The organism is Pedobacter sp. AC163 (assembly GCF_979258665.1).
The window spans coordinates 692055-1614800 of the sequence record NZ_OZ409872.1 but is presented as its reverse complement, the minus strand read 5'-3'; the positions used below and the strand labels follow the sequence as shown (position 1 = coordinate 1614800).

Annotated in this window: 789 protein-coding genes, 9 tRNA genes and 5 pseudogenes (1 of these 803 cut by a window edge); 475 read left to right on the top strand and 328 right to left on the bottom strand. The window is 38.9% G+C overall.

Translation table 11 applies throughout. The features are described 5' to 3' along the window. Positions 1–22: 22 nt before the first annotated feature. The 4 genes from ACZZZK_RS06785 to mnmC2 all read right to left on the bottom strand — a co-directional run bounded on the left by ACZZZK_RS06785 (position 23) and on the right by mnmC2 (position 3255). Complete coding sequence (locus tag ACZZZK_RS06785) at positions 23–319, bottom strand: hypothetical protein (RefSeq protein ID WP_265797966.1); 297 nt, start codon at positions 317–319, stop codon at positions 23–25. Between the two features lie 3 nt (positions 320–322). Then, positions 323–1432: an AI-2E family transporter gene (locus ACZZZK_RS06780; RefSeq protein ID WP_463483494.1), complete on the bottom strand. Its 1110-nt coding sequence runs from the start codon at positions 1430–1432 to the stop codon at positions 323–325. 81 nt (positions 1433–1513) lie between these two features. Then, positions 1514–2461, bottom strand: coding sequence for an aldo/keto reductase (locus ACZZZK_RS06775; protein ID WP_463483493.1), 948 nt, complete (start codon positions 2459–2461; stop codon positions 1514–1516). A gap of 119 nt (positions 2462–2580) precedes the next feature. Then, complete coding sequence (gene mnmC2, locus ACZZZK_RS06770) at positions 2581–3255, bottom strand: tRNA (5-methylaminomethyl-2-thiouridine)(34)-methyltransferase MnmC2 (RefSeq protein ID WP_463483492.1); 675 nt, start codon at positions 3253–3255, stop codon at positions 2581–2583. Between the two features lie 113 nt (positions 3256–3368). On the opposite strand from mnmC2, the gene ACZZZK_RS06765 reads away from it, so the two are divergent. Beyond that, positions 3369–3707 carry an MmcQ/YjbR family DNA-binding protein gene (locus ACZZZK_RS06765; protein WP_463483491.1) on the top strand — a complete coding sequence of 113 codons (339 nt, stop codon included), beginning with the start codon at positions 3369–3371 and terminating at the stop codon, positions 3705–3707. Positions 3708–3711: 4 nt separating this feature from the next. Here ACZZZK_RS06765 and ACZZZK_RS06760 read toward each other — a convergent pair whose 3' ends face one another. The 3 genes from ACZZZK_RS06760 to ACZZZK_RS06750 all read right to left on the bottom strand — a co-directional run bounded on the left by ACZZZK_RS06760 (position 3712) and on the right by ACZZZK_RS06750 (position 7460). Next, entirely contained in the window at positions 3712–4311 is a 600-nt protein-coding gene (locus tag ACZZZK_RS06760; RefSeq protein WP_463483490.1) for a hypothetical protein, read from the bottom strand. Between the two features lie 66 nt (positions 4312–4377). Beyond that, positions 4378–5154: a DUF2625 family protein gene (locus tag ACZZZK_RS06755; protein ID WP_463483489.1), complete on the bottom strand. Its 777-nt coding sequence runs from the start codon at positions 5152–5154 to the stop codon at positions 4378–4380. 269 nt (positions 5155–5423) lie between these two features. Beyond that, a complete protein-coding gene (locus tag ACZZZK_RS06750; protein ID WP_463483488.1) occupies positions 5424–7460 on the bottom strand; it encodes a M13 family metallopeptidase in 2037 nt (678 codons plus the stop codon). Positions 7461–8033: 573 nt separating this feature from the next. Here ACZZZK_RS06750 and ACZZZK_RS06745 point away from each other — a divergent pair. The 7 genes from ACZZZK_RS06745 to ACZZZK_RS06715 all read left to right on the top strand — a co-directional run bounded on the left by ACZZZK_RS06745 (position 8034) and on the right by ACZZZK_RS06715 (position 19533). After that, positions 8034–10007 (top strand): heavy metal translocating P-type ATPase, encoded by a 1974-nt coding sequence (locus tag ACZZZK_RS06745; RefSeq protein ID WP_463483487.1) that lies wholly within the window; start codon positions 8034–8036, stop codon positions 10005–10007. Between the two features lie 28 nt (positions 10008–10035). Beyond that, positions 10036–10668: a Uma2 family endonuclease gene (locus ACZZZK_RS06740; protein WP_463483486.1), complete on the top strand. Its 633-nt coding sequence runs from the start codon at positions 10036–10038 to the stop codon at positions 10666–10668. Between the two features lie 435 nt (positions 10669–11103). Beyond that, the gene (locus ACZZZK_RS06735; RefSeq protein WP_463483485.1) at positions 11104–13794 is read left to right on the top strand and encodes a valine--tRNA ligase; all 2691 of its coding nucleotides are present in this window, start codon (positions 11104–11106) and stop codon (positions 13792–13794) included. Between the two features lie 841 nt (positions 13795–14635). After that, a complete protein-coding gene (locus tag ACZZZK_RS06730; RefSeq protein ID WP_463483484.1) occupies positions 14636–15499 on the top strand; it encodes a sugar phosphate isomerase/epimerase family protein in 864 nt (287 codons plus the stop codon). Positions 15500–15514: 15 nt separating this feature from the next. Next, positions 15515–16870 carry a Gfo/Idh/MocA family protein gene (locus ACZZZK_RS06725; RefSeq protein WP_463483483.1) on the top strand — a complete coding sequence of 452 codons (1356 nt, stop codon included), beginning with the start codon at positions 15515–15517 and terminating at the stop codon, positions 16868–16870. Positions 16871–16977: 107 nt separating this feature from the next. After that, positions 16978–18342 carry a 3-keto-disaccharide hydrolase gene (locus tag ACZZZK_RS06720; RefSeq protein WP_463483482.1) on the top strand — a complete coding sequence of 455 codons (1365 nt, stop codon included), beginning with the start codon at positions 16978–16980 and terminating at the stop codon, positions 18340–18342. After that, the gene (locus tag ACZZZK_RS06715; RefSeq protein ID WP_463483481.1) at positions 18343–19533 is read left to right on the top strand and encodes a Gfo/Idh/MocA family protein; all 1191 of its coding nucleotides are present in this window, start codon (positions 18343–18345) and stop codon (positions 19531–19533) included. Positions 19534–19802: 269 nt separating this feature from the next. Here the strand turns inward: ACZZZK_RS06715 and ACZZZK_RS06710 are convergent, their stop codons facing one another. Continuing rightward, a complete protein-coding gene (locus ACZZZK_RS06710) occupies positions 19803–20261 on the bottom strand; it encodes a type I restriction enzyme HsdR N-terminal domain-containing protein (protein WP_463483480.1) in 459 nt (152 codons plus the stop codon). Positions 20262–20385: 124 nt separating this feature from the next. On the opposite strand from ACZZZK_RS06710, the gene holA reads away from it, so the two are divergent. The 3 genes and pseudogenes from holA to ACZZZK_RS06695 all read left to right on the top strand — a co-directional run. Next, positions 20386–21408, top strand: coding sequence for a DNA polymerase III subunit delta (gene holA / locus ACZZZK_RS06705; RefSeq protein ID WP_463483479.1), 1023 nt, complete (start codon positions 20386–20388; stop codon positions 21406–21408). Positions 21409–21499: 91 nt separating this feature from the next. Next, complete coding sequence (locus tag ACZZZK_RS06700; protein ID WP_463483478.1) at positions 21500–21859, top strand: VOC family protein; 360 nt, start codon at positions 21500–21502, stop codon at positions 21857–21859. Positions 21860–21988: 129 nt separating this feature from the next. Beyond that, positions 21989–22084: pseudogene (locus ACZZZK_RS06695) on the top strand (EVE domain-containing protein); the annotation flags it as partial. 207 nt (positions 22085–22291) lie between these two features. Here ACZZZK_RS06695 and ACZZZK_RS06690 read toward each other — a convergent pair. From ACZZZK_RS06690 to ACZZZK_RS06645, 10 genes are all read right to left on the bottom strand, one after another. Next, positions 22292–22759, bottom strand: a complete 468-nt coding sequence (locus tag ACZZZK_RS06690) for a JAB domain-containing protein (protein WP_463483477.1) — start codon at positions 22757–22759, stop codon at positions 22292–22294. Positions 22760–23046: 287 nt separating this feature from the next. Beyond that, the gene (locus tag ACZZZK_RS06685; RefSeq protein WP_463483476.1) at positions 23047–23349 is read right to left on the bottom strand and encodes a hypothetical protein; all 303 of its coding nucleotides are present in this window, start codon (positions 23347–23349) and stop codon (positions 23047–23049) included. Positions 23350–23459: 110 nt separating this feature from the next. Next, the gene (locus ACZZZK_RS06680) at positions 23460–25445 is read right to left on the bottom strand and encodes a GmrSD restriction endonuclease domain-containing protein (protein WP_463483475.1); all 1986 of its coding nucleotides are present in this window, start codon (positions 25443–25445) and stop codon (positions 23460–23462) included. Further along, on the bottom strand, positions 25438–27126 hold the full coding sequence (locus tag ACZZZK_RS06675; protein WP_463483474.1) for a DUF262 domain-containing protein: 1689 nt from the start codon (positions 27124–27126) through the stop codon (positions 25438–25440). The genes ACZZZK_RS06680 and ACZZZK_RS06675 overlap by 8 nt, the downstream gene beginning before the upstream one ends. An 89-nt stretch (positions 27127–27215) precedes the next feature. Beyond that, a complete protein-coding gene (locus tag ACZZZK_RS06670) occupies positions 27216–28139 on the bottom strand; it encodes a hypothetical protein (RefSeq protein ID WP_463483473.1) in 924 nt (307 codons plus the stop codon). Beyond that, a complete protein-coding gene (locus ACZZZK_RS06665; RefSeq protein ID WP_463483472.1) occupies positions 28132–29124 on the bottom strand; it encodes a hypothetical protein in 993 nt (330 codons plus the stop codon). The genes ACZZZK_RS06670 and ACZZZK_RS06665 overlap by 8 nt, the downstream gene beginning before the upstream one ends. A 427-nt stretch (positions 29125–29551) precedes the next feature. Continuing rightward, on the bottom strand, positions 29552–29917 hold the full coding sequence (locus tag ACZZZK_RS06660) for a hypothetical protein (RefSeq protein ID WP_463483471.1): 366 nt from the start codon (positions 29915–29917) through the stop codon (positions 29552–29554). Between the two features lie 269 nt (positions 29918–30186). Continuing rightward, complete coding sequence (locus ACZZZK_RS06655) at positions 30187–33465, bottom strand: type I restriction endonuclease subunit R (protein WP_463483470.1); 3279 nt, start codon at positions 33463–33465, stop codon at positions 30187–30189. A 3-nt stretch (positions 33466–33468) separates the two neighbouring features. Next, positions 33469–34779 (bottom strand): restriction endonuclease subunit S, encoded by a 1311-nt coding sequence (locus tag ACZZZK_RS06650; protein WP_463483469.1) that lies wholly within the window; start codon positions 34777–34779, stop codon positions 33469–33471. Further along, positions 34779–36602, bottom strand: a complete 1824-nt coding sequence (locus tag ACZZZK_RS06645; RefSeq protein WP_463483468.1) for a type I restriction-modification system subunit M — start codon at positions 36600–36602, stop codon at positions 34779–34781. Before ACZZZK_RS06645 ends, ACZZZK_RS06650 begins: the two co-directional genes overlap by 1 nt. 322 nt (positions 36603–36924) lie before the next feature. Here ACZZZK_RS06645 and ACZZZK_RS06640 point away from each other — a divergent pair, with 322 nt between their 5' ends. Continuing rightward, a complete protein-coding gene (locus ACZZZK_RS06640; RefSeq protein ID WP_463483467.1) occupies positions 36925–37389 on the top strand; it encodes a hypothetical protein in 465 nt (154 codons plus the stop codon). 114 nt (positions 37390–37503) lie between these two features. Here the strand turns inward: ACZZZK_RS06640 and ACZZZK_RS06635 are convergent, their stop codons facing one another. The 3 genes from ACZZZK_RS06635 to ACZZZK_RS06625 form a co-directional block, all read right to left on the bottom strand. Beyond that, complete coding sequence (locus ACZZZK_RS06635; protein ID WP_463483466.1) at positions 37504–38208, bottom strand: SOS response-associated peptidase; 705 nt, start codon at positions 38206–38208, stop codon at positions 37504–37506. 146 nt (positions 38209–38354) lie between these two features. Continuing rightward, positions 38355–39599 carry a Y-family DNA polymerase gene (locus tag ACZZZK_RS06630; protein WP_463483465.1) on the bottom strand — a complete coding sequence of 415 codons (1245 nt, stop codon included), beginning with the start codon at positions 39597–39599 and terminating at the stop codon, positions 38355–38357. Next, positions 39577–40023 (bottom strand): LexA family protein, encoded by a 447-nt coding sequence (locus tag ACZZZK_RS06625; protein ID WP_463483464.1) that lies wholly within the window; start codon positions 40021–40023, stop codon positions 39577–39579. The genes ACZZZK_RS06630 and ACZZZK_RS06625 overlap by 23 nt, the downstream gene beginning before the upstream one ends. Before the next feature lie 126 nt (positions 40024–40149). Between ACZZZK_RS06625 and ACZZZK_RS06620 the strand changes: the two genes are divergently transcribed. Continuing rightward, positions 40150–40800, top strand: a complete 651-nt coding sequence (locus ACZZZK_RS06620; protein WP_463483463.1) for a heavy metal-binding domain-containing protein — start codon at positions 40150–40152, stop codon at positions 40798–40800. A 528-nt stretch (positions 40801–41328) separates the two neighbouring features. Here the strand turns inward: ACZZZK_RS06620 and ACZZZK_RS06615 are convergent. The 9 genes from ACZZZK_RS06615 to ACZZZK_RS06575 form a co-directional block, all read right to left on the bottom strand. Continuing rightward, positions 41329–42198, bottom strand: coding sequence for a hypothetical protein (locus ACZZZK_RS06615; protein ID WP_463483462.1), 870 nt, complete (start codon positions 42196–42198; stop codon positions 41329–41331). A gap of 80 nt (positions 42199–42278) precedes the next feature. Beyond that, positions 42279–42740, bottom strand: coding sequence for a hypothetical protein (locus tag ACZZZK_RS06610; protein ID WP_463483461.1), 462 nt, complete (start codon positions 42738–42740; stop codon positions 42279–42281). Positions 42741–42785: 45 nt separating this feature from the next. Further along, positions 42786–43799, bottom strand: a complete 1014-nt coding sequence (locus tag ACZZZK_RS06605; RefSeq protein WP_463483460.1) for a hypothetical protein — start codon at positions 43797–43799, stop codon at positions 42786–42788. Between the two features lie 313 nt (positions 43800–44112). Then, positions 44113–44628: a hypothetical protein gene (locus ACZZZK_RS06600; protein ID WP_463483459.1), complete on the bottom strand. Its 516-nt coding sequence runs from the start codon at positions 44626–44628 to the stop codon at positions 44113–44115. A 537-nt stretch (positions 44629–45165) separates the two neighbouring features. Next, complete coding sequence (locus ACZZZK_RS06595) at positions 45166–46944, bottom strand: hypothetical protein (protein WP_463483458.1); 1779 nt, start codon at positions 46942–46944, stop codon at positions 45166–45168. A 120-nt stretch (positions 46945–47064) separates the two neighbouring features. Beyond that, positions 47065–47544, bottom strand: coding sequence for a hypothetical protein (locus tag ACZZZK_RS06590; protein WP_463483457.1), 480 nt, complete (start codon positions 47542–47544; stop codon positions 47065–47067). Between the two features lie 71 nt (positions 47545–47615). After that, positions 47616–48062, bottom strand: coding sequence for a hypothetical protein (locus ACZZZK_RS06585; RefSeq protein WP_463483456.1), 447 nt, complete (start codon positions 48060–48062; stop codon positions 47616–47618). 170 nt (positions 48063–48232) lie between these two features. Next, the gene (locus ACZZZK_RS06580; protein WP_463483455.1) at positions 48233–49216 is read right to left on the bottom strand and encodes a hypothetical protein; all 984 of its coding nucleotides are present in this window, start codon (positions 49214–49216) and stop codon (positions 48233–48235) included. A gap of 130 nt (positions 49217–49346) precedes the next feature. Further along, entirely contained in the window at positions 49347–50546 is a 1200-nt protein-coding gene (locus ACZZZK_RS06575) for a tyrosine-type recombinase/integrase (RefSeq protein WP_463483454.1), read from the bottom strand. A gap of 85 nt (positions 50547–50631) precedes the next feature. Between ACZZZK_RS06575 and ACZZZK_RS06570 the strand changes: the two genes are divergently transcribed. Together ACZZZK_RS06570 and ACZZZK_RS06565 are read left to right on the top strand one after the other, a co-directional pair. Next, complete coding sequence (locus ACZZZK_RS06570; RefSeq protein ID WP_265797946.1) at positions 50632–51036, top strand: EVE domain-containing protein; 405 nt, start codon at positions 50632–50634, stop codon at positions 51034–51036. Positions 51037–51083: 47 nt separating this feature from the next. Beyond that, complete coding sequence (locus ACZZZK_RS06565; protein ID WP_463483453.1) at positions 51084–51683, top strand: hypothetical protein; 600 nt, start codon at positions 51084–51086, stop codon at positions 51681–51683. Here the strand turns inward: ACZZZK_RS06565 and ACZZZK_RS06560 are convergent. Then, positions 51673–52863, bottom strand: coding sequence for a cation:proton antiporter domain-containing protein (locus tag ACZZZK_RS06560; protein ID WP_463483452.1), 1191 nt, complete (start codon positions 52861–52863; stop codon positions 51673–51675). The two genes, ACZZZK_RS06565 and ACZZZK_RS06560, sit on opposite strands and share 11 nt — an antisense overlap. A 69-nt stretch (positions 52864–52932) precedes the next feature. Then, positions 52933–53454: an acyl-CoA thioesterase gene (locus ACZZZK_RS06555; protein ID WP_056849543.1), complete on the bottom strand. Its 522-nt coding sequence runs from the start codon at positions 53452–53454 to the stop codon at positions 52933–52935. 357 nt (positions 53455–53811) lie between these two features. On the opposite strand from ACZZZK_RS06555, the gene ACZZZK_RS06550 reads away from it, so the two are divergent. Further along, positions 53812–55302 (top strand): alpha-amylase, encoded by a 1491-nt coding sequence (locus ACZZZK_RS06550; RefSeq protein WP_463483451.1) that lies wholly within the window; start codon positions 53812–53814, stop codon positions 55300–55302. A gap of 61 nt (positions 55303–55363) precedes the next feature. Here the strand turns inward: ACZZZK_RS06550 and ACZZZK_RS06545 are convergent, their stop codons facing one another. The 6 genes from ACZZZK_RS06545 to ACZZZK_RS06520 all read right to left on the bottom strand — a co-directional run bounded on the left by ACZZZK_RS06545 (position 55364) and on the right by ACZZZK_RS06520 (position 63195). Then, entirely contained in the window at positions 55364–56290 is a 927-nt protein-coding gene (locus ACZZZK_RS06545; protein WP_463483450.1) for a hydroxypyruvate isomerase family protein, read from the bottom strand. A gap of 26 nt (positions 56291–56316) precedes the next feature. Continuing rightward, on the bottom strand, positions 56317–57249 hold the full coding sequence (locus ACZZZK_RS06540; protein ID WP_463483449.1) for an FAD:protein FMN transferase: 933 nt from the start codon (positions 57247–57249) through the stop codon (positions 56317–56319). 68 nt (positions 57250–57317) lie between these two features. Then, positions 57318–58637, bottom strand: coding sequence for a Gfo/Idh/MocA family oxidoreductase (locus ACZZZK_RS06535; protein WP_463483448.1), 1320 nt, complete (start codon positions 58635–58637; stop codon positions 57318–57320). A 35-nt stretch (positions 58638–58672) separates the two neighbouring features. Further along, positions 58673–59638: a formylglycine-generating enzyme family protein gene (locus ACZZZK_RS06530; protein WP_463483447.1), complete on the bottom strand. Its 966-nt coding sequence runs from the start codon at positions 59636–59638 to the stop codon at positions 58673–58675. A 140-nt stretch (positions 59639–59778) separates the two neighbouring features. After that, positions 59779–61056 carry a type IX secretion system plug protein gene (locus ACZZZK_RS06525; protein WP_463483446.1) on the bottom strand — a complete coding sequence of 426 codons (1278 nt, stop codon included), beginning with the start codon at positions 61054–61056 and terminating at the stop codon, positions 59779–59781. Positions 61057–61287: 231 nt separating this feature from the next. Continuing rightward, positions 61288–63195, bottom strand: a complete 1908-nt coding sequence (locus ACZZZK_RS06520; RefSeq protein ID WP_463483445.1) for an ABC-F family ATP-binding cassette domain-containing protein — start codon at positions 63193–63195, stop codon at positions 61288–61290. A 240-nt stretch (positions 63196–63435) separates the two neighbouring features. Here ACZZZK_RS06520 and nudK point away from each other — a divergent pair, with 240 nt between their 5' ends. The 4 genes from nudK (at position 63436) to ACZZZK_RS06500 (ending at position 66563) form a co-directional block, all read left to right on the top strand. After that, on the top strand, positions 63436–64020 hold the full coding sequence (gene nudK / locus ACZZZK_RS06515; RefSeq protein ID WP_463483444.1) for a GDP-mannose pyrophosphatase NudK: 585 nt from the start codon (positions 63436–63438) through the stop codon (positions 64018–64020). A 128-nt stretch (positions 64021–64148) separates the two neighbouring features. Continuing rightward, positions 64149–64559: an Rrf2 family transcriptional regulator gene (locus ACZZZK_RS06510; protein ID WP_463483443.1), complete on the top strand. Its 411-nt coding sequence runs from the start codon at positions 64149–64151 to the stop codon at positions 64557–64559. 143 nt (positions 64560–64702) lie between these two features. After that, positions 64703–65353 (top strand): NAD(P)-dependent oxidoreductase, encoded by a 651-nt coding sequence (locus ACZZZK_RS06505; RefSeq protein ID WP_463483442.1) that lies wholly within the window; start codon positions 64703–64705, stop codon positions 65351–65353. A 178-nt stretch (positions 65354–65531) separates the two neighbouring features. After that, positions 65532–66563, top strand: coding sequence for a quinone-dependent dihydroorotate dehydrogenase (locus ACZZZK_RS06500; RefSeq protein ID WP_463483441.1), 1032 nt, complete (start codon positions 65532–65534; stop codon positions 66561–66563). A 23-nt stretch (positions 66564–66586) separates the two neighbouring features. Here the strand turns inward: ACZZZK_RS06500 and ACZZZK_RS06495 are convergent, their stop codons facing one another. From ACZZZK_RS06495 to ACZZZK_RS06460, 8 genes are all read right to left on the bottom strand, one after another. Continuing rightward, a complete protein-coding gene (locus ACZZZK_RS06495; protein ID WP_463483440.1) occupies positions 66587–66949 on the bottom strand; it encodes a DUF2200 domain-containing protein in 363 nt (120 codons plus the stop codon). A 225-nt stretch (positions 66950–67174) separates the two neighbouring features. Continuing rightward, positions 67175–67708, bottom strand: a complete 534-nt coding sequence (locus ACZZZK_RS06490; protein ID WP_463483439.1) for a DUF6620 family protein — start codon at positions 67706–67708, stop codon at positions 67175–67177. Between the two features lie 159 nt (positions 67709–67867). After that, positions 67868–68896: a hypothetical protein gene (locus ACZZZK_RS06485; RefSeq protein ID WP_463483438.1), complete on the bottom strand. Its 1029-nt coding sequence runs from the start codon at positions 68894–68896 to the stop codon at positions 67868–67870. Between the two features lie 191 nt (positions 68897–69087). Next, positions 69088–70569, bottom strand: coding sequence for a hypothetical protein (locus ACZZZK_RS06480; protein ID WP_463483437.1), 1482 nt, complete (start codon positions 70567–70569; stop codon positions 69088–69090). Positions 70570–70666: 97 nt separating this feature from the next. Further along, on the bottom strand, positions 70667–71380 hold the full coding sequence (locus tag ACZZZK_RS06475; RefSeq protein ID WP_463483436.1) for a hypothetical protein: 714 nt from the start codon (positions 71378–71380) through the stop codon (positions 70667–70669). Positions 71381–71562: 182 nt separating this feature from the next. Beyond that, on the bottom strand, positions 71563–72585 hold the full coding sequence (locus ACZZZK_RS06470; RefSeq protein WP_463483435.1) for a hypothetical protein: 1023 nt from the start codon (positions 72583–72585) through the stop codon (positions 71563–71565). Positions 72586–72790: 205 nt separating this feature from the next. Further along, on the bottom strand, positions 72791–73108 hold the full coding sequence (locus tag ACZZZK_RS06465) for a nuclear transport factor 2 family protein (RefSeq protein ID WP_463483434.1): 318 nt from the start codon (positions 73106–73108) through the stop codon (positions 72791–72793). A gap of 20 nt (positions 73109–73128) precedes the next feature. Further along, positions 73129–73920, bottom strand: coding sequence for an SDR family oxidoreductase (locus ACZZZK_RS06460; RefSeq protein ID WP_463483433.1), 792 nt, complete (start codon positions 73918–73920; stop codon positions 73129–73131). 125 nt (positions 73921–74045) lie between these two features. On the opposite strand from ACZZZK_RS06460, the gene ACZZZK_RS06455 reads away from it, so the two are divergent. Then, positions 74046–74393, top strand: coding sequence for a winged helix-turn-helix transcriptional regulator (locus ACZZZK_RS06455; RefSeq protein WP_463483432.1), 348 nt, complete (start codon positions 74046–74048; stop codon positions 74391–74393). Between the two features lie 147 nt (positions 74394–74540). Here ACZZZK_RS06455 and ACZZZK_RS06450 read toward each other — a convergent pair whose 3' ends face one another. The 6 genes and pseudogenes from ACZZZK_RS06450 to ACZZZK_RS06425 form a co-directional block, all read right to left on the bottom strand. Continuing rightward, positions 74541–75197, bottom strand: coding sequence for a hypothetical protein (locus ACZZZK_RS06450; RefSeq protein ID WP_463483431.1), 657 nt, complete (start codon positions 75195–75197; stop codon positions 74541–74543). Positions 75198–75460: 263 nt separating this feature from the next. Further along, positions 75461–75885, bottom strand: a pseudogene (locus ACZZZK_RS06445) (STM3941 family protein). Further along, positions 75851–76564 carry a hypothetical protein gene (locus ACZZZK_RS06440; protein WP_463483430.1) on the bottom strand — a complete coding sequence of 238 codons (714 nt, stop codon included), beginning with the start codon at positions 76562–76564 and terminating at the stop codon, positions 75851–75853. The pseudogene ACZZZK_RS06445 and the gene ACZZZK_RS06440 overlap by 35 nt, the downstream one beginning before the upstream one ends. A gap of 230 nt (positions 76565–76794) precedes the next feature. Continuing rightward, complete coding sequence (locus tag ACZZZK_RS06435; RefSeq protein ID WP_463483429.1) at positions 76795–77523, bottom strand: hypothetical protein; 729 nt, start codon at positions 77521–77523, stop codon at positions 76795–76797. Positions 77524–77744: 221 nt separating this feature from the next. Beyond that, positions 77745–78308 (bottom strand): hypothetical protein, encoded by a 564-nt coding sequence (locus tag ACZZZK_RS06430; protein WP_463483428.1) that lies wholly within the window; start codon positions 78306–78308, stop codon positions 77745–77747. A gap of 190 nt (positions 78309–78498) precedes the next feature. Next, positions 78499–78996, bottom strand: coding sequence for a hypothetical protein (locus ACZZZK_RS06425; protein WP_463483427.1), 498 nt, complete (start codon positions 78994–78996; stop codon positions 78499–78501). A gap of 210 nt (positions 78997–79206) precedes the next feature. Between ACZZZK_RS06425 and xerA the strand changes: the two genes are divergently transcribed. Then, positions 79207–80031 carry a site-specific tyrosine recombinase/integron integrase gene (xerA, locus tag ACZZZK_RS06420; protein ID WP_463483426.1) on the top strand — a complete coding sequence of 275 codons (825 nt, stop codon included), beginning with the start codon at positions 79207–79209 and terminating at the stop codon, positions 80029–80031. Between the two features lie 78 nt (positions 80032–80109). Here the strand turns inward: xerA and ACZZZK_RS06415 are convergent, their stop codons facing one another. The 3 genes from ACZZZK_RS06415 to ACZZZK_RS06405 all read right to left on the bottom strand — a co-directional run bounded on the left by ACZZZK_RS06415 (position 80110) and on the right by ACZZZK_RS06405 (position 81204). Next, the gene (locus tag ACZZZK_RS06415; RefSeq protein ID WP_010602219.1) at positions 80110–80280 is read right to left on the bottom strand and encodes a hypothetical protein; all 171 of its coding nucleotides are present in this window, start codon (positions 80278–80280) and stop codon (positions 80110–80112) included. 34 nt (positions 80281–80314) lie between these two features. Then, positions 80315–80388, bottom strand: a tRNA-Cys gene (locus ACZZZK_RS06410). Positions 80389–80457: 69 nt separating this feature from the next. Further along, positions 80458–81204 carry a TrmH family RNA methyltransferase gene (locus tag ACZZZK_RS06405; RefSeq protein WP_463483425.1) on the bottom strand — a complete coding sequence of 249 codons (747 nt, stop codon included), beginning with the start codon at positions 81202–81204 and terminating at the stop codon, positions 80458–80460. On the opposite strand from ACZZZK_RS06405, the gene tamL reads away from it, so the two are divergent. Further along, on the top strand, positions 81195–83609 hold the full coding sequence (gene tamL / locus ACZZZK_RS06400; protein WP_463483424.1) for a translocation and assembly module lipoprotein TamL: 2415 nt from the start codon (positions 81195–81197) through the stop codon (positions 83607–83609). The genes ACZZZK_RS06405 and tamL overlap by 10 nt on opposite strands. Here the strand turns inward: tamL and ACZZZK_RS06395 are convergent, their stop codons facing one another. After that, positions 83610–84182: a 2'-5' RNA ligase family protein gene (locus tag ACZZZK_RS06395; RefSeq protein WP_463483423.1), complete on the bottom strand. Its 573-nt coding sequence runs from the start codon at positions 84180–84182 to the stop codon at positions 83610–83612. It abuts the gene before it with no gap. Positions 84183–84386: 204 nt separating this feature from the next. Here ACZZZK_RS06395 and ACZZZK_RS06390 point away from each other — a divergent pair, with 204 nt between their 5' ends. After that, positions 84387–85337: a DUF3829 domain-containing protein gene (locus tag ACZZZK_RS06390; RefSeq protein WP_463483422.1), complete on the top strand. Its 951-nt coding sequence runs from the start codon at positions 84387–84389 to the stop codon at positions 85335–85337. A gap of 71 nt (positions 85338–85408) precedes the next feature. Here ACZZZK_RS06390 and dnaJ read toward each other — a convergent pair whose 3' ends face one another. The 6 genes from dnaJ to ACZZZK_RS06360 form a co-directional block, all read right to left on the bottom strand. Next, positions 85409–86569: a molecular chaperone DnaJ gene (gene dnaJ / locus ACZZZK_RS06385; protein WP_463483421.1), complete on the bottom strand. Its 1161-nt coding sequence runs from the start codon at positions 86567–86569 to the stop codon at positions 85409–85411. Between the two features lie 83 nt (positions 86570–86652). After that, positions 86653–87234: a nucleotide exchange factor GrpE gene (locus tag ACZZZK_RS06380; RefSeq protein ID WP_056849568.1), complete on the bottom strand. Its 582-nt coding sequence runs from the start codon at positions 87232–87234 to the stop codon at positions 86653–86655. Between the two features lie 275 nt (positions 87235–87509). Then, entirely contained in the window at positions 87510–88193 is a 684-nt protein-coding gene (locus tag ACZZZK_RS06375) for a cell division ATP-binding protein FtsE (protein WP_056849569.1), read from the bottom strand. A gap of 1 nt (position 88194) precedes the next feature. After that, positions 88195–88398, bottom strand: coding sequence for a hypothetical protein (locus ACZZZK_RS06370; RefSeq protein WP_057932355.1), 204 nt, complete (start codon positions 88396–88398; stop codon positions 88195–88197). Between the two features lie 51 nt (positions 88399–88449). After that, on the bottom strand, positions 88450–90360 hold the full coding sequence (locus ACZZZK_RS06365) for a gliding motility-associated C-terminal domain-containing protein (RefSeq protein WP_463483420.1): 1911 nt from the start codon (positions 90358–90360) through the stop codon (positions 88450–88452). A gap of 66 nt (positions 90361–90426) precedes the next feature. Next, the gene (locus tag ACZZZK_RS06360) at positions 90427–91443 is read right to left on the bottom strand and encodes an acyl-CoA reductase (protein ID WP_463483419.1); all 1017 of its coding nucleotides are present in this window, start codon (positions 91441–91443) and stop codon (positions 90427–90429) included. Between the two features lie 78 nt (positions 91444–91521). Here ACZZZK_RS06360 and ACZZZK_RS06355 point away from each other — a divergent pair, with 78 nt between their 5' ends. Continuing rightward, positions 91522–91872, top strand: a complete 351-nt coding sequence (locus ACZZZK_RS06355) for a 4Fe-4S dicluster domain-containing protein (protein WP_056849573.1) — start codon at positions 91522–91524, stop codon at positions 91870–91872. 93 nt (positions 91873–91965) lie between these two features. Here the strand turns inward: ACZZZK_RS06355 and ACZZZK_RS06350 are convergent, their stop codons facing one another. Together ACZZZK_RS06350 and ACZZZK_RS06345 are read right to left on the bottom strand one after the other, a co-directional pair. After that, complete coding sequence (locus ACZZZK_RS06350) at positions 91966–93219, bottom strand: serine hydrolase domain-containing protein (RefSeq protein ID WP_463483418.1); 1254 nt, start codon at positions 93217–93219, stop codon at positions 91966–91968. Between the two features lie 17 nt (positions 93220–93236). Then, positions 93237–93686 (bottom strand): universal stress protein, encoded by a 450-nt coding sequence (locus ACZZZK_RS06345; protein ID WP_265797912.1) that lies wholly within the window; start codon positions 93684–93686, stop codon positions 93237–93239. 110 nt (positions 93687–93796) lie between these two features. On the opposite strand from ACZZZK_RS06345, the gene ACZZZK_RS06340 reads away from it, so the two are divergent. The 5 genes from ACZZZK_RS06340 (at position 93797) to ACZZZK_RS06320 (ending at position 102055) form a co-directional block, all read left to right on the top strand. Continuing rightward, on the top strand, positions 93797–94582 hold the full coding sequence (locus tag ACZZZK_RS06340; RefSeq protein WP_463483417.1) for a C40 family peptidase: 786 nt from the start codon (positions 93797–93799) through the stop codon (positions 94580–94582). A gap of 34 nt (positions 94583–94616) precedes the next feature. Next, positions 94617–95333: a carboxypeptidase-like regulatory domain-containing protein gene (locus tag ACZZZK_RS06335; RefSeq protein ID WP_463483416.1), complete on the top strand. Its 717-nt coding sequence runs from the start codon at positions 94617–94619 to the stop codon at positions 95331–95333. Between the two features lie 102 nt (positions 95334–95435). Next, the gene (locus tag ACZZZK_RS06330; RefSeq protein ID WP_463483415.1) at positions 95436–101324 is read left to right on the top strand and encodes an alpha-2-macroglobulin family protein; all 5889 of its coding nucleotides are present in this window, start codon (positions 95436–95438) and stop codon (positions 101322–101324) included. 69 nt (positions 101325–101393) lie between these two features. Beyond that, complete coding sequence (locus ACZZZK_RS06325) at positions 101394–101600, top strand: hypothetical protein (protein WP_463483414.1); 207 nt, start codon at positions 101394–101396, stop codon at positions 101598–101600. Then, positions 101597–102055, top strand: coding sequence for a hypothetical protein (locus tag ACZZZK_RS06320; RefSeq protein WP_463483413.1), 459 nt, complete (start codon positions 101597–101599; stop codon positions 102053–102055). Before ACZZZK_RS06325 ends, ACZZZK_RS06320 begins: the two co-directional genes overlap by 4 nt. A 4-nt stretch (positions 102056–102059) precedes the next feature. Here ACZZZK_RS06320 and ACZZZK_RS06315 read toward each other — a convergent pair whose 3' ends face one another. From ACZZZK_RS06315 to hisG, 9 genes are all read right to left on the bottom strand, one after another. Continuing rightward, a complete protein-coding gene (locus ACZZZK_RS06315; RefSeq protein WP_463483412.1) occupies positions 102060–102980 on the bottom strand; it encodes a WD40 repeat domain-containing protein in 921 nt (306 codons plus the stop codon). A gap of 69 nt (positions 102981–103049) precedes the next feature. Then, positions 103050–103637: a bifunctional phosphoribosyl-AMP cyclohydrolase/phosphoribosyl-ATP diphosphatase HisIE gene (hisIE, locus tag ACZZZK_RS06310; protein ID WP_463483411.1), complete on the bottom strand. Its 588-nt coding sequence runs from the start codon at positions 103635–103637 to the stop codon at positions 103050–103052. 133 nt (positions 103638–103770) lie between these two features. Then, positions 103771–104526: an imidazole glycerol phosphate synthase subunit HisF gene (gene hisF / locus ACZZZK_RS06305; RefSeq protein WP_463483410.1), complete on the bottom strand. Its 756-nt coding sequence runs from the start codon at positions 104524–104526 to the stop codon at positions 103771–103773. A gap of 311 nt (positions 104527–104837) precedes the next feature. Then, positions 104838–105587 carry a 1-(5-phosphoribosyl)-5-[(5-phosphoribosylamino)methylideneamino]imidazole-4-carboxamide isomerase gene (hisA, locus tag ACZZZK_RS06300; protein WP_463483409.1) on the bottom strand — a complete coding sequence of 250 codons (750 nt, stop codon included), beginning with the start codon at positions 105585–105587 and terminating at the stop codon, positions 104838–104840. A 53-nt stretch (positions 105588–105640) separates the two neighbouring features. Continuing rightward, positions 105641–106231, bottom strand: a complete 591-nt coding sequence (gene hisH, locus ACZZZK_RS06295; protein WP_463483408.1) for an imidazole glycerol phosphate synthase subunit HisH — start codon at positions 106229–106231, stop codon at positions 105641–105643. A 227-nt stretch (positions 106232–106458) separates the two neighbouring features. Beyond that, on the bottom strand, positions 106459–107592 hold the full coding sequence (hisB, locus tag ACZZZK_RS06290) for a bifunctional histidinol-phosphatase/imidazoleglycerol-phosphate dehydratase HisB (RefSeq protein WP_463483407.1): 1134 nt from the start codon (positions 107590–107592) through the stop codon (positions 106459–106461). 4 nt (positions 107593–107596) lie between these two features. Then, positions 107597–108637, bottom strand: coding sequence for a histidinol-phosphate transaminase (gene hisC / locus ACZZZK_RS06285; RefSeq protein WP_463483406.1), 1041 nt, complete (start codon positions 108635–108637; stop codon positions 107597–107599). A gap of 207 nt (positions 108638–108844) precedes the next feature. After that, positions 108845–110131 carry a histidinol dehydrogenase gene (gene hisD / locus ACZZZK_RS06280; protein WP_463483405.1) on the bottom strand — a complete coding sequence of 429 codons (1287 nt, stop codon included), beginning with the start codon at positions 110129–110131 and terminating at the stop codon, positions 108845–108847. A gap of 59 nt (positions 110132–110190) precedes the next feature. Then, positions 110191–111042: an ATP phosphoribosyltransferase gene (hisG, locus tag ACZZZK_RS06275; protein ID WP_463483404.1), complete on the bottom strand. Its 852-nt coding sequence runs from the start codon at positions 111040–111042 to the stop codon at positions 110191–110193. Positions 111043–111321: 279 nt separating this feature from the next. On the opposite strand from hisG, the gene ACZZZK_RS06270 reads away from it, so the two are divergent. The 25 genes from ACZZZK_RS06270 to hscB all read left to right on the top strand — a co-directional run bounded on the left by ACZZZK_RS06270 (position 111322) and on the right by hscB (position 136483). Next, positions 111322–112887, top strand: a complete 1566-nt coding sequence (locus tag ACZZZK_RS06270) for a L,D-transpeptidase family protein (protein WP_463483403.1) — start codon at positions 111322–111324, stop codon at positions 112885–112887. Positions 112888–113169: 282 nt separating this feature from the next. Continuing rightward, positions 113170–113745, top strand: coding sequence for a TerD family protein (locus ACZZZK_RS06265; protein ID WP_463483402.1), 576 nt, complete (start codon positions 113170–113172; stop codon positions 113743–113745). A gap of 16 nt (positions 113746–113761) precedes the next feature. Then, positions 113762–114427, top strand: coding sequence for a TerD family protein (locus ACZZZK_RS06260; RefSeq protein ID WP_463483401.1), 666 nt, complete (start codon positions 113762–113764; stop codon positions 114425–114427). Between the two features lie 57 nt (positions 114428–114484). After that, positions 114485–115036 carry a TerD family protein gene (locus tag ACZZZK_RS06255; protein ID WP_463483400.1) on the top strand — a complete coding sequence of 184 codons (552 nt, stop codon included), beginning with the start codon at positions 114485–114487 and terminating at the stop codon, positions 115034–115036. Between the two features lie 14 nt (positions 115037–115050). Then, entirely contained in the window at positions 115051–115710 is a 660-nt protein-coding gene (locus ACZZZK_RS06250; RefSeq protein WP_463483399.1) for a TerD family protein, read from the top strand. Continuing rightward, positions 115710–116141, top strand: coding sequence for a hypothetical protein (locus ACZZZK_RS06245; protein ID WP_463483398.1), 432 nt, complete (start codon positions 115710–115712; stop codon positions 116139–116141). Before ACZZZK_RS06250 ends, ACZZZK_RS06245 begins: the two co-directional genes overlap by 1 nt. A gap of 6 nt (positions 116142–116147) precedes the next feature. Continuing rightward, positions 116148–116786 carry a vWA domain-containing protein gene (locus ACZZZK_RS06240; RefSeq protein ID WP_463483397.1) on the top strand — a complete coding sequence of 213 codons (639 nt, stop codon included), beginning with the start codon at positions 116148–116150 and terminating at the stop codon, positions 116784–116786. A 9-nt stretch (positions 116787–116795) separates the two neighbouring features. Next, positions 116796–117431: a vWA domain-containing protein gene (locus ACZZZK_RS06235; RefSeq protein ID WP_463483396.1), complete on the top strand. Its 636-nt coding sequence runs from the start codon at positions 116796–116798 to the stop codon at positions 117429–117431. Continuing rightward, on the top strand, positions 117432–117917 hold the full coding sequence (locus tag ACZZZK_RS06230) for a hypothetical protein (RefSeq protein WP_463483395.1): 486 nt from the start codon (positions 117432–117434) through the stop codon (positions 117915–117917). It abuts the gene before it with no gap. Between the two features lie 252 nt (positions 117918–118169). After that, the gene (locus ACZZZK_RS06225; RefSeq protein ID WP_463483394.1) at positions 118170–119222 is read left to right on the top strand and encodes a TerY-C metal binding domain-containing protein; all 1053 of its coding nucleotides are present in this window, start codon (positions 118170–118172) and stop codon (positions 119220–119222) included. 2 nt (positions 119223–119224) lie between these two features. Continuing rightward, a complete protein-coding gene (locus ACZZZK_RS06220) occupies positions 119225–120655 on the top strand; it encodes a PP2C family serine/threonine-protein phosphatase (protein WP_463483393.1) in 1431 nt (476 codons plus the stop codon). 9 nt (positions 120656–120664) lie between these two features. After that, positions 120665–122173 (top strand): protein kinase domain-containing protein, encoded by a 1509-nt coding sequence (locus ACZZZK_RS06215; RefSeq protein WP_463483392.1) that lies wholly within the window; start codon positions 120665–120667, stop codon positions 122171–122173. A 15-nt stretch (positions 122174–122188) separates the two neighbouring features. After that, positions 122189–123193 (top strand): TerC family protein, encoded by a 1005-nt coding sequence (locus tag ACZZZK_RS06210; protein ID WP_056849598.1) that lies wholly within the window; start codon positions 122189–122191, stop codon positions 123191–123193. Positions 123194–123302: 109 nt separating this feature from the next. After that, positions 123303–123707 (top strand): hypothetical protein, encoded by a 405-nt coding sequence (locus ACZZZK_RS06205; protein ID WP_265797885.1) that lies wholly within the window; start codon positions 123303–123305, stop codon positions 123705–123707. Positions 123708–123767: 60 nt separating this feature from the next. Beyond that, complete coding sequence (locus tag ACZZZK_RS06200) at positions 123768–125807, top strand: vWA domain-containing protein (RefSeq protein ID WP_463483391.1); 2040 nt, start codon at positions 123768–123770, stop codon at positions 125805–125807. Next, complete coding sequence (locus ACZZZK_RS06195; RefSeq protein ID WP_463483390.1) at positions 125804–127060, top strand: dihydroorotase; 1257 nt, start codon at positions 125804–125806, stop codon at positions 127058–127060. Before ACZZZK_RS06200 ends, ACZZZK_RS06195 begins: the two co-directional genes overlap by 4 nt. 121 nt (positions 127061–127181) lie before the next feature. Continuing rightward, a complete protein-coding gene (locus tag ACZZZK_RS06190; RefSeq protein ID WP_463483389.1) occupies positions 127182–127850 on the top strand; it encodes a hypothetical protein in 669 nt (222 codons plus the stop codon). Positions 127851–127863: 13 nt separating this feature from the next. Further along, the gene (locus ACZZZK_RS06185) at positions 127864–128469 is read left to right on the top strand and encodes a DUF4199 domain-containing protein (protein WP_463483388.1); all 606 of its coding nucleotides are present in this window, start codon (positions 127864–127866) and stop codon (positions 128467–128469) included. A 117-nt stretch (positions 128470–128586) separates the two neighbouring features. Beyond that, positions 128587–129537, top strand: a complete 951-nt coding sequence (locus tag ACZZZK_RS06180; RefSeq protein WP_463483387.1) for a glycosyltransferase family 2 protein — start codon at positions 128587–128589, stop codon at positions 129535–129537. A gap of 72 nt (positions 129538–129609) precedes the next feature. Next, the gene (locus tag ACZZZK_RS06175; RefSeq protein ID WP_463483386.1) at positions 129610–130578 is read left to right on the top strand and encodes a glycosyltransferase family 2 protein; all 969 of its coding nucleotides are present in this window, start codon (positions 129610–129612) and stop codon (positions 130576–130578) included. Next, positions 130575–131363 (top strand): hypothetical protein, encoded by a 789-nt coding sequence (locus ACZZZK_RS06170; protein WP_265797878.1) that lies wholly within the window; start codon positions 130575–130577, stop codon positions 131361–131363. The genes ACZZZK_RS06175 and ACZZZK_RS06170 overlap by 4 nt, the downstream gene beginning before the upstream one ends. A gap of 114 nt (positions 131364–131477) precedes the next feature. After that, on the top strand, positions 131478–132980 hold the full coding sequence (locus ACZZZK_RS06165) for a GH3 auxin-responsive promoter family protein (RefSeq protein ID WP_463483385.1): 1503 nt from the start codon (positions 131478–131480) through the stop codon (positions 132978–132980). Between the two features lie 309 nt (positions 132981–133289). Continuing rightward, a complete protein-coding gene (locus ACZZZK_RS06160) occupies positions 133290–134450 on the top strand; it encodes a 1-deoxy-D-xylulose-5-phosphate reductoisomerase (protein ID WP_463483384.1) in 1161 nt (386 codons plus the stop codon). A 29-nt stretch (positions 134451–134479) separates the two neighbouring features. After that, positions 134480–135868, top strand: a complete 1389-nt coding sequence (gene rseP, locus ACZZZK_RS06155) for an RIP metalloprotease RseP (protein WP_463483383.1) — start codon at positions 134480–134482, stop codon at positions 135866–135868. Positions 135869–135943: 75 nt separating this feature from the next. Next, positions 135944–136483 carry a Fe-S protein assembly co-chaperone HscB gene (gene hscB / locus ACZZZK_RS06150; protein ID WP_463483382.1) on the top strand — a complete coding sequence of 180 codons (540 nt, stop codon included), beginning with the start codon at positions 135944–135946 and terminating at the stop codon, positions 136481–136483. Between the two features lie 39 nt (positions 136484–136522). Here the strand turns inward: hscB and ACZZZK_RS06145 are convergent, their stop codons facing one another. After that, positions 136523–137680, bottom strand: coding sequence for an alpha/beta hydrolase-fold protein (locus tag ACZZZK_RS06145; RefSeq protein WP_463483381.1), 1158 nt, complete (start codon positions 137678–137680; stop codon positions 136523–136525). A 414-nt stretch (positions 137681–138094) separates the two neighbouring features. On the opposite strand from ACZZZK_RS06145, the gene ACZZZK_RS06140 reads away from it, so the two are divergent. Further along, the gene (locus ACZZZK_RS06140; protein ID WP_463483380.1) at positions 138095–138364 is read left to right on the top strand and encodes a DUF3072 domain-containing protein; all 270 of its coding nucleotides are present in this window, start codon (positions 138095–138097) and stop codon (positions 138362–138364) included. 137 nt (positions 138365–138501) lie between these two features. Here ACZZZK_RS06140 and ACZZZK_RS06135 read toward each other — a convergent pair whose 3' ends face one another. Both ACZZZK_RS06135 and ACZZZK_RS06130 read right to left on the bottom strand, forming a co-directional pair. After that, positions 138502–139113, bottom strand: a complete 612-nt coding sequence (locus ACZZZK_RS06135; protein ID WP_463483379.1) for a GIN domain-containing protein — start codon at positions 139111–139113, stop codon at positions 138502–138504. A gap of 512 nt (positions 139114–139625) precedes the next feature. Beyond that, complete coding sequence (locus ACZZZK_RS06130; protein WP_463483378.1) at positions 139626–140783, bottom strand: pepsin/retropepsin-like aspartic protease family protein; 1158 nt, start codon at positions 140781–140783, stop codon at positions 139626–139628. Between the two features lie 221 nt (positions 140784–141004). Between ACZZZK_RS06130 and ACZZZK_RS06125 the strand changes: the two genes are divergently transcribed. From ACZZZK_RS06125 to ACZZZK_RS06110, 4 genes are all read left to right on the top strand, one after another. Beyond that, positions 141005–141310, top strand: a complete 306-nt coding sequence (locus tag ACZZZK_RS06125; protein WP_463483377.1) for a DUF3817 domain-containing protein — start codon at positions 141005–141007, stop codon at positions 141308–141310. An 80-nt stretch (positions 141311–141390) separates the two neighbouring features. After that, positions 141391–141470: transfer RNA gene (locus tag ACZZZK_RS06120), tRNA-Leu, on the top strand. Positions 141471–141884: 414 nt separating this feature from the next. Continuing rightward, entirely contained in the window at positions 141885–143258 is a 1374-nt protein-coding gene (locus ACZZZK_RS06115) for a PAS domain-containing protein (RefSeq protein ID WP_463483376.1), read from the top strand. Between the two features lie 280 nt (positions 143259–143538). Then, positions 143539–143949 carry a TolC family protein gene (locus ACZZZK_RS06110; RefSeq protein ID WP_463486280.1) on the top strand — a complete coding sequence of 137 codons (411 nt, stop codon included), beginning with the start codon at positions 143539–143541 and terminating at the stop codon, positions 143947–143949. Positions 143950–144321: 372 nt separating this feature from the next. On the opposite strand, the gene ACZZZK_RS06105 is transcribed toward ACZZZK_RS06110, so the two are convergent. Next, the gene (locus ACZZZK_RS06105; RefSeq protein WP_463483375.1) at positions 144322–145440 is read right to left on the bottom strand and encodes a cation:proton antiporter; all 1119 of its coding nucleotides are present in this window, start codon (positions 145438–145440) and stop codon (positions 144322–144324) included. A gap of 130 nt (positions 145441–145570) precedes the next feature. Between ACZZZK_RS06105 and ACZZZK_RS06100 the strand changes: the two genes are divergently transcribed. Then, entirely contained in the window at positions 145571–145804 is a 234-nt protein-coding gene (locus ACZZZK_RS06100) for a hypothetical protein (protein WP_463483374.1), read from the top strand. A gap of 185 nt (positions 145805–145989) precedes the next feature. Here the strand turns inward: ACZZZK_RS06100 and ACZZZK_RS06095 are convergent, their stop codons facing one another. The 6 genes from ACZZZK_RS06095 to ACZZZK_RS06070 form a co-directional block, all read right to left on the bottom strand. Beyond that, positions 145990–147219, bottom strand: a complete 1230-nt coding sequence (locus ACZZZK_RS06095) for a cation:proton antiporter (RefSeq protein ID WP_463483373.1) — start codon at positions 147217–147219, stop codon at positions 145990–145992. A gap of 59 nt (positions 147220–147278) precedes the next feature. Beyond that, complete coding sequence (locus tag ACZZZK_RS06090) at positions 147279–147908, bottom strand: mechanosensitive ion channel family protein (RefSeq protein ID WP_463483372.1); 630 nt, start codon at positions 147906–147908, stop codon at positions 147279–147281. Then, positions 147905–148096 (bottom strand): hypothetical protein, encoded by a 192-nt coding sequence (locus ACZZZK_RS06085; RefSeq protein ID WP_463483371.1) that lies wholly within the window; start codon positions 148094–148096, stop codon positions 147905–147907. Before ACZZZK_RS06085 ends, ACZZZK_RS06090 begins: the two co-directional genes overlap by 4 nt. Positions 148097–148170: 74 nt before the next feature. Then, positions 148171–148743, bottom strand: coding sequence for a hypothetical protein (locus tag ACZZZK_RS06080; RefSeq protein ID WP_463483370.1), 573 nt, complete (start codon positions 148741–148743; stop codon positions 148171–148173). Positions 148744–148871: 128 nt separating this feature from the next. Then, positions 148872–149258, bottom strand: a complete 387-nt coding sequence (locus tag ACZZZK_RS06075) for a LytR/AlgR family response regulator transcription factor (protein WP_463483369.1) — start codon at positions 149256–149258, stop codon at positions 148872–148874. A 456-nt stretch (positions 149259–149714) separates the two neighbouring features. Next, positions 149715–150116: a hypothetical protein gene (locus ACZZZK_RS06070; RefSeq protein ID WP_463483368.1), complete on the bottom strand. Its 402-nt coding sequence runs from the start codon at positions 150114–150116 to the stop codon at positions 149715–149717. Between the two features lie 425 nt (positions 150117–150541). On the opposite strand from ACZZZK_RS06070, the gene ACZZZK_RS06065 reads away from it, so the two are divergent. The 6 genes and pseudogenes from ACZZZK_RS06065 to msrA all read left to right on the top strand — a co-directional run bounded on the left by ACZZZK_RS06065 (position 150542) and on the right by msrA (position 154790). After that, positions 150542–151084 (top strand): DoxX family membrane protein, encoded by a 543-nt coding sequence (locus ACZZZK_RS06065; protein ID WP_463483367.1) that lies wholly within the window; start codon positions 150542–150544, stop codon positions 151082–151084. Positions 151085–151212: 128 nt separating this feature from the next. Next, positions 151213–151797, top strand: coding sequence for a fasciclin domain-containing protein (locus ACZZZK_RS06060; protein WP_463483366.1), 585 nt, complete (start codon positions 151213–151215; stop codon positions 151795–151797). A 139-nt stretch (positions 151798–151936) separates the two neighbouring features. Continuing rightward, positions 151937–152530, top strand: coding sequence for an RNA polymerase sigma factor (locus ACZZZK_RS06055; RefSeq protein WP_463483365.1), 594 nt, complete (start codon positions 151937–151939; stop codon positions 152528–152530). 342 nt (positions 152531–152872) lie between these two features. Next, positions 152873–153070, top strand: a complete 198-nt coding sequence (locus tag ACZZZK_RS06050) for a hypothetical protein (RefSeq protein ID WP_463483364.1) — start codon at positions 152873–152875, stop codon at positions 153068–153070. A gap of 546 nt (positions 153071–153616) precedes the next feature. After that, positions 153617–154117 (top strand): annotated as a pseudogene (msrB, locus tag ACZZZK_RS06045) (peptide-methionine (R)-S-oxide reductase MsrB). 7 nt (positions 154118–154124) lie between these two features. Next, positions 154125–154790 carry a peptide-methionine (S)-S-oxide reductase MsrA gene (msrA, locus tag ACZZZK_RS06040; protein ID WP_463483363.1) on the top strand — a complete coding sequence of 222 codons (666 nt, stop codon included), beginning with the start codon at positions 154125–154127 and terminating at the stop codon, positions 154788–154790. A 31-nt stretch (positions 154791–154821) separates the two neighbouring features. Here msrA and ACZZZK_RS06035 read toward each other — a convergent pair whose 3' ends face one another. The 3 genes from ACZZZK_RS06035 to ACZZZK_RS06025 are packed head-to-tail and all read right to left on the bottom strand — an operon-like array spanning position 154822 to position 157094. Next, complete coding sequence (locus ACZZZK_RS06035) at positions 154822–155613, bottom strand: molybdopterin-dependent oxidoreductase (protein ID WP_463483362.1); 792 nt, start codon at positions 155611–155613, stop codon at positions 154822–154824. Beyond that, positions 155597–156298: a cytochrome b/b6 domain-containing protein gene (locus tag ACZZZK_RS06030; RefSeq protein WP_463483361.1), complete on the bottom strand. Its 702-nt coding sequence runs from the start codon at positions 156296–156298 to the stop codon at positions 155597–155599. The genes ACZZZK_RS06035 and ACZZZK_RS06030 overlap by 17 nt, the downstream gene beginning before the upstream one ends. A gap of 43 nt (positions 156299–156341) precedes the next feature. Then, positions 156342–157094, bottom strand: coding sequence for a DUF1223 domain-containing protein (locus ACZZZK_RS06025; RefSeq protein ID WP_463483360.1), 753 nt, complete (start codon positions 157092–157094; stop codon positions 156342–156344). A 127-nt stretch (positions 157095–157221) separates the two neighbouring features. Here ACZZZK_RS06025 and ACZZZK_RS06020 point away from each other — a divergent pair, with 127 nt between their 5' ends. From ACZZZK_RS06020 to ACZZZK_RS05970, 11 genes are all read left to right on the top strand, one after another. Continuing rightward, the gene (locus ACZZZK_RS06020) at positions 157222–157815 is read left to right on the top strand and encodes a sigma-70 family RNA polymerase sigma factor (RefSeq protein WP_463483359.1); all 594 of its coding nucleotides are present in this window, start codon (positions 157222–157224) and stop codon (positions 157813–157815) included. Positions 157816–158142: 327 nt separating this feature from the next. Beyond that, positions 158143–158376, top strand: a complete 234-nt coding sequence (locus ACZZZK_RS06015) for a hypothetical protein (RefSeq protein ID WP_463483358.1) — start codon at positions 158143–158145, stop codon at positions 158374–158376. Between the two features lie 51 nt (positions 158377–158427). Next, positions 158428–159009 carry a peroxiredoxin-like family protein gene (locus ACZZZK_RS06010; protein ID WP_463483357.1) on the top strand — a complete coding sequence of 194 codons (582 nt, stop codon included), beginning with the start codon at positions 158428–158430 and terminating at the stop codon, positions 159007–159009. A 263-nt stretch (positions 159010–159272) separates the two neighbouring features. Further along, the gene (locus tag ACZZZK_RS06005; RefSeq protein WP_463483356.1) at positions 159273–159854 is read left to right on the top strand and encodes a helix-turn-helix domain-containing protein; all 582 of its coding nucleotides are present in this window, start codon (positions 159273–159275) and stop codon (positions 159852–159854) included. Positions 159855–159971: 117 nt separating this feature from the next. After that, a complete protein-coding gene (locus ACZZZK_RS06000) occupies positions 159972–160679 on the top strand; it encodes an HAD family hydrolase (protein WP_463483355.1) in 708 nt (235 codons plus the stop codon). A 331-nt stretch (positions 160680–161010) separates the two neighbouring features. After that, positions 161011–163827, top strand: a complete 2817-nt coding sequence (locus ACZZZK_RS05995) for a TonB-dependent receptor (protein ID WP_463483354.1) — start codon at positions 161011–161013, stop codon at positions 163825–163827. Positions 163828–163845: 18 nt separating this feature from the next. Continuing rightward, on the top strand, positions 163846–165318 hold the full coding sequence (locus ACZZZK_RS05990; protein WP_463483353.1) for a hypothetical protein: 1473 nt from the start codon (positions 163846–163848) through the stop codon (positions 165316–165318). Next, positions 165318–166853, top strand: a complete 1536-nt coding sequence (locus ACZZZK_RS05985; RefSeq protein ID WP_463483352.1) for an alkaline phosphatase D family protein — start codon at positions 165318–165320, stop codon at positions 166851–166853. Before ACZZZK_RS05990 ends, ACZZZK_RS05985 begins: the two co-directional genes overlap by 1 nt. A 2-nt stretch (positions 166854–166855) precedes the next feature. Continuing rightward, a complete protein-coding gene (locus ACZZZK_RS05980; RefSeq protein ID WP_463483351.1) occupies positions 166856–167938 on the top strand; it encodes a zinc-binding dehydrogenase in 1083 nt (360 codons plus the stop codon). Further along, positions 167938–169155, top strand: a complete 1218-nt coding sequence (locus tag ACZZZK_RS05975; RefSeq protein ID WP_463483350.1) for an MFS transporter — start codon at positions 167938–167940, stop codon at positions 169153–169155. The genes ACZZZK_RS05980 and ACZZZK_RS05975 overlap by 1 nt, the downstream gene beginning before the upstream one ends. 27 nt (positions 169156–169182) lie before the next feature. After that, positions 169183–170082 carry an alkaline phosphatase family protein gene (locus ACZZZK_RS05970; protein ID WP_463483349.1) on the top strand — a complete coding sequence of 300 codons (900 nt, stop codon included), beginning with the start codon at positions 169183–169185 and terminating at the stop codon, positions 170080–170082. A gap of 141 nt (positions 170083–170223) precedes the next feature. Here ACZZZK_RS05970 and ACZZZK_RS05965 read toward each other — a convergent pair whose 3' ends face one another. The 3 genes from ACZZZK_RS05965 to ACZZZK_RS05955 are packed head-to-tail and all read right to left on the bottom strand — an operon-like array spanning position 170224 to position 174336. Continuing rightward, a complete protein-coding gene (locus tag ACZZZK_RS05965) occupies positions 170224–171102 on the bottom strand; it encodes a heparin lyase I family protein (RefSeq protein WP_463483348.1) in 879 nt (292 codons plus the stop codon). Positions 171103–171151: 49 nt separating this feature from the next. Further along, the gene (gene hepC / locus ACZZZK_RS05960; protein ID WP_463483347.1) at positions 171152–173131 is read right to left on the bottom strand and encodes a heparin-sulfate lyase HepC; all 1980 of its coding nucleotides are present in this window, start codon (positions 173129–173131) and stop codon (positions 171152–171154) included. A 2-nt stretch (positions 173132–173133) separates the two neighbouring features. After that, positions 173134–174336 (bottom strand): glycoside hydrolase family 88 protein, encoded by a 1203-nt coding sequence (locus tag ACZZZK_RS05955; RefSeq protein WP_463483346.1) that lies wholly within the window; start codon positions 174334–174336, stop codon positions 173134–173136. Between the two features lie 326 nt (positions 174337–174662). Between ACZZZK_RS05955 and ACZZZK_RS05950 the strand changes: the two genes are divergently transcribed. From ACZZZK_RS05950 to ACZZZK_RS05910, 9 genes are all read left to right on the top strand, one after another. Next, the gene (locus ACZZZK_RS05950; RefSeq protein WP_463483345.1) at positions 174663–175616 is read left to right on the top strand and encodes an ROK family protein; all 954 of its coding nucleotides are present in this window, start codon (positions 174663–174665) and stop codon (positions 175614–175616) included. A 168-nt stretch (positions 175617–175784) separates the two neighbouring features. Next, complete coding sequence (locus tag ACZZZK_RS05945; protein ID WP_463483344.1) at positions 175785–178952, top strand: SusC/RagA family TonB-linked outer membrane protein; 3168 nt, start codon at positions 175785–175787, stop codon at positions 178950–178952. A gap of 11 nt (positions 178953–178963) precedes the next feature. Beyond that, positions 178964–180829 (top strand): RagB/SusD family nutrient uptake outer membrane protein, encoded by a 1866-nt coding sequence (locus ACZZZK_RS05940; RefSeq protein WP_463483343.1) that lies wholly within the window; start codon positions 178964–178966, stop codon positions 180827–180829. 2 nt (positions 180830–180831) lie between these two features. Then, positions 180832–182265, top strand: a complete 1434-nt coding sequence (locus tag ACZZZK_RS05935; protein WP_463483342.1) for an alpha-L-fucosidase — start codon at positions 180832–180834, stop codon at positions 182263–182265. Between the two features lie 4 nt (positions 182266–182269). After that, the gene (locus ACZZZK_RS05930) at positions 182270–183733 is read left to right on the top strand and encodes a sulfatase family protein (protein ID WP_463483341.1); all 1464 of its coding nucleotides are present in this window, start codon (positions 182270–182272) and stop codon (positions 183731–183733) included. Positions 183734–183755: 22 nt separating this feature from the next. Beyond that, positions 183756–186434, top strand: a complete 2679-nt coding sequence (locus ACZZZK_RS05925; RefSeq protein ID WP_463483340.1) for a DUF4962 domain-containing protein — start codon at positions 183756–183758, stop codon at positions 186432–186434. Between the two features lie 240 nt (positions 186435–186674). Beyond that, positions 186675–190691, top strand: a complete 4017-nt coding sequence (locus tag ACZZZK_RS05920; protein ID WP_463483339.1) for a hybrid sensor histidine kinase/response regulator transcription factor — start codon at positions 186675–186677, stop codon at positions 190689–190691. A 27-nt stretch (positions 190692–190718) separates the two neighbouring features. Then, entirely contained in the window at positions 190719–191516 is a 798-nt protein-coding gene (locus ACZZZK_RS05915; RefSeq protein WP_463483338.1) for a DUF4350 domain-containing protein, read from the top strand. Between the two features lie 189 nt (positions 191517–191705). After that, positions 191706–192716: a formylglycine-generating enzyme family protein gene (locus tag ACZZZK_RS05910; RefSeq protein WP_463483337.1), complete on the top strand. Its 1011-nt coding sequence runs from the start codon at positions 191706–191708 to the stop codon at positions 192714–192716. A 346-nt stretch (positions 192717–193062) separates the two neighbouring features. Here ACZZZK_RS05910 and ACZZZK_RS05905 read toward each other — a convergent pair whose 3' ends face one another. Together ACZZZK_RS05905 and ACZZZK_RS05900 are read right to left on the bottom strand one after the other, a co-directional pair. Continuing rightward, positions 193063–193833 (bottom strand): carbonic anhydrase family protein, encoded by a 771-nt coding sequence (locus ACZZZK_RS05905; protein WP_463483336.1) that lies wholly within the window; start codon positions 193831–193833, stop codon positions 193063–193065. 285 nt (positions 193834–194118) lie between these two features. Beyond that, entirely contained in the window at positions 194119–196500 is a 2382-nt protein-coding gene (locus ACZZZK_RS05900) for a mechanosensitive ion channel family protein (RefSeq protein ID WP_463483335.1), read from the bottom strand. Between the two features lie 398 nt (positions 196501–196898). Here ACZZZK_RS05900 and ACZZZK_RS05895 point away from each other — a divergent pair, with 398 nt between their 5' ends. The 15 genes from ACZZZK_RS05895 to ACZZZK_RS05825 all read left to right on the top strand — a co-directional run bounded on the left by ACZZZK_RS05895 (position 196899) and on the right by ACZZZK_RS05825 (position 217860). Further along, positions 196899–197495, top strand: a complete 597-nt coding sequence (locus ACZZZK_RS05895) for an RNA polymerase sigma factor (RefSeq protein WP_463483334.1) — start codon at positions 196899–196901, stop codon at positions 197493–197495. Between the two features lie 80 nt (positions 197496–197575). Then, the gene (locus tag ACZZZK_RS05890) at positions 197576–198793 is read left to right on the top strand and encodes a FecR family protein (RefSeq protein WP_463483333.1); all 1218 of its coding nucleotides are present in this window, start codon (positions 197576–197578) and stop codon (positions 198791–198793) included. Between the two features lie 138 nt (positions 198794–198931). After that, the gene (locus tag ACZZZK_RS05885) at positions 198932–202519 is read left to right on the top strand and encodes a SusC/RagA family TonB-linked outer membrane protein (protein WP_463483332.1); all 3588 of its coding nucleotides are present in this window, start codon (positions 198932–198934) and stop codon (positions 202517–202519) included. Beyond that, positions 202519–203904 (top strand): RagB/SusD family nutrient uptake outer membrane protein, encoded by a 1386-nt coding sequence (locus ACZZZK_RS05880; RefSeq protein ID WP_463483331.1) that lies wholly within the window; start codon positions 202519–202521, stop codon positions 203902–203904. The genes ACZZZK_RS05885 and ACZZZK_RS05880 overlap by 1 nt, the downstream gene beginning before the upstream one ends. Before the next feature lie 72 nt (positions 203905–203976). Then, on the top strand, positions 203977–204897 hold the full coding sequence (locus ACZZZK_RS05875) for an ABC transporter ATP-binding protein (protein WP_463483330.1): 921 nt from the start codon (positions 203977–203979) through the stop codon (positions 204895–204897). Between the two features lie 18 nt (positions 204898–204915). Beyond that, positions 204916–207216 (top strand): Gldg family protein, encoded by a 2301-nt coding sequence (locus tag ACZZZK_RS05870; protein ID WP_463483329.1) that lies wholly within the window; start codon positions 204916–204918, stop codon positions 207214–207216. Between the two features lie 2 nt (positions 207217–207218). Continuing rightward, positions 207219–208565: a MutS-related protein gene (locus ACZZZK_RS05865; RefSeq protein WP_463483328.1), complete on the top strand. Its 1347-nt coding sequence runs from the start codon at positions 207219–207221 to the stop codon at positions 208563–208565. A gap of 1 nt (position 208566) precedes the next feature. Further along, a complete protein-coding gene (locus tag ACZZZK_RS05860) occupies positions 208567–209889 on the top strand; it encodes a MutS-related protein (RefSeq protein WP_463483327.1) in 1323 nt (440 codons plus the stop codon). Positions 209890–209904: 15 nt separating this feature from the next. Beyond that, positions 209905–211083: a hypothetical protein gene (locus tag ACZZZK_RS05855; protein WP_463483326.1), complete on the top strand. Its 1179-nt coding sequence runs from the start codon at positions 209905–209907 to the stop codon at positions 211081–211083. A 951-nt stretch (positions 211084–212034) separates the two neighbouring features. Next, on the top strand, positions 212035–212562 hold the full coding sequence (locus ACZZZK_RS05850) for a DapH/DapD/GlmU-related protein (protein ID WP_463483325.1): 528 nt from the start codon (positions 212035–212037) through the stop codon (positions 212560–212562). Position 212563: 1 nt separating this feature from the next. Further along, on the top strand, positions 212564–213625 hold the full coding sequence (locus tag ACZZZK_RS05845) for an alpha/beta hydrolase (protein WP_463483324.1): 1062 nt from the start codon (positions 212564–212566) through the stop codon (positions 213623–213625). Positions 213626–213632: 7 nt separating this feature from the next. Then, the gene (locus tag ACZZZK_RS05840; RefSeq protein WP_463483323.1) at positions 213633–214115 is read left to right on the top strand and encodes a cyclophilin-like fold protein; all 483 of its coding nucleotides are present in this window, start codon (positions 213633–213635) and stop codon (positions 214113–214115) included. Between the two features lie 64 nt (positions 214116–214179). Beyond that, positions 214180–214515, top strand: a complete 336-nt coding sequence (locus ACZZZK_RS05835; protein WP_463483322.1) for a 2Fe-2S iron-sulfur cluster-binding protein — start codon at positions 214180–214182, stop codon at positions 214513–214515. A 250-nt stretch (positions 214516–214765) separates the two neighbouring features. After that, positions 214766–215242 (top strand): SRPBCC family protein, encoded by a 477-nt coding sequence (locus tag ACZZZK_RS05830; protein ID WP_463483321.1) that lies wholly within the window; start codon positions 214766–214768, stop codon positions 215240–215242. A 269-nt stretch (positions 215243–215511) separates the two neighbouring features. Next, positions 215512–217860 carry a mechanosensitive ion channel domain-containing protein gene (locus tag ACZZZK_RS05825; protein ID WP_463483320.1) on the top strand — a complete coding sequence of 783 codons (2349 nt, stop codon included), beginning with the start codon at positions 215512–215514 and terminating at the stop codon, positions 217858–217860. Positions 217861–218146: 286 nt separating this feature from the next. On the opposite strand, the gene ACZZZK_RS05820 is transcribed toward ACZZZK_RS05825, so the two are convergent. After that, positions 218147–219139, bottom strand: a complete 993-nt coding sequence (locus ACZZZK_RS05820; RefSeq protein WP_463483319.1) for a hypothetical protein — start codon at positions 219137–219139, stop codon at positions 218147–218149. A gap of 200 nt (positions 219140–219339) precedes the next feature. Then, the gene (locus ACZZZK_RS05815; protein WP_463483318.1) at positions 219340–220683 is read right to left on the bottom strand and encodes a MutS-related protein; all 1344 of its coding nucleotides are present in this window, start codon (positions 220681–220683) and stop codon (positions 219340–219342) included. 341 nt (positions 220684–221024) lie between these two features. On the opposite strand from ACZZZK_RS05815, the gene ACZZZK_RS05810 reads away from it, so the two are divergent. Continuing rightward, on the top strand, positions 221025–222452 hold the full coding sequence (locus tag ACZZZK_RS05810) for an amidase (RefSeq protein WP_463483317.1): 1428 nt from the start codon (positions 221025–221027) through the stop codon (positions 222450–222452). Positions 222453–222490: 38 nt separating this feature from the next. Here the strand turns inward: ACZZZK_RS05810 and ACZZZK_RS05805 are convergent, their stop codons facing one another. From ACZZZK_RS05805 to ACZZZK_RS05785, 5 genes are all read right to left on the bottom strand, one after another. Continuing rightward, complete coding sequence (locus ACZZZK_RS05805) at positions 222491–223072, bottom strand: Crp/Fnr family transcriptional regulator (RefSeq protein ID WP_463483316.1); 582 nt, start codon at positions 223070–223072, stop codon at positions 222491–222493. A gap of 154 nt (positions 223073–223226) precedes the next feature. Then, the gene (locus ACZZZK_RS05800; protein ID WP_463483315.1) at positions 223227–223583 is read right to left on the bottom strand and encodes a hypothetical protein; all 357 of its coding nucleotides are present in this window, start codon (positions 223581–223583) and stop codon (positions 223227–223229) included. Between the two features lie 388 nt (positions 223584–223971). Beyond that, on the bottom strand, positions 223972–224397 hold the full coding sequence (locus tag ACZZZK_RS05795; RefSeq protein WP_463483314.1) for a hypothetical protein: 426 nt from the start codon (positions 224395–224397) through the stop codon (positions 223972–223974). Positions 224398–224435: 38 nt separating this feature from the next. Continuing rightward, positions 224436–224885 (bottom strand): hypothetical protein, encoded by a 450-nt coding sequence (locus ACZZZK_RS05790; RefSeq protein WP_463483313.1) that lies wholly within the window; start codon positions 224883–224885, stop codon positions 224436–224438. A 232-nt stretch (positions 224886–225117) separates the two neighbouring features. Then, entirely contained in the window at positions 225118–225579 is a 462-nt protein-coding gene (locus tag ACZZZK_RS05785; protein WP_463483312.1) for a hypothetical protein, read from the bottom strand. 640 nt (positions 225580–226219) lie between these two features. Between ACZZZK_RS05785 and ACZZZK_RS05780 the strand changes: the two genes are divergently transcribed. Beyond that, positions 226220–226993, top strand: coding sequence for an NIPSNAP family protein (locus ACZZZK_RS05780; protein ID WP_463483311.1), 774 nt, complete (start codon positions 226220–226222; stop codon positions 226991–226993). Positions 226994–227054: 61 nt separating this feature from the next. On the opposite strand, the gene ACZZZK_RS05775 is transcribed toward ACZZZK_RS05780, so the two are convergent. The 3 genes from ACZZZK_RS05775 to ACZZZK_RS05765 form a co-directional block, all read right to left on the bottom strand. Continuing rightward, positions 227055–227306 (bottom strand): hypothetical protein, encoded by a 252-nt coding sequence (locus tag ACZZZK_RS05775; protein ID WP_463483310.1) that lies wholly within the window; start codon positions 227304–227306, stop codon positions 227055–227057. A gap of 89 nt (positions 227307–227395) precedes the next feature. After that, positions 227396–228037, bottom strand: coding sequence for a DUF3667 domain-containing protein (locus ACZZZK_RS05770; RefSeq protein ID WP_463483309.1), 642 nt, complete (start codon positions 228035–228037; stop codon positions 227396–227398). Between the two features lie 125 nt (positions 228038–228162). Then, complete coding sequence (locus ACZZZK_RS05765; RefSeq protein ID WP_463483308.1) at positions 228163–228405, bottom strand: hypothetical protein; 243 nt, start codon at positions 228403–228405, stop codon at positions 228163–228165. A 643-nt stretch (positions 228406–229048) separates the two neighbouring features. On the opposite strand from ACZZZK_RS05765, the gene ACZZZK_RS05760 reads away from it, so the two are divergent. Then, positions 229049–229708 carry a TetR/AcrR family transcriptional regulator gene (locus ACZZZK_RS05760; protein ID WP_463483307.1) on the top strand — a complete coding sequence of 220 codons (660 nt, stop codon included), beginning with the start codon at positions 229049–229051 and terminating at the stop codon, positions 229706–229708. A 186-nt stretch (positions 229709–229894) separates the two neighbouring features. On the opposite strand, the gene ACZZZK_RS05755 is transcribed toward ACZZZK_RS05760, so the two are convergent. Then, the gene (locus ACZZZK_RS05755) at positions 229895–230938 is read right to left on the bottom strand and encodes a hypothetical protein (RefSeq protein WP_463483306.1); all 1044 of its coding nucleotides are present in this window, start codon (positions 230936–230938) and stop codon (positions 229895–229897) included. A 239-nt stretch (positions 230939–231177) separates the two neighbouring features. Here ACZZZK_RS05755 and ACZZZK_RS05750 point away from each other — a divergent pair, with 239 nt between their 5' ends. Then, positions 231178–231729, top strand: coding sequence for a hypothetical protein (locus ACZZZK_RS05750; RefSeq protein ID WP_463483305.1), 552 nt, complete (start codon positions 231178–231180; stop codon positions 231727–231729). Positions 231730–231808: 79 nt separating this feature from the next. Here ACZZZK_RS05750 and ACZZZK_RS05745 read toward each other — a convergent pair whose 3' ends face one another. The 5 genes from ACZZZK_RS05745 to ACZZZK_RS05725 all read right to left on the bottom strand — a co-directional run bounded on the left by ACZZZK_RS05745 (position 231809) and on the right by ACZZZK_RS05725 (position 239499). Beyond that, positions 231809–233083, bottom strand: a complete 1275-nt coding sequence (locus tag ACZZZK_RS05745; protein WP_463483304.1) for a purple acid phosphatase family protein — start codon at positions 233081–233083, stop codon at positions 231809–231811. 5 nt (positions 233084–233088) lie between these two features. Further along, positions 233089–236148, bottom strand: a complete 3060-nt coding sequence (locus tag ACZZZK_RS05740; protein WP_463483303.1) for a TonB-dependent receptor — start codon at positions 236146–236148, stop codon at positions 233089–233091. Positions 236149–236258: 110 nt separating this feature from the next. Continuing rightward, positions 236259–237254 carry a FecR family protein gene (locus tag ACZZZK_RS05735; protein WP_463483302.1) on the bottom strand — a complete coding sequence of 332 codons (996 nt, stop codon included), beginning with the start codon at positions 237252–237254 and terminating at the stop codon, positions 236259–236261. A gap of 63 nt (positions 237255–237317) precedes the next feature. Then, entirely contained in the window at positions 237318–237878 is a 561-nt protein-coding gene (locus ACZZZK_RS05730) for a sigma-70 family RNA polymerase sigma factor (protein ID WP_463483301.1), read from the bottom strand. A 283-nt stretch (positions 237879–238161) separates the two neighbouring features. Next, positions 238162–239499 carry a TIGR00341 family protein gene (locus tag ACZZZK_RS05725; RefSeq protein WP_463483300.1) on the bottom strand — a complete coding sequence of 446 codons (1338 nt, stop codon included), beginning with the start codon at positions 239497–239499 and terminating at the stop codon, positions 238162–238164. A 585-nt stretch (positions 239500–240084) separates the two neighbouring features. Between ACZZZK_RS05725 and ACZZZK_RS05720 the strand changes: the two genes are divergently transcribed. Continuing rightward, entirely contained in the window at positions 240085–240306 is a 222-nt protein-coding gene (locus ACZZZK_RS05720) for a hypothetical protein (RefSeq protein WP_463483299.1), read from the top strand. Between the two features lie 299 nt (positions 240307–240605). Here ACZZZK_RS05720 and ACZZZK_RS05715 read toward each other — a convergent pair whose 3' ends face one another. Beyond that, positions 240606–242036, bottom strand: coding sequence for a DNA/RNA non-specific endonuclease (locus tag ACZZZK_RS05715; RefSeq protein WP_463483298.1), 1431 nt, complete (start codon positions 242034–242036; stop codon positions 240606–240608). 263 nt (positions 242037–242299) lie between these two features. On the opposite strand from ACZZZK_RS05715, the gene ACZZZK_RS05710 reads away from it, so the two are divergent. The 4 genes from ACZZZK_RS05710 (at position 242300) to ACZZZK_RS05695 (ending at position 247785) form a co-directional block, all read left to right on the top strand. Beyond that, positions 242300–242881: a Crp/Fnr family transcriptional regulator gene (locus ACZZZK_RS05710; RefSeq protein ID WP_463483297.1), complete on the top strand. Its 582-nt coding sequence runs from the start codon at positions 242300–242302 to the stop codon at positions 242879–242881. A 67-nt stretch (positions 242882–242948) separates the two neighbouring features. Continuing rightward, complete coding sequence (locus tag ACZZZK_RS05705; RefSeq protein WP_463483296.1) at positions 242949–243722, top strand: hypothetical protein; 774 nt, start codon at positions 242949–242951, stop codon at positions 243720–243722. Positions 243723–243932: 210 nt separating this feature from the next. Further along, a complete protein-coding gene (locus ACZZZK_RS05700) occupies positions 243933–246596 on the top strand; it encodes an alpha-L-rhamnosidase (RefSeq protein WP_463483295.1) in 2664 nt (887 codons plus the stop codon). Between the two features lie 157 nt (positions 246597–246753). Further along, positions 246754–247785 (top strand): S41 family peptidase, encoded by a 1032-nt coding sequence (locus ACZZZK_RS05695; protein WP_463483294.1) that lies wholly within the window; start codon positions 246754–246756, stop codon positions 247783–247785. A 14-nt stretch (positions 247786–247799) separates the two neighbouring features. Here ACZZZK_RS05695 and moaCB read toward each other — a convergent pair whose 3' ends face one another. From moaCB to ACZZZK_RS05650, 9 genes are read right to left on the bottom strand one after another with little or no spacing between them, the layout of a single operon-like run. Next, positions 247800–248708: a bifunctional molybdenum cofactor biosynthesis protein MoaC/MoaB gene (moaCB, locus tag ACZZZK_RS05690; protein ID WP_463483293.1), complete on the bottom strand. Its 909-nt coding sequence runs from the start codon at positions 248706–248708 to the stop codon at positions 247800–247802. 3 nt (positions 248709–248711) lie between these two features. Next, positions 248712–249155, bottom strand: coding sequence for a molybdenum cofactor biosynthesis protein MoaE (locus ACZZZK_RS05685; RefSeq protein ID WP_463483292.1), 444 nt, complete (start codon positions 249153–249155; stop codon positions 248712–248714). Between the two features lies 1 nt (position 249156). Next, positions 249157–250254 carry a ThiF family adenylyltransferase gene (locus tag ACZZZK_RS05680; protein WP_463483291.1) on the bottom strand — a complete coding sequence of 366 codons (1098 nt, stop codon included), beginning with the start codon at positions 250252–250254 and terminating at the stop codon, positions 249157–249159. 1 nt (position 250255) lies between these two features. Further along, entirely contained in the window at positions 250256–250486 is a 231-nt protein-coding gene (locus ACZZZK_RS05675; protein ID WP_463483290.1) for a MoaD/ThiS family protein, read from the bottom strand. 13 nt (positions 250487–250499) lie between these two features. Then, positions 250500–251672 (bottom strand): molybdopterin molybdotransferase MoeA, encoded by a 1173-nt coding sequence (locus ACZZZK_RS05670; protein WP_463483289.1) that lies wholly within the window; start codon positions 251670–251672, stop codon positions 250500–250502. Continuing rightward, positions 251673–252653, bottom strand: a complete 981-nt coding sequence (gene moaA / locus ACZZZK_RS05665) for a GTP 3',8-cyclase MoaA (RefSeq protein ID WP_463483288.1) — start codon at positions 252651–252653, stop codon at positions 251673–251675. Then, positions 252650–253240, bottom strand: a complete 591-nt coding sequence (locus ACZZZK_RS05660) for a nucleotidyltransferase family protein (RefSeq protein WP_463483287.1) — start codon at positions 253238–253240, stop codon at positions 252650–252652. The genes moaA and ACZZZK_RS05660 overlap by 4 nt, the downstream gene beginning before the upstream one ends. Continuing rightward, entirely contained in the window at positions 253240–254349 is a 1110-nt protein-coding gene (locus ACZZZK_RS05655) for an XdhC family protein (RefSeq protein ID WP_463483286.1), read from the bottom strand. The genes ACZZZK_RS05660 and ACZZZK_RS05655 overlap by 1 nt, the downstream gene beginning before the upstream one ends. A 43-nt stretch (positions 254350–254392) precedes the next feature. Continuing rightward, positions 254393–254569, bottom strand: coding sequence for a hypothetical protein (locus ACZZZK_RS05650; protein ID WP_463483285.1), 177 nt, complete (start codon positions 254567–254569; stop codon positions 254393–254395). Between the two features lie 159 nt (positions 254570–254728). Here ACZZZK_RS05650 and ACZZZK_RS05645 point away from each other — a divergent pair, with 159 nt between their 5' ends. From ACZZZK_RS05645 to ACZZZK_RS05630, 4 genes are read left to right on the top strand one after another with little or no spacing between them, the layout of a single operon-like run. After that, a complete protein-coding gene (locus ACZZZK_RS05645) occupies positions 254729–255229 on the top strand; it encodes a molybdopterin-dependent oxidoreductase (protein ID WP_463483284.1) in 501 nt (166 codons plus the stop codon). Further along, positions 255226–256002: a molybdate ABC transporter substrate-binding protein gene (gene modA, locus ACZZZK_RS05640; protein ID WP_463483283.1), complete on the top strand. Its 777-nt coding sequence runs from the start codon at positions 255226–255228 to the stop codon at positions 256000–256002. The genes ACZZZK_RS05645 and modA overlap by 4 nt, the downstream gene beginning before the upstream one ends. Positions 256003–256014: 12 nt before the next feature. Continuing rightward, a complete protein-coding gene (gene modB, locus ACZZZK_RS05635) occupies positions 256015–256686 on the top strand; it encodes a molybdate ABC transporter permease subunit (RefSeq protein ID WP_463483282.1) in 672 nt (223 codons plus the stop codon). Next, positions 256683–257312 carry a sulfate/molybdate ABC transporter ATP-binding protein gene (locus ACZZZK_RS05630; RefSeq protein ID WP_463483281.1) on the top strand — a complete coding sequence of 210 codons (630 nt, stop codon included), beginning with the start codon at positions 256683–256685 and terminating at the stop codon, positions 257310–257312. Before modB ends, ACZZZK_RS05630 begins: the two co-directional genes overlap by 4 nt. Positions 257313–257379: 67 nt before the next feature. Here the strand turns inward: ACZZZK_RS05630 and map are convergent, their stop codons facing one another. Together map and ACZZZK_RS05620 are read right to left on the bottom strand one after the other, a co-directional pair. Further along, positions 257380–258195 (bottom strand): type I methionyl aminopeptidase, encoded by an 816-nt coding sequence (map, locus tag ACZZZK_RS05625; protein ID WP_463483280.1) that lies wholly within the window; start codon positions 258193–258195, stop codon positions 257380–257382. Positions 258196–258237: 42 nt separating this feature from the next. Further along, positions 258238–260103, bottom strand: coding sequence for a TonB-dependent receptor plug domain-containing protein (locus ACZZZK_RS05620; RefSeq protein ID WP_463483279.1), 1866 nt, complete (start codon positions 260101–260103; stop codon positions 258238–258240). A gap of 63 nt (positions 260104–260166) precedes the next feature. Between ACZZZK_RS05620 and ACZZZK_RS05615 the strand changes: the two genes are divergently transcribed. The 3 genes from ACZZZK_RS05615 (at position 260167) to ACZZZK_RS05605 (ending at position 266886) form a co-directional block, all read left to right on the top strand. After that, positions 260167–261660, top strand: a complete 1494-nt coding sequence (locus tag ACZZZK_RS05615) for an aminotransferase-like domain-containing protein (RefSeq protein WP_463483278.1) — start codon at positions 260167–260169, stop codon at positions 261658–261660. A gap of 199 nt (positions 261661–261859) precedes the next feature. Beyond that, positions 261860–264997, top strand: coding sequence for a SusC/RagA family TonB-linked outer membrane protein (locus ACZZZK_RS05610; RefSeq protein ID WP_463483277.1), 3138 nt, complete (start codon positions 261860–261862; stop codon positions 264995–264997). Positions 264998–265014: 17 nt separating this feature from the next. Then, a complete protein-coding gene (locus ACZZZK_RS05605) occupies positions 265015–266886 on the top strand; it encodes a RagB/SusD family nutrient uptake outer membrane protein (RefSeq protein ID WP_463483276.1) in 1872 nt (623 codons plus the stop codon). A gap of 270 nt (positions 266887–267156) precedes the next feature. Here ACZZZK_RS05605 and ACZZZK_RS05600 read toward each other — a convergent pair whose 3' ends face one another. From ACZZZK_RS05600 to ACZZZK_RS05585, 4 genes are all read right to left on the bottom strand, one after another. Then, positions 267157–268356 (bottom strand): GAF domain-containing sensor histidine kinase, encoded by a 1200-nt coding sequence (locus ACZZZK_RS05600; RefSeq protein WP_463483275.1) that lies wholly within the window; start codon positions 268354–268356, stop codon positions 267157–267159. Between the two features lie 250 nt (positions 268357–268606). After that, positions 268607–269233 carry a M23 family metallopeptidase gene (locus tag ACZZZK_RS05595; RefSeq protein ID WP_463483274.1) on the bottom strand — a complete coding sequence of 209 codons (627 nt, stop codon included), beginning with the start codon at positions 269231–269233 and terminating at the stop codon, positions 268607–268609. A 64-nt stretch (positions 269234–269297) separates the two neighbouring features. Continuing rightward, complete coding sequence (locus ACZZZK_RS05590) at positions 269298–270527, bottom strand: metallophosphoesterase (RefSeq protein ID WP_463483273.1); 1230 nt, start codon at positions 270525–270527, stop codon at positions 269298–269300. Between the two features lie 93 nt (positions 270528–270620). Further along, on the bottom strand, positions 270621–272405 hold the full coding sequence (locus ACZZZK_RS05585; RefSeq protein WP_463483272.1) for an ATP-binding protein: 1785 nt from the start codon (positions 272403–272405) through the stop codon (positions 270621–270623). 130 nt (positions 272406–272535) lie between these two features. Here ACZZZK_RS05585 and ACZZZK_RS05580 point away from each other — a divergent pair, with 130 nt between their 5' ends. The 7 genes from ACZZZK_RS05580 (at position 272536) to ACZZZK_RS05550 (ending at position 281382) form a co-directional block, all read left to right on the top strand. Further along, positions 272536–272982, top strand: coding sequence for an RrF2 family transcriptional regulator (locus tag ACZZZK_RS05580; RefSeq protein ID WP_463483271.1), 447 nt, complete (start codon positions 272536–272538; stop codon positions 272980–272982). A 489-nt stretch (positions 272983–273471) separates the two neighbouring features. After that, the gene (locus ACZZZK_RS05575) at positions 273472–275562 is read left to right on the top strand and encodes a HEPN domain-containing protein (RefSeq protein ID WP_463483270.1); all 2091 of its coding nucleotides are present in this window, start codon (positions 273472–273474) and stop codon (positions 275560–275562) included. A 122-nt stretch (positions 275563–275684) separates the two neighbouring features. After that, a complete protein-coding gene (cobA, locus tag ACZZZK_RS05570) occupies positions 275685–276455 on the top strand; it encodes a uroporphyrinogen-III C-methyltransferase (RefSeq protein ID WP_463483269.1) in 771 nt (256 codons plus the stop codon). Further along, complete coding sequence (locus tag ACZZZK_RS05565; protein WP_463483268.1) at positions 276439–277950, top strand: TSUP family transporter; 1512 nt, start codon at positions 276439–276441, stop codon at positions 277948–277950. Before cobA (ACZZZK_RS05570) ends, ACZZZK_RS05565 begins: the two co-directional genes overlap by 17 nt. A 2-nt stretch (positions 277951–277952) precedes the next feature. After that, complete coding sequence (locus ACZZZK_RS05560; RefSeq protein ID WP_463483267.1) at positions 277953–278687, top strand: phosphoadenylyl-sulfate reductase; 735 nt, start codon at positions 277953–277955, stop codon at positions 278685–278687. 346 nt (positions 278688–279033) lie between these two features. Further along, positions 279034–279939 (top strand): sulfate adenylyltransferase subunit CysD, encoded by a 906-nt coding sequence (gene cysD / locus ACZZZK_RS05555; protein ID WP_463483266.1) that lies wholly within the window; start codon positions 279034–279036, stop codon positions 279937–279939. Positions 279940–280131: 192 nt separating this feature from the next. Next, on the top strand, positions 280132–281382 hold the full coding sequence (locus ACZZZK_RS05550) for a sulfate adenylyltransferase subunit 1 (protein ID WP_463483265.1): 1251 nt from the start codon (positions 280132–280134) through the stop codon (positions 281380–281382). 71 nt (positions 281383–281453) lie between these two features. On the opposite strand, the gene ACZZZK_RS05545 is transcribed toward ACZZZK_RS05550, so the two are convergent. Next, entirely contained in the window at positions 281454–281591 is a 138-nt protein-coding gene (locus ACZZZK_RS05545; RefSeq protein ID WP_463483264.1) for a hypothetical protein, read from the bottom strand. A gap of 176 nt (positions 281592–281767) precedes the next feature. Here ACZZZK_RS05545 and ACZZZK_RS05540 point away from each other — a divergent pair, with 176 nt between their 5' ends. The 7 genes from ACZZZK_RS05540 (at position 281768) to ACZZZK_RS05510 (ending at position 290907) form a co-directional block, all read left to right on the top strand. Further along, entirely contained in the window at positions 281768–282778 is a 1011-nt protein-coding gene (locus ACZZZK_RS05540; protein WP_463483263.1) for a bestrophin family protein, read from the top strand. A gap of 76 nt (positions 282779–282854) precedes the next feature. Then, the gene (locus tag ACZZZK_RS05535) at positions 282855–283442 is read left to right on the top strand and encodes a hypothetical protein (RefSeq protein WP_463483262.1); all 588 of its coding nucleotides are present in this window, start codon (positions 282855–282857) and stop codon (positions 283440–283442) included. 86 nt (positions 283443–283528) lie between these two features. Next, positions 283529–283993: a hypothetical protein gene (locus tag ACZZZK_RS05530; protein WP_463483261.1), complete on the top strand. Its 465-nt coding sequence runs from the start codon at positions 283529–283531 to the stop codon at positions 283991–283993. 673 nt (positions 283994–284666) lie between these two features. Next, positions 284667–285461, top strand: a complete 795-nt coding sequence (gene cobA / locus ACZZZK_RS05525) for a uroporphyrinogen-III C-methyltransferase (RefSeq protein WP_463483260.1) — start codon at positions 284667–284669, stop codon at positions 285459–285461. Positions 285462–285884: 423 nt separating this feature from the next. After that, positions 285885–287297: a glycogen synthase gene (locus ACZZZK_RS05520; protein ID WP_463483259.1), complete on the top strand. Its 1413-nt coding sequence runs from the start codon at positions 285885–285887 to the stop codon at positions 287295–287297. Positions 287298–287305: 8 nt separating this feature from the next. Further along, entirely contained in the window at positions 287306–288574 is a 1269-nt protein-coding gene (locus ACZZZK_RS05515) for a glucose-1-phosphate adenylyltransferase (RefSeq protein ID WP_463483258.1), read from the top strand. Between the two features lie 548 nt (positions 288575–289122). Next, positions 289123–290907, top strand: a complete 1785-nt coding sequence (locus ACZZZK_RS05510; protein WP_463483257.1) for a glycoside hydrolase family 15 protein — start codon at positions 289123–289125, stop codon at positions 290905–290907. Between the two features lie 568 nt (positions 290908–291475). Here ACZZZK_RS05510 and ACZZZK_RS05505 read toward each other — a convergent pair. From ACZZZK_RS05505 to ACZZZK_RS05490, 4 genes are all read right to left on the bottom strand, one after another. Next, on the bottom strand, positions 291476–293665 hold the full coding sequence (locus ACZZZK_RS05505; RefSeq protein ID WP_463483256.1) for a bifunctional alpha,alpha-trehalose-phosphate synthase (UDP-forming)/trehalose-phosphatase: 2190 nt from the start codon (positions 293663–293665) through the stop codon (positions 291476–291478). A gap of 185 nt (positions 293666–293850) precedes the next feature. Beyond that, positions 293851–295209, bottom strand: coding sequence for a sensor histidine kinase (locus tag ACZZZK_RS05500; protein WP_463483255.1), 1359 nt, complete (start codon positions 295207–295209; stop codon positions 293851–293853). An 83-nt stretch (positions 295210–295292) separates the two neighbouring features. Beyond that, positions 295293–296663, bottom strand: coding sequence for a sigma-54-dependent transcriptional regulator (locus ACZZZK_RS05495; protein ID WP_463483254.1), 1371 nt, complete (start codon positions 296661–296663; stop codon positions 295293–295295). Between the two features lie 284 nt (positions 296664–296947). Then, entirely contained in the window at positions 296948–297634 is a 687-nt protein-coding gene (locus ACZZZK_RS05490) for an endonuclease domain-containing protein (RefSeq protein WP_463483253.1), read from the bottom strand. 39 nt (positions 297635–297673) lie between these two features. Between ACZZZK_RS05490 and ACZZZK_RS05485 the strand changes: the two genes are divergently transcribed. From ACZZZK_RS05485 to ACZZZK_RS05405, 17 genes are all read left to right on the top strand, one after another. After that, entirely contained in the window at positions 297674–298918 is a 1245-nt protein-coding gene (locus ACZZZK_RS05485) for an efflux RND transporter periplasmic adaptor subunit (RefSeq protein WP_463483252.1), read from the top strand. Between the two features lie 89 nt (positions 298919–299007). Continuing rightward, on the top strand, positions 299008–299706 hold the full coding sequence (locus tag ACZZZK_RS05480; RefSeq protein ID WP_463483251.1) for an ABC transporter ATP-binding protein: 699 nt from the start codon (positions 299008–299010) through the stop codon (positions 299704–299706). Between the two features lie 244 nt (positions 299707–299950). Next, entirely contained in the window at positions 299951–302320 is a 2370-nt protein-coding gene (locus ACZZZK_RS05475; protein ID WP_463483250.1) for an FtsX-like permease family protein, read from the top strand. 76 nt (positions 302321–302396) lie between these two features. Next, positions 302397–304781 (top strand): ABC transporter permease, encoded by a 2385-nt coding sequence (locus ACZZZK_RS05470; protein ID WP_463483249.1) that lies wholly within the window; start codon positions 302397–302399, stop codon positions 304779–304781. Positions 304782–304857: 76 nt separating this feature from the next. Continuing rightward, the gene (locus ACZZZK_RS05465) at positions 304858–307236 is read left to right on the top strand and encodes an ABC transporter permease (protein WP_463483248.1); all 2379 of its coding nucleotides are present in this window, start codon (positions 304858–304860) and stop codon (positions 307234–307236) included. 75 nt (positions 307237–307311) lie between these two features. After that, the gene (locus ACZZZK_RS05460) at positions 307312–309681 is read left to right on the top strand and encodes an ABC transporter permease (protein ID WP_463483247.1); all 2370 of its coding nucleotides are present in this window, start codon (positions 307312–307314) and stop codon (positions 309679–309681) included. Positions 309682–309865: 184 nt separating this feature from the next. Beyond that, complete coding sequence (locus ACZZZK_RS05455; RefSeq protein ID WP_463483246.1) at positions 309866–312265, top strand: ABC transporter permease; 2400 nt, start codon at positions 309866–309868, stop codon at positions 312263–312265. 135 nt (positions 312266–312400) lie between these two features. Next, complete coding sequence (locus ACZZZK_RS05450) at positions 312401–314824, top strand: ABC transporter permease (protein ID WP_463483245.1); 2424 nt, start codon at positions 312401–312403, stop codon at positions 314822–314824. Between the two features lie 85 nt (positions 314825–314909). Next, the gene (locus ACZZZK_RS05445; protein ID WP_056849704.1) at positions 314910–315587 is read left to right on the top strand and encodes an ABC transporter ATP-binding protein; all 678 of its coding nucleotides are present in this window, start codon (positions 314910–314912) and stop codon (positions 315585–315587) included. 90 nt (positions 315588–315677) lie between these two features. Continuing rightward, positions 315678–316475, top strand: a complete 798-nt coding sequence (locus ACZZZK_RS05440; protein ID WP_463483244.1) for an ABC transporter substrate-binding protein — start codon at positions 315678–315680, stop codon at positions 316473–316475. Positions 316476–316518: 43 nt separating this feature from the next. Next, a complete protein-coding gene (locus tag ACZZZK_RS05435; protein ID WP_463483243.1) occupies positions 316519–316824 on the top strand; it encodes a lipoprotein in 306 nt (101 codons plus the stop codon). Positions 316825–316981: 157 nt separating this feature from the next. Continuing rightward, positions 316982–317063: transfer RNA gene (locus tag ACZZZK_RS05430), tRNA-Leu, on the top strand. Between the two features lie 136 nt (positions 317064–317199). Then, positions 317200–318552: a trigger factor gene (gene tig, locus ACZZZK_RS05425; protein ID WP_463483242.1), complete on the top strand. Its 1353-nt coding sequence runs from the start codon at positions 317200–317202 to the stop codon at positions 318550–318552. 57 nt (positions 318553–318609) lie between these two features. Next, on the top strand, positions 318610–318972 hold the full coding sequence (locus tag ACZZZK_RS05420) for a four helix bundle protein (RefSeq protein ID WP_463483241.1): 363 nt from the start codon (positions 318610–318612) through the stop codon (positions 318970–318972). Between the two features lie 59 nt (positions 318973–319031). After that, positions 319032–319739, top strand: a complete 708-nt coding sequence (gene clpP / locus ACZZZK_RS05415) for an ATP-dependent Clp endopeptidase proteolytic subunit ClpP (protein WP_056849709.1) — start codon at positions 319032–319034, stop codon at positions 319737–319739. Continuing rightward, positions 319723–320961, top strand: coding sequence for an ATP-dependent Clp protease ATP-binding subunit ClpX (clpX, locus tag ACZZZK_RS05410; protein ID WP_056849710.1), 1239 nt, complete (start codon positions 319723–319725; stop codon positions 320959–320961). Before clpP ends, clpX begins: the two co-directional genes overlap by 17 nt. A 94-nt stretch (positions 320962–321055) precedes the next feature. Next, complete coding sequence (locus ACZZZK_RS05405) at positions 321056–321919, top strand: AMP nucleosidase (RefSeq protein ID WP_265797650.1); 864 nt, start codon at positions 321056–321058, stop codon at positions 321917–321919. Positions 321920–322408: 489 nt separating this feature from the next. On the opposite strand, the gene ACZZZK_RS05400 is transcribed toward ACZZZK_RS05405, so the two are convergent. Next, the gene (locus ACZZZK_RS05400) at positions 322409–323269 is read right to left on the bottom strand and encodes a sigma-70 family RNA polymerase sigma factor (RefSeq protein ID WP_010601359.1); all 861 of its coding nucleotides are present in this window, start codon (positions 323267–323269) and stop codon (positions 322409–322411) included. A gap of 790 nt (positions 323270–324059) precedes the next feature. On the opposite strand from ACZZZK_RS05400, the gene ACZZZK_RS05395 reads away from it, so the two are divergent. From ACZZZK_RS05395 to ACZZZK_RS05385, 3 genes are read left to right on the top strand one after another with little or no spacing between them, the layout of a single operon-like run. Beyond that, positions 324060–324575, top strand: coding sequence for a DUF2975 domain-containing protein (locus ACZZZK_RS05395; RefSeq protein ID WP_463483240.1), 516 nt, complete (start codon positions 324060–324062; stop codon positions 324573–324575). A gap of 2 nt (positions 324576–324577) precedes the next feature. Next, positions 324578–325216: a DUF2975 domain-containing protein gene (locus ACZZZK_RS05390; protein WP_463483239.1), complete on the top strand. Its 639-nt coding sequence runs from the start codon at positions 324578–324580 to the stop codon at positions 325214–325216. Positions 325217–325226: 10 nt separating this feature from the next. Further along, positions 325227–325433 (top strand): helix-turn-helix domain-containing protein, encoded by a 207-nt coding sequence (locus ACZZZK_RS05385; RefSeq protein ID WP_056849713.1) that lies wholly within the window; start codon positions 325227–325229, stop codon positions 325431–325433. Between the two features lie 404 nt (positions 325434–325837). On the opposite strand, the gene sucC is transcribed toward ACZZZK_RS05385, so the two are convergent. The 8 genes from sucC to ACZZZK_RS05345 form a co-directional block, all read right to left on the bottom strand. Further along, complete coding sequence (gene sucC, locus ACZZZK_RS05380) at positions 325838–327037, bottom strand: ADP-forming succinate--CoA ligase subunit beta (protein WP_463483238.1); 1200 nt, start codon at positions 327035–327037, stop codon at positions 325838–325840. A 266-nt stretch (positions 327038–327303) separates the two neighbouring features. Further along, complete coding sequence (locus ACZZZK_RS05375) at positions 327304–328011, bottom strand: hypothetical protein (RefSeq protein WP_463483237.1); 708 nt, start codon at positions 328009–328011, stop codon at positions 327304–327306. A gap of 63 nt (positions 328012–328074) precedes the next feature. Next, positions 328075–328383, bottom strand: a complete 309-nt coding sequence (locus ACZZZK_RS05370) for a hypothetical protein (protein ID WP_463483236.1) — start codon at positions 328381–328383, stop codon at positions 328075–328077. 76 nt (positions 328384–328459) lie between these two features. Next, positions 328460–329239, bottom strand: coding sequence for a ferritin-like domain-containing protein (locus ACZZZK_RS05365; RefSeq protein WP_463483235.1), 780 nt, complete (start codon positions 329237–329239; stop codon positions 328460–328462). A 124-nt stretch (positions 329240–329363) separates the two neighbouring features. After that, positions 329364–330947 carry a DUF4153 domain-containing protein gene (locus tag ACZZZK_RS05360; RefSeq protein ID WP_463483234.1) on the bottom strand — a complete coding sequence of 528 codons (1584 nt, stop codon included), beginning with the start codon at positions 330945–330947 and terminating at the stop codon, positions 329364–329366. Positions 330948–330949: 2 nt separating this feature from the next. Continuing rightward, the gene (locus ACZZZK_RS05355) at positions 330950–331249 is read right to left on the bottom strand and encodes a hypothetical protein (protein WP_463483233.1); all 300 of its coding nucleotides are present in this window, start codon (positions 331247–331249) and stop codon (positions 330950–330952) included. 56 nt (positions 331250–331305) lie between these two features. Further along, entirely contained in the window at positions 331306–331602 is a 297-nt protein-coding gene (locus ACZZZK_RS05350) for a winged helix-turn-helix domain-containing protein (RefSeq protein WP_463483232.1), read from the bottom strand. Between the two features lies 1 nt (position 331603). Next, complete coding sequence (locus tag ACZZZK_RS05345) at positions 331604–332281, bottom strand: hypothetical protein (protein ID WP_463483231.1); 678 nt, start codon at positions 332279–332281, stop codon at positions 331604–331606. A gap of 181 nt (positions 332282–332462) precedes the next feature. Between ACZZZK_RS05345 and ACZZZK_RS05340 the strand changes: the two genes are divergently transcribed. From ACZZZK_RS05340 to ACZZZK_RS05310, 7 genes are all read left to right on the top strand, one after another. Further along, positions 332463–333113: an ABC transporter ATP-binding protein gene (locus ACZZZK_RS05340; protein WP_463483230.1), complete on the top strand. Its 651-nt coding sequence runs from the start codon at positions 332463–332465 to the stop codon at positions 333111–333113. Between the two features lie 106 nt (positions 333114–333219). Next, positions 333220–333699 carry a hypothetical protein gene (locus tag ACZZZK_RS05335; RefSeq protein WP_463483229.1) on the top strand — a complete coding sequence of 160 codons (480 nt, stop codon included), beginning with the start codon at positions 333220–333222 and terminating at the stop codon, positions 333697–333699. Between the two features lies 1 nt (position 333700). Then, positions 333701–334309, top strand: coding sequence for an HAD family hydrolase (locus tag ACZZZK_RS05330; RefSeq protein WP_463483228.1), 609 nt, complete (start codon positions 333701–333703; stop codon positions 334307–334309). A 2-nt stretch (positions 334310–334311) separates the two neighbouring features. After that, positions 334312–335826, top strand: coding sequence for a S41 family peptidase (locus ACZZZK_RS05325; RefSeq protein ID WP_463483227.1), 1515 nt, complete (start codon positions 334312–334314; stop codon positions 335824–335826). A 135-nt stretch (positions 335827–335961) separates the two neighbouring features. Next, positions 335962–336228: a hypothetical protein gene (locus ACZZZK_RS05320; protein WP_056849724.1), complete on the top strand. Its 267-nt coding sequence runs from the start codon at positions 335962–335964 to the stop codon at positions 336226–336228. Positions 336229–336285: 57 nt separating this feature from the next. Next, on the top strand, positions 336286–337380 hold the full coding sequence (gene dprA / locus ACZZZK_RS05315) for a DNA-processing protein DprA (RefSeq protein WP_463483226.1): 1095 nt from the start codon (positions 336286–336288) through the stop codon (positions 337378–337380). A gap of 277 nt (positions 337381–337657) precedes the next feature. Continuing rightward, positions 337658–339019 carry a pyridoxal-phosphate dependent enzyme gene (locus tag ACZZZK_RS05310; protein WP_463483225.1) on the top strand — a complete coding sequence of 454 codons (1362 nt, stop codon included), beginning with the start codon at positions 337658–337660 and terminating at the stop codon, positions 339017–339019. A gap of 223 nt (positions 339020–339242) precedes the next feature. Here ACZZZK_RS05310 and murA read toward each other — a convergent pair whose 3' ends face one another. From murA to ACZZZK_RS05275, 7 genes are all read right to left on the bottom strand, one after another. Beyond that, on the bottom strand, positions 339243–340568 hold the full coding sequence (gene murA / locus ACZZZK_RS05305; RefSeq protein WP_265798001.1) for a UDP-N-acetylglucosamine 1-carboxyvinyltransferase: 1326 nt from the start codon (positions 340566–340568) through the stop codon (positions 339243–339245). Between the two features lie 130 nt (positions 340569–340698). After that, positions 340699–341391 carry a DUF4290 domain-containing protein gene (locus ACZZZK_RS05300; RefSeq protein WP_463483224.1) on the bottom strand — a complete coding sequence of 231 codons (693 nt, stop codon included), beginning with the start codon at positions 341389–341391 and terminating at the stop codon, positions 340699–340701. 416 nt (positions 341392–341807) lie between these two features. Beyond that, positions 341808–342305 (bottom strand): SixA phosphatase family protein, encoded by a 498-nt coding sequence (locus tag ACZZZK_RS05295; protein ID WP_463483223.1) that lies wholly within the window; start codon positions 342303–342305, stop codon positions 341808–341810. Beyond that, complete coding sequence (locus ACZZZK_RS05290) at positions 342298–343329, bottom strand: glycosyltransferase family 9 protein (RefSeq protein WP_463483222.1); 1032 nt, start codon at positions 343327–343329, stop codon at positions 342298–342300. The genes ACZZZK_RS05295 and ACZZZK_RS05290 overlap by 8 nt, the downstream gene beginning before the upstream one ends. Beyond that, positions 343322–343834 carry a hypothetical protein gene (locus tag ACZZZK_RS05285; protein WP_463483221.1) on the bottom strand — a complete coding sequence of 171 codons (513 nt, stop codon included), beginning with the start codon at positions 343832–343834 and terminating at the stop codon, positions 343322–343324. The genes ACZZZK_RS05290 and ACZZZK_RS05285 overlap by 8 nt, the downstream gene beginning before the upstream one ends. Positions 343835–343844: 10 nt before the next feature. Next, positions 343845–344450: a DUF4254 domain-containing protein gene (locus tag ACZZZK_RS05280; RefSeq protein ID WP_463483220.1), complete on the bottom strand. Its 606-nt coding sequence runs from the start codon at positions 344448–344450 to the stop codon at positions 343845–343847. A gap of 141 nt (positions 344451–344591) precedes the next feature. Continuing rightward, positions 344592–346268, bottom strand: a complete 1677-nt coding sequence (locus tag ACZZZK_RS05275; protein ID WP_463483219.1) for a helix-hairpin-helix domain-containing protein — start codon at positions 346266–346268, stop codon at positions 344592–344594. A gap of 87 nt (positions 346269–346355) precedes the next feature. Between ACZZZK_RS05275 and ACZZZK_RS05270 the strand changes: the two genes are divergently transcribed. Together ACZZZK_RS05270 and ACZZZK_RS05265 are read left to right on the top strand one after the other, a co-directional pair. Beyond that, entirely contained in the window at positions 346356–346769 is a 414-nt protein-coding gene (locus tag ACZZZK_RS05270) for a hypothetical protein (protein ID WP_463483218.1), read from the top strand. Between the two features lie 28 nt (positions 346770–346797). Further along, on the top strand, positions 346798–346983 hold the full coding sequence (locus ACZZZK_RS05265) for a hypothetical protein (RefSeq protein ID WP_463483217.1): 186 nt from the start codon (positions 346798–346800) through the stop codon (positions 346981–346983). A gap of 111 nt (positions 346984–347094) precedes the next feature. Here ACZZZK_RS05265 and sppA read toward each other — a convergent pair whose 3' ends face one another. Then, positions 347095–348861, bottom strand: coding sequence for a signal peptide peptidase SppA (sppA, locus tag ACZZZK_RS05260; protein ID WP_463483216.1), 1767 nt, complete (start codon positions 348859–348861; stop codon positions 347095–347097). A 38-nt stretch (positions 348862–348899) separates the two neighbouring features. On the opposite strand from sppA, the gene folK reads away from it, so the two are divergent. Both folK and ACZZZK_RS05250 read left to right on the top strand, forming a co-directional pair. Continuing rightward, positions 348900–349406 (top strand): 2-amino-4-hydroxy-6-hydroxymethyldihydropteridine diphosphokinase, encoded by a 507-nt coding sequence (folK, locus tag ACZZZK_RS05255; RefSeq protein WP_463483215.1) that lies wholly within the window; start codon positions 348900–348902, stop codon positions 349404–349406. 17 nt (positions 349407–349423) lie between these two features. After that, positions 349424–349795, top strand: coding sequence for an Hpt domain-containing protein (locus ACZZZK_RS05250; protein WP_463483214.1), 372 nt, complete (start codon positions 349424–349426; stop codon positions 349793–349795). Positions 349796–349948: 153 nt separating this feature from the next. Here the strand turns inward: ACZZZK_RS05250 and pssA are convergent, their stop codons facing one another. Beyond that, entirely contained in the window at positions 349949–350650 is a 702-nt protein-coding gene (gene pssA, locus ACZZZK_RS05245; protein ID WP_463483213.1) for a CDP-diacylglycerol--serine O-phosphatidyltransferase, read from the bottom strand. 96 nt (positions 350651–350746) lie between these two features. Beyond that, positions 350747–352477, bottom strand: a complete 1731-nt coding sequence (gene rho / locus ACZZZK_RS05240; protein WP_463483212.1) for a transcription termination factor Rho — start codon at positions 352475–352477, stop codon at positions 350747–350749. A 419-nt stretch (positions 352478–352896) separates the two neighbouring features. Between rho and pyrF the strand changes: the two genes are divergently transcribed. From pyrF to ACZZZK_RS05215, 5 genes are all read left to right on the top strand, one after another. Further along, positions 352897–353727: an orotidine-5'-phosphate decarboxylase gene (pyrF, locus tag ACZZZK_RS05235; protein WP_463483211.1), complete on the top strand. Its 831-nt coding sequence runs from the start codon at positions 352897–352899 to the stop codon at positions 353725–353727. A gap of 109 nt (positions 353728–353836) precedes the next feature. After that, positions 353837–354739, top strand: a complete 903-nt coding sequence (locus ACZZZK_RS05230) for a DMT family transporter (protein WP_463483210.1) — start codon at positions 353837–353839, stop codon at positions 354737–354739. A 117-nt stretch (positions 354740–354856) separates the two neighbouring features. Further along, entirely contained in the window at positions 354857–356140 is a 1284-nt protein-coding gene (locus tag ACZZZK_RS05225; RefSeq protein WP_463483209.1) for a DUF2851 family protein, read from the top strand. Between the two features lie 49 nt (positions 356141–356189). After that, a complete protein-coding gene (locus tag ACZZZK_RS05220) occupies positions 356190–356405 on the top strand; it encodes a hypothetical protein (protein WP_265797606.1) in 216 nt (71 codons plus the stop codon). Positions 356406–356502: 97 nt separating this feature from the next. Beyond that, positions 356503–356721 carry a PspC domain-containing protein gene (locus tag ACZZZK_RS05215; RefSeq protein WP_056849744.1) on the top strand — a complete coding sequence of 73 codons (219 nt, stop codon included), beginning with the start codon at positions 356503–356505 and terminating at the stop codon, positions 356719–356721. A 133-nt stretch (positions 356722–356854) separates the two neighbouring features. Here the strand turns inward: ACZZZK_RS05215 and ACZZZK_RS05210 are convergent, their stop codons facing one another. After that, positions 356855–357508 (bottom strand): ankyrin repeat domain-containing protein, encoded by a 654-nt coding sequence (locus ACZZZK_RS05210; protein WP_463483208.1) that lies wholly within the window; start codon positions 357506–357508, stop codon positions 356855–356857. 991 nt (positions 357509–358499) lie between these two features. On the opposite strand from ACZZZK_RS05210, the gene ACZZZK_RS05205 reads away from it, so the two are divergent. From ACZZZK_RS05205 to ACZZZK_RS05110, 20 genes are all read left to right on the top strand, one after another. Beyond that, entirely contained in the window at positions 358500–361106 is a 2607-nt protein-coding gene (locus ACZZZK_RS05205) for an FtsK/SpoIIIE family DNA translocase (protein ID WP_463483207.1), read from the top strand. Between the two features lie 56 nt (positions 361107–361162). Beyond that, positions 361163–361813 carry an outer membrane lipoprotein periplasmic chaperone LolA1 gene (lolA1, locus tag ACZZZK_RS05200; RefSeq protein WP_463483206.1) on the top strand — a complete coding sequence of 217 codons (651 nt, stop codon included), beginning with the start codon at positions 361163–361165 and terminating at the stop codon, positions 361811–361813. A gap of 236 nt (positions 361814–362049) precedes the next feature. Continuing rightward, a complete protein-coding gene (locus ACZZZK_RS05195; RefSeq protein ID WP_463483205.1) occupies positions 362050–362322 on the top strand; it encodes a hypothetical protein in 273 nt (90 codons plus the stop codon). A 49-nt stretch (positions 362323–362371) separates the two neighbouring features. After that, entirely contained in the window at positions 362372–363136 is a 765-nt protein-coding gene (locus ACZZZK_RS05190) for an MBL fold metallo-hydrolase (RefSeq protein ID WP_463483204.1), read from the top strand. Between the two features lie 47 nt (positions 363137–363183). Beyond that, positions 363184–363267, top strand: a tRNA-Leu gene (locus tag ACZZZK_RS05185). A gap of 316 nt (positions 363268–363583) precedes the next feature. After that, entirely contained in the window at positions 363584–364525 is a 942-nt protein-coding gene (locus ACZZZK_RS05180) for a helix-turn-helix domain-containing protein (protein ID WP_463483203.1), read from the top strand. Between the two features lie 85 nt (positions 364526–364610). After that, on the top strand, positions 364611–365369 hold the full coding sequence (locus ACZZZK_RS05175; RefSeq protein WP_463483202.1) for an SDR family NAD(P)-dependent oxidoreductase: 759 nt from the start codon (positions 364611–364613) through the stop codon (positions 365367–365369). A gap of 263 nt (positions 365370–365632) precedes the next feature. Next, positions 365633–365845 (top strand): hypothetical protein, encoded by a 213-nt coding sequence (locus ACZZZK_RS05170; RefSeq protein WP_463483201.1) that lies wholly within the window; start codon positions 365633–365635, stop codon positions 365843–365845. A gap of 494 nt (positions 365846–366339) precedes the next feature. Next, on the top strand, positions 366340–366834 hold the full coding sequence (locus ACZZZK_RS05165) for a DinB family protein (RefSeq protein WP_463483200.1): 495 nt from the start codon (positions 366340–366342) through the stop codon (positions 366832–366834). Positions 366835–366889: 55 nt separating this feature from the next. Further along, positions 366890–367306 (top strand): hypothetical protein, encoded by a 417-nt coding sequence (locus ACZZZK_RS05160; RefSeq protein WP_463483199.1) that lies wholly within the window; start codon positions 366890–366892, stop codon positions 367304–367306. Further along, on the top strand, positions 367297–367671 hold the full coding sequence (locus tag ACZZZK_RS05155) for a DUF1801 domain-containing protein (RefSeq protein WP_463483198.1): 375 nt from the start codon (positions 367297–367299) through the stop codon (positions 367669–367671). The genes ACZZZK_RS05160 and ACZZZK_RS05155 overlap by 10 nt, the downstream gene beginning before the upstream one ends. 32 nt (positions 367672–367703) lie before the next feature. Further along, the gene (locus ACZZZK_RS05150) at positions 367704–368084 is read left to right on the top strand and encodes a DoxX family membrane protein (RefSeq protein ID WP_463483197.1); all 381 of its coding nucleotides are present in this window, start codon (positions 367704–367706) and stop codon (positions 368082–368084) included. Positions 368085–368184: 100 nt separating this feature from the next. Beyond that, positions 368185–368616 carry a DUF2147 domain-containing protein gene (locus tag ACZZZK_RS05145; RefSeq protein ID WP_463483196.1) on the top strand — a complete coding sequence of 144 codons (432 nt, stop codon included), beginning with the start codon at positions 368185–368187 and terminating at the stop codon, positions 368614–368616. Between the two features lie 5 nt (positions 368617–368621). Further along, complete coding sequence (locus tag ACZZZK_RS05140; RefSeq protein ID WP_463483195.1) at positions 368622–369638, top strand: WD40/YVTN/BNR-like repeat-containing protein; 1017 nt, start codon at positions 368622–368624, stop codon at positions 369636–369638. Between the two features lie 218 nt (positions 369639–369856). Continuing rightward, the gene (locus tag ACZZZK_RS05135) at positions 369857–370552 is read left to right on the top strand and encodes an HAD family hydrolase (RefSeq protein ID WP_463483194.1); all 696 of its coding nucleotides are present in this window, start codon (positions 369857–369859) and stop codon (positions 370550–370552) included. Continuing rightward, positions 370549–371385, top strand: a complete 837-nt coding sequence (locus ACZZZK_RS05130) for a phosphoribosyltransferase family protein (RefSeq protein WP_463483193.1) — start codon at positions 370549–370551, stop codon at positions 371383–371385. Before ACZZZK_RS05135 ends, ACZZZK_RS05130 begins: the two co-directional genes overlap by 4 nt. A 3-nt stretch (positions 371386–371388) precedes the next feature. Further along, positions 371389–371943, top strand: coding sequence for a TerD family protein (locus ACZZZK_RS05125; RefSeq protein ID WP_463483192.1), 555 nt, complete (start codon positions 371389–371391; stop codon positions 371941–371943). Between the two features lie 4 nt (positions 371944–371947). Beyond that, complete coding sequence (locus ACZZZK_RS05120) at positions 371948–372562, top strand: TerD family protein (RefSeq protein ID WP_463483191.1); 615 nt, start codon at positions 371948–371950, stop codon at positions 372560–372562. Positions 372563–372582: 20 nt separating this feature from the next. Then, positions 372583–373683, top strand: a complete 1101-nt coding sequence (locus tag ACZZZK_RS05115) for a toxic anion resistance protein (protein ID WP_265797579.1) — start codon at positions 372583–372585, stop codon at positions 373681–373683. Positions 373684–373691: 8 nt separating this feature from the next. Then, positions 373692–374654 carry a hypothetical protein gene (locus ACZZZK_RS05110; RefSeq protein ID WP_463483190.1) on the top strand — a complete coding sequence of 321 codons (963 nt, stop codon included), beginning with the start codon at positions 373692–373694 and terminating at the stop codon, positions 374652–374654. Positions 374655–374658: 4 nt separating this feature from the next. Here the strand turns inward: ACZZZK_RS05110 and ACZZZK_RS05105 are convergent, their stop codons facing one another. The 4 genes from ACZZZK_RS05105 to ACZZZK_RS05090 are packed head-to-tail and all read right to left on the bottom strand — an operon-like array spanning position 374659 to position 376586. Then, positions 374659–375522, bottom strand: a complete 864-nt coding sequence (locus tag ACZZZK_RS05105; RefSeq protein WP_463483189.1) for a dienelactone hydrolase family protein — start codon at positions 375520–375522, stop codon at positions 374659–374661. Positions 375523–375582: 60 nt separating this feature from the next. Next, positions 375583–376068 carry a phosphotransferase enzyme family protein gene (locus tag ACZZZK_RS05100; protein ID WP_463483188.1) on the bottom strand — a complete coding sequence of 162 codons (486 nt, stop codon included), beginning with the start codon at positions 376066–376068 and terminating at the stop codon, positions 375583–375585. A 35-nt stretch (positions 376069–376103) separates the two neighbouring features. Then, a complete protein-coding gene (locus ACZZZK_RS05095; protein WP_463486279.1) occupies positions 376104–376454 on the bottom strand; it encodes a phosphotransferase in 351 nt (116 codons plus the stop codon). Then, positions 376455–376586, bottom strand: coding sequence for a hypothetical protein (locus tag ACZZZK_RS05090; protein WP_463483187.1), 132 nt, complete (start codon positions 376584–376586; stop codon positions 376455–376457). It abuts the gene before it with no gap. 110 nt (positions 376587–376696) lie between these two features. On the opposite strand from ACZZZK_RS05090, the gene ACZZZK_RS05085 reads away from it, so the two are divergent. Continuing rightward, the gene (locus ACZZZK_RS05085; RefSeq protein ID WP_463483186.1) at positions 376697–377290 is read left to right on the top strand and encodes a 2OG-Fe(II) oxygenase; all 594 of its coding nucleotides are present in this window, start codon (positions 376697–376699) and stop codon (positions 377288–377290) included. 37 nt (positions 377291–377327) lie between these two features. On the opposite strand, the gene ACZZZK_RS05080 is transcribed toward ACZZZK_RS05085, so the two are convergent. Then, entirely contained in the window at positions 377328–377747 is a 420-nt protein-coding gene (locus tag ACZZZK_RS05080) for an SRPBCC family protein (protein WP_463483185.1), read from the bottom strand. A gap of 188 nt (positions 377748–377935) precedes the next feature. Here ACZZZK_RS05080 and ACZZZK_RS05075 point away from each other — a divergent pair, with 188 nt between their 5' ends. The 4 genes from ACZZZK_RS05075 to ACZZZK_RS05060 all read left to right on the top strand — a co-directional run bounded on the left by ACZZZK_RS05075 (position 377936) and on the right by ACZZZK_RS05060 (position 381613). Then, positions 377936–380386: a glutaminase family protein gene (locus ACZZZK_RS05075; protein ID WP_463483184.1), complete on the top strand. Its 2451-nt coding sequence runs from the start codon at positions 377936–377938 to the stop codon at positions 380384–380386. 131 nt (positions 380387–380517) lie between these two features. After that, a complete protein-coding gene (locus ACZZZK_RS05070; protein ID WP_463483183.1) occupies positions 380518–380886 on the top strand; it encodes a response regulator in 369 nt (122 codons plus the stop codon). Positions 380887–380963: 77 nt separating this feature from the next. Continuing rightward, the gene (locus ACZZZK_RS05065; RefSeq protein WP_056849829.1) at positions 380964–381149 is read left to right on the top strand and encodes a Sec-independent protein translocase subunit TatA/TatB; all 186 of its coding nucleotides are present in this window, start codon (positions 380964–380966) and stop codon (positions 381147–381149) included. Between the two features lie 215 nt (positions 381150–381364). Further along, entirely contained in the window at positions 381365–381613 is a 249-nt protein-coding gene (locus ACZZZK_RS05060) for a hypothetical protein (protein WP_265797569.1), read from the top strand. 134 nt (positions 381614–381747) lie between these two features. Here the strand turns inward: ACZZZK_RS05060 and ACZZZK_RS05055 are convergent. The 5 genes from ACZZZK_RS05055 to ACZZZK_RS05035 form a co-directional block, all read right to left on the bottom strand. Beyond that, a tRNA-Leu gene (locus ACZZZK_RS05055) sits at positions 381748–381831 on the bottom strand. Positions 381832–381903: 72 nt separating this feature from the next. Continuing rightward, positions 381904–381976: transfer RNA gene (locus tag ACZZZK_RS05050), tRNA-Gly, on the bottom strand. A gap of 182 nt (positions 381977–382158) precedes the next feature. Then, positions 382159–382242 (bottom strand) — tRNA-Leu (locus ACZZZK_RS05045). A 49-nt stretch (positions 382243–382291) separates the two neighbouring features. Beyond that, positions 382292–382364: transfer RNA gene (locus ACZZZK_RS05040), tRNA-Gly, on the bottom strand. A gap of 94 nt (positions 382365–382458) precedes the next feature. Continuing rightward, positions 382459–383010 (bottom strand): regulatory protein RecX, encoded by a 552-nt coding sequence (locus tag ACZZZK_RS05035; protein ID WP_463483182.1) that lies wholly within the window; start codon positions 383008–383010, stop codon positions 382459–382461. Here ACZZZK_RS05035 and ACZZZK_RS05030 point away from each other — a divergent pair. From ACZZZK_RS05030 to arsC, 3 genes are all read left to right on the top strand, one after another. Beyond that, positions 383009–385468: a bifunctional UDP-N-acetylmuramoyl-tripeptide:D-alanyl-D-alanine ligase/alanine racemase gene (locus tag ACZZZK_RS05030; RefSeq protein ID WP_463483181.1), complete on the top strand. Its 2460-nt coding sequence runs from the start codon at positions 383009–383011 to the stop codon at positions 385466–385468. The two genes, ACZZZK_RS05035 and ACZZZK_RS05030, sit on opposite strands and share 2 nt — an antisense overlap. Before the next feature lie 319 nt (positions 385469–385787). After that, the gene (locus ACZZZK_RS05025; RefSeq protein ID WP_265802049.1) at positions 385788–386378 is read left to right on the top strand and encodes a DUF502 domain-containing protein; all 591 of its coding nucleotides are present in this window, start codon (positions 385788–385790) and stop codon (positions 386376–386378) included. An 11-nt stretch (positions 386379–386389) separates the two neighbouring features. Continuing rightward, positions 386390–386770 carry an arsenate reductase (glutaredoxin) gene (gene arsC / locus ACZZZK_RS05020; protein ID WP_463483180.1) on the top strand — a complete coding sequence of 127 codons (381 nt, stop codon included), beginning with the start codon at positions 386390–386392 and terminating at the stop codon, positions 386768–386770. Here the strand turns inward: arsC and ACZZZK_RS05015 are convergent. The 4 genes from ACZZZK_RS05015 to ACZZZK_RS05000 form a co-directional block, all read right to left on the bottom strand. Beyond that, positions 386726–387223, bottom strand: a complete 498-nt coding sequence (locus ACZZZK_RS05015) for a hypothetical protein (protein ID WP_463483179.1) — start codon at positions 387221–387223, stop codon at positions 386726–386728. The two genes, arsC and ACZZZK_RS05015, sit on opposite strands and share 45 nt — an antisense overlap. 51 nt (positions 387224–387274) lie before the next feature. Continuing rightward, complete coding sequence (locus tag ACZZZK_RS05010; protein ID WP_463483178.1) at positions 387275–387733, bottom strand: hypothetical protein; 459 nt, start codon at positions 387731–387733, stop codon at positions 387275–387277. Between the two features lie 234 nt (positions 387734–387967). After that, a complete protein-coding gene (locus ACZZZK_RS05005) occupies positions 387968–388675 on the bottom strand; it encodes an LOG family protein (protein ID WP_029289075.1) in 708 nt (235 codons plus the stop codon). An 18-nt stretch (positions 388676–388693) separates the two neighbouring features. Next, positions 388694–390202, bottom strand: a complete 1509-nt coding sequence (locus ACZZZK_RS05000; protein ID WP_463483177.1) for a sodium:solute symporter — start codon at positions 390200–390202, stop codon at positions 388694–388696. A gap of 429 nt (positions 390203–390631) precedes the next feature. Here ACZZZK_RS05000 and recR point away from each other — a divergent pair, with 429 nt between their 5' ends. The 4 genes from recR to ACZZZK_RS04980 all read left to right on the top strand — a co-directional run bounded on the left by recR (position 390632) and on the right by ACZZZK_RS04980 (position 393900). Then, positions 390632–391249, top strand: coding sequence for a recombination mediator RecR (gene recR, locus ACZZZK_RS04995; protein ID WP_265802055.1), 618 nt, complete (start codon positions 390632–390634; stop codon positions 391247–391249). Then, positions 391249–391980: a phosphatidylinositol-specific phospholipase C/glycerophosphodiester phosphodiesterase family protein gene (locus ACZZZK_RS04990; RefSeq protein WP_463483176.1), complete on the top strand. Its 732-nt coding sequence runs from the start codon at positions 391249–391251 to the stop codon at positions 391978–391980. Before recR ends, ACZZZK_RS04990 begins: the two co-directional genes overlap by 1 nt. Before the next feature lie 38 nt (positions 391981–392018). Beyond that, positions 392019–392837 (top strand): SDR family oxidoreductase, encoded by an 819-nt coding sequence (locus ACZZZK_RS04985; protein ID WP_463483175.1) that lies wholly within the window; start codon positions 392019–392021, stop codon positions 392835–392837. A gap of 223 nt (positions 392838–393060) precedes the next feature. Continuing rightward, complete coding sequence (locus ACZZZK_RS04980) at positions 393061–393900, top strand: alpha/beta hydrolase (RefSeq protein ID WP_463483174.1); 840 nt, start codon at positions 393061–393063, stop codon at positions 393898–393900. Positions 393901–393915: 15 nt separating this feature from the next. On the opposite strand, the gene ACZZZK_RS04975 is transcribed toward ACZZZK_RS04980, so the two are convergent. The 3 genes from ACZZZK_RS04975 to ACZZZK_RS04965 all read right to left on the bottom strand — a co-directional run bounded on the left by ACZZZK_RS04975 (position 393916) and on the right by ACZZZK_RS04965 (position 397703). Then, positions 393916–394494, bottom strand: a complete 579-nt coding sequence (locus ACZZZK_RS04975; RefSeq protein ID WP_463483173.1) for a PhnA domain-containing protein — start codon at positions 394492–394494, stop codon at positions 393916–393918. A 772-nt stretch (positions 394495–395266) separates the two neighbouring features. Next, on the bottom strand, positions 395267–396184 hold the full coding sequence (gene ctlX, locus ACZZZK_RS04970; protein ID WP_463483172.1) for a citrulline utilization hydrolase CtlX: 918 nt from the start codon (positions 396182–396184) through the stop codon (positions 395267–395269). A 70-nt stretch (positions 396185–396254) separates the two neighbouring features. After that, positions 396255–397703 carry an arginine deiminase family protein gene (locus ACZZZK_RS04965; protein ID WP_463483171.1) on the bottom strand — a complete coding sequence of 483 codons (1449 nt, stop codon included), beginning with the start codon at positions 397701–397703 and terminating at the stop codon, positions 396255–396257. Positions 397704–398025: 322 nt separating this feature from the next. Between ACZZZK_RS04965 and argS the strand changes: the two genes are divergently transcribed. The 3 genes from argS (at position 398026) to ACZZZK_RS04950 (ending at position 401371) form a co-directional block, all read left to right on the top strand. Further along, complete coding sequence (gene argS / locus ACZZZK_RS04960; RefSeq protein ID WP_463483170.1) at positions 398026–399798, top strand: arginine--tRNA ligase; 1773 nt, start codon at positions 398026–398028, stop codon at positions 399796–399798. A 155-nt stretch (positions 399799–399953) separates the two neighbouring features. Further along, the gene (locus ACZZZK_RS04955) at positions 399954–400718 is read left to right on the top strand and encodes a sulfite exporter TauE/SafE family protein (protein WP_463483169.1); all 765 of its coding nucleotides are present in this window, start codon (positions 399954–399956) and stop codon (positions 400716–400718) included. Between the two features lie 8 nt (positions 400719–400726). Further along, positions 400727–401371, top strand: coding sequence for a DNA-3-methyladenine glycosylase family protein (locus ACZZZK_RS04950; RefSeq protein WP_463483168.1), 645 nt, complete (start codon positions 400727–400729; stop codon positions 401369–401371). A 68-nt stretch (positions 401372–401439) separates the two neighbouring features. Here the strand turns inward: ACZZZK_RS04950 and ACZZZK_RS04945 are convergent, their stop codons facing one another. From ACZZZK_RS04945 to ACZZZK_RS04935, 3 genes are all read right to left on the bottom strand, one after another. After that, on the bottom strand, positions 401440–401640 hold the full coding sequence (locus ACZZZK_RS04945; protein ID WP_056849847.1) for a hypothetical protein: 201 nt from the start codon (positions 401638–401640) through the stop codon (positions 401440–401442). A 71-nt stretch (positions 401641–401711) separates the two neighbouring features. Then, positions 401712–402230: a protease gene (locus tag ACZZZK_RS04940; RefSeq protein WP_463483167.1), complete on the bottom strand. Its 519-nt coding sequence runs from the start codon at positions 402228–402230 to the stop codon at positions 401712–401714. A 16-nt stretch (positions 402231–402246) separates the two neighbouring features. Then, positions 402247–403371 (bottom strand): AI-2E family transporter, encoded by a 1125-nt coding sequence (locus ACZZZK_RS04935; protein WP_463483166.1) that lies wholly within the window; start codon positions 403369–403371, stop codon positions 402247–402249. Between the two features lie 261 nt (positions 403372–403632). Between ACZZZK_RS04935 and ACZZZK_RS04930 the strand changes: the two genes are divergently transcribed. Genes ACZZZK_RS04930 through ACZZZK_RS04920 form a run of 3 tightly spaced genes read left to right on the top strand, consistent with a single transcriptional unit; the run spans position 403633 to position 409330 of the window. Continuing rightward, positions 403633–404715 carry an efflux RND transporter periplasmic adaptor subunit gene (locus ACZZZK_RS04930; RefSeq protein ID WP_463483165.1) on the top strand — a complete coding sequence of 361 codons (1083 nt, stop codon included), beginning with the start codon at positions 403633–403635 and terminating at the stop codon, positions 404713–404715. 18 nt (positions 404716–404733) lie between these two features. Then, a complete protein-coding gene (locus tag ACZZZK_RS04925) occupies positions 404734–407904 on the top strand; it encodes an efflux RND transporter permease subunit (RefSeq protein ID WP_463483164.1) in 3171 nt (1056 codons plus the stop codon). Beyond that, entirely contained in the window at positions 407897–409330 is a 1434-nt protein-coding gene (locus tag ACZZZK_RS04920; RefSeq protein WP_463483163.1) for a TolC family protein, read from the top strand. The genes ACZZZK_RS04925 and ACZZZK_RS04920 overlap by 8 nt, the downstream gene beginning before the upstream one ends. A 1119-nt stretch (positions 409331–410449) precedes the next feature. Here ACZZZK_RS04920 and nhaA read toward each other — a convergent pair. From nhaA to ACZZZK_RS04890, 6 genes are all read right to left on the bottom strand, one after another. After that, complete coding sequence (nhaA, locus tag ACZZZK_RS04915; protein WP_463483162.1) at positions 410450–411610, bottom strand: Na+/H+ antiporter NhaA; 1161 nt, start codon at positions 411608–411610, stop codon at positions 410450–410452. A gap of 95 nt (positions 411611–411705) precedes the next feature. Beyond that, positions 411706–413541 (bottom strand): ABC transporter ATP-binding protein, encoded by a 1836-nt coding sequence (locus ACZZZK_RS04910; protein WP_463483161.1) that lies wholly within the window; start codon positions 413539–413541, stop codon positions 411706–411708. 154 nt (positions 413542–413695) lie between these two features. Further along, positions 413696–414184, bottom strand: a complete 489-nt coding sequence (locus ACZZZK_RS04905; RefSeq protein WP_463483160.1) for an anthrone oxygenase family protein — start codon at positions 414182–414184, stop codon at positions 413696–413698. Positions 414185–414749: 565 nt separating this feature from the next. Further along, on the bottom strand, positions 414750–415670 hold the full coding sequence (locus ACZZZK_RS04900; RefSeq protein ID WP_463483159.1) for a PorP/SprF family type IX secretion system membrane protein: 921 nt from the start codon (positions 415668–415670) through the stop codon (positions 414750–414752). Positions 415671–415678: 8 nt separating this feature from the next. Next, positions 415679–421423 carry a lamin tail domain-containing protein gene (locus ACZZZK_RS04895; protein ID WP_463483158.1) on the bottom strand — a complete coding sequence of 1915 codons (5745 nt, stop codon included), beginning with the start codon at positions 421421–421423 and terminating at the stop codon, positions 415679–415681. A 147-nt stretch (positions 421424–421570) separates the two neighbouring features. After that, positions 421571–422191 (bottom strand): L-threonylcarbamoyladenylate synthase, encoded by a 621-nt coding sequence (locus ACZZZK_RS04890; RefSeq protein WP_265799104.1) that lies wholly within the window; start codon positions 422189–422191, stop codon positions 421571–421573. Positions 422192–422317: 126 nt separating this feature from the next. Between ACZZZK_RS04890 and ACZZZK_RS04885 the strand changes: the two genes are divergently transcribed. From ACZZZK_RS04885 to ACZZZK_RS04875, 3 genes are read left to right on the top strand one after another with little or no spacing between them, the layout of a single operon-like run. Beyond that, complete coding sequence (locus ACZZZK_RS04885) at positions 422318–422575, top strand: type II toxin-antitoxin system Phd/YefM family antitoxin (RefSeq protein ID WP_463483157.1); 258 nt, start codon at positions 422318–422320, stop codon at positions 422573–422575. Further along, positions 422565–422822, top strand: coding sequence for a Txe/YoeB family addiction module toxin (locus tag ACZZZK_RS04880; RefSeq protein ID WP_463483156.1), 258 nt, complete (start codon positions 422565–422567; stop codon positions 422820–422822). Before ACZZZK_RS04885 ends, ACZZZK_RS04880 begins: the two co-directional genes overlap by 11 nt. A 12-nt stretch (positions 422823–422834) precedes the next feature. Then, positions 422835–424496, top strand: coding sequence for an FMN-binding glutamate synthase family protein (locus ACZZZK_RS04875; RefSeq protein WP_463483155.1), 1662 nt, complete (start codon positions 422835–422837; stop codon positions 424494–424496). Positions 424497–425685: 1189 nt separating this feature from the next. Here the strand turns inward: ACZZZK_RS04875 and asnS are convergent. The 10 genes from asnS to lpdA form a co-directional block, all read right to left on the bottom strand. Next, positions 425686–427134, bottom strand: a complete 1449-nt coding sequence (asnS, locus tag ACZZZK_RS04870; RefSeq protein WP_463483154.1) for an asparagine--tRNA ligase — start codon at positions 427132–427134, stop codon at positions 425686–425688. A gap of 87 nt (positions 427135–427221) precedes the next feature. After that, complete coding sequence (locus ACZZZK_RS04865; protein WP_463483153.1) at positions 427222–428871, bottom strand: M28 family metallopeptidase; 1650 nt, start codon at positions 428869–428871, stop codon at positions 427222–427224. Positions 428872–429093: 222 nt separating this feature from the next. After that, positions 429094–430080, bottom strand: coding sequence for a transglutaminase family protein (locus ACZZZK_RS04860; protein ID WP_463483152.1), 987 nt, complete (start codon positions 430078–430080; stop codon positions 429094–429096). 43 nt (positions 430081–430123) lie between these two features. After that, the gene (locus ACZZZK_RS04855) at positions 430124–431059 is read right to left on the bottom strand and encodes an alpha-E domain-containing protein (RefSeq protein WP_463483151.1); all 936 of its coding nucleotides are present in this window, start codon (positions 431057–431059) and stop codon (positions 430124–430126) included. 9 nt (positions 431060–431068) lie between these two features. Continuing rightward, on the bottom strand, positions 431069–432517 hold the full coding sequence (locus ACZZZK_RS04850; RefSeq protein WP_463483150.1) for a circularly permuted type 2 ATP-grasp protein: 1449 nt from the start codon (positions 432515–432517) through the stop codon (positions 431069–431071). Positions 432518–432972: 455 nt separating this feature from the next. Beyond that, a complete protein-coding gene (locus tag ACZZZK_RS04845) occupies positions 432973–433500 on the bottom strand; it encodes a ferritin (RefSeq protein WP_056849867.1) in 528 nt (175 codons plus the stop codon). Between the two features lie 438 nt (positions 433501–433938). Then, entirely contained in the window at positions 433939–434298 is a 360-nt protein-coding gene (locus ACZZZK_RS04840; RefSeq protein WP_463483149.1) for a hypothetical protein, read from the bottom strand. Between the two features lie 81 nt (positions 434299–434379). Next, a complete protein-coding gene (locus tag ACZZZK_RS04835; protein ID WP_463483148.1) occupies positions 434380–434937 on the bottom strand; it encodes a GNAT family N-acetyltransferase in 558 nt (185 codons plus the stop codon). Then, positions 434938–435777, bottom strand: a complete 840-nt coding sequence (locus ACZZZK_RS04830; protein ID WP_463483147.1) for an MBL fold metallo-hydrolase — start codon at positions 435775–435777, stop codon at positions 434938–434940. Between the two features lie 143 nt (positions 435778–435920). Next, the gene (gene lpdA, locus ACZZZK_RS04825; RefSeq protein ID WP_463483146.1) at positions 435921–437309 is read right to left on the bottom strand and encodes a dihydrolipoyl dehydrogenase; all 1389 of its coding nucleotides are present in this window, start codon (positions 437307–437309) and stop codon (positions 435921–435923) included. Positions 437310–438091: 782 nt separating this feature from the next. Between lpdA and ACZZZK_RS04820 the strand changes: the two genes are divergently transcribed. Both ACZZZK_RS04820 and ACZZZK_RS04815 read left to right on the top strand, forming a co-directional pair. Beyond that, entirely contained in the window at positions 438092–441451 is a 3360-nt protein-coding gene (locus ACZZZK_RS04820; protein WP_463483145.1) for a TonB-dependent receptor, read from the top strand. 136 nt (positions 441452–441587) lie between these two features. Then, positions 441588–441866, top strand: a complete 279-nt coding sequence (locus ACZZZK_RS04815) for a hypothetical protein (RefSeq protein ID WP_463483144.1) — start codon at positions 441588–441590, stop codon at positions 441864–441866. A gap of 65 nt (positions 441867–441931) precedes the next feature. Here ACZZZK_RS04815 and ACZZZK_RS04810 read toward each other — a convergent pair whose 3' ends face one another. Genes ACZZZK_RS04810 through ACZZZK_RS04800 form a run of 3 tightly spaced genes read right to left on the bottom strand, consistent with a single transcriptional unit; the run spans position 441932 to position 447407 of the window. After that, positions 441932–445162, bottom strand: coding sequence for an error-prone DNA polymerase (locus tag ACZZZK_RS04810; protein WP_463483143.1), 3231 nt, complete (start codon positions 445160–445162; stop codon positions 441932–441934). Between the two features lie 6 nt (positions 445163–445168). Continuing rightward, positions 445169–446668 (bottom strand): Y-family DNA polymerase, encoded by a 1500-nt coding sequence (locus tag ACZZZK_RS04805; protein ID WP_463483142.1) that lies wholly within the window; start codon positions 446666–446668, stop codon positions 445169–445171. A gap of 1 nt (position 446669) precedes the next feature. Then, the gene (locus tag ACZZZK_RS04800; protein WP_463483141.1) at positions 446670–447407 is read right to left on the bottom strand and encodes an ImuA family protein; all 738 of its coding nucleotides are present in this window, start codon (positions 447405–447407) and stop codon (positions 446670–446672) included. Between the two features lie 90 nt (positions 447408–447497). On the opposite strand from ACZZZK_RS04800, the gene ACZZZK_RS04795 reads away from it, so the two are divergent. Next, complete coding sequence (locus tag ACZZZK_RS04795) at positions 447498–448118, top strand: alpha-ketoglutarate-dependent dioxygenase AlkB family protein (protein WP_463483140.1); 621 nt, start codon at positions 447498–447500, stop codon at positions 448116–448118. Further along, positions 448115–448564 carry a hypothetical protein gene (locus tag ACZZZK_RS04790; RefSeq protein ID WP_463483139.1) on the top strand — a complete coding sequence of 150 codons (450 nt, stop codon included), beginning with the start codon at positions 448115–448117 and terminating at the stop codon, positions 448562–448564. Before ACZZZK_RS04795 ends, ACZZZK_RS04790 begins: the two co-directional genes overlap by 4 nt. Positions 448565–448681: 117 nt before the next feature. Here the strand turns inward: ACZZZK_RS04790 and ACZZZK_RS04785 are convergent, their stop codons facing one another. Both ACZZZK_RS04785 and ACZZZK_RS04780 read right to left on the bottom strand, forming a co-directional pair. Continuing rightward, a complete protein-coding gene (locus ACZZZK_RS04785) occupies positions 448682–449863 on the bottom strand; it encodes an AIR synthase related protein (RefSeq protein WP_463483138.1) in 1182 nt (393 codons plus the stop codon). Positions 449864–450193: 330 nt separating this feature from the next. Continuing rightward, complete coding sequence (locus ACZZZK_RS04780; protein ID WP_056849881.1) at positions 450194–452368, bottom strand: glutamine synthetase III family protein; 2175 nt, start codon at positions 452366–452368, stop codon at positions 450194–450196. A 203-nt stretch (positions 452369–452571) separates the two neighbouring features. Between ACZZZK_RS04780 and ACZZZK_RS04775 the strand changes: the two genes are divergently transcribed. Continuing rightward, a complete protein-coding gene (locus ACZZZK_RS04775; protein WP_463483137.1) occupies positions 452572–453411 on the top strand; it encodes an energy transducer TonB in 840 nt (279 codons plus the stop codon). 795 nt (positions 453412–454206) lie between these two features. Here ACZZZK_RS04775 and purL read toward each other — a convergent pair. Next, positions 454207–457962: a phosphoribosylformylglycinamidine synthase gene (purL, locus tag ACZZZK_RS04770; protein WP_463486278.1), complete on the bottom strand. Its 3756-nt coding sequence runs from the start codon at positions 457960–457962 to the stop codon at positions 454207–454209. 149 nt (positions 457963–458111) lie between these two features. Here purL and gloA2 point away from each other — a divergent pair, with 149 nt between their 5' ends. The 5 genes from gloA2 (at position 458112) to fbp (ending at position 461503) form a co-directional block, all read left to right on the top strand. Next, complete coding sequence (gene gloA2 / locus ACZZZK_RS04765) at positions 458112–458495, top strand: SMU1112c/YaeR family gloxylase I-like metalloprotein (RefSeq protein ID WP_463483136.1); 384 nt, start codon at positions 458112–458114, stop codon at positions 458493–458495. A 9-nt stretch (positions 458496–458504) separates the two neighbouring features. After that, entirely contained in the window at positions 458505–458948 is a 444-nt protein-coding gene (locus ACZZZK_RS04760; protein WP_463483135.1) for a hypothetical protein, read from the top strand. Positions 458949–459026: 78 nt separating this feature from the next. Beyond that, positions 459027–459728: a tRNA1(Val) (adenine(37)-N6)-methyltransferase gene (locus ACZZZK_RS04755; protein WP_463483134.1), complete on the top strand. Its 702-nt coding sequence runs from the start codon at positions 459027–459029 to the stop codon at positions 459726–459728. Between the two features lie 184 nt (positions 459729–459912). Beyond that, on the top strand, positions 459913–460404 hold the full coding sequence (locus ACZZZK_RS04750; RefSeq protein WP_463483133.1) for a metallophosphoesterase family protein: 492 nt from the start codon (positions 459913–459915) through the stop codon (positions 460402–460404). Positions 460405–460423: 19 nt separating this feature from the next. Further along, the gene (fbp, locus tag ACZZZK_RS04745; RefSeq protein WP_463483132.1) at positions 460424–461503 is read left to right on the top strand and encodes a class 1 fructose-bisphosphatase; all 1080 of its coding nucleotides are present in this window, start codon (positions 460424–460426) and stop codon (positions 461501–461503) included. Between the two features lie 16 nt (positions 461504–461519). Here the strand turns inward: fbp and rnhA are convergent, their stop codons facing one another. Next, entirely contained in the window at positions 461520–461993 is a 474-nt protein-coding gene (gene rnhA / locus ACZZZK_RS04740; protein WP_265799135.1) for a ribonuclease HI, read from the bottom strand. A 176-nt stretch (positions 461994–462169) separates the two neighbouring features. Here rnhA and ACZZZK_RS04735 point away from each other — a divergent pair. Further along, positions 462170–462243 (top strand) — tRNA-His (locus ACZZZK_RS04735). A 739-nt stretch (positions 462244–462982) separates the two neighbouring features. On the opposite strand, the pseudogene ACZZZK_RS04730 reads toward ACZZZK_RS04735, so the two are convergent. Continuing rightward, positions 462983–463765 (bottom strand): annotated as a pseudogene (locus ACZZZK_RS04730) (recombinase family protein); the annotation flags it as partial. A gap of 899 nt (positions 463766–464664) precedes the next feature. On the opposite strand from ACZZZK_RS04730, the gene ACZZZK_RS04725 reads away from it, so the two are divergent. Genes ACZZZK_RS04725 through mobC form a run of 3 tightly spaced genes read left to right on the top strand, consistent with a single transcriptional unit; the run spans position 464665 to position 468382 of the window. Next, complete coding sequence (locus ACZZZK_RS04725) at positions 464665–465072, top strand: mobilization protein (RefSeq protein WP_463483131.1); 408 nt, start codon at positions 464665–464667, stop codon at positions 465070–465072. Continuing rightward, positions 465054–466319, top strand: a complete 1266-nt coding sequence (locus ACZZZK_RS04720) for a relaxase/mobilization nuclease domain-containing protein (protein ID WP_463483130.1) — start codon at positions 465054–465056, stop codon at positions 466317–466319. Before ACZZZK_RS04725 ends, ACZZZK_RS04720 begins: the two co-directional genes overlap by 19 nt. 11 nt (positions 466320–466330) lie before the next feature. Next, complete coding sequence (mobC, locus tag ACZZZK_RS04715) at positions 466331–468382, top strand: conjugal transfer protein MobC (RefSeq protein ID WP_463483129.1); 2052 nt, start codon at positions 466331–466333, stop codon at positions 468380–468382. Positions 468383–468407: 25 nt separating this feature from the next. Here the strand turns inward: mobC and ACZZZK_RS04710 are convergent, their stop codons facing one another. Next, positions 468408–468755, bottom strand: a complete 348-nt coding sequence (locus ACZZZK_RS04710; protein WP_463483128.1) for a hypothetical protein — start codon at positions 468753–468755, stop codon at positions 468408–468410. Between the two features lie 291 nt (positions 468756–469046). Here ACZZZK_RS04710 and ACZZZK_RS04705 point away from each other — a divergent pair, with 291 nt between their 5' ends. Continuing rightward, positions 469047–469553, top strand: coding sequence for an RNA polymerase sigma factor (locus tag ACZZZK_RS04705; RefSeq protein ID WP_463483127.1), 507 nt, complete (start codon positions 469047–469049; stop codon positions 469551–469553). A gap of 168 nt (positions 469554–469721) precedes the next feature. Here ACZZZK_RS04705 and ACZZZK_RS04700 read toward each other — a convergent pair whose 3' ends face one another. From ACZZZK_RS04700 to ACZZZK_RS04675, 6 genes are all read right to left on the bottom strand, one after another. Beyond that, positions 469722–469952 (bottom strand): RNA polymerase sigma factor, encoded by a 231-nt coding sequence (locus ACZZZK_RS04700; protein WP_463483126.1) that lies wholly within the window; start codon positions 469950–469952, stop codon positions 469722–469724. 34 nt (positions 469953–469986) lie between these two features. After that, positions 469987–470223: an RNA polymerase sigma factor gene (locus ACZZZK_RS04695; RefSeq protein WP_463483125.1), complete on the bottom strand. Its 237-nt coding sequence runs from the start codon at positions 470221–470223 to the stop codon at positions 469987–469989. Between the two features lie 485 nt (positions 470224–470708). Continuing rightward, positions 470709–471884, bottom strand: coding sequence for a mannonate dehydratase (gene uxuA, locus ACZZZK_RS04690; RefSeq protein ID WP_463483124.1), 1176 nt, complete (start codon positions 471882–471884; stop codon positions 470709–470711). Positions 471885–472220: 336 nt separating this feature from the next. Continuing rightward, entirely contained in the window at positions 472221–474266 is a 2046-nt protein-coding gene (locus tag ACZZZK_RS04685) for an alpha-glucuronidase (RefSeq protein ID WP_463483123.1), read from the bottom strand. Beyond that, positions 474267–476891 carry a glycoside hydrolase family 3 C-terminal domain-containing protein gene (locus tag ACZZZK_RS04680; protein WP_463483122.1) on the bottom strand — a complete coding sequence of 875 codons (2625 nt, stop codon included), beginning with the start codon at positions 476889–476891 and terminating at the stop codon, positions 474267–474269. A gap of 98 nt (positions 476892–476989) precedes the next feature. Then, positions 476990–478078: an endo-1,4-beta-xylanase gene (locus ACZZZK_RS04675; protein WP_463483121.1), complete on the bottom strand. Its 1089-nt coding sequence runs from the start codon at positions 478076–478078 to the stop codon at positions 476990–476992. Between the two features lie 614 nt (positions 478079–478692). Between ACZZZK_RS04675 and ACZZZK_RS04670 the strand changes: the two genes are divergently transcribed. The 25 genes from ACZZZK_RS04670 to ACZZZK_RS04550 all read left to right on the top strand — a co-directional run bounded on the left by ACZZZK_RS04670 (position 478693) and on the right by ACZZZK_RS04550 (position 527811). Then, the gene (locus ACZZZK_RS04670) at positions 478693–482799 is read left to right on the top strand and encodes a hybrid sensor histidine kinase/response regulator transcription factor (RefSeq protein WP_463483120.1); all 4107 of its coding nucleotides are present in this window, start codon (positions 478693–478695) and stop codon (positions 482797–482799) included. A 130-nt stretch (positions 482800–482929) separates the two neighbouring features. Next, positions 482930–484870 (top strand): sialate O-acetylesterase, encoded by a 1941-nt coding sequence (locus ACZZZK_RS04665; protein WP_463483119.1) that lies wholly within the window; start codon positions 482930–482932, stop codon positions 484868–484870. 233 nt (positions 484871–485103) lie between these two features. After that, entirely contained in the window at positions 485104–485991 is an 888-nt protein-coding gene (locus ACZZZK_RS04660) for a sialate O-acetylesterase (RefSeq protein WP_463483118.1), read from the top strand. Next, a complete protein-coding gene (locus tag ACZZZK_RS04655; RefSeq protein WP_463483117.1) occupies positions 485988–488588 on the top strand; it encodes a glycoside hydrolase family 31 protein in 2601 nt (866 codons plus the stop codon). The genes ACZZZK_RS04660 and ACZZZK_RS04655 overlap by 4 nt, the downstream gene beginning before the upstream one ends. A gap of 33 nt (positions 488589–488621) precedes the next feature. After that, the gene (locus tag ACZZZK_RS04650; RefSeq protein WP_463483116.1) at positions 488622–489590 is read left to right on the top strand and encodes a glycoside hydrolase family 43 protein; all 969 of its coding nucleotides are present in this window, start codon (positions 488622–488624) and stop codon (positions 489588–489590) included. 66 nt (positions 489591–489656) lie between these two features. Continuing rightward, complete coding sequence (locus ACZZZK_RS04645) at positions 489657–491600, top strand: alpha/beta hydrolase-fold protein (protein WP_463483115.1); 1944 nt, start codon at positions 489657–489659, stop codon at positions 491598–491600. Positions 491601–491620: 20 nt separating this feature from the next. Then, the gene (locus ACZZZK_RS04640; protein ID WP_463483114.1) at positions 491621–494038 is read left to right on the top strand and encodes a glycoside hydrolase family 127 protein; all 2418 of its coding nucleotides are present in this window, start codon (positions 491621–491623) and stop codon (positions 494036–494038) included. A gap of 30 nt (positions 494039–494068) precedes the next feature. Then, positions 494069–496552: a glycoside hydrolase family 95 protein gene (locus ACZZZK_RS04635; protein WP_463483113.1), complete on the top strand. Its 2484-nt coding sequence runs from the start codon at positions 494069–494071 to the stop codon at positions 496550–496552. Between the two features lie 92 nt (positions 496553–496644). After that, positions 496645–498201, top strand: coding sequence for a glycoside hydrolase family 43 protein (locus ACZZZK_RS04630; protein ID WP_463483112.1), 1557 nt, complete (start codon positions 496645–496647; stop codon positions 498199–498201). 278 nt (positions 498202–498479) lie between these two features. Continuing rightward, on the top strand, positions 498480–500162 hold the full coding sequence (locus tag ACZZZK_RS04625) for a glycoside hydrolase family 43 protein (protein WP_463483111.1): 1683 nt from the start codon (positions 498480–498482) through the stop codon (positions 500160–500162). Positions 500163–500779: 617 nt separating this feature from the next. Next, positions 500780–503947, top strand: a complete 3168-nt coding sequence (locus tag ACZZZK_RS04620; RefSeq protein ID WP_463483110.1) for a SusC/RagA family TonB-linked outer membrane protein — start codon at positions 500780–500782, stop codon at positions 503945–503947. A gap of 11 nt (positions 503948–503958) precedes the next feature. Further along, positions 503959–505854 carry a RagB/SusD family nutrient uptake outer membrane protein gene (locus tag ACZZZK_RS04615; RefSeq protein WP_463483109.1) on the top strand — a complete coding sequence of 632 codons (1896 nt, stop codon included), beginning with the start codon at positions 503959–503961 and terminating at the stop codon, positions 505852–505854. Positions 505855–505870: 16 nt separating this feature from the next. After that, entirely contained in the window at positions 505871–508738 is a 2868-nt protein-coding gene (locus ACZZZK_RS04610) for a SusC/RagA family TonB-linked outer membrane protein (protein ID WP_463483108.1), read from the top strand. A 20-nt stretch (positions 508739–508758) separates the two neighbouring features. Continuing rightward, positions 508759–510531, top strand: coding sequence for a RagB/SusD family nutrient uptake outer membrane protein (locus ACZZZK_RS04605; RefSeq protein ID WP_463483107.1), 1773 nt, complete (start codon positions 508759–508761; stop codon positions 510529–510531). 27 nt (positions 510532–510558) lie between these two features. Then, positions 510559–511590, top strand: coding sequence for a DUF5627 domain-containing protein (locus ACZZZK_RS04600; RefSeq protein ID WP_463483106.1), 1032 nt, complete (start codon positions 510559–510561; stop codon positions 511588–511590). A 483-nt stretch (positions 511591–512073) separates the two neighbouring features. Continuing rightward, positions 512074–515163, top strand: a complete 3090-nt coding sequence (locus ACZZZK_RS04595; protein ID WP_463483105.1) for a SusC/RagA family TonB-linked outer membrane protein — start codon at positions 512074–512076, stop codon at positions 515161–515163. A 9-nt stretch (positions 515164–515172) separates the two neighbouring features. After that, positions 515173–517107, top strand: a complete 1935-nt coding sequence (locus tag ACZZZK_RS04590) for a RagB/SusD family nutrient uptake outer membrane protein (protein ID WP_463483104.1) — start codon at positions 515173–515175, stop codon at positions 517105–517107. A 133-nt stretch (positions 517108–517240) separates the two neighbouring features. After that, on the top strand, positions 517241–518602 hold the full coding sequence (locus tag ACZZZK_RS04585; protein ID WP_463483103.1) for a glycoside hydrolase family 43 protein: 1362 nt from the start codon (positions 517241–517243) through the stop codon (positions 518600–518602). Positions 518603–518669: 67 nt separating this feature from the next. Then, a complete protein-coding gene (locus ACZZZK_RS04580; protein WP_463483102.1) occupies positions 518670–520706 on the top strand; it encodes an NPCBM/NEW2 domain-containing protein in 2037 nt (678 codons plus the stop codon). Between the two features lie 56 nt (positions 520707–520762). Then, the gene (locus tag ACZZZK_RS04575; protein ID WP_463483101.1) at positions 520763–523624 is read left to right on the top strand and encodes a glycosyl hydrolase 115 family protein; all 2862 of its coding nucleotides are present in this window, start codon (positions 520763–520765) and stop codon (positions 523622–523624) included. A gap of 36 nt (positions 523625–523660) precedes the next feature. Further along, on the top strand, positions 523661–524761 hold the full coding sequence (locus ACZZZK_RS04570; protein ID WP_463483100.1) for a glycoside hydrolase family 43 protein: 1101 nt from the start codon (positions 523661–523663) through the stop codon (positions 524759–524761). 890 nt (positions 524762–525651) lie between these two features. Then, a complete protein-coding gene (locus tag ACZZZK_RS04565; RefSeq protein WP_463483099.1) occupies positions 525652–526131 on the top strand; it encodes a GreA/GreB family elongation factor in 480 nt (159 codons plus the stop codon). A 119-nt stretch (positions 526132–526250) separates the two neighbouring features. After that, positions 526251–526649, top strand: a complete 399-nt coding sequence (locus tag ACZZZK_RS04560) for a GreA/GreB family elongation factor (protein ID WP_463483098.1) — start codon at positions 526251–526253, stop codon at positions 526647–526649. Positions 526650–526679: 30 nt separating this feature from the next. Next, positions 526680–526904 (top strand): hypothetical protein, encoded by a 225-nt coding sequence (locus tag ACZZZK_RS04555; RefSeq protein WP_463483097.1) that lies wholly within the window; start codon positions 526680–526682, stop codon positions 526902–526904. Positions 526905–527229: 325 nt separating this feature from the next. Continuing rightward, positions 527230–527811 carry an HPP family protein gene (locus ACZZZK_RS04550; RefSeq protein WP_463483096.1) on the top strand — a complete coding sequence of 194 codons (582 nt, stop codon included), beginning with the start codon at positions 527230–527232 and terminating at the stop codon, positions 527809–527811. Positions 527812–528034: 223 nt separating this feature from the next. On the opposite strand, the gene ACZZZK_RS04545 is transcribed toward ACZZZK_RS04550, so the two are convergent. The 3 genes from ACZZZK_RS04545 to ACZZZK_RS04535 all read right to left on the bottom strand — a co-directional run bounded on the left by ACZZZK_RS04545 (position 528035) and on the right by ACZZZK_RS04535 (position 530526). Continuing rightward, positions 528035–528382, bottom strand: coding sequence for a hypothetical protein (locus tag ACZZZK_RS04545; protein ID WP_463483095.1), 348 nt, complete (start codon positions 528380–528382; stop codon positions 528035–528037). A gap of 416 nt (positions 528383–528798) precedes the next feature. Next, entirely contained in the window at positions 528799–529317 is a 519-nt protein-coding gene (locus tag ACZZZK_RS04540; protein ID WP_463483094.1) for a hypothetical protein, read from the bottom strand. A gap of 48 nt (positions 529318–529365) precedes the next feature. Beyond that, on the bottom strand, positions 529366–530526 hold the full coding sequence (locus ACZZZK_RS04535; protein ID WP_463483093.1) for a glutamate synthase-related protein: 1161 nt from the start codon (positions 530524–530526) through the stop codon (positions 529366–529368). 620 nt (positions 530527–531146) lie between these two features. Here ACZZZK_RS04535 and ACZZZK_RS04530 point away from each other — a divergent pair. Together ACZZZK_RS04530 and ACZZZK_RS04525 are read left to right on the top strand one after the other, a co-directional pair. Then, positions 531147–531842 (top strand): SMUG2 DNA glycosylase family protein, encoded by a 696-nt coding sequence (locus ACZZZK_RS04530; protein WP_463483092.1) that lies wholly within the window; start codon positions 531147–531149, stop codon positions 531840–531842. A 160-nt stretch (positions 531843–532002) separates the two neighbouring features. Further along, positions 532003–532686 (top strand): DUF421 domain-containing protein, encoded by a 684-nt coding sequence (locus tag ACZZZK_RS04525; protein ID WP_463483091.1) that lies wholly within the window; start codon positions 532003–532005, stop codon positions 532684–532686. Positions 532687–533040: 354 nt separating this feature from the next. On the opposite strand, the gene ACZZZK_RS04520 is transcribed toward ACZZZK_RS04525, so the two are convergent. Continuing rightward, positions 533041–533787, bottom strand: coding sequence for a Crp/Fnr family transcriptional regulator (locus ACZZZK_RS04520; protein ID WP_463483090.1), 747 nt, complete (start codon positions 533785–533787; stop codon positions 533041–533043). A gap of 143 nt (positions 533788–533930) precedes the next feature. Between ACZZZK_RS04520 and ACZZZK_RS04515 the strand changes: the two genes are divergently transcribed. The 4 genes from ACZZZK_RS04515 to ACZZZK_RS04500 are packed head-to-tail and all read left to right on the top strand — an operon-like array spanning position 533931 to position 537090. Then, positions 533931–535805 (top strand): chloride channel protein, encoded by a 1875-nt coding sequence (locus ACZZZK_RS04515; protein WP_463483089.1) that lies wholly within the window; start codon positions 533931–533933, stop codon positions 535803–535805. 10 nt (positions 535806–535815) lie between these two features. After that, entirely contained in the window at positions 535816–536037 is a 222-nt protein-coding gene (locus ACZZZK_RS04510) for a hypothetical protein (RefSeq protein ID WP_463483088.1), read from the top strand. Next, the gene (locus tag ACZZZK_RS04505) at positions 536019–536735 is read left to right on the top strand and encodes a TetR/AcrR family transcriptional regulator (protein WP_463483087.1); all 717 of its coding nucleotides are present in this window, start codon (positions 536019–536021) and stop codon (positions 536733–536735) included. Before ACZZZK_RS04510 ends, ACZZZK_RS04505 begins: the two co-directional genes overlap by 19 nt. Before the next feature lie 7 nt (positions 536736–536742). Next, on the top strand, positions 536743–537090 hold the full coding sequence (locus tag ACZZZK_RS04500) for a hypothetical protein (protein WP_463483086.1): 348 nt from the start codon (positions 536743–536745) through the stop codon (positions 537088–537090). Positions 537091–537139: 49 nt separating this feature from the next. On the opposite strand, the gene ACZZZK_RS04495 is transcribed toward ACZZZK_RS04500, so the two are convergent. Next, positions 537140–537532 (bottom strand): RrF2 family transcriptional regulator, encoded by a 393-nt coding sequence (locus ACZZZK_RS04495; RefSeq protein WP_463483085.1) that lies wholly within the window; start codon positions 537530–537532, stop codon positions 537140–537142. 45 nt (positions 537533–537577) lie between these two features. On the opposite strand from ACZZZK_RS04495, the gene hmpA (ACZZZK_RS04490) reads away from it, so the two are divergent. The 4 genes from hmpA (ACZZZK_RS04490) (at position 537578) to ACZZZK_RS04475 (ending at position 545375) form a co-directional block, all read left to right on the top strand. Continuing rightward, positions 537578–538720, top strand: coding sequence for an NO-inducible flavohemoprotein (gene hmpA, locus ACZZZK_RS04490; RefSeq protein WP_463483084.1), 1143 nt, complete (start codon positions 537578–537580; stop codon positions 538718–538720). Between the two features lie 728 nt (positions 538721–539448). Further along, the gene (locus tag ACZZZK_RS04485; protein WP_463483083.1) at positions 539449–539841 is read left to right on the top strand and encodes a hypothetical protein; all 393 of its coding nucleotides are present in this window, start codon (positions 539449–539451) and stop codon (positions 539839–539841) included. Between the two features lie 66 nt (positions 539842–539907). Next, positions 539908–544236, top strand: a complete 4329-nt coding sequence (locus ACZZZK_RS04480; protein WP_463483082.1) for a CusA/CzcA family heavy metal efflux RND transporter — start codon at positions 539908–539910, stop codon at positions 544234–544236. A 2-nt stretch (positions 544237–544238) separates the two neighbouring features. After that, complete coding sequence (locus ACZZZK_RS04475; RefSeq protein ID WP_463483081.1) at positions 544239–545375, top strand: efflux RND transporter periplasmic adaptor subunit; 1137 nt, start codon at positions 544239–544241, stop codon at positions 545373–545375. A gap of 1284 nt (positions 545376–546659) precedes the next feature. Here ACZZZK_RS04475 and ACZZZK_RS04470 read toward each other — a convergent pair. Beyond that, a complete protein-coding gene (locus ACZZZK_RS04470) occupies positions 546660–547496 on the bottom strand; it encodes a glycoside hydrolase family 28 protein (RefSeq protein ID WP_463483080.1) in 837 nt (278 codons plus the stop codon). Then, complete coding sequence (locus ACZZZK_RS04465; RefSeq protein ID WP_463483079.1) at positions 547453–548022, bottom strand: hypothetical protein; 570 nt, start codon at positions 548020–548022, stop codon at positions 547453–547455. The genes ACZZZK_RS04470 and ACZZZK_RS04465 overlap by 44 nt, the downstream gene beginning before the upstream one ends. 402 nt (positions 548023–548424) lie before the next feature. On the opposite strand from ACZZZK_RS04465, the gene ACZZZK_RS04460 reads away from it, so the two are divergent. Together ACZZZK_RS04460 and ACZZZK_RS04455 are read left to right on the top strand one after the other, a co-directional pair. Then, positions 548425–549441, top strand: coding sequence for an aldo/keto reductase (locus ACZZZK_RS04460; RefSeq protein WP_463483078.1), 1017 nt, complete (start codon positions 548425–548427; stop codon positions 549439–549441). 35 nt (positions 549442–549476) lie between these two features. Next, positions 549477–550058 carry a TetR/AcrR family transcriptional regulator gene (locus ACZZZK_RS04455; RefSeq protein ID WP_463483077.1) on the top strand — a complete coding sequence of 194 codons (582 nt, stop codon included), beginning with the start codon at positions 549477–549479 and terminating at the stop codon, positions 550056–550058. A gap of 454 nt (positions 550059–550512) precedes the next feature. Here ACZZZK_RS04455 and ACZZZK_RS04450 read toward each other — a convergent pair whose 3' ends face one another. The 4 genes from ACZZZK_RS04450 to ACZZZK_RS04435 all read right to left on the bottom strand — a co-directional run bounded on the left by ACZZZK_RS04450 (position 550513) and on the right by ACZZZK_RS04435 (position 553665). Then, positions 550513–551409 carry an NmrA family NAD(P)-binding protein gene (locus ACZZZK_RS04450; RefSeq protein ID WP_463483076.1) on the bottom strand — a complete coding sequence of 299 codons (897 nt, stop codon included), beginning with the start codon at positions 551407–551409 and terminating at the stop codon, positions 550513–550515. Between the two features lie 12 nt (positions 551410–551421). Further along, entirely contained in the window at positions 551422–552351 is a 930-nt protein-coding gene (locus ACZZZK_RS04445; protein WP_463483075.1) for an alpha/beta fold hydrolase, read from the bottom strand. 77 nt (positions 552352–552428) lie between these two features. Next, the gene (locus ACZZZK_RS04440; protein WP_463483074.1) at positions 552429–552998 is read right to left on the bottom strand and encodes a Crp/Fnr family transcriptional regulator; all 570 of its coding nucleotides are present in this window, start codon (positions 552996–552998) and stop codon (positions 552429–552431) included. A gap of 151 nt (positions 552999–553149) precedes the next feature. Then, positions 553150–553665: an RNA polymerase sigma factor gene (locus tag ACZZZK_RS04435; RefSeq protein WP_463483073.1), complete on the bottom strand. Its 516-nt coding sequence runs from the start codon at positions 553663–553665 to the stop codon at positions 553150–553152. A gap of 174 nt (positions 553666–553839) precedes the next feature. Here ACZZZK_RS04435 and ACZZZK_RS04430 point away from each other — a divergent pair, with 174 nt between their 5' ends. Then, entirely contained in the window at positions 553840–554202 is a 363-nt protein-coding gene (locus tag ACZZZK_RS04430; protein WP_463483072.1) for a response regulator, read from the top strand. Between the two features lie 924 nt (positions 554203–555126). On the opposite strand, the gene ACZZZK_RS04425 is transcribed toward ACZZZK_RS04430, so the two are convergent. Next, complete coding sequence (locus tag ACZZZK_RS04425) at positions 555127–555354, bottom strand: DUF7695 domain-containing protein (protein ID WP_463483071.1); 228 nt, start codon at positions 555352–555354, stop codon at positions 555127–555129. A gap of 259 nt (positions 555355–555613) precedes the next feature. On the opposite strand from ACZZZK_RS04425, the gene ACZZZK_RS04420 reads away from it, so the two are divergent. Further along, positions 555614–556192, top strand: coding sequence for a DUF5025 domain-containing protein (locus ACZZZK_RS04420; protein WP_463483070.1), 579 nt, complete (start codon positions 555614–555616; stop codon positions 556190–556192). A gap of 749 nt (positions 556193–556941) precedes the next feature. After that, positions 556942–557337: a hypothetical protein gene (locus ACZZZK_RS04415; protein WP_463483069.1), complete on the top strand. Its 396-nt coding sequence runs from the start codon at positions 556942–556944 to the stop codon at positions 557335–557337. Positions 557338–557653: 316 nt separating this feature from the next. Here ACZZZK_RS04415 and ACZZZK_RS04410 read toward each other — a convergent pair whose 3' ends face one another. Beyond that, positions 557654–558067, bottom strand: a complete 414-nt coding sequence (locus tag ACZZZK_RS04410) for an ester cyclase (protein ID WP_463483068.1) — start codon at positions 558065–558067, stop codon at positions 557654–557656. Between the two features lie 18 nt (positions 558068–558085). Further along, complete coding sequence (locus tag ACZZZK_RS04405; protein ID WP_463483067.1) at positions 558086–558934, bottom strand: alpha/beta fold hydrolase; 849 nt, start codon at positions 558932–558934, stop codon at positions 558086–558088. A gap of 578 nt (positions 558935–559512) precedes the next feature. On the opposite strand from ACZZZK_RS04405, the gene ACZZZK_RS04400 reads away from it, so the two are divergent. Beyond that, positions 559513–560580 (top strand): S41 family peptidase, encoded by a 1068-nt coding sequence (locus ACZZZK_RS04400; RefSeq protein ID WP_463483066.1) that lies wholly within the window; start codon positions 559513–559515, stop codon positions 560578–560580. A gap of 149 nt (positions 560581–560729) precedes the next feature. Here the strand turns inward: ACZZZK_RS04400 and ACZZZK_RS04395 are convergent, their stop codons facing one another. The 7 genes from ACZZZK_RS04395 to ACZZZK_RS04365 form a co-directional block, all read right to left on the bottom strand. Then, the gene (locus ACZZZK_RS04395) at positions 560730–561932 is read right to left on the bottom strand and encodes a GIY-YIG nuclease family protein (protein ID WP_463483065.1); all 1203 of its coding nucleotides are present in this window, start codon (positions 561930–561932) and stop codon (positions 560730–560732) included. After that, on the bottom strand, positions 561925–563853 hold the full coding sequence (locus ACZZZK_RS04390) for a DEAD/DEAH box helicase (RefSeq protein WP_463483064.1): 1929 nt from the start codon (positions 563851–563853) through the stop codon (positions 561925–561927). Before ACZZZK_RS04390 ends, ACZZZK_RS04395 begins: the two co-directional genes overlap by 8 nt. Before the next feature lie 3 nt (positions 563854–563856). Then, positions 563857–566775, bottom strand: coding sequence for a class I SAM-dependent DNA methyltransferase (locus tag ACZZZK_RS04385; RefSeq protein WP_463483063.1), 2919 nt, complete (start codon positions 566773–566775; stop codon positions 563857–563859). A gap of 612 nt (positions 566776–567387) precedes the next feature. Next, complete coding sequence (locus ACZZZK_RS04380) at positions 567388–568476, bottom strand: hypothetical protein (protein WP_463483062.1); 1089 nt, start codon at positions 568474–568476, stop codon at positions 567388–567390. Next, complete coding sequence (locus ACZZZK_RS04375; RefSeq protein ID WP_463483061.1) at positions 568476–569429, bottom strand: hypothetical protein; 954 nt, start codon at positions 569427–569429, stop codon at positions 568476–568478. The genes ACZZZK_RS04380 and ACZZZK_RS04375 overlap by 1 nt, the downstream gene beginning before the upstream one ends. Continuing rightward, positions 569413–571299, bottom strand: a complete 1887-nt coding sequence (locus ACZZZK_RS04370; RefSeq protein ID WP_463483060.1) for an ORC-CDC6 family AAA ATPase — start codon at positions 571297–571299, stop codon at positions 569413–569415. Before ACZZZK_RS04370 ends, ACZZZK_RS04375 begins: the two co-directional genes overlap by 17 nt. After that, entirely contained in the window at positions 571299–572219 is a 921-nt protein-coding gene (locus tag ACZZZK_RS04365) for a phosphoribosyltransferase-like protein (protein WP_463483059.1), read from the bottom strand. Before ACZZZK_RS04365 ends, ACZZZK_RS04370 begins: the two co-directional genes overlap by 1 nt. Positions 572220–572887: 668 nt before the next feature. Here ACZZZK_RS04365 and ACZZZK_RS04360 point away from each other — a divergent pair. Both ACZZZK_RS04360 and ACZZZK_RS04355 read left to right on the top strand, forming a co-directional pair. Then, the gene (locus tag ACZZZK_RS04360; RefSeq protein WP_463483058.1) at positions 572888–573622 is read left to right on the top strand and encodes a HipA family kinase; all 735 of its coding nucleotides are present in this window, start codon (positions 572888–572890) and stop codon (positions 573620–573622) included. Between the two features lie 7 nt (positions 573623–573629). After that, the gene (locus ACZZZK_RS04355) at positions 573630–574472 is read left to right on the top strand and encodes a hypothetical protein (protein ID WP_463483057.1); all 843 of its coding nucleotides are present in this window, start codon (positions 573630–573632) and stop codon (positions 574470–574472) included. A gap of 299 nt (positions 574473–574771) precedes the next feature. Here ACZZZK_RS04355 and ACZZZK_RS04350 read toward each other — a convergent pair whose 3' ends face one another. The 4 genes from ACZZZK_RS04350 to ACZZZK_RS04335 all read right to left on the bottom strand — a co-directional run bounded on the left by ACZZZK_RS04350 (position 574772) and on the right by ACZZZK_RS04335 (position 578413). Continuing rightward, on the bottom strand, positions 574772–575140 hold the full coding sequence (locus tag ACZZZK_RS04350) for a hypothetical protein (RefSeq protein WP_463483056.1): 369 nt from the start codon (positions 575138–575140) through the stop codon (positions 574772–574774). A gap of 214 nt (positions 575141–575354) precedes the next feature. Then, positions 575355–575957 carry a recombinase family protein gene (locus ACZZZK_RS04345; protein ID WP_463483055.1) on the bottom strand — a complete coding sequence of 201 codons (603 nt, stop codon included), beginning with the start codon at positions 575955–575957 and terminating at the stop codon, positions 575355–575357. Between the two features lie 425 nt (positions 575958–576382). Beyond that, on the bottom strand, positions 576383–577408 hold the full coding sequence (locus tag ACZZZK_RS04340; RefSeq protein ID WP_463483054.1) for a sensor histidine kinase: 1026 nt from the start codon (positions 577406–577408) through the stop codon (positions 576383–576385). A 258-nt stretch (positions 577409–577666) separates the two neighbouring features. After that, entirely contained in the window at positions 577667–578413 is a 747-nt protein-coding gene (locus tag ACZZZK_RS04335; protein ID WP_463483053.1) for a LytR/AlgR family response regulator transcription factor, read from the bottom strand. 448 nt (positions 578414–578861) lie between these two features. Here ACZZZK_RS04335 and ACZZZK_RS04330 point away from each other — a divergent pair, with 448 nt between their 5' ends. The 3 genes from ACZZZK_RS04330 (at position 578862) to ACZZZK_RS04320 (ending at position 580101) form a co-directional block, all read left to right on the top strand. Next, positions 578862–579272, top strand: coding sequence for a cyclic nucleotide-binding domain-containing protein (locus ACZZZK_RS04330; RefSeq protein WP_463483052.1), 411 nt, complete (start codon positions 578862–578864; stop codon positions 579270–579272). Between the two features lie 75 nt (positions 579273–579347). Next, a complete protein-coding gene (locus ACZZZK_RS04325) occupies positions 579348–579797 on the top strand; it encodes a MauE/DoxX family redox-associated membrane protein (RefSeq protein ID WP_463483051.1) in 450 nt (149 codons plus the stop codon). 31 nt (positions 579798–579828) lie between these two features. Then, positions 579829–580101 (top strand): hypothetical protein, encoded by a 273-nt coding sequence (locus tag ACZZZK_RS04320; protein WP_463483050.1) that lies wholly within the window; start codon positions 579829–579831, stop codon positions 580099–580101. Between the two features lie 41 nt (positions 580102–580142). On the opposite strand, the gene ACZZZK_RS04315 is transcribed toward ACZZZK_RS04320, so the two are convergent. The 4 genes from ACZZZK_RS04315 to ACZZZK_RS04300 form a co-directional block, all read right to left on the bottom strand. Beyond that, positions 580143–581516: a TlpA family protein disulfide reductase gene (locus ACZZZK_RS04315; RefSeq protein WP_463483049.1), complete on the bottom strand. Its 1374-nt coding sequence runs from the start codon at positions 581514–581516 to the stop codon at positions 580143–580145. Continuing rightward, complete coding sequence (locus ACZZZK_RS04310; RefSeq protein ID WP_463483048.1) at positions 581470–582810, bottom strand: RagB/SusD family nutrient uptake outer membrane protein; 1341 nt, start codon at positions 582808–582810, stop codon at positions 581470–581472. The genes ACZZZK_RS04315 and ACZZZK_RS04310 overlap by 47 nt, the downstream gene beginning before the upstream one ends. Before the next feature lie 10 nt (positions 582811–582820). Continuing rightward, the gene (locus ACZZZK_RS04305; RefSeq protein ID WP_463483047.1) at positions 582821–585796 is read right to left on the bottom strand and encodes a SusC/RagA family TonB-linked outer membrane protein; all 2976 of its coding nucleotides are present in this window, start codon (positions 585794–585796) and stop codon (positions 582821–582823) included. 296 nt (positions 585797–586092) lie between these two features. Further along, positions 586093–586233: a hypothetical protein gene (locus tag ACZZZK_RS04300; RefSeq protein ID WP_463483046.1), complete on the bottom strand. Its 141-nt coding sequence runs from the start codon at positions 586231–586233 to the stop codon at positions 586093–586095. Positions 586234–586525: 292 nt separating this feature from the next. On the opposite strand from ACZZZK_RS04300, the gene ACZZZK_RS04295 reads away from it, so the two are divergent. From ACZZZK_RS04295 to ACZZZK_RS04270, 6 genes are all read left to right on the top strand, one after another. Continuing rightward, positions 586526–586798 carry a helix-turn-helix domain-containing protein gene (locus tag ACZZZK_RS04295; protein WP_463483045.1) on the top strand — a complete coding sequence of 91 codons (273 nt, stop codon included), beginning with the start codon at positions 586526–586528 and terminating at the stop codon, positions 586796–586798. Positions 586799–587245: 447 nt separating this feature from the next. Next, a complete protein-coding gene (locus ACZZZK_RS04290) occupies positions 587246–587587 on the top strand; it encodes a DUF4007 family protein (protein ID WP_463483044.1) in 342 nt (113 codons plus the stop codon). Positions 587588–587891: 304 nt separating this feature from the next. After that, the gene (locus ACZZZK_RS04285; RefSeq protein ID WP_463483043.1) at positions 587892–588515 is read left to right on the top strand and encodes a hypothetical protein; all 624 of its coding nucleotides are present in this window, start codon (positions 587892–587894) and stop codon (positions 588513–588515) included. Further along, entirely contained in the window at positions 588431–589141 is a 711-nt protein-coding gene (locus ACZZZK_RS04280; RefSeq protein WP_463483042.1) for a hypothetical protein, read from the top strand. Before ACZZZK_RS04285 ends, ACZZZK_RS04280 begins: the two co-directional genes overlap by 85 nt. Then, positions 589128–590018 (top strand): protein NO VEIN domain-containing protein, encoded by an 891-nt coding sequence (locus tag ACZZZK_RS04275; protein WP_463483041.1) that lies wholly within the window; start codon positions 589128–589130, stop codon positions 590016–590018. Before ACZZZK_RS04280 ends, ACZZZK_RS04275 begins: the two co-directional genes overlap by 14 nt. Positions 590019–590020: 2 nt before the next feature. Further along, a complete protein-coding gene (locus ACZZZK_RS04270) occupies positions 590021–590290 on the top strand; it encodes a hypothetical protein (protein ID WP_463483040.1) in 270 nt (89 codons plus the stop codon). 281 nt (positions 590291–590571) lie between these two features. Here the strand turns inward: ACZZZK_RS04270 and ACZZZK_RS04265 are convergent, their stop codons facing one another. The 4 genes from ACZZZK_RS04265 to ACZZZK_RS04250 form a co-directional block, all read right to left on the bottom strand. After that, a complete protein-coding gene (locus tag ACZZZK_RS04265; protein WP_463486277.1) occupies positions 590572–590664 on the bottom strand; it encodes a DNA methyltransferase in 93 nt (30 codons plus the stop codon). Positions 590665–591391: 727 nt separating this feature from the next. Next, positions 591392–591709 carry a hypothetical protein gene (locus ACZZZK_RS04260; RefSeq protein WP_463483039.1) on the bottom strand — a complete coding sequence of 106 codons (318 nt, stop codon included), beginning with the start codon at positions 591707–591709 and terminating at the stop codon, positions 591392–591394. An 8-nt stretch (positions 591710–591717) separates the two neighbouring features. After that, the gene (locus tag ACZZZK_RS04255) at positions 591718–593112 is read right to left on the bottom strand and encodes a hypothetical protein (protein ID WP_463483038.1); all 1395 of its coding nucleotides are present in this window, start codon (positions 593110–593112) and stop codon (positions 591718–591720) included. A gap of 12 nt (positions 593113–593124) precedes the next feature. Then, positions 593125–593766 carry a Crp/Fnr family transcriptional regulator gene (locus ACZZZK_RS04250; protein ID WP_463483037.1) on the bottom strand — a complete coding sequence of 214 codons (642 nt, stop codon included), beginning with the start codon at positions 593764–593766 and terminating at the stop codon, positions 593125–593127. A gap of 183 nt (positions 593767–593949) precedes the next feature. Between ACZZZK_RS04250 and ACZZZK_RS04245 the strand changes: the two genes are divergently transcribed. The 15 genes from ACZZZK_RS04245 to ACZZZK_RS04175 all read left to right on the top strand — a co-directional run bounded on the left by ACZZZK_RS04245 (position 593950) and on the right by ACZZZK_RS04175 (position 605823). After that, the gene (locus ACZZZK_RS04245) at positions 593950–594825 is read left to right on the top strand and encodes an RteC domain-containing protein (RefSeq protein WP_463483036.1); all 876 of its coding nucleotides are present in this window, start codon (positions 593950–593952) and stop codon (positions 594823–594825) included. A gap of 121 nt (positions 594826–594946) precedes the next feature. Continuing rightward, positions 594947–595480 (top strand): hypothetical protein, encoded by a 534-nt coding sequence (locus ACZZZK_RS04240; RefSeq protein WP_463483035.1) that lies wholly within the window; start codon positions 594947–594949, stop codon positions 595478–595480. 29 nt (positions 595481–595509) lie between these two features. Continuing rightward, entirely contained in the window at positions 595510–595854 is a 345-nt protein-coding gene (locus ACZZZK_RS04235) for a DUF4134 domain-containing protein (RefSeq protein WP_463483034.1), read from the top strand. Between the two features lie 57 nt (positions 595855–595911). Further along, positions 595912–596265 carry a DUF4133 domain-containing protein gene (locus ACZZZK_RS04230; RefSeq protein ID WP_463483033.1) on the top strand — a complete coding sequence of 118 codons (354 nt, stop codon included), beginning with the start codon at positions 595912–595914 and terminating at the stop codon, positions 596263–596265. Then, complete coding sequence (locus ACZZZK_RS04225) at positions 596262–598733, top strand: TraG family conjugative transposon ATPase (RefSeq protein ID WP_463483032.1); 2472 nt, start codon at positions 596262–596264, stop codon at positions 598731–598733. The genes ACZZZK_RS04230 and ACZZZK_RS04225 overlap by 4 nt, the downstream gene beginning before the upstream one ends. An 11-nt stretch (positions 598734–598744) precedes the next feature. Continuing rightward, positions 598745–599113, top strand: coding sequence for a hypothetical protein (locus ACZZZK_RS04220; protein ID WP_463483031.1), 369 nt, complete (start codon positions 598745–598747; stop codon positions 599111–599113). A 122-nt stretch (positions 599114–599235) separates the two neighbouring features. Continuing rightward, positions 599236–599928: a conjugal transfer protein TraI gene (locus ACZZZK_RS04215; protein WP_463483030.1), complete on the top strand. Its 693-nt coding sequence runs from the start codon at positions 599236–599238 to the stop codon at positions 599926–599928. Further along, positions 599915–600568 (top strand): hypothetical protein, encoded by a 654-nt coding sequence (locus ACZZZK_RS04210; RefSeq protein WP_463483029.1) that lies wholly within the window; start codon positions 599915–599917, stop codon positions 600566–600568. Before ACZZZK_RS04215 ends, ACZZZK_RS04210 begins: the two co-directional genes overlap by 14 nt. Next, complete coding sequence (locus tag ACZZZK_RS04205; RefSeq protein WP_463483028.1) at positions 600549–601190, top strand: TerB family tellurite resistance protein; 642 nt, start codon at positions 600549–600551, stop codon at positions 601188–601190. The genes ACZZZK_RS04210 and ACZZZK_RS04205 overlap by 20 nt, the downstream gene beginning before the upstream one ends. An 11-nt stretch (positions 601191–601201) precedes the next feature. Beyond that, positions 601202–602413: a conjugative transposon protein TraJ gene (gene traJ, locus ACZZZK_RS04200; protein ID WP_463483027.1), complete on the top strand. Its 1212-nt coding sequence runs from the start codon at positions 601202–601204 to the stop codon at positions 602411–602413. A gap of 12 nt (positions 602414–602425) precedes the next feature. Then, positions 602426–603040 (top strand): conjugative transposon protein TraK, encoded by a 615-nt coding sequence (gene traK / locus ACZZZK_RS04195; protein WP_463483026.1) that lies wholly within the window; start codon positions 602426–602428, stop codon positions 603038–603040. Between the two features lie 3 nt (positions 603041–603043). Next, complete coding sequence (locus ACZZZK_RS04190) at positions 603044–603253, top strand: hypothetical protein (protein WP_463483025.1); 210 nt, start codon at positions 603044–603046, stop codon at positions 603251–603253. 20 nt (positions 603254–603273) lie between these two features. After that, a complete protein-coding gene (gene traM / locus ACZZZK_RS04185; protein ID WP_463483024.1) occupies positions 603274–604323 on the top strand; it encodes a conjugative transposon protein TraM in 1050 nt (349 codons plus the stop codon). Positions 604324–604579: 256 nt separating this feature from the next. Beyond that, entirely contained in the window at positions 604580–605557 is a 978-nt protein-coding gene (locus ACZZZK_RS04180) for a hypothetical protein (RefSeq protein WP_463483023.1), read from the top strand. An 86-nt stretch (positions 605558–605643) separates the two neighbouring features. Then, positions 605644–605823 carry a histone H1 gene (locus ACZZZK_RS04175; RefSeq protein WP_116167675.1) on the top strand — a complete coding sequence of 60 codons (180 nt, stop codon included), beginning with the start codon at positions 605644–605646 and terminating at the stop codon, positions 605821–605823. Positions 605824–605958: 135 nt separating this feature from the next. Here ACZZZK_RS04175 and ACZZZK_RS04170 read toward each other — a convergent pair whose 3' ends face one another. The 8 genes from ACZZZK_RS04170 to ACZZZK_RS04135 form a co-directional block, all read right to left on the bottom strand. After that, on the bottom strand, positions 605959–606723 hold the full coding sequence (locus ACZZZK_RS04170) for an efflux RND transporter periplasmic adaptor subunit (protein WP_463483022.1): 765 nt from the start codon (positions 606721–606723) through the stop codon (positions 605959–605961). Positions 606724–606823: 100 nt separating this feature from the next. Next, positions 606824–607138, bottom strand: coding sequence for a hypothetical protein (locus ACZZZK_RS04165; RefSeq protein WP_463483021.1), 315 nt, complete (start codon positions 607136–607138; stop codon positions 606824–606826). A gap of 26 nt (positions 607139–607164) precedes the next feature. After that, entirely contained in the window at positions 607165–607533 is a 369-nt protein-coding gene (locus ACZZZK_RS04160; RefSeq protein WP_463483020.1) for a rhodanese-like domain-containing protein, read from the bottom strand. 107 nt (positions 607534–607640) lie between these two features. Further along, positions 607641–608096: a hypothetical protein gene (locus tag ACZZZK_RS04155; protein ID WP_463483019.1), complete on the bottom strand. Its 456-nt coding sequence runs from the start codon at positions 608094–608096 to the stop codon at positions 607641–607643. Between the two features lie 55 nt (positions 608097–608151). After that, the gene (locus ACZZZK_RS04150; RefSeq protein WP_463483018.1) at positions 608152–609135 is read right to left on the bottom strand and encodes a hypothetical protein; all 984 of its coding nucleotides are present in this window, start codon (positions 609133–609135) and stop codon (positions 608152–608154) included. Beyond that, a complete protein-coding gene (locus tag ACZZZK_RS04145) occupies positions 609125–609472 on the bottom strand; it encodes a DUF3817 domain-containing protein (RefSeq protein WP_463483017.1) in 348 nt (115 codons plus the stop codon). Before ACZZZK_RS04145 ends, ACZZZK_RS04150 begins: the two co-directional genes overlap by 11 nt. Before the next feature lie 511 nt (positions 609473–609983). Further along, entirely contained in the window at positions 609984–610568 is a 585-nt protein-coding gene (locus ACZZZK_RS04140) for a TetR/AcrR family transcriptional regulator (RefSeq protein ID WP_463483016.1), read from the bottom strand. Positions 610569–610675: 107 nt separating this feature from the next. Then, entirely contained in the window at positions 610676–611128 is a 453-nt protein-coding gene (locus ACZZZK_RS04135; RefSeq protein WP_463483015.1) for a DUF6010 family protein, read from the bottom strand. Between the two features lie 128 nt (positions 611129–611256). Here ACZZZK_RS04135 and ACZZZK_RS04130 point away from each other — a divergent pair, with 128 nt between their 5' ends. From ACZZZK_RS04130 to ACZZZK_RS04085, 10 genes are all read left to right on the top strand, one after another. Beyond that, complete coding sequence (locus ACZZZK_RS04130; RefSeq protein WP_463483014.1) at positions 611257–611922, top strand: hypothetical protein; 666 nt, start codon at positions 611257–611259, stop codon at positions 611920–611922. A gap of 471 nt (positions 611923–612393) precedes the next feature. Beyond that, positions 612394–615456, top strand: a complete 3063-nt coding sequence (locus ACZZZK_RS04125; protein ID WP_463483013.1) for a SusC/RagA family TonB-linked outer membrane protein — start codon at positions 612394–612396, stop codon at positions 615454–615456. A 10-nt stretch (positions 615457–615466) separates the two neighbouring features. Beyond that, positions 615467–616981, top strand: coding sequence for a RagB/SusD family nutrient uptake outer membrane protein (locus ACZZZK_RS04120; RefSeq protein ID WP_463483012.1), 1515 nt, complete (start codon positions 615467–615469; stop codon positions 616979–616981). A gap of 10 nt (positions 616982–616991) precedes the next feature. Then, a complete protein-coding gene (locus ACZZZK_RS04115) occupies positions 616992–617924 on the top strand; it encodes a hypothetical protein (RefSeq protein WP_463483011.1) in 933 nt (310 codons plus the stop codon). 69 nt (positions 617925–617993) lie between these two features. Further along, positions 617994–619052, top strand: coding sequence for a glycosyl hydrolase (locus ACZZZK_RS04110; RefSeq protein WP_463483010.1), 1059 nt, complete (start codon positions 617994–617996; stop codon positions 619050–619052). Positions 619053–619134: 82 nt separating this feature from the next. Next, a complete protein-coding gene (locus ACZZZK_RS04105; RefSeq protein ID WP_463483009.1) occupies positions 619135–620544 on the top strand; it encodes an MFS transporter in 1410 nt (469 codons plus the stop codon). 100 nt (positions 620545–620644) lie between these two features. Beyond that, a complete protein-coding gene (locus ACZZZK_RS04100; protein WP_463483008.1) occupies positions 620645–621856 on the top strand; it encodes a glycoside hydrolase family 130 protein in 1212 nt (403 codons plus the stop codon). An 835-nt stretch (positions 621857–622691) separates the two neighbouring features. Next, positions 622692–624386: a DUF5060 domain-containing protein gene (locus ACZZZK_RS04095; RefSeq protein WP_463483007.1), complete on the top strand. Its 1695-nt coding sequence runs from the start codon at positions 622692–622694 to the stop codon at positions 624384–624386. 3 nt (positions 624387–624389) lie between these two features. Further along, positions 624390–625412 (top strand): glycoside hydrolase family 26 protein, encoded by a 1023-nt coding sequence (locus ACZZZK_RS04090; protein ID WP_463483006.1) that lies wholly within the window; start codon positions 624390–624392, stop codon positions 625410–625412. Positions 625413–625420: 8 nt separating this feature from the next. Further along, the gene (locus tag ACZZZK_RS04085) at positions 625421–626566 is read left to right on the top strand and encodes an esterase (protein WP_463483005.1); all 1146 of its coding nucleotides are present in this window, start codon (positions 625421–625423) and stop codon (positions 626564–626566) included. Here ACZZZK_RS04085 and ACZZZK_RS04080 read toward each other — a convergent pair. Next, a complete protein-coding gene (locus tag ACZZZK_RS04080; protein WP_463483004.1) occupies positions 626563–627327 on the bottom strand; it encodes an AraC family transcriptional regulator in 765 nt (254 codons plus the stop codon). The two genes, ACZZZK_RS04085 and ACZZZK_RS04080, sit on opposite strands and share 4 nt — an antisense overlap. 403 nt (positions 627328–627730) lie before the next feature. On the opposite strand from ACZZZK_RS04080, the gene ACZZZK_RS04075 reads away from it, so the two are divergent. The 10 genes from ACZZZK_RS04075 to ACZZZK_RS04030 all read left to right on the top strand — a co-directional run bounded on the left by ACZZZK_RS04075 (position 627731) and on the right by ACZZZK_RS04030 (position 638094). Further along, complete coding sequence (locus tag ACZZZK_RS04075) at positions 627731–628930, top strand: AGE family epimerase/isomerase (RefSeq protein ID WP_463483003.1); 1200 nt, start codon at positions 627731–627733, stop codon at positions 628928–628930. Positions 628931–629072: 142 nt separating this feature from the next. Further along, positions 629073–630488 (top strand): glycoside hydrolase family 30 protein, encoded by a 1416-nt coding sequence (locus ACZZZK_RS04070; protein WP_463483002.1) that lies wholly within the window; start codon positions 629073–629075, stop codon positions 630486–630488. Further along, a complete protein-coding gene (locus tag ACZZZK_RS04065) occupies positions 630485–632062 on the top strand; it encodes a carboxylesterase/lipase family protein (protein ID WP_463483001.1) in 1578 nt (525 codons plus the stop codon). The genes ACZZZK_RS04070 and ACZZZK_RS04065 overlap by 4 nt, the downstream gene beginning before the upstream one ends. 630 nt (positions 632063–632692) lie before the next feature. After that, the gene (locus ACZZZK_RS04060) at positions 632693–633169 is read left to right on the top strand and encodes a hypothetical protein (RefSeq protein ID WP_463483000.1); all 477 of its coding nucleotides are present in this window, start codon (positions 632693–632695) and stop codon (positions 633167–633169) included. A 272-nt stretch (positions 633170–633441) separates the two neighbouring features. After that, positions 633442–633660, top strand: coding sequence for a hypothetical protein (locus ACZZZK_RS04055; protein ID WP_463482999.1), 219 nt, complete (start codon positions 633442–633444; stop codon positions 633658–633660). Between the two features lie 4 nt (positions 633661–633664). Continuing rightward, positions 633665–635659: a DNA ligase D gene (gene ligD, locus ACZZZK_RS04050; protein ID WP_463482998.1), complete on the top strand. Its 1995-nt coding sequence runs from the start codon at positions 633665–633667 to the stop codon at positions 635657–635659. Between the two features lie 75 nt (positions 635660–635734). Then, a complete protein-coding gene (locus ACZZZK_RS04045) occupies positions 635735–636349 on the top strand; it encodes a hypothetical protein (RefSeq protein ID WP_463482997.1) in 615 nt (204 codons plus the stop codon). Positions 636350–636412: 63 nt separating this feature from the next. Further along, on the top strand, positions 636413–636670 hold the full coding sequence (locus tag ACZZZK_RS04040; RefSeq protein ID WP_463482996.1) for a DUF3606 domain-containing protein: 258 nt from the start codon (positions 636413–636415) through the stop codon (positions 636668–636670). 9 nt (positions 636671–636679) lie between these two features. Next, positions 636680–637456, top strand: a complete 777-nt coding sequence (locus ACZZZK_RS04035) for a DNA-formamidopyrimidine glycosylase family protein (protein WP_463482995.1) — start codon at positions 636680–636682, stop codon at positions 637454–637456. 314 nt (positions 637457–637770) lie between these two features. Next, positions 637771–638094, top strand: a complete 324-nt coding sequence (locus ACZZZK_RS04030) for a hypothetical protein (RefSeq protein ID WP_463482994.1) — start codon at positions 637771–637773, stop codon at positions 638092–638094. A gap of 306 nt (positions 638095–638400) precedes the next feature. Here ACZZZK_RS04030 and ACZZZK_RS04025 read toward each other — a convergent pair whose 3' ends face one another. After that, positions 638401–638619: a hypothetical protein gene (locus ACZZZK_RS04025; protein WP_463482993.1), complete on the bottom strand. Its 219-nt coding sequence runs from the start codon at positions 638617–638619 to the stop codon at positions 638401–638403. 1034 nt (positions 638620–639653) lie between these two features. Here ACZZZK_RS04025 and ACZZZK_RS04020 point away from each other — a divergent pair. Next, the gene (locus tag ACZZZK_RS04020) at positions 639654–640055 is read left to right on the top strand and encodes a hypothetical protein (protein ID WP_463482992.1); all 402 of its coding nucleotides are present in this window, start codon (positions 639654–639656) and stop codon (positions 640053–640055) included. A 789-nt stretch (positions 640056–640844) separates the two neighbouring features. On the opposite strand, the gene ACZZZK_RS04015 is transcribed toward ACZZZK_RS04020, so the two are convergent. Beyond that, entirely contained in the window at positions 640845–640946 is a 102-nt protein-coding gene (locus tag ACZZZK_RS04015) for a DUF6965 family protein (protein ID WP_463482991.1), read from the bottom strand. 79 nt (positions 640947–641025) lie between these two features. On the opposite strand from ACZZZK_RS04015, the gene ACZZZK_RS04010 reads away from it, so the two are divergent. The 4 genes from ACZZZK_RS04010 (at position 641026) to ACZZZK_RS03995 (ending at position 645593) form a co-directional block, all read left to right on the top strand. Next, the gene (locus ACZZZK_RS04010; RefSeq protein WP_463486276.1) at positions 641026–641172 is read left to right on the top strand and encodes an MGMT family protein; all 147 of its coding nucleotides are present in this window, start codon (positions 641026–641028) and stop codon (positions 641170–641172) included. A gap of 904 nt (positions 641173–642076) precedes the next feature. Beyond that, entirely contained in the window at positions 642077–642274 is a 198-nt protein-coding gene (locus ACZZZK_RS04005; RefSeq protein WP_463482990.1) for a hypothetical protein, read from the top strand. Positions 642275–642995: 721 nt separating this feature from the next. Continuing rightward, complete coding sequence (locus ACZZZK_RS04000) at positions 642996–644036, top strand: IS110 family RNA-guided transposase (protein ID WP_463482989.1); 1041 nt, start codon at positions 642996–642998, stop codon at positions 644034–644036. A gap of 705 nt (positions 644037–644741) precedes the next feature. Further along, positions 644742–645593 carry a transporter gene (locus ACZZZK_RS03995; RefSeq protein WP_463482988.1) on the top strand — a complete coding sequence of 284 codons (852 nt, stop codon included), beginning with the start codon at positions 644742–644744 and terminating at the stop codon, positions 645591–645593. 654 nt (positions 645594–646247) lie between these two features. Here ACZZZK_RS03995 and ACZZZK_RS03990 read toward each other — a convergent pair. Then, entirely contained in the window at positions 646248–647237 is a 990-nt protein-coding gene (locus tag ACZZZK_RS03990) for a phytanoyl-CoA dioxygenase family protein (protein WP_463482987.1), read from the bottom strand. Positions 647238–647324: 87 nt separating this feature from the next. On the opposite strand from ACZZZK_RS03990, the gene ACZZZK_RS03985 reads away from it, so the two are divergent. The 27 genes from ACZZZK_RS03985 to ACZZZK_RS03855 all read left to right on the top strand — a co-directional run bounded on the left by ACZZZK_RS03985 (position 647325) and on the right by ACZZZK_RS03855 (position 686473). Next, entirely contained in the window at positions 647325–648011 is a 687-nt protein-coding gene (locus ACZZZK_RS03985) for an aspartyl/asparaginyl beta-hydroxylase domain-containing protein (RefSeq protein ID WP_463482986.1), read from the top strand. Further along, positions 648008–648961 (top strand): hypothetical protein, encoded by a 954-nt coding sequence (locus ACZZZK_RS03980; protein WP_463482985.1) that lies wholly within the window; start codon positions 648008–648010, stop codon positions 648959–648961. The genes ACZZZK_RS03985 and ACZZZK_RS03980 overlap by 4 nt, the downstream gene beginning before the upstream one ends. Next, positions 648954–649496 (top strand): adenylyl-sulfate kinase, encoded by a 543-nt coding sequence (cysC, locus tag ACZZZK_RS03975; protein ID WP_463482984.1) that lies wholly within the window; start codon positions 648954–648956, stop codon positions 649494–649496. The genes ACZZZK_RS03980 and cysC overlap by 8 nt, the downstream gene beginning before the upstream one ends. A 202-nt stretch (positions 649497–649698) precedes the next feature. Next, positions 649699–650664, top strand: coding sequence for a metallophosphoesterase family protein (locus ACZZZK_RS03970; protein ID WP_463482983.1), 966 nt, complete (start codon positions 649699–649701; stop codon positions 650662–650664). 3 nt (positions 650665–650667) lie between these two features. Then, positions 650668–651237, top strand: a complete 570-nt coding sequence (locus ACZZZK_RS03965) for a phage tail protein (RefSeq protein ID WP_463482982.1) — start codon at positions 650668–650670, stop codon at positions 651235–651237. A gap of 1 nt (position 651238) precedes the next feature. Continuing rightward, positions 651239–652390, top strand: a complete 1152-nt coding sequence (locus tag ACZZZK_RS03960) for an ABC transporter substrate-binding protein (RefSeq protein WP_463482981.1) — start codon at positions 651239–651241, stop codon at positions 652388–652390. A gap of 13 nt (positions 652391–652403) precedes the next feature. Next, positions 652404–662294, top strand: a complete 9891-nt coding sequence (locus ACZZZK_RS03955; RefSeq protein WP_463482980.1) for an Ig-like domain-containing protein — start codon at positions 652404–652406, stop codon at positions 662292–662294. Between the two features lie 55 nt (positions 662295–662349). After that, a complete protein-coding gene (locus ACZZZK_RS03950) occupies positions 662350–663228 on the top strand; it encodes a PorP/SprF family type IX secretion system membrane protein (RefSeq protein WP_463482979.1) in 879 nt (292 codons plus the stop codon). Positions 663229–663843: 615 nt separating this feature from the next. After that, positions 663844–664542 carry a hypothetical protein gene (locus tag ACZZZK_RS03945; protein ID WP_463482978.1) on the top strand — a complete coding sequence of 233 codons (699 nt, stop codon included), beginning with the start codon at positions 663844–663846 and terminating at the stop codon, positions 664540–664542. 1066 nt (positions 664543–665608) lie between these two features. Further along, a complete protein-coding gene (locus tag ACZZZK_RS03940; RefSeq protein WP_463482977.1) occupies positions 665609–668191 on the top strand; it encodes a TonB-dependent receptor domain-containing protein in 2583 nt (860 codons plus the stop codon). A 26-nt stretch (positions 668192–668217) separates the two neighbouring features. Next, positions 668218–668832, top strand: coding sequence for a hypothetical protein (locus ACZZZK_RS03935; protein ID WP_463482976.1), 615 nt, complete (start codon positions 668218–668220; stop codon positions 668830–668832). Then, positions 668829–669038: a hypothetical protein gene (locus tag ACZZZK_RS03930; protein ID WP_463482975.1), complete on the top strand. Its 210-nt coding sequence runs from the start codon at positions 668829–668831 to the stop codon at positions 669036–669038. The genes ACZZZK_RS03935 and ACZZZK_RS03930 overlap by 4 nt, the downstream gene beginning before the upstream one ends. Continuing rightward, positions 669035–669550, top strand: a complete 516-nt coding sequence (locus ACZZZK_RS03925) for a hypothetical protein (protein WP_463482974.1) — start codon at positions 669035–669037, stop codon at positions 669548–669550. Before ACZZZK_RS03930 ends, ACZZZK_RS03925 begins: the two co-directional genes overlap by 4 nt. A 265-nt stretch (positions 669551–669815) precedes the next feature. Further along, on the top strand, positions 669816–671165 hold the full coding sequence (locus tag ACZZZK_RS03920; RefSeq protein ID WP_463482973.1) for a serine hydrolase domain-containing protein: 1350 nt from the start codon (positions 669816–669818) through the stop codon (positions 671163–671165). Positions 671166–671339: 174 nt separating this feature from the next. Further along, positions 671340–672311, top strand: a complete 972-nt coding sequence (locus ACZZZK_RS03915) for a serine hydrolase domain-containing protein (protein WP_463482972.1) — start codon at positions 671340–671342, stop codon at positions 672309–672311. A 64-nt stretch (positions 672312–672375) separates the two neighbouring features. Next, positions 672376–672978 carry a hypothetical protein gene (locus ACZZZK_RS03910; protein ID WP_463482971.1) on the top strand — a complete coding sequence of 201 codons (603 nt, stop codon included), beginning with the start codon at positions 672376–672378 and terminating at the stop codon, positions 672976–672978. 181 nt (positions 672979–673159) lie between these two features. Beyond that, positions 673160–673834, top strand: a complete 675-nt coding sequence (locus ACZZZK_RS03905; protein ID WP_463482970.1) for a DUF6134 family protein — start codon at positions 673160–673162, stop codon at positions 673832–673834. 1 nt (position 673835) lies between these two features. Continuing rightward, complete coding sequence (locus ACZZZK_RS03900; RefSeq protein WP_463482969.1) at positions 673836–674837, top strand: NAD-dependent epimerase/dehydratase family protein; 1002 nt, start codon at positions 673836–673838, stop codon at positions 674835–674837. Between the two features lies 1 nt (position 674838). Next, positions 674839–675630: an SDR family NAD(P)-dependent oxidoreductase gene (locus ACZZZK_RS03895; protein WP_463482968.1), complete on the top strand. Its 792-nt coding sequence runs from the start codon at positions 674839–674841 to the stop codon at positions 675628–675630. A gap of 42 nt (positions 675631–675672) precedes the next feature. Next, on the top strand, positions 675673–676236 hold the full coding sequence (locus ACZZZK_RS03890) for an RNA polymerase sigma-70 factor (RefSeq protein WP_463482967.1): 564 nt from the start codon (positions 675673–675675) through the stop codon (positions 676234–676236). 4 nt (positions 676237–676240) lie between these two features. Next, on the top strand, positions 676241–677182 hold the full coding sequence (locus ACZZZK_RS03885) for a FecR family protein (RefSeq protein ID WP_463482966.1): 942 nt from the start codon (positions 676241–676243) through the stop codon (positions 677180–677182). Between the two features lie 3 nt (positions 677183–677185). Then, positions 677186–679042 (top strand): STN and carboxypeptidase regulatory-like domain-containing protein, encoded by a 1857-nt coding sequence (locus tag ACZZZK_RS03880; protein WP_463482965.1) that lies wholly within the window; start codon positions 677186–677188, stop codon positions 679040–679042. After that, positions 678948–680510, top strand: a complete 1563-nt coding sequence (locus ACZZZK_RS03875) for a S41 family peptidase (RefSeq protein WP_463482964.1) — start codon at positions 678948–678950, stop codon at positions 680508–680510. The genes ACZZZK_RS03880 and ACZZZK_RS03875 overlap by 95 nt, the downstream gene beginning before the upstream one ends. 65 nt (positions 680511–680575) lie before the next feature. Continuing rightward, complete coding sequence (locus ACZZZK_RS03870; RefSeq protein ID WP_463482963.1) at positions 680576–681190, top strand: RNA polymerase sigma factor; 615 nt, start codon at positions 680576–680578, stop codon at positions 681188–681190. An 81-nt stretch (positions 681191–681271) separates the two neighbouring features. Continuing rightward, positions 681272–682297 carry a FecR family protein gene (locus ACZZZK_RS03865; RefSeq protein ID WP_463482962.1) on the top strand — a complete coding sequence of 342 codons (1026 nt, stop codon included), beginning with the start codon at positions 681272–681274 and terminating at the stop codon, positions 682295–682297. Between the two features lie 9 nt (positions 682298–682306). After that, positions 682307–685036 (top strand): TonB-dependent receptor domain-containing protein, encoded by a 2730-nt coding sequence (locus ACZZZK_RS03860; protein ID WP_463482961.1) that lies wholly within the window; start codon positions 682307–682309, stop codon positions 685034–685036. A gap of 42 nt (positions 685037–685078) precedes the next feature. Beyond that, positions 685079–686473 (top strand): S41 family peptidase, encoded by a 1395-nt coding sequence (locus ACZZZK_RS03855; protein WP_463482960.1) that lies wholly within the window; start codon positions 685079–685081, stop codon positions 686471–686473. Positions 686474–686630: 157 nt separating this feature from the next. Here ACZZZK_RS03855 and ACZZZK_RS03850 read toward each other — a convergent pair whose 3' ends face one another. The 4 genes from ACZZZK_RS03850 to ACZZZK_RS03835 all read right to left on the bottom strand — a co-directional run bounded on the left by ACZZZK_RS03850 (position 686631) and on the right by ACZZZK_RS03835 (position 692141). Continuing rightward, the gene (locus ACZZZK_RS03850) at positions 686631–689075 is read right to left on the bottom strand and encodes an outer membrane beta-barrel protein (protein WP_463482959.1); all 2445 of its coding nucleotides are present in this window, start codon (positions 689073–689075) and stop codon (positions 686631–686633) included. Positions 689076–689411: 336 nt separating this feature from the next. Continuing rightward, entirely contained in the window at positions 689412–689978 is a 567-nt protein-coding gene (locus ACZZZK_RS03845; RefSeq protein ID WP_463482958.1) for a hypothetical protein, read from the bottom strand. A gap of 61 nt (positions 689979–690039) precedes the next feature. Continuing rightward, entirely contained in the window at positions 690040–690729 is a 690-nt protein-coding gene (locus ACZZZK_RS03840; protein ID WP_463482957.1) for a response regulator transcription factor, read from the bottom strand. Then, entirely contained in the window at positions 690726–692141 is a 1416-nt protein-coding gene (locus tag ACZZZK_RS03835; RefSeq protein ID WP_463482956.1) for a sensor histidine kinase, read from the bottom strand. The genes ACZZZK_RS03840 and ACZZZK_RS03835 overlap by 4 nt, the downstream gene beginning before the upstream one ends. An 85-nt stretch (positions 692142–692226) precedes the next feature. Here ACZZZK_RS03835 and ACZZZK_RS03830 point away from each other — a divergent pair, with 85 nt between their 5' ends. From ACZZZK_RS03830 to ACZZZK_RS03820, 3 genes are all read left to right on the top strand, one after another. Next, positions 692227–692481 carry a hypothetical protein gene (locus ACZZZK_RS03830; RefSeq protein ID WP_463482955.1) on the top strand — a complete coding sequence of 85 codons (255 nt, stop codon included), beginning with the start codon at positions 692227–692229 and terminating at the stop codon, positions 692479–692481. 222 nt (positions 692482–692703) lie between these two features. Continuing rightward, on the top strand, positions 692704–693894 hold the full coding sequence (locus tag ACZZZK_RS03825) for a threonine aldolase family protein (protein ID WP_463482954.1): 1191 nt from the start codon (positions 692704–692706) through the stop codon (positions 693892–693894). Between the two features lie 242 nt (positions 693895–694136). Then, the gene (locus ACZZZK_RS03820; protein WP_463482953.1) at positions 694137–694646 is read left to right on the top strand and encodes an immunoglobulin-like domain-containing protein; all 510 of its coding nucleotides are present in this window, start codon (positions 694137–694139) and stop codon (positions 694644–694646) included. A gap of 241 nt (positions 694647–694887) precedes the next feature. On the opposite strand, the gene ACZZZK_RS03815 is transcribed toward ACZZZK_RS03820, so the two are convergent. Then, positions 694888–695220, bottom strand: coding sequence for a hypothetical protein (locus ACZZZK_RS03815; RefSeq protein WP_463482952.1), 333 nt, complete (start codon positions 695218–695220; stop codon positions 694888–694890). A gap of 613 nt (positions 695221–695833) precedes the next feature. Here ACZZZK_RS03815 and ACZZZK_RS03810 point away from each other — a divergent pair. The 15 genes and pseudogenes from ACZZZK_RS03810 to ACZZZK_RS03740 all read left to right on the top strand — a co-directional run bounded on the left by ACZZZK_RS03810 (position 695834) and on the right by ACZZZK_RS03740 (position 721943). Beyond that, the gene (locus ACZZZK_RS03810; protein WP_463482951.1) at positions 695834–698260 is read left to right on the top strand and encodes an outer membrane beta-barrel protein; all 2427 of its coding nucleotides are present in this window, start codon (positions 695834–695836) and stop codon (positions 698258–698260) included. 260 nt (positions 698261–698520) lie between these two features. Next, positions 698521–699210: a hypothetical protein gene (locus ACZZZK_RS03805; RefSeq protein ID WP_463482950.1), complete on the top strand. Its 690-nt coding sequence runs from the start codon at positions 698521–698523 to the stop codon at positions 699208–699210. A gap of 240 nt (positions 699211–699450) precedes the next feature. After that, positions 699451–699687 carry a hypothetical protein gene (locus tag ACZZZK_RS03800; protein WP_463482949.1) on the top strand — a complete coding sequence of 79 codons (237 nt, stop codon included), beginning with the start codon at positions 699451–699453 and terminating at the stop codon, positions 699685–699687. A gap of 1641 nt (positions 699688–701328) precedes the next feature. Continuing rightward, complete coding sequence (locus ACZZZK_RS03795) at positions 701329–701643, top strand: hypothetical protein (RefSeq protein ID WP_463482948.1); 315 nt, start codon at positions 701329–701331, stop codon at positions 701641–701643. 183 nt (positions 701644–701826) lie between these two features. After that, a complete protein-coding gene (locus tag ACZZZK_RS03790; RefSeq protein ID WP_463482947.1) occupies positions 701827–702282 on the top strand; it encodes a JAB domain-containing protein in 456 nt (151 codons plus the stop codon). Between the two features lie 464 nt (positions 702283–702746). Continuing rightward, positions 702747–703274 carry a hypothetical protein gene (locus ACZZZK_RS03785; protein ID WP_463482946.1) on the top strand — a complete coding sequence of 176 codons (528 nt, stop codon included), beginning with the start codon at positions 702747–702749 and terminating at the stop codon, positions 703272–703274. 158 nt (positions 703275–703432) lie between these two features. Continuing rightward, entirely contained in the window at positions 703433–703627 is a 195-nt protein-coding gene (locus tag ACZZZK_RS03780) for a hypothetical protein (RefSeq protein WP_463482945.1), read from the top strand. Further along, positions 703617–704171, top strand: a pseudogene (locus ACZZZK_RS03775) (DUF932 domain-containing protein); the annotation flags it as partial. The gene ACZZZK_RS03780 and the pseudogene ACZZZK_RS03775, both read left to right, overlap by 11 nt. A gap of 527 nt (positions 704172–704698) precedes the next feature. Continuing rightward, complete coding sequence (gene ltrA / locus ACZZZK_RS03770; RefSeq protein WP_463482944.1) at positions 704699–706510, top strand: group II intron reverse transcriptase/maturase; 1812 nt, start codon at positions 704699–704701, stop codon at positions 706508–706510. Positions 706511–706525: 15 nt separating this feature from the next. Next, entirely contained in the window at positions 706526–707023 is a 498-nt protein-coding gene (locus ACZZZK_RS03765) for a DUF932 domain-containing protein (RefSeq protein ID WP_463486275.1), read from the top strand. 360 nt (positions 707024–707383) lie between these two features. Then, a complete protein-coding gene (locus ACZZZK_RS03760; RefSeq protein ID WP_463482943.1) occupies positions 707384–708403 on the top strand; it encodes an AraC family transcriptional regulator in 1020 nt (339 codons plus the stop codon). 143 nt (positions 708404–708546) lie between these two features. Then, positions 708547–709488 carry a helix-turn-helix domain-containing protein gene (locus tag ACZZZK_RS03755; RefSeq protein WP_463482942.1) on the top strand — a complete coding sequence of 314 codons (942 nt, stop codon included), beginning with the start codon at positions 708547–708549 and terminating at the stop codon, positions 709486–709488. A 144-nt stretch (positions 709489–709632) separates the two neighbouring features. Continuing rightward, entirely contained in the window at positions 709633–718938 is a 9306-nt protein-coding gene (locus tag ACZZZK_RS03750) for a tandem-95 repeat protein (RefSeq protein ID WP_463482941.1), read from the top strand. A 57-nt stretch (positions 718939–718995) separates the two neighbouring features. After that, on the top strand, positions 718996–719961 hold the full coding sequence (locus tag ACZZZK_RS03745; protein ID WP_463482940.1) for a PorP/SprF family type IX secretion system membrane protein: 966 nt from the start codon (positions 718996–718998) through the stop codon (positions 719959–719961). Between the two features lie 17 nt (positions 719962–719978). Next, the gene (locus ACZZZK_RS03740) at positions 719979–721943 is read left to right on the top strand and encodes an OmpA family protein (protein WP_463482939.1); all 1965 of its coding nucleotides are present in this window, start codon (positions 719979–719981) and stop codon (positions 721941–721943) included. A 475-nt stretch (positions 721944–722418) separates the two neighbouring features. Here ACZZZK_RS03740 and ACZZZK_RS03735 read toward each other — a convergent pair whose 3' ends face one another. Further along, positions 722419–722817, bottom strand: a complete 399-nt coding sequence (locus tag ACZZZK_RS03735) for a LytR/AlgR family response regulator transcription factor (RefSeq protein WP_463482938.1) — start codon at positions 722815–722817, stop codon at positions 722419–722421. Positions 722818–723567: 750 nt separating this feature from the next. Beyond that, positions 723568–723816: a hypothetical protein gene (locus ACZZZK_RS03730; RefSeq protein ID WP_463482937.1), complete on the bottom strand. Its 249-nt coding sequence runs from the start codon at positions 723814–723816 to the stop codon at positions 723568–723570. A 469-nt stretch (positions 723817–724285) separates the two neighbouring features. Between ACZZZK_RS03730 and ACZZZK_RS03725 the strand changes: the two genes are divergently transcribed. The 4 genes from ACZZZK_RS03725 to ACZZZK_RS03710 all read left to right on the top strand — a co-directional run bounded on the left by ACZZZK_RS03725 (position 724286) and on the right by ACZZZK_RS03710 (position 728103). Beyond that, on the top strand, positions 724286–724813 hold the full coding sequence (locus ACZZZK_RS03725; RefSeq protein WP_463482936.1) for a hypothetical protein: 528 nt from the start codon (positions 724286–724288) through the stop codon (positions 724811–724813). Between the two features lie 159 nt (positions 724814–724972). Further along, positions 724973–725167 carry a hypothetical protein gene (locus ACZZZK_RS03720; RefSeq protein WP_463482935.1) on the top strand — a complete coding sequence of 65 codons (195 nt, stop codon included), beginning with the start codon at positions 724973–724975 and terminating at the stop codon, positions 725165–725167. Beyond that, positions 725157–726221 (top strand): DUF932 domain-containing protein, encoded by a 1065-nt coding sequence (locus ACZZZK_RS03715; protein WP_463482934.1) that lies wholly within the window; start codon positions 725157–725159, stop codon positions 726219–726221. The genes ACZZZK_RS03720 and ACZZZK_RS03715 overlap by 11 nt, the downstream gene beginning before the upstream one ends. Before the next feature lie 838 nt (positions 726222–727059). Beyond that, positions 727060–728103, top strand: coding sequence for an MBL fold metallo-hydrolase (locus ACZZZK_RS03710; protein WP_463482933.1), 1044 nt, complete (start codon positions 727060–727062; stop codon positions 728101–728103). Positions 728104–728694: 591 nt separating this feature from the next. Here ACZZZK_RS03710 and ACZZZK_RS03705 read toward each other — a convergent pair. Together ACZZZK_RS03705 and ACZZZK_RS03700 are read right to left on the bottom strand one after the other, a co-directional pair. Beyond that, on the bottom strand, positions 728695–729009 hold the full coding sequence (locus ACZZZK_RS03705) for a putative quinol monooxygenase (protein WP_463482932.1): 315 nt from the start codon (positions 729007–729009) through the stop codon (positions 728695–728697). A 20-nt stretch (positions 729010–729029) separates the two neighbouring features. Continuing rightward, entirely contained in the window at positions 729030–729764 is a 735-nt protein-coding gene (locus ACZZZK_RS03700) for an SDR family NAD(P)-dependent oxidoreductase (protein WP_463482931.1), read from the bottom strand. Positions 729765–730272: 508 nt separating this feature from the next. On the opposite strand from ACZZZK_RS03700, the gene ACZZZK_RS03695 reads away from it, so the two are divergent. The 8 genes from ACZZZK_RS03695 (at position 730273) to ACZZZK_RS03660 (ending at position 735571) form a co-directional block, all read left to right on the top strand. Beyond that, on the top strand, positions 730273–731277 hold the full coding sequence (locus tag ACZZZK_RS03695) for a hypothetical protein (protein ID WP_463482930.1): 1005 nt from the start codon (positions 730273–730275) through the stop codon (positions 731275–731277). Positions 731278–731308: 31 nt separating this feature from the next. Continuing rightward, positions 731309–732070: a glucose 1-dehydrogenase gene (locus ACZZZK_RS03690; protein WP_463482929.1), complete on the top strand. Its 762-nt coding sequence runs from the start codon at positions 731309–731311 to the stop codon at positions 732068–732070. A gap of 22 nt (positions 732071–732092) precedes the next feature. Beyond that, complete coding sequence (locus ACZZZK_RS03685; RefSeq protein WP_463482928.1) at positions 732093–732506, top strand: nuclear transport factor 2 family protein; 414 nt, start codon at positions 732093–732095, stop codon at positions 732504–732506. A gap of 18 nt (positions 732507–732524) precedes the next feature. After that, positions 732525–733064 (top strand): alpha/beta hydrolase fold domain-containing protein, encoded by a 540-nt coding sequence (locus tag ACZZZK_RS03680; RefSeq protein ID WP_463482927.1) that lies wholly within the window; start codon positions 732525–732527, stop codon positions 733062–733064. Continuing rightward, on the top strand, positions 733054–733419 hold the full coding sequence (locus ACZZZK_RS03675) for an alpha/beta hydrolase fold domain-containing protein (protein WP_463482926.1): 366 nt from the start codon (positions 733054–733056) through the stop codon (positions 733417–733419). The genes ACZZZK_RS03680 and ACZZZK_RS03675 overlap by 11 nt, the downstream gene beginning before the upstream one ends. A 115-nt stretch (positions 733420–733534) precedes the next feature. Then, positions 733535–733831, top strand: coding sequence for a GNAT family N-acetyltransferase (locus ACZZZK_RS03670; protein WP_463482925.1), 297 nt, complete (start codon positions 733535–733537; stop codon positions 733829–733831). A 172-nt stretch (positions 733832–734003) separates the two neighbouring features. Then, the gene (hmpA, locus tag ACZZZK_RS03665) at positions 734004–735209 is read left to right on the top strand and encodes an NO-inducible flavohemoprotein (RefSeq protein WP_463482924.1); all 1206 of its coding nucleotides are present in this window, start codon (positions 734004–734006) and stop codon (positions 735207–735209) included. A 17-nt stretch (positions 735210–735226) separates the two neighbouring features. After that, positions 735227–735571: a hypothetical protein gene (locus ACZZZK_RS03660; RefSeq protein ID WP_463482923.1), complete on the top strand. Its 345-nt coding sequence runs from the start codon at positions 735227–735229 to the stop codon at positions 735569–735571. Between the two features lie 46 nt (positions 735572–735617). Here the strand turns inward: ACZZZK_RS03660 and ACZZZK_RS03655 are convergent, their stop codons facing one another. From ACZZZK_RS03655 to ACZZZK_RS03645, 3 genes are read right to left on the bottom strand one after another with little or no spacing between them, the layout of a single operon-like run. Then, positions 735618–736256: an NAD(P)-dependent oxidoreductase gene (locus ACZZZK_RS03655; RefSeq protein ID WP_463482922.1), complete on the bottom strand. Its 639-nt coding sequence runs from the start codon at positions 736254–736256 to the stop codon at positions 735618–735620. A 20-nt stretch (positions 736257–736276) separates the two neighbouring features. Further along, positions 736277–736627, bottom strand: a complete 351-nt coding sequence (locus ACZZZK_RS03650) for a Spx/MgsR family RNA polymerase-binding regulatory protein (RefSeq protein ID WP_463482921.1) — start codon at positions 736625–736627, stop codon at positions 736277–736279. A gap of 4 nt (positions 736628–736631) precedes the next feature. Beyond that, positions 736632–737051 (bottom strand): cupin domain-containing protein, encoded by a 420-nt coding sequence (locus ACZZZK_RS03645; RefSeq protein ID WP_463482920.1) that lies wholly within the window; start codon positions 737049–737051, stop codon positions 736632–736634. A 212-nt stretch (positions 737052–737263) separates the two neighbouring features. Between ACZZZK_RS03645 and ACZZZK_RS03640 the strand changes: the two genes are divergently transcribed. Genes ACZZZK_RS03640 through ACZZZK_RS03630 form a run of 3 tightly spaced genes read left to right on the top strand, consistent with a single transcriptional unit; the run spans position 737264 to position 738402 of the window. After that, on the top strand, positions 737264–737764 hold the full coding sequence (locus tag ACZZZK_RS03640; RefSeq protein WP_463482919.1) for a hypothetical protein: 501 nt from the start codon (positions 737264–737266) through the stop codon (positions 737762–737764). A gap of 18 nt (positions 737765–737782) precedes the next feature. Beyond that, positions 737783–738097 carry a hypothetical protein gene (locus tag ACZZZK_RS03635; protein ID WP_463482918.1) on the top strand — a complete coding sequence of 105 codons (315 nt, stop codon included), beginning with the start codon at positions 737783–737785 and terminating at the stop codon, positions 738095–738097. A 32-nt stretch (positions 738098–738129) separates the two neighbouring features. Next, the gene (locus ACZZZK_RS03630) at positions 738130–738402 is read left to right on the top strand and encodes a UBP-type zinc finger domain-containing protein (RefSeq protein ID WP_463482917.1); all 273 of its coding nucleotides are present in this window, start codon (positions 738130–738132) and stop codon (positions 738400–738402) included. Positions 738403–738471: 69 nt separating this feature from the next. Here ACZZZK_RS03630 and ACZZZK_RS03625 read toward each other — a convergent pair whose 3' ends face one another. The 8 genes from ACZZZK_RS03625 to ACZZZK_RS03590 all read right to left on the bottom strand — a co-directional run bounded on the left by ACZZZK_RS03625 (position 738472) and on the right by ACZZZK_RS03590 (position 747643). Next, positions 738472–739386, bottom strand: a complete 915-nt coding sequence (locus ACZZZK_RS03625) for a DUF5996 family protein (protein WP_463482916.1) — start codon at positions 739384–739386, stop codon at positions 738472–738474. Positions 739387–739414: 28 nt separating this feature from the next. Continuing rightward, complete coding sequence (locus ACZZZK_RS03620) at positions 739415–740239, bottom strand: alpha/beta hydrolase (protein ID WP_463482915.1); 825 nt, start codon at positions 740237–740239, stop codon at positions 739415–739417. A gap of 344 nt (positions 740240–740583) precedes the next feature. After that, complete coding sequence (locus ACZZZK_RS03615; RefSeq protein WP_463482914.1) at positions 740584–743307, bottom strand: sigma-54-dependent Fis family transcriptional regulator; 2724 nt, start codon at positions 743305–743307, stop codon at positions 740584–740586. A 151-nt stretch (positions 743308–743458) separates the two neighbouring features. Further along, positions 743459–744991, bottom strand: coding sequence for an aminotransferase-like domain-containing protein (locus ACZZZK_RS03610; protein WP_463482913.1), 1533 nt, complete (start codon positions 744989–744991; stop codon positions 743459–743461). A gap of 33 nt (positions 744992–745024) precedes the next feature. Next, a complete protein-coding gene (locus ACZZZK_RS03605; RefSeq protein WP_463482912.1) occupies positions 745025–745906 on the bottom strand; it encodes a pirin family protein in 882 nt (293 codons plus the stop codon). A gap of 10 nt (positions 745907–745916) precedes the next feature. Next, the gene (locus ACZZZK_RS03600; protein WP_463482911.1) at positions 745917–746375 is read right to left on the bottom strand and encodes a DoxX family protein; all 459 of its coding nucleotides are present in this window, start codon (positions 746373–746375) and stop codon (positions 745917–745919) included. An 18-nt stretch (positions 746376–746393) separates the two neighbouring features. Continuing rightward, positions 746394–746957: a Pycsar system effector family protein gene (locus tag ACZZZK_RS03595; protein WP_463482910.1), complete on the bottom strand. Its 564-nt coding sequence runs from the start codon at positions 746955–746957 to the stop codon at positions 746394–746396. A gap of 20 nt (positions 746958–746977) precedes the next feature. Next, entirely contained in the window at positions 746978–747643 is a 666-nt protein-coding gene (locus ACZZZK_RS03590; protein ID WP_463482909.1) for an FAD-binding oxidoreductase, read from the bottom strand. Between the two features lie 479 nt (positions 747644–748122). Here ACZZZK_RS03590 and ACZZZK_RS03585 point away from each other — a divergent pair, with 479 nt between their 5' ends. From ACZZZK_RS03585 to ACZZZK_RS03575, 3 genes are all read left to right on the top strand, one after another. After that, positions 748123–749190 carry a catalase family peroxidase gene (locus ACZZZK_RS03585; RefSeq protein WP_463482908.1) on the top strand — a complete coding sequence of 356 codons (1068 nt, stop codon included), beginning with the start codon at positions 748123–748125 and terminating at the stop codon, positions 749188–749190. 111 nt (positions 749191–749301) lie between these two features. Further along, positions 749302–749754, top strand: coding sequence for a carboxymuconolactone decarboxylase family protein (locus ACZZZK_RS03580; protein WP_463482907.1), 453 nt, complete (start codon positions 749302–749304; stop codon positions 749752–749754). Positions 749755–749771: 17 nt separating this feature from the next. Continuing rightward, complete coding sequence (locus ACZZZK_RS03575) at positions 749772–750113, top strand: YciI family protein (protein ID WP_463482906.1); 342 nt, start codon at positions 749772–749774, stop codon at positions 750111–750113. A 50-nt stretch (positions 750114–750163) separates the two neighbouring features. Here the strand turns inward: ACZZZK_RS03575 and ACZZZK_RS03570 are convergent, their stop codons facing one another. From ACZZZK_RS03570 to ACZZZK_RS03550, 5 genes are all read right to left on the bottom strand, one after another. Next, positions 750164–751456, bottom strand: coding sequence for a 4Fe-4S dicluster domain-containing protein (locus ACZZZK_RS03570; RefSeq protein WP_463482905.1), 1293 nt, complete (start codon positions 751454–751456; stop codon positions 750164–750166). Positions 751457–751488: 32 nt separating this feature from the next. After that, positions 751489–752499 (bottom strand): L-histidine N(alpha)-methyltransferase, encoded by a 1011-nt coding sequence (locus tag ACZZZK_RS03565; protein ID WP_463482904.1) that lies wholly within the window; start codon positions 752497–752499, stop codon positions 751489–751491. Positions 752500–752514: 15 nt separating this feature from the next. Then, entirely contained in the window at positions 752515–753591 is a 1077-nt protein-coding gene (locus tag ACZZZK_RS03560) for a sensor histidine kinase (RefSeq protein ID WP_463482903.1), read from the bottom strand. A 45-nt stretch (positions 753592–753636) separates the two neighbouring features. After that, positions 753637–753921 carry a hypothetical protein gene (locus ACZZZK_RS03555; protein ID WP_463482902.1) on the bottom strand — a complete coding sequence of 95 codons (285 nt, stop codon included), beginning with the start codon at positions 753919–753921 and terminating at the stop codon, positions 753637–753639. 131 nt (positions 753922–754052) lie between these two features. Further along, positions 754053–754532, bottom strand: a complete 480-nt coding sequence (locus tag ACZZZK_RS03550) for a hypothetical protein (protein ID WP_463482901.1) — start codon at positions 754530–754532, stop codon at positions 754053–754055. A 493-nt stretch (positions 754533–755025) separates the two neighbouring features. Here ACZZZK_RS03550 and ACZZZK_RS03545 point away from each other — a divergent pair, with 493 nt between their 5' ends. The 9 genes from ACZZZK_RS03545 (at position 755026) to ligD (ACZZZK_RS03505) (ending at position 765267) form a co-directional block, all read left to right on the top strand. Then, complete coding sequence (locus ACZZZK_RS03545) at positions 755026–755250, top strand: hypothetical protein (protein WP_463482900.1); 225 nt, start codon at positions 755026–755028, stop codon at positions 755248–755250. A gap of 65 nt (positions 755251–755315) precedes the next feature. Then, a complete protein-coding gene (locus tag ACZZZK_RS03540) occupies positions 755316–755666 on the top strand; it encodes a YciI family protein (protein ID WP_463482899.1) in 351 nt (116 codons plus the stop codon). A gap of 192 nt (positions 755667–755858) precedes the next feature. Continuing rightward, the gene (locus tag ACZZZK_RS03535; RefSeq protein WP_463482898.1) at positions 755859–756197 is read left to right on the top strand and encodes a YciI family protein; all 339 of its coding nucleotides are present in this window, start codon (positions 755859–755861) and stop codon (positions 756195–756197) included. Positions 756198–756248: 51 nt separating this feature from the next. Further along, a complete protein-coding gene (locus tag ACZZZK_RS03530) occupies positions 756249–756584 on the top strand; it encodes a YciI family protein (protein ID WP_463482897.1) in 336 nt (111 codons plus the stop codon). A gap of 84 nt (positions 756585–756668) precedes the next feature. After that, positions 756669–757676, top strand: a complete 1008-nt coding sequence (locus ACZZZK_RS03525; RefSeq protein WP_463482896.1) for a bestrophin family protein — start codon at positions 756669–756671, stop codon at positions 757674–757676. Between the two features lie 141 nt (positions 757677–757817). Then, the gene (locus ACZZZK_RS03520) at positions 757818–758801 is read left to right on the top strand and encodes a GlxA family transcriptional regulator (protein ID WP_463482895.1); all 984 of its coding nucleotides are present in this window, start codon (positions 757818–757820) and stop codon (positions 758799–758801) included. Between the two features lie 312 nt (positions 758802–759113). Further along, on the top strand, positions 759114–763262 hold the full coding sequence (locus tag ACZZZK_RS03515; protein ID WP_463482894.1) for a sigma-54-dependent Fis family transcriptional regulator: 4149 nt from the start codon (positions 759114–759116) through the stop codon (positions 763260–763262). 59 nt (positions 763263–763321) lie between these two features. Continuing rightward, positions 763322–764323: a non-homologous end-joining DNA ligase gene (ligD, locus tag ACZZZK_RS03510; protein WP_463482893.1), complete on the top strand. Its 1002-nt coding sequence runs from the start codon at positions 763322–763324 to the stop codon at positions 764321–764323. A gap of 2 nt (positions 764324–764325) precedes the next feature. Beyond that, entirely contained in the window at positions 764326–765267 is a 942-nt protein-coding gene (gene ligD / locus ACZZZK_RS03505) for a non-homologous end-joining DNA ligase (protein ID WP_463482892.1), read from the top strand. Positions 765268–765293: 26 nt separating this feature from the next. Here ligD (ACZZZK_RS03505) and ACZZZK_RS03500 read toward each other — a convergent pair whose 3' ends face one another. Continuing rightward, positions 765294–765752: a DoxX family membrane protein gene (locus ACZZZK_RS03500; RefSeq protein WP_463482891.1), complete on the bottom strand. Its 459-nt coding sequence runs from the start codon at positions 765750–765752 to the stop codon at positions 765294–765296. A 135-nt stretch (positions 765753–765887) separates the two neighbouring features. Between ACZZZK_RS03500 and ACZZZK_RS03495 the strand changes: the two genes are divergently transcribed. After that, on the top strand, positions 765888–767123 hold the full coding sequence (locus ACZZZK_RS03495; protein WP_463482890.1) for an RNA polymerase sigma factor: 1236 nt from the start codon (positions 765888–765890) through the stop codon (positions 767121–767123). Between the two features lie 22 nt (positions 767124–767145). Here ACZZZK_RS03495 and ACZZZK_RS03490 read toward each other — a convergent pair whose 3' ends face one another. Continuing rightward, positions 767146–767583: an RrF2 family transcriptional regulator gene (locus ACZZZK_RS03490; RefSeq protein ID WP_463482889.1), complete on the bottom strand. Its 438-nt coding sequence runs from the start codon at positions 767581–767583 to the stop codon at positions 767146–767148. Between the two features lie 112 nt (positions 767584–767695). Between ACZZZK_RS03490 and ACZZZK_RS03485 the strand changes: the two genes are divergently transcribed. Then, the gene (locus tag ACZZZK_RS03485; protein WP_463482888.1) at positions 767696–768082 is read left to right on the top strand and encodes a group III truncated hemoglobin; all 387 of its coding nucleotides are present in this window, start codon (positions 767696–767698) and stop codon (positions 768080–768082) included. Positions 768083–768139: 57 nt separating this feature from the next. Here ACZZZK_RS03485 and ACZZZK_RS03480 read toward each other — a convergent pair whose 3' ends face one another. Then, on the bottom strand, positions 768140–768991 hold the full coding sequence (locus ACZZZK_RS03480) for an SDR family oxidoreductase (RefSeq protein WP_463482887.1): 852 nt from the start codon (positions 768989–768991) through the stop codon (positions 768140–768142). 134 nt (positions 768992–769125) lie between these two features. On the opposite strand from ACZZZK_RS03480, the gene ACZZZK_RS03475 reads away from it, so the two are divergent. Next, on the top strand, positions 769126–769461 hold the full coding sequence (locus tag ACZZZK_RS03475) for a winged helix-turn-helix transcriptional regulator (RefSeq protein ID WP_463482886.1): 336 nt from the start codon (positions 769126–769128) through the stop codon (positions 769459–769461). A 26-nt stretch (positions 769462–769487) separates the two neighbouring features. Here ACZZZK_RS03475 and ACZZZK_RS03470 read toward each other — a convergent pair whose 3' ends face one another. Continuing rightward, complete coding sequence (locus ACZZZK_RS03470; RefSeq protein WP_463482885.1) at positions 769488–770177, bottom strand: DsbA family oxidoreductase; 690 nt, start codon at positions 770175–770177, stop codon at positions 769488–769490. 9 nt (positions 770178–770186) lie between these two features. After that, a complete protein-coding gene (locus ACZZZK_RS03465; protein WP_463486274.1) occupies positions 770187–770573 on the bottom strand; it encodes an ArsC/Spx/MgsR family protein in 387 nt (128 codons plus the stop codon). A 227-nt stretch (positions 770574–770800) separates the two neighbouring features. Here ACZZZK_RS03465 and ACZZZK_RS03460 point away from each other — a divergent pair, with 227 nt between their 5' ends. Further along, positions 770801–771274, top strand: coding sequence for a Dps family protein (locus ACZZZK_RS03460; RefSeq protein ID WP_463482884.1), 474 nt, complete (start codon positions 770801–770803; stop codon positions 771272–771274). A gap of 44 nt (positions 771275–771318) precedes the next feature. Here the strand turns inward: ACZZZK_RS03460 and ACZZZK_RS03455 are convergent, their stop codons facing one another. The 6 genes from ACZZZK_RS03455 to ACZZZK_RS03430 form a co-directional block, all read right to left on the bottom strand. Continuing rightward, positions 771319–771837 carry an RNA polymerase sigma factor gene (locus ACZZZK_RS03455; RefSeq protein ID WP_463482883.1) on the bottom strand — a complete coding sequence of 173 codons (519 nt, stop codon included), beginning with the start codon at positions 771835–771837 and terminating at the stop codon, positions 771319–771321. Between the two features lie 340 nt (positions 771838–772177). Next, positions 772178–772933: an SDR family oxidoreductase gene (locus ACZZZK_RS03450; RefSeq protein WP_463482882.1), complete on the bottom strand. Its 756-nt coding sequence runs from the start codon at positions 772931–772933 to the stop codon at positions 772178–772180. 58 nt (positions 772934–772991) lie between these two features. Next, a complete protein-coding gene (locus ACZZZK_RS03445; RefSeq protein ID WP_463482881.1) occupies positions 772992–773747 on the bottom strand; it encodes an SDR family oxidoreductase in 756 nt (251 codons plus the stop codon). A 393-nt stretch (positions 773748–774140) separates the two neighbouring features. Beyond that, the gene (locus ACZZZK_RS03440; RefSeq protein WP_463482880.1) at positions 774141–774389 is read right to left on the bottom strand and encodes a hypothetical protein; all 249 of its coding nucleotides are present in this window, start codon (positions 774387–774389) and stop codon (positions 774141–774143) included. Positions 774390–774795: 406 nt separating this feature from the next. Then, the gene (locus ACZZZK_RS03435) at positions 774796–775701 is read right to left on the bottom strand and encodes an oxidoreductase (protein ID WP_463482879.1); all 906 of its coding nucleotides are present in this window, start codon (positions 775699–775701) and stop codon (positions 774796–774798) included. 71 nt (positions 775702–775772) lie between these two features. Beyond that, entirely contained in the window at positions 775773–776678 is a 906-nt protein-coding gene (locus tag ACZZZK_RS03430) for a helix-turn-helix domain-containing protein (protein ID WP_463482878.1), read from the bottom strand. Between the two features lie 114 nt (positions 776679–776792). On the opposite strand from ACZZZK_RS03430, the gene ACZZZK_RS03425 reads away from it, so the two are divergent. The 3 genes from ACZZZK_RS03425 to ACZZZK_RS03415 all read left to right on the top strand — a co-directional run bounded on the left by ACZZZK_RS03425 (position 776793) and on the right by ACZZZK_RS03415 (position 779803). After that, positions 776793–778100 carry an alpha/beta hydrolase gene (locus ACZZZK_RS03425; RefSeq protein ID WP_463482877.1) on the top strand — a complete coding sequence of 436 codons (1308 nt, stop codon included), beginning with the start codon at positions 776793–776795 and terminating at the stop codon, positions 778098–778100. A gap of 93 nt (positions 778101–778193) precedes the next feature. Next, entirely contained in the window at positions 778194–778925 is a 732-nt protein-coding gene (locus ACZZZK_RS03420; protein WP_463482876.1) for an SDR family oxidoreductase, read from the top strand. A gap of 50 nt (positions 778926–778975) precedes the next feature. Next, on the top strand, positions 778976–779803 hold the full coding sequence (locus ACZZZK_RS03415) for a helix-turn-helix domain-containing protein (protein ID WP_463482875.1): 828 nt from the start codon (positions 778976–778978) through the stop codon (positions 779801–779803). Positions 779804–779814: 11 nt separating this feature from the next. On the opposite strand, the gene ACZZZK_RS03410 is transcribed toward ACZZZK_RS03415, so the two are convergent. After that, a complete protein-coding gene (locus tag ACZZZK_RS03410) occupies positions 779815–780375 on the bottom strand; it encodes an RNA polymerase sigma factor (RefSeq protein ID WP_463482874.1) in 561 nt (186 codons plus the stop codon). 140 nt (positions 780376–780515) lie between these two features. Here ACZZZK_RS03410 and ACZZZK_RS03405 point away from each other — a divergent pair, with 140 nt between their 5' ends. Then, the gene (locus ACZZZK_RS03405) at positions 780516–780740 is read left to right on the top strand and encodes a hypothetical protein (RefSeq protein ID WP_463482873.1); all 225 of its coding nucleotides are present in this window, start codon (positions 780516–780518) and stop codon (positions 780738–780740) included. A gap of 297 nt (positions 780741–781037) precedes the next feature. On the opposite strand, the gene ACZZZK_RS03400 is transcribed toward ACZZZK_RS03405, so the two are convergent. Both ACZZZK_RS03400 and ACZZZK_RS03395 read right to left on the bottom strand, forming a co-directional pair. Further along, a complete protein-coding gene (locus ACZZZK_RS03400; protein WP_463482872.1) occupies positions 781038–782393 on the bottom strand; it encodes a sigma-54-dependent transcriptional regulator in 1356 nt (451 codons plus the stop codon). Next, positions 782390–784552, bottom strand: coding sequence for a tetratricopeptide repeat-containing sensor histidine kinase (locus tag ACZZZK_RS03395; protein ID WP_463482871.1), 2163 nt, complete (start codon positions 784550–784552; stop codon positions 782390–782392). Before ACZZZK_RS03395 ends, ACZZZK_RS03400 begins: the two co-directional genes overlap by 4 nt. Positions 784553–784989: 437 nt before the next feature. Between ACZZZK_RS03395 and ACZZZK_RS03390 the strand changes: the two genes are divergently transcribed. Further along, complete coding sequence (locus ACZZZK_RS03390; RefSeq protein WP_463482870.1) at positions 784990–786585, top strand: sigma-54 interaction domain-containing protein; 1596 nt, start codon at positions 784990–784992, stop codon at positions 786583–786585. A gap of 56 nt (positions 786586–786641) precedes the next feature. On the opposite strand, the gene ACZZZK_RS03385 is transcribed toward ACZZZK_RS03390, so the two are convergent. Continuing rightward, on the bottom strand, positions 786642–787256 hold the full coding sequence (locus ACZZZK_RS03385; protein WP_463482869.1) for a TetR/AcrR family transcriptional regulator: 615 nt from the start codon (positions 787254–787256) through the stop codon (positions 786642–786644). A gap of 114 nt (positions 787257–787370) precedes the next feature. Here ACZZZK_RS03385 and ACZZZK_RS03380 point away from each other — a divergent pair, with 114 nt between their 5' ends. Then, positions 787371–787583, top strand: coding sequence for a hypothetical protein (locus tag ACZZZK_RS03380; RefSeq protein WP_463482868.1), 213 nt, complete (start codon positions 787371–787373; stop codon positions 787581–787583). Between the two features lie 425 nt (positions 787584–788008). Here ACZZZK_RS03380 and ACZZZK_RS03375 read toward each other — a convergent pair whose 3' ends face one another. Then, on the bottom strand, positions 788009–788680 hold the full coding sequence (locus ACZZZK_RS03375) for a succinate dehydrogenase cytochrome b subunit (RefSeq protein ID WP_463482867.1): 672 nt from the start codon (positions 788678–788680) through the stop codon (positions 788009–788011). Between the two features lie 896 nt (positions 788681–789576). Between ACZZZK_RS03375 and ACZZZK_RS03370 the strand changes: the two genes are divergently transcribed. Next, positions 789577–789756: a hypothetical protein gene (locus ACZZZK_RS03370; RefSeq protein WP_463482866.1), complete on the top strand. Its 180-nt coding sequence runs from the start codon at positions 789577–789579 to the stop codon at positions 789754–789756. 102 nt (positions 789757–789858) lie between these two features. Here the strand turns inward: ACZZZK_RS03370 and ACZZZK_RS03365 are convergent, their stop codons facing one another. The 5 genes from ACZZZK_RS03365 to ACZZZK_RS03345 all read right to left on the bottom strand — a co-directional run bounded on the left by ACZZZK_RS03365 (position 789859) and on the right by ACZZZK_RS03345 (position 792522). Continuing rightward, a complete protein-coding gene (locus ACZZZK_RS03365; protein ID WP_463482865.1) occupies positions 789859–790326 on the bottom strand; it encodes a lipocalin family protein in 468 nt (155 codons plus the stop codon). Between the two features lie 19 nt (positions 790327–790345). Beyond that, positions 790346–790711 carry a hypothetical protein gene (locus ACZZZK_RS03360; RefSeq protein ID WP_463482864.1) on the bottom strand — a complete coding sequence of 122 codons (366 nt, stop codon included), beginning with the start codon at positions 790709–790711 and terminating at the stop codon, positions 790346–790348. Positions 790712–791481: 770 nt separating this feature from the next. Beyond that, a complete protein-coding gene (locus ACZZZK_RS03355) occupies positions 791482–791805 on the bottom strand; it encodes a hypothetical protein (RefSeq protein ID WP_463482863.1) in 324 nt (107 codons plus the stop codon). A 52-nt stretch (positions 791806–791857) separates the two neighbouring features. Further along, the gene (locus ACZZZK_RS03350; protein ID WP_463482862.1) at positions 791858–792184 is read right to left on the bottom strand and encodes a hypothetical protein; all 327 of its coding nucleotides are present in this window, start codon (positions 792182–792184) and stop codon (positions 791858–791860) included. A gap of 2 nt (positions 792185–792186) precedes the next feature. Continuing rightward, on the bottom strand, positions 792187–792522 hold the full coding sequence (locus ACZZZK_RS03345) for a DUF3606 domain-containing protein (protein WP_463482861.1): 336 nt from the start codon (positions 792520–792522) through the stop codon (positions 792187–792189). A 248-nt stretch (positions 792523–792770) separates the two neighbouring features. On the opposite strand from ACZZZK_RS03345, the gene ACZZZK_RS03340 reads away from it, so the two are divergent. Both ACZZZK_RS03340 and ACZZZK_RS03335 read left to right on the top strand, forming a co-directional pair. Continuing rightward, entirely contained in the window at positions 792771–793526 is a 756-nt protein-coding gene (locus tag ACZZZK_RS03340; protein ID WP_463482860.1) for a DNA-formamidopyrimidine glycosylase family protein, read from the top strand. A 479-nt stretch (positions 793527–794005) separates the two neighbouring features. Next, positions 794006–794476, top strand: a complete 471-nt coding sequence (locus ACZZZK_RS03335) for a hypothetical protein (protein WP_463482859.1) — start codon at positions 794006–794008, stop codon at positions 794474–794476. 538 nt (positions 794477–795014) lie between these two features. On the opposite strand, the gene ACZZZK_RS03330 is transcribed toward ACZZZK_RS03335, so the two are convergent. Further along, positions 795015–796091, bottom strand: a complete 1077-nt coding sequence (locus ACZZZK_RS03330) for an AI-2E family transporter (protein WP_463482858.1) — start codon at positions 796089–796091, stop codon at positions 795015–795017. 799 nt (positions 796092–796890) lie between these two features. Between ACZZZK_RS03330 and ACZZZK_RS03325 the strand changes: the two genes are divergently transcribed. Further along, on the top strand, positions 796891–798252 hold the full coding sequence (locus ACZZZK_RS03325; RefSeq protein ID WP_463482857.1) for a PAS domain-containing protein: 1362 nt from the start codon (positions 796891–796893) through the stop codon (positions 798250–798252). 72 nt (positions 798253–798324) lie between these two features. On the opposite strand, the gene ACZZZK_RS03320 is transcribed toward ACZZZK_RS03325, so the two are convergent. Next, positions 798325–798801: an SgcJ/EcaC family oxidoreductase gene (locus ACZZZK_RS03320; RefSeq protein WP_463482856.1), complete on the bottom strand. Its 477-nt coding sequence runs from the start codon at positions 798799–798801 to the stop codon at positions 798325–798327. Positions 798802–799074: 273 nt separating this feature from the next. On the opposite strand from ACZZZK_RS03320, the gene ACZZZK_RS03315 reads away from it, so the two are divergent. Beyond that, positions 799075–799269 carry a cold-shock protein gene (locus ACZZZK_RS03315; RefSeq protein WP_265801540.1) on the top strand — a complete coding sequence of 65 codons (195 nt, stop codon included), beginning with the start codon at positions 799075–799077 and terminating at the stop codon, positions 799267–799269. A gap of 216 nt (positions 799270–799485) precedes the next feature. On the opposite strand, the gene ACZZZK_RS03310 is transcribed toward ACZZZK_RS03315, so the two are convergent. After that, positions 799486–799992: an RNA polymerase sigma factor gene (locus ACZZZK_RS03310; protein ID WP_463482855.1), complete on the bottom strand. Its 507-nt coding sequence runs from the start codon at positions 799990–799992 to the stop codon at positions 799486–799488. A 218-nt stretch (positions 799993–800210) separates the two neighbouring features. Here ACZZZK_RS03310 and ACZZZK_RS03305 point away from each other — a divergent pair, with 218 nt between their 5' ends. From ACZZZK_RS03305 to ACZZZK_RS03295, 3 genes are read left to right on the top strand one after another with little or no spacing between them, the layout of a single operon-like run. Further along, on the top strand, positions 800211–800639 hold the full coding sequence (locus ACZZZK_RS03305) for a LexA family protein (RefSeq protein ID WP_463482854.1): 429 nt from the start codon (positions 800211–800213) through the stop codon (positions 800637–800639). After that, complete coding sequence (locus tag ACZZZK_RS03300) at positions 800623–801867, top strand: Y-family DNA polymerase (RefSeq protein ID WP_463482853.1); 1245 nt, start codon at positions 800623–800625, stop codon at positions 801865–801867. The genes ACZZZK_RS03305 and ACZZZK_RS03300 overlap by 17 nt, the downstream gene beginning before the upstream one ends. Then, a complete protein-coding gene (locus ACZZZK_RS03295; RefSeq protein ID WP_463482852.1) occupies positions 801809–802564 on the top strand; it encodes an SOS response-associated peptidase in 756 nt (251 codons plus the stop codon). Before ACZZZK_RS03300 ends, ACZZZK_RS03295 begins: the two co-directional genes overlap by 59 nt. A gap of 411 nt (positions 802565–802975) precedes the next feature. Here the strand turns inward: ACZZZK_RS03295 and ACZZZK_RS03290 are convergent, their stop codons facing one another. Then, entirely contained in the window at positions 802976–803332 is a 357-nt protein-coding gene (locus ACZZZK_RS03290; RefSeq protein WP_463482851.1) for a hypothetical protein, read from the bottom strand. 194 nt (positions 803333–803526) lie between these two features. Then, positions 803527–804621, bottom strand: a complete 1095-nt coding sequence (locus ACZZZK_RS03285; protein ID WP_463482850.1) for a PAS domain-containing sensor histidine kinase — start codon at positions 804619–804621, stop codon at positions 803527–803529. A gap of 439 nt (positions 804622–805060) precedes the next feature. On the opposite strand from ACZZZK_RS03285, the gene ACZZZK_RS03280 reads away from it, so the two are divergent. The 3 genes from ACZZZK_RS03280 (at position 805061) to ACZZZK_RS03270 (ending at position 806665) form a co-directional block, all read left to right on the top strand. After that, positions 805061–805291: a helix-turn-helix transcriptional regulator gene (locus tag ACZZZK_RS03280; RefSeq protein WP_463482849.1), complete on the top strand. Its 231-nt coding sequence runs from the start codon at positions 805061–805063 to the stop codon at positions 805289–805291. Positions 805292–805580: 289 nt separating this feature from the next. After that, entirely contained in the window at positions 805581–805943 is a 363-nt protein-coding gene (locus ACZZZK_RS03275) for a response regulator transcription factor (RefSeq protein WP_463482848.1), read from the top strand. Between the two features lie 32 nt (positions 805944–805975). Then, positions 805976–806665, top strand: a complete 690-nt coding sequence (locus tag ACZZZK_RS03270; protein ID WP_463482847.1) for a DUF421 domain-containing protein — start codon at positions 805976–805978, stop codon at positions 806663–806665. A gap of 425 nt (positions 806666–807090) precedes the next feature. On the opposite strand, the gene ACZZZK_RS03265 is transcribed toward ACZZZK_RS03270, so the two are convergent. Further along, positions 807091–807261: a LuxR C-terminal-related transcriptional regulator gene (locus ACZZZK_RS03265; RefSeq protein ID WP_463486273.1), complete on the bottom strand. Its 171-nt coding sequence runs from the start codon at positions 807259–807261 to the stop codon at positions 807091–807093. Between the two features lie 388 nt (positions 807262–807649). Between ACZZZK_RS03265 and ACZZZK_RS03260 the strand changes: the two genes are divergently transcribed. Next, a complete protein-coding gene (locus ACZZZK_RS03260) occupies positions 807650–807832 on the top strand; it encodes a hypothetical protein (protein ID WP_463482846.1) in 183 nt (60 codons plus the stop codon). Positions 807833–808417: 585 nt separating this feature from the next. Here ACZZZK_RS03260 and ACZZZK_RS03255 read toward each other — a convergent pair. Further along, positions 808418–809857: a sensor histidine kinase gene (locus tag ACZZZK_RS03255; protein WP_463482845.1), complete on the bottom strand. Its 1440-nt coding sequence runs from the start codon at positions 809855–809857 to the stop codon at positions 808418–808420. Positions 809858–809952: 95 nt separating this feature from the next. Between ACZZZK_RS03255 and ACZZZK_RS03250 the strand changes: the two genes are divergently transcribed. Beyond that, on the top strand, positions 809953–810525 hold the full coding sequence (locus tag ACZZZK_RS03250) for a chemotaxis protein CheB (protein ID WP_463482844.1): 573 nt from the start codon (positions 809953–809955) through the stop codon (positions 810523–810525). A 76-nt stretch (positions 810526–810601) separates the two neighbouring features. Here the strand turns inward: ACZZZK_RS03250 and ACZZZK_RS03245 are convergent, their stop codons facing one another. The 8 genes from ACZZZK_RS03245 to ACZZZK_RS03210 all read right to left on the bottom strand — a co-directional run bounded on the left by ACZZZK_RS03245 (position 810602) and on the right by ACZZZK_RS03210 (position 815140). Beyond that, positions 810602–811675, bottom strand: coding sequence for a sensor histidine kinase (locus ACZZZK_RS03245; protein WP_463482843.1), 1074 nt, complete (start codon positions 811673–811675; stop codon positions 810602–810604). 225 nt (positions 811676–811900) lie between these two features. Next, entirely contained in the window at positions 811901–812095 is a 195-nt protein-coding gene (locus ACZZZK_RS03240) for a UTRA domain-containing protein (protein WP_463486272.1), read from the bottom strand. Continuing rightward, positions 812080–812646, bottom strand: a complete 567-nt coding sequence (locus tag ACZZZK_RS03235; protein WP_463486271.1) for a GntR family transcriptional regulator — start codon at positions 812644–812646, stop codon at positions 812080–812082. Before ACZZZK_RS03235 ends, ACZZZK_RS03240 begins: the two co-directional genes overlap by 16 nt. Before the next feature lie 47 nt (positions 812647–812693). Continuing rightward, a complete protein-coding gene (locus ACZZZK_RS03230) occupies positions 812694–813152 on the bottom strand; it encodes a PepSY domain-containing protein (RefSeq protein WP_463482842.1) in 459 nt (152 codons plus the stop codon). Positions 813153–813181: 29 nt separating this feature from the next. Then, positions 813182–813973 (bottom strand): PepSY-associated TM helix domain-containing protein, encoded by a 792-nt coding sequence (locus ACZZZK_RS03225; protein WP_463482841.1) that lies wholly within the window; start codon positions 813971–813973, stop codon positions 813182–813184. A 25-nt stretch (positions 813974–813998) separates the two neighbouring features. Continuing rightward, on the bottom strand, positions 813999–814229 hold the full coding sequence (locus ACZZZK_RS03220; RefSeq protein WP_463482840.1) for a hypothetical protein: 231 nt from the start codon (positions 814227–814229) through the stop codon (positions 813999–814001). Positions 814230–814362: 133 nt separating this feature from the next. After that, entirely contained in the window at positions 814363–814719 is a 357-nt protein-coding gene (locus tag ACZZZK_RS03215) for a response regulator transcription factor (RefSeq protein WP_463482839.1), read from the bottom strand. 52 nt (positions 814720–814771) lie between these two features. Continuing rightward, a complete protein-coding gene (locus tag ACZZZK_RS03210) occupies positions 814772–815140 on the bottom strand; it encodes a response regulator (RefSeq protein WP_463482838.1) in 369 nt (122 codons plus the stop codon). A gap of 729 nt (positions 815141–815869) precedes the next feature. Here ACZZZK_RS03210 and ACZZZK_RS03205 point away from each other — a divergent pair. Both ACZZZK_RS03205 and ACZZZK_RS03200 read left to right on the top strand, forming a co-directional pair. After that, a complete protein-coding gene (locus ACZZZK_RS03205) occupies positions 815870–816052 on the top strand; it encodes a hypothetical protein (protein ID WP_463482837.1) in 183 nt (60 codons plus the stop codon). Between the two features lie 341 nt (positions 816053–816393). Beyond that, on the top strand, positions 816394–817923 hold the full coding sequence (locus ACZZZK_RS03200; RefSeq protein ID WP_463482836.1) for a DEAD/DEAH box helicase: 1530 nt from the start codon (positions 816394–816396) through the stop codon (positions 817921–817923). Positions 817924–819456: 1533 nt separating this feature from the next. Here ACZZZK_RS03200 and ACZZZK_RS03195 read toward each other — a convergent pair. From ACZZZK_RS03195 to ACZZZK_RS03180, 4 genes are all read right to left on the bottom strand, one after another. Further along, on the bottom strand, positions 819457–820962 hold the full coding sequence (locus tag ACZZZK_RS03195) for an outer membrane beta-barrel family protein (RefSeq protein ID WP_463486270.1): 1506 nt from the start codon (positions 820960–820962) through the stop codon (positions 819457–819459). A 45-nt stretch (positions 820963–821007) separates the two neighbouring features. Continuing rightward, complete coding sequence (locus ACZZZK_RS03190) at positions 821008–821922, bottom strand: carboxypeptidase regulatory-like domain-containing protein (RefSeq protein WP_463482835.1); 915 nt, start codon at positions 821920–821922, stop codon at positions 821008–821010. Positions 821923–822053: 131 nt separating this feature from the next. Next, positions 822054–823970, bottom strand: a complete 1917-nt coding sequence (locus tag ACZZZK_RS03185) for an LTA synthase family protein (RefSeq protein WP_463482834.1) — start codon at positions 823968–823970, stop codon at positions 822054–822056. A 243-nt stretch (positions 823971–824213) separates the two neighbouring features. Beyond that, on the bottom strand, positions 824214–824627 hold the full coding sequence (locus tag ACZZZK_RS03180) for an EamA family transporter (RefSeq protein ID WP_463482833.1): 414 nt from the start codon (positions 824625–824627) through the stop codon (positions 824214–824216). A 172-nt stretch (positions 824628–824799) separates the two neighbouring features. Here ACZZZK_RS03180 and ACZZZK_RS03175 point away from each other — a divergent pair, with 172 nt between their 5' ends. From ACZZZK_RS03175 to ACZZZK_RS03135, 9 genes are all read left to right on the top strand, one after another. Further along, the gene (locus ACZZZK_RS03175) at positions 824800–825393 is read left to right on the top strand and encodes an HD domain-containing protein (protein WP_463482832.1); all 594 of its coding nucleotides are present in this window, start codon (positions 824800–824802) and stop codon (positions 825391–825393) included. Between the two features lie 50 nt (positions 825394–825443). Continuing rightward, positions 825444–826121, top strand: a complete 678-nt coding sequence (locus ACZZZK_RS03170; protein WP_463482831.1) for a response regulator transcription factor — start codon at positions 825444–825446, stop codon at positions 826119–826121. After that, positions 826118–827368, top strand: a complete 1251-nt coding sequence (locus tag ACZZZK_RS03165; protein ID WP_463482830.1) for a sensor histidine kinase — start codon at positions 826118–826120, stop codon at positions 827366–827368. The genes ACZZZK_RS03170 and ACZZZK_RS03165 overlap by 4 nt, the downstream gene beginning before the upstream one ends. Positions 827369–827431: 63 nt before the next feature. Beyond that, positions 827432–827839: a hypothetical protein gene (locus ACZZZK_RS03160; RefSeq protein WP_463482829.1), complete on the top strand. Its 408-nt coding sequence runs from the start codon at positions 827432–827434 to the stop codon at positions 827837–827839. 1 nt (position 827840) lies between these two features. Continuing rightward, positions 827841–828635 (top strand): phosphatase PAP2 family protein, encoded by a 795-nt coding sequence (locus ACZZZK_RS03155; protein ID WP_463482828.1) that lies wholly within the window; start codon positions 827841–827843, stop codon positions 828633–828635. A gap of 98 nt (positions 828636–828733) precedes the next feature. Continuing rightward, positions 828734–829981 carry a TolC family protein gene (locus ACZZZK_RS03150; RefSeq protein WP_463482827.1) on the top strand — a complete coding sequence of 416 codons (1248 nt, stop codon included), beginning with the start codon at positions 828734–828736 and terminating at the stop codon, positions 829979–829981. Beyond that, a complete protein-coding gene (locus ACZZZK_RS03145; protein ID WP_463482826.1) occupies positions 829981–830907 on the top strand; it encodes an HlyD family efflux transporter periplasmic adaptor subunit in 927 nt (308 codons plus the stop codon). The genes ACZZZK_RS03150 and ACZZZK_RS03145 overlap by 1 nt, the downstream gene beginning before the upstream one ends. A 2-nt stretch (positions 830908–830909) precedes the next feature. Further along, a complete protein-coding gene (locus tag ACZZZK_RS03140; RefSeq protein ID WP_463482825.1) occupies positions 830910–833960 on the top strand; it encodes an efflux RND transporter permease subunit in 3051 nt (1016 codons plus the stop codon). An 85-nt stretch (positions 833961–834045) separates the two neighbouring features. Continuing rightward, entirely contained in the window at positions 834046–835053 is a 1008-nt protein-coding gene (locus ACZZZK_RS03135; RefSeq protein WP_463482824.1) for a YncE family protein, read from the top strand. Between the two features lie 90 nt (positions 835054–835143). On the opposite strand, the gene omp85 is transcribed toward ACZZZK_RS03135, so the two are convergent. From omp85 to ACZZZK_RS03120, 3 genes are read right to left on the bottom strand one after another with little or no spacing between them, the layout of a single operon-like run. After that, positions 835144–836571, bottom strand: a complete 1428-nt coding sequence (omp85, locus tag ACZZZK_RS03130; RefSeq protein ID WP_463482823.1) for an Omp85 family outer membrane protein — start codon at positions 836569–836571, stop codon at positions 835144–835146. Between the two features lie 58 nt (positions 836572–836629). Beyond that, a complete protein-coding gene (locus ACZZZK_RS03125) occupies positions 836630–837919 on the bottom strand; it encodes a sensor histidine kinase (RefSeq protein WP_463482822.1) in 1290 nt (429 codons plus the stop codon). After that, on the bottom strand, positions 837916–838590 hold the full coding sequence (locus ACZZZK_RS03120) for a response regulator transcription factor (RefSeq protein ID WP_463482821.1): 675 nt from the start codon (positions 838588–838590) through the stop codon (positions 837916–837918). The genes ACZZZK_RS03125 and ACZZZK_RS03120 overlap by 4 nt, the downstream gene beginning before the upstream one ends. 344 nt (positions 838591–838934) lie before the next feature. Here ACZZZK_RS03120 and ACZZZK_RS03115 point away from each other — a divergent pair, with 344 nt between their 5' ends. The 13 genes from ACZZZK_RS03115 (at position 838935) to ACZZZK_RS03055 (ending at position 860250) form a co-directional block, all read left to right on the top strand. Next, positions 838935–840599: an alpha-L-fucosidase gene (locus ACZZZK_RS03115; RefSeq protein WP_463482820.1), complete on the top strand. Its 1665-nt coding sequence runs from the start codon at positions 838935–838937 to the stop codon at positions 840597–840599. A gap of 196 nt (positions 840600–840795) precedes the next feature. After that, positions 840796–841149 (top strand): L-rhamnose mutarotase, encoded by a 354-nt coding sequence (locus ACZZZK_RS03110; RefSeq protein ID WP_463482819.1) that lies wholly within the window; start codon positions 840796–840798, stop codon positions 841147–841149. A gap of 23 nt (positions 841150–841172) precedes the next feature. After that, positions 841173–842192: an aldo/keto reductase gene (locus ACZZZK_RS03105; RefSeq protein WP_463482818.1), complete on the top strand. Its 1020-nt coding sequence runs from the start codon at positions 841173–841175 to the stop codon at positions 842190–842192. A 320-nt stretch (positions 842193–842512) separates the two neighbouring features. Continuing rightward, on the top strand, positions 842513–846625 hold the full coding sequence (locus ACZZZK_RS03100) for a hybrid sensor histidine kinase/response regulator (protein ID WP_463482817.1): 4113 nt from the start codon (positions 842513–842515) through the stop codon (positions 846623–846625). A 242-nt stretch (positions 846626–846867) separates the two neighbouring features. Further along, complete coding sequence (locus tag ACZZZK_RS03095) at positions 846868–847761, top strand: helix-turn-helix domain-containing protein (RefSeq protein ID WP_463482816.1); 894 nt, start codon at positions 846868–846870, stop codon at positions 847759–847761. A 554-nt stretch (positions 847762–848315) separates the two neighbouring features. After that, positions 848316–851399 (top strand): SusC/RagA family TonB-linked outer membrane protein, encoded by a 3084-nt coding sequence (locus tag ACZZZK_RS03090; protein WP_463482815.1) that lies wholly within the window; start codon positions 848316–848318, stop codon positions 851397–851399. Positions 851400–851432: 33 nt separating this feature from the next. Next, positions 851433–853058, top strand: coding sequence for a RagB/SusD family nutrient uptake outer membrane protein (locus ACZZZK_RS03085; RefSeq protein ID WP_463482814.1), 1626 nt, complete (start codon positions 851433–851435; stop codon positions 853056–853058). 140 nt (positions 853059–853198) lie between these two features. After that, a complete protein-coding gene (locus ACZZZK_RS03080) occupies positions 853199–854059 on the top strand; it encodes an AraC family transcriptional regulator (protein ID WP_463482813.1) in 861 nt (286 codons plus the stop codon). Between the two features lie 150 nt (positions 854060–854209). Further along, entirely contained in the window at positions 854210–855508 is a 1299-nt protein-coding gene (gene fucP / locus ACZZZK_RS03075; protein ID WP_463482812.1) for an L-fucose:H+ symporter permease, read from the top strand. 2 nt (positions 855509–855510) lie between these two features. Further along, complete coding sequence (locus ACZZZK_RS03070) at positions 855511–857151, top strand: UxaA family hydrolase (protein ID WP_463482811.1); 1641 nt, start codon at positions 855511–855513, stop codon at positions 857149–857151. Positions 857152–857203: 52 nt separating this feature from the next. Beyond that, positions 857204–858379, top strand: coding sequence for a glycoside hydrolase family 43 protein (locus tag ACZZZK_RS03065; protein WP_463482810.1), 1176 nt, complete (start codon positions 857204–857206; stop codon positions 858377–858379). Positions 858380–858594: 215 nt separating this feature from the next. After that, complete coding sequence (locus tag ACZZZK_RS03060; protein WP_463482809.1) at positions 858595–860013, top strand: family 43 glycosylhydrolase; 1419 nt, start codon at positions 858595–858597, stop codon at positions 860011–860013. 117 nt (positions 860014–860130) lie between these two features. Further along, the gene (locus ACZZZK_RS03055) at positions 860131–860250 is read left to right on the top strand and encodes a hypothetical protein (RefSeq protein ID WP_463482808.1); all 120 of its coding nucleotides are present in this window, start codon (positions 860131–860133) and stop codon (positions 860248–860250) included. A 3-nt stretch (positions 860251–860253) separates the two neighbouring features. On the opposite strand, the gene ACZZZK_RS03050 is transcribed toward ACZZZK_RS03055, so the two are convergent. Continuing rightward, entirely contained in the window at positions 860254–860406 is a 153-nt protein-coding gene (locus ACZZZK_RS03050) for a hypothetical protein (protein ID WP_463482807.1), read from the bottom strand. Positions 860407–860471: 65 nt separating this feature from the next. Here ACZZZK_RS03050 and ACZZZK_RS03045 point away from each other — a divergent pair, with 65 nt between their 5' ends. Beyond that, entirely contained in the window at positions 860472–860780 is a 309-nt protein-coding gene (locus ACZZZK_RS03045) for a hypothetical protein (protein WP_463482806.1), read from the top strand. A gap of 251 nt (positions 860781–861031) precedes the next feature. Here ACZZZK_RS03045 and ACZZZK_RS03040 read toward each other — a convergent pair whose 3' ends face one another. From ACZZZK_RS03040 to ACZZZK_RS03030, 3 genes are all read right to left on the bottom strand, one after another. Continuing rightward, positions 861032–861583, bottom strand: a complete 552-nt coding sequence (locus ACZZZK_RS03040; protein ID WP_463482805.1) for a cysteine hydrolase family protein — start codon at positions 861581–861583, stop codon at positions 861032–861034. Positions 861584–861661: 78 nt separating this feature from the next. Beyond that, complete coding sequence (locus ACZZZK_RS03035; RefSeq protein WP_463482804.1) at positions 861662–862534, bottom strand: helix-turn-helix domain-containing protein; 873 nt, start codon at positions 862532–862534, stop codon at positions 861662–861664. A 46-nt stretch (positions 862535–862580) separates the two neighbouring features. Continuing rightward, complete coding sequence (locus ACZZZK_RS03030) at positions 862581–862913, bottom strand: winged helix-turn-helix transcriptional regulator (RefSeq protein ID WP_463482803.1); 333 nt, start codon at positions 862911–862913, stop codon at positions 862581–862583. A 114-nt stretch (positions 862914–863027) separates the two neighbouring features. Here ACZZZK_RS03030 and ACZZZK_RS03025 point away from each other — a divergent pair, with 114 nt between their 5' ends. Together ACZZZK_RS03025 and ACZZZK_RS03020 are read left to right on the top strand one after the other, a co-directional pair. Next, on the top strand, positions 863028–863924 hold the full coding sequence (locus ACZZZK_RS03025) for an SDR family oxidoreductase (protein WP_463482802.1): 897 nt from the start codon (positions 863028–863030) through the stop codon (positions 863922–863924). Positions 863925–863935: 11 nt separating this feature from the next. Beyond that, complete coding sequence (locus ACZZZK_RS03020) at positions 863936–864325, top strand: nuclear transport factor 2 family protein (RefSeq protein WP_463482801.1); 390 nt, start codon at positions 863936–863938, stop codon at positions 864323–864325. A 450-nt stretch (positions 864326–864775) separates the two neighbouring features. Here ACZZZK_RS03020 and cobA (ACZZZK_RS03015) read toward each other — a convergent pair whose 3' ends face one another. Beyond that, positions 864776–865546 carry a uroporphyrinogen-III C-methyltransferase gene (gene cobA, locus ACZZZK_RS03015; RefSeq protein ID WP_463482800.1) on the bottom strand — a complete coding sequence of 257 codons (771 nt, stop codon included), beginning with the start codon at positions 865544–865546 and terminating at the stop codon, positions 864776–864778. 273 nt (positions 865547–865819) lie between these two features. On the opposite strand from cobA (ACZZZK_RS03015), the gene nirB reads away from it, so the two are divergent. Genes nirB through ACZZZK_RS02980 form a run of 7 tightly spaced genes read left to right on the top strand, consistent with a single transcriptional unit; the run spans position 865820 to position 876115 of the window. Continuing rightward, entirely contained in the window at positions 865820–868327 is a 2508-nt protein-coding gene (nirB, locus tag ACZZZK_RS03010) for a nitrite reductase large subunit NirB (protein ID WP_463482799.1), read from the top strand. A 47-nt stretch (positions 868328–868374) separates the two neighbouring features. Further along, the gene (gene nirD / locus ACZZZK_RS03005; protein WP_463482798.1) at positions 868375–868719 is read left to right on the top strand and encodes a nitrite reductase small subunit NirD; all 345 of its coding nucleotides are present in this window, start codon (positions 868375–868377) and stop codon (positions 868717–868719) included. 24 nt (positions 868720–868743) lie between these two features. Continuing rightward, positions 868744–869139, top strand: coding sequence for a hypothetical protein (locus ACZZZK_RS03000; RefSeq protein ID WP_463482797.1), 396 nt, complete (start codon positions 868744–868746; stop codon positions 869137–869139). 33 nt (positions 869140–869172) lie between these two features. Beyond that, positions 869173–870537: an MFS transporter gene (locus ACZZZK_RS02995; RefSeq protein WP_463482796.1), complete on the top strand. Its 1365-nt coding sequence runs from the start codon at positions 869173–869175 to the stop codon at positions 870535–870537. Positions 870538–870564: 27 nt separating this feature from the next. Then, complete coding sequence (locus tag ACZZZK_RS02990; RefSeq protein WP_463482795.1) at positions 870565–874113, top strand: molybdopterin-dependent oxidoreductase; 3549 nt, start codon at positions 870565–870567, stop codon at positions 874111–874113. An 11-nt stretch (positions 874114–874124) separates the two neighbouring features. Next, positions 874125–874631, top strand: a complete 507-nt coding sequence (locus ACZZZK_RS02985) for a nitrate reductase associated protein (RefSeq protein WP_463482794.1) — start codon at positions 874125–874127, stop codon at positions 874629–874631. Positions 874632–874633: 2 nt separating this feature from the next. Continuing rightward, positions 874634–876115: a rubredoxin gene (locus ACZZZK_RS02980; RefSeq protein ID WP_463482793.1), complete on the top strand. Its 1482-nt coding sequence runs from the start codon at positions 874634–874636 to the stop codon at positions 876113–876115. Here the strand turns inward: ACZZZK_RS02980 and ACZZZK_RS02975 are convergent. From ACZZZK_RS02975 to ACZZZK_RS02965, 3 genes are all read right to left on the bottom strand, one after another. Next, complete coding sequence (locus tag ACZZZK_RS02975) at positions 876110–876694, bottom strand: molybdenum cofactor guanylyltransferase (RefSeq protein ID WP_463482792.1); 585 nt, start codon at positions 876692–876694, stop codon at positions 876110–876112. The two genes, ACZZZK_RS02980 and ACZZZK_RS02975, sit on opposite strands and share 6 nt — an antisense overlap. Positions 876695–876697: 3 nt before the next feature. Then, entirely contained in the window at positions 876698–877381 is a 684-nt protein-coding gene (locus ACZZZK_RS02970; RefSeq protein ID WP_463482791.1) for a Crp/Fnr family transcriptional regulator, read from the bottom strand. 156 nt (positions 877382–877537) lie between these two features. Further along, complete coding sequence (locus ACZZZK_RS02965; protein WP_463482790.1) at positions 877538–877726, bottom strand: hypothetical protein; 189 nt, start codon at positions 877724–877726, stop codon at positions 877538–877540. Positions 877727–878727: 1001 nt separating this feature from the next. Here ACZZZK_RS02965 and ACZZZK_RS02960 point away from each other — a divergent pair. The 3 genes from ACZZZK_RS02960 (at position 878728) to ACZZZK_RS02950 (ending at position 881786) form a co-directional block, all read left to right on the top strand. After that, positions 878728–880146 (top strand): aldehyde dehydrogenase family protein, encoded by a 1419-nt coding sequence (locus ACZZZK_RS02960; protein ID WP_463482789.1) that lies wholly within the window; start codon positions 878728–878730, stop codon positions 880144–880146. A 59-nt stretch (positions 880147–880205) separates the two neighbouring features. Then, a complete protein-coding gene (locus tag ACZZZK_RS02955) occupies positions 880206–881015 on the top strand; it encodes a helix-turn-helix transcriptional regulator (protein WP_463482788.1) in 810 nt (269 codons plus the stop codon). 144 nt (positions 881016–881159) lie between these two features. Beyond that, positions 881160–881786: a pyridoxamine 5'-phosphate oxidase family protein gene (locus ACZZZK_RS02950; RefSeq protein WP_463482787.1), complete on the top strand. Its 627-nt coding sequence runs from the start codon at positions 881160–881162 to the stop codon at positions 881784–881786. Positions 881787–882548: 762 nt separating this feature from the next. Here the strand turns inward: ACZZZK_RS02950 and ACZZZK_RS02945 are convergent. Next, positions 882549–883016, bottom strand: a complete 468-nt coding sequence (locus ACZZZK_RS02945; protein ID WP_463482786.1) for a nuclear transport factor 2 family protein — start codon at positions 883014–883016, stop codon at positions 882549–882551. A gap of 355 nt (positions 883017–883371) precedes the next feature. On the opposite strand from ACZZZK_RS02945, the gene ACZZZK_RS02940 reads away from it, so the two are divergent. The 9 genes from ACZZZK_RS02940 to ACZZZK_RS02900 all read left to right on the top strand — a co-directional run bounded on the left by ACZZZK_RS02940 (position 883372) and on the right by ACZZZK_RS02900 (position 901492). Further along, a complete protein-coding gene (locus ACZZZK_RS02940; protein WP_463482785.1) occupies positions 883372–887727 on the top strand; it encodes a hybrid sensor histidine kinase/response regulator transcription factor in 4356 nt (1451 codons plus the stop codon). A 131-nt stretch (positions 887728–887858) separates the two neighbouring features. Beyond that, positions 887859–890372 (top strand): glycoside hydrolase family 95 protein, encoded by a 2514-nt coding sequence (locus ACZZZK_RS02935; RefSeq protein WP_463482784.1) that lies wholly within the window; start codon positions 887859–887861, stop codon positions 890370–890372. A 490-nt stretch (positions 890373–890862) separates the two neighbouring features. Beyond that, positions 890863–894078 (top strand): SusC/RagA family TonB-linked outer membrane protein, encoded by a 3216-nt coding sequence (locus ACZZZK_RS02930; protein ID WP_463482783.1) that lies wholly within the window; start codon positions 890863–890865, stop codon positions 894076–894078. A gap of 18 nt (positions 894079–894096) precedes the next feature. After that, positions 894097–895896 (top strand): RagB/SusD family nutrient uptake outer membrane protein, encoded by a 1800-nt coding sequence (locus tag ACZZZK_RS02925; RefSeq protein WP_463482782.1) that lies wholly within the window; start codon positions 894097–894099, stop codon positions 895894–895896. A 93-nt stretch (positions 895897–895989) separates the two neighbouring features. Further along, entirely contained in the window at positions 895990–897048 is a 1059-nt protein-coding gene (locus ACZZZK_RS02920; RefSeq protein ID WP_463482781.1) for an alpha/beta hydrolase fold domain-containing protein, read from the top strand. A gap of 171 nt (positions 897049–897219) precedes the next feature. Further along, complete coding sequence (locus ACZZZK_RS02915; protein WP_463482780.1) at positions 897220–897837, top strand: hypothetical protein; 618 nt, start codon at positions 897220–897222, stop codon at positions 897835–897837. 53 nt (positions 897838–897890) lie between these two features. Beyond that, positions 897891–898883: a pectinesterase family protein gene (locus tag ACZZZK_RS02910; protein WP_463482779.1), complete on the top strand. Its 993-nt coding sequence runs from the start codon at positions 897891–897893 to the stop codon at positions 898881–898883. A 1-nt stretch (position 898884) separates the two neighbouring features. Beyond that, on the top strand, positions 898885–899808 hold the full coding sequence (locus ACZZZK_RS02905; RefSeq protein WP_463482778.1) for an alpha/beta hydrolase: 924 nt from the start codon (positions 898885–898887) through the stop codon (positions 899806–899808). Between the two features lie 40 nt (positions 899809–899848). After that, positions 899849–901492, top strand: a complete 1644-nt coding sequence (locus ACZZZK_RS02900) for a glycoside hydrolase family 28 protein (RefSeq protein ID WP_463482777.1) — start codon at positions 899849–899851, stop codon at positions 901490–901492. A 91-nt stretch (positions 901493–901583) separates the two neighbouring features. Here the strand turns inward: ACZZZK_RS02900 and ACZZZK_RS02895 are convergent, their stop codons facing one another. Beyond that, positions 901584–902444: a LysR family transcriptional regulator gene (locus ACZZZK_RS02895; RefSeq protein WP_463482776.1), complete on the bottom strand. Its 861-nt coding sequence runs from the start codon at positions 902442–902444 to the stop codon at positions 901584–901586. A 72-nt stretch (positions 902445–902516) separates the two neighbouring features. Here ACZZZK_RS02895 and ACZZZK_RS02890 point away from each other — a divergent pair, with 72 nt between their 5' ends. From ACZZZK_RS02890 to ACZZZK_RS02835, 12 genes are all read left to right on the top strand, one after another. Next, positions 902517–903047 carry a GNAT family N-acetyltransferase gene (locus ACZZZK_RS02890; RefSeq protein WP_463482775.1) on the top strand — a complete coding sequence of 177 codons (531 nt, stop codon included), beginning with the start codon at positions 902517–902519 and terminating at the stop codon, positions 903045–903047. 10 nt (positions 903048–903057) lie between these two features. Next, positions 903058–903513, top strand: a complete 456-nt coding sequence (locus tag ACZZZK_RS02885; RefSeq protein ID WP_463482774.1) for an N-acetyltransferase family protein — start codon at positions 903058–903060, stop codon at positions 903511–903513. 15 nt (positions 903514–903528) lie between these two features. Beyond that, positions 903529–904416 (top strand): DMT family transporter, encoded by an 888-nt coding sequence (locus ACZZZK_RS02880; RefSeq protein ID WP_463482773.1) that lies wholly within the window; start codon positions 903529–903531, stop codon positions 904414–904416. 194 nt (positions 904417–904610) lie between these two features. Further along, positions 904611–905174: a helix-turn-helix domain-containing protein gene (locus ACZZZK_RS02875; RefSeq protein ID WP_463482772.1), complete on the top strand. Its 564-nt coding sequence runs from the start codon at positions 904611–904613 to the stop codon at positions 905172–905174. 23 nt (positions 905175–905197) lie between these two features. After that, on the top strand, positions 905198–905569 hold the full coding sequence (locus ACZZZK_RS02870) for a hypothetical protein (RefSeq protein ID WP_463482771.1): 372 nt from the start codon (positions 905198–905200) through the stop codon (positions 905567–905569). Positions 905570–905623: 54 nt separating this feature from the next. Further along, the gene (locus ACZZZK_RS02865; RefSeq protein ID WP_463482770.1) at positions 905624–906235 is read left to right on the top strand and encodes a TQO small subunit DoxD; all 612 of its coding nucleotides are present in this window, start codon (positions 905624–905626) and stop codon (positions 906233–906235) included. Continuing rightward, on the top strand, positions 906177–906638 hold the full coding sequence (locus ACZZZK_RS02860) for a TQO small subunit DoxA domain-containing protein (protein WP_463482769.1): 462 nt from the start codon (positions 906177–906179) through the stop codon (positions 906636–906638). Before ACZZZK_RS02865 ends, ACZZZK_RS02860 begins: the two co-directional genes overlap by 59 nt. A 263-nt stretch (positions 906639–906901) precedes the next feature. Beyond that, the gene (locus tag ACZZZK_RS02855) at positions 906902–907753 is read left to right on the top strand and encodes a helix-turn-helix domain-containing protein (protein ID WP_463482768.1); all 852 of its coding nucleotides are present in this window, start codon (positions 906902–906904) and stop codon (positions 907751–907753) included. A gap of 82 nt (positions 907754–907835) precedes the next feature. After that, entirely contained in the window at positions 907836–908432 is a 597-nt protein-coding gene (locus ACZZZK_RS02850; protein WP_463482767.1) for a short chain dehydrogenase, read from the top strand. Between the two features lie 218 nt (positions 908433–908650). Further along, positions 908651–909661: an NAD(P)/FAD-dependent oxidoreductase gene (locus ACZZZK_RS02845; RefSeq protein WP_463482766.1), complete on the top strand. Its 1011-nt coding sequence runs from the start codon at positions 908651–908653 to the stop codon at positions 909659–909661. 192 nt (positions 909662–909853) lie between these two features. Continuing rightward, complete coding sequence (locus tag ACZZZK_RS02840; RefSeq protein WP_463482765.1) at positions 909854–912271, top strand: heavy metal translocating P-type ATPase; 2418 nt, start codon at positions 909854–909856, stop codon at positions 912269–912271. A 92-nt stretch (positions 912272–912363) separates the two neighbouring features. Then, positions 912364–912588, top strand: coding sequence for a heavy-metal-associated domain-containing protein (locus ACZZZK_RS02835; RefSeq protein WP_265799189.1), 225 nt, complete (start codon positions 912364–912366; stop codon positions 912586–912588). Positions 912589–912807: 219 nt separating this feature from the next. Here the strand turns inward: ACZZZK_RS02835 and ACZZZK_RS02830 are convergent, their stop codons facing one another. Then, positions 912808–913671 carry an SDR family oxidoreductase gene (locus tag ACZZZK_RS02830; RefSeq protein WP_463482764.1) on the bottom strand — a complete coding sequence of 288 codons (864 nt, stop codon included), beginning with the start codon at positions 913669–913671 and terminating at the stop codon, positions 912808–912810. Between the two features lie 79 nt (positions 913672–913750). After that, entirely contained in the window at positions 913751–914320 is a 570-nt protein-coding gene (locus ACZZZK_RS02825) for a Crp/Fnr family transcriptional regulator (protein WP_463482763.1), read from the bottom strand. A gap of 166 nt (positions 914321–914486) precedes the next feature. On the opposite strand from ACZZZK_RS02825, the gene ACZZZK_RS02820 reads away from it, so the two are divergent. The 4 genes from ACZZZK_RS02820 (at position 914487) to ACZZZK_RS02805 (ending at position 920175) form a co-directional block, all read left to right on the top strand. After that, the gene (locus ACZZZK_RS02820) at positions 914487–916739 is read left to right on the top strand and encodes a multicopper oxidase family protein (protein WP_463482762.1); all 2253 of its coding nucleotides are present in this window, start codon (positions 914487–914489) and stop codon (positions 916737–916739) included. 39 nt (positions 916740–916778) lie between these two features. After that, entirely contained in the window at positions 916779–917762 is a 984-nt protein-coding gene (locus ACZZZK_RS02815; RefSeq protein WP_463482761.1) for a cation diffusion facilitator family transporter, read from the top strand. 189 nt (positions 917763–917951) lie between these two features. After that, positions 917952–918797 carry a GNAT family N-acetyltransferase gene (locus ACZZZK_RS02810; protein WP_463482760.1) on the top strand — a complete coding sequence of 282 codons (846 nt, stop codon included), beginning with the start codon at positions 917952–917954 and terminating at the stop codon, positions 918795–918797. 709 nt (positions 918798–919506) lie between these two features. Beyond that, the gene (locus tag ACZZZK_RS02805) at positions 919507–920175 is read left to right on the top strand and encodes a YceI family protein (RefSeq protein WP_463482759.1); all 669 of its coding nucleotides are present in this window, start codon (positions 919507–919509) and stop codon (positions 920173–920175) included. Between the two features lie 124 nt (positions 920176–920299). Here ACZZZK_RS02805 and ACZZZK_RS02800 read toward each other — a convergent pair whose 3' ends face one another. Genes ACZZZK_RS02800 through ACZZZK_RS02785 form a run of 4 tightly spaced genes read right to left on the bottom strand, consistent with a single transcriptional unit; the run spans position 920300 to position 921894 of the window. After that, positions 920300–920764, bottom strand: a complete 465-nt coding sequence (locus ACZZZK_RS02800) for a DUF1905 domain-containing protein (protein ID WP_463482758.1) — start codon at positions 920762–920764, stop codon at positions 920300–920302. Between the two features lie 51 nt (positions 920765–920815). After that, positions 920816–921463 (bottom strand): DUF429 domain-containing protein, encoded by a 648-nt coding sequence (locus ACZZZK_RS02795; protein ID WP_463482757.1) that lies wholly within the window; start codon positions 921461–921463, stop codon positions 920816–920818. A 59-nt stretch (positions 921464–921522) separates the two neighbouring features. Next, on the bottom strand, positions 921523–921654 hold the full coding sequence (locus tag ACZZZK_RS02790) for a hypothetical protein (protein ID WP_463482756.1): 132 nt from the start codon (positions 921652–921654) through the stop codon (positions 921523–921525). A 45-nt stretch (positions 921655–921699) separates the two neighbouring features. After that, complete coding sequence (locus ACZZZK_RS02785; RefSeq protein ID WP_463482755.1) at positions 921700–921894, bottom strand: hypothetical protein; 195 nt, start codon at positions 921892–921894, stop codon at positions 921700–921702. A gap of 1 nt (position 921895) precedes the next feature. Here ACZZZK_RS02785 and ACZZZK_RS02780 point away from each other — a divergent pair, with 1 nt between their 5' ends. Both ACZZZK_RS02780 and ACZZZK_RS02775 read left to right on the top strand, forming a co-directional pair. Beyond that, positions 921896–922036, top strand: coding sequence for a winged helix-turn-helix transcriptional regulator (locus ACZZZK_RS02780; RefSeq protein WP_463482754.1), 141 nt, complete (start codon positions 921896–921898; stop codon positions 922034–922036). A gap of 330 nt (positions 922037–922366) precedes the next feature. Further along, positions 922367–922746, top strand: the 5' portion of a protein-coding gene (locus tag ACZZZK_RS02775; protein ID WP_056849934.1) for a Dps family protein. The gene runs 94 nt beyond the window's last position; only the first 380 of its 474 coding nucleotides appear in the window; its start codon is at positions 922367–922369; its stop codon lies off the right edge, out of view.

Genomic DNA, 922746 nt, shown 5'->3' with positions numbered 1-922746 from the left:
TAATAAATGACACCTGGCAAAATTACTTGATTAAGTTGAAGGCGATTAAAATAGTGGCTACAGATAGCACGACCAAGCCCGTTAAAAAAACAAAATCGGCAACTTTTTCCAAGTTCTGACTTTCTTGTCTTTCCCTTCGCATTGATATGAATGATAATATGCAACTCGTCATAAAAAGCATCACTGCTACTACCGCAAATTCATCAATTATAGAATCATCTACCAGGTTTAATTTCTTTAGCGAAGTTAATACGATGAAGCAAATTCCTAATAAATTGGCTGATGTACTTAATATGTGAGGTGACCTATTTTCAGGCATTTGTTAATCTTTTTCTTCTAATTTAATCTTTTTCGTAATGCGATACACCCGCTTCTTTTTTTCCGGTTTATGTTCTTCACCCATTAAAATGCCCCAGGGTTTCAAGGTATCTACGCGGTCGAAAATAATTTTTAAAATAGCTAAGTATGGAATACATAAAAACATGCCTGATATTCCCCAGATCATCTCGCCGACTATAATGCCAATAAAGGCAAATAATGCGTTGATTTTTACTTTGGAACCTACTACAAGAGGCATCAGTATATTGCCATCAATAGCATGAACACCAATGTAAGCGATTAAAACAAGGAGTACTTTACCTGCGCCGGCAGTGGCAAAAGTAATTAAGCAACTTACCAGCAAAGCAAAGAAAATACCGAGGTAGGGTACAACATTGAAGATGCCGGCCACAAGGCCAAGTAAAACAGCGTATTTTACCCCCAGTAAACTTAGTACGGTGATCATCAAAACCGTTACGATTAACATTTGTAAAAATAAACCGATGATATATTTTTTGATGATGAACTGTATTTGGTTCACAATTTCGGTAACCTTTTCTTTGTGTTGTGCTGCAAAAACCGAGGTTAAAAAAGTGAAAAGTACGCGGCGGTAGTTGAGTATAAAGAAGGTGAAAAGTAGCGTAAAACCCATAAACAGCAAGGTTGATGATAATGTGGCCAGGGTAGTGGCTACAATGGTGGCACTGGTAGCGAGTGCTTTTTCAGTGCTATCATTTAAGTAAGCAAGCTGCTTTTCAGTATTTACATGGAAGGTAGTTGAAATCCATTTCTGTAACTCGTGATAAGAAACATTCGCTTTTTCTTTCAGCAGGGGCCAGTCTGCCCATAGTGAACTCAGTTGGTTGCCAAAAAAGTAAACTATTCCACCGATTACGGCAATCATTACAATAACGGAACAGATGGTAGAAAGGCTTCTCTTGAATCCAAATTTTCGCTCCACAAAGTTACTGACTGGCAAAAGTAGAATTGCCATCAGAAAAGAAAATAAAAGTGGCGCCAACAACGAATGCCCTAAAATAGCGATGTAGGTTAAACTTATTAAACAGAACAATACAAGGGCGAGCTTGGGTAGAAAAGTGAGTTTTTCTTTCATGGTTATATAAAAATCCTGTTTAATACAAAATGCCCGATTAATTGTTTCACTAATCGGGCATTTAAATATAAGAGAATATTTTTAATAGCTGCTCGCTTGATCTAAAAGAGAAATATCTTCTGGAGTGAGTTTTAGATTTGCTGCTTCCGTAAACGATTTCAGCTGACTTAAATCAGTAACACTTGCTATGGGGGCTGTAACTGAAGGCCTTTGCAGTAGCCATGCTAATGCTACCGATGCTTGCTCAACGCCATGCGTTTCTGCAACTTTATCTAGGGCATCTAAAATTTTAAAACCTCTTTCGGTTAGGAATTTTTTAACACCACCACCTCGCTGACTTTTTTTCAAGTCATCTTCGCTGCGATATTTTCCGGTTAAAAATCCACTTGCCAGGGAATAGTAAGTGATAACACCAAGCCCATGGTCGAGACAGATTTTTTCATGTGATTGCTCAAATTCTTCCCGATCAAAAAGGTTGTAGCCGGGCTGATAAACTTCGTAGCGTGGAATATTGTTGTTTGCAGAGAAGAGCAAAGATTCTTTTAAACGATCAGCCGAAAAATTCGAGGCACCGAGCCACCGTACTTTTCCTGCCTTAATTAGTGATTCATAGGCTCCCAATGTCTCATCAACAGGCGTAGTTTCATCGTCGAAATGTGAAAAATATAAATCGATATAGTCCGTTTGCAAACGCGAAAGCGAATGCTCTACAGCATTAATGATATAGTCTTTTTTAAGTGATTTTCCCTGACCCATGTCAGAGCCCACTTTGGTAGCAATTATAATTTCCTGGCGCTTGTTCGTCTTTTTTAGCCAGTTGCCAATTATCGTTTCTGATTCACCGCCTTTATTACGAGGAACCCATGTCGAATAAACATCAGCGGTATCAATAAAATTGAATCCACTTTCAACGAAGTGATCTAATATTTCAAATGATTTTTGCTCGTCTATTGTCCAGCCGAATACGTTCCCTCCAAATGCAATGGGCGCTATAATTAAGTCGGTTTTTCCTAAAGTTCTTTTTTCCATAATTCCATAATAATGATGATTAGTATAAGGTCAACAATTATGTACTAAAGTGGTTTTTTCAGCCAGTCGGATTTGTGTCAGAAAGGATAGGTGAGGACTGACGCTAAATATTTACCCTATTATTCATTTTCCATTCCTTTGGTGGCCCTAAGCATTTCCCTTTTCCCTGGTGCTCCAGGTAGCTTTTCGACAGAGAAACCACAAGCTTTCACGGCTCTTTTAAGTTTCCCGGTAATGGCATAGGTTACAAAAGTTCCGCCCGGTTTTAAAAAACTGCAAACATGGGCAATAATTTCATCACTCCACATTTCAGGCTGGTGTTGAACAGAGAAAGCATCGTAATAAATTACATCAAATTTCTGATCGGTAGTAAAAGTTGCAAGTTCGGTGTGCGCAATTTCTAAATCGCAGTGCGAAGATAAATGCTGCTTCGATTTTAAACTTTGCTCATAGTTGGTGATAAAATTTTCCCAGATATCTGGCGATACGAATGCAGCGTAACCTGTTGCGTTTAACATATCTATGGCAAGTGGAAATGCTTCAATGCTCATATAATCAAGTTTGATTTGGTTTTGCTTACAATAATCGAAGCTCAAGAGAAAATTGAGCCCAGTTCCAAAGCCTACTTCCAAAATCGATATTTCAGTTTTTTCAGTCGCAGCATGTGCTAAGCCAGCATTGATGAAAACATGTTTACTTTCTTGCAAGGCGCCGTGTTTGCTATGATAATGTTCGCCTATCGTTTCGTTGTAAAGTGTATTAGAACCGTCGGCGGTTTGGGTAAGAATATTCATGACCAGGATAAAGGATTATAAGATTCTCATGATTAAGAGAAGAATTGTTACTTTCGTAATCAGGTACAAACATAGTGAAATTTGCATTTGTTCACCATCAAGACCAAAGAATAATGGATATCGAATCATTTAGAGAATACTGTTTAAGTTTACCAGGTACTACCGAAGGCATGAAATGGGATCATTTGTGTTTCATGATTGAGGAGAAGATTTATGTGATCGTCGCAATTGATTCCGGATCAAGTTTTTCCATTAAATGCAACCCTGACGATTTCGATGCCTTGACTGCGAGAGATGGAATTGCACAAGCCTATCACTTAGCAAAACGCCAATGGATTCAGGTTGCCAGTTTGGATGTGCTTAACGACAAGGAACTGAAAAGTCTTGTAGCACAGTCAAGAGCTTTGGTATTAGCCAAACTTCCGAAGAAAACACAGGCTAAATATGCTTGATATATTATCCAATCTCTATCTTGTAAATAACTGGTGGTTTATTTCTTTTTTTAATAAAAGCAAAAGTCGTTATAGCAGCTAAAAATAAGAATAGAATTATTAATCTTTTTGTGCCCAACTGTGCTAAAATAAAAATTATACCTAAAATTGAATGGCCGTTTAATACCTCAAAATTACTTCCGCCTTCTATCTTAAGAGCCATTGTAAAAGAGAAAATAAAAAATAACCAAACTACAGCCAGCGCAATAAGTGGTTTTTCAACAGCTTTTCGCGAAGACTCTTCATCAATAATTAAGGTTGTATTGGCAATGTTTTCCTTTAAATAATTGAAGATTTCTTCCTTAACTTTTTGATTTTTAATTAATAAATAGTCTGAACCTCCTCTACCTTCAAGATTTATTGAGGAACTTCCGACTTCGGTATTTATACTTTTTAAATAGCTTAATGGAATTCCTCTGAATTTTTTTGTTGGAATTTTACCACTATTTAAATCAAAAATGTAATTATCAACTTCAGAAGAGATCGGGTTTCCCTTATAAATCATTTTGTTTGCAAAAGCGATAATCGTATCATCACCTTTATCATTATTTACCCAAATTTTCATAATCTAATTTTGGGATGTATTAGGTTGGGATGTATTTGGAAAAAATAATTGATAAATATAATTTTTTTACTGTTTTGAATCGTCTTTTTTGATTCCCGCATCTGCGTTAAGTTCTTTTGATTTTAGGATGTTAAAACGATACATTTCCTCGATACCAACCAGCTTTCTACTGCATTTTTCTATGTCAGTATCCTTTTCCCACAAGTATGGTCGGAAACTGTAGGTTTTGGTTCCCTCCAGGTTTCCAATAAACTGGTTCCAGGTGCTCCAACGTAAGCCTTTGTAAAATTTATTTAAATCGCTATCGAAGCAAAAAATTAAAAATTCTCCATATCCGGCTCCAAGCGGTTGCCAGGTTAACGTATTCGGTTCGAGGTAATAAACATTTTTAATATCGGGACCCAAACCACCATAATTTATAGCGAAAAACCCGCCAATTGCATCGTCGGCAATTAATAGGTAGGGGATTTTATCACCATATTCTTTAATGGTTTTTTCTTTATTCCAGCTGGCAATATCTCTGTTTAAACGCCCACTTCCTGATCCTAAAATTCTAATCCAACCATTATCAACCATGATACCTCCGGTATTGTAAATTACAGATCCGAGGGTGGCATAGGTAGAAACCTGAGCGTTATATAAAGTCTGTTTCGCTTTAGCAGAATCTACAGGCAGAACCTCAACTTTGTTTTTTGCCGCATCAATCCACTTTTTAACCAATGGCCACGCAGGATCGGTTTTGTTGATTAGAGCATCCAGGCTGATCAAGTTATCCTGTGCAAAACTGATATTAGATGACAATGCTAAACCTAAAATAAAAAGTGCTTTAATAATGCTTCTCATGTATGATACTTATGTTATTCAAAGATAGGATGATATTTAATATTTACTAAACTAACCATATTTTTTGTTGATCAGCTTTCTTAAGTTATAGATGAATATAGTTTTAACTGCTACATGTTGCAGAAAACCCTGGTAAAACAAAACGTCCCGGATACCCGGGACGTTTGCATGATAGGTTTGATATTCCTCTTCGAGATGAAAAACTATAGGGATTTAAAGACTGATGTAGAGAGCTTTCGCATTCAATCTTTAAATCATCTGCTTCAGTGTTACCACATTCTAATTCTGTCTTCTGGTTTTTTGTACAATTTATCGCCAGGTTTTACGTCGAACGCTTGGTACCAGGCATCCATATTTACCGGAGCACCAATTGTACGGTACGGACCAGGTGAGTGTGGATCTGTTTTAATTAACTGAGCGGCACTTTCTGGAAGAATATTTCCTCTCCATACCTGTGCCCAAGCCAGGAAGAAACGTTGATCTGGTGTAAAACCATCAATTTTCTCATTGCTCTGCCCTTGTTTAGTCATTTTAAATGCAGTGTAAGCGGCGTTTAGTCCACCTAAATCTCCAATATTTTCGCCCATTGTTAGTTTACCGATTACATGAACAGTATCTAAAACAGTATAGGCATCAAATTGCTCACCTAAAGCTTTTGTTTTTTCTTCAAACTTTTTACGGTCTTCAGCAGTCCACCAGTTTTTTAAGTTACCTTTTGCGTCATACTGGCTGCCGCTATCATCAAATCCATGGCTCATTTCATGACCGATTACTGCGCCAATTCCACCATAATTTAAAGCATCATCTGCATTTGGATCGAAGAATGGAAATTGTAAAATCCCGGCAGGAAAGGTAATCGAATTCATTGTTGGGCTGTAAGAAGCATTCACTGTTGGCGGCGTCATCCCGAAACGAGTTCTATCTACCGGTTTGCCTAATCGGTTAACATTTTCATTGTAACCCCAAACGCTTGCATTGCGAAGATTTTGGAAATAAGTTCCTCTGTTAATGTTTAAACCTGTATAAGTTTCCCACTTAGTGGTATAGCCCACTTTAGGTTCGAACGCGGCAAGTTTCTCCAGCGCTTTTTTCTTAGTTTCATCGCTCATCCACTCTAAACCTTTAATTCTGATTTCGAACGCTTTGCGAAGGTTTACAATCATGGCATCCATACGGGCTTTAGCTTCTGGTTTAAAGTATTTAGCCACATATAACTGACCTAATAACTCGCCAATAGTGCCATCTGTTAGAGATGACATGCGTTGCCAACGCGGTGTTTGAACTTTCTGACCAGTTTGCGCCTGGGTAAAAGCAAAACTTGCTTTAACAAATGGAGAACTTAAACTTCCGGCAGAACTTTTTAAAACGTTCCATTCTAAGTAAGTTTTCCAGTCTGCAACAGGGATAGATTTTAACATCCCGTCAAGGCTGGTCATAAATTTAGGCGAAGAAACCAATAAAGTATCCTGACCTTTAATTTTAAACTTGGTTAAATAATTTGCCCAGTTAATGTCAGGCGTTTTTTTGTTCAATTCAGCAACAGTAAGTTTGTTGTAAGTTGCATAAGGATCACGCATCTCTAAGCGGCTCATTTGTGCCTCAGCAAACTGCTTTTCGATTTTAAATACCGTTTCTGCCTTTTTCTTGGCTTCTTCAGGTGTGCTTCCCGTTAAAGTAAACAGGGTGGTAATGTAAGTATTATAGGCTTCACGAATTTTTACGCTTCTTGAATCATCTTTCAGGTAATAATCACGATCAGGTAAAGTGGTTCCGCCCTGGCCAATGTTAACCATGTATTTGTTAACGTTTTTACGATCCTGACCCACACCAAGGCCAAACATTGGGCTGCCAATTCCACTTACACGCATGTAAGCCACCTGGTCAAGCACACCTTGAATATCCTTAATTTGTTTAATTTTTTCTAAATCGGGCTTAATAGGGGTGTAGCCTAATTTTTCTATGGCAACGGTATCCATCGCGGCAGCGAAAAAATCGCCCACTCTACGTTTCACCGAACCTGCAGGCGCAGATTTGTCTGCGGCAGCTTCTTCTACTAAGGATTTTACGGCATTAATATTGAAATCGCGAAGCTCGTTGAATGATCCCCAGCGGGTTTCTTTTGCCGGAACAGGATTGTTTTTTATCCAGGCACCACTTGCGTAAGTGTAGAAATCATCGCCTGGTTTTACGGATAAATCCATATTTGCCGGGTCGATAAATTTTCTGGTGGTTTGTGCATTTGCAGAAAAGGCAGCAGCAACTATAGCTAGCCCTGCAAAATAACTTTTCAATTTTTGGTATTTCATTCGCTTTTAAAGTTAGTTTTAACAGCGAAATTTATGAAATACTAATTAATACTGAAACAATATACCAAGAATATTACTTGTTAAACCAATAGTAAATTTTGGCTAAGCCCAAACGTCTAATAAATTCAGCTGGCGAAAAATGGAATTTTAAGGATTTCATGATTTTTGAATCTTATTACAGTATTAACATTTTTTAACATCTTTTATTGTGTACTTCAGAAAATTTTAGCTATTAAGAATGATTTAGAATAAAGTTTAAATTTGAAAGATTACCTATTATTTAAACAAGATTCGGAAATGGGCGTTTAGTCTCTTATCCAACCATACAGTCCCGCCGTACGCTTTACCTTTTTTGTGATTGCCGTAAGAAGCATTGAAGTAATGCAACAAAAAAGGGTATCGCTCTCGTCGGGTTTAGCTAACTTTAAATTGTGCATCTATTTTAGCTACCTAAACCCGATAAAGTGGAAAACCCGGAACCCGATTTTTCATCGGGTGAGGATTTGAAACGGTAGCGGGAACACAGAAACCGAAGAGGAACTGATGTTGCTTTTCACAAAGAAAAAGAAATAAATGAGTCATCCACACGATAAAGAAGATAAGTGTTGCAGTAGCAAAGCACACCAAGATCAGCACCAGCATAAGCACGCAGAGGGTGATGAGCACGATCATGATCACGGCGGCGATCCGTCATCTTTTAAAGCATATTTGCCCGCAACAGTAACGTTATTCATGTTACTTATTGGTATTGTGTTCGATAATTTTTTAAAGATCGATGCATTTAAAATCATTCGTCCGTATTGGTATATTGTAGCTTACTTACCTGTAGGCATTCCGGTTTTAAAAGAGGTTTGGGAAACTTTTAAAGCCAAAGATTTTTTTACCGAATTTTCTTTAATGTCTATCGCAACCATTGGCGCTTTCGCTATTGGCGAATACCCTGAGGGCGTTACGGTCATGTTATTTTACACCATCGGCGAGCTTTTTCAAATGGCTGCGGTAAACCGGGCGAAGAGAAATATTTCTGCCTTGCTCGATGTTCGGGCTGATGTAGCCAGCGTGTTGCGGAACGGGAAATACGAAACCGTAAATCCGGAAACAGTAGCCATTGGGGAGACTATTCAAGTTAAAGCCGGTGAAAAAATCGCTTTAGATGGCGAAATGTTATCAGAAAAAAGCAGTTTCAATACCGCTGCTTTAACAGGTGAAAGTAAGCCAAAAACCATTAATAAAGGTGAAAAGGTATTAGCGGGAATGCTGAATTTGGATAGAGTTATTGAAATTAAAGTAACCAAAGCTTTTGCAGATAGTGCGCTTTCGCGGATTTTAGAGATGGTACAAAATGCCACAACCCGTAAGGCAAAAACAGAATTGTTTATCCGTAAATTTGCTAAAATATATACGCCAATCGTATTCTTTTTAGCTTTGGCTCTGGTTACTATCCCGATTTTAATTTTGGGTAGAGATTATCATTTTCAAACCTGGCTATACCGCTCACTCGTGTTCCTGGTTATTTCTTGTCCTTGTGCTTTGGTTATTTCTATCCCCCTTGGTTATTTCGGTGGAATTGGTGCCGCCTCTGCTCATGGAATTTTGTTTAAAGGCTCCAACTTTTTAGATCTGATTGCCAAACTAAACACAGTTGTAATGGACAAAACCGGAACACTTACCAAAGGTGTGTTCAACGTTCAGCAGATAGAGAGTTTAATTGATAAAGAGGAATTTATAACATTATTAGCTGCTGTTGAAGGGAAATCTACACACCCTATTGCAAAAGCCATTGTAGAATATGCCGCGAAAAAAGATATTCATTCTGCCGAAAATATCGAAGAAATTGCTGGAATGGGTTTAAAAGGGGTTGTTGACGGCAAAGAAGTTCTGGCCGGAAACGTTAAACTTCTGGAGAAATTTAAAATTGGTTTCGACACAAAAATAAATAATATAGAAGAAAGTATTGTGGTAATGGCCGTAGATGGAAAATATGCGGGCTACGTTTTAATTGCCGATGAAATTAAAGAGGATGCAGTATTGGCCATTAAACAATTGCATGAAAATGGCGTAAAACAGGTTGTCATGTTAAGTGGAGACAAAACATCGATTGTAAAAAAGGTGGCTGGTGTTTTAGGTATTGATTCTTATTTCGGCGATTTACTGCCGGAAGATAAGGTTGCTAAACTCGAAGAAATTAAAAAAGATAAAACTAAAGTTGTAGCTTTTGTCGGCGATGGCATAAATGATACGCCTGTTTTAGCGATCAGTGATATTGGTATGGCGATGGGTGCTATGGGTAGCGATGCGGCGATAGAAACAGCAGATGTGGTAATTCAGACTGATCAGCCGTCGAAAATTGCAACTGCAATCAAAATTGGTAAAGCAACTAGGAAAGTAGTCATTCAAAATATAGTTTTGGCCTTCGCAGTAAAGGCATTGGTCTTAATTTTGGGTGCAGGTGGCGTGGCAACGATGTGGGAAGCAGTTTTTGCAGATGTTGGAGTAGCATTATTGGCTATCTTGAACGCCGTCAGGATTCAAAAGATGCGGTTTTAATTTACTACAGAATTGAGTATATTTGGTTATGTCTGAGCCAATTCCATATCCTGAAATACACGATGAACCTGTTCGTCAATTCAATGATATTGATGCATCGTTAACTTATAGCTATGCAAATTACTTAAGCTGGCTTTTTGAAGAGAGAGTAGAGCTGATTAAAGGAAAAATCTTTAAGATGAGTCCTGCGGCTTCACGCATACATCAGGAAATATCTAGAAACATTTTCATAAAAATTGGGAACTTTTTGGAAGGCCAGCCTTGCAAAGTTTATGCTGCTCCTTTTGACGTTCGCTTCCCGAAGGAAAGTAAAGCTGATAAGGATGTTTTTACCGTGCTCCAGCCTGATATTTGTGTAATTTGCGATAAAAGTAAATTGGATTATCGCGGTTGCATTGGCGCTCCTGATATTGTTGTTGAAATTCTATCTCCGGGGAATAACAAAAAGGAATTGCTAAATAAATATCAGGTTTATGAAGAGTTTGGTGTGAAAGAATATTGGGTGGTTAGCCAAAGTGATCAAAGCATTCTTATTTATACTCTTAACGATATTGGTAAATTTCAGCCTTCAAAAATATTTACCCTGAGCGAAAAAATTACTTCCTCTGTTTTGCCTGGCTTCGAGCTTCTTTTGGATGATGTTTTTGCAGATTTGGATTAGGGTTTTAATTTTCCGTTGGTTGAAACCAACGGCAATGAACTTAGAGAGTTACAAGAAGATTTCTAATTTTTTCCGTTGGTTGAAACCAACGGCAATGAAATGAAAACCCGATAATTTATTCGCATTTCATTGTAGGCTGCTTTAGCTGCCTGATCTTTTAAATTTCGTTGGTTGGCTTCAGCCAAAATGTGGTATTTGCATTGGCCGAACGATCAAAAGTGTAGCAGACAGAATTTTCTAAACCGGATTGTAGTGTAAATACTTTTTGATGCAGGCCTTAAACAAGCTTAGACTGACTTTCGCAAAAAGATTGCAACGAAAAGCAGGACTGACTTTGTAATGAAATGCAGACCTGGCTTTTCAAATGAATTCTACTTTAAGTTTTGCCCCTAAAAACGTATTTTTGCCACTCAACTTGATACTGAATAATTTTTCATGAGCATTTCCACGAAGTACAATCCTGCAGAAACAGAAGATAAATGGTATAGCTATTGGCTATCGAAAAAGTTTTTTCATTCCGAGCCTGATGAGCGTGAACCTTACACTATTGTAATTCCACCGCCAAATGTTACCGGGGTGCTGCATATGGGGCACATGTTAAATAATACCATTCAAGATGTGTTGATTCGTAAAGCCCGTATGCAAGGCAAAAATGCTTGCTGGGTTCCGGGAACTGACCATGCATCTATCGCAACCGAAGCAAAGGTTGTAGCGATGTTAAAGGAGCAGGGCATCAATAAAAAAGACCTATCCCGTGAGGAATTTATGAAATACGCTTGGGAGTGGAAAGAGAAATACGGCGGGATTATTTTAGAACAATTAAAGAAATTAGGCGCAAGCTGCGATTGGGACCGTACGCGTTTCACGATGGAAGAGGACCTTTCTGAAGCCGTGATCGATTCCTTTATTCACTTGTATAAAAAGGGCTGGATTTATCGCGGTATCCGGATGGTAAATTGGGATCCAGCGGGTAAAACGGCTGTTTCTGATGAGGAAGTAATCCGTAAGGAAGTAAACCAAAAACTATATTATATTCGCTATACTATTGTTGGTGAAAAAACTCCTGAATCAGGAAATGAAGCTTCCGACTATCTTGTTGTTGCAACTACGCGTCCGGAAACGATAATGGCTGATGCCGCAATTTGTATTAACCCGAACGACGAACGGTTTACTCACTTAAAAGGTAAAAAGGTTTTTGTGCCACTAGTGAACCATGAAATTCCGGTTATCGAAGATGAATATGTTGATATTGAATTTGGTACAGGTTGTTTAAAAGTTACCCCGGCACATGATTTGAACGATTATGAGCTAGGTGTGAAACACAACTTGCCAGTAACCGATATCTTGAATGATGATGGAACCCTAAATGAACTGGCAGTTATTTTAGTGGGTGAGGACAGGTTTGTTGCCCGTAAAAAAATTGCCAAAATGCTGGAAGAGGCTGGTCATCTGGATAAAGTTGAAGACTATAAATCGCAGGTTGGTTTTTCTGAGCGTACAGATGCTGCAATTGAGCCAAAACTTTCTATGCAGTGGTTTGTAAAGATGAAAGAAATGGCTCAGCCGGCTTTGGAAGACGTTTTAAACGGTGAGGTAAACCTGATTCCGAATAAATTCGAAAATACTTATCGCCACTGGATGGAGAACGTTCGTGATTGGAATATTTCCCGTCAGCTTTGGTGGGGGCAACGTATTCCGGCCTGGTATGATGATAAAGGAAACTGGGTAGTTGCTAAAACGAAAGACGAAGCTTTAGAAGAATTCTGGAAGAAAAAACATTTAGACGAAAATTATTCAGAAACTGAAAAAGCTGGATTTAAGCATCAGCTTGAGCCATTTTTAAGGCAAGATGAGGACGTAATGGATACCTGGTTCTCTTCTTGGTTGTGGCCAATTTCGGTTTTCGATGGATTTAAAAATCCTGATAATAAAGATATCAATTACTATTATCCAACCAATGATTTGGTTACGGCGCCTGAAATTTTATTCTTCTGGGTGGCACGGATGATCATGGCTGGACATGAGTTTATGGGTAAGAAACCATTTACGAACGTTTATCTAACGGGTATCGTTCGCGATAAATTGGGTCGTAAGATGTCTAAATCTTTAGGCAACTCGCCAGACCCGATAGGATTAATTGAAAAATATGGAGCCGATGCGGTGCGTGTGGGCATGTTAATGTCGTCTCCGGCAGGAAATGATTTAATGTTCGATGAAAGTTACTGCGAACAGGGACGAAATTTCGCATCGAAAATATGGAATGCTTTCCGTTTGGTTAAAGGTTGGGAAGTTGATAAAAGCTTAGAAAATCCGAATTCACAGGCCATTTCATGGTTCGAAAATCGTTTCAACGAAGCGCTTGTAGAAATTGAGGCGAACTTTAAACAATACCGTTTATCGGAAGCATTAATGATCACTTACAAGCTGGTTTGGGATGATTTCTGTGCCTGGTATTTAGAAATGGTTAAACCTGCCTATCAACAGCCAATTGACGCTCAAAGCTATAAAGCAACCATCTCTTTTTTCGAAAATATTATTAAGTTATTGCACCCCAATATGCCTTTCTTAACAGAAGAGTTATGGCATGATGATTTATTTGCTGAACGGGGAGAAATGGATTGCTGTATCGTTGCCGAATATCCGAAAGGTGGCTCAATAGACGAAAGTTTATTGAAAGACGCGGAGGTGATTAAAACTGTGATTGCCGAGATTAGGAATGTTCGTAATCAAAAACAGATTTCTCCGAAAGAAGCTTTGCCCTTAAGTTTAAAAGTGAATTCTGAGATCGACTATGAGAAATGGTTGAATGTGATATTCAAATTAGCGAATGTTTCTGAGGCTGAAATGGTGAATGATAAGCTTGCAGGTGCAACAGCATTTATGGCTGGTAAAGATGAATTTTTCATTTCCTTAACAGAAAACATTGATGTTGATGCAGAGCGCACTCGTTTAAATGCTGATTTGGTTTATTTACAGGGTTTCCTAAAATCTGTTGATGCAAAACTGAGCAATGAGCGCTTCGTTCAAAATGCCAAACCAGAAATTATCGCTAACGAGCGTAATAAAAAGGCAGATGCAGAAGCCAAAATAAAGATTATTGAGGAAAGCCTGTCAATGCTTGGCTAGCTTTTTTATAACTACCTCACCCTATTAATGATTGTGGTTTGGCAATCGTTCTGCTCTCCCTCTACTTGAAGAGAGGGCTTTGTGGATTGTGCCTTTTCAACATAGGTTCAAACTGCGAACTTTCGTTTCCCTCTCTTCAAGGAGAGGGATGCACTGCATATACAATAACTTCTTCCTTTAATAGGGTGAGGTTTTAATAAAATAAATTTTTAGAGAACTTAAAAGCTCAATAACCTCACCCTGTTAATGGTTGTGGTTCGGCAACTGTTTTGCTCTCCCTCTCCTTGAAGAGAGGGGTTTGCGGATTAGGCCTTTTCAACATAGGTTAAAACTACAATCCATTGTTTCCCTCTCTTCAAGGAGAGGGATGCACTACGTCTACAATAACTTCTTCCTTTCATAGGGTGAGGTTTTTTAATAAAATGAATTTTTAAAAGAACTTCGAAGCTCAATAACCTCACCCTATCAATGTTTGTGCTTTGGCAATTGTTCTGCTCTCCCTCTCCTTAAAGAGAGGGATTTTCGTTCCGTTTTGCAATCAGGTTAAAACTACAATCCATTGTTTCCCTCTCTTCGAGGAGAGGGTTGCACTGCATTTATAATAACTTCTTCCTTTCCTAGGGTGAGGTTTTCTAATAATTTGTTGCTCGCGAAAATTCGGGGCAGCACACCAACTTTTTTCCCCCGTTTCTAAAATGTTACTAAACCGTTTTAATGTTTTTCCACTAAAAGTCTTATTTTGTGGATATATATGGTTTAAAAACCACTAGCCAAATGGAATAAAAACTACATTTTGCCTAAATGGAAAAGATGTGTAGAATATCCTCAAGTAAAATTGAACATGAAACTAAGAACGATCATCCTCATACTTCTTCTTTCCCCTTTTGTGTTTGGTTTTCAATCGATAAATAAATTACTTGTTCCACTGGGTATCGTTGCCCCGATAGAAAAAGATAGTTTAATTCATGCCGCTGGATTTAAGTTTATTGGAGAATCAGTTGGCAGAATGATTTCACCTTCGCTATCGGAAGAGAAATTCAATAGTAATCTTCAGGCGATCAGTAAACTGCGATCGAAATTATATATGTGCAATGTGATGTTTCCGGGCAATATGAAAATCGCCGGTCCGGATGTTAATGAGCAAGTTGTACTTGGCTATGTGGATAGTCTATTCAGCCGTGCCCAAAAAGCTGGAGTTAGTGTGATTGTTTTAGGAAGTGGGGGAGCACGCAGATTACCTGATGGTTACGATGTTAAAAAAGCAACAGGTGCATTTGTATCACTTTGTAAAAAGATAGCACCAATTGCGGCCAAATATAATGTTAAAATAGCGCTAGAGAATCTTCAAAGTAAAGAAACCAATTTTATCAATAAGGTGAAATCGGCAGCTGAAATTGTCAGGTCAGTTAACCATCCCAACTTCAGGCTAAATGCAGATATTTTTCACATGCGACGCGAGCACGAGCCTCCTCAAAATATTATTGATGCAAAAGATTTACTTATTCATTGTGAAATTGCGGAGGATGCAGAGCGGACATTGCCCGGAATTAAGGGTGATGATTTTACGCCATACCTTGCGGCACTAAAGGCGGCCAACTATAAAGGGCCAATTTTCGTGGAGGCAGGAAGTAACTATTCGGAAGAGCAAATCAAATTCTGCTTAAAATACTTAAGCAAACAAATCGAAAACGTTTATAATAACTAATTACTCAATCATTCCATGGAAAATTCCAGAAGAAAATTTATTAAACAATCTGCCATTTTTGCTGCGGCAACCTACGCTGGCACAATGGGTATGAGTGCCAAAAGCTACGGACGAATAATCGGTGCTAACGATAGGGTTAGAGTTGGTGTAGTTGGGTTTTCAGATCGATTTAAAGATACTTTGCTGCCTTGTTTTCTAAATCACAACAAAGAATTGAATTTCGATATTGTTGGTCTTTCCGATTTATGGAACTACCGCCGGGATTTAGGTATTGCCCATCTCAAAGAAAAATTTGGTCACGATATTAAAGCTTGTAAAAATAACGACGAGTTGTATGCTATGAAGGATTTGGACGCTGTGATTATCAGTACAGCCGATTTTCAGCATGCGTTGCATACTATTGAAGCGGTTAAAGCCAATTGTGACGCTTATGTAGAAAAACCTTTCGCCGAAACAATGGATGATGCGAAAGCAGCACTTAAAGCTGTCAAAGCTACAGATAGAATTGTTCAGATTGGTTCTCAAAGACGAAGCGGTGAAAATTATGCAAACGCTGCCAGGTTTATTCAGGAGGGAAAATTCGGACCTATTACCGCTGTAGACTTGGTTTGGAACGTAAATCAACCCGGACGGTGGCGTAGGCCTGAGTTGGTGGCAAAGCTAAAAGAGGCCGATATAGATTGGAAAAGATTTCTGTTAAATCGGCCAAATGAAGCCTTCGATCCACGAAAGTATTTAGAGTATCGTTTATTCTGGCCTTATTCATCAGGGATGCCGGGGCAGTGGATGTCTCACCAGATCGACACGGTTCATTGGTTTACCAATTTAAAACATCCAAGAAGTGTAGTAGCTAACGGTGGAATCTACACCTGGAAAGATGGCCGCAGGAACTGGGATTCGATGGTTGCAGTTTTCGATTATGGTCAAGCCAATACAGAAGATGGATTTCAGGTTACTTTCACTTCCAGAATGCAAAACAGCGTTGGCGATGTTGGAGAAGTTTATTACTCCAATGGCGGTGAATTAAATTTGATTACCAATAAAGTATCTCCAAAAGGTGGATTAAAAGAAAAGGAAGCTGCTGCGATGGGCATGAAAGCCAACCTGCTACCAAATTTTGATTTAAGTAAAACCGAAATAAAGGCAGCTACAGGTGCAAATATGGGTGGCGATTCGCTTACTTCCGGTCACATGAGAAATTGGATGGAGTGCGTTAGAAGTCGTAAAACGCCAAATGCTCCGGTAGAGGCTGGCTATTCGCACTCCATTGCCAACATCATGACGAATGCTGCGGTTCGTACAGGAGCGAAAGCTACTTTTGATGAAAACAGACAAGAAGTGATTGCAAACGGAAAAATTTTTAAATATTAATTTCAATACATCATCATGGTGAGGAATGAAACGATTTAGATACTTGCTATCTAAACCCAAAGCATCAAGATTGCTTCGTACCTCGCAATGACGACAAATTCAAAACCATGTTAAACATTAAAACATACGGCATTCTTGCGCTTTCAATTATTAGTTTATCTGCCGCTGCACAAAAAACTAAACCGCTTTTCGATGGTAAAACATTAAACGGTTGGAAAGCCGTAGCCGGAACAGCACCTTATAAAGTTGAAGATGGAGCCATAGTGGGTACCATGACTAAAGGAACGCCAAATTCATTTTTAATTACCGAAAAGGAATACGGCGATTATGTGCTCGAAATCGATATTAAGCTGGAAGGTGAAAATACAAACTCCGGAGTTCAAACCCGAAGTCATATTAACCCTGAGGGAAATAACGGGAGAGGATTAGTGTACGGAAGACAAATGGAAATAGACCCTACGCAGAGATCGTGGACGGGTGGGATTTATGATGAAGCCAGGCGGTTATGGCTTTATCCATTAGAATTAAATCCGTCAGCTAAGCCGCTTTATAAAAAGAATGAGTTTAATCACTATAGAATAGAAAACATTGGCAACGAATTAAAAACCTGGGTAAACGGAACTCCTGTTGCCTATGTAATTGATACCCTTGATCAATCAGGTTTCATTGGGTTGCAAGTGCATGGCATTGGAAATAACCTGGAAAACGATGGGAAAAAGGTTTATTTCAAAAACATCAAAATTCAAACAGAAGGATTGAAGTCGAAATCTTTTCCGAAAGGAATATACACCGTAAATTTAACGCCAAATACCTTGTCTGGCTACGAAAAATCAGAAGGATACAAGCTTCTTTTTGATGGCAAAAGCAATGCTGGTTGGGTAGGAGCTTATAAAACTGCTTTCCCGGCAAAGGGTTGGAAAATTGAAAATGGTGTAATTAGCGTGGAGCCATCCGGCGGAGCCGAATCTACGAATGGCGGTGATATCGTTACCAAAGAGGAGTTTGCCGCATTCGATCTCTCGTTCGAATTTAAACTTACCCCTGGAGCAAATAGTGGGGTGAAATATTTCGTTACGTTAAGTGAAAAAAATACAGGTTCGGCAATTGGTTTGGAATATCAGGTTTTAGATGATGTATTGCACCCCGATGCGAAATTAGGCAGAGACGGAAACCGAACGTTGGCCTCGTTATACGATTTAATGACGTCTAAAAAAGAAGCCCGCTATCTTCGGCCAATTGGCAGCTGGAACAATGGCCGTTTAGTAGTATATCCAAATAACCAAGTTGAACATTATTTAAATGGGGTTAAGGTTTTGGAATATGTTCGCGGATCGGAGGAGTTTAAAAAATTGGTTGCAATAAGTAAATACAAAGATTGGAAAAACTTTGGGGAAGCGCCAAAAGGGCATATTCTGCTTCAGGATCATGGAAATAAGGTCGATTTCAGAACTATTAAAATAAAGAAATTATAGATGCATCGCAGGTCATTTGTTAAAAGTTCGGCAGCTTTAGCCTCGGGATTATTAGTTGGCGATGCTTTGTACGCGTTTAGTACAGATCGAGTAATCAATATTGCAATGATTGGTTGTGGAGATCGTGGCAAAGGGGTTTTATCAGTTATTAAATCAATGCCTGCAAAATTTAAGGCAGTAGCTTATTGCGATGTGTTAGATTTTAGACTCAAAGAGGCAGAAAAGTACGTTCCTGCCGATGCCCGGCCTATAAAGGATTACAAGCAGGTTTTAGATGATAAAAATATAGATGCTGTTTTTATTGCCACACCCTTAAGCGAACACTTTAAAATTGCAAAAGACGCAGTTCTGGCTGGTAAACATGTGTATGTAGAAAAAACAATGACCTATAATATTGCCCAAGCACTGGAGTTAAAAAAGCTGGTTCAAAAATATCCTAAACAGATTTTTCAGGTGGGTTATCAATACCGGTATTCGCCGCTTTATTTCAAGGTTAAGGATATGATTCAAAGTGATTACCTGGGCAAGGTTTCGCAGATTGATTGCCGCTGGGATAGGAACGGAACCTGGCGAAGAAGTGTTCCGAGTGCTGATTTGGAGCGAAAAATAAATTGGAGGATGTACAAAGAATACTCCGGTGGTTTAGCTGCAGAACTTTTATCTCACCAAATCGATTTCATTAATTGGGCATTCGAAACGCAGCCAGATGAAATTATGGGTTCGGGAGGGATAGATATTTTTAAAGATGGAAGAGAAACTTACGATAACATCCAGGCAACTTTGCGCTATCAGGAAAAAGGAATGATTGGAAATTTTGGCGCCACCTGTGGCAATGCACATGATGGTTATCTATTTAAAATTAAAGGAACAAAAGGTTCCGTTTCGTTGCTCACCAATACAGGCGTTTTTTACCCGGAGGAAGTAACCAGAAAGGAATTGGGAATTGTTGATGGCGTAACCGGTGCTACCAAAATTGTGATCAACAAAGATGGTGGAATCCCGATTTTGGATAAGCCCACGATGGATGGAACCAACTATGCTCTTGACGAGTTTCATCAATCAATTACAAGTGGCGCACAACCGGTATCTAATATCAATACGGGCACCCAAGCTTCCATTTGCGTGGCCATGTGTAATGAAGCCATCTATTCTGGTAATAAACAGGTTTGGAAAAAGGAGTATAGTTTGTAAGGATATTTGTCATCCTGAGGTTTAATCTATTTCCTAAAAGCAATATAAATAACGTTAAGAACGGTCGTCATTGCGAGGTACGAAGCAATCTCATTTTGGTAGTGTGCTATCAAATGAGATTGTTCCAGAGACACTGCTTTGAAGCTTCTCCCGATGAAGAATCGGGATCGCAAAGGACGGAAAATAAAAGCGTCAATTGTAGCTTGTAGAAGGATATTGTGTGAATAAGGTCTTCGACAGGCTCACATTGACATTTCTAATAGTTAACATTACAAATCAAAATAATCCGGCATCTCTTGTGCAAAAGCAAAGCTTCCCTTTTCCAAATCCATTTTAGCATAAACGTGCTGCAAACCGTTAGTTAAAACAATCCATTTGGCCTGGTGTATGGAATTGTACCGTGATGCCTGATCGAACACAGAAGGCGTAATTTTCACCTTTGGAGCTTTACACTCAATAAGCATTAACTTTTCACCGGCAGTGTTATAAATTAGAATATCGCTTCGCTTTTGCAGTTGATTCAGAACCAGTCCACCTTCAATTTGAATCAAGCTTTTTGGGAATTTTTTGCTGGTGATCAAATCCTGGATAAAATGTTGCCGTACCCATTCTTCGGGAGTTAACACCAAATGTTTCTTCCTTAATTCATCGAAAATAAAAACTACATCATCTTTCCTGGTAATTTTAAATGGATACGGAGGAAGGTTAAGTGGAGTAGGGTTGAACATGCAGTCGTGAATCGGAAGTTGTTAGTTTAGGGCTACTAATGCCCTGTAATTAATAATGGTCAAAGTTAATATTGTTTATAAACATTTATCAAAATCATAAAAGCTAAATTGTAATTTTACGGCAATGACTGCTGCCGAAATTATAAAAGATATTAAAGCCCGAAAATTCAAACCTGTTTATCTTTTACATGGGGAAGAATCTTATTATATCGATCAGGTAACCGATTATATTGAAGATAAGCTGTTGAATGATGCCGAAAAAGGGTTTAATCAAACAGTTTTGTATGGGAAGGATACTGATATGGCGACGGTTTTAGGAGCCGCAAAGCGATATCCAATGATGTCTGATTATCAGGTGGTAATTATAAAAGAAGCACAGGATTTAAAATGGGGAAAAGAAGATGCTGGCAGTAAAGAGGCAGAATTTGTGCTGAATTATTTCGAAAAACCCTTACCTAGTACCATTTTAGTACTTGCTTATAAGTATGCGAACTTCGATAAGCGTAAAAAAATCTATAAAGCAATTAATAAAAGTGGTTTGATTTTTCAATCAGATCCTGTTAGAGAGTATAAACTCGTTCCCTGGATTGAAGATTTCATCAAAGAAAAAGGTTATAAAATCGATCAGCAAGCCTCGGCCTTGATGGCCGAATATTTAGGAACCGATCTTTCTAAAATTGCAAATGAGATTGAAAAGCTGATGCTGAATGTGCCTAAGGATGTAATTATCAATACGGATTTAGTGCAGAAAAATATTGGCATTAGTAAGGAGTACAATGTGTTCGAATTACAGAAAGCTTTGGCTATTCGTGATGTTTTGAAATGTAATAAAATCATTAATTATTTTGCGAGTAACCCAAAAGCAAATCCCACGGTTATGGTTTTAGCTAATTTGGGTGGTTACTTTACCAAGCTTTTGAAATATCATTATATACCAAATAAGGCAGATGCGGCATCCGCTTTGGGCGTTCCTCCTTTTTTTATAAAAGATTATGAAGTTGCCGCCAGAAATTACCACACCGGAAAAGTCTTTCAGGTAATTAGCTTGCTCAGAGAATACGATTTGAAAAGCAAAGGCTTAGAAAGTTCGGGCAATGTTAGCGATGGCGAACTTCTTAAAGAATTGGTTTTTAAGATAGTACACTAGATGAGTTTTCAGTTTACAATAAACAATTTTCAAACCGAAAGGTTGCCCTAAACCCTAAACCCTAAACCCTAAACCCTAAACCCTAAACCCTATGCTACAAGGATTAAGAACGATAGTTTATTATGTTGGCGACTTAACAGCTGCCAAAGAATGGTACAAAAAGGTTTTCGATATTGAACCCTATTTTGATGAATCTTACTATGTTGGCTATAACATTGGAGGTTTTGAGTTAGGTTTAGATCCTGATGATTCAGGTTACAGTAATGGCAACCATTCTATCACTTACTGGGGTGTTAATGATATTAAGAAAACTTTTGAACGTTTTAGCGAATTGGAAGTCGAAATTCATCAAGCTCCAAATAACGTTGGTGGACCAATTTGGGTGGGCAGCATCTTCGATCCTTTTGGTAATGTAATTGGATTAATAGAAAATCCAACATTTGAAGGCTAACGTAGTTTAGGTTTCCAGATATAATTTATCCCGATGGCGTTTCTAAAACAGAATCGCCATTGTTATTTTATGAGGATTCTGGTTTATAAAATCAACTCTTAATTGTAGATTTGAATCTTAAATCTTTATATGAATCATTGGTTAGTAAAATCAGAACCCTTCAAATACAGCTGGCAAAAGTTTAACGAAGATGGAAGAACTTTTTGGGATGGTGTACGCGGTTTTTGAACCAATTTGCATATTAGTCTATCTCTGATATTCTTCAAAATTACCTTCTAAAACCGCTAATTTTAGCCAATTTGTCGGCTGTTTTGTCGGCTCTTTTGCCACTAGCATTTATCATTTTAATCTTTGTTTAAAAGAACTTAAAGCGAACATATTGACCCAAGTTGCGGGGTATATAATCTGTTATTTGTCGCCAATTTAGTGATTTTACATTAAACACTCATCAGCAAAACTAAAATAGCTATGATTACTAACGATGATATGATCGCATACTTCAATATCTAAAAGCTTACCACCCTCCTTTAACTTCTGAGTTAATCTTTTATCAGCTTCACTTGGTGTTAGATTTCCGCTTGGGTGATTATGGCTAAGTATTAATTTACTGCTGTTCGTTTTTAATGCCACAGCGAAGATAATTTTAGGATCGGCCATAGTTCCTGATACTCCACCAACAGATATATCAACAATTCCTAAAACTCGGTTGCTTGTATTCAGTAGTAGCACCTTAAATTCTTCTAAAAGTTCAATCTTGCCTAATTGCCAATGTTGCATCAATAATCGGTAAGCATCCTGTGAACTGTTTATTTTAGGACGTTCCGTAATGTTGTAATTTGATTTGTAGCTTACTTCAACTTCAGCCACTTTAAATGAGGTTTGTTCCTGTACCATATTCATATGAATTAATTATGGTACGATGGCAAGCTTTAATTAATCAAGTCCAAGAAGCAAACGAATAAATAGCCTGTGTGTAAGGATCGAGCGTTTATGCGGGAAGTTCTTGGACGCTTCAGCAGATTAAAGCTTAAATTTGTGTAATTATTAATTATATATAATGTTAATTCAAATATTTTAGGACACTAAATATTTATAGTATAACCATTAATAAAAAGTGTCCTAAATAAATATCATCAAGTATTATTTAAATAAAAGATTCGCTTTAACAATAAAGGTCTTCAATTATCCTAAAAAGTGTCTGAGTAGCTTGATATTGGATTTGGCCAGTTTTTCTTGAATACATTAAAAACTCTTTGAGCCCAACTATCGTCGGCTGCTGCATTTTTACCAACATATCCATTTCCGGCAATATTAGATTCGATTCTAAAAATTATTCCATCAAGATTCATATTGCCATAATTTGTTGATAAATGCAGGTTTCCGTATTTATCTAGCCTGAATTGAGTGTTTACACTATCATCTTCCGTTGCAATTAACTTCTTCACATTTTCTATTGTAAAATCATTGGGGTCATTTAAATTAATTTTCATTTTAGTGGTTTTAAGAAACAGCGATATTGCTGTATTACTAAAGTATTATATAAGTTTACGAAATCAAGTAATCTGTAGGCGTTTTGATTTCAATTATTAAAATTACAAGTTTATTGAACTTGAAAACATCCATCTATTTCTCGAGGACGTTTACTTCTTAACAAGTAACAGCAACTTTCATCGTTAGGAATCGCTATATAATTTGACTTGCTTTTTTCATCTAGCAACGTACGATCTTTTATCAATTTCTTTTTCCAAACTGGCATGTTTTCGGGTGGATTAAATTCTGAAATTATTTCAGAAAGCTCTTTAGAAGTTAAAGCTATAACCAGTTTCTTAAAATATTCTCTATGAGAACTATATATATAGTATTCTAATTCCCTGAAATTATCGATTAAGCATCTTTTGTTAGCGCTAACCACATTCCAAAATGACCACCAATAGCTATAATAGTCATATTTTCCATTTATTTCAATTGTTAAAAGAGCTCGTCTCAAATCATTTGAAATGTCAGTTTCTCTGTGAAAGAATTTTGACATTACTTTTTGGACATCTTGAAGTTTTTGCGCATCAAAATTGCTTGGATCATAGTCATCAATACAGTATAGCGCAAATTCTATTCGTCCCATAAAAAGTTCATTATCTTCTGTTTTAAAAATAATTTCTTTATTCGAAGGATTAGATAAAATTAGTTTAGCTTTCGTTTTTTCTTCATCAACTTGGTCTTTGGCAAATGATGAAGCTAATTTCTCTTTAGCGGCTAAAAAGATATAAATATCACCACATCCATCAGATAATTCGCTTATTAAATTAATAACTCCATCAAAGGTTTGAGGACTCCTGATGATGTCTGGACGTTTACCATTTCTGTCAACGTTACCCCTAGAAATTATATTTCTAATAACCCGCATCCAATCTTCAAATTTATCAATTTTAAAAGGGCCAGCTTTTAGTAAATATTCAGTCTGAGCATAAAACAACACTTTTTGTGTATATGATGCACTATTTATCTGCGCAAAAACATTGTCTTCGAATATTATTTCCGTTAGAACATCTTTCTTGGGTTTGTGTCTCCAAAGTGGAAATTTTAATTCCAAATCAAGACCATCATGGTAAATTTTCGTATAAAGTTCAAAGCATTCCTTTAAATAAGAAAATGTACTGAATGAAATGTTTTCAGGACGAACATTGTTGGGGTTCTCTTGAAGTTTACTAATAGTTGTTATGCGATCATCGTATTTTTCTAATGATAACCTTATCATAACAACCGATGAAATGAATCTAATGAATGCCTCATCTATTCCATTATTTTTCCTAAAATTTTTCCAGAGAAAATCAGTCCATTTTGTATCAATCAGAAAAGCAAAAGTATCGGTCGGTAATAAATTTACTTCCCATTTATTATCGTTTACAAATTTTTCAAAACTGGCCTTAAAATTTTCAAAAGAAGATAATAATTTTCCTCTCGCATTCATTTTTATGTACAAGTCATCGGTCAAGCCTATGTTTTCTAACTCGACATGATAAAAGCTTATTAAATTTTGTGAGGATAGCTTTTCCCACAAACTTCCGACATCTTTGAATTTCAAATCAATATCATCGATACTGCGAAGCATGGCATCGATAGTTGGATCCTTTTTCCAGGAGAGAAAAAACCAAGATGAGTTAATAATTTGATCACTTAAAGGCGTGTCAGAATGTGTTGGTCCTAGCTTATTATTAACTATAGCTTTACAAAATTCCCGAGAGCTTATGCGAGTCTCATAAGTGAATTTATTCAGCAAAACTCTAATTTCATCAATTGATTCTGTATCTCTTAAACTTGCATACCAATGAAGTAGAAATAACGTTGTGAGTCGCTGTTGGCCATCAAGTGGCTGAAACGAGTTCTGGACTTTACTGCCATAGATAAAATCTAATTTAATGGGTTTATTTGAATTTAAACTATTATGTAATGCAGTAAGAAAATTATCTCTTATTTCGTGCTCATCTTTTCTTCCCTGTGCATAATCTCTCTGAATAATTGGGATTTCAATATTGTGAAGATTTAAAAGCTCAACAAAATTTAGTGTCTTTCCTTTATATTTATTATCCATTATCTTCAAAAGTTAAAAAATTTTTTAAAACAGTTTTCAAATCATTTTCATAGTTATTTTTATCGTCCTGCGTCCAAAACGAAATTTTGGGTGGATATTCACTAAAATATTTCAAAAACACATTTTTAGTGCATATTGGTATAAAAGTTCCATTTTTATCTCTATCGATGATTGTTTTTCTTTTTAATGGAAACACTGAGTTCTTGTACCCCCTATTAGTTTCAGAGTCTAATAGAGTTAGATTGGAAATGTCATCAACTCCCTCTTCGTTCAGATTTGAATTAAAGTGATTTACAATTTCTTTAAAAATATTTTCGAAATCTGTATCATTTGATATATTGCACTTTAAACTCTTTCTCTTCAATGCTCGACCATCTGGTTTATCCACGTCGATAAAGGTAATAGCATCTTTCATCCACTGTTCGCGATGCTTTTCTTCAGGTAGAGAATCTTTGACCGAAGTTATGTGCTCTATATCCCAATTTTGCTCCTTATATAAATCAAAAGGAAAGTATGAATTATCCTTTTCATTATTTAACATTGTTAGAATATTATAAAGTAAAAGTACTTTTGTAACAGCCCGATCTCCATATTGAAGTTCGTTAATTGAAACACCTTTCAGTTCAGTTTTAATTTGAATATCTAAATAAGTTCTAAAATCACTTTTAGTCATCTGATTTGATTTCTCATATAATTTTTTTACTGATATATCAGAAATGCATACTAAATAACCAATTTTGTGGTACAAATCTCTTTCGTTGAACCATTCATTAAAACGTTGAAATCTATTCTTAATTTCTAGCCAATTAATTTCGATAGTTTGAGGCGTTTTGAGTTTAAACTTTTTATTAAAAAATCTGAATGTTGAATATTTATCTGTTATGTCAGCCTCATCGTTCATCATGTCAAAAATAAATTCGATTCGATTTGTGCTAATTCTATTTCCAGTAAGAAAGAACCATAATCTATCATTCTGCAATGAATGTTCAATTTGATCCCATTCTGTAGCAATTTCAAGCTGCCTTAATTTTAATTTGTCAGATGTTTTCGTTTCGAAATTAGAACTATTGAGGAATAACGCCTTGATAAGTTCAGAATTTGTCAATGGGATTTTACCAATATTTATTCTTGTAAAAATGGCAATTGGATCTTCTTCATAACTTTGGTACCAGATAACTTTTGATTGAAATTTGAACTTAGAGCGAAAATCTCCCTTGTCAAAATTTATTTGCTTAGCTTCGAACCATTCATTTATAGCTTCGTACGCATCCCACATATAATAAAAGTCAATATTATCATTTTTATTCTCGACAAGAAGACTATTCAGAAATAGTTTTGAATCCTTTCGAGTTTGATAATCCAAGTCAAAAAGTTTGTCTCTTCTGACCTCAATAAAATCTTGGTTTAGGTACTGCAAAATTAAATAAATTGTCGTCAGTCGTTGTTGACCATCTATTACTTCAAATAAACCATCTTCCCTTTTTTTAATAACTACTGGTTGTAAGCAATACCACGTTTTTTCATCTGAATCAATAACTTGTTTTGCTTTGAAATCATCAATGTCATCTAATAAATCTTTTACCTCTTTGCGCGACCATCTATAGCCTCTTTGGTAGGAAGGAATGTAAAATTTATAATCTTGTAATTCATTAATTGTCTTCAGCTCTAAAACGTTCTCCATTCTTTGATACTTCTAATTAGTTTAAATATTTTGTAATAATCCATGTAGCTCAATTGCTTCAAATAAGTGGATTTCTTTGAAAGGAAGAATCACATCCATGGTGTTTCATAAATCTCGTTATAATTATCAACTTCAATGATTTCGAATCCGATAGCACCTAGAAATTTAATTTTTCCAATTGCTCGGTCATCTGGATTCTCATTTTTAGGAGCGACATACCACCCTTTCTTTTTACGATCAGGGAATTTTTTAAAATATTTAGCTCTTTCAATCAATAACCAACGTATGAAAACCTCATTTTCCTCCATACCTAGCCCGAATATACACAAGGGTTTGTTGAAAATAATGTGAAGCCATGTCTTTGAGCCTCGCCAATTATCTTGATTTTTACCGCCAAATAATTTTCTATCATCTCCCTTATGTAGAAAGTTCCTTGCCTTTTCGACTGATCCCATATAATGGGAAAGGCCCAAACGTATGCTTCTGTGATATCTCACAATTCCATTTATATACCATACACCGAAACCATCTGTTGGATAATTTAGTTGAGTATTTCCATAATAAGTAGTCCAAGGATAGAAGTCTGAAAAAGTTTTTGTATCAGTATAATACTGATGCAGGTTCAATGCGCTTGGAAGAATTAGATCAAAATTTGTCGTAAGTACTGGTGCATTTATCTCTTGTGCTTTTTTCATGAAAGCAATATGATGTTCTTGAAAGTCCCAGTCTGCTAATAGTCTACTGGCTTCTTTTTGAATTTCATAATTGCTGGGATTGCCACTGTTGTTGGACAAATCTAACAAATCGTAAAATTCAGTTATAGTCACTCCTTTAGGGACTTGATCATAAACATCGGGTGAAAACTTATTCCAAAGTTTCATCAGCAGATTGTCCCAAGAAATAGCTTTCGGATTATCTGGAAAACGATTTATTCCATTCCCAACAATAAACGCAATATCTGATCGATTTTGCTCGATGATATCTTTAAATGGTATACTATCTGTATTATTCACTAGCTTTAATTAATTTTACATGCGTTTTGTTTAATATTACAATTGCGTCCCCCCCTAAGGGGTTGACCCCCCCCTTTATCTCTCCATCTTTATATTTTAGAGTTATTGGATCCATAAATGTGTAGGACAGAGATGAGTAATTGTCATGATATAACCCATCTTTACTTAAAGGGTAGTTTTTGAACAACTCTTTATTATATAAAGGCTTCATTGAATTGATTAAAGCTTTTTCCGCGTCAAGAAAAATTTTTTCTTGCTCTGGATAGTTTTTGCCTTGCACTGCCGCAACCATTGTTTCTATATCGGAATTTTCATCAAAAGCTTGTATTTCTAAGTTATCTTGAAATTTAAATGGTAAAATAACAACTTCGTTTGCAGGTAATTGCATTTCGGTTACTGTATCTTCCAGAGATAAAATATCTTGCAAAGTTGAATGTCCAGTTAATCGTTTCAAAATACTCTGCTTCGTTGCTTTGCCAACGTAATGAACTTTATATTGTAAAAACGATTTAAAATCACCCTCAATTTGGCAATTAATATTACCTTTCCACCAGTTCTGGAGTAATTTCTCTGGTGAAAACCAAATCAAGAACTTCTTACTTTCTGTTTTAGTATCTAATAATGAAAAGCCATGAATATTAAAAAATGGAGGCGATACCTGCTTATTTTTTTTATCTAAAAAGTTAAAAGCGGCAGAAATTAAATCTTTATCATTAGAGCCAAGTGATGGTTGAATTAAAGGGAGCTTACAAGATAAAATATTAGGATTTCCTTTTTGATGAATTTCGAATTCTAATTCATATTTCGCAGAACTTTGTCGGACATTCTCGAATGTTATAACAGGTCGCTGCCCAATGACGTAAATGCTAGCCTCTTTAAGAGCAAGCTCTATCATTAGGTCATCTTTAACAAGCGCGAATTCAAAAGCGGTGAGAGGAGCATATCCTAATTCAAGTTGATTTAATAGGCTTTTTTTTTGACTCATAATCGTATTTATTATTTTCCAAAACGCTGTCGCTTGCAAACTGTTGTTTAACGATTAAGCTCAATAGCTTTATGTCCAGACTGTCTTTTTTTATTCTTATCCAGTATGTCGTTTTGTGGACAATTAAGTATTGGTTGGCTACTGCAGCTTGATACGTTTTAGTAACAAGTAATATCTTTTGATGTGAGAAATTCTGGTCCAATTTTGAAATGGTACATTATTTAGATGAGAATTGATTGGATTTTAGAGTAAGAGCGATTAGGGACATTCAATGCACTAATGTATAAATCATATGTGAGAAATCAAAATTCGATTCGCATCACATGTTGCTCACCGCCTGCGAACTGAGAAAATATGTGAGAATTAGCACTGGCAGAGCAACTGGAAATTCGTCAACTTCTATCCAAAAATAAGACTTACGATAAAGTTAAAAGCAGTAATCACTCACGCATATTTTCCATTCATCATCATCCTGATCCTTACCTTTCAAATCCATAACGGTATTGGTTATACAGCTTTTAGTTACCTCTGTACCACATGATAAAATGGTTGACAATTTGATAACACTAGCACGATCCTGTCCCCAAAAGATAACAGCGTAAACAGCATAAGATGAATACTTAAATGAACTTGTGGCATCGTTTAACTCTGATCCTGATATAAAAGTAACATCGACAGTATATTTTTTCGACCAACCGTCTTCAGTCATATACCTTGCAATAGCGGTTTGTTTGTATTTAGCATTCGCTATTTGGAAAGCAAAAACTATTAATAGAGTAAAGAATGTTTTCATGCGTCTATAAATTTTCTCTAATCTCTGATAAAATAAATTAAGAATTCTACGGGAAACCGTAAATACTCATATTTAAGTATGTGAAATCAAAAGTTGACAGGGTGTTGGAAAATAGATAACCACTTTTTACAGAGATTTTATGTAGAAGTTCCTTTAAGCATGTTGAGATTACAAGCTTAAATTTAGTTAATGATTAAATAGATCTGCTATTCCCTTTAAAATTAGTTCTATTTAGGAATAATATTAAGGTTGTTTGACGATAAAAATAATTAAAAAAAGGCTCTTGAATCCCCAGATGTTGCCATAATATAATAGTGATCAAACACAGCATCACATTTATTAGCATAAATTGATCTGTCATATATTGGAGGAAGCGATGCGTCCAATACTTTTTTTATGGCTGTTTGAACTTGTAACTTTGTTTGCAGGTCTTTATGCCAATCGTTGATTAAAACTTTAGGTCTATCTTCTTTCAGACGCTGCAATAAATTTTTCGCAGCTAATTTTACATTCTGCTCCTCGTCTTTAGTTAGCTTTTCTTTTTTAAGAATATCAAACAGTTCTAATTCTTCCTCTGTCAAACCTTCTTTGGCGGCTCTCATTTCTTCCTCTTTCATCTTCTCAACAAAAGCCATCAAATCATCGAAGTAATTTTCATTTGTTGAGTTGCCTGAATTATAGCGGTCAATTATTTCCTGCAATTTTTCAGCAAAACTTCTACGGGTTGAATTCCTATCCATCATGATTTGCAACTTGTCGGTTATGAAAGCCCGTAAGTCTGCAATCTCAATATTCTTGTGTGGAGCCTGTTTGTATTCTTGTTTTAACTTCTCAATATCAAGTTTACTCAAATCAATTTGCTTCCATGCCTTGATATAAAATTCTCGCTTTTCTGCTGCCGTTTGCAAATCGGTTTTTCCTTCTTTCGATACGATGTTTTCTTCTTGTGCAATTATGCTTTCGTCTAATAACTGACTAATTCTGCGCTTTGCATTATCCAAATTTCCTCTGTCTGCTCTGCCGTCTATTACTTCGCGCAAATAATGAATGATTGCAGCTAAAGGAAATTCGCTTCTTCTTGCATTTATATCTGGTCGGCAAGCTTCATATAATGCATCAACGGTATTATCATAAACTATAAACTGTTTCTTCTGCTCATCGTTGGCAACAATAATGTCGGCAAAATCATCAAACAAACTGAGTTTGCTAAAGATCAAAGTAGATTGAGCAATTAAGTTCAAATCAACTCCAATGCCTTTGCAGTAGGTTTCACATTCTGTAATTGCATCTTTGAGTAAAACAAACAAAGCTTCTATATCTCTAGCAGGTGAATTTTCGTTTTCATTTTCACTTGTACCTATAGAACCGCCACCATAAGAGGCAAACGCTTTCTTAAGATTGCGGAATACATTGTAATAATCTACGACAAGTCCATTTTTCTTTGGTTTGCCATTGATAGAAAAATCCGTTACTCGGTTTGCCCTTGCAATAGTTTGCATAAGGGTGTGGTCTTTCATTGGCTTGTCTAAATACAAGGTCGAAACCGTTGGTGCATCAAAACCAGTGAGCCACATACTGCAAACAAAAACCAGTTGTAAAGGGTCTTTCGGGTCTTTGAACTTATCTTCTAATTCAAATCCGTTTTCATCAGCCGTTTTCATTCGCTTGCGATGAAGTTTAATATCTAAATCGTTCTTTTCAAACTTTTCTTCTTCTCCTCCTTCTTCACTAACAATTACTGCCATGTCTGCCTTTCGCATCCATTCCAATATGCGTCTCAGCTCTGTTTTATCTTCTAAGTTTTTGGATTCATTTATTTGCTTTTGTAATTCTCGTTTTTCTTCTTCCCATAGGCGTTTTACTTTGTTGTACATTTTCACGGCCGTGAATTTGTCAATGGCAATCATCATTCCTTTTCCTAAATACCCTCTTCTTGGAAAATGATAAACAATATCTTTTGCAATGATTTCTAATCGGCTGTCACGTTTTAGAACACTCATTTCTTGCGAGAATTCTTTTTCAAGCTTTTCCTGATTTGCATCAGACAAATTTTCGTCCATTACAATTTCAGCCAAATCATCGTTTATATCATCATTCTGTAAAAGAACTTGTGGCACTCGTTTATGGTAGAACAAAGGAACAGTTGATTCATCATCAATGCTCTGTTTAAAGTTGTATTCTGAAATGGTTTTACCAAACCAGTTTTCGGTTAATTGTTTGCTGCCAAGCAATGGAGTGCCAGTAAATGCAATATATTGAGCATTTGGCAAGCCTGTTCGCATATTGTCTGCTAAGTCCTTATATTGTGTTCTGTGGGCTTCATCAATAATAACAATTATGTCGTTTCTGTCTGAAAGCAATGGATATTTTTTGCCTTTATCGTATCTGAACTTTTGAATGAGTGAAAAAATGTATCTGGTATTGGTTTGCAACATTCCTCTCAACTCTTCGCTGTTGGCTGGCTGACATTTGGTATCTTTGCTGAATGCTCCTGCTCCTAAAAAGTTGCGGTAAATTTGCCCATCCAAATCGTCACGGTCGGTAACAATTAAAAAAGTATAGTTACCCGTAAATCGTCTAAAAATCTTCTTGGTAAAGAAAATCATGCTATAACTTTTACCACTTCCTTGTGTGTGCCAAAACACGCCTAATTTTCCCTTGTTACCTGCGTCTGTTCCTTCTTGGTCGTGATGTAGACGAAGTGCGAAATTGTCAACGGCATTGTTTACACCTAAGAACTGATGATTCTTTGCCGAAATTTTTACCGTGTCGTTGTAAAAGAAAATGAAGTTTTCAAGGTAATCCAATAATCGTTTCTTTTCACATATACCCAATACAGCAAAATCTAAACTCACTCCATAATCTTTAATTCGTTGCTTGTCCGGAACTTGTTTTTCACTTGCTGGTCTTAACCAATTGAAAAAATATTCATAGCCTGAGCTGAAGGTACCAATCTTAGTTTCAATACCGTTGCTCAGCATACACAAGGCATTGTAGCGAAACAATAAAGGAATTTGCTTTTTGTATCTTCTTAAATTATCATCGTAGGCATTGCGAAGAGGAATGTTTGAGTTTTTTAGTTCGATAAACACCAAAGGCAAACCATTGATGTAAACAATCAAATCAGGTCGCAAACGCAAATCGCCTTTTATCCAAAGTTGCGAAGTAACTAAGTAATCGTTCCTAGTTTCGTCCTTAAAATCGATTACCTTAACACTTACTGGTTCTTGCCTTCCATTGGTATTGTTGATGCTTAATTGAACACCATCTTTTATTAGGCTGTAAATTTCTTTGTTAGCCATTAGATCGCTTTTATCAAAACGGGTTTTACAAATTAGATTGAAGGCCTCTTCAATAATTTCGGCAGATAAATGTTTATTTAAATCTTGTAATTTTTTTTTTAAAATAGGTTTTAAAACAACATCGGTTTCATTTTTTCTTCCAGTCCCATCTTGCACAAAACAGTTGATATGTCTGTAACCTAGGCTGTTTACAAACACTTCAATTGTAGCTTTTTCTATTTGGTCTTCTGATATAAAATTTGCCATTACTTATGCCATTACTGATTTTTTAGATTTGCTATCTGTTTTAACTTGCAACTTTCCACTTACCAATCTTGGCAATAATCTATCTCTTATTTGGCGAAGTTGAGTATTTTGATTTCCTAACACTGCAATCTGTTTTTGCATCGGCAAAACCAGATCATGAAACGATTGCATCAAATCGTCTTCTGGTAAAATGATTTGTTGAAATTTTAAAAATGGTTCAAACTGATAGTTGCTTATTCCTGTTGATTGAATTTGATAGGTTTCAATCATTCCTGTATCGTATAGGTAGTGAAGAAAATAATACAGATAAAGAGAAGGAATGCTTGTTGTTCTTACTTGCTTGCAGAAACTTGCTGCCATAACTTTATCACCATAGGCATCTAAAATTTCTTGTGTTATGTAACAAGTTCTGCCAAGTGGTTGTCCTTCGCTGCCTCCTGCTGTTTCAAAAACAATATCTCCTTCAATTAATTCTCTCGATTTCATATTTGATGGTTTATGAAAACGATAGACATCTTGGTTTGCTTGACCTGATCTAACTTTTGGAATATCTGTTCCTCTAATTACGTAGCCCGAAACTGAAAACTGATTGTCTTTATTGTCATTGCCCCAACCACCGCCAATATGATAGTCTATAACTTTTCCGATAGGCTCAATTCGCCAATCAGTCGGAATGCCTTTTTTGAATTTTGACTTTTTGAATCCAGGGAATCTCATTCTTACAAACCATTCCTTATATATTTCACTGGCTGTTTGTTCTAATAATTTGATGCGTTTGTTATTTACTTCAATGAATTCATCATAAGCAGAAAGAATTGAGGCAATATTTTGTTGAATTTGGAAATCAATTACTGGAATACTTATTCTGCGTAGGTCTTTAATTGGTAATTGAGGTTGAGCAGTGCCACTAGCAAACAATTGAAATTGCTCTTGCATAAATGTGGACCTAAATATGTAAAAAAGAAATTCATTGGAATATTCAATTTCATCTGCACGAATTATTACCATTCCGGAATTAATTCTAATGTTATCAAACTGAATATTAGCCTTGTTAAAACCAAGATTTCCAATTGTGCCTCTCGTGGTCATTACAACATCATTCTTATTCAACTTTCCTTTTCTAAGTTTCCTGTCTTTTGTCTCCGTAATGAATGAACACCTCGAAAATTCAAACCCTTCTTTGGTAACATTACCCGTGTTCAGAAAAAGACAGTAACCGTCATTATAAAAATCAGATTGTTTTGGGTAGTTTACACCCCTATCACCATCAATAATTTTTATTTCCGTTTGATATATTTTTTTTGAATGGATCATTAAACCTCAAATGAATTAATGTTAGTAGAAATTAAGTTACCTAAATAAACTGCTTTGTTATTTAAAGCAATTAATGCTGAATTTCTTTCTTTCATTTCAAATATAAACTCTGGCTCTGTCAAACCATCCTCTTCAATTACAACACCCACGTATCTACCGGGATTTAATGAATACTCTTGTTCTTCAATTTCAACAAGTGTTACAGCTTTACATAAGCCTGTTACATCTTCATATATTCCATTTGGAAAGCGTTCATTCAGCCAATCAATATGACTTAAGAAATAATTTTGTTGGTCGGTTAAAGCTTTAAGTTTTTTCTCGGCATCGTCAATTTGTTTTCCCCAACGTTTTATTTCTTTTTCCTCTTTAGGCTTCTCGTTCTTTATTCTTTCAACAATAATGTTTTGCTGTTGTGCTTGCTTTTCAAAATGGGTTGCTTGCTTTTGGTATTTTACCAAAAGTTGTTTGAAGCGTTTGGTTTCGCCCCTGTACAAGCGTACAATTACTGCAATATTTTGAATATGCTCTTCGGTAAATTCCCTTAAAGAACGGGTTACTTGTCTGAAAATATTTCTCGCATCAACAAATAGTATTTTATGTTCATTGCTCTTTTTCGCTTTATCAAAAAACCAAAGTGTAGCAGGTAAAGTAACCGTATAAAACATATTCTTTGGCAAAGTCAACATACAGTCAATCACGCCACTTTTAATTAAATTCTGTCTTATTTCCGCTTCACTATTTCTTGCATCGCTCGCACTGTTTGCCATTACCAAAGCAGCTCTTCCTGTTGGTTTTAATGAACTAGCAAATAGATTTATCCATAAATAATTTGCGTTTGGAACGCTGTTTACGGCTGCTTCTTTTTTACTGTTAGGTTTGGTTTTGTTTTTAGGTATTCCGTATTCATTAAAACGCTTATCGTTTTTTATTCTATCATAATTTACTTCGTCCACATTAAAAGGTGGATTTGCCATCACGTAATCAAATTTGCCATAGCTGTCATAAGGGTTTTCATAATAAGCGTTCGCTTGCATTACTTGTCCACGCAAACCATTTACAGCTAAATTCATTCGGGCAAGTTTCACCGTTTCAGAATCTTTTTCACTGCCATAAACCATCAGGTCTTTCGTATCATCGTCATGCAATTCCTCTCTGCGTTTGTCCACAAAATCGCTACTCTGCACAAACATACCGCCACTACCGCAGGCAGGGTCAAATATGGTTCCTTTGTATGGTTCAATAATTTCAACCATTAGTTTTACAACACTGGTTGGCGTATAAAATGCTCCACCCCCTTGACCTTCGGCTAATGCAAACTCACCTAAAAAATATTCATACACTTTACCAAATACATCTCCCGTTGCATCTTCAGGAATGTCTTTAAATGTTTTGAGTAAAGTTTTGGGTAAACTTCTGTCGTCTTTAGTATAGAGTTTAAAGTACTCGTCTTTGGGCAAACTGTCTTTCAGTTCAGGTTTGTAATATTCTATTTGTTCCATTGCCTTTTTAATGGCTTTGGCAATGTCTTCTTTTTCGGGAAGATTTAAGAGATAATCATATTCAGCCTCTTTTGGCAAATAAAAACCACATTTCATAATGGCTATTTCCTCTTCCTTTAATTGCAGTCGTGATTTCTTTTGTGCTAACAGTTCAGCAGCAATTTCCTTTTTCACTTTGTTGTAACGGATAGAAGCAAAGCGAAGGAAAATAAGTCCCAAGATTGGTGTTGAGTATTCACTTGCTTTCAGTCCGCTGTCAACCCGAAGTTTGTCCGCTGCTTGCCATAAGTTGGATTCTAATTCTTTAAGTTGGTATGCTGTCATATAATGTAAACGTATTCGGACGGTAAAGATAATTTTATATGCTAAATAATTCTAGTGTTTCATAAATCTATATTAACTCAAGCAAAATTGCGATTTAAAAATTTGATAGTCTCGCTCACCGCTGCGAACTGAGAAAATGTGTGAGAACTGGTAATTGCAGCGAAACGGGATCCGATCTATGTTTTTAACACCAGCGATTGGCGAGATACTTGTATTAAGTTTTGACATTATTGTAGGTGTTATCAAATTGTTATTTTGTTAATAACGGAGTGATTATTCTGGAGAGATTGCTATAATTGCTGTTTAATATTTAATATTTAATATGAGAAACACATTTACAATAATATTATTAGTCATTTTATTTGTAGGCTGTAAGAAGGATAGAGGATTGATGATGGATCAAACGCTTCAAGGGGAATGGCTTAGTGAGGGATACAGTACGGCATATTTCGACTCCAATAACAATCAAATAACTCCTTACACTCCGACATTAATCGCACCGGTTAAATTAACCTTTGAAGGAAATAATGTCGTTATCCTCGATGAATACAAAATCATGACAACAATTCCTTTCACATCAAATAAATATGGCAAAGACATCAATCTTAGTTTAGGGGGAAAAGGTATTTATTTTGTCAATAACTGGAATGTTGTAAAAGAATTCGATGGCTCTTTGTCGCTAACAGGCGATATCACCCATGCGATGAGCCCTCCGTATTATGATAATGGCAACAAAATAGAAGTAGATCATGTGTTGATCAAGTTGGACTTGAAAAGAATAAAGTAATAGCTTTTATAAAGAATGCGTACCGCTTGCGTATTGAGCGACGATCGTTGCAGTAAAGTCCGTAGGACGATGCAACTTTATGTTTTAATAATATGCAAGTTATTAAGTTAATGTCTAAAGATCATCATCACTGTTCAATGGTAGAAGTAGATCCGAATCATTATTAGGTTTCTTCAAAGTAGAAACTGCATTAACACGCTTACTTACCTCGATTCGTTTCATTAGTTCTTGGGGGAAGGTATCTAATACCATCATTTTGGTATCCAGCGGAAGTGTCTTGCTTAACCATATCTCTTCCTCAGGTTTAGTTAGTATTACAGGCATACGTTTCTTGGTATGAATTTCAGCCACCAACGGATTTGCTTCTGTAGTTAATATACCATAAGTACGAAACTTCTCCTTTGTTTCTGGATCAACCCATTGTGACCATAAGCCTGCAAAGCAAAACAGCTTTCTATCTTTAACTGTGAAGCGGTAGGGTTGCTGTTCCCCTTTAGCATCTTTCTTCCATTCATAAAAACCATCAGCCATTACTAAACAGGTTTTATGATTTACAAGGAGTGGTCTCCATAATTTGCTTTCCATTGCTGTTTCACTTTTAATGTTCCAGGTATCTCGAGTCAACTTTAAGCTGTCAGCAAAGTATGGCACAATGCCAAAAGCCATTTGTTGAATAATGTCTGGCTCGTCAGCAGTTATTACTAATCCCTTTTGTGTGATGGCGAGGTTATAGTTAGGTGTCCATTCACCTTGAATCTGGTGCGGATGCGTTTTTAATATTTCCTTTTCCTCTGCTGTTAATGTATATCTAGCGCACATATATTAATTATTAATATCATATAACAGCTTGATAAGCAGTCCTGTTTTACTTCTTCCTTTTGGTCTTAGGCTTATCTGTTATTTGGTTTAGAGTTGCCGCGTCTTTCAATAAATATCGCTTCAGTAAGCTTAATAGTTCTTTCATGTTATTTAACCTTTATAATGTCATTCCAGTTAGTAGTGTAAAAGGGTTTAAGGAACTCACGTTTCATTGACCACTTTTGATTTTTACCCTCGCCAGCCATTCTTAACGTTCCTGCTCCATAGTGAAGATTTAGTTGATCCAATACTTTTGATACTTTGTCGTGTTTAACACCTTTAAATTCGCTAAAGATGTTCAGCTGCACTTCTGTTTCCGGTATTAATCCAGTTGCTGTCACTTCAACCTTTTGAAACATATAACCACGTAAGTAAATCTTCTTTAATCCAAATAGTGCAGTCTTCACTAGATCAACTGTATTGTTTATTGGATGTTCCAATGGAATTGTAATTGATGGGTATGCTTGTGAAGCTTCTGAACCAAATTTGTTCGTCAGTAACCTAACCGATAGGATACTGGTGCAAAGTTTCTCTCTTCTTAATTTGGCGCCTAATCTCGCTGCATAACTTGAGGTAGCTTCTTTTAATTCATTGTAATCTGTAGTGAGCTTACCAAATGCCCGACTGGTGCACATCCCTTTCTTTGGATCTAATACAGTTTTTAATGGAATACAACTTTCGCCCCAAAGCTCTCGCCACATTCTAACTCCAACAATTGTCATGTGCGTTTGAACCCAATCAACTGGAAGAGATCGGAACTGTGCTGCGGTTTCAATTCCATCTTTAATGAGTTTATGCGCAAACTGACGCCCAACACCCCAAAGATCTTCAACAGGATAATCAGATAGCGCATCGTTAATTTGATCCTCTGATTCCAGAATCATTACACCATCATATTTCTTAGATGTTTTGTTTGCAACCTTTGCAAGCACTTTAGTTGGCGCAATACCCACGCTAATTGGAATACCAGTATTTTTAATTACAGTCTTCCTGATCTCTGTAGCGTATTCTTGAAGGTTATCAAATCCGCTCATATCTAAAAAGCATTCGTCAATACTATAAACCTCAACGTTAGGCGTAAATCTCGCTAGGTTTGTCATTACTCTTGCGCTTATATCTCCATAAAGAGTATAATGGCTGCTAAATACTGCTATGTTATGTTTCCTAATCTCCTCCCTTATTTTGAAGTATGGAGCACCCATAGCAATTCCACAAGCTTTAGCTTCGTTACTCCTTGCAATTACACAACCGTCGTTATTACTTAATACAATAACCGGTAAGCCGTTGTGCTTAGGTTCAAATAGTCTATGACAGCTTGCATAGAAATTATTACAATCTGCCAGTGCGAACATTGTTTTGATTGGTATATGGTAAACAAGCCCAAGTTACTGCACCGAAGATGGCAATCTGCTTTCCTGTGACATTTAAACACGCATCCATAGTATCATTAATACATAATAAGGTGTTATGACCTTTGATCACTAACTTTCTTATTAACCATTCTTCATCAACGCAGCAAACAATTAACATTCCAGACAAAACCGTAATTGATTTATCAACTATGATTATACTTCCTTTCATAATACCGAAGTATCTCATTTGGTCATCATCTGCTTCAAAATAAAAAGTATTAGTTGGATCACTAACAATTCTTTGTGCAATATGCAATCTCCGCTGTTTATAATCCTCCGCAGGAGATATGAATCCGGAAACCTTACCAGGGTTGTCTAAAGTATCTAATACATCATTCCTCGGTATATCTAATTCTCTTATCATAACTAACGATCATTACACAATAAATACTAATAATATTAGCAAATATATCGACGTATTGTACATGATACAATTTAAGTTTTAAACATTAAATCAAAGTGGTTATATTGAGCCACTAGATTACATCTCATGTCAAATAAACACTGCCCTAATTGCAAAAAGAAAATAGAAGGCCTTTTAACCTCTCGACAGCTTCTTAGTGAATCAACAATAGCACTAATCAATTCATTCCATGATCCTCAATCTGAAGCGTATTGCAATGATTGTGGTTTGGCAATAATATCACAGAAGAAGTCAGAAGTAGACACGTTGAAGTCAACGCTGATGTCCGACATCGAAAACCTGATTGGAGCGATTCCAATTATCACGATACCAGACCCTCGTAATTGGACATATAAGATTCTTGGTTTGATAAGTGCACAATCCATATCAGGAACAGGTTTTTTGTCTGAACTATCTGGCTCATGGGCTGATTTTACAGGAGGTCAATCCTCCACTTTAGCCAATAAAGTTTCGTCGGGTGAAGATATATGTAAGAAGAAACTGCGTCTAACTTGTGCTTTGCATGGTGGAAACGCAATAATTGGCACTGATATAGATTATTCCGAGGTAGGTGGAGGCAAAGGCATGCTGATGGTTTGTATGGCAGGAACAGCAGTAAATGTTAATTTGGATAATGATGATTTCAAAACTAAGAAGGATCGACTTGAATTACTATTACGCAAAGTTCACGAATTGGATGCAATCCCGGTATTAAAGCACAGCGAGTATTACAGCTAATAACTAATTTATTAATGATGCTGTAGTCGGCTCACCGCTTGCGAACTGAGAAAATGTGTGAGGATCAGCAGTTGCAAAGCAACGGGATCCGATCTATGTTTTAACACAAGCGATTGGCGAGATACTTGTATCAAGTATCATGACGATCGTGCAGCATTTTCGATTGCGCAGGTGAGCTGAAGAGTGGAATGCGATTAGCTTTATCCAGGATGAAGCGCAGCAAATCCTAGATAAAGATAGAGAAAGCATTCATGGAGCACTCCGCTTGCTCAAAAGGAAAACCATGACAAAGCGCAGCGATGGCGTGTGTTTTTCGTGAGCTTAGACAGTGCGTAATTCCTTTCTTCCTAATCGAGTTTGCACTGCCCCAACCGACTCACCACTGACTAAAAGTAACCGCAGAAACTTAAAAGAAAGCTGTCTGCTGCTGAACCACTGATATAAAGACTAAACCAATACCATTCCCGCTGTAAGCAGCAAAGTTGGGAGGGGATTGGTTTTAGGATTTAAAGAATCTAATTTATAAAATTAAAACATAGACTCCCGCACCACCCTTCCATGTTCTATAGTTATTACAGTTAATAATGCGCATGAAAACTTAATCCCATGTACTTCCTGATAATTATCTGCAAATAAGGCAGCGGAGTTTTGAATAATGCCATACTGTTTATGATAGATGTTTATTAACCTTCCATTGTGCTGTGTTCTAAAGAACTCAAGATTGAACTCTTCAATCAACTTACCATCTTTAAAATGATAAAGTCGCGGACCACGTTTAAGCAATTCACTTGATCTTTTAAGTATGATATTTGGTACTTTGTAGTAGCCACTAAGCGGCGCCCCGTAACTATCGAATACGATTTCTCCAAGAATAGGTTCGATTTCATCGTTTAGTTGTTGCTTATGTACTTCAACTTCTCGTTCATCTAACGTTGCGAGCATCAATTTATTTGATTGCTTAGATGTGCCTATTGTAAACTCAATTTCGTTGTGATTATCAAAGTTACTGCTCTTTGTAATCAAATCATTAAAGTATTGGACGTAATCTAGATTAGGAACTTTAAGCTCGTTCACAAAAGGTAAGATTTCTGACGGTTGTGCACCATCTTTCTTTAGAAGCATTACTGAATCATTCAAGAATTGATGTTTCATTAACAACTTGTCTATTGTCCTATCGATAAGGAATGAGTCTAAACTCTCAATGTATTCCCATGAGCCAGTTTTTACATCACCATTATTAATCATTAATAGAACTCCGTCTCTTCTGAAGACTAGTTTTTGATTTGTACCATCACCCGATATCCAAATCCATGGCTTATCGATTATATTTTCTGTGATATCAAGCTCTTTGGAATATGCCTTAATTCTTGGAAGGATATTAAATAAAAAATCTTTCATAATGAGTGCGTCCTGTTCAAATATCTAAATAAATTTAATAAATTAAAAAGGTAAAGAGCCACATTGTGTAGCTCTTTACATTATGAATCTAGAAATCTTCTTGGTGACCTTAATCTAGGTTGAATTTGAATGCTGTGAGGATGTTGATAACCAACATCATCAAACAATTGGTAATATTTGTTATCATAAAGAAATACATCTCCATTAGTCGTCAAGCGTAAACCAGATCTAAGATAATCATCTGATGGATTATGTCTGCTGTCCATTAATACATCATGGTATGAATCGAAAGAGCAACCAGAGAAGACCTCTTTAAAAAGTATATCAGTTCTTCCTTCAGTATTTAAACTGTCGTCAGCAGGATGAAATATGGTAAAGGGTATCGGCTTTCTTTGAAATGTTCTATTGTAGAATTGTTCTTTCTGATCGTTTTCAATTTTAATTCCTGGTTCTTTGTTTTTAAATAAAGATGTAAACTTCTTTACCAACCAAGCTCCCAAAACCATTAACAGTATGAGGCAAATCGTATTAGTTATATTCATAATATGCGTTATTAATAGGTTAAATAATTAAATGCCGACCGCATCTTATAGTAATTTAACAGCGCAAATCCTTTCTCCCCCTATCTTATATTCAATCCTAGCTATTCCACAATCTATGCAATTTGTTATTAATGTATTATTCATGCTTTTACAATCCTCAAACAACTGATTTATTAATTTAAGTTTCCATTCTTTTGCTTCAGCAAATTGTTGATAAGAGTAGGGCGGATACCACCTTAGCTGGTTACCATATAATTGTGCTTTGCTATTAAGAATTGAATGGTATCGCCTAGCATTTTGCACGAGCTGTTCATCGGTAAAATGGATAGTTAATATTTCTTCATAGCATTTCACTTCAGCACGTACTATGCTATCTCGGTATAACTGATCAATGAATTTACTAATATTATTTCGTGCATGTGCAATTCTATTAAAAACATTGCTGATGGTAATTCCTATAGACATAGTACCATTACTAGGTGCCTGAATAGCTATCTTCATTTGACCGATTCCTAGATGTTTATAACGACCTTTCAATCCAATTGGATGATGTGTTTGCGGCTTTAAACCTATAGGAAGACCAGTTCTAGGGTTTATAGCTTCAGGTGGAATTTCATCGGGTCCTGAATAAGCGGGATTGAACCTTTCAGCTAGTTCAAATACTGGTTGAGTAGTTTGGCTTACCTTCGTAATAAATGTATTGGGATCGATTTGATCAAAATTAGAGTCCTGCTTAAGTATGTTCTTCCATATTTCGTAATTGCGTAGCTCATTCGGAAAGGATATATTGAACATTTCAATTAAATGGTCGCCTTGCTCTTGCTCATAAACAAAGACAATTTCCTCTTTTAGCTTATAGGTATTCGTTCTCTTACTTCCACTTTTTACACTGGACTTCAGTTGCTTAATATATAATTGTGCAAAATTATTTCTATTCCCCGTAGCATCGAAATTGTTAGTACGGTCAAGCAAATCGGTAATTACCGCGAGACTAAGTTTGGAGTTGGTGGAGAAAGGGAAATGCGCTGGTGAAAACAGCCTTAGAATTTCGTTTGTCATTGATTGAGAGTTGATTTTCGATAGTTCCTCTCGATGGGTTAAAATGTAAAAGCGTGGAACTGAAGCCAATCCGCGCTTGAGGCCCTAGGAAGCCGAACACAACAGACTGGAACAGCCCACGCTTTCGCATGGACGTTCGCATATCTGTTCTTGTTGTGTTTGTAATTTCCTAGGTTCCAAGCACAAGAACATAAGCTAACGCTTTATTTCTTTATGGTATAATTTCTTTTATTTCTGGTTTTTCTATTTACTTATTGATTCAATTGTAAAGATAATAACGAGATTGAAATAAGGCGCATTTCTGCGCCATATATTATGATTCTAGTTTATCAACAGTAGCGATAGAACAATACGAATTTTCTCCTTCAGCAACCCTGCGATAAAAAAAGTTATGCAACTGATCGGCTTCTTGAAAGTTCACTCGTAATGCGTATTCAATCCCTCCGGTATTATCATGCGATTGGGTAATTTCATATGCTTTTCTAAGAAATTGGTTGGTAAGTCCTGAGCCAAAACGCTGCAATGCTTCCTGACCAAGATCTATAAAAATAAATGACCTGCCATCTTTACTGTTAGATAAAGTAATGTTCCAGAAATAATTTAAATGCTCGCTGATCATGTTACTTTTATACTCATTTTTTACATGGTCAACGGTTGCGTATGTTCTGTACTTTGCTAAATCGAACTTTCGTAATTGTTCCGTTGCTGCATCAACAATTAGGTTGTATGCTTTTTGTACTTCTGTGTTTACTAAAACTTGCTGTTCGTTTATAACAACAAATTGTGTCTGAGGTAGTGCTGCTTTTGCAGTCTTTGTTCTTGCTTGCATCTTAATAGATTTTTAAATGTGAAACTTGGGTTAAATAAAAAATGCCTCCGGTTGGAAGCATTCATCTTAAATTGGTGTATAATAGAAAAGCACCGCTTTTAGAGCGATGCTTTGTGATTTTCTTAATTCTGAATAATGAGTATTGTTAAGGTAGAATAATGTCTCAAACCTTTCTAATGCTGATTAGATGGTTAATCTGTCGAGTTGGATTAGTAATTTGCGATTCAATTTACCAATATTGGAATTTCTCGATTTTACTTATAAAGGGCAGGATCTTGGCTGCCACTTTGTTTGATTCTTAGACTGAAATTATAGAGGTAGAAGTGTAAATACTTTTTATCTCCCAACTGAACGAATGCGGGGGGTTTGTTGTAATACAACCTTAAGGAACTCGTCCCAAAAGTGATTTTAAGTAAATCTGAAAATATAAAAAATAAAAATTTTCGTTGGATGTCTAAAAGGGGTTTTAAAAAAGACAATATTTAATCATGGGTAATACAAGAATAATTTTTGTCTTTTTTTAACCCGATTTATTAATTATTTAGTATCCTTATTTCTATTAAATTTTGCATATGAAACCGCGTAACCTTTAACATCTGGCTGCTTAATAGTTGTGCGAGGGCCGGTTTTGAAGTATTCCTGAAATAATTTCATTGATGCCTTTAATTTCAGCCCATGCTTATCTATAATCTTTTGCATACGTTTCAGAATCACACTTGTTGCCGCCTTATACCCGTCATCAAATGAATTATTTAAATCATCGATGAATGAAAAATTTCGCTTGTCCGTCAGCTCAATTTTCTTTTTGACTGCATCTTTCATCTGCTTTTTGGAATAGCTGTTTTTAATTAGCTCGTCCTCCCCAAGCACATTATAAGCCTCATAAATATGTGGGTAGCTCCTTTCAATTTCCTTAAGAACGACGTCCCTGTTATCAATTTGATAAGCCATAGGATTTTCAACCAACTTTTTGATTGTGTTTATAATCAGTTGCACCAATAACTTTATAGAAATGCCGTTTTTGGCGATCTTATAATCTTTATCAGAAATAACATAATTTATTTCGGCAAAATTTGGTTTAAAGTAATTGTTGCAGTAAGCTGCCTTAAAATTTTCCTGAGATTGAAAAATCATCTTTACACTTTCCTCATAAAGAAAGTTATCGAACATATAGTAATTTTTAGTTCCATCATCATTTACAAATTCTGAATACCTTACTAGCTTTAGTGCTTCATCAAGTGTTTCTTTAGCACCAACATTGTTGGCAGAGTTACGGAGTGTTTTAATTGTTGCGTAACTTTCGGCACAACCTTCCAAATACCCAATTGATTCTTCAGCAGTTTTAGCACCGAGGTCAGCATCAATATTGGTCATTGCGATAACTTTACTTGTTCCATTTCTGAATCTCCCCACAATTTGGACAGCTTCTGACCTCGGATCAACCATGGTATGCCGAGCGAAATGAAGGTTACTAACCATCATTACAATAGGATTTACATTCATCATGATATCAACTGCTGAGTTAAATCTGCTGGTAAAGAAGTTTATTTTAGCAAAAGTGTATTTTCCATCAGAAGGCACATTATCAAATGTGTTGTAGCCCACCGATTTCAAAGTATACATCTTTTCTTTTGAACAATAAATGTGACAATCTTTTTTTATTTGTAAATCTTCAATTATTGAAGTAATCGCTTTTATTGAATTTAGGAATATGCATAATGTGTAATCTGGATACTCCAGAATTTTTTCCTTTAAAAGCACTGACACGTTATTACTTGATAATACCTCAATCGGCTTGCTATAATCAAATGTGGGCTCAACAATTACCTGATTAAAGTTTTGTTCAGCAAACCTTGGGTCACTAGGAATTACCGCAGTTGCCGATATAAATGCTTTATTTTCAAACTTAAAGAAGTCATCCATCGGCAAAATGATCTTCTTACGGAAAGCAACGTCTTTCATCGTTCGGTCACATTCATCAAAAAGAAAGTAATAATCATTGTAGATGTTGATGCAAAGTGATTCGGCAGCTGCCATTACTTTTGGAAAAGATTCAGGGGTCACCATTATCTTTTTAGATTTGATTCTGGTATTTGACATATAATTTATCACATCGTCAACATTTACGCCCTCGTAAACGCCAAATATTTTTTGAGATAAATACTTCGCTTTTCTTTTCCCTTCAATTACTGGGCGATTCGCTTCCATAATTAATGAATTGCGATCTGTTTCGATTTCAAGCGTTGTCGCTTTAATTCCTGGTAGTGTCTTGAAATATATGGTGTTTGATTCAAGTCGTTCGATTATATCAGCCATTACTTGGCCGAAATGTATTTTTAGGTTTTTAATATTTAGCATGATAATTTTTTATGTTTATTATCTTCATTATTTAGTTTGCCTCTAAGAGGGTGATACTTCACCCTCTATATTTCAATTTTAGATGTCCTGAAATGCAAATTTTATCAGTTCATCAAAATCCACTTGAACAGAAAATAATCCTTCTAAATAGCCAGATATAAAATAACTCATGCCACTTATTGCTAAAACGTCATAGTATTTTAGCTTGCTTGCTCCGAATTCATATATTCTGTACATATGTAAACCATCTTCATCAACTTCAGGAAATGAGGAAGTATGAAATGTTCGTTTTTCACTCATGCATAATAACAGTAGTCTGAAAGCGGCTATTATTTCTATATATTGACTATTAAGCAAATCACGTATTTCGATTTTAGAAAAATATCCATAAGTATCTTTTGACATAAAAATCGTCTCGGCTGTTACAATTTCTCTGTCATCCTTGGCCGACAATTTTTTAGAGTTTTTAACTATCCAAGAATCAATTTTTTTCGTATTAATTATTTCTTTGTTCTTCAATGTTTCTAATATTTTTTGGCGTACGGATTCCATCGCCATGTTTAACGTTCAAAATTTTCTGTAATTAATTTGTTATTACGGAGACAGCGCTATCTCCATATAAGAATGGCTTATTTATTTACCTCATGGTAAAGCTCTTCAAAGTTGATGTTGAAAGCGTATATACCGAAAAGGTAACTTTGCATTAATTCTTCGAGTCCATTAAACCAAACTAGTTTAAAACCAGTTGATCCATTTTTCCTGATATCATTAATGTAATAATATTTATCACCTTTTGCATCAACTAACGGGAAGCTTGAGGTATTAAATTTTTGCTTATTTTTAAGCATTTCAAAAAATACTTGGTAAGCTTGCATTATTTGTGCTGGCTGTTTGAAAATCACTTTTAAATGATCATGATTCCATATACCATTTACTGGATCATTTTCTTTAAAAATATTTACTGCATCCATTAAATGGATGTTTTCATTGTTTTGCGCCTGAAATGATTCGGCTTTTTTTCTTTCTTCTGCAACGATAAATTCAATAATATCTATCTTGGTCTCTTTTTTTGTCATTTTTGTTATTATTTAAAATTAGTAATGAAATGATGGCCATCATTACAAATCTTAAAACAACCTGCAGTTTGCTATCTGATTTGTTATGTCAAAATTATGTCCTTTAAGAGGATGTTCAATCCTTGACTCAGAGAGAAGTCGATGATTTTTTTGGATGTTTATTATTGAGTCTATATTGTATAGAAGCTTGCATTTTTGTATCGGCGTAGATAATCAACAAGCTCTGCTCGTAAAGAACCAATAGCTTTCTCTAATTTTTCTGGCGGATATGGTTCAAAGTTTGGAGTGATATATGCATAACGTCGAGCATACCAAGAATTAAATTTTATTAAATGAGTTAGTTTAACGATAAATTCTGCTTGTTCATTCGAAATTGAAAATTCAGTTGGTCGTTGCGACCGCTTTATTTGTGGAAAATCTTTTATAGCCTGTAGTACAGTTAGATGAAAATTATAATGGAACTTTTCTATTAGTGTTTCATCAATATTTACTTCTCCTTGTTTTATTCGGTAATGATTATCAAATATTAATTCTTCTGTAAAATTATGGTGGCTTTTAGTTGGTTGATTTTCGGAATAGTAATTTAGGAAGAACGTGTTCAATGATGAGATTAAGTGTTGAATTCCCTTAGGAGCTGGCAAAGAAAAGTTTTCCTCTATCGATTCTCCATAACTGATTTTAATATCTGATTTTTGCGGCACATCATATTTTGCCCTCAAAAAGGAAGTCATTTTAGGATAAAAATCCAAAGCTTGTCGACGGGCATGCTCTCTGTATTTTGTATAATGCGTGTCTTTGTGTTTCGCTAATCTAGAAAGAATAGTATCAACTTGGATATCAATATCTTTGCCGATAGGTGAAGAGCCGCTTTTTAGTAAGTTCTCTATTTCTTTCCTAAATCGCGAAACATCTTGAACCTTATTTACATTTAGTTTAATTTGAGCATATTGAGCTAGTGATATTTTTCGATACTTAAACGGCGCATAATCATGCAGCTTTAGAGAATACTTATAAGTTTCAGTTTTAAGTATTTCTGAATCAACGACCCTCATTTCGCTATCCCTGTATGAGCTAAGGTTTGGATCTTCAATAGGTACTATTCTTACATATAAACCAGGTATTTGGAAACGAAGTATTTTGAGGTTGGGATTCATGTTTTGAAGTTATAAAAAGATAGTAAATTTGGGGCATCAGATGAGGCAAAATGATATTAACTTTGAAAAAGCAGGTTGTGAAGAGGTAAATGGATGTAGCGGAGAAATGTTCTCCGCTTTAAATCAGAAGCTAAAACAAATCATTTGTTGATGGTTTGATCTGATTCTTAAATAGTCTTTCTTTTATGTACAACGTTGTTACCTGAAGGTTCGCATGTCGATTTCGTTGTCGTATTTCTTCGAAACTTGCACCTGCTTCAATATCATAATAATTGGATGTATGTTTTAAGGCGTAAAGCTTTAGGTGATTAGGAAGACTATATTTATTTTTGAAGAATCTCCAATTCTGGCTAAAATAGTCTGAGCATACTTGGGTTGCAGCAGGCTTGTTTCTTCCACCGAATATAAACCAATTTTGAGGGCAATCAATTATCAGAACTTTCAAAAGGCCGATCATTTCTCGATCTAATTTAAAGCGAGCCTCATTACCATTCTTTGTTTTTGTATAAGGGATAGTAAGTGATTCATTTGTAAAATCGACGTCCTCAATTTGTAATCTGGTTAACTCCAATGGTCTGATATTATACTTGAAAAGGAACTTACTGGCAACATGTAAACCATAGAAACGCTTATCTGCCGAAAGAAGGGTAGAGACTTGCAACAACTCCTCCTTTTCAAATACCTTAAAGCGTGTTGAATCGTTTCGTGTGTTCTTTTTTACAACCCTATCGCAGGGGTTGTCTTTGATTACTTTTAAATCTTTTAAGTAATTGAAAAAAGTCTTTATATCGATAAGATATGTATTGTAGCTCACTTTACCCCAGTTTCTTTCGAATGCTTTTGCATCTAGAAAATCCTTAATATCTAGATTTGAGAGAGATTGAGCTTTGACATTTGATAGATTCTTTTTTTGAAGAAATGACCTGAAATGCTTCATCAAGATTTTATTGTTCTTCAATGTCTTTTTTGCGATAGCTTCATTGGTTAATGCTTCTTCTCGTTTAGATATCCAATAAACAATGCATGCTTCGATTGAAGATTTCTGGTCTAATGTTAAATCGTTTTGCCCATTTGTCAAAGGATTCCAGTCTTCAATTAATAATGAGACGAGCTCTAGGATTAACTTCTTTGCTTCTAACTTAATCTGTTTGGTGTTGCCATCATTCTTTCCAATGTATTTCCTAATCCGTTCTGTTTTGTTAGTTTTGGGGTTTAGATAATAGAAATAGACGAACGGCTTATTCGAGCCTGTAAATGTTTTCGGAATGCTTAAATAGAATTCATAATCTTCCCAAATGTGTATAAGTTGGGAGTGTTTTGACTGTTTCATTTTGTCGCTTTTGTCGCCACTTTTGTCGCCAATCCGAAAATTGACTTATAAATATGCCTTAAAAGCACTTTAAACAAAGAAAAAAATGAATCATTGGTTAGTAAAATCAGAACCCTTTAAATACAGCTGGCAAAAGTTTAACGAAGATGGAAGAACTTTTTGGGATGGTGTGCGCAATTATCAGGCTAGAAATAATTTAAAAGCCATGAAAGAAGGCGATTTGGTTCTTTTCTATCATAGCAACGAAGGTAAGAATGTAGTTGGAATAGCCAAAGTGGTGAAAGAGTTCTATCAGGATCCGACAACTGATGATGCCAATTGGGTAGTGGTAGATTTATCGCCAGTTGAAACCCTAAAAAATCCGGTATCTCTTGAGCAAATTAAAGCTGAGCCTAGCTTGGTAGATATCTCATTGGTTCGCCAGGGGCGTCTTTCTGTAATGCCGCTAAAAGCGGAAGAATTTGATAAGATTTTAGAAATGGGCAGTTAAATTTTTATCAAACCCATGATAATTATCTCAGTTTTAAACACCGTATTATGAAAACAAGAATACTATTTGTAGCTATTTTATCAATCAGTACGTTGTTTTGCAAAGCGCAAATTTCGGATGGAATTAAACCTTACATTGCCATTGTAAAAACGAATGATACCAAAATTAAAGGCTTGTTCTTTAAAATAGATTCTCAAACGGTTCTGCTTTATTCTGATGAAAAATACCATAAAATAAAAACTTCAGAAATAAAGTCAATAAAATTAAGGGTAACGAAAGCAAGCTATGAATTGCAGAGTTATGTTTTCAAATACGTTGGAAAGAAAGATCCCAATGAATACAAATACACCAACCAGCAAGGAAAAGCGGTAGACAAATGGGGAAGAGGAGAGCCTACACCAGATGAAGAACTTGCTGGAGCTGTTGGTGGGGCAATATTTGGAACAGCGATGGAAGGCGTTGCAAATATTATTGCCGGGTCTTTGCACAATATAAATCCAAGCATTGCTAACTATAAATTCCGTAGAGGGTTTGATTATAGTCAACTGGAAGCACTTAATTACTATTCGGTTTATTATCAGCAGAATCCAAATACCCTGGCCGAGCTTAACAAAATTAAAGCATTGTCGGCGGGCTTTAAGCCGTAGTGCTTTCCTCTACTTTTTTATTGCTAAATGCTATTCCTAAAGTCATTACCAAACTAGATCCCAATACCACCAGAAACAAGAATGATGTTCCTACCTCAGCAATTTTCAGCGAAGCTGGTAAATTGAAATAAAGCAATATACTAATCAATCCCCGTGGGGCAATGTATAAAATTGGGGCAATCGAATCTTTCTTAAAAATCTTCAGGAAAATAAGTCTGATCACATAAATTGAGGCTAAAATAATAAGTCCGTTGGCAATAATGGGCCAATTATTAAGTTCATTTATGTTCATGGTAAAACCGAAAATAACAAAGAAAAAGGTCCTTAAAATAAATGCACTTTCTGCTGATAACTGGTACAGTTGAGATAAATCAGCAGAGAGATTTTTGTATAAAAATACACCTCTGAACCACACATTTCGAATGGTATCGGCATTATTCAGAAATAATCCTGTACTCAGAATTAATACCAGCGAGGATAAATGATAAGATTGACCGATGGCATACACGAGTATCAAAATGGAAATAATCAAGAAAAACTTAATATGGTGAACCAATCTGCCCATGATGTACAATAAAACAACACAAGCAATTGCCGATAAAAGAATAATCAAAAATGTACTTAAACCTAGTCCAATAAAAGCCGATGTGGTGAGGGAGTGATTGGTAATGGCAAAATTAAAAATGATAATCCCTAAAATATCAGAAAACGAAGATTCGTACACCACAAATTCTTTATCTTTGCCACCCAAAGCTGCTGCAGAGGGAATGGCGATGGCAGAGCTGATTACACTGAAAGGTATGGCGTTAGCAATGCAGGTGTATAAATCTTTATGCGAAATTTGGTAAATAATTACGGTGATAATGGTGGCAGTGCCGAGTAATACAGTTAGCGCAGAGAAAAATGCACTCTTGATAATTTTGTTTTTATTTCGATCATATTTAAGCTCCAATGAACCTTCAAAAACAATTAAAATTAATCCAACGGTACCTAAAGTTGGTAAAATGGATAGAAAATTGAAGGTTTGAACTTTTAAGTTCTCTACTAAAAAACGAAGGCCAATACCCAGCAAGAGCAGTAGTAAAACCGATGGTATTTTGGTTTTACTTGCCACTAAATCAAACAGATAGGAGAAAATAACTAATCCGCTTAAAATTATCAGTATGGTATATGTAGTCATATTTTGAGCGAATGTTAAGCTACTAAAATAAAACAAACATGTTAAGCACCAAGAAGTTTTTTGTAAAAATTATGCTTTAAAAAATAGCGCTTTCAATTCGCTGGCATCGTCCGGATTCATTTTACCACCTAAAACCAGGCGTAACTGTCTCCGCCTTAACGCACCCTCAAAAAGCTCAATTTCTTCTGGAGTTTCTGCAATTAGTTCGGGTACCGGAATGGTTCTGGCGCTTTGATCTACCGCTACAAAAGTATAATAGGCTTCATTGCTTTTCTGGCGTGCACCACTGGGAATATTTTCTGCCCAAACATCCAGCCTCACTTCTACCGATGTATTAAAAGCTCGGGTAACTTTGGCCTCGATGGTAATTACATCGCCTAATTTGATGGGGTGTTTAAAAGAAACGTTATCTACAGAAGCAGTCACTACAATACGATTGCAGTGTTTTTGAGCAGAAATAGCTGCAGCAATATCCATCCAATGCAATAAACGGCCACCCATCAAATTGTTGAGTGTATTGGTATCGTTGGGTAATACCAGTTCATTCATAATGGTAAAACTCTCTCTGGCAAATTTCTTTTTTAAGCTCATATTCAAGCGCAAAAGTAAATAAAATGCGCCTTAAATCAGCATTCCATTAATCATTTGAAAAGCAAAGCTTCTTCCTCTGCTTAACGTTCGTCCTGCTCTCACTTCAATCTTTTAAAATTTGTTGGTGCTTCATTTCAAGAATATGCTTCAAATTTTAAAAGGATTTCCGTTAAATCAGGTTTAGGTACAATAGGCAGTTCAAATTGCCCAACCTGTTTACTGTGCTAGATATATTTTAACTATAAATTCGACTATCTTTAAACCATCTCCTTAAATACTTACCGATTTACTTTTAGCTTACATTTCTGGAAAAACAATTGCCAGAAACTCATGTTATCATATCTTAAAATTAAATTAATGCAGAATCAAACCTTAATTCAATATTTTCATTGGTATTACAATGAAGAACAAAATTTATGGAATAAAGTAGCGCAAGAAGCTACGCATTTGAAAGAAATCGGGGTAACTGGGGTTTGGTTACCGCCAGCCTATAAAGCGAGTACAGGTGGCTATTCAGTTGGATATGATGTTTACGACCTTTTCGATCTTGGAGAATTCGATCAAAAGGGAAGTGTAAACACACGTTATGGTTCTAAAGATGAATATTTGAAAGCCATTAAGGCCCTTCAAGATCAAGGAATTGCAGCGGTTGCAGATATCGTTTTCAATCATAAAGCCGGAGGCGATGAATTGGAAAAAGTGCCTGTGAGAACCGTTAATCCTGATAATAGAAATGAATTCACCAGCGATGTTTTCGAGATCGAAGCGTGGACCAAATTCACCTTTCCAAATAGGGCAGGGAAATACTCACAATTTATTTGGGACCATCAATGTTTTAGTGGAGTAGATTGGGCAGAAGACCTGAAAGAAACTGCAATTTACTCTATCCAGAATCATCTGGGCGAAGGTTTTGAAGAAGTTCCATCTACTGAACTGGGTAATTACGATTACCTCATGTTCGATGATATTGATTACCGCAATCGTGCCGTTGTGGAAGAGTTGAAATATTGGGGAGAGTGGCTTGTGGAAACTACCAACATAGATGGATTTAGGTTGGATGCGGTTAAACACATCAATCCTGATTTTATTAAAGAATGGATTGACCACCTGGAGGCAAAGTTTAATAAGAAGTTTTTTATTGTTGCCGAAGATTGGAATGTAGAAAATACCGAATCGCAAGAAGAATACCTGCGGTTAATGGAAGGCAAAACTCAGATTTTTGATTCCCTGCTGCATCATAATTTCTTCCTTGCCAGTAAGGATGGAAACGGTTTTGATATGCGCACTATTCTTGATAATACGCTGATTTCGATCTCGCCTGAACTTGCTGTAACGTTTGTTGATAATCACGATTCTCAGCCTTTACAAGCCTTGGAAAGCTACGTAGAATTCTGGTTTAGACCATTGGCATATTCCATCATTTTACTAAGAGAACAAGGAATTCCGTGTTTGTTTTTTCCGGATTTATACGGTGGAATTTACGATGATAAAAATCCTGAAGGAGAAGATACACATATCGACCTCGCTATTTTACCAGGCCTGGACATCATGACAAAAATTAGAGCTCATTTAGCTTACGGGGAGCAACGCGATTATTTTGACCACAACAACTGTGTAGGTTGGACAAGAGCTGGAGATGAGGAACACGAAAATAGTGGGGTTGCAATTTTATTAAGCACAGGTGAAGAGGGATTTAAAAAGATGGAAATAGGGCAGCATTTTGCTGGAAAAACATTTGTTGATGCACTTGGATATCGAGAACAGGAAGTCGTAATTGATGAGAATGGCTGGGCAGAATTTCACTGTAACGCCGGTAGCGTATCGGTTTGGGTTTTAAAAACCGAATAATATTGATGATAATTTGAAGGTCGAGATTACTAATCCCGACCTTTAAATTACCTTGTAACTTTTACAAAAAATTATCTTCTTTTCTATAAGCAGAAATTACAGTTAACTCTCCTTCTTTTCCAGGTTGCGAGTTTCCGTGTTCCATACCCATCACACCTTTATAGCCTTTTTTATGAAGGTGCTTAAACAAATTTTTATAGTTGATTTCTCCGGTAGTAGGTTCCTTTCTACCCGGATTGTCACCAATTTGGATATAGGCAATTTCATCCCAACAACGGTCGATCGTTTTAATCAAATCGCCTTCGGTGCGCTGCATGTGGTAAATATCGTACAAAATTTTGCAAGCCGGACTTTGAACGGCCTTGCATACAGCATAAGTTTCGTTAGTTTTCTGAAGAAATAGCTCTGGCGTATCGCTTAGTGTTTCCAATACCATGATTAAGCCATGTGGTTCGAAAAGTTCGGCCCCAGCCCGCATCGCATCAATTACATTTGCAAACTGATTTCCATAAGGCAAATTGCGTTCGTAAAAACCCGGAACAACGGTAAGCCATTTCGCATTACATCTTTTTGCTGCTTCAACCGATTTTTTACAGGTTTCTACAAATTTATCCTTAAACTCTTTTTTACCCGTGGTTAAAGAAGTTTTCCAGTTATCGCCGCCATCTACAACGAAAACTCCCATTCGCATTCCAAGCCGAGCCAGTAAGGCACCAATCTTTTCTTGCTCTTCCACAGGTCGGTTTAAGTAACCATTATCTTCAATAGAGCGGAAACCCTTATCGTACATGAATTGAATTTGATCGAGAAAATTTTTACCCGCATGATTAGCGAACATCCCTTGGTGTGGCGCATAGTCCATATTAAAAGTTTTGTCGCTCAATATTGGCGTAGATTTTTCAGCAGCAAAGGTCTCTGTAAATCCAGCTCCTGCTGTAATTGCGCCAGCAGTTAACAGGCTATTTCTTATAAATTCACTTCTTTTCATTTGTTGGTTTTTAAAAATGTAAAGACTTAGTTTTTAATTAATTTCTTAAATCCATTTGATAAGGTATCGGCTACAGATCCATCCTTTTTTCGGTAAACAAAATAAGCTTCCAGGTATTTTCGATTGGCTACAAATTTTAAAGCATCATCTAGATGCATGCCCATCAAGGCATTATCGTACCCATCGGCTGTAATGGCGTCTTGTGCATAAACGGTTACACTTATCATTTCATTATCCAAAGGATAACCCGTTTTCGGATCAATTAAATGAGAGATTGTTTTTTGCCCGCTTTGATGGAATTTTCTATAGTTGCCCGATGTTGTAATCGCTCCGCTATTTAAAACTGCAATATGCCTGATTACTGGTGTGCCATCTTTATCTGGTCCCTCAATTCCAATTTTCATTGCGGTTCCGTCTGGTTTAGGGCCGACAATTCTAATTTCACCACCCAGTTCGGCTACAAAGCTTTTAATTTCTTTGGTGGTCAAATAATTTGCAATCAGATCTACACTGTAACCTTGTGCGATGCCATTAAGATCGATATTTACACAAGGCGATGATTTTAACAGCATGTTGTTTTCCAATTTCAGTTTCTCCATTCCTGTGCACTTCAAAATCGTTTTAATTTCTTCGGCACCTGGTTCCCTATTATTTTCTGCAGGACCAAATCCCCAGGCTTGAACTAGTGGAGCCACAGTGATATCAAAAATCCCTTTGGTGTCACGGTTAATTTCAAAACTTCTTTTTAACACCGCATCTAAATAGGTGTCGAGTTTCGCTCCCTTTGTTGACGAATTAAATTGGTTGATGAGTGAGCCCTTTTTGTAAAGAGACATCGATAAATCAATTTCATTTAATAAGCTATCGATTCCGCTTTTGGTAGCAACGCTATCAGTAGCATAATACATAATGTGATAGTCTGTTCCCTGGGCTAAACCCGAAATCTTATATTGATTCAATTCTTTAGAACTGAAAATCGAAAAGATTAACGGAAGGCAGAGAAACAGATATCGGTACATTATTTTAACTATAACACCTTGGTTTTTCCGGGCATAGCAATTGGATATAACCCATTCGCATCAGGCATCAACTTAGGGTTTGCATCCCAGGCAAAACGCTCGGGCATTAAACTATTGTCGGCAGCTAAGGCTTCATCCCATTTAATGGTTTGGCCTGAGTAAGTCGCATATCGGCCAATTATGCCGGTTAAAGTGCTATGAGCGCCATATTCAGCGTTATCAAATTTATACTCCCCTTTTGAGATGGCATCAAAAAGCTCATCATGCTCAGTTTGGTATGGATTTGCATTTCCTTTTGTATTGTGATTATAGATTACATTTCCTTTCCAATCCCACAACTTCGCCTGGTTTCCGGCTGATAAATAAATTTTTCCTTTTGTACCCTGGAAAGTTTCATCAACCCGGTTAGGAACGCCTTCGAAATGTTTACATTGGCTATAAATCACCGATCCATCTGCATAGGTTAATTCCACAGCGTGATTATCATAAATTTCTCCATAATCTTTTCCAGTTCTCCAGGCCCTGCTTCCCGTACCCTGCACTGAAACAGGATGTGTACCTTTTACCCAGTTTGCAATATCGATATTGTGGACGTGCTGCTCTACAATATGATCGCCACATAGCCAGTTAAAATAATACCAGTTTCGCATCTGATACTCCATTTCAGTTTGATTTGCCGTACGCGGTTTCACCCAAACGCCACCACTATTCCAAAATACCTGACCAGAAACGATATCGCCAATGGCGCCCTCTTGAATGCGTTTCATCGCTTCGCGATAGTTGGCTTGATAACGGCGTTGCAACCCGACAACAACGTTGAGCTTTTTGCTTTTGGCAATTTCTGCTGCGGCTAAAACTTTTCGAATTCCCGGTGAATCAACTGCAACAGGTTTCTCCATAAAAACGTGTTTTCCTTGCTTAATGGCTTCTTCAAAATGGATTGGTCTGAAACCAGGAGGCGTTACGAGCAATACTACATCTGCCAAAGGAATTGCTTTCAAATAAGCATCAAAACCAACAAACTGACGTTCTTTAGGCACGTCCATTTTGTCGGCAAATTTGGTGTTTAAAGATTGGTAACTGCTATCCAAACGATCTTGAAAAGCATCTGCCATAGCTACGAGTTTGATGTTGAATTTAGTACCTAGTGCTTGAAATGCTGCACCCGTACCTCTGTCTCCACAGCCTATTAAGGCAATTTTAATGGTATCGCTTCCCGAAGCATAGGCTCCGGCAAGCGGAATGCTGCTTAACATAGCGCCACCAGCGAGCAAGGCAGATGATTTTAAAAAATCTCTTCTATCGTTTGTGTTTGGTTCGTTTTTCATTCCTGATTTTGGGTTTGTGGTTTTATCAGTTCGGTTTATAAATCTTTTATAGGTTGTTTATTATAATAGGCTTTTATTTCTGCTTTACTTGGGGCTTTAACCGGGCGGACCAGGCGCATGCCAACAAAAGGGGCTTCAGGAAACCACCAATTGCTTTTCGGAATTTGCGGATCAAGCTGTTTCCAGGATGGATCGGAAGCCAACCTGGCTGTTGATCGAAGATTTTCAGCTGCTTCATCGTAGGAGCCGCCACGAACAGCATGTGGATATAGCTTTTCGGGCTTAGCGACAGGGTTTTCAGCTATTTTACTTTCGCCGAGTTTGTAAAAATCAGCAACATACTGATCATAGGTCCATTCGCTCACATTGCCATGCATATCAAACAGGCCCCAGGCATTTGGTTTCTTTTGCCCTACCTGATGTGTTTTATTATCACTATTATCGGCAAACCATGCGTAATCACTTAATGTCGCGGCCTCATTGCCAAAAGAATATGCTGTGCTAGATCCTGCTTTGCAAGCATATTCCCATTCTGCTTCGGTAGGCAAGCGATAAAAAATGCCGGTTCGTACATACAACCATTTACAAAACTGGATAGCGTTATATTGGGTCATGCCCACTGCTGGCTGGTTTTCTTTTCCCATGCCAAAAGTCATATCCAGATAGGGCTTTGTGGGCCGTGTAACTGCATCAACCTCTGCTGGAACAGCAGCTGTACTGGCTTGCTTTTCGAAATCACGATACAAAAAAGGTTCGAAAACATTCCAGGTTACTTCGTACTTGCCCATCCAGAAAGCATCTAACTTTACGTGGTGAACGGGTTGTTCATCTGGTTTTCCAGTTGCGCTTCCCATATAAAATGTACCTGCAGGAATTGGCTCCATGTCAAAGCTCAACTTGGTACCATTAATGTTTTGGGTGTACGATTTTGCGGTATCCTGGGCATAGGCTTGCAGGCAACTAATTGAAATTAATGCAAATGCGAAAATTGGTTTAAACATAATTTTGGTTAGAAATGCCTTGTGAAAAGCATTTACGGTTACTCAATAATCTGATTACTAAAGTAATTAACCAATATTAAACTGACGAAATTTAATGTAACAATAAAGGTATAGTTGACAATTAATCGCAGTTCTCCGCACTAGCGCCTATCAACTGCTTTATTACTGATATTGGCAAAACCAACTAAGGTTTCCCATCTCGCACCAGGGCGACGATAATACACAAAAACCTGATAGGTGTTTTCTGTTTCGAAAAAGGAGCCTTCAAAAGGCTTACTTTCCAAAGTCTTGGTTTCGTTATTGTACCAGGCATACTCGTAATCGTATAGCCCTTGCTTCAGCATAATATTGGTATAAAACTGTTTCCGCCCTGCATCATAAATCATTTTGTTTTCTTTACTTAAAGTATAGTTATTAAAACGACCAATTACATAGGCATCGCCATTGGCTGATGGGGCAGGAGCATTCAATGTGAAAAGTACCCCCATATATTCGGCTTCAGTTTTGTCGTCTCTTCCATCAGTATTCTTGATGAAGAAATTGCCATTTTCATCATATTGGTTGGCAAAAGCACCAGTATTCCTAGGCGCATCCTGAAAAAGCATTACGTTTACCGATTCACTATCACGATAAATATCTTTCACATTATCGGCTTTGTATCGTAAACTTCTGGTGTCAAATTTTCTGAATTCATTATCACCCCAAAAATCGTTGGTGGTCAAATCGTTAAATACAAGTTGATTAGGACGGATAAATGAGGGACGGGTATTTAGTTGTGCGGTATTGGAGTTGAAATTCTGCATCACAATCGCCTTCAAATCCTGATAAGGATTAGGAATAGGCATGCTGTGATTGATGGTAAAATTGATCTTTTGCTTTGTATTCCGATTTGCCACCTGCATAGATTTGGTAACCTCTGCTGCCACGGCCACCTGATTATCTACAATATAAAAACGCTGCGATACCACTGGCTGATTTTTATCGCCATCGAGGTAAACTTTTAATAAATAATTTCCGCCAATTTTCGGCTGTATCTGTGTATTAGGGAAATTTAATTCATAGTGGGTATACTTCCTGGTGGTGTTTGACGAGTAACGGTAGTAGATGATCCTATCGTCATTAAAGCCGCCTAAATAATCTATTGTCGATATTCTTGAAGGTTGCCAGTCTGAAGTACAATGCTCTATAGAATACCAATAGTTTTTAGTTCCTGCCAGCAGATCATCGAATGAAAAGGTAATCGTTTCTGATGAATTTAACTGAATAACAGGCAAACTTTGCTCACGGGTGCTGTTGTAACAAAGAACCGTTTTAATATTAGGGAGGTATATTTTATTCTCGTAAACGAAGTTTTTATCGGTTTGTGAAAAGCTTAGGGTGGGGATGAAAAATAAAAGTATTACAATTAGTTTTTGCATGGTTAAAAGTAAATAGTATTAACCACAGATGAAAAGGATAAGCACAGATATTTTTTAATTGTTTTAAAAAGCATTATGTATGTTATTGAATCGTATCTCTAAACCAACGCATAAGTGTCATTAGAAGATTTTGCTCTCGTTTGACGTGTCTCCGTGGCAAAGAACAACAATAAAAAAGCCACAGAATTTTTTCTGTGGCATAATTTTTAATCTGCTAATCTGCGGCAAACACTAGCTTTCCAGCTCCATAATTTCGGCAGCTAAATTTTCCCATTTCGTTTGGTTGCTATCTAAATCCTGTTTGGCAGCTAAATAACGTTTGTTGGCTTCGGCCAATTTATCAGCTTTGCTGTAAACATTCTCATCAGCCAATTCTGCTTCAATATTTTTTACTGCTGCTTCCAGCTCTGCAATGGATTCTTCAACCTTTTTCAATCCATCATTCAATTTTTTCAATTGACTGGCTGTATTTGGTGTAACAGCTTTTGGCTCTTCTTTCTTCTTTTCAGGCATTTTTACCGGAATAGGTTTCGATACCGGAATTTCACGTTTGCTGTTCCACTCTTCATATTCAGCATAAGTACCAGGGTATTGTTTAATCTGTTCATTTTCGATAAACCAGATTTTATTGGCAACATTATCCAGGAAATACCTATCGTGAGAAACGGCTATAAATGTGCCTTCAAACTGTTGTAGAGCCTGAATCAAGATGTTAACAGATTGAATATCTAAGTGGTTGGTAGGCTCATCGAGAATTAAAAAGTTCGAATCTGTTGTCAAAGATTTTGCTAAAGCCACACGAGATTTTTCACCTCCCGATAACACCTTAATCTTTTTGAAAACATCATCTCCTGTAAATAAGAAACAGCCTAAAATACCACGTAACTCCGTATCTGTATGTTTCGGTGCGAAAGCTTGTAGTTCTTCAAGAATGGCGTTGTCAAGATGAAGCGACTCCAACTGGTGCTGGGCAAAAAAGGTAGTGGTTACATTATGACCGGTTTCGCAGAAACCTTCAAATTTCTCGGTGCCGGCAATCATCCTCAATAAGGTTGATTTTCCTTTACCATTCGCACCAATCAAGGCAATTTTATCGCCTTTTTCAATTACTGCTTCCGCATCTTGAAGAATGTGAACATTAGGATAATGTTTGGTGGCGTGTTCAATCCGAACTACGTGTCTGCCTGATGGTTTAGTAAATTTAAAACTGAAATTAACCGTTGGGTTATCATCATCAACATCATCAATGCGTTCCATTTTATCTAAAGCCTTCATTCGCGATTGCGCCATTTTAGCTTTCGATGCTTTTGCCTTAAAACGTTCGATCAAACGCTCTTCCTGCTTAATTTTTGCCTGTTGATTTTTAAACTCACCCTTTTGGATTTCTCCACGTAGTGCTTTTTCTTCAACATAGAAACTGTAATTTCCAGCATAAACGTTTAATTTTCCTTTGCGAGATTCAACCGTACGGTTTACAATTTTATCAAGGAAATACCTATCGTGTGAAACGATTACAATTGCACCTTCAAAACTCGCCAAGTAGGTTTCCAACCATTTAATGGAAGGTAAATCCATGTGGTTGGTTGGCTCATCCAAAAGTAAAATATCTGGGTCTTGCAATAAGATTTTGGCTAGCATTACACGCATACGCCACCCTCCAGAAAAGGTATTTAGTGGACGGTGTTGGTCTGCGGTACTAAAACCCAAACCTGCCAAAATTTCATTTGCTCTATATTCAATGTTGTAGCCATCCAAAGCTTCAAATTCCTGCTGCTTATCGCTTAGCTTATATAAAACTTCTTCACTGTAATCAGTTTCAATTTTTTTCAGTAGCTCTTCAATCTCATCGTGTAGCTGGTTTTGGCGCTCAAAAGCTTCCATGGCCACATGCAAAATACTATGGTGCGAATCGTAAGAAAGCAAATCCTGGTTTAAATAGCCGATTTTTAAGTCTTTAGACATAGAAACCGTGCCCGAACTAGGCGCATACTCGCCAACAATTATTTTTAAAAGTGTTGATTTTCCTGTACCGTTGGCGCCAATTAAACCAGCTCTATCACCGGGTTTAATGTGCCAGTTCGCCTCGTCGTATAAGGCTCTTGAGCCAATTAGGAATGTTAAATTATTTATTGAAATCATTTCGGCTGCAAAAGTACGAATTTTAAAGGCTTGTTTTATGTCGAAAATTAAATAGGAAATTAGCTTGATATAGCCAGTTTTCTTCAGATTTAGGAAAGCAAAGAAACTATAATTTCTGTTTTTTAGGCGAAATCGAGAAAATCGGTCGTCAAAGTTAAATGATCATGAACACGCAAGAATCTATTTCAATAGTCATCCCCAATAAAATAATAATACATTTGGTTTCAAAACCAAACCACCATGAGCAACGAAAACGTTAAAATTATTAGCAAGGAAATCCTAGCAGATAACTGGTACACTTTAAACAAAATCAAATTTGAGTATAAAACCAAAGGTGGAGTAATTGAAACGCAGGAACGCGAAGCTTATGATCGGGGAAATGGTGCTACAATTTTACTATACAACAAAGCAAATCAAACGATTATTTTAACCCGTCAATTTCGCTTGCCAACCTACATCAATGGCAATGAGAGCGGAATGTTAATTGAAACCTGCGCTGGTTTGCTGGATAAAGATAATCCTGAAACGGCCATTAAACGCGAAACTGAAGAAGAAACAGGTTACAAAATTAGCGAGGTTAAAAAGGTTTTTGAAGCTTATATGTCGCCTGGTTCTGTTACCGAAATTCTTTATTTTTTCGTAGCAGAATATTCAAAAGAGATGAAAGTAAGCGACGGCGGTGGCCATCACGAGGAACAAGAGAACATTGAGGTTTTAGAACTGCCTTTTTCGAATGCCCTGGCAATGATTGCAACCGGTGAAATTAAAGATGGCAAAACCATTATGTTATTGCAGTATGCGCAAATAAATAATTTGATGAGCTAAATGTCTCAAGCGATCTGCCTCATTCTGTTTTCTTGGGTCAAGGATCTTTATTTAAAAAATAACTCCCGATATATTTTGATGTTAAATAAATCTCCTTACATTTGTACTGTAATGAAAATAATTACAGAATGAACAATAGCCGGTTTCCGATTTCCTTACACATTTTAACCTTGCTCGATGATGCGAAAGGTGCGGTAGTGAGCTCGGACTACCTGGCTGGAAGTATTAACATTAATCCTGTACTGGTAAGAAAGGAGATCATTAATTTACGCAAGCATGGTTTTGTTGATAGCAAAGAGGGGAAAGGTGGAGGTTCATTTTTGGCAAAAAGCGCTTCTAAAATTAACCTCGGTGAAGTTTATAAGGCGGTTAAACACAATAATATTTTGGGGCAAAGTAAAAACGAGCCAAATCCTAAATGCCCGATAGGGAAACAAATTAATCAACACTTAAATACACTTTATAGCGATGCAGAAAACGCGTTAATCGAAAATTTATCAACGCAGACACTGGCTGATTTCGCATTAAAATTTAAATAAAAATTTTTTATCCAAAACTGTAATAAAATAAGTTTCAGTTAAATGATTCGATAATCTTATTCACTCATTCACTCATTTAAAATCACTCATTACAATAATCACTCATTCAAAAATTAAATATTCACCAATTAAAATTAAATAACATGAAAGTAGCACTAATAGGCGCCTCAGGATTTGTAGGTAAAGCCCTTTTAAATGAATTAGTTAGCCGGGGAAATGAAGTAGTTGCCATTGCCCGTGACACCACCAAAATTGAAAACGCTGACGAAAAAGTAAGTAAAGTTGCGGTAGATGTTTTGGATACCGATCAACTTGTAGAGGCTTTAAAGGGAGCGGATGCAGTAATCAGCGCATTTAACGCGGGTTGGACTAATCCAAATCTTTATGTTGATACTTTGGCTGGTGCAGAGGCAATCCTGAAAGCAGTAAAAGCATCGGGAGTAAAACGTTACATTTTTATTGGCGGTGCCGGAACTTTGCAAATTGACGGAAACCAGTTGGTTGATGGTCCCGATTTTCCAAAGGAAATTTACCCTGGAGCATCAGCTGTAAGAGATTATTTCAATACTTTAAAACAAGAAAAAGAATTGGATTGGGTGTTTTTTAGTCCCGCTATTGAAATGCATCCAGGTATTACAATCGGTAAAACCGGAAAATATCGTTTAGGTAAAACTTCACCGGTTTTTAATGAAGAAGGTCGCTCAATTTTATCTGTTGAAGATTTAAGTATCGTTTTGGCAGATGAACTGGAGAATGATGCACATCACCAGGAGCAATTTACTGCCGCGTACTAAGGAAATAAATTATCAATGGAAGGCGGAAACTTGATGTAAAATATAATGATCTATTTTAAATGACGATTTGCGAACAGATACCAATTGTCAGTTAAATTGCTATCCATTTATATTAAGCGTCTAACATTTTCCATCTTCCATTACCTTCCATTTTCCATATTTTATTTATCTTCGTGGCATGTATCGCCTTATTAAACCAATTTTCTTCAAGTTTGACCCCGAAAATGTTCATTATTTCGTTGTTAAGCGATTAAAGTGGTTTAATGATAAGTTTCCTTTGGGTAAAACCATTATTCGCAGCAGTTTCGATGTTCATATAAGAGGTTTAGAGAAGGAGGTTTTCGGTATAAAATTTAGAAATCCGGTAGGTTTAGCTGCAGGTTTTGATAAAAACGGAGAGTATGTAGAGGCGCTAAGCAACCTGGGGTTTGGTTTTATCGAAGTAGGTACAGTAACACCAATGCCACAGCCAGGGAATGATAAGCCACGCATGTTTCGTTTGCCAAACGATGAAGCCTTAATCAATAGAATGGGTTTCAATAATAAGGGCGTTGATGTAATGGCAGAGCGTTTGCGATTGCTTAAAGACAAACATCCGGATATAGTTGTGGGTGGAAACATCGGTAAAAACAAAGCAACGCCGAATGAAGATGCCGTAAGTGATTACATTAAATGTTTTGATCGACTATTTGATGTGGTAGATTATTTTGTAGTGAATGTAAGCTCGCCAAATACTCCAGGCTTGCGAGAACTTCAAGAAAAAGAACCGCTGAAAAATATCTTGAATACACTGCAGCAACGAAATAGAAAAAACGATATCTCTCGACCAATTTTACTAAAAATTGCACCTGATTTAACAGATGCGCAACTCGATGATATTATTGAAATTGTAGCAGAAACAAAAATAGCAGGCATTATCGCGACCAATACAACTATTAGCCGTGAAAATTTGGCCACCGAAAAAACTTTAGCCGCAGAAATGGGTGGCCTAAGTGGTAAACCGGTAAAAGAGCGGTCTACTGAAGTGATTCGGTATCTTTCAGAAAAATCGAATAAAGCTTTTCCGATTATTGGGGTTGGCGGAATCCATTCCCCACAAGATGCTAAAGATAAATTGGATGCTGGTGCCTGTTTGGTTCAGCTTTACACTGGTTTTATTTACGAAGGTCCCGGACTAATCAAATCAATTTGCAAAAGTTTGGTTAAGTAGGGTTGTTAAAAGATCTAATGGGATTATACTCTTAATATTTTCTCCATCTTTTTGCCTTTTGCCAGTTCGTCAACTAGCTTGTCTAAATATCTTACTTGCCTAGTTAACGGGTTTTCGATCTCCTCAATGCGATAGCCGCAAATTACACCTGTAATTTTTTCAGCATTAATATTCAGTTTAGCCTGCTCGAAAAAAGTTTCGAAGGTCACTTTTCGGTCGACAAGCACCTGCTGTTTCTGCTCATCAAATCCAGTTAACCATTCTATCACTTGTTTTAATTCTTGTTCTGTTCTGCCTTTGCTTTCAACTTTGGTTACATAGTGTGGATATACCCCTGCAAAAGTTAACCTGGCAATTTTTTCGTTATGAGATGCATTTTCTTTCATTTTTTCATTTTTTCCGAAGGATAAAAATAAGAAAAAACGAAAAAAATATATTGCTTTTAGTTTTCAAAAGTTGAATCATAACACTTAATGATGGTATCGAAGAATAAGATCGATACCATCATAAAAAGCTATTCGTATCCGTGTTAGAATTTCAAGCATGCATAAAACCGCTAAGTAATTATGCGGCTTGGGTTAAAATTCCACATCATCCGCAAGATTACCCCCTTATTCTGCTGCAAAAATTGCAGCATATTCCTTTTGCTTTTCTTCTCGATATTTATTGAACAAGTCTAAAGTTTCAAAAGGCTCATCATTCGTGATAGGCATCCATTGCATGGCTACGGCCTGGAAGTCGCCCAGGTTAATCCCAAATTTTTCTTCGATCCATTGTGCCCCATCAACACCATATTCATAAGCGGCTTGCCTGGCGCCATTTAATTCTTCATAAAAATAGCGGTCCATCTTCATTTTTTCCAGGTTTATTGCACCTTCCTCTGTAAGCGATGCCTGTAAACCTCCAAGTTTTGGATGCTGATCGGCCTCTCCGAAATATTTTCCAAATTCCATGGTAACTTCAAATGTGTGGTCTTCCTGCATCCTTGTAATCCAAATTGCCGAAGCTTCTTCGAAAACCGCAGGTTCGATACCTAGTAGTTTGCAAATGTCTTTCACATCAATTCCAGAAGCCATTTTTGCTGAAATTGCCGCATAATCTTGTATGCTTACCCCGTGAATAGGTTCTAATAATGGATTGCTCATGGCGATAAAGTTTAGTTGGTTTGGTTATTATCATCTCTTAATAATCTCCCCACATTACCGAAGTATTGGCCTCGATAATTTCTATAGTTTGCGAATTCATCATTTATAGGTTTTGGATTGATAAATTAAACTTTAGGCTTTTATAGTGGGTTTGAAATGTTATTGAGCAATGGAAATATTTTCAGAGAGCAAATAATTAAAATTCAAAATCTTATTCATCTCCGTTTTATTGTCCACATTTTCCATTTGAGATCGATATGCATCGCCATAAATGAAGATATGTGTATTTTCTATCTGATAATATTTTAAACAGAACAAAGATTGCACAACTGCCTGATTGCTACTTTCATCAAATACAATTTCGTAACCTATCACACTATTTTTGTCACGTTTATAAGTTAAGATATTGGGCTGGCTGGCCAAAAAGCTGTCCATATTAAAAGCTGTTGTATCTGTCGACATCCAGATGGTAAGTTGCTTTAATCCGAAATCATTTTCTTTATGGTGGAGATCATAAATAATAGAGCGATCTTTTAAAGTTCCAATTTTGATGTTTCCAAAAACCTGATTTTTTAAGTCTCCTGATTCTTTAATCTCAATTTCTTTCGGAATTTTAATGAGAATTTCCCTTCCCTGATTATTTATTAAGGTATCTGTTTTTTGCGGCAGTTTAGTGATCGGGTTGAGAACAATTTGAGGGTTTCTGCCTAGCTCAAGCTTCAAATTTTCAACTTTTTTTTGCATTTCTTTTTGACGAAGAGCTGCGTCATTAATACTTTTAAGGTATTCTTCCTTACTAATCTTCTTAAATTCTAGAATCGTATTTTTCGACCCCGAAAGTGTGGCATTATCTTTAAATTTGATTTTGAAAGCATCGCCATCAAACTCGTTTGCATAGATATCATAATAGTCCTTATTAGGAATTTGGAGCTGACGGAAATTTTTGAGTTTTTTTATGTCGATTGTGAATTTTTCGGGAAGTTCAAAAAACAGGCTATCATTTCGCTTTATAAAGTGGAAATTATAATCTACTACCTCTTGCATCAGGTTGCCGTTAAGCCCCCTAAATGGTTCTTTATTTTCTCTGTAAATGTCACTCACTTTCCAGTAGCTCTCCTTTTCCTGCGAACTACAACTTATCAATAAGAAAGTAAAACAAAGGAGTAATAATGTTTTTAGTGCACTCATGTTTTTACGGATTTTTTTAATTCGATTTAACATTACATAATTATAAGCTTAACGGCTCAAAAGAATTGATTTAATTAGGATTCGCAATCTTCAGTTCAGGATTTGTAGGAGTTCGCCTATTATTCGTTACTAAGATCATAATCTAAATTAGAAATCTGAGCTTTTAAGAAGTATTCAGAACTTCCATATGATTATTCCAGGATCTTGACGTTAAGATGCAGATCTTTTATCTTCACTATTTGCGCCCTGCTGATTAAAGAAATACCATCCGTGATCAAATCAGGATTTACAGCTTTCATTTTATCTGTAAAAACGTTTTTTAAAATTAACTCATCAAAAACTGCATATTCCAGATCGCCCTTCGTTACACTGCTATAGCCCCCTATATTACCTAGGTATATGATTGATTCGCCATCAGTAAGGTAATTACTGTTTGGAATTTGCCTTAACTTATCCATTTTCAGCTTTGAAGTTTCAACAGGCATTCCATTAAAATATAGCTTGTCCTTATATTGCATAAACCCGTCTAAAGCATACGTCTTGATATACTTTTCTTCAAAAACCTCATTTTTCTTAGTTTCCGGATTGTAAAATAGTACCTGCTCTATTTCCACTTTTTTTTTGTCTGTCAATAGATAATTTTTATTGTCAATTTTGATAAAGAGCCCTGGGAAAGTATTTGGGTCATACTTATTGAAGACTACGGCCTTACCTTCTTTTTGGAAATATAGAGAAGGAGAGAAGATCTTCTGAAGATTAATGTTGGAGTAAAGGCTGGGATACCAAATACCATAATAGCCTTTTTCGTTATGTCCACTATCATCATAGCCGTAATTTAAATCACTATATATCGATTTTCCATCCGTAATAAATGATTCTGTATCATTAATTTTAATTTCGATTATTTTACGCTGATCTATATCTAGCTTCTTAATGGAGTTATCGTCAATTGCGAAAACCTGGTTGTTGTAAGAGAAGTATTTTTTAGAGATCACTGGCACTACATTGCTTCCATCCATCAGCTTCTCCGATTGATCTACATGGTCGTCATAATAGCCTTTTGAATTAATTTTAGAATGTTCACCAAAGAAATACAGCCCGTTTTTGTCATAAAAATAATTTGCTGCAATATGTTTCAAAGATGGCTCATCAACTGGTATGGCTACCGGAGCAAGCGCATAGGATTTGATATCAAGGAAATACAGCTTTCCATTTGTTTTGGATTTATAAACAAAATCATTAACTGCAGTGAAATTTGAAATGTCAACTTTAACTGCCTTAATTCGTTCAGATGTATAATAAATATTTTTGTCGTCTCTACAGAGGAAGTAAAACTCATCACGTAGAATGATTTTTAGCTTGTCTAAATCAAATTTGAAAGGGAAGTATTCTTTAAAAAAAGTGCTGTTCCCAATGGCTAAGAGGGTCGTCTTATCATAATCAATTTTTGGATCTTTCTCAAAAGTGAAGCCATCCCAATTTGCACCACCAATCATTTTATAAGCCCGAACCTCTTTTAGTTTGGGCATGATCATGTAACCTCCTATTGCGAACTGACTCACGGTATCTGTTGAGAGCTGGTTATTCTGGTGATTTGATTTTGCTTCTTGTCCGTTGCAAGAAGCCAAGACGATTACTAAGTTCATTAATGTGATAAGCTTTACTATTTTCATGTCTTTTTGCGTTGATTGATTTAAGAACGAATAGCCTAAGTAGGCTAATTTAACATCTGATCGAGGTAGACTTTAGAAATCAAAGATTTAAAATATGCTAAGCCACTAGTCCCGATACCCTTAGGTTTGGATAACGATCGCCCAACTTTTTAAGGAAATCATTGCCAATAATAATTTCTTCCAGGTTTTTTTGTACGTTCAATGAAAAAGCACTTAAACCCGTATTAGGATAGCTGAATAACAATGCAGAAAACAGGATAAGCTCTATCGGAATTTCGTCTGTAGCCAAGGAAATTCTAAAAGCTTTAACTTGATCTCCTTTTTGCCTGGCATATGCTTTTATTGTTCCTTCAAGGGGAAGCTCGGTAATTGACGAGACCAGTAAACGAGCAGGTTTGAAAACAAAATGGCTGGAGATTTCTCCATCAGTATCTGTATCAAACAGGTGTAAATCATCTCCGCTTAAAACCAGATATTTCGGGGTTTGAACGGAATGAAATCTGACTGTTCCTAACGTTGCCATTCCCTTTAAGCTATCTTTCAGGCTATCTTTAATAGAATCTTTCGTTGTATAATTTAGACTGGCATAATTAAAGGCATCAATCATTTTGCCTTCCATCTGTTCACTGATGAAGGAGAGCTCTTCATTTAAAAAGTTGTTTTTATAAATGGCGGCTTTATTCATTTCTGCGCTAAAATTTGTGTTGAGAAACATCTCTGCTTGCTTCTTCTTTTTTATTTGCATAAAATAGAAAATGCCTCCGTATATAGCCGCCATGGCAACGAGAACGATGATAAGTGTGGTGCTCATGTCTTTTAGTTTAATAGGTATATGTAGATTAACTAAATAAAAATACACCTTGATGCGACAAGAATAAGACGTTATTATTATCCGTGGACCTTTATTTTATATTCGTTCCAATATGTTGAATATTTGAAAATGAGAGTGGGAGTGCTTTTTTCTTTCGGGTGAGTGCGTAAAAACTGTAATATCTAATGTCGGTTGTCGCAGTTAATGGCGATATTACCAGAGGCTTTGTTTAATACAATAATGCTTGGGCAACCAAAAGAATGGTACTCGAAACCAAGAATAACAGCTGGTTTGTTTTTAAACAGGTAACCTACCCATTGATTTTCTTCTTTATTTCCAGCCACAAAATTTAGAGGAGCTAATGATGATCCTTCACTATTTGTAAATTTCTCATTTTTCAAAACTACTTTACCTTTTGTGCTGATTGCAATAAAATACCTCTCGGTTATGGTTCCGTCGGTTAAAATATCTTTAATATAATAGATAACTGAACCACCTGTAAAACTGTAATAGGCTTCTTTATCGCCCTTAGTTAACGTATTATGATTTGAAATAGGGAATTGTTTTTTATTGATTTCTTTCCATTTTACCAATTGCATTTTTCCTGGCAAGAACGGATTATTGCTACCGATATAGACTAGTAGATTTTCATAGTAATTTGAAGCCGATTTTTTTAACAGCTTGTCTCCAATTTCAAAACCAATCATGTAATCCCATATCGTAATTTGCTCACCTTTATCCGCGTAGGGCGTTAAGTGCGCAACGGCTTTTAATTGAACAACCGGAGTTTTCGACAGTTGGTTCAGTTTATAATCGTACATAAATACCGTATCGGTTTCTTTTATAAACGTTCCTTTAAGCAGTTTTTTACGGTAAGCTGCCTGTAGCTCGAAGTACTTCAGTTTATCGAATGAAATGTTTTTTTGATTGTTGACGTAAGTTGACGGTATGGCTAAAGTGTCGTTATAGATATCAGAAACGGAGATAAAAGCTTTTGGGTTTTTATCTCCTATGGCAACCACCCTAAAGATATTAAGTTGGTTTCTTGCGATCTGTGATCTGCCTATACTGTTTGGAACAACGCCATCCGATAGGTTTGCGTTATAATTATTTTCTGCAGACGAAATGTTTGATAGCAAACTTAAAGTAGTTGAAGCCAGGGTAATCAATTTGTACATCATAGCACTATCTAATTGGTTGCTCAAAATAATGCTTAATTAATTTAAATGGCAGGTGAATTATAATTCGTTTGGCTATGTAAAGAATTCGGCCATAACCAATTGTTATTGGTTTAAATATCTTTTCCCAAACTACCGCTAGAATGAGTGAATCAATTTAGCAGATTTGGGAAAAGAATAGATGTCGATTAATGCTTGAATTGTTCAATTTGGCTTGCGCCCCAAATTTTTATTAACCAGTAATTTTTAAAGATTGGATCAAACCGTCTTTTATTTCCAAGTGATATGCCAAAACAATAGGACTTCCGGGGAAGTTACCAGAAACTTCCGTTTTTAATATTTGATCGGCATTTAGATATTCAATGGGTTTCATTGTCGCTTGATAATCTTTATTGGCTTTTTCTATCCAATTTTCTATTTCTTTTCTTCCATTGTGCGTTTTGCCCTCGTCAAAAACTACGGCTGTTTCATTAAAACAATTGGCATAAGCTATACTATCAAAATTGTTTTGCGCTGTTACTAAATCGGTGATTACTTTTGGTAAGTTCATATTTTTGTTCTTTTAGATTATTAAATTGTGGGTACTGTTCCCCCGTCGATTACAAAATTGGTTCCTGTTAAATAATTAGCTCTTGGCGAAACCAAAAAGCCAACTAATTCCGCTACTTCTTCTGATTCTGCAGGTCTGCCAAACGGTATCCCACCTAAGGCATTCATAACTCCTTGTTGAGCTTCTTCTATGCTGCTGTTTGCGTTTCTTGCAATTTCACCCAGCCATGCTTTTGATGCTGTAGTATTGATCCATCCAGGTGATACAGTGAGTACTCGAACTCCTTTTGGCGTCACTTCGTTTGATAAGCTTTTACTGTAATTGATCAATGCTGCTTTTGAAGCTGCGTAAGGCAACGTAGAATCGTATAATGGAAGTTTGCCTTGGATAGAGGCGATATGAATAATGACCCCACTCTTTTGTTCAATCATTTGTGGTAAAAATCCTCTGTCTAATCGTACAGGAGCAAGCAAGTTAGCTTGCAGCGTCGATTCCCAATCTTCATTTTTTAATGCAGCGAAACCACCAGCAGGCGTTACCGAAGAACCAAGATTGTTGACTAAAATGTCGAGCCTGCCATAAGTAGAAAGTACTTCGTTAACTACTTTTTGTGAATCTTCTGCCTTGCTCAAATCGGAAGAAATGAAATGCAAATTGTTGTTTTCTTTTTCAGGTGCATTTCGTGCTGTAATAATAACGGTTGCGCCAGCTTGTAAAAGCCTTTCCGCTATCGCTTTTCCAGCTCCTTTTGTGCCTCCTGTTACCAAGGCAATTTTGCCCGATAATTCATTGCTAAAATTAAATTGTACCATTGTATAATTATTTATGGGCAAAATTGGTGTATACAAAAGGTTTGAACAAGTACGGAATATCGAATTGCATAGGGTTAAATTTTTCCCCTATTGTACAATTTGGAACATTGAACTAAGTTTGCTTTATGAAAGACAGAAAAATTCCATTGAATCTAAATTGTGGCCTTGATTTAATTGGTGAGGTGCTTTATGGCAAGTGGAAAATTCGTTTGCTCTGGTTTATCGAACAAGGACATAAACGTCCCAGTGAATTGCAAAGGAAAATACCAGAGGCTTCACGCAGGGTTCTAAATATTCAGTTAAAAGAATTGGAAGAACACGAATTAATTTCAAAAGTTATTTATCCTGTTGTTCCTCCAAAAGTTGAATACAGTTTAACAGATTTTGGGAAAACCTTAATTCCTGTAATTTCTGCTTTGGGTAACTGGGGAGACGAACATGAAGAACGATTGCGGAATCTCATTATAAAGTAGTGAATCAGCAATTTGATAATGGAGTATTTACTGGTGATTGCACATCATGTCGGCTTTTCAATTCTCGCGGGTTCAGGATAGCAGTTCAATTACTTCATAATTTTGAATCGCTTTTGGAAAATCTAATAGCTGTTTGGGCTTTGTATGTTAGGGATATTCAAACCCGAATTCAAATTTCTCCAATCGGTTATTCCATAATTTATAGCTCGCAAAATATTTAGGCATATTGTTATTTGCTAGAATTTTCGACTTACTGTCTTTAGGTTGTTCAATTTCATAATACAACTCAATATAACCTTTTGCACTGTCAATCGGTGTATAACAATTTCCCAGTTTTTCAATGATTTCATTTTTTGTTAAACCTAATTTAATCCCTTTCTCTGTAGTAAATCTGTTGATTTTTAGCGCTTTAAATCCGTAGCTTGCTTTACTAGATTTTTCAACTTTAATAATCGAAATTTGATTTTTGCTATCTCCAGGATGTTGTGTTAATGTGAGTGTTTCGCTTTCAAGGTTTGAATAGAACTGATAGTGGTCTAATTTATCAATGGTATTATTTGATCCCACAAGTTTAGTAGCACTTGCTGCATTTCTTAAAACTATTCCACAAAGTGAGGTGTCAGGATCGTTAAAGATGCAATTTGAATTTTTTAATTTTTCATTCGCTTCATACTTCAATCTTTCCGCCTTGTCTGGTTCAGGAATTAGTTCAAGTCTGTCATTTTCGCCAACCGTTTGTTTCTGCGATCGATTGCAGTTCGTTAGAAATGCTATGGAACAGATTACAATTAAAATGTTTTTCATTCTTAGAAGTTTTTTTAGCGTGATTGCTAATGTTTCAGGTTTTGCAAAAGTAACGCAATCGCAGCGAGTAGGTAGAAAAGCAAATATCGTCAATTGTTGAGCAAATATTCGTGCGTGTCTGCACCAAATAATTTCAGGTCTTTGTCGAATATTTTAAGGTGTTACAGTTTGCTTTTAATCATGTTTAATTGTTCGCTCATTGTTGTAAGATATTGGTCAATAAAATGGCAGGCAACTTCAACACAACTCTACTTTATACTTCATTAAAGGTTCGGCGTTTTATTTTGGTGTTCGTTTAATCTTTCCTGCAATAATTTTTCAAGTGCATTAAAGTAATATTTCAAAGTGTTTGGGCTTATCGAAAGAGGAGTTCCGTAAGTATTCATATTTCCTTGCATCATTTTTCGTTTTAGTCCTTTTACGTTTTCTAAAAATTGATTTGGATCTGTCACAAAAACGAGTAGAAATTTTGAGTTCTGATAGGTTTCTGTCTTTATTTCGTAATCTCATCCCATTTAATAAAGCCAACACTTAAAAGAGCAGATTTGTCGTTTATTCCATCGTTATCAATGATAAGTCCAGTGTTGTTTCTGAATATTTTTTTGGCGCCATAAACGGTAAGCCAACCAAAAATTAAATACGATTTTTTATGCCTAATAATAAATGTATTCTTGAAAAATAATATCACTTAATTGTGTTTCATCTAAGGTATTGTAGATGTAGATAATAGTGGGATTATCGTATTTATCATATTTTTTTATTATTTCTATGTGATAACTGATTTCGGCTTTATCATCAGTTTTAGTTGTGATAGTTGATTTTATCTTTTCAATTTTGTTGTTTTTTACTATCGTTTCTCTTTTTTCTAAGGATTCATAATCGCCTTGTTTGAAATTATCTTCGATGATACTAAACTCTTTGTTCAGTTTTATAGTTTGAGTTTGACTATAATTTCCATCATTTATATCAACAATTTTGTAGGTAAAATCGTCTGACCAAACATATTTATATTCTTTTTCTTGTTTTTTTGTTTTATCAAATGAAACAGTCTCTTTGTAACTAATATCCTTACCTTTTCCTGAAAAAATCATCTTCATATGGATTGTATTTTTTCCGTCTTTGTTTGAACTATTGTATTCAACAGAATTTCCATCTTCATCAAAAGTTTTGATATAGCTACGGAAAAAGTTAGTGGTATCAAGAGGAATCTTGTTGTTTTCTACTTTGCAAACATACTTTTTCATTTCTTTTACATTACCTTTAAGTCCATATTCTACTTTTTGGGAATAGCTTTCGGTAGTATTGTTCATTTGCCCATTACAAGAAGAAAGCGTGACTAAATTTAAAAACAGTAAGATTTTATTCATTTTTATTGTGTTTGCTATTGTGTGCAGGTCTCAAAATTACCGCTAACGCTTCCGGGCTTTGCGTTCGGGCGGGAAGTCGAAGCATTACTTGTCCCGATTTTACATCGGGAAATCTCCAATTTTCCACAAAAGTTCAATCGAAGAACTACCGTTGAACTTGTGCCAAAGGCATCACTTTGTGACAGTTTCGCCCCACTATTGCAAAACCCTTGTTACCTGCCGTTTTTTTCTTATGAATAGCTGTTAATACTCAAAACTATTTTGTCATTTTTGTTATAAAGTAGAATACTGTCATTTCCGTCTGTAAAAAATTCAAAACCGATAACTTGTCCTATTTTTTCATAGTCAGTTAGGTTGATACTTTTAGGAAACAAATATTCAGCGTTTATTTCGATGTCAGCAAAACTTGAATTATTGTCAGATGAAATTTCATAAACGATAGGTGATTTCTTTTCTGATTTTCCCCAATCATCAATTATTTCTCTAAATGCCCCAAATTCATTTGTCAATTGAAAGTTTAGTTTGTTAATTGAAAATTCATAAAATGTTTGAATGTAATAATCAATATTAAATTCGGTACTTTCTGGAATTGAAATTTTTAATTTAGCTTGATTTATATATTCCTCTGTTTTAGTCTTATTGTCCAAATATTTTTTTCCATTTTCTTCAAAGTCAGTTTCTAATATTTGAAAAATTTGTTTTGCGGTTTCGTGTCCGTTGTATAGTTTGATATTTCCATTGAATTGATATTTATTTTCTACAAGGTTAAATTTCGTGTAAGTATTGTTATTATTTTCGGTCGAATTACTTTCGTTTGTCCAAATTCCATTTGATGAAACGAAAAATAGTTTTGTGTTTTTTTCGTCATTCAGTTCGATTCCACATAAAGGATAAAATATTCCTTTTAATTGTCCGTCAGTAAAAACGCTGTCAAAAGTTGGGTAAAGTTCTATTTTCATTTCTTGTTGTGTTTGGTGGTTCTGTAAAATGGCAGGCAACGTTTCGGGGCTTTGCGATGGTGGGGCAATAGAAGCACTACTTGTCCCGATTTTACATCGGGAAATCTTCAATTTTGTACAAAAGTTGGACTGAAGAACAACTGTTGAACTTGGGCCAAAGGCATCACTTTGTGACAGTTTCGCCCCACTATTGCAAAACCCTTATTGGCGGTAGTTTTTGTTTATTCAGCGTCAAAATATTGTCCAAACCATTTGTCAAACGCTTCTTTATATTTTTCTTGTGCAGAGCCAATAATTTCAGAAGGCTCTTTAATTTGGTCTAAACCATAATCTCCTTTTAGCCACATTAAAAATTCATTCAAATCTTCGCTTTCTTCATAATCGTCTTCGTCTTTATAAAAATAGATTTCTTCAAAATCAACTGAAATTTCTGTGTCAAATGTTATTAAATGAAGAAGTTCCAAAATATTTTTAGCTATAATATGCACACCGCCTTCATCTCCAAACACTACAATCGGCATTTCGTTGATAGGTTTAGTCGTTCCGTCATTCCAAATTGCATAAAAAGAACCCGAACCATTTGCTTGTGCAAAAGGAAATAATTTTTCTAAAAATGATACGTCTTCACTCCAACTTTCAAGACCAGTTTTGTTGTCAATTAATACTCCAAAACCTTGTGAGTAATTTTCAAAAGAAGAGATATTTGTCTGAAAGTAAATTAGTTTCTCTAATTCAGTTGGAATTGCTGTCAGACCCCAATTTTCCTTAAATTCTTTAATGTCCATATTTTGTCGTTTTAGTTCTGTGGTGTCGTTCTATAAAATTACCGCCAACGTTTCGGGGCTTTGCGTTCGGGCGGGAAATCGAAGCACAAATACTGGTTTTATTACTGATGTTTAATTGAAAAACTGCTATTGAATTTTGCACTTCAGCCCGCCTGACGCAAAACCCTGTTGTGTGCTGTTTTTATCATCCTCACTCATCAATTTCAACCTTCACTGGGAATTTATTTAAACAAGTTTTAAAATTCTGTAGATTGTTAAACTCTGTAGTTTGTGTAGCATCCAATTGATAACTTATTTGTGTCTTGTCAATTGAACAGATTGTCAAATATTTTACATCAAAGTCTTTTTGCAAAATAATTTTCTCGATTTCAGTCCAATTGATCAATCGGTCGACATAATACTTTATTCCAATTTTATTAAGGGTAAATATTGGCTTCTCTTTATAAATATAAACTAAATTTTTTGTGCATTTATATGTTCCTATCAGAAATATGAGTCCTAAAAAAGCAAGACCCACACTAAAAAAAATGTCCTCTGTATGAATATAATAATAGCTTTCTACCCATATCATAGTTGCCCAAAGTGTTGAGCCGACGAATAAACAAAAGAACGTCAATGTCCAAAATAGAAAATAACCAAACATTGGCGTGTTTCTATAAATTATTGTATTGCCGTCTACTAATTTCATTTTTTTCTATTGCGTTTACATAATGGTCGGAATAAAATAGCACACAACATCTAAATTTACGCATTTCGCAAAGCCGCATTAAATAACATTCGCAAATAAGATTACTAAAAATTTTTTCTAGCTTGCATTTTGTTTATCTTCAATGTATTAGCCCTATTGTTTGAAATCATATTTTTTGGATTTACGAATGTTACGCACTTATAGCCTAATATGAAATATTCAGAAATTTTCAAGCAAAAAATGGAAATTGCCAGGTATGGCGCTTCTACTATCAAATCTTACCGTGCGGCCTTGTCTGTTTTTTTTAAAGAAAATAGCCAAATCGGTGTAGAGAACGTCGATGAAAACATAATTGAAAAGTATTTGTACAAAACGATTACAGAAAAGAATATTTCGGCGGCTTATCAAAAACATTTAATTGGGAGTTTAAAGTTATTCTACAAAATGGTTTTTGAGCGATCTCTGAAAATAGATTACCTGTTTCCTAAAAGAACTGAACAAAAATTACCCAAGTACCTCAATAAAGATGAAGTGAAGAAAATACTTGGCGTAGTTGAGAATCTGAAACATAAGGCGATTTTAAGTTTATTATATGGTTGTGGCTTAAGATTGAGCGAATTAATTAATTTAGAAATCAATAATATTGATTCAAAAAATGGGGTAATTAATATCTATCAGGCAAAGGGTAAGAAAGATCGGCAGGTGATGCTGCCACAAACTGTGCTGCCATTGTTGAGGGATTATTTCAAATTATGTCGCCCAAAGCTGTATTTATTCGAAGGGCAATCTGGTTTACAATATTCGCCTCGAAGTGTGCAAATAGTTTTGAAAGAAGCTGCAGCAAAAGCAAAAATTACAAAGAAAGTTTCTCCACACATTTTACGCCATAGTTTCGCTACGCATTTGTTAGAAAATGGAACGGATATTAGATATATCCAACAACTTCTCGGTCATAATAGTTTAAATACGACGCAAATTTATACCCACATTACCGATGTTGCAAAGCAGAGGGTTCAAAGCCCACTTGATTTTTAACAAAATTTATAGTGCATAAAAAAAGCATCCTTTGATCAGAAGGATGCTTTAAATGTTTTCGAGAAAACTCGCTAAAAACTATTTTGCTAAACCAGCTAAAACAGCGTTGTTTTTAGCTAATTGATCGTTTTTAGGTTGAGCAGAGCGACTTCCTAACTCAATGTTAGTTGCTCTTTTTAAAAATGCTACCTCTTGGTGAGCTGTATTTTTATTCCTTCTGTCTTTTCTTTTTAATCTGGTAACTGCCATGGTAATAACCTTTTAATTATTTTATTTGTACAAATGGAGGTCGAGAGCGGATTCGAACCGCTGTAGAAGGTTTTGCAGACCTCTGCCTAGCCACTCGGCCACTCGACCTTGAAATTCAAGGTTGCAAAAATAGCAATTATTAATTAGTGCGCAAATAATATCTTAATTATTATCAGTCTAATTTTTAACCCGCACTAATTCAGCGCAAAAAATTGCTGCACTTACTGCTACATTTAAAGATTCGGCTGCTCCAATTCGCGGTATGGTTACTGGCTTATTTATTTTACTAATCACCTCACTAGAAATTCCTTTCCCTTCATTGCCTAACACAATTAAGCCTTCGTTGCCCCAATTGGTTTTGTAAATAGATTCGCCATCCAGCAACGCACCAAAAACTGGCAAATTGTTGGATTCTAAAAATAATGGTAGGTGTTCGTAATAAATTTCAACCCGGGCCAAAGAGCCCATCGTGGCTTGTACAGTTTTAGGGTTATAAGCCTCTACGGTATCTTCAGAGCAGATAATCTTATCAAAGCCGAACCAATCTGCTGTTCTAATAATGGTGCCCATATTGCCTGGGTCTTGAACACCATCCAACATCAATGTAAATTGATTTTGCAACGATTTTGGATTTATTTTTCGGTCTTTCGGCATATGTAAAATCGCCAAAAAACCTTGTGGCGTTTGCAAAGTACTAATCTTACCTAATTCAACGTTGTTTACTTCAAATAAGTTTATATTTGCAGGCAATTTGGGTAACAAATTGGATTGTTCGCTGTTGTAAAATATGCTGTGGATTTGGTAGCTCGAATGGGTAAATTCTTGAATCGATTTTATGCCTTCAACCAAAAATAAACCGTGCTCTTTACGATATTTTTTTTGATGCAATGACTTTATAAAACTAATTTGAGACTTTGAAAGCATACCAATACTTGATAAATATAAAACTGAAAAGCACTGCAATATTACTATTTATTATTGTTTTAATTCAGAGCTGTTCTTCTACAAAGTATATTCCCGATTATCAATCAATTGTGAAAAAGGTTACAATTGATAGTGTAGATGCGCAATTTGAGGAGCAGGCTTATAATTATGTTCAAAAAGATATTCGTCCGCCATCGGCTTTTAGCATAAACGTACCGTTATACAATTTGTTTAATACTAAAGATGGCCGTTATAAAACCAATAACATCAAACCTTTTGGTACGCCTCCGGCAATTTTGGATAGTGCACTGGTAGAAATATCAAGAAATCAGATTCAGAAATTTTTAACGGGTAAAGGTTATTTCGATGCAAAGGTTGCCGCTGAAATTAAAGTAGAAAATAAGAAAGCAGAAATTGATTTTAAGGCAAACCAGGGTAAGGCATCGTATGTAGCAAAACTGAGCGACTCCATCTTTAGTAAATCAGTTAAGGATGTTTATGATAGAAATAAATCGAGTTTTACGCGTTTACATCCAGGTATGCGCTATGATGTAGATTCGTTAACGTATGAGCGTGAACAGATTTACCGGGTGATGAAAGAAAATGGCTACTTCTATTTCTTACGTCCTTATGTAAATTTCGATGTGATTGAAACCGAACAGCCGCAAAAAGTAAATTTGCGTTTAAATATTACCAACCCGGCGACGGGGCCGCACAAACAGTACAAAATCGGCACAACCTATATGATTATTGCACCTAGTCCGGATGGTTTTCCAGATTCGTTGCGTAATTATGTAAACAGAGATACCGCTGGCGGTGTTTCATTTACCGATTTATCGAAAAGATATAGGAAAAACCCTATTCTTCGCTATGATTTCTTAAAACAGGGCGAACTCTACGATATTAGAAATGAAAATTTAACCTACGATCGTTTGTACGAATTGAATATTTTCAAAAATGTTAAAATTGATTATTTCAATCGCGATAGCACGGGCAATAAAATAAATCCAATTATCATGGTTACGCCCCAAAAGGTGATGAGCAATAGGATAGAGGGTGAAGTGCCTTTTAATGGTGGTACAGTGGGCATTAATATCAGTAATACTTATACCAACAACAATTTATTTAGGGGCGCAGAGCGATTTGAGTTTCAGGTAAAAGGTGGGTTACAATCTCGGATAGGCAATGGAACATCTCCATTTAGAGATATTTATCAACGCGATTTCTCGGTTAGTGCAAGTATTACCGTTCCACGCCTAATTATTCCGTTTTACAATCCGGTATTGGGAGGAAATGGTATGCCGCATACTACATTTTCGTCCAGTTATATTTATGCCTTGCAGAAAGATGTCTCCGTTCGAAATATTTTTATCAACTCGATCACCTACGATTGGTTTGAAACAAAATCAAAGCTGCATTCCTTTACGCCTTTAAATTTCGAATATCGTTTTGGTAATTTAAGTGATAGTTTGGATGTAAATGAAGTGGCAAATAACCTTTATTATGCAACATTGTTAAGGCGTCAGGATTTAACTTTAGGGATGAAGTACAGTTATACCTTAAATGCAGATAAGTTAAATCAATTGCGAACATTCTTTTATTTAAGGGCAAATATTGATATTGCTGGAAACCTTTTGCAAGGCATTTCCAAGCTTGGCGGATCGGATAGCGATCCGGCCAATGACAATCCTGCACGTATTCTCGGTCTGCCTTTTAACCAATATGTTAGGCCAGAGGTAGATTTAAGATGGTATAAACATTTGGGAGGAGAAAGGCAGTTTATTGCTCGCCTAAATACTGGAATTGCCTACTCTTACGGGAATTCTATTTTAACAGGTATTCCGTTTGAGAAACAGTTTTTTGCCGGTGGATCTAGTGGTTTAAGGGCTTGGCAGGCTAGAACTGTTGGACCAGGTAATTACAACAGGGAAGTTATTGGTTCAGAGACATTAAGAAAGGCGTTATTTGGCTTAGATCAATTGGGAACAATGCGCCTTGAAACCAATTTTGAATATCGTTTTACACTGGCAAAAAAGTTTTTTGGAGCAACCTTAAGAGGAGCAGCATTTCTAGATGCTGGTAATATCTGGAATGTTCGTTTAGGGGAATCAATCAGTCAGCAGGTTACCGAATTAGATGAACTAACCGTTTTTAAATTGAGTAGACTGGCTAAACAAGTGGCTATCGGTACTGGTTTTGGTTTGCGTTACGATGTTCAGTATTTTGTTTTCAGGTTTGATGTAGGTTTGAAATTAAAAGATCCACAATTTGGGAGTAGCGATCAATGGGTAATCGGCAAAATGTTTTCGGGATCAAAAGCGTTTAAAGAACAATATAACTTAACGCATGCTCCAGATACCTATCGATTTGTTCAGTATAATTTTGGTATCGGTATGCCTTTTTAATCAACCAAAAAGTGTTAGTGGTTTCGGCTTTTCTGATGGAGATTTAAATGGAATTTCTTTAAAGGCCTGCCATCTTTTGCCATCATGTTTATAAACTGAAAAGGCTGAAACTAAAAATTTCCTTTTAAACTTACGATCCTTAAACTCAGTAATAAGTTCCCGGCAAACTTCTGGCTTTAGGTCTCGAAAGGCTAATGTTACGTGTGGATTAAATTTCGGCCTATTTTTTTCAATTAATTTCATCGGCTTAAGTTCTTCATCTATTTGTTTCTTCAAATTCATAATGCCTTGATTTTGTTGTGCATCTATGTAAAATGTATGCTCTGGAAAGGAATTGAAATTCAATAAAATTTGCTCAAACGACTCGGAATAGGCAGCATTATTTAGTGCGCTGAAAAAAAAATCCTCTTGCGAAAGTGAGGTTATCTTAACCGGATCATATAAAGTAAGGTGTACAGGGCGTTTAAGAGATTCGAAAACTTTAAACTTTTCAGATATAAAATTTCTCAAATTATCAATATCGTCCACAATGTCTTTCGGAGGGATCAAACATACCAAAAACAAATTTTTCATAATTAAAATTACTAAAATAATTAGTAAAAATAATTTTAAAGTGAAAATAAATTTCGTTTAAAGGCGAATAAAATTTAGTTTTGATTAGTCATCCCTCAAACAAAGCATTTGTTTCAACAAACATCCCGAAGCTATTATTGTTAAGCATTTATTTAAAAACAACTGCCATTTAATTAATAAATCAGATATAACCAAAAGCTAAAGATGAAACTACCTATCAAACTATTAATTGTCGCAACAGCGATTTCATTCTCTGCATGTAAAGGCGGCGATAAAAAAGATGGAAATGCTAAAACCGAATATGCCGAGGCCAGTAATGATGAGGCCAATCAAATAGTAGAATATAACAACGTTTTAGTTGCCTACACAGATAAAAACAATACCTATTTGAAAAGCATGGAGAGCAATGTGCAGCGCATTGCCAGAGGACTGGAACAACCTAATAATCAATATGCGTTTATAGGTATTATAACACCTTTTTCCGTTCCGCATTTTAGCAAATCAACCATGAAACCTGAAACTCCACCAAAAGTTTTAAGCGGTGAAGATCAGAAGTTTTTTAAGGATAATGTATTGGCACTAAATGAATCATTTGAAAAAATGAAAAATACGTATAAGTCGCTTGACGATTATATTAAAGCCGAAGATTTCAAAGATGATAAAGGTATAAAAGGCAAAGCGCTTGTTGATTCCATTTATGCAATGAGTAAAACTTATTACAAATATGATGATCAATTATTAACGAAATTAGAAGTAATTGGTGATGATGCAGAACGAATTATTTTGAAAACGCATCCCCTTAAAGAATATATTTTTGCGATGAAAGATGACCGTAAAGCGGTAGCTGATTTTAATAAACTAATTTTGGAAACGAAAAATTATAAAGCTGATGAAGCTAAAATAAAGACTGCGTACACCGCATTGGAAGCACAAAACAAAAAACATACAGAAATGGATGCTCCAAATGCAGCTAAGTATCCAGGTAAGGATGATTCTTTCAGGCGTTTTAACGAAAGCTTTAAAGAGTTTTTAATAGAAACCAAAAAGGTGATGAGGGATGCTGCAACATCTGGTAAAATAACAGAAAATGATACAGAAAATTTAATTAGAAAGCACGAATATATGCGCACTAGTTACAACAGTTTTGTTGACTAGTTGGAGTGCCTGAAAATGAAAAAACCGATAGCGAGAGCCATCGGTTTTTTTTATGTTCTATCGATAATTAATTACTCAAAATATTCTTTCATTCTTTCGAAGAAACTTTTATCGTTTTTACCTGGTTGCGGCTTAAAATTTGGAGATTCACGTAATTTCTCAAGTGCACTGCGTTCGTCGCTACTTAAAGCTTTAGGTGTCCAAATGTTGATGTGAATAATTTCGTCGCCTCTGTGGTAAGAGTTTACTTCTGGTAAACCTTTTCCTTTTAAGCGTAACAATTTTCCGCTCTGCGTTCCAGGTTCGATTTTAATTTTCGCTTTTCCATCAATTGTTGGCACTTCAAGGCTCATGCCCAAAGCAGCATCAACAAAACTTAAATGTAAATCGTAAACTATGTTATTACCTTCGCGTTTTAATGTTTCGTGAGGAATTTCTTCAATTAAAATAATCAAATCTCCAGGGATACCGCCATTTGGTGCTGCATTACCTTTTCCACTCATGCTTAACTGCATGCCTTCGCTTACACCCGCAGGAATGTTGATGGTGATGGTTTCTTCGCCACGTACAACGCCATCGCCATGGCAAACATTACATTTTGCAGTAATTTGTTGACCGCTACCATTACAAGTAGGGCAGGTAGAAGCGGTTTGCATTTGGCCCAAAATGGTATTGGTTACCCTACGCACTTGTCCGCTACCTCCACAAGTACCGCAAGTACTTACGGATGATTTGTCTTTTGCTCCAGAGCCATCACAAGTTTTACAAACAATTAATTTGTTAACCTTGATTTTTTTCTCTGCACCATGGGCAATCTCTTCAAGTGTTAACTTAACTTTAATACGCAGGTTAGAGCCTTTAGCTACCCTGCGGCCACGTTGCTGGCCACCGCCACCACCGCCAAAAAAGCTTTCGAAAGGATTATGACCACCAAAAACATCTCCAAAATTACTGAAGATGTCATCCATGTTCATTCCGCCACCACCATAACCACCGCCACTGGCACCACCAACACCCGCATGCCCGAACTGATCGTAGCGTTGCTTTTTTTCCGGGCTACTTAGCACTTCGTAAGCTTCGGCTGCTTCTTTAAACTTATCTTCAGCAGCTTTATCACCAGGGTTTTTATCTGGGTGATACTTAATGGCCATCTTGCGATAGGCTTTCTTTATCTCGTCGGCAGCCGAACTTTTGCTAACGCCTAACACGTCGTAATAATCTCTTTTACTCATCTTCTTTTTAAAATGATTGAATTTTGAATGATCGAGTGATAGAATGTATAATCATTCAATCCTTCAAACATTCAATAATTAATTTACGCTCCAACTACAACTTTAGCGAAGCGAATTACATTATCATTTAATGTATAACCTTTTTCAACTTCATCAATCACTTTTCCCTTTAAATCTTCGGTAGGTGCAGGAATATTGGTAATTGCCTCATGAAAATCTGTATCAAATGGTTGATTGATGCTTTCTACATCTTTTAAACCTTTTTGTGATAGTGTATTTTTCAATTTAGTGCTCACTAATAGAATTCCTTCTTTCACTGGTGCAACATCAGCAGCAGTTTCCATGGCTTTTAATGCCCGATCAAAATCATCCAAAACAGGTAATAATGATACGATTACATCTTTACCAGCAGTTTGTAGCAACTCAACGCGTTCTTTTTGAGTACGGCGTTTGTAATTATCAAACTCCGCATATAAACGCAAGTATTTATCGTTAAGTTGTTGAACCTCAGCTTGCAATTTTTCTTCTACAGATAATTCTGGCGCTTGTTCAGTTTCTTTTATAGTGGCATCAGTATTTTCTGCATTCTCAGCAGCATTTTCTGATGAATTTTCAGGATTCATTATATTTTCTTCTTTATCGTTATTTTTCTTCTTATTAAACATAATACTAGGCTGAATTTTTTTGTGATAATCTCAACTATTTTGCCATAAACGTAAATCAGCCAAGCTGTCAGATTTATGTGGCTTTATCTGAACAGATTGACAGAAGAAATACGATTGTAGATTTTTGATTTACGATTTGGCAGAAATCAAAATGGATGGACTTAAGTTTGTGATTCCAAACGACGGTTTTAATAGGTTTGATTTTGAAATAACCAAACATAAAATTCTTACGGCAGGTGCCGGATCAAAAATCGTAAATCTAAACTCTAAAATCATTAGGCTATTTGTGCGCCTTCGAGCACCACTCCATTTTCGCATTTAATTATACGGGATGGAAAAGTGCGGATAATATGGTAATCGTGGGTAGCCATTAAAACAGCAGTTCCGCCCTGGCTAATTTGCTTTAAAAGTGTTACAATTTCTTCTGAAGTTTCTGGGTCTAAATTTCCAGTTGGCTCATCGGCCAAAATAATTTCCGGGTCGTTAAGTAAAGCCCTTGCAATTACAATACGTTGCTGTTCGCCTCCAGAAATTTCGTGTGGCATTTTCTTGATCTTCGAACGTAAACCCACTTTATCCAAAACATCTTTAATACGCTCGTCAATCAGTTTTTGATCATTCCAACCTGTGGCTTTTAAAACAAACTCCAGATTCTTTTCTATGGTTCTATCCGTTAACAACTGAAAATCTTGAAAAACTACGCCCAATTTTCTGCGTAAAAACGGCACTTGGCTTTCTTTTAAATTTTTTAAATCGAAACCAGCAATATTTCCCTCGCCGTTGCCAATGTGTAAATCGCCATATAAAATTTTCAGTAAGCTACTTTTACCCGAACCTGTTTGACCGATTAAGAAAATAAATTCATCTTTTTCGATATGTAAATTTACGTTTGAGAGTACTAAGTGTTTCTGTTGAAAAACATCAACATTGCTTAAATGAATTACTGCGTGTCCTGCCATTTTATATTTCTAATTTAGCAATTTGCCCAAAAGGCAAATCTTTAACCATTTCCATAATGTACTCTTGTTTGTCGCCCAAACCCAGTTTTTCCAAAGATTTATCTGGCCGATCTACCCTAAAGTAAGCCAATAAGGTAAACTTATCATCTCGTAATTGTACGTAATCTGGAATTTTGGCGATGCCTTTAACTTTAACGATATACATTGTGCTCAAAAATAGCATTTCAAAACGATAAGCGAAAGCAAGAATGGCTTTTTATCTAATCAGATTGATCCAGCCGCTAAAGGTTTGGAAGTCACTATTAAAGTAGATGGTGTAATAATAAACAGCAGAGGGAAGATCTTTTCCATTCAATTTCCCATCCCAGGGTTTAAAAGGGCCGGTGCTCTGGTAAACCAATTGTCCGTTTCTATTAATAATTTTGACAACAGGATTCGGAAAGGCGTAAGCAGCTGGAATCTCCCAAATATCATTTATTCCATCGCCATTTGGCGAAAAGGTATTGGAGATTACGATTTTTGGATAAACTTTTATCGATACATCGTCACTCCCGGTTGAGCAACCAAACTTAGGTACAGCGGTTAAGGTGTAAGTAATATCAGTTGGAGGCGTTGCTGTTGGACTTAAACTTAGTGGGTCGTCTAAGTAATCACTTGGTGTCCAGTAAAAATAGTCATAATCACCTGTAATCTTTCCGTTAAGTTTAGTTGACTGTCCGGTAAGGATTTTTACATCTTTTCCGGCATCGGCAACAGCCTTTTTTATTACCGAAATGCTGATGTCGGCATAATCTACACATCCGCCGTTTGAAACCTCAACACGGTAAACGGTGTTGTCGTTGGGAGAGGCAATGGGGTTTGGAATGGTTGGATCAGAGAGTCCAGCTATTGGAGTCCACTTATAGGCTGTTCCCCCCGAAGCTAAAAGTGCGACCGAATTTCCCTCGCAAAGGGTAGCTTCTGTAATGTTGGTAGAAACTGATAGTTGATCAAGCACAGAAACGGACGTTGTGGCTGTGTTTGTACAACCATTGGTGGATACGGTTACCACGTAATCTCCGGACATTGCTTTGGTGGCGTTTGAAATGGTTGGGTTTTTATCAGTTGAAGAAAAATTTGGTCCTTTCCAGCTGTAGGACGTTCCGCCAGATGCATTTAACTGGATAGTTTCGCCGATACAAACAGGGCCTGAATTTTCTGCCTTTGCTATCGGGTAGGCGGTAACATTAATCGTAACAGGCTGAGATGCAACCCTGCAAATTACTGAATTTATATTGTCGGCTTCTGCAGCAACTAAACGATATTGATAAATGCCTGAGGTTGCATTATTGAAAATGGCTGTGTATGTAGTGGCTATTTGACCTGCGATATCGTTCCATCCGCTTCCAGTGTTCAATTGCCACTGATATCTTGGGTTAACATAAACATCATTAGAGACATTGGCCTCCAACTGATAATTAGCACTTTGTCCTTCGCATAAATTAGCATTTACATTTTCGCTATTGTCTATCTTCTGAGTAATTACAGGACCACATGCTCTAAAAGTAATGTCATCAAAAGCCAAGTCGTTTCCAACACCACCCGGACCAGAGTTGATGATTTTAAGCACAAGATCAGTTTCTGTTCCTACTGTGAATGTAGTAGAATATTTAATCCATTGAGGGATAGGGCCATCTAAGATATCGCCAGTAATATAGGTTTTCAAAATCTGACCCATTTTGGTCTCAATTTGAAAAGTAAGATTTGGCTTTTTTCCTGAATAGTTTAAAATATTGATTGCCCAGGCGGCAAATTCATATGTTGTACCTGAGCATAATGAGGGTAAATTAGTCTGATAAAAAATACCCGGGTTCGTAGAGGCATTAACAATCATCATATAACCATCCGGATCGTTAGGTGTATGATTGGTAATTTGGTGCCAACCACTCGTTTGATTGAGCATACCGAAGGTGTTTTTAGAAATGGTATAATCTCCATCGGAGGGAGTACCAGCAACAAATTTATAGTTGGTAATGCCTCCTAACGATGGCCCGAAAAGCGATGAGCCACGCCCAAAGTCGAAGTTAATCACGGGGTCGCCCAATGCCCCTGTACACTCTTGCCCAAATAATTTAATCCCACTAAGAAATAGAAGCAGAATTAAGATTATTTTATTTGGTTTTAGCATGGCTAGTAATGAGCGTTAAACGAATATGTGAATAATTTACTGAAAAATAGGCCTACAAGAAAAGCGTTAGGCCAAAGTATTCAGAAATTCGACGGTATTTACATTATCAGCATAATCCCAGAGCTTAGGGTGCTGACTTTCTCCAAATGGGAATGTGTTAATAGTCAAACTTTCCTTTGTAACTACACATTGAATGTTATCTGCATGCAAACTTAATTTTTCTTCTACTTCTTGAATATTTTCATATTCTTCATAAAAAATAACAGCCAAAGGCGATGCCAAACTTTCGTCCTGTTTTAATAATAGGAATCCATTATCGTAATGTTTTGCCGCATTTACCAAATAGATAGATTTATTGTAATCGTAGTTATTATTATATTTAAAATGATTAATAATGGGTTGGAAGCTTTCAATGCCTTCATAAAAGTTAGCAATATCGTAGCCTTTAGGAAGATATATTTTTGAAACATTTCTACAGCCTAAACCAAAGTAGTCGAAAATATCATTGCCCAGATTTTCGATATCTTCCTTTGTCTCAGTGCCATTAATTACAGCAACGCTATTTCTGTTTTTTCTGATGATGTTTGGCACCTTGCCAAAATAATAATCAAAATACCGCGATGAATTATTACTTCCAGTAGCGATAACTGAATCGAAGTCTTTTAATCGTTCTACATATACAATTTTACTTGCCAATGCCGGTTCAATGTTTATCAACTCAGCAATAACAGCTTTAATTAATTTATCATCAGATGAAGAAAGCTTAATTAGTGCAATATTTCCTGTTGCAATTACACTCAAAACATCGTGAAAACCAACCATAGGAATGTTCCCTGCCAGGATTAAACCAATCTTTTTTGGTGAAGAACTGAAGCTGATCGTTTTGAACCATTCGTCAACATCAGCTTCATTTAACATCTCTGCAAATGAGGATAAAGACTTTTTTATATTTTCTGCGGTAAACCAGGCATTGCTATTTTCTGCAGCGTAAATTGCATTTCCTAGTATGTCAGTAGGGTTTGTAAGCTTTATTCCTAATTTTTTGAAGGCAATTATTACTTTTTCTTTAGTTAAACCTGACATATTTAGAATTATTATTAAGTGATTAAGTGCTATATTTGCATCGCAAAGGTAAACTAAGCAAAAGAATTAGACGAAAACATGGCAATTAAAATAACAGATGAGTGTATAAATTGTGGGGCATGCGAACCAGAATGTCCTAATAACGCAATTTACGATGCCGGTACTGCATGGCGTTTTTCTGATGGTACAAATCTAAATGGTATCATCGATTTTGGTAATCAACAAATCGAAGCTGATTCTTCGCAAGAAGCTGTTTCTGATGAAGTTTATTACATTGTATCTGATAAATGTACGGAGTGTAAAGGCTTTCATGATGAGCCACAATGTGCTGCGGTTTGTCCGGTAGATTGTTGCGTAGACGATGAGGATATTCGCGAAACGGAAGAAGAGTTACTTGCGAAAAAAGCCTGGTTACACCAGGAGAATTAAGATTGTGACTATAAGGTTTTAAATTTCCACAAAATTTAAAGTTTAAGATGAATATAAATCCCGATGAAATTCGGGATTTTTTTGTGCCAGTAATTATCGAGTAGCCTGATAAACAAGCGATTTAAATTGCTCGCTCAACTTGCCGTGAGAAAGTGGCCATTGTTGAACATAAATTTGAGCAACAATTTTCTTTTTCGGATCTACCCAAAAGTTGGATCCAAAAAAGCCTCCCCAGCCATATGAACCGGCGCTTTGGCCGAGTTTTTTACTTCCTTTATCTGATATCACTTCAAAACCTAAACCAAAATAATTATCGCCAAATGGAATATTGCCAATTTGGTTTGTGGTCATCAAATCTACACTTCGTTTAGACAATATTCTTTTTCCATTTAATTCACCATTATTTAACAGCATTTGGAGAAATAAACCGTAATCTTTTGAAGTAGAAACCAAACCGGCACCGCCAGCAAAATAGCCGTTGTTATTGATCGGATAATTAACGGTTGCACCTGGAAACGCACCATCTACCCAAGGTTTTACAGTTTTTGTAGTTTCATCTTCGGTGTAAACCGTTGCTAATCGTTCTTGTTTTTCGTTGGGCAACGCAAAGTAGGTATCTTTCATTTCCAAAGGGCGGAAGATTCTTTCTCTAAAAAATTGATCCAGACTTAAACCTGAAGTTACTTCTACCAATCTCCCTAAAACATCCATAGCGAGACTGTATTGCCACTTTTCGCCAGGCTGCAAGGCTAGTGGCAGCTTCCCTAATTTATTTATCTCGGTTTCCAAAAGTTTTTTATTGATCACAAAGCCAGCCTCAATACCAGCTTTAGCATATATGGCGTTCATCTCTGGCGATCCTATTTGCGCATATCCTAAACCTGAAGTGTGTGTAAGTAAATCCCGAATGGTTATTTCGCGTTTGGCTGGCACGGTGGTATAGCTACCATCTTTTTTATTGTACTTATCAAGCACTTTCGGATTTTTAAATGCTGGAATAAATTTAGAAATGGGATCATCTAGCGTAAATTTTCCTTTGTCAAAAAGCATCATCACTGCTACACAGGTTATGGCCTTGGTTTGCGAGGCAATTCTCAAAATATCATCGGTTTTAAATGGACGATTCAGCTGATTTCCATAAGCCTTATTATACACTGTTTTCCCATCAACAGCAATATTCGCTGTTATTCCTTTAATCCATCCGCTATCAAGGTATTGCTTGAAAAGACTATCAATTTTATTAAGCTCTTTTGATGATAGGGAAGTTTTAACCTCATTGAGTTGTGCATACGAACTATTGAACGTAAGCAACAGGAAAAGAACCGGAACGTAAAAAAATTTCATCATAACAAGGTATCTTCCTGTTAAATATCGCATTTGTTAGGAATAATCAATACCGGACAGGCAGATTTTCTTGCCACATGTTCAGCAACGCTTCCCATTAAAAAATGATACAAGCCAGTTCTGCCGTAGGTTCCTATCACAATTAAATCAGATCCCCACTCGTCAGATTGTTGAATAATGCCGTGAGCGGCCGTATCTACCACACTCAAATAAGTTGTTTTTATCCCATTACCGAATTTAGTTTCCATCTCTTTCAGTAAGATATGGCTGTTTTCTTCGCTGTTATCGTAAGTTTCTAAAAAAACGGGCGCTAACGTTAAATCGGGGTTTACATTGGCAGGGATGGGCTCAATAATGTTTACCAAGGCAACCTCAGCACCAAACTTTTCAGCCATATCATATCCGGCTTTTGCAGCTTTTTCCGAACAAGTGCTATTATCTACAGCAATTAATATCTTTTTAAAATTCATAACGAGCAGATTTAAATGTGAACATCATAAAAATAACAAATTTGAATTCAAAATGTTAGGCATTGATTGTAAATTGTTAGTTTTACTTCTAATTCAACGAGCAGAATTAAATGGAAAATCAATACGGTATTTGTAGAATTGCAGTAGCTCCTTTGAGGGCTGAACCATCAGATAGAGCAGAAATAGTTTCGCAGTTGTTGTTCGGCGATCACGTAGAGGTTATTGGAAAAGATGATAGATGGTGGCTGGTAAAAAATGGCTACGATGGCTACGAAGGCTGGATGGATTTTAGACAATTGGCTGCAATTTCGCATACACAATTTGTAGAAATGAATAGTTGTGAATTATTGGCTCCTTTAAGTTTCAATAATGTTTTAACAGCTGCCGATGGTAGTGTTTATCATTTAAGTCCGGCGAGTAATATTCCGTATTTGGCAGATGGCTATTGTTTTGCCGGCGAAGAAAAGTTCAAGGTTAACTTTGAACCTCATGATACATTGAAGATAGATTTTAAAACTGAAATCGAATCCACAGCTAAATTTTTCCAAAATATTCCTTATTTATGGGGTGGCCGTAACCTTTTCGGTTTTGATTGTTCGGGATTTGTACAAACTGTTTTTAAACTGTTAAATATTAAGTTAAACCGAGATGCCTCACAGCAAGCAGAACAAGGCGAATTGGTTGGATTTTTAGCGGAAGTTAAACCTGGTGATGTAGCTTTCTTTGATAATGCTGAGGGTAAAATTACACACGTTGGTATTATGCTGAGTCCGAATGAAATTATCCACTCATCAGCAAAAGTTAAAATTGATCCAATTGATGATCAGGGAATTTTTAATAGAGAATTAGGCGTTTACAGCCATAAGTTACGAATTATTAAAAGGTTTGTGGAATAAATAATAAAGTTGCATCATGCTGTAAACTGATTTTATGGCAGCACCTTTTACAATTTTAATTAACAACCCTTGTAATGAGAAATGGTTGAGCATGCAGGCTGATCAGTCTGGGGGATTTTGCGGTCCATGCCAGAAGTCAGTTATCGATTTTACACAGTTTTCAGATATCGATTTAAAGTTGTGGTTTACCAACAATCAAAATACAGGTTGCGGAAGGTTTAATCCTGAGCAAATTAATCGATTGATTGATGTGAAAGCAAACTTTTCTATCAGGCAATTTAAGCCGAGTTTGATTGCAGCGTCCCTGGTGGCATTTTTAAGTTTTCCGAAACTAGCGAATGCGATTGGTAAATCTTATGCTACATATCAAACTGACGAGAAGAAATACAAAACAGAAAAAAGAACAGCGCTATCTTCAAAAGGGCTTATCGCGATAAAAGGACGAGTTATTGATAGTGATGAAAGTTTGCCTCTTGTTGGTGGCAGTGTTAGGGTAAAGGGAACAGCCATTGCTACAGTTGCCGATAAAGAAGGTAATTTCGAATTGAAAGTAAATAAGAATGACTTCAAAAATAATTTGGTGTTAGAGTTTACTGCAGTAGGATTTGAATGCCGAAGTTTCAAAGTAAATCTTAAAAAGACTGAAACTATCACTGTAGTCCTGAAGATGAAATATGCTATATTAGGTGGTTTCGGAGTAATTAAAACTCCAACTATCTTAAATCGATTCAAGAGCATGCTCAATGGTTAAATAATCAAGTTCCATTGCTTATCATCCCTGATAAGAATACAATATCCCGCTATTATTCCGCGTTTTTTATAAAGAATTTGAAATCAATTCTAAATCAGTTTTATGAAGTTACTTTTTACGCTCATCACTTTTCTTGTTTGCTTTTCTCAGGGCTTCAGTCAAAACAAACTATCCAAAAGCAAGCAAGCCAGCTATGCTACATTTGTTTATAAAATTAATGATGCTGAGGTAGTTAGTGTCTTAAGCAAGGAAAAAACAAACGATAGTTTTTACCATACCTTAATCAGTTCTGATTATTATAAAGACTATAAAAAAGCAGATTTACCTTATGGGAATTACTTGCTTGTAGATGCCAGCGGAGCCGCTATTAATTCGAGTTTGCATAGCGAAAACAATGTTTTACTCCAATTTATTAATAATGAAAAGGATTTTCAGTTTTACATAACAGACGTAAAAGGAAATCTAATTGCCAATGCTTTTGTAGAAATTGATGGTAAAAAACGAGCAGTTTACGATAGTAAAACGAAATTATACAGAAGTACACACAGCAAGGAAAAAGGTAAACCGAAGGAAGAAGGTATTATAAAGGTTGTGCATGAAGGTGTAAGTAATTTTTTTGAGTACGATGTTGATGATAGAAATTACTATAACGACGATAGGGAAGACTGGCCATTCTTTAAAAAAATAGCTTATTCGTTTCCAGTAAAATATTTTTGGCAACCTTTTAAAACTGTTTTTAAAAAGAAACGTGGCGTTAAGTCTTTATATGCTGGTTATATGGTCTTTAGCAAGCCTATGTATAAGCCGCTTGACACCGTAAAATTTAAAGCTTTTATAATTAATGCCAAAGGCGGAAATATCCAAAACAGGCCTGCAGAAGTAATTTTGCAAGTTGATGATGCTAAAAAGAAATTAGCCACGATAAATCCTTACAAAAATGGCGGTTATGAGTACAGCTTTGTGCTTGCCGATAGTTTGAATTTAAAATTGGATAGGAATTATGGCATTAGTTTGGAAGAAAAATCTAAAAAACCGAAGAATGCATTCCGCATTAGCAATAATTTCCGTTATGAAGATTATGAACTGAAATCGCTTGATTTTTCGCTGCGAACAGATAGAAATGAACAAACAAAAGACAGTTTAATAACAGTTTATTTTAAAGCGACAGATGAAAATGAATTGGCCGTTCCTGATGGCAGGGTAGAACTTATATTAACCACTAGTTACGTCAATTATTATACGGATAAAAAGGTTTTTGTGCCCGATACACTTTGGCAAAAGAACATCACTTTAGATCCCGTTGGTGAAACTAAACTTGTGTTACCTGCTGATATTTTCCCGAAAGCTAGCCTTAGTTTTAACCTAAATGCTAAGTTTTTAAACAGCAATAACGAAGTGAGGACGGCATCAAAATCTTTAACCTATAACGATTGGAAAAAAGCAGAAAAGTCTGTTAAAGCTGTTGAGATAAAATCTGAATTTAGGAAAGATAGTTTGGCAATTTCTTATCTGGTAAACAATAAAAGCGAAACACAGTCGGCTAAATTGATCAGTTATACTGAAGATGATGTGGTGATCAATTCGCAAAATATTACGTTGCCTTATATCGCTAAAATTGATTATCGAGCCGAATACGTTGAAGTTGAAACCCCAAAAGATACGGCCACAATTGATATCACTAAATTAAATCCAGAATTGCAAATTAACGCCATGCAAAATAAAGATAGTTTGCGTGTGGTGGTTATAAATGAGCATAAAGTGCCTTTTTGGTATACCATTTTTGCAGATAACAAGGTTTTTTTAAGAGGGTATACCAACAATTTAGATACACTGATCAAAAACGATAGTAGAAAAGCCAGCCATATTCGCATCAATTATTTTTGGGATGGCGATGAAGAGACAAGCGAAGTGAGTGCATTTTATAATCCTTACCAGTTGAACCTAAAACTGATTGCGCCAGACATGGTTTATCCTGGGCAAAAAGTGAATATGTTGGTTCAGGTTACAGATATTAACCATAAACCGGTTCCAGAAACAGATGTGACAGCACAAGCGTTTACCTCAAAATTTAAGGATGTTCCTGATGTAAGGTTGCCTTATTTGGGTAGAAAATACTTAGCGCACAAAACCAATAAAATTAAAATAGAGGCCGATGAAGCTAGCGGTAGCGTTAGCGCAAAGTTAGATCAGCTTACCTGGACAAAATGGAGCAAAAGTTTAGGATTAGATACCATTGAGTATTTCAGGTTTATGCATCCCAAACCAGTTTATAATGTAATCGAAACTACTAATGATACCACTACACAAGTTGCTCCCTTTGTGGTTTTAGATGGCGCAATTTTGCCTGCCAACATTGTTTATATCGATAATGTGCCTGTGTTTTTTAATCAGGCGCAACAATTACAACGTTATTCTTTTGTAGTAAAGCCAGGTATTCACCAATTTAAAATACGCACAGCGGATAAACTAATAACAGTAGAAAATTACAACATCACCGCTGGTAAAAAAACAATTTTTAGCGTTTTGGCAGATACCACTAATAACTTGGTAACGGTAAGCAAGCCCACAACGCTTACTGCGGAAGAAAGCCAACAATTGGACAATTACATGATTAAAGTTGTAAATAACTTTAACCTAAATAAAACAACCATTTCGGCAGTAACATCTGATACTCGTTTGCTCATAAATCCTAATAACCGAACTGAAAAAGAACTTTTAATTGGCCCGATAAGAGAAAATGTTTTAGAGTTTAACAATGAAAAATGGCATCAGAATTTCACAAAAGAAGCTGGTTTTACTTATACATTTGAGCCGGGCTTGATTAAACAGAAATCAAGCGCTAAAAAATATGCATTTGAGACAAAGCTATCTGGTTATGCCAGTAATGGAAATACGAATATCGCTAATGAATATGCCTTAGAGAAAAATGAAATTGATCAAATTTGGCTAGATTTTATGGATTTGCGAAGTAGAACCACACAACTTTTCTACAATGCAAGTTTAATTGGACAAAAAGGTACAGGCAAGTTGAGGTACGATATTGATACCGCATTTACCAATCACATTCCCTACATCAAAAATTTAATCCTTTTTAAACCTGACCAAGCCAATTTTTTGCGTATTTATAGAGGGGAAATTAATACTGATGTTTTAGAAAGTGGTAGATACAAAATTCTGTTTTTATTAAAAGATAATAGTTATTTTATTACAGATGATATCAATGTGAAGCCATATGGTGCAAATTATTACAAATGGAACAATTTTAAAATTGTACATCCTGATGATTTTAGCCAAAAATTAGACAGCACCATAAAATCAACTCCAAAAATAGGACATTATAGTGGAGAGGGAGGCGCTGATCTTACCGAAGAAATCAGATTGTTTTTCAATACTTATATTTTCGATAAAATTGAGCTAAATAATACTTTAAGGGGAATAATTTTATCATCTGTAAATAATAAACCAGTAGAGGGTATTGTGGTGCAGGTTGTAGGTTTAGATGTAAAAACCATTAGCGATGCTAAAGGGTATTTTAGTTTTAAAACACCAGAAAAAGGAGCTATAAAAATATCTGCCAGAAGATATTACGATAAAGTAATCGATATAGTAAATGGCTCAGTTGGAGATATTTTGCTCGATACAATTGATAACAATTTAAAAGGAGTTGAAATAGTCGGTTATAATGCCGTGAGAAAACAAAATATGACTGCTAGTGCAACTATGTCTATCAGTTCTAATGAGCTTAATTATGCCTTGCAAGGTAAATCTTCTGGTCTTTTACTTCAAGAAGTTGTAATGGTAAGGGGTTCTAGTAGCGTAATTAGCAATCAAAAGCCATTAATTATTGTAGACGGCTTGCCATTTGATGGCGATATCAGCAGTTTAGATAAAGACTTGGTAAAAGATGTTACCATTTTAAAAGATGCAAGTGCCACAGCTATTTATGGAGCTAGAGCGGCAAATGGGGTAATTATCGTCAAAAGTAAAAAGGGAAATTTGACTAATAATCTCGTTGGAGAAGTGGTTTCGCAACAACAAACCATGCGTACAAACTTTAATGATGAAGGCTTTTGGCAACCTAAATTAATTACAGATGAAAATGGTGTGGCCAAGTTTACCGTGAAATTTCCAGATGATATTACCAAATGGAAAACACGTGTAATGGCGATGAATGGCAATAAACAAACGGGTTATACAGAAGGAAGTATCAAATCATTTAAATCTTTAAGTGCCAATTTTGTTTCGCCACTTTTTGCCATTGTTGGCGATAGCATTAACGTTATTGGAAAATTGATGAACTACACACCGCTGGAAGAAACTGGCATTCGAAAGTTTTTGTACAACGGAAAGGAAATCAGAAATTCTACGGTTAACTTTAAAAATTCACTGATTGATACTTTGGGTATCTTCGTGAAATCAAAAGACAGCTTAAATTTTGAATATACTTTAACACAAGAAAATGGCTACTTTGATGGCGAGCGCCGAAAAATTCCTGTATTTGAAGCTGGCGTAAAAGAAACCAAAGGCTATTTTTCAGCTTTGCTCAGAGATACCACTATCAATTATACGTTTGATAAAAATTTAGGTAAAATAACGCTTCGAGCGGAAGCATCAGTATTTCCAACTTTGTTAGATGAGATGACGAAACTGCGTAATTACGAGTATTTGTGTAATGAGCAATTGGCTTCTAAATTGAAATCGTTATTGTTAGAAAAACGAGTTCGCAAATACCTGGGTGAGAAATTTATCCACGAAAAAGACATCACTTTCATCCTTAAAAAACTACAGCAAAATAGAAAAGCGCAGGGAACTTGGGGTTGGTGGCAAAGTAGCGAAGAACAAATGTGGATTAGCTTGCATGTAGTTGAGGCGTTATTACAAGCTGAAAAGGATGGTTACATTGTCGATTTAAATAAGGCATTATTACAGAGATATTTAGTTGGTAAATTAACTGATGAACCAACTTATAACGATATCCAGGTAATTAAACTTTTGCACTTGCTGGATGGCAAAAATTACATTAAAGATTGGGTGTTGGCATTTGAGGAGAAAGAAAAAAAACGTGATGCAGGTTTGTCTCCAACGCTTTTAGCTGCGAAACAGAGAGAAACAAAAGCATCTACTTTTGAGGTATTAGAGATGATGGAATTGAGGCAGATGGCAGGTTTGAAAATAGATTTAAGTGTGTTGACCAAACTTAAAAAACAAACCATGTTTGGTAGTATTTATTGGGGCGAAGAAAATATTCGTTTTTGGGATAATAGCATTCAAAATACCCTATTGGCTTATCGAATTTTAAAAAATGCTGGCGGTTACGAAAATGAATTGGAAAAAATAGCGCTTTACTTTTTAGAGCAACGTAAAGATGGCCAATGGCGAAATACTTATGAAGCTTCTATGATTTTAGAAACGATTTTACCAGCTTTCCTTAAAACAAACGAGAAGAAAGAACCTGCTTCAATAAAGGTTAACGAACAATCGATTACTCAATTTCCTTTCGATAAAGTAATTGAAAATCCCACTGATTTAAAAGTGGAAAAGAAAGGTAATTCTGCAGTGTATTTTACGGCTTATCAGCAATTCCAAAATGTCAATCCCAAAAAAGTAGAAAAGGATTTTGTAATTCGTAGCTCGCTATTACAAAAAGGAAATGCAGTAAGCACTTTAAAGGCCGGTCAAATGACTACCTTAAAAGTAGAAGTTGAGGTAAAAGCAGATGCCGATTATGTAATGATTGAAATTCCTATTCCGGCGGGTTGCAGTTACGAAAACAAGGTTCAGAATTTTTGGGGGATAGAAACGCATCGTGAATATTTCAAAAACAAAACTTCAATTTTCTGCACCAAACTTAAACAAGGTAAATATACTTTTACCATAGATTTAATGCCAAGATATTCTGGTTCTTATGTGTTAAATCCAGCAAAAGCAGAGATGATGTATTTTCCAGTTTTTTACGGAAGAGAAGGGCTGAAGAAGGTGGAGATAAATTAGGGAGCATTGCGGTTGCAAATTATTTAACACGATTTTTCTTTATATTTGTTAAGCAAGAAATTTAATAATATGGAACCAAAAGTGAGAAAAATGGCAATGGTAGTGAATAAATTTAATATGCACGAACATGACCAATCTTTTGAAGATCTAAACTATTGGCTTACCAAAACACCAGTAGAAAGAGTTAGTGCCGTTACTTATTTAATCCAGCAAGCGTTAAAGCCTGGTCAGCGAATGGATAAAACTAAGTTTAAAAAAATTGTATTAAAAAAATGATACTTTCAGATGATTTTGAAGATTTCCTAAAATTGCTAACCCAGTATAATGTACAATATTTAGTAGTTGGTGGGTATGCGATGGCTTTTCATGGTAAGCCAAGGTTTACTGGTGATTTAGATGTTTGGATAAATATATCGGAAGATAATTCCCTAAAAATGGTCTCTGTAATAAATGATTTTGGGTTTGCTTCTTTAGGATTTACGCATGAAGATTTTTCTAAACCAAATTTAATAAATCAAATAGGTTATCCACCATTAAGAATAGATATTTTAACAAGTATTGATGGAGTAGAATTTGAGGAGGCCTATTCGGAAAAATTAGAAATACAATTAGACGAAGGCACAAGCGTTTATTATATTGGTCTTGATGAACTAATCAAGAATAAAAAATCAAGTGGTAGAAAGATCGATATTGCTGATGTTTCTGATCTTGAGAAAAAACGAAAAAGTTAGAAACCTAACCTTCCATTTCCCAAACCATCACTTTTCTGTCATCTCCCGTAGAAATTAGATACTTTCCATCCTTACTCCAAATGATCTTATTGATGGAATGGGTATGACCAAATTCTCCTTTTTCCAAACTTAAAATTTTGTAAAGCTTAAAGTTTTCAGCATCCCAAAGTTTAATGCTTTTATCCTGACTGCTCGTTGCAAAATAGGGTAGGGTTGGATGAAAGACAATGTTGTAAATCGTAAACATGTGCGCTGGAATAGTTTGTACCAATTCGTAATTAGTGCCATAGGCATCCCTTTGGGAGCAATTCCATATTTTTAGTTGCGCATCTCTGCTTCCTGAAATTAAGTATTTTCCAGTAGGATGATAAGCTAAAGAGGTAACGGGTAATGAATGACCTTCCAAAGCTTGTTTTAAACTGTAGTCCGCCAAATTGTAAATTCTTATTAGGTGGTCTTTACAGCCAAAGGCGATTTCAGTTTCATCAGGAGAAATAGCAATGCACCTAACTGTATCGTAAGCGACGTGAAACCGATAAATTTCCGAATAATCATTTAGCGACCAAACTGCAACCGAACCATCTTCACCTGTAGTTAATAATTCGTTTTTGCTTTTGGCTATTTGGATATCAAAAATTGGTTTTAAATGCGCATTTACTCTCTTGATGATTTCCTGTTTAGTTAAATCATAAACACTAAATGCCCCACTTCTTTCGCCAATGAATAACAAATTATTATAGCTAAGCAAACTGTAAACCGAACTTTGTACAGGCGTTTTTACCTTTACGAAAGCCATGCTATCTAACGACCATTCTACAACTCCTTTGTCATTTCCAGCACTATAGAAAATACCATTCTCATCAGCATTTGCTAAAGCATAAACCGGATTTTGATGGCCAGGAAAAGTGTGTAGGTGTTTGAGCATTTTATTCGTATTGCGTAATGAGTATTGCGAATTGCGATTGTCTCACATCTCAATACTCACATCTCACATCTATTTATGTCTACTTTCTAATTTCTTAGCAATATCTTTAATCGATAAACCTTTTTCCTTCAATAAAAAAGTCAGGTGGAAAAGTAAGTCAGCTGCTTCGCCAATCAAATCCTCTTCAGTTTCTGCCAATGCCGCGATAACAGTTTCTACACCTTCCTCGCCAACCTTTTGCGCTATTTTGTTCAAGCCTTTGCTGCGCATTTTATTGATGTATGAGCCTTCAACAGGGTTTTCATATCTATCATTGATAATATTCTCCAACTCGAAAATGAAGTTCTGATTGTAATCTGTTTTAAAGCAGCTTCTACTGCCTGTATGGCAAGTTGGACCAACCGGATTGGCCTTGATTAATATTGTATCATTATCGCAATCGATGTGAATAGATTTTACGAAAAGAAAATTGCCACTTTCTTCGCCCTTGGTCCACAAGCGGTTTTTAGAGCGAGAATAGAAAGTTACCTTACCTTCAGCTTGTGTTTTTTCAAATGCTTCGGCATTCATGTAACCCAACATTAGCACTTCTAATGTTTGCTCATCTTGTATCACTACAGGAACTAAGCCGTCGCTTTTATTAAAATCTATATTCATTTGTTTCTTTAAAGTTTCGTCATTGCGAGGTACGAAGCAATCTTAAAGCGCTGGGTTTTAGTGCCTGCCTAAGTAGTAAGATTGCTTCGTGCCTCGCCTGCCTGCCGCAGGCAAGCAATGACGAGTTAATTTTTTATATCCTAACAGGAATTCCGTTCCTCTTTAATTCTTGTTTCAAATCTGGGATTAAAATCTCCCCATAATGAAATACTGATGCAGCTAAAGCAGCATCAACTCCAGCTTTTTGGAAAACTTCTGTAAAATGTTCCGTTTTTCCTGCTCCGCCAGATGCAATGATTGGAATGTTAATCATCTGGTTTATCTTGCTTAACAAGTTGCAGTCAAAACCAGCTTTTGTACCGTCATGGTCCATTGAGGTTAAAAGAATTTCTCCGGCACCCAAATCTTCAGCTCTTTTAATCCAGGCTTCAGTTTCTAGTTCGGTTATCAATCTTCCTCCATTTAAATGAACAATGTTTTTGCCATCAATATGTTTGGTATCAACTGCTAAAACTACAAATTGAACCCCGAAAGTTTTGGCTAAATCTTCTATTAACTGTGGGTCTTTTACTGCTGCAGAGTTAATACTGATTTTATCAGCGCCAGCATTTAATAAAGCTTCTGCATCGGCAATTTCAGTAATTCCGCCGCCAATTGTAAAAGGAATGTTCAATTGTCTGGCAACCGATTTCACCATCTCAATCATCGTTTTACGACGTTCATGAGTGGCAGTGATATCTAAAAACACCAACTCGTCAGCACCTTGCTGCGCATATTGAGCCGCAAGTTCTACCGGGTCACCAGCGTCGCGTAAATCAACAAAGTTGACACCTTTAACTGTGCGACCGTCTTTTACATCAAGACAAGGGATTATTCTTTTTGAAAGCATTGTTTTATATTTTCGTCATTGCGAGGTACGAAGCAATCTTAAAGCACCTAGCTATCGTTGTAAGATTGCTTCGTGCCTCGCAATGATGAGTTTGTTAAATTTTATCTTTTCTTCTAGATGCAATTGTTACTAAAACTAAGGCAATTATAAAAGTCGGTATACAGAGAAGGAAGCACCAGAGTCCACTAACTCCCATAAACTTTGTATAATTACCTACATAGGTAAACATGTGCATTCCCCATAGAAACATTACGAAGCTAATAGGTATTAATATTAACCCAATTATTAACAGCTTCTTTGAGTTCATTCACTTATATACTACTCAACATCTTCAAATTCCAATCTTTGATCTGCTCAATGGTAATTCTATCCTCGTAAATCGCCTTTCCAACCACTACACTTCTAATAGGATATTTCGCTAATTCATGGATATCTTCCATCGAACTTACACCGCCAGATGCGATTAATTTAATCATTGGCGAATGATCAAGCAATTTTTTATATAAATCTACTGCTGCTCCACCTAATTTCCCGTCTTTGCTAATGTCTGTACATAAAAAACGGAAGAAGCCTAAAGCCAAACATTTATCAACATAATCCATTAATTTAATTGGCGAGCTTTCCATCCAACCAGAATATTTAATTACTTCGTCCAAAACATCAATGGCGATCACAATACGGTTTGCATAGTTGTCTTTTTTGGCAAAAGCTTCGCTCAATTCCTGCAAGAAATCAGGATTGGTAATCGCTTGCGTACCTACAATCACACGGTGAATTCCTGCATCAAGCAAATTAGTTACCTGCTCAATTGTACGGATTCCACCGCCGTACTGCACTTTCATTTCGGTTTTTTTAATGATTTCGAAAAGTGATTTCTGGTTGCTGAAATCGCCTTTTGCACCATTCAAATCAATGATATGGATAAAATCAGTTCCATTCGAACGATATTTTTCTATCATATCGGCAATAGAAACATCATACTCGGTTTTCTGATTGTAATCGCCTTCTCGCAGGCGGACTACTTTTCCGTCCAAAATATCAATTGCAGGAATTATATACATTTTTTTTTAGTTAAAAGTTGAAAGTGAAAAGTTATCTAAATATGAGCCATTCCTCAACTTAAGTTTGAAAAATTTCTTAATATCTGTTCGCCAGCTTTTCCCGATTTCTCCGGGTGAAACTGAACGCCGTAAAAATTATCTTTTTGTACTGCTGCCGAAAATTTTAGTCCATAGTTGGCAGAGGCGATGTCAAAAGTAGGGTTATATTCAATAAAGTACGAATGAACAAAGTAAAATTGTGCATTATCTTCAACACCCTCAAACAATGAATTGTTTTTATGCTCAACATCATTCCAGCCCATATGTGGAATCTTGATTTGCAATGCCTTATCAAACTTTTTAGTCTTCACCGGTACAATATCCAATAGTTCAGCATCTCCTTCTTCCGAATGTTCGGTAATGAGTTGCATGCCTACACAAATCCCAAGTACGGGTTTTTTTAAGGCTTTGATGGCACTAACTAAACCGGTTTGTTCCAGTTTTTTCATTGCTGCACCCGCATGGCCAACCCCAGGGATGATAATGTGACTGTATTTGTCGAAATCAGTCTCCGTATTTACCATTCCGTAAGTGATGTTTTGCCTTTCTAAAGCTGCGGTTAAAGAAAAAATATTCCCCGCTCCGTAGTTCACTATTCCAATCATAATTAGTATCAAGTATTTAGTATCGAGTATCAAGACAAGACACTTTTTTATAAAATTTGAAAACGAATGTCAGTTTTTCATTGGTGCCGTAGTCCTGTGCCAAAGGCACTCCTTTGGAGCTATTCGTTTCTCCCGATGAAAAATCGAGATACGTGTTCGCTGCTATCAGGGTTATAATTTGAAGTTTGTGCATTAACCTTCAACCTTCCAACTTTCAGCCCTCTACCTTACAAAACTCCCTTTGTACTTGGCAACACCATCTTTTCTGCATCACGTTTAACCGCCATTTTAATTGCTTTTGCAAACGCTTTAAATATAGCTTCAATTTTGTGATGTTCGTTTTCGCCCTCTGCTTTTATGTTTAAATTACATTTCGCAGCATCGCTAAAAGATTTGAAGAAGTGGTAAAACATCTCCGTCGGCATATCGCCAACTTTTTCACGTTTGAATTCAGCATCCCAAACAATCCAGTCGCGGCCACCAAAATCAATGGCAACCTGGGCCAAGCAATCATCCATCGGGAGGCAGAAACCATAGCGCTCGATGCCCAATTTATTGCCTAATCCTTGAGCAAAAGCTTCACCAAGTGCTATTCCTGTATCTTCAATGGTGTGGTGTTCATCAATGTGTAAATCGCCCTTGGCAATAACCTCCAAATCAACACTACCATGCCGGGCTATTTGATCCAGCATGTGATCGAAAAAGTTTAAACCTGTTTCAATTTTAGCTTTCCCAGTGCCATCCAAATCCAAATTAATGGTAATATCGGTTTCGTTGGTTTTGCGAACGTGGTTAATTTTTCTGCTTCCTGCTTTTAAAAGATTGTAAATATCCTCCCATTTTTGCGTTTCCAGGATGATGATGTCAAGCAAGGTTTCATGTTTATCTAAAGCTTCTGTAGACCCGAGTGCATCATTCTGGCGTAGAAAAATAGCTTTCGCTCCTAAATTTTTGGCCAGTACAACATCATTCAACCTATCACCAATCACGTATGAGTGCTGCAAATCGTAATCGCCATTTAAATACTTGGTAAGTAAAGCCGTTCCGGGTTTGCGGGTGGGGGCATTATCCTTTGCAAAAGTTCTATCAATAATAATTTCGCTAAAATTTACACCTTCTCCTGCAAAAGTATCCAGCATGAAATTATGGATTGGCCAAAAATTTTCTTCTGGATTTGATGGTGTTCCCAATCCATCCTGATTCGTTACCATTACCAATTCGTAATCCATCTCTGCCGCAATTTTGGATAGGTAGTACAACGACCGTGGATAAAATTTCAGCTTTGCAAAATTATCTACCTGCTCATCTTCAGGTTCAATATTTAAAGTTCCATCGCGATCTATAAATAATACTTTCTTCATCTTTTTATTTCGTTTTCAAAATGGATAATAGTTTATCATTTTCTTCTCTTGTTCCAACGGTAATTCGTAAACAACCTTCGCACAAAGTCACTTTCGAACGGTCGCGAACGATGATGCCTTCATCAACCAAACTATCATAAATTTGAGTTGCGTCCGTCACTTCTACCAGTATAAAATTGGCATCAGATGGATAAACTTTTTTAACAAAATTTAACGCATTTAAATCAGCGGAAAGACGGTCTCTTTCGGCGACAGATTCTTTGATCCAATCGTTAACTTGCGCAATATTTTTTAACGCCTCAAAAGCTAAATCTTGTGTGGCCTGATTGATGTTGTAAGGAGGCTTAATTTTGTTCAAAACATCAATCACTTTTCTCGATGAAAACGCCATGCCCAAACGCAAAGCTGCAAGCCCCCACGCCTTCGAAAAAGTTTGTAAAACTACCAGGTTTGAATACTCCGTTAGCTCCTGAATAAAGGTCTTTTGGCGAGCATAATTTATGTAGGCTTCATCAACCATAACGATGCCTTTAAAGTTGGCTAAAATTGTTTCAATATCTTCTCGGTTTATCGAATTTCCTGTCGGATTATTTGGCGAACAAATGAAGATTAATTTTGTGTTTTTATCAATCGTTTCTGCAATCTTTTCCATGTCTAATTGGAAATTTGGCAGTAAGCTGACTTTGCGAATTTCTACATCATTTATATTTGCAGAAACTTCATACATGCCATACGTTGGCGGAAGAACGATCACATTGTCTTTTCCTGGGTTACAAAAGGCTCGGAAAAGCAAATCTATTGCTTCATCACTTCCATTGCCTAAAAAGGTATTTTCAATAGGCACCCCTTTAATCTTGCTAATGGCATCCTTTAAATCCAATTGTAGTGGGTCTGGGTAGCGATTATAATTTGCGGGTAGGGGAGAACCATAGCTGTTCTCATTGGCATCCAAAAATACAGATGCTTGTCCTTTAAACTCATCTCTGGCAGTAGAATATGGTTTAAGGTTTTTTATATTTTCTCTTACTAATTCGTTAATGTCCATGTTATTTCTGTTTGATATTAAAGGAACAAGGAGTAAAGATGAATGACTTGGTGTTTAAACCTTAGTACTACTTTTTACTTTAAATCTTTGTTTTTTAATCCTTGTTCTTTAATCTTATTGCGTGTGATAGATAAAGGAACTGTCAGCAAAAATGAGTGACTTGGTGTTTAAGCCTTAGTTCTACTTTTTGCTTTAAATCTTTGTTCTTTAATCCTTGTTCTTTAATCTTATTGTAATCGCATTCTTATGTGCCTGCAAGCCTTCGGCAGCTGCAAGTGTTTCAACAGTATTTCCAATGTTCTCTAATCCATTTACCGACAAATGCTGAAAAGTTATCTTTTTAAGAAAAGCATCAGTTGACACACCCGAATAAGCTTTAGCAAAGCCACTTGTAGGTAAAGTATGATTTGTTCCTGATGCATAATCACCAGCACTTTCTGGAGTAAAGTTTCCTAAAAATACCGAACCAGCATTGATTATCAATGGAATAAGGTTCTCAAAATTGCTTGTAGCCAAAATCAAGTGTTCCGGCGCATATTCGTTAGAAAATTCCATTGCAGCATCTAAATGATCGACTAAAACAACGTAAGAATTTTCAATAGCTTTCGCTGCAATATCCTTTCTAGGTAAATCAGATAACTGTTTTTGAAGTTCTTGAACAGTATCATCTATGAACTCACTTGAGGTAGAAACCAAAATTGATTGACTATCAACTCCGTGTTCTGCTTGAGCTAGCAAGTCAGCGGCAACAAATGACGGATTGGCAGTATCATCAGCAATCACTAAAACCTCTGATGGGCCTGCGGGCATGTCTATTGCAACCTTATTTTGAACCATCGTTTTTGCTGTTGTAACATAGCGGTTTCCTGGACCAAAGATCTTATAAACTTGGGGCACAGTTTCCGTTCCGAAAGCCATTGCGGCAATAGCTTGAGCACCGCCAATGAGATAGATTTTCTCGATACCTAGAAGCACAGCACAATAGGCGAGGTAACAATTAGTTTTGCCGTCGCTTTGTGGGGGTGAGCACACTATGATCTCTCTACTGCCAGCAATTAATGCAGGTGTAGCCAACATCAAGAAAGTGCTTGGTAAAACAGCAGTGCCGCCTGGAATATAGAGGCCTACCTTTTCAATCGCCCTGGATTCTCGCCAGCAAACCACACCAGGCATGGTTTCAATTCTATCTTCAGTTTTTAGTTGAGATTGATGAAAAGTTTTGATGTTATGATAAGCTGTTTCAATGGCTTGTTTCGCATCCGCAGGAATGGTTGATGCAATGACTTTCAATTCTTCTGCATCTAAATAAAGCTTTTCTAATTCTACTTTATCAAACGCTTTGGCGAAATTGAAGAGTGCTTTATCGCCATCATTTTTAACAGTTTTAATGATATCTGCAACGCGTTCTTCAACCAATTTATCGTCTTCAATTTCTCTCGAACACAATTCCTTGATCTTTGATGTAGATAAATCTTTATAATTGTAGACTTTCAAGGTGTTATGATTTTAAATTAACTAATAGTTAATAGGTATTTAGAGGTTTTGTTGCTATTTTAAGTGATAATTTTTTCAATTGGCATCACTAAAATTCCCTCCGCTCCAGCAGCTTTTAGGCTATTGATTTTGTCCCAGAAATCTTCTTCCGCAATTACAGAATGAACAGCAACCCAGTTGGGTTCGAACAACGGAACTATTGTCGGGCTTTTAACACCTGGCAATAAATCGACAACTTTTTGCAGGTTGTCTTTCGATACATTAAGCACCACATATTTGTTAGATTTTGCGCTTAAAACCGAACGAATTCTTTGCAATAATTCTGCAACTTCTGGGTTGTCTAAAATCGATTTATTTCCAATTAAAACTGCCTCGGATTGCATCACATCTGCGAATGGTTTTAGTCCATTACTTTTAAGAGTTCCGCCAGTAGAAACGATGTCAAAAATGGCATCACTCAAGCCTAAACCAGGACCAATTTCTACCGAACCAGAGATGGTTCTGATATCAGATTTTATTCCTTTTTCTGTTAAGAATTTTTCAAGAATTACCGGGTAAGAAGTAGCGATGGCTTTGCCATTTAAATCATCCAAATCTTGAATTTGACTACCGGTTTGAACTGCAATTTTTAGGGTGCATTTTCCAAAGCCAAGCTTTTGTAAATACTCAACTCTAGCCTGAGTTTCAGTGATCACATTTTCGCCAACAATACCTAAATCGGCAATGCCATCCTGAACGTATTCTGGAATATCATCATCGCGAAGAAAAAGAATTTCTAATGGAAAATTTTGAACAGTTGATATTAATGAACTCTTGTAGTTTTCGAAAGAAAGACCACAATTTTTTAATATTTCTACGGATTTTTCGTTTAACCTACCCGATTTTTGGATAGCAATTTTTAGTGTTTTCAAAGTATTGAATATAGAATGAACAAGAAATAATTTTACGGAAAAAAAGTTTTGAAGTACAAAACAAACATATCATATCGCCTATCGGCGATGGTGTAAATGTAAGTGATGATTCAAAGTTAAATTCATATATTTATTTCTGCCAGTATCAATACTTTAGCTGATATGCATTGGCAAATATAACGTTTGCATCCGTAAATCAAAAAATAATGGCACTTAATTTGCCTCATTTGCATTTTTATAATTGCTGTTGCTCACTTATTACACTAAAAACTCGACGCTTTGAAAAACTTTCGCTTTCTTTTTATCCCTATAATTATTTGTATTGCTGCCTGTGGATGGTTTAAACAGCCACCAGCGATTGGCAAAGTGCTATCGGAACATTTTAAAAATAAGATTTATAAAGATTTTGATACTGTTGCTTTCGATAGCGTGTTTGTTTCCACTATGAATAGTTTATCAGAATCATTTGTAAACCCTAAAACTATTAAAGCTTATTATACTTCCACGACTAATGAGCCAAAATTGGTGACAAAATTCTACACCGATGGGGAATTAGATTCACTAGTTGCGTATTTAGAAAATAGTAAGGTGCATGGGTTTAATCCGAAAATATTTAAAACTGAGGAAATAAAAGGTTTACTAGCTGAGTTAGCGGCAAACAAATTTAAAAATGTTGAGGAAACCTATCCGGTAATTGCGAAACTGGAATTATTATCTGCTAATGCCTACCTTAATTACAATAATTATTTAAAATACGGTGTTGTAAACCCTCGCAATATTTTCTCCAGATATTATATTAAAGTAAAGCGGCCAGATAGTTTGGGGATGACAAAGCTCCTGGCTTCCGAAAGTTTAATTGATACCTTACGTATAGTTCAGCCGAAATCAGTCCAATATAAAGCTTTGCAAGAGGCATACTTAAAGGCCGATGCATTGGATGAAAAACGTATTTTGCTTTTAAATATGGAGCGTTTTCGTTGGAAAATGCCTGAGACCGGCGACAATTACGTCCAAGTAAACATTCCTGATTTTAAACTTACCTGGTTTGATAAGCAAGATACGGTAATATCAATGAAAGTTTGTGTGGGTGGTAAACGCGAAAGTGGTTACGACGAGAAGTTGAAGGCATTTGTGAAATCTGGAAATTTAGATGATAAGCCTAAAAACCATGAAACCCCATTGTTGTTTAGTAAAATTAATTCTATACAGGCCAACCCGGTTTGGAATATTCCCGTGAGTATTGCGCAAAGCGAAATTTATTGGATGGCCAGAAAGGATCCCTACTATCTATCAAACAGCAACATTAACGTTTATTATAAAGATAAACTTATTGGTGAACCAGATACGATAAACTGGAGCAGATACTCACGCGATAAACTCCCTTTTAAGTTTAAGCAAGGTTCAGGCGGTGGTAATGCTTTAGGGAAATTTAAGTTTATTTTCGATAATAGCTCCAGCATCTATCTTCACGATACGAATAACAAGAACGGTTTTAACTTAACAAATAGAGCAATTAGCCATGGTTGCGTTCGTGTAGAAAAGCCACTTGAGTTTGCCGAAAAATTGGTTGGCGATGGTTACACCTATGATAAACTTAGGGCAGAGGTAGATTTGCCACCGGTTGACAGTACGCATAACAAATGGTACAAAAAGCGCATGGCAGCGAAAGCCGATACCACGAAAGCATTTAAACTTAAACCAGCTTGGTTTGGCCCAAAAAAACCAGTACCATTAATTATTACTTATTTCACAGCCTGGGCTCAGAACAATAAAATAGAATATCGCCCTGATGTTTATCAAATGGACGAAAAGCTTTGGGTAGCCATGAAAAAGTATAGATTGTAGCTCAAAATTTACAACATTTTTGAGTAGGAAATTTGCAATTAAAATCCAAAATAATATATTTGTTAGGAAACATTTAAACAGATAAACCCGGTTACAGGATGTAAAAATTAGCGCTCAACCCTTGTCGCTGTAACTATTTCTATCCCTATTTATTTTATTACGATTGTTTGCGTCGGTTTTAATCCGATTCGATCTTTTCAGCGTCTCGCTGCATTTTTATGTAGCTGAGTGTCGCGTGCATCTCATTTTTTCAACATAAAACATCAAAAACTAAATTTAACAATGGCTATTAATTTACAAAAAGGACAAAAAATCGATATCGGATTATCTAAAATTACTGTTGGTTTAGGCTGGGATCCAAATGAAGGTACTGGCTACGATTTCGATTTGGATGCTTCGGCTTTTATGATTGATGGAAACAGACTAATTCCTGTGGAGGAGTACTTCATTTTCTATGGCAATACAGATTCACCTGATCATGCATTACACCATACAGGCGATGATCCGACAGGAGGAAATAGTGCTACAGGCGATGATGAAAGTATTCAGGTTGATTTGTCGAAGGTTGATACCAATATCCAGGAGATTCTTTTTGTAGTAACCATCCATGATGCCATTACCCGTAAACAAAATTATGGGCAAGTTAGAAATTCATATATCCGAATAGTTGATGATAGCACCGGTGAAGAAGTGGCAAAATATGAGTTGGGCGAAGATTTTTCTATTGAAACTGGTGTAGAATTTGGCAGACTTTATAAACGTGAAGGTAAATGGAAATTCGAAGCTTCAGGAATCGGGTATCGTGAAGATTTATCTTTCTTTTTATCAAAATATTTCAAAGGTCAAATTATAAAATAAATTAACAACGCTCTTTATGGCTATTAACTTAGTAAAAGGTCAAACTATTGATCTCCGAAAAAATGATAAAGGGGAATCTTTCGATTTATCAAAAGTGACGATGGGCTTGGGGTGGGATGTCCGACAAAAAAACACAGGCTTTTTAGGGAAACTTTTTGGTCCTAAGGAGGAAGAGTTCGATTTAGACGCCATTGCTTTTCTGCTCGATGGAAACGATAAGATCATGAATTTGGGCAGAACCGTTAACCAAAACGGCCGTCAGGTTGGTCTTTTCGAAGGAGATGTTATTTTCTTTAACTCCATGAGACATCCATCGGGTAATATTTGGCTAACTGGTGATAACAGAACAGGAGCGGGCGATGGCGATGATGAACAGATTATTGTTAAACTAGATGCCTTGGATCCCATTTATCAAAAGATTGTTTTTGTGGTTTCGATTTATCAAGGGAGGCAGAACAACCAACATTTTAGCATGGTTGAAAATGCCTTTATCAGAGCGGTTGATGCAAAAGGGAAAGAAATTACGAGATACAGCCTTTCTGGCGATGCTTCGTTAAATGGTATGTGTACAATGGTTTTTGCTGAGGCCTATCGTAAAGATGATGGCTGGAAATTCCGAGCCATTGGAGAGCCTCATCCAACAGATAGCTTTTTGGAAGTTTTAAAAAAATACGCGAACTAAATAGATTTTATAACACAAATTCAGCAAAGATAACTTCAAGCTAAAATACAACCAAATATGGCAATTAACCTGCAAAAGGGGCAAAGAGAATCAATTAGTGCTCCACAATTTACAGTCGGATTAGGCTGGGATACCAATAGTTCATCAACTGGTACTAGCTTCGATTTAGATACTTCGATTTTCGTATTAGGTGAAAATAAGAGATTATTATCCGATGCGCATTTCGTATTCTACAATAATTTGAAAACGCCAGATGGGGCGGTTGAACACACTGGTGATAATTTAACTGGTGATGGCGATGGTGATGATGAACAAATAAAAGTCGACCTCTCAAAAATTGCAGCAACTGCTGCTGAAATCTGTATCGTGGTAACCATTCATGATGCTGAAAACAGGCGACAAAATTTTGGACAAATCAGAAATTCTTATATCCGAATATTCGATGGTACCAAAACCGAGATACTTAAATATGAGTTGGAAGAAGATTTTTCAATCGAAACAGCGGTAGAATTTGGGAGGATTTATAAACGAAATAACGAATGGAAATTTGAGGCCGTAGGTGCCGGGATGAAAGATGGGCTTGAATTTTTCTTGAATAAGTATAACTAAAACTAAACTAAAGGATGGCTATTAATTTATCAAAAGGGCAGAAAATTGATTTACGTAAAGAAACCGGTGCGAAACTCACCAGTTTTTGTGTAGGCGTTAACTGGGGCGCAATAGAAACAAAGGGGTTTCTCGGTTTATCTACCAATAAACAAAGCGTAGATTTAGATTTAAGTTGCATTCTAATCGATGAAAACAATAATTTGTGTGATCATATCTATTCGCCGCTGTACAATATTGATTTCTTACAGCAATTTGGTTTGCCAAAAGGGAAATTGGTTTCATTGGATGGTGCTTTGAGGCATACTGGCGATGACTTGCAAGGAGATTCTGGTGGCGATGATGGATTGGATAATGAGATTATTACAGTCGATTTAGCTAAAATTGATCCAAAAGTTTCTAAAATATTTTTCTTTTTGAATAATGTTGGGAAAGAGGATTTCTCCCAAATTCCATATTCAAAAATTAGAATGTACGAAGGTACACCTACACAGGTGAAAGAAGTTTTTGCGTCTTACAACGTTTCTGCCGAACAAAGTTATGCAGGTAAAAAAGCGCTGATTTTAGGCAAATTGTACAAACGTAATGATGAATGGAAATTCGATGCCATCGGCGATCCAACACCTGATACGTTTTTAGGGCAAACCATTCATTTAATCATTAAATCTTATTTGTAATGAACATTAAAAATATAGAGGGTTTATCTGGCGATCAAATTAGGAGTTTGGTAGCGCAGGGCGGAAAATTTGTAATGTATAAATATTGCATCTCAGTAGTGGTGATGACATTCAATAACCCATCTGATTTCCATTTTATCCATCCTGGTAAAAGTAGGGTGGTGCCTGGTTTAGGGCATTTGTTTACCAACTTTTTCTTAGGATGGTGGGGAATTCCATGGGGGCCGGTTTATACTATACAAAATATTTATACTATTTTAAGTGGAGGCAAAGATTATACTGCCGAAATTATTTCGCATATAAACCAAAACGATCCTACTTATGGCACAGGAACTGGTTACAATATTCCTGGACAAAATAATAATGGTAGCACTTACAATCTGCCACATAATAACAACGAAACCGCCAACACTCACAATATTCCTCAATAATTTTATATGAGAAGATTACCCGTTTACCTGCTGCTAGATACATCAGGTTCGATGAGTGGAGAGCCTATAGAAGCTGTAAAAAATGGAGTTCAGGTGATGATTAGTTCCTTAAGACAAAATCCTCAAGCCATTGAAACCGCTTTTTTAAGTGTGATCACCTTTGATAGTGTTGCACAACAAATCATTCCGCTCACCGATTTGGCATCTTTCCAAATGGTCGATTTAAAAGCTACTGGAGTTACGGCATTGGGCGAAGCTTTACGATTGGTTTCCAACAGAATTGAAAATGAAGTAGCCAAAACTACAACCGAACAAAAAGGAGATTGGAAGCCATTGGTTTTTATCATGACTGACGGCGTACCAACCGATGATTGGTTACCAGGTTTGGCTGAATTTAAGAAGCAAAAAGTCGCTTTCACTGTTGCCTGTGCAGCAGGATCGGGGGCAGATACCGCTGTGCTTAAACAAATCACAGATAATGTTGTAAGTTTAGATACAGCAGATTCTGCGAGTATTGGCAAGTTCTTTCAATGGGTAACGGCTTCAATTGGTGTAACCTCTACAAAAGTTGAAGATGCAGGGAAGGAAATTAGTTTGCTGAAAGAACTTCCTCCGCCACCATCTGAGTTGAATATCGTTGTTTAACAGAAAATTATGAGAAGACTACCTGTTTACTTTCTAATTGATACTTCAGGATCCATGTATGGAGAGCCGATACAGGCTTTGAACAACGCCCTAAGTGGGATGATTAATACTTTGAGGACCGATGCACAGGCACTTGATTCGCTTTGGATTTCGATGATCACTTTCGATCGTGAGGTGAAAGAAATCGTTTCCTTAACCGAATTAGCTTCTTTTCAGCTTCCTGAAATTACTTGTCCGCAAAGTGGCCCAACCCATACAGGCCAGGCTTTGGATATGTTATATGAGAAAGTTCAAAATGATCTGATCAAAGGAATTGCTACGCAAAAGGGAGATTGGAAGCCGCTTTTATTTCTCTTCACTGATGGAAAACCTAGCGATTTGCAGTTGTATCGTGAAATGGTGCCAAAAATAAAATCATTAAACTTCGGCGCAATTGTTGGCTGTGCTGCTGGACATTCTGCAAATGATGCACTTCTAAAAGAACTCACACCCGATGTTGTTCATTTGGATACTGCCGACAGTTCTACACTGAAGCAGTTTTTTAAATGGGTTTCAGAAACCATCGAACAAGGTAACAAAAGCCAGGGAACGGGAGAAAGTGTTGCACTACCGCCCCCACCAAGTGAAATAACAATGGTAATCTAAATGGATGTACTCGGCATAATCAGTTTAGCAATTACCATCATTGGTTTTATTGTTAAAATATCCTCTGGTGGAGAAGACCATGATGTTCCCGCACAACACAGCTACAACGAACCGCTTGATCCTTTTCAAGATGGTACTTTAGATGGAATAGTAAATTGCTACGAAACTTTTAGCGTTGATAAATTAAGTATGCATCACGTTGAACGTACTTTGAGAAATAGCCATCATGCGAAATTTAGTTTATTGGCTACCCGTTTGGCGGGCAACTGTTTGTACTTAAGCATCGGATTTATAGATGTATTTGATCGCAAAACCAAAACCGGAGAAATGAAGGAAGTTCATAATGATGTGGTTACTTACTTTTCTATCAACCATTTAGGAGATAGCAAAAATATACTTATTTATGGCTGTTCCAGCTATAACGAACGTGTAAAGGATAGCTACAAAATCATTGCTGGAGAAATTCGGAAAGCCATTTTTGTATGATTTTAGCCTTCAGGATTTTTCTAAATATTTTAATAGTCGGCCTGTTTTTATATTCGAAATTGTTACCCCATAAGGATAAGCTAAATACCAGATATAAAAGTGCATTTAATTTTTTTCAAGGTATTTTTCAGCCTGTTCTTAATTTTCTAAAAACCTTAATAAAACCATTTCAAGTAGGGCAAGGCTTGGCGGTTGATATGACTCAGATTATATTGCTGATTATACTCTTGCTGATAAACAACTATTTTTAATATGAGAAGATTACCCATTTATTTCTTAATAGATATTTCCGAATCGATGGTTGGAGACCAAATCCAGCAGGTTGAAGAAGGTATGGCGACTATCATAAAAGCTATAAAAACTGATCCTTATGCCATTGAAACCGTATGGATCTCGATTATTGTTTTCGCAGGTCAGGCAAAAACGTTAGTACCATTGCAGGAAGTGGTGAGTTTTTACCCACCAAAATTTCCAATTGGTGGGGGCACTTCGTTAAGTAAGGGCCTAGGGCATTTAATGTACCAGATGCGGAAAGATATTGTAAAAACCACCATGGAACAAAAAGGGGATTGGAAACCTATCGTATTTTTGTTTACCGATGGTGTACCCACTGATGATACTAAAACAGCAATTTCTGAGTGGAAGCAAAACTGGCAACGTACGGCAAACATGGTGGCTATTTCTTTTGGCGATAGTACGGACACCCGAGTGCTATCCGAACTAACAGAAAATGTACTGCATTTTAAAAATGCCACCGGGGAAGATTACAACAAGTTTTTCAAATGGGTAACTGATTCCATTAAAACGAGTAGTATCAGTGTAGAAAATAATGAATCGGGCTTTGAACTGGCTAAGATGGATGGCGATACACTTTCAAAAATTGATATTTCAAAAGCACCAGCAAATACGCAATATATCGATAACAATTATGTAGTGTTATCGGCCAAATGCCAAAATACCAAACGTCCTTACTTAATGAAATACCGAAAGGTAATGAATGAATCGGGATTTGAAGGCTTGAATTTACAAACACAAGCTTACCAGTTAGTGGGCGGCTTTCAGGTTGATAATTCTTACTATGAGTACTGCGATGAAAGTGCAGTACAGCAAAAAGTGAATAGCGAAGAGTTGATTGGAGCACCCGCTTGTCCGTGTTGTGGCAACCAGTTTGGATTGGCAGTTTGTGTATGCCAAAAAATACATTGTATCGGCAACGAACCCATGAGTACTTGCCCTTGGTGTGGTAATTTTGGTAGTTATGGATATGGAGAAGGTGGCTTTGATGTAGGAAGAGCACAGGGTTAATCATGCTCGAAACTAAACAATACATACAAAATCTGCTCAAAAGCAAAAACATTGAGGTTTCAGCCGCTAGGCATCATATTTTTGAAAAATATGTTAACGAAACATTTAATATTGATGCCGTAAAACTGATTAAAGAAAAGCAACAAATTATGGTAGATAAATGGATTTTGAAAAACAAAATCGAAGATATTTTAGCCAAGCAAATTGTCATTCCAAATGCAACCGTTGGGAAACCCTATTATGCAAACCTACAGTTTGAAAAGTTAGGTTTCAGTGATATCACAAATGTTGAATTTGAGGGATTGGAGCAATATGGTTTAACTTTCAACCCAACTTTAAATTTAATTGAAGGCGACCCGAGCTTAAGTGGCGATTTCAAAATTAAAATGAAGTTTAATGTTTTAGGAGAGGAGTTGGATACCGAGGCACATGAAAAAATGCTTTCTTTAGTGGTGAATGCCAATCCAAAATCTCTATGGAAAAATATTGCCAGTGCTGAAGGGAAAGATGAAGATTGGAAAGTTGCTAGTTATTGGAAAGAGGATAATACAAATGATTTTCAGCCGATAGGGGATAAACATATTGTTGTGGCCTCAAAACGTGGAAGAAGCCATGCCAATGTGGGGTCGTTTAGAGATGATGATTATGCTTTCAAGCACTTTGACGAAAACGGCTGGAGTATAGTTTGTGTTGCTGATGGTGCTGGAAGTGCAAAATTAGCTCGCCAAGGATCGAAAATTGCCTGTGACGCTGTAATCGAATATTTTTCTGATCATTTAAATGAAGAGAAACTTAGGGGTTTTGATCAGATTCTTTTCGATTATCATCATAAAATAGGAGAGGATGCACAAAAAAAGATTAGCCATTTTGTTTATAATAACCTATCAAAAGCAGCTCAATTCGCACATTATAAAATAGAAGAGTTCGCTACAAAAACAGAAAGTCCGTTAAAAGATTTTCATAGTACCTTGATTTTTGCACTTTTTAAAAAATACGATTTCGGTTATGCCATATTAACATTTGGCGTAGGCGATTGTCCGATAGGTTTATTGAACAAAGATTTAACCGACATCAAGTTAATGAATTGGCTCGATGTTGGCGAATTTGGAGGGGGAACGCGATTTATCACTATGCCGGAAATTTTTACGAGTGAAAAATTTTCTACTCGCTTTGGCTTTACATTAATCGAAGATTTCTCTTATCTTATGCTCATGACCGATGGAATTTATGATGCAAAATTTGTTGTGGAAGCCAATCTGGAAAAGCTCGAAAATTGGAAAACATTTGTAGAAGATTTAGGGGGCAACAATGAAGATAGTGCGGGAGTAGATTTCGAGTCTGATAATGAAAAAATTGCTGATCAGTTATCTGCATGGATGGATTTTTGGAGTCCCGGTAATCACGATGATCGAACTTTAGCTGTTATTTTTTAGAGAGAAACTATGTCTACAATTACCGTTAAATCTTCACTTACAGGCAAATCTTATCAATATGTAGATAATGGCGATCCGAAAAGTGGAACTGCAAAGAATGTATATTTTAGCCCGGATAGAAAGTACGTTGTTGCTATTTTTAAAGAGAAACAAGATTTTAATCAAAAAGAAAGACTGACCAAAATAGTTACTAAATACCTCAATCAGATAGAAACCAAAGAGGCTGGAAAGTATTATTTAGAAGAAATTTATCGTTGGCCAACTGATATCATCGAAACCCATGATCGCATTGGAATTATTGTTCCGATTTACAATTCTAAATTTTTCTTTTCCAAAGGTTATAGCTCAAGCGACTTAATTAAAGGGGAAGAAAAAAATGGAAAATGGTTTGCCGCCGCCAAATTTAGAAATAGGCAGTTCCCCTTAAGTTTAGATCAAAATGAATTGGGCCGATGGCTTAACTATTTTCAAATTGGCGTTAATTTATCCCGTGGGGTAAAAAAAATGCACCAAATGGGGCTTTCTCATTCCGATTTATCATACAACAACGTGTTAATAGATCCTTCAACAGGTTCTGCCTGTATGATTGATTTAGATGGTTTGGTTGTTCCTGGCATATTCCAAGCCGAAGTAATTGGAACTGCAGATTTCATCGCTCCGGAAGTTTTGGCTACCAAACATCTTGAAAAAAACGATCCCGCCAGGAAATTACCAAACCGGTTAACAGACTTACACGCTTTAGCTTGTTTAATTTATATGTATTTGCTGCATCGGCATCCCTTAAAAGGCGGCAAGGTTCATGATCTGGATACCGAAAAGGACGATTTGTTGAGTATGGGCGAGAAGGCATTGTTTGTAGAACATCCAACAGATTCATCGAACCGGCCAAAAATGAATCAGGTTTCCAAATGGGATACCTATTGGGCCGATGTGAATAAAATACCCTATACCATTACCGGTCCATACTTAAAGGCACTTTTTGATAAGGCTTTTATTGATGGTTTGCACAATCCTATGCAGCGTCCAACGGCAGAGGAGTGGGAAATCGCTTTGCTTAAAACTACAGATTTAATGCAGCAATGCAGCAATATTTATTGCGATCAGAAATGGTATGTTTTCGATAATACCTCTATTCCAAAATGTCCGTTTTGCGGTACCAGCCATAAAGGAACTTTGCCCATATTGGATTTATATTATCAATTTCAGCCCTCAGTTTGGAAACCTGAAAACCACAGATTGATGGTGTACAATAATCAATACTTGTTTCAGTGGCATGTAAACAGAAATGTGGTTAGAAATGAAAAACTAACAGACGAACAAAAAATACCAGTGGGTTATTTTACTTTTCACGAAGGAAAATGGGTGTTAGTTAACCAAAAACTCACATCTTTGGTAGATAAAACTGAAGAAAAGGAAATTCCTATTGGTTCGATGGTCGAACTAACAGATGGAAAGAAGCTTTTACTATCTAAAGAGGATGGTGGAAGGGTAATTTTAATAACGCTTGCAAACAAATAAACCAAAATAACTATAATGAATAATAACATGTTTGATCACCCACTTTTAATTGCAGGCTTTGCGGTAGTGGTTGTTATAATGCTGATCATTGACTTAGGTCTCTTCAACAAAAAAAGCCACACCATATCTAACAAAGAAGCCATCACTTGGTCAATCGTTTGGATTTCTCTTTCAATGATTTTTAGTGGTGCTGTTTATTATGAGTTGGGTTTTGATAAATTCACTCAGTTTCAATCAGCTTACTGGATAGAGAAAGCACTTTCTGTAGATAACCTTTTCGTTTTTATTCTGGTGTTCAAGTTTTTTGATGTTGCCAATGAAAACAAGCACAAAGTGCTATTCTGGGGGATTATTGGTGCCTTGGTTTTAAGGGCGATCTTTATTTTTTCTGGCGCATTTTTCATTGAATTAACGTACTTAAATAAAATTTTGAGTCTGTTTGGAGTGGCTGGCTTCAAATACGACATTAATATCATCATGACGCTGTTCGGGTTATTCCTGGTGTATGCCGGAATAAAGTCGTGGTCGGCTGATGATGACAACGATGATGAAGACTATAATAACACCCGCGGAGCAAGATTAGTGAGGAAATTTTTCAGAGTAAGCGATAAATACGACGGAGACAAGTTTTTTACCATGGAAAACGGGGTGAAACTAGCTACGCCATTATTGGTTGTTGTTGCGGTAATCGAATTTACCGACTTGCTTTTTGCAGTCGATTCTATCCCTGCTATTTTTGCGATTTCTAAAGATCCTTTTATCCTTTATACTTCAAATATTTTTGCCATTCTGGGCTTACGTGCTTTGTTTTTCTTATTGGATAACTTCATCCATTTGTTCAGCAAATTAAAATACGGGTTGGCAATTATCCTGTCTTTTATTGGGATCAAGATGATTATTGCTCCATTCTTCCACATCGATTCAGTTTATTCGCTGATTGTTATTGGAGGTGTATTAATCATATCGGTAATTTTATCGGTTATGTTTCCAGAGAAGGAAGAAGAGGAAAAGGTAGCGTAGAAGCAACTATTGCCGCTATTAAATTAGATAAACACTAAAGAATAGTTAACTTCGCCAAGTTTTTAATCGACCGGTTTTATGCCGGTCGATTACTTTTCGAAAGATTACCATGCAAGATAATACCACCTTTAATCATCAAGCCGACATCGTTAATAGTGCCATTAGATTCATAAACTCATGGTTTAAACAGTCTAAAGCGATTACTGAAGAGCTTAACGATTTCTTTATATTACCTGGTAATAAGGTGATTGGAAAAGGGATTATTGTTAGCCGGCTGAAAGGAATTTTTGGTAAATCTGATGAATATGTTGGTGGGAGATATGATATTATTGATGTTAATTTTGAGTTGTTAGCTGATGGGAAAGGAATGGGTTTTGTAGAAGGTGTGGCCGGTTATAGAAATGTGATTCAGAAACAATCAAAAATTGTAAGCGGTCCGTTTAAGCTGTACTTTGCACTGCATAATGATCAGTGGAAGATCGTAAATATTGAATTTCCAGGGTTTGCGTATTAGAACTAGTTTATTATAATTGAAGTTCGCCTCTTTCCATAATTTTTCTATCTTTGGTTTTTAATGAATTTCCTTTATCCGGGCTTTCTTTTCGCACTATTATCGGTTGCAATTCCGGTCATCATTCATTTATTCAATTTCCGAAAATTTAAAAAAGTTTATTTCTCTAATGTTCAGCTTTTAAAAGAAGTTGAGCAACAAAATTCATCACGAGAAAAGCTTAAAAATTTACTGATTTTATTTTCGAGGATTTTAGCATTAATCTTCCTTGTACTTGCATTTGCGCAACCTTATATCCCGCTCAAAGGTCAAAAAACTACCAACCAGAACAACTCAATTAGCATTTATATCGATAATTCTTATAGTATGGAGGCCATTAACAAAGATGGCAATCTATTGGATGAGGCGAAACGGAGAGCAAAAGAGTTAATTAAAAGCTTCGGGGTAAATGATCGTTTTCAGCTTTTAACAAACGATTTCGAGGGAAAACATCAAAGATTATTAAATGCAGATGAGTTTTTGAAAGCACTTGACGATGTTCAGATTTCCGCGGCAAATAGAAATCTGCAGCAGATATTAAACCGGCAAGGCAATGTTTTAACTGGCCCAGTCAACAAATACAGTTTTATTATCTCAGATTTTCAGAAAAATATTGCTAAAGGACCAACATTATCAACAAAGAAAGACATCCAATATGCTTTCATAAAGTTGAATGCTACTGGTTTACCAAATGTTGCTGTGGATAGTGTGTGGACACTTTCTCCTAACCACCAGCCGGGTGCAAGTGAGAAACTTGTTGTTCAATTAAAAAATTATTCTGATGAGGAGGCGAAAAATATTCCTTTGAAACTAAGCATTAACAACCAGCAGAAAGGTTTAAGTGCAATGACTATTCCAGCAGGAAAAACTAAAACGGATACTTTGAGCTTTTCCAGCTTGAAAGCAGGCTGGCAAAAGGGGCAAATAGCCATTAAAGATTTCCCGGTTACGTTTGATGATACGCTATCTTTTAGTTTTAAGGTTGATGAAAGTTTACCTGTTTTGAGCATTAATGGAGCGAACGCAGGAAATTATATCAAAGCGCTTTTTGCTGCAGACAATTATTACAAACTCACTGAGAATGGAGAAAACAATATAAATTACAGTGGTTTTGCTAATTACGGTTTAATTGTACTAAACGGATTAAAAAATCCATCTACTGGCTTGGCACAACAGTTAAAGACTTATTTGAACGCAGGCGGAGCCATTGCAATTTTCCCGGATTTAGATGCTAATATACAAACCTACAACGCTTTTTTAAGTGGCTTGTCTTTGCCCATTATTCAGAATTTAAATACTACAGAAACTAAAGTAGATCAGATTGATTTACAGAACCCGATTTTTAAAACTGTTTTCGAAGACATTCCTAAAAATCTCGATTTGCCGGTAGCTCAACGATATTTTTCTTTTGTAGAAAGTAAATCGGCAAACAAAGAGAATATTCTTTCCTTTCCAGGTGGGAAACTTTTCTTCGCTAAATACGGCGTGGGTAATGGCGCTGTTTATTTATCGGCAACGGGCCTCAACACCGGTGATGGGAATTTAGCTCGGCACCCGGTTTTTGTTCCTTTAATGTACCGTTTGGCTTTAAACGCTGGCAATGAAACAGCACTGTATTATCATCTTGGAAACGATAATGCATTGGCCAGCAAGAGAATTAATTTGGGTAAAAATCAAACCTTAAAGCTAAGCGCTAAAAACTTCGAGGCAATTCCTGAAATCCGTCAGATTAATGGCAAAACGCTTATTTATGTCGCCGATCAAATAAAAAGTGCGGGCTTTTATAACCTTGCCTTGGCCGACTCCCTGATTTCTGTTTATGCTTTTAATAGCGGTAGAACGGAATCTGATATGCATTATTCGAATAAAACAGAATTGGATAATCTTGCGGCTGAAAGTAATTTGAAAGTATTTGATGCTGATAAAGATGCAGTAAAATTAATTGCAGGTGCTAATGAAATCGGACAAACTTTATGGAAACTTTGTCTAATTTTGTCACTGATTTTTATTGCTGCTGAAATTCTGCTCATTCGATTTTTTAACAACCCTAAAAAAACAATATGAATCTCCTAGTTAAAAATGTAACCATTGCCGATCCGCAAAGTAGTTTTAATAAGCAGCAATGCGATATTCGGGTAATAGATGGTAAAATTCAAAGCATAGGAAAACTATCACCAGAAAAAGAAGAAAACGTTTTTGATGCTGAAGGTTCTTTCTTAAGTCCCGGTTTTTTCGATTTAAATTGCGCTGCCGGCGATCCTGGTTTCGAAACTAAAGAAGATATTCAAACTTTAACTGCTACAGCAAAAGCTGGTGGTTTTACTGGTTTGGCACTTTTGCCTCAAACCGATCCGGTTATTCAATCAAAATCGCAGGTAGAATATATCATCAACAAAGCGAAAAATAATCTGGTTGATGTATATCCGGTAGGAGCCATTAGTCAAAATCGGGAGGCTAAAGAATTGGCAGAACTGTTTGATATGCAGCAGGCAGGTGCTGTCGCTTTTTCCGATGGCGACAAAGCGCTGCAGGACGATGGTTTTATGAGTCGTGCCTTACAATATGCCAAGGGTTTTGATGCTTTGCTGATGGTTTACCCGGAAAATAAATCGATTGCAGGCAAATCGCAAATTAATGAGAGCAAAAATTCGGTTCTTTTAGGCATGAAAGGCTTGCCAGCTTTGGCCGAGGAAATGCATATTGCCCGCGATATTTTTTTAGCGCAGTACAATGAAACAAAAATTCACATCAGCAATATTTCTACGGCTGGTTCAGTTGCTTTAATACGCAAGGCGAAAAAAGATGGCGTTCAAATTTCATGCGATGTTACCGCACACCATTTGGTTTTTACGGAAGATTTGCTGACAGATTTCGATAGCAATTACAAGGTGAAACCGCCATTACGTAGCAAAGCTGATGTAAAAGCACTTATCGCAGGTTTGAAAGATGGTACAATTGATGCCATCACTTCGCAGCATCGTCCTGAGGAAATTGAATTTAAAAATGTAGAGTTTGAAATTGCACATTACGGTATCATTGCGTTGCAAACCGTTCTTCCATTATTGTTAAAGGCAGGATTGGACGCCAGCTTAATTGCGGAGAAATTGGCTATTAACCCACGTAAATTGCTAAATTTAAATATTCCTGTAATTGAAGAAGGTGCTGTAGCTAACTTTACGGTTTATAATCCGAATGAAAAATGGCTATATAATGCGGCAAATAACTATTCAAAATCTGCTAATAGTCCACTTTTAGGGACAGAACTAACTGGAAAAGTAACATTAGGTTATAATAATCAACAATTGTTTAAGGATTAAAGAATAAGGAACAAAGAACAATATAAGGGGCATCGGTGAAGATTAAGCAAGGAGAAGATTTTATTAGGCTTACTAGCTTTAATCATTGTTCTTTCATCTTTGCTCATTTAAATTTTAAAATATGGATAACAGAGTAAAAAAGGCGCTTGTCGCATCGTTAAATAAATATGCTGAAGTTGCGGCTATCAACGTAGAAGGTTTCGAAACAGAACTCATTGCGGCTTTTGAGCTGGATGTGAAGTTCATGGACAAAGTTGTTGCTTTTGACGAAGTCTTCGATTCGCATCCAAAATTTGACGAATTGCGTGAGGTATTTTTCGACTTGTTAATGGTTAATTTCTTTAGCAGCGATGTTCAAAAATTAGAAGATGATTACTTAGAAAGCGATGAATGGGCTAATATAGAGGAAGAAACAATTGATAGAGGAACGGAGCTTTTAAACCTTCTTTTATACATCAAAGAATGTAAAGATGAAGATATTGAGCCAGAGTTGGGTGATTTCTTAAAAGAGTTTTTACTGGTTGAAGATGATGAATTTCAAGATGAATTTGAAATTTACGAAGAAATGATTAGCAATCAGCAGTTAGCTGAGAGCAGCGTGGAAGAGATTTGTAAAACTGCTCCAACGCTTAACATTAGCGAAGAAATGCAAGAATTATTTGTTCCTTTTATGGCTTTTTTCCTTGATGTAGAAGGCAGTGCAACCACAACAAAAGAATTAATTCAATTTAGCAGTAACAAATCGTTCGATTCGGCTACTTATATATTGATTACAACCATTAATAACTAAATTAAATCTTGAGATGGAAAAGCAGATAATTTCAAACGATGCACAGCCTAAAGTTTACGAAGAAATATTTAAAAGTGGTTTAATATTAGGTTTAGCAATGTTTGTTTTAGGAATTGCATTACTATTCTTAATGCAAACCGCAAATTCTTTTTGGACAATGGTTATTATCTATCCATTAGTATTTTTAATTGTAGGTCCAATTGTTTTGTCTGTCTTTGTGTTAAAAAATCTCCGTAAAAATATAGGCGGATATTGGACTTTCAAGCAAGCTTTAAAATCAATTTTCATTGTTTTTTTACTAGGATGGCTTGCTTCCTTCTCTTTGAATTTACTTTATACCAAAGTAATCGATCCTAGTGCTACCGAAAAGATGCAGGAGCATATAAAGGATACAACTCTGATATTTATGAAAAATCAGGGCACTGAACAAGAAAAGTTAGATGAAGAGGGTAAAAAGATGGATGAGCAATTCGCCAAGCAAAATGAGCTTACACCACAGTCTGTTTTTAAGAATATTACAATCGCGATTTCAATAATATTTGTTTTTGCATTGATTTTTGCAGCAATATTTAAACGAGAAAAACCATTAAGATTCGAAGATTTCAACTCAGAAATCTAATTTCTATCTACAAAATTTCGAACGTGCAGGTTTTATCATTTAATTTGATGAAATTTGCACGTTTTACTTTAAACAAACCTCGCAGGTTTTTAAAACCTGCGAGGTTTATGCTTAACAATGGATATATCAGTTGTAGTACCCTTATTTAACGAAGATGAATCGCTGCCCGAATTAACGGCCTGGATTGATAAAGTGATGGTTGAAAATAATTTCAGCTATGAAATTGTTTTAGTTGATGATGGAAGTACTGATCGATCATGGGAAGTTATCGAAACACTTAGAATACAAAATCCAGCTATTAAGGGTATCAAATTCAGAAGAAATTACGGTAAATCTGCGGCATTAAATGTTGGCTTTGAGGCTACTCAAGGCGATGTGGTGATTACAATGGATGCCGACTTACAAGATAGTCCAGATGAAATTCCAGAATTATACCGTCGAATTAAAGAAGAGAAACTTGATTTGATCTCTGGCTGGAAGAAAAAGCGTTACGATCCCATCACTAAAACAGTGCCGACTAAATTATTTAATGCAGCCACACGTAAAATGAGTGGAATTGAATTAAACGATTTCAACTGTGGGTTAAAAGCATACCGGAGCGATGTGGTTAAAACCATTGAAGTGTATGGAGAAATGCACCGCTATATCCCGGTAATAGCGAAATGGGCAGGGTTTAATAAGATTTCAGAACAAGTTGTAGAGCATCGTGCTCGAAAATACGGAACAACTAAATTTGGCTTTAGCAGATTTATTAATGGTTTCTTAGATTTACTTTCTATTTTCTTTGTTGGTAAATTTGGTAAAAGGCCTATGCACTTTTTCGGTTCATTAGGAGTATTGAGTTTCTTTTTAGGAATTATCATGTCACTTTATGTACTTGTAGAAAAGCAGATTCTCATTTGGAAAGGCTTAGCCTATCGCGATGTAACTCAGCAGCCGTTATTTTATTTATCATTGGTGGCAATAGTGGTGGGTTCGCAGATGTTTTTAGCAGGCTTTATTGCCGAACTTTTATCTCGGAACGCACCAGAAAGAAATCAATATTTAATAGAAAAGGAATTAAAGTAGAAGGGAAGAAGGCGGAGGGCGTTAGCCGCCATAACCTTCAACCTTTATACCTTCAACCTTCAACCTTTTTACATGTTTTTCTCTATAATCATTCCGCTTTATAATCGTCCGCAAGAAATCGACGAACTTTTGTACACCTTAACTAAACAAACTTTTTTACAGTTTGAAGTTTTGGTGATTGAAGATGGTTCTAAAAATGATGCGAAGACAATTGTAGATTCTTATGCGGAAAAACTCGATATAAAATATTATTTCAAAGAAAACGCAGGGCAAGGTTTTGCCCGGAATTATGCTTTTGAGCGGGCTTCAGGAGATTATTTCATCATATTCGATTCTGATATTCTGGTTCCGCCAGATTATTTGGAAATTGTGAGAAACTATCTTTACGAGCACGACTTAGATGCCTACGGTGGTCCGGATGCTGCACATGAAAGCTTTACTCCAGTACAAAAAGCCATTAGCTATGCCATGACATCGCCTTTCACAACCGGTGGAATTCGAGGTAACAAAAAACATGTTGGCCAATTTCATCCCCGAAGTTTTAATATGGGTGTTTCCCGCCAGGCCTGGGAAAAAGTTGGTGGTTTCATTTTGACCCGGTTAGGGGAAGATATCGAGTATAGCATCAGGATCCATGAAGCTGGCTTTAAAATCGGATTAATTCCAGAGGCTAAAGTATTCCACAAACGCAGAACTAGTTTTAGCCAGTTTTATAAACAATTGCACTTTTTCGGGCGGGCAAGGATTAATATTTATAAACACTTCCCAAAAGAGCTCAAATTGGTCCACTTTTTTCCGGCAGTATTTACCGTAGGCCTTGGCTTTACCATTTTATGTAACTTCATCTATCCGCCATTAGCCTATGTTTGTAACTTTCTGCTTTTGGTGTACTTTATGTTGATATTTTTTCATTCCTGGGCTGTAAATAAATCGTTAAAAGTTGCATTTTTGAGCATTATATCTTCGTTCATCCAACTAACCGCCTATGGTTTAGGATTTATACAGGATTTATTTAAACGAGTGGTATTCAAACAACAATGATCAATTATCTAAAAGAAAGCACTTTTGCCGTTAACGATGTTATTCAAAAAGCATGGGGCATTACCAGAAAACACTATTTTTCTATCGCTACGCTCTGCTTTCTGATGTTTATCACTGCAAGCGCATCCAGCTTAATGGCATTTTTTATTAAAGATGTAAGCAAAGCGTTGAGTGCTGTAATGGCCATTATCTTTGTCTTTCTTTATTTTACCATCAATTTATCGCTATTCAAATACATTTTTCATTTAATGGATGATGAGGAAAATGATGTCAAAATTGTAGATACACTTCCAACACGGCAGCAAATTATTCGCTTTCTTATCGCTACACTCTATTTTGTTGGTTGTATTTTAGGTGTTTATCTGGTGGTTATCTTAGTTGCGTTTCCGTTTATCTACACAGGTTTAAGTTTAGATGTGATTAAAAACGTTGCCATCTCGGTAGGTATAGTGGCCATATTTATCACCTGGCTTAGGATTTCTTTTTTTCCGTTTTTCATCATCGATAAAAATGTAGCGCCTTTCGAATCTATTAAACTAAGTCTTGCCATTACCAAAGGAAATTTCACTAAAATTCTTTTATTGCTACTGGTTTTAGGTGGGGGTTATTTAATTTATTTGGTGTTTAACATGTTACACTGGCCATTTGTAGCCTTCGCCGTAAATATTTTAAGCTCATTTATTATTGTTCCGTTATCGAGTGTGGCATTAACAGTAGCCTACCGTAAAATTGCAGGAGAGTATAAGGGCGATGAACATCCAGATATTTTACACAATATCGTTTAGGTCTCAGCTCTCCAAAATGGGAGCGTTAAAAACAGAGTAAATTTTATGCTTTTTATTATTAACGAACTGAATATTAACATTAGAAAGGAGAAGCCCGTTTAAGGGTTTGGAGATATGGGGTTAAAAGCGGCGTTAAGTAAACCTTTTGCAGCATTTGCAGTATGGCAAATTAATAAGTGGAAAAAGAATGCCGTTGAGGCACAAGATAAAATTCTTCAAAATCTTATCAGAACGGCGGAAAATACCGCTTTCGGGAACGACCATCGCTTTGCGGAGATAAAAAACTATCAGGATTTTAAAGAAAATGTTCCCATTCGCGATTACGAAGCTTTAAAAGGATATGTAGATCGGGTTGTTGCAGGCGAAAGTGATGTGCTTTGGACAGGAAAGCCGCTTTACTTTGCCAAAACATCAGGAACAACTTCTGGCGTAAAATATATTCCGCTTTCTAAGGAATCGATGCCTGAGCATATCAAAGCTGCTCGGAATGCCATACTTACTTATATTCATGAAACTGGTAAAACAGATTTTGTAAACGGAAAAATGATTTTTTTACAAGGGAGTCCTGTGCTGACGCTGAAAAACGGAATCAACGTTGGTCGTTTGTCAGGCATTGTGGCGCACCATGTTCCTGGCTATCTGCAGAAAAACCGATTGCCTTCTTATGAAACCAACATTATCGAAGATTGGGAGCAAAAAGTAGATGCCATAGTAGATGAAACCATCAGCGAAGACATGACTTTAATTTCTGGTATTCCACCTTGGGTGCAGATGTATTTCGATAAACTATCAGAAAAGAGCGGAGGAAAGAAAATTGCCGACATCTTTAAGAACTTCAGCTTGTTTATTTATGGCGGAGTGAACTTCGAACCTTATCGGGCGAAAATAGAACAAAGCATCGGCAAGAGAATCGACTCGATTGAAACTTACCCCGCATCTGAGGGTTTTATTGCTTATCAGGATTCGCAAAAAGATAAAGGTTTGCTGTTATTGGCTGATGCCGGGATTTTTTATGAGTTTATTCCAGCGGATGAATATCACAACGAAAAACCTACTCGTTTATCGCTTGGCCAAGTTGAGTTAGAAACCAATTATGCGCTCGTACTCAATACAAACGCAGGTTTATGGGGATACAGCATTGGCGATACCATTAAGTTTGTTTCCAAAAATCCATACAAAATTGTCGTTACAGGGCGTATTAAACATTTTATTTCCGCTTTTGGCGAACATGTAATTGGAGAAGAGGTAGAGCATGCCTTGTTAACTGTGGCAAACGAAGAAAAAGTGGAGATTACGGAATTTACAGTGGCGCCTCAGGTTAATCCGAAGGCTGGTGAACTTCCTTATCATGAGTGGTTTGTGGAGTTTTCATCGCTTCCAAAAGATATGATCTCGTTTAGCAAAAAAGTTGATCAGGCTTTGCAAAAGAAAAATATTTACTACTTTGACCTCATTGAAGGGAATATCCTTCAGCCGTTAATTATACGTACTTTGCAAAAAGATGCTTTTGTAAATTATATGAAAAGCCAAGGTAAATTGGGCGGACAGAACAAAGTGCCAAGATTGAGTAATGATAGGAAGTTGGCTGATGAGTTGATGGGATACATTATTAAGTAGATCGTCATTGCGAGGAGGCACGACGTGGCAATCTCATTTGTCCTTTCCTGATAAAGGGCTTCTAGCGATGGCGTGATATTTACTTTGTCCTAGCCGGACGGGCTTCTTTCTTTTTGATGTCAAAAAAGAAACAAAAAACACCGGCTGAAAATTTTTGTATTAAAGTTTGTGCTGAAGCTGGGGTACTGCATTCCCAAAAATTTGTTAGGCCGGATTGAGGTGAACGAAGATACAGTACTCAGGCAATGCTGGGCGGAAGGTATATTGGATTATACCTGTCCAAAGAAGAATTGAATAAAAGAATAAAATTTGAAAAACATAACCATCTTAGGTTCTACAGGAAGTATAGGCACACAGGCACTCGAAGTTGTTCGGGATCATCCTGAAATATTTAAGGTTTCTGTATTGTCTGCGCTTAAAAATGCTGAGTTGCTTATCCAGCAGGCACGGGAATTTAAGCCCGAAACCGTTGTGATTTGTGATGAAAGCCAATATTTGTACGTAAAGGATTCATTATCGTCTTTTAACATCGAAGTTTTAGCAGGCGAGGAAGCATTGTCAGAAGTTGCTGCTTTTCCAAAAAGCGATATTGTGCTTACTGCATTGATGGGTTCAGTGGGCTTGAAGCCAACTATTGCCGCAATAAAAGCAGGAAAAAATATTGCCCTTGCCAATAAGGAAACCCTTGTTGTCGCTGGAGAGTATATCACAAATTTAGCAAAGGAATACCGGGTTAAAATCCTTCCGGTTGATTCGGAGCATTCCGCCATATTTCAGTGTCTGGTAGGTGAGGAGCAGAATGAAATCGAAAAAATTTATCTTACTGCATCCGGAGGTCCTTTTCTGGGTAAAGACCAGCAATTTTTATCTTCAGTAAAAAAAGAGCAAGCCTTAAAACATCCCAATTGGGTAATGGGTGCGAAAATAACCATCGACTCGGCCTCGCTGATGAATAAAGGATTGGAGGTAATTGAAGCAAAGTGGTTGTTTAATCTTGAAGTAGATCAAATAGACGTGATTGTGCATCCGCAGTCGATTATTCATTCCATTGTTCAATTTACTGACGGATCAATGAAGGCACAGATGGGCGTTCCGGATATGAAATTGCCTATTCAGTATGCTTTAAATTATCCCGACAGGCTAAAAAACGATTTTAAACGTTTTAACTTTCTGGATTATCCAAATTTTAGTTTCCAGCAGGCAGATATGGAAACCTTTAGAAACTTAAAACTGGCATTTCAATCTTTGAGGAAGGGAGGAAACATGCCATGTATTTTAAATGCGGCCAATGAAGTTGTAGTTGAAGCTTTTTTAAAGGATAAAATTGGTTTCCTGCAAATGAGCGAAGTAATTGAGCAGTGTATGCAAGAGATTAGTTTCATTGAGAAGCCACAATTGAGCGATTATTTAGAAACTGACAAACATAGCCGTATCTTCGCCAGCGAATTAGTAACAAAAAGTAAAGTTTAACATCTAACATAAAAATTTTATAAGCAAATATGAATGGATTGATTATGGCGGGGCAGCTGTTGCTCGGATTGTCTTTATTGGTAATACTACACGAATTAGGGCATTTTCTTGCAGCAAGAGCATTTGGCATTAAAGTAGAAAAGTTTTATTTATTTTTTGATGCATGGGGTTTTAAACTTTTCAGCTTCAAAAAAGGAGATGTTGAATATGGTGTGGGATGGTTGCCATTAGGTGGCTACGTGAAAATTGCGGGGATGATTGACGAAAGTATGGACACCGAGCAAATGGCTCAGCCTGCCCAACCCTGGGAATTTCGTTCGAAACCAGCCTGGCAGCGTTTAATTGTGATGCTTGGCGGTATTATTGTCAATATAGTTGTAGGTGTAATTATTTTCTGGATGCTTACCTTTAAATATGGACAAACCTATACCGTAAATGGAAAGTTAACAGATGGAATCTCTGTAGGTTCGATAGGAAAAGGAATCGGGCTTAAAAATGGAGACAGAATTCTGGCCATCAATGGAAGTAAGCTGATAAAATTTGAAGACGCCATTTCTAGTAAAGTATTGTTTGATGGAGCACAGCTGACCATTTTGCGTGGCAATCAAACGCTTTATATTTCTGTTCCGGATACTATTTTAAACAAACTTTCTAAAAACGATAAAGAAAACTTTATTGCCCCACGTTACCGAATGGCAAGAGTGGAAACCGTTTTGGAACCAGATGAAAAAGCCGACAAACAATCGTTTTTCGATAAACTGTTCAAAAGGCCCTATACAAAACCAGTTTATCCGGCATATGCCGCTGGGATTAAAAAAGGAGATAGCATTTTAGCTGTTAACGGAAAACCGGTTACCTTCTTTGATCAGTTTAAAGATGAGGTTTTTGCAAACAAGGGTAAAACGATAAATATTGCTGCGCTTAGAGCCGGAAAGGAAATCAATTTCGATGTGAATGTTAGTAAAGACGGAACAATTGGAATTGGGCCGAGATTTAAAATGCCAGAAACTGCGCATGTAAGTTTTGGCTTTGCCGAATCGCTACCTATTGGTGCAACAATGGCTTACAGTACCTTTTTAGATAATGCGAAAGGCATTGGGAAGATGATCACTGGCAAATTAAGCGCCCGTAACATCAGCAGTCCGATTGGCATTGCCAAAGTTTATGGTTCAACCTTCGATTGGGTAAAATTCTGGACGCTTACCGGATTAATTTCCATGGCACTGGCCTTTATGAACTTATTACCTATCCCAGGCTTAGATGGAGGCCACGTAGTGTTTTTACTTATTGAAATGGTACAACGCAAACCAGTAAGCGAAAAGGTTTTGGAGAAAGCACAGATTGTAGGCTTTGTAATCCTCATTTGTTTAATGGTGTTTGCTTTTGGTAATGATATTTTAAAATCTTTCGGGAAGTAAAATCAAATTAATAATATTGCCGCAGATGCAGTTTGATTTCGAGCTGCATCTGCGGCTTTTTAATTATATCCTATTATGAGTGAGCAAACGCAACAGCCTAATTATTTCGAGTTCTATGAATTGCCTGTGCAGTTCAATCCCGATCAGCAGCAGGTAAAAGCTAAATTTTATGCTTTGAGCAAGCAATACCATCCAGATTTTTACGCGAATGAAAGCGCTGAAAAACAAGAGGAGGTTTTGACTTTATCCACTCTGAACAATAAAGCTTACCAAACTTTGAGCAATGCTAAAAGAAGATTGAAATATGTGTTGGAACTTAAAGGAATTGTAGAAACTGATGAAGGATATCAATTACCTCAAAGTTTTTTGATGGAAATGATGGAGGTGAATGAAGCGCTGATGGATCTGGAATTTGAGCCTGATGCCGACAAATTATCGCAGGTGCGGGGCGAGGTAGATGTTATTGAGCAGCAGCTCGAAAACGAGCTGGATAAACTGGTTAAACAGTTTGATGAAAGTCCTGCTAATGCAGAAAGTTTACTACCCGCTATCAAAGACATCTTTTATCGTCAGAAATATATATCCAGAATCAGGGAGCGTTTACCGAAAAACTAATTGCTTGATTGTTAGTTCCGTTCCTGGAGATGTTTTTTGTTATTTAAACAGCTGCGGTACAAAAAGAACGAGGTAATCTCTCCAGTTTGCCCAGGTATGCCCACCTTCACTTTCGACATAAGTATATTTCATCTGATTACTATCTAGTTTATTGCGGTAATCGGAAACGGTTTTGTAAAGGAAATCTGTTTTACCAATCCCTATCCAATATAGTTTTAAGCCATTGCTAAACTGGTTTTTTAAGGTGGCATCTATATTTTCGTATACCGGAGAATTGGTTTTTCCGAAGGGCATAATAGCGGGAGAGAATAGCCCGACATAATCGAATGTTTTGGGATAAAACCTGGAGATATGTAAGGAATGGAAGCCACCCATAGAAAGACCAGCAATGGCTCTTTGCGATTTATTGGCATTTACCCGATAATTGCTTTCTATGAATTTAATGATATCGCCAAAGGTTTCTTCCATTTTTCCATCCATCGTATGTGGAAGTTGCATGGTGGGTTTATAAAGTCCTTTTACATCTTCACCTGGCGCTGCCTGTTGTGCCACATTGCCATTCGGCATTACCACAATCATTGGTTTGGCGGTTCCTTTGACAATCAGGTTATCCAAAATCTGAGCCGTACGTCCGAGTGCTGCCCAGGCCTCCTCATCGCCACCCATGCCGTGAAGCAAGTACAAAACAGGGTATTTTTGTTTTCCACTTTCGTAGCCAGGTGGAGTGTAAACCGTTAATCTTCTGTTCATATTGTTTCCTGGCGAGTTATACCATCGTTTAGCCAGGGTGCCGTGGGGAACATCAGTCACTGCATAATGATCTGCTTTTCCATTGCCCACTAAAAACACATTTACTACCGAAGCTACATCTCTGATCTGGTACACATTGCTCGGATCTCTGGTTTTTACACCATCTAACACGAATGAATAACTATATAATTCCGATTTTAATGGAGCAGTGGTGTAAGTCCAGATGCCGTCGCCTTGTTTTTGCATTTGTGCATTTCCAGTTTGATTAAGCATATCGCCTTGCAGTTCTACTTTATTTGCCTGTGGTGCGTACAATCGGAAAGTTACACTTTTATCAGTATGAATTTCTGGTGAGACAAGTTCCTTCTGTTTGCCAAAATTTAAGTTTTCCTGGGCAGATAATCTAAAAGAAGCGATGAGTAAAAAGGCGAGGATGAAATTTTTCATTGGAAGATTTATATAGCAGCATCAAGGTAATATTATAAGCTCAAATAAGAAAATATTGCATTGAGAATGTTACCGATTTTGTTAACAGAAGATTTTTTTCTGTAGCCATAAAAGACTATTTCAGTAATGAAAGCAGAAGCTGAAATTTGTAAGAAAAAGATCCCATGAAGCTCGCTTACATTTTCACTGTCTTAATACTTTTAACTTTATTCTCAGCTTGTTCGCAAAGAACATGTCCGGCATTTCAAAGCAAATTTAGTCCAAGGGGCGGCCGGGGAACCGGATACTAAGCGGATACTTCAGGCGCCTGATTTTATTTGTTAGTTGTATATCAGTATTCCGATTCGTTATCGGAATAAACAAAACATTGCCTCTTGTTTTAGTGTTGAAATTGAACATTAAAACAATCATGTCATGAATACTAACGAAGAAAAACAAACTCCTCAGAATGAAAATTCTGCCAATGATCAACACAATGGTTTAACAGGCTCCAATACAGTGAAAAATCCTGATGACTGGACAACAGGAGATGAGCCGATGACTGGTGCACAGCAGTCGTATCTAAAAACCCTGTCTGATGAAGCTGGTGAATCTTTTGATGAAACTTTGTCTAAGTCAGAAGCATCAAAAAGGATCGATGAACTGCAACACAAAACAGGTAGAGGATTGGAATCTAATCAATAGGATCCGATTGTTGTCATGATCATGATGCGGTTACATCCGATTTTCAACTAGTTTACCTAAGTTATATTTTAAAAGAAATGCCCCATGAAGTATTTACTTCATGGGGCATTTTTTTAGGTGTTATTAGGATTCTTTGATTACTTGGCTAATGCAAGTGCATTTTGTTCTGCTTCCATCATTGCTTTTGAATGGTAGGTAGCTGATTTTAGAGTAGCAAAATCTTTAGTGCTTACATTTTTCATGTTGCTTGCAATTAAGGTGCTTTCCTCTGCTTTTCCGTTTAGTTTTAATACCGCATCTTCATTCACTACGGTGTACAAGCTGGCTGCGGTAGTTTTAATTTTTGCTGTTGCACTTTGGTGCAAAAATAACTGTAGGTTTTTAACATCGAAATTGTTGCTGGTTACCACGATAGATTGTCCGTAAGCTTCAATTCTTTCCAAATCCTGCATGGTGATATTGATGGTTACGAGGTTATGCTCCATCGAATTGATAAATAAGGTTTTTCCATCACTGTTCACTGAAGTTTTGCTGGCGTCGAAATTTTCGGCACCTGAAATGTGCTGAGTTTTTCCTTTTGTTAAAACCAGTTTAACGTTGCCGCTAACCCAAATTCTGTTAAAGCCTGGAGTTACGGTAGCTGTAGTTTCTTTAATTACTGGTTCTGAAGCAGCGCTGCTCATTGCTGAAGAGGTAAATACTACTGCTGTTAATGCTACTGCGAATAATGCTTTTGTTAAATTTTTCATGACTTTATATTTTAAGTTTCTTAATGTTTTCTGATAATAAGACGTGGTCACCCAGGAAACGTTTCAGTTGAAAATGGGCTTTTATACCAGCCAAAGAAAGCATCAGACCAACGCCTGTAATTTGTCGACGAAAAAGTGTTGGTATGGGCCTTTAGTTTTAGAATATGATCGGCGTAATGAGGCTTTCTCCTTTAATAGATATAATTGTTTGTTAAAAAGAGATTTTCGAGCGGGTTCTTCTGGCTTATGAGTTTTCAGTTTTCAGTTTAACATTTTTATCTATGCCTTAAAATGCCTTTATCCTGCCTTTGTCATGCCTTCATCCTGCCTTAGGGATGCAATAGGGATGCTATGGTTGTAGGTAATCTTAGCTGGTAAGGAAGCTTGTGAAAAAAGCGGCAAGCAGGTAGGGAAAACGTGGTCAGCGGGTTGCCGTTCGGCAGCGATACGTCTTTTAAAAACAAGAACCGGAAGGAAGAACGAGATGATTTGTGGGGGCTAGGTTAGAAGAACTAGCTTTTGTTCTGATCAGCATAGTTCATGCCGTACAATTGATTAGGCATTAAGTAAATTAGATCCTTTTGCAAATCAATATAAGTATTGAAACGTTTCAAGATATCAGAACCCAGGATGTGAATATTTATCCCAGGCATGGGTTTAGCTGATCCTAAAAGTTGCGCAGGTATGTTTTCAAGAACAGATTTTCCAAGTTTAAGCTTTTGAAGTTTCGCCGTAATCACAGGAATTTCATTGTTTTGGGTTCCACGCATCATTACCTTTTTAATTACTTCCATCTTTTCCGTTGGAAATTTATCTGTTTTGAGCAAGTTGTTATCCAACATGGCTGTTCGCTGATAACCCGTATCAAAGAGAAACCAGTTTTTATAAGCTTGCTTATCGTGAAAGATGAATCCTTCGATAAAAGGTTTGTTGTTGATGTATTTGATCTTAAATCTGGAGGTTTTGGGATTATTGATGATGTTATTCGGCATTTTAGAATGAATAACCATCAGCTTTTTATCATAATTGAGTTCCACCACCATTCCGTCGAAAATGTCCCAGCCCAATAAGCCATCAGCCTCATGACCCACAACCTGCGTATCATAAACTTTGCTTTGATAAGTTCGGTTTCCCAGTTTTATGTCCAATAGGCGAGAATATAATTCAGGATTGGACTTTGCTTTTTTTGTAAGTGCATCGGTAGTTAATGACATCTCCGTTGCTCCAGTATCGAAATTCATTTGAAGCGAATCCTGGTGGTTGAAGAAAACAGCAATCAGATTGGTATTGTATTGATTAAGGCGGAAAGGAATGGAGTCATGCAATTCTGGCTTCAGATTGCTAAAATTTTTGATTGCAGGAGATTTAATCCTTGTTAAGCAAGAGTCTTTACCGTTCAGCAATACGATGAAATCTATTTGCTCGCCAGGCTTAACCCACAAGGTAACGGAATCTATATCGGTTTTGAAAGTAACTTTCTTTCGTTTGGTAATCTTATTAGTGGTATAAATATCGGGAGAGGTTTTAGGATCTATTCCCCATGATGAAACTGAATTACCCTCTTCATAAATTTTGGCAGACTTGCTTCCAGCTTTAATTACCGGAATTTTAGTTTGCGCTTGTACATACAAAGACAAAGCACATAATAGTATAGTGATGAGCGCTTTCATTTAAAATAGTTCAGCCCTAAAGATGAAAATAATTATTGAAATGTTTTCTTTATGTTGATTGATTTCACCAATAATACATTGGGCTGAAAGTAAAAATTGATTTCCATCTATTTGGCAGAGGTGAGGGGATAGTGTTCTATTGCAACATCAAAGTGTAAAATCATTTTTTACTTTTTGTTTGTGCATTCCTTTGGGTTACTTTCGACTCAAAATCAGATTTTATGAGTTCACTATCCATTTTCCGAAAGGTGGCAGTAGCAGAGGGAATTTCCTATTTGCTTTTGCTTTTCGTTGCGATGCCACTAAAGTATTTTGCCGATTTGCCACTATATGTTAAATATACGGGCTGGGCTCATGGTTTGTTGTTTGTACTGTATGCTGCTACATTGGTTCTTGCCTGGCAGGAACAAAAATGGAAATTTGGTAAAGCGCTACTTATTTTTGTAGCTTCATTGTTGCCTTTTGCACCGTTTATTGTAGATAGGAAGCTAAAAGATGAAAGGCCGGAGAATGCAAGTGCCCGATAATAAATGCATTACAAATTATTTTAAATTATTTTTTGCATTTTAACTTTCGTTCTCTACATTTGCAACCCCGTCCAACACATGCCCAGCTGGCGGAATTGGTAGACGCGCTGGTCTCAAACACCTGTGGGAAACCGTGCCGGTTCGACTCCGGCGCTGGGTACTAACCGGGCTCAAGCCCAAAACCTTAAAGGGTTGCTCATTAACAAGCAACCCTTTTTGCTTGACTTTCAAGATGTTATCATTGAATGTTGGGTCGATAAAAGCGGTTCTAAACATATCGTCACCCCAGAACAGGTTATCTTTGCCCCCCCCCGCATTAGAATATGCTTCTGTGTGATATTACCTTTATGATAAATTTTATTGAGGTTTGGTAGACTTCGGTCAATAGGTTCATCTTTGTTTGGGATTTTATTTATAGTTCGTTAATGATCCAATGGAATAAAAGTGTAAATAAAAGTTTTTTAAAAGCAATCATATTCATGGAAAAATACACTAGATTTATTTTCAGTAATGAATAAATTTCGCACTCTCCGATTGAAATTAAATAATATTCGTTTAGTGATCCGATAATTGAATGAAAATACATGAACAAAGGCTGGGTTATGATGAGGCCGCAAGATTAGCCACGTTAAACCGATATAGAATCACCTGCAGCCCTTCTGAACATAACCTTGAATATTTTGCAGAACTCGCTTGTGAAACATTTGAAATGCCAGTTTGCGCAATTACTTTAATAGATCATGAAAAGATATATATTAAAGCCACATTCGGTACGGTTTGTAAAAGATTAGTGCCTAGAACCAAGGGTTTGCTTGGCGAACTATTGAAGCCTGATGAAGTAACTATTATTGAGGATGATCAACATACTGCAGCGTTTTCAGCAATCTTCGGGGAAAGCATAGATTACTGTGCTGGCCTACCCATTGTTACAGAAGATGGCTACAATATCGGCTCGCTGTGGTTGATGAGTAACCAATCATCTGGTTCATATTTGAAACGGGAGTCGCTGTTGGTCAAATTTGTAAAAGATTTGACCGATCGCATGAACCTATGGATTGCTGTATCCGAAGATGCACAGACACGTTTGCAAAATGTCAAGCTGATATCAGAAAATGAAAAAGTAATTGAAAAAATGTCCAATCTGATGGATTATCAGGAGGCAGTGACCAATGCAAATAGTGTACTGGAAAACGTACTGGATAGTTTTGAGATGATCTTTCAGCAAGCACCTGTAGCTATGGGCATCTGTTCAGGGGCAGAAAAAAGGATCTGGCAGTCAAACCATAGGATTAAGGATTACTTCGGGAAAGTAAACCTATCGGGAAAATATCTTGATGAACTCATCACGAGCGTAAATAATGAAGATTTCGGGACTTTGCTAAAAAGAGTTTATTTATCACGCGAATCTTATCATGTTGAGGAAGCAAGTGTGCTGATAAACTTTCAGGATGGGCCAAAGTATATCTATGCAAACCTCTCCCTGCAGCCTGTTGGCAGGATGGGTGATGAGCCTGATAACATTATTTTTCTTCTCGATGATGTCACTAGCCAGATTTTCTCAAAAAAAATAAGCGAACAGGCCAACGAAGTGCTGCTCAATGCTATTGAAGATACTGGCCTGGGATATACAATTGTTGAATTTGCCTCTGGGCAGATGGAGGCCAATGTGCAGATGAAAAAAAACTATGGTTACGGCGAATTTGAGCCGTTCAGCTATAAGGATCTTTTTGAAGCAATATTGCCCGAATTCCGGGAAAAGATCAAGCGTGCTGTTGACGAAGCTGTTTCCCTACATGGAATTTATCAGGCCCAATATCAGGTTAGATGGCGAGATGGTTCCATCCATTGGTTAAAGGCGTATGGGAAACCGATGTATGATGCAAATGGTCTGGCTTCTCATATCATCGGGTTTAATAAAATAATCGCAGGTGATAAATTAGATCAATAATATGGAAATGCTTTCGTGACCGCAGTTAAGGAAGGTATGACAGTTCATGCCTATGCGCCCTACTATTTCCTATCATTAATTCATCGCCTCAGGATTTGCTGCTATTCTTAAAAATGAAGATCTTACCAGTACGAGACGGAATATCGAAACTAACATCAGATATTGGGTACGGTAATAATGAATAATACTCTCGGCATCATAGGCAAGTAATTAGAATGATTCAACAACTTGCGTTATTGATCACAGGCATCCTTCGTAGATCCCTTCTCACCAATAAACAATCCTTAAGTTTCAATTCTGTTACTCACTGGCTGCAGGTTTTTTAGGCGGCTTAACGGCTCCGATTTTAAATCGGGCAAGTTTGAAAAATGCCAATCTGGTTGCTAATGCTACTCAGCTAACGGCATTTTACCAGTATCAGCAAAGCTTAATTAATGGATACCAGGAAGTAACCATGCAGCTTTCTGCACTGGAGAATTATAAACAGGCATATGATTATAAAACGACGGAAGTCGCAGAATTAAAGAATGCGGTTTCCACGGCAAATGATCTATACCTGGCAGGTTATGCCAGTTTTCTAGAAGTTATTGTTGCGCAAGGCAGTGTGTTAAATGCTGAAATGGAGCAGGTAGACCTTAAACAGGCTTCTTATGCTGCCTTGATCGGCTTATACCGGTCATTGGGTGGATAAGGGTGGCTAAAAAAAGCAAGTCGCGGGTTTTTGCCTTTTCATCAAATGATTACTTAAAGAAGCTGGTCGCTCTTTTTTGATCATATGCCTGAATGATTTCAAAAGCAAACCGCGGCTTGCTCCTGTATGGAGATGGTTGTTAAAATACCCTCGCAAATCTTTTGGTTGAGGTTTTATAGCAGAGTATCTGAACTAGTCAGATGATGTTGTTATTCAGACGAGCAATCAAACTTTTCATCAGTTTCGTCGATGTACGGAAACTGCAGTCTTAAATTCAATAATAAACGGTAAAATTTAAATTAGATATTATATAACTGATCTTATAATCTAATCATCAGTAATATCATTAGGACTTTAATATTAAACCATGGCTTACGACAGATCGTGATCATCAATTAGAATTACTTCTTTTCCCCAGGTCATGATCTTCACTGCATGTTTTTCAAACCTGACTTTAAAACGCATTAGTGAAACCGGTAGGTAAACCGAGACCCATCTGGCGAATAGTACGATCGCTATACTGATTATTCCGATGTAGAATACTGTCGGATCGATCTTGATGATGAGCATTTCTACACCAATAAATAAAAACAGTACAGCGTTGAGGATTTCATCAACCATCTCCCAGAATTTGCCCAGATAGTCTCTGGTCAGGTCGGACATGCCCTCTCTTCTGGATTTATTTCCTGTAAAAATTCCCGCAATAACCATAGCCAGTGGACCTGATACATGAAGTCTGCCCGCTAAAAAGTATCCGCCGGAAACAATAGCAAGTGTTATTAATACTTCCACCTTGTAGTCATCAATACTTCTTAAGGCCCAGTATCCGATATAACCCAGCAGGAGACCGAAAAAAATGCCGCCCAGCGCTTCGACCAGGAACAATTTACCGATGGATATAATTGAAAAGTCGCCACTGGTTGAGCGGGCAATTTCAGCCAAGCTTACAAACACCACTACCGCAACCCCGTCATTGAATAATGATTCTCCGGAAATTTTAAGCTCCAGGCTTGGCGGAATATTTGCTTTTTTAAGGATGCCAAGCACCGCGATCGGATCGGTAGGGGAAATAAGCGCTCCGAAAAGCAGGCAATGAATCAGCGGGATTGGCATGTTAAACCAGCCAAACAACAGCCAAACCAAAACCCCAACTACAAAAGTTGATATCAGTATTCCCACAGTAGCTAATACCAGTACCGGCAAGCGTTCGGCTCTCAATTTGCTTGCATCAATATGGATCGCCCCGGCAAAGAGTAGAAAGCTTAGCATAAAATTCATCAGTACATCCTGAAAATCCAGGGATGTTGCTAATGAGATTGCTTTTTCTGATAGCAATGATTTTGAATTTCCAATCGTCACCAATAAAATTGAGGAGATGAGTGAGAGTGCCATGATGCCAATGGTGGGTGGCCATTTAATAAAGCGATGGTTAATATATGCAAATATGGCGGCTAGTACAATCGTGATGGCTATGATCTCCTGGGTATTCATTCTAGATTAGTAATTTGATTTTCTTAATTCCATACCACTTCTGCTTAAATGGTCTTTTTCGAGAACGTGATGATTGAATAGCCCGAATATAGTCAATTAAAGCCTTTTGCTAATTTGAATTTGAATTGTGATGTTAATTCAGACTTACTTTATTTCCCGTACCAGGAGCGAAAATCATCCCGAAGGAGAAATTTATGATGATGAGAAACGCTTGAGGATTATTATGAGGGTAAAAAGTGTTGAGGAAATCTTCACTGAATGCGCTTATCCCATCTGCGATTATGGTAAGCAGGACCGATTGGTCAACATGGAATTTAACCATATCATGCTACAGCTTTGTGCGCAAACGAATACCCGCTTTTGAAAAGATGCTTGATGCCGTAAATCGCTCACCAAGGTGTCTAGCTGCGTAAAAGCTGAACCTAAGAGAAAAAATAATCTTGCACGTTAATGAGCACTTAAAACATTTTTTAGCCGCTGTATTACCATTATTCATTTTTATTTTAAGAAAAAAGAGCATATGAAATGGTATTTAAATCGGAAATGATTCTATTTATCCCGGTTACTGCTGAGTTTTCCCATTACAGGGGTTGCACTCATGCCATGGAGCACAATAGAAATCAGAATGGTGAAGGCTGCGATTGCCCAGAGCTCTTCCTGTTGGTCGAATTTGACTTCACCAAATGCAAACGCCAGATAATATATAGATCCCATTCCTCTGATGCCGAAAAAACTAATGGCGAGCTTTTCTTTTAAGGGGGTTGGATTTCCTAACAGGGACAAATAGGCGGTGACAGGGCGTACCAGCATCACAAATGCAAGCGAGACCATCGCCATTTTAAAGGTCAATGGAGCCAGTATACCACCTACCAGTGCCCCTCCAAAAAAAATCAGGAGCACAGCAAGTAACATCCTTTCCATCTGATCGGTAAAAGAGTGAAGCTGCCGATGATAATCATGAGTTTTTTCATAATGCCGCAAAGTTAACCCGGCGATAAAGACCGCAATGAAGCCATACGCATGAAGTGATTCAGCCGTTGCGTAGGTAACAAGCGTAAGCGAAATGGCCAAAAACCCATCAGAAGGTTTTAATAAGCGGTATTTTTCAGATATGGAGAAAACCAGGTAGCCCACCAGTTTGCCACAAAGCCAGCCAACAATCAGTCCTGCGGCAATCTTGTAAACAAGGTAAAACCAGCCCCAGTGCCATATTGAAGACGTAGTGATGCCTTCAGATGCAACAACAATCGCTAGCCAGGTAAATGGGAATGCCAGTCCGTCGTTGAGTCCCGCTTCTGAAGTGAGTGCAAACCGGGGTTCGGACTTTCCACGCTCGTTTGGCGGTCCAACCTGTACATCAGCGGCTAGAACCGGATCTGTTGGCGCCAATACTGCAGCTAGTAGCAATGCAGCTGCAACACTCATCCCTAAAACAAAAATGCCAAGCAATGCCGATATCACGATCGATAAGACCATAGCAATTAAGATCAGCCGGAGTGGAGTGGACCATTTCCTGAAAGAAAAACTTCGATCGATCTTAATTCCAGTACCCATCAGCGAAATGATGACAATAAGCTCGGTGAGGTGAACCACCAGCGCATTGTCTTTTTGCGGCAAGGGCGAGGGGAGGATTTTCGGCCATATCAGGTATAACAGTGCTCCTATTGCAACATAAACGATAGAGTAGGACATCCTCACTTTGCGGGCAAGGCTGGGGATAAACGCCATACCTATGCTTGCAAGTCCGGCAATCAGCATCAGTAAAAGATATTGGCTCATTTTCGTTTAATTAACTGATAGATAAAAAATGGCGACTGAAGACACCCGTCGAATCAAGATCATGACTTCGATTCATTTCTATGTTTTTCTTGCATCTCGCTTAATGACATACCTCCCTTGATTCCGAAGTCAAGTGTTCGGCTAGGGAATGGAATCATAATATTATGTTCATCATATACCTTTTTGATTCTGAGGATACATTGACTTTGCACTTCAAGAATATTAACATTATCATGCACATTTATCCAAAGCCGGATCACATAGTTAATCGAACTGTCACCAAAACCGGTATAAAACATGATCACTTCCTCTTCTTCAACCAGTCCTTCTATATCTTTTACTGCCTGGATGGTTAGTGATTTAACGCTTTCCAGGTCTTCACCATAAGAGATTCCAACATTCAGATCTAAGCGCCTTTTACCCAATAACGTATAGTTTTCGATAGGGTTTTGAAAAACATCTTTGTTGGGGATGATGACCATTTGTCCCTGATAGGTCTTGATGACGGTATCACGAAGGTTAATTTCTTCCACTTTCCCCATGTAATCCTTTATTTTGACAATATCTCCAACATACAAGGGTTTCCTCACCGAAAGAAATATGCCGGAAATAAAGTTAGAGGCAATATCCTGAAAGGCAAACGCCAGTGCCAGACCAATGATTCCCGCTCCGGCAAGAATAGAGGTCACTGCTTTATCTTTCGAAAAAGATAGAGCACAAGGCCCACAACGATCAGCGAAATCCAGGCATATTGACCAGCGTAGGAAATGGTCAGTGCTGCAACATACAGACAGGAAGAGCTGATGTCGTTGCCGCATATTGCTGTTGCCTGTAGCTCATTTAATTTAAATGATGGTTTGTGTAGTGATTTATCCATTTGTTTCGGGTTGGGGATTTTTGATAGAAATTGCCTTATTACTTATTAGCCTTGAAATGTACATGATCAATGAATTAATCGACAGTGTAGGCTGGCATGTGATAGCTGATTGACAATGTCCCAAGGCGTTTATTCAGGCCTAATATAGGCGTTGTAAGCACCAGCGACCTGCCTCGCTGTGAATAAATCCTGGTACTGTCACTTCGTAAGAAAGTGCTGTTGTAAAAAATTGAATAAGGTTTTCCTTCTTCCTTTTTATCAGTAGAGAGGAAAATCATGTTGCGTTGATCGACAATAGAGATTTCCTCAAAGTTTTTTTCTCTCACCATCTGATTCATATAAACACTGATGGCCTGCCGGTTCCCTGAGATCATTTTATCCCGAATGGCCCAGGCGAGTGGTTTAGCTAACAATATAAGTTGTGCTTTTAAATTCGCATCCATTTGCACCGAAACTTTTCTTCTCAAAAGCCTATTGGTCCTATCATTTTCAGATTGCATACTCCTGTTTTCTACGGCTTTCCATATCCAAAGACCGGAAATAAGGGCAAGGAAAATCAGGATCGTAATAAGAAAGGTCTTTCGGTAAACCACCGGCGTACCCAATTGGGTTGATTGCTGACTATCTATTGGTTTAGTGTTACGCATCGTTTGATGTTTGTATGTGTATAAGGCCAAGACGTTTCCGGATTATTTGAATCCAATTTATAGCAGAGGGGAATACCAGAAAATAATCGGTCTCTTTTTAAGCCTAAGGTTGTATGAAGACAAACAAGTTAGCAGTTTGTTCTGGTCATTTTAGATTCTAATTCATTAACTGTTTTTACGAATTTTTGAAAGCTGACTGGTTTGACCAGATATCGGTCAGCGTTTACCGAGAAAGCATCGAGTGCATGTTCGGGATGCCCAGTCACAAATACAATAAAGCGGACATCATCCCTCAGAATTCTGGCGATATCAAGCCCGGAAATTTCCATGTTAATATCGAGAAATAAAAAGTCTACCCCTTGATTATTTTTAATTGCTCGAACAGCCGCTGTCGGATCTAAAAAGCTTTCAAGAAGGGATAGTTTGGGTACTGCCTGAAGATATTCTTTTAAGAGCTCGGTGCCATTGTCATCATCATCAATGATTACACATTTATATTGGGATGCTGATTTCATTTTGAGGTAAGTATATTTATTTTTATTTTGTTTAATATTTTTTTGATCTAAGTGATTTGGCTTTCTGCTGGTTAATATGATTGTAATCGATTATTCAAATCAAAAAGAAAAAGGGCCAGAAATATGCTCCGGCCCAATTCCAGACAACAATGTTTTGATAGGAGGCTAATTCCATTGTGGATCCTTCTATTAATTAAATTGATCAGCTAGCTTTTTTTGGATTGTAAATACATCTTATCTACGCTTTTTGTAAAATAGCAGAATGGATTTAAGGTCTTAATCTATGATCAAACCAAAATTCTGGCAAAAATGAAAGCTATAGGTTTCGGCTTTTCCTGGGTTAAGAAAATTCAGAGGAAAGGCTGTTGATCTATCTGTAGACAAATCCCGACAGCTAATTTAACCTCAGCGATGATCACTAAAGACTGCACACAGTAAGTGCTTAGTTTATAAAAATCAAAAGGTAGCCAATCGGTAAATGAATAACGCCAAAGCGCTTGTTACATCTGGCGTGTGGTAGGTAATTGCAAGTTCTGCAAACTGGGTTGCCAGCTTGAAGATAAATGTTTCCTGTGCTATGAAATCAATATAAGAATCTCCTCCCATCTGAAATTTTTTCCGGTACTTTTTTTGCCTCGGCTCCGCATTAGAAAGAGCGAAGTCTATCTTTTCATTCGCAGTTAAGTGCTTAACCAGATGATGGGCTGTTTCAGATCTGGATTTTTCCCACGAGATGGAGGATGATGGAATTACAAGTTTAAAAGCAGAGGAAGATAAAATAATGACACAGGTAAATACTGCTTGCATAAGAATCAGCAAACAACTTCTCAAAAATCTTTCTTTTGTCTTTTTTCTCATTCCTGTTACCGGTAAGTGACAAGATACAAAAAATAAAATAGGGAAATCCAAACCCTACCAACCAATAGCTTCAAAACTCTTTGCTGTCTTGCTGTTGGGGTTGATCCCTGCTAAGCATTCTTTTGGTATTTCTGGAGATTGTTGCCTCGGTAAGAGAAAAGTTTTACCAAACCATATCTTTACTTGAGTGGATATTACCGTTTATTCAGAGTTCAGCAACTTCTTGGAGTATATGCTAGCCACAGACCACTCAGATCCATTTTCAGTTTTATGGGGTTTTCATCTGCAATTGATTATGACCTGTTAGTTTGTGCAAAATTCAAGATTTACTCTTACAATCTGGACTATTCAAAAATAAAACAACTTATGGGACTAAACTATCGGTATGTAATACACGTATGTAAATTTTGAATAAATAGATAGATATGTTTGGATTCAAGTCATTAACAGAAAATAGAATTGTAGCTTGGAAAGCAAGAAATGGCATGAATATTCTTCGGGTTTGTCTGGGTATTATATTTATATGGTTTGGAATACTTAAGTTCTTTCCAGGCGTGAGTTCTGCAGAAGAGATTGCCGGTCGTACCATATTAAAATTAACCTTTGGATCAGTTAATCCCGAAATATCGATGCCGGTTTTAGCGATATGGGAATGTATCATTGGATTAGGGCTGATATCTAAAGCCTGGCTCAGGCTGACCCTCATTTTACTTTATCTACAGATGGCGGGTACTTTCTTACCCCTTTTATTCTTTCCCAAGGAAACCTTTAATCATTCCCTGCTTGTACCTACCCTGTTGGGTCAATATATTATAAAAAACTTTGTTCTTATATCGGCGGGCATTGTAATTGGTGCTACTTTAAGGGGTGGTAAAATTATAACCAGCCCTGTAACAGAAGAAAAATCGGCAAAATTAGAAAAACGATTTGGTAGGATCAGACGTATCCTGAGATTGGAACATATTTAATAAGACTCCAACCTGTCTGATTACAGTTAAATATACGAAGCAGTATTCCTTAACAAAAAGTTATTGCGTAAAGAAAAACCACTGGTCGCTTTATTTACGTACATGACTGTACAACGAAAATAAATACCATGAAAAAAACTTTTTTAACTGCTTTTGCCTTAGTAGCTATCGCATTATCAGTAAATACAACAGTACAGGCCCAAGATAAAATGTCTGGTTCTAAAATGGATGGCACCAAAATGGTTGGTGGTGCTAAAATGTATCCAACAAAAGATATTATCGATAATGCTGTAAACTCAAAAGACCACACTACACTGGTAGCAGCTGTAAAGGCTGCAGGTCTTGTAGAAACCTTAAAGGGTAAAGGGCCTTTTACAGTGTTTGCACCAACCAATGCAGCTTTCAGTAAATTACCAAAAGGTACCGTAGAGAATTTAGTTAAACCGGCTAACAAAGCTACTTTAACCAAAATTTTAACTTACCATGTTGTTTCCGGTAAAATGGACAGCAAAGCAATTGCAGCCGCGATTAAAAAAGGGAATGGAAAAGCGGAACTGGTAACTGTTCAAGGTGGAAAGCTTTGGGCATGGATGGAAGGCAAAAAACTGGTTCTGAAAGATGAAAAAGGTGGAATGAGCACAGTGACCATTGCTGATGTAAATCAGAAAAATGGAGTAATACATGTAATCGATACTGTATTAATGCCAAAATAAGGTTATAAATAGGATTTGGTAAAAGCCGCTCCATAGCTGAAGCGGCTTTTCTATTTTGCTTCCGAACAAATGATTCATAGCTCCGAGGAATAACTAAAACAAAGAGACAGGGACAGTGTTACCAAATCAAAACAAGCCTATGCATGCATTTATACTTACTCAATCTTCGAATGCCAAACGTTTACAATTAAAATGCAAAACACCTGAGCAACTATTAGTGGGCAACATACTCGATAACAGGGAAGGATCGTTCAGTCAACTTTATGAAATGTATGCGCCGAACCTCATGGGTGTATTGATGAAAATTCTAAATCAACAGGAAACCGCAGAGGATTTATTACAGGAAGTTTTTTTAAAGATCAAAAGATATTTACCTTTATACGATGAAAGAAAAGCTCGGTTATTCACCTGGATGCTCAATATTACCAGAAACACCGCCTTTGATTATCTTAGATTGAAATCAAGCAAGCAGAGCAAGTCTACCGTCGAAATTGATGGCCATCATTATGAACTGGAAAGTTTTAGCCATAGTGTAAATACGGATACCATCGGGCTAAAAAAACTGGTGCTTGGACTTAATGAGAAGCATCGAACGATACTCGAACTCTGCTACTATCGGGGCTATACCCACCTGGAGATTGCTGAAGAACTAAATATGCCCCTTGGCAGTGTCAAAACATCTATCAGACAGGCCATATTGATTCTAAGGGGCTTCTTTTCATTGGCTAGTTAGTTGACAAGAATAAGTTATTCTTAAATGCTTTCTCTGTTCTTCCCGGATTTGTATGAGTAGACCGTAAGCTTCGCGAAGATTGACCAAATCATTTGGTAGGAATTAACCGCTCAATAGAAACCAGAATATCTTTGCGTAGCCTTTCTTGAAAAGCATAAGCTGGTCAATTCTAAGAAAAAAATTGCTTCTAAATTTCGAGACGATAGGATACTGCTAGTTAAATCTAGAATCAAACATCACTAGAGAGTATTAGTAAACCTACTGGTTGTAAATAGGTTACCTTTTAATTATACGCCGTATTAACCCATAATTAATCAGTGTAAAACTTCAAAACAAAACAAAATGAAAAATGCATTCAAATTAGGCTTTTTAGCCCTGACACTATCTTTGACATTTGCCGCCTGTTCAGAAAAAAAAGCTGATGCGGGTACCGACACTACCATGGTTGATGCTTCAACCGACAAGATGATGACCGATACGATGATGAAGGATACCATGATGACAGACACCATGATGAAAGATACGATGAGTAAAATGTAGTCTTAAATCAATTTATGTTTAAGAGGGCTTGCGGTTTTATCCGAAGCCCTTTTTTTAGGCCATATTTTCGGAACAAAACTGTTTCTCAGGCGGTCGATTAGTAATGAAACATTCAAAACGTTATTTATCTTAGGGATTACAATCTCTTTGGAAATAGGTTTATTCAATTACAGATTAAATTTTGTTTCAAATGGCCTTTTTATTAATTCTCTTATGTAGTACACCCCTGTGGTCGACACTGGTCTTACTCTATTGCCACTTTTTTCGGAGCGAAACCTCATGGCTTTTCAGAATTTTCGGAAATCTAATGCTTTATTTCACATAAGAGTTAAGCCAGCTCAGCCTTTATTGTAAAAGCCTGTTTAGTCTCTTTTACCCAGTATTCTATTTTCTGCCGGCTGGGGGGCTTGAGTAGGGTTTATACTTACAATCCTATGAAGAACCAGCATGGTGCTTTATTCGTAAATTAAATTATATCAGCCTTTTAGATAAAAATATCTCCTGGGCTTTTGTAAGGATTTAAGTTTTTTAACGACTAATCGAGATATGAGAAATTTAAAATTATTAAGCATACTGTTTCTAGGACTGGCATTAAATGCCTGTGGGCAGAACAACCCATCAGATAACCATACAACCTCAAGAGATATCAAAAAATATCCACAGGCAAAAACAGCAGCTTATTGGAAGCAGGTACTCTCTGCACGGGCTTATGATATTATGGTTAACAGTGCAACCGAAACGCCATACAAAAACCCGTTTTGGAACAACCACAAAAAAGGGATTTATGTAAGTGCCGCTACGGGAAAACCACTCTTCAGCTCTGATACTAAGTTTGAATCAGGCACGGGCTGGCCTAGTTTTTTTAAGCCAATTGATCCCACTGCTATTAAAATTGTCCGTGATACCTAAGATGGAATGCTAAGAGATGAAGTTGTCGAGGCAAGCACAGGGCTGCATCTGGGACATGTATTTGATGACGGACCCGAACCGACAGGTCAGCGGTATTGTATGAATTCTTATGCGCTAAAGTTCATTCCATCTAAATAAATTGATAATGATGAAAATATTTAAAATATGGCTGGTTGGACTGGTTTTCCTTTCGTCATGCATGGATGTAACGACAGAAAAGAATCAGCAGCGCTTTGCGGACTTACCCAGCCCAAAGCCAAATCAGAAGGTGGCAACTTTCGCCGGTGGATGTTTCTGGGCATTGGCCGAGGGTATGAGCGAACTGAAAGGAGTGGATAGGGTTGTTTCGGGATATTCTGGGGGGACGGTAAAAAACCCTACCTACGAAGAGGTATGTTCGGATAATACAGGGCATGCGGAATCTGTTGAGGTTTATTATGATCCTACGGTAATCAGCTATGCCCAGCTTTCAGAGGCATTTTTTTATGCTCATGATCCAACCACGCTAAATCGTCAGGGTCCCGATGAAGGAGCGGATTACCGTTCGGTTGCATTCTACAGAAATTCTGAAGAAAGAAAAACATTGGAACAGGTAATGACAAGGATAAATTCTGCTCATCATTATAGCGATAAAATCGTTACCCAGGTGGTACCTTTCAAAGTATTCTATCCGGCAGAAAACTACCATCAGAACTATTACAAGCTAAATCCTAATAGTGGTTATATTCAAAGTGTTTCCAGACCCAAGGTACTAAAGCTCAGGAAAAGCATGAATGCACTGATTAAACCGGAGTTCAAGGACCAAAGCTGACGAGAAATCGGGATTTTTTTATTCGCCTTTTTTACAGGCCAGAATAATAGTCATAGCCTTGTTCTGCCCAGTAGTCTTTTGGGCGCTGGTCGCTGAAAGACATCAGCCCAATCCGTTTTAGGTTTTTAATGCCATATTTAACAGGAATAATGAGCCTAAGCGGTGCTCCGTGCTGGTTTGTAATTGGCTCACCGTTCATTTCGTAGGCCAAAATGGTTTGCGGATGCAAAACACTGTCTCTTTCCAGACCAACATAGTATTCGCCATTTGGGGTTTCAAGCCCCATATAATTTTTTTCTGATAACTTATCAAGTTTAAAATGCGACAAGAAATCACTGAGTTTAACACCGCCCCAATGTTGAATTTGGTCCCAGCCTTCTACGCATTTAAAATCGAAAACTATTTCCGTTTTTGGTAGAGCTTTTATCTCTTCAATGCCGATGTGTAACAAGTCGGTTGCCCCGGTTCTGACTTTAAGTTTCCAGTTTTTCTCATCAAAATCCTCATCATCTTCAATACCAATCAAGCTATTTACGCGAACGGTTTTTGCTGCACGTTCTTTGTCGTAGGTTTTAACCAGGTGGTTGTTGCTAAAGAAGTTTCGAAAAAATAGTTCCGTTTTATTTAATGCCCTTCTTAAAGGTTGTTTTGCGCCGCCGGTAATTCCAGCCGTCTCTTCAGGTGAATGGAGCAACCACCTCCAACCTGCAACCGCACCACCACCCAAGGTGAAAAATACACCGAAAGAGATAAGATTGCGGCGTTTTATTTTCTGTTCGATACTGAGCGGTGCTTTTACTTTCTTTTTAGTCGGCTGTTCCATGTTCTGATAATTTTTCTTCTTTAACTTTCTCTTTATTTTCTATGACCTCGAAGCCTGATACAACCGACCTAAAATTATTCCACCCCGCAAGTGCAACCTGGACAATATGTATCACAAAGAAAAGTACGTACCCAATAGTGAGTGCAAAATGAATGATCCGGGCAAAATGATAACCGCCACAAAGCCAGCAAAGCCAATAAAATTGGACTGGTTTGTAAATGGCAAGTCCGGTGACGATAGACCCAAAACCCATTAATATAATCGCTGTGTAGGCAATTCGTTGAGCAGCATTATATTTTTTCTGTGGAGGAATGGTTTTTTTGATATGTAAATCGTGAAGTAAAACCAACCACGCTTCCTTAAATGTGTTTTTTTGAGGGATAAGTTCCCGCCAGGCACCAGAAACAATAGTGTAGACGATGTAAAGCAATCCATTTATAAAAAAGAACCACATAAATAAGAAATGGTAAGCCATTCCTTCGGCAAGACGTTGTGGTATATGGAAGTAATTATAAAACCACTCCGGAAAAAATTTAATGTGTGTAATGCCAAAAATGGAGATTCCGTAAGCATCATTTGCCCAATAAATAAACATTCCACTCCAAATCATAATTGCAAGTACAGGGAAATTTACCCAGTGTGTCCATCGCATCAAAAAGGCGTGTTTTTCTTTTATTTCTTTCATTAGACTTTATATAACATTAATGCAATCATTTGTCTGAAACCCACTAGCTGTGCGGTTTGATGAGCAGTTTTGTAACTGCAGTTATTTGTCCGCTTCTACTATTTTGCAGTAAGGCAATTATCTCCAATTCGTTTTTTGTACTTCCTAAAATCAAATTGATCAACCCATTCTCTTTACCATTAAGGTTAACGGTTTTAAAGTCTTTTACAATTTGTACATGGTGAAGTGTTTTGCCTTTGTTTTCCCCACGTTCGATTTTGTTTGTTGCGTTTGGACTTACCATTGCTATAATCAGGTTATTGTTCTGTATCTGGTTGCCGGTTTGATAACTCAAAGAAATATCCGTGTGACTCTGTTTTTCAATGGTAACTTCCAAATGATTCTGGCTTGTTTGTGATAAAGCATTCTGAATCGCATTTCGAAGGCTTTTTTCCTCAGAGCCAATAAATTCCTCGCTTCCGTTTACAACGATTTGAGGTGTATAAACATTATTAAGACGCAGCCAGTTGGCATACTCATGCTGCCTTTTCGAGTTTCTGGCACTGCTAAAGCTATCTTTCCAGCCTAATCTATCCCAATAATCTACATGGTAAGCAAGAATGTAAACAGGTTTATCCTTATTTTCTTTTTCTATTCTCGCTATTAGCGCATCAGCAGGTGGACAACTTGAGCAGCCTTCTGAAGTAAATAGTTCGATCACTGCAAAACCTGGCGCTGCAGGTTTCTTTCGTTTTAAAGTGAAAGCTAAGCTTATCGCAGATAATGCGAACAACACAAATACTATCTTTCTAACCATGGCAATCATTTAAAGGCTTAGTCGTTGGTTTAAATTATTCCTTACAAAAAATAAAATAATTTGTAAGGAATTTAATTTGCTGCCGACTAAACGGTTAGCACTATATTTATACAATGTACGTAAAAAGATGAATGAAGAAAAGCAAGGTTTAATGGCAACCAATCAACTTCATCCCGACCCGGTAACCTGGGTTGAAAAATATGCTGACTACCTTTATCGCTTTGGCATGTCGAGATTAAGAGATGAAGAAGTAGCAAGAGATTTAGTGCAGGATACTTTTTTAGCTGCACTACAACAATTGGATCGTTTTAAAGGAAACAGCAGTGAAAAAACCTGGCTTTCGGCAATCCTTAAAAATAAGATAGCTGATTTTTACAGGAAACAAGCATCAAAAGGGTTGAAGGAAGTTAGGCAGTCAGAATCTGAACAGATAGATTTTTTTAATGCAACAAACGGGCATTGGAATGCTGTACATGCACCCCAGGCATTTGGCTTAGAACCAGATAATCCGTTGCTTACCAAAGAACTGGGGAATATTTTAACAGGCTGCTTAAAAAAACTGCCGCTGTTATGGTTTTCTGTATTTTCGATGAAACACATGGATGATTGTACCTCTGAAAAAATTTGCCTTGAGTTAAAACTTACCGATGCTAATTTTTGGGTTATCATGCATCGCACAAAACTAAACCTGAGGGCTTGCCTTCAAAAAAATTGGAATTGATATGACCGGAGCTTTAAAGAAGATAATATACAATTGCAGGCAGGCAACTTTCCTGATAGAGAAAAAAACATTAGCGAAGATTACTGCCTCTGAGGTCTTGCAACTAAAAATACACCTTGCAGGTTGTTCCGTTTGCAGGACCTTTCAGCAACAAAGCATACTTATTAATCGCTTATTTGTTGGTTTCAAAAATGAAGAGTTAAAGCTTGACGAAGATTTCAAATGGAGCTTAAAACAAAGAATCGAAAAAGAAATGAATAAAAATTGATTTTGATTGTAAGGTTTTCAAATAGGTTGCGACAAAAAGGGAAACAAAAACACAAAAACATGAAAAATCAATTCTTAAAATCTGCAGCTAAAATTGTTCTTGCTGCGTTGGTAACTCTAAGTCTTTCTGCATCGAGCTTTGCAAACAGTCCTCAACAGGATAAAATGGGCAAGAAGAAAATGGATAAGATGGAAAAAAGCAAAATGTCGAAGATGAAGGCAGATTCGACCAAAAAAGCCAAGATGGAGAAATCTAAAATAGCAAAAGACAAAATGTCGAAAAGTAAAATGTAAAAAAACAGGCAGGGGAATTTTCTAAATTCTCCTGCCAAAATTTGTAATATTATGAAAAGAATTATATTATTTATTGCCTTGTTTGTTGCAGTAATTTTAAATGCAAACGCTCAAAAGGGGTTAGTTGTGGGAGCGAATGCCCCGGCTTTTAGTGGGACGGACCAAAATGGAAAAAAGATCAGTTTACAAGCGTTGTTAAAACAACATAAATCTGTAGTGCTTTTTTTCTACCGCGGCCAATGGTGCCCGTATTGTAACAAGCATATTAAAGAACTTCAGGATTCCCTGCAGCTACTTACAAGCAAAGATGCTTATGTGATTGGCGTAACCCCAGAAACCAATGAAAACATTTCAAAAACAATAAAAAAAACCAGTGCAGGTTTCTCCATTATACAGGATAAGGATGATGATATTATGAAAGCTTACGGTGTAAATTTCATGATGGATGATGCGACTTTTTCAAAATATAAAGGTTATGGGATTGATTTGGAAGTCAATAATGGCAATACACGCCATACGCTTCCAGTACCAGCAACTTACATCATTAATCGTTCAGGAAGGATAAAGTTTGTGCATTTCGATCCAAATTATCAGAAAAGAGCTTCCGTAAATACTTTGACGAAAGAGCTTTAAGTTGGTGTGTTTTGAGCAATAACCGGTCGAGGTTAGGCGAAAAACGAATAAGTCTTTTTTTATCGTAGAATTACATTAAGCTTTTTTCAGATCAATCAAAATAATCACTTCTTTGATAACTCATTATCAATTATTTAATATTAACTCAATGTTTCAAGATTCTTAAAATACCACATATATTTTCGTGTTTATAATTACTTAACTTTGTATACTTACCTTTGTTTGTGATGAACGTTACAAAATCAATTTGAGGTGAACTAAATATGAAGCAAGATACTTTAGTAAAAATAAGCAACAGGATTAAAGAGAAAAGACGTGAGCAAAACATCACAGTGCAAGAGCTGGCTGATAAGGCTAATGTAAGCAAAGGACTTATATCTCAGATTGAAAATTCAAGAACAATCCCATCTTTAATTGTCCTTATCGACATTATCAAAGCGCTAAACATTGACCTTAATGTGTTTTTCAAGGACTTCAAGAACACTGATGATTCAACCGTTGTCATCGTTAAAAAATCTGCGGAATACGAAAGATTTGAAAAAGAGGATGCACTAGGTTTTTCCTATCAGCGCATCTTTACACAATCCGTTAAAAATGGTACTGTAGATATTGTACTGTTAGAGCTTGAACCAAATGCAAGCAGGCCGATGGTAGAAACTCAAGCTTTCGAATATAAATATGTCATCAGTGGTGATGTATCCTATAATATAGGCAACAATTTTTATCAACTGTCCGCAGGAGATTCTCTCTTATTTGATGGTCGGATTTCTCATACCCCGACCAATACAGGAAAAAAAACTGCTATAATGCTTGTAATTTATTTTTTTGAGACAGAGAATTCTTAAACTTAACAAAAACTTAATGTAGAGAAGTTTTATTGATTATAAACATGTTTAGTTTTGCTAAACAATGTTTATGCTTATTCAAAGTTTAAGTGTATTCATTCAGTTTAATTATTGAATATGTCAGAGCAAAAAATAAGAATGGTAGTCTTCGATATGGCAGGCACCACAGTAAACGAAGATAACCTCGTTTACAAAACTCTACAAACATCTATCAATGCCACAGGTTTCGAATTCTCTTTAAACCAGGTGTTGGAACAAGGTGCTGGAAAAGAAAAAAAGGAAGCTATCCGCTCCATTCTTTCTCACTTTTCAAACACGCATGACGAAGGGCTTGTCACTCAAATTTATGATCATTTCATTATTGCTTTAACTAAGGCGTATGACACAGCAGACATTTTGCCCCAACCTAATGCAACGCATATCTTCTTAGCACTTAAGGAAAGAAAAATTATTACCGTACTAAACACAGGCTACGATCGGAAAACGGCATGCTCGATCTTGGAGAAACTAAACTGGAAGATTGGAATTGAATTTGACGCACTCGTAACAGCATCGGATGTAAGTAGAAACCGTCCTGATCCAGATATGATTAAGTTTGCAATGCAAGCATTCAATGTGAAAGACGGCGGAGAGGTTGCCAAAGTCGGTGATTCGATTGTGGATATTAATGAGGGGCAGAATGCTGGGTGTGGTCTGAGTATCGGAATAACCACCGGTGCCCATACTGCCTCGCAGCTTAAAACTGCAAATCCTCACGCTGTAATAAATAATTTGATTGATCTTTTGCCTGTTATAGATTCCTATTCAGGTCTTCACTTTCATTGAATTGCCTGATCTTATTTAATCAAAACTTAACATAAGTCAGAGGCGCTCTTAATGAACAAAGTTTAGTTTTGCTAAACATTAGTTATGCGCTAAGATCTTATTAGATATTTCTAATATACAATAAAATAGAAATGGAGATGCTTGAACATCTCCATTATCAAACTGAAATAAAAATCGAGTCCAATCAATTTAAATCACAATCATTCAACAAAGTTATGGAAAACATTCCCTTAACACAAGAAAAAACAGCCCTGATCAAACAGAACTATAACGGGCATGAAATTCATGAGATTATTTCAATGATTAATAGACGTTGTAATATCTAAGAATCATGAAAAACTTATACATTATCATCGCTTTCGTATGTGCAAACTTCACAATGGCTTTTGCACAAGGGACATTAAGAGGAACGGTTAGCGATCAGTCCGGACCGCTACCATATGCAACGATTAATATTCAGAACACAAAATCAAAAACCATTTCAAGTCTTGATGGCTCATTCTCCATTTCTCTTCCAGCAGGAGATTATAAAGTGTCCATCTCCATGGTCGGCTATAGTACGAAAGATACAACCGTCAGCATCATAAACAATAAAGTATCCCTACTTGGAAATATCAAACTAAGTTCTGGAAATGACCTGCAACAGGTTGTGGTTAAGGGGATGTATAGTGCCGGAGAACGAAAAGCAGTTGCAATGAGAAGAAATGCTACCGCCATAATGGATGTTGCCAGTGCCGATGCGATTGGCAAGCTGCCTGACATTAATGCAGCTGAAGCGGTACAACGAATTGCTGGAGTAAGCATAGACCGAGATCAGGGCGAGGGCAGATACGTAACTGTACGTGGTACACCTTCGCAATGGAGCTCAACAACCATAAACGGCGACCGTATGCCTGCTGCGAAAACATCAGGAGATCTTCTTGGTAATAGGACTGTTCCGATGGATATCCTCCCTGCAGAGCTGATCCAATATATACAAGTCGTTAAGGCGATAACACCTGATTATGAGGGGGATGCGATCGGTGGAACTATCAATTTCATCACCAGGACATCTCCGGAAAAAAGAACTTTTCGTGTAATGGGTGCTATTCCGTATGCGGAACGTCCAAATGACAAGTTTGGATACAACGGAAGCGTATTATATGGGGATCGCCTGCTCAATAACAAACTTGGATTTTTAGTTTTGGGGAGTATTAATCAACGTACCTACGCAACAGATGATTACGAGGTAATTTATGGTAATCAACTTCATAATGTAACAACCCTTGATGTGAGAAATTATCAGGGAACCAGGACCAACAAAACCTTGAATGCCTCTCTGGACTATGCCCTTGCACCGGGAACAAAGTGGTACGCCCGAGGATATTACACTGAACTGCTTGACAATGAAAGAAACCGTAAAACGATGCACTACTTTGATCGGGCAACAAACAACGCTGTACTGAGATGGAATGTTGTGGATTATTATTTTAAAAATTATGGAGGCGAAACAGGTATTGAATCTGCATTAAGCTCAAAACTGAGCATGAATGCTCGACTGGCATGGTATAAATCATGGGCCGGCTATAAAGGACCATCTTCGGCAACCAAAGAAAATCGAGGCTATTATTATGGAAACTGGGTACAATCGGTAAAATATGATAATCTGGTAAATATTAGCGGTAAGGACTATAAGTTTTTGCAAGGTGATGGCCCTCAAGGGTACCAAGGGGATGATCCGGAAAACATCCAGCCCCATTTTTCTGCTACTACTCCGTACAATCCTGATAACTATTATTTAGATAGATTTGTCACATCAATCCGAAATATTACCGAAAGCGACAAGGTTGCTGCCCTCGATTTCAAATACCAGGCAACAAATAATCTGCTTGTGAAGTTTGGCGGTAAATTCAGGTATAAAAGCAGTAAATATGATTACAGGTATCAAACCTGGGTTTACAAAACCACTGCAGCTAAAGCTTATCTTCCGTTATGGGAAAGAGAGCAATTTCCAACAAAAAATTGGTTTCCAGAGCTTAATAATGCTTATGATAACCTGAAGTTTGATTATCCAACAGTTGGCTCATTTATTAATCCTTACAGCATCCCATCGGTTGCCCAAAACCTTACCTATACTGCAAACGATGCTACCAATTCTTCTTATGCAGCCGGTAATTATGATGCTGTTGAAAAAGTTGGGGCCGGGTATGTTATGGGAGAATGGGACCTGAATACAGAAATCAAAATGGTGGGTGGCTTAAGGTATGAATATACGTCAAACAAAACCGACAGCTATATCTACAATGATATCACTAAAAAAGTAAGTCCAGTATCGGGTAGCAAAAATGTTCCTGCCGCACTTCCAATGCTTCACTTCATCTATAAACCTATTGAAAAGGCTGACATCAGGGCAGCTGTAACCAGAACTTTTGCACGAGCTGCTTTTAATGAGATTAGTCCCACGACGCGTGTAAATCCTAATACGCTCACAATAGCACTTGGAAATCCAGATTTACGTCCAACGTTTTCGTGGAATTATGATTTGATCGGGAGCTATTATCTTAATGGAACCAGCTACCTAACGGGCGGATTGTTCTACAAAAGTATTAAAGATGCAGTGTATTCTCAATCGTTTACCCAAAGCCAGACAATTGAAGGGGTTACGGCCAATTACCAAGTTTCGCAGCCACTGAATGCTGAAAATGCTAAGTTATACGGTATTGAATTAGGCTATAATCAGAAGTTTACTTTTTTGCCAGGAATTTTAAGTGGTTTAGGTCTTAACCTTAATTATACTTACACAAAGTCTGAAACAACACTTGATGACAGGCCAGGTGAAAAGATTGGCTTATTAAATCAATCGCCCAATATTGTAAATGCAGCGATATTTTATGAAAAAGACCGCTTTTCATTTCGTATAGCTGCCAATTATCGCCAGGCTTTTCTGGTGGAAATTAGGGATAACAACGGCGCAGATCGTTACCAGGATAAGGATTTTCACTTAGATGTGAATATGTCTTATAATTTCCCCAAAAACATCACGCTTTTTGTGGATGCCAATAACCTGACAAATGCGCCGCTTAGATACTATCATGGCGTTAAGAGCAGACCCGAGCAGGTTGAATATTATTCAGCAAGGGGCAGGGTTGGTGTAAACTGGAGTTTTTAACATTAAGAGCATTAAAAAATGAAAAAATTATATATTTCAATAATCGTTCTAACTGTATTCGTAATCTGCTCTTGCAAGGAAAATGAGCTCATTTCTCTTAGCCCGGTCAGCGAAAAAAAAGAATCAGAAACCATGGTCATTAAATCAGGCCAATATGCCATGGCAGCCAATCGTTCAGCACTGGGACTAGCCTCAGTTTCCGAAGAAACAACCTTTAATTATGATGGCCGCTCGGTAAGGGTTAAAGCTTATTCCAGGAACGTTGGGGACACCAAAAATAGCCCGATTTTTAAATATGGAGATCTGTTGAACAGGGCAATCGCCTATAAAAGTGCCCATCCGGCAACTGATGTACGAGTAAAGTTTGCCATGTATAAAATCGGCTTCAACTCTTATGTCGGCTTTAATCCAACGGATGCTTCTTATGGATTTGTAAAAGGAAACGATCATGGTGGGGAGAGCTCGGAAAAATTAATTTATTCTATTGTCAAAGCAGCGCTCAACCAGGTAAAAGTTGATTTTGTTTACCAGTTCGATGTTTCAGAAAGTGTGTTCAATTATATTAATGGCTTTATGGAAGATCCTTGTACGAGCGATCCTACAAAAAAAGTAAGAGATTATCTGAGGATGCGAAAGGTTAGCTGGGGACCTGAAGCTTATCAGCAGATGCATGCAAAATATATGACCGTTAGTCATTATGCCGGAGACGGTGTCGATGTTTTAAATTCGGTTCTTAGTACAACCGGGAATGTGGATGATCATGCAACTACCGGCATTCCGACAGGGAAGGACTGGGTTCAGTCTGGGATGCTTATCAACGGACATGCCGAGCTGATGGAGTCTTTTAATAAATACTTCGAGCTTATTTATGAGAATAATTCAAATCAGGCTAACTTCCATGCTGCAGTAAGAAACCTTCATGCATCCAATGGTTTAAATTATGATGACTATCATTTTAGCAGCTACTTCACCCCGATACCACTATCACCAGCGGGAACCTATGTAGCTGGGCAGGCAGATAGTGCTGCGGTTCAGGGCAATGCCTGGGATGTCAACTTTAACCCTGTAGCGAAATACGTCTCCCAGATGGCTACTACCAGCGGAGACCGTTACCTCAAAGTAAATATGTACCATCAAAAAACGGACAATTTCGGGTCTAAATTGTTTTCAGAGCTGGAACGCATCTACGCTTCGAACACTTCCGGATTGAAGCACTTCCGATTGATGGCTAAGACAAATTCTTATCAGTCGACTAGGCCTCTGAGCATATTTAATAACATCGGCGTGATGAAGTATGGCAAGCCGACGCACGCGAAAAATTTAACTTTTGCCTTTAGCGGGATCAGTGCATATTATACCTTGACAGGCTCTACAAACCTTAAACTAGATGAAAATGCCTCAAAAGCAAACTCGACGCTAGTTGTTAAAGAGTACACTACCGCTCATCCGGTTTATAATGTATACAAAGACATATTTGAATTCCAATTCTAATGCATGTAAAAATTTCCAGAAGAAAATTTATTCTCACCACAGCGCTGCTTATTCCTCTTCCGGTGATGCTTTCCGGGGCGGGAAAACCTTACAGCAACTGTTTTCTGCATGGGGTAGCCTCCGGTGACCCCTTGCAGGATAGGGTGATCATCTGGACAAGGATTTCTATTTCTGATCCTCAGAGAAAAGTTGTCAAATGGGAAGTTTCGCAAGATCTGGAATTTAAACAATTGGTTGCAACAGGAACGAAGCTTATATCAGCCAAGGCAGATTATACTGTGAAGGTTGATGTTAAAGGACTCAGTGCAGGGAATCGGTATTATTACCGTTTTATTTATGATGGGCAGGTTTCTCCGATCGGATTGACAAAGACCCTTCCAAATTCTTTGGATAGTGGCACTTTTTCAATGGCTGTAGTGAGCTGCAGTAACTGGGAAGACGGATATTTCAATTCATTTCGTTTTCTGGCAGCAAAAGAAGAGGTAGATCTTGTACTTCACCTTGGGGATTATGTCTATGAATACGGTACTGGAGAATATGGCAATCCTGAATCGGGTAGAATAAATTCACCCAGACATGAAGTGCTCACCTTGCAGGATTACAGAACCAGATATGCGCAGTACCGTACAGATCCTGATTTACAGGTCCTCCATCAGCAGAAACCTTTCTATTTAATTTGGGATGACCACGAGCTGGCCAATGATGCATATAAGGATGGTGCTAAAAACCATCAGGAAAAGGAAGGCCCTTGGACACTAAGGAAAAAAACGGCTATTCAGGCCTATCTGGAGTGGATGCCTGTACGGGCAAAAAATGCCAGCCAGATACGTAGGAAATTTGAAATTGGAAATGATATTTCCCTTTATCTCATGGATGAACGCATTGCTGGCAGAACCAGACAGATGGAAAGCAGTGAAAAAGAGTTTAGGGATTCGGATCGAGCTATTTTGGGTAAAAGCCAGTTCAACTGGCTTGCTGATGAACTAAAAAACAGTAAAGCAACATGGAAACTCATTGCAAATCAAGTGATGTTCTCTGGTTATGCTGTGGCTGATGGCTTTAAACTTCCTAAATATAATGACTGGTGGCTGGGCTACCCCTATGAAAGGGCTAGGATACTCGATCTTCTGAATCAGGAAGTTTCAGGCAATACTATTTTTCTTACCGGTGATCATCATGAATCCTTCGTCTTGGCTGTCAACAAAGAGGAAAAATTTATGAACTACACCAAGCCATATACTCAAAAACCCATTGCATGGGAATTGTTAACTCCCTCAATCACTTCAAAAAACGGAGATAGGAAAGAGAATAAAGAAATAATTGAGTTTGAAAACATGCTGGCCGATTCAACTATCAACCCCCATTTAGTGTTTGGGGATATCAAGAGTCACGGCTATTTTATCGCTCAGGTAAGTAAAACAGAATTTAAAGCAACCTATTTTTTTGTGGATAACATCTTAAGCCGCAATGCAAAAGAACATCAGGCATCAGCATTCTCAATAGATGCTAAAACATTTAAACTTTTAAAAAAATAACAATGAGTTATGCGAAGCTAGCCGCATTTAGTGGACATGGAGAGCCCATGGAAATTTTGGAAAGAGAAATCCCAAAACTTGGAGATGGGGAGATTTTGATCAGAAATCTTTATACTACAATATGTGGAAGTGACCTGCATACTTATTGTGGCTTAAGGCACGAAAAGGTTCCCACTGTTCTTGGACATGAAATTGTTGGAGAGATCGTATCGTTTTCACATAAACATTCCCAGCAAGATCACTTGGGTAATCTTCTTCAAAAGGGTGACCGAGTAACCTGGAGTATATTTTCTTCAGATCCTGATTCGGAAATGTCGAAGTTGGGAATGCCGCAAAAAGGAGACAAACTGTTTAAATATGGCCATGCCCAGATCACAACAGAAGATTCATTGCATGGTGGATTATCAACCCACTGCATACTCAAACCAGGCACAGCTGTTTTAAAAGTTGATCTTGATGTGCCTTTAGCCGTTGCTGCAATAATTAACTGTGCAGTGGCAACTGTATCTGGTGCGCTAAGGCTTGCCGGAGATTTGAAGAACAAAAATATCCTTATTACGGGCAGCGGCCTTTTAGGAATGGTCTGTTCCGCAATGTGTAGTGAGCATGGTGCAAAAGCCATTCACATGGCAGATATAAATGATGCAAGGTTAAGAGTAGCGAGAAAGTTCGGGGCGACAGATGTGCATTTATTGAACGACGGATCAAGTGCTCTTCCCGAATCAATTGATATCGCCTTCGATATGAGTGGTTCAGTTGAAGCCATGGAAAACAGTTTGGGAAGTTTAGCTATTGGGGGAACAGCCATCTGGATCGGAGCTGTATTCAAAACCAGAAAACTACAACTGGACCCCGAGTCAATCATCCGCAAACTAATTACGATCAAAGGGCTCCACAATTACAACTATGATGATTTTATCTCCGCGGTAGAATTCATCAACCATCATCATGATGATTACCCTTTTAAGGATGTTGTTGCAAAAGAGTTTAATCTATATCAAGCTGATGAAGCTTTTGCCTATGCGGTAGAACATAAGCCACTCCGGGTGGGAATTAATCTGGAAGATTTAAAAATCAATTTATAATGGATAAAAAATTCCGGGTTCAGCAATGGAAAATGTTGCTTATTACCATGTTCTGCTACTTGTTCTTCTACACCGGCAGGCACAATTTCGGATGGGCAGCAAAGGGAATGGCTTCAGATTTGAATATTCCTTATGCAACAATCGGTTGGATTAGTTTCGCGATGTTAATTGGTTATTCAATAGGTCAGCTGATTAATGGCAATCTTGCTGATCGGCTTAGTGCAAGAATTATGGTCACTACTGGTGCATACCTTTCCATTATGACCAATGTTGCAATAAGCTTTTCTAGCAATCCAACCTTAATCATGATTTTATGGGCGTTGAACGGCTACTTTCAGTCGATGGCATGGGCACCCGGTGCTAAACTGATTAATAACTGGTGGAGTGAAGAGGAACGTGGCAAGGCATTTGGATTTTATACAATGGCTGCTGGTCTTTCCTCTGTGGTAACCTATTTGCTTTCCATCATCTTGTTACAACAAGGATATGAATGGAGAATGCTATTTCGCCTTCCTGTACTTTTACTGCTGATTTCGGCCACTGCTTTTATGATTATTGCCAGAGATAAACCCGAAAAGACTTCGAGAAAAGTGATCAAAGAAGAAGACGAGTTAAGCTGGGTGGAGCGTTATCGCAAAGTATTGGGTAATAAGAAATTTATGATTGCCACACTTGCCTTCGGCTTTGAAAGTATGGCACGATACGGACTTATATTTTGGGTTCCTGTTCATTATCTGGGAGGAAATTGGAAAGAAAATCCGGGAAACTTATGGGTAACATTCCTATTGCCTGTAGGAATGGCGGCCGGTGCACTAACCTTTGGCATGCTCTCTGACAGCATATTTAAAAAAGACAGGATAAAAGCCATCGCCTTTGGGATGCTGGTGAGCGCTTTCATTGCAGGATTAGTTTACATTTCACCTGTGCACAATCTGGTTTTGGGAGGCACGCTGATGTTGCTTGCTGGTTTCTTTGTTTATGGCCCACAGGCATGCTTCTGGCCACTAAGTCCGGATTTGTTGGGTAGTAATTTAACGGGTACCGGCATAGGTTTTATGAATATGACAGGATATATGTTCGCTGCATTTGGAGAACCAATTCTGGGCTATGCTATCGATATCACCGGAAGTACAAATAGTATCTTCATCATTATTTCCGTTTTATGTATATTATCTTCAATAAGTGTCTGGGCAGTCCGTTTTGTGAATAAGAGGTAGGTTTTGTTCAATGTAAATTTTAAAAATATGAAATCTCTAAAAATTGTATCTATTCTGTTGATTTTTTTCATGACATCTGTATCAACAGTTTTTGGCCAACGTGTAGTCATTATCGGTTTAGATGGCTTTTCATCTGAAGCGTTTAGTAAAATACCACATCCAAACATTGATAAACTTTTTGCTAAAGGACTCATTTCTCTGGATACCAGACCGGTAATGCCATCCGTAACGCTTCCAAACTGGACTAGCCATTTTTCTGGATCTGGTCCTGAAGAACATGGTGTTACCAGTAACAGCTGGACCTTAAATAAGCACGAGCTTCAGGCTTCGGATGTAGACAGTGAGGGATATTTTCCTTCCATTTTCAAGATTTTGAAAGATGCTAAACCAGGGATTAAAACTGCATTTTACTACAATTGGGCTGAGTTAATCAATTCGATGAATAAAAAATATTTAGATGTAGCCTCATTCGAAGAGAAAGATGGATTTGCTGATAACTATAAATCAGCCGGGCAATTTATTCTGGATAACAAAAAAAGTCCACAACTCGTTTTTTTATATAGTGTGAGAATTGACCATGCTGGGCATGGCTTTAAGTGGATGTCTAACGAATACATTGAGGCGGTTAAAGAAGCAGACCAGGCTATTGGTGAATTTGTTAAGAAATTGGAAGTGAATAATCTGGCCCGGGATACATATTTTTTACTTATCACTGATCACGGCGGTAAAGGAACTGGCCACGGAGGTGTGAGTATGGAGGAAATGCAAATTCCCTGGGCAATTACCGGACCCAAAATAAAAAACTCGGGTATTGCTCAAATTTATAACAGTAACAGAAACACTTCGAGAGTAATAGCCGAAATCTTTGGTATTAAAAGTTTTCCTAAATCCTGGACTGCGATACTACCGGATGGTATTTTTAAGTAGCATTTCTGTTGGCCCTAAGTTCATCTTTTTGTCGAGGGCTTTTGGATTTATTTTTCCTTAAAGTAGATTAGAATAATTTCGAAATCAGTTTAATTTGTTTAGCCAAAAAGATCAATTTCTAGTTCTATTGGATGGGGTATCCTATTGTAGCGGCAACTTGATAATTCTGATATTATCATGGTAAGCAATACGCGTTAAAGGCGCTTGAGTTACATAAACTCCCCATTTAATGTAACCTACATTTCCAATACTTACATCGCCGGCAAACGTGTGATAGTTCGTTTTTTCGTCAACCATGGTATAACTTGTTTGTCCTGGAAGCTTCATATAGGTTTTCATATAGCCTGTATTATTGTTTGCCCATAGTACATCTACCCTGAAATTTAACCATTGATTTACATATGGACGCAAATCAGTAATAATGTCTTTAATAGAGGTAGAACCTTCATATCTTAAACGCATTGCATTTCTTGCTGTTCGAAATTGTAATGGAACACCAGATCCGGATGTAGAATTGCCTGATACTTTAAGTTGGTAGATAGTTGTTTCGTAGGTTGGCCCGGAAACCCAGGGCGTCCAGTCCTTTAATAAAATACTGAATTCGTAACGACGTTCATCGCCAGGAAAAAACCTTGCCTGCTGTATAGCTATTGCATCACTTTCACTTCTTATGTTTCCATCAGAATTATAGGTGGTATCGCCATAAACTATTTTGTGCGCAATGGCATAACCGCTACCATTTCCTGCTGGGTTGATCATGTAGGCGGCATCTGCAGCACTCGCATGCGTAGCCGTCAAACCTGTAATTCCTGAATCAAAGGTACCAGTTTCGTAATTTACATTTAAGATAGTGTCGCCATTATTAAATATATCACCCGCTTTTTTAACATTGTTTTTATTACTCAAAGATAGTGTTTGAACACTACCTTGGCTGTCAACAATGCTTTCTTTTCTACAAGACACCGCTATTAGTGTAAAAAATATCAGATATTTCGGCGATATAATATTTACGTTTTTCATAGGTGCCTATGGTTAGATTGAGTTTATAATAAGGTAGAACAAATAATCTCTACTGATTAATATTGGTTTTAATGTTCTGACCTTTTCCGTTTATCATCAATGAGAAATCTATTTTACCTTGGACAAAGTCATTTCCAGTATTTTCTTTCATTGTTATTTCTGGTGCTTTTTTACCAGTAAAAGGGTAAATCACACTGATGAAATATTGTGTTGTTGAATCTACCTTCCGTTTTTGGAAAGCTACCGCTGGTCGAGGCATTTCTTTTCTATACTCGTAAGAAACTTTACTTTGCTCTTCCAACAAAGTCACTTTATCTGAATTGAGTGATTGGATCAACAAGTTGTTAGCATCATTATAAGTGGTATAAACAAGGTTTTTTGATTTATCGTAAACTGGTTTGGCATCTTCTTTCAAATGAAAGCGTACATCCAGTTTTCCTGTTGCAGAACCGATTGCTCTATCAATAATGATGAAATATTTTTTATCAATGAAAAGAACAGTTCGCTTATGATCTAAATCCTTATAACTGGGGTTGGTAAATGTCAATACATCCATCATTTTACCCAGTTTCCATTTATTTTGCTTAGCATTTGTAATCACCATATTCTGATCATTCAAAGTAAGTGTATTATGCATTTTGGTTTGGCGGTACTCTTCACGAAGTTTATTAATTTCTGCATCGCCGCTGTAGACAAAAGCGCCAGCATCAGGCATAAAATTTCTACCTTTCACATAAAGTTCAAAGGTTCCATTATCAGGCTGTGCATGGAATTCTCCCGGTGGGCTTGCCTTCAAAACCATTACTGTCGATTGATTATTCCACCCATTCCTGAACGTATAAAAACCTGCATTGCTTGATGCGTGAGAGAGGTGATCAGGAAGTTCTCCTTCTTTTCCTTCTGTGGCAAAATATTGGATTACTTTATTCTTCGGAAAGCTTTTAGCCCAGGCCTGATACAATTTTATTCTTCCAGACTTGTCAGCAATCCAGGAATCGCCAAACATCGGCGCATTATAATCCGGGAATGAGAAATCAATATTGGCCATGATCATACGCTCAATGGTTTCGCTAAAACTTTCAGGAAACTCACTTTCAACCCCGGCCATTTTTGCTGCATTGTAACCTTTAAGAAAAATATCGATGGATGCGACGTGGTAGGCCGGGGATAACTCATATTGCACACCGTCGGCATAAACCTGTTTTTTGATTTCGGTATTTAAAACATCAATACCGCTCTTTCTCCAGAATGGCGATGCTTTAAACTCAGGGAAAAATGACCCTGCAAACAATATCCTTTGTGCTTCGAATAACAGGTGATTTCCCTCTTCAGAATAATGTTGTGGAATATAATCTGCTTGCTGATGGAAAGACTTTAAAAATTCCATTAAAAATGCTGGCGTAAATTCAGATGATGATAGAAATAAATTGAAAGTTCCAGGTAAGCTTTGTATTCTTTCAGAAACTTCAAGCGGCCTCCAGGCGTAGGCATCATTATCTGCCGATAAACCTAATGGATTTTTCTTTACCCAGTCACGGAACTGAAAAACCCATTCCCTGGTATATTTCTCATCACCGCTGCTTCGATAAGCCAAACCCATTGCTTGCCACCAGTATACACGATGCAGCTGCCATTTTACCTCATTGTCTTTAACCGGCCAAAGTTGCCAGTTGATATCTTGTCCATAATCAAAAAAACCATATCCCTTGTGGGGTTGAAATTTGTGCAACAATGCGTTATCTGCCTTTTGCTGATTCGCATTCCCTATAGATTTTCCTCTGAAACGCTGCTCATCTCCAATATTGAATTCAGGATGGCGAATAGTTTTTCGGTTGCGATAATAGCTTAACAGTTCTTGAGCAGCTTCAACGTACTGCTTGGACTGAAAGCGTTGATTTACTTTCTCTAACCCTGGATAGGTCAGATTAATATCAATGAAGTCTTCTTTTGAAATAGGGCTTTCCTGAGCCCTTAAACTTACAAAGGGTACTGCAACGATGGTGAGAATGATGAAAATATTTAATTTCATGACTAAGGTTTTTTAATTGATTGCAAATCAATTTTCTTGATTTCTTTATATCGTGTCAGTGCTTCCAGATAATAATAATCTGCATAATCAAGTGGGGTATCAATTTCTGAATTATAAAGGAAAGCACCAACACTGTGTTTTAAAATAAAATATTTGTTTTCACCAGGTTTCGCTAGATAATCATCAGATGAAAGTGATTTCAATATATCTTCCGCATAGGTGAAGTATTTCTGGCCATCTTTAACCTGAGTGCTCAGTTCCAATAATCCAGAAGCAATTACTGCTGCAGCCGAAGCATCTCTCGGCGCTCGCTCTGCGGTGTCCAGTGCATTGTGGACATCAAAATCCCAGGCGGGTACTTTATCTTTTGGCATTTTTGGGTGATTCATGATAAAAGATGCAATATGTTCGGCCTGAGCCAAAAATCTCTCGTCTTTTGAATTGGCATAGCACATGGCGTATCCATACAATCCCCATGCTTGTCCGCGGGCCCAAGCCGATTCATCAGTCAAACCTTGGTGTGTTGCCTTTCGAATAACCTTACCTGTTTTCGGATCATAATCTACAACGTGATAAGAGCTAAAATCTTTCCTGAAATGGTTTTTTATAGTGGTTAATGCATGGGCATTGGCGGCGTTGGCATAGCTGGGCTGTTTTAAAATGTCTGAAGCCCAATATAAATATTCCAAATTCATCATGTTATCAATAATAACCGGATAATTCCACCAGGCGAAGTCCCATGATCTGATCACTCCGATTTTAGGATCGAAACGGTTCAATAAATGCTTTGCGCCATCTTTCAGTGCTGGAAGATATTCTTTGTCTCCAGTGATGCGATACGCATTTCCATAAGAACAGTAAAGCATAAAACCAACATCATGGGTATTGGTGATATACCTTGCCGAATCTAAGGCTAAAGTAAATCGTTTGGCATCAGCTGCCAGCGTTTTATCTCCCGTAAGTTCATAGCCATACCATAACGAGCCTGGAAAAAATCCGGTTGTCCAGTCTTTGTACGGAGCCAGCCTTACGGTTCCATCGGGATTAACCGAACGCGGATTTTTTCCCGGCCTGTAGGTATTTGCAGCTTTCTTTAGTTGAAACTCGACTACTTGTGTTGCTTTGGAAAACCACTGCATTTCTTGTTGTGCGTAACTTTTAAAGCTGCATGCACTAATAAGGAATATGTTAAGGACTTTTTTCATCAGAGAGATTTATATTTTTGCTGGTTAAATAAACTGCTTAATAAGCAATTGTGAAGTTAGGCCAGGCAAACGGTTTCCGATTTCGATTTTCGTTAAAATGCTTTAGATTTTGATCAAAAAGGGTTTTCAATGGAAAGCTTTAAAAACGCATGCTTTGGTTAGATTTTTCTCATCTACCAATTGTAATTATTGTACAAAACCTAAATACTTTGGGCTAAAATTGAAAGTATAAGTTTCGAAATGCATGTACTTTAGGGTTTGATTATGTTCAATACCGCAAGGGTATACTAATCATAAATTATCTCAACCTAAATAACTGTTTTAATATGAACCATTTAAATGCAATAGGTATAGACGTTGGCGGATCTTCCATCAAGTGCGGAGTTGTAAATGCCCATGGTGAAATTTTATATACAACAACTGTTTCGCTGAAAAACGTTAAAACACACAGTGCTGTAATCGGCCACATGACCGAAGTAATTAATGATTGTACCAAAAGATATGCTGATAGCATTCTTGGGGTTGGTGTAGGATTTCCCGGTATCATTGAGGATAATATAGTAATTGCAGGTGGAATCAATCTACCGGGGTTTAGAAATGTAGAGCTGGGGAATATTTTAAAACTGATTACGCGAAAAAACATCATCATTGATAATGACGCAAACCTTATGGGGCTCGGTGAGCTCACCTACGGTGCAGCGAAAGACTGTAGTGACGCGGTATTTATTACTGTGGGTACCGGAATAGGAGGCGCTGTATTAATTGATGGTAAACTTTACGGTGGGTTTAAGAACAGGGGAACCGAACTGGGGCATATCATCGTAAATCATAAAGGTAAGGCCTGTGCATGTGGGGCCAGGGGATGTTTGGAAGCCTATGCTTCTGTTACTGCAATGGTCAATCACTATCAAGCTATTAGTAAAGACGCTCCTGATCATGTTGATGCTAAATATATCGTTAGTCGGTACATGTTGAGGGAAAGTGAGGCGATGGAAGTGATGGAATCTCATTTCGATTACATGGCTACAGGAATTGTAAGTTTTATCAATCTGTTCAATCCACAAAAAGTAATTATTGGTGGGGGCATTAGTGAGTCTGGTTCCTTTTATACCAAAGAGATTGAAAAACGGGTATTGGCATTGGCCATACCCACAGGACCAGGTGCTGCCCAAATTGTTGCTGCTAGCCTTGGTAATAAGGCTGGATTGTTGGGCTGTGCAGCAAACGTATTTCAAAAATACGGTGCAACCGAACCTGTTATGCAGAAGATGATCATCTAACAGCATTATTAACCAATTTTGATACTGATTTAATCAAATTTAAAACTCATAATGAATTCGAAAACCTAGATTCGTTTTCGGTAATGATTGACTATTTGCAATCGAACTTCGGCAAATACAATATCTAAATAGCTAACCAATAATATATACCAAACTAACCTAACTAAAATGAAAAAAATCGTACTTATGCTATGTTTGCTATGCTTAGTTGCAGTATCGCAAGCTCAAACTGTGATTACGGTAAAAGGCGTGGTTCGAGATGGAACTAACCAACCAATCCCAGGTGCGACAATTCTCGAAAAAGGCACGAAGAACGCGGTGATATCTTCACAAAATGGATCCTATCAAATTAAAGTGCCCGCAAATGCCATACTTGTTTACAGGTACGTGGGATCAAAAATGATAGAAATCAGTGTGAATAACAGAACTGATATCAATGCAAAATTGCAGGACGAATCCAATACACTTAACGAAGTTGTGGTTACAGGCTACGGACAGGAAACTACCCGCGGAAGTCTAACAGGGTCTGTCTCATCCATCAGTGGAACTGAAATTGCTAAAGTGCCTGTACAGAACGTTGCCCAGGCATTGCAGGGAAGAATTGCCGGGATGCAGGTTACCGTGGGTAGCGGAGATCCTGGGGCTGAGCCATCGATTAAAATTAGAGGGGGAACTTCGATTACGCAAAGTAACGAACCTTTATACGTGGTGGATGGTGTACCACAAACGGAAGGGTTGGCTTTTTTAGATCCGATGGACATAGAATCGATTGATGTATTGAAAGATGCTTCTGCCACTGCTATCTATGGCGCCCGTGGGGCCAATGGCGTGGTTTTGGTAACCACCAAAAAACTTAAAGGCGGGAAGACCACTATAAACTATGATGGATACGTAGGTGCAAGAATTACAAGCAAATATTTGCCTGTATTGAGTCCGCTTCAATATGCGCAGTATGCTTACGAAAATTCAGTTCGAGATGCCACCAGGCTTCAGCGATTTATCAATACCTATGGCTCTTTTGATTCCCTACAGATCAATTATGGCAACAGACCTGGAATAAACTGGCAAGATGAGGTGTTAGGTAAAACGGTTATGAACCAGTACCATAAAATTAGCATCAACGGCGGTAACAGCGAAATCAGATACAATCTTTTCTATTCCAAAAATAACAATGATGGACTATTATTGAATAGCGGTGCAAATAAGGATATCGCTAAACTGACGGTAACCAACAATATCGGGAAAAAGGGGGTAGTGACAGGCATTGTAAATTATTCGAATCAGGCAATTTATGGAACTGGAGGAACACAAACGGGAGGTAATGCCCGGTTAAGTTTTCTGCAAACCTTACTTCAGTATCGCCCGATAAACGGAAAAAATAACAATGATCTTGATTTACTGGATGATGCCATTGATCCGTTGGATAACCAGGGGAATCCAGCTTTTCAAAGTCCTCTGATTGCGCTCAATTCTCGCCAGATTAAACAATCAATCAAAAGTTTAAACGCCAGTGCAACTGCAAGGTACAATATTCTCGATCACCTTACTTATAACGGTTTGATTAGCTATACCAGCCAAATCAATAAGATTAAGACATTCATCGATGCGGCTAACATTCAGGCGATTCGTGCGGGTGGACCTAGCGGAAGCATTAGTGATGCACTCGCCCAACGCGTTTCCTTTAATAATGTGTTAACGTATGCCAACACATTTATGAAAGACCATAAAATGGATATTTCAATCGGCCAGGAATATATTTATAATTATTTGGAAAATTTTTCAGCATCAGCAAGTGGCTTTCCGCCTGTTAATAATGGTTTTGATAATCTCGGCGCTGGTACTGTGGCGGGTTTTCCAACATCTTATGCCGAAGATGATAAATTGCTTTCTTTCTTCGCGAGAGGAAATTATGCCTACAAAGGCAGGTATCTATTGAGTGCTTCCTTAAGAAGAGATGGCTCTTCTAAATTCGGATCGGAAAATGTATTTGGTTATTTTCCTTCGGCTGCATTAGCCTGGCGGATTATACAGGAACCTTTTATGGAAGGCAACAAAATTTTCTCTGATTTAAAGTTACGTGTGAGTTATGGAAGTTCTGGTAACAATCGGATTGCAAACTATGCTTCACTAAGTACATTTGTTACGGGTAATTATCCTTTAAACAATCAGATTATCAGCACTGCTTATCAGTCTAATTTATCTAATCCATTTTTAAAGTGGGAAACGGTAGTGCAGCGTAATGTGGGTTTGGATTTAGGTTTATGGAAGCAAAGAATAACCCTTACAACAGATATTTACGATAACCGTTCAAAGGACCTATTATACAATACCCGGATTCCGGCCAGTTCTGGATTTACTACTCAGCTCCAGAATATTGGTGAAACATCAAGCAAGGGAATCGAATTTACGCTGAACACGGTGAATATCCGGAATGCCGCTTTTCAGTGGAATACCAATTTCAACATTGCATTCAGCAGAACAAAAGTTTTAAAATTGAGTAATGAAGAAAATTCGTTACTGGTGAGCAGCTATAATACTTCTTTTAATGATTATATTTTGCAGGTTGGACAGCCTGTTGGTATCATGTACGGTTACATCGGTGATGGATTGTATCAGGTAAATGATTTTAATTTTAACTCGACTACCAATACTTATACATTAAAAAGTGGTGTGGTAAACAATGGAACCGTGGTGCAGCCAGGTTATGCCAAATACGCAGATATAAGTGGTCCGAATGGTACTCCAGATGGCCTGATTAATGATTTTGACCGTACTGTTATCGGAAATGCGAATCCTAAGTTCACGGGTGGTATTAACAATAGCTTTAGTTATAAGGGAATTGACCTAAGTGTCTTTTTGGATTTCACTTATGGCAATGATATCTACAATGCCAATATCCAAAACAATCTGGCCATAACAGGTGAATACAATAGTAATCTTGCTTTTCAGGCCGATAGATGGACCAATATAAATGCGTCAGGGCAATTGGTAACCAATCCTGCGGAACTAGAAGCATTGAACAGTGGAAAAAATACAGTTGCCTCTATTGCTGGTGTTACTGCAGGTCGGTTAACCCGATATGCTATAGAAGATGGCTCTTTTCTAAGGATCAACAATGTGAGCTTAGGTTATACCTTTCCAAAGAAATGGTTGGAGAAAGTAAAAATCAAAAATGCCAGAATCTATTTCACTGCGTATAATCTGCATGTATTTACAAACTATTCTGGTTATGATCCGGAAGTAAGCGTGATTAATAATCCATTAACGCCTGGGGTAGATTTCAGTGCCTATCCGAGAGGAAAATCTTTTGTAGCTGGATTAAGTTTGTCCCTTTAATATCGATCGAAATGAAAAATATAAATATCAACATCAGAATGATTTTAGTGATTGGTTTAATTGCACTGATGCCATTGGTTTCCTGCAAAAAATCGATTGAAACCACCCCGTATTCTGCGTTTACATCAGCAAATTATTTTAGATCTGTGAGTGAAGCTTACTCGGCCACCTTGGGTGTTTACGAGGCAATGAAAAGTCCAAATACCTATGCCTGGAACATTCCATTGGTATTTGATGCCGACACAGATATCGAGTTTTTGAGCCCTGGAACTACCGTGAACGACTTTAGAGAGGTTTCGCATTATTATTACCTGGCTGGAAATTCAATGTTTTACAATACATGGTCAACGCTATACGCAGGCATTGATCGTGCAAATGTGGTTATTGAACGTATTCCGCAAATGGATTTGTTTACTAGTGGATCGGCTGCTGAAAAAGCTGATCTAAATAGGATGTTGGGCGAAGCAAAATTTTTAAGAGGATTTTACTACTCAGAACTGATTCGGCTTTGGGGCGATGTACCATTTAAAACAAAAAGTTCGGTTACCGGAGATGACTTAAGATTAGCCCTTACCGATCGTTTTGTAATCTATGAGCAGGTAATGAAGGATATGCAGGAAGCTATTGCCGTGTTGCCGGCATCTCTTCCAATTGATGAGCGCATTAACAAATTTGGGGCGAAAGCAATATTGGCACGTGTGGCGCTATTTGCTGGGGGATATTCGTTAAGGGCAAATGGTACCATGCAAACGGCAAATGATTACGCGAAATATTATCAGATAGCCCAAACGCAGGTAAATGAAGTGATTGCATCAGGACTGTACCAATTGAACAGCAGTTATAGCCAGGTCTTCAAAAATCAATCGCAGCAGGTTTTCGAGCCAAAAGAGAGTCTTTTTGAAATTTCTTTCTACACGCCCACCGTTACCACAACCTCGAGTTCAAGCTTTGGCTATTTTAATGCCGGCTTAACTGCCAACGGTCTTTATAGTAGTACATTAAATAGAGTTTTTGTTCCAGCCTCTTTTTATACCAGTTTCGATAATGGCGACCTTCGTCGTGATTTTTCAATTGCCAGGTACAGCCTGGATGCAAATGGAAGCCGTGTACCACTGTTAACCGCCAGACAAGATGAAACCTGGACACCTGGGAAGTGGAGCCGCGAGTATCAGAAAAACTCAGCTTTGGAAAGAAGCTACACTAACATCAACTATGTTGCCATGCGTTATGCAGATGTTTTGCTGATGAAAGCAGAGATTGATAATGAATTGAATAACGGGCCCACGATAGAAGCTTACGATGCAATTAATACGGTGAGGAGGAGAGCTTATGGAACCAACACAATGGGAAGTGCAATTACGATTACACTTGCTGCGGGTGGAACTGGTTACACAGCCGCTACAACAATTAGCATCACAGGTTCTGGCGTTGATGCTTATGCAGTACCCGTAATTACATCTGGAAGAATCTCAGCAGTAACTATTTTAAATTCTGGCAGTGGCTATACAACACCACCAACCCTTACCATTAACGGTGTAGGTACGGGCGCTGTATTAACGGCTGGCCTACAACCCAAGCGTACAAACGCAACTGTAGATTTACCAACAGGATTGTCTAAGGATGCATTTCTGCTAAGAATTCAAAACGAGAGAGCATGGGAATTGTGCTTCGAAGGTATGCGCAGATCTGATTTGATTAGATGGAATTTACTTGGAGATAAGATAAAATCAACCCAGGATGCTGTTAAAGCGATACGTTCACAGTATGCTTATGTAGCGAGTACAAACTTTGTGAAGGGTAAACATGAACTTTATCCACTGCCACAAAATGAGTTGGATGTAAACAAAAATATTACCAGACAAAATCCAGGATTTTAATCATGCTAAAACTAACATTATTTCTTTTTCTTAGTCTTCCGATATTAGTCCATGCACAAGAAGACATTTATAATCCTTCTGCACAGTACGAATATCCATCTGATCCTTTGGTTCGGAAAAAATTGGATAGGTGGCAAGATCTTAAATTTGGAGTTATTTTGCATTGGGGTATCTATTCGCAAGCTGGAATTCAGGAAAGCTGGCCGATTTGTGGGGAGTCATGGCCAAAAAGAGACACCACTATGAGTTATGAAGCCTATAAAAAATGGTATTGGAATTTGGCTAATCAGTTTAATCCGGTAAAATTCAATCCCGAAAAGTGGGCAGAAATATCTAAAAATGCGGGGATGAAATATATCGTATTTACCACAAAACATCACGATGGTTTCAATATGTTCGATACCCAACAAAGCGATTATAAAATAACCAACGGTCCGTTCAAGAATAATCCTAAAGCAGATGTAACCAAATACATATTTGAGGCTTATCGAAAACAGGGGATGATGATAGGAGCTTATTTTTCCAAGCCTGATTGGCATTCTTCTTTCTTCTGGTGGGATCGCCAACCGACTTCCAGCCGAAATGTGAATTATAATACCAATCAATTTCCTGAACGCTGGAAAAAATTTAAGGATTTTACCTACAATCAGATCAATGAGCTCGTTACCAACTACGGTAACATAGATGTACTATGGTTTGACGGCGGTTGGATACGTTCACCTAAAAAAGGAGAATTAGAAAATCCAGTTGCAACTGATAAAAGGGGGCGGGCACCTTATCCAGCATATTCACAAGATGTAGACATGAACCGCATCGTAAAAATGGCTAGAGTCGCACAACCAGGTATATTAGTGGCTGACAGGACAATTCACGGCCCGAATGAGAACTTTAAAACACCTGAGCAATCTATCCCTAAAGTTCAGATGAAAGATCCCTGGGAAACTTGCATTACATTAACCAAAAGCTGGAGTTATCGCAAGGAAGAGAAAACCAAATCTAGCGCCTGGGTGATCCATAGTTTGGCAGAGATAGTAGCTAAAGGTGGTAATATGTTATTGGGCTTTGGCCCAACGCCCGAAGGAGAATTCCCTAAAGAGGTTGAGCAGCCGCTACAAGAAGTAGGTAATTGGCTTAAATTGAATGGTAAAGCGATTTACGGAACGCGTATAACCGAGAAATACAACGATGATTTGACCTGGTTTACGCAGAGCAAAGATGGAATGATAAGATATGCCATAGTCTGCATCAAAGAAGGTGAGAAGTTACCAGCCACTTTAAGCTGGAAAGGTAATATACCAAAAAGGGGAGCGAAGATAAAGTTACTGGCAACTGATAAGGCTGTAAAATGGAAAATCGACGGTGAGACAGTTGTAGTGGATGTTCCTGAAAATTTAGTCGGAAAGATGAATCCGGCATTAGCATTTAGTTTCAATTAATTTTATGGAAAGAGCTTATTCTTTTCAAATGACGCCTAATTTGGATTCTGATATGTCAGTAATTGTAGAAACTTTCAATTTTAAAAATAGTACGTTTTTAAAATTTATATTTTTCCTTGCCTTGGCAGTTGTAGGTTTTAGAGCAATTGCACAACAGAAAAATAGCAAGCCCAATATACTTGTCATCATGACCGATCAGCAGACTGCTGAAGCCATGAGTGCTGCGGGGAATAAATATTTAAAAACCCTTGCTATGGATAAACTTGCGAAAAATGGCGTTCGTTTTACCAAGGCTTATTGTGCGCAGCCTCTGTGTACGCCATCGCGTTCTTCAATTTTTAGCGGCAAAATGCCTCATGAAACAGGTTTTGTTGGCAATGCGCCTGAAAAAGATGGGCAATGGCCAGATAGCCTACTGATGATGGGTAAAATATTTCAAAATGAAGGTTACCAAACTGGATATGTGGGCAAGTGGCACTTGCCTGTGCCCACAAGCAAAGTTAGCCAACATGGATTCAATTACATAGAAAATACCAATTTCTTGGATTATAATGATGCCGCAACGCCATCCTTTTGCGCCAGATTTATTAAGGAAAATAAAGATAAGCCATTTTTATTGGTTGCTTCCTTTTTAAATCCCCATGATATTTGCGAGTGGGCAAGGGGTGAGACGTTAAAGATGGATGTCATTTCAAATGCACCGCCTGTAGCGGAGTGCCCGCCCTTACCTTCAAACTGGCGAATTCCCGAACTGGAACCTAAAATTGTAAGGGATCAGCAAAAAACGGTTGGTTTGCGCACTTACCCATCAGTAGGCTGGACCGGAGATCAGTGGCGTCAATATCGATGGGCTTACAACCGTTTGGTCGAAAAAGTGGATAGTTATATCGAAATGCTACTGGGTTCTCTTCAAAAATATGGGGTAGAAAAGAATACGATTATCATTTTCACTGCAGATCATGGCGATGGATACGCTGGCCATAGCTGGAATCAGAAACAGATTTTATATGAAGAATCCGCTAAAGTCCCCTTTATCATTTCCAAACTGGATGGGTCAATAAAATCCCGTACAGATGATATGCTGGTTTGCAATGGCATTGATATGACTCCAACAATCTGTGGGCTTGCCGCTGTAAAGATGCCAGGGTATTTGAAAGGAATAGATTTAAGTAAAAGATTGATTAAGCCGAACATTTCACTTCGTGATACATTGGTGATAGAAACAGAATTCGCCGATAATGAAGAATTGCTGGGTATTAGTGGAAGAGCGGTGATCACAAAGGATTTTAAGTATATCGTTTACAATAAAGGGCTACTGCGTGAGCAACTGTTCGACCTGAAAAAGGATCCGGGAGAGATGCATAATCTGGCTAAGGAAAATGCAAGCAAAAACAAATTATTAAAAATGAGAAATTACCTTAAGCAATGGTGCACGAAAAATGGCGATAAATTTAATTCAGGTTTGTAGTAAAGTATATCAATATATGATAATGAAAATTTTTATAGCAGTTTTTATTTCCTTGCTCTCGCTTAATTCCTTCGCACAGCAGATAGGTGTAAAAAAAGTTAATGAAGCAAAACTTCATGCCCGAGTACGGGAGTGGCCATATCCAGCTAATGGTATAACGGTTCCAACCAATGCACCAGCTTTATTATGGCCAGGCACGAATGGTAAGAATAAGGTTTTACCAATGGAAAGTGGTAGTGAGATTCCGGAAGATCCCAATATCGGAAACGTAAAATATAAAGTGATGTTAGCCACAGATCCAAAGTTTCAAAATAATGTGATATCGGGCACGGAACAGCGATGGGCTGTTTATCCCTTGCATCAGGCTTTGAAACCTGGCAAATGGTATTGGAAATATGGCTACGCACTTAAAAACAGCAACAACTGGATTTGGTCTGAAACCTACAACTTTTTAATAGATCCCAAGTACGCCAGTTTACCAGTTTCTCCATCAATCGAAACTGTGCTAAAACGGAACGAAGGGTCACATCCATTGTTGTGGAACATGAACCAGATTGGAGACGACTTTTACAACAGAAATCTCAAAAATCCTGAAGCTAAAAAGTTTATTGCTTTCGCTGAAAAATTGATGCTGGAGCCGCTTCCCGTCGAAAAACCTCAAAGAATTATTGATACCACAGGTAAAACACCTTTGGAAAAAAAGATTATTATCGAGCGGATGTACCACGGCTTTGGTGATGCAGTAGGCACACCAGTTAGAAATCTTTGCATTGCCTTCCAGTTAACAAAAGACAAACGTTTCATCCTGGATGCTAAAAGAAGGGCGTTGAACATTGCCAGCATGGATCCGAATGGTTTGGCAACCGGCGATGACTTTACAAGTGGCGCAGTGTTGGAAGCTTTGGGCTGGTTTTATGATGCGGGCTACGATTATTTAAATCAAGAAGAAAGGCTCAGCTTAAAAAATATGATTACGATGCGGGCGAAGAGGGTTTATGATCATCTTCCCAACCGTTTTGAGCTTCATGTGAGCGATAATCATGTTTGGCAAATCACTTTAAGAAACCTCGCTATTGCAACAGTTTCAGTAATTAACGAAGTACCGGAAGCAAAAGAATGGTTAACCTATATGTACGAAGTGTGGTCGGCGAGGTTTCCGGTTTTGGGTACAACTGATGGAGGTTGGCATGAAGGAAATGGCTATTTTAGGGTTAACTTTAAATCGATTATTTACCTCTCTCAAATGTTCGGTGATTTTAGTGGAGTAGATTATTTTAAGCTTCCCTGGATGCAAAACTTACCCTATTATCTCATCTATACGCATCCTAACGGTTCTGCCTCGACAGCAACGGGTGATATGTGGGAAAATATTCCATACATCGTAAAAGGAGAAGCCTGGTTTGCAGATGCACTAGCTCTTAAAGTAAATAATCCCTATCTAAACAATTATGTGGCGAAGATAAAAATCGATAATCCTGAATATTTCAGAGGAACGGATGATTATCTGCTTTTTAGACTGCTTAATTACAAGCCAGACCGAAAGATCGCAACAAAATCTTTTGATGATTTACCCAAAAGCAGGGCATTCAACGATGTAGGCGTTGTGGCCATGCATGAAAACCTCAACGATGCCAGAAATAACCTAAGCAGTTATTTATTAAGCAGTCCTTTTGGTGCATCAGGTCACGGACATGCTTCACAAAATGCTTTTACCGTAAATTATAAAGGTAAGGTACTGTTTGGTGGAAGCGGGTACTATAGCAATTTTAGCGATAAACATAACCTTTTTTATTACAGAAGTTCCAGGGCATATTCAACAATTTTAGCCGATAGCATCAGTCAAAAGATTGGCGAAGAAGGATTTGGTTGGATACCAAGATCGATCAGTGGTAAAAACATTCAATATGCTTTGGGAGATGCCAGCAATGCTTACGGTAAGATTCAAAGTGAGTTTTGGCTGAACCGCTTCGATCAGATCAAAGTCCAGCCGAGTAAAGGAAACGTCTATGGGGAATCGGGAGTAACATTATATCGTAGGCACATGCTTCAGCTTGCGGGCGAATATATTGTGCTTTACGATGAACTATCAGCCAACAAACCTGTAAAATGGACCACTCAGTTTCATGCACCATACAGTAAGATGCAAGCAGAAAATTCGAATCCAACAAATCGAAAGGATTTCACAACTGAAAATGATTCTGTACGCAGCCTGACTACAGTTTTTGCGAACAGTCCGATTAACCTGGTGGTACATAATCAATTTTCTGAACCTGCGGAAAACTGGAATAAGGTTACTGATGATGCAGGTGCAATCAAAGATTTCAAAAATCAATGGCATGCGGGCATCACGTCTCTGCCATCCAAAAACTTTAGGTTCTTAACGATTATACAACTTAAAACCGGTAAGGTGGAAGTGATTAAAATGCCTGATAGCAATGAAGGAATTTGTGAAGTAAGGCTAGGAGAGTGGCATATTAAGGCCCAATTGAATGGCGAGAAAAAGGCTGCATTAACAATAGATGGAGCGCAAAGCAAATCGTTATTTACTTATGGTGATATGCCGGTAAAATTTCAAGGGAAGGCCTTTGTTTCAAATCTAAAGGGAAGTTCTGTTTTGCTCGAAATGATCAATGGTAAGCTTGTCAAAAAAGAGGTGGTCGATCAGTTTCCTGATGTTTTGAAATATGATAGTGCTAACTAACATGTTAAAATTGATCACTATTAAAAGATTTTTAACCAAATTTAAAAGTGGCTTACATGATGTATCGCTAACTTCGTATTGTTAAGTGTTTGGATCATGCAAACTTATAAATGCTTATCTTGAATATTTAATCATCAGGTTATCTAAAACTCTATGCTTCTACAGAAGTTATCAATCATACAAAAAGCAAATTGGCTCCGATTCAGGTGGCTGAATGCGATTTTTGTATTATGCTTTATTTTGATAACTAGCGATTCGGAAGCGCAAGTTTCTGATCGTAATTTCAGGAATATTTCTGTAAGCAAGGGACTTTCTCAGAGTACCGTTTTCTCGATAAAGCAAGATACGCTGGGATTTATCTGGATGGCGACGCAGGACGGACTCAATCGCTATGATAGCAAAGGCTTCAAAGTCTACCGTCCTGTTAAGGCTCATCCAAATAGCCTTCAATCTTATTACATTCGCACATTATTTGTCGATCATGCGGGTAATTTATGGATAGGAGGTAATCAAGGCGTTAGCCGATACGATTATGCCAAAGATGAGTTTATCAACTATAAATTACCTCGAAGTTTAGGGGAGTGGTATGTTTCTTCGATTACTGAAGATGAACACCATAATATTTGGGCAACATCAGTTGTTGGTGGTATTTTTCAATTGTCACCAAAATCAAAGGCTTTTGAGGAAGTAAATTTTAATTTCTTCGATTATGGAATTAAGAAAATAGCTTATATCGGCAACTGGAAAAAAGATCTTTTGATCGGAACAGATGTTGGGCTCTTCAAAAGATCGGGAAATCAGGACCAATTATCAAAAATTGATCTGGGTTCGGAGAAAGCAGCGATAAATGAAGTTTATCTGGATGGGGACGTTTTATGGGTGGCCACAGAAGGAGCTGGATTGATTCGCTACAATCCGGAAACGAAACAAAAGAAAATTTTTTTACATCAAGCGAATGCGAACAGTATTGCCGATAATAACATTAGGAGTGTAGGGAAAGATACCCAGGGGAATATCTGGCTTGGAACCTTCAAAGGTTTGTCTATTCTTAGTGCTGCTTCCGGACTGTTTGATAATTATTTTCATCAGGTTTCCCAACCCTACACCATTAGCCAGAATTCAGTTCGGTGTTTTTTCAGGGATAAGCAAGATGGGATCTGGTTGGGTACATTTTATGGAGGGGTAAATTATTATCATCGCAATGATATCAAGTTTAACCTGCTGAGTCAAAACACGGGCAAATTATCATTAAATGATGAGGTGGTTAGCGCCATCAGTCAGGATAAAAAAGGTAATTTTTGGATCGGTACCAATGATAAGGGGCTGAATTATTGGGATAGAAAGAACAACACCATTAGCTATTATACCAGCAATGAGCGCAGTGCCAGCACATTGGCATCCAACAACATAAAAGCTATCGCTTTTGATGATCGCGAGCAAGTACTGATCGGAACGCATAATGGCGGTTTAAATATATTGAACCCCGCTACCGGATTGGTTAAGCGTTTTCTACACGATGAAAATGATCCAAATTCAATTGCCGGTAACTTGGTATACAGTGTGCTGAAAGATTATAAGGGCAGAATTTGGGTGGGAACCCGGTCTGGATTAGACCAATTTGATTCAGAAAAGGGGCTATTTTCTCACGTCCATTTGGATAAGGCTGGCAAAAGGTTGAGCTCTGATGATATCACTTACCTTTTTGAAGATAGCAGGCGTAGGATATGGATCGGTACAACCAATGGAGTTACTTTGCTTTATCCGGACAATATGCTGTTTGGGAATACCGCCAAATCTCAAATTAGTGATGATGTAATTACCTGTATAACTAAAGACAGTAATCAGCGAATATGGGTTGGATCAAGGGAAGGCTTGAGTTTGTTCGATGAAGCAAGCCAAACGTTCATCACACATCGAAGCCGAAAAGATTTTATCACAGGTACCATTTATGGAATTGAATCCGATCAGGAAGGAAACCTGTGGATTTCTACAAACAAAGGGCTTGTCCGCTACAATCCAGCGAACAAATCAGTCCAAACTTTTGATGAAAGCGACGGCTTGCAGAATAATCAGTTTAATGATTATGCTTTTTGCAAAGCCAGGGATGGGATGTTACTCTACGGGGGCATTAATGGCGTTTCTTATTTTTATCCTTCAAATATCAAACAACAATCCTTACCATTAAAAGTATCCTTTACCGCACTTGAGGTTTTCGGCCGAATGGTGAATATTGGCGATGAAACCGAAATACTCGAAAATCCACTGGATCAAACCAATAAAATCTCGATCGCTTCTGAATATAAGCAGTTTACCATCCGTTTCAATGCCTTCAATTATATTTCAGCTAACCGAACCCACTACCTCTATATGTTGGATGGTGTGGATGAAAACTGGCAGCGAGCAGATGATTTGAAGGTGGTTTATAATAATTTAAAAGCAGGCAACTACCATTTTAAAATTAAGGCCGTGGGTCCGAATGGAGAAACCAGTGCAGTGCGAAGTTTGCAAATCAACGTACTGCCACCCTGGTATAATACCTGGTGGTTTTACACTTTGGTATTCGCTTTTGCTATAGTTGGGGCTTATGTCGCTTACAGAATTATTGCAGAGCGTGTTAGAGCGCTGCATCAGTTAAAGCTTGAACGTGTTGATAAAGAAAAAGTTCGATACATCAATCAGATGAAAATGGATTTTTTTACCAATGTTTCACACGAACTGAGAACGCCGCTAACTTTAATTCTTGCTCCACTTGAAGAAATGATCAATAAGCCACTGGCGCAAAAAGCGATTGCAAAGCGTCATGAAATGATGCTCACGAATGCAAAGCGGTTGTATAATCTGGTCGATCAGCTTTTTGAGTTTAGGAAAACAGAAACGGGAACACGACGTTTGCAAGTAGAATGGAGCGATATTGTAAGTTTTATACATGAGATATACGAATCTTTCAAGCCTTTGTCAGATCAAAAAAATATCAAATATACTTACCGCTCTACTCAGGCAAAGCTTGCTTTCTTTTTTGACCATGATGCAATGGAGAAAATATTGTTCAACCTGCTTTCCAATGCATTTAAATACACTAAAAATGAAGATCAAATCAGCATTGATTTATCCATGTCAAAAGATTATGCCATTATCAAAATAAGCGATTCCGGTGTGGGGATTGATCAGGATGATCTTGCCAAAATTTTTGACCGTTTTTACCAGGTCAACAATCAGGAAATGAACCTGGGTTCAGGCGTCGGTCTGGCTTTCACCAAACGACTGGTTGAATTGCATCATGGATCTATCACTGCCGAAAGTGAAATTGGTAAAGGAAGTGTTTTCACGGTTTCGATTCCAACCTCAGATACTGCCTATGGCGATTTAGGTAAAAAAGATAGTAAGATTTATGAACTCTCTACTGTATCTGAAGCATTAACAAGCCAAGCGGATCAAAATGTTGAAGAGGTTCTGGAAGATTCCAATGTTGTTGAAGCAGATGACATGCACAAAAGCCATTTGTTATTAGTGGATGACAACCAGGAAATACTAAATTATTTGCGGGAATATTTTGAAACAGACTACCGGATTACCGTTGCATTTGACGGGCTTATGGCACTCAAAATACTTGAAGAACAGGCTTTTGATCTGATTGTGAGCGATGTGATGATGCCAGAGCTCGACGGTTTGCATTTTTGTAAACGGGTGAAACAGAATATCAATACTTCTCATATTCCTGTGATGTTACTCACGGCGAAATCAGAAATCGATCAGCAGATTAAGGGATTGGAAATGGGGGCTGACGATTATATTACGAAGCCTTTCTCCATCGAGATGCTTGCAGCCAAAATTGCCAACCTGTTGAAAGCTAGAAAACGTTTGATAGATTATTACAGCGGCAGTAGGGAGGTGGTTCCTCAAAATCTGGTCTTCAATACCCTTGATGAAGAGTTTCTTAAAAAAGCAATAGATGTGGTAGAGAAACATTTATCCGATTCAGATTTTTCAGTAGAAAAATTTAGTCAGGAGATTGGCATGAGCCGATCTAATCTTTATTTAAAATTTAAGGCAATAACAGGAGAATCAGCAACTGATTTCGTCAAAACCATCCGATTTAAAAAGGCAGTTGAATTAATGCAAAGCAAGCGATATACGATGGCCCAGGTTACTTATATGTGCGGGTTCAACTCCCCATCTTATTTTTCAACAGCTTTTAAGCAATACTATGGCTGTATGCCGACCGAATACCTGATCAAGTTAGATTCAGAAAAAGGCTAGACCAAATTATCCACACACAATCAAATCATGACAAAAACCTATTTAAAATTCATCTTCACAGCGGCATTAATTAGTATAAGTAGCTATGTTCAAAGTCAAGTTGTTACGCTGGATCATTACTTTAACAGCGAAACCAAGCCAAGCGCAAATGGACAAAGCCTACCTTTTCATTATTTGTGGAACGATACGGAAATGACCGGTTTCTCTATTTTAGGAGCATCTTTTAAGGGTAATGGCGCAAAAGAACTTAGCGTACTTTTTCAAAAACCAACAGCGGAAGCGCTGGCAGAGAGCGATGTTTACATCATTGTAGATCCTGATCACCTGAAAGATAATCCTAAACCAAACTACATGAATGCAGAGGATGCAAATGCAATAGCGGCCTGGGTAAAAAGGGGAGGGGTTCTATTGCTTTTAGGGAATGATAAAGCGAATGCAGACCTGGAATACTTCAATATTTTAGCGGAGAAATTTGGGTTCAAATTTAATAATGATTTAATCCTTCATGTTATAGATGATGCCCATTTCGAAGATGGAGCAATAACTATAAGCAACAACCGGATATTTAAAACCTCCAAAAAGATTTTTATTAAAGACGCTTCTTCTATTTCCATAAGCCATACAGCAACGCCAGTTTTAAAAACTAGCAAAGGCGAGGTTGCAATGGTGATTTCTAAATATGGAAAGGGAACTGTTTTAGCCATTGGTGATCCATGGTTGTATAATGAATATGCCAATGGTAGGTTACCGCAAAGTTTCAAGAATGATAAAGCAGCAGATGATCTATCAAAGTTTATGCTAAAATCAATAAAATCAAAGCGTTAATAAACATCAGTTAATCAACGGTTAGTTAGTAACTTCGGATGTATTAGCTTTATTTATGTGCTATTTGAATTTTTTGTGATTCCATATATGAGGGATGTTAAAACTTTAATCTTTACATTACTGCCAATCTTTTGTTTAACGTGCTCCGATTCAAAAAATAGGATCGAAAAAAAACAAAAGCAAGATTCTTTGGCCTCTTGCGAGCAAAATCTTCCTGATAGGTTCGGAGTGCTAAAGGATTCCTCAAGTTTTGTTGCCAATAAAGTTAGTCATCGCGGCATGGTTCTGATTCCTGCAGGAACGTTCAATATGGGCGCTAAGGATAAAGAAGGACGAGAAGATGAGTACCCACAACACAAGGTCAAACTATCCTCTTTTTGGATGGATGTTAGTGAAGTAACCAATGCAGAATTTAGAAAGTTTGTGGATGCAACGGGATATATAACAACTGCAGAACGGAAACCAGTTTGGGAGGAAATGAAAAAACAACTGCCTGCAGGAACTCCAAAGCCACCAGATAGTGTTTTTGTTGCCGCATCACTGGTGTTTTATCAACCTCAATCGATTGATGGTTTGGATAATGCTGCTCAATGGTGGCGCTGGATTAAAGGAGCTGATTGGAAACATCCCCATGGACCGAAAACCAATATCAATGGAAAAGATAATTATCCAGTTGTTCATATCTCCTGGGATGATGCGATGGCTTATTGTAGATGGTCTGGAAAGCGTTTGCCTACCGAAGCGGAATGGGAATATGCAGCAAGAGGCGGTTTGAAAGAGAGCCTATATCCGTGGGGAAATGAGAATGTTGAGAAAGGCGCTGCAAAAGCCAATACATGGCAGGGAAATTTTCCAATTAGCAATACAAACTGGGATAATTTTGGAGGCCTTGCGCCTATAAAACAATTCAAGCCAAATGGTTATGGTTTGTTTGATATGGCCGGAAATGTTTGGGAATGGTGCAGTGATTGGTACCGTTCAGATTATTATAAAACGGTTGGTGGATCAGCTACAAATCCAATTGGCCCATCAGATAGTTTTGATCCAATGGAACCAAGCGTACCAAAAAAAGTTGTTCGCGGAGGTTCTTTTATGTGCAACGCATCCTATTGTGAGGGCTATAAAGTTACTTCGAGAATGAAAACTTCGACTGATACCGGCCTTGAACATACCGGATTTAGGTGCGTGAGTTCTAAATAGCATCTAATATGTTTTAATTAAATGATGAGTAGCTGCTTTGCTAACATCGTTTCCGATATTTTACTTTGATAAGTTAACTACATCACTTGTTTATTGAACAACTACCATTGAAATGTTAAGTCTATAGCATAAAATTTCCAAGTACAGGCTTTGTTTGACGCAATGCTATTATTCTCATTTTGGGTTCGATTTATATAAAGCACTTTGATTAAAGTTCAGGTTATTGATTATAGTTTTCTAAATGAATTATAAGTTTTCAGATTTTGAAAGTTCGAAAGTTGGTTTGATAGCTTAAATTCTTTCTTTGTACCCGCCAATCCTTTTGGTATCTTGAACTTTTTATTATTTAGTTCAAGTCAAGCATTGAAACCTTTCCGGTTTTCATGTCATATACACCTCCAACTATTAAAATTTGATTTTTGTCTTCCATTTCTTTCAGGATGGGACTCCCTTTCCGGATTTCGATAATCGCCTGTCTTACATTTTCTTCACATATATCTTCAACAAATCTGGCATCAGAGGAATCTGTTTTAGGTGTAAAGTTTTTTGCTACCTTAAATACCGCAGGTTTTATTCTTTCAAGTAAGCCGGTTATGTTTCCGAGTTTAACACCATCTATAGCAGATTTTACTGCGCCACAATATTCATGTCCTAAAACAAATACCACTTTTGCTCCCGAAACTTTGCATGCGTACTCCATACTTCCTAGAATATCGTTGTTAACAATATTTCCTGCAACCCTTGCCACAAATAAATTTCCGATTCCACTATGAAAAACATCTTCGACTGGAACTCTGGAATCTAAACAGGAGAGAATCACCGCCTTGGGATATTGGCCTAAAGATGCTTTTCTTACCCGTTCAGCAGTGTTTCTTACAGTAAGATTATCCTCTACAAAATCTTTATTTCCATCCATTAACCTTTTTACAACATCTTCTGGCTTTAATTTAGTTTGCTCTTGTTTAGATAATGGTTCAGTTATGAGTATATCCTGTTTTTCAATCTCAACTGTTTCAGATTGAACTTCCTGATTCTTTTGGTCTGTGCCCTCATGTCTCACACATGAAGATATGATCAGTGCAGCTACTATGATTGATAGAATATTAAATGATTTCATAATAAGAATAATTGGTTAAGGGTTGATTGAGTTTGATTACCAACCTAAAATTACTGTTGAATAAGCCCATAATTTTAATCGTTTTAAACGTAAATAAGATAGAAGATTTGTACAATTGGGCGAAAATATCAATGTTCAATCGGTAAATTATTTTACGTTCGTTTTTTATGACTTTTTCTGTTTGCAGTTTTTTTTTTCGCTGCAGTTGAAGTTGTCATTTGCCCTGAATGGCTTAAATGAATCTGCTATTCATTATATCACTTTAAAAATTCTCGGCCATTAAATTTAAGAATCCTCTGTCTTATGTAAATAAATTTCCTGCTGGCTGAATGGAATTTTAATGCTGTTTTGCCTAAAAGATTCATTTATGGCGATGATCAGGTCACTCTTTGTTGAGCCATTTTCCTTCAGGGTTCTTGTCCAAACCAGTATATTAAGATCAATAGCATTTTCTCCAAATGATTCAAATTGGACAACAGGCTTCGGGTTTTTTAAAATCCTATCTTCACTTTCCAGAATTTCAATAATTAACGCCTTACACTTTCTGAGATCTGTTTCATAGTCTACACCAATATTGATGGCCATTCGTTTTCTTCCTCCGGCGAGTGTCCAGTTCATTAAATGCGAATTCAAAAGATCGCCATTTGGCATCACGAGATCCCCACCATCAAAAGTGGTAATCACGCTACTGCGAAATCCTATTGATTTCATTGTTCCTCCCTGGCCATCCACATCCACCAGATCGCCAACATTTACCGGTTTTTCAAATGCAATGATTAACCCGCTGACTAAGTTGTTCACTAAAGTCTGTAAACCAAAACCAATTCCTACCCCCAGAGCACCAATGACGATGGTAATCCTGTCAAGTGGAATACCTGCGGCAGCCAGTGCTAGAAACAAGCCTGTGCAAAGTATCACAAGTCTCACCAAGAGCACCCAGCTACCTAAACCCTTTTTAACAGATTGCCCGTTTCTACTATTTACAAGATGGTCATCCGAGGTGAAAAATGAAACAATTTTTGATGCGATGACTGCTATGGCCATGATGCCGAAAAATAGCAAAAGTCCATTAATGCTAAAGCTATAATCTCCTATGCGGTGTTCGCTCTCCAGAAGGTTAAGCAATGGCCTGGAAAGGAGATCAAACTGTGGGAAATTGTGGCCCATGAGCACTAGCCATCCCACTACTAACAGGAAATATAAAATAGTCGGAGCTTTGCTGCCAACCTTTCCCAGATTCAGATAAAAAAGTTTTCTATCCTGCACGGTATAAACATCGAATGCCAGGAGAAGTCCTTCGTTGATTAATCTGACCACCCAAAGGAAAATGATCGATATAACTACATTTAAAAATCCGACCAGGAATAATGTTTTAGAAAGATTGAAACGGCCATAGATATTGAAGATAGCAGAAATAAGTTCAAATGCGACCATGATACCAATGGAATAACAGATCCATTTTTCTTTCAGCTCAGCATACCTTTTTTGCAGAAGTATAACTACTCCTGCACTTGCACCCAATATTGAGAAACCGAGCATAAACCAACGTTCATCGCGGGACGACTGAAGTAAAATATTACCAAATGAGGCAGCCAAAAGTACCACCACCATGAACAGCCACACCTTCATCCAATAGCTGGTGATGAAATTTCTAAACAAAATGGTAAGACAAATAGCACTGATTATCCAGATAACTAAACTAAGTATAAATGGAGGTGAGATGAGGATAAACTGGAATAGGCTTAACACAATTACCATTGCCGATAATAATGGGTAGCGGATGGCGAGCTGACCATCCAAGTCACTTTTGAGAAGACCTTTAAGTTTATAAATATTTTTTAATGCCCTGAGATATAAGAAAGAACAGGTAGTCAATAAAAAAATCAGCAAGAGCCTACCTATATTATTGCCCACATAATATTTTAAAGTGAGCAGATTCTTTTCAATGGAAAAGCTAATGATCTCTTTGAAGTGACGAAAGTGTTTCGGATGCTGCCAGATGTTTGGTAATTCGCGGGCCAATGAATTATAGGTCATGTTACGCTCGTACTGCTCCACCTGTTCAATACTATTGGTAAGTTGACTAATTGCTAAATTATAGGTATTCAGCTGTTTCTGCACCTGCAAACTCCGAGCCTTTAGGATAGAATCCAAAGGAGCTGTTTCATAGGCAGCAGTTCCAAGTGTTTTTAAATAATCAACTACTGAGGAAGAGTCTTTTGGGAAAGCGAAAAGCTCAGGAATAGACGACAGAGAATCAAGTTTGTAATGAAATGCGGTAAAAGACTTTTGTCTGGTATCGAGGTTTCTCTTTATTAAAGTTGTGGTCTGTAAAAGCTCCCTTAGAATTCGCTTCGTAGAAGCAAGGTTTCGGTAGGTTTGTATCGAACCCATATTAATAAACACACCATCAGACGCTATCTTGAATACAGATTTAAGATCTTTTAGGTGATTTGTTATAACGGAAGTATCTTGAGAGGTTTTCAGAAACGCCTTTGCATTTTCTGTGTTTACGCGAATCTCATTAATGACTTTGAGTTGTATGAGCGAGATATTGTCTGTCTTAAAATCCTCTTTGCTTTCCTTTTCCGATTTTTTGGCAAATGCCTGCATTTTCTCGAGAAAACTTTCTGTCTTAACTCTTACGCTGTCCGATTTCGTTTTCAACGGACTATTACTTTGAGCAAACGCAATTTGGCTCAAGAAAACGCCTATCAGGGTAAACAAGGATAGTAAAAAATTCTTGAGATGGCGATGATAGGGATTCATTAATCAATACTACATAAAAAATTACCCGATTGCAAGCAGAAAGGCGTATGCAACTAGTGTAATATTGGCTTTTAACCTGATTAGCATTGGCCAAGGCGGTCAGTTTAAAATGCTCATTGGCAATATTCCTTCAAATGAAATGACTTCTGATCTGACATACAGGAAAAAAAAGTTAAAAAAGGACAAAGTGGGCAAACCAATTTATCATCAGGCTTGAGTGAATCAATTAGTGAATGGAGCGGCCGGCCGTGTTTTCGCTTAATGCATTCAAATTAATCCTGTATATTTGATTATTCATGCACATCCATACCAAGCCAGTCGTTGATGAATATAAATTGTTGCGTCAGGTAGCACAAGGAAATCAACATGCATTCAAGCTTCTTTATGAACTGCATAAAAAAAAAGTTTTCAATAAGGCTTTTTATATATTAAAGTCTGAAGTATTGGCAGAAGAGGTTCTTCAAGAGGTGATGCTAAAGCTTTGGCAAAATGCCGGAAGCCTGAGGCCTGATAGCAACATATCGGCTTATCTCCTCACCCTGGCCCAAAACCAGAGTTTTCAGATACTGAGGCGCAAAGTACTTGAAGCCAGAACTGAGCTTGCAATGGGAAAGGCGTGGACAGAGAAACATAATGAAACGGAGGAAGAGATTCTTTTGGCAGATACCAGAAAAATACTCACCGAGGGGATAGCACTTTTGCCTGCTCAACAGAAAATGGTCTACGAGCTCTGCCATATACAAGGCCTTAAGTACGAACAGGCTGCGCAACAGATGAATTTGAGTGTAGAAACCGTACGAAGCTATATGAAATTGGCACTCCGTTTTCTTAGGGCATATCTTAAAACGCATACCGATATTGTTGCATTATTAGTGATCTTCAGATTAATCTGATTTTTTTTTCATTTTCCATACCCCCTAAAAGCGTTCTCATGGATTATATATAAAAAGGGCAGTCTGCGCCCACTTAAATTATGCCAGAGCAAGAAGACTTAAGAATAATTTATTTATATAGGAAATTCTTTTCCAAGACAGCTACTCTGGCAGAGGTGGAGGAATTCAGCAATCTTCTGGATGAGGACCTGACTCAAGACAAACTTTTTAGATTGCTCGATACGGATTTCAAGTTGAGTGAATCACAACTTATCGAAATTGATGAGTTTCGTTCGCAGCAGATCTTTAAAAATATTATTGAACAGCCTCAGGGTCGTCAGACTATCAGAAAAATTTTCCCTCGTATAGCTATTGCAGCTTCATTCATCGGCGCCTTATTAATCGTATCCCTATATCTGGTTTTTAATTATTTTACAGAGAAGGAAAATATCACCACCTCAATTGCTTCAAAAAAAGATATCCCTCCTGGGAAAACCGGCGCTACGTTAATACTGGCAAACGGAAAGAGTATTAATCTCTCAGAAGTGAACAATGGAGAAATTGCAATTGAATCAGGAGTAAGGATATCTAAAAGTCGATCTGGAGAAATTATCTATAACATGGATAATGAGCAGATTTCAGATGGAGAAGGATTAAATATGCTAAAAACAGCAAATGCTCAGACCTTTCGTGTCAAATTACCGGATGGTTCCACAGCATGGCTGAATGCAGCCTCATCGATAAAATTCAGCTCCTCTTTCAAAAATCTGAAGAGTAGAACAGTTCAACTGGTTGGAGAGGCTTATTTCGAGGTAGCAAAGGATGAAAAACATCCATTTATTGTAAAATCAGCTAATCAAGAGGTTCAGGTTTTAGGAACATACTTTAATGTGAAAGCCTATAGCAATGATCCAAGGGAAATCACTACGCTGGCAGAGGGGAGGGTTAAAATCTCTTACATGGCTTCTACCTGGAACGCAAAATCAAAAATAGCCTATAAAGATGAGGTTGTTCTCGCTCCTGGGCAACAATCCGTTTTAAGCGAAGAGAAACTTAATATCAGCAGTGTTGACACCGATGTGCCACTAGCCTGGAAAAATGGGGATTTCATCTTCAATGGTAGTAATATCGAGGAGATCATGCGTGATGTATCTCGCTGGTATAATATCGAGGTTATCTATCCTGGAGAGATTCCCAAAGGCAATTTCTCTGGCAATGTTTCAAGAACAAAAAATATAAGCCAGATACTTAAGGCTTTGGAAACTACTAAATTAGTTCACTTTAAAATTGAAGGAAGGAGGGTGTACGTAACGAATTAACTCAGTAAATAAGCCAGATCCCCGAACCAGGGACCTGGAATAGTTTGGCATTCGCCGACAAACAAAGCTATCAACTAAACCTACAGTATGCCTTTCCCGTGGAAAGTAGAGGTACACTGACAAACCAAACTAAAGCTAATGTATAGAAAATATACCGTAAATCTAGGTATGCCTAATCTGGTATACCATAAAATCTTGCTCACTATGCGATTAACCAGCGTGTTTCTGTTAGCAACCTTGATGCAGGTCTCCGCTGCCGGATTTGCTCAAAAAATTTCCCTTTCAGAAAAAAATGCATCGATTACACAAATCTTTTCAAAGATAAAAAATCAAAGTGGCTTTGATTTTGTAGCCGATGCAAATTTACTCAGATCGATCCAGCCGATCAATATCAGGGTAAAAAATCTCGACCTTCCCGAGGTGCTGGAGATCATATCCAAGGAGCAACCCCTCAAATTTGAAATCCAGGATAAGATGGTTATTGTACTTAAAAAAGAGAGTTCGTTTCTAGATCGCCTCTCCGCAGTATTTTTTAAAATCGATATCAGGGGATTGGTTCTGAATGAAAAAGGGGAGCCAATGGGAGGGGCAAATGTTTCGGTCCTTGGAACGAAGCAGTCGGCAAGAACTGGTCCTGATGGGACATTTTCTTTTCTGAATCTTTCGGGAAAGGAAACCTTGGTGACTAGTTTTATTGGTTATAAATCTGATACACTTACTTTAACTGGACAAAAAACCGTTGCTATTGCGATGAAACCCCTTACTGCAGTGCTGGAGGAAGTCGCCGTGGTTAGCACAGGTTATCAGGATTTAAACAAAGATCGTGCGACCGGCTCATTTGGTATAGTCACCGCAAAGGAGCTTGCCAAATTTCCGACGATTAGCTTACTGGAGAGGCTGCAAGGACTGGTTCCGGGAGTAAATATTTCTACCAAAACAATAGCAGGGCAAAGCCGGAACGGTACGGTAAACATTCGGGGCATCTCTACAATTGTAGGGCAGTATACCCAGGTTAGTGTTGAACCATTGCTGGTAGTTGATGGATTTCCATCGCAGATTTCAATTGCTAAAGGTGCCTTGGATTTACTTAATCCGGAGGATATTCAACAAGTGACATTTTTAAAAGATGCCGCTGCATCATCAATATGGGGCATTCAGGCCGCTAATGGTGTGATCGTGATTACCACTAAGAAAGGCAAAAAGAATTCTGCTCCTGCCGTTAATTTTACCACCACCTATAGCACAAGTGCTAAGCCCCGAACGGATTTCGGACAAATGATGTCTATCACAGATTATATTGCGCTGGAAAAAGACTTAATCAATGCCAATATTTTTATGGATCCGGTGCCATCATCGTTTCGTGCAGCAAACAATACACAAGCTCAGGCCATTATATTCAGAAACAAACGTGGAGAGATTTCAGAAACACAAATGAATCTTGAACTTGCCGCCCTTGCCCAAAATGATAATAGTGATCAAATTGACAAGTATCTACTTCAACGACCTGCAACCAGACAATATACGTTATCACTATCTGGTGGTGGAGTTAACAGTTCTTACCACATGTCTGGATACTACTACACCGATGATAGGGTATATAAAGCAAATAAAAATAAGGGCTATTCTTTTAATCTGGGGTCATCATCAGTACTTTTTAAAGGGGCGGTTACCATCAATAGCTCAATAAGTTATGCCAATACAACAGATCAAACCAATCCGGCATCAGCTCAGGCAATGAGCATGTCGGGGTTAGGCCTTCGCCCTTACGATATGCTGAAAAATGCCGATGGGACAAACATTTATTACGATGTGTTCATGGTTCCCGCTCAGGCAAGGAATTTCGAAAGGCTAGGATATCTTCCATTTCAGTATTCGCCTATCGATGAGCTGAATTATAATAACACTTTAAATACGACCAATAATCTCGGACTTAACGTCGATATTACTGGAAAAATTACATCGTGGCTTAGTCTATCCCTTTCGGGTAATATAGGAAGAAATTTCAATGAACGGGAAAATTACAAAGAGCCGGAAAGCTATGAGGCCCGTATCCTTGTTAACCGTGGTACTAGCATCAATAACCTCGGCAGACTGGTTTATGGTATTCCGAATGGAGGGAAACTCGACCTTAATAATTCCCTGGTAAGAAGCTATAATTTAAGGGGACAATTAAACGCAAGTAAAAACTGGGACAATAAACATGAAATTAACATTGTCATCGGTAATGAGATTCGGGAAGTTTTTAACAAAAGCAGCAGTGAGGCTAGATATGGGTACAATAAGGAAATAAATTCCTATTCGCCCGTTAACCCAAGCGTAAGTTATCTGGACATATTTGGTCAAAGGCCCGTTATCGGTGCAACATCAGGGCCAGTTATCGAAAGGACAACCAGAGCACTTTCCTATTACGCAAATGGCTCGTATACCTTCAATACCAGATACACCATTTCGGGAAGTGCACGCTTTGATGATTTAAACCTGTTAGGGGTAGAAAGACGTAAAAGAGCAATACCTTTATGGTCAACAGGAGTTAGCTGGAATATCAAACAAGAGAATCTTTTTAAAGATATCAACTGGCTGAGTGGTCTGTCTGCAAGGTTCACCCTTGGCTTTACTGGTAACGCCCCTCAGGGTTATGCCCCGGTTACAGTGATTGATCTTCTCGGTACCAACGCCTATACAGGGTTACCGTCAGCTGGCATAAACCGGCCTGCAAGAGAGAATCTGGCTTGGGAAAAAACAAAAATGCTTAATTACGGTATCGAATTCTCCTTGTTTGAGAACAGGATTTCAGGAACCCTGGAATACTATAAAAAGAAAACCACTGATATTTTTTATGAACTGCCTATAAATGCTACCTATGGCTTTTCTAATACAATTTTTAATGCAGCCATGCTTGATGGCGAAGGGGTTGATCTAGGCTTGTCATTCGCATTGATCCGCTCTAAAGAGTGGACATGGAACAACAGTGTTAACCTTTCCTATAATACCAATGTAGTTCATGATGAGCGATTTAAACTGCCAATTGGCAATGAAGATGTTTCGCAGGGTCAGATTATCCATGACGGCTATCCAACTGATTTTTTATTCTCGTACAAATTTGCAGGTCTTGATAATAAAGGAGAAACGCTTATCGAAGATCCTAAAGTTCCCGGTAAATATTATAATACCTGGGATTTCCCTTACTACGATATAAAAGCATATTCTGGAAGAACGGCATCTCCCTGGTTTGGTGCCTATAATACAAACTTTACCTACAAACAATTTGATCTTGGCTTTCAATTCCAATACCAGCTCGGTGGCGTATTTCGCAAACCCTCCATTGACGTGTTAGGTGCCTTTGTGAGCCGTGCAGGAGATCTCGCACAACGGTGGAGAAATCCTGGAGATGAAGCCAATACAAATGTTCCTGGGATTAATGCTGATTATTCAATGGGATTCAATTATAATTCCAGCGTAGAGCGTTATGCTAACTCTGATTTGCTGGTACGTAGTAGAAGCAATGTAAAGCTTCAGCAGATAAGACTTTCCTATTCACTTCCTCAGCACCTTGCAACCAAACTTAAAATCAAGGGGTTAACGGCGTCGGCTATATGTCGCAATCTAGGTATGATATGGGCGGCTAATAAAGAAGGGATTGACCCTGATTACTTGTATAGTGCAAGCACGACATATCAATTGGCTCCTGTAAGAACCTATTCTTTTCAACTTAATCTGAGTTTATAATGCATCAAGATAAGACTATAAGCGTATTAAAAATGTTTTTGATCGCTGTATTAACCATGGCACTTTTCTCCTGCCGCAAATATGTAGAAGATGTTCCCGTTCAAGGGCAACGGGTGTTGGTATATACAAACGACTACCGTTTATTAATGAACAATATCAACGATTCGGGCATCGGTTGTGGGCTCCCGGCAGTTTTGGGTAGCGATGACATCAGTTTCAACGATCCGGCTGTTCAACAGAATGTAGCTTTTGATCCATCGAGAGTTGCTGCCTATACCTGGCGAAAACCATTTTACACAGATAAAACTGACGATTTTGATTGGAACACCATGTATAAGGCCCTTTATACATTCAACACCGTTATCGCAGGAGTTTTAGAAAGTAAAGGCGGTACACCCGATGAACGAAATGCCATTTACGCTGAAGGACTCATTCAGCGTGCTTTCACCTATTTTAGCTTGGTGAATTCCTATTCAAAACAATATGACCAGGCCACGGCAGACCAGGATCCTGGTGTTCCGTTATTGTTGGAAGCCAAACTTTTTGTGAATCTTAAAAGAGCCACGGTAGCCGAAGTATATACGCAGATCTTAAAAGATCTTGAGATTGCGATACCGTTGATACCGATCAACCAGGTCAACTCTGTAAAACCCAATCGTGCAGCGGCCTACGCTTTGCTCTCCAGGGTTTATCTCAACATGCGCCGGTATGAATCGGCTTTGGATGCCGCAGAAAAATCGACTGCACTTTTTGGCGAACTGACAGATTATAATCAGTTTATCACCGTCGCTTTCCCTAACCTGTTGCAAAACAAGGAAGTGCTCCTGCGTAAAGTTCCAAGAATCAGTTATGGAGCGCTACAGTTAAGTAATGATCTGCTTACTTTACTCGGTACCAAGGATCTCAGATATACGCTATTCACCAGACCCGGAAATGCCACAAATTTTTATCCAAATTTTTCGGGAAGAGGTTTTTTTGCAGGGGCAGGGGTAGATCCGGCATCTGTGGGGCTAACTACAAGTGATACCTGGTTAATAAGAGCCGAGTGTCTGGCACGCCTGGGACAAACGGACGCCGCGGTGAAAATACTCAATGATCTCCGAAAATTCCGGTTCAAACCTGCAGACCTGATATCACTTGCTGCCGCAAACAGCCAGCAAGCCCTGCAGTTAGTCGTTGATGAGCGTAGGAGGGAGTTCTTTGGAACGGGGCTTAGATGGTTTGACCAGAAAAGATTAAATAAAGATGCTCTTTTTGCGAAACCGCTCATCAGGGAATTTGCCGGGCAGACCTATACATTGCTTCCAAATAGCAACGGATACGTTTTCCCTTTTTCTTCTATCATCGTTAACCAGAATCCCGAAATTATTCAAAACCCGGAGTAAATAAAGGTATAAGGTTTTATCTGTGGGTAGATAACCATAGATAAAGGATACTTATGTCCAAAAATTAAAATTATGAAACAAAGTATAGTAAAAATAGAGCATCTGTCACATCGTTACAGTAGTAGCTGGGCGATACGTGATATCAATATAGAAATCTCCGACTTTGGTATCGTAGGCTTGCTGGGATCAAATGGGGCAGGTAAATCCACCACAATGAATATCCTCTGCGGATCACTAAATCAAACAGAGGGATCCGTATATATTAATGGTATTAATTTTCGGGACGACCCCATGCAGGCCAAGATGGAAATTGGGTTTCTTCCACAAAATCCACCATTGTATCTGGACTTAACGGTTGATGAATATCTGAATTATTGTGCATCGCTGAGAAACATGTCTGGCAAGATCAAAAAAGATGCTGTAGAAGAGGCAAAAGACCGTTGCGGCATCAGTCACTTCAGTAGCCGTTTGCTAAAAAACCTTTCTGGAGGGTACCGCCAACGTGTTGGAATCGCTCAGGCCATTGTCCATCGGCCGAATGTACTGGTTTTAGATGAACCAACGAATGGCCTGGATCCAAATCAGATTATAGAAGTGCGTTCACTGATCAGAGAAATAGCGAAAGACAGGGTAGTAATTTTTTCATCCCATATACTTTCTGAGGTTCAGTTGCTGTGCAGGGATATCAAAATGATTGAAAACGGCAAAATAGTTTTCGAAGATACAATGGATGCTTTCAACAACTACATCGAACCCCACAGTATGCTCGTTCATTTGAACAATATGCCCAATATCGCGGAACTCGAGGCTATTCAGGGGATCATGAGGGTTGAATTACTCAATGACAGGCTTGTTCGCCTCTTTTTTAGTGGAGAGCCTGAAATTACAGAGACGATCGTAACTCAAAGCGTAAACAATGGTTGGCGTTTACAGGAAATCACTCTTGAAAAAAACTCGGTCGAGGAAATATTTAAACAACTTTCACAACATTAATCCCTTAACATATTCTTAATGAAAACAATATTCAGAATCGCCAGAACAGAGTTGAAGCTGCTTTTTTATTCTCCAATTGCGTGGTTCCTCATCATCATTTTTATGGTCCAATGCGGCCTGGTCTTTGTGAAAGGGGTAGAAGGAATGGTACAGGTGCAGGAAGGCGGCTATAAAATCCCGTTCAGTATTATAGCCCAGATTTTCTCCGGCGCTAACGGAGTATTTTCCACGGTAATGGGAAACCTTTATCTATATCTTCCACTACTTACCATGGGATTGATTAGCCGCGAGATAAGCAGTGGTACTATCAAGTTACTTTATTCCTCACCCATCAGAGTAAGCGATATCGTGTTAGGGAAGTTTACCGCTATGATGGTCATGAGCATTGTAATGGTAAGTATTGTCTCCCTATATATCATTTTAAGCTGCTTTTTTGTGAAGTCTCCAGATGTAGGAATGTTAATGAGTGGCGTGCTTGGTCTTTTCCTGTTACTTTGCGCATATTCGGCAATTGGCTTATTCATGTCTTCGCTCACTACTTACCAGATTGTAGCTGCAGTATGCACTTTTGTAACTTTTGGAATTTTATATAACGTTTCCGGCCTTTGGAAGGGTATTCCGTTTTTAAGGGATGTAACCTATTTCTTATCTGTAGCCGGCCGTACCGACTGGATGCTTGCAGGATTGATTACGAGTAACGGGATAATATACTTTTTTGCAATCATCTTTCTTTTTGTGAGTTTAACGATCTACAAGTTGAAATCGGGGATGGAAACTACGTCTGCGTCAGCAAAGGTGTTGCGGTATAGCTTAATCGTGATCACTACCATTGCAATCGGATACATTAGTTCAATTCCCCAGTTGATCATTTATTTTGATGTGACAACTAATAAAACCAATACCCTTAAACCTTCCACTCAGCAGATTATTCGTGAACTTGGAGATGAACCTTTAGAAGTTACCGGATATATGAATCTATTTGGCGGCTTTATGGAAGATGGAAATCCTGAATCGTACCAGAAAAATATTAATCAATGGTTGCCTTACGTCCGTTTCAAACATAATATCGAGCTTAAAACGGTGATGTATTATGACACGCTTGCGCAAGGTGGAGGGGTTATGAATGGTAATAAAGGCAAGACCCTTACTCAGGTAGCGGCAAAGGTGGCTGAAAATCTGAACCTGAACCTCGACGATTTCAAAACTCCGGAAGAAATCCGAAAAAATATTGACCTTTCAAAGGAGCCCAATTTCTACATCATGCAGTTAAAATATAAGGGGCGCAAAACTTTTTTACGGATTTTTCCTGATAACGATCACTGGCCGTCTGAAACCGAAGTTTCAGCTGCCTTGAAAAGACTACTTCAGGCAAAAATGCCCAGAATTCTTTTTGCAACGGGAGAACTGGAGCGTAATATCAATAAAATTGGCGATCGGGAATACCAGGCCCTTACCAATCTTAAAACTTTTCGAAGTTCTTTGTTGAATCAAGGTTTTGATGTGGATACCATCGCCCTGTCGAGCACAGCCGTTCCGCAAGGAATTTCTGCGCTAGTGATTGCAGATCCAAAAGTTGCGCTTAATTCTTCAGCATTGAAAAATTTGCAGACGTACATTGATAATGGCGGAAACTTAATGTTATCGGGAGAACCGGGTAAACAAAGTATTCTGAATCCGATTCTGCAGCAAATGGGCGTTCAGTTTATGCAAGGTACCATCGTTCAACAGAGTAAGCAACTTCAGCCTGATCTCGCCGCACCTTTTCTAACAGGAGCAGCTGCAGGGATGTTTCTGCCATTGGCAAAAGTGCATCAGGATAGTGTTGTGGTGTCTATGCCATCAGCTGGAGCACTTTCGGTCGAGAATCACAGTGATTTTGTTATCAATCCCTTATTGGTAACCGACCCGGGCAGAAGCTGGCTAAAAAGAGATAAGTTTTTGAATGACTCGGCAGTGGTTGAATTCGAGCCTGCAAAAGGCGACCTAAAGAAATCCCTGCCACTTGCGCTAAGCTTAAGGAGGAACGTAAAAGGGAAAGATCAGCGCATTATTGTTCTTTCTGATGCAGATCTAATGTCAAATGCAGAGCTAAACCGCTTTAATATGAGGACAGCAAATTTCGTGTTTAACACCGGACTATTCAGTTGGTTGAGTTATGGCGCATTCCCGATAAGCAGCTTTAGGCCGTCGCCGCAGGATACCGTTCTTTTCTTAGCAAAAGATCAGGTTAAATTAATCAAAATAATACTGCTATGGGTTGTGCCGGGTATGTTGTTGGCCTGTGGCAGTTTGATATTAATTCGTAGAAAAAGAAAATAAATATGTCTTTTCAAACCGATCAGCAAACATTGGATGACCTGAATATCTTTGGCCGACCAGGTCAGAAGTCTATCTTCGAAATCTTTAATAAAACGAAGACTCGAGGAGGGGGAGGTGTCATGGAGGAAATGTTTCGCTCGCCACTTACAGATGTCCAAAAAATAAATAGCAGGGCCGCCATTATCCAGTACCTGCAATTATCCGGAGGGGATTTTCCGATAAGTCTGGATCATTTCGATCCGATCGAATCTTATATCAGGATGAAGGATGAACGGACCAAATTGTCGGCTAAAGAAGATTCGCTTACTTCGCGGATCAACAACTTAGTTGCCCTAGATTCGGATACGGCTTTAATTCATCAGGGAATTGCCGCTTTAATTAAATTGCTGGGACAATTACGCGATTTTCTCAAACTTCAGGAGACGGTATTCGAACATCCATTTGCCGACAGGTTTAATTTTATTGCAAATATTTTAAACGATCCGGATTTTTCCAGCATTCTCCAGCTGCACAGTGGACGAGGCCCCTCTGCCAGGGAATTCATTGCTTATGACGAATTTTTTAGATTCCTTCACAGAGAAGAGGTTTTCCTCGTCCTTGATTTTGTGTATCAGTTGGATGCCTATTTCGCGATTGCTAAAGTAGCGACAGAAAGGAAATTTGTATTTGCGAAAGCCTTGCCGATGGACAGGCGGGTTTTGGATGTGCAGGGGTTCTTTCATCCCCATATAGATCGGGCTGTAGCCAATTCTATCACGATGCGAAGCGATCTTAATGTGGTCTTCCTGACTGGCGCTAACATGGCAGGTAAATCGACTTTTATGAAGTCTTTCAGTATTGCGCTTTTTCTTGCACACATGGGTTTTCCTGTTCCGGCCGAAAAAATGGAATTTTCCGTATTGGATGGGATGTATACCACTATCAACCTGCCTGACAACCTCGGGATGGGTGCGAGTCATTTTTATGCAGAAGTTTTAAGAGTGAAAAAAATTGCAGCTGAGTTAAAATCCGGTAAAAACCTCTTTGTGCTTTTTGATGAAATGTTTCGCGGCACAAATGTAAAAGATGCCTGTGAGGCAACTATCGCCTTTACTCAGGCGTTCTCGCTTAAACGAAATAGTATGTTTGTGATTTCTACCCACATCATCGAAGCCGGAGAAGTTTTGATGGAAAGATGCAATGGTATCAATTTCATTTATTTACCCACAAGCATGCAGGAAAATATGCCCTCGTATTCTTATAAGATACAGCAAGGGCTGACTGCAGATAGACACGGACTTTTAATTATTATGAATGAAGGAATTTTGGAAATTCTAGAATCTGGACTGGAGCAGAATAAACAAGGCTGATATGAGTTTTATAATAGACAAACAAACCCGGAGTGATCTTAACTTATCGGGTAAATACAGATCCGGTTCGATATTCAGCTTATTCAATAAGGTAAAGACTGCAGGCGGAGAAAAACTTCTGCAGCAAATGTTTAACGCCCCGTTTACAGACGCTGAAAATATCAATAAACGCAGTGGGATTTTTCAGTACATACAACAAAGTGGTTTAGACTTTCCATTTAATAGCGATCATTTTAAGGATGCAGATGACTACTTAGCTGAAGAGAATAATGATTTCTATTTTATCTCACTTGTTAAAGTTTACAGCAAAAAAATCAGAGGGGTTCTTTTACGAGAGCAGCAGTATGATAATCTTGTAAAGGGTTTAACTGCTATGCTTTCCATCCTGAATACCACCAATGCTTTTTTGAATAAATACCAGGATCGATCTTCTTCTTCGCTGGATGACCTGATCGCAAACTTGAAGACTGTACTTGAAGATACGCGTTTAGGTAAGCTAATTGGAAACGAAGTGCTAAACGAAATGCCGCTATATCAGATCGCTGAGTTTGACTTTATGTTGAGACAGCGCTTACGGAAAGAAATGTTATTGCTATTGGAGACACTATTTCATCTGGATGTTTACACTGCAGTAGCCAAAGTCGCCGCGTTGAATAACTTTTCCTATGCCGAATCGTTAAATGCAACGGATAACACCATGGAAATTGATTCACTTCGCCATCCGGCATTGCCCAAAGGCGTGGCCAATCACCTGCGTTTCAGCGAACCTGAAAACATGGTTTTTTTGACTGGAGCAAATATGGCTGGAAAATCTACACTCATGAAATCTTTTGGAATTGCTGTCTATCTGGCGCACCTTGGATTCCCGATTGCAGCAAAATCTATGCGTTTTTCAGTGAGAGACGGCCTGTTTTCCTCTATCAACATGGCAGATAATCTGGAAATGGGACATAGCCACTTTTATGCGGAGGTGTTAAGGGTAAAGGAAGCGGCGGTTAATGTAGCCTCGGGGAAAAGTTTTGTGGTCCTTTTTGATGAACTTTTCAAAGGCACCAATGTTAAGGATGCTTATGATGGAACCTTATTGGTTACCAAGGCTTTTTCGAAGTATCAAAACACTGTTTTTGTTATCTCTACTCATATTATTGAAGTCGGTGAGGAACTCAGGAAAAATAACGGGAACATACAATTTAAGTATTTGCCTACCATCATGAACGGTACTATACCGAAATATACCTATTTGTTGGACGATGGAATCACCTCTGACCGCCAGGGAATGCTCATTATAGAAAACGAAGGCATTCTCCAACTTTTAAAAGACTAAACACTTATACGGAAAATGAAAAACAACATATTAATCCCATTTCGTAGCGCAATGATCGCGTGCTTGCTCATGCTTTTTTGGTGCCCAGATGTTTTAGCTCAAAAAAAGCTAACTAAACTGCAAGCTGAGAATGCTGCACAGAAAGAATGGAATGAAGAGAAAAAAAGACTATTGCCTGCTGCTGAACGTGCCTGGGGAGAGGGAGTAATCACTTTTGAAAAATATAAAATGGCAATTGCTTACCGCGTTTTTGGCGATAAACCCGCCGGGGGACGAAGTCTTTATATTTCGCTGCATGGTGGTGGACAGGCTCCCGTTGCGGTTAATAATCAGCAGTGGGAAAACCAGAGAACGCTTTATAACATCAAGGAAGGCTTAGTGGTGGTACCAAGAGCTCCGACTAATACCTGGAATTTGTGGCATGAGGATCATATTGATAATATGCTGGACTCTATAATCACATATGCGGTTATTTCTCAGGACGTTAATCCGGATAAAGTTTATATTCTTGGATATTCTGCGGGTGGCGACGGGGTGTTTCAGTTGGCACCCCGCATGGCCGATAGGTTTGCAGCAGCTTCCATGATGGCAGGACATCCCGGAGATGCTGATATGCGCAATCTTCGAAATCTGCCCTTTTCCATATTTATGGGTGGCCTGGACTCCGCATACAACAGAAATACTTTAGCCGCCAGGTATAACGGAAAGCTTGATAGCTTACGTGCGCAAGATCCGGGAGGCTATGCACATGAGTTTCATTTATATCCCGATAAACCACACTGGATGGATAAAAGGGATACCATAGCCATCCCGTGGATGGCAAATTTTGTGAGAAACACGTTGCCAAAAAAGGTAATCTGGGTTCAGGACAATCGCCTGCAGGACCGCTTTTACTGGCTGTCTACCTCAATTCAAAAAACAGCAGCTGGGGAGAAAGCAGAGGTAGAAATTAAGGGTAACCAAATACTGGTTTCCAAAAATGATTTTAGCGAGCTTGAACTAAATCTCAACGATCAGCTGGTAGATCTGGATAAACCGGTAACTGTGATCATCGGCGGAAGAAAGGTTTTTGACAAGAGGGTTGAGCGAAACCTTGGGATTATCAAGATGACAGTTGGACAGTATCGGGATCCTCATATGATATTTAATGTCAAACTGCTCGTCAAGGCTAGTCAGGTCAAAGTGGTAAACTAAGTGCTTCTGAAAGAGCTTATCAGTAGCTCTTTAATTAAGCTGAATTGCTTTCATCACCTGAAAAACAAACCTGACAAAATTGTCTTTGTCTGAGTCTCTATCTAAAAATATAAGATCTGTGGACAAAGACAGATTATAAACATGCAATAGAAAAACATTTCAAAAGAAGTACAATAGCTATTATTTAGCTTTTTGCATGTCCAGGTTCATTAAATAAATTGTGTCAGGCTCATTTTAATAGGCGCTACAAAAATAGTTTTAGTTGGATGATTGGTAGGGGGAGATGTCAGCTGGCGCTCCCCTTTATCATGAACCTGAAAACTAGGGGTTGTCGTTTATTTACTGATTCGCGTATTATTGGTTCGACGATTTTATGTTGATGAAGTGTTTTTTGCATAAACCAGAAAGGGTTGACCCCGCTCAACCAAAAATAAATTTTCTATAGAATTACTCGTCGGTTGATTAACAAATTTGCGGAAAGGGGTTAACCTGATTGGCTTATCCAGTCATGCATTAATTTCTGATAAAATAATTGAATCATGCACGAAAAACAAAGTTTATAATCCGGCCAAGTAATAAGTTATATACACCAATAAGTCCGTTAACTTATCCATTAGCTAATTTGAATGTGTGTATTTTCCATTATTCCCGCAATATTTGATAATGATGGATGTTTCTGAGGCATTATCTAATACACAGGCTAATAGAATTGGATCTTGAGTTAATGATTCTCATAAACTCATTTCATTTATCAAATATAACAATCTAAAACTTGCAACAAATGTTGTACTGGTCAGATGGGTCAACGTACTCTTATTTATCCATTAATAGGTGATATGTGACATTACTTGCGAAATAAATGTAACAGAATACCTCTAAGTTCCTTTTATCTTTGTTTCAGTATAAAAATCAGGACAATGAGCAATAGGAATATTTTCAAGAGGTTACGCAATGGGGAAACCATTTTATCGAACGATCCCGAAGCATACAGAAATGCGGGAAGAATCTTTTGCGACCAAGAAACTTCTGATACAGATGAACAGTACCGCAGATCCCGATGAAATAAGAAATTATTTAAGCCAAATAACGGGTTCGGAAATCGATGAGAGTGTTGTGGTTTTTACGCCCTTGCATATCAATTATGGGAAGCATACCAAGATAGGCAAAAATGTATTTATCAATTTCGATTGTGTGTTCTTGGATCTGGGCGGAATTACCATTGAGGACAATGTATTTATCGCTCCGAAAGTAAGTCTGCTATCTGAAGGACATCCAATATCAATTGAGGACAGGCATTCATTGGTTCCAAAAGCCATTCACATCAAAAAAAATGCATGGATTGGTGCGGGTGCAACCATACTTCCGGGTGTAACCATCGGCGAAAACGCCGTTGTTGCCGCGGGAGCAGTTGTTTCCAAAGATGTTGCTCCAGATACAATTGTCGGGGGAGTTCCGGCAAAATTCATTAAAAACATTTAACATGAAAAAATTACTTTTTATAGCGCTGACTGCGATCTTTTCTTATGGTACGGCAGTCGCACAATCCAAATCAAATTCAATACCGATGAAAGAAATATCAGGAAAGAACTATACCACGTTTAAGGTGAGTGATAAGGTAACCATTTATGCAGTAACCTTCAGGAACCAATATCAAATGCAAGTTGCAGGGCATGTTTTCATCCCCAATAATATAAACATAAAAACGAAGAACCCTGCAATTATTGTCGGTCATCCGATGGGGGCAGTGAAGGAACAAAGCGCCGATGTGTACGCTTCGAATATGGCTGAAAGAGGCTTTATCACCTTAGCGATCGACCTCTCATTTTGGGGAGAAAGTGAGGGTGAGCCACGTAACGCAGTCTTGCCTGATATGTATGCTGAAGATTTCAGTGCGGCCGTCGACTTTTTGGGAACACGACCATTTGTTGACAGGAATAATATCGGGATTATCGGCGTTTGCGGAAGTGGAAGCTTTGTGATCAGTGCTGCAAAGATCGATCCCCGAATGAAAGCCATCGCAACGGTGAGTATGTATGATATGGGATCGGCGAACCGTGATGCGCTGAACCATTCACAAACCCTGGAGCAAAGGAAGCATATTATTGCTGATGCAGCGGAACAGCGATATGCAGAATTTACAGGTGGTGAAACTAAATACACTGGCGGAACAGTTCTAAAATTGGAGGCAAACACCCATCCAATCCAGCGTGAGTTTTTTGATTTTTACAGAACGCCCCGTGGGGAATACACGCCAAAAGGAGCATCTAAAGAAACAACAACAAAACCAACCTTAAGCAGTAATACGAAATTCATGAATTTTTATCCTTTCAATGATATCGAAACCATTTCTCCACGTCCACTGCTTTTCATTACCGGAGACCAGGCGCATTCAAAAGAATTTAGCGAAGACGCCTACAAAAGAGCAGCGATGCCCAAAGAGCTGGTTTATGTAAAAGGTGCAGGCCATGTAGATCTTTACGATAAAACCGATCTGATCCCATTTGATAAACTGGAAACATTCTTTAAAACCCACTTAAAATAGAAGGAGGATGAAAAACGTATTAACAAGCATGATGCTGTTTGCTTCCCTGTCGTTAGGTATGGCAAGCTGCGAAAAGGGTAATGAAACCATCTCAATCCAGGAGAATGAAGATTCAAATTTAATTACTACCAACCCATCTACCACCAAAATGAAAATTACAATAGGCAGCGATGTATTTACGGTAACGCTTTATGACAATCCAAGTGCGAGCGCTTTGAGGGCGAGGTTGCCGCTCACCGTCAATATGACGGAACTGAACGGCAACGAAAAATATTACGATCTGCCAAACAGTTTGCCCGCCAATGCCTCGGTTGGTGGAAATATCAAAGTGGGCGATTTAACGCTTTACGGAAGCAATACCCTTGTTTTATTTTATAAAGGCTTCAACACGTCATACAGCTATACAAACCTAGGCTATGTCGACAATCCCAGCGGACTTGCCACGGCTTTGGGCAATGGAAATATTGTCGTAAAATTTGAGAACAACTAGAACATCATATGATATGAAAATCAATGTAAACGCAGCTTCGAGAGTAATCATCTGATAAAAATTTATGGAAAATGATAATCGTTTAAAGCTGTCCCGTAGGGAAATGATAATTGGCACAACGGCAGCGATTTCTGCCATAGCTGCTACCAAAATTACAGGCATAACGGCTGGCAAATCAAATAAAATTGCTTTAGCAGATGTTTCGTTTGTTGTAAATGGGGAAAAACAGCAGTTAGCACTTGATACCAGAACAACGTTGCTTGATGCCCTCAGGGAACATCTTAAATTAAACGGTACAAAGAAGGGATGTGACCACGGACAATGCGGAGCTTGTACTGTAATGGTAAATGGCCGTAGAATTAATTCGTGTCTTAGCAATAATCTGAACAATAACTTCTGACACTAACACCGAACATGGTTTTTCTTATTTGGGATCTCGGTATGGATTATGAGCAGGCTCGAAGAACTTGGTTTAAATCTTGTTTAAGCATGAAAACCTTTGTTGCTGCGGCTTTTTAGGAAACGGTGGCGCATGGTTTAATAATAAGATTTTCTCGTTAAGCTAAAACTCAATAGCCACCTGTGAAGTTTAGATTAATTGAACTTTTCCAGTTTTTTGATGTTGTAAATTATACTTTTAAATCAATAACATGAAAAACGAACCCATTAAAATTAGTGAAAAATTTAATGTTGACACCGCAACATTATTCAGGGCCTGGACAGATGAATCTGCATTGAAAGCCTGGTGGAAACCAACAGGGAAAACACTTTCAAATGTTGAGAACGATATTAAGGAAGGCGGAAAAGTTGCGTATCATTTCGAAAGTGAAGCCGAGACCACCGGTAAATTAACCATCGAGGGCATGTATCAATCTGTAATTCCAGAACAAAAACTGGTTTATACCTGGAACTGGATCGTTGATGATGCAGCACTTGAAAATGGTAATTACCTGCTTACCGTTGGCTTTGAAGCTGCGGAAGAAGGCTCTGAACTAACGATCACACAGGAGAATCAAAGTGAAACTGAAGGAATACATCCACACGAGGAAGGTTGGAAAGAAGCGCTGGAAGCTTTAAAAACTTATCTGGAAAAAGAAGCATTAAACGGAGAATCAGCACAACATTAGTTGCTTAAAGCATCCCAGTTTTGTTGTTATTTGAGATGTTGGAATGGGCATCTCGAATAACATCAACGAGCGATTTTTTCCCATTTATATGCAAAGTCATGTTCTTCAATCGCGACAATGCCATGCCGTCTATGAGGTAACCAAATTTAGGGAGAAGGTGAGCTCATTAATTGATATTTTCAAATAAACTTAAAGCAAAACTGATAATGTGCTATTTTAGCAGACGCCAGAATCATGGCCCGTTATCAACTCAAATCACTTTTAAAAAAATGTATAAATCCCAGGTTCCAAAAGCTTTACTGAATCTTATCATTTTATTGACAATCTCGCTGTGTTGGGTAGGATCATCCAGGGCACAAGATTCTTTAAAAAGAGCGCAGGATTCTGTTCAGGTTATCCCTGATACATTGCTGTTCAGAATCCAGACTGCCCAGGCGGCCATTACGGAAATTAATGCAGCTAATAAAAAAGGCTATGATGTGAGTGCAATTCAAGATCGGCTGGCAGTACTTGGTTCCAGTATTGCTTCCGTAAAAAGGGATTTTGGCAACGGAAAAGGTAATGCAGAAAGCAGAAGCCTGGTTAGTTTTAAACTGATCCTCAAAGATGTGCAGACTGAACTTTCGGCAATCTCTGCACGCCTGGTCAAAACCAATTCTGAACTTCAGCGAATGTCGCAACAGGTAATTGACCTCAGTTCAGATTCGCTGCTTCTTGCAGATCAGGAAGAATCAGAAAAAATGTTGTACAGACCTCAACTCTTGCAAATAAAAACCCGGTTGCACGAAACAGGAGAGGTTACAGGCAAAAACCTTTCAAAAGTAAGCAAGCTTTTGGCGAAAAGTTCTTCCATGAGTAGTGAGGTAAATGATTTACAGGTTGCCCTTGATGACCAGCTAGAAAAATCTGGACGAATTGCTGCAAACAGGGAAGTTCCATACATTTGGTCGGCACCTTTACGCTTGTTTGGGTTTAGCCAAATTGGTTCAAGGTTGTCCGATGCCTATTTCGGACAGGGAGAAATCTTCCAATATTTTATCAATTCAATCTGGGATACAGGCGTTGTGCTACTGATTGTTGTGCTGGCTTTTTTTATCTGGGTTCACCGGAACTTTGTAACAGCAAGTCGTTTATCAGTTAAACGAAAGATAGGAGAACTCAAATTCGACTATTTGCGGGCTTATCCCATTATGGCCAGTTCCATTGTTCTTTTATGTCTTTTGCTCGCCTTTCACTCCGATGCACCCTCTATTTTTATCGAGGTGGTACAACTTATTTTAATGATTTTGATTACCATCCACTTGAGAAGAGTTTTGCCAAAAGAAGCGCTAAGGTTGTGGTTTATGATTCTCGGTGGCTTTGTGTTCCTGGTTTTTGCTTCGAGCCTGATCAGTGAGGCGCTCTTGCCAAGATTGATTTTGTTGGTCATCCATTTGGGTTTTCTATTTTTAGGAGTGAGGATGTATGGGAAAACAAAAATTCCGCAGTTTTCCAAAAGGTTCATTAAATTAGTTATCTGGGTGCTGGTATTGATGAATGGGCTGGCGATAATCATGAATGTGTTTGGCAGAATCAGCTTATCTAAAGTCTTTGGCATTGCTGGGGTCATTAATCTGACGCAAATGATTTCGCTGGCTGTATTTATTCAGATTATGCTGGATGCACTCGAACTACAGATCAAAATAAGTTCTTGCAATAAAGGTTTCTTCTCCAGGTTAAATCCTGATGCAATGAAATCGCAGTTCAAAAAGGTACTTAAGGTATTCAGTTTTATTGTTTGGCTTTTAATCTTATTTAACAATTTGGGGATGTCGTCCGGGATTTATAGCCTGATGACTGGCGTACTCTCCAAAGAAAGAAGTTTCGGCAGCATCCACTTTTCGCTTGGAAATGTGCTTTTCTTCTTCATCATTATATACGTTTCCAATAAATTACAAAAACATGTGCCGCTATTTTTTGGCGAACAAAAAATCAGTTTCGATGGCGCCAGTGATCACAAGGGTTCAAAAGTGGCACTTTTTCGGTTAATCATTATCGTGATTGGACTGCTTCTGGCTTTTACTGCATCTGGCCTCCCGATGGATAAACTTACCGTTGTTTTGGGCGCACTTGGTGTTGGAATTGGATTAGGTATGCAGAATATTGTGAACAACTTTGTTTCCGGCATTATTTTAATCTTCGAGAAACCCTTCCGTATTGGTGATTATGTAGAACTTGCAGATAAAAAAGGTAAGGTTCAGGATATTGGTATCCGGTCGAGCAAATTACTCACGCCACAAGGCTCAGAAGTGATCATCCCAAATGGTGATTTGCTTTCCGGCAGGTTGGTCAACTGGACGTTAAGCAATGATTATCTGAAATCCGAATTACTAATCAAAGTAAGCTCCACCGCTAACATGCAGCAGGTTCAGGAAATCATTTCCGAAGTGATTAAAGGATCAGTCCACACCGTAAACAAGCTCCCACCAGAAATTTTAGTTAATAATTTGGCAGCCGATAGTGTGGAAATTAAAGTTTTAATTTGGGTTAACAATGTGTATGTAGAAGCCGCTTTTAAAAGCGAGACGCTTTTGCGCATTATGGTTGCTTTCCAGGAAGCAGATATCAAAGTGATGTAATTCGCGATTTGTTATATAAGATAGGTTGAATATAAGCTTTGAAGTAAATCCCTGCATATTTTCTTCTTTTGTTCAAATTACTATTTGCCAATGCCTAGTTTCATTCTTTAATTTTTTAGTTGATGAGTTAATAAATAATACGGAACCTGAAGAAAAAATCATTAGATCTATATTCTTTGTGAGTTTCAATTTGGGTCGCCATTGATGACAGCTAATTTGACTAATCGTTTGCTGTATTTAATTTCTTTTGATTTGAGTTACTAGTCTATTGAACTTATGTGGTTTGTTAAAGAAGGATGCTGTTGACTTCCGCTACAAAACGTTCCACTTTTTTTGTGCTAAAAAAACTTGATAGAACCAATACATCTTCTTTCTGGCTACCAGGTCTTAAAAAATATACCTGTACATCGGTTCCCGAATAAATCATATTAGTTGATTTTCTAACCGTTTGGATTCCATTAAAATCATCAAATGAATAAGCTCTGTTCCCCAATCCGATAGGGTTTTTTCGCGTGAGCATTCTGGAACCCTTGTCAAGAGTAATTTCGGTAAAACCTGACAGGATAATCGCTGGTCCTCCAACCAGGGTAAAGAGCAGAAAGCAAACTCTCCCGATATTAAAGCCGCCGCCCAGCCATGCATAAGGCGTAAGTTCATGAATGCCTATAGCCAAAAGACCAACGCCAAGTAGAAGACTGCCGATTCTGTTTCTTTTAAGAATGTATGCGCCACCATTTGGGATAAAAAACTTATACTCATCAATATACTGTGGGGCGAAATCTCCCGGGCTATCATGCGCCTCCAGATAACGGTGTAGAGGTGTGATCACCTCATCGACAAAGCCGATTGCATTGGGATCATCATTTTTTCCATAACTGGATGATACCAATATCCCTTTTCCATATCGATCATTTTTTTTAAATAACCTGTAGGTATAAGAACCAGCCATGTTGGAAACAGGTGAAATGCCGTATATTTTAGAAAATGGAAGGGAGGATATAGTCAGCAAGCCCATTAGTTTTTTTCGCATGACGCCCGCACTAATGTCAAACTCTACAGATGTGCCCGCCCACAGGATGAATAAGATAACTACCGCTATCAGGATAATAAGTATTGGCAGGGAAGAAGTAAAAGAATTTCGGAGATAATAAAGATAGACCAGGTATCCGCTCAGGAAAAAAATGGACAGTACGGCAGCAAGAATATAGGATAGGCCATATGGGTAAACTGTTATACGGCCCGGCTCAATCCGCCAACGGGTTTTCGATAATGATTTCAATGACAAGGGCTTTAATTTTTTAACATCTAAACACTTCACGAGCGATTTGGTTTTGCCGATCTTTAAGGAAATCATTAGTAAAAAGGAAGGGGGGATACATTCGTTTTTTGAGACAAGATACTCTGAAATTCATATCTAAAATTACAAACAAGAAAGTCCCCAGGTTTTGAAAATCGAATTTAAAGATTGAAAGTAGAAAACTAAGATTTATATAAAGATTTTTTTGCAGCCAGTTTTAAGACTTCCACGATCCCTTCATTCTTTACTATGTACATTCCTAAAGTTTCGTTGGAAATCCCTTCTTTAAGTGAATAAGTAAAAATCGGTTTTTTGTTTTCAAAATAGGTGTCTAGGTATCGAAATGAGATATTTTTAAATTTATTTAAAGAGGTAGCAAGCTCTATGATGTGAGTAGAGATAACAAATGCTGAATTTTGAATAGCTTGTAGCTCCGATATAATTAGAGAAGATGCATCATAGGCATCCTTTACATTAGTTCCTCGAAACAGTTCATCAAATATTACAAAAACATTTTGGCTTCTTAACAAGATTTCTGCAACCTCCTTTACTCTCTTCACTTCCGTATAATAATGACTTAAACCATCGTTTATATTGTCAGGAAGATTAATTGTAGTTACCAAACCATTAAGCACACTCAATTTCATTTCCTCTGCTGGGACGGGAAAGCCTAGGTGAGATAAATAAATTGTTAATCCCAGGGACTTTAACAACGAGGACTTTCCAGCCATATTAGATCCTGTTAAAAATATTATGTTTTTAGTAACATCTATCTGGAGATCATTTTTAACTGGCTCTTTAATCGAAGGGTGAAAGAGGCCAGTAATAGATATATTCAAATCTTCCTCAATATTAAAAATCGGGAACGAAAATTCTTTAGAAGCGGCTACTAAAGCAACATTTTCAAAAACGTCTAATTCATACATCAGTTGTAGGAATTTTTTAATATTATGTTTTTCTGCTCCGCGTATAGCTCTGTCTAACTTTGTTACATCTAAGAAACGAAGATGTTTTTCGTTGAGCAATGAAGCTTTCATCAAAACACCTCCATCAATGATATCAAGAATCTCATCAAAAATTTCTAGAAGATGTATTGGAGGGTTATTTGCTTTTTGATCGTTTATGAAGTTTAAAATGTATTTTGTAATCTTGATAAGATACTTGAGCCCAGTTTTTATAATATAATAATTATTACTAGAATTACGTATTAAGTAATCCGATAAAGCATCAAGTGGATTATTTTTAAAGTGCTTAAATTTGCTTTCAAGATAGAAATCAATCAAATCAATCTCTTCATTTCTGATATCAAAATTAATTTGGTTATCAAAAAAAAACCTAATACCATCCCGCCTGGAAATGATTTCATCGCGATTGTTGAGCGGATGATTCATAATCTCAATTAATCGTTTTCTACCACCTACCGTTCTTGTATACTTAAATAAATTTAATATCGAATTTGAACTTACATTTTCTGAGAAAATGTTTAGATCATTAAAGGTTTGCTTATCTATAATAAATGTGCCCACAAACTGAAATTATAATGTTCGGATTTCCTAAATTAATATTAATTACATAGTAATTCTCTATGGTCACATCTGAAAACTCATCTTGCGAGGAAGCTTCTTACATTGTCGTATAAAATCAACAATATAAAAGTTCGTTTTTCGAAACTGAAAACTTGGTATTTATATTCCTTTGCAATCCAAAAAAATAGAATGATTGCCGTTCACCTAGTTGAAAGTTGTGACAAATGTCAACGTCAGTTTGTGTTATCTGACTTCGTTTCCCCTCGCCATTAGTTCTCATTTTTGTTTAAGCACTTCAATGTACTGGTGCTCATTTTTGAACAAGATTAAGCGATATCAATATGAAAACACAAACCAGCAAAACAGATCCAATTTACTATCAGGATGCAAGTACTTTGGCAGATTTGATCCGTAGGCGAGAAATATCACCGGTAGAAGTTGTAAAAGTACATCTCGACCGTATTGAGGCTCAGAACCCAGCTATCAATGCTATTGTCACCGTTGCAGAGCACGCGTTGAAGTCCGCAAAAGATGCGGAAGCGGCAATTATGCGGGGCGATAAAATTGGCCCTTTGCATGGCGTCCCGTTTACGGTGAAAGATTCAATAGATACTGCAAATGTTCTGACCCAGCGGGGTTCGCCGATTTTCAAAGGACGTACTCCAGAACAAGACGCCACCAGTGTTGCACGGATGAAAAAAGCTGGCGGAATCTTGCTTGCAAAAACCAATCTACCAGAGTTTTCTTACTGGATAGAAAGTGATAACTTACTCAGCGGCAGGTCTAACAACCCATGGGACCTGAGCCGTACACCGGGCGGTTCCAGTGGGGGTGAATCAGCCGCTATAGCTGCAGGCATGTCGCCACTTGGCTTAGGCACAGACCTTGCCATTTCGGTACGTGGACCTGCAGCCCAGACCGGGATTGTATCGCTCAAAGCTACACATGGCCGGGTACCCATGACCGGGATATGGCCGCGGGAACCTCGCCGATTCTGGCATGTTGGACCTATGGCCCGAAGTATCCGGGATCTGGAACTGGCTTTTTCTGTACTGTCAGGTGCTGATGGTCTTGATGCTTTTGCAAGCAGCACAGTCGGGTTTGATTCCGGAATGGGTAGCTCACCTCAGCGCAAACTTCGCATAGGATGGATGGTGGGGCCAGGCTTTGGTCCGGTTGATGCTGAGGTGGCCGCTACTGTAGAAGCTGCAGCCGGTGCACTGAAAAATCTTGGCCTTACCGTGGAGCCAGTGAACATACCTGCGCTTGAGCGAGATTTTGCACTTGATGTTTTCAACAAGCTGCATGTGATGGAAATGAAAGAAGCATTCAGGGTGGCTACGGCAGGCAGAAGAGAGGATGAGCTTTATAAAATGGCCAAAACGATGCTCTCCCTGCCCGACACGTCGATGAAAGATTTTATCGCGGCTGAACAGGCGGCTGAGCGGATAAGAGATGGCTTTGCCGGATACTTTCAGAAATACGATGTGCTGCTTACCCACGTGTTGCCAATTCCTGCCCATAAGCATGGTATAGCGGAATTTGTGATCGATGGACAAAAAGTAGATGCAACTTATCTTCAAGGCGCTACTGTGCCGCTCAATATCACCGGCTTACCTGGAATCGCTATGCGTTTCGGCACCAGTAAGGAAGGATTACCGATCGCGGTACAGCTTGTAGGGAGTTGGCAGGCAGAATCAACTATTTTACATGTCGCTTCTTTATTGGAAAGTGTTAGCGAGGTAAATAGTCTCCATCCAATAGCATAAAAAAGGGAGAGGGTTTATCACAAATGATAGTCCCTCTCTTATTTTGGTTTCGTAAACTGTTTTCTGATACGGCTTAAAGTTTCTCTAGATATCCCTAGATAGGAAGCTACCATATGCAAAGGGACTTTATTAAATACCTTGGGATAGGTCTTTTGAAATTCAATATATTTTTCTTCAGCTGAGGCGCTGATCAAGGAATAAATACGATGCTGGCTCGTTTCGTAACCCCGGGCCAGAAGCTTCTCGTAAAACAGTTTCACTGCAGGTATGGTCATCATTAAATGTTCCCAATGCTCTTTCGTCCAGATGATAACGGTGCTGGGCGCCAAGGCTTCAATATTATTTAGCGATGGTGTTCCGTGATTATAGCTCTCCTGATCATTGATCCACCAGTTTTCCACCCCGAAACGCAAGGTATGGTCTGTTCCATCATTGCCGAAACGGTAAAGCCTGAAGCAACCCGAAGAAATGAAACAGTTGATTTTCCATACTTCGCCGTCGTGCAGGAGAGATTGCCACTTGCGTAAAGTTTTCTCCGTGCTAGCCGCACGAATGATTTTTAATTCATCATCTGAAATTTCAACCCAATCACGTAAGTATGCTTCAAATACCTCAAACATGCTCAAAGATAATTAACTAAAGGCAACAATGTTTATAAAATAAATGTATCACTGTCCAAGTTACCGAAGGTTTCAAAAACTGGATGGACCTAAAATAAAAAATGGAAATTTGAGGAATATTACCTTCATTTTGTGAGAAATTTTTTCTCTGATACTAAAGCTCATTTAAATATTCTTTGAGTTCCTCTTTTAATTTATGATAGGTCATCAATTTGTGATCTAAAACAGTGATGGAATCAAAAATTTCGATTACTCCTTCATCAGTTTGCGTAGTCGTCTCATCAATAATTGAAACTACTAATTTATCACCTATTTTCAGATCTTGGGCAGCCCATTTTATGTTTTTCTCCGCTATCGAGTCTCGCCCACTAATACTGACATCTAATGATTCGCTATTGTCGTCCCGCCTAACCCAAGTAACAATTGTTGTTACGACACCAAAATCAGATTCGATCTGAGCGGTGGCGATTTTTTGTCCATTTAAAGTAACTTCAAAAGCTGGTTTATTCATGTTGTTTTATTTGTTTTTGTAATGCCCTAGTACTTTTCTCGGGGTGCTGTCGTTTTGTGAGATTAAATGTTTATGTTGAAAAATCGCTGCCCTACCAAATTCTACCTTTTGTCAATATTGTTGTCTTTCCAACATTATGTAGCGTTAAAAAGAGAAACAAGTGGCTTAATCCTAGTTCATTAATCATAAAACTAAACTTTGAATTATGAGTATTTTAGAAATTATTTAATAAGTGAGTGCACGGTCTAGAACAAGATCCCACCTTTGTCTAGATTATCTTTTGTATTAGCGATCTGGATATCTTAAGGTATCCCAATACCTTAAGCCAATGATTAAATCCGTTCAATATGCGCATCTGGTTTATTCAAATAGGTTTCTCAAATCAAAACTATGGGCAATTTACTGCCCGGTTATAATCAGCCTCAGTAAAAGTGTAGGTGAATTTATAGGTTACATCATTTATACGCTCAGCTTTGTAGTTCTTAATATTTCTAACGCTGTTAATATCTACTTCCTTTATATCTATTAAGCACTTAACGTTATTGAAGCTAATTTTTATATTATTGAAGTTAGCAAGAGGCGTGTTATAATTATCCTCCTGTGATTTTTTTTTACTTATTCTCGCTTGATTTTTAAAAATTGTGGTAGAATTTGGCGATACATTAAATTCCTCCAAACCTTTTTGGTAAGTAATGCTATAGTTTGTTTTATTCACAAAATGGAATTCCCCCACCATTGTGAAATCCTTTACGCAACCTCCTAAAATAGAGATAATGCTAATAATTAAGCCAAATATTAAATAATGTTTCGACATTTGCTTCTGATTTATTGAAATGGCTTACGAGAATAATGCTATGGACAATTTACCGACCGGTTATAATCAGCTTCGGTAAAAGTGTAGGTGAACCTATAAGTTACATCACTTACACGTTCAGCTGTATAATTTTTAATGTTTCTAATACTATTTACATCATCATCCTTAATATTTACTAAACATTTTAAACCATTAAATTTAATTACTAAATCACTACTATAATATTTAAATGGGCTATTATAACTTGAAGCTTCAGGTTTTTCACCTTCACCTCTAGATTTTTCTTCATAAATAATTGTTGATTTTGGCAGAATATTAAATTCTTCTAAGCCTGTATTATAAGTGATATTATAATTCGTTTCATTTATAAATTGGTATTGACCGTATTGGTCGTAAAAGTTATCCTTTACGCAACCTCCTAAAATAGAGACAATGCTAATAATTAAGCCTAAGATTAAATAATGTTTCGACATGTGCTTCTGTACCATTGTCATAATTTTTTATAATGTTATCTTTTCACTCACCCCATGTCGTGGGGATTGCTTCATTGGATAACTTGCGTTTATATTATCATAATATGATATTTCCCTAATTTCTTATTTGTCACAGCATAATCAGGTTAGAATTGAGGCGGGGAAAATTCTTATCAGGTGGATAGTTTGTCGTCATATTAGTTCATTTTTATTTCCAAAACTTCAATCTTTATTCAAAATTTCAAAACTATGGGCAATTTACTGCAAGGTTATAATCTCCCTCGGTAAAGGTGTAGGTGAATTTGTAATGGCCCTCATCAATTTTTTCGATTTGATAACTATTTACATTAATTAAAGTATGTTCGCTTGTTTCTGTTGAAGTAAAGCATTTTTCTCCAATTTTTATTGTAACGGGTATTCTATTTTCTTCCGTTAAATTTATCGGGAGTGAAAAATTATAGCTGTCTGGTGAGATCGTTTTAGGCCCAATCCCTTTAACCTCAAAATAATATTCCCCTCCATTAGCTTCAATTGCGAATTTTTTCTTGGGATAGTCCATTACTATTTTCTTGCTTGTTGAGTTTATATAATGGAATTCAGCATATTGTGCATAATCGACTCTTTTCTTGCAAGAAAAGCCAAAAAAACTCAAGCTAAAAACCCCAAGTAGTAAATAGCGCATCCAAATTGTTTTCTGTGTTATTGTCATAGTTATTTCTAATGTTGATTTTCCGATCTGTACCATTAGCAGCTATATCGAGTGCATTTTGGTTTAAAATTATAAGCGTAGACGACGTATCGATTGTTTCTTTATTGCATCATTAACACGTTCTTCTATAAATTTATTAAACTCTGTTTTGTGATACAAGTTTTTGAGAAGTGAGTTCTTCTAAGCTTTATTTATTACATCTTGATTTGACAAGCTTAGGTTATGCCTGGATAGTTAGCGAATTGTATCCCGAGGCTCTTGAATGGTTCAGCACCTTGTGTAATGATCAGGAGTGCTTTCGATTTCGACAATAGTGAAAATACTAATGGCTGTGGGATCTTTTTTCAGATGTAAATTGTACCACCTTACTTTCGGGGAACTAGTATTGTCTGATGGTTGATGATGATTGAGCGGCCAATCGTGGGGATGAAAGTCAAAAAAACAGCACGGTTTTTAAAACTTAACGTTTCCCTTAAATACCATAGATAGTGATATCAAATTACTTTATGTTAGTATTAGAGTATGATGGTGCACCACCATTTTTGAAATAGATGATTTTCAAATAAGGATTATCGTAAATTTGGACTAAACAAAATCTTATTTATAAAGTTGTAGATGTTAATTTAAATCAGATCATATCGTGAAATCCTTCCTCAAAAGAATCCTTTTTTCAACTGTTGCTTTCATAGCTTTATCAGCTCATGTTTATGCCGTAAAGCAGTCATTTTATTATCAGATTAAAGTATATCATTTTAAAACTGATCAACAGGAGAAAATCATTGATGAGTATTTAAGAACTGCGTTTTTGCCCGCTTTGCACACCGCAGGCATTAAGGATGTTGGTGTTTTTAAACCGATTGCCAAAGATACTTCAGATAGGCTGATTTACGTTTTTATACCGCTTAAAAAGCTAACGGATCTGGATAGAATCAATACGACGGTTGGCAAGGATAAAGCGTTTGCTGAAAAAGGAAAACTTTATTTAAATGCGTCATATAATGAACCGCCGTATACCCGTATAGAATCAATCATTTTGAAGGCTTTTGCTTCGATGCCAGAATATTCGCTTCCAAAACTCACTACACCTAAAAATGAACGGGTTTATGAATTAAGAAGTTACGAAGCGGCAACGGAAAATCTTTCCCTCAACAAAATTGAGATGTTCAACGATTATGAAGTTGCAATTTTTTCAAAGTTGAATTTCAATGCTGTTTTTTATGGGCAGGTGATTTCAGGTGGTAAAATGCCTAATTTAATGTATTTGACAACTTTTAATAATAAGGCCGATCGAGATAGCCATTGGGCAGCTTTTGGTCCTGAATATAAAAAGATCAGCGGTTTGCCTCAGTATCAGCATAATGTGTCCAAAAACGTCACCTTATTTTTATATCCAGCAGATTATTCTGATTTCTAAACAGACAGGCTTTTCCCTCTTTTAGAAGAAGGCTGATGTTAGTAGTTCAAAGATGAATCGCTTAAGTTAACCCTCTATTTTTGACTTCTGCGGCAATAGCTTTGCTGGTTTTTTGGGCCTTAATGATCAGGAACACAAAAAATAAAGGGAAAAAAGTAAAAAATCCAAGCCCGTTTTTTGCTGAGCTATAGATCGCAACGCCCACCAAAGCACCAATAAGTATACAGGTAATAATTAAACTCGATTTTGCTGTTTGATGTTTTTTAAGAAGCTCTTGGTCAGATAGCTGCTTGATTTCCTGTATAGTAATCATAAGGTTAAATTCGATATTGTAATTTACACCATTTAAAATTTCCTGTTTGCCTGAACCACTCGACTAAAATTTGAGGGCGATTGTGCTATCTAATTAATCAGCTTGATCAGTGCCATTGAAAAACCTACCAACACCGAAATAATTAAATAAGAGACAGGGATCATTATTGCTCTTAACAGTTTTGATCTCCTTGAATAACCATAGCCAGTAAAAAACTGGTTATAAAACCAAATACTGTAAAGGAAGCCACCTACCGCTACAAATACATAATAGAAGATTAATAGCGTAGGGATATGCGTGTAAAATATCGTAACTACTGTAAATATTAAAGCAAGAATAAGCTCTACTGCTGTCTTGTAAGAATTCAAGACCAGGTGTTCGCTATAATTAAGTTTAGCTTTTTTGAACCAGAAATAGCTAAATAAAGAGTAAAGGGGGATTAATATCAAAATGATCACCTTTGGGTATTTGGTGGCGAAACCCTCATAGGCACTCATTGTCTGCTTACTGTTCAATGGCATGATGTCTGATAAATGGATTTTTACATATGGCGATAGTAAACTCGAAATGGCCAGTAAAAGAATAATCAAGGTCACAAAACTGAAAAACCTCACCCTTTTTCCCTGAATGAATTCTCTCACGCTATCACCCGGTCTTAAAATCAGCTCTTTTAGTGTAAATAAGACTCCTTTATCAATATGCCAAACACCGTGAATCAGATCGTGTTCCATGAAATGAATTAATGAATAGCGATGAGTGCTTGCTTTTTGCCCGCAATTTGCGCAGTAAGTCCCAGAGGTTTCCGACTGACAATTTAAGCAGGAATGTAGATCTAGATGTTTCGAGCCTTCCACTGTCAATTATTTCTGTTTTTTATAGCAGTATTAAGTTGACTAACTCTCATCAAGATAGGTATCATCACGAGCAGGCAAACTGGAACGATAGCCAGTAAATATGCATTATGTTTGGTAAAGGTTAAGTACAATGCTAAGCTTATGGCTACAGCCATTACCAGCGCATATCCTATAGCAACGCCTTTCATCAGGTTTCGCTGTTTTTTTAGTGATTCGATACTTTGATCTGAAACTTCAGTTTTCATTCGTTTATATTTATTGTTAAAGGCTTAATTCTAAACATTTTATCCTGCTCACCATGTTGGCTTAATAGAGGAACACCATAATTTTTCTGTTAAAACAAGATTGGTAGTGTTTCCGTTTTAACGTCATATCATTCGTTAACGGGCGATGCAAATTCTTATCTGGCAGCATGCTATTCTTCAAATGTTAATCGTTTCATCGTAAAATGTACCAACTTTATTTAACCGAGAAAATCTCATTCAGTACAAAGCTAACGTTATCCAAAACTGTAAAAATGGGTTTCAATAGTAGGTGATGCCTTTACGAATTACGTAAAAATTATAGGGTGCTTCTAGTTATTAATTTCCCAATGCCTGCTTCAAATTTATCAAAATATTATTATATCTCAACATTGAGAGTTAAATTTATTTTACGTTTGTCAAAATCTTAAACAGGTAACAATTTTTTAAAGGAAGGCAGAGATGAATACGGTGAACAAGAACCGATGAGGAATCATCTATCGTTAAACAAAGCCCATAATTTATTCTTGTGATTTTTTAGTTTGGTTCAATAAACACTCAGCTTTCAAGCTTTAGGTTATCATTAGGCAGAAATGAAACAGCCTTTTGTTTAATAGGTAGAAGCTTTGACGGTGCCATGAAAAAAATGCAAATTGCAGCAAAGTTTATTCAAATGGCAAGAAAAGTAACGGATGGCCCGGTCAGGAACAAGGAACGTACCAAGAAAAATCTGGTCGATGCGCTTGGAGAAATTTTAAAAAAAGATGGTTTCTCGGGAGTGAGCATCAGTAGGGTTGCTGAGAAGGCAAAGGTGGACAGAAGATTGATTTATGACTATTTCGGTGGATTAGAGGGCTTGGTGAAAGAATACCTCAATAACAAGGACTATTGGAAAATTAGTCCGGATGAAATCACTGAGATTGTTGAATCGAGTAAAGTAGATGCTGGGAAAGCATTTGCCTACCAGGTTCTGGAAAACCAGTTCAATAGCCTGATGAGTAGCGAGGAAATGAGACGGATCATTACTTGGGGGCTGAGCGAAAAGTCACCTGTTTTAAAGGAATTAGACTCAAAGCGAGAGAATATTGGTGATCAGCTACTGCGTGAGATCTTCGATAAAACCTTCAGTGACAGTGATAAGAATTTTCGGGCAATTTATGCGATATTGATGGGTGGAGTGTATTATCTTACACTTCATAGCAATATGCAGGAAAACCCTTTTTGTGGTATCAACCTTCAAGAGCCATCCGGTCAGGAAGAGATTAAAAAAACCCTCAAAGCAATTGTCGAACTTGCATACACTTGACCCGTTGCATATCAAACTGAATATTAAATAACGTTAATTTAATCCTTTAAGAATAGGGGAGTAGATTAAATCATCGAGTTTTAAGTGTATATTATTATTCCTGAAGTCAAAGATTGCTTTGAACCTTTTTAAGATTTTATTACATAAGACAATTTTATTTTGAATCGCTTAGCCTCACCGCCAGGTTTATTTTTTTACAACCACAATCTTTCGGATAAGGGCAGCCTGGTTTCCATTGGTCAGCGTAACCACACTGCCGTTTTTCCAATATTGTGCTGTTCCGGATGCTCCAGCATCACTGTAACCAGCGACGTAAATGTCGGAGCCTACCACAGCTATGGATTGACCAAAGGCACTTTGAGGACCATTAGATAAAGCGACTGGCACCCCGTTTTTCCAATATTTGGCAACTATGGCATTACTTCCGATGGCTGAGCCAGCAATGTAAACGTCACTTCCACTCACTGCAATAGCAGTACCTCTTACATCGGCAGAACCATCATTGATAAGAACTGGTGCCCCCAGGTTTTTGCTGTAGCGAGTTTGAGACTGCCCTGAACTATTGTAGCTTTCAGACCATGCCATATAAAGATCGTTCCCCGATAGTGTTAAGGCCTGATCGCCGGCTGTTCTTGTTCGATCAGAAAGATCGGTTAATTGTCCGTTCTTCCAGTAGCAGGTAATCGGAGTCAGCCAATCAAGATTTCGTCTTTCGCCTATCACATAAACGTCACTGCCTACAAGGGCAATACCCGATGCAATAGCCTGTTGGTTTTCGTCGGTAAGCACTACCGGCGTTCCATTCTTCCAGTACTTGGCCTGATAGGTTGTTCGCCCGTTAGCGATTTCGTGACCGGCAATGTAAACATCGTTTCCTTGTATAAAAATATCATTGGCATAAGCGTCCCTGGTGCCATCGGTGAGTGATATTGCTCTTCCATTTTTCCAGTATTTTGCTACATATTTTCCAGCTGCATTAATTTCATATCCTACTATATGCACATCCGATCCCAATACCACCATTGCATTTGCATCAGATGAGCCTGAGCCGCTTCCCAAAGTTATGGCATTGCCGTTTTTCCAGTATTTAGCCACATAGCCTTCTCTTCCTGCGGCATAAATGTCAAATGGTGAAGAATCGGGGAGATCCTCAATGCTTCTTTTTTTACATGAGGTGAAGAGCGTAATCAGTAAAAGGAAAAGTAATGCGTTTTGTATCGGTTGTTTCATAAAGATGATATTGGTGTTAGCTGAACAGCAATAACTGGATTTGGTTTGGATTATTTTTCTTCGATCGACGGTTTCAAGGATGAATTTTTTAATACTCAATCTTTATAAAACGAAGATTTATAAATGATACAAACCAGAAAAGCTGATGGCCCTGCAAATCAATGAAATATATATTCGTTCAAGTGTAGCATAAACACATCTGTTCTCGTTTTGATGATAAAATACTAAACCAAAAACCAATGAAAAATATCGCTCTAAAAAACAGTCTTTTATTATTGTTCTTCGTCTCAACTATTTTTCTCAGTTGTAAAAAAGACCTTGGTGTCATTCAACCTAAACCAGTAGATTCTTTTCTTCCAATGCAGGTTGGAAACCTTTGGTATGCCAGCAAAGAAAACTACACGGAAATTCAAGATAGCACGCTGATCAATGGTAAGCTGTTCTACAAGTTTTTCTCCTTAATTGGAGGAGATGGGATCAGTATTTCTTATTTGCGTATTGATGAGCAAGGTAAACTTATCGCTAGTGATCCAAAATATCCAGACTTGAGGGTTATACGAGCCGACTTTAGTGCAAAAGTTGGTGATGTGTTTTTTACCATGGGGTCGGGTACTGATACCGACCAACAGGTTACCGTTACCGAAAAAACAGATTCCGAAATGCGCTTTTCATTCGATTCCATTTATCATCCGAATTTGAAAGGACATCCCTTTGTGGTCGGTTATATTAAGGGGCAGGGTTTTCCAGGAACCTGGACGAAGCTTCGCATTAACGGTGTTCAAATTAAATAACGCAACATTACAACGCTCCAATCAAAATTGAAAATGGCCACAGATGAAGATCTGAGCCATTTTTATTTAGTTTTTTTTATTATTTGTTCTTTCTCAGATCTGTAAATTCCGCTGCTTTGTTTTTAGAAGTTTTCTTCAGCTTAAACTGATCAAACACTTCTCCAGATGCTTTGTAAGCCGTATAGTTCAAATCGTCACCATTTACAGAAATGATTTGGAAGAGCTGCGTATCTTCGGCAAAAACATCCATCCATTTTGGGTTAACATCCACCTTGTACATCTTCGGTCCAGCTACTGAAACCACGTACATCGGTCCGCCTACTTTGCCCGAAGTTCCAAAAGGCAGGTTTTGACCACGACTATAGGTGTGATCATGTCCTTGCAACAATAAATCGACATGGTATTTATCAAAAAGTGGTTTAAATAATTCTCTGAATTCTTTATTATCACGCCCTTTTGCCGTAGAATAAATTGGGTGGTGATAAGTGATCATTGTCCATTTTTTGGGATTATTTTTCAAGACATCCTCAAGCCACTTTGCTTGCAATTTTAATGAGGTAGAATCCAGCACAATCATTTGCGAGTTGAGCGAGATTACCCTCACATTCGAATAATCTATATAATACACTGATTCTTTTAACTGTTCAGGACCGTTTTCTGGTAGTGTGTATTGCGCCTGCCAATGCGGATCTAAAGTTAACGTACGCTGCTCATCTCTAAAATATTCGTGGTTTCCCGATGATGGAATACTCGGGATCATCCCATTGATAAAACCTCCACCAAAGTGCCACTCGCCCCATTCATTATCGTTGTTTGATCTGTTGATCAAATCTCCGGCATGAACAATAAAACGGGCATCGCCATGTGTGGCAAAGGCCTTTCTAATTACTCTCGACCATTTTGAACGGATATCGTTCTGTGCATCGCCAAGGTAAATAAAAGAAAAGGGCTTGTCTGTAGCTGGTGCAGTTTTAAACTGAAACCATTCACTCCAATTTTTACCATCGCCAACCCGATAGGTGTATAAACGATCTGGTTGCAAATCGCTAAAAGTGATGCTGTGATAATTTGCCGATTGGTATTCTTTGCCTTTTAAAGTAGAAGTGACTGCTTGATATTCCTTCGCATCCGGCTTTTCTAATTTTGGCGAACTGCTTTCCAGCAAAATCTGCCCGTAGCCTATACTTACTGTGCTATCTGTTCTCCAGGTAACCGACTGAGTGGTTTTAGGATCGCCAGACCAGGTGAGGATGATCCGATCGGGAAAAGGACCTGCGTTAAAATTTTGTGCCTTAACCTGGTTGTAAATGGCGGTAGATATTAAAAGGCTTATGGATAAAATAATTTTTTTCATTTTCATTATTGGAAAGGAGTGTATTTGAAGCCGAGATTGGCCCATGATGAATAATATTTGTGGTCGTTCGGGCGTCCATCACCATAATCGAGTATGATTTGGGCGTTATTGATGTTGCTGATTCCCATGAAAAGGGAGAACTTTTTGCTGATCTTTTGTGATGCTGAAAAGTCTAACTGCACTCTACCTTTTTCCATCAAATCATTTGCTTGCACCTCTGCCAGTTCGGAGATAAAAGTATCGTAGAAATTCACAGAAATACGACCAGAGAAACCATATTTCTCATAAGACAAAGAAGCATTTCCAACCTTCGGGCGCATAGATGGGAGTCTAACCGTTCTTTCGCTAACTATTCCAGGAACAGTAAACTTAGATTGAATTTGAGTAAAGTTACCGTAGACACCAAAGCCATTTAAGAAACCTGGTAAAAAGGTAAGCTGTTGCTGCCAGGCAATTTCATAGCCGTAAACATGCGCATTAGCACCATTAACGGTTTGTGTTACCTGATAGCCATTAAACTGCCCGCCTACCTGGGTGTAAATACTTTCGAAAATATAGTTTTCTATGTTTTTGTAAAATACACCACCCGAAATTAGACCAAGGGATTTTAGATAATGCTCAAATAAGAAATCGACATTTGTGGATGTCGCTTGATCAAGATTCGGATTACCGATTTTCATCCGTTTTCTTCGAGGTTCCACTTCCTGCCACGGTACAAGATCGTAATAACCAGGACGGGAAAGTGATCTGGTTACTGCAGCCCTAAAATTGGTTCTCGAATCCAGAGCATATTTTAGATTTAAACTCGGGAAAAATCCAGCGAAAGATGATTTCGTGTTCACCTTATTGGTACTCACATAATTACCGGTGTTATCAAAATTTACAATATTTCCATTGTAATTGAAACCGGTGCGTTCGTAACGCAAACCAGCAATAATATCAAACTTGTTTAAGGTTAGTTTTCCCATTCCGTAACCCGCGGCCAATGTTTCGCTACCATTGTAAGTATCTGGGTCGGTGTTCTGACGGATATAGGTGGTGTTATCTACAAAAAGTGATTTGTTGTTTTGGTAATATTCTTCTACCAGATAACCATCGGCAATTGCTCCCGAAAGGTTATAATTGCCATCGAAATATTTCTCACGCTCATAGTTTCCAAGGAAGTTGGAAAGCGATAGTGTCCCTGTTTTTAAAGTATATTGATAATAATCTCTGGTGTGGTCGTCTTCTTTATACTTGTAGCGTCCTCCAAACTTGACCATCAATTTATTTTTTTCGCTCAGATCGAAAGTGCGTTGCAAGTTTGCCGATGCCTGACCATCTTTGTCATGGGCAATCTGATGGCGGTTGGTGTAATAGTTTGTTTTATAATTTGCGGCATTGTTGGCATCTACATTTCCAAAATCAAATTGAGGGGCTCTAGGATTAGATACATCCAGCGCAGCTGAAAGACCTGTATTGCTGAAATAACCATCAAAATATAGCGGTTGATCGTATAAACCGGTGGAGTAAGTAAAGTCTACGTTCGCTTTCCAGTTATTAAAATCGGTTTTATAGCCTAATGAGAAACTGGTCAAATCGCGGTTGTAATTTCTCGGCGAACCACTCGAACCAATGTTTACACCGGTTACGTGGTTGATATCGGTGTAATCGCCAATGCTGTAACTTTTCGTTCCTCTGGTTTGAAGTTCATAAAACTTATTGAAAGATCCTCGCAGGTAAATCTGGCTTTTCTCCGTAGGGAAAAAATCGAGCTCTGCTTGCAAGCCCAGGTTTTCACGTCTTAAATCAGAACCTTCAAGTTCTAAATTGGATAACAACACTTTTTCCTGTCCATTAATTTCATAGGTATCATAATCTTTTTGAACGCGATCTTCGCCTCTAAAGCTCTTGCTGTAATTAACCCCGGCAAGGTATGCCCATTTGTTATTTCGCTTTCCGTAGGTGATGGAACCATCGATGTTTTGCTTATCTAATAAGAAATTATGACCGAATGAACCTTTTACCTGAAGTTGTTCCTGGCCCTGTTTTGGTGTTTTAGAAATAATATTTACCGATCCTGATGTGCCATCAGCATCCATATCTGGGGTGAGCGTTTTGTTGACTTCAATGGCTTCTACCGTAGAAGATAAAATTCCATTTAAATCTATTTCCCTGGAACTTGTGGAAGTGGAAGGCAATCTGTTGCCATTCAGCGTTACCGAGCCCATAGATTGATCAAGCCCTCTGATGATGATGTTTCGCGGTAATCCGTAACTGTAATCCATGGCAATTCCAGGAACTCTTTGCATCGCCTCACCAACTGTTGCATCCGGAAAACGTTCAATTTGTTCTTCAGAAAGCACATATTTAATGTTATCTGCATTTCGCATGCTACTTAATGCAACCGCCTCTCCACGTCTAATCCCATTAATGGTGATGCCTTTCATGTCGTTATTCAATCCCGAAATTTTTAGCTCAACATTGGTGATTTTTCCATCTTCAATACTTACTGTATACTCACTGGGCGAATAGCCAATATAATTTACGGCCAGAACTGCTTTACCTACCGGCACATTATCGATAATGAAATAGCCATTTACATCCGTGATAAATTTTCTGTTGGCGCCTTTTAATACCACAGTTGCATAAGGTAAAGTTTTATCGTTCTCCTTATCCTTAATATAACCCACTATTGATCCGGGTTTTGCAATCTTCCGCACCTGAGGTTTGCTTTTAATCATCACCATTCCATTTTCTTCAATCATGATCAGTGAATTTTTTTGCAGTAATGATTCAAGAATTATTCTGGCAGTTTTCTGGCGATCGATAACAGTTACTTTGTTTTCGGTAATAGCAGAATTAACGTAAACAAAGCTTACGCCTGTTTTATGCTCAATTTCTTTAAAGGCAACTTTCAATGAAACGTTTTTCAGTTCAAGGTTTATTTTTCTATCCAATCCGGTTTGTCCATTGGCCGAAGAAGCCTGCAACAGGTTGATAAAGAGGATAGAGGTAAAAGCGTAAATCAAGCTTATTCGCATAATTATTTTCACAGAGCGGCTAGCCCCATTAAAATTTTTCATAAATTTGGGTGTGTTTAAATGTTCGTATTTATTCATATTTCCAGATCAATCGACGGTTCGTGGCCATTGATCGATCCTATTAAGGCCGTTTCCTATCTGGGATCGGCTTTTTAGTTTCCGTTACATGCGTTTCCTCCTTTTACATAAATAGTTTGATCGATTTGTTTGATATTGATGTTCATTACAGTTTGTATCGTTTTGAGAATCGTTTTTAAATCCTTATTCTCGAATGTAGCATTGAGCTTACAAGAGCTTTGTTGATACCCTTTGGTGTCAAAGTTTACTTTGAACCTTCTGGCTATGGTTTCCAATGCCTCCATTATTGGCGTTTCGTCGAAAATAAGCGTACCACTTCGCCAAGCATCTACATCGTGATTACTTGTTACCGCAGCAAATTGTCCCGTTTGGTTGTCGAAGGAAATCTGATGATCCGGCAGGAGAAAGATGGGAGCAGAAGTTGGCGAACCGCTCTTCAATACGCCGACTTTACCCGTTTTTACCCCGATTTGTATCTGCTTTTCATTTTGGTATGCCCTAATGTTGAAACTTGTGCCAAATACAACCGTTTTAATTTTACGGCTTTCTACCACAAAAGGTTTGGTTGGTTGGTGTTTCACATCAAAAAAAGCCTCGCCCGATAGCTGAATAATCCTTATGGAATCTTTTAACATGTCTTTCTTGTACCGAATCGAGCTACCCGCATTTAGATTTACTTTTGATCCGTCTGGAAGATTAATCTCCAGTAGCTTTCCTGCCGCTGCGGTTTGAGTAATGTATGTTGAGGTTTGTGGAATAATACTTTTTCTGTAGAACAAGCTGCCCAGCACCAATAAGGCACCAATACTGGCAGCAGCCAAACCATATTTCCAAACCGACCGCAGTGTTAGTTTTGGAGCAGTGTTGGAATGTTCTAACTCAAATTGAGGAAGATCTTCACTTTCTTCTGGCATGAGCTGCCCAGTCATTTTCCAGATTTTTTCCGCTTCGTTAAAGGTATTTTGGTGTTCAGGATCTTCTTCAAGCCAGCTATTTAATGCCTGCCGGGAATTGATCGTCTCTGTATCTGTAAATCTTTTGATGATGTTATTCCAAATTTCGTCTTTCATGGTCGTTTGTAGGTACTCATGATGAAGGACAGATTTGAAAGCAGAAAATACGGGCTGGCTAGATTAAGCTTCTGTTAACTGTTCGTTACAGAAATGTTTAGCCTGCTCATGGATAAATCTCATGCTTTTTGCGAGATGATCCTCTACGGTTCGGTGCGAAATCTGCAGGAGTTCTGCAATTTCTGCGTAACTAAAACCCTCTATGCGGTGCATCCGAAAAACCAGTTGACGCTTTTGTGGTAATTGCGAAATGGTTTTTTGTAGAAAGTCCATTTGTGCAGATTCGGAAGGTGGAAATACTGCGGGTTGCGAAAGATCAGAAAGAACCGCTAATTCCTGGCTCTCCAGGTATTGAATTTTTTTCCTTTTGTTGCTGGAGATTTGATTGAGTGCGGCATTTTTTACCGCTTTAAACAGATAACCCTTTATATTTTCGATATCGTTTTTCTGGCTACTGAGTTGTAAAAACACATCGTTGACAATGCTGCTGGCTTCTTCAGAATCGTTGAGATAGTACTCGGCGTAACCGCGAAGCAAGATCGACCAGCGTTTATAGAGCATTGCTAAGTCGCCAGAATGATTGTTCTGGTGCTTTATTTGCCAATTTTTTAAAGAATTTTCCACCAGGTGCTTGTCGGCACAAAGATGCCTGCGACGTATTACCAGGATATTAATGCAATGTTATCTGTTTGGCTTTTTTGATGGATTGAAATTCGGAAATTGTTGGTCATCAAACCTGAATATGCGTAGCATCGTTCAAACCCTAAATATGGTTTTTAAGAGCTTAAGGTTTGTCAATGCAAAGAAAATATAATAGATAGCTAATTAAAAAAATATCAAACTTGCAATTAGCTTTTTTTTTGGTATTACGTAACTCCTAACGATGATTTGTTATCCGCTAAATATTTTATTTCGGTTCAAATATCGTTTTAACAGTATCTACCTTCAGTCTTTCTTTTAACCACGAACGTATGCGGAGCTGGTTTGTAGCTGTAGGTATTTTCGAAACTTCGGCGCTAAAAAGTGTTAATGTATCTTTAACTGGCGTATCCAACCGGTTGATTACGACATGAGAAAGTACGTAGCTCTTGATTTCTGGAAAAAGGGGAATCAATTCGGCCCTAATCTCTGGCAACGGCTGAGAAAATTTATCAATTTTGACAGTTTTACCGGGTTGTTGTTCCTTTTTAAAAACATCTTCCATAATACTCGCCTTTATTTGTGAGAAATCAATTTCTTGCCGGGCGTTAAGTCCTTGTCTTATTTTTAAGTTCGTTCCTTCCAGCTTATACTTTTTAAGATTACCTTTTAAAGTATTTATAAGTTGTTGTGGAAGTTCGGCGCCAATTAACAACAAGTCTATCTCTTTTTCGCCTTTTGAGTAACGAAGGTTTCGGTTAATCACCTGTGTTGTTTTGAAATTAAACTGTTCACGAATGAAAGTCTGCGCATTGCTTTCAAAAATACTTTTCTGTACAATGCCATAAGCGAGATAAATGCTTGGAATAATAGTGACAAGAACACTGATAAGGATATATCTCGATACTTTTTTCTCTACCCCGGGGTCTTCAAAATGTTTTTTATCGAACTTTAAAAAACGTACAATAAGATAAGTAGAGATACAGATAAAAATACTATTGATAAAAAACAGGTAAAGCGCACCAAAAAAATAAAGCCAATTGCCCATTGCAAGGCCGTAGCCAGCTGTACAAAGTGGCGGCATCAGCGCTGTTGCTATAGCTACGCCCGGTATCACATTACTTTTTTCTCTCCTTGTGGCGGCTATAATTCCTGCAAGTCCTCCTGTAAAAGCAATGAATACATCCCAAATAGAAGGAGTGGTTCTGGCTAGCAGTTCGCTCTGCGCCTCGTGTAGCGGGGTAATATAAAAATATATGGTTGAAGTAATAATGCTAATGATCGTGGCAATGAGTAAGTTTCTTCCTCCCTTTTTAACGAGGTCAAAATCATTCGTTCCAATTCCAAGGCCTATACCCATTATTGGACCCATTAGCGGTGAAATCAACATTGCACCAATAATCACTGCTGTGGAATTCACATTCAGTCCTACAGATGCAATAATGATCGCAAAGATAAGTGTCCAGAGTGGGCCACCTACAAAGATGGAGTTTCTTGAAATCGAATCCACCACTTCACTTTCATTGGCCTTATCAATGTGCAAATTGAAGCGTTTTGCAATGAAAATTTTTATCGCTCCTCGTATATCGTCACTTTTATTTTCCATATTATATTAATTGTGTATAGTAAGGGTTTCAATCCCCGCCCGTTTGGTTGATCTCAGGTATGTTATTATTTTGTGTTTGCTATATTCAATTTTTCTTGGTGATCATTTAACCTCATTAATATTTTGAACTCTTACCCCGGGCATGCGGCTGAAAATATCCTGCATGTATTTTCTATGGTTTGCACCTGCAAACACTACCACTGTTTTAACACCTAAGTTTGTGTGCTCTAGATTTGAACGAAAATATTGGGAGTAAAATGAATACATATTTCATGTTTAAATTTTTGCGGACCAAAGGTTAAAATGATACAAAGAAACTTGAATTAATAGCAGCACAGTTGGTCGATGGCATCTTCAAGTGATAAGGCTTTCGAGTATGCACAACGATAGTTTGGAGCGCTAAGAGCACATAGAAGAGAAACTGTAGACTTAATTTTTCCATAGCTAATGGAGTTAAAGATAAGAAATTTCGCAGCAAAGAGATTTATTGTGAACCAACTTTCTAAACCCTGTAGGTTTATTATTTTCTAGACTATGTTGATAAACAATTTTCTTTATGCTAAATAATTTAGTAATTTTTGCCTTATGAATTTCAAGGCAGCAACAACGTTAAAAGAATTAAAAATCGGGAGTGAAGTGGTCGTGATTAGTGGTGTTAAAGGTGAAGAAGGATTATATAGAATTATGATTAATCAATCTTTTAAAGGTTACATACAAAAAAGAATGGGTGAATTTTACCGCATCGACGGTTCTAGCATCCACGATCTTATCTTCGCAAGGATTGCGAATTTTATGATGAGTGAGTAATGTTTCTTAGCCAGCGTTTTCATCAGCTGATGAAGGGACAGCTTCAAATATTTATTCCTTAAGGTAAATATTAATCACTTTATCCAAATAGTGATGGATGATCAGGCAAGTAAATATCGATTACTATTCAGCTTGACTGTGAAAGAGGCTGTATCATAAATAAAAAATGTCATCCTGAGCCTGTCGAAGGGCTTGCGAAATATGCTTTTTGAGGCGTTTCGACAAGCTCAACGTGACAAGATTCAAAGATAAACTGATTTATGAGACAGCCTCTGCAGTTAGAAAAAGATTTTTATGTACTAGTTTCCTGGATCTTTCACCTTTTCCACTACATCCTGGATGTTTTGCGGTAAGTTAGAAAGCAAGTTGTAGCCTGTAGCTGCTTCGATGTCTCTTACGGATACTATGTAATCTTTCCAGCTTGCACTGGTGCTGTTAATGTTGGGTGTATTGATGGCAATTACCCTGGTTGAAGAAGTTACACGACTTAAATCGTTATCACCTGTTTTCAAAAGTACAGCCACTTTCCACACGTTAGCCGGAACAGTTACTTTTCCGCTGTTGATGGTATTGACTACCGATGCGCTTGCCGAACCAATGCCACCGGTGCCATAGCTTCCCATAATCACATAAACTTCATAACCATTTAATGCCTGGCCACGAAGGTAACTTTCAAACGATTCCCAGGTTTTCTGGTTGTTATTTGGTGCTTGCGGGATCATGTTGGTCATTAAAAAAGTTGCGGAGTTGGCAGTGCTGGAACTGGTGCGGTCACCGCTCGGACAATTGTGCCCTCTATCGAAACCAGAGCCAGAATAGCTATTGCTTTGCACCTGGTACCAATTTGTTGGGAGTCCGGTGTATGAAGCGAAATCATCTTTTCTGCTTGCCGTTCCATTGAAGTTATTTGGATCTAAATGCCAGCTTACCCAGTTCGGAATACCGCGGGTCATGCTATAACTTTCTACATAATATTTTTGATCAATCAGATAATTCTCTGCGGAGACAACTGAAGCGAGGGCGCCGGAAGGATTGCCAAATAATAAGTTGGAATTATCTCCTCCAGCAGGTGGGGCATCGGCACCAGCTTCTGGTGTTCCTCTTCCAGGGGTTGGGCTAGTGGAGTTTCCGTTATCTGCAGGATCAGTATCAGGTGCACCTTCCGTAATGCCTGGATCGCCAGTGCCTTTAAAGATAATGTCATCAATATTGATTCTTGTGGTACCGGCTTTTTTAATCTGAAAACGAATTTTACCGGTGGTACTTACTTTGAACGAATCGGTTATCAGGGTAGTGCTGGTTTCGGCAATATCTGCACCCATCTGGGCGTAGGTTTTGCCACCGTCCGTGGAGGCCAAAAGTTGCCAGATGGAGTTGGTATCTGTACCGTATTTGGCATGAGAAACATAAATCATTTTAGCGCCTGCGATGTCAAAGTTCATGGAGAGGTAACCCGTTCTCAACCTCACCGATTTTGCACCGTTTTTGGCATCGGCGGCAAGGTTGCCGATTAGTGCATCACTCATAGTCCATTTCCCTGTTAAGAGCTGAACACTGTCTAATGCGTAGGCACCTTTAGTACCAGATTCGAAAGTTTCGGTAATGGAATAGGTTGTAGGTGGTTTGGATGGGAGGGTTGGCTCGTCTGTAATGTTGGTTTTTTTCGAACACGCGGATAGCAGCAGGATTGCAACAAATCCGGAATAGATTGGGATGTTTTTAAATTTCATTGTTTTTTAAATGTCTATTGGGATGCGTTAATTAGATCATTTAAAATAAAAGGCGAAGGTATAAACAAAATGGACTCGTAGCTCAGTTAGTTCTCAACAGCAGAAAGCCTGGTAAGTAGCGTCAGGACATTGGGTGGTCATCCGTTTAAAAGTTTTGATAACTGTTAATTTGAGATTGTAAATCCATCCGCTTTATTAAGGAGTTTTGATTGATGATCTATCATAAATACATTTTATCTTTACACAAAACGTAGCTGCGGTTTATGGACGAAAATGTCATCAGTGCTTTGACTGAACTGGTTGATTTTGATCAGGAGGAACTCCTTCTGTTCATGAAACGCCTTAAACGGCGAAATGTAAAGAAGAATGAATTTATCCTCAGTACCGGAGATATTTGCAAGTCTATGGTTATTATCAATCGTGGCGGATTGCGATATTTCACCGTCACTGAAAAAGGCGAACAAAGCCATTGGTTTGCTTTTGAAGGCGAGTGGCTTGGTGACTATGAAAGCTTTTTGACGCGGCAACCTTCGGCCAGTTTTATCCAAGCCCTGGAAGATACTGAAATTTATTGCCTCAGCTATGACGATATGCAGGAGCTTTATTCACTGGGTGCCAGGTTCGAGCGCTTTGGAAGATTGATTGCCGAAAACCTTTTTATTAGTATTGGGCGCTCCCGATATGATCTCGCCAATTTGTCTGCAGAAGAGCGATATCTTAATCTTATTAAAGCCTACCCAAAAATATTGAAAAGAATACAGATCCAACATGTGGCCACCTACCTGGGCATACACCCTCAAAGTTTAAGTCGAATCAGGAGAAATATTGCGGGCAGGAAAATTTAAAACGTCGACCGGAAATAAGTAACCTAGGTTATTTTTGAATGCTCTTCTTTTAAGCAATTTTGCCCCAATGAAAACATTGTTGAATTTAATCAGGCATCGCCAAAGTGCTACTCAGTTATTATTTTATTGTGGTGTTATTCACCTGTTGTTGGCCCTGTTTTTCCTGGTACTATTGCCCTTTGAAAACCGGGTAGTGCTGGGCATCAATTTATGGATTAAGCCACTTAAGTTTGCGCTTTCCATAGCCATTTATTCGCTTACCTGGGTGGTATTGCTGGGTTACATCGAGGGAGAGAAGATTAAAAAATATTTTGTCAAGTTTACTGTTTTTGCAATGAGCTTCGAGATGCTGTGCGTTGCCACTCAGGCGGCGAGGGGCGAGCTATCTCACTTCAATCAGACAGGCACCTATAATATCATATTATATGCATTGATGGGGGTTGTCATCGTTTTACAAACGATATTTTCGCTCGCTTTATCGATCCGGTTTTTTAAACCGTTATCATCAGCATTACCCGAAACTATGGTTTGGGCCATTAGATTAGGGTTACTTATCTCTATTTTTTTTGCTTTTCAGGGTGGCTTTATCGGTCAACGGATGGCGCATACCGTTGGCGCTCCTGATGGTGGGCAGGGAATTTGGTTTTTTAACTGGAGCATAAAGCATGGAGATTTAAGAATAGCACATTTTTTTGGCTTACACGCTTTACAACTTTTGCCTGCCTTCGTATGGATTTTCAGAATCAAAAACAAAGTTCCAGTCATCGTTTTCGGGTTGTTTTATTTTGTTTTTGTAAGCTTGCTTTTTTATTATGCCTTGCTCGGTAATGGATTCGCATAAAGAATTATTAAGTCTTGTTTTGATATTGAAACAAAAAAGAGACAATCGTTATTATCGATAGTTGGAAGATAATTGAGTTTAATATTTTTATATTCGAGCCATTGCTAAAACGATTGATGTGATTTTATTTGCTCTTGAGCCTATATTTTCCATCAAGCTTTTATTAACCAAATCAAACTAATCAGGCATCAAATAGCTGGATCAAAAACGATGAAAAAATCCGTAAGCAAATTAATTCTCCTTTCGTTCATACTCACGCTGACAGTACAAGCTGTTGCAGCGGCAGAAATAATTGGTCTTCAATGTGATCATTTGGTGCGGCCCATTGGTATTGATAATCCAGAGCCAAGGCTATCGTGGAAGATGAATGACGATAGAAGAGGCGCTTTGCAATTGAGCTATCAAGTTATTGTGGGCACTGATTCGCTTAACCTAACTGGGAAGCTTAATGTTAACTGGGATTCGGGTAAAATATCGTCAGGCAGCAACTTAGTGGTTTACAAGGGTAGGGCTTTGCGGCCGTTTACAAAGTATTACTGGAGGGTTTTGGTAGCTGACAAAGATAATAAACTGATTTCTTCAACGATTTCAAGTTTTGAAACAGGTATGATGGGGATGGAAAACTGGCGAGGCACCTGGATTAGCGACAGAAATGACGTTGATACCAGACCGGCACCGTATTTCAGAAAGGTTTTTGATTCCGGTAAACAAATCAAGTCGGCAAGGGCCTATATTGTTGCATCGGGTTTGTACGAACTTTATTTAAATGGCAAAAAGGTAGGTAATCATCGTTTAGATCCCATGTATACCCGTTTCGATAGAAGAAATTTATATGTAACTTATAATGTTACAGCACAGCTTAAACAGGGAAAAAATGCGGTTGGTGTGTTGCTAGGGAATGGCTGGTACAATCATCAGGCATTAGCGGTTTGGAATTTTGATAAAGCACCGTGGAGAGCACGGCCGACTTTTTGCCTCGATCTTCGGATTACTTACACCGATGGTTCAACTGATATCGTAACCTCGGGTAATGATTGGAAAACGAGTTTGAGCCCCATTATATCGAACAACATTTACACCGCCGAACATTACGATGCCCGCCTGGAACAAAAAGGCTGGAACACCGTAGATTTTGATGATTCGAAATGGAAAGGTATCACTTTAAGGGCTTCTCCTTCCAGAAAAATTGTGGCTCAAAGCATGCATCCCATTCGGAACGTAGAGGAAATAAAGACAAAAAAACTGCGCAAATTTAATGATACCACCTATCTTTTTGATTTGGGAAGAAACATCGCCGGCGTATCAAAACTAAAAGTATCAGGACCAGAAGGAACAGTAATTCGGTTAAAACATGCAGAAAGGTTGGATTCGAATGGTCGTGCAGACTTATCTAACATCGATGTTTATTATCGCCCTAAAGATGACAAAGATCCCTTCCAGACTGATATTTTTATTTTAAAAGGCAGTGGCGAAGAAGAGTTTATGCCCTTGTTTAATTACAAAGGTTTTAGGTATGTTGAGGTTACCTCGAGCAAGGTTATTAAGTTGGAAGAAAAAAGTTTAGTGGCTTATTTTATGCACAGCGATGTACCTGCGATAGGTAAAATTTCATCATCAAATCCATTAATTGATAAAATTTGGTGGGCAACAAACAACTCCTATTTATCAAATTTATTTGGCTTTCCAACGGATTGTCCTCAACGGGAAAAGAACGGATGGACGGGCGACGGGCACTTTGCTGTAGAAACCGGCCTGTACAATTTCGACGCCGTAACAGTTTATGAGAAATGGATGGCTGACCACCGCGATGAGCAGCAGCCAAACGGTGTTTTACCAGATATCATTCCAACAGGCGGATGGGGTTACGGCACTGCAAATGGAACCGATTGGACCAGCACTATTGCCATCATTCCCTGGAATATTTACCAGTTTTATGGCGATACTAAAGCGCTTGCAGATAATTATAAAAACATTAAACAGTATGTAAATTATATCAACAGCACAAGTAAGGATGGTTTAACAAGTTTTGGCAGGGGAGATTGGGTGCCCGTAAAATCTACATCGAACCTGGAGTACACTTCATCGATTTATTTTTATGTTGATGCTGATATTTTAGCGAAAACGGCAAAACTGTTTCATCACCAGAACGATTATTTAACCTATAGCGCCTTGGCGGCAAAAATAAAAAAAGCCATCAATGATAAGTACTTCAATTCGGAAACGGGAATTTACGGTTCGGGTGTGCAAACAGAATTGAGTATGGCTTTGCAGTGGAATATAGTAGCTGATACCGATCGCCAGCGGGTTGCCGAAAATTTGGCGAAAAGAGTAGCTGCAGATGGTATGCACATAGATGTTGGCGTTTTAGGGGCCAAAGCGGTTTTAAATGCGCTAAGCGACAATGGACAAGCCGAAACGGCTTACAAGCTGGCCTCGCAGGATACTTACCCGGGCTGGGGTTGGTGGATTGTAAACGGTGCGACTACCTTGCTCGAAAACTGGGATATGAAAGCCACAAGAGATATTTCTGATAACCATATGATGTTTGGTGAAATAGGTGCCTGGTTTTTTAAAGGGATTGGCGGAATCAAAATTGATGAACAAAATCCTGGGTTTAAAAACATTCTTTTACGACCACATTTTGTTACAGGTTTAGATCATTTTACGGCCAGTCACGAGAGCACTTACGGCACCATTTTATCGTCATGGAAGCGGAATGCCAAGGGTGTTAAGTACGATGTTAAGGTTCCGGCGAATGCTACAGCTAGTGTTGAAATTCCTGTTACCAATGGAAAAAAAGTATACTTAAACGGAAAGCTGATTGCTAATAACATCAATATTTCAGCCGGTAGCTATTCTTTCGAAGTGAGGTAGCTTATTGTTGATCATTGTATTATACGATTGAAAAGCTTTGCAGAAGACAACTTGCAACCATTCTTTCAAAAAAATCGTCTGATTCATAAAGTTCTGCGGTTTTGCGTTGATCGTTTTATAATCGCTGAACACTGATTAATCTTTTGAGTAAGTATTGATGAAAAAAAATTTGTTGCTGGTATTTGTTTTAAGCGCTTCTCTTAATTTAAAGGCTCAGAAAAAGACAAGCCAGGATAGTATTGCGATATTTTATAAAGAAGTTTTTTCTGCCTTAAAAAAGAAATACTTACATAAGGGAAGCGTAGATTGGTCAGCAGTTGAATCTGAAACAAACAAAAAGTTAACCTCTTACGGCAATTTTAATCAATCATTAAATGAACTACCGCTTCTATTTAAGCAAATTGGAGCAACTCATTGTAATGTTTATTACAAAAAACAAAAGTATGCCGCAAAAGGTAAAATAGTTTCGAAAGATGCTTACAGCGAGCAATGGAAGAAAAAGTACGATAGTAAGCCTGCCTTTGAGGCAAAAGTGATTGGAGAAAAATATGGCTACATTCTAATGCCTGCAATGGTTTTTTTCGATTTGAGCGCCGAAAACATTCACAAAATTTCTCAGCCGATGTATGACCAGATAGCCGCTATTAAAAACAATAATAAAATTGAAGGTTGGATAGTTGATTTACGTTTCAATACCGGCGGAAATTCTATGCCAATGCTTTTGGCTTTGTATGATTTTCTGGGAGATAATAAAATTTGGGGCGTAATGGATGTGAATAAGAAACTCCAAAGTGTAGATGAATTAAGAGCGGGCAACTATCTATTTGGAAATAAGAAGATGTCATACATTAGACCAAACGGAGCATTGTTAGATCAATCAAAGGTAGCTGTTTTGACAGGCGTCTTCACGGCCAGCTCTGGAGAGGTAACAGCGTTTGCATTTAAAGGGAGGCCAAATACTAAATTTATAGGAGAAGCTACCTACGGTGCCACAACCGCTAATATTTACTGGCCGCTTCCATTTGATGCGACAATGGCCTTAACAACTTCTTATTACAGTGATAGAAATGGCGTTTATCATCCAAATATTGTTCCCGATATTACGGTTTCAAAGCAAGACCGTTTCGATGATTTGCTAACCGATGGAAATATTAAAGAAGCAATTGAATTTTTTAAAGGCGAAGGATAAAAACCTGTCGTTCATTAGTGTTTTTGCCCCTTATTAACTTTAAATAAGTGTAGTATTTGTGGGAAAAGTGCATCTATTGTTTCTTCAACTCCGTTTTTCGATCCTGGCAAAGTCAGTACCAGCGTATCTCCAATAAAGCCAGCAACACCGCGTGAAAGCATGGCATAAGGCATTCGCTCTTGTCCGTAGCGCCTGGCGGTTTCCATAATGCCCTCAATTTCGCGATCTAAAAGTGGCGTAATGGCCTCGGGTGTAACATCACGTGGCGATAAACCCGTGCCGCCAGTGAAAATCAATAACTGGTGTTGATCATTAGAAAGTTCAATAGCCACCTTTCTAATTGCATCCACATCATCGGGCACAACATCGTACTTTAAGGTTTCTATTGCAAACTGTTCCAACCTGGCAATTATTGCTTTGCCCGATAAATCTTCATTTTGCTTTTGAAAAATCGAGTCAGAACAAACGACCACAGCAGCTTTAAGCTCAGCGAATTTTTTGTTTTTTAAATCTGATTTTCCACCAGATTTCTCAAGTAGCCTGATGTTTCTAATTTCGATGCCTTTATCGATGGGCTTCAGCATATCATACATCGTTAGCGCCGTAACCGAAGCTCCATGCATGGCTTCTACTTCAACACCTGTTTTGTAAATGGTATGCACCTCAACTAAAATCTCAATTTCCATCTCTTTAATCTCAAAAGTAATGGAAGTATATTCTACAGGAAGTGGATGGCAATCCGGAATGACATCGCTAGTGCGTTTTACACCAAATAAACCGGCTGCTCTGGCGAATTCGAACACATCACCTTTAGGTACTTTTCTTTGCACCACAGCATCGATGGTTTCTTGTTTGGAAACTCTAACTGTTGCACTTGCAATCGCTTTTCTTAAGGTATTTGATTTCTTTGTGATGTTGACCATTTTTTAAATATTTTCTTTCCACTGATGACTTGCATCGGCAAATATTTCCTTTCCCCAGATGGGAAGTTCTGATTTAATTCTTTCTACCAGTTCGTTGCAGGCCTCGATAGCAGGTTTACGGTGTTTCGAAGAGGTGAATACGAATAGACAAATTTCACCAGCTTTGATTGTGCCTAAACTGTGGTGAATGTGCATGCAACTCAGTGGATATTTGTCAAAAATTTCCTCCCTGATTTCGTGCATCTTATTTAATGCCAGGTCTTCAAATGCAGTATATTCAATTGCTGAAACGATTTTTCCGTCAATCTCATCCTTTCTCACTTGTCCCATGAAAATACTATGTCCACCAATTTCGGTTTTAGTATTGTGGTTGGCGATGCTTTTGGCTATAAATTCTGGTGAAACCGGGCCGTCGACAAATATATTTTTGATTTTCTTTTCGCTCATACTAGAAGGTTAAAAAATGGTTTCTCCACTTAGCGATACCGCCTTTTAAACTGTATATTCTTTTTGTATCTCCATATCTTTGATGCAGTTTTTCTGCTGCTGCAACACTTCTGATGCCGTGTTGGCAAAGAAGAACAATGTGATCTGCCCTGATGTTCGAGGAGGCAAATCTATCAAATTCCGACATGGGAACTTGTTGGAAAGTGTTGGCATTTAGTCTCGGAAATTCATGCCGCTCTCGAACATCGATAATTAGGGTAGAATCTTTTTTACTCAGCTCCATCATCCTTTCAGCATCAATCTCGGTGTAACTTTGTATCGGATTCTCAATATTGTGATTCATTAATTCGGCTTCTGTTGTTGCTTTTTGATATTCATCTGAAGGACTGATATTGATCTCATATTGCTCCTGACTGAGCAGGTTGTAATGAAGTAATTTGTTTATTAGTGGTTTGCCAATCTTCGTAAGTAATTTAATAATTTCTCCCGCCGCCATCGTTCCGGTAATTCCTGGCAGAACACCCAGAACGCCATTCTCTGCACAGTTAGCGATTTCGTTAGCGCCCGGTTGAACAGGAAATAAATCACGATAATTAGTGCTAATACCAAACTCGTTGGCCACATTGAAAATAGCAATTTGCCCTTCAAAGCCAGAAACGGCAGCAAAAACCAATGGTTTTTTGAGCAAGGCACAAGCATCGTTAATCAAGTATCTGGATTCAAAATTATCTGTTCCGTCAAAAATGAGATCATAGCCAGAAATGATTTCGATAACGTTTGTTCTGTTAACCAAAATAGGATGGAGGATCAATTCAGTTTCTGGATTCATTTGCTGAAGCCGTTTCGCCGCAACTTCCACTTTCGGTAATCCAATATCATCCATCCCGAAAAGGACTTGTCTTTGAAGATTGGAAAGTTCCACCACATCATGATCGGCAATGCCAATACAGCCAACACCCGCAGCTACAAGATACTGTAGCGCAGGGCAACCCAAACCGCCGGCACCGATAACCAAAACTTTCGCTTTGGTTAAGCGCTGCTGAGATTCGATACCGAATCCACCTAGAATAATTTGCCTCTGGTATCGTTCCGTATTCATTTTATCCTCCTGAAAATGGTGGCATAATTGCAATGCTGTCGCTATCTTTGATCTCACTATTCTGCTGAACAAGATTTTTATTCAGCGCTAATTTGTATTTCATTCCCGCAAGCTGCGGAAAAATATTTTCAAGGTGTGTCTTCAACTCATCAGTCGTTCCACAATCAATGGTCATTTTTTGATTGCTGATGAATTCTGATATTTTTCCAAAGCTGATGATTTCTATCTCCATTTTAAATCAAATCCTAAATCAAAATCACATTTATAGTTTCTCCTGCAACGAAATTTTCTTGCCCTTCATTCAATTGAATCAGGCAATTTGCCTGGGCAAAAGAACTCAATCGGTAAGATTCTTGAGCACCAAGCGGTGTAGCTTTTCCATCTTTGTAATTTCCCTTTAAAAAATGGGTTAATCCCGGTGGTTTCTGATAGGGGTGTGTTAATTCCGCCAGAATTGAGCTTATACTGTTTGCTTTATTTGAAAGCTGGTTTAACGCAGGAACCACATAATTATAATAACAGTTTAATACGGAAGATGGATTTCCTGGAAGGCCAAAAATAACTTTGTCTTCCTTTTTTCCAAAGAATAGTGGCTTTCCAGGTTTCTGTTTTATTTTATGGAAAATTTGATTTATGCCACAATTCGCCGCAGCTTGAAGCACAAAGTCGTAATCTCCAACACTTACACCACCAGTGAGCAAAACCACGTCATTTCTGACTAAAGCTTCTCTCAAAACAGCCGTCAATGTTTCTAAAGAATCTTCAGCTTTTAAAATCTCGACATTAAAAATGCCTTCGTTCTTTAAAGCGGCGGCAAGCGAATAAGAATTTGATTCGTATACCTGTCCGAATTGTAAGGGTAAGCCTGGCTGCTGCAATTCGTTGCCTGTAAGGATTATGGCCACACTTGGCTTGGGATAAACCATTACTTCGCTTACTCCAATGCCAGCTAAAAAGGCCAATGCCGCCGGGCCAAGTAAATCACCTTTTGCCATAGCCAGCTCGCTAGTACGGATCTCTGAACCAATTTGCCTCACGTTTGCACCCCTTACCAGCCTCTCATCATCAAACGTGATGCGGTCATCTTTTTTACTGGTTTTTTCCTGCATTACCACCGTATCTGCACCTTCCGGCAATGGTGCGCCTGTAAATATTCTACTGGTTTGACCTTTGGATATGGTTAATTTTTGAGCAGTTCCGGCAGCCATCTCGCCAATCAAATTCAACTCTTCATGCACATCGTCGAAAATGATAGCGTAACCATCCATAGAAGATTGACGAAAAGCAGGAATATCGAATGCGGCAGTGATATCTTCCGAAAGGATATGGTCAGCAGCTTCCTGCAGTGGTTTTAAAACTGGTTTAAGTGGAGAAATATGGTCTCCAATTAGCTTTCTAGCCTCTTCAACACTTATCATTTATCCCCCAATGGTTATCATGCTTCGGTTTTTTATCGCGTCAGCATCCAGGTTTTCAAAGTGTGTAATTAGTTGTCCGCCCAATTCCTTTTTCTTGCTCCAAATGGAGGCAAATATTAAGGGAAGTACATCCTCCTTGTTTCTTAATGGCGTTAGCAAATCAGTTTCCCCATCAGAGAATAAGCAATTTTTCAGTTTGCCATCAGCGGTTAAGCGCATGCGGTTACAGGTGCTGCAAAAAGGAGCGGTCATGGTACTAATAATGGCGAATGACCCTTCATGACCAGGAATCATAAAGTGTTTGGCCGTATCATGAGGCGCAGATTCTACAGGCAACACGGTAAAATCTTCTTCTACAACATGCAATATTTCCTGTAGCGAAAACATTTTGTTGCTTGTCCATTTATTACCTAAAAAAGGCATAAATTCTATAAATCTGATCTGAATAGGGTTGTGTTTTGTCCATTTGATAAAATCATTTATCTCACCATCATTAAGGCCTTTCATTACCACCATATTTATTTTTACGGCGATTTTATGCTGTAATAATAGTTCGATATTACTTCTCACCTGGTGAAAAACATCACGCCTGGTGATCATGAAAAACTTTTCAGGCTGTAAAGTATCGAGACTGATATTGATGGTTTTAATCCCCGCTTCGATTAAAACAGGCAACATTTCCGCAATGCGGGTTCCGTTAGTAGTCATTACCAATTCTACCGGGAGTTTGCCTAAGCCCTTTATAATTTCTGCAGCATCTTTACGAACGAGTGGTTCACCACCGGTTAAACGAATTTTTTTTACCCCTTGCGCTACGAAAAGTTCTGCCAAAGCGAGTACCTCAGCAGGTTTCATTAAACGCGATGCTGGAGTAAAATCATAATCCTCCTCTGGCATACAATAAAAGCAGCGGAAATTGCAATTATCGGTTAACGATATTCGCAAATAATCATGCACCCTTCCAAACGAATCTGCTATCATTTATTGTTAATTAAATTATTGTAATCTGCTTCAGTATCAATATCAATCTTTCCCAACTCAAATGGAATGTTAACGGTATCATCGCCATGCGTTTTTAGTAATTGCTTAGCGCCAGTTTCACCGGTTAAATTTAGCAATTCCTCGAAGTATTTCTTGTTGAACAATGTTGGCGTGCCAGTTGTTTCAGCATATGCACAGGTAACTATGTTCTTTAGTGTCGATTGATGAACAGAATTTAACTGTTTGAATATTTCCGCCTTAATATGTGCCTGATCTGCTACTGTAAAGATAGCATTTTCAATTTTAGGTTCGATAGTTAACGCGGTTCTTAAGCCGAAAGAAATGCTCGATGACATGCCATTTTCCCAGCGCTCATTTACAGCATAATAAACACCAGCTACTGCAGAGCGTTGCTTTATTTCTTCGGCATAAGCACCCAATACGACCACAATCGGATGAAACTTCGTTTTTACCGATGCTGCAATTGTAATATCAATTAAAGTTTGGCCTTGGTAGGTTAACAGCTGTTTCGGCTTTCCCAATCTGCTGGAGTTTCCTGCGGCCAAAATGATCATTGCGGTGCTCATTAACTGCTTTTGTTATCGTAAACGTGAATTGGATTTTTCTTGTCTTTCAGCATCCCTGCAGATGCGCCAGAAAACGTGGCTTTAATTTCTGCAATAATAGAAATCGCAATTTCTTCGGCAGTTTCCGCTCCAATATCCAGACCAATCGGGCCATTTATCCTCGCTTCCTTTTCCGGTTGATTCAGCTCTTCCAACATTCTGATCAACTTTTTCTTTGGCCCTAGGGTGCCAATGTAAGGCACATTCGTTTGTAAGAGCAAGTTTAAAAGTGCCGTATCGTAATTGTAATTATGGGTCATCAACACAAAAGCGGTTTGCCCGTCTATTTCTACTTGTGGTAAAAGGGCTTCTGGCTTGGCTACTAAAACCTGTTTCACATTCAGAAACCTTTGTTGCGAAGCGTGTGTTTGCCTGCCATCAACAACGGTAATTTCCCAACCCAAAATGTTTGCCATCTCAGCAAGCGGTTGTGCATCGTTTCCTGCGCCGGCAATAATTAACTGAATAGGAGGAGGGATAAATTCCAGAAAAGCATCAAAATCCTGCCCATCAATGGCGTAACTTTCAAACCTTGATAGCCCCAGCTTTAATACATCAAAGGCATCATTTTTAATGGAACCTATAATGGCATCAGTTATTTTTTCCAGGCTATCTTTCTCCCTGAATAACATGATTGAGCCGGGCTGATTTTTGCTCTCTAATGAAAACAAAGTGGCAATAACGCAGTTTTCCCGTCGGCTATTTGCTGCTTTTAAAATCTCAATCGGGTTTGCTTTGTCTTCAGGCAAAATGGGCTCGAAAAGAATATGAACAATGCCATTGCAGCCCAGTTGAACACCGAATTTTGCATCATCTTCGTCGGTGGTATCGTAGGTGACCAATTTATTTTCCTGCTGATGAATGGCCGAAAGTGCTTTTCTGAGCGCATCGCCTTCTAAACAACCACCACTAATGGCACCAGTTAAAAATCCATCATCGGTTACCAACATTCGGGCGCCGGGGCGCCTATACGATGAACCTTCTACTTTTACAACCGTTGCCAATGCCGACTTTTTATTTTCGGCGATGGATTTTTGGTAAGCAGCCAGAATATCAACAATTTCTTTCATACAGGGATTTTATTCGAACCAAACCGCAAGATTGGCATAAAAATTAAATACTTGCCATATCGAATGGTAATTTTCTTATCCTTTTTCCTGTTAAATCGAAAATAGCCTCGGTTAGTGCCGGTGCAAATGGGGGTAAACCTGGCTCGCCAATACCACCAGCATCTTCATCATTTTCCATAATGTGAACTTCAATCGGCGGAATATCAGTAATCCTTGGCATTTGATAATCGTAAAAATGATGTTGTTCTAGCTACCGCAATCTTCAATAGCGTGTGGGCCCATTCGCCCAACGAATATCGAAAGTTGAATTAAACAAATCCAAAACCAATTGTTATAAATTATATTTGCCACTTAGATTATCAGCATACCTATTGAATTTATGAAACCCAATATCATCCCCCAATTAATTCTTTCCTTTTTGCTGATCTGCTCTTTTGGACAAACCTTCGCCCAAACTACCGATGTGGTAAAGATAAGTGGCGTGCTTACTAAACCTTACACGCTAACCTTAGCCGATTTGGCGAAAATGCCCAGGGTTAAAGTTTCACGGAAAGATAGTGATAGCACAAATTATGAATATTCTGGCGTGCTACTTTCTACGGTTTTGGCTAAAGGTGGGGCCACACTCGGTAAAGATTTACGAGGGCAAAACTTAACAAAATATGTGATTATTGAAGGGATTGACGGTTATCAGGTCGTATTTTCTTTGGCCGAATTGGATGCAGATTTTACAGATGAAAAGATTATTTTGGCAGATACTGTAGACAATGAGCCGCTTCTTTCTACTGAAGGTCCGTTTCGAATTATTGTAGAACACGATAAGCGGGCGGCGAGATGTATAAAACAAGTTATGAGTATAAAAATTGAGTTTGCGAAATGATAAAAATTAAGTCAGTTGCCAATAAAATGATGGCCTGCATTGGGATATTATTGCTGTTTAATGCACAAATCTATGCTCAAACCCTTCGCATTGCAGTAGCTGCAAATGCCCAAGCGGTGATTAAAAAGTTACAGGCAGATTTTAAAAAACAAACACGCATCAACACAGAAGTGGTTTCTGGGGCATCTGGCAAGCTAACTACTCAAATTATGAATGGGGCACCTTACGATATTTTTCTTTCTGCAGATACAGAATTCCCCGCTAAACTTTTTGCAGCAGGTTATGGAATTCAAAAACCAAAACTTTATGCATTAGGCAGTCTCATTATATGTGGAAATGTGCAAGGTGATATAAAAGACTGGCAAAATCTGGTATCGACGGATGCGGTAAAAAAAATTGCTATTGCCAACCCAAAAACTGCACCATATGGTTATGCTGCCCGGCAATCGTTAAAATTTTATAATTTAGAGAACAAAATAAAACATAAACTGGTATTTGGAGAAAGTATCTCGCAAGTGAACACCTACCTTCAAAATGGCATTGTGAGCTTAGGTTTTACAACTGAATCCTTTCTGTATGAAAAAGGGTTTAGTGCTAAGCTAAAATGGGCGAGGGTAGATCAAAAAAGTTATAAAAATATTGAACAAGCGGTTATTTTGCTGTCGCATGCAAAAAAATCAGGAATAAATAACGCTTCAAAATTTTATGAATATCTTTCGTCGGCATCGGCCAGAAAAATTATTAAAAACAATGGTTATCATCTCCCAAATTAACAGTAAAAAATAATGGATCTGGAACCGATTTGGCTAAGTTTGAAGTTGGCTACCATTACTACCATTTTGCTGCTTTTTATTGGGGTTCCTATTGCGTATTGGCTATCGCGGAAGCAAACTGTTCTAAAACTTATTGCCGAAGCGCTGATTACCATGCCTTTAGTGTTGCCACCATCGGTGCTTGGTTTCTATTTGCTTTTGGCTTTTAGTCCCAGTAATGCTTTTGGCGAATGGCTGCAAGCGCATTTCGATTTACAACTGGTCTTTTCCTTTCACGGTTTGATTATTGCTTCCATTATTTATAGTCTTCCTTTTATGGTCAGTCCGATAAAAGCTGCTTTCGCTCACCTGCCTAAATCTATGGCAGAGGCTTCTTACATCATGGGTAAATCTAAAACGCAAACCTTTTTTAAGGTGCTTCTGCCTAACATTAAAGCTTCTATTTTTACGGCTATGGTGTTAGCATTTGCACACACATTGGGCGAATTTGGAGTAGTTTTAATGATTGGTGGGAATATTCCAGGAGAAACAAAAGTAGCATCGATAGCGATTTACGATGCAGTGGAAACCATGGATTATGCTTCTGCCAACGCTTACGCACTTATTTTATTTGCCATCACTTTCATCATCGTTGTAGGCGTTTTTATCATCAATAGAAATGCAATTAAAAGCCCATTTGAATGATAGAACTAGATATTGAAAAAAAAATGGGTAATGGTTCGGGCAGTTTGGCACTTCAGGTGAAAACCGCTTTCCAATCAAATTCAGTAACCAGAATTTTAGGGCCTTCGGGAGCTGGAAAATCAACCCTGTTAAAAATTATTGCCGGGCTTGTCTTGCCAGATAAGGGGACAATTAAGTTCGACAATTCCATTTGGTTCGATAGTGAAACGAAATACAATAAAAAAGTGCAGGAGCGCCAGGTTGGCTTCGTTTTTCAAGATGATGCACTTTTCCCGAACATGACGGTTGAACAGCACCTGAGCTATGGCACAACGGATTTAAATTATATCCGCGAATTGCTGAAAATAGGTGAATTAGATCAACTTAAACATCGGTATCCAAAACAACTTTCAGGTGGCCAACAACAGCGCCTTGCTATTTTGCGAGCGCTATCTACCAAGCCTAAATTATTATTGATGGATGAACCTTTTTCTGCACTTGATACTGCGCTCAAAAACCGGATGATGGAAAGGCTGAAACTGATATTTGAGGCACAAAAAACCACTGTAATCATGGTGACGCACCAAGATAATGAATGGGCGAGTGCCGATAATCAGATCTTTAACCTGGAAAGTAGGGAAAATTAAGAAGTTGATTTTAAGTTGTAGTTGTTCCCAGCTGGTAACCACCACAACTTAAAATATTTACTGCGTTTTAAACCGCTGAAATGCTCTGGTAGCTTGTATTCAAATTAATATTTGCTTTCTCGGCAGCCTCAATTGGCGCATAATCTGAAAGGATTAAAGCTTTGCCTTTCTTCACGCAGACATCATGCTCAAAGTGAACGGATGGTTTACCATCTTTAGTTCTTACTGTCCAGCCATCTTTTTCGATGTAAACATCTTTTTTGCCCATATTAATCATCGGCTCAATGGCCATAACCAAATTTTCTTTAAGCATTAAACCCGAACCACGTTTGCCATAATTTGGCACTTGAGGATCTTCGTGCATACTTTTGCCCAACCCGTGGCCAACGAAATCTCTCACTACACCATAACCTTGCTTTTCGTTGTGATTTTGAATAGCGTAACCAATATCACCCAAACGTTTACCTACCACGGCTTCGTTAATACCAATAAAGAGCGATTCCTTAGTTGTTCTTACCAAATCCAGGATGTCCTGACTTGCTTCACCAATTACAAAAGTGTAAGCATGATCGCCATGGTATTCGTTCTTAATAACACCTACGTCAACTGAAATAATATCACCGTCTTTTAGGGTTTCTGTACCTGGGAAACCATGCACCACTACATCATTAACTGAAGTAATAATATGGTGTGGGAAACCGCTATAGTTGTAAAACGAAGGTACAGCGCCATGATCAAGTATAAATTGATTGGCAAGTTTATCAATTTCAATGGTCTGCAATCCTGGACGTAATATTTTAGCGATTTCGGAAAGGGTTTCGCTCACTAAAAGTGCACTGATTTGCATCAGCTCCACTTGTTCATCAGTTTTATAAAAAATCATTGCTGCAAAATTACGAATAAGTTTTTTAAATGCTTATCGTATTTACAGCGTTACAAATTTTACCCCTAAACTTACCCAACGGGATGGAAGGGGAATGGCTCCAATTTCGAAATATTGGGTGTCAAAAATATTTTGTGCATCCATGTAAATGGTGAATTTATTAATAGATTGACTCAGCCTGAAATCGTTAATCCAATAAGATGGCCCGGTTATCCGCTGATTAAATCGCGTTGCCAAAAGCACGGAAAAGTTATGATACTTAAAATCTACAGTATTGGTAACCTGATGCTTTAGCGCCGACAATTGGTATTTTGAAGCCAGCACTTGCGCCATGTTTTTGAACTTCGAATCTAAATAAGAGTAAGCCAAATTAAAATTGAAGTTTGACTGTTCGTGTAAAGCTAAATGATAATTAGAGCGGAAGTTAATCCCTTTAGTAACCATTGTGCCCACATTATTGGCCTGAAATGGTTCGGTAGCTACGAGTCTTGTCCAATCGATAAATTGATCTATGTTTCTATAAAAAAAGCTGGAGTTGAAAGTGAAATTGCGCTTCAGAAATTTGAATCCCAATTCGCTTTGAAACGCATTTTCGGGTTGTACATCGGGGTTGCCAATGTTTCCTGGTCGTTGGTTAAGGTATAAATCGGTAAAAGAAGGAATCCGCTGACTGGTGCCGAGACTACCAATTATTTTGAGTGCGTTACCAATGGCATAACTCGCATCTATCCCTGGATAAATTTGCCACTTATAAGAGGAATTGTAGTTAACGTAGGCACCGGCATTTACATCCAGTTTTTCGAAGAAACTGGTGCGATATTGTGTATAAAAGCCTGCATTTTCTCGACGGTGAGTGCCAATATTTGACGAGTTGATATTTTCGCTTCGCATTTCGGCACCGAAACCCAGTTCGCCGGTATTGGTTTTGTATGTGCTGGTTACTTCTGCTGCGAATGAATTGGTAGCATGTTTACTTACTCCTGCATTCGGATTTACATTGCCAAAATAACGGTAATCATCAAAATTATATCGGTAGCTTAAACGTGGCAGCAAAGTCCATCGGGTAGATAAAATGTGTTTAGATTGTATTGATGCTAACGTAGTTTGAACTTTTTCTGTCGAGTTTCTATCGCCCGGAGCAGCATAGAAACCGTTGGCGCCAAATTCATTTTCGGTATAACCTGCCGCGGCAATAATTTCATTAGTAGCATCAATTTGGAAATTTCCCTGATAAAGCAATTTCGTGTTTTCGAATTGCGTATTGAAACGATAGCCATTGCTTTTATCGTAACCGCCGAATAGAGAATGCTGTTGCTTCGCTTTGCTCAATACGCCACCCAACTGAACTCCGTTGTTATAAAAAGTTTTTCCAGTGCCTTCCGTATTTTTTTCGAAGTTCGATCCGGCATGTACATCTGCCAGCATACCAGAATGTGTTGGTTTCTTGGTGATGATATTAATTGCTCCGGTGAGGCTGTTTATACCGTAGATTCTGGCAGCAGGGCCCCTTATAATCTCTATCCTTTCAATTGCCTCTACCGGAATCGGAAGGTTAAGCATGTTATGTGCCGTTTGGCTATCAATAATTTTGGTTCCGTTTAATAACACAACGGTTTGTTCAAAACTCCCACCATCAATACTAATATCTGCCTGACCGCCAAAAGGTCCGCGTTGCCTTAAATCTACACCATTAGCATATTGTAGCAATTCCTGGATGCTGCGGCCGGGCAATTTAGCAATCATGGTTTGATCGATTACGTAAACATTTCTGTTTTGTTTTGAGATAGGGGTTTTAAAACCATTCTCATTAATGACCACATCATCAATTTTAATTACAGTATCTTGTTTTTGTTGTGCATATAACTCTGCACTGAAGAGTAGCAGTAACGCAAAATAAAGTCTTTTCACTTGGCTAATTTTTTTCAAAAGTAGTATCTTGCCGTACCACTAAAGTATACCAGTTTAAAGAAAATGGATAGTCCGGTTCAAATTCCTTTTAAAAGTTTTATTCAGCTCGATTCGAAAAGCGCAACCGCTATTTATTTACAAATCGTTTTTGAATTTATTAAAGCTATACAACTCGGATTTCTTCCGGAGGGAACGAAATTGCCTGGCAGTAGAATTTTATGCAAGCTATTGGGCGTAAATAGAAATACGCTCATTAAAGCATTTGATGATTTAGAATCGCAAGGGTTTATAAAAATTTCGGCGAGTAAGGGCACCTTTATACTATCGAGTCAGAAGCAGGTTGTTAAGAAAGATGGGATTGGTCCTTTGCAAAATGAGCTCCCGGTTCCTGTCCATTTTGATTTTAAGAAATCAAACATTCTGGATAATCCAGTTGAGGGGAGTGATTTATCCCTTCAATTTAATGATGGTTTGCCCGACGCCAGGCTTGTGCATACGGATGTACTGGCCCGATTGTATGTTTCAAAATTAAAGAGAAACAGAAATAAAGGGGTTTGGGAACAACTGCAAACACAAGCGCACCTAAATTTTAAAGCGCAGTTTTGTAATTACCTAAACCTAACCCGCGGGTTAAAAATAGCACCATTGAATCTGCTCACCACCACAAATCATGAAATTAGCTTATTTCTCGTGCTAAAATTATTGATAAATACTGGCGATAAAGTTGTTGTTGCTTCACCAGGCTATTACTTTTCCAACATGAGTATACTTGATAGCGGAGCTCAAATTATTTCCGTTTCAATAGATGAGGAGGGGATTAATGTGATCAATCTTCGTGAAATATGCAAAGCACATCAAATTAGGGTACTTTACCTCACCTCCGTAAATCTATATCCTACAACAATTTCTTTAAGCGCAAAGCGAAGGATAGAAATACTGGAGCTGGCTAAAGAATACGGATTTATCATCATTGAAGATGATTACGATTTCGAATTTCATTTTGATAACAATACTGTGCTTCCATTAGCCGCTATTGATACTTATAAGAGTGTGGTTTATATTGGCTCGTTTGCAAAGTCTCTTCCGGCAGGTTTTGGTTATGGATTTGTGTCCGCACCGCCAGATTTCATCAACGAATTGGAAAAACATCAACGCATATTAGCATCCGGTGTTGACGTAATTAAAGAACAGGTACTTACCGAATGGATTGAAGAAGGGGAAGTTCATCGCCTGGCGAAGAAAAATAAAAAAATATACAAGGGGCGGAGGGATTATTTTATTGAGCTGCTTCATCTTAAACTGGAAGGATTGATTAAATTTCAGGTTCCTAACCAAGGCTTGGCGGTTTGGATAGAATGGCTGCCCAGTTTTAGTTTAATAAAGTTCCAAAAAAAATGCCTGGATAATGGACTGTTTCTGCCTAAAACAATGTTGTATCAAAATAAAAATTTAACTGCTACCCGCCTGGGCTTTGGCAGTTTGAATGAACAAGAGATGGAAAATGCTGTGGAAATTTTGCAAAAATCTATTGCTGAAGTATTGATAGAAATTAGATAATATTTTATAATTCATCGATAGTATCGTACAGTTAAAATTTAGGAGTCCTCTCTAAATTTGTGGTTAGATAAAATTTATTAGAGAATATTAATCTCATTTGTAAAAAAAGTGATGCGAATATTCCAGATCAAATTCATAACCGTATTTTTGACGTTTATGACATTTTATTGAACTTTTTACAACTAACCAATATAAATCCATGAGCAAAAATTTACATAACAATCCTTTGTTTAAGACACTCGGTATTCTCGGTGTAATAGGAGGAATGGTTACGCTACCTATTCTATCTTTTGCGGTAGCATCGCCAAAACCATTGGTATCCATCTCAAAAAGTAAGCTAACGAAAGTGGTTCCAGTAAGAGGAACCGTTGTGGATGCTAAAGGCGGACCACTACCTGGCGTAGTGGTAAAAGTTAAGGGTGGCGGTGCCGCGGTGGCTACAGATGCAGACGGAAGGTTTACGCTAAACCTCGAGACCGGAAATGAAACCTTAGTTTTAAGTTTGGTAGGCTTTAAGTCGACTGAATTTCCGGTAAATGGAAAGACAGAGGTTAAAATCGTGATGAGCGAGGATATCGCTAATCTCGAGGATGTTGTAGTAGTGGGCTACGGCACGGTTAAGAAGAAAGATTTAACAGGTGCAGTATCTAGTGTAAAAAGCGAAGACATTACCATTAGTCCGGTAAGTAGCCCAATGGAAGCTTTACAGGGCAGGGTTGCCGGTTTGGATATTCAGCGTACCAGTGGGCAATCGGGTCAATCACCAAATGTATTACTTAGGGGAAATAGATCCATTACCGTCGGTTCAATTCCTGGTGCTTCTCAAAATCCTTTGTATGTTATTGATGGAATTATTGGAAACATCAACAGCTTAAATCCAAACGATATTGAAACCATTGATGTACTGAAAGATGCATCATCAACTGCAATTTATGGTGTGGCTGGTGCGAATGGTGTAATCATGATCACCACTAAGAAAGCTAAAGCGGGTAAAGTACAAATTGATGTTGATTCTTATTACGGTACTAATGGCAAAGCAGAATTTCCAAAAGCTTTAACTGGCGATGCCTGGTTAAATTATATTAACGAACGTTACTTTGCTGCAAATGGGAGATATCCGGCAAACTTAACAGATGCAGGTGTTCCGGCATCGGGAATCACCGCAATTAACAATGGCCAATGGGTTGATTGGGTAGACGAAACATTACGTAACGGATCACAACAAAATCACCATATTTCCATTCGTGGAGGTTCTGAAAAGGTACAAGGATACATGTCATTGGGTTACATTCAAGAAAAGGGTATTTACCAAGGCGATCAATCCAAATTCTATAATGTTCGCGGTGGGGTAGATGTAAACTTCAATAAATATTTCAAAGCCGGGCTACAAACTACCGTTAACTTAAGGGATGGCGACCAAACGAATAGCCGGATTAATAAAGCATTTGGTGTTTATCCGCTAGGGTCGGCATATAATGAAGATGGTTCGGTAAATGCACTTCCACTTGCTGGTGTTTCTGCGGTAAGCCCGATTGCTAATTACGCCGATGGTGTATTTATCAACAATACAAAAAGTCTTTTCCTGGCTGTAAATCCTTATGTGGAAATTACGCCAATTAAAAATCTTTCTATCCGTTCAAATTTAGGTTTAACCCTTTCGGCTAACCGACAAGGCACTTTTGCAAACGAACGTTCTTATAATATCCTTTCGGAAGGTAGAACCGCAAAAGAAGCCAGCTATGAAAATAATATTGCTTACAATTATTTATGGGAGAACATTGTCAACTATAATCTTACGATTGCAAAGGACCATCAGTTTACTGTAACAGGGATTACATCATTCGAAGATAGAAGAGGAGAACGCTCATTTATTTATGGTACTGGGCTTGAGTTTGATGATTACAAGTTCTATAATCTGGCAGCTGCAACGTTGTCTACCACTAAAGCAACCGGTTATACGCAACAAAACAGAATGTCGTTCGCCGGAAGAATAAACTATAGTTACAAAGGAAAATACCTTTTTCAGGCATCCAATCGTTGGGATGGTGTATCGCAATTAATTGATAAATGGTCTACTTTTCCATCAGTTTCTGCGGCGTGGCGTATTAGTGACGAGAAATTTATGGAATTTAGTAAGGCTTATGTAACTAACCTGAAATTAAGAGCGGGTTATGGTGTTGCCGGAAATCCAAATATCCCTGCTTACAATAACAGCACTTTGGTGGCTTCAAGATCTGGCGATTTTCCACTTACATTAGGAGGTTCTACTGCATTACCATTGTATTCTACCAATCGTGCTTTAGGTAACGAAGCCTTAACCTGGGAGCGCTCATACAATTTCAACTTAGGTTTGGATTTTACGTTATTTAACGGAAGAGTAGATTTTGCCGGCGAATACTTCCACACAAAATCTAAGGGCGTACTATACCCGAGGAATTTGCCGCCAACGGATGGTGGCTACGATGCTAAAAACCAGTATTTCATTTACGCTAATATTGGTGAAACTAAAAATCAAGGTGTTGAGATCACTATTAACAGTAGAAATATCGATACGAAAAATTTCAGATGGAATTCTGCATTTACTTTTACCAGAGCTACAGAAGAGCTAACGAAGATTGACTTAGGAAACTCTGTAGCAGCAACCTCGTTAATTACCAATAACCTTTTTGTGGGCAGCCAATTGCCACAAACGGTAATTTATGGTTATAAAAAATTGGGTATTTGGCAATTAGGTGAAGAAACGGAGGCTGCAAAATATGGCGCCAAACCTGGCGATATGAAATTGGCGACTGTACCTAGAATCGATGCATCGGGTGTGAGTGATAATGGCGTTCACCCGTACACTGCCGCAGATAGAATGATTCTTGGGCACAATACACCAGATTTTAGCTTAGGTTTACAAAACACCTTCGCCTACAAAGGATTTGATTTAACGGTATTTATGACCATGCGGTACGGACAAACCATTAATGCTCAACTTTTGGGGTATTGGAATTCTGTTGCACAGCCCGATACGTATAATTATTGGACACCAACCAATCCAACTAATGATTTTCCAAGACCAACGCTTGGGGCAGTAAATAACAATCTAATCAGTGCACTATCAATTGTTGATGGATCATATTTTAAAATAAAAAACATTACGCTAGGTTATACCCTGCCAACCAAAGTAAGTACCAAAGCTGGATTTAGCCGCATTAGATTTTATGGCACAGCCTATAACAGTTTTGTATTTGCAAAGAGTGATTTGCTGAAAAATATCGATCCTGAAACTGCCGGAAACGATAGCTTTCCGTTATACAGGCAAATGGTTTTTGGTTTAAATGCATCATTTTAATTTTAAAGAAATAGGGAATGAAAACATTATATAAATATTCGCTAGGCTTAATTGTAGTCTTTTCGCTTAGCACAACTTCATGTAAAAAATATCTTGATGAAGTAAATCCTGGTGCCACTACTTTAGAAACGGCTTATACCAATAAATCGGGTTTTGAAGGATTGATAAATACCATTTATGTAGACAATTACTTCTTTTATGGTAAAGTAGATTTCATCGGTCCATCAGAAATGGGGACCGATTTATGGATCAATTATGCGGGTTCGGATATCGGCATTACCACCTACGATAACACTTTAAACACGAACTTGTCTACACTCAAAACCATTTGGGGAGGTTGTTATTCTGCAATTGGACTAGCAAATACGGCCATCGAATACAGCTCGAAAGTTAAAGGTTTTGCCTCACAGGCGGATATCGATGCAAAAGTTGCTGAAGCTTATTTTTGGAGAGCCTGGGCTTATTTTAATTTGGTGGAGCAGTTTGGAGCAGTTTACCTGACTACAAAATCTGCAGCAACAGAAGGAAATAATATTCAGCCAACGCGAAGTACGGAGAAGGAAATTTATGATTTAATTATTTCCGACCTGAAGTTTGCCTGTGAAAAATTGCCTATTACTCAAGGTGCTTTAAGAGGACGGATAGCAAGAAAAGCGGCTTATGGAATGCTGGCAAAAGTGTACCTACAACGCACTCGTTTAGGCGAAAAAGAACAATATGCACAACTTGCATTAACAACTGCCGAAGAATTAATTAATAATCCGGCAAAATACAATGCTGCATTGTACTTAAGTGATGCTACACGTTCGGGCTTTGCAAAAGCTTTTGATTTGAAAAATAATAAGAGTAATACAGAGTTTCTTTTTCTTCAGGCCGTTGATGTTTCTGGTTTAAATCCTGAAGGTTTTAACAGAGGGCGTACCCGTCAGTATTACTTGCCTGATTTAGGTGGTAGAGGTGCGGAATGGGGTACAACTGAAACAACTGTACTTTATGGAAGATCAAATTCTAAACAGTATAAACCAACCAAATATCTACTAACGAATATTTTCGATCCGAGGGAAAATACACCAGATACCAGATTTGCGAACACCTTTACTTATAAGTTTTATGCAAGTGCTGACAAAGTAATTACTGCTGCTTTGGCAACTGCTTATCAAAAAGATCCTTCAATTGTGGGTAAAACTATTTTAAGTACCAGACAAGCTTACACTGGTCCGGATTATTTTCTTGCTTCAGGTGGTACTTTCGAAGAGGAAAAAAACATGACTAATGATGTAGGGCTTTCTGTCTTTACACCAAACTGGACAATTCCTGCGGCAGACAAAAAGAAAATCCCTGCGTTAGTTGCAGATCCTAATGATCTTTTTGACCCTGCTACGAATAACTATAAATTACCAGCGTCCTTCCCGAATGAGCCAAGTTTGATTAATATTTTTCCAGCGTTCAAAAAATTCTCTGGTAAGATGTACGCACAATCAAACCAAAACTGGTTGGGAGATATTCCGATTTTACGTTTAGGTGAGGTTTATCTAATTGCTGCAGAAGCGGCTATATTAGCTAATAACGATGTTTTGAAAGCGTCTAACTATGTAAATGTAATTCGTAAACGTGCTGCGGTTACTGGGCGTGAAAGCGAAATGCTGGCTACACCGGCAGAAATGAATGTGGCTTACATTTTAAAAGAACGCGGCAGAGAGTTGGCAGGTGAGCATACCCGTTGGATTGATTTGAAAAGAACCGGAAACTTATCAACTGCTTACTTTCAGCAAACCAACCCTATTATTGCCCCTAACTTCGATCCGAAGAAACATACGGTTAGGCCGATTCCACAATACTTTTTAGATGCCATTACCAATGCTGCCGAATTCGGTAACAATGGTTACTAACTAATAAAGTATATTCAATAGGTTAAGGCCGTCTCAAATTTTGAGGCGGCTTTTTTTGTGTAATTCCATCTTGATTTTTTAGTCAATCGATAGCCAAACGTAAGCTAACATTTAACTTAAAAATGGTAAATGGAATTTTGTTTGATAAAGCACTAGGCTCAAAAGAATTTTAACGATTGCTATTAGATACGATTAGGTGAAAGTCTGGCTTAATAGAGCCAGGACTTTCCATTATCACTTTTGATAAAAAAGGATATCGCTAAAAATTAATTAAGCAGGAAGCGAGATAAAAATGGTGGTTCCTTGCTCCAATATCGAGTCGACTTTAATGCTGCCCTGCAGTTTGGCTACCAGGCTACTAACTGCATCTAGCCCAAAGCCATTACCTTTTCGGTTAAAGCGATCATTTCCTTGGGCCGTAAAGCCTTCTCGAAAAATATTTTGTAGGTTCTCCGGTGAAATTCCTCTGCCATTATCTTTCACAGATAATATATATTGATCATCTTCTAAACAACAAGAAACCTGGATTTGTGGTTTATTTTTATCGTTGTAGCGAATGGCATTGCTTAATAAATTGAGCATAATTTGTTCCATCGCAATTTTAGAAGTTTTGATGCTTACGCTTTCAGGCATGGTAATCTCGAAATCTTGAGGCACATTTAACATCGGAATTAAATTTTCCAAAAGGAAACGAAAATCAACATCTTCTTGCCTTGCTAATAATGTTGAAGGTGCTTTCGAATAATCAAGCATGTCATCAACATACGTCACCAAATTCCTGGCAGAGCGCAAGGCAATTTGAATTAGTCTCACTGCTTTTTCATCGCCTTGTGTATCGAATTTCTTCCTTAAAGATTCTGCAGATAAAATAATGCTGGATAAGGGATTCTTAATGTCGTGAGCTACCCGCTGTGCAAACTTTTCTATAAAAAGATTCGCTTCACTCAAGGCGGCGTTAGCAAGCTCCAACTCGTTAACCTTCCTTCTTAATTCTAACTGGTGCTGCGCCTGTTTGGCAAGAATTTTTAGCGCAGCAATCTGACTATCAGTTAATCCTTTTTCCTGGTGGTCGATCACGCACAAGGTTCCCAAAGCAAAACCCTCAGGATTAATCAGTGGTACGCCAGCATAAAAAATAATTTCCGGATGTCCGGTAACCAAAGGATTTTGCGCAAATCGGGCATCCGTCAACGCATTATTAACGATCATGATATCGCCATTGCCAGCAATAGAATGAGAACAAAAAGCAACTTCTCTCGAAGTTTGAGTGAGTTCTGTACCGAAGTTCGATTTAAACCACTGCGTCTTGTCATCCAAAATGGTAACCAAAGCAATTGGGGTTTGACAAATTTCGGCTGCCAGCTTTGTTAAATCATCGAAATCTTGTTCCTGTCCACTTCCTAAAATATTATAAGATCCTAGAGCATTTAATCTCTCAGGCTCGTTGTTTGGTAAAGGATAAATGGTCATATATTGCTTTATAATCTTCAGCGCCTAAAGGTAAACTAAATAAAGCAGCATTTGTTTGAGTTACTATTAATTTGACTTACAAGATATAGTGAATATGTTTTGCTGATCCATTTCGATTGTAGGTGTTGAACAGATTTTTTAATCTTTTCACGATTTTCCACTTAATAATCTGAAGATGATTAGGAGTTAGTATAATTTCAAATACTTCAGCATTGATCAATCATCAGCTTTATCCTCAAATTCAGCCTGTTTATTTTACATATTGTTTTAAAAATACCTGAGGATTGTAAAAGCGATCATTTAGTTGTGCATTATTAAACGTAAGCCAGCTTGCGCAACCGTAATCATCAAACTTTTTGCGTATTTCTAAATGAAGATGATGGTAGTCGCCACCATACTTTTTGCTTTCGTCTTTTGCTAATAATCGAGCTAATTTGGTTTTTTCATCTACCTGTTGCCCGTTGCTCACATAAACTTCTTTTAAGTGTTTGTAGCTGGTAAACATGGTTTTCCCATCTTTCAAAGTATGTCTAACCACCACCGTTTTTTGGTTTTCACCTAAATGAACGGAACAAACTACGCCATTGGCCATGGCATAAACCGGAATTAATTTTGTTGTAGGTTTTACCGGATTAATATCAATAGCAGTGTGAATATGGCCTTTGTAATAACTATCCCGATGATCGCCGAAAATGCTAATAATCTTGATGTTGCTAATCTTTTTCCGATCGCTTACATCAAACGGTAAGAACCAGTTTTCAGCATTTTTTTGAGGTTTGGTATCGGAGTAATAAGGCTTCCATCTTTCTCTGTCTTTTTCAATAGTTGGTGTTTCGGACATTGAAAATGTGAAAAGGAAGAAAAGTAATAACTTCATCTGTTTTATAATTTTATAACAAGATAATATTAAACGGCTAAATATATGCGTATGATAAGTGATTTCATTTATTTGCGCTCTTTTTAAGCTCAATCACGGTGATCTCCGGCCAGATTCCAATTCTGCCCGAAAAACCTAAAAAGCCAAAGCCCCTGTTCACATTTAAATATCGTCCGTTTTCAAATTTTATGCCTCCCCAATGTTTATAACGATATTTAACCGGGCTCCATTTAATGCCAAACGCTTCAATACCGAATTGCATCCCGTGAGTATGGCCAGCCAATGCCAGCTGAATTTTTGATGGATTATTTTTCACCTGTGCCTCCCAATGCGATGGATCATGAGAAAGCAACACCTTAAAATCGTTCACATTTGTGCCAGCCAAAGCCTTCGCCAAATCGCCACGTTCCCCAAATCCAAGTCCCCAGTTTTCGATCCCTGCAAGAATAATTTTATCCCCATTTTTGGTTAACTCTACATGTTCATCCAATAGTAGTTTAAATCCAAGTTCGGCATGATAGCTTTTTAATTGCTGTAAATTTTTAATCTTATCTGCTTCAGATGGCCATTTGATATAGTCTCCATAATCATGATTGCCCAACACGGAAAATTGGCCGAATGGCGCTTTTATTTGCGAAAAATGGCCAATATAGGGTGCGATTTCCGAAGCGGCATTGTTTACCAAATCGCCGGTGAAAACAAACAGGTCACTTTTTTGCGCATTAATCAAGTCGATGCCTTTTTGTACCTGCTTTGGTTTAGTAAAGCTTCCCGAATGAATGTCGGAGATTTGCGTAATGGTGAATCCGTCAAAACTGTCCGGTAAATCATCGAAATAAAGGCTGTGTTTGATCACCCTGTAGGCATATTTGCCTCTCGTAATCCCAAAAATGAACAGTAGAACGGTAAGGCAGAACATCACAAAGGCAAAATCTACCCAATAAATGCTTCGCCCCAACACCTGAAATCCATCTGGTTGAAAGTTGGAGGATATCGAAAGAACCAACCTAAATAAATCTCCAACGAGTAGAAAAAAAGCAAAAACTACTTCCGCGGTAAACACGATTAAAAATGCATGCGTAATAATTTGGAAAAATTTACCCATTCCATTTGCCCGCATTTGTGTAATCGCGAAAAATAAGGCAACTGCTAATCCAATAATGAATACCCAAAAAAATGGAGCCAGTAAGGTAGATTGATTGAGCGTGCCAAAGCCTGAAAGCACATAAGAATTAAGCGCAAAAAATAGAACAACTATGGCAAGTATGGGTAAGAAGTTAATCTTTCGTTTCATAAAGAAAAAATGAAGTATGGATGTAAAAATAGATTTTAAACGTGGGGTTAGCTACTTAAGTTTCAAACTGGAACTATTTTTACGGTTGTTTGATTAAATGCGTTCTTCAATTTTGGTCCACTTGATCATGACCATGCGGAGATCATCTAAAGTGAAAGGTTTTGCTAAGAAATCTTTCATGCCAGCCGCTAAGCATTTTTCAATATCCTCTTGCATAGCATTGGCACTACAGCCAATAATTATTGGTGGGGCAATATTATTTTCATCATAATATTTTAATATTTCTTTAGATGCAGATACTCCATCCATATTTGGCATTTGCATGTCCATCAAAATGATATTAAAATGCGTTTCTTTCACCATTTTCACAGCTTCTAAACCATCGTTTGCGATAATGTGTTTATAGCCAGATTTTTCGAGCATTTTCGAGGTAATAACCTGGTTGAAGACATTATCCTCAGCTATCAAAATATTCATTCCAGCAATAGGAACCATGTTTGTGATTTTGACTGTTCTCTTTTTATGTTTGGCTGGTGGAATTTCCTGATAGGAATTTGCAGGTATTTCAAAGGTGAAGGCCGAACCGGATCCTATTTCACTACTAACCCAAATTTTTCCACCCATCATTTCAGCCAGTTTCCTGCAGATTAAAAGTCCTAAACCTGCACCGCCAAACTGCCGGGTTGCAGAGGGATTAATTTGCGAAAATGGAAGAAAGAGCTTAGTCATCCCATCCTTATCAATACCAATTCCGGTATCTTTAATTAAAGTAACGAGCTGTTTTACACCATTTTGTTCTGCATATTTCAAACTCAGTTTAACGTAACCATGTTCGGTAAATTTTGCAGCATTACTCAATAGGTTGATAACGATTTGCTTATATTTAATTTCATCAGTAACTAATAATTCAGGTACTTTTGAGTCGATTTCGATAATAAACTCCAAATCTTTTTTAATAAAAAAGGGACGGATGATGTTTTCAACGTTTATAATACAGTTTCTAATATCGAATGGCAGATTGTGAATCTCCATCTTATTAGCTTCAATCTTTGAGATGTCAAGCAGGTCGTTAACAATATCGATCATGATGCTGTTACTCGCTTGTAAGGTATTGAGCAACTCGCTTTGTTCGTGATTAAGGTTGGTGAGTTTCAACAGTTCTGAAGCTCCGGTAATACCATTTAGCGGAGTCCTGATCTCGTGGCTCATATTGGCAAGGAAACTTGATTTGGCCACTGTCGCAGCCTCTGCATTTTCTTTGGCAATAATTAATTCCTTCTGTGAGTTTTCTAACCTGAGCTTACTTTTTACCATCAGAAAGCGATCATAATCTGCCACTTTTTTATAGATCGTGAGCATCACAATCATCATAACAGAAATGTCTATAAAAGCCAGAATGATATCCATATTCCTGGCATCATCACTTGGATATGGAATGAGTAGGTGAGGGAAAAAAGTTTCTAACACCACGCATAGTGCAGTGATGATAAAAAAAAAGACAACAAATATCAATCTATATCGCAACGAAAGAGATAGCATCGCAATACTCAAATAGAATACAAAAAATAATGGGGTAGAGCCTTTTATTCCGTCGTTTAAAAACCAGGCTGGAGCGATAGATGCGATATTATAAATAAAATACCAAAATCGTCCAGCCTCGCTAACTCGATCTTTTATGGCGTAATAAAAAAAAGCTAAATGGACGAAGGACCCTAAAAAAATATATAAATTAAGAAACCAAACCAGACCAAGGAAAAAGTTTGCGGCGATATTGATTAGTGAGATCGAAAATAAACAAAGACATAAAACAGCAAACAGTTTCGATTCTGTGCTAATTTTATGCTGGCTAACATCTAAGGTTTTGATAACTTTAAGCACTAACTTAATTTAATTTCTAAAGATATAATTATTTATATCATCTTTTGAATATATGGCAATGAGTGATGCTCACTGAACACATATTTGCATATTTCATAATTGTACTTAATTTATTAGCTTTGTAAGATATATGCTATCAAAAAAGACTAAATACGCCATTAAAGCACTTGTTGCGCTTGGCAAAAATGTAGAAAAACCACCTATGCAAATCTCAAAGATTGCTGAGGAGGAGCATATTCCTAAAAAGTTCTTAGAACAAATTCTGTTAGATTTGCGGAACGCCGGCTTTTTATACAGTAAGAAAGGTGCTGGTGGTGGCTACAGTTTAAACAAAAAGCCTGAAGAAATTCTGTTGGTACAGGTAATGTGTGTTACCGATGGGCCAATTGCTATGGTTCCTTGTGCCAGCTTAAATTTTTACCACAAATGTGATGAATGTGTCGACGAAAAAACCTGTGGTATTCGAAGTGCATTTATCGATGTAAGAGATGCTACACTTAAGGTGCTCAGTGAAACCAGCATTGCTGATGTCATCGGTAGGGAAGATACGTTGAAGTTGGGGATCGATAGTATTTAAACCGTTACGTTTCGTATATTTTTTCTTTTTAGTAGGTATCATTAAGATTTCTTCGCTCGTCGTCTCGCCGCCTCAGGCGAACAATGATGGTCGGAATTGCGTATTGTGTATTTTGCTTGTTCGCTTTTGCGAGGAACGAAGTAATCCTATAACGTTTGCTGTTCATATCATCACGTTGTGAAAACACCTCACAGTGTATTCGATTTTTTCTTCAATCAACTCTTATTTTTCTCGGTGTGAATTGCAGCTAACTGTACTTCTAATATTCACGACACAAACTTTTTTAAGAAAAATTACTACTATTCCTATATACTTTATATATTTGGCAGATGAACTTCAATTTTATATCTATCCAAATTTTTAATATATCGATGCAATATTGTTGTAAAACGCAATAGGGGAAGGTATTTGGATAATTTATAGGTATAAAATATTTGATGCTTCTCAGTTATAAGAGAGGCATTTTTTGAATAAAGCTAACAACACAATATGCAAAGTTTCAGAACAGAACTCGAAAATCCGATTGTCGAGCAGGACATTATCGATTTAGAGAACAAGATTAAAGCTTTTCGAGATGGAACCATTCACGATGAGAAATTTAGAAGTTTACGTTTAGCCCGTGGTGTTTACGGACAAAGACAGCCTGGTGTACAAATGATCAGGATTAAACTTCCATTTGGCAAGGTTACTTTTAAGCAATTGTTGCGTATTGCGGATATCGCCGATGAATATGGAAGTGGCAATTTACACCTAACTACCCGTCAGGATATTCAATTGCACTATGTGAGTTTGGATAGAACGCCAGAACTTTGGGCAAAGCTCGAGCAAGATGATATTACGCTTCGTGAGGCTTGCGGAAATACCGTTCGTAACGTAACGGCTTCACCAAATGCTGGAATTGATAAAGACGAACCCTTTGATGTTTCGCCTTATGCGCATGCAGTTTTCAAGTATTTTTTGCGTAACCCGATTTGCCAGGAGATGGGCAGAAAGATTAAAATTTCTTTCTCTTCCAGCGATAAGGATACGGCCTTTAGTTATATTCATGATTTAGGTTTTATCCCAAAAATTGACGAAAACGGCGAACGTGGTTTTAAGGTGCTGTTTGCTGGTGGCCTTGGTGCACAACCATTTTTAGCTAGTCCAATTCATGAGTTTTTGCACGAAGATCAGCTAATTCCTTTTACAGAATCGGTTTTGCGTGTTTTTGATCGTTACGGGGAACGAACAAATAGAAATAAAGCCCGTTTAAAATATTTAGTTCAGAAGTTGGGCTTAGAAGAAGTTCTACGTCTTGTTGCTGAAGAGCGAATAGCGAACAAGGTTAAAACTTTTAAAATCGATAGAGATGTCGTTCAACAGCCAGCGTTACCGTTGGAGCAAGAATACGCGGCAGTTGAAATTCTAAATGAAACGCATTATAAACATTGGTTCGCAACTAACGTTGTTCCGCAAAAGCAAGATGGTTTTTATAACGTTTATGTGAAAGTGCAGGTTGGCGATATCAAGACTGATAAAGCCCGTGCTTTTGTTGATGCCGTTAAGCCTTATGTTGCTGATGAAATCCGCATCACTCAAAATCAGGGTTTGCTTCTGAAATTTGTTCGCGAAAATGCCTTGCCATCATTATATTCTGCATTAAATAAGATTGGTTTCACAACAGCTGGTTTTGATAGTCTGGCGGATATTACCACTTGCCCAGGCACCGATACTTGTAATTTAGGAATTTCGAATTCTATGACTTTAGCAGAGGTTTTGGAAGATGTGATTTACACCGATTTTCCTGAATTTATTTATGAGAAAAACATCAAAATAAAGATCAGCGGATGTATGAATTCTTGCGGTCAGCATGGTTTAGCAGAAATTGGTTTCCACGGTAGTTCGGTAAAAGCCGAGGGGAAAGTGGTTCCAGCGGTACAGGTAATGCTCGGCGGCGGAACAGTTGGTAATGGTGTTGGCCGTGTGGCAGAACGTGTGATTAAAGTGCCATCGAAAAGAGCGACCAGCGTTTTGCATTTCATTTTAAATGATTTTAAAGCAAACAACCAAGAGAACGAAAATTTCCATCAGTATTATGATAGAAAAGGAAAAGACCACTTCTATCAACTTTTAAAACCATTGGCAGATTTAACCAATCTTCAGCAAGAAGAATTTGTGGATTGGGGCCACGTAGAACAATTTGTAACTGCCATTGGCGTTGGTGAATGTGCTGGTGTAGTGATCGATTTGGTAGCCACTCTACTTTTAGAGGCTGATGAAAAATTTGGTTGGGCGAAGCAAAATTTAGAAAAAGGTGCTTACGCTGACGCGATCTATCATACTTACAGCACTTTCGTAAGCGCAGCAAAATCTTTGCTTTTAGATAAGGGCGTAAACAGCAGCACGCAGGTTGGCGTAATCAGAGAGTTCGATAATCACTATGTGGAAACCGGGGAATTTAATTTATCGACCAACTTTTCAGATTTGGTTTTACAAATCAATAAAAACGAGCCGACAGCCGAGTTTGCCGAGAAATACTTCAATGAAGCTGATGCTTTTTTAAACCAGATTAAGGAAAAAAGAGCAGTAGTAGTAAAGTAAGGAATGAGAGAATTACTGAATGAGAGAATTATTGAATGAGAGAATGATTGTATGCAAGTAGCAAAATCGCTTGTAAAAACATTCACTAAATCACTCATTCAAAAATCAATAATTTAAACGATATGATTAATCAACATAAAGAATCAAAAATTACCCTTTTAGGCGCTGGTCCGGGCGATCCGGATTTGTTAACCTTAAAAGGAGTTAAAGCTTTGCAAGCTGCAGATGTTGTTTTATACGATGCTTTAACCAATGAAGCCTTATTAGAACATGCGCCAGCTGATGCGATTAAAGTATACGTGGGGAAGCGTTCTGGGGAGCATTCGTATCCGCAGGAAACCATAAATAAACTGATGATTGATTACGCCTTAAATTACGGCCATGTGGTTCGGCTAAAAGGCGGCGACCCTTTCGTTTTCGGCAGAGGTTACGAGGAATTGGATTATGCAGCATCTTTCAGCATTCCTGTTGATGTTATTCCTGGCATCTCGAGTTCGATTGGGGTTCCGGGTTTGCAACAAATTCCGGTAACACACCGCGGATTGAGCGAAAGTTTTTGGGTAATTACCGGAACAACTACTTCTGGAGAGGTTTCCAATGATATCTATCAGGCAGCAGAATCTAATGCGACAGTTTTGGTATTAATGGGCTTGAAAAAACTAACTAAAATTATAGAAATTTTCAAAGCTGCAGGCAAGCAACACTTGCCGGCAGCGGTGGTTCAAAACGGATCATCTGAAGATGAAAAACTAGTTGTTGGAAGAGTAGAAACCATTGAAAGTTTAGTGCAGCAGGAAAATATTAAGGCGCCTGCACTTTTAATTTTTGGCGAGGTAGTTTCTTTACATCCTTCATTTAAAAACTTAGTAAAACAATATGCAAGTATTGCCTAACCAACCTGATAATGCGTTGCCTTTTTCTGATGAGGAAAAAGGTAATCAGCTTTTTCCAGTTTTTATTAAACTGAATAAGCTACGTACATTATTAATTGGTGCGGGCAATATTGGGCTCGAGAAATTAGCAGCAATTGTAAATAACAGTCGCCAGGCTAAAATTACCATTGTAGCCGAAATTGTTTCTCCTGAGGTTTATGCGCTTATCGCAGATTATCCACAAATCAAAGTGAAACAGAAAAGCTTTGATGTTTCCGATTTGGAAAATATCGACATCGTTTTCGCCGCAACAAATAACAATATTTTAAACGAAGAAATAAGGGTAGTAACACACGAAAAAGGTTTGCTTATTAATGTAGCCGACAAACCTGATTTATGTGATTTCTATCTGGGTTCAATCGTTCAGAAAGGCGATTTAAAGATTGCGATTTCTACAAATGGCAAATCACCAACGATTGCAAAACGGTTAAAGCAAATATTGAACGAGGGAATTCCGGCAGAGCTGGATGAAACTTTACAAAATATGAGTGCTTTGCGGCAAACACTTAACGGCGATTTTTCGTCGAAAGTGAAGAAGCTGAATAAGGTTACACAGAGTTTAATCAATCCACGAAAAAGCTTTGCAGAGCGCAATATTAAGTGGCTGATCTGGACCGCTGCAATTTTATTAATTGGTTCTATCGGGTTAACGCTCTGGAATACAGAACCTGAATTTCAAACTTTCCTGCTGAATATTGATCCACTATTTTATTGGTTCTTAGGCGCAGGCTTTGTATTCGCTTTAATTGATGGTGCTATTGGAATGTCGTATGGGGTTACTACGGCTTCATTTTCTTTAGCAATGGGTTTACCGCCGGCATCAGCCAGTATGGCCATTCATATCTCTGAGGTGATGAGTAATGGAATTGCCGGATGGATGCACTACCGCATGGGAAATGTAAACTGGAAGTTGTTTAAAATACTCATCATTCCTGCAGTGATTGGTGCAGTTTTAGGCGCATACATTTTATCATCGTTAGAGCATTATAGTGCTTATGTTAAGCCTGTTGTTGCTGTTTATACCTTGTTTTTAGGTGGTATAATTTTGATGAAGGCATTCAATATTAAAAGAAAAAAAGCCGATCAAAAGATAAAAAAGATTGGATTTTTGGGTTTTGTGGGTGGTTTTATCGATGCTGCTTTTGGTGGCGGATGGGGCTCTATCGTGCTTTCAAGTCTTATTGCTGGTGGCCGTCATCCCTTATTTTCATTAGGAACGGTAAAAATCAGTAGATTTTTTATTGCAACCCTAAGTTCTTTAACTTTTTTTACGATGTTAGGGGGCAAACACTGGGAAGCCGTTTTAGGATTGATTATTGGCAGCGCAATCGCATCGCCAATAGCGGCAAGAGTCTCAAACAAAATTTCAGCGAAAACGATCATGGTAGCAGTTGGTATCATCGTAATGATCGTAAGTTTGCGTAGTGTGATCTTGTTTATTTTAAAATTAATTTAGTGATGGGAGTAGAGCAACTAAAGGCAGAACTTACAGGCTTAAATAAAATTGAGAAATTGCGGTATTTGGCTAATAGATATGCAGATCGAATTATTTTTTCAACCAGTTTTGGTTGGGAGGACCAAGCCATTACGCATTTAATTTTTGCCAATGATATTCCTATTAAAGTGTTCACACTGGAAACGGGTCGCTTATTTCCAGAAACCTATTATGTTTGGAACCGTACTTTAGAAGTTTACAACAAACCCATTCACGCTTATTATCCCAAAAATGAATTGTTGCAGGATATGGTGAATACGAAGGGTCCAAACAGTTTTTACGAATCGGTAGAGAATAGAAAAGAATGCTGTTATATCCGTAAAATTGAACCACTGAAAAGAGCGCTAACAGGAAACGAAATCTGGGTAACCGGGATTAGGGCTGAACAGAGCGCTAACCGCGAAGATATGCACGATTTGGAATGGGATGAAGGTAATCAATTGATCAAATTCCACCCCATTTTTGACTGGACTTTGGAAGATGTAAAAACGTTTATTAAAGAAAATAATATAGTTTACAATACTTTACACGATAAAGGTTTTCCGAGCATTGGCTGTGCCCCTTGTACAAGAGCAGTACAACCTGGTGAAGATTTCAGAGCCGGCAGATGGTGGTGGGAAGACCAAAGTAAAAAGGAATGTGGCTTGCATGCTACGGAAGCTGTGGAGCTTGAGGGTAAAAAGGTTGAGGGTGATTAAGACGATTGCAAAAACCTCACCCTATGAAAGCCAGAAATTAAACGCGGTTCACTGCATCCCTCTCGTTGAAGATAGGGAAACCGTGGGCAGCAGCCTTAAACCGAATGTTTAACCGTAGAAACTTTAAATCCCTCTTTTCAAGGAGAGGGAAAGCACAAAATAAGCCAAAGCCCTAACATTGATAGGGTGAGGTTATAGAAATAGAAATGTATGGAACTATATAATTCAACTTTAAAACATTCCAACTTCAAACAATAACAACAACAAAATATAACATTTGAAAAGAGATTAGGCTGTAGAAAATCACAGTCACTTATTCTCTCATTCAAAATTCAAACATTTATAAATGAGTACATATAATTTTGATTACTTAGATGAACTAGAGGCCGAGGCGATTCACATTTTACGTGAAGTTGCAGGGCAATTTGAGAAACCGGCATTATTATTTTCTGGCGGTAAAGACTCGATTACTTTGGTTCGCTTGGCAGAAAAGGCTTTTCGCCCTGGTAAATTTCCGTTCCCTTTAGTGCACATTGATACGGGACATAACTTTCAGGAAACGATCGACTATCGTGATCAGATGATTGAAAGGATTGGTGAAAGGTTAATTGTTGGTTCTGTTCAGGACTCAATCGACCAGGGAAAAGTAGTAGAACAAAAAGGTAAGAATGCCAGCAGAAATGCTTTGCAAACCGTTACCTTGTTAGATACCATTGCAAAATATGAATTTGATGCCTGCATCGGAGGGGCTAGGAGAGATGAAGAAAAAGCCAGGGCAAAAGAACGTATCTTTTCTGTTCGTGATGAATTCGGTCAGTGGGATCCAAAACGCCAACGCCCTGAACTATGGAATATTTACAATGGTAAAATCCACAAGGGCGAGAATGTGCGTGTATTCCCAATCAGTAACTGGACCGAACTTGATGTTTGGAACTACATTCGAAGAGAAAACATCGAACTGCCAAGCATTTATTTCTCCCATGAGCGTGAGGTAATCACCAGAAACGGGCAATTGATGGCCGCTTCTCCGTTTTTAAATATGGATGATGAAGATATCGTTTTTCGTAAACAAGTACGCTTCCGTACCGTTGGCGATATGTCTTGCACCGCTGCTGTCGAGTCTGAAGCAATTTTGATCGATGATATTATCACTGAAATCAGTGCTTCAAAAATCTCCGAACGTGGTGCCCGTATGGATGATAAAGTTTCGGAAGCCGCAATGGAGGATAGGAAAAAAGGAGGGTATTTTTAGGGAGTACTTAGCAGTTAGTATCAAGTATCAAGACTGGATGCCAACTAAAAACTAAACTTTTGACAATCCATTATGACTAGTGAAATGGCATTATGTGATTTGTCTTGATACCAATATCTTGATACTAGGTATGGAATTGATAGACTGAAATTCGTCTTGATACTAGATACTAATATCTTAATACTAAAAAACATGAACATATTAAAATTTTTCACAGCAGGCAGCGTAGATGATGGTAAAAGTACCCTAATCGGCCGTTTGTTATACGATACAGATTCTATTTTAGCTGATCAATTGGAAGCCTTACAAAGCTCCAATCGTAAAAACGACGATGGAACAATAGATTTGGCCATTTTAACCGATGGTTTAAGGGCAGAACGTGAACAGGGAATTACTATTGATGTAGCTTACAAATATTTTCAAACTGATAAACGCAAATTTATCATCGCTGATACGCCTGGCCATATTCAATACACCAGAAACATGGTTACCGGAGCTTCAACAGCTAACCTTGCCATTATTTTAATCGATGCCAGAAATGGCGTTGTTGAACAAACCATCCGCCATTCTTACCTGGTTTCTTTATTGGGTATCAAACACATTGTTGTTTGTATAAACAAAATGGATATGGTTGATTATAGTCAGGATGTTTACAATTCTATCATCGATAAATACAAAGTATTAGCCCAACAACTGAAGTTAGTTGATGTGAATTATATTCCAGTTAGTGCGCTAAAAGGAGATAACATCGTTCAGAATTCTGAGCGGATGGATTGGTACGAAGGCGAAAGTTTGCTGCATTTTCTGGAAAAAGTTGATACCGATAGCCTGGAGAAATCAACTTTAGCTCGTATGCCGGTACAATGGGTTATCCGTCCGCAAACGGAAGCGCTTCACGATTACCGTGGTTATGCCGGGCGTGTGCTGAGCGGAACTTTTAACCTGAATGATAAGGTTACAGTTTTACCTTCAGGAGCCAGTTCTATTGTCGAAAAGATTGAATTTTTCGATCAAACTCCAGATGCTGCGCATGCAGGCCAGTCGGTTATTATTCATTTAAAAGATGATGTAGATATAAGTCGTGGAGATACCATTGTGAATGCATCAGCTTTGCCACAAGAATCGAGATTAATTGAGGCAGACTTATGCTGGATGGATGGACGGGCGCTAGATACATCTATCACATACTTAATTCAGCATAATAGCAAATTAACAAAATGTAAAATCAGCGAAATTTTGCATAAGGTCGATATCAATACGCTAGAAAAACATTCCGCAGAAGAATTTAAATTAAATGATATAGGTCGGGTAATCGTTAAAACTGCCGACGCTTTGGCCTTCGATTTATATGATGATAACCGGGCAAATGGTTCAGCTATTTTAGTAGATAGCAGAACGAATTTAACTGTAGGCGCTTTAATGTTTAGAGCGGCTGTTGAGTAAATACAATGGAAATGGGCGATGTTTTTGGCAAAACTCTTGAGAACCATAACCAAATATCATAATGGAAACTCTTAATTAGAGGAAAGCAATTTCAGCGGGGCATCGGTTACGACAGCCCCGTTTTTCGTTCCAATTTTTTTGTAAACTTTTGTCGTACTGAGGTATGAAGCCGCTGTTCCATAGGTTGCAGATGCTTCGTGCCTCAGCATGACAGCTTTATTTAAGGTTGCTGCTACAAAAAAGATTTTCACTTCAACCGGGTTTATTTCCGTCCGGTCGAATTCTGATCTGAAAGTTTATCCTCAGTGCATCATCAAATTTTTTAAATTTTTTTATCTTCGTTTGTCCCTCAAACAAACATTCACAAGAAACTAAAGACTAAATTATGCATGCCGGAAAGAAGTATACCTTTTTCGAATTTATTTTATGGACCCGTAGAGATCTGTATCGCTTAACGATTCTTGCTGTGATTCCAACAATTCTTTATCACTTTTGTGGCTTTACCTTTCTTTCTATTTCGTGGGTTCCGGTTGCGCTTTTAGGTACAGCTGTATCATTTATCATTGGTTTTAAAAATAACGCCAGTTATTCGAGATTATGGGAAGCACGACAAATTTATGGCGGCATTATTAATATCAGCAGGGCATTTGGTGTAATGATCCGCGATTTTTTAGCATCAAAAGATAAAAGTAATGAAGTTAAAGTGATTTTTTACCGCCATTTTGCCTGGCTAACAGCATTGCGTTTTCAACTTAGAGAACCACGGGCATGGGAAAATATGGATGATCCCCGAAATGTTGAATACTCCAGAAATTACCATATAGCAGAAAAGATAGACAAACTTGAAGAAGTTTTAGCTAAATATCTTTCAGCTGACGAATTAAGTTACGTTTTAACAAAGAAAAATAAGGCTACGCAAGTGATGGCGCTACAATCAAGCCACATCAATAAGTTATTTTCAAGTGGAAGTATATCCGATCTTCAATTGCAATCTTTGCAAAACGCAATAAGTGTTTTTTACGATAATCAAGGCAAAGCCGAAAGAATCAAAAACTTTCCGTACCCGAGGCATTTCTCGTCCATAGCGACCATTATGCTTAATCTTTTCGTGTTTTTGGTTCCTTATGGTTTGCTTAACGACTTTAATAAACTGGGTAATGGCACCTTGATTGAAGGTTATTCAATTTGGTTGAATATTCCTTTTGCTATTTTGTTAACCTGGGTTTTTAATTCTTTAGACGTTGTGGGAGAAAGCTCCTCCAATCCGTTTGAAGGTAATGCCAATGATGTTCCGATCACGAACATCTCCAGAACAATCGAAATTGATATGCGGGATATGCTTGACGAAACCGACCTGCCGCCTGCTATTACGCCGGAACATAATATTTTGATGTAGAATGAAAGTTTCAACGATCCTTGTTGCAATTGGTTTGCTCTGTTTACTTCAACCAACTTTATTATGTGCACAAAAGATGTATTATATTGACCAAAATCAAAAAAGCGTTAGTGTCAGTGAATTCAATCAATCGGTTTTAAAAAATAAAGGTGGATGGGGATATGATAAAACTGATACAGCAACATTTATTAGATTATCATTGAGCTATGCGCAAGGTAAATTACCAATAAGCTATGTAAGCCAGATAAGAAAACTCCTTGAAACTTATTCCACTTCAAAAATAGATACCAATAGTCTCTTAATCGTATCTTACTATACAGGTATCGAACATAAAATTAGAAAAGGATATCCATTAATGACAAAAGATGATCACCACCTTAAGGCACACGATCAGTTTTTGAAAAAGCGGGGAAATATTCGCTACTTCAATATTTACGACAAAAAGCTGCATCCAGACAGTATTTATAAGGCTTTCTATAATAATTTTAGAGACAGTGATGGTTTTTTTGCAAAGTTTTTTGATCTCCAGTATCCTTTGATAAGCGATATCATCTTTAGGCCTGATGGAAGGTACCTGATCGCTTATGGGATTACAGTTAATGAAATCAATAGATATAAAATAATAAAGGAAATGTTAAAACCGAACTACATGGGGGTCAAATAAACTTTGAATGTTTTTGTGGAAATAGCAAAAACATTTCATCGTATTCCTATATTTAATAAATCAGTTCAACCCTTAAAATTCAGAAGATGAAGAACAAAATTTTTTACCTTGTCGTTGCTCTATTCCCATTTGCATATGCTTGTAACTCATCAGATAAAAAAGCTGAAACCGCAAAGAAAGATTCGCTAATTAATGAAACCTGTTATGCTTCGGCGTTTGAAAAAGATAGCGCTGCTATGATTGTAAAAACAATGGCATCGGGTAAAGTTACAGGTTCATTGTTAATTAAGTATGGTGATAAACCTCAGAACAACGGGAAGATAGATGGGAAATTCAACGGTGATACCTTGTTGGTTGATTATCGTTTTAACACTGGCGCAGATACTACAAGAGCGTTTACAAATCCCTTGGCTTTTTTAAAGAAGGATGGGAAATTAATCATGGGGGTTGCTCAAATTGAAACCACTTTAGGCCGGTCTTATTTTGTTAAGGGCAAACCTATTAATTACGAGGCGGGTAAGTTTACGTTTGCTGAAGTGCCTTGTAAATAGATTATAATAGAAGTAAAATCACTTGCTCGTCCTTGCGAGGCACGAAGCAATCTCATTTGATAAAATAATACCACAAATGAGATTGTTTCTCCCGATGAAGAATTGGGATCGCCTGCCTGCCGCAGACAGGCAAAGACGGTAAATTAAAAACGTCAATGGTAGCGCAGCTTAGAATTTGGAGAAGCATTTCGATAGTTTCGGTGTGATAAAAAATAACTCCCGCAGATTAAGAAGATGAACGCAGAAAAAATCAGCGAAAATCTCTTTAATCTGCGGGAAAATACTCTAGTCTTAGCGTCCCGCTAAGGCTTTTTTTATCTCCAATTCAATCCACCGTCGTCATTTCGAGCGCAGCCAAGAAATCTTTGAATTGAATGATGCCCTAACTTATTAAGGACTTTTTTTCTTCAAATTGTTAACATAAATGAGGCAATGCTAATCGGTTGCAGATTCTTCGTTGCACTCAGAATGACAAGTGAAGAAAAGTCGTCATTGCGAGGCACGAAGCAATCTTACAACTATGGGTTGAATATTAGCGATCGCATTAAGATTGCTTCTTTCATGCATGATAGTAAAAGACAGTAAAATTATTTTAAAATAAACTACTACAATTTCTATAGACTTTGTATATTTGATTAATTAATAAAAATAATCACGAGCTAAAATTCCTGACATGATTTTAAGTAAAGTAGAAAAAGCGAACATTGAACCAAAAATTACATTAATAGGTGCTGGTCCTGGCGACCCGGATTTATTTAGTTTAAAAGGTGTTAAAGCATTGAAAACAGCTGATGTTGTTTTATATGATGCAAATGTGAACGGAGCTTTACTGTGTTATGCGCCGGAGGGAATTCCGAAAGTGTACGTGGGCAAAAGAACCGACGATGAAGATTTCTCGCAAGAGGCAGTGAACAAACTGATCATCGATTATGCACTCAACTACGGTCATGTGGTTCGGTTGAAAAGTGGCGATCCATTTTTCTTTGCCAAAGGTTACGAGGAAATCGATGCTGCAGAATCATATAGCATTCCTACTGAAATCATCCCGGGTATTTCGAGTGCCACTGGTGCGCCAAGTTTGCAGAAAATTCCAATGATTTATAAAGACTTAAGTGAGAGCTTTTGGGCAGTAACAGGAACAAATTCAAAGGGAGAAATTTCTGAAGATTTATACATTGCAGCGAAAACAAAGGCTACGATTGTAGTTTTGAACGGAATTGAAAAAGTAGAGGAGATTGCTTCCATTTTTCAAAGTGAAAACAAAGGTTTGCTTCCTGTGGCTGTAATCCAAAATGGCTCTACGACAAATGAAAAAATTGCGGTGGGCCTAGTGGATACCATTGCGGAAGTTGTTCAGGATAAAAAGATTACTGCGCCAGCTTTATTGGTTTTCGGTGATGTGGTTTCCTTACACCCGCAGTTTCAACCGATTAGAGACTTTTACGAAATCATTGCTGAAGAATATTAAGGGTAATAGAATTATATATTTGTTTTGTTGTTAAAAACCGCTGGCGAAAGCTTAGCGGTTTTTTGTTTTAAGGAGCTTCCGCTGATTTCGCAGCAGTTAAATTTGATGCGGTGATGCAATTTGCTAGAAACAGTCTTACGTTCAATAAGCCTGATTGAAATGAAAATCCTTTTTGTTGCGCTTTCGACAGGCTCAGGATGACAGCAACAAAAAGATTGTAATGAAAAGCAGGGCTGCACCGAGCCAAAAGTGATGAACTTTCACTTTCAAAAAATGATCATTCAATTTAAGGAATTATCTAATTTCAATCTGCGATAATCTTCTAAATCTGAGGTAAAGTCTCCCGCCAAAAATTAATATTGAATTATTTTCAAATCAGAAAACAATTGCTAACTTAACGAAGTTATCTACACCAAATATTTAATGGAAATTATACATATCAGTGCCGAGTGTTACCCTGTTGCTAAAGTTGGAGGTTTAGCAGATGTTGTTGGGGCCTTACCGAAATACCAAAATAAAATTGGCCACATTGCCAAGGTGGTTGTTCCTGCATACGAAACAAAGTTTGTAAGGGAAAGCGAATTTGAAGTGGCTTACGATGCCTGGTCTAACTATGGCAATCATCATTTTTCTTATCGCGTTTTAAAAGAAAAAACCAATAAACTCGGTTTTGATCTATATATCATTCATATTCAGGGATTAACCGATAGGCCAAACGTTTATGGTTATAATGATGATACCGAGCGGTTTATCGCCTTTCAAATTGCAACATTAGATTGGATGGCGCAATGGGAACATCGCCCGGATATCATTCACTGCCACGATCACCATACCGGACTGATTCCTTTTATGGTTTCGAATTGCTTAAAATATAGTTCACTAAATCAAGTACCTACAGTTTTAACGATACATAATGCACAATACCAAGGTCAATTTGGCTGGGAAAAATTGTACTATTTACCAGCTTTCGATTTATGGAAAGGTGGATTGCTGGGTTGGGAAGATGCGATAAACCCATTAGCATCGGCCATTAAATGCGCCTGGAGAGTTACTACCGTTTCGCCAAGTTATTTGGATGAAATGATGGACAACGCCAGAGGCTTGGAAAGTTTGTTGCGCCAGGAACGATGGAAATCGGTGGGTATTTTAAATGGCATTGATACCGAAGTTTGGAATCCAGAAACCGACCCGATGCTATCAAAAAGTTACAGTTTAAAAACGGTTGAAGCGGGAAAAGCAGCAAACAAAAAGGCGCTCTGCGATGTTTTTCAATTAGATGCATCTAAGCCCTTGTTTACCTTTATCGGAAGATTGGTTGATGAAAAAGGTGCAGATTTATTACCGGATATTTTTTACACTGCATTGCAGCAACACGGCGAAAATATTAATGTGCTGGTTTTAGGTTCAGGCGATAATTGGGTTGAAGGGCGGTTAAACCAATTGAAAGATGTATTTGGCGGCAAATACAATGCTTACATTGGATACAATGAGCAGGTATCGCATGAAATGTATGCCGGAGCAGATTTTCTTTTGATGCCATCGAGGGTTGAGCCTTGTGGTTTAAACCAATTGTATGCTTTGAGATATGGAACGGTTGCAATAGTGAGGAGAGTAGGGGGGTTGAAGGATACGGTGATAGATATTGGCGATGGTGGTTTTGGCCTTTGCCATGATCAAACCAGCGTTTGGGATGTTACCCACGCAATTGATAGGGCAGTGGGCTTTTATAATGATAAAAAAACTTTTAAGGCGGTACGTAAAACCATGATGAAAATTGATCATTCTTGGGATAGGGCAGCGCTGAACTATATAGAATTATACCAAATACTTAAATAAGCTTAAACATGACTGACAAAGTTTTAGGCGTTATCCTTGGCGGTGGCCAGGGCTCTAGATTATCGCCACTCACACAAACACGCTCAAAACCTGCAGTTCCAATTGCAGGAAAATATCGGTTGGTAGACATCCCAATTTCTAATTGCCTTAATTCTGGCATCCACCGTATGTTTGTGCTGACCCAGTTTAATTCGGCATCCCTAAATAAACACATTAAAAACACCTATCACTTTAGCCATTTCAGTACGGCTTTTGTTGATATTCTTGCAGCTGAGCAAACAGTACAAAATGCTGGTTGGTTTCAAGGAACGGCTGATGCGGTACGTCAATGTATGCACCATATCGTTTCCCATGAGTTCGATTATATCTTAATTTTATCTGGCGACCAATTGTACCAGATGGATTTTAAAGATATGATTGAAAAGCATATTGAAGCACAAGCTGAGATTACCATTGCCACCATTCCGGTAACGGCGAAAGATGCAACAGATTTTGGTATTTTGAAGGCGGATGAAGAGAACATGATTACTTCCTTTACTGAAAAGCCTAAAACAGGTTTGGAAGCTTGGGTATCTGATACTGGTCCGGAAATGCAGGGCGAAGGGCGTAACTTTTTGGCTTCGATGGGTATCTATGTTTTCAATCGTGATTATTTAATCAATATTTTAAATGAGAACGAAGATGAAAAAGATTTTGGTAAAGAAATTTTGCCAAGAGCGATAAACGAAAGTCGCGTATTGAGTTATCAGTACGAAGGTTACTGGACAGATATTGGTAATATTTCTTCGTTCTTTGAGGCTAATTTAGGCTTAACTGACGAAATTCCGAAGTTCAACATGTTTGATAGTAATCATACTATTTTCACAAGAGCCAGGATGTTGCCCCCGTCAAAAATTTCAGGTACAACATTAGAAAAAGCCATTATCGCTGAAGGCTGTATTGTTCAGGCTAGCAGAATTGAACATGCTGTTTTGGGTATCAGAGCTCGTATCGGCAGGCACACCGTGGTTACCAATACTTATGTAATGGGTAGCGATAGGTATCAGACCCTTGAAGAGATACAGTCTGAAACTGAAAAAGGAAACTCTTTAATCGGTATTGGCGACAGATGTTACATCAATAACGCGATCATTGATAAAAATTGCAGAATTGGCAACGATGTCAAAATTAATGGTGGTCCACACTTGGAAGACGGCGATTTTGAATTGTACGCGGTAAAAGATGGAATTGTAGTTGTTAAGAAAGGTGCTGTTTTACCTAGCGGAACGGTAATCTAAATAATCAATATAATTAGCCGAGCCAGTTTGAATTCGTTCAAACTGGCTTTTTTGTTGCCTGACCCAATGAACATTAGACATTGGCGAATGTTGTGGCCACTATCTCTTGAAACAGCAGTTTATGGTTATTTATAAACTAACTACTTCAAACTTCTTTGAACAGACTGGTTCAAAACCACCAACCTTTGTCTCCCTCTTTTCAAGGAGCGGGATTGGAGTAACCAGCCGAATCATTTTCTTTGATAGGGTGAGGTTCTTTGAAAGTTAACGTTCACCCTTTCATTGCCGATTACAGCCCTGCTTTACGTTTCAATATTTTTTAACTTCTGTCATTCCGAGGCACGAGGCGTCTGTTTCATCGGTTGCAGATTCTTCGTTCCTCAGAATGACAGCATATTAAAGGTTGCTGCAACAAAAAATATTTACACTTCAATCAGGCTTATTTAACAACGGTTTGTTTCCTGCTTCACGTTAATTCTCCTTAAAATCATCATTTCCTCCAACATTTTTGGCAAAAGCTTGTTAATCAATAAACACAAAATGAGCGTATGGCTGAACAACATCTTTATCAAACTGGAATTATAGGGAACTGTGCTTTTCTGGCACATGTAAATAAAAATACAGACATATCGTGGCTATGCTGGCCTCGATTTGACAGTCCGTTTGTATTTGGAAGTTTATTAGATAAAAATAAAGGAGGCGAATTTTCGATTTTACCGCAAGGCGAATTCACTTCATCGCAATATTATATTGAAAATACCAATGTTTTAAGAACCGAAATTACAGCTGAGGATGGAAAATATCGAATCACCGATTTTGCCCCGCGATTTCATCTGTATGAAAGATATTTCAAACCATTAATGTTTATCCGAAAAATCGAACCCCTGCAAGGGAATCCGAGGGTGACCATTAAATGTGAACCCGTTTGCGATTATGGCAAGAATAAAATGCGGGCGAGCAGGGGCAGCAACCATATTGATTATCACGGTTGCGATGAAAATATCCGCTTAAGCACCAATGTTTCCTTAACGTATATTATAGATCAAAAAGCTTTCGTATTAAACGAGCCGAAATATCTTATCATGACTTATGGCGAAAACCTCGAAGCGCCCATTGTAAGCACTGCTGAGAATTTCCTTCGTGAAACCGTTTCTTATTGGAGGCTTTGGATTAAACATTCATCCATCGCAGGGTTTTACCAACCTTTCGTGATTCGATCGGCTTTGGTTTTAAAAATCCATCAATACGAAGATACAGGGGCAATTATAGCGGCGAGTACCACAAGTTTACCAGAATCGCCAGGTAGTACCCGAAATTGGGATTACCGTTATTGCTGGTTACGAGATTCGCATTATGTGCTTACGTCGCTGAACCATATTGGTCATTTTGAAGAAATGGAGAAGTATTTTAATTACTTGTCTGATATTTCTCACGCAGAAGATGAACGTTACCAACCTTTATATGGAATTGCCGGCGAAAGGCAGATCACTGAGCATACCTTAGATCATTTGGAAGGTTATAAAGGCGAACAGCCCATCCGAATTGGAAACCAGGCTTATGAACACATTCAAAATGACATTTATGGTCAGGTTTTAATTTCGATGTTGCCACTTTATACTGATCATCGGTTTGTGTTTTCAGAACGCAGCGATTCGGTAAAATGGATTGAAAGTGTGCTATCAAAGATTGAAAGAACAATCGATGAAAAGGATGCAGGTATCTGGGAATTCAGGAATATTGCAAACGTACATTGTTATAGTAATTTGTTTCAGTGGGCGGGAGCACAAGCGGCTTTAAAAATGGCGAAGACCATTGGAAATGCTGATTTCGAAAATCGGGCACAGGTTTTAATTGATAAGGCAGCAGCACATATTGAGGCCTGTTATGATCCAATTAGAAAGGTTTATACCAATGCAGTTGGCAGTCCGCATTTGGACGCAAGTACGCTGCAACTGATTATGATGGGTTATTTAGATCCCGCTTCTGATCGTGCAAAAGATCATTTAATCGCTTTAGAAAATGAGCTGAAAACCGAAGATGGTTTATTTTACCGCTATCTACATGCAGATGATTTTGGCAAACCAAAGACAACATTTTTGATATGTGCGTTCTGGTATGTCGAAGCTTTGGCTTGTGTAGGTCGAACAGACGAAGCGATTAAGGAATTTGAAAACATCATCAAATATTGTAATCACTTGTTGCTATTTAGTGAAGATGTGGATGCAAAAACCGGTAGTCAGTGGGGGAATTTTCCTCAGGCTTATAGCCATGTTGGTTTAATGAATGCGGCTTATCGCATTGCAATTAAGTTAGATAGGCCGATATTTTTGTAGCGGTCATAATTTTCCCGCAGATTAAAAAGATTTTCGCTGATTTTTCTGCGTTGATCTTTTTGATATGCGGGATTTTTATTTGCAAGTTGTCACATTGAGCTTGTCGGAATGTTCTTCGACAGGCTACCATTCACGTTTATAACTTTCCGTCATTGCCTGCCTGCGGCAGGCAGGCGATCCCGATTCTTCATCGGGAGAAGCAATCTCATTTGTTGTATTATTTTATTAAAGTAGATTGCTTCGTGCCTCGCAATGACGAGATTTTTCGAATCAGTGAGCTGAGGGGATTTTTATTGCAAGTTGTCACATTGAGCTTGTCGAAATGTTCTTCGACAGGTTCAGAATGCTATTACATTAATAGGCTTTTGAAGAATAATTTTCCCGCAGATTAAGGAGATTTTCGCTGATTTTCTGCGGTAATCTCCTTAATCTGCGGGATTTTATTTGCAAGTTGTCATATTGAGCTTGTCGAAATGTTCTTCGACAGGCTCAGAATGACAGTTTTAAGAACGTGTTTAGGATAGGTAATTTTTCCCGCAGATTAAGGAGATTTTCGCTGATTTTTTAATTAATCTCTCTCTACAAACTCTTCCTTAACCAAGCTCCAAAGCAACTTTCTTACTTCTTTGAAATCGTTTAGATAGTATTTTGCTTCAGACAAGTTATTGCCAACTTTAACCGTAATCGCATCATCTGGCAAGGCCCTGAAGATATCTTCATCGGTATGATCATCGCCAAGAGCTATAATAAAATCTGGTTGTTTATTGTAAAGCCAATTCAACGCAGCTTTACCTTTATTTACTTCAATGTTCTTGAATTCAATCACTTTATTGCCGGGCATCAACTGCAAACCTTTATCGGCAGCCAAGATCTTCATGTGGCTAACAATTTCATTTGCCCTTAATTCGCCCAATCCTTCTTCAGCTTTGCGATAATGCCAAACTAATGAATAACTTTTTTCTTCGATAAAAGATCCAGGAGTTCTATCGGTATAAGTCTCTAATAACGAACGAATTTCGCCTTTCCATTGGTCGGTAAGCAGTGGCAAACAATTCCATTTATCGCCCTGCGCTTTCTGCCAAGCACCATGCTCTGCAATCATATCTACCTTTAAATGTCCGAACCATTTTTCGAGTGTTTCATTCCGTCTTCCGCTAATAATGACAACTGTGTTGGCAGAATCTAAAGTCAGGTTTTCAATTAAATCATAAAGCTCATCATCAGGAGATGCGTCGTCGATATTTCCAGTAAAATCTACCAGCGTACCATCATAATCAAGAAACAGTACCCGGTTTTTAGTTTCAGCATATTTCGCAGCTATAATTTCGTTAACTGAATTTACTGCGTGTTTTGTTTGCAATGATTTTTGAGAATCTTTCACTTCGTTTAATCTTAAAATAAAATTGTTTACCCAATGTTTAACATTGAATTTTTCTACAATTGCCCGCATGGCTTTCATACGGGTTTGCTGTTCTTCTTGAGGCATTTTTAAGGCCTTAACAATAGCCTCCATAATGTCGCCCAAGTTGTTTGGATTAACCACTAGTGCATCGGTTAACTCTTTTGATGCTCCAGCCATTTCACTTAAAATCAGTACACCATCTTCCTCGTTTCTACTGGCCACATATTCTTTGCTTACTAAATTCATTCCATCACGCATGGGCGTAACCAAGCAAATATCTGCTGATGCATATAAGGCAGATAACACTTCAATAGGGAATGATCGGTAGAAATAGTTTACCGGGATCCAGTCCATTGATCGGTAACGGGCATTGAGATTTCCAACAAATTGGTCTATCTGTTCCCGCAGTTCATGGTATTGAGGAACCGTATCTCTTGATGGGACCACAATCATAAATAACTCGATTTTTCCGATGTATTCGGGATGTACTAGCAAGAGCAGTTCAAGGGCTTTTAGGCGCTCGAGTATTCCTTTGCTGTAATCCAATCTATCAATGGAAAGAATTATTTTCATATCTTCTTTTCCATTTCTAAAATCTCTTATTTCTTGTTTTACGGCTTCTGTTGTGGTTAATGATGAAAATTTTTCGAAATCTATTCCCATCGGGAAAGCTTCTATTACGATTTGCCTTTCGTTACTGTTGAGTACATTTGATGATGAATTTATCGGTAGTAAACGGGTTGCAGTGCTGATGAAATGGCGAACATCATCATAAGTATGGAAGCCTATTAAATCTGAACCGATTAATCCGTTCAGTAATTCTTCACGCCAAGGGATTAATCTGAATATTTCATAAGAAGGAAAAGGGATATGCTGGAAAAATCCGATAGTAGAATTGGGTAGTTTTTCTCTCAATATTCCCGGTAATAAAAGTAATTGGTAATCTTGAATCCATATTTTATCTCTTCTGTTGAGCACCTTCATGGCACTCTTTGCAAACTTGTCGTTCACCGATTTGTAGCAATCCCAATAACTTTGCTCGTAATGCGCATAAGTAACCAGGTAATGAAAAACCGGCCATAAAACTTCATTAGAGAAGCCTTCGTAATATAAATTGATTTCTTCTTGAGTAAGGAAAACAGGATAAAGATTGAGTTCTCCTAATTTTTGAATAACTTCTTCCTGACGTTCTTCTGGAACCTCGATTCCTGGCCAGCCAACCCAAATGGAATTGCCTGATTTGTACACGTCTCCCAATCCGGTAGCAAGGCCGCCCTCGCTCGGAATAAAGATGTACTCGTTGTTTTCTTCGATGATTTTAACGGGTAGTCTGTTCGATATTATAACTGTCTTCATGCTCGTATTTGATGTATCCACATAAATAAAAGCCATTTAAACATCTTTTGTTTGAATTTTGTTTGAAAACAAACATTGAAATGATTTAAGGAAAAATTTCAATCACAGATGAAAAGCAAGATTATAGGTAACGGAAATTGATTTTAATCTGCGTTAATTTTTGAAATCCTTTGGTTAAAAAGAAACTAAACGTAATTAAACACCAATGAAAAAGTTGTTTGCTCATTTGAAGTAGAAACTACTTCGATGCTTCCGCGGTGCATTTTCATAATGTTGCGACTAATGGTTAAACCAATGCCCGAGCCATTTTTACGGGTGGTATAAAAGGGAACGAAAATTTTCTCTAAATCCTCCGGTGCAATTCCTTTTCCGTTGTCGGTTACATCGATGTAAAGTTTCGTGTTTTCCAGTCGATAACTGACCGAAATATGTGGATTTTCATTTTCTTCAACTGCATAAATGCCATTGGTAATGAGATTAATAAGAACTTGTTCGATCAGTTTTAAATCGAGTTGAACCGTGATTTTTGAGGAAGTTTGCTCTACCTCAAGTACCACATTTTTAACTTTCGCAAAAGGCTGCATTAACACTTTAATGTGTTTTAAAATTTCCCCAATGGTATGCGATTCTAAATTTGGTGTTGGTAATTCAGCAATCAAGCGGTAATCTTTTACAAAGTCTAATAAGCCGGTAGAGCGTCGTTTGATGGTTTGTAAGGCAGTTTTCAAGTCTTCCATTTCATCCAAATCCAAGTTTTCTTTGTCGGTTACCATGCTGTTAATCGTATCGGATAACGAGCTGATCGGGGTAATAGAATTTAATATTTCATGAGATATCACACCGATTAATCGATTCCAGGCTTCAGTTTCTTTTTGTTCGATTTCATCCTTAATGTTCTGGAAACTGATGATGGTATAATTTTTTCCGTATAGATTTAATGGAATAACTTCTGTAGATAGCTGGATTAATTTTTCCTGAATTTTTAGTTCCAGAAAACGTTTCCCTCCCGAAGAAATTTGATCAATTTCATTGGCGAAAGCTGGCAAATGTTGTTTGAGGCGATGCCAGTATTTATAAGCAGGAACGCCCAATAGATTCGATGCAGCCTGATTGAAAAAGGCTATCTCTTCATTATCCTGTTCGGTTTTTGTATTGTTGACTACAATTACCCCAACCGGAACTTGTTCCAGAATCGTTTTAATCAGCTGGAACATGGCTTCTTGTTCCATTCGGATTTGCTTGTGCACCTGCAGAATTTCGCTGAAGGATTCGTATAACTCAGGGAAACTGCCTTTTGTGGCTTTATTCTTGAAATTTAACGTATGGTCGTGGGTTTTAACAGCTAAAATGAAACGTTTAATATCCGAACGGATTTCGTTTATGTAATAGTACAGCGAAATTATCGAACCCAATAAAATTAAGCCTACTCCAATAATCGTAAACCATAACTGGGTGTTTTGGATTAGATAGAATAGGAGATAGCCCAGCAAATTAATGAGGAGTAATCTGGATATTAGACGAAAAGTAAATCGTTTGTAGAACATACTTTTAAGGTTAAAGGTTGAGGTTTTTGAGGTGGAGGTTTTGCTTTCGAATAAACCTTTTACCTATTACGATCTCCCTAAAATTAAATGCCGAATTTTTCAATCCTCCTATATAAAGCTGCTCTGGTTAAACCCAGCTCTGCCGCAGCTTTTGATATATTTCCCTTGTGTTTATCAATAGCTTTTTGCACCATCATTTTCTCCATTTCGCCAAGCGCCATTTCATCTGGCATTGATGTGTTTTGTGCAAACCGCTGAGGACTTAGCTGTAAATCCTCTTCTGAAATTTCATTTCCATCGCTCATAATAACGGCACGTTCCAAAACATGCTGCAATTCCCGAACATTTCCTGGCCATTTATAATTTAATAACACATCTTCCGCTTTATGGCTTAAACTTCGGGTTTCTTTATGGTATTTTGTACTAAAAACCTGCATAAAATGATTGGACAAAAGCAAAATATCCCTACCTCGTTTTCGTAGTGGCGGTAACAGCAATTCTACTGTATTTATTCTGAACAATAAATCTTGTCTGAAAGTATTTTTGGAAACCATTTCATTCAAGGGCATATTGGTTGCTGTAATTAAACGAACATTTACTTTACGTTCTTTGCTTTCGCCAAGGCGGATTACGGTTCGATTTTGTAAAACGCTTAATAATTTTGCTTGAAGGGGCAAGGTGAGGTTTCCAATTTCATCTAAAAATATCGTTCCACCATCTGCTAATTCAAAGCGACCAGGTTTATCTTCTTTTGCATCGGTAAAAGCCCCTTTAGCGTATCCAAATAGTTCGCTTTCGAAAAGGTTTTCATTTAATGAACCTAAATCTACATGCATAAAAACCTGGTTCTTACGCTGGGAATTGCCGTGGATTTCGTATGCGAAAACCTGTTTACCCGTGCCGTTTTCGCCTAAAATCAAAACGTTAGCATCTGTTGGCGCAACCTTCAGCAGTGTGTTTTGAAGTTGTTTAATTCCATCGGCCTCGCCAACGATATGCTCGAAACCACGTGTCATATCTTTATGCAATGAAGTGTGGATTTTCTCTAATTTCTTAACCTTTCTGGTTGATTCGCGAAGTTTCGATGCTGCGGAAATGGTGGCAAAAAGCTTTTCGTTTTCCCAGGGTTTAAGAATAAAATCTGTAGCGCCTTTCTTAATCGCTTTAACTGCAAGCTCAACGTTCCCGAAAGCAGTCATTAATATCACCACATAATCTTTATCAATCGATAGGATGTGTTCCAGCCAGTATAAACCTTCGCGACCATCGCTAGCGCCCTTTTGATAGTTCATATCGAGCAAGATAATGTCAACCTCGTTTTTGCTTAACAGCACATTAATTTCCTTTGGTGATTTACAGGTAATTACTTGCTTCACTTGCTGTTTAAGAAATAAGCGGGCACTTAAAAGAATGTCATCATCATCATCGATGATTAAAACTGTGGCGTTTAACATAGATTTAAATTTATAAAAAACCACCCCTTTTCAGAGGTAATGGCATTTGTTTTTTGTATTGTACTTTTTTTAATAATATGAGAAACGGTAAGATATTGAACAATAATTATTTACAAGCTACCTCACCCTGTCAAAGGAAGTAGTATTTGGTGTTTTTCTGCTGTCCCTCTCCTTGAAGAGTGGGATTAAAGTAAAGTTGGTTGAACCATCACCCAAATATGCTTTACGTTTTTTCTGCTCCCCGCCCCCTCTCTTCAAGGAGAGGGGATGAAGGGGTGAGGTTCTTACTTCTGCAAATGCCCCCTAATCGAGTTCAAAACCATCTCTAAGTTTCCGTTCACTTCTTCATTTGTAAATCTTAATACCGTTATTCCAATTTCACTTAATTCGTAGCTTCTATTCTTATCATATTCCTTGTTATCAACTTGGTTATGAATCCCTCCATCAATTTCAATAATTAGTTTAGCCTCATGACAATAGAAGTCTGCTATATATTTATGTAAAGGATGCTGTCTTCTAAATTTATAATCTAAAAGTTTTCTATTCCTTAAACTTTGCCAAATTATTTCTTCCGCGTCCGTTTGAACTTTCCTCAATACCTTAGAAAACTCAAAGAGTTTATGATTTGCTCCTTTGAAAAGGTCGTCGCCGTAGTTTTCCATAACTTGCAACTTAAAAAACTTCACCCTGTTAAAGGAAGAAGTATTTGGTGTTTTTCTACTGTCCCTCTCCTTGAAGAGAGGGATTAGAGTAAAGTTGGTTAAACCCTCAGCCAAATATGCTTTATGTTTTTTCTGCTCTCCGCCCCCTCTCTTCAAGGAGAGGGGATGAAGGGGTGAGGTTCTATCCTCAAAAATAACTAAACTGTCCGCTCCCGCACATAAACTGTCCGATAATGAACAAACTAAAATACCAAAAATTCTTAAGCTATTAGTTTTCAGTGTTTTATATTGCTTTATTTCGTTTGGCACAAGCTTGGCATAACGGACATCAAACAGTACAACCGAACAATGGACAAAAAAATTGAAAAGAAAAGATTTAGCACTAAAACCCTGGTTATTATAGGTGGAGCACTTGCTTTTGTAGCAGTTGTAATTTATGGCTATACTTTATCTTTAAAGAAAACCTATAGTGCAGATGCGGAAAAACTAACTATAAGCAAAGTAGAGTACGGTGATTTTGAAGATGTAGTGTTATTAAATGCAAGTGTTGTACCGTTAACTTCGGTAATCGTAAGTTCATCGGAGGGTGGAACAGTTGCCGAAATCTTTACTGAAAATGGTGCTTCTGTGGTTAAGGGAACACCTTTACTAAGAATTTCGAATTCCAATGCCATGTTGAGTTATACTTCCAGCCAAACCGCCGCTACAGAACAAATTAATCAATTGAGAAAATCGAGATTAGATTTAGAGCAAAATCAAAGGGTTTTAAATCAAGATGTTTTGGATGTTGAAAATAGTTTAAGAACTGCTGCTCGTCAATATCGCTTGGATAGTTCGTTGTTTGCAAAAAAAGTAATTACACTTCAGGAGTTCAATAAGTCTAGTCAGGATTACGAATATTACCAGGGAAAACTTAAGATTGTACGCCAGGCAGTAAAGCAAGAAAATCAAAGCAGAAGAATGCAACTTTCGCAAATTGACCAATCGATGGGACAGATGAATGAAAGTTTGGAAATGATTCGGAAAAATATTGAAAATATGACGATCAAAGCGCCAGTTTCTGGCAAATTATCTTCTTACGACCCTGTTATCGGAAAATCATATAACTCGAATGAAATGATCGGGAAAATTGATGTTTTGCAAGGCTATAAATTGCAAGCCGGTGTTGATGAATATTATATCAACCGTGTAAAAGAGGGGCAGACTTCTACCTGCGAATTTAATGGAAAAACATATAATTTAACTGTGAGCAAAGTAATTCCAGAGGTTACAGCAGGGCAGTTTCAGGTAGAAATGGTTTTCAAAGGTGCTGCACCGGAAGGTTTGCGTCGCGGTTTATCGCTTCAAACGAAGTTAACATTGTCTGATAACAGCAAATCTTTACTATTGGCTCAAGGTCAGTTTTTTCAAAGTACAGGTGGTTCGTGGGTGTTTGTGGTAAACAATGGTAAAGCAACCAAGAAAAATGTAAAAATCGGCAGAAAAAATTATCTGTATTACGAAATTTTGGATGGTTTACAAAAAGGCGATGAGGTGATCACCTCATCTTACGATCAGTTTAACCAATACGACCAAGTGGAGATCAATAAGTAATATAAAAAAGTAAGATGTTGATAGGATACGCGATAACCAATCTACGATAGCCTCACATTTTGATACTAAATACTTGATACTAACAAGCTATGATAAAAATAGAAAACTTAGAAAAAGTTTATAAAACTGAAGAAGTAGAAACTACAGCTTTAAACGGAATTAATCTCCACGTAAAAGCTGGCGAATTCGTTTCGATTATGGGACCATCAGGCTGCGGAAAATCGACGCTGTTGAATGTAATGGGTTTATTGGATAAGCCAGAAAGCGGAAGTTATAAGTTCATCGACACCGAACTTTTAACTTTAAATGATAGGGAACGCTCTAATTTTCGTAAAAGAAATATGGGATTCGTATTCCAGAATTTCAATTTAATAGATGAATTAACAGTTTTCGAAAACATCGAATTACCACTCATTTACAATAAAATCCCTGCTGGTGAACGTAAAAAGTTAGTTAACGAAATCATTGAAAGAATGAATATCGTAAACCGTAGCGGACACTTTCCACAACAGCTTTCGGGTGGTCAGCAGCAGCGTGTTGCGGTAGCTAGAGCTTTGGTAACCAAACCAAAGTTGGTTTTAGCTGATGAGCCTACTGGTAATTTGGATAGTTCGCATGGTAACGAAGTGATGGAGTTGCTTTGTGAATTGAACGAAACGGGCACTACGATCGTAATGGTAACGCACTCGAGTCACGACGCTAGTTTTTCAAACAGAATCGTCAACTTGAAAGATGGCCATGTGATTTCTGAAAAGATAAATAAAAGCCGGAATGAGGAATTGATATAGATGAGTTAAAAGTTATGGGTTGCCAGTAACCAGGCTGAGCTCATGCCTAGATCTCTTCATAATTAAAAATAGTTTTAGTTTAATGATAGGCCAGCCGAATCTTCCTGGATGGGAAGATTCGGGTAAGGCGCTAAAAGAGACTAAAGTTGAAAGACCAAAGACTAAAGCATAAAGATCAAAGCGATTTGCCTGGTCTTGATACTTGATACTAAATACTTGCTTCTAACAACTTGATATTCAAAAGATGTTCAAAATAAACTTAAAAATCGCATTACGAAACCTTTGGAAAAATAAAGGATTTACCATTATAAATGTTGGTGGATTGGCCATTGGATTAGCCAGTTGTATGATTTTGCTTTTATATGTGGCGTATGAATGGAGCTATGACAAGCACTACGCCAATGCAGATAAGACTTACGTAATTTATCAGAATGCACCTGCGAACGGAAAGATTTTTAGTTTTGCATGGACTCCAAATGTTATGGCTGATGAGGTTGCAGCAAAAATCCCTGGCGTGAAATATACCTCACATTCCAGTTACCCAAGTCCGAAATTACTTTCAGTGGGCGATAAGAGAATCAGTGCGAAGCTGAACTTTGCAGATCCAAATTTTTCAAAAATCTTCGATTTAAAATTTATTAAAGGAAATGCGGAACGGGCGCTCAAAGATGTTAATACGATCATATTGACCGAATCTATGGCGAAAAAACTTTTCGGAAACGAAGATCCAATTAATAAAACCGTCAAGCTTGAAAATCAGGATGTGCTGAAGGTTGAAGCTGTAATAGAAGACGTACCTGCAAATAGCAGCATCACCTATGAATGCTTGGCTCCCTGGGCACTTTTTGTAAAGCGAGAGCCTTGGGCACGTCAACCTAACTGGGGAAACAACATGTGTTTGACCGTTGTTCAGCTTAACAACAACAAGTTTCTGGCTGATGCAAATGCTGATATGAAAGGCATCTACAAGCGCAATCAGCAGGGTAACACTGCCGAGGCACTCTTGTTTCCGTTAATCAAATGGCATTTGTACGATGATTTTCAAAATGGAAAATCGGTTGGAGGCAAGATTGAGCAACTTAAAATTTTCTTATTGTTGGCTTTTTGTATTCTTTTAATTGCTTGTGTAAACTTCATGAATTTATCCACCGCCCGTTCTGAGCGGAGAGCGAAAGAAGTTGGAATTCGTAAAGCTATCGGTTCTACGAGAAAATCTTTGATCGGTCAATTCTTGCTAGAGTCGGTCTTTGTAACGGTATTAGCAGGTGTTTTGGCTTTCATTTTAGTAGAGGTCAGTTTGCCATATTTCAATAATTTGTTGGATATAAGCCTGGAAATCGATTACAATAGCTTCACTTTTTGGGGTACCTTATTTGGTTTAATGATTTTTACGGGATTCATGGCGGGGAGTTATCCAGCTTTGTATTTATCATCTTTTGAGCCGATAAAAGTATTGAAAGGATTAAAAATTAAATCTGATTCCTCTGTTTCTATCCGAAAAGTTTTAGTAGTTGTTCAATTTGTATTTGCTGCTTGTTTAATCGTTTGTACTTCAGTTATCTATCAGCAATTAAGCTACGTTAAAAATAAGCCGATAGGTTACGATAAATCAAACCTTGTCCAAATTGCGGTTCAAGGTAAAATGGGTAACCGAAGCAAGTTGGAGCTGCTTAAAACCCAAATGTTAAAGTCTGGTGCGGCAACGGGAGTAACCTTTTTTAGTAAAGACATTACTGAAAGTGGTAATAATACAACAGATGTTCACTGGCAAGGCAAAACAGCTGGAGAATCTATCTTGTTTAATAACCGAGGAATTGGAAGTGACTTTATTGCAACAATAGGCACGGAATTAGTTGCCGGAAGAGCAGTAGAAACAGAATCAAAAAGAGATAGCAACAACATCATGCTTAACGAGGCTGCCGTTAAAATGATGAATCTAAAAAATCCTGTAGGAGCTAAAATCAGATTTTGGGATGTAGAAAAAACAAATGTTGGTGTGGTGAAAGATTTTGTGGTGGAAAGCGCTTATCAAAAAGTTGCACCCATGATTTTTTATCCAAGTTATATGGATGATGTTCAGGTAATCCTTGCTCGTTTAAATCCTAACCAAAATATTAGTTCTTCGTTAGCAACCATAGATAAGTTAATTAAACAGATAGAACCCGATTACCCGGTAAAAAGAAGGTTTGTAAATGAATCTTTTGAACTGAAATTTCAAAATGAAAAATTACTGGGTACACTTTCAAACTGGTTCGGAGGTTTTGCTATTTTCATTTCTTGCTTAGGCTTATTAGGATTAGCTCTTTTCATGGCCGAGCAACGCAAAAAGGAAATCAGCATTCGTAAAGTGTTGGGCGCCAGCACTACAAATATCCTTACGCTTTTAAATAAAGATTTTATAAAACTAGTGGCAATAGCGAACTTAATAGCCTTTCCCTTGGCCTACATTATTATTAACAGGTGGCTGTCTGCTTTTGAATATAGAGTTGCAATTTCAGCGATACCGTTTGTGATTGCAATTGGATTGTCTGTTTTGATAGCCATTTTAACAGTAAGCATCCAATCGGTAAAAGTAGCAAAAGCTAACCCTGTCGATGCACTTAAATATGAATAAAGCTAAAAGACTAAAGCTTAAAGGTTAAAGCGTAAACCTGTCTTGGTACTTAATACTAACTACTTGATACTGAAATATGTTCAAACTCAACCTAAAAATCGCATTGCGAAACCTGTGGAGAAACAAGTCCATCACAGCAATTAATGTTGGTGGTTTAGCTATTGCTTTGGCTGCGTTTATTTTGGTGGCCATGTATTTTACTTATGAAACCAGTTTCGACAAATCAAATCCTAACTATAAGAATATTTATGTGGTAGGGGTAACGTATCCCGAGTTTAAAACCAATTACATTGCGGCTCCATTTGCAAAAGCCATTAAACAAACTTATCCGGAAGTAGAATCGGTTGGTTTAATAAAAGAAGGCTCTTTTGAGCTGACTATTAAAAATGGAAAGAACACACTTTTCACCAAAAATATACTTGCTGTAGACTATAATGCGGCCAAGATGCTAAATATTATTCCAGAAAATGGTCTAACGAAACCATCAGGAGATTTAGAAAGACTCAATTATCTGAGTAAAGAAAGCATGAAAACGCTTTTTCCTGATAAAACAGATAATAAACCTGAGATGGTGGGTTATGGTGCAAGCAACTCGGGGATCACGGGGACTATAGCGGGCACTATTGAAGGCAGAAGACATTCTAACTTTAACTTCGACGGAGTTTCTTTAGCCGCCGAACTGGGTGAGCATGATAATTATGATATGAATGACTATTCAATCTATCTAAAGCTAAAACCTCATGTAGATGTTGCAAAACTCGAAAGAAAAATAAGTGAGTTATATCGATACGAATTATTGAAAGTTAATGCCAAAAAGGAGTTAGTTGAATTAAAAACCATCTCTATATTTTTAGATCCACTGGCAAATTTACACCTGCGCCCTAAAGCAGGAAACGATCTGCCTTATAAAACCTTGATGGCGCTTTCCATACTCGGATTTTTAATTTTAGTGATTGCGTGTATCAATTTCACCAACCTGAGTATTGCCCAGGCCAGTAAACGAGCTAAAGAAGTTGGCGTTAAAAAAGTAATGGGTGCCTACCGTTCTCAGCTTACCCTACAATTTCTTACCGAAATATTTATCCAGTGCTTTATTGCTACCGTACTGGCTTTAATTTTAGCAGAATTAGTGTTACCTCAATTTAATAATCTATTTCAGGTTAACCTTTCCGTTTGGCAAATCGATAATGGATTGATTTGGGAGCTTCCACTAATTTTAGTCATCATCACACTAATCGCAGGCACGTATCCTTCTATGGTTTTATCTGGCTTTAAGCCGGCTTTAGTGTTAAAGGGAAATTTTGCTGCCAGCAAACAAAGCTCTTGGCTGCGGAACGGATTGCTGATTTTCCAATTTAGTATTGCTGTAATTTTTATTATCGGCTTGCTAATTATCAATTCACAATTGAAATACATGCGAACGCAGGATGTTGGATTTAATGCCAATCAGGTTGTTTATATCAAAAACTTAACGCTCTTTAACAATCCAGTCAAGTTTGGTTCTGTCAGTTTTAATCCCGTAAGAGATAGATTAATGCGGATTCCAGGTGTAAAATCTGCTACGGTTGCAAGTTTCATCCCTGGCGGCCAGAATGGAATAAATAGTTATGCTTATAAAGCGACCAAGGCGAACATCGATTTCGTAAACGTAGATTTTGACTACTTTGAAACGCTAAATATCAAATTAAAAGAAGGCCGCTTTTTCTCAAATACCTTTGTAACCGATACTGTTAATTCTGCTATCATTAACGAAAGCGCAGTGGCAAAATATGGTATAAAAAACCCTGTTGGCCAGATCATCAAAGGTTGTAATATCGATTATAAAATTGTAGGCGTAATTAAAGATTTTAAAACCCAGGGTTTCGAAAGTAAGGTACAGCCTACAATATATACAATTAAGGATCCCTGTGGAAGTTACAAAACACAAATCCTGCTGAAGATAGAGGAAAATAAAATGACCGATGCGCTGGCTGCTTTGAAAACGCAATGGCCGCAGATTAATCCGCTAGATGGTGAAGATTTCAGGTACGAGTTTTTAGATGAGCTTTATGGCAAACTATTTAAAAAGCAAGAGCAACTGCAATCGGTGTTTTTTGCAGCGGCTTTGCTCACCATTTTTATTGCCGTTTTAGGTTTGTTTGCCTTTGCAAAATACATCACCAACGGCAGAATCAAAGAAATTGCAGTGCGAAAAATTTTAGGGGCAAGCGATGTTCAAATCTTTAAACTGATTAACAGTTCGTTTTTTATCATGGTGCTCTTAGCCAATGTAATTTCCTGGCCGGTAGCATATATTCTGACTAAAAAATGGTTGGAAACCTTTGCCTACCGAATTGATTTTCCGATTCTGCCTTTTTTGCTAAGTGCTGGCATCACCATTTTATTAACGGTCGTTACCGTCAGCATTCAGGCTAAAAAAGCAGTGAGTGCTAATCCTGTTAATGCTTTGAAATACGAATAGAGTCGAGTTAACAGTTTCGGGTTACCAGTTATAAGTCTGGGCTCGCAACAGGTAACACATAACCCATAACCCAATTATGTTCAGATTAAACTTAAAAATCGCTTTGCGAAACCTTTGGAAGAATAAAATTTCATCTTTCATTAATGTAATCGGTTTGGCTATTGGCCTTGCGGCTTGTTTAATGTTGCTGCTCTATGTATCATACGAATGGAACTTTGATAAGCAAGCCAAAAACTGGCAAAATGTTTATATAGCGATGACCAACGTTCCGGGTGAAGGTGGAAAAATTGGTGGTACTTTTTATGGTTCAACCACTGCGTTAGGTCCGCTGTTGAAGGATAAATTGCCGGAAGCGAAATATGTAGCACGGATGGATTACGGCAGAAAAAGCCTCATAGCAAATGGACAAAATAGCTATAAAAAAGATTCGAAATTTGCCGAGCCCGATATTCTCAAAATGTACGATTATGAGTTTATTTACGGGGATGCTAAAACGGCGCTAAACAATCCACTTTCAGTAATTTTAACAGAAAGTACGGCGAAAACGCTCTTCGGAACCAATGATGTTCTGAATAAATCTGTTCGTTTTCAAGACAAGGAAAACTTAACAATTACCGGAGTAATTAAAGATTTGCCAGAAAATAGTTCAAACAGGTTCGATTTTTTAATGCCTTGGTCGTTTTACGAAATCGTTGATGAGAGCGCCAAAGATTTAAACTGGACAAATTACAGTTTCGTAACGATGGTTAGCCTAAACGCTGATGCCAATATTGATTTGGTAAACCGCAAAGTAGACGAATTGGTGAAAAAGAGTGCCGAACAAACCGAGCAATCGCAACCAAACTTTTTATACCAGGCCAGTAAACTTCACTTGTTTGGTAAATTTGAAAACGGAAAACCAGTTGGAGGAGATATTGAGCAAATCTGGCTTTTCATGGGGTTGGCATTTGGGATATTGCTTATTGCCTGCATCAATTTTATGAACATGGCAACTGCCAAATCAGAGAAAAGAGCTAAAGAAGTTGGAATTAAGAAAACCATCGGGGCAAATCGGACCTCGTTAATTCTCCAGTTTTTAACCGAATCAATGGTGCTTACATTGGTTGCTGTAGTTGTTGCAATTGCTTTGATAGAACTTTGTCTGCCTGCATTTAATCATTTACTCAATATAAATCTTGGAATTTCGTATTTCAATACCGCAAGTTGGGTAGGTATAATGGCGATTGTAATTTCAACTGGTTTAATTGCCGGTAGCTATCCTGCGTTCTACCTATCTTCTTTTAATCCAATCCAAACGCTAAAAAGGAAAATCAAAGCCAGAGGATTTCTAACGATAAGTTTAAGGCAAGTGTTTGTGGTAGGTCAGTTCTGTTTTGCCATTATATTGATTATTGCCACTTTGGTTATTTATCGTCAAATCCAATTCATCAAAAATAAGCCGGTTGGCTTTGATGTAAATGCCTTGGTAGAAATTCCTCAAGATGGTGAGTTGAAAGGTAAATTTGAACTGTTCAAAACTGAAATGCTGAAGTCTGGTGCAGTAATATCGATGTATCAATCATCCGTTAGCCTTTCTCACCGTGGTCGGAATTTTATGGATATTAAATGGGATGGGATGACAAAGCCCGAAAATACGGTGATGTTTAACCAGGTAGCCACCTCTTACGATTTTACCAAAACCAACGGAATTAAATTGCTGGAAGGAAGAGATTTTTCTAAAAAGTTCGCCTCAGATACCAGTGCGTTACTGGTAAGTGCCTCGGCGGTAAAAGTGTTTGGCTATAAAAATCCTATTGGCAAAAGGGTAAATCTTTATGGCACTAATGCTTATATCATCGGAGTATTTGAAGATTACGTTTGGGATTCACCATACAAATCCAACAATCCACAGGTGGTTTTTTTAAACCCTGCACAAACAGGCACCATCACGATGCGCTTAAATAGCGCCAATAATTTGCAAAGTAACATTGAAACCATCAGTAGAATTACGAAGGCTTTCAATCCTGCTTATCCAACAGAAATTACTTTTATAAATTCATTATACCAGGAGAAATATAAGTCAGAAAAAACCTTGGGTATTCTTTCCAACCTGTTCGGCGGACTAGCGATTTTCGTATCCTGCCTGGGTTTATTCGGTTTGGTTGCCTACAGTGCCGAGCAGCGTACTAAAGAATTTGGCGTACGCAAAGTACTTGGCGCATCGGTTGCTAATTTGATGCAATTGCTTTCTCTTTCATTCATTAAAATGATTGTGGTCGCCATTATTGTTGCGGTTCCAATAAGTTACCTGGCGATGAATAAATGGCTCAAGAATTTCGAATTCCATACCGATATTTCCTGGTGGATTATCCCCGTTGCAGCAATAGGAACGCTATTAATGGCTTTAATTACGGTGAGCTTTCAAGCTTATAAAACAGCAAAAGCCAATCCGGTTGATGCTTTGAAATACGAATAGAATCGAGTTAACAGTTGCGGGTTACCAGTTATAAGTCTGGGCTCGCAACAGGTAACACATAACCCATAACCAATTATGTTCAAACTTAACTTAAAAATCGCGTTGCGAAACCTTTGGAAAAACAAGGGGTTCAGCTTGATTAATATCGGCGGATTAGCTATCGGATTGGCGAGCTGTATGCTGTTATTGCTGTACGTTTCTTACGAGTTTAGTTTCGATAAACAGTATGAAAACTACAAAACGACTTACGTTGCGCATACCAATATGACGGCCAATGGAAAAGTGCACACCTGGGCCTGGACGCCTGGATTGTTAGCGCCAGAATTAAAAGCCAAATATCCTGCAGTTGTAAATGCAGCAAGATCTTCCTACCCATTTGAGCAACTAATCAGCTACGATGATAAAAAAATAAAGAATAAAGGTTTATTTGCCGATCCAGAGTTTATCAAAATACTGGATTACAAATTTTTAAGTGGGAATGCTGTTTCTCCACTGGATAATATAAATAGCGTTATTCTTACTCAATCACTAGCGCATAAATTATTTGGAAACCAAAATCCACTAGGTAAAATTGTAAAACTTGATAATGAGGGTGGACTAAAAGTTGAAGCTGTTATTGCTGACTTACCAGAAAATACCAGCATTAAATTCGATTACCTGATGCCCTGGAAATTGAACGAACAGAGACAAAAATGGATTAAAGAGCAAGGCTGGGGAAGTAACTTCTGTTTAACCATTGTGCAACTTCAAAATAGTAGCTTATTGGATCAGGTAAACGCTTCTGTAAAAGGAATCTATCAAAGAAATCAAAAAGGCTTATTAAATGAACTTTTTTTGCATCCACTTTCCAAATTACATCTTTATAACGAATTTGAAAACGGTAAATCTGCCGGAGGAAAAATAGACCAGTTACGAATTTTTTTCATGCTTGCCATCTGTATCCTGCTGATAGCTTGTGTAAATTTTATGAATTTATCTACAGCCCGGTCAGAGAAAAGAGCAAAAGAAGTTGGTGTTCGTAAAGCAATTGGGTCTAGCAGGAAAGCACTTGTTGCACAGTTTATTTTAGAAAGCACCTTACTGGCCCTCATCGGAACAATAATCGCATTTATTTTAGTAGAAATTAGTCTTCCATATTTTAATTCCATCCTAAATATCAACTTAATAATTCAATACAACGATTGGCGATACTGGCTTACCTTGTTAGGTTTGGTGGTATTTACAGGGTTGCTAGCAGGCAGTTATCCAGCATTTTATCTTTCATCTTTCGATCCGGTTAAGGTGCTGAAAGGTTCCGGCGTAAAAACGGGTTCAGCCATTTCTGTTAGAAAAGTGCTTGTCGTTTCTCAATTCGTATTTGCAGCATGTTTAATTATTTGCACAGTGGTCATTTATCAGCAGTTAACTTATATTAAAAATAAACCATTAGGTTATAGTCAGGGGAATTTAGTTCAAATGGCTGCTTTAGGTAACTTAAGGGAAACGAGTAAACTTGAACTTTTAAAAACCCAGATTTTGAAATCTGGCGCTGCGACCAACGTGTCTTTGTTGAGTATGAATATTGATGAAGGGGGCAATAACACCTCAGATATCAATTGGCCTGGAAAAAATCCTAACGACAAAGTTTTATTTAATCAACGTGGAATTGGTTACGATTTTATTGCAACTACCGGTACCGAGCTGGTTGCAGGAAGAGAGTTTAAAATCGAATTTCCCGGCGATTCGAATAAAGTTTTAATCAATGAAGCTGCAGCCAAAATCATGTCGCTTAAAAACCCGGTAGGAACTGCGATTGATTATGGAGAATATAAATGTACCATTATTGGTGTGATGAAGGATTTTGTCGCAGAATCACCCTATCAAAAAGTTGCGCCAATGATTTTCAATAGAGCCTATCATAATGATGGAGGTGTAATTCTCATTCGCTTAAATGAAGCTGAAAATATAAGTGCCTCTTTATCAAAAATCGATGCAATGGTAAAAGCAATAAATCCCGATTATCCGGTAGATCGGGTATTTGTAAGTGATTCATTTGAAGAGAAATATAATTCTGAAAAGCTTTTAGGAACGCTCTCTAATTGGTTTGGAGGTTTTGCAATTTTTATTTCTTGCTTAGGCTTACTTGGATTAGCATTGTTTATGGCAGAACAGCGCAAAAAGGAAATTAGCATCAGGAAGGTATTGGGCGCTAGCACAAGCCATATACTTACCTTACTCAATAAAGATTTTGTCAAGTTAGTGGCAATTGCCAATCTGATCGCATTCCCGTTAGCGTATGTCATCATAAACAAATGGTTGTCGGCATTCGAGTATCGGATCAATATATCGGTATTGCCTTTTGTAATGGCCTTTGCGGTTTCTTTCCTGATTGCCGTTTTGACGGTCAGTATTCAATCGATAAAGGTTGCAAAAGCAAATGCTGTCGATGCACTTAAATATGAATAGCCTGTCCGTTCGATTTTGAACAAACATTTGTTCGGAATCGAACAGTTTATATTGCTGCTTTATTGTAAATTGTTGATAATCAAAATATTGAAGCCAGTTATTTATAGTGGTATAAAATTGGCACAAGCAGCATCAGGTTAGAAAGCTTTATTTCGAAACTGAAATTCTCCAGCAAATTAAAAACATGTTCAAACTCAACTTAAAAATCGCCTGGCGAAACCTTTGGAAAAACAAAGGTTATACTTTTATCAATGTTCTTGGTTTATCCATTGGAATGGCCAGTTGTATCCTCATTTTTATTTTCATCCGTTATCAAATGAGTTTTGATGAAGGCTTTAAAAACGAGGATCGAATTTACCGTTTAACTACTAATTGGACTTCCGCCGATGGATTTGAAGAATCACAAGGCGTACCTAAACCAGCGCCGGCTGCATTTCGTAATGATTTCAAAAATCAAATTGAAAAAGTTGGAGCCATTTGTCAGGATGGTGGAATTATCAAAGTAAAAGATGATGCCGGTAAGGAGAAAATTAAAACTTTGGAAGACGTTTTTTATGCAGAGCCTCAATTTTTTCAAATCATGAGTTTTGAATGGTTACAAGGAAATCCGGTAGAATCATTAAGTCAGCCTAATACCGTGGTTTTATCGAAAGACATGGCTACCAAACTTTTTGGCGACTGGAATAAGGCCGTAGGTAAAACCATTAATTACCAAAATCGCGATGATTTTACGGTTACGGGCATTTTACAGGAGATGCCCCAAAACAGTTCTTTTCCGCTAAATATTGTTGTTTCTTACCAAACCTTTAGAAATCATAATAATGAGAGATTCGATAACTGGGGCAATGTTTCTTCCAATGATGAATGTTATTTTCTTTTAAAGGATGGTGTATCAATTGATGAAGTTCGAGGTGCTTTATCAAAGTTTTCTGACAAATATTTTCAAAGAGATAACATATCTAAACAAGAAATTGGTGCACAATCCTTGGGCGATATACATTACAATGAAAACTTAGGGAATTTTTCAAGCAAAACAATGTCAACAAAAGAGCTTTATGGTTTAGGAATCATTGGCGCATTTTTGATGCTTACGGCTTGTATAAACTTTATTAATCTTGCTACTGCACAAGCGGTAAGCAGAAGCAAAGAAGTAGGCGTTCGTAAAGTAATGGGAAGCTTAAGAAAGCAATTGGTATTTCAATTTCTTACCGAAACATTAACCATTAGCATATTCGCTTTGGTCGTGGCATGTGTCTTAGCAGAAGTTTCTATGCCAGGAATGAGAAATTTATTTCACGAAAATATTTCTTTCAGTGTGATTCAGCATCCCATCATTTTCTTGTTTATGATTGGGTTAGTCATTATCGTAAGTTTTCTTGCAGGATTTTATCCAGCAATGGTGATGTCTGGTTTTAGTCCAGCTTTGGCAATTAAAAATAAGATTACTGCAAATGCCGGAGGCTTAAGCTTACGTAAGGTTTTAGTTGTGGTTCAGTTTTCTATTACTGTAATATTAATTATTGGTACACTCGTAGTTTTAAAACAAATGAATTATATGAGAGAGAAGCCATTGGGTTTTAACCCTTCGGCAATTGCTCTCGTAAATGTTCGAAATGATAGTTTAAGCTTGATGAAATATCAAATTTTACAAGAAAGGATTTCCAAAATACCCGGTGTATTAATGACGAGTTTTTGTAGAAATCCACCGTCATCCAGCAATAATAACGAAACTAATTTTAACTATAATAGTACAGAAAAAGCCAATTTTCAGGCTAATGCAAAAATTGCTGATGAAAATTACTTTAAAACTTTCGGATTAACATTTGTTGCAGGTAAAGCATTTTCTAAAAGCGATACCATAAAAGAAGTTGTGGTTAATGAAACAACTTTGAGAAAATTAAATGTGGTTAATTTTAATGATGCATTAGGTAAAAAAATTAAAATTTTTGGTAAAGAAGCAACCTTAGTGGGTGTGGTTAAAGATTTTAATAATTTGAGCCTGCACGACCCAATATCGCCAATTATCATTACTACAGTTAAAGATAACTACCAAAATATAGCCGTAAAAATGGATAGCAAACATATACTATCCATTATGCCTCAGATAGAAAAAATATGGAATAATACCTTCCCAGAAAATTTTTACAGAGCCTCTTTTGTAGATGATGATATTAGTCAGTATTATGAAACGGAAAGAGTGATGGGGGTCTTATTTAAGGTTTTTGCATGCATTATTATCTTCATTTCCTTCATTGGATTATTCGGCCTAATTTCTTTCGTAGCCACTCAGCGAACCAAAGAGGTAGCCATTAGAAAGGTACTTGGAGCCTCGACGGTTGAATTAGTAAGAATGTTAAATGGATCATTTTTATTGATGGTTTTTATCGCAAACCTGGTGGCCTGGCCATTGGCTTATTTACTAGTTTCAAAATGGCTTTCTGGTTTTACCTACCGGATAGATTTGAGTATCTGGCCGTTTGTAATTGCCATGATTATTTCAATGGCTATAACTTTAATAACAGTTTCCATCCGCTCTTATAAAGCCGCGGTAGCCAACACCATTGATGCACTTAAATATGAATAAAGCTGAAAGACTAAAGACTAAAGCGAATCCCCAAGCCTTAAATCTTTGCCACAGCATAAAAAAATAGCACTTCCGGCTCCCTCTCTTCAAGGAGAGGGCGGGGGGTGAGGTTAATTACTACTTGAAACTAGAAATATGTTCAAACTTAACTTAAAAATCGCGTGGCGGAACCTTTGGAAAAACAAGGTTTATGCAGCCATAAATATAGGCGGATTGGCACTTGGATTAACGGCTTTTGTGTTGATGTTGCTGTACATCAATCATGAAGAAAGTTTCGATTCCTGGTCGCCGGATTTAAAAAATGTTTATCAAATCCGTGAGAAACATGATTTCTTTACGCCTGATAATAAGGAGCATTGGCAAGATGCTGTAGATAGTCGGATGGCAGCTTTGGTTAAAGAAAATATCCCTCAGGCGATAGCCGTTACAAGAGTAGATCAGGAGTGGGATTGGAACGCCGGTTATTCTGTTAAAGTTGAGCATGCAGACCCGGTAATGATACAGAAAGTTAAGGATGCTGACAGCAGCTTTTTCAGCGTGTTCGACCATCAGTTTACACAGGGCGACCCTGAAACAGCGCTCAAATCGCCAAAATCAATTGTTTTAAAAGAAGCTATTGCACTAAAGTTGTTCGGTACCACTAAAGTTTTGGGGAAAACCGTAAAGCTAGTGATCTGGAGAAATGATCCTGGTCAGCAATTAACAGTTACAGGAGTGGTAAAAGAGCCACAAACACCGCAAACTGTTGGCTTCAATGCCATCATGAGGACTGGTGAAAAAGATAAGGACCCAGATAACATTACTGCCAAGCACTATTGTCAGGTTTACGCTAAATTGTATGGTAATTTAGATAGCGTAAGTTTAAACAAGACGCTACAACAAGTTTATGTAAAAGCTAAAAAAGCATCGTTTGCTAAGCAAAAAATAAATTACAACGACTATTACAAGGATGGTAAAAAGCCTGGATTAAGAGCGTTGCAGCTGGCGGAGGTACACGCAAATCCCGCCATACAAATCAGCTGGAAAGATAAATTAAAACCTGTAGTTGGCATCTCTATTTTCTTGCTTTTAGTCTCGGTAATCAATTTTGTAAATTTAGCAACAGCTCAATCTGTTAACCGGGCTAAAGAGGTTGGCGTTAAAAAAGTTTTAGGTTCTAATAAACATCAGCTACTTACACAATTTCTTTTAGAGTCTGCCTTGCAAAGTGTAGTAGCGTTGTTTCTCTGCGTCGTTCTGGTTGAGGTGGTGCTGCCTGCCTTTAATCAACACTTCAATGTAACCTTAAGTTTTTGGCATAATCCAAGATTATTGTTGATGATTTTCCAACTCGTTATGCTGTTTGTCATCGTAACGCTGCTTGCTGGTTTCTATCCATCTTGGGTTTTATCAAACTACAATCCGGTTTCGGTTTTAAAAGGCAACTATGCCAACGGTTTAAAAGGAACAGCAATCCGGAACGTTTTGGTCGTTTTTCAATTCGTAATCTCGGTCACTTTTATCATTGCCATTGGTGTAATGTATCAGCAAACAAAATATGTAAGCAATAAAGATTTAGGTTTCGATAAGGGAAACTTAATTAATATCAGAACCAATTATGAAGAAAAATTTGCCGAACGCTTACGAAAAATTCCAGGTGTAAAATACATCGCTACCACCACGCAGGTAATGGGTAATGCTTTCAACATTCCCGAAGAAATCACTTATAAGGATAATAACATTGCCTTAAATACAGTTACGGTAAGCATGGATGCCTTGCAGGCACTAGGAGTTAAAATAATGCAGGGGCGGATTTTTGCAAAAGAATACAAACAAGATACCGTAAACGCTGTGGTGATCAATGAAAGCGCTGCTAAACTAATTGATAAAAACCCTGTGGGTAAGCTGTATGATGTGAAAAGTGATAAGGAAAAGTACACTTTCCAGATTGTTGGCGTCATAAAAGATTATCATAACGAAGGCTTTGATAAGGCTGTTCTGCCAACTATTTATAAGGTAACCCACCTGGGTGGCACGTCCATGACGAATAATGTGTTAGTTCGGTTCGATAGTGAAAATAGCGCCCAGATTATCCGTAAAATCGAGGCCGAATGGAAAGTTGCGTACCCTAATTATCCAATGTCGTATGTTACCATGAAAGATTCGTTGAATAAGGTGTTGGAGGAGAACAACAGGTTTATGAACATGATTGTGCTATTTAGCACGATTTCGGTTTCATTGTCTTTGTTAGGCTTGTTTGCGTTATCAACCTTTGTTGCCAAAAGAAGAACAAAAGAAGTTGCCGTTAGGAAAGTTTTAGGCGCTGCTAACTACGAAATTATCAACCTGTTAAATAGGTCGTTTTTGATATTGGTGATCATCGCTAATGTCATCAGCTGGCCAATCGCTTATATTCTCATTAAAAAATGGTTGGATGCATTTGCCTATCGAATTGATATGCCTGTTTTGCCTTTCATAGTAGCAACAGTGGTTTCCATCACCATAGCGATATTAACGGTAAGCATTCAGGCAAGGAAAGCAGCGACTATGGATCCTGTAACTGCGCTTAAATATGAATAAAGCAAAAAGCGGAAAGAATAAAACGGAAAGACTAAAGTGAAGCCAATATCTTGATACTTGACACTAAATACTCGATACTAAAAAAATGATAGAACTTAAAAATATAGAAAAATATTACGCCAATAAAGGGGTTAAAAGTTACATTCTTCGCCATGTAACCACTACAATTAAACAAGGCGAATTTGTGTCTATAATGGGACCATCCGGTGCCGGTAAATCAACTCTGCTTAACATTTTAGGTATGCTGGAGGAGCCGACTTACGGCACCTACGAGTTTATGGGCGAAAATGTAACCAGTTTAAATGAACGTAAACGGATTGAACTTTACCGCAATCACATTGGTTTTGTGTTTCAGGCTTATCATTTAATTGATGAGATGACGGTTTACGAAAACATTGAGGCGCCACTGCTTTATAAAAAAGTGGGAAGCGCTGAACGTGCCAGCAGGATTGCTAACTTGCTGGATAGGTTTAATATCGTAGCTAAAAAAGATTTATTTCCTAACCAACTTTCGGGTGGCCAGCAACAACTGGTTGGTATTGCAAGGGCTTTAGCCGCTCAACCGAGCATCATTTTGGCTGATGAACCTACCGGAAATTTGCAATCGGCACAGGCAGAAGAAATTATGCAGCTTTTTCAAAAGTTAAATAAAGAAGATGGGATCACCATTATCCAGGTAACGCATTCTGAAAAAAATGCTGAATATGGGAATAGGATCTTGCACATTGCCGACGGCGTTGTTAAGGGTGATGTACAAGTTTAGTGGTAAGTGCTACGTGTTAAGTTTTAGGTTATACGCTTTAAGTTTTACGCCCGACTTAGAACTTATAACCTAAAACTATAACTTTGCTTGATGCAAAAAACGTTCACCGATCAGATGGGGCGGAAGGTTACCTTCAATTTTCCGCCCAAACGCATTGTTTCTATTGTTCCCTCACAAACAGAATTGCTTTTTGATTTGGGTTTAGATCAGGAAATTATCGGCTTAACCAAGTTTTGCATCCATCCGATAGAAAAGTTTGCCGGACGTACGAAGGTTGGCGGTACGAAGAAACTTAATATCGACCTGATTAAAGATTTGAACCCCGATCTCATCATTGGGAATAAGGAAGAAAACACACAAAGCGATATTGAAGAGTTGGCGGAGCATTTTCCAGTTTGGATGAGCGACATTTTTACCTTAGATGATGCCATGAAAACCATCTCGCAGATTGGTGCACTGGTAGATCGTGACCCTGAAGCTGCATACCTTAACCACCTTATTTCAGCTGGTTTTAACGATTTGAAAACGTTAGCAGTTCAACACCAAATTGATAAAAAAGTTGCCTATCTCATTTGGCGAAAACCTTTTATGGCTGCAGGCAAAAACACTTTTATTGATGATGTGCTGCTCACCAACGGACTGACTAATGTTGTTCAACAAGATCGATACCCACAAATTACATTGGAGAAACTGAAAACTCTTAATTGTGAACTAATTCTACTTTCATCAGAACCCTATCCTTTTAAAGAAAAACATATTGAAGAAATACAGAATGCCATTCCAAATGCGAAGGTTATGTTGGTTGATGGAGAAATGTTCAGTTGGTATGGAAGCCGTTTAGTTAAGGCAGTTCAATATTTTTTCGAGTTTCAAAAAGAACTTTATTAGTCTTTCACTGTTCCTTTGTTTATAAAACTTAATATCTTCACCTATGAAAAAATTTATTTACCTCACATTATTTGTTGCTGCGGTTTCTGGATGTGGGATCATGCGAACTGCGTCTTCCGGGGAATCGATTTCAATAGAAGGCAGGCTAACCAAATTAGGAATGACGACTTATCAGTACGGAACCCATACCATTAGTTATGGCGGCAAAGCTTATGCGCTTAGAAGCAGTAGTTTAAATCTCGATACCTATGCCGATAAACAAGTAGTTTTAAGAGGTACCAAAGTCGCGGGTTACCCAATAGAGGGTGGGCCAGATTTGATAGAAGTTTCTGAAGTGGTGATGAAGTAGCAAAGCTGAAGATAATAATTAATATTATTTTGAAATTTTTGTCGTTCAGAATTAGCGACTTAGCTTTTTTAATAAAAAATAATAGATAAAAACTGGTGCATACCTTTTGATTATTCAATCTAGTTTCTATCTTTGCAGTCCTTAATACATCCTAACTGCGGAAGTGGCGTAATTGGTAGCCGCACCAGACTTAGGATCTGGCGCTTCACGGCGTGGGGGTTCGAGTCCCTTCTTCCGCACAACAAGATAAAGGCCGTTTCGATTTAAACATCGGAACGGTTTTGTTTTTAAAAACATTGATTAATAACAACGGGGGTGATTTGCGAACACTAAGCTTGTCTCACATCTCACTTCTAAATACTCATATCTCTAAAAATGAATATTACACAGGAAAAAACCGGCAACTTAAATGCTGTTGTAAAAATCAAAATCGCACCTGCTGATTATAGTCCGAAAGTAGAAAAAGCTATTAAAGATCAGGCTAAAAAAGCACAACTACCTGGTTTCCGTAAGGGAATGGTTCCTGCTGCTCATATTAAGAAAATGTATGGCAAAAGCATTTTAGTGGAAGAGATCAATAACTTATTAAATGATACGTTATCAAACTACATTGCTGAGCAAAAATTAGAAATTTTAGGTCAGCCATTGCCTCAAATGGATAACGAACGCGATTTTAAATGGGATAATACCGATGAATTCGAGTTCGATTACGAATTGGGTTTAGCGCCAGCGTTTGATGTTAATGTTTCTTCTAAAGATAAATTTACACAGTATGTAGTTAAAGCTGATCAGGAGACTTTAGAGAGCCGTATCAAAAACATCCGTCGCAGCTATGGTAAAATGACAAACCCGGAAGTTGCTGAAGAAGGTGATGTTTTATATGCTGAATTAGTTCAGTTAGGTGCAGATGGTTCTATTTTCGAAGGTGGCATCACAAATACTGCAACTATCCGTTTAGATTTAATCTCGGATAAAAAAGTTCTTAAATCGTTAGTGGGTTTAAAAAAGGATGATGTAGTAACAATCGATGTTCAAAAAACATTTGAAGATAAAGCGGCGATTGCTAAAGCACTAAATATTTCTGAAGAGGATGCAGCAGATTTAAAATCGAACTTCCAGTTGACAGTAAAAAATGTTAACCGTTTAGAAGAATCAGATTTAAATCAGGAATTTTTCGATAAAGTATTTGGCGAAGGCACAGTAACAGATGAAGCTGGCTTCAGAGCAAAAATTCAGGAAGAAGTAGAAAGTATGTTTACACAAGATGCCGAACGTAAATTATCAAACGATATTTACGAAGCACTTTTACAAAAACATGCTTTCGATTTACCGGATGATTTCTTACGTCGTTGGTTAAAAGCAACAAACGAAAAATTAACCGACGAAGAATTAGCAGAAGGTTATGATGATTTCGCTAAAAACCTTAAATGGACATTAATCGAAAACAAAATCATCAAAGATAACAGTATCGAAATTAAATATGAAGATGTTGTTGCAGCGGCTAAAGCGAAGTTAGATGCTCAATTTAGAATGTATAGCCCAAGCCCACTTCCAGAAGATCAATTGGCGCAATACGCTGTTCAATTTTTACAAGATAAAGAAAATGCGAACCGCACTTTCGAAGAAGTTAAAGCAGCTAAAACTTTCGAACAAATTAAAACTATCGTAACCTTGGATCAAAAAGAAATTGATTACGATAAGTTTGTAGAGTTGGATAAGAAGGACTAGCGTTAGGCGATTAGCGATAGGCGTTCAAAATGATTGATCGATTGCTTATATTTAGCGATGGCTCAACTTAAATTTCAATCGCTCGAAGTTTGGCAGTTATCTATCGAACTAACTGATAAATTACTTGATATAGCTGACCGATTGTCAGTCGATAAAAAATATAGATTTGCAGAGCAGCTCAATGGGGCTGCTCTTAGCATATCCAATAATATTGCCGAAGGTTCTGGTTCCATTTCAAACAAGGAATTTGCTCATTATCTGAATATTGCGCATAGATCTGCGTTTGAAAATGCTAATATTTTGGTGGTATTGGAAAGGAGAAAATATATTTCTGACATTGAACTGCTTTATTATCTCGAAGAATTAGATAAATTGGCACGGAAATTAACCAACTTCAGAAAATATTTGTTAAAATTATAATCCGGTTTGGCTTTCGTTAATCAACGCTCAACGCCAAACTCTAAACGCAATACAATATTATGAACATAGATTCACAAGAATTCAGAAAATTTGCCGTTAAACATCAGGGGATTGGCGGTTTACACGTAGATAAATTTATTGCACAGGCGAACATGAATCCACAGAACATGACGCCTTACATTATTGAAGAACGTCAGTTGAACGTAGCTCAAATGGACGTTTTTTCAAGGTTGATGATGGATCGTATTATCTTTTTAGGTGATGCAATCTACGATCAGAATGCTAATATTATTCAAGCTCAGTTATTGTTTTTGCAATCAACAGATGCTGATAGAGACATTCAGATTTACATCAATTCACCAGGTGGTTCGGTATATGCAGGTTTAGGTATTTATGATACCATGCAATACATTCAGCCAGATGTGGCTACAATTTGTACAGGTATGGCGGCATCAATGGGCGCTGTATTATTGGTTGCAGGAGCTAAAGGTAAACGTGCTGCGTTACCTCACTCAAGAGTAATGATTCACCAGCCATCAGGTGGTGCACAAGGTGTTGCATCTGATATGGAGATCAACTTGAGAGAAATGTTAAAATTGAAAAAAGAATTATACGATATTATTTCACAGCACTCTGGCCAAAGTTATGATTGGGTAGAGAAAGCTTCAGATCGCGATTACTGGATGACTGCCGATGAGGCAAAAGGATTTGGTATGGTTGATGAAGTTTTATCGAGAAACTCAAAAAAAGATGGCGAAACAAAATAAAGAATCCCGTTGCTCATTCTGCCATTCTGGCAAGCATGAAACTTTGATGTTAATTGAAGGCATGGATGCATTTATCTGCGATAAGTGCGTTACTCAGGCCAATCAACTGCTTGCACAGGAATTAGGAACCAAAAACACTAAAAATATCCAGGCTGCCATTTCTTTACTTAAACCGTTAGAAATAAAGCAGCATCTGGATCAATATGTAATTGGTCAGGATGATGCTAAGAAAGTGCTTTCAGTTGCAGTTTACAACCATTACAAGCGTTTAAATCAAAAAGTTGATAAAGACGAGATTGAGATTGAGAAATCGAATATCATGCTGGTAGGTGAAACAGGTACTGGTAAAACCCTTTTGGCTAAAACCATTGCGAAAATTCTGCACGTACCATTTTGTATTTGCGATGCAACGGTTTTAACGGAAGCAGGTTATGTAGGAGAGGATGTTGAAAGTATTTTGACACGTTTACTTCAAGCTGCTGATTACGATGTTGCTGCCGCAGAACGTGGCATTGTATATATTGATGAAGTGGATAAGGTTGCCCGTAAAAGCGATAACCCTTCAATCACTCGTGATGTATCAGGCGAAGGTGTTCAGCAGGCATTACTGAAAATTTTGGAAGGTACGGTCGTAAATGTTCCACCTCAAGGCGGACGAAAACACCCCGATCAGAAAATGATTCCTGTAAATACTAATAACATTCTGTTTATCTGCGGAGGTGCTTTTGATGGTATTGAACGTAAAATTGCAAATCGTTTGCGTACGCAGGCTGTTGGTTATAAAGTGAAGAAAGATGAGACCGTTTTAGATCTTAAAAACCTTTACAAGTATATCACACCTCAGGATTTAAAATCTTTTGGATTAATTCCAGAGTTAATTGGTCGTATTCCAGTTCTTTCGCATTTGAATCCGTTGGATAAAGAATCGCTGCGCAATATTTTAACAGCACCTAAAAACTCATTAATTAAGCAATATGTTAAGCTTTTTGCTTATGAAGATGTTAACTTAGTTTTTGAAGATGATGTTTTGGATTTTGTTGTCGACAAGGCAATGGAGTACAAACTGGGCGCTCGTGGTTTGAGATCGATTTGTGAAGCGATTATGTTGGATGCCATGTTCGACACGCCGACGCAAACGGATGTCAAGGAGTTGCACATCACGCTCGATTATGCGATAGAAAAATTTGAAAAGGCCGACTTTAAGAAGTTACAAGCCGCATAAAAATTCAAATCCTTCCCGAGCATCGGGAGGGATTTTTTTTAATATAATATTTATTAACGCTAAGCGCCAAGCGCTTTGCTCAAAGCCTTAAAATATGAATGAAGAAAAAGACGTAAAAAAAGACGAAGCCATAGTGGAGAAAGCCAAAAAGGTTAAAGAGGTTGAAAGTCCTGTTAAATCTGGTTTAAAATCGAAAGATGAAATTGTTAAAAATTGGTTGCCAAGATACACCGGCCGACCGCTGGATCAATTTGGTGATTACATTTTGTTAACTAACTTTAGTAAGTATGTGAGCATGTTTTCGGAGTGGAACGACAATGCCCCAATTATGGGTTTGGATAAGCCTATGCAAAGTGTTACTGCAAATGGAATTACCATTATCAACTTCGGCATGGGTAGTCCGCTTGCAGCAACTATGATGGATTTGTTGACAGCGATAAAGCCAAAAGCAGTTTTGTTTTTAGGTAAGTGTGGTGGCTTAAAGAAGAAGAACCAATTAGGCGATTTAATTTTGCCAATCGCAGCAATTAGGGGAGAAGGAACCTCAAACGATTACCTTCCTGCAGAAGTGCCGGCATTGCCAGCGTTCGCATTGCAGAAAGCAATCTCTACAACTATCCGTGATCATGGTAGAGATTACTGGACCGGAACTTGTTACACTACAAACAGAAGGGTTTGGGAGCACGACAAAGAATTTAAAAAGTATCTCAAAACTTTAAGGGCGATGGCAGTTGATATGGAAACAGCAACGGTATTTACTACTGCCTTTGCAAACAAAATTCCAGCAGGAGCATTGTTATTGGTTTCAGACCAGCCAATGATTCCAGAGGGTGTTAAAACTGCAGAAAGTGATAGTGCTGTAACGGAGAAGTATGTCGAAACCCATTTAAGAATTGGAATTGATTCTTTAAAGCAACTCATAAATAATGGACTTACAGTTAAACATTTGTTGTTTTAACAATTTGTCGTGATTGCGAGGAACGAAGAAATCTAGGAAGAAAAAACATATCAATTTAAGATCGGTTTACCGATCTTTTTTTATGTGCTAGCTGACCACATCGCCAGGACTACTTGAAATATCAGCGATCGCTTTAGGATTCCCACTTGCCTGGGACTGACGGGCTTAAATGTTCGAAGTTTTTGATATCATCGCTCGTCTTTGCGAGAAGGTACGACGAAGCAATCTCATTCGAGTATTATATCGCAGAAGTGAGATTGCCACGAAACGATGAAGAATCGTTTCTCGCAATGACGAGAGAGGGTTCGGAAAGCGCAAGATTGCCTTTTTGTTGTAAAATACAACTTCCTGCTGCCTTGCTGGGAAACGCGATAGTGGCTTATAGCTAAGTTGATATAAGCATAATTTTCTTTGAAAATTTAGCGCATAAAAAAAGACCGACGAATTTGTCGGTCCCTAGATATTACTGTTATAACAAAAGTTATAATTTTAGCCCAAATAAGATTTTAAGATTTTACTTCTTGAAGTATGACGTAAGCGTTGTAGTGCCTTATCCTTAATCTGACGAACACGCTCACGGGTTAAGTTAAATTTTTCACCAATCTCTTCTAATGAAAGCGGATGGTTTGAACCTAAACCAAAGAATAACACGATGATTTCTCTTTCTCTTTCAGTTAAAGTAGATAAAGAACGTTTAATTTCTTCTGATAATGATTCGTTAATTAATGAACTATCCGTGTTCGGCTCATGGTTTTCCAACACATCTAACAATGTATTTTCTTCACCTTGAACGAATGGAGCATCCATTGAAACGTGACGGCCGGAGTTACTTAAAGTATCCGAAATTTTATCAACAGTAGTCTCTAAAATATCTGCCAATTCTTCTGGCGATGGCTCACGCTCATATTCTTGCTCTAGTTTAGAGAAAGCCTTGCTGATTTTACTTAATGAACCAACTTGGTTTAAAGGTAAACGTACAATACGGCTTTGCTCTGCAATAGCTTGCAAAATTGATTGACGGATCCACCAAACGGCATAGGAAATGAACTTGAAACCTTTAGTTTCATCAAAACGTTTTGCCGCTTTAATTAAACCTAAGTTACCTTCATTAATTAAATCGCCTAAAGTTAAACCTTGATTTTGATATTGTTTTGCAACAGATACTACGAAACGTAAATTGGTCTTAGTTAATCGCTCTAATGCAGCTTGATCGCCTTCACGAATCTTTCTTGCTAAAATTACCTCTTCCTCTGCTGTTATTAAATCTACTTTACCAATTTCGTGTAGGTACTTATCTAACGACTGACTTTCACGGTTGGTAATGGATTGCGTTATCTTGAGTTGTCTCATTTATACGTTTTGTGTGCTCTTTAATTGTTGAAGTGTGCAAAGTTACGAAATTGTATAGCAATCCGAAAGGATAAAATACTGAAAATGTTGCTGTTTGCACACGTTTTTTATAGTTTTACTTATAACAAAAATCATTCCAATAAAGTTTTTGTCAGTAATTACTAACACTATCTTAGTATCATTGATTTGCATATATTATTTATTGTAAATCAATAAATATATTTTGTTTTGTAATAATTTATTTTTTATGTTTGATAAGTAAATTATTGAAAATATATGACGATTATAAAATCCTTATCTCAGGGGATGAAACCGAAAAGTACTGGTAGGTTCACGGTTTTTGGTATAAGAGCATTTATTGGTATACTGGAAATGTCTACGATTCTCTACCTTTTTAATTTTTTTGATTCAAGAATTTCGAATGATTACAAATTTATTATGGTTTATTGTCAACCGCATTTTACATCCTTTTCTTTGTCCTTTTGAGCTGGTACATTAAAATTTCTACTAGTGATGATTCAAATAGCCAAAGAATCAAATGGCTCATCATTGTTCAGTGGATCTCAATTTCTATTAGTGTCACTTTGATTTATATTAGTGCTCAAATAAACACTGTGGTATGGCCAGAAGTTATAGTGGAAAAAGTTTTATACTTATTCAATACAGTATGGCCTAATCTTTTCGTTCCGAACCTAAGTTTTATCATTATAACCAATATGATCTTTTACACTACAGCTATATTAAGAAGAAATAGGGATTTAAAACAAGAAAACGATTTAACGATATGATTATGAAAATAGATAAACAAATAACCATTATAAAAACAGCGTATGTTATATTGTTAGCTGTTGTGATTCTTTTGAGTGTTAGTGATGCCTCTAAGGGATTTTTAGAGGGTTGGCAAGGTGTTCCTTCGAATAAATCTGGTAGCATTATAGCTGGCGAACTTAGTGTGTTTCTTCAACTTTTGTCAGGAGTATTCGTGTTAACTAGTGCTTATTTAGGATCAAGAATTATTGCGATGCTTTATGCATTTATCAATTCGGCAAAGAGTGATAATGTTTTTAACGTTATAAATTATAAAAGACTTTTGTCGATGGGCATTAACTCAATGATAACTTCGTTTTTGGTTTATTTCTATAATTTAATCGGATTATATGCTAAAGATGGTGTGTTTAAAATCGATACTATCAGAGAGGCAGACTTTAATTTTTGGTTATTTGTATTTGGCCTAACGTTAATAACTATAGCTTTAGTGTTCAGAAAAGGAATTGAATTGAAACAAGAAAGCGATTTAACTATATAATTATGATAAATTCACGATCTCTATCTTTTTACAAATTTCTTATCGATTCCTCTTGGTATCTTGGCATCGCTATTTGTTGCGTTTGGGCTATCATGTGCTTTAAATCTGTTATTTCAGATGATAAAATACCGGGGGTAGACTTGGTGGAATTTGAATTGACTTTAAACGCCCCTCATCCAACTTTAACAACCCTAAGCGACACCTTTAGTTTCGAAATAAATAAACCTGCAAAAGTCACAGCAACTTTGTCTGACTTCAAAACACAGCAGTTAATTAATCCATTTGCATTGAGCTATTTTACCTTCGTTATTATCGGCCTAATATTTTCCTTTTATCAACTTAAACAAATTAAAGACTTGATTAATGATGTTATCAAAGGGGAAATTTTCACGACTGAAAATATTAATCGTTTGAAGAAATTTGGCATCGTTGAATTGCTTTATATTCCGATAAGCATTCTGTATTATTATTTAACATCTTATATATTCGAGCACTCCACAATTTTTAATCACGATTTAAAAGTTTCGATGGATGGGAAGGAACTTGGGCAATTTTTAATGCATGGATTGGAATATTTAATTTTCGCTGGGATATTTGCATTTGGTCTTAAACTTAAACAAGAAAACGATTTAACCATCTAAATTATATTCAATGCCAATTATTATAAATTTAGATGTAATGCTTGCTCGTCGCAAAATGTCGCTTACCGAATTAAGTGAACGCGTTGGGATTACGATGTCCAATTTATCCATCTTAAAAACTGGTAAAGCAAAGGCAGTTCGGTTGGAAACCCTGGAAGCTATCTGCAAGGTTCTGGATTGCCAGCCAGGAGATATTTTAGAATTCAGAGCTAATTAGCTTACGAGGTTTAAAAGGATTGAATTCGAAGGAAGGACTTCGTCGGTTTTTGGCGGTTCAATTTTATTTGCCACGGAAACACGAAAGACGGAAAATGCAATGAGTTTCAAAATTTCGTTTCTTGAAATGAATTATATTAAATAAACCTAAGGGATAGAATGGATGCCGATTTTTTTATCGGCAGGAAGGATAGCAGGACTTTCGGAACCGAAGCACATAGAAACCTGATTTACAGAAAAAAGCAAATGAGATTGCCACACTCGATGAAAAATTGGCTTCGCAATGATGGCAATTTTGGAAACAAAAAAACCTTCCAGTTTGCACTGAAAGGTTTTTTATTATTCAACAAGCTTTGAGTTTTAGTCTTTCAACTTTTAACTCTCAACTTTCAACTTTCAACTTTTTTATGCTTGTTCAGCCAAAACTTTAGTTACTAAATCTGCAGCTTCTTTTAAAGCGATTGCAGAGTAAACTTTAAGTCCTGATTCATCGATTAATTTCTTAGCTTCTTCTGCGTTTGTACCTTGTAAACGGCAAATGATTGGCACAGGAATATTTCCGATCTCTTGGTAAGCATCGATAACACCTTGCGCAACTCGGTCGCAACGAACAATACCACCGAAAATGTTAATTAAGATAGCTTTAACGTTAGGGTCTTTTAAAATGATGTTAAAAGCCGCTTTAACGGTTTGTGCATTTGCAGTCCCACCAACGTCTAAGAAGTTAGCAGGTTCACCACCAGCCAATTTAATAATATCCATTGTCGCCATTGCCAAACCAGCACCATTAACCATACAGCCTACGTTACCATCAAGGTTAACGAAGTTTAGGTTAGAAGCACTTGCTTCAACTTCCATCGGATCTTCTTCAGCCGTATCACGCATTGCTGCATAATCTGGGTGACGGTATAATGCATTTTCGTCAATATCAACCTTAGCATCAACAGCGATCACTTTATCATCAGAAGTTTTTAACACTGGGTTAATTTCAAACATCGATGAATCGGTAGTATCGTACGCTTTATATAAAGCAGTTACAAATTTAACCATCTCTTTGTGTGCAGCGCCGCTTAAACCTAAGTTAAAAGCTACTTTGCGAGCCTGGAAGCCTTGTAAACCAACTTTAGGGTCGATTTCTTCTTTAAAAATTAAGTGTGGAGTATGCTCAGCAACTTCTTCGATATCCATACCGCCTTCAGTACTGTACATAATAATATTGCGACCTTTTGCACGATCTAACAATACTGAAATATAATATTCTTTAGTTTCAGAAGCACCTGGATAATAAACATCCTGAGCGACTAAAATTTTACTCACCAATTTACCTTCTGGTCCGGTTTGAGGGGTAACCAATTGCATACCAAGGATATCGGTTGCACGTTGTTTCACTTCGTCAAGGTTTTTGGCTAATTTAACGCCTCCTCCTTTACCGCGACCACCTGCGTGAATTTGCGCTTTAATTACAACCCAATCAGAGTTATAATCAGTTTTCAGTTGCTTAGCAGCCTCAACAGCTTGCTCTGGAGTGTCGGCAACAATTCCTTCTTGAACGTTAACACCGAAACTTTTTAATATTTGTTTACCCTGGTATTCGTGAATATTCATTTGCTACAAAATTTGCCCAAAGCTACAATTTCAAACCCTTTAAACAAATAGATATTTCCGTTTTTTTGTAGAAAATGAACGTTTTATGTTAATCCGGAAAAGTAGTCTTGCCCATGCTGCAATTTTTTAAACTTGTAGAGTATACAGCTTTCTTTCCAATTTGATATTAAAGTTGTCAACTCTTAAAAAGAATCAAAAGTATTCCCGCTTTTCAAAGGATTTATCCAACTGCGGCTAGCGTTTTTGGATTGGGTCGCTTGCAAATTTTATAAGACCTTTTTAGCGAGTTCTTTTACCTCATTTCTAAAAGCGGTATCGAACACAGGTTTGGCTGGAGCTCCGGTTTTAAGGCTGTATACGAAATACTCCATCTCATCTTTGTCATCAAAAATCTTATCACCATTTGTATCCTTTATCAGATCCATTAAGATTAAATCATGCTTTTCATCAATTTTCCAATTCTGTATAGAATAATTTTCAGGAGAAATTTGAACAAAGGTTTTGCCTTCCAAGCTGGATAAAAACAAGTTTCTAGGGTCTGCAGATGTTAACTTTTTGTCACCGTCAAAATCAGCATTGGTAACCTCGTAATAGATAAAATTATTCGCTAGTAAAGCGGATTGGTTTGGGTTTTTATCTGGGTTACCAACATTAAAACTGTTGATTATCAGTTTCTCACGGGTTAATAATTCACTTTTGCCCGATATCACGTTATAAAATGCTAAATTCCAATAGTTTATTCCTCCGTCGCGTTTGTAGCTATCAGATTGGCCATCATTTAACTGTAATGGATAAATAATCAGATCCTTATTTTCGATTATGATCGAAGAGCTATATTTTACCTTTGGCGCTTTTGGTTCTTCGCTGGTTCCTGATGGATTATCTACTTCTGTAGAAATTGTTCTTTCTTGATTTGAGCAGGATAACATTAATAAATTAATGGTGATGACTGCAATGAGCGTTATGGTTTTCATAATGTAGCTGGATTCTAATGATTCGAGAAAAATGGAAAAGTTTCTGGTTTATGCAATGTGGAATTAACTTCCAGCTATTGGCGACCCAAAAATACCGACAGCCATTTCTGCCCAAATTAAAAACAGTGCAATTAAAATTACCACCAAAGCAATGGTTCTGCTGGTGCCAGTTTTCATATTTCTAATCACCAGTTCGATGGCTAAACCTGTACTTAATAGCAATACGCCAGCGGCAACAAAGTCTGATAGTGTCCAATTTACTTCGTTGGTAAATTGCATTGCAACCAAGGGAATACATAAAATGAATGCGATCACGCTCAAAATAATTGTGATTCTTAACTTAAATGGGCTTACTGTTTCTTGATTTTTCATGATGTTATTTGTGTTAATTAATTTATACATTTTTAATATTTGTTGCAAGTGAAATCATTTGTCTGCTTAATGAGAACTATTGTACCGTTTGAATAATTTTTGGAGTTGGTTGATGACTGATATTTTCATAGCTCGAGCCATACAGGGTGCTTCTTCCAGCAACCTTCTTCAGCTTGAGTTTCATTTTGGAGAAATATTTATTGAAGTTCATTTTGCCGGCTTTGAACAATTTCTGATGCGCAAACCATACTACCAGACTTGTGCATATAAAGAAGCAGGAATAGGCATGATAGGCGATAAATTTCGAAATTGGGTTTTTGTTGCTAAAAATGATATAAAGTCTTTCCTTTTGAAAAGTGATGTGTGCTGCTTCATCAATTAAAATATCGGTACAAATTTGTTTTAATAGTGTACAGTTTGTCGCATCTTTCAATGCCTGATAGAAAATCTGCGCAGCGCTTTCAACAGTTATGACAGCAATCGTCCACAGCTCCATATTTGTATTATAATATCTTATTTTTCTAAATAAGCTATCGCCCCAATCTTTTTTAATTCTGGGCGCTTCAATTAGGTCAAGATATTTTCCTAGGTTGTTCCCGTGTTTTTGTTCTTCTTTAATAAATAATTTAACAGCAATAGGATAGTGGAGGTCATTAATTTCGGAGGCATATTTCTGTGCTGCGTGTTGTAAATGTTCACCTTCCGAAGTTTCTCCTAGTTGCCAAGCCTGTAATGATTTCAAAATGTTGCTCCTTTCCAGGTCTGTCAGTATTGGTTTTAACTGCCAATCAACCCGGCAAAAAGCTGCGTTTTTAGTGAAATAATCAGTCCAATATTGTGATGAATGAATTTGCATGGTATTTATTTTGTATTTGGTTCATTAATATGCATTTCAATTGTACTTTCTATAAAGTTGGCTAAAGCAAACCATGCTAATGATGCCAGAGCTAGAAGCATAATTATAATTTTGTAATGCCTTTTCATCTTTCTATTCCAAAATATTTTGCCGTATTCCAATCCTGCAAATTCCATGAAAGCCAGCTAACCCCTTTGTATCGCTCTTTAAAAAAACCTATTCGTTGATCAAGCTTTAATTGAAGTTGATCATTTGTAGCACCAATGAGAATTGTACCTTTAGGCGCAAGGCTTCCGAAATTTCCGTCGGCTAAATCAAGTTCCCTTCTGTGCTGATCAATTGTTGGAAGCGTTTTATCTGATAAGGAAAGTAAATAATCCGAATCGAATGCGATGGTTTCTCTGTGCGCTAAATTGTATTTTACAATAACAACATCCCAATTCACCATTGTGAAAACCAATAATAGGAGATACCAAATATTTCCATTGATCTTTAGCAGATAGAAGAATGTTTTTTGCTTGGCTATTTTCAAATAAACAGTGCTTAAGCCCACTAGGCAGAGTGTGGCAAATACAATTACGCCTATACGTTTATAAGTGAGACCATAAACTTCAATATAATGCGCATCTCTAATGAAAACAGAAATAATTAATAGAAAATTCTGGATCATCCACGCAAATGCCAAAATTTTTAACGTTCTGCTTTTTGAATAGAAGTTTAAATTTCCTCTAAAAAAGTAAACAATAATGGCCATTGCTAAAATGATACTGAAGATGAGGGCGGTTGTGCCATCGTGTAATTCGGCGGCATAGTTCGTTTCGGCCAATTGCTTCCCTTTACCAAGCCATAACCACCAAATATCGATTCCATTTAGCATCAGTAATAAAAAGTTTAAAGCAACAAAAGAAATCACCGCGACAATGTATTCGGTTTTCAGCGCCATTTTTTTTGAAATCACTCTACCCATAAACATTCCGGCAACCTCATTCCAAAGGCTTTTAATTCTGCTCTTAGTTTTATTTCGATGCAGATCTTCATTCAGATTCAATTCAATCTTTTCAAAAACACGATCGTAAAAGGTGATGAGTAATCCCCCGGTTAAGGCTAAGCCGAGACCAAAATGAATGAAGCGCTCGAAGCTTAAATCATTGAAAATAAAGCCAAATAAATCTGTTAATATCTTTGCAATGCTATCTCCAAGTTCGGAAGCATATTTTTCAAAAATTGCGTTAGCTCCACTGTAGATGCCGATGAAAATAAATACCATAATGATTGGCAGGATAATGTATTTTAATGGCCTTAGGAATGGTCTAAATTTGAAATTCCCGATTTGAAGATTGGATAGTCGCCTAAATGCGGTTGCAGGGATGGCAATAATTTGTAGTGCTGTGGCCATAAGTGCTACCCAAACCGATCTGATGCTTTGGTAGTGGGAAAAACCGACAAATAGTAAAAAACTGATATAGTATGTAGCAAGCGATAAATCGGAATTGTTAACCACCACCATAACTGCTGCAAGTAAATGGGCCATTGCGTAGAGTTTAAATTTCTTCGTTTTAGCAACCTCGCTGTTGAAGAAGGTAATGCCTAAGATAAATACGCTGTAAATGAGTAGGTTAAGTGCCAATCTTTCTGACCAAAACATCAAGTTAAATAGTATCCCTCCAATAAGGGTAGCGAGTAGGAGGTAATTAGATTTCGTTTTCATTTTTATAATGATTTAAGTGCGATGAAACAGTAGAAAATACTTAATGGGATGTTTGCCAGCATGAAAATCATCGTGGCAACTATTTTACGCCAATAATGCTTGTGGGTATAGCATGAAATCGCAAGGACTGTGAAGAAAATGCCATTAATTAATGCGGCGATTAATAAATACCCTAATCCCAAAATCGGGGTTTCTCCCCTGAAAAGAAGAAAGAAAAGAAAAATTGAAGTTCCGATTGATGCGGAAATTATGGCTAGTTGCCTGCATTGATTGATAATCTGTGGCTCTGCTTGATTATTCATGGATTTTAGGTCTAAAAGTGCTTTGAAATTCAAAGTGTATTTTCAAAAAAAATAGTTTAAAGTTTATTAATCATTTTTTCAAGTGCATCTAAATGCGCTTTAAAAGCTTGTTTTCCTAAATTGGTAATAGAATAGGTGGTGCTGGTTTTACGCCCGATAAAACCTTTATGTACCGCAATAAATTCGGCTTGCTCCAGTGTATTTAAATGCGAAGCTAAATTTCCATCTGTGAGTTCGAGCATCTGTTTCAAATCATTAAAGCTAATTTCATGGTTAACGATCAGCATCGACATTACGCCGAGCCGAATTCGGCTGTCGAATATTTTATTAAGATCTGCTATTGGATTTTTCATTTTATTGGCCTTTCTCGTATTTAAAATACATCACCAATCCATAAACAATATGAAGTACGCCGAAGCCAATTGCCCAAAATATTAACCCGTAACCCACATAAAACATACAAATTAATCCTAAAATGATTTCCAGGAAGCCCAGATAGCGAATATCGCTATAGGTATATTTACTTGCGTTAATGAGCGACAGCCCGTAAAAAATGAGGCAAGAAGGCGCAATAATAGCATAAGTATGAGCATGATTAATCAGCAACGCGATGATAAATAATCCTCCAGTTACCAATGGAATAGCCAAATTGATTAACAGTGATTTGGAGGTTTTGTCCCAGATTGGTAAATTATTCCGTTGACTTTTTCGATAAGTAAACAAAATTCCACCCGCTAAAGCAATTACCAACACAAAAACACCCAGTTTGATTAAGTTAAATTCCAGGTCTATTTCGCCTTCTATTCCATAACTATAACCTCTTTTGTTGATGAATTTTTCAATTTCATCGTTTGCAAAGTAGGCACCCATTAAAGCTATAACTCCAGCAAATACGCCAGATAAACCACTTAACGAGATAAATCTTGAAGATCTATCCATCATTTGTCTGATGTCTTTTAATGCGTTTAGTTGTTCCTCAGAATTACTCATTTTGAAAGTGCTTTGTTTTTCAAAGTTAAATAAGATTCTCATAACTGCAAACTTTTTTTTAATAAATTGATTTTAGAGATGATTATCGGATTGATTACGAAGATTAAGGACTTACACAGATTGACGAATAATAAAAATGTAGATGGGGTGTTATATATCAAGCCTTATACTTACAACCTGTAACTTATCATTCACAAAGCAAAAATTTAACTATTTTTACGCCATGCTAAAAGCCACTGGAATAAGAAAATCATACGGAAACCTGCAAATATTAAAAGGTGTTAATTTTGAAGTTCAGAAAGGGGAGATCGTGAGTATTATTGGTCCGTCTGGTGCGGGAAAAAGTACTTTACTCCATATTTTAGGTACGCTAGATAAACCTGATGACGGGACAGTGGAGCTTAAAGGAACCATCATAAATAAATTAAGTGGAGAATTGTTAAGCGCTTTTCGCAACCAAAATATTGGTTTTGTATTCCAATTCCATCATTTATTGCCTGAATTTAGTGCGTTGGAAAATGTATGTATTCCGGCTTTCATTGCTAAAACGAATAAAAAGCAGGCAGAAACCCGAGGTTTGGAATTGCTTGATTTATTTGGTTTGAAAAACAGAGCTCATCATAAACCCAACCAATTATCGGGTGGAGAACAACAACGGGTAGCCATTGCAAGAGCACTAATTAACAATCCATCAATTATTCTGGCTGACGAACCTTCCGGAAATCTTGATTCAGAAAATGCATCAGCCTTACACCAGCTTTTTGTAACACTTCGAGATAATTTTCAGCAAACGTTTGTAATTGTAACGCATAACGAACACCTGGCTAAAACAAGCGATCGTGTCGTAACGATGAAAGATGGTTTGATCGTTTAGAAAGTTGCCATTTATCAATTACCAGTTATCAACTGCCTGTTATCTACTACCAATTATCAATTTCCCATTTCCCATTCAACACTGAGTATCAAATAACATTTAAACATTGAAAATATTAATTACCGGCGGAAATAATGCCAAAGCCTTAAAGTTAATGAAGGCATTTCCTAGTCATTTTGTTCTGCTAGCCGACTATGGCGACGTTCCGGGTATTGTAACGAAAAATTACGCTTTTACTTCATTGGGCAAGCTCAATCAAGATAGTATTGCACATTTATTATTGAATTTTTGCATCACTGAAGCTATTGATTGCATCATCCCGTTACACAATTATGAGATAGAACCTCTCGCAAAATCAGCCGTTTTGTTTGGTGAATATGGCATTCAGGTGTTAACTCCACCAGCAGATTCGTTACTGAATTATATTTCGCTTGAAAAGACCAACTATGTAAACTATGCGGTATTCATTCAAGGTGAATGTATTTTCGCTAGCGGTGCTGAAATTTTTAAAAAACAGAACCAAGAACTAAACGGAGTTTTCGGTTACAACAATCCTAACGATGATTTAAAACTCCTTATGATTTAAGATGGATGCATACGAGCTAGTAAAAAATAAGCAGATCGTCATTTTTGAACTTGATAATGTGCTTTACCCTGAAAAGGATTATCTGCTTCAGGTTTATTATTTATTTGCCCAGTTTATCGAATATAGCGAGCAAAAAAATGCACAAGCTATCTTAGATTTTATGAAAGGTGAATTTGAGCAATCAGGAGTAGGAGATTTATTCTTAAAAACAGCGAAGGCTTTTGAAATTGACGCCAAATACCAATACAATTTTGATTTGCTTCATCAAAACGCCCGACTGCCTTTAAAACTTTTATTGTTCAAAAACCTGTTAGAGTTTATGCAAGAGTTGGTAATTGAAAGAAAAAAAATATTCATCGTGACGGCTGGAAATCCAGATCAGCAGCTTAATAAAATTAAACAAACAGAATGGAACGGACTGGAAAATTACCTAACGGTATACTTTGCAGATGAAATGGGAGTAGAGAAGGCAGAAATATTTCAGAAGATCCTAAACGACAACAATTTATCGCCAGATGATACGTTAGTTGTGGGGGCAAATAATTTTGATGAACAACAATCCAAGTTAATGAATTTGCCGTATATTGTGTCACTGGAAATTTACAAATAGATATGTTAAGAAAAGTTAATGTGAAGAAGAGCATTTTGTTCTTTTTAGTTGGATCGGCTGGTTTTTTAGCTTCTTGTAAAAAGAACAATACAGAACCTGATTCAGATTCATCTACTCCTGTAGCAGAAAAAAATACACTGCAAACTCCAACTTCAAACCGTGATTATTTAACCCGCGATTCTATCTTTTTATATGCGAAACAAACTTACTTCTGGAATGTGGGCATGCCTGATTATGATACCTTTAATCCACGCAAGTATGCGAACGATGATCAAGTATTAGCAGCGCTTGCGGCATTGCCAAGCACAGGTGGAAAAGATAAATATTCGTTTATTGATAATGGTGCCGTTGCCGGGCAATTGGGCGGTGTAAGTGGTGATTATGGTTTTTCAGCAAATTACGATGCTAATAATTTATTGCGGGTTAAATCTGTTTACGCTACTTCTCCTGCGGCTCTTGCTGGTTTAAAAAGGGGCTATCAAATTACCCGGGTGAATGGCAGAACAACCTTAAGAACCAGTCAAAGCGATATCGATAATTTAAACGATGGTATTTTTGGTAGTAACCCTAGTATTTCAATGACTGTTGTAAAGCCTGATGGTACTTCACAAGATTTGGTAATTAACAGAGGCAGTTATAATATTAATCCTATTCTATACTCAAATACATATACTGTAGGGGCGAAAAAAGTTGGTTATATTGTTTTTAACAGCTTCACCACCAATTCTGTTCCTTTATTGGATGCTGCTTTTACTAAGTTTACAACGGATGGAATCACAGAACTAGTAGTTGATTTGCGTTACAATGGCGGAGGTTCGGTTGCAACATCAGAAGCTTTTACCAATTTAATAGCTCCTGCATCGCAAAATGGAAAAATAATGTATACCACTTATTGGACCAAAACCATGCAAGATGGTCAGGCAACGATTTTAGAAAATCAAAAATTTTATGGCAAAGGTAATGATGGGGTAACAAGATTATATTCTTTCTTCGATTATTCATATAAACCTACTCCAGCTGCCGGAAATCAAGAAGTTTTTGCTAAACGCGGAAGTTTAAATGGACTAACAAGGGTGTATTTTTTAGTTGCAGGCGGAACAGCATCTGCAAGCGAGTTGTTGATTAACAACTTAAAACCAGTAATGGATGTAAAGTTAATTGGCAGAAAAACATACGGCAAACCAGTTGGGTTTTTCTCTCTCAGAATCGATAAAAAAGACTTGTACATCCCTCAGTTTCAAACTAAAAATCAGTCAGGCTTCGGCGATTATTTCGATGGAATGGCAGTAGATAAGGATGTAGTTGATGATTTGACTAAAGACTTTGGAGACCCATCAGAAAAATTATTAGCCCAGGCTTTAAATTATTCTGCTACAGGCGCATTTACCTCATATTTAAAAGAAAGCACATTAAGTAGCACCTCTGGCGTGTCTAGGCAGGTAATTGATAGCAATAACGAAAAACTTGACCACGAATTTAAAGGAATGATCGAAACTCGAAAACTGAAGTTCAAATAACAGGAAATTAAAAATTTAACCTCGATGAAAATCGAGGTTTTTTTTTGTTAATTATTATATAAAATGAGTGTTTGCGGTTGTTTTTCTTCGAAAAAATTAATAAGCTTGTTTAACATTAATCGTTAAAGAGAAGCTATGCCAATAGAAATTGTAGAAAAGGAACATTTAAGCTATTTGAATATCATCAATGCAAAAGAAGATCACACAGAAGAACTAAAAACTAAACTTGATGAGGCTCAAAGACTTGGAAATGAGTTCAAATCCAAAGCAGTGATTACTTTTAACACAACAATTGGCCCTAAACGTGTAGACACTACGGTTTGGGCAGTAACAGAAAAATACATTCAGCTAAAAAATAATATTCATATCCCAATTAAGAGTTTAATTGATATTGATTTTTAGGTTGTCTTTTTAAGGAAATAAATCATCCCGCATTTATTCACCTTAGCCTAAAAATTAATGAGTACGCTTCACAAAATTGCTTTAACTTTCATTAAATCCATTGGTCCGGTAAATGCCAAAAATTTATTAGCCTATTGTGGCAGCGCTGAAGCTGTTTTTTCTGCTACAAAAAATCAATTGCTTCAAATTCCAGGTATTGGTGAGAAAACTGTTGACGCAATATTGAATACTGATGCTTTAAAACGAGCAGCTGAAGAGCTAAAATTTATTGAAAAGCATGGAATTGAAGTTCTTTTTTTTACAGATGAAAATTATCCAAAACGCTTAAAAAACTGTTTTGATTCTCCGATTTTACTTTACTTTAAAGGTAAAGCAGATTTGAATCACTCAAGAATTATTAGCATTGTAGGTACTCGTAATGCAACTGATTATGGCAAAACTTTATGTAAGCAGCTTTGCGAAGTGTTAGCGCCTTATAATGTTTTAATTGTTAGTGGTCTCGCTTATGGTATCGATGTTACCGCTCACAAAGAATGCATTGCCAATGATATTCCGACCGTTGGTGTGTTAGGGCATGGATTAGATCGGTTATATCCGCAAATTCATAAACCAGTTTCTCAGAAAATGGTTTTAAACGGTGGCCTACTTTCCGAGTTTCCAACATTGACAAATCCCGATAGACAAAATTTTCCACAGAGAAATAGAATTATTGCTGGCATTGCCGATGCCACAATTGTTGTTGAGGCATCCATTAAAGGTGGGGCGTTAATTACAGCAGAAATTGCAAACTCTTACAATAAAGATGTTTATGCTTTTCCAGGTAGAACAAATGATGCTTTTTCTGAAGGTTGCAACTTTTTAATTAAGACCAATAGGGCAGGGTTGATTAACAATGCAAATGATTTGATTTATTATTTAGGCTGGGATGATGAAGTGAAAGAAAAGAAGAAACAAGCACAAACTACTTTACAGCTCAATCTTACTGCAAATGAGCAGAAAGTAGTTGATACTTTACAAAGCGGTCAACTTTCTATTGATGAACTTTGTATTTCATTGGCTATTCAGCAAAGCAAATTGGCCATAGTTATTCTCACTTTAGAAATGCAAGGGATAATTGTTTCATTGCCTGGTAAGGTTTATAAGTTGGCTTAAGTTTGCCGCAGATTCGCAAATTTTTATGCTGTCGTGATGCTGAATTCATTTCAGCATCTTATTAATTGTAATTATTTCGAAGTTATAAGTGATTTTTAGTCTGCGAATTTGCGGCTAACCTAAAACCAATATTGCATTTTGCCTAATAATCAATCTATAATACCTATCTTATTGATAGATTATAGAATAAAATTTCATTAAAATGAGTTTATAAAAATTATATTTTAAATAAAATATAGTTTGTAAAATAGTTAATAGCTTTGCTTAATTTTGTATCATGTGGTACAATAACATATTAGAAACCATTGGTAATACGCCATTGGTGAAATTAAATACAATTACAAAAGGTGTTCCTGGAACAATTTTGGCAAAAATAGAAACTACCAATCCAGGTAATTCAATCAAAGATCGCATGGCGGTAAAAATGATTGAAGATGCAGAGAAAAGTGGTAAGTTAAAACCTGGTGGAACCATTATTGAGGGAACATCAGGAAATACAGGTATGGGCTTGGCGATGGCTGCCATTATCAAAGGTTACAAGTGTATTTTCACTACAACTGACAAACAATCGAAAGAAAAAGTAGATGCTTTACGTGCTTTTGGTGCCGAGGTTATTGTTTGTCCAACAAATGTAGAGCCGGAAGATCCGCGTTCTTATTACTCTGTTTCTTCTCGTTTAGAGCGTGAAGTTCCTAATTCATGGAAGCCAAATCAATATGATAATTTGGCAAATACTGCCGCTCACTATGAACAAACTGGTCCAGAAATTTGGGAACAAACTGAAGGAAAAATTACTCACTTGGTTGTAGGTGTAGGTACCGGGGGCACAATTTCTGGTACAGGTAAATATCTGAAAGAGAAAAATCCGAACATTCAGATTTGGGGAATCGATACTTATGGTTCAGTTTTCAAAAAATATAAGGAAACTGGCATTTTTGATAAAGATGAAATCTATCCATACATCACTGAAGGAATTGGCGAAGATTTTTTACCGGCCAATGTAAACTTCGATGTAATTGATTTATTTGAAAAAGTAACCGATAAAGACGCCGCTTTAATGACCCGCGATATCGCTCGTAAAGAAGGTATTTTTGTTGGAAACTCTGCCGGCGCAGCAATTGGTGGATTAATTCAATTGAAGGATAAATTAAAACCAGAAGATGTTGTAGTGGTTATTTTTCACGACCACGGTAGCCGTTATATGGGCAAAATGTACAATGAAGATTGGTTACGCGAACGAGGTTTTTTACAAGATGAAAAACTAACAGCAAAATTAATTCTTGCAAAAAAGGAAGCTACAGAAATTGTAACGCTTGATGCAACGAAGTCTGTCTTAGAGGCGATCAATACGATAAAATCGATGAATATTTCGCAAATTCCGGTAACACAACAGGGAATGATTGTAGGCAAAATTGCCGAGAGTGATATTTTAACTGCTTTACTTGAAAACCCGGGACTGAAATCTGCACCAATTTCAGAAATCATGACGGCTACTTTCCCTTTCGTTGATTTGAATACCTCGATTGATAAAATTTCATCCTTGATTAACAAAGAAAATTCAGCCGTTTTGGTAGAGGATGAATCAGGGAAAATTGAAATTATCACGCAGTATGATATTATAAACGCGATATCGGGGTAAGGGTATCTCACACGCTCGTCATTGCGAGGCACGAAGCAATCTTAATGCTTTGGTTTCCAAATAGTGCTGCTACAAGAGATTGCTTCGTACCTCAAAATGACGAGAATTAAAAAAAAAGCCCGGGTAATTTTTACCCGGGCGTTTTTGCATGATGCTATTTTTCTTTAGTCTATCAGCATCAGTCTTTCAACTTTAAACCTTCAACTTTTAACTCTCTAAACCTTTAATGGCTTGGCGCATCAGCGTTTACACGCTTAATCTGCGCACCTAAAGCTCTTAAACGCGTATCAATATCCTGGTAACCACGCTCAATTTGCTCAATGTTGTAAATAGTTGATTTACCTTCAGCAGAAAGGGCGGCGATTAACAACGAAACTCCTGCTCTAATATCTGGAGAGGTCATGCTGATACCGCGAAGTTTGTATTTTTTATCAATACCATTAACAGTAGCACGGTGTGGATCACAAAGAATAATTTGAGCGCCCATGTCAATCAATTTATCCACAAAGAATAAACGACTCTCAAACATTTTTTGATGAATTAAAACGTTTCCTTTTGCTTGTGTAGCCACAACCAAAACAATACTCAATAAATCGGGAGTGAATCCTGGCCATGGAGAATCAGCAATCGTTAAAATCGATCCATCGATAAAAGTATCGATTTCATAATGCTTTTGCGATGGCACATAGATATCATCACCTCTACGTTCTAATTTAATACCTAGTTTCTTAAATACTTCTGGTATTACGCCAAGTTCATCATAACAAACGTTTTTAATAGTGATTTCAGATTCAGTCATTGCTGCCATTCCAATGAAAGAGCCAATCTCAATCATATCAGGTAACATTCTGTGTTCTGTTCCACCTAAAACCTTAACACCCTCAATGGTTAACAAATTCGAACCAATACCAGATATTTTAGCACCCATGCGATTCAGCATTTTACAAAGTTGCTGCAAATAAGGTTCGCATGCAGCATTATAAATTGTTGTGGTACCTTTTGCTAAAACAGCAGCCATCACAATATTCGCTGTTCCGGTAACCGAAGCCTCATCTAACAAAATATAAGCACCTTTTAAATCAGTAGCATCAACATTGAAGAAAGCTTTTTTACTATCATAAATGAATTTTGCACCTAATTTTTCGAAACCGATAAAGTGCGTATCCAATCTTCTTCGACCGATTTTATCGCCACCAGGTTTAGGAATTGCAGCTTTACCAAAACGTGCCAACAACGGACCAACAATCATAATTGAACCTCTTAAACCACCACCCTTAGCTTTAAAAGTGTCCGATTCAAAGAAATTTAAATTAATGTCTTTTGCTTCGAAGGTATAAGTGTCTTTGTCGATGCGCTCAACAGCGACACCCAAATCGCCCAAAAGTTCAATCAGTTTATTTACATCTTTAATATCAGGAATATTGCTGATGGTTACTTTTTCTTGTGTAAGTAAAACTGCAGATAGAATCTGTAAGGCCTCGTTTTTGGCACCTTGAGGAGTGATTTCGCCTTTTAATTTAATTCCGCCTGTTATTTCAAATGCGTTCATATATCTTTTAGTATTTAGTAATTAGTATCAAGTATCTGGTCGCAAGTATCAAGATTGGGTGGCTAAACTTAATTCTGCCGCCAACTTCTTCTTTTTCACCTTCCGCCTTCAACCATTTTACCCTTTACCTTTAATATTTAGGTTTATTATTATTGTTTCGTCCGCGATTATTATTGCTATTATTGTTTTGACGGTTTTTGCCGTTATTATTATTGTTGTTATTCGTTCTTCCGCGGTTATTATTATTAGTATTCTGACGAGGATTCTGAGCTCTAAACTCTACTTTAGCCAAGTTCACGCCCTCATCAAGCGATAATAATCCGCCAGAAAGATATTTCAAATCTTTGATTATCGTGTCATCGCTTACATTATCCTTGTTCCAGGTAACGTAAGCCATTTTCATAAAGTTTGCGATTCCCTGAACCATTGCTTTTTTGTGCTCCGGATTTTCCTCTCGCATCGCTTTTTCAATCAAATTCTCGACCGTTTTACCGTAATGTTTGTAGGTAATCCGTTGCTGAGGATAAGGAAGTGGCTCTGGTTTTTTAAAAGCATTTTCCGGTAAAGGTTTTGGGTAAGGGCTTTCCACATCAATCTGATAGCCAGAAATAATGTGCAAGTGATCCCAAAGTTTATGTTTAAAATCGGCAACATCACGTAAGTGCGGTTGCAAAAATCCCATCAGGTCGATCACCGCCTGGGCATATTTATTACGTTCCTCAATAGTTGGTAATTCGCAAATATACTTCACCATATTCTGAACGTTGCGGCCATATTCTGATAAAATCAAATGGCTACGCGTAGTATTATAATCAAAATTCATGTACAGATAATTTAATGGATAAATCTTCCGGCGATACGAATTATGAAATAACCAGAGGAGATGAGGTTATGAATTCACCGAAATGTCTATTGCCGGACTTTCGTTATTTATAGTTCAAAGATAATTAAAATTACGATTTTAGGGTTACGATTTTAAATTTTATTTGGAAATGAAGGGTTGGTGATCCTTTTGGTTTTTCAGCCCTGCTATCACTTCAAGTTTTTAAACTCCTGTCAGTCTGAGGAACGAAGAATCTGTTCCATAGGTTGCAGATGCTTCGTTCCTCAGCATGACAATGAGATTTTTTTAGACATTGCAAAAAAAAGCTTTGGGCAGCTACAATAAATCTACCAGACAATCAGATTTCCACTTCGGTCGAAATGACGATTTATTCTTCCGTGTTCCGTTGCATAACCTTACAGCTCATCCGTATTCTTCGGATAGTCAAAAAACACCAAATCCCCAGTTTCTCTGCTCACCATCTTCCATGAATCGAAAGGAAAAGATATTAACACCATGCCTGCTGTTGGGATGTTGGCAATATCAGCGTCGCTTAGTTCATTTGCCAAATCAGTAAACCCAGGGTTATGACCAAACATAACCACAGTATCTGCCTCATCATTCAAACTGTTTACTGCATTCAAAAGCGTATTGGTATTTGCCTCGTAAATGGCCTCCTCATATTGAATATCATCAATTTGATAAGCTTCAGCAAAGAATTTTGCTGTAGATTTCGCTCGCTTTGCCGGACTGCTTACCATCAAATCGAATTTGAACCCCTTATTGATCAAGCGTTCTGCCATTTCTGGCGCATTCTCTTTACCACGTTTATTCAACGGACGATCAAAATCTTTTAAATCTAAATTTGCCCAGTCTGATTTTCCGTGACGAACCAATAATAATTGCTTAGCCATTTAGTTTTTCTTTAATTTTATTTAAAATCGTTTCAGGATTTATTAAATCCATACAGCTCTCAACACCACACATACATGATTTGTTTCCATAAATAGAATTTGGCCGATTAGGATGGTCAACTTGGATACAATCGCTTTCCAACTGACCATAGCCTAAAAACCCCGCATAAGGATGTGTCGGTCCCCAAACAGAAACAACAGGAACACCCACCAATGAGGCCATATGCATACCTGACGAATCCATACTGAGCATCAAATCCAAGTTTGAAATAATCGCAAGCTCTTCTGTAAGGTTAAAATTGCCAATTAAATTATGGGTATTTGGATAAATTTTGGCCCATTGTTCAGCAGTTGTCTGTTCGGTTTTTCCACCGCCGAAAATAAAAATTTCATAGCCCGAAGCAGATAAGCCAGCAATCACTACCTCCATTTTTTCTAATGGATAAACCTTGTAAATGTGCTGTGCAAAAGGGGAGATCCCCAGTTTCTTTTTCGTTTCATCTTTAAATAAATACTCAGCTTTTACCGGTAATTTATTTGGCTTTTTTTTAAGCTTATGGCTCAGATTAACCTCAAAACCTAGTTCACGAAATACATCAGCATAACGTTCTACAGTTTTTCGTAAGGGTTGAGAAATTTTATTTACAGAACGCGTTAATGCTTTTTTCTCGGCTCTGCCTTTATCAATTCGCTTAATTTTAATACCAGTTAATCGAAAAAAAGTTGAAATCGCTCTGCTTCTTAAATTATCATGCAAATCTGCAATAGCTGTAGGTTTATATCTTCGTAGCTCTTTGTAAAGTTTATACAGTCCGGAAATGCCTTTGTGGATGGTTTTGGGTTGAATGGCATGAAAAGTTAAATTTTCAATGCCATCAAAAAATGGTTTAAAAGCCTCACGACTGACCAATATAATTTCCACTGAAGGATTTTGCTGAGAAAATTCTTTCAAAACAGAAGCTACCATCGCTACATCGCCCATAGCTGAAAAACGTAAAACGATAATCCTGCTCGTTTTAACCATTGTCTTTTATAATTGATAACTGATAAGCCTGCAGCGTTTTGCCGCCTTTCGGTTGATAAAGAAAATACACGTTATGTTTTATTCTTATTATTTTAGGACAAAGCTGTTTAGTAAAATCGATTTTCGTTTTCGCATTTAAACCTTCAAAAGCTATTGTGTAGTAATGCATTCGAATAGGGGAATCAACATCACCTTGTGGGAAACCTTCCTTAAAAGTTGCAGATTTCGTTTTTGCTATAACGATAGAATAATACGTGTTAAAAGATGAGTCATTATGATTTATGAACGAATCATCATAGCTTTTAAACGCACCAGATGAGCCGGCAGAATCTAAATTTAAACTATCAACTTCAACTGGTTTTAAGTAAAGTTTCTTACCCGTTATTTTTGGAAAACAAGGTATTTCTGGATACTCATCTTTTTCTATCTCCAAACTGGTGCCACTTTGGCAACTCGTAAACAGCAATACTAAAGCAAATATCCAGAAAAATGATTTTTTAATCATATACCCGCAGTTATACTTTACTGTTGTACAACACCGGATTTAGGCTAGGGTCGTTATACATTTTCATTTGTTTATAAACTTTCATGTACTTTTTGCCAGCCTCAATATCAGCTAATAGTTCATCTATGCTTGTCGATAAATCCTCACGTTGCGATAATAAAACATTGAGCTTTGTTTGACATTGCTCACGGTGTTCTGCTGATGCACTTTCTCGTTCTGCTTCTTCCTGCATGTGGTAGATTTTCAAAGCCAAAATGGAAAGCCTGTCTATTGCCCAAGCGGGACTTTCCGTGTTGATTTTCGCATCTGGCAAAGCCGAAATCCCGCGATAAAGATTCAAGAAATATCCATCTATAAACTCTACCATGTCGGTACGCACCTGGTTTTGGGCATCAATACGTCTCTTCCATTTCAGGCCGTCAACAGGGTCGATCTGTGGGTTACGAACTACATCTTCCATATGCCATTGAGCGGTGTCAATCCAGTTTTTGATGTAGAAAAGGTGTTCTAAGGTCTCGGCATCATATGGATTTTCAACCGGATGGTCGATATCATCAAACTTATGGTAATCTGTAATTACTTCATTAAAGATGCGGTTGGCAATTTCACTGATCATGAGGCAAAGTTAGGGATTTTTACCACAGATTTTCACAGATGAACAGAGATTGAGGAATAGTTAAATCCTGAAAGAATATCTGTGGTTATCTTATCTATCTGTGGTTATTTACAAAACAAAATTTAATCTGCAAATCTGCGGCTAACCTTTTTTAGCGTTAAAATATTCCGTTATTTCCTCTAAAGAAAAAGCATTTAGACATTTATCGGCGCTTAATCCACCTTTGCGAGCCACTAAAATTCCGTAACGCATGTCGTGGAATCCCTCAGTTCTGTGAGCATCGGGGTTTACCGAAAGCAACACGCCTTTTTCCAAAGCGCAACGATGCCAACGCCAATCTAAATCCAATCGTAAAGGATTTGCATTAATTTCGATAACGACCTTATTAGCAGCACAAGCATCAATAATTTTTTTATAATCAATCGGGTAACCTGCTCTGCTTAACAGTAAACGCCCTGTTGGGTGTCCCAAAATAGTAGTGTAGGGATTTTCAATTGCTTTTAATAACCGGGCAGTCGCTTTGGTTTCATCCATTCGAAGATTGCTATGCACCGAGGCCACCACAAAATCGAAAGTTTTAAGCACCTCATCAGAATAATCCAAAGAACCATCAGTCAATATATCACTTTCAATCCCTTTAAAAATTTTAAAAGGTGATAGTTTTTTGTTCAACTCATCAATTTCCAGATGTTGTGCAAAAACACGTTGCTCATTTAACCCTTTCGCATAAACTGCTGTTTTCGAGTGGTCGCAGATGCCTAAATATTGTAAGTTCAGTGTGTCTTTGCAATATACCGCCATCTGCTCGAGCGTATGAACTCCATCGCTCCACATAGAATGATTATGCAAACTTCCTTTTAAGTCTTCGTCCGTGATGAGTTTGGGTAGATTGTTTTCTCTGGCTAATGCCAATTCATCTAAACCCTCACGCAGTTCAGGCTCAATAAATGCTAATCCAGCTTTACTGTAAATAGCCTCTTCACTTTTAAAATGACCATCGCCAGCCAATTTTAAGACCTGTTCAACGTGTTCGGTATTTCCCGTCAGTTTAAACCATTCTAAATAGAAATCAGATTTATCAACAACAAAAACTTTAATTCTCAAACCAGCTTCGGTTGTCGTAATGAAACAATCTTCGCCGAGGATTAACGAAAGCGGTTCAAAAGTTTCCAGGCTGGTTTGTACTTCCTCTACCTGTTCAGCACCGATTACAAATTCCAACTCATCAATAATTTCGCAGGCACGGCGAAATTGACCTGCAAAGCCTAAGGAAGAATGGTTATCAACTTTAATTAACCATTCGGAGATTTGTGCGTATATGGTGTTTGCAAAGCCTTCCACTTGAGCGTAAAGGAATCTGCCGTTTGCTGCCAGCTTAAACTCAATAGCATTTTTAATCTCTTCTTGTGTTTTTAGGCCAAAACCTTTCGCCTCAATTAATCGGTTTTCGTTGCAGGCATAATAAAGTTCTCCAATACTTTCAATGCCTAAGGTTCGCCAAATAATTAAAATTTTCTTCGGACCAATCCCTTTGATACCGAGCATTTCTACAACGCCTTCGGGTGTTTCTCCTATAATATCGTTTAGTTCTTTAAGTTCGCCGGTTTGCAATAATTCGATGATTTTTCCTGCCAAACTTTTACCAATGCCATCGATTTTATCGATCTCATCTAAAGGTTTGTCTTTAAGTGCAAAAGGGAGTTTATCAACCTTAAAATAAGCATTGGCTATTGATTTTATTTTGAATGGATTTACTTCATGTAATTCCATTAACTGCGATAAGAGGCGTAAACTACGGGCGATGGTTTTGTTTTCCATAAGCTGTAAAATTATGAAATAAAGCGTTAAAACTTTTGGGAGCGGTATTTTTTCAAACAGAATTAATTAATGTGTTGTTCTAGAGTCATGAAATCCTCAAAAATCATCCTTCTTGGCTTGACCATTAGTATGGCAGCTTGTCAATCTTCGCAAAACTCTCAGCATAAAACCGATTCGATAGAAAGTATTGAATCGGGTCCAGGCCGCATAGTCGATTCTCGCTATTTGATTGTTCCTGGTCGCTCAGTGGGTGAAGTTTCTCTGGGTGAAAATATGGAAAAAGTAGGAGCGTTGCTTGGTAAACCTGATGCTGGCGATGCGGCAATGGGCAAGGCATGGGGTATTTGGTTTAATAAAGATTCTGTAGGTGGACAAAGAGATGAAATTGCTGTTTATTCATCTTATCGAGATTCGACCATGCGAGTGAAAGATGTGAAACAGATTAGAATTACTTCATGGAAGTACAAAACCCAAGATGGTTTTTACTGTTGGATTAAATGAATCGGACACGAAATTGAAATTCCCTGCTATGGAACGAATTTCTACTTATTTAAATGAGCAAAAAGATACTGTAACCGTTTACGATGCCAAGCAAGACGGTATTGGATTTGAGTTTTTGAAAGGAAAAAGTATTTCTATAACGGTTCATCCGATGAATCAATCGGTTAATGGAACTTATTTGACTTTACATCCGGAGTGGAAAATGATTGAATAAGTTGTAATAGGGGATAGGGAATCGAGAATTGAAAATGGGATTAGGAAAAATAGAAAAAGTAAGAAGGAAGTTGGTCGATTCCATCATCTCTCTTACTTTTTACATTAAATATTACTTTATAACTGTTTCAAAGGGCATTCTTGCCTGAATTCCTGAACTGGCAATAACTTTTTTCATTTGCTGATAAAGCATATAATTATCGCCCAACTCTTGCTTGGTGTAGTAAGTCTTGATCCTGTCTGTACTTTCATCCATAAACGATTTCAAAGGATCGACAACATCAGGGTATTCTACCACTTTGTATTCCTTTATTTTTGCTTTTTTTGCTGCAGCTTTAATCGCATCGTTGAAACTTCCAATTCTATCAGCCAAACCAATTTGAACGGCGTCGGTTCCAATCCAAACGTGGCCACCACCGATGCTATCAATATAAGCTTTGCTTTTCTTTCTGCCATCTGCCACGCGACTTACAAAACCACTATAAATTCTGTTTAATTCATTTTGAATAATGAATCTTTCTCCAGCTGTCATCGGGCGGTTGGTTGCCATAATATCAGCATATTTCCCAGTTTTGACACCGTCGAAAGTAATTCCCAATTTGTTGGTCATCAAGTTTTGAAAATTTGGAATGAGGCCAAATACACCAATAGAGCCGGTTATAGTGTTTGGCTGAACAAAAATGCTATCGGCAGCACAGCCGATGTAATAACCGCCAGATGCCGCAACATCACCAAATGAAGCGATAACGGGTTTTTCCTTTTTTGTTAAAACGATTTCCCTCCATATCACATCCGATGCTAGTGCACTACCGCCAGGAGAATTTACGCGGATTACAACTGCTTTAATGTCATCATCTAAACGAGCTTTACGAATTGCTCTCGAGATGCGTTCTGAACCAATTTGATTATCGTTGCCCTCGCCGCCACTAATTTCTCCATTGGCATAAATTACAGCGACTTTATCCTTTCCAGAACCCGTGTCGGTATTGTTTTTAACATAATCATTAATAGAAACTGTACGTACATTTTCGCCTCTGGTTCTGCCTGATAATCCTTTTAATTCTTCTAAAATTTGATCTTTATATTTTAATGCATCAACCATTTTAAAATTAACCGCATCCTGAGGTTCTCTAACTCTGTAATCATCGGCAATTTTGTACAAACTATCTTTTTGAATATCTCTGCTTTTAGCAATATCAGTTAAAAATGTATTGTACAAACCACCCACATAAGCGGTAACTTGTTTGCGGTTATAATCACTCATTTTATCTAGAATGAAAGGTTCGACAGCACTTTTGTAATTGCCAACACGAATCACCTGCATTTCTACGCCTACTTTTTCCAGCGTACCTTTAAAAAATGTGAGTTCAGAACTAAAACCTTTAAATTCCAAAGCTCCTTCGGGATTTAAATAAACTTTATCAGCAGCAGACGCGAGATAATATGCGCCTTGGGTAAAAACCTCACTGTAAGCAATAATTTTTTTATGTGATTTTTTGAAATCAATTAAAGCATTTCTCACCTCACGCATAGTGGCAAAACCAGCATTCGGACTGCTCACATTCAAATAAATACATTTAATATTATCATCAGTTTTAGCCCTTTGGATAGATTTTAACAAATCATTTAAACCAATTCCGTCTTTTTCGCTACCGCCAACAATGGGCAGATTTCCAAACGGATTTTTCGGAGTACGTTCTGTAATGGGTTGGTCTAAGTTTAAAAATAGTACCGAGTTGTTCGATACAGTAACGGTTTTATCACTGTCGATGGAAGAAATAGCACCAACGATAATTACAAAGATGATGATGAAAACAATAACTGCTGATAGGAAAAATCCTAGCATTGAGGCAAATAGATACTTGAAAAAATCTTTCATTTAAATGTTAATTTTGTGCCGTAAAGATATAAAAATACATGATGCTTAATACGGCTTTAGAGTACCAAACCGCTTATTTGTTACTGGGAGGAAATTTGGGTGATAGAGAAGATAATTTGCGTAAAGCAATTGCACTCACAGCAGAAAATATAGGCTCAGTAGTTTCCATTTCTGCTTTGTATGAAACTGCAGCATGGGGCAAAACTGATCAACCCTCATTTTTAAATCAAGCCGTAGCCGTTGAGACTAACTTTACTGCTATTGAAGTTTTAAACAAGGCACTGGAGATAGAAAAAAATTTAGGTAGAGTTAGGAAAGATAAATGGGGAGAGCGTTTAATTGATATTGATTTAATTCTATATGGAAATGAGGTTATTGATATCGAAAATAAGCTTCAGGTTCCTCATCCGCATATGCAAGAAAGAAGATTTGTTATGGCTCCCCTGGCTGAAATTGCCCCAGGTGTGATACATCCCATTTTGGGGAAAACTATTTTAGATATTTTTGAAAATATTACAGATAAATTAGACGTTAAGAAATTGTAAATATCTAGCTTTGTTATATGCAAGAGAATCATGATAATCATCCCTTAGATTTATCATATCTTAAAGAAATGGTTGGTCATAATCCAGAATTTATGATCGAAGTTTTTGACACGTTTATTGAACAAACGCCTTTTTATCTGGCGGAGTTGGAAGATGCTTTATCAAGTGAAAATTGGGATAAGGTTGGCAATTGTGCGCATAAAATTAAGCCCACATTTAGCTATGTGGGGCGGAGCGATGTTAAAGATTTTGTTCAGTCTATCGAAGATAATGCCCGAAATCAGATCGCGGTGGAGCAAATCCCCCCAGATGTTGAACGCTTGAAAGCCTTGTTAGTCGAGATTTATGCTCAATTGGAAGTCGCTAAGAAGGATATTCAATCTAAGTGATAACTGATTTTTTAAAAGCCCAAGTTTGGCTTTAATTCAAATTATTAATCAGGATTAAGTTACAGCAGGCGTTCCCGTGAATTTATTTCAATGTATTTAATGAAAGAGGTGCTGAAACAAATTCAGCATGAGCATGAAGTAAATACCTTGCAACTATTTCGAACTTATTATATTGCTGCGGCCAGCACGTCTAAAATGCAGGATTGATAAACTGATATAGAGTACCAAAACAAAAGGAATGGCGGCAAATTGTAAAACTGCAATTAGCACAGCTGATATTATTAGAAAGATAAACTTGATTTTATTTTTTGCCCAGCTAAAATCGCTAAACTTCAAAGAGAAGATTTTGATCTCACTAATCAAAAGAAAGCTGGTAATCGCGGTGATAGCAACTAATAGCATCGTGGAACCAATTACCTGAGGATAATCGGTCGCAATAAACGGTAACGAACAGATAAACAGCGTATTCATTGGCGTATTTAAGCCAATAAAATCTTCGGTTTGACGCTCATCATTATTAAATTTTGCTAATCGCAAGGCTGAAAAAACAGTAATAAAGAAACCTAAATAGGGTAAATATTCAGAAGTATAATCACTGGTTTTTAGCAGCTGAAACATAATCACGCCTGGTAAAAAACCAAAACTTACCATGTCTGCCAACGAGTCCAAATCTTTTCCAATCGCCGACTTTACATTCAATAATCGGGCAACCATTCCATCAAAAAAATCGAAAATGCCCGAAAGAATGACGAAATAGGCAGCAGTTTGTAGATCGCCTTTAAAAGCAAAAACGATTCCGATACAACCAGAAAACAGATTTGCACAGGTAATCGCATTAGGGATATGCCTTTTCATTTATTTTGAGTTGAAAGTACAAAGTTAAAGGTTCAAAGTGACTGGATTCGCATTTAGAAAACTTTCAACTTTAAACCTTTAACTTTTAACACTCTACTAGCTATTCATCGAAATTAAAAATTCTTCGTTGCTTTTTGTACCTTTTATCTGAGCTTGTACAAATTCCATCGCCTCCTGGCTATTCATATCTGCCAGGTGGTTACGTAAAATCCAAACACGTTGTAGAATATCTCTGTCTAGCAATAAATCATCTCTACGAGTACTCGAAGCCGTTATATCAATAGCAGGGAAGATACGTTTATTCGATAATTTACGGTCTAATTGTAACTCCATGTTACCAGTTCCTTTAAATTCTTCGAAGATCACTTCGTCCATTTTAGAACCTGTATCGGTTAATGCAGTAGCTAAAATTGTTAAAGAACCGCCGTTTTCGATGTTCCGGGCAGCACCAAAGAAACGTTTTGGTTTATGTAATGCATTAGCATCAACACCACCAGATAAAATTTTACCCGAAGCAGGAGCAGTGGTATTGTAAGCACGTGCTAAACGTGTAATCGAATCTAGAAGGATAACCACATCGTGTCCGCTTTCTACCAAACGCTTGGATTTTTCTAAAACGATGTTGGCAATTTTTACGTGTCGTTCAGCTGGCTCATCGAAAGTAGAGGCAATAACCTCAGCCCTTACGCTACGAGCCATATCTGTAACCTCTTCCGGGCGCTCATCAATTAAAAGAATAATTAAATAAACTTCTGGATGATTTTTAGCAATTGCATTTGCAACCTCTTTTAATAAATTCGTTTTACCGGTTTTTGGTTGTGCTACAATTAATCCACGTTGTCCTTTACCAATTGGTGTAAACAAATCCATAATACGGGTAGAGTAGTTGCTGTTATCCGTAAAAAGATTTAGTTTTTCAGTTGGAAAAAGTGGTGTTAAATAATCAAATGGTACGCGGTCACGAACTTCTGCAGGGATTCTTCCATTAATGGTTTCTACACGAACTAATGGGAAATATTTTTCGCCCTCTTTCGGTGGACGGATACTTCCTTTTACGGTATCGCCGGTTTTTAGACCAAAAAGTTTAATTTGAGATTGAGATACGTAAATATCATCAGGAGAGGTTAAGTAGTTGTAATCTGCAGAGCGTAAGAAACCGTAACCATCAGGCATAATTTCTAAAACGCCCTCGTTTGTAATTACGTTATCGAAATCTAAGTTAGAATAACTGTTTTCGTTTTTGTGGTGGTTACCGCCTCCAGGTTGTTTTTGCTGGCGGTTATCTTCGCGTTGTGGTTTTTCTTGCTTTTCTCTTGGCTCTTGTTTTTGTCTCGGAGCCGCAGGAATCACTTCCGCTGATTCTTCAATTAAAGCAGAAATTGGTTTGCTTCCACCGTCTTCCGATTCAACAATTCTGTCTGGTTGTCTTTCTGGTTGTTGTTGGTGTTGCGGTTCATCAAACAAAGTAACCGAATCTCTTCTTCTTTCAATTGGAGCTGCAGGTTCATCTTTACTTAATCTTGCTCTTTTTTTAACCGGTTTTTCTGGAGTAGAAGGAGCAGCAGTGGCTGATGCAGCAACTTTTGGAGTTTTTTCAGCTTTAGCGGCTTTAGTTTTTGGAGCAGGAGCAACAGCAACCGGTTCGCTTTCGCTATATGGGTCTGCGCCCGTGCCTGCTTTAGCTGCATCTATAATTTCTTGCTGGTGTAACAGTACTTCAACAAGGTCAATTTTTCTAAGGGATTCGGCACCTTCAATGCCATAAGATTTTGCAAGCTCACGTAATTCTGGTGTGAGCTTATCATTTAATTCTGTTTTACTAAACATTCTAAATATATATGTTTCAAGAAATTTTTCATTTGTTTACAACGGATGCTTCCTGTCATAAAATGTGCAAAGGCTTCTCTTGTGATTGCGTAAGCCCAGCGGTTTTTTTGTGTATAAATTCTTAAGGCTATAAAACTGTGATGAGTTGGTTAATAGATATACTCAAAATGTTTCATAAATGTTTACGAGCTGAATAAAAACGATTTTCGCTTTTAAAAAATGGTAACAAAAAACAAGTCTTGATAAAATTTTTCTGGGATATTCAGATAAACGGTTGAGAATTATGTTGCAATTGTATGTATTTGAAACGTAATCCGCAAGAAAAAGTTTAAAATGTTTATAAAAATAATGTATGTGAAGATATTTTTGTAGTTCTAAAAACTTAAAAAACCTCATATTTGCACCAAATAAGCACTTATATGACTAAGCAACAACTTTTCGAGCAGATACAAAAAAAGCGTTCATTTTTATGTGTCGGATTGGATTCTTCATTGGATAAAATTCCAAAACACTTGCTGAGATACGAAAATCCGATTTTGGAATTTAATAAACAGATTATTGATGCGACAAAAGATTTGTGTGTTGCTTATAAACCAAACACCGCTTTTTATGAGTGTTATGGTAAGAAAGGTTGGGAAACTCTAATTGAAACCTGGAAATATATTCCACAAGATATTTTTTCTATTGCTGATGCAAAACGTGGCGATATTGGCAATACTTCTGCCATGTACGCAGAAACTTTTTTTAATGAGCAATCATCCGAAATGAGTTTCGATTCGGTTACCGTTGCACCGTATATGGGTAGCGATTCGGTTACACCATTTCTAACTTTTAAAGATAAATGGGTTATTCTTTTAGCCTTAACCTCAAATTCTGGTCATGCCGATTTCCAATTACAGCAAATTGGCGAGGATAGACTTTTTGAAAAGGTATTAAAAACCTCACAACAATGGGCAAGCGATGAACAAATGATGTACGTGGTTGGCGCAACCCGTGGTTCTGCTTTTGCAGATGTACGCAAACTGGCTCCAAACCATTTTCTCTTGGTTCCGGGTGTCGGTGCACAAGGAGGAGATCTGCAGGAAGTTTGTAAATACGGTTTAAATTCGCAATGCGGATTATTAATTAATTCTTCACGGGGAATTATTTATGCAAGTAACGGCGAAGATTTTGCAGAAAAGGCAAGAGAAGAGGCTTTGAAACTGCAGCGGGAAATGGAGCAGATATTGGTGAACGCAAATATTGTTTAGCCACAGATTCACAGATTTTTCCTATCAAAATTTTTATTGGCCACGAAAAACGGAAACTTAATTTTATTTCCGTGTTTTCTGTGTTTCCGTGGCAAACTTCTAACCAACCATGAAATCCAAAATAGATTTAAAACTTATCCTTGCCTTAACTGGCGTTGCCTTAATTTGGGGAACAACCTATCTGGGTATTCGTGTTGCCGTAGAGAGTATTCCGGCGTGGTACGTAACAGCCATTCGCCAAACAATTGCATCTTTAATTATTCTAATCATCCTTATCAAACAAAAAGAATTAAAGTGGATAGGATGGGCAAGTTTTAAAAGGCAAATATTGCTTTCTATTTTGATGGTTGTAATTGCGAATGGCATGACCACCGTCGCCGAAAAAACGATCCCTAGTGGATTAACCTCTTTGATAAACGCCACTTCGCCTCTTCTGGTTTTTCTAGGATGCGTTTTCCTGGGGATTCAAAAACCGAGCTTAAAAGGTTTTATTGGTGTATTTGTCGGTTTCCTTGGAATCGTCTTCATTTTTCGGGATGGTATTAGCGACTTGCTAGAACCGGGCTACAGAAATGGAATTTTGTCATTAGTGATCGCCGTTTCAGGGTGGACAATCGGTACCATTTATTCGAAAAAACATAGCGGGAAACCGCAGTACATATTTTTAAATCTTTTTTATCAATTTGTATTCTCTGCAATTGTTCAACTGGGCTTAGCCTTGATTTTTTCTGGTGAGGCTGAGGTAAGCTCCTGGAAAACCGAAAGTATCTTTGCTGCAGTTTACCTTGCGGTATTTGGCTCGGTGCTTGGTTATTTCTGCTATCACTACGCGTTGAAAAAGGTTTCTGCGTCCGAAGTATCTATCCTCACTTATTTTAATACAGTTATCGCAATATTTTTGGGATGGTTAATTTTAAATGAACATGTAGGTATAGATTTAATTGTTGCAACTGTTTTGATTATTGCTGGTGTTTTTATTACGAATTATAAGAAGAAAGCGGAAGTGGTTTAATATTCTTGTAGTTATTTCGAACCTTAGTAGAAAAATCTTTGAAAGAAAACTGAACTATATTCACGGCACCGGACAAATTAAACCAAAACTTTAAGGAATATTTCAGTATCTTCAATAATGAATTTTCCTGAAGATTTTCTTCATTATGTTTGGCAATTTAGATCGTTTGACAATAATGATTTGAAAACGGCTGATGGAGAAAATCTGAAGATTATTCATCAAGGTTTTCTGAATAAAAATGCTGGTCCTGATTTTAGTAACAGTAAAATACAGCTTGGTGAAACGATTTGGGCAGGGAATATTGAAATTCATATCAAGGCTTCAGATTGGTTAAAACACAATCATCAAACCGATGCAAGTTATGATAACGTTATACTGCATGTGGTTTATGAGAATGATGTAGAAATTAAACGAATGGATGGCTCTGTTCTACCTGTCTTAGAATTAAAAAATCGCATTGCGGATGAGTTAATTGAGAAGTACGAAAATTTGTTTCTAACATTAACTGATTTTCCCTGCATCGCTCAAATTAAAACTGTAGATAAATTAATTGTCGATTCATTTTTATCGAGAACATTGATCGAGAGATTTGAACAGAAAACACATGTAGTAATAGAAACACTCAACGAATTAAATGGTAATTGGGATGAAACTTTCTATCGGTTTATGGCCCGAAACTTTGGTTTCAAGGTAAATGCTTTACCTTTCGAACTCTTCGCGAAGGCGATACCACAGCAAATCTATAGCAAGCACAAAGATAATACACTGTTAATTGAGGCTTTAGTGTTCGGTTCAGCCGGATTTTTAAATGATAATTTTAAAGAAGAATATCCTGGAAGGCTTAAAAAAGAATTCCAGTTTCTCCAAAAGAAATATAAAATAGAACCCATCGAGGTTTCCGTTTGGAAATTTATGCGGATGCGGCCACAAAATTTCCCAACCATTCGTTTGGCGCAATTTGCAGCACTGATTGTAAAAGCAAATCATCTATTTTCGAAAGTGATGGAGATCAGTGGTGTTGCTGAGCTTCGTGGATTGTTCGAAAACCTCCCTGTAAATGACTATTGGAAAACACACTACCATTTTAAAAAAGAAACGCAGGAAGTAAGTATTCAAATAGGTAAAACATCAATTGATAATATTTTGCTTAACACTGTCGCTTTGTTTCTATTTGCTTATGGCAAACATACCGGGACACAATTCTATGTGAGCAGGGCGATTAAGTTATTAGAAAGTTTACCCTCAGAGCAAAATGCAATTACTGAAAAATTTACCGCTGCAGGTGTAGTAATAGATAACGCTTTTGCATCGCAAGGGATTTTGCAATTGAAAAAACAATATTGCGATCAGAAAAAATGTCTATCTTGTGGTATTGGTATAAAAATTTTAAAGCAGGCATAACTACTTAAATTTAACCAAACTTTCTACCTTATAAATTGGTTTATCCATTATGGAATTTCCACACGAACTTAAAGAGCTTTATCCCGATAAAATTATCGAAGTGAGAGGCAACGCCGATGCTTTGACAGTGATATTGAATGCCGATGTTGATATAGAAAAATTTAAAAATGATTTAAAGAAAAAGTATTCAGGTTTAGAAGAACAACAAATTTTATTCATTAAACATGAAAACAGGCAAGACTTCGAAAAGCTCATTTTAGAATAGGGCAACTCCGAGTTTAACCAAAATAATTGTTAAATTAGTGCTGATACTTCGCTTTCCCTTTTTGATATTGATAAACAATAAATAAAATGAGCTAACCATGTTTCAAAGAATCATCACCTATTTCGAGCAACAAAGTTTTGGCGTATCTACCTACCTTGCCAATAAACTAAATATGAGTACGGCGAAAGTACGTTTGTTTTTTATTTATTCTTCTTTCCTGGCTGTAGGTTTTCCGATTCTGTTTTATTTCCTGGCAGCGGTTGTTTTGGATATTAGAACCTACATGAAAAAGATTAGGTTAAGGATTTGGGAGTAGAACCCCAAACCTCTGAAGGGTCTTTCCCTTTCTAGTGTTTGATTTATGCGCCTCAGTTATACCTCTTCATTTTAGAACAGGTATCTTCAACCTTATACTTCTTGCTTTTCTTTCCCACTTTAGGGGCTAGGGGTTACTCCTCCCTCAAAATCTCTGCAATTTCATTAAAGCCCTTTTCTGCGGCTAAATCTGCTGGCAATTTTCCGCCTTCCATGCGTAAGCCTACTTCTGCTCCATGCTCCAAAAGCAAAATAATTAATTCAATATTCCCTAATTGTGCTGCGGTATGTAACGGCGCCAAGCCAGCTTTCTGACAAACGTTAGGGTAAGCGCCGGCATCTAAAAGCATCTTCGTGATGTTGATGTTATTAGCCGCAACTGCGGAATGAATCGGAAAAACGTTAAATCCATTTTTAGATGCTAAGTTCACATCGGCACCTTTGAGGACCAGAAATCTTGCTAACTCTTCATGACCGAAATAACAAGCTAGGCCCAATGGCGTAAATCCATCTTCAGAGAATTTATTAACATCATCAGGGTTTTGGAAAATGAGGAGGGTAGCGGTATCGAATTTGCCTACAGCGCAAGCTTCAAACAAAGTCAGCTGATTAGAAAATTCTGCAATTATATCTGCTATGCTTTGCTTTTTATAATAACAGGCTAGTAGCAATGGAGAAATATGATGAGAAGTATTCGTATTTGCCAGTTGTGGATTTTGAATCAAAATCGTTTTTACTGCCTCCAAATTTCCTGCTTCAATTTGTTCTTCGAGTTCCGATATACTCATGTTATTGATTTTAGTTCAAATAATCGATTTAAATTAACAAAAAATTAATGGAGTTTGAAACCTCAGCTTTAAGCGGTTTCCAAGAGAAGGTTTTTGATAGAGTTTAGAACATTCGTTAAATAAACCCGATAAAAGCGGAAATACTTTTTCGTTGTTACAATCTTGAATACGTTGTCATTCTGAGGCACGAAGAATCTTCAAGCTATGAAACAGATTCCTCGTGCCTACCATTGACGTTTTTAATTCACCATCTTTCCGATCGATTTCTCATCGATAGAAGCTTCAGAGGAATGCCTTTGGCACAATCTCATTTGCTGTATATTTTATTAAAGAATATTGCTTCTTGCCTCGCCTGCCTGCCGCAGGCATGCAATGACGACCGTTCTTAATTCTGTTAGTCGATATTACAAATCTCGACAAAAGCTTTGTCATTCTGAGCGCAGCGAAGAATCTGTTAAATCAAAGATCCAAACATTAATAGTTTGCAGATTTTATTTCAGGTGGTGCGGCTACTTAAGTTACTGTTTTGTAGGTTAGGGATTCTTCGCTGCGCTCAGAATGACAGATTTAACTTTCCATCTTTGCGATCCCGATTTTGTCGGGAGAAGCTCCAGAGGAATCCCTTTGGCACAATCTCATTAGTTTTATTATAATGATTTTTATAAAATAAATTACCCCTCCGAATAACAAAACCTTGATTAAGATCACAGCGATAACGGGACTTCAGTACCTATAAAACTCAAAACTTACATTTTCTAAAGCAATAAAAATCCCGTTTAACCTCTCCAGGCAAAACGGGATAAAACCTAAAACAAAATCCGTTTCATTTGACAAAACGTACAACTTGTGTGTTGTTAAAATAATAGACGAGTTTTTCTGTTTAAGGTTTAATACTGGCTTAATAATTTTATTTATTTTAAGGCTGATTTAAAAACGCAAGAGATACAACTATATATTTTATATTTGTTAAATATTAACATTAGTACAGAAAATGGCGGTAAGGGGAAACCAGTTTAAAACCAACACATTCAGAGATAAAGGTGCAGAAAATGCGTCAGGTAGGCCATCGTCAAATCGCCAGCCGAAAGAAAAAAGAGAATATTTACCAAGTTTCGACTTGCAGGATGGACGTGCAATAAAAATTGTAGGTCTGTTTTTTGTTATCCTTTCACTTTACTTTTTAATAGCTTTTACATCTTATTTATTTACCTGGCAAGATGACCAGAGTTATGTTATTGATGCCAACGGCGGCTGGGGAAATTTGTTTAAAACGGCTGAAGAGCTGAAAGATTCGGGCGTTACCATTCCGGTTGTACAAAACTGGTTAGGTAAATTCGGTGCCTTATTATCTCATCAATTTATCTACGAATGGTTCGGTATTGCTTCGTTTTTATTCGTATTGGCTTTCTTCATTATTGGATATAGATTGCTATTCAAGGTTAAAATTCTTTCCATTTCTAAAACTCTAGGATATAGTTTTTTCTTCTTATTGTTCATCTCCCTTACCTTAGGTTTTGCTCACGGCTTTTGGTCGGAGTCGCCACATTATGTTGAGGGTGAATTTGGTTATTGGAGCAATAAATTATTGGCGGCGCAAATAGGGGCAGCTGGTGTAGCTGGCTTAATTGCTTTCGCCGGTTTAACAATTTTAATCATCGCTTATAACATCGATTTTAAATTTCCGGAGCGTAAGGAGAGAGAGGTTTATCTGGATAACGAAACGCCTGATTATGTAAATGAGGTGAGGGAAAAATTTTCTCAAAATAAAGAAGTGGAGGAAGTATCGGCACCGATCGAGTTTCCTGTGCGTGATAAACCACCCGTAAGCACCGAACGCAGACAGCAAAATGTTGTGATAAAGTCCAACCGTTACGAAGGAAAAGAGGAAGAAGAAGAGGTAATTGCCCCTGTAACTTTATCGCCGCTGGCTACGAATTTACCATTATCAACGGCTGCAACAGTAGCCACTTCTATGCCTTTAACAGTGGAGCCGACTGTTCAGGAGGAAGAAAAGGAACCTGCTTTTACAATTGAAAAAACGGAAGAAGAGAAAAAATCGGAAGATTTAGTTGAACAATTTGGTAATTACGATGAGAAGTTAGATTTAGCGGGTTATAAATATCCGACAGTCGATTTGCTAGAGAATTATGGTACCAATAAAATTTCGGTCAACGCCGAAGAGCTGGAAGCCAATAAAAACAAAATTGTAGAAACGCTTAATCATTATAATATTGAAATTGATAAGATTAAAGCTACAATTGGTCCGACGGTTACACTTTATGAAATTATTCCAGCTCCAGGCGTAAGGATTTCGAAAATCAAAAATCTGGAAGACGATATTGCGCTTTCATTAGCTGCACTGGGTATTCGTATTATTGCGCCAATGCCTGGAAAGGGAACAATTGGTATCGAGGTTCCGAATCAGCATCCAGAAATGGTGCCAATGCGTAGCATTTTGAACACCGAAAAATGGACATCAAATACAATGGATTTGCCGATAGCTTTAGGTAAAACCATCAGTAATGAAGTTTTTATAGCTGATTTGGCTAAAATGCCTCACTTATTGGTTGCCGGGGCTACGGGTCAGGGTAAGTCGGTTGGGATTAACGCCATTTTGGTTTCGCTGTTATTCAAAAAACATCCGGCACAATTGAAGTTTGTATTGGTCGACCCTAAAAAGGTGGAGTTAACTTTATTTAACAGAATAGAGCGCCATTTTTTGGCTAAACTTCCTGGAGAAGCCGATGCGATTATTACCGATACTAAGAAAGTGGTTAATACATTGAATTCACTTTGTATTGAAATGGATCAGCGTTACGATTTACTGAAGGATGCGCAGGTTAGAAATTTAAAAGAGTATAACGATAAATTTATCAAGCGGAAGCTGAACCCGAACAATGGACATCGTTTTTTACCTTTCATCGTTTTAGTAGTAGATGAGTTTGCCGATTTAATGATGACGGCTGGTAAAGAAGTAGAGGCGCCTATTGCCCGTTTGGCGCAATTGGCCCGTGCCATTGGTATTCATTTGGTTTTAGCTACTCAACGTCCATCTGTAAATATTATAACCGGTACCATTAAAGCCAATTTCCCTGCAAGGTTAGCATTTAGGGTGCTTTCAAAAATTGACTCAAGAACAATTTTAGATAGTGGCGGTGCAGATCAGTTAATTGGCCGTGGAGATATGCTTTTATCTACCGGAAGCGACTTAATCAGGCTACAGTGTGCTTTTGTTGATACACCGGAGGTAGATCGGATTTCTGAATTTATTGGTAATCAACGCGGCTATTCGGATGCCTACCAATTGCCAGAGTACATAGATGAGGCTGGCGAAGGCAGTAAGGCCGATTTTGACCCAAACGAGCGTGATAAGTTTTTTGAGGATGCTGCCAGATTGATAGTGATGCATCAGCAAGGCTCTACATCTTTAATTCAACGTAAACTGAAGTTGGGTTACAACCGTGCTGGTAGAATTATCGACCAGCTGGAAGCTGCCGGAATTGTTGGTCCGTTTGAAGGAAGTAAAGCTCGGGAAGTTTTATATCCAGATGAATATTCTTTGGAACAGTTCTTGAATAGTATTGACGACAAGAGCTAGATTAAACCAATACTAAAAAAGTCGCTCTAACATTCAAAGAAAAAATTTAATATAAGATGAAGAAATTAATTTCAGCATTAATGGTTGTAGTTGCTTTTACAACATCAACTTATGCTCAAACTGATGCAAAGGCGAAGGCGATTTTAGCAGAAGTGAGTAAAAAATACAAATCGTATAACATTGTGAAAACAGATTTCTCTTTCACTTTGGATAATCCGAAAGCTAAGGTAAAAGAAACACAGCAAGGTACTTTGTATGTAAAAGCCAACTCTAATAAGTACAAAGTCGCAATGACAAATCAAGAGTTATTTAGCGATGGTAAAAGCCAATGGACTTACCTTAAAAAGGACAAAGAAGTGCAAGTGAGCAATGTAGATAACAGTGGAGATGCCATTAATCCTGCAAAAATCTTTACCGTCTACGAAAAAGGATTTAAATACATTTACACTGGCGAAGAGAAAGTTGGAGCAAAAACCTATCAAATGATAGATTTGACTCCCGTAGATGCCAAGAAATCAATTTTTAAGGTTCGCTTAAGTATTGATAAGGCTGCTAAGCAAATTGCGAATGTGGTGTTGTTTGATAAAAATGGAAACAAATACACTTACAATGTGAAAACTTTTTCTCCTAATGTAAATATCCCTGAAGCTACTTTTGCATTCGATGCAAAAAAATATCCAGGTGTTGAAGTGGTAGATTTAAGATAATTTTTTCCGCATTGCGGGAAATGATTTTGAAAAGGTTCAGTTGGAAACAGCTGAACCTTTTTCTGTTGCAAGATGTACCAATCGCCGTTTGTCATTCTAACCCAATGAGGAATCTCTTCTGTAGCAGCATGTCGCTTGTAGTCTCTCTAATTGTTCAAATAAGGCATTACAAATGCGATTAAAAAAATCATGCCTGTCTTTATGAATGCTGCATAGATTTCTCTAAGTTTGTTGCAATGTCGTTGCCACTAACAAACCATACTTTAGAAAAGCTAGAGCAATTGCTTTTTGCAATGGGTTTTAAGGTTCGCTATGAAAAGGGTAACTTTAAAACGGGTTCATGTCTTCTGGAGCATAATAAGATTATCGTGGTTAATAAATTCTCCAATTTGGAAGGAAAAATAGCGGCTTTAGTCGCTTTGGTTAAGCAAACCAGCCCGGATGAGAATATTTTAGACGAAAAGCAACGACAATTTTTTCATTCTTTACAACAAACCGAATTATTTTAATGCAAACGCAGGTAGCAGATTATAGATGTAGAAAGGAAGTTTCATTACGATGAAAATTACTTTTTTAGGCACCGGTACATCACAAGGAGTTCCTGTAATTGCATGTAACTGCGAAGTTTGTACATCTACCGACAAGAAAAACAACAGGTTAAGAACATCAATTTTAATTGAAACTGACGATAAAACTATTGTTGTCGACAGTGGTCCTGATTTTCGTTATCAGCTCTTGCGTGAAAAGGTGAAGGATTTAGATGCGGTTTTATTTACCCATGAGCATAAAGATCATATTGCTGGTTTAGATGATATTCGCCCTTTTAATTATTTGCTAAATAAGGTTATAGATGTTTACGCTACAGAACGTGTTCAAACTGCTTTAAAAAGAGAGTTTTATTACATTTTTGCAGAAACTAAATATCACGGTTTGCCACAAATTAATCTTCACACCATTAACAACGGCGAAAAGTTTAAAATAGGGGAGAATACGATCATACCATTTGAAGTCATGCATCATTTATTACCGATCACGGGTTATCGGATTGGCGATTTTACTTATATCACTGATGCGAAAACTATTCCCGAAGCTAGTTTTGAAAAAATAAAGGGAACAAAAATACTGGTGCTAAATGCCTTGCAGCATGAATCACATATTTCTCACTTCACCTTAAACGAAGCGATGGAATTTTCGCAAAAGGTTGGTGCAGAGATTACTTACTTAACGCACATCAGTCACAATTTGGGTTTGCATGAATCCGTAGAAAAGCATTTACCAACTAACATCAGGTTGGCTTACGATGGATTGAAAATTCAATTGTAAATCTCTGTTTCCAAAACCTAAAAAAAAATTATATTTGCACTCCACTTACTCGGGTGGCGAAATTGGTAGACGCACCAGCTTGAGGGGCTGGCGCCCGTACGGGTGTGGGAGTTCGAATCTCCTCTCGAGTACTTTTGTGAATGTTAAAGCCCTGTAAATTCAATATCTACAGGGCTTTTTTGCGTAAATACGTTTTAGGTACAGTTATATTCTTCTGCTTGAAATAAATAGTCTAACCACCTTGACCTAGGCAATGGAAAGTTATATAACAGAACGTTTTACAACCGGTTAGAAATTGTACGAAAAACATTATGGTTCGATTTTGAAAGGAAGTTCCAGCCCTTGTCAGTTGATTAAAGTGAACCGCGTATGAGACTTGCATCTGGTCTTGCATATTAATCGTAGTTTTATATTTCAAAGACCTATCTTTGATTTTTACAAATAAAAATGAACTCCATCACGATCAAAGAATTTTATCAGGATATATTGGGAGAAAGCTGTCCTGATATAAATCAATTTTTAACGGATAACATTCATAAAGATGTGGGCCATTTCAATGTTTTTGATATTTCAGAAATTGCCAAGACCTGCACGTCGAAAACAGGTATGCCTTACAATAAGAGAACTTATTACAAGATAAGCTTGATTAATGGGCAAAATAGAGTGGAATATGCAGACAAAACGGTGGTGATTGACGATTGCGCTGTGCTGTTTGCTTCTCCTAAAATCCCTTATAACTACACCCATCTTTGTACAGATCAGTCTGGGCATTTTTGCGTTTTTACCAAAGATTTTCTTCCTGCCTCAAAGATTGGATTAGAACTCGACAGTCTGCCTGTTTTTTCGCCGCAAAGCGATTTCGTCTATCAAATATCAACAGAACAGTATCAAAAATTTGAAACGGTTTTCTTAAAAATGCATGAGGAAATACAATCTGATTATATTTATAAGTACGATTTATTAAGGAACTATCTGATGGAGCTGATTCATTTTGGGCAAAAATTAAAGCCTATTCTGCCGGTAGAAAACATTAAAACTGCCGCTTCGAGAACCACAACTTTATTTATAGAACTTTTGGAAAGACAGTTTCCAATTGAAAATATTAGTCAAATCTTAAAACTAAAAACCCCAGCAGATTTCGCCGGGATTTTAGGCGTTCATATCAATCACCTTAACAGAGTTTTGAAAGATACCACAGGTAAAACCACCGGCGAAATCATCGGCAGTCGCATTTTTAGAGAAGCTAAAATTTTGCTTACGCAAACTTCCTGGAATGTTTCTGAAATTGCCTTTACATTAGGATTTGAAGAGGTAGCACATTTCTCAAATTTTTTTAAGAAATATGGAAACCAATCGCCACAACATTTCAGAGAATTAGCTATTGTTTGATTTTTGCAAATTTTCGTTTGATTTATACAAACACCTCCTTGGCTTTGTTGATGATCTTTGTTATAGTAATTAAAACGAAAAAAAAATGACAAGTAAAATAGCTTTAGTAACAGGCGCCAGCCGCGGGTTGGGTAAAGACTCGGTTATCGCATTAGCAAATAGAGGATTTGATATTATTCTAACCTACCAAACAAAGAAAGAATCTGCTGACGAAGTAGTAAAAGAAATCGAAGCACTAGGGCAAAAAGCATTTGCATTACATTTGGATATCTCTTCAACTGCTGGATTTAATCAGTTTGTTTCGGAGGTGCAAAATCTTTTAGATACCCAATTTTCCTCAGCAAAATTAGATGCGCTAGTAAATAATGCCGGAATCGGAATTAACGAGAGTTTCGAAACTACAACTGAAGAAACATTGGATGCAATGACAAATATCCATTTTAAAGGGCCTTATTTCTTAACGCAAAAGTTATTGCCTTTATTAAATGATGGAAGCAGCGTGGTGAACACTTCTTCCGGGTTGGCAAGATTCTCTTTTACAGGTTATTCAGCCTATGGTGCAATGAAAGCGGCCATAGATTCATTATCAAGATACCAGGCTGTAGAATTGGGAAGCAGAAAAATCAGAGTGAATTCCATTGCTCCTGGAGCTATCGAAACAGATTTCGGGGGCGGTGCAGTTCGTGACAGTGCAGAATATAACCAGCTTATTTCTTCACAAACTGCCTTAGGAAGAGTCGGTTTGCCTGATGATATTGGAAGCGTTGTTGCATTTCTTTGCTCAGATGATTCTAAATGGATTAATGCACAAAGAATCGAAGTATCTGGTGGATTCAGAGCTTAATTCCGTCTAACACATATCGAAAAACCCATTTAATAAATCTGTTAGATGGGTTTTTGCATTTATAAAGATTGTTTGATGAATGCCCATTAATAATTTATCTATTTTTTTGTGCGATTAAAATATAGAGGCACTCTATGCAAAGTTTAAATGTATGATGAGATTATCCATTTAAATTTTAAGGCAGCAAAATCTCATTAATATTGCAACATATTTTTTAATGTTGAGTTTAAAAGTTAGTTTTGTATACTAACCGAATATATTTTATGAGCAATCTGTCTGATCCAAAACCTGAAAATGGGGTAAATAGGGTAGAAAATGAGCATAAGAATTTTGATGATTATTATCAATCAACCTCAAAACGAAAATTTGAAGGTTGGCCAATTCTTTGGATTTTAATTGTACTTCTTGTAGTATTTCTAATTCTGTACTATACAGGAACAACCACAAGTATTTTAAAGTGGATTGATGGGAAGTAATCGATCTGATTTTCGGATAGCTGTACTCCAAGCATTGCTATTCAATTTTCATTGAATACTTGATGAGCGTTAATTTAGATTGGAATGTATTAAAATTTTTCGTCGTCGCTGGGAATTTGTTCAGCTGAGAAATAACAATATAACATAAGACCAAAAGATAATATGTAAAATGCTGCGGTGATAATTAGGAAAGTGCTCATAATGTTGATTATTTGGTTAGTGTAATTATAACATTAAGTTATCATAAATATTGTAGTAGAAACGCTGAATAATCTCAATAATTATAAACATTTAAAAAAATAGTGTTGAAAACTATTTAATTAGTTGATTTATCTTTCTGGAGCCTTCATAAATTTTCGCCTTAATTATTCTTAAATTGTCTTATTGTAGAAGCTCGTCTGTCTGATTTACCCCCTCAATATGACCTAAATAGCAACATTTTAGTTTTATAGTATTCGCTAATTTTATTTTGTCATTAATAAAAGAATTTAATTATGAGTGTACAGCCAAAATGCAGCAAGCTTTATGGTTTTATGGTGCTATATGAAATGCAGACTGATTTTCTTGTAAGAGCGCTAGACGGAATTAAGGAAACAGATGCGCAAAAACGATTGGATACGAAAGCAAACCACATCGCTTGGATAACGGGGAGTGTGGTTTCTGGTCGCTATTATCTTGCAAGCTTATTGGGTATTGATGCTGAATTTTTAACAGGTGAACTTTTTAAAGATAACCATGGCATAATTGATGACGCTACTTATCCTTCACTAGCTGATTTTAAAAGAGATTGGGAATCGATTTCACCCTTGCTGCATGAGGCATTGATTAATGCATCAGAAGAAAAATTGAATCAAAAAATAGAAATGCCAGGCATGGAAATGACTTTGTTTGATATGATTAGTTTTACCAGCTATCGCGAAGCCAATTGCATTGGACAAATAGCACTATGGAGAAGGCTGCTGGGCTACGCAGGAATGAGTTATATGTAATTGTTAGCTAAAATTGCACTTATTTGCATCAATTGAATTCAAAATATAAACGTTAATGAGGAACAAAAAACTGGAGCTTTTACAACCCTTTGTAGGAAATTGGACTACCCAGGGGCGAACAGTTGATGAAAAAGGCATTATTGGTACCGATGTGTATAAATGGATAGACGGTGCTTTTTTTATGATACATTATGTGGATGTCTGTTTTGGGGATGTGAAGACTAGCTCGGTAGAAATTATTCATTATGATGAGTTGGAAGATGTTTTTAGAACACAAGCCTTTGGGAGTGATGGGTCAATATCAATATCTACAATAAAAATAATTGATGACATCATTCTCATTTTTGCCGATAGTGAACGCTTTCAAGGTAAATTTAAGCTTAATAAAATAGAAGGTACTTGGGAACAAAGAGTTAATGGAGAGTGGCAACATTGGATGGATATTCAACTAACAAAGACATCATGCCGTTAAAGAAACTTAGTTTAAGTGGCAAAGCCGAAGTTGATGAATTTATCAACCAGTTGAATCATCCTTACAAGGAGGAGATATTGCTGTTGCGTTCCATCATGATCAATGCTAACAGTGATATAAAGGAAAGGGTAAAATGGAATGCACCAAGCTTTTATAGCAAGAAAGATATGGCTGCGTTTAATCTTAGGGCAAAGGGATATGTTCAAATTATATTTATCTTTTATGATGGCAAAATGATTGAAGACCCATCGTTTTTACAAGGAAGTTGGAAAGATAGAAGAGAAGCTCGATTTTATGGTGTGGAAGACATCAAAATGAAGCAATCTGCATTGGAGCAGTTTGTAAACGACTGGTTAAGTTTATAAAACAAACCACATAAAACTTAATAAACTAAAACATGAAAATTGCAGTAATTATTATCCGAGTACTATTAGGAGGTATGTATATTTTTGCCTCAGTGCCAGTTCTTTTTAATATTTCAATGGGCGAAATGCCCAAAATGACGGCTGATCAGACCACCTTTATGTCGGGAATTCTGGTAGCCAAGTACTTATTTCCTTTAATTAAAGTTACAGAGTTGATAGCTGGCCTGATGTTATTGATAGGAAGAACGGCACCATTAGCAGCAATAATTATTTTTCCAATAACCTTAAATATTTTCTTGTATCATGCTTTTCTAGGCCCTAAAGAATTACCTATGGTTGGTGTAATGTTATTATTTAATTTGTTTTTATTTTACGCTTACCGACAAAAATATTTGCCTATCATTTCGAAATAATATTTTCCCTTATTAAAACTTTCTCATACTTTTTTGCTTTATTTATTGTTTCAATATAAAAGATGATTAATTATCTTTAAAAACTAACTGATAATAAAATATGAGAAAATTTCCCTTTTTGCTGCTGCTTTTTGTGGCTGTTTCTTTTTCGGCATTAGCGCAAAGCAAAGATGCTATAGTTGGTAAATGGCTTAATTCATCTGGTGAAGGACAAATAGAGATCTTCAAAAAAGGAGATAAATATTATGGAAAGTTGGCCTGGATGAAAGAACCAAATCTAAATGGAAAACCAAAGTTAGATGCCAGAAATCCAGATGCTGGTTTGCAAAAAAGACCACTGCTCAATTTAGAGATTTTGAAGAACTTTGTTTATGAGGATGGCAAGTGGACTGATGGTACGATATACGATCCAAAAAGTGGTAAAACTTATAGCTGTAACATGACTTTAAAAGGAAATGATGTTTTAAACGTTCGGGGTTATGTAGGGATTTCACTACTTGGGCGTTCGGAAACTTTTAGAAGAGTAAAATAGTTAATATGAAGAAAATATTATGGTGCCTTTTAATGGCACCTTTTTTTTGCGCTGCACAATCGTATTCGTTAAAACCACTAAACGAAAACACCAAAACCAGTTTACGTGGCTTAAGTGTGGTAAGTGATAAGGTAATTTGGGTAAGTGGAAGCAATGGATCAGTTGGAAAAACTATTGATGGTGGTAAAAGCTGGCATTGGATTAAACCCAAAGGTTACGAAAAACTCGATTTTAGAGATATTGAAGCCTTTGATGACAAACAAGCTATTATTGTAAATGCAGGTTCACCGGCTTACGTTTTGAAAACGATTGATGGTGGCACAAATTGGACTGAACATTACAAAAACGCAGATTCGGCGATTTTTTTGGATGGATTAGGATTTTGGGACAAAAACAAAGGCATTATTTTTGGCGATCCGATCAAGGATAAAATGCAGCTACTCGAAACTGTAGATGCTGGTAAAACCTGGGAGGATATCTCTCCCAATTTAAAAGTATCATTAGCAAAAGGTGAGGCTGGCTTTGCTGCGAGTGGAAGCACCATTAAAACCTTATCGGGTGGCAAAGTTTGGATCTCTACAGGTGGAATGGTCTCTAATATTTATTATTCTGATGATTACGGTCAAAATTGGAGCGTATTTAAATGCCCAATTTGGCAAGGTAAAGAAACTACAGGTCCATTTTCTATGGATTTCTATAATTCAAAAGTAGGAGTTGTTGTAGGCGGCGATTATGTTCAGGATAAAATAAACACAAACAATGTGCTGCTCACTAATGATGGTGGCCAAACTTGGGAAAAGCCCATTATACCTGTCTCTGGTTATCGATCTGGCGTAACTTATATTAATGCAAAAACGCTGGTAGCTACAGGCACATCAGGTACCGATTTATCCGTTGATGGCGGTAAAAATTGGAAACATATTTCTGATCAAAGTTTTAATGCTATTCAAAGAAGTAAAAAAGGCAAGGCTATCATTTTGGCTGGAGAAAAAGGATCTGTCTATCAGTTAAGCCTAAATTAAATTATTGTTAATCTGTAACAGAAGGACCAATCTTCGTTCTAAACGGTATAATAAATTTTTGGTTGAGTGCATTTAAGTTCAATATTTTTGTTTCTTTGCTCTATCTAAATATCAAAAACAAAGCTTATCTGTGATAAAACTTACAATCAAATATTTCTAGTTCTACAATCAATTTTGTAATATTAGAATTTTATAACACAGATTAGGAAATAGGCGCAATGGCTTTTTACAAACATTATTCATTCGATCTTTGGTTAACGTTGATTAAATCAAACCCAACGTTTAAACTCGAAAGAACCAAATACTTTCATGCGAAGTTTAATGCAAAGCAAAAAAGTATGGATGAGGTCGGTGCTATTTTTCGCCAGGTAGATTTGATGGTGAATGCCATTAACGAAAAAACCGGTAAAAATGTTGATGCTGATGAAATGTACCTCATGGTGATTAGCATGATCAACGATTTCAGTTTTGCTTTTAACGAGGTAGGTTTAGAGAAGATTTACAATGATATGGAAGAGCTGCTTTTTGAACACATGCCGCTTGTGTATTGTGAAAATTGTTTACCCGTTCTGTCTCAAATAAAAGAAAGCAATTTAAGTTCTACCAATATTTTAAGTAATACAGGATTCATCAAAGGAAACACCTTAAAAAAAGTGCTTCATCATTTACAGATAGATCAATTTATCGATTTTCAATTGTATTCTGATGAGGTACGGCTATCAAAACCAAACCCTAAATTTTTCGAATTGATGTTAAACAACATTGATAGAAGCAAACATCCCGAGCTTGATTTACAACACATTATTCATGTTGGGGATAATCCGCATGCTGATATTCGGGGCGCTAGTGCAATGGGTATACAAAGTATGTTGATCAACTCCAATAATCAATCTATTTTAACGTTACTTTCATGATTCCTTACACGTACTCACTTCACAAAATTGATAACACAGCCGATTTTGGCTTCAATCCCGATCATTACAGTCGTTTTAAATTTGGTGATAACTTCATTGCAAAATCATTTGGTAAGGATTTGGCAGACGGATTTATTAAATATTACCTGGCTGATAATTTAATTACTGATCAAATTGTGGTCATTTCAAGTCCGTACAGCTTTATTCCCACAGCTACCTTTGCGATGAAAAACTATTTCGTTTCTCAGCTAAATCGCTGGTTGGTAGAAAACGGAGGCTTGCAGGTACAAGAAACCAAAGTGCACAGAACGGTTACTTACAAGGAAGATTATGGCGAGCTAAGTGCCGAAGAACGTTTAAGCCTGATCGGCAATGATTCTTTTCACATTGATAAAGATTTTCTGGTTGGAAAAACCTTATTATTTCTCGATGATATCAGGATAACGGGTAGCCATGAGCGAATGATTTTGAAAATGGCTAAAGCGTATGGCTTATCAAATGAAATGCATATGCTCTACTTTGCCGAGTTGGTGAATAAAAACATTCATCCAAACGTAGAGAATTTCTTAAATTACCACCAAATCAAATCAATTTTCGATTTGGAGGAAATTATAGATGGAGGGGATTTTTGTTTCAACACCAGAATTGTTAAGTATATTCTCAATACCGCTTCAGAAAGTTTTAGCATCTTCCTCGAACGTAGAAATGGCGATTTTATAAACGAATTGTACGATTTGGCGCTAGGAAATGGCTATCATACCATTGAAGCTTACGCCAAAAATTTACATCAAATTAAAAATTACATCAAAAATAACAACTATAAATTAATTTAAGATATGGCTATTAACTTGCAAAAAGGACAAAGAGAAAACATTGATGCACCTAAATTTACAATCGGTTTAGGCTGGGATACCAACAGCTCTTCAACTGGTGCTGCATTCGATTTAGATGCCTCGATTTTTATTTTAAACGATCAGAAAAAATTAGTTTCTGACGAAAATTTTGTTTTCTACAACAACTTAACTTCTCCTGATGGAGCAGTGGAACATACAGGCGATAACTTAACTGGGGATGGTGATGGTGATGATGAACAAGTGAAAGTAGATTTGACTAAAATTGATCCAAGAGTAAGCGAAATTTGTGTGGTGGTTACCATCCACGATGCTGAAGCCAGAAAACAAAACTTTGGTCAGGTAAGAAACTCTTTTGTAAGAATATTCGATGCCACAACCAATGAGGTGATTTTGAAGTATGAATTGGAAGAAGATTTTTCAATCGAAACAGCAGTTGAGTTTGGCAGAATTTACAAACGCGAAGGCAAATGGAAATTTGAAGCGGTTGGAATGGGAATGAAAGGTGGTTTACAGGATTATTTAAACAAATATCAATAAAATTATGGCAATCAATCTTCAAAAAGGTCAGCGAATCAATTTAGAAAAATCAAACGGAAGCAAGCTGCAAAATGTTTGTGTTGGTATTAACTGGGGCGCTATCGAAAAGAAAGGAATGTTTGGTTTCGGTTCATCAAAAGAAGCCGTAGATTTAGATGCCAGCTGTGTTTTATATAACGACAGTAAGCAACTTTTAGAGGTGGTTTATTTCGGTAACTTAAAATCTAAAAACGGATCGGTAAAGCACAGTGGCGATGATTTAACTGGCGACATGGGTGGCGACGATGGCCTGGATAATGAAGTGATTACTTTGGATTTAGCTCAATTGGATGCCAATGTGAATTACGTAGCTTTTGTTTTAAATAGCTTTAGAGGACATGACTTTGGTACCATTCCATTTGCTTCTATCCGTATTTACGAAGGCACCAGCAAACGTGTGAATGAGGTTTTCGCTACTTACGATATTGCAAATGATGCTGCCTTTAAAGGCTCAGTATCTATGGTTATGGGCGTTTTCTACAAAAAAAATGGCGAATGGAAATTCAATGCCATCGGAGAACCAACCCGCGATAAAAAATTAGAAGAAACGGTTAAAACTGTAACCCAAAACTATTTATAGTTTACAGCTTAAATATAACTATGGAAACCAACCCAAACGAAGCGATCCCGAATCTAACGCCAGTTAAACTGGATAAAGATGGCAATGTAAATCTCGAAGTAATTACCACTGAAGAAACTGCAAAATATAGAGAGATTGCAAAATCTTTAGAACCATCTGATGTGAATTCCATTTTAAATTATGGAAGTGAAGCACAAAATTCGATGGAGAAATATAGTAACGATTTCTTAGCATCGGTAAGAACTTACAACAGTGGTGAAGTGGGCGGTCTTATTAACGAACTGCTTACCGAACTGAACTATATTGATGTTTCTGAACTGGAACAAAGTGGCTTCAAAAGTTTTATCTCTCGCATTCCATTTTTAAAAAATCTGGTTGTTGATGTGAAAAAACTGTTTCAGAAATATGATGTGGTGGTTAATAATATTGATAAGATCACCAACAAAATCAAAGCTGGTCGGTTAAACTCAATTAAAGATAATACCGCTTTACAAACCATGTTTGATAGCAATGTAAGCTACATCAAACAAATGGAAGATTTAATTATTTCTGGTCAGTTGAGATACAACGAACTTCAGCTCAAACTTGCCGAAATGGAAGGCAGACCTGCAGATTACCAGGATTATGAGATAGCTGATTTGAGAGATTTTACCAGCCGCCTGGATAAGCGTTTGGCGGATATGAAAATTGTTCGTTTCATTATGTTGCAGTCTCTGGCTCAAATTAGGGTAGTGCAAAATAACAATACATCAATTGCAGAAAAAGCACAATCTATTGTTTCTACAACCATTCCTGTTTGGAAAAACCAGTTAACCATTGCGGTTGCACTACAAAGGCAAAAAGCCAATGTAGAAATGCAAAAGAAAGTTTCGGATACCACAAATACCATTTTGCAGAAGAATGCAGAGATGTTAAAACAAAATAGTATCGATGTTGCTAAAGAAAATGAAAAAACTGTTGTTTCTTTGGAGACCTTAAAAATGACAACCTCTTCGTTAATTGAAACATTAAACGAAGTGAAACAAATTCATGAAGCTGGGGCACAAAGCAGAAAAGTACTCGATGGTGAATTGAAAACTTTAGAAGCAGAGTTGAAAAAGAACGTGACGAGGGTGAGCTAAACTAAACTATGGATGAATACCGTTTAAATATTCTAAATAAATCAAACGCAGAGATCAACCGTTTACAGTTGCTCTCTGCGTTTTTTGATGATGAAATTATTTATAAAATCTTCTTAAGAACGCAGGTTATTCATCAACTATTTTCCAATAATGAAGATTTGGAAATAGAAAAACTCGATCTTTTTCATTTACAATTTACGGATAGCGTTATTGCCTTACTCCGGAAAATTAAGAAAAGCAATGAGAAAAATGTGGCCTTAATTTATGATGAAATTGATCTGAATGAAGCCCTAATTGATAAAATTTCAGGCTCGCTCGATGATAAAAATAAATTCACGCAAGATAAACAGAAGCAAACATTAAAAGTAAACCAATCGCTTAGGCGACTGTACAACAATCTCTCTGATCTAAGCACCGATTTTCCATTCTCAAAAAATATTAACGTATTCAGTGCCAAGTACGCAAACGATTATTATTTCGATTTAACAGCCGACCAGTTATCACAATTGGTCGATTATCAAGGTAAAAATGTTTATTCGAATGCGTATGCTGTGATTGAAAAGAAATTAATGGGAAGACTTTGTAAGTTCGATTTTAGAACAGAGTTTCATCTGGGTTTAAAATCTGGCGAATTAATTATCGAGGTATATAAGTTTTTGGATAATAAGACTTATTTCCTGTTTTATCCCAGCAGAAATCTGTTCCTGATATGCGATTTATCAGTTTTTAAAGATCTCGATACTTCCAACAATCTTTCAGAACGAGAAAGAATTGTTCAGGAATTAGAATACAAAAATGATAAGTTGAAAAGTAATGCTGCGGTGATGAAAACGGCCATGTCTAAGGATGTACAAGATTTATTAGAAAGCAGCTACCAGAAAATTTCTGATATCAACTTTCTAAATCACCTCAATAATTTCGATGTACAATCGAATATTTTGAAAGAAATGCTACGTACAGATCTTTTTTAAACCGCTATCTCGTTAAAATAGAGAGTTTACTTTTAAACAAATCGATAGTTCGTTGCCAAGCCAATTTAGCTGCGGCTTCATTGTACCTAGTTGGCGAAGTGTTATTGTTAAAAGCGTGGTTCACGCCATCGTAAATATAAATTTTGTAGTCTATTTTGTTTTCTTTCAATGCTTGCTCATAGGCAGGAATCCCAGCGTTTATGCGCTCATCCAAGCCACCATAATGTAACATCAAACTGGCTTTAATTTTCGGTACATCGGCTGCATTAGCTTGTGCGCCATAATAAGCTACAGCAGCTTGCAATTTCGGATCGTTAACAGCAAGTTTATTGGCCATTCCACCGCCCCAGCAAAAACCTACACAACCTACTTTACCATTTCCATCTTTCCTGTTGCGCAGATATTCCAGTCCTTTCAAATAATTTTGAAGGTTCTTTTGTGGATCAAGCTTACCAATTAGCTCCCGCCCTTTATCTTCATCTGCTGGTGTTCCGCCAAGCGGAGAAAGTGCATCTACACCAAGCGCTAAGAAACCTTCGGCTGCAATGCGTTTAGTTACATCAATGATATGTGGGTTTAAGCCCCTGTTTTCGTGAATAACCAAAACACAACCCAACTTCTTTTTGCCTTTTGGTTTTGCTAAAACTGCTTTCATATCACCATCAACACCTGCGTAAGTAACATTTTCTACTTCAATGTCATCACTATTAAAATCAGCTGCAGCAGCATAATTATTTTCTAACATAGGTAAAATAGTCAACGCTAATGCCGTGCTACCAGCAAGAAGCGCAAGCTTTTTCATGAAATCTTTTCTGCTTACCTGGCTGTGGGTATATTCGTCGTAAAGGGTAATGATTTTCTGATCCATTTTAGGTTGATTTTTTATACACAAGATAACCAAGCCTTGCGATATTTAATACATTTTTTGCTAAAAGTTACAATAAAGCGCTACCCATTTTTTTATCAATTCTACCCGATGCTTTACATACCTTGGCGTTAAGAATGTGTTAGACCAATCATCGTAATTATCGTAAAAGAATTTTAAAAAAAAGATATGGAAACTAATTCCTAAATAGGGAATTGCCAATATTTCATCATCGGTTAACGTCCTTATTTCTTGATAAGCTTTTAAAAAAATATTGAAATCTACTTCTGCTTGCTCTTTGGTAATCCGGTTATTTAATTGATGGAAGAAAAAATGATTCAAAAACGACATCAAATCGTTAACTAAATAACCTTCTCCTGCAAAATCAAAATCGAAGAAAGTGATTTTACCACCCTTGTCAAAGTGAAAGTTTTTTGGAAAAAAGTCGTAGTGGCAATAACCATAAGAAAAATTTGAGGTATTAAATGATGAAAATTTATCTATTACCTTTTTAGATAGTGCATTAAGATATTCATATTCATCAGCCATTTCTCTAAAATGAGGCTTTAAAGTTCTCAATGGCGCTAATAGCGTGTTTCGAAGTTGAATTGTTGTCGCTGATGCTTAAGTTTTAGATTTACAGTGGTTTGATGTAATTTGGCAATGTCTCTACCAAGTGTGATTAAATGATCTTCATTCAAGTCAATGATTACGTTTCCTTCAGCCCAAGAAAATAGTATGCCATTTCGTGTCCCTTCAATGGCATTAAATTGTTGTATTTGTTTCCCACTTCTATCTTTTAATGGATGAGAAACCGAATTTCCGTTTGACTTTAAAACATTTAATAACTCCACTTCGGCTTCTATCTCATTTATTTTGCGGTGAGAATCACGATAAATTTTAAATATGTATCGCTCTTTTGTGTTCTCTACCAGCTAAGTATCGCTCACATTTCTAATTAGTAAGCTACAAGTTGTATCCTGTTCTAGTTGATAACCGTCAATGAGATATTTATTTAAGGCCGTTGCCGATAAGGTAGAATATTGAGCCGGGAAAATAGAGTTCATTGCTGCGGAATTAAAAATCAATCAAATATATAAGATTAAAATCGTGGGAATACTTTAATTAGACTACCTTGTAATGTTTTGAACGTGTTGTTCTAATTAACGTTGACTTATTGACAGAGATATTCGATTGCCTTATAGATAGTTATATCGAAGATAAGGTTGGTGTTGTAGAAAATTTTCTTAGTATCGCTCTCGCTGCTCATTTAAAGACCAATTTAATTCATCTTTTTCAAAATAAAGAACTTCTCAGCGCTGGCATTGGTAACAATAAAATTGTTGTTCAGGACAAACTCGTTAGGAGTGATGTAATTTATTGGCTGGATAGGAGACATAATAACCCATACGAAAATGAGTTTTTCGATTTGATGGATAAATTTGTGCTTCACTTAAATAATACTTGTTACACGGGCATTACTGGCTACGAATTTCACTACACGCTTTATCAACCAGGAGCATTTTACAAGAAACATATAGATCAGTTTCAAAACAATGGCAGCCGACAATATTCACTAATTCTGTATTTAAATGCAGATTGGAAAATTGAGGATGGGGGAGAGCTTCGCATTTACCAAAATGATGCACAGCAGAATATTTCTCCAGTTAGCGGCAAAGGTGTTTTTTTTAAAAGTGCCGATTTGGCTCATGAGGTTTTAGTAACCAACAAACAAAGGATGAGCATTACTGGCTGGCTAAAAACAGGTTAACAAAAAGCGCTTTCTAGGTTTGAAAGCGCTCTTTATGTTAGTTCTCTTCCGTATATTTTTTAAAATTATCTAAAATGGACTGCCAGCCGTCTCGCTGCATTTCTATCGGGTTCTGATTTTCTGGATCGAATGTTTCAATGACTTTTGTTTTACCATCTGTTTCTTCAAAAGTGATTTTCACTTGCCTTCCATCGCCCAAGCCATATTCAATAAGTTTATGCTTTTCTACTTTGCTGTAAATTCCTTCGAAGTCAAAACCCATACTGCCATCTTTTGCTTCCATTCGGGTTTTGAATTTCCCGTCTGTTTTTAAATCGTTTTCGGCATAAGGCGCATGCCAATCACTCGCTGCGAAGGTCCATTTTGTAATGTGCGCTGGTTCCGACCAGTATTTCCAAACTTTTTCTACTGGCGCATTAATAATGGCTTCTATTGTTATTGGTGTTTTAGTTTCCATTTCTTGAGATTTAATTTTTATGTAAAGCTAATTGAAGTAATCACATTCCGGCAAGGGCGGATGCGACAAATTACCGGTGTAATTTTCTTGAAATAATTTTTTTCTTTCGTAACAAATTGAAAACAAATGCGAAAGTAAACTTTGATTACTTACTTTGGATGCTAGTTAAACGTTTTACCAAATATGTTATGAGAAAAATTTTAGTGCTACTTCTAGTAAGCTATACAGCTGTGTTTGCACAACAAAGATCGGCACCAGCTTATCCTTTAATTACCCACGATCCTTATTTTAGCATTTGGTCCTCATCAGATTCTTTGCACAAAAGTACAACCAAACACTGGACTGGTGCCAACCAATCGCTCACTGGGATGATTAATGTTGATGGAAAAATTTATAATTTCCTGGGTCAATCAGAAAAAGTTTATCGCTCTATTTTACCTACCGCCGATGAAAAACCAATGGAATTGTCATTTACAGAAAGCAAGCCAGATGCAGATTGGTTTAATGTAGGTTTTAACGATAGTAAATGGGAGAAGGGAATGGGGCCAGTTGGTAGTGAAAAATCACAGGTAAGAACATTATGGAGCAAGGATGAAGTTTGGACAAGACGTGTTTTTACGCTAAAAAATATAAACAGCGACAAGCTTTTTTTTAAAATTAAACATGATGACAATGCCATAGCTTACTTAAATGGTCAGGAAATTTACAATGTACCCAAGGTGGAGGGCAAATTTGTTTATATCCCCTTAGATAAAGCACTTTTGAAAACCGGGAAAAATGTGCTAGCCGTTTATGCCAAAAATACCGGAGGGCCATCATTTTTAGATTATGGTTTAGTAGAAGAGCCTACCGATGCCAATGCCACAAAGATCGAAGAAGCAATACAAAAAAGCTTAACCTTTAATGCTACACAAACCATTTATACAGTTAGGTGTGGTAAAATTGATTTGACTTTAACATTCACATCTCCACTTTTAATGAACGATCTGGATCTTCTTTCGAGGCCAGTTTCCTACATCACCACTAAAGTTAAAGCCAATGATGGAAAACAACATGAGGTAAAACTGTATTACGGGGCATCAACCAATATCGCAACGCATAGTGCTTTCCAGAAGGTTGAAGCAAAGAAATATGGCACTGCAACCCTTTCTATATTAAGGGCGGGTACCATTGAGCAACCTATACTAAAAAGAGCGGGCGATGACGTGAGGATAGATTGGGGTTATATGTACGTTGCTACGCCAGCTAGTTATAAAAGCATTCAAAACATTTCAAGTGTCAGCAATGCATTAACCACATTTTTAACGGGCAAACAATTCAAACAAAATGAATTACAGGGCGAACAATTGGTTTTGAATACTATTATTCCATTAGGAAAAGTGGGGGCTACAGAAAGGGAAAATTATGTGATGTTGGGCTACGATGACCTCTATTCTTTACAATACTTTCATACCAATTTAAAACCATGGTGGAATACCACCGGTAAGGAAACGATCGAGAACCAGCTGCAAAAGGCCAGTGCCCATTATTCTGAAGTGACGCAAAAATGCAAGGCTTTTGATCAGAAATTACATCAGGATGCTGTAAAAAGTGGAGGAGAGAAATATGCACAGTTATGTATTTTGGCTTACAGACAAGCGGTTTCTGCCCACAAATTGGTGCAAAGCCCAAGTGGCGAGTTACTATTTCTATCTAAAGAAAATTTTAGCAATGGATCTATCGGAACGGTTGACATTACTTATCCTTCAGCACCTTTGTTTTTAATTTATAATCCTGAATTGGTTAAAGGCATGATGAACGGAATATTTTATTTCAGCGAAAGCGGCAAATGGACCAAACCTTATTCAGCACATGATTTAGGGACTTATCCATTAGCAAATGGCCAAACTTATGGAGAAGATATGCCAATCGAGGAATCGGGAAATATGTTAATCTTAATGGCTGCCATTGCTAAAACCGAAGTTAATGCCAGTTATGCTAAAAAGCATTGGAAAACCCTAAGCATTTGGGCAGAGTATTTAAGCAAAGAAGGTTTAGATCCGGCCAACCAATTATCCACTGATGATTTTGCCGGTCACCTGGCCAGAAATGCAAACTTATCGGTTAAAGCGATCGTTGCCTTAGGCGGATATGGGATGTTGGCAACCATGCTTGGTGAAACGGCAACAGGGAATAAATATACTGAAATGGCCAAAGAGATGGCTAAAAAGTGGATGGAGTTAGCGGATGCGGGTGATCATTATGCCTTAACTTTTAACGACAAAAATACATGGAGCCAGAAATATAATCTGGTTTGGGATAAAGTGTTAAATCTTGGCTTATTCCCGCAATCGGTTTATGATAAAGAAATTAAATTCTATTTAACAAAACAGACAAAATACGGCTTGCCATTGGATAGTCGTAAAACTTATACGAAATCTGACTGGATCACCTGGACAGCTACCTTAGCATCGGATAGAAAGGATTTTGAAGCTATAATTGAGCCAGTGTATACTTATGCTATTGAAACGCCAGATAGGGTACCAATGAGTGATTGGCATGAAACCAAAGATGCCAGAAGGCAAAATTTTACGGCCCGAAGTGTAATTGGCGGATTCTTTATTAAAATGTTAGAGGAGAAATTAAAGAACAAAAAGTAGTGCCTTCATCTGCAGTTTTCTCATTCTATTCTAATAGGCGCTAAAATTTTAAAAACAATTCATTTCATTGTTGGTTAATTAATTGGTTTCTAAATATTTAAAATTGATCAGGTTAGAATAAAATTAAGGAGATGGGAAAAAGGGTGTGTGTGCTAGAAGATGATGAGGGAATTAGGGATGTAATTATTCTTTTATTACAAGAAGAGAATTACGATGTAACAGGTTTCGCAAGTATAGAAGACTTCAATTTAAATGCTAAAAATCTTAAACCAGATCTATTTTTGCTCGATGTAATGCTTCCTGATGGAAGCGGTATTGATATTTGTAGTGGTTTAAAGACGGCTGATAGTACTAAAAATATTCCGGTTCTGATGATGAGTGCTCATGCAAAAATTGGAGAAATTAATAAGACTTGTAATGCTCAGGGATTTATTTCCAAGCCTTTTGATATTTATGATTTGTTGAAGCGTGTGGATTATCAATTAAATCTTCCATCCTAATTTTTGTTGGAAACCATAATGGTTTAATCAACGTATATACAAACAGATTCATTCAGAAAAACCTTAAACCATAAAACATGACACATTCAACCATTGCAGCAATACTTGGCGGTCCAGAAATGATAATTCTTGGCGTTGCTATCCTTTTATTATTCGGAGGCAAGAAAATTCCAGAATTAATGAGAGGCTTAGGAAAAGGCATTAAAGAATTCAAAAACGGACAAGAGGGTACAGAAGAGCCTAAGGTTCAGAAAGAAGTATAAAATATTTGCTTAAATAAAAAACATTTACCGAAAAACATTTGAAAACTTCAGATCTACCATCTGGAGTTTTTTTATTATAGGATGAACTTGGTTGGAACCGATGTAACAATGCTTTGCTTAAAATTAACTTTTAGATTACATATAAAACATTCACTAGCGTTAATTTTGCCCCGTTCTTGAAATAGACTAACACAAGAGCCGAATGTTAAAAACAAATGAAATATCTAGTTAAAGAAATAAGTGAAGGAAATTGCGATATCACCTTATTGCCAGAGAATTTAAATGATCGGAACCTTTTAATCGAAGCGACAAGAAACTTACCAAAAAATAATCAAGAAACTATTCAATTTCACTATGAACATGCACTAAAGAATGAAGTTCATAATCAAGCTGCTTTTATATCCTTAAATGAGTCAGAAAGTAACTACCCCAAAAGAGTAAACGTAAATTATCAAATTGTATAAAAGTTCAAGGCTTTCCTAACAAGAAGGCCTTTTTTTATGGACTAACTTATCTTAGTGAGAAGGGTGAGTTCAAAAAAATGTAGGCATAAAAAAAGCCATCATTGCTGATGGCTTTAGTTTCGATTTGTTTATTGTACTCGGGGCGGGAATCGAACCCGCACGCCTTTGAAAGCACAGGATTTTAAGTCCTGCGTGTCTACCAGTTCCACCACCCGAGCATTAGTCAATCCCGATAAATCGAGTTGATTAATGTTTTAAAATAAATGCCTTCCGGTAGGAAAGGCATTTAGAGCGAAAGACGAGATTCGAACTCGCGACCCCGACCTTGGCAAGGTCGTGCTCTACCAACTGAGCTACTTTCGCATGAATAATACAATCGCTGTATTCCCTTTGGGGTTGCAAATATAGAAATATAAATTTCAGATTCAAAAATTATTAAAAATTATTTTTTGTTGATTGATAATTCTTCTTTTATCCATCTTCAGAAGTTGAATCAACAAAAAAAGCCATCATTGTTGATGGCTTTAGTTCGATTTTTTTTGAAGTACTCGGGGCGGGAATCGAACCCGCACGCCTTTGAAAGCACAGGATTTTAAGTCCTGCGTGTCTACCAGTTCCACCACCCGAGCAGGCGATTAACCTTTTAAAATAAATGCCCTCTGGTAGGAAGGCATTTAGAGCGAAAGACGAGATTCGAACTCGCGACCCCGACCTTGGCAAGGTCGTGCTCTACCAACTGAGCTACTTTCGCATTAAACAAAACCGATATGCTGTTTCGTTTTGGTGTTGCAAATATAGACAGATTTATATTTCTGTCAAGGGATTTTTTATTAAAAATTTAATATTTAGTTTAAATTGCTGGCTTTCAGTGCCACTAAAATTAAATCAGTTTCAAATCCTCTGCCTTGAAGATAAGTCATTAGCTTCATTTTTCGTTTTAAAGGATTAACTTCATTTAAAGTTCTTGCTTTTTTTAGGGCTAAACTTTCTATGGTTTGCATATAATCATCGTCATCTAAACTATATAGCGCTTTTTGTAAAATTCTATCCGGAACGCCTTTTAGTTTCAAACCCTGCTTAATTTTAATTCTTCCCCACTTTTTAATGTTGAATTTTCCCGAGGCATATTGCTTTGCAAATCGTTCTTCGTTTAAAAAATTGTTGGTGATTAATTCTGATAAAATTTCTTCCAATTCATCGCCACGCATTCCCCATTCCACCAATTTATATCTTACTTCTTTTTGCGAACGTTCCTGGTAAGCGCAAAAGTTTTCAGCTTTGGCCAATGCCTGTTTTTTATCTAATATTGCTGCTTCTTGTTTACCCGTTTTCATAATTAATTGGTGAACTTCGTAAAAATAAAAACGATTACCATAATTTCCTGAATATAATATCATGTTGAATCCGATATATACCATTTCTACCGTAGCTGAAATTTTAAATGCTGATGCAAATTTATTCAATACAGAAGCACGAATTACGCATTTGGTAATCGATAGTAGATCGGTTTTGGTTCCTGAAAATTCCTTGTTTTTTGCTTTATTATCCCATCGAGATGGACACGAGTTTATAAAGGATGCTTACAGCAAGGAGATCAGAAATTTTGTGATTACCGACACGAGCTATTTACAACAATATCCTGATTGTAATTTCCTGTTAGTTGATAACGCATTAAGTGCATTACAAAAACTCGCTATTTATCATCGAAATAAATTTGATTTAACCTGTATCGGCGTTACCGGTAGTAACGGAAAAACCATTGTGAAAGAGTGGTTGTATCAACTTTTGGCTAGCGATTACAGTATTGTTCGTAGTCCGAAGAGTTACAACTCACAAATCGGTGTTCCACTTTCTGTTTGGCAAATCGACGCAGATAATAATTTAGGAATTTTTGAGGCAGGTATTTCTGCAGTGAACGAGATGGAAACATTATCCGTAATGATCCAACCTGAAATCGGAATTTTAACCAATGTTAGAGAAGCTCATGCAGAGGGTTTTAGTTCGAGAAAAGAAAAGCTGACCGAAAAGTTAAAGTTATTTACAAATACGGATCTGCTGATCTATTCGCCAGAATACACGACAGAAATCAACGAAAAAGATTTACCGGGTAAAAAACATTTTAGTTGGAGCACTAACCAAATGGCCGATTTGCGGATTACTGCTGTTGAACCGATTGAAGGGAATTGCTATTTAAGAGCGATTTATCAAGATCAGGAAATTGAATGCATGTTACCTTTTAAGGATAAGGCATCGATAGAAAATGGCATGATTTGTTGGGCAACCTTGCTCGCTTTAGGCTATTCTGCAGAACAGGCTGATCTTCGTTTGGAAAAATTAAGTCATGTGAGTATGCGCTTGGAACTTAAGAATGGCATTAACCAGTGCTCCATCATCGATGATTCTTACAGTGCGGATATTTCATCGTTAGCCATTGCACTAGATTTTCTCAATCAACAGAATCAACATCCTAAGAAAACCGTAATTCTTTCTGACTTATTTGAAACGGGTCAGGACGATCTGGATTTATATACCGAAATTGCTGATTTATTGATGCAGAAGAAAGTGAATCGTTTGATCGGGATCGGCCCACACATTTCAAAATATGAAAGCCTCTTTAACACCGAAGCCCAGTTTTTTGAAACGACAAATGCTTTCATTGAAGCATTTCCAGGTTTACAATTCAGTCATGAAACCATTTTAGTAAAAGGCGCTCGGCGATATGAATTTGGAAGGATTAGTAAATTGCTTACTCAAAAAATCCATGATACGGTTTTAGAGATTGATTTGAATGCCATGGTTCGCAACCTGCAGTTCTATCGTTCGAAAATAAAACCCGGTGTTAAAATTATGGCCATGGTTAAGGCTTTCTCTTACGGAAGTGGAAGTTTTGAAATTGCCAATTTATTGCAGTTTCACAAAGTTGATTATTTGGCTGTGGCCTATGCCGATGAAGGAATTGCCCTTCGCAAAGCGGGAATAACACTTCCTATTATGGTGATGAGTCCTGAAGAATCTGCTTTTGAAGCCATCATTAAACATCAGTTAGAACCTGAGATTTATAGTCTCGAAATTTTGAATAGCTTCTTGAATGCACTTTCTGATTATGATTTCGATTACCCTATTCATATTAAGATTGATAGTGGTATGCACAGATTGGGATTTGAATCTGCCGATATGGAGAATTTAGCAATATGCTTACAAAATTCGCAACGGCTAAGCGTTAAAAGTATATTTTCTCATTTGGTAGCAAGCGGAGAAGCCCTTCACGATGGTTTTACTGAACAACAAATTGAAAAATTCAATTCCATTGCTACACAACTGATAGCAGTTTTAGGCTACAAACCTTTACTTCATATTGCCAATACGTCGGGAATTAGCCGCTGGCCAAACGGACAAATGGATATGGTTCGTTTAGGAATAGGCTTATATGGTTTCGACGCTGCTTTAGCTAATAACCGCGGCTTACAAACGGTAATGGTACTTAAAACAACCGTAACGCAGGTTAAAACCTTAACGGCGGGCGAAACGGTTGGATATAGCAGGAGAGGAGTGATGCCAAATGGGGGAAAAATAGCGACGGTAAAAATCGGTTATGCTGACGGCTATGCCCGTATTTTTGGTAATGGCGTAGGTAAAATGCTCATCAATGGACATTTGGTGCCGACCATAGGTTCCATTTGCATGGATATGACGATGCTGGATGTTACTGGCCTCGATGTAAAAGCTGGAGACGAAGCCATTGTTTTCAATCAGGAACATACTATTATGCAGCTTGCAGACGATATCAACACGATTCCTTATGAAATCCTTACAAATATTTCACAGCGGGTAAAGAGGGTTTATTTTTATGAATAGGTTAGTTTATTAGTAATTAGTTCATTGGTAATTAGTTTATTAGTCATTTGTGCACTAGTTCATCAGTCTGGATGCATAATTGCATGTGTGCCAATACACATTGAAATTTATCTACCATGCTAACTAATGAACCAATGACGAATGAACCTTTAAATTTATCCATCATGCTAACTAATGAACCAGTGACGAATGACTAATGAACTTTAATTTTATCCACCATGCTAACTAATGAACCAATGACCAATGACTAATGAACATTTAAATTTTATCCATCATGCTAACTAATGAACTATTGAACAATTTTGAATAAATTTGCAGCATGAACAGAGTAGGGAAAGCCATTTTAAACTATTTAATTAAAGGTTTATTAATTGTTGTGCCCATCGCTGTGAGCATTTTTATTGTAGTTTGGGCAGTTACAACTGTTGATAGCTGGCTAAATGTAAACAATATTCTGGGTGTAAATCCCCGTACAGGCGAAAGCAGAAACATTCCGGGTCTGGGTTTACTAACTGTTGTAACCATTATTTTATTGGCTGGTATCTTCGTAACCAATTTGGTAACCGAGCCGATGTATAACTGGTTTCAGCGCATGATGCATCGCTTGCCTTTGCTTAATTTCATTTATTCATCTATTAAAGATTTAACCGAAGCTTTTGTTGGTGATGAGAAAAAATTTAATCATCCGGTATTGGTTGAAGTTGAAGGTGGAATGAAAAAAATTGGGTTTTTAACCCAAAATGATTTGCATAAACTCGATCTTCCTGACGATGTCGCCGTTTATTTTCCGTTGTCTTATTCATTTGCTGGTCAGCTTTGTATTGTGAAAAGAGATAAGGTTAAGGATTTAAAAATGAGCGCAGGAGATGCCATGAAATTGGTAGTGAGCGGTGGTGTTAGCGGTTTATAATTCGAGTAAGAATGATTCAGATTTATCATAATAACAGATGCACCAAAAGCCGCCAGGCTTTACGGGAACTGGAAAATAGTAATAGAGATTTTGAAGTAATCTATTATCTGGAAACTCCACCAAACAAGGCGCAATTAATTGAACTAGTCAAAAAACTTGGTATTAAGCCATTTGAATTGATTCGTAAGACAGAGAAAATCTACATCGAAAATTATAAGGGTAAAAACTTAACCGATTTAGAATGGATTGATGCCATGGTGAAAAATCCTGTTCTCATAGAAAGACCGATTATAGTTTCGGGAGATAAGGCCGTGATTGCCCGCCCGACAGAGAGAATCAAAGAAATTTTAGTAGAAAACATTACGGATAAAAGACATGAAAAGCACGATTAAAACCATCGCATAAAGAATTCTGGAATAATATTCTCGAATAAATAAGCCGATAAAAAAAAGCATGTCATCGTCGGTATTGCCGTGAATTAAGCCATTGCTGGTAGATGAATTATAAATAATTTGTGTATCTGTATGGTTATTTAGCGACCACCTGCTTAACCAGCTGTTTTGATAACTCCAATCAAAATTGTCGCCATTTGCAAACGTTACTCTCGCCTTAAATGCAAGCCAATCGTATCTAATGGTTGCTAGAAGCTCGTGATTACTATTTAAAATTTTGGTTTCGGGATTGCTATAGCCATCACTTCTCAATAAATAAATCCCTTTTTGAGTGGTGGCAATTGCCGAATTTTTTAATGAACTAAAATTGATCGAAAATTTTAGGTAAGTACCCTCAAATACTTGATAATTACTATCAAATAACCCTTTTCTCCAATTTAATATCCTTTCCATTTCCACAGGGTGCTATAATTTCCTATATCCTAACTTACTATTAACGATTTATCAAACAGCTGCTGCCGCTCTTCTATTGTAAATTTGTTTAATAAATAATCCTGCAACGATTAACAATTTATTGTCAGTGTCAGCTGTTATCGAACCCATTCTTTTACCAGCACTGTACATGATGTTTGTATTGTTATTATTGGATAACAACCATTGCGATTTCCAAAAACTGGTCGGTTTCCAGGCATATTCGGCTCCAGATTCCATATTAATTGTTGCTTCGAATTTCCAATTACCGTAAGTAATCACCCCAAAAACCTTATTCGTTTTCTGGTCAATTATATTTGTTTTTGGCTTCCAAAATCCCACACTTTTGAAAAAATAGCTTTCGTTTTCTAATGTAGCTTCTGCATCACTTTTCCAGGTGCTAAATGTAATTGCACCTTTTTGTACTCCTTCAATAAACAATTCGAAATTTGAGTTAAACCAATTGCTTTTCCAATCAATAAACTTGGCCATTTGAAATATGTTTCGATTTAGATTAAAGTTATTCTAAGTTGTTACACCAAAATGTTAAACATAAAAAAAGTGCCTGCAGAACAAGCACTTTTTATAATTACTGAATTTTGAATGATTAATTCACTAAATAAAACCCCAAAGTAAAATCTTGTAATTCTGGTTTAATTTTTTAACGTCCAAAATCTTGGGAATCTTATATCCCTTCAATTCTGGTCAATAATCCTTTGATTCTGATTAAAAATTCGGTTTAAGCACATACTTATCATAGAACCTAAAAATGTGTTCGGCAGCTTCTTCAGCAGTATCAACAAGGCGGAATAAATTTAAATCTTCCTCGTGTATGTTGTGTTCCTTCTGCAGCATTGTTCCTTTAATCCAGTCGATTAATCCGCTCCAGTAATCTTTACCCAACAATACGATTGGGAAGCGGGCTATTTTACCCGTTTGAATCAGCGTTAATGCTTCGAAAAGCTCATCCATGGTGCCAAAACCGCCAGGTAAAACCACAAAACCCTGACTGTACTTCATAAACATTACTTTACGGACAAAGAAATAATCGAATTCCAATAACTTATTGTGGTCGATATATTTATTGTGGAATTGCTCAAACGGCAACTCAATATTTAAACCTACAGATTTTCCGCCGTTTGTATGTGCACCTTTGTTACCAGCTTCCATAATCCCTGGACCACCGCCGGTAATTACCCCATAACCGCGATCGGTAAGTAATTTACCACATTGTTCGGCAAGCTGATAATATCTGTTCGTTTCTGCAGTACGGGCAGATCCGTAAATGGTAACACAAGGACCAATTTTAGCCAATTTCTCAAAACCATCTACAAACTCGGCCATTATTTTAAAAATTTGCCAGGAGTCGGTTACCTTTATTTCCTGCCAATCTTTATTTTCAAAAGCGCTTCTAATTTTTTCTTCACTCGTCATATATACTGTATTCTAATATTAAAATTTGGTTTGCGCATCAGTTTTTTTGCTGATTAAAAGCAAGCCGATAAATGTGATTAAACCGTTAATTAAAATCAGTTCAACACTAAAAACATAGCCTCCTAAAATTTCTTTTGAATAGCTTGAAAGCAAGTAACATAAAAAAGGGGATAAAATGCAAACTATTGGTACTAATTTATCGTGCAAGCCACGTTTTTTTACAAACAAACCAAAACTGTAAAGGCCCAAAAGTGGCCCGTAAGTGTAGGAGGCAATAGTGAAAATTAAACTGACTACTGATGAACTATTTAGTGCATTGATTACGATAATAACCAGAAACATTAAAATTGAAAAAGCCACGTGAACAGTGTGGCGTTTTTTTACAGCATCTTTAGCGTTTACATTTTCGGCTTTTGCCATCCCTAAAAAGTCTACACAAAACGAGGTAGTTAAAGCAGTCAGTGCCGAATCGGTGGTGGCAAAAGTAGCTGCGGTTAAGCCTAACATAAATATAATGGCAGGTACTGCGCCCAGGTTGTTCAATGCAATTTCAGGGAATAACAAATCGGTACGAGGTTTCCCCGTAATATGGTCAAGAGGAATCTCAATGCCATTTTTAGCGGCGAAGATATACAATAAAGCACCCACGCTTAAGAAGAAAACATTTAAAATTACAAACACACCTGTAAAAGTGAACATGTTTTTTTGCGCTTCTTTTATGGTGCCCATGCTTAAGTTTTTCTGCATTAAATCCTGATCTAAACCCGTCATGGCGATGGTTACGAAAATACCTCCGATAAACTGTTTGCTGAAATACCACTTATTGGTTAGGAAATCATCCCAGAAAAATATTTTCGAATAACTGCTGTCTTTTATCGTTTCAAATGCTTGCGGAATGCTTAAATTTAAGCTGCTGCAAATAAAATAAATGGTTAAAAAAACAGATAATACTAAGAAAAACGTTTGCAAAGTATCTGTAATAATGATAGTTTTTAAACCGCCTTTAAACGTGTAAGACCATATTAGGGCCAATGAAATTAACACTGTTAACCAAAATGGAACGCCGTAATTATCGAAAATGAAGCGCTGTAAAACAATTACCACCAGATACAACCGTGTTGCCGAACCCAGTGTACGGCTTAAAAGAAATATAGAAGCTGCTGTTTTGTAGCTGTAATGACCTAAACGTTGCTCAATATAACTGTAAATTGAGGTCAGGTTCATTCGGTAATAGAGTGGCAAAAGTACCGTACAAATGATAATGAATCCGACTGCGTTACCCAAAACGAACTGAAAATATTGGAACTGATTTCCTGCAGGTGCACCAACTTCGCCAGGTACTGAAATAAATGTTACTCCAGAAAGTGCTGTTCCAATCATTCCAAAGGCAACCAAGTACCATTTCGAGTTTCTGTTGGCAACAAAAAAGGAATTATTATCAGATGAATCTTTGGAGGTGACGAAAGAAATAACAATCAGTACTAAAAAATAACCAATTAAAAAGCACAGTAGGATGGTTGGCGACATAGTTTTGTTTTAAGGTGTTAAATGTAAAGAAAACGATTTTTATAATCAATATTTTGATTTGGAAATCAGGTTTCAGTTTTCATCGGCTAATTAGTCCCGTCCTTCGCTTTACTCACCCGAAAAAATCGGGTTTCGTGCCCACTTCGGCCGGGTTTAAATTACTTCGGTTTACCTTACTATTTCAAACCTGACAGGAGCGGAAATCCTTTTGGTTGCAGCAACCTTGGATATGCGGTCATGCTGAGGTACGAAGCATCTGCCACCGATGAAACAGATTCTTCGTTCCTCAGAATGACAATGTTTACCAAAAGATTGCAGCAAATGGCAGGACTGATGGAGCCTAAGAACTACGGGTATTGCTTTCCAAAAAAATAAATTTGTCTTGCTTTTGACAACATTTTTTATCAACCATTTTGTATATTTTTGTGCATGAATTTTTCATCCAAACTGCTTGAAGATGCGGTAAACGAATTTTCGAAATTACCGGGTGTTGGGCAAAAGACGGCGTTGAGATTGGTTTTGCACCTTTTAAATAAGGAACAGGAGGAGGTTAACCAGTTTGGAAACACATTAATTAAGCTTAAGCAGGAAATTAAAAACTGCAGCATTTGCTATAACATTTCCGATCATACGATTTGCGAAATTTGTACTTCGCACAAGCGTGATAAGGAAACGATTTGTGTTGTAGAAGACACCAGGGATGTGATGGCAATTGAAAATACCGGGCAATATTTCGGTGTTTACCATGTTTTGGGCGGTTTAATTTCTCCTATGGATGGTATCGGACCAACAGACTTATACATTGATGGTTTAGTGCAAAGAGTTTCAGCTGGTGATATTAAGGAAGTGATATTGGCACTGAGTCCGAACATGGAAGGCGATACGACACTTTTTTATCTTTACAAAAGATTAAAGGATTTTAACGTCCCTGTAACTACAATTGCCAGAGGCATTGCTTTTGGCGGAGAATTAGAATATACAGATGAGATTACCTTAGGCCGATCGATTATTACCCGTGTGCCTTATGAAACTGCAATGATGAAATAATGGCAAAACAGTTTATTATTTTATTGGTAGCCATCGGATTCAATTTTGCTGTTATCGCACAAGTTAAAATCCATTCTCATAATGATTACACGCACAAACGTCCTTTTTTTGAGGCCATTGAAAATAAAGCGTTCTCAATTGAAGCTGATGTATTCTTGATAGGCGATTCATTAATGGTGGCGCATAGCAAGAAAGAAATAAGAGCTGGTAATACTTTAGAAAATTTATATCTCAAGCCGCTTTCCAGGTTTTCCAAAACGAAAGATTATTACACGATCCATCTGGTAATTGATATTAAAGATGACTGGAATTTAACTTCCAAAGCTTTAATCAAGACGCTAAAAAAATATCAAAAAGATTTCGGCAGGCAGGGAAGAAATTCAGTTGTGGTCATCACTGGTAATCGTCCGGAAACTAATTTCGACTGGGCCAATTTATACTTTGATGGATTGCCAAATTTTAACTACTCTGCCGCAGATTTGCAGAAAATCGTAATGATCAGCGATAATTTTGCGAAATATTCGAAGTGGAAAGGGGAAGGAGAGATTTCAGAAATAGACAAAGCGAAATTGAAATTATCGATTGATAATGCTCATAAATTAGGATTACCTTTTCGCTTTTGGGGCGCTCCAGACAATGAAACTTCTTGGAAAATGCTTCGCGAATTGGGTGCAGATATCGTCAACACCGATAAAGTGGCCGAGGCAACCCATTATTTTAAAATGAATTAGAAGGGGTCAAGTCTTGATTTCCTTTACTAGATACTAATATGAACCTAAAAGATAAAGTAATCATCATTACAGGCGCATCGAGCGGAATTGGAAGGGCTTGTGCTGAAGAATTTGCTAAACGTGGCGCAAACCTGGTTTTAGCTGCCCGCCAATATGTTACGCTATGCGAAATCACAGCAGAGCTAGAAAAAAAATATGGCATTAGAGCGGTTGCCGTTCAGGCGGATGTAAGTAAAGAAGCCGATTGCGAACTAATTATCAAACAAACGTTGGTTTCTTTCCAAAGGATAGATATTTTGGTGAACAATGCAGGCTTATCTATGCGTGCCTTATTTAATGATTTAGATTTATCGGTACTGAAAAATTTAATGGATGTTAATTTTTGGGGTACGGTTTATTGTACAAAATACGCCTTGCCAGAGATCTTGAAAGCGAAAGGAACCGTTGTTGGCATCTCATCAATAGCAGGCTATCGCGGTTTACCGGGAAGAACAGGTTATTCGGCATCAAAATTTGCTATGAATGGCTTCATGGAATCTTTGCGTACCGAACTTTTAAAAACCGGTGTAAATGTTTTAGTGGCCTGCCCGGGATTTACAGCTTCCAATATTCGTGTAACCGCCTTATCAAAAGATGGAGCCGCACATGGTGAAACGAGCATGGATGAAGGCAAAATGATGACTTCTGAAGAAGTAGCAAGCATAATTGCTGATGGAATTGAAAAACGCAAACGAACACTAGTAATGACTGGTCAAGGTAAGTTAGCGGTTTGGATGAACAAGTTGTTCCCGGCTTTTGTAGATAAAAAGGTTTTTGATTTATTTGCGAAAGAGAAAAATCCATTGATTAAGGCTTAATCGCGGATGGGTGCGTAGGGAATGGGAGCAAAGGGAATAGGAAATAGTGAATAAGAAATAGCAAATGGCTAATAGGAAATAGTTAATGGCTCCAAAATAGCGCACAACTCGACTTGAAAACCTAATCTATTCCCCATTTCCTTATTCCCTTTTTTATCGAGAATAAATCTGTATGAACAACAATTTCGTTTATTCACCATTGAATCGTTAGATCATTTTCGGCATGACAAAATACTTCCTTTTACTAATGTTCTTGTTTCAAGCCCTTATAGCTTCAGCACAAATAAAAACAGCCAAAAACATAAATTATGCTGGCAATGCCGAAGAAAATAACACGCTAAATATCTTTTATAAAAATGATAGTGTTAAAAATAAGCCTGTTTTAATCTTCATACATGGCGGATCTTGGAGCAGTGGAAAAAAGGAAACGTATTGGTGGCTTGGTAGAAATTTCGCTAGAAAAGGAGTGGTTACGGTCATTATTAATTATCCTTTAGCACCTGAAGCGCAATATCAAAAAATGGCTAATGACTGTGCTTTGGCTGTGAAATGGGTGAAGCAAAATATATCGCAATATTCCGCGAGTGAAGAGAATATCTTTGTAATGGGCCATTCTGCTGGTGCCCACTTAGGCGAACTGATTAATTCAGATCCACAATATTTTCAACATGCTGGAATCAAAAATCCTATTAAGGGCGTGGTTTTGAATGATCCCTTTGGACTCGATATTTTTGAATATTTAACCGAAGCGGAAAAGGATGATTATTATTTCGATTTTTTGAGAACATTTACCGATAAACCCGCGGCTTGGAAGTTGGCGTCTCCCTTAAACTACGTGAATAATATCAAAAACCCACATTTGCTTCTATACGGCGGAACAACTTATAATGCCATAAAGATTCAAACGCCGAGACTTTCCCAAAAATTAAAAGCCAACAAAGTTTCTGTAGAAATGAAGGAAATTAAAGGCAAAAGCCACGTTCCAATGATTAGTCAGATGATATTTGGGGGCAATGATTTGTACAAATACATTCTTGAGTTTATAGCGAACTCATCATTGTAATTTGATGACGATTGACTAGCCTTTTCTTAAGTATTTAGTCAAAATCACAATGGTTTGGCCTTCAACTTTCCCTTCAATTTGTTCAGTATTATCATGAACCAAACGAATGTTCTTCACAACTGTGCCTAATTTTGCACTTAAAGTCGAGCCTTTAACATCCAAAGTTTTAACCAGGACAACAGTATCGCCTTCATATAACCGAGTTCCATTGCTATCCTGATGAAATTCGACAGCTCCATCCATTTCATGATCGCCTGTTTTTTTTGCCCACTCCAACGTCTCATCTTCCAGGTATAAGATATCCAAACTATCTGATGCCCAACCTTCATTTCTCAATCTGCTTAGCATTCTCCAGGCCACCACTTGCACAGGTGCAAATTCTGACCACATGGTTTCTGTGAGTATTTTCCAATGGTTGGCATCTAACTGTTCTGTTTTTTCAATTTGATTTAGACAGGTTTTACAAACTAAAATGCTGTTATCGCTATTGGCATTGCTCATTGGAGGAACTTCATAAACACTTAGACTATTCTCTGATGTGCAAAGTTCGCATTTGTTTCCCGAGCGGGTTTGTAATTCTTGTGCTAAAGACATATTGATTATAAATTTTCGGCGAAAGTACTAAAACTATCTGTAATTAATTGTGGTATGAACTGCATTGTATCTCGGCTGGTGAAGACACCAGCTGATAGCGTTTTAAATGCGGTCGTCATTGCGAGGTACGAAGCAATCTTACAACTAAAGTTTTGTCTTTCTGTCGCATTGGGATTGCTTCGTACCTCGCAATGACGTGTAGGTTAGAGATTAGCCCGCAGATTTAAATAATTTACGCAGATAATACAGCGATCTGCGTAAATCTCCGTAATCAACGGGAAATAAATTAAGCGAAAATTAATTATAGTTTAAGGCGGTCGTCATTGCGAGGTACGAAGCAATCTTACAACTATGGTTTGCCTTTCTGTCGCATTGGGATTGCTTCGTGCCTCGCAATGACGTGGAGGTGAGCGGGAAATGAATTAAGCGAAAATTAATTTTAGTTTAAGGCGGTCGTCATTGCGAGGTACGAAGCAATCTTATAACTATAGTTTTGCCTTTCTGTCGCATTAGGATTGCTTCGTACCTCGCAATGATGTGGAGGTGAGATTAGCCCGCAGATTAAAATGATTTACGCAGATAATACAGTGATCTGCGTAAATCTCCGTAATCAGCGGGAGATAATCATGCGAAAATAAGCTATAGTTTAAGGCGGTCGTCATTGCGAGGAACGAAGCAATCTTATAACAACAAGTTTGCCTTTTGTCGCATTATGATTGCTTCGTGCCTCGCAATGACGTGGAGGTGAGCGGGAAATAAATTAAGCGAAAACCTATTGTGATTTCTCCGGTAAATGAATTTCTGCTAACATACACCTTGCGCTGCCGCCACCGTTTTTTTCAATGGTATAAATCGGTGCATAAATAATTCGTGAATATTTTTCTAAGGCACTGATTTGATCCTTTGTTAATGATAAATAGGCCTGCTCTGACATTACCAACAGACTTTCGCCTTGTGCGTTAGATACCTGTAACATGTTTCCAGCAAAGTGATTCATTTGATCATAACTAATGTTAATAATTTCCTTATTAGTTAGTTTAAGTACTTTGCGGACAAAATCGCGTTCATACAAATTTGCAATTGAATCAAAGCAAATAACAGCGAAACAATCTCCGATGCACATCATCACGTTGGTATGGTATATTGGAAATCCGCTCGAATCAAGAGCGTTAAATATAACTGATTTGTACCCAGCCAACTGACAGAAATTGTTAAATGCTTCTACTTCTGTACGAATGCTTAGGCAAGCGTACGCAATTTTGTTAGCACGATCCAAAACCATGCTGCCTGTACCCTCAAGAAAAATATTCGCAGTTTCGTAGAAACTTAAATCGTTCACATTATTTACCTCAAATTTTTCTGTCAATCCATCCAATATTTCTTTTCTGCGCTCTAATCTTCGGTTTTCAGAAAACATGGGGTAAAGATAAATCGTACCATCATCATGAAAAGAAACCCAATTATTAGGGAAGATAGAATCTGGTGTTTCAGGTTGTAAAGTATCATCTACAACGGTAACATCAACATCGTTTTTTCTCAACAGATCTACAAAACCATCAAACTCTTTTAAAGCCTGGCTTTGTATATCACTTTCAGTTGAGGCTACCTGAAATTTATTATTGCCCGCAGTTTGCTCATTGAATTTAAAATCAACCGGGCGAATCATTAGGAGGTGATTGGTTGTCTGCATAGGAGTTAAATTGTAAAGTTAAAAGTTTAAAAATTCTCGACGTAGTGTTTTTACTTTAAACTTTTTACTTTCAACTTAAACGGTCTCTCAATATCGGTAAACTCATACAGTGGAAACCTCCACGGGCACGAGAAAGCTCTGCTGATGGCATTAAAATTAAAGTATCGGTGATGGTTTCTGCATTTACTTTGCCACTTTCCAAATCCTGAATTAAATCTTTCACATCAACTACATCAAAACCAGCTGCTTTAAATGCTTCTACAGTTTTATCGTTTCTATCGTAACCCAAAACAACACCTTCTTTTATTGCCAGCAAGTTACAGGAATCCGTCCATTGCTCTCTGGAATCGTATGGGAATTGGTTATTTCCGCTGTAAATGATTTTGGTTGGCTCACTGCTCTTTAAATCGTTCTGACTAATATCATTCAACAAAGCCTCTACGTGTTCAAAATGTTTTGGTTCTTGCGGATTTCCCTTTGTAAATTGAATTGCAGTTGTGGCTTCCAATTTTTCGGGCTCCTTTAAAAAATTTATCGGTTCGTATGGATTGTATTTAGGTGAATGGGCAATAGAGTTCAGGATAACCCAGGTATTGCGTTTAACTTGCGTAAAAACGGTGTCTAAGTGCATGTAATCGCGTTTGCTCGGGATTTTCACCACCGTTACTTTTTCTACCACATCATTATCAAACAACAATTTTATCGCCTCGTTTGCGCCATGCTCAGAGGTACGCTCGCTGCAACCGATCAACACATGGTTTTCACTTACCATCATCACATCGCCACCCTCCAGGGTAGTGCTAAAAGCCGGTTCATCGCCTGGGCGCAGGAAATGCATGGTAACATCAGGAATCTCGAGCACCTTATTTTGATAGTCGGCAAATAATGGATGGTTGAAGAAAATATAACGCATCAGAAGCGTTTCGCGAACGCGGGCTTTTTTTGCCGGTTTGTTTAATAAAATGTGGTTATTGATCGTTGTACCCACATCTCGAGTGAAAATCAAATTCGGAATAGGCGCAAAGATCATCGTATCGTTGGCCAAAGTTCCGGAAATAAAAATCTCCGCCAATTCCTTCGGATCAGTATTCGTCAATTGCATTTGCACCTTGTAAGTACAACCTTCAATGGCACAAACAGCAGCCACTAATTTTTTGCGGATAGATTCGTTTTCCAACATTTCACTTAATAGATTTTGAATTTCTATTACTGAATTTGAGTTGTGAAAATCGGGATGATTGGGTTTGTAAAAATTTCTGTTTCCTTCTTCCGAATCTATTAGAGCAAGCTTTCCTTTAATTTTTTCAGGATCTAAGAAATACATCAGGAGTTTAATGTAATAATCATATTCGCCCTTTCGGATAGTATCGAGGTGGACAATATCTTCAAAAAGCCAATCTTGCGCTTTTGATGGAACCACTTTCCCCAATCCGCTATCTGGACTATGAATTAACAACTTACGCAATCTGCCGATTTCGGTGTTTACGCTCACTTTAAAATTTGGATTTTGCTCGCTCATAAATAAGTTAGTTATTGCAAATCTATTAGAAAAATTTAGATATGAGAATGGTGAGGAGAGATTTGGTAGCAGCTTGGATAGCGAAGCTTGTTTCTTGCAAAAGTCTGACAGCTAAAACCTCATCGCAGCGGCAGCTCCCTATTTTCTATTTTTCATCGAAATCAATCGGGACTACAGCGCCCGCCTGCCGGACGGCCAGGGAAAGCAAGGCCATAGAAACCGATGAACACAACAGCACCTTTCCAAAAAACTAAAATTTAACCTGCTTTTGAACTTCGGACTTCCGCCTCCTGACTTCGGACTTTTTTCTTATTTTTACGCCATGAATTTTATTATTTCCGAAGCGCAGAAAGCCATCCTTGAACTTTACAAGGAAGAAGTTGCTGAAAGCCTGATCAATATACAAGAAACCCGCAAAGAATTTGAAGGCCAGGTAACCATAGTTGTTTTTCCGATTACCAAGATATCTAAAAAATCGCCTGAGCAAACTGCAAACGAAATTGGTGAATATCTGGTGGCTAACGTAGAAAACGTAACCAAATTTAACGTAGTGAAGGGTTTTTTGAATTTAAGCATCGCTGAAAGCTACTTTTTAAATCAGTTTAATGATGAAATCTTAGCACCTGATTTCGGCGTTTATCCATCCAACGGTAAAAAGGTAATGGTAGAATATTCTTCGCCAAATACCAATAAGCCACTTCACCTGGGGCATGTTCGTAATAATTTATTGGGTTATTCGGTTTCCGAATTGCTAAAAGCCTATGGTTACGATGTAGTAAAAGTTAACCTGGTTAACGATCGCGGCATTCACATTTGCAAATCAATGCTGGCCTGGCAAAAATGGGGTGATGGAGAAACGCCTGAAAGTTCTGGTTTAAAGGGCGATCATTTAGTCGGAAAATACTATGTGATTTTCGATAAGGAATACAAAAAAGAAATTGAAGCTTTAAAAGCAGAAGGACAAACCGAGGAAGAGGCGAAGAAAAATGCACCATTGATTAAAGAAGCACAACAAATGCTTTTGAAATGGGAGCAAGGCGATGAGGCGGTGGTTACACTTTGGAAAACCATGAACGAGTGGGTTTATGCAGGCTTCAACGTAACTTATAAAAACCTTGGTGTAGATTTCGACAAGTTTTATTACGAAAGTAATACCTATCTTTTAGGGAAAGATACCGTTGATGAAGGACTGGCGAAAGGTGTTTTCTTCAAGAAAGAAGATGGTTCAGTTTGGATTGATTTAACGGCTGATGGTTTAGATCAGAAATTGGTTTTACGTGCTGATGGTACTTCGGTTTACATTACCCAGGATTTAGGAACAGCAGAGATGAAACACGACGATTTCAATATGGATGAGTCGATTTATGTGGTTGGTAATGAGCAAGACTATCACTTTAAGGTGTTATTTTTAATCTTGGAGAAATTAGGTAAAAGCTGGGCTAAAGGACTTTATCACCTATCGTATGGTATGGTCGACTTACCAAACGGTAAAATGAAAAGTCGTGAGGGAACGGTGGTGGATGCTGATGAATTAATTGAAAGCATGGTGACCACTGCTCGCGAAAAGACCGAAGAACTGGGTAAAACAAATGATTTCAGTGAAGAAGATAAGGCATCTTTATATCAGAATATTGGTTTAGGCGCCTTAAAATATTTCCTTCTAAAAGTAGAACCTAAAAAGCGCTTATTATTTAATCCTGCGGAAAGTATCGATTTCCAGGGAAATACGGGTCCATTTATTCAGTACACGCATGCGAGGATTAAATCTTTACTTGCTAAAGCGGAATATACGGCTAAGTCAGCAAGTCCGAAGGATGGAGAAATGTTGCCTGTGGAGTTAGAAATGATTCTTTTGTTGGCAAAATATCCGGCAGAAATTGAGATTGCTGCTAAAGCTTATAGTCCGGCGAGTTTGGCTAATTATTTATATGAATTGGCGAAGTTGTTTAACAAATTTTATCACGAAGTGCCTCCAATTGTTAAAACCGAAGCAGGAGAAACTAAACAATTCCGTTTGAACTTAAGCAAGAAAACAGCTGATATCATTCATTCAGGGATGTTGATTTTAGGGATTACTTCGCCGGAAAGAATGTAGGATAGGAACTAGGAAATAGGAAATTGAGAACAGGGAATTGAGAATGGGAAATAGGGAATAAAATTAAGAAATAGAAAATAGGGAATTGGAAATTGAGGTGGAAGAATCAACGGGCATTATGATCTTAAAATCCTTAAATCCCTTAATCCTGATCAATGATTAATGAACTGGTATTGCTTTGCTTGGTTGCTTTTGCAGCAGGTTTTATAGATGCTATTGTAGGTGGCGGTGGGTTATTACAAACTCCTGCCACCTTATTAATTTTACCTCATTATCCCGTAGCTACATTACTCGGAACAACTAAAATTCCATCGATCGCAGGCACCACTTTAGCAGCTTTCAAGTATTCAAAACAAGTAAAATTTAATTTGAAAGTATTGGCGGCCTGTGCCAGCACTGCTTTTTTTGCCGCATTGCTTGGGGCCTTTTTAGTAAGCCGGATTGATAATTCAGTCATTAAACCCATTATTTTGGTGGTGCTGGTTCTTGTTGCACTATATACCTATTTTAACAAACAATTTGGTAACCATCAGGAGAAAAACCATACTGTTAAACAGCAGGTTTTAATGGCAGCTATTTTTGGGTTGCTTATTGGCTTTTATGATGGTTTAATTGGCCCTGGCACAGGTTCTTTCTTGATTTTGGTTTTTATTGCAGTTTTAGGTTTTGATTTTATTGGCGCCAGTGCTCATGCCAAGATTGTAAATATTGCAACCAATTTGGCGGCAATAATCTATTTTAGTTCTACCGGTCATATCCTCTTTCAATATGCCATACCAATGGCTATTTTTAATTTGGGCGGTGCTTATTTTGGCACAAAGCTGGCGTTGCTAAAAGGAAATAAATTTGTACGAATATTTTTCTTAATTGTAGTTTTCGGGACGATATTGAGGTTTGCGTATGATATTCTTTTGCGGTAATTTGCTTTATGTTCGAAACTTTTAATCAACATAATTTTTATGAGTTGTGCGACAACCTGGCCAGCAAAGATCTGGAATTGTCAAGCGTTTTAGCAAAATATGGTTATCCACCCTTTTGGACGAGGCACAACACTTTTGAATCATTGGTTCATATCATTTTAGAGCAGCAGGTATCTTTGGCGTCTGCGCTTGCGGCTATGCAAAAGCTTAAAGCTAAAATTGGAGCAATCACTCCTGCGAATTTCCTTACACTCAACGACCAGGAATTGAAGGCTTGTTATTCCAGTCGGCAGAAGACCGTTTATGTGCGTGATCTTGCCGAAAAGATTGGCAGCGGTCAGTTAGATCTTTCACAATTAGAAAAACTTCCTGATCATGAAATTAGAGATCGACTGAGAAAAGTAAAAGGTATCGGAGATTGGACTGTAGATATTTACCTGATTTTCATTTTGCACCATACCGATGTTTTTCCTACGGGTGATTTAGCTGCAGTCAATGCTTTGAAAAGTTTAAAGAAATTCCCAAAAGATACAACTAAAGATGAGTTGTTAAGTGCGGTAGCAGACTGGAAACCTTTTCGCACCATCGGACTAATGATGATTTGGCATTACTATCTGGAGGAGCGGAAACCTGCTAATAAAAAGAAGATTTAAAAAAAAGCACCGCTTGGTTAAACCAGCGGTGCTTTGTGTATTCCATCCTAATGACTAATGACTAATAACTAGATTCCAAGATCTTCTTTAGCATAATCTGCACGTGTTTCGAATTCACGTTTGTAGCCTTTTGCTTTTTCTACCCATTCAGGTGCCTGATCTTTCAAGTCGTCTACAATAGATTTACCCGTAATTGGATCTTTTTTCGTCACATATTTAAAGCCTGCATATACTGCGGCACCAATTATTGCTGTTTTTAATAGTCCCATTTTATTTTCGATTTAATTTATCAATATAACATTGGACTAACAGTAATGGTTTTAATTACAACGAATTAAAATTATTTTACAATGTTGAGTTGTAAACTGTCTTTAATCACTATCCCACTGATATTAGCCGAATTATATTTAACGGTGTACTTACCGCTTTTGTCAATGGTAAAAGCATTATTTAAGTCGAAATCGACACTGGTGCTATCACCAGGTTTCAAAGTGATGTAACTATCAGCCGGAGGTGGCATTACCCTTTTGGCCATCGCACCTTTATAAGCTGCCTCCGTTCCATCTTCCATGGTAACATCAACATATTTACTTATCAGGTTTTCGAAAGGGGTATGCCATTTACAGAATTTTGCAGCGGTATCTGCATTGTTGTAAACGGTAAATTTTATATTAATCGGCTGACCGATTTTTGATGTCGATAAAAGTGCCATTTTTCCGGTTATCGCATCTGCCGGAGTATTGGCTGTTTCATTTACAGTCATGGTGTCTGTTTTCTTCTGATCAGACTGTTGATTGGAAGAACTGCAAGCGGCTAATATCATAGTGCTCACGCATAGGATTGTACTTAATTTTCTCATTTATAATAATTGTTAACTATTCTTTTTCTGTGCCGCCTTTAACCGGAACGGGTTTCTTTTTCCGGAAAGATGGAAACGTCATTGGGCTTCTGGCAGGACGTTCATCGCCCAATAAAACACCCCATTGTTTAAACATTTCTGTACGATCGAAAATAATTTTCAATACCGCAACAATTGGTAAAGCTAAGAACATCCCTGAGATTCCAGCAACGCTACCTCCAATAAATACTCCAAGAATAGAGAATAAGGCATTAATTTTAACTTTTGAACCCACAATTCGTGGCATTAAGATATTATTATCTAAAAACTGGACCCCAGCGATAACACCCAATACTGTAATTACAGGCCATAATTCTTGCGAAGAAGCCAAGGTTAACAATACACCGATCACATTCCCAATTAAAGCACCCACATAAGGAATCAGGTTTAATATCGCGAAAACTACTCCAATGAGCAGTGCGTGTTCAATACCAATTAGCATTAAAATTCCACCCAGTAAAACCGTCATATAGGTCACCTGGATTAACAAACCAACTAAATAGCTTTTAATGATCGATTCGGTTTCATAAATAGCCTCTTTCACTTTTGGGTGATGATCTGGCTTGAACCACATAAATATAAAACGCAATAAAATATCTTTATAAAAAAGCATCAGATAAATGTAGATGGGTAACAGGCCGATAAACACGAAAATGCCACTCAAAGTAACCGCTGCACCACCTGCCAGCGAGGTACCCATATTCATCATGTCATCACTTTTATCCTGAATAAAGGCCTTTTGTTCTTTAGCATCATATTGCGAAATTCTACTAATCCAATCGCTTAAAGAATTAATATGCTGCGTAACGTTATTTTTAATTTGAGGAAAATCTTTAACCAGTATTCCGATTTGGTTGGAGAAAAACCATACAATAAGCGCCACGAATATGGCAACCAGTAAAATGGGTAGGATGATTGAAAAGGTTTCCGGAACTTTTTTTCTCTTTAGGAACCGATAAATAGGTAACAGCATAATGCTGATAAAAAATGCCATCAGAATAGGCATAATAATATCGCGACCAATTACTAAAACGGCTACAAGTGCCATTAAACCCAGTAATTCTATTGATCGCTTTACAGTTAGAGGTATATTATTCATCATAAATGGTTGTTCCGATTTGAGGATTAAACAGCATGAAGATAAAAATGTTTTTAAATTAAACTGATCAGCAGTAATCTTCTAAATGCTGAAATGATCTGTCATGAAATCAACTTCATTATAATTTCATAATTCTACCCTTATTTCGCATCGGAATTAAGGGGAAGTCGGATTTATTTGGTAAATGTAATGATTGCTGAATATATCGATTTTCTACTTCTAATTCTATTGAAAGAATTAAATCAGATAAAATTCAGTTAAAAGATGAACAGAAGTTTCATGTATTTTGGCCTGTGTGCTTTGCTCTCTGCAGCAGGTTGTAATCAGCAAAAGGAAGAAAAAGAAGAAGCAATTACTTATGCCGTAACCTCTCCGGTAACCATCGATACTTCCTTCACGAAGGAATATGTATCGCAAATTAAATCCGTTCGCAACATTGAAGTACGTGCTCAGGAAAAGGGATATCTTCAAAATATTTATGTTGATGAAGGGCAGCAGGTACATGCCGGGCAGGTTTTATTTAAAATTATGCCTCGGATGGCACAGGCAGAAGTTTTGAAAGCCCAGGCCGAAACCAAAGCAGCAGAATTAGAGGTAGAAAATACCAAATTGCTTTCTGATAAAAATGTGGTTTCGAAAAATGAGCTTGCCATGGCCAAAGCGAAACTGCAACAAGCAAATGCCGAAACTTCTTTAGCGAAATATCATTTATCTAATACCGAAATCAGGGCGCCGTTTAATGGCACCATCGATCGGATTCCCTTGAAGTTGGGAAGTCTTGTAGATGAAGGCGCACTCTTGACCAGCCTGTCTGATAACAGTCAGGTGTTTGCTTATTTCAATGTTTCCGAACCCGAATATTTAAATTACCAGGCGGCTGCTAAAGCAAAAACGCAGCAAGAAGTGAGTTTACTTTTAGCGAATAATGAGCTATTAAAATCGAAAGGAAAAGTAGAAGTTATCGAAAGTGAGTTTAACAATGAAACCGGAAACATTGCTTTCAGGGCCCGTTTTAACAACGCTGATAATTTGCTTCGGAACGGGGAAACAGGAAAAATTCAAATGGTTGTTCCCCTGAAAAAGGCATTGGTTATCCCTCAAAAAGCCACTTATGAAATTCAGGATAAAACTTATGTTTTTGTGGTCGATAATCGCAATATGGTACACTCACGCAACATCACGATTAGCGGCGAAATGCCCGATTTATATGTGATAGGCAGCGGATTATCAATAGGAGATAAGATTTTACTTGAAGGCGTACAAAAAGTGAAAGATGATGATAAAATCACTTTCAAATTCCAAAAGCCTCAAGAGGTAATCAAACAGTTAAGATTAAAAACCGAATAACTCCAGCAATAATTTTTTATGTTTAGCAAGTTCATACAAAGGCCCGTCCTTTCTATAGTCGTATCGCTTATTATTTTATTTCTAGGCGCATTATCGGTTTCCTATCTTCCCGTTACCCAATTTCCCTCTATTTCGCCACCGAAAGTTAATATCACGGCAGAATATCCTGGAGCAAATAACGAATTGTTAATTAAATCAGTAGTTATCCCTTTGGAGCGAGCCTTAAATGGTGTTCCGGGGATGAAATATATCGCTTCAGATGCTGGTAATGATGGTGAAGCTTCCATCCAGGTGGTATTTAATTTAGGAACTGATCCCAATCAGGCTTCCTTAAATGTGCAGAACCGGGTGGCTGCGGTAACCAACAAACTTCCGCCATTGGTGGTTCGTGAAGGTGTAAAGATCAGTCGTGAAGAATCCAATATGTTGATGTACATTAATTTGTATAGCACAGATCCAAAGTTGAATGAGAATTTTCTGTACAACTTCGCCGATATCAATTTACTTTCCGAATTAAAAAGGATTGATGGGGTAGGTTTTGCTGATATTTTGGGCGATCGGGATTATGCGATGCGCATTTGGTTAAAGCCCGACAGAATGCAGGCTTATAAAATCTCTGTAGATGAAGTGATGAAATCGCTTGATGAGCAAAGTTTGGAAGCTTCACCTGGTAAAACTGGGGAAAGTTCGGGCAAGCGGTCACAAGCTTTTGAATATGTGTTAAAATATTCTGGCCGTTTTAATACGAAAGAGGGTTACGAGAACATCATTTTACGGGCAAATCCGAATGGGGAAATGTTGCGTTTAAAAGATGTGGCTGATGTTGATTTCAGCAGTGCAGCTTACAATTTGTATTCTAATTTAAACGGAAGACCATCTGCGGCGATTGTTTTAAAACAATCTTATGGAAGTAATGCCAGTCAGGTAATCAAAGATGTGAAAGCCAAAATGGCTGAAATTAAGTCAACTTCTTTTCCAAAGGGATTGAATTATGAAATCAGCTATGATGTTTCCAAGTTCCTTGATGCATCTATCGAAAAAGTAATTCACACCTTAATTGAAGCCTTTATTTTAGTGGGTTTGGTGGTGTTTCTATTCCTTGGAGATTGGCGTTCTACTGTTATTCCAGCCATTGCGGTGCCGGTTTCCTTGATCGGAACATTTGTTTTCATGTCTATGTTTGGCATTACGCTCAATTTAATTACCCTATTTGCTTTGGTTTTGGCCATTGGGGTTGTGGTAGATGATGCCATTGTGGTGATTGAGGCTGTACATGCGAAGATGGAAAACGATAGGCGTTTATCGGTATTAAAAGCGACGCAACAAGCCATGAAAGAAATCAGTGGTGCTATTATCGCCATTACTTTCTTAATGGCTTCAGTATTTATCCCGGTAACTTTCATGTCTGGTCCGGTTGGTATTTTCTACCGTCAGTTTTCCATCACTATGGCAACAGCAATTATTCTTTCGGGTATTGTTGCGCTAACATTAACACCAGCTTTGTGTGCCATTATGTTGAAAAACAACCATGGGAAACCGAAAAAGAAAACAGCTGTTGACCGGTTTTTAGATGGCTTTAATAATGCTTTCAATAAGTTATCCGGTAAGTATGAAATTGTACTGAGCAAAGTGGTGGGTCGCCGATTATTGACCTTCGGAATTCTGGTGGCTTTTTGCTTCGGGATTTGGGGACTAAGCGGAACCGTACCTTCAGGATTTATTCCAAATGAAGATCAGGGGATGGTTTATGCGATTATTCAAACGCCACCAGGATCAACGCTTGAACGTACCGACCAGATTGCAGAACGCCTGCAAAAACTATGTGAAGATATTGACGGTGTAAAATCAGTTTCATCGTTAGCAGGCTACGAAATTTTAACAGAAGGTACTGGCTCTAATTCCGGAACCTGTTTAATCAACCTTAAAGATTGGAATGACCGTAAACACTCTGCATCAGAAATTATAAAAGAACTGGAACAAAAAGCAAAGTCCATTCCTGGTGCTACTATTGAGTTTTTCCAGCCGCCGGCAGTTCCAGGATACGGTGCAGCAGGAGGTTTCGAACTTCGCTTATTAGATAAAGCGGGAAGTGGCGATTACAAACGCATGGAAACCGTTGGAAATGATTTTGTAAAAGAGCTTAATAAAAGGAAAGAACTGTCATCAGTATTTACCTTTTATAGCGCAAGTTTTCCTCAATATATGTTGAATATTGATAATGAAATAGCGCAGCAAAAGGGCGTAACGATTGATAATGCAATGAATACCCTTTCCACTTTCGTGGGGAGTAATTACGAAACCAGTTTCATTAAATATGATCGCCAATATAAAGTGATGGTTCAGGCTTTGCCACAATACAGAGCGTTGCCAGCAGATATCTTGAAGCTTTCTGTGAAAAACGATCGTGATGAAATGGTTCCGTTTTCGGCTTTTATGAAGATGGAAAAAGTGTATGGATTATCTGAAATTACGCGTCACAATATGTACAATGCTTCCGAAATTAGTGGACAATCTGCACCCGGCTACAGTTCGGGTCAGGCAATTAATGCCATCACTGAAGTTGCTGCTAAAACGCTTCCAAGGGGCTTCGGTATCGATTGGGCTGGGATTTCCAAAGATCAGGTTTCCAGAGGTAATGAAGCGGTGTATATCTTTTTGATCTGTTTAGGCTTTGTTTACCTTGTCCTTGCCGCACAATACGAAAGCTTCATTTTGCCGCTTTCGGTAATTTTATCTTTGCCTGCTGGTATTTTCGGAGCGTTTCTGTTCCTGCAATTGTTGGGGTTAGAAAATAACATTTATGCTCAGGTAGCCATGGTGATGCTGATCGGATTGTTGGGGAAAAATGCTGTCTTGATTGTGGAGTTTGCTACGCAGCGGCATAGTCAGGGGGCCACAGTTTTAAAAGCCGCTTTGGAAGGTGCAAGTGTACGTTTTAGACCTATTTTGATGACTTCTTTTGCATTTATTGCAGGTTTGATTCCTTTGATGATTGCTTCCGGCCCAGGTAAAATTGGAAATAGAACCATTGGTTCTGCAGCAGCAGGAGGGATGTTGTTCGGAACCATATTCGGCGTGATCGTAATTCCAGGATTATACTACATTTTCGGTACCATCGCAGCCAAACACAAGTTAATTAAAATTGAAGAAGAACATCCGTTAACTGAAGAAATTGAAGATAATGTTTAAGCAAAAAATTTATAAAATACTTGGGTTAGCTATCATTGTTGCCACTTACAACGCTTGTAAAGTGCCAGATTTTGCCCAACGTAATGAGAATAAAAACACACCTGCTAGTTTTAGTACCTCAATAGATAGTACCAATACAGGTGCTGTACAGTGGCGTAGTTTTTTTACCGATCCAAATCTGGTAAGCCTGATCGATACGGCCCTTAAAAATAACCAGGAACTAAACATCACCCTGCAGGAGATTGAAGTGGCTAAGAACGAAATTAAGGCCAAAAAAGGCGAATTGCTTCCTACAGTAGGCTATCGGGTAGGTGCTGGTTTAGATAAAGTCGGTCGATACACCAGTTCGGGTGCCGGCGATGCCTCAACTGAAATTACTCCGGGTAAAGGGGTACCGGAAGTGTTGCCCGATTATGCATTTGGTTTGCAGGCCAATTGGGAGGCCGACATCTGGCATAAGCTTCGCAATTCCAAGAAAGCCGCGGTTGACCGCTATCTGTCTACGGTTGAAGGAAAGAATTTCGTCATCACCAATTTGATTGCAGAAATAGCCAATACCTATTATGAATTGCTGGCACAGGATAATCAGCTGGAGATTGTAAAACAAAATATTGCCCTTCAAAGTAATGCCCTCGAACTGATGAAAATTCAAAAACAGGCTACAAGAGTTACAGAGCTTGCCGTACGTAAGTTTGAAGCCGAAGTGTTGAGTTCCAAAAGTTTAGAATTCGATATTCAGCAAGACATTACCGAAAGTGAAAATAAAATCAATTACCTATTGGGCCGTTTTCCACAGCCAATTGTTAGAGATCGAAATGCTTTTAGTTTATTGGTTCCACCTACAATCCAGGCCGGCTTACCGGCTCAGTTACTGGCTAACCGACCTGATATTAAACAAGCTGAATACGATTTGGAAGCGTCAAAATTAGATGTTAAAGTAGCGAAGGCACAATTTTATCCTTCATTGGGGATCTCTGCGAGCATCGGTTATCAGGCATTTAATCCTTCCTATTTATTACGTACACCAGAATCGTTGATTTACTCCCTTGCCGGAGATTTGGCCGGTCCACTAATCAATCGCAATGCGATTAAGGCAGAATATTTAACTGCAAATGCTAAGCAGTTACAAGCCGTTTTCAATTATGAAAAAACAATCTTGAATGGATATATTGAGGTGGCAAATCAAATTTCCAATATTTCGAACCTCCAAAAGAGTTACGATCTAAAATCAAAACAGGTTGTAGCGTTAACGCAATCCATAGAAATTTCCAATGACCTTTTTAGAGCGGCCAGAGCTGATTATTTCGAGGTTTTGATGACACAAAGGGATGCATTGCAATCTAAATTGGAATTAATAGAAACCAAAAAACAGCAGCTAAATGCGGTGGTGAATATTTATCACGCTTTAGGCGGGGGGTGGAATTAAACCCTCCGTGCTACAGCGCATGTTTATAATAAATTAGGTCGTCATTTCCTGCCTGCAGCAGGTAGGCGAAATGAGCTTTTCGCGATTGAGTAATCTGTCTCTTCATCTTCATCCTCACGTAGGCGGGGATCTTAAAGCGATGTAAAGGCTTTGACGTTTTCTACCCTAAGATAAACTCGCTCGTCCGTCATTTCCTGCCTGTAGCAGGCAGGCGAAATGAGCTTTTCGCGACTGAGAAATCTTTCTATCCATCGTCATCCTCGCGTAGGCGGGGATCTTAAAGCGATCCAAAGGCTTCGCCTTTGATTTTCTTTCGCCTCATCGGCGGCGGCCTCCTTCTTTGTTCTTGATAACAAAGAAGCAAAAAATCAAGGCTTGGAGACAATGTCGGATAAATTCGTCAAAGCTTAATTGGCGGCATCACAAGCTGCGATGAAGAATCGCAGAATACGCGATGCCTTGGTAAGGTGGGTATTGGAAGTTGGTGCAAAAGCTTTGACGTTTTATCTATCCATTGTCTCCTATGCCAGATAGCATGGTGGAACATCAATAGCAGACGTCGAAGTTCTTAGTACTTCATTCGCTCACTCGTCATTTCCTGCCTGCAGCAGGCAGGCGAAATGAGCTTTTCGCGATTGAGAAATCTGTCCCTTCATCGTCATCCTGAGCGTAGTTGAAGGATACTAAAATGATGTAAAGGCTTCGCCTTTGATTTTCTTCGCCTCATTGGCGGCGGCCTACTTCTTTGTCCTTGATAACAAAGAAGCGAAAAATCAAGGCCTGGATCCAATGTCGGATAAATTCGTAAAAGCTTAATTTGCGGCATAACAAGCTGCGATGAAGAATCGCAGAATACGCGATGCCTTGTCAAGGTGGGTATTGAAAGTTTGTGCAAAAGCTTTGACGTTTTCTCCTTTCATTGTCTCCTATGCCGGATAGCCGGGTGGAAGATCAATAGCAGACGTCGAAGTTCTTAGTACTTCATTCGCTCACTCGTCATTTCCTGCCTGCAGCAGGCAGGCGAAATGAGCTTTTCGATTGAGAAATCTTTCTACGAATCGTCATCCTCGCGTAGGCGGGGATCTTAAAGCGATTTAAACGCTGATTATTTCCTTCGGCTTAGTCTTCACTTTTCTTCAACGATTTCAAAAACACAAAACCCACTACGCCTGATAAAACCGAAGCGGTTAATATGGCGAACTTCGCTTCTGATACATGCAAGGCATCGCTAAAAGATAACAGTGCGATAAATATCGACATTGTAAAACCGATGCCTGCCAACATGCCTAAACCTAAGACATGTTTCCAGCCTGCTCCGGTTGGTAGATCTGCAAATTTAAGTTTAACGGCCAACCAGGAAAATAACGTCACGCCGATGGTTTTTCCCGCAAATAAACCTACTATAATGCCCATTCCTAAAGGAGAAACTAGTCCTGTAATCATCTCTTTTTCGAAGGTGATGTTGGTGTTCGCCAGGGCGAAGATTGGCATGATGAGGTAATTTACCGGAACACTTAAAGCGTGCTCCAGTTTTTCTAAAGGAGATAAAACATCCGTTTCATTTGTGGGGATGGTAAATGCTAAAAGTACTCCTGCAATGGTGGCATGAATGCCGGAGTGGTGGATGAAGTACCAAAGGAAGATTCCGGGGATTAAATAGAAGATCAGGCTTTTTACACCGAAATAGTTCATTAAGCTTAACAATACTAAAATTCCGCCAGCCATTGCCAAATATTCAAAATGAATTTGGTTGGTGTAAAATATAGCGATTACTAAGATTGCGCCTAAATCATCAACAATGGCCAAAGCCGCTAAAAATATCTTCAAGCTAGCGGGTACGTTTTTACCAAGCATGGCAATTATGGCCAGCGCAAATGCAATATCTGTGGCCATAGGGATGCCCCAACCGCTCGCAGTTTCGGCTCCTTTGTTAAATATTGCATAAATTGCGGCCGGAACCAGCATGCCACCTAATGCAGCAATTACCGGAAGTGCCGCGTTTTTTAGCGACGACAATTCCCCTTCAACCAGTTCACGTTTAATTTCCAGGCCCACAAGTAAAAAGAATATGGCCATTAAAGCATCATTAATCCAGGCAAGAATGCTGTAATTAACGTGGCCAAACCCGAGCTTGGTTTCTAAAAAAGCTTCGAAACCTTCCTTCGATGCGGTGTTGGCGATCAGTAAGGAGATGGCTACACAAATTAGCAATAAGAAACCGCCAACTTGTCCGGAGCGGAAAAAACGTTGAAATACGGCTAGGTTGATTAGTTTCGGCATGATGACAAAAATAAGGAAAACTTAGTTTCTGACTATTAATTAATTTGATTTAAATGGAAATATAAGTTCCTCTTTTACTGGCAAACGCTCTGAATTTATTTATATCCCGAAGCCTGTAAATTAAATAGCTCCGCGTATTTGCCTCCCGCTTTCAAGAGTTGCTCGTGTGTTCCCGACTCGAGCAAAGTTCCCTTCTCTAACACTAAAATCCGGTCGGCTAATCTTGCTGTAGAGAATCGATGTGAAATTAAAACCGCTGATTTTCCTGTAGTGAGTTGTGCAAAACGTTGGAAGACTTCATATTCTGCCCTTGCATCCAATGCGGAGGTAGGCTCATCTAAAATTAATACTTGCGCATCTTTCATGTATGCCCGGGCAAGCGCAACCTTCTGCCATTCGCCGCCCGAAAGTTCAACTCCATCGTTAAATTTCCTGCCTAGCCATTGCTGATAAGCTCCCGGCAGCTTCTTTGCAAGCTCATCTGCCAAACTAAGTTGCGCAGCATTTTTTACCAACTGTTCATTTTCAATTTCCTTAATATTGCCGACCGCAATGTTTTGATAAAAAGTCATTTGATAGCGGATATAATCCTGGAAAATGATGCCGAGGTTATGCCTTAGGTCGTCTAAATCATAAGATTTTAAATCCCTTCCATCCAATAAAATACGACCTTCGCTTGGGTCATACAGTCTGGCCAGAAGTTTAACCAAGGTCGTTTTTCCTGCACCATTTTCTCCAACCAGGGCCAATTTCTCGCCGGGTTTGAGCTCAAAGCTTAAATTTCTGTTCGCCCATCTATCGCTATTGTGGTATTGGAACCCTACATTTTCAAATACAAAACCTGATTTTATGGGGTTTGGAAAAGGCGGCGCCGCTTCTGGTTTGGTAATTTTCGGCTTGATCTCAAAAAAATCAATGAAATCCTGTAAATAAATGGCGCCTTGAGAAACCATTGTAAATCTCGAAAGCATTGTTTCCATTAAGCTGCTCAGTTGACGAAATGACCCAGCAAGGAAAGTAAGGTTGCCCACCGTCGATTTTCCGGTGACGGTTTCGTAAACAATAAATCCATAGGCCGCATAATAACCAATGGTGCCTAAGATTGAGAAAAATGTGCCCCAAATAGATCTGCGCACCGCTAACTTGCTGTTGTCCTGATAAAATTTATCAGACAAAGTTTTGAATCTGTCGATAATGAAATCAGCGAGGCCAAAAATCTTTACTTCCTTTGCCGTTTCATCGCTTGCACCCAGGTAGCGAACATAATCGAGTTCCCTGCGCTCTGGTGTCTGACTGCGAGACAATGCATAATTCTTGCTATTAAAATAAGATTCGCCTAAAAAAGAAGGGATGATTGCAAGCACTAAAAGGAGAATTAACCAGGGGTTAAAAGCAATTAAACCGGTTAAAAGAAAAGCCATTGAGATTAGATCCTGTATTTGGCTCATCACTTGAGAAAGCATGACACTTCTCCCCACTGTTTGCTGCCTTGCCCGCTCAAGTTTATCGTAGAATACCGAATCTTCAAATTGATCCAGATCGAGCGTAGCTGCATGCTCCATTATTTTAATGGAAGTATAATTCGAAAACTGGTCGCCGAGCAAGCTATCTGTTAGATTAATCATTCTGCCCAGGGCATCGTTCAAAATCGCCAGTAAAAATTGTACTCCTACCAGTTCCCAAAGCAATTGCATATCGCCGTTTGCGGCGCTGGTACTTAAAGCCACCACTTCATCAATAATGAGTTTGCCCACATAAAGCAGGGCAACCGGCATGGCCGAACGTAATATCCGAAGGATGAAACTGATGATTGTCTTGCTAGGACTGCTTTGCCAAACCAGCTTAAACAAACTGGGCAGATTTTTTAATGATGAAAGGCGTTCTTTAAAAGTTATATTCTCAAGGGGTATTGTATTTCTATTCTTTGCCATAGTGGTGCTGTAATAGCAAAGCTAATTATTGCGTGAGTAGTTTTCGGTTTATTTGAAAAAATAGCAATTATGTAAATAGAGATACAATTACAGCCTGAACAATCTTTATTTGAAAATGTTATTCAATCTTAACGAAATCGTAAAAAGATATGATTTAAGGATTAGGAAACTTATTTTTCAAAGAGTAAAAGTTATCGACCGCTGCAAAAGAGAATATAACGCCTATAAGAAGTACAGTTGATCTCACCCAGTTCATGCTGCTCCATTCGGAGGATAATCTTTTAAGTGTTTCAGTGTCTGGAGTTGGCTGCGACATCATTATATCGGTTCTCGGATGGAAGTAAGTAAAAGCAAAAATATCTCCTGAAACATAGCAAATCAAAGCGATTCCAAGAAGTAATCTCATATTTTTTGAATTTTTCCAATAGATGAGGAGTGATAGTAAAGTCAGCAACTGACTTGCAGGTGAAAATATTTTGAAAAAATTTCCAGGATTTACAGTCTTAAAAAATGCTTTCGCAGCCAGAACAGAATTTGGAATATCACTGTCGGTGGCGGCCGCAATAACCATCGAATTAAAGATGTTTGCAAACAAGACTCCACATGCTATTGCCACTGAACTTAGAAGAATTATTTTTTTCATAACTGGATAGTTAATAGGAAATAAATATAATAAAATTTTGTAACAATCAGTTTTTCAAGGTATTGTAATCCTGTGTTCATTGTGTCTCCATTGATAAGCTTAATTGAAAAAAGTTATTCTAAAAATAAAGGTGTTGACAGGGTGATTGAAGCTTGCTATTACTAAATCTTGCTTCGGTTTGAAACAGAAGGCTTTACTTTTTTGCTTGATCAAAAAGTAACAAAAAAATCAAGGTTTGGAACTGATGTCGGATAAGTCATGCGAAACTTTAATTACAACAGCGGATTAGGTTCGATGAAGAATAGAACTGACCTCTGTTTTAGTCATTCGGATTTTGAACGTTTGGGCAAAAGTTTCACCTGCTTCTCTTTCCATCATTTCCTATGCCGCAAAGCAGGATGGCAATAGCGAGGAGTAGAGGAGTCTGCTTTGTAAGGGTTCCTTTTAGCGAAAAGTTTCTGGTTCCTTCTACCTTTCACTGGCAAAGAATAGACCAAAAAAGCCACAAATTCTTAGATTTAAATCTGCGAATCTGTGGCTAAAATTTTTGTTTATGCTATTCTACTTATTTTTTCTTTCCGATATTCACCCGAATGTTCACCTCAAAATCGCCATCGGTATAGCCGCTAATAGCTGAAGTTGCTGTGTTGTAATAGGCCATAAAATATAGAGACGATTTGTAGTTTACGCCGAAGCCTACCGTTGCATTTTGCGTGTTATGATACATGGCCATTACATACAGTTTATCGTTTGCGAAGTTGGCATTTACACCCGCATCCCACAAATTCTTATAGTTTTTAATTCCTCTGAAAACCCCTTTTGGCTCCAGACTGATGCCGTTCATTCCTTCACCAAGGCTGAATTTATATCCGATAGCTGAATAGAAAGTAGGTTTATTGGCATAGTTTAAATCATCCTTTCTAAAAACAGAGCGCATATTTGGAACGGCGCCTTCTATTGTTAATCCTTTGGAGGTATAGGAAACGCCAAAATCTCCATCAAGGTAAGAGCCACGATCGTTAAAACGGGCGATTGAAGGATCGTTAAGATCGCTGTTTCTGATGCTGCTTAAATCTAAACGATCTCTACTCACCCCAAAAGAAACGCCAAAATTCAGTTGTTGTTCGTTATCGCTTAGTGGCAAGTGGTAGGCAAAAGTTCCTACGGCCTTTGTGCGTTGTAAACCGCCAGATTTTTCATTATAAACGTTAATGCCCCAACCTACTTTTCCAACTTGCTGATCTAAAGTTACGCTCTGCGTGAGGGGTGCGCCGGGAATGTTCGACCACTGTTTGCGGAAACTTCCGTTAATATTAAAACCTTCGTTAATACCTGCCATTGATGGATTTACCAGGTAGCGGTTTTGAAAATACTGAGCATTTAAAGGTAAGATCTGCGCCTTAACTGTGCTGAAAATAAATAAACCAGTTGCAAATAGAAACGTTACGCGACGCATTTGCTTTATGTTTTTTGTAATTGCTTTCATGTCTGTAATTAGTCTCTAATAATATTGATGTAACCCTTAAAAGTGCCGATTCCAGAACCTAAATCGATAATGTAATAATAAGTTCCTTCTTCAAGTGGACTTCCGTTTACCGTTCCATCCCAATCATTGGCATAAGCTTGTTTGGTGTATAAAATCCGACCCGCTTTATCAAAAATCTTAACCGTGTTATTTGGATAATAATCGATGTTTTTCACGATAAACTTATCATTATATCCATCGCCATTAGGGGTAACGACTGTGCTGGCTTCCAGTTTATAATCATCTAAAACCGTGATAGTGATGGTCTGCTCACTCACACAACCGCTTGAATTGGTAACGGTTACTTTATAAATTCCCGTTTGCCGAGGGCGTACCGTAACTGATGAACTCGCCTGACCGCTGATGATGTCGGCACCCGTCCAACTGTATTGGTTTCCGCCAGTTGCACTAAGAATTAAAGCATCACCTTTCGAAATCGAAAGCGCTTTATTCGCTGTGATGGCAACAACTGGGAGCGGATTTACCACTACGGTAGCTGTTCCCGTTTGCGCCTGACCACAGTTTACATCGGTAACACTTATTAAACTATAGGCAAAGCTTCCGGCTGTATTCACTGGAACCGATACCGTAACAGAAGCATTTGTTCCTGTCGTGCTCACCGTTCTGCTTGCGCCACCGTTTAGATTATAAGTAAAGGTGTAAGGTGCTGTACCATTTGCACCCGTAAATGTAATTACCGGTGAAGTACCATTTAAACAAACTGCTGTATTGCCAGAAACAGTCGCAGTAGCTGCAGAAAGCTCCGTCAACTTAAACGTTCTGCTTACTGTATTGATGCCGTCATAGTCGGTTCCTCCATTATCTGTTACGGTCACTGTAATATTCGCCGAACCATTTACATTATTTTTAAAACGATAGGTGATTGTTCCTTTATCCACTCCACTGGCCGCAATAGTTAACACGTCGAATAAATTCGGGTTATCAGAAGTGATGCTTAGCGTGGTGGTTTGTGTAGTTTCCGGACCAGCAGATATTCCGCTTACCTCAATAGTTTTGTTCGTTGTGGTGAAACAAGATGATTGGTTGGCAATTGCGCTCAGGTTAGGAGCGCCGTTTCCGAAGAGATACCTTGATTTGATTGGATAATGATCCGTTGTAGTTGAACTATAATTGGTTACCAGATTTTTAACGGCATCCAGAACTTCTGCCGTTCCTTGTATGTAATTCAAATTCAGGCTTTTTGTGAGGATTACATTATCTATCACGGTATTAAAACCCGCAGTAGATTGTTTGCCGGCTAAACTCAAAGGCAAGGTAATAGGGAAATAATTAGCGGCATCCAGGGTAAAATCAGCATACGAAGTTCCCGTTCCAGCCGGCATCGGTGCAATGGTTTTATCCGGATTAAGTACATCATTAAAATCGCCTAAAATGATTACCTTTTTGCCAGCCAAATTAGCATCGATCCAGTTTTTCAATTGTAGGTTTCCTCCTTTTCTTCTATTGTAAGAATCAATTTGTTCGGCTGGAGTTCCCGTGTTCGCCTTTGCATGGATTTCAATAAAATAAACCGTTTCCTTTTTGCCGTTAATCGTTACCTCCGCTTCCATTGCGAAAGGAAAACGACCCGATGACCAGTTTTTGTAAGGTGTTCCATCTACACTCGTTGATGGGATAGAAGGATTGTAGGTGTCTTCCAGTACACCAAAGGTTCTGATCGGTTTTACCAGATCAGTACGGTACATAAAAGCCAGCTTTTGTGCCAGCGGATAATCAATATCTTGTTTGTTATCAGCATAAGAACCAAAAGAACTGAAAACAACATTATATCCGGCAGGCAAAACGGTATTTCTAAATAAAGTGGTGTCTACCACTTCGGCGAAGCCATAAACATCTGCACTGATGTTATTAACTATTGTCTTCACATTCGCTGCCTGTTGTGTATCGTTTGCCGGATCTTGTGCCGGACTACCGAACCATTCAATGTTCCAGTTCACCACTTCTAAAGTATTTGCCACATCGAAAGTATTTCCAGCCAGGTTAACCATTTTTGTAGCCGAACCTGCTGTAGCGATATTTACATTGGCAGAATAAGTAGTGTTAACCGCTGTAGGCGAAAATTTTGCATAAACCGTAGGGGAGGTGTTGTTAATTGCGGCCCTGTTATAGGTTAATGTTGAGGCATAAGTACCATTATTGCTGTTTGCAATACTAAAGTTAGCCGGGGCAGTAACTGTAACATCTCCGGTTAAGTTACCAGCAGAGAATGTAAACGATTTCTCTGTCGAGGTGGTGCCTGCTGCCTGGAAACCAAAATTAACACTCGTTGTAGAAGTGGTGATATCTACTGGTGGAGGAGTATTTGAATTGACTACCGCAAAATCATCAACGGTCCAGCGGCTTGCCGATGAGGTGGTAGAATTGTAAACGAAAGCCACATATACCGGGGTAGCTTTGTAAGCTGAAAGATCGATGTTTCCTGATTTCGTCCAGACATCTGAACCTGTTTCAGGGAACTTGCCATCTAAATTAATCCACGTCGCCAAAGCAGGATTTCCACTTCCAGTGTAAGTGGTAGAAACTTTTAGCTGCAATTTATCTCCTGCGAAGGCAGATCTTGTCCAGAAGGAAAGCACCGCATAATTCATGGTTGATAAATTAAGTGCTGGAGAAATCAACCAATCTTCATTCAAGATGTTTCCACTGGCAAAACCATTTATTTGCAAGGCATTTCCAGCGCTGGCTGTACCGGTAGCATCATTTGCATCGTGACCGAAAGTAGTTGTACATCCCCAGGTTTGTGGTCCGGTAACGCTATATTGGTAAAAACCGTCAGATAATGCAGCACTTCCAACTGTTGTACAATTTTCGAAATTAAAAACAGTTTGGTTGGGATCAATCGCCGGTCCTGAGAGTGCTAATGAAACAGCGGTTGCCCCAGGACTAGTGTGCAAAATAGCTCCTGTGGTATCGCGGGCAACCGTTGGGCTAAACCTCACATAAACGGTTTGGTTGGCAATTAATTCAGCCGCAGTGTAAGATAAAGTATTCGTAAAAGTGATGTTGTTTTTTGAGATCGAATAAGGTGCGCTTGTTGTAAGTGTAGTTGCGACAGTTAAATTTCCGGCAGATAAAATATAACTTTTTGATGCCGAAATCGTATTAATCGCCTGATTACTAAATGCAAGGGTTTTAGGTGTAGTGATTAAGTAAGGGCCAGCAGTTGAAGCGGGTTCGGTTACGGTCGAATTTTGAGGATTCGCCACTTTCGCCACAAAATCAAACGCATTATCATCACTATCAAAACCGTTACCAGCAAATTCTTCGGTTCCTCCTACGCCCAATGTTGTCGCATCTGAAGTTGCCGTTGCTTTACGTTCAATGGATGCAGTATTTGATGGAGCAGTTGTTGGGCCTGAACCTTCAAAGGCATTAGCCGTTCCAAAACCTACAAAATCAACAATTTGTGTTCCGGTAGGGCTTGCGCCCGTTTGCGCAGTGGGTACATTGCTTAATAAAACTTTGCCAGCGGCACCAGCCATGTTAATGGTACCAATACGGTCAGGTGTGGGTAAATTCGTCGTGCCGCCACTTCCAGCACCTTGCTGAATGAGATAAAAAGTTTTCGGAGCAATGCTTCCTGCCAGTGTGGTTACCTGCCAGCTTGTACCTGTTGAACTTGCATATTGAACAGACCAGCCAGTTAAGTTTACTGCTGATAAAGTTGGATTATATAGTTCGATAAAATCATTCTTGTAAATGGCACCAGAATTACCTCCGCCACCGTAAATTTCAGAAATTACCACATGGTTAGCGCCCGTCGGTTCTTTTACACTTGAGTTTTGAGGATTTGGTGCTGTAATGACAAAATCGGTGCTGTTATTGTCTGAGTCAAATCCGTTTCCATCAAATTCTTCAGGGCCACCAACTGCCAATGTAGTTGCAGTAGAAGTTGCGGTCGCTTTCCTTTCTGCGGATGTTGTGTTGGTCAACACGGCAGTAGGCGTGGTTTCGAATCCGGTTGCAGTAGGACCGACACCGATTTTATCTACAACGGCTGCGCCGGATGGATTTGCACCTGTTAAAGGAGCAGTAGCATTACTCAAAATTACTTTGAACGCCGCTCCAGCCATATTGATGGTTCCCGTTACATCTGGGCTTGGCAGATTAAGTGTTCCACCAGCACCAGTTGCCTGTTGAATTAAGAAAAACCCTTTGGCCGGAATACTGCCTGTTAAAGGGGTAACCTGCCATGATGTTCCAGTTGCCGCACCATATTGTACGCTCCAGCCGGCCAAACTTACCGCCGCATTGCCAGGATTATAAAGTTCAATGAAATCATTTTTATACGTTGCAGCTGCGTTTCCTCCGCCACCATATACCTCCGAAATCACAACATGCGTGGCGGCGGCGGGCGGTGTTGTTCCCGTTCCGGTTACCGAGATAGTTTGTGTGCCAGCACCTGTGCTTGAAACCGAAATATTTTCATTTGATGCTACTGCTGCTGTGGGACTAAAACGAGCATAAACTGTTTTACTTGTAGATAATTCTGATGGCGAATAACTAATGGCAGCGCTAAAGCTTACATTGTCTTTTGATAAGGTGAAAGGTGCAGTTGAAGTTAAATTTACTGCATCAGTCAAGCCTGCAGCACTTAAAACAAAGGTTTGCGGAGCAGAATTTGTACCTGCATTCTGATTACCAAAATCCAATGAGGTTTTATCAACGGTTAAGATTGATGTTTGGCCAGTTCCGGTTACTGCAACATTTACGGTTGATGCGCCAGTACTTGTATTTACGATATTACCAGTTGCGCTACCACCTACAGTTGGACTGTATCTGGCATAAACTAATGGAGATGCGGTAAGTTCTGCAGCGATATAGCTAAGCGAATTACTAAATGTGCTATTATCCTTAGAGATGGAGAACGGGGCAGTCGCAGTCACACTCACGTTTCCTGTTAAATTGGCTCCGCTTAAGGTGTAAGATTGCGATGCAGAAACTGAACCTACGTTTTGATTGCCAAATGAAATATTATTTGGATTAGCGGCAAGTGTTGGTACCACTGCACCACCTGAAGTAAATGTGAGGTTAAAATTATCTATTGCGGATGAAGGTCTGTTTCCAGATCCTGTAGTTGCGTTAAGCGTAATAATCCTGATCCAAACTGGCCCGGCATTATTATCTAAAGCTGCACCAAAATCTACAATAATGGCATTGCTTGAAAATGTACTTCCACCGGTAATTAACGTTCCGGTACTCGTAGCAGGGGTGAAGGCTGTTGGGCTTGTTCCAAAACCGTAATCTATCACCCAGGCTGCAGCTCTTGGCGAAGAACTATCTAAAGATTGTAAATCGAAATTTAATTTGAGTGCCGATTTCCCTGTGGTGTTTGCAATCTGAAATACAAAAGCTGCTCCCGAATCGCCAATAGCACCTGTTTGCCTAACTCCCAAGCTGCGGTTTGTTGCAGCATTTTGATCTGTGGTGCTACTTGCTGAAGTTAAGCCAGTTGCTGAAGCAAAATTTTTAAAGGCGCCTGTTGCGTTATTCCAGGCAGTTGGAGCAGTCGTTAATGCTGCTGCAGTACCCAAACTCGTTGCATTTGAACTCAATCTAATGTTGAAACCATTAGGTAATCCAGCTCCAATTCCATTAAAATTTTCAACATACGGAGATGTTGTCAAAGTTACCTGAGCGAAAATTGGAAAGAAAAATAAAAGGAATAAAATGAGAAGTAAAGGTCTTTTCATATAGTTTGTTTTGTTTAGAACAAATGTATATGCAAAAGCCTAATAGTCAGTTTAATTTAATGTTAATTCGCTAGAATGTGGAAAAATAGATTTTATATGGAATAATTTATGTCTGCTTAATACGTTACGCTCAGTTCGAAGTGGTGTTCATAGAAAATCTTCAATGTTGCCTTTGCCTTCACGAATAACTTCAAATTCGCCGTTGGTACAATCAATTACTGTTGAAGCTTCGTTGTCTCCAAAGCCTCCATCAATCACCAAATCAACTAAGTTTTCATATTTCTCATGAATCAATTCAGGATCTGTCGAATATTCAACCACGTCGTCATCATCTTTAATTGAAGTTGATAAAATGGGGTTGCCCAGTTCCTTCACAATGCAGCGGGCGATATTATTATCAGGTACCCGAATACCAACGGTTTTTTTGTTAGAGCTTAATAACTTGGGTACATTATTATTGGCATTGAAAATAAACGTAAAGGGGCCAGGTAACGCTTTTTTCAATACCCTAAACGTCGTGTTGTCAATCGGTTTAATGTAATCAGAAATGTGTTTCAGGTCGTGGCAAATAAAAGAAAAATTAGCTTTCTCTGGTTTGATACCTCTTATCCTGGCGATTTTTTCGATCGCTTTAGGATTGGTAATATCACAACCTAAACCGTAAATGGTATCCGTAGGATAAATAATCAAACCACCTTTTTTAAGCACTTCAACCACTTGTTCGATGGCCTTTTCATTTGGATTTTCTGGATAGATCTTAATAAGCATAGCGTAAAAATAACAAATAATGACGTTAGTTGTTTACAAGATGGTCTAATCATAAAAATTCTAAATATGTACAAAAATTTGTACAGCCGTTTTATTATTTCTAATTTTGATAGATAAAAGATAAAAATGGAAATTACAAACTATACCTCATTCAGGCAAAGTTTAAAAACCTACCTCGATAAAGTTTTTTCTGATCACACACCTTTGTTTGTAACACGTGCAAAGGGCGAAGATGTGGTGGTATTATCAAAAGCAGATTATGATAGCATGCAGGAAACTTTTTACTTATTAAGAAGTCCAAAAAATGCTTTGCGATTACAGCAGGGTTTAAAAGACTATGAAAAAGGCTTAGCCAAACCACAAGAATTGCTTGATGATGAATAAATTATTTCTTGATGTTGCATGGGAGGATTATCTGTATTTTCAAAAAGTTGATAAAGTTATCCTGAAAAAAATCAATGCATTATTAAAAGAAATTGAACTTACACCATTTGAAGGCACAGGAAAGCCTGAACCATTAAAACATCAGTACTCGAGTTGGTGGTCTCGAAGAATAAATTTAGAACACAGATTGGTTTACAAGGTAGAAAATTCAGCTATTATTATTCTGCAATGTAGATATCATACCTAATTTGAACAAAATATGAGAAAAGCTTTCGTTGCTATTGCAGCATTTTTAGTTGCCCTTACCATTATGTTGGGCCTTTATCATCCGTTTTTATGGTGGACTTTTCTTTTCACCGGTCCTTTTGTAATCCTCGGTGTTTATGATTTATATCAACCCAAACATAGTATTGTAAGAAATTACCCGGTATTTGGGAGGTTGAGGTATTTCATGGAAGAATTAAGACCAAAAGTTTATCAATACTTTGTGGAAAGTGATACGAATGGTACACCTTATAACAGGCTAAACAGGTCTTTGATTTATCAACGTGCTAAAAAAGACAACGATACTATTCCATTTGGAACGCAGCTTAACGTTTATGATAATGGCTACGAATGGTTAAGCCATAGTATTGCTGCCATTTCCCACCACGAGCTTAATTCTGATCCACGTGTGCTGGTGGGTGGACCTGATTGTAAGAAACCATATTCAGCAAGTATCTATAATATCTCAGCGATGAGTTTCGGTTCTTTAAGCCAGAATGCAATTTTAGCATTGAATGGTGGTGCTAAGATGGGCAACTTTGCACACAATACAGGTGAAGGCGGAATTAGCGACTACCATCGCCAGCCAGGCGGAGATCTGATCTGGCAAATAGGAACAGGATACTTTGGCTGCCGGCATGAGGATGGGACCTTTAATTATGAAGCCTATGCCGAAAGAGCGGTAACTGACCAGGTAAAAATGGTGGAGATTAAATTATCACAAGGGGCAAAGCCTGGCCATGGCGGGATGTTGCCCGCAAAAAAGGTTACACCAGAAGTGGCTCGTATTCGTTTGGTTCCACAGGGTAAAGATATATTGTCACCGCCAGCTCACTCCGCATTCAATACACCGATCGGGCTCTTAGAATTCGTAAAAACATTAAGAGATCTTTCTGGAGGAAAGCCTGTTGGATTTAAATTGTGTATCGGTCGCAAGAGTGAGTTTTACTCCATTTGCAAAGCGATGATTGAAACCGGTATTTATCCTGATTTTATTACCGTTGATGGGGGTGAAGGTGGAACAGGTGCTGCGCCACAAGAGTTCTCTAACTCGGTGGGTATGCCGTTGAGAGAGGGTGTAGCTTTTGTTTATGATGTGTTGAATGGTTTTGATCTTAAAAAGCATATTAAAATTATTGCTTCAGGCAAGGTTTCTTCCGGATTTGATTTGGTTAAAAACATCGCGTTAGGTGCCGATATGTGTAATGCTGCCCGCGGAATGATGTTTGCCTTGGGTTGTATCCAGGCTTTGGAGTGTAATAGCAATACTTGCCCAACTGGTGTGGCCACGCAAGATCAAAGTTTAATGAAAGGCTTAGTTGTTGAAGATAAAACTGTAAGGGTGAAAAACTTTCATAACCTAACCGTAGCCAGTGCAGTTGAATTATTAGGTGCGGCAGGGCTTCGCGAACCTTCTCAGTTAAGTCGTGCCTATATTAACAGGAGGGTAAGCCAGAATGTGATGCAGTCTTATTTGGAGACATTCCCCTATATTCCTGCCGGAAGTTTGCTGCAAACACCTTATCCTACACGTTTTGAATTGGGTATGGCACTGAGTACATCAAAAAGTTTTGCACCAACCGATTATAAAGTTTCTGCTGTTGATTATCAACATGCTAATTCTTTTAATGATACCATGAGTGAAGAAGGAATATAGCTGAGCTATTTTTTGAAATTAATAAGGAGCCAAGTTTTTAAAACTTGGCTTTTTTGTTATTGATGGTTTTTGTCGAATAGCGTTTTGATGGATGAAAATAAATCGAATCCTATCCGTCGTCATTTCGACCGAAGCGGAGAAATCTTTTAATCGAGTTTCGCCTTGATCAGTATGTCATCCTGAGCGTAGTCGAAGGACTATTCAATAATGAGTCTTGCCTGATTCTAGTCTTAGCGTCTCGCTAAGACTCAAAATTACGATAGTTTGGGATTTAATGTCAGGTCTTAGCGAGACGCTACGACCAGAAAAGTTAATTCATCCTATCCGTCGTCATTTCGACCGAAGCGGAGAAATCTTTAAAAACCGTTTCGAAAAGTACAAAGATTTCTCATTTCCGCTGCCCTCCATTCGAAATGACGGATGCCATAGAAGGGAGTGGTGCTAATTTCAGTCTTAGCCTCTCGCTAAGACTCAAAAGTACGATAGTTTGGGATTTAATGTTAGGTCTTAGCGAGACGTTACGACCAGAAAAGTTAATTCATCCGATCCGTCGTCATTTCGACCTAAGCGGAGAAATCCTTCAAATAGAACTTGCTAAATACAAAGATTTCTCAGTTCCGCTGCGCTCCATTCGAAATGACGGATGCCATAGATGGGATTGATGCTATTGTTCTGATTATTAGCGTCTTGCTAAGGCTCAAAAGTACGATAGTTTGGGATTTAAAGTTAGGTATTAGCGAGACGGTACGACCAGAAAAAGGTTAAGTCTTCCTATCCGTCGTCATTTCGACCGAAGTGGAGAAATCCTTTAAATAGTAGTTGCCAAGTACACAGATTTCTCAGTTCCGCTGCGCTTCATTCGAAATGACGACCGCCATAGAAGGCAGTGATGCTACTGTTTCTGATTCTAGTCTTAGCCTCTCGCTCAGACTCAAAAGTATGATAGTTTGGGATTTAATGTTAGGTCTTAGCGAGACGCTACGACCAAAAAAGTTAATTCATCCTATCCGTCGTCATGTCGACCGAAGTGGAGAATCCTTTAAATAGAGTCGCCAAGTATTAAGATTTCTCAGTTCCGCTGCGCTCCATTCGAAATGACTATTCGTTAGTAGTAAAAAAAAATCCGTTTGAGCATTTCAAACGGATTTTTCACATCAATGGATTTATGCTTTTATCCTTTAAGCTTCAATTAAAATTCTGCGTTTTTAGGGAAGCGAGGGAATGCGATCACGTCGCGGATATTGGTCATTCCGGTAACAAACAATACCAAACGTTCGAAGCCCAAACCGAAACCTGCATGTGGTGCCGATCCAAAACGACGGGTATCTAAATACCACCACAATTCATCCTGTGGGATATTCATGTCTTCCATACGTTTTGTTAAACGATCTAAACGTTCTTCCCGTTGCGAACCACCAATCATTTCTCCGATGCCTGGGAACAAAATATCCATAGCTGCTACAGTCTGTCTACCTTCAGCATCTGGTTCATTCTGACGCATGTAGAAAGATTTAATATCAGCTGGGTAATCGGTTAAGATCACTGGTTTTTTGAAATGTTTCTCCACCAAATATCTTTCGTGTTCACTTTGTAAATCAGCTCCCCACTCATCAATTAAATACTTGAACTGTTTCTTTTGGTTTGGTTTAGATGATTTTAAAATTCTAATCGCTTCTGTATAAGTTAAACGTTCGAATTCGTTAGCTAAACAGAAATCAAGTTTCTCTAACAGACCGAATTCGCTGCGCTCATTCTGAGGTTTTTGTTTATCTTCTTCAGCTAAACGCGTATTTAAAAATTCTAGTTCTTCTTTGCAGTTATCCAAAGCATATTTAATTACATACTTCATCATGTCTTCTGCAAGTTGCATGTTGTCTTCCAAATCAGCGAAAGCCACTTCAGGCTCAATCATCCAAAACTCAGCCAGGTGGCGGGTAGTATTTGAGTTTTCTGCTCTAAAAGTAGGACCGAAGGTGTAAATCTGTCCGAACGCCATTGCCGCCAACTCACCTTCCAGCTGACCAGAAACAGTTAAGTTAGTGGCACGGGCGAAGAAATCCTGTGAAAAATCGACTTTCCCTTCATCAGTACGAGGAGTGTTGTCGAAATCTAAAGTGGTTACTTTAAACATTTCTCCCGCTCCTTCAGCATCACTTGCGGTAATAACCGGCGTGTGCATATAAACAAAACCACGTTCGTTGTAAAACTGGTGTATCGCAAAAGCCAAAGCATGACGAACTTTGAATACGGCATTAAAAGTATTGGTACGGAAACGCAAGTGGGCAATTTCACGTAAAAACTCCAAGCTGTGTTTTTTTGGTTGCAATGGAAATTTTTCAGGATCACTATCTCCCAAAATCTCAACCGTTGTTGCTTTGATTTCAACCGATTGGCCCTTTCCTAACGACTCGACCAATTTACCAGTTGCAGAGATAGCTGCACCGGTGGTTATTCTTTTTAACAGCTCTTCTGGTAAATTATTAAAATCAACTACAACCTGGATATTGCCCATGCAAGATCCATCATTTAAGGCAATGAATTGATTATTTCGGAAGGTTCTAACCCATCCCATAACCGTTACTTCTGTGTCAAATGCTGTCGACTTTAATAAATCTTTAATTTGCTGTCTCTTAATCATATTGTTATTTATAAAAGGCGCAAATTTAGGAAAAAAGTATCAGTTAACAATTAGCAGTATCCAATTTTCAGTTATTGAAACTGCGAACTACAAACTGTTAATTGACTTATCTCTTGCTGCTTTAAACTCTGATCCGGCTTTCCATTGCGGAAAAGTAGTTTCGTTGCTTAATTTGTAACCTACAGTAAATAGGATGTTGGCAATTTGCGCAAAGCCTTTCGTGTTCATTTGTGGCGAGTAAGCATCTGAAGGTTGGTGGTAATGTTTTTCATTATAGCCCAGTCTTTGTTCTTGTCCCCATTTAGCGCCATGTTCCTTGCTATTGAAACCATTCACAATATCGATTGCAGGTACACCCACTTTTGCAAAATTGAAATGATCAGAACGATAGTAGCTTCCGGCACTTGGGCGGGTGTCGCCCACTGCTTCCAAGTCATTATCCTTGAGCAAGTTGACGATGTAGTCTTCCACTTCATTTTGGCCTTTTCCTTTAATAGAAATGTCTTTTGTTTCGCCATAGAAACCTAGCGCATCCATATTTAAGTTGGCTACCGTTTTATTTAATGGATAGATTGGGTTTAAGGCATAATATTCTGACCCTAATAAACCTTGTTCTTCACCGGTTACTGCCAGAAATACGATAGATCGTTCTGGCTTTTCTTTTGATTCCTGAAAAGCTTTGGCGATAGACAGCATGGCTGCAACACCGCTTGCATTATCTACAGCGCCATTGTAAATAGAATCGCCATTAACTTTCGGTCCGATGCCGAAATGATCCCAGTGTGCGGAGTAAATAATCGTTTCTTCTGGTCGTTTACTTCCTTTAATAATTCCGATCACATTTTGCGAAGTGGAATATTTGTATTTATTGTTTAAAGTTACAGTTACCGTTTGGTTTAGCGGAACAGCTTTAAAATCTTTTTTCCGGGCATACTCACGAATATCTCCGGTGATTCCAGCATTAGCTAGTAACTTTGTTGCCGCTTGTTCCGTCATCCAGCCTTCAAGTTTACATCTTGATTTGTGTTTGTCGGCAGCCTGGAGGTATAACCTTGCACCCGTATTGCTATTGGTAATCACCGACCAGCCGTAGCTAGCGGGTTCCGTTTGATGTATAATGATTACTCCAGCAGCGCCTTGCCTTGCAGCTTCTTCATATTTGTACATCCATCGGCCATAATAAGTCATGGTGTCGCCCCTAAAATACATTTTATCTTTTGCGTTAAAACCAGGATCACTGATTAATACCACGACAGTTTTACCCTTCACATCCAGATCTTTGTAGTCGTTCCAGTTAAATTCTGGTGCCACAATACCGAAGCCGGCAAAAACAAGCGGCGAATTTTTCAATTGAATGGTATCCTGTTCTCGTCTGGTAAATGCAACGAAATCATCAACCGCTTTAAATGTCAGTTTTTCCTTCCCGCCAGTTATTTCCATTCTTTCTGATGTGGTAGAAGTAATTTCGACCATGGGCACTTTTTGAATGTAACTGCCATTGTTGCCAGGTTCTACCCCGGCTGTTTTTAGTGCCGACGAAATATAATTTACAGTTTTAGTTTCTCCGACCGTGAATGGGCGCCTGCCTTGCAGTGAATCATCAGCTAAAACAGCAATGTGCTGTTTTATCGTTTCTGGACTTATGGGGCCTAAGCTTGTAGATTTTTTTTCTTCTTTACAGCCGAAAATGAGAGCGATTCCCAATGCAGCTAAGCTTAATATTTTAATTTTGCTCATATTATTTTTCGATTAATAAAAAAGTCATCGGATGAATATAAGCAAATTGCCGATATTCCTCTAATGACTCATTAATGATGGTATTTCAATGCAAGCAAAACAAAGATTTAATTATATGAATTCATCGGATGAATACGTCTAAAACGCAGAGATCAATCAGATGAACAAATTGTTTTATGCTGTCGATCCTGCCTTGTCCTTAAATCTTGAAAATCCTGATCCCTACTGTTGCTGCTGTTGCTGCATGGCTTCCATATATTGCTGGTAGCTGTTTTGCTTTCTAACGGTAGTTGCTAATCCTGATGGTTTGGTATAATTTACTTCTTTGGGTTGGAAGTAATTCTCATTGTCGTTAAAATCTTCATCGTTATAACCTACCGATACATTTACCTCCATAATATGCTCAAAACCACCTTTATAAACCCCTTTTACAGGTGAGCAATCGGCAAAATTTCGGCCAACTGCCAAACGAACATGATTTTCATTGGTGATGCAATTGTTGGTAGGGTCGAGGCCTAGCCAGCCATATTCTGGCAAATAAGCTTCTGCCCAGGCATGGGTTGCGCCTTCACCACGCATGCCGTCTCTGTTCGGGCAAATGTATCCACTTACATATCGCGATGGGATACCCGTTAACCTTAGCATAGCAGTAAGCACATGCGCAAAATCCTGGCAAACACCGGCTTTTAATTTCAGAATTTCTTCAATGGTGGTATCTACCGCAGTAATTCCTTTAATGTATTCGAAGTTGCTGAAAACGTGTGCACAGTATTTAACTGCCGTTTGATATGGCGTATCTTCTGCTGCTTTAATGGATAAAGCGGTTTCTTTCAGTTGAGTTATTCCTTTAAAAGATTCTTGCCTCAGATAATCAATATAAGGCACTTCGTATTTGATGGTCTCTAGACTATTCCACTGTTCGCTGCTAAACATGTCATCTTGAGGCAATGGTTTAGCGAAAGTTTCTACACTAACCTTTGAAAATATTTTCAACTGTGTGTGGGGTTCATTTTGAGTAAAAGTTCCCACCTCGTTTCCATAATAATCTATAAAAATTTCAATCTCCGGGCTACCTGAAATATTAAGGTCGTGTTTAACCACCTTCTGGAAATCGTCTTTTATAGGAAACAAAATGATCTGATTGGCGCTATCCCGAACTGGCGACTCGTATTTGTAATTGGTGATATGTTTAATTTTAAAAATTGGCATAGTGATGTTGGTTATTATTATCTATCGGGATGATTATTTAATACTATGAATTTGCGAAATAATATTCGTTTAAAAGGTTTCCGATGCCAAAAAGTTCAGCCCGGATTTCAGTTAAATAATCATGCAACTGCTCTTCTTCCATTGTGTTAACCGAACTATAGGTAATCATACTTTTCAACCGACCTATTTTAAACGACAAGTTATTGTAATGCTCAATATTGCTTTCGCTTTTTAACCTGTTAAAATACCGCTCGATATTATGCATAGAGTAAAGCGCCGATCGAGGAAAATCGTTATTTAACATCACCAATTCGATAATATTTTTAGCGTCAAATCCTTGTCGATAGGTTTTCAAATAAAGCTCATAACCACCTAAAGATAAAAGTAAATGTTTCCAGTAAGCGATATCCGTTAACAAATCGGGATTGTCGCTAATGGAGCTAAATTTAATGTCCAAAATATCAACAGATTGAATACTTCTTTCCAAATGTTTCCCGATTTTCATGAAACTTCGACTTTCGCCACGTTCCATAGCGCTATCTGCCGTTCCGTGGTAAAGCATTACCTGCTTAATCAAAATATCCAGGGCTGTAATTGGATCATCTTTTTGTACATACCACAATAGCTTTTCGTCTTTAACGGTGTGATAGTATTCGTTTAAACATTGCCATAAATCTTTCGGAATGTGCTCTTGTACGCTTCTTGCATTTTCTCTGGCCAGCGTTACAATATTTAAAATCGAATTTGGGTTTTCACGGTTTAACAATAGATATTCAATAACGGCTCTACTATCGTGCTGAATATTTAACAGTTCGTTTTCATCATCAGCAGAAAAAATCCTGATCACGGGTTTCCAGGTAAATTCCTGGATGGTATCTTGCGATGAGGCATAATTTATTTTTAGCATGCGAAGCATACCATCGCTACGCTCCACATACCTGCTCAACCAATATAAGCTTGATGCTACTCTACTTAACATATTTTTATTCTAAGAAGTTAAAACCCATGTATCTTTACTGCCGCCACCTTGCGAACTATTTACCACCAAAGAGCCTTCTTTCAGGGCCACCCGAGTTAATCCACCGGGAACAATGGAAATTCCATCCGGTCCATTTAGTGCAAAAGGACGTAAATCGATTCTTCTTGGTGCCAGTTTTCCGTTAATAAAGCAGGGGGCAGATGACAGGCTTATTGTTGGCTGAGCGATGAAATTGCGTGGATCTTTTAGGATCTCTAGTTTGTAATCATCTGTTTCCTGTTCCGAAGCTGCATGCCCCATTAACATGCCGTAACCGCCACTTCCATTGGTTTTTTTAATCACCATCGTGTTGATGTTCTGAAAAACATAATCCAATTCATCGCGATTGCTCAGCTGGTAGGTGGGTACATTTTTTAGTATGGGTTCTTCGTTCAAATAATATTTAATCATGTCCGGCACGTAGGTGTAAACTGCTTTATCGTCAGCAACGCCATTTCCAACAGCATTCACTATGGCTACATTGCCTTTTCGATAAGCGCCCATTAAGCCGGCTACGCCTAGAACGCTGTTCGGGTTGAATACCAGCGGATCGAGGTAATCATCATCTACCCGTCGATAAATTACATCAACCTGCTGCAGGCCTGTAGTGGTTTTCATGAAAACTTTCTGGTTTTTAACCACTAAATCCCGGCCTTCTACCAATTCAACACCCATCAATCGGGCTAGGGTAGTGTGTTCGTAGTAAGCAGAATTGTACATGCCCGGGCTTAAAAGCACAATTGTAGGGTTTGATACCGCTCTTGGCGAAAGCGCCATTAGGTTTTTGTAAAGGATGGCTGGGTATTCGGTTACACTTCTTACGCCGCATTGCGGAATCAAATCAGGGAATAATCTTTTCGTTATTTCCCTATTTTCCAGCATGTAGCTCACGCCAGATGGGGTGCGCAGATTATCTTCAAGTACATAGAAAGTGCCGTCGTGATCCCGGATCAGATCAATGCCAGCAATGTGAATATAAATGTCGTGAAGTACATTTACATTGTGCATCTCTCTTAAAAAGTGTGGGCACGAATAAATTACATTGATAGGTACAATTTGATCCTTGATGATAAATTGATTGCTATACACATCTTTTAAGAAAAGATTCAAAGCCTTTAAACGCTGTTTAATTCCTTTTTCAATAAACGACCATTCACTCGAGGTGATGATACGGGGGATGATATCGAAAGGGAAAATCTTTTCAATTCCTTCACCGCTATCATACACGGTGAAAGTAATACCCTGGCTCATGAAGAGTTTTTTTGCCAACTCTTCTTTTTTGTTTAGGTTTTCGAGAGATTCTTTAGAGAAATTATCAATGAAGTTTGAATAGTGATTTCTGTAAGTGTCACTATTTAAAAACATTTCATCATAAGTTTGGGGATGATTTAAGTAATTTTTTATAAAATTTTCTATCATTTGACTTAAATATTTTGTTAAAGTATGATTTTGAAAGTAAAAAATGTGTTTTTGTTATAAAAAAATTATACTTAAACGTTTTGTTGTGTTTTTAGGTAATATTTTTATCTGTTTTTTGATGATGTTTTGTGTTTTTTATTAAATAATTTAATTTATTTATAAATATTGCTTGCTTATATGAAGAAAGTTTGTACTTTTGTGATGCTCGTTAATTATTATTATATATTTGGTTTAAAAAAAGCGCTGGCAACGGCGCTTTTTTTATAAAACTCTTCAGACTTATTCATAATCAACATAAAACCAAACAAACTAAACTAAAAGAAGCTTTCAAGTGATCACTTGGAAGCTTTCTTTTTTAATAAGGTTTTAGTTGCGGGAATAATGCGCAAAAAAAAAGACCATCTTGAGGTTAATCAAGATAGTCTTTTAAAGATATGTTTTGTTGATTGTTATTATTAATCTTCCGAATAGGTGATTTTGTTCACATGTTTGTCTATTTCCCATCTTCCAGTTCCTTCTTCACCAATCACTTCGAATAGTTCAAGCGCTCTACGTGCTTTATATTCTTCTTCACGTTGCTCTTTTAAGAACCAGTTCAAGAATTCCATAGTTACGAAATCTTGTTCTTTATGGCATCTAGCCGCTAAATTTTTAAAGCTTTGCGTAATTGCAATTTCTGCCTCAAGTGCATCTTCAAATACTTCTCTAAAACCTGCAAAGTCAGTTTTAATTCCTGTAACTTCCGGAGAGATTGCATTGCCACCCATATCTAAAACGTATTTGAACAATTTTAATTGGTGCATTCTTTCTTCTTCAGATTGTTTTGTGAAATAATCTGCCGAGAAATCGTAGCCTTGTTGGTTACACCAAGAGGCCATTGATAAATATAGTGATGAAGAGTGAGCTTCTTTTTTTATTTGCTGATTTAAAAGTGTTTCGATATCCTGAGATATTAAACACTTTATACGCATTAGATCTTTCATAATTTCTGTGCTTTAATAACAATACAAATGTAAAACGAAATTGTTCAATTATACTATTTATTTGCTATATGAAATTAGTCTAAATTGCTGATAATAAGTTATTTGTAATGAGTTTAAATAATGACAATTGTTGGTGTGTGTTGCTGAATAACGTTTAACGGATACCGATTGGAAGACATTGAGATAGTGCTTTGATTTTGAGCGAAAGCCCGATAGCGCAACGAACAAAGTTAAGGATGAAGACGCAAAAATGGAGGTCGGAATATTAGAGATTGACTAGCTAAGCAAGAATGTGAAGAGATAATTGCTAGAAATAAAGAAGAAAATCAACTACTGTATAATAAATATAAAGCACCAATTGATTAATCAGAAATATACTAAAGACGGTTGATTCAATGAATAAAAAACAAATAAGCCACTGACGATTAAGCCAATGATTTAATAAACTAATCTATAAAGACAATCGCTAAGCAGGTGGTTGAGTTTGAACATGGTAAATGCGCCTTGTAATAAATCTTTTAAAGCAACAATTTCCAAGGCATTTAAGAGGTAAATATGCTCGCAACCATTAAAAGTTACCAACTCGAAATCAGCCCGGTGTGTATTTAGTAGAAGCTCTTCGATGTCGATTTGCTCCACTACCTTTTTTAATTTTTGTAGCGACATGCAATTGTATTTGGCAAACTTCCCGCCAAAATCAACATAAAAGCAATTTAATTTATCTGATTGATAAACAGAGCCATGTGCATTTGAGAATACGTTAACCAGTTCATTAATATCAATACAAGCTTTTTCCATGTATTGCAAAAATTGGCATTATTTAGATTAAATACAAATAAAAACAAAAATAAATTTTCGAATTGACATCAAGCTGTTCATTTAAATATCGTAAATAAGATGATCGTATTCGCCACCCATAAATTTCTGAGTATTCTGCTTTTTAAAGCCAGACTTTTTATACAGGTTTTGTGCAATCAGGTTTTGTTTTTCTACCAGTAAACCTACCTTCTGATGTCCGAGCGCCGAGGCCCAGTTTATACCTGACTGAATTAATGCTTTGCCAATTCCTTTTCCCTGTGCTTCTGGAACAACGCTCAAGGTATCGAAATAAAACTCTCCTGATTGAGTTTCCGGCTCCGGTTCAAAGTTTTTTAAATTGTGCTTCTCTGCCAAATATTCTAGAAAACCTTTTCGCAATGCAAGTAAATCGCCGCCATTGTAGGCATTTAATGCACCAAGAACTTTGTCTTCCTCCACATATATTATTGTGTTTTCGTAACTGTATTGATTTCCGTTCTGCTGAAAGAAATGTTTAAATAATTCGAATATCACTTTTGGATCACTAGAGTTGGCAAACTTAGCAGCCAGTTCATCCATCGCCAAAACAATTAATGGGACTACCGCATCTGCATCACCTGGTTTTGCTGGCCTAATCATCTAAATTTCACTCAATTTAAATGTTTGATCCACCCGTATCCCTTTTTCAGTTCTTTGTAAAGTACAGCACTCGTTCAAAGGATCATGTTCTAAATAAAGAATGTAGTCGTTATTGACAGCTTCATTTAAAAAAGCCTGTTTTTCGGTCAATGTTTGCAGTGGAAACATATCATAAGCCATCACATAGGGCAGGGCTAAATGACCAACTGATGGTAAAAGATCGGCCATGTAAACGATGGTTTTTCCCTTATATTTTATTTTCGGCAACATCATCGCATCGGTATGGCCGTAAGCAAAAGAGATGTTAATGTTGGACTGCCATTCTATATTTTCGTTTTCTTCCACAAACTGAAGTTGACCACTTTCTTGAATAGGTAGGATATTTTCTTTTAAAAATGATGCTTTTTCGCGGGCATTTGGATCTACAGCCCATTGCCAATGTTTTTCGTTACTCCAATACTGAGCATTTTTGAAAGTAGGGGATAGCTTGTCATTCTCCCGCTTAATGGCGCCGCCTACATGATCAAAGTGCAGGTGTGTTAAAAATACATCGGTGATATCATCCAATCCGAAACCCAATTTAGCCAGTGATGTCGTGATTGAATCATCGCCATGCAAATGATAGTGACTAAAAAATTTTTCATCCTGTTTATCGCCAATTCCGGTATCAACCAAGGTAAGCCTATTGCCATCCTCAATTAAAAGACAGCGCATGGCCCATGTGCAAAGGTTGTTCGAATCTGCCGGATTGGTTTTTTGCCATATTGCTTTCGGAACAACACCGAACATGGCGCCGCCATCCAATTTAAATAGACCTGTGTTTATAGTATGGAGTTTCATCTGCTAGTATTTAGTATCAAGTATTTGGTATCAAGATGTGAGTTGGCTATTAAGTTTTAAAAATACAAAAACCCTTTAGAACTAACTAAAGGGTTTTCGTATTTTGACTAAAGACTAAAGACTAAAGACTAAGGAGTCCCGACTTACAAGTGGATAACTTCACCGTAAGCATCTGCAGCAGCTTCCATAATGGCCTCACTCATTGTTGGGTGAGGATGTACAGATTTTATCATTTCATGACCAGTGGTTTCTAATTTACGGGCAACCACAATTTCTGCGATCATTTCAGTAACGTTAGCACCAATCATGTGTGCGCCTAATAATTCACCATATTTGGCATCAAAAATTAATTTTACAAAACCATCTTTTGCACCAGCTGCACTTGCTTTACCTGAAGCTGAGAATGGGAATTTACCAATTTTCAATTCGTATCCAGCTGCCTTAGCCGCTTTCTCAGTATATCCCACTGAAGCGATTTCTGGAGTGCAATAAGTACAACCTGGAATGTTGTTGTAATCCAAGGCTTCTACATGCTGACCAGCAATTTTTTCCACGCAAATAATGCCTTCGGCAGATGCTACGTGTGCCAATGCCTGGCCGCCAACAACATCGCCAATAGCATAATATCCTTTTACTGAGGTATTATAAAATTCATCGGTAACGATTTTACCTTTTTCAGTTTTGATTCCGGTTTCTTCTAAACCGATGTTCTCGATGTTTGCTACAATACCAGCTGCAGAAAGTACAATATCAGCCTCAATAGTTTGCATGCCTGATGCCGTTTTAACAGAAATTTTACAGCCAGCGCCAGCAGTATCAACTGATTCAACCGAAGCTGAGGTCATTACATCGATACCCACTTTTTTCAAGCTACGCAATAATTGTTTAGATACATCTTCGTCTTCTACCGGAACAACGTTTTCCATAAATTCTACGATAGTTACTTTTGTGCCCATTGTAGCATAGAAATAAGCAAACTCCACACCGATAGCGCCTGAACCCACCACAACCATACTTTTTGGTAATTCTGGTAAAACCATTGCCTGGCGGTAGCCGATAATTTTTTTACCGTCTTGTTTCAAGTTTGGCAATTCTCTTGAGCGAGCACCAGTTGCGATAATGATATTTTTTGCTGTAAGTTCTTTTTGAGAACCATCTGCACCTTTAACTTCTAATTTATTTCCCGGTTTCAATTTACCGATACCCATCACTACGTCAATTTTATTTTTCTTCATTAAAAATTGAACGCCCTTACTCATGCCATCGGCTACGCCGCGGCTACGTTTTACAACTGCTGCGAAATCTGCTGTAGCACCCGCTGTAGTAATTCCGTAATCTGCAGCATGGTTAATATATTCGAAAACCTGAGCACTTTTTAATAATGCTTTCGTTGGGATACAACCCCAGTTTAAACAAATACCACCTAATGATTCACGCTCTACAATTGCAACTTTCATTCCCAATTGTGAAGCTCTGATTGCAGCTACGTAGCCACCTGGGCCGCTGCCTAAAACAATAACGTCGTAATTCATCTGTTTTTTTTATTTTATTTTTTATCTGTCAGATGGAACTTTTCATAATTAAAACATCACAAAGTGATGTTTTGCGATTTAATTATGAACTGTTCATATCTAAAAAGATTTCTTTTAAGCTGTTTTATTGTTGGTAATCTCCCGGTTAGGAGAAGGCTCTTTGAAACAGATTTCCCTCGCTTTAATAAATTATATCAGCATTACACTTAAAAAACTTTTGTTTCTTATAATCCCCAAAACTAAAAAAAAAATGTTAATTGGCACTGATGAATATGAGATCCCGTGTCAAAATTCGGAATTTGACATATTACTTTCATAACCTGGTTGAATTATCGTTAAAAAAGATCTCTAAAATGTTAAATCATCATATAAAAACGAGCTTTTGAAGGCTAAGTAATAAATCCATAGTCCGAATATTATTTTTCGGGATAATTTAATCGCTTCATTCGGTATTAGTCAACAATTTGTAAGATTTAAAGGGCTAAAGGTGTAAATGTTTAAATACTTTTTTTGTGAAATTCAGCAATCGACCTTTTTTTGATTCGATAATGGCAAGATTATATGTGATTCTTTAAGAAAAATTCAATGTTGCTTACAAACGATTGATAAAGTGAAAGTTAAAGGACTTATTAATGATGTTAATTGTTGAAAAGTTTTGGAATGCTTAACGATAATTTAACATTGGATGTTAAAATGTGTTAAATTTTATTAAGTACATTTGCGCCAATAAAATCACCCCCGATTATTATTCAACAAACAAAAAACATTTAAAAAAACAAAGTATGAACAAATCTTTACTTTTAAGATTAGTACTCGTTATTGTTGCAGTTGTAGGTTTTACTTTCGGTGCTAGTGCACAGGTAACCACATCATCAATGACAGGAACAATTAAGGATGCTAGTGGTGCCTTGCCAGGTGCAAGCGTTAAAGCTACACACACGCCAACAGGTTCCGTTTACACGGTTTCTACAAACGCTGATGGTAGATTTACCATAGGCGGTATGCGTGTTGGTGGTCCGTACACGGTTGAAATTAGTTTCGTGGGTTATAAGCCTGCAAAATTATCAGACATTTATTTGAAATTAGGTGAGCCTTACTTACTTAACTTAGTGTTAGTTGATAATAGTTCAACATTAGCTGAAGTTAAAGTGGTTGGTCAAAGCACGAACAGCATCTTAAATTCAAATAGAAATGGAACATCAACTGTAATCGGAAAGCAACAAATTCAAGCATTGCCTACCATTTCGCGTAGTGTAAATGATTTAACTCGTTTAACGCCGCAGGCTAATGGACAATCAATTGGTGGTGGTAATTACCGTTCGAACAACTTTACGGTTGATGGTGCGAACTTTAACAACCAATTTGGTATCGGCCAGAATATTCCTGCAGGTGGTTCGCCAATCTCAATTGATGCATTAGAGCAAATCTCAATCAATGTTACACCATTTGATGTTCGCCAGACTGGTTTTACTGGTGGTTCAGTTACAGCTGTAACTCGTTCAGGAACTAACTCATTTTCTGGTAATGCCTTTTACACCATGCGTGGTGAAGAACAACAAGGAAAAAGAATTGGCGAAAGCTTTAGAATTCAAAATCTTCAACCTTTAGATGAGAAGAATTATGGATTTAGTTTAGGTGGTCCAATTGTTAAAGATAAATTATTCTTTTTCGTTAACTACGAGAAGAAAAGAACTGAACAGCCTGGAACACAGCGTTTAGCTGCTACTCCTTCTAATCCTTACGATCCGGCTAACCCTAACGTAGTTAGAGCCGATGCATCGTTTTTAAATGAAGTTTCTTCGTATTTGAATACAAGATATGGATATCAAACTGGCGGTTATGAAGGTTACTCAAACATCAGTGATAACGAAAAAATGTTCGCCCGTTTAGATTGGAATATTTCTAAAAGCCACCGTTTCAGTGTGCGTTATAACCAAGTAGAAAGTCAATCACCATTTTCAGCAAGTACTTCAGTTACCAATTCTGGTGCAACGGGTAACTTAGGCTATCTAAATTCAAGATCTGGAAATCAGCGTGAGGCTGGTTTGCCATTTGAAAACTCAAATTACTACCAAGCGGCTAACTTATATTCTGCAGTAGCTGAATTAAATTCAAACTTTGGAAGTAAAATTACAAACGTAGCTCGTGTAACTTATTCTCATCAAAACGATCCTAGAAATTCTGATAGTTCTCCATTCCCTTTGGTTGATATTTTGGATGGAACGCAAACAGGAAGTACAGGAGGTAATGTGTTAACAACTTTTGGTTACGAGCCATTTACTTACGGAAACTTACGTGATGTGAAGGGTTATACTTACAGTGATGATTTAAGTTTAGCTTTAGGTAAACATAACATTACTTTAGGTTTACAAGCTGAGTTTAGTACCACAAAAAATGGTTTTCAACGTTTTGGTACAGGTTTCTATACTTTCAGAACTTGGGATGATTTCGTGAATAACAGAATGCCACTACAGTATTCAGTTACTTATCCATTAACTGCCGATGGTTCACAAGCTTTCCCGAGCTTTAAATTTGCTCAATATTCAGCTTATTTACAAGATGAGTTTTCGGTTACAGACCGTTTAAAATTAACAGCTGGTTTGCGTATTGAACAGGCTACTTATCCTGAGGCTGATGAAATTCGTACTCACCCTTTAGTGGCTGCTCAAACATTTGCAGGCGGTCAGAAAGTAGATACTGGTGTTTTACCTGAAAACAGACTTTCATACTCCCCACGTTTCGGATTTAACTGGGATGTATTGGGAGATCGTTCATTACAATTACGCGGTGGAACTGGTATATTTACTGGTCGTGTGCCATTTGTATGGATTGTTTCTCAATCTAGTGATGCTGGATTATTACAATATTCTCAAGTTTATTCAAGTCTAAATGGTGGTACAGTGCCTTTGTTTAATCCTAACATTGCACCTAATTTGTTAACCGCAACAAGACCTCCAGCTGGAACAACTATTCCTGGAACAATTAGTGTAATGTCTCCAGATTTAAAATTCCCCCAAACTTGGAAATCAAGTTTTGCAATTGATGCTAAATTACCATGGGGTATCGTAGGTACATTAGAAGGTATTTATGGAAGAGATTTGAATGTTGCTGTAGCTAAAAACATCAATTTAGAAAACCCTATAAATCTTGCGATTTCAGGATATCCTGATACTAGACCAATATATGCGAATTCGGTATCAGCAAGACAAGTTGTAGATATTAATGCTGGAGGTATTCCAACTACTAATGGTTCAGGTGCATTAAATGTTTACCAAATGACTAATGCAAAAGGTGGTTATACTTGGCAAGCAACTGCACAATTAACAAAACAATTTAGCAGTGGAGTATCAGCAATGATTGCTTATACCCGTTCAGATCAACGTAATTATGGTGATGGAGCAGGTGATCAGTTGGGTAACTTATGGTCTATTCCACAAACATCTGGTAACCCAAATGAGCCTACATTAAGTTATTCGAATAACTTAACCCCTGATCGTATCATTGCAAGTGTATCTTACCGTAAAGAATTTTTGAAAAATTTAGCTACATCTGTTTCTGTATTTTATGAAGGAGCGCAACAAGGTAGATTCTCTTATACTTATGGTGCAGATATTAACCGTGATGGTGTTAATGGTAATGATTTAATCTATATTCCAAGAGATGCAAGCGAAATTACTTTCGTGGCGCAAACTGTAGGAAGTGGACCAAGTGCAAAAACCTACACAGCTGCTCAACAAAGTGAAATTTTTGAAGCCTATATCGCTCAAGATAAATATTTAAGCGCACACAGAGGTGAGTATGCAAAACGTAATGCTGCTACTTCACCTTGGAGAAATCAGTTTGATCTTCGTTTAGTTCAAGAAGTTTTTAAAAACGTAGGTAAAACAAAAAATTCAGTACAATTTACCGCTGATGTTTTCAATGTGGGTAACTTATTAAACCGTAAATGGGGTAATGTTAATTTCGTGAATAACGCAGCAGTTTTAGTTCCAACAAATACTGGTGCTGTAAACAACACCACAAGGCCAACATTTAGGTTAGCGAGTTCAAGTGGAGATGTTGTTCGCGAAACATTTGGTACTTCTCAAACGATTTCTTCTACTTACTACATGCAATTTGGTATTCGTTATAACTTTAACTAATACTTAATTTAAATAATAATTTATAAGCCCTGACTGAAAAGTCGGGGCTTTATTTTTTACAAGACTTTTAAAATTCAAAACTTTTTCTACCCAATAGAATTGTATATACATATAATGTAAACTAAAATACAACGATATGAGCAGTTCAAAACAAACCCATGACCACGATACCATTAAAAAGTGGGTAGAAAAACATGATGGCGTACCTGGAGTAGTTGCAGATACAGATGATGGAAAAGGCGGAGGACTTTTAAGAATTCATTTCCCTAAAAATAGTAAAAGCAGTGATTTGGAAGAAACCGACTGGGAGAATTTCTTTAAAGTATTTGATGATCACAAGCTCGACTTTCTTTATCAGGAAAAGAAGGCTGATGGAGAAGAAAGTACTTTCCATAAGTTTGTAGAAAGAGAATAAAAGTAAGTAAAAGCCTCTACCATCAAGTAGAGGTTTTTTTTGCCTTAAATTTTGAGCGTTTATTCTTATCTAAAATTACGGGCTTGCGGAATGCAAATTTCCTGTTCTGTTTTGCGTACCTGAGTTCTTTTATTTTCGACAGGGAAAGGAGCTGTTTTTTCATCAGAACGGGAAAGTGTTAATAAAGACGAATGATCGTTTTCTTCCTTGCTTAATTTTCTTAATAACGGGGTAAGATCGAAGCAACGTTTTACAATAACATGGATCACTTCACCTTCTCTTTGTAATTTTCCTTCTACCATCAGTAACCTGGCCTGTAAAATTTCTTTTCTATATTTTTCAAATAAGCTTTCAAAAACAACCAGGTTTGAAAATCCTGATTCATCTTCAATAGTAATAAAACAAACTCCACCGGCTGTTCCAGGTCTTTGTCTCACCAATACGAGTCCGGCAACTTTTACTGTTGTTCCATCCTTAATTTCTGCTAAATCTTTATTGGCTGATACCCTTAACAAATTCAATTGCTCCCGTACAAAGCTTACCGGATGTGCTTTTATTGAAAGTGAAGTAGAAGCATAATCCTGAATCACATGTTCGGAGGTAGACATGAGCGGGAGGGACGTTTGTTTTTCCAGCTGACTTTCTGCTGCCTGATCTTTAAAGAGTGCAATTGGTCTATCGGCCAGGGCGGAAACTTCCCATAAAGCCTGGCGCCGATCAAAACCTAAAGAACGAAAAGCATCAGCATCTGCCAAACGTTCCATTGTGGCTAAAGATACACCCACATCCAACAGTTGATGAATATTCTGGTAATGCTTTATCCGATGCGTGGTTAGCGCTTCAATATCTTCTGTTCTAATGCCTTTAATTTGCCTGAAACCTAAACGCAAAGCGTGATATTTCCCTGCCAGTTCTTCCAGTGTATTATCGAAATAAGAGTAGTTGATATCAATCGGGCGAACCTCCACATTGTGCTTTCGGGCATCGATTACTATTTGGGCTGGCTGATAAAATCCCATGGGCATGCTATTTAATAAAGCCGCTGCAAATACATCGGGGTAATAGCATTTTAACCAGCAGGAAACATACACCAGGAGCGCAAAACTTGCAGCATGACTTTCTGGAAATCCATAACTTCCAAAACCCTCCAGTTGCTTAAAAATTCGTTTTGCAAATTCTTCATCGTAACCTTTAGCTACCATTCCAGAGATTAATTTTTTCTCGAACTGCGTAACCATACCTTTCAGTTTAAAAGTTGCCATGCTTCTTCGCAATTCATCGGCTTCGGTAGGGGTAAAACCGGCAGCTACAATGGCAATTTTCATCGCCTGCTCTTGAAAAAGTGGGACTCCTAAAGTTTTATTTAAAATTTCTTCCAGTTCTTTTGAAGGATATTCTATCACTTCTTCTTTATTTCTTCTGCGCAAATAAGGATGAACCATGTCGCCCTGAATAGGACCAGGACGTACAATTGCCACTTCAATTACCAGATCGTAAAAGCATTCTGGTTTCAATCTGGGTAACATAGATTGTTGGGCCCGGCTTTCTATCTGAAATACGCCAATGGTATCTGCATGGCTAATCATTTTATAGACTTCCGGATCATCGTATTCGTTAATTTTAGCCATAGAAAGATCGAGATTGTAGTGTTGTTTTGCTAAATCGAAACCTTTTCTAATGCAGGTTAACATACCTAAAGCCAGTATGTCTATTTTTAAAAAACCCAGTGTATCAATATCATCTTTATTCCATTCAATATTGGTTCGATCAGCCATGCGGGCATTCAATATTGGGCAAAGATCGGTCAGTTTACCCTGCGTAATTACAAAGCCGCCTGTATGTTGCCCCAGCTGACGAGGGAAACCCATCATTTGTGCGGTAAGTGAAAGTACTTTTCTTAATAGTGGATCATTAGGATTAAGCCCTTGCTCTGTTAATCTGTTCCCCTCAAACCATTCATCGGTAAACTCCCAAATGGATGCCGATAGCCGGTTAATGGTATCAACAGACAAGCCCATCACTTTGCCAACATCTCTAATGGCTCCTTTTTGTCGCTGTTGGGTAACGGTTGCAACAATCGCGGCCCGATCTCTGCCATATTTATTATAGATGTATTGAATCACTTCCTCACGGCGTTCATGCTCAAAATCTACATCTATATCTGGTGGTTCATTCCTGGCCGAAGAAACAAAACGTTCAAAAAGCAAATCGAATTTTGTTGGGTCTACCGAGGTTATGCCCAGGCAATAACAAATGGTAGAATTTGCAGCAGAACCGCGACCCTGACAGAGAATTTTTTGCCCGCGGGCGAAACTCACAATGTCATAAACGGTAAGAAAATAAGAAGCATATTCCATTTCCTTTACAAATTTCAGTTCATAGGTAATGTTGTCTACAATTTTTTGGGGCAAATTTTCACCGAAAATTTCATGCGCACCTTTCCACGCTAAATGGGTTAATTCTTCAAAAGGAGAACGCTCTCCATTGGTTATCTCCTCAGGATATACGTATTTGAGGCTATCTAAACTAAACTGACATGTTTGCGCAATATGTACGGCGTTTTGAAGCGCTTGTGGATATTGCCGGTAAAGCCTTAACATCTCTTCTTGAGTTTTAAGATGTCGTTCTGCATTTTTAAACAAATGAAAACCGGCAGCATGAATAGTGCATTTCTCACGAACACAAGTTAACACATCCTGCAGCTCGCGTCTTTCTGGCGTATGGTAATACACATCATTGGTTGCCACTAAAGGAATTTTCAATTGATTAGCAAGCGCTGTTAAACGAAACATCCGCTTTTGATCTTCGCCCTGATAATTCCTGGAAATAGCTAAATAAAGCTGATCATTGAGGTTGTGTTTATATTCTGCCAAATAATTTTGGAAATCGGTTTCAAAATCAAAATTTGCAGATAAAGTATCAGGAGGAATGGCGACAAATAAAATGCCCGATGAATGTTGATACACATCGGATTTGTAAAGCAAACAGCTTCCTTTTTCGGTACGGAGGTTGCCAAGACTCAGCAGTGCTGATAATCTAGCATAGGCTGCCTGGTTTGTAGGGTACGCAAGCAAACTTGGGCCATTCTGTAGGTTCAGTCGGCAAGCCGGGATAATACTGATCTCATATTTTCTAGCTGAGGCATGTGCTCTAACAATACCGGCCAGCGTGTTATGATCAGTAATGGCAATTTTAGAATAGCCCATTTTTGCGGCTTCTTCTACCAATTCTTCGGGGTGTGAAGCACCTCTTAAAAAGCTAAAATTGCTGGTGATTTGAAGTTCTGCATATTCCATAACTATTTAAGCAAAAAAACCATGAATAAACCAACGCGAATTCTGGGCGGAATAATGACCTGCCCTAAATAGCCAATAACGGCAACCCTGATCATCTTCTACAATATAATAATCGCGGTGCTCTCCGCTTTCAAGCCACCATGAACGCTCTATCCGCTCAGGTCCATCTGCTTTTTTAATGGAATGACGTTTCCCTTTGTAAATAAATAACAAAGGAGGATAATCTGGAATTGGAGCAGTAACCTGAATATGTTCTGGTTGATGCAGCAATTGGATCGGTCTGCCTAATGGATTATGCCAGGGTAAATCATTGTTTTCAGTAAGAGAATCTGCTTTTTTTATAGCACGTTCCGGCCAATAATTGGCTTCAGGAATAAAGCGGCGAATAGCTTTCGGTCCCACTTTTCCGGCTACCCGATCTAGTAAAGCAGAAAGTGATGGACTTTGAAGCCCTGATTTAGTAAGCCATAATTTTTCCTGTGGCTGTACTACAGGTTCAGTTTTGCTTGCTGATAAGGTAAAAAGTTCTACGCCTAAACCTGGCGCCAGTTTATCAATGTTTAAAGCAAACAGTTTGAATAAATGATCAGCATCGTTGCTGCTTTGATGGGTTCCAATTGCTGTACGGATAATTTTTCCATCTATACGGAAACCTTTTAATTCTGCCTTGCGTAAACCGAGCCCATCGTTTTTTAATCGGGTACAAATTTGTTCCAGTAGCTTTTTAATGGCTATTTCTATCGCGGTAGCAGTTCTTATGGGTTCAAGGCAAGGAAATCTTTCTTCATATTCAGGGATAATTATTACAGGATCAAAAACTTCAGGTAAATCACCAATGGCCTGGCCAATGCGATTTAATAAATTTTCTCCAAACCGGCGGCGCAACACACTTCGCGGCATTTGAATAAATTGCGCTATTTTTTGCAGGCCAAGTTTATTCAAACGCTCTATGGTTGGTTGCTCCAGCCGGAGGGATGCCGCTGGCAGTGGCAATAAAGCATAATATTGTTTCCTGGCGGGAACAATGTTTTCCTGGCTTGAAAAACGAGCAACTGCCCAGCTAGTTCCAATGGTATCGGCAATGGCCAATTTAGTGGTATATCCAATTTCAAGCAGGCGATTACTTATCTGGGCAAGGTAATGCGTTTCATTGTTCCATAAATGCGCACATCCGGTAATATCAAGCACAAGTCCATCCGGAGCATCAATGGCTACCCAGGGCGTATACCTGATGAACCATTCTGCCAGTCCTTTTAAAAGTTTGATATTTCGGTTATGTTTATCATCAAAAACCTCAATCTCATGTACCAGTGCCCGGGCATCAGCCAAAGGCATGCCCACTAGTATGCCCTGGCTTGCTGCTAAAGCGTTACAGGCGGTAATTATAACGCGACCGTGTACAGGCGCAGTAAAAACGAAAGCGTGTTTTTTTAGCTCCGGACGGCGGATACAAAGCCAGTCCGTTAGTAAAAACGGAAACCATATACTTGCAAAACGCTTTTCCATATTAACTTGCCTGAAGTTTTTTAAGAGGTTGAAGAACTTTTTGAACCTGGTTAATGTGTTGAAATGTGGTACCGTTCCAGGCCACCTCAAAACTTGCAGGCTGTGCATTTCTAACTTTAAGTAAATTTACCGACCAGGAAGGATGACCTACACCAGGCATGCCATCGGGCAACAAACTGGGTAAATGCTTAATTTGCCATCGGGCCAAACAAGTGGTGTTGTTGACCTGCTGTGGGTTATTTCGTAAAATAAAAGCGGGTACTTTGCTTTTTTCAATTACCAGTTGTAGCCGGCGAGATTGGCTAAAACTAAGCTCAGGAATTTCTGCGACCACAGCGCTTAAGTTTTCACATTTTAAGGCTTCTTCCAAAACCCATAATATTTCTTTTTGATGATTGAGATCGATAAAAATAATCTGATCGGGTTTTAATGCAAAACGCTGCATAGCAGGGGGAAAAAGATTTCTGGAACTGCTAATCCAGATTGATGGACTACCGGTTTCCATTAATGCAGAAAGTAATGCGTTTATAAAGCCAACACTTGCCGCTGTATCTTCGGTTTCAAGAGCAATAAATTCATGAATGCCCTCCAGTGGGAAATTTTTATTCGGAAATGCATTTGCAAACAAACTCAATTTAGGTAAACTATTTTCTTGAATGCTTAATGTGCTATAGCCCTGCAAACCTAAAATTTGTTTCTTTAAATCTTCAATTAAGTGCTGTTTAGATTTCTTTTCCATAATCAACCTTCTGTTTTGAATTTAGTAAAGGCAAATATAATGCTAAAAATATTAGTAATTTATAAAAAGTTTTGCACCTTTGTATACGTTATGGAACAGTTAAGTTTTTTTGCTGAAGCAGGACAATCCATTGGCTTGCCATCGGATATTTTAACCTATAAAAATAACTTTATTGGAAAAAGGGAAAGCGATTCACTTTTGATTCATTTAATAGAGAATACGCCATGGGTACAAAAAGTAGTGCGCTATTATGATAAAGAAATTACTACTCCCAGGTTATCTGCCTGGTATGGTGATGCAGAACAGTTGGATTATGCAGCCTTAGGTAAATCGATTCCATTGTGTTGGACTGATGAACTATTGCAGTTAAAAGCTATGGTAGAACCTACTGCCGGCATCACCTTTAATTCGGTATTGCTTAATTATTATAGAGATGGGCAGGATTCTGTAACCTGGCACAGCGATAATGAAACCGTAATGGGCTCGCATCCTGTGATTGCATCTTTGTCTTTTGGACAGGTTAGGTCTTTTGATATTCGCCTAAAAGCAAACCACTCAGAAAAATATTCTATTAAATTAGAACATGGCTCATTGCTTTTGATGAAAGGTGATTTACAGCAAAAGTGGGATCATCGGATTGCGAAATCTAAACGATATATGAAACCCAGAATCAACCTCACCTTTAGAAAAATTATTAATCCTTCATTATGATCAAGCTTCATTATATTCACGAAGACCCAACTGAAAGTTTAGGTTTCTGTGCCTATCTCTTGCTACAAGAAGAAAACCAGCAATCATTTTTAATTTTAAATGATGATGAAATATTGGGTCAGATAGAATTGATTAACGGAGATTGGCGAAACCTGAGCGACCAAAAACTTGATGAACAATTTGTACAATCAATCGGCAAATTTTTAAAAGGACAACAGTTTCTAAAATTACCCAAACTGATAAAAGATCGTTGGCCAATGTGGGTAGAGGAAGTTATTGTTCAATCAGAATCTATGTATCTTATTGTAGCCAAACCCAATATCGAATTTCATTCATTTGAAAAGATTTTCCGTGATTTTATTCCTCAACTTGTTAAAGATGAATGGTTGATTTGTTTTAAAGTTTACGATGCAAAATTCGAGGCTGGATTTGAATTGGAAGTTTAATGGTAAGTTCAATTTAAATCTTGATAAGAATTATAATTTATCAATGGATGTAAAATTACAATTCTAAAGAAATCAAAAATGGCGCTTGGTTTTTCAAGCGCCATGCTTAGCTATTTCTTAATTATAGATAAAAGTTCCTCTTTCACTTTCGATGGTCACCTGTTTTTGGCTTCCTTTTTCAACGTGACCAATAATTTGCGCATCAATGTTAAAGCTTTTAGAAATCTCTATAATATCTTTTGCAATTTCTTGTGGAACATATAATTCCATGCGATGACCCATATTAAAAACTTTATACATCTCTTTCCAATCTGTACCAGATTGTTCTTGGATTAGCTTAAATAGGGGTGGAACAGGAAATAAATTGTCCTTAATCACATGGATATCATCGTTGATAAAATGGAGCACTTTTGTTTGAGCGCCACCACTGCAATGAACAATTCCATTAATTTGTTTACGATATTGTGCTAATATTTTTTTAATCACAGGTGCGTAAGTACGTGTTGGAGATAAAACGAGCTTACCAACAGTAGTTTTACCGAAACCTTCAATTTCAATCTCATCAGTTAGCTGCTTTTGACCTGAAAAAACCAAATCAAAAGGTACAGCAGGATCGAAACTTTCAGGATATTTATTGGCAACAGATTTTTCAAAAACATCGTGACGAGCAGAGGTTAATCCGTTAGAACCCATTCCTCCATTGTATTCTGTTTCATAGGTTGCTTGTCCGTAAGAGGCTAAAGCTACTATTACATCACCTGGTTTAATGTTATCGTTACTGATTACATCTTCACGTTTCATGCGGCAGGTTACCGTAGAATCTACAATAATGGTTCTTACTAAATCGCCAACATCGGCAGTTTCGCCACCGGTAGAATAAATAGAAATTCCTTGTTCCCTTAAATCAGCCAGAATTTCTTCTGTACCGTTAATTACAGCAGCAATTACTTCTCCAGGTATTAAATTTTTATTTCGTCCGATGGTAGATGATAAGAGGATCTGATCAGTGGCGCCCACGCAAATCAAATCATCAATATTCATGATGATTGCATCTTGGGCAATACCTTTCCAGATAGAGATATCTCCTGTTTCTTTCCAATAAACATAAGCCAAAGATGATTTTGTTCCGGCACCATCGGCATGCATGATATTACAAAAATCTTCATCGCCACTTAAAATGTCGGGAATGATTTTGCAGAATGCTTTTGGGAAAATTCCTTTGTCGATATTTTTGATGGCATTATGCACATCTTCTTTTGAGGCAGAAACGCCACGTTGATTGTACCTGTTATCACTCATGTTGGCGCAAAGATAAGGGAAAAAGTCGGGAGTCAGAAGTCGGGAGTCAGAAGTTTTTAGCGTTTAAAATAATGATTTTCTTCGTTTAGATTTAACTCACTATGAACGGTCGTCGTCCTGAACTTGTTTCAGGAACTTGATAGCACGAACAAGCGTTGGGCATAAAACATGAAAGATGCTGAATCAAGTTCAGCAAGACGTGGGGGCTAAACAAAACGCCAATGTTAAAGAAAACGATCTTAAAATCCTTAAATCCAAAAAATCATGATCAAAAAAAGGGCGTAAAGTTTACACCTTACGCCCTATACCTTAAACCTTACGGCTTAAAATCTATTTCATGAATAACAATTCTCTGAATTTTGGTAAAGGCCAAACGCTATCGTCAACAATTTGCTCTAATTTATCAGCATGGTAACGGATAGTATCGAAGTAAGATTTAACTTTCTCATCGTAAGCAATTGCTTTCTCACGAGTGTCTTCGATTTTGTTGGTTACTTTACGTTCTTCTAACATCGCATCGATATTGGTTTTAACGATATCTAAATGCTCAGAAAGTTTTTTAACGATATCAAGAGAAGATTTACTTTCTACGCCAAGTTCTTTTAACCCTTTTACATTCTCGATTAAAGAATTTTGGTAAGCGATAGCAGCAGGAATGATGGCAGTATTGGCCACTTCGCCCATTACACGAGCTTCAATTTGTAATTTTTTGTAGAAATTCTCTAACATGATTTCATGACGGGCATGGATTTCACGTTTGCTATAAATTCCTGTACTTTCAAATAAACTTGCAGATTTCTCAGTTAAATAAGCATCTAAAGCTTTCGGTGTAGTTTTGATGTTTGATAAACCACGTGTTGCAGCTTCATCTTCCCACTCCTGGCTGTATCCGTTACCTTCAAAACGAATCGATTTAGATTCTTTGATGTATTTTTTGATTACCGTTAATAAAGCGATGTCTTTTTTATCACCTTTTTTGATCAATTTATCAACTTCAGCTTTGAATTTAACCAATTGCTCAGCCATAATTGCGTTTAAGATCGTCATTGGAGCCGAAGAGTTAGCTGAAGATCCAACCGCTCTTAACTCAAATTTATTACCTGTAAATGCAAATGGTGAAGTACGGTTACGGTCGGTATTATCCAACAAAATTTGTGGAATTTTAGGGATGCCTAACCAAAGTGCGTTATCTTCTTTGATTTTTTTGCTGATACGTGAGTGCTCAATTTCATCTAAAACATCGTTTAATTGAGAACCTAAAAAGATGGAGATAATTGCTGGCGGCGCTTCGTTAGCACCTAAACGGTGATCGTTACTTACCGAAGCAATACTCGCACGTAATAAATCTGCATGTTCGCTCACTGCTTTAATCGTATTTACGAAGAAAGTTAAAAACATTAAGTTGTTTTTAGGCGTTTTGCCCGGAGCCAATAAGTTTTTACCAGTATCAGTAATTAACGACCAGTTGTTGTGTTTACCTGAACCGTTGATGCCAGCGTATGGTTTTTCGTGTAATAAAACACGGAAATGGTGACGACGAGCAACTTTTTCCATCAAATCCATTAATAATTGATTGTGATCGATGGCCAGGTTTATTTCTTCATAAATTGGAGCACATTCGAATTGAGAAGGTGCAACCTCATTGTGACGGGTTTTTAAAGGAATACCTAATTTTAGGGCTTCATTTTCGAAATCGACCATGTAGGTGAAAACACGCTCAGGAATTGATCCGAAATAATGATCTTCCAACTGTTGGCCTTTAGCAGACATGTGTCCGAATAAAGCACGACCAGTTAACAATAAATCAGGACGGGCATTAAACAATGATTCATCAACCAAGAAATATTCTTGTTCAATACCTAAAGAAGCATTTACTTTAGTAATGCTTTTATCAAAATACTGGCAAACATCAACAGCAGCTTTATCAAGTGCAGCTAATGCTTTTAATAATGGAGCTTTATAATCTAAAGCCTCACCAGTGTAGGATACGAAAACGGTAGGAATACAAAGGGTTTTACCTGCTTTGCTTTCCATAATGAAGGCTGGAGATGATGGATCCCAGGCAGTGTAACCACGAGCTTCGAAAGTATTACGGATACCGCCGTTAGGGAAACTTGATGCATCCGGTTCTTGTTGAACCAAAGCGCTACCAGCAAATTTTTCTATAGCACCTTCGCCACTAGGCTCAAAAAATGAATCGTGTTTTTCAGCAGTTGTACCTGTTAATGGTTGGAACCAGTGTGTGTAATGTGTTGCTCCAGCAGCCATAGCCCATGCTTTCATTGCAGTTGCAATCTGGTTAGCATCGTCAGAATTAATTAATTCACCTTGATTAATAGATGAGATTAATTTTTCATACACGTCCTTAGATAAGAAATCTCTCATTTTTTTCTTATCAAATACATTAGCGCCAAAAAAATCAGAAATTTTTGCAGATGGTGATTTTACTTCTGGCGAAATTCTGTTTTGAGCCTCTTTTAATGCGATGGTTCTTAAGCTTTTCATTAATTTGTTATGTTTTTTGTCAAAAATAGTATATTTTATTGTTTTTTATAAAACAATCGTAAGTTTTAGCGCAATTTTATTGAAAATGAAATAAAAAAATGTTTTTCAAATGGAATTTTTCATTATTCGTAAAGAAAATGGAATTTTCAGTTTGTTTATGGAATTGTGAAATTTGCTACATCATGCTATAAAAATCAATAGCTATGTTCAACTCCTCAATCAATGTGTACAAAACCGAGTGGCTCGATCTTGTATTCGCAAACCGAAACAAAACTTATGGTGCTTATGAGTTAAGGTCTAAATCATCAAAAATTATGACCCGGGCACTATTGGTATCCGTAAGTCTCTTTTTATTGCTTGCATTTGCACCTTTAGTGTATAGCAAAATCTTTCCAACAGCGGTTGAAGTAGTTGCTCCTCCGAAAGTTATTGATTTGAGCGATGTGATCCATGAAATGAAGAAGCCAGAGCCAGAAAAAAAAGTGGAGCCGGCGAAATCAGAGCCAGTGAAAGTAAAAACAGTTAAGATGACTTCGAACATTGTGGTGGTTGATAAAACTGAAATTAAAGATCCACCAACTATCAAAGAGATTCAAAATGCTGTAGTGAGCAATATAACCCAGGATGGCGAAATCAAACCTAATTTAACCTTGGTAACTCCTTCTTTAAATGGTAGTGGCAGCGGATTAGAAAAAGAGGTTACTGGAACTGGAGAGGATAAAGAGATTTATACAGGAGGTGGGGTAGATGAATATCCAGAGTTTGCGGGCGGTATGAAAGCTTTTACCAAATACATGGAACGTAATCTACGCTACCCATCACAAGCGCAGGAGGATGGTATTCAAGGTAAGGTGTTTTTAAGTTTCGTGGTAGAAAAGGATGGCTCCATAACTGATGTAAAAGTACTTAAAGGCATTGGTTTCGGCTGCGATGAAGAAGCCATGAAAGTAATCAAGAAATCACCCTTGTGGAAACCCGGAAAAAATAAAGGCATTCCAGTTAGGGTGAGGTATAATATGCCGATTAATTTCAATTTAATGTAAGGCAGTGGGATCAGTTAAATATTTAACGCTCAAAATAGGGAAGATGTGATGGATGATTGGTTGAAGGCCTGGATGGAAATTCAGGCCTTTTTTTTATATAAATACTGCGTTTAAAGATCTTATTGTCGCTTTACGATTCCCGCCTTCGCGGGAATGACGGGAAGTGCAGAGGATTAACGATAGCAATTAGTGGCTGTCGAATTTGAACACCAACCATGAACGGTCGTCATCCTATTATTGACTTTTTTAAGTTTCCGTCTTTGCGATCCCGATTCTTTATCGGGAGAAGCAATCTCATTTGTGGTATTATTTTATCAGATGAGATTGCTTCGTACCTCGCAAGGACGACCGTTGTTAACGTGATTAATATTGGTTTTTATGAAATAAAATTAACTCTCAGCTTGTCTGGGGATCTTAATATAGGAATCTGCTCTTAATTACATCATTATGTTTGGTGAGGACACCAGCCATTAGGATAACTAGGAACGGTCGTCATCCTCAGCTTGACTGGGGATCCTACTACTCTTTCTTTCTCACGCTTTACGATTCCCGCCTTCGCGGGAATGACGAGAAGTGCAGAGGATTAACGATAGCAATTATTGGCTGTTGAATTTGAACGCCAACCATGAACGGTCGTCATCCTCAGCTTGTCTAGGGATCTTAATACGCTTTCTTTTCTAACGCTTTACTATTCCCGCCTTCGCGGGAGTGACGAACAAAATTGAATATTAAAATAGCCGAAACAAAAAAAGCTTGAGTAAACTCAAGCCTTTTATATAAATAAATATGGTTAACCTATGCCTTTTCTTCAATCCATTTTCTGGCATTTACGAAAGCTTCCATCCATGGCGAAACCTCGTCTTTTCTGCCAGCCGGATAGTTTGCCCAATGCCATTGGAATAAAGAACGTTCAATATGTGGCATCATCACCAAATGGCGGCCTGTTTCATCACACATCATCGCAGTGTTATAATCAGAGCCGTTCGGGCTTGCCGGATACGTTTCGTAAGCATATTTAGCTACAATTTTATACTTTCCTTCTGCATATGGTAAAGAGAATCTTCCTTCGCCATGCGATACCCAAACGCCTAAGGTGCTGCCAGCTAAAGTTGATAACATCACCGAATTGTTTTCTTGTAACGTTAATGAAGTGAAAATACTTTCGTGTTTACCGCTTTTGTTGTGCAACATTTTTGGCTTGTCTTCATGATCTTTGTTAATCAAACCAAGCTCTACAAATAATTGGCAACCATTGCAAATACCAACAGATAAAGTATCAGGACGGGCGAAAAATTTCTCTAGTGCTACTCTCGCTTTTTCATTGTATAAAAATGCGCCAGCCCAACCCTTTGCCGATCCTAAAACATCAGAGTTAGAGAAACCACCAACGGCACCAATAAACTGAATATCTTCTAATGTTTCCCTGCCGGTAATTAAATCCGTCATGTGTACATCTTTCACATCAAAACCGGCTAAATACATTGCATTAGCCAATTCGCGTTCAGAGTTACTTCCTTTTTCGCGGATAATCGCCGCCTTGGGACGAGGTTTAGAGGAATCAATTACCGGTTTCTTTCCATCAAACTGTAATGGAAAACTGTATTTTAAAACGTGGTTTTTATAATTATCGTAACGTTCTTTTGCTAAACCGTTACCTGTTTGTTTGCTATCTAATAAATAAGATGTCTTAAACCAAACATCACGTAAATGGTCAATATCAAAACTGAAGCTATCTGCTGCATTTGTAACTTCCAGCGTAGCTGATGAATTCACTTCCCCGATTTTATGGAAAGTTACACCAGCGCTAGTTAAACTGCTTTCTACTGATGAATCCGCTTGAAAAACAATCGCGATATTTTCCGCAAATAATAATTTGATAATATCTTGCTCGTTTAAGTCAGTTAAATCAATTGATGCGCCTAAATTGCGATCTGCAAAACACATTTCCAGTAAGGTAGTAATTAAACCACCGCTGCCAATATCATGCCCTGCTTGTATCTTACCTTCTTTAATTAGCTGTTGAATAGCGTTAAAGGCTTTCGAGAATTGACCGGCATCTTTGATATCTGGTGTTTCGGTACCGATTTTGTTTAATATCTGTGCGAAAGATGAACCACCAAGTTTATAAGTATCATTAGAAAGGTTGATATAATAAATAGAACCGCCATCTTTTTGAAGTACTGGCTCCACCACTTTAGTAATATCATCGCAGTTTGCACCTGCAGAAATAATTACCGTTCCTGGTGCAATTACATCACCATCTTTGTATTTCTGTTTCATCGAAAGTGAATCTTTTCCAGTCGGGATGTTGATTCCTAAATCGATGGCAAATTCCGAACACGCTTTAACAGCAGCATATAAACGGGCATCTTCACCTTCATTTTTACAGGCCCACATCCAGTTGGCAGAAAGCGAAACGCTTTTTAAACCATCTTTTAATGGAGCCCAAACGATGTTTGATAGAGATTCTGCAATCGCATTGCGACTACCAGCAGCTGGATCAATCAAAGCCGAAAGTGGTGCATGACCTACTGAAGTTGCGATTCCTTCCTTACCTTGGAAATCCAATGCCATTACACCACAGTTGTTTAAAGGTAATTGTAATGGCCCGGCAGTTTGTTGTTTTGCTACGCGGCCACCCACACAACGGTCAACTTTGTTGGTTAACCAATCTTTCGATGCCACAGCCTCCAGTTGTAAAACTTGCTCTAAATAAGTATTCAGTTCAGTTTTTTGGTAACTTACCTCTTCATATTTGCGGTCGATCGTTTGATCTTCCATTACAATTTTTGGGGAGCTGCCAAACATATCCTTCAGCTCAAAATCCATTGGTTTAGCGCCTGTGGTTTCTGATTTGAAAGTAAAACGATGATCGCCAGTTACTTTTCCAACGGTATACATTGGAGAGCGTTCGCGATCGGCAATTTTTTGTAAAGTTTCAATATGTTCGTTGCCGATTACCAATCCCATCCTTTCCTGAGATTCGTTGCCGATAATTTCTTTAGCAGATAGGGTAGGATCGCCAACTGGCAATTTATCCAGATTGATCAAACCACCAGTTTCTTCTACCAGTTCTGATAAACAGTTTAAGTGTCCGCCTGCACCGTGATCGTGAATAGAAACAATGAAGTTCTCTTCGCTTTCTACCATGCCACGTACAGCGTTTGCAGCACGTTTCTGCATTTCCGGGTTGGAACGTTGAATGGCATTTAATTCGATGCCTGATCCATGCTGGCCGGTATCAGCTGATGATACGGCTGCGCCACCCATTCCAATTCTATAATTTTCACCACCGAGAACAACAATGTTGTCTCCTTCCTGTGGTTTTTGTTTTTGTGCCTGACTAGCCTTGCCATAACCAATACCGCCCGCAAGCATGATTACCTTATCGAAACCTAACTTACGAGATGTCATACTGATCCTGTCGAAGTGCTCATGCTCAAAAGTTAAAACCGAGCCAGTAATAAGCGGCTGACCGAATTTGTTTCCAAAATCTGTAGCACCATTTGATGCTTTGATCAGAATGTTCATCGGCGTTTGATAAAGCCATTGTCTTTCTTCAACACCATTTTCCCAAGGACGATTTTCTTCCAAACGTGAAAGCGCTGTCATGTAAACTGCCGTTCCGGCTAGAGGTAAGGAACCTTGTCCACCTGCTAAACGATCTCTGATTTCGCCACCAGAACCTGTTGCAGCACCATTAAAAGGCTCTACGGTAGTTGGGAAGTTGTGTGTTTCGGCCTTTAGCGATATTACCGAATCAAAATCACTTGTAGCGTAATATTCAGGAACATCAGCACGTTTAGGTGCAAATTGTTGCACTCTCGGCCCTTTAATGAAAGCCACGTTATCTTTATATGCAGAAACAATATCGTTGGGATTTTCTTCCGAAGTTTTGCGAATCAACTTAAAAAGTGAAGTTGGTTGTTCTACTCCATCAATTACAAATTTACCGTTGAAAATTTTGTGGCGGCAATGTTCCGAATTTACCTGCGAGAAACCAAAAACCTCTGAATCAGTAAGTGGTCGTTCCAGGTTTTTAGCCAGATTATTTAGGTATTCAACTTCTTCATCACTTAATGATAAACCTTCTTGTTTGTTGTAAGCAGCAATATCAGTAATTTCTAAAATAGGTTCAGGCTTGATGTTGATGGTATAAATGTTTTGATCAAGCTTGTCGTATTTTTGAGAAAGCATCGGGTCGTAGTCAGAAAAATCTTCAGCAACGGCTTTAAATTCTTCTATCCGGATGATGCCCTGAATGTCCATATTTTGAGTAATCTCAACGGCATTGGTACTCCACGGCGTTATCATTGCAGCTCTTGGTCCAACGAAAAAGCCGCTTAAAGCTGCATCTTGCGAAATTTTGGCGCCGCCAAATAACCATTCAAGTTTAGTAATATCATCTGGGGAAAGCGCTTTGTCTGTTTGAAGTACAAAAATCGCTTGCGATTGACTAAGGAAGAAATGAATCATGCTTTTTTTTTGAAAGTGCAAAAATAGCTTTTTTAAATTTAATGAGTGAAGGAATGAAGGATTGAATGAGAGAATTTTGGACGGTTAAATGTAAAATAATTGTAGGTACTAAAATTGCGATTCATTTAGAGCTACTTTATACTTCTGTTATTTAAATTTCAATCATTTTCTGCAACTTTGCTACATTCTGTCATTCAAAATTCACTCATTCTACACCACGTCAAATGTTCAACCGAATTCATCACATTGCTATTATTTGTTCTGATTACGAAAAATCAAAAGACTTTTATGTAAACAAACTGGGTTTTACCATTCTAGCTGAGGTTTATCGAGCGGAACGAAAATCTTACAAATTAGATCTAGCGGTAAACGGCGTTTATCAAATCGAACTTTTTTCTTTTGAAAATCCCCCGGTTCGTCCCTCGAGGCCAGAAGCTCAAGGTTTACGGCACCTGGCTTTTGAAGTAGATGATATTGAACTGGAAATTGGAAGACTGAGTGATCAAGGCATTGTTAGCGAACCTATACGAATTGATGAATTTACGGGGAAAAGATTTACCTTTTTTTCAGATCCAGATGGCTTGCCTTTGGAATTATATGAACTATAACTAGGCTTCATGAAAAAACTTTTACTTTCCTTTGCTTTTAGCTTGACGTTGGTCAGCTGCTTTTCTCAAATAAGATATACTGCAAAAGTAGAAACTGGCTATCAAATATTTTTGTCGAGGCCGGTACGGGTAGATCCTGGCCCGGGATGGAGAGGATATCAGCTTAATAATAATCAAGGTGGCTTGGATGTAAGCGTTATCAATGGAATAAGTTTTAAAGAAAATCTTCGCTTGGGGCTTGGCTTAGGTTATTTAAATTATGAAGGGATAAATGGCTATTCATTTTTTGGCGATTTGGAATACGCAACATCGAAAGATAGGGTTTCACCGTTATTTAACCTGAAAGTTGGTCAAAGCCATATCAAAAATCAATACGATAAAGGTTCTACAGATTCATTTGTGGATTTTGGTGCAGGAGTAGCGTATCGCATCTCTAAGAAAATCGAAATATAAGCCAAGGCAGGATTTAGATTGGTGCATCAATCTATGTTTTTGCCGATTAGATTAGGCGCCAGGTTTTAAGCATAATAAATGAGTATTTTTAAATTTAAGCAATTCGAAGTAGATCAAACGGGCTGTGCTATGCGAATCAATACCGATGGGGTTCTGGTTGCTGCGATGGCTAATCATAACAGGCCAGGAAAAATATTGGATATCGGAGCAGGCACAGGAGTGATCGCGATGATGCTTGCTCAGCGTTTCACAGAAGCTGATGTTTATGCTGTAGAAATAGATTTGCAAGCTGCTGAAACCGCTGAAAAAAATTTTAAAAACTCCGTCTTTAGCAGTCGATTGCATCTTGATCATGTAGCCATTGAAGATTATCAAAGTAGCGAAAAATTCGATCTGATCGTTTCTAATCCACCCTTTTTTGTTAATGATTTGAAAAATGAGGAGCTAAGGAAAGGAATGGCAAGACACGCAAGCGATAATTTTTTTAGTTTGTTGGTCGAAAAATCAAATCAGCTTTTAGATGCCAGGGGCTCTTTGTGGTTAATTCTTCCTTTGAAACAGGCAGAAGAGGTGATCTTTGAGGCCATGAAATATCAGGTGAAACTCAAAGCCCGCATCAATATTTGCTCTGATAAAGACAAATTACCATTTAGGCAAATCATATGTTTAAGCAGGGAAGGCGATTTGCTTCATGAGAGCGATTTTTACATTTACGAATCGCGTGGAAAACATACCCTTGAATATCAGAAATTGCTTAAAGATTTTTTCCTTGCATTTTGATGCCACTTAATGATAATATCGTACAAAAGAAATTCAGTCGAAGACGAGAAATATCTGTTTCAAAAAATAAAGTTCAGATTTGTTGTTAAATAGATTGCGCAAATAAAATTTAGGCTCACTTTTAAAAAATCTTCAATAGATATACGTAAAAGTTTACACATTACTTTACAATTCACTTTACATAATGAAAAAGATCGGTTTAATTTCTGATACACATGGATTTTTAGATGAGGCTGTATTTAAGCACTTTGATCAGGTAGATGAAATATGGCATGCTGGCGATTTTGGTCCTCATGTCGCAACAGAACTGTCTACGTTTAAACCGCTTCGGGGTGTATTTGGGAATATAGATGATGCTGTAATCCGGAATGAATTTCCGGAACATAATAGGTTTCAGTGCGAAGAGGTAGAGGTGTGGATGACACATATCGGCGGTTATCCGGGGCGTTACTCTCCCTTCGTTAAGCCAGAAATATACACTAACCCACCGAAATTATTTATTACCGGCCATTCCCATATTTTAAAGGTAATGTTCGATGAAAAGATAAAATGTTTGCATATTAACCCCGGTGCAGCAGGAAAACACGGTTGGCATAAAGTGAGAACATTGGTTCGTTTTTGCATAACTGACGAAAATATTCATACCTTAGAGGTTATAGAATTATCAGGTAGATAATGTAAAATTTACACTAAGTATGGTTTGCGGCGTGAAAACATTAGGACAATTTATTATAGAAAAACAAGCAGATTTCCCTTATGCCAAAGGTGAACTTTCGAGGTTATTAAGGGATATTGCGATTGCTGCAAAAATTGTAAATCGGGAGATTAACAAAGCGGGTCTGGTCGATATGATCGGTCACGTAGGTACAACAAACATCCAGGGCGAAAAGCAAAAAAAGCTTGATGTTTATGCTGATCAACAGTTTATTGCTGCACTAACCAGTGGTGGTGAATGTTGTATTATCGCTAGTGAAGAAGAAGAGGAAATCATCCATATCGAATCTCCTGTTTCGCAAAATGCAAAGTATATTGTCTGTATCGATCCAATGGACGGTTCTTCAAATACGGATGTTAATGTTGCAGTAGGAACCGTTTTTTCTATTTATCGCAGGAAATCTTTAGAAGGAAGAGCTGGTATTGATGATGTTTTACAAAAGGGTACTGAGCAAGTAGCAGCCGGATATATTATTTATGGATCATCTACTATGTTGGTTTACACCACTGGTAAGGGGGTTAATGGTTTTACATTAGATCCATCAATCGGAGAGTTTTGTTTGTCTCATCCGGAAATGAAAATACCTGAAACGGGCATAACTTATTCCATCAATGAAGGAAATTATGTTCACTTTCCTGAAGGGGTGAAAAAATACATTAAATATTGTCAGGTAGAGGATGACGCTTCTGATCGTCCATATACCTCAAGATATATTGGTTCAATGGTTGGAGACATCCACAGAAGTTTAATAAACGGAGGGATTTACATTTATCCAACTACCGCTCGTTCACCGGAAGGGAAGTTGCGTTTACTTTATGAATGTAACCCGATGGCTTTTATTATTGAGCAGGCTGGGGGAAAGGCGAGTACCGGTTTTGAGCGAATACTGGAGATACAGCCTACAGAAGTTCACCAGCGTGTGCCGGTATTTATCGGATCGGTAAAAATGGTAGAGAAAGCTGAGGAAATGATGTTAATTTATGCCGATAAATCTATAACTCCTCATACACAGGTAGAAGCCAAATTGGAGGATATGGGTGTTGTAGGTGGAATAGATTAATTTTTCCGTGTGCTGTTTAGAGAAGCGTTGCTTTCTTTCGTTCTGCTTCGAAAAAAGTATCAATAGCTAAGTTTTGTTTGTCTTGCGAAGCAAAAACTGCTAATCTGTCACAACGTTCATTTTCCGGGTGATCGTTGTGGCCTTTTATCCAAATGAATTTTACTTTATGAAGTTTGTATAATTCGAGAAATCGGATCCAGAGGTCTTTGTTTTTTTTGTCTTTGAAGTTTTTAGTTACCCAGCCAAAAACCCATTTCTTTTCCACTGCATCCACTACATATTTTGAATCGGAGTAAACGGTCACTTCCTGGTTTAGGCTCTTTAACGCTTCTAAGCCCTTAATAACGGCCAGTAATTCCATGCGGTTATTTGTAGTCATGCGGTAACCACCACTTAACTCCTTATAATGTTTGCCTGCCCGTAATATGGTACCATAACCCCCAGGTCCTGGGTTTCCACTTGCTGCTCCGTCTGTATAAATTTCGATCATAAAGACTGTAAAGTTATGTTTTTGGTTTTGAAAAGTGCTGTTTAGTTCAAGATTGAAAAAAATATTTTGTTTCAAATAATTGAATAATAACTAATTAAAAATTTGTTGTTAAATCTTTGAAAAAAATATTTGCAAGGAATATTAAAAGTCGTACTTTTGTGACACTAAAAAACACGGTGGCTGTAGCTCAGTTGGTTAGAGTATTGGTTTGTGGTGCCGAGGGTCGTGGGTTCGAGCCCCATCAGCCACCCCCAGTGGGACGAGGTCTTTTCAGAAGATTTTCGTCCCATTTTTTTTGCTTCTAACTCTTTGTTTTTCAGGTAAATATGTTGGGCGATTTCATTAACCTTAGGTGTTCGATATCGGTCGCCATTGTATTCCATTTTTTCCGGAAAAAGACAACTTATCAGATATCTTTTACCCTCAACACTTGAATTCTCATAAAATAAATCCAGGTTGGTTAAATTGTTGATGGCTCGCTCAGCTATCGGTTTAATATTCAAAACAGCTTTATTTTTAGTATTTAGCTCTGCCAGCTTCGATTCGAGTATGGCGATTTTTTCATTACCTTCTACTTTTATTGATCTAAAGTCCACGGCATCTAGCGCATTATCCAATAATAAATCCCTCGCTCTCTCAATTTTCTTGTTGCATTCTCTGATCTGTGCTGAATATACTTTTCGTTCATCCAAAATGGAACCAACCTGATTATGATATGCATCAGATATAGTTTCGATAAAAACCTCTTCATAACCATTTCTGGGGAGGTAGGCTAGCAGCTCAATTGTAAAGTCCTCATTGACTTTTTCGGATCTGTACCTGATTCCACAAGCAGATGTGCAATGGTAGTAAGTGAAGTGTTTGTTTTTTCCTTTTGATGAACTTCCACTTAAAGATCGGTGACACTTAGGGCATTTCAGAAAGCCACGAAGCACAAGTGATTCTGGTGTAGCGATAGGCTGTCCAAACTCTTTCTTCCTTCCATTCAAAATGTCTTGTATATTGAAAAACATCGTTTCGCTAATCAAAGCTTCGTGGAGGCCTTGGGCGAGAAATGCATCCTCGTTTTTATATTTAGGCACAATAACTTTTCCGCAATAAATTGGATTTCGGATAATGGTATAAAAATTATTTTTGCTGCAGTTTAATCCCTTTTCTCTTGCTGAATGAAGTATTTGCTCTCCTGAATAAGTGCCCTCGGACAATTGCTCAAATACCCATTTCATTAAAGAGGCTTCCGGCTGTTTCAAGGCAATATATTTCTTTCCATTCTCAGCAGTCTTATTGACATATCCTAAAGGCGCTTTGCCTGTCCATCTACCTTCTTTTTTCGCCTGCCTGATTCCAGCCTTAGTATTTAAGCCTCTTCTGTCATTTTCAATTTCTGGAGTTGTGAGGTAAACCGCCAGCATCATCTTATTTTCTGGTACATTAAGATCTAGAGGCTGCTCTATAGCTTGTGGATCGACTCCCAGTTTGTTGAGCATTGAAATGGTTTGGTAAGCATCACTGGTGTTGCGACTAAACCGGTCCCATTTCGTAAATAATAGCAGATCTGTTTTGCCTTTATGCTTTTTTAAATGGATCACCAACTTCTTCCACTCAGGACGATTGAAAGTCTTTGCAGAATAATCTTCCACGATTACCTTTCTCACCTTAATACCATTCAGTTCACAATATTTTTCAAGTACATCTTGTTGACTTCTCAATGAGTACCCTTTTTCGGCCTGCTCATCTGTACTAACTCTTACATATAAATCAGCTATTTTCATTTCCTATTTTCTTTCTGGTATGTCGTCTAAATTTTCTTAGGCCTGCTTTTGGATTATCAATAGACAATCGACTAAGTACCTCTTTCACAGATAAGTTACTTAACTTGTAGATAAGTTCCAAAACCTTTCTAGCTTTTTCTATACTAACTACTGTACCATGGTTTTGGAGGATTTTAACCAATTTCTCTGGGTTAACTGATCTTTTTTCATTTAGCTTGTAATAATCCATATCCTTTGTCTTTTCACAAGATTCAGCTAAATGAATTTAATCTTAACGGTACTCCTTAGGTAATCCCCAAAGATTTCTAAAACTGGACAAGGGTTCTACTCCCTTCGCATTTATGGTTTTCCCATCCGAAAACTGCAGCACATGGGTAATTCGATTCCTTGATGCTACCTTGTTCTGGCATAAAAAGTTGCTGTTAAAAATAAATATCTTTTCTTGTATGCCTATAATATGAGAACAGAATTGTCACTAGTCTAACTTATAATATTCGTTTTGCACTATGCCTATTGAAAAAAACGTTAGGGATAACTAAGGTTATGGTGATATAGCCAATATTCATTCACTGAATTTTGCACAAAACAATTTTCATGAGAAAAAATATAAATTCAAAACTCATCCGGCCAGGTTCCGCTACTTATTATCGGCATTTACAATTATCCCTTCGTAGAATAATCACCTCGATACCGATACCTTTAAAAAGAAAGCAAACCCAAAATTCTCCGAAGGATCATTGAGATAACTGAACCGAAAATGTCTAACAATAAGCCAAATTTTTAACCACTCGAGTGCTTGGCAAGATGTAGAATTGTCCACAATTCTTTTCTTGCGCCCTTGTGGTCGGGGCTTTTACTCGAAACTCGTAAAGCCTGATGAGCCATTAAATCAATACGAAATGAAAAATAAAAATTTGGACAAAGAGGAGCGGTTGACACAGATGGTCAGGACGCGTCTAACCAAAACCGCCTATGACCGCTTGATCGAGATCATGCAAAAAAGCAACTGCACAACTGTGGGCGGGATCGCGCGAAAGATTTTATCGAATGAGAAGATTGCTTGTTTTTATATCGATGCTACCATGAATGCGCCAATGGAAGAGTTGGCGGCCATAAGAAGTGAACTTAAGGCAATAGGAGTGAACATTAACCAACAGACCAGGTTTTTTAATGCTTCAAAAAATGATTCCCAGCGAAGTTTTTATTCCCTTAAAACGCTCACGCTTTACAAGATGGTAGACAAAAAAGTGGAACGCCTGCTCGATCTCGTAGGAATGATGTCAATAAAATGGTTGCAAGAATCTTGAGTAGTCATAGCATAAGAGGAATTCTAAACTATAACGAAAACAAAGTCCAATCCGGCGCTGCGCAACTAATCCTGGCCAACCGCTTTGCCGTGGAAATTGATAAGCTCAACACCCGTCAAAAATTGGCACGCTTTGAAAGGCTTACTGGTTTAAACGACAGGGCAAAGAGAAATGCGATGCACATCATGTTAAACTTTGACAAGGATGATAGCTTAGATAGTGAAAAATTAGTAACAATTGCGAGGAGTTATATGGAGAGTATAGGATTTGGAGATCAGCCATATCTGGTTTATCAGCATTTTGATGTTAGTAACAGGCACATACACATCGTCAGCACAAATATTAAGCCCGATGGCAAAAGGATAGATTTTCATAACATTGGAAGATCGATTTCGGAAACGGCAAGAAAAAATATCGAGATAGAATTTAATTTGGTTAAGGCAGAGCATAAAAAGCCCAGTCTAACACAAGAGATCAAACACGCTAAAATTAAGGCAGTTCAATATGGTGAAAAACCGACCAAGCAAGCCATATATAACGTTATCGCCCCCGTAATTAGAAGCTACACCTTTACCTCTCTGGCTGAACTGAATGCAATACTTGCTCAGTTCAATGTGATCGCGGACCGTGGTCAGGAGGGTACGGCTATGTTTGAAAAAAGGGGCCTGGTTTATTCTGTTCTGAATGACGATGGTCGAAGGATTGGAGCTCCCATCAAAGCCAGCTTTTTTGCAGGTCGGCCGACTCTTGGTTACCTCGAGAAGAAGTTTGCTTCGAATAAATTTAAAAAACAAGCGCATCGGCTGTCGCTGATGGAAAAGATTGATGAAACTTTTCGGAACCATAGGCTTAAAGATGCCAAATCGTTCCTGTCAGCAATGGAGAAAGTTGATGTCAATACTATTTTTCGCCGAAGTCCCGCAGGGCAGGTCTATGGAATTACCTATGTAGACCACCAAACCAAAACCGTCTTTAATGGAAGTGATTTGGGTAAAGCATATAGCGCAAAATCTATACTGGACAAGATAGGAGTAAATAAAATTGACCTTAAAGCCGTTGTAAATGAGCCAATTCAGAAATATTCTCCAAGCGCTGTTGCCCCAAGTGGGGTGGACAAGGTGGCCATGGGAAAAGATAATAATAATGGTCTGTTGGAGACACTCTTGCAAAAAGATCCTGTTGCAGATTTTCCATTATCACTGAAAAGAAAAAAGAAAAAGAAGCAACAACGCTCACAATCAATTTAATTCCTGAAACTATGAATACCGGAGAAGACGGCCAAGGCCTGAGAAAAATTTTAGACTTGAGTAGAATGATTGCAGTTTTTCTTTTATTTATGCACTTCTACCTTAAATTTTACAAACTATTTGCTGGCCTTGGGTGGCGATCTGGCGTGTCCGATGGATTCTTAACCCATCTTTCCAGAATTGAACTTTTTCAGGGCTGGACACTGATCAAGGTCGCTGCATTGATTTTTATCTCTATTTCGCTTTTGGGTGTAAAAGGTAAGAAGGATGAACAGATAAAATTCCCCCGCATTTTAATGGTCGTAGGGATTGGCTTGTTACTCTACTTCGGTTCTATTGTGATCTTACTATTTCCTTTCCATGATTTTATACTAGGCATAGTTTACATGATTTTGGTGACACTTGGTTTTCTGATGTTTATTGCTGCAGGTACTTGGTTGTCTAGAATCATAAAAGACGCACTTGAAAAAGATATCTTCAATACCGAAAATGAAACCTTCCCTCAGGAAGAGCGTTTATTGCAAAATGAATACTCTGTAAACCTTCCAGCCGTATACCGTTACAAGGGCAAAAACCGCAATAGCTGGATTAATCTGATCAATCTCTTCAGGGGATTACTAGTCGCGGGTACTCCTGGCGCCGGTAAGTCCTATTTCGTCATCAGGCACTTGATCGATCAGCTTATGGGAAAGGGATTCAGTATGTTTTTATACGATTTTAAGTATGATGATCTTTCTGTTATCGCCTATAATTCGCTTTTGAAATATGCTGATCAATTTGAGGTCAAACCCAAATTTTATGTTATTAATTTTGATGATCTCAACAGGACCCATAGATGTAACCCCCTGGATCCGGCGGCGATGTCAGATATAACAGATGCCACCGAAGCTAGCCGCACCATCATGATGGGCCTCAATCGGGACTGGATTAAAAAACAAGGTGACTTTTTCGTAGAGAGTCCTATAAATTTTCTCACCGCTATTATCTGGTACCTGAAGAAATATAAAAATGGAAAATATTGCACCCTGCCGCATGTAATCGAATTAATGCAGGCAGATTATGATCAGCTTTTTACTGTCTTGCAACAAGAAGAAGAGATAAAGGTATTGATTAACCCATTCATCAGTGCCTGGAAAAACGAGGCCATGGCACAACTGGAAGGACAGATCGCCTCGGCGAAGATTGGATTGGCAAGATTATCTTCACCACAATTATATTATGTTTTAAGTGGAAACGATTTTACACTTGACGTAAATAATCCGGATGAGCCTAAAATTGTATGTGTTGGAAACAATCCACAAAAACTTCAAGTCTATGGTGCCGTGCTCTCGCTCTATATATCCAGGATGATTAAACTCGTTAATCAAAAGGGGAAACTTAAAAGCGCGCTTATTTTCGATGAGTTCCCGACTATCTTTTTCAATAATATTGATAGCCTTATTGCAACCGCCAGAAGCAACAAGGTCGCCACTGCACTGGCCGTTCAGGATTTTAGTCAGCTTAAAAAGGATTATGGTGCTGAACAATCTGAAGTGATAACAGGAATAGTGGGCAATATCATTTCGGGACAGGTTACCGGTAACACTGCGAAGACATTGAGTGAAACTTTCGGCAAGATCATGCAGGACCGGCGGAGCAAAAGCATCAATAGCAGTGACGTTTCCATTTCACAAAGCACACAACTTGATTACGCAATCCCTGCCTCAAAAATTGCCGCGCTATCCTCCGGGGAATTTGTTGGAATGGTTGCGGATAATCCTGATGAAAAAATACAACTCAAAATGTTTCATTCGGCGATTCAAAATAACCATGAGTCTATAGCCAAAGAGGAACTGGGATATCGCCCGATTCCAGTCGTCAGACAAGTCAGTGAAAATGAGATTAAAGAAAATTACGATAGCATCAAAGTTCAAGTCGCTCAGTTACTAAAGGAGGAAACTGATAGAAACCCCAATAATCTTAAATCACAGCAAGAACAGTTAAAAAAAGAAAAAAGAACCAAGGTTCAATCCAAAAAGAATAAACAGCAGAATGTGTCAAAAGCCGGAAGTGTTTCAATGTAGGCTGCTATTTAAGTACTGCTATAGATCACGTTTTTTGGAAATAGACACGACTACCTTCAAACCAGAAATTCATATCCCCATATTGTTCATCATGGACTTGAATTTGTTTTTTTATCGGTACGCCTACCTCTTTTAGTGCTTGGATAATTTTTCTCTGGATTCTCAAAAGTTCACTCGGTAATTTGTCTTTTTTGCCAGTGATTTCTTTGATTTTGGAATGATGATTTATCGCGATTTGAATATCTTCCAAAGAGAAATTTTCTTTTTTGCTAACCCGTGCGTTTATTTTCTTTAAAGAGGTTAGCGTCGCTCGCAGTTCATTCAGCGCAAGTGATTTTTTGTAAAACTTGATTAATGTCTTTTGGAGGTTCATTTATAAAACTTTTAGGATTTGAACATTTATAAATACTTGAAGAAGAAATACAAAAATAATAAATTATTGCGCGAAGTATATAAATCGTTGCTAGGAGCGGTGCAAACCAGTTCTATAATTGAGTAGAACGTCCATCGGTACGTCTAATCCAGCATTTATAATCTCCACGAAAGAATCTGTATTTAATTAATTCAAACACTTTGCTTTGCTAAAGTGGAAACAGGAATTTATTGTTAGCTACCTCAAACCATTCCGTTGGTTAATCGTTCAACCTAAACTTAATCTGCAACTATGAACCAGACTGAATTTACTTCTACGCTTAGCAAACATTCCGAGTTCCTCTTCTCTCATGCTTATAAATTCACCAATGACGAGGATGATGCGAAAGACTTGGTACAGGAAACTTTGATCAAAGGGATGAGGTTTGCTGAAAAATTTGACGAGGGCACAAACCTCAAAGGCTGGCTCTATGTCATCATGAAAAATACATTTATAAATGAGTTCAGGAAAAACTCCAGAAAAAAGGAGCTCATCACAACGGATGATGAGATCAGTAGTGCCCACTTAACGAAAAGCGCATCAACTAATACTTCAACGACAACATTTGCAATGGAAGATATATCAAAAGCAATGGCGTCGATAAAGCCAGAGCACAGTATACCATTTCAGTTATACTTCGAGGGGTATAAATATGAAGAGATAGCTGTGCAGCTGGATATTCCTGTTGGCACTGTTAAGACACATATCCACCAGGCTAGAATAGGGCTGAAAAAATATCTGGCAATGTACAGGCCTTAAGATATCAAATCGACTAACGTTCATTCTTTTGTTTCGCGCTTTCAGTATAAGCGACTAAACTGGGCAGATTAAAGATTTACTTTTGAGATTAGAGTTAAGTAAATGCTAAAATTATCATCAACTGTAAGGACTTGGAGCCGTTAACAACCTAATTAGCTGTCTTCAGAGCTATCGATGTTCACTAAGCATTGATTTTAAGGACTTTCTTGCACAGTGGATTCTTCGTTTTACAGTTCCAACAGGTACTGATAGCAATATAGCGATTTCTTCGTATTTGTATCCCTGAAAATGGGAGAGGAATGGCTGAGAAAAAGTATTGGGCAACCTCTGCAGCGCTTTTTGGATATCTTCATTCAAAAAGCATTTTTCTGATAGATTTCGGGTAGCACAATTCAACATCGCTGGGGGTTACCTATGTCGAGACAGTCAGAAACTATCCGTATTTTTCAGACTTTTTGTAGTCATTGATATAAGCATTTTTCATGATGCTATACAGCCATCCCTTTAAATTCCCTCCATGTATGTATTTATCAGCATGAGATAAAGCTCGAAGCATGGTTTCCTGCAGGAGATCCTTAGCTGCATCGCTGTCACGGGTAAACTTTAACGCTGAGCTGGAAAGTTCACGGTATTCTTTACAAACCAATTCAGCGAATGATACCGGTTTCATACCTTACTTTTTAAGTTCCAACATTTTGACAGTTAAAGCTGATTTCATAAATTTTCCTACGAGTGCAGTTTGTTAAACCGCTTCGGTTATGATCTGTATTTTCTTGGGTGTTTTTTAACCCTATTCTTACCAATTTAAAATAAGAATCTTGAGTACAATTGATTGAAATCGTTTAGATTGAACAACAGTAAATAACTATAGTTTGCAATCTCATAAAATTCTATAGAAAATCACGTAAATATTCAATAAAAATGATTTAAGTTGGATAAACCAGAGCACGTTGACCCCGTCTGACCAGAAATAAATTTATTATAAAGTTTTGATTATCTGCCTTTAATAGAATTGGCAGAAAGGGGTCAAATGAATTGGTATATGCACTGGAGACGGTGGATGATGAAAAGTTCACCATTCTGGAAATGCATATATTGTGGCCCTCTTACTCAAATGTAATGAAGTAGGTTTCAATCCATGATAGCCTTGAAAAGTTAGCCTTTATCCTCTAGCATCATATTGATTCCGGCCTCTAAACCGCGAAGTTCTGCAAGTCCTTTCAACCGCCCAATGGCAGAATAGCCTGGGTAAAAATCTTTTGATTGATCATCCAAAATCTGATGACCGTGGTCTGGCCGCATCGGAATAGGTCTATTTTCAACTTTCATCAAATTAACAATAGCATTCATCAGCTTCGGCATGCCCGCACTGCCTTCCAGATGGTTGGCCTCATAAAAATTACCATTTTCATCCCGCTGTACACTCCGGAGGTGAAAGAAGTAGATTCGGTGACCTAACCGCTCGATCATGCCCGTAAGGTCATTATCTGCTCTAGCACCATAGGATCCGCTACAGAAACACAACCCATTCGATTTAGCTCTTACTTTATCTAAAATGAATTGAGCGTCGGCTTCGGTGCTCATTATTCGTGGCAAGCCTAGTATAGACATGGGCGGGTCATCTGGATGAATGGCCATTTGAATACCGCACGTGTCGGCAACAGGCGTAATCTCGTTTAAAAAATAGATCAGGTTGACTCTCAAAACTTCTTTGGTAATCCCCTTGTAGCCATCCAGTAATTCGGTAACCTGCCCGGCAGTGAATTGTTCTTTGCTACCCGGAAGCCCTTGAAGACAACTCGCCATTAGCTGCTTTTTGTCTTCAATCGACAAGGCCTCGAAATACTCTTCTGCCTGACTGATTTCTTCTTTCGTGTAGGAGTACAATGCATTATTGCGGTTGAGCAAGAATAAGTCAAAGGCAATGAAAGCCCTTTTTTCAAACCTCAAGGCAAGTGCTCCGCTTGGAAGAGCATATTTTAAATCAGTTCTCATCCAGTCCAAAACAGGCATGAAATTATAAGTTATTACCTTAATGCCACAACTGGCAAGGTTTTCTAAACTGTTTTTATAAGCTTTAATGTAATGTTGGTATTGGCCATTTCCTTTTTTGATATCTTCATGAACAGGTAGACTCTCCACCACTTGCCAAGACAAACCAGAAGATTCAATCTCCTCTTTTCTCTTCCGGACCTCGTCCAAAGACCAGACTTCTCCAATGGGTATATGATGCAAAGCAGTTACTACACCTGTGCATCCTGCCTGTTTAATGTAAGATAGTGTTACAATATCATCGGGGCCGTACCACCTCATTGTTTCTGTGAGTTTCATAAATAGATAATTAATTTTGATTTTTCCGCTCAAATTCGGAGCGCTGATACTGCCAAGCAGGGTAGACATTCCTACATTTTAATACGCTGGCTAATTCTTGTTTTCTGCCTATTATTTTTTGAACCGCTTTAACAATGTTTATAGCATCTAGGACGTATTTAGATTTCAATTGAACTGGTGACTCCGCAATTTTGAATCCAATTTACGGAAGGTAGCCAATTTACTTTTATCAAAATAGCCAGCGTGTGCCAATGTACTGTATTGTATTTAAATGATCATCCATTGTTTATTGCTGATTTGAAGTGAAATTTCACTGCAGGCAGCAAATGAATCAATCTACTCATAATCCCGGCTTTGGGTTAAACGCTTTAGCGCATCAAGGTCATGAATAGGTCGCTCTAATGCTAGAGGAATATCCCGCTGACTGAATTGCTGAAAATAAAGTAAACAGGCATCTTTCCAGATTTGTGCATCCCGGTTTTGGGTTCGTAATTTAGATTGTACAGCAACAAAACGGTCAGTATCGATTAAGCCTTTTGTTTTGTCCCAGGTGCGTTGAAACTCACGTACGCCTTGTAGACCAGCATCGTAGCGGTAACACATTTCAGTCCACAAATCATTTCCATTTTTTAAACGGTAGGTCCACGGCACATGATGAAACCAGAGCAAATATTCTTCTGGACAAGTCGCGACATTATTCAATTTTGAACGAAGCGGCTCATTGTACTGTTCTACGGCGTTACTACCAGAAACACTTCTGTCGAAACCAATACCTGATGTATCTGCCTTGTGATAATATACAGCAGTCCAATCCTCCCGGATTGCTTTGTTAGTAAACCAAGGAGCTGGCCCATAATGATGGCCTTCAGCAAAAATATGGTGTAATCCTAATGGCATCATATAATTAACCGCCGTCTCCCTGCTTTCCATCATCATTTCCTTAACCGGTTTCACAAAGTTTTGATCTTTAGATTTATCTGCCGTTTCTAAAAAAGTCTGCCTGATCCATTCGTCAGCGATATCGTCGCTTTTAAGTTGGTTATTCCAGGCCAATCGGCCGAAAGCATACCAGTTTGCCTGGGCAAAAATATGGCCTGTCCAATTACTGTCCAATCCTATATTAGCCACTCCGGCAATGGCAGTAAGATTTCTGTTGTCAATACTTCCGTCCGTAACTGCCCCAACAGTACTCCCTTTGCCTTTTTGATAGGTGTCGCTGTTTAAACATTCCTCCCACAATGTGGATAAAAATACCAGCTGATTTGACCATCCTAGATATTCCTGCGTGATTTGAAATTCAGGCATTACGGGTGTTTTAGTCATTGCTCCGAATAAAGGGCTAAAAGGTTCCCGGGGTTGAAAATCGAGAGGGCCGTTTTTAATCTGGATAATCACATTTTTTTTAAACTGACCATCAAATCCATGAAACTCCTTGTAAGCTTGTTTGGTCCGGTCTTCCTTGCTCGGTTCGTACACAAATGCACGCCACATCACTATACCACCAAAAGGAGCCAGGGCATCTGCCATCATATTCGCACCATCTACATGTGTTCGTCCGAAATTTTGTGGACCAGGCTGACCTTCACTATTTGCTTTAACCAAAAATCCGCCAAAGTCTGGAATCAGTTTGTAAATCTCTTTTGCCTTATCGACCCACCATTTTTTTACCTGAGGGTTTAGCGGATCTGCAGTTTTCAATTTGCCGATGGTAACTGGAGAAGAAAAATTTGCAGATAAATAAACTTGCAAGCCATAGGGACGCAAAATATCAGCAATGGCGGAAGCCCTTTTTAGATAAGGCGCTGTTAGAATTTTTGAGGAAGCATTTACGTTGTTTAATACCGTTCCATTAATCCCGATAGAGGCATTTGCCCTTCCATATTGGCTATAGCGTTCTATTTCCGAGCGGTTTAGCTCTTTGGCAGATTCGTCATTTTTCCAAAAAATAGATTTGCCGGCATAACCTCTTTCTACCGATCCATCCAGATTATCCCAATGGTTAAGAATTCTTCTGGAATAGGAGGGATTGGAAGTATAACTTCCACTAGTTTTCCCTACAAGCTGCCTTCTCAGCAGTTCAAACGCTCCGTAAAGTATGCCGAGATCTGTTTTTGCAAGTATTCTTGTGTTTTCCAATTTAAATCCATCACCGTATATGGAAGCGTCATTGCTGAATTCAAATTTTACTGTTGCACCATCTTTACCTTGCCAGCCTTTTTTAATTTCGTTTACAGCAATTTCGAGAACGGCTGATTTTTTTGAAATGTTCACGCTTACATTTTTCGCCGATTTATTCCGAAGCCAAAGGTCATGTCCATTTTCTGCCTTTGCATTCAAAAAGCCAGTAAGCATAAGCAAGAAAAGGTATTTAATATTTTTCATTTAGTTGATGTTGATGGTTTGACTGAGCATGTTTCCACTTGTTTTCAGGGTTTCGTCTGGCTGGCTTCCTCCAATAGTGAGTTTGATTGTGCCTTTCAGCGCTTTTTTATCGCCCATTTCATTTATGTAAGAAAGATCATCTGCAGATAATTCGAAATTTAACGTTTTACTTTCTCCGGGAGCAAGGCTTACTCTTTGGAAACCTTTGAGTGCTTTCCGGGCAGATTTAATTGTAGAATCGCCATGCATAACATACAATTGTGCCACTTCATCGCTCTGCATTTTTCCTGTATTGGTAAGTTTTACCGATAGATTGATGCCTTCGCCTGACTTTAGTTTTTTAGGTGCATTAAAATTTTGATACAAGAAGGAGCTGTAACTTAATCCGTAGCCAAAGCCGAATAAAGGTTTGCCTTTAAAATATCGATAAGTGCGATTTTCCATGTTATAATTGTTGAAGTCCACAAGATCCTGATCGCCTTTGTAAAAAGTTACCGGAAGCCTGCCTGAAGGGCTGAAATCGCCAAAAAGTAACTCAGCGACTGCTGTTCCGGCCGATTGCCCCCCGTACCAGGCATTTACAATGGCTGGAATATTTTCCGCCTCCCAGGGCATGGCGATGGCGCTTCCTGTCATCATTACAAAAACGACTGGCTTGCCACTGCTTTTCAATGCTTTCATTGCCCTGGTTTGTGCCTCTGGAAGCATAATTGAAGTTCGGTCACCGCCATTAAAACCAGGAACATCAACCTTCATTTCCTCACCCTCGAGCTGCGGAGAAATGCCGCCAACAAAAACAAAAGCATCCGCATCACGATGGCGTTTCACCAACGCATCAAAATCTGTTCGTTGGAATGTACCTGCGGAAAAACGGATTTTGGCACTTCCTTCGCCTTGCCAGTATTCTACTGCTATTTGATAAGTAGAATCTTTTATGGCAGCCAGTTGGTATGTTTTTGCTCCCCAACGATTCTTAGACCATGCATCCAGTACTTTCTTGCCATTCACCATCAACCTGTAACCATCGTCGCCTTCTAATTCAAAAGTTACATTTTCAGATTTTGCGGCCTTAAAGTCTGTGATATATCTGGCAGAGAAGTTATTTGCAGTTAGCCCACCATCAATTTGCTGCCCTTCCTGCCAATTATGATTTAGTGTTTTTTCCGTTTGCGTTAACACTGGCTCTCCTTTAAGGTCTGTACCTTTATAATACACTGCTTTAAAACCTGGTTTTCCTTGGCTAGAGAACTGTTTATCAATATCCATGTAATTTAGAATGGTATCACTGGCAAATGAAACTGCTTTTTCATATACCAATTGGGTGTGTGGACCAACTTTATCTTTAATCCCTGAAAGCACGGTGGTAATTTTAGATGGAATGCCATTATAGTTTCCCAGAACAGCAATTTCATTATCAGCATTAGGACCGATGACAACTAATTTCTTCAAATTTTTTCTGAGCGGTAGCGTATGGTTTTCATTTCTCAACAATACCATAGATGCTCTGGCCATTTTCAAGGCATGGGCTTTATGATCATCATTTTCCAATACGGTGATAGGGGTGTTGGCGTATTTTACCATAGAAGCAGGATCAAACATGCCGAGCCTGAAACGGATCATAAAAAGTCTTGTTACCGAAACGTCGATGTCCTTTTCGGTAATGATGCCATTTTTAACTGCCGTAAGAAGCGCTTTATAAGCATCTGTACCGCAATCTAAATCTGTTCCATGAAAGACGGCGTCTGCAGCGGCACTCGCAGCATCTTTATGGGTTTTATGGTTTTTGAAAAAATCATCTATCGCCCAACAATCAGAAGTAACATAGCCAGTAAATTTCCATTTTTTCCGTAAGATGTCAGTCATTAGCAAATCACTTCCACAACAAGGCTGACCTTGAAACGCATTATAAGCACACATTACACCTGCAACGTTCGATTTTGTTACTAACTTTTCGAAAGCGGGTAGGTAAGTATCCCAAAGATCGAATGTACTTACCTCGGCGTTGAATACATGTCGCGAGGGTTCAGGTCCGCTGTGTACGGCGTAATGTTTCGCACATGCAGCGGCTTTAAGGTATTTAGGGTCGTCTCCCTGCAATCCGCGAACGAAAGCGTCGCCTAATGTTGCGGTTAAAAATGGATCTTCGCCATAGGTTTCCTGCCCGCGTCCCCATCTCGGATCCCTAAAAATATTGATGTTTGGTGTCCAGTAGGTTAAACCCAAATAACGCTCGTTGGTACGGCCAAGTGCAAGTGCCTTATTATAAATGGCACGGCCTTCCAGAGCAGAATAGTCTGCCATTTTAGCAAGTGCTACCGGGTCAAATGTTGCCGCCATAGCGATGGCCTGCGGGTAAACCGTTACTTTGAATGGTGTACGGGCCACTCCATGAAGCGTTTCGTTCCACCAATCGTAGGCTGGAATCTTAAGTCTTGGTATGGCTGGAGCCGAATTAAGCATCTGGAGCACTTTTTCTTCCAATGTGAGTCTGGATACCAAGTCATCCACTCTTTCTTCAAAGGGTAAATTATAGTTTTCAAAAATGTATTGTTGTGCCTTAACTGAAGTTATTCCTGTTAGTAGCACAGCAAGGGATGAGATTTTTAAAAATTTTGTTAAACGCATAGTTAATTTGTTGGTACTGTATTAGCCGTCATTTTTAGGTAGGATTTTATTCTGTCATCCCATGAACAGGGAATAACTTGCTGGTGATTTGATTTTTATTAAAAATTAGTCACCTCGTAAAAAGCCTTTTTGGGTTTTAGATCTGCGTCAAACAAAAGCGGGTAGTTTTTTCTTCCCCGTCCATCTAACCAAGTATACCGATCAGAAAGATTCCAGAAAGTTACCCCAGTAATGTTTTTTCTATACTTTCTTAGTACATCAAAAATCATTTTGTATTGGCTTAACTGACGAGATTCCATCTCAGCGGTAAAAGGTGCTTTTTCTCGGTCTGAAGCGTTTGCAATGATCCTACCGCCTTGATTGCCATCGTACACTGAAACATCAAGTTCAGTAATTTGCACTTCAAGACCAAGACTTGCAAATAGTGAAATCGACTTTTCCAGTTCCTCTCGGCTGGGATGGCTCACCGACCAGTGTCCTTGCAACCCTACGCCGTGAATGGGTACACCTTTAGCCAGCAAAGCTTTAAGCATCTTGTAAATTTTATCTCTCTTTTTAGGCTGTTCTGTGTTATAATCATTATAAAATAACTTTGCTTTTGGATCTGCTTTGTGGGCATAACGGAATGCCATTTCCACGAAATCTTCACCAGCAATTTTATATAAAGGAGATTTACGGAAATAGGTCGAGTCGTCGGCAATGACTTCATTTACCACATCCCACGCATAAACATCTTTTTTGTAATGATCAACTACAGTACTAATATGCTCATCCAGTCTTTTTAGCAGCACATCTTTCGATATTTCATTTCCCTGATCATCTTTAAATAACCATCGGGGCGTTTGTGTATGCCATACAAGGCAATGTCCTCTCATTTTGATGTTGGTTTTCCTGGCAAAAGCGGCTATAGAATCACCAATTTTCCAGTTATATTCGTTTTCAACAGGATGGACCGGTCCCATTTTCATTCCATTTTCTGCAGTAACACTATTAAAATGGTTGATGATGAGTTCACTGTTTTTACCTTTAAGATCGAATTGCGTAACCGCAACACCGATGGGAAAGAAATTTTTATAATAATCTTTTAGCCCTTTTGATCCCGCTACGAAGGGTTTAAAAGCTGATAGTAACGCATAAAAAGCAATTAGGAGTGAAGAGCCCGTGAGGATCACAAATCTTTTAGTCATATTTGGTTATTTTGTATTCGCAAATTCGCCAGTTTTTAAATTTTGCAGGTGTTCATATCGCTAAAATTTGAGTACAAATGTTCTTTAAAGTTAACCCGAGTCCTGAAGCTATTTTGGCCACTTTCGTTGTCAGTTAATCGGGCAGGGTGGTTTAGTGGGAGAATTGAACATTTGTTGCCACAATTTTTACATTTAACTTCATTTCACTCGGATAATCATTCTATTTTAGCAGAAGTTCTGTAGCCAAATAAGATAAAGGCCTTATGGAATTAACCAGATATAACATTTTTCGCAACATGGAACTTCGGTTCAATTGTTACAATAAACACCATATGAGCAACAACTTTTTAAGGCATCAGCCTGCAATCTTAAATGAAAAATGTATATGCCCAATTTCAGCTTTATTTAAAAAGACAGTTCAATCATTTTCATTTCTTCGGAATACTCCAATCCAAAGATCATCACTAAATAAGGCAAAAGCTCATCACAATAAAGTATTTAGAACTTTACCAACCATTATATTCTCTTTTTTCAAGACATCAAAATCGTGGATTCACCTTTGTATATCAAAGCCGGGCTTCACAAGGAACTTATTGTGTTTATTGTTATTGCATTTGACTTTTATTGGGTTAATTCAGGCCCAACAGCCAAACCTGAACTTTACATCCTTACAAATTAAAGATGGTCTATCTTCAAATACAGTTAATGCAATAGTCAAAGACCATTTCGGCTTAATGTGGTTTGGTACCGAGGACGGGCTTAACAAATATGACGGAAGTAATTTCACAGTTTACCGCTTTAAAGCCGATGATCCATCTGGTTTGCAGGCAAATGACATTAGGGCGTTACATGAGGATAAGTTTGGGAATTTATGGATTGGTACATCCGGTGGTTCATTAAGTCTGTTCGATCGCAAAAAGGATAAGTTTATCACTTTTCCTGCCAAAGTTGCAGGAGGTTTAAGCAGCGATATCATTCTTTCCATAACCAGTGATTACCGAGGCAAACTTTGGGTAGTCACTTATAATGGTGTTGATGAAATCGACCCTGAAACAAAAAAGATCAAAAATCATATTAACCAGTCTGCACGCAAAGGGACTACGCCGCTGCTATCTTTTACTTGCTTGTTTGAGGATAGTAAACGCCGCCTGTGGATTGGTTCTACCGATGGCGTGTATTTATATAACAGGAAAAATCATAAGTTCAACATCTATAGGCATAAACCTCAGGATCCCTCATCAGTGAGTGAAAATCACATTTCAGCCATTGCGGAAGATCAATCAGGTAATATATGGTTCGGAACAAACAACAGTGGTCTGTGTAAAATGCTGCCCGAAGAAAGAAAATTCAAATTGTTTTCCAGTAAAGTAGGAGATAATAGTAGTCTTACCAACAATAGTATCAGAAGTTTAGCGATCGACAAAAACAATCATCTGTGGGTAGGCACTGAAGATGGCTTGAATATTATTGATATTCAAAGTGAATCCATTTGGCATTATAAACCAAATTCAAGAAGCAGCTACAGCCTGACAGGCAAGGCAATCAGTTGCATTTATATAGATGATCAGGGTATTTACTGGCTTGGACCATTTCATGGCGGTATTAGTAAGTATGATACAAATTTGAACCTGTTTAATCTTAAACAGAGTAATATTCTGGACAAGAATGGATTGAGCGCTTCGGTGGTGACTTCATTTGCACCCTACAACGACCAGATTTTTGTCGGAACTGATGGTGGAGGCCTTAATCTTTTTAATCCCCGCACGGCGCTGGTGGAGCGGTTCAGTACGGCATTAAGCAATGGCATGAACCTCAATAATCTCTCCATCATGACCTTAGCTGTTACCAGAAATCATAAACTTTATATTGGAACTTATTCCAATGGATTGGTCATCAAAGATTTGCTGAGAAATGAGATCAAGCAAATCAAGAAAAACGAAAAAGGAGATGGCTTAAATTCCAACGATATATTTTCCATCAAAGAAGATAGTAAGGGGCGAATATGGGTTGGTACCAATGGTGGCGGGATAAACCTGATGGATGCCACTAATAAGGTAATAGTGCGGTATCGCAAAAATCCGGTTTTGACAAACGATCAAGATTTTCCCGGTAATAATTTTATTCGCTTTATTGAGGAGGACAACAGCGGTAATATCTGGATAGGTACTTATGGTTCTGGTATTTCGATATTTAATCCTGCTACAGCTAAATTTTCGGTGCTGAATAAAGCAAGGAATAAATTGCCAAATGATTTAACGCTTTCAGTGCTGAAAGACCATAAAGGAAATTTATGGGTAGGTACATTTAGTGGTGGCTTAAGTTTGTTCGATCGTCAAAAAAACAGCTTTCTAAATTTTTCAGAAGATGCTGGTTTGAATAATTCTACTGTTTATGCTATCGTAGAAGATGAACAGGGACAAATTTGGGTGAGTACTAATAAAGGCATCAGTTGCTTTGATCAAAAATCAAAGCGATTTACCAATTATACCGTGTACAACGGTGTTCAAAATAATAATTTTGTCCGCGGGGCGGGGATTAGAACAGCAGAAGGAGAGATTTATTTCGGGGGGGCTGATGGTTTTAATTATTTCAATCCCAAATATTTCAAGAAAAATAAGAGTATTCCCTCTGTTCTGTTAACAGATTTGAAAATCGCCAATATATCGGTAATTCCAAGTATTGACGGTGCCATACAGGAGCAAATTTCTATTGCAAAAGATATATACCTTGATTTTAAACAGAACTTTACGTTAAGTTATGTAAGCGTTAATTACACCTCGCCGGAAGATAATCAGTATGCTTATAAATTGGAAGGTTTTGATAAGGACTGGATCCATGTTGGTTCTGCCAAGTCGGTATCCTACACAAACCTCGATCCCGGCGATTACGTTTTCCGTGTAAAGGCGAACAATAATGATGGCCTCCGGGAAGACTCGGAAACTTCGGTTAGGATCCATGTTCGTCCTCCTTTCTGGCGCAGTATTTACGCTTACGTTTTTTATCTCACCTCCATCGTTGGCGCAATCCTTTACCTTCGCCATAGAGGCATCGAAAAGCTTAAAAGAAATTTTGCGCAGGTACAGGAAAAAATGAGGGCCGAGCAATTGTTGGAGCAGCAACGAATTGAAGCAGAGCAATTGAGGGCACTTGATAAGCTTAAAATTAAATTTCTTACCAATTTAAGTCATGAATTCAGGACCCCACTTTCCTTAATTATCGGCCCAATTGATAGACTTGTTGCTGAACATAGTGAGGAGCAGATCACAAGTCCCTTATTGATGATTAAGAGAAATACCAGAAGACTACTCAATCTGGTTAATCAAATTCTTGATTTCAGGAAGATTGAGGATAAAGAACTTAAGCTCAATGCCGTAGAAACAGATATGGTTGCCTTTGTTAAAGAGGTGCTGGAATCCTTTAACGATTTGAGCGAACGCAAGCAGATACAATTGGTGTTCAAAAGTCAGTTTCGGTATTTTAAGGTACCTTTTGATCAGGATAAAATCGAGCGTGTACTTTTCAATCTCCTCTCAAATGCTTTTAAATTCACACCAACGGGTGGAGATATTTCCGTTGAGCTGGAGCAGATTGCCCCTTTAGATCAGTCGGAGGCCTCTATATTGGTAATCAAAGTGGCTGATACCGGAATTGGAATGTCGGAAAAGGATCTCAAACAGATTTTCAACCGGTTTTTTCAGGCAGATGGTATTGCGCCGATATTGAATCAGGGAAGCGGAATTGGGCTCTCCATTGCGCAAGAATTTGTAAAACTTCATGGCGGAGAGATTTCGGTTAAAAGTGAGGAAGGAGAGGGAAGCGTTTTTGCTATTACAATCCCTTTCACCAATGTTGATTTTGGGGAGGAACTGCTGATTGATTTTTCTGGTGCTCAGAACAATGCTGCATCGGAAAAAGCCGAGCCATTGGCGGATGAGCAGCTAAATACAGAAATTCCCGCTATTTTGCTGGTAGAGGATAATGAAGACTTCCGGTCGTATCTTCGGGATGGATTGCGGCCTTTTTACAAAGTATACGAGGCAGCCAACGGACAAGAAGGATGGCAAAAAGCATTATCCAATCATCCTCAAATTATTGTAAGCGATATTAATATGCCTTATATGAACGGCATTGAACTGTGCGAAAAGGTGAAGACAGATAAACGCACCAACCACATTCCAATTATCTTATTAACCGCACTTACAGGAGAAGAGCAACAACTTAAAGGGTTGGAAACAGGGGCTAATGATTACCTCAGCAAACCTTTCAATTTCGAGATCCTGAATGCTAAAATTAAAAATCTGCTTTCGCTGAACAAACGGCTTCGCGATACTTATACAAAACAAATTAAAGTCCAGGCGCCAGAGTTGGTTATTGAATCTCATAGTGACAGGTTATTGAACAAAATCGCATTTTATATCGATGAAAACCTCAACAACCCTAAACTATCTGTAGAAGATCTCAGCAGGCATGTTGGCATGAGCCGCGGAAGTCTTTATCATAAGATTCTTGAATTAACCGGACTCTCTCCGGTGGAATACATCCGTACAGTAAAATTGGAGAAAGCAAAGGTACTTCTGGAGAAAAGCGATTTAAACGTATCTCAAATTGCCTATATGGTGGGTTTTGCTACACCTAATTATTTTGCCAAATCTTTTAAGTTGAAGTTTAACATGCAGCCTTCAGAATATATTAATCTCAAAAGGAAAGTAGATGTCAGATAAATTTGCAGAAAGCTAAAGAAGCCTATTTCGGGCCTATTTTTGAACATTTTTGATGCTAATTTATTCAAATCTGCATATTGCCCGCTGGTAAATCAGATAAATTAGCAGGATGATATAATTCCATTTTACGATGAACCAGATTAGATACACACTACTATGTTTTAGCCTTTGTTTTGTGATAGCAGTAAGTGCCCAAGCCGAAATCAGTTTACCTGCTATTATTTCTGATCACATGATTTTGCAGCGAGACACGCCGTTGAAGATTTGGGGATGGGCTTCTTCAGGAGAGCAGGTGACCTTACTTTTCAATGGTCGGAAATTCAAAGCAATGGCTGGGAAAGATAAGCGTTGGTTAATCCGCTTGCCTGCTGTAAAAGCTGGCGGACCTTACCGGATGGAATTTTCAGGAACAAATAAGATTGCGGTAAACAATATCTTATTCGGTGATGTGTGGCTTTGTGCCGGACAATCTAACATGGTTCACCAGTTGAAAATTCATAACATAACCTATGCTAAGGATATCGCTTCTGCTGATTTTACGCAGATCAGGCAATTCTGGGTGCCCACGGCAACTGATTTGAAAGGCCCCTCAAAAGATTTGTTCAAAAGTGAATGGAAATCTGCTACAAAAGAGGCGATCAATGATTTTTCAGCAGTAGCCTATTTTTTTGCCCGAAAGATATATCAAGAACACAAAATCCCTATCGGAATTATCAACTCAAGTGTTGGCGGTACAACAATAGAGGCCTGGACGGGGGCGGAGGGACTGAGGCAATTTGACGATTATCAACGCTTGATTGAACGCAATAAAGACACCGCCGAAGTGAACCGAGTTAATGCCGCGGCCCGTGCCAGCCAGTCGCAACCCGCCGCAGTTGCAGATAAAGGCTTAACCGAACCAGTGAAATGGTTTGATCCGGCATACGCCCCAAAAGGTTGGAGGAATTTCTATTTGCCGGGATATTGGGAAGATCAGGGCATTCGGGATCTCGACGGTGTGGTTTGGTTTAGAAAAGAAATTCAAGTGCCAGCGGAAATGACTGGAGTTTCCGCATTTTTTCAACTGGGCAGGATCATTGATGCAGATCGGCTGTATGTTAACGGTATCCAGGTGGGTTCAACTGGTTATCAATATCCTCAAAGAAGATATACTGTTGCCGCAGGAGTGCTAAAACCTGGCAAAAATATTTTGGTTATTCGTATAGAGAATTCAGGGGGCAAAGGTGGTTTTGTGCCAGATAAGCCTTATTCAATTACGGCCGATAATCAATCACTGGATTTGAAAGGTGAATGGCTTTACAAGGTAGGTGCAGCATACCGACCTGCATTTAAAACCGGACCCTTTGCAATTCAGGAGCAGGCTCAACCTTCAGCACTTTTTAACGCCATGATTGCCCCAATTAGTCAATATGGTTTAAAAGGTGTGTTATGGTATCAGGGGGAAAGTAATGTAGGCAACGCCGTGGCATATAAAAAGCTTTTGTCAGGATTAATTGAAGATTGGAGAAAACAGTTTCAGCTTCCGAATCTTCCTTTCTACTATGTTCAGTTGCCTAATTATGGCGATACCAGATATCAGCCAGGAGAAAGCGGCTGGGCAATGTTAAGAGAAGCAGCGTTGGAAACCTTGAAGCTGCCCTACACCGGCATGGCTGTTACCATTGATTTGGGTGAATGGAACGACATCCATCCGGACAATAAAAAAGATGTTGGAGAACGGCTGGCGCTGATTGCGCAAAAATGGAATTATGGTGTTAAAAATCTGGTCTTTTCCGGGCCAATTTATACTTCTTCTGTAGTGAATGGCAATCAAATTACCATACACTTTGATCATATTGGATCAGGACTTAAATCAATAGATGGCGGAGCACTTTCACAGTTTGAGATTGCAGGAGCAGATAAGAAATTTGTTTGGGCAGAAGCAGAAATTAAAGGCAATCAGGTAATTGTTCATTCAACTCAGGTTCCGCAACCTTTATATGTGCGATATGCCTGGGCAGATAATCCAGTCAACCCCAATTTGTACAACAATGAAAATCTTCCGGCTTCGCCATTTCGTACTGATCGTTAAGCTATATATGGTCATAGGGGTTCTGTGAAATGGATCTAAATTCATCAGTTTGCTTTGATTGTATCGAAATGGTTACTTCGGCGGTTAAGTGTAAACAAATTTTCTATAATAATCATCAAAACTTCCCGCCTTGAACAGTGGTATATCCTAGTTTTATCCCTTGGGTTTTCTGGCATACCTGATCATTGATGAGTTGGTCAGTCTTCCAGAATTGCCAATTCAATTTTTATATTATGAATTGTAGGATACTTCTAACCAAAGTTTTATTAGTTGATGTGCTAAAATTAATCAGCTTAACTGCTGCGTTCGTTTCTATAACCTCATTTGTGTCTTTCGCACAAGATCCAAATTACCATATCTATTTATGCATTGGGCAATCCAATATGGAAGGTAATGCCCGTTTCGAAGCAGAAGATACTGTTGGCGTTGATCCCCGTTTTCAGCTGCTGCAAGCGGTAAACTGCCCTGATTTAAAAAGAGAAATGAATAAATGGTACACGGCTGTTCCGCCATTAACCAGATGCAATACCGGATTAACACCAGTAGATTATTTCGGACGCAGCCTGGTGGCCAACCTTCCTAAAAAGGTTAAGGTAGGCGTTGTCGTAGTGGCTGTTGGTGGCTGTAAAATAGAATTGTTTGATAAAGAAAATCAAGATACATATATCGCTACAGCGCCAGACTGGATGAAAGGAATGCTTAAACAATACGATAACCGCCCATACGGACGTCTTGTCGATTTGGCAAAGGAAGCACAGAAGAAAGGCGTAATTAAAGGAATTCTGCTCCATCAGGGCGAATCCAATACCGGTGATAGTTTGTGGGTAAGTAAGGTTAAAAAGGTTTATGATAACCTGCTTAGCGATCTTCATTTAAAAGGCAATGATGTGCCATTATTGGCAGGTGAGGTAGTGAACGCAGAACAAAACGGCGTTTGTGCAAGCATGAACAGGATCATTGCTAGACTGCCACAAACCATTCCAAATGCCTATGTCATTTCTTCTGAAGGCTGTACCGCTGCCCCCGATAAGTTACATTTCAATGCAGCTGGATACCGTGAACTTGGTAAACGTTACGCAACGCAGATGCTTGCCTTATTAAAACGCCCCGATAAAAAATGAAGAACTTAATTGTGTTTTTGTTGCTGATTTCATCCTTCCAGGGTTTTTCTCAACGCTATCAAAACCATCTTTTGGAAAAAGATCGCGTAATCATTTACCTCGATGAAGGCAAGCTTACCATTATTCCGTTAGCTGCAAAAGCCGTAAGGGTATTGTTTAGTAAGGCGCTTTTGCCAGAAAAACAAGAATTTGTTTTCTTGAAGAACAATACTAAAACGCCGTTTAAAATTAATGAGACCCCAAAAAGCCTGACAATAGCAACTGTTGGGATGAATGTCGTCTTCGATAAAGCTTCGGGTTACTTACAATATAGTGATCTTTCCAATCGTGTGTTTTTAAAAGAAATAGCGGGCGGCAAACGCTTAAGTGAAAGCATTATATCAGGTGAAAAGTGTTACATCGCTACGCAGCATTTTGACTCGCCAACCAATGAATCTTTATTCGGATTGGGACAATTTCAGGATGGGCAGTATAATTTAAAAAACATTCCACGCCAGCTCATTCAGGTGAACACCCAGATTGCGATACCGTTCTTATATTCAAGTAGAGGTTATGGAATCCTCTGGCATCAATATGGCCTTACAGATTTTAATCCTGCCGACGAAGAGATTCAACTGGCCAGACAATTATCGGGAACAACAGCGCAAAATGAAGTTGAAGTAACAACTACTTCTGGAACGCAAAAAGTATCTCAACAGGAAGCCATTTATACTGGAACGATGCAAGTTCCCGTTTCTGGAAAGTACGCCTTTATGCTCAATTTAGGTGCCATGGAAAGCCGGCATTTGCTTTTGATAGATGGAAAGCCGTACATAGACCAGGCCAATCTATGGCTCCCTCCGGCTGCAGGAACCTTAATTGATTTGGATAGCGGCATCCATCAAATAAAAGTAGTCTGCAAAAACAAAAACACACCGAAACTCACGTTTAAACCCGCTGCAAACGAAACCGTTTTCCGTTCTCCCAATGCTAAATCGCTCGATTATGTGGTGTTCGCTGGAAAAAGCGCAGATGAGGTGATTGCCGGCTATCGAAAATTAACAGGCAATGTGCCAATGTTACCCATGTGGGCATTCGGCTTTTGGCAATGCAGAGAACGCTATACTTCAGGAGCACACCTGGTGAATACAGTAGCTGAATTCCGAAAAAGAAATCTTCCTGTGGATGTCATCGTTCAAGACTGGCAATACTGGGGCAAATATGGATGGGGAGTGCCTAAATTTGATGAAAGTAATTACCCTAATCCGAAAGGATTTATTAAAAATCTTCACGATCTCCATGCCCGTTTTTCTATTTCTGTTTGGGAAAATATCGATCAAAAATCTGAAATAGCGAAACCTTATCTTGCTAAAAATCTCTACATACCCAATAGTCCGTGGATTGATATTTTTAATCCTGAAACGCAAAAACTTCATTGGAACGTACTGGATTCAAATCTTTTCAATAAAGGGGTAGATTCCTGGTGGATGGATGCTACCGAACCCGAAAATGATGCCCTTGTTAGTAAGAAAACTTACTTTGGCCCCGGAGACTTTTATCGCCTTGTTTATCCTTTCTTCGTTAGTCAGGCGGTTTATCATGGGCAACGAAACAGCAACCCTGGCAAAAGGGTGGTTACGCTCACCCGTTCTGCCTTTCCTGGGCAACAGCGATTTGGTACCATCAATTGGTCTGGAGATATTGGCTGGAATTGGGATACCTACAAAAGGCAAATCGTTGCCGGATTGAACTATTCCTTAACAGGGATGCCATATTGGACCACAGATATCGGTGGGTTTTTTAGGCCAGGCAAGAGCCAGTATGCTGATGTTAAATACCATGAAATACTAACGCGTTGGTTTGAATGGGGTGCATTTAACCCGATTTTTAGAATACATGGTTATCAATCGGAAACAGAACCCTGGAAATATGGCCCTGTTGTGGAAGAAAATATGCGTAAAATACTTGATTTACGCTATCGCCTGATGCCGTACATTTATGCTGAAGCCTGGAAGGTTAGTCATGAAGGTGCTACGATGATGCGTCCGCTGGTGATGGATTTTGATAAGGATACCACAGCAATCTCCACCAGGGAAGAATACATGTTCGGCAAATCATTTCTCGTTGCTCCGGTTACTGAGCCTGGCGTAAATACCTGGAAAGTTTATCTTCCTAAAGCCTCAGGATGGTATAATTTCTGGACAGCGGAGTTTCATCATGGCGGAAAACACCTCGCTACTTCATCCCCTTTGGGTAAAATTCCGCTATTTGTTAAAGCCGGATCTATAATCCCTATGGGCGAAGCCGTGCAATATACCCAGGAAAAAGATAATGATTTACTTGAAATAAGGGTGTATGAAGGACAAGATGCTCGTTTTGAATTATATGAAGACGAAGGCGATAATTATGAATATGAAAAAGGAAAATATAGTATAATCCCCTTCTTCTGGAATGAGCGAAGAAGATCCCTGGAAATTGGGGGCCAGATAGGCAATTACCCTGGCAGTTTAACCAAAAGAACATTCAAAGTTGTTTTCATCGGTAAAAATGCTCAGGCTAAACCATATGGAACCGTCAAAACAATCTCTTATCGAGGCCAAAAGTTGATCATCAAATAATTAACGTAAATACTAACCAAATCAATTACATATATGAAATTCAGCCATCTAATTAAACTCTTTATCCTGGCTTCCTGTTACGCGAATGGTTTACAAGCCCAGAATCCCATCATCAGCAATATTTTTACAGCAGATCCTGCACCACTTGTATATAAAAATACGGTTTACCTTTATACAGGACACGATACCGCCTCGGTAAAAGATACCAACTATAAAATGCCCAATTGGCATGTGTTTTCTTCGCAAAATATGGTTGATTGGAAAGACCATGGAACCTTGCTTTCACCCAAAACGTTTTCATGGGCAGGAGGGGATGCTTACGCCGCCCATTGTATTTATAGAGATGGCAAGTTCTATTGGTATGTTTCTACAGGGCATCAAAAAAATGCCGAAAGTGGCGGCGGGATGGCCATTGGTGTGGCGGTTTCAGATAGCCCTACCGGTCCATTTAGAGATGCCATCGGAAAAGCGCTCATTACCAATGAAATGACAAAAGATAAAAAGCACGGTTGGGATGATATAGACCCAACCGTATTTATTGATGATGATGGCCAGGCTTACCTTTTTTGGGGGAATGGTAGTTGTAAAAGTGTTAAACTCAAAAAAAACATGACCGAGCTTGATGGCCCCATAACCGTACTGGATATCAAGAATTACATTGAAGGCCCTTGGATATATAAACGAAAAGGCAACTATTACCTGGTGTATGCAGGAGCAGGTACCAAGCCGGAAATGATTGAGTATTGCATGTCTAAAAGACCGCAGGGGCCTTGGGAATATAAAGGTATTATTCAGGAAAATGTGCCAAATAGTTTCACTACGCATCCAGGTATTATTGATTTCAAAGGAAAATCCTATTTCTTTTATCACAATGGCGCTTTACCAACTGGTGGCAGTTACCGCAGATCAATATGTATCGATTATATGCACTATAATTCTGATGGTACCATTCAGAAGATTGTTCAAACTGAACAGGGCGTTGCTGCGGCAGGAAAACGCTAAACTTCACCAATAAATCCTGAACCGATTACATCAGTCATCACTCTCCAAATTATAAACTAACCAGATATGATTAAATTTATTCGACCTTCACATTTTTTGATTCCCTTGATTACCGGGTTATCAATAGTGTTTAATTTTAGTATACATGCGCAAAATATCGTTACGCCCGGTCCGGCAGAATTCGATGTTTTGAAACCAGGTATCCCTCATGGGAAGATAGATACCATTACCTATCCATCTAAAACGGTTGGGAACGATCGCAAAGCATTGGTTTACACTCCGCCAGGATACTCCAAAAGCAAAAAAATACCGGTTTTGTATTTGCTACACGGCATTGGCGGTGATGAAAAGGAATGGTTAAACGGCGGGAAACCACAGCATATTCTTGATAATCTTTATGCCGAAGGAAAGATAGCCCCAATGTTGGTGGTGATGCCCAATGGCAGAGCTATGAAAGACGACCGGGCAAATGGAAATATCATGGCAAAGGATAAGGTGGAAGCTTTTGCCAATTTCGAGAAAGATCTATTAAACGATCTGATACCATTCGTTGAAAAGAAATTCAGTGTTTACAAAGACCGCGAGCACCGGGCAATTGCTGGCTTATCTATGGGGGGAGGCCAATCGTTAAATTTCGGGCTGGGAAATCTGGACAAGTTTGCATGGGTTGGTGGTTTTTCTTCTGCTCCAAATACCAAATCACCTGCGGATTTAGTGCCAGACACTAAGAAGGCAAAAGAAATGCTCAAGCTGCTTTTTATTTCCTGTGGCGCTAGCGATAACCTCGTTAGTTTCAGTAAGCGTACACACGATTACCTAAAGAAGAATGACGTACCACACATTTATTTTATAGAGCCAGGGGTACACGATTTTAAAGTCTGGAAAGATGGTTTGTATATGTTTTCACAACTGATTTTTAAATCTGTGGATACCGCTAGCTTTTCTAAATATCCGGTGGCGGGAGCACCTGCTTCAACTAATATCGGTTCAAATCGATATCCCCAGATTTTAGATGATCACCGGGTAATATTCAATGTACTGGCACCTGAGGCGCAAAAAGTGCAGGTAGATTTAGGGCGAAAATACGATATGGTCAAAGACAATCAGGGAAAATGGACAGCTACAACCGATTCTATTGGAGAAGGGTTTCATTATTATTCTATAATTATTGATGGCCTGCCAGTTGCAGATCCGGCAAGTAAAACATATTATGGAATGGGAAGAATGGCCAGCGGCATTGAAATCCCTTTTGCCGGCGGTAGCTACTATGCCTTAAAAGATCTACCGCATGGCGATCTCCGGATCAAAAAGTATTATTCTAAAATTACCAATTCATGGAGGCAGTTTTATGTTTACACGCCACCTGGCTACGATGCCAACACGCAGGGGAAATATCCGGTGTTGTATATTGTTCATGGAGGAGGTGAAGACGAAACAGGGTGGGCAAATCAAGGCAAAACCGATTTAATATTGGATAATCTCATTGCTGCTCAAAAAGCTAAACCGATGTTAATCGTAATGCCTGATGCCAATGTGGGTGGCTCGGCCTTTGCTGAAAGCGGCTTAAAAACTTTTGAATCTGAACTGAAAGAGGTGATTATTCCTTTGGTAGAAAAAACCTACCGAACCAAAACTGATGCAGCAAACCGGGCATTGGCCGGCTTATCTATGGGTGGGATGCATACCCTATACACCGGAATTAAAAACACGGCAGACTTTGCCTATCTCGGCGTATTTAGCTCGGGTTGGATTGCAGGTCGACAGCAGGAGGTTGCAGATGCGCAATATGATTTTATGAAAAGTAACCGGGAAAAAATAAACGCTAACCTTAAACAATTTTGGATTGCTATGGGCGGCAAAGAAGATATTGCCTACAATAATTGCCAGGTAATGTTGGCTAAACTTAAAAGCCTGGATATCAGATACACTTACCAGGAATATCCTGGTGGACATACCTGGCCGGTATGGCGAAATAATCTTTATCAGTTTTCATCTTTGCTGTTTAAATAACAGTCCCAAAATCATTATTTATGATCGTACCAATTAAATCTGCTATCAACAAAAATATAAAAAAACTGGTTTGCACAATCTTGCTCCCGGCAGCATTTTATCAAACCTTGCTTGCGCAAGATAAGCTATATAATAATGCCTTTCCACTGGAGCAGGTTACCTTAAAAAATGGTCCTTTTCTTCACGCCCGCGACCTCAACATGCAAACACTTTTAAGCTATGATGTTGACAGGTTGCTGTATCCTTATAGAAAAGAAGCTGGTCTGCCAATAGTAAAAGAAGGTTACAAAAACTGGGATGGTTTGGATGGGCATGTTGGCGGGCATTATTTATCTGCACTTGCCTTCAATTATGCATCTACTGGTAACCCGGAATGTAAAAAAAGAATAGATCACATGATTGCGGTATTAAAAGAATGCCAGAACAAAAACACTAAAGAACGGAGCGATTGGGCATCAGGCTATGCAGGAGGTGTTCCTAATGGTACTGAAATATGGTCAACTCTAAAAGAAGGAAACTTTAAAGCATATAAGGCGGCTTGGGTGCCTTGGTATAATGTGCACAAAACTTTTGCCGGTTTAAGAGATGCTTGGGTTTATGGCAAAAGTGATGTGGCAAAAGAAGTATTCCTTAAATTTTGCGATTGGGCAATAGCCGTTACCGCAAAACTTTCGGCGCAACAGATGCAGGAAATGCTTGATACTGAGCATGGAGGGATGAATGAAGTGCTGGCAGATGCTTACCAGCTTACCGGCAATCAAAAATATTTAACAGCAGCGGTTCGTTTTTCACATCAAATGCTACTTAATCCTATGGCCAGGCATCAGGATAATCTTGATAACAAACATGCCAACACACAAGTTCCGAAAGCGGTTGGCTTTCAACGTATAGGAGAATTAAATCATGATGATGTTTATGAAAAATCAGGACAATTTTTTTGGGAGACAGTAACCGGAAAACGAAGCCTTGCGTTTGGTGGTAACAGTCGTAGAGAATTTTTTCCGAGCGCAACAGCAACGTCTGATTTTATAGATGATGTGGAAGGACCTGAAACCTGCAACACTTACAATATGCTCAAGCTAACAGAAGGTTTATTTAGGGAAAAGCCTGATGCAAGATATGCAGATTATTATGAGAAGGCGCTCTATAATCATATCCTTTCTACGCAGCATCCTGAGCATGGTGGATACGTATATTTTACGCCCGCAAGGCCGAGACACTATCGGGTGTATTCGGCCCCAAATCAGGGCATGTGGTGTTGTGTGGGTAGCGGTATGGAAAATCACAGCAAATACAATGCTTTTATTTATACCCACCAACGCGATTCTTTATACTTGAATTTATTTATTGCTTCTGAACTGGATTGGAAAGAAAAGAAAATTAAACTGAAGCAGGAAACCAGTTTTCCCGATGAGGAACGAAGCCGCCTGGTGGTAAGCGATGGCAACGCAACATTTACGCTGATGCTCAGACATCCTTCATGGCTCAAAAAAAATGAGATGGAAGTTAAAATCAATGGAAAAAAAATAAATTATACCTTAACTGCTTCGGCTTACATTGCCATCAAACGCAGTTGGAAAAAAGGAGATGTGCTCGAATTCAGCTTGCCAATGGAATCGACTGTAGAGCGTTTGCCAAACCTGCCAGAATATGTTGCAATTATGCATGGACCTATCTTGCTTGGTGCTAAAACAAAGACAGAAAAACTAACTGGTTTGGTTGCGAATGATAGTCGCTGGGGACATATTGCAAGTGGACAGAAACTTCCAATTGATAAAGCACCCATTTTAATTGATCAGGATATTACTAAAATTTCGGACAAATTAGCCCCAATTACTGGACAACCAATGCACTTTTCTTTTGTAAACGAAAAAATTGTTAATCAAGAGCCCTTAGCACTAGAACCATTTTACCGTATTCATGATTCGAGATACATGATGTATTGGATGGCCTTAACGCCCAACCAATATGTTAGCTACGTTGATTCTGTAAAAAAATCGGAAACCGAGAAGATGCATTTGTCTGCTCGGACCCAAGATTTTGTTGCCCCTGGTGAGCAGCAGCCGGAAGTAGATCACCAGATGAGAAGTGAGTTTTCCAGAAGTGGATCTTACCTTGATGAATTTTGGCGGGATGCCAACAATGGTGGTTATTTTAGCTATCAGTTGAACACAAACGGTTTGGAAAATTTATTGCTTAACGTACGATATTATACCACAGGGAATGCCAATGAGAAATTTGACATCTTAATTGATGATAAAAAATGGCAAACGATCGACATGGCTTCGGTACAAAACAAACGTGGCTTTTACAATCAAGAATATCCAATCCCTGCAGCTTTGCTTAAAGGCAAGAAAAATATTACCTTGAAATTTGCATCAGTTGATAGAAAAGCCACGCCCCGGGTTTATTACGTTAGGTTGGTAAAACCACAATAAACATTTCTTTAACATAACCTGAATATTGTGATGAAAGACCAAAAATTTTGGCTATTCCTGTTACTTTTTTTAGATATTTCTGTCACCGCTTTGTATGCTCAGCAACCCAAACGTTTGCCGCTTAAGCTTTGGTATGATCAACCGGCTGGTAAAACTTGGGAAAATGCGCTGCCCATTGGAAATGGAATGCTTGGCGCAATGATTTATGGAAATGTAACAAAAGAGATTATAAAACTAAATGAACATACACTTTGGAGTGGTGGTCCATATCAGAATGACGTTCCTGAAACCATCAATTATCTTCCTGAAATCAGGCGATTGATTTTTGATGGAAAACATAAAGAAGCAGAGAATCTAGCCAATAAAGTCATGTTTGGAAAAAAATCATCCGGGCAGATTTTCCAGCCTGCCGGGAACCTCGAACTCAGTTTTACAAAGCAGGAAGTTTACCAAAATTACAAGCGTGAGCTCGATCTCGAAAAAGCAATCTGCAAAACAACCTATACTGTTGATGGCGTAAACTACACCCGAACTGCCTTTGCCGCTTTTGGTAACCGCGTTGTGGTCATGCGCCTTACTGCGAACAAACCAGGCCAGATTTCATTCTCGGCAGGTTACAGTACTCCCCATAAAAAAGTTGCTATTGCCACTTCCGAAACCGATAAGCTGATAATGAAAGGTGTTTCGAGCGATCATGAAGGGGTGAAAGGATTAATCAAATACCAGTTGATGAGTCAGTTTAAAAATGAGGGAGGTACAATCAGTTCAACAGACAGCACAATCAGTGTTAAAGGAGCTAACGCCGTTACGATTTACATTTCCATCGCCACTAATTTCAATAACTATCAAGATATAAGCAGCGATGCCGCTGCTCGTGCCGCCATGTATTTAAAGCAGTCTGCAGCAAAAACCTATGTAGAGATTTTGAATACCCACACAGGGATCTATCAAAAATATTTTAATCGTGTACAGCTTGATCTTGGCACCACACCAGCAGCCAATTTGCCAACAGATCAGCGGCTTGCAAATTTTAGAAAAGTTTCTGATCCAGCCTTTGTATCACTTTATTATCAGTTCGGAAGATATCTATTAATCAGTTCCTCCCAGCCTGGTGGCCAGCCAGCAAACTTACAAGGCATCTGGAATGATAAGTTATACCCGGCCTGGGATAGTAAATACACCATCAATATCAATGCCCAAATGAATTACTGGCCTGCGGAGCCTGCCAATCTTACAGAACTGCATGCGCCATTTTTAAAAATGGTTAAAGAACTTGCAGAAACAGGTGCCGTTACGGCCAGAAATATGTATGGAACAAGGGGGTGGGTGGCACATCACAATACCGATATATGGAGAAGTACGGGGCCTGTTGATGGTGCATTCTGGGGCATTTGGAATGGCGGTGGCGGTTGGACAAGCCAACACCTATGGCAACATTATCTTTATAATGGCGACAAAAACTATCTTAAAACGCTCTATCCGGTGATGAAAGGAGCTGCAATGTTCTATAAAGATTTCCTGGTGGTTCATCCAAAATATAAATGGCTGGTGGTAAATCCTGGTACTTCACCAGAAAATGCGCCGAAAGCGCATGGTGGTTCATCACTTGATGCCGGAACCACAATGGATAACCAAATTGTTTTTGATGTATTCTCATCCGTTATCCAGGCAGCTAAAATCCTGAAGGTAGATCAGAAATTTACAGATAGTTTGGTAAGTATGCGGGCGCAGTTGCCTCCAATGCATATCGGGAAATACGGACAGCTGCAGGAATGGCTGGATGATATAGACAGTCCTGATGACAAACACCGCCACATTTCACACTTGTACGGGCTTTTTCCTTCCAATCAAATCTCACCTTACCGTACCCCCTTACTTTTTTCTGCCGCTAAAAATACGCTGCTGCAGCGTGGAGATGTATCAACAGGGTGGAGCATGGGCTGGAAAATTAATTGGTGGGCGAGAATGCAGGATGGTAATCATGCCTATCAGATAATCCAAAATCAGTTAACGCCATTGGGCATAAACGTCGGGGGTGGCGGAACTTACAATAATCTTTTTGATGCGCATCCGCCTTTTCAAATTGATGGAAACTTTGGTTGCACTTCAGGGATAACCGAAATGCTGATGCAAAGTGCTGATGAAGCGCTGCACCTATTACCGGCACTCCCAGACCAATGGAAAAAGCAAGGATTAGTAAAAGGATTAAGGGCGAGGGGTGGCTTCGAAGTGCAGGAAATGGTTTGGGCAAATGGCAAGTTACTTAAAGTAATTCTAAAATCAGTTATTGGTGGAAACCTGCGGTTGAGGGTGCCAAACCAACTAAAAGGCGACGGGTTTTTATTGAAAAAAGCAAAAGGCCGAAATGCTAATCCATTGTATACGGTTGCAGAAACGCCTGATGCCTTATTATCAGAAAATGCAATCACCAGCCATCTGGTTTTGCAGCAAAGCTTCCTTTATGATATGCCAACTTCGGCTGGCAAATCGTATACACTGCGCATCAATAATTAATTCATTAAAATATGGCATATTTCACAAAATGGAACGTGAGTAAAGTCAATCCAAACACCATTTTTTTATCCTCTATCTAATTACAAATCAGAATGAATAAAATAATTATTTTTTGCTTGCTTTCAATTTCTTGTTTGGGTTTTCAGTTATTCGCACAAAAAGCGCAGAACCCGGTCATTTATGCCGATGTGCCTGATCTCTCAATGATCCGCGTGGGTAAAAATTATTACATGAGCAGTACTACAATGCACATGAGTCCGGGCCTTCCTATTATGAAATCAAATGATCTAATTAATTGGCAAATGCTTGGTTATGCTTATGATACCTTAGCTAATGTAGATGCATTAAATCTGGTTAATGGTAAAACTGCTTATGGTAAAGGTTCTTGGGCCAGTAGTCTGCGTTATCACAATGGAACTTTTTATGTGAGTACTTTCGCTCAGACTACAGGAAAAACTACGCTATTCAGCACCAAAGATATTGAAAAGGGAAACTGGAACCGGGTTGATTTTAAACCAAGTTTGCACGATCATTCCTTGTTTTTTGATAACGGAAAAGCATACATGATTTATGGTACCGGGAAAATCAGAATGGTGGCACTGAACAAAGACCTTAGTGGTATTGATATTGAATTTCCGGAGCGTGTTCTGATTGAAGATGCCGGCCTGCCTTCAGGAAATTCGGGAGGTTTACCCGCTGAAGGATCGCAAATGTTTAAAATAAAGGGTAAGTATTATCTGTTCAATATTACCTGGCCGAGAGGAGGAATGCGGACGGTTGTTGTTCATCGTTCTGATCAACTTTTTGGTCCATATGAAGGGAAAGTAATCCTTCAGGATAAAGGTGTTGCGCAAGGTGGTTTAATTGATACGCCTGATGGTAACTGGTTTGCATACTTATTCAGGGATAATGGCGCCGTGGGAAGAATTCCTTACCTGGTACCAGTAAAATGGGAAGACGGCTGGCCAGTGTTAGGAAATAATGGTCGGGTACCAGATAGCCTCAACCTATCTGAAAGTAAAGGTCTAATTCCTGCTATTTCTGCTGCTGATGAATTTACACGGAAAAAAGGAGACCGCGATTTGCCGCTAGTTTGGCAGTGGAATCACAATCCAGATGCGAAAAATTGGTCAGTAAACAAAAGAAAGGGCTTCCTTCGCTTAACTACAGGCCGTATCGACTCCAGCTTTTTAACAGCTAGAAATACGCTTACCCAAAGAACACTAGGTCCCTTTTCATCCGCTAACATTGCTTTGGATGTTCAAAACATGAAAAACGGCGATTATGCAGGGTTGGGCATTCTACAGAAAAATTTTGGACAAGTGGGTGTTAAGGTTATTAACGGTAAAAAATCGATTGTATTTACCGATTTTTCAAGTGAAAAAAACACTTTTGTTAGCGCAATTCCTCTGATGCAAGATAACATATTCTTTAAAGTCGACTGCGACTTTACCAATCGAAAAGATTTAGCGACTTTTTTCTATAGTCTGGACGGAAAGGATTGGAAAAACATTGGGAATTCAATAAAAATGAGCTATACCATCCCACATTTTATGGGTTATCGATTTGCTTTATTCAACTATGCGCATGATGAAATTGGAGGATTTGCAGATTTTGATTACTTCCGCATATCACAAAGTGAAAAATAGATAGCCGCAAAAGGTAAAAAAAGTTTTTATGTTGGAATTTGAACAATAGTGCTAGCATTTTCATCATTCGTTCAATCTCAGGATAGGTGATAGACCTATCTTCGAAACCTATAAAAGGTGGTGTAACTGTGTTTTCAGCACAATACATCATGAAGGATAACCAATATATAAACTCATTTATGAACAAACCATTTGCAAATCTTTTCTTCAATTTCAGGCATCGCCTAAGAAAAAATTCTTCTGCTAGGCTTATGCTTGCAACTGCACTAATCTGCGGTATGCTAACTTTATTAAGCGCATTCACGAAATATACCGACAGCCTTAAACGACTACCTCCGGCCACACCTGTTTTTAGCAATTATATTTATCAGGGTGATGATGATATTTACAAAAAATACCCGCTGAAATCTGATGAATTTTACACACCCATTCTTCAGGGTTGTTATCCGGATCCAAGTATTACCAAAAAGGGAGATGACTATTATTTAGTAGTTTCCTCTTTTGCATTTTTTCCTGGCGTACCCATCTTCCATTCAAAAGATTTGGTAAACTGGACACAATTGGGCCACGTGCTAGACCGCACATCACAGCTAAAAGTAGAACGTTCGGGTATGAGCGCAGGGATTTATGCACCCTCTATTTTATACAACAAACTAAATGATACGTTTTATATGATCACTACACAAATTGCTGGCGGGATGGGCAATATGGTAGTAAAAACTAAAGATCCGGCAAAAGGGTGGAGTGAGCCATACAAACTTAAATTTGATGGCATCGATCCTTCTTTATTTTTCGATGATAACGGAAAAGCGTATGTGGTGCATAATGATGCCCCTGAAAAAGAATTGTATCAGGGACACCGTGCCATTAAAATCTGGGAGTATGATCTGGCGAATGATCAGATTATACCAGGTACTGATAAAATTATTGTAAACGGTGGAGTAGATTTAAGTAAACGTCCGATTTGGATTGAAGCTCCTCACATTTATAAAAAGAATAACAAATATTACCTGATGTGCGCTGAAGGTGGAACTGGAGGAGCACATAGCGAAGTAGTTTTTGTCAGCGATAATGCAAAAGGGCCTTACGTACCATCGGCGCAAAACCCTATCCTTAGTCAGCGCCATCTTCCTGCAAAAAGAACTGATAAAATAGATTGGGCCGGACATGCAGACTTGGTGGAAGGACCTAACGGTAATTACTACGGCGTATTTTTAGGAATCAGGCCTAATGAAAAAGACCGCGTAAATACTGGCCGAGAAACTTATTTACTTCCTGTAAACTGGGATGGCGAGTTTCCAATCTTCGAAGGCGGTTTGGAACCACTAAAAACAAAGTTGAAAATGCCAGCCGGAGTAAAAAACAATACCGGCAAGCAAGGCTTTTTTCCAAACGGTAACTTTACCTTTCGCGATCAGTTTTCATCAGCAAAACTGGATTACAGATGGATTGGACTTAGAGGGCCAAGAGAAGGCTTTGCCTCAACAACATCAAAAGGACTGATGATAAAACCTTATGCTGTAGATGTTAAAGCAGCAGAACCTATTTCTGCATTGTTTCAGCGCCAGCAGCACAACAACTTTTCTGCTACAGTAACCATGAATTACAAACCTGACTCGGAAAAAGATCTGGCAGGAATTGTTTGTTTACAAAAGGAAAGTTATCACTATGTGTTTGGTGTAACCAAGAAAGACGATAGCTATTATCTTTTGCTGCAGCGCACAGAAGACAATGCCTCGACTATATTGGCTAAAGTTAAAATTGATGTAAATAAACCAATTGACCTAAAGGTTTCGGCAAAAGGTGATGATTATACTTTTAGTTACGCAATGGGAGATAAGAAATTCAACAATCTCGGTGGAACCGTTTCTGGAGATATTTTGTCGACAAATGTAGCCAAGGGATTTACAGGTGCGTTAATAGGTTTGTATGCTACCTCTGCAAGTAAAGTTGCGCTTTAGTTTGCATTTGCAAAGCTCTTATACGATTGCATAAGAAGGAAATAGCAAACAATTGCACACATCAAATTTATCAAACTATAAAATTTCGGGTAATTCTGCATTAAATAAATAATAATAACGCTCAAAATCGGTCTCTGCAATCGTTTGCAGAGACCTTAAACATCAGTGTCATCATTTTGAACAATTGTACCATCAATCCAAAATCGACCAAATTACTTTTATCAAACTAATTACAAAACTCCTCTCTAACTAAGTGGAGTACCTAACCAAATAAGTAATGAATAGCAATCTGATTAATGCCGGTTTCGTGTGTGATTGATTTTGGTAGGCAATTTTTTGTGCTGCTGATCAATATCAGTAGACGTAGAATTCTTAACTCATGATCATGATGCCTATCGTAATCAGTTACAAACAACTAAACCAGAAGATATCAAATAAAATCAAAATGAGACCAGCAACTTAAATGGGGCAACTGCGTTTCGCAGGCATCCAAGTAACATCCACTAACCAAATACTAACCAATGTACGATGAAGAAATTCAACCTAAAGGGCATAGAATATGAGCCTTCTATGCATAACCGAACGAATCAAATTCTACATGCGATAAACAAAACTATATGATGGACAAATACACGAATCAAAGTGGTAATGCCCAAACATTAGATAAAAAAATTAGCGCATTACTATTAAAAATTACATTTATTATCTGCTCTTGTTTGCTGCTTACAAATACATCTGTAGCGCAGCAGAAAAGAGTGTTAAGAGGTACAGTTGTAGATGAGCAGAACGACCCGCTTGTTGGCGTAACTGTTTCCCTTAAAGGAACCAACTCCAGGGTAAGTACCAATAGGGATGGTAAGTTTTCAATCGAAATCCCTACTGATAAAACAACACTGTTATTCAACTATGTTGGGATGAGTCAAAAAGAGATTACCCTTACCGATAAGAACGACATCGTAGTATCTATGAGTAACGACAATAAAGTGCTGAATGAAGTGATTGTTGTGGGGTACGGACAACAGAAAAAAGCCAGCGTGGTAGGTGCCATTACCCAAACTACTGGTAAAGTACTGGAGCGTACCGGAGGCGTAACGAACTTAGGGATGGCCTTAACCGGGAATCTTCCAGGTGTGGTCACCACAGCCTCTTCAGGCCTGCCAGGTGGAGAAGATCCTCAAATTCTTATCCGTGGGCAAAGCTCCTGGAATAACAGTTCGCCATTGATTTTAATTGATGGTATTGAACGTTCCATCAGCTCTATAGACATTTCATCTGTAGAAAGTGTTTCAGTACTTAAAGATGCTTCTGCAACTGCGGTATATGGAGTTAGGGGTGCGAATGGTGTAATCCTGGTAACCACTAAACAAGGAGTAGAAGGCAGGGCACAGGTGCAGGTTAGATCAAACTTAACTGCAAAAGTACCATCGAGATTACCTGAAAAATACGATTCATACGACGCTTTGATGATCAAAAACAGAATTATTGAGCGTGAATCTATCGTTGATCCCAATGCCTGGTCGGGTTATACGCCCATGCAAATGATTGAGAAATACCGGAATCCATTAGATCCTGGTGAATGGGACAGATATCCAAATGTAGATTGGGAGGCAGAGTTATTTAAAGATAAGGCCATGTCTTACAATACATCGGCAAATGTTTCGGGTGGTTCCAAATTCGTTACCTATTTCGCTGGGGTTGACCTTACCCGCGAAGGAGATTTATTCAAAACCTTTCCCAATCAACGCGGATACGAATCAAATTTCGGTTATAACCGAACAAACGTGAGGAGTAATCTCGATTTCAATCTAACTAAAACCACTAAATTTTCAACTAAGTTATTCGGATCGAATGGTGTAAGACAATTGCCTTACGATATAGCAGATGGCGATCAGGCTTTCTGGTCTTCTGCCTACCGAACAGCGCCAGATTCTTTCAGGCCGATTTATTCTGATGGTACTTATGGCTTTTTCCCAACCGCCACTCAGGATCAGCCAAATGCGGCCTTCTGGCTTGCTTACTCTGGCGTAGAAAAACGAACCACTACACAGCTGACAACCGATTTTATTCTTCAGCAAAAACTGGATATGCTAACCAAAGGCCTGAGTTTGCGTGGTAGCCTTTCCCTTGATAATACTTTTCTGGAAAGAAGACGCGGAATAAACGATCAGTTTAATTCAGCACAAAGGAAATATGTTAATCCACTTACCGGCATCGTTTCTTTTGAGCAACAAAGAAATACAGGAACGCAGTTCGATTTTACTGATGCGATTCAATGGTCTGTTGCTACAGGAGAGGTAGATAGGGGCGCAACTTACAGGAATATGAACTACCAGTTCCAGGTTAATTACGATCGTACATTTGGTGCTCATTCGGTAACGGCAATGGGTTTACTACAACGTCAGCGTTTAGCCAGAGGCGGTGCATTCCCAACATTCAGAGAAGATTGGGTGTTTCGTACCACCTATAATTACAAATCTAAATATCTGTTTGAGGCCAATGGCGCCTATAATGGTTCCGAGCAGTTCGGTCCAGATTACCGTTTTGCATTCTTCCCATCAGTTTCTGCCGGCTGGGCAATCAGCAATGAGGAGTTTATGAAATCTATTAAGTTTCTTGACTTGTTAAAAGTAAGAGCATCCTGGGGAAGAATTGGTGATGATGCCCTGGGTGGCCCAAGATGGCCTTTCCGCGATTCTTATCAATACGGCAACAATACGCCAATGGGCAGTCCTGCTGTAGCAACTCCCTATACCATTTATCGTATAGCAACCATGGGCAATCCAAACCTTTCTTGGGAAACTGTAGAAAAACAAAATTTGGGGATTGAATACAGCTTTTTCAAGGGTGACATTTCCGGAAACATTGATATTTTCAGAGACAACAGAAAAGACATTATGATTGGTGGAGGTTCGCGGGCAATTCCATCTTATTATGGATTTGGAGGCAGCGCACCTAGGGCAAATCTTGGTGAGGTAAGCAGCAAAGGTTACGAAATAGAATTGCGCCTAACCCATTCGTTTGGAAAAGGAATCCGGGCATGGGCAAATTTTGCCTTAACACATGCCACCAACTTAACAAAATTCAGAGATGACCCAGAATTAACGCCCGATTACCAGAAACAGGCAGGTTATGCCATCGGACAAACCCGTTCTTACCTGGATAATGGTTTTATCTCCAATTGGGATGACTTATATGGTAGCACGGTAAGGTTGTCTAATAATCAAAATAAATTACCAGGTGATTATAACATCATCGATTTTAATGGTGACGGTATAATTGATGATAAGGACCGGGCGCCATACGGTTACACGGGTAATCCACAGAATACCTACAACGCCAGTATCGGTTTCGAGTGGAAACGATTTAATCTTTTCGTACAATTCTATGCCGTAAATAACGTAACCAGAGAAATAGAATTTCCAAATTATCAAGGCAAAAGTAATGTGGTATTTGTGGAGCGTCCTTTCTGGTACCTTCAAGATGGAGGAGGCGAAGTTCCACCACCACGTTGGAGCGTTCTTGATGCATTTGGTGGTAGCGGAACCCGCTATTATTACGATGCATCCTACATCCGCCTAAAAAATGCTGAACTCGGTTACACGCTTTCCGGCAATTCCGTAAGCAAGCTTGGTGTAAAATCTTGCCGCTTTTTTGTAAACGGCAATAACCTCTTTCTTTGGACAAATATGCCTGATGATAGAGAATCGAACTTCAGCGGCGCTTCCGGAGGCGGGGCATATCCAACCGTCAAACGTTTCAATTTTGGCATTGATATCACTTTATAAACGATTTAAAGATGAAAAATCTCTTAAAAAATATTTTGTTCCCCGCCTTTATTTTAGTCGGAACATTAACATTAAGTTCTTGTAAAAAATATCTGGAAAGATCGCCTCTGGCCGATATTCAGGAAGCTGATCCATATAAAAACTTCAGGAATTTTCAGGGCTTTACAGAAGAACTTTATAACTGTATCCCTTTATTAAGCGTAGTCGAAGCACATAATAGTTTCAATCTTGGCGAAGAAGAATTTTGGGAGCTAGGTGAAACCCGTTTGCTATCCTATCACATCGATCAGGGAAACTATATGGCTTGGACGAATACCTTCTACAATTTTTTAGGTACGGGAGGCGATCCGGCCAACGGAATTAATAATGATCCAAACAGATCCAAAGGAAAACTTTGGGGCCTTTCATGGTATGCCATCAGGAAAGCAAACGTTGGATTGGCAAACCTGGATAAATTAACAGATGCCACTCAGGAAGAAAAAGACCTGATTGCTGGGCAGCTTTATTTCTTTCGTGGTTACTTCCATCAGGTGTTAATGGAATACTGGGGCGGCCTGCCTTACATTGATCAGGTTTTACCAAGTGATGAAGTAATAAAAATTCCAAGACTAAGTTACCAGGCCACTGCAAATAAAGTAGCCGCAGATTTAAAACGGGCTGCAGATTTGTTGCCGGTAGATTGGGATCAAACATTGGTTGGTAAGCAAACAGCCGGAAACAATAATACCAGAATCAATAAGATTATGGCGCTTTGTTTTATGGGGAAAAACTATTTATGGGCTGGCAGTCCGTTAATGAACAGAGAATCGACAGGAAGCAGTACTTACAACGCCGAATTTTGTAAAAAATCTGCAGATGTTTTTGCTGAAGCTTTAAGACTGATAGAGAGCACAAATCGTTACGAACTGGCACCATTTTCACAATACCGTGATCTGTTTTACACTTTCAATCAGAACGGAAAAATTCCAGGCTTGAAGGAATCTATCTTTCTTGAAAATTTAGCTAACGCTGGAGGCCGCTGGAGGTGGAATCAGGTAAATGATTACCGTCCACTGGTTATTCACCAAACCGGTATTAAAGTTTATCCAACAGCAAACTATGCAGATTACTATGGAATGGCCAATGGCTTACCCATCGTTGATCCCGAAAAGAAAGATGACAATAACGGTTACGATCCGGAATATCCTTGGAAAAACAGAGATCCAAGATTCTACAATGACATTATGATTGATGGAGAGAAATGCGTGCTTACTGCTCAAAGCGTAGGTAACAATGAATTCCGTCAATATGCCAGTCTTTTCACCAACGGACTTTTTAGAACCGCGGATGGCAATAAAAAGGTGTGGACAGGTTATCTGAACTCCAAATTTGTTTCCAAATTGATGAATGAATTCGACGGATACCGGGAGAACAACACCTTTGTACTCAGTTTAATGCGCCTTGCAGACGTTTATTTATTATATGCTGAAGCAGCGGCAAATGGTTATGGAACGCCTCAAAGTACTGCATCAGGTTATTCACTTTCTGCAGTGCAGGCGGTAAATAAAATTCGCACCAGGGCCGGCGTAGCTGATGTTTCGAACAGGTTTTTAGCTTCAACAACTGATTTCATGAGCGAATTAAGAAGAGAACGTGCTGTAGAATTGGCCTTTGAAGGACATCGATTCAACGATTTAAGAAGATGGTTGCTGCTTACAGAGCGCCCATATACCTTAAAAAAGGCAGTTGAGTTTGACCGGGCAACTCCAAACGCCCAGGTTTACGCAGATCCAAAAAACGCAAGGGTTAGAAATTTCAGGGAAACTGTATTGTTTGAAAGACAACTTGGCCAACGCCATTATTGGCTTCCTTTCCGTGTGGAAGATGTAAACATGTATAGTGAATTCAAGCAGAATCCAGGTTGGTAATTTTAAGCGAGAAAAAATGAATATAAAATATATAAATGCTTGTTGCTTTTTGCTCCTGATTTACTTTATGAGTATCCAGGGTGCTGATGCACAAGAGAAGAAAGACAGTCTGGTAAACGTTGCATTTGACAGGGTATCTCCGAGAAATCTGCTCGGCGGAGTTTCTGTGGTAGATGTTTCCGATATCTTAAATAAAAGTTATAGCACCAACAGCCTTGATAATTTGCAGAGTTTCGTAGGCGGATACACTGGTAATGTTTGGGGGCAGGCGCCACTCATATTAGTAGATGGTATTCCACGCCGGTCAACTGATGTACGCTTAGTAGAGGTAGAATCCATTACGGTATTAAAAGCGGCCAGTGCGGTAGTGTTATATGGCAGCCGTGGTTCCAAAGGCGTTATTTTGATTACTACAAAACGTGGCAGTGAAAGCCCGTTAACAATTAAGGTAAGGGCAAATACGGGCGTTTTCGTTCCGAAAAATTATCCAAATTACCTTAAAGCTGCAGATTACATGAGCCTGTATAATGAAGCATTAACTAACGATGGTATTGCTACCTCGGGTGCCGGATATACCCAACAGGATATTGAAAATACGCGATCTGGTGTAAACCCTTATCGCTATCCAGATGTAGATTTTTTTAGTTCAGATTATTTAAGAAAAGCCTACACCCGTTCTGATGTAACCACTGAGGTATCCGGTGGAAATAATTTCGCCCGTTACTACACCAACATTGGCCTTTCTTACAACAATAGTTTGGTTAAGTATGGCGAACAGAATAACAACAGCGATTTAGCATTTAACGTAAGAGGTAACGTAGATATGAACATTACCAAATGGTTAACGGCCTCGGCAGATGCTGTGGCCATAACGACCAATAACTACGCAGGCAGAGGGAATTTTTGGGGTTCGAGTGCTACAATTGCACCAAATTTCAATAGGTTTTCACCATTGATACCGATTGATATGCTCGATCCTACCAATGCTTCGCTACAAACAATCGTCAAAAACAGCAATCACATCATCGATGGTAAATTTTTGTTGGGTGGGCAAAGCACCAACCCTACAAACGTATTTTCGGATATGCTTGCTGCGGGTTACATTCGAACCAAATCAAGTACCTTTCTTTATAACCTGAACCTGAAAGCTGATTTAGGTTCAATTGTAGAAGGTTTAAGCTTCAAAACCGGAACCAGCATGGATTATTCTTCCATTTATTCTGAAGCTTATCTTTTGCCTTATGCTACATACAGGCCAACATGGTCAACCGTTAACGGTAAAGATGTAATTACTGCACTGGAAAAATTTGGGGAGGATAAAAACTCAACAAATGAATTTGTGGGTAGATCTACCTATACACAAACGATGTCTTTCAAATCGCAATTTAGCTACGACAGGACTTTTGCAAATGACCACAATGTTACGGCAAATGTGTTGGGCTGGTGGTATAAAACACAATTCTCCAGCGATATTGATAACGAGGGTGGAAGTGATTACCAACCTGTTTTAAATACTAATCTTGGCTTTCAGGCAGCCTATAACTTCAGGAGTAAATATTATGTGGATTTTTCTGCCGCATTGGTACATTCTGCTAAGCTGCCACCAGGTAAAAGAAACGGGCTATCGCCAGCAGTTACAGTAGGCTGGAGAATTTCTAACGAAAATTTCTTCAAAGATAACTTGCCTTTTGTTGATAACCTAAAACTTTCAGCATCCTACGCATCAATCAAACAAGATCTTGATATTACTGGCTACCGGGCAAATAATGTTAATGAACCGGCCGATTATTACCTTTATCAGGGATATTACAGCAACAATGCAACTCTTGGAGGGTATTACCAATGGAGAGATAATGTTGCAGGCGGCAGAACAACTTTATCAGGGCAAGCCGACAATCCTGATTTAACATTTGTAAAAAGAAATGAATTCCGTTTAAGTTTAGAGGGTGCATTATTTAAAAACCTGCTAACTTTCGATTTCAATTATTTCAATCAAAAAACTGATGGATTACTTGCTCGTGGATTAACGCTTTACCCTTCTTATTTTTCTGGTTCAGGCGATTTTCGTCCATGGATCAATTTTAACCAGGATAAACGCAACGGGTTAGATTTCTCTTTAAACCTAAACAGACAAATTGGGCAGGTATTTTATTCTTTGGGCGTGTCTGGTATGTTTTACAACAGTCAGGCCGTGCAACGGGATGAAATTATTGATCAACGTTATTTAGCCAGAGCTGGCAGGCCGCTCGATGCTAATTATGGATATGTAAGTGAAGGCCTTTTCCAAAACCAGGCAGAAATTGATGCACATGCAAAACAAACATTTGGCACTGTTAAACCTGGCGATATCAAGTATCGCGATTTGAACAGCGATGGCTTAATTGATAGCAGAGATCAGCAGGATTTGGGGCATACAGGTTTTGCAGCATCACCTTTCAGCTACGGCGTTAACCTTACTTTGAAATACAAACGATTCACTTTATTCGCATTAGGATCTGGGGTAAGAGGAGCAGTGGGCTTTAAAAACAGTTCATATTACTGGGTAGGCGGTGCAGGTAAATATTCGGAGGTGGTTTTAGACCGTTGGACGGAGCAAACCAAGGCAACTGCCAGCTATCCTCGGTTAACGACCAATAGCAATAACAATTTCCGCAATTCTACCTTCTGGATGTACAAAAACAATCGCTTCGATTTAAACAGGGTACAGCTTACTTATGACTTTAACGAAAAGATTTTTAACAACTCTTTTGTGCATGGTTTGAGCTTATACGTTCAGGGCGATAATTTGTTAGTGGTATCGGCCGAGCGTGAACTTATGGAAACCAATATCGGAACAGCTCCGCAAACCAGGTTTTTTAACTTCGGCGCCAGGGTATCTTTTTAATGATCTAAAACTATAATAATATGAAAATCAATATATTCATCCTCGGATTTGCAGTGTTAGCTTTAACAAGCTGCAAAAAGATTCTGGATCCGGAACCAGAAAATCTGAAGACCATTGATCAGATGTATACAGATGCGAATTTCGCACAGGGCGTTTTGATCAATGCATACCGCACCATTCCTGCATATTATGATAACTCAGAATATGCAACAGATGATGCGGTAACCAATCAATTAACCAACGGCTACCTTCAGGCTGCTACAGGATCATGGACTTCAACCAACAATCCGGCATCAGTATGGAACCAATCTTATGAGGCAATCCAATACCTGAATCTGTTTTTAGAAAATTCGCCAAAAGTAAAGTGGGCTTCAGATGTTGAAAGCTCCAGGCTTTTTAACCTTCGCATGAGAGGGGAAGCTTTTGGCCTTCGTGGGTTGTATTTATATTTCCTGCTCCGTAATCATGGTGGGGTTTCAACGAACGGGCAATTAATGGGGGTGCCAATTGTAACTGCCTACCAAACGCCTAAAACGGATTTTAATATCCCACGGGCTTCTTTTGATGCTTGCGTAAAACAGGTTTATAAGGATTTAGATAGTGCAGAAGCTTATCTTCCGTTAGAATATAATGATGTTTCTGCCGCAAGCCAGATACCAGACCGTTTTAAAAATTTTACCGGCAATGTAGAAACCTATAACCGTGTAATGGGTCAATATGCCCGGCTGTTATTTAATGGTTTAATTGCCAGATCTTTTAGGGCAAGAACGGCACTCCTGGCTTCCAGCCCGGCCTTTCAAAACAGTGCAAATACCACAACATGGGCAGATGCGGCTGAATTTGCCGGAAGGGTAATTGACTATAAAGGTGGCGTAAATGCACTTCCGGCAAACGGAGGTACTTATTATGCCAATACCGCAGAGGTTGACGGTTTAGGAGGAGGGACGAATCCATCTGAAATTATCTGGCGGGAAAATATCGTAACCAGCGATGGAACGCAGGAAGGGCAGCACTTTCCACCATCATTATTCGGAACCGGATTTATGAACCCAACACAAAACCTTGTAGAGGCGTTTCCAATGGCAAACGGTTATCCTATAAATCACCCGAACGCAAATTTTAATGCCAATGCGCCCTATACTTCCAGAGACCCAAGATTTGCCAAGTATATTATTTACGATGGCGCAACAGCAGGCGTTAATAACGCGGTAATCAGAACAGGAAGTGCTTCAGGAACAGATAACGGGATCAATGTTCGTTCAACTTCCACCAGAACCGGTTATTATATGAAAAAGCGTTTGAGAATGGATGTAAACCGTAATCCGATTGCAATAAGCGGCAAAACGCATTATAACCCACGTATTCGTTATACAGAGCTATATCTGGATTATGCAGAGGCCGCAAATGAGGCATGGGGCCCGACAGGAACGGGAACCCGGGCTTATTCTTCGTATGATATTATTAAAGCCATCCGCAGAAGAGCATTCGGATTTGCCAGCGATCCCTATCTGGAAGAATGCAAAGGTGATGTAGCGAAAATGCGTGATTTGATTAAAAATGAACGCCGCCTGGAATTATCTTTCGAAGGATTTCGGTTCTGGGACCTCAGACGTTGGAAGACAGATCTGGCAAAGCTGAATGAAACCGCAAAAGGTCTTGATGTAAACGGTGCTGTATACACGCCGTTCAACGCCGAAACAAGAGCCTTTCAGCAATATATGATTTACGGACCGATTCCAAATTCAGAAGTTTTGAAATATAATCAACTGATGCAAAACCAGGGCTGGAAATAATTGATACCTATTTAAATGATTCAAAGAATGAAAATCAGCAATATTATTATATTAATGGCATTGGCAGTGGGTACGTTTACCTCCTGCAAAAATGCAGAAAACGAATTTCCGGATTTTAAAACTAAATCGGTCTATTTTGCCAGTCAATATCCGCTCAGAACAATTGTGCTCGGTGAAGACTTACTTGTAGATAATACTATGGATAATAAGAAGATGGTATCTATAAAGGCTACTTTGGGAGGTGGTTACGAAAATAACAAGGATATTCTAATTGATTTTGTACGCGATGAAACCCTGCTTAACGGATTAAAGTTTAACAATGGAGGAGGGCAAATTTTACCACTTCCAGAATCATATTACCGTCTGCTTTCCAATCAGATCAGAATTAATGCAGGAGATGTACTCGGCGGTGTAGATGTTCAGTTAACAGATGCTTTTTTCGCTGATCCTAAATCGTTGAGCAGAAATTATGTCATCCCGCTGGTGCTGACAAAAGTTACCGGAGCAGATTCTATTTTAAAAGGCATCCCAGTGGTAGCCAATCCTTCCAGGGTAAATGCACTGCATTGGGCAACCCGACCAAAAGATTATATCCTTTATGGTGTTAAGTTTGTTAATCCATGGCATGGAAACTACCTGCGCAAAGGCCTCGACCAGATTACCCAGTCAAACGGTACAGTAAGTTCCAATTTGCGCCATACACCATATGTAGAAAATAATGAACTGGTAAGTATGACAACCAGCTCGCTAAAAACAGCAAGCCTGCCGTTAAGTATTAAAAATAGCGCAGGCACAACCGTGCCGTTCACGCTTTTACTCAATTTTGGTGATGATAACTCCTGTACTTTAACCAGTACCACTGCAAATATCGAAGTTGCCGGAAATGGGAAATTTGTATCAAACGGAGAAAAGAATAGTATTGGTGGGAGCAATAGAAGTGCGATATACTTAGACTATACCATAAACTTTAAAAATCTGAATGTGAAATATGCAACTAAGGATACCTTGGTTGTTCGCGACAGGGGGATAAAGGCAGAGTACTTTGATGTAGTGAATTAGATAGCAATTCTTAAATAATCTTTCTGCCCAGCGCCTGTAAAAATCACCGTATTTTACAGGCGCTCGCTATTTTTAGTACAAATTAGACATAACACAATGATGACTGACGTGAAATTATCTTCCATTATCATGTATCGTTCTTATAATTTATGTTATAGATTTCTATAATTTATTTTGGCCAATTTTATGGTAATTTTCAAATGCCATAGCTGCTTTTATGGCGTTTCTTGCTATAATTCAATCGGTTGCACAAACTTTGTGTCTTATCTCTTCATCAGGTAGGCTGATTTGGAATTTTTATCTTTTCGGGTCTTGAACATTTGTTCCCTATTTATATACATTTGAATCTTATCCTGATTCATTCATCAGATAACTTTACTTTCCTGATGTTCGCTGCAATTGATGCAATGAAGAGCAACCTAAGTTGCCAGAACTAATCATCCTTTGGCAAGCATCAGGATTAACCATTATAAACCAAATTTTATGAGAAATGAATTTTTACAATTTTTTGTAAAGCCATGCGGGAGATTTTTTCAAAATTTTCCAAAAGTATCATTGACTACATTTTTTATGATCATCTGCATGGCCGCTCAGGCACAGAAGACAGTTAAAGGCCGGGTGGTTGACGACCAGGGCAAGCCCCTTCCAGGTGTAGGAATCTTGCTAAAAGGCACCTCAACAAGCACCTCCACATCGCCAGCAGGAACCTTTAGTATCGCTGTTCCATCAAACAGTTCTGTATTGGTATTTTCTTATATCGGCTTTACCAGTAAGGAAACTACTGTTGGAAACCAGACTGATATTAACGTTATCTTGCTTCCGAGTGCTGCAGAATTAGAACAGGTTGTAGTCGTTGGCTATGGAACGCAGCGCCGTGAGGCCGTTACCGGTTCAGTAGCCAATATTTCAGGTGATAAGGTTCGTGAGGTTCCGGCGCCAAACATTGCACAGGCCATTCAAGGTCGTATTGCCGGGGTAAATATCAGTCAAACTTCTACAAAACCAGGTGCAACCATGCAGATCCTTATCCGTGGTCAGCGTTCCCTTTCTGCCAGTAACGATCCATTAGTGGTGTTGGATGGTATTCCATTCCCTGGATCAGTTGGAGATATAAACCCCAATGATATTAAGAGTATCGATATTTTAAAGGATGCGTCGGCTACGGCAATCTATGGTTCCAGAGGTGCAAACGGCGTTATCCTGTTAACCACAAATCGTGGTCAGCTAGGTGCTCCGGCAAAAGTTTCCTATAATTCATATACTGGTTTGCAAACGCTGTTTGCCAAGTACCCAATGATGAATGCAGAAGAATTTATTGGCCTCAGAAAAGCAGCTGGATTATTTACGACAAACGGTGTGGATGAATCTAATGACGTGGATACTGACTGGCAGGATTTATTTTACAACAAATCAGCGGTAGTTACAAGTCATGATGTAGGCGTATCTGGTGGGTCTGCCACAGGTAGTTACAGCTTCGGTGGAGGTTATTATAAAAATCAGAGTCTGATTCCAACACAGCAATATACCCGTTATTCGATGAAGGCTTCGCTCGATCAGCAAATTGGAAAGCTTTTACGCATTGGTTTTACTACCAATAATAACTATAATCTCAGCGAAGGTAATCAGGTAGGCGTATATGGAATTTTAAGTAATTCACCAATTGCTAATCCATACAATGCCGATGGAAGTTTGAAAAGAACAATCAGAATGCCTCAGGATGAATCGTGGATCAACACCAATCAATCCACTAAAGATTTGCATGACCAATGGTTGAATGAAACAAGAGGTTTTGCCACTTATAATTCCCTTTACGGTGAGGTGAGCATTCCCTGGATACCAGGATTAAAATACCGTACCAATCTTGGTCTTGACTTTATCCAGAGTAATAATGGTAATTATACTGGTGTTGGTGTTGGTAGTGCAACGGCAACTACCGTATCTACCGCAGGGGTAAGTAATTCTCAAACTTATCACTGGACACTGGAAAACTTACTAACCTACGACCGTACATTTTCAGAAAAGCATAACATCAATGTGGTGGCTTTATATTCAGCCGAACAGAACAAATTCAACTCATCATCAATGTCTGCCCGAGATATTCCTTCGGATGCCTTCCAGTTTTATAATCTTGGCCAGGCAAATGGTGAGATCACGATCGGTAACGGCGATTACAGGTTAAGTGGGTTGATGTCTTATATGGGAAGGGTAATGTATTCTTACGATAACCGCTACCTGATCAGTGCTACCATTAGATCTGATGCTTCTTCTCGTTTGGCTCCAGGTAAAAAATGGAATACTTATCCTGCGGTTTCAGTAGGATGGAATATCATGAATGAACCTTTTATGAAAGAGATTACGGCCATTGATAAGTTAAAAATAAGGGTTGGTTATGGCCAGACATCCAATCAGGCAGTAAATCCATATCAAACATTGGGTTTATTAAATACCCGTCCCTATAATTTTGGCGATTCCTATGCCATTGGATACTATGTTTCTCAGCTGCCGAGTCCTGATTTAGGTTGGGAATATTCGCAAACCTGGAATTATGGGCTGGACTTCTCTCTGCTAAAAAACAGGATCAACGGAACATTTGAATACTATGTAACCAATACTAAAGATATTTTACTTGGAGTGGCTTTACCGGCAACTTCTGGGGTAGGCAGTTATACTGCGAACATTGGCCAAACCCAAAATAAAGGTTGGGAATTAAGTGTAAGCGGTAATATCTTTACCGATAAAGGCGGCTGGTCTTGGGATGTAGGCTTTAATCTATCTGCAAACAGGAACAAACTGGTTGCACTTGCATCCGGACAAACCCGTGATGAGGGCAATGGCTGGTTTGTAGGACATAACATTAACTCCATCTTTGATTACGAAAAAATTGGTCTTTGGCAGGCAGGCGATCCAAATTTGAGTGTGCTGGAACCAGGTGGCAATGTGGGGATGATCAAGGTGAAATATACCGGTGATTTTGATGCAACTGGCAAACCAACCAGACCAATTGGTGCTGCCGACAGGCAGATTATGGATGTAGATCCTAATTTAACAGGTGGTTTCAATACCCGTGTGGCCTATAAAGGGTTTGATTTGAACGTAGTCGGCTTATTCAAGGATGGCGGACTTTTACTTAGCACCTTGTACGGATCTTCAGGTTACCTGAACCTATTAACGGGAAGAAGGAATAACGTAAAAGTGGATTATTGGACACCCCAAAATACAGAAGCGAAATATCCAAAACCAGGTGGTATCGCCAGTGGCGATAACCCTAAGTATGGCAGTACATTGGGCTACTTCGATGCCTCGTTCGTGAAAATACGCACCATTTCACTCGGTTATGATTTTAACCGTGATTTAATTAAAAATTCTAAAGTGAGATTAAGAATGTACGTTACCGTTCAGAATCCTTTTGTCATGTTTTCTCCATATCACAGAGAATCAGGTATGGATCCGGAAACCAATTCATATGGTGATGAGAATGTGGCAGTAAATTCTTACCCAAGAAGAATCTTAACTATAGGTACCAATACACCTTCTACACGTAACTATGTAGCTGGTCTTAATTTAACATTTTAATATACAAGTATGAAACGTATACACTTTTATATCGTATTAGGCGCTTGGCTTGGGATGATCGTTTTCTCGGGCTGCAAAAAAATTCTTGAAGAACAGCCACGTAGCATTTTTACACCGGAATACTTTAAAACAACAGCTGGGGTGAATGGTGGTTTAACCGCAATGTACGCTCACCTGCGTAGAATTTACGGTCAGGCCTACTATTATAATTCAACTATTACAGGTACGGATGAAGCTACATGGGGTAAAGACGCTGATGGAAATTTTAAAGATATGGATTGCTCTGGCGTAGGTTCTATACTATCTACAAGTTATCCAAGCAGTGTTTTATGGACTGAAGCTTTTCCCAGCATAAACACCGCAAGTGGTGTAATTGAAAATGCAAGTTCGGCAGGTATCGCTGCTTCGCTAATCGCTGAAGCCAGGTTTTTCCGTGCTTTTGATTATTTCCTATTGGTTCAGACTTTTGGTGGTGTTCCGCTTGATTTAGGTGCAGGTGAATTAAAATTTAATACTAACCCAGTGAGAACATCCATTCGAAATACAGTGCCAGTTGTATATACAAAAGCTGTATTTCCAGACCTGATCCAGGCGGTTGCTGATTTACCCGCGACTGCACGCGTTACAGGTGGCGTAACCAAAACATTGGCACGCCTCTACCTGGCAAAGGCTTATCTAACCTATGGTTGGTGGCTGCAAAATCCAAACAATATACCAACTTATCCTGCTGCTAACCGTACTGATCCTGATGGTCACGATGCAGCATATTATTTTCAGCAGGCTTATGATGTGGCGACAACAGGAATTGAAAATCCGGGTGCTTACGGGTTGGTAGATACCTACTACGATGTTAATCTGGGCTCAAACGACCGCAATAAAGAAATGTTGCTTTACGCAGATCATACCCAAAATAGTGAACGCTTTAACGATGGTAGTTTAACTTTTGGTAGTGGTGGTGCTCCTGATAATTTTGCAGGATGGATGATGACCTGGAATTACACCAATATTAGAAGTGGTGGAATCAGTTCGGTTCAGCGTGAAGCTGAGCAGCACCTCGGCCGCCCATGGAACCGTATGGCACCAACCATCGAGGTATTTAAAAATACTTTTGCTGATAAAACACTCGATTCCCGTTATGATGGAACATTTACTACTGTATATCGTGGAAATTGGCCAAAAGGTTACAATCCACCTTCGAGTGCTCCAGCATCATTACTCAATGCCAATGGACAATCAATCGTTCCTGGAGATGCGGTATTAACCTTTCTTGATTCAGATAATAGTGCTGTTACCTATCCAAGCGGTACTGGAACAAGTAATGTTGGTGCGGGTACCTTGCCAGGACGTGCAGATTATGTGATTGCACCAGGCGGGATCAGCAGAATTGTTTACCCTGGTTTATGGAAACTGGGCCCTTACCGTACGGATAATGGTACCGGCCTTGGGCAGCCAAATGCCGGAAGTACACGCCCTTTCCCAATTGCAAAATTCTCTGAACTTTACTTCGTTGCTGCAGAAGCTGCTGTAAAAGGCGCTGTCGCAAAAGCGGGTAAAAGTGCCCGTGAACTGATCAATGTAATCAGGGGCCGTGCAGGAAAATGGCGTTGGAACAATAACGGTAATGTAGCTAAAGTGGAAGATAATAGTGCCGCAATGATTGCTGCAACGCCTGCAACCATCGACATTAACTACATTCTGGCTGAACGTTCACGCGAATACTATGCAGAAGGTTACCGTAGATTTGATTTAATCAGAACACAAAAATGGGCTGAACTCTCAACAACTTTTTCCATTTCAGGTATCAACTACGGTGATCATACACCTGTAACGGTAACAAGAACCATCACGCCAAACTTATATCTTCGTCCAATCCCTCAAGGGCAGATCGACGGCATGCAAATGACCGATGAAGAGAAAAAGGCTTATCAAAACCCAGGTTATTAATCCTGAATAAAGCAGATTGTTCTTCGGAAGAATCTGCTTTTAACTTTCTTTTTTTTTGATGCAGCTGATTCGTCAGTAATTCTGCAACACCACCATACTATCCGGTGAGATTGTTGTTAATCGCTTATAATAAATGAAAAAAATATTTTCTAAGCTGGGCTTAGCCATGCTTTTCGGTTTCCCCATCAGCTTATTCGCTCAGAATCCAATCGTGCAAACCAGTTATACAGCAGATCCTGCGCCAATGGTTTACAATGGAAAAATTTACCTCTATACCAGCCATGATGAGGATAATTCTACCTGGTTTGTGATGAACAATTGGAAGCTATATACTACTGAGGATATGGTGAACTGGACTGATCATGGTGCAATTGCCTCTTATCAAACCTTCGATTGGGCAATAGGTGATGCGTGGGCGATTCAGGTTGTTGAAAGAAACGGGAAATTTTACCTATATGCGCCGGTAAAATCGTGTGATAAAAGAAGATCGGCAATAGGCGTTGCCGTCGCAGATAATCCCTATGGCCCATTTTACGATCCATTGGGGAAACCATTATTAAGTGTAAGCGATGGAGATATTGATCCTACTGTTCGGGTTGATCAGGATGGAAAAGCTTATATCTATTGGGGTAATCCTGATTGTCAGTATGCCGAATTAAATGAAGATATGATATCAGTTAAAGGGGAGCCTGTTCGGGTACCCATGACGGAAGCCTCATTCGGCAAAAGACAGGGCGTTGAACGTCGGCCAACCCTTTATGAAGAAGGTCCCTGGCTATACAAGCGAAGTGATTTATACTATCTGTTCTGGGCTGGAGGTCCGTTACCGGAGCATTTGGGCTATTCTACCAGTAAAAGTCCAAAAGGACCATGGAAATACAATGGGACATTAATGGCTGCAGAAGGTAAAAGTTTTACCAACCATCCTGGAATAGTGGATTATAAAAACAAAACTTATCTATTTTATCATAATGGAGCCCTGCCGGGTGGCAATGGCTTTAACCGTTCTGTTGCCGTACAGGAAATGAAATTTGAAAGAGATGGACGAATCTTGCCGGTAAAAATGACGACAGGAATTCAAACAGCCTTACAAAATCTTAATCCTTATCAAAAAGTGGAAGGAGAAACCATTTCCTGGTCGGAAAATATAAAAGCAAGTCAGAATAAAGAGGTAGGTGTATTTATTACAGCAAAGAAAAATCAGGCTTTTACAAAAATTAAGAGTGTGGATTTCGGTGCGGAAGGTGCCCGGAAATTATCGGTCCGGGCCGGTACTACCCACAATTCAAAGGTGGAAATTGAAGTTCGCCTCGATGATCGCTCAGGACCTGTAATTACAACACTAAAAGTGCCATTAACAGGTGGAGATAACCGCTGGGCACTGATTTCTGCAGATGTGGTTAAAACTACCGGCGTTCATGATCTGTATTTCATTTTCAAGGGACAGGTAGAAACTGATCTTGCCTTTCTGGATTATTGGATGTTCAGTAAATAATTCTTTGTTTTATCCCAGCTGGATAAACCAGGCGCTAAATTTTTAAGTACAATAAACTCGACCTAACATGATTAAAATCAAATTATTCTTAATATCCACCTTAATAAGCTTTTGTGCAGCAGGCGCCCTGGCACAACCCGCTTCGGGAAGCCATGTTGTCTGGCTTGATCAACTGGACCTCTCGGTAGCCACTCAGGGATTCGGCGTTCCACAAAAAAACCGTTCTGTGGATGGCAAAACCATCACCATCGCCGGGGAAACCTTTGAGCGGGGTTTTGGAACACATGCAGAAAGTTCGCTTTTGATATTGCCAAAGGGGAACGCAACTGCTTTCAAGACATGGGTAGGCATCGATGATGAGATAAAAGGTCACGAACCGGCCGCAGAATTTTTACTGATGGCCGATGGCAAAAAAATCTGGTCTAGTGGAATCATGCGCTTGGGAGATAAAGCAAAATTGTGCGAAGTTTCGCTCAAAGATGTACAAAAGCTGGAGCTTGTTGTGGCCGATGGCGGAAACGGTAATTATTATGACCATGCTGATTGGGCAAACGCCAGCTTTGAATCATCGGATGCAAAACCATTTGAAACGACAAATCCAATTTCAGGTACGCCGTATATCCTTACGCCCCGGGTATCACCACTTCCTAAAATAAACAGTGCAACAGTTTTCGGGGTTAGGCCCGGTTCACCTTTCCAGTTTGTAATTGCCGCAAGTGGCGAAAGGCCGATACGTTTTTCTGCAGATGGGCTGCCTGCAGATTTGAAAATAAACGCGGAAACAGGATTAATCACTGGTAAACTTAAGTCTAACGGAACATTTCCTGTCACTTTACACGCAGTAAATGCCAAGGGAAAAGCTACAAAAAAACTGAGAATCGAATGTGGGGATAAAATTGCACTCACCCCGCCAATGGGATGGAATAGCTGGAATTGTTTTGCCGATCAGGTTTCAGCAGATAAAATAAAACGGGCCGCTGATGCCATGATCAGCAGCGGACTGGTTAACCACGGATGGACCTATATCAATATAGACGATTTCTGGCAAAATAATAAAGATGCCAAAGACCCATCCATCAGGGGAGAATTAAGAGATGCTTCGGGAAATATCATCGTTAACTCAAGATTTGGAGATATGGGAAGCCTGGCAGATTATGTTCATAACAAAAGCCTGAAAATTGGAATTTACTCCAGTCCTGGTCCCTGGACCTGTGGCAGTTGCACGGGAAGCTATGGGCATGAAAAATTAGATGCGGAAACGTATGCCAAATGGGGTTTCGATTATTTAAAGTACGACTGGTGCAGTTATGGACATGTAATCAATGGTATGCCCAATAATGATCCTTATAAAATTGGAGCCCTTTCTTACAACGGCGGGAATGATCTGGCCACAGCCATCAAGCCATTTAAGGTAATGGGAGATGCGATTAAGGCGCAGCCACGGGATATCGTGTACAGCTTATGCCAGTATGGAATGTCTGATGTGTGGAAATGGGGAAATTCGGTTGGTGGATCATTATGGCGCACCACTAATGATATCACCGATACCTGGACCAGTGTAAAAAATATAGCTTTACAACAAGATAAGGCTGCGGCCTATGCCAAACCCGGAAGCTGGAATGATCCTGATATGCTGGTAGTAGGTACGGTTGGATGGGGAAATCCGCATCCGAGTAAACTCAGACCTGATGAACAGTACCTGCATTTTAGTTTGTGGTGCCTGTTTTCAGCGCCATTGCTTATTGGATGCGACATGGAGAAGCTCGATGATTTTACCATGAACCTGCTCACTAATGATGAAGTAATTGCGATCAATCAAGATCCACTGGGTAATCAGGCAAAATGTGAACTGACCATAGGCGATGTACGCATATATGTGAAAAAATTAGAAGATGGAGGACAAGCTGTCGGATTTTGTAATTTCGGACAAGAGCGGGCCATGATCAACTTCAGCGAGTTAAAAAAACTGGGCGTTAATGGAATGGTGAACGTTCGCGATCTTTGGAGACAAAAAGATATTATAAAAATGAACGCCGCTAAGGATAAACTTGCCCTTAATATTCCGGCACATGGGGTTCTGCTTTATAAGTTTACAAAAAAATAATCCATCGATCATACGCATGTGATCATCAAACTCATTTGAAAAAGAAATTTAAAAATATGAACAGAATAATCCTCTTTATTGCACTACTACTTTTTTTAGGAACGAATGGTTTTGCGGATGGAGCGGACCCATTTATATCTAAAAGCTATTTAACAGGTAGTTTCCCGATTTTCAGTAAAGGGAAAATGGCTACGATTCTAACTGCTGCCAATGACTGGCCTGGGGTAAACCGTGCAGCCAAAGATTTGCAGGTTGATTTAAAAAAAGTAACTGGGGTTGAGCCCCGGTTTACTACAGATCAAACCTCAGGAATGGCCATTATCATCGGCACGATTGGTAAAAGCCACCTGATTGATGCGCTGATCAGAAATAATCAGCTCAATGTGGCGGGTATTGCTGGTAAGTGGGAAAGCACACTCATTCAAGTGGTAAAAAATCCGCTAAAGGGAATAGATTCAGCACTTGTGATTGCAGGTAGCGATAAACGCGGTACCATTTATGGTATTTATGAACTCTCCGGTCAGATTGGCGTTTCACCCTGGTATTATTGGGCTGATGTTCCGGTGAAAACCAGCAATAGTTTGTTTGCGGTTTCGGGCCGGCATGTGATTTCGTCTCCGGCAGTAAAATACAGGGGTATTTTTTTAAATGATGAAGCACCAGCTTTATCGGGCTGGAGCAGAAAAGAGTTTGGCGGTTTTAATAGTAAATTTTACGGAAAAGTTTTCGAACTCATCCTGCGCTTAAAAGGCAATTATCTATGGCCAGCCATGTGGGGAAGTGCTTTTAATGACGATGATAAAATGAACCCTGTCTTGGCAGATGAATATGGAATTGTGATGGGTACTTCTCACCACGAGCCCCTTAGCCGGGCACACGACGAGTGGAAAAGATATAAAGGTGGTAAGTGGAATTATGATCAAAACCCGAAACAACTGAAAGCCTTTTGGAAAAGTGGATTGGAACGGGTGGCCAATAAAGAACAGATTATCACTGTGGGCATGCGTGGAGATGGAGATGAGCCAATGACTGAGGGGACAGCAACCGCTCTTCTGGAAAAGATTGTAAAAGATCAACGTGAAATTATTGCAAAGGTAACCGATAAACCCGCGGCAGAAACGCCTCAGCTTTGGGCATTATATAAAGAGGTGCAAGACTATTATGACAAAGGAATGCGGGTGCCTGATGACATTACGTTACTCCTTTGCGATGATAACTGGGGGAATATCAGGAAACTTCCAAAGCTGGATGAAGCACCTAGAAAAGGTGGTTATGGTATCTATTATCACTTCGATTATGTAGGAGATCCACGGAATTACAAATGGATTAATACCAATCCCATTCAAAAAATATGGGAACAGATGAACCTGGCTTATCAATACCAGGCCAATCAGATCTGGATTGTAAACGTGGGTGATTTGAAGCCAATGGAATTTCCAATTTCTTTTTTCCTGGATTATGCCTGGGCACCGGATGCTATCCCGGCTGAAAAGCTGAAACAATACACCATTAACTGGTCTGAAAAGCAATTCGGTTCGCAATACGCACAAGAAATTGCTGAAATTATGGATTGGTATTCCAAATATAACGGAAGGGTAAAGCCAGAGTTATTGAACGATCGAACCTATAGTCTGATTGATTATAATGAATTCGAAGTTATAGTGGAAGATTACAGAAAGCTGGAACAAAGGGCGAAATTTATCTATGAGCAGATTCCTGCTGACCAGAAAGATGCTTTTTATCAGTTGGTACTTCACCCGGTAGAAGCAAGTGCCAATCTTAATGCACTTTACCTGAGTGTGGCGAAAAACAAATTGTATGCGAAACAAGGCCGTTTAGCAGCCAATGCAATGGCAACACGTGTGGCTGAGTTGTATAAACGTGATCAGGAAATTTCAGACTATTACAATAAAACCCTGGCGGGAGGAAAATGGGATCACATGATGGACCAAACGCATATTGGTTATACCAGCTGGCAGGAGCCCAGACAAAATTCGATTCCAAAAACAACTACAATCGCTCTCGCCGAAAATCAGGATAAAAACCTGATGGGTATTGCAATAGAGGGCAGCGATTCATCATGGAAGAGCAATGAAAAAATAAATCTGGTACTGCCTACTTTCGATTATTACAGCAATACATCTCATTATTTCGAATTGTTCAATGTTGAAAAAACCTTTAAATACCAGGTTAAGGCGCCTGTGTATGTCATAATAAACGAGACAGCAGGAGAGGTGGTCACTGATAAACGGATTTATTTAAGTATCGATTGGAATAAGACTCCGAAAGGCATCACCGAATCAAAAGTAACCGTTAAAGGTAATGGCGGCATAAAGTTTGAAATTCCAATCAGGATTGATCATTCCCGTGCTGTCATTGAACCGTTTGCCGGATTTATTGCTCAAAACGGATACGTATCTATGGAGGCGCCAAATTACAGCCGGGCAGTTAATCAGCGGCCAGTATCCTGGAAAATACTTCCCAATTATGGTAAAACACTTGGAGGAGTGATGCCTGTGCCTGTTACTGCATCCGTTCAAAAAATAGATTCCACTACGGCCCATTTGGAATACGACATTTTTTTAAATCAAACCGGAAATTTTACCCTGAACAGTTTTATTTCGCCTACCATCGATTTTTCCAATACCGATGGGTTGAAATTTGCGGTCTCTGTTGACGATCAGACTCCGGTAATTGTGAATATCAGTTTAGATAATAAGAGTCAGGCTGCCTGGAGAAAATCAGTGGCCAACAGCATCAAAATTTTTAAAACACCTTTGCAGTTTAACAAACCTGGTAAGCATATCATCAAATACTGGATGGTAAGCCCAGGAGTAGTATTACAAAAGTTAGTGCTCGATCTTGGTGGTTTAAAACCAAGCTACCTGGGGCCGCCAGAAACCTTTATAAAAAAATAAAATAATTGATCAACATTTAAAAAAACCTAAAATTGAATGAATAATTTAAAAAAATTAACCGGATTGGCGCTGATCACAGCAACTTCGGTACTCAGCTCATGCCAGCAAAGTAGTACAGCTACAAAGGAGGCATCTGGAGATACAAGCAAAGTTTCGAAATACTTATCTCAGCCATTAATCAGCAACATTTACACTGCAGATCCATCCGCTCATGTGTTTGAGGGTAAAATCTACATTTACCCTTCTCATGATATCGATACCGGCACGCCTGAAAATGATAATGGTGATCACTTTGATATGAAAGATTATCACATTTTAAGCATGGATAGTGCAAACGGAAAAGTGACTGATAATGGTGTTGCATTAAGCGTAAAGGATATTCCCTGGGCTGGCAGACAATTGTGGGCACCTGATGCCGCATTTAAAAACGGAACCTATTATCTTTATTTTCCCGCAAAGGATAAAAATGATGTTTTTAGGATCGGTGTCGCAACGGCCAAAACGCCAGCAGGTCCTTTCAAGGCCGAAACAACTCCTATTGAGGGAAGTTTTAGTATTGACCCGGCTGTATTTACCGATACTGACGGAAGTACCTACATGTATTTTGGTGGTATTTGGGGAGGACAGCTGCAACGCTGGAAAGATGGTAAATATGATTCAAACGGATCAAAAACCGATTCTCAAAAAGAAAACGAACCTGCGTTAACCCCGAAACTAGCTAAGCTGAATAACAATATGCTTTCTTTTGATGGCGCTGTTAAAGATGTGTTAATCTTGGATGAAAACGGAAAGCCTTTGCTAACAAAAGATCACGACAGGCGTTTTTTCGAAGGTGCTTGGGTGCATAAATATAATGGCAAATACTATTTCACCTACTCAACAGGAGATACGCATTTTCTGGCTTCAGCAATTGGCGATACACCTTATGGACCATTTAAATATCAGGGCGTTTTCATGAATCCCGTACAAGGCTGGACAACGCATCACTCCATCATTGAACAAAATGGTAAATGGTATATCTTTTATCATGACACGCAACTTTCTGGTAAAACCCAATTGAGAAATGTAAAAGTGACTGAACTAAAGCACAATCCGGATGGTACAATCGCCTTGATTGAACCGATTAAAAAAGGTTAGTGATCTTTAAGTGTGATTGTTTTTCCACCCGAATGGCAATCACATTTAAATTAGTTTCTAACAATCCATTCGCGTTATATATAAACGGTCAGTGATTAAATCGCGGGCCGTTTTATCTTAATCTTCGCAAACCCAATCTTAATTACCTCGCAATACAAGTTTTGTTGCGGATTGCCTGTAGAGGTGACTCTAGCTTGATTTAATTTACTGCCTTAGAAAATCATAATTCCCTGATTATTTAATAAGTTTCACGAGGTAGGACTTGAGAATTTTATAGCTCGCATAGTCGCCTACTATTATCTTACTGTACTCTGCTTTTTCCCAATATTATCATAAACTCATTTCATTAATCCAGTTTAATTTTTAGTTTTTCATAATGAGTAAATGGTAATTTATAATAGCAAATTAATATTCGTTTTTTGAGACTTACAAAAAGGCTTACAACCAAATTCAAAAATCCTTACTTTTTCATTCTATTAAAAGTATAGTAATCAATTTATTGATAATTTCGATTTGCTTCAATGTTGTCAAAATTTTGTTAAAAACATTACCTTGATCATGGATCTTGTGAATTGATACAATTTTTGAATATATTTGATATGTGAGAATTTACTCCAAAAATATTAACCACATAGCTACTTCCCATTCAGAGAAGGGATTATTTGGTGGACATTGTATTTTTCCTCCGTATCCTTACATTTTTCACGACGAGATTTATTATATATCTTCCTTTAAAGATTTTGATAATCTAACCCCAAGCCTTTTATAATCCTTCGGCCTGGGGTTCAGCACCTGTTTTACTGAGACATTTCTTTCAGGATATGATCCAATGTTCCATTTTATCATAATCTATATCGTTAGTTAAATTTAATTAGCCTGAATAGATTTGTATGCCCAGGCTGATATTCAACCTTTATAGGTTGAAATCAATCCCTTTTGAACAAAATTTTTTCACAATAGCTAAATGCTTTAACAATATGGATATGAACTTAAATGAAAACAATGCGGTAGTTATAACCCAGGAGGACTTTGATTTGTTAAAGCCCTATTTCACCAGACAAAAAACGAATTCCCCGGAGATGTCGTTATCGGCGGAACTAAGTAGGGCAGTTATCCTGAAAAGTGATGCTTTTCCACCACATGCCATCAGACTTAACTCGAAAGTCTGGATTCAGGAGGAAAATACCGATAGCCTGGTGGAGCTTACGATAGTATTGCCTCAGCATGCGGACATTAAGCAGAAGAAAATTTCTGTATTAACTCCGATTGCGGCAGCCCTTATTGGATTTCGGAAAGGGGAAACCGTCAGATGGAGGGTTCCTGCAGGAATTAAAATATTTAAGATCATCGATGTCCGGCCACCCATGTAAATTAAAATATGAAACTTATCAAGCAAAAAATCATAATTGTTTTTGAGGATTATGCCTCGGAAAAAGCCATCCGAGGCCCTGATTATTGAAAAATTATTGAACTTAAAAATTAAAACTTTATGTCACAGATTATAGATTCAAATAGCCAGATAGTGCTGACAACGGGAATGTTCGATCTCCTGAAAGCCCAGATAACACGAAAAAAGCTCTCTCCGGAAAACGAAGAGAGAATAAAATCAGAATTAAAGTCCGCCAGGCAAGTCTTACGTAAAGACCTACCCGCCGGTGTTGTAGATGTATACAAGTCAGTAACCATAATTGATATGGAGAACAGTAAGGAGTATACTTATCACTTTGTACCACCAAACGTTGCAAAAACCAAGCATGGGACATTGTCCATATTATCAGATCCCGGGCTTGCATTACTGGGCCATTGCAAGGGTTCTATCATATACTGGCAGACAACAGATGGAGAGAAAAGCTTCCAGATAGAAAATGTATCTGATATTATAGGTTAATCACATTCTGAAGATTTAAATCAATGTTACATGAGAAACGAAGTAAGTGTGCCTCATTGGCGTATAATATGGATTCTGCTGTTTTTGAATGTTGTCTTACTGATTTTTGCACTCTTTGATCAGGGAATATGGTACGTTATAGCCAGTCTTTTTTCTTCAATAGGTATACTTATCTATCACTCAAATAAATTGAGTGGAAAAAGAAAGGGCGTTGAAAGTTCTGTTATTGAAGCTGATAAAATCAGATGGAGGTAAATCTTATTAAGCGTCAGAATTACCGTTATTGGTAGATAATAGTCAGGTCGGATTTGCGGAAACTGTGTAACTTCCGTGATCCGACTTTTTTAATTTAATTCTTATTACTTTTTCCTAAATTTCTTGAAAACAGGTCGAGATTATTAGCCTTTAATGTAAGCTCAAAACATGTAGGATATGGACTTTTTCGCGTGTAAGTTCACAGTTGTTGACGGGAAACTTGGAGAAGTTCCTTGCACGTAGGGCTTAACAAATAGGTGAGACTTAAAATGGAATAACGGAAGAGTTTTACTGAAGATTATTACTTTTGGCAAAATTGTAAATCATGAAAAAAAGGTTACGCAAACATTATCGAAGCGCCAGATATATCTTCTACAAAGAAACGCTAGTAGACAAAAAGGAGCATTTCTGGACCTTTCTCGGCTCATTTTCTGGTATTGCAATTATAGGTCTACTTCATTCCAGAATTCTATCCTCAACGGATAACCTGTTTCTGATAGGATCTTTTGGGGCATCTTCTGTCCTTATTTACGGCATCATCAACAGTCCACTGGCCCAGCCGAGGAATTTAATAGGTGGACATCTTGTCTGCGCCCTTGTAGGTGTCTCTATTCACAAGCTCATTCCCGGCGAGCTCTGGCTTGCTTCTGCCTTATCGGTTTCGTTGTCCATAGTGTTGATGCAGATAACCAAGACCCTGCATCCTCCGGGGGGCGCTACAGCACTCATCGCCAACATTGGCTCTGAAAAAATAACCTCCTTAGGCTACTGGTATGTGCTTAGCCCTGTTTTCTCCGGCGTTGTAATTTTGCTGATTGTGGCCATCTTTTTTAATAACCGTACAACTCACAGAAGCTATCCCATTAATAAAAAATGGTTTCAAATATGGCGAAGATATAAACGGTGATGTGGTGGCCATTTTTAACAAGAGGTGTCCAGAGTGATTCAATGAGACCTGTTGTGCTTATCGAAATAAAATACTTATCCAATGTAGATGACCATATTGTAATATTACCAGTAAAAGACCACCTCATACGGTTTCAATGCGGAGTTGTTTTCGGAATTGAACCAGCCTCTATTATTGTCATTATAAACTGGCTGGGGTTGGTTGAACAGTTGACCAGAATATATCAGGCCTCTTCTTCAAGCAAATACCCAACTTTGTGAAGTAATTCCGGATTGATACACTTAATTTCACCCAATTGCAAATGATGTTGAGCAGAATTGAACTTTTCGATAAAAGCTCCCCCTGAGCCATTTAATTTTAGATATCCTTCTTCGAAATAGAGTTCTTCGACTTCTGCCAAAGAATCCCGAAATCGTAAGTCTAGCAGTTTGGGCTCTTCTTGAGTTTTTCGCATAAGGATCCATCTCGTCAGGTGTACTGTCTGTTCGCCGCCAGGGATTCTGAAGATGATCTCAAGAATCTGGATTTCCGGTCCCGAAAGAAATCGGCATACTTTAAATCTATTGGACATAATGCTAAACTATACTTTTATTCATTAATTTATGATAAATCGTTATCCGGCTCATTCAGGCTGGTTTAAATGATATGGTCAATTATTTAACGATTAACCAAGGATTGAAATACTTTAAGTTTTCGCAGAACCTGGTTACCGCCCAGGTTAAGCCAATAGCGACTCAAATATCAAAAAAAATAGAATCATCTCTGATTTAAATTTACACTGAACAAGCTATGCTTATCCAGTTCGGGTAGTGGAGCTTCGTGGCAACCAGGTTAATCCGGTTAAGCGTCCTTTTTTTCCTCGGACAAATATCCGGTATCGTTTTGTTTATCTCAAGCTAAGGTTGAGATAAACTACATTATAATTGATCTTTTATGTCATATTCCAAATTTCGTTAGGGACTTTTTTTCCTCGCTATTAAAGATCCCTTAGGACGGAAGCTTTCTGCAGGCATTATCAAGAATCATATGATTAACCTTTTTCTCCCAGTCTAACGCCTTTTTTTCACACTCGTCCAAGGTTTGTTTCTCATTCAGGAACCAATCATAGAATGGTATAATGTAGGGGAGCCCGTTCATGGAAATTACCTTAAGAAGGATCAGATCAATATGGCCTGAATCCATAGTGATATCGACTTTTGCAGGAACGCTATCGCTAACCCTGATAATTTCTACCTTTCTATCCTCACTGCCATGGTAAAAAAGTATTCCCTTAGCCTGGTCCAGCCCGAGCGACATTCCATTGAATACTTCTGTCTGCTCAGGGATAGATCCTAATTTTTTGGCTGCCGAGGTTAGTTGGTTGAGCATGTCCTCCTGAATTTCCTTTTTCTTTCTTCTTGCGCTAACTTTCATGCCCGCAATTGCCATTAGAATGAAGAGAAACGATAGCAGACATAATTTTAGCCCGATTATATCCATATTTTTAACTTTATTTAGCTTTACCAATCTCTTGAAGTATTTTTGCTCCAAATGGACTGTCCAAAGATTTATCCGTTATTTAATTTGGTAATAATTTTGAAGGTTCTTGACGGATGTATTCCCGACCTTCTTCAGAAAACGTTCGGCAGATATGAGATCCACTCCCCCAAATCCACATTCGCCCATTAGCTTGGCAGCGGCTTTAAGGGTATGCGTATGGAAATTTTCTATTAGATATTTCACATCAGCACTTGAACCTAAGGGTGAGTTCAACTTGCCTTTTAGCAGCCATTCAAAAGGCGTCTGGGTAATACAACTGTCTGCACCAAAACTCAGGGCCCTCAAAAGTTCGAATTCCGAAACAAATTTCCCGGAGGCGATTATTTTCGTGTCAAGCTCAAAGTATCTTAATGTTTGCTTTGCATCGTTTATTGACTTCATAAAATTTTCCTCGATGTCTGTCAGAACATTTATTCCACTCTCTGTCGTGCCGCAACATCTTTCCTCGATAGTTATGAAATCAATTTTTATATCTCTTAACCAAAGATTTTCAAAAATAGCCTCTAGATGAATTTTATCAGGCGACTTAAGCGAAATTCCTATAGGTTTTTCAACGGCTACCGATTTCAGTTTTTCCAGAAAGTAAGTCATTTTTTCCAGGTTAAAAATGCTTTGGTGATTAAATAGATCTGCAACAGGAATGTCTATCTCAATCAACTTGATGTAGCTACGGGTCAAGGTTTTTAGAAATACTTTGTCCGAAAGGGCATTCTCTATATTGCCATGCCTGCTGTAATCCTTCTCCCTAACCCGCCAGATCAGGTCTCCACCACCCCTTAATAATCCGGATGTTAGACCCTGCTCCCGGGTATGAACCATACAGCCAAGTTTTTTTGCGACTGCAGAAAGGATGAATGAATAGCGATCGGTGTTTTCGGCAAAATCACCTAACCCAATATTAAGCAGATTAACATTATACCTTCCTGTCCCCGAGGATCCACCGATAGATGAGCATAAGTCGCTCGTATCCACATTTACTTGTTCGATTCCGAGGCGAAGGCACTCATAGCCCTTTTGCAGTGGAGAACGCAGATTGTTGGCAATAGATTCAGTAGATTCTCCAACAGCTCTTTTAAATACGGTATTTTTCTGATCTTCGATCCACCGCGGGGCCTTGGGAGAGAAAAAAGAAACCAATTTGTTGATTGAAACGAACGCAGATTTTTTGATTTTCAAAAATGAAATCCTGAAAAATCTTAAAATATATGATCCTTTATAAAAAAATGCAAGGGTAAGGGAGAAGACAATGAAGGAAACCTCAGGTAAAAGAAACAAAAAAAATATAAACACAATAACCGATAAGAGCAAATAATAAAAATTACGCCCATTGCAGGCCGTCGGCCTGAACTTTAGAAAACCCATAAATCAGCAGTAAGATAAAACCTTGGACACTTTTACAGCCCCTAAACATAATTAGTTTGGGGCGGAGCCAAGAAAGTCTTTACTGGTTTTAAGAAAGCAGTATCGTAAAACTGCAGTCGGAAAAAAAGAGGCATACCGGATGCTTCTATTCCAAAAGATATTTATCCTCGAAAATAACAACCTGTACCCGGATGAACTTTTTTTCAGTTTCATAGAGGCTGCCAATATCCGATTTTTAAGGTTGCAAACGTCTTTTATTAATATTTTTTACTTGAAGATGTTATTTATTCATGTTTGCGAGATAGTGTCAATTCAGAAGGAATGCTAATAAAATGAAAAAGATACTAAAAATCATTTTATCTTTATTCGATGGTGATCAAACCTTAATCTAATGATTTCTTCTAAAAAATATTTTTTACTTAAATTAAAAAAGAATGCTCAAGAATTTTGGGGATAGGGTGATAGATTTCAATTGTCAATTACATTACACACCAAAACTCCCCGAAGGCTTCCGTGTCCTGAATCCTTATTTTGATAATCCGGAAACGCTGTTGGTCATGAGGGAATTTTATCATAAGTTTTACCACGATACCAATATACGAAAGTTTATTATTGGCATAAATCCGAGTCGTAAGGGAGCGGGTATAACCGGAATACCCTTTACAGATACCAAAAGGCTTGATAGTGTATGCGGCATCAAAATGCAATCAGCCCACACACACGAAATATCTTCAGTTTTTATCTATGACATGATTGCTCAGTTTGGGGGAGCGAAGGAGTTTTATGGTCAATTTTACATTAATTCACCTTTCCCATTAGCCATTGTTAAATTAACAAAGGAACATAATTGGGTAAATGCCAATTATTATGACGATCCTAATTTGTTCGAGACGGTTAAGGAATATATGATTGATACATTAAGGAAACATATCGATATGGGCCTGGACGTTTCAGAAGTCTTTGTACTGGGAAAGAAGAACGCAGGTTTCATACATAAATTAAACAAGGAAGCTAAGCTATTCGAACGCTTAAAAATATTGGAACACCCACGATTCATTCAGCAGTATAAATCAAAAGACAAGCAATTTTATATTGATAAGTATATCCTGAGTTTCAATGATTTATTCTAAAGCTGGGTTCTATCATTCAAATATGGGCAAAAGAGTTGAAATGCTCTTTTCAATAAGATCCTGGCGGGTCCTTGCAAAAGATAAATTGAATTCCTTAGTTTGTGAGAGTATTAGGATACGGTATATATAACCCAATTAACTTACTTACATGTCATAGGATATGGACTGGCACAGAATCTTCTTTAGTGATCAAAAAACATCTTTTTTTTTAGAAATCTTACTTCGTACACCGATAATGTTTCTCGTTACACTTGCAGTGTTGAGGTTCACCGGAAAACGGGGCGGGCAGCAACTTTCGATATTCGAGGTGGTGATGATTATAACGCTGGGCTCGGCGGCTGGTGATGCAATGTTTTACCAGGAGGTAGGGTTACTACATGCAATTGCGGTGTTCGCAATTGTATTCATTATGTATAGGATTGTAATATTCATTATCATAAGAAACGATAAGGCTGAAATCATCCTGGAAGGTGGCCCGGTATATATAATACGAAATGGCCTGCTGTGTTTGAAGGAAATGAATGGAGATGAGATGGGTACTGACGAATTTTTTGCTGAGTTCAGGGTGTTAAATGTTAGCCATTTAGGGCAGGTTAACTGTGCAATTCTAGAAGCAAATGGAAAAATCAGCATCTTCTTTAGGCCTGATAGTGAAGTTGTTCCAGGATTGCCCATACTTCCTGATCAATTAGCTGGGTTCATCCAAATTATTGATAAAAAAGGGGTTTACTCATGTATTTCCTGCGGTTTCACAAAGGAGCTATTCCCTCAGCCAGAAACCCTATGCGAAATCTGCCGTTCAGATAAGTGGGTGTTGTCAAAAGCTGATCGCCGTATTGTGTAATTAGCAGTTCAAGCGGTTAAGTATATTCATCGGATATCCAGAAAATGTTTACAATAGGCAAGCTGAATTTGTGTTTTCGTATGGTTTCGTGATCCCAATTATTGCCAAATACGTAAATTCTATAGTATCCACGCATAGTATTATTTATTCTAATTATCGTTCTTGATTGTTATCAGTTAGGCAGATGGATATTTTGCTTATATTGTAAATACCTTCTTAAAGTAATTTCCTCAGGGCGGATAATCGTTAAATGAGCTATTATTTCCACTCAAATTGTTTTTTGATGATGGGTTTTTTATCTGCGGTATATAAAACGGAACTTTTTCCTCCAGGCCAATCGTGGATGCGATAAATTTAACTCTTTAAAGGATCAAGCTTTACAAGACTTTGAAGGTACGGCTCATCTGAAATAAAGATTCGTTTTTCGAATGTTTGAATCTTTCCTGAAGCAGAAAACTCATTTATCACCTTGAAAAGGGTCTCATAGGTCGTGCCTGAATAGGATGCCATATCCTGCCGTGAAAGATCTATATCAATAAATCCTTTTCTGTCCAGCCCAAATTGTTTTTTGAGCATCAGAAAGGTATTTGCGATCCTCGCCCTTACAGACATATGCGCCATGTTTCTCATCATCTTCTGGGATTCCTGGAGTTCATTGGCAAAAAACTGCATCAGATCAATGGTTAGCCCTGGATTTATCCTCAGGGAGGAATTAAAGAAATCAAGCCCGACAAAACATACAGTAGCTGTGGAAAGCGCTGTTGCCGAAACCGGATAAACCGGATTTTTGCCCAGGCCTAAATGACCGATGATATCACCTAATAGTGCAAATCTGGTGATAATTTCCTTTTCCCGGTCCCAACGTTTATGCACCTTTATCACTCCGGAATAAATAAAATAAATTCCTTCAACCGCCTCTCCTTCACGAAATACCGATTGTCCTTTTTTGAGCTGGTAAGTTTTTCTTTGTTGGGCAATAGCTGGTAGCCAGTCTTTTACACATCTGCTGCATAGATAGCAGTGATCAACGCCACATCCTTCTGGTATTTCCCTCATAAATTGATTTTGATTTTCTTTGGGTAAAGGTAATAATTTATTCATAACCGATAAAATATCAGTAATATTGTTTTAACAATATTATAAGCTATTTATTATTATTGAAATAGTATTAAAATATTGTTTTAATAATATTTAATTTTCTATTTCTGTAATTTATACAGTATCTTTGCTTTATAAGAAATCAAATGGAAAGAATATCAAAAAACCGAATACCTATTTCACCCTTTTTAGATACATTAAAAAAAAACGGGTTTAGTGGCTCAGGGCCGGGCCTGGCCAAAAAACGACTTTTCTATATATCGACACTCTCCGTAGCGGTTGCGCTGGTAATCAGCGCAGTAGCCAAAGTTCTGGTATCGCTAATTAACCTGGTTACCAATATCTCTTTCTTCGGGACAATGGACCTTGCCTTTCGCAGTCCCTCTGAAAACCAACTTGGCCTATGGGTAATTCTTGTTCCAGTATTAGGAGGAATCCTGGTAGGATTGATGGCACTTTATGGCTCAAAGGCGATCCGCGGGCATGGAATCCCCGAAGCGATGGAACAGGTGCTCACGAACCAAAGCCGGATCAAGCCTGCTATCGCCATCCTTAAACCCGTATCCTCGGCTATCGCGATCGGAACGGGGGGTCCGTTCGGGGCTGAAGGCCCTATCATTGCCACGGGTGGTGCGTTAGGCTCTACGCTGGGACAGCTCATGCATATCACACCAAACGAGCGCAAGATTATCCTTGCTGCTGGAGCAACGGCCGGGATGTCCGCTATTTTCGGAACACCCATTGCAGCCATTTTCCTGGCAATCGAACTTCTCTTGTTTGAGTTTTCTCCAAAAGCCATTATACCTGTTGCGCTAGCCTGCATCACCGGGGCAGCCGGGCACCATTTGTTATTTGAATCAGGACCGGTATTTCCAATGTCCGAGCTTTCGGCTCCCTCAAACCAGGCATTAGGCATTTACAGTCTGGTAGGTGTATGCATCGGTCTATTAGCGGTTGGGCTCACCAAAGTTGTCTACCTTATTGAAGACACCTTTGAAAAGGTTCCCATTCACTGGATGTGGTGGCCGGCATTGGGGGGGATAGCGGTAGGTTTGATCGGGTTCATCTCGCCGCATACGCTTGGAGTTGGGTATGATAACATTATAAACCTACTTTCAGGCAAACTCTCTCTGGCAGTTATGATCAGTTTGTGTATATTCAAGTTTCTCTCATGGGCTATCGCGCTGGGAAGCGGCACTTCAGGGGGTACCCTCGCGCCGCTTATGACTATTGGCGGGGCAACGGGTGCGATTATAGGATATCTTATTTTGAGCTTTTTTCCCGGAGCAGGTATTAGTGTTCCAATGACTGCACTCGTTGGTATGTCCGCAATGTTTGCCGGCGCCTCTCGGGCCTATCTTACCAGTATAGTTTTTTCCCTTGAAGCAACCCATCAGATCAATGGCCTTCTACCGCTCCTGGGCGCTTGTACCGGGGCATACCTGGTTTCATTTTTTTTGATGCAGAACACGATAATGACTGAAAAGATTGCCAGGCGGGGAGTGCTAACACCCGATGCTTACGGACCGGATCCGCTGGCTTCGCTGACTGTCAGGGATGTGCTCAAAAAACAATCTCTTCTTATTAGCCTGGAAGATACGTTGGGAGCGGTTCGATCAAAGATCCAATCATTGGCTGGACATGAGCTGAGTTATGCGGTAACTGATGATGGAAAGTTTAAGGGAACCTTGATTACAGCTGATATATTTAGATCGGGTCTCGATACGCAGGCGAGCGTTTCCAGCTTGGTAGATAATAATACTACCAGTTTAAGGCTCAACGATAGTTTACAAAAAGCAATTCGGTTAATAACCACCAGTGGGCAGGATGGGGTACCTGTGTATGATCAGAACGATAATGATAGATTCTGTGGTTTATTGTCCAGTAGGGATATTTTGTCAAGCTATTATAACCTCCGGCACTCGAGTGAAACCCGTGGCAGGAATCTTTCCTACAGCATGCAGCGCAAGAAGGCCCTCTCAAAAGGCAGAAAACTGTTAAACAGAAAAACGAAATATTAGCAACAGAGTTATGAAAAAAGCAAGTTATCTATTGACTGCACTAGGAATATTAGCCTGTGTAGTGGGATTTTTCACTTTTACCGACCTAAAAACAATCAACCCCGTGGACTCCCATCCCTGGACGATCAATATAAATGGCATCCGGTCCTTCCCATGGCTTGAATTTACCGGAGGACTATTGATTGCCCTTGGTGGAATTTTCAATGTAGCAACATGGCATCAGAAAAAATAAAGGGTTCATTGAAAACCGGGAGTGCGATTTCGGCGGTTTGCTGGGGAGCTGTAAATGGTTGTGGCAATATAAATACATTGCCCTTAAAAAAGCTTCGACTGCTTAAGGCTGCAGAAAGATGCTTTGCGGAAAAAGGGTACTACCATACCACAATACGGGAGGTGGCCGCCATCGCGGGTACAAACTCCTGTATGATAAATTATTACTTTGGCTCCAAGCAAAACCTGCTTCTGGGTATCATCGGGCTCAGGGCAAAGACGTTTGAAGAACTGATAGCTAAAAGCAAGGCACGCACCCGCTCTCCATTAGAGACGCTGTTGGTATTATCCGAGCTTATGATAAAAAAAGTGTTCAATGAACCAGCCTTTCATAAGCTTCTCATACAACTCTATACAATAGGCGAACACGGAGAAGGGCTTGCTTATCTTTACAGGATAAAACACAAGAATCAGCTTTATATCGCCGATATATTAAGACTCGGAATCGAATCCGGGACTTTTTCAGAACATGCCGATCCGGAATCGGTGGCAGGAGTAATAACATCTGTGGCCAATCATTATCTTCTCAATATGCGATATTTTAAGTGGAGTGCAGGGAAAAGCTGTTCAGAAAGGACCTTTACCGCAGAAATGCTTCCCAGGGCTGTTGCAGAAGCTCAGTTGTTGATTAAGGCGCTGACTTATATAAAAGGAAAATGATGATACTATGAGAGCAAAGGAAAAACCATTGAAAAAGGTGCTGTTTACACTTAACAGAAAAGGCTATACCCTGCACTTCGGTCAAGCTGAGCGTGCGGCTACTGCCTGGGGTGTCCACACACCTTATCCTTCGGAACTGGAGTATGAGGTAAAAGAAATCATAGACTGTTATAGTGATGATGAGGGAGAAGAAACCTTTATGACTGTTTTCGCTGTACAGACTATAAGGTTTGGGCTAAAGGGAATCATCATTAAGTCCCTCCGACATGAGAAGTATTGGACTCTTGCGGAGATCTGCAATAAGTTTCAAGCCCTCTGGTTGTCTATGAAAATATATTTTAAAGGCTTTAGTTAATTCCTTTAGCTTTGCAAATGTCACTTAAAGTTAGCTATAAGTTTTGTATTTATCTTTTTAAGGAAAACAATCCATTCATCAACTCTTCATTAAACCCGTTGATCGTTGTGCTGGAGAGCAAATCATGAAGTTGAGCTCTTAGAGCTTTAAACTGCTCATGCAATGGACAGGGATTGATCTCTGAACATTGCTTCAATCCCAGTGCGCAACCGTAAAAAAGTCCATTGCCATCTACTGCCTCCACAATATCGCTTAAAGGTCGATTTAGGGAGCCATCATCAATATAAAACCCTCCGTTTGGGCCCTTTGTCGAACTGATCAACCCCTTACGACTCAAGTCCTGTAAGATCTTGGCCAGATATAGTTCTGGCGATTCAATCGCTACCGCGATTTCCTTTAGCCCAACTTTATGTTCTAATGAAGATTTATGACTTACGAACAAAAGGAATTAGTAAAAGGGACCGTTCCAATTTTAAGGGAACATGGCGTGGCACTGACCACGTATTTTTATAACCGCATGCTAAGCGGAAACCCGGAATTAAAAAATGTTTTTAATAGCGCCAATCAACAGAATGGAGCGCAGCCGACAGCGCTTGCCATGTCTGTACTTGCATATGCGGAACATATCGACAATCCCGGCGTTTTAGCTCATGCCGTAAACAGGATAGCCAATAAGCATGTCAGCCTGGATATACGCCCGGAACAATATGCTATTGTGGGAAAACATCTACTGGCTTCAATAAGTGAGGTACTGGGTGAGGGCGCAAGTCCTGCCTTGATCGAGGCCTGGGGGATGGCTTATGACCAGCTAGCTGGAATTATGATTGGAACAGAGGCTCATCTGTACAGCAAGTCGGCAAACAAAGAAGGGGGTTGGAGCAGCTGGCGACCGTTTGAGATTAAAAGAAAAATGCAGGAATCACAGGAGATCACTTCCTTTTATCTTTACCCATCGGATGGTGGTAAAGTAGCTGATTTTTTACCTGGACAATATATTACAGTTCGCTTATATGTACCGGAATTAAAGGTACTTCAACCCCGCCAGTACAGCATTTCCTGTGCTCCAAATGGTGAGTATTATCGTATATCTGTGAAGAAAGAATATGGTAAGAATGAACGTCCGGCGGGCTACATCAGCAACCTGCTGCATAACCAGATTAAAGAAGGAGATATCATTGAGGTAGCCCCACCATCTGGTGATTTTACGTTTGACATTCATGCTAAAACCCCGGTGGTATTCATTAGCGGAGGTGTTGGTATTATACCTTTTATGAGCATGGTTGAATCATTAATTGCTTCTGGCAATGACAGACCCATCACCTGGATACATGGTTCCAGGAGTTACGAGGTGCATGCTTTCAGAGATAGAGTAACTGAATTAAGCGCAAGTCATGGCTGCATGTCTGTGCATACTTTCTATGACCGTCTCGAGCGGGAAACAAATGATAAACATTACGAAGGATATGTTGACCTTAGTCAGCTAAAAAGTGAGATTACACCTGATGCAGAGTTTTATATCTGCGGCCCAGGTGTATTTATCAAAAAACATGTGCAGTACCTGCTTTCCCTGGGCATACCGAAGGATATGATTCACTTTGAGGAATTTGGCCCTGCTATTTTAGCAATATAATATAAGCCAGAACTTTGGAAGCTAGCTTGATATATAGCCTTATGCTGTTCATATCCCTTTAATTATAAATCAATACCTAGCATTCCGCTTTGATTTCTTAAAGAATGATAAACAAACAATAATACCGGTCAAAAAAGGTATTTTAACCGTTTTAATCAAAATCTTTTTCTTATGTTAATGGTATAACTCTCACTAGATGGATGATATAAGATTAACGACTCTTTTGGGGAGGACGTTTCCAATAGCTGGCATTGTCTTTCTTCTTCTGAGTATATTTGCTTTTTATCATGGATGCATTCAATGTGATGTGATTGACCACAAACTGCTTTTGTTAGGTATTTTTTTTATTGTTCTATCAATAGATGTAAGGGCATCTATTGATGAAATTTATATGAAAGCATAATGATGCCGCTCCACGTATCAAAATCCTAACAATTGTCGCAAAACCTTAATAATTTGTTTGTGAAATTGCTTTAAATAATCATATTTATATTGAAACGAGCAGAATTCATGTTTTTCTGTTGTACAAATTCTCATAAACTCATTTCAATAAACGAATAGGTCCTGTGGGTGTTTGATAATTATCAGCTAAAAATATTCGTTTTTGAGACGATTTTTATTGCTGGGATTGCAGAGGTGAAATCATCCAAATACGCCGGCCATGGTTGTAACACAAAAGTGAGACTCGACTCTTTTATCATCTACACTTTTTGGCTAACTTTGAACCATTGAAAAAGCGCATTACTTTTACTCTTCTGGTGCTGTATTTGTTTTCTGCTACGGAATTCAGGGAAATACTGAAGCTACCCGTGCTGTTTCAACATTTCAGTGAGCACAAGCAGCTTAAGCAGAATTTAAGTTTTTTCGTTTTCGTATATGATCATTATAATTCTGTACCACATACTGATAATGATCAGGAAAGAGACGATCAGCTACCGTTCAAGACCATTGACATGAGTGGTTTTTTAACGCCTGCAATTCCTGTTTCGCATTTTAATACTTTCGAAAAGGCTGTTAGAATAATTATCAAAAATGATACTTTCCATTACACGGAAGGCTATATTCCAAGTCCGGATACAGTTAAAATCTGGCAACCTCCCAAAAGCATTTCCGTAATCTAGGTTTAGGACATGCCCTCTTTTTGTGGTCATTCCTTTTTTAATTGAGAAAGATCATATTCATTTTTTATGCTTAATAAAATCATTGGGTTTTCTGTGAAGAATAAACTCATCGTGGCGTTGTTTACCATCGCCCTAATTATATATGGAGTTTTTGAGCTCTTTAAATTGCCGGTAGATGCTGTACCCGATATTACCAATAATCAAGTGCAAATCATTACCGTAGCACCCTCTTACGGCGCAACAGATATTGAGCGCTTGGTCACTTTTCCTGTAGAACAGGCTAGCAGCAATATTGCAGGGATCAAGGAAATTAGGAGTTATAGCCGGTTCGGTTTATCACTTGTTACACTGGTTTTCAATGATGATGTAGATGTTTATTGGGCCAGGCAGCAGGTTTCAGAACGACTCATCGTTGTACAGGAATCCATTCCAGATGGAATTGGAAAACCCGAAATGGGCCCCATATCAACGGGGTTGGGGGAAATTTACCAATATGTTGTCAGGCCGGAAAAAGGTTATGAGGGTAAGTACGACATTACCGAACTTCGAACTATTCAAGACTGGGTAGTTCGCCGTCAGTTGCTTGGGGTGAAAGGTGTTGCCGAAGTGAGCAGTTTTGGTGGTAAACAGAAACAATATCAAGTTACTATCAGTCCTGGTAAGTTGCAATCGCATGGAATTACCATCGCCGATATTTTTGATGCGCTGGAAAGCAATAACCAGAATACCGGCGGGGCTTATATTGAGAAGCAATCTACCGTGCTTTACATCAGGAGTGAGGGATTGATTGGCAACAAGGAAGATATCGAGAATGTGGTAATCAGGAGCAACAAGGGTGGTGCGCCTTTACTGATCAGAGACGTTGCAGAAGTAGTAATTGGTTCTGCAACCAGATACGGCGCACTTACCTATAACAACCAGGGAGAAGTTTCTGGTGCAATTGTGATGATGCTAAAAGGAGCCAATAGTAATGTGGTAATTAAAAGTATCAAAGAAAAGATTGCCGAAATCCAGAAAACCCTGCCCAAAGGCGTAGTTATTGAACCTTTCCTGGATCGTACCAATATGGTAACCAATGCAATCAGTACTGTACAGACCAATTTATTGGAGGGTGCACTGATCGTGGTTTTCGTGCTCGTACTATTTTTGGGAAATTTCAGAGCTGGTTTGCTTGTGGCATCTGTTATCCCTCTATCTATGCTTTTTGCTGTCATCATGATGAACCTTTTCGGGGTTAGCGGAAACTTAATGAGCCTTGGCGCTTTGGATTTTGGTTTGATTGTAGACGGAGCCGTCATTATCGTAGAGGCAGTCATGCATCAGCTTAGCCACAATAAACGGTTTGCAGGTCTAACCATGCTTTCTCAGCAGGAAATGGATAAGCAAGTAAAAAGTGCCTCTTCAAAAATGATGAACAGTGCGGTCTTTGGACAAATTATTATCCTAGTGGTTTATCTGCCCATTTTTGCCTTACAAGGTATTGAGGGGAAGATGTTTAAACCAATGGCGCAAACAGTGGCCTTTGCCCTGCTCGGGGCATTTATTCTCTCATTAACTTACATCCCGATGTTGAGCAGTATTTTCCTGAGCAAAAAGATTAAAACCAAGCAAAACTTTTCAGATCAGATAATGGGTAAAATCGAATATCGATATCAATCCTTACTAACAAGGGCATTGCGAATCCCTAAGATCATCATCGGGTTCGTTGTTTTTCTATTCGTGATTGCTGTTTTTCTGCTTAGCAGGATGGGCGGCGAATTTATTCCATCAATTGAGGAAGGTGACTACGCGGTTGAAACCAGGGTGCTTTCGGGGAGTAGCCTTAATACTACAATGGAAAATGTACAAAAAGTTGCAGGTATTCTGAAATCGAGGTTTCCGGAGGTGATCAATGTAGTGACCAAAATAGGAAGCAGTGAAGTACCTACCGAACCTTTGCCAATGGATATGGGTGATATGATCATCAATCTGAAACCCAAATCGGAATGGACAACATCTAAATCTTTCGATGAACTTTCTGAAAAGATGGGCGCAGCGGCAGCCGAAGTTCCAGGGGTAACCACTAGTTTTCAGTTTCCGGTACAGATGAGGTTTAATGAGCTCATGACTGGTGCCAGGCAGGATGTGGTGTGTAAGATTTTTGGCGAAAACCTGGATACGCTGGGGATTTTTGCCAAGCAGTTGGGGAACCTGGTCAAAACTGTAGATGGCACCACTGAATTGTATGTGGAGCAGATTACGGGTACACCTCAGATCGTGATTAAATACAACCGGGCAGCTATCGCACAGCACGGTTTGAATATCTCAGAAATCAACAGAAATATTAATGCAGCATTTGCTGGCCAGAGTACCGGGCTGGTATTTGAAGGAGAAAGACGGTTTGATCTAGTGGTGAGGTTGCAACACGATCAGCGGAAAGATATTCAGGATGTTCAGAATTTACTGATCCCGACACCTGCCGGAATACAGATTCCCTTAAACCAGGTGGCATCAGTGGCATTGGTCGATAGTCCGAGCCAGATTCAGCGTGAAGATACGCGACGAAGAATATTGGTTGGTTTTAATGTGAACGGCAGAGATGTGGAAAGTATTGTGGAAGAACTTCAGGAGAAGGTAGCAGCGCAGATTAATTTGCCTACGGGCTATACTGTTAGCTTTGGCGGCTCATTTGAAAACCTCAATGAGGCGAAATCACGTTTATCTGTTGCGGTACCGGTTTCATTGGTGCTGATATTTTTACTCTTGTACTTTGCGTTTAATTCCATTAAATATGGCCTGCTGATCTACACTGCCATTCCACTTTCGGCAATCGGAGGAATTTTTCTGCTTTCCATCCGGGGAATGCCTTTTAGCATCAGTGCCGGCGTCGGCTTCATAGCACTTTTTGGAATTGCGGTACTCAACGGAATCGTTTTGGTGGCAGAATTCAACCGGATCAAAAATTCCGGAGAAACCGATTTAAGAAAAATTGTAACCAACGGAACGGTAACCCGGCTGAGACCTGTACTGATGACCGCTTTTGTGGCATCACTTGGTTTTTTGCCTATGGCGCTAAGTAATGGTGCAGGTGCATCCGTCCAAAGACCTTTGGCGACAGTGGTAATCGGTGGGTTGATGATTGCCACACTACTCACTTTGTTTGTACTACCTGTTCTTTATATTGCTTTTGAAAAAGGCATTAGGGCAAAAGTTGCAAAACCGGTTATTACCTCGCTTTTGGTGTTGATAGCTTTTCTGCCAGCCAGCGCTCAACGAAGAATTTCTGTTGAAGAAGCCGTTGAAACGGCCGTGGCGAATAATTTATTGATCAAAAACCGTCAATTGAGGGCAGAACAGGCCAAGCTGCTCATCAACACAGGAAGTAATTTTCCAAAAACTGTAGTTGGGGCAGAGTACGGAAATTTCAATAGTCCGCTTAGAGATGATAAGTTCAGCATCTCTCAAAGTTTCAGTTTGCCAACTGTATACAACAGGCAAACCAGACAGCTGAGCGAGGAGTGGAAGGCTATTTTGATGGAGGTGAATGTGAAAGAAGCCGAGATTAAAAAAATCACAAGGTCTGTATTTTATGAGCTGATGGTGATTGATGAGAGGGAGAAGGTGTTGAAAAGAATGGACTCGGCCTATATCGCATTTTTAAGGGTTGCTGCATCGCGACTTAAAGCCGGGGAAACCAATATACTCGAAAGGGCATCTGCCGAAAATCAGCTGTCGCAGTTAAAAATCCAAGAGAAAAACCTTGTTCATGAAAAAGAATTACGGTTACGAGAACTCATGCTTTTAATGAATACCAATGAAAAACCTGTTCCCATTTCAGATAAGTTAAAACTGGATGTACCACCAGATGACAGTTCATCACTTGCATCCCATCCTGATTTGAATTTGCAACGGCAGCAGGAACAGGTTGCAGCAGCAGCAATCAAAGCAGAAAGTGCAAAGCTCTTCCCTGATGTTTCTCTGGCATACAATAATATGAGCCTGCAGGATGGGATCCGTTATGACCGTGGGAACAGGTTTCAATCCGTTCAGCTTGGTATAGAAATCCCGGTATTTGCTGGTGCCCAGCGGGCCAGGATAAAATCTGCCAGAACGCAACAGCTGATTGCTAAAAATGATACGGATTACCGTAACAAACAGTTGCGTGCAGAATTTGAAAGTGTAACCAGGCAGGTAGGTCAGTATGCAGATATAGTTGAAGAATATGAGAACACTGCGTTAAAAAATGCAGTTGCCGTAACGCTGACATTGGATAGACAGCTTAAAATCGGAGAGATCAACTATCTGGAATGGACCATCCTCAATCAACAATCTTTACAGGTGCAGCTCGATTATTTTGACGCAGTAAAAAACCTGAACAACAGCATTATCAATTTAAATTATCTTCTATCAAAATAACAATGAATTTCAAGTCATATCAACAGTTCTTAGTCTGCGCATCCTTGTTTGTATGCTTATTTGCCTGCAATGGCGAGGAAGAAAAACTTCCGGAAGAACCTAAAAAAACAAATAGTAATCTAGTGTATCTGAATGCGAAAGAAGCTAAAAACATTAATCTGGAAGTGGGCGAAACGAAACTTCAGGACGTGAGCAAGGTGCTGAAATTAAGCGGGCAGATAGACGTTCCTCCCCAGAATCTGGTTTCGGTGAGCATTCCTTTGGGTGGCTATCTGAAATCGACAGAAATGCTACCGGGAACGAGGGTTCGCAAAGGCCAGATATTGGCGATAATGGAAGATCCGCAGTATATTCAGCTTCAACAGGATTACCTGAGGGCAAGCAACAGACAAGGTTTTGCTATCAAAGAATATGAACGCCAGAGGGAACTGAACAGTACTAAAGCTAGTAGCGACAAGGTGCTTGAGCAGGCCGAAAGTGAGCTGAAAAACCTGAATGTGGAAACCAATGCCCTTGCAGCTAAACTCAGCATGATCGGAATCAATAGCAGGAAACTGACGACCAGAAACATTTCACGTACGATCAGAATTTACTCGCCCATTAATGGTTATGTAAGTAAGGTAAATATGAATGTCGGTAGATATGTAACCCCATCAGATGTGATGTTCGAGCTGATCAATCCTGAGGATATTCATTTAAACTTAACGGTTTATGAAAAAGATCTGGACAAAGTTTCCATTGGACAACGGGTGAGCTCTTACACCAATAATAATCCCGATAGGAAGTTTAGCTCCAGCATTATTCTGGTGAGCCATTCCTTAAACGAAAACAGAAGTGCCGAGATACACTGTCACTTCGATCAGGAAGATAAGAGCTTAACACCTGGCATGTACATGAATGCTGAAATCCAGCTGAATGCCAAAAAAGAGAAAGTGATACCCAATGATGCCATTGTCAATTTTGAAAATAAGGACTATGTATTTATCAAAGAAAACGATTCCACCTTCCGTATGACTGCCCTGCAGAGAGGGGTGTCAGAAAATAATCAAACGGTGGTGGGAAACAGTTTAGATGGGAAGGAGATCGTTTTACGCGGTGCATATTCTTTATTGATGAAGTTAAAAAATACTGCAGAGTAAAGCGAAAGAAGGTAATCTAGTGAAATGTGATATTTTAATCATAGATATTAATGATAAGTAATATTCAAATTTTATTTAATAGCTATAAAAAATTGAATAGTATTTGCACTTTTCCAGATGAGGCAAAAAATGATAGTTAAGTGAAAAGTTTCATTTTGTAAACCAATTTTTTTTTGCCATAATCGTTGCAATTAAACTTACAGCTGAAAGAAAGATATACAATAGGGGTTGAATACTTTTATTGTTTGAGACGGAAATGATATTATACGATTGTTTGGCTTATCCAAATTAACCGTTTAATGAAGAAATAACTCGGCTTATTTTTTTATGCTATTTATGAATTCTGTTGGAGTTTGACTTGTTTGAGTTGTAGAGAATCTCATCAGATGTTTCGGTTCAGGAAAATGAAGTTGGTAAGCTATCTCGAATAGTTTTATTTGAGTGAAGGAGCGAATTTTGTATTTCAAGCAGTAAGCGTTGTTTTAGCAATTTGGTAGCCGTAGTGTTGAATTGGGCCTTAACGGCGTTGTTGCATGAAATCTTGCTAATACCCAATATTTCAACATAATCAGCAATCCGCTGTTTATCTTTAATATGGATCTCCATTAAGTTTTTGAAAAGGAAAGCAGAATTATGCTGTGTGCTTCTTAACGAGAGCCCATACTGCTCAGAATACTGGCGATTTAAAGTCTGGAGCAGATAGTATAACAAGGAGCGAATAATATGGACGCTATCTATCTTACTATATACTAACTCCTTTTTTATTTCTGTCAACAGGTTGCAGTATTTCAGCATCTCATCCTTATCAATATTAATCTGTAAAGGATGAACCAACTGATAAAAGCATAATAAACGGTAAGTAAAAAGCTTATCGGCAAAGAAATTGTTTAAGAATGCTTACTGAAAAATTAAGGTAGTAACCTGCAGATCGTTAAGATATAATTTAAATTCTCGATTTTGAAAGGCGAAATAAAGATAACCGAACCATCCCGTAATTCGATTTCTTAATGCAACATATATAGCGGATAAGATATATCGCCTAAAAATCTGCAAATTCTATTCTCTCTTTGTGATTCCATCACACCACTAGCACCAATTCTATCTTTTTTTATCCAGTTGCAAGTAGTAATTAGATAGCTAAACCAGAAGTATAAATTTTACCGAATAAAATCATGACTCATGAATATTGATTAATACAGCAAACTGTTAACAGGATAACGATAAAGGAGCTTTTGGCTGGAATAATTTTCTCTCTTTCAAGGAACATATTTTCTTTTGATAATGTTATTGAATTTTGAAAGCAATAATGTTTTCGTGAATATGAGACCGGTCGCTTATCTCAGCGGCGTTAACCTGTTTTAATGTAACGTTTTTTACGGGAAGTTTTTGCTCCCCTAAAATTCTGGATATGAACTTTACCTGCTTTGCACTAATCTGGTTAAGTTGAACATTTTTAATGGGCGTAAGCCTGATCTCTATAGTGGGAACCAGGTTTTTCCACTGATATAACACATTAGTTTCAATCCCTAGGATCCCCTGGTCAATTTTTCCAGCTTTGAGATTGTTGGCATAAATGTTTTTGACATAGCCACCCATCCGCTCATTTGTTTTAATAAATATTAGGTGATTAAGTTTGGCACCATCCTGTACCTCGCAATTTTCGATCAGCACATTTTCTACACCACCAGAAAGTTCACTTCCTATAGCCAGCAGTTGATGGCCATTTTTCACAAAACAGTTTCTGATGACGATATTTTTAGATGGTCGCCCCAGCCGCCAGCCTTCGGGATTACGTCCGGACTTTATTGCAATTGCATCATCGCCCTGATCAAAGACGCAATCCTCTATCAGCACGTTTTCGCTCATTTCCGGATCTATTCCATCATTATTGTGCCCGTGCGCATAGACCTTGACTTTTCTGATCACCACGTTCCTAGATAGATAAGGATGAATTGTCCAAAATGGGCTGTTGGTTATCTTAATTCCTTCAAGCAACACATTTTCACAACGGTTGAACTGAATAAACTGGGGACGAAGGTGGGCCGTATCATTTACCATCTGGCGCTCTTCAACAGGCCTATAAGTTGCTGCAAGGTTGTAAAGGCGTTTGATACTCTCCATGTGTGGTTTGGGACGAGCGAACCACGTTTTCCAAACATCCATCTGCGCCTTTATTTCCCCTTCTCCAGTTATTGCAATATTTTTGCATTGATAGGCATAAAAGTGGGGCATAATTTAAGCATTCCATCCCCTCCCAACTGGTATTTACTGCAGGTAGGTAATCATCAGGGTTTTTAGAAAACAACAGTAGCGCACCTTTGTTCAGGTGCAGATTTACATTGCTCATCAAAGTAATTTTACCGGTAAGCCATTCTCCCTCTGGGATTATTACCACGCCCCCTTTTGCGCTGTTTGCAGCTGAAATTGCAGCAGCAATGGCCTGGGTGGTTTTTTCTTTATTGCCTTGTTCCGCTCCAAAGTCTAATATGGAAAAATGCGGACTGCGGGAGAAGTCTGGATACGTAACAGGGGGCATTTTAAATGGCGTAACCAACTTTATAGTTTTTAGACTAACAGCATTGTTTGAAAGTATAAAGGATGATCCTATTGCAACAAATAGTAGCAGAAAAATAATGTATTTTCTCATATATATTTGGTTAGTTCTAGAAGCGCTGATCAATTTAAGATCAAATCTTGTAGTAGCTTTTCATACTAAACTGCGAAAAATATTTGTACCAACCATCCTGTAGCTACCCGTATATTTTTTATAAGGAATTGATCATTTGCACTTTCTGAAGCTGAACGTGTATAATGCTAGTTTAGGTACATCTGTATTAAAAGAAAATACAATAGGTCGAGATACTATTAAGGTATGGAACCAGCTAAATAGTTCGTTTTTTGAGACGAAAAAATTGAGTACAAAACCCTCAACCTATCAAAAATCCACCATTTCTTGATAATCTCGGCCATCCAATTATTTGCCTATTGAATTTTAAAAATTTAGCTACATTTGTAGACCGACCAGTCAGTCGGTTTAATCTTGATTTGTATGAAATTTAAAAAGTTAGGAAGTTCAGGACTCATTGTTTCTGAATTTTGCTTAGGAACTATGACATTTGGGGATCACCCTGTTTACAAAGAATTAGGAGGGTTAAATCAATCGGATGCCGATCAGTTAGTGAAGCATGCAATAGATGCCGGCATTAATTTTATAGATACTGCGAATGTATATAGCGGAGGAAGGTCTGAAGAAATCACCGGACAGGCTATCAAGAACCTGGGAATTGACCGGGATTCTTTAGTATTGGCAACCAAGGCAAGGTCAGCGATGGGTCCGGGGATGAATGATAAAGGTTTATCCCGCAAACACTTGATGCAACAGATAGATGCAAGTCTTCGACGTTTAGGTACAGATTATATAGATCTCTATCAGATGCATTCTTATGATCCATTGACCCCTGTTGAAGAAACTCTTGATGTGATGGATGATCTGGTAAGAAGTGGGAAAGTGCGTTACATTGGAGCAAGCAATGTTCCAGCTTGGTTTTTATCTCAGGCGCTATCTTATTCAAAATATAACCGTATAGAAAAGTTCATATCGCTTCAGGCTTACTATACCGTTGCTGGAAGGGATATTGAACGAGAGATTATTCCATTGTTAGTTAATCAAAATGTTGGGCTAATGGTTTGGAGTCCACTTGCAGGAGGATTATTAAGTGGTAAATATTCAAGATCCGGGGATAACGATTCAGGAAGGCGTAAAACTGTAAACTTCCCATTGGTTAACTCCGAAAGGGCATTTAACATATTAGATGTTCTGCACGTGATGGCTAAAGAAAAAAATGTTTCTGTTGCCCAGCTGTCCCTTGCCTGGTTACTACACCAACCTGCGGTGACAAGTATTATCATCGGAGCAAAAAGACAAGAACAATTATCTGATAACCTTAACGCAGCCAATGTTAAATTTACAACTGAGGAATTGACCACACTTGATGAGATCAGTCAATTGCCGGCAGAATATCCCGGATGGATCTTAGAATATACAAAGGGTGACCGCAACTTGTAATAAGTAATAATTGAAATGTTCTAACTTTGGCAGCAATGACTGGGAACAATATATCCAAGAAAGAAAAAATTATTATCGCCGCAATTGATCTCTTTGTGGATCGTGGCTTCGATAAGGTTGCAACAGCCGATATTTCAAAATCTGCAGGAGTTGCTACGGGTACGCTTTTTCATCATTTTTCTACCAAGGATGATATTATTACATCAAGTTATGTGTACGCAAAGCGTAATTTTATAGCCCAGACAAAAACTAAAGAAACCGCAAGTGATGTTAGAGAGCACTTGCGGTGTATGTGGAATAACCTAATAGAATGGTCATTGGCACATCAAAGTGAATTTGGCTTTATTCAACAGTTTGTTAACTCAGCTTATTATAAAAAACAGATTATGCAGGAGGACGATACCTGGCTTGAATTACTTGAATGGTGGAAAGCAGCCATCTTAAATAAGCAAATCAAGGATGTTCCTGTTGAGTTTCTTATAAAAATGTATAGCACCTTACTGTATAGTACGATTAACTTCCTGATTCTTAATCCACAGGAAAAAGAGAGATATTTTCAGGTTTCTTTCACTTTATGTTGGGATATGGTTCGTACAAGAACAGACGAAACGAAATAATGGAAAAAATCTGGTAAGCAGATAGATACACAAATGCCAATGTTATCATTATTCCCTGGTTATTTAATAAGTTTCAGGAGGTAGGGCTTGAGAATATAAAAGTAAGCAGAGTTGCCTACTATTGTCCTAAAGTACTCCGCTTTTTTCCTATTTTATCATAAACTCATTTCATTAATCAAATTTAATTTTTAGTTTTTGATAATGAGTAAATGATATATATAATAGCAAATTAAAGTTCGTTTTTTGAGACAACTTGCCACTTTTCATAATTGGTGGTTATAAAGTTAAAGAGCCGATATAAAGCCGCGGTTCCTCAATAAGCCAAACATTTTTTTGATTGTAGTCTGATAATATTTTCAAATAACCTTTGTCAATGACATAGATCATTCTAAGATTCCGCAAACAAAAATCTTTTGGAAAACCATTCATAATACCAAAGCCAAGGTTCCTATTATTATTTTAGGAAAGATTGCAGGAATTCTGAAGCAGAAGTCCATACTAAGTTTTCATACCTATTGTTATCTATGACTGAATGTTGAGTAGAATACATTGAATAAAGGTATTGCGACTGCTGCCACTTTGAATATAATTCTCTCTCTCCCGAAGGATTGCTTGCCCGTTGCAGCTTGATCGAATCTGAAAATTGATCCATTTCACCAAGTTTATGAACAGTATATGTTTGTCCGGTAATCGACTTAATTTGTTCAGCTAACATTTTTGGACTGATTTGAAAACTGGCAATATGTAAATCACGTGGAGTTTGCTCATGTAGGGCTACCTCAGAAGTGAAGGCAGCAGTATTTTTTACTGTTGTAAAGTCTAGTTTCCAATCCGCTTTATCGCCCCAATACCCAATGGTTTTATTTTTAAGATTTAGTATCGGTGTGTTATATTGGAGAATATCAGCAAAGGCACCATTAAAAATAGAGGTGGTCACTATTTTGGTTTTGTCGATATATTCTTTGAACGATCTTCTTAGGTCAAAGTTCCGGTTTTCTCCTGGAATCAATGCATTATAATCCGTGCAGAAATCTGATGGTATAAATCGTTTCACTCCAGCGCTCAATGCTGCATCTAACAATCTTTTTTGCGTGTCTAAAATCACCTCGGTTAGTCCTGCCAGTGCTGAGACCACGCAGCCAACACCTTCGCACGCTTTTCTCAGATTTTCAATATCATCATAATCTACAGGAATAATCTCTATTCCGGCATCTTTTAAAACCGATAATTTGGTAACATCGCTGTCCTTCCGTACCAGTGCTTTCACTGCTGCACCACGCTTCACTAGTGCGAGACAGATCATTGAACCGAGATTTCCTGTGGCGCCGGCTACTAAAACTATTTTCTTCATGATTTACTTCGTTTAATTTTTTAAGAAGGTATTTATTGAATCAACAACCATTTCAGGGCATTCCTCGAACATATAGTGACCGCTCTCTGTGAGGTCCACCATGGAACTGTTCTGACATAGGTAAGGCATAGCCATTTTCATATATTGATAGCTCACATTACTGCCGATTCCAAGTACGGGCATCGAAAGTGGTTGGTAAGTTTTGGCATCCTCAATATCCTGAGCAAAGCTTTGATACCAGGCGTTTGATGCCCTTATGCTTTCTTCGTCATTATAAGCATCGGCATAAATTGCTCTTTCCTGCTCACTCATCCTTTTGGGGTCTATCATTACGTAATTGAACAGCCAATCAATCAGATATCGAAAACGGCCTTGAAGAATCTTTTCGGGGAGTTCTTTGACCTGATTAAATCCCATCCACCAGGCATAAGGCATATTGGTATCCATTTTATCCCCGAAAGTACCTGCGGCTGGTATTAAAGGCATCTGCAACATCCCTTGGCTTGGATGCAGTCCATCGGCCACGATCAGCTTTTCTATATACTGCGGATGATTAAATGCCAAAGCCATCGCCACCATGCCACCAATATCATGACCGATGATATTAACCTTTTCAAGACCAAGTTTTTTAATTAACTCCAGTATATCTTCGGCCATGTTTTTTTTGTCGAATCCCAAGCCTGGTTTTTCTGTAGTACCCATACCTCTGATATCTACGATGATCAGCCGATGTTTCTTTGATAGTTCTATTGCTACCTGACGGTAAGAATACCAGGTTTGCGGCCAGCCAGGCAGGCATATCAGTGGATCTCCGGTTCCACCCTCTACATAATGAAGGTCAATTCCATTTACGTTAACATAATGGTTGGCGAAACCCGGAAACTGTTTGATAAGTTCACCGTCTGAATATAAAATTTGTAACTCTTTTGAATGATCGCTCATGTTGTATGCTTTGTTTTGTGTGACCAAAGTTAACGCCAGAGCATATTGGAAAAACTACCAGATGGTAGAAAATTCGCTTACCTGATCTTGTTCCTGATCCTGCTCAAAGCGTTAGGGGTGATTCCCAGTATCGAAGCAAGCTGGTTTATTGGTATTTTCTGAAGCATTTCGGGTGTTGATAAAAATCTAAGGTATCTTTCTTCGGCAGATAGCGTTTGGAAATTTAATAACTGATCGATCATCCTTGCAGCTGTTGCTTCCCAGATTTTCCGGCCAAATTCATCCCAGCCAGGGATATAGGCATAAAGGAAATCCATATCCTTTTTATCAAGGACAATTAGTTCTGTTTCTCCAATGGCCTGAATATTAAACCGGGTCGGCTTTTGTGGATGGAGACTGGAAATCTCGGTAAAGAATTCGTTTTGAAAGCATACCCAGGTAGTGGTTTCCCTGTCATTGAATTCATAATAAAACCTCAGCCCACCTTTAACAATGTAGTAGTATTGATTAGCGATCTGTCCAGCTTTTAACACCAACTTACCTTTAGGGATAACTTTCAGTCTGCACTTAGAAATGACCAGGTCTAATTCTTGGGGCTCAAGATAAACCTTTTCGCCAATGAATTTCCTAAAATTTTTAACTTCCATCTATACTTGCAAACTTACTACAAAGCTTAAAACTCTTATCATGATAATCATTTAAAACAATAAGAACTTACATCTAAAACTCGATCCAGACAGTCACAAGCAGAGATGTTTTAAGAACAGAAAACCCATATAAGTGGCTCTAATATTTTGACTAACTGATTTTCTCTTTGTACATCTTTAGCATCTTTGAAAGATGTTTACGAGCTTCGTGGATTCTTGTTTTGACAGTTCCAATTGGAATTCCAATTTCTTCTGCAATCTCATGATACTTGTAACCTTCAACATATCTAACAAAAGGTGTTGATAGGTGTACAGGTAATTTCGCCAATGCAACATTAATATCTCCCATAACCAGATTGCCTTCAGATGCATTGCGAGTCGCACTTAGCATTAGGTTGGCAGATGAAATCTCCTCTTCCTGAGTGACCATAGTTTGGGTCTTTACGTTTTTACGGTAATTATTAATAAACGTATTCTTCATGATGGTGTATAACCACCCCTTTAAATTCGTCCCTTCATCAAACTTATCATAATTCTTAATGGCTTTCATCATAGTATCTTGCATAAGGTCTTGTGCATCATCTACGTCATTAGTAAATTTTATTGCATGGGCTTGTAATGAAGATGTTTGCTCATTAATCAGAATATTGAATTGATCAAAGGTCATGGTTTTTTGTTTAAAGGTAATCTAAACCGTATCAACAACAATACCACAAGCAAAGACTTATTGTAACGTTAATGCCGCCAATATTCGTTGTCATGGATAAATGATTTATAATGTTTAAATTTGATAGTAAGTTTTTGGTTCTTCGCCCATAAACAACTGCTATTCTCTCTCAACATGAAAACAATTCTTATAGTTGAAAATGAGCCATCCAACTTAGATGTGTTGACCATTACAATGGAAATGGAAGGTTATATGGTCGCAACTCTTCCTGATGGCAAAGGCTTCATTAAATTAGTCAGAAAGATGCAGCCAGATTTGATAATTCTTGATATTGAACTTGGTGAGCATGACGGCAGATTGCTATGTAAAGAGCTTAAAAGTCTAGATGTTACCAAGCATATACCCGTAATTATCGTATCTGCTTCGAACGAAGCTAAAATTAGCACTGCCTTAGACCATGGTGCTGATTGCGTAATATTAAAGCCTTTTGATATCGATCGTTTATTAAAAGAAGTAAGGATTCTTCTTACAGATTAATTCGATAATGAGGGTCTAGCATTTAACCTTACGGTTAAATGCTAGGAATTCTACTGTTATTTTGCTGAAATCAAAACCGGTACTTTTTTTGCCTCGGCTCCGCATTAGAAAGAGCGAAGTATATCTTTTCATTAGCCGTTAAGCGCTTAACCAGATGATGGGCTGTTTCAGATCTGGATTTTTTCCACGATATGGTTGATGATGAAATTACAAGTTTAAAAGCAGAGAAAGATAAAATAATGAGGCAGGTAAATACTGCTTGCATAAGAATCAGCAAACTCTTCCTGAAAATTGTCTCTTTTGTCTTTTTTCTCATTCCTGTTACCGGTAAGCGACAAGTTACAAAAATATATTTTTAAGGTAAAAGTTTTGTAACATAAAGCCGCTACTAATTAATCTGAAACGTTGGCTCTATTTTAATACCGGTGAGCAAGGTTTTGAAAGATAATCCTCTACTTTAAGGATCAACAGTAGAGAAAATTTCATGTCTATCGTCTGCAGGATAACAATATAGGAAGTTTAAATTTATCTGGCCAAGGCATCGAGTCGGATATTGGAAGAGCAACTAAGCTAGCCTCGTTAAGAAACAATCATCTTTGTAACGTGTTATTTAATAGGTAACAAAATTTTAGATATGAAATGTAATAGTTATAACGCCTTAGGTGTGAGCTTAACCTTATCGTTCGTTTTCTGAGACAGATCGCGGGTTGTTTGTGGTAATTAAAAGGGCTTCATTAGTAGAACAAAATCCAATAGGGTCGAAATACTATTAAGGTCCGGAACCAGCAAAATATTCGTTTTTTTGACACAATTCTATTTACAATTGTTGATGTAATCCGAAGTTTGTGGCAGTTCGTTTTTGTTTTTTTATATTGTTTTTGAACGCTTTTAACCTACTAGCAGAAAGAATAAAAAATGGTAAAATTAAAACATTAACGTAAAATTGGATTTATTGGCGGATGATAAGCCATCTGTGATTACTAAGGGTTTCTGGAGTTCGATAATCCTTAAATTAAATCCCCCATCTACGGCAATGAAACCACATGAACATACCTGCAGGTCATATTGGCTATGACTAGTAAGTATATTTCCGCAATTATTGCACAGCGCCTGGTTTGCTTTAAGATTTACCATGCCTGTCTTAGTATTCATTGTTCCAAATATATGGTACATATGCATTTTCTGCAATCTGTAAAAGTTTTTTGTAGTTGCAATTGTAAGGATAGTCATTGCTGATATAAAACCTTGGCGGGCGGAATATTATAATGGAATTAGTTAACATCTTATCGATAGTCCAAATTTTAATTTTTGAGGTTACTTAATTATACATTCTTTAAATTTGGGTTCAATTTAGAATACGATAACAAGACTAATTGCAATTAAAGAAGAATGAATACTATATTTGATTACTATGAAATCTAAACTTATAATTTTCTGTGTAATAATTTCTTTATTGACAGCTTGTGAAAAAGAACACACAGAAGTGATTGCTAAAGATAGTTACATACAATATTTTCAAGCTAACATTGCTGGTAAACCAATTAATATAGAGGGGCCTATTGCTACTAATCGTGATATTTTCCATGGAAGTTGGACTATACTCGGAAACAGCGATGGAACAAGCAATGAAATGTATACAGTGAATGTAAAGGTTCCAAAAGAAGTACTTAATACTACAATTAGTTCAAAATTGCGGTTTCAGATCTTTGATATTAAAGCCCGCGAATATCTAATAAATAGTAAAAATGCATTTCAAAAAGATTTTTCAACCCATGTTTATCTTGTAACTGAACTAGGAACTTCAGCTTCAAAAACCTTTACAACAACTGAAAGCAAAACGGCATTTAAAATTTCAATTTCAAAATATGAAAAACCAAAGGATGGATCCGTTCCTTTTGTCGGAGGGAATTTAAATGGTGTGTTATATAATACCAGAGACTTGCAAGATTCAATTGTAATAAAGGATGCTGCCTTCGAAGTAAGATTTTAGATTTGAATAATTTAGTTAAAGTAACTTCGGTAACTTTCTGTTTTCGAAATTAATTTTATTTAAATTAAACTTCAGCTAATACATTTTTTTTTTGTAAAAAAAAATATTAGTCTATTGATACTTTCGTTTTTTGAGACAATTTGGTGCTTCTCAATTAATTGATTTGAAAATCATTTTTACAGTTTCAGATTTCGTCGCAAGTAATTATCCCTATGTCTAAACTTATTTATAATCAGTTAATTACCATATTTTTTTACTAGTTTTACTAAAAGATTTATATGATGGTCAGAACAGGGATAATCCGCTCATATAATAGATTTGCGAAAATCGGTATCATTGAAGACGGAAACCAACAAAGAATTAAATTCTATTCTAATTTAGATACTTCATCCTTTAAAATTGGTGACCTTGTTCATTTCGAGATTAACCTGTCCCAGAATGGCTTGCATGCAATTAATGTTTTAAACATAATCGAGATAAATGGCATAAAAGTCAATTTGAGTTAAACCAATCTCATTCCGGTTCGGTCGCCTTCAACTGTAAAATCTTCAATTAGTTCGTTTTTTGAGACGCCTTTGTGTTTCTTTTCTTTAAAAACATATAAAGTTTTAATTTATAATCTTCTCGCTATTTATATCAACAAAAGAAGTAGAGCCATAAATTCTTTTTAGTATTAATTTATTTGAATTAAAACAAATTTTTATTGGCACCACATAGTTTTTGCTTAAACTTAATACATTTACGGCGTTATGGATGAACAGGAAATTTTTGAAGCATGTTTCTCTTTGGCGGAAGATCTTATGTGGGAAAAGAATACCGCCCCATTAGAGAAAATTGCGGACCAGATTGATGAACTCTCAAAGACGACTGATAAATATGTGAGCATCGTTAAAAAGAATTTTTTTATAATCGAGGATTTGCCCAACCGGCAAGAAATAATGGTCAGTGTAATTATACACCTCAATGCTTTAGCAATCCCACCGTTGAAGGGTAATTATGATTGGTTTGAGTTTTCGTTGATTACACTTTTAGAAATAGTTAATCCTTATAGTTCCGCAGGGAAGCGTGGCCTACCTTTCCTACTGGCAGCTCGAAACGGTCTTGATCAGATGATCGAATGGGCTAATTATCCCGAAGACGAATAACTTGGTTTTTGAAACACTTTTTTATCTGTATTAATTTGTGTTTATTAACTTACACCTGAAAGAAAGATATGCAGTAGGGGATGGATACTTTCTTTTTTTAGATTTTGTTAACTCCGGCTATCCATCGTTATTTCGTGGTGTTCACGAATCTGTGCAGGTAAAGGAGCTAACTATGGGAACCACTTCCCAATCTAGTATTATAAAAATCACATTAGTGAGCTGGACAATGATGTCCCATATTTTTTTATAACCAACAAACTAGAAACCAGGTTATCCCCTGTTTACAGACAACCTGGTCAATGTATGATCGAATTAGTTAGCCAACTTTAGCACCAATTTGTTTCAGAATACCTAACTCATCCGAGCTTCCCCAGCGTTCGGACATTTTGCCATCTGTAAACTTGCTGATCTGCATGCCCCTGATATTGATTGAATTGCTGGTTGCAGGAATTCCCATGAAGTCGCCCTTATGCGTTCCTGTAACCCGGTAGGCAAAAGAAACAGTGTCGTCATCAGCAGACATTTGTTCTACTTCCAATTTCATATCAGGAAATGCCTCTCGCATCATACCGAAAAATTTAGCATAGCCTTTAGGCCCCGATAGCTGACCTGGTGCAGGATCATGATCTACTGAATCTTCAGCCACTATTTCATTAAATTCCTCATAATTACCACTGTTGACAGCCTCACCAAATTTCTTCTGTGCCGCAATATTTGCTTCTTTACTCATCGTTGCTATTATTTAGGTTTATTTATTTATGAATTCAATCAGATCCGCATTCAACTGATCTTTCGCGGTGATGTATAAGCCATGTGGCTCACCCTGGTAAACAATAAATTTCGATCCGCTAATCATCTGGGCGGCCTGTTCACCCGTCGCTTTGATTGGTACCGTTTGATCTTTGTCTCCATGAATGATTAACGTAGGAACATTTACAGCCGCCATATCCTGGCGAAGATCCGTACTGTAGAAAGATGCCGCACATTGCAAAGTGGATTTTAAAGTTGCCTGCATTGCGCAGATCAGGTCACTGGTCAATCGCTGCTCACTTACTGGATGATTCAGTAAGCCAACGCCATAGAACTGCTTTCCAAAATCACCCAGGAAACCGGGACGGTCTTTTTGAATACTCTCCACAATCTCATCGAGTTGTTCTTGCGGAACCCCATCAGGATTGTCTTCAGTTTGCAACATATAAGGTGCTATCGAGCTAATGAGTACTGCTTTTGTCACCCCTTGGCCACCATAGTTGCTAAAGTATTTAACCACTTCGCCACCTCCCATAGAAAAACCGATTAAAACGGCATTTTCCAGCTGTAATTCGTCAATCAACACTTTGAGGTCACTTGTCAAAGTATCATAATCATAGCCGGTAAGTGGTTTGTTTGATTTGCCAAAACCTCTTCGGTCGTAAGCGATGCAACGAAAACCAGCATCTGTTAGCGCAGCTACCTGATAGTCCCACATCGTGTGATCCAAAGGCCAACCGTGTACCAAAATAACTGGTCGCCCCTGACCAAGGTCTTCATAAAAAATTTTTGTTTCGGTTCCGTCAGAACCAGTGTTGGTGATGAATTTCATAGATGATGTTTCCATAAACAACAACTTGATACACGGATTGTTCGAAGTGTAATTTATAAGCTTACCCCTTGGTATATAAAGCATAATTAACCTAGCAGTTGCTTATTGACCAAAAACTGCCCTTCTAAAGCGGTCTCGCTTCTCTTATAATTCTTTTTATAAAACAAATAATCCATTATTCTATAATTTTTCTGATGACTATCTTTTATTGGTATTACATGGAATAATATCACCTGTTTGACGAGGAAATTGTTTTCTCTTTGGCGGCCCTAATCTGCTAGATCAACAGTTAAAAGAGATTCAAAGTTGTCGAAATACTATAATAATGCGCCTTGTACTACAATGCCTAAAATTAAACTTTAATTTGAGAAGCAATTTTTCTCTTTGCAGTAATTGAGGCAATTGAACTTACAGCTGAAAGAAAGATGTACAATAGAGGACGAATACTTTCGGTTTATTGAGACTGCAATTATAACACTTACCATATTGGTCTCCTTAAATCCGTTTCTTCTTTTCAATTCTAACTAAAATTAATTCTCACTTATATTGCAACCTGTTAGATTAATTCTTCGTCTTACAGAAAACATTAAGTTATGAGAGTTTCAATAATTTTGCTGTTCCTCGTATTTACTTACATTTCTGGTATTGCACAAACTGTGACAAAAAAAAACCAGAATTCAATAAGTCAAGCGGCTGATAGTATTGGTGTATTTTACAAAGCACTTTTTAAAGCGCTCAAGGTCGGTTATTTAGACCGTAAAAAAGTTGATTGGAAATCCGTTGAAAGTGAGACTTATAAAAGCCTTGAATCCTACAATACTTTTAACGGCTCCTTAAAAGAGATAACAAATATTTTTGATAAGATTAATGCAACACACTGCTTGGTGTACAGGGGCAATGACAGATATACTGCCACTAGAAAACCAATATCCAAGGATTTATATTCTGTTGAATGGAAGAGAAAATATGACAGTAGGCCATCTTTTGAAGTTAAGGTTCTTGATGATAAGTTCGGCTACGTAATGATTCCTGGGATGGTTTTTTCTGATAATTCAGCTGAAAATATTAGTAAGATAGCTCAGCCGTTGTATGACTTGATTTCAAAAGTTAAATCAAGTCATAATTTGGAAGGATGGATAATTGATTTGAGATTAAACACAGGTGGTAACTCTGCTCCAATGCTTTTAGCTTTGTACGACCTGCTAGGGAACAATGAGATATGGGGTGAACTTGATGAATATAAGAAATCGGTTAGGAAATTTAAACTGGAAAATGGAAACTATATTCAGAAATCACATACTATTGCGGCTATCAAACCGAGTGGAAGGTTACTTGATCAGGAAAGGGTTGCGGTAATCACCGGAATGTTTACAGGAAGCTCTGGTGAGGTTACCGCACTCGCTTTTAAGGGTAGGCAGAATACGATTTTTATAGGAGGGAATACGGCTGGATATACTACGGGTAATGTTACATGGCCTTTACCATTTGAGTCTTCGATCGCCTTAACTACAGGTTATGATAGTGATAGAGATGGACAGTACTATACGTACATAGTTCCTGATATAGTTATCTCCAAACAGGATAATTTTGACAACCTGATGTTCGATGCTAATATTCAGGAGGCAGTAAAGTTCATAAAATCAGAAACACCTAAAGATTAATTATTAAGCTATTTAAGCTTCGTTTTTTTAAGACAATAATTAAAATGGAAATTTTGAAGCCCTAACAATAGTTACTCACAGAAATTCTTGATTCAGGTAATCTGCCATTCGACTAGATTAACCTTAATGACAAAATTTTAGTTTTAAGATTAATGTTTATTCTTGTTTATTAGTAATTCATTTACAACATCATACTTATAGTTCACAACCTCTCTACTTATTATTAAATGTACAGCTTGCTCAATAACCGACAAAGGCGCAATGAACCACTCCCTTGGTGTGAATCTCTTTCCTTGCCCATCAAATACATCAACATTCAGGCAAGCAGAACCAAAAAAGTTATGAATTAATTGTTCAAACTTCTGTGGGTTCATATTGTAGCATTTGTATGCCATCACAATCCTTACATCAGCCATTAAATAAGTTGGCTCCATCTTGGCATTTTTAATCCTTTCCTCGACAGTTATTTTCGAGAAACCAATTTTGTATAAATGCTTTAAGCCCTTAATTTCTGGATTTTCACTTTTTGATTTAAGAATATAAATATAACCTGCTTCTTGATCTTCGTCAGTAATGTTACCAAACTTCTCAATGAAGCTTTCATTTACTACATCCGCATTCTCAGATACAGCTTTACCATTTGCATACAGTATTTTCTCAACAGAACGTTTAAGCATGTTAGATTCTGTACCATTTTCAAATACGCACCTTGTTCTTCCATCTTCTCTTACCCTTGTGCCATCTGGCTTGTAATGTTCCGTTGTATCTATATTGATTTTTTCAACCAAAAAGAGAATGCCGTTATTCACATAGTAAGCACCCTCTCTCAAATTATCTTGTTTAAAATCTACCAGCTTACGCTTACCATTGGCTAAATCTAACTGAACGTTTTTAAATAATGGCTCATATTTTTCAAAATCTTTACAGGGCTTACGTCTGGCTACAAAATCTGCACTGGCTCTTTCGTCAATTTGCCTGATATGCTTAAGATCAAACAATCCTTCAGAATCTCCTTCCAACAAATTCAATGAATCATCATTAAAAATATCATCTAGGGAGGTTATTTGCTTTACTTCGAAATTTAGCAAGTCAAAATTGTCATACGGTTTTAGCAGTTCTACTTTGACCGGGTTTTCTCTAACTGATCTTAATCGAGAAAACAATTGATGCTCTTGGATACCTCCACCTTGTACTGGTTCTCGATTATTATTCATGTAAAAACTATTGATTTCTAGAAATGAGGCAAGTAATCTTTCCTCTTCATTTCGTAGAGAAGATCCAGAAGGCTTTATATTCAATAAGCCTAATGGGTCATTTTCAAATAAATCAAGTAATTTCTTCGCCTTATCCATTGCTAGCTTTTCTTTTTTGTTCTTTCAAGAAAATAATCGCTTCTGCCATTCTTCGCTCCAACGCATCTGTAGATTGAAGATTAGGTTCTTTCTTAAAGGTTTTAACAAAGTCATTAATTTTGGGCCACAATATAAAGGCTTCTTCTAAAGTCATCTGAATACGTGTTGCTTCTATAACATCTTGGATTACCTTTAAGACCTTTGTGGTTACATCCTTAGATAAAATTTCAAATGCTTTTTGAAATGGATTGATACGATCTATCAGGTCTATATGCAAGTCATCGATATTTACAAACTGCCCTGCCATTCTGATAAAACGTTTATCGCCCACTTCCTTTATTTCGCTACCCTTTACTACAGAATCTACAACAACGTATTGGCGTATTTCTTCGATTTCCTCTTCCGACAAATCAGGATATTTAATTTGAATTATTTTAGGAATAAGCACTTTGTTAATTACCTCTGGATCTAAATTGCCCGGCATTGCTTTCAACATGGTGTCATCCTGCAAAATAGTTGCTTTTAAATCATTTAAATCCGATTCAATTATATCCTTAACCCGTTTTGAAGTTGGGGTTTTAAAACCTCTAACCTTTATTTCTCCTGCTTCAGCTTTATCCTCATCAGATAATTTGGTTTTGAATTTAAAATTTGGTGCCAATACCTGCTCCATCAATAAAGATGCGGTTATGGCTTTGAGCATATTATTTACAGATAGCTTCACCAATTCATCTGCAGCATCTGGCTGAGCAATCAAATTTGTAAATTGGGCATGCGTTTTATTGTTGCTATCCCTTGTACAACGACCAATAATTTGGATGATTTCTGTTAAAGAACCCCTATAGCCAACGGTTAGCGCATGTTCGCAGTAAGGCCAATCAAAGCCTTCTTTTGCCATTCCTAATGCAATAATTAAGTCAACATCGTCAACAGATTTACTTATCCTTAAATAGTTTTGTATTTTATCTCTGTCCTTTTGATTGTCGTTTACTAGGTCTGCGACTTTAAGAATTTTGCCATCCTGAAAGCGTTTTATAAATATGATCCCTGTTTCGGCATCAACCTTTATCACATCTCCCAAAGCGTCTAAAATCGTATCAACCTCTTTGTGCTTATCTTTAGTTGATTCACCAGAATTTACATTGGGAATATGAAGTATGGTTTTTTTATCAGAATCCAATATATCAAGTATGGCAGAGGTATATTTTCCTTGATAAAAATGGTAACCAATCCCTAAAGACTTTAGGAATGTATAGCCATTCAGTTGCTCATAATAATTATAAGTTACCTTGGTAAATTTAGCTTCATCTTCTGGTTTAAGCACGGGTACACTATCGCCACGAAAGTATGAACCCGTCATCGCTACAATATGGGCAGTTGATTTTTGCATAATCGCACGCAGCAATTCGCCTAAACGACTGTCTCCATTGGCTGAAACATGATGAAATTCATCGATAGCAAAAAGCATATTATCAAATTTAGTTTCTTCCAGTTCTTCAAAGGCAAAGCGAAGTGTAGCATGTGTGCAGATTAAGATTCTTTCGTTGTTATCTAAAAAATTTTTGAATGCCTGTACTTTACTTTTACTTCCATCCATGCCCGGGGTACAGAGATTGTACTCGTCATTAGGCTCCCAATTGGAAAAGAATCCATAACTTTTTAAATCGGTTGTACCGAACGACCCGCCGATAGACTTTTCAGGAACGGCAACAATGACCTTTTTTAAGCCCTGATTTATCAATTTATCTAAAGCAATGAACATTAAAGCTCTTGACTTACCAGATGCTGGCGGAGCTTTTAGCAATAGGTATTGTGCATCTCTTGCCTGATAGGCCTTTTCCTGCATTTCTCGCATACCTAAAAGATTGGTATTGGAGCTTTGCCCTGTTTGGGCATAATTTACATGTACGATATCAGGCATATTTTATTCTAATTTTTTAAGTTCTTGTTCATTTTCTTCGATGCTTGGTAAGGATTTTAAATCATCAGGCAGAATTTCTGGGTAAATAGATTTTTGATCAATTGTATAAGATGCGGTTTGTATTAAATCTGCAACAGATTGCTGCGAATTCTTTTTAGCTTTTGTCTTTTTCTCAACCGCAAAAAAGGTGTCTTTTTCCTTTTCTTCAGCAATCATTTTCTCGTAAAGTTTAAAAAGGTATTCCAATCTTTCTTCATCCGTTTCGAAAGGTTTACTTCGGTAACAACGCTCAACAGCCAAATCTAATTGATGATGGGCTTCACGTAAACCATCGGGCATTTTATCTGGATCGTATAATTGAGCCATGGTCTTTTCAGAATGCTGCTCTCTTTCTTCTAAAATTCTATAGACATATTGTTCAATACTTTCTTTTTGTTTGCTGGTTATTTCTGGAAATGGAAAAGTATTATAACAAACTTCTGTTGAATATCTTATTCTTGTTTCTAATTGCCCACCTACTGTACGAATCCAAATATTGTGCATTTTTGAAGATATAATTCCGAAAATTACTGGCTCAGCATTATACAATGCATTAGCTGAATTGGTAATTACAGTCCCACTATCTAAAAAGCCAATAGGAACATATTCACGATTTTCCGATGAAGTAGAGGGAACTATTATTGCATTAGAATCAATAGAGCAGCGCTGCGCAAATTTATGAGGAATAGATGCATAGGCATTTGTAGTTTTTGCAGATGATTCAATTCTAAATTGATATACTTTATTTATTCTATTTCTTAATTCTTCAATTGAATTAGCAAGATCTAATTGTTCGTCAGTTATCCAAAAGCACCATCTTAGCGAGCCTTGAATAAACTCATGTGAACCATAAAGCTTTCTCAACAAAGCAGTAGCCTCTGGATATTTATTCAAAAATGATGTCTTTTCTTCGTCTGTTAAAATTAAGTATCCACCATCACGAGCCATGCTTCCAATAACCATTTTAGGAAAACCTACACTGATAGACTCTGACCTTCTTCTTACAAAGATTGTCGAACTTGCACTCAAATAGGGTGAGACATTTACAACTTCTTTTTTTATACCCTTAGAAAAGATATATTTTTTTCTGTTATTAATATTTTGCAATCCAATGATTATGCAGGTTACTCCTGCATTACTTTTAGCATTATTTGTCCATTTGAATGAAGAATGTGCGAAACCAATTTCAAGATTATAAGCAAATACTTTCGGCCAAAGATATGCTACCTGTTCTCCTTGACATATGGAATTTGTAGATACAAAACTAAATCTTGCATTTATGTTACTGATATAACTAGAACCTTTTAAAAACCAACAAGTTATATAATCAGAGTCCTTGTATTCCAAACTCCCATCAAAAACAATCATCATGTCTTCTTTTTGAAATTTGTCTTGATTTCTTGCTCCCAAATATGGCGGATTTCCCAAAATGTATATTTCATCACCCTCTTTCTTAGGACAAACAATCTCCCAATCCACTCTTGTTGCATTTCCATGCACTATATTACCTCCTACCTTTAACGGAAGGGTCGGATTGGTAATTCCAAAAACCTCCTTAAACTTCATATTTAACTGATGTTGGGCCAGCCACAATGAAAGTATAGCTATTTCATGGGCAAAGTCATCAATCTCAATCCCGTAAAACTGAGATAACTCTACCCTCGAAAAAAAAGATTGCTGGTAAGAGGCGGCCAATGTTAATTGAGCTTTGGGTATTAATTCTAGCTGTTGTTTTTCAAAACCAGTAGCCACCTGTTGTAAGGTTTGTAATTGTTGCAGAATATTAATCTCCAATAAACGAAGCTCCTTGTAAGCAATAATTAAAAAGTTACCACTTCCACAGGCAGGGTCGAAAATTTTAAGTTTCCCAATTCTTTCGAGTAATTTATTCAACCGTTTAGGTTCGTACTCTCCATTTTTAAACTCTTCTTGCAATTCGGTTAAAAAAAGTGGCTCAATTACTTTCAAAATATTAGGCACACTAGTGTAGTGCATCCCTAAACCACCCCTATGCTCTGGCGTAATAACCGCCTGTATCATCGAACCAAAAATATCAGGATTGATGGCACTCCAATCTAATTCACCGCAATCAATAATAGTTTGTCGGCTCCTTCGCGTAAAATTAGGTGCTAAATGCACATTTCTAAACAAGCCCCCGTTTACATAAGGAAACGCAGCGAGATAAGCAGGTAATTGCAAACGTGTGCTTGAGTCACTATTTAAAACTTCAAACAGTTTATTCAAATAAAGGGCTAAATCACTTCCATCTTGTTGGGTATGGCTACTAATTCCAATCGTAAATTGCCCCTTTTGAAAGATGCCCGTATCTTCGGCGAAAAAACAAAACAATAGCCTAGAAAGAAACACATTGAGAGTATGTACTTCTTCTTCTGTTTGCGTAGGGTTGTCCTTTTTAATTTCATCGTAAAGCTTGGCCATTTTTTCGGCCGCTTTAACATCGGCAGGGTTCTCATTCTGATGCTGTGCTTTTTCCATGCCTGCTAATGGCAAGAAAAAATCGAAATGTTTGACGATATTGCCAATTGGTATATCTAATGTATCTTTAGTTTTAGTATCTATAGATAAGAGCGTTGTAAAGTCTGTTATTAAAATAAACCTAGGGTCATGCTTAGTTGCATTAGCATCTATTCTAACGGCTTCGATTATTTCATGAACGTCTTGATTTTTAACAGATTTAAATAACAATTTCTTTTTCCAAGCAATTTCACCCTCATTTTTTGAAAGATTTAAACCTCCTTTTTGCAAACGAACAATTGTACTTTTAGGCGTGCCATAGGCTAAAAGCAAATCATATATAAAAGTTTCCTTATTAAAGAATTTTAGCAATTCTTGTAAATTGTTTTCTATTTGTGTGATGTTCATTATTTAGTTAGCGAAATAAAGATTTTATTATTTTATAGAAACTTTCCAAAACGCAAGATTAGTAGGTCTAAATTGTGAAAATACGAATAATTCTTTGTGTTATATATATTTCTTCAGTTGCGATTAATAAAGTTTTAAAGTTTTCTCAAAATAATTTAATTAAAAAGCCAAGTAATCATAAATAGTACAAGCCCCCTTTTCTTTAAAGTATTATAAGTTGGTTAAGAAATTTAGGTTTTGGAATTAAATAGATATAAGATCTAATCCTATGCTGTGATTGATGCTTATAACCTACAACTGAAAGAAAATATATAACACCCAACTGATGTTCAGATCGTAGCTTTTACGTTTATTTTGGAAAATAGTAATCAGAAACCGAAATTAACACTCAATTAAGATATAATGGTTTTTTAAGATATTGCATTTGTTGGTGGGTAGTTTAAGCTCATTTTTAGTAAATCAAATTACAATAGGCCGATATATCATAAAGTTTTAAAACAAATTTTTTTTGCGTGAGATTTGTATTCATTCTTTCTTGAATTACGACCAGATACATGTCTAGCATAATCTAATATATTTAAAGAGCCTTTTAACAACATATCGTAAATTAATTTAATAACATATGCAATGATTTAATTTATTTGCATTTTTTGAGATGGATATTGATAAATCAATATAATATCCTTTAAGAAATTGCTTTAAAATCTCCATAGTTATATAAGGAGCACAAGTGCTATCATATAATGACTTAAAGTCGCACCAATTTACAGTTATAATGTCTTGAATAACCTTTAAATCATGAAGGGAATTAGCCTTTATTGCAAAAAGGCAGTCACTCAAAGCAATCACCTCCGTCGTATTAATTAGGGCTATTTTTCCAATATTTGGTAGTCCAATTCTAGGGATAACTAGAAACTCGCCGCTAATAAATCTGCTAGAAGCTTCTACGTATCTAAAAATATTGTCGTTGAAAGAACCGTGAGATATATTGGTAGTATGTATTAATTTATATTTACCTTCTTGTAAAGATTTATACATTGGATCTATTCCTCTGATTAATTCACAAGATATTATTGGTTCAAACTTGATTATTTCCTCATCCTTTTGAGTCAGTTTATTTTGTTTTCTCTGCAATGTTATGACGACAGAATTTGGGTTGCATCCTATAAATGAATTTCGATCTAATCTATCCCCGTAATCAATTTCCCATTCAGATCTAAGAAGATCCAATACCTTCTTGTCTTTTATGCTTTTTAAGATTGAGAGTGGAAGAATTGCTATTAAAATACCCTTATCAGTCAAATATTCTAAAGATTTAATTACAAAACATAATGCTGTTCTCACTGCAAGGCTCTCTCCTTTATAATCAACATGGATGTAAGTCCCGCCTCTGCAAGAAAATGGCGGATTCAGCAAAACTAAATCTATTTTACCTAACCATTTGCTCAGCCACTTAGAAGTTTTCTCCTCTTGATTTAAGAAATTTCCCACCTTTAATTTCCAAGATGGATATTTTGATTTTAGGTCATTGATTACCTTGGGGTCAAGATCCAAACCAATAGACTTTTTAGGAGTGAAAGGCAGTGCTCTTAGCAGCGAACCGTCTCCAATCGTAAAATCTGCTACGACCTTTACTTTTGTAGTCAATCCCACTACTATACTAGAGGCAATTTTATTTGGTGTGAAGAATTGATCTGTCATTAGATTTGAACTAAATGTTTAAAAGCATTCAAACGATAACATATGGTATTTTGCTTACCACTAGTTCTCTTAGAGTGCCTTATGGGATGATCATATATCAAGTCAACTCGAGATGGATTAATTAATTTAAGGATAACAGCTCCCAATGCGTGTGGCTTTGTTCCAATAGGAGCAATCCTAAGAATTTTATCAGGGTATTCATCTAATAGACTAGTGCCCAAAACGTAAATTGATACTGGACAATTGGCTTGTTCGTATCTCCAATTTTGCCATATTTCTTCTCGTAATAATATTAATTTATTGCCTTGATATGAGAAAAAGGGATAATCAAAACGGAAACCAGGAACACCAAATACTGGTACGGTATTTTCCTTTAAGGGTTGAATGTCTTCCCAAAGATAGGATAATCGTGTCCCTTCAAATCCCAACAAAGGCATAAAGATGAAGTTGTCAGATTTATACTGAAAAAATTTCGCAAATCCTGGTAGAGGAGATATTCCACTAATTCTTTTACTTAGGTCGAAAATCTGCCCTTCTACTGGACTATCACTAAATCTATATTCTTTTGGTTCGGAATAAAGGACAAAAGACTCTCCAACTTTTCTATATAATAAAACCTTCACTAGCCATGCCCACGTACTATGTGTAAGACCAGTTATATCAATGTATACTGGCAAATTTTCTAGTATACAGACAAGTTCTTGAAAATCTTGGTTACTTCTAAGGCTGAATTTTTCTGCGCGTCCTGAAATTGAGATAGTTATAGTTTGATCATCATTTTCTATAACTTCAAAAAAATCTAGTTCCGAATTTGTTAATTTAAATTCTTCAGATACAACACTTCTTTCTTCGATACTTGAACTATACAGAAGTATTGCACCGGGTTCAAAAGGAACGTCACTTCGTTTTTCATAATATGAAGATATTGAAAAATAATTATGAATTCCCTTCATAAAAGCCTCCAAACAACTTTAATTGATCCGCGATTTCGTTATCTGAAGCACGATTCTGTTTATTTAATAAATATTTGATCGCCTTTGCGGGGGTTTCGACAAGGCCTATTAATTCGTCAGGGTTTAATATAATTTTCCTTTTTTTTCTATGACTGTATACAAATAGAGGAGCAAATATCGGATGAAGCATGTAGTCAAAATCTCTTGTGTCACCCAATCCAGTTAACTTGGTTCCTTTACTTCTTATTAATGCAATATGCATTACAGCCGTGTCTAATAATTCCTTTATTTTTCGCTGTTTATCTAATGATATTTTATCTGTTGGAACTTCGAATTGTGTAACCTCTGGCGCATGCCCCTCTCCTTGAATTGCCATTTCATGTAGAACCTGACCTAAACTTAATACCAATTTCATAAGTTGTGCACCTTGAGTTGAGAGCCCCTCTAATTCGATTAAATTTTTTTTACCTACTTCACCAGCAACTAAAGTCTGACATCGTGCTGAAACTTTCTGATTTAGTGGTTTCTCCTCCTTTGCATGTGCAATCAAACTATTGGTTACTAGCTGTAATAAATAGCGAATATTACCAGCTGAAAGCATTACCAAGGTTTTCCAGCCACAATAGTACTTAGATATACCAACTTTTTTCCTTCGGATAGAAAATAAAGAGGCATACCCATAGTTATTTATTTTGTTTCTCCATAAACTAGGGTCTTTAATAGCATCTCTGAAAATTTTTAAAATTTCGACTTCTGGATTAGGAGTAGAATTAGCAAAAAAATTCATCAAAGCATAGTCTCTAGGGTTATAGGTATCTAGCAATTTAACTTCCCGTTTGGTAAGCCTCGATTTCAAAGATTTAATTACGGTGTCTTTAATTTCACCTGCACCTAACAATATAGCCTCGTCTTCTTCTGACAATTCTTCAAAAAGCTCAGGTATTGAAGAAGGCATCTCTGGCAGTCTTTTTCTAACTTCGGCAAATCTATTGCCTAGTACGTTATTTGCAAAGCTTTCAAATTCTGAATCCGTTAACCCTTTTGATATATCAATTAATACAAGATCGGCTGGATCAACAAGCTGCTCATCGGGATTTAACGTATGTCGCGTTTTAAGACCAAGTTCTCGTATTCCTATTTTGAATGTCATTTCAAAATCAGCCTGTTTGATTAGTGTATTAACTATAACCTGTTGATAATCTCTTAGATTTTCATATTCATCTAATAAGAAATAAAACGTTTTGGAACGAAATTGACTCGTTTGCCGTAACAGCTTAACTAACCTTCTTACAGGTGCTCCTATTGCGGATTTTTTGACTAACTCTACATCTGCGGCATTATTCACATTATTTTCAAGTTTTGCTAATTCTAAGTCAAGAGTTTTACCAATATTCGTTAAAGAATTTTGATGCTCAATACCTATAGATAAACAAAAAGCTTCTAAAAGATGAGAATCTAAAGCGATCTTTGTCTTAGATATATCCTCATACCAATTTGTAAACTCACATATCTGTTTACAAAGTTGAATATTTACGAAATTAGAAAACACGTGTTGCCAAAATAATATATCTCTATCAGCACCGGAAAATGCACTAACCAAGCCCGTTTCTAACTTATAGTATAGACCAACATATTCATTCTGGTCATATATTTTAAAATCGCCATTGCATAGTTTGAATTGACCCTGAAATGAAAGTGACTTTAAAACGGTAGTTTTTCCTGTTCCTCTTCCTCCCTGCAATAAACACGGTATTGGGTTTAATAGTTGCGGAAAATATGCAGGGGCTGTATAAGATGAAAATAGATCTTCTCCTAAATTTTCTGCGCGGAAAGAACCAAACGTTTTTGAGAGTTCTAATATTATATCCATTAACTTTTTTCCATTAAAGCATTCCAAGTGTTTGATTGGTGGCGAAATAGTGGTATTGTGGAATCCGGAATGGTAAATTCAAACGCTATAGTCAATCCAATTTTGTGATAGCCTTGCATATCTTCCTCTTTAATTCCAGCACGTAAGGATGTCTTTTTCAAAAATTCACCAACCTTATTTTTCAATCTTTCGGGCCATATTAAATTGTTTTCATTAAATGGACTTTGATTGTTATCTATCAAATGAGTAAACGAAATATTAAGATCTTGAACTTCGGACTTAATTTGATTTAATCCATATTCTGTTGCGACTAGCACACACAAATGTGGTGTCAAGCCTAAAAGTTTACACTTATCCCTCACGCATTCTAGTAGATCTGTGTCCTTTTCAAAATTATCAGTATATAATGTCAAAAACTGCTTCCCTGATCCTATTAAGTCATCAAAAAATACAACATTCTCCATTTTTTGGAAAATTCCTAGATAAGCACTACCATATAAATCTTCTACAGTCATGACTTGGCTTTCTGGTATCTTTAAATCTCTTCTTAAATATGAGCCTAAAATAACTCCGCTGTCTGTGACATTTCTCCGTTCGCCAGTTGAGGGTATGAAGATAGTTTTATTTATGAAGTCTTGCCAAGCAGAATTATGTTCTGGAACCGAATTCATTTCTTTTGAATATGGTAATAATTTAAGTATTGAGCTTTTTAAAAGCGCGATTGTCATGTCTTTATTATAGAAACAAAAAGCATTTAATAGATATAATGCCATCTCTTTTTCATCGCCATAGAAATTATTTAACCATTTTCTATAATCGATTTTATTCCCGGATGGCCATAATCCCATGCTTATAAATGAATCACATTTTGCTAGAATAATTTCTTCAAGAGTGTTCACATTAAGTATTTCGAGAGGCATGGTACAAATATTGACTTTTTTTTATATAATATCTAATATAAATGGAGCTACATAACTAGTTTTAAAATGATTCTGAAGATATTAACGGATTTAAATTAATTTACTTTCGAGCATAAAATAACGGAATATAGCAGCGACTGATATTGATCATATATTTTTATCAATTCGCAAATAAGCAAGTTAATTTGTGAGGAAGCTTCTCACAAATTGGATAAAACTAAGTAAATAATCGTTTTGTAAAACATTTTTACACTTTGCCATAATTGTTGGATATAAACTTACAGCTGAAAGAAAAAAGATATAGTGGGGATGGGTTACCTTCATAAAAGATTGGAGCAGCATTTAAAATAAATGACATAAAAAATAATTATTCAGCAATTTAGTAAATAACGGTAAGAGTTTTATAATAATTGCCATCAAACTCCTATAAACCCATATTACTATCAAATGGATAGAGCTAATTTTAGATTAATACGAACAAGCAACGAATTTCAGATAAAATTAAATATGACTATATTGGGTGAAATCAAATAGTATTGTTATAAAATAAACTAAGGGTACTAAAAGTAGTCTAGAAGTATCCAAAAAAAAACATGCTCGAAACCCGCTTCTCAATTTCCGATATATCAAGGGTCATCCCGACCACAGGAAGTTTACCCGTAGTAGTCATGGCAGATGACATCAATGACTACGTCTGTAAGTATGATTTTGGCTCTAAGCTCATAAACGAATACCTAGGGCATCAGTTTCTAGACTTATGGGAAATCGAATGTTTTGATGCGGCATTCGTCAATATCAAAAGAGAACACATACCAGCAAATATATTGACAGGAAGAATTAGTGGTCATTTATTTGATAAACCCTGCTTTGGGCTCAAATATGAAAATGATGCACTAAGTGTGAATGACATCTTGATTGGTCTTCAAGGAAAACGAAATGAAATCGATAAACTGGAAAACCGTTTTGATCTAATAAATATAGCGTTATTCGACCTGTGGCTAGCAAATGATGATCGAAATCATAACAACGCCAACCTCCTGATTCTGGGTAAGAATATCATTCCAATAGACCACTCCAATCTTTTTGATGGAGACGGACTTGGACGCAATCTTTCTCAGCTCACTTGGGAAGATAGCATCCTTTACTCAGATGTTGCAAAAGTGCTGCTCAACAGCAAGGCCAAACGAGAGCAGAGACATACAGAATTAATAGAACAATTTCCTATCTTTGTAGCCCGCTGCAGACAGGCATTGCCAGAACTAATTGAAGCGATACCCGAACAATGGTGCAACGATAAAGAAACGCTTCGAGAAAACATACTATCCAGTGTGATAGACAATCAAGCTTGGTTGTCTCAAACAATTTTTACATTTTCCGAACTAATTCATAACTTTAATCGTTAATCAATCAATGAAAACCTTTTATTCCATACTATATAGCACAATCCGACCTAACCTTGATGAAAAGGTTAGTATTGGACTTTTTATGGGAGATGGAGAACGTTGCATATTCCAATATTCGGCAGAAAAACTCCTTATAATCAAAGATCTTTTCAGTAATTCAGCATTTCAAAATATTAAGACAAGCCTCAAGTCGCTATCAAACCTAGTCGATGAACGCGCAAATGATCACTTGAAATCCCATAAAAGCTTTAGAATTATGGAGGTGGACTATTTTGATTATTTATCAAGGTATGCCCAGAACCTTGTTACATACAGCCAACCAAAGAGTATCGATATACAGCTCACAAAGGATAACTTTGAAAAACTTTTTGAGAAATTTGTTTATGATCTGCCAAGAGAAATTGTACATAGGCAAAAACCAATAGAAACTGCACGTCGGATGTTGACAAAATCTATTGCCTCCCACGTCAACTTTGATGTAGAACTAAATGGCTCTGATATTCCAGGTCTAGTTGTGCCTGCAAAAATATGGTTCATAGGTAAGAACGATGTACAAGTGACTGGGGAAAGCAAAGACTTTAACGGAGTGCCCCACTTTATACAACAACAAGTCAACGCCCATCTATACCTCATTGATAAGATTAAGGATACTCCGAGCGGCAAGAATGGCCACTTCTTCTTCATCGCAGATGAACCAGATAGAAAGCTTCATGAAAATCACAAATTATGGAAAGCGGTTAGAGCTTCAAAGTTACTAGACTTCGTACCTACAAAAGAAATCGACAAAGTGGAAGAGTATATGATTATGCATGGAGTCGAACCACTATTCCCATCGGAACTTCATAACTAATAAAAAGCAACAAATTTCCGCGCGTATAAAAAAAAACGATTACTTATTGTTTCGAAGATCAAATCGTAAAATTTGGTACTTGAAAGTTCCATTTCAATTGACCAGTTATTATTCTACAGGAATGGTTTTGAGTAATTCGAGCTAACAATAAAATTTCTCAAAAACCATACTCCAATACGCCCAAGTATTAGAAAATCTTAAATCTATCATTTAGAAATGGTATTGATTGTTAAATTCCTGTATTAACTTAACCCGATCCATATTTATAATTTAATAGTATAGTTTACTTAGTTTATTGTTCATTTAACATTATCAACTAAGTTTTTATAAGCATTGTAATCTTCTGCGCCCATCAATGCTTTTACATATTCATCAATTCCAACATCATTTTTTTCATTTACATATCTCGTAAAAGAGAGAACCCCTAGACACTGGTGAAATCCCCGAGCCTCCATCCCTTTTTTAATTCCTGGTTCTAATCCGGACAACCATTCATAATAGTCATCTATCGTGGGAATAAAATTCTGGGCATTGTTGTGATATATATAGGTTGCATTACCGTAACTAAATAGTAATTCGTTGAATTGTTTCTTACTATGATCTACATTAGATATCATCTCCTCTTGCATTTTGTTACAGCTTTCCAATGGATGTTTAACTTTTATCATAAGATTTTGAGTTATTACCTTATTTGACAGGCAGGTAATGTGTAATAATTCTTCATCGAGATTCGATGGTTTTAGATAAAAAAGGCAACCAAAATTGGCTGCCCCGAACACTAACTTTTAACTAACAAATTATTGTAAAATCAACGTCGTAAATGTAGAGGTATTTTGAATTTCTCAAATACTCATATTTAGTAAAATTAAAAGAGATAGTTTATTATGTCTTCTGAAGTTTTTTAATTTCTTCGTTCGTGTGGGTATCTAGAATTTTAGCATAGCGATAAAACGTTGCTCTTGTTAATTGAAGCCCTTTATAAATTTGCTCTGGTGTTTTATCCATATCCTTATAAACCGAACGCATAACCAATAATTTAGAAATAGTATCTTTAGTAAGTCCTTTCGGCCTCCCTCCGGTACGACCTCTTGCACGAGCAGATTGTAAGCCAGCGTTAGTTCTTTCTCTGATTAATTCTCTTTCATATTCAGCTAATGAAGCCATTATATTTAAAAATAGCCTGCCATTGATCGTTGCTGTATCAACCCCATCCGTTAACCCCTTAATTATAATACCTTGATCGCTTAAATTTAGGACTAAATCTATAATATGTTTCAAGCTTCTTCCTAACCGGTCCAATTTCCAAACAACTAATTCATCACCTTTTCGAAACTGTGCGATCATCTTATCGAGTTCGGGGCGAACCTTTGTTGCTCCAGAAATTGTTTCTTTAAAAATGATCTCACATCCCGCCTTTTCAAGTGCTTCGATTTGCAAATTTAAATTTTGTTCTTTCGTAGAAACCCTGGCGTATCCGATCTTCATTGTATCATTAAAACGTTAATGCGTAAATTTAATAAACTTTGTTTTGTGATACAAGTTTTTAAGAAAATAGTGCTGTTTGATTTGATTCAGTTCCGTACAGGTTTCTGAATCTCATAATACCACCGGTTTTCAATTTCGAGCAATTAGGCTAGTAAGTACCATTACCTAATAATCCAAGCAAATAAGTTAGTTCACGTTATTTTTATCAATATATTTAACAAAAGAAAGAACTTGGATAAGTATAAAACCTATTCTTCCCCCCATTTCGTGGAACTATGCGCATAATAACCATTTCCTTTCCGAAGCCTGATTAAGGATGTGGATATCTTAATCATATCGAATCAAGTTAATATCAACATACAGAATTACAGAAAAGCACACAATTTTTACATTTGGTTGTTCAGTAGATATCCTTGAGCGATGTATTATAATAAAATCTTCAATTGAGTTCTAAATATCTCACCATCCATTCCATATTTAAAAAAGTGACTATCAGGATAATATGCCTCGAGCCTTGAACTCACATTATTTAATCCAGATTTTGTGCCATTTTCATCTGGGTAATTTGCTAAATAATTTGCCGTCTCAAATGATATCTCCGTTTGAGATGATTCAACTTTAATCATTGATGGATGAGTAATATCAACTGTTTCCCCGTGTTTGAAAATATTTTCGACGAGAGTTAATAATAATACGGGAAGAATTTGAGCCTCGGAATTAAAAACATTCTTTTCAAAATTGATATTCAGGGGTTTTTCAAATCTCAGTTTGTTTAGATGGATAACTTTTTCAATCTGTTCGACTTCTTCCACTATTCTAACCGTTTCCCTTTTACCTGATTGTATTGCATATGAAATGATTTCTGAAAGTTTTTGGATTGCTTCACTGGCAATTGCCGGATTACGCTTATTTGCATATTTGACAAAACTAAATGTATTAAATAAAAGGTGAGGGTTCAACTGTGCTTTGAGATATTCTTTTTCTGCAGTAATAAGTTGGTTTTTCAAACCAGAAATTTCCAATGCGTTTTCAGATTCTATTTTTTGTTTCTCAATATAAACCTTAAGGAAAAAGTAACCAGTTGAATAAGCAAGAAACCAGCAGCCCCTCCAGAAAGCACCTGCGAAATATGCAACGGTAAGTAATTGTTTAAAAGGTTTTTCATTATTTAATAGGTAGGTAAAATATACAGATAATAACAAATAGATCGAAATTTCCAAACCAAAATATAGTGTGAAATAAAGCCAGCGTTTTTTTGGTTTATAGATGCTTGACATTGTAATCCTGCTGTGGAAATAGAATAGAGCCGCATTTAACGGATAAAACAACAAATAAAATTTAATTGGACTGAATCGCTGGTTGATTAGACCAACGAAAACAACCTCAAGCAGTATCAAAATACTCCAACATAAAAAATGAATTTTTAGCTCCTTAAGGCTTATTCTACCCATGTTATATAAAATTTAGTATATCATATATAATAAAAATGCCCACTATCTGCACTCAGGCTAATATTGGTTTAACAAATCAAATAGCCATGAATGATTCTACAAAACCAAGATTACAAAAAAGGACCATCTTCATATTTAAGAGAAGATTTTATTCTGTTCTAACCTCTACCGGTGATCCGACCACTTCACTTACAGGTACTTCAACTATTACCGATCCAACAAATACTACCACATCAACTAGTGGTCTGCGTTGATGCTCTATGAAGTGTAATGCTCCGTTAGTAATTTGTAAAACTCTTTTTGATATGGTATACCAACAGGAAATTTCTCATCGTTTTCTAAATAAACCATGTGCCCATCGATTCTGTCGAAGAAAAGCAACGAAATTACAATTGACTTCGCAATTCTGACAAATATATTTTTGCTCTTCAACTCTTCCTCAATATCCTTAAGCATCATGTATGTTACCCGAACATCCTTTGATGTATGCACCCTGACATAATTCGCCATTGCTTCAAAATATAAGACTTCCTTAGTCATAACTTTGAAGTAACTGTTTTTTGTATCGCCTTTAAAAAGTAGATAGTCATGAGCTTGAAGCTGTGCTGAGCGAAGTAATTTAGTTTCATGAAGTTTGTCGACCTGCTCATTAATTTCCGCAAGTGCCAAAGGCTTTACTAAATACCCATCTGTTTTGACTTTGATTGCTTCCAGCGCAAAATCTCTATAAGCAGAAATGTAGACCAAAAATTCAACATGAATTTTAAACAAGCGGGCTGCTTCTATACCGCTGGTCTTGGGCATTTTTATGTCGGAAAAAACGACGTCGACCTTATGTCCGGTTTGTAGGAAAGTAAGGGCATCTTTGACATTAACAAATGTTCCCACCACGGAAACTTTGGGGATTACCTCCAGGAGGTCAACCAATTCAGCGATACCATGCGGTTCATCGTCGATAACAATGCATCTTAGAATAAGTATATTATCATGCTTTTCTTTTTTCATAAGGCAGCAGAAAATTACATAAAAAGACAAAAAAAATCAAATTAATCATACATCAATATCAATCATATATAAAATTTGGGATAGGATATATAATAAAATCAATCACACCATTCCTATAAACTTAAATTGGATATAGAAATTATTGATTTATTAACCGATCAATTTCGAACATCGTTCTTTAATTGGACCTACGTCCTTGGATACTAAAAGGGAATCTCTATGGTTCCCTTTTTTGTTTTACATTATTGAATGGTGATTGGATGGTCACTAACCACACTCTCTTATGCAAACAGATTTGATTTTTGACTCATTGTTGGAAAAAATTTCCTCTTTCCACCAGATTACTCCGCTTTTTGTCCAGAAGCTGAAACCCTTGATTAATTCCCGGGAGTTGAACCGAGGAGATTTACTAATTCAGACCGGATATCGAACGACCCACCTGTGGTTCATGTTCGAAGGATTTGCCAGAGAAGTTGGGCGTGATGAGGAATTGGAACGAACAAGCTGGTTCTACTTTGCAGGTGACTTTATGTATGCTTACCCAGCTTTTTTTAGTCAACTACCTGCATTCAGGGATGTCGAAATAATTAGTAAAAGTATTGTCGTGGAGATCTCTTATAAAGATTTGATTAACTTGAGAAAAGAATTCGAAGAACTAAATACGATCATTGATCTGGCAAGGGGAGTGTGCGAATCTGAACGTGCGAGGTATGCTTCAGAAAATCATACACTTACGGCAAGAGAACGCTACGAACAATTCTATGATCGTCACAAGGGATTGTTCAACATTGCCAGACACAAAGATATAGCCAGTTTTCTCAGGATCAAAAGCGATGGATTTAGGCGCTACAACCATTAGCTATAATTAAATTTTATTCAAAAACCGCGTACCTGCGTACGGAATTTGATTTTTTCTTAGGGCTAGATTTGATTTATGAAATCAATGACAATAAATAAAACCGAATCTCCTTGGTATATCGATATTGGACTTGCACTGCTCATCTTACTATGGCTCTATACCGGACTTTCGAAAATATTTAGACATGATCATTTTGTGTTCCAAATGGGGTTATCTCCTGCGAAGCTAGTGAGTATGAACAAGGAATTCTTGAGCTGGGCAATTCCGGCTATTGAACTGATATTGGTGGTAATGCTGGCTTTCGCTAAACCAAGAAAATTGGGGCTTATCTTTTCTGTTTTATTGCTTATCGTCTTTGAGATCTATATTATTTCGATGCTTTATAACGGCCATTTGCCGTGTGCTTGCGGCGGAGTAGTTGGCTTACTGAGCTGGAAGGGTCATGTAATCTTCAATGCTGTCTATCTTTTGATAGCGACTGCCGTTTATTTTTCAGAATATCCACGCGTCCGGAAGCGCGAATAGAATACCGTTAAACTCTTAAAATTTAAATGTTATGAAAAACTTTAGAAAAAGTTTGGTAGCACTAGCATTATTTGCAGGTGTTACAGCGGCCTTAGCTGGCCAGGTGTCAGGGATGACAAAAGGTAAATTGGTGGATTACAGTTGGACCCACTTCGATACGGATGGTACTACTGTGCTGGAAAGTAACGTCATCAAAGATCTTGACGAAGCCGTGGAAGATTATGGTTGTGATAGAATTGAATCTACAAGGTGCGCAACTGGAACAGCGCCTGGCCAATCTCCAATAACTTTGTATTACCAGTAATATGGAGGGCACATTTATATTGTGCCCTGCAAATTGCTGTTTTAGTTCTGGTCAGAAATGATCAGAACTTTTACCTTTCTCTTTTTGCGTAAGATCTGAATGCCCCGTTCCTCTAGGAGCTTTGTTATCTTAACCATATTAATTCCTTCTCTGGGATTTGGGTTTATGAGTTCCAAATCTATAGGATAGGTAACCTTGGTCTCATCAATTAATGGCTCAGGAAGCGTAAAAACAAGATTAATATTTTCTATTAACTCTCGAATTGTCATATTGTTCATTGTTAAACCAGCTGCAGTTAGCTTAAATGATTTTTCTCTACCAACACTTCTGGGGAGCTTGTTTTTCTTGTCTGATAGAATAATTTGACAGATCTTGGATTTTGAACTTAGTTCAGTCTTATATCCAAAATATTCGAATAAGTCAGATTTCATTCTATTGAAGAATTGTTTTTCAGGAATAGAATTTACGTTACTTAGTTCATACGAGTAGCAATTGGATTCAGCCCATTCTAATTTAGTTTTATAATTTGTCTTGGATATATCTTTTGGCACTCGCATTAAAAGCGAATCGGTGTTCTTGAATTCGATAAGATTTGGATTCAACACTTGTGAGGCATTCAGTTCTCTGTAATATGCACACCAATAAAGCATCCCAATTGTAACATTCATAGCAAAAAACCGCATCCCTGGGGGATTATTATTTCCATCATTGAAAGTTGTTCCCGGGCCAATTCCTAAATTATATTTAGAAAGGCTACTTCGAATAATCGATAAGCTATCGGGTGCATGATAGGGTTTGTAATAATCAAAATTGAGTATATCTTTTTTTTCTCTAAGCCATGGTTTTTTATTTTGTAAAAATTGAGCGATTTTATCTTGGTTAATATCCTCACTCGCTGTAATGGCCGCTACTCTTCCTATCGAATCCACCCAGACATTGTGTGGCAGGAGTCTATGAGGAAAGTATGAGATTAGCACCTTATCGGAGGTTAAAACTGTTATTTTACTTAAATCAATTTCAGGGTGTTTCCTGAAAAATGCCCTTGCAACTTCGATATTTTCATGAGTGACCGCTACAACAGTAAGTTTCTTGTTGAAACGGGCAGAAAGTTTTGAAAGTTCTGCCATTTCCCTTATACAAGGTACGCACCATGTAGCCCAGAAATCTACAATCATCAAACCATTAGAATAGCCATTCTTGAAATTTTCAAGTTGAGCGCTTTCTGGCATTCTATTTAAGACATTTAGCTCAGGAAAATTTTCACCTATATGTATTTCCTTTTTTATTTTTTCTTGCGCCGTAGCGATATGGGTATTGATCAGGAAAAGCCCGATCAAAGTTATTATGCATTGCTTCATCATATTTTTTTTAATAACCTGAGTTTTGTCCCAGATTTGGATTCGTGGTGATTTCATTTTGGGGAATAGGGTAGAATGCCGATTTGTCGGGCCATGCAGGTTTCACAAGACTGACGGCCTCTTTAAGTTTACCCGTGCGCTTTAGCTGCAAAAAGCGTTGTCCGCCCTCGGCAAAAAATTCATTTCTCCATTCCCTTCTCATTGCTGAGGTAAATTCTTCCATTGTAATACCCTCACCGAGAGATGGCAAACCTGCCCTGTTCCTGATTATGTTGAGATCCCTAACCGCCAATGCAACCGATCCCAGTGCGGCAGTCGCTTCAGCATGAATGAGATACTGTTCTGAAAGGCGGAAAATGATCAGGTATTCAGGTGAAGAGGTATTTGCTGTTCTATTGCGGTACTTATAGGGGTGGCTATAGGTAACATTGCTCACCACTACATTTCTAGTCCAGTTTGCCTTTCTCAGATCTCCCTGCTCAAAGGAATTTAGTAAGCTTGGTGTCAATGGATAGAGTGGACGACCGCTTGCAGGAATTAGTGTGGTCGCATCAGCTATAAATCCTGTTGGTGTCCAGATCTGAAACACGGTTTCCTTACTGTTGTTGGCAAATGCGGAGGCAACGGCAGGGAGGGGGCCGAATAGATTGGAAGAAATCAATGTCTTTGAATATTTTTTAGCTTTATCCCAATTTCCCTGCGCTAGATAAACTCTTGCAGCCAGTGCCATTGCGGCATATTTATTTGCTCTTGTTTTAACAGAATTAGGGTTTTCAGGAAACGCATCAAGAGCATCCTGTGTATCTTTCTGCACTAGAAAATAGATTTCACTGATTTCATTTCTGGTTGCTGCCCGATTTTCATCAACATTTGTTCCGGTAATCAGCGGGACTTTTCCGAAAGTGCTGACCAAATAAAAGTAAAAATAGGCACGCAAAAACTTTGCCTCTGCCAAAATGTTTGCCTTGAACTTTTCGGGTAATGGGTTATCGGCACCCAGATGCTCGATAATGTCATTGCAAGAATAAATCGCAAAATAGCTGTTCCTCCAAAAATTAAGGACCGTTGAGTTTGCAGGAGAAAGATTGCTGTTTAAAAATTCGTCATTAGGTTGATTGGGGTAGCTGAGGTCATCTGTAAATACCCCAAGATATTTGTTCAGATTATTATCTACCGTTTTATCGATAAGCGCATAAATATTTAACAGTGCAGCTTTTGTTGCCGTTGTATCAGCAAATACTTCAGTAGTGTTAAGCTGGTTTTTAGGGAGGTCAATGTTGACCATTTTTTTGCAGGAAAATAAGACTGCAATAGTTATAGATAGGCAAGTATAAGATAGTCTTGTTTTCATAATTCTTCAGTTAAAATTGGGTCTGTATTCCAATAAGTAGGGTTTTCATTGGTGGAAAGTTCGGACTTGTAGGGCTGAATGCTCCGGATTCGGGATCGATAAATGGGTTGTCCCGGTTCCAGAATGTAAGAAGGTTCTGTGCCTGTAGATAAATTCTCAACCTATCCATTTTAAGATTCCTCAGAATCTTTCCCTTCAAGTCATAACTCAAGTTGACGTTCTTTAGCCTTAAGTAATTGGAGTTGTAATAGTTGGCGCTGGAGGCTACGAAATTATAATCAATGGTATTGGAGGCCTTAGGTATGTTTGTGACATCTCCAGTCGCCCGCCACCTTTGATTAACGATGGCAAAATCGTTCAACATAACTCCTGGAGTGTAGACTGAACTTCCAAAGCTCCTTTGTTTTGCAAACTGAAAAAAGAAATCCAGAGCAAAGTTCTTGTAGTTGAAGGAGTTTCCCAGGCCGCCATACAGATCCTGTGTCTGTTTTCCTATGGTGTTGAAAAAATAGGGAGACAATGTCGTTCCGCCGTTAACATTAGCGTAAGCTGCAAGCCCTGTTGAAGGGTTGATGCCAAGGGACTGATAACCATAAATTCTGGTGATATCATATCCAATGGACAATGTTTGCGCATAGCTTGAAGACTCAAAATTCTCAAACGATTTCAGTGTATTTCTCGGAATCGTCAGATTAAAACTTGTTTTCCAGGAAAATGATTCTCCGTTTATATTCTCCGTATTTAGTTCTATTTCCAATCCCCTGTTTTCTACGACTGCCGGAAGATTTGCCTGGTAGTTGGCAAAGCCGGTCAGGTAAGGGATTTTATAACTAACCAGCTGATCGTTACTTCTATTAAGATAGAGATTAGTGGTTAGCAGAATTCTGTTGTTTAAAAAGCCAAGTTCTAAAGCAAGCTCCGTTTTGCGCGTGGTCTCCCAGTGAAAATTATCATTGGCAATCCTTGTCGGACGCAAAGCCGGAATGCCATTATAAGTGTAAGGAGAACTACCATAGCTTGAAAGATATTGGTAAGGCGTTATCTGGTCGTTGCCAGTATGACCATAACTTGCCCTAAGCTTTCCGAGGCTTAGCCATGAGAAGTTTTCCTTTAGCCAGGTTTCTTCGCTGAATATCCATGCTCCTGCAATAGAGCCAAAGTTTCCAAAACGCTTTCCTTCTCCAAAACGGGACGAGCCGTCCCTACGAATCGTCCCATTAATTAGGTATCTTTGCCCATAATTTAAAGTTAGTCTTCCAAATGCTGATAGGTATCTATACTCATTGAAACTGTTCAATGCTGTTAAGGTTCCTGCTGAGCCAACATTTTCCATCAGGCTTTCGCTACTAAAATTTTCGCCCTTAATGGATTCACCGTTTGAGGCGGTCGATTGATAAGTACCTCCAAAAAGCGCCTGGATATTGAACTTATTTATCTGTTTTTGATAGTTCAGCTGCGGCTCTACTATAAATGATTCATTTGAGTTCTTACCGAATGCAGTATAATTGATCCCGGATGGCCCCATGCTCGATGAGGGAAACACCTGAATCTGATCGAGGGAAATCCTGCTCAACCCGGCAGTACCCTTAAAGCGCAGTCCTTCAATTATTCCGTAGTCCAGACTAACATTACTGTTTAAATTAAAGGTCTTGGCAATTGTGTATGCATTTTGTTCCGCCAGCGGATTCACGTATGTCCAGTTAAATGACCCATCGGGATTATAAATAGGATAGTGAGGTGGCAACAGAACTGAAGTTGGAATAGACGCAGAATTGGTCAATCTGTTATTTCCAATACTCAAGGTATTTCCAAATTGAAGCTTAAATCTTTGGTTCTTGGAAGTATAATTGAGGTTTGCCTGAAAGCCACCACGCTGAAACCGATTGGTTCCGGGAAGAATTGTCCCCTCATTCCTGAAATTACCGCCAATCAAGAATGTTGTCTGTTCATTTCCTCCAGTTATTGAGGCCTGTAGGTTCGAAGCGTTTCCGGTCTCGCCCATAAGATATTCTGCCCAGTCTGTACCTCTGCTTTGGTTCCAGATAAAAAGGTCCGGTGCGTAGTTCGCAGAAAGTGGATCTGCAGATGGTATGCGTCCGTCATTGGCAAATGCTTCTTTTCGCATCGTCAAATATTCATCAAGACTAAGCAGCTTCGGAAGGTTGGCGGCCTGGTTGATGGACTGGCTGAAATTAATATTATACTTTGGCTTTCCGGTCCTGCCTTTTTTTGTAGTAATCAACACTACGCCATTTGTGCCCCTTGAGCCATAGATCGAGGTGGCATCTGCATCTTTTAGAACAGTTATATTTTCGATATCGTCTGGATTGATGTTGTTCAATGGGCTTGTTGAGCCGTTGACAGCTTGCAATGCGAGTGCATTAGCCGAACCATTGAGTGTGCCTATGGTTGTATTATAGGGCATACCATCCACAATATAAAGCGGGTCAGAACCAGCAAGCAGAGATCCCTTTCCCCTTATTCTGATACTGATCCCACCGCCAGGCAAACCGTTTGTAGTCTGTACCGCCACACCAGCAATTCTTCCGGATAGGGAGGATAGTATATTGGTAACCGGCTGCTTTTCAATTTCCTTAGCTGATAGTGATCCTGATGAGCCTGTGTTCAGTTTTCTGGTTGTTTGTCCATATCCGATAATCCTGACCTCCTCAAGGCTATTGTAGTTTTCCGTCAGCGTAATCAATATTTTCTCTTTTTTGGTTAAATCATATCTATAATTTATCTTATTGAAATTTAAGTGACTAATGATTATTGTTCCAGTTGTCCTTGAAGCTGGTAGACTAAAATTTCCATTGGCATTGGTAAAGGTAGATGATGAGGTTCCGGCGAGCTGTATTGTTGCGCCTTTAATTGGAAACCCATTTTCATCCTGAACACTCCCGGGAATTATGATTGAGGACTGTCCTCTGGCCCAAAAGTTTAGGCATAGTAAAGCCAGTACAATAAATATTGTGGTTTTTTTCATGTGGTTCGTTTGATTAGTAGATAGGAAATACCATCTAGGTAGGTGGTTTAAAGAACCAGGTCGGGGGCCATTTAGAAATTATTGATCATTAACCGAACAAGCATGACCGACCCGCCTGGTAAAGAATTTACTCAGGAGCGCAGATGATGAGTACAATGATATTTAGAAAGTCGGTAGTCAATAGTTTAGGTTTTGTTAGTGATGTGCAAAGTCATTATTGAAAAAACTGCCTTCCACAAGTACCATTAAAGAACCAATGAGAATTATTATTGTGGGAGGCAGTTTTGACACATTCACTAAACTGGGTTTTTTGGCTTCAGTGCATAAAGCCTGTTGAATGGGTAAGTGGCTTCAGGTTTGTGTGTTGAAAAAGAAAAAGCAGCTCCATATCCAGTAGAGAAATGGTAATAGTTTGCAGATTTGTTTATTCTTTTCATACTCGTATCTATTTGTACGAGTCACATAAGAGGAACACTATAGCGGGCTCATCTTGTTTATCTTGACAGGCTTCTCACGGCCGGGAGCATAATACAATAGAGCCCATAATGCTATAGTGCGTACAATTATACACAAAATAATCACCATGGGCATTAATCTATTGTCTCTGCTCTATTTTTGTGAGAATTTGTCAAGAGAGACTCTTAATTAATACCTTAAATATAGATCAAATATAGTAAATACTCTTAATTAAGAGTAAAATAGTTTTATATTTTTTTTGAGTTTGGCTTGGTGATCAAATTACCCAAACAAAAAGCACGAACTGGCTTTCTACCCGATGATATAAAACGAATTGGTTTAAGACTCAAAGCTATCCGAAAGCAATTAGGTTTTTCGAATTCTGATAAGTTTGCAAATCATTATGACTTAGATAGAGCTCAATACGGAAAATATGAGTCGGGCTCACAAGATCTCAGAATTTCCTCTTTGGTAAGGATACTAGAAAAGATTGATTTCAAATTATCAGATTTCTTTAATAATGAATACGACTCTATAGTTATTTGAAAATTTAGTAGAGGTATTTCAATACTATGTCCTCGCAGATATTAATAGATTTTCTGCAAGTGCTAAAAAAAGAGTTAATCGGTAGCAGAATAAAATTAAATTGCGGTTTTGATACAATACTAGCCTTGCCAGCTGACCTACAAAAATATTTATTTTTGAAACGGTGGAAATTTTCTAACCTAACACTCACTAATGGAAACGGTTTGTTAAAAGAGGGCACGACAGCTGTGTGTTCTTCGCTAAATTATTTATACAACTTATTCACAATCAGTGCTGAATACGCCATAGGCGCATGCAGTAGCTATTTTGATGCTCAAAATGTTAGTAAATAATCCACCGAATTGCTGAGAATTTTGTGATTTTTGCGGAAATTACACCAACTATATAATTTTAATAACCATCAATCACCTAAGCTTAAGGTTTTGGCGCTTGATCCAGCATATATCCATGAAAGTAAGTTTTAGTGGTCACGAAACCTTCGTTTGCAGACAGTTCTGGTTAAAAAAAGGCTACGAACACCTCGAAGCGTCGCGTTCCTTCTCTAGTGATGAAAGCGTGGTGCAGCTCGGAGTAGGTAAAAACATGACTACCGCGATCAAATTCTGGTTACGGGCATTTAACATTATCTCTGAAGACGATACAACCAATCGTTTTGGAGCATACCTCATGGAAGGCAAAGATCCGTATCTCGAAGACTCGGCAAGCCTCTGGTTGTTACATTACATGATTATCCGCTCAGAAAGGGTATTTGGGCATTTCGGCAAAAATGGCCAGCCGTTCCGCATTTAAACTGTCACCCTATTTCGCTTTAAAGTGACCACCTGTTTCGGGGAAAACTGGCCGTTCTGATCTTTTGATCAGCTTTTTTCGCAACTGGCTTCCGGGAATAATTTTTCAATTTCTGGATAAAATAAAGGCTCCTGGGAGCATATCTACTATTCGGGATGGATTACGGTCACTTCGCTGTTTTGAAGGGGGTATGGCGTTTTTTTGCGCGTTCCAGTACCTGCGAATGGATTTTGATCGCTAGAAAGGTCTGAATTGAGGATAAATCTGGCAGTAAGATAGATTAAACCGAAAAGTCCTGAGGAAAATGGATTTGGATCCGAAGTGTATATTTGTTCAGAGGGAAAGGAACTTAGATGTGCATCATCCGGTAATCAAATTGGTGGCCAGTTTGGCCCGAAAAAGAGGGGTCACTTTCACCGAAATACACACCCTAATGGAGACTTCCGGTAACGGACTCAACTTTTTGATCCATGCCCAGGAATTCAGGCCCAACAGAGAACGGGATTATCTGCATCTTGTGGCCAAGAACGATGAACTCGTTGCTGATGTCACCGGCAACAAAAACCTGCTCGAAAAAGCATATGTCCTTATTATAAGCAAAATCTTAAGCGATGAGTCGCTGGATTTTCTAAGCGCACTGAATATCGAGTTTGTGGCCAATGAAGATGAATTTGAGGTTGCCCTGAAAAAAGACTACATCGAAAAGTTGCGGCCACTGGAGCGAATTGCCGTCGGCGCGGCGACTACCGCGATAGGGGCGATCACGTTTTTTGATGAAGAGGTACTTGCCTTACCGGCAGAGCTGTTGCGCTCTTTTTATAATGTTTCAGCCAATTCAAACCCTTGCCAGCCTTTGAAGACTACCTGTTTTTATCGAAGATCGCTTGCAACTGGCGAGCGGCTGAGGTTTCGGAACTGTCCATCTTAGGGCTAAAAGAGATTTTCGCCTGCCTTTCCGAATCGACTGCAGCAAACTATAAACAGATCCAAGAACAGCAGGATTACCTGGAAATGATCAGGTGCATCGAAAACGATGTTGAACTGCTCAACGAATTTCCGCTAATTCCCAATATGCACCACAAGCTAAAGACCTTTTCCGAGCTGGTGCGCTGGGAGGAAAAAGAGCCGTACCTTATTCAGGTGGTCGATGCTTTAAACGCGAACATCAGTGAACGCTATGTGCTGGAAGACTATGGCTTCATCAGCAATTTAAAGTCTTACAACCGGGTAGATTTTCGGGATGAGTTCAATAAATCCTGCACCGAGTTGACCGAAAAACTTTCCAAATCCAATGAAACCTTCGCCACCGATGATTGCAGGTTTTTCAATCTGAGCCATTATTTGTGTTTTTTTATTGGACTGAACGGGACCACACCGATAAACGGCGCGCTAACGGCATTTTTTAAAGCTGAATTCGAACTGGACTTTCATCAGGAATTTATCGGAGCCCCAACGGTCGATACCAATTTCTTGCCGGCTATATATCCGCAGGCTCCAAGCTGCCGATGCCCCGCTTATCGAAGCAAAAACCGAAAAATTATTGGAGCTCATTAAGCTCATCAATCCAAATACGCAATTAAAACACGATTTGTTGGACAAACTCGCCTGTTTCCCAAATCAAAAATTCACGCTCAAATCCCAGTCTGAACTTAAGATCGATGCCATCGCTGACGAAGTGTTCAAGGATCAGTATCACCATATCACCTGTATTGAAAGTCGAGAAGTTCTTGCACTGAGCCCGTTTAATGACTTCTTGCAGCATAAGGATACCTTGAGCGGATTACAGCTCGGCGAGGAAATGGAGCGCACCCTCCACCCAAATAAAGTTTTCATGCCCGTTCAGGTGGAAACTTTACCAACTGTACTCGAATTAATCAAAAATATTTCCATTAACCCTCCTACCTGGGGCAGCTGGCTACCGAATATCGATCGGGTGAAAGAGGAGATACTGATGCACAAATTTCGGGACAAGAACACTCGGACGAGTCTGTTCAACATCCTTTCCGAGGATGAAGAAAAGATCAACCTTTTGGGCGAACTTGCCCTCATCGAAGACCTCCAGGGTCTAGTCGACGCCGGAAAGGAAAAACTCAAAGAAAAGCACCGTCACGATCAGCACCTGGATTACATCAAGGAAATTGGTATACGCATTCAAGATATGATCCAGGAGCAAATCGATGAATCCCTGAAAGACACCATCGCATTGGTGGATTCCACCAAGGACGAAAAGCTGCAAACCAAAGAGCAGCAAAACGGGCAGGATTTCATTATTTACCGAGGCACTCAGCCGATTTACTTTATCGAAGTCAAATCTCGCTGGGATAGCGAGGGGATCGTGGCCTTGAGCAAAAGGCAGGTGGAATGTTCCGCCAGAAACCCTGAAAAATATGCCGTGATCACCGTTAACGTAGCGGACTACAAAACAGGGTAGAGGTGAAAGTCGATGACATCTCCTTTGACCAACTTTATAAGGATATATACATCAACGATGATCTGAGCGCAGAGTTTGAGCAGCTCATCAAAGAAAATCGGATCCTGGAAATGGCGCCCGAGAGTGGTAAACTCATCGAATTCAGAGAACACATCCCGCAAGACAGGATCCGCTCGACTGGACTATCCTTTGATGATTTCATCGCAAACTTGAAAACGCAACTGAGCACGCTTGCAAGTAGCGCATTTGTAGCCAAGGAAGCAGGGAGCTAATCAAGCCTTCAACCTGCAAATGCAGAAATCAAGGCGCGGTCAATCGACCGCGCTTTTTTTTAAGCTGTGACCAGTCCTGAAATAAGTTGACACTTATTTTAGGACTAGTCACAGTTCCCGCCAACGGCCATCCAAAACAGATAGCTCCGCCGGTGAATATTTGTCCTCTACTATCACCTTTCGGAGTGAGAATCTGGTGCCTACAGGACTTTAGCGGCCTAATTTTTCAAATTTGAAAATGTATGTATATATATTTAGAGTTGATTGATCAAAGAAGTTATTTACTTACTTATTTCCATCTCTAGATGCTTTATTACTTTATAGTTTATAATTATAAAATTACCACAACCCCATGCTGCGTCAAATAATTTAATTTTTTATTATTCAACTAGTAATTTAACCATAGCCCTTGTACAATGATAATTTTTTCAAAATATTCTTTTAAAGAGTCTAAATAAAGTAGGTCGATTAAATTCTTGTAAGTGAAATGGATGTATAATGCATTCATAAACCGCATTGCTCTTCGGGATCGGCTAGTTTTTATCATTGAGTCAAAATATCTGGATTAATTTCACTCCAATCCAGATCTCTTCAACTTAAAAACAATACCGTAGATTTTGAAGAAATTTAGGAGTATAATGCTATCTCTAAATAATTTCTCGTTCACATAAGGAGATTGATTTTGGGAATAATCTGTAAAAGAACCACTAAAATATTCTAAAGCTGTGCCATTTTGTAGGCAGCGTCTCGATCAGTTTTCTCATCATTCGAAGATCTATAAACCTCTGCAACAGTTAAAGACAGAATAATATCGAAATATTTTGTAAATGCTTGAATGGGAAATCTTTTTTTATCTTGGTTTTTAAGTCTTTAGTACTTAAGGTATTGTAATCCGTCAAATAAAAATCTCGAATTTTGTTTTAGTAATATTTCGTCGGTTGGAAACTCATCAACTTTTAAATGCAAATCCTTTTCAAGGCAAAATTATTTTTTTATACAAAACTTCGCCTGAGGTTTAGAAAAATTATAGCTAATTTAAGTTATTCAAAGCCATTCGCTTTATTTTTGTGTGAAAGTATATTGGCTAAAACATAATTTTGTCTACTCGGCAATATCTAACGAATACCTCTCCCAATGTTTTAGCATGGTTAACCACTCCCAAAATCTCCAAGGTTTAAAACCAAAAGTCCTGAGTAAAGTTTTATTTGGGTTGTTTGGGTTCTGTTGTTTAAATCTAGACCACCTTACTTTACCTACTTCAAAATCAAGACCTTTCCCCGGTTCTTCAGTATAGGTGAAACTTCCATCTTTGTTTTGATAAGAATAACTTTCCTGTAGAAAATAGTTGACTGGAGGTATGTTACTGAAAGCAATAATTGAAATGGCTACTATCAGCCATGTCTTTGGTTTTTTTCTCATCTTCCGATTTAATTACAAGGTCCTTTACTTGCTGGGATATTACCACCAGCTTCATTAATGTCTCGATTTGGATTGTTTGCCTTTTGCTCCCGCAAAGCGCTTGCCATTCCTGCTGGAGTTTTTGCATAACCTGCTCCTCCAGGTCCGGAAATTCCAATTTGTGCTGTTGGGTCGGGAATAGGGATTCCTCCAGCCTGACCTGCTCCGTAAACGAAAGCTGAACAGTTAAAGTCAGTGAAATGATAGTTAGTAGGTGGGTTACTAATATAGTCTATCACCTTTTGAAAACGTCCACCATCTAAATAGTAGGTAGTACTAATATCATAATGAATATCGCCATTATCTTTCACTTGAGACTGCGAACTTAACTTATCCAACCCTGACCCAGTCGGGTAAAAACCAACCGTCTGTGTGATTGTAGTGTTTCCGCTTGTTTTGCTTAGGGAGATGGCGACATGGCCAAAACTATTAGCGCCAACATTAAATGAGGTTCCTGGTTGGGGTTCTACTACGTAGACACGCACAACAAAAGCAGCGTTTGGATCAGAGATTTGAGAAAAACAATCCATCATTTTTTTTGGATCAACTTTGTTGTTGTTTTCGCCAGGCAGATTTGATGGGGGAGGTGCAGATGGAGTGCTTGGAGAGGAACCACCACCCCCACCGCCGCCACCTCCTGAATAATCGGAATTTCCGCCGCCAATCCCATCGTACATACTTGGCATGCTGTCACCTGAGAAACTATAACTGCACTGTCTTTCGGAATGTACTGTAAAATCCCCCTCTGCATCAACATAACTGCTTTGTACCCAGATACAGGATTCCACCATGGCCAGCATAATTTTCCCTTGGATGCCATTTAAAGATTTTACTTTATTTAATGAATTGTTGACATTCTGGATTTCTTCTTCCTTTGACAGTTGCTTGATTTCACCAACTGGCTTGCCGCCACTATACAATCTGCCGCCCTTTAATTTATAGTTCAGGTCGTATTCAAAGACCCTGCCTGTAAAGGTTTCCGCTTCGCTTTTGCCTTTTTTTTGCAGATAGATGGCGTCTGGGATGATTTCCAGGATTCTGGCTTCAATGATCTGGTTTTGTTTATTTCTGCTGATGGTCAATTCCCGGTAGCCCTGTGCATATCGCTGATAAATAGGTTGGCCTTTGAGTCGAACGACCCAGTTGCTACCTCTATTATAAGCTGAGTCCCAATTTAATCTTGTTTCTTGTAGGAACGTTGAACTGTCCATTGGGGTATTAGCTATAAGAGCTTTGGCATCATTTAATGTCAGGTTACTTTTTTCGGGAACTTTATTTTGGGTTTCAGCATTTCCTATTGGTTCTTTTTTGCAGGCAATGACTAGCAGGATGAGGAGTGCGATTGGTTTAAATTTTGAGTTCATCTTGAGATCGATTTAGTGAAAAACTGGTTTCTGATTTGCTGTATTTTGTGATTGAACGCACAACCTTGCTTTTTTGGAACGTATCCTGCTCAATGTTTCCCGGGTCATTCCAAGGTAACTGGCGATATTGGTTAAGGTCGTTTGCTGCTCGATATCGGGATATCTCTCCAGCAGCTGATTTAGCCTGGTTTCCGGGGTCTGGCTACGCAGGAAAATCGATCGTTCCTCGCTCAGTATATAATACTTTTGGGTAACGATTCTGCCTAATAAATTTCCCTGTGGAAAATCGGCATAATAGGCATTGAGTTCATGCCAACTCAAAGACTGTAATTTACAGTCCTGCAAAACCTCTATATACTCATGAGCTGGTTTTTGAGTGAAAAAGCTGTAAACAGAAATCATCAGATCGCCCTTTCGCATAAACCACGTTGTACATTCCTTTCCCTGTTCATCAATGAAATAAGCGCGCAAAAATCCGCTCCTGATAAAGTAAAGTCGCCTGGCAGTTTCGCCGGGTTTTAAAAGCAATTGTTTTCGATGGAATTTTTCGGTGAGAATCTCCCGGTTAACCCGCTCCTGCATAGGGGCAGGGAGTGGCACAATGAAGCCTAAAGTTTCAAGTAAATCGGCCTCTTCATTCTCTAAAATGTTCATACGCTGTCGATTGTGATCGAAATCAAACCTTCGCAGCTTTAATCAGACTAATATTGTCCTGTCGGAAATGGATACAATTGTTTAACGTAAAAATCTGGCATTTGTTTTACTGCCCGTTTTTTTTGTTTCCAGGCCCTTTCTGTTTTAGCGCTCCTCGCAATTTTAAACTTAAATCCCATTGTTATGACCTTAACGAAACTATCAGAAAAACTCTATGAGATATTGCAGGAAGAAATCAGGGAAACCAGCGCTATTGAAAACCCACTTGAAAAGTTGCGAAGTGGACTCGCCGTGGTTCAGACTGCTCTCGCTGAGCTGAAGATTGCCTTGGCAAAATCCGGGTTTGAGCATCAGCAGGAAGAAATCTGGTTCTTTAAAACCGGGAAACCAAGGATCTATGCCATGCTGGTATTTGTTACCGAGCGCTATGCCATAGAAAATAGTATGCCGGTTTTTGGAAAAAAAAGCCAAACAGTACATCTTCAGTCGCAAATATCGTTCGTTGACAGATTCTTTCGACAGAACGAATTTCTTTACCAGTACTACCGCCTGAAAGCAACTGACCTGGATGATAAATATTTTGTTCGTCATCAAAATGCAACGGTACCGGGCTTTGCAGAAGTACCTGATGTAGACCCTTCGTTTTCAACCATTGCCGACTACCTCTTCTCCAAATTTATCGCTTATGAGGAGCTGCTGGTTTACTTGCAAGCTGAGATTTTACACAGAAGCATACCAGAAGGGGAGTTGCCGAAAACCGGGCAGAAAAACCTCAAGTGGACAGGGGAAAGTATCAACGTGGTCGAACTGGTGTATGGGATTTATGAGACCCGCCAGGTGAATGATGGTAAGGCAACGCTCATAGAGCTTATGGATGCTTTTTCCCAGGCTTTCCAGATTAACCTCTCGACATATTTTAAACGTTTCTCTGATATCAAGAGGCGCAAATCAATGAGCAAGACCAGGTTCCTAGATGAAATGCAACAACTGGTTTCCAAAAGGATTGAAGACAGTGATGCCTGGATTCCGGATGACCAAAAGAGCCGCTACGGCTATTAAATCATGATTTATAAATAAATCATTAGGGATAACCCGGGTTATCCTGAAACAAAAATTTCGGCTTTTTGAAATTTTGTATCACAGCGGCAGGCAATGGTGCCTCGCCAAAAATTTAAACCTTATGTTGCAACACTTCACCTGGACTCAGTTCCTGATTGCCTCGGCAATATTTAGCCTGTTATGGTATGTAACAATCCTACTCACGGCCTACCGCAGAGAATTTCTTCTGTTTTTTTCCGGAAAACGAGTTGACAATCTTTCCGCATCAAATCAGCAGATTCCGGTAAAAAACGATCGTTCCACCCATCACGAAACTAGTATGATGGGACTCTCCAAGCTTCCCGAGGGACTGGAGATAGTAGAAATGGGTGCCCTCAGTTTTGCAGGTAATAATAGCGGTGAGCATATTGATGAACGCGAAGAATCCGATAAGATTGGCCTTGTTCCAGATGTCCTTCAGGAACTGAAGGAAGTTTTTGAAGTGCTTGCCACAGAGGATGGCAACAAAAAGGATTTCATAGACCTCGCCAAAATGATCAGCCATAAATATGGTAGAATCGGCTCAAATCCCAATATCAGCCACATCAATACATTCATCAGGGAACATGCACCATTTGCTATTTCTTCAGAGGAAATTGAAAACCTATGGAACTAAGGACATTTATTAACCTAATATTTTTCAAGATGCAAGATTTATTAAATAAAGCTAAGGCCAAGAACTTTTCAAAATTCCGACTACACTGCTGGTGTTTGCTGTTAGCGAATTTCATATTCACTATAGCCTGTTTTGCGCAGGACGGAAATGCTGGGATTCAGGAAGCAACCAATAAAGTTAAAAGCTATTTCGATACCGGCTGTGATCTAATGTATGCCATCGGTGCAGTTGTGGGTATTATCGGGGCTATAAAAGTCTTTAATAAATGGAACGCCGGAGATTCAGATACCAATAAGGTCGCCGCGGCCTGGTTCGGCAGTTGTATTTTTTTGGTCGTTGTCGCCACCGTACTCAAATCATTTTTTGGAATATAACCGGGCCAAGCGAGCTATTGAACACATATAAAATCAATAACAGAAAAAAGAATAATTATGGCAGCTATCTATCAAATCAATAAGGGCGTTTCCCGGCCAATTGTCTTCAAGGGGCTTAAAGCGCAGTACATTGCCTATCTCGCTATTGGATTGGTACTCCAGTTATTGTCCTTTGCCATTCTATACATTTCAGGCCTGAGCTTACTTCTTGTAATGCCGCTGATTCTAACTATGGGCACTTTCTTGTTCGTGGTCACCTTTCGGCTGAGCCACCGCTTCGGGGAACATGGACTGATGAAGTACCTATCCAAAAAAGGGCTTCCCGGGTACATCCGCTTTTCCTCAAGAAGGCTTTTTACGGGCCTGAAGTTTACCAATATTGATTATCAGAACCTAAAAGTAAAAAAATGAAAGAAGCCATAAACATACTCCCGATTTATAAAGTGGAACAAGGCTGTATCCTTTCTTTTAGCGGAGACATTACCCTGGCTTACAAACTGCTATTGCCGGAGATTTTCTCCCTTTCTGACCGGAATTATGAGGCCTATCACCAGGCCTGGGTAAAGGCAATCAAAGTATTGCCGGCTGGCAGCATCCTGCATAAACAGGACTGGTTTCTGCAGGAAAACTTCAGGGCAGATTTCGGGAAAGAGGGCAGGGATTTTCTCTCCCGTTCCAGTGAGCGCTTTTTCAACGAGCGGCCCTTCGTGGCGCATAGCTGTTATATTTTTCTAACAAAGAAATCTGCTGCCGGGAAATCCGCTACTTCGGCAACCTCCGGTCTCTTTCGCGGTAGCCTTGTCCCTCCACAAACCTTAAACCCTGCTGCCCTTTCAGATTTTGTAGATAAGGCGGGCCAGTTTGAAAGAATCCTTACCGATTCCGGCTTCGTATCGCTAATGCGCCAGGATGATGATGCAATCTGTGGAACAGCCAATGCCGCCGGAATCCTCGAGCGCTACTGCTTCCTGCTGGGAGAAAGGGATATGCCGATTATCCGCGACATCCATTTAAAAGATGAGATTAGGGTAGGGGAGAAACATATGGAAATCTATACCCTTTCCGACGTGGAGGATCTTCCTTCATTCTGCGGAAGCCGGATAAATTATGAACCTTATTCTACAGATAAATCGAAATTCAGCACCGGTTTCGCTACTCCGTTGGGTCAGTTACTCGACTGTGACCACATCCTCAACCAGTACGTCTTCATCGGCGAGGTACAGCAGACCATCAAAAGGCTCGAAGCGAAAAAACTTCGGCTGCATTCACTTTCTTCCTATTCCCGCGAAAATGCCAATGCCCGGGATTCGGTCAATGATTTTCTCAACGAAGCGGTTGCCCTTGGCAGGATTCCAATCAAATCCCACTTCAATATCATGGCCTGGTCCGCAGATGCAGGTTTGCTAAAGGATATTAAAAACAAGGTTGGATCGGCCATGGCGTCCATCGATGCCGCGGCCAAGCGGGAGACCGACGGACAGGCACAGATCTGGTTTGCGGGACTTCCCGGTAACCAGGCCAACTTTCCAATGAACGAAACCTTTGATACGTTCCTGGAACAGGCCACCTGCTTTTTTAATATGGAAAGCCACAACCGGGATTCCAGATCCGAATTTGGCATTCGATTGGGCGAGCGCCTCTCGGGCAGACCCGTACACGTGGATATTTCGGATGAGCCGATCCGCCTGGGATACACCACTAACCGCAACAAGTTTATTCTTGGCCCTTCAGGTTCGGGGAAGTCTTTTTTCACCAACCATATGGTCAGAAGTTATTTTGAGCAGGGTACCCATGTTTTGCTGGTGGATGTGGGACACAGTTATAAAGGACTCTGCGATCTGGTTGACGGCTACTACTTCAGCTATTCCGAGGCCAGCCCGATTGCCTTCAATCCTTTTTATCTCGCTGATGGAGATGTACTGGATACCGAAAAAAAGGAAAGCATCAAAACCTTGCTTCTCGCGCTATCCAAAAAAGAAGGGGAAACTTTCACCCGCTCAGAGTATGTGGGGTTCTCCAACGGGCTGACCTTATATTTTAAACACCTGGAATCCCATCCCGATATTTTTCCGTGCTTTAATTCCTTTTACGAATTTTTATCGGATGAATACCTTGTGGTGCTGGAGGAAAACGGGGTGCGTGAGCAGTATTTTGACATCAGGGGATTTCTTTATGTGCTCAAGCCCTATTACCGCGGAGGGGAATTTGATTATCTGCTCAATGCCTCCTCGCAGCTGGATTTATTGTCGCAGCGATTTATTGTTTTTGAGCTCGATGCCATTAAGGACCACCCAATACTTTTTCCTGCGGTAACCTTGATTATTATGGAAGTATTCATCTCCAAGATGAGAAAGCTCAAAGGGGTCCGCAAGATGATCCTCATCGAAGAATGCTGGAAAGCCATTGCTAAGGAAGGCATGGCGGAATACATCAAATACCTGTTTAAGACTGTTCGTAAATTCTTCGGAGAGGCTGTGGTGGTGACCCAGGAGGTAGAAGATATCATTTCTTCTCCCATAGTGAAACAGGCCATCATCAATAATTCGGACTGCAAGATTATGCTGGATCAAAGCAAGTACCAGAATAAGTTCGACGATATCCAGCAGCTTTTGGGCCTGACTGAAAAAGAGAAATCCCAGATCCTTTCGATGAACCGCGCCAATGATCCGGACAAAAAATATAAAGAGGTATTCATCTCCCTTGGCGGTCAGCACAGCCAGGTGTACCGGACGGAAGTTTCGCTTGAAGAATATCTGGCCTACACGACTGAAGAGAAGGAAAAAATGCTGGTGCAGGCTTATGCAGCCCGGTTGGGCAGCATCCGGAAAGGGATAATTTCACTGGCAAGTGATATTAAAAACAATACCGTGGTAAACTAAAATCCAATCATATGAAAAACTACTCAAAAATGCTGCTGGGCGTCCTGGCTATAGCCTGCGCTGCCTGCCAGCGGGATTCCGTCAGGGAATTCCTTCCTGGCCTCTACACCAATTCGGCAACAGGGGAATTAAGTAAGGCCGATGATACCCTGGTAGTAGAATCAGCGGATGGCAACAATTTTCTGATCCATCGAAAAACGGGATTCAATCTGATCCGCAGCGGTAAAGTGGGAAAACGTCAGCATGAGCGGGAAAAATGGCATGCGATCTATGATGAGGCTACAAAAACGCTGAGCGAGACCAGAAAAGGTAAACTCATTATGATCTATCCCGATTCCGGATTTATCCTCATCGGTAAAAGAAAATATACTAAACAATAAAGTCAAGTAGAAAAAACATTAAAAATATGAGATCTCACCATTCAGGTACAAGGCCATGTACCGCAAAAATTAGAAACGCCTTAGCCAATCCATTCAGGAGAATCGGTTGCCTGGGCAGAAAAATGAAAAAGATTATGAAAAGTTATATGGTAATACTTCCCGTAAGCGCGATGACTATTTGTGTGGGCCTTCCAAAAGGGGCAACTGCTCAGGTTGCGGTACTCGAAGTGATCAAGGCCGGCGTAAAAAAGGTCATCCGCGCAGTGGACCTAAAAGTGCAGCGCCTGCAGAACGAAACAATCTGGCTGCAAAATGCCCAGAAAGTACTTGAAAATCAGCTTTCCAAACTCAAGCTGACCGAAATCGCCGACTGGACCGAGAAGCAAAAGGATCTGTATTCTGAATATTATAGCTCCCTCTGGAAGGTAAAATCTGCCATTACCTATTATAAAAGGGTGAAAGAGCTGACGGTCAAACAGGTTGCCATTGTTGATGAATATAAATGGGCAATCGGATTATTTCAAAAGGATAAGCATTTTAGTGTGGAAGAAGTTGACCAGATGCAAAAAGTTTATCTCGGTATCCTCGAAGAAAGCGTAAAGAACCTCGATCAGGTGCTCCTGGTGGTCAACTCCTTTAAAACCCAGATGAGTGATGCGAAGCGGCTGGAAATCATCGGCGCCGCGGCGGATAAAATGGAGGAAAATTATGCGGACCTGAAAAAGTTCAATTCGGGAAATATAACCCTGAGTATTAAGCGCGCTAACTCGGTTGATGAGGTAGCCAAACTAAAGGAATTATATGGGGTGGATTAGACTGATTCGCATCGCTATGGTTTGGATATCACTGCTTGCAGTAGCTGAACATACCCAGGCGCAAACCTGGTCAGAGTGGTTCTCACAAAAAAAGACGCAAAAGAGGTATCTCATCGAGCAGGTAGCGGCATTAAAACTTTACGCAGGCTACTTAAAAAAAGGATACGAAATCGGAAGTTCAGGGTTGACCTTTATCAAAGGTGCAACCAGGGGAGAGTTTGACTTGCACAATACTTTTTTCTCTTCGCTAAAAACGGTCAGCCCGGCGCTAAGAAAAGATGTGAGGATTGCAGAGATCCTCGCCATGCAGCTCCTTATCGGGAAAGCGTTTTCCCGACTGGATGATGTAGATGGACTGGCAATCGAAAGTATGGGTCATATAGATCTGGTGAAAAAGAACCTGTTATCAGAGTGCCTGAACGATATGGAGGAACTCTTTTTGGTTATCACTTCGGGCAAGGTTGAAATGGGCGACGAGGAACGGATCCTGAGGATTGACCGTATTTACCGGTCCATGCAAAGCAAAAAAATCTTTGCGCTGCAATTCTTGGGCGCCGCAAAATCTCTGGCCGCAGAGAGAAACGGTGAGCTTAAAAGTTTAAAAGAAATGGAGGTATGGTATGAAAATAAGTCAAATTAAATCCTGGGTTTTCTTCTTTGTCCTGGCATTTTCATTTTCAGGGAGATCCATGGCCCAGTCCACTGAGGTGCAGCAATTACTGCTGAACGTTGAAAAGCTAAGCCAGCTTAAAAATATTCTTTCGGATATGAAAAAAGGATATACGGTCATCTCGAGCGGATACAATGCGGTCAGGAATATTTCCCAGGGAAATTTTTCCATTCATGAAACATTCCTGGATGGCTTGATGGCCGTGAGTCCCGAGGTTAGAAAATACAGGCGCGTGGTAGATATCATCACTGCCCAGAAAGATATCGTCTCAGAATATAAAAGGGCATTCAGGAATTTTAATGCATCCGGCCTTTTTACTGTTGCAGAACTGGATTATCTGTCCAAACTCTACAGTGGGCTATTTTCCCGGAGCCTGGATAATCTCGATGAGCTCACCATGATCATTACCGCAAATTCGCTCCGGATGAATGATGCCGAACGGCTGGATGCCATTGACCGCATTTACCTGGATACAAGCGATAAGCTCAGTTTTCTGCGAAGTTTCAACCTGGATGCAGGAAAACTATTGCTCCAGCGAAAGTTGGCTACCGCGGATATGGAAGGTTCAAAAGCTTTGTTCGAGGTCAACTAAAATTTAACAAGATGAAAAAAATATTTAGTCTCTTTTTCAAGTGGACAGGCCTTGCCCTTGCCTTTTTTATACTTCCTGCAACGGTATTTGCTCAGGGGATCGCAGCGGAACTTACGGGCATGCAGCCTGTGCTGGACAAGGTATATGATGATATGCTGCCGCTCTGTTCCCGCCTGATTGATGTGGCCAGGGGAATAGCCGGGTTTGGAGCCCTGTGGTATATTGCCAGCCGGGTCTGGCGGCAGATTGCTGCGGCAGAACCCATTGATTTTTATCCCTTGCTTCGTCCGTTTGCCCTGGGTCTATGTATCATGATGTTCCCTGCAGTACTCGGAATAATGAATGGCGTGCTCAAACCTACGGTTTCTGCTACCGGGGCAATGGTCAGTGACAGCAACCTTGCGATTGAAAGGTTGCTCAAAATTAAAGAGGCAGCGATCAAAAAGTCTAAAAATTGGCAAATGTATGTTGGCGAGACCGGGCAGGGGGATAGTGATAAATGGTATAAATATACGCACCCTTCTGACCCTGAGCGGGCAGATGAAACATTTCTGGACGGACTGGGAAACAGTATGCAGTTCTGGATGGAAAAACAGAGCTACAACCTGCGCAATTCCATCAAGTCCTGGCTAAAGGAAGTCCTGGAAGTGCTTTATGCGGCAGCTTCGCTATGCATCAATACCATACGCACTTTTTTTCTCGTTGTGCTGGCCATTCTTGGGCCCCTGGTATTTGGCTTTGCAGTATTTGATGGCTTCCAGCAGACCCTCACCGTGTGGCTTGCCCGCTATGTAAATATTTTTCTCTGGCTGCCCATTGCCAATATATTCGGTAGCATCCTGGGAAAGATTCAGGAAAATATGATCAAGGTAGATCTTGCGCAGATTGAAGCGCAGGGAGATACCTTCTTTTCGTCCACAGATACGGCATACCTCATCTTTTTGATCATTGGAATCGTCGGTTATTTTTCTGTCCCCAATGTAGCCAATTATGTAGTCCATGCAGGGGGTGGAAATGCCATCCTGACCAAAGTGAATTCCATGGTAATCGCTGCCCCAAGTTCCGGTGCCAGCGCTGTAATGGGGGCTGGGGGGATGGTAGCAGACGCCCTTGGAGATGGTGCCCGCATGCAGTCACACAGCTATTCAAGCGCTGCCCAGGGTGATTATTTCCCGGATCAGAACAGCCATCAGAAAGACAAGATATCCGGTAAATCAACTTAAAAACCAATCATTATGTTTACTCAGTTCAAAAACATTGATACCGCCTTCAGCCACATCAAACGCTTTAGTATCTTTTTGATCCTTGCCTGTATACTGATCTCGGGCTTTGCGATCTATAAAGGTTTTGAAATGGCTGCCCGGGCCAATCGCACAGTCTACATTCTGGCCAACGGAAAGGTTCTGGAAGCAGTTTCGGCGGATCGTAAAAGTAATATTGCTGTAGAGCTCCGGGACCACATCAAAATGTTCCACCATTATTTTTTCACCCTGGATCCCGATGAAAAGGTGATCCAGTCCAATATCTCGTCCGCTTTAAACCTGGCGGATGAAAGTGCCAAGAGGGCTTATGATAACCTCAGGGAAAAAGGCTACTTCAATAACCTGATCTCTGCGAATATCTCCCAGGAAATTGTGGTGGACAGTACTTTGCTCGATCTTGATGATTATCCCTATGGCTTTAAGTGTTATGCCACGCAGAAACTGATCCGGGCAACTTCAACCGTGACCCGAAAGCTTATCACTTCCGGAACCCTGAGGGATGTTTCCCGCTCAGATAACAATCCACACGGGTTTTTGATACAGCGGTGGGAAACCCTGGATAATCATGATGAACCCTTAAATCCCTAGCAAATGGAAAAGGAACCAAAAACTAAGAGAGATCAATCCACGGTGATCTCCAGGGTTAATCAACGAATACTTTCCTGGCAAAAAAGATTGGCAGACCATCTCAATCTTAAATGCCGGAACATTTCATCAAGAGGGCTTTTAGCAATACTGGTCAGCTTTATTGTCATCATTGCCGCCTTCTTGCTGAATTTAATCATCTGCGCCATTCATTAACCAATTAAAACAATAGAAATATGAAAAATCAAAAAATCAGGGACAAAAGGAAAATCCTGCTTATCCTGCCCATACTGATCCTGCCATTTCTTTCTTTGGCCTTTTATGCCATGGGCGGGGGAAAGACAACTGGGAATAAAGCTAACGGAAATGCCGGTATCAATGCTTCACTTCCCAATGCCAGCTTCACTAAGGAAAAGCCGGCAGATAAGATGGGGATTTATCAGGAAAGCCAGAAAGATTCATCAAAAACCAGTTCCGGACATCTGGAAGAAATCGCCGGCAGATTCGGTTTCAGCACTTCGCAACCAACAGATCCCACAAAGGACATTGATCTCAAACTGCAGCAATTAAATGCGCAGATCAATGCACCGGTCGAACCCAAGGCCCTGGCTTCTTCCCGGGAGCGTAATATAAAAGTGCCCCGGATGAGCACCGATGTCGACAGGCTTGAAAAGCTCATGTCCTCTATGCAGGGAAATGGCAGTGAGGATCGGGAGATGAAACAGCTTTCTGGCATGCTGGAAAAAGTTCTGGACATTCAACATCCCGAGCGTGTTCGTGATGCCTACATTAAACAGGTTAATACAGCACCGGAAGAAAAGTTTGCTGCAATTCCAGCCGAGGTCGCAGCAAAACAATCCCTCGTCCAGGGTGCCGTACTCAAACTGGTGGTTTCAGACACGGTCACCATCAATGGTACCCTGATTCCCAAGGGACACGAAATTTTTGGACTCTGTAACCTGACCAATCAACGTTTGCTGGTGGATATCAAAACCATTCGAATCGGTAGAAACATAGTCCCCGTGGATCTGTCGATTTATAGCCTGGATGGGATCAAGGGTATTGCAGCACCGGATGCAATAGTGGATAATGCCATATCGGGCGGGGCGGATGATGCGGTGAGGAGCCTGCAGCTGCTGAGCATGGATCAGTCCATAGGTACTCAGGTAGCTGGAGCAGGGATTGACGCCGCGAAAGGGCTTTTTTCAAAGAAAGTAAAGCGGGTGAAAATGAAAGTCAAGGCAGGCTTTCCGGTCCTGCTTCGGGATAACCAGATCAGAAAATAGTTACAGGCTTTGGATTTGGCTGAGACCCGTTATGCACAAGCAGTCATCGTCCTTTTTTACAATGCTAAAAGACTATGCGAAATGCCATCAAATATTGAATAAAGCGCCCGAATGAGCAAATTGATGGATTAAGAAAAAGGACGCCCCCGGCTATCAGCCCCGGTTCGGACAAACATTTTCCCTTCTATTATGGGAAAGCCCATCAGATAATTTAAAAGCTAAAAATAGCAAACAGTTAACCTTTAACACAATGAGTATGAATTTAAACAATTTAGAAAATCTCAAATCTGAGATGAAAGCGCTGGGCTTCAGTAAGGAGCTTCAGGAAAAAATGGAAGAAAACATGAAGTCGAATCTTCCTGATTTTATTTTAAAAGACCAGATCAATGGACACAAGGGGCAGATTGATCTCAATCTTTATTTCAAGCAATCCGGTCAGTCCGAAAACTACTACCTTAACAAGTATGATGTAGCCCTTAATGAAGGAAAAGCTTTGGAAGCCGGTCAGAAATATCTGGTCATCTCTCCAAGTGATACGCCCGGGAAAAACAATGTTTTCAAAAGAGAAAATGTAGCCGAGGCTATCGAAGTATTCAAAAAGCACACCGGCAATGCTGAGCTTGCCGTTGGAAAAGATGCCGCCCACAAGACCAGATTGGCAACTATGGAAGAAGGTAAGATCAATTACGTAGATAAGGAATTCGGCAGGATTTTTAGAAATCCACCATTGCCGCAGACCATCTGGGTGGAAAGAGGGAAGGGTTTTACAGCATCCCAATCTGTGAACCTGATTGAAGGCAGGGCGGTATATCGTGAGGATATGCTCACCCAGGGCGGATTGCCGTATAAAGCATGGATGAAGCTTGACCTGGATGGACCGCGTGACCGTCATATGAACTTCAATATGAGCCAGTATCATGATCCTTCATATGGATTCAATTTAAAAGAAGTCCTTGATAAATTCAACATCAAAGAACTGGAGAATCCAAAGGATAGAGAAAAACTCGAAGCGCAATTAAAGAATGGTGATCGCCCGTCTATTACCGTAGGAAAAAATGGCGAGCAGGTGAAGTTGCAGGTTGAAGCCGTGCCACGTTATTCTCAGCTTAATATGTTTGCAGCCAATGGCAGGGCAGAGAAGAGAGAGCAGTTTTTAAAAGAGCCTTCCTTAAATAAGGCCATCACAAAATCAAAGGGAAAAGAGCTTTCCAACAGTCAGGGTTTGGGCGTTTAAAGCATTTTTGTATTTTCGCGGCTCGTTTTTTGTAACGAAATTAAATTTTAACGATGGTCATCTGTTTGGCCGATAATAAAACAATTATGGAAAAATTTGAAAAAGTAAAAGAACTGGTTTCTTCAATCGAAGCCGATGCTACTAAATTTTATGACGGTGGCAATGCTGCGGCAGGTACGCGCGTTCGTAAAGCGATGCAGGACCTTAAGGTTTTAGCTCAGGAAATCAGAGCAGAAGTTACTGAAAAGAAAAATAGCGATAAATAAAAAAAAATCACTGTTTTGGGAAATCAGGATCCCGGCTCGAAAGGCCGGGATTTTTTACATGACCCTATACTTCGGGGATCAAAAATAATCGCCCGACTGATCATCTTACCTGTGCTCACAAATTATCTTCAGTATTCAGGAGCAAAAGCAAATCGGGATCATTATCAGGTTCTTTGATACCGACGCTTCATTTACCCTTTCGAAAACCTTGGTCCGCGAAATTCTCCCGCTTAATGTGTCCTGAAGAGTAGGAACAAAAACACTTGCAGCCTGCCCATTTGTGATATACCCGATTTCGGCTTCAGGAACCGTAAACTGAGCATAAACCTGATCGGTCTTAATTATATCGAATGCGGGCAAACCCGGACTGGCACTGCTGCCCGCCTCAATTGCCTTTCCAGTCACATATCCTGACATTGGCGCATATAAACGGCAGTCATTGATCCTTTTGGTATTGATATTTTTCGATGCTTTAGCCTGTGCCAGCTTTGTTTTAATATCAATAAAGTCCTTTTCTGGCAAACTTTCTTTTTCAAAGAGATCTTTTAAACGCCCATAAAGATCCTCAGTCTGACTCAAGGCTGCATCTGCAATCAAAAGCGAGTTGCGGTACTCCGTATCATCAATTGTAGCTAACAACTGACCTTTTTCTACAAATTGACCTTCATCAACATAAACTTTATTGATGATGCCTGGAATAGCAAATCCGATTTTTACAGTATTGTCCGGCTCTATACTTCCAGAATAGTTGAATTTAGCCAGGTTACTCTTTGCAGAGATTTTTAGAATGGAAACTTTGGCATTTTCCTGTTTCAATGAACCCAATTTGTTGTCTTTACCCGCACAGCTGCTTAAAAGTAGGGGTATAATGAACGATAAATGGTATTTGTTAATTTTCATGTTGCTTATTTATAGTGTATTATTAAATTATTTTTACAATCTATGTCCAGATTTCTAATACCACAAAAAGTACCAGATGGTATGTTTTTGTTCAAATTTTTTATTTTTTCTGCAGTTCTAATGCTGATGTGATAAGCATAATTTTCGAATTCGGATGCCGCCTGGCATTTGATTCTGAAGATCCGACTCCACTTTTATATAATGCCACTAAAATTGCGCCTAGTCGATTATTGGGATCTTCTTCATATTTTTCTTCAATATTGAGATTGTCAGCAATCATTTTTTTCAGTTCCTCCTCATCGCTCGTGGTGCCGAAATGAAGAAATAATAAATCCAATTCTGATCGTGTGCAATTGTTATCCAGAAACTTTCGAAAAAGTTGTGCAAGTTGGTTTTCTTTGATCAATTGATTCATGTTTATGAAATTCTTACTATCATTGATCATTTTCTTCCACTTTTGATCTTCTCTTCAAGATCAACCCACGCCCCCCCGTTAGAGACATGCTGAAATCCACGCTCTTTAAGCAGATGCTCTACCTTTATACTTCGTAATCCGTGTGAACAGGTTGTAATGTAGGTCTTTGACGGATTAAGTTCTTTGTACCGCTCCCTAATCTGACCCAAAGGAATATTGATAGAACCTTCAATATGTCCGGATTCGTATTCCATTGAGGTCCTGACATCCAAAATTATAGCACCGCTTGAGACCTGTTGGTCGATATCATTGTTGATGGTCAGGATGCGGAAAGTTCGATAGCCCAGATAGGCCAGTAATAGCACCGCCGATATGATTATTAGTGTTTTAGTCATCTTGTGAAATATGTTTTTATTTTGAATGTTGTGATTGGTTAAAGAAGATTATTTTAGCTAGGTGCTGAGATAGGATAACTATTGGCTTTAAATTGCAGTTAATTGGGTTATCTCATATATGGACGTTTGATGAATGGAGAAAATGGCCATGGCACCGATAACAATATGATGACCAGCGCGATCGAAAAATAAATGATAATCTTACTGAACTGCTTCTCTTTTGGATTTGATTTTCTGGTTGGGAATACAGCTATTAACATGATAACCGTAGCTATGGTCATCAATACGCTGTGGATTACACTAAAGAAAAATCCTTCGAAATCATTATAATATAATTGATCCCGCCAGAAATTTCCAGTGATATGACTTCTCCTGTAGAGCATTATTCCGATAGCCAGTTGTAGTGACATCAGGCCGACCGAGCACCTGATGGCCTTAACTGGATAACCTGAAAACGATAGCCCAGTGATTTTTAATTGGTAAGCAAGCCAGATACTGTAAACAATAGATATCAGAGCCAACCAATTGAACATTGAATGATAAACGGTTAATAATTGATACATAAATTTAGTGTGTAGTCATAGTTATATGAAAAGTTCCTCTGATAGAAAATTATTGTCAATCCATTTTTTTTAAATAATCCTTTATAAGCTGCAGTCCGGCTGTATCAATCATCGTAGTTCCCAACTTTGGCATGTGATAATCGCCCATTTCAGACATCCTTATCAATATATTATTCCTGTGCAAGCGTATTCCTGTTCCATCTAGCGTAGTGCCGTAGTTTAGATCGAGTGTCGTCTGACCGGCAAATCCCCCTCGCTGATGGCAATGCGCACAGTTGATTTCCAGGTAACCTCTTGCCCTGTCATCGACCGCAATCTTGGTATTCTTATCCGCAGGGAGTCTGTCAATTTTGTTTAATTTCTCAGCACTCATCAATCCTTTGTCCATCAGATATTGAAGCTGGTTGACTTTTGAATGCCCACGCACAACCTCAACATTAAGATTACGAGCCTTCGGACCAATTGGCAATATTTTATCATTGGAATGATGACAACTTACACATTCGTTGTTTGCAGGGATATGGTATCCAATAGCCATCATTTTACCGTTTGAATCCAATCTTTTAACCGGAACAACATCGCCATCAGTAATCAAGAAAGCCTCTGCCTGTTCCTTGTTCCATTTATATACAGCGGCATGCCATTTGCCAGCCTTGAGCAAAAGCAATCTGGTCTCGATTATCTGTAATTTCCCACCCAGGCTTAAAGGGTAGTAAAATGTTTTTGCGATCAGCGTTCCTTCTGGAAAATCCGGAAGCCCGTTCCCGATTAATTTCATTTTTTTTCCTGGCGGAAGTTTGATCAGACGCTGCTTTTCCGCATAGTCAGTGAATAGTGTTGATGATAATTCAAGTACCTCTACATCAGGAGCAGGAATGAGTTCAGCTGGCTTACCCTGAAAAAGCTTGTAAAAGGACAGGCGTTTCTCGAATCGGGTATTATTATCAATCTTTGGATTGGGTTTAATATTGCAGCATGTCACGTATATCGCAGGTATGATCAAAATTAAGATCATGACTTTATATTTTTTATAACTCATTCTCCTGTTCATCGCTCATTTCACCCTCTAATACGGATTCAGGGTAAAGTATATACCGATCGATATAAAATGTCCCAAATGGAATCAGGCATGCCAATAGTACTTTCCAGGTGGTTTTAGAGAATTTCCACTTGTAAGAGGTTGCAACGCCAAAGGTGGTGATTAAAAACAGGCAGAAAAGAAGGCCGTGGATAGGACCAATGATTCTCACAAGAACCGGTATGTTGCCGATATATTTAAAAGGTACCGCAATAAATACAAGGAAGATAAGTGATAGACCTTCCAGAAACCCGATGATCCTAAGTCTGCCAATAGGATATTTAAGTAGTTTAATCATAATTGAATTTTAAAATGTTCTAAACATGGGACGGTTAGCCAGGGGAGAGAAAGGCCATGGAATGGCAATTAGAATGATCAACAAGGAAATCGTGTACCAAATCATCATTGTTCTGAACTTTAATCGATCCGTTCCCATCCTTTTGGTCTTTGCGGACCCAATCGTCAGCACTACGACTGCGAGCACCATTGATAAAATATGGACATATCTGAAGAATATATGTTCATCCATCACTCCATCCACGCTTGGTAGAACGGAAGCAAACTTTACAATCTGACTCATTGTATACAGATACAGACCGATTAAAAGCTGAATATGAGCGATAGTGGCCGTAATATGCCTAACCAGATTATCAGACTTACGGAACGGGCTGTGGCCGACTAATCCTTTCACTGATAAAAAAATGGAATATAATAAAGAAATAAGTACCAACCACCTGTTGATCGAATGGAGGGTTAACAAAATCTGATGCATAAAAGATACTATATGGTATGTTATTGTTTAAAAAAAATTATAATGAACTAAGATATCCTTTAAGGCTGGTAAGGTAGGTTTGGTACACACCTCTGCCCATTACCTTACCAAGCATCCTGATTCCTGAATATCCTGAGATAACCATTACAGCCACTTGCTCAGGAGATTCCTTGGTGCTGATCTTGCCTGCTTGCTGGGCTCTTTTGATGCAAGATGCAATTGCATTATGCCAGGCAAGCGTCAATTTCGCGAGTGCCTTTCTAAATGACTCATTTACAGGAGCCATCTCATCTATAAGATTAATTGCAGGACATCCATGGGAAACATTAAAGAAAAGAGTATCGTTAAGAAGCGATTCCATCATAGCATATATATCCTTTGCAGGATCTGTGCTTTCTTTCAACGGCCTTACCATTCTGTTATAGAGATTTGGATAGAGCAGTTCCGATATCAATCCCAGGCCCATCTGCTCTTTGTTTTTGAAATGGTAAAAGAAGGCACCCTTGGTTACGTTTGTTGTACTGATAATATCATCTATACTGGTAGACTGATATCCTTTTTGATAAATGAGATCAAAAGATTTTCTGATGATCAAATCTCTGGTTGATGCTGCTTTAGACATATATATTTTATTTATTGTTTTAAATCAGTTATTACTTTGAATACTCCAATTAACATCGCTTTCGAGTAACATATTGCAATATCCGAAAACTAAAATGTTAAAATTGCCTAATTTGTCTTTACAGTTAACTTTAAAAATCTTCTCTTTTTGAAAAAATTGAACACAGAAGGTGCACCCATAAAAAACCAGATGGCCAATATCGGGTCACATACCGCACATCCTGCAGAAGACGAGGGTTCCAGATAAACGATTGGGTTGCCGTATAGATGATGAAGTATATCCCATGTGGTATGCAGCAACCAGCCGATGCCTATAAAATAATAATGCTTGAAGCCCTTATAAGCCACAAAAAGCATTACCGTCCCGAACATGAACTCCCAAATGCCCAAACCTCCACTCCAGTACACAGCGCCTGCGCCTGCGATCAAAAGTGCATTTATTTTTTGCCTGTGCGGTTCTTTAACTAACGACATTAAGGTAATGAATACAATTGCTATTGCAATTGCTGCAAGAACTACGTTCAGTGTGAATTCTGGTGTAAGATGAGTTTGTGTCTCCATTTTATTTTTTTTATGCAAAACTAATTTAAAAACATACCAATTAGTATGTTTTTAATGTAAAATTATATCTTTGGCTTTTCCGGGATACTTAGTGTTATCAAGTTTTTAAACACTTTATTGATTGTACGATGCCGAATTCAGCGAACGAATTGGTAAGCGTTTATGTTCTACAGTCAATTTATGATATAGCCACATGGCTAGATCAGATAATTGATATCATGACCAATTCTGCCATGATTACCAGAAGTATTGTACGCTACCTGAACTATAAATTTTTAATCAAAAAAACGGAGAAGGTGATACCCAAATATAATATAGATTTCAAAAAAAAGGATCACGACCAGTTCCTTTTGTATATAAAAGATCGAACCGACGATTCAGGTAAAGTTTATAATGAGCCCCACAGTCATAATTATTATTGTCTCATTTTTTTGTACGAAGGTGAATTGAGGCATTATGCGGACTTGGGAAACAGGGTCATTTTTGCACCTGCACTTTTAACGCTGGATATCGATCAGGTTCATATTCATACAGATCTAGCAGACTGCAAAGTTTTCTCCATGGCTTTTTCAGCTGATTTCCTTCATCGTCAACACAAAAAATCACAAGATCACGTTGAAGTGCTCAACCGCAGTAATAGTCTAAAGGGCTTAACGTTCTATGGTGATGTTCATTCCGCTATGGGTTTTGGCGTTCAAGGTGACCAAATTATGGTTTGGAAGGTGGTTGATAAAAAACTCTTTACATTAATTGAAGAAAAAATCACCAGAAATGAACCGATTCAATTAGCTTAAATGTGAATGCAGATCAAAGGTTGCAATTCAAATACAAACAGGGTGATATGAATTGGAAAGAAATAGCCTTGGATATAAACTTAAAGGGAATGTCCCTTGAACAATGGGACAGGAGCCCGAGGCCAGGGTTACACTATAAAGGTGATACCAAAGAAGATGCTCAATTTTCAAATTTTTCGCTGACATATGGACGGAAATAAGTATCTGGATTTTACCCAAAGTATTTACACATATTTGGAGATTTCTATAAAATGTATTATTGACGAAAAGGTAAAATAGAATTCAAATAACTGGAATTCCTTATTCCAGATGGCTCCATTGTAAGTGAACTCAGTATAAAATACGTGCTCATTCATTATTATACTATCAAATGTTAAAATAGTATTAATGGGTTTATTCATTATGAACTAGTTTTGATTTATCAATTAATCACCAATTGGACATATAATTTTATTAACCAAATTAAACTTTATGAGTAGAAATTTTTACATCGCATTTGCTTGCTTTCTTTGTGTACTGTTGAGCGCTGATACAGTGCTTGCGCAACAAAGAACTATAAAAGGGAATGTAGTAGACGAAATTGCCAAGCCCTTGCCTGGCGTTATAATTTCTGTCAAAGGAGAAAACATCCAAACCTCTTCTGATGATAATGGAAATTATACAATAACATTGCCTGCAAAAAGTAATACACTTATTTTCAAAATGGTGGGCATGATAACTAAAGAAATTGCGGTTGCTTCAGGTCAAAACAGTGTTAGCGCTAGCCTGCAGCCCGATCTTAAAAATCTGGATGAGGTTGTCGTTGTTGGATATGGTACAGTTAAAAAAAGCGACCTTACGGGTTCTGTTTCGACATTAAAAGGAAGTGAACTCAATCGAACTCCCTCTGCCTCTGTAGACCAACTTTTACAGGGAAAAATACCTGGGGTTCAGGTTATATCCGGTTCAGGACGACCAGGTGCTGGAGCCACTATACGTATACGCGGAACAAGTTCATTAAACGGGTCAAATAGTCCACTAATGGTTGTAGATGGCTTTCCTTGGGGTGATGCTGGTAATTTGAAGCAGATAAATCCTGATGATATCGAATCGATTGAAGTATTAAAGGATGCTTCATCCGCAGCTATATATGGCTCAAGAGGTGCTAATGGAGTCATCCTGATCACCACAAAAAAAGGTAAGCTTGGGCAGTCTAACATTTCATTAAGCACACTTAATACGGTATCTGCTATGTCTTCCAAGCCTGACCTTTGGAGAGATGCCATTGATGAGGCAACTTTTGCTAATGAAGCAGCTTTAACAGGAGGTACCCCTGCAAACCAACTGCCATATCTTGGTGAAATACGAGGGGGAGTTTATTTTCCTTCCATAGCAGAATTACGAGGCCTTGACCCTTCAAAGCCAAAGTGGCCACACAATACCGATTGGGTTGATTTAGTGTATCGCAAACCATTCTCTCAGAGTTATACACTTACTGCAGATGGAGGAAGTGAAAAAACTAAATACGCTATTTCAGGAAATTATTACAAAGAAGAAGGTTTGGTCATTAAAAATTTCTATGATCGCTTCGCCACTAGATTAAATTTAGACCAAAAACTTACCGATGCTATCAATGTGGGTACTAACGTAATTCTTACCTACACAAAAAACAATGGTGTACAGGTTAATGCAGATCGCACAAGGGTTTTTCCAGTTTATGATGATAAGGGAAATTATTTCAGAACAAGTCCCACAGATTTTGGACACCCTTTGGCCATAGCCAATGAGGTATTGAACACTAGTAAGACAATTGATGTACTTGGAACAGTTTATGCCAACGCCAAAATAACCAAATGGCTGCAATTCAGAACGCAACTAAGCTCAAAATATGGCAATTCAATCGGTGACGTATATGAGCCTTCAATTGTAACCTTTAGAGGATTTGAAAGCAATGGCTATGGTGCAATAAATAATTTTAACACCACAGAATTGCTGACCGAAAATTATCTGACCGCAAATAAAACCTTCGGGAAAGACCACAGCATTAACTTTGTCGCGGGTTACTCTTTCCAAAAATTTAATACAAGAACGAGTGACTTGATAGGTAATGGTTTTGTTAACGATAACATTCAAAACGAAAACTTAAGCACTGCAGCAAATAGGATTATCTCTAATGGACTCTCAAGATCAGAACTTGCATCATGGTTTGGTAGAGCTAATTATGTCTTCAAAGACCGTTACCTCTTTACTTTAACAGCCAGAGCTGATGGTTCAAGTAAATTCGGATCCAATAACAAGTGGGGATATTTTCCATCTGGTGCAGTGGCTTGGAAAGCAAACGAAGAAGAATTTATCAAATCACTCAATGTTTTCTCGGAACTTAAATTTAGAGTGAGCTATGGGCTTACAGGAAATCAGGGCATTAGCCCATATCAAACACTGGATAGGTTTGGAACAGCCAGATATTTTACTGGAGATGGTTTTCAGACAGGATTTGGTCCAGGTTTATCAGGTGCAAATAATGAACAGGGTTTAACAATTGTTGGAGGCTTAGGGAATAATAGCTTAAAGTGGGAAACTACCACCTCATTAGACTTGGGAGTAGATATTGGTTTTATGGATCAGAGGTTTAGGTTGACTATTGATTATTATAACAAAAACACCGATGATCTTCTAAGGTTGAGAACTATTGCTCCTTCATCAGGCTTTGATGAACAATGGATTAACGATGGTGAGATTAACAACAAAGGTATTGAGATTGGCCTTAATGCGGATATCATTAGAAAGAGTGAATTTTCTTGGAATGTTGGGGTTAACTTCACGCGCAATCGGAATAAGGTGATTAGCATGGGTGAAAAAAATCGGGTTGATGTTGGAACCCTCTATGAATTGGTCAGACAAAGAATTCTAACCTACACGGTAGGTCAGCCGATGTTTGCCTATTATGGTTATAAATCAAATGGGATAATACAAACGGTTCAGGAAGGTATTGCCTCAGGTTTAACGGGAGCTGCTGCGCAACCAGGTGAAATAAAATATCTTGATATATCTGGACCAAACGGAACTCCTGATGGGGTAATCGATGGCAATGATAGAACCATTATAGGAAATCCGACTCCGGACTTTTTATATAGCTTTAACACAAACTTAAAATACAAAAGATTTGACCTTTCCGCTCAGTTTTACGGGATTTATGGTAATGATGTATTTGATTTTAGAAAACTGACACCAAGCAGGCAGATCATGCGTTGGACACCGGATAATCCTAGTAATGAGATTCCAAGAGCAAATAATACAAGAGGGTTCCTAGCTTCTGATTTCTTCATCACGGATGGTTCTTTCTTGCGTATTCAAAACGTCACCCTAGGATATAATTTTAAGGCTAATCCTATCAATGGGATAAAAAGTCTAAGGATATTCTTTTCTGGCAACAACCTTTACACCTTCACTAAGTTTAATCCAGGCTTTGATGCAGAACTCGGAGAAAATGGTGTTAATGAGGGTGCGTATCCAAGACCGAGGGCGATTTCACTAGGATTAAATATTGGCTTTTAATTTTAAAATCATGAACATAAAAAAATATATATACAGCGCATTTGTTTTTGCAGCAGTTTTATCAAGCTGTCAGAAATTGGAAGAAAAGCCTTATGGGTTAGTGAATACCAGTTCCTTTTATAAAACAGAGGCAGACGCAAATTCAGCATTAGCCTATGCTTATGCAATACTTCCCGAGGTCGGTTATTACTCCCGGGGTTATTACATCATTACTGAACTTCCTACAGAGAACTTAACGCAAAAAGGTGATGCAGGAGTCTCTAATTTTGAATTGGATGAGATCAGGACGACACCGGCAAATGCGGATTTGGATAATTTATGGACCTATTTATACCGAGGCATCGCAAGAGCTAATTCAGTGATCGCAAATGTTCCAAATGTAGAAGGTATCACTGCTGCTAACAAAAACCAAATTATTGGGGAAGGGTATTTTTTGAGAGCTTTGCACAATTTTAATTTAGTGCGATTGTTTGGAGCAGTTCCGTTAAGAACAGAAGTTATTGCTGATGCAGGGCAGGTTCCGATGGCTAAATCATCTCTCAGTGAGATATACAGTCTCATAGAAAGTGATCTAAAGAACGCAGAAGGTTTAATGAGTATTGCTAAAAATAAAGAGGGTAGAGCGAACAAAGTTGCCGCTCAGGCATTGCTAGCCAAAGTATACTTGCATTTAGCCTCTTCTAAAAGTTATAATTCCCCTGGATATGCTTTTGTGGATGATGCAGAGAAAAAGTATACAGATGCAAAGACTTATGCTGCTAAAGTGATTAATGATCAGTCTGTTTTTGGGTTTACCAATACACTGGTTGACATTTGGAATACAGCTCTATATAAGACAGCTGGAAGTGTTAACGAGCATATCTTTGATGCTGCTGTTGATCGCCTAGGTGTAAGAGAGGGTGAATATACGAAGTTACCAAACATGTTTCTCGGTTCTGATCGCCCCATGTCTATTCCCTATAACCCAAGTAACGCAACTAGTCCGGTAATTAATATTGGACAAGGCTGGAATCACTTTAGGACAGAAGCCAGTCATTACAATAGTTATGCAAACACTGACAAGCGAAAAACAGATCTTATTGTGTCTTCCTATACTAATTCTGGTACTGTTTACAACCTTGATATCAATTCTGCTTCAAGGCCATTTTCCAGAAAATTTATAGACCCAGGACGTGATGCTGACAAAATGAATGCAAATTCTCCTATTATCCGCTACTCTGATATACTTCTTATTTATGCAGAGGCTGCAGGTCCAAGTGAAGGGTATTCAGCAGTAAATAGGATAAGGGCTAGGGCTGGACTTGGTGATTTGCCTCCGTCTTTAGGTGTGAAAGCATTTCGTGATGCTGTAGTGGCGGAAAGAGCTTGGGAATTTGCATTTGAGGGTAATCGTTTATTTGACCTACGCCGTACAAATGGTATGGAAAAAATGGCGCAGGATTACCGCAAAACAATTACCAGTGGAGCATATTTCTTTCCTATACCGCAGAGAGAATTAGATACTAATCCGTTAATGAAACCATAAATATTCAACAATGAAAAGGAACAATAAACTAGTGGTTGTAATATTAATGATTACAACAATTTTATTCAGTGCTTGCCAAAAAGACCCCTATGATGATGTTGTTAGCAATGAACGCTCCATCGAAGCGGTGACCTTAGGAGATGGGTTGGCACAAATAGGACCTGCAGTTGTAGATAGACAGGCTGGGACCGTAGCAGTTAAGGTACTGATTCAGGCAGGAACAAATCTTTCAGCTGTGTCAGCCCAGATTCAAACATCTTATAAATCTGAAATAAAACCTTTATCTGGTGAAAAAGTAAATTTTGCAGCCAACAATAATAAATATAAATATACAATCACTTCAGAATCTGGAAAATCAAGAGAATGGACAGTTGAACTTATTCCATTTACAGAAACACTCCTTGGAACTTACACCATTCAGAAACAGGTTGTTTATGGAGGCACCGGGCCTGAATATGGCGGTGGTGAAGTAATAGATTTTTCAGCTAAGCCTTGGTTATGGTCAGCGACCACAGGTCCTTCATTGGAATTGGATAACAGACTCACTTTTGAGTTCCAAGGCGTTACTGCTGAAGGAAAAACCTACGGTAAGGTTACCAATAGTGCAGGTGCTGACGGAAAGTATGCCAATTACGTATTCATAGGAAATCCTCAAACAGACGTAAATAATTTTTATAGAAAAATCCCTATTGGCGAAGGTAAGTGGGAACGAGATTATACAACTAACGTTGTGAAATTTACCTCATCGACCGGCATCGTTTCAGTCGCAACTTTCAGAGGTGCCGGTAGCTTGTCTCTTGGAAACAATAACAATAAAACCATAACAGATAATTCTTTTGACTTTCCTTTAGAAGGGGTGGATGACTACAGTAAGATATACTCCGATTACGACAAGGTTGTCAGAAAGCCGAGAAGATTTTGGGTCGATGTGAAAAAGCTATAAATAAAGAGTCAAGGTTAATTATCATCTAGATCCGCTGGACGAAAAATATATTTTTAGAATTAAAAAATTATGAGAAAACAGATTATTAACGGATTAATGTTTCTAGCCATACTCATTTTTACTTCGTGTAAAGGTGGTGAGGATATAAATCCAGAGCCAAGTATTGACGTTGTCAAACCACCAGTTGGGGTATCAATTTCTCCTTTCAAAACAATTAATTACCTCAACGAGATTTCTGGAAATAAAACGGTGGCAGGCATGCACAACCGCGAACCGAATTCAGATCCAACCAGGTGGACCGAGGAAGTAAAAACGGTGACCGACAAATATCCTGCACTTTGGAGTGGAGATTTTCTTTTTCAGGCAGATAATATTAATAATCGTCAGATTATGATCGACCAAGCTGTTAACCAATGGAAAAAGGGAGCAATTATCAATATCATGTGGCACGCTTGCAATCCAGCCAATTCTCAGCCTTGTGGCTGGGATGATGGGAAAGGTGTAATGAGTTCACTAAGTGATGAGCAGTTCACACAACTAATTACGGATGGCACTGCAATAAATACCAAGTGGAAACAGATGATGGATGAGGTTTGTATTTATCTTCAGCAATTAGAGGATAAGGGTGTGGAAGTTTTATGGCGTCCCTTGCACGAGATGAACCAAGGGAAATTTTGGTGGGGGGGAAGGCCTGGAGCCAATGGTACTCGAAAACTTTATCAGCTTACACATGATTATATGACTAAAACAAAAGGTTTGTCAAATTTGATTTGGGTATGGAACATACAGGATTTTGGTAGTTTGTCAAGTGATGTAAATACCTATAATCCAGGTGATAATTATTTCGATGTGGTGTCAATGGACATGTATTTCTCTGATGGTTCAGGTTACACTGCAGCAAAGTATAAAACAATACTTGATATCGCCAAGGGAAAGCCAATTGCAATTGGAGAGTGCGAAAAATATCCTACTCCCCAACAGTTATTGGAGCAGCCTAAATGGACCTTCTTTATGGGATGGTCTGAGCTGGTATTTAAAGAACAGAGCAATACCCAGGCGCAGATTAAAGCATTACACAACGCGGTAAATGTGGTAACACTCGACGAAATGCCGGGTTGGAATAGATAAAATTCAGCGTTATTTATTTGATTTAAGCAATTTAGAATAGGAAAATTACCAGGATTAAATTATAAAGAATTTAATAAAAAGAATGGATCAAAAACTAAAATTGAAAGAAAAAGTTGCTTACGGATTTGGGGATTTTGCCTCATCTATGTTTTGGAAAATTTTTTCGGTGTATCTACTGTATTACTACACGGATGTTTTCGGAATATCAGCAGCTATAGTTGGTACGATGTTCCTGATCACCAGAATATGGGATACGGCCCTGGATCCAATTATTGGAATTATAGCTGACAGGACCAATACAAAATGGGGCAAGTTCAGACCTTATCTATTGTGGGTAGCTATCCCTTTTGGGATAGTCGGCGTACTTACTTTTACCACGCCAAATCTAAGTTTAGCCGGGAAAGTAATTTATGCATACGTCACTTACACCCTTATGATGATGGTCTATTCAGCAATCAATGTGCCATATGCCTCTCTAATGGGGGTTATGACATCGAACATCAAAGACCGAACTGCGCTTTCTACCTATAGATTTGTTTTCGCCTTTGCGGGTAGTATCCTGGTGTTAGCTACGGCAGAGCCCTTGGTAAGTTGGTTCAGCCAAACAGCATCAGGAATAGATGCACAAAGAGGGTGGTTGTTTACGATGGTTTTATATGCTTGCATTGCTGCTGTTTTCTTTTACTTCACATTTGCGTGGACAAAAGAGAGAATAAGTCCACCAAAGGAACAAAAGTCATCTCTTAAAGATGATTTGAAAAATTTAGCTAAAAACAAACCTTGGTTCATTCTGCTGGGAGCTGGGGTTTCAACACTAATATTCAATTCCTTGAGAGATGGATCAGTCATTTATTATTTCAAATATTATTTTCAAAGCCAACAGGCCTTCGAGTTACCCATATTTAAAATAGCCATTAACTACAGCACACTTTACTTGGTTTTAGGACAGGCGGCCAACATTGCTGGAGTCGTTTTGGCAAAACCAATCTCGGATAAGATAGGTAAGAAAAATACCTTTCTCTATGCAATGGTGATTGCTGCACTTTTGAGCTGTGTGTTCTATTTCTTCAAAGAGAACGATCTAATGTTAATTTTCACTTTTCAATTTTTGATTAGTATATGTGCTGGCTGTATTTTTCCACTACTATGGTCCATGTACGCTGATATTGCTGACTATTCTGAATGGAAAACAGGAAGACGCGCGACTGGGCTGATTTTTTCCTCGTCCTCCATGTCGCAAAAGTTGGGCTGGACACTTGGAGGAGCCCTAACCGGTTGGATGCTTGCGATTTATGGTTTTGAAGCAAATGTTTCTCAAACAATAGAGACACAAAGTGGCATCAGGATGATGTTAAGTTTTATACCCGCAACAGGTGCAGCACTCTCGGCAGTTTTCATTGGTTTTTACAAATTAAACGATTCATTAATGAATACAATATCCGGAGAACTGGAACAGAGAAGAACAAAAGATAAAATAGAGCAAGAAAATTAACAACTCGTTATCTATTTAAAATTTGATAACCAGTTAATTGAATAATAGTAGAGTGTATAGAATTATACTATCACAAATAAAATTAATACATAAGAAGAGCATGACATCCATTTTTAAGAATCGTATAGCGCTTTTAGCAAAAGCACAGGATTTACTGATAAACAAAGAAAACCTGAAAGAAGAAGAGGGCAATGGAATATTCGAAAGATACAAATATCCAGTACTTACCGCGGCACATGTGCCATTAACATGGAAGTATGATTTCGATCCGACTTCTAATCCATATTTTATGGAACGCATTGGCTTCAATGCAGTGTTCAATGCCGGAGCGATAAAGTACAAAGGGAAATACATTATGGTTGCCCGCGTGGAAGGATCTGATAGAAAGTCATTTTTTGCTGTTGCAGAAAGTGATAATGGTATAGATGGATTTAGGTTCTGGGACTATCCCATTGTTTTTGATGCCTACGATAATGCGGATACCAATGTTTATGATATGCGTATTGTCGAGCATGAGGATGGCTGGATTTATGGTCTGTTCTGCACAGAAAAGCGTGATCCGTCCGCTCATGACGGAGATCAAACCTCAGCGCTGGCACAGTGCGGTATAGTCAGGACCAAAGATTTAAAAAATTGGCATCGGTTAGCAGACCTTAAAACACCCTCCCCGCAACAAAGAAATGTGGTCTTACACCCAGAATTTGTAGACGGTCAATATGCCTTTTATACAAGGCCGCAGGATAGCTTCATAGAAGCTGGTAGTGGCGGTGGAATTGGTTTTGGTTTATCGAAGTCTATCGAAAATGCTGAGATCGACCACGAATTTATTATATTTAAAAAAGAATACCATACTGTATATGAGGCCAAAAACGGGCAGGGGCCAGCTCCAATAAAAACCGACAAGGGTTGGTTACATCTAGCTCATGGTGTGAGAAATACTGCCGCAGGTTTAAGGTACGTCTTATACATGTTTATGACAGACTTAAATGATCTTACCAAAGTGATTCACAAACCTGGAGGATATTTCATCGCTCCAGAGGGTGAGGAAAGAGTTGGCGATGTTTCTAATGTTGCGTTTTGTAATGGTTGGATTTTGGATGAAGACGGGAAAGTTTTTATTTACTACGCCTCATCTGATACACGTATGCATGTTGCAACTTCAACTTTGGAAAAACTTAGTGATTATGTAATCAATACTCCAGAAGATGGTTTGAAATCTTCGTTAACTGTTGACACAATTGTGAATCTTGTTAACAAAAATAAAGCAACCGCTCTTGCAGAAACGCAAAACAACAAAAGTTTAACCTATTAGTGTATTCCTAAAGGTAATAGAATAGGAGTTGTAAAATATTTATTAATCACTAAGAGGACCTTTCGCTAATAAATAATAAACGGTTTGACTGGTGAAAAGTCATAAAGTATCATTCACGAAATATCCAGAGGTTCAATGTTAAATGCTGAAACCTTTGGATATTTTCCTCAGCTTACGCCCTAAATGATAGTTATAAATATCAGGATTTTTTGAAAGGGGCTTTCAATATGTGGAAAGCAAAATTACAGACGTATATTACTTACAGTTTATAATTTGATATATTTTGTGGAATACTCATTAACTATAAAAAATATTTTATTTCTATACTTAGCGCAAGTCAATTGATATTAAGCTATGGGTAAATTACTATCATCAAATCTAAAATCGTTGTCTTTTAGATATAAGGTAGATACTTACAGGCTTTAAGGGCAGAATGTTGATTTGATGCCCTCAGCTTATCAAATTATTACAGCAATATTAAACTAAAATGTCAAATAAAAATCCTGTGACATATTTTCAAAATCATATTGTCCATATGAATTTATCATTATACGTTTATAACACTTGAAAATTTGCAATATAATAAGATGCATACCTATGCTCAGGATTTTGAAAACCAATGGCTATTGATATGCGGCGTCGTTTTATCTTTCAATTATTTAGCTTTTTGAAAGCAAATTATAACGGAAAAAGAATGGTGCTTCGCTTTTGCTGTACATGATGCAAGTAAATATCGCCTCAAATCAGCAAATAATGAAGTGATTGTGATTATTGATGTGAATGTGCTCAAGCTTTAGCCGCTACTAAGCAAAACTCTCCAACAAAATAAATTATAATGATTAAAGAACAGATGATAAAAGGCTTTTGCACTATAGGATTTATGCTCGCTGTAATCAGTTTGAAGGCGCAGAACAAAATTATCGCTTTCGTTTTAGAGAACAGAAATGCGAAGCAATATGAAAAAGCAGAGTGGAAAATTGATTTAACTGCTGATTTTGAAAATCCTTATCTGCAGGAGGACATCTCGATGGATATGGAATTAAAATCTCCTTCAGGAAAGCGATTGGTCCTGCCCTGTTACTATGAATCTGGAGATACCAAAAAATCGACCTGGAAAGCAAGATTTATGGCGAAGGAAAAAGGAAAGTATACCTATAGGTTTCATCTGAAAAAGAACGAAAAACTTGTTTTCTCCACGGCTACTAAAACTTTCAATATTACAGGTTCCAAAAACAAAGGAATTTTACATGCGGGAAGCAACTGGGCATTTCGATTTGATAATGGTGATGCTTTCCGTGGTATCGGTGAAAATATTTGCTGGGAATCAAGAGATGATGATGATTCCAAATTCTTCAAGGCACTCCATGAGAATCCTAAGTACAATTATGAATATATGTTGCCGGCACTCTCCAGGCATGGTGGAAATTATTTTCGGACCTGGATATGTTCCTGGAATTTACCGCTGGACTGGAAGAGCGGTATTAATAATAAACGCTACACCAATTCTTCAGCTTATTTCAATCCCAGTGCGATCGCAAAAATGGATAGGCTGGTCAACCTTTCAGATTCGCTAGGTTTATACATGATGCTCACCTTGGGTCCGGGTTCTTATGATGCAAAGAACGGTCGCTATCAGGTATCCACCGCTGAGTTTTTCAAGGATCCAAGAGCTAAAAAACAGTACTATAACCGACTGCGTTTTATTGTTGCCCGCTGGGGATACAGCGCTGCAATTGGTGCATGGGAATTTTTTAATGAAATTGACAATGTCCAGTTCCGAGATAAGAACAATCCAATACCAGCTGAAGATATTGTGCAATGGCACAAAGAAATGGCTGAATACATGAAAAAAATTGATCCATTTAATCATTTGGTTACCACCAGTATATCCCATAGGGATCTAAAAGGTTTAAACAGTATCAGTGATATTGATTTTAATCAAAAGCATATCTATAAAAACAACAGGGCACTCCCAACGACAATTGTGAATTATACAAAGGAATTCAGTAAGCCATATGTGATCGGTGAGTATGGTTATGAATATGACTGGTCGAAAAACTTTGACCTTTTTGCCCAGGAGATGGACAGTGACTTTAAAAGGGGACTTTGGTATGGCCTGTTTTCTCCAACACCTGTTTTGCCACTGTCCTGGTGGTGGGAATATTTCGACAATAGGGGGACTGATACTTACATTCGTAAGGTGAGGATCATACAAGACAGGATGATGATGGCTGGGAAAGGTAATTTTGATATTTTTTCTGTCTCGTCATCTAATTCAGACATGGAACTATATAGCGTCAAATGCGGAAATGAGTATTATATCTATCTGTATAACCCTAAAAAAGAAAAACTCACAACCAAAATCAACATACCTTTAATATCTGCAGTCTATTCTGCAGAAAGATATGATTGTGAAACTGGGAAATTCTCTGCATTAAATGACATTACATCTATTGATAATAAGGCTCAGATTTCTACAGTGGTCTTAAATCCCGGTACCGATGCTGTTTATATTTTAAAGAAGAAATAAATTATGAAAATACTTAAATACGCACTTTGTCTTATTGTAAACCTCAGTTTGATCGGGCAGGTTAAGTCCCAGAAAACGGTAGTGATTCCGAAATTGAAAAAAGCAATCGGACCAACCAGGTTCAAAAGCCTGAATTATCTGTATGCCATTTCAGGAAAATATACCATTGCCGGCATCCATAACCGGGAACCGAATGCTGAACCCGCGAAATGGACTGTTCAGATAAATGTCACGACCGGAAGATACCCGGGATTATGGAGCGGCGATTTTCTTTTTCAGCAGGAAAATATTTCCAACCGACAAAAGATGATAAACGAAGCGTCCAAACAGTGGAGCAAGGGTTCAGTCGTTAATGTCATGTGGCATGCCTGTAATCCTGCACTGGAGCAACCTTGTGGTTGGGACAAGAAAGGTGTACTTAGTAAATTAACAGATCAACAATGGTCGGAACTGCTTACCGAAGGAACCATTATCAATTTACGCTGGAAAGCGATGATGGATGAAATTGCAGTATATCTGCAGCAATTGAAGGAGAAAGATGTTGAGGTACTTTTCCGTCCGTTGCATGAAATGAATCAGGGCGTTTTCTGGTGGGGTGGAAGGCCGGGAGCATCCGGTACGCGAAAATTGTACCAGCTCACGCACGACTATTTAACCAAAAACAAAAAACTGTCAAACCTGATCTGGGTATGGGATATACAGGATTTTAAATCTTTGGCAAAAGATGCAGTTGATTATAATCCAGGTCCCGAATATTGGGATATTGCGGCGCTGGATATCTATGATGATAAAAGTGGTTTTAGTCAGGATAAGTATGATATTATGGTGAAAGCGGGAGGGAACAAGCCAATTGCTATCGGTGAATGTCAAAAATTGCCAAGTCCAGGGCAGCTCAAAACACAGCCAAAATGGACTTTTTTTATGGGGTGGTCGGAGTTGGTGTTTGAGCATAACACGAATGCAGAAATCAATAATTTAATAAATGCTGAAAATGTCATCACCCTTGATGAGATGAAAGGCTGGTAAACTGAAAGATGAAAAGATATTTGTTCATGCTGATATTGTTGGCTGGATTCCAGTCAAACGCACAAAAGCCTCAAAATACCTATAGCGTACAGGGCTGGTGGGGGCCTGCTTCACCACCTTACTCACCAGTGGTTGCAAATGATAAGAGTATAACTTTCCGTCTCAAGGCACCGAAGGCTTCGCAGGTAAACCTGATTTTCGGGGAATGGGCAGTGAATCCTGCTGCAATGACTAAAGATACGGCCGGTAATTGGGAAATTAAACTTCCTGCTCAGCAGCCAGGTGTATATTCCTATCAGTTCTGGGTTGATGGCATCACTATTTTGGATCCAAAAAATCCGGTGGTAAAATCAGGTACGGAACTTTATGGTAGTATCGTCGAAGTTCCAGGGGATGAGCCAAGGTTCGATGAGGTTCAGCAGGTTCCTCATGGTCTTTTGCAGTACATTAAATACCAGTCATCTTCACTTCAGAAATTAAGGGGAATGACGGTTTTTCTTCCAGCAGAATATCAACAAAACCAACAGCAGAAATTTCCGGTGTTATATTTAAGGCATGGCGGCGGGGATAATGAAACAAGCTGGACGCAGGCCGCAGGCAAAGCAGATGTCATCCTGGAAAATCTAATCGCTGAAAAAAAAGCCAAACCAATGATTATTGTCATGACCAATGGCCTTATAGATGGAAGCTGGGCCGGTGGAAGTTCAAAAGATGGCGTTGAGCAACTGGAAAAAGAATTGCTGGCTGATGTTATACCTTATATGGAGAAAAATTTCAGGGTCATGGCGGATAGAAAGTCAAGGGCCATTGCTGGGCTTTCCATGGGCGGGGGGCAGGCTTACATTATAGGGCTGAAAAATCTGGATAAGTTTTCTTATATAGGAGAGTTCAGTGCCGGGCTGCTGAGTGATGCTGCTTTTGACATAAATGAAAGAGTGCCATCAGTATTCTCGAATCCAAAAGAAGTTAATCAAAACATCAAATTATTGTGGATCGCCTGTGGTAAGGATGATCCAAGATATCAGGGGCATCTGGCGCTGGATTATACCCTAAAGGAAAAAGGTATAATTCATGAATTTCATGATAGCCAGGGCGGTCATGAATGGCGTTTCTGGCGTGAACAGCTCCATGGGTTTGTGCAAAGGATATTTTAAATAAATACACGCTTTCCACCATAATTTTCCCTGAATTCCTTTGGGGTACAACCTTTTTTGATTTTAAAAGTCCTGTTAAAATTGGCCATATTGTTAAAACCACATTTATAGGCAATCTCCGCTACAGATTGGGTGGTGTCAATAAGCATTCTGCTGATATGACCCAATCTGATTTCACTAAGGCTGTCAACAAAGGTGTAGCCTGTCCTTTTTTTGATAAACCGGCTGAACGAAGCCTCTGGCATGTTGGCGATTTTGGCCACGTCCGATAAGGTAAGCAACTTATCAAAATTACTGTTCATATACTCAAATACCTTTTCGATGCGCCTGCTATTGTAATTGAAATCCTCTTTTGTAAATGTGGAATCGGAGAGCATTCTATTATCTTTAGAAATGGAAAGATCATGCAGGATCGATAACAGTTCAAGCATAGAATGGAATCCATTCTTGTTACTTAAATTCAGGAGTCTTGGTGCAATTTTACTAATGGTATCAGCTGAAAACAACACCCCTCTTTTAGATTGTTCAAACATATTCCTGATAAAAGATAGTTGGTTGCGTTTCAGGAGTTTTTCATCTAGCAGATCCTTGTGGAACTGAATCGTTACCTCTTTAATTTCAGTACTCCGGCACTTATGTGTAAACCATCCGTGGGATAAGTTGGATCCCACCAGCACTAAATCCATATCATTAATTTCGCCAATATGGTCACCAACAATACGTTCTGCGCCTGGCGCATTGAGCACAAGGTTGAGCTCCATATCATCGTGGTTATGCAGCGGAAAATCGAATTCGGTTTTAGTACGTGAAAAAATTGTGAGACAGTCACTTTGTGTCAAAGGTGTGATTTCCCTTATCATATTATTTAACATGTTATATTTGGTATAGTGCTAAATTAAGCAAAATTCCGTCATCATAAAATATACATGTTAAGAAAATGGAGGAATATTGGTAAATAAATACCAGTGTAAATCGGGCTTATAATATAGTTTAAATGGTAATACGTGCAATAATCGGGTTTAAAGCCTAAATTTAATGTTAAATAAATATTTGATTTTGATAAAAATGTATTGATACTGTATGTAGCTATTTAATGTTTATATGTTAAAAAAGTATTAACACATAACTACTTGAAAATTTATTTTTGTTTAAAATATATTTTTAATGGACCATAAGCTATTGCATTTATCCCAAGAATTCAAAACTGAACTTGATAACATACTAAATTACTGGAAGACCAATACCATAGACCTAGATTTTGGAGGGTTCGTTGGTCAGATAGCCGAAGGTGAGTTAATTAATCCTGATGCTGAAAAGGGATCGGTTTTGAATGCAAGAATCTTATGGAGCCTTTCCGCGGCATACAATTTCAATGGCGATTTGCAGAATTTATATTTAGCCCAACATGGCTTTCAGTATATCAAAGAACACTTCATTGATACAAAATATGGAGGCGTTTATTGGTCGCTTGACCATACGGGAATGCCCAGGTATCGAAAAAAACAGATTTATGCCATCGCTTTTACCATTTACGGCCTTTCTGAATATCATTTGGCAACAGGAGATAATGAGGCATTGGATCTGGCTATAGCATTATTTCGCGATATCGAATCTCATAGTTTCGATCCGGTAGATGGCGGCTATTTTGAGGCTTTTGCAGAAAATTGGGATCAAGTACCGGATTTAAGGTTGAGTCAAAAAGATGCCAATGAAAAGAAAACAATGAACACGCATCTCCATATTTTGGAAGCTTACACCACGCTTTACAAAATATGGCCTGATGAACATTTAAAAAATCAGATCATTGGTCTGTTAGGTGTTTTTAATAAATACATTATAAATACAGACGGACACCTTGATCTTTTCTTTGATGAGAAATGGAACAGGAAATCCAGTGAAATTTCTTATGGTCATGATATTGAAGCATCATGGCTACTGTTGGAGGCGGCCGAAATGATTAAACACCAGGAGCTCATCTCGCACTTTAAAAGCCTGGCCATTAAAATTGCAGAAGCATCTGCTGAGGGTATGGATGAGGAGGCCATGATATATGAATATTCTCCGGTGAATAATCACAGGAATGATGAGAAGCATTGGTGGGTACAGGCGGAGGCCATGGTTGGTTTCTTAAATGCATTCGAATTATCAAAGAATCAAGTTTTTTTTGAACTTTTTGATAAAATATGGAACTATACAAAAAAACAGATAGTCGACCACCAGAATGGTGAGTGGTTTTGGGGGAGAAATGCGGATGGTTCTCTGATGGCGAAACAGGATAAGGCTGGTCTATGGAAATGTCCCTATCATAACAGCAGGGCCTGTATGGAGATTATTTCGAGGTTAAAGCATTTGCAAGAAGATTAAATGATGGGTTCATAAACCATACAGATTAGGCATTCAGGCATTACTTGGATGTTCATCAGAGACAAAATATCATTAAATGTTAAAATCCTATTAAAGTAATGGAAGGCTTGCACCTAAGTTTGTATGAACAAAGTATAAGTTTATGCCACGATATCCCCTTTCAAATTATCCGTCCAAGAATGCATTCCTGTTAATTTTGTTTTTAAATGCATTTCCTCTTCTGCTCCTGGCACAACTTAAGGTGGAGAGTTGGGAAACCAGCAATGACAAATCGATGCTTTTATCAAAAAAGAATATTGTCGAGGCGGGAAATGATGAGGCGGAAGTCATCAACATTAACGCAGCAAAACAATATCAGTCTGTTGATGGGTTTGGGTTTGCACTGACAGGTGGAAGTGCTCAGCATATTATCAGGATGTCTGCTACGGAGAGAAGCAAACTTCTGAATGAGCTTTTTGGAAACAGGCCTGGCCAAGTGGGGATCAGTTATATCCGCGTGAGTATAGGCGCATCTGATCTGAATGAGTACGTATTTTCTTATGATGACCTGAAAGCAGGGGAAACTGATCCAGGGTTAAAGCATTTCTCCCTATCGCAGGATGAAAAAGATGTGGTGCCTGTATTAAAGGAAATTTTAGCGATATCCCCAAAGATAAAAATTATGGGTTCTCCATGGTCCGCACCGGTATGGATGAAATCAAATCAGAATGTTCAGGGTGGGAGATTAAAGGATGAATATTATAGTACTTATGCGGACTACTTTGTGAAATATATAGAGGCCATGAAAAAGCACGGGATTGTTATTGATGCTGTGACTGTTCAAAATGAACCTTTTAATGATGGCAATACACCCAGCATGCAGTTTTTGGCTAAAGAAGAGCTGCGTTTCATCCGTGATCATCTGGGCCCAAACTTTAAACGCAAGAATATAAAAACGAAAATCGTTCTTTATGACCACAATTGTGATGGTCCAGAATATCCCATTTCAATATTGGCAGATCAGAAAGCGGCAGCTTATATTGATGGTTCAGGATTTCATTTATATGCCGGTCAGACGGCTGCCATGGGCAAGGTTCATGGTGCTTTCCCTGGGAAAAACCTCTATTTTACTGAAATGATGGCGGTAAGCAAGGATGGTGGTTTCAATACCGCCTATCCAGTAGGAAGGATATTAGTAGGTGCCTTACGGAACTGGAGTAAAAATGTGATTTTGTGGAATCTCGCGGCAGATCCCAGCTATAATCCTCATACGGACAATGGAGGCTGCTCAATATGCCAGGGAGCAGTGACCATAGACGGAGATAAGGTGGTTCGCAATCTTGCCTATTATGTCATTGCACACGCATCTAAATTTGTCCCTGTCGGATCGTATAGAATTGAAAGCAGCCTTACCACAAAGGTGAGTAATGTAGCCTTTTTAACTCCGGAGGGAAAACGGGTGCTTATCATTTCCAATAATTCAGAAGAGCCCCAATTGGTAAAAGTCGTTGAGAATAATCAGTCTTTCACTTACACTATAAATAAAGGGTCGTCGCTTACCCATATCTGGTCATTATGATAGAAATGAAAAAATATATAATTCTGTTGTTTCTCTTATTTTCTTCGAGCCTTTCATTCGCTCAGAACGATGTTTTAAAGAACGGTGAAACGTTGGTCACGCTTAAGGAAGGTAAAATCAGAGGAACTGTTCTCTCCAGCAGTGTGCTGGCATTTAAAGGTATTCCTTATGCGGAGCCTCCGTTGGGTGAACGCAGATGGCGATCTCCCATGCCTAAAAAGAAATGGGTTGGTGTAAAAGACGCTGTGGCTTTTAGTTCACGATCGCCTCAGCGGAATACTTACGATGACATGGTTTTCAGGAGTGATGTAGAAAGTGAAGATTGCCTATATCTTAATATCTGGAAACCTCAGATAAAGGATGGTAAGTCCTTACCTGTGGTGGTCTACATTCACGGAGGAGGATTTTCCAGTGGGGATGGATCAGAACCCAGGTATGACGGAGAAAGTATGGCTAGCAAAGGCGTGATTTTTATTACTATAAATTATCGGCTGAGTGTTTTTGGGTTTTTAGCACATCCTGACCTATCCAAAGAAAATAAACAGGGGAGTTCTGGTAACTATGGGTTGCAGGATCAGAGTGAAGCGCTGCGTTGGATCAAGCGTAATATTTCAGCATTCGGAGGAAATCCGGATCAGATCACCATTGCTGGGGAATCAGCTGGTTCTATGTCCGTTTCTGCTCAGCTGTGTTCACCGCTTTCAAAAGGATTGTTTCAAGGTGCGATCGGCCAAAGCGGCTCCATACTTGGGTTCGAACCTCCTGTTAGCCTGGCAAATGCAGAAAAAATAGGCGCCGAATTCGTAAAAGCCTGCGGAGCAAACAGCATCTCTGACTTACGTAAAATCCCAACGCAGGAGTTATTAAAAAGATCAAAAGATTACTGGTTCCCCTTAACAGTAGACGGTTATTTTTTTGTAGAACAACCACTAACTACTTATACCTACGGTCGTCAGATGGATGTGCCACTCCTGGCAGGATGGAATACTGCAGAGCGAAGTATGAATGCTATTCTGTCTAATCAGAAACCTACTGTTGAAAATTATAAAGCCGGAGTGGATAGGGTCTTTGCTTCAAAGAGCCAAGAAATATTTGCTCTGTATTATGCGAACACAGATGAGCAGGTGCCACAGTTGGCTACTGACCTCGCAAGCGATCGCTTTATTTCCTATTCTACATGGAAATGGATTGATGTGCACAGCAAAACAAACGGTCATCCTGTATATCGGTATTTGTTTTCTAGAGAACGTCCTGCTTTTATCGGACAAGGATCACATAATGCAGATATATTGGGTGCGGTACATGCTTCAGATATTGAATATGCCCTTGGAAATCTCAAGCTAAACAACAGTTATAAATGGGAAAGTGAAGATTTTGAAACATCGAAAGTCTTCCAGTCTTATTTGCTAAACTTTATCAAAAGTGGCAATCCCAATGGAGAAGGTCTTCCCAGATGGTTTGGTCTTCAAAGCAGTATTCCAAAAGTCATGATTATTGATGGGGAGAGTAAATCTTTACCTGAAAAAAATGGAAAAAGATACTTGCAATTTGATGGGATAGTGAATCCTTTCTAAACACAATATAAAAGGTACCTTGTTGGACCAATCTATTAAGTGCAGTTCCAATTAACCAGAATTGATTGACCCCTTTCCACCAGAAAAAAATTTTATGTAAAGTTTTACTTGCCTTTATTTTACGGAATTGGCGAAAAGGGGTCAAGTGTGGATAAACCAGAATAGAATGACCCCTTTGCACCAATTTTGGTTAATTATTAATTCATTGATTGATAATTAGTTATGAGAAAAATATTTTGGCAACAGGGGGGCAATGACGGTGGTTTGTTCACTAAGCCATCATTTCTTGCTATACCCGATTAAAAGCTTGTTAAATTTTTATTCATTGACCATCTGAAATATATGCGCAAAAAGGCGCCCGTTAATTTGCATTAATAACACCATCGTATGTTAGTTTATTAATGTTGAAATAATTTAAAAAGCTAATGGTTTTCAGGTAACCTATGTTATATGACTGGGCGGTAACGATATTCTCCTAGTCGCCCATCTATGAGCCTTAAATAACGATCACAACAGAGATCAAAATTCTAAATCTTGTTCCAATACCTAAGAATTTCAAGATATTCTTAACGAATCTTTTAACAAAGATTAACATCTATTTACTGGTACTTGTGCTTAATTTTAGTATGTATGATCGCAATCAGAATTAGGTGTTTCATCACCTTCTTGTCTATTTACGTCCCCGTTTTTGTTTCTGCGCAAACACTTAAACAGAAAGAGACAAATCTAAAAGCCTTTACCGAATTGTATGGTTATGTTCGCTTTTTCCATCCTTCAGACGAAGCTGCCAAGATTAACTGGTTTTTTTATTCATTGTATGGAGTCCATCGGGTAATGTTGGCCAAAAATGACAGTCAATTACTTGAAGAGCTACAAGAATTAATGTTACCCATTGCGCCTTCCGTTATCATCGATAGTGTTCCTATACAAAAGTATAGGATTTTAAATAAAATCACACCTAAAAATGTAGTCAATTACAAACTAGTAAATTGGGTTCACAAGGGACTATCTTTGCCTAATGGCTCACCAATGTATAAAAGTCGAAGGAATGATAGAGATACCGTTGACACCAGCTGTGTTGACTATCCATTGTGTGTATTTCAGTGAAAGTGACCCCTCTGTTTCGGGCCAAACTGGCCACCAATTTGATTACCGGATGATGCGTATCTAGTTCCTTTCCCTCCGAACAAATATACACTTCGGATCCAAATCCATTTCCCTCAGGACTTTTCGGTTTAATCCATCTTACTGCCGGATTTATCCTCAATTCAGACCTTTCTAGCGATCAAAATCCATTCTAAAGGCAAGGTAACGCGTAAAAAAACGCCATACCCCCTTCAAAACAGCGAAGTGACCGTAGTCCATCCCGAATAGTAGATATGCTCCCAGGAGCCTTTATTTTATGCAGAAATCGAAAAATTATTCCCGAAAGCCAGTTGCGAAAAAAGCTGATCAAAAGATCAGAACGGCCAGTTTGTCCCGAAACAGGTGGTCACTTTAAAGCGAAATGGGGTGACAGTTTAAATGCGGAACGGCTGGCCATTTTTGCCGAAATGCCCAGGCAGTGCGGAACAGCAAGAAATGCCACAGGACATTAAGCCTATGAAAGCAACACTGGTTGATCAGCCATTCGATGAACCGGGCTGGATCTATGAAATCAAATGGGACGGCTACCGTGCGATATCCTATCTTAATCCAGGCCGGACGCAAATATTTTCGAGAAATAACCTCGAGTTTACCCAGTTTGATGCCATGCGTGAGGCGATGGATGAATTTAATTTCAGGGCGATACTGGATGGTGAAATTGTTGCCTTAAAAGAAGATGGAACCCCTGATTTTGGTGCGCTACAAAACTGGAAAATCAAGAAAAAAGCTAGACTTCACTACTACGTATTCGATATCCTCTGGTTCGAAGGATATTCGCTATTGGATAAGACCCTCACCGAGCGGAGGCAAATATTAGAAGAGATTTTGCCCAGCGGCCATGATACGATCAAGATCAGCCAGGCTTATTCCACCTCGGGAATTGATTTTTTTGATGCTGCAAAACGTATGTATCTTGAAGGTATTATTGCAAAACGTGCGGATAGTTACTATTCCTCTGACAGCAGGTCCCGAGAGTGGCTCAAGATCAAAGCAAAACGACGTCAGGAAGTTATTATTGGAGGTTTTACCAGGAATGAAGGAACCGAGAAATATTTCAGTGCCCTGGCCATTGGGGTATATGATGAAAAAGGAAAGCTCCACTACATCGGCAAAGTCGGAACAGGTTTTAATCAGACGACACAGAAAGAACTCATGATAGCCTTCGAACCCATTTCGACTAAGATCTGTCCCTTTGAAACGATTCCTGATGTGGATGAACCCTCACAGTTTCGGCCACAGAGACTGGGGGCAAAGCCAACCTGGCTAAAACCCGAACTAATATGCGAAATCGAGTTTGCCGAACTCACCAGTGATGGTAAAGTTTGTCAGGCATCATTTAAAGGACTTCGAAAAGATAAGGATCCAAAAGAAATCATTCTTGAAGTGGAAAAAGATGCTGAAGCGATTGTTGATGAAGTTAAGCTCGACCACCAATTGAACAGCGATGATGATAAGGTTTCCGTGACAAAAAGCAATCTAGCCAAGCCTAATCTTCCTATAAAGAAACTATCGAAGATCAGACCGCTACTGGAAGGTGAAGATGATACCAAAGAAAAAAAGGTTGATGGACACCTGCTGAAATTTACAAATCTAAATAAACTTTACTGGCCGGAGGACAAGGTGAGCAAACGCGATATGTTTAATTATTATGATGCGGTCGCGCCCTTGATGGTTCCTTACCTGAAAGATCGGCCGATGTCTTTGAACAGGTATCCGGGGGGCATACACGGTCAGAGTTTCTACCAAAAAAATGTAAAAGAAAATGCGCCCGAATGGGCCCTGACCATGCCTCATACCAATGAGAAGGGAGAGGAGAAAAGTTATCTTTTAGGGAGTGACAGGGCTACACTGCTTTGGATGGCGAGCCTGGGATGTATTGAAATGAATCCATGGTTTAGCCGGGCCTCTTCTCCTGAGAATCCTGATTATTGCGTGATTGATCTTGATCCCGATAAGAATACCTTTGAGCAGGTGATAAAAGCCGCACGGGTGACTCATGAGATCCTTCAGTCGATTGGCATAACCAGTTATCCCAAGACCTCGGGATCAACCGGAATTCATATTTACATTCCTCTTGGTGCAAAGTATACTTACGAGCAAAGCCAGCTTTTTGCCAATCTGATCGTTCGCCAGGTCAATAGGATGCTTCCAAGGTTTACTACCCTGGAGCGGGCAATAAAAAATCGTGGAGGGAAAATGTATCTTGATTTCCTGCAAAACCGGCCCGGTGCGACCATAGCAGGCGTATATTCCCTACGTCCCAAACCTGGCGCCACAGTATCGATGCCATTGGATTGGGAGGAAGTCAAACCAGGATTAAAAATGAAGGACTTCACCATTTTCAATGCGATTTCCAGGCTAAAAGAAACCGGAGATATTTTTGGCGGCATACTGGGCGAAGGTATTGACATGCAGAAGGTTATTGGTGATGCGCAGTCACAATTCTCCTAGCTCTGCATTTCTATTATGCTAGAATAAATGCAAAACTTATGTTCAAAACAAATGTTCTCTTCAATAAAAGCGCTAATGAATAACATTCAGAATTTTCAATCCGGTAGAATGCTTAAAGGGTTGGTTATCGGTGCCATCGGGGTCTTCGCCTTTACTTCAGCCTACCTGCTATACAAAAAGAAAACCAGTCGAAACAACGGGCCTTCGCTGTTAAACGATATTGAACACGACAATAATAACTACTTCAACATGGAAAGGTTCATATTTACCATACCTGGTGTGTCAGGAGATATTCAGGCTACAGTTGAACAAAGCGGAGGATGTTATTTGGTACACCTCAACGGAGAATATATCGGAAACATGTGGCAGGATGAAGATAAGGGACTACAATGGAATACAAAAGATGATAAATTAGAACCTTATGTCTGGGAGATTGCCAGAAATATTTCTGAAGCTTTTTCCAGAAAAGGATTTTCTTCATTGCTTATGGGCACCTATCCGGAAATCATCGCAACTCATTGGAAAGGAAGTGAAACCCTTGAAGTTATTATTGATTCTAATACGGATATCGAGGTATTCAGTACCTTTTTGAAAGATGAGGTAATGAACCTCGTGGATTTTGAAGAACACCTTGACCTCCTGGTTAAAAAGGAAGAAGAGGCCTATTTCGTAATGGTGGGCGTAAATTAATATAGTTGCTTACCCATCCGGATGAAGACCTGTTTTGAATGCTAATAAAAGTAGAAATATAGAATGTTTGAAGAGATGGAAGATAACGAACGAAATACTACGGAGGCAACGCAGCATTCTACTAGAGAAACTGAGCGGTTTGCGATAGAAGATGACTCTGATACCCTTGAACCTCTTGATCAGCGGGAAATTAATGCGGATGATGAAAAAGACTTGCGCTATTGGGCAGAACAATTCCAGGTTAGCCCTGATCTGCTAAAAGGAGCTATCGCATTAAATGGTGACTCCGTTGTTAAAATTAAAGAATACTTAAGCGTCTAAATTTTTGTCATGGCTGAACTTCCGGATTTAACTGTTTTTGCCCGTACCTTAAGCCATCGCTTTGAAGGTAAATTACTAAAATCGATGGAGATAATAGTTGATAAAAAACTTAATGTCTCCGGCACTGAACTCAAAAAGGCAGTAGAAAACAAAAAGCTAACAGGGGTAGACAGAGTGGGGAAGACCCTCCAGTTCCACTTCGGGAATTCCGGCATGCTAGGCTTACATCTGATGTTGAGAGGCGAGTTAAAAGAAATCAAAGCTGACCAGGAACTGCCCAAACATACCATTGCCGCATTTCATTTCACAGGAGCAGAGGGTTTTGCAATTGTTGATCTGCTTAAGCAGGCTAGCCTGACAATGAATCCGAAAGAAAATGTTGTTCCAGATGCCCTGCTGATCAGTGAGAAGGAATTAGGTGTGCTGCTCTCCAAGCGTTCCAGGAAGGTCAAGGAAGTACTCATGGATCAGAAAGCGATCAGGGGAATCGGAAACTCCTATGCAGATGAAATCCTTTGGGATGCACGTATTTCGCCCCTGTCAGTTGCGAGGGAGATTCCGGAAAAAGTGGTAAAGCAACTTCATGTTTCGATGAAAAAGGTGTTGAAAGAGGCCATATCAAAAATTGGAGCGGAAAACAAAAATGAACTGGTGGGGGAGCTGCGGGACTTCATGAACATTCATGGTGCCCATATCAAGAAATCGCCTACGGGTTATCCCATCAAATCAGAAAAGATTAACGGTAGAACCGCTTATTTTACCACTGAACAAAAAAAGTACGGATAGCTTTCTTGCGCTTCGATTTTATACTCTGGTATTCCATTACGCATGGCCAATTATTTATTACAGTAAGATCGGATTCTCTTGTGCCATTAAAAATGTTGTGATATTTCTTTCGGTCAACAGGATCAATCTATTTCATCAGCAAAGTGAATGAGAATGTTGACAATGGAGGTTATAAACACAAAATTTTGTATTTATCTCGGGTTTGGATACCCTAATAGGGAATCGCTGCTGAGCCTAAAAAAATTTAAAATCTGTATTTCAGGTCGTTACTGGAACTGATTTGCAGATTTCTGTCTGAAAATTATATTTGTGGTATGACTGTAACCGTCTTACCTATTTTCGAGACCGACTTCATACCTCAAAAGCAATTGGCAAAGGTAATGAACGATAGACTTCAACGCCTTGCACAAGAACTGGAACAGCAGCATCTTAAGCCCTTGTCCGGTCGTGGATTTTCTTCTGATGACCTGATCATCTACATCAGTTACACGGCGAAATATAAAGTCCGCTTTCAGGTAGTGAACGATGTTCCCGGTGATATTGAATATTTTGTAAAGGAACTCTGTGGGAGGTTAGGTTACATTCAGTGGAAGAATCCGGTTTTTGCCACGCTACAAAAAACAAACTTAAGCAGTTAAGGTCAATATTATGACTTAATCCGGTACAAATTTAGGTTTGATGCCTGGCACGCAAAAGAAATTCCGGCATAAAGCCTCCAGTGGTCTTACGCTCTTGCTATTCATTCCGTATTTAGTCGAAAGCACAAAGGAGTTCTTGAAAAGCCTATACGATAGATATCGACAAGTTGATAATGCTGATATCTTTAGCAAAATAAAACATGAATTGCTTTTTGACGAATTCTAGATACTATGAAAGAATTATAAAAAATTTGACAAGGCATTAGCATAACTCCAAGCCCCGCCCAATAGGGGAGGGCTCTAATTTTAGCAATCACTAGAATACCGGTTAACCTTCTTGGCAATTAAAATTACATTGATCGCGAGGGGTCTGTTTTTCATCACTCCGATTTTGAACTGTACGATATCTCCTGCACAGTAATCCATCTCATCTTCATTATAAAACCTAATTTTTTGGCCATTCAGGTCTTTAATAAAACCATATTTCACTTCTTTATTATAGGATAATACTATTCCCGTTCTCATTACATTAATTTTAGGTTAGAAAAAAATAACGGGACGTTTAAGAGACAATCATCTCAAACATTGGTTTTAAAGAATCATTCTATATAGTACATGGGCATATTATAAATTAGCTACAAGTTTTGTAGGCCTAGAAAAACTCATTGGAATGCAATCTTCCTCCTGAATAAAATCAAGCCTGCCACTCCAAAGAACATTAAGGGAATATAGTCGTCAATAGGACATTGTCTAACATTGAAGGTAACCACCTTACCATTCTGGTAATAATTATTAGGATACTGCGTTGGACTACCATCATTTTTATAATCAACCCAACAACCCGCTGATGGGATTGCATCTTGAACATTGGAAGCGTAAGTTATCAACGAACTAGCTCCAGCGGGCAAGTTAATCGATAAGCGATTGCAGTGGTATAAAATTTCCCTGGAGACTCACCAGGCTGCGGCGCTGTATATATCATATCTACGGTGCTCCTTCCCGCGCTTCCTGCGACAGGTACAAAACAGCCGGTTTGCGAAAAACAGTTTACAGCACAGCACGCCAACACAAAAAGTGTTGCTGAAAAAAGACCAGGAATAGACATTTCGCAAAGATGCATCAAAAAAAGCTTTTGTAAACCCAGAATTAGCGAATTTTCACAACTGAAATGTTTTGAACTTATGTACATTCTTAGTTCACTGAATCAAGACCTATTGGTTCACTACCTAAATTTAACGGCAGCCAAGTATTTGTCTCGTGATAAGTACCTAAAGGGTTACGATTTCATCGTTGAGGTAAATATTTTAAAACATTCTGTCTATCTTCATTGTATATAGTGTCTATCCCGTTGTATGAATTCTTTAAACTCAGCTTTTCAATGGCTCTCATTGAAGACATGCTATGTATTGCACGAAACAAATTTCGTACGATACTGCACTAACGTAGTTTACGTTTTGTTCGCTTTTGTAATCTTGCTATTGCTACTAAAGAGCGGAATTCTTTACGAGTCTGCATCCGATTTATTCTTCCACTAATATTTTACTGTCCAGAATACTTTTATGAAAGTTAAGTTGATTTTACTTTTCGTTATATCATTGTTTAGCACTTATTCATGTTTTAGTCAGGGTTGTTTAATTGCCAAATATGATACTTTCGATAAGGTATTCAACAAACCTACTGCTGCTGGCGCAACAACCTTCGTTCCTGGTAATGGAAATAATTTTGTGAATTTTACAGGTGCTTGTGGTGTCCACACATATATTCAGGTTTTTGGTCCTTCCACTGGTCCCTGTTCAGTAACTGAGAATGGAACAACGAAGAATGGGCTATATTACACCAATATATCCCCACCCTTCAAGAGCCCATGCAACGTTCCGCTTGATGATCACATTTGGTGGGTAATGCTTATAATCGTTCCTGTAACCTATTTCTCGATTAGAAAAAAAAATAGCCTAGTTTAAAAACTCACTAGCATGCATTTCTTTCGGCTGTTCATCATTACTTCCATCTACAGAAAAGCCTTCTTCGTCATCATCATTGGTATTTATCGATGCCCTATTAAGCATAAAGTTATTCCCTGCTAATTTCCATCTTACATCCCATTCGGTCTAACCGAAGTATTTGCAGGCGCCTGCGATTCTGGAGTGTGGGCGGCTATCAACTCGCTCCCGTCTAGTGGACTTTACTTTGTTTGGCTTGGACTTATTATTTCTGCTAGGCCGTTCATTAAGATAATAGAATCGAAAAAAAAACTGGATGTTTGCTTTCTTCATTGAAACCTAAAGTGAGATTACTATTGTTTCTCCGTCAATATTATTCCCCAGGAATTTAATAAATGCAGGATCTGGCTCCAGATAATTATTTTGAATAGCAGATGCGATAATGAGGAGCATTTTGCGCTGATTCTCTTCAAATATTTGAAATAACAGATTTGAGTCATCGTAAATCTTTTTCGGCAAGGTTAACGCCTTTCCAACAACGCAAAATTGGTTGGCAACAACACAAGGGCCATATCTCATGACTTCTTAACCTTTCCAGTCTCGGCTTTCTACTAATCAACCGTTTGTCTTAGAGATCGCAATTATTTGACGGGAATACTGCCGGATCAGAGGGAAAGCATATTGATGAAGCCGGTTAAATATAACTTTCTGTAATCAACTTCATTTGCTGCAATCCAATATGATAGGGGAGTTAATTTTCGAATCAGGTTTTGTGCTCATTGGAAAAAAATGCAATTCCAGAAACAGATCTTAATCGGTCACCTCAACTGCAGCATTCAGGAATACGGGCATATCTGTATGAGGTGCATTTTTAAACCACTCTTCCAGTTCACTAACTTGCGTTAATGTCATATGGCAAGCCTAATCGAAAACCAAAGTAGAATGGGATTGTTTCATCGACTTGCCGGAGTTCTAGGAAAAAGTTTATGAAATCGTAGCGCTCACCCCCGAGGGACATGTAACTACTTATGGAGCTATAGCGCACTGCTTGGGTTCTGCCCAATCATCCAGATCAGCTGGAGTCGCAATGAATCATTCACATTTAACTCATCCAACCTTCCTGCTCATCGGTTGTTAACCGTTCGGGATTATTGACCGGCCGAGACCACTTCACTAATATTACTGTGCACGAACTTTTCTAGAGTGAGGGAGTTGTGGTGTTTGATGAGCAGGTGCAAAACTTTAGTGCAATCTTCTGGGATCCGAAAGATCACCGATAAAATAAACGCGGATTCCTCCTTGTTGTATTGGCATGCCACGTCGCAAACACAAAGTTCCAAGCATAATAAAAGGACCGATAGAAGTTGCTAAAAAAACTTGAGAACAAAATATTGCAGAGTTTGAGGAGCAGTTTTATAGCAGCAGAGGTCGATTCAAAAAAAATAATATAGCCAAAACACTTACTTCTCATAAGAGTTGTAATACCATTCATCTACCTATGGTGAAAACATACATTTGGTTAGTGTATAATATTAAAGCTGTCTTGAGATAGCCTTTTTCTTAACAGTCTGGGATGATTTAATAAGAGTAAAGCCTTGCAGTACAATGCAGGGCTTTGTAGTTTTCAAACTAGGATATATTAAGTTAAAATGTAATTTTAGGGACTTTGGTAGCCTAAAGCAGATTAAATGTCGGGCAATTTGCCGGCAATAGAATTTATCGGGTGATAAATACACCGCCCATTAGGTAGTTATACATTTTAGTATACATTTTTATTTCAAGCATTTTAATTAAATATTTTATCATTAATTTTATGTCAACCTTAAACTAGTGGGATGACACTTAACTAGTATTCTAATACCCTGTCATGGATTTGGCAGGGTATATTAAATTTGAGTATTGTTGATTAACTTGAGAATGTCTATAATTGTGGTAGACAATACAGTCTTGAGGATCACAGGATGACGGCCCTCAGCTTTCGCGAGGAAAGTATACATCCCCTGTTATTTATTTAGCAGGGGATAAATTAACCAGTTCAAATTATGACAGATCAAGAATTCAGTAATTATGCTTTTAAGGTCTTGCTTAGTCTCGGTTTAACCTTTATATTATTGATCGGTATGATTTACCTTTCGTTTCCTGTTCAAGAACCCGCGAAACCTGGCGAGTACATCAGCTATGATTATGAATTAATGATCTTCAACTCTGAGGTACCTCGGGCTGAATTATTGGAGAAATAAAAAACCACCTTGAGTGATTGTATATAAATGACCTCGTTCATTCTCTGAAAAACTTAAATTTTCTGTTCATTTTTTGTTCATTGTACAAATAGAAAAATTGAGATAAGTCAATTTTCGTTTGTTATAAGATGAAAAGATTTATTTTGCTTGCATTATTGTTTCTCTGTACAGATTCAATCGCCCAAAATGGATGCCTTGACGGATCAACTACAACTGGAACCCTATACACGCAAAGAAACTCTGTTTTCAATTTCCTTTATACGAGAAACAGAGGCGGTTTCTTAACTTCTGCCCCAGCTTGTCCTAGAGTTAGGCTCATAACTCGTACTGGAATAGGCACCTGTCAATTTGCAGCATTAGGCCAAACCTATGATGAGTGGACTTACGAAATTTTAAATCCCCCTGTTCAATGCGATCTCGATCATTATGCCTATGGAGCTGTGTTAGTTGCAGGCGTGTTTGTCTTCAGGCGAATGAGGCGATAAGTATCTGATTTTAGGTTGATAATTGTATTATTCTTACTATATTCAAATATCAAATCACTCAACCTTTGATATAACTATTTTTGAGAAAAACCTAGTATTACTTATAGGAAAAACCCATCAAAAATATTAGGCTCAAAAATAACTCTTATATCATGGAAGAAGCGACCTTTCCACAAAATTAGTGAAATCTATAAGGGATTTAAGGACTTTAGAGTGATTTGATTTTACAGAGATTTATGAAGTCAAAAGCGCTATCAGTTATTAAATACTTTATCGGAATTGATGTTGCAAAAGCGACATTTAATTATTGCGTAAGATATGGTGGCGGGCATGTAAATAATGGAAAAGTATCCAATAACGTCGAATCGATAATCGATTTTGTAAATAGCTTGAATCAAATACCCGGATTCAAACTTAGATACGCAGTTTTTGGAATGGAAGTTACTGGCGTTTATGGGATTGTTCTCATGAAAACCTTAATAAAGATGAAGGCTAAAGTTGTAGTTGAACCAGCATTACGCATCAAAAATTCTCTTGGTACTATTAGAGGTAAAAACGACAAACTAGATGCGGCACGAATTGCAAGATATTTAATCAAAAATTTGCAAGAACTAAAATTATGGGTGCCACGCAGACAAATTATCGAAGAACTAAGTAGTTTATCTACTTTGCGTGAACGTATTGTTAAGATTAAAACTATAATAATCACTCCATTAGAGGAAGATGATGCATTTATTGATCAATCCATCTCGAAAGCAAATATCGATCTTTGTCAACCCTCAATTGACAAAATTAATGATCTAATTACCAAAATCGACGATCGCATCAAGATATTATGGGAAAACGATGTTCACTGTAACAGGCTGATGCAAATCATGCTTTCAGTTATGGGTATTGGTGATGTTACTGCACTACAAATTCTTATCCACTCAAATGAATTCAAATCAATTACCACTGCCAGAACATTTGCGTCCTATTGTGGGGTGGCACCATTTGAGCATAAATCAGGAACTAGTATAATCAAGAATTCACGAGTATCGAAATTCGCTAACAAACGGATTAAATCGCTTCTTCATAACGGCGTTAGAACTTGCATAGCGCATGATCCTGAAATTAAAGCTTATTATAAAAGGAGAGTCGAAATAGATAAAAAAAACAAAATGTCAACAATGAATGCCATTAAATTTAAGATTATATGCCGTGTTTTTGCATGCGTTAATGGCGATCGGTTGTATGATAGAAATTATGTGTCTAAAGCGCCAGAGGTGATAGTATAAAAAAAGCCACACATTTCTGTATGGCTTGATCGGGCTTTCCCCGCAAACAATTAAGGTGGCGAGGCAAAACAAAAATTTAATTGAAGCGTTATTATATCATGTCACCATTTAAAGCAGCAATATTTGTAGGCGTAACAATTGGCCTAGTTTCATTTTTTGGTATCAAGTTATTGTCGACCAGTCAGAATGGAACAGAGGATGGTAGCTTATTTATTTAACCGACCAATGATGTATACCTAAACTCATCACTCAATGCCAAAGGAATGAGAATATGTGAATTATGCATGCACGAAAAACCATCAAGGCATTTATCAGTATTGACCCTTAATATCTCCTTCGATTCCTTGGTAATACAATCGTAAACCACATTGTCAAACATTTTGAACTACGATACTTTAGCTTCTCCCCCTATATATCTTTAATAAAAGTCATCGTACCGAACTTATACCATTGATCTTGACAAGTATCAACGCCTGTCTCTTCGCTAAATTCCATGATCATTGCTTCGGTGTAATTCGCATCAGCAAGTTCCATCTTACCACTACACCGTTTAATTTTCCTTTTTGCCAATCAGACATTTGTTTTTCAATCAATATGATCTTGCTTTTATCCTTGGTAACAATAGTTAAGTTCTCATACCTCAAAAAATCTAAACCGGATTGCTAATTATCTTGTTGTTCGTCTGTCCACATTATACTTTCCAAAATGAGCATTAAAATTTACCGTACAGAGTCAAACTTCCTCATCTTTCTGTTTGTAGTGTTGTTTGCTGGCAGCACCTCGGCACAGCGCACACAGAAATCAAGCTATTCGCTTCTTAATCCAGTTCCGGCTGCGTCCATGGCAGAAATGGAAACAGATCGGCCAGACGTGACCGAATCAGCACATACCGTTGATGCGGGACATTTCCAGTTTGAGTCTGATCTGTTCCGGTCTGTGCAGAAGAGGGTAGGGGAAGAATCTACCACCAAGTTCTTTGCAAATAATTTTTATCTAAAGGCTGGCATTAGCAGTACAACCGAGCTTCAGCTCGGCGCGGAACCCATCGTCTGGCAGGTGAAATCAGAACCCGGCGAAGAGCTGGAGCGCAGTCACGGCTTTGGAAACTTAAGTCTCCGGCTGAAACAGAATTTTCTAGGAAATAAACGGGGAAACTTTGCACTCGCTGCCATGCCCTATATGCGTTTTCCGACCTCTGGGTATGAAGATTCTCGATATGAGTATGGTCTGATCGTTCCTATGCAGTTAAAACTTGCGGGTGATTGGAAGCTTGGTTTTCAACTTGAGGCCGACCATTTAGAAGATGAAGAGGATTCAGGTATGCACACTGAATTTCTCCAGTCGGTAAGCCTTAGCCACCAGCTTATTAAAAAAGTTGACGGTATAGCCGAGAGTTATTATACTTATGACTTCAAATCCCATCACTGGTCGAATTACATTAATGCCGCAGTGCAGGTGGAAGTATCGGAAGGAATAAAGCTAGACGGAGGACTGAATTATGGTATTCAGGCCGACGCTGGGCGATCTTGCTTTATTGGAACCAGTATCAGATTTTAATACATCTTTATCTTAAAAAACCAATTCTACCGACTCATCTGTGAAGAATTTTTACATTTTTTTCATTAAAGACAAAATGGAATATATTGTTTCATAAAAGATAAGGGATGGAGGCTAACCAAAATATAAACACACTTAAGCAGGCCGTCTCGAAACGGTTCGGAAGAGAGGTTGAAGGCGAGGCTTGAAGTGAGCGGCTGTCAATAGGGGTTTTCTTGAGCACAAATCATTATATCAGTAAAGCTGCCATTACGTGTTTCTTTGGAATTAGCGCTAATGGCGGAACTGTAAATTCAATGATTTTGTCGTTTGTTGGTGAGCACGCCCATGTTTAACCACGCAAAAAAAAATAGTCCTCACTCAATACGTTGAACCATAACATCCCAATATAATTAAACGAGTGACTAATTTCTTGCTTTGATTTCTACAGCCTCAAGGCCGTTTAGGGTGAGCTAAACTCGTCAATGATCACGCCTTTACGACTCGCAGTATCTATGGATGTAATTTTTCCCCTTTTCAAGCGCTGAAATTATTTTTAGTTTTTGGGAAATCGTTTTGGTAATCTGGTGTTTTTCATATGTATAACTTTGCTTTAAAAGATAAAAACTGAACCAAGTTACCCACATTGAAATCGCTTTTTAATTGTTATTGTGTTTACAGCAGCCCAAAACTTACATACTGTACAAACCTGGGTTGATCGGAATGATTCGGACTAGCGGCGTGGGGTAAGGCTTCGAGCCAAACAACTAAATCGCCTTTTTTGCCGGCAACGGCAATTTGCCGGTTTTCTCCCCTCAGCTTTTCGATGGCTACATCCGGATGGGGGTGTTTAGAGAGGAACATGTCAATTTCGTGGTGGAAGCCAGGGATCAATGTCAATGCGCCTCTTTCTGCAGGAACATCGTTAAGGTAAACCAGGCCTTGAATGTGGTACTGAATGCCTCTGCTAAAATCAATGTCCCAATGAAGCGGAGTTCCGGCAAAGCGGTAGTGAGTATTTTCCGGCGGATTATAGCTTAGTTTTTCGGCATTCGGAACGATATTCTTGCCGCCATAGAGCTGCATGAATACTGCTTTCAGCTTGGCGTTGTGGCGGATTTTATCAATACAGGCCGCCTGATAGCGTTGGAACATCATGCCTTGCAATAATTCATGAGGCTGATACCAGGTTTTGGGATTATCGCTTTGGATGCCTAAGCTCGTTTCAATAAAAGTAATTACTTCTTCGCAATCCTGTTCGGGTACCAGTCCGGAAATTTTCAGGTATCCGTTTTTCCTCCAGAAATCCATATTCTCTTCATCAAGGAGCTGGGGAAGCGTCATATCGTTTTCTGATATATCCGAATAGAGCCATTTATTGAAATCCTGAATGGATTTTAAATGTGTTTCCAATCCCTTTAATCCGATCAGCCATTCCTCAAAATGTGCTTCATCCCTGCACTCCTGGAACAGGAACTGGTAAGTTTCAAAAAGTCCGATCTGGAAGAAAGACAGGAACATTTTTTCTTTTAGGATCAGCGCTTCATCTTTTGGTTTTGGTGTCGCGTTTGGGCGGTGATTTTCGTAGTAAGTACGGATAAAGGGACAGTCTGGCTGGGGCGTGGTATTTAAATGAAGATCAGGAAGCTGGTGCATGGATACCATTGATGGGGAATTGGAAAAATATGAAGTTGCGAAATAATTTGCTTAAGGACAAACTGTTTGCTAACATTACAATCAAATCCCGAACCATTGTTAGATTATATCCAGTTTAAGCATCATTATGATGTGGAGCAGCTCCAGGCAGAACTTTCCATTTGTTTACAGCAGGAATGGGGCGATCATTTTAATCAAAAAGATTATCAGGGATGCTGGCAAATTATCTCTTTGCGTTCGGGCAGTGGCCGGGAAGCAGATATTTATGCCAATTACGGGGTTTCAATCTATCAGGATACCCCACTGCTGGATCGCTTACCTTATTTCAAAGAGGTGATTGATGCCTGGAGATGTGATAAGGAAACCATCCGTTTACTGGCCTTGCATCCTGGAAGCGAGATTAAACCACACCGCGATTTAGGCTGCAACTATAAAGAGGGTCATTTTCGAATTCATATTCCGGTTCAAACCAATGCAAATGTGATTTTTAGGGTAGCGGAAGAAACCCTTGCGTTAAAGGAAGGCAGTTGCTGGTACATTGATTTTAGCCAAACGCATAGCATTAAAAATGATGGAAATGAAGTTCGGGTTCATCTGGTGATGGATGGAATCAGGAATGGGTGGACAGATTCGCTTTTCGCAGCACATGGTTATGATTTCGACGCGGAGCATGTAGCCGAAAAATATGATGCAGCAACCAATGATCAGATTATCGCTGAGCTGGAACGGATGAATACTGATACGGCCCGGGCATTGATTAAAAATTTAAGGGCGGGGAGATGAAGGCGCATTTAAAAAACTGGATCCCTTATCATATTGGTTTTGAGGGTGGACAATGGCACGTTGATTGGCTGGATTTGGGTGATCATCACATTCAGGAACCTTTCTTTGATGAAACGATATCAATTTGCAGGGCACGCATGCGCATGCGCTCCCGCTTCCATCCGCAAAGCGATCTGGCCTTTTTGCTGCAAGCTGCCGCCGGCGTGAAAAGTTTGACACCAACAGCCTTTATTTTTCATGTATCCAGATGTGGTTCCACTTTGTTATCCCAGGCACTCGCCGCAGCTCAGGATCATATCGTGATCGCGGAAGCACCTTTGCTTGATCAGGTGTTGCGGATGCGAGAAAAGGATGTCTCTTTAACGGAGCAGGAACTTAAGGGTGTTTTCTTAGCGGCTATTCAGCTGATGGGTAAACAAAGAACAGGAAGAGAAAAACATTACTTTATTAAACTGGATAGCTGGCACCTGCACTTTTATGCTTTATTGAGAGAATGGTTCCCGGATACCCCCTTTTATTTTTTATCCCGTGAACCTGCTGCGGTGCTGGCGTCGCATTACAAAAGAAGAGGCATCCAGAGCATTCCGGGTTATATTTTACCTGCGGTGTTTGGAATGGAACTTAAACCGGCTCACTTCGAGGATTTCAATTTGTACACAGCAGCAGTACTCGGCGGATATTATGATCGTTTGAGAAGTTATCATGACTTAAACTTTCCACACAATCATTTTTATGATTACCGTTGGGGGATGCAGGGAATGGTGCCTCATTTCCAGCGGGCTATCGGGCTCGAATTTTTGAAGCCGGCCATGATCGACAGGATTGCTTTTCACAGCAAGTATCCAGATAGGCCCTTTAAAACGGAGATAAGCCCGGATGCATCTTTTCGTTATGAGATTGCAGAAACGGCCTATTCAGAATATTATAAAACGTTGCGTATTGATGGCTAGAATTTTCCAGTTTACTGGTTTATCCGGAGCAGGAAAAACCACATTAGCCCATGCGCTCGAAGCAGCACTAAGCCTTGAAGGATACCGGGTGGCGGTGATTGACGGCGACGTATACCGCGGAAAGCTATGCAAGGATTTGGGTTTTAGCCGGGAAGACCGCATAGAAAACATCAGGCGCCTGGGTGCCGTGGCGGAAGAGATGAATCAGCATTATGATGTAATCATCATTTCGGCCATTAATCCCTATCAGGAATCAAGAACCTTATTAAAAAACATGTACGACGCACTTTTGGTACATATAGATTGTGATATCACTACTTTGCGATTGAGGGATACGAAGGGACTGTATCAACGAGCCTTTCTGCCCGACCAGCATGAGGATAAAATCTATAACTTGACGGGAGTAAATGATAATTTTGACGAGCCTGTATCTGCAGATTTTCGGTTGCATACGGGAGAAACGCCTATTAATTTGTCTGTCTGGATGCTGAAAAAATACATGTTATCAGCTATACAGAAAAAATATCGTGTATGATTGCGTATACAAAAAATGCTGATAAATTAATTTTTTCAGAATTCTTTATGGCTATATTTCGACTAATTATACCTTCAAATCTACTTAGGGCAAATGTTTATCGATAATTAATGACATTTGTCAAACTCTTGTAAATAAGGCTATCTTGACTAAAAATTTTATTACATCTTTGTAAGAATTAATCCTCCTTACAAACGCTTTTATGAATACAGATAGAAGATCTTTCCTTCGGAAAAATCTCTTCGTTGGCAGTAGCTTGCTACTGGCAAATTCGCTTGATGCCCTTGCAGGCGTTGCGAAATCTATTAATACCCGTGGGGTAAACCAATCACAGTTAAAAATGATGTACACTAACGACCTTCTTGGGAAGGTTAACGCGGCTTACCGGGATTTCGGGGGGCTTCGCCAGTTGCATAACACGATTAATAACGAAGAGGTTTCGGCTTTATTGTTTGATGCTGGTGGTTTTCTAAATGCCGGCCACGATAAGAATGATCAGTTGCGGGGCATCGATATCATGAATAAGATCAATTACCATGCTGTAAACCTGAGCGCTGCTGATTTATTACAAGGTATAGAATCGTTTAAAGCGCTGATTCCTTATGTCAATTTTCCATTACTGAGCTGTAATTATCATTTTGAAGACCCGCTTTTAAGAAAAACGGTTAAGTCCTATCAAATTCTACAGTATGGTAAATTTAAGGTAGGCGTAACGGCAGTAGGTGAAAGTGCGAATATTGCTGGCCTGGTGGTAAGCCATCAAGAAACGGCTTTGAACAGAGTTAGCCATTTGCTGAAAAAAAAGCACCACTGTGATGTAGTAATTTGCCTGGCACACCTGGGTTTTAACAAAAAAGCGAGAATCAATAATAAAATCCTGGCGCAATCTTCCATTGGCGTGGATTGTGTAATTGGCGGAAACGCGAATGAAGGCAAAAGTCAATTATGGATCGTTAAAAATGCTCAAAAGGAAGAAGTATTGTTGAGCAGTAACCACCATAAAGGTTTATCAACTGCAACCCTTACCATCGCATTTAGTGAAGAAAAAGAAAGGGCAGGTTTGGCTTTTAAACAGCATGTACCGGGAGCTAACAAAATCCAGTCTCAACAACAATTGCTGTCATTGATGGCGGCTCGAAATAATAACAATTACAATTTTAATATCTAAATTATGGAAGAATATATTGCGATAATAAAGCTATTTGCCGGGAATTATGCCATGAGAGGCTGGGCTTACTGCAACGGTCAGTTGCTGAGCATTTCACAAAATGCAGCTACTTTTTCATTAGTTGGAACGACTTATGGTGGTAATGGAATAAATACGTTTGCTCTGCCTGATCTACGCGGTAGAGTGGCTATTGGTGCTACGAATGGATCAGTGCCCGGTTTAAGCCAATACCAATTAGGACAAATTTCAGGAGTAGAAAATATAACATTGCAGATTAATCAAATGCCCCAGCACAATCATACCGGTGTCTTAGGGCAAATTGCTGATAGTAGCGTAGGTAATAGCTCAGTACCCACAGGAAATAGATTAGCAATAAGCCCGAAAACGGGTTCAGGGCCAAATGCAACAACTTTGAATACTTATACAAATGGAACCAGCAACCCTACGTCTTTAGCTGGACAAAATGTCACAATAGGGCTAAGCGGAGGCGGGCAGCCTGTTTCAATTCTACAACCATATCTTGCTTTAAATTATATTTTTTGCCTTGAGGGCATTTATCCGTCCAGAAACTAAATTGAACAGACCGCTCAAAGTTGGCTTTTTGATGCCCTATTCGGGCATTTATCCTTACTATGCACAGCATGTAATGGCAGGGATTTACTGTGCGGCTGCGAAAATGAAACTCAGTCAGCAAGACTTTGCTTTTGTACCGGTATATGTTGGCCAGGGAGGTACAAAAGCCATTCTGGAAGCCATGCAGAAACTGCTTTTCTTTGAAGGGGTGGACGTGGTAACCGGCATGGTGAATATCAAGGTACTGGATGAAATCCGTCCCTTATTGGAAAATCACCAGAAGCTGGGTTTGTTTTTCGATATGGGTGAACTGGCACCATCACCTGCGGGTTACGGCCCAAATATCGGCTTGATTTCCATGAATTTCTGGCAGGCACAATATGCACTGGGTAAATGGGCGGTAAAAGAATTTGGCAAAGACGGTCAGCTCATAGCGCCCATTTATGAAGCAGGTTTTAATTTAAATGCGGCCTTTGTGGATGGTGCCGGTGCTGCCGGAGCGGAAAGGCTAAACAGTATGATATTAACTGAAAATCTGGCCAATAAAGACGGTTTGTATCTGGAAGGATTTTTTGCCGCTCTTGAAAAAGATCCGCCCCATTTTGTACACGCCATTTTTACGGGTAAGATGGGTAGCGACTTTTTGCAACAATGGCGTAGCAGTAAGTTCTACGATGCCATTCCTTTACTGATTGCCGAGAACATGGGTTATGAAGATATGCTTGATGATGTGAAACACCTCGGCATCAAAGTATATTCAAGCTCCAGCTGGAACCGGAATGATGAAAGCGTTTACAACCAAAATTTTGTAAAAGATTTTGAGGATTTCGGTAAACAACAAGCCAATGTTTTTGGCATGATTGGCTATGAAATCGGTCTTTCACTCGCTGAAATGATGCCTTTAATTAAAAGAGGCGAGTCAGCTAATGCTTTACAGCAGCTAAAAAACCAGGGCGTAACTGGCCCGAGAGGTGTTTTAGATGTAGATGCCGATGGCAGGCAACGGCCAAACATCGACATTACCAGAATCATTACGAATAACCAAAATATAAACCAAACAATCATTGCCCAAACATCAGCAGTAGGATTTGATACTTCTTTGTTGTATCAGGAAACTGTGAGTGGCTGGCAAAACCCCTATTTATCCGTTTAGTACACGCTCCAAAATGAAGAGATTCTTTACAAAACAAGGTATTGTCTTATCGGCTATACTATTTTTTCTGTCCTTGGCTATTCCTGCGCTGGCGCAATACGCTGAAACTACCCTCGAACAGGGCGGGCTTTATAGTGCGATGGCGAAAGATGCCGCTAACAATATTTATGTCACCCGTGTGAAAAGCGGCACCAATGGACAAACCTATGAGGTGGTAAAGTACACCAATCCTTTAACCAATCCGGCGGGTACGCCAGTGGTGGTATATACAGGGCTTACACATGGGGCTCAGGAGTTTCCCTGGGGCCTTGCGGTAGCTTCTAACGGCGATGTGTACCTCTCCACTGATTTTACTGATACGAATAAAAACGGAGAAATTATTAAGGTAACGGCAGCGGGAAATTACACCAGTTCAACTTCGTTTCTTACCGGAAAGTATTTTACGGCACTTACCATTGCCAATGATCAGCTTTATGTATCAGAATATAATGGAGCAACTAATAAATACGATGTTGTAAGATATGCCACCGGAGCTTCACCAGGCACTGCAACCATGATTCGTGCAGGTTTTAATGTTGGGGCTGGTTATTCGTACATTACAGGATTGGCTGTTGATGGAAATGGCACTACATACATCGCGGCGCCATTTGACGGGGTAGATAAGGGCAGCATTATTAAAATTACATCATCAGGAACAGAATCTGTTTTATCTGCTGGCGGTTATCCTTCGGCATTGGCTGTTGATGCACAAAATAACCTGTATGCCAGTGAATTTAGCGGCACGGCTAATCAGTATAAATTAACGAAATACGGTGCTGCCGGTGGGGCGACAATCATCAAAAACAACCTGAGTCAAAATGGATTTTATTATCCATGGGGAATAGCAGAAACCAATTCATCCCTATTTGTTGTGGATGGAGATGATGGAATAAACGGAGGCAAGGTGATTATCCTGAAACCAATCATCCCTGCGCCTTCCACACCATTATTGGCGGCAAGCAGCGATTCTGGGATATCCAATTCAGATCAGATTACCAATGTAGTAAGCCCGGTATTTACAGGAACTGCAGAGGCGAACGCTACAGTTAAACTATATGAAGGGGCAACGCTACTGGGTTCAACTTTAGCTACCAATGGTGCATGGTCGATTACGCTGAGCACTGCTTTAACTGCAGGGGTTCATAAATTTACGGCTACTGCTACCAATTCTAGCAACATAACCAGTGCACTTTCGGGAGAGCTAAGTATTACTGTTGATCTAACTTCACCATCTGTTACCATTTCAAGCAGTAGTGTAGCTTTGAAAGCTGGGGAAACAGCTACCATTACTTTTACATTTAGCGAAAACCCGGGAAATACTTTTACCTGGGATGGTTCTTCGGGTGATATCACAGTATCGGGTGGTACGCTGAGTGGCATTTCGGGTGCTGGACTAATCAGAACAGCAATTTTTACGCCTGCTGCAAACACGAACAATGGGGCGGCCAGTATTACGATAGCGGCTGGAAGTTATACCGATGTTGCCGGAAATACAGGAGGCGCTGGTCCAAACCAGGCCTTAACTTTCGATACGCAGATACCGGCTATAACATCAGTACCTTTTCTAATCGCGGCTAGCGATAGTGGTCTGTCGGCTACAGATGGAATTACCAATGTAACCACACCAACTTTTACAGGAACTGCTGAACCTGGTACTACTGTAACTTTATATGATAATGGCAGTACAATTATTGGGTCTGCGTTAGCAACAGGAGGAAACTGGTCCATTGCAGTAAGTACACCACTCAGCATTGGCGGGCATAGTATTACTGCAACGGCAAAAGACGCTGCGGGCAATACAGGTCCGGTATCTGGAGCCCGGTCGATAACCATTGATAGGGTATCTCCTGCAGCGCCAGCCAAACCCGTTTTTGCTGCCGGAAGCGACAGCGGTGTTTCCACTACAGATGGAATTACCAATATCACCAGTCCCACTTTCACCGGAACGGCAGAAGCTGGAGCTACGGTGAGACTTTATGATACAGATGGCACAACCGAACTAGGAAGTGGAGTATCTACAGGTGGGTTATGGTCGATCACTACGAGCTCATCACTAGCGGCCGGAAGCCATAACATTACTGTCAAAGCCACTGATGTGGCCGGAAATACAAGTATTGCGTCATCAGCATTTTCCATCATAATTGATCTGACGGCGCCTGTAGTAACAGGGGTTACAAATAATGACATTTATACGGCACCTGTTTCCAGGCTTGTTGCATTTAACGACGGCACCGGAACGCTCAATGGAAATCCTTTTACAAATAATACCAATGTGAGTGCGGTGGGTAACTATGTACTCGTTGCCACTGATGTTGCAGGAAATTCCACTACCGTTAATTTCAGTATTGTTAAAGCTACGCCGGTGATTACCTGGGCTAATCCAACTGATATTACCTATGGTACAGCATTAACGGCTACGCAATTAAATGCTACAGCAAGCGTTCCCGGAACATTTACTTATTCGCCGGTTTCTGGCACAGTGTTGTCTGCAGGTGCTAATCAAACCTTAAATGTGAATTTTGTTCCGACGGATGCGGCGAACTATAATTCAATCAGTAAAACAGTAAGCATTAATGTAGGTAAAGCTACACCGCTAATTGCCTGGGCTAATCCGGCAGATGTTACATATGGTACGGCATTAACGGCTGCCCAACTGAATGCTACAGCAAACGTTGCCGGCACCTTTACCTACCTGCCGGTTTCAGGTACGGTGTTGAATGCAGGTGCAAATCAAAACTTAAAAGTAGATTTCGTGCCGACAGATGCGGCGAACTATGCTTCGACGAGTAAAACGGTGACCATTAACGTGGGTGAAGCTACACCAGTAATTACCTGGGCAAATCCTGCAGATGTTACTTTCGGCACGGCGCTAACAGCTACGCAGTTAAACGCAACAGCAAGTGTTGCTGGCACCTTTACTTACGTGCCGGTTTCTGGTACGGTGCTGAATGCAGGTGCAAACCAGAACTTAAAAGTAGATTTCGTGCCTACGGATATGCTGAATTATGCTTCGACAAGTAAAACGGTAACGATTAACGTTAGCAAGGCAACCCCGGTAATTACCTGGGCAAATCCTGCCGATATTACGTATGGCACGGCACTAACAGCGACGCAGTTAAACGCAACAGCAAGTGTTGCCGGCACATTTACTTACGTGCCGGTTTCTGGTACGGTGCTGAATGCAGGTGCAAATCAGAACTTAAAAGTAGATTTCGTGCCTACGGATGCGGTAAACTATGCTTCGACAAGTAAAACGGTAACGATTAACGTGAGCAAGGCTACACCGGTAATTACCTGGGCAAATCCTGCCGATATCACTTATGGTACGGCACTAACAGCTACGCAGTTAAATGCAACAGCAAGTGTTCCGGGTAGACTGACTTACACCCCTAATTTAACCACGGTTTTAAGTGCCGGTGCAAATCAAAACTTAAAAGTAGATTTCGTGCCGACAGATGCAGTTAACTATGCTTCGACAAGTAAAACAGTAAGCATTAATGTAGGTAAAGCTACACCTGTAATTACCTGGGCAAATCCGGCAGATATTACGTATGGTACGGCACTAACAGCTACGCAGTTAAACGCAACAGCAGGTATTCCGGGTACACTGACTTACACCCCTAATTTAACCACGGTTTTAAGTGCAGGTGCAAATCAAAACTTAAAAGTAGATTTCGTGCCTACGGATGCGGTGAACTATGCTTCGACGAGCAAAACAGTAACGATTAACGTGAGCAAAGCTACACCAGTAATTACCTGGGCGAACCCGGCAGATATTACGTATGGTACGGCACTAACAGCTACGCAGTTAAACGCAACAGCAGGTATTCCGGGTACACTGACTTACACCCCTAATTTAACCACGGTTTTAAGTGCAGGTGCAAATCAAAACTTAAAAGTAGATTTCGTGCCGACAGATGCGGTGAACTATGCTTCGACGAGCAAAACAGTAACGATTAACGTGAGCAAAGCTACACCAGTAATTACCTGGGCAAATCCGGCAGACATTACCTATGGCACGGCACTAACAGCTACGCAGTTAAACGCAACAGCAAGTGTTGCTGGCACATTTACTTACCTGCCGGTTTCTGGTACAGTACTGAATGCCGGTGCAAACCAGAACATAAAAGTAGATTTCGTGCCTACGGATGCGGTAAATTATGCTTCGACAAGTAAAACGGTAACGATTAACGTGAGCAAGGCAACCCCGGTAATTACCTGGGCAAATCCTGCCGATATTACGTATGGCACGTCACTAACAGCGACGCAGTTAAATGCAACAGCAAGTGTTGCAGGAACATTTACTTACCTTCCGGTTTCTGGTACGGTGCTGAATGCAGGTGCAAATCAGAACTTAAAAGTAGATTTCGTTCCGACGGATGCTGCTAACTATAATTCAACCAGTAAAACGGTAACCATTAATGTGGAGCAGGCTACACCAGTAATTACCTGGGCAAATCCGGCAAATATTACGTATGGCACAGCACTAACAGCAACCCAATTGAATGCAACGGCTAGTGTGCCGGGTACACTGACTTACACCCCTAATTTAAACGCGGTTTTAAGTGCAGGTGCAAATCAAAACTTAAAGGTAGATTTTGTGCCGACAGATGCAGTTAACTATGCTTCGACAAGTAAAACAGTAAGCATTAATGTAGGTAAAGCTACACCAGTAATTACCTGGGCGAACCCGACAGACATTAAGTATGGCACGGCGCTAACAGCTACGCAGTTAAACGCAACAGCAAGTGTTGCAGGGACACTGACTTACACCCCTAATTTAACGACGGTTTTAAATGCAGGTGCAAATCAAAACATAAAAGTAGACTTCGTGCCGACAGATGCGGCGAACTATGCTTCGACAAGTAAAACGGTAACGATCAACGTGAGCAAAGCTACACCGATAATTACCTGGGCTAATCCTGCCGATATTATTTATGGTGCGCCATTAACGGCTACCCAACTGAATGCAACGGCTGGTATTCCCGGCAGCTTTACTTACCTGCCGGTTTCTGCTACGGTACTGAATGCAGGTGCAAACCAAAGCTTAAAAGTAGATTTCGTTCCGACGGACGTAACCAATTATACAAGCATAAGTAAAACAGTAACCATTAATGTAAGCAAGGCAATTCCAGTAATTACCTGGGCCAATCCGGCGGATATTAACGACGGTACGGCATTAACGGCGGCCCAATTAAATGCGACAGTCAATGTGCCCGGCACGTTAACTTACTTACCAGTGGCCGGAACGGTATTGAATACAGGCGCAAACCAAAGCTTAAAAGTAGACTTCAATCCAACTGATGCTTCGAATTATACAGCCGTTAGTAAAACAGTAACCATAAACGTAGGCAAAGCTACACCGGTAATTGCCTGGGCAAACCCGGCAGACATCATTTACGGTACGCCATTGAGCGCAACCCAACTGAATGCAACGGCTAGTGTTCCAGGAACATTCATTTACCTACCAGCTTCGGGTACGATCTTGAGTGCAGGTGCAAACCAAAATCTAAAAGTAGACTTCGTTCCAACAGATGCCACTAAATACAATTCAATCAGTAAAACGGTAGCGATTAACGTAGATAAAGCTACACCAGTAATTACCTGGGCAAATCCTGCCGATATAAATTATGGTACAGCATTGGCTACAAACCAATTGAATGCAACAGCTAGTGTTGCAGGAACACTGACTTACACTCCTGACCTGACTGCTGTTTTAAATGCTGGCGTTAACCAAACTTTACAAGTGGATTTCGTTCCGACTGATGCGGTGAATTATGTTTCAACCAGCAAAACCGTAACCATCAATGTGGCGAAGGCTACACCGGTAATTACCTGGGCAAACCCGGTAGATATTAATTATGGTACACCACTGTCGGCGACCCAGTTAAATGCGACGGCTAGCGTTGCTGGAGTATTGACTTACACCCCTAATTTAACGACGGTTTTAAATGCAGGCGCAAACCAAAACTTGAAAGTAGATTTCGCTCCGACGGATGCTGTCAACTATACTGCTGTTAGTAAAACCGTGACGATTAATGTAGGCAAAGTAACACCCGTAATTACCTGGGCTAATCCTGCTGACATTACATTCGGTACCGCATTAACGGCTACGCAGTTAAATGCCACGGCGAGCGTTCCTGGAACATTTACTTATTCACCGGTTTTGGGTACAGTCTTGAGTGCGGGTGCAAACCAAACTTTAAAAGTAGATTTTGTTCCATCAGATGCTGCCAATTATACAGTTGTCAGTAAAACAGTGACAATTAATGTAGGGAAAGTAACACCGGTAATTACCTGGGCTAATCCTGCTGACATCACATTCGGCACCGCATTGACAGCTACGCAACTAAATGCAACGGCAAGCGTTCCTGGCACACTAACTTATTCACAAGTTTTGGGTACAATCCTGAGTGCAGGTGCAGCCCAAACATTAAAAGTAGATTTCGTTCCGGCAGATGCAGCTGGTTATACTACCGTTAGCAAAACCGTAACGATCAATGTAGGCAAAGCGACACCGGTAATTACCTGGGCGAATCCAGCGGATATCATTTTCGGTACGACATTAAGCGCAACCCAACTGAATGCAACGGCTAGTGTTCCCGGAACATTAACTTATTCCCCAGCTTTGGGTACGATCTTGAATGCAGGAGCAAACCAAACTTTAAAAGTAGAATTTGTTCCCACTGATGCAGCCAATTATACTGCTATCACTAAAACGGTAACGATTAATGTAGGCAAAGCAGCGCCAGTAATTACCTGGGCGAACCCTGCAGACATCATTTTCGGTACGGCATTGAGCGCAACCCAACTGAATGCGGCGGCTAGTGTTCCCGGAACATTCACTTATTTACCAGCTTCGGGTACGATCTTGAATGCAGGAGCTAACCAAACTTTAAAAGTAGATTTCGTTCCGATAGATGCGGCTAATTATACTTCAACAAGTAAAACAGTAGCCATTAATGTAGGTAAACCAACCCCAGTCATTGCGTGGACAAACCCAGCAGACATTACTTTCGGGACAGCATTAACCGTAACGCAATTAAATGCAACGGCTAATGTTTCAGGCACATTCAATTACACACCTAACTTAAATACGGTTTTAAATGCAGGTGCAAACCAAAGCTTGAAAGTGGATTTTGTTCCAACAGATGCGGCGAACTATGCTTCAATAAGCAAAACGGTGACCATTAATGTAGCTAAAGCCACGCCGGTAATTACCTGGACCAACCCGCTTGCGATTACTTATGGCACGCCCCTAACAGCAACGCAGTTAAATGCGGCGGCGAATGTTCCTGGCACCTTGACTTACACACCTAGTTTAAATACGCTTTTAAATGCAGGTGCAAATCAAAGTTTGAAAGTTGATTTTGAGCCAACAGATGCCGCGAACTATGCTTCAATAAGCAAAATGGTAACCATTAATGTAGCCAAAGCCACGCCGATAGTTACCTGGGCCAACCCGGCAGACATTACTTTCGGTACGGCATTAAGCGCAACTCAGCTGAATGCAACATCTAGTGTTCCCGGAACATTTAATTACACACCTAACTTAAATACGGTTTTAAATGCAGGTGCAAACCAAAGCTTGAAAGTTGATTTTGTGCCAACAGATGCGGCGAACTATGCTTCAATAAGCAAAACGGTAACCATTAATGTAGCCAAAGCCACGCCGGTAGTTACCTGGGCCAACCCGGCAGACATTACCTTCGGTACGGCGTTAACGGTTACGCAGTTGAATGCAACGGCAAGCGTTCCAGGAATATTTACCTATTCGCCAGTTTCGGGTACAATCTTGAATGCAGGAGCAAACCAAACTTTAAAAGTAGATTTTGCTCCAACAGATGCAGCGAACTATGCCTCAACAAGTAAAACAGTAACCATTAATGTAGGCAAAGCAGCGCCAGTCATTGCGTGGACAAATCCTGCAGACATTACTTTCGGGACAGCATTAACCGTAACGCAGTTAAATGCAACGGCTAATGTTTCAGGCACATTTAATTACACACCTAACTTAAATACGGTTTTAAATGCAGGGGCAAATCAAAGCTTGAAAGTGGATTTTGTTCCAACAGATGCGGCGAACTATGCTTCAATAAGCAAAACGGTAACCATTAATGTAGCCAAAGCCACGCCGGTAATTACCTGGGCCAACCCGGTTGCGATTACTTATGGCACGTCCCTAACAGCAACGCAGTTAAATGCGGCGGCGAATGTTCCTGGCACCTTGACTTACACACCTACTTTAAATACGCTTTTATATGCAGGAGTAAACCAAAGCTTAAAAGTAGATTTTGTTCCGGCGGATGCAGCCAATTATACTACTGCGAGTAAGATAGTAAGCTTGGATGTAAATAGAAAGCCGGTTAATGGAAATATCATTTTCGCAAACAAGATTTACGATGGGAACAACTCAGCTATGGTTGCAAGTAGTGCCTTAAATGGTGTACTGGCTGCTGATCTTGCCGATGTCGTGTTGACGGGATTTACAGCAACATTTGCAGATAAAAACGCAGGTTTAGCCAAATCCATCTCAACGGCAGGCGCAACACTTAGCGGTGCAAAAGCCAATAACTATACCTTATCGGGTGTGGTTTCTGGTACCGCTGCTATTACTGCAAAACCAATAATAATTACTGCAGATGCTAAAAGTAAAATCTATGGCGATATGGATCCGTTACTGACTTATACGCTTTCGCCGGGCGCTTTACTTACCGGAGATGCTTTGAGCGGAACATTATCCAGACTAGCGGGAGAAAATAGCGGTAGTTACCTCATTAATCAGAATAATTTAACAGCTGGTGCGAATTATACCATTACTTTCAATAGCAATAACTTAGTCATCAACAGAAAAAACCTGGTAATCACATTAGACAATAAAACAAAGGCTTACCTTGCACCAAACCCATTGCTTACTGCAAGTTATAGTGGTTTTGTAGGCTCGGAAAACAGTAACGTTTTGACAACATCTGTAAATATTGCTACTACTGCAACCGCTGCTTCGCCTTCTGGCATCTATCCGATTACAGGTAGTGGAGCTATAGCAGCTAACTACGCAATAAGTTATGTGGCAGGTACCCTAACCGTTCTTTCCAGTCCGCAAACAATTACGTTTGATGTACTGGCGAATAAATTGTCGACAGATCCAGTATTTAATTTAACTGCCACTTCAAGCGCTGGATTAACAGTTAGTTACACCAGCAGCAATAGCAATATTGCTCGTATTGTGAATGGTAATCAGGTTGAGATTTTGAATCCAGGTACCGTAGTGATTACCGCAAGTCAGGCTGGTGACGCAAACTATGCAGCCGCCGTTCCGGTATCGCAAAGCCTAACCGTTATTAACAACCCGGCGCCGCTCATCAGTATTGTGAGTAATAAAGGTGCAAGTGTAAGCAAAGGCGAAACAGCCAACCTTATTGCAAGCGGAGCGGTTACCTATCAATGGAGTAATTCAAATGGAATCCTGAGCGGGCAAAATACATCCACATTAACCGTGAGGCCAAATGCCAATACAACTTATACGGTTACAGGTTTCAATCAGTTTGGAAGAAGCAGTACCCAGAGTTTCACTTTAGAGGTAAGGGCTGATTTTCAGGTATTGAACATTATGAATGTACTCACACCAAACAGCGACGGTAAAAATGATACCTGGATTATTGAGAACATCGATATGTATCCTAATAACCAGGTTAAAGTATTTGACAGAGCAGGAAAATCCGTTTTCGAAATGAAAGGATATAATAATACCTGGGATGGTACTTTCAAAGGAAATGTATTACCCGAGGGTAGTTACTATTACATCATTGATTTCGGCCAGGGTATTGGCATTAGAAAAGGTTTCATTTCAATCATCGGACAATAACAAAAATTAATCCGGTCGTTGCACCAGATAATGGCCGGAAATAAAAATATCAAACATGAAAAAATTATTATTCCCATTACTTTGGCTGGTGAGTCTCACAGCTTACAGCCAGCTAAATCCTATGGGCTCCATGTATTATCAAAATCAATATTTAAACAATCCGGCAATGGCTGGAATAGCACAGGGATGGGAAGCTAATGCCGCTTACAAAGCGCAGTGGACATCTGTAGATGGGGCTCCATCCATGCAGGCTGTAACGGCTACTTATGGTTCTGAAAACAGTAAAATCGGTGCCGGGCTTTCATTTTATAATGAAACATCGGGGGTGATTCAACGTACAAACATCAAAGGTAGTTTTGCTTATCATTTGCCGTTAAACAATGGCGGCAGTTATATCGATTTCGGCTTGTCTGCCGGCGTGATGAACGAGTGGATTGATTTCAGCAAGGTTAGAGGTGATCAAAGCGACATGAGCCTGAATAATTTTAATCAGCGTAAACTTTATTTCGACGGAGATTTTGGAATCGCTTTCAGAACGAATCGTTTAACCATTCAGGGTGCATTACCCAATATGAAACGCTTTTTTAACCGTGATCTGGTTAGGACTGTAGTAGACCGTTCCAGTTATTTTGGTGCGATTTCCTACAAATTCTTAAATCCAAATGGTGTGCTTAATGTGCTTGAACCTAAGTTGACCTATAGGGGAATTGATAATTACCGGGATATCGTAGACCTGGGTTTGAATACCCAGTTTTGGGGAAATAAGTTGCTTTTGAGTTCCATTTACCACACCACTAATAGTGTAACTGTCGGTGCTGGAACAACTTATCAAAATCAATTTTCAGTTTTGTTATTTTACACCAGCAATACCTCTGATTTGCAAAATTATACTAATGGAGAATTTGAGATCGGTTTAAAGTATCACTTCAAATAGCAATTGCACTAAAAGTTTCTATACATTAATAACACCAAGCCAATTTGCTGATTTTGATTAGAGCGACATTGCGATGAGCAATCCAACGATAGTAATCCTGCATTGCGTAAACAAAGGGAAAGATTGGAAACGCAACTTATAAACATATGGGCGTCACCGAGAATTATCATATTTTGTTATTAAATCACGGTCTGCATGAAAATGCTGATGTATTCTCACTATTGCATTTTCTAAAAGGGATAAAGGGAGAGTTTTTGGATTTGGGAAGTCAGTCCTTCACTGCAAGCACTGCTGCAAGGAAACAATGAGAAATAGAAATTACTGGTTCCGCCAGGGAATCAGCTTTCTCATATATTGCCCGATGCAACTGGATTCAACATAAGATTTCTTTTTTACACTTAACCTTGTCGAACGATTGTCAAGAAAACACAATGTCTGAATTTCCAAAGCTTTCTCTGCCCTTTATATGTGGCTACTCATCCGATCTGCTTACACTAACACTTCTTGATGATCCCGATCTGCGTTATTGGATAAATTAAATCACGCAAAAAAAAATAAATCAATGCTTTTTGTTTTAAATAAAACGATATTACATCAGCCCAAAAGTAAAACCCAATGAGGAAAATCACTAAATTATTAGCATTCCTTCCGTTCGTGATTTCGTGCAAAAATCAAGAAAGAAAAGACCTCTCCCAGCTCATCCTAAATGAACCGATTGAGAGTCTAGTTGATTTTGATGCCCATAATACAATAGGTGTTGAAACCGTTGAATATCCCTATTGTCTTCTGATAGAAATTAGTGATGGTAAAAATTATCAGTTTGATGGCATTATTTTAACCGGACAAAAGGTGTTTTTCCAGATTGAATCCGATTTGCTTAAAACCGATAGTCTGACCAAAAGGGGGGGTGGACATATTGACGTCGAGGGTTTTAAAGAGAAAGCCACACTGGACACTGTACTTCAAAAGTATAAAGCAGCAAATTCCATTTATGGACTTAGGATAGAGATGAAAACCCCGGAATTAAAAAAACAGCTCCTTACAAAACTGCAAACCAAATACGGAAAAGGAACCAAAAACCCCAATACCGATAATGGGCTGTATTGGAATTTAAGCAAAGCGCAGAGGTTTATTTTTTTCGCTCCTGATTATGATCGGTTGATTGTTTTGAACAATATCCATTTGTCAAAGACCTGTTATTGGGATATTATGAATGGGCCAATTGATTTTGGAGGATGCAACATAGAAGACTATAGCAGACAATTGCTTAAAAATAGCAGTCATAAACAAAAAGCAATCGAAAGCCCTCTTTAAAAGTAGATAAGATTGGAGTATAAACCATTTGGTCTTAGCAGAAACAGCAGAGTAGGGTTTGTTTGATCTCAATCAATTAAACCTTGAATTAATGATGGCAGCTTATAAGAATACTGTTGAACCTTATCCCCGATGTAACATTATTTCGTAACCTTTTGAAACATTTGCTTTGCATTTTTACCATTTCAATAGTTTTCCTATCTCGAATCTTTTCAATTATTAATTATAATCTTAATCGCATACTACTAAGCACCAAAAAGGTAATAAAAAAATCAATTATACAGTCTTTCATTGGTACTGTTTAACAATTCATGACATTTTGCTCAAAATTGCAGCAAGATAGACAGGCCTCTCAAAAAGAAACTTGAGGATTCATTGATTTCAAAGGGCATTAATTTTCCTGATTTTAACAATGCTAGAAACGGTTTAAAATACCTATTATCTGCGATGCTTCAAAAAATACTGATCTCAGATTCTAGCAAAAACCGGTTCTTCAAATGTAAGATCGGTAAACATAAATGCATTGTCACCAATATTCTTGGGTCTAATGACAGATTGCCTCATGTATCAATCCCTGTACATTATTCATCTTCGGCATTAACTGTTCTTTAACTGATTGTTAACCAATTTCTGTTATCTGATCCCCCATCTTTGTGAAAAGATAGGGTAATTTCTGATTAAGAGTGAATTAACAAATTTTTTGTTATAACTGTATATCCAGTTAAATAACTGTATTTTCAGTTGTATAACTGAAAAATAAGTTTTAAATTTGTGCCTCTGAGTTTCAAATTGGTAGTTGGCCATCAACGATTATCAAAGGTTTAAAACAGACTATATTCATTGACCTCCAAAATTCGTCGCAAGATGGTGAATGCTTATCCTGTAAAGCTGGATGTTACAGTGACTTTTATTCAAAGAAATATGAGTTCATAAACGCAACTAAAATCAGCATATACTTTAGCAATGCAGACATATAATAATAATGATAAGACCAGTTACTAAATCATCTTTACTCAGATCTACTTTAAGAAGAAAGGCTATACCACTATTATCCATACTTCTGTTTTTGATAGTAACTAGTAAGGTACATGCTTCGCTTGATCAATCCCTAAGTAAAGAAGATATCCATTTAAAAAATGATAGTGACGCTGTTAACACTAATTACAACAATGAAAAATTTGAATACTTGGAACAGGCTAGGTTAGCAAAGTGGCCATATTTAATTCAGTTTGAAGCAAATGATTCTGGTTTTCTACGGCTCTCGACCTCCCAAACTCGAAACGTTTACTCCGATAAAAGCTCTGAGATTTCGGGTTTGATAACAGGCGTTAATGGATTGAGCCTGAGTAATTGCACCATAACGCTGAAAAAAGCAGAGACCGGAGTGATCGTTGCCATTAAGTCAACAGATTTCTCCGGCAAATATATATTCAATAACATTACTGCGGGCAACTATTTCCTGGAAGTCGTAAATGTAGGTTACCTGTACAATAAGTCTGAGGTATTTTTAATAACTGAAGAGAAGGGAATCATTTTACCAACGATTATTTTAACCCCTATGGTCAATCAGCTTGAGCAGGTAAGTATTGTAGCAAAGAAACCCCTGTTTGAGAAAAGATTGGATAAAACTATTGTAAATGTAGACAATAGTGCCTTGGCTACGGGGGGATCCGTGATTGATGTCTTAGAAATATCTCCCGGTGTATCCATGGACAATAATCAATTAACACTGATGGGCAAGCAAGGGGTTACCGTAACTATTGATGATAAAGTTGTCAAGCTCTCAGCAGCGCAGGTGATTAGCCTTTTACAGGCGATGCCCGCCGGTTCAGTTGATAAGATTGAATTGATCGCTAATCCATCTGCTAAGTATGATGCTGAAGGAAAAGGCGGTATAATTAATATCAAAACAAAAAAAGGCACTAACCTGGGCTTGAATGGTACTATCAGTTCCATATTTGTTTTAGGGAAAAACCTCCGCCCGGGTAGTGGATTACAAATCAACTATAAACTAAAAAGGTTGAATCTGTTCGCTAATTACAATTATCAGCATGTCCAACAGACCACTCAATATCTGAGTGATAAAATAATATCTGACCGTATCCCTTCTTTAAAATATTTTCAGGATGAAACATCCAATAAGAAGACCAATAATCAGATTGTGAGTTTAGGCGCAGATTTGATTATCAATGATAATAACATCTTTGGGATAATAGTCAACTCAAACACTAGTCGAGGTAATGGTGGATTTGTACAGGATGTTTACTTTGGAAGCAGAAAGTCTGATTTAAGCGACTCGATCATCAGTTCGTTAAATCTAGGAGATTTTCGCTTTTCGACCCAAGGTATTGGCCTCAATTCGAAGCATAGTTTTTCAGCCAATAAACAGGTATTGCAATTTGATGCCACATACACCGGTTACCGATCAGAAAATTCGGCACACTTTACCAATAGTTTCTTCAAGATCGATCGCCCTGCATCAGCAAACCCGGAATATATTAACAATCAATCCTCAGAAAAAATAGATCTTATTGTAATAAGGGCAGATTATAGCCACTCAACTGAAAACCTCGGGAATTTTGGAGCTGGACTGAAAACAGCATTAACCCGTTCAAAAGGCTCAATTTTATTTCAATCTAAATTAGCAGATGTCTTTTTGACGGATAACAACAGAACAAATCAATTTGATTATGATGAAACCATTGACGCAGCCTATCTGAACTATACGGTGAAAATCGGTAAAACGACTGATTTACAAGCAGGAATCAGAGCAGAGCACACCACCTATTCAGGTTTTTCCCCGACAAATGGCCAGGCAGTTGGGCGAAAATATCTTCAGTTCTTTCCGAGCATGTCCATACTTAAAGCGATTAACGGAAATTCTATCGGTCTTTCCTATAACAGGAGAGTAGGCCGTCCAAGTTATGAAGACCTCAACCCTTTCATCAGCTATTCGTCTCCCTATTTTTACACTCAGGGAAATCCCTTGCTGGTACCTGAAACAACTAATTCCTTTGAAGTAAGCTATGGTTACCATAGCAAGTTGAATACCTCAATAGGTTTTAGCAGGACTTCGAATTACTATAATTACTTTACTTCCCTTGCCGGTGAAAACGGGGCTACTAAACAAACCGTCGGTAACTTCAATAAATATGATTCCTGGTACCTTTCTGCCAGTTATAATGAGCAGCTGGTCGATTGGTGGAGCATCAATGCAACCGGTGATCTTTCTTATGACCATTATCAGACGCCATATCTTAATGATTTGATTGATGTTAGGCGCGCTTCGTATAGTTTTCAGGTTTTAAATAGCTTTAAACTAAAAAAGGACCTGACATTTGAAGTCATTGGACTTTACCGTTCAAAAAGAGCGTTGCTGGCCAGAACCATTGATGTAAGATATCGAATAGACGCAGCCATAAAATATTCGTTTCTGAAATCCAGAGCGATCATCAAAACTGGGGTAACCGACATTTTATATTCTTATATAAATAGAGGGACAAATCAGTTCGCCAATCTTTATGGAACCTATTACAATAGGAACGAGAACAGGAGATTCAATCTTTCTATGAGCTATAAATTCGGTGGCAGTACGACTACAAATAATAAGAAACAGACAACTGTTGAAGAGCTTGAACGAATTAAATAAAAGTGCCATCGTCAATAGGATATTTTATGAAGGAATTTGAATTTCAAGACAAGGAGGCACTCATGTTGTACCAAAAATATATTTCGAGGGTTAAAAAGATGGTAGCTGAACTATCGGCCGCTGATCAGGCTGATATTCTTTCAGATTTCAACAGCCGTATTTATCATGAACTATCCGATAAGGCTCCGGATGATGAATATTCAATGATGTTGGAAATTATTGAAAAACTAGGTAATCCAGAAATAGTACTTATACCTTGGGTTGCTGAAAAGCGAGCGGTTGCCCTTGACCAGCCAACAAGTTCTTACACAATATTAATGCACTTCTCCTTGTTGTCCGTCGCTTCGTTCTACCTTTTGCTAAGTTTGCTGTATCTATGCATTTTCATTTTAATTTCTCTGGCTATAGCCAAAATATTTTTACCTCATCAGGTAGGTTTTTGGTATGGTGATTCTGGTTTTAAAGGATTTTGGTTAAATAGGGATGCAGGGATCAACGCAAATGTCAAGGATAGTCTACACTTCTGGCTTATTCCGTTCACTTTTATTATTACCTGTGCGCTGCATTCAATAACACGTGTTATCAAAGCGAAAAAAGCTTATTTTTTTAATAACTTTTCTTTACAAACCCTGAGTATATGAGATGGAACACTTATCCATTCGATAAAGGCATGACGTCGGCTCAGGCAGGAAGTTCTCTTTCATGCCAAGCGCACCCCCTTGCGATATTGACATGGTTATTTTTAGCCATTTTCACTATTGGTGGATTCGTTAGATTTGCCGCACCAAGGTTGGACATGAAATTCAGTATCCACATTCAGGACATTTCTACCGGCCCAACACCATGAAAAACATCCATATTCTTTCTTTAGTGATCCTTTTCTGTTTATCATGCAACCTGCCTGATCCTGATTCCGAAGATAAAAACCGGTCAGCATTTTCATTCCTTCCCATGCAGATCGGAAGTACTTGGAACATGGCGTCCCATAACGCTGTGAAAATTCTAGATAAGCTAAGCATCTATGGTAAGCTATACAACAATTTTCATTCGCTGATCGGCAATGATACCTTACAGCCCAGCTATAAGTACAATGATAAACACAATCGATTCATTGAGGGCAATTCCGGCCGGCCTGACATTATATATACCCCTGCGAAATCTGATGGCGTAGAGAATGAAGAATTCCGCAGCATCTGTGATAGCACCAAAATCGACTGCCCGATCAAAGTGACTGAAAAGACCGAAAAGAAAACAACTTTCATCTACGATGATCAACTATCAGACCTTGAATGGCAACAGGAAGCAGCTCAGACACCTAACGGGCAATGGTCAAAAAAAGTTGTATGGACCTCACCATGAGTGGTAGTCGCGTAAGATCTTTCAGTCATCGCTAATCAGCACACAAGGCCTCACCCCCTTTATCACTCTATGTAAAAAAAATATAAACCATAAAATACCATTCGTCCGTCCTTCTTGCCAATAAGTGGCGCAGAAAATACAGATAAGAAATCGTTCGCGATGTAGCTTAAAGAACCTCACTATCCATTATCCAAGGCGGTGAATCGAAGGTTATCAAACCGACAAAAATCAATTTTAAACAATTTTTTTTACAAACCATTAATACATGAAATTAAATAGTACAATGACGTTAATCACCATTTTTCTTGGTGTTTTCCTTAGTAAAAGTCTGGCGCAAACAGTAGACAAGTCAAAGCTAGATGAACTTTTTAACCATCTCGCAAACCATAATAAAGCGATCGGAACTGTAGCAATCAGTAAGGGTGGAAAAGAAATGTACACCAGGAATTTTGGACAGGGAAATTTAGAACTACCGGTTGATTCCAATGCAACCATTAATTACCATGTAGGATCTATTACCAAAATGCTGACAGCAACAATGATATTTCAGCTGGCTGATATAGGAAAAATTGATCTGTCTGATAAGTTATCAAAGTACTTCCCGGATTTACCCAATGCAAATAAAATAACCCTGGATCATCTATTGTCCCATTCCAGCGGCCTGCGGGATTACCTTACCAAACAGGATAGTTTGTCCAAGTGGCTTATACAGCCCAGAAAACCAAAGGAAATTCTTATGGAAATCAATAGGCAGGGCGTTAAATTTCAGCCGGGAGACAGTGTAATGTATTCCAATACGGGATATTATCTACTTGCCCGGATTCTCGAGAAGGAATACAAAAAACCGTATAGCTATGTTTTACAGAAACAGATAGTCAATCCGCTTCAGCTGAACTCTACCTATTCTATGCCCAGAAATATAAAATCAGATGTTGCGATTAAACCTTACCATTTTGATAAGAAATGGCAGGAAATAACAGACTTACACTTTGCAAATGTAATTGGTGTCGGAGATGTTGTTTCTACACCATTAGAACTGAATAAAATAACCTATGCACTATTTAATCAAGGCCTGGTAAAAGAAATAAGCCTAAAGACAATGAAGGGTATGCCACGTAAATCTTTCGGTGCAGGACTGATGCAAATCCCGTATTTTGGCAAAATATTATATGGTCATGGAGGAGATACATTCGGAACCCATTCATTAACCTTATTCAATCCGGCAGATAGCTTAACCATTTCTATTTGCTTAAACGGCCAGGTATTTTCCTCAAACAACCTTGCGATAGCGGTACTGGACAATATTTACCTTAAGGAAAGCACACTCCCAAATTTCAAAAAGTATGTTGTTGAGACAGCAACACTGGATAAATATGCTGGTTATTATTCGTCCGATTCTCTTCCCCTGAAACTACAAATCTTCCGGGATGGAAATAAGCTAAAGGCTCAGGCAAATGGACAGTCGGCGTTTGAACTGGAGCCACTGGATAAAGATAAATTCGGACGGTCGGCGATCGGTCTTCAAATAGAATTCAGAATGGATGAGAAGAAGTTGATTTTTTCGCAGCGGGGAAAGAAGATTATACTCACAAAATCCGAAGCCGCAGAACGTTAAAGATAAGTGCCTTTAAATAACAAATTTCGAATTATACTCAAAAAAACAAGCCTATTGGCTAATGCCTTTGTGAACATGATAAAAAAAATTTTTTTCAGCATATTCTTTTATTTATGCTTTATCACCTCTTTTGCTTCATTGTGTGTGAAGCCCCAGGACTCTCTGCTTATTAGATTGAAAGATTCCATATCTGTTAGTCATTATCCGAAAATCCATAGCTTATTGATTGCCCGGGGAAAGGATTTAGTGATGGAGGCCTATTTTAACGGTTATACACGCGATTCTCTCCATGATTCCAGATCTTCATTTAAATCAGTCACGAGTTTGTTGATCGGTATAGCGATAGACAAGGGTTTTATAAAGAGTGTCGATCAAAAGATCTATGAATTCTTTCCTGAATATCCATGGCTGAAAGAAGACCCGCTCAAAAAGTTACTCACCATCAGAAACCTTCTGGAAATGAAATCGGGACTTGACTGTGAAGAATTCAATGAAACTAAGGATTGCGAAGATGAAATGAGCATGAGCGATAACTGGGTGAAATATGCCCTTGGAATCAAAATGATCCATAAACCCGGGGAAATCTGGGCGTATACTTCTGCTGATCCTATGATTCTCAGTGGCGTATTGCGAAGAGCCACTCATATGACTGTAATGAAATTTGCGGATAAGTACCTGTTTAAGCCTCTGAATATATCGAAATACAAATGGAGCACTGATCCATCCGGTAACGGCATGACGGCGGGATCTTTCTACATCAGGCCGATTGATATGATCAAACTGGGTCAGCTTGTTAAAGACGATGGGATTTGGAATGGTAGGAGCATAATTTCAAAAAATTGGATTCAGCGCTCAACTGAATGTAATATTGAGATACCTGATTTTTCCTATGTGAAAACCAGCCGTACTAAAGCTGCATATCCGCAGCAGGCGTACTATGGATATTACTGGTATAGAGAAATGATAAAATCTGACCGTTTTCAAGAAGATGTCTTATTTGCCTCTGGTAACGGGGGACAATACATTTTTGTTATCAAGCGTTTAAACCTCACCGTAGTTTTTACGCAGGGCAATTATAAGACCTTCAAAGCGAAGCAGGCTTTTGAGATTCTGGCCAGATACATTATTCCACATTTCATATCCTGAACAATCATCAGGCATCAGTATATAGATTAATTACAAATTTTAAATTACACAAATATAAAAAACAATGATAAATAGAAAATCAACAATCAAAAACAACCTTAAAACTTTATTAACACTGTTATTATTTACTACGTTCTTTTTCTCATGTAAAAAAGAAAATCCAAATATGGGTAGTCTTGAAGTCAACAATGAGTCAGGAGCAGAAGTAGTAATCATCAATACTCAAAGTGGGGAAAGGTTTTCTTTGGAATCAGGTAAGTCCAAAAAGATCGCCACTAATCTTGGGATCGATAACTTTTCAATTGAAGCGCCGGCGAGTGACAACCGCAGCTTTGGCTTTGAAATCTCTGGAAATCAGAAATATACGATTTACAGCTACCGGAACATTTTAGAATACAGGATTTGGGGTATAGATACAAAAACAGCCAGTTTATCATATCTGGATGATGTCGGTAATAAGGTATCGGTCGCCTCTGTAAATCTGCCCTATATCATTTCATATAAAAAGTTTTCGAACAATAGATGGCATTTGGATGCAGCCAATCTGGAGCAAAAGGGATTTGTCAACATACAAGTCTTGGTTAAAGGAAGACTAAGGACTGAGCTGTCAAATACACAATCGGTGGCCGCAGGCGGATCCATTGATGGTTCGAGTCTTTATAAGTAAGCCGATCCCATCTGTTGCTTTGCTGATTCCAGAAAACGTGGTAGCATTGCCCGTAGCGAAATAGTGCCTCGGAATGTAGAAGGCCTGACCAAATCGAATGTTTATAGCTACAATATTTTTTTTAGGGTAATAGGGGTAAAGCTGTTCTTAGTTGTACTATAACTAAATAAACAAAACGATTATGATTGCAGCAATAGTTATCTGGTTTTCCAGGACATACATTTTACCCATGGTTAAGAAGAGAAACGTTCGGATTAAAGCCGTTAAAATATGTCGGAGTGTTTTTTTAGTGATGCTGTTGATATGCTCCAACCAATTAGTATTCGCGGAAAAACTTCGAAAAGTTTATAATATTAAACGAAACGGCGAGCTAATCGGCAAGCTTTACTTTAATCAGGAAAGCGAAGGTGAAAATATTTTGCTTAAAATAACTTCCGAAATCAATACCCGTTTAATCTTCAGAATCAATGTGAAAACTGAAGACTTAGCGCATTTTGCGGGAGAAAAGTTAATTTATTCTGCCGTTAGCAGGATGGTCAACGGAAATGCCAAGGGCATCCGAAAGACGAGCTTGACAAAAGATGGGTATCAATTGCAGGATGGAACAAAGCTGACAAGCTTTAAGCATCAGATTAGCAGGAATATGATGTCCTTGTATATTAAAGAGCCGGTCGATCTTAAACCAATGTATTCTGATCACTATCAATCCTTCGTGGATATTAAAAAGATAGCTGCCCATAAATATAGGGTCAATCTTCCGGATGGTAATTACAATGAATACTATTTTGATAATAACATTTGTAAGCTTATTACCATCAACCATTCTCTTTATACTATAACGATGGAACTTGTATAGTATGGAAGCGGTAAACAACAAATACTTAAAAGTGATGGTGACCGGAGCATCAGGATTTATTGGTAGAAAACTGTGTCTGATGCTAGCTGAAATGGGATATGAAGTCAAGGCACTTTGCAGGAACTTAAAGCACCCTTTTCTGTTGCACCATAGAAATATCCATTTCATAAAAGGTGATATCTTAAACATTGGAGAACTAAAGGCGGCTATGGATGGATGTTATCAGGTCTTTCATACTGCTGCGATGGCAAAGATGTGGTGTAGAAATGAAAATGAATTTTACAACGTAAATGTGGTTGGAACGCGCAATGTATTGGCTTGTGCGCTAGATCTTGGAATAGAAAGGGTAGTGCATACTTCCACATGCGGCGTATGGGGACCGACGCTGAATCTTCCCATTTCTGAAAATGACCCAAGGGCTGTAGGCTTTCCAATAACGTATGAACGGACCAAATATCTTGCCGAAGTAGAAGTGAAAAAGTTTATAGACAAAGGTTTGGATGTTGTTATCGTAAATCCATCGCGAGTGTATGGCGATGGTCCGGTAACAGACAGCAACACGGTGGGTAAAATGGTGAACGGATATATTAAGGGTAGTTGGCGCCTTATACCAGGAAATGGTAAGGCAATTGCCAACTATGCCTTCATCGACGACGTAGTGAACGGACATGCTCTGGCAATGTGGAACGGAAAAAACGGAGAGCGATACATTTTAGGTGGAGACGATGTTTCATTTAACGAATTTTTTGAAACGTTATCAGAAATAACCGGGCTAAAACGGAAACTATACAAGATGCCGTTAGGTATTATCAAGACGTATAGTCTGTTGGAGTTCTTCAGAGCTGGAATTTTCGACGGTAAACCAAAGCTACTTCCTGAATTTGCCGACAGACTTAAAGCAAACCAGCAGTATTCTTCTTTAAAGGCGATTAATGAATTAAACTATGAGATCACGCCTTTCTTTTCCGGAATGGTCAAAGCTGTAAATTATTTTAGAGATTAAGATGAAAAAAACAGTCCTCATTACAGGCGCCAGTCAAGGACTAGGAAAGTCTTTCGCAATTGAACTGGCCAAAAGAGGGGCGGACCTGGTTCTGATCTCTTTGCCAGATAGTGGTCTGGAATTTTTGGCAAATTACCTCAGAAGGAATTTTCAGTGCGATATATTATGCATAGAAATAGATTTAACACAATCGAGCTCCGCTAAAGAAATTTTTCAAACTATAAATTCTCATCAACTCACAATCAATATGCTGATTAATAATGCAGGCCTTGGCAACTGGTCGGGGTTTGAAGAAAAAAGCGGCGATTTTTACGAAACCCAGATCGCTCTGAACATTACAAATACTGTCCTGTTAACCAAATATTTCCTTAATCACATCGATAAGAAATCTCCAAGCTTTCTTTTGAATGTCGGGAGCCTTGGTGGTCATTTTATCCTTCCAAGAAAGCAGGTTTATGGTGCAACAAAGTCTTTCGTAAGTTATTTTACCCGTTGCCTACAGTTGGAATTTCATAAATCCAATATAAATATCAGCTTACTAAGTCCCGGCGGGATAAATACAAAGCCAGAGCTACTTGTGCTGAACAATAGCTTAAAAGGTTTTGCCAGGATTACCATATTAGAAGCCGATTATGTAGCAAAGATAGCCATCAATGGATTGCTCAGGGGTAAGAAAGAAATTATTCCGGGATTTGCAAATCGTTTTCTTTTAATGCTTGATAAAATTATCCCCTCATCTTTGAAACAAATCCTTGTACAACAAAATCTAAAAAGAATTTCATTTGATGCGTAAATACTCGATACGGAGTGAAAATCATACCCAAAAACTGTAAAATTGGACAAAAGCGACGACCAGCTACTTGGGTTAATAAAAAACGGTAATAAACAGGCGTTTGATACCGTGTTCCTTAAATATTTTAATGTTCTGCATAGGTACGTCATTTCTATTATACATGAAAAAGAGGATGCTGAAGAAATTGTTCAGAACGTATTTTATAGGATATGGACTAAACGATCGCAACTAAAAGATGAGGGATTTCTCAAGTCTTTTCTCTACCGATCGGTACGCAACGAAAGTCTGAATTATATTAAACACCAGAAAGTGCGTAACAGATTTAGTATTCATTACAATGATCATCACAATGGCTCAGGTAATTTGACATCTGAAATACTGGTGATGGAATTGCGCAGACAGATTTATGCCGCTATTAATGAACTCCCTGAACGGTGCCAGATTGTATTCCAAATGAGCCGTTTCGAGCAGATGAAGTATAGTGAAATAGCAACGGAATTAAACATATCGATAAAGACTGTAGAAAATCAGATGGGTAAGGCATTAAAGATCCTTAGACTCAGGATGACTGAGTTCCTGATACTTATTTTTCTGCTGATAAAATAAATAAATGGATAAAATTAGCATAACTGATGATTTGCTTGCCAGATACCTGACAGGAGAAGCGAACGGCACAGAAGAAAGAATTGTGGAGGCGTGGGCAGGTGAGCATAACGATAATTTAAAAATTCTCTCAGACTACAAAGCAATGCTTGATGCAACCAATATTGAGGTAGTCTCCGGAGTTGATCAGTTTGAGGCTTTACAAAGACTGAATTACCGTTTGAAACAAAAGCAAAACTTTCTTTTTGGAAATTCGATGAAATATGCAGCATTACTGCTTATTGCCATTACCTGTGGTTTTTTTTTCTATAGCAAAATCATGGTCAGGAGATTAACCATCAGCACCTCAGCGAAAGTAATGACCCAAGATCTGCCTGATGGTTCTGTGGTAACCCTGAACAAAAAATCCAATATTTCCTATCTGGGGGGGGCTTTTACCAGTGAGCGGGAGGTTCGGTTGCAGGGGGAAGCATTTTTCAAAGTAAGACCGGATAAATCAAAGCCATTTGTCATCCATGTAAATCAAATCAGTATCACCGTAGTAGGAACTGAATTTAATGTCAAAACCATGAATGGGCAAACTTTGGTCATTGTGGAGAAAGGTGTGGTCAGGGTAAAAAATCAAAAAGAGAGCATTCAGCTTAATGCCGGCGAAAAAGCTGAAATTGGTGTAAATAATGCGCATTTAAAAAAAGAAAAAAATAGTGGCAAACTCTATAGCTATTACTATTCCAAGGAGCTGGTATGTGTAAATACCCCCTTAAAAGAGCTGGCAAATGTGCTTGATGAAAAATTCAAGACTAGGATAATCCTATCCAGTCCAGAGTTGGATTCACTGGCATTAACAGCAACATTTAAAGATGAATCATTAAAGGATATATTAAAGGTTGTTGCTGAAACATTCAAAATAACAGTGGAATATCATCATGACAGCATTATATTGAAGTAGCAGATGAGAATATCCAAATTAACACTGCTGCTGTTCTGTATCGCTATTTTTAAGCTCAAAGCTCAGGACAACCTGTCCAGAAATGTCTCTATTCAGGTAGATAAACAAAAGTTGAGTGTATTACTTTCAAAACTTGAGAAAGAAGGCGGATTTAGGTTTTCCTACAAGAGTGATATTATTCCAGCTGATAGTTTAGTCTCTTTTCATGGAACCAATATGAGCATTGCCGAAGTACTTGATAAGCTGCTTGATCACCGTTTTGAATACCGTCAGTCGGAAAATTTTATCATCTTAAGATATGCGCCCGGCGAATTAAAACTGCTCTTGCAGGAGTCTTCTGGTGATGTTGGCGCTTTTACTATCAGTGGTCAGATAATTGATGTGACAACTGAACGCCCGGTTGCAGGAGCAAGTATTTTTGAAAAAAACTTACTCGTGTCCGAGCTGTCAGACTCGAAAGGTTACTTCAGTATCAAACTGAAAAACATAACTCAGCCTATTTCTTTAACCATTACCAAAGCAAATTACAAATCGACGCTTATTCATTTCCTTGATGAGGTTCATGTGCGCAGTAGCGGGCAAGGAAGACACGAAAGTTTCCGCGACGGTGACCTATCAGGCATCGAAAGAACCTGGCTGGGCAGTTCGCTAATTACAACAAAACAGAAAATTCAATCCATAAACATTGGTAACTATATTTCCAGTGCACCATATCAGCTTTCATTAACCCCAGGCCTAAGTACTCACGGATCTTTGAGCGGGCAGGTTGTGAACCGTTTATCTGTCAATGCAATCGGAGCTTACAGCGCAGGCGTAAGATGGGCAGAACTTGGATTAGTGTTCAATATTGATAAAAGCGATGTTCAGTATTTTCAATTTGCAGGAATTTTTAATTTGGTAGGCGGAAGAGTCCAAGGAGCACAGATAGGAGGATTTTTTAATTATGACTTAGCTAACGTCCAGGCAGCCCAGGCTTCGCTATTGTTTAATTTCGTGAAACAAGACTTTACCGGCTTGCAGGCGAGCACACTCTTGAATCGTGTCATGGGTGATTTCAATGGTGTCCAGGTAACATCCGGTCTGAATATGTTGGGCAAGACCCTGCATGGAGTACAGATCGGAACAGTTAATTCTGTTTCCAGTGACACTAAGGGAATCCAGATCGGAATTGGCGTTAACCGGGTCGGAGAACAGGTTGGCGGGGTACAGATCAGTGGAATCATGAATCTTAACAAGCGTTCAAAAGCAGTAAGTGTTGCTGGGTTGCTGAACTTGACAAAAGAGCTCACCCTTGGAGCACAGATTGGTGCCATAAATTATACCAAAGACCTAAAGGGACTGCAGATAGGTCTTTTAAATCTGGCTGACAGAAACGACGGTTATTCGATTGGTTTGATAAATATTGCGCTCAATGGCTATCATAAGTTTGCCCTTACAACAAATGAAAGTACCCAATTCAATTTCACCTATAAAGGTGGAAGTAGGAGATTTTATAACCTGCTGGCGTTCGGGGCGAACCGAAAATCAGCTCAAGAGCATTATACTACCGGTTTAGGCTTTGGAACTGAAATAAACATCCTCAGACAATTTACCCTTAATCCTGAACTTAGTTCCCAATATGTTTACCAGGGTAGTTGGAAACATTTAAACCTGTTAAACAAATTTGAAACGGCTATTAACTTCAGGCTAAATACGTGGTTGTCAGTTCAGGGCGGTCCGTCACTAAACGCTTACTATAGCATGCAGAAAGATAAGATTGGCAATTATGGATTGCTGCAAGAAAGGCAAAGCCGCTTTAACTTCTCAAAACCCGGATATTCAGGATGGCTGGGCTGGAGTGCCGGCATTGTCCTATTGTAACCAGTATTATATTATAGTTTCCCGCCGATCTAAAATTGGCTTTCGGACAAAAGAAAATATGAATTATTCAAAACTAACTGCACCACTAGCGTTTTTCTTCCTTCTGGGCGCCCGGTTATCCGCTCAGATGGTTCCTAAAGAAATAATGAACACACTCTGGATGCAGCAAGGATATGATCGGGTACTGAAAATCAATGACAGTACCTATTCCTATTATAATATTGACCAGACAGGCTGTAAACCCCTCGTACAAGGTTTGTTTTACGAACGTTTTAAGCTGGTTTATGTTGGAAAAAAAGAACTTATCCTAAATCCCGGCGGAATCGTTGATTACAAATTTACGTCCTCGGATTCACTGCCAGCATTCTATCAGCTTTCGCCTGGGCTGAACAGAAGCTATCTGGTGAATTTTAGAGTTTTCTGGGAAACCTTTCAAAACAACTATGCTTTTTTCAAGGAAAGAAAAATCAATTGGAACGAGGTTTATGAAAAATATTTACCGATTGTTGAACGTGTTAAATCAGATTCAGAATTCGCGGTTGTGCTCAGGGCGATTATCGGTAAGATCGGAGATGGGCATATCAGGCTTAGCCTTCCTGATACGCTGAAAACGATTTTAAAAGTGCCGTCCAGTATGTCAACTATGAAATCAAAAAAGGAATTGTTAGCCGATTTAACCGGTGCATACATTCCACAGATAAAATCATATAACGGTGGTGTTCTTCAATGGGGATATCTTAAAAGCACAAGAATTGGCTACATATTGGTAACGGATATGGATAAATTTGCAAATTATATACCTGAAGATCAACAATTTTCAACCGGGTTTGATGCCGATTATAACAATATCAGTAAGACAAAATCGCCATTGAAATTGCTGAAGGATGAGTTAGACGGGGCAGATCTGGTAATGAAGCAAGTTGTGCGGGATTTCAAAAATGCAGAGTCAGTGGTGATTGACCTTCGATTCAATTGTCGCGGCTATGAAACTGTTGCACTGAAAATCTTAAGTTTTCTCATTGGTGTCAAAAAAAAGGTGATGTCCGTTTCCGCAAAAAAAGTTCCTGAAAACACACACATCCAGCAATACATTCTCCACCCATCCAAAAATCATATGAGCGTCCCAGTGAAAGTATTAATCAGCCCACAAACAGCAAGTGCTGCAGAAATTCTTGCTTTAGCATCAATAAGCTACCCAGAGATTAAAAGGATAGGAAGTAAAAGTTCCGGCATTCTATCGGGAATGCTCTGGAAGGAATTGCCAAATGGGTGGGCATTTTGCCTATCTAATGAAATTTATAATGATGCCTTTGGCCAAATATATGAAGGATACGGAATTCCTGTAAACGTAGAGTTGAATTATGCCGAAAACCAATCAACGTTTTACGGAGGATTTTATCAGGATCTATTATTTCGTGATCAGGCATTGGAAATAATTCTTCGTAATCCCAGCAACACTGACTTTTAAGATATACTCAGACTCACTCACCGAAAGCAGTTTAATATTGCTATTTTAGCACCAAAAGAAATCTATTGCAAACACCATATTTAAGTTTAGGCAAATCTGAAGGTTTTTATTGGAAAGCCTTCAAAAATGGAGATGCTGCCGCTTTTTCCCTTATTTACCAAAAATATTCCAGTGGCTTGTTCAACTATGGTGCAAAATTTTCCGTTGATAGAGATCTGATCAAGGATTGTATCCAGGAACTCTTTGTACAGCTATGGACTTCCCGGAATTCAATCGGCAATCCAGATCACATTAAAAACTACCTTTATAAATCTTTCAGACATCTTATTCTTAAAAAGATAAACTGGTTGCAGAAGAACGATCACTTTGAGGAAACGGAAGATTATGAATTCAATGTCAGTCTGAATATTGAACAGTCACTTATAGAGGATGAAAGACGGAAACAGATAAGCGAAAGATTACAGAATACGATTTTAAAACTTACAGCCCGGCAGAGAGAGGCTATTTTCCTTAAATTTTATGAGCAGCTCTCATTCGAAGAGATCGCAGAAGTGATGGGGATTACTGTTAAGGGCAGTTATAAGCTAATGGCTAGATCCCTGGAATTCTTAAGGAGCAACTTATCAAAAGAAGATCTAATGATCATTTATTTGGTTTTCAGGTTAAATTTAATAAATTAACTATCAGTTATTTACGAAAAACTATCCCTTTTCGTGGGGTAAAATGTGACTTCGTCAGCTAATCGGATCAAAACAGTTTAGATGAAGAAACAATTAAGTGACTACCATTCTTATACGCTGAATGATTTGATAAACGACAGATCTTTCATCCTATGGATTAGTCAGCCGAACAACGAGCTCGATGTAAAATGGAAGAATATCCAAAAAGCATTCCCTGCTTTAAACCCAGTTATCGCAGAGGCAAAAAATATCGTTTTATCCATGCGTTTCGAAGCCATGGTAATGGGCAAAAAAGAACAGCAGGAGGTGTGGGATAATATTAATCGTGAAATTAGGCTCGACACTAAAGCTCCAAAAGCGATAAGGCTTTGGCCACGCTATGCGGCAGCAGCTATGCTAATTGGAGTTTTTTTTGCCGTTGGTCTACTTTACTTGAGTTTTCAGCAAGTTATCATCATGACGCCTTACGGCGAAATGCAGACAGTCAGCTTACCTGACGGATCAAAGGTGACTTTGAATGCAAACTCAAATATCAGATATGACCGGCACTGGAATGAGGATGAGATCAGGGAAGTCTGGATTGAGGGAGAAGCCTTTCTAAGGGTAAATCATCTCCATAAAAATGGGCCAATCAAAAATCATCAACGTTTTGTGGTTCATACTGGTGCCTTCAACATAGAAGTGCTGGGGACTTCTTTTAACGTCAAAGATAGGAGAGGCCAAACAGAAGTTGCCTTGCTGGATGGAAAGATCAGCTTGGACCTTCGTGATAAACAAGTGACGCCACTAACTCTTATACCCGGTGATATTGTAGAGTATGCAGGCGGAGAAATAAAAAAGAAACCGGCCAATGTAAAAGAACATACTTCATGGAAAGATGGAAAGCTGTTTTTTAGAAACGTAGCGCTTTCCAAAGTATTCAATTATTTCGAGGACATATACGGCTATAAAGTCAAGGTTGAGGACCCACAGATTTTATCAAGAAGACTTTCTGGATCAATGAGTTCGATGAGTGAAAAGGTTTTACTTGAAACAATCGCAAAGACCTTGAACCTCAGCATTACAATAAACAAGGAAACTCGTGAACTTATTATTAAAGCAAATTAAGGAAGAGTCATGAGAAAGCATTTAACAATAGGAATGTTGTTCAGTTTAACTTTTATCATTCTTTTCGGTTCTGCACCCGCACTTAGCCAGATGAAGGCTATTGAAGAGCAGAGATCCCTTGCGGACGTACTCAAGACCTTGACAGCAACATACAAAGTCAACTTCCTATATGAAGAAGCAAATGTTACTGGTAAGAAAGTAAAATATCAGGCCCATGTATACAAAGGAAGAAAAATCAGTGAGGTGCTGAACAAATTATTAGCTTCAACAAATCTTTCCTGGTATAAGGTGGATTCACTGAACTACTCAATATTTCCCAAGCCCATCTTAAAAATTAATCAGGCAAGCCAGCTAAAGGCATTAAAGCTGCCCGAACTGGATTCTTTGCCAAAGGATCAGGTAGTGGGACGGGTAGTGGATGAACATCAGGCACCTATGGGTTATACATCGGTAGTGCTACTGAGAGCGCCGGATTCAGCTACGGTAAAAAATGGTTTAACTGATCTAGATGGTAACTTCAAGTTTGTAGCTGTTAAAGCAGGCACTTATATGATCAGAATTTCCGCATTTGGAAAAAATCCATATACAACCAAGACTTTCTCACTGGGTGGATCCGTTCCATTAGATCCTGACCTGGTTTCCATCATTGTTTTAGAATCAAAAGCAGTGAAGCTTGAGGAAGTAACCATTTCCAGAAAGCGATCACTGGTTGAGCAGAAAGTTGACCGGTATATTTTTAATGTTGACAAAAGCGTTACCGCAATGGGAAATGACGGCATCCAACTCCTTCGTAAAGTACCTGGCATACAAATTTCCGCAAACGCAATTAGCCTTGCTGGAAAAGGCAAAGTCAAAGTGATGATCAATGATAGACTTTTAACGTTATCCGATAATGATCTGTTGAATTATCTCCAAACGTTGCGATCTGATGATATTTCAACAGTTGAAGTCATTACCAATCCATCAGCGAAATATGATGCCCAGGGTAATAGTGGGCTGATCAATATAAAGCTGCGAAAAAGTACAGGAGAGAACTTCAATGGGAATGTATCGGCGGCATATTCGCAAGCAACCTATGCAACAGCCAATATTAGTGCGGGTTTGAATTATAAAAGAAATAAACTTTCCCTCTCAGCCAACTTAAGCACTGGTGACGGATCGGTTAAGGAGACGGCAGATGAAAAGATTTTTTATATAAGCGGACCCCGCCTTTCGAGCGAAACTGTGCGTGCCTATAACCGTTATATTACTGGCAGCATCAGCGCAGATTATCAAATTAATCGAAATGGAATTATTGGCGCCCAGTATTCGGGAACGAAATCCTCGCCAGATAGTGAAGACCATATCTTCGTCACCTTTCCGCAGGCAAATAACGGATTGTTTAGCTCAATCACTGCAGGTAATACACTGAGTACTGTTGATTACAGTAACTCGGGCATTTATTACATCCTGAAGCTTGACACCTTAGGCAAAAAAGTCAATGTGGCAGCTGATTACTTCTCTTATAAAAATTTGCGGGAAAGGCGTTTTGCCAGCAATGAGACAGGGAGTAGCCTTAATGGAAATGGCGCAATTGGATCCAACCAGTTATCTGCCGCTAATTGGGGTAATCAGAATATGGAAATTTACACTTCCAATATTGATGCAGAGTTACCTTACAATTGGGCAAAGATCGAACTGGGAGGTAAACTGAGTTTTATAAACAATGAAAACGACATAGGTTTTCAGAATTTCACTGCTGACTCGATGCAAACCGACCAGTTTCGTTATAAAGAGCATATTTATGCAACATATGCCTCAGCCTATAAAAAAATTGGCAAATGGGAGGCTAAAGTTGGAATAAGATTTGAATCGACCATTACTGAAGGGATGTCTCTCTCTCTCAATCAAAATAATCAGCGAAGATATCACTCCTTTTTTCCCTCAGCCTATCTGAGTTACAGTCCTCAAGAAAGCCATAAATTCTCTTTGAGCTATGGTAGAAGAATTAACCGCCCATCCTATGAGGCCTTAAACCCTTTTCGCTGGTACCTGAATCTGTCTTCCTACCGTGCGGGGAACCCCTTCCTGAAACCCGAATCTATCGACAATGTCGAATTTTCTTATAATTACAAAACCAACTGGACTACGAAAATATATGCTTCCAAAACTGCCAATTGGTATGAGCGTGTGACTTATGTGTCTGCGGAAAGTTCCAAGCAAGCTTATATCTATGAAAATTATGCTACCTTTCACACTGTAGGAATATCACAGAATTATTCTTTTCAAGTGGCTGATATCTGGGAAAGCAACAACCTGATGATGGCCTATTACAACTATTCAAATATGGCTTTGAATGTACTCAGATCTAAATCGAAAAGTTTGAGTGGATTTTTTTCGACAACAAACTCATTCGCCATCAATTCTGGAAAGACGATCTTTGCCGAACTTAATTATTGGTACCAGTTACCCGCTGCAGTTACGCAGTACGAATTGGGCCACTTTCAGGATTTGACTATTGGATTTAAACTTCTCCTTTTAAATAAACAGCTTCAATTGGGTGTTAATGGCTCTGATATATTTAAAACGAATGCTCCCAAAATCACTGGATATACCAATGATATCAGGCAGGAATATAAAAACTATGGGGATCTAAGAAGAGTTGGTTTTTCAGCGAGTTACAAGTTCGGAAGCGATAAGCTCAAAGCAAATCAAAGAAGTACAGGTAATGAGGCAGAAACCGGCCGCGTACGAAAATAAAGATCCTGACACACTTGACTAAACATTTTACAATTATAATTTATGCTTTATACTAAAATTTTATATTTCGCTGCAATCATGTTCCTTTGCAAAAATGCCTGCCCGCAGCAAGCAGGTAATTCCTCGCTGAAAAATACAAACTGGACTCAGGAAGGTTACGGTCGTGCATTGCACATCGGAGATTCCACATACAGTTATTATAATATCAATAACTTAAGCTGTAACTCCTTTGTCGATGGAAATTTTGGGGGACGGTTCAGTGTAGTTTCACTAAAGGAAAATGTACTGGTACTGAATCCTGGCGGAATCGTCAACTATAGATTTAAGCGAGTCGACTCATTGCCGCCATTATGCGCCGGTAGCTCACCTAAGACTAACTCCCTAGAAGACAGTTTCAATGTTTTCTGGAATACATTTAATGATAATTATGCTTTTTTTAACGAGCGTAACATCCACTGGCAGGATATTTACAATGAATATTTTCCAGTAGTCAAGACACTTAAATCAGAAAGAGAATTAGGGAGTTTGCTTAATAGAATAATAAAGAAAATTGATGATGGACATATCAGATTGGAAATCCCGGATTCTTTAAGTTCCGATATTCCCAAAACTAAACCAAAGCTTGCAAAAAACAAGAAAGACCTGATGATCGATTTACAAAGGGCTTATATCGAGAAAAACAAATCTTACAATAACGGGGTGTTGAGATGGGGTTTTTTGAAAGATAGCAAAATTGGCTATATAGCGTTGACTGATATGAACAATTTTTCAAATTACGTTAGCAATGCAGATACAGATACTAAAGATTTTAAGAAGCGCTATGATCAGATACGCGAATCGAGGTCACCCTTGGAGCAGTTTGATGATGAAATTAAAGGAGTAGAAAACGTGATGAAAATTGTTCAATCCGACCTCCAGCAGTCCCGGGCAGTGGTCATCGATCTTAGGTTTAACGGAGGGGGATATGAAACGGTAGCACTAAAGCTTTTAAGTTATTTTGTTTCTGATACGAAAATAATCCTTTCCGTTAAAGCAAAAACGGCTAATGGTTTTACTGCCGACCAACCCTATAAATTGGTTCACGATAAGAAATCATACCGCAAAAAAGTTTATCTGCTATTAGGACCAAATACTGCCAGCGCGGCAGAGATTTTCGCTCTAGGTACACTCTCTTACCGCAATATTACCAGAATAGGATCCAACACCGCTGGAATCTTTTCAGAGATTTTATGGAAAGAATTACCAAACGGATGGGCATTCAGTTTGTCAAATGAAATTTATACCGACACTAAAGGGAAATGTTACGAAGGTGTAGGCATACCAGTGAAATTTAATATGGATTATTCCAGAGACCGTTCGAAATTTTACGACAGCTTTTACCGGGATGGTACTTTTTTCGATAAGTCGTTGGACAAAGTGTTAAATCTGGAGAAGTAATATTTCCCTTCCCTCTGTTAGTAAATAATCAGATCAAACCAGGTTAATTCACAAAGCGCTAGCCGAAGAGCATTCCTTTTCGACTAGCGTTAAATTCCAGGTTTTCGAATCATAACTTCCGAAGTGAAAGTAGCGTTTCTGAAGTTTTTTGCTAACACTATAGTCTCTGCGATTCTTTTTCCAAGCCCGATTCCCGGCCCTCTTTTGCTCTTATTTTATTGTTTCCAAACCGATAGGAGAAATTGATTCTCACTTGCCTGGTCTCTCCCTGATAGGTGGTATGAAGTATGAGATTATTAAGATGGGTATCTGTAACGATCCTGTTTGTTCCCAATATATCGGAAAATGCTATCCTAAATGTCGCTTTATCATTTATTAATGTTTTTTGAAGGCCGAGGTCGATCTGCGAATTGCCTTTAATGAAAGTATTTAAGCCATTAATATTTTTAGAATTAATCACACCGACTGCCTCGGCAGTTATTTTGCCTGGAAAATTAAATGTTTGTTGAACATTCATGGTGCCTGCAAAACGGCTGCGGCTATAGTTTCCATAAGTGAGCGTTCCAACTTCGTTTTTTAGGTGATATCCCATTCCAGTGACGGTAATATTCCACCATTTCGCCAAAGAAAGTTGTTGAGTAACGGTCAGGTTCAATACAGTCTGATTGCCGATATTTCTGGGCACCATATATATAATGTTTTGGCCTGAAACTTCTGTAACGGTGGTACTGATATCACTTGTGTGCGTGAAGCTGGTAGATAGGGAGGTTCTGTTATAATTATACTGGAGCGCAAAAGTGTTCCCATATTGGGGCTTGAGAAATGGATTTCCTTTCCAATAAGATAGCTCATCCACAGGATAGGAAAATGGGTTTAGGTTATTATATGCAGGACGATCTATCCTGCCCGCGAAACTCAAATTGTAGGTGCCCGCTTGTTTGGTTTTGTATGTTATCGCAACGGTTGAAAAAGCATCGAGGTAGTTCCTGACCACTGATATTGGCAATTGTTTTCCATTTTCTACCGGCTGCAAATGTCCATTGGAATGGGTATCTTCGAGTCTTAGTCCAAGATCAAAACTAAACTTATGATTAATAGGGACTTCATATTTTAAGTAGCCGGCGCTGATTTGTTCCTTATAGGTAAAAGCATTGGATAACTCTGTATCAATAACGTTAACGCTTCCATTTTCAGTAAACTGGTTAAATATATTTCTCGCATTTACATCTGAGAATTTTGCACCGGCAGAAACGGTTCCCTTACCCAATGGAAACCTATAGTCAGCCTTAATCGAATATAATCTGATCTTTCGACTATTTTCAACGAAGAAGTTGTTGGAAGACAAAAACGTGCCATCCGGGGAGAAATTATCATTTAAACTTTTGTTTGTCGTCGCTGCGTCGAAAAAACCGTAATCGGCATCTATATCCATGCTCTTCCGGTTCCTTCCCTTATATCTATAATTTATGTTTGCATTATACCGGCTGGCCATTTGTTCTGGATAACTGCTCTCACTTTTCAGTATCTGAAGGAGCATTCCTGATGATTCATCAAAAATATGTGTTATCGGCTTGATCAAACCACCACCGCCTGAAAAATTAGCATTCATCACTATGCCCAGGATTTGTGTGGTATCTATTGCATAATCCAGACCCAGCGCAGATCCAATATTATGCTTTTTATCTACATCATGATTAGCATTGAGGTAGACATTCCCATTCGTTGTTCTGTCGTTATCGTAATCCATCTCATAATGCCCAAAATTATGATTGTAACTTCCGAAGGCATTAACCTTTCCTTTTCGAAAGTTAAGGTTCATATTGGTGTTTTGTTTTAAGGAACTCCCATATGCCAAACCAAGATTAACATTAGTATTGAATCCTTCAGTAATTGATTTTTGCGTTACAAGGTTGATGATGCCACCGGTTCCTGAGGCATCGTAGTCGGCTGATGGGTTTTTGAGAACTTCTATTGACTTTAGATCAGATGCAGACATTGATTTTAACAATTGCGCCAGTTCATCCGTTTGTAAATAAGTTAGTCTGCCATTGATCGTAACTTGGGCACCACTTGCCCCATTTAATGTAATGGTGTTATCCTGATTTACGATTATTCCCGGCGTCTTTCTTAAAGCTTCCAGCGCATTTGAGCCCTGAACAGTTATACTTTTTTCAAGGTTGTAAATCATTTTCCTGCCTTCAACTTTAACAATAGGTTTATTGCCGAAACCTGCAACCACCACGTCTTTTAACTGATTTTGGCTGGTTTTTACTTTAACCACTCCTAGATCTGTATTAACTGATACTTTCAATAGATCGCTCTGGTAAGAAATCTCGTTGAGGTAAGTAACAAGGATTACATAGACCCCGCCCCTGATAGTAAAAGAAAAGGCTCCATTCTTTCCACTTAAAGTAGATTTTATGATCTGACCTCCATTTCCATTTTTCAAAAATATGCTTGCACCTTCCAACAACTCATTGTCCTCACCCTTGGTTGTTCCCTTTAAGATAATTTCCTGTGTGTTTTGTGCAAAGGACTTGTTTAAAAAAAAGCTAAGAATAAAAATAAGGTAGTATGCATTCCCTTGTCTTAATTTAATCATTTGAGTCTTGAATTTTAAAAAGTATAACCTGCAGAATCAATTTGTTTCGCTAAATAACCATTTGTCGCAATATCCTCTTTGTTTCCTTGTTTTTATGATTCAGCTCTTGTCTATCTTCACTGCAAGTATCCCTTTTTGAAAATTAACATCGCTACGGTATTTAGTTCTTGAACTTTGAATACAGCAGGTTGTTCGCGAATGTATTTTGAATTTAAAATAGATCATCAGCCACTCAAGCCTTACCTCGGTAGTCGACCGTTATAACAGATCAGCCGTCAACTGGTAAATACCGTTCAATGGAAGGAATGAATAGCTGATGCATCTACCGTAATAGTATCAGTTGGTTAAACGTCCGGACTCGTTTCCACTAACAGTTCTGTGGTTGATTATTATTTGTGCCCAATTATCTTCATAGCCTATTCCCCTGATATAAGTTACAGAGTGTTTGCTCCCTTTTAAGTTTTTATGAAAAACCATTTCGAACTCAAAAGTCATTTGATCTTTGGTTTTTTTAATAACCTTCACCAGGTAGTCATTTTCCGATCGGTCGTTCAAAGTATAAAATTCTTCACCGAGGGAAGCATTGAATTTTGCATGGGTATAAATTTTTTGTGGTTGATCGGGAAAGCCCTCTATGAGTTGATTATTTTTATTTATCATCAAATACTTGATGTCAACAGCGTCTCCCCCAATCAAAGAATGAAATTTATAGTAACGCTGACCATTAATGAGTGTGGTATCTTCGATTTTAGTATAATTCTGCTCGTTGATCTTCCAAAGATTTCCTACCGCCATTGGTAGAAATGAATCTTCTTTCTGATTGGTATTATCATTCTTAATTATTTGACATGAACCAAATAAAAGGGTAACGGTTAGAATTAATAAGTTTTTGTTGATTTTCATAGTGCTTGGTTATATTAGTTGTCTTGTTATATTGATCATAGTTTAGATAGCTGAGGTATTCTTAGGAGCAGGAGAATCGAAAGCCAATCCCACGGATACTTTCAATAGTGATGCTCTGGTCATCGGCAAGATGCTTGCGTAGTCGGGTAATGAAAACATCCATACTTCTGCCACTAAAAAAATCGTCCTGCTTCCACAACTCATTCAGTATGCTTTTTCGCCTGATTACTTTGTTTCGGTTCAGGTAGAGATAATATAATAGTGCAGCCTCTTTTTCTGTTAGCAGTTGCTTATGGTTTTCGATGCTAAGTATTAAGTTATGAGCATCTAGTGAGTATAGTCCAATAGAAATTACATCCGGTCGTGAAGTGGAATCCTGCACAAACCCTGTCCGCTTCAGTATGTTCTGAATGCGTTGGATCAGTTCATCTGCATCGAACGGTTTAATAATGTAATCGTCAGCGCCGAGCTTTAATCCCTTCAGCACATCCTCCCTTTGACTGCGGGCTGTCACGAACAAAAATGGAAGATTGGGATGAGCATGTACAAGCTTCTCTGCAAGCGCAAATCCATCTTCCTTGGGCATAATCACATCAATTACTGCTATGTCATAATCCTTTTTTTTCAATTCAGCCATGGCTTCCAAACCATTGTAGACCTGCAAAGCAACAAAACCACTGATCCTAAGATATTGGCTAAGTAAATGACCTAAGTCCTTATCATCTTCAACTATTAATATGCTTATGCTCATATGGGTAGTTCTAAACTAAATTCTGCTCCCTTCGGTGGGACGTTCCTGGTGAGCAATGATCCATTGATTTTTATGGCCGTCTCTTTGGCGATATACAAACCAAGTCCTAGTCCTTTCACCCCAAAGTGGTCATGACCAGGTGCGCGAAAAAACTTATCAAACACCTGTTTTCGGTAGGTTGGATCTATACCGGGTCCATGGTCAATTACCTGAATATGATATATCTTCTGTGTCGAGAAGGCCTTTAAAGTTACTGGTGAGCCAGCAGGGCTATATTTTACCGCATTATCGATCAATATGTTTAAGATTCTCAATAGGCAGGATTCGTCAGTGGTAACCAGTTGGTGCCGAGGATCTATTTCAACGATCAAGTTGTGCTCATCAAGCCATAGGTCCTCAGCAAACGCATGCAGAAAGCGTGTGATTTCAATCTCCCTGCGCGGATGCCCAACATCGCTTACGGTGCTTTCCAATACATTATCAATTATTCTTTGGATTTTGCCATATTGCCTGTCCATGGAATCAACGAGTTCTTCCATAACTTTGGCCTGTCTTCGCATATCTATCTTTCTTATACTTTTCAAAATTACGCTTACAGAACTCAGTGGTGTTTTAAGTTCGTGGGTAATGTTGTTTGCAAAGTCGGTTTTCATTGCAGCAAGATTTTTTTGCGTTATCATGGTATGAAAAATAACGTAAAACAAACCCACCACCGCGGTAATAAGCAGGGTGGCAAGAACAAATATTCCTGTCATTTTTTGATATAGACGATTGCTGGCATCCGTTGGCACAAAATAGTTCGCTTGACGGATGGAAATAATCAGTTCTTCTTCTTCAATTGGGTGCTTTTCATCAGCTATGCTTATACTAGCATGCCAGGCATTGCGGTTAGAAAGCAACACGTTCTTGTCAAGTTCATCTCCTCCAATTACCACAAATGGCTTATCTTTTAACTTAAGCAGCGTATCAATTTTTCCTTTCCATACGATAATTATCTCCTCATACCTTGCGCTATAGCTCATACCGTCAGTTGCCAATTTCCCGACAAGGAGCTCACTCAGCCGCTGGCTGTACCGCTTGCCCGTCTTTGCATTCGCACATTTCAGCCTTTTGAAAATTTCGTTTTTAGCTAAATTCTGAGTGATATACCTCTTTATTTCGGACTGAAGATTTTCCTGCATCACGTCCTCCAATTGCTCCATTTCTGGCAGCTGAGTAATTCCATTTACCTGTTCTCTAGATTCTTTGTTGAAACTGTTCTTGTAAAGCTTGTAAGTGTTGGTTACCAGATAAACCTGGATACACAGCAGTATCATCAAGGTTATTATGCTGGCAAGAATTAAAAGGTTAATGCGTGGACTTGTGAACATTGATGTAAAGGTAATCATCTTGGCTTCACTGATGCGTTTCATTCCCGCCATTAACCGATCGTTAACTCTCTATTAACAAGGTTTGCTCCATCAATTATCAACCTTTGTACTTACATAAATATTAATCATGCAGCATTTTTTATTGGTTCTCCTTTTTTTAGGTGTAAGTAGTCAAGTAATTCCGTTAATGTGTTTCACCTTTAATAGCGCCTTATTGGCTGAAGGTTTTGCCGAAAAAATTATTAGCTGTTTTCCATCCAATGGTCTCAACTCGAATGCTGCTTTTTCTGAAAATATGTTATTTGATGATCTTATTTCCAGGACACTCGGCGCGCAAGCGATTGTCTATGATGATGGCGTTAAGAAAATCACCAATGTTTAAAAAAAACATGTAACCCTCAAGCCTCTCCACCTGATGATTGTGAAATTAGACGCTGATTAGCCATACGCGTCATGATTACAGCAGATTTCTTCCCGGGGGTTAGACAGGTCATGATCTGGAAAAATGAGACCTAAACCTACTACTACTACTACGTTAAGTATTCTACATCCAGTAAATTAGCAGTACATCCAAATGGCTTGATTACCACTTAAAAAATATCTTATGTCATTTTATAAACGTCGCGATTTCTTAAAATTATCCAGTCTAACAGCTTTGCCACTTATTGCAGGTGCATCTGCGCCATTTGTTGCATTGGCTCAACAGTCACCATTGCCATCGAAAGATAGTGAAGCAGTCTATTTCATCAATGACGGAATTTTTTATAAGCCAGAAGATTTTATCAGTAAGCTTCAGCAGATCAATACGACCAATCCCATAGAAAGAGACAACTATGGAGAAGGTGGTGCAATGGAAACGCTCCTAAAGAAGTTCGTGGAAATTACCGGAAAGGATGCAGCTGTTTATCTGCCAACGGGAACTTTGGCAAATCAGCTTGCGATCAGTTATTTGTGTGGGACTGGTACTAAAGCATTTGTACAGGAGACCAGTCATGTGTACAGGGATGAAGGGGACGCTTCACAAACCCAGTTTAACAAAAGATTGATCCCCTTAGCTGAGGGAAAGGCACACTTCACCCTGGAAGAACTCGAGAAATCTATCAACTACCATGCTGAGCAGGAAGCGTTTGCCGGTCCGGTCGGTGCCATATCAATTGAGACTCCGGTCAGAAGATGTGATAACAAAGCATTTCCGCTAGAAGAGATCAAAAAGATTTCCGCCTATTGTAAAGACAAGGGCTACAGGTTGCACCTGGACGGAGCACGGTTGCACGTAGCAGCAGCATTTACAGGAACCACAGTAAAGGAATATTCTTCATATTTCGATACCGTATATATGTGTTTATACAAGTACTTGGGAGCAACCGGTGGTGCAGTATTGTGTGGAGATAAAGCATTAATCGAGAATATGCACCACCTGATTAAAATCCATGGTGGAGGTATATTCACCAATTGGCCAAACGCGGCGATGGCTTTGCATCACTTAACGCACGTCGATGCAGAAATGGCAAAAATAAAAGTAAAGTCAGCCGAGCTTTTCCTGCTCATGGAGCCTCTTGAAGGCCTTAAAATAATGCCTGTTGCTAATGGTACAAACCAGTTTAATCTCTCTGTAAGTACTACTATCGATCCGGTAAAACTTAATAAAAGACTGCGGTCCGAACATAATATTGTCTTAGGATTGCCCCGAGAAGATGGATTTGTGAAAATCAAAGTTAATTCGACATTGTTGCGAAAAGACAATAGTGAGATTGTCGCGGCTTTCAAAGAAGCACTTGGATTTGCTAAGCTTTAGAACCGTACGTGAGTTAGAGTTCTTTAAGCTTTCATAAGCAAAAATTACCTTTAGTTACGTAACATTCTGGATTTAGTTGTCCAAAAAATAAAATATGAGGCGTAAGGATGACTTTTCTCATATTCCCAAACAGTTAAAAGATCCTGGGCCAGATGATAAAGGTATTTTCATTCAACTGTGTATATAGAACGTTACCTTCCTTTTCCATTAAAAAGTATCGTATTACTCTTAAAAATTCACAAATGAAACAATCGTTTTTTTTTAAAGCGCTGAGCATGCTGGCAGTAGTGATAAGCTGTTGTTCATGTGATAATACCAGCCAAAACGCGCAGGCCGATAAGGTCTGGTGTACGCACAAGGAATCCGTAATAAAAGACACCTTATTGAGAGATTTTAGGGATTCATCCAGAAATAAAATTGATATGGCTATGCCAGCATTTATTGATCTGGCAATGGATGAGAAGATAAAAGTGATATTGAAAAACAACACCTCAGAAGCGTTGACAATGGATCAGCGATTCTCAATAGAATTATACAAGGGAAAAAAGTGGGAAGAGCTCCCTATCAGTAATCTCATTTTATTTGAAGACATCAGCTACCGCGTGTCTTCTGGAGAGATGAAAGAAATGACAATCAACTTAAAACCCAAACAATTCCGATATAAAACTGGTAGATACAGGATTCGTAAACACATCACTCTTATTCCTAGCAAACGTAAATTAGACATAACGGCTGAGTTTCAAATGAGATAATACGCTGGGTCTGCCTGGTGCATGATTTATGCAAGATGCTGATCAGAATAACCGTTCGGAAATTCCCCTTTTATATTGGTAACAGAAGTTTTTAGATAAATTTTATTTTTATGATTCCGTTTCCCGCTTGAATCATTGTTTGCGAGGCGTAATGATTTACCTTTCTAATTAGCAATTAGATCAGTACCACCAATTTGATATCATTGTGATGATACATGATTTATGGATTTTGATGCTGTTCCTATTTTGATAGGCCTAATTCTTTTTTAGTTTCCCTTACCATGGAGTCGACGTTTTTTATTCCGTTGGCGTCGAAAAAGTGATTGTTGTCGGTTATGCTTTCTTGTATAAGATCGTAATACCTATCAGGAATTCCTTTTGCTACGAACTGTTCTCTTGTGATTTCATAAACCATATGATTATTTTTCACAGAAATATATTTATAAGTATTCGCATTGATCAACTTTACTAGCCGGGACTGTTCTTTTGTTCGCAGGCTATCAGGAATCCCTGCTAAGAAATTATGCGAATTTCCTTTTGCATCAATATAAGTCGTATCACTTGCAGTATTCATTGACTTAAAAATGTTTTTTGATGGCAATGCTTTGCTACTATTATTTACTTTTTTATCGGTTGGATTAGTACAGGAAAATAATGCTAAAATCGGTAATATATGGAAAATGCGAAGGCTCATCATATTGTATTTGCTTGAACGAATATACGATTCTTAACATTAATGGTATAAGTAGTGAAACAGAAACGACTTAATCGACAACCTAAAAATATCAAAATCAATAATATCAAACTGCTCAGATGTTTTTTTCCTAAACTTTTCCAATTTGATAACCCGATTATAACCAATTATAAAAGCCTTTACTGGTCAGTTGGCTTTTATCAGATCCTCCCAGACATCCATTTTTGGTAATGGTGCAATGGCCCCCTGATATTTGCCATCAAATTTCTCTTAAATCAATACCTATGTATCTCATGAAAGGACGATCAACGCCATCAGGGTGGCGAAAGGGGCTGCTAGCAGCAGCTGCATTCGACGATTTTCCTGTGTTGGCCTTAACAATCGATATGTGGATCGCGAGGATTATCATACGTTAACTTTTCATTAACTCTTCATTAGCTGTAATTGCTCTTTGGGGGCGGCATCTTTGTGTCGAATTAAGAAATTCAGTGATATGACTCAACACTTTAGACCAATCTTATTTTTCGCATTTTTAGTGATCTCCATAGCAGCCCAGGCCCGCCAGTTGGACAGCCGGATTTCTGGTAGGATCACCGATAACGACGGCAATGGGCTGCCCTATGTCAATATTGCTATTTCAAGCGCCCGCGATACCGTACCCAGAAAGACTTTGTCCGATGGGGCCGGAAATTATGTTTTCACCGCGCTGCCCGCAGGACGATATGTTGTCACTGCCACCCACCTAGGTTACCTTAGCGGAAGATCAGATTCCCTGACGCTGGCAGAGAGCGTATCGCTTATCGTTCCGGCCATACTGCTCGGTTCCCAGGCGAACCAGCTCGAGCAGGTAACTATTATATCCAAAAAGCCGCTGTTCGAAAAGAAGTCCGACATGACCGTGGTAAATGTCGAGAGTAGCGCCCTTGCAACCGGGGGCACTGCCAGCGATATTCTTTCCATTGCCCCGGGTGTTACAATGGACGATAAGCAGATCTCCCTTAAGGGCAGGCAAGGAGTAGTGGTGATGATCGACGGGAAGATGGTGAAGCTATCGGGATTACAACTGAACACTATGCTGCAAAACATGCCCGCCAGCTCGATTGATAGGATAGAGCTGATTTCAAGCCCATCCGCTCGCTACGATGCGGCTGGCAAGGGCGGGATCATAAACATCAGGACAAAAAAAGGGTCAAGCCTGGGCTTCAACGGCACTATGACCTCCAATGCGGTTGTGGGTAGGTACATTCGTCCGGGGGCGGGGACGGTGATGAACTACAATTTTGGAAAGCTGAATCTTTTCGGTACCTACAATTATAAGCACACCAGATCCACCAGCCAATACGTGAGCGATAAAGTTATTTCCGACCGGATGCCACCGCTGACATACCATCAGGATCAGTTCCTGCGCAGCGTTTCCAATGTACACAACGCCAGCCTTGGGGCCGACTATAAGATTGATGAGCGGAATACGGTGGGAATCCTGGCGGTCCGTGACCACACCATGCGCATTAACTCCTCTGTACAAGATATTTTTTTTGGAAGCCGGGCAGCCTCCGCGCTGGATTCTGCGCTAGTCAGCACAAAAAATGGGGGAGGGCAACTGCTTACAAGCGGACTTAGCCTGAATTCAAGGAATGTGCTATCGGCAGGAGGGCAGCTCCTGCTCCTTGATGCCGGCTTTACCCGTTACCGCTCGATCGCCATGTCATCCTTTGACAACCGCTATATGAATGCCAACGGCACGGCCTCACGCAAGGGCGAATACATAGAGAATGATGCAAACGAAAATATCGACCTGACTGTGGTCAAGGCAGATTATAGTCTTCCGTTGGGGGAGGTCGGAAAACTGGAGGCAGGCCTAAAGGCAGCCATTACGCGTTCCTATGCTTCGCTACTCTTCCGCTCGGGCCTATCTGTTGCTCCCGTACTGGACGGGTCTAAAAGCAATGCATTTGCCTATAATGAAGTAATCAGTGCCGCCTACCTCAACTATGGTGCGAAGCTCGGAAAAGTAACGGATTTCCAGGTGGGCGTAAGGGCCGAACAGACTCATTACTCTGGCAGCTCGCTTACTACTGGGCAGACTACTGGAAGAAATTACCTTAATCTGTTTCCAAGCCTTTCCATCCAGCATGCAATGGGGGAGAACTCGATCGGCCTTTCCTACAGCATGCGTATCGGTCGGCCGGACTTTGAGGACCTGAACCCTTTCGTAGAATACTATTCCCCTTATTTATATTCGCAGGGTAATCCGCTGCTCAAGCCGGAAACCATTCAGGCTTTGGAGCTGAACTATGGATACCACAAAAGCCTAGACCTTACACTTGGCTTTAGCCGTACCAGCGATTACTACAACTATTTTACCTCGCTGGCCGGGAGTAACGGGGCCACTAAGGAGACGGTCGACAACTTCGATGACTATGATACCTGGAACCTGTCAGCCAGCTATTCCGGGGATCTCTTTGACTGGTGGACGGTGACTGGCAACGGTGACATCTCCTATGACCGTTACCGGACGCCGTACCTGGGAGTGAGTATTGATGTCAAGCAGCTCTACTATACTTTTCAGGTATTGAGCATCTTTAGCATTGACAAGGCCATTAACCTTGAACTGATCGCCCTTTACCATTCCAAGCAGGCTCTGCTGGCCCGGACGATCGACGAAAAATACCGTGTGGATGCAGCCCTTAAATATACCTTTGCCGGCAAGAGGGCAAACCTTAAAACCGGGGTGACCGACATTTTCTATACCTTTATAAACAAGGGGACCAATTCCTTCCAAGGACTATATGGGACCTACTACAACCGGAACGAGAACCGGAGGTTCAACCTATCGCTATCCTACCGGTTTGGCGGGGCCGCCAATGTCACAAAGAAGAACCGTGGAAACCAGGAAGAACTCGACCGCATCAAGCAATAGCACGGACCTGAGATTGATATGGAATTCGGTATGTAGGCTTATCTAAAATACTTCCCATCTCCAAATATTGCTCGGGGACACCTCGTTTAAATATCAAAGCATCCCTTAGGTTGATGCTGCGTTCTATTAATATCGCCGCACTTAGGCAACACCGATGCCAGGTTAAACTCACGTGGCCCGCACTAGAAAACGAGTTAGAATTTCCATCTTACACAACTAATAAAATCAGATAACGAAATACATACTTTAAGTCCTTTTAAATGAAACGATTAATCCCAGTCCTAATACTATCGATAACAATCATCAGTGGCTGTAGCATAGACAACGATAAAAAACGCATAGACCTTTTGACCAATGTCCTCAAAGAAAAATATGGATCCGAATCGGTTTCAATAATACAAACTACAGGTACCGACGAGATACAGCAGAAAGTCCATTTCAGTAGGGAACTGACAGACATGCGGGATATAAGATTTATCGGTTCAACTGCGGCGCTCCTTTTATATAAAGAGCTGCGCGAAAAAGAGAAAAAGGAAATTCGACGCTTAAGTGTCGAAATAGAAACGCCTTCGTCAAGATCGGATGTGATGCAATATAGGACCGCTGACCTTGCGACCATTTCAGCGCTTCTTGAACTGGATGATCATTTATTCAAGCTTTTGAAAAAAAGGGACTATGAAGGTATAAAGGCGTTGATCTGGCCTCGGGAAATCCTTCCAAAGGTTGATCAACTGTTTGCAGTCTATGAGGCGATGTGTAAAAATAATGGTGAAATCGCCTCTGTTGATTTATTAGGGTTTAATTTTGTAGAAAAGACAGTGGCAGCTACAGCGGCCGGTATCCCGGTTTTTGTAGCTTGGTTCAGCGTTAGCCAAGGAACACTCAAGAGTGAATATCAGATCAGTATCAGAATGGATACCAACCAGGTAGTCACGCTTTCGATCAATTGAAGTTTGAAACTAGACCGGTATACAGACCGGTAAATGATGCCCCAGAAGCTTAAATTTGTTTTGAGGGCAAAACCTTGTTAGCTATTCATATTATTAATATTTTGAGTCAACAGCCTGGCACGTCTCGTTTCATTTCTTCAGGGAATGCTAGGGGCAGCAATAATACGATACCTAGAAAAGGTATTTTCACCCTTTTTAATAAACATTTTATCTCTTATTTTTGGATTAAAACGCTCACTCATGAATGAAATAACACTGACAACTCCTTTGGGGAAGATATTTGCAATAGCTGGTATTTTCTTTCTTCTTTTGAGCATATTTACTTTTTATCATGGTTGCATTCAATGTCGTGCGATTGATAATGAACTGCTTTTGTTGGGTATTTTCTTTATTTTTCTATCAGTAGATGCAATCAAAGCATCTGCCATTGAAATGGATAGAAAAGCAGATTCATTCATAAGGAATTTAAAATCTTAATATCAATGAATGTTATTACCTTGCTTTGGAGGTATCCTTGCTTAAACTTTGAATTTTCTTTTGCAAGCCGCTTCCGAGCTCAAGTTATAAATTGTTATTAGACGCTGACAAGTGCAAAACTCTGATCTTTCCTTAAATTTTGTCGATGAAATAGCTAAATTAAAAAATCTCCGAAAATCATTGTCAACGAATTTGTCCAAAAGACGTGATCAATGTGCAACATTGGTTTTATTGTTTGAAGTATGCTTTACCATCATGTCCTGTTCTGCCAATCCTATCGGGAAAAATAATGTTAGTTTATTAAAGGCTGCTTTTGATGATATTCAGATAAGTTATCAACTCATTTCCGGATCGCAAGACACTGTATATTCCCAAACATTGCGATCAATTATGTCTATCGATTCGACCATCGACATCCTTGAACAGTGTATCTGTAGAGCGAACAATGCTTTTTCGCCGGGTAATAAATGGAGAAGTTAGAAAATGTAAGGGCTTCTGGCAATTGCTCTCGAGTTTCACGGTTAATATGGTTTTGCGCATATGTCAACTTCCGTTATTCGTTACCAATTAAGTCGCCTAACACGAGAGGGTTTTAATAAAACTTGAAACTCCAGATTAACGCCAATCCCCACTGCTTTTAAGATAAGTTAGACGCCCTTCCAAAATTTATTTATGGAATTGGTTTGTTACTTGAGAGAAGTTAACTTTAACAAAAGGGTTCTGAAGCATCAAACAGTACTCAAAACGCCTAGGGTTTAATCTTTTTTAGTAAGCTTTCTCCTCAGTAATCGCCAGTTGGCTTTTGATAAAAAATAAAGTATAGTAATTATTCCAGCAGGGATTGCCAGAGAGTAAAGCCATCGAAACATAATTGTAAATGTACGTAAATTATTATGGAGCAACTCGGTTACCTTTAAGGTATCATTACATTTTTACTTTGTAGACTTTCGATAATTGGATGTTGCCGATGGACTTACTTTGACTACAAAGACTGACGACCTCGTTCATTCGTTTACAAAAAAGCCGTGAATTCAGCAGAACGATTTATACCCGGGCTCCAATAGAGCTGTTGCAATACAAAATTATGAAAGCGATAATGTCTCGGCCGGTACCCGACTTATTAAATCAATGTAGGACTTAAAGGTTTTAGCTCATCAAATCAGAACTGAGGTGAAAAAGAAAAAAAATAGCGATAGTAAAAACCTGGTTTTATCTTAATCAAGATTTCGGCTCGAAAGATATGGATATAATAGTTTAATACCGCCAAAAACCATCCAATGCTGTTGGTACAAATAAAAAACGGGAACAAAACCTAAATCCTGTTCCCGTTCATCTAAATTAACGCTCTCAAAAGCTAATATAGGATTTTTTGAATTGAAGTAAAATACATCATATAATCCTCTTGCGCCGGGGATTTGCCAATGATCCCATGCCAATTTACAAAAGATCGAGAAACAGCTTTATAATGCTTTTACACAACCAGGATCCTGTTAAAGCATGTTTCTCGGTCCCGTTTGCTATCAGGACATATTACACCAAAATCTCCCCCGATTAGGTAACCGTTATAAAATAATTATCTTGAACCTCAGTAGATTAGTTTTATTTATTTGTAAATGTCCTTTTCAAAATTATTTTTGTCCTATGACCGTCACAGTTTTAGCGATTCTCGAGACTGATTTTATTCCTCAGAAGAACCTGGCCAGGGTAATGAACGATCGCCTGGAGCGTGCCGCCAGGGATCTGGAACAGCTCCATCTCAAATCTCTTCAGGGAAAGGGATTTTCCACAGATGATCTCATCGTCTACCTCAGCTATAATCCCAAATATAAAGTTCGCTTCCGTGTGGTGAATGATGTGCCTGCAGATATTGAATATTTTGTCAATGAGCTGTGCGGAAGGCTGGGTTACTTACAGTGGAAAACCTCCCTGATCAAAAGCATTGAAAACCTAGACTAACATTTTACATCCCAAATTTTTATTTAACTTTTGGATCAAATTTAGGTCTGTAGGCCGGCACGCACAAGAAATTCCGGCATAAACCCGCCTGTTGCCTTTCCGCTCGCTGTCCATTTATTCCGTTGCTTCTTTCGCTTTGGCGGCCCACAGGCCCGTCGGGCTCCATAATTAAATCAAAATATTATGGAAAACACAGCTTATCAACTTGCCGAAATCGAAATCAGCTACAGGCCAGCCTTTAAGGTAGCCAACAGACCGCAAATAGATTGCGCCAGCAGCGCCTACAAAATCATGCTTGAAAATTGGAGTGAGGACAGAATTGAACTGCTTGAAGAATTCAAGGTGCTTTTGCTCAATCGCAGAAACCGCGTGATGGGAATTGTTAATCTTTCTCAGGGTGGCCTGTCTGGAACAATAGCTGATGCCAAGATAATTTTCGCTATAGCCCTTAAGGCCTGCGCAAGCTCTGTCTTGCTTAGCCACAATCATCCTTCAGGAGAGGTTTCACCAAGTCAGGCGGATATTATTCTAACCAAACGGCTTGTAGAGGCCGGAAAACTCCTGGATATTCAGGTGCTGGATCACATCATCCTCTCCACGGATTCCTACTTCAGCTTCAAGGACGAAAACCTAATGTAAATAGTGACCTCACAGATGGCATCCATCACTGAAAGGCGATGGATGCCATTTTTTTTGCTTATTTTTTTCTTCCTTGTTCTACCTCTGTTGTGTTTATTTTTTCTATCTCATATGGTTTACCTGTAGGCATTTTGAGTAGCAAATTTCTGAACAATCCCTCTGCCGGCAAGACCGGGCCTCCGGTTTGCTGAAAAAAAATCTTCCTTTATCGCTACGCTCCAAAGCGTATTTTTTTTCGCAAAGTCTTGCCTTGCTGATGGATTGTAATCAGGTGAGGGTGGCTTAACAAAAAGCCAGAAGGCTCCGGCCGACTGGCGTTGAGCACAATAAATAAAAGGTATGAAAGACTTAAAATTGAAAAACCCACCCGTCCCTGGGCTCCGCAAAGCGGAGCAACACGCAACTATTGCTCCCTATTGGGGAGCGCATCATCCAGTATTATTAAACATTATAAAACAAAAGTTATGAAAAATCAAGTAAACAACACCGCCAATGGAGCCGCGGAATTTATCGACCTTAAAAATGTAAAGAACCCAATCTATCAGCCACTTGCAGGGAAGTCAAATCGCAACACTCAAAACCAGTCACTGATGAACAATGATGGAAAAGCAAACATTAAAACCATGGGACAGACAGATGCAATGAAAAATGACGAGTCAAAAACCGCTCATACTACTACCGAAGAACAACCAGCCTTGAGTTTGGAGGGAACTGTAAAACTCGTGGAAGAACTCCATAGAAGGATGGTGCAGAGAGGCAGGCTGGTTCATACCATTGATAATTTGGATAAGTTCGAGATTGAACAAAAACAAGAAGCAGAAGATATCACCTCCAATTATTACCAGGGTTGCGAAATAGAAATAACAGACGATAAACGAAATAAATTCTCTACCAAAAATCCTGTGATTATCAAATCAGTTGCGCTATTTGTGCGTGATCTCTGCACCAATAAGCTAGCTGAAATAGAGGCCGAAATCATCATTCCCAAGTAAGGCCATTTTTAGTCCTGTTCGTTTGGGCAGGGCTAAATCTACTGGCCTAGAATCAAATTTAAACCTTGGCAGCCTTTATTGCTAAATATTGTATAAAGTGCTTTGATCAATGCTCTCTACCTATAAATACAATTTTTACACTACTCAATTCAATTAATATGAAAACAGAAGAGATATTTTTTATTGTCCGCATCGAGGTGAAAACCGAACACGGACATATCAACGAAACTTTGCAGGAAATGGAAAAGACATCCCGCTTTTTTATCACCAATACCCCAAAAGTAAAGGTTATTCATTCCGAAATTTTAACTACACAAACCCGAAACCTAAAAAACGGAAACCATGGCGCATAACATTAATTATAATCCGATTAGCAAAAAACACAGTTTTTTTTCGGTTAAAGAAAAGGCATGGCATAGCCTGGGAACAGTCGTCACAGAATATCCGACCAGCGCACAGGCAATCAAATATGCAGGCCTTGACTACCAGGTGGAAAAAAGACCCCTTTTCAGTCTTGATAATACCAATGCTGATCTTTATGAAGCAATAGCTAACGACATCGAACCCACCATTCAGGTGCCTAACTATTTTGCAACAATACGTAGCGATACAGAACAGGTGCTTGGGGTAGTAGGCAGGGATTACCAAATCGTTCAAAATAAAGATGCCTTTTCTTTCTTTGATAGCGTAGTAGGCAATGACAACAGTATCAAATATGAAACAGCAGGCGCATTGGGAAATGGTGAGCGTATTTTTATTACAGCCAAATTGCCTGAGTATATCAGGGTTGGAAGGGATGATTTGATTGAGCAGTACATTTTTTTAACAACTTCCCATGATGGCTTTGGCAGTATAACCGCCTCATTCACTCCCGTGAGAATTGTGTGTCAGAATAGTGCGACTCGTTGTGCAGCCTAATAAGCTGTACGGGTCTCACCTGCAAGGGTGGATTTAACTTTTAATCAATCCAGTGGAATGCTGGTGTTAGCGGCTTATCTAATAAAGTCCATCCGACCCTTAACCTGCCAAGAGAACAGGGAGTGGGAAGCTCGGAGCAAAGTCAATCCAGCGGAGCGATGCCGCATGAGAAAGATGGGACGAACTAAATATGATAACCTCGTTAAGGTATCGTGAGCATGCACGCTGTACCCACATCGTATGGTACAGTCTTCCAGTCAACAGGAGCCCAGTCTGTTCGAGGGTTATCCATAAGCTTGTACACGACTGGCGGTATAGAGAGGAGTCTAAGTTTAGGCAAACATTGGTTAAAGGAACGAGGAAACCGAATATCACTTTGCTGGGAAGCAATAAGTACTCTTGAACGAATGTGATATATCGGGTAGGAACAACGACCAAGCAAAGGCTGGTTGGCTACGGTTGACCAGATACGCCAAATTCGTTGTGGATTTAACAAAAGGATACAAATGAAAGTAACTAAAATGCTGAAAGTAAACAGATGGGAAGACATCGACTGGAAAACAGTTGAGCAAAGTATCTTCCGAAAGCAAAATCAAATGTATCGGGCAACGCTTGCCAGTAACATAACCGAAGTAAGAAGATTACAGAGGGATTTACTGAAAGACCCGTATGCCAGATTACTAAGTGTAAAAAGAGTTACCTCTGAAAACACAGGAAAGAACACAGCGGGTGTAGACAAGGCAGTTATCCGAAGCAATGAGGAAAGATTGTCTTTAGCGCAAAGGTTGAACCTTGACAAAGATTACAAGGCAAAATCATTGAAAAGAACCTACATCCCAAAGTCAAACGGTAAGTTAAGACCGTTGGGAATTCCAACAATTGAAGACAGAGCCTATCAGGCATTGGTCAAGATTGCACTAGAACCCGAATGGGAAGCAAAATTCAGCGAGAACACCTATGGGTTCAGACCTGGAAGATGCACCATTGATGCTTGTATGGCAGTATGGCACAATTTGAAGAACCGTAAAGGTGAAGTAATGGTGCTAGATGCTGACATAGAAGGATGTTTTGACAATCTCAATCACCAGTACATACTGGATAAATTGAGAGGAACTAGCAATAACGTTCTACGAGCAATTAATCAGTGGTTCAAATGCGGTTACATTGACGATGGTATATTACATGAAACTGAAGCAGGCACACCGCAAGGCGGAGTGATTAGCCCACTATTATGTAATATCGGATTATGGGGTATCGATTTTGAACTCTATGATCACCTGATATTGACAAGAAAACCAGCCGACAAGAATTTGAAACCATTTTATGGGTTTGTCAGCAATGTTAAAAAGAAGTACAGAGAGCACGCCCCATCAGTAGGATTTATGCAGTATGCCGATGACTTTGTAATCGTATGCGAAAATAATGACTACTTGGAAAGAGTGATGGAAGTATTACCAGCAATACTGGAAAAACGAGGCTTAAAGCTAAGTGAAGCCAAAACAAGGCAGGTAGCATTCCATCAAGGTGACAGCTTCAAATTTCTTGGTTTTGTATTCGATAAATGGAAAAGTGGGAAACATGGCAAGCAATATAAAGTCACGTTTTACCCCGACCCCGACAAGGTGTATGCTTTCGCAAAGAAAATCAGAGAATGGACGAAAATGGTTCGACTATTTGAGTACAGTAACAAAATTGAACTTACTAAGAAAGCAGACTATATGAAAATGATGGTCAACGGGTGGCTGAATTATTACAAATGGGCGATGGATGCATCCCATGGCTTTATGAAGCTAAGGCGAGAACTGGACACAGTCCTTTACAAGGCGTATGAAGACGTGCATAAACATCGGAGTAGCAGACATGACTTTATGAAACGGTATGTAGGGAAAGTGGAACGCAGAGGTAGATTAGTAGACCGTTTCATACTTGGTGACGTCTCATTTGGCATATTTGACATTAGTGCAGATGTAAAGTGGAGAAAGGTTCAAACGGCAAGAAGTCCTTTTGATGGTGATACCGAATATTGGAGTTGCAGAAATGCAATACTAACGGGATCAATGGCAGAGCGGCTTTACAGCATACAGGGTGGATATTGTCCTATCTGTAAAAGTAAGCTTCACTGGTACGAATCATGGGAAAGACACCATAAGAACAAAATTCGGACGGATAATAAGCTGTCAAATATGCAATTAGTTCACAAGCATTGTCACCGCAAACAACATTATGCGGATAAGTTAAGTCTGGGAGCTGGATGCCCTGAAAGGGGCACGTCCAGATCTGTGGGGAAGTTCGAGGGGCGACCCTCGAACTCACCCTAACCGCTAAATGCCGCCCTGAACAGCCGAGAAAACAGTATCAAAATCCGTCACACCGCCACTGCAAACGATCGTCTCAAACACGCACACCAGCTGATGGGTATAACCAACCAGTTAGCTGATGAAATGGAACAACTTTATAACCACTGGGCAAAAGTACGGATCAATGATCAGCAAATATTCAAACTGATACAGATTGCCATGGCACCCGGAAAAGAAACCCTGATAAGTTTGAAAGATGAAAAGTTTCACCAGCTTTCAAGTCATTACATGAATATTGTACAGGATGTTTTTGAATATGCCCAAACTGCACCCTCGCAACAGGAACCAACAACCAAAGGTACTTTATTTGGTGCTTACAATGCAGTAACAGGTTATTTTCAGAATGTACGCAACTTCAAGAACGAAGAACTCAAGCTTAAAAGTATTTTTTATGGAACAGGCCAGCAAAGGGGGCAAACCGCATTCGATCTTTGCCGGAATTTCGAAAGAACCCAGCAAGTATATTTATGTTGATTGGAGTGTTTAGGGTAGCTGCTAAGTTACCCTAAATTCTTATATCCCGGACGCGCTCCGCGCGTAATCATTATATATCTGCGTTAACCAACTTGACATTCACGACGATTTTATGTTGAGCCTTTTATCTGCTCATCTATCAAATCAGTTAATCTAGATCCGTGTTGTGTCTTCAATGTTAGCCCTCAGGTAGAAATCTCTCAGTCCCAAATTAGGTTTTGAAATCGCAACAAGTTTTACATATTAATTTTAATGTTATGAGCTGTAGTATTGAATCAATTTTTATACTTTTGCTAGGAATTGAAATATGAAGCTAACCCACTTCGTTGAACAGTTGTTGAAGATTTCAGATACGTCCCCATGCATGATTTTACTTTCCGTTTCAAACTATTTTTTTACGATTCATCGGGCAAGAAAGATTTATTCACAGTTTCCATTACAGCTGTTCTTCTGATCAGTATTCTTCACCTCATTTCTATATTTCTTGAAACCGCAGTTCCCTTTGGTCTTCTTTATGGTCCACTAACATTTATGGCATTTGAAGTTCCACAAAAAAGGAGAAAAGCCAAGTTTCATCTTATTTGCAACGCTTTTTTGTTTGTATTCTTTTTGGTGTCATACCTTTTATTATACAACAGGATTCCAAATGAATCAATTGCCAATAAGAATATGGTTGTCTATACGATAGGTTATTTTTTGCTTATGGTATTGTCTTTACTCGCTTATAGCATCAAATCTTCTTTTTCTATCAGTAAGCAAAGTCTCGATTTGGGCCGTAAAGCATTTTTGGTTAAGCTACTGGTATATAATGTCTTTGTTGCCCTTCTTATTGCAGCAATACTGATTCAAAGATTATTTTTCCCATGGTTTGGCTTTGGATTCGATATGTTTCTGCTCATTGAAACTATGCAGTTTTTGGGATTAATAGTTATTTCGGTTTTTTTATTCGGAACTTTTCACCAAAAAAATATTTCTAGCAAGTTGCTCCACAGCGAACAGGCTGAATCACCTTGTGTTGTAAATACTATTTACAACGCCGAGAAGGCAATCGCAATTATATCAGATCCTGAGGTCTTCTGTAATCCTACTATATCATATTCATCCTTAGCAGAGAAAACCGGTTTATCGAAGCAGATGTTAGGCGATTTGCTGAATGAGTATTACAAGGCAAACTTCTATCATGTAATTGCAAAGCACCGTATTGAATATGCAGTGGGTCGGCTAAAACAAGATCCCAAAATCAAGATAGAAGCGCTCTCGGATGAATCTGGCTTCAATTCCAAAAGTTCCTTCAACCGTTATTTCAAAGATTTTAATGGAGTAACCCCAAAGGAATTCAGAGATGTTTTCGTGCAATCGGAACAAACAGTAAATTCATGATATTTGGTCTACTCTTCGTAATTATTCTTACTCTCCTATACAATCTTTACCTTATCTATAGGATAAAGAAGCAAGAGGCTTTCCTGGACATTCTTAAAATATATTTGTTTTATGAGCTGCTCCATGTAAGCTATACCATTTTGATGAAATCAATACTCGCTGAACTTAAATACCTTGATTTCGGTGCTCCCTTTGCGTTTGCTTACGGTCCGCTATTTTATTTCGCTGTTCACACTTCTATCAATAGGGTTCAAAAAATAAACCACAAAAAACTTTTTATACATATATCCCCCTCTTTTATTTTCTGGCCACTTTTCCTATTGCTTATCCTTTTCAAAGATCATGTCAACCGCTATCTTTGGACATACTATACCACCCTGGCCGTAGCGCAAGGTGCTTCAATGCTCGGTTACACACTTTGGGCAATATTGTCCTCCAAGACCCGATTGCTTCTGGCCCAAATGAATTCCAGGAATAGTTTATTGAATATTGCCTCTTCTTTTTTGGGGATAATGTCGGTGTTTTTTGTTGTTATAGCAGTCTCTCGTGTTTTTCCAAGGAAAACCGCACCGCCTGGTTTAGCGATGTATCTGATCTACGGAAGCATATTTGTGATTGTAATCAGTATTTGTCGATACTTGTTTAAAAGAACCCGAAGTGAAAAAATATCGGGTATTGTACTTGAGGAAGTTAAGGAAACAAAAACTCCGATAAAAACGGTTACTTATGATAAATCATTAGTACCTAGTGATCAGCTTTTGTCTTATCACACTAGGCTCGAAAAACTAATGAGTGAAGACAAGATATTTCTGAACAGTACCTTGACCCTTGAAAATGTTGCTGTCTTGTTGCGTATAACCAGGCACCATGCCAGTCAGTTGTTTAATCAACATCTTAACCAAAACTTTAACGCCTACATGAACAGTTACCGAATTGAATGGGCATGTAAACTTTTGCTTACAGAATCTCAAATGACTGTAGATGAAATAGGGATAGCCAGTGGAGTCACATCTAAAGCTACTTTTCATCGCATTTTCAAACAATTAAAAGGATGTAGCCCGACGGAATATCGAAAGAAAAGCTGAGATCAAATCTAATTGACTGATATATAGGGGTTTATAAAAATAAGCTGGGAGAAAAAATGTTGTACATCCCAATAATTTGAGACTAAAACTCAATTTTCCTCCTTTATATTTGCGCCAAATTTACATTACTGCAAACCAAACTCAATGTCCCTACACCTCAAACGCTTATTTTTATTTGTTATTGTTTTCAGCGCAATAGTTTTTAATTCGTCAATTGTTCTTGCCGATGGATCAATTAATTTGTATCCTACAACCGCTTCAGGGGGAAGAGCAAAATTAAGATCCAGCACGGCCTCTGATGCTTCCTATCCATTTCCGGGGTTGAATGCACATTTCACTTATGCAAAGGTCGGGGAATTGATAACGATGGCAAGCAGCGAAATGGGAATAGGCAGTGCTGAAATACGTTTGACAGCGCCAGATGGTACAATTACCAATTATACCGGAACGTCCAATGGAAGAATCGCAGACCGGCCGGCCGAAGTTGCTGGACCTCGCCTGCCAGGAGTGGTTGGAGGAAATTTTTATACACCTGTTTATTATACAGTACCAAATGGTGGGGCGGGGATTTATAAGATTGAATTCATAGCCGGGGCCGGAACTAGTGGAGGAACTGAAAACAGAGTAAATCTAGCTGCCACAGATCCATGGACCAGCAACGGTACCAACTCGCGATTAATTTCTGCATGGGATGTTTCTGTATTTTCTAACAGTTCAGCCTCTGCTGCTAAAATTCAGGGACGTGTATATGCTAACATTCTTACGTTAGCTATAAATGGAACTAATGGTTTTCCTGCCAACAGAAATTTCTATGGTATAATGTATGTCCTTACTAAGGACGGTTATATTTATAGAACAAATAACAATGGAAATAATGGTATTAATTTTACTTTTTTTGTAAATAATAAGGGATTGGTAGATGGAACTGACCAACCCATTTATAAAAGTTTAAATACTACCACCAATATTTCAACCAGAATCCAAGATCCAAGAGTGGCTGATACTCAGTCATCAATTACTCATAAGATGTTTTATACCCTGCCTGCCTCCGACCTACCAGTCTCATCAACCGGTGCAGTGCCGGGTGGAACAACTTGGTTGAAAAATACAAGACTGAATCCAGAAGTGACCAACCTGAATATTGTTGGTGCTGACGGAACTGTAGGGCAGGTGAGTAATAAAGGAGGAAATGTCGTTTTTACAGCCAACCTCGCTGGAAGATACAGTATTAAGATCATTAGTAAGAAAGCAGCTGGTGATCCTCAATATTTCCCTACAAGGACATTATCAGGAAATGCACTTGCTGGGCCGAATTCAATAGCGTGGGATGGGAAAGATGGAGCTGGAATTCCACTTCCTAATGGGACGATTCCTGCAACATTAACTGTTCAACTTCAGGGGGCTGAAGTACATTTTCCTTATTTCGATATGGAAGTAAATCCAAATGGATTAATTTTAGATCTTCTTGCGGCAAATAACTCAACTGTGCAATCTAATATTGTATATTGGGATGATTCTGATATAAACCCCGCGTTCGATGTCACATCAAACCCAATAAACGCTAGCCAGTTCGTTATCCCAGCAGGAACCTCAAGTGCTATCAATGGACATAAGTGGGGTGGGTCTAGTAGTCCAACATCAAACACTTTTGGAGATAATAAATCAATGGATACCTGGACGTTCGTTCTTGGGGCTGAAGAAGTCCTTGATCTACAAGTTGAAGTAAAGACCGCTGATCTGGAAGTAGTTAGTATCATTCCATCTGCAACCTCAATAGCGGCGAACGGAACCGTAAATTATACGGTTGTGGCCAGAAATAATGGCCCGAGTGATGTAACTGGTTCACCTTTTGCTTTTTCGGTGCCGGCAGGATATGAAATTGTCAACGTGGTTCCAACTAGCAGTTGTGCCATTGAAGCGTCAAATGCCATTTCTGCAAACAAACAGGCCTACAATTCATCACTGACGCTAGCCAATCGATGTTCAATCAGTTATGCGATTACGGTTAAAGCGATACCATCTGCTGTTGCAGGCTCTGCTTTAAATGTAAAAGCTACAATAATGCGCCCAAATGATGTAACAGATCCGGATGCAACCAATACGACCGCAAATACACCTCCAACGAATCCGGAATTTGAATGTGCAAATAATGGGATAGGGGGGGCTTGTAACAATATCAAAGTTAATGCTGCTGTACTGGTCTTGAATACTGCACCTGTTGCTACTCCTGATATAAGTTCTACTGCAGAAGATGTTACTCTTACCGTTGATGCTGCTGGTGGGATCTTGGCCAACGACTCAGATATTGATACAAATCCACTTACTGTAACTAGATTTACTATCAATGGAATAGCGGGTGATCGGACGATTGCATCGCCATTCCTAATCCCAGGTGTAGGAACTATCACAATTAATGCAAACGGATCATATACTTTTGTGCCAGCTGCCAATTTTAATGGTACTGTACCACAGATCACCTATTTTATGACAGATGGTACCGCAACAGCAAACTCAACATTGGATATTACGGTTAGCCCTGTGAACGATGTGCCGACCGGAACAGGCGATACGAAGACCACACCGGAGGATGCCCCTGTATCTGGCGCTGTTAGCGGATCGGATGTGGACGGTGATGCGTTGACCTATACAAAAGCCACTGATCCTGCGAACGGAACGGTAACGGTTAATGTTGACGGTACCTATACTTACACCCCTAACAAGGACTACAATGGTGCGGACAGTTTTACCATCACCATTTCTGATGGTAAAGGCGGTAATGTGACCGTACCGGTAAATATTACGGTGACTCCTGTGAACGATGTGCCTGTGGCCAGCTCACCTGCGATCACTACTCCTGAGGATACCCCTCAGAACGGAACAATTACGGTGACGGACGTTGACGGCGGAACACCTGTGTTCAGTGTGACCACGCCTCCTTCGAACGGAACGGTAACGGTCAACACTGACGGAACCTATACCTATACACCGAAACCGAACTATAACGGACCGGACACCTTTACGGTAACGGTTGACGACGGAAACGGCGGAACAACTACGGTAACCATTCCGGTAACCGTGACCCCTGTGAACGATGTACCGACCGGAACGGGCGATACGAAGACCACACCGGAGGATGCCCCTGTATCTGGCGCTGTTAGCGGATCGGATGTGGACGGTGATGCGTTGACCTATACAAAAGCTACTGATCCTGCGAACGGAACGGTAACGGTTAATATTGACGGTACCTACACTTACACCCCTAACAAGGACTACAATGGTGCGGACAGCTTTACCATCACCATCTCTGATGGAAAAGGCGGTAACGTGACCGTACCGGTTAATATTACGGTGACCCCTGTGAACGATGTGCCGACCGGAACAGGCGATACGAAGACCACACCGGAGGATGCCCCTGTATCTGGCGCTGTTAGCGGATCGGATGTGGACGGCGACGCATTGACCTATACAAAAGCCACTGATCCTGCGAACGGAACGGTAACGGTTAATGTTGACGGTACCTATACTTACACTCCGAACAAGGACTACAATGGTGCGGACAGTTTTACCATCACCATTTCTGATGGAAAAGGAGGTAACGTGACCGTACCGGTTAATATTACGGTGACCCCTGTGAACGATGTGCCGACCGGAACAGGCGATACGAAGACCACACCGGAGGATGCCCCTATATCTGGCGCTGTTAGCGGATCGGATGTGGACGGTGATGCGTTGACCTATACAAAAGCCACTGATCCTGCGAACGGAACGGTAACGGTTAATGTTGACGGTACCTACACTTACACCCCTAACAAGGACTACAATGGTGCGGACAGTTTTACCATCAACATTTCTGATGGTAAAGGCGGTAATGTGACCGTACCGGTAAATATTACGGTGACTCCTGTGAACGATGTGCCTGTGGCCAGCTCACCAGCGATCACCACTCCTGAGGACACCCCTCAGAACGGAACGGTTACGGTGACTGACGTTGACGGCGGTACACCTGTGTTCAGTGTGACCACGCCTCCTGCAAACGGAACGGTAACGGTCAACACAGACGGAACCTATACCTATACACCGAAACCGAACTATAACGGACCGGACACCTTTACGGTAACGGTTGACGACGGAAACGGCGGAACAACTACGGTAACCATTCCGGTGACGGTGACCCCTGTGAACGATGTGCCGACCGGAACGGGCGATACGAAGACCACACCGGAGGATGCCCCTGTATCTGGCGCTGTTAGCGGATCGGATGTGGACGGTGATGCGTTGACCTATACAAAAGCGACTGATCCTGCGAACGGAACGGTAACGGTTAATGTTGACGGTACCTACACTTACACACCTAACAAGGACCACAATGGTGCGGACAGCTTTACCATCACCATCTCTGATGGAAAAGGCGGTAACGTGACCGTACCGGTTAATATTACGGTGACCCCTGTGAACGATGTACCGACCGGAACGGGCGATACGAAGACCACACCGGAGGATGCCCCTGTATCTGGCGCTGTTAGCGGATCGGATGTGGACGGTGATGCGTTGACCTATACAAAAGCCACTGATCCTGCGAACGGAACTGTAACGGTTAATGTTGACGGTACCTATACTTACACCCCTAACAAGGACTACAATGGTGCGGACAGTTTCACCATCACCATTTCTGATGGAAAGGGCGGTAATGTGACCGTACCGGTAAATATTACGGTGACCCCTGTGAACGATGTGCCTGTGGCCAGCTCACCTGCGATCACTACTCCTGAGGATACCCCTCAGAACGGAACAATTACGGTGACGGACGTTGACGGCGGAACACCTGTGTTCAGTGTGACCACGCCTCCGGCGAACGGAACGGTAACGGTCAACACAGACGGAACCTATACCTATACACCGAAACCGAACTATAACGGACCGGACACCTTTACGGTAACGGTTGACGACGGAAACGGCGGAACAACTACGGTAACCATTCCGGTAACCGTGACCCCTGTGAACGATGTACCGACCGGAACGGGCGATACGAAGACCACACCGGAGGATGCCCCTGTATCTGGCGCTGTTAGCGGATCGGATATGGACGGTGATGCGTTGACCTATACAAAAGCCACTGATCCTGCGAACGGAACGGTAACGGTTAATATTGACGGTACCTACACTTACACCCCTAACAAGGACTACAATGGTGCGGACAGCTTTACCATCACCATCTCTGATGGAAAAGGCGGTAACGTGACCGTACCGGTAAATATCACAGTGACCCCTGTGAACGATGTGCCGACCGGAACAGGCGATACGAAGACCACACCGGAGGATGCCCCTGTATCTGGCGCTGTTAGCGGATCGGATGTGGACGGTGATGCGTTGACCTATACAAAAGCCACTGATCCTGCGAACGGAACGGTAACGGTTAATGTTGACGGTACCTACACTTACACCCCTAACAAGGACTACAATGGTGCGGACAGTTTTACCATCACCATTTCTGATGGTAAAGGAGGTAATGTGACCGTACCGGTAAATATTACGGTGACTCCTGTGAACGATGTGCCTGTGGCCAGCTCACCAGCGATCACCACTCCTGAGGACACCCCTCAGAACGGAACGGTTACGGTAACGGACGTTGACGGCGGTACACCTGTGTTCAGTGTGACCACGCCTCCTGCGAACGGAACGGTAACGGTCAACACAGACGGAACCTATACCTATACACCGAAACCGAACTTTAACGGACCGGACACCTTTACGGTAACGGTTGACGACGGCAACGGCGGAACAACTACGGTAACCATTCCGGTGACGGTGACCCCTGTGAACGATGTGCCGACCGGAACGGGCGATACGAAGACCACACCGGAGGATGCCCCTGTATCTGGCGCTGTTAGCGGATCGGATGTGGACGGTGATGCGTTGACCTATACAAAAGCGACTGATCCTGCGAACGGAACGGTAACGGTTAATGTTGACGGTACCTACACTTACACACCTAACAAGGACCACAATGGTGCGGACAGCTTTACCATCACCATCTCTGATGGAAAAGGCGGTAACGTGACCGTACCGGTTAATATTACGGTGACCCCTGTGAACGATGTACCGACCGGAACGGGCGATACGAAGACCACACCGGAGGATGCCCCTGTATCTGGCGCTGTTAGCGGATCGGATGTGGACGGTGATGCGTTGACCTATACAAAAGCCACTGATCCTGCGAACGGAACTGTAACGGTTAATGTTGACGGTACCTATACTTACACCCCTAACAAGGACTACAATGGTGCGGACAGTTTCACCATCACCATTTCTGATGGAAAGGGCGGTAATGTGACCGTACCGGTAAATATTACGGTGACCCCTGTGAACGATGTGCCTGTGGCCAGCTCACCTGCGATCACTACTCCTGAGGATACCCCTCAGAACGGAACAATTACGGTGACGGACGTTGACGGCGGAACACCTGTGTTCAGTGTGACCACGCCTCCGGCGAACGGAACGGTAACGGTCAACACAGACGGAACCTATACCTATACACCGAAACCGAACTATAACGGACCGGACACCTTTACGGTAACGGTTGACGACGGAAACGGCGGAACAACTACGGTAACCATTCCGGTAACCGTGACCCCTGTGAACGATGTACCGACCGGAACGGGCGATACGAAGACCACACCGGAGGATGCCCCTGTATCTGGCGCTGTTAGCGGATCGGATATGGACGGTGATGCGTTGACCTATACAAAAGCCACTGATCCTGCGAACGGAACGGTAACGGTTAATATTGACGGTACCTACACTTACACCCCTAACAAGGACTACAATGGTGCGGACAGCTTTACCATCACCATCTCTGATGGAAAAGGCGGTAACGTGACCGTACCGGTAAATATCACAGTGACCCCTGTGAACGATGTGCCGACCGGAACAGGCGATACGAAGACCACACCGGAGGATGCCCCTGTATCTGGCGCTGTTAGCGGATCGGATGTGGACGGTGATGCGTTGACCTATACAAAAGCCACTGATCCTGCGAACGGAACGGTAACGGTTAATGTTGACGGTACCTACACTTACACCCCTAACAAGGACTACAATGGTGCGGACAGTTTTACCATCACCATTTCTGATGGTAAAGGAGGTAATGTGACCGTACCGGTAAATATTACGGTGACTCCTGTGAACGATGTGCCTGTGGCCAGCTCACCAGCGATCACCACTCCTGAGGACACCCCTCAGAACGGAACGGTTACGGTGACTGACGTTGACGGCGGTACACCTGTGTTCAGTGTGACCACGCCTCCTGCGAACGGAACGGTAACGGTCAACACCGACGGAACCTATACCTATACACCGAAACCGAACTATAACGGACCGGACACCTTTACGGTAACGGTTGACGACGGCAACGGCGGAACAACTACGGTAACCATTCCGGTAACCGTGACCCCGGTGAACGATACTCCTGTGGTTACTTCACCAGCGATCACCACTCCTGAGGACACCCCTCAGAACGGAACGATCACGGTAACGGACGTTGACGGCGGAACACCTGTGTTCAGTGTGACCACGCCTCCTGCAAACGGAACGGTAACGGTCAACACCGACGGAACCTATACCTATACACCGAAACCGAACTATAACGGACCGGACACCTTTACGGTAACGGTTGACTACGGAAACGGCGGAACAACTACGGTAACCATTCCGGTAACCGTGACCCCTGTGAACGATGTACCGACCGGAACGGGCGATACGAAAACCACACCGGAGGATGCCCCTGTATCCGGCGCTGTTAGCGGATCGGATGTGGACGGCGATGCGTTGACCTATACAAAAGCCACTGATCCTGCGAACGGAACGGTAACGGTTAATGTTGACGGTACCTACACATACACCCCTAACAAGGACTACAATGGTGCGGACAGTTTTACCATCACCATTTCTGATGGTAAAGGCGGTAATGTGACCGTACCGGTAAATATTACGGTGACTCCTGTGAACGATGTGCCTGTGGCCAGCTCACCAGCGATCACCACTCCTGAGGACACCCCTCAGAACGGAACGATCACGGTAACGGACGTTGACGGCGGAACACCTGTGTTCAGTGTGACCACGCCTCCTGCGAACGGAACGGTAACGGTCAACACTGACGGAACCTATACCTATACACCGAAACAGAACTATAACGGACCGGACACCTTTACGGTAACGGTTGACGACGGCAACGGAGGAAAGACTACGGTAACCATTCCGGTGACAGTTGCACCGGTAAATGATTCGCCTGTGGCCAGCGCACCAAATATTTCAACAAATGCAGGAGTCGGAGTTGGAGGTAAAGTAACGGCGAGCGATATTGATGGAGATAATTTAACTTATACAGTAACGGCTCCAGCTGGTAACGGAACTGTGGTGTTCAATCCAGACGGAAGCTATACCTATACGCCAAACCCAGGTTTTAGCGGAACGGACAATTTCATCGTGACAGTAAGCGATGGTAAGGGCGGATCTATAAACGTGCCGATCTCAGTAAACGTGATCTTCGTGCCGAATCCTTCAATGTCGGTTGTGAAAACTGGTGTTGCTGCACCGAATATGATCACTTACAGCTTTAATATTAAAAATACCGGAAACGTGACATTGTTTGATTTTGTATTGGACGATGCCCGGATTGGAATTAATAGCAAGGCCATCTCAATTCCTGGTGGAATATTGCCGGGAGCCAGATTTACTGTAAGCGAAATCTATACGCTTACACAGGCAGATAGAGAAAAAGGCTCAGTTGACAACTCTGCTACAGTATCTGCAAAAGATGCTGCAGGTACGGTAGTTAAAGATGTGACCGGAACTACGGATAACAATGATCTGGCAACTTCTATAGTGTTGCCACCACTTGCTGTGGCAATTAACGATAGTTTCGAGACAGACGCAAATAAAGCTGTAATCAACGAGGTGCGCTCGAATGACAATGTCAACGGTCAGGATATCTTCAGATCAAAAGTAGAGATAACCGTCCAGCCACTTAACGGGAAACTTAGCGTTGATCAAAATGGATCAGTTGTGTATACCCCTAATGCCGGATTTACCGGAGAGGATTCGTACAGTTATCGTTTGGTTGATCAATTCGGTTATTACAGTAATGTTGCAGTTGTATCGATCAAAGTCAACTTCTTTGATATCCGGGTTCCAAATCTGTTCACGCCAAATGGGGATGGCACCAATGATGTATTTGAGATACGTGGACTGAACCAGTATGCCCAGAGTGAACTGACCATTGTAAATAGATGGGGAAATGAAGTATTCAGATCCAATAACTATCAGAACAACTGGAATGGGGAAGGCCTGAACGAGGGAACCTACTACTACCTGCTTAAGGTAAAGAAAAATACAGGAAGCGAATGGGTCATCTTTAAAGGCTATACCACACTGATAAGGGGATTCAAGAAATAAAATTTGATCACTGAACATCGGGGCACCCGCTGCCCCGATGTTCTGATAAAAGCAGACATGAAAAAGATACACATATTAATTCTGTTGTTTTTGGTTGCTAAGGCTGCCACAGCACAGCAGGATGCACAATTCAGTCAATATATGTTCAATGGAATATATATTAATCCGGCCTATGCAGGATATAAGGAACAGCTTAACCTCCATGCTTTCTACAGAACGCAGTGGACCGGAATAGAGGGAGGGCCTAAAACAATGTCATTGGCCGTAGATGCAATTGCCAACAATGGCAACGTAGGGCTTGCGCTTCAGGTTTCAAGCGATAGGCTCGGCGCTCAGCGTAATCAATCCGTTTATGGCAATTATGCTTACCGTATTGCAATGAATGATGATGGCAGCGCCCGATTGGCCTTTGGCGTCGGGGTGGGTGCGGTACAGCTGGGACTGGACGGATCATTGCTCAACCCCAATGATATCGAGGTTAACCAGCCGATCGGAAATCAGAACACTATTGTGCCCGATGCCCGGGCAGGGATTTATTATTCAGACAACCGCTTCTACGCCGGAATCTCTGCGGACAACCTGGTTTCTCAATATATAGATATTGACCGTTATGCCTTTATTGCGCAACCAAAGCCACACTATTACCTGACTGCCGGTGTATTGCTTCCAATAAACCAGGACATGCAGATTAAACCCTCTTTTCTGTTGAAGGACGATCGCGGTGGACCAACAAGTTTGGATCTCAATGCCTTTTTTATCCTTGCTGACAAATTTTGGGTAGGTGGGTCTTATCGCACCGGTGTTAAATTATACAACAAGAACTACCTTCAAAGAGATCTTAGTCAACTAAACTCTGCTGTGGCCGCTGTACAGCTTATGCCCAACAGCAACCTGAGGATAGGCTATGCTTATGATTTTTCGATCGGTCCGCTGCAAGGGTATAGCAGTGGTACACATGAGATTTCTTTGGGTTACTTCTTTACCCGGAAAAATATCAGATTGGCTACACCGCGTTATTTCTAATTTCATCTCATCAGGCAATGAACAAATCAATTTATAAAAAAATAGTATTCTCTGCTTTTCTAACGCTTTCGAGCGGAATAGCGCTGGGACAATATGTGATCAAGGAAGCCGACATGCAGTATCAGCTGTTTAATTTTGTAAAAGCTACTGACCTCTACGAGCAGGCATATAGAAAGAAGCCGACATTACATGCGGCGGAGCGACTGGCAGATTGCTATTTCAGGCAGCGTGATTTCAGGCAGGCCGAGAGCTGGTATGCTATTGCAGCTTCAATGCCCGGAACCAGGCCTTCCAATATCCTTGGATATGCGGAAACGCTCAAAAGCAACGGAAAATACAATGAAGCAAAAGTTCAGTTTATCAATTATGCGGCAAAAACCCCCGATATAAAGGAAAAACAAAAAAATCAATGGATCCAGTCCTGCGATTCCGCCAGGAAGTGGATGGAGACTCCAGTTGCCGTTGATATTGCAGGTGATAAGTCCCTTAACTCTCCGAGCTCGGACTGGGGAACCGTCGTGAACGGAAAATCAATTGTCTTTACTTCTGATAGAGCAAACGCCGATACATCAGCACCTGGTTCCAGACCATTTTTAAAGTTTGACGGCGCTAAAAAGCCGGACAGAACATTCTATGGCTGGACGGGTAATCAATATCTTAACCTTTACCAAAAGGTAGGAAACGACAGCGTCTCCCTTTTTCCGATTCCTTCGATAACCTCTTACCATATCGGTCCGGCGAGTTTTGCGTCTGAACGGGAGATTTATTTTGCCGCCACACTGATTAATAAGGAACTTAATTTTGCCCGTAACAAGGAGCTTAAGGGAAAGCTTGCGACAGCCCATATTGGCATATACCACAGCGAAATGGATGCTCAGGGTAAGTGGAGCAAACCGGAGCCTTTCCAATACAATGATCTTAAAAACTATTCTGTGAGTGATCCCTTTATAGCTGCCGATGGACAAAGCCTTTATTTCGTTTCAGATATGCAGGGAGGGCTTGGAGGAACAGATATTTATCTGACTAAAAAGAATAAAAATGGGGAATGGGATAAGCCTGTCAACTTGCAGTCGGTGAATACGGAAGGTAATGAGAGAAGCCCGATGTGGGATATGGAAAATAACTTCTTTTTTAGTTCTGATGGATGGACTGGTATGGGTGGACTGGATATTTTTACGGCCAAGTCTATTTCTGGAGAAATTTTTACACCTAAAAATATGGGCTATCCGATCAATACGCCAGAAGATGATTTCGCTTATTATCCTGTTAGTCAGAACCAGGGATATCTCTCATCAAACAGGAGCGGAGGAGCGGGAAGTGATGATATCTATACCTGGACAATGAAAAAAACAGATCGACTATGGCTTGTGGGAAAGATTTTTAACAAAAGAAACGGGGTTCCGATAGCCGGGGGGCTGGTTACCCTTTCAAAAGAAGGTTTGACACCCTTGAAGGTACAGACCGACGAAAATGGAGCCTTTAAATTCAGTATCGATCCGTCCTCCGATTATTTATTGACAGGAGAAAAGACTGATTTCAGGGCAGATATTGCAAAGATTTCTACCCAAAGTATCTCTAAAGGCAGAATAGAAAAAAACCTTTATCTGGATCCTGTAGAACTTAATAAAGAAATCAGGATCGAAAATATCTATTACGATTTTGATAAGTCGGATATTCGAAGTGATGCGGCGATTGAACTAGATAAACTGGTGAAAGTTTTGAACGACAACCCGACCATTTGGATCGAACTTGGCTCGCACACTGATTCGCGTGGCGATGATCGCTACAACCAATGGCTTTCACAAAAGCGGGCAAATGCCGCGGTACAGTATATCATTGAAAAGGGAATTTCTAAGAACAGAATCTCAGCAAAGGGATACGGCGAAACAAGACTTTTGAACCGTTGCACAAATGGAATCAAGTGTTCAGCTGCAGATCATCAATTAAACCGGAGAACCGAATTTAAGATCGTCAAATACTAATGAATGCCCTTGAATTAAGGTTTTGGACCTATACTGTGGTAGGGGCTATCTTATTGCTTGTTCTAAGGGTAGTGCTTCAGAGATATATCCAAAGAAAAAAAAGAAGGTCAAGAAGATAAACTGTGCTCAGGCTGTGATAAAAAACTATATGCATGGCGTTAAGAATGGTAGCTAGCTACGAAGTTAATTTTTCAATCAGCAGACAAAATAGCAGGAAGAATACCCGATAAGCAGGATAATTTTTAATTTTACAGAGTAGTTTAGGAGACTACTGCAAAGCTCAAGGAGCTTTGCAAGGGATAGCGGCACATTAACCTGTGCCGCCTTTTTTTTAATTAACGTTAGCCATGGAGATCTACACCCGGATAAACTTTAATTAAAATAAGATGAATCCTTCATCAAATGTATTCTCGCAAATGATTTGCCTGGCGAACCCTGCAAGATCTTATAAAATAATATACACCTCTTCTGACACTTATCTGGTTTCTCCCGGTTTCAGCGAGCTACGGATTATCAAACGGTTTATCCTGTTAAGGAACTTTTTGAAATCGATAGGCTTTACCAGAAAATCATCTGCTTCGGCCCCGAAAGCTGCGAGCGCATGCTCTGGATATCCTGTGATAAAGACAATGAATTCCGCCCGTTCCCGCAGGATCTTTGCGACGTCAATGCCCGAGATCTGCATATGGATATCAAGGAACATAAAATCAATTTTAGCACTGTTTGTAAGCTCCTTTATCGCTGAGGCAGGGTCAACATAGCTTTTGATCAGCTTTAGTTTGGGAATGAGTGAAATATATTCTGATAGCATAAAAACCGAACTGAATTCGTCATCAATTATCACACAACTGTATTTTCTATCTGATTCCAACATATCCTAACAACAAAAATGAAATCGCAATATGAAGGATTACAACCTGATGAAGTATTTTTCTGCTTGTCTGAACACCTATAGATCATAGTTAGACTCTCTCTAATTAAGCAAATCTTTGTAACATATCCATTGGTTTTTTTTTAAAAAATAGCCATTATTATTAACTTTTGACTAAACCTTTAAAATACCCTTTTACTCAGGACCTTGTGCAACAGGGTAGTTTTCGCAAATGATAATGATTACAATATTGAATAACCAAATATTAAGAAGATGTTAACTGAACAGAGGCTGACAAAACTGAGAGAAGCTTTGATTAAAAAACTCGGATCGGAAGTGACCGACTCTTTATCAAGTGAAAGGCTATCTATAGCTATTTTTTTAAAGAGCGGAAATTATGTTAGCCGATCGACTATTATGCATCTCTTTGGCTTTGTAGAAAAGCCGAATTTAATTATAAAAAAAATAAAATAAAAACGGAAGTACAGCCTTGGCCATACCTCCGTTTATCTAAATTAACGCTCTCAAGAACTAAGGTAAGCATCCCGTTCAAAGCTTGCAAGTTTTTTTTCTATTTGTCAAGCTAAGCATATGAGCGCTATCCTTTTCCCAAGCTTATTGTTTGGTCTTTGAAGAACGCTGCCCCAAGTATTTGCGAGCAGTTGACTTGTCTTTGAAAACGCCTCTTAACACTCTTTTGTATAAATCCGGGCGACGGCACCGTAATATACAATTCAATTATTTTAATCAGAACTATCTTTCCTTATTCGATTGCGACAGGACCGTAGCGGCCGTCTCCTTTGTAGCATCACTATACTTATCACTTTTTAAAACCTTGGAGGCCTTGTCTTCCATCTCTGCGCCAGTCTGGTAACTTTTATTCCGCTGGGACATTGCTGATGCTGCCAGTGATTTTGCGGTAGCCGAAGCATTTGGATCTCTTAAGATATCGGACGCCTTTGAGGCAACGTCCGCTGAGGTCTTTTTTTTATTTGCTGACATAACAACTTGATTTAATGAATACTAGCCTAAAATTAAGGATAACTGTTGATGGCTGGGTTTTAGTTTTCCACATAATGGTCTTTCTCACAGGTGCTTAATTCAATTAATTGCTGAAAGTACCTGTAGGCATTTTGAGTAGCAAATTTCTGAACAATCCCTCTGCCGGCAAGACCGGGCCTCCGGTTTGCTGAAAAAAAATCTTCCTTTCTCGCTACGCTCCAAAGCGTATTTATTTTTCGCAAAGTCTTGCCTTGCTGATGGATTGTAATCAGGTGAGGGTGGCTTAACAAAAAGCCAGGAGGCTCCTGCCGACTGGAGTTGAGCACAATAATTAAAAGACATGAACAACTTAAAACCGAAAAAGCCACCCGTCCCTAAGCTCCGCAATGCGGAGCGAAACGGAAACATTGCCCTCCAGTTTGGGGAGAGCGTAAAACATCAGTATTTAAAATTATTTAAAAAAACAATCATGAAAGATCAAGTAAACAATACCGCCAGAGGAACTGCTGAATTTATTGACCTTAAAAATGTAAAGAACCCAATCTATCAGCCACTTGCAGGAAAGTCAAATCGAAACATTGAAAATCAGTCACTCTTGAGTAATGATGAAAAAGCAAACATTAAAACCATAGACCAAGAAAAGACAACGAAAAATGACGAGTCAAAAACCGCTCATACCGTCACCGAAGAAAAACCAATCTTGAACCTGGAAGGAACTTTGAAATTAGTTGAAGAACTCCATAGAAGGATGGTGCAAAGAGGCAGGCTGGTTCATACCATCGACAATTTAGATAAGTTCGAGATTGAACAAAAGCAGGAAGCAGAAGACGTTACCTCCAATTATTACCAAGGGTGTGAAATTGAAATAACAGACGATAAACGAAATAAATTCTCGACCAAAAATCCGGTAATTATTAAAGCTGTTGCGCTATTTGTGCGTGATCTGTGTACCAATAAACTAGCTGAAATAGAGGCCGAAATCATCATTCCAAAATAAAGACCATTTTTTGTCCTGTTCGTTCGGGCAGGGCTAAATCTACTGGCGTAGAGTCGAATTTAAACCTTGGCAGCCTTTTTCACTAAGTATTGTATAAGGTGCCTTTATAAATGCCTTTTAGTCATAAATACAATTTTGATACTATTTAATTCAATTAATATGAAAACAGAAGAGATATTTTTTATTGTCCGTATCGAGGTGAAAACCGAACACGGCCATATTAATGAAACTTTGCAGGAAATGGAAAAGACATCACGCTTTTTTATCACCAATACCCCCAAAGTTAAGGTTATTCATTCCGAAATATTAACCACTCAAACCCGAAACCTAAAAAACAGAAATCATGGCGCATAACATCAATTATAATCCAGTTAGCAAAAAACACAGTTTTTTCTCGGTTAAAGAAAAGGCATGGCATAACCTGGGAACAATCGTCACAGAATACCCTACTAGCGCACAGGCAATAAAATATGCAGGCCTTGACTACCAAGTGGAAAAAAGGCCCCTTTTCAGTCTCGATAATGCCAACGCCGATCTTTATGATGCGATAACTAATGACATCGAACCCACCATTCAGGTGCCTAACTATTTTGCGACAATACGAAGCGATACAGAACAGGTGCTTGGTGTAGTAGGCAGGGATTACGAAATCGTTCAAAATAAGGATGCCTTTTCCTTTTTTGATAGTATCGTAGGTAATGACAACAGTATCAAATACGAAACAGCTGGCGCATTGGGGAACGGTGAACGTATTTTTATTACAGCCAAATTGCCTGAGTATATCAAGATAGGAAGGGATGATCTTATTGAGCAGTACATTTTTTTAACAACTTCCCATGATGGTTATGGAAGTATAACAGCCGCATTCACTCCCGTGAGAATCGTGTGCCAGAATACGCTGAATGCCGCCCTGAACAGCCGGCAGAACAGTATCAAAATCCGTCACACCGCGAGCGCTAAAGGTCGGCTCAAACAGGCACACCAGCTGATGGGTATAACCAATCGGTTAGCCGATGAAATGGAACAACTTTATAACCACTGGGCAAAAATTCGAATCAATGATCAAGAGGTATTCAAACTGATACAAATTGCTATGGCGCCTGGTAAAGAAACCCTTCTAAGTTTACAAGATGAAAAGTTTCACCAGCTGTCCAGTCATTACATGAATATTGTACAGGATGTGTTGGATTATGCACAGTCTGCGCCCTCTCAGCAGGAACCAACGACCAAAGGTACTTTATTTGGTGCCTATAATGCCATCACAGGCTACTTTCAAAATGTACGGAAGTTTAAAAATGAAGAACTCAAGCTTAAAAGCATCCTTTACGGAACAGGCATGCAAAGGGTGCAGACCGCATTCGATCTTTGCCGGAATTTCGAAAGAACCCGAGAAGTATATTTAAGCTGATCGGAGTGTTTAGGGTAACTTCAGGTTACCCTAAATATTCTGATATTCCGGGCGCGCTCCGCGCATAATCTTCAAACATCTGCGAAACATGAAATCCAAAAAATAGGAATCATGCCGCATAACATTATATAAACCAGTCATCGAAAAATACATTTTTTCTTTCAACAAAAGGAATGGCAAACCTTAGGATAATTGACGTATAATCCCACCAGCCCACACATGTGGGTCTCAATTATCAAGTAGAAAAAATCGACCTTTTATTCTCTATAATACACATGCCGGTCTTTATCAAACGCTTGTTAGCGACATCAGACCCACCTTTTATGTGGCTAGCTGGGGACTTCGTTAGGAGTGATCAAGTTATTTCGAAACTTAAGCTTAGTGAGTTTCGGTCTAAACTGATCACCTTGATAAATTGATTATCAAGGTCCTAGAAGTGTGTTGTGGATTATCTTAAACTGGTCAATCCGCTACAGAATTCCTTGGTTAGAGAATCCGAAATTCCCAGCTTGTTCAACCATTATGAAGGAAACTAACTGAGACATGATGAACAGGGGTTACTCGAAGGAGTTTGCAAAGCGCATCTTCAGGCAGCCGGAAGGCTTTGGTAGTTATGGCTTCCTGGAATCACATTCGTCAAGTTTTGCTCTCTTGGCAATAATTTCCTGTTGGATTTGTTCTGGGTGTTGAAATATCGGGATTCAATCGGAAATAGCGATATGTCGCGCTCTTTAGTAGCTAGTTTTTTTACTTAAGTGTTTGTTTTATAGTGATTTGTCTATTTGGTGTGAACTTTGGTAATACCGGGTAGATTAAGACCAACAAGTTTGGAACTTAATTGAACCTAATATTTTTTCATTCAATAATAGTTAGTGAACAAATAAACATTCCTAAGCAGTTATTAGAATTATTAACTAACAATTTATATATATTAAAAAACGAGAAAACTATGAATTTAAAAAACACTTCTGCTACTAAAATCTCACCTGTAATAACAACAGCAGGTCAAGAGCTTGTTCCCTCTCGTTATGCATTAAAGATTGGTGAAATTGAAGTTTTGGTTATCAGCGATGGCGTACTACCACTTCCAACCCAAATGTTGGCACACAACGCCGATCCGGCTGATAGGGCGGAATGGCTCGACGACATGTTCTTACCCTTGGAGGCTTTCGATTGGGCACTAAATGTGGTTGTTGTTCGTAGCGGTGACCAGACTATACTCATAGACGCTGGACTTGGATTAGACCCAGACTTGCACCTGCCACGAGCCGGGCAGTTAATTAAACGACTTGAGGCTGCTGGTATCGATCTTCCCTCTGTAACTGATGTTATCCTGACCCATATGCACATGGACCACGTAGGTGGGTTGCTCGTTGACGGCGTGAAAGATCGGTTGCATCCGGATCTGCGGATTCATGTTGCAGCTAAAGAAGTAAAATTCTGGGAGTCGCCCGATTTCTCTCAAGTATTCATGCCACTAGGGTTCCCAGAAGCGCTTCGGGCTACGGCCAAGGAATTCAGTGAGGTGTATCAGAAGCAACTGCAACTCTTCGATGAAGAGTATGAAGTTGCACCGGGCGTAACTGTTTCCCGCACTGGTGGTCATACCCCGGGTCATAGCGTGGTTCATCTTAAATCTGGAGATGATCAGTTGACATTTGCAGGAGACCTCGTGTTTGCAGTTGGTTTCGAACATCCCGAGTGGTACAATGGCTTTGAGCACGATCCTAAAGAGGCTGTTCGTGTCCGCATCAACCTTTTGAAGGAAGTTGCCGCCACTGGCGGGCTACTTGTGGCTACGCATTTACCATTCCCATCAATAGGACATGTAGCGGTAGATGGAGAAGCCTTTCGCTGGGTGCCAATGTTCTGGGATTACTAACCGAAATACTGGTTAAGGGGGGGGCAAAAACGGAGGACACCCCCCCTTATTTAAAACTAGAGGCCTGTGGCTTGAACTGGACCAGCGAACTTCCACATCCTTCTCTGAGTATATCAAATCTGTAGAGATCAAGGATTTTATCACTCTGTCCCAATCATCGGGAATTTGGAACAGCATCCGCATCCAGATTCAAGCAGGTATTATAGCCCATATGAATATAAGCTTTGAGCGGTTTACCGACAAAATCATCTACTGCATTATGTTCTGCCCATGCGCTCTACCGCTGCGAGATTATGTTTTCTCGTATAGTCGTCCCGACTATAAAATTATCGGTTTTTTTGTGGATTTGAAGAGAAAATCGAAATATGCCTGTCATTCTACCTTATCTCAAAAAAATAAATTCAAAAATAATTAATTTTCGAAAAGCAATTTCTAATGACAAGCTACATTAGCTGAGGGTTTAACAAAATCAGAATATTTAAAAGTTAAGACGCTTTTTCAAGACCGCCTTAACTTTTACCTGTGTTTTCAACTCTAAGGGTGGGAATAAACTTCGAAGTGAGATTTCCGTTGCCTTATAATTAAGTTCATTTATTCAGATATTATTTCCGATAGGAATGTTACCTCTGAAGCATCTCCTTTAACCTTGCCCTTAACAAATTCTATAAATTTAATGGTATAGTCACAATATAAGTGTGTAATGCGATCCTGATCAGTGTTAAATACTTCGTAGAAAACCAAATTTTTCGGTTCATCTTTTTGTACGTTGATTACAAACATCTCGCAACCTACTTCCTTTCTGGTTTCTTTAGCTAAAATATCTGCTTCTTCCATTAAGACTTTTTCATATCCCGGTAAGGCATAAAGCCTGGCAAGGACAGTAACCCTTTCTTTTTGTAAATTCATAATGTTTATAAAAGAAGTGATTAATTCAAATTGTATCCCGCTCCCAATCCACCATCGACATTTATAATTGCACCTGTTATAAATGTACTTTTGGCAACGGTATATACCATATCAACAACATCTTGCACTTCTCCAACCCGGCGTAACAAAAGTAAACCTGCGCTCTGGTCTTCATTGCCGCCATGCATTGGTGTACGGATTATACCGGGAGATATGGTATTAACCCGCACGTTATCTTTCCCGAATTCTGCTGCAAGGTGTATGGTCAATCCATCTATGGCCGCTTTACTCGCCAGCTGGGCAGTGTGTGGCATGCCACTGATACCAATATTTATTAGCGGAGAACCGATATTTATAACTACGCCATCATACTGTTTAACCATTTGCTTAATAGCTGCCTGGCTGGTAAAGTAGGTGCCTTTGAAGTTGGTATTCATGAAACGATCCAAATAGGCCTCGTCCACTTCCAAAAAAGCTCTGGTTTCAAACAGGCCGGCGTTGTTTACTAATATGTCCACAGATCCAAATTTTTCCATAGCAACATCAACCATCTTTTGACCGGTTTCCTTTTGTCCGATGTCGCCCACAACCATTTCAATGTTTTCGCCTCCGCCAAGTTCTAGGTAAACCTTTTCCAGCTTTTCTTTGGTGGTGGAATTTATAACAACATTATAACCGTTTGCTAAAAAATAGCTTGCTATTCCTTTTCCAATTCCCGAAGACGCCCCGGTAACCAGTATTGTTTTCTTTTGCATTTTTATTGTATTAGTAATTTTCTATTCGGGATCACCCCGTGTTTTTTACAAAGATTACTCTAAATTTCCCAGAATTGGTGGTCCTCAAGCATGGATTGGAAGGGTCCAGATTCAACAATTTATCTTGTATAGAATCTTTGTCCCGGAAAGGATAAACGTGCAGTTGGGTCGTGTTGGATTACTTTACTTCAGCTTATTGCGATGACCCCATTACTCAATGATAGAAATAAAATCATGCTAAGGGCTGGACCTGATTTGAATAATCACAGCTTTGGGTAAAATGTTGAAGAGGTTAATTGATCAAAACTATTTTAACTCTCCGCACTAAGCTGGTTAAAAAGCGCTGTATTTAGAGAGTTTTAATGGTTACGACGAAATAAAGCCGTTTTATAAATACGGTTTACAGTTATAACTAGCTTATAGTAAGGTGTTTGTGTTGTTGGTGTCAAATTTGGTTTAAAGGGCTCGAAGGCAATGTTCTAAGTTGCCGTAACTTAAAGTCAACCATATGAAATCACTCAGTCTGACAATCACCAATCCTGAACCTATATTAAAGAATCTTGAGAAGCTTTTTGCCCGTGAACTGAAACCGGAATATTTCTACCTGGCTAAGCCTGCTCAGGAGGATTATGAAAATCCTCTAAATCTAACAACTCATAAAAATGTGCTTGGAATGAGCGAATATCTCCTTCCTGAAGTCATTCATTTAATGGGTATAAGAAGTATGAGCGTACTTATGAGCTATGATATGGAGCCAATAAATCAGTTAAGCCGGGATTTGCTATCAAAACTGGACTTGAACGGTGAAGAAATCTTAAAAAATGAAATGCTTGTTGCCGAATTCAGAAAGCTTTTTAGTCAGACAAGAACGATAGCATTCGATGACTGGTCAGGATTTATTGCTGCATCTGCACTGTGGCCCTTACTGCTCGAAAAAGTAATTGAACCTAGTCAAAATGAAAATCTTGATTTCATTTTTTACCTTGGTGACCCTGCTAAGAAATCAACTTTTCAAGTTGATGAAGTTTTAGCTCTAATGGCAAATTTCTCAAAAAGCGGCTCCGTCACCTTGGCGGTTGATCAGGCCGAAGCATTGAGCCTTTGGCGTTTACTCAACGCGGTTGATGAGCGTATTCCACTCGGAGACCAAACCATTCATGAGCTGAAACGAAAATACTTTTCACTTTATAAATCTATGAGCATCACCCGCCTGTTGGTTTACTCCACCAACGATGCGATGCTTTTTTCTTCCGATGACCAATTTGTACTTACACGAAAAATTGCGGATACCTCAACTGAGCTTGGCATCAGTGCAAGACAGAATTTTGTTTCGGGGTTAAGTACCGGGATCTTGATGGGAAATGAAATCGCCCAGAGCATTGCCATTGGCCTTGTGGTTTTTGGAGCAAGCGGGCCATACAATAGTTTTCCTGGCCTTAGTGCTGTGCAAGAGTATATCGCTGACTGGATAGCCGATCTCGAAAAGCCGGATGCTATTTTTCTTTATCAATAAAACAATCAATTTCACTTTAAACCATAAAAACATGTCAAACTTAAAAGGAAAAACCGCCCTTGTAACGGGTGCAAGCCGGGGTATCGGTAAATCTACTGCTATAAGGTTAGCAAAGGACGGAGCAAGAGTAGCAGTTCATTACGGAAAGAACAAAGATCTTGCGCTGCAGACTGTAGCGCACATCGAGGCCCAGGGCGGATCAGCTTTTGCCATTCATGCCGATCTCTCCTTGCCTCATGCTGCTGAAACACTTTTCAAAGCTTTTGATCAGCATTCAGATCGTCTCGATATTCTGGTGAACAATGCCGGGGAGGTAGTTTATGGCACCATTAAAGAGATCGTAGAAGAAGATTTCGACAGGCTGTTCTCGGTTAATGTCAAGGCACCTCTTTTTATCATTCAGCATGCCCTTACCAGAATAGAGGATGGAGGACGCATTATTAATCTTTCTTCTGCTGCGGCTTATATGGCAAGCCCCATGGCCACCATGTATTCTGCAACCAAAGGAGCAATCAGCACCCTTACCAGGACGCTTGCATGGGATCTTGGAGACCGTAAAATTACAGTCAATGCCGTTGCGCCTGGATTCACTGATACAGAAATGAGCAGCTGGTTTGCAAATCCCGGTGCCAGAGAGTGGGCAGCATCACAATCTGCACTTGGCAGGGTGGGGCAACCGGAAGATATCAGCAATATCATCGCTTTTTTAGCTTCAGACGATGGCTTCTGGGTAAACGGACAAACAATTGATGCAACTGGGGGTGGTCTTTTGGGAGTGGCCAAGACCAGTTAATAAATGATAACAAATAACGAAAATGGAACAACAAAAAATTTCGCACGAGCGTGCAATCGAAAATCTAATGGTTTCCTACGCCTATGCCAATGATGATGCAGATATCAAACTTCTAGGTAGTCTATATAAAGACGCGGTCTTTCACATAGATGAGGTTTCCGCAAAAGGGAGCGGGGAAATTGAAGCCATTGCAGGAAGCATGAGTCAAATAATGGAAAACGGCAGATCGGCAACCACCCACGAGATCACGAACATTATTATTGAAATCGATACAAATGGCGAGTCGGCAACGGGCAGAGCTTATTTCACGCTATATAAGACGGTATCCGGAAATCCTAGGGAAGCAATTATGAGCGGACGCTACGCTGACAAATTTTTTTTCGACCAAGGCTGGCATTTCAAGGAAAGAAAAGCAAGCGTTTTATGGAAGCTATAAAATTAAATAATCCGTGTCATGTCTGAGAATTTTTTAACAATTGAAGGGTTCCTTAAATTGTTCATAGCAGAAACTCCTCCACCGAAATCTCTGGAGGAAACAAGGGAGCGCCAGGCCGCTTACGGTCTTGCATCTCCGTTGCCCAATAACTGGATAGCCCAAGAGATTCTCTTGGGAGAAATAGCTGCTCTTGAATTATCGGGGCCGGAATCTACAAATAAAGGGGCACTACTTTTTTTTCATGCCGGAGGTTATTCTGCCGGCACTGCCGCCGACCACGCAGGACTGGCGGCCCACCTTGGAAAAGCTGCCCAGGTAAAATCATATGCCGTGGATTACAGACTGGCTCCAGAACACCGCTTTCCTGCTGCTATTGAAGATGCATTTCAGGCCTATTTAAATCTGTTGGAACGACTAGGAAAACAAATTCCAATAGCCGTAGCAGGTGATTCAGCAGGAGGGGGGATAGCAATTGCGATCGCTCAGCTTTGTGCGCTGCGGGGAGTGAGGAAACCAGTTTGCGTTTATGATAAGTCCCTGGGCAAACATGCAGCTTGATAACAAGTCTTATCTTGTTCGGAAAAATGCGGATCCGATGCTCAGCAGCGAGGCACTTCAATCACTGAGAAATCTCTATCTTTCAAAGGAAAATTTCAATGACCCCAGAGCATCTCCGGTGCTAGGCAGCTTTGTCGACTTTCCACCAATGTTAATTGATGTCGGTGCAAATGAAGTTCTTTTGGGCGACGCATTGGAAATCGCAGAATTAACTTCCATGGCCGGAAACACTGTATCACTTAACATATGGAAAGATATGATCCATATTTTCCCATGGTTCTATCCTCATCTAAAGGAAGCAGAAAATTCCATTAAAATTGCTGGCTCATGGGTCAGAAATTATTTTAACCCTTAATGCATCTGATAAACAGTCGTGCCTTTCTCTAATTGATGTACCATGTAGGTAATCCGTTCAAAGCAGTTGAATAAACAATTTCAAAATCAGACACATTCTTTTTTATTTAACGACCATGATAGAAATAAAATTAGTGCATCATCCGGATGATCGGGCTTCATTTAATTTATATGCAAACCACCAGGTAGTAGCAGAAATGGACGTTAAAATACTTCCGGAGGTTATCAAGGTATATCATACCCTTGTTAACGCTGATCAACAGGGTAAGGGGTATGCCAAGCAACTTTTTACTCACTTGGTTGATTACGCCAGAGCCAATAATCTAAAAATAATTCCAATTTGCCAATATGTTCATGCCCAATTCTCTGCCCATCCCGAACTGTTCGCGGATATATGGCAGCACGATGAGTAGGGGGACGCATAGGACTAATGTCAGAAATCTGTAATCAATAATAATAAAAGATATTTTTATCTTTTATTATTATTTTATGTTTACTTTTGGATAACGAAACGCTTAATGAATATGAAACTTTACAATAATAAAGGATAAAAAGATATTAATATATTAATTAAAATTATGAATTATGGTCACTGAAGAACAAAAATCACTTATTAAAGCAACAGTTCCTTTTCTTAGAACGAACGGAGTCGAGCTTACAGATCATTTTTACAGAAGGATGTTCCTGCATAATCCGGAACTCAAGCATGTATTTAACATGGGCAACCAAAGTAACGGAAAGCAGCAGACTGCATTGGCAATGGCAGTGCTTGCTTACGCCGACCACATCGATAATCCGGGGGTATTGATGCCTGTGCTGGATGGAATCGGACAAAAGCATGTGAGTCTTGGTATACGTCCCGAACATTACAACATTGTAGGAAAACACCTGCTTGCCGCAATAGCCGAGGTAGTCGGGGAGGGGGCAACTGAAGAATTGCTTGAGGCTTGGGAGGTTGCCTATTTTGACCTGGCGGATTTGATGTCTGGTCACGAAGCATCATTGTATAAAAACCGCGTTGCTCAAAAAGGAGGTTGGAGCGGATGGCGACCATTTAGAGTGGATGGCAAAGTAGAGGAGTCCTCTGAAATCAGTTCATTTTATCTATATCCCGCAGATGGTGGGGAGGTCGCCGATTTCAGACCGGGGCAGTATATCAGTATTAAAGTTTTTTTGCCCAAACTTAACCTCTTTCAACCTCGTCAATATAGCATTTCTACCGCGCCAAATGGGCGTTACTATAGAATATCAGTTAAGAGAGAAATCGCTGCTGATATAAATCTCAATGGTATGATCAGCAACCATCTTCACGATCACGTCAAGGTCGGAGATATCCTGGATGTATCTTCTCCATCTGGAAACTTCGTTTTACAGGATACCGATAAGCCTGTGGTTTTTATCAGTGGTGGCATAGGCCAAACCCCATTGGTTGCAATGCTTGAGAGTATGGTGAATTCAGGCAATAATAAAGAAGCAACGTGGATTCATGGTAGCAGAGACACGAAGGTTCACGCTTTTAGAAAACAACTGGATGACTGGGCAGACATATACCCAAATCTTAGCAAACATATCTTTTACAATGATCTTGGTGAAAATATCGTTTCATCGCAGCACTATGCAGGCCGGGTGGAACTGAGTTATCTCGAAAAACTCAAGCCCGATGCAGAATATTACCTGTGTGGACCTAAGGCATTTATAGAAAAGCAATTTAGCGATTTACTGGAACGCGGTATAAACCGAAATTCCATCTTCTTTGAAGAATTTGGCCCACAGTCGCTCCATTTAAGTTAAACCATAAATAAAAAAATATGCAAACTCATCAAATTGATTCGATAGACGCCCTTACCGCAAAAGGGGAAAATTTAACATCCAGATTATATAGACAATACCTTCAATACGCCGACGGGCAATCCAAAAACCACTTACTGTGGTTTTCTATGGTACTTATGATTCATGGGGTGTTTTTTCTGGCCTCACCTGCAATATTAATTTTATCTTTTAATGCACCAATTGTTGTACTTGCGGTAACCGTATTGAACTTCTTTATTAACCTGATTGCAAACATGGGCGGAGCGGGCATCAGAACCACACTGACCCTGTTCTACCTGGGATTGCTTATCAATCTGGGAATGATATTTTTCTTCGTCTTTTAATAGAAGTAAAAATGCCCAGAGGGCTATTTTGCACTCTGGGCATTTGTTAATAGCCTACTGTGAACCGTTGCCTTAAAAACTTACCGTTTTCGGTTTCACTTAAAACTGCAACGGCAAGGTCTTCAACGGATATGGAATTCTTTCCGCCCGCATCAATAACAGGATTATCAAGGCCAGTCCTGAATATTCCGGTACGAACGCCTCCTGCTAGGTTGCCCGGTGGACTAAGCACTGTCCAGTCCAGATCCTTTTCGCAACGAATGATCTCCAGGTAATCTCTCGCTGCTGATGCGCCTGGCTTGATCTCAGCTGGAAATGCAACATCGTCTACAATCTGTTTCCCGTCAACAAATAAACTGCCTGCACCCCCGACCATAACTAACCGCTTGGTTCCGGAGGCTTTTACTGCTTGCTGAATAGAGGATGACCCCTTAATAAAAAGGTCGTATATATCGGGATTGCCCCAGCCCGGGTTGAAAGCACTGATTACCGCATCACTGCCTTTGATCGCTTCAGACAATGCCACCGTATCGTAGATGTCGATGTTTCTGGTTTCAAGCAATGGGCTTGCCTCAAGTTTTTCGGGATTTCTCGCAATAGCCAGCACCCGATGTCCCCTGGAAATTGCCTCAGAAACGATCTTGCTTCCAACAAAGCCGGTAGATCCGATTATTGTAATTTTCATATTCTTATAATGTATTAGATTTAAGGTTTGGAAAAGTGTTTTTTGTAAACCGCCTGGTCGAAACCAAAATAAAGAAATGCGCCATCTTCAATGGCAGGCCTCTTTATTTCTCTTGGTATATTCAACATCAACTTTATGGCATCTTCACTGGTTACAACTGAGCTTTTGACCGAATCTTCAAGTTCCTTCCATGCACTTCCCTTTTTGTTCAGAAAGGACTCAAAGCCAAGCTTCGCATCCCATTCTAGGAGTTTTTCACGGGTAATGCCTGCCTTTTTGTAATCGTGATAATCAAAAGCGATATTTTGTGCACGAAGCCATGCCATCGCCTTTTGGGTTTGCCTGCAGGTAGTAAGTCCGTAAACCTTCATTAAGTTAATGTTCAGGTGTAATAAATGGTTTTTTCTGATCCCCGATGAAGTAAACCAATAATGCCGCCGGCTTTGTGGTACTCAAGTTTTTCGTCGCAGCATGAAGCAAGTTTGGATCCTCATAAAAGGCCTCACCCTTTTTAAAGCGTTTAACTTTTCCATTGAAGGTAGACTCAATCTCCCCCTCCAGTACATAGGCTATTGCGGGAATCGGATGCCTGTGCGCACCTGATACCTCACCAGGTGCAAAGTTAAGCAACACCAGCCTTATCTCCTGATTGTTGACTTTTTTGTTATTAAGGAGTTTGGTAAGGACGACCGCCGGTGGCGTTTGGATGATGTCTTTTTTGGCGTTACTGTGCTGTGCATTAGCGCCCAAGGAGAATCCGGCCGTGGCCAGTAAGATCAATGCTGCTTTTTTCATTTTACATAATTATAGACACTGAAATTAATGCCTTTATCAAAATTACGGTTGAGAATTTATCAATTAGGGTCCAATAAATGCCTGTTTACTGGTCCAGTAGATCATGGTATGTCCAATTGAAGTTACCCGGATGAACCAATTGATTTTTTCCCAAAGATTTGTCCAATACTGAGAGTCCGATTGTTTGTGTATAGATATTAAACATATTCAAAATGAAAAAAAATATAAAAACGGGAAAACAAATCTTAAGTCCGTTAAATCTTAAAATGATATTCTGGGCCGGCTTAATATCCGGTACCCTTGATGCGATAGCAAGTTCGAGCATCTTTTATTTTCAGCTCGGTCTTCATCCCGGTCAGGTCATGCAGTTTGTCGCAAGCGCGATTTTTGGTCCAGAGGCTTTTAAAGGTGGACTTCCTATGGTTATTACCGGTACCTTTGCACACTACCTTATTTCCTTCGCTTTCGCAGGCTTCTATTTTCTGATATTTCCATATTTAAAAATTACCCGTTCAAACCCTATGGGCGCGGGAATACTTTACGGCGGGTTTATCTGGATGTTCATGAATTTAGGTGTCATGCCTTTAAGTGCAGTTCAGGCACCTCCATTCGAATTGATCGGTGCCCTGGTGAGTATAATTTGCCATATGATACTCGTTGGGCTGCCGATTTCCTTAATTGCAAAACGCCAGGATGAATCAGTTCACTCTTAAACAAGTAATCCGTGTGCTGTGAAACCTCTAATGGTTTACTTAAGTATCAGGCGTCAAATGGCCGGCCTGCAGGCTTTATATTTCGGGTATAACAGAGAGGCGGCGAAATATCGTTATATAAATCGCTATGGAAAAGGAGTTAATGTTTTGATTATCATGTTTTTATTTGTTTGGTTTAGTTATTGGAATACAGTATTAAGTTATAATAAACACGATATGAAAATTAAATATGTATTTACCCCTTCCAGATATTTATCAGCCGGAACAATCGTTCTGGGCATCCATCGAGCAGCGAACGCTGTGATGAAGATCATATATACCTATTATTTATAGCTACATGCCTAACCATAAATTCAGACTAACATATGAATAATTCAAAAAACTGTATTGATATAGAAAATATCAAAGCGCTCAAATTTGCCAAAGTACATATATGCGAAACTTGCGTTAAGACCAGGGATTCCTGGTTGCACTTGAGGACGTGCCAGAGCTGCGGGATTACGCTATGCTGTGACTCTTCTCCCAACCAGCATATGACCGCTCATTTCCATTCAACCGGACACCCTGCGGTCATATCTGCGGAGGCCGGCGAACGCTGGCTTTGGTGCTATGAACACGAAGTGTTTGTAGAGTATTAACTCCTGGCACTAGCAAAAAAAATCCCCGTAAATTTAGTTTACGGAGATTTTTTCGTTTATTGATTTACATCATGCTTTTTGAATAGGGGTTACAAACTCCGGATCCCATCCTGCCAGCTGTGCGCCAATTGCATAAGTACTGTCGAGGAATTCCAGTAACATCTTTTCCGGATCATCTGATTGCTGAACATCGGCATATGGAAGTATAAACTCGCCCAGCTCTTTATGATAGTAGGCCTGTTGTGGCTCAAGGGCTCCTGTTTTATAGCCATCCGGTTCGGGGTAGAGATAGCAATAGAATGCCGCCTGCGGAAATCCTTCATTACCTGACCAGAATCCTGCGTCCCTGACCTCGTGCGAGTAGGCGTCCTGTAAAACCCAGTCCGGCATGCCAACCATTTTGCCCGGGTGTTTTGGTGCCCTTTTTCCTGAGAAAAAAGCAAGTGAGAGGTCAAATCCTCCCCAGAAGAAATGGATTGGGCTGCTTTTTCCCTTAAAACGGCTCCTGTGTATCAAAAAGACATCCTGAATTCTTAGAAGGGCAGTATGGAACGAAACAGCGTGGTTACCCTCATACCCGGCATGAAGCTCATCTATTTCAAATGGAACGGGATCTGCGATCTCCGAGGGAAGCGTCATGATATCGAGCTGGATGCCTAATTGTTCGAGCTGATCAAATATGGTTCGGTAGAATGTTGCTACCGAAACTCCCTCCAGGGAAAATTCCCGATAACCGCCATCGCTAGTTACGATCTTGAGCAAGTGGTTTATTAAATCAAATGATATCTCAAAGTCTTTATCCCGGTAAGGCATCGTCTGGGTTGTCAGCCCCAAAGTCGTGATATGTAGGGTAATGCTCCAGGAGTGGTTTGTCCATGGCAATGTTGCTAGCTTGATCTTTCCCACCACCTGAGTAAAAAGCTGAAGGGTATCATAAGTTTCCTTCCCTGTCTCATAGGAAAGTATTGGCCAGTTCTTTTTCATTTTTTTTATCTATTATGTATTTACTTAATTATATGTTCTCGGACAGCGCCTTTAACGCTTGAGAAAGTTGTCCATCTGGCGATTCAAACTCTTTCAGAATGCTAAAATGGTCTGCATCTGCTATGATTAAGGCTAGACCAAGATTTCCAGCCTTTCTCCAGCTGTTGAGGTAATCATCAGACTGCTTTCTGAATGCGGTTGTTTCTCTTGCTCCCCATGATACTGTAATGGGAATATCGCTAGGACCAATGATCCTCGCCGGACTCGAAGAAAGAATCTGTTCATCGGTGATTCTTACGGCGGGCTGTATGAATGTTTGCGCTACGGGCTGGAGGTCGTACAATCCGCTTATGGCTAGAATTCCTTTAATCGTATCATTCGCAAGGCCGTAGTCCGCCCAGCGTGTAGAGGTTGACATGGCAGCCAGATGCGCCCCCGCTGAATGCCCGGATACGAAAATTCGTTTAGGATCGCCATTCAATGTCGCTATATTTTTTGCCGTCCAGGCGATAGAGGCACGAACCTGTCTGATAATCTCCGGTATTGCGACATGCGGAGCAAGCGCATAGGTAATAATCACTACAGTGAATCCCAGCTCTAGCGGTCCTTTCGCTATAAAGTCGAAATCGTCGCCTATGCCCATTCTCCAGTATCCTCCATGCACAAAAAGCATCACCGGTGAATCGGCCCGCTCTGAAGGATAAACCGTTAAGCGCTCCATTAAAGTTGGTCCATAGTCATAACTTCTTCGGTTAGCATATGCTGATCTGACAAGTGCACTCGCATCCTGGTAGTATTGGATATAGTCAGGGAAGTTCGGGACAGCGCTTTCAACATTATACTCTGAATCCAATTCTTCCTGGGTACTGAATTCACCATAAAGTTTTTCTTCCCGCTTATCCTTTGGGATTTTGTATTCTTTTTCCATGATTAAATAATTTTTATATGGTATCCCTTAAAGAGATTTACCTATAGAATAACAATCATGCCGACTGGGTTATCCGTCTGATAATAAGATTATTATAATGTTTATTAGCATAGTGCATGCTGGCGAAATAAAGCGTAGTCTGGGCTTATCCGCGAAATACCAAGTCTGCAGTAATGGGGCGAAACGAAAGCGGGAATCTATTCTTTAGATTCCCGCCTGAATTGTAGTATGCTTCCGCTTAAGTAAGTGTAGGCTAATTGTTCGTTGTCTTAAGCCGGGAAATAATGGCCCCGGTTTATGCCCAGTTTTTTCATTTTGGAATGCAGCGTGGAAGGGGGGATGCCAAGAATTTCAGCTGCTCCGCTACCACCGGAGATTTTGCCCTGACATGACTTAAGTATCTCGATAATATATTCCCTTTCCATTTCCTCCAATGTTTTACTCATGAATTCAAATTGGGACTTTTCCGCATCATCCTTAATTTTCGGCAGGTGTACTTCTTGCAGGGTACTGTCAGTGGACAGAAGAATGCTCCTTTCAATAAGGTGCTCCAATTCTCTTATGTTGCCCGGCCAGGAATATTTTTTAAGCTCCAAGAGTGCTTTGGGTGAAATGGAGTTGACTCCGATGCCGTTTTTTTTGCTGTATCTGGCAATGAAAAATCTGGTCAAGGGTTCTATATCCTCTATTCTTTCTCGCAGCGGAGGCAACGGAATGGGGAAAACATTGAGACGATAGAACAGATCGGATCGGAATCTGCCGGCATTTACTTCGGCGGCCAGGTTACGATTGGTAGCCGCAATGATTCTCACATCTGCCTTGATTGTCGTTTTTCCACCAACACGTTCAAACTCTTTTTCCTGAAGTACCCTGAGCAGTTTAACCTGAAGCTCAAGTGGCAGTTCTCCAACCTCGTCCAGAAATAGAGTGCCTTCGTGTGCAAGTTCAAATTTACCAATTCTTTTGTCATATGCTCCGGTAAAGGCGCCCTTCTCGTGGCCGAATAATTCGCTTTCGATCAGATTCGGAGGCAAAGCTGCGCAATTGATCTTAACCATAATTTTCTTATGCCGGGAGGATGCATTGTGTACCGCTCTTGCAATCAGCTCTTTGCCTGTACCGGTTTCACCCAGGATAAGCACGGTTGTGCTCGATTCTGTTACAGCGGACATCATATGGTAGACATTCTGCATTGCTTTGCCTTCGCCTACAATATCAGAAAAGTTGTATAGTCCTTTAATCTGCTCATGCAAATGGGTATTCTCGATTTCGAGTTTTTGCTGGTAGCGCCAGATCTTTTCATTTGCAAGAATATTGGATATAGAAATAGAAATCTGAGCGCATATTCCTCTAAGGAGAGAAAGATTTATTTCGTCTGTTAATAGCCATAACGTTCCAATGTTCCTGTTTCCAACACGAAGGGCAGCCCCAAAGGCAGTTTTTAAACCGACTTTTTTCCAGAATTTTATATACTCGGCGCTATTTCCCGCTTTTTCCTCCGCATCTATATTAAATATAACAGGCTCACGGCTACTGAGAACTTTTGCAGTGAGCACTTCCTCAATCGGAATTTTTTTCGATGCCAGGGTTTTGAATTCAGTTGCTTCATCGTTGAACATATTGGTATCGAACATGTAGGGACTTAAGGTTCTTCCGTCTTCATCAATGATCCTGATCATCGATAAGCGAATGCCCAAAACCTCTTTTAATACCTTTGATATTGCTGTTTCGAGTTCCTCCTTTTTTCGCACTGCTGCAATATCCCGGCTAAAATCCAGTAAGAATGATTTCTCCTTGTCTTTTCTGAGTATATTTTCACTCGCTTCAATATTTCGCACAATACCCGATAGCGGACTTGCAATGCGTTCAATGATCTCAACAATGTCTGCATTAAATGTTCCTGCCTGATCGGAAAAGAGTATGAGGGAAAATTTCTTTTTATCTCCATTTGGCAACATTTTAATCAACAATTCCCTCGAGCCTACAGCGTAATTTAGCCTGAACCATAATGGAGTTTTCCTCAGATCCTGAGCCTTCATATCAAAAACAACTGAATGATAGGAGTGGGAGGCGACATCATATATTCCGTCTTCAATTGCGTTTGGCTCCGAAATGGGAGTGATATATTTAGATTTTTCTTCCGGGCGGGATTCCTGATCAAACGCAAATGCACTATATGAACTACCCGTTTCATCACTTGCGACAATTAGGCTATGGCTAAAATCAAAAAGTCTCCTAAGTCCATTATTTAGTACTTTTACAACCTCCTTTTTATTTCTAGCTGTAGCAAGATGGTTACTTAGCGCCAGTAATACCTGATTTGTTGTCTCTCTTTTGCTGATTTCAGCATTGGTAATTATATTTTGGACCGCAGAGGACAGTAGCGGCGAAAGTCCTTTCATGATCCGCTTGAATTCTTCGCCAAAATTGCCGGTTTCGGTAGCATAGATATTAATAAAACCAATGACCGTACCCTGAGTGTTCAATGGGGTAAACATGACTTCTCTGATACCACCCTCATAATTGATTTTTAAGAAAGGCGGAACATCTTTATTATGCAGAATATCCTCAAGAACGTAACTAACCGGTTCTTGTAACTCGAGCACTTTACCGATTATGGGCTCATTGAGTTTAAAATGGGTTAGCGCCAGACGATCATAAGCCTCATGATTTAATATCGATGGGATTTTGATATCCAACAAAAATGGAGTGTAATATTCCCGCTTTTGATCAATAAGGGTTATACTCGAATGGGCAAAGTGGAAGAGCTTTTTTATCCTCGAAGAAAAAAACATCAGCAGATCATCCTTATCGCGAACCTTAGTTAGATCGCTGCTCAAACCAAGCAGAATGTCTCTCTCGCGTTCAATTCTGGTAATCATATCAATTGCCAGTAATTGATCGGTTAATCCCGGGACGCCGGCCTGTTCAGTGCCTGATGTTTCCGCTTGGTTGAGTGGTTTCCCTTTTTCGCTTTTTTGTCTGTCTTCCATGTGTGAGAATAATGATATGGCTTATAATTCTGATCAGGGCCCAACTAAGATACAATTTTCATAATTGCTGCGAACAATTGCTTATAAAATAGGGCACTTGGGTTGATTGGTGGTTAGTTAAGTCCTTCTTGGGTTTTCTATAAATATTAGCTTAAGCGGTCAGTGCGGCATCTGCTTTGAGGTTGTTGTGGTAGGTAGACGAACAGAAATAAAGCCTTTTACTCACTTCGGTCATAATCTCTACCGCTCTCTGAATCTCTTTTTGATTCAATGAGGCAAAGCCAAATCGAAGGCAATTCGCAAATGCTCCGGGAACAGATGAAAATCTTGTTCCCTGAAGAAATAAACCCTTAACAGCTGATTCTGCTATAAACTGCTCTAAAGGAAATCCCGGCCGGAATATAAGCCAAACAGCCATGCCGCCGGTGGGTTTTGAAAAACGCACAACATTGCCGAAACTTGTCTCTAAAAGCTTGCACAACAGTTCGCAACGTTCAGAATATACTTTTTTGGCTTTTATAATGTGCCTGTTGTAATCCCCGCTACTAATCATCCTGCCCAACATCGATTCCATCTGAACATCACCATGCTGGTCAATGAGTCCCTGAAAGTGCGCAGCCATCTGAATAATTTCCGGGCAGGCAATAAGGTAACCCAAGCGAATCGAACTGGAAATGATCCGGTCGAAGCAGCCAATGTAAATCAACCTTCCACCGTGGTCCGCGCTTGCCATTGGGAGGATGGGTCTGTTAGAGAAATCAAAATCATAGCCCATGTCATTTTCTATCACCCAGAAACCATAAAGGTTCATCAACCTGATGAGTCCCATCCGACGTTCGGGACTCATCACAATGGTGGTAGGGTATTGGTTGTGCGGTGCCAGATATAAAACCTTTATTTTTTTTGTTTTCAGGATCTCTTCCAATTCTGCGATATCTATTCCTTGTTGATCCATCTTCAGCTTCAGCAGCGAGGCGCCGGAATGCTCCAGAATTTCATTAATTCCCGGTTCATTGATTTCTGCAACGGCTGCAATATCACCTGGCTTGATGAGTAGTTTTATAGCGATATATAAGGGCATCTGTCCGCCCCGGGTAATGATAAGTTCATTCTCGGAAATATTTAAACCCCGGGAATCGTTGAGCATGTTGCTCAAGGCCGCTTTAAGCACCTTTAATCCCCCTTCCGGCTTCGCGGGTAACAGATGCTTCATAGCGGTAATACTGGTCTGGTCACTGTAGATCCGGTTCATCTCCTTGTATGGAGACAGTTTGCTATCCGGGTAACCATCATCCACAAGTATATCCGAATACTTTAAACGCTGTTCACCGATGAAGTTTTGAGGTTTGCCCCGCCCTAGGGTTTCGGTTTCTCTCTTTGCAAGAAAGTAGGATGTTTTTGGTTGAAAGCTGCGTGGCTTTGTGATCGGCAGATCAAGGGTCACCCGGTAGCCTTTTCGGCTGACTGCTTCTACCCAGTTCTCTAATAGCATCTCCTCATACACCTTGATAATGGTTTTCCTGTTAACATGAAGTATATCCGCCATTTGCCTTGTGCCCGGCAAGTATATTCCTGGTTTCAAAAATCCCTGCTGTACCAAATCGATTAACTTATCGGTGATTTGCCTGAAGACCGGAAAAGCACTTTCCTTATCTGTGGAAATTAAATTTTGAAATGGCAACATTTCTCCTCCTCTTTAAAATATATTTAATTAGTTTTAGGTAACAGGAAGAATCACGCTTCGCGCACCGTTTTCAATCCTGATAAATCCCATTCTACCCTCGTTAAAATCATTCAGGGCTTTGCTTAATTCCTCGGTCGAGCTCATCGTAAGACTTCCATGGGCAAAAATTTCCTCGTTCAAAGGCTGTCCACTCAAAACGATGAACTGACTGTCGGCAACTGCTGTAAAAGCCAAACGCTCCTGCTGATCTGATTGACCCAGAGATATCACGGAGGATTTTTCGAGGTGTGCCGTTTCTGATCCGGCCTTAAGTTCAAGCCCCCCGTTCACAACATATATCGTTGCATTCCAGTCTGCCCGCAGATCATGCTCGAAACTTTTTCCCGCAGAGAGAAAAATGTGTAAAAAGGTAAATTCTTCTGGTGCATGAACCGGATTTGAAACGTTTCCGCAAGTCCCTGAGACAACCCTCACGCGAAGGCCATCGGATTTTATTTCGGGAATAACTGCATTTGATATATGGGTGCTGCTGGGCGGGAGTTGTTTTTTAGAAGCCTTGATATTAACAAACAGCTGTAGACCATGGACCTCGCCTCCCTCAGGTACCGGGAATTCAGTATGTACGACACCTTTTCCCGCCCAGGTCCATAAAAGATCCCCCGGTGCAATCACAATATCAGTACCAATGGAATCCAGATTATGATAAGGCACAGAATCTTCGAAAAGATAGCTGATTGCAGACATGCCTGCATGAGGATGCGCCCCGAAAACATCTTTTGTAAGTTTGAAATGATCAAATCCGATAATCGGATCCATCAATCCGCCCAATAACTGAGCTCTCACTTTTTCTGCCGAAAAAGCGATATTGCCTGCTGAGGTTGCCTGAACAATGTCTGATATTTTAAGTTTTTTCATATTATAAGTTTTAATTTTCTTCAATCTGATGAAATGAATTATCCAGGCTCCATCGTCCTGATCCGGAAAGTATAATGGATAGGGAGATACCAATCACAAGCAAATGATATTCGTAGCCTTCTCCTTTCAACCCCCCTGTCCAATTCATAAAAAAACCTACTGGCCAATGGGCTACTGCGATCATGCCAATAAACATGACCAGGATTCCGGCGGCGAAAACTCTGGTATATAGTCCGCCCAGTATGCTTAGTGAACCAAAGAACTGCAGGAATATGACAAGGAAGGCAATAATGTAAGGGATGCCCTGAGCGGTCAGGTAGTCCATAGAAGCGTTAAAACCGCCCCCGCCAAATAGCCCCAATAATAACTGTGCTCCATGCGGCCATAGCACAATGGCAAGGGTGATTCTCAACACCAAAGGGGAGATGCTCCGGTCGGTCTGGGCAATTTGTCTGATTATTTTTTTCATGATGTACTAATTTTGTGCCTATAAAATGTTGACTTGTATAATTAATGCTGATATAGCCGAAAGAACCAGCCCCGTAAGAAAAATCACGTAACAGGTGCGGAGCAATAAATATTTTTTTCCCAGTACGATGCCTTGCTGATATTCGTTTTTAATTGTATTGCCGATCAAAATTTGCTGGTCCTCGAATCTCCTGAGCAAAGATGCTTCGTACTCGGTAAAGGAAATTCTCTGAAACTTACCGGAATACACCAGGTTTGGTCTTTCCGCATCCAGGGAGTCCTCTATATCTATGAATGGCGCCCCTAGCGTAAATTGAAGAGAATGCATTGCCGGAACCAGCGTAGCTATTGCACTCAATGATAACAGCATTATTGGTATGGTGGTCATACCGTTTGCTTTTAGGATCAGTGTGCATGTTGAAAAAAGTACTACCAAAGCGTTCACAAGAACCAGGATGTTGGCATTGCGGTCCGCATTTTCACCCATCCGCAGCCTTAAACCAAGATTCTCACTAAAAAAATCTGCAATGGCTGTTTTTCTCTTCTTACTTGCTCTTTTTTTTAAATTTCCTTTATGCGTCATGTGTTCTATAATTATGGAGTCTATTTCTCAAATACCAGTAATTCTGCTTTTGCGCCTAATTTTTCAAGGATCTGATTTACAGCTGCGATCATCGGGTCCGGACCACACACATAAAAATGCCTTCCAAAATCATCGATTTCTGCGTTCAGAAAATTCTCATCAATTCTTCTGGTATCATAGGCACTATCAGCCTGCCTGGTAACGGTAAAGTGCGCCGAATTGCCAAGGATCTCCTTGAGTTCATCCACCAGAATAATGTCTTGGTCTGTTTTATTAGTGTAAAACAATTTGCTTTCCCGTGCTTTTCCTTCTCTTTGAAGCTGTCGTAGGATGGCCAGAAAAGGCGTTATACCTGCTCCGCCGGCAATAAAATAACCAGGGCCTTTATATTCAATGCATCCCCATGGCTTCCTCAAGATTATTTCGTCCCCGGGGTTTAGTAGACTCAACTGTCCGGTTACACCACCACGTTCAGGATATAGTTTAATCGTAAATTCCAGATAGGGAGCATCAGTCAGACAGGTGAAAGTAAAAGGGTTCTTTTTATCCAGCCAGCCCTCCTTATTAACCGAAATCTCCGTTGCCTGTCCGGGCCGGAAAATAAAACCCTCCGGACGTTCAACCCTAAATCTGCGCACATCATGTGTTACATTGTGTGTGGAAAGTATTTTTACAGTATGTTTCATTCTATTTGTGTTTGTCTTTGAGCTTCAAGTCGAAAGCAATCAGATACAAAGCGTTTGGTTTAATACCAGCGCCATTGGAAATACCGTGCCTTTCTGTTAAATTGTTGTTATACAGATTGTTATGTTTTTATTATGATGGCGATATTTAGCGTGAAATAAATGAGCTCGCGATATTCAACGAGTTTGTTGAATGATTTGATCAAGAAAATCTTTGCGGTCAGCGTTTCTGAAGCTAAAATCGACAATATCCATTGTGTCTTCGGAGGCGTATGGTTCAATATCGGGCAATTCGAGAAATTCAACTCGCAAAACGATCTAACTCTTATACTTTACGTCAGCCGATATATCGCCTAGGTTATATCTTTCTACCAAATATCATCTCCTTAGAATTGTGGTGAAATATGTAAAAGTCTGATTAATAGGTATTTATTTAATTGGTATTGGTTTTGGCTATAGATATTGAACTTAAACTCAATATCATGGATATGAAAATTAGAAAAAACACAAATCAAAATCTTTCGACGCTTTTCACAGGGAAGATGAAAGTTATCACCACGTTAGCTATGCTGTGGATTGCGCTTCTCATTATGGCTACAAGTGCACTCGCGCAAACAGCTGTAACCAAAGCCTCACCAGAGCAGATGGTCGATGCGTTGCATTCGGCATTTGGCAAGCATCCAAATGCAAGGGCTGTTCATGCCAAGGGCATTATTTTAAAAGGTACTTTTTCGCCTGATCCGGAAGCGAAAAAAATTTCAAAGGCATTACATTTCCGTAGTCCTGCCACTGAGGTTACATTTCGCTTTTCAGATTTTACCGGAATACCAGATATCCCCGATACACTTGGTGCAGCCAATCCCAGGGGCTTAGCCATTAAATTTCATCTTTCCGATGGTAGCAGTACAGATATCGTGTCTCACAGCTTTGATGGCTTTCCGGTCGCCACAACAGATGAATTCAGAGAATTTCTCTTAGCCATATCCAAAAGCGGTCCCGAGGTTGCACATCCTTCGCCAATTGAAGACTTTCTCGCCGCTCATCCCGTTGCAAAAAGCTTTGTTAGCAATCAAAAAAGGCCAAGCACGAGTTATTCAACCTTAAACTACTATGGCGTGAACACATTCCGCTTCACCAATGACTCCGGTGTCACACACCTTATACGATATCAGTTTATACCCATGCAGGGTGAAAAGTTCTTAACGTCCGCACAGTTGAAAACTGCAGACGGGGACTACCTTTCGAAGGAAATTATCGATAAACTCAAACGAGGGCCGGTTAAATATAAAATGTATGCGCAGCTGAGTGAAGATGGCGATAAAACACAGGACCCTTCAATAGCCTGGCCCAAAACCAGAAAGAAAATTCTGCTTGGTATCCTGACGATAAACAAGATGTCGGACAATACACTCCAGGAGGATAGAGGTCTCTTGTTCAATCCTGGAAACCTGCCCCCGGGCATTGACATTGCCGATCAAATGCTGCTTGATAGAATGAAATCCTATCCTATATCAGTTGCAGAGCGAAATCCCCAAAAACAGGTAAATTAGTTTTAAGCATCCAGAAAAATGCACCTATAAAGACTTGGACAAAAAAAATATTTTTTTGTCCAATCCTTAAATCCCGATTGTCATTGGGGTATAAAACAAAATTTTAAAAAAATGGAAACAAGAATTAATCTATTCGCAAAAGGACAAAATGCAATTAAACACCTTTTTGAAATTGGTGGGCATCTGAAAAAATCACCTCTTGACCACAATCTTCTGGAACTGGTTTTCTTCAGGGTATCTCAGATTAATGGTTGCGCATATTGTCTTGACATGCACTCAAAAGAGCTTCGTGCGGCGGGAGAGGACGAACAACGCTTATATGGTTTAAGTGCATGGAAAGAAACCCCGTACTATTCGGAACGCGAACGTGCTGCACTTGCTTATGCTGAAGGTGTTACTTCCTGTCATATCAGTGATGAGCTTTATAGCCTTGCAAAAGGTGTGTTTTCGGAAGAAGAACTCATTGATCTGACCCTTGCCATTACCACAATCAATACCTGGAACAGGTTGAACATCGCTTTTCCCAATACACCGGGAACTTATAAAGTTGGAATGTTTGGATAATTAAATACTTTTAAACCATGGATGAATTCTTATTAATTTTCCGAAGGGCCTTTATGAGCCCACAGGATCAGCCTTCTCCTGACATGCTTCAGGAATCAATCAAGAAATGGCAAGACTGGTTTGGCGGCATCGCCGCCCAGGATAAGCTTGTACGCCCTTTACAGCGGTGGGACCTGGAAGGACGCCTGGTAAGCAAGGATAAGGAGGTAACCAATGGGCCCTTCGCCGAAATTAAGGAATCCATCGGTGGTATGATCCTTATTCGTGCAAAAGATTACCAGGAAGCGGAAGATATCGCTAAAGGTTGTCCGATTCTCGAACTCGGAGGCAATGTCGAAATCCGCAAAGCCGTCGGATAATAAATAAACGAGAGGGCCGAACCGGCACTCTCGTTTTATGCTTACTCAAATTATTCGTCTGCCCACTTCATGCGGTCGGCCGGGGAAAATTTCCAGGGCGCCTGATTGTTTTCGATGTTTGCCATCACCGAATTCAGTGCAGTTGGTGCCAACGACTCCTCCATTACAATATATCTGCGCATGGACACGATTATAGCCAATGGATCAATATTTACAGGGCAGGCCTCAACACAGGCATTACACGAAGTGCATGCCCATATTTCCTCCCGGGTTACATAATCATCGAGCAGCGATTTGCCATCCTGATGACCTGCGCCGTAAATCCCGAAGTTTTTACCAACCTCAGTAACCCTGTCTCGGGTATCCATCATAATTTTTCTGGGTGATAACTTTCGGCCTGTTATATTTGCCGGACAGGAATCTGTACACCGGCCGCACTCGGTGCAGGAATAGGCGTTTAATAAATTTACCCAGCTCAGCTCGCTCACATCCTTCGCACCGAAACTCGAAGGTTCCATTTCTATGGGCAAATAGGTTGGGATCAGCGCCGAACGGACTTCATTGGTAATAGAATCCATATTATCCATAGCCCCGATTGGTCCAAGTTTTGAATAATAGGTGTTCGGAAAGGCTAGAAAAATATGAAGGTGTTTAGAGTAGGGTAAGTAATTTAAGAAAATTAGGATTCCGGTAATATGGAACCACCAACATGCCCGCTCAAGAGTTATTAACGAGTTTATTCCATCAGGCAGAAGGCTCGTTAAATAACCGCTGACAGGAAAATTTCCCGCAAGTGAATAGTGCGGCACACCGGCGTTCTGAAGCTTAAGATCTGCTGCATCCATGATCAAAAAGGCACTCATAAGCAAAATTTCTGAGATCAGTATCGCATTGGCATCCCTTCGAGGCCAACCTTTCAATTCTTGCCCCGAAAAACGCGAAATCTTTAAAAAATTACGTCTGATCAGAAAAACAAGACAGGCGATCCACACCAGCAAAGCAAAGAGTTCGAATGTGGCAATGAGAAAATTGTATACCAGTCCCAATCCCCCAAAAATTCGGTGCTTGCCGAGTACGCCGTCTAAAATAATTTCCAGAACTTCTATATTAACTACGATAAACCCCACATAAACCACCAGATGCAGCGCTGCAGGTACAAGGCGTACGTTCATTTTCGACTGGCCGAACGCGACACGAAGCATCGTGTATAATCTTTTTCGGGGCTGATCAGATCGGTTGACTTTTCTTCCAATTTTAATATTAGATATTATTTTTAGAATGTTAAATGAAAATAAGGTGATCGCCAAAATGGCCATAGCGGAAAAAATTAATTGTGAAATCATATCGTTGATCCTGATTGTGTTTGATGTAAGGTTTATACGGCCCTCCAGATAACGTCTGTAAACCATTTTTGGCGATCAAAAAAGCTTTTCAGGTTCTCAAAAGATGATATTTCTGCAATTTGTTCAATCTCAGCTAAACTGTATTTCTGTGAAATTTCCATGTGGATACACTCTCCTTCTTTGAAAGTTATCCTGCTGCCCTGAAGCTTCAGAACCTGCCGTTTTTGGCTTACCAGATAACTTTTACATGTGCCTGTCTGCGGATCATATGTTGGAAAATGGTCAAATGCACGAATATCAAAATTCCCGCCCAATTCATGGTTAATTCTCGTAAGCAGATTTAAATTGAAATCTCTAGTAATTCCGGCTTTATCATTATAAGCGGAGAGGACTGTGACAGGATTTTTTTTTATATCAATCCCGGCAATAAGCATATCCCCGGCGGACATTATCCCGCGGAGCCTCCTGCAGAAATCCATAGCGTCGTACACGGGCATATTACCAAGATTTGATCCCAGGAAGAGTATAACTTTTCTTTTCGAAGATTTGGCATAGATTTTTTCCAGCTGAGTGAAGTAATCGCCCTGTAAACCTTGAAACTGTAAATCTGAAAGCATTTCAGGTAGGCGAACGTTCAGATCAGAAATCACCTGCTCAGAAATGTCGATCGGATTATATATAAATTCTGCACGCATTTCTAGCAATTGGGATAACAGATGTATTGTTTTAGAGCAGTCCCCGGAACCGAGTTCTACGACTTCAAATTCGTCACCGCCATCGATGACAGCGCTTGCTATTTCAGCACCGTATCTGCTAAAAATTTCAAGTTCACATTTGTAGGGATAATATTCCTCACAGTGCATAATCTGCTGAAATAATTTGTCTCCGTTAGCATCATAAAAATATTTCGAATCCAGATATTTTTCTTTCGCCCGCAGGCCTGTAAGCACATCGCCCAGGAATAGATTAGTTTCTGGAGTTAATATACTCTTGGTTTTCTTTTTGATATGCTTTCCCTCCAACGGGATGTCGTATAATGTCATTTGTGCTGAATAGATTTAATTATGTAACTGCAATTCCGGAAGGCTAAAAAAGAATGTCGAACCGCCAGTTCTTGCTCTTTGAACCCATACGTTTCCATTATGGTTTTCAATGATCTCTTTGATCAGAAAAAGTCCAAGTCCCCGGCTGCTGCGTTCTGATTTCCGTTGATAATCAACCTTGAAATAACGTTCAAATATTTTCTTGTGAAAACATTCAGGGATTCCGATCCCTTCATCAGAAACAGCAACTTCAACATGAGAAAAACCCTTTTTCAGATGTATTGCAATTCTGGATCCCGTTGGTGAAAATTTAACGGCATTGCTCAGATAGTTGTTTATGACCTGTGAGATCTCCAATCGATTTGCCCTGACTAGGCACTTATAATCTGCCTGTACGAAAAACCCATATCCGGGATGTAGCCGAGTAAAATTACAGGCCGCTTCCTCGATAAGAATCCCCAGATCAAATTCAGTCCTCAGCTCTTCATGCCCTTTTTTTTCTGAGAGATATCTGTCCATCAACGCCGTTATTGCATCAATACTCTTGATAATCCCCAAAGTAAGCATCTCAGGGGATATGTGATTTGGTGATAATGAAATTTTCTCCAGCAGCTGGGCATTTAATTTAATGACCGAAAGAGGATTCCTGATCTCATGATCAAGGATAGCCAATGCCCCGTTCGGATCAACAGCGGAAGTGCTCAAATCTTCTGCAGTGCCTAAAAACATACTTCTGTCCTGCCTGTTTTCCGGAAAGTAATGTCCTTCAAGTCTAATCTTTTTAAGTTCATTACGCTGTGTTCTGATCCAAATATCAATTGGTTTGGATACCTCACCGACGGTCATCCCCTTTATCCACTTAAATAAGCGGGCAAGATTGTTCATGTCCAAAAAGTTAAAGGCTTCCCTTAAGCCCAATTCTTTAATCGGTGAAATACCAAGGATTTTTTTCAGCGCAGGTGAGATAAATATTTTCCGCGTGTTCACGCGCATTTTCCAGTAGCCATAAATGCATGCAATTTCCGGAGCTACAGGCCCTGAAGCATATTTATTTTCCTCAATCCACACCGGTAAGTTCTTTAAATGGTTCATAGTTTTTTTGTTTGGTATTTTGTATGTGCTTATCAAGCCAGTTAGTCAAAAGGACGTTCGGATCTGGCGGGACAGCAATAATCCTTTTTCACCTTCCGTGGTCTCTACTGTATGCAGATAGATAAAATCATTTTCAGGTTTGTGTGGGCACTGGTCGATTAATTTTACATAAGCCTGTCCCCGTGCAATCTCATAGCTACTCTGAAGCGATACTAAATTATGCTCACCCTCTTCAAAAAAATCGTTAATAAATCCCTTACTGTGGAATTCCATCACCCTGCGGGCAATTTTTGCATTGAATTTTGTTGCGGTCTTAATCAGCTCTTTCATTCCTTTGGTATTTAAAGTATTATCAGTTGAATAATTAGTACAGTGACTTTTATTAATTTGGAATCTGCGGCAAGTAATCTGATCATCATCAAATTGGACTTTTCGAATCTATATCCTAAGTATTCATTGGCTTATATTCGTTTAATCATTTCCAGTCCGTTTACAGCCGAAGGTGCATCTCTTTCAAATATTTTTTTCTCAAACCCCTTTGACTCAAAAAAAAATCTTCTTTCTTCACCGATAAGTTGAATGGTCATGCGGTTTAATCCACGTTTTTTGCTCAGATTTTCCATGTAATCGATCAGTGCTTCGGCATCTTTTTCATTGTGATTCTGGTGGAAGATTTTTTGAATTTTGAGATAAGAAGGATATCTGCCCAGAATAGAAAATGCCGCAAATGCCTCTGCAACATTTGATCTGAACAACAATATATAATGCTGGTAATTATTCATAATCTCCAGCTCTATTTTTTTTATTGAATGGGTCAGATAAAAAAAATCGAGTTGCTTGCGCCGCTCAGCGTCATCCTCAAATTCAGACTCCAAAGTTTTTTCAATGATGCTCCAGATTTCCTCTATATCATTAAGCGTCGCTGTTTTGATTCTGTACATTTCTTATACCTTTCCCACACCTAAAGCAAAATCATGCCTATTGTCTAAATATTTCTTTATCAGGTTGTTATGTTTTTTATTTTAATTTCTGTCTTGACGAAATAGAGTATAATGTATACCACACCGCGATATTAAGAGAGTGTACCCGTTAACGTTTACAAAAAAAAGCACTCGGAATTTCCTTTGTATTTGATTTGCCCTAATCAGAACTTTGAATTTCTGAATTTGATATCCATACTACTATCCATCTGTCCTGACGGTTCGCAAGGCACCGTTTTGATTCCGGTACTAACGTGGGCTTTTACCATTATGGCGAAATTAGCACCAGTATTACGCCTTATTTCGTGACTACAAACGCGTGGTGGCGAAATAAAGCTGTTGGCAGAATTAGGTAAAATATACAAAGTTATGATAGTCAATTAATTATGCTTGTGGCACATGGGTTGCCTATTGGTTTGCAGTAAGCGAGTCAGATTATTTAATATAAAAAATAATGTATACTGATGAGCATAAGGTTACTCAAAATTTTAATTTAATCTCGAACGACATGAGCAATTTATCATCAATGGCGGGCAATGAGCCCGAGGAAATCGAAGAAGCATTAACGCCCCTGCATATGGGACAGCACCAGCACGATCAGAGTGGTGGCGGTGAATTTATCGGCGACGGCATCCGTATGCATGAACAGCCTCTGGAAACCGGGGAAACACAGGACTGAAAGTCAAGAAGCTACTTATGAACCATAGCCACTAAACTTTGAAAGACACTTTCCGTAAAAAATTTATGAACGAATTCCTTTTAATTTTCCGCAGGGACTATCTGACAAATGGGTATCTGCCAACTTTTGAACAGCTCGACCAGCATCTTGCCCGTTGGCAGGAATGGTTTAGTCAGCTCGCAACACAGGACAGACTTGCACGTCAGCTCCAGCGCTGGGACGGAAACGGAAAAGTAATCACTAAAGATAAAACTGTCAAGGATGGACCATACATGGAATTGAAAGAATCAATCGGAGGTTTGGTTATCATTAGGGCAAATGACTATCAGGAAGCCATTGACATTGCAATGGGCTGTCCGATTCTTGAGCTCGGTGGAAACGTTGAGATCAGAATGGGTGGCGTGAACCGGGAATGATGACCCGGAGTTCCGCTACAAAGTAAGTTTCTCTTTAGATTTGAGAGTTTACCCGACTCCAAAGCTATCAAAGATGTGCAGACATAATTTCGTGTCGAAGGCCATGCATTGCAATTTTTTAGACCTATGAGTACGCCTGCGTGACAAGAAAAAGTGAACAAAACATAATATCAACCTTTAAAAACAAAAATCATGAGTGAATTTGTATTAATATTCCGCAGGGACTATCAGACCAAAGAAATTCAGCCAAATAAGGAACAGATGCAGGATCACCTAAAGCACTGGCAGCAGTGGTTTGGGTCACTGGCCGAGAACGACAGGCTGACCAGACCCGTTCAGCGTATCGATCAGCAAGGCCGAATATCTGGTCAGTACAACAGTGTTCAAACCGGTCCTTACACTGAGGCAAAAGAGTCAATAGGCGGACTTGTATTTATCCGGGCAGCTGATTATGATCAGGCGATCGAAATTGCTAAAACATGCCCGGTTCTGGAACTTGATGGTAGCGTTGAGATCCGAATGGGGCTGTAAACTCCAAACCCTAACTTAAAAATTAAATAATTCAAAACTAAAATAAGTAACATGAGTGAGTTTGTATTAATATTCAGAAGAGATTACAAAACCAAAGAGATTCAGCCATCGCCAGAACAAATGCAGGAACACCTTAAGCACTGGGCAGAGTGGTTTGGTAACCTTGCTTCGAATGATCTTTTGGCAAGGCCTGTTCAACGTTTGGACGCAGAAGGCAGAATTGTTTCTAAAGATTCGGTTAACAACGGTCCTTATGTTGAAGTAAAGGAATCTGTAGGCGGCCTGGTTATCATCAAAGCAAATGACTATGATGAAGCTGTGGAAATCGCTGAAAGCTGCCCGGTTCTTGAACTCGGGGGAAGTGTTGAAATCAGAATGGGCGTTTAATCAAGACTAATAGTTTAAATGCCTTTGCATATACAATGCAAAGGCATTTTAATTTAATCAAATTTACCTGAAGTTATAATAACCATGTACGTAGGCAAAGCATACAAATTATCCGAGTTTTTATTCTGGACAAGAAAAAGCATATATAAACTCATTTTTCTTGGCGCAATTCCAGTTGTGCTCTATGAAGCATTCGATTTACAGTGGCTGGCAATTCCCTGGACAGTTGTTGCGCTCCTTGGGACTGCAACAGCCTTCATTGTGGGTTTTAAGAATACGCAAACCTACAATAGAACTGCTGAAGCAGGACACATCTGGACTTCAATCATAAACAGTAGCAGATCGTGGGGCCTTATTGCCAGGGATTTTATCAATGAGCCTGAAAAAACAAAAAAACTTCTTTACCGTCACTTGGCCTGGCTTACTATTCTTCGCTTTCAGCTAAGGGAAAAAAGAGTTTGGGAGTCCACAGATCAGTCTCATAATGCAGAATACCAGAAATATTATACCATACCGGAACATGAATGTGAACTGGAAGTTGAATTACAAAAGTATCTTTCATCAGCAGATCTGGAATACATCCTCTCCAAAAAAAATCGCGGTGCGCAGTTAATGAGCCTTCAGAGCAGGTTGATAAAAGAATTGTATGAACAAGAAAAAATTCTGTTGCTTCAATTCACAGAAATCCATAAAGGGATACGTGAATTTTTAGCGCTCCAGGGCAGGTGTGAGGGTATAAAAGATTCTCCTTATCCAAGGCAGTATGCGATCATAAACACGTTTTTGGTTAAAGTTTTTTGTTTTATCCTGCCCTTTGGTATGCTCCGGGAACTTGACAAGGCAAACGAACTTGTAATGGGATTCATGCATGGACATATGGTATGGCTCACTGTGCCGTTCAGTGTGCTTATTTCCTGGATGTATACCTCTCTTGGTCAGGTTGGGGAAAGTACCGAAAATCCCTTCGAAGGAAGTGCAAACGATGTTCCCATCTCTTTTTTTTGCGAGATGATTGAAATAGACATCAGGGAGATGCTCAATGAAACTCAGGTTCCAGTTCTCACCCAGCCTAGACATGACATCCTCTTATAGCCGAGCTTGAGCGTTTAGCAAAATACCCAAGTTGAATTTATCTTGCTTATCTTAGCAGGGGAGATGCTGATCTGTGGATATGAGCTGGTGCAAATTATTTGTTAAGTCAAACGTAAAAAATAAATATAATCATAAAGGATAATGAAGACCAGGTCAGTTGTAATTGTCGCAATGCCCAATGCTATGGCACTTGACATCATTTGCCCCTCGGATGTATTTCATAATGCCAATCGGATGAATAACGAGATTGCCAACATGGATTCGGTGATTTATGACCTTTGTATCGCATCCCCAAGCCGTGAACTGGATGTCCGGACAAGTAGTGGTCTTGTCATCCGTTGCGAAAAAAGCATCTTTGATATTCATTATCCCATAGATACACTTATTATCGGAGGCTTTTCCATGGATTACAATTGGAAAAGCCAACCCGAACTTGTAAATTGGATAAAGAAGAACCATAACGATATCAGAAGAGTATGCGCAGTTTGTCTGGGCGCCTTTATGCTTGCTGAAGCTGGCCTGCTGCAAAACCGCCGAGCAACCACGCACTGGCTGAATGCACAAACGCTTCGCTTATCCTATTTAGGAATTCAGGTCAATTCTGATCTGATATTTATTAAAGATCAAAATATATATACCTCGGGAGGCGCAACAGCGGGAATAGACCTTGCCCTCGCTCTTGTTGAAGAAGATAACGGACGTGAGGTGGCATTAAAGGTGGCGAAAGTATTGGTACTTTACCTTAAAAGGCCGGGAAACCAGTCTCAGTTCAGTGATATTCTGCTTCATCAAGAGGCCTCAAAAAAGCCTATTTTTGAACTCCAGCAGTGGATCAAGTCTAACCTGCGTGAGGACCTCACCGTAAAAATGCTTTCAGAAAAAGTATTCATGAGTCATCGGAATTTTGCCCGTGTGTTTTTAAATGAAACCGGATTAACACCAGCTAAATACGTAGAAAAACTCCGTACCGAATGTGCTAAAAGACTCCTAGAGGATTCCAACGACCCAATCGAGCGCATTGCCGCCATTAGCGGGTTCAAAAGCGTTGACACCATGCGGAAGATTTTCGTTCGCAATTTTAGCCTTACACCATTCGACTATCGGAATCTATTCGGAAGGATATAAATTGCTCAAAACCCCAATCATTCTGAATCCAGAATTTTAGGACAGTATAATGGCAGTAATTGCCTGTTTTTTGACTGCTTTAACATTGACTTATATCTTACTTTTGAATATCCCAAACGCCCATCCGGAAAGAATTTCTGATGAATTGTTAGGGAAGGGCAGAACTTCTGACGGCCGGATAAATAATATTTTCAGGAATTCATTGGAATAAGCTTCAGCTCCGTATCAATAGCATTCAACCGAATGTCGGGAAGGGTTAAGTTAGTTCGATGCCCGTGCAAATGTTATAAGTTTCAAATGTAAAACATAATAATGATGATAGATCTTGACAATAAACTCCTGATTCTACAGTCTGAAGTAAAACCCCAAATCATTACTACCCTTGAACTTTTTTGCAAAAAGTTCTCTGCCGATTTTATACTCCTGATTGTGGGAGAATCAACATACGATGCCCATTTTAAGGGCAGTCCTGCACTGCATTACGGTTTTGCAACGGCTGATGATCTAAGTTCTATGACCAGCTTTGCCAGAGATAGTGTGCCTGGAACAGAACCTGTTTTAGCCGATAAAACTAAGATTTCCGGTTCCGTCTATGAGCGGTACCTTTTTATTCCTGTTGAGCTACCCGACGGACCAAGATCTACTGTCGTATTGGGTTATGTTAATGAGATTGACCATATACCTGAAAACAGCAACGGCCTGGCTTTCGAACTTTTATATGTTTACAACGACCTCATTTTAAGGCAATCGATTTATAAAGAAAGTGAACGTAATGAGTTTTTACTTGCTTTTGGCAAAGCCCTTGGCGAGATCAGAGACTGCAAACAGTTGTTTTATCTGCTCAATTCCTCATTAAAATCTTACATCGGATTTTTTGATTGTACCGTATTCATTCTCGAAAGAGCCGGGGAACTGATGTATAACCTCTGCCCGGATTCTGAATCTTCATTAGCCCAGTTCCCTTTTAGTGAACGGGTCAATGTAACTTCTATACCCCTTAATGGCGTCATAGAAAGCAGCTCGGCTGAGGCCGGTAACAAAAAATCTTTTGATTTTAAGGTATTAACTGAAGGCAATGAAGTAGGGCCATTTTTAAAATCCGGATCATCACTTAACGGGCGTAAAGGCAGAATATATAATCTGTATAGTGGCCGCGAAATTATTGGAAATTGCGTTTTTCTTTTTGAGGAAAGTCATCATGAGGATGATAACTTCATTTGTATCATGCCTCTTATTGTCAACCAGATCGCAAGCGTAGTCATGAATATCAAGTCTATCGCAGAAATTGAGTTAAAAGACCGCGAAAGGGATATTCTCCAAGCGATAAATACTGGGATTGCATTCAACAAGGATAAGCTCACACTGTTAAAGAGCATCAACCCAAATTTAAGGATGCTAATTGATTATTCCCATCACTTTGTGAAGACCATTAATGACGACCAGTTAAGTGTAAGCGGACTTTTGGGGGATTTGGATTCAAGGTCAAGATTTCATCCGGATTACGCTTTTATGGTGTCAACCAAATTTCCGATAAGTGACCAAGTCTATAAGGTTCTGCTTTCTAATGATCCAATCATATTTGACCTGGATGAAGAGTTGGCGACAGGAAATGCGCTTCCCCTTTATATGAGCATAAACTATGAATGTGGTATTAAAAAAATGGCCATGCTCAGCCTGCGTGTCGGCTCAAAGATTAGTGGGATATGGGTCATCTGTTTGCTCGAGGGACAAGAGCTCAGTTCATACCAGATCAAGCTGCTCAAGGGAATTTCCCATCAACTTTCCATTGCAGCAGAGAATATAAAAGTTGCCGACACGGTATCTAAAAAAAACCAGGAGCGCGATTTTTTATCGAACATCAGTTATACAATTACTTCGATTCGTCAGCGAAAAGATCTGGACAAACTTTTTAACAGAACCCTCAAAGAGCGTTTCCTATTTCAAGAGGCGGTAGTTATGATCGGAAATAAAGATCAGAGCTACAATACTTTCCTCTATACGCCGGAAATGTATGGAGCAGATCCCGGACATAATGTCGATTACATCAGTGAGCACTTCCGTGCCAACAATGATATATTCTCCAGACTTATGAATTCAGGAGGTGTTCAGGTGTTCGATATGGATAAACTGATAAGCGAGCCGCATGCGCCAAACTACATCCATGCTGAACATGCCGCCGGCGTAAGAACGAAAATTGGCGTTAAACTCGTTCGCGATATGGCGGATATCGGTGCCGTGTTTTTTAACTTCAACCGTGCTTTAAAGCCTGACGGAATTGATCTCGAATTGTACAGTAGCATTTCATACCATCTCTCAACTGCAATATCAAACGTACTGCTCAATGAAGAGGCCATCAAGCGGGAAACAGAAAGAGAACTTTTATTTTCATTGAGTACTGATATAGCGTCTATTCGAAATGGTAACCAGCTCATCCGTTTGGTTACCGAAAAGCTTAAGAAATTTCTCGGCTTTAGTTATCTGGCCATTGGCACGATAAACGAAGGCGGAGATTTTTTCGATATCATTCAATTCGATCCCGAAACCATTTGCCGCAACCACCCGGAATATAAAGATTTGATCTCGATGGTCTTTCCTGTGAATGACGGGGTTATCAATAAAATTCTTGCCTCTCCCGTACCCCTTAGCTTCGAGCTGGAAGAGCTTTCCGCAAATAAGGAATTGACTAGTTACCTTAAGATCAGCAAGGAAAGCGGCATTGTCCAGGTAATTGGCGTCAGGTTTTCTAGGGACCATATACCATTTGGTTCTCTGGTTCTTTTTTTCGAGAACAGACTCGAGTTGACTAGCGGTAAGTCCAGTTTAATCAGCGGACTGGGAAACCAGATTTCCATTGCAGTGGCAAATATCAATGCAAACAAGGAGCTTCAACAACGTATTGATGAAGAAAGTAGACTCATGCTTTTTGGAACAGAACTCCGTTCAGTAAAGGATGTGTGCGTACTGACCAAGATCCTTAGGGTGCAGCTCAGGGAAATTTTCAATATAAATAATTTTCTGATCGCTACTTTAAGTGAGGACAGGCAGAGCGTTATGGAAATTGCCCGTGTTTTGGCTGACGGTACCGTTTCTGCTTACAATGAATCACCCGGCAGCAAGGAATTTTCCAACATCTCACAAACAGTGTTTGCCCAGATTCTCAATAGTGAAGAGCCAGTTTTTTTTGATGCACGGGATTTTGATAACCTGGATAGCCAAACAGGCTTCATGACCGCCTCGCCAGGAAACGTTCAACAGGGGATGGTTGGATCCATCATTAAACTTGGACAGCAACCTATCGGCTTCATGCTTTTTGAACACGGCAATATATCCGAATTTTTAAGCTATAGAAAACTGTTCGATAATATAAGTGCACAGATTGCCATTGTATTATCGAATATCATTTCACATCAGCGAATTGAAACCCAGTTAAAAGAAATTGAAATCTATAAACAGCAACTTGAAGAGGAAAAAATCTACCTCACTGAGGAAATTGAGACCATTCATAACTACACCGAAATAATCGGAGAGAGCACGGCGCTAAAGGATACTTTTCGGCTGATCTCTCAGGTGTCCCCATCAGACAGTACTGTACTCATATTGGGCGAAACCGGAACGGGAAAAGAACTTATCGCAAGAGCTATACACAATAACTCTCCCAGAAAGAACAAAATAATGGTAAAGGTTAACTGCGCGGCCCTGCCTGTAAACTTAATAGAAAGTGAACTGTTCGGACATGAGAAAGGAAGTTTTACCGGTGCCACGGAGCGAAGATTAGGCAAATTTGAACTCGCTAATAATGGTACTTTATTTTTGGATGAAATCGGCGAGATGCCGGTAGACTTACAGGTGAAACTACTGCGAGCACTGCAGGAACGGGAAATCGAGCGGGTAGGGGGAAAAGAGACAATTAGGGTTGATGTCAGGGTTATTGCGGCAACCAACCGGAATCTGGACATCGAAATTGCTGAAGGTCGTTTTCGCAATGATCTTTTCTACAGGCTCAATATATTCCCGATCTCATTACCACCTCTTCGTGAGCGAAAACAGGATATAGAACAGCTGGCCATGCATTTTATTAAGCAATTCAATAAAAATTGCGGTAAAAACATCAATTCCATCAGTAGTAAGGCAATGCAGGAACTTATGGATTATGACTGGCCCGGAAATATCCGCGAACTTGAGCACCTCATCGAGCGCAGCGTGCTGCTCGCCAATGGGAATGTGCTCAAAAGGCTATTGCTTCCTCCGCCAGAGGAACAGCTTGCTTTTAAAGCGCAACTGGAAGAATTCTCGCTCAAAACCATTGATGAAAATGAAAAGGACTACATTTTAAAAGTTCTTAAATATTGCCACGGCCGAATTGCAGGTCCGGGGGGTGCTGCCCAAATTCTGGGGGTTCCCCCTACAACCCTGAATTCCAAAATCAAACGCCTTGGCATAAAAAGAGAACATACCATGTAAGATATTGTAGCCAAGTTCAACCTCTGGTATTTACTAGACTAAATACGAAAAAATTTGACATGAAAAATTTTAAGCCGATGCTGGCAACACTGGCAGATCAGCCATTTAATGATCCTGACTGGGAATTTGAAGTCAAATGGGACGGATACCGCGCATTGACTACCCTTCAGGCCGGAGATGTCATCATCGCTTCCCGAAACGACAAATCCTATAATGAAAAGTTTTTTCCGATTTACAGAAACCTGCAACAGCTAAAATTTGATGCCGTTCTGGATGGCGAAATCGTGGTGATCGATAAAAATGGTCGCTCTGATTTTAGTTCCCTGCAAAACTGGAGATCTGCTAAGGATGGTCAACTCATCTACTATGTTTTTGACCTGCTTTCTTTTCAGGGTGAGAGTTTGTTGGAATTCCCATTGAGTTATCGAAGAGCGAAACTTACCCAAATCATTGGTGAAGAGAATTTGGAAATTAAAATTAGCAGGCCGCTCGATAGTTCTGGAACCGATTCATTCGCTTTCGCAAAAGAAAATGGTTTGGAAGGTATTCTTGCCAAGCGCAAGATAAGCCCTTACTATCCCGGTAAACGTTCTCACGATTGGCTCAAGATAAAAGTTAAAAAAAGGCAGGAAGTTGTAATTGCCGGTTACACCAATAATATTGACAGTCCAAGACTATTCAGTGCGCTTGTTCTGGGCGTATATGATCGCCAGAGATTTGTTTATGTTGGAAAGGTGGGAACGGGGTTCTCAGAAAAAAACGAAAAGGAACTTATCCAACAACTTACTCAGCTGCGAACCACTGTAAATCCATTTTTAGCAGCAGAAATGTCTTCATGGCCTGCAGAACTTAAAAAAGTTGCCATGGATACAGAAACCGTTTGGCTTGTGCCTTTGCTTGTCTGTGAAGTGGAGTTTTCAGAGATCACTAAAGAGGGTTTCTTTCGTCATCCGTCTTTCAAGGGTATGAGAACAGACAAGGCGGCAAAGGGCGTCGGAAGAGAAACAGAAATGCCAACCATTGAACTGATTCGTTCAGCCGGCATAGAAAAACAGCTATAAATATGGAATGCTTGCTAGTTGGGGATCAGGATACCCAGGTTATCGAAATTGCGGGTCAGGTTTTGGAACTGACCCATTTAAATAAATTATACTGGCCTCAGGATGGATTGACGAAAAGGGATATGCTTAATTATTATCATGAGGTTTCCCGATTTATTCTTCCTTACCTAAAAAACAGGCCACAATCAATGAACCGCTTTCCGAATGGAATTAACGGTGCAAGCTTTTATCAAAAAGATGTCACAGGCAAAGCGCCTGATTGGGCCAAAACATGTGCTTATACGACAGCGGAGGGAAAGCAACGGGAATATATAGTTGGCAACGGTGAAGAAACACTTATCTATATGGCCTCACTAGGTTGTATCGAACTTAATCCATGGCTGAGCACCATTGCCTCACCGGATTACCCTGAGTTTTGCCTGATCGATCTGGATCCGGATGAAGGAAATACCTTTGCTCAGGTTGTAGAGGTCGCGCTATGCGTAAAAAGTGTTCTTGATGTCCTGCAAATACCTGGATTTCTCAAGACTTCCGGTTCAACGGGCATACATATTTATATCCCGCTTGGCGGGAAATATACTTTTGTTCAAAGCAAGACACTGATAAAGATGATATTGGACCAAGTTCACCTGATCCTGCCAGGATTGACATCGATGGAGCGAGCGCTGAGCTCCAGAAAAGGAAAGCTGTATCTGGACTTTCTTCAAAATCATGCCTCAGCGACTGTTGCCTGCCCCTATTCACTTAGGCCAAAACCAGGAGCTCCGGTGTCTGCTCCGCTGAAATGGGAAGAGCTTCATAAGGGGATATCCATGTATGATTATAACATAAAAACTATACCAGCCAGACTGCAGGAATTTGGTGATCTGTTTTCTGGTGTTTTTGGCTCCGGTATCGATCTGGATAGCGTAATAGAACGAGGGAAACGCAAATTTGCAAACTAAGGGCGTTTCCCTAAAAATACAGGATATTAAATATAAGATTCTTCTCTTCTGTATCCTTTCAAATAATCAAGGCTCCATCTATAATTCGGCATGGCAGAAAGCAGCAGAGATGCTGCGCAAGCAGTAAAAACGGAATAGCTAAATGGAGCACGGTAACCGGCAAAGAACAACATGCTGAGTGCAAAAAGCAGTAAAAGTATAAAACTGCCTTTTGCTGCATTTTGGGTTTGGAAACCCAGTATTAAGGCTATTGCAAACACAAATTCTCCCAGGGTAGCCAAAAATGCAAATATCTGGGTGACAGGCCTGCTCAGATAAGGCATCAGCGTATTGGTGTAGGAGACAAAGTTATCCCAGTTTCCCCATGCATTGCCGGCAGTTCCTGCATGTCCGAGAATTCCTAGCCGGTCCATGGTGGGAAGAAGAAAGCCTATACCAAGAGCTAAGCGCAAGAACAGCTGCGCGCCATCATATTTGTTTTTCATAATTTTTTTCTGCCAAAATAAAAGGAAATTCGTATTTCACAGGGGACCAGAGCTGATTTTAAATATGGACCAGCCATTTTTCAAACCCAACTAACCAAGTCGAGTCGTATCTTTGTAAATTATTTAGATCTCACTATGCATCCCCAAAACTCACTAATACCCCAGCTTTTTCGATCCGAATACAGGAAATTGGTTTCGGTACTGAGTTACCGGTTTGGTATGGAACACATCGAAGCTGCAGAGGATATTGTCAGCGATACTTTTTTATCTGCAACTGAATCATGGGCAATCAAGGGAATTCCTGAAAATCCTACCGCATGGCTTTATACTGTTGCTAAAAATAAGGCCAGAAATTACCTGAACCGTAACAATCTTTTTGATGCAAAACTAACTCCTGTACTACAGTCCGAATCCTCGCACGGCGAGGAAATCGATGTTGACTTCTCCGAAAAAAACATTTCAGACAGCCAGCTCGCTATGATCTTTACCATCTGTAATCCTGTAATATCAGGGCATTTGCAGATATCGCTGGCCCTGAATTTACTATGCGGCTTTGGAATACAGGAGATAGCGGATGCATTTTTGACCAATAAAGAAACGGTCTATAAACGCCTTCAAAGGGCGAAGGAAAAATTGAAAATCGCGAATATCCGGATCCAGCAGCCTAAGCGAGCGGAAATTACCGGCAGGCTGGAAACTGTGCTGACCACTATTTACCTGCTATTTTCCGAAGGATATTACTCCACCTCTCAGCACAATGTGCTCAGAAAGGAATTTTGCGAGGAAGCCATACGACTGAATTATTTGCTGACAGAAAATCCGCTGACAGATCTACCCAATTCGAGCGCACTGTTATCGCTGATGTGTTTTCATGCATCAAGATTCGATGCCCGGACAGGTTCCAATGGAGAAATGATTTTATATCAGGATCAGGACGAGAGGCTTTGGAACCTCGAAATGATCGAAAAGGGAATTTTTTTCCTGAACCGTGCATCTGAGGGCGATAAGGTTAGTCATTTCCATCTCGAGGCCGCTATTGCATACTGGCATACTAAAAAAGCTGATACAAAGGAAAAATGGGAACAAATCCTTCAGCTCTACAATAGCTTGTTGATTTTAACGTTTTCCCCACTCGCAGCACTGAACCGGACATATGCACTATCAAAGACCGAAGGTAAAACCGTTGCAATCGCTGAGGCCGAAAAATTAAATCTCAGCGATAATCAATTTTACTACGTATTGCTGGGCAATCTTTATTCCGAAATTGATAACAAAAAGGCGTTGAGCAATTTTTCCGCCGCCCTTTCACTGGCAACCAGTGAGGCAGACCGAAAAACCATCGAACGGTATATTGCTGAACTTAATATCTGAAGCTGGCTTTCAAAAAAACAGATTATTTTTTAAGCGATAATAATCCTTCCATCAATTCTCTGTTAAATTCACCTATTGTGGTATTGCTTAACATGTTGGTTATCCTCATTCTGATATCCTTAAATTCATTATGTAACGGACAAGGATTTATCTCAGAGCACTGCTTTAAGCCAAGGCCACAACCAACAAACAGGTTGTCTCCGTCTACAGCCCTGACAATTTCGATTAGAGGCTGATTGAGCATTTCCTGAGAAAGGAAAAAACCTCCGTTAGGTCCCTTTGCTGAACTGATGAGCCCTTTTCTGCTTAGGTCCTGCAAGATCTTTCCAAGATAAAGTTCCGGGGAATCTATTCCGGTTGCAACATCCTTTATACCAGTGCGATGCCCGTCAGCGCTGCGATGGGCCAGATAAAATACAGCGCGGATCGCATATTCACATGTCTTGGAAAAAATTGCCATAATCTAAATGTCAAATATACGGAATAATAAAGGATGTTTATGTCTTTTATGTTGACCTATCTATAATTTTGTTTTAAGTTATAGAAATCCTTCTCTGACATCATTTTTTTAAATGGAAGACATTAAACATTCATCAGATATCGTTAAGCTCGTAGATACTTTTTATCTTAGCGTACAACTCGATGACCACATTGGTCCGATTTTTAACAGGGTAGTGGAGGGCAGATGGGATGTACATCTGGAGAAAATGTACGGTTTTTGGGGAACCGTGCTGCTTGGAACCAGTAGTTATTTTGGAAGACCTTTTCCGCCACACCTCAAGTTAGGTATTGAGCAAAGTCATTTTGATCGCTGGATCAAGCTTTGGCGTCAAGCTGTTGATGGCCTGTTTGCCGGTGAGAAAGCAGATGAAGCCATATGGAGGGGTGAGAAAATGGCAGTGATGTTTTTGTCGAAAATAGATTACTACAAGTCCGGAAATTCGCGACCTGTCATTTAGCCTTTTTATTCAATTTAAGCTACGCCCGATGATTCAGGCGCAGCTTGAAATATAATCTTAAGAAAGGTATTTAGCTACCCACTTTTGTTTAAGGTCGAGCGCCGCATCGTTAAATGCCTGATCGGCTCCCTGTGCAATGGGATCAACAGTAGTCCGTAGCGGACGAGTACCTTTTTCCATTTGAATCAGTTTCAATGCGGCTTCAGCAATTGCAGAAGGCTCGGGTTGATATTTCTGTAATGCGCCTCCAAGTTTTGCGCCAAATCCGGTCATCAAAATCGCGGTATCTTCACCGTATTGATCCAAAACTTCTTCCCTGTCTGCATGGGTTCCCTGCTTGGTGTACATTTCGGTCATAAATGCTCCTGGTTCTATAAGAATAGTTTCTATTCCCTGGCCAATCAGCTCATCATAACTCCCTTCTGTAAGTCCTTCCAGTGCAAATTTGGAACTGTTATAGGGCACCTGAAAAGGTGGAGAAAAACGTCCGGCACTGCTCGAAATATTGATGATCAAACCATCCTGCTCACTTCGCATTCCCGGCAAAACCTCCCTGTACATACGGAAGACGCCATAAAGATTGATGTTCATAATCTTGTGGAACTGTTCCAGGGAATACCCTTCAAGCAAGCCTGTGCCTTGTATGGCCGCATTGTTCACGACCACATCAATTTTTTTATACCTATCCAGAATGGCCGCAATTCCACTCTTTACCGATTCATCATCGGCAACATCAAGTTCAAATACCTCAACGTTGTCTATTGCAGATAGCTCAGATGCAACGTTTTTATTTTTGTCCTGAGTGCCCCTCATCGTTGCAGCTACCTGATATCCTGCAGCTGAAAACTTTTTTACCATCAGGGTGCCAAAGCCACTGCTTGTCCCTGTCACTACGATTACCTTATCCATATTTTCTATTTTTTATTTATCTTGCGCAAAGAAACTATCTATCATTTATTAATTCTTAATCCAACACTGAATTTCCGGTTTCCAAAAGGTGACTAAGTGATAGAAACCGGTTTCCAAAAGGTAACCAAGACATCATGAGAACAATTCACCACGATCCTAAAGACTGCCACATTATTCGTACTGTCGAGGCCATTGGTAATAAATGGAAGCCTGTCATTTTGGTCCAGTTATTCGATGGCCCTGTTCGTTTCGGTAAACTAAGATTGTTCATTCCGAGTATTTCCCAAAAAATCCTGACCCAACAGCTCCGCGAGCTGGAAGGCGATGGCTTGATTATACGTTCCAGCTACCGCGAAAAAGTACCGAGGGTGGAGTATGAAATCAGTGAAAAAGGCAGGACATTAGAGCCTGTGCTACAGGCTATGTTCGACTGGGGGAAAAACAATGTAAAACCTGACACTTTATCCTAGCATTACAACTGGCCAAAAATTTTTCCTTATACCCTGCAAGAGCCATCATCGCAGCCAGGGGATTCCGGAAGCTTGCTCATCCCGCACTTTATAGCCTCTTGTTCAAATTCAACCAACAGCGCGGAAAAATCTTCTTCTGAACGTGCGCCGTTTACAGCAAACTTTTCATCGAAAAGCATATACGGAACGGAGCGTATGCCAAGCGCGTGCGCCTCTTGTTCATCTCGTCGCACTTCTTCTTCGAAAAGTTCCCCTGTGAAGAGTTTCTCCGCATCGAGCCCCAGCTCTAAAGCGATGGTCAAAAGGACCTGCTTTTCTCCAACATGTTTTCCTTCCTCGAAATATGCACGGAAAAGGCGCTCCTCCATTCCTTTCGCTTTACCAAATTGACCGGCAAAATGTACCAACCTGTGAGCATTAAAGGTATTGGTCGTAATTACTTTGTCCCAATTAATAATCAGCCCGCTTTGATCAGCCGCATGAGCAGCCTGGTCTAAAATATTTTGTGCCCGCATGGAATTTTGCCTGTATTTTCTGATGACGGCATTGTGCTGGCTTTCCCCGGAATTTACTGCGATATCAGGTTCCAGTTCATAGCTTTTAAGTACAACTTCAACTGAGGATTTATGTTCAAAGGATTCGATGGCACGTGCGAGGCGTGCGGATGCGATATAACAATAGGGACATGCAATATCAGACCAGATTTCTATTTTCATAATTTTTATTTAAAATACTTCAGTAATTGCAGAACACTCATTTCCAGAGGCTGTTGAATGATTATCTCCTACAATGTTCTGCTCCCAGGATGGTTCGTCGAAGCCAAACAAAAGCTTTTCGCCATATTCAAGAATTGGGCGCTTGACCAAAGCCGGTTTTTGGACCATAAGCCTGATCGCATATTTCTCGTTAAGGGCCAGCACCCTTTCTTTTGGGTAGAGATGAGTCCAGGTTGGAATCTGCTTATTTAGAAAAGTGGAAAATCCGGCCTTTCCGGCCCATTCTAATATTTTATCTTCTTCTATCCCTACCTTCCTGATGTCCAGAAATTTGAAAGTAATTCCTTTTGCACTGAGCCATGCTATAGCCTTGAGTGTTTTCATGCAGTTGGTCATTCCATACAATTTCATAATCGCTGGTTTAAGATTGATTTTATACCATTTACCTAAATCAAAATTCGTACTAATACAGCTAAGGGAAGTGGTCCACTGAATACAAGGTTGCTGGACCAGTTACAGGTCTTACAGACCAATTAAATTGCATCACAGTTTCATCTGAAAATTCGGATTACCGACATTTCTGAATGCTGAAGAATAATTTCTCACCCATTAACAAAAACAACATGGAAGCAAAAATTGGCATAAGCCAGGAGCACCTCTCAGAGGTTGCACATTCATTAAGTAAAATTCTGGCAGACGAGTTCGTACTATATACCAAAACCCGAAAAGCACATTGGAATATCGAGGGCCCGGACTTTTTCAATAAGCATAAATTTTTTGAGGCACAGTACAACCAACTTGAACAGATCGTAGACGACGTAGCGGAGCGCATACGAAAACTCGGACACTATGCGCCGGCAACCCTTAAGCAATTCCTGGAACTTACCCATCTGAGTGAAGATGACAGGGGAAAGAATGATAGTGAGGGCTTCATCACCGCCCTGCTGGCAGACCATGAGACGATATTGATTCATTTAAGGGAGAATATCGGCAAGTATGCCGGGGCTTTGAAGGATTTTGGAACCAGTGATTACATCACCGGTCTGATGGAAACACATGAAACTATGGCCTGGATGTTGCGCGCACACTTGAAATAGTTATTATCTTAAAAAGGGATTTGCTACTTGCTAAATCCCCTTTTTTAGTCTTTTGTAGCGAAGGACTTATAATCTTGCAGATTTTTTTTAAGTAGACGCCTTGCCTCGAAAATCCTGGTTTTTATTGTACCTATAGGAGCATTTGAATCTCTTGCGATCTCGTGATATTTATAGCCCTCAACATATCTGATGAATGGATGGTAAAGATATTCTGGCAAAGTGGCTAAAGCTTTACGGATGTCACTCTTGATAAAACGGTTCTCACATCCATTTGCTGTGCTGCTTGACAGTAATTGATCATAGCTCAACTCCTCGGTCTGACTAATCAGCTCCATGCTCATCTTACTTCTACGGAAACTGTTTATAAAGTTGTTCCTCATGATGGTAAAAAGCCAGCCGCGCATATTGGTGCCCTCTTCAAATTTTTCATAATACCTTAAAGCCTTCAGCATGGTATCCTGTACCAAGTCCTTTGCACTGTCCAGATCTTTTGTAAATTTCATTGCAAACTCCTGAAGCGCAGGTATGTGCTGACTTATGCACTCCAATTGATTTGTTTTCATATTTTTATTGTGGTTAAGTTATTGATTCTGATTTTGCCCGGAAGCCGTCCTTATTTAGCCCGTCTTTCCGTTCATTCGTATTAATACAGCTATTATGCCTGTTTTGCAATTGTCTGTTTCACAAATGGTTGAAGTGTATGTGCCATTTTTTTATAAGATGCTATTTCGTCATTTGCGCTCATCACTCTTGGCATTTCAAGAGCTCAATTCTTGAATTTTCTACAAATGCCACAGTGAGGGAGGTAATTAAAGGGATTGACTATTAAGCTTTACAAAAAAAAGCCCTAACCAGAACGGAAAGGGCTTCAAAGCTTTTTAATCAGCAGTGTTTAAATTCAGACTACCTCAGATTTCCCGGCTGTGCAATCCATTGATCGTACTTGATCTCACCTAAACGGGCATTTGGTGCAGGTGTCAAGGAAGCATCATTGATTTCTACTCCAAAATATGGAGCGTGTTCATTAGCTACAACTTCTCTGTTGTCACCCTTTAAGCCCATGTATTTTTGTACAAGATCACTAAGTCGGATTTTTTCAGGCCCCGCAACTTCTAAAGTTGTATTGATTGGTGAACCAATAGTAAGGGAGGTCATTGCTGCAACGACATCATCGGAGGCTATTGGCTGAATGAATGCAGGTGCAATATGAATACGCTCCCCAACCGTACCGGCCTGTACAATTCCTCCAACGAATTCAAAAAACTGAGTAGAGTGTAACAGTGAGTATGGAATGCCGGATTCTTTTATAAGTTTTTCCTGAGCAAGCTTGGCGCGAAAATAACCACTGCCCTGAAGACGTTCGGTTCCGACCACCGATAGCGCTACGTGATGTTTAACTCCGGCCTCCTTTTCTGCAGCAAGTAGGTTCTTTCCACTTGTTTGGAAGAATTCCATTACAGCCTTATCTTCAAAGGAGGGCGAGTTCGCCACATCCACCACTACATCGGCACCTGCCAGCGATTCTGCCAGCCCTTCACCGGTAATCGTATCTACACCACTTTGAGGGGACGCGGAAATGACCTGATGGCCTAAATTTTCAAGACTGTTTACCAGCTTGCTGCCAATTAGGCCTGAGCCTCCAATAACTACAATTTTCATATTTGTGTGCTTTTTATCTGGGAATTCCAGTGTTTCTATTAATATTCTTCCTATTAGCTTATCTTAAATTGCCGGGGATATTGATCCATTCTTTATAGGTATATCTGCCAATGATTGGATTTTCGCCCGGTACCAGAGTACTATCGTTTACCGCTGCACCGAAATAGAAGGCACTCGGATCCGTTATGACCACGCTCGTATCCCCCTTAAGTTTCAAGTATTGCTTAACAATTTCATCAAGTGCAATTTTCTCCGGACCGGCAACTTCTGCGGTACCATTCAGTGGGGTTGAATTGGCGATATTGACCAATGCAGCAACAACATCGCTGGAAGCAACAGGCTGAAAGACTGCCGGAGAAACGTGAATCTCATCACCTACAGTTCCCGAAGCGGCTATGCCACCAACGAATTCGTAAAACTGGGTTGCCCGTAGCAGTGAATAAGATATGCCTGAAGATTTAATTAGGTTCTCCTGGGCGAGTTTGGCCAAAAAGTATGCGTTTGCCCCCTCACGGTCTACCCCAACAATCGACAAGGCTACCAGGTGTTTTACCCTTGCCAGCTTCGCTGCGGCCAATAGGTTTTTTTCCGAGGTGGTAAAGAAATCCATTACTGCTTTTTCCTCAAAAGATGGGGAATTAGGAACATCGACAACTACTTCAGCACCCTGAAGTACTTCGCTTAGTCCTTCTCCACTTATTGTATTTACCCCTGAGCTTGGAGAAGCTGCAATAACCTCATGTCCAAGATCTTTAAGACCGGTAACGACCTGACTTCCGATCAGTCCTGTTCCGCCTATAACTACTATTTTCATATTGATTTTATTTTTTGGCCTTATGACCCTTAGTTAATTTATTTCTGTAAACCCTTAAAGGGATGATTTGCCCATCGCATTGCTGTGTTGCTGATCGGTTTTCCGCGGGGACTCCGCGCCGACGTAGGTTTGTCCCATGCACGAACGGGTGGAAAGTGCATAACCCATTACAGCCTCCTCAACAAGCTGACACCCGTCATCTTCGTCGCGATGGACACAATAACAGCCTGCAAAACAAAAGCGATAAAACCGTTTTAAATTTCAGACTGCCTCATCCGCTTAGTAAACCTTTTTAGTCCAATAAGTTATTGGGTTCAACTATCGTCCAACAAATTTCTTTACCATTGGTATGACTTTTTCAATATTTCATTTTGACAGATTCAATTGCTGTGCCTAACTGTTTAAGTGCTTGTTTTTTAAGGTTTTATTTATTTGTTTTAATCGTTCAAAGACGCGGTATATAGCCACTCCACCCAACACTCGCGATATATCAAGAGTATTTTTTTTATTTCTGTCATAAGGTGTAATATTGAGTGATTGTGGTAGGAAATTAATCGGCTCATTAAAATTGTAATTTCTTTTTGCTGGAGCGATAAATAAACCGACATGCCCAATTGGAACATACCTGCCAGTTTTTGCCATTCCTAAGTTTGCATCTCACTTGGGCATATACTTAATTGCGATAGAAATTGATTTTCCCGAATTCCAATACATTTAGTATGATCGGTGTTGCATTGCAGCTATGCTTACCGAAAAGGGGCACATAGAATCTGTGCAATCCCTGAACTAAAATTTGGGGATTGATACCTATTCCGACCAAGCCTTCTGTTCAAATGCTGATTGGCGCTAGCAAAATGTTTGCTTAGTTTTCTGTCGATAATTTTTACAATGCAGGGCCGATCACTCCGCTAAAGGCTGTTATCTGGAATACGAGAACAGCTGATGATAGTGGCAGAAAAACCACTGCTGAGCTTGAATAGGCCACCCGGTCGCATAGTTGCTGTATAATCCGGGAGATGCCTACAATTTATTTGTTGGAAATGGCCGCTTAAGGATAGTTCAGACCGGTTACTTCAGCAGCAAACTGCCATAGTTTTTCCGCTTGGCATCCGTCTTTTGCTGCATCAGTCAGCTCGGCGAGGGCCGGGTATCCCCGCAACTCGTATTCTCCATCCGGGCCATAATAGTCACCACCTTTAACATCACCCGCCGTAGCAGCATATAGTGCAGGAAGCGCGCCTTGCCATGCCGGCATCAGTGCTCCGTATTGTTCGACTGCAGCATCAAAAACGGCTTTGTCCATATGCCTTGCAAGCCTGCTTTCAGTAACCCCGGGATGGGCCGCGCTTGAAATGATATTATCTCCAAAGGCAGTTGACCTTCTTTGCAGTTCGGTCATAAACAGTAAGTCTGCCAGTTTACTCATCGAGTACTCGCGCTGCGCATCATATACCTTCTCTAGCCTCAGGTTTTCGAAATCTAATTGCTTTACCATTTTGTATGCGCCGCTGCTCATTGTTACCACTCTTGCCGCCTGGCTCTTACGAAGTAACGGGTATAAGAGCCCGGTAAGGGCAAAATGTCCCAGAAGATTAACGGCAAACTGTTGCTCAAATCCATCTTCGCTCAAACCTGCCGGAGGGGTCATTATACCCGCATTGTTGATCAGCACATCTATCTTTTGGTGACGCTGTTTGATAGCTGTCGCAAATTCGTGCACTTGCTTTAAGCTCGAAAGATCAAGCCTTTCCATTTCAAGTGATCCGCTTCCTCCATCGGCCTTTATAGTTAGGATTGCTTCTGCTGCACGCTCGATCTCTCTTGAAGCTAAGATCACATGAGCCCCTTTTTGGTAAAGTGCCTTGGCAATCTCATAACCAATTCCACTGTTTGCTCCGGTAACTAAAGCAGTCTTGTTCTGCTGGTCCGGAATATTATCTGTCGTCCAGTTCATATCTTTTTTAAGCAAAGATCAGTAGATTATTTCCCTGTCAACTCGTTGGGTCAATCAAAAAGATATATATATCAATCAATTTTAGCTTTCCTATAATTGAACGGACTGATTGTTGTATTACGTTTGAAAAAGGCAGAAAAATGATTCGCCGCCTCAAAGCCCAGTGTCCAGGAGATCTCGCCCACAGTCCAGCTCGTTCCCACAAGCAAGTTTTTTGCTTCCAAAATAAGTCTTTCTGAAATCAGAGCTGAGGTGGATTTGCCGGTAATTTTTTTTAGCGCCTTGTTAAGGTGATTCACATGGATATTCAACTGCCTGGCGAAATCTCTGGGTTCAATGAGTTCTAACCGTTGTGTGCTGTCTTCAATTGGAAACTGCTGCTCGAGTTTTCCAAAAAACTGCTCAACAATGCGTTCATTGGCATCACGCATCTGGTTTGCCGGTTGGCGTGAGGGAACCTGTTTTTCTCCCCTATAAATTAATTCTAAAAGCATCAGCGCCAGTAACGAGTATTTTAAATGAAAGGAGCCTCCCAACTCTTCCAACATACTTTTAAATATGTTTTCTATATTATCAGCCTGCGCTTTTTCAAGTGTTACTACGCTGTGCTCTTCCTGTGAAAACACGGAAAAATCATCCGAACTCGCCAGGTGCGATAGGAAGCTGTTATCGAAAATGCATACGTATCCGGTATGGTCCTTACTGATTCTTTCCCATTGATAGGGCTTTCTGGGATGGGTAAAAACAAGCGCCGGACCATTGATTTCAAATTGATGGTTTGGGTATCTGATCCTGCTATGGCCGGATACGAAACTGATTTTGTAGTAGGAGCGGCGCAGATATTCTGCAGATTTTCCTTGATGCAGCGGGATGTCTTCCACACGCGTAATATTAAAATGGCCTTTTCCGTTGATTCTTTCCTGCCCGCTAAACTTTAATGGCTTATAAAAATCCGCGATTTCGATGATGCCTTTCATCTTGCAAAGATACATGAATCAAGTCAGATTGTTTTTCTTTCCTTTTTCTGGACCATTGAGAATACCTGTCATGGTACCCTCTTGCCAAAGGAAGAAAAATTAGGTTTGTCTAAAATGTATCGGTCATGTAACAGTTACAAAATGAAGAAGAAATTTTTTGACGGCTCAGAAGTAGCTTCTGTTTGGCGATTTGAAAAATTCAGTGATATCTTTCCTGGATTTGTACAGGAAGTTCCCTGGGTTTACCTAGAAGTTTTTGAGCTGCGAAAGGGAAAGTCAGAAGATGATACGGCTAATGCCTGGCCGGTAAATAGATTAACCAAGAAAGATAAATATTCACCAAAATCAATAATTCCAAAAATTATGAACATTAATAGAAGCACTCTCAGTACAGCAAGGCTGGTACTTGCAAGCCTCATTTTAATATTGGCAGCCGTAGCGGTAGCCAATGCTCAAGTCAAAGATTTTCGCAGTGACGAACATCTAAGCCCGCAGGTGAAAACCTTCCTCAATTCCCTTAACAATGGTGGACCAGGTCTGGAAACTTTAACGCCCCAACAAGCAAGGGCCGTACTTTCTGGCGCCCAGTCTTCTGTCAAAGTCGATGAGTCGGGAATAGAGCAGTTTGAGAAAACCATAGAATCAGATGGTTTTAGCATCAAACTGAATGTTGTCAGGCCCCAAGGCGTAAAAGGAAATCTACCCGTATTTATCTTCATCCACGGCGGGGGATGGGTATTGGGAGATTATCCCACACACAGACGCATGCTCAGAGATCTTGTTGTAGGATCCGGAGCAGTAGGAGTGTTTGTTAACTATTCCAGAACACCCGAAAAGGCTTACCCGGTAGCCATCAATGAAATTTATGCTGCTACAAAATGGGTTGCGCTGCACGGCAAGGAGATCGGAGTTGATGGTGTCAAACTTGGCATAATAGGAAATAGCGTAGGGGGAAACATGACCGCTGTAATGGCAATGCTGACCAAGGAGCGTAAAGGACCTTCGATCAAGGCAGCGGTTATGCTTTGGCCCATTGTAGATGCTGATTTTGAAACTGAATCCTACAAGGCTTTTGGTGCCGACCGCTTTTTGACTACCCCACTGATGAAATGGATGTATGATATGTATATTCCGGATCCCAAAAAAAGGAAGGAGGCCTACGCTTCTCCGCTTCACGCGACGATGGAACAGCTTATAGGTTTTCCGCCAACACTAATACAGGTGGCAGAAAATGATGTGCTTAGGGATGAAGGAGAGGCTTTTGGAAGAAAACTGCTTTTGGCTGGGGTAGATGCCACAACGGTCAGATACAATGGGGTAATCCACGATTGGGGCCTGCTCAATGGCCTAGCAACCATTCCACAAACAAGAGATGTATTTATACAGGCATCAGCACACCTTAAAAAGTATCTATTTCAGTAAGGCTTATCCTGACTATTTCAGACGACTATCTTTGACCGGTACAGTCAAACTTTATCTGGCCCCGGAGCCTAAATTTGTATAAAAAAAACGATAATGGAAAACATCAAAGATAAAGTAATTGTCATTACAGGGGCCAGTAGCGGCATGGGCGCCGCAACAGCGCTCAAGCTCGGATCTTTGAGTGCTAAGCTGGTACTCGGCGCCAGAAGGACCGATCAACTTGCAAAACTAGCTAAAGAAATAGGTGAGAATGCTGTTTACAAAAAAACGGATGTTACCTTAAAAGGAGATGTTGACCAGCTGATCGATCTTGCCCTGAAAACTTTTGGGCGTGTGGATGTACTCTGGAACAATGCAGGAATTATGCCGATATCTTTTTTTGAGGAAGGTAACCTGGAAGAATGGGAGCGCATGGTTGATGTAAACATTAAGGGCGTGCTCTACGGTATCCATGCCGTACTTCCTGCTATGTTAAAAGTGGGCAAAGGCCACATCCTTTCAACATCTTCCACAGCAGGTTTGAAAATTTTCCCAAGTACCGGAATATATTCGGCTACCAAATCAGCCGTTAAATCAATTATGGAGGGGCTTAGAGAAGAACTGGCCGGAAAAATTAAAGTAACCACGCTTTATCCCGGAGCAGTATCTACCGAGCTGGGAAGAGATATAACCAGTAAAAAGGTTTTTGAGATGATCGGGAAAATGGGGCCAATGGCCTCAATGGAGGCTGATGCAATAGCAGATGCCGTGATCTATGCAATATCGCAGCCTAAGGATATAGGGGTGAACGAGATTACCATCCGTCCACTGCAACAAGCTATTTAACTGAAAGTTGCCGGTGCTCGTGCCGGCAACTTTTTATTTATCTATCAAATATGGAAAACAAAACAGAGCCGATAGGAGAGGGTATCACTTATGCGGTAGGCTGGCACCAACACCAACTTTTAGAGGAGCTGATCGCTGAACATATGCTTTTACATGTGATAAGTGGAGAACTCCGCCTTTTCGATACCACATCCGATAAGATCTACAGAGCGGGTGAAACGGTTTTTATTCAGCGCAATCACCTGATCAAATGCGGCAGCAGGCCACTCCCCGGAGGCACCCCATATGAGATCATTGTATTTATTCTCGATCAGAAACTACTACAAGACTATATGATCAAAAACACTCCTGACCTGTTCGGGGACGGACCCCCTAAATTCAGTGGAGTGGTAACCCTTCAGAACTGGCCGGCATTTGACAGCCTGTTTGGTTCACTTGATAGCTATCGAAAATCCGGGACCATGATTCCCGAATCGCTCCGACGCCACAAGCTCGAAGAGGCTGTTCTTGCACTGCTGGAATATCCGCTTAAACTTGCCTCGATAATTTTCGATTTTGAAGAACCTGGAAAGATTGACCTCAAAGCTTTTATGCTTCGAAACTATATGTTTAATATTCCAATTAGTAATTTCGCCACACTCACAGGAAGAAGTCTTTCAACTTTTCAACGGGATTTTATCAAAGTTTTCGCAGTCAGTGCATCCCAATGGCTGATTACCAGACGTCTCGAGCAGGCTCAGCAGTTACTTATTCAGGGTAAAAAGCCAACTGAAATTTATCTTGAACTTGGTTTTGCAGACCTTTCACATTTTTCCCGATCTTTTAAAAAAGCTTTTGGTTTCTCTCCATCCCTGATCAATAATAAAAGACCGGTTTAAGTTGCGATTGTTCAGCAATAGTTTCTCAGTACGTAGCTTTTCAGCAATCTGAAAGAATGCGTGATATGGGTATTGATTGTTGCTTGCGAAATGCCAAGCACCTCGCTTGCCTTTTGGTAGGAGTATCCTTCGAGTTTGCAATACACAAAAGTTTTCTTTCGTTGAGGACTCAAGCTTTCTATTGCGCAACAAAGAATGTCGTTCTGCTCTTTTTCTTCTATTAAAACGTCTGAATGCCAGTAGAGTTCACTTGTATGGTTAGATAACTCCTGAATCATTCGCCGGTCACTGGCAACCTTTCTGAAATGGTCATAAACCAGGTTTTGGGCTATCTTATATAAATAGGCCTGAATTGATTTTGAGGGATCAATTTTTGTTCTATTTACCCAGAGCCTTAAAAAAAGTTCCTGAATAAGTTCATCTGCTAGTTCTTCATCTTTTACCAGAAACATAATCCTTGAGTATAATCGGTTAAAATAAATGTGATAAATCTTCGTAAATGCTTCTTCACTATTGGCATTCATGGCATTCAGCAATTTTTTTTCTCGCGATTCTAATAATATTTCTTCCATTTAGGTATAGTTTGGTTTATGTGTTTAATTCTTCAGGCGTGTCGACTACTTGTTGGTTTCCGGAAAACCTTCACATTTAATTATTATTTTCCGATTCATTGAAATGCTCCCCGCTTGCGTAATACTCAGGTATATCGATTATGGAAACATTAAGGAGCAGTTTTGATAAGTTTATTTCGGGATCCTTAAAGGATTGCGAACGAAATGATTTTTTGGATCTTTTTGAATTGCCGGCCTGGGAAAATGAGCTTAAGCTGCTCATCTTATTGGTCATTGAACAGGAAACTTCCGTAGAAATGGGCGTCGATAATCCCGATCTGAACGTAAAGGAAAGCATCTTGCTTTCCGCGCTGAAAGGTCGCTGAGTTTTGCGGTCTCTACCGATACTTGCAATTAATTTTATCTTCATGTAATTCTGCCTTGAAAATCCTACTGAACTATTCAGTAAGCATAATGCGGAGAATTCATAAATGAAGCCAAGTTGTTATAGTCTGTAAGTCAGTTAATTACAAATTTTGATAGGTGGTGCTACTTCGCGACATGCCGTTATCCTCCAGGTCTATTGTTTAAATATGGACAATAGACCAGTTTGTGGTCAGACGGGAATAGTTTAAAACGTATACGGATGGGCGTCTTTGATTGCGGAAAGGATAAAGATGAATTCAGGAGTTTGAACTCTTTGGTTTGCTAATGCCGAGTTTTTTCATTCTAGAATTTAGTGTGGAAATATGCATGTCAAGAACTTCTGCAGCCCCGCCATTTCCAAAGACTTTCCAGTTACACTGCTCAAGAACCGATAAGATATGATCTTTTTCGTTTTCGAGTATGGTTTTTACCTTGACCTGGGATGTTTTTGCCAAAGTCAAGGGTAGCTCAATATTTTCAATCTGCTCAGTTTCACTTAACAAAACACTTCTGAAGATCAGATTCTCCAATTCTCTGACATTCCCGGGCCATTCATATTGCAGCAACTGCTCAGTTACATTTGGAGAAAACCCATCTATAGTTTTGTTCGATTCTTTTGAATACTTTTCAAGGAAATGCTGTGCCAAAAGAACAACATCGTTTTTTCGTTCTCTTAAAGGAGGCAGCTCTATCGGGAAGACATTCAGCCGGTAAAAAAGATCCAATCTAAATCTACCCGCCGCAATTTCTTCGCTCAAATTCCGGTTGGTAGCCGCCAAAACTCGCACATCGATTTTCTTAATCTGCCCGGCAATAGGCTCAATTTCTCTTTCCTGTAAAACGCGAAGAAATTTCACCTGCATTTCTAGTGGAAGTTCTCCGATTTCATCCAGGAAAATTGTTCCCCCGTCTGCCTGTTCAAATTTCCCGGTTCTCTTGTTGTGAGCACCAGTAAATGCACCTTTTTCATGTCCGAAAAGTTCAGATTCGATAAGACTCTCGGGAAGTGCAGAGCAGTTTACAACCACAAAAGGTTTATTTTTTCTTTTAGAATTTTGATGGATATCCTTTGCGATGAGCTCCTTGCCCGTACCGCTTTCTCCCAGTATGAGTACCGAGACGTCAGAATCGCTTACCACTTTGACCTGCGAGAGAACCGCTTTTATTTTGGCGCTGTTTCCAAGAAAATTCTTGAATGTGTTATGAGTAATGTTTGGGAGGGCCGGCTGCGGAGTTTCGATCCGATGTTCGTGAAGATACCAGGCAACTTCAATCATCACCAGAACATCTTTCTCGCGGAAAGGCTTCACCAAAAAACCCTGCGGCATCGTTGCTTTGGCCTCTTCAAGTATTTTTTTGTTTGAGTTGGCCGAGAGATAAACAAAGGGAATCTTGTTCTTTCTAAGGGTTTTGGCAAGGTCTATTCCGGTAAGACTTCCTTGCAGCTGTATGTCGAGCAATACCAGGTCAGGCTGTTCCTTATCCAGTATTTTCAGGGCAATAGGTACAGAACGCGCAATGCTGCAGGTAGCATACCCGGCCTTCAGTAGAATACGCTCAAGGCTGTATGCCTCTATAAACTGGTCTTCAACAATTAGTATTTTCAGCTTCAAGCCATTTCCTCCTCTTCGATAACCGTAAGGGAATTTAGGTATTCCGGATCAAAACTAATGATAAGTTTTGTGCCATTGTCGCTTTCGATCGTTAACTCGCCATTGATATCTGCGCTCAGCCCTTCGATGAGCTTAAGTCCTAGTGAACTTAAATTACTATCCCGTGCAGGGCTAACCATACCTATGCCATTGTCTGAAATAGTCAGTTCGACCAGTTTTCCAACTTTGCTAAGTTGAATGCTGATCCTACCTTTTCTGCCCCATGGAAAAGCATATTTGATAGAATTGGTCACCGCCTCGTTGATGATCAGTCCAAGCGGCATGGCTTGTCCAACATCCAGTGATAAAGCGTCGATCTCGGTAGAATAGGAAATGTTTTCTGCTTCCCCAAAACTATCCTTAAGGTAAGCTACCAGCTCCTTAATGTACTCCCTCATTTCAATGTTCTGAACGTCTTCTGAAGCATAGAGTTTTTGATGAATCAAGGACATGGCGTGTATCCGGTGCTGACTGTTTTCAATGGCGAGCAGCGCATCATCCTTTAGAAATTCTGCCTGAAGGTTGAGCAGACTAATTATGGTATGCAGGTTATTTTTTACCCTATGGTGTACTTCCTTGAGGAGCCACTGTTTCTCAGAAAGCAGCCTGTTTAATCTGGAAAGTAATACTTCCTGACGACTGTTTTTAGCCAAGATTTCTTTGTTGAGCTTTTGTCTAATCAGTGACTGGCGATAAAAAATACCACCAAGTATGAGCATTAAAAGAATGCCCGCTATACTCAGGTTTCTGATCAAACTTGCCTTTTTGACATTCGCCAGATCGAGTTGGGCTTTTTGTCGTAGCGATCTAATCACGTTCTGTTTTTTGTCATCTTCATACTGTACAAGTAAATTGGCAATTTCTTTTTTCTTTTTTTCCTTTGCAACAGAATCACTAAATGAATGGGTGGCACTGAGCTGGCGGATCGCTGATAGGTATTTTCCTTCCGCTGAATCAACCAGATACAATCTATATTTAGTACTGGTGATCGCAGTTGGTGTTGTTGTACTCGGCAGTATTCTGCGTATGGCCTCTTCCAAAAAAGGTCTGGCCTTTGAATATTGCTTGCTCTCTATGTAAAAATAGCCCATCCGATCGAAAGTGACATAGCTTTCATCATGATTGTCACTGACCAGCTTGAAGCGCTCCAGAAAATATTTTTCTGCCTTTTTATTATCTTTCAGCGCGAGATATGTATTGCCATACATATTAACGATATTCAATTTCTGCATATAGATCTCTGGTTTGTTTGAGCGAGTCGCACTGTCCAGAAACCTAAGGGCTTCTTTAGGTCTTTTCAGGTGTATTAGTCCAAATGCTATTCCCTGTATTCCATAGTACATATCTCCAAGACCGGGATAGCGCTTATAAGCGGAAAGAGCTTTTTGATATGCCTCGAGCTCCTTCTCGAACTCATCTTCCCCCTTGAATACCATCCCAAGAAGCCTGTATAAATCTCCTTCTATCAATTGATCACCCGTTTCTTCCATTACTTTTATACCGGCTCTCAAGTAAGGCATGCCGATATCGTTTTTCGATTGGTAGTTGTAGAAATCTGCAGCTAGGTAGTAAGCATACTGGATGCCCCAAACCTTGTACTTTTTGTATTCCTTGACAACTTTTTCTATTTCCATTCCCGGATCTATTTTTTTTCCCACTTGAAACGTTGCAATCGCCAGGCACTCTCTCGAGATAAGCTCATTACGCTTCGCTTTTAATCGGATACTGAGTGCTTTTGCCACCAATAAAACTCGTTCTGCTTCAGGTCGCATTTGCTCAATTCTTAGTTTGGTGTTAAGCAAATGAAATCCCAAAGCCACAAGCAGATCACATCTGGTTTTATCGTCCAGCGAAGGGAGTATGGCCTCCACTTCCGGGAACTTATCTTCGATCAGCATTCCAAGTGATTCCATATACCTCGCTTCGTAATATTTCTGCATATTAGCCAGCTTTTTACTCAAAGATGCAGCCTGGCTGGCGTATCCGATACTCTTTTTGATGAATGCAATTTTTCGCTCTGGTTTGTAATAATAAATGTTGGAAAGAGAAAGTAACATATCCACCTTTATAATATTATCCTCTTGCATCTGAACACTCCTCTGAAGTTCCGATTCTTTCATTCGATCGACCGGCTTTGGCGCGGAGAAGTACTGGGCGCTGCAGCAAAAAGCGCTACAGAATAAAAGAAAGGGGCAGAGGCCAAACATCTGCCAGATTCGACCAGGTACACGGGAATAGCTTTTAGTCAGAGTCATTTTTTGCATTTAGTTAGCTAAAAATGGACAAAAAATTCCGTAAATTTCTGATTACTTGTTTTTTAGCCATATTGGTCAAGCTTTGACCGGTATAGACAAGTAGCATTTTGTTGAAATATCAATAGCATATCCCTGATTTGTGTTGATATCTCAACATTTTAAAATTTTTGATTTTATAATATTTTGTGATACAGATAGTTATAATTTTGGTATATTTCTTGAACTTTGGGAATTTAAGCTTGACCTTTTCATGACAAAATTTTGTAGAGGAAGGTAAGCGTGATAAATCCGAAGTAAAGTAAATGGAAAAAAATAATTACCTGTCTAAAGAAGATCTTCCCGGCAGTTCACATCTATCGGCAAAATTGTATAGTGAGCAACCAAAGCATTTTTCAAACATTGACGCAGGCTGCCTTTCGTCAATAAAAAGTATGGAGGCGCTTTCATCTTATATCCACGGCATAATTGGTGGGTCTGGACTTTTTGAAAGGTATTTCATTCATTTTACTGACCCTTACGGACATTTTCGTCAAATTTGCGATTTCAAATCAGCAGCGTTCTTAGAAGATGATTATTCAGAAATACTTACAGAGATAAATGGTTTTCGAAACATCCAAAGCACGGAACCGAACGAAGATAATCCGTTAGAGGTGTTTAGTGTTATTGATGCCGCTGCAAAAGATAGGGTAGAACCATGGATGTTTCTCTTGCACAGAATGGGCATAAAAGAAGTCGTCGCCCGTTATCTGGATTTCGGTGGAAACGGGATTGGTATTTTCTGGTATGTACCCGCGAAGAGCAATTATAAAATACCGAACATTATAACCGCGCTATTGTCTGGTGCCATTGCAAGCTTTCAGCAAATCCAACAAACCCAGATAAAGATTCCTTTGACAGATCAGTCCTTTATTCAAAATAACCAACCGGAGCCCGCACAACATGAAGAATCAAATAAGGTTATGATCGGAACAGGTCCGGGTATGCAAAAGTTAAATCTTTTGATCGATAAAGTAGCTACCTCGTATGCCACAGTACTAATCCTGGGGGAAACCGGTACCGGAAAAGAACTGGTTGCAAATGAAATCCATTTCCGATCAGAAAGAAAGGACATGCCCTTTGTAAAAGTAAACTGTGCGGCGCTACCCCTTCACCTTATAGAATCTGAACTTTTCGGACATGAAAAGGGTAGTTTTACAGGTGCTACTGACAAACGCATCGGCAAATTTGAACTAGCCCACGGCGGAACGCTTTTTCTGGACGAAATTGGAGAAATGGATTCTGCATTGCAGGTAAAACTTTTGAGGGTGCTGCAAGAAAAAGAAATTGAAAGAGTGGGTGCCTCAAAATCAATCAAAGTTAATGTACGCATCATTGCCGCAACCAGCAGAGATCTTCAGGCAGAAGTAACTCAGGGAAGATTTAGAAGTGATCTTTATTACAGGCTGAACGTATTTTCAATACCTGTTCCTCCCCTGAGAGAAAGAATGGAAGACCTGACCTTATTGTGTGACTATTTCCTGAACAAACATGCTAGGGATAAAACCCCAGTCACACTTTCACCTCATGCATTCAAGCAAATAGCCGAATATCATTGGCCGGGAAACGTGAGGGAGCTCGAACACTTTATTGAACGAAGTATTTTAGTGGCCGCAGGGCCGGTTCTCAAAGCACTTTACCTTCCTGAAAAAGAAGAGCATTCCGCAGTTCCAAGAATAGAAACACATTTTAAAACATTTGAAGAAATGGAGCGCCACCACTTGAAAGATGCGCTTCGGCTCAGCCTGGGCAAGATATCCGGTAAAAATGGTGCTGCAGCCCTCTTGGGATTTCCGCCAAGCACCCTCGCCTCTAAGCTATTGCGACTCAAGATAGATAAAGATGAATTTCTTTGCCTTTAGCATTTCTCCCAAACGGCGATAGTATGTATTTCGCTTACCCAAAGTTACATGATAATTTAAATGCCAAGAATCGCTTTCATCCAAACAGGAGCTATCTTTTGTCTCTGAAGCATAGCGGCGACAAATTGCTCATCACCTAAGTTGCCTGTTGCGGTCATAACAGGTCTCATGAAAAAAGGGAAGAGTAGTATACCAAGATAAGTAATAAGGTGCTGGACAGCATCGCAGCCCGGATCTGCCTCCTTGAGTTGAGTAAGATAAATCGATCCCATAATTTCCGTGTTAAATTTGATCTGGCTCGCGAAACGCTCCGGGTTGTGCTGAATCTCGTTTAAAACAAAAATTGGAAGGTTTGGCTCTTGAAGAATAAGGTTGATATACTGCTCGCTCAATAATACCAGCTTTTCCTCAAGCGAGGTTTGGCTGTCGTTCAGGATTGGTATAATAAAGGAGAAAAGTTTTTCTATACTCTCCTGCATCACCAGATCAAATAGATTTTCCTTGCTCCTGAAATGATAGTTCATCAGTGCAAGATTCACCCCTGCTTTTTCTGCAATGTCCCTCGTTTTCGTGCCGGAATACCCGTTGGTTATAAATTCGCTCCTCGCTACAGATTTTATTTTCTCTATCGTAGATACTGTGTCCGCCGTCTTTTCGCTTTTTACTTTCATTTCTTAACTGCCGGTTAAATATAGAAAGAATTCTAAAAATATCTCAAATTTAAACATTTGTTTTAAACAGATGTTTAAATTAATTATATTTGCATAAGATTTAAATAAATTATTATGGTAGAGATTCTTTTGATCTTTATGCTCCCTATAATTCTAATGCCTCAGATTGCGGCAGGGGTGTTGGCTCGCCAAACAGGCCGGAAATTTTGGTTTTGGTTTTGGGTATCTTTCTTTATTCCTTTTATTTCACTTATTATTCTTATCTCGCTGAAAGATAAAAGTGGTGATACAAAATTGATTGACGAGAGTTCAGATGCTAAAGCCTAGTTCACTTTTGGAAAACAGGATTCTTCTTCTTTGAAAAATAGCTTATCGCCTGCACGGATCTAGAAAATGGTTGCATAAAAACAGCATCAAACAATGTTCCTATAGCTACACGAACCTCAGAAATCTTCAATTTTAAATTAATAGGTAATTTGATATTGATCAGTTTACATTGGAGTGGTGAATTGTTGAATGTAGGTATAGTTGATGCATTCGGTTACTCGATTAACAGATAAAGGTTCTTAAAAGTACTTCAGAATTTGTAGGCACGCTTTTTCTGGCCGATATCCCCATCATGACGATTTCGCATTTGTTGTTTAAGATTGCTATGATCGGATAGTGGTATAAGCGATTTGCCTTGATTATTAGGCCTTATACAGAAATGTTATCAGGTCATGAAGTCCAGTATTCTAAGTTATCTCTTAAATTTATTTAACCCATTGCATAAAGATGGCAATGGGCATCATTGCCAATACTGAAGGAACTATAATGGCGAAGGATATTCCCGAATAATAAATCAAATTATTGTATTTGATGTGGCTCCAGCCTAAAGATCTAAACGCGCTCCAGAATCCATGCAATAGATGCCAAAACAGTGAAAAACAGCCGAAAAGATAGATCAAAACTTCTATCGGGTTCTGAAATTTTTCTATTATCATCTTATATAAAGGCAGCTCTTCGCCGAAACGAAATTGATTGATTCGGTTCGGAATCCAGAAGTTGGAAGTATGGATGACCAGAAAAAGTAGAATAAGTGTACCAAGTAATGCCATGCTGCGGCTATACCAGCTACTCGAAGCCGAATCGTTTTTATAGGCGTATTGCACTGGTCTAGCATCGCGGTTTTTCTTCCACAAATACAAACCCTGGACGATGTGAATGATAAAGCCTAAAACCAATAATATTTCTATCGTTCTTATGATAGGGTTTGTCGCCATAAAGTGTGCGCCAATGGTAAAAATTGCTCCTGAGTCATTATAAAATATTAATGCATTAATCGAAGCATGTACGATCAGAAAACTTATGAGGAAGAGACCTGTTAACGCCATAACTATTTTTTTGCCGATTGAGCTTGTGAGCGATTTTGTAAACCAGTTCATTACTTAATTTCTTGGGTTTTGTTCAAAAATAACTTGATTAATGCGTCAATTGATGGACCAGATAATTAATTCGTTATGGTCCAAAGTCTAATTTTAAATAAACCAGAATAGAATGACCCCATCTCACCACAAATATATTTGCTGTAAATTCTTGCTTGCCTTTGTTTTAGTATTTTGGCGAAGAGGGGTCAATTGAATTGGTTTTTCCAAGATGACCATAGAAGATGGTGTTTTAGCTTTGAAAATTGCGCTTTTAGCCTCTGAATAAGTTCAAGTTCTCTTTTTAGTGGTTCAGCTGATAATAGTTATGGGCGCTTGTAGTTTGATTTAAACTATTCATATCAACACCGTTATAAAAGCAAGTATTTAAGATTTAATTTTAGGTTGTGCACATTAATGAGGGATGCTCAGGTCGTATTAATAGTGAAATTTGGCACTTAACAATAGAGTGAATTTTAAATAAATAATCGGTCAGCTTCTGCGCCGGAATGACGACTGGCCAATAACCTAATACCAAAGAATGAAACAAGGCCAATGGTTACGCCTACTATGACTGCTGCTTTAAATGGTGACATATTATATTAACGCGTCAATGAAAAATTTGTTTGCCTTCTTAACCGAATTGGTTGCAGGGGTTGATCGGGACGTTGAGAATTCTGCTTTCAATGATATTCCTAATAATTTGGTGCTGAAATTATAATAGCGATGAGTAGAGAATGATTAATGATTTTTGTGATCCTTTATCATTGTTCGATAACATTATTTACTTTCTATTTTTCTTAAAACTAAACGCTCTATTCGGCTATTAAATGTAACAATTGAACAAGAAAATTTGTGCGTACTTCGTTAATGATTTAATTTTAAACCTTCATAAATTTTAAGAGGGAAGATGCAATATGAGAAGATTATATTATGCCGTGGCAGCGTTCATTACGATTTTGAGGGGAAAAAATCATTTGTACTGTGATAAGAATGTTAAATCAGTAAGGGGAACAAAAAAGATTTTCTTGGAATTCCGTGCCGATTTAACGGACATGGTTGGAAATCATGAGGAGGAGCATAAGAAGGTAGCGTAATTAGTCCCAGTTGGGTCAATAAAACAAGGTTTTGGTATTGCAGTAAATGCGTGAATGGAAGAGAGTGCAATGAGCATGGTTGATGCACTACGGGCGTCTCTTTTAGTATTCGCAGTTAGGATCACTTTTTTCGCAAGTGCCCTTTATGGCATAAATCTCCATTTTATCAATTTTTCCGTCGCCATCAAAATCCACGGTTAGCGAAACATCAAAATTGGTTTCATTTAAACGAAGTATTTTATAGTAAGTATCTTTTGGACCTCTTAAAGCCAGATTATTGCCTTCCAGTCGCCAGATGGTAGAGGAACTACTGGCGCTACAATTCGCATTAAATATATTTTCATCGTACTGATGATCTCGACCCGGGCGGTTCCTGAAATAAAACGCATCCTTCGTTCTGCACTTATGAACGTATGGAGTACTCACTCCATTTAGCTTGATACTTTCATAAACCCATCTTCCCAACAGCTGTGATTCCTGATATACGACCTTATTTTCATCTTCCTCGTTTTGGTCTTTTTTGCAGGAGATTGCAACGATAATTATGAGTAGCGCTAAAAGTTTTTTCATGCACAAAAATATAAAATTGCTACGAATACTGAACTTTTCTGAGCCTCCTAAAGAAATATAGCCCGCAGATCACTACCGCTGCATAGGCGTAATGATCCAGGCCGCATTTTACCGGACCGGTTGCAGTATTTACTACGATATTATACTCATCATATTGAATTCCAATCGGAGAGAATTGGCACCTGTTACCTGTTTTCATGCCCACGGAAACTCTGGGACAAACAGTTATGGAATTCTGATATTTATTGCCAAAAAAATCATAATAGCTTCCGCTCTTTTCGGTATAATAAAAGCCGTCGAGTGTTCGGAAACAACCGGTGCCAGGTTGAGCGCTGGCAATTAAGCTTATGAGCACCAGGCTTAAAGCAAGAAGTAAATTTTTCATAATTAAGATATAACGTCTTAATTATTTCTTCAGATTTTCTAACAAGGGCAATGAACAGAAATGATCACTGTTTTTCCGGCAGTTCGGTGCGATGAACATCTGAGTGCCTGATCATCAATTCGTAGTCATCATTGATATTTTCACTTTTTTTTATTGGTTCACTGTTGTCCATTAGAAAATAAAACAGACCAATGACCAGCATATAAGTTAAACCTAGGGTTACTAAGAGCTTACATGCATAAGTACTGAACTCTTTTTCTGTCATGAGTTGAAGATAGGCAAAAAAATCTGGTTAGCCGGTTTTATGTAATATCCCGGCATTTGATGGATTGAATAATCGGCGATCTGCGTTCTATTTGATTTAATTCAAACCAAATTTCTTCATATCGTGCTGAGCCGATATATTTTATTAATTTAACAGGAATATTAAATTCCAGTATTATATTAGCAAAATAAAATCGTCCCAGATTATAATGAAAGAAGCGCCCCCTGGAGGGCGTTTTTTTGTTTAAAAGAAAAGCCTTGCATTTCTGCAGGGCTTTGAACCTAATAATCGTCCCGGATTGTTAAGAATATTCAAATATATAAAACTTCAATTAAAACCATTTGTACGAAGATCAGTACGAAAATGTAATTGAAAGATCGCTCAAAAGAAAGGCTATCTCACGACAGCCTTTTCAATTTTATACACCAACCAAATGTATGTTATCATTTATCCATGACGGTATGATAACGCATACATCATCTGATTGTTTTGTCAAGCTCCAAATTTATTTCAATTTACTTTTTGAGCTATAAAATTGCGACTGAAATTCAGCAATATTCTGTTCGCGTGTTTTCTTTAAGGCAGCTTTGACGGGTCCTTTGATTACGCTCGGAAGATCGTCGCCTGAAGGAGTGCCCCCGAGTAGGCTTTTCACGTATTTAACGATCGGGTCATCTTCACCTGCAGTTCTCAGATGTCCTTTAAGGTTTACATCCCAGGCGTTAACTGCATCTGCTACCGACTCGCCTCGGCCGATAACACTGCTTTTAAAATCCAGTGGCATCAGGCAAACAAAATGAGAGGCTTCGGAATACACTTCGGCCCCCAATAATTTTGGAAGGCCTTAAAGTGCAATCTCTACTCTTTTCCTGCGTGGCATTTTAGTAACTTTTATTGAGGTCATAACCGGTATCATCCTTTTTGGCTCTTTGCTGATAATCGATCAGGAACTGTTGAACCTCTTCAGGCGGATCCATGTGGGCTATTATTCTTTTAATATCAATATCGTTGCTCACGGCTTTTTTTAAACTGTTGTCCCAATCGATCAATGCTTCTTCGATTGAATCACCACGGCCGAAAACTCCACTCTGTGGATCTTTGCCATATAGGACACAGAATGAATTGCCATCACGGTATAGCTTTGGTTTCAGCCTGGCCGCTATGCCTTTTAAGTTGGCATTGATGAGCATATCTTTTGGGATATACATAGCTAAGCACTATTTTTGATGTATTCAGCGATCTTTGCTCTACTTGAGCTACCGGCCTTCTGCGCCATTTCTTTGTATTCGCTCACTGATATTCCTTCCTGTTTGGCAGCGTAAGCTACTTCATTTGGATCGTTCAAGTCTACTTTAGAATCGTCACGACTATCTTGTTTTGTTTTATCATCCATGACAATACAACAAGAGGGAATATGGTTTGTTTTATAGTTGAGTTTAGGATTACGGAATATTGCAGCAAATTCCATGTTCGTGAGTTGCCCGAATTCTCCCTCTCCGGTAACGCCCGCACAAGAATAGTGCTGAAGTGTTCCTCCGTGTATCATCCTGGTCGGTTAACAACCTGGTGAGGAGGGATCTTATGGTGGGAGAGCGGTGACTGATTCAGGGCCACTCTAACTAAATGAAATGGGCTAACAGAACCAAGCATTGAGCTATTCGTTAGGTAATGCTACGGTAGGAACGTGTGCTGGCAAATATGTTGTAAACCATTTATGGAATTCGGGCCTGTTGATAAAACAATCGCCAGGCGCTTTGGGTTGTTGCTTTACATTAGCACCCAGATTCATCCCAAATGCCAGAACTTCCCGATTTAGCCGTAATGGCGAAAAACCTTCAAAAAAGACTTGAGGGTAAAACCGTTCAGTCTCTTGAGCTTCATGTAACCAAAAAAACGGTTGGAACCGAAAAGGAATTTTTTGAAGCACTCGTTGCCCATAAAGTAAAATCAGTCACCAGGGAAGGAAAGGAGCTGCGTATCGCTATCGGTGAACATATGCTTGGGTTGCATTTAATGTTACATGGTGAGCTGAAACTGGTTGAGGGCGATCCTCCAAAGTTTCCTATATTCCATCTGAATTTCGGGAAGGACTCGCTCTACTTAACTGACTTTCAAAACCAGGCCAGGCCAATATTAAATCCGCAGAAATCTGAAGTGACTGATGCCTTAGCAATAAGTCTAGAGGAGTTTAGCGAGCTGCTCGGGAAAAAGAAAGCTGATATAAAAGCTGTTCTGCTTGATCAAAAGTCAATCAGGGGAATCGGTAATGCTTATGCCGATGAGATTTTATATGACGCAGGAATTTCACCACATTCGTTAGCCAGCAAAGTGCCAGCTGAGCAATTGTTTAAATCAATGGTGAGGGTATTGAAGGATGCGATTGATACTATCAGTAAAGCGGATCCTGATCGTGTAACGGGGGAGAATCGTGATTTTATGAAAGTTCATTTGCCCAAGACTGAAAAAACAGCCAAAGGGGAGGTGATTATAGCGGATAAAAAAGGTTCCCGCAAATCTTACTACGTACAAAATCAAAAGGAGTACAAGTAATAAATAGCTGGCTTTTAGCTTTTTACTTGGTGGGTTAATGCCGGAAAACAATATATTTGTATTGTCTATCCCTAATTTATGAAAACTTTAATTAAATCTGCCAAGGCGGGTGTGACTCCATTGTGCCCTCGGTGCAAAAATTTTGAAACCTATAGGATTCCGCGAAGCTATCTTTTCAACATGTGTTGACGTTCATACCGGTTAAAAGATATAAATGCGATCGATGTATTAATCGGTTCCACACAATCGATTCTTAGAACTATTCGCCTTTTTTAATGTCCGCACCTATGTTGTTATTGCTTTTGGAGCCGGGTCTAGTCCGTAAGGTTGCGCAGGAGATGATAAGTGTCTTCGGGATTTTCTGGGTATCCTTGTATTGATACTATAGGTAAAAACGTTTCGTTTCTTTTTTTCTCAACAATCTGTGGAGAGAAATAATTCAACTCATTGAATGGGATGTCTATTTTCGTGAACCAAACATGATGATAGAACTTAATTACCGTTTTAAAGATATTTACGGCAACTTCCGCAATTTTATACTGTTCCAATATCCGGATGATGATTTATGGTGCGTGCGTGATGAGCAGGTATTGCTTGCCCGGCTTTCCAGGATTCATGGGTCATGGAAGCAGCTATCTGGTGAAGCTTTGTCCAAGGGGTTTATCCAGTCGGCGGGTGATTTTATTCAACAGCACTATTATGATTCGGTTCCGCTGCAGATCAAGGAACGCTGGCCGAGTATTATTGGCAGTGTGGAAAAGAAATCGGATGCGGAAATTGCCATTGTGTGCAAGCCTCAGGTCAACCTGAGCACGTTCCGGTCTATTTTTTGCAAACATGTCTCGCGGCTTTTCCAGCAGGATATCTCTCTGGATCTAAAGGTGTACAGCTATAACTTTGCGCAGGATTTCAGTTATAAGCTGGAGGTGAAAGCCAAACGGATCGTATAGCAGCTAGAAGATCAGACTAAGTCTGGATCTGTGTGTACAAGCTGTTATTTTTTATATTATATGGGCTGGAATGTTGCTGATTTTTGGTGCTTCGATTATGGGTGAGTTGATTTTGATATTGGAATCTATAGCGAAATATTCTAGGAACTGAATGGTGTTTTGTGTTCTCTTAAAACTACCGTTGTTTTGAGATTATGTCGGGACTTTTACTAAAAAATGGATATTAATTAAATAAAAATATTCGTTTTAAAATTAGACCTAAAGAAACGGCGTATTTAAAAGTATGGGTAGCCTTACTGTCAATAAGAAACCTTAATTATCGCATTTGTAATTTTATTCTGCAAGATTATGTTATCCGTAAACCTGATTGATAAGTTATGTAATAGACGTTGGTTTTCTACCCGGAAATGCCTCCAGGGTGTTGTCTGAAAAAATAAAAATCAAAATAAAAAAATAATAAAACCTGTTGGAAATTATATCTATGAATCATGGATGGCATATTCGTTACACATTCGGATTAGACAGATTAAACAATAAGTTAAGCCTCAATGATTTGTTGGGTTAAATTTTCCAGTTCAGGATCTTCAGGAAATTTTTTGAGGTAAAACTCTTCGTAATATGCTTTTACAATAGCTGCTAAGGGTGTGGCCAACAGTGCACCGATCAGACCGAATGCTGCCGCTCCGGCAAGAAGCATAAACAGATTCGACATAGGATGGATGTTCATTGTGGAAGATCTTAATTTAGGCATTAAAAAGTCTGATATAAGTTCATTAAGTATTAAAAAAAATATCAGACACCATAGCGCTGTCATTCCACTGACTGATAATGCAACAAGCGTAGGAGGAATGGCCATAATATAGAATCCTATCTTGGGCAGTAATTCTGAAAAGAAAGCGAGTGCTGCCCATACCATCGCGCCGGGAACTTCCATCCAGGTTAAAAAGCAATAAACAATCACTGCTTCGATTGTACCTGCAATCACATTCGATTTCATCCAGCCTACCAGCATAACCGAGGTGTTGATAATAGCGTTTTTGGCTTTATCCCGTTGTTCTATGGGAAATAATGTAAGATAAAGTTCTACCAAAGGTTTAGGGTTGCCAACAAAAAACACGATCATACACAGGAAGACAATAAAAATGAATATACTACTGAACAGCGAAATGGAGAAGTTCCCTATGCTTTTTACAACATTGCCAATAGATGGGATAGCAGAGGAAATCGAGACTTCACGCTGATCAATCTGCTCTTGTAGCTGGGGGAAATTACTGATTAGCTTATCTATATAACCGGTTACCGCGTTATAATATATGGGCAGGTCCTGTAATAAACTGTCAATTTGTGTGGTTAACTGCGGGATGACTATCCAACAAAGCAGTACCGAAACAGAAAAAATTATGCTAAATACGATCAAAGAGGCAAGCCATCGTTTAAGTCCTTTTTTTTCTAGCCTGTTAACCGGAGCATTAATGATGAGACCAAACACAACCGCAAAAGTTGCTATCAATACTACGTTAAGTATTTGATAGAGGAACCACAGCAGAATGACCAGTCCCGCGGTATATAATATTAAAGAAGTAATGGTTCGGAATGAATGATCATTTGTTTTCATGGCGATGTTTGTTCAATTATGCAAGTAGTTTTATATGATGTACTAAAAACAACATCATAAATGGCAAAAGGATGTTAAAACGGGATTAAAGTTTTATCAAAATAAGATTTAAATATGCTCAGTTGTGTTAAGTCGTTGATTGTCAGTTTTTCCTGAAAATGCATCTAATTTCTGCATTCCCATTTATTTGATCCCGTTGCATCAGCTTTTTTTCAGTGCTTTTCTGGATATCATTTCTGCGCAACTATATATAAAGCAAGACAGGAATTTAATTATCTCATGGATTTTGTAGGGATAAAGAAGGTACTTTTCTGAAAGATATCAGCCATTTAGAGCGATGGTATTCTCTTTCAGAATTGTTGAGGAGCATAAATCTACCAAAGAGAGCATCAGCAATAGGTTTTTGCAATCACTAATCGGATAACAGTCTTTTATAAGTAAATCATTGATACTGATATATCTTTTATCCTTAAATAAGGATTGACCATGTTGATGTGGTGAATAAAGAGATGCTAGTATAGCGAAGCAATTAAAATGTTTGGAAAACACAGTTCATTCAATATCAGTTATTCGATGTGACGAACCTGAAAGCTTTTTATGAGAAATAAAATTATCACCAAATAAGAAAATAAGATTTCATTTGTATTTTTATTTCAGTTTCGGATCCAGTCAAATCAGGATAATTTTCTGAAAGCAATAATATTTATGGAAAAATACACTAGATTTATTTTTGGTAAAGAATAAGTTTCGCACGCCTCAATTGAAATTGATAATTCTTCATTAGTGATCTGATAACAGAATGAAAATACACGAACAAAGGCTGGGTTATGATGAAGTTGCAAGATTGGCCACGTTAAACCGATATAGAATCACCTGCAGCCCGTCTGGACATAGCCTTGAATATTTTGCAGAACTAGCCAGTGAAACGTTTGAAATGCCGGTCTGCGCGATTACGCTGATAGATCATGAAAAGATATATATTAAGGCCTCCTTCGGGACAGTCTGTAAAAGAATAGTGCCCAGGACCAAGGGTTTGCTTGGTGAACTATTGGAGGCGGATGTAGTGACTATCATTGAGGACGATGAACATACAGCAGCGTTTTCAGCAATCTTCGGTGATGGCATAGATTACTGTGCTGGCGTACCCATTGTCACAGGAGATGGCTTCAATATCGGCTCGCTATGGTTGATGAGCAACAAATCATCTGGTTTTTATTTAAGGAGAGAGTCACTGTTGATCAAATTTGTTAAAGATTTGACCGATCGGATGAACCTGTGGATTGCTATATCTGAAGATGCTCAGACCCGTTTGCAAAATATCAGGCTGATTTCAGAACATGAAAAAGTCGTTGAAAAAATGTCCAATCTGATCGATTATCAAGAGGCAGTGACCAATGCAAATAGTGTACTGGAAAATGTTTTGGATAGTTTTGAAATGGTCTTTAAGCAGGCACCTGTAGCCATGGGCATTTGTTCCGGGGCAGAGAAAAGGATCTGGCAGTCAAACCTTAGGATCCAGGATTATTTTGGAAAAGTGGAGTTATTGGGAAGAAATCTCGATGAGCTCATCACGAGAGTAAATAATGAAGATTTTGGGGCTTTACTAAAGAAGATTTATTTATCACGCGAATATTATCATGTAGAGGAAGCCAGTGTGCTGATAAACTTTGAGGATGGACCCAAATACATATATGCAAACCTTTCACTGCAACCCGTTGGCAGGATGGGTGATGAGCCCGATAACATTATTTTTCTTCTCGATGATATTACCAGCCAGATTTTCTCAAAAAAAATAAACCAACAGGCCAATAAAGTATTGCTCAATGCTATCGAAGATACCGGTCTGGGATATACGATTGTTGAGTTTGCTTCTGGTGAGATGGCGGCCAATGTACAGATGAAACAGAACTATGGTTACGGCGAATCCGAGCGGTTCAGTTATAAGGATCTTTTCGCAGCAATACTGCCCGAATTCCGGGAAAAGATAAAGCTTGCGGTTGACGAAGCTGTCCGTAGCCACGGAATTTATCAGGCCCAGTATCAGGTTAAATGGCGTGATGGTTCCATCCACTGGTTAAAAGCATATGGGAAACCTGTATATGATGCGAATGGTATAGCTTCTCATATCATCGGGTTCAATAAAATAATCTCAGTAGATTAAATGCATCAGTAACATTGATTCGCTTTCCATGAACGCAGTTAGGTAAGATATTTTAGTTCATGATGGAGTAGATTACTTTGGAGGCATGGGTACTATTTGAGTAACCTGCATAGAACGTATTTTCCAATTGTTCTCTTGCTTAACAAAGACTGCCGTAATCATCTTATGATCTGTGTTTCCTTTTCTAACTGTCTTTCCAGGCACCTGGTAATCCTGTTTTGCGATCAGAGTTTCTTTGATGTATACAATTGCTGCGTTGTCGCTCAGGAAGTGTGTCTCTGAAATGTCGAACTTGACCTGAGTGGGTTTTATACAACAATCATTGATCAGCTTAAACTGGTTTATAATCTCGCTTTTTCCTTTCCAGAACAAACCCAGAAAGTTGATGAGCGTTCCATCCTCAGTAAAGGAGTCTGCATAGGATAACATATCATTTTTGTTCCAGTCCGTTTCTTGCTTGATTATGACTTTCTTTATTTGTTCCTGTGGCGTTTGTGCCCAGCAATGAGCATTTAGGATAACAAGGAATAAAAGTATCAGTTTATTCATGGTGTGTTTTTGGTATGTTGGCGTATTCGGTGTGTCTAAAATACTGATTTTAAGTGAAATAAATGCAAATGATTGAATATAATGTACCGTATGACTTCTTTGCTAAGGGATAGGATATTTGATTTTTGAAAGTCCTCATCGACGCCGTTATTTTAAATGGGCTCAATCGATACCTTTTAGGAACTTCTTCTTGATTTCGTGTACGCTGGCCAAGTTGATTTCGCTAGCCCGATATTTAAAACTATCTTAAACGATATTAAAATATATCAGCACATGGCACAGGGAAAAGTTAAAATGTACAATGGTGAAAAAGGTTATGGATTCATCACTCCGGATGAAACATCAGAAGATTTATTTGTCCACGTTACCGGACTTCTGGTACGCGATCTCAAACCGGGAGACGTTGTTGAATACGATACCGAAGAAGGGAAAAAGGGTTTGATGGCTGTAAATGTTAAAAAACTCTGATTGATGAAGGGCTGATTTTCAGGCAAAAGTTATCGTCTGAAAATATGTCTTTGATAGTTTGCTTTAATAATTGGCGTTTGTGATTGTTTCCCCTTCACATAAAATTGGGATTGTTGATCAATTTACGCACCCCAGACGATGAACTCATCACTCATTTGTAAAGGGGGCTAGAAGTTTTTGAAAGTGAAAATACGGTACCTGTATTGGGAGTATATTTTATGGTCTGTACATGGTAAGATATTTTTTTAATCCCAATCTCGCCTGATGGATGTGTGTCTTGACGGTTCCTACAGGAATATCCAGCTGTTCGGCAATTTCTTCATATTTATACCCTTCGAAGTGCAACTGAAATGGAATGCTATATTCCGGTTTTATCGAGTCCATGGCTTTTGATATATCTTCCATGGCAAATGTGGTGGTTGAAGTATTCACTGTGGCACTCGTTTTCAGCTGGGCACTACTGATTTCATCATCAGTGGTAATCAACTCTTTCTTTTTGGTGTTTTTCCGGAAATCATTGATAAATGTATTTTTCATGATCACATAAAGCCATCCTTTGAGGTTTGTTCCTTCATCAAACTTTTCAGCAAACCTCATGCCCTTGATCAGGGTTTCCTGCATCAAATCTTTCGCATCGTCTTCATCATTTGTAAACTTAAGGGCGTGGGAAAGCAGGAATTCAGAGTGTTTACTAAGTATTAAGGTAAATTCGGTCTGGTTCATAGGTGGAGATTGATTTTTATTCCCCAACGATTAATTATAGAAAAGGTTTTAAATCAGGCGAAAAATATTCAGCTTGCGCGTATACCCGTTGAATATAAGCCCGGCCGTCATTATCGCTATTCCGTCTGGTTGTATTTTTTGCTAATAAAATTTGATCCCTCTTGTTTGATTACTAAAAATATTAGCATAAATTTGTGTTGTATAAGGCAAGGACATTTATGATCAGGGCATTTGAGAAAAGAGCAGAGCAGAAGATTTCGGGGTTTCAGTCACCGGCGGCAGATTATTTGGAAGGCAGACTTGATATTGCCGGCAGGCTGGTTGTTGATCCCCATTCTACCTTTTATTTTCAGATGAAAGGTGAGGCCATGTCCTCGGTGAGCATTCATGATGGAGATATTCTGATCATCGATCGAAGCCTGTCCCCGAAAAATGGTGCTACTGTTATCGCTTTTATAGACGGGAATTTTTCCTGCCGGATCTATCAGGTGATAAACAGTATCCCCCAACTTAAAAACGATACCGGAACAATCTACCAGACCGAAATGGATACCCTTCAGATATGGGGAGTGGTGACCTCGGTCTGCCGGAATGTATTGCCCAAATCTTTAAAAACCGGAAAGTACCGCCATGTTTGCGCTCTGTGACTGCAATAACTTTTATGCCTCGGCAGAACGGCTGTTTCGTCCGGAACTTACAGGCAAACCCATTGTTGTATTGAGCAACAATGATGGATGTGTCATTGCCAGGAGCGAGGAAGCAAAAGCATTTGGCATTAAGATGGGGGATCCGGAATTTCTGGTCAGGGACCTGATCAAAAAATACCACATACATGTTTTTTCCAGCAATTATGTGCTTTACGGGGATATGAGCGAACGTGTGATGAATCAGCTTGGCCGCTGGTTTCCCCGGCTGGATGTTTACAGCATTGATGAGGCCTTTGGCTGGCTGGGTGGTATCAGGAACCTGGAAAGCTATGCGCCAAAAATCAGAAATGCGGTGATCCAGAATACCGGTATCCCGGTTTCAATTGGCGTTGCGCCTACAAAGACGCTTGCCAAGCTGGCCAATAAGCTTGCTAAAAAACACAATGGGGTATTGGTACTTGATACTGATGAGAAGATTTCGGACGCGGTCAGGGATTTTCCTGTCCACGATCTCTGGGGCGTTGGCAGGCAATACTATAAAAAGTTCGAAGCACTGAAGATAGAAACGGTGGCCCAGCTGAGGGAGATGCCCGAAATGTGGTTCAAGCAGAATATGACCATCATGGGCCAGCGCATGTACAATGAGCTATGGGGGAGACCTGCCATTCCGCTGGACGAAATCCGCGAAACCACCAAAGGCATTACCGTAAGCCGCTCTTTCCGGAACTATATCGAAAGCCCGGAGATTCTGGCTGAGGCGCTTGCGCTATATGCGAGCAGACTGGCTGAGAAGCTTCTTGCCCAGAAGTTGCGCTGCGTGTACCTTCAGGTGTTTTTATATACCAATAAAAACCGGGAGGACCATCCGCAGCATTTTCCCAGTCATACCCACAAGCTGTTGATCGCCAGTAACAGTACCACTGATCTGGTGGGTATTGCGGTGAAAGTGTCCCAAAAACTTTTCAGATATGGGATCAAGTACAGAAAGGCCGGGGTCATTGCTACAGGACTCATTCCTGAAAGCGAACTGCAGCTTAATATGTTTTCTGATCATGATGGAGGAAAGAAAGATACGGTATCTGCTGTGCTTGACCGGCTGAACCTGGCCTATGGAAGGGGAACGCTGAGAATGGCGACTGAAGGGTATGAAAAAAAGTGGCGACTTAAACATGAATACCTATCCAAGCGTTACACCACCCGATGGAGTGATATTATACAAGTTATTTAAGATAAGAAGACAAGTTATGTGCGGAAGAACACTGATAGGGGAGAGTAGGGCCATGGCGGCAAAGGCAGGTCTTATCCTTGGCGGGGAAGCTAAAGAAAAGGACACCAACCGGCCTCCGGGCACGGATATGCCTGTAATATTGGATGCCCGTCCGGGCAAACTTCATTATGTCAAATGGGGACTTATTCCCTCATTTTCGGTTGAAACGCCCAAATTTGCTACCACTTATTGCCGCATTGAAACCATGCACGCTTTACCGACCTATAAAAACCTGATCGGACGGCGTCATTGTGTTTTTGTGGTGGAAGGGTTTTATGAATGGGACAGGAGCAGTACCCAGAAGCAGCCCTATTTTTTTGAACGCAGAGACGAGGCACTCATGCTGATTGCGGGTTTTTGGGACAGTTGGAAAGATCCAAAGACTGGTATCGTGATCCCGTCCTGTACCATGATCATGCAACCGGCCAATGAATTTATGTCCAAGATTCATGACCGCATGCCCTGCATCCTTTCCCAGGCAGAAAGCGCGATCTGGCTGGACCGTGAGCTGCCTTCCAGGGAACGGTTAACTGTACTGCATCCGGTTAATAATGATTTGCTGAAAGGCTGGCAGGTGGATAAAAAGATCAATAACGCCCGCAATAAAGATGAGGACAACAATAAGCCTTCGGGTCCTGACCTGACGCTTTTCAATTAACTTGAAGGGCTGGACGTCTGGATAGTCTTTATGATATGCTGGAAGTCTGAAATAACAGCTTAGCGATCAGCTGTTTTAGAATGTATTAATCATCTTTTGACGTATGTTGTTAACTATATTTGATTGATTCTTACGCTTCACCTGCTTCTGTTTTCGCTATGGCAGTTCTGATTCTGCTCAGGGTCTCGAGTCTCATCCCCAAAAAGGATGCAATGTATTTTAGTGGTACCCTATTGAGCAGGTGAGGGTAAATATGCCGAAACCGATCGTAGCGCTTGGCCGCTGTGAGCAGCTTGGCTATATATGCCCGCTCAGAAGCGCCCCTGAAATAGATTTCGGTCATCTTCCTTCCTACATAGTTGGCGATCGGGAAATGATTGTACAAATACCTGGACATGGAATGCGGCACCGCTATGGCGAGCACAGGTTCAATGCTTTCAATGTATTCCTCGGAATCCACTTCTTGCCATAGGTTTCGGATACTGCCGGCCAGTTGGAAATCTGCAGCAATCCAGGTAGTGATTTTATGATTCCCTGCTTTAATATATCCATGTACAGCGCCTCTGATGATCGGAAATATGTACCGGTTGCGTTTAAGCGGAGAGGCAATGTGTTTGCCCTTGGAAAGGATACCGGGAATGTCTCTTTGTTGATTATCTGCTCAATCTCCGGATTGAGCTCATGATAAGACTGAAAGACTGCAATCAGTGGTGATCTGCCCCCAAAGTCGTTCCATTTTGCTTCTCCGTATTCGTTCTGTAAATTCATCTGCGTTTACTTATAGGATTTCTGCTATACCTTAGATCTGGATTTTATACACAATTCTCCCGGGAGTTTTGTTTGACCAGGATATAATGTTGTGGATTATCTTCACTTATACTGCATTTTAAATACCAATATGTTGCTGACATTCCGGATTTTTAGGGTTTCTGGAAATCTTAACTTGAGCAAGTTAACATGCATTAATTGGCCTGCAGGGGCAAAGTAAAACGGAAAGTGCTTCCTTCGCCTAATTTGCTTTCTACCCAGATCTTTCCGCCATGGCGTTGTATGATTTCGCTACAGAGAAATAGACCGAGTCCAAGCCCTTGCGTACCGCTTTCCTGCATGCGGTAGAACCGGGAAAAAATCAGCTCAAATTTATCCTCTGGTATACCTGGTCCCTGGTCACGGACACTGATGATGACCTGGTTATCATTCACTTCGAGAGAGATCTCCACAAGCTTTGATGAAGGTGAGTACCGGATCGCGTTGGTCAACAGATTTACAAGTACCTGTTCGATCCTTTGCGCATCGAGCATGATGCTCAACGCATCAATATCGGTGCGGAATTTGAACTCATGCTCGGGATGGACATGTACCATGAGCTCAATACTGTCTTCGATGATGCGTTTGATATTGTTGGCTTCGGTCGTCAGCAGTAGCTTTCCGGCTTGTATCTTTGTGATATCCAATAAGTCATCGATCAGGGCCGTTATTTTTTTTACCTGCTGGGCAGCTCTGCTAATGATGTGCTTAGACTTCTGGTCTCCGCTTGTTTTTTCAAGGATTTGTAGATAGCCGTTTAAACTGGTCAGCGGCGTTTTCAGCTCATGACTTGCTAATCCTATGAATTCGTTTTGTCTCTCACTGAGCGTTTTCACCTGCTCATAAAGGCGTGCTTTTTCCTGCTGTAATAAGATCTGCTCGCTGATATTCCTTGCAATCTTTGATGCCCCGATGATTTTTCCATCTTCAGCAACGACCGGGGAAACGGTCACTGAAATAGGAATCAGTGTGCCGGATTTGGTTAATCTGACGGTTTCGAAATGATCTACTTTTTGACCTGCTTTGATCTGTGAAATGATAAAGGTTTCTTCCTCAAGGCGATCGGGTGGAATGATGAGCGAAATATGCTTACCAATAGCTTCAGCTTCCGGGTAGCCAAACATTTTCTCGGCCGCGGGATTCCAGCTCATAATAGTGCCATCGAGCGTTTTGCTGATAATCGTATCATCAGAATTCGCTACAATTGCCGCTAAAATGGCATTTCTTTCGTTCAATAAAGCTTTTATCATAGGTTGATGGGCCCAAAGTTAAAAAGAATATTCATAATAGTTGTAAAGCATTTGTGCGCTGTAAGTTCATCATCTTTATAGATGATCACAACGGATTTGCCTGACGTGACCTTTTATTAGGTGTAACACACTTTTTGCCATACAGCTACAGTGAACAAGCGAGAGAGAAATACTATAATTTTGCCAAATCGTAAAATGATGAAATAGATGTGTTTGTCAAAATCTGATATAGGTATCTTTTTGATAAGAGAACAATGCTTGATTTCAAATTCATATCCAGGAATATCAGTATGGCGCTATTATTGATTGAAAAGCCAATCAATTATTCAGCGAACGGATATAGAGAAATATTGATGATAAATGTCAAATAAACGATTTTCTGTAGTTTTAAACAGTCGTATTTTAATAGTAAGTGTAAATTTTACACTATATTTGATCCATGAATCTAAATAAAAACGTCTCGCTAAACATCATGGGTATTAGTGCCCTGGATATCAGAATGATAGAATTAATCGCCCAGGGATTAACCTATAACGAAATTAGTGCTGAATTGAATGTTATTCCATCCAAGGCGGAGAGCATACGTAAAAAGCTGATCGCAAAAACCCATACCAGAAATGCCGCTTCGTTGATATCCTTCGCTTACAGATTTGGATTGCTGAAAACATAAAAAAGCATTTATCCCTGGAACAAGAAAACGCTATTCGTTTTTCTTTCTCCAAAATCACCTGGATCTTAACTTAAATTAGCAAAAATTAAGATATCATTTTCTCCTATAGACTTTGATTTCAGAATCGGGTTATTTAGCTCCTAATCGCAATGTCTCGATGACTCGCTGTTTAATTGAATATCCCTTCTGCTCGATGCCTCATCTCATATTGCTGAACTTTCCTGTAACAAATTTTAATTGCCAAAACAAAACCTTATGAAAATTGATTCTATTTTCATAGCTGGAGGTAATGAGAAAAAAAATAGATTTATTGGAAGATGACGAGGGGATCAGGGATGTTATAACCATGATTCTTTCTGACGAAAATTATGAGGTGCGTAGTTTCAGTAACATCACAGAGTTTATGAACAGGGATACCTTTCATTATCCTGATCTTTTTTTATTGGATGTTATGCTCCCAGATGGCAAAGGAATGGAGGTATGTGCGATGCTGAAAACAAATGATAATACCAGATCGACGCCAATAGTCATGATGAGTGCCAATTATGATGAGCTGCAGATCAAAAGATCATGTGAAGCAAATGCTTTTGTATCCAAACCTTTCGAGATAGACTTCCTGCTGAAGAAAATCGGCGCTATGATCCAAAACTAAACTTAGATAATTATTTTGTTTCCAATAAACACATGATTGCAGATATTGATTACCAGAATTTATTTCTTAAAGATCTCGACTTAAGCCTTGCGCTAGAAATCGGCCTTCGAACGATCATCATGTTTACTTTTGTTCTGGTCTTTCTTCGCTCTTCTGGCAAGAAGGGGGTAAGGCAGTTGAGTATTTTTGAAGTAGCAATTATTATCTCACTAGGTTCTGCTGCAGGGGATCCTATGCTGAGCAGTGAATCAGCCATATTTCCATCCCTCCTGGTTTTTATCATTATATTGGTCATTTATCGCCTGATCACCTATCTGGCAGCGAAGAACCAGGGAATTGAAGATATACTGGAAGGGAAGGCCACCTATATCATTGAAGACGGTATGTTCACCTTGCAGGAAGAAGGAGATGCAAATTTTGCGCAAGATGAATTTTTTGCCGAGATGAGAACCCAAAGTATCGAACATGTAGGTCAGGTACGCGCTGCTGTGTTAGAGTCGAATGGTCAGGTCAGTTTTTTGTTTTATACCAAAGAAGAAAAAAAGAAAGGTATGCCCGTTTTTCCAAAACCATTTTCGAAACGTTCTGTTGTTGTATCTGAAAACGGAGATTATGCCTGTACGCACTGCGCAAATGTTGAACAATTATCGGCTCCGGCGAAATGTACAAGATGCGGTAAAGATGAATGGGTGCTGGCAATTGATACTTTGAGGACAGCATAACTAAAATGATATATTTAAATGGCGGTAAGCGGGCCAGGATTGCTTTTTTTGAGCATTCCAAAAACAGCACATTGGATTGGATTTCTGTGAAACCGTTCTATAGCTAAATATTGGAGGAAAGTAAACTTTGAAAAAATTCAGCTTCTGGCAGTTCTTTTTAATTTTTGTTAGCTGTAAAGATTACCCAATGACATTGTTTTCCCTTCGCTATTTGGTATTTTGATTATTTCTTGGGCCACCAGGCGATTGTTTACCATTCCAATACAAAACTGAACGACTTCAAATCTGTTATAGACAATTCTGTTATCCTGATTATGAAAGCGGATCTTTTGACCATTCTGATCTTTGATTATCCCGCAGCCTGACAGGCTATTGTAGGATAAAATGATTCCCAAGCGCTTCATATCAGCATGTAGATTTATATTTTAAGTGAGAATACCTAACTTGAATGAGCAGGCTATTAAGGCGGCAGTGTTTCTACTATTTAACTTTCGAAGCATACTTATTCGTATTGAATCCACTGTTCGCTTACTGGAAAATACTTTTTCTCCTATTTCCTTATTTGTTAATCCTTCAGCAATCATGTTCAAGATCATTAGTTCCCTTTGATTAAAAACGATTACTGAAGGTGCGGAAAAAGGAATGTGATGCATGTTTAAATGTACCCAATATCTTCCGGTATACATTTTTTAAAACAAAAGAGAGTATAAATACCAAAATGTTGTTTTAGAGTGGCTCCAGTACCAGTTTGATAGTACAAGCTGTCAAAACCCTAAGCAAGTAAATATAAGGCGAGATCCTAAGAGGATATGGAATGGATTTAATTATATTATTATTGAATATTAAGACTCAATAAGCTTGAATAAATTGTTTAGCTTTATAAAAGTTCAGCAGAATATTATTTTATCTTCCTGCTTCATGAGAAGACCTGCATGTTCCTTACCATATCATGGCAAAGCAGTGTCATTGTTTTAGAATTGACTAATGATGAGCAAGAAAGAGTATGAGTGGGATGGAGAGGTTGATATTAAGGATCTTCTTGACCGATCAGAAAGCCTTATACAATCCTCCAATCGGATCATTTCCAATATGGAAATGCAGGTTCAGCAGTGTAGATTTCTGATTGGAGCACTTACTTCAAAAATAAAGCGCAACCAGGGTTTATAAGCTAAACTAGCGCAAGAATTTTTCTTTTGGTATCTTAAGAATTCCACTGGAAATACCTTGATGTTCATGTATCGGCCGGGTTTCTGAAAATCTTTATTTGTTTAAATCAGGGAGCAAAATCTCACATCAATACTGTTAGCACATTCGACTGGGCTAGAATAAAGAAAAAAGTTACTGGATTCCTGATCTGGTCAACCTAAGCATGGGATCAGTGATCTGTCATGATCATTCAGTTAATCCCGGGAATATTATAGTGATAAAAGTCTAATATTTACGCCGGTTTTTAAATCGTTAAGATGCCAGTCGAAATCTCCGCACTGATATATAAAACGGTTATATTTCCGGTCGATAATGCATATCAACTTCTCGGTGGTTTGGGAATGAATGCGTTGCTTGATCCCATCTGAAATATGAATGAATTCCCGCTTGAATTATCCGCAGGAAGATTGGTAAATAAAGAAGTGCATCTGCAAATATTAAAAAAATTGCAGGCAGGAAAGATGCGTATCTTACACGATCAGGTACGGTTTTTTATTTGTGAAAATACGTGAATAGATAATGGTATTTTGTAAAAAAAAACGGTTTTTATTTTGGCAGCTCAAACCAAAAGTTCGTACCGGTGAGCGGATCACTGCTCACCCCGATTTTTCCAAGATGCTTGCGGACAATGTTTGCACTGATGAACAAGCCGAGGCCTAAACCTGAAGCGCTGTTCTGGTTATCTGTCGCCTGATAATAACGGTCAAAAAGAAGCGGTATTTTATCTTCAGGTATTCCCGGGCCTTTATCGATAACCGAAACCCGGATGCTTTCCCGCTTATTTTCAATGTTGACTTTGATCTTGCTGGATTTAGGGGCGTATTTGATGGCATTGCCGATCAGGTTGGTTAATACACGCCCTATTCTTTCCGAGTCTGCCCTAAGCATACTATTTTTGTGTCCCAGTAACTCAATGGATTGAGTGGGCAACGCTTCAAACTGATCTATCACTTCCTCCGCCAAAAAGTAGATGTCAAAATTTTCTTTTCTTAGCGAGAGCTGCTCTTCATAATTTTTCCCGGCATTCAACAGGTCGTCAATAATTGCGGTGATCCTGTTGATTCCCTTATTGGCCTGAAGGATCAGCGATTTAACACGCTCTGAAGCACCGTCCTGACTACGGTCGAGAAGTTGTAGTGAAGCTTTAAGACTGGTAACGGGTGTTTTGAGCTCGTGACTGGCAATACTGATGAAGTCATCTTTGTGCCGCTCTATCAGTTTGTCTTTGGTGATATCATTGATCACGCCAATCACCCTGACGACCTGACCGGAATCATCCCTTTCGGGCGTACCTTTAATGTTCAGCCATTGAAGTTGTCCGTCCTTTCGCAGTACCCGGGCCTGTACATCCAGACCATCAGTTTGGGCGATTTTTTGTAAAGCGCTTTTAAAGCCTTCCAGATCACGCTCTGACAGGTGAGGGTAGTAATCTTCCAAAAACCATTTTTTCTTATTGGAATCATAACCAAAGAGCTGGTCGTGATCAGGTGAGCGGAATACTTCACCCGATTTGATATCAAGTTCCCATATGGCCGTTCCTGAATATTTTAATGCAACATTTAACCGCTTTTGGCTATTTTCAAAATGTTTCAGTCCGGTGATGTCGTCGAGCACGGTAAAGCCGAAGGTTTCACCCTCATCGTTGTATAAAATCGTAGTCACATCAACCCATACTATTTCCCGGTCTTTCCGGTAAAGACAGGCTTTAAGTTTAAAGTGCGGTACCTGTTTAGCCCATAATTCTTCCTGCAGATGATGCCAGTGGTCTATATATTCTTCGCAGGCGTGATCCAGAATTCTTGTGCCCAGAATTTCTTCAGCTGTATAACCGAGCAGCTCACAGAGTGCTTCATTAACCTTTAAAATGGTGAGATCTGAGTTTATGATCTTTGTGGCAACGCTGCTGAGTTCAAATATACTGTTGAACTTTGCATCACACTCCCTAAAACGTTGCTCGAAGCCATGCTTTTCACTATCTTTTTTCATATTTTATGCTACTGCATTCTTAACATTTTTTATGCATAAGTGTTTGAGCTGAGACCGGGCCAAAACAAAAATACATCGCGATTGATTTAATATACATGTCAGCATTTACTGTTATTGCAATCGGCTCATCAGCAGGGGGGCTCGAGCCACTACAAAATATACTAAGTCAGTTAGTTCATCCCTTAAATGCTGCAATTGTTTTGATCCATCATATTCCAAAAGGCAATAACAGTAACCTTGCATTGATTCTTCAAAGGGTAACAGATATACCGGTTATAAAAGTTGTTGAGGATACAAAGGTAGAAAAGGGGAAAATCTATGCACTGGGTATAGGCAAAATCATGACGGTTATAAACGGTACACTGATGTTGAGAGAGAGGTCAGAAGAGGAAAACATCAATAGGGGAATCGATGAGCTTTTTATAAGTCTTGCCAGGGACGTAGGGCATCACGCGATAGGCGTGATCCTTTCCGGAGCAGGTCTGGATGGTTTGCAAGGTGCGTTGGCAATAGAAGATCAGCAAGGTCTGATCATTGTCCAGGATCCGGATACCGCCCAGTTCGGATTAATGCCGGGATCACTTGTTGCAAACGACCATCCGGACTATGTACTGTCCCCAAAAGATATTGCAACAAAACTTCTGGAAAAAACAGCTTTGGTGAATTAGCATTTCATTTTGCGGGATCCGGGGATGCGCTCCCTATATCATTATAGCTAAGACCTGATATTTTTTTGCTGATATTTTATAGCTTTACGTGCAAGCGAAATACTGTTCCTTCGCCTAAGCTGCTTTCGACTTCGATCTTGCCGCCCGATGCCTCGATAATTTCTTTGACCAGGTACAATCCGATGCCGGAGCCCTCTCCGGACCTTGATATCCTTTCATATTTTTTGAAAATATTGCCCAGTTCAGCCTCAGGAATTCCCATGCCGTTATCTGAAACCTGTATCACCATATAATCATCCTTTTCGTAGGTTTTAATGTGGATTTCAGGTGTTCGTGCTTTTGAGCGGTATTTAATAGAATTATTTACCAGGTTATATACTGCGCTTCTCAGCTTTCGGCGGACAAACTTGATTTCTGAATGTCCTATTTCGCTTTTGATGACTGCTTTGGACTCTTTGATCTGTGGGGCCAGAGTAAGCCTTACATCCTCAATAATATGCTCGAAATCCAAAAGTTCTTCAACAGGTTTGTACCGGTGTTCGTTTTCACGGGCATCAGTGAGATCATGGATAATGTGCTGCATCTTGATCAGACTGTTTTCCACTTTTTCAAGCAATACAGGGAATCGCTGCATGCCTTTTTCAGGCAACTGCTTGAGCATTTCAATGGTTAACCCCAGACTGGTCAATGGCGTCTTGATATCATGGGAGATGGTATCGAGCAAAAGTTCATGCTCTGCAATGAGTTTCTCCTGCTCCTTCAGATCACGTATCCGCATGGTGATTTCGACGAAAGTGACGATTACCCCGTTGGTTTTTTTATTCTTTTGGACGATATAAGGCAGGATATTCATCTGGTACCACCTTAAATCGGTGGTTTGTATTTCCTTTTCCAGCACCTCTCCGGAATCAATTACGTGCTGAATATTTTCCATAATGGTAGGAAAACGGAAATTTTCATGGATTTCGGTGAGTGGCCTGCCCACATCGGTAAGCTGAAGGCTGAATTGACGCATCGCCGGTGGCGTGAACTTTCGCAGAATCAAATGTGCATCGATAAAAAGCTGGGGAATGATGGTGTTCCGAAAATAGTTTTCCAGTTCCTCATTAAGCTCAATTAATGAACTAATCTGTTCGTTTTTGTTGTTCATCGATTTCCGCCGCGTTGGTCAGGTATTAGGGCCGTGCAAGATATGGAATATCTTCAGCTATTTTATTGTAAGTTACAACTGCTGTGAGTAAACTACATTGGAATACCACGATGGCAAGACATATCTAAAGCGTGAAAGTAAAGATTAGCTATTTTGGAGATTTCGCGAGGAGTGATCTTAAAAAACTCAGGTTTATTTAGACTAATAGGCTTGGAGAATTAAGTATTAAAAATCAGGCTTGAAACTTATGTTTCTACGCATAAAAGTAATTATTCGCGCCTGCTCTCTACCGTGTACACAAAAACTGTCGGCTTTATAGTAACCCAGATTATATTCAATAGGCCGTTCTTCGATATCGTAAACAAAACGCTTTCGAAACAGGATAGGGGAATCAACATTCGTTTCTAATTTTGCGTCAATAAATTCATCTGCCAGTAAAGCACTGATTTCTTCTTTTGAATCATGGCAACAATTCCATGTGATTTTACGACCATTTCGTATAGTGGCGCCTTATAATCTTCATCGCCCGTAAGGCCAACTACCGGGTGGAAATAAGATTCGAAATAAACAAATGGCCCTTCCGGTCTGCCCCGGAGCCGAACTTGTTTAAGTATTTTTTTATCTTCTTTGATTCCAAAGAAACTGGCAATCCGCTTTTCGGGCAGCACCCAGCTTACATGGAGCTCAAAATTTTTGCCCGGAATACCTCTGGCGCTCATTTCCTGAGAAAAATTCATCCAGTTTTTCGACTTGGAACTTAGTGATTTTGATTCCACCACTCTGGTGCCGACACCTTTCTTGCGGATCAACAGCCCATCGTAAAACAGTTTATTGATAGACTGCCTCAATGTTGTACGCAAGATATTCAGTTCTTTTAACAGTTCTACCTTGTTTGGTAACAGTTTACCATCAATATATCCAGCAGATTCAATCAGTTTCCTGAGCAATGCTTCTGCCTGGACCTTTTTGATCAGATGTCAATACAAAGCCCCTGCTTTTCAGATCCGGGGCTTTGTGTTTATATTTCTATGAGTAGTTTTTCTGCTGATTTAGACGGGGCAGTATCGGGTTGCTTCGTTAAACTTTTCTGCGGCTTCTTACTCTTTTTCTTAAACTTCCGGCCATACCACACCAGAAATCCTGTAATCGGTAAGCTGGCGCCAATAAGTGAAGCCAGGAAGGCCATTACCTTACCCGGAAATCCGAGAATACTGCCTACATGGATATCGTAATTCATTTTTCGCAGTTTCTGACCAAATGAAGCTTGCGCATATGGTATAGAATAGGCATCCTGTCGCTTTAACTCCTTGAGGTTATGTTGGTCAAAAGTGTAGCCCTGGCTATTATAAAACTGTCCTTTATTGGGGTATACGGTGATATTGATGGCGGCCTTAGCCTCTGCCGTATCCGCAAAACTGTAATAAAAACCCATCGATTTGGGGTGGATCTTAATGACCTGGTCCCAGGCTATATCCATCGCTTCTTCAGGTGCATAACCCTTTCCTTTTAATGTGGATCTGAGCCTAAACGCTTGTATTCTGCCAGCTTATCGCCACCCGATGTAACCCAGTAAATACCCTCACTATACCATTTAATACCATATACCATTCCAGTAAGGGCTATAGCCGCCAGGAACAATAAGGCGTAAAAGCCAAGTACGTTGTGAAGGTCTAAGTTTACCCGTTTAAAAGATGCACCCCATTTGATCTTAAAACTCTTATCACGGGTTGATTTATTCCATTTCTTCGGATACCACCAGATCAGCCCGGTTATCAGCAGAACTACGAAAATCATAGTACCATAGTTAACAATTGGTCGCCCTATCTCATTAGGCATCCAGAGAAAACGGTGCCCGTTTAAAATAAACCTGAAGAAATCCGATTCACCCGGTTTATGCTCCTCTGTACTGATCACCTCACCAGTATAAGGATTCACTTTCAGGATGGTATTTCCTGTCCGGCGATCCCGCGGTCCGGCACTAGCCGCCCGTAAATTTAAGTTGATGGCCCTGCCTTGTTGGTAATTGGCGTAAGATGCCACTTTCTCTGGGTATAGCTTCGCAGCGATCTGCATCAACTCGGAGGGTTTAACTACAGGTTTATCCTGCCAGGCTACTTTTGTTTCAGGCTCAAGCAAACCGGTAATTTCTTCATTAAAGACCCAAATGCAGCCGGTAAGGCATACAATTAGGACAATGACACCCGATATTAAACCTAACCACAAGTGCAGCCAGTTGTTAATTCGCTTAAAAAGCGTGTCTTTTTGCTTCTTCTTTCCTGGACTTTGATTCTTCGTCATTGTGCCTGTTTTTATTGAGATCAGCTTACTTAAACCGGTAGGTAATACTCAACCATGCATTGCGTGGAACCTCATAGATATAAGTGTAGTAAGAAACAGAGGTTGCAGTTTCAGTTGCCAGCTTCGTATATGACCCCTGCGTTAGCAACCTTCGGTCTAAAAGGTTAGCTAAGGTACTGAAAATTAATACTTTTCGTAGGCCATTGATGGCTGATTTTTCATCGATTCCAAAAAAGTCAAAATTTCCTGTAATCAAAGTTTAGATGTCCTGCGGATAGATTTACTCAAACAAAATCACGGAAGTCGGTATTGCCGCAGAAAGACATGATCTTGAATGGAAGTTCAGTTGTTATCTCTTGTATTCTTCCCAGCAGAGTTCTTCATACCGATTAAGATTTGATAGCCAAAGTGGATTTTATCTGACCCAGCAAATGATCGATATCAAAGGGCTTTTGAATGAAATCGTTTGGCTGACATTGACGCTCTATGTCTTTAAGCGTGGCATGAGCACTCATCACCAATATGGGAGTTGATTGTTCTGATTTAATCTGTTCACAGACATCAAGTCCTGAGCCATCGGGAAGCATGACGTCCAGCAAAAACAGGTCTGCCTGAATATTTTTATCCCTATTGCTGAAATCCATTATGTTGGCGAAGGAAATTACGTTGTAATTCTCCTGCTCAAGGATTAAGTGTATGATTTCCCTAATATCCTGATCGTCTTCCAGTAAGAGAATGGTGAGCATATCGATTTAGTATTTATCTAATGACAATAAATTTTGCGGAACGGTTTTTTAATTAAAATCTTTTCTCAAAAAAAGATTGGATCATGGCTGATGCTTTAGGCATATCAAATGGTTTTTCGATGATACCATCAGCGCCTTTCAAATCGGAATCAAGTTTTATAATTCCGGCTGTCATCAGAATCAGAGGAAGCGTTTTGTATTCTGGCTGTTTTCTGATCGTTTCACAAACGTCAAGACCGTTGAGGTTTCCCATAATCAGGTCAATGAGAATGATGTCAGGCTGAAAATCATTAATGAGCTCAATGATTGAGGCACCATTATCCGAAGCGAGAACCTCGAACTCATCGAACATCAGGGGGGCAAGTTCCAGTAAGGATGGTTCGTCGTCTATGAACAGTAGCTTTCTGATGGGCTTAAACATTCAACAAACATAGTTAAAGCGATTAATACGCAATGAAAAATTTCCTTGTTTACCCAATGATATACAAGAAAGGGTATTTTACTTGAGTTAAAACAGTATTAATATCAGCAAAAAGCAACTTATACTAAGTGCACAATCTTTAGTTTTGTGTATGTTCATTTTTATTTATCTTTCCGGTAAAAGATTTTACCAACAGCAGTACTCAACTTTGCCATACGGAATGTATGATCGATTGGAGACCCATCGGAAATCAAAGCTCTTATGTGTAATTGATGGGAGATCTTTTCGTGCACTCTATAAAATAGAATGTTTTTACCAGCAGCGAAAAGCCTTGAGGAAGAGTATAGAAATCAGCTTACACAATTTAGGTGCAACCAGGAGGCAGGATACCACTTAAACCCGCCTTTAAATAAAATATATGTATTGTAGTATCAAATGTGCTTGCTTATGTTTCTAACGTCTTATAAGTCAGCGGAATATTCCTTGTTTCTTTCTTTTCATCAGGCGTGCAATTTCTTTATACAGATAAATTTTATTGTGTGAAATCATAATCATATATCATTCTGGAAAGCTTGTCAAAATACAAGTATTAGGGTAGTTGATATGACGGTTTTTTAGGGACCACAATTATCATTTGTAGGCTTGCAAAGATTATAGCCGTTCTTGTAACGAAGTCGTGCAACTGCAGATGGGCTGACATCCTGGCCCGTATTTTGTGAAATTAAAGGTATGAATATACAGATAGATGGCAGTAAAGAAGAGCTTGATGCGCTTGCGGAATTTCTTGCAGATGATTCCAGGTTCAATAATGTTTCACAGCAATTGCGCGCTGCATTAGCGTTTGAAGAGCATCATCAGGAAGATGATGTGCCCAGGCCCGGCGATCATCCGCTTGTCGAACGTTCGGAATAGCTTGTTGATAGACCTCGGGGGGTAAGTTCCTTGATCATTTTGGAATTAGGGATGTATTAATGTCTGTCTTGTCTGCTTCGGTTTTAAGGAGAAAATTGTTTAAGGCCTTAAAAAAGAGCTTTGAACGGGGCTGCATGCTTCGTTTCTATTCTATCTTCTAGAGAATGCTTTTTACAATGCTGCATCAATAGCTGCAATGGTTTGCGGAAAGACGAATGCTTTTATGATCTATAAAGGAGGCGTTATATTATTATTTACGACCATAGCCTTGATTGCTGATTTTGTGAAACCAATGGTATTATGTCTTAAAACTTTCAGCCAGCTTCTGTGGTTGTATCACCATGCAGATTTTATCATCCACGGCTGCGCATGGGTCAGCAAAAAAATTATATCCCTATCAGCAATATGCTATAGACACTTTGTTTAAAAAAATGCAGACCGGCACCGTTGAGCTACGTCTGCTATTCCAGTTGCCTACCGGCGGAGGCAAAACGGTTATCTTTTCTGAAATTGCCGATCGTTTTATAAAGCAATATGGAAAAAAGGTTATTGTGCTCACGCACCGGCAAGAACTATGCAAACAAACTTCGCTGGCAATGAAAAATGCTGGCGTTTTCAATAAAGTAGTAGACAGCAAAGTTAAGCGGATAGCCAAAAAAGGTTATTATCACTGTTATGTAGCCATGGTCGAAACCCTTAAACACAGGATCGATGATGGCTTGATCGATACTGAAGGGGTGGGCCTTGTGATTGTAGATGAAGCCCATCACAATTCTTTTCATAAACTGCTCAATAGATTTCCTGGTGCCAGAGTAATCGGGGTAACTGCCACACCTTTTTCAGCAGATGTGTCGCGCCCGATGAAAAGCTTTTACAGTGAGCTGGTGCTTGGGGAGCAGATCAATTCGCTTATCGAACAAGGCTTTTTGGCAAAGCCAAAGGCTTTTGCTTATGAGGTGGAACTCAACACGCTAAACAGGGGCATACATGGCGATTATACGGTGAGTAGTTCCGATGAGCTATATTCGTCTAAAATAATGCTCGATCTTTTGGTACACGCCTATAAGCAACATGCATCTGGTAAAAAAACATTGATTTTCAATAACGGTATATTTACCTCCCGAAAGGTATTGGAAGTTTTTCAGGAGGCGGGTTACCCGATCCGCCATCTGGATAACCAGACCGAAAGCGCTGAACGGGTTGAAATTTTAAAATGGTTCAAAAAAACAAAGGGAGCGATATTAACATCGGTATCCATACTAACTACTGGTTTTGATGAACCCTCTGTGCAGTCAGTTATCCTCAACCGTGCTACCACATCACTTACCCTTTATCACCAGATGATCGGGAGAGGAGCCAGGCGCTTGGGTGGTAAAAAAACATTTACTATTATAGACCTGGGCAATAATGCAGAAAGGTTTGGAGAATGGGATGCGCCGGTAGATTGGCAACACGTATTTGAAAACCCCGAAATCTATCATCAGATCCTGGCAAAGGCCAGCGATGATATCCACCAGATGCCTTCGGAAATGCGAAACAGGTTTGCCAACAGCTCTGAGATATCTTTCGATGTGCTTGCCGTTTATCAAACAGCCATGGATAAGGGGGAAAAGGCAAAAACCGTGCTTCGTGATTCCATCAGACAACATGCAATGATGTGCGCTGACAATGCTGATACAGTGACCCAAGCATTTGAGCTGGAACATGAACTTGATAAAGAAATCAACTGGAGGATAAAACAGTACAGCAAATGCCTGGGTTCTGTAACCAAAAACTATATCAAGTGGTTGGGTAGCGACTATCGGAGCCGTTTGCACAGCCTTATTGAGAAAATCATGTCGAGGCGGGCGGCAATGCGGGCGGCAGTTTAATTCAATGTCAAGATAGTAAGTGGGACTTTTATTAAAAACCAGATTTTTAAGCTCACCAAAAGAAATTTATGCTTTACATTATGAAATGATCTGAACTAATCAAGATTGTTTTGACTATTTTGTTGTTCGTTGTTTGAGATTTTAATCGCACTGGATTCGAAGTGTGAAAATTTCCACTTAAGTTCCAAAATAACTTATTTACTCTTAGCGGAATCTCCAGTCGAATTCATTGGTTCGTCCTTGTCAACGAAAAAAGCGAAACTATTCTCATTCATATTTGCCAAGTTTTTGCGTTCTAAATTTTTAGTACAACGGTTGCCACTTTTCCGAAAAACTAGATTTTTATATAAATCCCTTGCTCTTTAAGTCGTCGACAATTGGCCCAAGAACCTGTAAGAAAGCATTTAAGTGTTCAAAGTATTCCTCCGAGAGGGTACCGCGTAAAATAGCTAACAATTTGATTGTTAGCTATTTATGTTTTATTAATTGTTGCGTTTAAGCATTATCTCCCCTATTTTCCAGCTTTCTGATCTTTTAATATTTTGATCTTTAAGCGCTTATAAATCGATGTTATTTAGATCTTTTAAGTTAGTTTTCTCTATAGTTTTGATATACAATTCGTTAAGATTTCTTTTGTTTCTTGCATAAAATTAGATAAATATGGATAACCTTAGGACTCAACTTTAGAACACTATTTTAGATTTTTAGCATCCATTTTTAAATTTCACATATGATTTGGAATACAGAGTCGATAAATTTATTGTTTTTGAAAGCTTTAGTTTCAGTTTCCCCAATGTTGGTTTTCTTAATGCTCTTTGCATTTTCTAGTTGCACTAATGGTTTGACATAATCAAAAATTATCTCATTTGGCAATTTCAAAATTATCAGGTCATTTACACTTTGTTTTTGAAGATTAAATTTTACCAAAGTTTTCTAATCCTAGTTTTGAAGCCTCCGAAGAAGGGGAGGATATGTTCTCGAGAGGGGTTTTGACAGTGAAGCATTTTGTCGTCAAGAGGAATTGCTTACACTGCTGGTGTATGGAGTACTAGATTATATATCACACAGTCAGGAAAAGGTCTTTATAAATTTTGAAATGGTAGATCGACGTTTCAGTTGAAACTACCAAGATACAATGGATTAAATTGCTGAAAAAATAGTTGAAATAGAAACGCTATGTTTTGCATAGCTAGGTATCCCCTGGAAATACCGATAAATTTGACCCCGTAATCTCCAAGTATCTCTTAACTCACCGTTCGTTTTTTGATACTAACTATTTGGAAAATTCTTGGTTTGTCATAAAAATCGACTGTTTTTTGATAGACTCTATTTAAAAAAAATTCATAGAGAAGTTTAAGTTTAACTATAATCATATATTGTATTTAGTGATTTTTAGACGAACTCTGGCCCGTGTTATTGACGTAATATTTTGTTAACCGAATGTTTCAGTGCGTAATTTAATTAATTTTAGACTTAATTTTATGATTGCGAACTCACAAGTATTGGCAATAAACTTAAATAAGAACTTCATAATTATTTTCCGCCGCCACCAACATCCGGTAACTGAGGTCCATTATCTTCTTTCGTATCCTTTTTGAACTGAAGTTTGCCAAATTTATAGGATAAACTTAAACCAAACGATTGAACAGGGATAAGTCTTAAATTGGTTTGTTCGAAGTTAGGTCCAAAGCTTGTTTGTCTTTGCGTTAAATAACGGTTAAAAGGATTGGCTGCAGTGAGGCCAATACTTGCGTTTTTATTCCAGAATTGTTTCCTTATTGCTAAGCTATAATTAAATACCGATGGTCTGGTGCTCCTGAAGTTTCGCTGCTGGGAATTGTAGTTCCCAAAAACTTCAGCAAGTAAATTTCCGCCAAATTGGTAGCTGGCATTCAAATTTGCTCTATAGGCAAAAGCGCTTACGCTTGCCAGTCCGGGCGAAATGTTACTTCTGTTGCCGGCTTGAAGATTGGTCCGCAAGTTAACCTTTTCAGTCACCGGCACAGAGGCGAAAAGGCTTGCGCCAATACTGGTTTGGGAACCAAGATTCATCCTCTGCGTCAGGGCTACAGCCGAATATTCCACGCCATTGATGGAAATTACATCATAAAAAGTGGTTAACTGTTGCATGTCGTCGGTGTTGCGGCGATAATATCCTGCAAAATAAATATTAGCACCTTTCTCGAAAGTTTTGCTGTAACCTAATTCTAAATTATTGCCAATTTCAGGCTTCAAAAGCGGGTTTCCGGTACTGATATTGTGTGGGTCGCTGATATTGTAAAATGGATTCAAATCACCATAATCCGGTCTTTCTATCCTATAGCTATAGGATAACTTGACCGATTGGGTCTCATCAAGCTTATGCTGTAAGGTAAGGGAAGGTGCAAAGGTGTTATAGCCTGCGATTGCAGCTCCTGAGAAATCGGCTACTTTTCCCGTTCTTTCGTATCTCAGGCCTGCTTTTCCGGTGATGAAATCTTTAAAAAGTGAAAACGATGCCGAAAGATAAGCGGCATACACATTTCGTTTGTAGTTAAAGCCATATGTTTGGTTTGTATTATTGATATAAGCCCCGTTTGTAAGCAACGTGTCGGTCAGTACATTATTGTTTAGGTTGTCAATCAATATTTTTGCGCCACCCTCAATGGTCAATTTCTTGGTTACAGGCAACGTGTAATTCATCGAAATTTCTGTTTCATTCTCTTTTCCGGGATTGCTGCTATTCAATCCTGTATTTGGAAAACCTCCGCCTTGATAAGTTGAAATCTGTGAAGCTTTTACCAGATTATTGCCAAAACTTGCATTATACAGAAAGTCCATTTCATGGCCCTCTTTTTTGAAAGTCTTTTTGTAAGCCAGGCTCACATCGGTGGAGTTGGCACTAAAATTACTGGTTGAATTTCTTAAACTCCTCAAATCAGAAATGTTGTTTCCCGATGTCGCGAGCAGGTATTGCTGAATCTGGTTAGTTGTTCCATTCGTATTATTGTTGAAATGATTGTATCCTAAAGTGGCTGTAAGCTCATCTTTTGGCGTAATATTCCAGTTTAAATTTAAGCCTGTTTGGTAACTACCCCTTTTCTGCTAACTACTGCCATCTTGAAAGAAATTATTAATGGTTTCTCTGGTTGAATTGTAGGATGTTCTGTTGGAAGAACTTTTAGCAACAGTGTTAAACTGCTGGTTGCCACTAAAGAAAATACCAACTCCAAAATTTCCTTTTTTAACATTCAGGTTTGCCGAACCATTCTGAAGTCTGGAACCAATAGAATAATTCACAGTACCGTTTATTCCCTGAAATTTATTGTCTTTTAATACAATATTGATTATCCCACCTGTACCGGTAGCATCATATTTTGCGCCCGGACTGGTAATGACCTCCACGCTTTTAATCTGGCTTGCCGGAATAGATTGCAATGCATCAGCCAGGCTTGCACCAAATATACTTGATGGCTTGCCGTTTATCAGAAACCGAATACTTCCGCTACCTTGCAATTCTACATTTCCATCGATATCTACACTTACCATCGGAACTTTTTTCAAAACATCTAAGGCTACGCCATTTTGCGCTGTAAGGTCTTTCGCTGTGTTATATATTGTTTTATCTATTTTGTTTTCAATAATTGGTGTTTTAGCAGTTATGGTAACCGATTGCAGTTGATCTATGGTTGAGGCTAGTAAAATAGTTCCCAAAGAAATGGCGGAGGATGTTTGGCTCAAAGTTACAGGAAAGGTTTGCGCTTTATAGCCAATGAAGTCAACCGAAACATTGTAAACGCCAATTGGAAGCCCTGAGACAGTAAAACTTCCCTTAGCATCAGAACTTATTCCATTGACTACACTTTTTGTACCCGACTTAAAAACGGTAATGGTGGCAAAATCAATAGGTTCTTTTGTGGTTGCATCCAGGACCGTTCCGGTTATTTTAGCTTTAGCCGTTTGAGCATTGGCGTTAATGGAAATAAAGAAGAGGAAAAATATAAATAAGTAATGGCGCATGGTAATGGGTTAATGAACTGATGCTGCAAATATCAGTGGCGATTCTGTTGGAAAACTGAAGTTTTAGTTAAGCTTGATTTTTGTAGATTGTGTAAATGTCCTTACAAATAGGATTCACACTATTATTGTTATCATTTTTCCTGTTGATAAAGTTTTTTCTGATAGAGAAATGAAGCCAGCTGATAGTAAGAGATTGTTTCATTTGTTAACTTTTCATCATTGGGGATTTTTGTAGAACCACCAGTTTTAAAATCCGGACGGAAAGTATTTACTTTTTTATTGGGATCAAGTACCACAAGTTTTCCATCTCGTATGTAACCAAGGCTTTGATAAGTACTGATAAATGCCCTTTGTTCGGTATCTTCCATTTTAAAAACATCATGGCCAAAAAACTTACTGTGATAACTGAAGTTCAGATAACCCAGAATAGTGGGGCCAATATCCAGCTGCGCTGTAAGTTTCTCAAATCTCGACGGTGCAATATGACCAGGTGCGTAAAAAATCATGGGAATATGATATCTGTCTACCGGCAGTTCTACCTTTCCTGCGCTGGAAGCACAGTGATCTGCTACAATAATAAACAGCGTATTGGAAAACCATGGTTTTTGGCGTGCCTCCTTTATAAATTTTCCGATTGCATAATCTGTGTATTTCACCGCACCCTCTCTACTTGTTTTGGAGGGAATATCTATTCTTCCTTCGGGATAAGTATAGGGACGATGATTGGAAACAGTCATGACTTGCGCAAAAAATGGTTTGCCATTTTGATAGTCTTTATCCAGTTCACGCAATGAAAGTGTAAACAAATCCTCATCTGCTACACCCCAGATATTCGAGTAATGTATCTCCGAATCACTTAAAGCACTTCTGTCAGTTACCTCATAACCGTTATTAGAAAAGAACTCTGTCATGTTATCGAAATATCCATATCCGCCATAGATAAATCTGGAATGGTATCCTTTGGAGCGAAAAACACTGCCCAGGGTAAAAAGGTTCCGGTTATCCGGACGTTTTACAATGGACTGCCCCGGTGTTGGAGGAATGCAAAGAGAAAGCGCTTCTAAACCTCTGACGGTGCGGGTGCCTGAAGCATAAAGGTTGGTAAAAAGCATCCCTGTTTCTGCCAGCTTATCCAGTTCTGGTGTGATGTGCTGGTTATTGCCGAAGCTGCCCAAGAATTCAGCACTCAGGCTCTCCACACTAACGAGCACCACATTCATTTTGTTTTCTTGCTGCTTATTATCTACCATTCTGGTAGTATAAGTGAATTTTGTGTTGTCTGTTGCTTTATTTAGGATATGCTGGATGATAGATTCCACCTTTGATATCGGTAATGTTTTATAAAAAGTGTTGTAATCAAGTTGGTTATTCCAAAAAGCGAAACCAAAATCATACATACCATTTCCAGACAGCTCGTTAACATACTGATTGCTGCTCAGGTATTTCCATTTATGGCTTAGTCCGAAATAGACCAGAACTGGCAGCGTCAGCAGTAAAAGAGCATACACACTTCTTTTTTTGAAGCGCTGCTCAACATAGTTTTCCACCCAGATCAATTTGCGAAGCAGAAATACCACTACCACAGCAAACAAAATCATTATAGCCAGTATCGTATTAATCGGATAGGATTGACGGATGTTTCCAATGACCTCGGTGGTGTAAACAAGATAATCTACAGCTATAAAATTATACCTGACCGAAAATTCTTCCCAAAAAAACCATTCTGATACGGCGTTAAACATAAGGGTAAGTACCACAATAAAGAAATACACAAATAGCAATATTCTGCTTACTTTTTTCCGATACCATCTTGCAGGGAAAATCCACAGGTATATAACTATTGGTATGCAGGCGAATGAAGCAGCTGCCATATCGTATAGAATCCCAATCATAAATATCCTCACAACATTAGCAATTGACCAGTCTATGTTGTGAACAGAAAATAGCATAAGTGCAATTCTGGTCATTAAAGAAATGCTGCATAGCATTACAGCTGCAAGAAGAACAGGTGAGAACCTGTGGCTGAAAAATTTGGTAATTTTATTCATTAATGATGTAGAAGGTTCATAAAATTAGTTGAAATCAAGTTGCGCGAATGTAAAGGCCAAATCTGTAGCAATTCTGTAGGCATATCTCACAGAGGATTGATCATCAATGTTGATCTGAGAAAAAAAATAACAGAACAAAAGGGATGGAAAGCGGTTTATATCCAGTAGAAAAAACAAATGTGCAAAACCCGGCTTTAAGCCCCTCTGAATACCCCTACCAAACCCAATAAAATCATATGATCATTACAGCAAAATCACCAGGCTGCCGCCGACAATCATCAGTCCTCCGATTAAAGTTTTGGTTTCGATTGGTTCTTTTAAGATAAGAAAAGCAAGGCCCATTGCTATGGCAACGCTAAGCTTATCAATCGGTGCTACTTTAGAAACATTCCCTGTTTCCAAGGCCTTAAAATAAAAAATCCAGGAAAGACCGGTTGCCACACCGGACAAAGCAAGAAAAATAAGATTATTTTTGCTCAAGGTTTTCAGCTCAGAAATTTCCCCGCTTGCCAGCGCAATTCCCCATGCAATAAATAGAATGACCAGCGTCCGTATCGCTGTAGCCAGATTTCCATTCACCCCCTTGATTCCGATTTTAGCAAGTATAGCGGTAGCTGCCGCAAAAAAGGCAGAAAGAATTGCATAATATTTCCACATGATTTCTGTTTGGTAATAAGAATAAAAATAACGCTCAAATCTGTAGACAAACTGTAGAACATCGAAAAAAAGGTGACAAATCATACTTGTGATATTTTACTTTGTGGCTGCACGCGTGCTACAGAATTTCTCCAGATTTGAAGCTTATTCTTGTCAGTATTTAACATAAAATATGAAGAATGAAATTCTTTTGAAGACAGTGGCAACCTTTGTGAAGGACTGTCTTCGTAATAGACTTTCTCTCCAGATGTATTTTCACAACCTCGGCCATACTTTAATGGTCGTGAATGGAGTAAAGAGAATCGGGAAGGCAGAAGGGCTTAGCGAGGATGAGATTTTTATATTAAAGCTTGCCGCTTTTCTTCATGATGTCGGTTATACTGAGAAATACTGGGGGCACGAAGAAGAGAGCGCGAGAATTGCAGCAGAATTTTTAGGGGCTAATGGGTTAGCAATAGAAAAGATAGAACTTGTTAAAAAATGTATTGTCGCGACAAAATTTCCGCAACATCCGGTAGGCAAATTAGAGGAGGTGATTTGTGATGCTGATTTCTACCACTTTTCTCTCCTAGACTATCAGGATTACGCAAGGCGGCTAAAAACGGAATGGGAGACAAATCTCAATCTTTTTTATACCGATGTTGAATGGGATAAATTAAATTTGAACATGTTATCAGCTCATATATATTTTACTGATTATGGGAAAAATAAACTTCAGCCAAAAAAAGCGCTTAATATTGCAAAGCTTAAAAGCCGTGTTGAATAACTGACCTGTAAAGTTTATCCGTTTTAAATATAACATTTAGATTAAAAAAAATGAAAATACTGATTGTTGAGGATGAGCAGGCCTTGTACGAAAGCATTTTTGCTTACTTTACCGGAGAGGGGAATATTTGTGAACATGCTCCTGATTTCGATACGGCCAGTGAAAAGATTGAACTTTATAGTTATGACTGCATCCTTTTAGATCTCGGTTTACCGGGGGGCGAAGGGCTGGAACTTTTATCCAAATTGAAGAAATCCAATAAAAAGGATGGTGTACTGATTATCTCTGCCAGGCATTCTCTTGAGGACAGACTTTCAGGACTGGATCTGGGAGCTGATGATTATTTAGTTAAGCCTTTTCATCTTTCAGAATTGAAGGCAAGGGTGAGTGCGATTGTACGAAGGAAAAATTTTGATGGAGATAATGTGATTACTTTCCATGAGATTAAAGTGGACGTAGCTGCAATGATGGTTACTTTGAATGATAACCAACTTACCCTAACCAGAAAAGAGTTTGATCTGCTCGTCTATTTGTTATCCAATAAAAATAAAGTTGTGACAAAAAATGCGATGGCAGAACATCTTTGGGGAGATGAAATGGATCTGTCGGATGATTTCGATTTTATTTATACCCATGTAAAAAATCTGAAAAAGAAACTGGCAGAGACAGGTGCAAAGGATTATATTAAATCTGTTTATGGCATCGGTTATAAATTTACAGATGCATGAAGTTATCTACCCGATATAACAGGGTCAATATCCTGACCTCTTCCATTATCCTGGTGATCACCGGAATAATCTATTATTTCTTTATCCACCTGATCCTCACCAATAAACTGGACAAGGATTTAGCAGTAGAGGAAGATGAGATCAGGCAATACACCAGGACTTATCAAAAGCTGCCTCTTCCGGCAAGTTACCTCGATCAGCAGGTTTCCTATCGCGAATTGCCCGCGGATACTAACGATATCCGGGAGTTTAGCAATACGACCTACTTAAACCAAAATGAGAACGAGCAGGAACCCGGAAGAAGTCTGGTTACTACGCTCCGATTAAAAGGCAAGGACATTCAGGTAACCATTACCAAATCAAGGGTAGAGTCCGAAGATTTAGTGAGGGTAATCCTGCTGATCACCTTAGGGGTGACGCTGGTTTTACTCATCTCACTATTTCTAATTAACCGCTTTGTAATGAGCAGACTCTGGATGCCATTTTATAACACACTTAAAAGAATGAAATCTTTTGAAGTGACCAAAATGGAATCACTAAATAGCGATACCACAAAAATAGATGAATTCATTGAGCTTAACCAATCGGTAAATGCCATGGCTGACCGGGTGAAAAAGGATTACAGGGAGCTCAAGAGTTTTACAGATAATGCTTCGCACGAAATGATGACTCCTCTAGCGGTAATCAATTCAAAACTTGATTCGCTTTTGCAGACCGAACCCTTTACCGCCCAGCAAGGCACACTGCTAGAAGACATCTATCAGGCAACAGGTAGGCTCTCGCGGCTGCATCAATCCCTGCTGCTACTGGCTAAAATCGAAAACAACTTAATTACCGATGCACAGCAAATCGATTTAAAAGTTTTAATAGCATCCAAAGTGAGGCAGTTTCATGAACTTTTTGAAAGGGATAGCTTAACTACGGAGGTTGATTTGAGCAATAAAACAGTAATCATGAGCCGCTATCTTGCAGATATTTTGCTAAATAATCTCTTTAGTAATGCGGTAAGACACAATCAACATGGTGGAAAGATTTCGATAGAACTCACTGAAACCACACTTGTTATTTCCAACACAGGAAAGGATTTTAGCGGGAAAGACAGGCTCTTTGACAGGTTCTCAAAATCAAGCGAGTCTGAAGGCATGGGACTTGGATTGGCCATTACAAAACAGGTATGTAACTTGTATGGATATCAGATTACTTACCGGCAAATAAACGAATTACATATTTTTTCTATTTTTTTTTGATCGCTAGGCTTAACTACAGAATTCCTACATAATTGCCTTATAGTTTTGATGAAAATAAAAACTATGAAAAAGATTTTTGGAATTTTTTTATTAATGGGCGGTATGGTCACCGCTGCATTCGCACAGAAAGTTGCAGCGGCAAAAGTACCGGCTGCGGTTAAAACTGCTTTTACAAAAAATCATCCCGGTGCAAAGGTAAGATGGGAGATGGAAAAACAAAATTATGAGGCTGGCTTTAGCTTAAATGGCAAAGAGACTTCAGAAGTTTATTCTGCAGCCGGGTCTTTATTGGAAACAGAAGTTGCAATCAAAACAAGTGAGTTTCCGGCAGCTGTAATCCTTAAGCTAAAAGGTATGAAAATTACCGAGGCTGCTAAAATTACAAAAGCTGATGGTAGCGTAAGCTATGAGGCCGAAGTAAAAGGAAAAGACTTGTTGTTTGATGCGAAAGGTAATCCTATAAAACCTTAGTATGGCTAAGTACTTTTATATCATGTTGCTGCTTGTAGTAGCAACATTATCTTCATTTGCCCAAAATGTAGATTCGTTAAAAAACACGCCCAATCCGGATTCCCTGGGAAGATGGTATTCTGGTAATCCTATTCCCAAAAAGAAATTTAAAGTGATCTCATTCATCGCTCCGGCTGTTTTGGTAGGTTATGGTTTTGCAGCTGTATATGATAATGGTGCTTTAAAACAGCTTGATTTGAGTACAAAAGCAGAATTACAGGAAGATCATCCTTTGTTTGCAGCTCACGTAGATGATTATTTACAGTTTGCACCGGCGGCAGCAGTTTATGCGCTAAATCTTTCTGGCATAAAAGGGAAACATAATCTGTTTGATGCCTCGATGCTTTATGTAACTTCTGCGGCAATTATGGGGGTTTCTACTCACTTTGTTAAGCAGGGCGTTGGCAGGATGAGACCCAATAATAACGGAGAAAATTCATTTCCTTCCGGCCATACCGCATCTGCTTTTATGGCTGCAGAATTTTTACATCAGGAATATAAGGATGTCAATCCCTGGATTGGCTATGCCGGATATTTCGTAGCCACTGCCACCGGAACATTAAGGATGTACAACAATAAACACTGGTTTAGTGATGTGGTTGCCGGCGCCGGATTCGGGATTGCATCTACCAAGATTGCTTATTTGGTTTACCCTTACATGAAACAGATATTCAATAAAAACAAAGAAAGCAAATTTACATTGATGCCATATTACCAGCCTGGAGCATCAGGCCTAGTGTTTTCCGGAAGATTTTAAATTTATAAGCAACTCCACTTAAATATGCCAAAGGTAATGCCCGGCTAAACTTTTAGCAGAATTGCACAAGTTTTCCATGGCGGAATAAATTTTAGCAAATGAGAACGAAATTCAAATATTTTTCCATTGTTGTACTTTTTAGCACTTCACTTTTCGTGAAAGCACAGGCGCCAGCAAAAAATCTTGAATTTTTTCTTAACCAGGCAAAAATCTCCAGTCCTTTACTTAAGGATCTGGAAAACCAACGTAAATCGGCAGGCATCGACAGCCTTGTTGTTCAGGCCACCGGGAAGCCACAAGTTACCGGATCTTCAAGCGGATTGTATGCACCCATAATTCATGGTTATGGTTATGATGAGGTGATCACGAACGGGAAATCTTTAGATGCCTTGCTAAATGTGAATTACGATTTACTCAATAAGAAACGCATCAACAACCAACTGCAGGGCGTAAAACTGCAAAGCGATTCCATCAGGTACGCAAGTCAAGTTTCCACATTCGATTTAAATCGTTCCATTGCCGACCAATATATTTTAGCTTTTGCCAGTCAAGAACAGGTTTATTTTAATAGTGAGGTGGTTGCTTTACTTAAAAAGGAAGAAACCTTGCTTAAAACATTAACCAGGAGTAATATTTACAAGCAATCAGAATATTTAACGTTTTTGGTTACCCTACAACAGCAGGAATTAGGCTTACAACAAGCAGCTTTGCAGTATAAGAATGATTTGGCTGCCCTAAATTATTTATCCGGAATTACCGATACCACCTCAGTTCGTTTAGAGGAGCCGAAACTTAAATCGGATAAGCTTTTCTCAGAAACGAGTTTTTTCAAAAGGAAATTTGAACTGGATAGCTTGAAGAATGAAAATCAAAGGAGTTCCATCATATTAAATTATCAACCAAAACTTGGCGTATATGCCAATGGAGGTTATAACTCATCGTTAGTGCTCCAGCCATATAAAAATTTTGGAGCCAGTGTAGGGTTTACATTTTCTGTCCCGATTTACGATGGCCGTCAGAAAAAAATGCAGTTTAACAAACTGAATCTGGCAAAAGAAACTATATCAAATTATAGGGAGTTTTTTGTTCGGCAACAAAGTCAACAACTTAACTTAATCCGTCAGCAAATTGACCAAACCGATGCACTTTTTGGAAAAATTGACGAGCAAATAAAGTTTAGTAAAGGATTAATTGATGTGGATAGTAAACTGATGCATACAGGTGATTTGCGGGTGGCTGATTTTGTAATCGCAATTAACAATTATATGTCTGCACAAAACCTGCTGAGACAAACTACCATAAACCGCTTAAAATTGATTAATCAATATAATTATTGGAACCGATAATGAACAAATATTTAAAATTGATTTATGGCAGCCTAGTTGTCATAATCATGTTTTCTTCTTGTAACAGTTCAGCACCTGAAGCTACAGCAGATATGTCATCTCCGGTTACACCCGTACAAATTACACATGCGGGCGACAGCTCACTAGCCGAATATGTTGAGCTTTCTGCAGTATCTGCTTATTTAGAAAAGAGCCTTGTAAAGGCAAATATCAACGGTTATATCGAAAAAGCAAACGCACAAACTGGTCAAAAAGTGGGCAGCGGACAAAATCTTTTTACCCTTATAACTAAAGAGGCAAGGTCGATTGGTAATACCGTTAACAAACTCGACCCGGGTTTTAAGTTTTCAGGAATTTCAAATATTCGGGCAGAGCAAGGCGGGATTATTGTTCAGGTTAATCATCAAAAAGGCGATTATGTGCAAGATGGCGAGGCTTTAGCAACCATCAGCAATCGCAATAGCTTAGTGTTTCTGTTAGATTTGCCTTACGAGCTCAACCAAATCATCAAGCAAAACGGAAACCTGAATGTATTGTTACCCGATGGAACTTTGTTAACTGGTGTCGTTTCCGGAACAATGCCTGCTGTAGATTCACTGGCGCAAACCCAACGATATATTATTAAAGTTTCTTCAGGAAAAGATATCCCGGAAGGATTGATTGCAAAAGTAAGACTGAGCAAACTCAGCCACCCAAATACCCAGGTGCTACCAAAATCTGCAGTATTAGCTAATGAAACGGAAGATGAGTTTTGGGTAATGAAACTCATCAACGATTCTACGGCTATAAAAGTAAATGTTAAGAAAGGCATCGAAAATAGCAATACAACGGAAGTAGTGAGTCCTAAGTTTTTGAAAACAGATCGAATTATTACCTCTGGTAACTATGGAATTGCCGATACGGCTAAAGTTAAGATTCAGAAATAGCCATGAAGAACTTTTTTATTTCTCATAGAAATCCTATTCTGGCCGTACTGGTCATTATTCTGGTTGGAGGCGTTTATTCTTTTCAGCAACTGAAAACTGGACTTTTCCCCGAAATCACTTTTCCGAAGATTAAAATTATTGCCGATGCTGAACTGCAACCAGTTGATAGAATGGTGGTGACGGTTACACGTCCGTTGGAAAATGCGGTAAAGCAAGTGCCAAATCTGCAACTGGTTCGGAGTAAAACGAGTCGCGGAAGTTGCGAGCTTTCGGCATTTATGAATCCTGGAGCAGATATCAATTTAAGCCAGCAACAAATCGAATCGCAGATTGCAAAAATCAGCGCAACATTGCCGGCAGGGGTAAACATCTCGGTTGAGAAAATGAACCCCTCGATTTTACCTGTGAGCGGCTATAGTTTGGAGAGTCCTGATTATTCACCATCAGAGCTGAAAAAAATTGCCACTTATACCGTGAAACCTTTTCTTTCGCAAGTCACGGGTGTATCTGAAATTCGTGTAATCGGTGGAAAAAGTAAAGAGTTTTGGCTCGAGCTTGATGTGGCTAAAATGCAAACGCTCGGCATATCGCCAGATCAAATTAGCACTGTCCTTTCACAGACCAATTTTATAAAATCGAACGGTTACTTAGCCGACCATAATTATTTATACCTTTCAATTACCGATGCAACGGTAAAAACCAAAACTGACCTCGAAGATCTCGTCCTCACCAGAAAGGGAAACCGTACAATAAAAGTTGGCGATATTGCCGAGGTTAACATACAACAAAGTGTAGAATATACCCGAATAAATGCAAATGGTAAAGACGGAATTCTGATTGCCGTTATTAAACAGCCTAACGCCAACCTTGTTGACCTTTCGAGTCAAATGGCCGCAAAGGTTAGTCAGCTCGCAACCATACTTCCTGCGGGGATCACCATCAAACCCTATTACGTACAAGCCGAATTCGTAAACGAATCGGTCGAAAGCGTTCGTGATAGTTTATGGATAGGATTAGTACTGGCCATCATTGTCGCCATTATTTTCCTGCGTTCGCTTAAAGCCAGCGCAACCATATTAATTACCATTCCGGTAACGCTGTGCTTAACGGCAATTGTACTTTATTTTATCGGTTACTCTCTAAATATCATGACTTTGGGCGCTATTGCAGCGGCTATTGGATTAATTATTGATGATGCTATAGTAGTAGTAGAACAAATCCATCGTACACACGAGGAGTATCCTGATGAACCCACTGTTCCTTTACTTGGAAGGGCGATTCATTATCTTTTTCCTGCGATGCTCGGTTCATCGATTAGTACCATCGTGATTTTTGTTCCTTTTGTACTTATGACAGGGGTTGCAGGGTCTTATTTCCAGGTAATGACCAATACCATGATTGTTACCCTGGTTTGCTCGTTTTTTGTAACCTGGATTGGCTTACCCGTAATTTATCTGTTGCTCACAAAAGATTCACACAATAATGCATCAGGCAAGCAAGCTGTTGTTCATGAAGTTAAGCCACAAAATTGGGTGCGTTATTTTATTCAGCGACCGTATATCAGTTTTGTTTTTATATTGATCTTAATAGCTTCCATTGCAGTCGTTTTTCCTCGCTTACAAACAGGATTTTTACCAGAAATGGATGAGGGGAGTATTGTTTTGGATTACGCATCGCCTCCAGGAACATCGCTTGAAGAAACCGATAGGATGTTGAAAGAAGTGGAGAAAGAAATTGTTAAAATACCTGATGTGCAGGCCTATTCGAGAAGAACGGGAACACAAATGGGCTTTTTCATTACCGAGCCCAATACAGGGGATTACCTGATTCAACTCAAACCAAACAGAACAAAAAGTACAGGTGAGGTAATTTCTGAGATCAGAACACATGTTGAAAGTACACAGCCTGCATTAGTGGTTGATTTTGGCCAGGTGATTGGCGATATGCTTGGCGATTTAATGAGTTCGACTCAGCCAATCGAGATTAAAATTTTTGGTAACGACCAGCAAAAATTACAGGGCTTATCAAAACAGGTAGCCGATCTGGTTTCAAAGGTAAGCGGAACGGCCGATGTGTTTGATGGGATTGTATTATCTGGCCCAACCGTAAATGTTCAGCCTAATTTCGCAATGCTTGCTCAATATGGTATAACGCCGGCATCGTTTCAGTTACAAATTCAAACGGGCATGCAAGGTAATGTTATCGGCGATTTGTACGATAAACAACAGCTTTCGCCAATCCGCATGGTTTATCCGGGCAGTAGAAAATTTAGTATTTCTGATATATCGAGGATGAAGATTTTTTTACCTAATGGAACGGCTATTCCCATTCAGAGTTTGGCGAAGGTTGAACTTAAATCGGGCAGTGCAGAAGTGGAAAGGGAAAACCTGCAAACCATTGGTGCCATTACCGCCAGGTTAGATAACCGCGACTTGGGAAGTGTGATGACGGATATTCAGTTAACCATAAAATCAAAAGTGAACCTGCCCTCAGGCTATCACATTGAATATGGTGGTGCTTACAAAGAGCAACAACAGTCTTTTTCTGAATTGCTGACCATTCTTATTGCATCAAGTTTACTGGTTTTTAGTGTGATTTTATTCCTTTTCAAGGATTTTAAAATCGCATTTCTGATACTTCTGATTTCTGTTTTAGGAATCTCAGGTAGTTATTTGGCGCTTTTTATAACAGCTACTCCACTGAATGTGGGCAGTTATACCGGGCTAATTATGATTGTGGGCATTATCGGCGAAAATGCAATTTTTACTTTTTTACAGTTTAAGGAGTCGTTGCACGATAAAGACGTAGATGATGCCATCACGTTCGCTATTTCGACCCGGTTAAGGCCTAAATTAATGACCGCACTAGGGGCGATTATTGCGCTGATGCCGTTAGCATTGGGCATTGGCGCCGGTGCACAACTTCACCAACCACTGGCCATTGCTGTAATTGGTGGGTTTATTGTAGCCCTGCCACTGCTTTTGGTTGCACTCCCAAGCCTTATCCGTAAACTTTATTCAAACAAGCCATTAGAAAATTCAACTCAAAAATAAAAGGAAGTCGCCACGATTTGAAAATCACACAATGGAATGATTAAATCATCATACCAACATCACAAAAAAGAACAAATTTAAACAGATGAAAAAGAAATTTATAACGATGGCTTTGTTGATTGCAACCGGCCTATCAGTAAATGCACAAAAGAAAACAGGTATTCATTTATTAGCTACACACACCATTGGGAGCAGTGGTGGTTGGGATTATCTCACTGTCGATCAAAAGAATAATAACCTTTTTGTTTCTCACGGAACACAGGTAAATGTTTTGAACAGAAATACAGGCGATTCGGTTGGTGTAATCCATAATACACAAGGTGTACATGGAATAGCTGTCGTAAGTGCCTTGGGCAAGGGATATACCACCAATGGTAAAACAGCAACATGTACGGTTTTCGATTTAAGAAACTTAACTGTGATGTCGCAGATTAATGTTGGCCAAAACCCAGATGCTACTTTTTATGATGACTATTCGCAGAAAGTATTTGTATTCAATGGAAAAAGCCATGATGCGACTGTTATCGACCCACAGACCGATCAAGCGGTAGCCACTATTCCATTGGAAGGAAAGCCGGAGGCTGGTGTATCTGATGGAAAAGGAAAAATTTATGTAAACATTGAAGATACAAATGAGATTGTTTGTTTTGATAGTAAAACTTTCAAAGTGTTATTCCGCCATAAACTCCTTGGTGGAGAAGAACCTTCAGGTTTGGCCATTGACCGGGCTACTTCGAGGCTCTTTACGGTTTGTTCGAATAAAGTAATGCTTGTTTTAGACGCGAGAACGGGTGAACACTTAGCTAAATTACCAATCGGTGATGGTGCTGACGGAGTGGTTTTTGATGCAGCAACAAAATTAGCTTACAGCTCGAACGGGGAAGGGACAATCACCGTAGTGAGAGAAGTTTCGGCCGATAAATTTGTGGTAGAAGAAACTATAAAATCAGACGCTGGTGCCAGAACAATTGCACTTGATAATGTTACCCATCATATATTTCTTCCAACAGCAAGTTTTGAGAAAAGTACTGTTGAAGGACAGCGGCCAAAAATAATTTCAGGAACTTTCAAAGTTTTGGAGTTCGGTAAATAAAGATTCTTAGATCATTTAAACATGATTCTTTAATGCAAAGCTAATCCTGAATTTGCATCAAAGGATCATGGTAATAAGTGGTGTCTTAATTTAAAATATCTGACCGATACCAAAGAAGAATAGCTTATCTTCTTTTGAAATTCCATAGTCAAAGAATAAAATGGTGGATTGGTTCCAGGAAATTCTGGCTCCCGCACCGTAAGAGGTTTTGATGTTTTTAAAGCTGATGTCCTGCCATCTGTCCCGAACAGTCCCCGCGTCGAAAAAAGGCGCAATCCCAAAGCCAAAATTTTGTTTGCCCCACTTCATCTCGGCTATTCTGGCCCTGAGCTCAAAGTTTGCGAACCAAACCGATCTCGCCAGAAACCTGTTCGCCCGGTAGCCTCTGAGCGACTGCCTGCCACCCAAGCTATTGATACTTCCATCCGGACTCCACTGGTCCTGGAATTCAAAAAAAGGAGCCCGCTTTCCAAAAATATTCCCTGCCCCTAATCTTGCTGCAAATACTGTTCTTTTCCCTACCGGAAGTTTTTGGTAAAATCTACCCTGTAAAAACAGTTTGTTGAAATTGAACTGTGAACCAACGAATTTACCAGAGAACTCGTTCGCAGCCTCGAAATAGAGCCCTTTTGTAGGGTCAGGTTCAAAATCCCTGGTATCATATATCAATGCAGTCTGCAAAATTGAAATCCATCCGCCTTCTAGCCCTGAAATTTTGCCTTGCTCAAAATCCCTTCGCAAAAGAGAAGTGCCGTTTAGTGCCTTTGTCTTTTGCCCGGAAATGGGGTCAACCGCGTCGGTTTCCAGCCCTTCAAATGTAGCGTAGGCGAGGTGTTGAATTTCATAGCCCCCCATTATCCGCCAGACACCCTTTCCAATCGCATAGTCGGCCTTTAGGTTTAGCATAAATTCGGTTTCCCTAAAGCGGTTAGAAAGTGCATCGCTTACTGCTGTTGCGGGCTCCCCGGGTCCACCCGGACGAAGGGTCTTACGGGCGATGTCGAATTCGCTATAGGTCGCATAGCCTGCTGAGCCGGCCACTGCTGATGGCAAGCGCAGTTCACCTAAAGTAACTTGAGTTGATCCAAAATATAAATTAGATGGATTCTGTTGGGCTTTGAAATCGAGCTTGAATCGCCATCTTGAGCCTTTGTAATAAGGTACATCTAAAGATAGTACGAGTTCCCTGGCATTGGAGGTATAATACGCGGCGTTCGCTTTTAACCTCATCAGGTAAGGAGTATAAGCAAACAATGGATTTTCGTGATTGCCGTTCCAAAACACATTGGTTCGGAGACCAAGGCCAAAACCTGTAACCGGATCAGAAGAAAAATCCGGAATCCCCGTTATAAAAGTGCCCTCCTTTTTCTTTTGAAGGTCGCTGTCTGACATTCTTTTTGATCTGATAAATGAGAGGGAATCAATTGGTGTAAATGCTGTCTTAGTCGTGTCAGTCGTCTGCTGCGCCACTACATTAAGGCTCAGGCAAAGAAGTGATAATATAAATAATCGTCTCATAAGGTTATTGATGTTTTATTACAATAGTCCGATGAGATTTAGAATTAATTCTGAATTCCTATTTTCTTTGAAAAGATACGTTAAAAATATGTACATCTTCAGTAAAGGTATAATTCACTTCCCAGCCATTTTTTATGCAGATTTCTTTTACAATTGCCAGCCCAAGTCCGCTTCCGTAGTGGCTAGCGGAAGAAAAACGCCTGAAAAGTTTTTCGGATGGAAGTGAATTGATGCCATTGTTACTGATGGTAAGCTGGGCTTTTGTTAATGAAATGGTTATTTTTCCACCTACCGTATTGTACCTGATGGCATTGGAAATCAGGTTTCCTGCCATAATCTCAATCAGGGTCTGATTCGCGGAAACCGTTATTCCTGTATCAATCTTTTCTATAAATAATGTTTCATCCAATCGGTAATTATTTTTGAGTTCCCTCTTAGCCATCAATAATGTTTCACTAAGGTTAACCTGCTCCGTATTATCGAATTGGTTATTCTCTATTTTTGCAAGCATTAACAGGTTCCTGTTTATTCTGGTAATCCTGCCGATTGCTAAATCAATATCTTCGATGAGCTGATACTGTCTTTGGGTAACCGGCTCATCCTGAAGTAATAGGTTAAGCTTTCCTTTGATGATAGAGAGTGGTGTCTGTAATTCATGAGAGGCATTCTCAGTAAACTCTTTTTGCCCCTTGTATACCAAAATCGTATGGCCGATAAGTTTCTCTAATGCCTGATTGAGTTCCCTAAACTCGAGAATATTTGTCGCCGGGAACTCGATAGGTTTCTGGTGGTTTAAGTTAAATTCCTTAAGGTTTTTTAATGCTGCCCGAAACGGTTTCCAAAGTTTTTTTGACAGCCTCATATTAAGCACCAGAAATCCCATAACCAGAATAACAAAAAATATTAAAGTCACCAAGGCAATCGCAGCTACCGTTTCTTCAGTTTCCTCGACATTGGTTTCTATGGTCAAAATAAAGGGCTTGCCGTTGATATGGATTAATTTGCGAAGTCCCCGGAAACGGTCAATCTCAACTCTTTTAAGATATGGGTTTTGTCGGAATTCAATAAAAAGACTGTCTTTCAACTTCACATCAAACCCGGTTTCTATTAGACTGGTGCCGGGCTGAATACTGTTCCAGAGTTTGATGCTTTCCTGCAGTTGTTTGTCATCAAGGTGCATTTGGTTAAGTTCGTGCTCTGTCCTGCTTGCAATGATTTGATTATGTTCATCTAATTCTGCAAGCCAAATGCCATCTACGAGATAATGATAGGCCGGAATACTTGCTGCAAGAACAAATAACGCATATACCGAAAATGATATAAAGGTTTTGCTTAATAACTTGTTCATCTTTCCCATTTATATCCTGTCCCATATACTGTTTTCAACTCATGCTCATAACCGGCATCCGAGAGTTTTTTCTTGAGGTTTTTTACATGAGCATATATAAAATCAAAATTATCGAACATATCTGCATAGTCTCCTGAAAGGTGTTCAGCGAGTGCGCCCTTTGATATAACCTTATTAGAATTTCCGATAAAGAAAATTAAAAGATCAAATTCCGTCTTGGTTAACAGAATCTGTTTTCCTTTTATAGATACACATTTTGCCGGTATATCAATCTCTAAATCCCCAACATTGATTTTGTTGGTATTGTCAAATTTCTTTCTTCTAATGACCGCAAACATTCTTGCAGCGAGTTCAGACAAATGGAAAGGTTTGGTAAGATAATCATCTGCCCCGATTTCCAGTCCGCGAATCTTATCATCCAGAGAATCCTTGGCAGAAATAATAATGACACCATCTTCCTTTTCAGCCATTTTGATCTGCTCAAGCAACCTGATTCCGTCTCCATCCGGTAGCATAATATCAAGCAGAATACAATCGTAAGTGTATTGACTGAGCTTAGCCATAGCCCTCTGAAACGTTGGTGCGAGCTCACAGGTGTAGTTTTGCCCGGAAAGATATTCTGCAATGTTTGAGGCCAGGGCAGGCTCGTCTTCAATAATAAGCACTTTCATGACTTCTAAGATAAAACTCAATTCTGTAGAAAATCTGAATGATTATCAATTAGGTATCGTAAGTTATCAAAGGTGTAATTTCAACTACTTGTCAACCTCAAATTTTCTTCATTATTCCACCGTTTTTTGATAGAAATTGAGATGAGTATTTGATAGACAGGTTATTTTCTTAAGTTTTTCAATTTTCAGCTGTTTCACTCACCTTAATTCGGACGCATTTTTAGTGATGTATTATTTTAGTTAGATGTCGGATTTGTATAAAAAAAGGTCTTTAAATTATAAAGATAAGCAACGGCACACTGATATTTTTGTTTAAAGATCAAGATAAGCTAACCAAATACAATATGAACCGTAGAAAATTGCTTCAAAGCCTTGCCATAGGTTTACCAACCCTTTTATTCTCTGATAGACTCTTCGCCTTGACATTGAAAGATGACCACATTAAAGACTTTGTAGAGAAAATTTTAGCTGGTCCGTTTTCACCTACCTGGAAATCCCTATCAAAGTATCAAACGCCGGATTGGTTCAGGGATGCTAAATTCGGGATGTGGGCACATTGGGGTCCACAGTGTCAGCCGGAAGCCGGAGACTGGTATGCCAGGGAAATGTATATGGAAGGCAACAGAAAATATAAATATCATGTTGAAAAATATGGTCACCCATCAAAATTCGGTTTTAAGGACGTGATCAATACCTGGAAAGCAGAAAAGTGGGATCCAGAGGCGCTGGTTACGCTTTATAAAAGCGTTGGTGCAAAGTATTTTATGGCGCTAGCCAATCACCATGATAACCTGGACTTATATGATAGCAAGTATCAGAAAAACTGGAACTCCATCAAGCAAGGGCCAAAAAAGGACATTATTGGTGGATGGGCGGCTGCGGCAAAAAAGAACGATTTACCATTTGCCGTGAGTGTTCATGCTGCGCATGCCTGGAGTTGGTTTGAGACTGCCCAAAGAGCAGATAAAACAGGACCTTTCGCCGGAATTCCCTATGATGGACAACTGACGAAAAAAGATGGCAAGGGAAAATGGTGGGATGGTTTGGATCCCCAGGAACTCTATGCACAAGATCATCCGCTTAGCAAAAATAGTCAGGATAATGGCATGATTCACCGACAGTGGCACTGGGGTAACGGTGTTACCCCGCCAACTCAGGCATATATTGACAAATTCTACAACAGAACTGTTGATCTGATCAACAAATATAGTCCAGATATGATATATTTTGATGATTCACAGTTCCCGATGTGGCCGATCAGCGATGCAGGTCTGAAAATTGCGGCACACATGTATAATAAAAGCATTAAAGATAAAGGAAAGCTCAGTGCGGTGATAACCGGAAAAATACTTGATAGTGAACAGAAAAAGGCAATGGTTTGGGACATAGAGCGTGGCCAGAGCAACAACATTGAGCCGCTACCATGGCAATCTTGTACCTGCATTGGTGATTGGCATTACAACCGCGATATTTACAACCGAAAAGCCTACAAAAGCCCAAAAGCGGTTATTCACACGCTGATAGATGTAGTCAGCAAAAACGGTAACCTCATGCTCAGCATACCTGTCCGTGGAGATGGTTCTATCGATGAGCTGGAAAGAAAAATTGTTGAAGACATTGGTGTCTGGATGAAAGCAAATGGGGAGAGTATTTACGGTACCAGACCCTGGAAGATATTTGGTGAAGGACCTGCACAACAACAGGCTGCAGAATTGAGCGCACAAGGGTTTAACGAGGGCAAGGGCAAACCTTTCACTGAAGAGGATATCCGTTTTGTTACTAAGGGAAAGACACTTTTCGCAACAGTAATGGCATGGCCGGCAACTGGATCAGCAATGATTACAAGCCTAAAAAATGGGAGTGAACATTATCCGGGAACAATCAAGTGCGTTCAGCTTGTTGCCACTGGTCAGGAACTGAAATTTGAAAGAACTTCAGAAGGGCTTAAAGTATTTTTCCCAAATGATGCGCCGTTAGCATCTTATGCCAATCCGCTGAGGATCGTTTAAAAACATTTATCTCATGGATTCAGAGTAAGTTCATGGGGACATTGATCGTGATATTCATGTTTAAATAAGCTCGAAATTATTTAGAGTTCGTATTAGTTGGTTTTTGTTATGTTGTTAGCTTTCTTTCCGGTCATAAACTGATCACGCTTGAGGCGAGTGTTTTATCCACTATTAATTATTATTGAAAATATTACCTATGAAGAAGTATGCCCTTGCATTAGATCTCAAAGATGACGTAAAACTTATTGCAGAATATGAAGACTATCACAAGAAAGGCTGGCCGGAAATTAATGAAAGTATAATTGACGCCGGGATTTTAAAAATGGAAATATTCCGGGTCGCCAACCGGCTTTTTATGGTTATCGAAACCACTGATGATTTTACTTTTTCACGTAAGGAAATAATGGATCAAAACAATGAGATGGTTCAACAATGGGAGTCCCTGATGTGGAAGTTTCAGCAACCTTTGCCTTTCGCAGCAGAGGGTGAAAAATGGATACAGATGGACAGGATTTTTGAATTGGACAGTTCCACTAGACAACAAGTATAAATGATTGACAAGAAAACAAAACTATGGTAAATATCCCACCTTTTGTATTTGGAACGAGTGGTCTTGGGAATATTTATAAAGCAGAAACCTTCGAGAATAAGAAAAAGATTGTAGAAGCTATTTTATTGTGTTCTCCAGAAACAACTTTTTTTGATACCGCAGGGAAATACGGAGCCGGGCTTTCGCTCGAGGTAATAGGTTCATGTTTGAAAGACTTAAGGGTAGACAGATCTAAGGTGATCATATCAAATAAACTCGGTTGGTTCAGAACCGAGCTTGTAGGAGCTGAGCCCACATTTGAACCAGGGGTTTGGAAGGACCTAAAATATGACGCGGAACAGCGCATCAGCTACGATGGAATACTGGAGTGCTATGAGCAGGGAAATCAGTTGCTAGGCGAATATCATTCAGAATATGTTTCCATACATGATCCTGATGAATATCTTTTCGCTGCAAAAAATGATGAGGACTACCAAAAGCGGTACCAGGATATTCTTGATGCCTACAAAGCTCTTTTAGAACTTAAAGATCAAGGGAAGGTCTCCTCTGTGGGTGTTGGTGCTAAAGACTGGAAAATCATACGCAGCATTTGCAAAGATGTTAATCTTGACTGGGTAATGATTGCAAACAGTCTGACCGTTATCAGTCATCCAGCTGACTTAATTGATTTTCTTGCCGAACTGGAACGGTCGGATATTCCCGTAATCAATTCAGCAATATTCAATGGCGGGTTTCTGATCGGAAGTGATTATTACAATTATCGTTTACTTGATGAAAGTAGCGAGGAAGACAGAAACTTGATTCAATGGCGGTCTAATTTTTATAAAATTTGCGATCAGTTTGGATTATCGCCTGCGGTAGTTTGTTTCCATTACGCAAGGAATTTTCCTGGAATCAAAAGCATTGCCATGAGTACATCCAAAGCAGAAAATGTGGCGCTCAATATCGAGATGGCCAATCAAAGTATACCCAGATCTTTCTGGGAAAATATGGTTGTACAGGGCTTAATTGACCGGGGGAGCATTCCCTGGTTGCAGTCATAATCCAATAGTCATTATTCGAAATAATTGAGGAATCGATAAGGATAATGAGAATTAGCTATATTCATGAAGGAAACTTTTGATCATCGGCATCCCGTACCATATCATACTTATAGTTGGTTAAATATCCATCAAGCGTTCTTAAATCAAAACCTCATAAAAACAACATTCTGCTAAACGGATCCTTATAATGTTTTATTGTGGGATTCGTTTTAAGTAAGTCATTTCATATTAAGCTATTTATTGATCAAGAGATTATATAATTTGTGTAGATACATACTATCTTCGTAATCTAGTTCAAATTTCTAACCGATATTTTGTCAATGATTATACTTACCAGAATGTTTTTTTCATTTTGCCTGTTCATAATCAGCTCCCTATACTCAGTAGCTCAGATTGCCAGTACAAACTTTGACAACCCAAGATGGGCCACGATCAAAAGTTATTCATTAGCCGATGGACTTCCCGCAAAGAATACCACCGCCACACTTCAGGATAAAAGGGGCTTCATCTGGGTTGGAACGCAAAACGGACTATGCCGTTTCGATGGCTTTAGTTTCAAAATTTATTCGAGTACGATCGGAAATCAGAATTCCCTTACCAATAACTATATCAATGCATTGTGTGAAGATAAACAAGGTAAGATATGGGTGGCGACAATGGATGGCCTTAACCGCTTTGATCCGCTGTCAGAAACTTTTGAGCGATTTTATCATTTTGAAAAAAAGTCAGGCTCACTAAGTAATAACAAAGTATGGTCGTTACTTTGTGACAGTAAAGGTATTGTTTGGATAGGTACTGATGACGGATTCAACAGGTATTTACCGCAACATAAAAAATTCCGCATCTACAGGCAAGATCAATCCAAGAAAAACGGTATGGTTGGGAAATCGGTCAATGCAATTATTGAAGATAAACATTATAACCTTTGGCTAGGTAACTGGAGTGCAGGATTGAATAAATTCAATACTCAAACCGAGTCATTCATCAACTTTTCTCAGGTTCACCGAAAAGGCGAAAAAAACCCGAACGATATCTGGTCACTGTGCCTGGCACCAAACGGAACGATCTGGGTGGGTACTTATTGGAGTGGGCTGTTTAATTTTGATTTGAAAACTGAAAAATTTTCCAATGTATCCTCCCCAACTTCAAGCAAGAATGCTGTATACAGTATTTCAATAGTGGATAAATCATCAATCTTAGTAGGGGAAACTAGCGGTTTTTACCTTTATGATCTCATTCTCAAAAGATGGAATAGGATTGGTAAACTGGAAAATTATGCTAACGGGCGTTCCTATAAAGACCATAAAGGTAATATCTGGATCAATGCTGTGGACGGACTGTATTTCACTAGCGATCAGCCCCAGAGATTTGTTCTGAATTCCCTGCCTTCATACACAGGAAGCGTCAATAGTATTATCACTGATCGTTTTACTACCTGGGTAGGAACTGAAAATGGCCTGATCTGTGTTAATGAAAACACCGGTCGTGTGAAAATGCTTCCAAAAGAACTAAACAATATTGGGTTGAGCCGCAATAACATCACAAAAGTTTACAAGGACAGTGATGAAATACTTTGGATATTAACAGAGAAAGGCTTCTATAGCTACAACGAAAAGACAAACCTTATTACCAAACAACATCATCGCTCTCTTCTTGGAAATCTGTTTAATGAAGATGTCTTCAGGGATATTCTTGAAGTTGATAAAGGCATTTATATCCTCGCGACCGATGCAGGGATAAAGATTTATAACCGGAATACGGGACAGTACGATCATTTTTACAACGAGTCTGGAAATCCATCTTCAATAAATAACAATCACACGTATAAATTGTGCGAATCTGCTGATGGCAAAATTTGGATAGGGACTTACGGTGGAGGTGTAAATATACTGGATAGAAAAACCCGGAAATTTAGTTTCATCACAACTGAAAATGGATTAAGTAGTAACGTGATCAATGATATCCTGATAGATTCAAAAAAAAATATTTGGATTAGTACAACAGATGGTTTAAATCAATACGATCAAAACAAACAACTGCTCCACACTTACTCTAAAAAAGACGGTTTTGCTTCCAATGTATTCAAGGATTTGGAAGAAGATCATTTGGGTATGCTATGGGTGATTACCGAAAATGGCATATCCAATCTTGATCCATCTTCAGGATTGGTAAGGAATTATGATCAGACAGATGGTTTTTCACTACCATCCGCACTCACACGTTGGAAAAATCTGATCATCGCCGCAGGAAGTAAAGGTTATTTTTCTTTCGATCCCAAGCAGATCCATTCAAACCAGACTGATCCAACGGTTTTTCTAACAGACTTCCAGATTCTCAACAAATCAGTTTCGCCTGACAAATCAGGGCCTTTAAAGGAGAACATACTTATTGCAAAAGAAATAGTCTTAGAATATGGTCAAAGCATTTTCTCGCTGGATTTCGTCACACCTGAATATAGAAATCCCAATAAGGTAAATTACGCTTATAGATTAATTGGGTTTGATGAGAGGTGGAACAAAGTAGGTAATCAGCGAAAAGCTACATATACCAACCTCAACCCGGGTACTTATCGTTTTGAAGTAAAGGCGAGCAGAGACGATAGGTTTTCCGGTAACCACACAACTAAATTGATCATTAGAATTAAATCGCCCTGGTATTTTACATGGTGGGCCTATGCCTGCTATCTGCTTACGGCTTTATTTCTTTGCTACCTGTATATCAATCACCGTAGGCGTCAGGAACAACTGAAATATCAGATTCAGCTTGCGCATTTGGAAAGTGAAAAAGAGAAAGAAATGAGTGAAAGAAAGTCAACTTTTTTTACCAATATCTCTCATGAATTTAGAACGCCACTAACCCTGATTATAAACCCTATTAAAGATTTGCTTGATCAGAACAATGAGCAGGTTCAAAATCATAGTTTGGGAATTGTATACCGAAATGCAAAACGGCTCTTAGGTCTCGTTGATCAATTGATGCATTACAATCGCACTGATGCAGAAAAAACGCAACTAAACATATCAAAATTCGATATCGTTGAATTTGCAAGGGAAATATTTTTCTGCTTCGATCATCAGGCAAAAACGAATCTAATCAGTTATCAGGTGGAAACACCACCATCTTCCATACCAGTTTATGCAGATATGGAAAAAATGGAGGTTATTATCTTTAATTTACTATCAAATGCCTTTAAGTTTACCCCAAACGGAGGAAGCATAAAACTTGAAATCAAAGTTGGCGTACACTATATTAGCTTAAGCATCCAGGATTCAGGTTGCGGAATACCCCAGGAATCAAAGGATAAAATTTTTAACAGGTTTTATCAGGAATCCTCCAAAACCGGGGCTTTTCAAGGTGGATTTGGAATTGGACTTTATTTGGTCAAGCAGTTTATCGAGATGCATAAGGGCCAGGTAAGTTGTTCCAGTGACGGCCAAAATGGAACAATCTTTCAAATTGACATCTTAAAAGGCGATGCGCACCTAGATTCGTTATCATTTGTGACAGAACACCTGGTAGATTTTAATTTACCATCAGACGATCATATGTTGCCGGCAGGAAATCCCTCCAAAGAAAATCGAAACATCACACCTGCCGACTCTTTCGCTGAGGAACGAAAGACAATTCTTATTATTGATGATAATGAAGAGATAGCCAGCTATTTAGGCGATATTTTTGCTAACCGATATCATGTTTTACAAGCCTGGAATGGTGAAAGTGGGCTGACGATGATCCAGGAACTGCTTCCGGATATCGTGATCAGCGATGTGATGATGGGAAAAATGGGCGGGATTGAGCTTTGTCATGCAGTAAAAAAAGATGAATCGATTTCACACATCCCCATCGTTTTACTCACTGCAAATAAATCAGAAGAACTTAGGCTTAAAGGTATAGAAAGTGGCGCCGATGATCTTTTTAATAAACCATTCGACAAAAATTTATTGATTGCCAAAGTAGCCGGTATTCTAAAAAGTAAGAATAATTTACAAAGGTATTTTTTCAGTGAAATCACGCTCAATCCCAATAGTTCAAAGATCTCTTCTACATACAAAGATTTTTTAGCCAGTTGCATTTTAATTGTTGAGAAGCACATGGAGAATCCAGAGTTTAACATCAATGTTCTAGCCGAGGAAATAGGAATGTCCAGAGAGAATCTTTATAAAAAGATCAAATCCATATCTGGGCATTCACCAACCAGTTTCATTAGATTTATCAGGCTCCGCAAAGCGGCGGAAATTTTCATTACCACCAACAACACAATCAGGGAGACGATGTTCGTTGTAGGAATCAATGATGTCAAATACTTCAGGGAACAGTTCAGAAAAGTTTTTGATATGAATCCATCCGAATATATCCAGAAATACAGGAAGATGTTTTCCAATAACCTGACAGTGAGCAAAGAATTTAAACGTGATAAGCCTGCCAGATCTTAAATTACTAAAGCATATCTCTTTCCATTCTTATCTGTCAAAACATCTTTAGTATGAACGAAAACATGGTTTCTAATACCAAATTTTCCATTTACCCCCTTTCATTTTACCTGCTAGCCCCCCTATAGTATATTTTCATTATCGGAATTTAGCGATGTTTATCAAATACAGGCTAACAGAATTTTTTGACTTATCCATTTTGATGACCAAAAGTAATTCAATTTAGATATCAAAGACATCAGTGCATGACGATGAACAAAAAGCTTATCAAACATTCTTTCCAATTATTGAATGTTGATTATGTGAAGCTGGGTAATAAATGGAATTTTAGAAATGTAATCAGTCCTTATTATCGGCTATACTACATCGACGAAGGATGTGGCATAATTTCAGGGCCAAATGGGGCTGTTAATCTGCGACCTGGCTTTTTGTATTTGATTCCCAGCTTTACGCTTTGTGACCTGTACTGTGATACTTTTTTAAGTCAATATTTTGTCCAGTTTTTTGAAGAATCAGCTGATGGGATATCATTGTTTTCCAGCTACAGGGAAACCATGGAGATTGAAGCAAACGATGTGGATATCGCTCATTTTAAAAGATTGATTACCTTAAATCCAGGGCGTGGAATTAACCGATCTCATGATCCCCTGGTTTACGAAAAAGATATTTATTACAAAGAGTATACAGAATTAAATAACCTTCAAAGTATTTCGGCTCAATATGAAACGCAGGGTCTGATTCTGCTGTTGATATCAAAATTCCTTAAACCCGAGGTGTTTCACAAGGATAAGTTAATACTTAATCCTCCAGCAGTAATGGATGCAATAGGGTATATTCAAATCAATTTAAAAGCAACGTTAAGAGTAAGCCAGCTTGCAGATCGAGCTAACCTGAATACAGACTATTTTTCCAGGCTCTTTCATCGGTACACCGGACAAAGTCCGGTAAATTATATTCTCCAAAAAAGGATCGAAAGAGCACAATATCTAATTATTACAACAAAAAAGCAGCAGGAAGAAATAGCGGAATTAACCGGCTTTGATAATGTGCATTACTTTTCGAGGGTATTCAAAAAAATTACCGGACTAACACCAGGTGCATATAAAACCCAAAACAAAACCTTGAATTTTATTGACTGATATAATTATTTCGGTAGACTATGTTTAGCACCGGATAGTATTATGGGATAGATTTAGAAATGTGATCAGTTAGTATCATATAGCGAAGTGTTCAAATCGGACTTTTATATGAATATGTATGATCAGCGGGTGCAGATAGCTAATGATATATGCAATTATGCTTGCATACTGTTCTCATAGTTAAGGTCGGAAAAATATAAAAAGATGTCTGATTACAATAAATGCAGCGTCCCTATTGCAATTTATATTTGAATACATTCCTGCTTTCAGATAAGAAGGAAATTTAACCAAATATTTCAGTGATTATAAAAAGTTTTAAATAGAGATGAAGTTGGAATCTTTCGATCTGAAAACGGAAAATGATCAACGCTTACATTTTTGATGCTATTAGGAATTGTACAATTACTAAAATTCGCTTATGAAAAGAAAAAGAACTTGATTTTAGCCATTGATTAGCCGCTTATTGAAGGCTGATATTATTAATTAAATTATCAGGAAAAGGTTTCTGAATGCCTATTCCTGATCGTCAATAACAATAAACCAACTAACCAAATATGGAAATGATTCCAAAGTCGCCAGAACACTGGCGCAAACTGTTAACTTTGTTAACCATCGGTTCAATACTTTCAGCAAGTTCAATTGCTAAAGCATCAGCCAGCGCAAGCATCAGCCTCATAAGGGGAGAAAATGCTGAGCTTTACAATAATAAAAAATTCGATGTTACCATTAGTGGTAAAGTGACAGACTTAAGTGGCAAAGCCATTCCAGGCGTAGTAATTAAACATAAAGAATCTGGTAAAGTTACCCAAAGTGATGCCCAAGGTAATTATGCATTAAGCATTCCAGAGAATAAAGGCACACTTGTTTTCAGTTTTATTGGCTTCGGAACCAAAGAAGTTGCTGTAGGCCAGCAAACGCAGATCAACGTTCAGTTGGCCGATGACAATAAAAAACTTGATGAGGTGGTAATTGTGGGTTACGGTACACAAAAGAAAGTCAACCTGACGGGTTCAGTCAGTACTGTGTCTTCAAAAGATCTCGATAACCGGCCAATTACCCAGGCATCGCAGGCACTATCTGGTTTATCACCGGGTGTACAGGTACAGCAAGGCGGTGGTCGTCCAGGTAGTGATGGGGCAAGAGTAATCATTAGAGGGGTAGGTACTTTTAATTCGGGGAGTAGTCCTTTGATTCTTATTGATGGAATTGCTGGGTCATTGGATGATGTCGCGCCAGACAATATTGCCAGCATGACGGTATTAAAAGATGCGGCATCAGCGGCAATTTATGGAAACCGTGCCGCAAATGGCGTTATTCTAATCACGACCAAGCGTGGCCAAAAAGGAAAAACAATCATTAGTTATAACAATTATTTTGGATGGGAAAAGATAACCAGCCTACCACAATTTGTTGATTCATGGACTTATGCAGAACTAACAGGAGCAAGCGCAGACGTGGTGGCGAAATATAGAAGTGGGGCCGATCCGGATAATTTCCCCAACGTTCCCCATTTAAAGAATTTACTCAACACAGGTTCAGGATTTCAACAATACCACAATGTTAATGTTTCTGGTGGCGAAGGCAATAACCAGTTTTATTTGTCGGGTAGTTTTCGCGATCATAATGGGTTAACAGCTGAAACCAACAATAAACGATACGATATTCAAGCCAACATCGATACCCGTATTAAAGATAATTTGAGCCTTAAAACCAGTATATTGGGCTTTTCTCAAGTTCAGGCGCAACCGCAGTCCAATGCAGCAGGAATAGGAGGGATTATCGGTTTTGCAGTGCGTGAACCCAATACCATCGCAGGCTTAAGATCGGATGGAACCTATGGTCGCCAGGATTTTTTCGCACCTGAAGCATGGCTGGCCAGTGAAGGTTTTAATAACCTTCGTGCTAAAAACTTCTACGGAAATACCACCCTCTCGTGGGACATCATACCTGGCTTAAATTTAAGTGGAACGGCCGGTTATCATTACTATACCAGTGTTAATACGACCTATATTGCTGATATTAATATCGATAAAACAACCTATGTAGGCCCAAACAGTTTAAATGTAGCAAATACCGATGGAAATGAAGTTACACTTAATTTGCTTGCAAAATATGTCAAGAGTTTTGGAAAGAACAATTTTTCTATCTTAGGTGGATACCAGCAGGAAGCGCATCGCGATGATAATTCAAGGGCTTTTCGCGACAGATTTCCTAATAATTTACTTTATCAACTTGATGCCGGAGCGACTACTAACCAGCAAACTTCTGGTAGTGCCAATGAATACGCTTTCCGATCTTACTTTGCCCGTTTTAATTATGATTTTGGTGGCAAATATCTTTTTGAGGCCAATGTACGTTACGATGGTTCATCAAGATTTGCCCCTGATAATCGCTATGGTGTCTTTCCTGCAGTTTCAGCAGGATGGAGACTTTCAGAAGAATCCTTTATCAAAGACAATATCAGCTGGATCAATGAGTTGAAAATCAGGGCATCTTATGGTTCTTTAGGTAATGCCAATATTGCCAATTATCCTTATCAATACAATATCAGTACGAATACCCGATATAATTTTGGAGGCGTGATTGCTCCGGGAGCCGCCGTCACTGCAGCGGCGAACCGCGATATTAAATGGGAAACAACTACAACAGCCAACCTAGGTCTAGATTTTACTTTCTTTAAAAATACACTAAGCGGAACGGTCGATATTTATGATAGAACAGCTAAAGATATCTTGTATCAGGTTCCGGTCTCATCGACTTTAGGGTTAAGTGCACCTATTCAGAATGCAGGTTCCATTCAAAACAGAGGTATAGAAGTAAGTTTAATTTATAATACGAAAGTTGGCAACTTTAACTTTGCCGTATCGCCTAATTTCTCTTACAACAATCAAAAAGTAATCAAAATTGCAGGCAATATTCAAAGTGTGATTCCTAACTTCTTTTTGGGGCAGGCTTTAAATCCAATTTACGGATTCGTTGCTGATGGATTGTTCGTTGACGCTGCTGACGTATCCAGTTATCCTACCCAGCCAAATGGAGGGGCACCTGGTAACATCAGGTTTAAAGATATCAGTGGTCCGAACGGGGTTCCGGATGGAAAAGTTGATGCCACTTATGACAGACAGATTTTGGGAAATACCAATCCAAAGATATCCTATGGCTTAAATTTAAATGCGAGCTACAAAGGCTTTGATGCTTCGGTTTTATTTTCAGGTCTTGGGGATTACACTGTTCAAATGGGTTCATACCAGGCTTATGCTTTGTATAATGGCGGAAATGTTCAGCAATGGCAATACGATAATGCCTGGACGCCACAGAATCCTGATCGCAATGCCATCTATCCGCGTATAACTAATTTAAGTCAGGGAAGTGCCAATGTTCAAAGAAATTCATATTGGAACAGATCAGGAACATTCGTGCGGTTAAAAAATGCTCAGATTGGTTACACTATACCTGGCAACCTGATCAAGAAGATTGGTCTGGAAAAATTAAGAGTATTTGCAGGCGGACAGAACCTTTTTACACTCAACGATTTTTATGAAGGATGGGATCCTGAAAATGGACAGGGCTCTGGAGATAATCCAAACTTCTACCCACTCACTGCCATTTACACTTTTGGTATCAATGTGAAATTATAATCTGTTGGAGTTAGGATAATTAAATAAAACAAAATGAAAAATTATATATATAAATTAACAGTTGTGTTGGGATGTTCCTTCCTGACTGTGATTGCAGGATGTAAAAAAGATCTTTTAGATACCCAACCGCTTTCTTCCATCTCTGATGCTACTTTCTGGAAAACGGCCAATGATGCTACCTTGGCACTAAATGGGGTTTATGATAGTGGAGCAGGATTTACAGGGTATAATTTCTGGGCAGGAACATCCATGGTTAACCTGGATCTTATGGCAGGTAATGGATCGGAAAAAGAATTAATTCCAGATAATTTTACCAATGGTACTTTAAACCCTACCTATGGATTTGTTGGGTCTTATTATTCGCAAGCCTATGGTCAGATCACCAGGTGCAATAATTTTTTAGCTAACATTGGCTTGGTTACCATGGATGCTGCACAAAAAGCAGTCATGATTGGGGAGGTAAAAACCATCAGGGCATATAACTATTTTAATCTAGCGCTGTATTTTGGTGATGTCCCGCTGGTACAGAAATTATTGACGGTAGAAGAGGCAAATTCAGTAACGCGTGCATCAAAAACAGAAGTATGGGCGTTTTGTGAAAGTGAATTAAAAGCCGCTGCGGCTGCGCTTCCGGTTTCAGTTAGCAATGACCGCCTGGGGCATATGACCTCAGCATCTGCACTGGCAATTTTGGGTCGCTTACAACTTGCCCAGAAAAAATGGGCAGATGCTGCCACGACCTATAAAACCATCATCGATTATAACTATTACATCATCGATCCAAGATATCGCGAATTATTCCTGAATGCTGGTGAAACCAGTCGTGAGATTATTATGTCTATGCAGTACATCAGAGATACCTATAACCATGCCTTATTGCAGTATCTAACCCCCGAAACCTGGGGTGGATGGCATCAGTATTCGCCATTTAATGAATTGGTGGAAGCTTATGAATGTAAGGATGGAAAAACAATTGCAGAATCTCCCTTATTTGAGAAAAATAACCCATACAATAACCGCGATCCACGAATGGATTTTAATATCATGATTTCTGACCGTACCAGCTTCCGCGGCAGAGTTTATTCCGCGAAACCAGGTACGACACTTCCTGATCGTCTGAATCAGTATCCTGGTGTCTGGAGTGGCTATGCAATTTATAAATTCCTGGAGGATGATCCGGCGGTAGCTACCACCAATAATACAGGAAACAATTTTCCTTTGATCAGATTTGCAGAAGTCTTATTAGGGTATTTAGAAGCAAAATTAGAAAGTGGAAGTGGTGTAGATCAGGCGCTTTTGGATGCCACCATTAACAAAGTGAGAGGAAGGGCCGCAGTTGCAATGCCAGCGGTTACCACGATCGATCCAACTGCTTTGAGAACCATTATTCGTAGAGAACGTCGTGTTGAATTCGCTTTTGAAGGCATCAGGTATTTTGATTGTCTGAGATGGGGCATCATCGGCGCAGAAAACAACCAGCAATTTACAGGAATGAAACTGACCAACGATCCAGCCAATTACAAGGATTACCCTGTGAATACAAATGGATATTATATTTTCAAGAAACGTAATTTCATCGTTGGTAAAAATGAGCTTTGGCCAATTCCACAATCTGAAAGGGATCTCAATAAAAATCTGACCCAGAATCCAGGTTATTAAACGCTAAATGAATTTCTTAGATTATATAAACACACACGGTTAGTAATGTTAGCGTCATTCCCTAGGGAATGGCGTTTTTAAATTCTTTGATCATTGCTTTCTATTGCCGTCCTTAAATTTATTTCTATTTAAATAGAACCATGAAACCTCAAGCTATACAAATTCCAAAAGATTTGTTTCATTCATTTTTCTCCAGAGTTGATACCAAACCAGATGTGAATAACTACCTGCATTTCCACACCGAACTTGAATTGATTTATTTTAAGAAGGGAAGTGGTGTACAATATATAGGTGATAGCATGACGCCTTTCACAGATGGTAATATTGTGTTGATAGGAAGTGATATACCGCATTATTATAAACTTTCTCCAAAGCATTTTGATACTACTGTCAGTGATGTGGAGATATATGTGATTCATTTTCATATAGAATTATTTAACAATGCTTTTTTTTGTTTACCTGAATTTCAGGGTATAAGAAATGCACTTGCTCTATGTACGAAGTGCATTCAGATATCTATAATAGATGCACCTGCAATTGGCGTGCTTATCACTCGCATCGTTAGGTCGATTGGAGCTAAAAAACTCTCCATCCTGATCGATTGTCTCTCAGAGATTGGACGTTGCAAAGGGTTACAGACACTCCTTTCTTCAGGTTTTCAGCTGGCGTCATCAACACTCGACAAAGATAGATTGGAAGCCATTTATGATCATACCATCAGTCATTATAAGCGAAAAATTGATCTGAAAGAAATTGCCGCAAAAGCTAATGTTAGCCCAACTTCTTTTTGCAGATTTTTCAAAGTCACCTTTAAAAAAACCTATACCAGGTTTTTGAATGAAATAAGGGTAGGACAAGCCTGCAAGATGCTGAGTGAGAATCATCTGAGCATTAAAGAAGTTTGCTACGAAAGTGGTTATTCCTGTTTTACAAGCTTTTACAAGCATTTTCGAGACATTATTGGTAAAACCCCATTGGTTTATCAGAAAGAATTCGGTTAAGTTTTACTTTTAAGTGCTACCAGATCTACTCGCTGTTGACATCAATAATGATTTGTCAGCGTCTGTGAATTGACGCTCTTCATCGTGAGATCTTTTCCCAATATATTCTCTAGTAAAATCTATTCAAGTAAATAACTTACCGCATTATTAATGAATCCCATCACACAAAAATCTACTTATGCTAAAGGAATCAATAGAAAAGGTGAGAAGAATCTAATTGCCCTTATTCTTATTACCAGCCTCTTTTTTTTCTGGGGTTTTGTGCATAATCTTGATCCGGTTTTAATTCCTCATTTAAAAAGGGCTTTTTCCCTTTCAGATCTTGAAACGGCGCTGATCGATTTTTCTGTATTTATTGCTTACTTCATTATGGCACTTCCGGCAGGTTTTCTAATGAAAAAGTATGGATATAAATTCGGGATCATACTTGGGTTGATCTTATTTGCTATTGGTTCTTTTTTATTTATACCGGCAGCAAATACTGGCGTGTATCTCTTTTTTCTAGGGGCGTTATTTGTTTTAGCATGTGGTCTGACCTTTCTGGAAACAGCAGCAAACCCTTATGTAATTGCTTTGGGCGATGCTGATACGGCCTCGCAGCGGTTAAATTTTGCTCAATCTTTTAACGGTCTAGCTGCGTTTTTGGCTCCGGTAATTGGCGGGAAATTTATATTAAGTGAAAGTACACTTACCGACAAAGAGCTTGCCCTTATGCTTCCCTTGGCAAAAAAACAATTTTTAATGAGCGAGGCTGCAACTGTAAAGGGGCCATATGCCATTTTAGGTGCTCTAATCCTGCTAATTGCGGTAGTGTTCATATTTATCAAATTACCGGATATAAAAGATACTGAGTCAAAGGATGAAAAAACCTCTTTTATCAAAGCATTTCTGCATCGGCACCTCACATTCGCCATTATTGCCCAGTTTTTCTATGTGGGTGCACAAGTATGCGTTTTGAGTTTTTTTATACGCTTTGCCACCTCGGCAGCAGGCCTAACTGCTTCTACGGCCAGTTGGTACGCCGGAGGAGCTGGTCTCGCATTTATGATCGGCAGGTTTGTTGGAACTTTTTTAATGCGCCTAACAGCACCCAACGTATTACTCTTCATATATGCATTGTTCAGTATTCTATTGACACTTATCGCTATTTTTTCTCAGGGAATCATAACCGTATATGCACTTATCGGCGTTTCGTTTTTTATGTCTATCATGTTTCCCACTATATTCTCACTAGGAATTGCCGGGCTTGGAAAGGATACCAAAATAGGTTCCTCGTTAATTGTAATGTCAATTGTTGGCGGTGCGGTACTGCCTTTATTATTGGGCTATATTTCTGATCTAACAGGTAGCATTCAATATGGTTTTCTGGTTCCTTTTCTTTGTTTTTTTATCGTGTTCCTCTTTGGCTTGAAATTCTGGAAGCCTGTAAATAAAAATATTGTTAAATAAAAATGAATAAAATAACCCTTCAGATCGACAAAAAGGATAATGTTTTGGTTGCCTTAACAGATTTAGCCGCAGGCACCATCATCATAGATGCTTCCAGGGAGATTCGTTTATTGGAAGACATTCCTGCAAAACATAAATTTTTCATTGAAGACCTCAAGGCTGGGGAAAAAGTGATGATGTATGGTGTTGTGGTCGGACTATTAAATCATGATATCCTTCAGGGCGAAAGACTGTCCATAGAAAACACTTCGCATGCAACCGATCCTTTTTCGATCAAGGAAACTACGCTAGACTGGCAAAAGCCGGATATGACCAGGTTTACCAACCGTACATTTAACGGTTATCACCGCAGTGATGGTCGGGTGGGTACTGCTAACTACTGGCTGTTTATTCCTGCCGTATTCTGCGAAAACAGAAATCTGGATGTGATAAAAAGTGCCCTTAACCATGCGCTCGGTTATACGGTTGATGATAAATATTTTTACTATGCGCAAAGTCTTGTTGATGCATTTGAGTTTGGAGAAGATCTGCTTCACGTTGATTTTCAGTCCGAGACTAACGATAAAATAAAGAGAGTTTTCAAAAATATTGATGGCATAAAATTTCTCAATCATTCTGGCGGATGTGGCGGTACCCGACAAGATGCAGCAACGCTAAGCAGGTTACTCGCTGCCTATGCTGACCATCCAAATGTTGCAGGAGTTACGCTACTGAGCCTGGGATGTCAGCATCTGCAGGTAGGCGACCTAAAGGCTGATTTATATAAACGCAACCCTGCTTTTGATAAGCCATTTCTTGTTTTTGAGCAGCAGAAAGCCTTAAGTGAAGAAATTATGATCCAGAAGGCTATTTTGCAAACATTCGAAGCATTGATTCTAGTCAACAGACAATCGCGTCAGCCTGCTTCCCTCGATAAACTTTGCATCGGTGTAAAATGTGGTGCAAGTGATGGGTTCAGTGGTATTTCAGCGAACCCTGCTGTGGGTTACTGTGCTGATCTTCTGGTTGGACTGGGGGGAAAGGTTTTATTGGCAGAATTTCCAGAGTTGTGTGGCGCAGAGCAACAAATCCTTGATCGAATGATTGATCGCTCAGCTGCCGAAAAATTTGTCAAACTGATGACCGATTACAATGATATGGCGCATCAGGCTGGTTCAGGTTTTCATATGAACCCATCCCCTGGAAATATTAAAGATGGTCTGATTACGGATGCGATAAAATCAACGGGTGCCGCTAAAAAAGGCGGTACCTCACTTGTTGTTGATGTCCTAGACTATACAGAAGTGGTAACCAAACCTGGGCTGAGTCTAGTGTGTACGCCTGGCAATGATGTGGAAGCCACAACTGGACAAACCGCATCAGGGGCAACCATTATTCTTTTTACAACAGGCTTGGGTACGCCTACTGGTAATCCAGTCTGCCCGACGGTAAAAATATCATCAAACACATCACTCGCCAAAAACATGAATGACATTATCGATCTTGATACCGGTAGCATCATCAGTGGAGAAAAAACGATTGAGCAGGTTGGTGAAGAAATATTGGAGCATTGTATCAAAGTGGCTAGTGGAGAATCTATTCCTAAAGCCGTTTTGCTTCAGCAGGATGACTTTATTCCCTGGAAAAGGGGCGTTTCCCTATAAGCATTCAGATCGTTAACAATATTTTATACACAAGGGAACAATAGAATCTACAATGAAAACAGGAATAAAAAAGATGATGCAATTGAATTCTACACACTTCAGGTGGATGGTCGTAATCTTTATTGTTATGCTACAACTAGGTGACACTATGCGCACCTCCGACCAGGACTATAAGGCCGGACCTGCAGAAAAAGACTATGTCGGTTATCTATTTGCCTATTTTAAGGGAAATGCAGTATCCGATGAAGCACTTTGTTTTGCCATCAGTACAGATGGATATAATTACCGGGCGTTAAACCATAACAAGCCCATTCTGGATTCAAAAATAATCAGTTCCACAGGCGGTATACGGGATCCTCACATTCTTCGCGGTATTGATGGTCAATCCTACTACATGGTTCTTACTGATATGACTTCCTCAAAAGGATGGGATTCAAACCGTGCGATGGTATTACTTAAATCCACAGATCTGATCAACTGGAAACATACTGTTGTTAACATACAAAGACAGTATAATGGGAATGAGGATCTAAAGCGGGTATGGGCACCACAAACCATTTTTGATCCTGCAAAAGGGAAATACATGGTTTACTGGTCAATGAAACATGGTGATGGTGCGGATATCATTTACTATGCTTACGCCAATGAAGACTTTACCGGCTTTATTGCAGCGCCAGAAGTTCTGTTCAGACCAAATAATGGCAAATCCTGTATTGATGGGGACATCATCAATAAAAACGGATTATTTTATCTGTTTTATAAAACAGAAGGGCATGGAAATGGAATTAAGCTGGCGATTACAGATTCGTTGACCAGCCCGAAATGGATTGAACAACCTGGATACAAGCAGCAAACCAAAGACGCGGTGGAAGGATCGGGAGTGTTCAAGCTTAGCAATACAGAAAAATACATTCTCATGTATGATGTGTATGGAAAAGGTAAATATCAGTTTTGCGAGAGCTACGATCTTGATAAATTTAAAGTCATAGATCATGAGGTAAAAATGGATTTTCATCCCCGTCACGGTACCATCATTCCATTATCACGCAAGGAATTAATCAACCTGACCAACCAGTGGGGCATTCCGGACGGTATGGAATTTTCATTCCGGAAAAACCCTGTTCTCGAGGGATATTATGCTGATACGGATATATTGTATTCTAAGAAAACGATAAAATTTTATATCTATCCCACTAGCGATGGTTTCGACGGATGGGGAAATTTTTAAAGCTTTTTAAATATAATTCTGATAAGAACTTAAAAAACATGCCAACTGACGCACCGTGCTTCAGCGCTGCTTTTATTCTACTTGCTGATCGATGGATATCTGCGATCGGCCATATCCAGAAATAATAATGCCGCAAGAAACATATGAGCCACGATGTATAACCGTCGGTTAAAGGATTATTGATCATAAATATTTTTTGATCTAAAGCAGAAAAAATGAAAATCAATATCAATAGAATGATGCAGGTGATTTTAATCCTTGCCCTGTGGTTTCCTTTTACTGGCAGCGCACAGCCGCGTTACAAATATCAGGCGATTCATTCAGGTGTTCCACTCGTTGATGATAAAGGAAACACCTTGAGCGCACACGGCGCCTGTATCATAAAAGAAGGTAAAAGGTATTATCTATTTGGAGAGAAACATTCAGACACCAGCAATGCTTTTGAAGGTTTTAGCTGCTATTCTTCTGCTGATCTGATAAGCTGGAAATTTGAACGTCTGGCACTTCCCAGGCAAACATCAGGAAAACTTGGGCCTAAACGAATCGGTGAACGCGCTAAAGTCATGAAGAGCCCGGAAACGGGAGAATATGTGATGTTTATGCATGTGGATACTTTGGGTTATAGCGATCAGTTTATCGGCTATGCCACATCTTCATCCATTACGGGCCCTTACCGGTTTCGGGGTTCATTGATGTTTAACGGACAGGCAATTCGCAAATGGGATATGGGAACTTTTCAGGACCATGACGGTTCAGGGTATTTGCTGATTCATGGAGGAGAGATATATAAACTCAGCGCGGACTACAAAAGTATTGTTAAAAAGGTCAACGGGAGCATGACGCCGGGATTTGAATCGCCCGCCATGTTAAAAAAGGACAATGTCTATTATTTTTTGGGCTCAGATTTGACCAGCTGGGAGCGAAATGACAATTACTATTATACATCAAATAAGCTCAGTGGTCCATGGACCAAAAAAGGGTTTTTCTCACGCCCCGGAAGCCTAACCTGGAATTCCCAGACCACTTTCGTCCTACCGATCATAAGCGCCAAAGATACTACGTTTATGTTCATGGGTGACAGATGGTCCTATCCCAAACAAGCCAGTGCAGCTACTTATGTCTGGCAACCTTTAAGTTTTATCGATACAAACCTGTCGATGTCCGAATGGTATGATAGCTGGAAAATAAGCCCTAGCAGCAAGTTTGTTCCAGATAAGATCATCGGAGACACGATTGTAAATAGTGATCATCACCGCATCCGATACATTGGAGAATGGCTGCTAACTAATGATCGTATTGCAGTGACATCTTCAGCGGTCAAAGGCAACTCCTTTACAGTCAGCTTTGAAGGTACACAAGCTGCCCTTTATGGTTTTTCCAGTCCTTCCGGAGGGTACGTTAACATTGAGCTCACCGATGCAAAAGGAAAAGTACTGCTATCAAATCTCGTGGATAATTATAGTAAGTATGCAAATTCGTCACTTAAATACATCACTCCTTTGCTTAAAAAGGGAAAATACACATTGTCTGTAATGATCACAGGCGAGAAAAGTAATTGGTCAGACAAAAGAAAAAATCTATATGGAAGTACCGGTACATCTTTCTCTTTCGATAAGCTTATCATTAAGCGCTGAAACGGAATATTTGGTATGGTGAATTCAGATTATGAATTTGAAACGGTAGGAAGGAGCGAGGAATGGAAAGAAAATGTACTGTCCAATTCTGCCATCAGATAATCAACAAAGATCTGGATGAAAGCAGGAAAACATACCTTAAAAATTGTCAAAATTGACCCAGGTATAATTCTAGACAGAATTTTCCTTGATCTGGGTTCGCCTGGACTTTACGGGGTGCCCAATCAGCAGCACTGATCTTTAGCTCATGATATTATCGCCAAATTTCTTATTTCCCAGCCTCACCGCATGCGCCAGTTTAATATTAAACAATCTTTTCAAACCATGATAAGCAATAAAAGAACTCAATACATCCTGATTTTTTCTTCTCTGTAATGGTATTGCCTGAGTCATTTGCTCAAAACAACAAGCCTAATCCAGCTCGAGTTACCGTCGACTTTTCCAAACCAGTAGGGCAGATGAGCCCTGTCTGGTCATTGTTTGGTTACGATGAGCCAAATTATACTTACATGAAGGATGGAAAGAAACTGCTCTCAGAACTTTTCATGCTAAGTGAGGTGCCAGTATATGTTCGTACACATAATCTTTTGACCACCGGCAACGGACAACCTGCGCTTAAATGGGGATCCACGAATGCATATACACTGGATACAGAATGGAATTTGAGGACGATGGAGCCATCAAAATCATTACGCCGACCGATCAAGGAATCAAACCGGTTAGCAGTAAATCTAAATAATGATGAAATATGGAAGAGTATAACTTAGATTGGCTTAATTGTAACCGCTATGGAACTAATAAACTATCGATCATCTGAGGATCTAAACTCTCTCTATATTGACTTTAGCCATGTCGCAGTAAATAGCTGGCTTACTTGATCCTTTCGTTTTTAGAGGTCATTCATATAGTCTGTGATACTTTTCAATATTTTACTCACTATCAGCTGAAGGGTACGTAAACCAAGAAAGCATCAAATTGAACAATAGCTCAGTTTGATGCTTTGATATCGACTTTAACTTTATGCCGACAGAAGCGCTTCAGTACTTTTTATTTCGGCATAGATGAATGCTAGTGCAGCTAAAAATGCATGATGCACATCATCCGCTTTCACTGTTCTTCCATTAATTTCCAAGTTTCTCGAAGCACAGGCATCACTGATAACAGTACATTTATAACCAAAGTCAAATGCAGCACGTGTTGTGGCATCTACACACATATGCGTCATCATTCCAGTAATGATCAATTCTGATACTTCGTTTTCTTTTAAATAGTCTAAAAGACCTGTATCTCTAAAACTGTTTGGATAAAACTTTTGAAAAACATTTTCTCCATCAAGGGGTTTCACATTTTCGTGGATTTTTATCCCTTTTGTTCCCTCCACAAAGACTGGCATAGCTTCTGGGTTAGCCGAAACATGTTGTATGTGGGCAATTGGTAAATTATTTGCTCTAAAATGTTCTAATATTTTACCGGCGTTCAAACTTGCTGCCAAAGGATTTACTAATTCAAGGGCGCCATTTTCAAAATAATCATTCTGAATGTCGATAATTATTAATGCTTTTTTGCTCATAGCTTTTATATTTTACTTGTTTCAAACATCTATGAGACAAAGCTAAGTAGGTTTTATACCAGGCTTAATACCAAAACACTATGAATTGCTACCATTTTGATATTCATTTAGAAATTCAGTTGTGGTAACGCCAGTTTGGTTTTTAAAAAAGCGCATTAAATGGTTAGGTTCAGAAAAGTTAAGCTCAAAAGCAATTTCACCAACTGTAAGTTTAGAATATATAAGATAATCCTTGATGGACACAAGCAAACGTTGTTTTAATAATTTAGATGCTGTAACATTGAATTGCTCTTTGACAGATTTATTCAAGGTAATTCGGTTTATGTTTAGCAGTTCGGCATATTCAGTAATTCGTTGTTTTTCTTTAATGTGGGTCTCTATCAATTGCTTGAATAGATAAGCATCGTTATTTTTATTTTTTTCGATTGCCAAATGATGTTTTTCAGCATATTCACGGTTAAGTTTTTGAAGCAAATAATAAATCAGTGATCGGATGATGTGAACACTGTCGGCTTTAGTTTTGACCAGTTCCAATTTAATTTCAGCAAGAAGAGAATAGTACCTCTCAATGAGCGCATCATCAACCTGTAGATTTAAGGGATATTCTAATTGATAAAAGTATAAAAGACGATAGGTAAATAATTTGTCAGCAAAAAAATCATTTAAAAAATCTTCCTGAAAAACCAAAACTGTAAACTCCAGATCATCAGGTTTCAGGCTCCACTGTCGTTTTTGGAAAGGTGAAATGAATATAATACAGTTGTCAGTAATGTTTATTTTATCGTGATTCAACATCAGATGACCGTCGCCCTTTTTAAAAAAAACGATTTCCAGATAATCGGTATCATAAATTTCCTTCTCAAGATAGCTCTCTTTGATTTCATCAGAAGGCAGAATATTAATCAGAAAATCTACCCCGCATTCTGTTTTATGAAATTTCTGGGTTCTCATATTTTTGTTGTTTTGAGCATTTATTATTCTAGTTTTTAATGAGATATTAAACTAAATTCTCCAGGCCAAATGCAGCCAGCTGATCCACAATAGGCAAAGTTTTCAATCCCAGTTCAGTTAAAGTATATTCTACTTTAGGAGGAATTTCTGGATAAACTTTTTTACTTACTAATTTATTTTCTACCAGCATGTTCAATTCCTGTATCAGCATTTTTTCACTGATTCCAGTGACGGCCCTTTTTAGCTCACCATATCGAACTACATTCCCATTGATCTGAAACAATATCATCAATGTCCATTTACCACTAAGCAGTGATAACGAAGCTCTTACTGGGCACCTGTCGTCGCAGGGCGGATTTATTTGTAAACTTTTTTCCATTGATTATCAATATTTCTAACTTTTTGGTTAGTACCCAACTGATAGGTAAGTACTTGTACAAAAGTACGTACTAATGTATTTTTGTGCAAGTGTTACTAAAAAAATAAATGTAAAATGAAAATATTAGTATTCGGAGCTACAGGCTCACAACAATTTAATGTAATAGGCGAAGCAAAGAAAAAAGGTGCCGAAGTAGTTGCTGCGACAAGCTCAGAAAAAGGTTTTGATAAATTATCGCACGCAGGAGCAATACCGGTTTTAGCAAATTTAGCTGATGCGGATAAAATCAATAAGATTACTAAAGGCATCGATGCAATTGCCTTCATGATTCCTGTTTCGCTGCCCAATCCTTTTGACGGTTTACAATATGCTAAAAATGTAATTGATGCTGCTAAAGCAAATGGAGTAAATAAAATCGTTTGGAATACCAGCGGCTGGTTGGAATCTCAAAAAGTTGGTTCGCCAGTTGATGATATAAAATTGGATGTTCAGGATTATTTAAAAGCCAGCGGAGTAGATTACGTAATTCTCGAACCAACTATTTATATGGAAAATATGATGGGACCATTTTGCGCACCTTTTATTAGTAATGATAAAAAACTTGCCTATCCCACACCAGAGCCCATGCCAATTGGATGGATTGCAGCCAGAGATGTCAGTGCCTTTGTAGTTGAGGCTATTTATAATGAAAACTTAAAAGCAGATAATTTCAAAATAAGTGGCTTGGAGAATTTAAAAGGAAATCAATTAGCGTCGGCATTTTCCAATGGTGTCGGTGAAGAAATTGTTTATTATCCGCAAAAACCCCAGGAATTCGGTGATATACTAAAACCTATGGTAGGAGAGGCAGGAGCAAACAGCGTTGCAGCCTATTATGAAAATCTTCAAAATGCAACAGAATATCCTTCCAAATTTAACCCCGACATGAACGAAGTTTTGGAAAAACTTCCCGTTAAAATGACTTTGTTGTCTCAATGGGCAAGCGAGAACAAAAGTTATTTCATTAAATAGATTAAGTTTATATGGAAGCCAAAGAAGTTGTAGCAGCATATTTTGATGCATTGGCAAAAGGTGAAATGGAAAAAGCATTTTCCAATTTTTCCCCAGAAACCAAATGGTATCAACCAGGAAATAATAAATTTTCTGGTTTAAAAAATAATTTAGCTGAGATTTTCCAAATGTTTGATGGCATTATAACGCATACATCAGGAAAGATGCTCGTCAAACCCACAGGGGCAATTCTGGAAAGTGGAGATATGGTATCAGTTCCCGTTTGGTTTAGTGCCAAAAAAGAATCGAAAGTGATGGATTTGGGTGGGATGGATTTATTTCAAGTCAAGGCAGGTAAAATCGTTCATGTTTGGACATTTTCAGATGACCAGACGGTGGACGATAAGTTTTTTGGAAGATAAGCATACTAATAGCTTTCGGTAATGTATATTCGAGAATCACAATTCAAACAGTCAGTGATAGTATAAAAATTTAAATAACATTCAGACGGATTGAATTTCGTTCTTCAGTCCGTCTGATATCTGACACAAAATCCTTGTGGAACAGCAGGATTACATGATGCACTTATTCAACATGCTTCTTCTTTGTAATTAGCTGATAATTTATAAGTATTGTTTCTCGGCTTAGATAAACCGGGGCAAATTGACCCCATCTCACCGGAAATATATTTGCTGTAAATTTTTGCTTTTCTGTATTTTAGAGAATTGGTAGAATGGGGTCAGATTAATTGATCGTTTTTATGGAAATTTTATCTAAATAAATCGTAAAGGAAAGCCCCCATCAGACCAGATGAAAGGAAATGCATGACGGTACAGATTCTTCACCAAAATGAAGATATGCCAAAGAACATATTACGCAGTTATTTTCAATGTTTTGTTGTGTAATGGATAATGCTGTGCAGCTACGATTTCTCTTGCTTTAACTACATCGCCGATAATTATTAGTGCAGGATAAGCTAAGCCTTCTCTCAAAGCCATTTCCTGAATATCTTTAATTTCGCAGGTGCCTTGTTTTTGATGTGGCAATGTTGCGTGTTGAATAATCGCCGCTGGCGTAGAACCTAAGCCCGCCATTTTGTAGGCTGACGAAATTTCTGCGAGTTTTCGCATACCCATATATATAACTACGGTAGCCGAAGTTTTCATCGCACAAGCCAAATCATTCGACAAGCTTCCGTCTTTTTTAGTGCCAGTGATGATCCAAACACTTTCGCTAATGCCACGGTGCGTTAATGGAACATCTATAAAGCCAGAGCCTTGCATGCTGCTAATCCCTGGAATGTACTGCGATTTAACACCGTGGCTTTCCGCATAAAGTAATTCTTCAAAGCCTCTGCCAAAAATAAATGGGTCGCCACCCTTTAAACGGACTACAACTTTGTTTTTTTTGGCATATTTTACAATTAATTCGTTGATTTTTTCTTGAGGAGTACAACTTTCATAAGGTTTTTTACCGACATATACCATTTTGCATCCAATCGGAGCAATTTCCAGCAATTTATTGTTACTTAGATTATCATACAGTACAACATCTGCTCTTTTCAATACATTATAGGCTTTCATGGTCAATAATTCTGGATCTCCAGGACCCGCACCCATTATAAAAAGTCCAAAATCTTCCATTTTAATCTGTTTATTTTTAACGAAATAGCTATTTATTTATAAAAGTGATGAAAAATTATTAAAAATTGTAATATTTTATGATAAAAATCATGTTTATATCAAAAAATTAAAACAAAAACATATATTTGAATATCAATTATCATATAAATATTAATAACAAATAGTTTATTTTCAAAAAAACTAATGATAAATGATGTCTAAAAATTATATCTATTAAAATTTTATAAATTTTTAATAAAAAATCATCCGAGAACTACAAAAAACTTAAAAACCATGAATAAATTAAAAGTAATTGTAATTGGTAATGGCATGGTAGGATACAAATTCTGCGAAAAGCTAAAATCTAAGTCTGATTCATTTAAATTAATTGTTTTTGGAGAAGAACCCAGACGAGCTTACGACAGGGTTCATTTAAGTGAATACTTTAATGGCAAAACAGCTGAAGACCTTTCTATGTCAACTGCGACCTGGTACGAGGAACAAGAGATTGACCTTTACCTGAACAATCCAGTTACTGGCGTAGATAGAATGGCTAAAACCGTTTCTACTTTATCTGGCGAAAAATTTAATTACGATTTTCTTGTATTTGCCACTGGCTCGGCAGCATTTGTACCAAATATAAAAGGAATCGAAAAAGATGGTGTATTTGTTTATCGCACCATTGAAGATCTTGATTTGATTTCAGCTTATTCAAAAAAAGCTAAAAAAGCTTCGGTAATTGGAGGCGGTTTATTGGGCTTAGAAGCGGCCAAAGCCTTGATAGATTTGGGTATAGAAGAAACCAGCATTATCGAATTTGCACCTCGCCTAATGCCCAGACAAATTGATTTGGCTGGAAGCGAAATGCTAAAATCAATGTTGGTTGATTTAGGCCTGCAAATACACCTCAACAAAAACACGAGTAGCATTGAGGGCGGTACCAGCATCAGCGGATTAAAATTTAGCGATGACAGCGAACTGGCGATTGACATGTTAGTAATATCTGCAGGGATAAAACCAAGAGATGAACTGGCGAGACAATGCGGCATTAACGTTGGTGCAAGGGGTGGGATTGTTGTAGGTACCGAAATGCAAACCAACGACCCATGCGTTTTTGCCATTGGCGAATGCGCCCTTTTCGAAGAAATGATTTACGGGTTGATTGCGCCAGGTTATGAAATGGCAGAAGTACTGGCATCAAATCTTTGCGCACAAAGCAAATCTTTCAAAAGTTTTGATATGAGCACTAAACTCAAATTAATAGGGATTGATGTAGCCAGCTTCGGCGACCCTTTTATTAACGAGCCAGATTGCCGAACCATTGTTTTTGAAAACAAACATAAGGGCATTTATAAAAGAATAAACATTAGTAATGACGGGCAGTACCTTTTAGGAGGTATTTTAATTGGCGATGCAACAGCATACAACATGCTGTTGCAAACCAGTGTTAACCGAATTGCGCTATCAGAAAATCCTGAAGAATTAATTTTGGGCAGTCGTGGCGGCGAACAAGCTGGCGCTGGCATCGAAAGCTTGCCAGATGCTGCGTTAATTTGCAGTTGCGAAGGTGTTACCAAAGGCGATATCTGCAATTCGATAACTGAACAAGGTTGCGAAACAATTGATGGTATAAAAAAATGCACCAAAGCAGGAACTGGATGCGGTGGCTGTATGCCAATGGTAAAAGATTTGATGCTTCACACCCTAAAAGCGCAAGGAAAATATGTTCGAAACGTAATTTGCGAACACTTTAATTACAGTCGCCAGGAATTATACGACCTGATTCACATCCATCAGCTAAAAAGCTACGATGAAGTTTTAGATAAACTCGGCGAATCTGACGGTTGTGAAACCTGCAAACCTTTGGTTTCTTCCTTACTGGCAAGTCTTTGGAATGAAATGATTCTTAAAAGAGGAAATGATACCGCACAGGACAGCAACGACAGGTTTTTAGCCAATATCCAAAAAGGCGGTTCGTATTCTATTGTTCCTCGTGTTGCGGGTGGAGAAATTACCCCTGAAAAATTAATTGTAATTGGCGAAGTATCCAAAAAATACAACCTCTACACCAAAATAACAGGAGGACAAAGAATTGATATGTTCGGCGCACACCTGAACGATTTGCCAATCATCTGGGAAGAATTGATTGCTGCTGGTTTTGAAAGTGGACATGCTTACGGCAAAGGTTTAAGAACGGTGAAAAGCTGTGTTGGAAGCACTTGGTGCAGGTTTGGTTTGCATGACAGCGTAAGTTTTGCCATCCGCATTGAAGAGCGCTATCGCGGAATCAGGGCGCCGCATAAGTTTAAATCTGCGGTAAGTGGTTGTATCCGTGAATGTGCAGAAGCACAGAGTAAGGATTTTGGCATAATCGCCACAGAAAAAGGCTGGAACCTTTATGTATGCGGCAACGGCGGCAGTAAACCCCAACACGCTCAATTACTTGCAGCTGATGTAGACAGCGAAACCTGCATCAAGTATATCGACCGTTTTTTAATGTTTTACATCCGCACAGGCGACCCATTAACCCGAACCGCAACCTGGCTAAATAAAATGGAAGGCGGGATGGAATATTTACGCAACGTGGTAGTTAACGATAGCCTCGGCATGGGCGAAAAATGGGAAGTAGAAATAGAAAGATTGGTAGATACGTACAAATGCGAATGGAAAGAAGCGGTAGAAAATCCTGCCATCAGAAAACGCTTTTCACACTTTGTTAATGCGCCAGAAGAAAAAGACCCAACAATAGAATTCGTAGAGATGCGTGGACAAAGACGCACTCCGGAATGGAAATCAGTCTAACCAAATATAAAATCAACCAACAAATTATCAACCATAACCAAACAATTATGACAGAAACAACAACAAATTGGTTAGCCGCATGTCGTGTTGAGGATGCAGTAGAAAACGGAGGGGTGTGCGTAAAACATGGAGAGGAACAAATTGCGCTCTTCTATTTTACCCGAAGAAATGAATGGTATGCCACGCAAAATGAGTGTCCGCACCGTAAGCAAATGGCTTTAAGCCGGGGCATGATTGGAACCATTACCGATGAACCTAAGGTAGCTTGTCCGTTCCATAAAAAGAATTTTTCGTTGAAAACCGGCGAATGTTTAAGCGGAGATGAATGCGCCATTAAAACTTATCCCGTAAAAGTAGAAAACGGAACGGTTTACATTGCATTAAACGTTTAGCCGCTCAACACCAAACTTAAAATTATGAAAATCAATAATTATGTGGCTTTTTTAGGCTGCCTTGCCATAGCTTTGCTTTCATTTCGAGCCAAAGCACAAACAAATTTCAGCCTTTTTGATGGAACAATCATTGCAGGTTATGTAGATCATGGCGCTTACCTCAACTGTACAGGTCCGAGTGTAAAATTTACTAAAAAACCATTTTCAATTGCCGCAGGCTTACTACCAACACTGAGGTTTAAGGAAGACAAAGTTGCTGCTGGAGCCACCAAAAACAGTTTAGTTACCCCAAACTTAGGTTTCGGGTTAACCGCGGTATTCCATCATTTTGCGGTTCAGTTACCCTTTTACTACAATGCTAAAACAGTGGCCAAAAACGGTGAATGGAACGTGGGCGCAGGCCTGGGTTACAAATTTTAATTCAAATCAACCTTAAAATCTAAACCGATCCCCATGACAGCTCAAACAAACAAACCACTCGATAAACTAAATATATTTTCGCTCAAAGGTGTTCAAATGAAAACCTTTCATATTACCTGGCTTACCTTTTTCTTTTGCTTTTTTGCATGGTTCGGCATGGCACCATTAATGAAAATAGCCCGAGAACAATTGCATCTTACAAAAGACCAGGTTGGGAATATCCAAATCGCATCCGTTTCGGCAACCATCCTTGCCCGCCTTTTAATCGGAAGGTTGATAGATAAATTCGGGCCCAAAATTATTTACACCTGGCTATTGGTGCTTTGTGCCGTTCCAGTGTTGCTTATCGGCACCAGCCAATCGTACACTTCATTTTTACTTTTCAGGTTAGCCATCGGCGTAATCGGCGCATCGTTTGTGATTACGCAATTTCATACCTCTATTATGTTTGCGCCAAACATTAAAGGCACAGCAAACGCCACCGCAGGCGGTTTCGGAAATGCTGGCGGTGGTGCAGCGAACGTATTTATGCCACTAATCGCATCCGCATTAACGGCTTTGGGTTTTTGCAGTTCGGCAGATAGCTGGCGTTATGCAATGATTTTTCCTGGCATTATGCTTTTAGTATGTGCATTTTTATATTACCGTTACACTCAGGATAGTCCGCAGGGCGATTTCAAAAACCTGAAAGACGAGACCATTAAAAGCAGCAAAAACACATTTCTTATTGCCGCAAAAGATTACCGAACATGGATTTTAACCATTGCCTATGCCGCTTGTTTCGGCGTAGAAATCACTGTTGATAATTTCGCACCCATCTTTTTTACCGATTCTTTTGGTGCAACCATCGCCATTGCAGGTTTGGTAGCGGGTATTTTTGGTTGGATAAACATTTTCGCTAGGCCAATGGGCGGCATTGTTGCCGATAAAATTGGCAAAGTTTGGGGCTTCGATGGCAAAACCCTGCTCTTATCCATTTTATTGTTAATTGAAGGTATTGGGCTAATTTGGTTTGCCAAATCTGGCAACATCGGGATGGCTATTTTTATGATGTTTGTTTTTGGCTTGAGCTTAAAGATGGCCAATGGCGCTACGTACAGTTTGGTTCCGTTTATCAACCCTGTTGCCGTTGGTAGCGTTGCGGGAATTGTTGGTGCAGGTGGCAATATCGGTGCTATGCTCATCGCTTTTATGTTTAAATTAGAGGCCAGTCATTTAACCAAAACCGTTATCGAAAATGGGCAAACCGTTCAAAAAGACCTGATAAATTATACTTCCGCGTTTACATTATTGGGCTATATCATTCTGGGAATCGGTGTTGCCGTTTTTATTTTCAGAACGGTAATGGCTCAAAAGAAAGCAAAAGTAGAAGAATTGGCTTTTGCTACAAGTAACTAATTTAAACACGACTTATTCCTTATTACCTTGAAGATAGAAAACAACACATTTGCCAATAATACAACAACCTGCTGCTATTGCGGCGTTGGCTGCGGCATTGTGGTTAGTAAAGACAATCAGGAACGCATTACTGTTGAGGGCGATAAAAACCATCCTGTAAACAAAGGGATGTTGTGCAGCAAAGGCATGAATTTGCATTACACCGCAAACGATAAGGGCGATAGATTGCTTTATCCCGCCATGCGGTACAACAAAAATATGCCATTACAACAAGTGAGTTGGGATAAGGCATTGGAACGCACAGCGATGGTTTTCAAGGCATTAATAGCAAAACATGGTCCAGACAGCGTTGCATTTTACGCTAGTGGGCAGTGCTTAACCGAAGAATATTATGTTGTAAATAAATTGATTAAAGGTTTTATCGGCAGCAATAACATCGATACCAATAGCCGCTTATGTATGAGCAGTGCGGTTGTGGGTTATAAAATGAGTTTGGGCGAAGATACCGTTCCCATTAGTTATGATGATATTGAAATTGCCGATTGTATCTTCGTGGCTGGCGCAAACCCTGCCTGGTGCCATCCTATTTTGTGGCGACGGGTAGAGGCCGCGAAAGAGAGAAATCCGAACCTGAAAATTATTGTGAGCGACCCACGAAAAACGCAAACCTGTTCGCTTGCCGATGTTCATTTACAACTTAATCCTGGTACGGATATTACCCTGCATCATGCCATTGGCCGATGTTTAATTGAAGATGGAAACATCGACCTCAATTTTATTGCAAAAAGGACCAATGGTTTTGAAAAATATCGTTCAACCGTTTTCGAAACTTCGTTACCGGAAGCTGCCTGTATTTGTGGAATTGAGGAAAGCGATATTCGTTTGGCGGCATCTTTTATAGGCAATGCGAAGGGTTTTATTACCATGTGGACGATGGGCCTCAACCAAAGTGTCGTAGGCACCAACAAAAATTTATCGCTCATTAACCTCAATTTAATTACCGGGCATATCGGCAAACCTGGCAGCGGACCTTTTTCGCTTACAGGCCAACCGAATGCAATGGGCGGCAGAGAAGTTGGCGGCTTAAGCAATCTGCTTCCTGCTCATCGAAATTTAGACAATGAAACTCATCGCAATGAGGTAGAAAAATTCTGGCAGATCCCTTTGGGTACAATCCAACCAAAACCTGGGCTTACCGCTACCGAAATGTTTGATGAGTTGAATACCGGAAAGCTGAAAGCGATCTGGATTTTATGCACCAACCCATTAATTAGCTTGCCTGATGTTAGAAAAGCAGAAGAAGGCTTAAAAAAGGCAAAGTTTGTGGTGGTGCAGGATATTAGCAACACGGTTGAGACCCTGAAATATGCTGATGTGGTTCTTCCTGCTGCAGCTTGGGCCGAAAAAGAAGGCACCATGACCAATGCGGGGCGTTACATTTCGTATTTAAGCAAAGTGATACAAGCACCTGGCGAAGCTTTACCTGATGCAGAAATTATTTGCAGGTTCGCTCAAAAGATGGGTTTTGAGGGTTTCGATTTTAAAAATGCCGCCGCCATTTACGATGAACACGCCGCACTCACCGAAGGTACAAATATCGATATCAGCGGATTGAATTATGAAATTCTGAAAGAAAAAAGAGCCGTTCAATGGCCTTACCCCAAACAAGAAAAAGCTTTTGGAACGACCAGATTGTTTGAAAATCATCAGTTTTTTACGCAGGATAAAAAGGCAAATATCATTTCTTTTGATGGTCAAAATCAATCTGAACCTTTAACGCCAGCGCATCCGCTGATTTTAACCACTGGCAGAATAAGAGACCAATGGCACACCCGCAGCAAAACAGGTAAAGTAAACAAACTCAACCAGCACATTAGCGAGTCGTTTCTGGAAATTCATCCCGCAGATGCGGAAAAAAGAAATATTAAGGATAATGATGTAGTTGAAATGAACAGCCTGCACGGAAATGTGCGTTTGAAAGCTAAATTTTCGACAGATATTAAACCTGGAGTTGTTTTTATGCCGATGCATTGGGGCAAAATTTTAAAGAGCGATTTAAATCGGGTAAATAATTTAACCAATAACCTGGTTGACCCACAAAGTAAAGAACCCGATTTTAAATTTACTGCAGTTGAGGTAAAACTTTATCGAAAACCGAGGCAAAAATTAATTGTAATTGGTGCTGGTGCAGGTGCTTGTGGTTTTGTGAAAAGCTACCGAGCCTTAAATAGTGAAGATGATATTGAGATTTTCAGCAGGGAAGATTTTCCGTTTTATAACCGTGTGCTTTTACCCGATTATATTATTGGCACTTTGCCATGGCACAACCTGATTAAAATGAGCGATAGCGAGGAAGTTGATTATAGAATTAGGCTCCATCGCGGTTTAGGTATTGATAAAATCAACAGAATTGATAAAACGGTTGTGGATAGTAAAGGCGAAATCCACCATTACGATATTTTGCTTTTAGCCACAGGAAGCAGGCCGTTTATGCTAAAGGATATTCCGCCGCTTAACGGTATATTTACCATGCGGAGCCGAAATGATGCGGATAGTTTTAAAAAACATGCCGCGGCAACTAACGGAAAAGTGGTTATTGTGGGTGGTGGTTTATTGGGTATTGAGTTGGCTTCATCGCTTGCAGAAACTGGCTCGAAGGTAAGTGTGATTCAACGGATTTCGCGGTTAATGGGCAGGCAATTGGACGGCTTGGCAAGTCAGTTATTACATGAAGAACTGATTAGTAAAGGCATCGAAATTTTTTATAATGATGAAATTGATCGCGTAATCGGTGAAAAAAAAATATCGGGCATCCGCCTGAAAAGTGGTTTATCAATTGATTGCGAATCGCTGATTATTGCCATCGGAACAATGCCCAATACCGAATTAATTAAGGATGCTGGCATTGAATGCAAAAGAGGCGTTGTAGTTGATGAATATTTAAGGACCAGCGAGCAGGATGTTTTTGCCATTGGCGAAATTGCCGAATTTAAGGGGCAAATGTATGGCATCACCGCCGCGGCAGAGCAACAGGCCGAAATTGTGGCCAGATTTATTTGCGGTGATATTGCTAAGTTTTATCAGGGCAGCCTGCTAATGAATATTTTAAAAATGCACAGCTTGGAATTGTGCTCTCTAGGTTTGGCGGAAGTTCCCGACAACGACCCAACTTATGAGGAAATTACCTTTATTGATAAGGCCAAGCGCTATTATAAAAAGTGCATTGTACATCACGACAGGTTAGTAGGCGCCATATTAGTGGGCGATAAAAGTGAGTTTCTGGAGTTTAGAAACCTCATTGAAAATAAAATGGAGCTGAGTGAAAAAAGGCTTCAACTATTAAGAAGTGGCAAAACTGCCGAACCAATTATTGGAAAAATGGTTTGCAGCTGCAACAATGTGGGGGAGGGCAATTTAATTAATAAAATAAAAGATGGCTGTAAAGACCACTTGCAACTTTGCCAGCTTACAGGTGCAGGAATGGGTTGCGGAAGTTGCCGCCCTGAAGTAAAGGCTATTCTCGATTCCTTTATTAACGTGCTAAAAACAGCTCCAAAAGTTGCATTAGCTGAATAAAACTTAAAATAATGATGAAAGTAGAAGTGGAACCATCTGAATTTATTAATCTCGAAGGCATTGAATATTTCAAATTCGAAGAAGATTTTATGGAAGAAAACGTTCGCTGCATTCCAATGGTGGTTCGTTTTAAATTGGATTTGGCAGGCATAAAGCTAAAGCTTGGCGAATGGGGTCGGTTTCATCCAATGGAAAGAATAGAATTGGCTCTTTTGCCAATTTCAAATACAATAGAAACTGCTGAATATAGAACATACTTAATCAATCTGATTCATATTTATACAGGAAAAAATGCAACAGAATTTGCCGTAGATATGCAGCCAGCATGGAATAACTTAGCGCAAATTCCGCAAATGCTGATTGAAAAATCTACCGAGTTAAATCTGGAAATCTCCATCAGCCAATGGCAAAACCTAAGCAACATACAAAGATTTGCTTTACTGAAACTTTGCAGATCAGGGCATGAAAACATGAATTTCCCTAAAGCGGTATTGGAATTTGGCTTAATCAACACTTAAAAATGGACCAAACAATTATCATCAATTTTCCTGGCGGGATTATTTCTCCTGGCAATTTGTACAACATATTGGTGGCAGCCAGTAAGGCAAAAATCGGGTTTGTTCGTTTCGGTTTGCGCCAACAATTATTGGTTGATACCGCAAATTATAACTTGCCAGGTTTTACGATTGAGCTTGATAAATTAGGAATTGCTTACGAAGTTGATAATAATAATTCGCCAAATATTATCAGTTCTTATCCAGCTGAAGAAATTTTTATACGCAACAGCTGGTTAACGGACGGTATTTATAAAGATATTCTGGATGATATTGATTACAAACCTAAAGTGAAGGTAAATATTTGCGATAGCAACCAAAGTTTTACGCCCATGCTTACGGGCAATATCAATTGGATTGCATCTTCGCAAGCAGAACATTACTGGCATTTAATTATCCGTTTTCCAAAAACCAATGTAATTTACGAGTGGAAACAGCTTTGCTACACCAACCACATTGCGAAGCTAACTAAGGCGATTGAAAAGATTATTACGGATTATCCATCGCAATTTATAGATAACGAGACCGTCAATGGCGAAGCACTTTTTGCGTATTTAAATCAGGAAGATTTTGTACTTAGATTTGTCGAAAAACCTGTTGCTTTATCAACCTTCAATTTACCGTATTACGAAGGATTAAACCGTTACAACAATAAATATTGGCTGGGTATTTACCGTAGAGATGAATTGTTTAGTGTTGCTTTTTTGAAACGCCTTTGCCAGTTGTGTTTGGATACCAAACTTGGTCAGTTTTGCTGCACTTCGTGGAAAACCATTGTGGTAAAAGGCATTGAAGAAAAAGACAAAAAACTTTGGAACGATTTACTGGAAGAATTTGAGCTGAATATGCGCCATGCGGCGAACGAACTCAATTTTCAGGTAGAAGATAATTGTTTGGAAGGACTGGAATTAAAGAACTTTTTGGTTAAGCATTTAAGCATTAATGATACCCGAACTTTCGGTATTTGTTTTGGAATTAAAACCCGAAAGAAAAGTGAAATTTTTAGCAGTATTTTAATCCGAAAAAGATATGTGATTAGTTTATGGGGGATAAAATTATTTCCAGTCTATGATATTCTTTGTGCGAAGGATTTCAACCCTAACGAACGTACCGGCGAGATTTTTAGTCGTGGCAACCCACGATTAATATTGCCTGAGCAAATTAGACGAGCGGTTTATAAATTTTATAAGCAGCGCCAAAGTGCTTTAAAGAGTAATCCGCAATCTGTAAATATGAAAACCGAAGATTTATCTAGCAAAGACAAAGTTGTGCTTTACCAATGCAGCGATTGCTTGACGGTTTACAATGAGCAGCTTGGAGAACTGGAAAATAACATCTTGCCAGGAACAGCTTTTAAAGATTTATCTGAAGATTATTGCTGCATCCTTTGCGAAGCAGATAAAAGTAATTTTGGGCCAATCGAGCAATCAGAATTGATGTTATTATAAGCCGTTAACTTCCCCATCAGAATTGAAGTTATCAAAGCAGCGATAATCCTTATCCTCAATAAGAATTTCAGAGACGTTTAAATTGGATAATACGAACTTCATGCTGCGTCCAAGCAATTTACCATCTTGAAGCATGTGCAATATCTTTTTCAAACCTCTGGAGGTATAAATCCCGCACAATGGCTCTTGTTGTTCGCTTTTTATAAAAATATAAGCATCGAAAGCATCAGAAACAACAAAAGCTTGCTTTAATTTCTCCAAAATATGCGTTTGCATTAGCAGCATATCACAGGCCAATAGAAACAAATCATCATTCGGATTTGCCAGATGCGCTGATAAAGCGCCAAGTAAGGGCCCTTTTAAATCAAGCGATTGATGGTCTGTAATTAACTGTGCTTTATTAAAATAGTTAGCGTACTTTTTTTCCTGAGTTAGATTTACTGAAAATTTCACATGCAAGCCTATGGATCTCAGTTTATCGGCAGCCAATTCAGCCCAAAGCTTATCCTGATGGTTTAATAAACCTTTATCGGTTCCCATCCTTACACTTTGTCCGCCGCATAAAACAACCCCAATCATGATTTACTTATTGCTCAAATCCAGCAGTTTATTTTCATCCAAAATGCCAATCATTTTATCTTTTACGTGGATGAGTTCTTCGGCCAGCAGTTCGTTCATTGTTCTAAAAACAGTTTCGTAGGTAGCCCCAGTGTAAGCTGCCAAATCCTGCCGACTTAAAGCCAGATTTAAAAAACCTTCGCTATTTAAACCAAATTGCGTTTTAAGGCTTAATATTGCAACAGCTAACCTGCCTTTTACCGACATTAGCGCAAGGTTTCTCATTTTCTTTTCTGAAGATTGCAGTTCATCAGCATAAAACATTAATAAACGATAAGCAAAATCGTGGTTGACTTTAAGCGTAGTTTTGAAAAATTCGATATCAACATAGCATAATGATGTCGTTTCCAGAGCAGTTGCTGAAATCGGGTAATTGCTGTTTGCAGTACCAATACCGCGATGACCGAAAATAGCACCATCATTTGCAAAGCGGATGATCAATTCTTTATCGCCCCAATGTTTATGCACCTTAACATTGCCCGATGTGACAAAATAAACACCTGTTACAGGCTCGCCTTCCTTAATAATAACCTCGCCCTTTTTAGCAACGAAATTGCGTTTATGGCTATTTATTACAGCATGCCACTCAGGTAAGGTATGCTTACACATCAAGCAAGCTTCTAAATTGCAGCTGTTATTTTTTTTCATTGTTTAAATAATTAACAAAAGTACAAATCGTTGCAGTTTATAAAGCTGTTTTTAAAATTATATCTTTAAGTCCATTCATAATAAAATTAGTGATTTCAGTTAGTGCTTTTCTCCATCAATAATTTGAAATATGCATATGGTTTATCCATCTAATATTTAATCATCAGAAATATTCATTATCCATTTCTGGAGTGCCACTTTTCTGGATTTTCGCTTAGCTCTGATTTTTTTCATTTTGTCTACAACTTTGGGAATTAGCTTTTCTCTTTCCTTTCGTAGTTTCATCAACCTACCCAGCTCATTGTACTCTGTCATCTTAGTGTCTAGTTCTGCGATTCTCTTCAAATCAGCAATAAATTTATTACTAATTCGAACCGTTGTCGACCCCCAGTGGGACGAGGTCTTTTCACAAGATTTTCGTCCCATTTTTTTTGTCATTAATCATCTGTTTTTCAGTTCAGTGTATACTTTTATTGAGATTTTTTTGGTGTTCGACATATTATTCACTTTTTCGGTGATTTAAATACAAAAATCTTTAATTACATATATAATTTAGTTTTAAATGCCTTAAAACAGGTGTTCGAGTACCATTAGGACAATGGCTGGATAAACCAGAGTACGTTGACCCCGCCTCACCAGAATATATTTGCTGTAAAGTTTTGCTTGTCTGTATTTTAGAGAATTGGCGAAAAGGGGTTAAATGAATTGGTTCATGCACGCAAGTGGCAAAATCTCAATATAAAAAAGATTGTTTTGAGGGATTGGAACCTTCTAAATTCCTGGAGTTTTCACCCTTTAACCTTTTACTAAAGGTTATGAAGGTTAAATTCTACTATGACGTACTCGCCACTGCACTCGAGGAGATCTAAGAAAGAGGCTTTATACTCGATTTCAATCTCGAAACGAATAGCTTCTTCAAAAATAAAAATAACTTCAATATAGAAGATTTCGGATTGTAGATATTTATAATAACGAAGGCGATACTGGCCCTGTAGGTGAAGTATCACTATATGCGATTGAATCAATGCAGGGTAATTGAGGTTTTTTCTTGCCAGTTATGGCGCTTCAACCGATGAGTATTCTACCAAAGTACTCCATTTACTTAAAGAGGTAAGGTAGTTTTATTTCTAAAATTTACATTAAAAACAATACCTGCATCGCATGTTGAAGAACCTTTAGGTCATTCAACTTTCCAAATTGAAATTGCGGTCTAATTGGTTTATAACCAGGGATATTTAATAAATTTAAAATATTTGTCTTGAGCTTTTAAGACAAGTTGGTTTGAGCTTATGGGGCAAATTAAAAGGATTTGGGTTCATTAATTTTGCATCAGAAAAAAAAATAAGATGAAAACAATTGATAAAATCTACATTGACGGCAAATTTGTTTCTCCGATAGGTCAGCAAAGCCTGGAACTTTTTAATCCTGAAGATGGTACAAAGGCCTCGGAGGTTAAGTTGGCGAATGGGCAGGATGTTGATCTTGCAGTTGCTGCAGCGAAAAAAGCATTTAAAACTTTTTCAAAAACCACTATAAAAGAGCGTGGGGAGATGTTGGAGAGGTTAGCACAGGCAATTATGGATCGTAAGGATGATCTTAATGCTGTTGCAGTAAGTGAATATGGCTCACCCATCAGCGCAACTAAAGGCCGCACACATTACGCAGCCCAAATTTTTCTTGATACGAAAGATGCTATGGATGGTTTTGAATTTCCAAAGACACTTGAGCATGCAACAATTATCCTCCAACCATTAGGCGTGATCGCAGCGATAACGCCATGGAATGCAGATTATACCCATATTTGTGGCAAACTTGCGCCTGCAATTGCAACTGGGTGCACTATTGTAATTAAACCTAGTGAAATCAGCGCAGAACAAACACAAATTTTAACAGAATGTTTTCACTCAGCGGGCATTCCTGACGGCGTCATAAATATTTTAAATGGCACTGGTAATGTAGTTGGTGCCGCCCTCACAGCACACCCCGATGTTGAAGTAATAACATTTACTGGCTCAACCAATGTTGGTAAAATCATTTACCGCGGAGCAGCAGATACAATGAAACGGGTAGTTCTGGAACTTGGCGGAAAATCGCCGAATGTAATTTTGGAAGATGCTGACCTCGAAACGGCTATTCCCAGAGCGCTATATATCGCTTTCACTAATAGTGGACAGGCTTGTCATGCAGGAACACGTCTGATTATTCCCTCATCCAAATATTCTGAGATTAAAAACTTACTTATCAAGTCGGCGCTGGATTTTAAAATCGGTGATCTCCATTCTCATGACAGCCTTATTGGCCCATTGGTTAGTGCGAAACAGTATGAAACAGTTCAGCAATATATTCAATCTGGGATAGACGATGGGGCAGAAATTTTAGTCGGAGGTCTTGGACATCCGGATGGCCTGCAAGGATACTACACTAAGCCCACTATTTTTGCAGGGGTTAAGCCAGGTATGAAAATTGAACGTGAAGAGATTTTCGGTCCTGTACTCTCTGTCATTGAATATGATACAATTGAACAGGCCATTGAGATCGCTAATGATACCATTTATGGCTTGTCGGGATACGTTAGCGGTAAGGATCCTGAAACACTTAAGTACGTGGCTAGCGAGATTCTTTCGGGCAGGGTGCTTATCAATACTGTGGTTAACAAAGAAAGCAGATCACCATTCGGAGGATTTAAACAATCTGGAATTGGAAGGACATCCTGGGTTTATGGAATTGAAGAATACGTAGAGCCAAAAGTAATTACAAAATTTTAATTATCTTCCCGCTGGTACTTATAAGCACCAGCGGGTTTTGTTTCTTAAATGTATTTTTTATGCTGGCATCAAGGCAAATCAACATTTCGACTAATTACTATGAACCTTTTTCCGGTGAACAGTATACACAGGAACTTTTATTCAGCTATCAGATTTCGGGGAAGCTGATGGTGGACGATGATGGCCATGTACAGGAATTTTTAGCTGGTAGCTTTCGGCTGGTCAGAAAGAACAGGCTTTTAAAATACTGTAAACAGCCTTCCAAAACCAGTCCGTATATATCCCTGAGTGTCGCTTTTAGAACCGAAATGCTAAGATCCTTTGCGGATGCCCATGGTTATCATCCACGTTATCGTATACGTAGTCCATCAGTTATCAAGTTGAAGAAACATCCCTTGTATGAAGCACATGCGAAATCTTTGCAGGCGTTTAATGAGGTTGATGAGATTGCGAACGCGGAATTAATACAGATAAAGATAAAAGAAACGCTACTTATCCTGCTTAAAGAGCAGCCGGAACTTCAGGATGTCATTTTCGACTTTTCGGAGCCCGTCAAAACAGATATTTCCCGATTTATGCAGGAAAATTTCAGATATAATCTTCCCTTATCGCGTTTTGCTTATTTGAGTGGGAGAAGTTTGGCAGCTTATAAAAGGGATTTTGAAAAAGTTTTCCAGACATCTCCTGGAAAGTGGTTGCTGGACCGCCGGTTGGAGGAGGCAGACAGGATTTTAAAAACAACAAATAAAAAATCCGCGGAAATATACTTGAGCCTGGGTTTTGAAGATTTATCCCATTTTTCAAGAGCCTTCAAAAATAAGTATGGTATACCGCCTTCAAAGGTTCTAATAAACAAAACTAGTTCTTGATTCACTGTTCAAAAGCAATGCTGGACTTTTGGAATTAAAGAGATATTGAGGAAAAAGAATCAAACACCAAAAGCGTAAGTGAATGATAATAATAACTATAACCTCAAATTTAATTTTATTATTTGTAAGACAAACCAGAACTAAATGAACTATCAGGACATTGCTTTTACCGAAGAGGTGAAAATATTACAGGAAAAATTTGGTAGTCGGGCAGGCTATGCTCGGATGGCCCAATTTAGAGACACTGAAGGCCTCACTGAAGAAGAGATAGGTTTTATCGCTCAACAGGATTATTTTTATTTGTCAACCATCAGCAAAAGCGGCTACCCTTATATCCAGTTCAGGGGAGGCCCGAAAGGCTTTTTAAAAGTTCTTGATCCTTCAACCCTAGGTTTTATTGATTTTGAAGGAAATAAACAATATATATCTACGGGAAATATTAGCACCAATAACAAGGCAGCTTTATTTTTTCTGGATCAGGCTGCGAGGGCAAGATTAAAAATGTTCGCCGAGGTCGAAATAGTCGCTTTGTCCAATCGTCCGGATCTTTTTGAAAAACTCAGCCTGGAGGATTATAAGTATAAGCCCATGCGCATTATGCTTTTTAAGATTCAAGGCTATGACTGGAATTGTCCCCAGCACATAACTCCAAGATATACCCAAAAGGAAGTTCAGGAAGCTTTTCAAGACCAGATGGAGGAAGCAAAAAGACTTAAGGAGGAAAACGAAAAATTGAAAAAACAGATCTTTGAACTCACCAAATTACGATAAGCAACTGGCTTGTCGCAAAGTTTGAGTATAGTCTGATACAGATTTGCAATACACTCTATAAAGTTTGTGTTTACATCCTATTTGAACATACCAATAAATTTGTCACCCTCTCGCCAATTTACAAACATGAAGATAGCCAAAAACTTGCAACAAATATTTTGGTGAGATCAATCTACTCAGGCTTATCCACAATGACCGTTAAAAGGCTTTCAAATATTGAAAATACTCCCGATGATCGGTACTAAAGTGAGCAATGCTCATAATACTTTAATATGGCCTTAAGGATAATAACAAACTTTAAAAAGTTCAGACTTTAATCGGTAATATTTATTATCCATTTCTGAAGTGCCACTTTTCTTGATTTTCGCTTAGCTCTGATTTTTGTTTTCTTGTCTACAACCTTAGGAATTAATTTTTCTCTTTCCTTTCGTAATTTCATCAACCTACCGAGCTCATTGTACCCTGTCATCTTCGCGTCTAGTTCTGCGATTCTCTTCAAATCATCAATGAATTTGTTGCTACCACGGACTGCCGCCAACCTCAAAGTTTTGAAAGCAGTTCTGAAAAGAACTGCTTTTTTTTGCTCTAAAATTTTCTCTCAGTCAAACTCATTTTAGAGTATTCTACTCAATTCCGATCATTGAAATGCATATATACATGGCTTTGAAATTCACTACCTTGTATTGCGTTTTTTACTAAAGATGGACTTAAGCAATTACACTAACCTGACGCCTCCTTCTTAAAATTTCCTTTCGGCGATTACTATAATTTGCCAGTAGCATCTACGGGAAACAGATTTTCATCTACCTGGGTACCCTGGCCGGCTACTCTGCACCATTTGCCTTGCTTTTTATGATAAACTTCCAGCCGTCTAACCTTAATATCTACATCTTTGCCTTCAATTCCAAGCCTAACTTGGATGAGTACATTCACAACTGCCATCGTTCCTTCGTAAATCCTAATGATTTCTTGTCCAGGAATGGGCGTGACATATCTAAAGACAACTTTTTCTTTTTTCTGTGCTTCTATCCATTGCTGGCGGGTGAAAGAAATATCGCCTTTTGGCCCAACTGCAATAAAATCATCACAATCGATTACTGTACCGGGTTTCTGGCTGCGCAGCAATTGTTTTATTTCTAACCGCTCTTTCGGATAACTGGTTGTATCTACCTGCGCCTGCGCAATAAGGGTCAGCAGGAAAAGTATAGCCGTGCTAAAGATTGTTTTCATTGTAGGGATTTTTTTAAATTTGAGATATCAATATTTATTTAAAAATAAACATCTTTTTTCGATATTAATATACTTACAATTAGTAAGTTAACTCAATAATGGAAATTAAATGTCATGCCAGTTATTATTCCTCTTTTTCAGGATGCTTACTCTCATGGATACAAGAAAAGACTTAATTATAAATTAGCACTTCAATTAAATCTGTAAATAGGCTTAAAGGGATTGAGCAGCTGAGGCTAATTTAAAACGAAACTAAAATTGATTGTTTTGAATTATTCACTACATTTAACCGTAGTCCATTAGGTTTTTCGGTACTACAGATTTACCAAATAAAGTACAGTTTCCTAAACCGGATATGAGCCGCTTAACCTTTCTCTTTTCTTTTTTGTTTCTTCTCTCATGCATTCAGGTAAACGCCCAACTGACTTTCAAAAGTGATTTTTATTCCACAGAAAATGGCCTTTCTCATGATGCGGTGACGAACATCATGAAAGATCGTGAAGGTTTCATTTGGGTAGGCACCTGGAATGGAATTAACCGTTTTGATGGCCATCATTTCAGATCATTCAAATCTTTTCCGGGAGATCTTTCGCGGTTAAAAAACGATAGGATTGATCAAATTGTAGAAGATTTTGGAACAAATTTGTGGATTAAAGCTTATGATAATCAGATCTACCGCTTCGATAAAGTTAAAGAACAATTTAACCTGTTCAGCCTTAAACATGGCAAAAAGGTGCTTTTTAATAGGATAAAGGTTGGCAGTGGCGGCGAAATATTTTTAATTACCAAAAATGATGGTTTAGTTGTCATCCCAGATCCGAAATTCCCCGAAAAATATGAACATTTCTCTACGAGTTCCTCCTCTTCAGTAAGATTTCCATCTAACGTTGTCAATTTTGTTCAGGAGGATGCTCAAAAGAAAATTTGGATCTCTACTAACAAAGGTCTTATCTGTTTAATCAAGCGGAACAAAGGTTTTGTGCAGTTAAAACTTAATGCCAGCATTTTTAGTGGCGAGGATTTTGCATCCTCTGCAGAAAGTAAATCCAGCCTTTATTTCGGATCAGCCACCGGTAATCTACTCGTGGTAAATAAATCAAATCTGTCAGCAACTATAAACCGGATATCCAAAGGCAAAATTAATAGCATTTTAGCGTCGAAGTTTAGTGAAAATATTTATGCTTCAACTTCAGTTGGAGAACTGATTACCGTAACCGCTAATCCATTTAATGTTGTTCGAACAAGCCAGGCAGGCGAGAAATTGGCTTGGATGTTCGAAGATAAAACAGGCTTAATCTGGATTGAACCTGAAAATAATGGCGTAATCTCCTATAATCCAAAAACAAATAGTTTCAATAAAATAACAGCAACAAGTGATGATGGCTATACTTATAACGGAACGTACTTTAGGGCCTTTGAAGATAATAAGGGAAGGGTTTGGGTGAGTATGAAAAATGCCGGATTAGGTTATCTGGAAGGCGATAAAACCAAATTTCAAATATTTAATAGCGGTAAAAATCCATCATTCGATAATCTGCCAAATGCCGTTACAGCTTTATTTTATGAAGGTGACGGCGTAATCTGGTTTAGCAGTGTAGATCGAGGTGTAAATAAAGTAGTGCTCCAGGAGGGGTATTTTAAACAAAAATTTCCTACAGAAAAAACGATACAAAGATCGGATAATGATGTGCGTGGTATTTTGGTAGACCGTAAAAACCGCCTTTGGCTTGGGCAGAAAAGTAGGAACATTTATGTGCTAAAGGATGGAAAGCAAGTCCCTATTAAATTTGTTGATCACGAAAAGAATGCTTTAGGTGCGGTATACTGCATTTTAGAAGATAGTAAAAACAATATTTGGTTGGGTACAAAGGCAAATGGTTTATATCTGGCTAAGCCCTTGAATGCAGAAAGGACCAGTTATTCACTCACTCATTTCAAAAAAAATCAATCACAGCCCTATTCCGTAAATAGCAATGAAATCTATTCTCTCCTGGAAGACAAATTTGGAAAAATTTGGATCGGTACTTTCGATGAAGGTTTAAATGTAGCCATTGTTAATGGGGGTAATACTAAGTTCTTGCATAAGCAAAACGGTTTAAAAGGCTACCCGCACGAAGGTTTTCAAAAGATTAGAACCTTAGCATCAGATGGAGCCGGAAATATATGGATTGGAACTACAAGTGGCTTAGTGGTTAAGGATGCGGGTTCTGCTGGTGCTCCAGGTTTGCGATTTGCGAACTATGCTAAAATGCCTGGTGTAAAAAATAGCCTTGGAAATAATGATATCCAATTTATTTTCCGAGACCGTAAGAATAGCATGTGGTTAAGTACCTCTGGTGGTGGTCTGGATAAGGCATTCGTACAGAATCCTTTTAAAAAAGTGAGTTTTAAAAACTATACTACCCAGCAAGGGCTTCCGAATGATTACGTACTAAGCAGTACGGAGGATCGCCACGGCTATATCTGGGCCGCTACGCAAAACGGACTATCAAAATTTGATCCTGTAAAAGAAGAGTTTACCAATTATGGTACTTATAACGGCTTACCTAAAGTCACTTTCTCTGAGTCGGCAAGCCAGCGTTTTGCTGATCAATCTATTGTGTTTGGCACCAATCGGGGTTATATTCATTTCCATCCGGATAGTATTGTGAATAAGAAAAGTGCTGCAAAAATGGTGTTCACTAATTTGCAGGTAAACAATGTCGATCAGTTTCCAGATTCGAATGGCTTAATCAACGCCGATATTAATTATTTAAATAAGCTGGAGCTAAATTATGATCAAAATATTTTAAGCATTGATTACGCCGTGCTGGATTCGAAGAAAGGAGCTAAGCAATTATATGCTTATCGTTTACGGGGCTTTGAACAAAATTGGAGTATCAATAGAGAAAGGCGAAGAGCCACCTACACCAATTTGCCTCCGGGTAAATATGTATTTGAGGTAAAAAGCCTGGATAACGAAAGTTTCATCCATCTCCCATACAAACAGTTGGCCGTTACCATTTTACCTCCACCGTGGAAAACATGGTGGGCTTACTTCATTTATATTTTAATTGCCTTGGGGCTTATAGAGGGAGCCAGGAGAATTATCTCAACCATGATCAACCTTCGAAACAAAATTACTGTTGAGCGGAAGATGGCAGAATTAAAAAGCAACCTTTTTAATAATATATCTCATGAGTTACGCACTCCACTCACGCTAATTTTGAATCCCATTGAAGAAATTGGAAGAAACGAAGCTTTAAGTCCTCAGGGATATGATCAGATTGAAATTGTAAAAAAGAATTCTAACCGAATGATACGTTTTATCAATCAGCTTTTGGATTTCAGAAAGCTGGAAAGTGGTAAGGCCAAGTTGCAAATCGCTCATTTCGATTTAAGTATGCTGGTTAAAGAGGTATTGACTTATTTTCGCGAAACTGCATTGCAACGCAATATTAGCCTAAGCCTTATACCGAGTGATTTAGCCTTTAATATCTGGGGTGATAAGGACAAATTAGAAATTGTAATTTATAACCTGCTTTCCAATGCTTTTAAATTTAGTGCTGATCATTCAAATATTGAGGTGAAAATTGATAGTGACCCCTCAATGAAGTATGTTAATCTCTCAGTTGAGGATCAGGGCGTTGGTGTTCCGGCAAATCAACTCAAAGAAATATTCAACCTTTATTACCAGGTCGATCATCAGAATGATATGAATCAAAAAGGTTCGGGCATTGGTTTGGCACTTTCAAAAGAAATAATTGAACTGCATGGAGGACAGATTTCTGCACATCAAAACGAAGATCGAGGCCTGACCGTAAAAGTGGCGTTGCTAACTGATAAATCTCATTTTGTTGGAGAAAATATAGAATTTATAGAAAGCCAACAGGTTATTCTGCCAGTTAAACAGGCGCCGAAAGGAGAGCTGAAACCCCCAGTAGTTAGTGATGATTTACAACCCAAAGCGAAGCTGCTACTGGTAGAGGACAATGACGATTTAAGAAACTTTCTGACTACCCAGCTTAGCAGGTTTTATGAGGTGGAGACGGCTGGAGATGGCGCCGAGGGTCTGCAAAAGGCCCAGAAATTAATACCCGATTTAATTTTAAGTGATGTGATGATGCCGGTAATGAGCGGTATCGATATGCTTGACCAATTAAAAAATGATATTTCGACCAGTCACATCCCTGTGGTATTGTTATCTGCAAAATTTTCAATTGAAGACCAGATTAAAGGCTTGCAATATGGAGCTGACTATTATATCACCAAGCCTTTTAATAACGAGTTTTTAATGGCCGCTATTGCTGGTTTAATAAAGCAACGAAAAAGGATTTTTACCGAATTGGTAGAAAACAAACATTTGCCGCCGCTTGAACCTTCGGATATTGTGATTACCGACAAAGATAAACTGTTTATGGAAAAGGTAATTGAAATAGTGGAGCAGAACATGGAAAACACCGATTTCAACATCGATTCTGTTGCAGAAGCCATTGGCATGGGGCGTTCTACCTTTTACCGGAAATTTAAAAGTTTGACAGATTTCGCCCCGGTAGAATTTGTGCGGCACATGCGTTTGCAGAGAGCAAAACAATTTCTTGATGGCGGAGAAAAAAGTATTTCGGTAATTGCCTATACCGTGGGCTTTACCAATGCCAAATACTTCAGCACTTGCTTTAAGGAGAAATACAAACTGTCTCCTTCAGAATATTTGAAATCAATAGGTGAGTAGTTGATTTTGCCTAATACTTAAACCCCTTTGCACATTTTTTAAACTCCATTTTATCTTTCTGATGATATTTTTGCCTCATCACTAACCAAATATAAAGACTGTTGAATGTGTTCAGTATTCATCAGTCTGCAATGGATAAGAAAGATATGAGAAGCATAAAAACCAGCGTTCACCCTAGCAAAATTATTTTTGGCCTATTCCTCCTGTTAGGCTTTACGGGCTACTCCTTTAGTGGAGTTGCACAGCAGCTCCTTAAATTGTACTACGATAAACCGGCTCAAAATTGGAACGAAGCACTACCGCTCGGCAATGGCCGATTGGGTTTAATGGCTTTTGGAAATCCTGAAAGGGAACATTTACAGTTGAACGAGGAAACCGTTTGGGCAGGTGAACCTGGAAATAATGTGCCAGTGAATACCTCAAGCCAAATAAATGAAATCAGGAATTTACTTTTCCAGGGTAAAAACCAACAAGCTCAAGCCCTTTCCAATCAAACCTTTCCCCGCCAGGCACCTGCTGATCTTAATTACGGTATGCCTTATCAAACCGTAGGAGATTTGTGGATCACTTTTCCAGGTCACCAAAACTATAGCAATTACTACCGCGATTTAGATATCAGCAATGCCACATCAACAGTAAGCTATCAAGTAGACCATACCACATTTACAAGAAAAGTGTTCGCGTCTCTTACTGATGATGTCATTGTGATGAAAATTACTGCCGACAAGCCCAATAGCATCAATTTCACACTAGGCTTATCCAGTACCCAAAAAGATCACCAGATTAAAAATGGCGGAAGTTATCTTCAGCTCTCAGGCAATAGTGGCAGTGTAGATAATAAAAAGGGAAAAATTAAATTCGAGGCATTAGTGGCCCCTGTTGTACAAGGCGGATTGGTTAATAGAACTGATTCATCAATAACGGTGAGCAAAGCTAATTCGGTAATCTTTTACATCTCCATTGCTACAAACTTTAAAAACTATAAAGATTTGACCGCTGAGCCATTGGCAAAAGCAAAATCAATTTTAAATAAAGCCATTGCTAAAAAATACGACGAAGCTCTTGCCACACATCAGAAGAAATACCAGTCATTTTTTAATCGCGTAACATTAGAATTGGGAGATTCAGAGCAATCTAAAAAAACAACTGATGTTCGGGTAAGGGAATTTGCCGATCATAAGGATCCACAGCTTGTGGCACTTTATTTTCAATTCGGACGATACCTTTTAATCTCAAGTTCACAGCCCGGCGGTCAGCCAGCAAACCTTCAAGGAATTTGGAATGATAAAAATTCGCCTCCCTGGGATAGCAAATATACCGTTAACATCAATACGGAAATGAATTATTGGCCTGCTGAGATGACCAACTTATCTGAAATGCATGAGCCATTATTTTCCATGCTAAAAGATCTGGCCACTACTGGCAAGGAAAGCGCATCTCAAATGTATCATGCAAGGGGTTGGAACATGCACCACAATACCGATTTGTGGCGAATTACCGGTATTGTTGATGGCGGTTTCTATGGCATGTGGCCAATGGGCGGCGCATGGCTTACACAACATTTGTGGCAACACTATCTTTTTACCGGCGATGACAAATTCTTAAGAGAAAACTATCCAATTTTAAAGGGTGCGGCCATGTTTTATCTGGATGTATTAAAGGAAGAGCCTAAAACTAAATGGCTGGTAATGGCACCGTCGATGTCGCCAGAAAATACTTATGAAAAAAACGTAGGCGTTGCTGCCGGAACCACTATGGATAACCAGCTTATTTTCGATACGTTTAACAACCTGATTAATGCTGCGAAAATCTTAAAAACCGACGGATCGTTCTCTGATTCTGTATCGACCGCATTAGCTAAAATGCCACCGATGCAAATTGGTAAATACAATCAGTTGCAAGAGTGGCTACAGGATTTAGATCGACCAGATGATAAACATCGACACATCTCGCATCTTTATGGTTTGTATCCTTCTGGACAGATTTCCCCGTTTCGGAATCCGCAATTGCTGGAAGCAGCGAAGAATTCTCTGATTTACCGTGGAGATAAATCAACAGGATGGTCTATGGGCTGGAAGGTGAATTGGTGGGCTCGAATGCTGGATGGAAATAAAGCTTACAAGCTGATTTCCGATCAGTTAACTCCAGCCCCGATGGAAACCAAAGGCCAGTCTGGTGGTACTTATCCAAATCTTTTGGATGCACACCCACCGTTTCAAATTGACGGTAATTTTGGCTGTACTGCAGGTATCGCCGAAATGTTGCTACAGAGTTATGATGGCAATATTTACCTGTTGCCAGCTTTACCCGATGCTTTGGCTAATGGGAAAATAACAGGGCTTAAAGCTCGGGGTGGCTTCGAGGTTGATATGGAGTGGAAAGATGGCAAATTAAAGAAGCTCATTGTTCAATCAACCATCGGCGGAAACTGCCGGTTAAGACTTTCAGATCAGGTAAGTTTAAACGGAAATGCAAAGCTTGTAAAATCAAAAGGGGAGAATGCGAATAAGTTTTATCAGATAAATAAAATCAAAAGTCCGATGTTATCTACAGAAGCAAAATTAAAAGGCATAGCAATTCCGAAAACTAACCTGTTCGATTTTGATACCGTTGCTGGCAAGAAATATATTTTTAATGCTCGCTAATCCGAATTAAACTTCAAAAAATTTGGTTTTAAGAGTAATAGAGTGGATTTGCACAGAAAACAGACTATTTTGGTCAATTTTTTTACCCCATTTTTTGTAGCTCAATTTAAATTTGTTTATCAAAATGGAGTAAGGCTTCGCCCTTGTCACATTTTATTGCTAACCAAATTTTCAAATTGTTAATCGTTTAAGAGCATCTTCTTAAGTAATAAATTCACAAGTCAACTTATTTTTTTACAACATCAGATTTATAACCAATTTTAGATTCAACTTATGCAACCGTTTGCATTGAAATCATTATCAAAATAAACACCCGGGTTTTCATCTTTGAGGGCCCAAGCTAACCAATTAAATTATGAGGAAAAACTACAACATCTATTTCAAAAAAGAGGCTTTTCAACGAGTGAGATTATTGAAGAGCCCAAAAGCGCTAAGCCATGATAATTTCTGCTTACAGTTATTTAATTGTTCACCAATCAACTGATCAATTATGAAATACATATACATTTTTATCACCCTCATTTTGTGTTCAGCACAATTTGCATGGGCACAAAATCGAACAATTAAAGGGCAGGTAACCGATGAAAAAGGCGGTATAATAGTAGGCGCAACCATATCCATAAAAGGCACCAACCGGGGGATTAATACAGATAGCGAAGGAAAATTTTCAATTGCAGTGCCATCTGGTGTGGCCACTTTAGTGGTTCAGTTTGTAGGTTATGTTAAAAAGGAGGTGAATATTGCTGCCGATGGTACGACTGCTAAAATTACGCTTCAGGATGATGTTAATGTCCTCCAGGAAGTTACCATTGTAAACGTCGGTTATGGTACAGTTTCCCGAGAAGCCCTTACCGGTTCTGTTTCCTCTCTTCGTGCTGATCAGATTAAGGATATTCCAATTAATTCTGCCGAACAGGCTCTTGCAGGTCGGCTTGCGGGGGTGCAGGTAACCGCTACCGATGGCGCTCCCGGAACCAACGTACAGATCAGAATTAGGGGTGGGAGTTCTATCACACAAGATAATTCTCCATTATATATTGTCGACGGAGTACAGGTTGAAAATGCGCTTAGAGCACTGTCACCTCAGGATATAGAATCTATTGATGTGCTAAAAGATGCAGCCTCTACCGCCATTTACGGTGCGAGAGGTGCAAATGGGGTAGTATTGATTACCACTAAAACCGGTAAGCGTGGAAAAATGACCGCTAGCTATAATGGTTTTGTCGGCGCAAGTAAAATTCTGGGTAAGTTAGATGTGCTGGATGCGACTGATTACCTTAAATATCAATATGAGCGCAGTCGCGGAAATGTGCTTGATAGTACTTCGTTCGTGAATAATTATGGTCCATTTGATACCCTTGAAGTGTATCGTGATAAAGGCCGCGACTGGCAAAATGAGGTTTTCGGAAAAGTTGCGTTGCAGCAAACGCATAACTTGAGTTTAAACGGGGGAGATGAAAAAATTAACTATAACCTAAGCTTAACCACCAATGGCCAGGAAGGGGTTATGATTAATTCAGACTTCGACCGTAAGCTTTTAGGTTTCAAAATGGAGTTAAGGCCGAATCAAAAATTCAGAGCTGGTTTCAATGTAAGATATACTGATGAACGAATTAATGGTGCTGGCGTATCAAGCCCGGGTTTGGCCAGGGATAATTTCCTGAAGAATACACTTTCCTATCGCCCGATAGATAGTAAAAACCCAACAGATATTGATTTCTACGATGCTCAATATCTTGCAGTTTCCGACCTGAGAAACCCGGTGATTAATGCCACCGCGGTTTACCGAAAAACTTTTGGGAAGAGATACAACTTGTCGGGTTATCTAAGTTATGCATTAACTCCTGAAATCACCGCGAGAGTAACCGTAGGTTATGACAATAACAATTCCAGAACAAACAATTTTTATTCAGAAATTACTGGTCAGGCCTCGCTTTATTCCGCAATGCCAATTGCTTCAATATTAACGGGTGTAGTAAATTCGCTAAACAATTCGAACACTGTTACTTACAGCAAGAAGAATATTGCAAAACATCATGATATCGACGTATTGATTGGTCAGGAATCCTATCAAACCAGAAATGAGCAGTTTAACGCCGAGACCAGGTATTTCCCTTTAGGTATCAGTCCGGAAAAGGCACTATCCAATATGAATTTGGGAAATCCACCTGCAGGGCAGGCACAGCCGCGTCCTACAACGAACAATGTAATGGCCAGAACCTTTTCGTTTTTTGGACGCGTGAATTATGGGCTAGACAAAAAATACTTGCTTACCTTAACGGCCAGGGCCGATGGTAGCTCTAAGTTTATGGATGGGCAACGCTGGGGATTTTTCCCTTCAGGAGCACTTGCCTGGAGAATTTCTGATGAGAAATTTGCACAATCTATCAAACCTGTGGTTTCTGATGCCAAGCTGAGATTGAGTTATGGTTCTACAGGTAATAACCGGATCAATGATTTTAGTTACTTACCGCTTTATTCTTCCAACACCTATTATGGATTGAATGAACAACTTGTGCCAGGCGTAGTACCCACACAGTTGGCTAATCCAAATGTGAAATGGGAAACTACAGTATCAAGGAACCTTGGCCTTGATTTAAGTTTTTTCAAAAACAGAGTGCAGTTTACAACTGATATTTATTACAACAGTACCAAAGATTTATTACTGCAAAATCCTATTCCACAAACCTCTGGATATACGCAACAAACTCAAAATATTGCGGCAACATCAAATCGTGGTATAGAGTTTCAATTGTCTGGATTGATTGTGCAAACCAAAGATTTTAGCTATTCAGCAAGTTATAATATGTCTTTCAATAGGAACAGGGTTGAAAAGCTTAATGATGGCATCACGAGTAAAGGTTATGCATCAGGTTGGGATAGCAATACAGGAAACGACTATTTAGTTGAAGTTGGAAAGCCGCTTGGCCAGATGTACGGATACCGCTCAGACGGTTATTATAAAGTAAGTGATTTTAATTTTAATGCAACTACAGGGGTTTATACCCTCAAGCCAGATGTTGCTTCATTTTTTGGCGTAACCAGAAGCACCATCCAACCAGGTACAATGAAACTTTTGGATTTGGGTGGCTCGATCAAAAATCCTGATGGTAGTCCGGCGATCCATACTGATGAAGACAGGACGGTGATAGGAAATGCAGCGCCAAAATTTATTGGAGGCTTGAATCAACAGTTTTCTTACAAGAACTGGGACATGAGTATTTTCGTGAACTTTAGTGTAGGGAATGATATTTATAACGCCAATAAAATTGAGTTAACCAACTCAAGATTACGCGGTGTAAACTTGTTAGAATCTGTAAATGGCAGATTTACCACGATAGATCAAAATGGTAAGTCGATTTACAATAACCCTGCAAAGCTAGAGGAATACAATGCCAATGCAACTACCTGGCGCCCGTATGAAAACAGTAATTTGTTTACCGATTGGGCTGTAGAAGACGGATCGTTTTTAAGGATCAATAACATTACGCTCGGTTATACGCTACCGACTGATCTGGCGAAGAAAATCAAGTTGTCTAGCCTTCGTTTTTATGCTACGGTAAACAATTTGGCTACCATTACCGGTTATTCAGGTTTTGATCCTGAAGTAAATACCCGTACAAATGGAGGATTAACGCCTGGAGTAGATTATTCTGCATATCCAAGATCTAGAACCATCCTTTTAGGAATTAACTTAACTTTTTAAAAACTAAAATTTCAGCATATGAAATTCAACAATATTAAAAGATTTGCCTTCGGAGCGATGTTGGCCTCTGCCATCTTCAGCTTAGGCGCTTGTAAAAAGTATTTGGAAATTAAACCCGAGTCTGCTTTTTCACCTGAAGATATTTTCAGCAATGTTTCCAGTGCCAATTCGGCTATCATGGGCGTTTATCAGCTTTTAGCCGGAGATGATGGTTATGGCCAGCGCCAATCATTAGTGTTTGTAAACGATACCGACGAGTTCTCAAGAAGTGGCGATGTTGATGCCGGTGCCCGAGGACTTGCCCGCTACAGTGCCGATGCCGGAAATAGTGAGCTTGCTGCTACTTTCACCAGAGGGTTTCAGGGAATTGAACGTGCTAACTTATGCATCAAATATATCCCTCAAATGGCAGCTTATAACAATGGGTCTGTTTCAGATAAAAAAGAATTAAGAAGGCTGTATGCCGAAGCCCTGGTACTTAGAGCAATCTATTATTTTGACCTGGTTAAAAACTGGGGCGATGTGCCCATGCAATTGGAACCATCGGTTTCAGGAATGGATTTTAACCTTAGTAAAACCAATAGTGATGTCATTTACGATCAGATTTTAGGTGATATCGCAGTTGCTGAGCGCATGTTGCCTTGGCGCAAAGAAACCACTATTGATGAGCGGATTACCCAGGGTGCTGCCCGTGGAATGAGGGCCAGAATTGCTTTGTTCAGAGGCGGGTATCAGCTGCGCCGGTCGTCAAAAGTGATGGAACGTTTACCTGATTATTTAAAATATTACACGATGGCGAGAGATGAGTGCGATACGATAATGAAATCGAATCAACATGCTCTTAACCCTAGTTTTTATGATGTATTTAAAAAAGCTAACGAGCTAACTTTGGATAACGTATATGGCGAACGCATGCTCGAAGTGGCGCAGGCTGGTGGAAATGCCAACTATGACAGTAAACTAGGAAGAGCTAGCGGTACCCGTATTGCTGATGGATCTCGCTACGGACCCGGTGGTGGAGCATTAAACCCAACGGCAAGTTATTTTTATTCTTTTGATGTATCCGATCCGAGAAAAGAGGTGACGATTGCTCATTATAATATCGATGCGAATAATTTGAAAAGCCCAGCCAGAATAACGGAAATGAACGACGGAAAATACCGTAGAGACTGGAGACCTATCATTGCAGGAGCTACCCAAACCCTGGGAATTAACTGGATTATGCTACGCTATTCTGATATTTTGTTGATGTACGCAGAAGCCGTAAACGAAATTAATGGATCGCCTGATGCATCGGCAATAAAAGCATATGAAGATGTGCGCAAGCGGGCTTTCTCAGCAAATCCTGGTAAAGTAGGTGTAACCCCGACTTCAAAAACGGCTTTTTTTAATGCAATCGTACAGGAAAGATCATGGGAGTTAGGTGGCGAAGGAATCAGGAAATATGATTTAATACGATGGAACTTATTGGGAGCAAAACTTGCTCAAGCCAAAGCAGAAATGACGGCGATTGTGAATACGCCAGCTAAATATGCGAGGTATTTGTATTACAGAAATGTGGGGGAAGAGTTCGAATTCCTGCCGGGAACAGGTTATTATCTGCCTGATCCTGCCGTAGCACCTGCGCCATTATACAATGCCACTACAAATCCAACGGGATATATTCGTATAGATTGGAGGCAGAATTTAACCACTACAGCTGGTGGCGCAATAGAAAAATTAGGGCGTACTTTTCAATCTAACCATTCCGAAGTTTTACCTATTCATAGGAGTATTTTGGATTTGAACCCCAACCTTAAACAAGATTATGGATATTAATTGCAATATCCTCTCTGAAAACTGATGATTAAAATACAATGCCCGACCTGAAGGTTGAGAAATTCGACGGCCTGGCTTTGTACCCTTAATGCAATGGAGACAAGGGTTTATTCCATTATCATTTCGAAAATTTATCATACTTCAACCATCATTCAGGAAAATATGAGAATAAAAGTTTTGTTGGGCTTTGCTGTAACGGCCATTAATTTAACTGTATGTTTTGCACAGAATAGCACAACCATACCAAAAGATACCTCTTACAATGTGCGAAAAGTTTACTGTCAAATTCACAAAGATTATCCTTACGCCACGTTGGTTAAAGATGAATTGCCTGCTAACGTTAGCCAATTCAGGGATGTGATTTACACTACTTTGCCTAATACGCGTTTTGGAAAAAGAGATTTACATGCAGATATTTTTAGACCGAAAACCAAGAAGCTGTTGCCAGCTTTGATTATGGTTCATGGTGGAGGCTGGCGGTCCGGTGATAAATCAATGGAAGTTCCGTTGGCACAATTGATCGCAAAACAAGGCTTTGTTACCGTGCCGGTTGAATATCAGCTCTCTTTGGAAGCGCCGTATCCGGCGGCGGTTCATAATTTGAAGGCGGCTGTTCGTTGGTTAAAAACAAACTGGGAAAAATATGGTGTTGATACCAATAAAATTGCAATTTCCGGAACATCTGCTGGCGGTCAGCTTGCAGCGCTTGTTGGTACCACAAACGGCTTACCTCAATTTGAAGGAGATAGGGGCAATTCAATTGCTTCGAGTAGTGTTAACGCCATTATTGATATAGATGGTGTGATCAGTTTTATAGCTCCAGGTTCACTTAACCTCAATCGGAAACCAGATTCTCCAGATATTGCTTGGCTCGGTGGCAGTTTCCAGCAGAAACCTGAGATATGGCGTGAAGCTTCTGCGGGTTATTGGGCAAATGAATCTACCGTGCCAATGCTGTTCATCAATAGCGGTTTTTCCCGATTTCATGCCGGTCAGGATGAGTTGGTAGGTAGCCTTAAAGAATGGGGTATTTACCATGAAGTGCACAAGTTTAATATAAAGATTCATCCGTTTTGGCTATTCCATCCCTGGGCTGATGAAACCGCTAATTATATCTCCGATTTCATGAAGAAAGTTTTCAGTATGAAATAATTTTCGGAGCTATGATTGAAATACAGAATCCTCGATCTGCTTGTTTTACAAAAGCTTCAAATAGGTTTTTGCAAAGCCGAATAATTATTCTCTAAACCTAATTTACATGTACACAATCATTGTTTTTCAATTGATCTCATCGGAGTTACTAAACATTTAAAAAACTGAGAAATGATGTCAAAAATTTTATCTCAAAATCTTCAGTCGCAGTCGCTAACAGAGTTTGTTCAGAAGGCTGTACTTAATTTATATGGAGCATTACCTTCAATAGGTTGTCCAGAATTAAGCCGATCGGATACAAACTCCCCACTTAATCAATTCGTTAAACACCTGAGGATTTCTGGAGCCCGGGTATTTATCAATAATGATGATTATTTTTTCTCCAGAGCATTTGGCCCCATTTCTGAACGCTTAAAAGGAAAGACCAGAAGAGATATCCGAAAATCACTTGCATTCTTAAGGATAAGAACCTATACCAACTTTAATTTTCGTGTCGCTGCGGGTGTCGCTTCTCATGGTGCGTTGTTCATCACTAAGCCAGATATGATTCAACTCCAATTGCTAAACCAATGCCGTTTCGCAAAGCTGTTTATTTATGAAGAGGACATTCTATCTAACTTTCATCAAGCTGATTCGGTACTTACACAGAATAACCAAACCGATGGCTATTATGTTTCTGGCCCTAACAATCTGGCTTTTACACCTATCAATTTCGTGAGAAATATTAGCGGTTTGAGCGTTTATATCATCAGGAAAAAAGTTGTAGTAAAATCCAGGTCAGTATTTTAAAGAAAATCAACCCAAAAAATACCCTATCTGTTAGAGATAGACTAAATAGATATATGAGAAAATTTCAACTATTCCTTTTTTTATTGATACTGCTAAGCCAGTCCGTTATCGCCAAGCAACCTGATATTAAATTCACGGTATCGCAGGATGGAAAAGGCGATTTCAAGACTATTCAGGAAGCCGTCAACGCCGTTCGCGATCACATGCAATTCAAGGTTTCAATCTTTGTCAAAGCGGGAACTTATCATGAAAAACTGGTGATCCCTGCCTGGAAAAAGAATATCATGCTTATAGGAGAGGACAAGGAAAAAACAATTATCACCAATGGTGATTATACAGGAAAACCTTTCCCTAACAAAGACTTTACAGGCAATCCAAAATACGGCACCTACACTTCATATACCGTACTGGTACAGGGAAATGATTGCAGTATAGAAAATATGACCATTGAAAATACGGCTGGTACGATTGGACAGGCAGTAGCGCTGACCATTGAAGCCGATCGTTTCAGTGCCAAAGACTGCTCGATTTTGGGTCATCAGGATACGCTTTACACTTCCAAAGATGGGAGGTGTTATTTTGAAAACTGTTACTTTGAGGGCACTACCGACTTTATTTTTGGTGAAGCTACCGCAGTGTTTTACAAGTGTATGATCAAAAGTCTGGCTAACTCTTATATCACGGCGGCATCAACCACCAAAGAGCAGGCTTTCGGATACGTATTTTTGGAATGTCAGCTGATCGCCGCTCCAGGCGTTCAAAAAGTTTACCTCGGCCGTCCTTGGCGGCCATTTGCAAAAACCGTTTTCATCCGCTGTGATATGGGATCACATATCGTTCCTGAAGGATGGCATGCCTGGCCTGGAGATCCGTTATTTCCAGATAAAGATAAAACCGCATTTTATGCGGAGTACGGAAATGTTGGGCCTGGAGCTAAACTAACGGGTAGGGTGGCGTGGTCAAAGCAGCTTTCTAAAAGAGAGGCAGGGGCTTACACAATCAAAAATATTTTAGGTAACTGGTTGCCAACTTTCAAATCGCTTTAAAATGTATTCGATAAAAATAGCTGCGTTTTTAGTTGCCTCCTGGTTAAGTTTTGCCAGTGCCCAGGAGTTCATTCCACTATATCCTAAAGATAAAATTCCAAATTCGAGGGGTACCACTAGAAAGGATAGTATTACGAATGAACGGATATTTCGGGTAGCAAATCCCGGGATGTACTGTTATTTTCCTTCAAAGCAAGAAAATAAGGGGGCAGCGATAGTGATTTGCCCTGGAGGCGGTTACGAGCGGTTGGCATATTTAATTAGCGGAATACAATTGGCCAAATGGTTCAATACCATGGGCATTTCGGCGTTTGTCCTCAATTACCGTTTGCCAAATGATGCCGATTTAATAGAAAATGCGAAGGCACCGCTTCAGGATGCACAACGGGCACTCAAGGTTGTTCGAAGCAATGCTTTAAAATGGGGAATCAAGCCCGACAAAATCGGAATACAGGGTTCTTCGGCCGGAGGGCATCTGGCCAGTATGGCAGGAACCAGCCTGAATGATATATCGAAAATTGGTGATAGTTTAGATCAGGTATCGGCTCGGCCAAATTTCATGATTTTGGTGTCCCCGGTAATTGATATGGGAAAATACGCCCATAAAGGCAGCAAAAAGAACCTGCTTGGACCAGGGCCAGATAATTCATTGGAGGCCAAATATTCTACACAGTTACTGGTAACCAAAGAAACTCCATCCAGCTTTATTGCTGTCGCATTTAACGATCAGGCCGTAGATCCACACAATAGCCTGCTTTTTTATCAGGCCCTGCTTGAAAACAAGGTACCGAGCAGTTTACATGTGTTTCCGCAAGGGGCGCATGCTATTGCTTTAAGAAACAACCCCGGAAGTGCTGAACTATGGACAGCACTCTGCGAAAAATGGATGTATGAAATAGATATCATTCCGGTAGCACTAAAATAAAACAACAGAAATTTTCGATTAAAACATCAGCACACTAATTATGAAATCAAGGATATTATTGCTCACATTATTGACCCTTACCTGTTCGGCATTCGCTCAAAATAAAACAAGCTCGTTTTCCTGGCAAAATCTACCAAAAATCAGCAAACCAACATTTAAGGCTGATACCCTTTCAATTGCAAAATTGGGCGCTAAAAGCGATGGTATATTTTTAAACACCGAAATCATCAATGCTGCGATTGCAACATGCAGTAAGAATGGAGGAGGCACTGTGTTAATACCTCAAGGTATCTGGCTTACAGGTCCGTTATATTTGAAAAGTAACGTTGAGCTGCACCTGGATAGAGGGGCAAATTTGATTTTTAGTAAAGACAAATCATTGTATAAACTGATAGAGGGAGATTATGAGGGGAAACCGGCTGCCAGAAACGAATCCCCGATTAACGGAATTGATCTGGTAAATGTGGCCATCACCGGGAATGGCATTATTGATGCAAACGGAGATGTATGGCGTGCTGTTGGGCAATCGCAACTTACAGCTTCTCAATGGTCTGCGAAAGTGGCCTCCGGTGGGGTGTTGAGTGATGACAAAAAGACCTGGTATCCCAGCGACCAATTTAAAAAGACACATTTAGAAGGTAAAAGCATGCTGCTTCAGGCTGGTAAACCGCTGGAATCTTTCAATGATATGAAGGATTATCTGCGCCCCAATCTGTTGGTGCTTAAAAACTGTAAAAAAGTATTGCTGGCTGGAGTTACTTTTCAGAATTCTCCGGCCTGGTGCATTCACCCGCTTTTGTGCGAGGATCTGACTGTCGAAAATGTGACCATCAAAAATCCTCACTATGCACAAAATGGCGACGGCATCGACATAGAATCCTGTACACGGTTTCTGGTTGAGAACTGTGTGTTGGATGTTGGAGATGATGCCATCTGTATCAAATCGGGGAAAGATGAAGAAGGTAGAAAGAGGGGAGTAGCCTGTGCCGAAGGGGTGATTCGTGGAAATACGGTTTATAGCGGACATGGAGCGGTGGTGATAGGAAGCGAGATGAGTGGTGGTGCAAGAGATATCTTTATAGAAAACTGCACTTTTATCGGTACAGACAAAGGCCTACGCTTTAAATCGACCCGGGGAAGAGGGGGCGTGGTGGAGCGAATTTATGCCAGAAACATTACGATGAAAGATATTCATCAGGAGGCGATTTTCTTCGATATGTTCTATTTCGTAAAATTTGCAACAGATGGTAAGCGTAACGATTCCCCAATAGTTAACGAGGGTACACCAGTTTTCAAAAATATGTTATTTGAAAATATTACCTGCCAGGGAGCCAAGGTTGCGGTATTTATCCGGGGATTATCTGAAATGCCTGTTCAGAATATCGCCATACTAAACTCAAATTTAGTAGCTGAAAAAGGCATTGAACTTACAGATGCATCCGGAATTCGTTTCGATAATGTTGGTGTGTTTACGCAGAATAAAGCACCATTGATATCTGTTGCAGGGGTTAGGAACGTTCATCTGGATAAATTAAAGTTTTCTGCAGGAACACGGCTGCTACTGTCAATTGATGGAGATAAAAATAGGGATATTGTGATTACAAATACAGATTTGAAGAAGGCAAATAAGAATCTGGAACTAAAAAATGGCGCTTCAGAAAAAGTGGTAACCCTAAGCAAATAATTTTCTATACATAACCAGCTAACTTCATTGTGTTTCAGAATAAAAGCGACTGTTTTTGAGTATTAACTTAGGTAATCTCAATGGCAGTCGATTACAAAATCAACTTTAATACATTGGAAAGAATCGGATTATGATCATCGGCCCGCCAATTAAGATATAGCTCAGTTTGGAAGGGAAGCTTAATAAATCGTAAACCCGGACTTTCGTGATAAGAATACGAATCTGGCAATACGGCTATCCCCAAACCTTTTCGCACTAAGGCAATAATAGTTGAGCCGAATTCAGAATGAAGGTAAACCTCGGGAACGAAATCAAAAGAATTAAATAGTTTTTGGATAATGTACCCATAACTACTCCCCTCATCTATAGTTGGAAGGATAAATTTTTGCTTTTCAAGGGTTTCCTTTGTTAAATCTTTGAAGGTTTGGTAGGGGTGATTTTCGGGTATAACCAAGGCTAGATGATCTGTGTAGATTTTTTTCGATTTAAGTCCAGCGATCATATTGATATCTCTGGTTATTGCCAAATCGATCTTATAGTTCCTCAAAAATTCCTGTTGGTTTTCGTATAAAATCTGAAGGAGTTCAACCTGTAATTGAGGGTATTCGATAGAAATTTTCGCTAAAATATCGGGGATGATAGAAGCGGAAATTGAATCGGGATGGGCAATTTTTATGGTGCCACTTTCACCCAGATGAATCTGCTTTGCCGATTGATGGATATATTCAATCTCGCTCAACTGCACTTCCCATTTATCTTTTAAAAACCTGCCGGCCGGTGTTAGTTTTACATTCCTTTTGTTACGCTCAAATAGTAAAAGCCCTAATTCATTTTCCAACGATTGAATTTGACGGCTTAAAGCAGATTGCGTAATGTTCATTTTCGCTGCCGTATTCCAATAGTGAAGTTCTTCTGAAAGGGCCAAAAAGTATTTGATTTGCTGGATATTCATTAATGCAATTTAATCATTAATAATTGAGCAAATAGCATTTTATTGCATTTGTTGAATATGTAAATTTGGAATATGCAAAACATAGAAATACTTCCGGTCAAAGCTAAAGATGTGCTTCATCTTCAGGATATCAGCAAACTAACTTTCTCTCAAACATTTTCAGCTATTAATTCCGAAGAAAATATGGCCAAATATCTGGAGGAGAGCTTTTCTATTGATCAGCTGAATGAAGAGTTGCACAATGAGTCATCACTATTTTATTTTGCAAAGTTGAATGATGAGGTGATCGGCTATATGAAACTAAATACAGGTGAAGCGCAAAAAGAGAACCAAAATGACAACGCACTTGAGATAGAAAGAATTTATGTATTGCAAGAATTTCACGGTAAGAAGGTAGGCCAATTGCTTTATCTCCACGCTATTAAAGTAGCCGGGGAAATGAGTGCAGATTATGTTTGGTTAGGTGTATGGGAGAAGAATTTTAGGGCCATTGCCTTCTATAAAAAGAATGGATTTGTAGCATTTGATCAACATGTATTTATACTGGGCGATGACAGACAGATCGACATTTTAATGAAACTAGAATTAGCTAAGAACAAATAAAAGATTGACAATGAGCATCGTAATACGTAAAGCAGCGGAAGCCGACAGTGGGAAAATCTGGGTACTAATGAAAGAGCTGGCCATATTTGAAAGATACATAGATAGCTTTGCCATTACGCCAGAAATTGTAAAGGAAAATGGCTTCCATAAAAGCCCACCAGATTTCTATTGCCTTTTGGCCGAACATGAGGGTGTGATAGCAGGAATTCTGGTCTATTATTTTCTTCCTTACACCGCTCAAAACAAACCAGCCATCTATATGAAAGAACTGTATGTAGATGAAAACTACAGAGGACAGAAAATAGGTGAGCAGTTGATGCAGGCGCTAAAAGAAGAAGCGCTGTTGCATAACTGTGGACAGATTAAATGGACAGTCGCGAATTGGAATGAAGCTGGACAACGGTTTTATGAAAGGTTGGGCGCTCATAAAAATACTGATTGGCTGAATTACGAACTGGACTTATAAAACTTGTTTTTGTAGATGGAAAAAAGAAACTTACTACTGACTTTATTAATATTTGGGACAGCTTTTTGGGGCATTTCATTTTCTGTAACCAAGTTAGCGATAGGGACGGGGTCACCATCTACATTCCTTTTTTATCGATTTCTACTCGCCACACTGGTGCTCTCTATGGTCTTTTGGAAACATGTGATGAAGACCAAATTATCAGATGTAAAAACTGGAGTGCTGTTAGCTATACCTTTGTTTCTAGGCATACACCTACAAACATTGGGTATTAAACTATCTAGCGCTTCACAATGTGCCTTCATTGCTGGTATGACGGTAGTTATGGTGCCATTATTGAAGTTGGTACTTTATCGCAAAGCTGCATCAGCTAAAATTTGGATTGCTGCCATTATTGCACTGAGTGGTTTATTTGTGATCTCCATAAATGGGCAATTGAAAATAGGTAAGGGAGATTTGTATACGATTATTGGTGCATTTGGTTTTGCCATTTATTTAATTGCAGTCGAAAAAAAGGCAGCTGGAAAAAGTTTAGTTCCGACCATCGTTCCTATGTTTGCTACATGCGCAATACTCACCTTTGGTTTAGCAATTACCGATGAAAATGTTAATTGGTATCCTGAAACCAACACCTTTTGGATAGGTGTTGTGTATTGCGCATTATTTGCAACTGCTTACATGTATTCGATTTCTAATATCGCACAAAGATATATCAGTGCAGAAAGGGTATCTGTAATCTATCTATTTGAACCTGTATTTGGTGCCGTAGCTGCTTTTTTCATTCTAAATGAAAGTCTTTCTATGCGTTTACTTGTTGGTGGCGGATTGATTTTTTTAGCTACAATTATTTCTGAGGCTAATCTTAAAAAGCTGTTGAATAGAAATGTAAAATTGGCTAGTTAATCACGTCAATTTCAAAGCATCGATATCGATATTTGCAGTTTTATTGTCTGCAGTAGTCATGTCAAGAATTTGACTATCGTGACGCTGTTTTGAAAAAATGGGAGGTCAATTTCTGATATCCTTTAATTACTCTTTGATTTAAATCGTAGATTTAGCCACATATTTAAAATATAGCTATAGAATAAGATAAAAATATGAGCGTACTCTTTATAAAAAATATGGTCTGCAACCGTTGTATTATGGTGGTGCAGAATGAAATGGATAAGCTTGGATTAGCGGTAGAACATATAAAATTGGGAGAAGTTACACTTGAAAAAGAACCAACTGCTAGTGAAAGAACTGCGTTGGAAGGTGCGCTGGTATCATTAGGTTTTCAGGTGATTGATGATAAAAAAAGCAGGATTATAGAACAAATCAAAAATGTAATTATTGAGTTGGTACATCATCAGGATAATGATGCAAAAAACAATTTATCCGATATTTTGAGTGGAAAACTCAACCACGATTACAATTATCTTTCTAACTTATTTTCGGAGGTGGAGAGTACCACAATAGAAAAATATTTTATTGCCCAAAAGATTGAAAAGGTAAAAGAATTGCTGGTTTATGATGAACTATCGTTAAGCGAGATTGCTTTCCGTTTAAATTACTCAAGCGTAGCTTATTTAAGTAACCAATTCAAAAAAGTAACTGGATTGACGCCAAGTCATTTCAAACAAATAAAGGAAGATAAACGCAAGCCGTTGGATGCCGTATAGATTTTTTATATAATTTAGCAACAATGTTTAAAGTAGAAAACCATATCAAAAATATCAGGTACATCGTTTTGATGTGGTTTATACTGTTTTCTCTAAGTCCTTGTACGGTAAAGGAACTACTGTTCTATTCTTTAAATACTGAATATGCCGAGCCGCTCAATAAATCAAAGACTGTACAAACAAACCCTTGTCAATATTCGTCCAATGAATATCAGCAGAGATCAGCTGCACAGCAATCGAAAATTAATCAAAAAATTGAGCCTGTTGATTTCGTTTGTAATTACGGTTTTCCAACGTATGTTGCTAAAATAGACAAGAACTATTCAAAAACTTCTACGGGAAACAGCCCTCCAAAATATATTTTATATAAACGCTTGAAGATTTATATAGCATAGCAAGTTGCTTGTAAGTACTATAAATTTTTTCACGTTTAATAAAATACCAATTCAATGAAACATCATCATATTGATAGTTCTGCCAATAATATGGCCGGGCTTTTCACATTATGTCTACGCTGGATAATCGGCTGGACTTATTTCTCAGCCTTTTGGAGAAGACTTATTCTAGAAAATAAACTAATTCCTGAAGAAGCCGGCTATATCGGCGAAAAATTCAATCATTTTCTTCCCAATGCTTTAAGTATCAAACCAGTTATTGAATACCTGGTTTCTAACCCCGATGCGCTGCAAATTTCAATGGTTACATTTACCATTGTCGAAGCCGTTGTTGGTTTACTCCTCATTTTAGGCTTATTTACAAGGCTGATGGGCATCGGTGTGTTTTTTCTTGCCTTAGGTATTCTTCTCGGTTCGGGCTGGCTGGGCACCACTTGTCTGGACGAATGGCAAATTGGCGTACTAGGCCTTGCCGGTGGTTTTACTATATTCCTTTCGGGAAGCGGTGCTTATTCTTTGGATAATTACCTAATGAATAAACAACTCGGTTTTACGAGTAAGAAATGGTTTGGATTTTTAGGTTCGGGGGGTGTTGCCGATAAAAAGATTGCAACCAAAAGCCTTAATCATTTCGGCATTCATTTTTGGACTGACACTATTTACTAACCAGTATTTTCACGGTGGCGTATTGGGTACGCTTCATAATAAATCCGTCAAACCCAAAGTTGAGATTTCCAACATACAGCATAATGGCCCTCAGCTTACCTTTCGATTATTCAGGGTGGAAGGAGCAGATGTTTACGGCTCATTTTTGATTGGGATACAAGTTTTGAACGAAAAAAATGAGGTGGTTAAATCCATCGGTCAAAACGAATTAGCTCGTTTTTCGAAGGATAAAATCAAAAATCATTATGTTGCCAAAATCAAATCTGGAAAACATAGTATGATTTTACCACTAGGAGCAAAGGCGGATATTACCATCGATTTGGACGGGGTATTAATCAAAGAAAATTACAGACTAAAATTAATTGACATTAGCGGAATTGAGTGGACAGCTGAAATAATGTAGATTTTTGTTTTAAAGTAGGCTTGGTTTTACAGCCATGCCTACTTTTATGTAGTTACACCTGGTATGTTCATTTAAAAACTTTGAATTTCGTACATTGGCTATCTAAATTTTCAAACACAATCCCTTCTTTCAAAATATTTACTTTAGCTGGATGTTTTGGTTTTGAAAACCGGTACAACAACAAAATTCTGATGCGACCGCAAAAACAAGAACTATGGACATCATTATTTGAAAAACAACGAAGCAACATCGACAAAATTTGAATGAAAGAAATTAGCGTAAGACAAATTAAAGAGCCTGATTTTTCAGAGGGTTTTAGTATTCGAAACATCGGTACTTTGCTCTCCGAAAAAGATTTAGTGCAAGAACTGCATAGGCACAACTTCTTTTTTGCTTTGTTTTTGGAGAAAGGAGCAGGGAAACATAGTATTGATTTTGTCAATTACCCTGTTAGCGACTACTCTGTTTTCTTTATGCGACCAGGTCAAGTGCATCAGCTTACTCTAAAACAAGGGAGCAAGGGATACTTAATACAATTTAACCGTGAATTTTACGCTCCAAAAGAGGAGCCCGTTAATTTCGTTTTACGGAAAGTAAGCCATAAAAATCACTGTCCACTTTCGGTCGAAAAGTTTAGCAAATTACTGTTGCATTTATCTTTCATTTTTGAAGAATATACCCAAAAACAAGACCGCTACAAGGAAGTTATTACGGCAAGTTTGGAAATACTTTTTATCGAATTGGTAAGACAAAGCAAAACCCCGAAAGAAATACAAAATGATGCTACTAAATATTCGCAAGAGCAATTGGAAGAATTATTAGAACTATTGCAAAAGCATATTGTAACGCATAAACAAGTAACACAATATGCCGAAATGATGCACCTCACTACATTTCAACTCAACAAAATTACTAAAGAAACTACCGGAAGTACCTGCTCTCAACTCATCAACGAGCAAATAGTACTTGAAGCAAAAAGAAACCTTTTGGCTACCTCTAATCAAGTAAATCAAATTGCTTTCGATTTAGGATTTGAAGACCCTTCCTATTTTATTCGTTTTTTTAAAAAACATACCAACTTTTCCCCCGAAGCATTCCGCAAGAACTTTAAATAAGTCCAATCCAAGTTCAATTTTGTCCTATCATAACCGATCCTACTAAAATAACTTTGCAGAATAAATAAAAATATTCAGCAATATGAAAATAGTAATTGTAGGTGCATCGGGCACTATGGGGCAGTATTTGGCGAATGTGCTTGAAAAGGAAAATCACGAAGTAATAAGAGCCAGTCGTTCTTCAGAAGAGATACAGGTTGATACAACTTCTACCCAATCCATTGAAGCAATGTTTGCAAGGATTGGAACTTTTGATGCCCTGATTTCTACCGCAGGGGAAACTTTTGTTGGCCCTTGGAAAAACTTGAATGACCAAACTTTCAAAAAAGGAATTGAAGGAAAAATGATGGGGCAAATTAATTTGGTATTAATTGGTCAACATTACATCAATCCAAAAGGTTCGTTTACATTGATTACTGGAGCATTAACACACGAACCTCAGATTAATTTTGCCAATGCTTCAGCAGCAAACGGAGCGGTAGAAGGTTTTGTTAGAGCTTCTGCCATTGAGTTGTCAAATGGTATCCGCATCAATGCTGTTAGCCCAACGGTAATTGAAAACTCTCCACAATATTTTCCTTATTTCCCGGGAGAAATTCCAACAACGATGAAGCAATTGGAATTTGCCTTTAAGAAAAGCTTGTTTGGCGCTGTAACAGGACATATTATCAAACCGTAAAATAATCAAGATGAATACTAAAAGTAAGATTATCCAATCCATCAAAATTTGGATAGTAATTTATCCTTCGATAACGCTTTTTTATATATTGTTTGGTAGTTATTTAGCTGAAATGCCATTGTATTTAAGAACACTCATCTTAACATTGGTATTAGTGCCCTGGATGGTATTCGTAGGATTACCATTTATACATCTTTTGTTGAAAAACATCTCTAACAATGACAAATCTTAACCGAAGAACTTTTATTAAGCAAAGCGGAATTCTTGCAACAGCCTTTGCATTGCCACTAAGTTTTAACCAATTTAAAGAAGACAAAAAAATGAAAGATAAAAATCAATTTGATGTAATTATTATTGGAGGTAGCTATGCCGGACTTGCCACAGCAATGGCATTGGGCAGAGCATTAAGAAATGTGCTTATTATCGACAGCGGAAAACCCAGTAACAGACAAACACCACATTCGCATAATTTTTTAACGCAAGATGGTAAGTCACCAAAAGAAATTGCGACACTTGCAAAGCAACAAGTAGTAGCATACGATACAATCACATTCTTTGATGGTATTGCTACAAAGGGCTTAAAAACAAGCACTGGTTTTGAAATTCAAACTGAAACGGGCGACAAGTTTTCGGGAACCAAATTAGTTTTCGCCACGGGTATAAAAGATATGATGCCCAGTATTATCGGATTTTCTGAATGTTGGGGTATTTCTGTTTTGCATTGTCCCTATTGCCACGGTTACGAAGTGAAAAATGAAATAACCGGTATTTTGGGTAATGGCGAATATGGATTTGAATTTTCAAAATTGATATCGAAGTGGACAAAAGATTTGACCCTTTTTACGAATGGAACATCAACGCTAGCTGACGAACAAAAAAGGCAACTTGAAAAACATTCTATTGAAATAGTAGAAAAAGAAATTAAAGAGTTGGAACACGTAAATGGGCAACTCAAAAACATCTTTTTTAAAGATGGTTCAAAGCAAATAGTTAAAGCCATTTACACCAAACTTCCTTTTGAGCAAAATTGTACTGTTGCTGAACAATTGGGATGTGAATTAACCGAAGATGGATATATAAAAATTGATGCTGCTCAAAAAACAACCACAAAAGATGTGTTTGCCTGTGGCGATAACGCAACACGAATGCGGACCGTTGCAAATGTAGTAGCGATGGGAACATTTACGGGTATGACGGTAAACAAAGAACTTATCGAAGAGCGTTTTTAAGTATCGACTTTTATAGACAAATAAAAACCCAAGCGTTTAAGATTGCTCAAAGTTATTTCAAAGAAATAAAGGAAGGGAAACGAAAACCATCAGACCAGGTTTAGTAAATATTACAAATCAATTCCATAATTCCACAATAACTATTCTCCGTATTGTCGCCAATTTTGTATTGCAAATAAAGCAATAGAAATTATGGCTACAAATAACAATAGAGAAACAGTTTACATTCCTTTAGAAGATGTAGAAAGCGAACATTGTGCATTAATCGTTGAAAAAGGATTGGCAAAGGTTGATGGTGTTGCAACCCAGAAAGTAGAAATCAACAACCGTAGAGCAGCCATTACCGTTAAAGATACTGAAACCATTGGCAAGGCCGTTGCGGCTATTAAAGACTTGGGCTATGGTGTTTCATCTATAAAAAATACCTTTCCTGTTTTAGGAATGACCTGTGCTTCTTGTGCGGGCAGTGCCGAAAGTATCGTAAAGTATGAACCAGGTGTGATTGACGCTTCTGTCAACTACGCAACCGGAAACCTGACCGTTGAGTACCTTCCCAATATGACGGATGCTACCAAACTGCAAAAAGCCGTTCAGGGTGTTGGTTATGACTTGCTCATTGTTGAAGAAGCAAAACAACAGCAATCCTTAGAGACGATCCACGCAGAGAAATTCAAAAAGCTAAAAAACAAAACTATTTGGGCGGTTATATTATCGTTACCCGTGGTAATCATCGGGATGTTTTTTATGGATATGCCTTACGGTAACGAAATTATGTGTTTTTTTTCCACCCCTGTTGTACTTTGGCTGGGTAAAGACTTTTTTATCAATGCGTGGAAACAGGCCAAACACCGTTCTGCCAATATGGATACTTTGGTTGCCTTGAGTACAGGAATTGCCTATATATTTAGTGTATTCAATATGCTTTTTATGGATTTCTGGCACCAGAGAGAATTGCACGCACACGTCTATTTTGAGGCAGCTGCAGTGGTCATCGCCTTTATTCTTTTAGGTAAATTATTGGAAGAAAAAGCCAAAGGAAACACCTCTACGGCTATTAAAAAACTGATGGGCTTGCAACCCAAAACGGTAATGGTAATAGCTCCGGATGGAACAGAAAAACAAACCGCTATTGAAGCCGTAGATGTAGATGATATAATCCTGGTAAAGCCCGGCGAAAAAATTGCGGTCGACGGAATGGTTACTTCTGGTAATTCGTATGTAGATGAAAGTATGCTGAGTGGCGAACCCGTTCCAGTACTAAAAACAGAAAATGAAAAAGTATTTGCCGGAACCATTAATCAAAAAGGAAGTTTTCAATTTAAAGCAGTGAAAGTGGGTAAGGAAACCATGCTGGCCCAAATCATTAAAATGGTGCAGGATGCACAAGGCAGTAAAGCACCCGTACAAAAATTGGTTGATAAAATTGCAAGTATTTTCGTTCCAGTGGTGATTGGCATTGCCGTTCTTACTTTTATTTTATGGATTATTTTGGGTGGCGAAAACGGTGTAGTACAAGGATTGTTAGCAGCCGTTACGGTATTGGTAATTGCTTGTCCTTGTGCGTTGGGCTTGGCTACACCAACGGCTATTATGGTGGGTGTGGGCAAAGGCGCCGAAAATGGTATTTTAATTAAAGATGCCGAAATCCTTGAATTGGCTAAAAAAGTGAATGCAATTGTTTTAGATAAAACCGGAACCATCACACAAGGAAGACCTGAAGTAACCAGCATCCAATGGCTGAACAATGATGATACGACCAAGACTATTTTGCTGAGCATCGAAAAACAATCAGAGCATCCATTGGCTGAAGCTGTGGTGAAACATTTAGAAAATTCATCAACAATTGCGATTGCTGATTTTGAAAGTATTACAGGGAAAGGTGTAAAAGCCAATCATAACAACGAAACCTATTTTGTAGGAAACAAAAAACTCCTGGCTGAGAATAACATTTCGATTGCAGAACAATTGCAAAACCAATCCGATGAATGGGGTAAACAATCCAAAACGGTCATTTGGTTTGCAAACAGCATAGAGGCACTTTCTGTTATTGCCATTTCCGATAAAATCAAAGAAACATCAGTTCTGGCAATCAAAGAAATGCAAGAAATGGGCATCGAATTATATATGCTTACCGGCGACAATGAAGCCACCGCTATAGCAATTGCCGAGCAAACAGGCATCCTGCATTACAAAGCCGAAGTATTGCCACAGCACAAAGCGGATTTTGTAAAAGAACTGCAGCAGCAAGGTAAAGTAGTAGCCATGGTGGGCGACGGAATTAATGACAGTACCGCTCTGGCAACAGCCGACGTAAGCATTGCCATGGGAAAAGGAAGTGACATCGCAATGGACGTGGCCAAAATGACCATCATCTCATCAGACCTTACCAAGATACCACAGGCAATACGTTTATCCAAACAAACCGTGGCCACCATTAAGCAAAACCTGTTTTGGGCATTTATTTATAATCTTATCGGTATTCCATTAGCTGCTGGAATATTGTATCCAATAAACGGTTTCTTGCTGAACCCAATGATAGCAGGAGCTGCAATGGCTTTGAGTAGCGTAAGTGTAGTGACGAATAGTTTGAGGCTGAAATGGAAGAAATAAACCAGTAAATATTATAAATCAAACAAAGAAAACTACAATGATAAAACGGGTTGATTGACGCAACTTTGTACTATCAAATAAAATATAACGAAATGGAAAATAATAATCAAGATTTACAATTCAAGACAAATATCAATTGCAGCAGCTGCGTAGCAAAAGTAACCCCTTTTTTAAATGATGCTAAAGGTATCGGGCAATGGGAAGTAGATACTACGAATAGGGAAAAAATTCTCACCCTAAAATCTGAAGGAATTACTGAACAGGAAGTAATAGAAACCGTTCAAAAAGCTGGGTTTAAGATAGAACCTATAAAGTAATTTAAAAAAATATCTCACCCATCAGCGGTATTTAACATCGTTGTAATTATCCATTACACAGCGTTAAAAATTGTCTTTAGTTGGGCGTTTGCCATTTGGCAAACATCAATTGAAAGAGGTTCTAAATTCTATCAGAACTTGTCGCCAAAAAATAAAACCTTCCACAGAATGAAGGTTTTATTTTTAAGGCTGCAATGAAAATTTGATGGTTTCAATTTTTTACTTCAACAAACCGCCCATTCCAAAGGCAGTCAACGCTTTCTCGTATTGAACTTGAACGGCATCATTTGCAGCTTTAAGGTATTCCCCTGTGAATGGATCAACATTGGTTCTTATCGGACGCTGACCTTTGGGTAAGCTGATTAAGTTTACTACTGCATCTGCAACATCTTGCGGATTAGGATTTAAGGTTTCAAATGCCTTGCCAACAGCCGCACCCATTTTATTAGGATAATCCGCTATCACTGCGTAAGCATCATTAACCGAAGCATCGGAACCAGGATTAAATTTTTGTGACATCTCTGTCGGGAAAGCACCAGGTTGTAGGATGGCAACGTCAACACCTAATGGTCTTACTTCGTAATGCAAACCTTCGCTAATGCCTTCCAAACCAAATTTTGAAGCACTGTACATTGTTGCAAAAGGAAACGAAACGGCGCCAAATCCACTGGTGATATTGATGATGAGACCTTCGGATTGTTTACGCATAAATGGCAACACCAATTTCATCAATCGCCAAGGTGCGATGACATTGATATCGAACATTTCTTGTACATCGGCGGTTGTAAAACTTTCGGCCACGCCATTTCTGCTAAAACCCGCATTGTTTACCAAAACATCTATTGTTCCTTCTTTTGCGATGATGGTATCTATGGCTTGCTGCACACTGTTTTCATCCGTAAGTGCAACATCCAGAACGGTAATGTTTTCTATCTCGGAGAGGGCTTTTGCTTTATCTGAATTTTTACCGTTTGTATCTCTCATTGTTGCGTAAACTTGATGTCCTAAGGCTGCAACGCTTTTTGTAGTAAGCCATCCAAACCCGCTATTTGTTCCTGTAATTAATACAACTTTTTTGTTCATTATATTTTGATTAAAATTAATGGTACAAAGTTCCGAGCTTTAAAAATTAAAACATTTACCATTTGGTAAAAAGAGATTTTTACAGGATGTTTTTTCTAATTCTACTCAACGACTGTTGGGTAACGCCCAAGTACGAAGCGACCAATGATAGCGGAACACGATTAATAAGCATGGGATATTTTTCAAGAAATGAGACGTAACGGGTTGTGCCATCTTCCGAAACCAACGGACTTCTTCTATCCATCGCATCTGTTAAACATTTTTGGGTTATTTTAGCTGCAATCCTGTCCCAATCAACTATTGTGTTTGAGAGTGCATCCCAATCTTTTTTAGTAAAAGCGAGCAATTTGCAATCGGTAACAGCCTGAATATAATCTGTTGCTGCTGCCTGTGCCTCAAATTTTTGCTGGTCTGAAACAAAGCTGTATTCGTCAATAAAGTAATTGGTTATCTCTTCACCTTTATTATTGTAATAGCAACACCGAAAAACACCTTCTAAAACAAAACCAATGTATTTTGGAATTTTTCCTGCTTCGGAAAAATAATCATCTTTTTTCAGTTCCAGTTCCGTTGTCTTGCTCTTGATAAAGTCGATTTGCTGTTGGTTCAAATTGCCGAAACGCAGTATATATTCAATTAACTTTTCCATTGTTGTAAAGGTAGCAAATGGCTTTAATTAGAGATTTACCATTTGGTAAAAAGTCATGGAGCTTTCCATATGACCTACGACGACGTAAATCTTACAATTATTAACCAAAATAGCACAACGATTACCACGCTGTTTAATCCCAATTTTGTATCTAAATATCAGAACAATGAAAGCGAAAAATAACTCCTTACTTCTAACGGCAGTTTTGTTGTTAATGGCTTCCTCCGCATTTGCCCAAAAAGTAGTGCGATACGATTTGTACGTTAAAGACACGCTGGTAAATTACGCCGGAAAGGAGAAAAGAGCCATCGCCGTAAACGGGCAAATTCCTATGCCCACACTCACTTTTACAGAAGGGGACACGGCAGAAATTGTGGTGCATAATCAATTAAAAGAAGGCACTTCACTGCATTGGCATGGTGTATTTTTACCCAATAAAGATGACGGTGTACCTTATCTTACGCAACCTCAAATCTCACCTGGAACTAAGCATACGTATCGTTTTCCCGTTATTCAGAATGGTACGCACTGGTATCACTCGCATTCGGGTTTGCAAGAACAAATCGGCATGTATGGCAACCTTGTATTTCTCAAGAAAGCGGGTGATAAAACTTTTAGAAAAGGGATAGATGATTTGCCAACCGTACCCATTGTCTTGAGCGAATGGACCAATTTAAATCCGAATAACGTACACCGGATGTTGCACAATGCCAGCGATTGGTCGGCGATAAAAAAAGGCGCTACACAGTCGTATGCAGAAGCCATTCGGGCAGGGCATTTCAAAACAAAAATCAACAACGAATGGAAACGGATGTTGGCAATGGACGTAAGCGATGTGTACTATGATAAAATTTTAATGAATGGCAATGCTTCCACAGATTTAAAAAATATCGATGGCAAAACACTTAAAGCGGGCGATAAAGTGAGGTTAAGAATTTCAAACGGTGGTGCTTCCTCTTATTTTTGGTTGCGATATGCCGGTGGAAAAATTACCGTAGTAGCCAATGATGGCAACGACGTAACACCGGTGGAAGTGGATCGATTAATCATTGCTGTTTCTGAAACCTATGATGTGGTAGTCACCATTCCCGAAGACGGCAATGCATACGAGTTTATGGCCACTACCGAAGACCGCACCAATTCTTCAAGTTATTTTATAGGTAACGGCGTTAAAAAGCTGATTGCCCCGCTTCCGAAATTGAAATATTTTGAAGGGATGAAGATGATGAACGATATGATGAAGATGAATGGCGATTTGGATGATATGGGAATGAAAATGAGCCTAAATAAAATGGATATGAATGTGGTGATGTATCCTGAAATAACGGGTGAAATCGAACAAAAAGAAGGCCATAACAAACACAATATGGAGGATGAAAATCGTTACAACGCAAACGCTTTAGGCAAAATTAAAACGCTGAATTATGCCATGCTTTCATCACCTCATAACACGGAACTTGCCAAAGATGCTCCTGTAAAAAAATTAAACTTTACCCTTACCGGAAACATGAATCGCTATGTCTGGAGTATGGATAATAAAGTCCTTTCTGAAGTGGATAAAATACCGGTAAAAAAAGGAGAAGTATTGCGCATCACCATTTACAATAATTCGATGATGCGACACCCGATGCATTTGCACGGATTTGATTTTAGGGTAATTAATGGCAAGGGCGAAAAATCACCGCTCAAAAATGTGCTGGACATCATGCCCATGGAAACCGATACCATAGAATTTCTGGCAAACGAAGAAGGCGATTGGTTTTTCCACTGTCATATCCTTTACCACATGATGGCCGGTATGGACAGGGTTTTTGCAGTGGGCGATTACAAAAACCCATTACTTCCAGACAAAGAAAAAGCCTACAAAATGTTGCAACACGAAAGCAATATGCCTCACTTTATGGCTCAAAATGATTTCGCCACCAACGGAAATGATGGAGAAGCAATGCTTCAAAATGCCAGATGGAGTTTGGGTACGGAATGGCGTTTAGGGTATAGCGATATGCATGGTTATGAAGTTGAAACCCACCTGGGAAGATATATCGGAAAAATGCAATGGTTGATGCCGTTCATCGGTTTTGATTATCGATACAGAAAGATGGGAATGGACGAACAAGAAACTAATTTATTCGGACAAACTAACAAAAAAGACACCCGTAGAGCCGTTAGTTTAGGATTTATGTACACTTTGCCAATGCTGGTTAATTTTCAGGCGGAAATCTATCATGATGGAATTGTCCGCCTATCATTAATGCGTGAAGACATTCCCATTTCAAAAAGATTGAGAGCAGGTTTTATGGTCAATACCGATAAAGAATTTATGGGTGATTTGAAATACATCATCACTAAAAATATCGGTATTCGTACCCATTATGATAGCGATATGGGCTTTGGCGTGGGGTTGTCTTTGAATTACTAAAACCTCAACAAAAAAAATATAAAATTAAGTTCAAAAATAATGACACATCAACACAACCACAACGACGACGAACACGACAACCATAATCACAATCATTCACACGAAGGGCACGAGCATAATGGGCATGAGCACTCAAAAGACAGTGCCTTATCCTTCGCCTTTTGGCTCAATCTGGCATTTTCCATCGTTGAGGTCATTGGTGGTGTTTTAACGAATTCAACAGCCATTATTGCTGATGCTTTTCACGATTTAATGGATGCAGTTGCAATCGGTCTTGCCATACTTTTAGAAAAAGTATCGGGTAAAAAACGGAGTGCAAAATTCTCTTATGGCTATAAAAGATTTTCACTTTTGTCTGCATTGGGGTTGTCCATTTTTTTGTTGGCAGGTTCGGTAACGATGATTATTGCAGGTTATCATTCCTTTTTTTCAGAAAAAGAAGTTCACAGTGTCGGTATGTTAGGATTGGCAATTCTTGGGCTTGCTGTAAATGGTTTTGCCTTCCTTAAAATTAAAAATGGCGGTGGACATAACCATCACGGACATAGCCACGGTGGGCATAATCACAACAGTCAATCCATCATGCTGCATTTATTGGAAGATGTTTTGGGTTGGGCTGCCGTTTTGATTGGTGCGGTGGTTATTTACTTTACCGGTTGGAATTGGATTGATGGGGTTTTAACCATTGGCATTGCGCTGTATGTAGGTTTCAATGCTATTAAAAATCTGATTGCCACAGTGAAAGTGATGTTACAATCTGTTCCCGAAAATGTGGATATAGCGCAGTTAACAGAAGAACTCAACCAGATTGAAGGTGTAACCAATATCCACGATGTACACATTTGGAGTTTGGACGGCAGTTACAATGTGGGCTCTCTACATGCAGTAACAACGGATCTAGCAGGAAAACCGGAACCAGATATTATGAACAAAATCATCCAACTGATGCAGCAGTACAACATCCAGCATCCTACCATTCAAATTGAAAACAGCGCCACAGTTTGCAGTTTTAACAACTGTTAAGACGGCTTTCAGCTTGAAAACGGAGTAAATCAGATAAAATTAACCATGGGTTTTGTCGTTGGATTTTTCCATAAAATTTGTACACTTTAATTTAACTATTTTAGTGCCCCTAATCAAATATATCATTCAAAGTAGCTATTAAAAATTACCGAATTTTGCCGTTATTAAAACTATCATTAGCTGATATTTATGACTATCCTAAAAACATTAGAGAAGATTACGACTGAAAAACTTTTAGAAGTTTTCAATTTATCATTTTCAGATTACGTTGTACCTTTTTGCCTGACTAAAGAACAAATCGAAGACAAAATAAAAAGCGACAGTATTAAACTTGAATTTTCTGTAGGAGCGTTCGAGGATGATCAATTAATTGCTTTCGTACTTCATGGGTATGACACTATCGACAACTTCAAAATTGTTTATAATGCCGGAACAGGCGTAATTCCAGCCAAAAGAGGAAATAAATTGACCGCGAAATTGTATGAATATATTTTGCCGATTTTGCACGAAAATGATATTGACAAGTTGCTATTGGAAGTAATCATCACCAATGAGCCGGCAATCAAAACTTACAAAAATATAGGGTTCAAAATTATCCGGGAATTAAATTGTTATAAAGGTCCATTAAACATAACCAGCACCAATAATGATTTTAAAATTCGTGAATTGCAAGTGTATGATTGGCAAAAGCTTCAATCCTTTTGGGATTTGAAACCATCCTGGCAAAATTCAATTACAGCGGTCGAAAAGCTAAAAAAAACCAACATTTCTATAGGGATATATGACGGGAAAAAATTATTGGGTTACACGATTTTTAATCCGAAAATAAAAAGAATACATCAACTTGCAGTTGACAAAAACGACCGAAGAAAAGGCGTTGGGCCGCACCTTTTAGCATACATCGCAACAAATTATGGAAAAGATATTTCTGCTATTAATGTTGACAATACTTCAGCAGAAACAATGAAATTTTTTAATGCTATAGGAATGGATATTTACATTAAACAGTACGAGATGGAATTGAAGTTGAAATAGAGTGTCCCCAACATCCTTCATCATCTAAAACCGATTGTCTATCTATATTTTTTAAAAGTCATCGTAATCATTTAGCGAATTGATTTACTTAACTAATTTATACTTGAAATGAATGCTGCAAACAGTCGATCCTCAACAATTCTCTTAGAAATTGGAAAATTATTATGCGCTTACTTTTGATATAAAATAAAATTTTCAAGGTTAAATTCGACTTCATTGAGCAATACTTCCTCATTTTGCAAAATATTATTCTGATAAACAAATGTTAAGTTGTTTGCCTTTAATACTAATATTTTGATCTAAACATTTTATTGTTTTTACTACTAAATCCATAAATTTATAGATATTAATCATGAAACACCTTTTACACCTCAGTTTGCTTAGTCAATTTCAAACACCGAATTCCATTCAACCTCGTCAAAAATTCTCTTCACATCCCATGTGTTGCTGATCCATCCGGTAATCATATTGGGACTTAAAACAGAAGGAGGACGGCTCCTCGAAGATATCTTCCACCCGATAATGGCGATCAAATAGGAGAGGATTATGTGTGGATAGATTTTACGGCCTTCATCCATATCTATGAAGCTAACTCATTCACCGCAGACATTTATTATCATACATCAATTGAAGAATGAAATTTGGGCACTACTTTTGACGAATGAGTCGTTCAAGAAATCAAACTTATATTTAATTTAAATTTCAAACCATGAGAAAATTATTTTTTGCGCTTCCGGCGCTATTTTTACTCGCATCTTGCGGAGGATCTTCAACTGATAATGCAAAAACAACGACTGAGCAAACCGCTGCAGCGCAAAAAGGTGAAACTCTAACATTGGATACTGCTGGCACTTCAGTTGATTGGAAAGCGGCACACAAAGGTGGTTTAGCGCCACGTTGGGGCAAAATCAGTGTAGACTCTGGATCCATCTCAGTTGATAAAGATTCGTTAAGTGGTGGAGAATTCGTTATTAATTTAGGTTCGTTAAAAGTTGATCCTGCTTCAGTTACAGAAAAAGATAAAAAAGCAAGTGATTTAGAAGGACATTTGAAAAGTCCTGATTTCTTTGATGTAGCTAAATATCCTACTGCTAAATTTGTGATTACTAAAGTTGAGCCATTCTCTGGAACTCAAACATCCAATCTGTTGAAAGATCCTAACTATTTGATCAGCGGTAATCTGACTTTAAAAGACAGTACTTTGAACATCACTTTCCCATCAAAAGTAGAAGTTTCTGCAACTGGTGTTACTGCAACTGCTAAATTTGTAATTGATAGAAGTGCCTGGGGAATTAATTATAAAGCCGAAGGTAGTCCTGAAAACTGGATGATATCAAAAGATGTAGAAATTGGTTTAAACCTTAAGGCTAAAAATTAAACCTTCAAAACTTTTTGATCAAGCTTAAAAGCAATAAAGAATTTTGGCGCCCGACACATTAAGTGTTGGGCGCTTTTTTGTGGTTTCAAATGCAGAAATGTACGCCTTTTTGTTGATGATATTTCTATTGATGGGAAGCAAGTTTATTAATAGATGAAATAATTTTTTTCTCCTGAGCATCTTCCGTTTTTTGTGAAATAATATCTTCGATGATGGCAGTTTGTTCACTTTCGTCCAGGGCTTTAAATTTTTGGTAAACATCTGCATCTTTCAAGCAATCTTTTATCTCCTGTTCATTGGTAAGTCTATCATCAGAGGTCTTGATCATGGTAACGGTTACTTCATCGCCGCCACTTTTATTAATCGCTTTCCGGATCGTACCGTTTATCGAAATCCGTTTATCCTTATTTTTTAACGGAGCTAAATTCAGGTCTTTGAATTCGTAACCATCTATGGTGCCAGAAACTTTCATAAAACCCCATCTGCCTCTAATGTCTTTAGTTCCCGGAATTACTAAATGATAAGTCCAGGCGCCTTTTCCAGGTTCGTGCTGAATCTTAAGTTTCTTATTTTTTAATAACTCTTTCATCACATCAAATATCTAAATTGAATCTTAACATTGAATAAAATCATACAAAGCCTAATTTTGACTATTTAATTTCGGCAGTATAATTACGCCTTCGTCAGTATCGCCAATAGATTCATATTGTCCGTTTAAATAAAACAATCCGGCGAGTGCGGCGGTAATGGCATCAGCTTCATCGTGGCTGATTTTGGTTTTCAGATAGTTTCCCTGTAGACCCAGACGGCTAATTCCTGCAATTAATTCTGGTAAACCTTTCTGTTTCCGCGTCAGGCCAAGAATATCCTGACATCCGCCGGGGAAAGTTTCTACAACATTAAATCCCAGCTGCCTGAATTTTGAGCTAAGCACAATACCTCTCAGCGTAAGTTTTTGCATACTTTTGATAAGCGGTGGATAGGATCTGATGCCTCGTTTCAACAGTAACCGTTCACATAATCGGGTTATCCCAAATTCATGCCGTCCGGGATCCTCATCAAAAACAGAATTTCTTCCCTTTGGCAGAGTTAAAGGTGCATCTATACAAATCACCTGTGGATCTCTTGCGATAGTTTGCTCAATTAATTCCTCGTCAGATCGGATTCCTTTTGTTTCCACCACGCCATTTTGGAAAACTGCCCAGCCAGAAGGTTTTGTTTCAGAACCTGTCAGATCTATTCCTACTGTAATACTTCCGGATGATTTTAGGAGTTTAATCGTTTCCAAGTCGTTTTGATATTAGCTTGAATTACAAAAGGCTTGTGCTCATTTCCAACCCAGTTTTCTTATCCAAATTTAGTATTTTTCTCAAACAAAGCTCTGTTAAACGCAACAACCTCTGGATGAGAAGGATAAGATTTCATTGCAGAAAGTCCGGCAATCGCTTCGTCTCTTTTCACCGGAGCTTCTTCTCTCACGCCGTCAGCTAAGGCCTGTTTTAATTCTTCTGAATTAAGTTCTGTTCAATACGCAGGTGTTCCCGGCTGATGTCTCCAGGATTCCGAAAGATTTCCTGCATCAACTGTATCATAACCCGCATCATTAATCAATTCTGCAAGTACTTTTTTTGCTGCGACGTCATCTCCTGCAACTGCCATTGCAATTCTGTCTTCTGCATAGGGTTCTTTTCCGCCATTTTCCAGTGTTTCCGCCAACAAGTTGTTGAAAGCCTTTACGACAGGTCTACCAAAAGCGCTGGCCAAAGAACTGAAAGAGCTGGAGCAGCACAAATTAATAGAGCCGATTGTCACCAATGATTATCCCGTAAAAATTACCTACAAATGGACGCCTTACGCTTGATGCCTGTAACGGCTCTTTTTAGTTCGCCGTATCGCATCACATTTTCGTTGATAAATGATCATTAAAGTCCATTTGCCGCTTAGCAATACCAGCGAGCCTCTTACCAGACAGGTTGCATCGTAAGCCTCTCCATATCGTTATATGAAGTGAATCAATAACAGCGTTCACAACTTTCGCAATCTGCGATTGATAATTTAACTCAACTTTTCGAGCCTATATTTCAACGATTGTTTTTGCCTGTTTACCGAAAGGTAAATTATTTTAGAACAGGATCGCCGCATCTTTAGATTATAAAACGAAGCAATACCGCTTAAATTAAAACTTAAAACCATGAAAACCAACATTGGAATCACCGAAAAAAACACAGACGCTGTTGCTGTAGAATTAGCAAAATTATTAGCTGATGAATTTGTGTTGTACACTAAAACAAGAAACGCACATTGGAATGTTACTGGCGATAATTTTCATGCTAATCATATTTTCTTCGAAAATCAGTACAAACAACTTGATGAACTGATCGATAGCGTGGCAGAGCGCATGAGAAAGATAGGTCATTTCGCTCCAGCAACAATAAAAAGCTATTTAGAGCTAACCCAACTAACTGAGTATAGCGAAAGAAGCAATGATGGCCTTGGCTTTATGAAGGATTTGTTGCAAGACCATGAAAGCATTATCGAGTTTTTACGTGGCAACATCGTTCCTTTTGCAGA

What these genes read in the sequence shown, in the direction of transcription:
- ACZZZK_RS03560 (WP_463482903.1), bottom strand. Translation starts at nt 753,591, where the DNA reads ATGAACCATTTAAAGAACTTACCGGTGTGGATTGAGGAAAATAAATAT.
- ACZZZK_RS04445 (WP_463483075.1), bottom strand. Translation starts at nt 552,351, where the DNA reads ATGAGCGATCATTCAAAAGAGTTACAAATTTTATATTCAGACGGTGAA.
- ACZZZK_RS03180 (WP_463482833.1), bottom strand. Translation starts at nt 824,627, where the DNA reads ATGTGGAAATATTATGCAATTCTTTCTGCCTTTTTTGCGGCAGCTACC.
- ACZZZK_RS04460 (WP_463483078.1), top strand. Translation starts at nt 548,425, where the DNA reads ATGAAATTTAAAAAGTTAGGAAGTTCAGGACTCATTGTTTCTGAATTT.
- ACZZZK_RS06490 (WP_463483439.1), bottom strand. Translation starts at nt 67,708, where the DNA reads ATGAGCAATCCATTATTAGAACCTATTCACGGGGTAAGCATACAAGAT.
- ACZZZK_RS06655 (WP_463483470.1), bottom strand. Translation starts at nt 33,465, where the DNA reads ATGGCAAATTTTATATCAGAAGACCAAATAGAAAAAGCTACAATTGAA.
- ACZZZK_RS04530 (WP_463483092.1), top strand. Translation starts at nt 531,147, where the DNA reads ATGCTCAAGAATTTTGGGGATAGGGTGATAGATTTCAATTGTCAATTA.
- ACZZZK_RS06545 (WP_463483450.1), bottom strand. Translation starts at nt 56,290, where the DNA reads ATGAAAAGAAGTGAATTTATAAGAAATAGCCTGTTAACTGCTGGCGCA.
- ACZZZK_RS03120 (WP_463482821.1), bottom strand. Translation starts at nt 838,590, where the DNA reads ATGAAAGTGCTTATTATTGAAGACGAGCCTGCCCTGGCCTCAAACATT.
- hisH (WP_463483408.1), bottom strand. Translation starts at nt 106,231, where the DNA reads ATGATTGGAATAGTGAACTACGGAGCGGGGAATATTTTTTCTTTAACC.
- ACZZZK_RS05580 (WP_463483271.1), top strand. Translation starts at nt 272,536, where the DNA reads ATGCTATCAAAAAAGACTAAATACGCCATTAAAGCACTTGTTGCGCTT.
- ACZZZK_RS03425 (WP_463482877.1), top strand. Translation starts at nt 776,793, where the DNA reads ATGTATCGGTCATGTAACAGTTACAAAATGAAGAAGAAATTTTTTGAC.
- ACZZZK_RS06205 (WP_265797885.1), top strand. Translation starts at nt 123,303, where the DNA reads ATGCAAGATAATACCACCTTTAATCATCAAGCCGACATCGTTAATAGT.
- ACZZZK_RS06785 (WP_265797966.1), bottom strand. Translation starts at nt 319, where the DNA reads ATGCCTGAAAATAGGTCACCTCACATATTAAGTACATCAGCCAATTTA.
- ACZZZK_RS05830 (WP_463483321.1), top strand. Translation starts at nt 214,766, where the DNA reads ATGAAAAACGAACCCATTAAAATTAGTGAAAAATTTAATGTTGACACC.
- ACZZZK_RS04315 (WP_463483049.1), bottom strand. Translation starts at nt 581,516, where the DNA reads ATGAAATCACCACGAATCCAAATCTGGGACAAAACTCAGGTTATTAAA.
- ACZZZK_RS05790 (WP_463483313.1), bottom strand. Translation starts at nt 224,885, where the DNA reads ATGGTACAGAAGCACATGTCGAAACATTATTTAATCTTAGGCTTAATT.
- ACZZZK_RS04360 (WP_463483058.1), top strand. Translation starts at nt 572,888, where the DNA reads ATGGCAGATGACATCAATGACTACGTCTGTAAGTATGATTTTGGCTCT.
- ACZZZK_RS03550 (WP_463482901.1), bottom strand. Translation starts at nt 754,532, where the DNA reads ATGTACAGAATCAAAACAGCGACGCTTAATGATATAGAGGAAATCTGG.
- ACZZZK_RS04385 (WP_463483063.1), bottom strand. Translation starts at nt 566,775, where the DNA reads ATGAACATCACACAAATAGAAAACAATTTACAAGAATTGCTAAAATTC.
- ACZZZK_RS06650 (WP_463483469.1), bottom strand. Translation starts at nt 34,779, where the DNA reads ATGATCCATTCAAAAAAAATATATCAAACGGAAATAAAAATTATTGAT.
- ACZZZK_RS03200 (WP_463482836.1), top strand. Translation starts at nt 816,394, where the DNA reads ATGCAGATTTTATCATCCACGGCTGCGCATGGGTCAGCAAAAAAATTA.
- ACZZZK_RS06465 (WP_463483434.1), bottom strand. Translation starts at nt 73,108, where the DNA reads ATGAACTTACCAAAAGTAATCACCGATTTAGTAACAGCGCAAAACAAT.
- ACZZZK_RS04330 (WP_463483052.1), top strand. Translation starts at nt 578,862, where the DNA reads ATGTTCGAAGGATTTGCCAGAGAAGTTGGGCGTGATGAGGAATTGGAA.
- fbp (WP_463483132.1), top strand. Translation starts at nt 460,424, where the DNA reads ATGGTTTGCGGCGTGAAAACATTAGGACAATTTATTATAGAAAAACAA.
- ACZZZK_RS06240 (WP_463483397.1), top strand. Translation starts at nt 116,148, where the DNA reads ATGAGAAGATTACCCGTTTACCTGCTGCTAGATACATCAGGTTCGATG.
- ACZZZK_RS04405 (WP_463483067.1), bottom strand. Translation starts at nt 558,934, where the DNA reads ATGGAAACATCATCTATGAAATTCATCACCAACACTGGTTCTGACGGA.
- ACZZZK_RS05465 (WP_463483248.1), top strand. Translation starts at nt 304,858, where the DNA reads ATGTTCAGATTAAACTTAAAAATCGCTTTGCGAAACCTTTGGAAGAAT.
- ACZZZK_RS04030 (WP_463482994.1), top strand. Translation starts at nt 637,771, where the DNA reads ATGACTGTAACCGTCTTACCTATTTTCGAGACCGACTTCATACCTCAA.
- ACZZZK_RS03165 (WP_463482830.1), top strand. Translation starts at nt 826,118, where the DNA reads ATGAAGTTATCTACCCGATATAACAGGGTCAATATCCTGACCTCTTCC.
- ACZZZK_RS03050 (WP_463482807.1), bottom strand. Translation starts at nt 860,406, where the DNA reads ATGACTCAGGCAATACCATTACAGAGAAGAAAAAATCAGGATGTATTG.
- ACZZZK_RS06260 (WP_463483401.1), top strand. Translation starts at nt 113,762, where the DNA reads ATGGCTATTAACTTAGTAAAAGGTCAAACTATTGATCTCCGAAAAAAT.
- ACZZZK_RS05615 (WP_463483278.1), top strand. Translation starts at nt 260,167, where the DNA reads ATGGATAGTCCGGTTCAAATTCCTTTTAAAAGTTTTATTCAGCTCGAT.
- asnS (WP_463483154.1), bottom strand. Translation starts at nt 427,134, where the DNA reads ATGATTAAGAGACAGCAAATTAAAGATTTATTAAAGTCGACAGCATTT.
- ACZZZK_RS03065 (WP_463482810.1), top strand. Translation starts at nt 857,204, where the DNA reads ATGAAAACAGGAATAAAAAAGATGATGCAATTGAATTCTACACACTTC.
- ACZZZK_RS05480 (WP_463483251.1), top strand. Translation starts at nt 299,008, where the DNA reads ATGATAAAAATAGAAAACTTAGAAAAAGTTTATAAAACTGAAGAAGTA.
- ACZZZK_RS04345 (WP_463483055.1), bottom strand. Translation starts at nt 575,957, where the DNA reads ATGAAGATCGGATACGCCAGGGTTTCTACGAAAGAACAAAATTTAAAT.
- ACZZZK_RS06460 (WP_463483433.1), bottom strand. Translation starts at nt 73,920, where the DNA reads ATGGTACAATTTAATTTTAGCAATGAATTATCGGGCAAAATTGCCTTG.
- ACZZZK_RS06560 (WP_463483452.1), bottom strand. Translation starts at nt 52,863, where the DNA reads ATGACTACATATACCATACTGATAATTTTAAGCGGATTAGTTATTTTC.
- ACZZZK_RS03925 (WP_463482974.1), top strand. Translation starts at nt 669,035, where the DNA reads ATGAAAAACATCCATATTCTTTCTTTAGTGATCCTTTTCTGTTTATCA.
- ACZZZK_RS03965 (WP_463482982.1), top strand. Translation starts at nt 650,668, where the DNA reads ATGGAAGAATATATTGCGATAATAAAGCTATTTGCCGGGAATTATGCC.
- ACZZZK_RS05110 (WP_463483190.1), top strand. Translation starts at nt 373,692, where the DNA reads ATGGATGAATACCGTTTAAATATTCTAAATAAATCAAACGCAGAGATC.
- ACZZZK_RS05015 (WP_463483179.1), bottom strand. Translation starts at nt 387,223, where the DNA reads ATGGAAAGGATATTAAATTGGAGAAAAGGGTTATTTGATAGTAATTAT.
- ACZZZK_RS04935 (WP_463483166.1), bottom strand. Translation starts at nt 403,371, where the DNA reads ATGATGAATAATATACCTCTAACTGTAAAGCGATCAATAGAATTACTG.
- ACZZZK_RS04705 (WP_463483127.1), top strand. Translation starts at nt 469,047, where the DNA reads ATGAACCAGACTGAATTTACTTCTACGCTTAGCAAACATTCCGAGTTC.
- ACZZZK_RS02805 (WP_463482759.1), top strand. Translation starts at nt 919,507, where the DNA reads ATGAGAAAATTATTTTTTGCGCTTCCGGCGCTATTTTTACTCGCATCT.
- ACZZZK_RS03790 (WP_463482947.1), top strand. Translation starts at nt 701,827, where the DNA reads ATGGAAAACACAGCTTATCAACTTGCCGAAATCGAAATCAGCTACAGG.
- ACZZZK_RS03090 (WP_463482815.1), top strand. Translation starts at nt 848,316, where the DNA reads ATGGAAATGATTCCAAAGTCGCCAGAACACTGGCGCAAACTGTTAACT.
- ACZZZK_RS04055 (WP_463482999.1), top strand. Translation starts at nt 633,442, where the DNA reads ATGCTCCCAGGAGCCTTTATTTTATGCAGAAATCGAAAAATTATTCCC.
- ACZZZK_RS06665 (WP_463483472.1), bottom strand. Translation starts at nt 29,124, where the DNA reads ATGAGTCAAAAAAAAAGCCTATTAAATCAACTTGAATTAGGATATGCT.
- ACZZZK_RS06450 (WP_463483431.1), bottom strand. Translation starts at nt 75,197, where the DNA reads ATGAAAAACATTTTAATTGTAATCTGTTCCATAGCATTTCTAACGAAC.
- ACZZZK_RS06000 (WP_463483355.1), top strand. Translation starts at nt 159,972, where the DNA reads ATGTCAGAGCAAAAAATAAGAATGGTAGTCTTCGATATGGCAGGCACC.
- hmpA (WP_463482924.1), top strand. Translation starts at nt 734,004, where the DNA reads ATGGTCACTGAAGAACAAAAATCACTTATTAAAGCAACAGTTCCTTTT.
- ACZZZK_RS04500 (WP_463483086.1), top strand. Translation starts at nt 536,743, where the DNA reads ATGAGAGCAAAGGAAAAACCATTGAAAAAGGTGCTGTTTACACTTAAC.
- ACZZZK_RS05470 (WP_463483249.1), top strand. Translation starts at nt 302,397, where the DNA reads ATGTTCAAACTCAACCTAAAAATCGCATTGCGAAACCTGTGGAGAAAC.
- ACZZZK_RS03575 (WP_463482906.1), top strand. Translation starts at nt 749,772, where the DNA reads ATGGATGAATTCTTATTAATTTTCCGAAGGGCCTTTATGAGCCCACAG.
- ACZZZK_RS05345 (WP_463483231.1), bottom strand. Translation starts at nt 332,281, where the DNA reads ATGAGAATCTTATTTAACTTTGAAAAACAAAGCACTTTCAAAATGAGT.
- ACZZZK_RS03675 (WP_463482926.1), top strand. Translation starts at nt 733,054, where the DNA reads ATGCAGCTTGATAACAAGTCTTATCTTGTTCGGAAAAATGCGGATCCG.
- ACZZZK_RS04610 (WP_463483108.1), top strand. Translation starts at nt 505,871, where the DNA reads ATGAATATAAAATATATAAATGCTTGTTGCTTTTTGCTCCTGATTTAC.
- ACZZZK_RS03835 (WP_463482956.1), bottom strand. Translation starts at nt 692,141, where the DNA reads ATGAAACGCATCAGTGAAGCCAAGATGATTACCTTTACATCAATGTTC.
- ACZZZK_RS04480 (WP_463483082.1), top strand. Translation starts at nt 539,908, where the DNA reads ATGCTTAATAAAATCATTGGGTTTTCTGTGAAGAATAAACTCATCGTG.
- ACZZZK_RS05140 (WP_463483195.1), top strand. Translation starts at nt 368,622, where the DNA reads ATGAAGAAAATATTATGGTGCCTTTTAATGGCACCTTTTTTTTGCGCT.
- ACZZZK_RS02890 (WP_463482775.1), top strand. Translation starts at nt 902,517, where the DNA reads ATGCAAAACATAGAAATACTTCCGGTCAAAGCTAAAGATGTGCTTCAT.
- ACZZZK_RS06615 (WP_463483462.1), bottom strand. Translation starts at nt 42,198, where the DNA reads ATGAAAGATTTTTTATTTAATATCCTTCCAAGAATTAAGGCATATTCC.
- ACZZZK_RS03520 (WP_463482895.1), top strand. Translation starts at nt 757,818, where the DNA reads ATGAAGACCAGGTCAGTTGTAATTGTCGCAATGCCCAATGCTATGGCA.
- ACZZZK_RS04290 (WP_463483044.1), top strand. Translation starts at nt 587,246, where the DNA reads ATGAAAGTAAGTTTTAGTGGTCACGAAACCTTCGTTTGCAGACAGTTC.
- ACZZZK_RS05560 (WP_463483267.1), top strand. Translation starts at nt 277,953, where the DNA reads ATGGGAGTAGAGCAACTAAAGGCAGAACTTACAGGCTTAAATAAAATT.
- ACZZZK_RS03515 (WP_463482894.1), top strand. Translation starts at nt 759,114, where the DNA reads ATGATGATAGATCTTGACAATAAACTCCTGATTCTACAGTCTGAAGTA.
- traK (WP_463483026.1), top strand. Translation starts at nt 602,426, where the DNA reads ATGTTTACTCAGTTCAAAAACATTGATACCGCCTTCAGCCACATCAAA.
- ACZZZK_RS06430 (WP_463483428.1), bottom strand. Translation starts at nt 78,308, where the DNA reads ATGGACATTAAAGAATTTAAGGAAAATTGGGGTCTGACAGCAATTCCA.
- ACZZZK_RS04115 (WP_463483011.1), top strand. Translation starts at nt 616,992, where the DNA reads ATGAAAAGGAACAATAAACTAGTGGTTGTAATATTAATGATTACAACA.
- ACZZZK_RS03260 (WP_463482846.1), top strand. Translation starts at nt 807,650, where the DNA reads ATGATGAGCAAGAAAGAGTATGAGTGGGATGGAGAGGTTGATATTAAG.
- ACZZZK_RS05880 (WP_463483331.1), top strand. Translation starts at nt 202,519, where the DNA reads ATGCATCAAGATAAGACTATAAGCGTATTAAAAATGTTTTTGATCGCT.
- ACZZZK_RS06570 (WP_265797946.1), top strand. Translation starts at nt 50,632, where the DNA reads ATGAATCATTGGTTAGTAAAATCAGAACCCTTTAAATACAGCTGGCAA.
- ACZZZK_RS05500 (WP_463483255.1), bottom strand. Translation starts at nt 295,209, where the DNA reads ATGTTCTACAAACGATTTACTTTTCGTCTAATATCCAGATTACTCCTC.
- ACZZZK_RS05135 (WP_463483194.1), top strand. Translation starts at nt 369,857, where the DNA reads ATGGCTTTTTACAAACATTATTCATTCGATCTTTGGTTAACGTTGATT.
- ACZZZK_RS04800 (WP_463483141.1), bottom strand. Translation starts at nt 447,407, where the DNA reads ATGGAAAAGAAATCTAAACAGCACTTAATTGAAGATTTAAAGAAACAA.
- ACZZZK_RS04005 (WP_463482990.1), top strand. Translation starts at nt 642,077, where the DNA reads ATGACAGATCAAGAATTCAGTAATTATGCTTTTAAGGTCTTGCTTAGT.
- ACZZZK_RS04875 (WP_463483155.1), top strand. Translation starts at nt 422,835, where the DNA reads ATGAGAAAAGCTTTCGTTGCTATTGCAGCATTTTTAGTTGCCCTTACC.
- ACZZZK_RS05395 (WP_463483240.1), top strand. Translation starts at nt 324,060, where the DNA reads ATGAAAATAGATAAACAAATAACCATTATAAAAACAGCGTATGTTATA.
- ACZZZK_RS06415 (WP_010602219.1), bottom strand. Translation starts at nt 80,280, where the DNA reads ATGGCAGTTACCAGATTAAAAAGAAAAGACAGAAGGAATAAAAATACA.
- ACZZZK_RS05165 (WP_463483200.1), top strand. Translation starts at nt 366,340, where the DNA reads ATGAGTGTACAGCCAAAATGCAGCAAGCTTTATGGTTTTATGGTGCTA.
- ACZZZK_RS05300 (WP_463483224.1), bottom strand. Translation starts at nt 341,391, where the DNA reads ATGAATTTTGATTATAATACTACGCGTAGCCATTTGATTTTATCAGAA.
- ACZZZK_RS02800 (WP_463482758.1), bottom strand. Translation starts at nt 920,764, where the DNA reads ATGAAAGAGTTATTAAAAAATAAGAAACTTAAGATTCAGCACGAACCT.
- ACZZZK_RS03695 (WP_463482930.1), top strand. Translation starts at nt 730,273, where the DNA reads ATGAAATCACTCAGTCTGACAATCACCAATCCTGAACCTATATTAAAG.
- ACZZZK_RS05755 (WP_463483306.1), bottom strand. Translation starts at nt 230,938, where the DNA reads ATGAAACAACCGATACAAAACGCATTACTTTTCCTTTTACTGATTACG.
- ACZZZK_RS04000 (WP_463482989.1), top strand. Translation starts at nt 642,996, where the DNA reads ATGAAGTCAAAAGCGCTATCAGTTATTAAATACTTTATCGGAATTGAT.
- ACZZZK_RS04335 (WP_463483053.1), bottom strand. Translation starts at nt 578,413, where the DNA reads ATGAAAAAAGAAAAGCATGATAATATACTTATTCTAAGATGCATTGTT.
- ACZZZK_RS05885 (WP_463483332.1), top strand. Translation starts at nt 198,932, where the DNA reads ATGTATAGAAAATATACCGTAAATCTAGGTATGCCTAATCTGGTATAC.
- ACZZZK_RS04675 (WP_463483121.1), bottom strand. Translation starts at nt 478,078, where the DNA reads ATGACTAAAAGATTTGTGATCCTCACGGGCTCTTCACTCCTAATTGCT.
- ACZZZK_RS06390 (WP_463483422.1), top strand. Translation starts at nt 84,387, where the DNA reads ATGAAACTACCTATCAAACTATTAATTGTCGCAACAGCGATTTCATTC.
- ACZZZK_RS03105 (WP_463482818.1), top strand. Translation starts at nt 841,173, where the DNA reads ATGGTAAATATCCCACCTTTTGTATTTGGAACGAGTGGTCTTGGGAAT.
- ACZZZK_RS06740 (WP_463483486.1), top strand. Translation starts at nt 10,036, where the DNA reads ATGTCTGAGCCAATTCCATATCCTGAAATACACGATGAACCTGTTCGT.
- moaCB (WP_463483293.1), bottom strand. Translation starts at nt 248,708, where the DNA reads ATGGTCAACATCACAAAGAAATCAAATACCTTAAGAAAAGCGATTGCA.
- ACZZZK_RS03190 (WP_463482835.1), bottom strand. Translation starts at nt 821,922, where the DNA reads ATGCGCCATTACTTATTTATATTTTTCCTCTTCTTTATTTCCATTAAC.
- ACZZZK_RS04410 (WP_463483068.1), bottom strand. Translation starts at nt 558,067, where the DNA reads ATGAGTAAAGAAGCAAATATTGCGGCACAGAAGAAATTTGGTGAGGCT.
- ACZZZK_RS05225 (WP_463483209.1), top strand. Translation starts at nt 354,857, where the DNA reads ATGAATTTTCCTGAAGATTTTCTTCATTATGTTTGGCAATTTAGATCG.
- ACZZZK_RS06135 (WP_463483379.1), bottom strand. Translation starts at nt 139,113, where the DNA reads ATGAAAAATTTAACAAAAGCATTATTCGCAGTAGCATTAACAGCAGTA.
- ACZZZK_RS02935 (WP_463482784.1), top strand. Translation starts at nt 887,859, where the DNA reads ATGGATAAGAAAGATATGAGAAGCATAAAAACCAGCGTTCACCCTAGC.
- ACZZZK_RS06375 (WP_056849569.1), bottom strand. Translation starts at nt 88,193, where the DNA reads ATGGCAGGACACGCAGTAATTCATTTAAGCAATGTTGATGTTTTTCAA.
- ACZZZK_RS05660 (WP_463483287.1), bottom strand. Translation starts at nt 253,240, where the DNA reads ATGAGCACCGCAATGATCATTTTGGCCGCAGGAAACTCCAGCAGATTG.
- fucP (WP_463482812.1), top strand. Translation starts at nt 854,210, where the DNA reads ATGAATCCCATCACACAAAAATCTACTTATGCTAAAGGAATCAATAGA.
- ACZZZK_RS06640 (WP_463483467.1), top strand. Translation starts at nt 36,925, where the DNA reads ATGAGAAACACATTTACAATAATATTATTAGTCATTTTATTTGTAGGC.
- ACZZZK_RS05590 (WP_463483273.1), bottom strand. Translation starts at nt 270,527, where the DNA reads ATGAAACGAAAGATTAACTTCTTACCCATACTTGCCATAGTTGTTCTA.
- ACZZZK_RS03690 (WP_463482929.1), top strand. Translation starts at nt 731,309, where the DNA reads ATGTCAAACTTAAAAGGAAAAACCGCCCTTGTAACGGGTGCAAGCCGG.
- ACZZZK_RS03350 (WP_463482862.1), bottom strand. Translation starts at nt 792,184, where the DNA reads ATGTATATCCCAAAAGATATGCTCATCAATGCCAACTTAAAAGGCATA.
- ACZZZK_RS04680 (WP_463483122.1), bottom strand. Translation starts at nt 476,891, where the DNA reads ATGCGTTTAACAAAATTTTTAAAAATCTCATCCCTTGCTGTGCTACTA.
- ACZZZK_RS03340 (WP_463482860.1), top strand. Translation starts at nt 792,771, where the DNA reads ATGCCAGAACTTCCCGATTTAGCCGTAATGGCGAAAAACCTTCAAAAA.
- ACZZZK_RS03880 (WP_463482965.1), top strand. Translation starts at nt 677,186, where the DNA reads ATGAGAATATCCAAATTAACACTGCTGCTGTTCTGTATCGCTATTTTT.
- ACZZZK_RS04630 (WP_463483112.1), top strand. Translation starts at nt 496,645, where the DNA reads ATGAATAAAATAATTATTTTTTGCTTGCTTTCAATTTCTTGTTTGGGT.
- ligD (WP_463482893.1), top strand. Translation starts at nt 763,322, where the DNA reads ATGAAAAATTTTAAGCCGATGCTGGCAACACTGGCAGATCAGCCATTT.
- ACZZZK_RS05905 (WP_463483336.1), bottom strand. Translation starts at nt 193,833, where the DNA reads ATGAAATCATTTAATATTCTATCAATCATAGTAGCTGCACTGATCATA.
- ACZZZK_RS04310 (WP_463483048.1), bottom strand. Translation starts at nt 582,810, where the DNA reads ATGAAAACAAGACTATCTTATACTTGCCTATCTATAACTATTGCAGTC.
- traM (WP_463483024.1), top strand. Translation starts at nt 603,274, where the DNA reads ATGAAAAATCAAAAAATCAGGGACAAAAGGAAAATCCTGCTTATCCTG.
- ACZZZK_RS04760 (WP_463483135.1), top strand. Translation starts at nt 458,505, where the DNA reads ATGAAAAAACTTTTACTTTCCTTTGCTTTTAGCTTGACGTTGGTCAGC.
- ACZZZK_RS05645 (WP_463483284.1), top strand. Translation starts at nt 254,729, where the DNA reads ATGAAACCCAATATCATCCCCCAATTAATTCTTTCCTTTTTGCTGATC.
- ACZZZK_RS02995 (WP_463482796.1), top strand. Translation starts at nt 869,173, where the DNA reads ATGACAGCTCAAACAAACAAACCACTCGATAAACTAAATATATTTTCG.
- ACZZZK_RS03325 (WP_463482857.1), top strand. Translation starts at nt 796,891, where the DNA reads ATGAAAATACACGAACAAAGGCTGGGTTATGATGAAGTTGCAAGATTG.
- ACZZZK_RS05775 (WP_463483310.1), bottom strand. Translation starts at nt 227,306, where the DNA reads ATGATTACTATACAGGAAATCAAGCAGCTATCTGACCAAGAGCTTCTT.
- ACZZZK_RS06715 (WP_463483481.1), top strand. Translation starts at nt 18,343, where the DNA reads ATGCATCGCAGGTCATTTGTTAAAAGTTCGGCAGCTTTAGCCTCGGGA.
- ACZZZK_RS05510 (WP_463483257.1), top strand. Translation starts at nt 289,123, where the DNA reads ATGGCTGAACAACATCTTTATCAAACTGGAATTATAGGGAACTGTGCT.
- ACZZZK_RS04835 (WP_463483148.1), bottom strand. Translation starts at nt 434,937, where the DNA reads ATGATTAGGCCAGCAAAACCAGGTGATGCAGATGCGGTAGTCCCATTA.
- ACZZZK_RS02810 (WP_463482760.1), top strand. Translation starts at nt 917,952, where the DNA reads ATGACTATCCTAAAAACATTAGAGAAGATTACGACTGAAAAACTTTTA.
- ACZZZK_RS04105 (WP_463483009.1), top strand. Translation starts at nt 619,135, where the DNA reads ATGGATCAAAAACTAAAATTGAAAGAAAAAGTTGCTTACGGATTTGGG.
- ACZZZK_RS03485 (WP_463482888.1), top strand. Translation starts at nt 767,696, where the DNA reads ATGGAAGACATTAAACATTCATCAGATATCGTTAAGCTCGTAGATACT.
- ACZZZK_RS06425 (WP_463483427.1), bottom strand. Translation starts at nt 78,996, where the DNA reads ATGAAATTAGTAGACGGCAATACAATAATTTATAGAAACACGCCAATG.
- ACZZZK_RS03610 (WP_463482913.1), bottom strand. Translation starts at nt 744,991, where the DNA reads ATGTTGCCATTTCAAAATTTAATTTCCACAGATAAGGAAAGTGCTTTT.
- ACZZZK_RS03885 (WP_463482966.1), top strand. Translation starts at nt 676,241, where the DNA reads ATGGATAAAATTAGCATAACTGATGATTTGCTTGCCAGATACCTGACA.
- ACZZZK_RS06015 (WP_463483358.1), top strand. Translation starts at nt 158,143, where the DNA reads ATGAAAAATCAATTCTTAAAATCTGCAGCTAAAATTGTTCTTGCTGCG.
- ACZZZK_RS03160 (WP_463482829.1), top strand. Translation starts at nt 827,432, where the DNA reads ATGAAAAAGATTTTTGGAATTTTTTTATTAATGGGCGGTATGGTCACC.
- ACZZZK_RS04025 (WP_463482993.1), bottom strand. Translation starts at nt 638,619, where the DNA reads ATGAGAACGGGAATAGTATTATCCTATAATAAAGAAGTGAAATATGGT.
- ACZZZK_RS06580 (WP_463483455.1), bottom strand. Translation starts at nt 49,216, where the DNA reads ATGAATCCCAACCTCAAAATACTTCGTTTCCAAATACCTGGTTTATAT.
- ACZZZK_RS04790 (WP_463483139.1), top strand. Translation starts at nt 448,115, where the DNA reads ATGATCAAGCTTCATTATATTCACGAAGACCCAACTGAAAGTTTAGGT.
- ACZZZK_RS02885 (WP_463482774.1), top strand. Translation starts at nt 903,058, where the DNA reads ATGAGCATCGTAATACGTAAAGCAGCGGAAGCCGACAGTGGGAAAATC.
- ACZZZK_RS06635 (WP_463483466.1), bottom strand. Translation starts at nt 38,208, where the DNA reads ATGTGCGCTAGATATACATTAACAGCAGAGGAAAAGGAAATATTAAAA.
- ACZZZK_RS03155 (WP_463482828.1), top strand. Translation starts at nt 827,841, where the DNA reads ATGGCTAAGTACTTTTATATCATGTTGCTGCTTGTAGTAGCAACATTA.
- ACZZZK_RS04320 (WP_463483050.1), top strand. Translation starts at nt 579,829, where the DNA reads ATGAAAAACTTTAGAAAAAGTTTGGTAGCACTAGCATTATTTGCAGGT.
- ACZZZK_RS04920 (WP_463483163.1), top strand. Translation starts at nt 407,897, where the DNA reads ATGTTTAAGCAAAAAATTTATAAAATACTTGGGTTAGCTATCATTGTT.
- ACZZZK_RS05065 (WP_056849829.1), top strand. Translation starts at nt 380,964, where the DNA reads ATGACACATTCAACCATTGCAGCAATACTTGGCGGTCCAGAAATGATA.
- modB (WP_463483282.1), top strand. Translation starts at nt 256,015, where the DNA reads ATGGATCTGGAACCGATTTGGCTAAGTTTGAAGTTGGCTACCATTACT.
- ACZZZK_RS03275 (WP_463482848.1), top strand. Translation starts at nt 805,581, where the DNA reads ATGAGAAAAAAAATAGATTTATTGGAAGATGACGAGGGGATCAGGGAT.
- ACZZZK_RS05170 (WP_463483201.1), top strand. Translation starts at nt 365,633, where the DNA reads ATGAGCAATCTGTCTGATCCAAAACCTGAAAATGGGGTAAATAGGGTA.
- ACZZZK_RS05835 (WP_463483322.1), top strand. Translation starts at nt 214,180, where the DNA reads ATGGAAAATGATAATCGTTTAAAGCTGTCCCGTAGGGAAATGATAATT.
- ACZZZK_RS05155 (WP_463483198.1), top strand. Translation starts at nt 367,297, where the DNA reads ATGCCGTTAAAGAAACTTAGTTTAAGTGGCAAAGCCGAAGTTGATGAA.
- ACZZZK_RS03115 (WP_463482820.1), top strand. Translation starts at nt 838,935, where the DNA reads ATGAACCGTAGAAAATTGCTTCAAAGCCTTGCCATAGGTTTACCAACC.
- ACZZZK_RS04510 (WP_463483088.1), top strand. Translation starts at nt 535,816, where the DNA reads ATGAAAAAAGCAAGTTATCTATTGACTGCACTAGGAATATTAGCCTGT.
- ACZZZK_RS04545 (WP_463483095.1), bottom strand. Translation starts at nt 528,382, where the DNA reads ATGTCCAATAGATTTAAAGTATGCCGATTTCTTTCGGGACCGGAAATC.
- ACZZZK_RS04390 (WP_463483064.1), bottom strand. Translation starts at nt 563,853, where the DNA reads ATGCCTGATATCGTACATGTAAATTATGCCCAAACAGGGCAAAGCTCC.
- ACZZZK_RS06345 (WP_265797912.1), bottom strand. Translation starts at nt 93,686, where the DNA reads ATGAATTTTAAAAAGATATTAATTGCTGTAGATAATAGCACTTGTTCG.
- ACZZZK_RS03040 (WP_463482805.1), bottom strand. Translation starts at nt 861,583, where the DNA reads ATGAGCAAAAAAGCATTAATAATTATCGACATTCAGAATGATTATTTT.
- ACZZZK_RS04220 (WP_463483031.1), top strand. Translation starts at nt 598,745, where the DNA reads ATGAAAAACTACTCAAAAATGCTGCTGGGCGTCCTGGCTATAGCCTGC.
- ACZZZK_RS05215 (WP_056849744.1), top strand. Translation starts at nt 356,503, where the DNA reads ATGTTTCAAAGAATCATCACCTATTTCGAGCAACAAAGTTTTGGCGTA.
- ACZZZK_RS03750 (WP_463482941.1), top strand. Translation starts at nt 709,633, where the DNA reads ATGTCCCTACACCTCAAACGCTTATTTTTATTTGTTATTGTTTTCAGC.
- ACZZZK_RS06710 (WP_463483480.1), bottom strand. Translation starts at nt 20,261, where the DNA reads ATGTTCAACCCTACTCCACTTAACCTTCCTCCGTATCCATTTAAAATT.
- ACZZZK_RS03480 (WP_463482887.1), bottom strand. Translation starts at nt 768,991, where the DNA reads ATGGATAAGGTAATCGTAGTGACAGGGACAAGCAGTGGCTTTGGCACC.
- ACZZZK_RS04465 (WP_463483079.1), bottom strand. Translation starts at nt 548,022, where the DNA reads ATGAGAAAATACATTATTTTTCTGCTACTATTTGTTGCAATAGGATCA.
- ACZZZK_RS05025 (WP_265802049.1), top strand. Translation starts at nt 385,788, where the DNA reads ATGAACAGAGTAGGGAAAGCCATTTTAAACTATTTAATTAAAGGTTTA.
- ACZZZK_RS03135 (WP_463482824.1), top strand. Translation starts at nt 834,046, where the DNA reads ATGAAAAAGAAATTTATAACGATGGCTTTGTTGATTGCAACCGGCCTA.
- ACZZZK_RS02865 (WP_463482770.1), top strand. Translation starts at nt 905,624, where the DNA reads ATGAAACATCATCATATTGATAGTTCTGCCAATAATATGGCCGGGCTT.
- hisA (WP_463483409.1), bottom strand. Translation starts at nt 105,587, where the DNA reads ATGTATATAATTCCTGCAATTGATATTTTGGACGGAAAAGTAGTCCGC.
- ACZZZK_RS05955 (WP_463483346.1), bottom strand. Translation starts at nt 174,336, where the DNA reads ATGAAAAAAGTCCTTAACATATTCCTTATTAGTGCATGCAGCTTTAAA.
- ACZZZK_RS03490 (WP_463482889.1), bottom strand. Translation starts at nt 767,583, where the DNA reads ATGGCAATTTTTTCCAAGACATGTGAATATGCGATCCGCGCTGTATTT.
- ACZZZK_RS04660 (WP_463483118.1), top strand. Translation starts at nt 485,104, where the DNA reads ATGAATTGTAGGATACTTCTAACCAAAGTTTTATTAGTTGATGTGCTA.
- ACZZZK_RS04120 (WP_463483012.1), top strand. Translation starts at nt 615,467, where the DNA reads ATGAACATAAAAAAATATATATACAGCGCATTTGTTTTTGCAGCAGTT.
- ACZZZK_RS03435 (WP_463482879.1), bottom strand. Translation starts at nt 775,701, where the DNA reads ATGAACTGGACGACAGATAATATTCCGGACCAGCAGAACAAGACTGCT.
- ACZZZK_RS04260 (WP_463483039.1), bottom strand. Translation starts at nt 591,709, where the DNA reads ATGAGAAAAAAACCAAAGACATGGCTGATAGTAGCCATTTCAATTATT.
- ACZZZK_RS03330 (WP_463482858.1), bottom strand. Translation starts at nt 796,091, where the DNA reads ATGAAAACAAATGATCATTCATTCCGAACCATTACTTCTTTAATATTA.
- ACZZZK_RS04125 (WP_463483013.1), top strand. Translation starts at nt 612,394, where the DNA reads ATGAGTAGAAATTTTTACATCGCATTTGCTTGCTTTCTTTGTGTACTG.
- ACZZZK_RS06630 (WP_463483465.1), bottom strand. Translation starts at nt 39,599, where the DNA reads ATGTTCGCACTGGCAGATTGTAATAATTTCTATGCAAGCTGTCATAGA.
- ACZZZK_RS05535 (WP_463483262.1), top strand. Translation starts at nt 282,855, where the DNA reads ATGTATTATATTGACCAAAATCAAAAAAGCGTTAGTGTCAGTGAATTC.
- ACZZZK_RS06250 (WP_463483399.1), top strand. Translation starts at nt 115,051, where the DNA reads ATGGCTATTAATTTATCAAAAGGGCAGAAAATTGATTTACGTAAAGAA.
- ACZZZK_RS02875 (WP_463482772.1), top strand. Translation starts at nt 904,611, where the DNA reads ATGAGCGTACTCTTTATAAAAAATATGGTCTGCAACCGTTGTATTATG.
- ACZZZK_RS06095 (WP_463483373.1), bottom strand. Translation starts at nt 147,219, where the DNA reads ATGAGCCAATATCTTTTACTGATGCTGATTGCCGGACTTGCAAGCATA.
- ACZZZK_RS05565 (WP_463483268.1), top strand. Translation starts at nt 276,439, where the DNA reads ATGCAAGTATTGCCTAACCAACCTGATAATGCGTTGCCTTTTTCTGAT.
- ACZZZK_RS02950 (WP_463482787.1), top strand. Translation starts at nt 881,160, where the DNA reads ATGAACTATCAGGACATTGCTTTTACCGAAGAGGTGAAAATATTACAG.
- ACZZZK_RS04720 (WP_463483130.1), top strand. Translation starts at nt 465,054, where the DNA reads ATGGTTGCAAGAATCTTGAGTAGTCATAGCATAAGAGGAATTCTAAAC.
- ACZZZK_RS06195 (WP_463483390.1), top strand. Translation starts at nt 125,804, where the DNA reads ATGAATCTCCTAGTTAAAAATGTAACCATTGCCGATCCGCAAAGTAGT.
- ACZZZK_RS03250 (WP_463482844.1), top strand. Translation starts at nt 809,953, where the DNA reads ATGTCAGCATTTACTGTTATTGCAATCGGCTCATCAGCAGGGGGGCTC.
- ACZZZK_RS06200 (WP_463483391.1), top strand. Translation starts at nt 123,768, where the DNA reads ATGAATTTCCTTTATCCGGGCTTTCTTTTCGCACTATTATCGGTTGCA.
- ACZZZK_RS05985 (WP_463483352.1), top strand. Translation starts at nt 165,318, where the DNA reads ATGCATGTAAAAATTTCCAGAAGAAAATTTATTCTCACCACAGCGCTG.
- omp85 (WP_463482823.1), bottom strand. Translation starts at nt 836,571, where the DNA reads ATGAGACGATTATTTATATTATCACTTCTTTGCCTGAGCCTTAATGTA.
- ACZZZK_RS06735 (WP_463483485.1), top strand. Translation starts at nt 11,104, where the DNA reads ATGAGCATTTCCACGAAGTACAATCCTGCAGAAACAGAAGATAAATGG.
- ACZZZK_RS03245 (WP_463482843.1), bottom strand. Translation starts at nt 811,675, where the DNA reads ATGAACAACAAAAACGAACAGATTAGTTCATTAATTGAGCTTAATGAG.
- ACZZZK_RS02820 (WP_463482762.1), top strand. Translation starts at nt 914,487, where the DNA reads ATGAAAGCGAAAAATAACTCCTTACTTCTAACGGCAGTTTTGTTGTTA.
- mobC (WP_463483129.1), top strand. Translation starts at nt 466,331, where the DNA reads ATGAATACCGGAGAAGACGGCCAAGGCCTGAGAAAAATTTTAGACTTG.
- cysC (WP_463482984.1), top strand. Translation starts at nt 648,954, where the DNA reads ATGGCTAGAATTTTCCAGTTTACTGGTTTATCCGGAGCAGGAAAAACC.
- ACZZZK_RS04150 (WP_463483018.1), bottom strand. Translation starts at nt 609,135, where the DNA reads ATGAGTTATAAAAAATATAAAGTCATGATCTTAATTTTGATCATACCT.
- ACZZZK_RS03585 (WP_463482908.1), top strand. Translation starts at nt 748,123, where the DNA reads ATGGATATGAAAATTAGAAAAAACACAAATCAAAATCTTTCGACGCTT.
- ACZZZK_RS04420 (WP_463483070.1), top strand. Translation starts at nt 555,614, where the DNA reads ATGAAATCTAAACTTATAATTTTCTGTGTAATAATTTCTTTATTGACA.
- ACZZZK_RS06495 (WP_463483440.1), bottom strand. Translation starts at nt 66,949, where the DNA reads ATGAAAGAAAATGCATCTCATAACGAAAAAATTGCCAGGTTAACTTTT.
- ACZZZK_RS03110 (WP_463482819.1), top strand. Translation starts at nt 840,796, where the DNA reads ATGAAGAAGTATGCCCTTGCATTAGATCTCAAAGATGACGTAAAACTT.
- ACZZZK_RS06755 (WP_463483489.1), bottom strand. Translation starts at nt 5,154, where the DNA reads ATGAGAAGCATTATTAAAGCACTTTTTATTTTAGGTTTAGCATTGTCA.
- ACZZZK_RS05275 (WP_463483219.1), bottom strand. Translation starts at nt 346,268, where the DNA reads ATGGAAAACAAAACCATCGCCCGTAGTTTACGCCTCTTATCGCAGTTA.
- clpP (WP_056849709.1), top strand. Translation starts at nt 319,032, where the DNA reads ATGAACATAGATTCACAAGAATTCAGAAAATTTGCCGTTAAACATCAG.
- ACZZZK_RS03440 (WP_463482880.1), bottom strand. Translation starts at nt 774,389, where the DNA reads ATGGCAAAAACTGGCAGGTATGTTCCAATTGGGCATGTCGGTTTATTT.
- ACZZZK_RS05840 (WP_463483323.1), top strand. Translation starts at nt 213,633, where the DNA reads ATGAAAAACGTATTAACAAGCATGATGCTGTTTGCTTCCCTGTCGTTA.
- ACZZZK_RS06605 (WP_463483460.1), bottom strand. Translation starts at nt 43,799, where the DNA reads ATGACAAACGAAATTCTAAGGCTGTTTTCACCAGCGCATTTCCCTTTC.
- ACZZZK_RS04615 (WP_463483109.1), top strand. Translation starts at nt 503,959, where the DNA reads ATGAAAAATCTCTTAAAAAATATTTTGTTCCCCGCCTTTATTTTAGTC.
- ACZZZK_RS05745 (WP_463483304.1), bottom strand. Translation starts at nt 233,083, where the DNA reads ATGAAAAAAATTATTTTATCCATAAGCCTTTTAATATCTACCGCCATT.
- ACZZZK_RS06010 (WP_463483357.1), top strand. Translation starts at nt 158,428, where the DNA reads ATGAAAAGAATTATATTATTTATTGCCTTGTTTGTTGCAGTAATTTTA.
- dprA (WP_463483226.1), top strand. Translation starts at nt 336,286, where the DNA reads ATGAGTACGCTTCACAAAATTGCTTTAACTTTCATTAAATCCATTGGT.
- ACZZZK_RS04110 (WP_463483010.1), top strand. Translation starts at nt 617,994, where the DNA reads ATGAGAAAACAGATTATTAACGGATTAATGTTTCTAGCCATACTCATT.
- ACZZZK_RS04285 (WP_463483043.1), top strand. Translation starts at nt 587,892, where the DNA reads ATGGATTTGGATCCGAAGTGTATATTTGTTCAGAGGGAAAGGAACTTA.
- rho (WP_463483212.1), bottom strand. Translation starts at nt 352,477, where the DNA reads ATGTTTAGTAAAACAGAATTAAATGATAAGCTCACACCAGAATTACGT.
- ACZZZK_RS05355 (WP_463483233.1), bottom strand. Translation starts at nt 331,249, where the DNA reads ATGAATAATCAAGCAGAGCCACAGATTATCAATCAATGCAGGCAACTA.
- ACZZZK_RS06700 (WP_463483478.1), top strand. Translation starts at nt 21,500, where the DNA reads ATGCTACAAGGATTAAGAACGATAGTTTATTATGTTGGCGACTTAACA.
- ACZZZK_RS05530 (WP_463483261.1), top strand. Translation starts at nt 283,529, where the DNA reads ATGAAGAACAAAATTTTTTACCTTGTCGTTGCTCTATTCCCATTTGCA.
- ACZZZK_RS03205 (WP_463482837.1), top strand. Translation starts at nt 815,870, where the DNA reads ATGAATATACAGATAGATGGCAGTAAAGAAGAGCTTGATGCGCTTGCG.
- ACZZZK_RS05935 (WP_463483342.1), top strand. Translation starts at nt 180,832, where the DNA reads ATGCTAAAACTAACATTATTTCTTTTTCTTAGTCTTCCGATATTAGTC.
- ACZZZK_RS06555 (WP_056849543.1), bottom strand. Translation starts at nt 53,454, where the DNA reads ATGAGCTTAAAAAAGAAATTTGCCAGAGAGAGTTTTACCATTATGAAT.
- ACZZZK_RS05390 (WP_463483239.1), top strand. Translation starts at nt 324,578, where the DNA reads ATGATAAATTCACGATCTCTATCTTTTTACAAATTTCTTATCGATTCC.
- ACZZZK_RS05890 (WP_463483333.1), top strand. Translation starts at nt 197,576, where the DNA reads ATGCCAGAGCAAGAAGACTTAAGAATAATTTATTTATATAGGAAATTC.
- ACZZZK_RS03730 (WP_463482937.1), bottom strand. Translation starts at nt 723,816, where the DNA reads ATGTCAGCAAATAAAAAAAAGACCTCAGCGGACGTTGCCTCAAAGGCG.
- ACZZZK_RS05485 (WP_463483252.1), top strand. Translation starts at nt 297,674, where the DNA reads ATGGACAAAAAAATTGAAAAGAAAAGATTTAGCACTAAAACCCTGGTT.
- ACZZZK_RS03950 (WP_463482979.1), top strand. Translation starts at nt 662,350, where the DNA reads ATGAAAAAATTATTATTCCCATTACTTTGGCTGGTGAGTCTCACAGCT.
- ACZZZK_RS04250 (WP_463483037.1), bottom strand. Translation starts at nt 593,766, where the DNA reads ATGAACATTTTAGAGAATGAAGAGGCCGATTTACTTGAAACTTTAGGC.
- ACZZZK_RS04160 (WP_463483020.1), bottom strand. Translation starts at nt 607,533, where the DNA reads ATGACTAAAACACTAATAATCATATCGGCGGTGCTATTACTGGCCTAT.
- ACZZZK_RS05855 (WP_463483326.1), top strand. Translation starts at nt 209,905, where the DNA reads ATGAAAAACAACATATTAATCCCATTTCGTAGCGCAATGATCGCGTGC.
- ACZZZK_RS04840 (WP_463483149.1), bottom strand. Translation starts at nt 434,298, where the DNA reads ATGGAAAAAGCTTGTATTGATATTAATGAACTGGTTAACGTATTCTCA.
- ACZZZK_RS05340 (WP_463483230.1), top strand. Translation starts at nt 332,463, where the DNA reads ATGCTAAAAGCCACTGGAATAAGAAAATCATACGGAAACCTGCAAATA.
- ACZZZK_RS06765 (WP_463483491.1), top strand. Translation starts at nt 3,369, where the DNA reads ATGGATATCGAATCATTTAGAGAATACTGTTTAAGTTTACCAGGTACT.
- ACZZZK_RS04340 (WP_463483054.1), bottom strand. Translation starts at nt 577,408, where the DNA reads ATGGGTAGAATAAGCCTTAAGGAGCTAAAAATTCATTTTTTATGTTGG.
- ACZZZK_RS04940 (WP_463483167.1), bottom strand. Translation starts at nt 402,230, where the DNA reads ATGAGAAAATTAAGTACAATCCTATGCGTGAGCACTATGATATTAGCC.
- ACZZZK_RS03360 (WP_463482864.1), bottom strand. Translation starts at nt 790,711, where the DNA reads ATGAAAAATTTACTTCTTGCTTTAAGCCTGGTGCTCATAAGCTTAATT.
- ACZZZK_RS04425 (WP_463483071.1), bottom strand. Translation starts at nt 555,354, where the DNA reads ATGAATACTAAGACAGGCATGGTAAATCTTAAAGCAAACCAGGCGCTG.
- ACZZZK_RS05400 (WP_010601359.1), bottom strand. Translation starts at nt 323,269, where the DNA reads ATGAGACAACTCAAGATAACGCAATCCATTACCAACCGTGAAAGTCAG.
- ACZZZK_RS03230 (WP_463482842.1), bottom strand. Translation starts at nt 813,152, where the DNA reads ATGGATATAGCCTGGGACCAGGTCATTAAGATCCACCCCAAATCGATG.
- ACZZZK_RS05230 (WP_463483210.1), top strand. Translation starts at nt 353,837, where the DNA reads ATGAAATCCAAAATAGATTTAAAACTTATCCTTGCCTTAACTGGCGTT.
- ACZZZK_RS05925 (WP_463483340.1), top strand. Translation starts at nt 183,756, where the DNA reads ATGAAAATTTTTATAGCAGTTTTTATTTCCTTGCTCTCGCTTAATTCC.
- ACZZZK_RS04570 (WP_463483100.1), top strand. Translation starts at nt 523,661, where the DNA reads ATGAATAATTTAAAAAAATTAACCGGATTGGCGCTGATCACAGCAACT.
- ACZZZK_RS03755 (WP_463482942.1), top strand. Translation starts at nt 708,547, where the DNA reads ATGAAATCAATACTCGCTGAACTTAAATACCTTGATTTCGGTGCTCCC.
- ACZZZK_RS03570 (WP_463482905.1), bottom strand. Translation starts at nt 751,456, where the DNA reads ATGATTTCACAATTAATTTTTTCCGCTATGGCCATTTTGGCGATCACC.
- ACZZZK_RS05455 (WP_463483246.1), top strand. Translation starts at nt 309,866, where the DNA reads ATGTTCAAACTCAACTTAAAAATCGCCTGGCGAAACCTTTGGAAAAAC.
- ACZZZK_RS06720 (WP_463483482.1), top strand. Translation starts at nt 16,978, where the DNA reads ATGTTAAACATTAAAACATACGGCATTCTTGCGCTTTCAATTATTAGT.
- folK (WP_463483215.1), top strand. Translation starts at nt 348,900, where the DNA reads ATGATGCTTAATACGGCTTTAGAGTACCAAACCGCTTATTTGTTACTG.
- ACZZZK_RS04085 (WP_463483005.1), top strand. Translation starts at nt 625,421, where the DNA reads ATGAAAAGATATTTGTTCATGCTGATATTGTTGGCTGGATTCCAGTCA.
- ACZZZK_RS02920 (WP_463482781.1), top strand. Translation starts at nt 895,990, where the DNA reads ATGGAGACAAGGGTTTATTCCATTATCATTTCGAAAATTTATCATACT.
- ACZZZK_RS05035 (WP_463483182.1), bottom strand. Translation starts at nt 383,010, where the DNA reads ATGATATTATATTCAGGAAATTATGGTAATCGTTTTTATTTTTACGAA.
- sucC (WP_463483238.1), bottom strand. Translation starts at nt 327,037, where the DNA reads ATGAATATTCACGAATACCAGGGTAAACAAATATTAAAAAGTTTCGGT.
- ACZZZK_RS04505 (WP_463483087.1), top strand. Translation starts at nt 536,019, where the DNA reads ATGGCATCAGAAAAAATAAAGGGTTCATTGAAAACCGGGAGTGCGATT.
- ACZZZK_RS05070 (WP_463483183.1), top strand. Translation starts at nt 380,518, where the DNA reads ATGGGAAAAAGGGTGTGTGTGCTAGAAGATGATGAGGGAATTAGGGAT.
- ACZZZK_RS03545 (WP_463482900.1), top strand. Translation starts at nt 755,026, where the DNA reads ATGTATACTGATGAGCATAAGGTTACTCAAAATTTTAATTTAATCTCG.
- ACZZZK_RS06350 (WP_463483418.1), bottom strand. Translation starts at nt 93,219, where the DNA reads ATGATGAAATTTTTTTACGTTCCGGTTCTTTTCCTGTTGCTTACGTTC.
- ACZZZK_RS02815 (WP_463482761.1), top strand. Translation starts at nt 916,779, where the DNA reads ATGACACATCAACACAACCACAACGACGACGAACACGACAACCATAAT.
- ACZZZK_RS05695 (WP_463483294.1), top strand. Translation starts at nt 246,754, where the DNA reads ATGAAAAAAAATTTGTTGCTGGTATTTGTTTTAAGCGCTTCTCTTAAT.
- ACZZZK_RS05680 (WP_463483291.1), bottom strand. Translation starts at nt 250,254, where the DNA reads ATGAATACGGAACGATACCAGAGGCAAATTATTCTAGGTGGATTCGGT.
- ACZZZK_RS06440 (WP_463483430.1), bottom strand. Translation starts at nt 76,564, where the DNA reads ATGAATAAAATCTTACTGTTTTTAAATTTAGTCACGCTTTCTTCTTGT.
- ACZZZK_RS03385 (WP_463482869.1), bottom strand. Translation starts at nt 787,256, where the DNA reads ATGAAAGTAAAAAGCGAAAAGACGGCGGACACAGTATCTACGATAGAG.
- ACZZZK_RS06235 (WP_463483396.1), top strand. Translation starts at nt 116,796, where the DNA reads ATGAGAAGACTACCTGTTTACTTTCTAATTGATACTTCAGGATCCATG.
- ACZZZK_RS04685 (WP_463483123.1), bottom strand. Translation starts at nt 474,266, where the DNA reads ATGAAAAATATTAAATACCTTTTCTTGCTTATGCTTACTGGCTTTTTG.
- ACZZZK_RS03460 (WP_463482884.1), top strand. Translation starts at nt 770,801, where the DNA reads ATGGAAGCAAAAATTGGCATAAGCCAGGAGCACCTCTCAGAGGTTGCA.
- ACZZZK_RS03605 (WP_463482912.1), bottom strand. Translation starts at nt 745,906, where the DNA reads ATGAAAAAACTTAAAATATCAGACATTGTTCAGGCAACCTCAGCAGGC.
- ACZZZK_RS06315 (WP_463483412.1), bottom strand. Translation starts at nt 102,980, where the DNA reads ATGCTCAAACACCTACACACTTTTCCTGGCCATCAAAATCCGGTTTAT.
- ACZZZK_RS03030 (WP_463482803.1), bottom strand. Translation starts at nt 862,913, where the DNA reads ATGGAAAAAAGTTTACAAATAAATCCGCCCTGCGACGACAGGTGCCCA.
- cobA (WP_463483269.1), top strand. Translation starts at nt 275,685, where the DNA reads ATGATTAATCAACATAAAGAATCAAAAATTACCCTTTTAGGCGCTGGT.
- ACZZZK_RS05100 (WP_463483188.1), bottom strand. Translation starts at nt 376,068, where the DNA reads ATGGCTGATGAATATGAATATCTTAATGCACTATCTAAAAAGGTAATA.
- ACZZZK_RS04130 (WP_463483014.1), top strand. Translation starts at nt 611,257, where the DNA reads ATGCCGAATTCAGCGAACGAATTGGTAAGCGTTTATGTTCTACAGTCA.
- ACZZZK_RS03990 (WP_463482987.1), bottom strand. Translation starts at nt 647,237, where the DNA reads ATGGTATCCATGCACCAGCTTCCTGATCTTCATTTAAATACCACGCCC.
- ACZZZK_RS05250 (WP_463483214.1), top strand. Translation starts at nt 349,424, where the DNA reads ATGCAAGAGAATCATGATAATCATCCCTTAGATTTATCATATCTTAAA.
- ACZZZK_RS03335 (WP_463482859.1), top strand. Translation starts at nt 794,006, where the DNA reads ATGATGATAGAACTTAATTACCGTTTTAAAGATATTTACGGCAACTTC.
- ACZZZK_RS05280 (WP_463483220.1), bottom strand. Translation starts at nt 344,450, where the DNA reads ATGATCAGTGAAATTGCCAACCGCATCTTTAATGAAGTAATTACAGAT.
- ACZZZK_RS04210 (WP_463483029.1), top strand. Translation starts at nt 599,915, where the DNA reads ATGGGGTGGATTAGACTGATTCGCATCGCTATGGTTTGGATATCACTG.
- ACZZZK_RS05800 (WP_463483315.1), bottom strand. Translation starts at nt 223,583, where the DNA reads ATGAATAAACCAGCTTTTGAAGTTACTTTAAATGGACAAAAAATCGCC.
- ACZZZK_RS03600 (WP_463482911.1), bottom strand. Translation starts at nt 746,375, where the DNA reads ATGAAAAAAATAATCAGACAAATTGCCCAGACCGACCGGAGCATCTCC.
- ACZZZK_RS04650 (WP_463483116.1), top strand. Translation starts at nt 488,622, where the DNA reads ATGAAATTCAGCCATCTAATTAAACTCTTTATCCTGGCTTCCTGTTAC.
- ACZZZK_RS04075 (WP_463483003.1), top strand. Translation starts at nt 627,731, where the DNA reads ATGGACCATAAGCTATTGCATTTATCCCAAGAATTCAAAACTGAACTT.
- ACZZZK_RS06530 (WP_463483447.1), bottom strand. Translation starts at nt 59,638, where the DNA reads ATGTTTAAACCAATTTTCGCATTTGCATTAATTTCAATTAGTTGCCTG.
- ACZZZK_RS05420 (WP_463483241.1), top strand. Translation starts at nt 318,610, where the DNA reads ATGGCTCAACTTAAATTTCAATCGCTCGAAGTTTGGCAGTTATCTATC.
- ACZZZK_RS04815 (WP_463483144.1), top strand. Translation starts at nt 441,588, where the DNA reads ATGAGCAGTTCAAAACAAACCCATGACCACGATACCATTAAAAAGTGG.
- ACZZZK_RS05150 (WP_463483197.1), top strand. Translation starts at nt 367,704, where the DNA reads ATGAAAATTGCAGTAATTATTATCCGAGTACTATTAGGAGGTATGTAT.
- ACZZZK_RS04885 (WP_463483157.1), top strand. Translation starts at nt 422,318, where the DNA reads ATGGAAATTACAAACTATACCTCATTCAGGCAAAGTTTAAAAACCTAC.
- ACZZZK_RS06215 (WP_463483392.1), top strand. Translation starts at nt 120,665, where the DNA reads ATGTCTACAATTACCGTTAAATCTTCACTTACAGGCAAATCTTATCAA.
- msrA (WP_463483363.1), top strand. Translation starts at nt 154,125, where the DNA reads ATGATGAAAATATTTAAAATATGGCTGGTTGGACTGGTTTTCCTTTCG.
- ACZZZK_RS04430 (WP_463483072.1), top strand. Translation starts at nt 553,840, where the DNA reads ATGAAAACAATTCTTATAGTTGAAAATGAGCCATCCAACTTAGATGTG.
- ACZZZK_RS06115 (WP_463483376.1), top strand. Translation starts at nt 141,885, where the DNA reads ATGAAAATACATGAACAAAGGCTGGGTTATGATGAGGCCGCAAGATTA.
- ltrA (WP_463482944.1), top strand. Translation starts at nt 704,699, where the DNA reads ATGAAAGTAACTAAAATGCTGAAAGTAAACAGATGGGAAGACATCGAC.
- ACZZZK_RS04080 (WP_463483004.1), bottom strand. Translation starts at nt 627,327, where the DNA reads ATGGAGCTCAACCTTGTGCTCAATGCGCCAGGCGCAGAACGTATTGTT.
- ACZZZK_RS06255 (WP_463483400.1), top strand. Translation starts at nt 114,485, where the DNA reads ATGGCAATTAACCTGCAAAAGGGGCAAAGAGAATCAATTAGTGCTCCA.
- ACZZZK_RS06020 (WP_463483359.1), top strand. Translation starts at nt 157,222, where the DNA reads ATGAATGAAGAAAAGCAAGGTTTAATGGCAACCAATCAACTTCATCCC.
- ACZZZK_RS05205 (WP_463483207.1), top strand. Translation starts at nt 358,500, where the DNA reads ATGGCGGTAAGGGGAAACCAGTTTAAAACCAACACATTCAGAGATAAA.
- ACZZZK_RS04775 (WP_463483137.1), top strand. Translation starts at nt 452,572, where the DNA reads ATGTTCAACTCCTCAATCAATGTGTACAAAACCGAGTGGCTCGATCTT.
- ACZZZK_RS06660 (WP_463483471.1), bottom strand. Translation starts at nt 29,917, where the DNA reads ATGAAAACATTCTTTACTCTATTAATAGTTTTTGCTTTCCAAATAGCG.
- ACZZZK_RS03255 (WP_463482845.1), bottom strand. Translation starts at nt 809,857, where the DNA reads ATGAAAAAAGATAGTGAAAAGCATGGCTTCGAGCAACGTTTTAGGGAG.
- ACZZZK_RS05190 (WP_463483204.1), top strand. Translation starts at nt 362,372, where the DNA reads ATGAAAATTACTTTTTTAGGCACCGGTACATCACAAGGAGTTCCTGTA.
- ACZZZK_RS05540 (WP_463483263.1), top strand. Translation starts at nt 281,768, where the DNA reads ATGCATGCCGGAAAGAAGTATACCTTTTTCGAATTTATTTTATGGACC.
- ACZZZK_RS04245 (WP_463483036.1), top strand. Translation starts at nt 593,950, where the DNA reads ATGACCTTAACGAAACTATCAGAAAAACTCTATGAGATATTGCAGGAA.
- ACZZZK_RS04930 (WP_463483165.1), top strand. Translation starts at nt 403,633, where the DNA reads ATGAACAGAAGTTTCATGTATTTTGGCCTGTGTGCTTTGCTCTCTGCA.
- nirD (WP_463482798.1), top strand. Translation starts at nt 868,375, where the DNA reads ATGACAGAAACAACAACAAATTGGTTAGCCGCATGTCGTGTTGAGGAT.
- ACZZZK_RS03285 (WP_463482850.1), bottom strand. Translation starts at nt 804,621, where the DNA reads ATGATAAAAGCTTTATTGAACGAAAGAAATGCCATTTTAGCGGCAATT.
- ACZZZK_RS06590 (WP_463483457.1), bottom strand. Translation starts at nt 47,544, where the DNA reads ATGGCGATGGAATCCGTACGCCAAAAAATATTAGAAACATTGAAGAAC.
- holA (WP_463483479.1), top strand. Translation starts at nt 20,386, where the DNA reads ATGACTGCTGCCGAAATTATAAAAGATATTAAAGCCCGAAAATTCAAA.
- ACZZZK_RS03035 (WP_463482804.1), bottom strand. Translation starts at nt 862,534, where the DNA reads ATGAGAACCCAGAAATTTCATAAAACAGAATGCGGGGTAGATTTTCTG.
- ACZZZK_RS05945 (WP_463483344.1), top strand. Translation starts at nt 175,785, where the DNA reads ATGAAAAAAATCGTACTTATGCTATGTTTGCTATGCTTAGTTGCAGTA.
- ACZZZK_RS06475 (WP_463483436.1), bottom strand. Translation starts at nt 71,380, where the DNA reads ATGAGCACCACACTTATCATCGTTCTCGTTGCCATGGCGGCTATATAC.
- ACZZZK_RS05895 (WP_463483334.1), top strand. Translation starts at nt 196,899, where the DNA reads ATGCACATCCATACCAAGCCAGTCGTTGATGAATATAAATTGTTGCGT.
- ACZZZK_RS04520 (WP_463483090.1), bottom strand. Translation starts at nt 533,787, where the DNA reads ATGAATAAATTATTACCTTTACCCAAAGAAAATCAAAATCAATTTATG.
- ACZZZK_RS02985 (WP_463482794.1), top strand. Translation starts at nt 874,125, where the DNA reads ATGATGAAAGTAGAAGTGGAACCATCTGAATTTATTAATCTCGAAGGC.
- ACZZZK_RS03080 (WP_463482813.1), top strand. Translation starts at nt 853,199, where the DNA reads ATGAAACCTCAAGCTATACAAATTCCAAAAGATTTGTTTCATTCATTT.
- ACZZZK_RS06575 (WP_463483454.1), bottom strand. Translation starts at nt 50,546, where the DNA reads ATGAAACAGTCAAAACACTCCCAACTTATACACATTTGGGAAGATTAT.
- ACZZZK_RS06245 (WP_463483398.1), top strand. Translation starts at nt 115,710, where the DNA reads ATGAACATTAAAAATATAGAGGGTTTATCTGGCGATCAAATTAGGAGT.
- ACZZZK_RS04135 (WP_463483015.1), bottom strand. Translation starts at nt 611,128, where the DNA reads ATGGAGACACAAACTCATCTTACACCAGAATTCACACTGAACGTAGTT.
- ACZZZK_RS04395 (WP_463483065.1), bottom strand. Translation starts at nt 561,932, where the DNA reads ATGGATAAGGCGAAGAAATTACTTGATTTATTTGAAAATGACCCATTA.
- ACZZZK_RS06510 (WP_463483443.1), top strand. Translation starts at nt 64,149, where the DNA reads ATGAACAATAGCCGGTTTCCGATTTCCTTACACATTTTAACCTTGCTC.
- ACZZZK_RS06435 (WP_463483429.1), bottom strand. Translation starts at nt 77,523, where the DNA reads ATGAAAATAGAACTTTACCCAACTTTTGACAGCGTTTTTACTGACGGA.
- ACZZZK_RS02825 (WP_463482763.1), bottom strand. Translation starts at nt 914,320, where the DNA reads ATGGAAAAGTTAATTGAATATATACTGCGTTTCGGCAATTTGAACCAA.
- ACZZZK_RS04665 (WP_463483119.1), top strand. Translation starts at nt 482,930, where the DNA reads ATGAACCAGATTAGATACACACTACTATGTTTTAGCCTTTGTTTTGTG.
- ACZZZK_RS03935 (WP_463482976.1), top strand. Translation starts at nt 668,218, where the DNA reads ATGAAGGAATTTGAATTTCAAGACAAGGAGGCACTCATGTTGTACCAA.
- hisB (WP_463483407.1), bottom strand. Translation starts at nt 107,592, where the DNA reads ATGAAGAAAGTATTATTTATAGATCGCGATGGAACTTTAAATATTGAA.
- ACZZZK_RS02940 (WP_463482785.1), top strand. Translation starts at nt 883,372, where the DNA reads ATGAGCCGCTTAACCTTTCTCTTTTCTTTTTTGTTTCTTCTCTCATGC.
- ACZZZK_RS04965 (WP_463483171.1), bottom strand. Translation starts at nt 397,703, where the DNA reads ATGAGCGAGCAAAATCCAAATTTTAAAGTGAGCGTAAACACCGAAATC.
- ACZZZK_RS03795 (WP_463482948.1), top strand. Translation starts at nt 701,329, where the DNA reads ATGACCGTCACAGTTTTAGCGATTCTCGAGACTGATTTTATTCCTCAG.
- ACZZZK_RS03825 (WP_463482954.1), top strand. Translation starts at nt 692,704, where the DNA reads ATGTCATTTTATAAACGTCGCGATTTCTTAAAATTATCCAGTCTAACA.
- ACZZZK_RS04725 (WP_463483131.1), top strand. Translation starts at nt 464,665, where the DNA reads ATGAAAAATAAAAATTTGGACAAAGAGGAGCGGTTGACACAGATGGTC.
- ACZZZK_RS04045 (WP_463482997.1), top strand. Translation starts at nt 635,735, where the DNA reads ATGAATAACATTCAGAATTTTCAATCCGGTAGAATGCTTAAAGGGTTG.
- pssA (WP_463483213.1), bottom strand. Translation starts at nt 350,650, where the DNA reads ATGAAAAGGCATATCCCTAATGCGATTACCTGTGCAAATCTGTTTTCT.
- ACZZZK_RS03590 (WP_463482909.1), bottom strand. Translation starts at nt 747,643, where the DNA reads ATGAAACATACTGTAAAAATACTTTCCACACACAATGTAACACATGAT.
- uxuA (WP_463483124.1), bottom strand. Translation starts at nt 471,884, where the DNA reads ATGAAACTCACAGAAACAATGAGGTGGTACGGCCCCGATGATATTGTA.
- nirB (WP_463482799.1), top strand. Translation starts at nt 865,820, where the DNA reads ATGAATAAATTAAAAGTAATTGTAATTGGTAATGGCATGGTAGGATAC.
- ACZZZK_RS03785 (WP_463482946.1), top strand. Translation starts at nt 702,747, where the DNA reads ATGAAAAATCAAGTAAACAACACCGCCAATGGAGCCGCGGAATTTATC.
- clpX (WP_056849710.1), top strand. Translation starts at nt 319,723, where the DNA reads ATGGCGAAACAAAATAAAGAATCCCGTTGCTCATTCTGCCATTCTGGC.
- ACZZZK_RS03840 (WP_463482957.1), bottom strand. Translation starts at nt 690,729, where the DNA reads ATGAGCATAAGCATATTAATAGTTGAAGATGATAAGGACTTAGGTCAT.
- ACZZZK_RS04590 (WP_463483104.1), top strand. Translation starts at nt 515,173, where the DNA reads ATGAAACGTATACACTTTTATATCGTATTAGGCGCTTGGCTTGGGATG.
- ACZZZK_RS05270 (WP_463483218.1), top strand. Translation starts at nt 346,356, where the DNA reads ATGAAATCCTCAAAAATCATCCTTCTTGGCTTGACCATTAGTATGGCA.
- ACZZZK_RS05195 (WP_463483205.1), top strand. Translation starts at nt 362,050, where the DNA reads ATGTCGTTGCCACTAACAAACCATACTTTAGAAAAGCTAGAGCAATTG.
- ACZZZK_RS04880 (WP_463483156.1), top strand. Translation starts at nt 422,565, where the DNA reads ATGATGAATAAATTATTTCTTGATGTTGCATGGGAGGATTATCTGTAT.
- tig (WP_463483242.1), top strand. Translation starts at nt 317,200, where the DNA reads ATGAATATTACACAGGAAAAAACCGGCAACTTAAATGCTGTTGTAAAA.
- ACZZZK_RS03555 (WP_463482902.1), bottom strand. Translation starts at nt 753,921, where the DNA reads ATGAAAGAGCTGATTAAGACCGCAACAAAATTCAATGCAAAAATTGCC.
- hisF (WP_463483410.1), bottom strand. Translation starts at nt 104,526, where the DNA reads ATGCTTTCAAAAAGAATAATCCCTTGTCTTGATGTAAAAGACGGTCGC.
- ACZZZK_RS06680 (WP_463483475.1), bottom strand. Translation starts at nt 25,445, where the DNA reads ATGGATAATAAATATAAAGGAAAGACACTAAATTTTGTTGAGCTTTTA.
- map (WP_463483280.1), bottom strand. Translation starts at nt 258,195, where the DNA reads ATGATTTTTTATAAAACTGATGAACAAGTGGAGCTGATGCAAATCAGT.
- ACZZZK_RS03530 (WP_463482897.1), top strand. Translation starts at nt 756,249, where the DNA reads ATGAGTGAGTTTGTATTAATATTCAGAAGAGATTACAAAACCAAAGAG.
- hisC (WP_463483406.1), bottom strand. Translation starts at nt 108,637, where the DNA reads ATGGACATTAACGAATTAGTAAGAGAAAATATAAAAAACCTTAAACCA.
- ACZZZK_RS04225 (WP_463483032.1), top strand. Translation starts at nt 596,262, where the DNA reads ATGAAAGAAGCCATAAACATACTCCCGATTTATAAAGTGGAACAAGGC.
- ACZZZK_RS04845 (WP_056849867.1), bottom strand. Translation starts at nt 433,500, where the DNA reads ATGAAAGATCTAATGCGTATAAAGTGTTTAATATCTCAGGATATCGAA.
- ACZZZK_RS06030 (WP_463483361.1), bottom strand. Translation starts at nt 156,298, where the DNA reads ATGAAAGAAATAAAAGAAAAACACGCCTTTTTGATGCGATGGACACAC.
- ACZZZK_RS03645 (WP_463482920.1), bottom strand. Translation starts at nt 737,051, where the DNA reads ATGAAAAAAGCAGCATTGATCTTACTGGCCACGGCCGGATTCTCCTTG.
- ACZZZK_RS04655 (WP_463483117.1), top strand. Translation starts at nt 485,988, where the DNA reads ATGAAGAACTTAATTGTGTTTTTGTTGCTGATTTCATCCTTCCAGGGT.
- ACZZZK_RS02870 (WP_463482771.1), top strand. Translation starts at nt 905,198, where the DNA reads ATGTTTAAAGTAGAAAACCATATCAAAAATATCAGGTACATCGTTTTG.
- cobA (WP_463483260.1), top strand. Translation starts at nt 284,667, where the DNA reads ATGATTTTAAGTAAAGTAGAAAAAGCGAACATTGAACCAAAAATTACA.
- ACZZZK_RS02855 (WP_463482768.1), top strand. Translation starts at nt 906,902, where the DNA reads ATGAAAGAAATTAGCGTAAGACAAATTAAAGAGCCTGATTTTTCAGAG.
- ACZZZK_RS04215 (WP_463483030.1), top strand. Translation starts at nt 599,236, where the DNA reads ATGAAAAAGATTATGAAAAGTTATATGGTAATACTTCCCGTAAGCGCG.
- ACZZZK_RS03375 (WP_463482867.1), bottom strand. Translation starts at nt 788,680, where the DNA reads ATGAACTGGTTTACAAAATCGCTCACAAGCTCAATCGGCAAAAAAATA.
- hepC (WP_463483347.1), bottom strand. Translation starts at nt 173,131, where the DNA reads ATGAAATTAAATATTTTCATCATTCTCACCATCGTTGCAGTACCCTTT.
- ACZZZK_RS04600 (WP_463483106.1), top strand. Translation starts at nt 510,559, where the DNA reads ATGAAAATCAGCAATATTATTATATTAATGGCATTGGCAGTGGGTACG.
- ACZZZK_RS06050 (WP_463483364.1), top strand. Translation starts at nt 152,873, where the DNA reads ATGAAAAATGCATTCAAATTAGGCTTTTTAGCCCTGACACTATCTTTG.
- ACZZZK_RS05600 (WP_463483275.1), bottom strand. Translation starts at nt 268,356, where the DNA reads ATGACCATTTATCCTTTACCAAACAACGAGCCTGAGAGATTAAATGCT.
- ACZZZK_RS03270 (WP_463482847.1), top strand. Translation starts at nt 805,976, where the DNA reads ATGATTGCAGATATTGATTACCAGAATTTATTTCTTAAAGATCTCGAC.
- ACZZZK_RS04375 (WP_463483061.1), bottom strand. Translation starts at nt 569,429, where the DNA reads ATGAAGGGAATTCATAATTATTTTTCAATATCTTCATATTATGAAAAA.
- ACZZZK_RS05435 (WP_463483243.1), top strand. Translation starts at nt 316,519, where the DNA reads ATGAAAAAATTTATTTACCTCACATTATTTGTTGCTGCGGTTTCTGGA.
- ACZZZK_RS06210 (WP_056849598.1), top strand. Translation starts at nt 122,189, where the DNA reads ATGAATAATAACATGTTTGATCACCCACTTTTAATTGCAGGCTTTGCG.
- ACZZZK_RS05930 (WP_463483341.1), top strand. Translation starts at nt 182,270, where the DNA reads ATGGAAAGAGCTTATTCTTTTCAAATGACGCCTAATTTGGATTCTGAT.
- lolA1 (WP_463483206.1), top strand. Translation starts at nt 361,163, where the DNA reads ATGAAGAAATTAATTTCAGCATTAATGGTTGTAGTTGCTTTTACAACA.
- ACZZZK_RS04780 (WP_056849881.1), bottom strand. Translation starts at nt 452,368, where the DNA reads ATGAAAAGCTTAAGAACCATCGCATTAAAAGAGGCTCAAAACAGAATT.
- ACZZZK_RS05720 (WP_463483299.1), top strand. Translation starts at nt 240,085, where the DNA reads ATGAATTTCAAGGCAGCAACAACGTTAAAAGAATTAAAAATCGGGAGT.
- ACZZZK_RS04060 (WP_463483000.1), top strand. Translation starts at nt 632,693, where the DNA reads ATGATCGCAATCAGAATTAGGTGTTTCATCACCTTCTTGTCTATTTAC.
- ACZZZK_RS05765 (WP_463483308.1), bottom strand. Translation starts at nt 228,405, where the DNA reads ATGAAAACTGAAGTTTCAGATCAAAGTATCGAATCACTAAAAAAACAG.
- ACZZZK_RS04440 (WP_463483074.1), bottom strand. Translation starts at nt 552,998, where the DNA reads ATGGAAGTTAAAAATTTTAGGAAATTCATTGGCGAAAAGGTTTATCTT.
- ACZZZK_RS04370 (WP_463483060.1), bottom strand. Translation starts at nt 571,299, where the DNA reads ATGGATATAATATTAGAACTCTCAAAAACGTTTGGTTCTTTCCGCGCA.
- ACZZZK_RS05330 (WP_463483228.1), top strand. Translation starts at nt 333,701, where the DNA reads ATGGATGCATACGAGCTAGTAAAAAATAAGCAGATCGTCATTTTTGAA.
- ACZZZK_RS02830 (WP_463482764.1), bottom strand. Translation starts at nt 913,671, where the DNA reads ATGAACAAAAAAGTTGTATTAATTACAGGAACAAATAGCGGGTTTGGA.
- ACZZZK_RS06485 (WP_463483438.1), bottom strand. Translation starts at nt 68,896, where the DNA reads ATGAGTGCACTAAAAACATTATTACTCCTTTGTTTTACTTTCTTATTG.
- ACZZZK_RS03055 (WP_463482808.1), top strand. Translation starts at nt 860,131, where the DNA reads ATGAAAGCAGGAAAACATACCTTAAAAATTGTCAAAATTGACCCAGGT.
- ACZZZK_RS03615 (WP_463482914.1), bottom strand. Translation starts at nt 743,307, where the DNA reads ATGGAAGACAGACAAAAAAGCGAAAAAGGGAAACCACTCAACCAAGCG.
- ACZZZK_RS04205 (WP_463483028.1), top strand. Translation starts at nt 600,549, where the DNA reads ATGAAAATAAGTCAAATTAAATCCTGGGTTTTCTTCTTTGTCCTGGCA.
- ACZZZK_RS06190 (WP_463483389.1), top strand. Translation starts at nt 127,182, where the DNA reads ATGGATAACAGAGTAAAAAAGGCGCTTGTCGCATCGTTAAATAAATAT.
- ACZZZK_RS05080 (WP_463483185.1), bottom strand. Translation starts at nt 377,747, where the DNA reads ATGGAAACTAAAACACCAATAACAATAGAAGCCATTATTAATGCGCCA.
- ACZZZK_RS03280 (WP_463482849.1), top strand. Translation starts at nt 805,061, where the DNA reads ATGAATCTAAATAAAAACGTCTCGCTAAACATCATGGGTATTAGTGCC.
- ACZZZK_RS04645 (WP_463483115.1), top strand. Translation starts at nt 489,657, where the DNA reads ATGATTAAATTTATTCGACCTTCACATTTTTTGATTCCCTTGATTACC.
- ACZZZK_RS04855 (WP_463483151.1), bottom strand. Translation starts at nt 431,059, where the DNA reads ATGTTAAGTAGAGTAGCATCAAGCTTATATTGGTTGAGCAGGTATGTG.
- ACZZZK_RS04300 (WP_463483046.1), bottom strand. Translation starts at nt 586,233, where the DNA reads ATGAAAAGAATAAACAAATCTGCAAACTATTACCATTTCTCTACTGGA.
- ACZZZK_RS05405 (WP_265797650.1), top strand. Translation starts at nt 321,056, where the DNA reads ATGAATGAAGAAAAAGACGTAAAAAAAGACGAAGCCATAGTGGAGAAA.
- ACZZZK_RS06505 (WP_463483442.1), top strand. Translation starts at nt 64,703, where the DNA reads ATGAAAGTAGCACTAATAGGCGCCTCAGGATTTGTAGGTAAAGCCCTT.
- ACZZZK_RS05310 (WP_463483225.1), top strand. Translation starts at nt 337,658, where the DNA reads ATGTGGTACAATAACATATTAGAAACCATTGGTAATACGCCATTGGTG.
- ACZZZK_RS04230 (WP_463483033.1), top strand. Translation starts at nt 595,912, where the DNA reads ATGGCAGCTATCTATCAAATCAATAAGGGCGTTTCCCGGCCAATTGTC.
- ACZZZK_RS05120 (WP_463483191.1), top strand. Translation starts at nt 371,948, where the DNA reads ATGGCAATCAATCTTCAAAAAGGTCAGCGAATCAATTTAGAAAAATCA.
- ACZZZK_RS03800 (WP_463482949.1), top strand. Translation starts at nt 699,451, where the DNA reads ATGAATGAAATAACACTGACAACTCCTTTGGGGAAGATATTTGCAATA.
- ACZZZK_RS06140 (WP_463483380.1), top strand. Translation starts at nt 138,095, where the DNA reads ATGAATACTAACGAAGAAAAACAAACTCCTCAGAATGAAAATTCTGCC.
- ACZZZK_RS05670 (WP_463483289.1), bottom strand. Translation starts at nt 251,672, where the DNA reads ATGATAAGTGTTGAAGAGGCTAGAAAGCTAATTGGAGACCATATTTCT.
- ACZZZK_RS02930 (WP_463482783.1), top strand. Translation starts at nt 890,863, where the DNA reads ATGAAATACATATACATTTTTATCACCCTCATTTTGTGTTCAGCACAA.
- ACZZZK_RS04905 (WP_463483160.1), bottom strand. Translation starts at nt 414,184, where the DNA reads ATGAAAAAAATAATTCTTCTAAGTTCAGTGGCAATAGCATGTGGAGTC.
- ACZZZK_RS04140 (WP_463483016.1), bottom strand. Translation starts at nt 610,568, where the DNA reads ATGTCTAAAGCAGCATCAACCAGAGATTTGATCATCAGAAAATCTTTT.
- ACZZZK_RS06675 (WP_463483474.1), bottom strand. Translation starts at nt 27,126, where the DNA reads ATGGAGAACGTTTTAGAGCTGAAGACAATTAATGAATTACAAGATTAT.
- ACZZZK_RS06185 (WP_463483388.1), top strand. Translation starts at nt 127,864, where the DNA reads ATGGAAAAGCAGATAATTTCAAACGATGCACAGCCTAAAGTTTACGAA.
- ACZZZK_RS04095 (WP_463483007.1), top strand. Translation starts at nt 622,692, where the DNA reads ATGATTAAAGAACAGATGATAAAAGGCTTTTGCACTATAGGATTTATG.
- ACZZZK_RS02845 (WP_463482766.1), top strand. Translation starts at nt 908,651, where the DNA reads ATGACAAATCTTAACCGAAGAACTTTTATTAAGCAAAGCGGAATTCTT.
- ACZZZK_RS04755 (WP_463483134.1), top strand. Translation starts at nt 459,027, where the DNA reads ATGAGTATTTTTAAATTTAAGCAATTCGAAGTAGATCAAACGGGCTGT.
- ACZZZK_RS05865 (WP_463483328.1), top strand. Translation starts at nt 207,219, where the DNA reads ATGTCTTTTCAAACCGATCAGCAAACATTGGATGACCTGAATATCTTT.
- ACZZZK_RS06330 (WP_463483415.1), top strand. Translation starts at nt 95,436, where the DNA reads ATGAAGTTACTTTTTACGCTCATCACTTTTCTTGTTTGCTTTTCTCAG.
- ACZZZK_RS03705 (WP_463482932.1), bottom strand. Translation starts at nt 729,009, where the DNA reads ATGAATTTACAAAAAGAAAGGGTTACTGTCCTTGCCAGGCTTTATGCC.
- ACZZZK_RS03290 (WP_463482851.1), bottom strand. Translation starts at nt 803,332, where the DNA reads ATGAATTTACAGAACGAATACGGAGAAGCAAAATGGAACGACTTTGGG.
- ACZZZK_RS04605 (WP_463483107.1), top strand. Translation starts at nt 508,759, where the DNA reads ATGAAAATCAATATATTCATCCTCGGATTTGCAGTGTTAGCTTTAACA.
- ACZZZK_RS05115 (WP_265797579.1), top strand. Translation starts at nt 372,583, where the DNA reads ATGGAAACCAACCCAAACGAAGCGATCCCGAATCTAACGCCAGTTAAA.
- ACZZZK_RS06380 (WP_056849568.1), bottom strand. Translation starts at nt 87,234, where the DNA reads ATGTTTAATAAGAAGAAAAATAACGATAAAGAAGAAAATATAATGAAT.
- ACZZZK_RS03850 (WP_463482959.1), bottom strand. Translation starts at nt 689,075, where the DNA reads ATGATTAAATTAAGACAAGGGAATGCATACTACCTTATTTTTATTCTT.
- ACZZZK_RS03070 (WP_463482811.1), top strand. Translation starts at nt 855,511, where the DNA reads ATGAATAAAATAACCCTTCAGATCGACAAAAAGGATAATGTTTTGGTT.
- ACZZZK_RS04255 (WP_463483038.1), bottom strand. Translation starts at nt 593,112, where the DNA reads ATGAACTCAAAATTTAAACCAATCGCACTCCTCATCCTGCTAGTCATT.
- ACZZZK_RS06100 (WP_463483374.1), top strand. Translation starts at nt 145,571, where the DNA reads ATGTTAATTCAGACTTACTTTATTTCCCGTACCAGGAGCGAAAATCAT.
- ACZZZK_RS05785 (WP_463483312.1), bottom strand. Translation starts at nt 225,579, where the DNA reads ATGACAATAACACAGAAAACAATTTGGATGCGCTATTTACTACTTGGG.
- ACZZZK_RS04565 (WP_463483099.1), top strand. Translation starts at nt 525,652, where the DNA reads ATGCCCAGGCTGATATTCAACCTTTATAGGTTGAAATCAATCCCTTTT.
- ACZZZK_RS04890 (WP_265799104.1), bottom strand. Translation starts at nt 422,191, where the DNA reads ATGCTTATTAAGATCTATCCAGAAAATCCAAATGAAAAGGCCATCGAA.
- ACZZZK_RS02960 (WP_463482789.1), top strand. Translation starts at nt 878,728, where the DNA reads ATGAAAACAATTGATAAAATCTACATTGACGGCAAATTTGTTTCTCCG.
- ACZZZK_RS02835 (WP_265799189.1), top strand. Translation starts at nt 912,364, where the DNA reads ATGGAAAATAATAATCAAGATTTACAATTCAAGACAAATATCAATTGC.
- ACZZZK_RS04980 (WP_463483174.1), top strand. Translation starts at nt 393,061, where the DNA reads ATGACAAAATACTTCCTTTTACTAATGTTCTTGTTTCAAGCCCTTATA.
- ACZZZK_RS04625 (WP_463483111.1), top strand. Translation starts at nt 498,480, where the DNA reads ATGCTAACTTTATTAAGCGCATTCACGAAATATACCGACAGCCTTAAA.
- ACZZZK_RS04035 (WP_463482995.1), top strand. Translation starts at nt 636,680, where the DNA reads ATGGCTGAACTTCCGGATTTAACTGTTTTTGCCCGTACCTTAAGCCAT.
- ACZZZK_RS06565 (WP_463483453.1), top strand. Translation starts at nt 51,084, where the DNA reads ATGAAAACAAGAATACTATTTGTAGCTATTTTATCAATCAGTACGTTG.
- ACZZZK_RS05350 (WP_463483232.1), bottom strand. Translation starts at nt 331,602, where the DNA reads ATGAAAAATCCAATAGCAGATCTTAATAAAATATTCGACAGCCGAATT.
- ACZZZK_RS05850 (WP_463483325.1), top strand. Translation starts at nt 212,035, where the DNA reads ATGGGGAAACCATTTTATCGAACGATCCCGAAGCATACAGAAATGCGG.
- ACZZZK_RS04700 (WP_463483126.1), bottom strand. Translation starts at nt 469,952, where the DNA reads ATGTTGAATTGTGCTACCCGAAATCTATCAGAAAAATGCTTTTTGAAT.
- ACZZZK_RS06180 (WP_463483387.1), top strand. Translation starts at nt 128,587, where the DNA reads ATGGATATATCAGTTGTAGTACCCTTATTTAACGAAGATGAATCGCTG.
- ACZZZK_RS05595 (WP_463483274.1), bottom strand. Translation starts at nt 269,233, where the DNA reads ATGAAGTTATTACTTTTCTTCCTTTTCACATTTTCAATGTCCGAAACA.
- ACZZZK_RS06370 (WP_057932355.1), bottom strand. Translation starts at nt 88,398, where the DNA reads ATGTATATCGTTAAAGTTAAAGGCATCGCCAAAATTCCAGATTACGTA.
- ACZZZK_RS03740 (WP_463482939.1), top strand. Translation starts at nt 719,979, where the DNA reads ATGAACAAATCAATTTATAAAAAAATAGTATTCTCTGCTTTTCTAACG.
- sppA (WP_463483216.1), bottom strand. Translation starts at nt 348,861, where the DNA reads ATGAAAGATTTTTTCAAGTATCTATTTGCCTCAATGCTAGGATTTTTC.
- ACZZZK_RS03025 (WP_463482802.1), top strand. Translation starts at nt 863,028, where the DNA reads ATGAAAATATTAGTATTCGGAGCTACAGGCTCACAACAATTTAATGTA.
- ACZZZK_RS06455 (WP_463483432.1), top strand. Translation starts at nt 74,046, where the DNA reads ATGAAAGACAGAAAAATTCCATTGAATCTAAATTGTGGCCTTGATTTA.
- ACZZZK_RS06035 (WP_463483362.1), bottom strand. Translation starts at nt 155,613, where the DNA reads ATGGAACAGCCGACTAAAAAGAAAGTAAAAGCACCGCTCAGTATCGAA.
- ACZZZK_RS03745 (WP_463482940.1), top strand. Translation starts at nt 718,996, where the DNA reads ATGAAAAAGATACACATATTAATTCTGTTGTTTTTGGTTGCTAAGGCT.
- ACZZZK_RS04895 (WP_463483158.1), bottom strand. Translation starts at nt 421,423, where the DNA reads ATGAAAAGACCTTTACTTCTCATTTTATTCCTTTTATTTTTCTTTCCA.
- ACZZZK_RS05175 (WP_463483202.1), top strand. Translation starts at nt 364,611, where the DNA reads ATGACAAGTAAAATAGCTTTAGTAACAGGCGCCAGCCGCGGGTTGGGT.
- ACZZZK_RS04040 (WP_463482996.1), top strand. Translation starts at nt 636,413, where the DNA reads ATGTTTGAAGAGATGGAAGATAACGAACGAAATACTACGGAGGCAACG.
- ACZZZK_RS02970 (WP_463482791.1), bottom strand. Translation starts at nt 877,381, where the DNA reads ATGAAAAAAAATAACAGCTGCAATTTAGAAGCTTGCTTGATGTGTAAG.
- moaA (WP_463483288.1), bottom strand. Translation starts at nt 252,653, where the DNA reads ATGATAGCAGATTCGTTTGGAAGGGTGCATGATTATTTGCGAATATCG.
- ACZZZK_RS03295 (WP_463482852.1), top strand. Translation starts at nt 801,809, where the DNA reads ATGAATACCTATCCAAGCGTTACACCACCCGATGGAGTGATATTATAC.
- nudK (WP_463483444.1), top strand. Translation starts at nt 63,436, where the DNA reads ATGAGCAACGAAAACGTTAAAATTATTAGCAAGGAAATCCTAGCAGAT.
- ACZZZK_RS06535 (WP_463483448.1), bottom strand. Translation starts at nt 58,637, where the DNA reads ATGAAAAACGAACCAAACACAAACGATAGAAGAGATTTTTTAAAATCA.
- ACZZZK_RS05805 (WP_463483316.1), bottom strand. Translation starts at nt 223,072, where the DNA reads ATGTTTGAGGTATTTGAAGCATACTTACGTGATTGGGTTGAAATTTCA.
- ACZZZK_RS04620 (WP_463483110.1), top strand. Translation starts at nt 500,780, where the DNA reads ATGATGGACAAATACACGAATCAAAGTGGTAATGCCCAAACATTAGAT.
- ACZZZK_RS03910 (WP_463482971.1), top strand. Translation starts at nt 672,376, where the DNA reads ATGATAAATAGAAAATCAACAATCAAAAACAACCTTAAAACTTTATTA.
- ACZZZK_RS05220 (WP_265797606.1), top strand. Translation starts at nt 356,190, where the DNA reads ATGGAATTTCCACACGAACTTAAAGAGCTTTATCCCGATAAAATTATC.
- ACZZZK_RS06060 (WP_463483366.1), top strand. Translation starts at nt 151,213, where the DNA reads ATGAAAAAAACTTTTTTAACTGCTTTTGCCTTAGTAGCTATCGCATTA.
- ACZZZK_RS04180 (WP_463483023.1), top strand. Translation starts at nt 604,580, where the DNA reads ATGAATTTAAACAATTTAGAAAATCTCAAATCTGAGATGAAAGCGCTG.
- ACZZZK_RS06610 (WP_463483461.1), bottom strand. Translation starts at nt 42,740, where the DNA reads ATGAATATAACTAATACGATTTGCCTCATACTGTTAATGGTTTTGGGA.
- ACZZZK_RS04985 (WP_463483175.1), top strand. Translation starts at nt 392,019, where the DNA reads ATGAACCTAAAAGATAAAGTAATCATCATTACAGGCGCATCGAGCGGA.
- ACZZZK_RS03625 (WP_463482916.1), bottom strand. Translation starts at nt 739,386, where the DNA reads ATGAAAAAGAACTGGCCAATACTTTCCTATGAGACAGGGAAGGAAACT.
- ACZZZK_RS03980 (WP_463482985.1), top strand. Translation starts at nt 648,008, where the DNA reads ATGAAGGCGCATTTAAAAAACTGGATCCCTTATCATATTGGTTTTGAG.
- ACZZZK_RS06230 (WP_463483395.1), top strand. Translation starts at nt 117,432, where the DNA reads ATGGATGTACTCGGCATAATCAGTTTAGCAATTACCATCATTGGTTTT.
- ACZZZK_RS05735 (WP_463483302.1), bottom strand. Translation starts at nt 237,254, where the DNA reads ATGAAAGACGAAATTTGGAATAACATCATCAAAAGATTTACAGATACA.
- ACZZZK_RS03655 (WP_463482922.1), bottom strand. Translation starts at nt 736,256, where the DNA reads ATGAAAATTACAATAATCGGATCTACCGGCTTTGTTGGAAGCAAGATC.
- ACZZZK_RS03455 (WP_463482883.1), bottom strand. Translation starts at nt 771,837, where the DNA reads ATGAAAACAAATCAATTGGAGTGCATAAGTCAGCACATACCTGCGCTT.
- ACZZZK_RS06025 (WP_463483360.1), bottom strand. Translation starts at nt 157,094, where the DNA reads ATGGTTAGAAAGATAGTATTTGTGTTGTTCGCATTATCTGCGATAAGC.
- ACZZZK_RS05610 (WP_463483277.1), top strand. Translation starts at nt 261,860, where the DNA reads ATGAGCAAAAATTTACATAACAATCCTTTGTTTAAGACACTCGGTATT.
- ACZZZK_RS03000 (WP_463482797.1), top strand. Translation starts at nt 868,744, where the DNA reads ATGAAAATCAATAATTATGTGGCTTTTTTAGGCTGCCTTGCCATAGCT.
- ACZZZK_RS05965 (WP_463483348.1), bottom strand. Translation starts at nt 171,102, where the DNA reads ATGAAAAACGTAAATATTATATCGCCGAAATATCTGATATTTTTTACA.
- ACZZZK_RS05650 (WP_463483285.1), bottom strand. Translation starts at nt 254,569, where the DNA reads ATGCCAAGGATTACTGATATTCCGCCGATTGAAGTTCACATTATGGAA.
- ACZZZK_RS06625 (WP_463483464.1), bottom strand. Translation starts at nt 40,023, where the DNA reads ATGATAAGAGAATTAGATATACCGAGGAATGATGTATTAGATACTTTA.
- ACZZZK_RS03365 (WP_463482865.1), bottom strand. Translation starts at nt 790,326, where the DNA reads ATGAAAAAACTTTTAGCGCTACTCATAATTATCGTTGCAATCTCCTGC.
- hisIE (WP_463483411.1), bottom strand. Translation starts at nt 103,637, where the DNA reads ATGAATATAGATTTTAATAAAAGCGACGGCTTAGTTCCTGTAGTGATA.
- ACZZZK_RS06125 (WP_463483377.1), top strand. Translation starts at nt 141,005, where the DNA reads ATGAGTTCACTATCCATTTTCCGAAAGGTGGCAGTAGCAGAGGGAATT.
- ACZZZK_RS04090 (WP_463483006.1), top strand. Translation starts at nt 624,390, where the DNA reads ATGAAAATACTTAAATACGCACTTTGTCTTATTGTAAACCTCAGTTTG.
- ACZZZK_RS03920 (WP_463482973.1), top strand. Translation starts at nt 669,816, where the DNA reads ATGAAATTAAATAGTACAATGACGTTAATCACCATTTTTCTTGGTGTT.
- ACZZZK_RS06170 (WP_265797878.1), top strand. Translation starts at nt 130,575, where the DNA reads ATGATCAATTATCTAAAAGAAAGCACTTTTGCCGTTAACGATGTTATT.
- ACZZZK_RS03175 (WP_463482832.1), top strand. Translation starts at nt 824,800, where the DNA reads ATGAAGAATGAAATTCTTTTGAAGACAGTGGCAACCTTTGTGAAGGAC.
- ACZZZK_RS06325 (WP_463483414.1), top strand. Translation starts at nt 101,394, where the DNA reads ATGGAACCAAAAGTGAGAAAAATGGCAATGGTAGTGAATAAATTTAAT.
- ACZZZK_RS03125 (WP_463482822.1), bottom strand. Translation starts at nt 837,919, where the DNA reads ATGAACAAGTTATTAAGCAAAACCTTTATATCATTTTCGGTATATGCG.
- ACZZZK_RS04795 (WP_463483140.1), top strand. Translation starts at nt 447,498, where the DNA reads ATGGAACAGTTAAGTTTTTTTGCTGAAGCAGGACAATCCATTGGCTTG.
- ACZZZK_RS03845 (WP_463482958.1), bottom strand. Translation starts at nt 689,978, where the DNA reads ATGAAAATCAACAAAAACTTATTAATTCTAACCGTTACCCTTTTATTT.
- gloA2 (WP_463483136.1), top strand. Translation starts at nt 458,112, where the DNA reads ATGTTCAACCGAATTCATCACATTGCTATTATTTGTTCTGATTACGAA.
- ACZZZK_RS05505 (WP_463483256.1), bottom strand. Translation starts at nt 293,665, where the DNA reads ATGAAGACAGTTATAATATCGAACAGACTACCCGTTAAAATCATCGAA.
- ACZZZK_RS02905 (WP_463482778.1), top strand. Translation starts at nt 898,885, where the DNA reads ATGTATTCGATAAAAATAGCTGCGTTTTTAGTTGCCTCCTGGTTAAGT.
- ACZZZK_RS04925 (WP_463483164.1), top strand. Translation starts at nt 404,734, where the DNA reads ATGTTTAGCAAGTTCATACAAAGGCCCGTCCTTTCTATAGTCGTATCG.
- ACZZZK_RS06620 (WP_463483463.1), top strand. Translation starts at nt 40,150, where the DNA reads ATGTCAAATAAACACTGCCCTAATTGCAAAAAGAAAATAGAAGGCCTT.
- ACZZZK_RS05105 (WP_463483189.1), bottom strand. Translation starts at nt 375,522, where the DNA reads ATGGATCAGAAAATCATTACCCTTTACGACGAATATACCCACAGCCAG.
- ACZZZK_RS03395 (WP_463482871.1), bottom strand. Translation starts at nt 784,552, where the DNA reads ATGAAAGAATCGGAACTTCAGAGGAGTGTTCAGATGCAAGAGGATAAT.
- ACZZZK_RS03150 (WP_463482827.1), top strand. Translation starts at nt 828,734, where the DNA reads ATGAGAACGAAATTCAAATATTTTTCCATTGTTGTACTTTTTAGCACT.
- ACZZZK_RS03420 (WP_463482876.1), top strand. Translation starts at nt 778,194, where the DNA reads ATGGAAAACATCAAAGATAAAGTAATTGTCATTACAGGGGCCAGTAGC.
- ACZZZK_RS05285 (WP_463483221.1), bottom strand. Translation starts at nt 343,834, where the DNA reads ATGATTAAAAAATCATTTTTCTGGATATTTGCTTTAGTATTGCTGTTT.
- ACZZZK_RS02880 (WP_463482773.1), top strand. Translation starts at nt 903,529, where the DNA reads ATGGAAAAAAGAAACTTACTACTGACTTTATTAATATTTGGGACAGCT.
- ACZZZK_RS05375 (WP_463483237.1), bottom strand. Translation starts at nt 328,011, where the DNA reads ATGAAAACCATAACGCTCATTGCAGTCATCACCATTAATTTATTAATG.
- ACZZZK_RS03405 (WP_463482873.1), top strand. Translation starts at nt 780,516, where the DNA reads ATGGAAACATTAAGGAGCAGTTTTGATAAGTTTATTTCGGGATCCTTA.
- ACZZZK_RS03525 (WP_463482896.1), top strand. Translation starts at nt 756,669, where the DNA reads ATGTACGTAGGCAAAGCATACAAATTATCCGAGTTTTTATTCTGGACA.
- ACZZZK_RS04305 (WP_463483047.1), bottom strand. Translation starts at nt 585,796, where the DNA reads ATGAAAAAAACCACAATATTTATTGTACTGGCTTTACTATGCCTAAAC.
- ACZZZK_RS03865 (WP_463482962.1), top strand. Translation starts at nt 681,272, where the DNA reads ATGAAGAAACAATTAAGTGACTACCATTCTTATACGCTGAATGATTTG.
- ACZZZK_RS03095 (WP_463482816.1), top strand. Translation starts at nt 846,868, where the DNA reads ATGACGATGAACAAAAAGCTTATCAAACATTCTTTCCAATTATTGAAT.
- ACZZZK_RS05795 (WP_463483314.1), bottom strand. Translation starts at nt 224,397, where the DNA reads ATGTCGAAACATTATTTAATATTTGGCTTAATTATTAGCATTATCTCT.
- ACZZZK_RS04695 (WP_463483125.1), bottom strand. Translation starts at nt 470,223, where the DNA reads ATGAAACCGGTATCATTCGCTGAATTGGTTTGTAAAGAATACCGTGAA.
- ACZZZK_RS05700 (WP_463483295.1), top strand. Translation starts at nt 243,933, where the DNA reads ATGAAAAAATCCGTAAGCAAATTAATTCTCCTTTCGTTCATACTCACG.
- ACZZZK_RS06225 (WP_463483394.1), top strand. Translation starts at nt 118,170, where the DNA reads ATGAGAAGATTACCCATTTATTTCTTAATAGATATTTCCGAATCGATG.
- ACZZZK_RS03470 (WP_463482885.1), bottom strand. Translation starts at nt 770,177, where the DNA reads ATGAAAATAGAAATCTGGTCTGATATTGCATGTCCCTATTGTTATATC.
- ACZZZK_RS05725 (WP_463483300.1), bottom strand. Translation starts at nt 239,499, where the DNA reads ATGGAAAATAAAAGTGACGATATACGAGGAGCGATAAAAATTTTCATT.
- modA (WP_463483283.1), top strand. Translation starts at nt 255,226, where the DNA reads ATGATAAAAATTAAGTCAGTTGCCAATAAAATGATGGCCTGCATTGGG.
- ACZZZK_RS03315 (WP_265801540.1), top strand. Translation starts at nt 799,075, where the DNA reads ATGGCACAGGGAAAAGTTAAAATGTACAATGGTGAAAAAGGTTATGGA.
- ACZZZK_RS03390 (WP_463482870.1), top strand. Translation starts at nt 784,990, where the DNA reads ATGGAAAAAAATAATTACCTGTCTAAAGAAGATCTTCCCGGCAGTTCA.
- ACZZZK_RS04555 (WP_463483097.1), top strand. Translation starts at nt 526,680, where the DNA reads ATGAGAAACGAAGTAAGTGTGCCTCATTGGCGTATAATATGGATTCTG.
- ACZZZK_RS03720 (WP_463482935.1), top strand. Translation starts at nt 724,973, where the DNA reads ATGAAAACAGAAGAGATATTTTTTATTGTCCGTATCGAGGTGAAAACC.
- ACZZZK_RS05360 (WP_463483234.1), bottom strand. Translation starts at nt 330,947, where the DNA reads ATGAAAACGAAATCTAATTACCTCCTACTCGCTACCCTTATTGGAGGG.
- ACZZZK_RS03900 (WP_463482969.1), top strand. Translation starts at nt 673,836, where the DNA reads ATGGAAGCGGTAAACAACAAATACTTAAAAGTGATGGTGACCGGAGCA.
- ACZZZK_RS03820 (WP_463482953.1), top strand. Translation starts at nt 694,137, where the DNA reads ATGAAACAATCGTTTTTTTTTAAAGCGCTGAGCATGCTGGCAGTAGTG.
- ACZZZK_RS06750 (WP_463483488.1), bottom strand. Translation starts at nt 7,460, where the DNA reads ATGAAATACCAAAAATTGAAAAGTTATTTTGCAGGGCTAGCTATAGTT.
- ACZZZK_RS03265 (WP_463486273.1), bottom strand. Translation starts at nt 807,261, where the DNA reads ATGATCTTGAACATGATTGCTGAAGGATTAACAAATAAGGAAATAGGA.
- ACZZZK_RS05515 (WP_463483258.1), top strand. Translation starts at nt 287,306, where the DNA reads ATGACTGACAAAGTTTTAGGCGTTATCCTTGGCGGTGGCCAGGGCTCT.
- ACZZZK_RS05130 (WP_463483193.1), top strand. Translation starts at nt 370,549, where the DNA reads ATGATTCCTTACACGTACTCACTTCACAAAATTGATAACACAGCCGAT.
- ACZZZK_RS05325 (WP_463483227.1), top strand. Translation starts at nt 334,312, where the DNA reads ATGTTAAGAAAAGTTAATGTGAAGAAGAGCATTTTGTTCTTTTTAGTT.
- ACZZZK_RS05970 (WP_463483349.1), top strand. Translation starts at nt 169,183, where the DNA reads ATGAAATCTCTAAAAATTGTATCTATTCTGTTGATTTTTTTCATGACA.
- ACZZZK_RS06730 (WP_463483484.1), top strand. Translation starts at nt 14,636, where the DNA reads ATGAAACTAAGAACGATCATCCTCATACTTCTTCTTTCCCCTTTTGTG.
- ACZZZK_RS05940 (WP_463483343.1), top strand. Translation starts at nt 178,964, where the DNA reads ATGAAAAATATAAATATCAACATCAGAATGATTTTAGTGATTGGTTTA.
- ACZZZK_RS04235 (WP_463483034.1), top strand. Translation starts at nt 595,510, where the DNA reads ATGCAAGATTTATTAAATAAAGCTAAGGCCAAGAACTTTTCAAAATTC.
- ACZZZK_RS04145 (WP_463483017.1), bottom strand. Translation starts at nt 609,472, where the DNA reads ATGATTAAACTACTTAAATATCCTATTGGCAGACTTAGGATCATCGGG.
- ACZZZK_RS06395 (WP_463483423.1), bottom strand. Translation starts at nt 84,182, where the DNA reads ATGAAAAATTTGTTTTTGGTATGTTTGATCCCTCCGAAAGACATTGTG.
- ACZZZK_RS05460 (WP_463483247.1), top strand. Translation starts at nt 307,312, where the DNA reads ATGTTCAAACTTAACTTAAAAATCGCGTTGCGAAACCTTTGGAAAAAC.
- ACZZZK_RS06550 (WP_463483451.1), top strand. Translation starts at nt 53,812, where the DNA reads ATGCAGAATCAAACCTTAATTCAATATTTTCATTGGTATTACAATGAA.
- ACZZZK_RS02925 (WP_463482782.1), top strand. Translation starts at nt 894,097, where the DNA reads ATGAAATTCAACAATATTAAAAGATTTGCCTTCGGAGCGATGTTGGCC.
- ACZZZK_RS05145 (WP_463483196.1), top strand. Translation starts at nt 368,185, where the DNA reads ATGAGAAAATTTCCCTTTTTGCTGCTGCTTTTTGTGGCTGTTTCTTTT.
- ACZZZK_RS04640 (WP_463483114.1), top strand. Translation starts at nt 491,621, where the DNA reads ATGATCGTACCAATTAAATCTGCTATCAACAAAAATATAAAAAAACTG.
- ACZZZK_RS06105 (WP_463483375.1), bottom strand. Translation starts at nt 145,440, where the DNA reads ATGAATACCCAGGAGATCATAGCCATCACGATTGTACTAGCCGCCATA.
- ACZZZK_RS03930 (WP_463482975.1), top strand. Translation starts at nt 668,829, where the DNA reads ATGAGATGGAACACTTATCCATTCGATAAAGGCATGACGTCGGCTCAG.
- ACZZZK_RS05265 (WP_463483217.1), top strand. Translation starts at nt 346,798, where the DNA reads ATGGAACGAATTTCTACTTATTTAAATGAGCAAAAAGATACTGTAACC.
- ACZZZK_RS03680 (WP_463482927.1), top strand. Translation starts at nt 732,525, where the DNA reads ATGTCTGAGAATTTTTTAACAATTGAAGGGTTCCTTAAATTGTTCATA.
- ACZZZK_RS04900 (WP_463483159.1), bottom strand. Translation starts at nt 415,670, where the DNA reads ATGAAAGCAATTACAAAAAACATAAAGCAAATGCGTCGCGTAACGTTT.
- ACZZZK_RS05320 (WP_056849724.1), top strand. Translation starts at nt 335,962, where the DNA reads ATGCCAATAGAAATTGTAGAAAAGGAACATTTAAGCTATTTGAATATC.
- ACZZZK_RS02975 (WP_463482792.1), bottom strand. Translation starts at nt 876,694, where the DNA reads ATGATTGGGGTTGTTTTATGCGGCGGACAAAGTGTAAGGATGGGAACC.
- ACZZZK_RS03640 (WP_463482919.1), top strand. Translation starts at nt 737,264, where the DNA reads ATGAAAAAAAATATAAAAACGGGAAAACAAATCTTAAGTCCGTTAAAT.
- ACZZZK_RS03020 (WP_463482801.1), top strand. Translation starts at nt 863,936, where the DNA reads ATGGAAGCCAAAGAAGTTGTAGCAGCATATTTTGATGCATTGGCAAAA.
- ACZZZK_RS06525 (WP_463483446.1), bottom strand. Translation starts at nt 61,056, where the DNA reads ATGCAAAAACTAATTGTAATACTTTTATTTTTCATCCCCACCCTAAGC.
- arsC (WP_463483180.1), top strand. Translation starts at nt 386,390, where the DNA reads ATGATTCAGATTTATCATAATAACAGATGCACCAAAAGCCGCCAGGCT.
- ACZZZK_RS04865 (WP_463483153.1), bottom strand. Translation starts at nt 428,871, where the DNA reads ATGAGCAAAATTAAAATATTAAGCTTAGCTGCATTGGGAATCGCTCTC.
- ACZZZK_RS05445 (WP_056849704.1), top strand. Translation starts at nt 314,910, where the DNA reads ATGATAGAACTTAAAAATATAGAAAAATATTACGCCAATAAAGGGGTT.
- ACZZZK_RS03100 (WP_463482817.1), top strand. Translation starts at nt 842,513, where the DNA reads ATGATTATACTTACCAGAATGTTTTTTTCATTTTGCCTGTTCATAATC.
- ACZZZK_RS04100 (WP_463483008.1), top strand. Translation starts at nt 620,645, where the DNA reads ATGACATCCATTTTTAAGAATCGTATAGCGCTTTTAGCAAAAGCACAG.
- ACZZZK_RS04850 (WP_463483150.1), bottom strand. Translation starts at nt 432,517, where the DNA reads ATGATAGAAAATTTTATAAAAAATTACTTAAATCATCCCCAAACTTAT.
- argS (WP_463483170.1), top strand. Translation starts at nt 398,026, where the DNA reads ATGAATTTTATTATTTCCGAAGCGCAGAAAGCCATCCTTGAACTTTAC.
- ACZZZK_RS03805 (WP_463482950.1), top strand. Translation starts at nt 698,521, where the DNA reads ATGAAACGATTAATCCCAGTCCTAATACTATCGATAACAATCATCAGT.
- ACZZZK_RS03450 (WP_463482882.1), bottom strand. Translation starts at nt 772,933, where the DNA reads ATGAAAATTGTAGTTATTGGAGGCTCAGGCCTAATTGGCAGCAAGCTG.
- ACZZZK_RS06520 (WP_463483445.1), bottom strand. Translation starts at nt 63,195, where the DNA reads ATGATTTCAATAAATAATTTAACATTCCTAATTGGCTCAAGAGCCTTA.
- ACZZZK_RS02895 (WP_463482776.1), bottom strand. Translation starts at nt 902,444, where the DNA reads ATGAATATCCAGCAAATCAAATACTTTTTGGCCCTTTCAGAAGAACTT.
- ACZZZK_RS03995 (WP_463482988.1), top strand. Translation starts at nt 644,742, where the DNA reads ATGAGCATTAAAATTTACCGTACAGAGTCAAACTTCCTCATCTTTCTG.
- murA (WP_265798001.1), bottom strand. Translation starts at nt 340,568, where the DNA reads ATGAACGCATTTGAAATAACAGGCGGAATTAAATTAAAAGGCGAAATC.
- ACZZZK_RS06500 (WP_463483441.1), top strand. Translation starts at nt 65,532, where the DNA reads ATGTATCGCCTTATTAAACCAATTTTCTTCAAGTTTGACCCCGAAAAT.
- ACZZZK_RS05975 (WP_463483350.1), top strand. Translation starts at nt 167,938, where the DNA reads ATGGATAAAAAATTCCGGGTTCAGCAATGGAAAATGTTGCTTATTACC.
- ACZZZK_RS03225 (WP_463482841.1), bottom strand. Translation starts at nt 813,973, where the DNA reads ATGACGAAGAATCAAAGTCCAGGAAAGAAGAAGCAAAAAGACACGCTT.
- ACZZZK_RS06005 (WP_463483356.1), top strand. Translation starts at nt 159,273, where the DNA reads ATGAAGCAAGATACTTTAGTAAAAATAAGCAACAGGATTAAAGAGAAA.
- ACZZZK_RS05860 (WP_463483327.1), top strand. Translation starts at nt 208,567, where the DNA reads ATGAGTTTTATAATAGACAAACAAACCCGGAGTGATCTTAACTTATCG.
- ACZZZK_RS05365 (WP_463483235.1), bottom strand. Translation starts at nt 329,239, where the DNA reads ATGCAAATTCATTCATCACAATATTGGACTGATTATTTCACTAAAAAC.
- nhaA (WP_463483162.1), bottom strand. Translation starts at nt 411,610, where the DNA reads ATGCCGAAACTAATCAACCTAGCCGTATTTCAACGTTTTTTCCGCTCC.
- ACZZZK_RS04170 (WP_463483022.1), bottom strand. Translation starts at nt 606,723, where the DNA reads ATGAAAATTAACAAATACCATTTATCGTTCATTATACCCCTACTTTTA.
- ACZZZK_RS03300 (WP_463482853.1), top strand. Translation starts at nt 800,623, where the DNA reads ATGTTTGCGCTCTGTGACTGCAATAACTTTTATGCCTCGGCAGAACGG.
- ACZZZK_RS03660 (WP_463482923.1), top strand. Translation starts at nt 735,227, where the DNA reads ATGCAAACTCATCAAATTGATTCGATAGACGCCCTTACCGCAAAAGGG.
- ACZZZK_RS04750 (WP_463483133.1), top strand. Translation starts at nt 459,913, where the DNA reads ATGAAAAAGATCGGTTTAATTTCTGATACACATGGATTTTTAGATGAG.
- ACZZZK_RS02910 (WP_463482779.1), top strand. Translation starts at nt 897,891, where the DNA reads ATGAGAAAATTTCAACTATTCCTTTTTTTATTGATACTGCTAAGCCAG.
- ACZZZK_RS03475 (WP_463482886.1), top strand. Translation starts at nt 769,126, where the DNA reads ATGAGAACAATTCACCACGATCCTAAAGACTGCCACATTATTCGTACT.
- ACZZZK_RS04165 (WP_463483021.1), bottom strand. Translation starts at nt 607,138, where the DNA reads ATGAATCAATTGATCAAAGAAAACCAACTTGCACAACTTTTTCGAAAG.
- ACZZZK_RS04065 (WP_463483001.1), top strand. Translation starts at nt 630,485, where the DNA reads ATGATAGAAATGAAAAAATATATAATTCTGTTGTTTCTCTTATTTTCT.
- ACZZZK_RS02900 (WP_463482777.1), top strand. Translation starts at nt 899,849, where the DNA reads ATGAAATCAAGGATATTATTGCTCACATTATTGACCCTTACCTGTTCG.
- ACZZZK_RS04020 (WP_463482992.1), top strand. Translation starts at nt 639,654, where the DNA reads ATGAAAGTTAAGTTGATTTTACTTTTCGTTATATCATTGTTTAGCACT.
- ACZZZK_RS05450 (WP_463483245.1), top strand. Translation starts at nt 312,401, where the DNA reads ATGTTCAAACTTAACTTAAAAATCGCGTGGCGGAACCTTTGGAAAAAC.
- ACZZZK_RS05990 (WP_463483353.1), top strand. Translation starts at nt 163,846, where the DNA reads ATGAAAAAATTATATATTTCAATAATCGTTCTAACTGTATTCGTAATC.
- ACZZZK_RS05160 (WP_463483199.1), top strand. Translation starts at nt 366,890, where the DNA reads ATGAGGAACAAAAAACTGGAGCTTTTACAACCCTTTGTAGGAAATTGG.
- hscB (WP_463483382.1), top strand. Translation starts at nt 135,944, where the DNA reads ATGAGTGAGCAAACGCAACAGCCTAATTATTTCGAGTTCTATGAATTG.
- ACZZZK_RS04515 (WP_463483089.1), top strand. Translation starts at nt 533,931, where the DNA reads ATGGAAAGAATATCAAAAAACCGAATACCTATTTCACCCTTTTTAGAT.
- ACZZZK_RS06690 (WP_463483477.1), bottom strand. Translation starts at nt 22,759, where the DNA reads ATGAATATGGTACAGGAACAAACCTCATTTAAAGTGGCTGAAGTTGAA.
- ACZZZK_RS03595 (WP_463482910.1), bottom strand. Translation starts at nt 746,957, where the DNA reads ATGACGCATAAAGGAAATTTAAAAAAAAGAGCAAGTAAGAAGAGAAAA.
- ACZZZK_RS03170 (WP_463482831.1), top strand. Translation starts at nt 825,444, where the DNA reads ATGAAAATACTGATTGTTGAGGATGAGCAGGCCTTGTACGAAAGCATT.
- ACZZZK_RS04435 (WP_463483073.1), bottom strand. Translation starts at nt 553,665, where the DNA reads ATGACCTTTGATCAATTCAATATTCTGATTAATGAGCAAACATCTTCA.
- ACZZZK_RS04585 (WP_463483103.1), top strand. Translation starts at nt 517,241, where the DNA reads ATGAAAAAAATATTTTCTAAGCTGGGCTTAGCCATGCTTTTCGGTTTC.
- ACZZZK_RS04945 (WP_056849847.1), bottom strand. Translation starts at nt 401,640, where the DNA reads ATGGGACTATTAAAAACAGCAATAATTGGTGCCGCAGTATATGCAGGC.
- rnhA (WP_265799135.1), bottom strand. Translation starts at nt 461,993, where the DNA reads ATGATCGAAATTTATACAGACGGAGCAGCAAGTGGAAACCCAGGACCT.
- ACZZZK_RS04380 (WP_463483062.1), bottom strand. Translation starts at nt 568,476, where the DNA reads ATGACAGATCAATTCTTCACACCAAATAAAATTGCCTCTAGTATAGTA.
- ACZZZK_RS02980 (WP_463482793.1), top strand. Translation starts at nt 874,634, where the DNA reads ATGGACCAAACAATTATCATCAATTTTCCTGGCGGGATTATTTCTCCT.
- ACZZZK_RS05210 (WP_463483208.1), bottom strand. Translation starts at nt 357,508, where the DNA reads ATGAGTATATCGGAACTCGAAGAACAAATTGAAGCAGGAAATTTGGAG.
- ACZZZK_RS05475 (WP_463483250.1), top strand. Translation starts at nt 299,951, where the DNA reads ATGTTCAAAATAAACTTAAAAATCGCATTACGAAACCTTTGGAAAAAT.
- ACZZZK_RS03810 (WP_463482951.1), top strand. Translation starts at nt 695,834, where the DNA reads ATGACTCAACACTTTAGACCAATCTTATTTTTCGCATTTTTAGTGATC.
- ACZZZK_RS05655 (WP_463483286.1), bottom strand. Translation starts at nt 254,349, where the DNA reads ATGAAAGAAATTGTTGATATTCTGGCTGCTTACCAAAAATCCATCGCC.
- ACZZZK_RS03310 (WP_463482855.1), bottom strand. Translation starts at nt 799,992, where the DNA reads ATGAACCAGACCGAATTTACCTTAATACTTAGTAAACACTCTGAATTC.
- ACZZZK_RS04240 (WP_463483035.1), top strand. Translation starts at nt 594,947, where the DNA reads ATGTTGCAACACTTCACCTGGACTCAGTTCCTGATTGCCTCGGCAATA.
- ACZZZK_RS04810 (WP_463483143.1), bottom strand. Translation starts at nt 445,162, where the DNA reads ATGGAATATGCAGAACTTCAAATCACCAGCAATTTTAGCTTTTTAAGA.
- ACZZZK_RS05630 (WP_463483281.1), top strand. Translation starts at nt 256,683, where the DNA reads ATGATAGAACTAGATATTGAAAAAAAAATGGGTAATGGTTCGGGCAGT.
- ACZZZK_RS03415 (WP_463482875.1), top strand. Translation starts at nt 778,976, where the DNA reads ATGGAAAACAAAACAGAGCCGATAGGAGAGGGTATCACTTATGCGGTA.
- ACZZZK_RS06405 (WP_463483425.1), bottom strand. Translation starts at nt 81,204, where the DNA reads ATGCTTTCAAAGTCTCAAATTAGTTTTATAAAGTCATTGCATCAAAAA.
- ACZZZK_RS03060 (WP_463482809.1), top strand. Translation starts at nt 858,595, where the DNA reads ATGAAAATCAATATCAATAGAATGATGCAGGTGATTTTAATCCTTGCC.
- ACZZZK_RS05010 (WP_463483178.1), bottom strand. Translation starts at nt 387,733, where the DNA reads ATGGCCAAGTTTATTGATTGGAAAAGCAATTGGTTTAACTCAAATTTC.
- ACZZZK_RS03495 (WP_463482890.1), top strand. Translation starts at nt 765,888, where the DNA reads ATGCATCCCCAAAACTCACTAATACCCCAGCTTTTTCGATCCGAATAC.
- ACZZZK_RS03955 (WP_463482980.1), top strand. Translation starts at nt 652,404, where the DNA reads ATGAAGAGATTCTTTACAAAACAAGGTATTGTCTTATCGGCTATACTA.
- ACZZZK_RS03905 (WP_463482970.1), top strand. Translation starts at nt 673,160, where the DNA reads ATGATTGCAGCAATAGTTATCTGGTTTTCCAGGACATACATTTTACCC.
- recR (WP_265802055.1), top strand. Translation starts at nt 390,632, where the DNA reads ATGAATTTTTCATCCAAACTGCTTGAAGATGCGGTAAACGAATTTTCG.
- rseP (WP_463483383.1), top strand. Translation starts at nt 134,480, where the DNA reads ATGAATGGATTGATTATGGCGGGGCAGCTGTTGCTCGGATTGTCTTTA.
- ACZZZK_RS06600 (WP_463483459.1), bottom strand. Translation starts at nt 44,628, where the DNA reads ATGCAAGCAAGAACAAAGACTGCAAAAGCAGCACTACCTCAGACACAA.
- ACZZZK_RS02955 (WP_463482788.1), top strand. Translation starts at nt 880,206, where the DNA reads ATGCTGGCATCAAGGCAAATCAACATTTCGACTAATTACTATGAACCT.
- ACZZZK_RS03650 (WP_463482921.1), bottom strand. Translation starts at nt 736,627, where the DNA reads ATGAAGGTTTACGGACTTACTACCTGCAGGCAAACCCAAAAGGCGATG.
- ACZZZK_RS03945 (WP_463482978.1), top strand. Translation starts at nt 663,844, where the DNA reads ATGAGGAAAATCACTAAATTATTAGCATTCCTTCCGTTCGTGATTTCG.
- ACZZZK_RS04595 (WP_463483105.1), top strand. Translation starts at nt 512,074, where the DNA reads ATGAGAAATGAATTTTTACAATTTTTTGTAAAGCCATGCGGGAGATTT.
- ACZZZK_RS04830 (WP_463483147.1), bottom strand. Translation starts at nt 435,777, where the DNA reads ATGAAACTCCATACTATAAACACAGGTCTATTTAAATTGGATGGCGGC.
- ACZZZK_RS03580 (WP_463482907.1), top strand. Translation starts at nt 749,302, where the DNA reads ATGGAAACAAGAATTAATCTATTCGCAAAAGGACAAAATGCAATTAAA.
- ACZZZK_RS02850 (WP_463482767.1), top strand. Translation starts at nt 907,836, where the DNA reads ATGAAAATAGTAATTGTAGGTGCATCGGGCACTATGGGGCAGTATTTG.
- ACZZZK_RS05575 (WP_463483270.1), top strand. Translation starts at nt 273,472, where the DNA reads ATGCAAAGTTTCAGAACAGAACTCGAAAATCCGATTGTCGAGCAGGAC.
- ACZZZK_RS04400 (WP_463483066.1), top strand. Translation starts at nt 559,513, where the DNA reads ATGAGAGTTTCAATAATTTTGCTGTTCCTCGTATTTACTTACATTTCT.
- ACZZZK_RS03970 (WP_463482983.1), top strand. Translation starts at nt 649,699, where the DNA reads ATGAATACAGATAGAAGATCTTTCCTTCGGAAAAATCTCTTCGTTGGC.
- ACZZZK_RS05520 (WP_463483259.1), top strand. Translation starts at nt 285,885, where the DNA reads ATGGAAATTATACATATCAGTGCCGAGTGTTACCCTGTTGCTAAAGTT.
- ACZZZK_RS03345 (WP_463482861.1), bottom strand. Translation starts at nt 792,522, where the DNA reads ATGATACACGGAGGAACACTTCAGCACTATTCTTGTGCGGGCGTTACC.
- ACZZZK_RS03815 (WP_463482952.1), bottom strand. Translation starts at nt 695,220, where the DNA reads ATGAATACTGCAAGTGATACGACTTATATTGATGCAAAAGGAAATTCG.
- ACZZZK_RS05810 (WP_463483317.1), top strand. Translation starts at nt 221,025, where the DNA reads ATGAAAACACAAACCAGCAAAACAGATCCAATTTACTATCAGGATGCA.
- ACZZZK_RS03445 (WP_463482881.1), bottom strand. Translation starts at nt 773,747, where the DNA reads ATGAAAATAGTAGTTATAGGCGGAACAGGACTGATCGGAAGTCAGGTC.
- ACZZZK_RS05875 (WP_463483330.1), top strand. Translation starts at nt 203,977, where the DNA reads ATGAAACAAAGTATAGTAAAAATAGAGCATCTGTCACATCGTTACAGT.
- ACZZZK_RS03685 (WP_463482928.1), top strand. Translation starts at nt 732,093, where the DNA reads ATGGAACAACAAAAAATTTCGCACGAGCGTGCAATCGAAAATCTAATG.
- ACZZZK_RS04470 (WP_463483080.1), bottom strand. Translation starts at nt 547,496, where the DNA reads ATGGAGAGTATCAAACGCCTTTACAACCTTGCAGCAACTTATAGGCCT.
- ACZZZK_RS05180 (WP_463483203.1), top strand. Translation starts at nt 363,584, where the DNA reads ATGAACTCCATCACGATCAAAGAATTTTATCAGGATATATTGGGAGAA.
- ACZZZK_RS03875 (WP_463482964.1), top strand. Translation starts at nt 678,948, where the DNA reads ATGGATTGCTGCAAGAAAGGCAAAGCCGCTTTAACTTCTCAAAACCCG.
- ACZZZK_RS06480 (WP_463483437.1), bottom strand. Translation starts at nt 70,569, where the DNA reads ATGAAAATAGTAAAGCTTATCACATTAATGAACTTAGTAATCGTCTTG.
- ACZZZK_RS06220 (WP_463483393.1), top strand. Translation starts at nt 119,225, where the DNA reads ATGCTCGAAACTAAACAATACATACAAAATCTGCTCAAAAGCAAAAAC.
- ACZZZK_RS03045 (WP_463482806.1), top strand. Translation starts at nt 860,472, where the DNA reads ATGAGCCCTGTCTGGTCATTGTTTGGTTACGATGAGCCAAATTATACT.
- ACZZZK_RS03540 (WP_463482899.1), top strand. Translation starts at nt 755,316, where the DNA reads ATGAACGAATTCCTTTTAATTTTCCGCAGGGACTATCTGACAAATGGG.
- ACZZZK_RS03185 (WP_463482834.1), bottom strand. Translation starts at nt 823,970, where the DNA reads ATGAATAAAATTACCAAATTTTTCAGCCACAGGTTCTCACCTGTTCTT.
- ACZZZK_RS03895 (WP_463482968.1), top strand. Translation starts at nt 674,839, where the DNA reads ATGAAAAAAACAGTCCTCATTACAGGCGCCAGTCAAGGACTAGGAAAG.
- ACZZZK_RS05950 (WP_463483345.1), top strand. Translation starts at nt 174,663, where the DNA reads ATGAACCATTTAAATGCAATAGGTATAGACGTTGGCGGATCTTCCATC.
- ACZZZK_RS04070 (WP_463483002.1), top strand. Translation starts at nt 629,073, where the DNA reads ATGCCACGATATCCCCTTTCAAATTATCCGTCCAAGAATGCATTCCTG.
- ACZZZK_RS05545 (WP_463483264.1), bottom strand. Translation starts at nt 281,591, where the DNA reads ATGCTGAGGCACGAAGCATCTGCAACCTATGGAACAGCGGCTTCATAC.
- ACZZZK_RS05705 (WP_463483296.1), top strand. Translation starts at nt 242,949, where the DNA reads ATGAAAACATTGTTGAATTTAATCAGGCATCGCCAAAGTGCTACTCAG.
- ACZZZK_RS04015 (WP_463482991.1), bottom strand. Translation starts at nt 640,946, where the DNA reads ATGACATTAACGCAAGTTAGTGAACTGGAAGAGTGGTTTAAAAATGCA.
- ACZZZK_RS03465 (WP_463486274.1), bottom strand. Translation starts at nt 770,573, where the DNA reads ATGACCAACTGCATGAAAACACTCAAGGCTATAGCATGGCTCAGTGCA.
- ACZZZK_RS06055 (WP_463483365.1), top strand. Translation starts at nt 151,937, where the DNA reads ATGCATGCATTTATACTTACTCAATCTTCGAATGCCAAACGTTTACAA.
- ACZZZK_RS03735 (WP_463482938.1), bottom strand. Translation starts at nt 722,817, where the DNA reads ATGTTGGAATCAGATAGAAAATACAGTTGTGTGATAATTGATGACGAA.
- ACZZZK_RS04580 (WP_463483102.1), top strand. Translation starts at nt 518,670, where the DNA reads ATGATTAAAATCAAATTATTCTTAATATCCACCTTAATAAGCTTTTGT.
- ACZZZK_RS05750 (WP_463483305.1), top strand. Translation starts at nt 231,178, where the DNA reads ATGAAAAATATCGCTCTAAAAAACAGTCTTTTATTATTGTTCTTCGTC.
- ACZZZK_RS06175 (WP_463483386.1), top strand. Translation starts at nt 129,610, where the DNA reads ATGTTTTTCTCTATAATCATTCCGCTTTATAATCGTCCGCAAGAAATC.
- ACZZZK_RS05915 (WP_463483338.1), top strand. Translation starts at nt 190,719, where the DNA reads ATGACAAAAACCTATTTAAAATTCATCTTCACAGCGGCATTAATTAGT.
- ACZZZK_RS05075 (WP_463483184.1), top strand. Translation starts at nt 377,936, where the DNA reads ATGAGAAAAATTTTAGTGCTACTTCTAGTAAGCTATACAGCTGTGTTT.
- ACZZZK_RS05295 (WP_463483223.1), bottom strand. Translation starts at nt 342,305, where the DNA reads ATGGCTAAGCAATTATTATTGGTTCGTCACGGAAAATCAGACTGGGCA.
- ACZZZK_RS03085 (WP_463482814.1), top strand. Translation starts at nt 851,433, where the DNA reads ATGAAAAATTATATATATAAATTAACAGTTGTGTTGGGATGTTCCTTC.
- ACZZZK_RS06725 (WP_463483483.1), top strand. Translation starts at nt 15,515, where the DNA reads ATGGAAAATTCCAGAAGAAAATTTATTAAACAATCTGCCATTTTTGCT.
- ACZZZK_RS03855 (WP_463482960.1), top strand. Translation starts at nt 685,079, where the DNA reads ATGCTTTATACTAAAATTTTATATTTCGCTGCAATCATGTTCCTTTGC.
- traJ (WP_463483027.1), top strand. Translation starts at nt 601,202, where the DNA reads ATGAAAAAAATATTTAGTCTCTTTTTCAAGTGGACAGGCCTTGCCCTT.
- ACZZZK_RS05770 (WP_463483309.1), bottom strand. Translation starts at nt 228,037, where the DNA reads ATGGAACACGATCTGATTCACGGTGTTTGGCATATTGATAAAGGAGTC.
- ACZZZK_RS05870 (WP_463483329.1), top strand. Translation starts at nt 204,916, where the DNA reads ATGAAAACAATATTCAGAATCGCCAGAACAGAGTTGAAGCTGCTTTTT.
- ACZZZK_RS04950 (WP_463483168.1), top strand. Translation starts at nt 400,727, where the DNA reads ATGTTCGAAACTTTTAATCAACATAATTTTTATGAGTTGTGCGACAAC.
- ACZZZK_RS03320 (WP_463482856.1), bottom strand. Translation starts at nt 798,801, where the DNA reads ATGAATAAACTGATACTTTTATTCCTTGTTATCCTAAATGCTCATTGC.
- ACZZZK_RS06685 (WP_463483476.1), bottom strand. Translation starts at nt 23,349, where the DNA reads ATGAAAATTAATTTAAATGACCCCAATGATTTTACAATAGAAAATGTG.
- ACZZZK_RS03215 (WP_463482839.1), bottom strand. Translation starts at nt 814,719, where the DNA reads ATGCTCACCATTCTCTTACTGGAAGACGATCAGGATATTAGGGAAATC.
- ACZZZK_RS04190 (WP_463483025.1), top strand. Translation starts at nt 603,044, where the DNA reads ATGGAAAAGGAACCAAAAACTAAGAGAGATCAATCCACGGTGATCTCC.
- ACZZZK_RS06335 (WP_463483416.1), top strand. Translation starts at nt 94,617, where the DNA reads ATGGCAGCACCTTTTACAATTTTAATTAACAACCCTTGTAATGAGAAA.
- ACZZZK_RS04365 (WP_463483059.1), bottom strand. Translation starts at nt 572,219, where the DNA reads ATGCCTCTCGAAATACTTAATGTGAACACTCTTGAAGAAATTATTCTA.
- ACZZZK_RS05760 (WP_463483307.1), top strand. Translation starts at nt 229,049, where the DNA reads ATGCAAATTGCAGCAAAGTTTATTCAAATGGCAAGAAAAGTAACGGAT.
- ACZZZK_RS05385 (WP_056849713.1), top strand. Translation starts at nt 325,227, where the DNA reads ATGCCAATTATTATAAATTTAGATGTAATGCTTGCTCGTCGCAAAATG.
- ACZZZK_RS04820 (WP_463483145.1), top strand. Translation starts at nt 438,092, where the DNA reads ATGAACAAATCTTTACTTTTAAGATTAGTACTCGTTATTGTTGCAGTT.
- ACZZZK_RS03145 (WP_463482826.1), top strand. Translation starts at nt 829,981, where the DNA reads ATGAACAAATATTTAAAATTGATTTATGGCAGCCTAGTTGTCATAATC.
- ACZZZK_RS05440 (WP_463483244.1), top strand. Translation starts at nt 315,678, where the DNA reads ATGCAAAAAACGTTCACCGATCAGATGGGGCGGAAGGTTACCTTCAAT.
- ACZZZK_RS04355 (WP_463483057.1), top strand. Translation starts at nt 573,630, where the DNA reads ATGAAAACCTTTTATTCCATACTATATAGCACAATCCGACCTAACCTT.
- ACZZZK_RS06355 (WP_056849573.1), top strand. Translation starts at nt 91,522, where the DNA reads ATGGCAATTAAAATAACAGATGAGTGTATAAATTGTGGGGCATGCGAA.
- ACZZZK_RS04635 (WP_463483113.1), top strand. Translation starts at nt 494,069, where the DNA reads ATGAAAGACCAAAAATTTTGGCTATTCCTGTTACTTTTTTTAGATATT.
- ACZZZK_RS06780 (WP_463483494.1), bottom strand. Translation starts at nt 1,432, where the DNA reads ATGAAAGAAAAACTCACTTTTCTACCCAAGCTCGCCCTTGTATTGTTC.
- ACZZZK_RS03370 (WP_463482866.1), top strand. Translation starts at nt 789,577, where the DNA reads ATGAGAAGATTATATTATGCCGTGGCAGCGTTCATTACGATTTTGAGG.
- ACZZZK_RS03780 (WP_463482945.1), top strand. Translation starts at nt 703,433, where the DNA reads ATGAAAACAGAAGAGATATTTTTTATTGTCCGCATCGAGGTGAAAACC.
- ACZZZK_RS04525 (WP_463483091.1), top strand. Translation starts at nt 532,003, where the DNA reads ATGGACTGGCACAGAATCTTCTTTAGTGATCAAAAAACATCTTTTTTT.
- ACZZZK_RS05715 (WP_463483298.1), bottom strand. Translation starts at nt 242,036, where the DNA reads ATGAAATTTAAAAACATCCCAATCTATTCCGGATTTGTTGCAATCCTG.
- ACZZZK_RS06065 (WP_463483367.1), top strand. Translation starts at nt 150,542, where the DNA reads ATGTTTGGATTCAAGTCATTAACAGAAAATAGAATTGTAGCTTGGAAA.
- ACZZZK_RS05125 (WP_463483192.1), top strand. Translation starts at nt 371,389, where the DNA reads ATGGCTATTAACTTGCAAAAAGGACAAAGAGAAAACATTGATGCACCT.
- ACZZZK_RS02840 (WP_463482765.1), top strand. Translation starts at nt 909,854, where the DNA reads ATGGCTACAAATAACAATAGAGAAACAGTTTACATTCCTTTAGAAGAT.
- ACZZZK_RS04805 (WP_463483142.1), bottom strand. Translation starts at nt 446,668, where the DNA reads ATGGAAAAGCGTTTTGCAAGTATATGGTTTCCGTTTTTACTAACGGAC.
- ACZZZK_RS04575 (WP_463483101.1), top strand. Translation starts at nt 520,763, where the DNA reads ATGAACAGAATAATCCTCTTTATTGCACTACTACTTTTTTTAGGAACG.
- ACZZZK_RS05710 (WP_463483297.1), top strand. Translation starts at nt 242,300, where the DNA reads ATGGACGAAAATGTCATCAGTGCTTTGACTGAACTGGTTGATTTTGAT.
- ACZZZK_RS06585 (WP_463483456.1), bottom strand. Translation starts at nt 48,062, where the DNA reads ATGACAAAAAAAGAGACCAAGATAGATATTATTGAATTTATCGTTGCA.
- ACZZZK_RS03380 (WP_463482868.1), top strand. Translation starts at nt 787,371, where the DNA reads ATGGTAGAGATTCTTTTGATCTTTATGCTCCCTATAATTCTAATGCCT.
- ACZZZK_RS04860 (WP_463483152.1), bottom strand. Translation starts at nt 430,080, where the DNA reads ATGCCAATTTTTAAAATTAAACATATCACCAATTACAAATACGAGTCG.
- ACZZZK_RS05605 (WP_463483276.1), top strand. Translation starts at nt 265,015, where the DNA reads ATGAAAACATTATATAAATATTCGCTAGGCTTAATTGTAGTCTTTTCG.
- ACZZZK_RS04475 (WP_463483081.1), top strand. Translation starts at nt 544,239, where the DNA reads ATGAATTTCAAGTCATATCAACAGTTCTTAGTCTGCGCATCCTTGTTT.
- ACZZZK_RS06080 (WP_463483370.1), bottom strand. Translation starts at nt 148,743, where the DNA reads ATGCGTAACACTAAACCAATAGATAGTCAGCAATCAACCCAATTGGGT.
- mnmC2 (WP_463483492.1), bottom strand. Translation starts at nt 3,255, where the DNA reads ATGAATATTCTTACCCAAACCGCCGACGGTTCTAATACACTTTACAAC.
- cysD (WP_463483266.1), top strand. Translation starts at nt 279,034, where the DNA reads ATGAGTACATATAATTTTGATTACTTAGATGAACTAGAGGCCGAGGCG.
- ACZZZK_RS05845 (WP_463483324.1), top strand. Translation starts at nt 212,564, where the DNA reads ATGAAAAAATTACTTTTTATAGCGCTGACTGCGATCTTTTCTTATGGT.
- ACZZZK_RS03760 (WP_463482943.1), top strand. Translation starts at nt 707,384, where the DNA reads ATGCATGATTTTACTTTCCGTTTCAAACTATTTTTTTACGATTCATCG.
- ACZZZK_RS06265 (WP_463483402.1), top strand. Translation starts at nt 113,170, where the DNA reads ATGGCTATTAATTTACAAAAAGGACAAAAAATCGATATCGGATTATCT.
- ACZZZK_RS06645 (WP_463483468.1), bottom strand. Translation starts at nt 36,602, where the DNA reads ATGACAGCATACCAACTTAAAGAATTAGAATCCAACTTATGGCAAGCA.
- ACZZZK_RS06340 (WP_463483417.1), top strand. Translation starts at nt 93,797, where the DNA reads ATGGAAAATCAATACGGTATTTGTAGAATTGCAGTAGCTCCTTTGAGG.
- ACZZZK_RS04155 (WP_463483019.1), bottom strand. Translation starts at nt 608,096, where the DNA reads ATGTATCAATTATTAACCGTTTATCATTCAATGTTCAATTGGTTGGCT.
- ACZZZK_RS03565 (WP_463482904.1), bottom strand. Translation starts at nt 752,499, where the DNA reads ATGACATTATACGACATCCCGTTGGAGGGAAAGCATATCAAAAAGAAA.
- ACZZZK_RS02915 (WP_463482780.1), top strand. Translation starts at nt 897,220, where the DNA reads ATGATGTCAAAAATTTTATCTCAAAATCTTCAGTCGCAGTCGCTAACA.
- ACZZZK_RS02945 (WP_463482786.1), bottom strand. Translation starts at nt 883,016, where the DNA reads ATGAAAACAATCTTTAGCACGGCTATACTTTTCCTGCTGACCCTTATT.
- ACZZZK_RS03500 (WP_463482891.1), bottom strand. Translation starts at nt 765,752, where the DNA reads ATGAAAAACAAATATGATGGCGCGCAGCTGTTCTTGCGCTTAGCTCTT.
- cobA (WP_463482800.1), bottom strand. Translation starts at nt 865,546, where the DNA reads ATGGAAGATTTTGGACTTTTTATAATGGGTGCGGGTCCTGGAGATCCA.
- ACZZZK_RS06745 (WP_463483487.1), top strand. Translation starts at nt 8,034, where the DNA reads ATGAGTCATCCACACGATAAAGAAGATAAGTGTTGCAGTAGCAAAGCA.
- xerA (WP_463483426.1), top strand. Translation starts at nt 79,207, where the DNA reads ATGAAATATTCAGAAATTTTCAAGCAAAAAATGGAAATTGCCAGGTAT.
- dnaJ (WP_463483421.1), bottom strand. Translation starts at nt 86,569, where the DNA reads ATGAGTAAAAGAGATTATTACGACGTGTTAGGCGTTAGCAAAAGTTCG.
- ACZZZK_RS06085 (WP_463483371.1), bottom strand. Translation starts at nt 148,096, where the DNA reads ATGGATAAATCACTACACAAACCATCATTTAAATTAAATGAGCTACAG.
- ACZZZK_RS04325 (WP_463483051.1), top strand. Translation starts at nt 579,348, where the DNA reads ATGAAATCAATGACAATAAATAAAACCGAATCTCCTTGGTATATCGAT.
- ACZZZK_RS06595 (WP_463483458.1), bottom strand. Translation starts at nt 46,944, where the DNA reads ATGGCTGATATAATCGAACGACTTGAATCAAACACCATATATTTCAAG.
- ACZZZK_RS05825 (WP_463483320.1), top strand. Translation starts at nt 215,512, where the DNA reads ATGTATAAATCCCAGGTTCCAAAAGCTTTACTGAATCTTATCATTTTA.
- ACZZZK_RS03210 (WP_463482838.1), bottom strand. Translation starts at nt 815,140, where the DNA reads ATGTTTAAGCCCATCAGAAAGCTACTGTTCATAGACGACGAACCATCC.
- ACZZZK_RS06165 (WP_463483385.1), top strand. Translation starts at nt 131,478, where the DNA reads ATGGGGTTAAAAGCGGCGTTAAGTAAACCTTTTGCAGCATTTGCAGTA.
- ACZZZK_RS06075 (WP_463483369.1), bottom strand. Translation starts at nt 149,258, where the DNA reads ATGAAATCAGCATCCCAATATAAATGTGTAATCATTGATGATGATGAC.
- ACZZZK_RS06145 (WP_463483381.1), bottom strand. Translation starts at nt 137,680, where the DNA reads ATGAAAAATTTCATCCTCGCCTTTTTACTCATCGCTTCTTTTAGATTA.
- ACZZZK_RS05290 (WP_463483222.1), bottom strand. Translation starts at nt 343,329, where the DNA reads ATGGTTAAAACGAGCAGGATTATCGTTTTACGTTTTTCAGCTATGGGC.
- ACZZZK_RS03630 (WP_463482917.1), top strand. Translation starts at nt 738,130, where the DNA reads ATGAATAATTCAAAAAACTGTATTGATATAGAAAATATCAAAGCGCTC.
- ACZZZK_RS03140 (WP_463482825.1), top strand. Translation starts at nt 830,910, where the DNA reads ATGAAGAACTTTTTTATTTCTCATAGAAATCCTATTCTGGCCGTACTG.
- ACZZZK_RS05090 (WP_463483187.1), bottom strand. Translation starts at nt 376,586, where the DNA reads ATGAACTCTATTTTCCCGGCTCAATATTCTACCTTATCGGCAACGGCC.
- ligD (WP_463482892.1), top strand. Translation starts at nt 764,326, where the DNA reads ATGGAATGCTTGCTAGTTGGGGATCAGGATACCCAGGTTATCGAAATT.
- ACZZZK_RS06775 (WP_463483493.1), bottom strand. Translation starts at nt 2,461, where the DNA reads ATGGAAAAAAGAACTTTAGGAAAAACCGACTTAATTATAGCGCCCATT.
- ACZZZK_RS04350 (WP_463483056.1), bottom strand. Translation starts at nt 575,140, where the DNA reads ATGATAAAAGTTAAACATCCATTGGAAAGCTGTAACAAAATGCAAGAG.
- ACZZZK_RS05550 (WP_463483265.1), top strand. Translation starts at nt 280,132, where the DNA reads ATGAACATATTAAAATTTTTCACAGCAGGCAGCGTAGATGATGGTAAA.
- ACZZZK_RS05740 (WP_463483303.1), bottom strand. Translation starts at nt 236,148, where the DNA reads ATGAAAAATTTTAATGGGGCTAGCCGCTCTGTGAAAATAATTATGCGA.
- ACZZZK_RS03725 (WP_463482936.1), top strand. Translation starts at nt 724,286, where the DNA reads ATGAAAGATCAAGTAAACAATACCGCCAGAGGAACTGCTGAATTTATT.
- ACZZZK_RS06365 (WP_463483420.1), bottom strand. Translation starts at nt 90,360, where the DNA reads ATGCTAAAACCAAATAAAATAATCTTAATTCTGCTTCTATTTCTTAGT.
- ACZZZK_RS04910 (WP_463483161.1), bottom strand. Translation starts at nt 413,541, where the DNA reads ATGGCAAAGAATAGAAATACAATACCCCTTGAGAATATAACTTTTAAA.
- ACZZZK_RS05980 (WP_463483351.1), top strand. Translation starts at nt 166,856, where the DNA reads ATGAGTTATGCGAAGCTAGCCGCATTTAGTGGACATGGAGAGCCCATG.
- ACZZZK_RS05685 (WP_463483292.1), bottom strand. Translation starts at nt 249,155, where the DNA reads ATGAGCGAAAAGAAAATCAAAAATATATTTGTCGACGGCCCGGTTTCA.
- pyrF (WP_463483211.1), top strand. Translation starts at nt 352,897, where the DNA reads ATGACTAAGCAACAACTTTTCGAGCAGATACAAAAAAAGCGTTCATTT.
- ACZZZK_RS05995 (WP_463483354.1), top strand. Translation starts at nt 161,011, where the DNA reads ATGAAAAACTTATACATTATCATCGCTTTCGTATGTGCAAACTTCACA.
- ACZZZK_RS05000 (WP_463483177.1), bottom strand. Translation starts at nt 390,202, where the DNA reads ATGTCGCCAACCATCCTACTGTGCTTTTTAATTGGTTATTTTTTAGTA.
- ACZZZK_RS06130 (WP_463483378.1), bottom strand. Translation starts at nt 140,783, where the DNA reads ATGAAAGCGCTCATCACTATACTATTATGTGCTTTGTCTTTGTATGTA.
- ACZZZK_RS05370 (WP_463483236.1), bottom strand. Translation starts at nt 328,383, where the DNA reads ATGAAAAATCAAGAAACAGTAAGCCCATTTAAGTTAAGAATCACAATT.
- ACZZZK_RS05005 (WP_029289075.1), bottom strand. Translation starts at nt 388,675, where the DNA reads ATGACGAGTGAAGAAAAAATTAGAAGCGCTTTTGAAAATAAAGATTGG.
- ACZZZK_RS06760 (WP_463483490.1), bottom strand. Translation starts at nt 4,311, where the DNA reads ATGAAAATTTGGGTAAATAATGATAAAGGTGATGATACGATTATCGCT.
- ACZZZK_RS04550 (WP_463483096.1), top strand. Translation starts at nt 527,230, where the DNA reads ATGAAAAAAAGGTTACGCAAACATTATCGAAGCGCCAGATATATCTTC.
- ACZZZK_RS04710 (WP_463483128.1), bottom strand. Translation starts at nt 468,755, where the DNA reads ATGAACCTCCAAAAGACATTAATCAAGTTTTACAAAAAATCACTTGCG.
- ACZZZK_RS04785 (WP_463483138.1), bottom strand. Translation starts at nt 449,863, where the DNA reads ATGAGTGATAACAGGTACAATCAACGTGGCGTTTCTGCCTCAAAAGAA.
- ACZZZK_RS03830 (WP_463482955.1), top strand. Translation starts at nt 692,227, where the DNA reads ATGCAGCATTTTTTATTGGTTCTCCTTTTTTTAGGTGTAAGTAGTCAA.
- ACZZZK_RS03700 (WP_463482931.1), bottom strand. Translation starts at nt 729,764, where the DNA reads ATGCAAAAGAAAACAATACTGGTTACCGGGGCGTCTTCGGGAATTGGA.
- ACZZZK_RS04175 (WP_116167675.1), top strand. Translation starts at nt 605,644, where the DNA reads ATGGAAAAATTTGAAAAAGTAAAAGAACTGGTTTCTTCAATCGAAGCC.
- ACZZZK_RS04990 (WP_463483176.1), top strand. Translation starts at nt 391,249, where the DNA reads ATGGCAAAACAGTTTATTATTTTATTGGTAGCCATCGGATTCAATTTT.
- ACZZZK_RS03535 (WP_463482898.1), top strand. Translation starts at nt 755,859, where the DNA reads ATGAGTGAATTTGTATTAATATTCCGCAGGGACTATCAGACCAAAGAA.
- ACZZZK_RS04975 (WP_463483173.1), bottom strand. Translation starts at nt 394,494, where the DNA reads ATGTCTTTAGCACAAGAATTACAAACCCGCTCGGGAAACAAATGCGAA.
- ACZZZK_RS04955 (WP_463483169.1), top strand. Translation starts at nt 399,954, where the DNA reads ATGATTAATGAACTGGTATTGCTTTGCTTGGTTGCTTTTGCAGCAGGT.
- ACZZZK_RS05060 (WP_265797569.1), top strand. Translation starts at nt 381,365, where the DNA reads ATGAAATATCTAGTTAAAGAAATAAGTGAAGGAAATTGCGATATCACC.
- ACZZZK_RS05495 (WP_463483254.1), bottom strand. Translation starts at nt 296,663, where the DNA reads ATGTTAAACGCCACAGTTTTAATCATCGATGATGATGATGACATTCTT.
- ACZZZK_RS06070 (WP_463483368.1), bottom strand. Translation starts at nt 150,116, where the DNA reads ATGAGAAAAAAGACAAAAGAAAGATTTTTGAGAAGTTGTTTGCTGATT.
- ACZZZK_RS05675 (WP_463483290.1), bottom strand. Translation starts at nt 250,486, where the DNA reads ATGGAGATAGAAATCATCAGCTTTGGAAAAATATCAGAATTCATCAGC.
- ACZZZK_RS04455 (WP_463483077.1), top strand. Translation starts at nt 549,477, where the DNA reads ATGACTGGGAACAATATATCCAAGAAAGAAAAAATTATTATCGCCGCA.
- ACZZZK_RS03715 (WP_463482934.1), top strand. Translation starts at nt 725,157, where the DNA reads ATGGCGCATAACATCAATTATAATCCAGTTAGCAAAAAACACAGTTTT.
- ACZZZK_RS04450 (WP_463483076.1), bottom strand. Translation starts at nt 551,409, where the DNA reads ATGAAGAAAATAGTTTTAGTAGCCGGCGCCACAGGAAATCTCGGTTCA.
- ACZZZK_RS03430 (WP_463482878.1), bottom strand. Translation starts at nt 776,678, where the DNA reads ATGAAAGGCATCATCGAAATCGCGGATTTTTATAAGCCATTAAAGTTT.
- ACZZZK_RS03860 (WP_463482961.1), top strand. Translation starts at nt 682,307, where the DNA reads ATGAGAAAGCATTTAACAATAGGAATGTTGTTCAGTTTAACTTTTATC.
- ctlX (WP_463483172.1), bottom strand. Translation starts at nt 396,184, where the DNA reads ATGCAGACAACCAATCACCTCCTAATGATTCGCCCGGTTGATTTTAAA.
- ACZZZK_RS04560 (WP_463483098.1), top strand. Translation starts at nt 526,251, where the DNA reads ATGTCACAGATTATAGATTCAAATAGCCAGATAGTGCTGACAACGGGA.
- ligD (WP_463482998.1), top strand. Translation starts at nt 633,665, where the DNA reads ATGAAAGCAACACTGGTTGATCAGCCATTCGATGAACCGGGCTGGATC.
- ACZZZK_RS04415 (WP_463483069.1), top strand. Translation starts at nt 556,942, where the DNA reads ATGGATGAACAGGAAATTTTTGAAGCATGTTTCTCTTTGGCGGAAGAT.
- ACZZZK_RS06360 (WP_463483419.1), bottom strand. Translation starts at nt 91,443, where the DNA reads ATGTCAGGTTTAACTAAAGAAAAAGTAATAATTGCCTTCAAAAAATTA.
- ACZZZK_RS03670 (WP_463482925.1), top strand. Translation starts at nt 733,535, where the DNA reads ATGATAGAAATAAAATTAGTGCATCATCCGGATGATCGGGCTTCATTT.
- lpdA (WP_463483146.1), bottom strand. Translation starts at nt 437,309, where the DNA reads ATGAATTACGACGTTATTGTTTTAGGCAGCGGCCCAGGTGGCTACGTA.
- ACZZZK_RS03410 (WP_463482874.1), bottom strand. Translation starts at nt 780,375, where the DNA reads ATGGAAGAAATATTATTAGAATCGCGAGAAAAAAAATTGCTGAATGCC.
- ACZZZK_RS03305 (WP_463482854.1), top strand. Translation starts at nt 800,211, where the DNA reads ATGATCAGGGCATTTGAGAAAAGAGCAGAGCAGAAGATTTCGGGGTTT.
- ACZZZK_RS06320 (WP_463483413.1), top strand. Translation starts at nt 101,597, where the DNA reads ATGATACTTTCAGATGATTTTGAAGATTTCCTAAAATTGCTAACCCAG.
- ACZZZK_RS05030 (WP_463483181.1), top strand. Translation starts at nt 383,009, where the DNA reads ATGTTGAATCCGATATATACCATTTCTACCGTAGCTGAAATTTTAAAT.